Raw genomic sequence first — 900253 nt, 5'->3', positions numbered from 1 at the left:
GATAGACGACCATCGAGCACAGCTTCTCGGGCACGTCGTGGTGCGGCTCCAGCCACGCGCCGTCGATGTCCTGGATGTACTCGATGCGCAGATGGCTGCCCTCGGCCTGGAAGCCGCAGGTCTCACCGGCGAGGCGCGCCACATCAGGGCGCTGAAGCGCCTCGGCGAGCAGAGCGCACACCGGGAAGCTCGCCTGGAGGTCGGGGGTGAAGAAGCTGCGCTTGCCGTTGTCGCGGTCGCGCACCCCGCCGCAATCGTCGATCAGCAGCGGCATGATCGGCAGGCTGATGATGTTCAGGCACACCGCTTCGGGCAGCACGTCCTGCAGGTTCCAGTGCAGGTACGGCGTCTCGTGGCGCTGCGAGTCGAGCAGCGCCCGGCGGAAATGGCGGGCGACCTTGGCGGCGTCGGGGAGACTCGGGAGGGTCATGGCAGCGCTCCTGTTCGCGGGAGGAGGATCAGGCGTTGGAGCGCAGCTTGCGCGGCGCCAGTTCGATGATCTTGCGCAGCGGCGGGATCGACTTGGCGAAGGCGCTGAGGCTGTGGCGCCAGTATTCCTTGCGCACGTAGGATTCGGAATCGACCCAGCACAGCTGGAGGCTGGCGCGCTGGCCCTTCTGCGGCAGGAAGCCGTGCCAGGAGTGATCGCAGACGCGGAACATCAGCATCTTGCCGAATTCCGGCGCGAACTCGAAGGCGCAGTCCTCGCGGTCGGCGCTGCGCAGCACCCGCAACCGGCCGCGCTCGTACGGCCATTCCCGGCTGAAGCCCAGCAGCACGGTGACGATCTTATGCTTGGAATCGGGGTGGGCGTAGCCCTCGTTGTAGTGGCCGGTGGTGGCGCCCATCATGACGATGCAGCGGTGCCGGCTGCTGAGGTCCATGTCGAACTTGTTCTCGATCAGTCTCTCGAAGCGCGGGCTGAGCAGGTCGTTGATGACCGCGCCGAACTTTTCGCCATAGCGCAGGCTGGGCAGGCCGTAGCTGCCGCGGTGCGGGATGCTTGGCGCGTCGGCCAGCACCGCCTCCTTGTGATGCAGGCCGATGGCCTGATCCACAAAGGCGTAGTCGTAGGGATCGCGGCGCAGATCGGCGGCGACGATGGCGCTCTCGTCGAGCATCGAGAGCGGAAGATCCTTGTCCGACATGCGCCGTCCCCTCCAATGAAGATTATGTGCGTGGCAAAAGGCGGATAGAGAATACAGAAGGATGGCGTAAGGGAAAGGTGAAAAGGGATCGAAGTGAACAAAATTCAGCAATGCTTCTCGATGGTCTAGAGAGATGACAAAAATCAAGCAATTGGAACCGTTCTAAAGGCACTATCCTCTGTTCTGGCGTGTGTCATTCCTTGGAATATCATTCTCTATATTGATAACCGATCCGGTTTGAAATTTGTGCGGCGGCTGGCGACGGATCGGCGCGGACGGCGCGTATAAAGGGGTGTCATCAACCCCACCGGCAGCCGCGCACAGACATGACCATCCGTTGGAAACCGGCCGTCGCCGGCCTTACCGTTGCCCTCGGGCTTGCCGCTCTGGGTGTCGCCGTGCAGCAGCAGCTTCTTGCCCAGCAACAGACCGCCCAACCCGCTGGCGGACGGCGGCCCGGCGGCGGCCCGGTGCCGGTGGTGGCCGGGACGGTCGGGCGCGAGGACGTGCCGATCTGGCTGGACGGCATCGGCACCGTGCAGGCGTTCAACAGCGTCGTCGTGCGCGTCCGCGTGGACGGCGAGTTGCAGCAGATCGCCTTCACCGAGGGGCAGACCGTCAAGGCCGGCGACGTGCTGGCGCGCGTTGATCCGCGTCCGCTCCAGGCGCAGCTCGCCCAGGCCGAGGCCAAGAAGGCGCAGGACGAGGCGCAGCTTGCCAACGCCCGCCGCGACCTGGAGCGCAACCTGGGCTTACGCGAATACGCCTCGAAGCAGGCGGTGGACACCGGGCGCGCCCAGGTGGCGCAGCTGGAGGCGCAGGTGCGCGCCGACGACGCGGCCATCGACACGGTGAAGGTGCAGCTCAACTACACCACCATCACCGCCCCCATCGGCGGGCGGATCGGCATCCGCGGGGTGGACCAGGGCAACATCGTGCGGGCGTCCGACCAGAACGGACTGGCCACCATCACCCAGGTGCAGCCCATCGCCGTGCTGTTCACCCTGCCCGAGCAGACCCTGCCGGCGGTGCTGGAGGCCCAGGCGGCCGGTGCGGTGCGCGTGGTGGCGCTCGACCGCAACGGCAAGGCGCCGCTGGGGGAGGGGACGCTCAGCGTCGTCGACAACCAGATCGACCCCGGCACCGCCACGGTGCGCCTCAAGGCGACCTTCCCCAACGACCCGCAAAAGCTCTGGCCCGGCCAGTTCGTCAACGTCCGCCTGCTGGCTTCGGTCCGCAAGGACGGCACCGTGGCGCCGGCCTCGGTGGTGCAGCGCGGGCCGCAGGGCACCTACGCCTACGTCGTCAGGGAGGACCAGACCGTCGAGCAGCGCCCCATCAAGGTCGCCCGCAGCGAGGACGGCAAGGCGCTGATCGACGAGGGGCTGAAGCCCGGCGAGCGCGTGGTGGTGGACGGCCAGTACCGCCTGCAGCCCGGCGCGCGCGTCAACGCCTCGGAGGCGGCGCCCGCCGCCGGCAGCCCGCCGGCTGCCGACGCCCCTCGCGGTGAGCGGAAGCGGGACCGGGCGAAGCCGCAATGAACATTTCGGAACCCTTCATCCGGCGTCCGGTCGCCACGTCGCTGCTGATGGTGGCGGTGCTGCTGCTGGGTGCGCTCGGCTACCGGATGCTGCCGGTGTCGTCGCTGCCCACCGTGGATTTCCCGACGGTGCAGGTGACCACCCAGTTGCCGGGCGCCAGCCCGGACGTCATCGCCTCGTCGGTCACCGCGCCGCTGGAGCGCCAGCTCGGGCAGATCGCCGGGCTGTCGTCGATGATCTCCACCAGTTCCTTCGGCGTCTCGACCATCGCCTTGCAGTTCAGCCTTGCGCGCAACATCGACGCCGCCGCGCAGGACGTGCAGTCGTCGATCAGCGCCGCCGCCGGCAGCCTGCCCAAGGGCCTGCCGAACCCGCCGACCTACAGCAAGGTCAACCCGGCCGACACGCCGGTCATGGTGCTGGCGCTCAGCTCCGCCAGTCTGCCGCTGGAGGTGGTGTCGGACGCCGCCGACACGCTGCTGGCGCAGAAGCTCAGTCAGGTGGACGGCGTCGGCTACGTCGGCATCGAGGGCGGGTTGCGCCCGGCGGTGCGCGTGCAGATCAACCCGGCCACCGTTGCCGGCCTCGGCCTGACCATGGAGGACGTGCGAACCACCATCACCCAGGCCAACGTCAACGCGCCCAAGGGCAGCTTCGACGGCCCAAGGCAGTCCTTCGCCATCGCCGCCAACGACCAGATGGCGTCGGCCGCGTCGTACCGGCCGATCATCGTCGCCTACCGCAACGGCGCACCGGTGCGGCTGTCGGACGTCGGCGCGGTGGTGGATTCGGTGGAGAACACGCGGCTGGCCGCGTGGCACGACGGCTCGCCCGCGGTGCTGCTCAACATCCAGCGCCAGCCCGGCGCCAACATCATCGAGACGGTGGACCGCATCAAGGCGCTGCTGCCGCAGCTCCAGGCCGGCATCCCGCCGCAGATCAAGGTCTCGGTGCTGACCGACCGCACCGACACCATCCGCGCCTCGGTGCGCGACGTGCAGTTCACCCTGGTGCTGACCGGGGCGCTGGTTGTGATGGTGATCTTCCTGTTCCTGCGCAAGGCGTGGGCGACGCTGATCCCGTCCGTGGCGCTGCCGCTGTCGCTGATCGGCACCTTCGGCATCATGGCGCTGTGCGGCTTCAGCCTCGACAATCTGTCGCTGATGGCGCTGACCATCGCGTCGGGTTTCGTGGTGGACGACGCCATCGTGATGATCGAGAACATCGTCCGCTACGTCGAGGAGGGCGATCCGCCGCTCGAAGCCGCGCTGAAGGGCGCCCGGCAGATCGGCTTCACCGTGGTGTCGCTGACCGTGTCGCTGATCGCCGTGTTCATCCCGCTGCTGTTCATGGGCGGCGTGGTCGGCCGGCTGTTCCGCGAGTTCGCCATGACGCTGTCCATCGCCGTGGTGGTCTCGGCGGTGGTGTCGCTGACGCTGACGCCGATGATGTGCGGGCGTCTGCTGAAGCGCCAGACCGGCGAGGAAAACCGCCTGTTCCGCTGGAGCGAACGCTGTTTCGACGCGCTGCGCGACGGTTACGCGGCGTCCTTGCGCGTCGTGCTGCGCCACCAGCCGGTGACTCTGCTGGTCGCCGTCCTGACGCTGGTCGGCACGCTGTATCTCTACGACGTGGTGCCCAAGGGCTTCCTGCCGCAGCAGGACACCGGCGTCATCATCGGCGTCACCGATGCCGCCCCGTCCGTCTCGTTCCAGGCGATGGGCGAGCGCCAGCGCGCCGTCGCCGAGATCGTACGCCGCGACCCGGACGTGACCGCGGTGGCGAGCTTCGTCGGCGCCGGCACGGTGAACGCCACCAACAACACCGGCCGCCTGACCATCGCGCTCAAGCCCAAGGCCGAGCGCACCGCCTCGTCGGAAGAGATCATCGCCCGCCTGCGCGATGCTGTGGCCGGCGTGCAGGGCGTGTCGCTGTTCATGCAGTCGGTGCAGGACGTGCAGATCGACGCCCGCGTCAGCCGCACGCAGTTCCAGTACGTCCTCCAGGACGCCGACCCGCAGGAGATGGCGCTGTGGGCGCCGCGCCTGCTCGCCGCCCTGCGCGCCCGGCCGGAGCTGACCGACGTGGCCGGCGACCAGCAGCCGGACGGCTTGCAGGTGTTCCTGCGCATCGACCGCGACGCGGCGGCGCGGCTGCACGTGCTGCCGCAGGCCATCGACGACACGCTGTACGACGCCTTCGGCCAGCGGCAGGTTTCCACCATCTACACGCAGACCAACCAGTACCGCGTGATCCTGGAGGTGGAGCCCGGCTTCCAGATGGACCCGGACTCGCTGTCGAAGATCTACGTGAAGTCCACCACCGGCCAAGCCGTGCCGCTGAACGCGCTGGTCAGCGTCGAGCGCACGACATCGCCGCTCGCCATCACCCACCAGGGGCAGTTCCCCTCGGTGACGCTGTCCTTCAACGTGGCGCCCGGCGCCTCGCTGGGCGTTGCCGTGCAGGCGATCCAGGACGCCCAGGCCGAGATCGGCATGCCCGACACCGTGACCGCCACCTTCACCGGCACGGCGGCCGAGTTCCGCTCCTCGCTCGCCAACCAGCCCTGGCTGATCCTCGCGGCGGTGGTCGCCGTCTACATCGTGTTGGGCATCCTCTATGAGAGCACGATCCACCCCGTTACCATCCTCTCGACGCTGCCCTCGGCGGGCATCGGGGCGCTCTTGGCTCTGATGGCGACCGGGCACGACCTGTCGCTGATCGCGCTGGTCGGCATCGTGCTGCTGATCGGCATCGTCAAGAAGAACGCCATCATGATGATCGACTTCGCGCTGGAGGCCGAGCGCGAGCACGGCATGACGCCCGAACGCTCGATCTACGAGGCGTCGCTGCTGCGTTTCCGGCCGATCATGATGACGACGTTCGCGGCGTTGCTCGGCGCCCTGCCGCTGGCGCTGGAGAACGGGACGGGCTCGGAACTGCGCCGGCCGCTGGGCATCGCCATCGTCGGCGGCCTGCTGGTCAGCCAGATCCTGACGCTCTACACCACGCCGGTGGTCTACCTGTACATGGACCGGCTGGGCGCGTGGCTGAAGGGCGGGCGCGCACGTCCGGCGGACGTGCCCGGCGCTTCGCAGAAGCCAGCGGAGTAGCGCCATGGCCGGGCTCTCTACACCGTTCATCCACCGCCCGGTCGGCACGTCGCTGCTGATGGTGGGCGTGCTGCTGCTGGGGATCGTCGCCTACCGGTTCCTGCCGGTGGCGGCGCTGCCGCAGGTGGAGTTCCCGACCATCGTCGTCTCCGCCTCGCTGCCCGGCGCCAGCCCGGAGACCATGGCGTCGTCGGTCGCCACACCGCTGGAACGCCGCCTCGCGCGCATCGCCGACGTGACGGAGATCACCTCCAGCAGCAACCTCGGCTCGACCTCCATCGTCATCCAGTTCGACCTGGGGCGCGACATCGAGGCGGCGTCGCGCGACGTGCAGGCGGCGATCAACGCGGCCGGCGGCGACCTGCCCAAGGATCTGCCGAACCCGCCGCGGCTGCGCCGGGTCAACCCGGCCGACGCGCCGGTGCTGGTGCTGGCGGTGACCTCCGACACCATGACGTCGGGCGACGTGTTCAACCTCGCCGACACGGTCATCGGCCAGCGTCTCAGCCAAGTCGAAGGGGTCAGCCAGGTCAGCATCAGCGGCGGCGAGAAGACCGCCGTGCGCGTGCGCGCCAACGCCGCGGCGCTGGCCTCCATGGGCCTCAGCCTGGAAGATGTGCGCAACTCCATCTCCCAGGCCAACGCCAACGCCCCCAAGGGCAGCTTCGACGGCGAGAACGAGAGTTGGGCCATCGGCGCCGACGACCAGCTGTTCGGCGCCGAAGCCTACCGCCGCCTGATCGTCGCCGAGCGCGACGGCGCCGTGGTGCGGCTGGGCGCCGTCGCCTCGGTGATCGACGCTACCGAGAACAGCCGCCTCGCCGCGTGGTACAACGGCAAGCGCGCGGTGCTGGTGCAGGTGCAGAAGCAGACCGGCGTCAACGTGGTCGAGACGGTGGACCGCATCTACGCCGAGCTGCCGACGCTGGAGCGCTGGCTTCCGCCCGGCGTCAACGTCTCGGTGCGCACCGACCGCACGCCGACCATCCGCGCCTCCATCCGCGACGTGCAGTTCACCCTGGCGGTCACGGTGGCGCTGGTGGTCATGGTGATGTTCCTGTTCCTGCGCCGGCTGTGGGCGACCCTGATCCCCACGATTGCCGTGCCGCTGTCGCTGGCCGGCACCTTCGCCGCCATGTGGGCGTGCGGCTACAGCCTCGACAACCTGTCGCTGATGGCGCTGACCATTTCCGTGGGCTTCGTGGTGGACGACGCCATCGTCGTCATCGAGAACGTGGTCCGCCATATCGAGGCCGGCATGCGGCCGCTCGACGCCGCCGTGAAAGGGGCGCGGCAGGTCGCCTTCACCGTGGTTTCCATCAGCCTGTCGCTGGTCGCGGTGTTCATCCCCATCCTGTTCATGGGCGGCATCATCGGCCGCTATTTCCGCGAGTTCGCGGTGGTGCTGTCGGTCGCCGTCGCGGTGTCGGCCTTCGTGTCGCTGACGCTGACGCCGATGATGTGCGCCACCCTGCTGCGCGCCGAGTCCCAGCACCGCCCGCCCGGCCGCCTGTCGCGTGGACTGGAACGCGGCTTCGACGCGGTGCACCGGGTGTACGGGTGGGGGCTCGACTGGGTGCTGGGGCACCGGGCGGTGATGCTGCTGGTGACCCTCGCCACCGTCGCGGCCAGCGTCTGGCTGTACATGCAGGTGCCCAAGGGCTTCTTTCCGCAGCAGGACACCGGCCTGCTGTTCGGCACCACCGACGCGCCGCCGGACATCTCGTTCCAGGCGATGCTGTCGCGCCAGCGCGCCATCCAGGACGCGGTGGCCGAGGACCCGGCGGTGGAGGGCGTCGGCTCCTTCATCGGCGGCGGCATGTCCGGCAGCACCGGCCGCCTGTTCGTCACCCTGAAGCCCCGCGCCGAGCGCGAGTCCATCGATGCCGTCATCAACCGGCTGCGCGGGCGCACACAGAAAATCCAGGGCGTGCAGCTGTTCCTTCAGCCGGTGCAGGACATCCGCATCGGCGGCCGCACCGGCCGGGCGCAATATCTCTACGCCTTGCAGGACACCAATCTGGCCGAGCTGAACGCCTGGGCGCCGCGTCTGGTGGACAAGCTGCGCACGCTGCCGGAGCTGCGCGACGTCAGCAACGACCAGCAGAACGGCGGCCTGCAATCCATGGTGACCATCGACCGCGACGCCGCGTCCCGTCTGGGCGTGGCCTTGCAGGACGTGGACGCCACGCTCTACGACGCCTTCGGGCAGCGTCAGGTCTCGACCATGTACGCCGCGCAGAACCAGCACCACGTGGTGCTGGAGGTGGACCCCGCCGACCAGACCGGCCCGGAGGGGCTGAAGAAGGCCTTCGTCAAGGCGCGCGACGGTCGCTTGGTGCCGCTGAGCGCGGTTGCCAGTTTCCAGACGCTGTCCGCCCCGCTGTCCGTGCAGCACCAGGGGCAGTTCCCGGTGGCGAACCTGTCGTTCAATCTCGCACCCGGCGTCTCGCTGGGCGAGGCGACCATCGCCGTGCGCAAGGCGGCCGAGGACATCGGCATGCCGCCCTCCGTGCGCGGCGGCTTTGCCGGCTCGGCCCAGGCGTTCCGTGATTCGCTGTCCACGCAGCCGCTGCTCATCGGTGCGGCGCTGATCACCATCTACATCGTGCTGGGCGTGCTGTACGAGAGCATGATCCACCCGCTGACCATCCTGTCCACACTGCCCTCGGCCGGGCTGGGGGCATTGCTGGCGCTGATCTTCGCGGGGCAGGACCTGTCCATCGTGGCGATGATCGGCATCGTGCTGCTAATCGGCATCGTCAAGAAGAACGCCATCATGATGATCGACTTCGCGCTCGACGCCGAGCGCGAGCGCGGCTTGCCCCCCCTCCAGGCGATCCGCGAGGCGGCGCTGGTGCGCTTCCGCCCGATCATGATGACGACCTTCGCGGCGTTGCTGGGCGCCCTGCCGCTGGCGTTCGATTCCGGCACGGGCGGCGAACTGCGCCGGCCGCTGGGCATCGCCATCATGGGCGGGCTGATCGTGTCGCAGATCCTGACGCTGTACACCACGCCGGTGGTCTATCTGGCGCTGGAACGGCTGGCGCAGCGCCGCGGCGCGCGGCGCCCGCTGGTGCCGGCGGAGTGAGGCGCCTATGGTCGGGATGCTGAACGCGTTGCGAGGGGGATATGCGGGGTTCTGGCCAAGCTGGCCGGTGTGGGGCCGCTGTGTGTGGGCGCCCATGAGCGTCGCGCCGGACAGCGACGACGCGCTGATGGGCCGCGCCGCGGCCGGCGACGCCGCCGCCTTCGAGGCGCTGGCGGCCCGGCACATGCGCCGCGCCGTCGCCCTGGCGCAGCGGCTGACCGGCAATCCCTCCGACGCCGACGAGATCGCCCAGGACGCCTTCCTGCGCGTCTGGCAGCACGCCGGGCGTTGGGAGCCGGGGCGGGCGCGCTTCGGCACGTGGCTGTACCGCATCGTCGTCAACCTCGCCCTCGACCGCAAACGCCGGCCGGAGTGGCAGCCGCTCGACGATGTGGCGGAACTGCCGGACGGCGCCCCGGACGCTGTCGACATGATCGCCGAACGGCAGACCGCCGACCTCGTGGACGGCGCCTTGCAGCGGCTGCCGGACCGCCAGCGCGCGGCCATCGTCCTCTTCCACCAGGAGGGACTGAGCATGCGCCAAGCCGCCGAGGTGCTGGGGATCGGCGAGCAGGCTTTCGAATCCCTGCTTGCGCGGGGCCGGCAGGCCCTGAGGGCGGCGCTCGCCGCCGGGAGGACACCATGACCCACGAGCGTTTCCTGACCCTGCTCGACACCTACGGCAGCGATCTCGCGCGCTGGCCGGCGCCCGAGCGGGCCGAGGCCGAACGGCTTCTCGCCACCGCGCCCGACGCCCAGGCGGCGTGGCAGGCGGCCCGTGATGTGGAACGCCTGCTGGCCGTGCCGCCGAACGTCGAGGATGCGCGGGTGGGCCGGCTGGTCGCCGCCGTGGCGCGCCACGCCCGCGAGGTGCCGCGCGAGACGATCCTGGTGCTGCTGTTCGGCCGCATGCCGGCCCGTTTCGCCGGGGTGCTGTGCGCCGGGTTGCTGGCGCTGGGCTGGGTGGCTGGCAGCAGCCTGCACCCGCGCACGGTGCCGGGCGGCGAGGTGACGCTGCTGGCCGAGGACGTGCCCTCGCTGTTCGATGGAGGCCCGCGATGATCGCGCTGACCCGGCCGCGCGTGTCCTTCCGCCTGCTGGCGCTGGTGTCGCTCGGGCTGAACCTGTTCCTCGGCGCCATGCTGGTCAGCGCCTACCAGCACCAGGAGCCGGCCCGCGGCGCGGCCATGCCCGACCGTCTGGTCGAGCGCGTCGCCGCCGACCTGCCGGACGCCGACGCCGAGCGCCTGCGCCGCGCCTTCAACGACCAGCGCGCGCAGTTCGCCGCGCTGGAGGAGGAGTACCGCCAGGCCACGCTGCGGGTCCGCGCCATCGCCGCGCGCGAGCCGCTCGACCGCGAGGAGTTGCGCGCGCGCATGGACACTGCCCGCGCCGCCCGCCGCCGCATCGGCGATCTGGTCGAGGAAACCGTGCTGTCCCTGCTGCCGGACCTGTCGCTGTCGGCGCGCGAACGCCTTGTCGCCGGGCGACGCTGAGCGGTCTTACGCTGTCGCGATATGCCGCCTGATAAAGCCGGCGGAGGCCGCGCCGCTCCGTTGAAGGGGTATGCCCTATCCCCTGACGCACGCGATGGCGACGACGCTGCCGCCGGGCTCCGACGGTCGGGTGATGGTCGTCGTCGCCCATCCCGACGACGAAACCATCGGAGCCGGCGCCCAACTCGGCCGCTTTGCCCACACTCTCATCGTCCATGTCACCGATGGCGCGCCGCGCACCGGGCCGGACGCGCGGAACGCCGGCTGCGCCACCTGGCAGGACTACGCCGCGTTGCGCCGGCGTGAGATGGAGACGGCGATAAGCCTTGCCGGAGTGCCCGCCGGCCGGCTGCGCGGGCTTGGCTTCGCCGACCAGCAGGCGTCCTTTCACATGGCCGACGCGGCGCGGCGCCTTGCGGTGCGGATCGCCGACTGGCGGCCCGACGTGGTGCTGACCCATTCCTATGAGGGCGGACATCCCGACCACGATGCCACGGCCTTCGCAGCGCACGCCGCGCTGGCACTGATACGCCGGTACGGGTGCGCGTGTCCGGCACTGGTCGAGATGGCCTACTACCACGGCGGCGCCGCGGACGGAGTCACCCGGTTTCAGGAGTTCCTGCCGCTGGATGGTGTGCCGGTCCGCACCGTCCGGCTCGACGCGGAGCAGCGCGCTTTGAAGCGGCGGATGCTCGGCGCTCACGCCAGTCAGGCCCGCACGCTGGCGCCTTTCCGTGACGATGTGGAGCGCTACCGCACCGCGCCGGCCTATGACTTCACCCGCCCGCCGCACGCCGGCCAACTGAACTACGAGCGCTTCGACTGGGGCATGACGGGCGAGCGCTGGCGAGCGCTGGCTGCAGATGCCCTGGCCGCGCTGGGCCTGGAGGGCACCGCATGGTGTTGACGGTGCTCAGCGTCGCCTATCCCCTGGCCCGCGTCGGCCCCGGCGCGGTGGGCGGAGCCGAACAGGTGCTCGGCACGCTCGACCGCGCGCTGGTGGCGGCCGGTCACCGCTCGCTGGTGGTTGCCTGCGAGGGCTCGCGCGTCGCCGGCACGCTGCTGCCGGTGCCGGCACCGCCCGACCGCATCGACGAGGCCGCCACCGCCGCCCAGCACGCCGCCGTCCGCCGCGCCATCCACGAGGCGCTTGTCCTCCATCCCGTGGGCCTCGTCCATCTGCATGGCATCGACTTCGCCGCCTATCTGCCGCCGCCGGGCGTGCCGGTTCTGGTGACCCTGCACCTGCCGCCGGGCTGGTACCCGCCGGACATCTTCGCGCCGGCCCGGCCGGACACCCACCTCGTCTGCGTGTCGGCCTCGCAGCAGCGCGCCTGCCCGCCGGGCGCCCCGCTGCTGCCGTACATCGGCAACGGCGTGGACATCGACCGCCTGTCCATCCGCCTGACCAAGCGGCGCTTCGCGCTGACGCTCGGGCGGGTCTGCCCGGAGAAGGGCTTCCACCTCGCCCTGGACGCCGCGCGGCGCGCCGGACTGCCGCTGCTGATCGCCGGCCGGGTCTTCCCTTACGAGGTGCACGAGCGCTATTTCGCCGCCGAGATCCGGCCCCGCCTGGGCACCACGTGCCGCTTCCTCGGCCCCATCGGCGGCGCCCGCAAGCGCCGCCTGCTGGCCGCCGCGCGCTGCCTGATGGTGCCGAGCCTCGCGCCGGAAACCAGTTCGCTGGTGGCGATGGAGGCCATGGCGAGCGGCACGCCGGTGGTGGCGTTCCGCAGCGGCGCTCTGGCCGAGATCGTCGAGCCCGGTGTGACCGGCTTCCTGGTCGAACCGGGCGACGTCGCCGGCATGGCGGAGGCGATGCGCGCCGCCGGCCGCCTCGACCCCGATGTCTGCCGCGCCACCGCGCGGGCGCGTTTCGCGGCGGATCGAATGGCGCGCCGCTATCTGGGCCTCTACCGCCAACTGGCCCGGCGGACGGAGGCGGCCTGATGCGGATCGTCGCGGTGCGGACGCTGCCGGCGTTGCAGGCGCTGGCGCCAGCCTGGGCGGCGCTGTGGCGGCGCGTGCCGGACACCACCCCGTTCCAGCACCCGGCGTGGCTGGTGCCCTGGTGGCGCGCCTTCGCCCATGGCGCGTTGTGGGTGCTGGCGCTGCACCAGGGCGACCGTCTGGCCGGGGTGCTGCCGCTGTACCGGGAGGAGGACGGCACGCTTCTGCCGCTCGGCGTCGGCACCACCGACTGGCTCGACGCGCTGGTCGAGGAGGGCGTGCCGCTGGCCCCGCTGATCGCGGCGCTGCCGGGCCTGACCGGCTGCACGCGGGTGGAGTTCCCCGGCTTTCCGGACTGGTCCCCCCTGCGCCTTCTGCCGACGCCGCCCGGTGCGCGGGAGGAGGCCGGGCCTGACGAGCCGCGCCCGGTCCTGCCGCTGCCGGCCGCGCTGCCGGCGAGCCAAGTCCGCAACCTGCGCCACACCCGCAACCGCGCGCTCCGCACCGGCGCGGTGGAGGTGGAGACCGCCACGCCCACCACCGCCCCGGCCCTGCTGGAGGCGCTGTTCCGCCTGCACGCCGCCCGCTGGGCCGAGCGGGGCGGGCAGGGCGTGCTGGCCGATCCGGCGGTGCGGGCGTTCCACCGCGCCGCGGTGCCGGCGCTGGCCGAGGCGGGGTTGCTGCGGTTGTACGGCCTGCGCATCGGCGGGCGGCTGGCCGCGGTGCATTACGGGCTCGGCGACGGGCGGCGGGCCTATTACTACCTCGGCGGCTTCGATCCGGAGCTGGCGCCGCTCGGCCCCGGCGTGCTGCTGCTCGGCCATGCCATCGACGCGGCGGCGGGCGAGGGGGGGCGCGAGTTCCACTTCCTGCGCGGGCGGGAGCCCTACAAATACGCCTGGGGCGCCGTGGATCGGCCCGGTTGGGTGCGGCGCTTCCGCTTCGCGACAGAGGAGCGCTGACGATGGCCTGGCAGATCGGCGTGCGGTGGACCATCGGCGACGTGAGCCCGCAGGGCTTCGAGGCGTTGCGCCTCTCGGTTTGGGGGGCGTGGCGGCTGTTCGGGGCGGAGGCGGCCTACACCGTCGTCGTCAACTCGCTGCCGGTGGGCGAGGCGCAGGCGCGCACCGGCTCCCTGCCGGCGGAGGTGGAGTGGCGGCCGGCCGGACCGCTTCCCGATCGGCTGCGCCGGCACCTGGACGACGGCATGGCCGAAGGGGTGGCCTGGAAATTCGCCCCTTTGCGCTGCTTTCCCGACCGCTACGAACTGTCGCTCGACAACGACTGCATCCTCTGGGGCCTGCCCGACGCGGTGCGGGCGTGGCTGGACGAAGACACGCCGCGCTGCCTGATCGCCGGTGACGTGGAACTGGCGCTCGGCGCCTTCGCCGGGCTGACCCGGCCGGAACCGCGCAACACCGGCATCCGCGGCCTGCCACCGGGCTTCGACCTCGACGCGGCGCTGGCGGCGGTGCTGGAGCGCCATCCCGTGCCGCTCGCCTCGGAACTGGACGAGCAGGGCTTGCAGGTGGTGGCGCTGGACCTCGGGCGGCCGGCGCATGTGGTCTCGACGCGGGAGGTGTCGATCTGCTCGCCGCTGTGGCCGAAGAGGCCGGAGCTGGGGCGGGTGGGCGCGCACTTCGTCGGGCTCAACAGCCGCAACCTGCCCTGGACCTACTACGGCCGCCCGGCCACGGAGTGGGTCGCCGAGAACTGGCGCCGCCATCGCCCGGACCTGCACCGCTGCGTCGGACTGGAGATCCCCGCATGAGCCTCGGACGCATTTCCATCACCGTCGAAGCGGTGATCCGCCCGGCGGAGGCCGCCGACCTGCCGGCGCTGGAGTGGATGGGCCTCTACACCCCCCACCGGTCGATCATCGCCGAGGCGTTCGCCGCCCAGCAGCGCGGCGACGGGCTGATGCTGCTGGCGCTGACCAACGGCTTTCCGGTCGGGCAGGTGTGGATCGACGTCGCGCGCAAGCGGGCGGAGGGGATCGCGGTGCTGTGGGCGGTGCGCAGCTTTCATCCCCTGCACGGCGCCGGCATCGGCCGGCACCTCCTGGAGGCCGCCGAGCGTGAGCTGCGCCGCCGCGGCATCCGGCGCGCCGAAATCGGCGTCGAGCGTAGCAACGACGGCGCACGGCGCCTGTACGAACGGTTGGGCTGGCGCGTCGTCGGGCCTCTGGCCGAGGTCCAGCGATGCGTCACGCCCGAGGGGGATGTGGTCGAGGAGCGGTTGGAGGAGTGGCTGATGGGCAAGGACCTCGGCACTGCGTAAGCGGCTTGCCCCCACCCCTCACGCGTGATGCATCACTTCGCCCAGCGCCTGCACCAGCTCCGCGGGGCCGACCGGCTTGTGCAGCAGGCGGCAGCCCAGCGAACTGGCTTCGCGCAGGCGTTCCGGCGCGGTGTCGCCGGTGATGATGACGCCCGGCACGTCCCAGCGGCGGCGCACCAGCTCCACCACGGCCTGCCCGGTGCTGCCGCCGGGCAGGCGGTAGTCGGTCACCAGCACGTGCGGTCGGTTGCGCAGGCGGGGGAGTCGCGTCGCCAGTTCCTCGGTCGAGCCGACGGCGACCACCCGCACGCCCCAGCGCTTCAGCATCATGCTCAGGGCAAGGCGGACCGCCTCGTCGTCCTCGACCAGCAGCACCGTCCGTCCCTTCAGCCACGCCGCCGTCGTGGTGTTGAAGACGGAGATCGCCGGGCGCACCGCCTGCGGCGTACGGGCGCACGGGACCGCGATGGAGAAGACCGAGCCGCGCCCGACCTCCGACCGCACGGACACCTCCAGCCCCAGCAGCCGGGCAATGCGCGAGACGATGGACAGGCCCAGGCCGAACCCGTGCGTGGGGTTGCGCTCAGGGTTCTTGAGCTGGCGGAACTCCTCGAAGATGGTGCCGCGCGCCTCCGGCGGGATGCCCGGCCCGTTGTCCCACACCTGGAAGTCGAGCCTATCGCCGCGGTGCCGGCACCCCAGCAGCACCCGCCCGCGGTCGCCTTTCGCGCCGCCATGCGGCCCGCCATGCGCAATGGCGTTGGACAGCAGGTTGCGCAGCACGCGCTCCAGCAGTTGCGGGTCGGTGACGACCGGCGTGGTCGAGGGCACGCACCGCAGTTCCACCCCCACTTCCTCGGCCACACCGTGGAACTCCGCGCTCAGCCGGCGCATCACCTCGTCCGCCGTGGTGTCGACGATGGTGACGTCCACCGCCCCGGCCTCCAGCCGCGACAAGTCGAGCAGGCCGCTCAGCATGCCGTTCAGGCTCTCGATGGAAGCCTTCAACAGGTCCAGCGCCTCCACAGCACCGGGATTGGAGCCGATGGACGCGCGCAGCACATAGGCGTAAAGGGCGGCCGCCTGGATCGGCTGGCGCAGATCGTGGCTGGCGGCGGCGAGGAAGCGCGTCTTCGCCTGATTGGCGTTTTCCGCCTCCTCCTTGGCCCGGCGCAGCGTTTCCTCCATCGCCTTGCGGTCGCTGAGGTCGAGGGAGAGGCCAATGATCCGGGCCGGCCGCCGGCCGGTGGGTTCGCGCTCCGTGACGCGGCCCAGGCTGGCGATCCAGCGCACGCCGCGGCGGGGGTGGCGGATGCGGAAGTCGGTGCAGATCTCGTCGTCCGTGCCGGTGAGGATGGCTTTCAGCGTCCGCTGCACCGCCGGAAGATCCTCCGGCAGCACCATGGACAGCCAGCGCTCCATCGACGGGGGGCCGCCGCCCCGGTCAAGCCCCATGAGGTCGTAGCACTCCGGCGACCAGGTGAGGCGGTTCGTCCCCACCTCCCAATCCCAGGCGCCGGCACCGGCGCATTTCTGCGCGAAGCGCAACTGCTCCTCACGGCTGCGCAGGGCGGCGTTCGCCTGCGCCAGTTCGGCGGTGCGCGCATCGACCCGCTGTTCCAGGTCGGTGTTGGCGCGCGACAGCTCCTCGGTGAGGACCTGAAGCTCCTCGTAGGAGGTCTGAAGCTCCTCGGTGAGGTAGGCTTCCTCCTGCCCGATGGCGCTCAGCCGGCTGTCGGCGCGGCCGAGCGCCTCGCGCAGCCCCGCCGCCTCCGCTTCGGTGCGGGCGAGACGAAGGCGCAGGTCGGCGATCTGCTGCCGCAGCCCGGCCAGTTCCTTTTCGGCTTCGGCGCGCTCCTCGGCCAGGAGGCGCGCTTCCTCCTGCGCGTCCTCGGCGGCGACCAGCGCCTGCTCCAGGCTCTGGTCCAGTGTCGCGATGCGCCGGCACAGCGCCTCGTGGTCCCGGTCACCGTCCTGAACAGACGTGGTGTTCACCGTTACGCCTCCCCGGGCCTGTTTGCGCTGGTACGATGGCATGTCCCGTCCAACAGCGCAGTCCGGGAAACGTTGTAGGCCGAAAGCCGAGATTTATTCCGGTCCCGCCTGTTGATCATGGAATATGGACAAGCAACACATCCTGGTGATCGGCGCGTCGGCTGGCGGCGTCACGGCGTTGCGGCGGCTGTTCGCCGGCGTGCCGGCGGGTGTGTCGGCGACGGTCTTCGTCGTGCAGCACGTCGCCGCCAGTGCTCGCAGCCAACTGCCGCAATTGCTGGCGCGCGCTGGATGGCTGCCCGCCTTCCATCCCAGGGATGGCGAACCGGTGCGGCCGGGCTGGATTCACGTCGCCCCGCCGGACCGCCATCTGCTGGTCCACGACGGCATGGTGCTGGTGCGCCGTGGTGCCCGCGAGAACCGGACCCGCCCGGCCATCGACCCGCTGTTCCGCTCCGCCGCGGTGGCGTACGGCCCGCGGGTGATCGGCGTGGTGCTGAGCGGCTTGCTCGACGACGGAGCCGCCGGCCTCCGGGCGGTGAAGCGTTGCGGCGGTGTCGCCGTGGTGCAGGACCCCGATGATGCCGAATGGCCGGACATGCCGCGCAACGCGCTGGCTCACGCGGACGTGGACCACTGCGTGCCGCTGGACGTGATGCCGGGCCTGCTCGCCCGCCTGCTCGCCGAGCCGGCGGGGCCGGCGGTCGCAATTCCCGAGGACATCGTGGCGGAGGCCGGCATCCCCGAAAAGGAGTTCGACACCGTGCCCGACGACACCAACGCGGTCGGGCGGCCGAGCACGCTCAGCTGTCCGGATTGCGGCGGCAATCTGTCCGAAATCGCCGATGGTACGCTGCTGCGCTATCGCTGCAAGGTCGGCCACGCCTACAGCCCCGAGGCGCTGGCCGAAGCGCACAACGATGCGGTCGAGCGCGCGCTGTGGGTGGCGCTGCGCACCCACGAGGACCGCGTGATCCTGTTCGAGCGCCTTGCCGAAAACGCGCGGGAGCGCGGCCACGGCCGGGTCGCCGAAAGCTGGGCGTCTTCGGCGCAGGAAGCCCGGCAGAGCGTCGACTTGCTGCGTGGTGTGCTGACCGGCAATGCCGGGACGGCGAACGGCGATGCTCCCCCGGCGCGGCGCAAGGACCGGGCCGCGGAATGATGTCCGTCCTTTTCAGGGCGTGCCGGGATTCGGTACTGAAGCCCCCGACTCTTCGAAAGCCTGCTGGCTTCGCCGGCACCGGTCTTCGGTCCCCGCCTGAATTTTTATGAACCGCGCGGATATATCCTTGCTCTGCTGGCGCAGCAGCAGGCTCCTGGCGCGCATCCGTTCGGAAAGATCGGTGCAGGTGTGCGCCAGACGATTCACGTCCTCGATAGCGATTTTCGCCTGCTCGATGAGAGCCCGGTTGCGCAGCAGGAGTTCGTCGCAGGTGCGGACGGGGTGTTCCTCTGACCGGGACACGTGATCCTCCCTCGGTCAAGGCGTGAGCACACGTATCTCTCTGTCACCCACAGCCGGGGTCATGGTGGGCAATAGGCACAGGATAGAGTGTTTTGCCGTACCTGCAAACTGCGAGAAGGAGTGGGCAGGGCAGAAGCTGGCCATTCAACGTCCGATATACCGGGAAGACACGGCCATACTCGCGTCGATCGCTTCCCTTGTCTTGGCCCGAGCATCCTCGAACCGGAGCCGCTCCTCCTGAACAAGAGAGATCAGCGCCGTGGTGCGCGCCGAGAGCCAGAGGTTTCTGATGTGTGCCGGTGCAGGTGCCGGGTCGAACCGGCCACGCATGCGGCGAGCCTCCTCGACGGTGTGTCGCGCCAGTTCCATCAGCTCGCGGTGGCGGGAGAGGCGTTCGCGTTCCTGATCGTCCATGGCTTCCCCCTTGGCTGGATGTATCACGTTGAGACTTGGCCGTGATACGGCAGGGGCTACGAAAGAGAGGCGGGCGAGTCCATGCTCGCCCGCAAGAGTTGGCCCGAAACGAATGCACTCACATACCAAACCTAACTACGAGAAAAACTGTGACGCGTTGCGCGAGATCGGTCAATGGGTGGATTTTCGCGCTATACGGAATATCCACGAAGCATCAAATCAAGGGAGAAGCTTAAGCAATAATGTTTTTCGTGCGCAATAATATTGTTTTGCGTCGCCGCGACCGGGGGTGAGAGGGTTTCCCTTGGTCAAGTTTTGGAGATATCCAATGGCTGGAATGTGCTGGAAAATCACCGACGCAGGAATGAGGCGCAGAGTCTCATTCCCCCTGTCCAATCGCTTGGTAGCTCTTCTTCCTCGGGGAACAGCCTTAGCGCCGGCGTCTCACTTCCCCGCGGACATCTCCCGGCTGTCGGCGGCGCCCAGGCGCTGGCGCTCGGTGGTGTCGTGGACGATCGCCACCAGAATCGGCGGCTGCTCGCCGTTGAAGTGCTGGAGGCAGACCTCCACCGGGTAGACGCCGCGATGGCGGCTCTCCATGGTCGCCTCGAAGACGACCTCCTGCTTCTCGCCCGACAGCAGCGGCGCCACCAGGCGCTGGAATCGCTCCGCCGTCACCTCCGGCATCAGGTCGTAAACGGCGCGCTGCTTCAGCTGGTCCAGCGACAGGCCCAGCTTGGTCTCCGCCCCGCGGTTGACCAGCAAAAAGCGGAAGTTGACGGAATCGAGGATATACACCTCATTGAGCGATTCGCCGATGATGCGGCCGAGATACCCGGTGAAGGCTTCGGTCCGCGTCTGCTCGGTGATGTCCTCGACGATGAGGACGACGCCGCGCGTTTCCTTGCCCTCGTAGAGCAGCGGCGACAGCCGCACGCGGCAGGTCACCGGGCGTCCGCGGCGGTCCATGGCGTCGAGGATGACGGGCTGTTGCGGCACCTTCTTGTCGAGGATGCACTCCAGTTCGCCACGCAGCCGCTGCACCGGCAGGCCGATGTCGAGGTCGAGGAACGGCTCGCCCTGCATCTCCTCGCTGCGCAGGCCCCACATGTTCTCGCCCCAGCGATTCCACGAGCGCACGCGCAGGTCCTGGTCGAGCACGATGATGCCCACGTCCATGCCGCGCAGGATCGATTCCGAATAGCGACGGTACTCGCCGGACTCTTCGCCCTGGCGGCGCAGCTCCTCGTTGGCGACCTCCAGCTCTTCGTTGGCGGAACGCAGTTCCTCGTTCATGGTCTCCAGTTCCTCGTTGGTGGACTGGAGTTCCTCGTTGGTGGTTTCCAACTCCTCGTTGGTGCTTTGCAGCTCCTCGTTGGTGGTCTCCAGCTCCTCGTTGGAGGACTGAAGCTCCTCGATGGTGGTCTCCAGGCTTTCCTGCGCCGCCTCCAGCTCCTGCTGGAGCAGGAAATTGCGGCTGGTATCGGTGAAGCTCAGCATCGTGGCGAAGGCTTTGCCGTCGCGACCGTAGAGCAGCGACACCTCGATGCTCAGGCGCATCGGCTCGGCGGGCGGGCGGGAGAACTCCTGGTGCTCGATGCGGATCGACCGTCCGGTCTTCTGCACCTCCTCGATGCGCGAGCGCAGCTCGGCCGGACGGTAGGAGACGGCGAGGTCCTGGAACGGCCGGCCGATGTCGGTCTCGGCGATGTCCAGCAGCCGGCGTGCCATGGTGTTGGCGAAGACCAGATGCCCCTCGGTGTTGACCGCCAGATAGGCGGCGGCGCTGCTGTCGACGATGCCCTCCATCAGGCGCGTTTGGAAGTTCGGGCGGCTGTTCGGCAGCTCTGGCGCGATGGTCAGGCTGCCTCCCAGGCTGCGCCGCCACTCCTGCGGCACCTTCTGGAACAGCCGGCTCTTGAGATCGACCGGCTCGAACATCTTGGAGCGCGCAAGCTGCGTCTCCGCCTTGCCGAGGAAGAGGATGCCGTCGTTGACCAGCGCGTAGTGCAGCCGCGGCAGCACCACGTTCTGCGTCTCGCTCTCCAGATAGATCAGCAGGTTGCGGCAGAGCAGCAGGTCGATGCGTGAGATCGGCGCGTCGTGCACGATGTTGTGCCGGCCGAAGATCACGCATTTGCGCAGCTCGCGCTGGAAGACGTAGTGGTTGTTGGTCCGCTCGAAATACTTTTCCAGCAGCGGCGTCGGCACGCTCTCGACGTCGCGCGGAGCGTACATGGCGTGCCGGGCGGTGTTCAGCGCCGCGTCGTCCAGGTCGGTGGCGTAGATCTTCACCTGGTTGCAGAACGCCTCGGTGCCCATCTCCTCGGCGAACAGCATGGCCAGCGAATAGGGCTCCTCGCCCGACGCGCAGCCGGCGCTCCAGATGCGGATGGGGCCACGGTCGGCTTTGCGCGCGACGATCCGCGGCACCACGTCCTTCTTCAAAACCTCCCAGGAGTCCGGGTCGCGGAAGAACGAGGTGACGTTGATCAGCACGGTGTTCAGCAACTCGATGAACTCCTGCGGGTGCACCTCCAGGAAGTCTTGGTAGGACGGGAAGTCCTCGCAGTTCACCTCTTCCATCCGGCGGCGGATGCGGCGCTGCAGGCTGGTGCGCTTGTAGCCGCGGAAGTCGATTCCGCGGCTTTCCTGGATGTGGCGGATCAGCGTCTCGAACTCGGGGTCCGCGGTCGATTTCTGGGGCGACTCTTTGCTGGACATGACGGCGCCGGATTGCTGGATGTGCCGGGCATCATACGGTCCGGGCGGTGCCGGCCTCAAGTCGCCATCAGGCCGGCCCGGATCAGGCTGTCAAGCCGGCCTTCACCGCCATGAGGGCGAGTTGCGTCCGGTTGCGCACCCCCAGGCGCTGCATGATGCTGCGCAAATGAACCTTGATGGTCCCCTCCAGGATGCCCAGCGAGCGGGCGATCTCCTTGTTCGAGCGGCCCTCCAGCAGCAGCATGAGGATCTCGCGCTGGCGCTCCGTCAGCCCCTCGATGGCGACGGCGGAGGGCGTCGGCGTGCCGGCCGCGACCGGCGGCGCCGTAGCGGCGCCCGCCATGGGCGGCAGCGGCGCGTACAGCCCGCCGTTCAGCACGATGGGCAGCGCGTGGTCCAGCACCTCGGCCTCGCCGCCCTTGGGCAGGAAGCCCCGCGCCCCGGCGCGGATGCACGCGGCGATCACCCCGCTGTCGAGCGTGCCGGAGATCACCACCAGCGGCACGCCGTCGAGGACGCGCAGCATCGCCTCGACACCGGGCAGGCCGTTGGCGTCGCCCATCTGGAGGTCGTAGAGCACGGCCGACAGGTGTCCGAGCGACGGCACCAGCCGCCGTGCCTCGGCCAGCGAGCCGGCCTCGAACACCGTGGCATCGGGGAATCGCAGCTTGATCGCCAGCGCCAGCCCGTGCCGGACCAGCGCGTGGTCGTCGACGACGAGGATGCGCGGCGGGAGAGTGTCGGTGGCGGTTTCGGTTTGTCCGTACGAGGTCGCCGCGCGTGCCGGGTCGATGCCGAATCGATGGGTCATTCCCTGGCTCCTTTTTTTTCGTTTCCGAGATGAAATGGACGCTCGGATACGAAAAAGGAACACCTGAAACGGCAAAACGGTTCACGGTGATGCCATGATGAGCTTGTCCGAAGCGATATGGCTTCCGGTTCGAGGCTACGGCCGGGCATTGCGCGTGTTTTTGATATGGCGCGAAACGACGGCGTCCCCAGGCTCGGGGCCTTGCCATTCGTGTCCGCGGGTCTTCCATACACTGGCGGGCGTGCCTGTGCGGCACGCCCGCTTCTTTCATGTCTGCCCAGTGATGCCTGCGCTCAGGCGGCGATCCGGCCGTGCGGCGTGCGGGCGGCGAAGGCCTCCTCCGCCATGCGCAAGGCCGTGCGGCTGGGCGGTGTGCCGTCGCGCTCGGCACGCTCGAAGACCTCCAGGGCGATGCCGCGGATGCGCTCGCAGTCCTTCAGCACGGTGGCGGGATCGTAGCCCGGCCCCTCGTGCGCCACGTCGATCAGGCCACCGGAATTCACCACGAAATCCGGGGCGTAGAGGATGCCGCGGCGGTGCAGGTCGGTGCCGTGCCGCTCCTCGGCCAACTGGTTGTTGGCGGCCCCGGCGATGGCGCGGCAGCGCAGCCGCGGGATGGAGGCGTCGTCGAACACCGCGCCCAGCGCGTTGGGCGAGAGGATGTCCGTCTCGGCGTACAGGATGTCTTCGGGCGCCACGATGCGGGCGCCGAACGCCGCCTCGGCCTGACGCGCCCGCTCGGCGTGGATGTCGCCGACCAGCAGACGGGCACCCGCCGCGTGCAGATAGCGGCACAGCCGGAACCCGACGCTGCCCAGGCCCTGCACGGCGATGGTCAGGCCCTCCAGGTCGCTGCGGCCCAAGGCGTGCTGCGCCGTCGCCAGGATGCCCTGGAACACACCGTAGGCCGTGGCCGGGCAGGGCGCGCCCTCGGCGTCGGCCAAGCCGGCGGCGTAGGGCGTCACCTCGCGGATCACCGCCATGTCGCCGACCGTGGTGCCGACGTCGTCCGCCATGACGTAGCGCCCGTCCAGCCGCGCCACGGCCCGGCCCACGGCGTGCAGCAGCGTGCGAGTCTTGTCGCGGGCCGGATCGCCGATGATCACCGACTTGCCACCGCCGAAGGGCAGGCCGGTGATGGCCGCCTTGTAGGTCATGCCGCGCGACAGCCGCAGCACGTCGCGCACCGCGTCGGCCTCCGAGGCGTAGGGCCACATGCGGCAGCCGCCGAAGGCCGGGCCGCGGCTGGTGTTGTGGATGGCGATGATGGCCCGCAGGCCGGCCTCGGGCTCGTTGACGAAGACGACCTGCTCGTGCTCGCTGAAATCGACCGCGCTGAAGACGCTCATCGTCGCTCTCCTCCAATTGCATGGACAGAGGGTAGCGCGGCGACGGGACGGGAAAATCCGCGACCTTTCGGCGTTCAGTTGCCGGTTTGTGCAACAATCGGCGTCGCCTTGGCCGCTGCGGCGTTCAACTCGTCCAGGAAGGCGCGCAGGATCGCGGTCATCGGACGCGTGGCGTGCACGGCGGCGAGGATGGGTGTCGCGATGGAGGTGAGGTCCGGGCGCACCGGCCGCAGCCGGTCGTGCTGCTCCCAGATGCGCCCGACGTGCCGCGGCAGGAACCCGAGGAACCGGCCGGTCAGCAGCAGGAACGCCATGGCTTCCACGTGGTGCGCCGTGGCGGTGAGGCGGACGGCGGGCCAGTCCCCGCCACCGATCACGCCGGCGAGGTGCCGGCTTTCCGAATGGCTGAGCGAGGCGTATTCGTGGTCGAGCAATTCCCCAGGCTGCACCGTGCCGGCCCGGCCGAACAGCGGATGCCCCACGCCGCAGTACAGGCAGCACGTTTCGGCGTAGAGCGGCGTATAGGCCAGCGGCATCTGGCGGCGCCCGCGTTCCGGAAGCACGCCGACATGCAGCCGGTTGTCCAGCAGCGCCATTTCGATGGCGTCGGGCGCCATGATCACCAGATCGAGATGCACGGCCGGCGCTCGCGCCGCCAGCCGGGTCAGCGCCGGGGTCACCGGCGTGCCGGGATCGCTCACCATGTGGTCGAGCAGGCCGACGTGCAGCGTGCCGACCAGATCGGTGTGCAGGCCGCTCACCTGCGCCCGGAAGTCGTCCACCGACTTGAGAAGCTGCTGGGTGTGGGCGAACAGCGCGGTGCCGTGCTCGGTCAGCTCGAACCCGCTGCGGCCACGCCGGCAGAGCCGCAGGCCCAGGCGCTCCTCCAGATCGGCCATGTGCTTGCTGATGGTCGAGCGGCCGATGCCCAGTTCCACCTGCGCGGCGGCAAAGCCGCCATTCCCGGCGACGGCGCGGAACACCCGCAACAGCCGCAGGTCGATGTCGCTGATCTGGCCGTGGAAGCCCTTGAGTTCGCGCGCCATGACGTCAATCATGGCGCATCAACCACCCGAGGCGTCAATCCACTTTTCCGTTGCGTCAGTCCGCCACACCTCTTCCGGTATAGAGTAAGTCTTTGGCGCACTGGCGCTTGGTCTGCGGCGGGATCAACATTACAGCAACGAAGAAACGCATGGGGGAGGACGCCATGCTTGCTGCCACATCGCCGCCCGTCGCGGAGATCGACTTCGCCCGCCTTGCGCAAGCGTTGATGACCGCCGCGAACGCCGAAGCGACATACACTGTGATGATCACGCCGAGCCTGACGGAGTTCTACCGGGCTCCCGATCTCCAGACGGTTCACGACATCGGCCGGTATCATCTGCCGACGCTCGATCAGATGCTGCGTGCCTGGGGCCTGCCGGAAGTCACGTACGACGGCAACTGCTTCCGCTTCGACCGCACCTGAACATCCGCCGCCGCAAGGGAGGCACTCACATGACCGCCACCGATCAGAAACGGGTCGATCTTCTGCTGCGCGTGCAGCGCCTGACGCGTCACCCCGACGCCGCGGCGACACTGAGCGCCATGCTCGACATGCTGGAGCGGGACTACACCGACCTGCCGGCCGCCGACGTGGCGGCCGAGCGCGCCGTGGAGTTCGCCTTCCGCATGCGGCTGCGCGAATCCGCCCCCGACACATGGTCCACCTTCATGCTGGAAACCCAGGCGGAGACCGAACGCACCCTGGCCTCGTGGAGTGGCCGTCAGCCATAAGACGCTGAGGTTGCGGATATTCCGAGCTATCACCATGTGATGGGATTGCCCACGCAGTCCAGCACCCGCCATGCCCCGCGACCGCCTGCTCTGCCTCGACGCCGAGAGCGTCACCGACCCGGAGCTGCCCGCCGAGGACGAGCCGGAGGCCATGTTCCCCGCCGCCCAGCGCCACCAGCTCGTCGCCATCTCGTTCCTTGAGGCCCGCATCGAGCACGGCCCCGGTGGAGAGCGCTACATCGTCGAGCAGTGCCGCTCCGGCGGCGAGCCCGGCCATGGCGAGGATCTGCTGCTCAAGGGGTTCTGGAAGTTCTTCGGCGCCGGCCTGCCGCGCCTCGTCACGTGGAACGGCAAGGGCTTCGTCATGCCGGTGCTGCGCCAGCGCGCCATGGTATACGGCATTCCGGCCGCTGCGTGGTTCCAGGCGGGGGACAAGTGGAACAACTACGGCCAGCGCTTCACGCCGGACTGGCATTGCGACCTGATGGAGGTGCTGAGCGACTACGGCGCCTCTCCCCGCGTCGGCCTGAAGGACATGGCGGAAGCCGTCGGGCTGCCCGGCAAGATCGAAGGGCGCGGCGCGGACGTGGCCGACAAGGTGCAGCGGGGCGACATCGCCGCGGTGCGGCGCTATTGCGAGACGGACGTGCTGAACATCTTCGGCCTGTACGTCCGCTGGGCGCTGCTGTCCGGCCGTACCGACGCCGAGGGGCACAACGCCAGCATCGACAGCCTCGTGGCGTATCTCGACCGTGAACGGGGCGAAAGGCCCCACCTTGGAGCGTTCCTCGACCAGTGGCGGATGTCGGCGCGGCCGGCACCGATGTCGGTCCCGGCCCCGAAACCGCCCTACCACCCCGCGGAACAGCTGGAGCTTCCCACGCAGAGCCCCCGCGAAAACGGGATCCGGGCCGCGGCGCGCGATTTGTCGCGCCATGCCGCGGAAACGGCCGTCGAACCGAAGAAAACGCAGAACACGACGTGAAAGGAGCCACCACCATCCTCGCCGATGGAGCTACAATGGACGGCAGGCGTTGCGTCCGCCACGGAATGCCGCCATGTGTAGGGTCGTCGAACGCCATCCATTGAGAGAGCATTGCCTTGAGCGAAGAGCAGAAGAACGTCGCCGCGTCCGTGAAGTGGTTCAAGGCCGACAAGGGCTACGGGTTTGTCCGGTTCGCCGACGGCTCGGGCGAGGCCTTTCTCCATTCCTCCGTGCTCACGTCTCTGGGGGATGTGACCCTCGTCGAGGGGATGTCCGTCGTCTGCGACGTTGCCGAGGGGCAGAAGGGTCCGCAGGTGACCGCCATTCACTCCATCACCCCGGCGGCGGCCCAGGAGCCCAAGCCGCGGCCGCAGCGCGGCCGGCGCGGGCGCCCGCTGCCCGGAGAGGCCGGCGACGGCGCGCCCATGGCGGAGCCGGGGATGGCGCAGCCCGCCCCCCAACCGCGCGAGCCGCGCGAACCGCGTCAGCAGCGCCGCCAGCCCGAGCCGATGCGGGCGGCCTCCGATGAGCTGATGCTCGGTTCGGTGCGCTGGTACAATCTGGACAGCCAGTCCGGGATCATCGAGCCCGCCGACGGGGGCGAGAGCGTCTTCTTCGACCGCGTCACCCTGCGCCGGTCGGGGCTGGACATCGTGGCGGACGGCGAAGACGTGTGGTTCGCCGCGCGCGACACCCGCGACGGCTGGGTCGCCGAGCACGTCGAACTGGCCCCCACCACCAGCACGAACTGACCTCTTCCAAGAACGATGTGGAGCACGCCGCCGGATGACGGCGTGCTCCACATCAGCGCGCTACCGCGCCAGCCAGCCGCCGTCCACCGGCAGGATCGAGCCGTGGACGTAGTCGGCCGCGTCGGAGGCCAGGAACACCACCGGCCCGCCGAGATCGGCGGGAACGCTCCAGCGCCCGGCCGGGATGCGGCCGAGGATCTCGGCGCTGCGGCTCTCGTCGGCGCGCAGCGCCGCGGTGTTGTTGGTGGCGACGTAGCCCGGTGCGATGGCGTTGACGTTGATGCCCTTGCTCGCCCATTCGCACGCCAGCAGCTTGGTGATGCCGGCGACGCCGCTCTTGGACGCGGTGTAGGAGGGGACGCGGATGCCGCCCTGGAAGGACAGCATGGACGCGACGTTGACGATCTTGCCCTTGCGCCCGCCGCCGATGGCGTAGCGGCCGAACGCCTGGCACAGGAAGAAGACCGTCTTGATGTTGATGTTCATCACCAGGTCCCAGTCGGCCTCGGTGAAGTCCACCGCGTCGGCGCGCCGGATCAGCCCGGCGTTGTTGACCAGGATGTCGAGCTGGCCCAGCCGGCTCACCGTCTCCTCGACGATGCCCGCGACGGGGGCGATGGAGGTGAGGTCGGCCTTGATGCCGTGGAACCGCCGCCCGGCGGCCTCCACCAGCCCCCTGGTCTCATCGAGCGGCGCCACGTCCACCGCGGCGATGTCGGCGCCCGCCTTGGCGAGCGCCACCGCGATGCCCTGGCCGATGCCGGTGTTGGCGCCGGTGACCAGCGCCACCTTGCCGGAAAGGTCGAATGGGGTCGTCATTGTTCGGGTCTCCGCTCAGCGCAGGGTGGCCAGGGGCACCTGATCCATGTCGTCGAAGTCCTGGTTGTCGCCGCCCATGGCCCAGATGAAGGTGTAGTTGTGGGTGCCGACGCCGCTGTGGATCGACCAGGGCGGCGAGATCACCGCCTGCTCGTTGGCGACGACGATGTGCCGGGTTTCGGTCGGCTCGCCCATCAGGTGGAACAGCCGCGCGCTCTCCGGCAGGTCGAAGTAGAAATAGACCTCGCAGCGCCGGTCGTGCGTGTGGCACGGCATGCTGTTCCACGTGTTGTTCGGCTTCAGCATGGTCATGCCGAGCACGAGCTGCGCGGTCTTGCAGACATCCGGGTGGATCATCTGGAAGATGGTCCGCTCGTTGGACGTGGACGGATCGCCGAGATGGCGCTGTTTGGCCTGCGCGATCGAGATCTTCATGGTCTCGAAGCGCGCGTGGGCCGGCGTGCTGTTCAGGTAGAACTTCGCCGGCTGCTTGATGTCCAGGCTCTCGAACCGCACATCCTCGCAGCCCATGGCGACGTACAGCGCGTCGCGCGGGTCGAGTTGTTGAACGGCGCCGTCCACGGTGACGCGGCCCGGCCCGCCGACGTTGACGACGCCCAGCTCGCGCCGCGCCAGGAAGGTCGGAGAACCGATCTCCTTCGGCGCTTCGAGCGTCAGCGCCCCCTTCACCGGCATGGCGCCGCCGACCACGAAGCGGTCGATGTGGCTGTAGGTCAGGACGACGTCGTCGGCCTCGAACAGCGACGGGACGAGGAAATGGTCGCGCAGCGTCCGGGTGTCGAACCCGCGGACATGATCCGGGTGGGACGCATGGCGAACGGTGATCTTCATCGGGAATCCCTCATGTCGGGCTGGACGGAATTCGTCCCGGTGCACGCTGGCGCGGCCAGAATGGCTTTATTGTACTAGTATACTAATATGCATAGCAAGCGCTGCGGAGCCAACAATCCCGTTGGACCCACTGTCACACCTCTTTTGGGGATGGCCGTATCAGGCGCCCTGTTCCGCGGGATGCTGCAACTTGAGCCAGTCCCCGAACGCCTTGTCGTGCTTCATGATGTGGGTGACCAGCCAGGGCATCAGGAACGCCCCGAGCGCGCTGTAGAGGTCCTGCCCCTCGACGTCACGGAACATCATGTCGTGAATGGTGGCGGCGGCGGCAGAATGCGCCGCGGCGTGCTCCTGGATCTGCGGATAGCCGCTTTGCCGCATCCAGTCCTCCTCGTCGGAGAAGTGCACCTCGGCATAGCACACCAGTTCGGCCAGGATGGTCCGCAGCTCCGCATGGCTGGCGTTGCTGTTGCTGAACGCGTTGAGCCGGTTCACCAAGCCGATGAAGGTGCGGTGCTGGTCGTCGATCCTGGCGACGTCGATGGAGAGGGCGTCCGTCCATTCGATCATGAAGAGGCCCTTTCAGCCTTTGCTGGGAAGGGGAAGCTCTGCCGAAATGCCCGGCGGCTCCTTGAGCGGTGTCAATTCTTGCAGCGGTGAAATGCGCAGCTCATGGCCCCGACAGCAGGTCGCGGTTCGCATCGAACAGCGCGACAAGGTGCTCGGCCACGGCGCGGATGCGGGGCACGTCCTTCAAATCGCGGTGCAGGACGAGCCACGCTTCGCGAGGCGGCGGCGGTTCGGCGGCCGGTACGGAGAGCAGGTCCGGCTCCGCCGCCGCCAGCCAGCGCGGCAGCAGCGCCGTGCCGAACCCGGCCTTCGCCGCCGCCAGTTGGGCCTGCACGCTGTTGGACCGGAAGGCGATGCGCCGCCCCCGCGTGTGACCGGCGAACCAGACCGCCTCGGGCAGCTCGGCCAACGTCTCGTCAAAGGTGATGAACGCGTCGGGGGCGCCGGGTGCCGCGTAGAGGCCGTAGGCCAGCGTGGCGAGACGGCGGGTGATCAGCTCGCCGCGCTGCGGTCGGGCCTGCCGGATCGCCAGATCCGCCTCGCGCCGGGCGAGACTGAGCGCGCGGTTGTCGATCATGATCTCCAGGTCCAGCCCCGGATGGCGGGCGCGCAACGGGCCCAGCCGGGGCACCAGGAAGCTGTCGGCCAGCGCCTGCGTCATGGTCAGGCGGACGGTGCCGGTCAACCCGACCTCCCACCCGCCACGGCGCAGGATGGCGAGGGCGTGCTCGTCCATGCCGTCGGCGAGGGCGCGCACCGCCTCGCCCTCCGGCGTCAGGGCGTAGCCGTCCGGCCGGCGCTCCACCAGAGCGCGGCCGAGCGTGGCTTCCAGGGCGGCGATGCGGCGCCCGACCGTGGCGTGGCTGATCCGCAGTGTCCGCGCCGCCGCCGACAGGCTGCCGGCGCGGGCCAGTTCCAGGAAGACCCGGACGTCGTCCCAGTCGAGCCCGGCTGTTCGTTTTTGAACGGTCATTGGACGAAACTAGCAAATGGTCGAGCAAAATCAAACGGGGCAGAGTCCGCCCATCGCTTCCCCGTACCGGAGTTTCCCCAATGACCGAGCCCAAGTTCCTGCTGTCCCTGGCCGGCGCGCCGCTGACCCCCAGCCCCCTCGACAAATCCGTCCTCGTGCTGGTGGATGCCCAGCTCGAATACACCGAGGGCGGGCTGATCCTGTCCGGGATGGACGCCGCGGTCGCCGAGACGGCCCGGTTGCTGACGCTGGCGCGCGAGGCCGGCGTGCCGGTGTTCCACGTCGTGCACCACGGCAAGCCGGGCGGCCCCCTGTTCGACCCGGAAGGGCCGATGTCCGCGATCATCCCGGCGCTGGCGCCGCTGGACGGCGAGACAATCATCGTAAAGCATCTGCCCAACTCCTTCGCCGGCACCGACCTGCACACGCTGGCCCGCGATACCGGCCGGACGGAACTCATCGTCGCCGGCTTCATGACGCACATGTGCATCAGCACCACGGTGCGCGCCGCGCTCGATCTCGGCTGGCGGACGACGGTTGTGGCCGCCGCCGCCGCGACGCGCGCTCTGCCCGACCCGCTCGGCGGCATCGTTCCCGCCGAGGAGGTGCACCGCGCCAATCTCGCGGCGCTCGCCGACCGCTTCGCGGTGGTGGTCGCGGACAGCGGGGCCTGGGGGCGTTAACGGGGGCCTGATAGCCACAATGCCCTCCTGTTCGCGTTCGCGATTGGGGTGGTATGATCGGCGATGGCTGCGCGCATGTTCAGGCTGTACCCAGGCCCGCCGGAGGATGTGGTGCTTGAGGGGGCGTACCTCGCCCATGGGGTGCATGCGCTGGGCAGCGCCGCCACGCCGTTCGTCTACGCAAGCTTCGTCAGCAGCCTGGACGGCCGGATCGCTCTGCGGGACCCGGCCACCGGGACCAGCCATCTGCCGGCCGGGCTGACCGGTGCCAACGACTTCCGCCTGTTCCAGGAGTTGCAGGCGCAGGCCGATTGCCTGATCACGCACGGCGGCTATCTGCGCGACCTTGCGGCCGGCCGGCTGGACGATGTCCTGCAAGTGGGGCTGGGCGAGTCCGCCCGCGACCTCGCGCAATGGCGTGCCGGGAACGGCCTGCCGCCGCAGCCGGCCGTGGTCATCGCCAGTTCGAGCCTGGACTTCCCCATCCCGCGCTCGCTCGCGCTGAACGCCCAGCGCGTGCTCATCGCCACGGGGGCGGCGGCCCCGGCCGACAGGATCGCGAGGCTGCGCGGCGACGGCTATCCCGTCATCGTCGCCGGCCAGGGCGCGTCGGTGGAGGGGGCGCCGCTGGTGCGGGAGCTCGGCGGGCTCGGCTTCCGCAGCCTGTATCTGCTGGCCGGGCCGCGCATGCTGGAAACCATGCTGCGCGACGGCGTGCTGTCGCGGCTTTACCTCACCATCGCGCACCGCATCCTCGGCGGTAAAAGCTTTCACACCATGATGGCCGGTCCCGAGCTGGGGGGCGCTGGCCGGCTGCGGATGTCCCTATTGCATTACGATCCCCCGGCGCCGGACGGCGCCGGGCAGTGGTTCGCCCAATTCGAGCCGCTGCGGAACTGTGCGCCTGCCGCTCCGGTTTAACGAACGGAACCGGAGGGTGCCATGCCAACCGCGAACATCCATGATCCCGCGAGCGTCGAGGCGATCTATCCCAGGGCCGAGTTCGAGCGGGAGGCGCGGCTGAACGCGCAGGACAAGGTGACGGTCCAGCACGGCGTCACGATCCTCTCGACGCCGGACGGCAGCGGCACCTTCACCCTGGTGCGGGCGAGCCGCGATGTCGGCGAGACGGCGGACTCGCCCCATTCCATCTTCGTCGCTCCTTCCCTGGAGACGTCCGAATACGGTGCGTTCATCCAGAACGACACGGACTACGGCGGCCCCGTGAAACGGCGCGACGCGCCCAAGGACCCGGCCGATCCCTATCGGTCGTTCGTGGAGGAAATCCTCCAGGCCGCCCGATCCGCCCGCTTCCCGCCGGCCGCCCCCGCCGACCGTCTGAGGGGCTTCCACGGCGGGTGAGGGGCCGGTCACCGGACGGCCAGGACCGCCACCCCCGTGCCGATCATGGCGCCCGCCCACAGCAGATCGAAATTGACCCAGCCGCGCCGCAGGACACCCAGCCCGACGGTGTCGAAGACCACGATGGCGACGATGGCGATCATCGCCAGCATTGCCAGCATGTGCACCAGCACCACGGCGGCCCCGGCCGCCATCGACCCGAGCGCGGCGACCGTGCCCGTCATCGCCGCCCCCGGCCCGCACAGCGACAGCGCCATCATCTGCGCCGGCGCCAGCATGCCGAGCAGCAGCGGCAGGATCATCAGCCCCGCCCCGTGCGCCGACGCCATCAGAAAGGACCACAGGGTCAACCCGGCAAAGCCCGTGCGCATGCCGACCCGCACCCTGTGGCGGTAGCCGCGCACCAGCCGATAGACGCCGAAGCCGATCAGGACGGCGACCATGGCCGGCGTCAGGAGGTCCGGCGCCGCCACGAGGTGGAGCATCCCGAAGCCGGCGACCTCCATCAGGACCGACAGCGCGTGGCCCAGCGCGATGGGCGGCAGCGCCGCGACCACCGCTCCGCGCCGCCCCTCCTGAAGGCCCAAGGCCACGGCGAACAGCCACCCCATGGCCGGGTTCAGCCCGTGGAAGGCGCCCAGCGCGATCAGCGCCAGCCACTGCCCAGGATCACTCATGGCAATCAGTCATGGATAGCAGTAGGAGTCCGAGGACGCGTCGCCGCCTTCCAGCCGGATCTGGTGCCCGCGGAATCCATCCTCGAAGCGCAGGAAGAACCGCTCGTCGATGCCGAGCCCGCCGTCCGGGGTGGCGTCGAGCTTCACCATCCAGCTCTTGATGCCCTCGGGGTAGAACTGCTCGTCCCAGCTCCGGTACAGCGAGTTGGTGAAGTAGACGCGCTTGCCGTCGCGGCTGACCTCGACCATCTGCGGGCCGCCGTTGAGCGCTCCACCGTCGCCCGGATGCGGGCTGTGCCCGACGATCCCGCCCAGGCGGACGGAACCGGTCAGCTTGGGCTGGAACGGGTCGGACACGTCGTAGCGGCGCATCTCGCCGGTGCCCCAGCACGCCACGTACAGCCAGCGGTCATCGAGCGACAGGTCGATGTCGGTGACCAGCGGCGGCACCGCCTTGAAGCCCTTGAGCAGCGGCGGCAACTGGTCCGGCTCCGCCGGTTCGGCCGGAATGTCGATGATCTTGCGCATCGCCCACTGCCCGCCGTCGCGGTGCCACAGCCAGATCGACGAGGACAGGTCGGTCAGGTTGACGACGCAGTTCATGAAGCCGTGCGCTTTGGTCGGGTCGTGCGCCGGGCGCAGCTCCAGCGCCAGTTGGTATTCCGCTCCAAGGTCGATGGTCTGCGTGTGCCGGCGCTTCCGCAGATCCCAGAAATGGACGCAATGGCCGTACTTGGCGCCGAGCAGCAGGTCGGGGTTGAGCCCGCCCTCGATCATTTCCGGCGTGCCCCATTCGCTGGTGATCATCGTGTCCTGGCCGAGATGCCACCAGACATCGTAGGCCAGGAACTGCGGCCCGCGGTCGATCTCCCATTGGCCGAGCACGTCGAACGTTTCATGGTCCATGAGGAAGACGCCGCCCGGCCCGCCGCCACCGTCGCCGGTCCCGAGCGCGCTGACATAGATGCCTTCCGGCCCGCAGTGCATGGTGTGGGGCCGGGAATAATTGGCGCGTCTGGCCAGCTCCTCCGGTTCGATCACCTTGACGATCTTGGGTTTGGCGGGGTCGGGCTTGGTGTCCAGGATGTGGATGCGCGACGACCGCAGCCCCGGCACGATCAGATAGCGCCGCTCGACGTGCGGATGCGGGGCGTACGGGCACAGGGCGGAGCTGCACGCGTTCCAGCCGAAATGGTGCAGCTCGTCGCCGGCGTTGGGCATGTCCACACGGCCGAGAAGCCGGCCGTAGTTCGACGAGCCGGGATCGACGTCCACCACGCCCAGCGCGTCCGGGCGGGCCTGGGCCTCCACGTTCAGCATCGCCACATAGGCCAGCCGCTCGGGCGGGGCCTGCATCGCCATGCGGGGAGATGGATAGAAACTGGGGTCGGGGGTCCACGTCGCCATCGAATGTCCTCCCTGATCGTGGGCTCAGCCGCTGCTGGCCGGTGCACGCTGCCGGTAGGTGAAGGGGCGGTCGCCGGGTGCGGAATCCCGTGCGGCGATGGCGGCCATGGTCGGGTGGTCGGCGGCCAGTTCGCACACCGGGTCGATCGCCGCGGCATCCCCGGAAAGGGCCAGCGCCTGACACCGGCAGCCGCCCCAGTCGATCTCGCGCCGGTCGCACTCCCGGCAGGGCGACGGCATCCAGTCGGTGCCGCGGAAGCGCTCGAAGGCCGGGGAGTCGCGCCAGATGGCGCCGAGCGGACGGTCGTGCACCGTCTCGAAACTCAATCCGGGGATCGTCTCGGCGGCGTGGCAGGGCAGGATCTTGCCGGACGGCGTGATGTTGAGGAAGCGCCGGCCCCAGCCGCCCATGCACGCCTTCGGCCGGCGCGCGTAGTAGTCCGGCACCACGTAATCGACGACCAGCCGCCCCTTGAGGTCGGGAAGCCGCGCCCGGATCGTCGCGTCCATGCCGACGAGCTGGTCGTGCGTCGGCATCAGCGCCGCGCGGTTGACCAGCGCCCAGCCGTAATACTGGACGTTGGCGATCTCGATCCGCCCGGCGCCCAGATCGAGGGCGAGGTCGAAGAACTCGTCCACATGGTCGATGTTGTGCCGGTGCACCACGGCGTTGACGGTGAACGCCAGCCCCGCCTCGACCACGTCGCGGGCGGCGCGGCGCTTGCGCTCGAAGGCGCGGGGGAAGCCGGCGACGCGGTCGTTGGCCTCGGCGCGGGTGTCCTGAAAGCTGATCTGGACGTGTTGCAGCCCTGCCGCCTTCAGCCGGTCCAGCCGCGCCCGGTCGAGCGTGACGGCCGAGGTGATGAGGTTGGTGTACAGCCCGGCCCGCGTGGCGTGTTCCACCAGCGCCTCCAGGTCGGGGCGGGCGCAGGGTTCGCCGCCGGAAAAGTGGATCTGCAGAACGCCGAGGTCCGCCGCCTCGTCCAGAACCCGTTTCCAGGTGGCGGTGTCCAGTTCCCGGTCCCGCGGCTCCAGGGCCAGCGGGTTGGAGCAGTAGGGGCAGGCCAGCGGACAGCGGTGCGTCAGCTCGGCCAGGATGGCATAAGGCGGGTCGATGGCTGTCATTGTCGGGCGTACTCCGTCGCTTTCATCCCGTCCGGCACGAAGGCGCCCGGCGGGATGTGACCGGGAGCGACATAGGCGTGATGCAGCGCATCAAGCTGCGCCCACAGCACCTCCGTCTTGAAGCGCAGGGCGTCGAGGGCCTGTTGCTGCTGCTCCGGCGTGCGGGCGTTGTCGAGCACGTAGGCGAGGCCGAACGACACGTCGCGCGGCGCCTGATCCAGCCGCTTGCGGAAGTAGGAGAGTGTCGCGTCGTTGGCGAAGGCGTAGTACGCCTCGAACCCGTGGATGCGCTGCTCGTGGATGGCCGGGGCGAACAGTTCGGTCAGGGACGAGGCGATGGCCTCCAGCGTCGAGCGCGTGCCGACGAAGTTGACATAGGCATCCACGGCGAAGCGGGTGGCCGGCAGAATGCCGCGCAACGAGGTGACATAATCGCGGTCGAGGCCGAGGCCGTCGGTCAGGCGCAGCCAGCGCTCGATGCCGCCGGTTTTGGTGTCCTCGGAGGCGCCGTCCGCCCCCAGGCCGTCATGGTCGAGCACGCGGTGCAGCCACTCCCGGCGCAGGGCCGGGTCGGTGACGCGCGCCATCAGCGTCAGATCCTTGCGGGGGATCGAGACCTGATAATAGAAGCGGTTCAACGCCCAAGCCTGAACCTGCCCCTTGTTCAGCTTGCCGCCGTGCAGCAGCGTGTGGAAGGGGTGCAGGTCGTGGTACTGACGCGCGCCGATGGCATGGAGCGCGCTTTTGAACTCCTCACGGGACATCGGGTTGGATGAGTGGGGAGTGGATGAGTGGGGGCGGGTCATGGCGGCATCTCCACCCGCCGCCCGCGCGGGCGCGGCGGCAGCCTGTGCAGTTGCAAGTCCACTGCGGGAAAGCCGCCGCCGGCCGCGGAGCCGAACACGATGATCCTCATCGCGGCGGCTGCCTTGCCCTTTAAAGATCGGCGCAGGCGTACGCGTTGATTTCGTTGCCGACGGCGATCTCGATGACCTTCGGCTTGCGCCAGGTTTTCATGGTCCGCTTCCTCCTGATTGGTTTCGGCCGGCTGTCGATCCGGTCCAATAGGAAAGGGTACCGGCGTTGGCATGGTGCGACCACTATACTTACGAGGAGGGGTGTGGAAATTATGGGTGGTTCTTTGTGCAACGCAGAATAAGACGCCGGCGTACAGCAAATTTGGATTTAGAACAGTTATAGATACAACCGATTGGGAGCTTGCGGTTTATCAAATAGACCTAAAATTACTTTTAGTTTGCCGTGTTTTCTTTGTTGATGCGGTTGGTTGCGGAAATTTTGACTGCCCACTTTCTCGACTGCGCCAATGAGTTAACCCGGAAGGCATTTGCTCCTCCCAGGCACGGTTCCACAACGGTTTGCGCGCTTGCTCTTGCTGGCGATTTTGTATAGGATCGAAGTCCTGATTGGCGAGCCGCGTCCGCGCGGTGCCGGTCGAATGGAACACCCCCTGCACACTGTTCCATAGTGTTCCATAGTGTTCCATCCTAGTTGGCGCTCACCCGCTCCACCTTCGCGGCGCAGTGCTTGTACTCCGGGATCTTGCCGAAGGGATCGAGCTGCGGGTTGGTCAGCAGGTTCGCCGCCGCCTCGACGTAGCAGAACGGCATGAAGACCACGCCCTTTGGCACGGCCGGGTCGGCGCGGGCGGTCAGGATCACGTTTCCCCGGCGCGTCACGATCCGCACCCGCGCGCCGGGGGCGACGCCGAGCCGGTCCAGTTCGGCCGGCGCCAAAGTGGCGATGGGTTCGGGTTCCAGCGCGTCCAGCATCGTGGCGTGGCGGGTGATGGCGCCGGTGTGCCAATGCTCCAGAAGGCGGCCGGTGGTGAGGACGAAGGGGTACTCGGTGTCCGGTGGCTCGGCCGGGGGGACGATGCCCGCCGGCACCAGCCGGCCGCGCCCGTCCTCGGTCGGGAAGCGGTCGCCGAAGACGATCTCCTGGCCGGGGCGGTCCGGGGCGGCGCAGGGGTAGGTCACGCTGTCCTCGCGCTCCAGGCGCTCCCAGGTGATGTTGTCCAGCGACGGCATCGCCCGCGTCATCTCCGCGAAGACCTCGCGCGGATGGTCGTAGCGCCAGTCCAGGCCGAGGCGTTTGGCCAGCTCGACGATGATCCACAGATCCTGCCGCGCCTCGCCGGGCAGCGGCAGCGCCGGGCGGCCGATCTGCACCTGACGGTTGGTGTTGGTCACCGTGCCGGCCTTCTCGGGCCACGCCGAGGCGGGCAGCACCACATCGGCGTAGCGCGCGGTTTCCGTCAGGAAGATGTCCTGGACGACGAGGTGCTCCAGGTGCGCCAGCGCCGCGCGGGCGTGGTTCAGGTCCGGGTCGGACATGGCCGGGTTCTCGCCCATCACGTACATGCCGCGGATGCGGTCGCCGTGGATGGCGTCCATGATCTCCACCACGGTCAGGCCGCGGTTCGGGTCGAGCGGGGCGCCCCACAGCTCCTCGAAGAAGCGCCGCGTCTCGTTGTCCTCCACCGGGCGGTAGTCCGGCAGGACCATCGGGATCAGCCCGGCGTCGGAGGCGCCCTGCACGTTGTTCTGCCCGCGCAGCGGGTGCAGCCCGGTGCCCGGCCGGCCGACCTGACCCGTGATCAGCGCCAGCGCGATCAGGCAGCGGGCGTTGTCGGTACCGTGCGTGTGCTGGGAGATCCCCATGCCCCAGAAGATGATCGACGCCCCCGAGCGCGCGTAGAGCCGCGCCACCGTGCGCAGGGTGGCGGCGTCGATGCCGCAGATCTCGGCCATCCGCTCGGGCGGGAATTGGCGGACGTGGGCGGCCAGCGCCTCGAAATTGTCGGTGTGGGCGGCGACGTACTGACGGTCGTACAGTCCCTCCTCGACGATCACGTTCAAGAGCGCGTTCAGCAGCGCGACGTCGGTGCCGACCTTGAATTGCAGCATGTGCGTGGCGTAGCGCTTCAACGCCTGCCCGCGCGGGTCCATGACGATGAGCTTGGTGCCGCGCCGCGCCGCCTGCTTGAAGAAGGTCGCAGCGACGGGGTGGTTCTCGGTGGGGTTGGCGCCGATCACCACGATCACCTCGGCGTCCTCGGCCGCCATGAACGGCGCGGTGACCGCGCCCGAGCCGATGCCCTCGATCAGCGCCGCCACCGAGGAGGCGTGGCACAGCCGGGTGCAATGATCGACGTTGTTGGTGCCGAAGCCGGTGCGCACCAGCTTCTGGAACAGGTACGCCTCTTCGTTCGAGCCCTTGGCCGAGCCGAAGCCGGCCAGCGCGTTGCCGCCGTGCGTGTCGCGGATGGAGCGCAAGCCGGCCGCCGCGCGGTCCAGCGCCTCCTCCCAGGTGGCGGGGCGGAAATGGGTCCAGGGGTTGGCGGGGTCCACGTCGATGGTCTTCGGCGCACCGTCCTTGCGGATCAGCGGCTGGGTCAGCCGGCGCTGATGGTGCACATAGTCGAAGCCGAAACGGCCTTTGACGCACAGCCGGTTGCGGTTGGACGGCCCGTCGCGGCCGTCCACCGCGACGATGCGGTCGTCCTTGACGCGGTAGGTGATCTGGCACCCCACCCCGCAGTACGGGCAGACGCTGTCCACCGCCTTGTCCGGCACCACGGCGCGCACGCCGGCCTCGTCCACCAGACTGGCGGGCATCAGCGCGCCGGTCGGGCAGGCCTGCACGCACTCGCCGCAGGCCACGCAGGTGCTGCCGCCCATCGGGTCGGCCATGTCGAAGACGATGCTCTCGGTCGGGCCGCGCCACGCCATGCCGATGACGTCGTTCGCCTGCACCTCGCGGCAGGCGCGGACGCACAGCGTGCACTGGATGCAGGCGTCGAGCCGCACGCTCATGGCGGGGTGCGAGCGGTCCGGGCCGGGCTGCTCGGGGCTGCGCGGGAACAGGCCGCCCACCACGCCGACCCGGTCGGCCCAGCGCTGAAACGCGGAATCCGGGTCGGGGGAGGCGGTGCGCTCGGGCTGGTCCACCATCAGCAGCTCGAACACCAGCCGGCGCGACTCCTGCGCCCGCTCGCTGGCGACCTGGACCTTCATGCCCGGCGTGGGGCGGCGGATGCAGGAGGCGGCGAGCACGCGCTCGCCCTCGATCTCGACCATGCAGGCGCGGCAGTTGCCGTCGGCGCGGTAGCCGGGAGCGTTGGCGTGGCAGAGGTGGGGGATCTCCACGCCCAAGCGGTGCGCCACCTGCCAGATGGTTTCGCCCGGCTGGGCCTCGACCTCGGCACCGTCGAGCTGGAACCGGATGCTCATGACAATTCCTCCGGGAAGTGTCGCAGGATGGAGCGCACGGGGTTCATCGCCGCCTGGCCCAGGCCGCAGATCGAGGCGTCGACCATCACCCGCGTCAGCGCGTCGAACGCCGCGCGGTTCGCCGGGTCGTTCTCCAACAGGAGGACGGCCTTCTCCGTCCCGACCCGGCAGGGCGTGCACTGTCCGCAGCTCTCGTTGCGGAAGAAGCGCAGCAGGTTGAGCGCCACCTGACGGAGGTCGTCCTTGTCCGACAGCACGATCACCGCCGCCGAGCCGATGAAGCAGCCGTGCGGCTCCAGCGCGCCGAAATCGAGCGGCAGATCGGCCATGGACGCCGGCAGCAGCCCGCCCGACGCGCCGCCCGGCAGGTACGCCTTGAAGGTGTGGCCGTCCGCCATGCCGCCGCAGAACTCGTCGATCAACTCCCGCACCGTGATGCCGGCGGGGGCGACCTTGGGGCCGGGCAGGCGGACGCGGCCGGAGACGGAGTAGGTGCGCAGGCCCTGGCCGCCGTTGCGCCCCTGGGCGCTCCACCACTCGGCCCCGCGTTCCAGGATGTCGACCACCCAGAACAGCGTCTCGATGTTGTTGATCAGCGTCGGCCGCCCGAACAGGCCGACCTGCGCCGGGAACGGCGGCTTGTGGCGGGGCAGGGGGCGCTTGCCCTCGATGCTCTCAAGCATCGAGGATTCCTCCCCGCAGATGTAGGCCCCGGCGCCGCGGTGCACCACGATGTAACCTGGAGGGGCCAGCCCGGCGGATTCCAGCGCCGCGATCTCCTCCAGCAGGATGATGCGCGCCTGGGGGTACTCGTCGCGCAGGTAGAGGTGGATCTCCGCCGCCTCGATCATCCACGCGGCGACCAGCATGCCTTCGAGGAAGCGGTTCGGGTCGGTCTCAAGGTAATGGCGGTCCTTGAAGGTGCCCGGCTCGCCCTCGTCGGCGTTCACCACCAGATAGCGCGGGGCCGGCTCGGCGCGCACCAGCTTCCACTTGCGGCCGGTGGGAAAGCCGGCGCCGCCCATGCCGCGCAGGGTCGAATGCTCCAGCGCCGCGAGGATGTCGTCCGGCGTCCGCTGCCCGGACAGGCAGGCGGTCAGCAGCGCGTATCCGCCCTGCGCCCGATAGTCGGCGAACCGCCGCGGCGTGGGGACGCGGCCCCGGTAAGTGCCGTTCAGCGCGGCGAGCGCGGTGTCCGCGTCCGCCGGCTCGATGGGCGTGTGGTTGGCGGTCGCCGAGGGCGCCCGGTCGCAGCCGCCCATGCACGGCGCCCGCACGATCCGGGTGTCGGGGCCGAGCCGTGCGGCGAGGTCGCGCATGAGGTCCTCGGCGCCCGCCATCGAACAGGCAATGCCGTCGCACACGTGGATGGTCAGCGGCGGCGGGGGCGCATCGCCCTCATGGACAAGGTCGAAGTGGGCGTAGAAGGACGCGACCTCGAACACCTCGGTCTGCGCCAGACGCATGTCCAGCGCCAGCGCCGCCAAATGGCGGGTGTGCAGGCAGCCGTAGCGGTCCTGAATCCGGTGCAGGAAACCCAGCAGCTTGTCGCGGCGCCGCGGTGCGTCTCCCAACAGGGCGCGCACCTCGTCCAGCGCCGCCGGCTCGACCTGCCGGCCCTTCGGCTGCGCCGCCGAACGGCGCCGGCTTGTTGGCGCCCCTTCCACTTCCGGCATGGTTTCGACCTCCTTGGTCCGTCGTTTTTATTCCCCAAAAGGGTGCTTGAGTGTGTTCGCCAAAGCGCCGCAGGATGATCGTCGCCTGCGGTGAAGCGGTTTGGAGCAGCCCCATGGCCAAGCACACTGCCCTGTTCGCGTTCCTCCTCCTGATCGGCGCCGGCGCGGCGCGGGCCGAGGACGGCTATCCGACTCAAGCGCGCGTCGATTACGTCCTCGGCTGCATGGTCGCCAACGGCCAGACCCAGGAGGTCATGCGCAAATGCTCGTGCAGCATCGACGAGATTGCCGCGCGATTCCCGTACGACAAGTACGTCGCCATCGAGACCGCCCGCGCCATGCAGGACATGCCGGGCGAACGCGCCGCCCTCGTGCGTGGGACCGGGTGGGTCAAGGACCTGCAAGATGAGTTCCGGCAGATCCAGGTCGCCGCCGACCTGAAGTGCTTCTGACCCCGTCTCATGACCCGGACGCTCATGAGCCTGACGTGGCGCGGATCGGCCAGCTTTCCTTGAAGACGCGCCCCTTGGAATCCTCCGCCGTCACCTCCAGCGTGCCGGTCTTCTCCGGCACCAGCGAGAAGTGGATGCTGGGGTCCTCGCTCATCGAGATGTCGGTCTCGGCGTCCAGAACCGGCGCCCCGTTGTAGCGCACGGCGATGCTCTTCACGTAGTCGGCGGGGATGTAGTAGCGGTTGATCTGGTCGTACTGCATTCCTGTGTAGTTGGGATGGCTGATCAGCAGTTGCGCGGTCATCGGTTGCCCGGCAACGATGGCTTCCGGCAGGTTCAGCTTCATCTTGCCCAGACGGCCGGCAGCCGCCTCGGCGTTCTTCATCGCCGGGGCCGAGCAGCCGCCCGACGCCTTGACGAACCGCGTGGTCTTGAGCAGCCGGCCGTCGCTCGTCTCGGCGACGGCGGTGATGTTGGTGTAGGCATCGACCCGAAGCCGCGTGTCGATGGCGTGCGGGCCTCCGTCGGGGAAGCGGAAGATCGCCGCCCGCGGAATCGGGTTGTTGTCGACGATGAGGTGAATCGTGTTCACCTGGATGTCCGGGCCGGGCGACGTGGCGAGCCGGATCGGCACCAGCGCCGCGTCCTGGGCGCGCGTCGGCGCCTCGATGCTGATCAGCGCTCCGGCGTCCTCGACGGTCTTTCCGTTGAAGTACATGTCGTGCACCACCTCCCAGCGGGTGTCCTCGTTCGGCCCCGCCAGGGCGCCGCCGCTGTGGAGGAGGAGAGCCAACCCCAGTGCCATGCCGGCGATCCCGGTTGCGTGCTGCGTCCTCATCGCGTCCTCCCTGCTCATTCCCATTCCAACTCGGCGAAGGCCGCCGTCACGTTGCGCGGGTGATAGGCATCGAATAATTGCCAGCGTGTCCGTTCGTCGGGGGCGACCTCGGCAACGGCCCGCTGGATGGTGCCGCCGGCCTTCTGGATGGCGCGGACCTCGGTGACGATCCGCTCCAGGTAGTGGCGCAGCTCCGCCGCCGCCGCGGGCCAGGGCGCCGATGCCGGCCCGTGGCCGGGAACCGCGCGCGCCGCGGGCACGGACGACAACGCCGTCAACACCTCCAGCCAGCCGAGCACGCTGCCGTCGATGGCCGGGGCGCGCTCCATGAACACCAGATCTCCGGTCCACAGGGTCGCGGTCTGCCGGTCGAACACCGTGAGGTCGTTGTCCGTGTGACCCGGCGGGTGTGCGACCAGTTCCAGCACCCGCTGGCCGAGGTCGATCTCCAGACGGTCGGACACGGTGAGCGTCGGCGGCACGACCTCCACGGCGCCGACAGCCTCTTCGAACGCGCGCCGGTAATGGTCGTTGCGCGCCATCAGGGCCGGCGGAAGGTTGCGGTGCCCCACGAAGGCCGCTCCATCCGCCACGAACGCACCATTGCCGAACACGTGGTCGGGGTGCATGTGGGTGTTGATGACGTAGCGGATCGGCCGGTCCGTCAGCATGCGGACGGCCTCGCGCAGGCGCCGGCCGATGGCTGGTCCGCCGCCGGTGTCGATCACCGCGACCGCTTCGCGGCCGACGATGAATCCGCAATTGGCGATGTCGCCCTGGTTCGCCGAATCCGTCTCCTCATACCGTCCGACATGCACGAAGACACCGGGTGCCACTTCCTCGACGGACAAAGCATCGGCCAGCGCCGGTGCTGTCCATGATGGTCCAACGCCGACCGCAATCGTGAAAATCCAAAACCAAGTGCGCACGCCTGCCAAGGCTGTTCCCGGCCTTTTCATTGCTCGATCAAGGATATGTCCGTCTTCAACAGGGGAGCAATGCGCCGAAGGTAGTTCTGCGCCGCAGCATATCATCCGCGCACGGCCAGCCAGCCGACGCTGACGGCCGGCGCAAACCAGCCGACGCGTTCTCGAAGCTCCGCGGCCACGGGCAAGTGCGCCTCGAAGTCGCGGTAGGGCAGGCATTGCCGCTCGGCCAGACGGCGGACCAGGAATCGGCCGACCCCAGCCCCGACCAGCGCCGCGTCCTCCGCGAAGGGAACCCGCGACAGCACCTGATCGAGGGCGTCCTCGATCTGCCGAAGCTGACGCTCCGCCAGATGGCGGGCGAGCCGATGCGCGGCGGGGAGGGTGTCCGGCCCGAGATCCTCGCCCACCATCCGCAGCAGGCGCCGGGCGCTGGCCGTGGTGTCCCGGTCGCGCCCGTCCGCCGTGGGGTGCTGGTCGGCGTCTTCCGGCAGCGTTCCGGTCAGGCGGTGCACGTCGGCCATGGTGGCGAACAGCTCCGCCATCAGCGCGCGCCGGTGGCCGGCGAAGGGAACCGCGCCGGCCACCGCCATGACCGGCGTGCGCACGACGCCGGTGTAGACCAACTCGCCGCTGTCCAGGCGCTCGGCATCGGTGTAGCCGGCCTGCCGTGGGCCGCCGTTCGCCAGGGGGACGATGTCGGTGGTGGTGCTGCCGATGTCGAGCAGGATGCCGTCGCCGGCCATGGCGGCCACCAGCGCGGTCGCGTACCAGTTGGCCGAGGCCGCCGCGTCGCTGTGCTCCGGCACGGCACCGGCCGGGATCAGGCCAAGCGGCCCGGCGAAGACCTCCAGATCCGCGGTGGGCAGGGCGGCGCGCGTGGTGTCGACGATGCTCCGCACGCCGTCCGCGCGGTCGTCGAAGAGATCGGTCAGTTCGCCGGTCATGGTCGCAACGGCCCGCGTCCGCGTGCCCCAGCGGGAGAGGACGGCCGACAGCGCCGCCTCCAGCCGGTCGAGCCCCTGCCAGAGCGCGCACGGCTCCTGAACGAGATCCCGCAAGGTTCCGGCTTCGTCGAACAGAGCGGCTTTCAGATGGGCGCCGCCGATGTCCAGGGCGATCAGACCGCCGCTTTCCATGCCGAATCCTCCAGGTGAAGCGCTACCGGCCCGACCCGGTCCACGGGTGCGGGCGGTTTGCGCGGCAGATCCAGCACCGCCGCTGCGACGTTCATCCCGGTGGCGCGCCGCACACCGACATAGGAGGTGGTGAGGCGCGGGTTGACCTCCAGAACCACAGGCCCACCGGCGGTCGCGATGAAATCCACGCCGACGTATCCGAACAGCCCCGGTATGGCCCTCGCGACGTCCTGGGCAAGGGCGGACAACTCGGGCGAGGCCGCCCGGTCGCCGACGACGCCCCCGCGATAGACGAAGGTCGAGCCGTCCAACGCAACGTCCTGGCGGTTCACCGTCAGCAGCCACGCCCGACCGTCGCGGCACAGCATCGACAGGCTGGCGGGGGCACCCGCGACGAAGGGCTGGACGACGAAGCCGCTGCGGTCCGCCGCGGCCCGCCACCGCGCCCACTCCCCACGGTCGCGCAGCAATCCCGTGTCCACGCAGCCCGCTCCGTCGTCGGGTTTGACGACCCAGGGGCCGTCGCCCGGCGGATCGCCCCCGACAGGCCAGACCGGCACGACCGGCACCCCCGCCGCGGCAAGGGCGGCGGCCGTCGCCGCCTTGCTTGCCGTGAGGCGCACCGCGTCGGCACGGCTGTTGAGCAGGCGGCAGCCGGCGGATTGGACCAAACGGCTGAGCCGTTCAAGCGCCCCCCCGGTTTCCGGGGCGATCGGCCACACGGCATCCACCGTCCGGGTGAGATCCTCCCAAAGAGCCCAGGACTCCTGCGGGTCCGTGACCGCTATGCTGTGGACGCGCTGCGTGAGCGGCGCCAAGCGGGCATCGCGGGTGACCAGCAATTCCACGCCCGGCACCTCCAGCAAATCGTCCACCAGGGCGCGCAGCATCAGGTCGCCTTCGTGGGCGAGGCCGGCGGGGATGGGCCGGTCCGGCGGCATACCGCCGCCCGTCACGAATTCGCAGACCAGGATACGCATGCCGTGCTCCCCATGCCGTGTTCAGGAGGTAGGGATGTTCCAGGTCATACCCGTGCTCGACCTTCGCGACGGCGGCGTGGTCCATGCCCGCCGCGGGGACCGCGGCCGGTACCCTCCGCTGCGCTCGTCGCTGTGCATCGGCAACGAGCCGGTGGCGGTGGTTCGCGGCATCCTCGGCCTGTTTCCGTTTCGGACCATCTATGTGGCCGACCTCGACGCCATCGAGGGGACGGGGGACAACCGGGCCGCCTTGTTCCGGCTGAAGGAGGCCTTCCCGGAGGTCGGCTTGTGGGTGGACGCCGGCTTTCGGGAAGCGGAGCCGGTCCGCGATTTCGTGGCGCTGGGCATCGGCGACGCGGTGCTCGGCAGCGAGAGCCTTGCCGGGGGCGAGCCACTGGAAGCGTTGAAGGCGGAGCCCGCGTGGCGGCACATCGTCCTGTCGCTCGATTTTCGCGACCGCTTCGTTGGGCCGCCCGATCTCCTGCGCCGCACCGACCTCTGGCCGCAACGGATCATCGTCATGACGCTCGCCCGTGTCGGGGCCGGCGAAGGGCCGGACCGGAGCCGTCTGGCCGAGGTGCGCCACGCCATGCCGCGGGCCGATCTGTTCGCCGCCGGTGGCGTGCGCGACGGCGGCGACCTCAAGGACCTTGCAGCGCACGGCAGCGCCGGTGCCCTGGTGGCAACGGCGCTGCACGACGGCCGGATCGGCCGTGCGGATCTGGAAACCCTGATCCGCTGACGCTCCCCTCACGCGGCACCCTTATGCGGCGAAGGGGTGTTTGACCTTGTCCTTCTGGCTCATCAGATCCTGGGCCGTCGGATAGCCGCTGACCGCGCGTTCGATGGATTCCTTGGTGGCGCGGTAGTTGTATTCCTGGATCTTGGCGTTGTCCTTGGCTTCCCAATGAATGAAAACACCGACGCAGATGAAGATGTTGTCCACTTCTTCCTGCGGAATGGTGCCTTCCGCCACGCAGTCGGCAACCGCCTTGGCCACCGCGTGCTGGGCGGGGCCGAACATCTGCACCGCCTGCTCGGCGCCCTTGATGGTGACCTTGTTGAACAGAATGGTGGACGGCTTGCATTGCAGGTTGGGCGCGACCACGGCCAGGAGGGACGTGAAGCCGTCCTTGTTGTTGGTCAACGCGTTGCAGAACGCGGTTTCCACGGCGCTGCCGCGCGGTCCCATGATCAGATCGATGTGCGCGACCTCGTTGCCCTCACCGACCAACGATTCGCCGACGAGCACACGGTTGATCTTTGTGGATGATCCTCCCCACATGGCCATGACCGGTCTCCCTTTCTTTGCTGCGTTGCTTCTGGATCGCGTCGATTATTGCGGGCTGCTAAGACGGGTGCATCAGCCAGTGGGTAAACAGACAGCCCACAACAATGTCGGCGGTGGTGCCTGGATTTACGCCATTGTATTTGAGTTCCCGGTCCAATTCCCCCAGGCGCGTTCGCGTTAGCTTGAAAGCGCGCCCGGCCTCTGATTTTTCCCTCAACTCGGACGCGCGTTGGCGTAACCGTTCAGCCGCGTCTACCCCGTATTTTCGGATGACATGGCTGTCAGGGACCGTTGCAAGCAACTCAAGGTACAGAAGTTCCGCCGCTTCCACGCAGCTTGCCCCGGCGTCCATCGCCTGTCGCAGGTACGGAACGCCGGATTCGAAGATGTCCGCATAGTCCGTCGCGTACTGCCGGGCGATCCGGTCGCGCTCCTGCGCCTCGCGCATGGCGGCCAGCAGCGTCACCGTTGCCGGGGCGTGTACGTCGTGCTCCTCGACCCGTCCCAGTCCCGCCGGTGCGGCCAGTGCGATGGCGCGGAACGTCCGTTCCGCGTCGGCCACGGTGAGGTCCGAAAGCACCCCCCGCAACCGGTCGCGCAGCGTGCCGGCATCGGCGGACAACGCGGCCTGGGCCAGCGGGGCCGCCAGCAGGATGATGCCGAGGTTGGTGTTGCAGCCCACGGACGCCCGCGTTGCGGCGACGGCCTCATGGATGCGTTCGCCGACCGTCAATCCTGGGCGTGCGAGGATCGGAGCCGTCACCTCGGCACTGATCAGGAACTGATCGACGGTCATCCCGTGCCCGGCGGCGTGGATGTGGACGTTGCCGGGCTTCAGGGCGCGCAACTCCGTCTGACATGCGGCCAGATAGGTGCCGGCAACGCCGGACGCCGGGTCAGGCGGGCAGGGCGCCCAGTTTTGCATGGTTGGGGCCTGCATGCTGGTTCACCCGCTCCACGAAGTCCCTCGCCAGGACATCGGCGATGTCGACCGGGGCGACGCGCTGGAGCCCCTGCCACGCCGGCATGCTGTTGACCTCCAGCACCAGCCAGCGTCCTTCGCGGTCCTGGATGAGGTCGACACCGGCATAGGCGGCGCCGACCACCGCTGCGGCGCGGACGGCGAGGTCCGCCGGCTCGTCGTCGGCGGGCGCCGGCTCGCAGGATGCTCCTTGGTGGACGTTGGTGATCCAGGTGCGGCCATGGCGGTTCATGGCGGCGACGGCGCGGTCGCCGACGACGAACACCCGCCGATCCTGCCAGCCATCCGCCGTCCGAGGCGGAATGAAGGGTTGCAAATAGTACACCCCGGCGACCGCTTCGGCCTCGGGCAGCGCCTCCGGTCCGCTCAGCCGCACCAGTCCGCGGCCCTGCGCGCCGAACAGCGGCTTCAGCACCTGATCGGGCCGGCTGGCCAGTTCCAGGCGCGCCGCGTTGGCGCTTTGCGTGGCGAGCGTCGGCGGGGTCGGCAGGCCGGCGCGGGCCAGCAGGAAGCTCGTCATGCTTTTGTCCACGCAACGCTCGACGGCGCGGGCGTCGTTGCAGACCGGCACCCCCAGCTCCCGCAGCGCGTGGAGCACGCTGAGGCACAGCGTCACCTGCTCGAAGCTGCCCTGGCCCACGGAGCGGACGAACACCCCGGCGGGCAGCGCATCGTCGAAGCCGGGGATCAGCAGCCCGGTGGCGGTGTGCCCCGCGGCGATCCCGCACGCCCGCAGCGAGACGCAGCGGCAGGGCAGGCCGCGCTTCTCGATGGCCCGCACGAGCCTGGGCGTGTGCCAGTCCGGCCGCTCCGTGAGGATGAGGGCGGTGCGCTCAGCGGACATCATCAAATGAGCGCTCCACCAGTTCGGGTGCCAGCGTTCCGGCATGGAAGCTGCGCCCGCTGTCGAGCGCGGTGACGGTCACGCGGGCCGGGCTGAACAGCATGGAATCGATGGCGTAGAAATCGCCCTTCACCGCGGCGAACACGTCGGCGAACGGCCGGCCATGGTCGCGCGAGGCGGACGACGGCAGGCGCTTCGCGAGATACTCCGCCTCGGCGTCCGGGCCGGTGACGTGCAACTGCACCGTGCCGCCGTAGAGGATCGCGTCGTTGGTGCGTCCCATGGCGGTCAGGAAGCCGCCGCCCGGCGGCGGAAGTGGCGCCATGCCGATGCCGTCGACGATGCGGTCGAGCGGGAAGCCGAGGGCATGCACCTTGTGCAGCGCCACCTCCAGCACCCGCGCCACCACCTGCACCGTGCCGGCGAGGCTCTGGGTCGGGGTGAGCACCAGCGTGAGGGTGTCCGCGGCGATGCCGCAGGTGGTGGCGATGTGGGCGACCAGTTCGGCGGGGGGCGCCTTGTCCACCTCCAGGACGAACGCGGCGGACTCCGCCACATCCCGATAGCCGATGTCGTCGAACAGCGTCTCCTGCCGCGCCAGCGCGCGGCCCGGCCCGGAGCCCAAGGCGAAGAAATTGCCGTGGCTGAGGCTCCACCCGGCGTACTGGCTGCCGAGGCACGCGAGCACCGGCTGTGCGCTGTGGACCGTGACGCCGAACGGCCACCCCGGCGTGCCGGTCACCGGACCCAGTTGGACCTTGCCGAGGCCGCCCATGCACAACGCCGCGATCCGCCGCCCGGCCTCCAGGCCGCCCGGATGGCGGATTCCGCCATCGACGACGCAGGCTCCCCCGACCCGCTCGATCCCGAGGCGGAGCACGGTGGCGTCGGCGACCAGGCGCTCGACCAGCGGTGCCGAAAGTGCCGCCAGACTGGGGCGTGTGTCTGCGCTCATGCTCGCATCTCCATCGGTTCCAGGCTGGCCGGTTCCAGGCTGGCCGCCATCTGCATCTGCCGCCGTTCCACCATGCGCCGCGCCGACCCGACGCCGGCGCCGTCCGCCAGCACCGTGCAGACCGGCTCTCCGCTCTCGATGCAGGCCGGCGCCGAAGGACGATCCGCAATCCAGACCGGCCAACGGATATCGTGTCCAACCAGCGTGGGGACATCCGCGTACAGCACCGCCGCCGCCCGGCACCCCCGGTGCGCCGGCAGCCTTTCAGGCAGCCGGCCGGCGCAGGCGTTCAGGTGAAGACCGAACAGGGGCGGCATCGGCTCGTGATCGAAGACATCCAGCGACGCGCCCAGCCGGGGGTTGATTTCCAGCAGTTGGAGGGTCCGTCCGGCCAGCAGGAAATCGGCGCTGTTGAGCCCGACCAGCCCGAGCGCCGCCGTCAGGCGGGCCACCATGCCGGACAGCAACCCGCTCAGCCGTGCAGGCAGGCGCAATGGCCCGGCGGCGCCGCCGTAGCGGTAGGGTTTGCCCGGTGCGGGCGCGGTCCATTGCCGACTCAGCCCGACCACCGCAGCCCGATGCCCGTTGGCGAGGAAGAGAACCGACACCGGATGGCCGGCTGTGCGGCGCTGAAAGTAGCATCCCGGCGGAGCGATCCCGTCCGCGGCGACGGCGATGTGGGTGCCGCCGCTGCCGCCCATGCGCTTCAGCAGGTATCCATCGGCTGGGCCGGCCACCGTCCGCGCCACCTCGGGATGCGGGATACCCAGCCGGTCCAGCAGCGCGGCAAAGGCGAACGGGTCCTTTGCGCGGGCGACCACGTCAGCCGCATTGCCCAGCACCGGCCGCTCGGCGGCGATGCGCGCCAGCCGTGCCGGATCGTCCTCGAAGCCGGCACCGTACACCAGCGGCGCGCCGCGCAGTTCCGGCCGCGCCAGGGCCTCCAGCATGGTGGCGGTGTCCATGTGCGGCAGCCGGATGCTGGGCTTTGCGAGGGACCGGGTGTCGCCGTCGCCGAACAGGTCGATGGCCGCGGGAGTTCGGCCCGCCCGCCGCGCGGCGGCGGCGAGGGCGCGCGCGGACAGCGCCGCGACGACCACATCCGGGCGCTCGGCCGGCGGGCGCTCAGCCGGCGTGTTCGCGGGCGGCATCGTAGGCATCGCGGAAGTCGAGGTACACCGCCTTGTCCGCATCGGCGAGGCGTTGCAGCAGGGCGTGCTGGACCCGGAACTTGACGTTGCCGACCGCCAGCGCGCCGATGCCGACGCCGCGTCCGCCCGGCAAGGGCGCGCCGTCGTCCTTGGCGGCGATCCCTTCGATCCCCGATGGCGGCACCGCGTTGACGTCCGCCGCCGCCAGCAGCCGGCCGGCCTTGCCGAGCTGCTGTGCCGATAGGATCTGCATGCCGGCGCGCCCGCAGGCGAACACCACCTCGGCGTCCGCCAGCAGCGTCTCCTTGGCCGCGTCGTCGGGGGCGTCGGCGCAGGCGAGTTCGACCCCGAAGCGCCGGTGGAACTCGGCGGCCTTGGGCTCCACCCCCGACAGGCCGCGGTGGCTGACCAGGGTGACCCGCGCGCCGGCCAGCGCGGCGATGACCGCCGCTGTCCCGCCGACCACGCCGGTCGCACCGTAGACCTGAGCGTTCAGCCCCTTGATCCCCTCGGGCCGGGAGCGGCGCAACGCCCGCTCGACGACGGCGACCAGCGCGCCGGCCGTGGTGAAGGCCCCCGCCGGATCGACCATGACGGAGATGGTAAAGGGCGGGAACATGGCCTTGCGCGCGGCGTCCATCATGTCCAGCGCCAGCAGCGCGTCGCGCCCGCCGATGAACAGCCCGGTCCGCGCGGCGTTGGCCGGATCGCGGGAGAACATGGCGTCCTGGGTGATGCCGGTGACCTCGGCAAGCTCCACGCCCGTGTAGGGGAACAGGGTCGTGATGCCGGCATCGGCGGCCATGTTCACGTCGAACGCGCTGACGTGCTTCAGCGGCGTCAGCATGTGCAGGACGTAGGGTGCAGCCATCGTGTGCCTCCCCGTTCAGTTCGTCGGCAATGTCGCGCGGCTGGCGGCCGTTTCCACCACCGCGCCGTCGTTGCGCCCGCGGCACAGTTGGAACTCCAGCGCGGTCCCCTTCCACCGGCGCTTCGCCGTGATCTGCAGGGCCGTCGCGCGCTCCGCGTCGCCGATGATGGCGAAACCCGTGGGGCCCCAGGAACTCTGGCCAACGCCGGGAATGCCTTCGGCCTCCAGCCAGGCGAGGGCGTCGGCGACCTGCGGGCTGGTGAAGCGGCCCCCCTGGACCGGGGCGAAGTGGTCGCCCACCGTGCGTTGCAGTTCACCGACCGCCCGTCCGAAAATCTCGGCGTCCGCTTCGGCAAGGGCCGGCAGCGCCGCCATGACCATCAGCCGGCAGAGATGCCCGGCCCGCTCCGCCGGGAAGGGCGGCAGCGCCTGGAACGCCTGCGCCTCGGCTCCGCCGTGCAGCCCTTGGCCGTCGCGGTGCAGGATCAGCAGGACGCGCCAATGCTCTGGAAAGGGCAGGCGGGCGACGATGGGCGGCGGCGCCTCGCCGGGGCCGCGTCCGCCGTCCAGAATGACGCCGCCGTTTTCGAACGCGCCGATGCCGATGCCGGAGCGCGCGCCGCGCTCCAACTCTGCGGCGAGCGTGCGCACCGGCAGGGGGTGGCCGTACAGATGCCCCAGCGCCGTGCCGACCGCCAGCCCTAGCTGCGTGCCCGAGCCGAGGCCGACGTGTTCGGGAATGGCCTCTTCCACCGTCAGCTCGGCGCACTCCGGCCAGCCGAAGCGGCCGCACAGCGCCTGCGCGGCGCGCAATGCCCGCTCGGCCGAGGGGCCAACCGCGCGCAGGCGGTCGGCGGGGCGGGCGCGGATGGTGGTGGCGATGCCGTCGAGAGTCAGCCCGAGGCTGCCGAACCGCCGCCCCAGGCAGCCGTTCATGTCGACGAAGCCCAGATGCAGCCGGGCGGGCGCGGTGACCCGCACCTCCCCTAAGTAATCGACGCCGCGAGGCATGAGAACCTCTTCTGTTTAAGGAAAGTTGCGTCGCTTTTCTTGACATGATAATGTTGCATTAAAAAAATACCCCGTCCCAATAGTATATACCCCTTTCGGTGCATTGGGCGGTCCGTCTCTTCTGGGAGGAAGACATGGAGGAAGTGCGGGAAATCACCTATTCGGACGCGGAGGTTGAAGAGCGTCTGAAACGGATACTGCCGCGCTGGCGTCTCAAAGGCGGTTGGATCCGGCGGAAATACAAGACGAACAGTTGGAAGGGCACGCTCATGGTGGTCAACACGGTCGGCCACTTGGCCGAGGCCGCGTGGCACCATCCCGACCTCACCGTCTCCTACGCCTGGGTCGAGGTGCGGTTGATGACGCACACCGCCAAGGGGATCACCGACAAGGATTTCCAGCTCGCCCGCAAGATCGAGGAGGTCGTCCAATGGCAGCCCGGCCTTGAAGGCGGCGCGCTGGAGGGAACTCCGCGCGACGATCAGCGGTTCGCCTACATCAGGTACGATTGACGGTTATTGAAGGTTGAACCATGGCGACCCCCACCATGGCGAACCAACGTGACGTCGTGTGTCCGTTTTGCGGTCTCGGCTGCGATGACCTGACGGTCAGGGCCGAGCCGAACGGTCTGGCGGTGGAGTCCACCGATTGCCCGATCGCGCGCGCCGGCTTTGCCCGCACCGATCCGGCCGAACCGCCGCGGGTTGGCGGCAACGCCGTTGCGTTGGATGCGGCGGTGCAGGCGGCGGCCAAGGCGCTGGGCGCGAGCGATGCGCCGCTGATCGCCGGCCTGGGTGCTGACGTGGACGGCGTGCGCGCCGCCCTGGCGCTTGCCGAGCGTGTCGGCGCAGTGGTGGATCATGTCCACTCCGAGGGGCTGTACCGGAATCTGGCGGTGCTTCAGCGCACGGGCTGGATCGCCACGACCTTCGCCGAACTGCGCAACCGCTGCGATCTGCTGGTGGTGGCCGGACCCGACCCGGCGGCGTTCCACCCGCGCCTGTACGAGCGCTGGGTGACACCCCCGCCGGCCTTTCAGGAGCCCGCGACGCGCGAGGTGGTGTTCCTGTGCGGCGAACCGCTGGACAGCACGCGGGCCGCGCTGGCGGGGCTGCCGGTCACCGTGCTTCCCGGCGACGGCGCACCGGTCGGGGAGGTGGCGGCGGCGCTGTCGGCGGCGCTGACGGACCCGTCCCATGCGGCGCCCGACATCGCGGCGCTGGCGGAGCGCCTGGGGAAGGCCCGCTACGCCGTGGTGGCGTGGGCGGCGGCCGGCTTCGATGGGCCGCACGCCGACCTGACGGTGGAGCGGCTGGTGCGTCTGGTGCAGGACGTGAACCGCCACACCCGCTGCGCCGGGCTGCCGCTGACCGGGCACGACAATGTGGTCGGCGCCAATCAGGTCTGCACGTGGCAGTTCGGCGTACCGCTGCGCACATCGCTGGCCGGCGGCGTGCCGGTGCACGACCCCTACCGCTTCGCCTGGGAGCGGTTCATCGACACGGCGGACGTTGTTCTGTGGATCAGCGCCTTCCGGGCGGAAGTACCCGCGTTTCCGGCGGGCAAGCCGGTCATCGTCCTGGCTCCGCCGGGCACGACGTTCACCGAAGAACCGGCATTGTTCATCCCTGTCGGCACGCCGGGCATCGACCATCCCGGCCACGTGTTCCGCGGAGATACGGTGGTCGCGCTGCGCACCGGCCGTCTTATCGACCGCGGGCTGCCGGATGTCGCCCACGTGCTGAACGCCATAACCGCCGCACTGGAGGCCGCATGCTGATGAAGCTTGCCCAGGGCCGCGTCTACGATCCCGCCAATGGCCGCGACGGGGCGGTGGGCGATTTGTTCGTCCAGGACGGGCGGATCGTCGCCGACCCCGGTCCCGGAGCGGTCCCCGACGAGACGCACGATCTGTCCGGCAAGGTGGTGATGGCCGGCGCCATCGACATTCACAGCCACATCGCCGGCGGCAAGGTCAACATCGCGCGCCTGCTGATGGCCGAAGAGCACCGCGCGTCCCCCGTGCAGGCCGAGGGGCTGTGCCGCTGCGGCGGCGGCGTCGCCAGCCCGTCCACCCACGTGACCGGCTGCCGGTACGCGCAGATGGGCTACACGGCGGCCTTCGAGCCGGCCATGCTGCCAAGCAACGCCCGCCACGCGCATCTGGAGATGGCCGACATTCCGTTGATCGACACCGGCGGCTATCTGGTGCTGGGCAACGACGATCTGCTGCTCGACCTGCTGGCTTCGGGGGCCGGGGAGGAGGCTGTGGCCGATTACGTCGGCTGGATGCTGAACGCCACGCGCAGCCTTGCCGTCAAGGCGGTGAACCCCGGCGGCATCAACGCCTTCAAGTACAACCAGCGCCGCCTGAACGTGGACGAGACCGGCCCCTTCCACGCGATCACGCCGCGCCGCATCCTCACCGCGCTGGCGGCGGCCGTGCAGCGCCTCGGTATTCCCCACCCGCTGCACCTGCACGGCTTCAACCTAGGCGTTCCCGGCAATGTAGAGGCGACGCTCGACAGCATTGCGGCGGTGGACGGGCTGCGGCTGCACCTCACCCACGTGCAGTTCCACGCCTATGGCGCCGAGGGCGACCGGCGCTTTTCCTCCGCCGCCGCGCAGGTGGCGGAGGCGGTCAACCGCCGGCCGAACATCTCCGTCGATGTCGGGCAGATCATGTTCGGGCAGACGGTCACCGCGTCCGCCGACACCATGGCGCAGATGGGCAACACCAAGCTCTCGCACCCGAAGAAGTGGGTGATGATGGACATCGAGTGCGACGCCGGCTGCGGCGTCGTGCCCTTCCGCTACCGCGACAAGGCGTTCGTCAACGCGCTGCAATGGGCGATCGGGCTGGAGCTGTTCCTGCTGATCGACGATCCCTGGCGCGTCTTCCTCACCACCGACCACCCCAACGGCGGCCCGTTCACCAGCTATCCCGAGCTGATCCGGCTGCTGATGGATCGCGATTACCGGCTGGCCAAAATGGCGGAACTGCACCCGGCTCTGCCGAAGCACACCATCCTCGGCTCGCTGACGCGCGAGTACTCTCTGGGCGAGATCGCCACCATGACCCGCGCGGCGCCCGCGCGCATCCTCGGCCTGTCCGACCGCGGGCACCTCGGGCCGGGGGGGGCGGCGGACATCACGGTCTACACCGACCGGCCGGACCGGTGCGCCATGTTCGAGAAACCGGAGCTCGTCTTCAAGGACGGCCGGCTGATCGTCCGCGACGGCGTGGTGGTGGCGCTGGCGCGGGGCCGCACCCATGTGGTGGAGCCCGCCTACGACCCCGCCATCGAGGCGCGGATCGCCCGCCATTTCGACCAGCGCATGGGCCAGCGGCTGGCGCACTTCCGCATCGGCGAGGACGAGATCCGCGGCGGAAACGGCTTGGTCCGCCACGCCTGCCAGCCGGGGGCGTTCTGATGAAGCTCAATGGCGTCCACATCGAGGAGACCTTCGCCGAGGCGTTTCCCATGTTGGGCACGCGGCTGATCGTCACCGCCGACACGCCGGTGTGGGTGCAGGCGGCGGCGGTCAGCATGACGGGCTTCGCCACGTCGGTGATCGGCTGCGGCTGCGAAGCGGCGGTCGAGCGCCTGCTGCCGCCCGACGAGACGCCTGACGGACGTCCGGGTGCGGCGGTGCTGCTGTTCTCCATATCCAGGGACGAGTTGGCGATGCAGGTCGTGCGGCGCGTCGGGCAGTGCGTGATGACCTCGCCGGGGTCGGCCTGCTACGCGGGCTTGCGGGAGGGCACGGCGATCCCGCTCGGCAACAGCCTGCGCTATTTCGGCGACGGTTGGCAGATCGCCAAGCGGATCGGCGGCCGGCGCTACTGGCGCATCCCGGTCATGGACGGCGAGTTCCTGTGCGAGGCGACCACCGCCGTGGTGGAGGGCGTCGGCGGCGGCAATTTCATCCTCCTGGCGGCGGACCGCAACGCCGCGCTGGCGGCGGCGCAGGCGGCGGTCATGGCGATCCGCGAGGTGCCCGGCGCCATCCTGCCGTTCCCCGGCGGGGTGGTGCGCTCCGGCTCCAAGATCGGCGCCAAGTACAAGGGCATGATCGCCTCCACCAACACCGCCTTCTGCCCGACCCTGCGGCACGCCGTGACCGCGTCGCTGGTGCCGGAGACGGTGGAGAGCATCCTCGAACTGGTGATCGACGGCGTTGGGCCGGAGGCCGTGGGCGCCGCCATGCGCGCCGGGATCGGCGCCGTGGTCGGTCTGGGGGCTGCGGCCGGCGTCGTGGCGGTGACCGCCGGCAACTACGGCGGCAAGCTGGGGCGCTACCAGTTCCATTTGCACGAGGTGATGGCATGAGCGGCCTCATCCTCACCGTCCGCGAGCCTGCCGGCCCGCCCATCGACGTGGCCGGCGTGCTGCCGGACCGGCTGGCCGAGGGCACCGCCGCCGTGGCCGCGCTGCCCCTGATCCGCGGCAGGGAGCGCCATCGGTTGGACGAACTGCTGGAACTCCAGCCCGGCGGCCCGCCCGGCACGCTGATACTGCGCTCCGGCGGCGCCGTGCTCGACGGGGTGGGGGCGGGCATGGCGGCGGGCGAGATCCTTGTGGAGGGCAACTGCGGGGCCTACGCCGGACGTGGGATGCGCGGCGGCACGCTCATCGTCGAGGGTTCGTGCGGCGCCTTCGCGGCGGCTGAGATGGCCGGTGGGCTGATGCGCATCGCAGGCGACGCGGGGGATTTCCTGGGCGCGCCGCAGGCCGGCAGCCCGCGCGGCATGAGCGGCGGCTCCGTCATCGTCGGCGGCAACGCCGGGGACCGCGTGGGCGAGCGGATGCGGCGCGGCCTGATCGCCGTTCAGGGACGGGTCGGCGGGCTGTGCGGCGCCCGGATGATCGCCGGCACCATTACCGTTGGCGGCGGGTGCGGGCCGGGGCTCGGCATGTCGATGCGCCGGGGCAGCATCCTGCTGTTGCAGGCGCCGGCTCCGCTGCCGGCCGGCTTCGAGGATGGCGGGACGAACGACTGGCTGTTCCTGGAACTCCTGCGGCGGGATCTCGCGGCGGCCGGCGCGTGGCCGGTGGGGTTCCCGGCCGCGGGGACCCGCGCCCGCCGGCTGCTCGGCGACCGTTCGGTCGGGGGTGTCGGAGAAGTGCTCATCCTTTCGGAGACGTAGCTTGGACGCCGCCGCGATGCCAGATCTGGAGGGCATCGCAAGGGAATGAAGCCTCATGGGGAGGATGATCCGCCTGCTGATCGTCGCCGGCACGCTGCTGCTCGGGCCTCCCGCATGGGGCGCCGATCCGATGGTGATCCGCATCGCCTACCTGACCGTGGCGGAGGAGCCGCGGATTCCCCTGACCTTCCTCGAACCGGTGGCCGAGGACGAAGGGGTACAGGGCGCCCGGCTCGGCATCGCCGACGACAACACGACCGGACGCTTCCTCGACCAGCGTTTCGAACTGGTCGAGGTGACCGTCCCCATCGACGGCAGCGTCGAGGACGCCGTGCGCAGCCTTGCCGGCCAAGGAATTCGACTGCTCGTCGCCGACCTCAAGGCCGACGCGCTGCTCGCCGCCGCGGCGACGGCGGAGGCGCGGGACATGCTGATCTTCAACACCCGCGCCTCCGACGACGATCTGCGCAACGAGCGCTGCCGCGCCAACATCCTGCACATGACGCCCAGCCGCCGCATGCTGGCCGATGGGCTGGCGCAGTATCTGGCGCTGCGGCGCTGGTCGAACTGGCTGCTGGTGGTCGGGCGCACGCCGGAGGATGTGGCCTTCGCCGACGCGCTGCGCCGCGCAGCCAAGCGCTTTGGCGCCCGGATCGTCGAGGAGAAGACCTGGACTTTTGAAGATTCCAACCGGCGGACGGACACCGGCCACGTCACCTTGCAAACGGAAATCCCCACCTTCACGCAGAGCCGCGAGTACGACGTTCTGGTCGCCGCGGACGAGGCGGACGAGTTCGGCGAGTACCTTCCCTATCGCACATGGCTGCCCCGTCCGGTGGCCGGCACGCAAGGGTTGGTGCCGACCGCGTGGTCGCGCGTGCATGAGCAATGGGGGGCGACGCAACTGCACAGCCGCTTCGAGCGGCAGGCTGGACGCTGGATGCGGCCCCGCGACTACACGGCCTGGATGGCGCTCCGCGCCGTGGGCGAGGCGGCGACGCGCACCCGCTCCGCCGATCCGGTGGTGCTGGCGGCCTTCATCCGCGGGCCGGATTTCTCCCTGCCGGCGTTCAAGGGGCAGGGGCTGACGTTCCGTGAGTGGGACGGCCAGTTGCGCCAGCCCGTGCTGCTCGCCGGGCCGCGCATGCTCGTCTCGGTGTCGCCGCAGCCGGGCTTTCTGCACCAGTTCTCGGAACTCGACACGCTCGGCGACGACCGGCCCGAAAGCAAATGCCGGAACCACTGACAACAAAAAGGGGAGGGCCGCGCCATGTGGATCGTCAGGGGGGCCGTGCTGGCAGCGCTGGGCCTTGCCGTCATTCAACCTGCCCAGGCCGATACGCTTTATGTGTCCAACGAGAAGAGCAACACGATCTCCGTGGTGGACGGCGGCAAGATGCAGGTGGTCGGCACCATCAAGGTCGGGCGCCGCCCCCGCGGCATCACCTTCAACCGGGACATGACGCGTATCTTCGTCTGCGTCGGCGACGACAACCGGATCGACGTGGTTGATCTGGCAACGCAGAAATTGGTCGACCGCCTGCCGTCCGGTCCCGACCCGGAGCTGTTCGTCCTGGAGCCGGAAGGGCGCCTGCTCTACGTCGCCAACGAGAACGACAACATGGTGTCGGTGCTCGACACCGACGCAAAGAAGATCGTCGACGAGATCCAGGTGGGGGTCGAGCCGGAAGGCATGGGGATCAGCCCCGACGGCAAGACCCTGGTAACCACGTCGGAAACCACGAACATGGCGCACTTCATCGACACGGCGTCGCACAAGATCACCGACAACGTGCTGGTGGACGCGCGCCCGCGGGTGGCGCGATTCACTCCCGACACACGGTTCGTCTGGGTGTCGTCGGAGGTCGGCGGGACGGTCAGCGTCATCGACATGGCGACCCGCAAGCTCGTCCATAAGATCAGCTTCGCCGTTCAGGGCGTCCCGCGCGAGGCGATTCAGCCGGTCGGCGTCCAGATGACCAGCGACGGCCAGCGGGCCTTCGTCGCTCTCGGCCCCGCCAACCGGGTCGCCGAGATCGACGCCAGGACCTACGAGGTCATGCGCTACCACCTCGTCGGCCAGCGCGTCTGGAACCTGGCGCTGTCGCCGGACGAAAAGCGCCTCTACACAACGAACGGCGTCAGCAACGACGTGTCCGTGCTGGACATGGACCGTGGCCGGGTCATCAAGTCGATTGCCGTCGGCGGCGCGCCGTGGGGCGTGATCGTCAAGCCGTGAGGGACGGCACGGTGACGGCCGTCCTCGACGTGGAGCGGGTGAGCCACAGTTTCGGGGAGCGCAAGGCGCTGGACGACGTTTCCTTTGCCATCCCGGCCGGACGCTTCGTCGTGCTGCTGGGCCTCAATGGGGCGGGCAAGACGACGCTCTTTTCGCTGATAACACGGCTGTACAACACGCGGAACGGCAGCATCCGGGTGTTCGGCTTCGACATGCGCCGCCAGCCCACGCAGGCGCTGGCGCGCATCGGCGTGGTGTTCCAGCAGCCGACCCTCGACCCCGACCTGACGGTTATGCAGAACCTGCGCTACCACGGCGGCCTGCATGGCTTGTCGGCGGCGCGGATCGAGGAGAGTGCGCGCGAGGAACTGGCGCGCATCGGCCTTGCCGACCGCGCCGACGAGCGGGTGCGCACGCTGTCCGGCGGGCAGCGGCGGCGCGTCGAGATCGCCCGCGCGCTGCTCCACCGGCCGAGCCTGCTGCTGCTCGATGAACCAACGGTCGGGCTGGACGTCGAACTGCGCCGGCAGGTGCTGGACCACGTGCACGACCTCTGCCGGGAGCGCGGGCTTGCCGTGCTTTGGGCCACCCACCTGATCGACGAGGCGCGGCCGGAGGACGGCGTCGTGGTTCTGCACCGCGGACGGGTCCTCGCGTCCGGGCTGGTGGCGGACGTGTGCGCCACGGCCGGTGCCGGCACGCTGGGGCACGCGTTCGGGATGCTGACCGGGGGGGCGCGATGAACCTGCTGCTGTGCTGGCGCTGCCTGCGCAGCGTCATCGTCCGCGAGGGCCTGCGCTTCGTGCACCAGCGCGAGCGCTTCTTCGCGGCGCTGGTGCGGCCGCTGGTCTGGCTCGCCATCTTCGCGGTGGGCTTCCGGGCGGTGCTCGGGCTGTCGATCATTCCACCCTACGAGACGTACATCCTCTATGAGGAGTACGTGGTGCCGGGCCTGATCGGCATGATTCAGCTGTTCAACGGCATGCAGAGTTCGCTTTCCATGGTCTACGACCGCGAGATGGGCAGCATGAAGACCCTGCTGGTCAGCCCGCTGCCGCGCTGGTACCTGCTGGTGTGCAAGCTGCTGGCCGGCGTGCTGGTGTCCATCGCCCAGGCCTACGTCTTCATCGCCGTTGCGTGGTTCTGGGATTTCCAGCCGCCGCCGCTCGGCTACCTCGCGGTGCTGCCGGCGCTGGTGCTGAGCGGGCTGATGCTGGGGGCGGTCGGCCTGCTGCTGTCGTCCTTCATCAAGCAGTTGGAGAACTTCGCGGGTGTGATGAACTTCGTCATCTTCCCGATGTTCTTCGCCTCCTCCGCCCTCTATCCGCTGTGGCGCATCCGCGAGGGCAGCCCGATCCTGGCGCGGGTCGCCGAACTCAACCCGTTCACCCACGCCGTCGAGTTGATCCGCTTCGCGCTGTACCTGCAACTCGATACCACGGCGCTGCTGGCCGTGTCGGCGTCGCTGGTCGTGTTCCTGGGGGGGGCGATCATGGCCTACGACCCCGGCCGGGGCTTCTGGGCTCGCCGCGGCGGGCCAGCGGAGCAGGGCTGACCGGAACCGCACCTCCGCTCGTCCGGTTGACGGAAGTGGACCTGTCCCGACCGGGCAGGAACACGTGGAGGAAAGCATCATGACGGACAACCGCGACAAGAAGCAGCAGAACAAGACCAGTGGTGGAAGTAGCGCCCTCGGCGACCAACAGAAATTCAAGAAGGACGAAGCACACGACGCTAAGAAGGACGAGCAGGCCAAGGACGAAATCGGCCGCATGGGCGAAGCGTCCGAGCAGAACAAGCGCGCGAAGGATGTGCGTTGAGGGATTAACGGGCGCTTCGCCTGTTGAGTGCTGGGAGGCTTGCGCGTTCATGCCGAGCCTCCCAACATGAAACTGGAGGAAATTCCCATGCGGGATCTGCGCAGCGCATCCATCACGTCCGTGCTGGCCCTTGGCTTGGCCTTCGCGGCGTTGCCGGCGGCTGCCCAATCGTCAACCTCGGGCAGCACGGGCACTCAGGGGTCGAGTTCGACCACCGGTACCCTTCCCGATAATTCACTGGCCGGCCAGCGGCAGGGCGCCGCGACCGGTGGAAAGGCTCCCCAGACCGGCGAGCAGAGCGGAACGTCTGGTTCCTCGGCCGCTGCGCCGACAGGGACTCTTCCCGACAACACGCTAGCCGGTCAGCGGCAGGGCGCCATCGGCGGCGGCACCGTCACTCAGGGCGGCGCCGGCTCGGCGGAAGGTGCCAACGGCAAGCCGAAGCAGGGGCAGGGCTCCGGGCAGTAAGGGCCGGCGGCACTCGAGGGGATGAGCCAGACGGCCTCCAGCGTTTGTAATGCCGCCAACCGGCAAACAGGGTTCGTCTGGTTCAGCCCGCCAACAGATGCGACGGGATTGGTCGTCATCGTATGATGGCGCCGATGTCTTCAGACTCGAGCATATGTTGGAGAACGAACGCCGCTCCGCCTTCCGTCAAGTGGCTGTCATCAAAATTCGCCGGTTCGTTGGCGATCTCGGTGACGCATTTTCTATTTGGGCAAATAATATCAATCGTCGATATGTAATGCGCCTTTTTGTTGATGGTTTGTTTCATTTTTTTGTCCAAATTTTTGACGGGATCGTAATACATATTCTCAAAGAACAGTTTTCCGCCGCGACCGGAAAGGTATGATGAAGCCAAAAGGCGAGGTAGCTTCTGGCTGTATCTCATCGATGGGCCGAACACATAGACCTGCTTTGTGTGGGCGGAAATGTATTCAATCGTCCTGTTCAGTTCAGGTATGTCGGTTTCGAACCACAGGCCGGACATGATGATGGCGTCGAAATGAAGGTTCGGAATGTAGTCTTTCAACGCCCGCGTGACCAAGTCGTAGCAATAGTTTGATCCTGGCGGGGGGAACACGGGGCGGCATCCCGCTGTGGTTACCTGCGAGATGTTGTAGTCTTTCAGGATGCGTTCGATGGCGGGATAATAGTGGGCCGCATGGCTGTCGCCGAACAGGAGGATGTTGGGCTTTTCCGCGTTGGTTTTTATGCAACGAGCCGGGTCGAAGTCGTCGACGCTCTTGGATTTGTCGTACAGGAAACAAACGCCCCGGCGCCAACGTTCTTCTGAATAGTCAAGGTAGCTCACGGTGTTCTGGACATTCGCCGGCAGCCTTTCGGGCAGCCCTCGGTTCACAATCGCAACTCTTCCCAATCCCGCAAAAGCCACGGATGCGGCCAAGCCGCCGGCGATCAGCCGGCCCGCACGCCTGGTGATCTTGATGTGGCGCGTCGGGACTTCAATCATGATGTAAGACAATGCGCCCGCTGCGGTCGATGCCGCGAACAAGCCGATCTGCTCGCTCAAGGTCGGATTTGGAGATGCGGCCATTCTGTAGAATACGATTATCGGCCAATGGAACAGGTACATCGAGTACGAAATTTTGCCGAAGAATCGCATCGGCGGCAGGCTCAAGGCACGCCCCACAAAGGTTTGCCGGCTTTGGCCGAAAAACAGCAACAGAGCCGTGCAAAGCGTCGGAAGCAAGGCGAGCGTTCCGGGAAATGGCATCTTCTCCGTAATGAACCAGCAACTTGCCAGGATGCCGGCGGTCGCAATCATCGAGGCAAGCGTTTCGACGCTCGTCGCCAAGCGTGGTCTCGGAACAATGGCTACAATACCGCCAATGCAGAATTGCCACATACGGGCAGGCATCAAATAGAATGCGGCATTTTTGGCTTCCGAGTTCACCCAGAACTCGTTGACGCCATACGACACCAAACAGACAGCCAAAAGAAGCGCGAGGGTGTTTCTGCGCAAAAATCTAAACACAAAATACGTGGCGATCGGCATCACGAGGTAGAATTGCTCCTCCACCGCGAGCGACCATGTGTGCAGCAATGGCTCGAATGAAGCGATATGAAAATAGTCGATATGGTGATAGAAGTATATATTTGAATAATATAATGCTGAACTCATAACGCTTCTTGACAGATTTACGATCTCGCTGGGAAGAAGCAAGTTGTACGCCGCGATGCACACGGCGCCGAGCATGGCGAAGGCTGCCGGAAAAATTCTTCTCACTCTTTTTGCATAAAAATCCATGAACAAAAAATCATCGTCAATGAGAGCTCTTTGAATTAATCCGATTATGAGATATCCGGATATAACGAAAAATACGTCAACGCCAATAAATCCGCCTGGAAGAGCGGAGGGATTTATGTGAAAAATCGTTATGGAAATAACCGCGATGGCGCGAAGTCCATCAATATCGTTTCTGTAATTCAAGCGCCACTCCTTTGGCGGCGTGTTCCGACGTGTCGTGTTTATCTGTGGAAAGCCGCGATTTTTCTGGATGTTCCAGCGGCCGAAAAACGTCGACGAATGGCCGCACCCGAAGTCCTATATCCCATTCAAAGCTTCAACGGCAACCCTTGGCGCGGCGATGAAAATTGCCGCTGAGCTTTGAGAGCGTGGCTTCGGCTGGCTTGGTCCCTTCGGCATCGCCCTCCCAAGGCCTTAACGGACGGCGGTGAGGTCGGAAATGGCGGAGCGGACGGAGGCCAGGGCGGCCGGGTCCAGAGCGCCGCCCCGCTCCCCGCCGACGCACAGGGCCGTGCGGAAGCCGAGGTAATCCGGGGCGAGCCGCAGCAGCAGCGGAACGTCCGCCAGGGTCAGCGAACCGGCGAGCCCCGTCAGCAGGCCGAGGGCGCGCGCCTCGTCCACGAACCGCGCCACCTCGTATATGGTCTTGTGCCGGAGCAGCCCGCCGCCGCTCTTCCCGGCGGTGTCGAGCATCGCGCCGGCAAAGCCGGCCCGCGCGATGTCGCTCAGCAGACGGGCATCCGGCCACAGATCGGCGAACAGCACGGCGACGAGCCGGGTGCCCTGCCGCGCCTCGGGGGCCAACGCCGCGAGGCAGCCGGCCGGGTCGCCTTCGGGAAGCAGGCCGATCTTCACGTAATCGACACCGCAAGCCCGCGTTTCGGCGACACGGGCCGCCACCGCCGCGGGCTGCATCGGCCGGTCGCCGATGGTGGCGCTCAACGGCGGGAGCACCGGCCATGAGCGGGTCACCGCGACCGCCGTGGCGATCCGCTCCAGCGCCCAGGCACCGAGCGCACCGGACGCGGGGTCCTTGAGATCGAGGAAGTCGGCACCGCCCTCCGCGGCCAGGGCGAGTTCCTCCAGAGTGGCGACGCTGGCCAGCAGCCGGGTCATGCCGCGCTCTCCGTGCCGGCGCGGTGTTCGGCGATGCGGTCGATCAGCCAGCCCCAGGCCTCCAGCTCGATCGGGCCGGCGGTCTTGTCGATGGCGATGGACAGGTACTCCACCTCGCGGTCGATCTTGTCGGCCGGCAGGAGGTGCAGGCGGCTGACCAGGATCGCCCCCTCGACCACCGCCGCCTGCGCCCGGTTGAAGCCGCGGAACGGGCGGTGGCTGACGAGGTGCACCGGCCGGCAGTCCAGGCGCGGGCGCACGCCGTCGTCCTCGACGGCGACGACCTCGACCTCTTCGTGCGCCAGCGCCCCGGCGAGCACGGCCCCGCGGATGCGCTGCGCCGGTTCGGTCGGCCACTGGCGCCGACGCCCGGTCACGCAGCCGGCGAACACCCGGACGTCGTCGGCAAAGTTGACCACCGCGCACCGCGTGGCGAGCAGATTGTCGAGCGTGCGGGACGGGCGGAAGGGGGCCAGCATGTAACCGGTCTCGGTCACCGTGGCGCCCATGGGGGCGATGTGGACGGCCCCCGCTGCATCGCAGCTCGTGATGATCGTCTCGCGGATGAAGGTCACGGCGTGGTGCTCCCCGGCATCGCCGGCCGTGTCGTCCCGGCGGCGTGGAACCCCGAGCTGTCCTCCGCCGGCCGGTCCACCGCGGCCCCCCAGCGCAGCTCGTTGTCCTGGGTGTAGCGTTTGCCGAGCTGCCAGGCGATCTGCGCGCGGCCCAACTCGACGCCGAGGTAGAAGGCGTGCCCCAGATCGCCGCGCGCGTCGATGCGCGGGTACAGCGCGAAGGGGTCTTCTGCCACGTGGTGGCCGTCGCGGTTGTAGAGGTGGATGCCCTGTTCGGTGACTTCGATCCGGTAGTTGGGGTCGCGGATCTGGGCGGCGAGAGCGGCGACCTGTTCCGGCGTGCTGACGAACGGCTTGCGGTCGCGCAGGCAGAGCAGCGCGTCGCCGAACCCCTGCGGCCGGGCGCCGGCTTCCCGCGCGGCGAGGAACTGCCGGCGCGCCCGGTCGAACTCGTGGATGGTCCGGCGACAGTGCGGGCTGACCTGCACTGTCAGGACATGGTCGATGTTCAGTTCGGAAATGACCCCCATGAGCAGCGCGGTCATTCCCGGCGTGTCGGCGTCGGTCAGTTCGGTCACGTTGCCGATGCCCATCAGGATCTCCAGGTCGGGATGGCGCGCCCGGACCTCGCGGTAGCGCAGCAGGGAGTCGGTGAAGCCGTAGTGGATCGGCTCCAGGATCGGGTCGGCGATGCAGCGGCGGCCCTCGCTTCGGATCGCCTCCACCGCCCGGTACAGCGACGGGAGGTCGTTGGGCGTGGTGGGGATCACCACGGGCACGGCGTCGGTCTCGCGGGCGACCCACGCCGTCGCCTCGGTCAGGCTCAGCAGGTAGGAGGCGCCGGCCCGCGCGCCGCGCAGCAGGTCTTGCGGGTCCAGGGAGTCGACGCTGACGCTGTGGCCGGCGGCGCGCAGGGCGGCCACCGCGTCCTCCAGATGTGGGAAGGGGTGGTCCGGCAGGCAGCCGAGGTCCACCACATCCGCGCCGTCCGCGGTGAACCGGGCGGCGCGTTCCAGGATGGCCGGGATGTCCAGCAGCGGGGCCTCGACGATCTCTGCGAAGATGCGGGTGCGGTAGCGGCTGAGGTCCACCGGCGCGGCTTGGCGCTTGAAGTGCTGGGGCAGGTCCTCCAACTCGTCGGGGCCGCGTTCGAAGGGGACGCCGAAATGCGCGCTCAGCCGGTCGAGGTCGCCGCGGAACCGGCCCGGCAGCAGGACGAGGTCCGCCCCCTCGGTCGATTTCAGCCGTCGCAGCACGATTTCGGTCGTCGCCAGCGCCGCGACCTTGACGCCGAGGTTCACCACACTGGTCCGAAAATCGAGCGGTTGCAGGGAGTCGAGCACCCGCTTCAACCGAGGCTCGGCCAGTTCGCCGGTCAGGAAAAGGATGTGCTCAGGCATGGACCGTCCCGGTCAGGCGGGTTCCGATCAGTCGGGTTCCCATGGGCGTGCGTGTTTCCAGCGCCTCGGCGAACCGCCGGTGATCGGCCCGCGCGACGCACCAGACGCTCCCCCCGTAGCGGGCCACCCGGCCCGGCAGCGCCGGATCGACGATTCCGTCCGCCGCCATGCGGTCCACGGAGGAGGGCGCGTCCGGCAGTGCGGCGGACTTGACCAGCACCGCGCACGCGGCGCCCAGCGTTTCCGCAAGCCAGACCGCCAAGCTGTCCGAGGTCACGTCCCAGCTCTCGGCGACGCCGGCGGTTTCGGCCAGGGGGAGCGGCATCCAGACGGCGGGACTGGTGCGCAGTTCGTTCACCGTATGGGCCGGCGTCAGCCGGGGTTCCAGATCGGCGAGCGCCGTGCCGTACTGCTCCATGGCGAGCAGGGCCATGCGGTGCGCCGCGCGCTCGCCGAACCCGAGCTTCGGTTGCGCGTCCCGCACCGCATCGGCGAACGGACCGCCGCCGGGCACGATGACCACCCGAACACCCCGCGCCGTTGCCAGGAGATCCAGCCAGCACCGCAGCTCCGGTGCGCCCCACAGACTGCCGCCCAACTTCACCACCCAGAGCGGCGGGGTGCTCATTGGCCCTCGCGGCGGGACCGTTCGAGGACCACGCCCACGCCGCCGGACTCCGGGACGACGTCGAGTTTCTCGACCTGCACCCGCGCCTTGGTCACGCGCGGGTCGGAGAAGCACAGGGCGAGGATGCGGTCGGCCAGCGTCTCGACGAGGTGCACGTGCTCGGCGTCGCGCAGGGCGCGGATGCCGTCGATCAGGAAATCATAGGACAGCACCTCGTCCAACGCGTCGGTCAGGGGCTGTTCGGGCCAGGGCAGGGTCAGGCAGACGTTGACGCGGACGCGCTGACGACGCCCCTTCTCGCTGCCCCAGACGCCGATGCGGAACTGGTCCACATAGTCGCGCAACGTGATGTCGTAGGTCTGGGTGCGGCTCGCCGCCGGGCGGTACGGCACGTAGGACAGCAAAGCATCGTCGGCCACGCGATCCTCCTCCCTGTCACGGGACATTCGTCGGAAGCCGATGGCGCAGCAGCCAGTCCACGCCGTGCCGCCACGACCGCTCGTTGTCGCCCCGGATGTCCGCGACTCCCGTGGCGACGATCTCGCCGCTGCCGACCTCGCGCATTATAATCTGCACGTTCAGGATCAAGGTGCTGATCTTGTGGATGAAGCCGGTTACCACAATATCGGCGCCCGCCTTGCGGCCCAGGTCGCGCTCGCAGCCGTTGCACAAGCGGATCGACGCCGGCAACTGGGCGGCGAGAGCGGTGTCGCGGACACCCGTGACCTCATAACGGCCTTTCAGCCCGTCGCGCAGAATTTCGGTCATCCGTTTCAGCCGTCCGGGGTGGTCGGGATCGGGCGGTTCGCCGCTGGTGTCGAAGAGTTCCAGGTCGAAGACCAGCACCTTGGCCTCCGTTTGGGCCTCCGTTTGGGCCTCCGTTTGGGCCGCCGCGTGGGCGGATGTGGCGAACGCCATCAGCAGAAGCAGGGCGAGCCGGACTCTCATGGGGGACCTTGCTTATCCGAATGACCGGGTAGGCAAGCCCGTGCTTCGCCTTGCAGACTCCGGGGATGCCTCACCGGTCCATCCTGATCGTCATCGGTGTTTTGCTCCTCCCGCCGTCCCTCGCGGTGGGGGCGGAGCGCAACCCGGATTGGCCGTGCGCCCAGATCCTGGTTCCGACGCTGTCCCCCGGCCAGATCTGGCCCGGCGACCCCATCGAAGACAAGGAGGGCGCCTGGCGGAGCATCCCCGGCGTCGAGCCGATCCTGAAGCAGGCGACCGACCGCTCGGTCGACATCGACCGGGCCGAGGCGTCCATCGACCGCTTCGCCGACACCCTCGGGCCGGACCGCAACGCGGTGCTCACCGCGCTCTTCGCCGGTGTGTTCGATGCGCTCAACCAGGAGCGCAGCAGGGCCATCGACGTGATTCAGCGCTACGCCCATCAGCAACGCGCCCTGCTCGACCGCATCGCTGAGGGGTTGACCAGCCTGCGAACGCTTCCCCCCGACTCCCCCGAGGCCAAGGCGTTGCAGGAGGACATCGCGTGGCAGCGCCGCATTCTCGACGAGCGGCGCCGCAACCAGACCGCCCTGTGCGATCAGCCGGTCCAGCTGGAACAGAGGCTTGGCCGTGTTGCGCGCGCCATTGCCGCTCACCTCGACTAATCCCCTTCAGTTCGACGCGCCGCTGCCGAAGGGCGTGACCGGCTCCAGCGGGTACCCCGCCTCCTGCCACCGCGTGGTGCCGTCCGGGTACCAGTAGACGTTGCTGTAGCCCCATTCCACGGCGCGCTTGGCGGCGTTCCACGACATCCAGCAGTTCGGCTCGCAGAACAGCACCAGCTTGGCTGCGCGGTCGCCCTTGCTGAGCGTCTCCAGGCCGGTGCGCAGATAGCGTTCCTGCCCTTGCGACAGGTTGCCGTAGCCGGTGTTGGGCAGCCAGACGGCGCCCGGCAGGCTCATGCGGGGCGGCGGCGCCCACACGGCCGGCGGCGGGCGGTCGGCGGGGCGCGGCGGCGCCGGCATCACGTCGATCAGCCGCAGCTCCGGCGCGCGCTGCATCAAGCCGCGCAGTTCCGCCAGGGTGACGGTCGAGGCGCCGGACAGCCCGGCGGGGGCCGGCGCCCGGTAGTTGTCCATACGGTAGCCCGGCGGTTCCGTGGCCGCCGCACTCTTCAGCGTGCCGTCCGGGGCGACCAGCGGCACGTGGTAGCGCAGCAGAATGCGGTCGATGTCGGTCTGGCGGCGCGTGATGAAGTCGTTGAGCCAGTGCTTCCAATCCGGCTCGTCGGTGCGCAGGCCCATGGAGATGTTGAATTGCAGGTGGGCGGATGCGGGCTCCTTGACCAGTGGGACGACGGTCAGCGGCTCCGTCTGCTGGGCGGCGTAGTAACCGGCGATCGGCCCCCAGATCACCGCGGCGTCCGTCCGCCCGGTCGCCACGTCCTGGATGGCGTCGCGGGCGGGGTTGTTCGCGCGGGTGTCGGTGTTGAGCTGGTACGGCTCGGTCCTGGTGAGGCCGTACTGGCGCATGAGGTTGGCGGCCGGCGTCCGCTCGATGATGCCGATGCGGGCGTCCTTCAGCGCCGGGTCACCCAGGGTTTCGGCCGTGATCCCCGACGCGGTGCGATAGACCAGCGCGTAGACCGTCCGGTAGTACGGGTTGGTGTTCTGCATCTGCTCTTCGCCGGACGCCGTGCCCATGACCAGATCGCACTGGCGGGCGCGCAGCGTGTTCCGCACGAAGCCGATGGTTTGCGGCCACCAGAAATAGGTGACCGGCCGCTGGAGATCCTCGCCGATCAGGCGGGCGATCTCGTTCTCGAAGCCTTCCAGCCGGTCGTTGGAGAAGGGCAGGAGGTTGGCGTCCGCGCAGACCCGGACGGCGGCCCGGTCGGTGGCCTCGATGGCGGTGGCTGGCGTGGAAAGCAGGACCAGCGCCGCGGCTGCCGCTGCGCAGGTTCTGAACGCAACCGTCATGACGCCCTCCCTCAACTGCCGATCCGCTGCGGGCGTCCGCCGGGCAGCGCGCCATCGGCGCGGGCCTTGAGGTAGCGGTAGATGTCATCGAGGTTCTGCACGACGTTCGGGTCCGTGCCGAACGACGGCATCACCTTGTCGCCGGTGGCGCCTTGGTTCTGGCGTCCGTTGATGACGACCTCCTTGAACTGGTCGTAGCTCAGGCGCTTCAGCGAATCCACGAGGGCGGGCGCGAAGGACGACCCGTTGGCGTCGAAGCCGTGGCAGGTGTGGCAGACGGAATGAAAGCGGCGGTAGCCGTTGTACGTGCCCTTGTCCACCTGTCCGTCCTTGACGGTGTAGGTCGGCGTCCCGTCCGGTGCGACCGGCGCGTCGTCCTGCTGCGCCGCGACCGGGCCGATGATGGCTGCGGCGCCCAACAACGCCAGGGCGAGCACGCAGACAGGCGTGCGAATTCCGGTTTTCATGTTCATGGAGGTCCTCGCCGGATCGGGGGGCACGGTAGAGGAACGAAAACCCCGGTGCTCCGAAGAGCACCGGGGTCGGCGCGTGCCTCACTTCTGGTCGGGGATGTGGAAGACGGTCAGCACGCCGCCCAACTGGGTGTATTCACCCAGCGACATTCCGGCACCGACGGCACCCAGGCCGGCGGTCGCCACCCCGGTGCCTTCCGCACGGTTGGGATGGACCGCGTGATGCCAAGCGGCCGCGCCGGCTTCCTGGTTCAGGCCCGCCGCCAGACCGATGCCGGCCCAACCGCCGACGCCGGACAGCACGGCGACGTACTGCTTCCCGTTGTGCGTGTAGGTGTTGATGTTGCCGATGATGCCGGACGGCGTCTTGAACCGCCACAGCTCCTTCCCGTCCTTCATGTCGACGGCGATCAGATAGCCTTCCAGCGTGCCGTAATAAGCCACACCGCCTTTGGTGGTGAGCGCACCGCTCCACACCGCGAACCGCTCAGGCCGCGACCAGACGATCTTGCCGGCCGCCGCGTCCCACGCGATGAAGTTGCCCATGCCACCGTGCGAGTTCGGCGTCGGGTACATGGATACGGTCGAACCGACATAGGCTTGACCGGCGGTGTACTGGACCGAGAACGGCTCATAGTCCATGCAGATGTGGTTGGTCGGCACGTAGAACAGCCCGGTGTCCGGCGAGAACGACGCCGGCTGCTGGTCCTTGGTGCCCAACGCCGCCGGGCAGACGCCCGCGGTGTTTTTGTCTTCGCCGTTGGCGAAGGTGCTGTACTTGTCGACGACCTTCGGCCGCCCGGTCTTCATGTCGACTTCGGACGCCCAGTTGACTGTCGGGTCGTACTTCTGCGCGACGAGCAGTTCACCGTTCGTCCGGTCGATGGTGTAGGCGAAGCCGTTGCGGTCGAAGTTGACCAGCACCTTGCGCGGCTGGCCGTTCACGTTGATGTTGGCCAGGATGTTCTCGTTGACGCCGTCGAAGTCCCATTCGTCGAAAGGCGTCTTCTGATAGACCCACTTCGCCTCGCCGCTGTCCGGGTCGCGGGCGAAGATGGTCATCGACCATTTGTTGTCGCTCTTGTTGCGGTCATGATCGACGGAGCGCTGGGTCGGGTTCCAGGTGCCGGGGTTGCCGGTGCCGTAATAGATCAGGTTCAATTCGGGGTCGTAGGTGTACCAGCCCCAGGTGGTGCCGCCGCCGCGCTTCCACTCGTCGCCCGGCCACGTGCTGACGCCAAGGTCCTTCTGCCCGATGGGCTTGCCCATCATCGTGGTCTTGTTCGGGTCGATCTTGACGTCGGTGTCGGGGCCGGTCGAGTACGCCCGCCACACCTGCTTGCCGGTATTGATGTCGTAGGCGGTCAGATGGCCGCGCACGCCGAATTCGCCGCCGCTGATGCCGACGAACACCTTGTCCTTGACCACCAGCGGGGCCGCCGTCAGCGTTTCACCCTTGGTGTGGTCGCCGTTCTTGGCCTTCCAGAGCTCCTTGCCGGTGTTCGCGTCGAGTGCGACCAGTGTGTTGTCCGCCTGCGCCAGGAACACCTTCCCGTTGGCAACCGCGACGCCGCGGTTCACGGTGTCGCAGCACATGACGGGAATGACGTTCGGGTCCTGGACCGATTCATACTTCCAGATGACCCGGCCGGGATTGTTCAGGTCCAGCGCAAAGACCTTGTTGGGAAACGGTGTGTGAATGTACATCACGTCGCCGACGACAATCGGCCCGCCCTCATGTCCGCGCAGAACGCCGGTCGAGAAGCTCCAGGCGACCTGAAGATCCTTGACGTTGTTCGTGGTGATTTGATTGAGAGGGCTGTAACGTTGGCCGGCATAGTTGCCGAGCTGTAGAGCCCAATTGTTTGGGTCTGCCGAGTTTTTCATGATGCTGTCGTTCGCGAAGGCGGACCCGGATGCGAAAACAGCGGCCGAAACCAGCAGCCATCGTGACAAGGACTTCATCGCGCTCCCTCCCGTTATTAGCGTTTGTTGCTACTTGAAAACCAATTTGATGGCGCTTGTGAAAGCATTTGTTATGGAAAAATGCCGTGTGCTGGCTCGGCGGTTGCTCGAAGCCAATTAAGCACTTAAAACTATATTGAGCGTGATCGAGCGTCAAGTCGGCGTGAGAAAAGATTCTGTAATTGGCGTAGAATCAATCATTTTGGATAACTTGTCCACGCAAATAGGTGGTAGGGATGGTATTCTAATTTATCCGAAAAAGCATGATTTTTTGGTTTGTATTATCAAATTTTTGCGATGCGATATTGCATTGCAACAAGAATGGGTTGGGTTGTGGCGGATTTCTGACTCCAACAGCCCTTTCGTGGAGGGACTATGTCTGTTAGGGAACTGTTGGGGTGCCTGTTGAAGAGTCGTTTATCCATTCGGAAAATGGTGGTGCATGTTCGAATTGATCCTCGTGGTTTGCCTGATGTCCCGGCCTGACGATTGCTCGGTCGAACGTCCGTCTTTCGTGGAACGCTTCCCGAACGTCGCGTCGTGCACGCGAAATGGATACATCAGCGCCGTGCAATGGCAGATGAGTCATCCCAATTGGAACGTCCGCCGGTGGCGCTGCGAGCAGCCGCAGACCTGAGGGCTGCCGCGGTCATTTGGCCGTAAGGGCGTCCCAGACGTCGCGGGCCTGTGCCGTCGCGGCGACGTCGTGGACGCGCACGACCTGCACGCCCTGTGAAAATGCGACCAGCGCCGCCGCCAGCGAGCCGGGAAGCCGCGCCCGCGGCTCGGACGCGCCCGCCCGGCGCTCGATGAGCCCCTTGCGCGAGAAGCCGACCAGCACGCCACACCCCGTGGCGTGGAACATGGACAGCGCGCGGGTGACCGCAGCACCCTGTGGAATGGTCTTGGCAAAACCGATCCCCGGATCGACCAGGATCCGCCCGCGCGGAATTCCGGCGGCCTCGCAAGCCCGCACGCGCTGTTCGAGTTCGTCGAACACGTCGAGCGCGGGGTCCGCATAGCGGGGGGCTGCGTTCATGGTTTCCGGCACGCCGCGCATGTGCATCAGGACGACGGGCGCGCCGGAGCGCGCGGCCACATCAAGGGCTTCGGGATCGTGGGTCAACGCCGAGACGTCGTTGAGGATGGCCGCACCGGCGGCCAGCGCGGCGCGCATGACCGCGGCGCTGCGGGTGTCCATGGAAACCACCACGCCGCGCTCCGCCAGCCGGGCGACGACGGGTATGGCGAGGCGGATCTGCGCCTCCGCGGGGACCGGCATCGCGCCGGGGCGTGTGGACTCCGCGCCGACATCGACGATGTCCGCCCCATCCGCCACCATCGCCAGGCCGTGTTCGACCGCTTTGTCGGTATCGAGGTACACCCCGCCATCGGAGAAGCTGTCCGGTGTGACGTTGAGGATTCCCATGATGCGGGGCCGGTCGAGCGCGATGCCCGCAAAGGCTGGCCGTGGCGCCGACAGGCGGTCGAGCACGGCCGGGAGTTCCTCCGGCCAGGATGCCGGATCGTCGAGCGCCACCAGCGTCCGCTCGGACGTGGCGCCACGCCGGCGGACGATCTCGCAACGGTCGAAGCTCAACCATCCCCCCGCCAACGGGCGTGCGCCCGGCAGGGCGTGGCCGGGTGGCGTCAGCCCCAACGGGCGCACGTGGATCGCGGGCATATGCATATCGTCCAACATTTGGGCATCGTTAACCTTCGATGTCTAAGCTCTGAGCATGGATGTGGTGCGGTTCCTGGTTTTGGCATCCGGTTTGCCGTCATGCTGCCCCGCGTGGGATGGCACGGCAATTGCCAGGATCGGCCCGTGTCAGTTTGATTCATTGTGCTTCGCACCTTGGAGTGTCCGATGCTCGTTGCTTTGTCGATGGTGTTCTGTATGGTTTCCGAACCGACCCAATGTCAGACGGTGAAGCCGGTTATTCCGGACGATCAGCCGTTGAGCATGTCCAGCTGCCAGATCGCCGGACAGATCGAGGGCGCCAAGTGGATCAACGATCACCCGAAGTTTCGCATGACGCGGGTTCTCTGCACGGTCGGCAATCGGCCCAAGCAAGAGGGCGCGTAACCGGCCTTGCCGTGGCAACGCTGTTCGTTGCCGCGGCGTACCTTCCCGCCGGTGCCGCGGAGAAGCTCTCGCCAGCCGCGTTCCCCGCGGCTCCGGCGATGGTCCGCCCCGGCCCGGCGCAGCCGATCGGCGAATACGCCAACGGCTGCATCCGCGGTGCCGGTGAACTTCCGCCGGAGGGGGCCGGCTATCAGGTCGTGAACCTGTCGCGGCAGCGGAACTTCGGCCATCCCGTGCTGCTGGACTACGTCGCGACGTTGGCGAACCGGGCGCAATCCGATGGTCTCGGGCGCCTCGCCATCGGCGACCTGTCGCAGCCGCGCGGCGGGCGCATGGAAAGCGGCCATGCCAGCCACCAGATCGGCCTGGACGCCGATGTCTGGTTCGACCTGGACCTGCCGAACCTGCCGCGTGCCGAGCGGGAACGCACGGATTTCCCCAGCATGGTCCAGGCGGCGACGCAACGGGTCGACCCGCGGCACTTCGGCCCGCGGCAAAGACGTTTGCTGCGGCTGGCGGCGAGCGACGCGCGGGTGACGCGCATCTTCGTCAACCCGGCGATCAAGCTGGCGCTGTGCGAGGGCGAGACCGGTGACCGCTCGTGGCTGCGGAAGATCCGCCCGTGGTTCGGCCACGCATCGCACTTCCATGTGCGCCTCGGCTGCCCGGAAGGGACGGCCTCCTGCGTCCCGCAAAGCCCGGCCCCGCCCGGCGAGGGATGCGACGCCGAACTCCTGAGCTGGTTCGAGCCGCCGAAGGAAACGCCAAAGCCGCACGTCAAGCCGGCAATCCCGCCACCCCCGGCGGCCTGCGTGGCGCTGTTCGCCGAATAGGCCGCGAAAGCGCCGCTTGCCGCAATTGCCATTGTTGACCATCCTTGCTTCTGCAACGGCCGGCAAGGGAGGGGGCGGTGGTCATGAAACCGACGGTGCGGACGCTGATCACGCTTGTGCTGGGACTGGTCCTCGCCGCCGGGAATGTGCGTGCGGCCGACACGGTCCGCGTCGGCTCGAAGCTCGACGCCGAGAGCGGGCTGCTCGGCACCATGATCCTTCAGATGCTGGAGGCCAACGGCATCCCGACCGAAAACCGCATCCAGCTCGGCCCCACCAAGATCGTCCGCAGCGCCCTGCTGGCGGGCGAGATCGACCTCTATCCCGAATACACCGGCAACGGCGCCTTCTTCTTCACCATGGACAGCGACCCGGCGTGGAAGAACGCGGGTGCGGGCTATGAGAAGGTCCGCCAGCTCGACCGGGAGAAAAACAACATTGTCTGGCTGACGCCGGCGCCCGCCAACAACACCTGGGCCATCGCCGTGCGCCGGGACGTGGCGGCGCCCAACAGGCTCGCGACCATGGAGGATTTCGCCCGCTGGGTTGGCGGCGGCGGCAAGGCCAAGCTGGCCGCCTCGGCCGAGTTCGTCGAGAGCCCTGCGGCGCTGCCGTCGTTCCAGACGACCTACGGCTTTTCGTTGCGTCCCGAGCAGATCCTGGTGCTGGCCGGCGGCGACACGGCGGCGACCATCCGCGCGGCGGCCGAGGGCACGTCGGGCGTCAACACCGCCATGGTCTACGGCACCGACGGCGCCATCGCCGCGCTGGACCTTGTGGTCATGACGGACAGCAAGGGCGCGCAGATGGTCTACGAGCCCGCCCCCACGGTGCGTGCCGCGGTCCTGGAGAAGAACCCGAAGATCCGCGAGGCGCTGGACCCGGTCTTCGCCTCGCTGAACGCCGAAACCCTGCGCGCGCTGAACGCCAGGATCTCCGTCGAGGGCCAGGACCCGAAGCAGGTCGCCTCCTCCTACCTCAAGTCCAAGGGATTCCTGAAGTAGCGGAGATGATCCGCAACCGCGTCGTCCTCCTGCTGGCGCTGGCCGTTTTGGCGGCGGCGCTGATGCTGCCGTTCCTGAGCTACGCGCCGAACCGGCTGCTGTCGGGGCGCGGGATCATGCTGTCGGCGGCGCTGGCTTGGCCCTGGGGGCTGGCGCTGCTGCCCGGCGCCGTGCTGCTCGCCGCCCCGTTCCTGCCGCCGACCCGCAGCGTGCTGTGGGCTATCGCCGTTGCTGCCATCCTCCTCACGGCGGGGCTGGTCGAACTGGCCGGACAGCAGGCGGCAATGCTCGCCGCCAGCGCCCCGGCGGCGGCGCGCACCTCGTTCGGCGCCGGCTTCTGGGGCATGGAGGCGGCGGCGCTGCTCGCCGCGGTGGATTCCGTGCGCCGCCTGGAACTGACGCCGCCGCTGCGCATCGGCGCCGGTGCCGCGGCACTCGCGCTGATCGCGGCGCCGCTCGCGGCGGGCCACCTCGACCAGTTGTCGATCCTCAAGGAATACGCCAACCGGCGGGACACCTTCGCCGAGGCGGTCGTGCGGCACGGCGTCATCGTCGCGGCGGCGCTCGTGCCGACGCTGCTCGCCGGGGTGCCGTTGGGCGTTTTGGCGCAACGCTCCCGCGCCGTGGGACGGCTGGTCTTCCCGCTGCTCAACGTGGTGCAGACAATCCCGTCCATCGCGCTGTTCGGGCTGCTGCTGGCGCCGCTGTCGGCGCTGGCGGGCGCCTTGCCGGGGCTGGGGATCAGCGGTGTCGGGATGGCACCGGCGGTCATCGCGCTGACCCTCTATTCCCTGCTGCCCATCGTCCGCAACACCGCGGAGGGGCTGGCCGGCGTCCCCGACGCCGTGCGCGAGGCGGCGCGCGGCATGGGCATGACGCCGCGCCAAATCTTCCTCCATGTCGAGGTGCCGCTGGCCCTGCCGGTCTTCCTGTCGGGCCTGCGGATCACGCTGGTGCAGGCGGTCGGACTGGCCGCGGTGGCGGCGCTGATCGGGGCTGGCGGCCTGGGCGCCATCATGTTCCAGGGGCTGTTCGCCAACGCGCTCGACCTCGTGCTGCTGGGCGCGGTGCCGGTGATCCTGCTTGCCGTCGCCGCCGACGCCACGCTGCGGCTGCTCGTGTCGCTGGCCGGGAGGGGAGGGGCATGATCGCGTTCGAACGGGTGACCAAGCGGTTCGGCCCCTGGGTCGCCGTGGATTCCGTGTCCTTCGAGGTCGAGGACGGCGCGTTCTGCGTGCTGGTCGGCCCGTCGGGGTCGGGGAAGTCGACGATCCTCAAGATGATCAACCGCCTGATCGTCCCGGACGAGGGCACCATCCGCATCGATGGCGAGGACATCGCGGGCGCCCGGCCGGAGGAACTGCGGCGGCGCATGGGCTACGTCATCCAGTCGGTCGGGCTGTTCCCGCACTGGACGGTCGAGCGCAACATCGCCACCGTGCCCACGCTGCTGGGCTGGCCGAAGGCGCGCGTGCGCGACCGGGTGACCGAGTTGCTGAGCCTGCTCGACCTGGACCCCCGGCGCTTCCGCGACGCCTTCCCGCACCAGCTCTCGGGCGGGCAGCAGCAGCGCGTCGGCGTCGCCCGCGCGCTGGCGGCGGAGCCGCGCATTCTGCTGATGGATGAGCCGTTCAGCGCCCTCGACCCGATCACCCGCGCCGCCTTGCAGGGGGAACTGGCTGCCATCCATCGCAAGACGCGGACGACCATCGTCTTCGTCACCCACGACATGGACGAGGCGCTGGCGCTGGCGACGCGGATCGCCGTCGTCCATCACGGTCGGCTGATCCAATTCGCGCCGCCGCTGGCGATCCTGACCCGGCCGGCGAACGGCCTTGTGCGCGACCTCGTCGGCCGCGAGGAGTGGGGCTTGAAGCGGCTCGCCGTCGAAACCATCGGCCAGCGTGCCCAGCCGGGCACGGCATCCGGGGATCCTCTGCCCGCGACGGCACCGCTGCGCCGCGCCCTGTCCGAGATGGTCGCGCGCGGCACCGATCGCATCGCGGTCGTCGGCGAGGACGGACATCCGGCCGGTATCATTCACCTCAGCGATCTCGTGCGGCCATGACCGGGCGCTCGTCGCTGACGGCCCTGGTGACCGACCGCCTGACGCTGGCGCTGCTGGTGCTGGCCGCGCTGGTGCTCGGCATGCCGGCGCTGAAGCCGCTGTTCGCCCTGCTGTACCCGGCGCTCGACCGGCCGCTGTACGAGGCCGACAGCTTCCTGGCGCTCACCGCCGATCACCTGACGCTGGTCGGCCTGTCGAGCCTCGCAGCGGTGGGGCTCGGCGCCGCCGCCGGTGTGTTCGTGACCCGGCCGGCCGGGGCGGAGTTCCGCGGCCTGCTGGAGGCGGTGGCCACCATGGGCCAGACCTTCCCGCCGGTCGCCGTGCTTGCCGTGACCGTGCCGGTGATCGGATTCGGGCCGGAACCCGCGTTGATCGCGCTGACGCTCTACGCCCTGCTGCCCATCGTGGAGAACACCGTCGCTGGCCTGGAAGGGGTGCCGGAATCCGTGCTGGAGACGGCGCGCGGCCTGGGCATGCGGCCGGCCGAGATCCTCGTGCGGGTCGAACTGCCGCTGGCCGCGCCGGTGATCCTCGCCGGCATCCGCACCGCCGTCGTCATCAACGTCGGCACCGCCGCCATCGCGTCGACGGTCGGGGCGAAGACCCTGGGGCTGCCGATCATCATCGGGCTGAACGGGTCGAACCCGGCCTACGTCCTCCAGGGTGCGATGATCGTCGCCGCCCTGGCGGTCGTCCTCGACTTCGGGTTCGATCGGCTCACGTCCCTGCTGTCCCGGTGGCGAAAGCCGTGACGCCGAGTGGGCCTCAGCTGGCCGCCGTCGCCAGTCTCTCCTCCGCCGCGGTGCGGGCCGCGGCGAACGCGGCCTCGACGGCGCGCAGCGGCGGGTCCAGGTCGGCATCCGCGCTCTCGGCCGCCCGCTGAAGGATGCGGCAGCGGCTCGACAGCTCCATCATGCCGATGTTGCCGGTGAGGGACACCAGCGCGTGCGCCTCGAAGGCGATCAGCCGACGCTCGTCGGCCACCTGCAAACGCCCGATCCGTCGTTCCACATCCACCAAACTGTCGCGGACGAAAGCCGGAACGGCGTCGGCGCCGATGGACACGCCCAACGCGTCCCAGGCAGCGTGCTTGAGGAGCGGCACCTCCTCCGCTGCCGCCACCCGCTGGGCAACAGGGGGCGCGTCGGCGATGTTGCGCACCCAGCGGTGGATGGTGCCCAGCAACAGGCCCGGCTCGATGGGCTTGGTGACGTGATCGTTCATGCCGCTGTCGAGGCACTTGCGCAGCTGTTCGGACAGGGCGTTCGCGGTGAGCGCGATGATCGGGATCCGCCGCTTCGGGCTGTCCAGCCGTCGGATTTCCCCCGTCGCCTCGAAGCCGTCCATGACGGGCATCTGCAAATCCATCAGCACCACGTCGAAGCTGCCGTCGCGCACCGCGGCCACCGCCGCCGCCCCATCCTCGACGATCTCCACGCTGTGCCCGGCCTTCTTCAGGATCGCCGAGGTGACGATCTGATTCATCGGCACGTCCTCCGCCAGCAGGATGCGGGCCGGGCGGAACTGCGGCACCGGCCGGGCGTCGGCGGCGTCCTCGTCGGCGTGATCGCAGCGGGCGAGCGGCAGCTCGAACCAGAAGGTGCTGCCGAAACGCAGGGCGCTTTCGAAGCCGATGCGCCCGCCCATCCGTTCGGTCAGCTGCTTGCTGATCAGCAGCCCGAGCCCGGTGCCGCCATGGCGCCGGTTGGTCGAGCGGTCGCCCTGGCTGAAGCGCTGAAACAGCAGCGCGTGGTCCTCCGTGGCGATGCCGGGGCCGGTGTCGGTCACCGCGAAGCGCAGCGTCGGGCGCTCGTTGTCCGCGACGGCGACCGATGCGGAAACCAGCACGCTGCCGTCGTCGGTGAACTTGATGGCGTTGCCGAGCAGATTGAGCAGCACCTGCCGGATGCGGGTCTCGTCGCCGCGCACGAAGCGCGGCATGTCGTCCGCCAGCACCATCTGGAGCAGCAGGCTCTTCCCCGAGGCCGCGTTCGACATGAGGTCGCGGCAATCCGTCAGCAGCCGGCGCAGGTCGAATCCGCGCTCTTCCAGCGTGAGCTGGCCGGCCTCCATCCTGGAGCAGTCGAGAATGTCGTTGATGATCGCCAGCAGGCCGCGCCCCGCCTCGCGTTGCAGGGCGACGTAGCGGCGCTGCTCGACCGTGAGCGGCGTGTCGAGCAGCAGATCGGCAAAGCCGATGACGCCGTTGAGCGGCGTGCGGATCTCATGGCTCATCGCCGCCAGGAAGTTCGATTTGGCGCTGTTCGCGGCATCGGCCTGATCCCTGGACAGCCGCAGGTCGCGCTCGCGCTCGGCAAGCCGCACCGACATCTGCTTCATGGACCGGGCCAGCGTGGCGATTTCGTCGGGCGCACGCTCGGTGTCCAACGCCACGTCGAGCGCCACATGGGACACCAGGTCGGCGTCACCGCTGCCGATGCGTTCCGCGAGTCCGCTCAGCCCGGTCATCCAGCGCAGCACCGAGACGTGCGCGACCGCCCAGGCCATCGCGAACGCCGCCAGGAGGGCCGTGGCGAGCAGGGCCAGGCTGCGGAACAGGTCGCGCCGGCCTTCCGCGAGAATCGGGTCCTTGGGCAGGCCGATCATGAAGCGGGCCTCGGTCCCGGCGATCTTCCGGGAGCTCCAGATGCGCCGGACGCCGTCGGCGCTCATCGCTTCGATCTGGGCCTCCTCGTCCCTCAACACGGTCTGCACGAAGGGCAGTTTGCTCATGTTCTGTCCCGTCCAGCCCTCCGGGTCGGGGTGGCGGGCCAGGATCGTTCCGGCGCTGTCCAGGACGGTGAATCGGGCCTCCGGGTGCCTGCTGCGCTGCACCAGCTCGGCCATCCAGGCGAGGTCGATGGACACGCCGAGCACGCGGCGCGACCCGTCCGGGCCGGTGATCGGCTGCGCCGCGATGAGGATGGCCTTGCCGGACCGCTTGCCGACGATGTAGTCGCTGACCACGAAGCCGTTGGTCTGCACCGCGCGCTGGAAATAGGGGCGGTCGGCGAAGTTGAGGTTGGTGTCGCGTCCGGGGCCGGTGGTGTCGCAGATGAGCTGGCCGTTTATGTCGGCGACCCAGGCGCCCGTCGTCCAGGCGTTGCGCTTCGGCAGCGCCTTGAGGATACCGACGCATTCGTCCACGTCGTTGTCGGCGCCGTTGATCGCCGGAATCATCGCGAGCACGGCCAGCAGGTTGCGGGCGTCCCGGATGATCTCTTCCTGACGCTGGACGCCGGTCCGCGCCAGTTCCCGCCCCAGATCCTCGGCCTCGGTCAGCCGTTTGGTGACGCTGACATCCACATACCAGACGGCCGCGGCGAACGGCAGCGCCAGCGCCGCCAGGACGAGGGCGAGCAGGTGCATGCGAAGGCTGTTCAGCCGTAGGCGCCGGGCAAGTGAGGAGGGCATGAGGGGGCTTCTTGTCACGGATCTCCTCCTCACACCATGGCGTATGCCCCGGCCTCTGACCAGCGTCAAACAAGGCGCGTAAGGTCGCACGGACACACGCTTCAGGAGGCCGGGGCCGGAATCGGCCGTCCGCCGGGGACGAGTGCCTTCTTTTACTTCTTACGGGCCTTGCGCGCTGCGTAGCGGGCGTCGCGGGCCGCTTTGCGTTCGGCTTCCAGGGCCGCCGCGCTGGCAATCCGATCGGCCGCTTCCTGGGCGGCGGCGGCTTCGCGGGCGATGCGCTCGGCTTCCTCGGCGGCCAACGCCGCCTTCTTGGCTTCGAGTTCCGCGGCCTTCTGGGCGTCACGCTCCGCCTTGCGCGCGGCGGCGCGGTTTTCGCGCGCGATTCGGGTGGCTTCGCGGGCAGCCTCCCGTTCGGCGAAGGCCGGGTCGTTCACGCCGGGCTTGGCGCGGAACTTCTCCATCTGGGCCTTCTTCGCGTTTGCGGCTGCGCTCAGCCGGTCGGCAAAGCCCGGATTCTTAAAGCTGCTCATCGTGCTCCGATTCCTGGAATTGGCGGCGTTCGACTCCGGCGCTCGACGCCGGACGCCCACCGGCACGCCCACACGGGTGAGCCCGCCGGGCCGGGGCAGGGGGCTTTCGGGCTTCGCCCACCCCTCTGCCGAGATGCCGGACCTTTAACGCGGTGCGATGACCATGACCATCATGCGGCCTTCGACTCGAGGCATCTGCTCCACCTTGGCGATGTCCTGGAGCTGGTCGCGCACGCGGATCAGCACGTTCATGCCCAAATCCTGGTGCGCCATCTCGCGGCCGCGGAAGCGCATGGTCAGCTTGACTTTGTCGCCCTCTTCGAGGAAGCGGGTCGCCGCACGCATTTTCACATTGTAGTCGTTGTCATCGATGTTCGGCCGGAGTTTGATCTCCTTCAGCTCGATGACCTTCTGCCTCTTGCGGGCCTCGTTCGCCTTCTTCTGCTCCTCGAACCGGAACTTGCCGTAGTCGAGGATCTTGCAGACCGGCGGCTCGGCCTGCGGTGCGATCTCGACAAGGTCGAGTTCGGCGTCCGCCGCCGCGTCGAAGGCGTCGCGCAAGGACACGATGCCGATCATCTCGCCGTTGGCGCCGACGAGACGCACGGTGCGTGCGGTGATTTCCCGATTGAGGCGCGGACCATCGCGGACCGGGTCCGCGTCATAGAGCTTGGCTATGTCAGTCTCCTAGGTTTGTTCAGGCGTGTCGTCGTGGGCTTGGTAAACCCGCCGCGATCACTGTAGCACGGCATGGCCGTGTTTGCCCACGTCTGAAGAGTGGGTTCAGCCCAGGATATCGAGGATGATCGGGCCGCCGTCAAGCCATGCCGGCCGCATCACTCCCCGGCCGCCGCCTGAACCGGGCGTCCCAGGTAAATTCCCTGGCAGCGCTTGTCGCGAACCAGCTTCGTCATCGGTGCGCGCCAGACATCACCCTTCTGGCCGACCAGTTCAACGATGAGCAGTTTGTGATCCAGGCGCAGTTCGTAACCGTCGATGTCGGTGATGGTGCTGGTCGGGGAGAACGCGCTCTGCGGGATGGTGATCGACCGCTTGCCGAGCGCGACCGTCACGGGCGATTCATAAGGGCAGGTGTTCGCGGTCGCGGCGCCTTCGTTGGCCCCGGCCGGGCCGCCGAACCCGCACAGTGCGGCCGACGCGAAAAGCAGTCCGACACCAAGCCTATGCATATGCCCCTCCGTCACTGTGCGATGCAGCATACCGCGCCGGAAGGATTAAACTTGTCGAAAAATTGCGTCAAGTGGTAGCGAAAACCGTCATCGCTTTGGTCTTCGCGGCCTCGGGAATTCACTCCCACGGCGAGACGCGCCGGTCAGCCCTGTACCGCGGAGCGGCCCGAATGGAACAGTTTGGAACACTTTGGAACAGTGTGCAGGGGGTGTTCCATTCGTACCTCCCTCCTCACCCGCAAAGGGATCGTAATCCTAGCGCGAAGCGAGCGAACACAGCAAGAACAATTTGCGCGCTCGGCCGAAGGCGCTATGCTACCCCCACGTGATACGCACGGTGAACACACACGCAGGCGCGCATGCGGACGATCCTGGTCGAACACCTCACCCGCTGGGCCGACGAGAAGGGAAGCCGCGATGGCCTGCCCGAACTCGTCCACCGGCTGATCCGCTCGACCGTGCGCGTGCGCCGGCTGGACCTGCCGACCGGCGACCCCACGCGCTACCGCGGCTGGGACGGCCTTGTGGAGGTGGAGCAGGGCAACGCCTGGGTGCCCGCCGGGCATTCCGCCTGGGAGATGGGGGTCAACGCCGATCCCAAGGGCAAGGCCGACGACGATTACGCCAAGCGCCTCAAGGACCCCAAGGGCATCGACCCGGCGCAATCCACCTTCGTCTTCGTGACGCTGCGGGTGTGGCCCGGCGGCCGGGCCTGGTCCGCCGCGCGGCGTGCCGAGGGCGTGTGGAAGGACGTGCGGGTTCTCGACGCCGGGGACCTTCACCAGTGGCTGGCCGACTCCGACCGCACCTCGCTGTGGTTCGCCGCCGTGCACCTGGAGTGGCCGGAGGTTGGGGGTGAGTGGATTGAGCCCACCATCGCCTGGAAGCCCCACGTCCTGAAGACCGCCCGCCGGCCGCTGAGCTGGCTGACCTGGGACGCGCGCCTCACCGACCTGATCGGCCGCGACCAGGAGAAAGCCGACCTGCTGGCCTGGGCGCGCGGCGAGCCGGGGGCAAAGTTCCGCGTCCTGGCGGGCGAGGGCGGCGCCGGCAAGACCCGCCTCGCGCACGAGGTGGCGGACGAGCTGGCGCGGGACCCGAACTGGTCCGCCGGCCTCGTCCCGGCCGACCGGCCGTTGCCGCTCGACGCCGGGCCGGCGGGCTGCTTCCTGCTGATCGACTACCCGGAGGAGCGCCGCGACGCCGTGCAGGCGCGGCTGGCGCAGATCGCCGCCATCCCCTACGACCCCGAGCGCCGCGTGCGGGTGCTGCTGCTCAGCCGCCACGGCGACGATTATTGGCAGCCGGCGATCACCACGGCCAGGGCCGACGCGGCGTGGGACCCGGAATACCCCCTGCGCGAGGGCGTCGCGCCGGCTGACGCCTGGGCGATCTACCAGTCCGCCCTGCCGCGCGTCCCCCGCACCCCCGGCCAGCGCGAGCCGCAGCCGGTGGACGCCGAGGCCTTCGGCGCGTGGCTCGGCCGCGTGCCGGTCAACCAGCGCCCTCTGCTGATCGCCGCCGCCGCCATCCAGGCGGTGAGCGACCCGGAGCGCCGAATCGTCGATCTGACCGCCCGGCAGGTCGTCGAGGCGCTGGCCGAGCGCGAAATCGTCCGCCTGCGCAAGCTGGCGAAGCAGCACGGCTTCGCCGATGACGCCCTGGCCCGCCTCGCCGCGCTGGCCGCCGTGCGCGGGCACCTCGACGGGAGCGACCTGACGCGGCTGGCCGACCCGGCGCTCGACCTCGGGCTGCGGGGGCGCGAGGAGTTGTTCGACCGCGTGCGGGCCACCGGCTGCCTGACCGATGATGGCCTCCTGCCTGCCCCGGTGCCGGACATCGTCGCCGCCGCCCTGGTGGTGGAGGTTCTGGCGGCGCAACCGCACAGGGCGCCGGAGTGGCTGTGGGCGGCCATCGACGGCGCGGAAGCCATCGCCATCGACCGGCTGGGACGCCTCAGCTACGACGCCGAGGTGGTGCTCGGCCGGCACGACCAGCGCATGAGTCTTTGGCTCGAAGCGATGGTGAAGGGGCGGCTGGAGCGGTGCAGGGTTCTGGAACCCCAGTTTCTGGACCCGGTTCTGCCGCAAGGTCTCCTTCGGTTATCGGCAGGCGTGTCTCTCACCCTTGCTGATCAGGCAACGGATGACGGCCAAAAGGCGCGGTTTCTGACGAACGCATCGATTGATCTCGCAGCGGTTGGCGATGAGAAGAGTGCACTGGCGGCGATCCGCGAGGCGGTGGCGGTGTTCCGCCGGCTGGCGGCGGCCAACCCGGCGCGCTTCGAGGCCGATCTGGCGACCAGCTTGAACACCCTGTCCAATGGCCTGTCGGACGCCGGGGACGGGACGACGGCGCTGGCGGCGATCCGCGAGGCGGTGGAGATCCGCCGCCGGCTGGCGGCGGCCAACCCGGCGTGCTTCGAGGTCGTACTGGCGCAGAGCCTGAACAACCTGTCCAATCGCCTGTCGGACGCCGGGGACGGGGCGGCGGCGCTGGCGGCGATCCGCGAGGCGGTTGCTGTGTACCGCCGGTTGGCGGCGGCCAACCCGGCGCGCTTCGAGGCCGGTCTGGCGCTGTGCCTTTGGACTCTGTCCAATGGCCTGTCGGACGCCGGGGAGGGGGCGACGGCACTGGCAGCGATCCGCGAGGTGGTGGCGGTGTACCGCCGGCTGGCGGCGGCCAACCCGGCGCGCTTCGAGGCCGATCTGGCGCAGAGCCTGAACAACCTGTCCAATCGCCTGTCGGACGCCGGGGACGGGGCGGCGGCGCTGGCGGCGATCTGCGAGGCGGTGGTGGTGTTCCGCCGATTGGCGGCGGCCAACCCGGCGCGCTTTGAGGCCGGTCTGGCGCGGTGCCTTTGGACTCTGTCCAACCGGTTGCAGGAGGCTGGTGAGCGTGAAAAGGCCTTGCACGCTCTGGAAGAAGCGATCCAGCTCATCGGACCGGCGGCTGCGCTCTTCCCCGATGGTGATGCGGCGCGGCGGCTTCGGGGAATGCGAAGCGCTCTCGAACTACTGACCGCCGCCGAAGAACCCAGCGGCGCAGACGTTTAGTTGTCGAATGAATTTCGAGTCATGTCGTCACAGCGGTCACGGGATACCTACCCTGTTGGTGAACCGACACGGACTCCGGTGCTGCGGCATTCGGTGCCGGCGGCGGCCCCGGTTTTCGGGTCCGTGAGGGGCGGCTCGTCACGCGGCGCGTGCGATGGCGGGAGGCCGGTGTCTTTTGCGGTGCTCCCTCTTTTGGGTTATTCTCGCGGCCCGCGGCGGCCGGTCCGGCGAACGCCCCGACAGAAAAGGTATCGTGGAATGTCCATCTCCATCCCCGCCGATGTCGCCATGTGTCTCCATTATTATGACGGCATGTTCCTGACCGCGCAGGGGATGGCGCTGGAACAGCGGTTCTTCCTGGGGTGGCTCGCCCTGCAGAACCGGATGCTTTACACGGCGGGCGTGCTGGAGGGGCTGGAGGTCACCGCTGCCGCTGACGGCAAGTCCCTGTCCATCGCAAGCGGCGGGGCCTTCGACACCACCGGCCGCTTTCTGGTGGTGACCGATGGCGGCGCCGCGCTGAGCGTGCCGGCGGGGACCGCCACTCCCTGCTACGTCCATCTGACCTTCCCGGCCAACCCGCCGGTCAAGGGCGAACAGAAGAATCTGGCGGCGGTGGCGCAGATCGGCGCGTCGGAAACCGTGGCCGACAACGGAATCCTGCTGGCCCAGGTGACGCTGAACGCCGCCGGCACCATCGTCGGGATCATCGACCGGCGCGAGCCGGCGCGCAGCCGGCTCCCCGCCGCGGCTCTTGTCGGCGGCGCGCCGTTGGGCTACCTCTCACCACCATGACGACCGAATCCCACATCGATCCACTCGAAGCCCGGCGCAAACGCCTGCGGTTCCGGTCCTGGCACCGCGGCACGCGGGAGATGGACCTGCTCATGGGCTCCTTCGCCGACGCGCACACGCCCGACTTCGGTCCGGTGCAACTCGACCAGTTCGAGGCGCTCCTGGAATTGTCGGACCCCGATCTCTATAACTGGATGACCGGCCAGGAGCCGGTGCCGGCGGAGCACGACACCGACATCATGCGCCTGCTGGTCCAATTCCAGTACACCCCGCGACAGGGGTCCTGACCCCCCTAGGCCCGCCCCAAGGTTCGTCGTGATCAAGTTCGATTTGCAGCCCGGTCGGGCCGCTCGCCTGCTGGTCGGCGGCGCACCGGAAGGGCAGGACGCCCGCATTCTGGCAGCCCTCGCCGAGCGCGCCGCCGCCGCCGGCGTGCTGCACGTCGCCCTGGACGACGCCCGCACCGCGCGGCTGGCCGAGGCGCTGGCGTTCTTCGCGCCCGAACTGGAAGTGCTGCACCTGCCGGCGTGGGACTGCCTGCCCTACGACCGCGTGTCGCCCAACGGCGAGATTGTCGCCGCCCGCATCGACGCGCTGACCCGGCTGATGGAGCGCAACGAGCGCTCGGCCTCGCTGGTGGTGCTGACGTCCGTCAACGGCCTGTTGCAGAAGGTGCCGCCGCGCTCTGCGTTCCGCAACGCCACCTTCACCGCGAAGATCGGCGCCCGCATCGACCTCGCGGTGTTGCAGACGTATCTAGCGCAGAACGGCTACACCCGCGCGCAGACCGTGCGCGAGCCCGGCGAGTTCGCCATCCGCGGCGGCATCATCGACCTGTTCCCGCCGGGCACCGGGGAGCCGCTGCGCCTCGACCTGTTCGGCGACGAGTTGGAGGGGGTGCGCGCCTTCGACCCGATGTCGCAGCGCACCACCGAGAAGCGCCCCGGCGTCACCCTGAAGCCGGTGTCGGAGGTGTTCCTCGACGAGGCGGGCATCGCCCGCTTCCGCTCCGGCTACCGCGAGCTGTTCGGCGCGGTCACCGACGACGACCCGCTGTACGAGGCGGTGTCCGCCGGGCGCAAGCAGGCGGGCATGGAGCACTGGCTGCCGCTGTTCCACGATGGCATGGACACGCTGCTGGATTACATGCCCCGCGCCATGGTGTCGCTCGACCATCAGGTGGAGGAGGCGCGGGACCAGCGCCTCGTCCAGATCGAGGACTTCTATCAGGCGCGCGCCACCATGATGTCGGTGGACAAGAAGGCGGGCCAGCCGGTCTACAAGCCGGTGCCGCCGGGCACGCTGTTCCTCGACAAGTCCGGCTGGGACGCGGTGCTGGGCACCACGGCTGTGGTGCAGTTGCAGCCCTTCGCCACGCCGCCGGGCATCAAGGGCACCATGGACGCCGGCGGGCGGCTGGGGCACGACTTCGCCGCCGAGCGGGCGCGGCCGGACGTCAACGTCTTCGACGCGGTGCGCGACTTCATCGAGCGGCTGCGCGCCGATGGGCGCAAGGTGCTGGTGGCCGGCTATTCGGCGGGCTCCCGCGACCGGCTGATGAGCGTGCTGGCCGACCACGGCATCCAGGGGCTGGAGCCGGCCGAAACCATCGAGGAGGTGCGGCGCTTCGACCGCCACGTCACCGCCATGGTGGTGCTGGGCATCGAGCACGGCTTCGCCGCCCCCGATCTGGCGGTCATCACCGAGCAGGACATCCTCGGCGACCGCATGGTGCGGCCGGCCAAGAAGAAGCGCAGACACGCCAACTTCATCGCCGAATACTCGGCGCTCAACCCCGGCGATCTGGTGGTCCACACCGACCACGGCATCGGGCGCTACGACGGCTTGGCGACGCTGGAGGTGTCCGGCGCTCCGCACGATTGCCTGCGCATCATCTACCTGGGCGACGACAAGCTGTTCGTGCCGGTCGAGAACATCGAGGTTCTGACCCGCTTCGGCAGCGAGGATGCCGGCGTCCAGCTCGACAAGCTCGGCGGGGCGGGCTGGCAGGGGCGCAAGGCGCGCGTCAAGAAGCGCCTGAAGGACATGGCCGAGGCGCTCCTGAAGATCGCCGCCGAGCGCGAGGTGAAGCGCGCCGAGCCGCTGGCCCCGCCCGAGGGCATCTACCAGGAATTCGCCGCCCGCTTCCCCTATCCCGAGACCGACGACCAGCTCAAGGCCATCGAGGACGTCTTCACCGACCTCGGGTCCGGCAAGCCGATGGACCGCCTGGTGTGCGGCGACGTCGGCTTCGGCAAGACCGAGGTGGCGCTGCGCGCCGCCTTCCTGGTCGCCATGACCGGGCAGCAGGTGGCGGTGGTGGTGCCGACGACTCTGCTCGCGCGCCAGCACTTCAAGACCTTCACCACCCGCTTCGCCGGCCTGCCGGTCCGCATCCAGCAGCTGTCGCGCATGGTTACGGCCAAGGAGCAGTCCAAGATCAAGCAGGAGCTGGCCGAGGGCACGGTGGACGTCGTCGTCGGCACCCACGCGCTGCTGTCCAAGACCCTGGACTTCAAGCGCCTGGGCCTCGTCATCGTCGACGAGGAGCAGCACTTCGGCGTCAAGCAGAAGGAGCGGTTGAAGGAACTGCGCTCCGACGTGCACGTGCTGACCCTGACGGCGACGCCGATTCCGCGCACCTTGCAGATGGCGCTGTCCGGCGTGCGCGAGCTGTCGCTGATCGCCACGCCGCCGGTGGACCGGCTGGCGGTGCGCACCTTCGTGCTGCCCTACGACCCCGTGGTGATCCGCGAGGCGATCCTGCGCGAGCACTACCGCGGCGGCCAGAGCTTCTACGTCTGCCCGCGCATCGAGGATTTGACCACCGTGGCCGAGCGCGTGCGGGCGCTGGTGCCGGAGGTCAAGGTCATCACCGCGCACGGCCAGATGCCGGCGACCGAGCTGGAAGAGGTGATGACGGCCTTCGACGAGGGCAAGTTCGAGGTGCTGCTCGCCACCAACATCATCGAGAGCGGCCTGGACATCCCCTCCGCCAACACGCTGATCGTGCACCGGGCGGACCTGTTCGGTCTGGCGCAGCTCTATCAGATCCGCGGGCGGGTCGGGCGGTCGAAGGTGCGCGGCTACGCGTACCTGACCTACGCGCCCAACAAGGCGCTCTCCACCACCGCGCAGCAGCGCCTGCACGTCATCGAGACGCTGGACAGCCTGGGCGCCGGCTTCCAGCTCGCCAGCCACGACATGGACATCCGCGGCGCCGGCAATCTGCTGGGCGAGGAGCAGTCCGGCCACGTCAAGGAGGTTGGCGTCGAGCTTTACCAGCACATGCTGGAGGAGGCGGTCGCCAACGCCCGCGCCGGCATCGGCCAGGACCAGCCGGTGGGCGACGAATGGACGCCGACCATCAACCTCGGCACCCCGGTGCTGATCCCGGAGGAGTACGTCGCCGACCTGACCGTGCGCCTGTCGCTCTACCGCCGCATCGCCGAACTGGTGGACCGCCCGGAGATCGAGGCCTTCGCCGCCGAACTGATCGACCGCTTCGGCAAGCTGCCCTCGGAGGTGGAAAACCTGCTGGACGTGGTGACCATCAAGCAGCTCTGCCGTCAGGCGGGGATGGAGCGGGTGGACGCCGGGCCGAAGGGCGCCGTTCTGACCTTCCGCAACAACATTTTCGCCCGCCCCGACAAGCTGGTGGGCTACATCGCCGGGCGCGGCGGGCTGATGAAGCTGCGGCCAGACCATAAGCTGGTCTACACCCGCGTCTGGGACGACGAGGCGCTGCGCGTCACCGGCGTCAAGCGGCTGATGAAGGACCTCGCCGACATGGCCGCCGGCCTGGACGTGAAGGGCGAGCCGCCGCCACCGCCGCCCCCTCCTCCTCCGCCCAAGCCGCCGTCCAAGCCGTTTTCCCGCTTCGGCCGGCTGCCGCCGGTCCGGCCGGGCCGGCGCTGAGCGCATGGGCCAATCTGGTATGGGCGACTTGGCCGCGCGCCTCGCCCGCGGTGACCGCCGCACCACCGGGGACGCCACCGGCGTCGCCGATCAGGTCGCCGCCGACCCCGCCCGCCTGCCGGAACTGGTGGAGTGCCTGTTCTCGCCCAGCGCCGGCATCCGCATGCGGGCGGCGGACGCGCTGGAGCGAGTCTCGCGCATCGTGCCGCGCGAGCTGGACGCCTACACCGACCGCCTGCTGAGCGAAATCGCCGCCATCGACCAATCCGAAGTGCGCTGGCACGTCGCGCAGATCCTGCCGCGCCTGATGCTGGACGAGGCGCAGCGCTGGCGGGCCGCCGCGCTGCTGGTGACGTGGTTCGAGCATGGCGAGAGCCGCATCGTCCGCACCTCCGCCCTCCAGGCCATGGTGGATCTGGCGGAGAAGGACGCGCCCTTGCGCGAGCTGGCGGCGGAGATGATGCGCGCGGCGTTGCGCTCCGGCGTGCCGTCGCTGGCGGCGCGGGCGCGGCGCATCCTCAACCCGCTCCAGGTGGACGAGGCGATGCTGGCCGCCGTCACCGCCGCACCCGAACCGCCGCCGCTGACGCTCACGCTGCTGGACGGCGAACTGGCGGTGGCGCGGCTGGAGGCGGGGCAGGGGGTGCCGGCCTGGGTGGACTGGAGCGACCCGCTGGTCAGCGTGACCCGCACCGCCGACGAGCTGTCGGTGGTCTGCACGCAAGCGCAGGTTCCCGCCGACGTTAAGGCCGAGCGCGGCTGGCGCGCCTTCAAGGTGGAGGGGCCGCTGGAGTTCGCGCTGACCGGCATCCTGGCGCGGCTGACGGCGCCGCTGGCCGAGGCCAACATCCCGGTGTTCGCCGTCTCGACCTACGACACCGACTATCTGCTGGTGCGCACCGCCGACGCCGGACGCGCCGCGGACAGTTTGGGAACGGTGGCGGCGGTGCGGCGCTGAGCGTGGTGCACTACCGCGCGAACGGCGCCAGCGTCACCCCCGCCCGCAACGCCGCCATCGCGATCTCCGCACACGCCTGCGCATCGGACAGCGCGTCGTGGTGGTTGAGCGCGATGTTCAGGTGCCGGCACACGTCCGGCAGCTTGGTCGGATAGATGCTCCAGACGTGCCGGGCGATGCGCACCGTGCAGGCGAAGGGCTTCAGCGGATTGCGCAGCCCGTGCGCGGCGCAGCAGGCGTTCAGCACGCCCTTGTCGAAGGGCGCGTTGTGCGCCACCAGGAACTCGGCGCGGTCCAGCAGCGGCGTCAGGCGCGGCCACAGGCCGGCGAAGTCCGGCTGGGTGCGGCAGTCGTCCCAGGTCAGGCCGTGGATCCGCGTGAACAGGAACCTTGACCGCGGCGGGCGGATCAGCGCGCAGAGCTGATCGACGATGCGCCCGTCCTCCACCAGCACCACGGCGACCGAACACGCGCTGTCGCGCCCGTTGTCAGCGGTTTCGAAGTCGATGGCGGCGAAGCTGGTCATGCGCCGGTTGTAGCGCGCTCATCCCATGCTTGGAACCGACAATCGTCAACCCGCCGCGGCGGCCGCCATGTCCTCGTCCACCGCGAGGTCGAGCAGCGGAAGGAAGCTGCCCGGCTCCTGCGCGCCGGACAGCGCGTAGCGCCGGTTGAAGATGAAGCAGGGCACCGCCTGCAAGGTCAGCTGGCGCGCCAGCAGATCGGCCGAGCGCACCGCCGACACCTCGGAATCGCCGAGCAGCAGCGTCCTGATCTCCACCGGGTCGAGCCCGACTCCCGCGGCGGTGGCGGCCAGCGTGTCGACGTCGCCGATGTCCAGCCCGTCCACGAAATAGGCGTGGAACAGCGCGTCCACCATCGGCCCGGCGACCCCGCGCCGGCCGGCCATGCGGATCAGCCGGTGCGCGTCGAAGGTGTTGGGCGTGCGCGTGATGGCCCCCATGCGCAGATCCAGCCCGTCGCGCTCGGCGGTTTCCTCGACCGCCGTGTGGATCTGCCGCGCCCGCTCCGGCCCGCCGAACTTGGCGACCATGTAGGCGTCGCGCTCCATGCCGGCGCGCGGCATGTCGGGGTTGAGCTGGAACGGCTGCCAGCGCACCTCCGGCGCCACGCGCGGCCGCTCGGCCAAGGCGCGCAGCAGGCGGTGGCGGCCGATGTAGCACCAGGGGCAGATCAGATCGGCGAAGGTCTCGATGAGCATGAACGATACTATCCCCAAATCCTTGCCTCCGGGCAACGGCGCAACCTTTTGTTAATGCTTGCCGCCCAACAGTCGGAACGCTCGAATGGGTGCGAGACAGGCCGTACCCCCGGACGGAGGCTGCCATGAGCGATTCCTATGTCGAAGGCAAGGTCCGCGAGGCGTTGCAAGCCGCCAAGGGCAGCCCCTCGGTGGCGCAGCAGTTGCTGATCACCTGGGCGGTCAAGGACCCGGAGCTGTTGCTGGGCATGGCGCAGCCGTTCCTCAAGGCGATTGCCGGTGCCGCGGTGGCGCGCGCCGGGCGCCGTTCCGCCGCGCCCGCGCGCGGTGCCGGCCCCAGCGGCGCCCTGTCGCGCGAGGCGCTGGAGCGCGTGCTGAGCCGCATGGGCGAGGTGGACGACGGCGGCGTTGCGCCGCAGGCCGCGCGCCCGGCTGCCGCGCCGGTTCGCCAGGCGCCCGAAGGCGTCTCTCACGAAAAATCCATGCTGACGCTCGCCAAGGCTTTCGCCGCCAAGAAAGTCCGGTAACAGGGCCTACTCGAACGCCCAATCCAGCCAGCCGCGCTTCGGCGGCACCGGCGTGCGCACCGGGGGCGGGCTGGCGAGGGCGGTCTGGCCGTTCTTGTACGGGTCGGGCAGATAGTGGCAGTTCACGTCGGCCAGCGTGCGGTAGCAATAGATGTTGGAGCGGTCGACGACGACCTGCTCGGGGCAGTAGGAGCCGGTCTGCTCATAGCTCACCACCGAACAGTCGCGCCCGACGATGCCCGTGGCGACATGATCGCCCAGCGTCTTCTTGTTGGCGTTCAGCGAGGCGAAGTCGCCGACGCCGGTGGCGAGTCCGACCGCACCCATGGGCGTGGTCCAGCACCCGGCGAGCAGGCTGCCGGCCAGCGTCAGGACGGCGATGCGGCGAAGCGGCGACATGACCGGTTGCGACTCCTGTATATCCCTTGCGACCATTGCACGCCCGCCGCGTTAACAAGGGGTGAATTCAGCGAAGCAACGCGCAGATCCGCGACCGGCACTCGACCAGGACGAAGGCATCCTTGTCCTCCGTGCAGCCGACCTTGAACACCGTCCGCGCGGTGCGCCCGACGACGTGCTGCACCACCTCCACCTTGGCCGGCGTGCAGCCGCCGCCGCGCGCCGCCTCCTTGGCTTCGGCCTGACCGGCGGAGGCACCCGCGGCGTGCGCCGCCGGAACGGCGGCCAGCAGCAGGACGGCGGTGAAAAGCGGGAGGCGATGCATGGCCGCCAGTATGCCACGCCCGTGCCGCCGGGGCCACGCCTGGATCTATGACCATTGTCCCGGCTAGACCGGGGCTGCGCGGCACGTCATGCTGCGGGCATCGCGTGGTCACACCACTTGCCCTGCAAAATGAAATGACGCCATGGACCATCGGCTGGCCGCGCTGCGGGCGCTCTGGGAGGAAAAGCGGAGCGGGCGCGCGCTGCCCGAGCGCCGCGACTTCCTGACCGAGGAGTTTCGCCCCTGGTTCGGCCACATCTGCATGGTCCGGGTGGAGGAACCGGCGGCGCGTTTCCGCGTCACGCTGGCGGGGCTGGAGGTCGTCCGCTACTACGGCCGCGACCTGACCGGGCACTACCTGGACGATGAGATGGCGGTGGCGGGCTTCGGCTGGGTCGTCGAGTCCTACCGGGCCTGCGCGCGCTCCGCCGAGCCGCGCTACGCCACGGTGCCGGCGCTGTCGTTCAACGGCACGGCCATGCCGCTGGCCCGGTTGATGTTGCCCTGCGGGCGCGCCGGCGCGGTGGACACCATCATCGTCGGCATCTACCCGGCCGATTAGCGACTCCGCACAGAAAAAGGTTCCCCACGTGGGGGAGCCTTCGCAAACGATGAGCCGCTCCGTTGCCGGACGTGGCTGCGCCGCCAGTATGTCTTGCGAGCTGCCAGAATATCTGATTGCTGGCCATGTTGCGTAAAGATGACGGTTGTGTTTAAGTATTGTGAATAATATCAACACGTCTGTGCATTGACTATCTCCTGCGCTGATGGATATTGGCAGACAAGATTTTTGTCTGTATATCGAGGAATGCTTGATGTGAATCTTGCATTGGCGGCGGCGGAGTGGGTGCATGGATACGGTGGCCGGAGTGAACCGCTATCGGAGCATCTGGATATCGGACGTTCATTTGGGCACGCGCGGCTGCAAGGCGGAGTTCCTGCTGGACTTCCTGAAGCACAATGAGTCGGATCACCTGTATCTCGTCGGCGACATCGTCGACGGCTGGCGCCTGAAGAAGGGCTGGTACTGGCCGCAGGCGCACAACGACGTGGTGCAGAAGGTGCTGCGCCGGGCGCGCAAGGGCACGCACGTCGTCTACATCCCCGGCAACCACGACGAGGCCGCGCGCGACTTCCTCGGCCTCGCCTTCGGCGACGTCCTGGTGATGGAGGAAGCGGTGCACACCACCGCCGACGGCCGGCGCCTGCTGGTCACCCACGGCGACCATTTCGATGCGGTGGTGAAGTACGCCAAGTGGCTGGCGCTGATCGGCGACCAAGCCTACGTGGCGCTCCTGCACATCAACACATGGTTCAACTGCGCGCGGCGCAAGCTGGGCTTCGGCTATTGGTCGCTCTCCGCCTACCTGAAGCACAAGGCCAAATCGGCCGTCGAATACATGGGCCAGTACGAGGCCACCCTGGCCGATGAGGCGCGGCGGCGCGGCGTGGACGGCATCGTCTGCGGCCACATCCACCACGCCGAGATGCGCGACATGGAAGGGATCCTCTATTGCAACGACGGCGACTGGGTCGAATCCTGCACCGCTTTGGTCGAGCACGCCAACGGTGCCCTGGAGATCATCCGCTGGGCGGAGGTCATGGAACGGCGGGGCACAGCGCTGGAGAAGGAGCGGGCGGCGTGAACATCCTCATCGTCACCGACGCGTGGCACCCGCAGGTCAACGGTGTCGTCCGCACCATCGGCACGGTGCGTGCCGAGTTGGAAGCCATGGGCCAGACCGTCGAGGTGATCGGACCCGACCGCTTCCGCACCATCCCCATGCCCACCTATCCGGAAATCCGGCTGGCCTTCGGCGCCGGACGGCGCCTGGGGGGCATGATCGAGGCGCTGAAGCCGGACTGCATCCACATCGCCACCGAGGGGCCGCTGGGCTTCGCGGCGCGGCGCTGGTGCCTGACGCACGACGTGCCCTTCACCACCGCCTACCACACGCGCTTCCCGGAGTACGTGCGCGATCGCGTGCCGGTGCCGCTGGCGCTGAGCTACGCCCTGGTGCGCCACTTCCATGGGCCATCCTCGGCGGTGATGGTGGCGACCCAGTCCATCGAGCAGGCCCTGACCGGCCGCGGCTTCACCAACATCCGGCGCTGGACCCGCGGCGTCGACACCGAACTGTTCCGCCCGCGTCCCAAGGAGTTCCTCGACCTGCCGCGCCCGATTTCGCTCTACGTCGGCCGGGTGGCGGTGGAGAAGAACCTGGAGGAGTTCCTCAAGCTCGACCTGCCCGGCACCAAGCTGGTGGTCGGCGACGGCCCGGCCAAGGCGGAACTGATGCAGAAGTACCCGAACGTCGTCTGGGCGGGCGCCAAGCACGGTGAGGAACTGGCGCGGCACTACGCGGCGGCCGACGTCTTCGTCTTTCCGTCACGGACCGACACCTTCGGGCTGGTCCTGCTGGAGGCGCTGGCGTCGGGCGTTCCGGTGGCGGCCTACCCCGTGCCGGGCCCGCTCGACGTGGTGGACGGCTCGGGCGCCGGCTGCCTGGACGAGGATTTGAAGCGCGCCGTGGAAGGGGCGCTGGCCATCGCGCCCGAGCGCTGCCGGGAGTACGCCCTGACCTTCTCCTGGCGCCGCTCGGCGGAGCAGTTCCTCAGCAACCTGCGGGTCTGCACTTTTGGTGGGCGCCGTCACACGACTGTCATCGGGGGCGGGTAGGTTGTCGCCACGGTGCGGCAGCGTCTCGCAAGGCTTGGGGAGCTGCGGTGTTCGACACGTCCATTTCCATCACCATCCGGCCATCCCGGCATCATCGCCACCCAGCCCACGCACAAGCAACTCGCCAGCTTCTCCCAGGCATCGCAGATCCACGTCAAGGACAGCCACATCAAGGGGCAGCGGCGCCGGGTGGAGCACCGCCGCTTCAACGAGACGTTCCTGCTGCACGCCTCGACCTCGCCGTTCTACCCGCTGTTCGCCTCGCTCGACGCTTCCCCGGCTTCGACAACGAGATCCAGGGCCTCTACCGGGAAACCGAGGCGGACGGCAGCATCCGCTTCTACACCTATGTGGTTCGGGAGTAGGGGGGAACCCGCGGCGGCTGACGGATGTTGGCGGGAGGAAAACGGTCGGGAGCATGGTGGCCATGGCCAAGTCCTTCAAGATTCCGAAGAAAATCGCCGGGGTGAAGATCCCCAGGAAACTTCGCAAATCGGGCAAGTGGCTGGTCGGCTTCCTGGAATCGCCGACCGGGCGGGAGGTGGCCGCGGCTGCGCTCACGGCCATGGCCGGGGTGCTTGCCGGCAGCAGCCGTCCGGTGCGGGAGGCGGCCGGCGATGCCGGACGGACGGCGGCACAGGCGGGAACCGGCGCCGCCGGCCTTATGCGCGACATGGCCGAAGCCGCGGTCGGTGTGGTTTCGGAGGCGGCGCGCGATCTGGTGTCGCCGGCGGCCTCCGGCAAGGGGCAGCCGCAATCGGCCAAGCGATCGTCCGACGCCCCGTCAAAGGCGCACTGACGTCCGTTTGCTACGCGCTTCGAGGTGTCCTTTCGTGATGTCCCGCCGTCGCCGGGCGAGCGTGCGGGCGCATCCGAAGACGGCGCAGCACCCACTTGCGCAGTTCGTCCGCCATCACCATGCCGCCCACGATGGGCAGAGGAGCCAGCCACGCCCACCAGGGCAGCGGCGCGGTCGCGAACAGCGCGTTGCCGGGCGGCGTGTAGACGACAGCGAGGATCAGCGCCACTTCCGCCGCGATGCCCAGCGGGATCAGCCGGTTGCGCGGCGCGGCCGGATCGAAGGCGGATCCGCGGTCGGCGCGGCAGAGATAGACGTTGGCGACCTGCGCCACCACGATGGCGGCAAGGCAGGCGGTGGTGGCCTGCCGGTACAAAGGCTCGTGCGGCCCCAAGGCCTCGCCCCAGGTCCAGCCACCCGTGTGCAGCACGGCGAAGTAGGCCGCCATCGCGGCTGCCGCCTCGAACAGGCCGAGGAACAGATAGGCGCGCGCCAGCAGACCCCAGGTCAACAACCGCTCGGCACGCGGTCGCGGCGGCCGGTCCATGACGTCGCGGTGCGGCGGCTCGGCGCCCAGCGCCAGGGCCGGCAGCATGTCGGTGCCGAGGTCCACCGCCAGGATCTGGATCACCGTCAGCGGCAGCGGGATGCCGAACAGCACGAAGGCCAGGTAGGGCACGACCTCCGGGATGTTGGAGGTAAGGATGTAGGCCATGAAGCGGCGGATGTTGGCGAAAACCGCCCGCCCTTCCTCCACGGCGTGGACGATCGAGGCGAAGTTGTCGTCCAGCAGCACCATGTCGGCCGCTTCGCGCGCCACGTCGGTGCCGCAGCGGCCCATCGCGATGCCGATGTCGCCCTGCTTGAGCGCCGGGGCGTCGTTGACGCCGTCGCCGGTGACCGCCACCACCTCGCCGCGCCGCTGCAAGGCCTGGACGACGCGCAGCTTCTGGTCGGCGCCGATGCGGGCGAAGACGATCTCCTGCGCATCCAGCGCCAGCAGCAGGTGGCTGTCGGACATGGCGCGCAACGCGTCGCCGGTCACCACCTCCGGCTCCGGCCCGCGCACCAGCCCGACCTCGCGGGCGATGGCGACCGCCGTGTGCGGGTGGTCGCCGGTGACCATGATGATACGGATGCCGGCGTCGCGCGCCTGGGCGATGGCCTTCGGCACCTCCGGCCGTGGCGGGTCCTCCAGCCCGACCAGCCCGGCCAGCACGAGGGCATGTTCCGGGTCATCGGCGTCCGGGTGTTCGCGCCACGCCAGCGCCAGCACGCGTAGCCCCTTGTCGGCCATGACCTCCTGCGCCGCCAGCAGCGCGGCGCGACCGGCGGCGTCCAGCGGCACGACGCCGTCCGCCGTGGCGTGCGACGCGCACAGCGGCAGCACCGTCTCCACCGCGCCCTTGGTGTAGATGACGCGGCCGGCCGGCGTGTCGTGCAGGGTGGACAGGCGCTTGCGCTCGGTGTCGAAGGGCACCGCGCCGGCCAAAGGGAGGACTGGTCCGGGCCCGGCGTGCTCGACCAGCGCCACCTCCATGGGGTCGCCGAGCCAGCCGCCGTTGGAGGGTTTCAGCGTGTGACAGTGCCGTTCGACCGCGGCCATCGCCTCCGCCACGCCGTGCGCCGCCCGCACGGTCATGCGGTTGAGCGTCAGCGTACCGGTCTTGTCGGTGCAGATGACGGTGGCCGCGCCCAACGTCTCCACCGCCGGCAGATGGCGAATCAGCACGTTGCGCCGGGCCATGCGCCGCGCCCCCATGGCGAGCGCCAGGGTCACCGTGGGCAGCAGCCCCTCCGGCACGTTGGCGACGATGATGCCGATACCGAAAATGAAGGCTGACAGCACCGGCAACCCGGCCTGCACCCCCACGGCGAAGAACGCCATGCCCAGCGCCACCGCCAGCACGGCGATGATCCGGCTGACCATGGCGATTTCGTGCAGCAGGGGCGAGCGCTCGCGGTCCTCGCCTTGGGTCAGGCTGGCGATGCGGCCGAATTCGGTGTGGGCACCGGTGGCGTGGACCATCGCGCGCCCTTCGCCGGTGGCCACGGCGGTACCGGCCAGCACGAGGTTGCGGGCCTGGAGCGGGTCGTGCTCGTCGGTCGGCGCGGCGTCGCGGACGACCGGCAGCGACTCCCCTGTGAGCGTCGACGCGTCGAGGCGCAACCCCTGCGCCTCCACCAGCCGGGCGTCGGCGGGCACGCGGTCACCCTCGGCCAGCAGCACGAGGTCGCCGGGCACGAGGTCGCCGGCCTCCACCAGGACGATGGCGCCGTCCCGCAGCGTCTTCACCCGCCGCGGGAGCAGCTGAGCCAGCGCCGCCAACGCGCGCTCCGCCTTATAATCCTGCCAGAAGCTGAACACCCCGTTCACCAGGATCACGCCGACGATGGCGCCGGCCAGCACGCCCATTCCCTCACCGGGCTGGTGCACCTCGGCCACCAGTGCCAGCGCGGCGGCCAGCCACAGCAGAAGCGCGAAGAAATGGATGAAGCTGCGCAGCAGGCGGGCGGCGAGCGGCGGACGGCCCTTCTCTTGCAACGTGTTCGGGCCGAATTTGGCGAGGCGGCGCGCCGCCTCGTGGCTGGAGAGCCCGTTCGGGCCGCTGCGCAGGCTGGACAGCACCGCACTGGCCGGCAGCTTCTGGATGCGCATGGCAAGCCCCCCGACGGATACGGCACCGTTCACAGCCGGCTCCAGCAGCCCCCACCGCTTCGGCGTCGTGTTCAACGCGGCGAAGCGTTGTCCGTTGCAAGTGCCGACCGCCCCCCTTTCAGGATGCGATCGCCTGCCACGTCATCCGGCGCGGTCCCGATGGCTCGGTTGAGCGGCAACGCGGCTTCCGCGCAACATCATCGCCCGATCCGAGGTGGTATGGAAGCGTCCAGCAGAATCCGAGTGCCGCCATCCCGAGAACCCAGCCCCGTCACCAAAACGAAAAACGGGCCGGTAAACCGGCCCGTTTCCACGTTCGACTCGTCTCCAAGAACCCTTGATTTTCCTTATGTCTCAAAGGGCGGCTTTCTGCCCCTGAGGCTGGTGTTCCTAAGGAAAACCAATGGGTTGCATCAAACCGAGTAGTACATCTTGTACTCGATCGGGTGCGGCATGGTCTCGAAGGCCATCATCTCTTCGGTGCGCAGTTCGATGTAGGACTCGATCATGTCCTTGGTGAACACGTCGCCCTTCATCAGGAAGCCGGAGTCGGCACGCAGGCTGTCCAGCGCTTCACGCAGCGAACCGCAGACGGTCGGAACCTTGGCGAGTTCCTCGGCCGGCAGGTCGTACAGGTTCTTGTCCATCGCGTCGCCGGGATGGATCTTGTTCTGGATGCCGTCGAGGCCGGCCATCAGCATCGCGGCGAACGCCAGGTACGGGTTGGCCGACGGATCCGGGAAGCGAACCTCGACGCGCTTGCCCTTCGGCGAAGCGACGTACGGGATGCGGCAGGATGCCGAACGGTTGCGGGCCGAGTAGGCCAGCAGCACCGGCGCCTCATAGCCCGGAACCAGACGCTTGTAGCTGTTGGTCGACGGGTTGGTGAAGGCGTTCAGCGCCTTGGCGTGCTTGATGATGCCGCCGATGTAGTACAGCGCCAGCTCCGACAGGTCGGCGTAGCCCGAACCGGCGAACAGCGGCTGGCCTTCCTTCCAGATCGACTGGTGGCAGTGCATGCCCGAGCCGTTGTCGCCGAAGACCGGCTTCGGCATGAAGGTGGCCGACTTGCCGTACGCGTGCGCGACGTTGTGCACGACGTACTTGTAGTACTGCATGTTGTCGCCGGTGCGGACCAGCGTGTCGAACTTGATGCCGAGCTCGTGCTGAGCGGCGGCCACCTCGTGGTGGTGCTTCTCGACGGGCACGCCCATCTCGGCCAGGACGCTCAGCATCTCGGCGCGCAGGTCCGAACCGCTGTCGACCGGGGCGACCGGGAAGTAGCCGCCCTTGATGCCCGGACGGTGGCCCATGTTGCCGTCGTCATAGGCGCGATCGGCGTTGTAGTGGCCTTCCTCGGAATCGATCTGGTAGGCGACCTTGTTCATCTCGACGGTGAACTTCACGTCGTCGAAGACGAAGAACTCGGCTTCCGGGCCGAAGTACACGGTGTCGCCGATGCCGGCCGACGCGGTGTAGCGCTCGGCGGCCTTGGCGATCGAGCGCGGGCAGCGGCCGTAGGGCTGGCCGGTCGACGGCTCGTACACGTCGCACAGGATGTTCAGCGTCGGCTGCGCGGCGAACGGGTCCATGACGGCCGTCGTCGGGTCGAGCTTCAGGATCATGTCCGACTCGTTGATCGCCTTCCAGCCGGCGATCGACGAACCGTCGAACATGATGCCGTCCTCGAAGACGTCTTCATCGATCGTCGACACGTGCTGGGCGGTGTGGTGCAGCTTGCCGCGCGGATCGGTGAAGCGGAGGTCCACGTACTTGACGTCGTGTTCCTTGATCAGGTCGAAGACCTTGCTGATGTCGGACATGTTTGTCATTCCACGCTTAAAGAGGTTTGGGGCCCGCTGCGTCGCTTCCGGCTCTTGGGATCGGGCCGCTGGTGACGGCGCGCGGCGGTGGTTATGTCACGTCTTTCCCGTGGACACAACGCGGCGAATAAAACGTCTTAAGCCGAAGGGCCTGGGCGCAAGATTCTCACCGCCGATGGCGGCTGCCGGGATTTCGTTGCTGGTGCGGGTCGGGCGCATGCTGGACGTAGTCGTTGGCGGCGGGCGGCGCCTTAGATGGCGTCGGCGCCCTTTTCACCGGTGCGGATGCGGATCACCTCCTCGACGGGAGTGACGAAGATCTTGCCATCGCCGATCCGGCCGGTGTGGGCCGCCTGCTGGATCGCCTCGACAGCGCGTTCGACCAGGGCATCCTCCATCACCACCTCGATCTTCACCTTGGGCAGGAAGTCGACGACGTACTCCGCGCCACGGTAAAGCTCGGTATGGCCCTTCTGACGGCCGAAGCCTTTGGCCTCGGTGACGGTGATCCCCTTGATGCCGACCTCGTGAAGCGCCTCCTTCACCTCGTCGAGCTTGAACGGCTTGATGATGGCTTCAATCTTTTTCATGGGTCTCTCGTATGAGGTGCCAACGCCGGCAGGCACCGTCCCAGGCTCTGCCGACGCCCACTCGTTAGCACGGATCGTGCCAGAGCGCCGGACATTCCCGGAACGGCTCCGGCACCGGGCGCCGGGAAGGGATTGCCGCAGGGAGCGGCACGGGCTGCCGCCAAATCGGGCGGAGTGAACAATATTTGGGCAGAATGCGCAAGATCCGGGTGGGAAGGGGCGATTGGCAAATCCGCATGGCAATCGCAAACTCTGCTTGACCGGCCCAAAACTTTGGGGCATATGACGCCTCCACTGCGGCGGTGGTAGCTCAGTTGGTAGAGCTCTCGGTTGTGGTCCGAGTGGTCGTGGGTTCGAGTCCCATCCATCGCCCCAGTCCCCCTTCCTAGAAGGGGGGAAGCCCGGTTATCCTGATGTCCAACGATGTCAGGGAGGGCGCGCGTGTTCCGCGAAAACACCTTGAAGAAACATCTGGCCGCCGGGCGGCCAGCGCTCGGCTGCTGGCTCGATATGGCGAGCCCCATGGCGGCCGAGATCGTCGGCCTCGCCGGATACGACTTCGTCATCATCGACCATGAACACGGGCCGGGCACGCTGGCCGATGGGCTGGCTCTGTTGCAGGCACTGTCCGGCACGGCGGCCACCGCCATCATGCGAATTCCCGTCAACGACCCGGTCTACGTCAAGCGGGCGCTCGACCTCGGGGTCGAGGGGCTGATGTTCCCCAACGTCAATTCGGCCGAGGAAGCGCGCGCCGCGGTGAGCGCCTGTCATTATCCGCCGCGCGGCACGCGCGGTGCGGCGTACGGCATGGTGCGCGGCGGCGACTACGGCCTGCGCGGCGAGCGCTACCACGGGACCTGCGGCGACGAACTGCTGGTGATCTGCCAGATCGAGACCGCGGCGGCGGTGGACGCCATTCCGGAAATTGCCGCGGTGCCCGGTGTGGACTCGCTGTTCGTCGGCCCCTACGACCTGTCCGGCAGCGTCGGCAAGCTCGGCCGATTCGACGATCCGCAGGTGGCGGCGCTGCTCGACCGCGCCGAGCGGGCGATCCTCGACACCCGACTCGTGTACGGCACGATTCCGGTGACAGGGCGTCCGGTCGCCGATCTGGTCGCCCGTGGCGCCCGGCTGGTGGTGGCGGGCAGCGACATCGGGTTCGTGCGCACCGGTGCCGTGCAGCAGGTCGAGGCGTTCCGCGCCGCCTGCGGAGAAACCGGGTGATGCCCCGCGCGCTGCTCACCGTCGCCGAAATGCAGCGGGCCGACTTGCTGGCGATCGCCGGCGGCGTGCCGGGGCCGGTGCTGATGGAGAACGCCGGGGCCGCGGTGGCGCGGGAAATCCGTGCCCGCTGGGCGCCGCGACCGGTGGCGGTGCTGTGCGGGCCGGGCAACAACGGGGGCGACGGCTTTGTCGTGGCGCGCCTACTCGCCGAGGCCGGCTGGCCGGTGCGGCTTGGGCTGCTCGGGAGCCGTGCGGCGCTGAAGGGCGACGCGGCGCAGGCGGCACGACGCTGGGCCGGCGCGGTGGAGCCGCTGGGGCCGAGCCTGCTGGACGGTGCGCCGCTGGTGGTGGATGCGCTGTTCGGCGCCGGGCTGGTCCGACCGCTGGACGGCGCCGCACGCGATCTGGTGGAGGCGATGGCTGGGCTGACCGTCGTCGCCGTGGACATACCGAGCGGCGTGCACGGCGACACCGGCGCGGTGCTGGGCGCGGCGCCCGCGGCGGCGCTCACCGTCACCTTTTTCCGAAAGAAGCCGGGGCACCTGCTGCTGCCCGGCCGGCTGCGCTGCGGCGAGACCATCGTCGCCGACATCGGCATTCCCGGCGCGGTGCTGGACAGCATCGCGCCGCGCCAATGGGAGAACGGGCCGGAGCTGTGGGCGGCGCGCTATCCCTGGCCTCGGGCGGAGTCGCACAAGTACGCGCGCGGCCACGCGGTGGTGATGGGCGGCGGCCGGATGACCGGGGCCGGGCGGCTGGCGGCGCGGGCGGCGTTGCGCGCCGGGGCCGGGCTGGTAACCGTGGCCTGCCCGCCGGAGGCCTTTGCGATCTACGCTGCCGGTTCGCCCAGCCTGATCGTCGAGCCGGCGGCGGACGACGAGGCTTTCGCGGCGTTGCTGGCCGATGCGCGCAAGAACGCCCTGCTGCTCGGCCCCGGCGCCGGGGTGGGTGTGCACACCCGCGCCCGTGTCCTGACGGCGCTCGACGCCGGCAGGGACTGCGTGCTGGACGCCGACGCGCTCACCTCGTTTGCCGGGGCGCCGGCCGACCTGCTCGACCGACTGAACAGCCGTTGCGTGCTGACTCCGCACGAGGGCGAATTCGCGCGCCTCTTCGACGTGGAGGGCGACAAGCTCGCCCGCGCCCGCGCCGCCGCGGCGCGCTGTGGTGCCGTGGTGTTGCTGAAGGGTGCGGACACTGTGATCGCGGCGCCCGACGGCCGCGCCGCGCTGAACGCCAACGCCCCGCCCGAACTGGCGACGGCGGGGGCGGGCGACGTTCTGGCCGGGCTGATCCTCGGGCTGTTGGCGCAGGGCATGGATGGTTTCGACGCGGCCTGCGCCGCGGCGTGGCTGCATGGCGAGGCGGCGGCCCAGGTCGGCCCCGGCCTGATCGCCGAGGACTTGCCCGACGCGCTGCCGGCGGTGCTGCGGCGTTTGCGGGCGTCGTAGGTCGATCGCGGCCCTACCGCAACGTCGCCCGCGCCGCCACGCGGCGGTAGGCGATGCCGGGCGAGCGGCGGTCGCGGGGCAGGGAGCCGCCCAGGCGGACCGGGGCGTCGTGGGCCAACATCTCGTCGGCGTCCGGTTCGTCATCGGCCTCAAAGTCGGCCAGTGGGTCGGCGCGGCTGTCCAACTCGGCCATCCAGGCGGCGGTCTCCGCCAGCACGAAGGCGATCTTGGCGGCCTCGGTGGCGTTGCCCTCGGCCCGCCATTCCGCCTCGATCATGCGCAGCAGACGACGGCGACCCGCCGGCCCCTCCATCAACTCGCGCAGCAGCAGCGACGCGGCGCCGGGCGGCAGCGTCTGGCTGCGGGCGACCAGCGCCACCTGATCGGCGAGCAGCGCGGTGATCGAGAAGGCGGTCGGATCGGTCTGCAAGGTCACGGGATGACTCCTTTGCCGCATCCTGTTTCCAGGCGTTCAGGCAGCGTCTTCGAACTGTCGGGTGCGCAGGGCGTGGCGAACGTCCTCGATGACGGTCAGCACGTCGTCACGGGTGATGCCGTCGCAGGCCATCAGCAGGTCCATGATCGGATCGTCGAGCAGGCGTTCCACAGCGGTGGTGGCGCTTTTGGGCGACATGTCGAACGGCATGGCGTTTCCTCCCTGGATCGGTTGACCCGGCTGCGACCGGGCTTGCACCATGCCCCGACTTGGGTGCGGAGCTGTTGGAGCAATTTTGTGGTGTATTGTGCCGGTCCCGCTCCAATCCTAGGCGTTGGCGATACGACATACGGCGTAAGTTAGAAAGTATTCCCATGCACGGAGCGCCGGTCAAGGCGGCTGCGCGCTATCCTGAAGCATGAGGGAAACTTTGCCTTATCTACCCCTTTCGTATGGCGGCATCGGAGTGGGGTAGCGGCAAATCTGCCCGATAATGTCTTACAGTCGCCGGCATTCGACAATTCTGTAATGCGGACTAGGACCGACCTGGACTCCCGGCGGTCCGCGCTCTGACCTCCGGCGGGTCTTGGTGTGCAGGCCGTTCGGTCCTTTGGTGGGGTCCGCCCCGAGGGGCTAGGCCGCGGTGGACGCTTGTGCCCGCCGCCGTGTCGTTTCAGAGTCGTCATCATGAGCGACCCCGAAGCGACCATCATCCCGCCGTCCGCCCCGACCCCTGAGGCCGCCGTCCCGCAACCCGGCCTGTTCGACCGTGCCCTGGAGAACCTGCGCTCCCGCTGGCGCGACATCGCCGCTTCCGCCCGTGAGGCGGTCGGCGCGGCCCCGCGCCCGCATTTGCCGCGCGAGGATGCCGAACGGCTGAAGGCGCAGATGCAGGCCTGTCTGGAGGCTCGCGGCGGTGAGGTGTCCGCCCGCGCTCGCGCCGCCCAACTCGGCCGCACCTATCTGGCGCTCGATCCGCGGGGGCGGCGGAACTTCCTGGGCGTGTTGGCGCGCGACTTCGATGTGGACCGCGACGCGGTGGATGCCGCGGTGGACGCTTTCCACGCGGCGCCCGACCCGGCGACCCGCAGCCGCGCCGAGCGCAACCTGCGCCGCGCGCTTGAGCCGCCACGCCTCACTTTGTTGACGCAATTCAACGGCTTGCCGGAGGGTGTTAAGTTTCTGGTGGACCTGCGCGCCGAACTGCTGGAAATGGCGGCCGGCGCGCCGGACCTGCGGGCGCTGGAGGACGACCTGAAGAACCTGCTGCGCGGCTGGTTCGACGTGGGCTTTCTGGAGATGCGGCGGATCACCTGGGACAGCCCGGCTTCGCTCCTGGAGAAGCTCATCAAGTACGAGGCGGTGCACGAGATCCGCGGCTGGCAGGATCTCAAGGACCGGCTTGATTCGGACCGCCGCTGCTTCGCCTTCTTCCACCCGCGCATGCCCGACGAGCCGTTGATCTTCGTCGAGGTGGCGCTGGTCGGGGGCATGTCCGACACGGTGCAGGCGCTGCTCGATCCGTCGGCGCCCGTCTGCGATCCGAAAGCGGCGGACAGCGCCATTTTCTATTCGATCTCCAACGCGCAGAAGGGGTTGGCCGGCATCAGCTTCGGCAACTTCCTCATCAAGCGCGTCGCCGATGGGCTGGCGGCCGAGTTCTCCAACCTGAAGACCTTTGCCACGCTGTCGCCGATTCCCGGCTTTCGCCGCTGGCTGGATCTGGAACTGGCGCGCCGTGGCGATGCGCTGCTGGCGTCCGGCGAGCGCGAGAAGATCGCCGAGTGGCTGGACGGCGCGGAGGCGGCGGTCCCCGGTCGCGGCGTGCTGGAGACGGCGCTGGCCCGCGACGCGTGGTCCGCGCACGAAGGGCTGGCGAAGGCGTTGCGGACGCCGCTGATGCGCCTGGGCGCCCAGTACCTGATGGAGGCCAGGACCAGGAGCCGTGACGGCGGCCCGGAGCGGGCGCGCGATCCGGTGGCGCACTTCCACCTGTCCAACGGCGCCCGCATGGAGCGGCTGAACTGGATGGCCGACCGTTCGGAGAAGGGCGTTCAACAGTCCTGCGGCATGATGATCAACTACCGGTACCGCCTGGGCGAGGTCGAGGCCAACCACGAGGCCTACACCGGCGAGGGCAAGGTGAATGCCTCGTCGGCGATGCGCGGGCTGCTGAAGGGGACGTAGAGGGCGGCTCCCGATCATGACGGTGAGCGGGAAGGCATGACCGCCGGACCTAAGTCCATTTTGTGTGTTTGCTCTGAGTCCGTTGTGCTATAGACCCTTCCAGCCCGGCGGACGGGGCGAGGGGGAACCCCCTGGCCACGGCCGCCATTGCCGTTGCGGGCGTGGCGGAACTGGTAGACGCGCCGGATTTAGGTTCCGGTGACTTCGGTCGTGGGGGTTCGAGTCCCTTCGCCCGCACCACGGCAAACCCCTGAACCCGATCTTTCGAGACGTGGTTCCGGGCCGCCCGCACCCCAGGGCGCCGCCGGAACCGCACAACGAGACAGGCATTCGCTCCGATGCAGATTACCGAAACCAGCGCCGACGGCCTCAAGCGTGAATTCAAGGTCGTCATCTCCGCCCAGGACATCGCCACCAAGGTGACCGGCAAGCTCGAAGAGCTGCGGCAGACCGTGCAGCTCCCCGGCTTCCGCCCGGGCAAGGTGCCGGTCACGGTCATCAAGCAGCGCTACGGCGGCTCCGTGATGCACGAGGTCCTGGAGGACGCCGTGTCCGACAGCTCGCGCCAGGCGCTGAGCGAGCGCGGGCTGCGCCCGGCGCTCCAGCCGAAGATCGACATCGAGAAGTTCGAGGAGAACGGCGACCTCGAGTACAAGATGGCCGTCGAGCTGCTGCCCGACGTCGAGCCGGGCGATCTCGGCTCCATCGAGGTCGAGCGTCTGGTCGCCGACGTGGCCGACAAGGACGTGGACGAGGCGCTGGAGCGTCTGGCCCAGTCGCGCTCGTCGACCGAGCCGGTCGCCGAGGACCGCCCGGCCGCCAACGGCGACACCGTGGTTATCGACTTCGCCGGCACCGTCGGCGGCGAGGCCCTGCCGGGCATGGACGCCAAGGACTTCAACCTGGAGCTCGGCTCGAACCGCTTCGTGCCGGGCTTCGAGGACCAACTGGTCGGCGCCAAGGCCGGCAGCCACGTCACCGTGAACGTCACGTTCCCCGAGGACTACCCGGCCGAGCCGCTGAAGGGCAAGGACACGGTCTTCGAGGTGGACGTCAAGGAGATCCGCCAGACCGTTCCCGGCAAGGTCGACGAGGACCTCGCCAAGGACTTCGGCATGGAGAGCCTGGAGAAGCTGAAGGACGCCATCCGCGACAAGCTGAAGCGCGACTACGCCGACGCCGCGCGCGTCAAGGTGAAGCGCCAGCTGCTCGACAAGCTGGCCGAGGGGCACAGCTTCGAGGTGCCGGCCGGCATGGTCGACATCGAGTTCGACGCCATCTGGCAGCGTCTCCAGCAGGAGCTCAAGGCCGGCAACGCCGGCGAAGACGCTGACAAGCCCGAGGACGAGCTGAAGGCCGAGTACCGCTCCATCGCCGAGCGCCGCGTGCGCCTCGGCCTGCTGCTGTCGGAGATCGGCCACCGCAACAACATCCAGGTCACCCAGGACGAGCTCAACCGCGCTCTGATCTCCGAAGCGCGCCGCTTCCCCGGCCAGGAGCGCGAGGTGTTCGAGTTCTTCAAGAAGAACCAGGGCGCCATGGAGAACCTGCGGGCGCCGATTTTCGAGGACAAGGTCGTCGACTTCATCCTGGAACTGGCCAAGGTCAGCGAGCGCACGGTTCCGGTCGAGGAGCTGCTGCGCGACCCGGACGAGGACGAGGCGAAGGCGGCCTGAGGGAATGTTTCGTGAGGGGGCGGCCTTTTGGCCGCCCTTTTCCTCCCCTATATAGGGGTGAACGCCACGAGGCTCAGGGGGCTAGGGTACCAACATGTATGACTTCGAGCCTAAGATGAACGCTCTGGTCCCGATGGTCATCGAGCAGACCAACCGGGGTGAGCGCGCTTATGACATTTATTCGCGCCTCCTGAAGGAGCGAATCATCTTCATGATCGGCGGGGTCAACGATACCGTTGCCAGCCTGATCTGCTCGCAGCTGCTGTTCCTGGAGTCGGAGAACCCGAACAAGGACATCGCGCTGTACATCAATTCTCCGGGCGGCTACGTCTCGGCCGGTCTCGCCATTTACGACACCATGCAGTACATCCGCCCGCAGGTGTCGACGGTGTGCATGGGGCAGGCCGCGTCCATGGGCTCGCTGCTGCTGGCCGCCGGCGCGCCGGGCAAGCGGTTCTCGCTGCCCAACAGCCGCATCATGATCCACCAGCCCTCGGGCGGCGCCCAGGGGCAGGCCGCGGACATCGAGATCCAGGCGCAGGAAATCCTGAAGCTGCGCTCGCGCTTGAATGACATCTACGCCAAGCACACGGGGCAGGCGATCGACGTCATCGAGCAGAACATGGAACGCGACAAATTCATGTCGCCTCACGAGGCCAAGGCCTTCGGCCTGATCGACGAGGTGGTGGAGAAGCGGCCGGGCGGCGATGACGCGCGCTGAACGGGCCCGCTGATTTGTCCCAACAATGTGTTGATCGCGCCGGCTGTCCTGTTGTTGACTGGACGGCGGGAGGCCGGCGCGATACGTTGGCCTTGTCACGGGTCGGTTTCGTGACAACCTGAAAAGGATCGGCGTCGGGGGATGCCGGTCGGTCACGCGGACTGAACACGTGATCGTGGGGTCCTCCGAGAGCATGACGGAGTACAGATGACCAAGTCCAGCAGCGGCGATTCGAAGAATACGCTCTACTGCTCGTTCTGCGGCAAGAGCCAGCACGAGGTCCGCAAGCTGATCGCCGGTCCGACGGTGTTCATCTGCGATGAATGTGTCGAGCTGTGCATGGACATCATTCGCGAGGAGAACAAGACGACCCTCGTGAAGTCCCGCGACGGGGTGCCCACGCCGCGCGACATCCACGCCGTGCTTGACGACTACGTGATCGGCCAGGACCATGCGAAGCGGGTGCTGGCGGTCGCGGTGCACAACCATTACAAGCGGCTGGCGCACGGCACCAAGCACAACGACGTCGAACTGGCGAAGTCGAACATCCTGCTGATCGGCCCGACGGGTTGCGGCAAGACGCTGCTGGCGCAGACGCTGGCCCGCATCATCGACGTGCCGTTCACCATGGCCGACGCGACGACGCTGACCGAAGCCGGCTACGTCGGCGAGGACGTCGAGAACATCATCCTCAAGCTGCTCCAGGCCGCCGACTACAACGTCGAGCGGGCGCAGCGCGGCATCGTCTACATCGACGAGGTCGACAAGATTTCCCGCAAGTCCGACAACCCCTCGATCACCCGCGACGTGTCGGGCGAGGGCGTGCAGCAGGCCTTGCTGAAGATCATGGAGGGCACGGTCGCCTCGGTGCCGCCGCAGGGCGGGCGCAAGCACCCGCAGCAGGAGTTCCTGCAGGTCGACACCACCAACATCCTCTTCATCTGCGGCGGCGCCTTCGCCGGGCTGGAGAAGATCATCGCCCAGCGCGGCAAGGGCACCAGCATCGGCTTCGGCGCCGATGTGCGCAGCCCGGAGGAGCGCTCGACCGGCGACATCCTGCACGGGGTGGAGCCGGAGGATCTGCTGAAATTCGGCCTGATTCCGGAGTTCGTCGGCCGTCTGCCGGTGGTCGCCACCCTGTCCGACCTGGACGAGGCGGCGCTGGTGGAGATTCTCACCAAGCCGAAGAACGCGCTCGTCAAGCAGTACCAGCGCCTGTTCGAGATGGAGGACGTCCACCTGGACTTCTCCGAGGATGCGTTGCGCAACATCGCCTGCAAGGCGATTGCCCGCAAGACCGGCGCGCGCGGCCTGCGCTCGATCATGGAGTCGATCCTGCTCGACCCGATGTTCGATCTGCCCGGCCTCAATGGGGTGGAGAGCATCGTCGTCAACGGCGAAGTGGTGGAGGGCCGCGCTAAGCCGCTCTACGTCCACTCCGACCGCCGCAGCGAGGCCCCCGGCGCCTGACGCCCAGTGGTCCGCACAGGTTCGGAAAAGGGGCGTCTGCGGGCGCCCCTTTTTTCGTTTGGGGGTCCTGGACCGGGGCGCGGGTCGGCCATCGCTGCGCTGCCGAAGGGATTCGCGGCCTTCCGCCCTTGAAGGGGCCGGAGGGCTGTGCCACGTTAGGGTGGTGCCGTAACAAGGCCCCGCGCTCATCCCGAGGTGGGGCCAGCTCCCAGGCCCATCCCGGGCTGGCGGCGTCCCCACCAAGAGGCCCTATTCAATGTTCGAAATTCCCCGTGGTGCCCTCTATCCGGTCCTGCCGCTGCGCGACATCGTGGTGTTCCCCCACATGATCGTGCCGCTGTTCGTCGGCCGTGAGAAGTCCGTGCGCGCGCTCGAGGACGTGATGAAGGATGACAAGCAGATCATGCTCGTCACCCAGAAGAACGCCGCGCAGGACGATCCGACTCCGGCCGACATCTACAGCGTCGGCACCGTGGGCACCGTGCTGCAGCTGCTCAAGCTGCCGGACGGGACGGTCAAGGTTCTGGTCGAGGGCGGCCAGCGCGCCTCGATCACCAAGTTCGCCGAGAACGAGGACTTCTTCCAGGCCTATGCCGACCTTGTCGAGGAGAAGGCCGGCGACCAGCAGGAGCTTGAGGCGCTGTCGCGCGCCGTGGTCTCGCAGTTCGAGCAGTACATCAAGCTCAACAAGAAGATTCCGCCCGAGGTGCTGGTCTCGATCAACCAGATCGAGGATTCCGGCAAGCTTGCCGACACCGTCGCCTCGCACCTCGCCCTGAAGATCCCCGAGAAGCAGCAGCTGCTGGAGACGGCCACCGTCTCCGAGCGCCTGGAACGCGTCTACGCCTTCATGGAAGGCGAGATCGGCGTGCTGCAGGTGGAAAAGCGCATCCGCAACCGCGTCAAGCGGCAGATGGAGAAGACGCAGCGCGAGTACTATCTGAACGAGCAGCTTAAGGCGATCCAGAAGGAGCTCGGTGAATCCGAGGACGGCCGCGACGAGTCGGCCGAGTTGGAAGAGAAAATCAACAAGACCCGCTTCACCAAGGAGGCGCGCGAGAAGGCTCTGGCCGAGCTGAAGAAGCTGCGTTCCATGAGCCCGATGTCGGCCGAGGCGACGGTGGTCCGCAACTACCTGGACTGGATGCTGTCCATTCCCTGGAAGAAGCGCACCAAGGTCAAGAAGGACATCAAGCTGGCGCAGAAGATCCTCGACGCCGACCACTACGGCCTGGAGAAGGTCAAGGAACGCATCCTGGAATACCTTGCCGTGCAGAACCGCATGAACAAGGTGAAGGGGCCGATCCTCTGCCTCGTCGGGCCGCCCGGCGTCGGCAAGACCTCGCTCGGCAAGTCGATTGCGCGCTCGACGGGGCGCAACTTCGTGCGCATGTCGCTGGGCGGCGTGCGCGACGAGGCCGAGGTCCGCGGCCACCGGCGCACCTACATCGGCTCCATGCCCGGCAAGGTCATCCAGGGCATGAAGAAGGCCAAGTCGTCCAACCCGCTGTTCCTCCTCGACGAGGTGGACAAGCTGGGGGCCGACTGGCGCGGCGACCCGTCGTCGGCGCTGCTCGAGGTGCTGGACCCGGAGCAGAACGGCTCGTTCAACGACCATTACCTGGAGGTCGACTACGACCTGTCCGACGTGATGTTCGTCTGCACGGCCAACACGCTGCGCCTGCCGCAGCCGCTGCTGGACCGCATGGAGGTGATCCGGGTCGCCGGCTACACCGAGGATGAGAAGGTCGAGATCGCCAAGCGCCACCTGCTGGACAAGCAGGTCAAGGCGGCGGGCCTGAAGAAGACCGAGTTCGCCATCTCCGACGACGCGCTGAAGGATCTGATCCGCTACTACTCGCGGGAAGCCGGCGTGCGCAACCTGGAGCGCGAGATCGCCAACCTCTGCCGCAAGGCGGTCAAGGAGATCCTGATGAAGGGCACCGAGAAGGTGTCCGTCACGCGCCGCAACCTCGACAAGTACGCCGGCGTGCGCCGGTTCCACTTCGGCGAAGCGGAGTTGGAGGATCTCGTCGGCGTCACCACCGGTCTTGCGTGGACCGAGGTGGGCGGCGAGTTGCTGTCCATCGAGGCGGTGTCGCTGCCCGGCAAGGGCCGTGTCACCACCACTGGCAAGCTCGGCGACGTCATGAAGGAATCGGTCCAGGCGGCCGAATCGTACGTGAAGTCGCGCGCCGCCGCCTACGGCATCAAGCCGACACTCTTCGAGAAGAAGGACATCCACGTCCACGTCCCCGAGGGTGCGACTCCCAAGGACGGACCGTCGGCCGGCGTTGCGATGATCACCTCCATCGTCTCCGTGCTGACCGGCATCGCGGTTCGCAAGGACGTGGCGATGACCGGCGAGATCACGCTGCGCGGCCGCGTGTTGCCGATCGGCGGCCTGAAGGAGAAGCTGCTGGCGGCGCTGCGTGGCGGCTTGAAAAAGGTGCTGATCCCGAAGGACAATGAAAAGGATCTGGCCGACATTCCCGACAATGTGAAGCGCGGCATGGAAATCATCCCGGTGAAGACTGTGGACGATGTGCTGCGCAACGCGCTGGTCCGCCCGCTCGAGCCGATCGAGTGGACCGAGCCGGTGGAAGCCGTCGAGCCGGCCGCCAAGCCGCGCGACGGCGATGCCGGCGAGGTGCTGCGCCACTAAGCCTTCACCCTGCCGAAACCGTTGCGAATCGGTGCTTTTTGCGACCTCCGCCGCCCGTCTGCAATTGACGGGCGGCGGAAGCTGTGTTTACACTTCGCCTCCGCAAAGTCGTGGGGCGGCTTTGACCTTAAGTTCTTTGCTGATGTAGGAAGGGGGCATAAGTGAACAAGAATGATCTCGTGGCGCAGGTCGCCGAAGCGGCTGGTTTGTCTAAAAATGACGCGACCAAGGCTGTGGACGCGGTGTTCGAGGGCATTGCCGGCGCGATGAAGAAGGGCGACGAAGTGCGCCTCGTCGGTTTCGGCACGTTTGCCATTGCCGAGCGCGCTGCTTCCGAGGGCCGCAATCCCCGGACCGGCGAGAAGATCTCGATCCCGGCGTCCAAGCAGCCGAAGTTCAAGCCCGGCAAGAACCTCAAGGACGCCTTGAACTGATAGGGGCTTTTGGGCCATACACGTCACCGGCCGGCGCTTGTCATGGGCGCGGCCGGTTTCGTTTTTAAGGAATGGGCGATTAGCTCAGCGGTAGAGCGTCTCCTTTACACGGAGAGGGTCGGGGGTTCGATCCCCTCATCGCCCACCATAAAATCAATGACTTAGACGAAGAAGGCGGCCTTATCGGGCCGCCTTTCGCGTTATTGGGTAACAATTGGGTAACAGATGGAGGGGGCTGGCAGGGGTTTCATAGGTGCTTCATGCTTACGAAGCAAAAATCAGGACGCTTGACCCGTTTCTCAAAAAGCGGTATCCATGACCCAGTTTTCACATATGAGGGCCATGGTCATGGACTTTGACCGTACGTATACCGCCGGTGAGGTGGAAGACCTCACCGACATCAACTCGGAGACGCTGAGGGTGTGGCGTCGTCGTGGGTATGCCTATGCGGCTGAAACGGGGGGGTGGGCGAGATACTCGTTCATCGGTGTCGTCGGCATTGGCGCGTTGCTGGAAGCCACCACACGGTTTCGGATGGACGTGTCCGAGGCCGCTGACACCTTCCTGCGTGGCGCCGCTGGCTTCTTCATCCACGAAGCTATTGATGCGGTGGTATCTGGAGCGAAGGACGTCTGGACGTACCGGGTCAACTACTCCGTCGATGCCAACGGAGGTTGCGGCTTTAACATCGGGAGGACCGATGACCCCGCTTCCATCTGGTCCAGCGTTTCCGCTCCGCGGAGCGTGGTCGCTATCAACCTGTCGGACATTGTCCGCCAGATCATGGCGCGGGCTGAAAGGCTCAGCGCTGAAAAGCTGAGCGACTAATCCGAGCGGCCTTCGGGCCGCTTCATTCCCCAAAATGCAAGTGTTGGCGGCTCAGAGTGTTTCTGGGATCGGCCGGCGCTTGCCTGAATTCAGCGAGGTTGTCGTGAAAGTACTTCGCTTTAAGCAGGTGCACGAGCGAGTCGGCTACAGCAGAATGCATCTCTTCAGGATGGAGCGGGAAGGGCGCTTCCCGAAGCGCATTCCGCTGGGGCCGAACTCCGTGGGTTGGCTCGAATCCGAGGTCGATGCATGGATCGCTGCCCGCGTGGCCAAGCGCGACGCCGAGCCGGCGTTCATCTCGTCCGATTCCTCGGCGGACAACCTGCAGTCCTGACCCTCCCTTCTCGGGTGCTCCATCATGAGCAACGTCCGGAGCCTTCACTTCGAAGCGCTGCAGCGCCGTCTCGCGCAACGCCGCCCAAGTGCGATCCAGCAGCTACTTGGCTTGTCCGCCGATCTGGACGCCCTGGCGATGCGCGGCGCCGATTCCCGCGAGCTGGCAGCCCTCAGCGATTGGGCGGAGCAGATTGCCGAGCGCATCGCCATGGAGCGCTCTCCGTGATCGACGTGTTCGGCGAATTCGCGGAAGCGCTCGAGGTCACGCACCGCACCGCGTCCGCATGTGAGTGGCTGAACCGGCGCGGGTTGACCGTCGAACGGCGCCGGCTGGTCGGAGGTGTCGCTGTAATGCGCGCCACCCTCAGCCGCTTTACCTGGACATTTGAACCCCACGAGGAGGGCGAGCGCGTGCTCGTCGCTGTCGTCTGGACCGGACGCGCGACGTTGGCGTTCAGCGACCCTCTTGACCTGGTGGCGTGGCGTCCGGCCGCGCCGGCGGAGCATTTCATGCGGCTTGGGTTGGGCACGGTCCTCGGCAAAGGCGGGGTGTCGCTGGCGTTGCGCACCGCCTCGCCGCTGCGCCTCTTCCGTTGCGCCGAGGACTTCATCCGCTGCGGCGGTGAGCGCGATGGCGAGTGCCCGGCCGCGGTGTTGCTGAACCTCGGCTTCGCCTACAGCCAGTTGCACGACATGCCCGGCATCATCTGCGATGACGTCGACCACGGCCTTGAGGTGGAGACCATGATCGCCGGCCAGCGCCCGCCGCTGCCGCCGATCCACGTCCCGGCCGAACGGGTGGCCGCATGAGCCGCAGCACGATCCCCTTGGACGAGGCGCGGCAGACGAACCGACGGCGCGAGTTCATCGACACGCGCGTTCGCAGTGACCCGCGCCAAGCCCATGCGCCTCCGGCGCCGAGGATCACAGCGGCCGATTGCGCCCGCTGGGTGGGCCGCGAGCCGCCCGAGATCCCGTTCACCATCGCTGACTTGGTGCCGAAGGGCATGACGACGCTCATGGTCGCGCACGGCGGCGCCGGCAAGACGATGCTCAGCCTGCAGGCCATGGCCGCGATCCCGACCGGTATTCCCTTCCTCGGCAAGGCGACGGTGGGCGGCAACACGGCCGGCCTGTTCGCCGAGGACCCGGAGGGCGTCCTCCACGCCCGCATGGCCAGGATCACCGAATCCATGGGTGTGGACATGGAGGCGTTGGCTGGCCGCTGCTTTCCGCAGTCCTTCGCAGGCGTGGATGCGGCCCTCTGGCGGGGCGGCAAGGTCACGCCCCTGTTCAACCACATCGAAGAGGATCTGCGTCAGATCCGGGACCTCGAGCTGTTGTGCATCGACAACGTCGCCCTGGTCTTCGCGGACAACGAGAACGACCGCATCGCCGTCACCGGGTTCGTCAACGCCATGAACGGCCTCGCGGACCGCATTGGGTGCGGCATCATCCTCTCGACCCACACCAGCAAGAGCACGGACGACAGCGGCAACCGGCTCGCTTCAGGCTCGACCGCCTGGGTCAACGCCTGCCGCTCCGTCATCGTGCTGAAGACCGACGATGCCGACCCGGACCGCGTGACGCTGAAATTGGCGAAGGCCAACCATGGCCGCCGGGGATCGGAGATCCCGCTCACCTGGAGCGACGGCGTACTGGTGCCCGAGGACGCGCCCGGCGGTACCGTTGCCATGTTGGAGCGGCGCTCCGTCGAGATCGTGTTCCTAGAGACATTGGCCGCGGTGCTGAACGATGGCATTCGCCCAAGCTACAAGGCCGCCGCCCGCGATCAATACGCGCCCAAGGTCCTGATCCACCGCCGCGAGGCGCGCGGGTTCAAACTGCCCGACCTGGAACGCGCCATGCGCGCCCTGATCGCCGACGGTCGCGTGCAGATCCGCGTCGAGAAGGACGCCTATCGGCGCGTCCGCGAGTTCATCGCGCCGGTCAACTGGAAGGCGGAGGCGTGACCATGCGCAGCACACCCCGCAGCATGCTGCAGCAAGCCCCGCGCGAGTGCAGCAAGCGCAGCAACCCCCTTGCTAAGTCTTTGATTTTGCTCGTGCAGCACACGTCGCAGCAAGCGCAGCAAGCGGGGGTGCAAGTCATTGATTTCATTATGCAGCAAGCGCGCGCTGCACACCCCCTCTCCTACGGAGAGGGATACACCGCCCTGTTTGGCGGCGGCGTATCCGGTAACCGGAGATCGGACGCCAACAGCGGAAATCTCCCCAACCATCAGCACTGAGGAGCACATCATGACCAAAAAGAGCACGAAGGCCCCCTCCATCGCCGAGATGAACGCGCACGCTATCGAGAAGGTGGAATGGACCACCGCCCCCATCGCCATCTGCGGTGCAGATCAGGAACCCAAGGCCTGCATGGCGCAGGTGCGGACGTACTTCGCTGTCCACGAGTCCTTTGGGGCTGATGAGGCCTACACGCTCACCCACCTCCCGACTGGCTTGGTTGTTCGGCGGTATCGCAGCGCGGCTGCTCTGAGGCGGCTGGCCGATGCCCTGGTGCCGCGGTTCGATTGGTCGATGCTCACCGAAAGGACTGCGCAGGATCTGCCGCCCGATATCGTGGACATGATCCACGCAGTTGCGTCGGCGTGAGGGGGGATGCGTCATGGCCACCCCCACCCACCGCATCGAACTCGTCAATGGCCGTTCCATCTTGGACGTGGCGCCCCTCGAACTCGCCAGCAGGATCGGCGCCTTCCTCTCGTCCCTACCGGACGGCTGGGGGGACAATGAACTGGACGAATGCCTCGAACCGGCCGTGACGGCGATGCTCGCGGCGGGCTTCCCGCCGGAGGACGTTGAGCTGTACCGCCAGATCCTGGCTGACGACGCGCTGGCGGCTTGGGTGGGTGGGGCAGCATCATGATGCGATCAACCCCGCCGGCCCGCGAACCCCTGGCTGCGTGCCTAGCGGGCGCCGCTGGCCCCTCCAGCCGGGCGGCGGGTCCTTCCGGGCGAAGGCAACGCGGGCAAGCTCCCGGCCGCGATTCCTCTCCAGCTATGACCTACCAAGGGGGGAGGCTACTACCATGTCTGGCAACGGCAAGCCCCTGAACCGGGCTGAGACCGCCGAGTTCTTCGGCGTCCAGCTCACCACGGTCGATAGCTGGCGCCGCGCCGGCTGCCCGTGCGAGCCGGGCGACGGACGCGCGCTGGTGTTCCACTCCGCCGCGGTGGCGAACTGGCTCCGAGAGCGCGACGTGCGCTTGGCGCTGGAGAAGGCCGGCGGCGGACGCACGGACATCGAGCGCCGGAACGCTGAAATCGACCTGCAGATGAAGGAACTGAAGCTCGCCCAGGCGCTGGGCACCGTGGTTGCGGTGGACGACGTGGCGGCGATGGTGGCGGACGAGTATGCGACCGTGCGCGGCCGGCTGCTGTCCATCCCCTCCAACGTGGTGCAGGCGCTGGGCGGCATCGTAGAGAGCGAAACCGCGGCGCGTGTCTCCGGGGTTGTTGACGCGGAGATCCGCGAAGCCCTGGACGAGCTGACGGGCGACCTCGACAAGCACAGAGAACGCGATGCCGACCCAGCTGCTTGACCTATCGCCCGGCCGGGCCGCGCTCGCGGCGCGCATGGTGGAGGCGCGCCGGCAGCACCTGAAGCCGCCCCCGCGCATGACGGTGGACGAGTGGGCGGACAACTTCCGATACCTTGCCCGCGGCGCCGGCGCCTATTCGGGCCGCTGGAAGACATCCAAAGTTGAAATTGCGCGCGGGCCGATGCGCGCCGTGACCGAGCCGGGCGTCAAGGTCATCAGTGTCGCGAGCTGCACCCAGTTGCTCAAGTCGAGCCTGCTGGAGAACGCATTCGGCTACTTCGCCCACCTCAACCCGGCGCCGATCCTGCTGGCTGAACCGAAGGACGACGCCGTGCAGGCGTTCGCCAAAGAGCGCGTCTCGCCGATGGTGAAGGCCACTCCGGTGCTGCGGAAGCTGGTGGGCGATCCGCGCACCCGGAACGCCGACAACACGACCACCTTCCGGCGCTTCCCCGGCGGCTTCCTCGCCATGGTCGCGGCGGGCAGCCCGGTCAACCTCGCCATGCGTCCGGTGAAGGTCACGCTGCTGGACGAGGTGGATAAGTACCCCATGACGAAGGAGGGGCCGGGCGTCAAGCTGGCGGAGGAGCGGTTGGGCACCTACGCCGACAGCCTGTCCATCCGGGCGTGCTCCCCGACCGACGAAGACGGCGAGATCGCCAAGAGCTACGCCGCGTCGGACCAGCGCCGGGCGTTCGTGTCCTGCCCCCGGTGTGGGCACCGCCAGGTGCTCGACTTCTTCTCACACGTCCACTGGGACAAAGGCCGGGACGGCGTGCACCTGCCCGAGACGGCGCGCGTGGTGTGCGAGCGCTGCAACGTCGGCTGGAGCGAGGCCGAACGCCTGGAGGCGCTGAGCACCGTCCGGTGGGCGCAGACGCGCCCGTTCTCATGCTGCGGCCGGCGGCATGATCCGCTGAGCGACTACGCCACCGCGTGGCGCGTCGACGGCTTGGTGGAGGCGTGGGAGTCCGTGTGGTGCTGGGACGAGCGCAACATCGTGGGCCGGGCGATCTGCGGCGAGTGCGGCCGGCTGGCCGTCCCCAACCGCCATGCCGGCTTCACGGCATCAAAGCTCTATTCCCCGCACGCCAACGACGTTCCCGCCGAGGTGGCGCGGAAGTGGCTGGAGGCGAAATCCGATACGGAAGCAAGGCAGACGTTTTTCAACACGCAGTTGGGGCAGGCGTACCGCGGGCAGGCGGACAAGAAGGTGGAGGCCAGCGCGCTCATGGCCCGGCGCGAAGTCTGGCCGGCGGAGGTGCCCGACGGCGTGGCGCTGCTGACGGCCGGCATCGACTGGCAGGGGCTTCGCTTCGAGATCGAGGTGGTTGGCTGGGGCCGGGATGAGGAATCGTGGAGCATTGCGTATGAGGTGGGGGTGGGCGACCCGGCGCAGCCGGAGGTGTGGCAGCGCCTGGACGAGATCCTGACCCGCCGGTATCTCCGCGCCGACGGGCGGCCCTTCGTCATCGAGGCGGCGTGCATGGACTCAGGCCACCACACGAACGAGGTTTATTCGTTCTGCCGGGCGCGGGCAGCGCGGCGCGTGTGGGCGATCAAGGGCGAGTCCGCCAAGTTCGGCGCGCGCAACCCGGTCTGGCCGGCGTGGAAGCCGAACACGAAGTGGCGTGATCAGTTCAGGCCCATCCTCCTCGGCGTGAACAGCGCAAAGGACACCATCCGCTCCCGGCTGGCACTGACCGAGCCGGGGCCGGGTTTCTGCCACTTTCCGCATGATCGGGACGCGGTGTGGTTCGACCAACTCACGGCGGAGCGGTTGGAACTGAAGGCGAAGGGCGGACGGGCCTACCGGGTGTGGACGCTCCCCCGCGGCCGGGCCAACGAGGCGACGGACTGCCGCGTCTACAGCTATGCGGCGCTGCATGGTCTCCTGAGCCTGGGCGTGAAGCTGAACAGCTTGGCGGCGGAGGTGGGCGCCAACCGCGGGTCGCTCATCCTCGCTGGCACGCCAGAGGCTGAACGGCTGCTGGCCGCCCGCGCCGCGGTGCCCATCGTCGAGCGCAAGCCGGCGCCGCGTCGGTCGAAAGGCCCCCGCGTGGTGGGCGGCGCAGATCTGTGACGGGCTTGTTTGATGGAATGTAAGTAAAATATCGTTACGTCAAGTTACGCAATGATACAATATTTGAGGGAGCAAAGGTATAATCTGGTCATTATTGATTATTTCTGTGGGATATGCCATATCTATGGCATGACAAAGCCGCCCATGCTTCACCGAATTCTCGACTTCTGGCCGTTCCGCAAGCGATCCTTCGGGGGTGCGGGGCGGGAGCGTCGCCGCACGGGCGTCAAGCGCATGGTCAGCCTCAACCAGACCATCCTCGCCGAGGGCACGTTCGCCGCGCAGCAGGCCGCCTATCAGGCCCGCAACAGCCCTTGGGTGAACGCGGGCGTCAACGCCCTGGTGACGCGCATCGTCGGGACGGGCATCACGCCCCGCTCGTCGCACCCCGACCCCAAAGTGAGGGAACGCCTCCACAAGCTGTGGCGCGAGTGGGTGAAGCGCTCCGATCCGCGCGGCCGATGCGACTTCTACGGCCAGCAGGCGCTTGCCGTGCGCCGCATGATCGAGGGTGGCGAGGCGCTGGGCCGGCTCCGCATCGCGCGGCCGGGCGACGGGCTGACGGTGCCACTCCACGTCGAGACCATCGACCGGACGCAGCTCCCCCTGGATCTGTTCCGCAACCTGGGCAACGGCACCGTGGTGCGCGCCGGAATCGAGTACGACGACCGCGGCGTGCCGACCGCCTATCACCTTCTGAAGACCCGGCCGGATGACCCGTTCTCCGTGACGCTGGGAATCACCGGCGAGACGGTGCGCGTGGAAGCGCGGGACATGCTGCACCTCTTTCAGCCGCTGGAGGATGGGCAGCTTCGCGGCGCCACGTGGCTGGCGCCGGTCATCCCGACCGTGCAGGACCTGGACGAGTTGAAGGACGCGACCCTTCAGCGGTCCAAGGTCGCGAATCTGCTGGTGGGCTTCATCCGCGACATGGCCGGTACCGCCGGGCAACTCGGCTCGAATGAGGAAGGCGAGGACGGCGAAGAAGAGGTGCAGATCAAGCTGACGCCGGGCGGCATGATCCGGCTGCCCAGCGGGACGGACATCTCGTTCACCGATCTGCCCGAGTTCAAGGACTATGGCCCGTTCACCAAGACGCACCTCCGCGGCGTAGCGGCCGGCGCTGGCGTTCCCTACCCGGAGCTGGCCGCCGACTACGAGGGCGTGACCTTCAGCAGCGCCCGCGTGGAGCTGATGGCTTTCAAGGCCCGCGTTGAGGCGGTGCAGTTCCTGGTGGTAATTCCGCAGTTCTGCCAACCGACCTGGGAGCGCTTCGTCACGTTGGCGGTGCTCACCGGCGCGCTGGAGGCGCCCGACTTCGAGCGGAACGCCGCGGACTACCTGTCGTGCGACTGGCTGCCGCCGAAGTTCGAGCACGTGGACGTGCAGAAGGACATTGCTGCCGAGGTGGAGGCCATCAACAACGGCCTGAAGTCGCGCACCCAGGCGCTGGCGGAGCGCGGCTACGACGTCGAGGAGGTCGACCGGCAGATCGCCGCCGACCGGGCGCGCGAGCGGGAGCTGGGGCTGGAGTTCGGTTCCGCGCCGGCCGAGCCGCCCACGCCTGCCCCCACCCAGGAAGACGGCGTTGACGGCGCCCCCACGCAGACCGAGGAAGCCCAATGAACGGCTTGATGACCCGTGCCGTCAGCTTCACCCCCTCCACGCTCGACCGGGAGAAGCGAACCGTCCAGGTGGTGGCGCTGTCCGGCTTCGCGCCGGTAGCGCGCCGCTGGGGGGCGCCCGACGGCAGCGGCGGGCAGTGGATCGAGGAGTTGGACGCCAACGGCGCCGACCTGGAGGCGTTCCGCGGCGCGCCAATGTTGCGTGACCACCGGCCGTCGACGGATCACCACGTGGGCGCCGTTGATACCTCCGTGTTGGAGCCGGGCGCCGCCGGGCCGCGCATCGTCTCGACCGTCCGTTTCGGCACCAAGCCGGCGGCGGAAGAGATCTTCAGCGACGTGGCCGCCGGGATCCTGCGCGGCGTGTCGCTCGGCTACGACGTGCACGAGTGGCGCCACGTCGGCGCACGCGACGGCATCAAGGTCTACCGCGCCGTGAAGTGGCGCCCCCGTGAACTCTCCTTCACCCCCATGCCGGCTGACGCCGGCGCCACCGTCCGAACCGAAGAGGACCACATGACGACCCAGACGACGGCTGCGCCGGCCGCGACGGCGAACGACACCGTGACGGGCGCGGAGCAGACCCGCACCACCCCCACTGCCCCGACCAACCGCGCCGAGGTGAACGCGGCCATCCGCACCATGGCGCGCACGGCCGGCCTGGATCAGGCGTGGATTGATGCGCAGATCGACGGCAACGCCACGGTGGAGGCTGCCCGTGCCTCCGCCTTCCAGGCGATGGAGCAGCGCGGCGCCGGCAACATCCGCACCGAGGGTGCGCGGGTGCAGGTCCTGGGCAGCCACGAGGATCCGAGCGCCGTCCGCGGTGCCATGGCGCACGCGCTGGCCGCCCGGCTGGCGCCGCAGCTCGTCAAGCCGGACGACCGGGCGCGCCAGTACATGGGCTATCGGACCATCGTCATGGTCGGCGAGCTGGCGCACCTCCGCGGCGACCGCTTCGACGCGCGCAACGAGGCCGCGCTCCTCGAGCGCGCCGTGGGCGCCCACACCAGCTCCGATTTCCCGCTGCTGCTGGCGGACGCGGCGAACAAGGTGCTGCTGGCGCAGTACGCCGCGGCGGCGCCGACCTACCGCAAGTGGGCGGCGCGGCGCAGCTTCAACGATTTTAAGCCCCACAATTTTCTGAGGCTGGGCGACTTTCCGACCTACAAGAACGTGGCGGAGTCCGGCGCGGTCAAGTATGGCACCATCAGCGAGAACCGCGAGCAGGTGACGGCGGCGGAGTACGCGACCGGCATCATCATCGGTCGCAAGGCGCTGATCAACGACGACCTCTCGGCGCTGGGCGACTTCTCCACGCTGATCGGCATCCGCACCGCGGCGGATGAGAACCGCATGGTCTACGCGCTGCTGACCAGCAACCCGACCATGAGCGACAGCGTGGCGATGTTCCACGCCGACCACGGCAACCTCCCGACCGCGGCCGCCATCACCGTGGCGGGCGTCGGCAAGTCGGTGGCTGCGCTGCGCAAGCAGAAGGGCCTGGACGGCATCCCCCTGAACCTGTCGGCCGTCTACCTGGTGGTGGGGCCGGACAAGGAGTTGGAGGCGCGCCAGGTGGTGGCGAGCATCACCCCGACCAAGACGGGCGACGCCAACCCCTGGGCCGGCTCGCTGGAGGTGGTGGTGGATGCCAACATCAGCGGGAACGCGTGGTATGTGATGTGCGACGGCAACATGTGCCCGTGTATCGTCTACGGCTACGTGGCCGGCACGGATGGGCCGCAGATCCTGACCGAGCGCGACTTCGACACGCAGTCCGTGAAGGTGCGCGCCGGAATCGACTTCGGCTACGGGGCCATCGACTTCCGCGGCGCCCAGTACAACGCGGGTGCCTGATCGTGGCGACGCTGGAAGAACTCCGGTCCCAACGCGAGACGCTGGCGCAGTGCCGCGCCAGCGGTCTTCGCGCCGTCCAGTACGCGGACGGGAGCCGGAACGAATACAAGTCCGACGCCGAAATGGCCGCCGCTCTCGCCGACCTGGACCGGCAGATTGCTGCGGCCAGCGCCCCGTGCCAGCCCACCCGCTTCCGCTTCGTGACCTGAAGGAGCAACGACCGTGAAGAACTACATCCACTCGGGCGACCTGATCGAAGCCACTGCGCCGAGCGGCGGCGTCACCAGCGGTGGCGGCGTGCTGATCGGCAGCCTGTTCGGCGTGGCCGGCGCCACCGCGGTGCAGGGCAACGCCTTCACCCTCGCCACCAAGGGCGTCTACGAACTCCCGAAGCTGAGCACGGCGGTGCTCGCCGCCGGCGGCAAGGTGTCCTGGGACAATACGAGCAAGCGGTGCGACGCGCCGGGCACCGGGCTCTATCCCGTGGGCGTGGCGGTGGAGGCGGCCGGCAACGGCGCGACCACGGTCAAGGTCCGCCTGGACGGCGTGAGCACCGCGGCGGCGGCGTAGCACTCAACGATGTTCGCGCGCGACGTTCTCCAGAGGGCCACGCGGCCGGCCCGATAACGGAAAGCTCCTCTCCCTGTCGCGCGACCTCCGCCACAAGCGGCGAATCATGAGGGTCAAGGGGGGCGAGGCCGCATCTTCTTCAAGGGGGGCGCAGATGAGCGGATCCAAGCTACAACCTTGGGCCGTTGAGGTGCTGGATCTGCGTCTTGCACAGAGCGTCGGGCCGGTGCTGGCCATTGCCGTTGTCCAGGTTGGCCCGGTAGAGATCCGGAACGTCCGTGTGTCGGAGCGGGGCGGACGGCTTCGCGTGTGGTTGCCGAGCACCGTGGAGAGATGCGACCTCAAACCGGCGTTGCGCCTTGACGAGCCGGTGTTCCTGGAACTGCGGCGCGCAGTGCTGGCGGAGTACCGCCGGACTATAGGGGCAGATCCTTGGGCCCATGTGCGGTGAGTCCCTGCCGTCCGTGTGGCGTGACGACGTCCAGATCCTCGATCTCCAGATTCAGCCGCCGGGCGGGCGGTGCGCAGTGATGTTCAGGGCGTCAATAGACCTACCCTGGTTTGCAGCGCTATTGAGCGCTCTTTCGCCTGTCATCTAAATGGGCGCGCACCAGAGCTCGCACCTCGGGAATAAAGCCGTATTTGTTTGCATCTTTGCTAGCCCCCTTGATGATAGACTCAAGGCCGCGCACAACAATGTATACCCCTCCAAATAAAGCCGTTATAAGACCTAGCGTGTCTTTTACATTCTCAAAAAATACCGTTCTGCCGCCATTTTCCGCGAGGTGGAATGCAGAACTGTCAGTGATTATTGTCCCCAATATCACTTCTATAGTTCCATATGAGAGCGGCATTGCTTTTTTCGCTACAAAAAACAACAGTCCTATTCCAGGAGGAATAAAAATAAGATGCCAAAAATCCCGGCGAATGTGAGCGTCGTGTACATAATCCACCAATCGCCAAAACAATGACACTATATTTTGGTCTATGTTGCTAGCAATTGCACACATAACCACTACAATCAACAGGGCTCCAGCTAAATCAAAATTCTCTCTATATGCGCGATCAATTTTTTCTAGAATAGCTGAATTCTCAGGGGCGGGTGCTATATTTTTGTCCATCACGTCCTTCGCTGGGTGCCTGGTTGGCTTGAAGTGGAATTTCCGTTCCAGCTATTTCTTGTGCCTTGATCCACGACAAGAGAGTGGATTTCCTAGCGCAAACCTTATCGCCCAGGCGGAAGGTAGGTAGGCGGCCATGCTGTACTAGGTGATAGACCTTGCGCTTTTCCGCAGCGTCTCCGTAGACGAACTCGGCGATAGTGTCGGCGCCCTCCAGCAGGTCGTCGCCGATGGAGCGCACCAGTGTTGGCGGCAGCGCTGCAGCGAGCCGGGAGGCCAGCTCTTGGGCCAGCATGTCGGCGAGGTCTTCGCCAACTGCCTTGATCAACGGTTGGCCGCCAGCGATCGGGCGGCGCACCGTCGCGCGGGCGACTTCAAGGCACAGGTCCGTAGCTAGGTTGGCGTTAGTCATTCTGATTTCCGAAATTGCACGCCCGACCCTTCGGCAGCTGGGCATGCAAGCCCAACAGTCCGAGGGGGGCGTGATATCCACCCCTTGCCGTGCGGCCCCGCGGAAGGCTGCTGATGGGCTTGCAGGGCTGCCCAGACCTCCCCGGCGGGGGCAGGGCTACGCCGTCGCGATCGCCGCCGCGTAGGCGGCTCGGAACGCCTCAGGGGTGATGCCGGCAGCCGCAGCGCCAGCGTGCACCATTGCGTCCGTCGGCTCTGACGGAATCGCCAACGCAGCAGCGCCAGCGGCGGAAAGCAACTTGACCGTAGCGTCGAACGGATCAGGCGCGTCGTTGGCGGGCTGTGGGCTGCCCAGACCGACGGCGATCGCCTTGCGGATCTGTCGGATAGCCTGCACCTCGTCGTCGCTGGCCAGCCCGGTGGGGATGCCGATAAAGGGGTTCAGCAGGATGTCCAGGATCGCCAGCACATCGGCGGCCATCTGGATTTCCGCGTCAAACACCTTGTCGCGGAGCGCGCTCCACTCGTCGTGGAAGGCGTCGCGGGCGTCGTTGGCTTCGTAGCCGCCGGGCAGGGCGTCTTCCGCCGCAGCCAGTTCGATGATCCGCGCCGCCGCCTCGGCGAACGTCATGCCGATGGAGGGGATGAGGGTGGAGGTGCCGGCGGGCGTCTCGGCACAGGTCGTCATGGGCACCCTTTCGTACTCTGTTCGCAAGAAATGCGACGGAAACGGCCCTCAGCTTTCATCACTGGGCGCCATGGCCGCCAAGCGCTTCAAAGGAGTAACCACCATACAACCCATTCGCGCATTCGCCAACCGGCGCCCATCATTCCGGCTTCGGCAGATAGCCGCGTTCAACCAACCACGCCTTCAACACTCGCTCGACCAACGACGACACGGAGCGGTCATCATCCTTTGCTGCCTTGGCAAGGGCTTCCTTCACTTCCGGCGCCAGGGTGACGCTTGTAGGCTGAGCCTTAGCCATCACTATTCTCCACTATGATCTAGTTGACGGTTGGTCATAGGGGAGTATAGTCGATATCACTAGCATTGACTAGCGGCCGAACCGGGTGTTGCAACCACCCGGCCCGGCCTGACCACAACCGCGCTATCCAGGAGCTGCGACCATGGCTGGTTCTCAGAATACCACGACTTTGCCTGGAGGCGGACACCCCGCTTCCACTCTCCTCGACCGCGTGCGGGAGATCCGCCGCACCAAGGCGCGCGTCCCGCTGCCGGACGTGCTGCGCAAGCTGCAGGGCGGGCGGTGCTTCTATTGCCTCACCTGCATTTCGAACCGCAGCCACGTGCCCGGCCAGCGCAACGGCGGATGGACCCGCGACCACGTGCACCCGCGGGCGTCCGGCGCCGGCAACGCCGGCAACGTCGTGCTCGCCTGCTACGCCTGCAACCAGCGCAAGGGCGATCGCCTGCCCACGGCCTTGGAACTGGCTGCGGCGCGGCAGATCTGGGCGGCCGTACTGGTGACCAAGCCGGACATGCTTCCGACCGTCCGCCGTTCCGCCGTCCTGCACTGAGGGGTCCAGCCATGAAGACGATGACCAACGCGGCGCTGTCGCGTCGCTCGCTGCTTGCCGGCTCCGCCCTGGTGGCTGCCGGCGTTCCCGCCGTCGGCGCGTTCGGCGCGGGCGTGGAGCTGATGGACGCGGCCGGGCTCGCGGCGCTCAACCCGCACCCCGACGCCGAGCTGCTGGGGCTGTGCCAGCGCTGGCTTGAACTCGACAGGGAGAGGGGGCCGGCTTACGACCATGCCGCCGAGCGTCAGACTGATCTGAGGCAGGCTGGTTGGAGCGACGATGATTTCGACCACGATCCTGAGTACGTAGCCCGCTGGGCGGAGTATGACCGGATCGACGCGATGGCCGATACCCTTGATCGGGAAATCCGCGCCCTGCCGGCCCGGCCCCTGGCGGGCATCCTTGCCAAGCTCGAATGCTGGGTGGTGGATTCCGATCCTGGCCCGGAGGACAACACCGATCACGGCTTCGCCGTCTCGGCGCTCCGCGATGCCCGGCGCCTTGGCGGCCCGGCCGTTAGCGCTTCCGCCGTCCACCAACTCGCCGAGGTGCGTCATGGGTGATCTGCCGAAGATCCCGCGCACCACCCGCCGCGCCCTGCTGGCCGGTGGTGCTGCCCTGGCGGTGGGCGCTCCGGTGCTGGCCGCGACCACGGCGGAGGACGAGCCCGACGCGCCCATGCTGCGGGACTGCCTCGCCTACCTCGACACCTACATGGAGGTTGAAGGTCTCGCCGATGAACTCGATGCCGTGCACGCGGTGCTGGGCGACGCGGGCGGCAAGGATCATCCGGACGTCGTTGCGGCTTGGCGCCGCGTAGACGAAGCCACCGACCGCGCCAGCGACCAAATCAACCGGCTGGCCGACGCCGAGGCGACGACCATCGTGGGCGTGTTCGCGAAAGCGGTCGGGGTGGGGCGGTTCCACCTCGTCCCCGATGACTCGGACTCGGACGCGCTGCACGCCTTGCTCGAGCTGATGGACGACGTGGTGCGGCTGGTGCGACCCAGCGCCGGGCCGCTTGTCCGTCAGATCCTCGCGCACCCCGCTCTGGAGGATGTGCTCGGGGAAGAGGGCGCCTGACCAGCCACCACCCATCCCCGAACCTCGGAGCCCCGGCCCAGCGCCGGGGCTTTTCTCTTCAGGTGCCCCGCCCCACGGTGGTGCAGGGTTATACGCTGGGGGGGGCGCTGGCTTTTGTCGCCGTTGCGTTCAGGGGTTCTGCGCAGGCAATACCGGCTCGAACTCATAACCGCAGAACCGACACGCCTTGGCTGCCGCCTTGATCGTCTCTGCACAGCGCGGGCATTCCTTGGTGTCGGCCGGCGGCGGTGGCGCTGACTTGACCTCGCGTGCTGAAGCCATGGCCTTCTCGACGTGCCCGCGTATCGTGAACAGGTAGCCGCGGTCCTCGCCGATCAGCGCCTGTCGTTCGCCCGATGACGTGGCAAGGAACAGAATGAAGCGGGCGGGTTCCTTCATTGCGCTGACCGTCGGAAGGACAGCCAGAATGCCAGGGATTAGAAAGACAAGGCCGGCAGCCCCGCCGCCAGTGTTGAACACCGCGAAGCTGAACAGCACAGCCAGGACGCCAGCGATGGCCAATATCACCTTGAAGAAGGTCAAGCTGGAAGGCGCGGCAGTCACTTTGACGGAGTTGATGGTGGAGACCGCGTAGGTGGTACCGTCGATCACGACCAGCGAAGGAGTAATGGTGACCGTGCGGTCGGAATAGATCGTGTCCTCCATTGGCACCCTCCGCGCGTGTGTATGCATTGGCGATCATTCGAACCACCAAAACGAGTAGGCAGGATGCACGGATGAGGTGTCAAGATCGAGGTCGCTTACGCTACGCTCGCATCGGGCCTCAGTTGAACCACGTTTCCCGGTGGTGGATTGACGATGGCCAGCACCCGCGCTGCCCACAGATCTAGTGCCTCGCGCTTCTCCTCCAGGTAGGCGTGACGGTCGTAGACCCCTTCCACGCCGCGGATCACGTGGCCAATGACCCGCTCGGCAATGTCGGACCCGACCCGCAGACCGGAGAGCCCGGTGCGTACCGTGCGCCGCAGATCATGCAGCGTCCAGGGCGGCATGGTGGGCGCCTCGGCCTTCTTCCGCAGTTCGGCAACCTTCTTGTCCAGCCGCTCCTTGCACTTGCTGAAGCCGCTGAAGTGGGTGTCCTTGTTGGTGGCGAACACGAACTCGTCGGACACCTTGCTCACGGACTCGATGACGTTGACCGCGGCCGGTGACAGGGGCACGACGTGCAAGGTCATGGTCTTGTACCGGTCCGCGGGGATGGTCCAGAGCTTCGCCTCAAGGTCGAGTTCCGTCCACTTCATCCCGCCCACCTCCGTGCGGCGCTGGCCGGTCAGGATCAGCGTTTTGACGATGGCGGGGAAGGGGCCGGACAGCTCGTTGCAGGCCTGCCAGACGTCGCGCAGCTCGTCGGCGCTGAGCACGCGGTCGCGCTTGGTCACGCGGAGGGCGCCTGCCTTCTTCCGTCCCTTGCTGGCGCTGGCCAGTAGGTTCGCCTCCAGGTCGCCGCGGTCCACCGCCCAGTTGATGATTCGCACGATGATCGTGCGCAGCTTGAGCGCCTTCTGCACCTGGCCGGCGTTGATGATCGGATCGAGTAGGGCGGTAAGGTCGCGGCGGCGCAACTCTTCGGCCGGTCGATCCTTCCAGGCCTCCAGCATCTCGCGCCGGATGATGCGTTCGATTTCCTTGCCGCGCCGGAGGGCGCCGCACTCCTGCTCTATATATAAGGTGGCGAGCTGGCCGAATGAGCCGGGCAGGTAGCCGGTGGTCGCCTTGTGCTCCAGTGCCTTTCGGGCGGTTTCCTTCACCTTCTGCTTCTCCGCGGCCGGATCGGTGCCGTCGCGCACGGCGTCCAACGCGTCGCCGGCCAGCTCGCGAGCTTTCGAGAGCGACAGGTCGGGGAAGTGCCCAAGGGTGTGCCGCTTCTGCTTTCCGCCGAACCGGTAGAAGACGAACCACGTCTTGTTGGCGTCGCCGACGCGCAGGCCGAAGCCAGGGAGCGTCACGTCGAACAGCTCGAGCCGCTGGCCCGGCTGCGGTGGCTTGGCGTTTTCAACGGCCTTCTGCGTGAGCTTGACCTTGGGCATGTGCGGCTCCGGTCTGCTGTTACCCACGGGAGAGCGGGGCCTCTCTGCTGGCCTGTGGGTAACAAATTGGGTAACAGAGAGCGTGATAGCGAGGGTGAGAGGCTGTTACCCAATGTTACACGCCTCACCAAAAAACTCAACTGTTACAACGATTGCGCGTGACGCGATGCTCTCCGGTGTTACAGGGTGAGGCGTCCTTTACACGGAGAGGGTCGGGGGTTCGATCCCCTCATCGCCCACCATCCCCTGTGAATCGCGTCGCACCGGCGGCGATTCACCTTCAAACACCATACGGACCGAAAAACTCCCGCAGGCCCGATGGCGAGGTGTGGCGCCTCGTCGCGCTGATGCCTTGCCGCGGCGATTCGTTTGGAGGCTTTCAAAACCGACGCGATTCATCGCACCCCGCGATTCCGTGGCGTTTACGGATTGCCTGCGCTTCTGTGCTAAACTTAACGTAAGGGAGCGGGCAGGGCAGAGGAGCGCACGATGAGCGAGGAATTTTCGGGCGATGAACGCCGGCTGGGGGACCGCATCCTCCACGCGCTCGAACTGGCGCTTGATCAGCGAAATCTGGAGGTTTGCGAACTGCTGTGCAAGGCGCTGGAAACCGCCCTGACGGGCTTCGGCGGGGTGGGGGCGGTGGACAAGCGCCCGGTGCCGGAGTCGATCCTCACAGCCTTCGCGCGCCTTGACCGGTTGCGTCATGAGACGCTTGGCGGACGGGAATCGGTGGCCTGAACGTTTTTGCGTTTTCGTGATTGACAGGGTCGCCGGGGGCGGATAGAAACCGGCCCACGCCACACGGACGGCGGCCCCAAGCGAAGCCCTTGAACGGTAACGCAGAACGGCCCGGACTAGAGTGGCTTTGCGCGGGTGTAGCTCAGTTGGTTAGAGCGCCGGCCTGTCACGCCGGAGGCCGCGGGTTCAAGTCCCGTCACTCGCGCCACTTTCCCAATTCAAAAACGTACTTACAAACGCTTCGCTTTCTACGCGGTTAGTCCGCGCGGGGCGGGCGTTTCTGTCATTTCAAAAGGCGTATCAAAGCGCTTTCCTTGTTCGGACTTCCGGCCTATATTGCGCCGCGTCTGACGGGCTAATCCAGTCTTATACCACCTCCGCGTGGCGCGTCGGCCCTTCCAACGGGGTCGCACGGGGCTGCGGGGCGTGGGTTTTTGGGAGGACATGCGGTGGCCAACCCGCTGATCTACGAATACCTTCCGATCCTGGTGTTCCTGTTCATTGCGATCGCTTTGTCGGCCGTCATGGTCGTCGCGTCGTATGTGATCGGTCCAAGCAATCCGGATCCGGAGAAGGTCTCCCCCTACGAATGCGGCTTTGAGCCCTTCGAGGACGCCCGCACCAAGTTCGACGTGCGGTTCTATCTGGTCTCGATCCTGTTCATCATCTTCGATCTGGAGGTGGCCTTCCTGTTCCCGTGGGCGGTGGCCCTCGGCGACATCGGGCTCTTCGGCTTCTGGTCGATGATCGTGTTCCTCGGCATCCTGACCATCGGATTCGTCTACGAGTGGAAGAAAGGAGCTCTGGAATGGGAGTAGAGGCTGCCAAGCTGGCGCCGATTCCGCCCGGACCGGAACAGGACGCCTATCTCCGCGCGGTCTCCGAGGAGATCCAGGAGAAGGGGTACATCCTCGCCAAGTACGAGGATGTGCTGGCCTGGGCCCGCACCGGTTCGCTGTGGCCGATGACCTTCGGTCTGGCCTGCTGCGCGGTGGAGATGATCCACGCCTACATGAGCCGGTACGACCTGGATCGCTTCGGTGTCATCCCGCGTCCCAGCCCGCGCCAGTCGGACTGCATGATCGTCGCTGGCACGCTGACCAACAAGATGGCCCCCGCTCTGCGCAAGGTCTACGACCAAATGCCGGAGCCGCGTTGGGTGATCTCGATGGGCTCGTGCGCCAATGGCGGCGGCTACTATCACTACAGCTACGCGGTGGTGCGCGGGTGTGACCGAATCGTGCCGGTCGACATCTACGTCCCCGGATGCCCGCCCACGGCCGAGGCCCTGGTGTACGGCATCCTGCAGCTCCAGAAGAAGATCCGGCGCGGCAACCGCATCGCGCGCTAAAGCAGGCGAAAAGCCCATGTCCGAACAAGCGCTGAAAGAACTCGGGGATCACATCGCCTCCCTTCTGGGGAAGACGGTCCTCAAGGTCGAGCTGAAGCTCGGCGAGCTGATGGTGACGGTGCAGCGCGAGCAGATCGTGCCGGTGCTGACGACACTTCGCGATGACCCCCGCTGCCTGTTCCAGCAGGTGATGGACATCACCGCGACCGACTTCCCCGACCGCCCTGAGCGGTTCGAGATCGTCTACAATCTGCTGAGCATCAAGCACAACCAGCGCGTCCGCGTGAAGCTGGACACCGATGAGGACACCCCGGTGCCCACCGCGGTGCCGGCGTTCAGCGCCGCCAACTGGATGGAGCGTGAGATCTGGGACATGTACGGCGTGTTCTTCGCCGATCACCCGGATTTGCGCCGCATCCTCACGGACTACGGATTCGAGGGGCATCCGCTGCGCAAGGACTTCCCGCTTACGGGCTACGTCGAGTGCCGCTACGACGAAGACCAGAAGCGCGTCGTCTACGAGCCGGTGCGCCTGACCCAGGACTTCCGCACCTTCGACTTCCTGAGCCCCTGGGAAGGCATGACCAACGTCATGCTGCCCGGCGACGAGAAGGCTCAGGCATCTGACACGGGGAGCAAGCCGTGACCATCGCGACCTCCGCCAGCCCGACCGCCGCGCAGTCGGCCAAGACGCAGATCAAGCCCTACACCATGAACTTCGGGCCGCAGCATCCGGCGGCCCACGGCGTGCTGCGCCTGGTGATGGAGCTGAACGGCGAGGTGGTCGAGCGCTGCGACCCGCACATCGGCCTGCTGCACCGCGGCACCGAGAAGCTGATCGAGTACAAGACCTACATCCAGGCCACGCCGTACTTCGACCGGCTCGACTACGTGTCGCCGATGTGCATGGAGCACGCCTATGTGGCGGGCATCGAGAAGCTGCTCGGCGTCAAGCCGCCGGAGCGCGCCCAGTACATCCGCGTGCTGTTCTCCGAGATCACCCGCATCCTCAACCACCTGCTGACGATCACCACCGGCGCCATCGACGTGGGCGCCATCACGCCGTCGCTGTGGGGCTTCGAGGAACGCGAGATCCTCATGGAGTTCTACGAGCGGGTGTCCGGTGCCCGTCTGCACGCCAACTACTTCCGCGTCGGCGGCGTGGCGTGGGACATGCCGGTGGGACTCGCCGATGACATCTGGGACTACACCGAGCGCTTCCCGAAGTTCCTCGACGACATCGAGACGCTCCTCACCGAGAACCGCATCTTCAAGCAGCGCACCGTCGACATCGGCATCGTGTCGAAGGAAGAGGCGCTGGACTGGGGCTTTACCGGCCCGATGCTGCGCGGCTCTGGCGTCGCCTGGGACCTGCGCAAGTCGCAGCCCTATGAGGTCTACGACCGCATGGACTTCGACGTGCCGGTCGGCCTCACCGGCGACTGCTGGGCGCGCTACCTGATCCGCATGGAGGAGATGCGCCAGTCGCTGCGCATCATCCGCCAGTGCATCAAGGAAATGCCCGAAGGTCCGGTGCGCCTTCAGGACCGCAAGATCGCCCCGCCGCCGCGCGGCGAGATGAAGCGCTCGATGGAATCGCTGATCCATCACTTCAAGCTCTTCACCGAGGGCTTCCACGTCCCGGCCGGCGAGACCTACACCGCCATCGAGGCGCCCAAGGGCGAGTTCGCCGTCTACCTCGTGTCGGACGGCACCAACAAGCCCTACAAGTGCCACATCAAGTCGCCGGGCTTCGCCCACCTGCAGGGCCTCGACTTCATGTCCAAGGGGCACATGCTGGCCGACGCGGTGGCCAACATCGCTTCCCTGGACATCGTGTTCGGAGAGATCGACCGATGAGCGCGCCTGCTCACAACCCGGCCGCCGAGCCGGCCTCCTTCGCCTTCACGCCCGCGTTCCTCGACCGGGCGCAGAAGATCATCGCCAAGTACCCGGAAGGCCGGCAGGCCAGCGCGGTCATGCCGCTCCTGGATCTGGCGCAACGCCAGAACGCCGGGTGGCTGCCGCGCGTCGCGATGGACTACGTCGCCGACATGCTGGGGATGCCGCGCATCCGCGTGTACGAGGTCGCCACCTTCTACACGATGTACAACACGACCCCGGTCGGTAAGCACGTCCTGCAAGTGTGCACGACGACGCCGTGCTGGCTGCGCGGGTCGGACGACATCGTCAAGGCGTGCGAGACCAAGCTGGGTATCGGCCTGGGCGAGACCACCGACGACGGGCAGTTCACCCTGCGTGAGGTGGAGTGTCTGGGGGCTTGCGTCAACGCGCCCATGGTGCAGATCGGCGACGACTTTTACGAGGACCTCGGCCCGGAGCACATGGAGCGGATCATCGACGCGCTGAAGCGCGGTGAGACGCCCAAGGCGGGCTCGCAGATCGGCCGCCGCTCGTCCGAGCCGGTGGGCGGCCTCACCACTCTGAAGGCCTTCGCGGGCGAGCCCGCGCAGGGCGACGACTAAGGGGGCCGGGAGCATGCTTCGCGACGAAGATCGTATCTTCACGAACCTCTACGGCTTCCAGGACTTCCGTCTTGAAGCCGCCAGGAAGCGTGGTGACTGGGACGGCACCAAGGCCATCCTCGAGAAGGGCAAGGACTGGATCATCGAGCAGGTCAAGGAATCCGGCCTGCGCGGACGCGGCGGCGCTGGCTTCTCGACTGGCATGAAGTGGTCCTTCATGCCCAAGAACGTCACCGACAAGCCCGTCTATCTGGTCATCAACGCCGACGAGGGCGAGCCGGGCACCTGCAAGGACCGCGACATCCTGCGCCACGATCCGCACAAGCTGATCGAAGGCTGCCTGATCGCCGGTTTCGCCATCGGCGCCAGCGCCGCTTACATCTACATCCGCGGTGAGTTCTACAACGAAGGCTCGGCGATGCAGGTCGCCATCGACGAGGCCTACGCCTCGGGCCTGATTGGCAAGAACGCCTGCGGCACCGGCTACAGCTTCGACGTCTTCATCCACCGCGGCATGGGTGCGTACATCTGCGGCGAGGAGACGGCGCTCATCGAGTCCATCGAGGGCAAAAAGGGCCAGCCGCGCAACAAGCCGCCGTTCCCGGCGCAGGCCGGCCTGTATTCCTGCCCGACGACGGTGAACAACGTCGAATCCATCGCGGTGGTGCCCACCATCCTGCGCCGTGGCGCCGGCTGGTTCGGCGGCCTCGGCCGTCCGAAGAACACCGGCACCAAGCTCTTCTGCATCTCCGGCCACGTGAACAAGCCGTGCAACGTGGAAGAGGAGATGGGCATCCCGCTGAAGGAGCTGATCGAAAAGCACGCCGGCGGCGTGCGCGGCGGCTGGGACAATCTGCTGGCGATCATCCCCGGCGGCTCGTCGGTTCCGGCGCTGCCCAAGTCGATCTGCGACACCGTGCTGATGGATTTCGACAGCCTGCGCGAGGTCCGCTCGGGCCTCGGCACCGCGGCCGTCATCGTCATGGACAAGTCCACCGACATCGTGAAGGCCATCGCGCGGCTCTCCAAGTTCTACGCGCATGAGAGCTGCGGCCAGTGCACGCCGTGCCGCGAGGGCACCGGCTGGCTGATGCGCATGATGGACCGCATGGTCAAGGGCAACGCCGCCGTTGAAGAGATCGACATGCTCTTCGAGGTGACCAAGCAGATCGAAGGCCACACCATCTGCGCGCTGGGCGACGCCGCAGCGTGGCCGGTGCAGGGCCTGATCCGGCATTTCCGGCCGGAGATGGAAGCCCGCATCGCCGCCTACCGCAACGCCGCCTCCACCCGCGCAGCCGCCGAGTAAGGGAGCCCGAGGGTCCATGCCGAAACTGACCATCGACGGGATCGAGATCGAAGTCGAGCCGGGCACCTCGGTGCTCCAGGCTTGCGAGCAGCTCGGTATCGAAATCCCGCGTTTCTGCTACCACGAGCGCCTGAGCGTGCCGGCCAACTGCCGCATGTGTCTGGTGGAGATGGAGAAGGCGCCGAAACCCGTGGCGTCTTGCGCCATGCCCTGTGCCGACGGCATGGTGATCAAGACCGACACCGAGACCGTGCACAAGGCCCGCAAGGGCGTGATGGAGTTCCTGCTGATCAACCATCCGCTCGACTGCCCGATCTGCGATCAGGGCGGCGAGTGCGACCTGCAGGACCAGGCCGTCGCCTACGGGTACGACCGCAGCCGCTATGGCGAGAACAAGCGGGCGGTCAAGGACAAGTACATGGGTCCGCTGATCAAGACGATCATGACCCGGTGCATCCACTGCACCCGCTGCATCCGCTTCGTGAACGAGATCTGCGGCGTCGCCGACATCGGTGCGGTCAACCGCGGCGAGCACATGGAGATCACCACCTTCGTCGAGAAGGCGATCGCCTCGGAGCTGTCCGGCAACCTCGCGGATGTCTGCCCGGTGGGCGCGCTGACCTCCAAGCCGTACGCGTTCACCACGCGTCCATGGGAGCTGCGCAAGACCGAGACGGTGGACGTCATGGACGCCATCGGTTCCAATATCCGCGTCGACACCCGCGGCTCGGAGGTGATGCGCGTCATTCCCCGCGTCAACGAGGATGTCAACGAGGAGTGGATCAGCGACAAGACCCGCTTTGCCAATGACGGTCTGAAGCGCCAGCGTCTCGATCGCCCGTACGTCCGCAGGAACGGCAAGCTCCAGCCTGCCACCTGGGCCGAGGCCTTCGCGGCCGTCGCCGCCAAGGTTAAGGGGCTGCCGGGCTCTAAGATCGCCGCCATCGCCGGCGACATGGCCGACACCGAGTCGATGCTGGCGCTCAAGGAGCTGATGGCGGCGCTCGGGTCGTCGAACATCGACTGCCGCCAGGACGGCGCCAGCTTCGACACGACCGCGCGCGCCGGCTACCTCTTCAATTCCGGCATCGCCGGGATCGAGAAAGCCGACGTCATCCTGCTGGTCGGCACCAACCCGCGTTGGGAAGGCGCCATCGTCAACGCCCGCATTCGCAAGCGGTACCTGATGGGCGGCCTCAAGGTCGGCGTCATCGGCCCGCAGGTCGACCTGACCTACCCGAGCACTCATCTGGGCAACGGCCCGCAGGCGCTCCAGGAGCTGATCGACGGCAAGGGCGCGTTCGCCGAGGTGCTGAAGGGCGCCAAGCGGCCGATGCTGATCCTCGGGCAGGGCGCCTTCCAGCGCGCCGATGGCCCGGCGATCCAGGCGGCGGCCCGGGCGCTGGCCGAATCGACCAACATGATCCAGGACGGCTGGAACGGCTTCAACGTGCTGCACACCGCGGCGGCGCGGGTCGGCGGCCTCGATATCGGCTTCCTGCCGGGTTCGGGCGGCCGCAACGTCCAGGGCATTCTCGACGGTGCGTCGAAGGGCGAGATCGAGGTGGTCTACCTGCTGGGCGCCGACGAGATCGACACCGCCAGGTTGGGCAGCGCCTTCGTCGTCTACCAGGGCCATCATGGCGATGCCGGAGCCAGCCGCGCCGACGTGATCCTGCCGGGCGCCGCCTACACCGAGAAGAACGCCATCTACGTCAACACCGAGGGCCGGCCGCAGCTGGCCCGACTGGCGACGTTCCCGCCCGGCGAGGCGCGCGAGGATTGGAAGATCCTCCGTGCCCTGTCGGAGCAGCTCGGCCACACGCTGCCGTACGACAGCCTGACCCAGCTCCGCCGCCGTCTGGCCGAAGTGAACCCGATCTTCTGCAGCATCGGCGTTCTGACGCCGGCTCCGTGGCAGGCGTTCGGCACCGCCGGCACGCTCGATGCGGCGCCGTTCGCCAGCCCGATCACCAACTTCTACATGACCGATCCGATCAGCCGCGCTTCGGAGACCATGGCGCGCTGCACCGAGACGTTCGTGAGCCCCGCCCAGGAGAGGACCGGCACCCATGGCTGAGTTCTGGAGCGGCTTTCTGCTGCCGCTGATCATCATCGTGCTGGAAATCCTGGCGATCATCGTGCCGCTGCTGATCTGCGTGGCCTACGTGACCTACGCCGAGCGCAAGGTCATGAGCGCGATGCAGTTGCGTCAGGGCCCGAACATCGTCGGTCCCTTCGGCCTGTTGCAGCCTTTCGCCGACGGCCTCAAGCTGTTCTCCAAGGAGCAGATCCTGCCGGCCGGCGCCAACCGGGCGCTGTACTACATGGCGCCGATGATGACCTTCTTCCTGGCCCTGCTGGGCTGGGCAGTCGTGCCATTCGACGCGGGGTTGGTGCTTGCCAACATCAACGTCGGCATCCTGTACCTGTTCGCCATTTCGTCGCTGGGCGTGTACGGCATCATCGTGTCGGGCTGGGCGTCGAATTCGCGCTACGCGTTCCTTGGAGGCCTGCGCTCGGCAGCGCAGATGGTGTCGTACGAGGTGTCCATCGGCTTCGTGATCATCTCGGTGCTGCTGTGCGTCGGGTCGCTGAACCTGACCGACATCGTCATGGCGCAGAAGAGTGTCTGGTTCGTCGTGCCGATGCTGCCGATGTTCGTGATCTTCTTCATCTCGGGCCTTGCCGAAACCAACCGCTGCCCGTTCGACCTGCCGGAAGGTGAGTCGGAACTGGTGGCCGGCTTCATGGTGGAGTACAGCTCGGCGCCGTTCGCGCTGTTCTTCCTCGGCGAGTACGCGAACATGATCCTGGTCAGCGCCATGACCACGATCCTGTTCCTCGGCGGCTGGTTGCCGCCGCTGGACATCGCGCCGCTGAACTGGATCCCCGGCGTTGTCTGGTTCGCCCTGAAGATCGCGTTCTGCCTGTTCGTGTTCATCTGGGTCCGCGCGACCATGCCGCGCTTCCGCTACGACCAGCTCATGCGCCTCGGCTGGAAGGTGTTCCTGCCGTTCTCGCTGGGCTGGGTGGTGTTGACCGCCGGCGTGCTCGTCGCTTTCGGCTGGCTGCCGAAGTAAGACCCGGACCACAAGGGATAAGAATCGCGGGGGCCACGGCCGCCCCCGCGGCTTAAAGGAGAAGAAGAGGCCATGGCATTCCTCGACCGCACGGCGCGCAGTTTCTTCCTAGTGGAGCTGCTGCGCGGCCTCAGCCTGACCTTCAGCTACATGTTCAAGCCGAAGGTGACGCTGAACTACCCGTTCGAGAAGGGCCCGATCAGCCCGCGCTTCCGCGGCGAGCACGCGCTGCGCCGCTACCCCAACGGCGAAGAGCGCTGCATCGCGTGCAAGCTGTGCGAAGCGGTGTGCCCGGCGCTGGCCATCACCATCGAGGCCGAACCGCGCGAGGACGGCTCCCGCCGCACGACGCGCTACGACATCGACATGACGAAGTGCATCTACTGTGGCTTCTGTCAGGAAGCCTGCCCGGTGGACGCCATCGTCGAGGGCCCGAATTTCGAGTTCTCAACGGAGACCCGTGAGGAGCTCTTCTACAACAAGGACAAGCTGCTGGCGAACGGCGACCGTTGGGAAGCCTTGCTGGCCGCGAACCTTGCGAACGAAGCACCCTACCGGTAAACCTTCAATCGCCCATAGCGGGGTGGGGGCTTCCGGCCCGGCTCCGATGACGAACGAAAAAACCTCGACCGCGGAGGCGGGGATACAATGATTGTTCAAACCCTGGCGTTCTACCTTTTCTCCGCCATCCTGGTGGCCTCCGGTGTGATGGTCATCACCGCGCGGAATCCGGTTCATTCGGTGCTCTACCTCATCCTGGCATTCTTCCAGGCCGCCGGCCTGTGCGTGCTGATGGGGGCGGAGTTCCTGGCGATGATCCTGATCATCGTCTATGTGGGCGCCGTCGCGGTGCTGTTCCTGTTCGTCGTGATGATGCTCGACATCAATTTCCGCGAATTGCGCCAGGGCGCCGCACAGTACATGCCGTTCGGCGCGCTGATCGGCCTCGTGCTGCTGGCCGAGCTGGCGGTGGTGCTGGGCGCCTGGGTCGTGGCCCCGGCGGCCACGCAGGCGCTGGGCGCCCCGACCCCCGGCATCGATCAGGTGAACAACACCCGGGCGCTCGGGCAACTCATCTACACCCACTACGCATACCTGTTCCAGGCGTCGGGAATCGTGCTGCTGATCGCCATGATGGGCGCGATCGTGCTGACCCATCGCCGCCGCGAGGGCGTGCGTAAGCAGAACATCCCGGCCCAGCTGGCCCGCCGACGCGACGAGGCGATGGTGATCAGCAAGGTCCCGACCGGAGAAGGCGTCTAACAATGATGGAAATCGGGCTCGGCCATTACCTGACGGTCGCCGCGATCCTGTTCACGCTCGGGATCTTCGGCATCTTCCTCAACCGCAAGAACGTCATCATCATCCTGATGTCGGTGGAGATGATGCTGCTGGCGGTGAACCTGAACCTCATTTCCTTCTCGGTGTACCTGCACGACCTGGTCGGTCAGGTGTTCTCGATGATCATCCTGACCGTGGCGGCCGCCGAAGCGGCCATCGGTCTCGCCATCCTGGTGGTCTACTTCCGCAATCGCGGCTCGATCCGAGTCGAAGACATCAACATGATGAGGGGCTGAGGCAGCGCCATGGAAGTCCTTGTCGTATTCCTCCCGCTGCTGGCGTTCCTCGTCGCCGGGTCCCTCAGCCTGTTCGCCTACGGCCACAACGGCGCGCCGAAGGGCGCTGCCGCGCACGGCCACGATGCGCACGGGCACCATGATCATCACCATGATGCGCATGGCCATGACGATCATGGCCATGACGACCACGCGCACGACGATCACCACGCCGCAGCTCCGGCCGACTGGCGCGACCGCACCGCGCAGCTCGTCACCTGCGCCGCGGTGGTCCTGGCGGCGGCGCTGTCCTGGCTGCTGTTCTTCCAGGTGACCGGCCACAACGCGCCGCGCACCGTGGAGCTGTTCCGCTGGATGCAGTCCGGTTCGCTGGACGTGTTCTGGGCGTTGCGCGTCGACCAGCTGACCGCGGTCATGCTGGTGGTGGTCAACACCGTGTCGGCGTGCGTGCACGTCTATTCGGTCGGCTACATGGCCGATGACCCCAACAAGCCGCGCTTCATGGGCTACCTGTCGCTGTTCACCTTCTTCATGCTGATGCTGGTGACCGCCGACAACTTCGTGCAGATGTTCTTCGGCTGGGAGGGCGTCGGTCTGGCGTCGTACCTGCTGATCAACTTCTGGTATGAGAAGCCCTCGGCCAACAACGCGGCGATGAAGGCGTTCCTGGTCAACCGCGTCGGCGACTTCGGCTTCGCGCTGGGCATCTTCGCGGTCTTCGTACTGACCGGTTCGGTGCAGTTCGACGTCATCTTCGGCAAGGCGCCGGAGCTGGTCGGCAAGTCCATCCATTTCCTGAGCTGGAACTTCGACGCGCTGACCGTGGCCTGCCTGCTGCTGTTCATGGGCGCCATGGGCAAGTCGGCGCAGCTCGGCCTGCACACGTGGCTGCCCGACGCCATGGAAGGCCCGACCCCGGTGTCGGCGCTCATCCACGCGGCCACCATGGTGACCGCCGGCGTGTTCATGGTGTGCCGCCTGTCGCCGCTCTTCGAGTACGCCCCGGCGGCGCTCGAGGTGGTCGCCGTCGTCGGCGCCTTCACGGCGTTCGTCGCCGCGACCATCGGTTTCACGCAGTTCGACATCAAGCGCGTCATCGCCTATTCGACGATGTCGCAGCTCGGCTACATGTTCTTCGCCGCCGGCGTCTCCGCCTACGGAGCCGCCATGTTCCACCTGTTCACGCACGCCTTCTTCAAGGCGCTGCTGTTCCTTGGTGCCGGCTCGGTCATCCACGCCCTGCACCACGAGCAGGACATGCGCAACATGGGCGGCGTGTGGAAGAAGATCCCCGTCACCTACGCGCTGATGTGGATCGGCAATCTGGCACTGGCCGGCCTGCCCATCTTCGCCGGCTTCTACTCGAAGGACATGATCCTCGAGGCGGCGTTCGCGGCGCACAGCCCGGTCGGCATGCTGGCTTTCTGGCTCGGCATCTCGGCGGCGCTGATGACCGCCTTCTACTCCTGGCGGTTGCTGATCATGACCTTCCACGGCCCGACGCGCGCCGACAAGAAGGTCTTCGACCACGCGCATGAATCGCCGCTGGTCATGCTGGTGCCGCTGTTCGTGCTGGGCGCCGGTGCGGTGTTCGCCGGTCTGCTGTTCCATCACTCGTTCATTGGCGAGCATCGTGCCGACTTCTGGGGCAAGTCGATCTTCGTACTGCCCGCCCACGACAGCATCGAGGCGGCGCACCATCACCTGCCGAGCTGGGTCGGCACGCTGCCGATCATCGTCGGCCTGATCGGTATCGCGCTCGCCTACGTGCTGTACCTGTTCCTGCCGCGCCTGCCGGGTGCCATCGCCCGTACGTTCGGTGGCGTGCACGCCTTCCTCTACAACAAGTGGTACTTCGACGAGCTGTACGACTGGGCCTTCGTTCGTCCGGCGCGGTGGCTCGGCCATGGCCTGTGGAAGAGCGGCGACGGCGCGCTGATCGACGGCGTCGGTCCGGATGGTCTGGCGGCGGCGACGCAGAACGTGGCGGCCAAGGCCTCGCGGATGCAGTCCGGCTATGTCTACCACTACGCGTTCGCGATGGTGATCGGCGTGGTTGCGCTGGTCGTGTGGCTCTCGCTGTTCGGCTGAGCGGCTCAAGGGGAATAAGAAAATGCCGATCCTGTCGATCATCACCTTCCTGCCGCTCGTAGGCGCGCTGTTCATCCTGATCCAGCGCGGGAGCCCGGAAGCCGTGGCCAATCAGGCGCGCAAGATCGCGCTGATCACGACTCTCATCGACTTCGTGCTGTCGCTGTTCATCTGGTTTAACTTCGACCCGGCCAACCCCGGCTACCAGATGGTCGAGAAGGCCGAGTGGATCCCGGCCTTCAAGGTGTCCTACCACATGGGTGTGGACGGCATCTCGATGCTGTTCGTCATTCTCTCGACCTTCCTGACGCCGCTCTGCATCCTGGCGAGCTGGGAGTCGATCCAGAAGCGCGTCAAGGAATACATGGTGGCCTTCCTGGTCCTCGAGACCCTGATGGTCGGCATGTTCTGCGCGCTCGACTTCGTCCTCTTCTACATGTTCTTCGAGGGCGTGCTCATCCCGATGTTCCTGATCATCGGTGTGTGGGGCGGGCAGCGGCGCGTCTACGCGGCGTTCAAGTTCTTCCTGTACACGCTGCTCGGCTCCGTGCTGATGCTGATCGCCATCCTGTCCATGTGGTTCGTCGCCGGCACCACGGACATCCCGACGATCACCGCCACCGCCTTCAGCCGGCAGGCGCAGATCTGGCTGTGGCTGGCCTGCTTCGCCTCCTTCGCGGTGAAGGTGCCGATGTGGCCGGTGCACACCTGGCTGCCGGACGCCCACGTCGAGGCGCCGACCGCCGGCTCGGTCATCCTGGCGGGCGTGCTGCTGAAGATGGGTGGCTATGGCTTCCTGCGCTTCAACATCCCGATGCTGCCGGAGGCGACGCAGTATTTCACGCCTCTGATGTACACGCTGTCGGTTGTCGCGGTGATCTACACCTCGCTGGTCGCCCTGGCGCAGGAGGACATGAAGAAGCTGATCGCCTACTCGTCGGTCGCGCACATGGGCTTCGTCACCATCGGCATGTTCACGCTGAACCAGCAGGGGGTCGAAGGCTCGGTCTTCCAGATGCTGTCGCACGGCGTCGTGTCGGGTGCGCTCTTCCTGTGCGTTGGCGTGGTCTACGACCGCCTGCACACCCGCGAGATCGCGCGTTACGGCGGCCTCGTCCACAACATGCCGAAGTACGCGATCGTGTTCGGCTTCATGACCATGGCGTCGGTCGGCCTGCCCGGCACGTCGGGCTTCGTCGGCGAGTTCCTGGTTCTGCTGGGCGCCTTCCAGGACAACACCTGGGTGGCGGCGCTGGCGGCCACCGGCCTGATCCTGGGTGCGGCCTACGCGCTGTGGCTGCTGCGCCGCATCGTGTTCGGCAAGCTGACCAAGCCGGACCTCAAGGGCCTGTTCGACATGAACGCCCGCGAGATCGCCGTGTTCGTCCCGCTGATCCTGGTGGTGCTGTGGATGGGCGTCTATCCCAGCAGCTTCCTGAAGATCACGTCGGCGTCGGTTGGCCACCTGATCCAGACCTACGAAACCAAGCTGGCCGCCGCCAGCGGCGTCACCGTCGCCGCGCGCTAGAGGGTATGCCATGATCGCCCAGTTCCCCAACCTTTGGCCGGCGTTGCCGGAAATCTTCCTGGCGGTCGCCGGCATGGCGCTGCTGATGCTCGGCGTGTTCCGCGGCGACGGGGCCACCCGTCCCGTGGCCTACCTGACGGTGGGGGCGCTGCTGTTCGCGGCGTTCCTGTCTCTGGGGTATGGCAGCGGCCGCGTCGTCACTTTCAACGGCCTGTTCGTGATGGACGCCTTCGGCGTCTTCATGAAGGTGCTGGTGCTGGTGGCTTCGTCGCTCGCCGTCATCATGTCGCTCGGCTACATCGAGCGCGAGGAGATGGGCCGGTTCGAGTTCCCGGTGCTCATGCTCTTCGCGACGCTGGGCATGCTGATGATGATCTCGGCCAACGATCTCATCTCGCTGTACGTGGGCTTGGAGACGCAGAGCCTGTCGCTGTACGTCATCGCCGCCTTCCGGCGTGACTCGGCCCGCTCGTCGGAGGCCGGCCTCAAGTACTTCGTGCTGGGTGCGCTGTCCTCGGGCCTGCTGCTGTACGGTGCCTCGCTGGTCTACGGCTTCGCCGGCACCACCAGCTTCGACAAGATCGCCACGCTGTTCGCCGGCGGCACCCATCCGTCGGTGGGCGTCATCATCGGTCTGGTGTTCGTGGCGGCCGGTCTGGCCTTCAAGATCTCCGCCGTGCCCTTCCACATGTGGACGCCGGACGTCTACCAGGGCGCTCCGACGCCGGTGACCGCGTTCTTCGCGGTGGCGCCGAAGATCGCCGCCGTCGCGCTGTTCACCCGCGTGCTGATCGAGCCGTTCGGCCACATGGCGCACAGCTGGCAGCAGATCATCATCGCCAGCTCGATCCTGTCGATGGCGCTCGGCTCCTTCGCCGCCATCGTGCAGACCAACATCAAGCGCCTGATGGCCTACAGCTCCATCGGCCACATCGGCTACGCGCTGGTCGGCCTCGCCGCCGGTACGCAGGAAGGTGTGCGCGGCGTGCTGATCTACATGGCGATTTACCTGTTCATGAACGTCGGCACCTTCGCGGTCATCCTCTGCATGAAGCAGAAGGGCCGCATGGTCGAGGACATCAAGGATCTGTCGGGCCTCGCCCGCACGAATCCGATGCTGGCCGCGGCGATGGCGATCTTCATGTTCTCCATGGCCGGCATTCCGCCGATGGCCGGCTTCTTCGGCAAGCTGTACGTGTTCCTGGCCGCCGTTCAGGCCGGGCTGTACACCACGGCCGTCATCGGTGTGCTGACCAGCGTGGTGGGCGCCTACTACTACCTGCGCATCATCAAGGTCATGTACTTCGACGAGCCGGTGGAGGCGTTCGACAAGGTGACGGACGACGGCATGTCGGCCATTCTCGTCGGCACCTCGCTGTTCACGCTGCTGTTCTTCGTCGTCCCGTCGCCGATCCTGACCTACGCCGCGACCGCGGCGGCGGCGCTGTTCGCCGGCTGATGGGATGACCGACCGGCCGTTACCGGGGGCAGGGGATTTGGCCCTGCCTCCGGGGTTCCGGGTCGTCGCGCTGGACAGCGTCGGCAGCACAAACGACGAGGCCAGGGACCGCGCACGCTCCGGCTCCCCAGACCGCACCATCGTCTGGGCCAAGCGGCAGGAGACCGGCCGCGGCCGGCGTGGCCGCGCCTGGACCTCGCCCGAAGGCAATCTCTACACTTCCACCATCCTGCGCCCCGGCGTGAAGCCCGCCGTTGCCGCGCAGATGTCGTTCGTGGCCGCCCTCGCCATCGCCGAATCCGTCGAAGCGTTCCTGCCGGCCATGGCGGCGGTGCGTTGCAAATGGCCGAACGACGTGCTGGTCAACGGCCGCAAGGTCGCCGGCATCCTGCTGGAGTCGGAGGCCGACGCCGATGGCCGGCTCCAGTGGCTGGTGCTCGGCGCCGGCATCAACCTGCTGCATTTCCCCCAAGGAACCGAGTTTGCCGCCACCTCGTTGACCGAAGAGGGGGCAGAGCATCCCGATCCAGCCGCCGCGCTGGAAATCTACGCCGGCCGACTGTCCGCGTGGTACGACCGCTGGCAGGCGGAGGGCTTCGCCCCCGTGCGCGCCGCTTGGATGGCCCGCGCGGTCAACCTCGGCGGCCCGGTGGTGGTGCGCCTGTCCGATCGGGAGTTGATGGGTACGTTCGTCGACCTGGACAGCGACGGCGTTCTGCTGCTCGATAGGGGGGACGGCGGCGCGCCCGAGCGGATCGCCGCCGGCGACGTTTTCTTTCCCAACAGTTCCTCACAGGGAACCTAAGGCATGCTGCTCGCCATCGACGCCGGCAACACCAACGTGGTCTTCGCCGTGTTCGACGGCGACGAAAAACGCGGTCAGTGGCGCATCTCCACCGACAGCCGCCGCACCGCCGACGAGTACGCCGTCTGGCTGTTCAGCCTGATGGCGGTGAAGGGCCTGAAGCCCACGGACATTCACGCGGCTGTCATGTCCAGCGTGGTGCCGGCGGCGACCTTCGACCTGACGCGGCTGTGCACCAACCACTTCCATTGCGAGCCCATGCGGGTGGGCGACCCCGGCGTCGACCTCGGCATCAAGGTGCTGCTGGACAACCCCAAGGAGGCGGGCGCCGACCGGCTGGTCAACTCCATCGCCGCGGCGCACACCTATCCGCCGCCGCTGATCATCGTCGACATCGGCACCGGCACCACCTTCGACGTGGTGGATCGGGACGGCAATTTCGTCGGCGGTGCCATCGCGCCCGGCCCCAGTCTGGCGCTGGACGCCCTGCACAAGGTGGCGGCGCAGTTGCCCAAGGTGGAGATCGTCCGGCCGCCGCACGTCGTTGGAAAGGGCACGGTCGCGGCGATGCAGTCCGGCATGTTCTGGGGTTATACCAGCATGATCGAGGGCCTGATCACCCGCATCTCGGCCGAGCTGTCGCCCACCGGCACTCCGCCCGTCACGGTCATCGCGACCGGCGGCCTGGGCCGGACGTTCGCCGAGGCGACCCCGATGATCCATCACGTCGACAACGAGCTGACCATGCGCGGCCTGTTGTCGGTCTACAAACGCAACACGCCAGCCAACAAAGCGGTATCAGCATAGTGGACAGCCAGTTCACCCCGGATGGGGACGGCCTGTATTTCCTGCCGCTCGGCGGGTCGGGCGAGATCGGCATGAACCTGAACCTGTACGGGCACCGCGGCAAATGGCTGATGGTGGACTTAGGCATCTCGTTCGCCGACGACACCATGCCCGGCCTGGATATCATCATGCCGGACCCGGCCTTCATCCGGGAGCAGCGCGACAACCTCGTCGGGCTGGTGCTGACGCACGCGCACGAGGACCATCTGGGCGCCATCCAGTATCTGTGGCCGGAGCTGAAGTGCCCGGTTTACTGCACGCCGTTTACGGCGTCGGTGCTGCGCGCCAAGCTGTACGAGCGTCAACTCGCCAACAAGGTGCCGATCCACGAGATCCCCATGGGCGGCCGCTTCGAGTTGGGGCCGTTCCAGCTCGAGTTCGTCAGCGTCACCCACTCCATTCCCGAGCCCAACGCACTGGCGATCCGCACCGGCGCGGGCGTCGTGGTGCACACCGGCGATTGGAAGCTCGACCCCGAGCCGATCATCGGCACGGTGGCCGACGAGGCACGGTTGCGCGCGCTGGGCGACGAGGGCGTGCTGGCCCTGGTCTGCGACAGCACCAACGCCATGGTGCCCGGCCGCTCCGGCTCCGAGGCGCGCGTGCGTGAGACGTTGACCGACCTGCTCGGCCGCTTCGAGAACCGCATCGCGGTGACCTGCTTCGCCACCAACGTGGCGCGGCTGGAGAGCGTCGCCGCCGCCGCCGCCGCCAACGGGCGCAACGTGGCGCTGGTCGGCCGCTCGCTGTGGCGCATCAACGAGGCGGCGCGTTCCAACGGCTACCTCGCCGACGTGCCGCCGTTCCTCAGTGAGCATGACGCCGCCTATCTGCCCAAGGACAAGCTGGTGATGATCTGCACCGGCAGCCAGGGCGAGCCGCGCTCGGCGCTGTCGCGCATCGCCGGGGGGGACCACCCCCAGGTGACGCTGGAGCCCGGCGACACGGTGATCTTCTCTTCGCGCGAGATCCCCGGCAACGAGCGCGCCATCGGCCGCGTGCAGAACCATCTGGTCAACCGCGGCATCGAGATCGTCACCGCCGACGACGCCTTCGTCCACGTCTCGGGCCACCCGGCGCAGGACGAGCTGGTGCAGATGTACCAATGGGTCCGCCCGAGCATCGCCGTCCCCGTGCACGGCGAACAGCGCCACCAGCTGGCGCACGCCAAGCTGGCGCAGGGCTGTCAGGTGCCGCACGGGCTGGTGCCGACCAACGGCGACGTGGTGCGCCTCGGTCCCGGCCCGGTGGAGGTGGTGGCGCAGGTCCGCACCGGCCGGCTGGCCATGGACGGCAAGCGGCTGGTGCCGCTTGACACCGGGCTGATGCGGGCGCGCACGCGCATGGTGCACAACGGCGCCGCCGTGGCGACTCTGGTGCTGAACGCCAGGGGGGAGCTGGTGACGGCGCCGCAGGTGGCGGTGATGGGCCTGCTTGACGGCGAGAACGATCACGACGTGCTGCTGGACGTGGTGGACGCCGTGCGCGAGGCCATCGCCGCCATGCCCAAGCCGGACCGCCAGGACGACGATCGGGTGAAGGAGGCGGCACGCATCGCCGTGCGGCGCTGCTTCAACGCCTCGCACGGCAAGAAGCCGGTGACGGACGTTCACCTCGTGCGCGTTTGAGGGTAGGTTGGGGCCAAGCGTCAGCGCGGCCCAACGCCGTTTCCTCGCAAACAATAAGAAACCTGGGGAAGTCATATGATCGGCAAACTCAACCACGTCGCCCTCGTCGTTCCGGACCTGCCGGCCGCGACGGCGCTCTATCGTGACACGCTCGGCGCCCAGGTTTCGGCGCCGACGGATCTGGCGGCGCACGGCGTCACCGTCGTCTTCGTCAACCTGCCCAACACCAAGATCGAGCTGCTGCATCCCTTCGGCGAGACATCACCGATTGCGCCGTTCCTGGAGAAGAACCCCTCCGGCGGCATCCACCACATCTGCTACGAGGTGGATGACATTCTGGCCGCGCGTGACCAACTCAAGGCCAAGGGGGCGCGGGTGCTGGGCGATGGCGAGCCGAAGATCGGCGCGCACGACAAGCCGGTGCTGTTCCTGCACCCGAAGGACTTCTGCGGGACGTTGGTGGAACTCGAACAGGCCTGAGGCATGGGACCAATCACCTTTGCCGCGATCTTCTTCACTGTCTGGTGGACGGTGCTGTTCGCCGTCCTGCCCTGGGGTGTGCGCACCCCGGAGCAGGTGGAGCCGGGCATGGCCGACAGCGCTCCGCAAAAGCCCCGGCTGCTGCTGAAGTTTGCCGTCACCACGGTGCTGTCGGCGCTGATCACGCTGGGCATCTGGCTGGTGTACCATTCCGACCTCATCTCGTTCCGCGACATGGCGAAAGGAATGTAGGCATGGGAGCCGCCACCTACTGCGAAGCCGCGCCCGGCCATCCCATCCACGCCCCCTACCACGACTCCGAATACGGCTTCCCCTCGGACGACGACTCCGTCCTGTTCGAGCGATTGGTGCTGGAGATCAACCAGGCCGGCCTGTCCTGGCTGACCATCCTGAAGAAGCGCGACGCCTTCCGCGCCGCCTTCGACGGATTCGACATCGACCGCGTGGCCGAATACGGCGAGGCGGAGCGGGCAAGGCTGCTGGCCGACTCCGGCATCATCCGCAACCGCCTGAAGGTCGAAGCCGCCATCGAGAACGCCCGGCGCATCATCGCGCTGCGCCCGCAGTTCGGGTCCTTCGCCGGCTGGCTGGCTGCCCACCACCCGCTGCCCAAGGCCGAGTGGGTCAAGCTTTTCAAGCGCAGCTTTCGCTTCATCGGCGGCGAGATCGTCGGCGAGTTCCTGATGAGCCTCGGCTACCTGCCCGGCGCCCATCACCCCGGTTGTCCGGTGTGGGCCGTCGTCGAAGCGCGCAACCCGCCCTGGATGGCTGCCATGCGGCAGGGTTTCGCAGGGTACGGTGCCCGCGATGCGAGCAATTTCCTGCCCGCTGATTGAGCATTCGCACATCCGTTCAGCAAAATATCAAGAAAATGTGGTGGTGATTGGCGTTAGCTCGCCCGTGGTCTTGTCTTTTCTCAAGGCGCGGCGCAGTATTTGTTGCAGAGAAGGGCGCATTCCCTTTTCCGACGCCTGGTGGCGATTCCTCCCTAGACTCGGGTCGCGCGGCGCAAGCCCCGCGGCCCGCTCTTTTTTCGGCGTCCGTTACCGGCCGAGCCCGAGATTCACGTTGGGCGGTGCCGGTGTGTCGCCGGGAAATGATTGGGCCTTTAGGAATTATTTAATTTTAGGAACTCAAATGACGCCTTAAAACAGTACGGTCGCACGCGATGTTCGCGTGGCCGACTACCCATTGTGCTGGCACCGTACCGCTACGGTGCCCTATCGTGGGCAAGGGAGAGTCATCGAGGCGTCCATGACCGTGTCCGAAAGCGAACGGTTCGAGCAGTTTTCCTCGGTCCTCCTGACCGAACTGCTGGAACGCACCAAGAAGAACATGGAGCTGCTCCAGCCGGAGCGGACGCCGTGCTCGCCGCTGCCGTTCGCCCAGGCTCCTGCGTTCGTCGACATCTACGCCGAGGTGGTGCGGGTCGGCATCTTCCCGGTTGTGCTCAGCCGCCGGCCGGTGCGCGCCATCATGGGCGACGTGGACTGGGCCAAGGACGGGCGCGAGTACCTGCTGACGCTGATGGACGACCGCTCCAATGCGGTGTTCACCGCCTGGGATTTCGCCTGGGACGCGCTGTGGGACGAGCGGAAGGCCTCGGCGCCGACGGCGTCCGACTCCGACAAGAAGAAGGGCGGCGGCTTTTTATCCTCGCTGTTCAAGCGCAAGGGCGCCGCCAAGCCCGAGCCCGAGCCCAAGCCCACCGAGGGCGAGGAGGAGGGCAACGTCATGGCCGGCCTCTACACCATGCTGAACCAGCTTTCCGACAAGCGCGGCTACCTGCCGCTGTTCCGTGACGACACCAGGGTGTTCAAGGCGCTGATCCGGGTGAAGCCGGGCAAGATCGCCTCGGCCCTGAAAGAGCTGAGCCAGTACCACCACCAGGAATTCGTCGTTCAGGGCAAGGAGCAGGCCAAGGCCGGCGTGCTCAACGAGGCCTTGCAGAAATGGCAGTTCAACCTGCCCGACCGAGTCGGCGAGATGCTGGTGCTGAAGTGTGCGGTCGACCTGGAGCACGTGAACAAGACCTACGTCGGCAAGTACATCCGCCAGTCGGCCCGTACGCAGGAAGAGGCGGAAAAGGGCATGCCCTACCTCTCCATCTACTGGAAGACGATGCCCAATGCGGTCGCCGTACAGGATTGACGCGGCGGTTTTCGTGGCTTTGCTGCTGGCCGGCGCGCCCGCCGCGGCGCAGGCGCCGGTGGATTTGACCGTGTGCCGCTACCTGCCGCGCCACCGTCCGGCGGCGGACGTCGAGTACAAGCCCGGCGTTGATGCACGCGGCAACCGCGTGGCTCCCGCCGACCTCCCGGGCTCGGCCGGGGCGATGCCGCCGATGGACCGCTTCGACATCCCGGTGTCGCTGGACTTCGCCCGCACGCTGGGCTTCGCCGCACCCGGTGCCGGCGCGCTGCCGGGCACGGCGGAGGTCGGGCGCCTGACCATGCAGGGCAACCGCATGGCCTTCAACGGCCAGCCGCTGAGCGGCAGCAACGAGGCGGAACTGTACGCGCTCTGCCGCACGGTTCGTTAGAACGCTGGCCGGCAGGACGCCGGTGGACAAGCGCCGCCGTCCTACCTAAAGTCCCTCACCCGATTTTAGAAAGACTGGGACCATGCGGCTTTCCACCTTCTTCCTGCCGACCCTCAAGGAAACCCCGACCGAGGCGCAGATCGTCTCGCACCGGCTGATGCTGCGCGCCGGCATGATCCGCCAGACCTCGGCGGGCATCTACGCCTGGCTGCCGCTCGGCCACAAGGTGCTGAAGAAGATCGAGCAGATCGTCCGCGAGGAGCAGGACGCCGCCGGTGCCCAGGAACTGCTGATGCCGACCATCCAGTCCGCGGACCTGTGGAAGGAAAGCGGGCGCTACGACGATTACGGCAAGGAGATGCTGCGCATCACCGACCGCCACGACCGCGAGATGCTGTTCGGCCCGACGAACGAGGAGATGATCACCGACATCTTCCGCGCGTTCATCCGCAGCTACCGCCAGTTGCCGCTCAACCTCTACCACATCCAGTGGAAGTTCCGGGACGAGATCCGCCCGCGCTTCGGCGTGATGCGCGGCCGCGAGTTCCTGATGAAGGACGCCTATTCCTTCGACATCGACCCGGCCGGCGCGCGGCGCTCCTATCAAGCGATGTTCCTGGCCTACCTGCGCACCTTCGCCCGCATGGGCCTGAAGGCGATCCCCATGCGCGCCGACACCGGCCCGATCGGCGGCGATCTCAGCCACGAGTTCATCATCCTGGCCGAAACCGGCGAGAGCGGCGTGTTCTGCGACCGCGAGTGGCTGAACCTCGACGTGCTGGGTGATGCGCCGGACTACCAGGACGATTTGCAGCCCTTCTTCGACAAGTACACCTCGATCTACGCCGCCACCGACGAGAAGCACGACGCCGCCACCTGCCCGGTCCCGGCCGAGCGGCTGGAGAGCGCGCGCGGCATCGAGGTGGGGCACATCTTCAACTTCGGCACCAAGTACTCAAAGCCGATGAACGCCACCGTCGCCGGCCCGAACGGCGATCCCGTCTTCGTGGAGATGGGCAGCTACGGCATCGGCGTGTCGCGTCTGGTGGCGGCGATCATCGAGGCCAGCCACGACGACAACGGCATCATCTGGCCGGACGCCGTGGCGCCGTTCAACGTCGGCCTGGTGAACCTCAAGCCCGGCGACGCCGAGACCGACCGGGTCTGCGAGGAGCTTTACATCAAGCTGCGCGCCCAGGGCGTGGACGTGCTGTACGACGACCGCAACGAACGGCCGGGCGTGAAGTTCGCCGACATGGACCTGATCGGCCTGCCGTGGCATCTGGTGGTCGGCCCGCGCGGCCTGAAGAACGGCGTCGTCGAACTGAAGCGCCGCGCGACGGGCGAGCGCGAGGAGTTGTCGGAGGAGAGCGCGCTGGCGAAGCTGACGAGGTAAGCTCGCCCTCTACAGCACGTTCACCGGCACCTTCAGATAGACCACGCCGTTGCTGTCCGGTGCCGGTAACCGGCCGGCGGCGGCGTTCACCTGCACGGCCGGGATGATCAGCGCCGGCATCGCCAGTGTCCGGTCGCGGGCGGTGCGCAGCGCCACGTAATCCGCCTCGTCCACGCCGTCGTGGACGTGGATGTTGGCGCGGCGCTGCTCGGCGACACTGGTTTCCCACGCATGATCCCGGCCGCCGGGGGCGTAGTCGTGGCAGATGAAGATTCGCGTTTCCGGCGGTAACGTCAGCAGCCGGCGAATCGAGCGGTACAGCTGCGCCGCACAGCCGCCGGGAAAGTCGCAGCGCGCGGTGCCGCCGTCGGGCATGAACAGCGTGTCACCGACGAACACCGCGTCTCCCATCCGATAGCTCACCGAGTCCTTCGTGTGCCCCGGCGTGTGCAGCACGCATCCATCAAGCGTGCCGACCGTCAGCGCCTCGCCATCGGCGAACAGGTGGTCGAAGGGCTGGCCGCCGGGGCGGAAGGCGAGGGGATCGTTGAAGACTTTGCCGAAATGCTCCTGCACATCGGTGACCCCGGCGCCGATGCCGATGCGTCCGCCCAGCCGGCGCTGGAGGTACGGGGCCGCCGAGAGGTGGTCAGCGTGGATGTGCGTCTCCAGGACCCACTCCACCGTCAGCCCGTGCTGGGCCACGAAGGCGGCGATGGCGTCGGCGGCCTGTGTGCCGGTGCGGCCCGCGGCAGCGTCGAAGTCGAGGACGGAGTCGATGATCGCGGCCGAGCCGCCAGGCCGGTCGGATATGACGTAGGAGATCGTCGAGGTCGGCGCATGGAAAAAGGGCTGGACGAGCGCGGGCATGACGACTCCCTATGGAGGCGTTGGGCGGCGTTGTTCAGTGTGTTCCCACGTCCCGCCGACGACAATGACGCAGACGTGGGAATCCTCATAGGACATAAGTGAAATCGCCCGGCCCGCACCACGCTTGCGCATCCGGCGCGCGGCACGTATCTACGCTTGAGCGCTGCCGTCCGGCAGGCCGCCGCAACTCGGAACACACCGCCCCCATGATCTTCTCTGCGTTCGAACGCATGGTCGCGATGCGCTACCTCCGCGCCCGCCGGCAGGAGGGGTTCATCTCCGTCATCGCGTGGTTCTCGCTGCTCGGCATCGGGTTGGGTGTCGCGACGCTGATCATCGTCATGGCCGTGATGAACGGCTTCCGGGCGGAGTTGCTCGGGCGCGTGCTCGGCCTCAACGGCCACCTCAACGTCTACTCGTCGCAGCCCGGACCGCTCGTCAATTTCGACGCGCTGGCCGACACGGTGCGCAAGGTGCCGGGCGTGGTCAACGTGACGCCCACGGTGGAAGGGCAGGCGCTGGTCACCGTGCGCGGCATGGCGTCCGGCGCCGTGGTGCGCGGCGTGCGGCCTGAGGATTTCCGGGTGCGCCCGACGCTGTCCCAGCACATCCTGCGCGGCACCGCCGACGCGTTCGGCGACGACAACGTCGCCATCGGCATCCGCATGGCGCAACGCCTCGGCCTGTCGGTGGGCGACCAGTTGACGCTGATCGCACCGCAGGGCAACGCCACCGCCTTCGGCACCGTGCCGCGCATGCGCGCCTACACCATCGGCGCCGTCTTCGACGTGGGCATGTACGAGTACGACAACTCGTTCATTTTCATGCCGCTGGAGCAGGCGCAGCTGTTCTTCCGCACCGGCGACGCGGTGACGTCGCTGGAGGTATTCGTCGCCGACCCCGTGCAGATCCGCGCCCAGCGCGACGCCCTCCAACCCGCCGTGGCGGGCAAGGGCCGCATCGTCGACTGGCAGCAGTCGAACGCCAGTTTCTTCACGGCGTTGCAGGTCGAGCGGAACGTCATGTTCCTGATTCTGTCGCTGATCATCATGGTGGCGGCATTCAACATCATCTCCAGCCTGATCATGCTGGTGAAGGACAAGGGCCGCGACATCGCCATTCTGCGCACCATGGGCGCCACGCGCGGCATGATCATGCGCATCTTCTTCCTGTCCGGCGCCTCGGTGGGCGTGATGGGCACGGTGGGCGGGCTGATCCTCGGCGTGCTGTTCTGCCAGAACATCGAGTCCATCCGGCAGTTCATCCAGATGCTGTCCGGCACCGAGCTGTTCTCGCCGGAGATCTACTTCCTGTCGCAGCTTCCCGCCAAGATCGACTGGGGCGAGGTGGCGCAGGTCACCGCCATGGCGCTGGGCCTGTCGCTGGCCGCCACGGTGTACCCGTCCTGGCGGGCGGCCCGCCTCGATCCGGTGGAGGCCCTGCGCTATGAGTGAGGCCCCCATGCTGGAATTGATCGACGTGGTGCGCACTTTCGATCAGGGCGGCACCAAGCTGGAAGTGCTGCGCGGCGTGCAGCTTGCCGTGCGGCCGGGCGAACTGGTCGGGCTGGTCGGGCCTTCGGGTGCGGGCAAATCGACGCTGTTGCAGATCGCCGGCCTGTTGGAGCGGCCGACCTCCGGCACCGTGCGCATCGGCGGCACCGACGCCGGTAAGCTGGACGACGGCAAGCGTACGGAGATCCGCCGCCGCGCCATCGGTTTCGTCTACCAGTTCCATCATCTGCTGCCGGAGTTCACCGCGCTGGAGAACATCGTCCTGCCGCAGATGATCGCCGGCCTGTCCCGCTCGAAGGCGAAGGAAAGGGCGAACGAACTGCTGCACATGGTCGGCCTCGACCAGCGCGGCACGCACCGCCCGGCGCGGCTGTCGGGTGGCGAGCAGCAGCGCGTCGCCATCGCCCGCGCGCTGGCCAACGCGCCGGGCCTGCTGATCGCCGACGAGCCCACCGGCAACCTCGACCCGCACACGGCGGACAGCGTCTTCGCCACGCTGACGCAGATCGTGCGGCAGGCGCGCGTCGGCGCGCTGATCGCCACCCACAACCAGGAATTGGCCCGACGCATGGACCGCGTGCTGGAAATGCACGAAGGCGTGCTGATCGAGCACGTCCTGCACCCCACGGAAATGTGACCTCAGCCTGGTTGTGGCGGTTGGACGGAGTTGGCACACTTCATCCAACGCACAACGGGAGGGGCCATATGGACCAGAAGATCATTGATCTTTACGATGAGTACACCCACGCACCGCTGGCGCGCCGGGTGTTCCTGGAGCGGCTGACCGCGTTGCTCGGATCCGCCGCCGCGGTTCCCTCGATCCTGGCGGCCATCGAGCCGAACTACGCCATCGCCGCCATTGCCGCCGACGATCCGCGCATTGCTGCGGAGTATGTGAATTTCCAGGGTGCCACCGGCGAAGTGCGCGGCTATGTGGTGCGGCCCAAGGCGGCCGAGCGGGCGCCGGCGGTCATCATCGTCCACGAGAACCGCGGCCTCAACCCGCACATCGAGGACGTGGCGCGCCGCTTCGCCGCCGAGGGGTTCATTGCGCTGGCGCCGGACCTGCTGTCGCCGCTGGGCGGCACGCCGGCCGACGCCGATCAAGCGCGCGACCTGTTCCCCAAGCTCGATGCCGGCAAGACGGTGAACAACCTCGTCTCGGCGCAGAGCTTCCTGCTGTCCTACCGCACCTCGAACGGCAAGGTGGGCGCGGTCGGCTTCTGCTGGGGCGGTGGCATGGTCAATCAACTCGCCATCAAGGCGCCGGACCTCAAGGCGGCGGTCGCCTATTACGGCATGACGCCGGACCCGGCGCAGGTCGGCTCCATCAAGGCGCCGCTGCTGCTGCACTACGCCGGCCTGGACCAACGTGTCAACGCCGGCATTCCGGCCTACGAGGACGCGCTGAAGAAGGCCGGTGTGCCGCACCAGATCTTCATTTACGAGGGCGTCAACCACGCCTTCAACAACGAAACCTCGGCCGAGCGCTTCAACGAGCAAGCCTCCAAGCAGGCGTGGGCGCGCACGCTGGAGTTCCTGAGGCAGTACCTGACTTAAAAAAGGCGCCGCCGCTCCTTCAGGTTTCGCTGTAGGCCATGAGGCCGCCGTCTCGCCATCGGGCGGGCGGCGGCCTTTTGTGTGTCATCGCCGATGAAACCGGATCACGCGGCAGCCTTCAGCGCCGCCGGCTCCGCCGGCCCGTGCGATGCCGCCTGTTCGGCGGGAGCGCCAACCCACTCCGTGTGCGCCGGGATGCCCTCGCCCTTCATGACCAGTGTCAGCGGCCCCAGCCTGGCATAGTCGCCGATGTGCGTGTCGTACAGCACGGTGGACCCGGCGCCGACGGTGACGCCGCTGCCGACGCTGACGCGGCCGACCTTCATCAGGCGGTCCTCGTAGAGGTGCGTCTGCAAGGCGGACAGCGCGTTGAGCGACGTGTAGTCGCCGACGCTGACACAGTCGAACTCGGTCAGGTCGGTGGTGTCCATGAAGACACCCTTGCCGAACTTGGTCCCGAACAGCCGCAGCACCCAGGGCAGCATGGGCGTGCCGCGCAGATGGTCGAGCAGCACCTTGCCGGCCAGCCCCCAGTACAGCACCGCCACCGCCTCGGTCCGCATCGCCCACCACGACCACATGGGTTTCATGGTCGGCTTGTAGCGGCCCATCAGCGCCCACTTCACCAGGATGACCACCGCCACCATGGCCGCCGGGATGGCGACGCCGGCCGCCACGAACAGTGGCAGGAAGGTCTTGTAGTCCGCCGTCAGGATGGAGGGGGCGAGCACCTCCACCGCCAGCGTGCCGAAGGTGATGAACAGCGCGGTCGGCATCGCCAGACTGAACGCCTCGAACACGGCGCGGCCGATACGGCGGGCGCGGGACGGCTCGTAGGTCCAGGCGGCGGACACGCCGTCGAAGGTCTGGCGCACCGGCAGCCGGATCGGCGGGCTGCCGAACCACGTGCAGCCGGGGGTCATCTCGGCGTTGGCCGGCGGCTTCGACTTGATGCCGATCAGCGAGCCCTCCGGGATGATGGCGCCGGCCGGCACCACGGCGTCGTTGCCGACGAACACGCGCGCCTCGGTCTTCACCGGCTTGAGGATCATCCAGCCGCGGCGGATCTCCTCGTCGCCCAGCACCACCTCGTCGGCGATGAAGCACTTCTCGCCGATCTCGACGAGGTCGTAGCGCCCGGCGAGGTTGGCCGAGATCTCCGCCCCCTTGCCGATCTTCGCGCCCATCAGCCGGTACCACGCCCGCATGTAGACGGTGGCGTAGAGCGAGCTGAGCGTTTCCAGCATCACCTCGGTCGCCAACGCGATGATCCATTTGCGCACATAGAACCAGCTGTGCACCGAGTAGGTGCCGGGCTGCACGCGGGGCAGGATGGTCCAGCGCATGGCGGCGATCAGCAGCACCGTGACGGCGACCAGCAGCATGGCCGTCGGCCACGCGATCACCGGCAAATAGGGCAGATAGCTGGCACCCACCAGCCCGCTGAGCCACGCTTCCAGATTGTCGAACAGGTAGAAGGCCGGGAAGATCGGCATCAGGCTGACCGGCGGCAGCGCCAGGACGGCCAGCGTGTAGACCGCCGTCTGCGCGGCTTTGCGCAGCCTACCGGCGGTCGGCGGCTCCGGCAGTTCGTCGCGCGCCACCATGCCCGTGTGCCGGGCCGGCGAGCCGTTCCACACCTCGTAGGCCCCCGTGCGGGCACCGGCGGGCACGGCGGACAGGTCGGCCAGCTCCGTTCCTGTGCCGAGCACCACGTCGTGGCCGATGACGCAAGAGGTGCCGACATAGGCGTCGGCGCCGATCTCCACGGTGCCGATAACCAGCTCGTCACCGATGACCTCGGCGTTGGCAAGCTTGACCTTGTCGCCGATGGAGGCACCGGCGCCGATGCTGACCAGATCGAAGGCGCCGGACTCGAACTCGCCGATCAGCGCGTCGCTGCCCACCTTGGCGCCCAGCGCCCGCAGCAGCACCCGCATCAGCGGCGAGCCCTGGAACCACTTCAGATGCACGAGGCTGATGAAGCGCTGAACCAGCCACCAGCGGTAATAATACACGCCCCACAGCGGATAGCGGCCGGGCTTGGTCCGCCCGATGATCAGCCACTTCGCGGCGATGGCGATGACCACCGTGGCGACGTTGATGCCCATGTAGACGCCGATCATCGTGCCGACGTCCTGGAAGAAGGTCGCGTCCTCGCCGGACAGCAGCATGTAGCTGACGAACACGCCCAGCCACTGCGCCGTCATCAGCGCCAGGATGATCGGCAGCGCCGCGGCCTGCGCGGCACCGCACAGGAAGCGGCGCAGGAGCGGCGGCGGGGTGAAGGACTGGTCGCGGCGGGCGGCTCCGGTACCGCGGGCGTCCATCTTCTCCGCCATGGCGCGCAGCGTGCGGGCGCCGTAGACGTCCTGGAAGGTCAACCCGTCGAGGTGCGCGGTCTCGCGGACAACCGACAGGAACTGCGCCGCCAGCAGCGAGTGGCCGCCCAGATCGAGGAAGAAGTCGGCCTCCAGCGGGATCGCCTGACCGGGGAAGACGCGCTTGGCGGCGTCGAGCAGGGTCGCCTCGGTCGCGGTGCGCGGCTCCTCCTGCTCGCTGGTGCCGGCGTCGGCGGTGAGCGTCGCGGTGCGCAGCGTCTTGCGGTCGGCCTTGCCGGACGCGAGGCGGGGCAGGGCCTCCACCACTTCGAAATGCGACGGCACCATGTAGACCGGCAGCCGGCCGCGCAGCGTCTCGCGCAGGATCGTGGGATCGAGCAGCGCGCCAGCCTGCGGCACCAGGAAGGCCACCAGCCGGTCGATGCTGTTGTCGGTGCGCAGCACCACCGTGGCCTGCGCCACGCCGGGGATGTCGGTCAGCGCGGCCTCGATCTCGCCCAGTTCCAGGCGGAAGCCGCGGATCTTCACCTGATCGTCGATGCGGCCGTGGAACAGCAGATTGCCGGCCTCGTCCACGCTGACCGCGTCGCCGGAACGGTACAGCACCGGGGCGCCGCAATCCGTGTCGAAGGGGTTGGCGATGAACTTCTCGTCGGTCAGGTTCGGCCGATTCAGGTAACCCTGCGCCACGCCGGGACCGCCGATCAGCAACTCTCCCTGCACGCCGGGGGCGACGAGTGCCAGGCTCTCGTCGGCGACATAGCACGTGTAGTTGGGGATCGGCCGGCCGATGGTGACCGTCTCATCCGGCCGCACCTCGGCCACGGTGGCGACCACCGTCGCTTCGGTCGGGCCGTAGCTGTTGAAGATCGTCCGCCCCGGCCGGCACCAGCGCGCCGCCACGGCGGGCGGGCACGCCTCACCGCCCAGGATGATGATCCGCAGGCTGGGCACGTCGCTCGGCAGCATGGCGAGCAGCGTCGGCACGGTGTCGAGCACGGTGACGCCGGCCTCGTTCAGCACGTCGGCCAGCCGGTCGGCGGCGTCCAGCACCTGCCGGCTCGCCACCCACAGTGTGGCGCCGACCAGATAGGGGACGAAGATCTCCTCCAGCGACAAATCGAACGCCACCGAGGCGCCCTGGAACACCACGTCGTCGGCCGTCAGGCCGTAGACCGTGTTTGCGGAGCGCAGATAGTGGCAGATGTTGCGGTGGGAGATGACGATGCCCTTGGGCTTGCCGGTCGAGCCCGAGGTGTAGATGGCGTAGGCCGGGTCGTCCGGCGTCACCCGGTCGGCGCGCAGGTCCGGCGCCCCGGCCGGGAGGTCTTGCTGGTTGAGGTCGTAGAGGTACAGCGCCTCCACCCCCAGCCCGCCGGCCTTGGAGCCCGTGGCGACGTCCACCAGGATCGCCGCGGCGGCGCAGTCGGCGAGGCTCACCGCCACGCGGTCGGCCGGCGCGTCGGCGTCGAAGGGCAGATAGGCGGCGCCGGCCTTGAGGATGCCCAGCAGCGCCACGTGCAGATCCAGCGACCGCGCCATCCACAACCCGACGAACGAGCCGCGGCCGATGCCGCGGGCGCGCAGCGCGTGGGCGACCCGGTTGGCACGGCGGTCCAACTCGGCGTAGCTGACCCGCCTGCCCTCGAAGACGATGGCGGCGCGCTCAGGCGTGGCGGCGGCGCTGGCCGCGAAAATCTCGGGTAACAGTTCGTCGCGCAGCAGCGACGGGTCGGCGGCGCCACGCAGCACCCCCGGTCGCGCGGCGCGCAGAGGGGAGGTGTCGGAGGCCAGGAGTGCCAGGGGCTGGTCGTGTACGGCGATATGCGCGCTCGAAAAGGTCACGCTGCCTCAGCCTTCATCGGTGGAGTTCAGCGCGCTGATTCCCCACTAACGGATAGGCTGGGGCATAGGGCTGAAGGTGGCTGAATGCCACCCAACCGTTCTATGCCGGCTTGGTTAATGAAATATTTCCGTCATCGCCGAAAGTTCGAATCTCCATTTACTGATGCCGCGAATCCCCACCCCGCGTTCTGACGGACCCGAACGCGGATCAGACCGCTGCCGCCGGGGTCGGCGTGGTCGGGTTTCAGCATGGCCTCCAGCAACCTTTCGTCGCTGGACCAGTAGGGTACGTACCAACTGCGATCGACGTCCATGACCAGGACGCGGCGGCGTGCCGAATCGTAGGCGCCCAGCGGGGCGATGTGGCCCACGGTGACGTCGCCGGTCAGCGTGCCCTGGTCGAAGGCCAGCAGGATGATGTCCTCGGCGCTGCGTTCGTTCTCGGTCAGGATGCGGCGCAGCTCGGCCAGCGTCCTTGGTGAGTTGTCGCGCGGGCGGAACACCTCGATCTCGGCCCGCAGGCCGAACGCCGCCAGGGACCGGCGCACATAGCCCACCAACTCGGTGAAGGAGACGCCCTCGCCGGACTCGGCGGTCGCTGCCTTCCAGTTCTCGTCGCCGACGGCGTCCAGCACCGACATCTGGGTGACCAGCTGCTCCGAGGCGTGCATCGGCAGGCCACGCAACGCGTTGATCATCATCGCCACGCTGGCGACCGAACAGGCCGCTCCCGTCTCCTGGGCGACGTAGTAGGGATTGAGCGTCCAGTAATCCGGCGCGTCGTGCGTGCGCAGATACTCGTTGTCCTGGGTGATCGGGACCGCGTCGGGGCCGTACTTCGCCTGCATCCTCTCCGATTGGGCGGGGACCTGCGCGAAGACGGCCAGCGACCCGCTGGCCACCGCCGCGAATACCAGCATCTTCAGTCTGCTCATCCCGTGCGTCCCGTTCCTCCTGTGCCTCAGGCTTGCTGAGATGCACATTGATCACCGCGTCGGGGGTTTCAACAGCGCAGACGGGGAATCGGAACGGACATGCGTGCGGAACGCTTGCGTATTCCCGGCGGCGCGCTAGAACCCGGTCTTCGAACCGTCCAGAGGAACCCGCATGCCCAAAGATCGCGTCGTGAAGCCGGAGAGTCCAGGCAGCGCGCAGGACCGTGCCGAGCGGCTGGTTGCCTCCCGGCGTTGGACGCGCAGCGACCTGGATCTCCTGCGCACCTTGCTGGCGGCGGAGGCCATCGACCGCGACGTCCTGCTGGAGGGCAACGAGACGCGCGCCCGTTCGCTGCGCTCGCTGACCATGCTGCACCTCGCCACCGAAGGGGCCAGCGGCGCCGTCACGATGGACGCCGACGCCAGGGCGGTCGCCACCGACGTGCTGGCGTGGCACGCCCGCAAGCAGGCCAAGGCGGCCATCGGCCCGGCGGCCGAGGGCCGCAAGCGCGGCGAGGACCTCAAGCGCTCCATCGCCGACGCGACGCGGGCGGTGTTCCCGCGCATTCCCACCGAGGTTGCCCTCGCCGCCGCGGTCCGTCTGTCCCCCGCGGCCGTCAAGATGGGGCGCATCCCGGCGGCGCAGGCCCTGGTGGAAGCGGTGGTGGAGATCCGCCTGGACCGCTGGCGCCAAGCCGTTGCGGCGGAGCCCGAGGTGGCGGCGCGGCTGGAACTCATGCAGGCGCGCGGCGAACCCAACCGGGCGGTCAAGCGCTTCCGCGACCAGCGCGCGGTCGAGCGCGTCGAGGCGGAAGTGGCACAGTGGCGCGGCGACCTGGGGCCGGTGACCTCGCGCCGCCTGGGCTAAACACCTTGTCTGATGGGGTTGGGCTGAAGGGGAATTCCGGCACCCTTCCGAAATGACGAGGCGACAGCCGGACCATTCGATCCCATATCGAAAGGTCCGACTGAAAAGGACTCGTGCCCATGCCGAAGGATGTTGTGCTCAGCGACGCCGCCGCTTGGGAAAGCGCCATCGCCGTTTGGTTGCGTGCGAACATTGCCGAGGACCCGGCGCACGACGTGCACCACCTCATGCGGGTGTGGCGGACCGCCCGCGGGCTCGCCGTCGAGGAGGCGCAGGCCCCCACCGCCGCGCGGGTCGACCTGTTGGTGGTTCTGGGGGCCAGCTTGCTGCACGACGTGGTGAACGTGCCCAAGGACCACCCCGACCGCAGCCGCGCGTCGCGCCTGTCGGCCGGCCGCGCCCGGGAGGTGCTCCGCGGCCTGGGCTTCCCCGAAGGATTGCTGCCGGCGGTGTGCCACGCCATCGAGGCGCACAGCTATTCCGCCGGGATCGCGCCGCTGACCATCGAGGCCAAGCTGGTGCAGGACGCCGACCGCCTGGAAAGCCTGGGCGCCATCGGCATCGCGCGGTGCTTCGCCACCTCCGGCCTGATGAAGCGGGCGCTGTTCCACGGCGACGACCCGCTGGCCGAGGGCCGGCCGCTCGACGATCTGCAATACGCGCTCGACCACTTCGAGGCCAAGCTGCTGCGCCTGCCGGCAACCATGCAGACGACCGCCGGCCGGCGGCGGGCGCAGGAGCGCGCCGACTTCCTGCTGACCTTCCGGGAGCAACTGCTGGCCGAAATCGCCGGGCAAGCCTGACCCCGCCACGCGAAGGAAGATAAGGGTTACCTCTGGCGAGGAGCGCTGCTCACGTTCGGATGCGGCTGCTCTACCATATTCTCGCGGCGTATTGCGCGTGTGCGTTGTTAGCTACCATGGCGCAAGCCTTTTGCTTCGTCAGGAAAGGGACCTGCCATGAATCGGCGCACGGTGCTATGCTTCCTAGGGTTTTCCGCCATCGTTCCAGCCCTGGGGCTGGCGGGCTGCTCGTCCATGGACGCCCCGCCCGAGCCGCCGGGCCTGGCGGAGGCCGGCGAGTACAAACTTGGTCCCGGTGACGCGGTGCGGATCGTCGTCTTCGGCGAGGATCAACTGTCGGGCGAGTTCAAGGTGGATGGCTCCGGCACGCTCGCCATGCCGCTGGTCGGTCAGGTCAACGCCAAGGGCAAGACCACGCGCGACCTGGAGAAGGACATCGCCCGGCGCCTGGAGCGCGGCTATGTCAAGAACGCCAAGGTCAGCGCCGAAGTGATCAACTTCCGGCCGTTCTTCATCCTGGGCGAGGTGCGCAACCCCGGCCAGTATCCCTATGTGAACGGAATGACGGCGCTGTCCGCCGTGGCGGCGGCCGGTGGATACACGTATCGGGCGCAGGACCAGTACGTGCTGGTGACCCGCGGCCGTGATCCGGAGAAGAAGATGTACAAGGCGCCGATCACCGCTCCGGTATTCCCCGACGATGTGTTGCGCATCCCGGAGCGGTATTTCTGACTTTTAAGCCCCTCTCCCGTCGCGGGAGAGGGGCTTCAACCATTGCCCTAAAACAACCGCCCCAGTATCATCGCGGCGATCACACCGACCGCTCCACCCAGCACCGCCACAACCAGCCGCAGCGGCCGGTCGGCGTTGCCGCCGGTGCCCTTCTTACCCTCTTCGACGAGCGACCACAGCGTCCCGTCGATGCGCATCAGGAACACCTCCAACCCGGCCACCCGCTCGTCCAGCGTGTGCTGGGCATCGCTGACCGCGTCCAGGCGGCTGCCGACCGCCGCCAACGCCTCGCGGGTGGCGGTGGCGTCGCCGGGGTCGTTGGCGGGCAGGCGGGCAGCCAAATCCCGCAACGCCCGGCCGACGCCGGCCCGCAACGCATCCAACTCGTTGCCGAGGCGGGTGAGGTGCGGGGTCACCGCCTCGTTCAGCAGCCGTTCGGTCTCGCTGCGCTGGCGCAACGCCAGCCCGGCACCGCCCGAGCGCGGCCGGGCGAACGCCACCAGCCGCGACGGGTCGGCGCCGGCCGGAAGCTCCACCTCCGCCTCGAAGGCGTGGCTGCCGATGCCGGCGCCGGTCAGATCCTCGCGGGGCTGGTCGGCGGTGACGATGGCGAGCGGCGTCTCGACACCGTCGAAACGCACCTCGATCTCAAGCGATTCATCCGGCGCGCTGCGGTTCCACGCCCAGCCGTAGACGCGGCGGCCCGCCACCGCGTCGATCCGGCCTTCGAACTGCGGCGCCTCGGTTGCGATGGCGGCGCTCATGGTCAGGCGACCTGACGCTGCGGCTGCGGCCGCGGCTTGGCGGTCACCGCCGGCATGCGGTGGGCGATCAGGTTCTCGTCCAGGAAGTCGCGCATGTCGCGGTAGCGCGTGTAGAAGCGCTGGTTGAACCGCTCGAACAGCGACTGATCCCAGTAATCCTCCAGCACGAACGGCTTGTCGGAGAAGACGTCGTAGCAGGGGATGCCGAAGGTCTCGGCGAACTCGGCGGTGCGGCTGTCGTAGCTGAAGTACACGGACGGCACGCCGTTGGACAGCGCCATCAGATTGCCGTGCAGGCGGTAGCCCAGCACCATGTCCTTCGAGCGCACGAGGTTCTCATAGTCGGCGACGATGTCCGAGTACCACAGGCGGGTGCGGTACAACTCGTCCATCTTCTCGTCGAAGTACCACTGCTTCAGCCATTCCTGCTTGTGCAGGGCGTCCCAGGCCTCGGCCTTCTGGGCGTCGGTGCCCCACAGCATCTTCTTCTCTTCGACCTCGCCCTGCATCATCAGCACGGTGTCGAAGCGGGCGGCCAGATCCTTCACCATCTGCCGGTGCTTGGTCAGGTAGACCTGCACGTCGCGGGCGTAGGCCTTGGACACCTCGCGGCGCATGGTGACGCCGACCCTCTTGATACGCTCCAGCGGCGGCAGGTCGATGCGCATGTCCGGGTTCAGGCCGCGGAAGGCGGTCGGGCAGCCGACGATGCGGGTGTTGCGGATGCCCAGGTCCCACAGCGCCTCGGCGGTGTAGGTGCCGCGCACGCCCACCGTCACCGACTTGTCGGCGATCAGGCGCCAGACGCGCTTGCTCTCCTCGGAAAGCTGGAGCTTGCCGCTCACCGGGGCCTGCGCGCCGACGCCGAAGGCCAGCACGGGGATCTTCAGCTTTGACAGCACCTGCTCGGTCGCCGCCGGCCAGGTGATCTCGCTGTTGATGTAGTTGGAGCCGCGCAGGAAGACGTAGTCGTATTCCGCGTTGACCCGATCCACCTCGGCCTGATTGAACGTGCGGATTTCCAGCACGTCGAGCTTGTCGAACTGCAACAACTTCAGAGAGCTGTCATAGACAAAGGCGTCGCCGATGTTGTGGTAGTGATCGATGCTGGCCTGGATGTTTGCGTAATCATACCACCGCACGCAGTCGTGGTCGTAGACTTCGCCCGACGGGATCATGACGAGGATTTTGGACAAGGATGCCTCCCTGAACTCTTAATGACTGGACGAGGCTGGCCGGATCGTGACCGGCAGCCGCACGAGATCGCGTTCCGTACCCGGCTTACAGCCGTTGAGCGCGTCGCGGGTGAGGTAAAGAAAGGCTGTCTCTCCGATGTCCTCGAAGTTCCGCGAGGGGCTGGCCGGATCGAGCAGCGCCGGATAGTCGTAGGCGTAGCGGCTGTTGCAGTCGGGCGCGAAGGCCGGCGGGGCCTCCCACACCAGCCGCGGCTCCGACCAGTTCGTCAGGTCGGCCGAGGTGGCCGCCCAGACGCCGCCCGGTTTTCCGCCCTGCATCAGGGCCACATACAGGCCGCTCGAGCGGTGGCGGACAAGGCTGGTCACCGTGCCCAACAGCTTCGGCAGCGGGGCGCAGACGTGCGCGGCGGGGTCCGCCGCATCGGCGTAAGGATCGGCGAAGGCGGTGGTGAAGCCCTTGCCGTTCCAGGCCCGCCACGACGCGGCGTCTGCGAGGTCGCGGGTGCGCATCAGGCAGACGCCGCGCTTCTGCGCGCCGAACGGCTCGGCGAACAGCATGGCGTAGTACCAGCCCTCGCGCTCGACGATGGAACTGGGGCTGAACAGCCCGGCGCGGTGGCCGAGGTCGCCCTGGTAGCGGTAGGGCAGGCCGGCGACGTAGCGCGGCGGCGCGAAGCTCCGACCGCCATCGGTGGAGACCGTTGCGGTGACGCTGTTCCACCAGCAGGAGGCATAGCGCTTGCTGGGGCACAGGGCAGGGCGGAGGTGGCCGTGGAACTCGTTGTGCACCAGGGCGTGGACGGTGCGGCCGTCCAGCGTGTAGGGCGAGACGAGCCAGCCCATGTCGTCGAAATGCTCGGGTGCTGCGTCGTGGTCGGCCTGGAAGACGATCCGGCAGTCGTGCTTCAGCGTGTCGAGGCTGGGGCCGGCCATCAGGCGGGCGCGGTAGTGGGTGGCCAGCAGCCGCACCTGTCCATCGGCGCCTCGCCACGCGCGGGCCGGCGCATCCGGCACATCCCACGGCTCGCACGCCTGGGTTTTCCAGTCGAAGACGACTTGGGGTGTGGCCGAAGTGGGGGTGATGTTCAAGTCCGCGGCGTGCGCGGGCAGGGCGAGGAAGAATGTGAGGGCGAGCGTGCAAGCCCGCGCAACGGCCCTTAAGCCCCTCTCCCCTTGCGGGAGAGGGGTTTGGAGAGAGGGGCTATGGACGGTGCTCATCGTCACGCCTTCTGCGCCACGGCGCGCCGCGGCGCGGCCGGGGCCGCGGCCTGCGGGGCCTTGGCCGCCAGCAGACGGTCGTAGATGTCCACATGCCGCCGCGCGCACTCCACGCGGTCGATGGGGCGGCGGATGCGCATGTGCAGCCGGTCCCACAGGTCGGGCGTGGTCAGCACCTCGGTCAGGCGGTCCACCAGATCCTCGACGCTGGCGTTGCGGAAGTGCAGGCCGTCCACCCCGTGCGTCACCTTCTCGCCCATGCCGCCGATGTTGCTGGTGATCAGCGGCCGGCCGTGCAGGAACGCCTCCTGGATGACGACCGGCGAGTTCTCCCACCAGATCGACGGCATCACCACCCAGTCCACGTCCTTCATCAGCCCCGGCAATTCGGCCGAGCGGTAGCTGCCATAGAAGCGCACGCGCTCGCCGGCCTTCTCGGTGATCTCCAGGAACTTCTTCTGATAGGCCTCGGGCTGGCGCTCCAGGTTGCCGCCGTAGATCATCAGCGCGCTGTCCTCGCCCCACACCTTGGCCGGCACGCGGCTGATCGCCTCGACCAGCACATGGGCGCCCTTGAACTCGGTCAGCTGGCCGAAGAAGGCGAAGCGGTTGCGCCGGCCGCCGCGCGGCAGCGGGCGGGGCGGGACCACCTCCTCCACCGTCAGACCGTTTTCGATCATGCTGAAGCGCTCGCGCGGCAGGCCCCAGTCCACATAGCGATCGATCAGGAAATGGCTCGGGCTGACGTAGAAGTCGGCCAGTTCCAGGAAGGTCTTGAGGAACAGCTCTCGCTTGAAGAATTCGGCTTCACTGATGTGCGGGAAGCAGCCGGTGCAGTCGGCCGGGCTGGCGCGGTAGCACAGCGCGTTGCGGCTGGTCTTCACCATCTGGCCGTGGTGGTTGCAGATGGACAGATACTCGTGGAAGGTCACCACGATGGGAACCTCGGGCAGCGCCTGCTTCAGCGCGAACAGCGTCTCCACGCCGAGCCCCAGGAAGTGGTGGAAATGCACCACATCCGGCTGCAAGTCGCGCACGTACCGCACGAAGTCCTGCTCCAGCCCCGGCAGGTTGCGGTTCGAGCAGCGCAGGTGATCATAGTCGTTGGCGTAGAAGAGGACCTCGCGCTCCTTCTGGCGCAGGCTCATCAGCGCCGATCCGCCGTGCGGCGTGATCGGCGGCGCCGTGCGGGCGAGGTAATGGCTCTCCCAGCCCGGCAGATCGTGCAGGCCCTGGAACAGATTGTAAGACGCCACCTCGGCGCCGCCCAGCGAGAAGGCCGGGTGACCGTGGCTGATGATCAGGACGCGCTTGTCTTTGCTTTTGGTCATCGCGGGCTCACCCCGAAATCGGTGTTGGCGGGCTTTATGGTGTTGGATTTTGGGGCCCACAGGCGGTTGAAGGCCCAGCGGTCCACCAGGGAGCCGGTCTGGCGCCAGTATTCGTGCGCGGATTGCCGCGCCTGCTCGTCCACGGCGACCAGCGCCACGGTCGGCACCCACAGGCAGGTGTGCCCGGCCTTGCCCAGGCGAAGGCAGAAATCGGCGCTCTTGTACTCGGCGCTGACGAACCCGGCGGTGAGGCCGCCGGCTTCCGAGACCAGACGCTTGGGCAGCAGCGCGCAGTCCACGGTGGCGGCGGGCACCGTCACCGGCTGGCGCTCCTTCAGCCACTCCCTGGGGTAGCCGGCGAACTGGGCGACCGGACGGTCGCCCTCGACGCGCACACCGGCGAAGCGGATGGAGAAGTCCTCGTACAGCAGCGTCGGGCTGACCATGGCCGGCCGGCCGAGCGTCGCCGCAGCGCGCGTCAGCTCCGACAGCCAGCCGCGCGCGGTCGGCAGCACGGCGGTGGACAGCAGCAGCACAGTCTCCGACGCCGCGTGCGGCAGCGCCGCGGCCATCGCCTCGAAGGCATCGTGCGCCTGCGGGGCCGGCACCAGACGCACCGCCATGCGATAGAACGCGGCGGCGCGGCGCAAAGTCAACGCGAGGCGTTCGGAACTGCCGGCAGCCGCCGCCACAAGGATTTCCGCCTGGGCGAAGTCCGGGTCGATGGCGAGGCGGGCGAGGTGCAGGTCCACGTCCTCGCGCCCATCGGTGACCGGCAGGATGACGGAGACGGTCGGGGCCGGCAGCGTGCGGCCCATGGCGAAGGCCGGTGCCACCGGGGCGTCCGGCACCGTGCGGCCGGCGGCCTGGACGATGGGGCCGACGTGCCGCTCGATCAGCGACTCCGCGGCCGGATTGTTGATGTCGACCAAGCACAGCAGATGCCGCACCAACTCGGAATTCGGCGGCACGGGGTTCGCCGGCAGATAGGCGGCACCGCCGTCGTTCAGCGCCAATTCCAGATGGAAAGCCGCGTCGTCCGCGATGCCGGCGGGTTCCGGCACGAAGGCCAGGAAGCCATGGTCGTGGCGGTCGGACGGCAAACGGCCGGCGAAGCGGCCATCGTGGGAGAAGCCCTCCGTCACATCCTTGCGCTGGGTGCGGAACCAATCGCCATCGATGGCGGCTTCCAGGCCGGGGCCGTGTAGGATCACCGACGCGATGTGGCGCTGCGGGTCGAGCAGCCAGCCGGTGACCAGCACGCCCACGCCGGCGACGCGCACCGCCCGGTCGAGCGCCGCGCACACCGGAACCTCCAGGCGCGACACCGTTTCATGCCCTTCATAGACCGCGGTGACGCGGCGGCGCAGCGCCCGCAGCACCATCGGGTCGGCGTTCAGGCGCGGCAGCAGGTCGCGCAGATGGTGCAGCGCCACGCCATCCGGCAGCAGGATGCGCTCGGCGAACAGCTCCAGCTCGCACCAGCGGTTGCCGGCGCGGTAGTAGATGTGGCGGATCTCGTCCGGCGTGTGCTCGGCCGCCGGCAGCACGGCGACGAGGCCCCAGGCGGTGTCCGGCAGGTCGGGGCGGCGGATGGTGCCGACCTCGGCGCGGTAGAGGCGGCAGGACTCGGTTTCGACCAGCAGTTCGACCCGGCCGGCCGCCAGTGACGAGGACCAGCCCTGGACCATCAGCCCATTGCCGGCCGACAGCCGGCCGAAGATCTCGGCGAAGCCCTCGGGCCGGGCGATGTGGGCGACGAAGGCTTGCAGGAAGCGGCTCAGCCGCGCCGACAGCGCCGGGCCGTCGGCCGACGCCAGAACGCGCAGCAGGAAGTCGAACACCGCCGGCATGGCGTCGGCGTGCTCCTCCTTCAGCGCGGAGAGCAGGCCCCAGGGGTTGACCTTGACGTTGCGCAGCCGCGGCAGCGCCAAACGGCTGCCGGCTTCGTCGGAAACGGCGATGCGGCTGGCCTGGAAACGCCCGGCGTCGGGGGCGCGCAGCGCCGCAACCATCCAGTACCCGCCATTCTCCTGCGGCCAGCAATGGGCATCGAAGCGGCCCACCGCGTCGCCGTTGACGCTGGCGGTGCCGCAGGCCAGGGCCGGCTGCTCGCAGGACCCCAACAGCAGCAGCGTGTCGTCGTCGATCAGCACAGCGACCGAGAGGTCCGGCTGGAGGATGGTGTCGTTCATCATCAGGCCCTTTCGGCCAGGACGGTGTGGACCCCGGCCAGCACGTCGTAGAGGGCGCGGTGCTTGCGCGCACACTCCACGGTGGTCGGCACGGCGGGGACATTGGAGGAAAGGCGCTCCCACAGGCCCGGCTCGTTCGCCGCGCGGTCGAGCGCGCGGGCGAGGTCCACCGGGTCGCCGGGGCGGAAGTGCAGGCCATCGATGCCGTCGCGCACCGCCTCGGCCATGCCGCCGATGCCGGAGCAGATCACCGGGCGGCCCTGCTGGAAGGCCTCCTGGATGACCAGCGGCGCGTTCTCCCACCAGATCGACGGGGTCAGCACCCAATCGACGCGGCCGAGCAGCGCCGCCATTTCCTCGCGGCGGTACGGGCCGTGCGGGCTGACGCGGCCGGCGCAGGCGGCGATGGCCTCGCCGACGTCGTTGGTGAAGGTCTCGGGCTGGAACGGGGCGCCACCGTGCACCTCCATGCGGAAGCCGGTCTCGCCGGACTCCACCAGACGCTTGGCGGCGGCCAGGGCGACGCGGATGCCCTTGTAGGGGCTGAGATTGCCGAAATAGCCGAACACGTCGCGCCGGCCGCCATCGGCCAGGGCGCGGGGGGCGGCGCGCTCGGCCTCGGGACGGCCGTTGTGCAGCACGTCGATGCGCTCGGCCGGCAGGCCCCAGGCGATGTAGCGGTCGCGCAGGAACCGGCTTGGCGACAGGAAGCGGTCGACCAGCCCCAGCATGGTCTTCAGGTGCTTTTCGCGCAGCACGAATTTGTCCGGCGTGCGCTCGGGGAAGCAGCGGTGGCAGGCGTCGGGCGAGGCGCCGGTGCACAGCGCGTGGGTGACCGGCGTCACCATCTGCCCGTCGTTGGCGCAGATCGGGTAATAGTCGTGCAGCGTGTAGACGATCTTCGCGCGCGGCAGCACGCGGCGGATCAGGAACAGCATCTCCACGCCCAGCAGCAGCGTGTGGTGGACGTGCACGATGTCGGGCTTGAACGAGCGCAGCAGGTTCGACAGGTCGGGCACGATGCCGTGCAGGTCGATCTGGCTCTGGTAGAAATGGTCGAAGTGCCCGGCCCAGAGGATGACCTCGTCGGCGCTGCGGCCCAGCGTCTGAAAGTTGGTGCCGGGCTTCTGCTGGCGGTGCACCTGGTTGGTGCAGGCGAGGAACAGCGCTGGCACGCCGTCGGCCTTCAGCGCGCGGAACAGGTCGTGCGCGAAGATCTCCGTGCCGCCGGGGTGCAGAGCCGGGTGGTTGTGGGCGATGAAGAGAACGCGGGGCGCGCTCATCGAACGGTCTCCGTCTTTTCGAGCACCAGCAAGTCCTGGTAGCTGTCGGCGCCGGACCTTTCGGCCCGCTCCCGCCCGCTCCAGTGGCCGCGGACGATGGGGCTGGCCGGACGCAGGCCGTGCGCGGTGCACAGGCCGAGCAGGAACCCCTCGTCGTAGGCCACCGCACCGTTGGGCGCGTTGGCGTCGGCGATGAATTCCGGCCCCGCACCGTCCATGAATACCGGCCTCGTGGTACCGTCGCGCAGCGCCGTGCGCGCGGCGTGATCGACCAGGAACAGGCTGAGGAAGCAACGCCCGCCCGTGCGCAGCACACGGGCGATCTCCGCCACGTAATGCTCTGTTTCCTGCTGGCGCAGGTGTGTGAAAACTGAGGTCAGGAGAACGAAGTCGTAGTTCCCCGTGCGCATCGGCAGCGACACCCGCGCCGCGTCGAGCCGGCCATCGGGGTTGTACAGCGCGTTGGCCGCGTCCAGGTGGTGGAAGCGGAACTCCGGGTAGGCGGGGGTGATCGTCTCGCGGCACCACGCGATGCCGTCCTCGACGATGTCCAGCCCGTCGTAGGCGCCGGTCAGGTATTGCGTCAGCGGCAGCGCCATGCGGCCGATGCCGCAGCCGATCTCCAGCACCCGGTCGGTGGGCTTCAGCCCGCCCAGACGCACGAAGTGGCCGAGGAACTCGGCCCCCACCGCGCGGAAGTCGCCGTCGCCGACGAAGCAGCGCTCGGCCGGCGGCACGGGGATGAAGCGGTTGCGGGCGACCTGCTCGCACAGCCACTCGATGGTCGGGGCGCTGCGCTGGGCGCGCAGCAGAACGACCTTGCCGGTGCGGTCGGCTGCCGGCATCGCCTGCGCGTTCATCGGCGACCCTTCCGGTTCTTGCGCTTGGCAGAGACGGGGGCGGGGGCAGGGGCGGCGACCGGTGCGACGGCGTCGTCCGCCGGCCAGTCGCGGTTCATCAGATCGCTCATCAGCGCGCTCCAGCGGCCGGCGTGGAGCCAGCGGTTGTAGTGGGCGGCGACGCCGCGGGTGTAGCCGGTGTTGCGGGTGATCGACTGGCGTTCGAGGTGGTACAGCTCGACGTCCGGGACGTAGCGAATCTCGTGCCCGGCGCGGCGCACCTTCAGGCAGAGGTCGGAGTCCTCGTAGTCGCCGATGATGTAGTCCTCGGTGAAGCCGCCGACCGCCTCGAACAGGGCCTTCGGCATCATCATGCAGGCGCCGGTGACGCCCGGCACGGCGCGGGCGACGGTAGCCGGCGCGTAGTCGCGCGGCATGCCCTTGAAGTAGTGGTGGTTGTACCAGCCGCCCTCCAGATCCTGGAGGAACAGCATGCCGGCGTGCTGGAGCGATTCATCGTCGAACAGCAGCTTCGGCCCGACCATACCGGTGCCCGGCCGCTCGGCGAGGCCGGCGGCCAGCTTCGGCAGCCAGCCCGGCCGGTCCGGCACCACGTCGGAATTCAGGAATAGCAGCGTGTTGCTCCGCGCCACCGCGGCGCCCGCGTTGTTGGCGGCCGAGTAGCCGTAGTTGGCGCCGTTGACCAGCAGCAGCATGGGCAGGCCGTACAGGCCGTGCAGGCCGCGCAGCATGTGCTCGACCTCCTTCGCCTGTTCGGGCGAGTCGAGCACGAAGATCAACTCCGCCCAGGCCATCGCCGGATCGGTGGCGAAGGCGCCGAGCTGGAAGCGCAGGAAGTCCAGGTTCCGGTACAGCGGGATGATCACCGAAACGTCCGGCCGCTCGGGCAGCGTGCCGAAGCGCACCATCGTGGGCGCCGTCCGGCTGGCGAGGTGGGCGGCGTGCAGCGGCGCCACCGCGGGGGCGATCACCGTTTCCAGCAGCGTGTCGGTGACGAACCCCGGCGGTATGCTGCCGAGCACCAGCGCGCACGCCTCCTTGGGCGAGGACGGGGCGGGCGGCGGCACCAGCGTGATGCGCCCGCCGGAACCCAGGCGCAGCTCGCAGCGCACCTGGAGCGACGGGCCGGGCTCAGGCGGGCCGGGCAGGAAGGCGGCGAAGCCGTGCATCGCGCCGGGGGCGCTGTGGAACAGCTTCGCCACGTCCTCCCTGGGGAAGCGGAAGGACAGTGTGTCCAGCGAGCGCTCCTCGCCGAACGGCGACAGGATGCCCAGGCCGGTGGTCAGCGCGTGCGGGTCGTGCACCCAGCCGGCCAGGAACAGGCCGCCGTCGCCCGTCGGCACCGCCACGTCGACCGCGGCGCCCACCGGGCGCTCGGGGTCGGCGAGCTGGCGCTTGGGCTGCGGCATCAGCACCTGCATCTCATAGGCGGTGGCGCAGGCCGCGGGCTCGTGCCGGCCGCGCTCGGCGAGGCAGCGGGCGAGGTGGTGGCGCAGCGCGGTGGACATGCCGCGGCGCTGCTGCACATGCTCCAGCAGCGTCGGCAGCCCGGTGCCGGCACCGGCCACGGTGCGGCAGGCAAGGCCATTGCGGCCGAGCAGCACCACCAGCGTCTCCGGCCGGCTCAGCGCGCGCTCCAGCACGAGGTGCATGGACAGCCGGCCGCGCGCGTCCGGCGCGGTGCCGATGTGCGCAGCGAAGGGGATGGTGGCCAGCGTGTCGCCGGTCAGCGCCACGACGCCGAGCACTGCGCCGAAGCTGGCGGACAGATTGCCTTCGCACAGCACCAGCGTGTCGGTCAGCAGCGCGCTGGCGGTCAGCGCCGAGGGGCGCGGCGACAGCTCGCTGACCAGACGGCGGCAGGCGGCGACGAAGCCGGCGTCTTGCTTCAAGGCGCCGGTCGAGCGGCAGAAATCGAGAATGAGACGGGCGACGCGCAGGCGCGCCGCGGCGTCCAGGCCGCCCAACAGCAGCGCCGGGTCGAAGTCGGGCAGGCCGGCGCCGGCCCGGGCTTCCGCCAGCAGGTGGCCGGACTGGTCGTGGAACGCCGCGACACCGCCGCGCCCGCCCGGCCAGCGCAGCACGGCGTAGCTGCGCTGGCTGCCCCAGGAGGTGCGGACGGTTAGCGTGGTGTAGGGCAGCGGTGCTTCGCCGCCGTTGACCGAGGGGGTGATGCGTGAGGGCGCATCGGTATGGCTGGCCTCCCAGACCGCCAGGAGGAAGCCGCCGCCAAGGGCGTGCAAGCTGGCGGCCGCCACGGCCTCGCTGCTTCGAAGGACTGCGATCTGGGTCATGGTTCCTGCGGGGTGAGGGCCGGCGGCTCAGACGGGCTGGGCCGCCGGCGTTGCATCGGTCGTCCGTGCGTCAGTCGATGGTGAAGTAGGCGTGCGGGTTGTGGTGGACGTCTTCGGCGTGGACGCCCACCAGCGTGATGGTGTCTCCGTGGCCCAAGTCGATCACGGTGTTGCCGTGCACGTCGCTGACGCGGCCGGCCAGATCCTCCGGCGAGTGGATGTGCAGGCCGTTGATGTTGCGGGAGATCTGCAACAGATCCTCGCCGGCCTTGAAGTCGAGCACCACGTCCTGGCCGCCGCCGCCGCTGAACACGAAGGTGTCGTGGCCTGCGCCGCCGGTCATGGTGTCGTCACCCTTGCCGCCTTCCAGCGTGTCGTTGCCGTCGCCGCCGGACAGGAAGTCGTCGCCCTTGCCGCCGTCGAGCTTGTCGTTGCCGGCGTTGCCCTGGAGCTTGTCGTTGCCGTCGCCTCCGTCGATCTGGTCGTTGCCGTCGCCGCCGACCAGGAAGTCGTCGCCCTTGCCGCCATCCAGCTTGTCGTCGCCCGCCCCGCCGCTGAGCGTGTCGTCGCCGGCGTTGCCGTTGAGGGTGTCGTGGCCGTCGCCGCCGGACAGGAAGTCGTCGCCCTTGCCGCCTTCGAGATTGTCGTTGCCGGCGTTGCCCTGGATGTTGTCGTCGCCCTTGCCGCCATCGGCGTGATCGTTGCCGTCGCCACCGACCAGGAAGTCGTTGCCCTTGCCGCCGTCGAGCGCGTCGTTGCCCGCACCACCGGCCAGCGTGTCGTCGCCGGTGCCGCCGTCGAGGTGATCGTTGCCGGTCAGGCCGGTGATGAGGTCGTCGCCCTTGCCGCCCTCGACATGATCGTCGCCGCTGCCGCCGAACAGCAGATCGTTGCCCGCGTGGCCGTTGATGTGGTCGTTCCCGTCCTTGCCGAGGATCAGGTCGTCGCCCTTGCCACCGTTGATGTGGTCGTTGTGGTCGGTGCCGACAGTCGTGTCGTAGGAGGCGCCAGGGATCGTGGACATTGGTTGGTTTCCTTATTGATTATCCGGGGGGAGGCGAGTGTCGCCGTTCGTCTGGGGCGCATTCTTCATTGGTGGTAGAAGAATCGCAAGTGGTGAATCGTAACGTATGACCCGTGGCCACTGAATGTCTCATGTGTATAGGCTATATGAGCCAGTAAAGAACCGCGTTGTTCCCATGCTATTTGCGGATCTGTTCTGGATTGGTTGTTGGATGTTTCGGTTTTCAAAGCTTTTGTGACCGGATTTGGACTGTGAAAGAGCCAATAAAAAGGCGATTTCAAAAGGCGCGCTGTCCGGCGTGTGGGCACAAAAAGCAAAAGGCGGGGAACCTGAGTTCCCCGCCTTCGTGCCGGCGTATCCTTGGTGGCGACGCGCTATTCCTCGCGCAGCGAGCGGCGCATGCTGTCGGTGATGGGGGAGATGAAATAGTCGATGGCCTTGCGGGCGCCGCTGGTGATCATCACTTCCGCCGGCATGCCAGGATACAGCTCGACCCTGTCGAGCTTTGCCAGCGCCGCCGGCAGCAGCCGCACGCGGGCCATGAAATAGGGCGCGCCGGTGCGCTGGTCCTTCAGCTGGTCGGGTGAGACCGACATCACCACGCCCTCTACCGGCGGCACCTTGCGCTGCTTGTAGGCGGTGAGGCGGACGCGCGCCTGCTGGCCGGCGCGCACGCTGTCGATGTCCGATGGGCTGACCGAGGCCTCGACCACCAGATCGTCGTGCTCCGGCACCAGATCGAGGATCGGCGCTCCGGCGGGAATGGCGCTGCCCGGCGTCAGGAAGTGCACGCCGACGACGCGGCCGTCCTGCGGTGCCGCGACGGTCAGGCGGCGCATCACGTCGCGGGTGCTGCGCAATCGCTCCGACAGGTCGGCCAGCGCAGCCTGCGTCCTTTGCAGATCGTCGGCGATCTCCGACCTGCGGGTGTTGGCGACGTCGAGGATCTCCAACTCGGCGGCGGCGATGCCCTGCTCGGCCTGGGCGCGGTTGGCTTTCAGCTCGCCGATTCGGCCCTTCAGATCCGAGACGAGGCGCTGCATCTCCAGAAGCCGCGGCCGGCGCTCGTAGCCCTTGTCCACCAGTGACTTGACCATGCGCAGCTCGTCGTCGGTGAGCGACAGGCGCTCGGACGTGGCGGCGCTCTGGGCGTCGATGGCGGCGATCTGCTCGCGCAGTTGGGCGATGCGCTTGCGCTGAACGGCCAGAAGCCCCTCGTTGCGCTCGCGCCGGGCGGTGAACAGGCCGCGCTCGCTGGCGATGGTGTCGGCGGCGGCCGAGTTCCCCGCCGCTGCGGCCACCACCTCGGCCGGGATCTCCAACGCGGAGCCCTCGGCCTGCTCGGCGCGCAGCCGCGCCAGACGGACCTGCGCCGCCCAATGCTGGGTCTGGATCTGCGCGATCACCGCCTGCACCTGCGTGTCGTCGAGGTTCAGCAGCGGTTGGCCGACGCGGACCACATCGCTTTCCTTAACCAGCATGGCGCGCAGGATGCCGCCTTCCAGGTGCGAGATGGTCTTGCGCTGGCTGTCGGCGACGATGGTGCCGGGGGCGATGGCGGCGGCGTCGAGGTCGGCGAAGCAGGCCCAGCCGAAGAACCCGCCGAAGCCCAATCCCACCGCCAGCGCCCCGCTCAGCATGACCTTGCGCAGGGCGGGATCGAGGCCGGAGTCGATGGTCGCGGGCAAAGCGGCGGCCTTCATCGCGTGTCTCCGGCCCGCACCAGTCGGGCGACGGGCTTGGCGGCGGCGGGGGTGACCGCCTTGATGATCTCGGTGCGCGGGCCGAACTGCTCGACCATGCCGTCCTTCAGCACCAGCAGCTTGTCCACCTCCGAGACGATGGACGGCCGGTGGGTGATCATGACGACCGTGGTGCCGGCGGCCTTGGCGCGCGCGATGGCCTGCATCAGCGCCTCCTCACCGAGGTTGTCGAGGTTGGAGTTCGGCTCGTCGAGCACCAGCAGGCGCGGCTCGCCGTACAGCGCGCGGGCGAGCGCCACGCGCTGGCGCTGACCGCCGCTCAGGCCCCCGGTGGTGTCGCCCAGCGGCGTGTCGTAGCCGTAGGGCAGGCGGCCGATCATCTCGTGAATGCCCGCCAGCTTCGCCGCCGCGACCACCGCGGCGGGGTCGCCTTCCTGCATGCGGGCGATGTTCTCGCGCACCGAACCCTCCAGCAGCGCCACGCTCTGCGGCACATAGCCGACGTGGCGGCCGAAGCTCTCGCGCTCCCACAGCCACGTGCTGTGGCCGTCGAGGAAGATGCCGCCGGCACTGGGCTCCCACACGCCGACCAGCAGGCGGGCCAGCGTCGACTTGCCGGCGCCGGACGGGCCGATGATGCCCAGCACCTCGCCGGGTTCCAGCGAGAAGGACACGTTGCGCAGCACCGCCCGGTCGAGCCCCGGCGGCACGTAGCTCAATCGGTCCACCGTCAGCCGGCCGTCGGGCCGCGGCATGGGGATGGTCTCGCGCTTCGACGCGGCGGTGGTCAGCACCTGACGGACCCGGCCGAAGGCGGACAGCGCGAACACCCACTGGCGCCAGCCGTCGATCAGATGCTCGAAGGGTTGCAGCAGGCGGCTCATCAGCATGCCCGCGGCCATCATGCTGCCCGGTGAGGCGTTGTTGTCGAGCACCAGCAGCACGCCCACCGCCGTCGTCCCGATCTGCAGCATCATGCGCAGCGAGCGGGTCAGCGCCGTCATGGCGCGGGCGCGCGACGAGCCGCGGTCGAGCAGCTCGCTGGTGCGGGCCTGCTGCTCCTGCCAGCGGCGCGACACCGCGGGCAGCATGCCCATGGCCTCGATCGCCTCGGCGTGGCGGACGGTGGCGCCGACCTCGGCAAAGGCGCGGGCGGCGGCCTCGTTGGCCTCGGCCAGCGGGCGGCGGGTAGCCAAGTCGGTGATGACGCTGAGCACCATCAGCAGCGCCGCGGCGGCGCAGGCCAGCGCGCCGTAGGCCGGGTGGAGCAGGAACAGCACCACCAGGAACAGCGGCACCCAGATCAGGTCCAGCGGCACGGTGATCGACGAGCCGGTGATGAAGGTGCGCAGCTCGTTAAGGTCGCGGATGGTCTGGCTGGTGCTGCGCCCGCCGCCCAGCGCGTCGACGACGGCGGCCTGCAACGCCGGCGCGTTCAGCCGGCGCGCCACGATGCCGCCGAGGACCTGGAAGGTGCGGCCGCGGATGTAATCGAGCACGCCGGCCAGCATCAGGCCGGCCATGGCGATCAGCAGAAGCATGACCAGCGTGTCGATGCTGTGGCTGCTCATGACGCGGTCGTACACCTGCATGGTGAACAGCGGCACAATCAGCATGAGCGCGTTGGCGAAGCAGTTGAGGGCTGCGGTGAACAGCAGCCCGTGGCCGATCTGCCGCAAGGTGCCGTGGAGTTCGGCCGGCACGCGAGAAGTCGGGGCGATCGTCATGGCCGTGCGGAACCTTTCGGGTGTCGCCGATGGACAATCCAGGACGGCGACGGTAGGCGCCGGTCGCGCGAAAGGTCAACGGAAAATGGTATGACGCAAATTGTTTGCAATCATTTGGATATGAGGCGCAAACTGTTTGTTTGTTGTTTCGGAGTTCGAAATATCAGTGTTGCTGAATTGTGCGGAGCATTATGAAGTGCATAGATATTTCTGAATCGAAAACAACCCGTTTTGTTTGGTCGTCGCGTTTTGACGTAAAAGTAGGTTGGCGTGTTGTTGCTTTATTTTGCTGGACAGATTTCTCTCTGATGACATAGTTGCTTTCGCAAATACTGCGATTGGCCGGATCGACTTGACTCGGCTCGCACGCTTCATCCACTCGATGTCCCGGTCACCGCAGGGCTGAAAAATGTCCCAACAATTTGAAGCGATTATCCGGCAAATCTTGCTGCACGCCATCTCCGACGCCTGCGCGAGATGGCGGAAAAAGCCGGCAAACACATTGGTACGACACGATTTTTCATGCCGCCGGAGCAGCACCAGGAGCCACCGATGAACGCCGCCACAGCCACCGCCGCCGTCGAACCACTGCCAGCCGAAACCGCCCGTCCGGGGCGCTTCGTGGGGAAGGGCGTCTGTTACGATCTGGCCCGCATCATCGAAAGCATGAACCGCCGCTTCCAGGACGTGGTGCGCATCGAGCTGGCGCGCATCGGGGTGGATGACCTCAGCGCCGTTCAGGTGCTCATGCTCATGCACATCGGCAATGAAGAGTTGTCGGTCCGCGACCTGCTGGAGCGCGGCAACTATCTCGGCTCCAACGCATCCTACAACCTGAAGCATCTGGTCGAGGCCGGCTATGTGGACCGCGCCGCTTGTGCCCGCGACCGCCGCACGGCGCGCCTCAAGCTGTCGCCGCAAGGGCTGCGGATGTGCGACGAGCTGCGCCGGCTGGAGGCCGTGCGCAGCGAGGCGATGATCCGCAGCGAAGCCGACGCCCAGGAATTCGAGGCCACCTACCGCACGCTGCGCCGGCTGGAGCGCGCGTGGTGCGACCTGATCCGCTACGACGTCGGCAGCCTCGACTGGGGGAACGGGGACCTCCCGTGAGCGCACACGCCCTGACCTCCGACGACGTCGCGAACCTGTCGGCCGCGCCGACCACCGACACCCGCATCGTCACCATGACCAAGCTGGTGCACGATCTGGAGGCCGGGGCGCTGAGCCCGGTCGAGCGCACTCTGGCGACCGACATCCTGCACCGCTTCGCCGCCGACGCCGAAGCCACCGTGCGCGAGGCGGTCGCCTGGCAGATCCACAACAGCACGCTGCTGACCGAATCCCTGGCCGAGCGTTTGGCCCGCGATGTCGGGTCGGTGGCGTTTCCCGTGCTGCGCCATGCCCAGGCGCTGGGCGACGAATTCCTGTTGCAGATGGTCGCCGAGAGCGATGACGGCAAACAGCTGGCCATCGCCGGCCGCCGCACCGTGTCTGCCACGGTGGCGAACGCCATTGTCGAGGTCGGCAACGTGGTGGTCGTCACCCGCCTGCTGCGCAACGCTGGTGCGGCGCTGCCCGAACCGGCGCTGCACAAGGCGGTGGACCGTTTCGGCCAAATCCGCGCGGTGACCGACGCCGTGGCCGCCCGGCCCGAGCTGTCCATGGCGCTGGTCGAGCGGCTGATCGCCTTCGTGTCCGAGGAGATCCGCGCGTCGCTGGTGAAGACGCACAAGCTGTCGCCGCACCTCGCGGCACGGCTGGTCGAGCGGGGACGGGAGTCGGCGACCATGCTGCTGCTCCAGCCCATGGTCCACGAAATCGCCGATGTCGAGCTGGTGGCCCGCCACTTGGAGGTGAACCACCGGCTGACCGCATCGCTGCTGTGCCGCGCGGTGTGCGCCGGGGAGTTCAAGCTGTTCATCGCCGGTGTGTCCGTGCGCGCCGGCATCGCGATGGACAGCGTTCGTCTGCTGGCGTGGGACGACGGCCCGCTCGGCCTGGAGGCGCTGTTCCGCAAGGCGCGTCTGCCCAGCGTCCTCCAGGCGCCGGTCCGCATCGCCATCGCCGTGGCCCGCGAGATGGGTTACAACGGCGGCGACGAAGGGCGGGCCGCGTATCAGGCGGAGGTCATCGCCGAGGTCTTCACCGAGTGCGCGGAAATCGACGAGCGCGAGATGGACGATTTGCTGCTCCAGCTTGTCGATCAGGCGCCGGCCGAGGTGGTGGACCGCGCCATGGCGCGCGCCGGCCTGTCGCTTCCGGTCCCACCCACCCGCCGCCCCGCCTCGGGCGAACGCGTGCTGCCGGTTAGCGCTTCTTAAGGGCTCAACCCAACCTAAGAATGCTGAACGCTCCCCAATTCGTCATGCCCGTGCTTGACACGGGCGTCCACGGGGGCGTTGCCAAGTGCCGCGCGTGGATGGCCGGGTCAAGCCCGGCCAGGACGGCAAAAGGACTTTCGCACCGCGAGGAAACGGGCCGCTAATCAGATCGGCCAGTCCTCGCGATCCGTCTTTTTGCGACGTTGACCAAACCAAAAATCCGGCCTGCACTTTCCCAATTCGGCGGCGGCAATGACATTTGTCGGGCTGGCTTTCGCGGGGGTATGGCAAGATGAAGCGCAGTAATAGACGTGTTGTGCTGTGTTCGATGGCCTTGGTCCCTCTGCTGTCATTCTTTATTACGAGTCTGACTCCTGTAGATCACGTTCGTGTCACAGACTCGCAGAGAGTCGAAATCGCTGATTCAGAGTCATTTAACCAATACGCGCTAAAATCACGTCATCACACGACGCATGGCGTCTTAGGAAAAGCGCGGAGAAAAGACATGGCTAGCCAGATGCTCTTTGATGACGAGTTCAACTCGTTCGATGCCTACAGCAAGACCGACGCTTGGCATACGGCTTACCACTGGGGACCGAACTCGGTAATCAATGGTGAGAAGGGTTACTACGTCGACACGGAGAATGCTGGAACGACGGGCCCGGCTGGAGCGGTCAATCCCTTCAGCGTGAACAACGGTGTCCTGACCATCACGTCCGCCCCGACGACCAAGGCGCTGCCCACCGGCCAGTCCTACACCACCGGTGTGATCTCCAGCATGGGGACCTTCGAGCACACCTACGGCTATTACGAGATGCGCGCCGACTTGTCGGGCGGGAAGGGGTTCTGGCCGGCGTTCTGGCTGATGCCCGCCGACAAGATCTCGCCGCCCGAGCTCGACATCATGGAGTTCTCGTCGCGTCTGCCGAATGAGTACGTGACAACTTTGCATTCCAATGCCGGCGGCACTTACAAAATGTCGCAGCAATTCACCCAAAATTTGCCGGATCTGTCACAGGGTTATCACACGTACGGTGTGGACTGGCAGTCGGACAAGATCACGTGGTACTTCGACAACAAGGCGGTCTACTCGGTGGCGACGCCGTCCGACATGCACAAGCCGATGTACATGCTGCTGAACCAGGCGGCCGGCAGCAGCAACAGCTGGATCGGCCTGCCGGACGGCTCCACCCAGCAGTACAACATCGACTACGTCCGGGTGTACGACACCAAGCCGACCGACACCGCCACGGCTCCGGCGCCGACCCCGACGCCCACCCCGACTCCCACGACGGGTAACGCGACCGTCGTGGTCAACGCCTCGGGCACCCCGGCGGCCGGAGTCAACGCGCACTTCAACGTGCTGATCGACGGTGTGAAGATCGGCGAGGCCACGGCCGGCACCACCGCCAAGGACTATTCCTTCACCGCCGGCGTCGCGGCCAGCACCGCGCACAAGGTTGAGGTGCAATTCGACAACAACGCCAACACCACCACCGAGGATCGCAACCTGATCGTCAACAAGATGACGATCAACGGCAACGCGGTGCTGCCCACCAGCTCGACGGTGGTTTACGACCGTGGCGCGCTGGACGGCGTGGACGTGCTGCCCGGCCAGTCCATGATGTACTGGAACGGCACGCTGGTCGCCAGCACCCCGTCCAGCTACTACCCGGCGGCGACCACCACCACGCCGACCACGCCGACCACCACCGCCTCGGGCATCGTGGTGAACGCCTCGGGCAGCCCGGCGGGCGGCGTCAACGCCCACTTCAACCTGCTGATCGACGGCAAGAAGGTGGGCGAGGGCACCACCGACACCACGGCCAAGGACTTCGTCTTCAACCCGACGATGACGACGGATGCCGCGCACAAGGTGCAGGTGCAGTTCGACAACGACGCCAACATCAATGGCGCGGACCGCAACCTGTTCGTCAACAAGATCACCATCAACGGCCAGGCCGTAGCGCCGACCGCGTCGATCGTGACCTACGACAAGGGTGCGCTCGACGGCAAGGACGTGGTCGCCGGCCAGTCGAGCCTGTGGTGGAACGGCACGCTGGTGGTCAACGCCGACAAGTCCTACTTCCCGGCCGCGAAGGCCGCGGCCGCGGCGGCGGCGCAGGCCGACACCTCGCTGGAGACGTGGCTGCACCTCAACCCGCAGTCGACCGACGCCCCGGCGTCGGGAGCGGCGGCGGCCGACCATCCGGTGATCGATCCGAGCGCCTTCACGCTGCACGACATGGCGCACACGCCGGACATCCACACCGACATGACGATCCAGAACTACAACGCGGGGCACTAACCGGGTGGTTTAATCCGAGGGGCGACCCGCACGGAACGGGGCCGGCAGCCAGCGCTGCCGGCCCTTTTCCGTTCCGGCTACCCACGCCTGGGTCCGTACTTGGAGGTATGCGGACGTCCGATGCACCCGCTCGCTTCGCCCGGAATCCGTACGGCGACCGCCGGTATCCGCCCGAAGACGATCCTTCGCATTGCGAATTTACCGGCCGGGGCGGCTCTCGCACTATCAATCCAAGGTCACGGCATCCGACCGGCCGTGACACAGCTGAGGTGGGAGCAAAGGTCCGGGAAGAGCGGCGGCGCTGTTCAGGGAGGGATGCCGCCGTCCCTTCGAGAGGGACGCAAGTCGACACCGCTGATCCGTGGCCGGCCAACTCCTGGCTGATACGTGGCACACAAACCTGTTCAAGCAAGGGAGCCGGCATGGGGCTGAATTTGACCCAGAATTTCAGCGTGCGCCAAGCGCTGGACCAAGTGCCGGACGCGGCGCAGCAACCTCCGCGGGCGGGAATCAACGTCCTCGGCGTGCGGGTCGATGCCCTGAACCTGCGCACCGCCACCGAGGCCATCGCCGAAGCGGTGCAGACCCGGCGGCGCGGTTACGTCACCGTCACCGGCGTGCACGGCGTCATGGAATCGCAGCGCGATCCCCGCTGCCGTGCGATCCACAACGCCGCCGCTCTGGTCACGCCGGACGGCATGCCGCTCGCGTGGCTGCTGAAGCTCGCCGGGCACCGTGACGCGGACCGCGTCTACGGCCCCGACCTAATGCTGTCGGTCTTCGCGCACGGTGAGAGCCGCGGCTTCCGGCACTTTCTGTACGGCGCTTCGGAGGACACGCTGGCCCGGCTGCGCGCCAGCCTGCTGAAGCGCTTTCCCGACGCTCGGATCGTCGGCAGCCACGCGCCGCCCTTTCGCAACCTCACCGACGCCGAGACCGTGTCCGCCGCAGCGGCCATCAACGCCAGCGGCGCCGACATCGTCTGGGTTGGGCTGAGCACGCCCAAACAGGAATTCTGGATGGCGCGCAACCGTGATCTTCTCGACGCGCCGATGTTGATCGGTGTCGGCGCCGCCTTCGACTTTCACGCCGGGCTCAAGCCGCAGGCCCCCGCGGTCCTTCAGCGCGCGGGTATGGAATGGCTGTTCCGTCTGGTGTGCGAGCCGCGCCGGTTGTGGCGGCGCTACCTCACGAACAACCCACGTTTCGTCGTCGCGATCGCCTCGCAGATCCTCGGCCTGAGGAAGTACTGAGCGGCGATCCGGCCAACGCACAAAAGCCCTAACAAGGAGCAGGCGGATGATGGACAAGGACAATCTGGTCGTGGTGACCGGCGCCGGCGGTTTCATCGGCGGGCATCTGGTCGCGGACCTTCTCCATCACGGGTTCAGACGGGTGCGCGCCGTCGACGTGAAGCCGGTGGAGCAGTGGTACCAAGCCTTCCCCGAGGCGCAGAACCTGCGCCGCGACCTGTCGCAGCGCGAGGCCTGCTTCGAAGCCTGCGCCGGTGCGGCCTACGTCTTCAACCTTGCCGCCGACATGGGCGGGATGGGCTTCATCGAGACCCACAAGGCCGAGTGCATGCTGTCGGTGCTCATCAACACGCACATGCTGATGGCGGCGCGCGAGGCCGGCGTGGACCGGTACTTCTTCAGCTCGTCCGCCTGCGTCTACGCCGCCGAGAAGCAGACCGACGCCGCCGTGGTGCCGTTGCGCGAGGAGGACGCCTATCCGGCCATGCCGGAGGATGGCTACGGCTGGGAGAAGCTGTTCAGCGAACGCATGTGCCGCCACTTCCGCGAGGATTACGGGCTGGCGACGCGGATCGCGCGCTACCACAACGTCTACGGCCCGCACGGCACCTACGACGGCGGCCGCGAGAAGGCGCCGGCCGCGATCTGCCGCAAGGTGATCCAGGCGAAGGAGTCCGGCGACCACAGCATCGAGATCTGGGGCGACGGCGAGCAGAGCCGCAGCTTCATGTACATCGCCGACTGCGTGTTCGGCACCGGGCTGATCATGCGCAGCGATGTGGTCGAGCCGCTGAACCTCGGCAGCGACGAGCTGGTGACCATCAACCAGTTGGTCGACATCGTCGAGGACATCGCCGGCATCCGCCTCAAGCGCAACTACAAGCTCGACGCGCCCAAGGGCGTGCGCGGCCGCAACAGCGACAACACGCTGATCCTGGAGCGCACCGGCTGGGCGCCCTGCATCCGCCTGCGGGACGGTATGGAGCGGACCTACCGCTGGATACACGACGAAATGACCGGCGCCGCCGGCAAGCCCTTGCTCGCGCGGGCCATCTGATCGCATTCACGGGCGAGGAAGCACCATGACCGGACGAAGCCTAACCACCACCACGATCAACACCGACACCGGCGGCGAGCGTGCCGCCCTGCGCCCGTTGACCGTGGCGGATCTGTTCGCGCCGGTTCTGCGGCACAAGATGCTGCTGCTGGGAACGCTGGGGCTGTTCCTGGCGGCGGCGGTGACGTTCCTGGCCATGGTGGAGCCCCGCTACACCGCCTCGACCGTCGTGCTCATCAAGCCGACCACGCCCGAAAGCGTGGTCGGCGAGGCCCGCGAGCGCCTGACGCGGCTGCCGGTGGAGCAGGACGAGGTGCGTAGCCAGATGGAGGTGATCCGCTCCGCTGCCCTTCTGGTGCCGGTGACGGAACGCCTCAACCTCGCGGCTTATCCCGATTTCAACCCGACCCTGCAACCGTCGCTGCTGTCGGGCCTGAAGGCGAACGTGCGGGATTTCCTGACGGACCGCCTGTTCCCGCGGCTCGGCAGCCTCGGCGAGTGGCTCGGCGAAATCCTTCCCAAGCGGAACGCGCAAGCGGTCAACCCGACGGATGTCCTCCATGAAAAGTTGCAGGTTTCCAGCCTGAACCGCTCCTACGCCATCGAGATCGCGCTGGAGACGCGGGACGCGGACCTCGGCGCGCGCACGGTGAACGCGCTTGCCGAGACATATCAGGCCTTCACCTTGCAGAGCAAATCGTCGATGACCGAGGCCGCCAGCGTCGAACTGGCGGGCGGCATCGAGAAGCTGCAACAGAAGATCGGCGCGGCCGAGAAGAAGATGGAGCAGATCCGCGAGCAGGCCGGCATGATGCAGGGCCGCACCTCGTCCCTCATGTCCGAGCGGGTGTCGGACGTCAACGCCGAGCTGTTCCGCGTGCGCTCCCAGGCGGAAACCCTGGAGACCAAGCAGCGGGTCATCTCCCAGGCGCTGCGCGGCGGCGGCGACCTCTCCTCGGCCATCGACGTGAGCGCCTCGCCGGTGATCGGCGGCCTGCGGGCGCGCGAGGCGGAGGCCCGCGCCCGCTTGGCCCAGGTCTCCACCAACCGCGGGGAGAAGAACCCCCAGGTCGTCGCCGTGCAGTTCGAACTGGCCGAGGTGCAGCGCTTCATCCGCGGCGAGCTGCGCAAGATCGAGACCTCGCTGGCGAGCGAACTGTCCGTCGCCCGCCAGCGCGAACAGGCCCTGCGCCAGGAGTTCGAGACCCTCACCAAGGACGTGTCGGCGACCGGTCAGGCGGATCTGGTCATCAAGTCGCTGGAGCGCGAGGTGACCTCCGACCGCACCGTGCTGGAGACGTACATGAGCCGTCTCAACGGGTTGCGCTTGCAGGACACGCTGGAAAAGCCCGACGTGCAGATCATCTCCAAGGCCGATGCGCCGCAGGAGCCGTCCTACCCGAAGGTGCCGATGGTGCTTGGGCTGGCGACAGTGTCGTCGCTGGTCGTCGGGTTCGCCCTCGCCACCATCATCGAACACCGCGACACCAGCTTCCGCACGCTGGAGCAGGTCGAGGACGTGACGGGCATCCCCGTCGCCGCCGCCCTGCCTTTCGTCCGCCAGCGCCGCGGCCCCTCGCCGGAACAGGGCGTCGTCAGCAATCCCACCGGCCTGTACGCGGAATCGGTCAAGCAACTCCTGGTCTCCACCTGCCGCAACCGGGTGGGCGGACCGGGCGCCATGAAGCTGCTGGTGACCTCGTCGCTGGCGGGGGAGGGCAAGACCACGTCCGCCGTGGCGCTGGGCCGCGTCGCCAGCCTGTGCGGCTTCCGCACGCTGATCATCGACGGCGACCTGCGCCGCCACTCCATCGGCCGGCTGCTCAAGCTGAAGAGCGAGCCCGGCCTGATGGAGATCCTGAACGGCGAAGCCGCCTTCGACGAGGCCGTGCAGGCCGACCCGGTGTCGGGCGCCCACGTGCTGCCGGCCGGCCACTTCAAGCCGAGCAAGCAGAGCGCCCTGAACGTCCCGGCGGTGCAGGCCCTGTTCGCCGGGCTGGAGCCGCATTACGACCTGATCGTCATCGACACCTCGCCGATCCTGGCGGTCTCCGATCCGCAATACTTCCTCGACGTGGCGGACACCCGGCTGTTCGTCGTGCAGTGGGGCAGCACCTCGCAGGCCGTGGTGAAGACGGCGCTCAAGCAACTGGAAAACTCCGGCGAGAGCATCGACGCCATCATCCTGTCGAAGGTGGACATGAACCAGCAGGCCGCCTACGGCGTCGCGCAGTACGGGAACTACAAGTCGAAGCTGCGCCACTATTATTCGAGCTGACCGGAGGGCGTCGCCGTCATGCCGACCGTCGATCCCCTGATCGCCACCGCCATCGTCCTGCTGCTGGCCGGGCTTTGGATAGTCTGGTGGACGCGGCTGCGCGGCGTGTCGGGCCCGCCGCTGGCGACATCGGGGCGTGTGGTGAGCTGGGCGGTGGTGATCGTCTACTTCACCTGGAAGACCTTCTTCTATGAGCCGCGCGAGGACGTGCTCGAACTCGTGAACAGCGGCATGTCGGACAGCAATCGGATCGAGGTGGCCATCACCGCCGTATCGGGGCTCTGGGCGGCGTGGCTGGTGTTCTCCCAGCGGATGCCGTTCATGCGGCTCGTCCAGGGTGCGGGGTTCTGGATCGTCGCGCTGGTCGCGCTTTACAGTCTCAGCACCCTGTGGTCGGTGTGGCGCGACCTGACGCTCTACAAGTCGCTCGAACTTGGCATCTACTGGGTCATCACCGCCCATCTCTTCGCCACCGGGGCTTGGCGCGACACGCTGGAGCGGCTGGCGCTGTGGGCCGTCATCGGCGGTCTGCTGCCCCCCATCGTCCAGGGAACGGGACCGGAGACCGGCGTCGTCGCGCGCGGGGCGGTGGTGGGCGCCTTCTACAGCAACGGCAGCGCCTTGATGGCCGGCGCGCTGCTGCTGATCGCCCTGCACCGCCTGCTCACCCGCCGCGACCTGACGGCCAAGGCGCTGACGGTCTTCGCGCTGGTGTCGCTGCTGCTGTTCCATTCCTTCACGACGTATCTGTCGGTCGTCCTTGCGCTGCCGGCGCTGTTCGTGCTCGTGCTGATGCCGCGGGCGACGCCGATGGCGACTGCCGTCATGATCTGCGGGATTGTCGGGGCCGGCGTGTCGATTGCCTATCTGGCGGCGCACGCCGAGCCGCATCTGGTGGCGGCGATCGGTGGTGCCGCGGGCAAGGACGCCGACCAGATCGGCTCGATGACCGGCCGGCTGCCGCTCTGGGAGGCATTGTGGGAGGTGTCCAAGGACAAGCCGTTCGGGACCGGATTCCTGGCGATGGAGCGGATGATTCCCGAGATCATCAGCCAGCGGGCCGTCGGCTGGTCGGCGGCGCACAGCCACAACGGCTTCCTCTCCGCGTGGCTCGCCGCCGGGTTCCTGGGGATCGGCGTGCTGGTGTTCTTCACCGTGGCGCTGTTCTTCCAGATCGTCGGGCAGGACGCGGACGCCCGCGCGCTGGCGATCCCGTTCGTCCTGTTCGTCCTGGTGAACAACATGAGCTTTCCGGCCTTCGGCGGCCGGCTCAACGGGGCTTGGCTGATGATCATGGGGGTGGCGTTCGCGACAAGCGCTGTGCGTGTCCGGCCGGTGCAGAGGGCGGAACCTCGCGCTCCGGCCGTCCGGTGGGGCGGCCGACCGGCGCTGCCGCATCGTGGAGGTTGAAGGCGACGAGGGGGTGTGGATTGGGTTGAGCCGTAGGCAAAGCCCAAATCGATGGTCTTATAAAGAGTATTGAATGAGGAGTGTTGGGCTTCGCAAAAGTTCAGCTGAATCTACAGTGCTGCCTAATGTTTGAGAGTTGAGTTTGCTTGTGCGATGCGTGCGTAGGTGTTTGTTATTCCGAATACCACATAATATAAGTATTCATAAGTGTTGGTCGTAGTCCGTTTTATTTCATGACACGGGTGGCGTGTTCATTCAATAATCTGTGGAGCGATGTCCAGCTTGAGCAATGATGGGGGGTTGCTCGACATGGTCGTATCGACACTGATCTCGACACTGTTCGTCATTCTGCTGAGTTGGGCCGTCATGGCGCCGTTGGTCATCGCAGCGGCTTGGCGTTTGCTGCGGGCGACCGGCCGCAATCCCCTGCTTTCCTTGCTGCTGCTGGTTCCTTACGCCGGCTTCCTGGCAGTCCTGGTGATCCTGCGGCAGCCGGACATTGACTGACGAACGTGAGTGCTTCCTTTTCCCTCCAGCACGGATGGCGGGGTCATGTCCTTTCAAATCTTTCAGATGCTCATGCTGGCCGCACTCGCACTGGCGGTCCTGCTGCCGATGCCGGCCTGCTGGCGCTTGTGCCGGAGAGCCCGTCTGCCGGGGTGGGCATCGCTTCTGATCCTGATCCCCGTCGTGAATGTGGCTGCGGTCTATTGGTTCGCCTTTGCTGCAGGCGAGAGGATGAGTCCTTCACGTCGTTCGATACCCGGAGACTTTGCCGATGCCGTCGATTCAGCGCCGACACATCCTCGAGCTCGCCGCCACGCTGCCGGTGCTGGGGGCCGTTACCGGACCATCGCCGGCGCTCGCCGCTGAGTTGCCCGCCGGGCCGGCCGTCTGCGCCGTCTTCGGCAGCGCCGCCGAGATGCGCCGCATCGGCAGCCGCTGGCTCGACCTCCACCCCGAAGAGATCGACCCGTCCCGGCAATGGCTGGACGCGTTGAACGCCGCCGGGCGGGTCTGCAACGACCAGGTCCGGCATCTGGTCGCCGGGAGCGTCCAGGTGGATCTCGACAGGGCGGAGATGGTGGTGCTCGACGGCTGGGTGGTTCCGCGTGCGCTCGCGCGCACCTGCTCCGCACTTTCGCTGGGATAGGCCGCCATGTTCATTGATCTCCGCGGCCTCGACAACGGGCCTACGCTCGACGCCGACATCTGCATCATCGGCGGCGGCCCGGCCGGTATCGTCATGGCCCTGGAGTTCGCGGGGGCGTCGAAGTCGGTCATCGTGATCGAGTCCGGCGGCCTGGATCTCGACGCCGAGACCCAGGACCTCACGGCTGGTCCGAACGTCGGGCTGCCTTATTACCCCCTGGAAACGGTGCGGCTGCGCCTGCTCGGGGGCAACACCAACCATTGGCAGAACTGGTGCGGTGAACTGGATCCCATCGACTTCCGCGTGCGCGACTGGGTGCCCGACAGCGGCTGGCCGATCGGCGCCGAGGAGCTTGCCCCCTACATCACGCGCGCCCGCCCGATGTGCGGTCTGGTGCCGGACCTGCCCGACGAGGAGATCTGGCGCCAGCTCAAGATCGAGCCGTTGAAGTTTGACCCGGCGCACCTGACCACCAGCTTTGTCCAGTTCGCCGGCCCCACGAATTTCGGCCACAAGTACGAGCAATCGCTGCGCAACGCCCAGAACATCCGCGTGCTGCTGTTCGCCAACGCCACCAATATCCAGACCGACGAAGCGGCTTCCAACGTCGAGCACGTCGCGGTCAGCAGTCTTACCGGGCGCAAGGCTACGGTGAAGGCGCGGACCTTCGTGCTGGCCTGCGGCGGCATCGAGAACGCCCGCCTCCTGTTGAGTTCCGATACCGTGGAACCGAACGGGCTGGGCAACCGGCACGATCTGGTTGGGCGCTATTTCATGGAGCACATCGAGGCGCCGGTCGGCACGGTGCTCACCGAGAACCCCTACCAACTCCTCGCCATGCTCGGCTCCACCTGGGTTGGCGAACACGGCTACGTGCCGTTCCTCCAACTGTCCGAGGAGGTGCAGGTCCGCAAGGGGCTGCTCAACAGTTGCCTGATGCTGGGGCTCGAAGAATCGTCGCGCAGCGCCGTCGCGACGCTCAAGAGCTTTGCCCGGTCGGCGCGCAAGGGCCAGATGCCGGACGACCTCGGCCGTGGCCTGCTGACCATCATCCGCGACGTGGATATGGTGGCCTACAACACCTACCGTCGGCGCCTGCTCGGTCTGCAGGTCCTGCCCAAGCTGGAGGACCTGAAGCGCATCTACCTTCTCAGCCAGACGGAGCAGGCGCCAAATCCTGACAGCCGCGTGGTGCTCGCCGACGAGCGCGATGCGCTTGGCATGCGCCGCACCGCCCTGGACTGGCGCCTGACCGAACTCGACCGGCGCACTCTGATCGAGCATGCCAAGGTCGTGGGAACGGAGATCGCCCGCGTCGGCGTCGGTCTGTTCCGGCTCGAGGACTGGCTGGAGCAGGCGCCCGGCACCTGGAGCAAGGAGCTCGCCGGCCACTACCACCACATGGGCACGACGCGGATGGCGGTGGACGAGCGCAAAGGCGTGGTGGACACCGACTGCAAGGTTCACAACGTGAACAATCTGTACGTGGCCGGGTCGTCGGTGTTCCCGACCGGCGGCTACATCAACCCCACCCTCACCCTGCTGGCCCTGAGCCTCCGCCTGGCGGACCGATTGAAGGCGAGCATTTAGGTGCCTTGCCCTTGCCAGTGATTTACAATAGGATGAAATTCCTCGTTGGCTAGGCGCGTCCGCATGATGCCGAGCGGACGAGACGTTTGGCAAAAATGCGTCTCATAGCGTCTCACTCCGTCTCATCTGATATTGCCGGACGGATGCAACACTCCCTGGAATCGCGTTTCATAGCGTTTCATAGCGTTGCATCCGCCACCGTTGGGCTCGGCCAAGTCTTTGATTTGCAACAATACCTGTGAGCGGTCGCCGACGCGTGGATGCAACGCTGACGGTCGCGAATGCAACACGGCGTTTCACGGCGAACGGGAAAGCCCTCCAATTCTCGCGTTCGGGAATTTTTCCCGGTTGCCGACCCTGTGCCCCGCTGAACGCTAAGCGTTCAGCGCCTTATCTGCGTGGCGTGATCCTTGCTATGGTCCGGCGGGTTCCTTTCGCGAGCACAGCCATGGCCTGGACCGGGGCGCCGTCCGTCAACACCGATGCCGCCGCGGGAGCGGGGTGGCGGTCCATCCTGCACGGGCCGGGCGCGCTGGCGCTGGGCCTGCTGATCGTCGCCGCGTCCCAGGTGGCCCTGGTGCGGCTGGGTATCAGCCCGCTGGCGGCGGACGGCACCTGGACCCAGCTCTACGACGCCGACAGCTACGCCCGTGTGTTGCGGGTCGAGCAACTGCACGCCACCGGCGGCTGGTTCGACCCACTGCTGAACCGGCTGAACGCGCCCTTCGGGCAGTCCTTGCACTGGACGCACCCGGTGGACCTGCTGCTGCTGGCCGGGGCCGGGATCGGCAGCTTTGTCCTGCCCTACCACGACGCCCTGCTGTGGACGGCGGTGCTGGTGAGCCCGCTGCTCAACCTGCTGTGCGTGCCGATGCTGTCCGCCGCCACTCGGCCGTTCCTTGGCGACCGCTGGTTCGTCGGCGCGGTCCTGCTGCTGAGCGTGCAGGCCAGCGTCGGTGCCGGATTCTCCGCTGGCATGGCCGACCACCACGGGCTTCTGGTGCTGCTGCTGCTGGCGACCCTGGCGGCGCTGCTGCGTCACGCGGCCGAGCCGGAGCGGCGCGCCCCGCCGATGCTGGCGGCGCTGGCCGTCGCCCTGGCGCTGTGGACCTCCGTCGAGGGCGTGCTGTTCGCCGCCACCGCCGGTGCGGCGCTCGGCCTTGGGTGGGTGCTGAACGGCCCGCAACGCCCTCGGGCGCTGGTGCGCTACGCCGCGGTGCTGGCGGCGCTGTTGCCGGTGGCGCTTCTGGTGGAGCGCGGGCCGTGGGGTGTTTGGGACCTGGAGATCGACCGGATTTCCGCCTTCCACACGGCGCTCGCCGGGGCGGCGCTGGGTGCGGTGCTGCTGGTGGACCTGGCCGCCGCGCGCGGCCTGCTGGCGACGCCCGCCCGGCGGGTCGGCGCGCTGGTTGCGTCGGCCATAGCGGTGGCCCTGTTCGCGTTCGCGGCCTTTCCGGGCATGCTCGTGCACCCGTACGACACGGTGGACCCGCTGGTGAAGCGGCTGCTGACCGGGGCGGTCCAGGCCGACTTGCCGCTGAGCGTCGCCACCTGGGGCGAGCGGCTGGCCTTCGTGCTGGACTGGGGGCCGTTCTTTCCGGCGGCCATCTACACCGGCATCGTCCTGTGGCGGCGCTCGGGCGGCGAGGCGGGGCGCCGGCACGCGACGCTGGCGCTGTTTCTGGCGGTGTACCTCGCCTCCAGCCTGCTCGCCGTCCGCGAGGTGGCGATGCTGGAGGTGGTCTGCACCATCCCCTGGATCGAGGGGCTGGCCGCGCTGGCGCTCTGGTGCCGGGGCGCGCGCGGTTGGGCGCGGCGGGCGGCGGGGGCGGCGGCCTTCGCGGCCTCGGCGGTCGGGTACTGGGTGGTGGCCGCGGTCATCCTCCTGGCCTTCGTCGGCGGGTCCGTCGGGCTGGGCGCCCCGCGCCCGTGCAACTACGCCGACGTGGCGCCGTTCCTGCGCGGTGTGGACGCCACCGTGATGACCAGCATCTTCGACGGGCCGGAGATCGCCTACCGCACCGGCGCGTTGGTGGTGGCCGGCCCGTACCACCGCGCCGCGGACGCCATTCTGGACACGGCGCGGTTCTTCATCGGCAGCGACGCCGAGGCGCGGGACGTCGTTCGGCGCCGCAAGGTGACCCACGTCCTGCTCTGCCGCGCCTCCGGCGCCGGCATCGAGAGCCTGATCGGCAAGCAGCCGCGCGGCATCCTCGCGTGGATGTGGATCGGCCGGACGCCGGTGTGGCTCCGCCCGGCGCCGCTGCCGGCGCCGCTGTCCCGGCAGTATATGATGTACCGCGTCCTGGCCGACTGAGGCTTGCTCGTACCAACAATGGCGGTGGGCGGCGGCTGGAAGGCCGCCGCAATGGGTACGGCTGTGTCTGCTGCATCGCAACGCATCCATCCTATTGCGAATTTACGGACAATGCTCAACCAAGCACATTGCTTGAGTAGTCTTGCGGTCTGCTGACGGCCGTGCTTCGCAATTAATGGTTTTGCCGTTTTCATTATGGATGCTTCACCAGAACATTGTTCCCGAGCCCGTCGCCACGTCGGCGCCTCCACTCGCACCATGTCCGAAGCTGAGACTGGAAGGGGAATCCCATGGTCCATCGCGGCAGAATCGTCCCTGTGCTGTTGTCGGGCGGCGCCGGTTCGCGCCTCTGGCCCCTCTCGCGGGACCTGTATCCGAAACAGTTCCTGCCGCTGACCTCCGAGCGGAGCATGGTGCAGGAAACGGCGCTGCGGGTCACCGATCCCGGCCGCTTCACCGCCCCGATGGTCGTCTGCAACCAGGAGCACCGCTTCCTCCTGGAGGAGCAGCTTCGCGACGCCGGCGTTCCCGCCAGTGAGATCATTCTCGAACCGGCCGGGCGCAACACCGCCCCGGCGATCGCGCTGGCGGCGCTGCGGGCCTTGGAGATGGCGCCGAACGCGCTGCTGCTGGTGCTGCCGACCGACCACGTGGTGCGCGGGCAGAACGCGTTCCTCGACGCCGTGGGCATCGCCGCGCAAGCGGCGGAGCGCGGGCTGCTCACCACCTTCGGCATGCCGCCGACGCGGCCGGAGACCGGCTTCGGCTACATCCTGACCGGCGAGCCGATCACCAGCGAGGTGTCGACCATCGCCGCCTTCGTGGAGAAGCCCGACCGGCCGACCGCCGAGCGCATGGCCGCCGATGGCCGGTACCTGTGGAACAGCGGCATGTTCCTGCTGCCGGCCAGAACCTATGTGGAGGAGCTGGAGCGGCTCCAGCCCGACATCCTATCGGCCGTGCGCGCCGCGCTGGCCGGCGGCAAGGCCGCCGATGGCGTGGTGACCGTCGATGCCGAGGCGTTCGCCCAGGCGCCGGCCCTGTCCATCGACGTGGCGGTGATGGAGCGCACGCAACGCGCCGCCGTCGTCCCCGCCCATTTCGAGTGGTCGGACCTCGGCTCCTGGTCGGCGCTGTGGAGCCATCTGGAAAAGGACGGCGACGGCAACGTCTGCCAGGGCGACGTGTTGATGCAGGACAGCCACGGCTGCGTCGTGCACAGCGAGGGGAAGCTGACCACGGTGCTCGGGCTGGACGACGTGGTGGTGGTGGTGACCGACGACGCGGTGCTGATCGCCGCCAAGGACCGAGCGCAGGAGGTCAAGGAGCTGCGCAACCGGCTGGTGCAGGCCCGCCGCGCCGAGGCAACCAGCCACACCTGCGTGTACCGCCCATGGGGCCATTACCGGACGCTGCAAATGGGCGAGCGCTTCCAGGTCAAGTGCATCACCGTACGGCCGGGCGGGCTGCTCTCGCTGCAGAAGCACTACCACCGCGCGGAGCATTGGGTGGTGGTGAACGGTACCGCCCTGGTGACCCGCGATTCCGAGGAGCTGCTGCTGCGCGAGAACGAGTCCCTCTACATCCAATTGGGCGCGGTGCACCGGCTGGCGAACCCCGGCAAGGTGCCGCTCAACCTGATCGAGGTGCAGTCGGGGGCCTATCTGGGCGAGGACGACATCGTGCGCTTCGAAGACACCTACGGGCGGTCGTGACGGCGAGGCCGGGCAAGGATGGGCAACCCGATGACGACCGGCTCACAGGCCGTGCGCCTCGTCCCGCGGCTTAAGAACGCGCAGCGGGTGCTGGCGCCCGCCGCCTGGGGGGTCGCCGACCAGACCCTGTCGGCGGCGGCCAACTTCATCATCAACCTCGCGCTGATCCGCTGGCTTGAGCCGCAGGAGTACGGCGCCTTCGCGGTGACCATGTCGTGGCTGCTGCTGCTGGGCGGCCTGCACAACTCGTTGCTGCTGGAACCGATGCTGGTCTTCGGCTCGGCCAAGTACCGCGATGCCGGGGCCGGGTACCTCGGGGCGATCACGCAGGGGCATTGGGCGGTATCGGCCGTGCTGGGGGGCGTTCTCGTCCTGGCGGGGGCGGGCGCGTTCCTGTTCGGGCCGCAGACGCTGTCGCACGCCTTCCTGGGGGGCGGGATCGCGGCGCCGGGCATCCTGTTGCTGGCACTGGCGCGGCGCGTCCACTACCTCAAGAGCGCCCCGCGGCCGGCTGCGATCGGCGGCGCGCTGTATCTTGCGGCGGCGCTCGGCGGGGTGTTCTCGCTGGACCGGATCGGTCACCTCTCGCCGTTCTCCGCCTATCTGCTGATGGGCGCCGTCGGCCTGGTGGTCGGGGTGGGGCTGCTGCGCCGGCAGGGGGTGGCGCTGCGAGGCCGGCCGGAGCAGCTGCCGGTCGGCGGCATCGCCCGCGACCATTGGGACTACGGGCGCTGGGTCATCGCCTCGACCATCGCGTCGTGGATACCCGGCAATCTGTACTTCTTCGTGCTGCCCGCCATGCACGGGCTGGAGGCCACCGGAATCCTGGCCGCGCTGATGCTGTTTCTGCGGCCAGTGATGACCGTGGCCCAGCCGCTGGCCATGCTGATGGTGCCGCGCCTCGTCCGCCTCGGCAGCACGCCGGATGCCACGCGCGAGATGATCGCGGCGGTGGCCGCCTTCTCGGCCGGTTCGCTGGCTTACTGGGCCGCCCTGGCGCTGTGGCACGAGCCGCTGACGGCGCTGGTGCTGGGGCCGGAGTACCGGGCGCAATCGCACCTGCTGGTCACGCTCGGCGGTTTCGCACCGCTGCTGGCGGTGGCGGTCGTGCTCGCCAGCGGACTGCGGGCCGGAATGCGGCCGGACCTGGAATTCAAGGCGCACCTGTTCTCGGCGGTGGTCGCCATCGTGGTCGGCCTGCCGCTCGTCCTCATCATGGGGCTGAACGGCGCCGCCATCGGGCTGCCGGTGTCCATGGCGGCGCTGGCGGTGGCCATGGGCTTTTTGTTCTTCACGCGCGTCTCCCACACATCCCTGACGAAGAGGTGCGGTCCATGACGACTCGGAACGCCAACACGACGGCTTACCTGTTCCCTTCCTCGCCGATCTTCGGGGCGTACCGCGTTCCGCTGTTCGACGAGCTGCACAACCGCCTTGGCGACGATTTCCTCCTCATCGCGGAGCGCCAGCAGCGCGACCCCAATTCGCAGATCGCCGTCCATGCCGGGCATTTCCCCCGGTTGCTGCTGAACAGCCGGCGCATCGACATCTCGCGGCGCCACGACGACGCGCTGGAGACGCCGTTCGGCGTGACGCTGACGCCGGGGTTGCTGCCGGCGCTGCTGCGGGTAAATCCCAAGGCGGTGATCAGCAACAACTTCAGCACCTGGACGATGACGGCGCTGATGGCCGGCTACCCGACCATCCTGTTCTGGGAAGGGACGGCCCACACCGAGCGGACGGTGACCGCGTGGCGCCTCGCCCTGCGGCGCTGGATTGCGCAGCGCGCCACCGCCTTCGTCACCAACGGCACGCTGTCGCGGCGTTACCTGGTGGAGAACCTCGGTGTCGATCCGGAACTGGTCGTCGAGGGCGGCATGGGGCCGGAGCTGCCGCCGCCGCACCTCGCCCGCAACACCGCTCGCGAACGTCCGGCTGGGGCGCCGCTGCGTTTCCTGCTGGTCGGGCGACTGGTCAAGCTGAAGGGCGTGGCGACGCTGGTGCGGGCGGCGGCGGCGTTGCGCCGCCGAGTCGGCGATGCGCTGCCGTTTGAAATCCACATCCTCGGCGACGGGCCGGAGCGTGGCGCGCTGGAGCAGTTGACGCAGGAACTGGGCATCGCGTCGCACGTCACCTTCCTTGGCGCCGTGCTGGCGAGCGAGGTGTGGCGCAGCTATGCGGAGGCCGACGTGTTCGTCCTGCCGACCTTCCAGGACAACTGGCCACTCGTCGCGCCGGAAGCCATGTTCATGGCCATGCCGATCCTGCTGTCGCGGGATTCCGGCTCGACGGTCGATCTGGTGCTGGAGGGACAGAACGGCTTCGCCTTCAACCCAGCCGACCACGAGCAGTTGGCGTCCTTGATGGAGGTCTACCTCCGCGACCCGGAGGCGGTGCGGCAGCACGGGGCGAAAAGCCGGGAGATGGCTGGGCGCTATACCCCGCAACGCGTCGCCGATGCCTATCTGGCGGCGCTCCAGTGCGTTCCGGGCGTGCGCGACCGGCAGCACTACGCGAACGTGACCTGAGGCCAAGAGACGAACGGCCAAGTGACGAACGGGAGGCGAGCATGAGGGTACTTCTTCTCATCAACGGCGTGGCGGCGCCGCTTCCCGAACGGCCTCCGGAGAACCCGGAGCGTCCGACGCTGGACTATCACGCGCTGGCTCGTGGATTGATGCGGGGGCTGGGGGCCGATGTAGACCTGCTGGACCATAGGGCCGCCCTGGAATCGCGTGATCCGCGCGTGCAGCTCGCGCGCGCTGCGGCCGGTCCCGATGCGGCGACCGCGTGTCTGGGTTTCCTGCGCCGGGACCGTTACGACGCCATCTTCACCATCGGCGAGAGCGTCGGCATTCCCCTGGCGCTGCTGCTGAAGGCCACGGGCCGCCGGCCGCGCCACGTGACGCTTGGCCATCGGATGACGGCGCCGAAGAAGGACTTCTTCTACAAGGTGCTGCGGGTGCACGGCGCCATGGACCGCGTCCTCGTCTACTCGGCCTTCCAGCGCGACTATGCCCGGCGGGAATGGGGGGCCACCGAAGAGAAGGTCCGCATGATCCCCTATTGCGTGGACGCGGACTTCTTCCGGCCGAATCCGGACGCCGAGGTGCGGGACGGGCAGATCTGCTCCATAGGGTCGGAGTGGCGGGATCAGGACACGCTGATCCAGGCCATGAAGGCGCTGCCCGACCTGACCTTGAAGCTGACCGCCTTCTCACCCTGGACGAAGGACGCCCGCGCCATCAATCCCGACACGCTGCCGGAGAACGTTCAGGCGCAGCGCTACACCTACCTCGAACTGCGGGCGCTGTACGAGACCTCCATGTTCTCGGTGGTGCCGGTGCAGGACGCCGACTTCGCAGCGGGCATCACGGCGATCATCGAGGCCATGGCGATGGGCAAGGCGGTGGTCACCACCGCGACCCGCGGATGCCACCCGGACATCATCCGGGACGGTGAGAACGGTCTGCTCGTCCCGCTGCACGACGTGGAGGCGATGACCAAGGCTATCCGCCGCCTCGCCGACGATGCCGAGCTGCGCGCCCGGATGGGGGAGAATGCCCGGCGCTGGGTGGAGGAGAACGCCACGCTGGCCCATTGGGTCGGCCACATCAGAAACGCCATCGAGGCGTCGTTGCGCGCGGTTCCCTCGGTGGCCAGCTACCGAACCGCTCGCCGGGCGCCGCCGCAGCATTGGCTCTGAAGCCGGCTAGACACAAAGGTGTAGCGCCGGTGTACCCCTCCGTCGAGAGGATGAGATGATGCCGGATCTTTCGATGATTTCGTCTCTGATCGGTCCGCCCTATTGCGAATTTACGGCTGCGGCGCTTTGGGGAATATCTCTCGGAGATAGCGGGATTCCAAGGGGGCGCAAACACTCCCGGCCCGCTTGAAAACAGGATGGAACGACCATTTCAGCGTGCTGTGCCAGGGGGGAGCCATTGTGTCTCCAATCATCGTCTTGCGCGGCCTCGACGCCCTATATTACTCCCAGCTGTACCGGCTGGCCGACCGGATGATCTCCGGCGTCGGGGCAATCTTCTGCTTCCACCGCGTGACCGAGCAGGGCCATCGCTCGGGCTTCGCGCCGAACGCCGAGTTGGAGTTGCGGACCGGCTTTCTGGAAGAGCTGCTGAAGATGGCCCGCGCCGAGCGCTGGGACATCGTCACCCTGGACGAGGTGCGCCGCCGGCTGGTGGAGCACCGCTTCGACCGCAAGTTCGTCTGCTTCACCATTGATGATGTCTACCAGGACACCCGGCACTTGGCGTTGCCGCTGTTCCAACGCTACGACGCGCCGTTCACCGCGTTCGTCACCACCGGCATTCCCGATCGCTCGTTCCCGATCTGGTGGTTCAGCCTGGAGCAGATCCTGCGCGTGCGCGAGGCGTTGTTGGTTCCCGGTGCCCAGGGGGCACGCTGCCTGGACCTGACGACGCCCGAGGCCAAGCAGGAGGCTTTCGACGACCTCGTCGGCATCATGCGGCAGTGCAGCTCTCCGACGGCAGCGTTCGCCGACCTGTGCCGGCTGAACGACCTGACGGCGGCGGAACTGGCCGACGACATCGGCATCACCTGGGAAGACCTGAAGGCGATGAGCGTCAGCGGGCTGGTGGAGATTGGCGCGCACACGATGAACCATCCCTGCATGGCCGACCTCCCCGCCGACGAGGCGGAGCGCGAGATGGTGCACTCGCGCCGGATCATCGAGGAGCGGCTCGGCTGCCCGGTCCGGCATTTCGCGTTCCCCTACGGCCACGCTCCGGCGTGCGGCCCGCGGGACTTTGGTATGGCGAAGGCGGTCGGCTACGCCACAGCCGTGACGACGCGCAAGCGCGTGCTGGTGCCGGCCGACGCTGAGCGGCTACACGCGTTGCCGCGGCTCGTCCTCAACGGTCACTTTCAGAAAAGGCGCTATGCCAAGGTGTACATGAGCGGCGTTCTCGGCCCTATCGAGTCCGCCATGCTGTGGTTCTCGCAGAACGTCGCCAAATCGAGCCCGTCGAAGAAACGGCAACAGACCGTTTGAGATGGGGTCAGCCCGCCGCCCGCTTGCTCTCGATCAGTTGGGCCATGCGGTCGATGGTGTCGAAGTTCTCGGGAACCAGATCGTCGCCATCGATGACGATACCGAAGTGCGTTTCCATGTAAGAGACGATCATCACGAAGCCGGTGGAGTCGATCAGCCCGGACTCGAACAGCGGCTGCGACGTGCCGATGGACGGCCCGAGCAGCAGTTCTTCGGCAAGGTAGCGCTTGATGTCCTGCGCCACGGTACCGTTCGACGACAGCTGAGACTGCACGGCGGCCACTCCCTTGATATCGCACGGGAATGGTAGCAGCGCGCGGGATGCCGTCCACCCGCACTTACGGCGATGCCCCACCGCCAAGCCTCCCCAATTCGGCGGATTCCACCGCCGTCTGCTAAGTCATCTTGCTGGTGCGGTGGGTCATCTTTGCCAGCGTGGCTGTTGCATCGCTGGGGCGTAATGGCGCCCTCTCTCGGAAGGGGTGTGTGCATGTCTGTCGGAGACGAAGCGCTGGCGTGCGTCATGGGCGGTATGAATCTGGTGCGGTCGTTGGGGCTGGCCGGCGTGCGTTGCGCCGTGGTGGCCCCGCCGGGCAGCCCGACTCTGCACTCTCGCTTCACCTGCGCCGCCATTGACGGGCCGGAGGTGGCGCAAGGCGATGAGGCGCTGGTGGACGCGCTGCTCCGCTTCGCCGCCGCGCAGCCGGCGCCACCCGTCCTCTACTACGAAGAGGACGACCAGCTCCTGCTCATCTCCCGCCACCGCGACCAGCTCGCCCCAGCGTTCCGCTTCGTGATCGCCGAACCCGAGTTGGTCGAGACCCTGGTGGACAAGGCCCGCTTCCAGGCGCTTGCCGACCGCCTCGGGCTGCCGGTGCCCAGGACGCGGCGGCTGTACCCGACGCCGGGCTCAGCGCCGCCGGACCTCGACCTGCGCTTCCCGCTGATCGTCAAACCATTGACCCGGGGTGAAACCTGGTTCCGGATTGAGCCGGCCGGCAAGGCCGTTCAGGTCGATGCTTCGGAGGATCTGCGGGCACTGTGGCCACGCCTCGTCGCGGCCGGGATCGAACTGCTGGCGCAAGAGCTGATCCCCGGCCCGGAGACCCGCATCGAAAGCTACCACGTTTATGTCGATGCCACCGGCGCCATCGCCGGAGAGTTCACGGGGCGCAAGATCCGCACCTACCCGCAGGCGTTCGGGCACAGCACGGCGCTGACCATCACCAACGCCCCCGACGTGGCGGCGCTGGGCCGCGATCTGGTGCGGCGGCTGGACTTGCGCGGTGTCGCCAAGTTCGATTTCAAACGGGCGCCGGATGGGGCGCTGTACCTGCTGGAGGTCAACCCGCGCTTCAACCTCTGGCACCATCTGGGCGCAATCGCCGGGGTCAACCTGCCGGCGCTGGTCTACGCCGACATGACCGGGCGCCCCCGACCAGCGACCGGGCCCGCCCGCGCCGGGGCAAACTGGTGCCGCCCGGCCGGCGACCTGTCCGCCGCTCGGGCCGGCGGCGTGCCGCTGGGGTCATGGCTGCTGTGGACGTTGCGTTGCGAGGCGAAGCAGGCCATCGCCTGGGACGACCCGATGCCGCTGGTGCACGCCGCGTGGCGCAAGCTGATGCCATGGCGCTATATCGGCAAGAGCACCAGTTCCGTGTAGAGGTTGTCAATCTGCTCACGCGTCAGCCGGGTGGAGCGCACCATGCTGATGCTCTTGAGGAAGAAGGACCGCGGTGGGGCATCGCCGAACAGCCGGCGGTCGCCCGACACGGCCAGCGTGCGCTGGCGGACGGTCAGCGTCCAGGCGATGGCGTCGATATGGCGGGCCAGGAAGTCCGGGGCGCTGGCGAACAGGATCTCCGACAGCGGCACGCGGCGCACCGTGCGCCGCTTCACCACCAACAGGCAGCGCCCGCCGTCCCGCTGCGCCAGCAGGGCGAGGCAGCCGTAAGGAACATGGTCGTCAAGAATCCGGCGCATCGGCTGATCCAGTTCGAGGCGGATGCGGTCGGGGTCGCAGGTGATCGCCGGCCGGCCATGGGCCAGCGTCCCCGCGTTGAGCAGGGGAGGGATGATCAGCTTGCCGGGGTCGAGCAGGGTGAAGCCCGCCTTCTCCAGTAGCCGCAGCACCGACGGTCGCGGCGACAGGTCGGTCACCGTGCAGTCCGTGCGCCGGGCCGCGGCCATGATCAGGAACGGCGCCATGCCCCGGTGCTCGACGTCCACGCACATACTGGTGAGATTGCAGAAGCGCTGGGGCCGTCCGTCGATGTCGCGCTCCGCATAGACCGCGCCCAGGAAGCCGACGATGCGCCCGCCCTGGTCCAGCACCCAGCCGCACTCCTGCGTGCCGCCGCTCCACGAACACTCGAACAGGCGCCGCCACAGATCGCGGTTGATCCCGGTGCCGAAGTGCCGCTCGATGAGCGGGAGGATCGCCTCGGCGTCCTCCGGCCCGGCTGGCCGGACGCGTGCGGGCATCGGGCGCCGGGGGGTGGAATCGTCGCGCATGGCGCCTCAGTCCCCCGCCTTGGCGGCAGCGGCGAACACCATGTCGCACAGATGGCGTCGGTCGATCTTGCCGTTGGCGTTCTTCGGCAGCGGATCGAGCACCGCCCAGCGCGTGGGCAGCATGTAGGCGGGCAAGCGGCCCGCCAGACGGGCGCGCAGCTCCAGCGGTGGCAGCTCTGCGCCGTCCTTGGGGGCGTAAGCGCAGCAGATCGTCGCCCCCTCGAACCCGCCCTGGTCCACCGCCACGACAGCGTGCTCCTTCAATTCCTCGATGGTGCCGAGGGCGGCTTCTATTTCGCCCAGTTCGATGCGGTAGCCGCGGCTCTTGACCTGCGTGTCGGTGCGCCCGACGAAATGCACCAACCCGCCGTCGCCCAGGCGCGCCAGATCGCCGGTGCGGTACATCAGGCTGCCGTCGGCGCGCCCGAATTCCGGTACGAAGGCCGCCGCGGTCTTCTCCGGGTCTTCCCAGTACCCTTCGGCGAGTCCGGCCCCGGCGATGTACAGATGGCCGATCTCGCCACGCGGTGCGAGGGCACCAACATCGTCCAGCACATACAGCCGCTCGCCCGCGCATGGCACGCCGATGGGGATCGGCGCTGCCGGGTCCTCGGGGCAGGCGGTAACGGTGTGGTAGGACGAGGCGATGGTCGCCTCGGTCGGGCCATAGAGGTTGGTGAAGCGGACGTGCGGCAGGCGTCTCATCCAATGGATCAGCGCCGGGGTCGGCAGCACCTCGCCGCACCACAGAACGCGCTTGAGGTCCGGGAAATCGCCCGGCTGTACGGCGTCCAGCCGGGCCATGTAGTTCAGCACCGACGGCACCGAGAACCATTGGGTGAGCGCGCGGTCGCGGATGAACGACGCCAGCTTCAGAGGCATGACGACCAGTTCCGCCGGCACCGGGTGCAGTTCCGCTCCCACTGTGAAGGCGCCGTAGATGTCGAAGGTGGACAGGTCGAAGTGCAGGGGCGCGTGGCCGGACACGCGGTCCTCGGCTGCCATCCCGAAATGGTCCACTGCCCAGTCGACGAAGGCGGCGACGCTGGCGTGGCGGATCACCACGCCCTTCGGCTGCCCGGTCGAGCCGGAGGTGAACAGGATGTGGGCGCGAGGTTCCGGGGCGCCGATGAGGGGCGGCGGTGAGTCCGGCTGCGCCGCGACGTCTTCCGATCCAAAGGCGAAGGACAGCCCCTCTGCATTCGGCGGGTTGGCGCCCAGCCAGCCGAGCGTCGCCGCCTGCGCCGCCGGGCTGGCGGCAACGATCTCGGTCAGCTTCGGCGCGGCGGTAGCGGAGGTCAGGATGACGCGCGGGCGGCAGGCATCGACGATGCGCGCCGCCCGCGCTGCGGGGTTTTGCACGTCCACCGGCACATACAGGCAGCGGGCGCCCAGGCAGCCGAGCATGGCGACGATGGCGTCCGCCGATTTGGGAAGCAGGATGGCGACGCGGTCGCCATCCCGGCACCCCGCCTCGCGCAGTGCGCGGGCGAGGCGGTTGGCCGCGGCCTGCATCTCGCCGTAGGTGAGGCGATGGCCGGGCGACGCGATGGCAGTCCTGTGGGGATGGCGGCGCGCGGTCTGCGCGACGCGTTCATGCAGAAACACGGTCATCGGCGGATGGCCTCCTGCGGGTCGTGCCGGTCAGGTGGAATGCCTGTGGTGGGTGAGGTAGACGGCCTGCGTGCGGTTCGTCGCGCCGAGCTTCTTCAGGATGTTCCGCACATGCACCTTGACGGTGCTCTCACACATCCCGAGTTCGTGTGCGATGATCTTGTTGGCTTTCCCCTCGCGCAGGCAGTTGAGCACCGCGACCTGACGCGGCGTCAGCTCGCTGGGGCCCTCGCCCGCCTCGTCGTCGCCATCGCCGCCGGGGGCGGGCGACGGTCTGGAAGGCTGCGGCTTGCCCTGCATCAGCGCGTCCAGCGACGTGGCCGGGACGAAGGTGCCGCCGGCCGCCACCAGCCGGATGGCCTCCAGCGCCACCGACAGGCCGAGAGTGGTCGCGATGTAGCCGCGCACGCCGAGCCGGAAGGCCTCCAGGATGGCGTTGATGTCCTCATGGTCGGTGAGGACGATCAGCGGCACGCCGTCCAGCATGGCCATCAACTCCCTGATGAGCGCCAGCGCTTGCGGATCGCCGGGCGTCATTCCAGTGATGTTGTACAGGACAACCTGGGGCGCTGCCGGACCGCGCAGCATGGCCTCGGCCTCCTCGGCGGACGGCACCGGCACTACGTGCAGGCCGCGGTCGCAACTGTTGAGGCTCATGGTCAGGCATTCGCGCGTCAATGGGGTTCCGTCCAGCAGCAGCGCCGTGATCCGGTGGCCCGGCTGTCTCCGGAAACCGTCGTTCGCCTGATCGTCGATCGACGGTTTTGCGGGCGTCTCAGGGTACGCCTTGTGCAACCGTACGGTATTGTTGTCCAAATGCATGCTCTCCTCGTTCAGCGCCAACCGCTCGCTGTTCGCGCCCAAAGAATGCAGCATTTCTTCCCGGGCCCGAACCTTGTGCGTGACGTCGACGCCGTCCTTGCAAGGCCTCTCACCGCGGCGGTTCGAAGAAAGCCATGCTTCCTCCACCAGAGCGGTGCGAGTTCTCTAGTTTTTTTCGGTCGTCTATCGTTTTTGGTTAGTCATCACTGCGGAGATCATCGTCTCCGGCGGGCCGCGCTTATGACATCGCACGCCCTTCTGCGAGTCAATCTGGAATCTGGAATTACCACATAATTGAGAGGTGAGCCTTAGGTACAGGTTCGCATGATGTGCAGTTAAAATGCTATATCAAATCCGATGGGGCCCTTGTTCGTTGGTGGCTGGCCTTAACATGGAAAATCTCTGGCAGGTGTAATGCTGGAAAATTGATATATGTGCGGAATAGTTTCTGTCTCAGAATGGCGCCACTTCTGGGTGGTTAGGGCAATAACGGCCGATGTTCGCGGGGGCACTGTGCTGCATCGGCCCGATGGTGCGTGTTGTGGCGGAATTGCGCGGGGCGAGCCGCGTCGTGGTCTGCTCTCACTTGGCCGATGCCCCCGACGACGAGCTTCACCAGCCCCGCCTGCCGGTGCACGCCGGTCTTCCCGAAGATCTGCTTCAGGTAGCTGCGCACAGTGTGGATGCTGACGCGCAGGGTCGCCGCGATATCGCCCAGGCTGCGCCCCTCGACGATTTGAGTCACCAACTGCGCCTCCAGGCGCGTCAGGCCGTAGAGGCGGCACAGCCAATCCTGGTACGGCGCGAACAGGCGGCCGGTGTCCGACAGGAACAGCGCGGTGCTGGGCTGTGGGTGCTGGACGTCGCCGTTCGGCCGCGCCAGCGGTGTGGCGAGCACCGATATGCGGCTGTCTTGCCCGCCCTCCAGCCGCGCAAAGGCCGCCGCAGCATCGGCGGTGTGGCCGTTGGAGCGCCGGACGGATTGCGACAGTGTCTGGAGCAAGTGATGCTGCGCTGGCCGGCCGGGGGCGCCCTCTGCGTCGTGGTGCGCGGCCTCGCTGTGGGTGAGTGCCATGTCGCGGGCTGTGCGGTTGCTCGCCAGCACTTCGCCCCCGGCGCCGATCATCACGACACCGACCGTCAGCCGGTCCAGCACCTGCATGGAACCCTTCCACAGCGCCGACAACTCGGTCGCGGTGCCGGCGAGGTCGAGGATCGACCCGGCCAGTCCACCCATGCTGTCGAGCGCTCGGGCGTCCGCCTCGGTGAACGCCGGTTCACCGCCTCCACGCAGCGCCACGATGCGCAGGATGCCGCCGGCGACAGGAAATGTGCCGCTCAGCCCTTGTGCAAAGCCGAGGCGGCCGATGGTCCGGTCATCCGGCGCCATGCCCAGGCGTCTCGCCTCGGTCGCCGGGATCCCGTCGCGGCAGAGGACGGCCCGGCCCTCATCCCGGCCGCCGGCCGCCTCGCCGGTGAACAGGATGACGCAGGCCTGGGCCTGCAACACCGACCGGACATGGTGGCAGAAGCTCCGCTTGGCGGTGGCGAGACGGCGCGGGAGCGTGGAGGTGCGGCCGGCGGTGCGGCTGTCATTGTGCTGCATGCGATGCTCCTGCGCAGGCAAAGGAATGGTGTGTGCCGTGCGTTGATCGCGCCTGAAAAATTGCCGCTACCCCACGGTTTCCTTCCGGTTCGTGAGTGGAGGCTCGCCGGCCGATCCGGTCAATTTCTCAAAAAGGGGGAAGCGTCGCGGCACAGTCCGGGGGCCGCCATGGCCAGTCGGCAGGGCTTACGCACTTGGGAGAAGGAACACTCCCTCCAATGGCTTAGGGGTTGGCCCTTCCCTACGCCGATAAGTATTCGGTTCGTGAAATCCTGTGGTGCTTGGCGGTGTTCCGTATAAGCCGGCGGGGCAGGGTGCCGGGTACAAGAAAGTGGAAAAGGATGAAACCTCCCGATTGTGGGCGGCGGAAGGAACTTTTTGCGAATTCAGGCCGCTGCACTCGATACTCAAATGGGGACTGACGCCTTGGGTTTGTCTCGCTACCGTCTTTGTCATGACGGCGCAGCAAATGGAGGCCGCTTTCCATGACGCAAACGACCATCCCAGGGGTCATTCGGACCATCGCGAGGCCCCTTCGGAAATCCCGCGGGCAAGGGCGGCCGTTGCGTGCGAAGCGCGTTTTGGACTTCCTCCTCGCGTCGGTGATCCTGCTGGCCATCCTGCCGGTCCTGCTGCTGATCGCGATGCTGATCCGCCTGGAATCGCCCGGATCCGTGCTGTACCGACAGCCCCGCAACGGCAAGGACATGCGGGTCTTCACCATTTTCAAGTTCCGCACCATGCGGGCCGATACGGAAGTCTGCCGGCAGGCGCAGCGTGGCGACGACCGCGTGACGCGGGTCGGCCGTATCCTGCGCCGGACCAGCCTTGACGAACTGCCGCAGCTTCTCAACGTGCTGCGCGGCGAGATGTCGCTGGTCGGACCGCGCCCGCACCCGCTGTGGCTCGATGAGCGGTTCGGCCCGGAGGTTCCCAACTACGCGCGCCGTTTCGCGGTACCGCCGGGTATAACCGGGCTGGCCCAGATCAACGGCTGCCGGGGTGAGACTCCGGATGTGGCGACCATGGCGCGCCGGGTTGAATGGGACGCGCGATACGTGGACCGCTGCTCGCTGTCGCTCGACGTCAAGATTTTGCTGCGGACGCTGGCGGTGATATGGACCGACCGGCGGGCGTACTGAGCGCGCACGGCTGTAGCGCTGGGCCGGAGAAAATCCCTTATAAGTGGATCGACTGTGTGATACAGCGCCGTATATCGAAGAAAGTGGAAAGGCTGATGTCTTTCCGTAACCTTTGCGTAACAGGTGTGGCGAGTGGCTGCGGCGGCTGGTGCTACGCCTTATTACGGTCTGGATGGGTAATCCCTTCCGTAGATAATGCGGAATTCTAGGCAGGGGCCAACGCGACATCAACACGCGCGGCCGCACCGAAGGCGTATGGACCCGGTGGAGAACGTGATGGTTCGCTTCGGCGTGATCGCCGAGAATTGCGTCGCGACGTACTACGTTGCTTCCGGCGAACGGTCGGGGGGAGCGGTCGGGCGCGACATCCCGTTCCGGCGCGAACGCAGCCGCATTCTGGTGCGGCTGATCGACGATCGCTTCCTGTTCGCTGAGAGCCTGGCCGCCGCCGTTCACGCCACCGCCCCCGACATCGTGGTCGAACATTTGACCAGCCTCGACGCCCTGGCCGACGTGCCGGGAGTCGCGCAGGACGCCGGGGTCGTGCTGGTGAATCTCGGGCGCTCCGGCCTGACCGATGGGGTGGCCGGCAAGGCACTGCTCTCCCTGCTGGCGCTGGACGGGCATCCGCCCATCGCCGTCGTCGTACAGAAGGCGCAGCGGCCGGTGGTGCGCCGTGCGCTCGGCCTCGGCCTGAAGGGCTTTCTGCCGACCTCCGCCCCGCTGAGCGTCGCCATCGATGCCATCCGCCTGATCCAAAGTGGCGGCACCTTCATCCCGGACCCGATGTAACCGGCTCTGAGCAAACGGACGAAAAAAGGGCCGCTGCGCATGCGCGGCGGCCCGAAGTCTAGGGAGGAAACGCCCAAGAAGGGCGAACTCCACTATGATGCTGCATTGCAGCGGAAACGCAACCCTACTTTAGGATGAGCATTCGAGACCGGGTCCCCCGAACAGGGCATCGCGGCTGCGTGCGGCGGTTCGCCGTCCGGCCCGTTGCCTCGGTCGCAAGAACGGATAGTCTGCCCTCATACAGCGATGCTGATGGGAGGAAGCGAAGTGCCAACGGTCATGATCATCGGGGCCAACGGGCTCCAGCGGGGCGGCCTGCGTCACCTTCTGGGCGAAGAGGGGTTCGACGTGATCGCCGAAGCGGCGAACGCCCGCCAAGCCGTTCAGGGCGCCACCCCCGCGGCCGACGCCGTGCTGTTCGACGCCACCGGCTGTCAAGCCATCGGCGAGGACATCGCCACGCTGCATGGGGCTTTTCCCGACTCCCGCATCCTTCTGCTCGCCACCACCATCAGTGGCGCGGTCCTGCGCGAGGCGCTGGCGGCGGGTGCCGATGGCTGTTTGACCGCCGACACCTCCAGCAGCGCGCTGGCGCAATGGGTCCGCTACGCGCTGGCCGGCGGCAAGGTGTATCCGCGCGACATGGCTCAGATCCTGGCGCAGACCCCGGCGTCGCCGGGCTCGACCAGCGTGGGCGGGCGGACGCTGTCCAACCGTGAGATGGAAATCCTCACCCGCCTGACCACCGGCCACGGCAACAAGCAGATCGCCAACGAGCTGGGCATCACCGAGGCGACGGTGAAAGTCCATCTCAAGAGCCTGCTGCGCAAGATCGGCGCGGTCAACCGCACGCAGGCGGCGATCTGGGCGATGAACAACGGCATGGCCGGCAGCAGCGGCAGCCGCGTGGCCGCCACCGGCTGAGACGAAGCGGGCCATGGGTTGGGTGGGAGGGCGTCCGGTCAGCCGGACGCCTCCGCCACGTTGCCCTCCAGCCCGAATTTGACGCGGACGGCGTGGCATGCGTCGCTCCCGGCAGCGAACTCCATGCACACCAGGGGGCGGTCCTCGTAGACGATGCAGGTGACCTCGTCGCCGATGGTGCCCTTCAGCGCCATGCAGCGGTCGCCGTCACAGCGCATCCGGCCGTTCTCCGTGAGGTGCCGCGGGATGCCGTCGCCGTCGTGGATGCCGACGAACGTCGGCCACGTCCACGAAAAGGCGCAGCAGGCCCCGCAGCTCTCACAATCGGGCACGGTTCCCGACGGCATCCGGCTAGCGCGCGTCGTTCTTGCGCGGGCCGTTGATGGCCGACACCAGATCGCCGAATCCCGCCCCGGACCGGCCGCGCGACGGAGCCGCCCCGCGGTTCTGCTGGGGACGGTCCTGCCGCTGCTGGTCGTTGCGCTGCGGGCGGGCCTGCTCATTACGCTGCTGACGCGGCTGCTGGTCATTCCGCTGCTGACGCGGTTGCTCGGCGTTGCGAGCCGGCCGGGGCTGCTCGGCGTGGCGGGCCGGACGCGCCTGCTGCTCGCCGCGGGGCTGCCGCGGCTGCTCGCCGCGCGGGCGGCGCTGGTCGTCGCGGCGGGGCGGCGGGTTGTGCCGCGAAGCGCCATGCGCCGATTCCGCTGCGGCCGGGCGGTGGAAGGCCGGCAGGCCGAGGACGGTCAGCGGCTTGCGGGTCAGCTTCTCGATGTCGCGCAGGTAGATGCGCTCCTCGCCGTCATCGCAGAACGCGATGGCGATGCCCGAGTTGCCGGCGCGCGCCGTGCGGCCGATGCGGTGCACGTAGCTCTCCGGGATGTTGGGCAACTCGAAGTTCACCACGTGCGACACGGCGTCCACATCGATGCCGCGGGCGGCGATGTCGGTGGCGACCAGCACCCGTACGGTGCCGGACCGGAAGCCCTCCAGTGCGGCCTGACGCGCACTCTGCGACTTGTTGCCGTGGATTGCCGCGGCCGAGACGCCACCCTTGGCAAGATGCTCGGTCACCTTGTTGGCGCCGTGCTTGGTGCGGGTGAAGACCATCACCCGGTCCATGCCGGCGTCCTTGCCGAGCATGTCGAGCAGCAGATGGCGCTTGTCGCCGGCCGGCACGAAGATGACGTGCTGGTCGACGCGCTCAGCGGTGGTGGCCACCGGGGCGACCTCGACGCGCACGGGGTCCTTCAGCAAGCGCGCCGCGAGGTCGGTGATCTCCTTCGGCATGGTGGCCGAGAAGAACAGCGTCTGGCGCTCCTTGGGCAGCTTGGCGATGACCTTACGGACATCGTGGATGAAGCCCATATCGAGCATGCGGTCGGCTTCGTCGAGGACGAAGACCTCCAACCGGTCGAGTCGCACGTGCCCCTGGTTCATCAGGTCGAGCAGACGGCCGGGAGTTGCCACCAGGATGTCGAGGCCGCGGCGCAGCGCGTCCACCTGCGGCGACTGACCGACGCCGCCGAAGATCACCGCGTGGCGCAGGCCCAGACCCACTCCGTAATTGGCGATGCTCTCGCCGATCTGGATGGCAAGCTCCCGAGTCGGCGTCAAAATCAGCGAGCGCACGCCGTTCGGGCGGGGGGCGCCGATGTTGGCCGACAGTCGCTGCAGCATCGGCAGCGTGAACGCCGCGGTTTTGCCGGTGCCGGTCTGGGCGATGCCCAACAGGTCGCGGCCGAGCAGCAGGTGCGGGATGGCCTGCGCCTGAATGGGCGTCGGAGTCACATAGCCCTGGGTGGCCAGGGCGGCCTGGATCTCGGGGCGGAGCGAAAGTTCGGAGAAGGAGGTCATGGTGTCCTTGGTCGCGCGCACCGCCGGTCTTCCCGCGCCGACGGCGGGGAAGCGGACAGCCCTGAAGGGCGTCCTGTCCAATGGCGAAGCTGCAAAGCGGATTGCGCTCGTAAGCCCCGGAACCGCGCGCGCGCCGGTAGGGCCGTATGAGGAGGTACGTCTCGAAATGCACCGGCGCCGGGATAAATCCGGGCTGCGGTTCCGCGCGATCACGATACGCAATGGAGCGGCCCGCGGGTCGGCGGGCGTCCGTCTTGGCTTACCGTATGACGCCGAACGGCGCGCGGGTCAAGGAACATCGGCCTGATGAGTGGGCGGCGCACCGGCATACCCTCGAATGTTCTTCATCTGCGGCGCGCAATTACGATTGCATCGGCTGCTGTGGACAGGCATTGTTGCTCAAGCCCTCCATAGAGGATGCGGCATCTTTTACGTTTTACGAGACCCCGATGTACGATCGTCCCCAGCGCGGTGGTTTCCGCGCTTCTACTCCTGAAATCACCCAGCGCAACATCACGGCGACGGTGAAGTGGTACAACCCCGAAAAGGGTTTCGGCTTCGTCACCCCCGAGGACGGCTCGCCCGACGCGTTCCTGCACGCTTCGGCCGTGCAGTTCGCCGGTCACGACACGCTGCCGGAAGGCACCACTGTCGTGTGCGACCTGTCGCGCGGCCCGAAGGGTCCGCAGGTGGCGGCGCTCCACTCCGTCGATAAGTCGACGGCGTCGAACGACCGTCCGGCTCGTGGCGGCTACGACCGTCCGGCTCGCGGTGGCTACGGCGGCGGTTACGACAACTACGGCGGCGGCGCCAGCAGCGGTGAGACCGTTGACGGCACGGTGAAGTGGTTCAACGTCACCAAGGGCTTCGGCTTCATTGCCCCGGACAACGGCGGCAAGGACGTGTTCGTCCACGTCAAGGCAGTCGAGCGCTCCGGCCTGAACGGTCTGTCGGATGGTGAGCGCGTGCGCATCACCGTGCGTCAGGGCCAGAAGGGTCCCGAGGCCGAGCGTATCGAACTCGCCTGATCGGCGGTCTCGAGTGTGCCGGGTCCGCTCTGCGGACCCGGTTCCGCTTCGTCTTTTTCTTTACCCTCAGACTGCGGGCGCCGGGCCTGAATGGCTCAGCCGTGCGGTGAGGGCTCTAAGGTTACTCGGTGCGATCCGTGATCAACGGGCGCAGCGCGTCGACCAGTGCCGCCGTTCCGGCGAGCAACGGTGCGCCTCCGGAAAAGTCCGGGCGTAGCCGGTAAGGCGCGGCTGCACCGCCGGCCTCTTCCACCAGCAATATCCCCGCCAGCACGTCCCACGGCAGCAGGTACGGATCCCACGTGGCATCCAGCCGGCCGCAGGCGACGTGGGCCAGTTGCAGCGCCGCTGTCAGCAGGTTGCGCGTCTGTGCTCCTGCCTCCAGCACGTGGGTGAACGGCTCCAGGAACAGGTGCGACGCGTGGCGCGGTGAATGACCGACGCCGATCACCGCCTTGCCCAGTTCCGTGCAATCCGACACCCGGATCGGCTCGCCGTTCAGGAGGGCACCGCCACCACGCCGCGCGGTGTACAACTCATCGGTGTTGGGATCGTAGATGATTCCCAACTCGGTGCGGCCATCCACCATCAGCGCCAGCACGATGCCGAACCACGGCAGGCCGCGCAGGAAGTTCTGCGTGCCGTCGATGGGGTCCACCACCCACACGCGCGATGCCGCCGGCCCGCCGGCCTCTTCGCCGACCACGGCGTCTTCCGGGAACAGGGCGGCGAGTCGGGTGCGGATCAGTTCTTCCACGGCGCGGTCGGCGACGCTGACAAGGTCCTGCGGCCCTTTGATCTCAACGGTCAGCTCGGCGCGGCGTTCGAAATAGCGGCGTGCCAGCCAACCCGCCTCGCGGGCCACCGCGGCACCGGCGGCAAGGCGGCGGTCGAACTCGCGTTCAGCTTCAACGGTCATCGGTCTGTTCCCAAGGCAGCCATGTGCGCTCTTGTGTCACGAACACTGCCTCCAACGCCAGGATGGGCCTTGCGGGCGAAGCTGCGGCGCTGCTTCAATAGGGTCCGCGCGCACCACAGGACCCCTAATGGACCCGATGACGCCCCGGCAAACCGAGATCCTGGCGTTGGCGCGCACGTCCGGCCGGGTGCTGGTGGACGATCTGGCGCTGCGCTTCGCGGTCACGCCGCAGACCATCCGCAAGGATCTCAACGGCCTGTGCGAGCGCCGGCTGCTGCAACGGGTGCACGGCGGCGCCATCGCCGGCTCGGGGGTCGAGAACCTCGGCTACGAAGCGCGCCGGATGATCGCGCGCGAGGAGAAGCAACGCATCGGCGAGCGCGCGGCGGCGCTGGTGGCCGACGGCTCGTCGCTTTTCATCAACATCGGCACCACGACGGAAGAGGTGGCGCGCGCCCTTCAAGGCCGCTCCGACCTCGTGGTCATCACCAACAACATCAACGTTGCCAACCTCTTGCGCCCCGAACCTCGCATCGAGGTTATCGTTGCCGGCGGTGTGGTCCGGCGCGCCGACGGCGGCATCGTCGGCGAGGCGACGACGGATTTCTTCAACCAGTTCAAGGTGGACTACGCCATCGTCGGCACCTCGGCCATCGACGAGGACGGCGCGCTGCTCGACTACGACTACCGCGAGGTGCGGGTGTCGCAGGCGATCATCGCCAACGCCCGGCACGTGATCCTGGTCGCCGATCGCACGAAGCTGGAGCGCACGGCGCCGGTGCGCATCGGCCACATCGCGCAGATCCACACCTTCGTCACCGACGCGCTGCCCTCCGAGCGGCTTGCCCGCGTCTGCCGCGAGGCCGGCGTGCGGGTCGAGGAGGTGCTGCCCGGCGCCCCCGATGAGCCGGAGGCGTAGGGGGAACCGACGCGGGGCGGCGGGCGTTGTCAGCGCATGGACCTGATACGCATCATCTTTGCGCTGCTGCTGCCGCCTTTGGGCGTCTTTCTACAGGTTGGCCTGGGCTTGCAGTTCTGGATCAACGTGGTTCTGACGCTGCTCGGCTACATCCCCGGCATCATCCACGCGCTGCACGTCATCGTGAAGTACAAGTCGCGGGCGGGTTGACGCCGCTCCCCACAGCCCCAGCCGCCCCAGACCCGGCAGCTTGAGCGCCGGAGCCTTCGGGTCGATGCCGACGGTGAGCCCGAGCAGGTTCACCTCCAGCCCTTCCTCGACCGCCAGCAGGACGCCGGCCACCCCGAAGAGGTTGATCTGCCAACCCGTGCCGCTCGGCGCCCGCGCCACCAGACCGCCGCCCAGATAATCCTTGCCCAGCGCCGTCGCCGGCAGGTCGAGCCGCAGTTCCGGCACCGCTCGGCCCACCCAGGCGGCGAAGGTGTTGCTGTTGGGGCCGGGCCACAGGCGGTACTCGCCGGCGTGGGGATAGCTGCGCGCCGCCGCGTCGATCTTCGGGATGGCCGCCTCGGCGGTCGGGCCGCGCAACTCTGCCAGGATCTCCGGCTCGGAGCCGAACCAGCGCCCGTCCGGCGGCCGGTTGCCGACCGACACCGCCGACATGCCGCTGTAGACCCGCCAGCCGATCACCTCGTAGACTGTGTAGCGCGCTGCGCCCGCCGGCTTCACCGCGAACCACGGGTGCACGCCGAAGGCGCCGCGCCAGGAGAAGGCGCGTGCCGCGTACACCTGCACCACCGCCTCAGGCGTGCCGGCGGGGTCGGGGGCGAGACCGGCCGGGCTGCGGTCCGCCGTCGCCCAACTGCCACCCATCGGCACCGCGCCGGTGGCGAGCACGAAGCCCGGTCCGCCCAGGAACAGCGCCAGGACCGCCAAGCACACCAAGACCGCCGTCATCAACCCTCCGAAGCAGGCATGAGCCGATGTATGTAGGCGTCAGAGGGCTTCCTTGCAGGCCCCGGCGCGATGACAATGCTGTGCGCGGCGCGATCTTCCCGGCGCGCCGTGGTTTCCCACCCCAGGCCTATCCCCGACCGGAGTCCCCGCCGCGTGTTCGCCCCCGAATCGATCCGCCACGCCGACCTCATGCCGGAAGGCGTGCCCACCTCGCCGTGGCGGCTTCTCTGGACCTTCGTGCGCCGTCGCTTCCTCGGCCGCACGGTGCTGCTCAACCTCCTGGCGGCCGGTGGGATCGGCTTGATGACGCTGGAGCCGGTGGCGCTGAAGAAGCTGGTGGACGGGCTGGCGGCCGGGCAGGGCTGGGGCGGAGGCGTGCTGTTCTGGTTCCTGGCGCTAGGCGGGCTGTGGATCGGCTCGGCGCTGTTCAACCGCGCTCGGGAGATCGCCGGGATCTACACCGCACCCGTGATGCGCTACGAGATCCAGTTCACCCTGTTCTCCTATCTGATCGAGCATGCGCCGCGCTATTTCCAGGAGAACTTCGCCGGCAACCTCGGCCAGAAGGTCAAGCAGGCGGCACAGAGCGCCATCGATCTGCTCGACATCCTGACCAACGACATCATCCGCATCGTCATCGTGCTGTCGGTCAGCCTGTATCTGCTCTACGCCGCGCACACCTTCTTCGCAGTGCTGCTGGTCGGCTGGACGGCGGTGCAACTCGCCATTTCAGCGCTGATGGCGCGGCGCTGCTACGCGCTGTCGCGCGGGCTGTCCGAGGCGTACTCAGCCTCCACGGGGCACATGGTGGACGTCGCCGCCAACATCGAACTGGTGCGCGCCTTTGTCGGCCGCGCGCACGAGTTCACGCTGCTTTCCAAGGCGTTGGGGGCCGAAGCCGCGCGCTCGCATGATCTGCGCTGGTATCTGGTCAAGATGTGGCTGATCCTGTTCAACGCGCTGCTGCTGTTCCAGATCGCGCTGATCGGCATCGCCGTGTCGGAGGCCGTGGCCGGCCGCATGACGGTCGGCGACTTTGCCATGGTGTTCTCGCTGGCCAGTGTCGTCGGCCTCAACGTGTGGAACCTGTCGCACCGCATGCTGGGCTTCTTCGAGCATCTCGGCACTCTGTCGGGCGCACTCGGCCTCATCGTTCGCCCGCACGAGGTGGTGGACCGCCCCGGCGCCAAGCCGCTGGAGGTCGCCGTTGGCGCCGTGGAGGTGCGCGGCGTGCGCTTCGCGCACGGCGACGGCACGGGCGTGTTCGAGGACCTGAACCTGTCCATCGCTCCCGGCGAGAAGGTGGCGCTGGTCGGGCCATCGGGGGCCGGCAAGAGCACGCTGGTCAAGCTGCTGCGCCGCCAGTACGAGCCGCAGGCCGGCGGCATCCGCATCGACGGGCAGGACATCGCCGCGGTGACGCTGGACAGCCTCAACCACGCCGTCGCCGAGGTCCCGCAGTCACCGGCGCTGTTCCATCGCACCATCCGCGAGAACATCGCCTATGCCCGCCCGGACGCCGAGGAGCACGCCGTGCTCGAAGCGGCGCGCAAGGCGCACTGCCACGACTTCGTTGTGCGGCGGCCGCAGGGCTATGACGCGGTGGTGGGCGAGCAGGGCATCCGCCTGTCCGGCGGCGAGCGCCAGCGCGTCGCCATCGCCCGCGCCTTCCTGAAGGATGCACCGATCCTGGTGCTCGACGAGGCGACCTCGGCCTTGGATTCCGAGACCGAACACTTGATCCAGGACGCGCTGTGGGAGCTGTTCAAGGGCCGCACGGTCATCGCCATTGCGCACCGACTGTCCACCGTCACCGGCATGGACCGTATCCTCTACATGGAGCATGGCTGCATCCTGGAAACCGGCAGCCATGCCGACCTGCTGGCCCGCAACGGCCGGTATGCCGACCTTTGGCGCCGGCAGGTCGGCGGCTTCCTGCCCAGCGAGGCGATGGACATGGTGTAGGCTCCTGCGAGGTATTTCTTCCGGACCTTGGGCTTTCGCCGCCCCGTCGTGGTTGAACCGGCCGCGCCGTGACGGGACTGGAGGACGAGCCGCATGCCGGAGATCGAGGTTTGGGCCGGGGTCGAATGCTCGGTCGCGCGCGTCGGCGACACCTATTCCGACCAGACGCGGCTGAGCGGGCACCACGACCGCCCCGGCGACCTCGACGCCTTCGCGCGGCTGGGCATCGCGCGGCTCCGCTACCCGGTGCTGTGGGAGCGCGTGGCCGCCGATGGACTGGAGCGCGCCGACTGGACGTGGAGCGACGAACGGCTGAACCGGCTGCGCGACCTCGGCGTCAAGCCCATCGTCGGCTTGCTCCATCACGGCAGCGGGCCGCCCGACACCAGTCTCGCCGACCCGGACTTTCCAGGAAAGTTCGAGGACTTCGCCGCGCAGGTGGCAGAACGCTATCCGTGGGTCGAGGACTGGACGCCGATCAACGAGCCGCTGACCACCGCGCGCTTCAGCGGGCTCTACGGCTTGTGGTACCCGCACGCCCGTGACCACCGGGCGTTCCTGGTCATGCTGCTCAACCAAGTGGACGGCATCCGGCGCGCCATGCGGGCGATACGCGCGGTCAACCCTTGGGCGAGGCTGGTGCAGACCGAGGATCTGTGCCGGGTGTTCAGCACGCCGCGCTTGGCCTATCAGGCCACCTACGAGAACGAGCGGCGCTGGCTGGGCTTCGACCTGCTGACCGGCCGTGTCGGTCCCGACCATCCGCTGTGGGCCTATTTCGAGATGGCGGGGCTCGACCGGCAACACACCGCCCTGCTCGCCTCGCTGCGCGACGAGCCGTGCCCGCCGGACATCATCGGCGGCAACCATTACCTGACCAGCGAGCGCTTCCTCGACGAGCGGCTGGAGCGCTATCCACCCGAGGCGCACGGCGGCAACGGCATCGACCGCTACGCCGACGTGGAGGCGGTCCGCGTCGTCGCCGAAGGTGCCATCGGCTTCGAGACGCTGCTGCTGGAGGCATGGGAACGCTACGGCCTGCCGCTGGCGGTCACCGAGGCGCACAACGGCTCGACCCGCGAGGAGCAACTGCGCTGGCTGAAGGAGGTCTGGGACGGCGCCGTGCGGCTGAGGGCGCGCGGCGTGGATGTTCGCGCAGTCACCGCGTGGTCGCTGCTCGGCAGCTTCGACTGGTACAGCCTGCTGACGCGGCGGGACGGCGTCTACGAGAGCGGCGTCTTCGACCTGCGTGCGCCGGCACCGCGGCCGACCGCGCTGGCCGGCTTGGTGGAATCGCTGGCCCGTGGCGGGGAAGCCGACCACCCCGTGCTCGACACGCCGGGGTGGTGGCACCGGCCGGACCGCTTTTTCTGGCCGCCGGTGCGCTGCCGGCCGTTCACGCTGCCGTACTCGGCCTGGACGCTGTCGGAGCGGCGCGGCGAGCCGCGGACGCTGCTGATCGCCGGGGCCACGGGCACGCTCGGCCGGGCGTTCGCCCGGCACTGTGCGTTGCGCGGCTTGCCCTTCCGGGTGCTGACCCGGCAGGAGATGGACATCGCCGACCCCGCCTCGGTGGGCGCGGCGCTCGACAGGCACCGTCCCTGGGCGGTGATCAACGCCGCCGGCTGGGTTCGTGTGGACGAGGCCGAGGCGGACCCGCGGGGCTGCCGGCGCGAGAACACGCAGGGGCCGGCGGTGCTGGCCGCGGCGTGCGCGGCGCGCGGCGTCGGGCTGGTGACCTTCTCGTCCGATCTGGTGTTCGACGGGGCCAAGCGGGCGCCCTATGTGGAGAGCGACGCGCCGGGACCACTGAGCGTCTATGGCGCTGCCAAGGCGGCGGCCGAGGCGGCGGTGCTGGAGACACTGCCCTGTGCCCTGGTGGTGCGCACCAGCGCCTTCTTCGGGCCGTGGGACCAGCACAATTTTCTGGCCCACGCGCTGTTGCGGCTGCGCGCCGGGCAGCGCTTCGCCGCGGCGGCCGACGCGCTGGTGTCGCCGACCTACGTGCCCGATCTGGCCGACGCCGCGCTTGATCTGCTGATCGATGGCGAGCGGGGGATCTGGCACCTCGCCTCGGGCGGCGCGGTGAGTTGGGCGGAACTGGCGCGGCTGGCGGCGGAGCGTTGCGGCGTGAACGCCGACCTGATCGACCCGGTGCCGGCGGCGGAGTTGGGATGGACGGCGCCGCGGCCGGCGTACAGTGTGCTCGGGTCCGAGCGCGGCGCCATCATGCCGCCCCTGGACGACGCGCTGGCGCGCTATGTCGAGGCGGTGTCGTCCATGGCGACGACGCGGCTCGGTCCGGCGGAGGGGCTGGCGGAGTACTTCCGCGCCCATCAGACGCGGTGAAGTGGAACAGAATGGAACACTATGGAACAGTGTGCAGGGGGTGTTCCGTTCGTTCCGCACCACGCGGGCACGGCTTTCCGGCGAGGAAAGTCATCCTAGGGTAAATCGCCGGCCAGTGCAACCGTGCCGTTTGAACCTACCCTGCCTTTGTCAGCCGTCCGCTGCGGATCAGCGACTCCTCCCAATCCAGCGCGTTGCGGATGATCTGTTCCAGGTCATCGTGCTTCGGCGTCCAGCCGACGGTGCGGCGGAGCAGCGTGGAATCCGCCACCAGTTCCGGCGGATCACCGGCACGGCGGCCAGCGATGTCCACCGGCAGCGGACGGCCGATGACCTTCTCCATCGTTTCCAGGATCTGCTTCACCGAATAGCCGCGTCCGTAGCCGCAGTTGGCGATGAAGGAATCCGCTCCGCCCAGCAGATGGGTCAGCGTCTGCTCGTGCGCCGCCACAAGGTCGGTCACGTGGATGTAGTCGCGGATGCAGGTGCCGTCCGGCGTCGGGTAGTCGTCGCCGAACACCGACATGCGCGGACGCAGGCCGAGCGCCGTCTGCGAGGCGATCTTGATGAGATGCGTGGCGACGCGCGAGGACTGTCCGGCGCGCCCTGCCGGGTCCGCCCCGGCGACGTTGAAGTAGCGCAGGCAGGCATAGCGCAGGCCGTGCGCCGCGGCGGCGTCGGCCAGCATGCGCTCGGTCATCAGCTTGGAGGCGCCGTAGGGGTTGACCGGCTTGGTCGGCATGGTCTCGACGATGGGCACGCGGTCGGGCGCGCCGTACACCGCCGCCGTCGAGGAGAACAGGAACGCCCGCACCCCGCCCGCGATGCAGGTGCGGACCAGCGACAGGCTGTTCATGGTGTTGTTGGCGTAGTAGTCGAGCGGCTTTTCCACCGATTCCGGCACGACGATGGAGCCGGCGAAGTGCATCACCGCCGTGACGCCCATCCGGCCGATGACGTCCGCCACCGAGGCAGCGTCGCCGATGTCCGCCTGGACGAATTCGGCCTCGGCCGGCACCGCCTCGCGGTAGCCGGTGGACAGATCGTCCACCACCACGACCCGGTAGCCGGCGTCGAGCAGGGCGAACGCCGCGTGGCTGCCGACATAGCCGGCGCCTCCCGTGACGAGAACCGTTTCCTTGCGCACGAACAATCTCCTCGAAGGTCCCGGCCACACCTGGGTATGGCCGGGGTAAAGGTCAGTCTGACTTACCGGAATGAACCGGCGGTTACGCCTTACGGACAGCAGGGCTCCAACCGGAAGCGCACCTCGGTCGTCTCGCCGGGGACCAGCACCATGCCGCCGACCTGGGGACCGCCGAGGTGGGTGAGATTCGGCCAATCCGTGCAGTTGCCCACCGGCTCCAGACAGAAGAATTTCTCATGAGCCGGCGTGTAGGCTACCAGGAAATCGAGCAACGGGTCGGCGGTCATGCGCAACGCGGTGCCGTGTTCCGGCCAGCGCACCGTTGCGGTGCGGTCCCAGCCGGTGAAGTTGTTGTCCAACGAGGCGTCGGCGACGCGCAAGCCCTTGGCGAGGCGCTCGGTCACCCAGTTGCGCTCCAGCGTGGTCGGCATCACCTCGCGGTCGGAGAACCAGATGGCGTCCACGTTGGCGGTGATCGTCGTCTCCGGTGTGCGCGGCAGGTAGGGATGGTGGCCGAGGCCGAGCGGCATGGCCGTCGTTCCGGTGTTGGTCACCATCAGGCGTACGGTCAACTCCCTGGCGGTCAGTTCGAAGGTCTGACGGGCGGCGTAGGCGAAGGGCCAAGCGCCGGGTGCGTGTTCCAGATCCAGGGTCAGCATGGCCGGTCCGTGCTCCAGCACGGTCCAGGGGCGCTGCCACGCGTCGCCGTGGATGGCGTGGCGCGAGGCGGCGTAGTTGGCGGGCAACTGCACATCGACGCCGTCGAAGCTGAAGCGGCCGTCACGGATGCGGTTGCAATAGGGGATCAGCGGAAAGCTCGCCATGCCCAGCGGGTCGCGGGCGGCCAGGGCCTCGGGCGTGGCCGGGCGCAGCCAGTCGATGCGCCGGCCGTCGCGCAGACTCGAAAAGCGCGCGATGGAGCCGCCGACCTGCGGTGCCACGTCGAGTGTGAGCGTGCCGGCAGAGATCGTGACGACGTCAGGCAGACGCAGGGCCGCGGGGCGGGTCGACATGCTTGGAAGATCCTCGAACTGGGGCAAAGCCATCGTGCGCGAGTATCCCCGCCGCCCACCAGCCGGTCGAGGCCAAGAAAGCGGGCGAGCGGGCATGTCGCCGTTTTGTCTCAGGTGACCCCACCCTATGCGTCGCGGCGCGCGCATCGGGTTACCAAGTGCGTGTTATGCCGGAAGAAAAGTCGGGGCTGCGAATCCCGGCAGCAAAGCATACATGTCGATGAACTGCCGGTCGTTGTTCGATCCTGTATAGCAGCGGCAAAACCGATGAATATCAGCGCACTGCCACGTTAGACCGAGGCAAATGCACGACCCATTGGAAAACGCGAGTTAACCCGGTTCGGTGTCGCCGACTACGGGAACCCTTGGGATTACGCGCTGTTGCCCGACGCCGGAAGAGAATGCCGGTTTGGTGTGTTTACCTGACGCGACCCTGTGGGGGGATTGCCGCAGGAGGTCGGATTTTCGCAACTCATCGGCTCTTGGGAGACGTGGCGCATGAAATACAATGGAGGCGAGGGCTTGGCTGTACGGGGCGATTTGCAGATTAAAACCGAAGATATTGACCTAAGTTCGACGAAATTATTGTACGACCAACGGCGGCCTCACGATTTTGTCTGCTTCTCGCACCTGCGCTGGCATTTCGTTCACCAGCGGCCGCAGCACCTGATGACGCGGTTCGCCCGCGAATTCCGCCTGTTCTTCGTCGAAGAGCCGGTCGGCACCGACGCCGCCGAGCCGTTCCTGGACGTGCATGAGACCGACGTCGGCGTGAAGATCGTGGTGCCACGCATCCCCCGGGGCATGGACCACGAGGCTGCCCAGCGCGCCCTGCTCGATCGCTTCTTCGTCCAGATGGGCATCGAGCGGCCTCTGCTCTGGTACTACACGCCCATGAGCCTGTCGTTCTCCGACCATCTGCCGGCGGCGGCGGTGGTCTACGACTGCATGGACGAGTTGTCGGCCTTCCGCGGCGCGCCGCCCCAGCTCATCAAGCGCGAACGCGCGCTGCTGGAGCGCGCCGACCTCGTGTTCACCGGCGGCTACAGCCTCTATGAGGCCAAGCGCGGCCTCCACCCCAGCGTGCACGCCTTTCCCAGCAGCGTGGACATCGCCCACTTCGCGCAGGCGCGCCACTCCATCACCGAGCCCGAGGATCAGGCGGCGCTGCCGCGCCCGCGCCTGGGCTTCTTCGGGGTGATCGACGAGCGGTTCGACATCGACCTGCTGGGCGCCATCGCCCGCATGCGGCCGGCGTGGCAGTTCGTGATGATCGGGCCGGTGGTGAAGATCGACCCGGCGACGCTGCCGCAAGCGCCGAACATCCACTACCTGGGCATGCGCGGCTACGCCGACCTGCCGCGCTACCTCCAGGGTTGGGACGTGGCGCTGATGCCGTTCGCCATGAACGAATCCACGCGCTTCATCAGCCCTACCAAGACGCCGGAGTTCCTGGCCTCCGGCCGGCCGGTGGTGTCCACGCCGGTTCGCGACGTGGTGCGGACCTACGGCGACACCGGGCTCGTCTATATCGCCGCGACGCCCGAGGATTTCGTTGCGGCGTGCGAACGGGCGCTGGCCGTGGAGCGCACCTCGCCCGCGTGGCTGGCGACGGTGGACCGGGTGCTGGGCGACATGTCCTGGGATTCGACCTGGGGCCGAATGAAAGGACTGATCGAATGCGTGATCTGAACTCCGGTGCCATCGGCGCCGCCGGGGGCGAACCCTTCGTCAGCCCCTTGCACGGGCATCGCAACGGCGTCGCGCTGACCGGCCGTGCCGGCTTCGACTATCTGATCGTCGGGGCGGGCTTTGCCGGCAGCGTGCTGGCCGAGCGGCTGGCCCGCGGGCTTGGCAAGCGCGTGCTGCTCATCGACCGGCGCCCGCACATTGGCGGCAACGCCTACGACCACTACAACGACGACGGCATCCTCATCCACCGCTACGGCCCGCACATCTTCCACACCAACTCGGCGCAGGTGGCCGAGTACCTGTCGCGCTTCACCAAGTGGCGCCCGTACGAGCACAGGGTGTTGGCACGGGTCGACCGGCGCCTCGTGCCGATCCCCATCAACCGGACCACCGTCAACACGCTGTACGGACTGGATCTGGACGAGGCCGGCGTCGCCGCCTTCCTGGCATCACGCGCCGAGCCGGTGGCGGAGGTCCGCACCTCGGAGGACGTGGTGGTCGGCGCCGTCGGGCGGGAGCTGTACGAAACGTTCTTCCGCGGCTACACCCGCAAGCAATGGGGCCTCGACCCGTCCGAGCTGGACAAGGCGGTCACGTCGCGCGTGCCGACGCGGACCAACGACGACGACCGCTATTTCGGCGACAGCTTCCAGAACATGCCGCTGCATGGCTACACGCGGATGTTCGAAAACATGCTGGACCACCCGAACATCAAGATCATGGTCAACGCCGACTACCGCGAGGTGGCGCGCGAGGTGCGTCATGACAATCTGATCTTCACCGGCCCGATCGACGAGTTCTTCGATCACCGGTACGGCAAGCTGCCCTACCGCTCGCTGCACTTCCGGCACGAGACGGTGGACCAGGAGCAGTTCCAGCCGGTGGCGGTGGTGAACTACCCGGCCGAGGACGTGCCGCACACCCGCATCACCGAATACAAGCACCTGACCGGCCAGCGGCACGCCAAGACCAGCCTGACCTACGAGTTCCCCTCGGCCGAGGGCGACCCGTACTACCCCGTGCCCAAGCCGGAGAACGCGGAGCTGTACCGCAAGTACCAGGCGTTGGCCGATGCCACGCCGAACGTGCATTTCGTCGGGCGGCTGGCGACCTACCGCTACTACAACATGGATCAGGTCGTGGCCCAGGCGCTGACGCTCTACGGCCGCATCGCCAAGGCCGATGAAGAGGAGCGGGCTCTGTCGGGGGCGGCACGGGCGCTGTCCACGCTGGCGCACGGCGTTCCCATGGAAAAACGAGTGGACGCGGCCGAATAGGCCGCCTCCCAACGGTCCGACGGACATCATCCGGGAGGGGAAGACGGATGCTTACGCCGACCTTGTTCGAGAGCATTTTCCTCGGCGGTTTCGAATGCTCGACCCACCGGCGCGACGATGGCCGGCGCCTCGATCTGATCGCGGCGACCGGTCACGACCGGGCCGCTGCGCAGGATTACCGGGCAATGCTCCGGCATGGCATCCGCACGGTGCGTGACGGCGTGCGCTGGCACCTGATCGAAACGGCGCCCGGCCGCTACGACTGGTCCAGCTTTTTGCCCATGCTGCGCGCCGCGCGGGACCTGGGGGTGCAGGTTGTCTGGGACCTCTGCCACTACGGCTTCCCGGACGGCATCGACATCTGGCGCCCGCAGTTCGTCGACCGCTTTGCCCGCTTCGCCGGAGCCTTGGCGCGGCTGGTGCGCGAGGAGACGGACGCCGTGCCGTTCTACTGCCCGGTCAACGAGATCGCCTACTGGTCCTGGGCCGGCGGCGATCATGGCCGGATAAATCCATGCGCGTTCGGGCGCGGCTTCGAATTGAAGCATCAGCTGGTCCGCGCCGCCATCGCCGGGATGGAGGCGGTGCACGCCGTGGACTCGCGCGCCCGCTTCGTGCACGTGGACCCGGTGATCAACGTCGCCGCATCGCCGGACCGGCCCGAGGACCGCGAGGAGGCGGTGGCCTACACCCGCGCCCAGTACCAGTCCTGGGACATGATCGCTGGCGGCCTGTGGCCGGGCCTTGGCGGCCGGCCGGATCTGCTGGACGTCATCGGCGTCAACTTCTACTCCGACAACCAATGGTGCCTGCACGGTCCTACCATGGAGCGAGGCCACCCGCTCTACAAGCCGTTCCGCGCGATGCTCGCCGATGTGTGGGAGCGCTACCGCCGGCCGATCCTGGTGGCCGAAACCGGCGCCGAGGGTGCCGCGCGGGCGCCGTGGCTGCGCTACGTCGCCGGTGAGGTGATGGCCGCCATCCAGGCCGGCGTGCCGGTGCAGGGCATCTGCCTCTACCCGATCCTCGACTATCCGGGTTGGACCAACGAGCGCCATTGCCCGGTGGGGCTGCTCGGCTTTCCCACCGCCGAGCACCGCTCCGTCCATCTGCCGCTCGCCGACGAGCTGCGCCGCCAGCAGGCGCTGTTCGACCATTCGCTCCAGGGCCGCAGCCGGCACACCATCGCCGCCGCCGTCTGACCAACCCGAGGACTTGTGCCTATGCCTCCCGCCATATCTCCCGCTTTGCCGGCCGATCCTCGGTTCCCGCAACGCCCGATCCTGTTCTTCCTGCGCTACGTCGCGCGCTGGCCCTGGCACTTCGTCGGGCTGGCGCTGCTGGTGTCCGGGGCGGCGGCGTGCGCCGTCGCCGTGCAGTACGGCATGAAATTGCTGGTGGACGCCATGGCGGTGCCCGAACGCAGCGTTGTCGCCGTCTGGTGGCCGCTTGGGCTGTTCATCGCGTTGATAGGCACGGAGAACGTTCTGTGGCGCCTGGGCGGCTGGCTCGGCTGCCGGACCGTGGTGGGCGTCGGCGTGGACATCCGTCTCGACCTGTTCCAGCACCTCTGCGGTCACCCCATGCGCTATTTCTCCGAGCACTTCGCCGGCTCGCTCGGCAACCGCATCACCGCCACGGCAGGGGCGGCGGGGGCGCTCATCGGCACCTTCAGCTGGAACATCCTGCCGCCCTGCGTCGACTTCCTCGGCGCCGTGCTGGTGCTGACCACGGTCGACTGGCGCATGGCGGCGGCGCTGGTGGTCTTCACCGGGCTGGTCGCGGGCGGCATCGCCTTCGTCGGCGCGCGCGGCCGGCCGCTGCACCGGGCCTACGCCGACCACGCCTCGACCGCCGGCGGCGAGCTGGTGGACGTGGTGTCGAACATCTGGGTGGTGAAGGCCTTTTCGGCGCTGCGCATCGAACGGGGCCGGCTGGCCGAGCGCTTCGGCCGCGAGGCCGACGCCCAGCGCCGCAGCTGGCTGTACCTGGAGAAGACGCGCGTGCTGCACGACGCCTGCCTGTGGCTGATGGCCGGCGGCATGCTGGTGTGGGCGGTTCTGCTGTGGACCGAGGGGCGGATCACGCCGGGCGATGTGGTGCTGGTCAGCGCGCTGACCTTCCGCATCCTGCATGGCTCGCGCGATCTGGCCTTCGCGCTGGTCGGCACGACGCAGCACTTCGGCCTGATCGCCGAGACGCTGCGGGTGATCGGCCCGCCGCACGCCGTCAGCGACCGGAGCAACGCGCATGCGCTGATCGGGCTGGGCGGTGCCATCGACTTCGAAGGCGTGCGCTTCGCCTATGCGGACGGGCGCGAGGTGTTCCAGGACTTCACGCTGCACATCCCGGCCGGACAGCGCCTTGGCGTCGTCGGGCCGTCGGGGGCGGGGAAGTCGACGCTGGTCGGTCTGCTCCAGCGCCTGGACGACGTGCAGGGCGGCGCCATCCGCATCGACGGCCAGAGCCTGGAGAGCGTCAGCCAGGACAGCCTGCGCAACGCCATTGCCGTGGTGCCGCAGGAAATCTCGCTGTTCCACCGCTCGGTCCTGGAGAACATCCGCTACGGCCGCCCCGAGGCGTCGGACGAGGCGGTGATCGCCGCCGCGCGCGCCGCCTATTGCGACGACTTCATCCGCGATTTGCCGCAGGGTTACGACACGCTGGTGGGCGAGCGCGGCGTCAAACTGTCGGGCGGCCAGCGCCAGCGCCTGGGCATCGCGCGGGCGTTTTTGAAGAACGCGCCGATCCTGATCCTCGACGAGGCGACCTCGGCCCTGGACACCGAGAGCGAGATCGAAATCCAGCGGGCGCTGAGCAAGCTGATGCAGGGGCGCACGGTGCTGGCGGTGGCGCACCGGCTGTCGACGCTGTCGGGCTTCGACCGCATCATCGTGCTGTTGGACGGCCACATCGTCGAGGACGGCCACCCCACCGATCTGCGCCGCCGCGGCGGCACCTTCGACGCGCTGTGGCGCTTGCAGGCCGAGGGATTCAGCATGGACGAGGCGCTGGAGCGGGGATTGCGGGCGGCGGAGTAAGGAAGATTGGCCCTCCCCCGCCGGGAGCGGAGGAGGAGGGCTTTTGCTTTCCCCTTACTCCACGCCTTCGCGTATCTGCTCCGTCACAGTGGCCGTGCGTCCCTTCAGCGCCAGTTCCACCAGCCCGTCCAGCAACGTCGTCGCGGTCGGGTCGGCGCCGGGGGCGTCTTCCAGCAGGCGGAAGGTGGTCGCCACCATGCGGCCGTGGCCGCAGTTGCGCTCGACGATCAGCGCCGCCGGCTTGTGCACCCAGCCGACCACCATGCCGGCGTGCACGCGGGCCTGGAAATCCCAGGTGGTGCAGTTGGCGATGACGTGGTTGGGGATCACGCGGTCGAAGCTGTGGTCGATCAGCGGCCCGCCCGGCAGCCGGGCGAACGGGCCGGACCGCTTCACCCACGAGAAGGATGAAGCCCACGCCCCCAGCCACATCGACCCGTGGCGCGGCGTCACCCGCACGTTCTGGAAGTGCGGGAAGATCGGCTGCAAGTCTTGCGGCTCGTCGGCCAGCAGCACCAGCCGCGCACCGGCCCGCACCTCGGCGCAGCGCTCTTCGTCCAGCCGGCGGGCGATCACCACGTCGGCGGACGCCGCGTCCGGCGCCGCTGTGTAGCCCAGCGCCGCGAAGCGCTCGCCCAAGTCGGCGTCCGGCGTCCACACCGACACCGGACCGGCTGATGGCCCCTGCCGACGCGGGTGGATCGCCAGTTCCACATGGTTGGTGGCGAGCAGATCGTTGCGGGTGGCGATTTCCAGCTCCAGGCGGTGCATCTCCGGCACGGCGACGTGCGGTGCCGCGAACACCGCCTCGCGGCCATGGCGCACACCCGGCGTCAGGTCCATCGGCTCGGCCCCGCCGGCATCGGCGGCGTCAAGGCTCCAGCGCAACTCGGTGCCCTGCACGCTGTCGCCCCGGCCGTGCGCGGCGGCAAGTCCGACGCGGACCTCCTCACCCTCCCAGTACGCCACCCGGTCCCATTGGGGCACGACGATGGTGTCGGCGTTGATGGTGTGGAAGACGCTGTGGAAGGCGCGCGGGTTGCGGCGCATGTCCAGCAGGCCGTTCGACTCCCAATGGCAGTCGGTGAACTCGGTGATGACGTAGCCGGCCAGCGTCGGCTGACGGCGCATCGCCTCAATCTGGTACTTGAGCGCGCGGAACTGCTGCCACTGCGCCGCCTCGACGAAATTCTCCATGCTGCCGAACACGCGGTCCAGGCCGTAGGAGGTGAAACGCGTCTCGACGCCGTGGGCGTACATGACACCCTCGCCCCAGTCGTGGCCGGTCTCGAACCACCACGGCTCCTTGCCGTCCGGGCTGCGCAGCTTCTTCGGATCGGGCAGGCCCCAGTTGCCGAACTCCGAGCACATCAGCGGCTCGGCTCCGGTGCGCCTGGCGTCGCCGTGGTGGGTGTAGGTGGCCTCGCGCCGGTTCGCCATGCGCTCGACGAAGCCGTCCCACGAGCCGCGGTGATCGGGCATCGCCGCGTAGAAATGATAGTCCTCGATGTCCGACTGGACGTGGAAGCTTGGCCACAGCGGCGAGTTGTCCACCACCAGCCGCGTCGGGTCGAAGCCCTTGAGCCACGCGTAGGTCTTGTTGACCCAAGCCCGGTGCTCCGCGTTGTGGACGAGGTCGGTGCCCCAGTTCTCGTTGATGATCGTCCAGCAGATGATCGATGGATGGTTGCCATCGCGCTCGACGATACCCTTCAGCGTCGCCTCCAGCCGCTCGGCGGCCGGGCCGGTCAGGCGGCCGGCGTTGGGCAACTCGGTCCAGATCAGCAGGCCGACGCGGTCGGCAACCTCATAGTAGCGCGGGTCCGGCACCTTGATGTGACAGCGCAGGCAGTTCAGGCCGAGTTCCTTGGCCTTGCGGAACTGGTCCTCCAGGAACGCCACCGAGGGGACGGTGCAGATGCCGTCCGGGTAGTAATCCTGATCCAGCGCCGAGCGCAGCATGATGGGCTGGCCGTTCAGGTGGATGCGGCCGTCTTTGGTCTCGACGGTGCGGAAGCCGAAGCTCTCCGTGCGGTGGTCCACGCTCTCGCCGTCCTGGCGCAGCGTCGCGGTCAGGCGGTAGATCGTCGGGCTCTCCGGCGACCACGCCTGCACGTGCGGCACGACGAGGTCGGCCGTGACGTGGTCCTGCCCGGCGGCGGCGGTCACCACCAGCGAGGCGCAAACGCCATCCGGGCCGGTAACCTCAAGGTCGAAGTCATGGTTGCGGCGAAGCCGCTGCCCCAACTGGATCGCCACCTTGACCGAGCCGTCCGTCAGGTCGGGGACGAGGCGCAACGCGGTGATGTGGTCGGCGGCACGGCGCTCCAGCGTCACCGACTGCCAGATGCCGGACAGCGGGCCGTACCAGCTCTGCTTGCCGAACGGCGTCTCGGCGAAGGGGAACTCGGGGTAGGCGTCGGGGTCGTCGGTCGGCGCGGTCACGGCGACGGCGATCTCGTTGCGGCCTGAGCGCAGGAAGCGGCCGACCGGCGCTTCGAAGGGCAGGTAGCCGCCCTCGTGCGTCATCACCTCGATGCCGTTGACCAGCACGCGGGCGTGGTAGTTCACCGCGCCGAAGCGCACGAACACCGGAGCGCCCTGCCAGTCGGCCGGAACCTCGACGGTGCGCCGGTACCACGCGCGGCCCTGGCGCTCGCGCAGATCACCGAACTGCGCCTGCCACGGGCCGGGCACCGCGCAGGTCCGCCAGACGGTCACGTCGTCGAGTGCGACGGCCTCGTCGCCGAAAAACTGGAAATCCCAATCGCCGTCGAGAGAGAGGGTGGTGCGCTGCACGCTTCGCTCCGCATTTTTTGGTCGGGCTTGCCCGGAAAAGGTGAGCGAAGTCTTCGAAGGTTATGGTTAACAAAAGATAACCAATGCCGGGCCGGGAAGCCGGCGCAAAAGGGGGCGTTCCGCCGAGCCGCGGTGCGCCTGTACTTCGGCGGCTGTGACAAGAATGGGCAACGACTTGCGGTGTGACAAAGTCCGGCACGACCCTGCTTCCGGCATTTCTTAACATCCCGGTAACCACGTTTGCGCGACACCGGAGGCGGTCCCATCACGCCGCCAGGAGGACGGGTTTTGCCGTCACGCGCAGACACCACGCAGCCACACCCCATTGAGCTTTGGGGCGGGTTGGAGTGCTCGGTCGTCCGGCTCCGCAACAGCGTCGTCGATCAGACGCGCTTGAGCGGGCACCAGGACCGGCCAAGGGATCTCGACGCCTTCGCCGGGCTCGGCATCACGGCGATCCGCTATCCCGTACTGTGGGAGCGGGTGGCGCCGCGCGGCCTGGACAAGGCCGACTGGCGCTGGACCGACGAGCGGCTCGGGCGCCTGCGCGACCTGGGCGTCAATCCCATCGCGACGCTGCTGCACCACGGCAACGGCCCGCGCGGCACCGACCTGACGCAGCCGGATTTTCCGCAGAAGTTCGCCGACTACGCCGCGCGCGTGGCCGAGCGCTATGCGTGGATGGACCTCTACACGCCGATCAACGAGCCGCTGACCACCGCGCGCTTCTGCGGCCTGTACGGCCTGTGGTACCCGCACGCACGCGACCACAGCGTGTTCCTGCGCATCCTCATCAACGAGGTGCAGGCGACCCGACTCGCCATGAAGGCGATCCGCTCGGTGAACCCGGCCGCGCGGCTGGTGCAGACCGAGGATCTCGGCAAGGCGCACAGCACGCCGCGCCTCGCCGCTCAGGCCGAGCATGAGAACCACCGGCGCTGGCTGACCTTCGATCTGCTGACCGGGCGTGTGAACCGCGAGCACCCGCTGTGGGGGTATCTGACGCAGTCCGGGCTGGAGCGCGACCTTGACGAATTGGCCGCCGACCCGTGCCCGCCGGACATCCTGGGCATCGACCATTACCTGACCAGCGAGCGCTTTCTGGACGAGCGCGTGCGGCGCTACCCCGGCGTCCGCACGACGCAGGAGGGCGGCGAGCGTCACGTGGACGTCGAGGCGATCCGCGTCCTTGCCGAGGGCGTGGAGGGGATGGAAAGCCTGATCGAGGAGGCGTGGAACCGCTACCGCCTGCCGGTCGCCGCCACCGAGGTGCACAACGGCTCCTCGCGCGAGGAGCAACTGCGCTGGTTCAAGGATGCCTGGGACGGCGCGCACCGACTGCGCGCGCGCGGCGTGGACATTCGCGGCGTGACGGCGTGGGCGCTGCTGGGAAGCTATGACTGGAACAGCCTGCTGACCCGGCGTGACGGCTTTTATGAATCCGGCGTGTTCGACGTGCGCGGGCCGGAGATCCGGCCCACCGCGCTGGCCCACCTGCTGCGCGATCTCGCGCGGACCGGCAAGGCCGACCATCCGGCGTTCGACGGGCCGGGCTGGTGGCAGCGCGAGGACCGCTTCCACTGGACACCGGCGCGCGGCTGTCCGTTCGTCGTCACCCGCCACCGCTGGACGGCTCCCGACCGGCAACCGCGCCCGGTGCTGATCGCCGGTGGCGGCGGGACGCTGGCCGACGCGGTGGCGCGGCTGTGCGTGGTGCGCGGGCTGGCCTATGTCCGGCTGTCGCGGACGGAGTTGGACCTCGCCGAGACCGGCGCGGTCGCCGCGGCGCTGGAGCGCCACCGGCCGTGGGCGGTGGTGAACGCCGCCGGTTTGACGCGGGTGGACGAGGCGGAGATCCGCGCCGAGCGCTCGCGCCGCGACAACGTCCACGCCGCCGAAGTGCTGGCGCAGGGCTGCGCGGCGGCGGGGGTGCCGTTGCTGGGGTTCTCCTCGCATCTGGTGTTCGATGGCGAGGCTGCCGCGCCCTATGGCGAGGACGACGACGCCCGGCCACTCAGCGTCTACGGGCGGACCAAGCTGGAGGCCGAGCGGGCGGTGCTGGCGGCGCATCCCCAGGCACTGGTGGTGCGCGCCGGGGCGCTGTTCGGGCCATGGGACGAGCGCAACGACGCCACCCGCGCCATCCGCGCGGTGGCGAGCGGGCGGTTCTTCTCGGCGGCTTGTGACGTGACGGTGTCGCCCACCTACCTGCCGGATCTGGTCAACGTGGCGCTCGATCTGCTGATGGACCGCGAGCGCGGGGTTTGGCACCTCGCCAACACCGGTGCCGTGACCTGGGCCGAGTTCGCCCGCGCAGCGGTGCGCGGGGCGGGGCTCGACCCGGACCGGGTGTTGGGCGTTCCGGCGGCCGACCTGGGCTGGATCGCCAAACGGCCGGCCTACAGCGCGTTGCGCTCCGGCCGCGGGGCGGGACTGCCGTCGCTGGACCACGCGCTGCACCGGTACCTGGCGGCGCGGAAGGTCGTCGAGGTGCACGCGATGGAGGCGGTGGGTTAACCCTCGCCCCTCCGGGGAGAGGATGGCCGCGCAGCGGCCGGGTGAGGGTAGGTGCAAGGATCCTTGGAGGCACCCTCACCCTCCCACGCTGCGCGTGGGCCCCTCCCTCTCCCGGGGCGGGAGCGGGGATTATTCCCTCCGCCCACACTTGGAAAAGCATTTGTGGGACACTTGGCGAAGTTCATCTTCACTTAATGCCCTGGCGTCAGTCTGCTCCTCGAGACGTACACAGTCATACAGGGGTTCCTATGCTGCCGATCGTCAGAAGGGTGCTCACCCTCTTCCTGCCGTTCTGGAAGCCGCTTGCGCTGATTTCGTTGATTATCATGGTGCAGAAGGCCGGCGACTTGGCGGTGCCCCTGTTCGGCGGGCAGGTGATCGACGCCATGGCCCAGCATCGGCCGCTGGACGCCACCTACACCATGATCGCCACGGCCTTCCTGTTCTGGGTCTGCCACGGCAACATGCTGCCCTATGTGCTGGGGCGGGTGGACCTTGCCGGGTTCCAGTACGCCGGGCCGCGGCACCTGGGCGTCAGCATGTTGAAGCGCGTGCTGCGCCAGCGCGTGAAGGATGGCCGCGACACCGCCATGCAGCAGGCCATCGTCGAGCGCGGCGAGGTCGTGCTGGTGCAGTTCATCAACGCCTTCGTCCGCGTCGCCATTCCGGTGACCATTCCCGGCATCGTGACGCTGGGGATGCTGCTGTGGTGGTACCCGCTGATCGGTTTGATCGCCATGGCCGGCGGCGCGCTGGACGTGCTCGCCACCATCTACCTGAACAGCGTGCTGAAGCCGCTCTACACCCGGCTCCAGGAACTGGATTACGAGCGCCAGCGCGTCCACACGCATGTTTTCCGCAACCTGCTCGCCATCATCATCGAGAACAAGCAGCACCGGACCGCCGAGGACTACGACGAGCGCTTCGCCACCTACGCCGGCTTCGGCGCCCATACCGGGCGGCGCTTCCTGGTGTTCAACTTCGGGCGCGGGCTGATCGTCAACGTCACCAACCTGTGCACCTGGGTGGTCGGCGCGTGGTACGTGGACGGCAACGTCTATTCCCTCGGCTACTTCCTGGCCTCGCTGAGCTGGTCCACCTACGTGCTGAACTGCGTCGGCGCGGGCATCGAGCTGCAAAAGCAGTGGATGGAGACCATGCCGGCCATCAAGGCCTTCTTCGTCGAGATCGATGCCTGCGGCCCGGCCAACGACGACGCCGAAATGGGTAGCGCCCCGTCTTTTGCGCCCGCGGCGCTCGCCACGGCTTTAAGCCCGCATTAACCAGTCGAGTGCGAATAATGCGTCACACGATGCATTAACCATAGGAGCGTTGGAGATGGCGACCAAGCCCGTGTGGACGAAGCTCTCCCCCCGCCACTTCCGTGTGCAGCACGGCAACCGCCGCGTGGACATCCAGTACGAAGGCGCCGGTTTCCAGAGCGCCTGGGGCGTGTACACCGGCGGCAAGCTGGTGACCCGGCATCCGGGCTTCCTCGACGCCCGCGGCCTCGCCCTGTCGCTGGCGACCGAGAACACCTGAGCGTCAGCGCGGGTACACCAGCCGCGCCTCCGGGTGCTCGCCGGCCACGGCCGGCCACCAGGACTCCGGGTCTTCCACCAGGGCGATGATGCAGCCGCCGAAGCCGCCGCCGGTCAGCCGGGCGCCGATGGCGCCGCGCCGCAGGGCGGTTTCCACCAGCGCGTCGATCTCCGGCACGGAGACCTTGTAGTCGTCGCGTTGCGAGGCGTGGCTTTCCACCATCAGGCGGCCGAACGCCGCCACGTCGCCGCGCTCCAGCGCCGCCACGCCGTCGAGCACGCGGCGGTTCTCGGTGACGACATGCCGGGCGCGGCGGTTCAGCGGCTCGGGCAAAGCCGCGATGGCCGGCAGGTCGGCCACATCCACGTCGCGCAGGCTCGCCACCGTCAGGGCGGATGCCGCCGCCTCGCATTCCGAGCGGCGCTGGCGGTAACCGCCATCGGTCAGCCGGTGCGACACGCCGGAATGCACCACCGCCAAGCGGTGACTCTGCGGCAGCGCAAGCAGCCGGTGTTCCATAGAGCGCGTGTCGAGGAACAACGCCTGTCCCGGTGTGCCGAGCGAGCTGACCATCTGGTCCATGATCCCGCAGGGCATGCCGACGTAGCCGGACTCCGCGCGTTGCCCAAGGCGGGCGATCGCCACCTCGTCCAGGCCGAGCCCCAGCCACTCCCGCAAGGCCCGCAGCGTCGCCACCTCCAGCGCCGCGGAGCTGGAGATGCCGGCGCCCATGGGCACGTCGCTCTCGACGCTGACGCGCAGGCCCTTCACCACGGCGCCGTCCTGCATCACCACCCGCACGCAGCCCAGCACGTAGTCCAGCCAATCGCCGCCCGGCGGCGCGTCGAGCGGGCGGGTGAGCGTCTCGTGGAAGCGCGCGGCGTGCGCCTCGATCACGCCGGGGGCGCCCGGCCCGACCGCGACCGTGGTGAAGTAAGGCAACGGCGTCGGCAGCACGAAGCCGTCGTTGTAGTCGGTGTGCTCGCCCAGCAGATTGGCGCGGGCCGGGGCCTTGGCGGTCGCGGCGGGGGTGCGGCCGAAGATCTCGGAGAACAGCGCGCTCATAGGGTGACCTCGCGCAGGCGGGCGGCCATCTGCTCGGGCAGGCCGTCCACCAGGAACATGCCCGCACCCTGCTCGCAGCCGGCGAGGTACTTCAGCCGGTCGGCGGTGCGCAGGAACGGGTAGAACTGGATGTGGAAGTGGAAATGCTCCTCCTCGCCGCGCGGTGCGGCGTAGAGGATGCACAGGTACGGCATTGGTTTGCCGTACAACCCGTCGTAACGCGCCACCACCTCGCCCAGCAATTCGGCGAAGGCGGTGACGTCCTCGTCCGAGAAGGTCCAGGGGCCGGGGTGGAACGCCCGCGGCATCAGCCACACCTCGGATGGAAAGCGCGCGCAGGGCGGCACGAAGGCCACCACCCGGTTGTTGCCGGCCACGTCGTAGACGTCACCGATCCCGCGCCGCATGTCCTCCAGCACCGGCGCTTCGCGGAACGCCGCCACCAGCGGCGCCACGGCGGGCGGCACGAAGGGGAAGGCGTAGATCTGGCCGTGCGGGTGGTGCAGGGTGACGCCGATCTCCTCGCCGCGGTTCTCGAAGGGCATGACGAAGGCGACGCCGTCCTGCGCCAGCAGGTCGCGGTAGCGGTCGGCCCACACCCGCACCAGCAATTCGCGCCGCTCGCGCGTCAGCACCGCGAGGTTGCCGCTGTGCGCCGCGCTGTAGACCACCACCTCGCACTGCCCCTTGGCCGGGGCGGTGGGGATGGGCAACTCGGGCGGCGGCGGGGCGGCGGGGGCGAAGGCCGGGAAGCGGTTCTCGAACACCGCGATCTCGAAGTCGGCGAAGGGGATCTCGCCGGGGAAGCCTTGCGCCTGCACCGGGCAGAGCGGGCAGAACTCGGCCGGCGGCTTGAAGGTGCGCTCCTGGCGGTGGCTGGCGTAGCCCACCCATTCGCCGCGCAGCGGATGCCAGCGCAGATGCGGCTGCGGGGCGGGGCCGGGCTCCAGTTCCTGTGTGACCGGCAATTCGTGCGGCTGCCAGCCGAAAAGGTAGAGTTTGCGCCCGTCCGCCTTGACGTGCGTGCGCCTGTGGAACGGTCGGGATGCTGCGTTCGGCTGCACCACTGTCTCCGGTGTTGCGGGTCCCCCGCACCAGAACAGTTGCCCGCAGCTCCCGTCGCAGGCCTATCGCCGAAGGATGCCTGCCTCCTCCGACAGAGCCAACTCCGCCGCCGCGGGCGGCCTGCCGTCGAGCAGGCGGGCGATGGTGGAGCGCAGCACCGTCGGCTCGAACGGTTTGGACACATAGGCCGACATGCCGGCGGCGGCGTAGTGCTCGTCCATGCCGGCCATGGCGTGGGCGGTCAGCGCCACGATGGGGATGGCGTGGCCGGGCGGCTCCTCGGCGCGGATGCGGCGGGTCGCCTCGATGCCGTCCATGCCCGGCATCTGCACGTCCATGAGGATGAGATCGTACGGCGTCGTCCGCCACGCGGTGATCGCCTGCACGCCGTTCTCCACCACGTCCACGCGGTAGCCGCTCTTCTCCAGCAGCCGCTTGGCGAACAGTTGGTTGATGTGGTTGTCCTCGGCCAGCAGCAGGTGCCAGCCATTGGCGGTCTGCGGCTGTGCATGGGCGGGACCGTGCACAGCCTCCGCCGGGGCGGGCTGGCCGAACAGGCTTGCCAGCGCATCCAGCAGCAGGCGCGGGCGCAGCGGCTTGACCAGGATGCAGTCGAAGCCGACGCGCGCCGCCTTTTCCGACGCGTTGGGCCGGCCGATGGACGAGGCCAGCAGCAGCTTCATCCCGGTGTGCGAGGGCAGGGCGCGAATGCGCTCCGCCAGCGTCTCGCCGGCCATGCCCGGCATCATCTGGTCGAGGATGGCCAAGTCGAAGGATTGCCCGGCCGCAGCCGCCCGCTCCAGCGCCGCCAGCGCCGCCGGGCCGTCCTCGGCGGTGGTCACCTCGGCGCCCAGGCCGCCCAGAATCTTGACCAGGATGCGGCGGTTCATCTCGATGTCGTCGACGACGAGCACACGGCGCCCGACGAAGCTGTGCAGCACCCGCCGCTCCGCCGGGGCGGCGCTGTGGGCCGGCCGCAGGCTTGCGGTGACGCGGAAGGTCGAGCCGGCGCCGAGCCGGCTGGTCACCTCGATGTCGCCGTCCATCAGTTCGACCAGCCGCTTGCAGATCGACAGGCCGAGGCCGGTGCCGCCGAAGCGCCGGGTGATCGAGCCGTCGGCCTGGGTGAACTTGTCGAACAGCTTGCCCACGGACTCCGGGGCGATGCCGACGCCGGTGTCGACGATCTCGAAGGCCAGCTCGACGCTGCCGTCCGCCTCGCCGACATGCTGGACCTCCAGCATGACCGAACCGCGGTCGGTGAACTTGACGCCGTTGCCCACGAGGTTGAGCAGCACCTGCCGCAGCCGCGTCGGATCGCCGCGGAACGAACCGCGCGCCTTCGGCGCGATCCACACGCCGATCTCCACCAGCTTTTCCTGCGCCTTGGGTGCGAGGATCTCGACGACGCTTTCGACCAGCGGCTCCAGCTCGAAGTCCACATCCTCCAGTTCTACCTTGCCGGCCTCCAGCTTGGAGACGTCGAGGATGTCGTTGATGACGGTCAGCAGCGCCTCCGACGCCTCGCGCACCGCCTCGGCGTACTGGCGTTGCTCGGGGTCGAGCGGCGATTCCAGCAGCAGGCCGTTCATGCCCAGGATGCCGTTCATCGGCGTGCGGATCTCATGGCTCATGTTGGCCAGGAAATCGCTTTTGGCGGTGTTGGCGGCCTCGGCGCGCTCCTTGGCGGCGGTCAGTTCGGCCTGGGCGTGGCGCAACGCCTCCTCGGTGCGCCGGCGCTCCTCGACCTCGGTGCTGAGGCGGGCGTTGGTGGCGGACAGCTCGACGGTCCGCTCGGCCACCCGGTGTTCCAGATCCTCGTTGATCTCTTCCAGGCGCCGGCCGGCTTCGCGCAGATCGTCCTCGCTGCGCACCAGCGTGTCGAGCATGCGGTTGAAGGAGGCGGCAAGCCGCCCGACCTCGTCCACACGGTCGACCGGCGCGCGCAGGTCGCGCCGCCCGGCGCGCGTCGCCTCGGCGACCTCCAGCAGTCCGTAAAGGCCGCGGGTCAGCCGGCGCGCCATCAGGAACGCCAGCGTCGTGCCGATCAGGATGGCGGCCAGCGTGTAGAACAGCCCCTGCCGGGAGACGAGTTGCAGGCCGCGCTGGTCGCGCTCCAGGCTGGTGCCGAGGCGCGCCCAGCCCACGATCCGCCCCCCGGCCAGCACAGGCGCCGCCGCGTCGATGAGGTCGGCACCGTCCACCAGGATCTGCGGCTTGGCCGGCGCGTCGTACAGGCGGCGGCTGACCGGGTCGGCGGGGTACTTGCCGATGAGCGCGGGATCGGAGTGCGCCAGCACCTTGCCGCCCTCGTCCACGACGAAGGCGTAGCGCAGCTCAGGGTACGCGGCGAACGCCTGCACCAGTTCCTGCAAGCCCACGACGTCGCCGGCCAGCACCCAGGAGGTGGAATTGCGCGCCACACCCTGGATCAGGCTGAGCGAGCGGTCCACCCCCTCGCGGTGCAGGAAATCGCGCTGGCGTTCTACCAGATCGTAGACGAACAGGGTCATCATCACCGCGTGCAGCAGCGCGATGCCCCACATCAGTTGCCGGCGCAGCGACCCGGACCACAGGCGCGTCAGGCGTGTCATCACGGCCCCCCCACCGGCCGCACGTCGCGCTCGAAGCGGGCGACGAAGTCGCGCACGGGCTGGTAAGTCCGGTCGTCGGCGACCTCGAACCGGCTCAGTTCCATGGGGGCGAGGATGGCGCGGCCCTCCTCGCCGGTGTGCAGCGCGTTCAACAGCCCGCCGATTTGGCGGACCAGCGCGTCGGGCATGTCGTCGCGGGCGACCAAGCCGTTGTTGGGCAGGGCGTCGGTTTGCCAGCGCACCTCCAGCTGGGCGGCGATGTCCGGCCGCTCGCGGGCGAAGGCGCGCCATGGCGGCGGCCACGTGGCGCCGGCCGCGGTGGTGCCCAGGTAGACGTTCATGATCGAGGATTCCTGCGAACCGACGTAGCGGTTGTCGAGATCGTTGCGCACGTCCACTCCGTGGGTGTGCAGGAACCACTGCGGCAGCATGGTCGCCGCCAGGGCGGTGGGGGCGGGGTAGCTGACGGCCTTGCCGCGCAGATCCTCCACGGCGGTGATGCCGCTGTCCTTGCGCACCAGGATGATTCCGCGGAACTGGTCGTCGTCGCCCATCTTGCCGAACACCCGGTAGCCGTGCGCGGTGCTGGTGATGGTCTGGTACGGGTTGGGCAGGGCGAAGTGAAAGTGCCGCTCGGCCAGCTTCTTTTCAAATCCGGCGTAGTTGCGCGACGCCTCCAGCCGCACCCGCACGCCGTCGAGCCGCCGGTTCAGCAAATCCACCAGCGGCTGATAGACGTCGAACAGGCGCTGCGGGTTGTGCAGCGGGTGGATGCCGAAGACGTAGACGTGCTCGCGCAACGGCGAGCTGTCGGTGAAGGCGGGGCGGTACACCTCCTCCCCCTCGGGCTTGCAGCCGGCCATCAGGGGGGCGGCGCAACCGAGAAGGCCGGCAAGCACCGTTCGGCGACTCAATGTCGTTTCGGGTCGATCCTGTGTTGGTTCCAAGTCCGTCGCCGTTCCTGTGCCCCCGGTATCCTGGAACGCTAGAATAACGATAAAATTTGTACTGTCTATTCCGACGTTGCGGATGCCTGTGACTACTGTCGGATGCTGGAATTCTAATGGTCGTCGCCCAGGATGCCGCCGATCAACTCGAAGAAGGCGGGGATGGCGAAGGGCTTGCGCAGGAAGGCGGTGTAGCCGTCGAAATGCTGGCGCAGCGCCGCCTCCGGCACCGCGCTCATCAAGATGATGGGGATGCCGCTGTACGCCGGGTCGGCGCGCATCGCCGCCCCCAGCGCCGCACCGTCCATCAGCGGCATCATGAAGTCGGTCACCACGAGGTCCGGCTGCGCCTCGGCCAGACGCTCCAGTGCCTGCCGGCCGTTGGCGGCGGCGAAGACGCGATAGCCCTCGTCCTCCAAGAGGAGGGTCAGGACGCCGGCGATGCCGAACTCGTCTTCGACAAGGAGGATGGTCTTCACGCATCACTCCTGGCGTGGGGGGCGTTTGGACGGACGGCCCTGGCCAGCTGACGGCGACGCCTCCGGCTGGTGGGCGAACCCGCCGAGGAGCGCCTCGTAGGCCGGAAACGGCCCGACGATGCCGACTCCGCGGTCGGTGATCTCGAACTCGTGCAGGGCCGGGTCGAAGCCGCTGTCGCGGATCTTCATAATGGAGAGCAGACGCCGGGTGTGCGCCTGCACCTCGACGTAGCGCAACACCACCACGCTCTCGACCAGCGAGGAGACGCCGGAGATGGGCATCTGCACCGTGGGGCCGACGACGTCGCGCGTCTCCAGCGAGTATATCGTCGTGACGTCCAGCGCCCGCAACTCGTTCGACAGCACCGAGAGGTAGCGGCTGATCCGATCCGGGTGGATGGCGGATTCGATGAAGCCGCCAAGACCGTCCACGAACAGCCGCCGCACGCCGCGCCGCCGCACCGCGTCGAGCAGCCGGTGCCCGAGTTCATCCAGCAGGTTCTCGCCCTGCGCCTGCCAGACGATCTCCAGCGCCCCGCTGGCCTCCAGTCCAGCCAGATCGATGCCCAGCATCGCTGCCTTGGTCTTCAGGCGCTCGGGCGTTTCGTAGAAGCCGAACAGCAGGCCGGGTTCCGCGGCGCTCGACCCTTGCAGGAAATGCAGCCCGAACGTCGTCTTGCCGACCCCCGTCGGCCCCACCGTGGCGGTGGTCGTCGCCCGGATCATGCCGCCGCCGATGAGGGCGTCCAACCCGTCCACGCCGGATGACGTCCGCACGTGCAACGCCGGGGGGTGCCGGGATGGCGCTGCGAACGCCGCCTCGATGCGCGGGTAGACGACCAGCCCTTCGGAAGTGATGCGGAACGGGTGCCGGCCGCGCAAACTCGCGCTGCCACGGAACTTGCGCACGTGCAGGCTGCGTTCGCTGCGCACGTCGAACAGTTGGTCGTCCAGTTCGATCAGCCCGTCCACGATGGTGTGCTCGGCGCTGACCTCGCCGGTCCCGCCGGTGGTGAGCAGCAGCACGGTGCAGTCGTTGGCGACGGCGTGGCTCTGCACCTCGTGGACGAACTTCTTGAACTCGCGGGCGGAGGTGGCCGTTTCCTCCGCCGCCGCCAGCCCATCGAGGACCAGCAGGCTGGCCCGGTGGCTGCGGATCTCGCGGCGCAGCAGGTCGGTCAGGCCCTTCAGCCCCTCGTTCTCCAACATGTGGAAGGCACTGACGTAGTACAGCCGGTCGGGGATGATCGTCTCGTCGAAGAAGGCCATGGGGCGCAGGTGCTGGAGCATGCGCGTGTGCGATTCCGCCAGCAGTGTGATGTACGCCGCCCGCCCGCCGGAGGCCACGTGGGTGAAGCACATCTGGTTGGCCAAGGTCGTCTTGCCGGCCCCCGGCGTGCCCTGGACGATGTAGACGCCCCCCTTGAGCAGCCCGCCGCACAACACGGCATCCAGGCCGGGGATGCCGGTCGGCACCCGTTCGATGGGCGGTGTGTCGTCTCGCGTCGTCATGGGTGTGGCCCTCCGGCGGAGGGATGGGCGAGGGGCAGACGCGCGGTGAAGACGGCCCCTCCACCGGGGGCGCTCTCGACCGCGATACCGCCGCCGTGCGCCTCCAGCAGCGAACGGACGAGCCACAGCCCGACGCCGAAGCCGGCGCGTCTGTGGCTGCCCACAACCTGTTCGAACCGCCCGAAGATCCGCTCCCGATCCTCGGCGGGGATGCCCGGCCCGCGGTCCCGCACGGTCAGGCGGACATTTGCGCCGTCGCACGCCAGCGTCACGTCCACCGGCGCGTCGGCGCCGTACTTGATGGCGTTGGAGACGAGGTTGCCAACGATCTGCTCCAGCGCCAGCCCGTCCCACCAGCCCATCAGACGGTCGGGAAGGTGCAGGCGGAGGTCGGAGCCGGTGTACGCCGCCTCGGCCGCGTAGCTGGCGGCCACTTGCCGCACGATGGCGGCGAAATCCACCTCCTCGAGCTGGAGCTGCTTGTGGCCGGCGTTGATGCGCGAAACGTCCAGCAGCGTCGTCGCCCGCTCCACATAGCGCTCCAGCGACAGCCGGGCGGCGGTCAGCGACCGCACCAGCCCCTCGTCGCCCAGCGTCTCGGCCGCCTTCAGCGCAAGGTCCAGGTGCAGGCTGAGCGCATACATTGGGTTGCGCAGTTCGTGCGCGGCGACGGTCAGGAAGGTGTCGCGCGCCTGGATGGACGTCTCCAGCTCCGCGACCCGCGCCGCAAGCTCGGCTTCCCGGCTTGGCGTGTCGGCAGGCTGCGCGCGGCTGGTCCGCTGTTCCAATGGTGTCCCCTGAGCCCTGCGTGTGATGATGGCCCGCTCCGAACGCTTGCCGGTCAACAGCCCTTGGCCGTTGGCGTTCCTTGTCCTACGACAGCTCTATCGTCCTAGGGCGACAGCCCCGCGCGGGCGGCGATCAGCGCCAGTTGCGTGCGGTTTCGCACGCCCAGGCGCAGCATGACCGTGCGCAGGTGCACCTTCACGGTGCCCTCCAGCACACCCAGCGACCGGGCGATCTCCTTGTTGGACTGGCCCTGGAGCAGCAGGCGCAGCACCTCGCGCTGGCGGTGGGTGAGGGCGTCCATGGCACCGTTCGGCGGCTGTGGTGGTGGCTGGCCCGGCGGGCCGGCGGCGGTGGAGGCGGCGGTGGCAAGGGTGCGCGGCAGCGGGGCGTAGATGCCGCCGCCCAGCACGATGGGCAGGGCGTGGCTCAGCACATCCGGGTCGCATCCCTTGGGCAGAAAGCCGCGGGCTCCCGCGCGGATGCAGGCGGCGACGATGCCCGCGTCCAGCGACGCGGAAATCACCAGCAGCGGAATCCCGCGCAACGCTTCCAGCATCGCCTCGACGCCCGGCAGCCCATCGGCGTCCGCCATCTGCAAATCGTAGAGCACCGCCGTCAGCTTGCTGATGGAGCGCACCCGCCGTAGCGCCTCGGCCAGCGAGCCGGCCTCGAACAGTGTTGCCTTGGGGTAGCGCAGCTTGAGCGCCAGCGTCAGGCCGTGGCGCACCAGCGCGTGGTCGTCGACCACCAGGAACCGCGGGGCTTCGGTAACATCGACGCCTTTTTCCAGCGCGGCGCCCAGGCGTTGAGGGTCGATGCCGTAACGTTCATGGTTCCGCATCGGGGGCTTCCTTCGCATTTTCTTTCGCTTCCGGCGTATGCCGGAACGGTCAGGCCATCGAGGAAAACACCCCGGAAAGCGGAAAGATCGCAGCCGAGGTTCGAAACAGCCTGAATTGTGGGCTTTTTCCGCTTGTCCGATGGGATACGGCCTCCGAGACGCGCGCCAAGCCGCGGATACGGCGTGTTGGGAAGGCGTGGCCCGCGCAGGAGGGGCCGGGGCGCCGGCAGGTTCGGTGTCGGTTCCATGCCTCCTCATGCGCCGTGCTGTGGCTGCCTTTCCGGCCTCCCGCAACTCCGCGCGGGCCATACTGTGGAGCGACTCAAATAGGGTGCTTTGGGCGAAGCACCTCCAAAACTCGCAGGCGCGCCTTCCGGCGCGCCTGCTTTTCCGTGCGCCGGGTGTTTTGTGCGGGAGGAGGGGAGAGGGCGGCAACCGCGCGAGGGGGGCTGCGCGGCTGCCGCTCTGTGACCCAGCGGCCGGGGGCAGTCGCTGGGTCGGCCGCCCTGCGTGCTTGGGCGGGTCCTTTCCGGGTGGGGGGACACCCTGCCGTAAAAACATCGCCAAATCAGTCCCGGTGCCCAGACACGGACGCCGTATGTCGGAAGGTAGGGACTGCCCTGTGATACATTTTGGCTTTTTTCCTGAGTTTGAAAATCCCTTGATCCAGGTCAAAGGTCATACGGCTGATGGTGCTACATTCGCATCACGCTTTATGCGTTTCCTCCCTGAAGACTTCGGGCCGCTGCTTCACCGCAGCGGCCTTTTTCTATCGGGAATAAGGGCTTGCGGCCTGGCGTTCGTGATGGTGGCGCGCATCCGGGCCACGCCGGCCGGGGTGCTGCCGAAGAACCCTCGCCCCCGCGGCGCTCCGGTCCATTCTGTGGGTGGGCTGTGCCCGGCAGCGATCACCCTCGGAGACGACGGCGGCATGACCGACGACGTGGTGCCTTCTCTCTCCCAAAGCCGCGGGCCGGCTTCGCTCGGCGGGGCGCGCGCCGCGTGGCTCGGCACCGGAGCGCTTGGCACGCTGCTGTTGCTGTTGCCAGCCCTCTACAACGGGTACCCGCTGGTCTATTTCGACACCGGCGGCTACCTGGAGCGCGGCTTCGAGCTGACGCTGTTCCCCGGCCGCTCGCTGGTCTACGGGCTGTTCATGCGGGCGACGCTGGCGCTGGGCGGCGGGCTGTGGCCGCTGGTGGCGGTGCAGTCGGCGCTCGTCGTCTGGCTGGCGCTGCGCACCGCGCGGCTGGTCGAACCGGCGTTGCGCCCGGCCGATGCGCTGGCGCTGGCCGGATTGACGGCGCTCGTCACCGGGCTGCCGTGGTACGCGGCGCAGGCGGCGCCGGACTTCCTGAGCGCGTCGCTGGTGCTGGCGCTGTACCTCGTGGCCTACCACTGGACCCACCTGTCGGTGGCGGAGCGTTGCGCGGCCGGCGGTGCGGTCGTTCTGGCCGTGGCGTCACACCTCTCGCACATGCCGCTGGCCATCGGTCTGATCGTCATCACCGCAGCCGTGTCGGCGGACTGGCGGCATTGCTGGATCCGCGTGCGGCGGACCGTGGCGCTGGTCATGGCCGGGGTGGCGGCGGTGCCGCTCGCCGCCGGGGTGTTCACCGGCGAGTTCCGCCTGACGCCCGGCGGCGCCGGCTTCGTGTTCGGCCGGCTGGTGCAGGACGGCATCGTCGCCCGCTTCCTCGACGACCACTGCCCATCGCCCGCGTACCGGCTGTGCGCCTACCGCGCGGAGCTGCCGCGCACCGCCGACGACTGGCTGTGGATGGAGAGCAGTCCGCTGGCGAAACTCGGCGGTTGGGAAGCCGCGACGCCGGAGATGCAGCGCATCGCCTGGGAGAGCCTGCTCGCCTATCCCGGTCAGCACCTGCTGAGCGCGGCACGCGCCACCTGGGACCAGCTTCGGCTGGTGCGCACCGGCGAGGGGCTGGACGAGGTGCAGCACCACACCGTCTATACCATCGGCCGCTACCTGCCGCAGGAGGTGCCCGCCTTCGCCGCGGCGCGCCAGCAGGCGTTCGCCCTGCCTCTAGGCGACCTCAACGCCGTCCACGTGCCGGTGGCGCAGGGCGCGCTGGTGCTTCTGTTGCCCGCGGCCGCGCTGGCGTACCGGCGGCGCTGGGGCGGGCTGGCGCATCTCGGCCTGTTCACCATCGTGGCGCTGCTGTCCAACGCGTTCGTCTGCGGAGCGCTGTCCAACCCGCACGACCGTTACCAGAGCCGCCTCGTCTGGCTGGCGGTGTTCACCGTGGCGCTGACGGCCTGCCGGCTGTTGCGGGAAAGCGCCGTGCGGCAGCCCTGCGCGGACACGGCGACGGATTAGGGCGCCGTCAGCGATGACCGCCATCGCCGGATGCAACGGAATGAAACGCTATGAAACACGATTCGATGGAGCGTTGCATCCGTTCGGCGTCGGACGAGACGGAGTGAGACGCTATGAGACACATTTTTGCCGAGTGTCTCATCCGCTTGCCATCATGCGGACGCGGCTTCGCTGATGAAGACTATCATCCTATGCCAAAGTGACCGGCGAGAGCAAGTTTCCCTATCGCCTCCAGATCCCCAGGCCCGGCAGGCGGGCGCGGTCGTGCGGGCGGTCGAGGTCGATCAGCGGACCCTTGGGCACGATCAGCGTCGGGTTGATCGCCGGGTTGACGTAGTAGCCGCGCTTGATGTGCTCGATGTTCACCGTCGCCCGGACGCCGGGCCACTGGTACAGCTCGCGCAGATAATTGGACAGCGCCGGGTAATCCTCGATGCGCCGCACATTGCACTTGAAGGCGCCGTGGTAGGCGGGGTCGAAGCGCACCAGAGTCACGAACAGCCGCCAGTCCGCCTCGGTCAAATGCTCTCCGGCCAGATAGCGGCTGGCGGACAGGCGCTCCTCCAGTTGGTCGAGCGTCTCGAACAGCGTGGTCACCGCCTCGTCATAGCTCGCCTGCGACTTGGCGAAGCCGGCGCGGTACACGCCGTTGTTCACCGTGTGGTAGATCCGCTCGTTCCAGCCGTCGATCTCCGCCCGCAAGGGCGCGGGATAGAGGTCCAGGCCGTTGCCGCTCAAGGCATCGAAGGCGCTGTTGAGAATGCGGATGATGTCCGCGGACTCGTTGTTGACGATGCGCTGCCGGTGCTTGTCCCACAGCACCGGAACCGAGACCTTGCCGGTGTAGGTGGGGGCTGACGCGGTGTAGAGGCGGTACAGATGACGGAAGCTGCCGATGCCCGGCCCGCCGTCCTGCGGCTCGGTGAAGGTCCAGCCGTCCTCGCCGATGACCGGCTCGGCCACCGAGACGCCGACGATGCCCTCCAGCCCCTTCAGCGCGCGGAAGATCAGCGTGCGCGACGCCCACGGGCACAGGTACGAGACGTACAGGTGATAGCGCCCGGCCTCGGCCGGCAGGGTCGGGTTGCCCGCGGCGTCGGGCGCGCCGTCCGGGGTGATCCAGGTGCGGAAGCGGGTCGGCTCGCGGTGGAACGCGCCGTCCTTGATCTCGCTTTCCGCGATGGGGCCCTTGACCCATTCGCCGTTCACCAGGCCGGGCATCGTTCGCTCCCTTTGCATGTGGCGAAGGGACCGGCCGGGCCGGTCCCTTCGTGTTCAACAGACCGCGACGCGATCCGGTCAGGGTCAGGACTTGGTGGCTTCGGCCTCGATCAGCAGCTCGATCTCGTCGCTGATGTACGGGGCGCCGTACTTCATGCCGAAATCGGTGCGCTTGATCTTGCCGCGCGCCGAGAAGCCGACCGTCTCCAGCTTGCTGGCCGGGCTGACGCCTTCCTTGTTGAAGGTGACGTCGAGGACCACCGGCTTGGACGTGCCGAGCAGCGTCAGGTCGCCATACAGCTTACCCGACTTGTCGCCGGTCTTCTCGATCTTCGTGCTCTTGAAGGTCATCTGCGGGAACTCCTTCGTGTTGAAGAAGTCCGGCGAACGCAGGTGCTCGTCGCGCTTGGCGTGGGCGGTGTCGACGCTGGCGGTGTCGATGGAAACCTTCAGCGTGCTGTTCTGCACCGCGTCCTTGTCGAAGGCGACATCGCCCGAAGCGGTGTTGAAGCGGCCGATCACGTTGGAAAAGCCGAGGTGGTTGACGATGAACGCCACGCTCATGTGCGACGGATCGAGCTTGTAGGCGACGGGGGCGGCCTGGGCGGTGCCGGCAACGGTGGCGAGGAGGGCGGCGGCGAACAGGGTCTTCTTGAACATGGGGTAGGCTCCGATGGGGATGGGTTGGATCAGTAGCCCGACGCGGAGGAACCCGCGGCGGAGATGAGGTAGGCGGCGCCGACGGCGGCCACCGCCGGGATGACGGCGAAAACGGTGACGGCGGCGGTGCGCAGCGCCTGGCCGAAGGTGGTGTCCGGCGTCGGCAGGCGGCTGCGCAGGCGGTCGGCGAAGAAGGCGGGCACGGCCAGCAGCAGGACTTCGGCGCGGGCCTGGGTGAAGAAGGCGAGGGCGGCGGTGAGCAGGACCAGGATGCCGAAGCCGACCCGGCCCGACACGCCCCAGACGTGCCGCTCGATGGGCCAGTTCCACAGCAGGAACCCTCCGGTGGCTGCCGCCAGCGCCAGGGCGGCCTGCGCCAGCGACGCCGACGAGCCGACCAGCGCGGTGCCGCCGACCGCCAGCGCCAGCGCCAGCAGCACGGCACCCGAGGTGGCCGGGCCGTCCTTGCCGGCCGGCAGGCGGCCGAAGGCGACCCAGGCGCCGGCCGCCAGCAGCGGCACGGCGATCAGCGCCTCGGCGGCGCCGGTCAACGCCGGCAGAATCATCCACAGCAGCGAACCGAGCAGCCAGACGCCGGTGAGGGTGGACGCCTTGGCGCCCTTCACCCCGGTGGCGTCACCGGCGAGGCCGATGGCCACGCCGGTGACGGCGCACCAGAACAGCCGGCCCATGCTCGACGGCGGCGGGAAGGCCGGAATGCCGACCACCAGGGCGAAGACGCCCAGGAATGCCAGCGCGATGCCGCCAGCCGCCAGCCGACGCCCGGCGACACCGCCGCCGGCCAGCCGCAGCAGCCCGACCGCCGCGAGGGCGGCCAGCAGCGGCAGCACGCTCGATTGCAGGAAGGGGTCGTTCAAGGCGTCCATCAAGTGGGCCATCATAGGGTGTTCCGTCGTTCGACGTTGTCCGTGGCGGCACAGTATGCTGTGCTGGAATAAGCGGAAATTCCGATAAGGCGCAGAGGGGGTGTGCGTGCCTGCACAGTATGACTGGGACGATTTCCGCTTCTTTCTGGCGGTGGCGCGGCATGGCTCGCTGTCGGGGGCGGCGCGTGCGCTGGGGGTGAACCACACCACCGTGCTGCGCCGGGTCGCCGGGCTGGAGGCGACGGCGGGGGTGCAGCTGTTCGTCCGGCTGCCCGCCGGCTACGCCCTGACCACGGAGGGCGAGGAGGTGCTGGCCATCGCCGCGCGGGTCGAGGAGGACATCGCCGCCGCCAGCCGCAGGCTGTCCGGCAAGGACGCCCGCGTCGGCGGTTCACTCAGCGTCACCACCATCGACATCCTGGCGCTCCACATGCTGCCGCGCCCCATGGCGGCGTTCCGAGCGGCGCGGCCGGAGATCCAGGTGAGCCTGATGGTTGCCGAGGCGCGGCTGAGCCTCACCAAGCGCGAGGCCGACGTCGCCGTCCGCTCGACCAGGAAGCCGCCGGAGAATCTGGTGGGGCGGGCGGTGTCGGGCATGGCGTTCGCCGTCTACGGCTCCACCGCCTACCTGGAGCGCGCCGGGGCTGGGGTGGATCTGGCCGGGCACGACTGGGCCGGGTTGGACGAGAGCTACGCGCACACCTCCATGGCGCGTTGGCAGACCCGGCGGATCCCGGCCGACCGCGTCGGCTACCGGGTGAACTCGGTGGCGGCGCTGCTGGAGGCGACGCGCGCCGGCGGGGGGCTGGCGTTGCTGCCCTGCGGCCTGGGCGACGCGGCGCCCGACCTGCGGCGCATCGGCGATGTGGTGGAGGAGGCGGAGTCGCGGATCTGGCTGCTGACCCACGAGGATCTGCGCCACATGGGCCGGGTCCGCGTCTTCCTCGACTTCATGGCCGAGGCGCTGAGCGCAGAGCGCGACCTGTGGGAAGGGAGGCGGGGCGGGTAGGGAGAGGGGCTTTCCCTCACGTCGCCGTCTCGGCTCCGGTGATGCGTTCCAGGCAGGCGGCGAGTTGGCGGGGGGTTACCGGCTTGTGGATGATGCTGAAGCCGTGCTCCGCGGCCTCGCGCGCGCATTCGGCGCCGGTTTCGCCGGTCAGGATGATGCCGGGGACCGGGCGGCCGACGCGGGCGCGGATCGCCAGGATGGCGTCGGTGCCCACCGCGCCGCCGCGCAGCCGGTAGTCGGAGATGACCAGATCCGGCTCCCGGCCGGCAGCGGCGAGGCGTTCCAGCGCCTGCTCGGTGGAGCCGGCGATCACCGTCTGGTAGCCGCAGGACTCCAGCGTCGCGCGCAGGCCGAGCAGCACGATGGCGTCGTCGTCCACCAGCACCACCAGCTTGCCGTCCCGCGTCACGGCGGAGGGCGCGTCGGGGGCGGCCGGTTGGCTGGCCGCCGCGGTGTCGAGCGGCACGCGGATCGAGAAGACCGAACCCCGGCCGAGCGCCGAGCGCACCTCCACCGGGTGGTCGAGGATGCCCGCCAGACGCTGGACGATGGCGAGCCCCAGCCCGAGGCCGCGCGCCTTGTCGCGCCCGGGATTGTCCACTTGGTGAAACTCGTCGAAGATCCGCTCCAGTTGGTCGGGCGCGATGCCGATGCCGGTGTCGCTCACCTCGATCAGCAGGAAGTTGCCGGTCGTGTGACAGTCCACCACGACGCCGCCGCGTTCGGTGTAGCGGATGGCGTTCTCGACGAGGTTGCGCACCATGCGGCCGAGCAGGGTGGGATCGCTGAGCGCCTGGACCTCGCAGTCCTCGCCGATGCGGACGGCGAGGCCGCGCGACGCGGCGATGGGTTGGTAGGCGGCGACGATTCCGTCGAGGAACGGGCGGATGGCGATCGTCGATATGCGCGGCTGGATGACGTTCACGTCGAGCTGCGACACGTCGAGCAGGCTGTCCAGCAAGCCCTTCAGCGTGTCCAGCCCGCGCTCCAGCATGGTCAGCATCTCCTGCCCCTGGACGTCGGCGATGCGCGGGCGCAGCGCCCCGGCGAACAGGAACATGGACTGCATGGGCTGGCGCAGGTCGTGGCTGGCGGCGGCGAGAAAGCGGGACTTGCTCTGGTCGGCGAGTTCGGCCGCGGCGCGCGCCTCCTCCAGCGCCTGTTCGGTGCGCCGGCGCTCGGTCACGTCGCGCGACACGGCGATCACCGCGCCGATGCGGCCGTCGGCGCCGGTCATCGGGTTGAACCTGTATTCGTGGCGTCGCGGGCCGCCGGGGGTGGCGTGGGTGATCTCCTCGGTGGCGGCGGCGCCGGTTTCGGTCACCCGGTGGTGCATGCCGTCGAGCGCCGCTGCCGCCTCGGGCGACAGGCCGAGGTCGGTCCAGCTCTTGCCGCTGATCGATCCGCCGTCGATGCCGAAGTCGCGCAGCGCCGAAGGGCTGGCGTAGAGCAGCGCGCCCGACCAGCAGATCATGAAGACATGGTCGTCGGTGGTGGACAGAATGCCGTTGAGCTGGTGGTTGACCGCCAGCAGGGCGTCGGTGCGCTCGCGCACCTGCTGTTCCAGGCTTTCCGCCAGTTGATGCTTCTCCTCGGTGAGTTCGAGGCGGCGGGTCAGCGCGTCGTGGAAGTTGCGGCCGATGAGTGCCAGGCCAACGGTGAAAACCGCGACGAGCGCGGCCATTGTCAGGCTGACGCGGTCGCCCTCGGCCACCAGCCGTCCGGCGAGCGGCAGTATGCTGGTCAGCAGGTAGGAGTAGAAGGCGGGAAGATGGCTGGACAGGGCGGTGACCGCCCCGGCCGCCATGCCGGCGACGACGAAGGCGATCAGCAGCAGGGTCAGGGGAGCGCCGGGCTGGATGAACAGCAGCGCCGTGATCCCCCACAGAAGGCCGGACGCCGCCGAACTGACCGTGTAGCGCAGACCCCAGGGCGCCATGTCCGCGTCGGCCGGCCGGCGGCGCAGGTACCAGGCCCACAGGCCGGTGCGCACGGCGGTGACCAGGGCCAGCCCGCCGGCCCATTCCAACAGGCGCGGCGCCGAAGCGGGGCTCCACAGCGCGAAGACGATCAGCGAGGCGTTGAGAACGTTGGCCGTCAGAACCAACGGCATCTGCCGGTACAGCAGACGTATCCGCTCGGCGGCAACGGATGGGCTCTGGTCGTGCATGCGAGCGCCCCTCAGCCTCGTCACCACCGGGGTGGTCCGTAGCGCGGATCGATGATGCGCAAAATAGGGTTAGTCACCGAGTGTCTGCCGTCAAGGCAAATCTAATCTGGGGCGGTGTTGTCGAAAGAAAGTGCGGCAGACAACGCATCCGTATGTCTCGAAGGCGCGCTGCATTATCGGCGAAATTTTCCGGAGTTTTGCCGAAGACTGTGAGCGGACTGGGTTCTCCTATACGGCGGCAGCCCGGTTGCGGTCCAACGCTTTGCCGAGCTGGCGCGGGGTGACGGGCTTGTGGATCACCCGCAGGCCGTGAGCCGTGGCGTCGCGCTGCGCCTCCGGGCCGGTCTCGCCGGTCAGGATGATGCCGGGGATCGCCATCCCGTAACGCTGGCGGATGGACAGGATCGCCTCGGTGCCGACGCGGCCCTCGCGCAGGCGGTAGTCGGCGACGACGATGTCCGGCCGGCGCTCCGCCCGTTCCAGGCGCGCCAGCGCGTCGTCGGTGGAGCCGGCGACCAGCACCTGATAGCCCCATTCCTCGAACATCGCCTTGAGGCCCAGCAGCACGATGGCGTCGTCGTCCACCAGCACGGCGAACTGGCCGGTGCCACGGTCGATGTCCGGGGCCGCCTGCGGCTCGGCGGTGGGCGTGGCCGGGGTGGCGGGGGCGGTGATGCTGAAGACCGAGCCGCGCCCCGGCGCCGAGCGGACCTCGATGGGGTGGTCCAGCAGGCCCGAGATGCGCTGCACGATGGCGAGGCCGAGGCCGAGGCCCTGGGTTCGGTCGCGTTCGGCGTTGCTCACTTGATGGAACTCCTCCCAGATGCGGTCCAGGTGGTCGGGCGGGATACCGATGCCGGTGTCGGCGATCTCGATGCGAAGCGTGTCGCCGGTGGCGCGGCCCTCGCTATGGCAACTCACGCGCACGCCGCCATGCTCGGTGTAGCGCAGCGCGTTCTCCACGAGATTGCGCAGCATCCGGCCGAGCAGCGTGCGGTCGCTGCGCACCGCAACGCCGCAGCGGCGCACATCGAGCACCAAGCCCTTGCCGACCGCGACCGGCAGATAGGCGGCGGCGACGTGGTCGAGCAGTTCGTCCAGCGGGAATTCCTCGACCTCGGGCTTGATGATGCCGGCGTCCAGGCGGGACACGTCGAGCAGGCTGTCCAGCAGTCCCTTCAGCGCGTCCAGCCCGCGTTCCAGGTGCATGAGCTGCTCGCGCCCGCGCTCGTCGCCGACGTGATGGTGCAGCGCCGCCGCGAACAGGAACACCGACTGCAACGGCTGGCGCAGGTCGTGGCTGGCGGCGGCGAGGAACTTGGACTTGGTCAGGTTGGCGTGTTCGGCGCGGTCGCGGGCGTCCTGCAACTCGCACTCGACTTGGTGCGCCTCGGTCACGTCCATCACAGTGCCGATCAGGCGGACCGGCGTGCGCACGCTGCCCTCGATGAAGAGCACCTTGCCCACGGCCTCCAGCCAGCGGATCGAGCCGTCCGGCCAGAGGGAGCGGAAGCGCACGTGGTATTCGCCGGTGCCGGTGGGGTCCAGCGCGCCCGTCTCCGCCGCGCGCACCCCCGGCACGTCGTCGGGGTGGACGCGCGACAGGTAGACGCGGCCGGACACCGCCTCGTCCGCGCCCAGGCCGAACATCGCCTTGCAGCGCTCCGACCAGGTGAGCGTGTGGGTCGGGATGTCCAGGTCGAAGGTGCCCAGGTCGGCGGCGCCGACGGCCATCTGCAGCCGCTCGTCGGCGACGCGCGAGCGCGCCTCGGCGTCGTGCTGGCCGGTGACGTCGAGGATCAGGCCGTCCCACACCACGCTGCCGTCGCGCTCGCGCCGGGTGTGGGCGAGGCTGCGCAGGATGCGGCGCTGCCCATCGGGCGACACGATCTTCAACTCGACCGAATAGGGATCGCCGGTTTCAGTCGAGGTGCGGATTGCCTCGCGCCAGCGCACCTGCGTCTCGGGCGTCATGCGGGAGACGATGACGTCCCGGAACGCCGCGCCGTCGATGCGGATGCCGGCCAGATCGGCGAAGATGTGGCGGCAGTCGCTGACGTAGGGGTAGTCGATGACGCCGTCCCTCAGCACCCGCCGGTAGATGACGCCGGGAAAGTGCGTTGCGATGTCGGACAGGCGGTCGGCTACGGCGCGCTCGGTCCGCGCCTCCGCCATCAGCCGCTCGGCCTGACGGCGGCGGCGGTGGGCGCGGATCTGGCTCCAGGCGAGCGCTGCGGCGGACAGCACCGCCAGCGCGCCGCCGGCTCCGGCCGCGAGAACCGAGCGGCGGGCCGCCCACAGCACCGCGTCGGTGGAGGTGCCGGCGACGATCGTCCACCCCGTCAGGGCGGAGTGCACGAACGCCCCGGTGGCGCGGAATCCGTCGTCGGTCACCGCTTCGAAGACGCCGTTGCCCGGCCACGCTACGCCGGCCCGCAGGGATGGGCTGGGCGGTGCGCCGATCTGCGCGGCCAGAGGGTCGGTCGAGTTGGTGTTCGCCAGCAGGTTTCCGGCCTGATCCAGGATGGCGATGCGCCAGCCCTCGGGCACGCCCTGCTCGCGCAGCAGTTCGGTCAGCGCGTGGGCGCGCACCACGGCGGTCAGCGTGAAGCGCACCGAACCGTCCCGCGACACCGGAACGCGCACCGGCACGACCGGCTCCGGATAGCGGTCGGGCGCGCGGAGCACGGCGCCGACCTGCGGCTTGCCCGTGTCGAAGACGCGATCCTTGCTGACGTTGTCGAGGACGGCCGGCAACGGCTGCCCCAGCGCGATGCGGGTGTTCATGATCTGGTTCTGGCGGTCGGTCAGCACGATGCCGAACCACGCCGGAAGCGTGGCCAGCAAGCGCCGCGCCTGCGCCTGGAACGCCTCCAGATCGGGAGTGTCGAGCGCCTCCGAGGTGGCGAGTGCGTTGAGCACGCCGAACTCATTGGCGATTTGCCGCTCGACCGCCGTGGCGGCGGCGCTGGCCTTGGCGTGCAACTCGTGCTCGACCACGGCCTCCCGCTCGCTGCCGTAAAGGAACAGCATCACCGTGGCGAACAGCACGACCGGCAGCGCCGCCCCGGCCGCCGCCAGCGCCGATAGACCGTTATCCGACTTCATGAACCGACCAGACCAACCCGGAACCTTGGCTGCCGATGCTCCGCCGTTATAGTTAACAGTTAGTTAACGAAGCTTTTGGCGCGCCCCTCAGCGCTCCACCTCGACGTCCAGCTTCATCTTCGGGTGGATGCCGCAGTACACGTGGTAGTGGCCGGGCTCGGCGAAGGGGACGCTGACGGTCTGGCCGGGTTCCTGGACTCCGCTGTTGTATTCGCGCCCTTCCAGCGCGTAGCGCACGTTGTGGTCGCGCACGTCGTCGTTCTGCACCGTCAGCGCCTCCCCGGCCTTGAGGCGAAGCTGCGCCACGCTGAAGCGCTTGTGGCGCTGTCCGACCACCGGCGGTTTGGTCGCCGTCGTGACCGGGGTGGGGGCCGCTGCGGCTTCCGGCACGGCCACGGCGGGGGCGGCGGGGTCGAGGCTGTGCAGGAACGCCAGCAGGTCGGCCTTCTCGGCGGCGGTCAGGGTCAGGCGCGGCAGGTCCGGCGACAGGGTCGGGCGGTCCACGTAGCCTCCCGAATAGTGGTCGAGCACCGCCTCCAGCGTGGCCACCGAGCCGTCGTGCATGTAGGGCGCGCGCTTGGTCACGCCGCGCAGGCCCGGCGTCTTGAAGGAATGATCCAGCGCCGCTTCGCCGAGGATGGCGCCGCGGCCACGGTCGTCGCCGGGCAGGCCGATGTCATGGAAGGCATGATCGGTGAAGGTCCAGCCGGAATGGCAGGACGCACAGCCGGCGGTGCCGGTGAACAGCGTGAAGCCGCGCTTGGCCGACTCGGACACGGCACCCGCGTCGCCGGCCGCCCAGCGGTCGAAGGGCGTGTCGCCCGACAGCAGCGTGCGTTCGAAGGTGGCGAGCGCCTTGGCGACGTTGGCCGCGGTGATGCGCGGCTCGGCCGGAAAGGCGGCGGCGAACAGCGGTGCGTACTCGGGTCTGGCCGACAGCGCGGCGACCATGCCGTCCAGCGTCTGGTTCATCTCGCGCGGGTTCTGCACGGGGCCGAGCGCCTGTTCTTCCAGCGTGGCGGCGCGGCCGTCCCAGAAGAAGCGCTCGCCCCAGGCGACGTCCGCCACGAACGGCGTGCGGCGGCCGAGCGGCGTGCCGTCCAGCCCATCGGCGCGGGCCCGGCCATCCTGAAAACCCTTGGCGGGTTCATGGCAGGACGCGCAGGCGCGGTCTCCCTTGCCGGACAACGCCGTTTCGAAGAACAGCCGCTCGCCCAACGCCACCTTCTGCGGCGAATGGGGGGTGGCGGCGGGGAAGGGCACCGTCGCCGGCCGTGCGTAGGCGGCCGGTTCGGAGGGCGAGGGATCGCCTGTCATGGGTCCAGTGAAACCAGCCCTCTGCGCCGACAATGCCGCCGTAGCAACGACGATGACGGCTGCACTGACGAGCGGGAGGAGGGCTGGTTTCATGGCGGCGGTACCTCAGCGGAAGGCGGGGGCGAGCTTTTCGATCTCGGCCACCATGTCGTAGAGACCTTTCGCCGAGGTTACCGGCTGCTGCGGCGGCACGGCGGCCGGGTAGGCGTTCTGCACGGCGTCGAGTTGCCGTGCGACCTTGGCGAAGGCGTCGGCGTTCTTCGCCTTCAGCGCCTTGGCGTGCTGGTCCAGGTGGGCGCGGGCGGCCCAGACGAAGCCGCGGGAGTCCTGGTACTCCACCGCGTTGGCGATGGTCTCACCAGCGAAGCTCTCCTTGTACTCCTCCACCGACTGGACCAGCACCATGGCCGTGGTGTCCATGACGAAGGCGGCGTTGTCGGTGACCTTGCGGCCGGGCTTGGCGAGCGCCGCGTCGATGGCGCGCACGACCTCGTCCTGCTTGGCGAAGACCTTGGCGGCGGGCTTCTTCTGCTTGACCATCTGGTAGAGCTGGTTCAGAGGCGTCTCGAACGAGGCGATCTTGCGCTTGGTCAGCTCGGGCTTGATGAGGCCGTAGATCTCCTCGCTGGGGTGCAGGTAGTGGGGGACGGCGTCGTCGGGGCGGTTCTGCGTGTACAGTTCCTTGCCGACCAGCAGGTGGCCCTTGATCATCAGCAGCCGCCCGACCAGCGCCTGATCGGCCGGCGCGTCGGTGAACACGTCCTGCTCCTTCTTCTCTTCCTCCGCACCGGCCGGGGCGGCGGCGGAATGGTCATGACCGTGAGTCTCGGCGGCGAATGCGGGGGCGGCGGCACCGAATGCCAGCAGCGCCAGGGCCGCGACGGCGGAGCGGGTCTTCATCAGTGAGGTGTTCATCGTTGCCATGACCTCTCGTGGGGGCTCATACCTCCTTTGATAATGCGAGTAATTTGCAATTGCAATACGGAACCGTGCGGCGAGGTCTCATAGGTTGGGCCGGCGGCCCAGCCTACGAAAGCCGCTTGATCAGGTCGCGCAGGAAGCGCTCGCAGGCGGTGACCTGGGCGATGTCGATGAATTCGTTGGGCTGGTGGGCTTGGTCGATGGAGCCCGGTCCGCAGATCACCGTGGAGAAGCCGGCTTCCTGGAACTGCCCGGCCTCGGCGGCATAGGACACCACGGCGGTGTCGTTGCGGCCCGTGAGCGCGTGGCAGAGCTGTGCGGCCACGCCGTCCGGTTCCGGGGCCAGACCGGGGACGCCGGCCAGAACTTCCGTGACGATGGCGCATTCCGGGGAGATTGCCTGCATCTCCGGCAGCAGCGTGCCGCAGAACGCCTGGAAACGCTCCAGATAGGTCTTCCAGTCCTCGCCGTTGACCGTGCGGATGTCCCACAGGAACTCGCAGCGCTTCGCCATGATGTTCAGCGCCGTGCCGCCCTGGATGGTGCCGACGTGCAGCGTGGTGTAGGGCGGGTCGAAGGGCGAGGCCGGGTCGGCGTCGGCCTTGTTCTGCGCCATCATGTCGGCGATGAAGGTCGCCAGCCGTGCCGCGATCATCACCGCGCTGACGCCGCGGTTGACTTGGCTGGAGTGCACCTCGTGCCCGGTCACCGTCGTGCGCAGCGCGTAGCAGCCCTTGTGCGCCAGCACCACGCCCATGCTGGTGGGCTCGCCGACGATGACGGCGCTGGGGCGCGGCAGGTCGCGCACGAGGCGCTCGATCATGTGGGGGGCGCCGAAGCAGCCGATCTCCTCGTCGTAGGACAGCGCCAGATGGATCGGGCGCTTCATGCCGGCGGCGAGCATCTCCGGCACCAAGGCCAGGGCGACGGCGGAGAAGCTTTTCATGTCGGCGGTGCCGCGGCCGTACAGGCGGCCGTCGCGCTCGACCAGCGTGAAGGGATCGGTGTCCCAGGCCTGCCCGTCCACCGGCACCACGTCGGTGTGGCCGGACAGCACGATTCCGCCCTCGGCTGAAGGGCCGATGGTGGCGAACAGGTTCGCCTTGCTGCCGTCGTCGTTGGGAACCAGCCGGCTGTCGACGCCGAACCCCTCCAGATACTCCCTGACCCAGTCGATGAGGGCCATGTTGGAGCGGCGCGATACCGTGTCGAAGCCTACCAGCCGGGCGATCATGTTGCGTGAGGTGTCGTCCAAAACCCTGCCCCGCCTGTCCTTGTCGCCGGAACAATGTCGGGGACGAACGGCGGGAGTCAAACGGCTCGACGCGCGGGCGCCCGTCTCGCCCTGATCCGCGCCTGCACACGAATGCGTAAAATGTATGCAGTTGGCTGGCGCGGGATTGGGCGTGCTCAATAATGGTGCATTCCGCAGCGGTCCGCCGCCGCTCGCTCGTGCGGCAAACATCAGCGTCGGCAGGCTTTTTCCGCGGCAAGCGCGCTTGGCACCGCATTTGCGAATGCTTCGGTCCGTAAAGCGAACCCGGCAAAAAAAGGGGAGACTTATGGGCATCAAAGCGCTTGCGATGAAGGGGATGGTTGCGGGCTGTGCACTGGCCGCGGGCTTGTTCGCCGCGACGGCGGCTCAGGCGGCGGACCCGATCAAGATCGGCGTCCTGCACTCGCTGTCCGGCACCATGGCGATCAGCGAGACGACGCTGAAGGACACCGTCCTGATGATGGTGGACGACATCAACAAGAAGGGCGGTCTGCTCGGCCGCAAGGTCGAGGCGGTGGTGGTCGATCCGGCCTCCAACTGGCCGCTGTTCGCCGAAAAGGCGCGCGAGCTGATCCAGAAGGACAAGGTCGCCGTGGTGTTCGGCTGCTGGACCTCGGTCAGCCGCAAGTCGGTGCTGCCGGTCTTCGAGGAGATGAACAACCTGCTGTTCTACCCCGTGCAGTACGAGGGTGAGGAGTCCTCGCGCAACGTCTTCTACACCGGCGCGGCGCCGAACCAGCAGGCGATCCCGGCGGTTGATTATCTGATGGGCGCGGAGGGCGGCTCCGCCAAGCGCTGGGTTCTGGCCGGCACCGACTACGTCTATCCGCGCACGACCAACAAGATCCTCGAGGCGTACCTGATCTCGAAGGGCGTGCCCAAAGACGACATCATGATCAACTACACGCCGTTCGGGCACTCCGACTGGCAGACGATCGTCGCCGACATCAAGAAGTTTGCCTCGGCCGGCAAGAAGACGGCGGTGGTCTCCACCATCAACGGCGACGCCAACGTGCCGTTCTATAAGGAACTGGCGAACCAGGGCATCAAGGCGACCGACATCCCGGTCGTCGCCTTCTCGGTCGGTGAGGAAGAACTGGCCGGCATCGACACCAAGAACCTCGTCGGGCATCTGGCCGCCTGGAACTACTTCCAGTCGGTGGACACGGCCGAGAACGACGCCTTCATCAAGCAATGGCGCGCGTTCATCAAGAATGACAAGCGCGTGACCAACGACCCGATGGAGGCCACCTACATCGGCTTCAAGATGTGGACGCAAGCGGTCCAGCAGGCCGGCACCACGGACGTGGACGCGGTGCGTCAGGCCATGTACGGCCAGAAGGTGCGCTCGCCGTCGGGCTACGACATCGTGATGAACACCAACCACCACCTGTCGAAGCCGGTGATGATCGGCGAGATCCAGTCGAACGGCCAGTTCCAGATCGTCAACCAGACGAAGAACGCCATCAAGGCCGACGCCTGGAGCCCGTTCATCCCGGAAAGCGCCAAGCTGACCGCCGACTGGACCTATCCGTGGGTCTGCGGCAACTGCGCCGAGCCGAAGTACGGCAAGAAGTAAGGGCGCGTCGGAACCCTCTCCCGTCCCGGGAGAGGGTGGCCGCGCAGCGGCCGGGTGAGGGTGCCGTCGAGGATCCGTACAGGCTCCGCAGCGGTACCCCCACCCCGACCCTCCCCCGGGGCGGGGGAGGGAGAAGAAGGGACCCCACCATGCCGCTTAACCGCCTGCTGTCCGCGCTCTGTCTTGCCCTGAGTTTGCTGAGCACCCCCGCCCGCGCCGACGACGCCGCGTTCTCCGCCGCGCTGTCCGGCCTCGCCGGTGAGGGATTCTCGGAGAAGGCCGCCGCCGCCGAACGCCTCGCCGACACCGGCGACGCGCGCGCGCTGGGCGTGCTCCAGGCCATGGAGACCGGCGCGCTGTTCGTGCGCAAGGACGATGGCAAGCTGGTGACGGGCGCGGTGAACGGGCGCGAGGTGACCATCACCGACCCGCTGACCGGCGCTGCGCTCGGCACCGTCGCCAGCCGCGACCTGTCCAAGATCACCGTGAACAACGCGCTGCGCAGCGCGATTTCCGCCGCCATCGGCCGCCTCGACCTGACCTCGCCGGACCCGGCGCGCCGCCTGAGCGCGGTGGAGAGCATGGCGCGCAACGCCACCCCGGAAACTGCCGGAAAACTGCGCGAAGCCCTAGCCCGCGAGACCGATCCCAGCGTCAAGGCGGTGATCGCCCAGGCCTTCGCCCGCACCGCGCTCGCCAGCCCCGACCCCGCCGAGCGGCTGAAGGCCGTCGAAGACCTCGGCTCCGTACAGACCACCGAGACGCGCACGCTGGTGGCGCCGCTCGCAAAGGACCCGGACGCCAAGGTGCGTGCCGCCGCGGAAGCCCTGGTCTCGTCCATCGAGCGGCGCGAGACGCTGGTGTCCGGTGCGCTGACGCTGTTCCAGGGGCTGAGCCTGGGGTCGGTGCTGCTGCTGGGGGCGGTCGGGTTGGCCATCACCTTCGGCGTGATGGGCGTCATCAACATGGCGCACGGCGAGATGATCATGCTCGGCGCCTACACCGCCTTCGTGGTGCAGGAGGCGTTCCGCGCCTTCCTGCCGCCGGGCGTGTTCGGGCTGTACCTGATCGTCTCCATCCCCGCGGCGTTTCTGGTAGCCGGCGCCATCGGCGTGGCGCTGGAGCGCGGCATCATCCGCTTCCTCTACGGCCGGCCGCTGGAGACCATGCTGGCGACCTGGGGCATTTCGCTGATGCTTCAGCAGGTCGTGCGCTCGATCTTCGGCGCGCCCAACAAGGAGGTCGCCAACCCCGCCTGGATGACCGGTGCTTGGGAAGCCATGCCCGGCCTCGTGCTGACCTGGAACCGCATCGCCATCGTGGTCTTCGCGCTGGGGGTGCTGGGCGCGCTGGCGGCGACGCTGCGCTACACCAGCCTCGGTTTGCAGATGCGCGCGGTGACGCAGAACCGGCCGATGGCCGCCAGCATGGGCATCCGCACGGGCTGGGTGGACGCGCTGACCTTCGGGCTCGGGTCCGGCATCGCCGGGGTGGCCGGCGTGGCGCTGTCCCAGGTCGGCAACGTCAGCCCGAACCTCGGGCAGGGCTACATCGTCGACGCCTTCATGGTGGTGGTGTTCGGCGGGGTGGGAAGCCTGTGGGGCGTGCTGGCCGGGGCGCTGAGCCTGGGCGTGGTCAACAAGATCCTGGAACCCTATGCCGGCGCCATGCTCGGCAAGATCCTGGTGCTGGTCTTCATCATCCTGTTCATCCAGAAGCGCCCGCGCGGCCTGTTCGCCCTCAAGGGCCGCGCGGCGGAGGCATAAAGATGGGACCGTTGACCTCACGTCTTCTCGCACTCGAATCCCGCCGCGGCTGGTCGGTGTTCATGGGCCTGCTGGTGGTGGCCGCGGTGCTGGTACCGGTGCTGCACCTGTACGCGCCGCCGGACTCCGTGTTCCACGTGCCGGCCTACATGGTCAGCCTGCTCGGCAAGTATTTGTGCTACGCCCTGCTGGCGCTCAGCCTCGATCTGGTGTGGGGGTATGCCGGGGCGCTGTCGTTGGGCCACGGGGCGTTCTTCGCGCTGGGCGGCTATGGCATGGGCATGTACCTGATGCGGCAGATCGGCACCCGCGGCGTCTACGGCAACGCCAACCTGCCGGACTTCATGGTGTTCCTGAACTGGAAGGAGTTGCCCTGGTACTGGTGGGGCTTCGACAACCCGGTCTGGGCGCTGCTGATGGTCATGGCCGTGCCGGGGGTGCTGGCCTTCGTGATGGGCTGGTTCGCGTTCCGGTCCCGCATCAACGGCGTCTACTTCTCGATCATCACGCAGGCGATGACCTTCGCGCTGATGCTCGCCTTCTTCCGCAACGAGATGGGCTTCGGCGGCAACAACGGCCTGACCGACTTCAAGGAAATCATCGGTTTCCCCATGCAGTCGACGGGGATGCGCGTCGGCCTCTACGTGGCGTCGGCGCTGCTGCTGGCGGCGGGGTATCTGGCGGCGCGCTTCATCGTGGCGTCGAAGCTCGGCCGCGTGCTGATGGCGATCCGCGACGCCGAGAGCCGGGTGCGGTTCCTCGGCTACGACGTGACGGCGGCCAAGCTGTTCGTCTTCACCGTCTCGGCGGTGCTGGCGGGGCTGGCCGGGGCGCTGTACGTGCCGCAGGTCGGCATCATCAACCCGTCTGAGTTCTCGGCGGCCAACTCCATCGAGGTGGCGATCTGGGTGGCGGTCGGCGGGCGCGGCACGCTGGTGGGCTCGATCCTCGGCGCCTTCGCGGTGAACGGGGCCAAGAGCTACTTCACCGGGGCGGCGCCGGAGATCTGGCTGTTCTTCCTGGGCGGCCTGTTCATCCTGGTAACCCTGTTCATGCCCAAGGGGCTGATGGGCCTCGCTGCCCAGCTGCGCGACAAGCTCAAGGGAGGCGTCCGGGTGGCGCAGAACCGCAATGCGTGACGACACCTCGACCCTGTCCATGGCCGAGCCGGGCTACGGCATGGCCGGCGACCCGCACCCGGCGCACGGCTCGATCCTGTACCTCGACGGCGTGAGCGTCGCCTTCGACGGGTTCCGGGCGATCAACAATCTCAGTCTGGTTTTGCGGCCGGGCGAACTGCGCACCATCATCGGCCCGAACGGCGCCGGCAAAACGACGATGATGGACATCGTCACCGGCAAGACCAAGCCGGACAAGGGCGACGTGCTGTTCGACGGCGGCGTCGATCTGACCAGGCTCGACGAGACGCGCATCGCCAACCTGGGGATAGGCCGCAAGTTCCAGAAGCCCACGGTGTTCGAGCACCTGACCGTATTCGAGAACCTGGAACTGGCGCTGAAGTGCGACCGCCGCACCATGAAGACGCTGTTCTTCCTGCTGCAATCCGAACAGGCGCGCCGCATCGACGAGGTGGTCGGCCTGATCCGCCTCGGCGACCGCTTGGGCGCGCCGGCCGGGGCGCTCAGCCACGGGCAGAAGCAATGGCTGGAAATCGGCATGCTGCTGATGCAGGAGCCCAAGCTGGTCCTGCTGGACGAGCCGGTGGCCGGCATGACCGACGCCGAGACCGAACGCACCGCCGACCTGATCCTGGAGATCAACCGCGACCGCTCGGTCGTGGTGGTCGAGCACGACATGGAGTTCGTGCGCCGGCTGGGTGCGAAAGTGACGGTGCTGCACGAGGGCTCGGTGCTGGCCGAGGGCTCGCTGGACACGGTGAAGGCCGACCAGCGGGTGATCGAAGTCTATCTGGGGCGGTGAACACATGCTGACCGTCGAGAACGTGCATCTCTACTACGGCGCCAGCCACGCGTTGCGCGGGGTGTCGCTGGAGGCGCCCAAGGGGGCGGTGACCTGCCTGCTGGGCCGCAACGGCGTCGGCAAGACCAGCACCCTGCGCGCCATCATGGGGCTGGAGTCCGCCCGTTCGGGGCGCATCACCTGGGAAGGGCAGGACATCGCCAAGCTCCCGACGCCCGAGCGCGCCCGGCGCGGCATCGCCTTCGTGCCGCAGGGCCGCGAGATCTTCCCGCGCCTGACCGTGCTGGAGAACTTGCAGACCGGCTTCGCACCGCTGCCCAAGGCGCAACGCTCGATCCCAGAGGAGATCTTCGAGCTGTTCCCCGTGCTGAAGGACATGCTGCACCGACGCGGCGGCGATCTGTCGGGCGGGCAGCAGCAGCAGTTGGCTATCGGCCGCGCGCTGGTGACGCGCCCGCGCCTGCTGATCCTCGACGAGCCGACCGAAGGCATCCAGCCCTCGATCATCAAGCTGATCGAGCAGGTGATCCGCATGCTGGGGGAACGCGGCGACATGGCGATCCTGCTGGTCGAGCAGTATTTCGAGTTCGCCCGCGACCTTGCCGACCGCTTTGCCGTGATGGACCGTGGTGAGATCGTGCTTGCCGGAATTGCCGCCGACATGGTCGAGTCCGACGTGCGCCGCCACTTGACCGTCTGAGGCCGCCCCTTTGGCCGTTGCCGTCCTGCCCAAACGCCTGACCATCCACGGTCGCGCCGACGTTGCGTTCGACGCCGCGTCGGGCACCACGCGCCTGCGCGACTTGTACCACACCGACCCGCTGCGGCTGCTGTTCCCCAATCCGGGGGCCGGCGATCCACCGACCGCGGTGGTGGTGACCACGTCGGGCGGGCTGGTCGGCGGCGACCGGCTGGAGGTCGCGGCATCGGTGGGCGCGGGTGCGAGCGCGCTGGTCACCGCGCAGGCCGCGGAGAAGATCTACCGCTCGACCGGCGCCGACGTGCGCTTCGACGTGCGGCTGACGGTGGGCGACGGCGGCTGGCTGGAGTGGCTGCCGCAGGAAACCATCCTGTTCGACGGCGCCCGCCTGCGACGCAGCACGTGCGCGGAGGTGGCGGGCTCCGGCCGCTTGCTGGCCGGGGAGTCGCTGGTGTTCGGCCGCATCGCGCGGGGGGAGCGCTTTACCCAGGGCTTGGCGCGGGATGCCTGGGAGGTTCGCCGTGACGGGCGGCTGGTGTGGGCGGACGCGCTGCATCTGGACGGCGATGTGGCGGCGGTGCTCGACCATCCCGCGGGCTTTGCGGGAGCAACGGCGTACGGCACCATCGTGTACGTGGGCAAGGACGCGGCGGACCGGCTGGACGGCGCCCGCACGCTGCTGGAGGATTTGGCTCCGCACGCCGGGGCGACGGTGCTTGGCGAGGTGCTGGTGATCCGGCTGCTGGGGTGCGACGCGCACCGGCTGCGCAACGATTTCGGCCGCGTCTGGGCGGGGTTGCGGGCGGAACTCGCCGGTTTGCCGGCGCGCCTGCCGCGGCTGTGGCATGTGTAGGTGCTTTTATTCACCGGCATCCCCGCCTGCGCGGGGATGACGAAAAAAGAAACGAGGGGGAACGGGGATGAACCTGACACCGCGGGAAAAGGACAAGCTGCTGGTCGCCATGGCGGCCATCGTCGCGCGCCGTCGCCTGGAGCGCGGCGTCAAGCTCAACCATCCCGAGGCGGTGGCGCTGATCACCGACTTCGTGGTCGAGGGCGCCCGCGACGGCAAGTCCGTAGCCGAGCTGATGCGCGACGGCGCCTCCGTGCTGACCCGCGAACAGGTCATGGAGGGCATTCCCGAGATGATCCACGACATCCAGGTCGAGGCCACCTTCCCGGACGGCACCAAGCTCGTCACCGTCCACAACCCGATCCGCTGAGGAGCCCTCCCATGATCCCCGGCGAAATCATCACCGCCCCCGGCGAGATCGAGCTGAACGCCGGCCGTCCGACGGTCACGCTCGACGTCGCCAACACCGGCGACCGGCCGATCCAGGTCGGCTCGCACTACCATTTCTTCGAGACCAATGAGGCGCTGTCCTTCGACCGCGCCCAGGCCCGCGGCCACCGCCTGGACATCCCCGCCGGCACCGCGGTGCGCTTCGAGCCGGGGCAGACGCGCACGGTCACGCTGGTCGCCTACGCCGGCAACCGGGTGGTGCACGGCTTCAACGGCAAGATCAGCGGCGCTCTGTAGAGGGGGACGGAACCATGGCTCATCGCATCGAGCGCGCCGAGTACGCCGCGCACTACGGCCCGACCACCGGCGACCGCGTGCGCCTCGCCGACACCGATCTCATCATCGAGGTCGAGCACGACCACACCCTCTACGGCGAGGAGGTGAAGTTCGGCGGCGGCAAGGTGATCCGCGACGGCATGGGGCAGGGGCAGGCGACCTGCGCCGAGGGGGCGGTGGACACCGTCATCACCAACGCGCTGATCCTCGATCACTGGGGCATCGTCAAGGCCGACATTGGGTTGAGGGACGGCCGCATCGCCGGCATCGGCAAGGCCGGCAACCCCGACGTGCAATCGGGCGTCACCATCGTGATCGGTCCCGGCACCGAGATCATCGCCGGTGAGGGCAAGATCATCACCGCGGGCGGCATCGACGCCCACATCCACTTCATCTGCCCGCAGCAGGTGGACGAGGCGCTGTATTCCGGCGTCACCACCATGCTGGGCGGCGGCACCGGCCCGGCCGCCGGGACCAACGCCACCACCTGCACGCCCGGCCCGTGGCACATGGCGCGCATGCTCCAGGCCGCCGAGGGGCTGCCGATCAACCTCGGTTTCTTCGGCAAGGGCAACGCCAGCCGGCCGGACGCGCTGGTCGAGCAGATCGTCGCCGGGGCCTGCGGCCTCAAGCTGCACGAGGACTGGGGCACCACGCCCAAGGCCATCGACACCTGCCTGACCGTCGCCGACCAGCACGACGTGCAAGTCGCCATCCACACCGACACGCTGAACGAGTCCGGATTCGTCGAGAACACCATCGCGGCGTTCCGGGGGCGCACCATCCACGCCTTCCACACCGAGGGGGCCGGCGGCGGTCACGCGCCGGATATCATCAAGGTGGCGGGCTTGCCCAACGTTCTGCCGTCGTCCACCAACCCGACGCGGCCGTTCACCATCAACACGGTGGACGAGCATCTCGACATGCTGATGGTCTGCCACCACCTCAGCCCGCGCATCCCCGAGGACGTGGCCTTCGCCGAGAGCCGCATCCGCCGCGAGACCATCGCGGCCGAGGACATCCTGCACGATCTGGGCGTGTTCTCCATGCTGTCGTCCGACAGTCAGGCCATGGGCCGGGTCGGCGAGGTGGTGATCCGCACGTGGCAGACCGCGCACAAGATGAAAGTGCAGCGGGGGCGGTTGCCTGCGGAGACGGGAGAGAACGACAATCTCAGGGTGAAGCGCTACGTCGCCAAGTACACCATAAACCCGGCGCTGGCGCACGGCATCGCGAGCCAAGTCGGTTCGGTGGAGGTGGGCAAGCTGGCGGATCTGGTGGTGTGGTCGCCGGCCTTCTTCGGGGTGAAGCCGGACATGGTGCTGAAGTGCGGCACCATCGCCGCCGCACCCATGGGCGACCCGAACGCGTCCATCCCGACGCCGCAGCCGGTGCATTACCGCCCGATGTTCGGCGCGCTGGGCAAGGCGATGCAGGCCAGTTCGGTGACCTTCGTCAGCGCCGCCGCGCTGGATCTGGGGGTGGGGGAGCGGTTGGGGTTGTCGCGCCAACTGCTGGCGGTGCGCGGTTGCCGGACGGTGAACAAGGCGAGCATGATCCACAACAGCGCGACGCCGGACATCGAGGTCGATCCGGAGACGTACGAGGTGCGCGCCGATGGCGAGCTGCTGATCTGCGAACCGGCCGCCGTGCTGCCGATGGCGCAGCGCTACTTCCTGTTCTGAGGCCGTGATGATGAGACGTGCGACGGGTGTGCAGGCGGCCGGCACTTGGCCCGAGGGTGAGGCTGTCGGTAGCGTCACGCTGACCTACGACGACCGCTTTCGCCGCCGGGTGCGGCTGACCGACGATGCGGGGGAGGCGTTCCTGCTCGACCTCGCCCGCGCGCAGGTGCTGAACGAGGGGGATGGGCTGGAGTTGGAAGGCGGCGGCTGGCTGCGGGTGCGTGCCGCGCCGGAACGGCTGGCCGAGGTGCACTGCCACGGCGAGGGCGAGCTGGCGCGGGTGGCCTGGCACTTGGGCAACCGGCACTTGCCGGTGGAGATCGGCAACGGTGTGGTACGGCTGCGTTGGGATCACGTGATCGTGGACATGCTGCATGGGCTGGGCGCGCACGTGCATGAGGTGCAGGCGCCGTTCACGCCGGAGAGCGGGGCGTACAGTGGTGGTCATGGCCATGAGCATTGAAAACCCTCTCCCGCCCCGGGAGAGGGGGGCCGGCGCCAGCCGGCCGGGTGAGGGTGCGTCCAAGGATCCTTGCGGTACCCTCACCCGGCGCCTCGCGGCGCCACCCTCTCCCGGGGCTCCCGGCGGATCTTCGATCCGCCTGACGCCGTCAGCGCAAACTTCGTTTGCGCGAGAGGCGGGAGAGGGGAATCTGCTCCGTCTCCTCGCGTGGCTGAGTCCGTCGTTTCCCATCGGTGGCTACACCTACTCGCACGGCGTCGAGCGCGCGGTGGACGTTGGCTTCGTCCACGACCGCGCCACCCTCACCGACTGGATCGCCGCCATCCTGGAGCACGGCGCCGGCCGCACCGATGCGGTGCTGTTCGCCGCGGCCCACCGGGCGGTCAGCGACGGCGACGAACCCGCCTTCGTCTGGGCGCTGGAACGCGCCGACGTTCTGCGCGCCAGCCGCGAAACTGCGCTGGAATCCTCGGCTCAGGGCAAGGCGTTCCTCTCCACCGTCACCGCCGCGTGGCCGCTCCCCGGCCTGGAGCATTGGTCGGCGATCATCGAAGCCGAAGCCCGCGCCCCCGCCCACGCCGTTTCCGTCGCCCTGTGCTCCGCGCTTGCCGGGATTCCGCACGGCCAAGCCCTCGCCGGGTTCCTGCACGCCATCGCAGCGAACCTTGTTTCGGCGGGGGTGCGCCTCGTGCCGCTCGGCCAGACCGATGGGCAACGCGCGCTGGCGGCCCTGGAACCCATCGTCGCCACCCTCGCCCAATGGGCCGAGACCGCATCCCTCGACGACCTCGGCAGCCGCGCGCCGATGGTCGATTGGACCTCCATGACCCACGAAAACCAGTACACGAGGTTGTTCCGCTCATGACGCCCACCGCCGCCCCGATCACCAAGAGCCACTCCGGACCGTTGCGCGTCGGCATCGGCGGGCCGGTCGGCTCGGGCAAGACCGCGCTCACCGACGCCCTGTGCAAGCGCATGCGGGAGGGGTGGGAAGCCGCCGCCATCACCAACGACATCTACACCAAGGAGGATGCGCAATTCCTCACCCGCTCCGGCGCGCTGGCGCCCGAGCGCATCATGGGAGTGGAGACCGGCGGCTGCCCGCACACGGCGATCCGTGAGGACGCCTCCATCAACCTCGCCGCGGTGGACGAGATGGTGCGGCGCTTCCCCAACCTCGACGTGATCTTCATCGAGTCGGGCGGCGACAACCTCGCCGCGACCTTTTCGCCGGAACTGGCGGACATCACGATCTACGTCATCGATGTGTCGGCCGGCGACAAGATCCCGCGCAAGGGCGGGCCGGGCATCACGCGCTCCGACCTGCTGGTGATCAACAAGATCGACCTCGCCCCCCTGGTCGGCGCCAGTCTGGAGGTGATGGAGCGCGATTCGAAGACCATGCGCGGCGAGCGGCCGTTCCTGTTCTCCAACCTGAAGACCGGGCAGGGGCTGGACGAGATCATCAACTTCGTCATCACCGCCGGCGGCCTGCCGGAGCCGGGCTGACGCTCGGCCGGAGCGCTCCCTAGCGGTTGTCGCCCCCGCAGTCCGGCGTGCCGGGTGGGCAATGGGAGCCGGTCGCCATCTGACTGGCGCGCGGCGACACACCGGATTCGCCCTGGTCCGGGAGGCGATGGTCGCTGGGGCTGTTCGGCGTGTAGCCGGCGGGCGGCAGCACCGCCGTACCGGGCGAGTAGATCGTCGTGGTCGTGGTGGTGGTCGTCGTGGACGAACCGGCCAGCGGCGGCGCCGTGCGGCCATCCCAGTTGGTGGCGGCGGACGAAGAACTCAGGTCCGCGGCGGCGGCACCGCCGGCGGCCAGGATCAACGACGTTACGGTGCCGATCAGAATTGTACGCATCGTTTCTCTCCATCCTGAAAAGGGCGGCCGGGGGAACCGATCCCCCGGCCACCGGGTGCCTCAGGTGCGTGTCTTGTCACCGGTGCGCGTGGTTGCGCCGACGGCCCCGCCGGCCGCCGTCGTCCCGCTTGTGGTGCTGCCGGTCCCGCTGCCGCCCATACCGGCCATGGCGCTGGCGCCGGCCGCGGTTCCAGTACCGGAGCTGCTGCCCGTGCTGATTCCGCTGGACTGGCGGACGCGCAGGTTGTTCTGCACGTGGGTGACGCCGGAAACCGCCTCGGCGACGTCCTCGGCGCGGCGCTTGGCGCTGCGGTGCTCGACGTGGCCGGTCAGGGTCACTTCGCCGTTGTTCACCGAGATGTCGATGTCGGACGCATCGACGTACGGGTCGTCGGTCAGACGGTCGCTGACATCCTCGCGGATGCGGTCGTCCGAGCGCGTGTAGCCGCGTGGGCCGCGCCCGCGGTGGCTGCGTTGCTCGTCCATGCGCCGCCGCCGCTCGGCATCGTCGTCGCCGAACCAGGAAGCGACCTCGTCGCCGGCCTTCTCCAGCCAGCCGCGATCCTCCCGGCCGCCGCGTCCCCTCCAATCGCTGCGTTCAGACCGCTCGCGCCCGTAATCGCGCCCGTAGCTGCTCCCGTAGCTCCCGCCATAGCTGCCGCCGCCGTAGTCGCGGCTGTAGTCGCTGCCGCCGTACCCGCGCTCGCCCATGGAGCGGTCGCGCTCGTAGCCGTAGCTGCGGTCCTCGCCGCCATAGCCGGAACCATAGCCATATCCGCCGCGGCTGCGGTCGTCGTCGCGGTCGTAGTCGCCGCGCGCGTAGCGGCGCATGTCGTCCATCATGCTGCCTGGGTAGTCGGCGCCGCGGTCGCGGGCGCGGCTCTGGCCGTAATCGCGCCCATAATCACGGCTGTAATCGCGGCCCGAGCCGCGCTCGTAGTCCATGTCCTGCCGGTAACCGCTGCCGCTGCCGCTGCCGCGGTACTCGTAGTCGCGGCGCTCATAATCCTGGCTCTCGTCCCTGTCCCGGCGCGACCGGCCGTAGCGATCCTCGTAGTCTCGCATGGCCTCTTTCCTCCATTGGTTGTCAGCTTTGGCTTCCAGGGCCCACGCTCGGCCCTTGTCTTGAAAACGGCGTTTGCCCGCCGGTGGTTCCTCCCCGGCCGGTCGGCGGCCTTGAACGGGGCGGCCCGATTGACCACCTGAAAGTGCGAGGGTGACGGGCGGCAGCGCATGGTGCGGGCCGTTCTCCGGCACCCGCTCCGCGCCTCCCAAGAGGGCGGAACCCATAACGGAGTGCCTGATGGACTTCGGTCAATTCACCGAGCGTGCGCGCGGCGCGCTGCAAGCCGCGCAGATGACGGCCCTCGCCGGCCGGCACCAGAATTTGCTTCCCGAACATTTGGTCAAGGCGCTGCTGGACGATTCCGACGGCCTGACGCGCCGCATCGTGCGCGATGCCGGCGGCGACCCCGACCTGCTGATGCGCGCCGCCGAAGAGGCGCTGGAGCGCCTGCCGCAGACCGAGGGGCAGGGGCCGCACCCGATCTTCATGTCCCCGGCGCTGGCCGGCGTGCTGAACGCCGCCGTGCAGGCCGCCCGCAGCGCCGGTGATCGCTTCGTCACCGCCGAACGTCTGCTGGAGGGCCTGACCGGCCCGCTGCGCGACGCGTTCCTGCGTGCCGGCGTCAACCCGGAGGGGCTGGCCCAGGCGGTCGAGCACCTGCGCCAGGGCCGCAAGGCCGAGGACGAGTCCGCCGAGCAGGGCTGGGAAGCCCTGAAGAAGTACGCCCGCGACCTGACCGAAGAGGCGCGGCAGGGCAAGCTCGACCCGGTCATCGGCCGCGACGACGAGATCCGGCGGACCATCCAGGTCCTGGCCCGGCGCACCAAGAACAACCCCGTGCTGATCGGCGAACCCGGCGTCGGCAAGACCGCTGTCGTCGAAGGGCTGGCCCAGCGGCTTGCCTCCGGCGACGTGCCGGAGGGGCTGAAGGACCGCCGCGTGCTGGCGCTCGACCTCACCGCCCTGCTGGCCGGCGCCAAATTCCGCGGCGAGTTCGAGGAACGGCTGAAGTCCGTGCTGGCCGAGGTGCAGGCGGCGTCCGGCCGCATCATCCTGTTCATCGACGAGCTGCACAGCCTGATCGGCGCCGGGCGGACGGATGGCGCCATGGACGCCGCCAACATGCTGAAGCCCGCGCTGGCGCGCGGCGAACTGCGCTGCGTCGGCGCCACCACGCCGGACGAGTACCGCCGCTACATCGAGAAGGACGCCGCCCTGGCGCGGCGCTTCCAGCCGGTGAACGTGGACGAGCCCTCGGCCGAGGACGCGGTGTCGATCCTGCGCGGCATCAAGGGCAAGTACGAGGTGCACCACGGCGTGCGCATCGCCGACGCGGCGGTGGTCGCGGCGGTCAGCCTGTCGGCGCGCTACATCGGCGACCGCCGGTTGCCCGACAAGGCCATCGACCTCGTGGACGAGGCGGCCAGCCGCCTGCGCATGGCGATCGACAGCAAGCCGGAATCGCTGGACGCCGTCGGCCGCCGCGTGGCGCAGCTGAAGATCGAGCGCGAGGCGCTGAAGGCCGAACCCGACGCCGCATCCCGCGACCGTCTGGTGAAGCTCGACGCCGAACTGACCGATGCTGAAGCGCGGCAGGCCTCCATGGAGGAGGACTGGCGGGCGAGCCAGGCCCGCCGCACCGAGGGCCGGCGCCTGAAGGAAGAGCTGGACCAGGCCCGCACCAAGCTGGAGCGCACGCAACGCGACGGCGACTGGGCGAAGGCCGGCGAGTTGGCCTACGGCGTCATCCCCGACCTGGAGAAGCGTCTGGCCGAGGCCGAAGCGCGCGCCAGCACCGAGCGTGAAGAGGTGACGGCCCGCGACATCGCCGCGGTGGTGACGCGCTGGACCGGCATTCCGGTGGACCGGATGCTGGAGGGCGAACGCTCGCGCCTGAAGGGCATGGAGGACAAGCTGGCCGAGCGCGTCGTCGGTCAGGCGGAGGCGGTGCGCGCGGTTTCCAAGGCGGTGCGGCGTGCCCGCGCGGGCCTCAAGGACCCGAACCGGCCGACCGGCTCGTTCCTGTTCCTCGGGCCGACCGGCGTCGGCAAGACCGAGCTGGCCAAGGCGCTGGCGCAGTTCCTGTTCGACGACGAGACGGCGGTCACCCGGCTCGACATGTCCGAGTACATGGAGAAGCACACGGTGTCACGCATGGTCGGCTCGCCGCCCGGCTATGTCGGCTATGACGACGGCGGCACGCTGGCCGAGAAGATCCGGCGCCGGCCGTATCAGGTGGTCCTGCTCGACGAGGTCGAGAAGGCGCACCCGGACGTGCTGAACGTGCTGCTTCAGGCGCTCGACGACGGGCGGCTGACGGACGGGCAGGGGCGCACGGCGGACTTCCGCCACGCCATCCTGATCATGACCTCGAACCTCGGCGCCGAGGCGTTGAGCAACCTCGGCGAGGGCGAGGGGATGGAGGGTGTGCGCGTCGAGGTGATGGACGCGGTGCGCCGCGCCTTCCGGCCGGAGTTCCTGAACCGGCTGGACGACGTGCTGATCTTCCGCCGCCTTGGCCGCGAGCAGATGGCGTCCATCGTCGACATCCAACTCGCCCGTGTCGGCGAGCGGCTGGCCGAGCGCGGCCTGACGCTGGCGGCGGACGAGGAGTCGCGGCGCCGGCTGGGCGACCTCGGCTGGGACCCGGCGTTCGGGGCGCGTCCGCTGAAGCGGGCGGTGCAGACCTACGTCGAGGACCCCATCGCCGAACTGCTGCTCGACCGCGAGGAGGGCGAGCGGGTCACGCTGACCCTGTCGGTGGTGGACGGCCAGTTGGCGCTGGACGGGGTGCCGGTGGAGGATGACCGCAGCCACGGCTTCAAGGCGCCGGAGCGCCCGCCGCTAGGGTTCGCGGTGAGCGGCCGGAGTGCGTCGGTGCATTGACCTTCGACCAAGGCCCCTCTCCCCGGAGAGGGGCCTTTTTCATTTCCCTTTCTCCCTCTTGCGTAATTGTTCGGTGTCACTGATAATCAGCAATGCTAACAATAAGCCAGGACGAAGGGGAAACGGTCATGGACATCAGGACCCGCGTCGATCGCCTGCTGGAGCGCATGCACGCAGAGCCGCAGTTCCCGACGCAGGGCGCCGTCCTCTTCGTTGACCTGGAGCGCCAGGAAACCCGGCGCGCCTACCTGGACCGCAACGTGTTACGCCATTTCCTCGGCGGGCGCGGCGCCAACATGGTGTTGCTCTACAACCTGCTGGAACAGGGGCGCAAGCCGCTCGACCCGGAGGTGCCGCTGATCTTCGGCGTCGGCCCGCTGACCGGCAACGTCGGCGGTGGCACGCGCGGCAACGTCACCAGCCTGTCGCCGGACAGCAGCGCCATCCTCGATGCGAGCGCCGGCGACTATTTTCCGGTGTGGATGAAGCGGCACGGCTACGACCACATCGTTCTGTACGGCCGGGCGCCACAGTGGACGGTGATGCGCATCGAGCGCGACGACATCAGCTTCCACGACGGGACGCCGTATCTCGGCCTCGACAACATGGACACCACCGCGGCCATCGAGCGCGACTTCAAGGGCAAGGAGCGCAAAGACATCGCGCTTGCCCGCATCACCTCGGCCGGTGAGAACCTCGTGCTGAACGCCGGCATCATGGGCGGGCCGAAGGCGATCTGGGCGCGCGGCGGGGCGGGCGCCAAGATGGGCTCGCTGCGGCTCAAGGCCATTCTGGTGCAGGGCCGCCTGCCGGATGCCCAACACGTCCGCGACCCGAAGGCGGTCAACCGCAGCTTCGTCGATCAGGTGTTGGGCACCAGTGTCATCAAGAACGCGCTGCGCAAGACCGGCACGCCGTTCCTCTACCGGCCGAGCCGGGTGCTGGGCGCCCTGGGCACGAAAAACAACCAGGAAACCACCTGGGTGGACAGCTTGGACGCCGACAACTTCGATGTCTACCGGCCGGGCATGGACGGTTGCCACAAGTGCCCGGTGCGCTGCCGGGCCGCCAACGACCTGACCCCGCAGGGCAAGAGCGGCTGGGGCAGCCACGCGCTGACCGGGCTGACCGGCAACGCCAGTTACGACAAATCCCAGGCAACGCTGGAGCACCAGCGCGAGAAGACCTGGAAGGGCGTGAACGGCGACGGCGTCTTCGACCGCTACGACCACGGTGACGGGCCGGAGTACGTGACGGTCGGCAAGTTCGGCCCGAACATCGGCATCACTGAGCCGGAACACGTGCTGCGCCTCAACAACATCCTGAACGACCTGGGTCTGGATTCCGCCGGCACCGGCGGCGCCATCGCCTGGGCGATGGAGCTGTACGAGCGCGGCATCATCACGCAAGCGGACACCGGCGGCCTCGACCTGTCCTGGGGCAACTACCCGGTCATCGAAAAGCTGCTGTTCATGACCGCCAGGCGCGAGGGCTTCGGCGACACCATCGCCGATTCCGCCCGCGCGGTGGAGCGCGGCAAGTACCCGGCCAAGGCGCTGGATTACCGCATGGCGGTGAAGGGCCTGTTCCAGTCCGACCCGCACGACGCCCGCATTCTCAAGGCCTTCGCGCTGGGACTGGCGGTGGCGACGCGCGGCATGGACCATCTGCGCAACCGCGTGACGCTGGAGATCAACGCCCGCGTCAACGACGACCCGGCGTTCAAGACCGCGCTGTACGGCGGCGTGGTGGCGCCGGAGCCCAACAGCTACGACGGCAAGGAATATGCGGTGCGGCGCTGCGAGAACACCTACGCGGTGGGGGATTCGCTGGGCATCTGCCGGTTCCAGACCAAGCTTTTCAATTCCCCCACGCTGCCCGGCTACGATCTGTTCGCCGAACTGCTGGACACCGTCATCGGTCAGCCCTTCACCGAGCCGGAGCTGGACGAGGCCGGGCGCAACATCACCGGCCTGGAGCGCCTGATCAACCACCGCATCGGCCTGCGCGCCAAGGACGACACGCTGCCCAAGCGCTGGTTCGAGGAGGGCACGACGGCCGGCCCCTTCAAGGGCGAGCGCATCGACCGTGGCCGGTTCGAGGACCTGAAGCGCCGCTTCTATGCGCTGACCGGTTTGAACGCCGAAGGGGTTCCGGCGGTGGAGTGGCACGCCCGGTTGGCCGAGGTGGTGACCGGCTTTGCCATCCGCGTCTCACTGCCACGCCCGCTGCCCGGTGCCCCGGAGCGCGCGGTGGTGATCGACGAGCCAGTGGGCACGGTAGCCGAGCTGCGCGCGGCACTGCGCCGCCGCCTGCCCGAGGCCGCCGCGGAGTTGGAGGACGAGACTCTGAACGTGGTGGTCAACGGCAGCATGCTGCTGTCCGGCGAGCGCGGCAAGACGGTGCGGCCCGGTGATGACGTGACCATTGTGCAGATGCTGGCGGGGGGGTGAGGCCCCCCGCCCTATTTCACGCCTTTCGGTCCGGATCGTGCGAATGCCGGACGTCGCGTTCGCCGCCGCCGGTGCCTTTGCGGCTTCGGTCGGGGTTGGTGGGCTCGCCGGGCTTCGGGCCGGCGCGGTCCTCGGTGGTCTGCTTCTCGTTCACGCGATTGTCGGTCTGCGAGGCAGGCCGGCCGTGATCCGACTTGGTCATGGTCAGCGGTCCTGCTGGTAGCCCTGGTGGGTGGTGTTGATCTTGCTGTTGCCCTGCCGGTCCTGCTGATCGACGTTGTCGGGCACCGCCCGGTTCGGGCCGCCGGTGTCCACGGATGCCTCGGGCGAGCTGCCGGGGCCCTTGTCGCTGCGGCCGGCGGGCGGCACCTGCGGGATGTGCTTGGTCATGGATCCACCTCGTGTCAGCACGGGTTCGGACCCAAGCCAACAGGAGGAAGCCGAGGGGGTTCCGCTCAGCGGCCCAGCAGGTCGAGCGCCGCCATCGCCATCACCTGGGCCGAGTGCACCATGTCGTCGATGCCCACGTACTCGTCGGGCTGGTGGGCCAGATCGAGGATGCCCGGCCCGTAGGCGATGCAGTCCTTCAGGTGCCCCACACGGACGATGTGCTTCTGGTCGTAGGTGCCGGGCGAGACCACGTGCTCGGCCTTCTTGCCCAGCACGGTCTCGATGGCCGCCTCCACGGCGCGGACGACGGGGGAATCGGCGTCGGTCATGGTCGGCAGGAAGGCCAGCACCTCGCGCAGGTCGTAGTCGAAGCCCGGCCGGGTGCGGCGCAACTCTTCGAGGATGGCGACGATCTCGCTCTTCACCTCCTCGGGGTTCTCCTCGATGAGGTAGCGGCGGTCGATCACCATGCGGCAGGAATCCGGCACCATCGGGCTCGGCAAGCCCTCGCGGTCCTCAATCTGGCCGCCGTGGATCGCGTTGATGTTGAGCGTGGACTGGCGCGCCCCCTCCGGCACCACCGGCATGGTGGTGCTCTTGGAGGCGAGGCGGGGGATCAGCTCATGCTCGATGCGGTGCAGCACCTCGCCCATGTGGCGGATCGCGCAGTTGCCGAGGAACGGCATGGAGCCGTGCGCGACGCGGCCTTTGGTCTCGATCTCCGCCCACCAGACGCCGCGGTGGCCGATGCAGATGCGGTCGACGTTCAGTGGCTCGGGGATGATCACGTGATCGACGCGCGGCTTGGAGAAATAGCCCTGGCGCGCCAGATAGCCGACTCCGCCATAGCCGCCCGATTCCTCGTCCACCGTGCCGGAGATTTCCAGCGCGCCGTGGAAGGGGTGGCCCGAATCCAGGATCGCCTCGACCGCGATGATCGAGGCGGCGATGCCGCCCTTCATGTCGCAGGCGCCGCGACCGTAGACCTTGCCGTCGATCACCTCGCCGCCGAACGGGTCCACCGTCCAGCCGCGCCCGGCCGGCACCACGTCGATGTGGCCGTTGAAGTGCACGCAGGGGCCGGGGCCGCGCCCTTCGATGCGGGCGATGACGTTGGTGCGCGGGTAGCGGTCGCTGTCGCCGGTCACCCCCTCGGCCCTGACATACTCCACCTGAAAGCCGCGCGCGGCGAGGCGGCGGCCGATGAACTCGGCGCAGTCCGTGTAGACGTCGCCGGGCGGGTTGACGGTGGGGATGCGGATCAGGTCGCGAGTCAACTCGACCAGTTCGTCGGTGCGGCCGGCGATCAGGCGGGACAGCGTGTCCTGTGGGTCGAGCGGCATTCTTCCTCCCCGGCAACTCCTTGCGAAGCAGTTTGGTTCAGCAAGGCTTTCGGGGCAAGCCGTTCGAAGGGGAAGGAAACCCCCTTCCCCGCAGGGAAGGGGGTAAGCGGCCTCACATCTCGCTGTAGTTCCCGTCGTGCCAGACGTAGATGGAGTAGGCGGGGTTCTTCACGTCGCCCTTGGCATCGAAGCCCAGCGGACCCAGCACCGTGTCGGTCGGGGCAGCCTCCTTCAGCGCCTTGGCGACGGCCTCCGGCTTGGTGCTCTTGGCGCGCTCGATGCCCTGGGCGATCACCTGCACCGCCGCCGTGCTGAACAGCGTGAAGCCTTCCGGCTCGAAGCCCTGCGCCTTGAACTTCGCCACCATTTCCTTGGCCGCCGGGATGTTGCGCGGCTCCTTGGGGAAGCTCATCAGCGTGCCTTCGCCGGACGGGCCGGCGATCTTCCAGAACTCCGGGCTGGCCAGCGCGTCGCCGGTCATCAGCGTGGCGTTCAGGCCCTGGTCGCGCGCCTGACGGATCAGCAACCCGGCCTCGCCGTGATAGCCGCCGAGGTAGATGATGTCGACGTTCGCCTGCTTCAGCTTGGTGACGAGCGCGGAGAAATCCTTCTCGCCCGCGGTGATCGCTTCGTAGGTGACCTCCTGCAGGCCGCCGGCGTTCATCGCCTTCTTCACCTCGTCGGCGAGGCCCTTGCCATAGGCCGACTTGTCGTGGAGGATCGCGACGCGCTTGCCCTTCCGGGCCTCCGCCAGCCACTTGCCGACGTAGGTGCCCTGGGCGTCGTCGCGCCCGTAGGTGCGCAGGATGGTGTTCCAGCCCTTCTTGGCGGCTTCGTCCGTGAAGGTCGGGTTCGACGAGGCCGGGCTGATCATGAACACGTCGTTCTCGCCGTACACCGACGCGGCCGGGATCGACGAGCCGGAGCAGGCGTGGCCCACCACGAACTGGACGTTCTTGCTGACCATCTGGTTGGCGACGGCGACTGCCTGCTTGGGATCGCACTGGTCGTCGCCGACCTCGATCTTGAGCGTGTTGCCCTGCACGCCGCCCTTGGCGTTGATCTCGTCGATGGCGGCCTGGACGCCGCGCTTCATCTGCTCGCCGATGGCGGCCAACTGGCCGGTCATCGGCCCGACGACGGCGATCGTCAGGTCGGCCGCTTGCAACGGACCAGCGGCAACGCTCGCCAGCAGCGCCACGCCCAACAGAAGACTCCGCCTCATACTTTCCTCCCGGTTTCTGGTATGACCATACAGGACACCATGGAACGCCCGGCTCGTGGGCGTCAAGCGGCCGAGGAGATGCAGCGCATGGCGGGAAAGGATCGGGGCGCCGTCGCCGAGCGCCTCAGCCGCGCCGACTGGATCGCCGCCGCGCGCCGCGCGCTGGTCGAGGGCGGCGTGGCCGAGGTGAAAATCGACCGCCTTGCATCCCGCATTCCGGTGACACGCGGCAGTTTCTATTGGCATTTCAAGAGCCGGGCGGAGTTGCTGGACGCGCTGCTGGAGGAGTGGCGCCACGCCAACGTCGACCCCTTCCTGCGCGTGCTGGACGGCGAAGCGCCGCCGCTCCTGCGGCTGAAGCGGTTCTTCGCGGTGTGGCTGGACGGTGGGGCGTTCGACCCGGCGCTCGATTCGGCGATGCGCGACTGGGCACGCGGCGACGAGCGGGTGGCCGCCCTGGTGCGCGAGGCCGACTCCACGCGCACCGACGTGCTGCGGCGGATCTTCGAAGGGCTGGGCTACGCCGCCGGAGAAGCGGAGGTGCGGGCGCGCGTCGCCTACTACCATCAGGTCGGCTACTACGCGCTGGGCATCGTCGAGAGCCGGCGCGTGAGGGAAACGCTGTTTCCCACCTACTTCAAGGTGCTGTCGGGGTTCGATCCGCCGGAGGGATAGTGCCGGCAAGTCCCGGAACGGTTGGCGTTGCGGGCAACATTCACACGGATTTTGGGGATTTGAACACGGATTACACGGAATTTTTTTTGATGCTTGCGGCGCGCCGGGGCATCCCGAAGGCCGCTGCTGCGCACGATTAAAAAAGATTCGTGTAATCCGTGCATAAATACGTGCAATCCGTGTGAATGTTGCCTCGGGTACGGACACTGGCGCTATGGCCTGGCCCCACCATACAGTCCTGTATTGAAAGCTCCGCCCCGGCTGCGGTACCGTCCGCCGGCAAACCCTCTGGGTGCGGGAGCTGCCGTCGTGACAAAGGATCGCTATTCGCTGCTCGGCCTGCTGCGCCACGGGCTGACCGGGCACACCGGCTGGAAGCCGGCGTGGCGCAACCCAGAGCCGAAGCCGGAGTACGACGTGGTGATCGTCGGCGGCGGCGGGCACGGGCTGGCCACCGCCTACTATCTTGCCAAGGAGCACGGTGTCGGCCGCATCGCGGTGCTGGAGCGGGGCTGGCTGGGCGGCGGCAACACCGGGCGCAACACGCAGATCGTCCGCTCGAACTACCTGTACCCGGAGAGCGCGGCGTTCTACGAGCTGTCGCTGAAGCTCTATGAGGGGCTTTCCAGGGATCTGAACTTCAACGTCATGTTCAGCCCGCAGGGCATCGTCACCCTGGCGCACAGCCGGCATGATCTGGACGCGGTGGCGCGTTGGGCCAACGCCATGATCGTCAACGGGATCGACGCGGAAATCCTGAACCGTGAACAGGTGCGAGACCTCATCCCGGCGATGAACTGGGGGCCGGAGGCGCGCTATCCGGTGCTGGGCGGCTTCATCCAGCGCCGCGCCGGCATGGCTCGCCATGACGCGGTCGCCTGGGGTTACGCCCGCGCTGCGGACTCGCGTGGCGTGGACATCATCCAGAACTGCGAGGTCACCGGGTTCGTCCGTAATGGCGGCCGGGTGCTGGGGGTCGAAACCTCGCGCGGGGTCATCAAGGCGGGCCGGGTGGGGCTGGCGGTCGCCGGGCATTCCGGCGTGCTGGCGGCCATGGCGGGGTTTCGGTTGCCCATCGTCAGCTACGCGCTCCAGGCCATGGTGTCGGAGCCGGTCAAGCCGATCCTGAACACCGTCGTCCTGTCACCCTCGACCGGCGTCTACGTCAGCCAGTCGCCGAAGGGGGAGATGGTGGTCGGTGGCGCGCTCGACCTGTTCCCCAGCTATGCGCAGCGCGGCAGCTTCCGCACGACGGAGGATGTGATCGCCGGCTTCTGCGAGATGTTTCCCGGTCTGCGCCGCCTGCGCATGATGCGGCAATGGGCGGGCATCACCGACGTGGTGCACGATTCCAGCCCGATCATCGGGCGCTCGCCGGTAGAGGGGCTGTACCTCAACTGCGGTTGGGGCACCGGCGGGTTCAAGGCGATTCCGGCGGGCGGCTTCACCTTCGCGCACCTGCTGGCGACGGGAACGCCGCACCCGCTGACGGCCGCCTTCGGCCTGGACCGCTTCCACACCGGCCGCATGATCGACGAAGCCGCGGCGGCCGGCATCGCGCATTAGAGGAACGCAGCCATGATGCAGATCCCCTGTCCCTGGTGCGGCTCGCGCGACGAGGCGGAGTTCCTCTGCGGCGGCCAGACCCACATCGCCCGGCCCGGCCTGGAGTCGTCGGATGCGGAGTGGGGCCGCTACCTGTTCGAGCGCGACAACCCCAAAGGCCTGCACTTCGAACGCTGGCTGCACCGCATGGGCTGTCAGCAGTGGTTCAACGTCGCCCGCGACACGGTCACCCACGAGATCAAGGCCGTCTATCGCATGACCGACGCCAAGCCAGAGGTGTCGGAATGAGCCCCTTCCGCCGGCTGGCCGCGGGTGGCCGCATCGACCGAAACGACGAGCGTCACATCACCTTCAACGGCCGCGCCTTCACCGGCTATGCCGGCGACACCCTGGCCTCGGCGCTGCTGGCCGGCGGGGCGACCATCGTCGGGCGCAGCTTCAAGCTGCACCGTCCGCGCGGCATCTTCGCGGCCGGCGTCGAGGAGCCCAACGCCATCGTCACCATCGGCCGCGGCGCCCACGCCGAGCCGAACCTGAAGGCGACGCTGGTCGAACTGTACGACGGCCTGGAGGCCAGGAGCGTCAACGTCTGGCCCTCGGCCGAGTTCGACCTGACGGGCGTGGCCGGGGCGCTGTTCGGCCGCTTCATGCCGGGCGGCTTCTATTACAAGACCTTCCAGTGGCCGCGCTGGAAAACCTGGGAGCCCTTCGTCCGTCACGCCGCCGGCCTGGGCGAGGCGCCCACCGAGCCCGATCCCGCGACCTATGAGACGCTGAACGCGCATTGCGACGTGCTGGTGGTGGGCGGCGGCCCGGCCGGGCTCAGCGCAGCACTGGCCGCCGGGCGGGCCGGGGCGCGGGTCATCCTCGCCGAGATGGACCGGGAGTTCGGCGGCTCGCTGCTGTGGGAGGACGCGGAGATCGACGGGCAGGACGCTGCCGGGTGGGTCGCGCAGGCGCTCGGCGAGCTGGCGTCGATGCCGGATGTGACCTTGCTGCCGCGCACCACCGTGTTCGGCGCCTACGACCACGGCTTCTTCGCCGCGGCCGAGCGGCTTCAGGAGCACGTCGCCCCGCGTGTCCGCATCGGTCCGCGTCAACGGCTGTGGAAGATCCGCGCGAAACAGGCGGTCTACGCCCAGGGCGCCATCGAGCGGCCGGTGGCCTTCGCCGGCAACGACCGGCCGGGCGTCATGCTGGCCTCCGCGGTGCGAACCTACGCCAACCGCTTTGCCGTGGTGCCGGCCGGGCGGGTGGTGGTGTTCACCGGCACCGACAGCGGATACGCCACGGCGCTGGATCTGGTGAAGCACGGCGTCACGGTCGCTGCCATCGTCGATTCCCGCCCGGATGCCTCCGGGGCGCTGGTGGAACAGGCGCGCCGGCAGCGGTTGCGCATCCACGCCGGGGCGCTGGTCGCGGCAACCCATGGCACGGGCTGGATCGGCTCGGTGGACATCGTCCCGGCGTCGGGTCACGGCCATGCGGAGCGCGTGCCCTGCGACCTGCTGGCCGTCTCCGGCGGCTGGAACCCGACTGTGCATCTGTGGGCGCAGTCGGGCGGAAAACTGGAGTGGAGCGATGAGGCCGTCGCCTTGCTGCCCGGCAGCGGCCCCGGCTTCCTGCACATGGCCGGCGCCGCGGCCGGCAGGCCCGCCACCGCCGACGCGCTGGCGTCGGGCTTCGCGGCGGGATCGCGCGCGGCGCGGGCGGCCGGGCAGACCGGCGCGGTGGGCGAGGCGCCGCGAGCGCCGTTCACCGAGACCGGCCGTCCGGCGGCGCTGTGGTCGGTGCCCGGCAAGGGCAAGGCGTGGGTGGATTTCCAGAACGACGTGACCACCGCCGACATCGCGCTGGCCGCGCGCGAGAACTACCGCTCGGTCGAGCATCTGAAGCGCTACACCACGCTCGGCATGGCGGTGGACCAGGGCAAGACCTCCAACGTCGTCGCGCTGGCGCTGATGGGGCAGGAGACCGGACGCGCGCCGGCCGAGGTCGGCACCACCCGCTATCGCCCGCCCTTCGACCCGGTGAGTTTCGGCACCATCGCGGGGCTGAATCGCGGCGCTCTCTACCGTCCGCGCCTGCACCTGCCGGCCGAGGCGGTGCATGTCGCGTGCAAGGCGCACTTCGCCGATTTCGGCCCGTGGTGGCGGCCGGAGTTCTACCCCTTGGAGGGCGAAGCCGCCGAGGACGCCATCCGTCGCGAGGTGCTGGCGACGCGCGAGCGCGTCTCAGTGCTGGACGCCTCGCCGCTTGGCAAGATCGAGGTGAGCGGGCGCGACGCCGGGCTGTTCCTCGACCGCATGTACGTGCAGACCGTCTCGACCATCCCCGTGGGCAAGACCCGCTATGTGGTGATGGTCAGCGAGCACGGCGTGGTGATCGATGACGGCGTGATCACGCGCTTGGACGAGGACCGTTTCCTCGTCGGCACCACCAGCGGCAACGCCGCCCGCGTGCCGCAGATCTTCGATGAATGGCTGCAATGCGAGTGGCCCGACCTCGATGTCTGGGTGGTTCCGGTCACCGAGCAGTGGGCGGTGATGACGCTGGCCGGCCCGCGCGCCCGCGACGTGCTGCGCGACCTTGGCACGGACATCGATCTGTCGCCGGAGGGCTTCCCGCATCTGGCGTTCCGCGAGGGCACGGTGGCCGGGTTGAAGGCGCGGGTGGCGCGCGTCAGCTTCACCGGCGAGGTGAGCTATGAGGTGTCCGTGCACGCCCGCCACGCCGGGGCCTTCCTGACGGCGATCCTCGATGTGGGCAAGCCCTACGGCATCACACCCATCGGTGTGGAATCGCTGCTGGTGCTGCGGCTGGAGAAGGGGTTCATCCACGTCGGCGTGGATACGGACGGCACGACGCTGCCGGACGACATCGGCATGGCGCGCGGCGTGGCGAAGAAAGCCAGCGACTTCGCCGGCCGCCGCTCGCTGACGCGGCCGGCGGGCACCGACCCGGAGAGGCTGCAGCTCGTCGGTCTGCTCAGCGCCGACACCCACACGCTTCTGCCCGTGGGCGCCCAGGTGCTGGGCGAGCGGGGCAGCGACGGGCATGTCACCTCCAGCGTGCTCAGCCCGACGCTTGGCCACCCGGTGGCGCTGGGCATGGTGCGCGCCGGCCGGTCGCGGATGGGCGAGAACGTCGATGTGATGGCCGGCGGTTGCCGCATCCGCGCCAAGCTGGTGCCGCCCGCCTTCTACGACCCCCGAGGGGAGCGCTTCCATGGCTGACACCGTGCACCTCATGCCCGCCGCCGGGCGTATCGCTCTGCGCGGCCGGCCGGACGACCGTGGGTTCCTCGATTCCGTTTCGGCGGTGCTGGGCGTGTCGCCGCCCGAGCCGAACGTCGCCGTGTTGGGGCCGGTGAGCGTGTTCTGGCTGCAACCGACCTCATGGCTGGTGGAGTGCGAGCCTGACGACGCCGAGGCTCTGACCGTTCGCCTGCGCGACGCCATCGGCCCGCGCGGCACGGCGGTGGACGTCAGCGACGCGCGGATCACCTACGCCTTGCGCGGGCCGGGCGCGGTGCGGTTGCTGAACAAGGGGTGCTCGCTGGACCTGCACGTCCGCGCTTTCCCGGTGGGCCGCTCGGCGCTGTGCGCGTTTGCGCAACTGCACGCGCTGCTGGTCAAGACGAGCGACGCGCCGCTGTTCCAGCTGACCATCCAGCGGGCGGCGCAGGCGCATTTCGAGGCGTGGCTGAAGGCGGCCGGGACGGCTTAACGCGGGATCGCCCGCCGCACGTCCCGTGCCGTCAGGTGGATGTTCGCGTCCGGGTCCAGCGCGCGGTCCATGATGCGCGTCTCTACGGCCTTCTCGAAGACCGGGCGGTTGGCGTGGAAGAAGGCGTCGGCCTCCTCGCCCGTGGGGCGGCGCTCCATGAGAGAGGTGAAGACCGCGCGGGGGACGAAGACGATTCCCTCGTACTCGCCGACCCTCACGGTGAAGGTCAGCGTCGCGGTCGTCTCGTCCCACTGCGCTTCGTCGGGGAAGCTGAAGATCGGCATGCGCCGACCCTGTCACATGTCCAAGCCCACGTCCAGGTTGGGCGCGGAGTGGGTGATCCATCCCACCGAGATCATGTCCACCCCGGCTTCGGCGATGGGGCGCACGGAGTGCAGCATCACGTTGCCCGACGCCTCGGTGATCATCCGTCCCGCCACCATGCTCACCGCGCGCTTGAGCGTCGCCGGGTTCATGTTGTCGAGCAGCACGGCGTCGGCCTTCAGGCCCAGCAGTTCCTCCAGCTGGTCCAGCGTATCCACCTCCACCTCGATCTTCACCATGTGGCCGACGGCGGCGCGGGCGCGCTCGACGGCCGGGCGGATGCCGCCGGCGATGGCGATGTGGTTGTCCTTGATGAGGATCGCGTCGTCCAGGCCGAAGCGGTGGTTCGCCCCGCCGCCCAGCCGCACCGCGTGCTTCTCCAGCGAGCGCAGCCCCGGAGTGGTCTTGCGGGTGCAGACGATGCGGGCGCGGGTGCCCTCCACCGCCTGGACCAGGGAGCGCGTCGCCGTGGCGATGCCCGACAGCCGGCCCAGCAGGTTGAGCGCCGTGCGCTCGCCGGTCAGCAGGGCGCGGGCCTTGCCGTGCACGGTGGCGATGGTGCCGCCCGCGGCCACGTCGCCGCCGTCCGGCACCGTGATGGCGATCTCGACGGCCGGGTCGAGGATGCGGAACGCCGACAGTCCGGCCTCCAGCCCGGCGATCCGGCCGTCCTTGCGGGCGGCGACGATGGCGGTGGCGGTGGCGTCGGCCGGAACGATGGAGTCCGTCGTCAGGTCGCCGGCACGGCCGAGATCCTCCAGCAGGGCGCCGCGGACGATGGGCTCATAGATCATAGGATTCGGCATGCGGTGTCTCCGGCGGGCGCGGGGCGGTCCAGGTCTTCGATGGTGAAGGCATAGCGCGTCCCGCGCGCGTCTTCTTGAGGAAAATCGAGGCGGAAGTGCGCGCCGCGGCTTTCCTCGCGCCGCGTTGCCGCGTGCAGCACCAGCCGCCCGACCAGCAGCAGGTTGCGCGCCTCGCCCCAACGGCGCACGGCGTCGGCGCCGGCACGGGCGGAGGAGGGCAAGGAGTTGAGATCGGCATCCAGCCGTTCCAGCCGCCGCGCCGCGGTGGCGAGGCTGTCGCCGTGACGCACAAGGCCGGCGCACGTGTAGAGGCCGCGGCGCACCGACGCGGCGATCATGGCGATCAAGGGTGCGGCGGTTTCGCTGGGCACGGCGGGCGGTTCGGGCAAGGCGAAGGGCAGGGGCGGGGCGGTCGGGCGCCCGGTCACGTCACGGGCCACGCGGGCGCCGAACACCAGGGTTTCCAGCAGCGAATTGCTGGCAAGGCGGTTGGCGCCGTGCACGCCGGTGCAGGCGACCTCGCCGCAGGCCCACAGGCCCTCGACGCTGGTGCGGCCGTGCGCGTCGGTGCGCACGCCGCCCATGTGGTAATGCGCGGCCGGCGCCACCGGAACCGGCTGGCTCCACGGGTCGAACCCGGCTTGCGTGCAGAAACCCAGCACGGTCGGGAAGCCGTCCGGCTTGGCGGCCAGGGCAGGGCGGAGGTCGAGGAACACCGGCTCCCCCGCGGCGACGCGGCGGCCGATGGCGCGGGCGACCACGTCGCGCGGCGCCAGTTCGGCCAGGGGGTGCTCTTCGGGCATGAAGCGGTGGCCGTGGCGGTCCAGCAGCAGGGCGCCGGCACCGCGCAACGCTTCGGTCAGTAGCGGCGCCGGGCCGCCATCGGACTCGGGGCCGGTGTCCGTGGCCAGCGCGGTGGGGTGGAACTGCACGAACTCCACGTCGGACAGCCATGCCCCGGCGCGGGCCGCCAGCGCCAAGCCGTCGCCGGTGGCCTCCACCGGGTTGGTGGTGCGCGCGAAGGCTTGTCCGATGCCGCCGGTCGCCAGCACCACCCGCGGGCAACGGTGCAGCACCCAGCCTTGCGCGTGGTGGGCCAGGACACCGCACACCCGGCCGTGCCGCACCACGAGGTCGGTGACGAACGCCTCCGTCTCCACGGTGACCGAGGGGGTGGCGCGCACCCGCTCGGCCAGTGCGGTGACCAGCGTGCGGCCGGTGGCGTCGCCACCGGCATGAACGATGCGGGCGGCGCTGTGCGCGGCCTCGCGGCCGAACAGTGGGCGGCCCTCGGCGTCGCGGTCGAAGGGCAGGCCGGCGGCCAGCAGTTCGGCGACGCGCTCGGCGCCCTCCTCCGCCAGCAACGCCGCCATGGCGGCGTCCACCAGCCCGGCGCCGGCCGCGACGGTGTCGGCGGTGTGGCTGTCCGGCGTGTCGCCGGGCGCCAGAGCCGCGGCGATGCCGCCCTGGGCGTGCAGGCTCGACCCGCCAGGCAGGTCGGCGGTCTTGGTCAGCAGCGTGACGGGGGTTGGGGCCAGCTTCAGCGCCACGGTCATTCCCGCCAAACCGGACCCGATGACCAGCACGTGCGAATCGCGGACGGTTAGCATGGGCGTGCCCTCACGCACGGGGTTTTGGCTGAACGGCCAGCATGCGCTCGACCGAGCGGCGGGCGCGGTCGGCCAGTTCCGCCGGGATCTCGACGCGCGGCTCCAGAGTCTGCAAGGACTCCAGGATGTTGGTCAGCGTGATCCGCTTCATGTGCGGGCACAGATTGCAGGGCCGGACGAACTCCACGTCGGGCAGGTTGGCGGCGATGTTGTCGCTCATCGAGCACTCGGTGACCATCAGCACGCGGGGCGGCCGGCGCTTTTCGACCATCTGGATCATGTGCGCGGTGGACCCGACATAGTCCGCGGCCTCCAGCACGTCCGGCGGGCACTCCGGGTGGGCGATGACCATGAGGTTGTCGAAGCGGCCGCGGAACTCGGCAATCTGGGCACCGGTGAAGCGCTCGTGCACCTCGCAATGGCCCTTCCAGGCGATCACCTCGATGCTGGTCTGGGTGGCGACATACTTCGCCAGATATTCGTCGGGGAGCATGATGACGCGCGGCACGCCCAGCGATTCCACCACTTCCACCGCGTTGCCCGAGGTGCAGCAGATGTCCACCTCCGCCTTCACCTCGGCCGAAGTGTTGACGTAGGCGACGATCGGCACGCCGGGGTAGGTCTCGCGCAGCAGCCGCACGTCGGCGGCGGTGATCGATTCCGCCAGAGAGCAGCCGGCGGCGGCGTCCGGGATCAGGACGATCTTACCGGGGTTCATCAGCTTGGCCGTCTCGGCCATGAAATGGACGCCGGCCAGCACGATCACCTCTGCGTCGGTGGCTTCGGCCTGTTTCGCCAGGGCCAGACTGTCGCCGACGATGTCGGCCACGCCGTGGAAGATCTCCGGCGTCTGGTAGTTGTGGGCCAGGACGACGGCGTTGCGCTCGCGCTTCAACTCGTTGATGGCGTGCACCAGCGGGGCGTGGAACGGCCACTCGATCTCCGGGATCACGCGCTTCAGCCGCTCATAGGCCGGCGCGGTCGCGGCGGCGACCTCGGGCGTGTACTCCAGGCGCAGGGCGGTGGGCGTGATCGCGTCCATGGCTTATGCTCGCATTGAGGTAAATATATAATTCTCAATGAGAGCATAAGCGCTTTTCGTGGCGAGTCAAGCCGGGTGCGGCGATTTGGCCCTTCGGGGGGCATCGTAAAGGCGCTTCAAAATCGTGCGTTATGCCCGCCGGGAGCTGGCAGCCGCCTGCTTGGGGTTGATTGGCGGGGTCACTCTCTATGGCTTTCCATAACGTTCAATGCAGCCGCAGCATGCAATTAAGCGCCAATCAAAACGCGAAAATGCATCGGCCGCTCGGGGGGTGGCCGTATATTGGGAGAAAGACGGCGAGCAAACCAAAGTCAGGTTCGCGGCACAGCCGGGATAAGTCGCTGCATGATCCCCAGGAAGCGCTCAAGCGTGCCCCTTGGTAGTGAGTCCAAGAAGGCCGCCAGGGGAGCATCCATATCGACGACGTGCTTATGTAGAAACTCTTGAACAAACTTGACTAAGGCAGTGTTCTGCTCAGTACCTTGGCATTCTGCCTCAAGAATGGCGCTGACTTTCCGGAACATGGCCCAATGTGCAGCATAATGTGGTTGGAAGCCGTGGTAATTGGACAACGACATCAGGCATTCCTCCTGAAGGGCATGGCGGATGAGCACGTCCAGGAACTCTTCACGGGCTCGCAGGATGGTGTCCGGAGCAGATTGGCCTTCCATTAGAAAAACGAAAATCTTCAATTTTGCTATGATTTCGTCATGGGGTTTGTCGATCAGATCTGAACCCGTCTGCAACATTATCTTCATGAAGTTTTCCCTTGGCCAACGGTCGTAACATGGCCGTCGTTGTAGCCATCACCATGCCCATGAGATTTACAGTAGTGGCTCAACATCGCCCATGTCAGTCGTCAGCGATCAAATCCAACAATGAGGCGTTCTGGAAAGTGGCGGGGCTGCGGCCCTACCTGTATCTGCCACTTAGCAGCATGTCAAAAGTAATCGCCCTTAGTTCCAGACATATAACATGGCGCATTTCAAAGCATAGATAAAATTTAGGCCGCTGAATTGCTTCATCGACCGCCGCAATAGACAGAAAAATGAAGAAAGTGGTTGCTAGTAGGCGATCGCGCCTGCCAAGCATTGGTGGTCCATTAAACGAAGGCATGATTTCAGAAATGTTCCAGGGCATCCACCCGTAATTCGGAGATAACCCTATCTGCTGCGCCGCGGCGTTGCTTGTGTTCATGGCCCGCTCTCGCCGGCCGGATAATTTAATCAGTCTTGACCTCACACAGGACACCGCAAATTTAGAAAATGTCTAAATGCTTGATGGAAATCACGCCGCCATCCTTAGGGGTGGCGTTATATATCTGCAGCGAGCTTCCTGGCTTGCTTAAGGATGCAGACTTAGGGCCGCCCTCGTGGTGGCCTTTTTCTGTTTTTGATACAGCGTCCAGAAATGAGACGGTTTGGAAAATAACCTTATTTATTTTGTGTCAATGTTGGATAGCCGCCCCTCTTACCCTGCTGCGTGGCCCTGCTACGTGGTTGCCGGACGCACACCAGAAACAGATTTTCTGGACGAGGCCGGGGTCTGCGATTGCCGTCTTTCGGTGAGGGGTCAGGCTTCCGGGATTGCCCGCGCGCTGGTGCGTTCGTGGATGGCTTGGCGGCGGAAGCGGAACAGCTCGGCGGGGCGGCCGCCGGTCTGGCTCTCGTAAGCGCCGGTCGGCTCGACGAAGCCGCCGGACACCATCAGACGGCGGAAGTTCTGCTTGTGCAGCCGCGCGCCCGACAGCGCCTCCACCACCTGCTGGAGCTGGTTCAGCGTGAACGTCGGCGGCAGCAGTTCGAAGACGATGGGGCGGTACTTCAGCTTGCCGCGCAGGCGCTCCAGCGCGGTTGCCAGGATGCGCCGGCCGTCGCGCGCCATAGGGCGGCCGAGGGCTCGGGGCATGTCGCGGCGCAGGCCCGGCTCGATGCCGGCGAGGCGTTCGAACTCGCGGTCGCGGAACGCCTCCACCACCAGCCCGGCCTCGTACAGCAGTTCATAGCGCTCCAGCACGCGCTCGGAATCCCATCCCTGCCCGTCGTCCAGCGCGAAGGCGAGCTGGGCGCGTTCCTGGCGGCGGGCGCGCTCGGCCTCGCCGGGCGCCGCCTCGACCCAGCGCCGCAGCGCGGGCAGAACGATGGTGTCCAGCAGCGCCGGGCGCTCGTCGCGCCAGTCCTCCCAGGGGAAGTAGTCGTAGAGGTCGCGCCACTCCGCCGCGTCGTGGCCGCCGGTGGGCTCGTCGCGCACCAGCGCCAGATAGCCCACGGTGACCGAGCGCGCGCCGCCGAACAGCTCGTGCGGGTCGCGGTGGCGGTCGCCGAAGGTGTAGAGCTGCTCGACATAGCGCAGCGACAGGCCGGACAGATCCTCGGCCACCGCGCGCAGGCCCTCCTGGAGCGTGCGGAAGCGCTCCGGCTCGAAGGCCGCGCCGGGCAGGGCGTCGCGGTGCGGCGGCGGCGTGTCGCCGCGGCGGAACGGCCCCGGCACCTCGAAGGCGCTGCGCACGGTGACGATGCGCGGCGTGGAGCCGGCCACCGCCACGATCACCGCCGTCACGCCGAGCTGGGGTTCGTCCGTCACGCGCTGCCTCGTCCAAGTTCCGATCCGCGGAGAATAGACGGGCGCGGGTGGCACCGCCAGCGCCGGCCTTGCCCTGGACGGCCGGTGCGCTAGACTTGTCGCCATGACCGTCAAGGAACGCAACGCCCTCCTCTACCTCGCCAAGCACCTCGCCGCCGGTGTCACGGCCGGGCTGGTGTTCTGCGGCGCCATGCTCTGGCTCGACGTCGGAGGGCTGCGCACGCTGCTGGTCGCGGCGGATTCGGTGGGGGTGGGGCTGTACCTGTTCATCGGCTCGATCTGCATCACCTTCGGCAGCGTCGCGATGGGCGTCGGCGTCATGGGGCTGGGCGACAACGCCGACCGCCCAGACCGCGAGTACTAATCCCCGCTCACCACCGTGCCGAACACGGTGAGCAGCGCGGTGCCGGAAACCAGGACCACCAAGGGGTCGGCGTCGATCAGCGGGATCACCTGCCCGGCCAGCCCGAGGTCCACCGTGCTGACCACGAAGGCGACGGCAAGGCGCGGCAGGCCCAACGCCGCAAAGGCGACGGCCAGATACGCCAGCCCCAGGCAGATGAGCGTCGCGACGGTCATGCCTGCGACATTAATCCGATGCGGCGAAGGGCGAGGGAGAGCAAACGGCCGGATGCGGGTCTCTGGTGGTGCCACCATCCGCACGCTTGCTCAGCGGACGGAGAGCAACCGGTCGATGCGCCGCAGATCCGGAAAGCGCCACGCCCACAGCGCCGCGACGGCGACGGCGCCTAACCCGCCGGCCACCACCGCCGGCACGGTGCCGAACAGCGCCGCCGTGGCGCCCGATTCGAAGGCGCCGAGCTGGTTGGAGGCGCCGATGAACAGTCCCGACACCGCACCGACGCGCCCGCGCATCTGGTCGGGTGTGGCGAGCTGGATCAGCGTCTGGCGGATGAAGACGCTCACCTCGTCGGCGGCACCCAGCACGAACAGCGCCACGCCGGACAGCACCGCGTCGGTGGAAAGGCCGAACGCCACGGTGCCGGCGCCGAAGGCGGCAACCGCCCCCAGCAGATGCAGGCCGGCGTGCCGGTTCACCGACCAGCGCGCCAGCGTCACCGCCATCAACAACGCCCCCAGGGCCGGCGCGCTGCGCAGCAGGCCCAGGCCCCACGGGCCGACGAACAGGATGTCCTTGGCGTACACCGGCAGCAGCGCCGTCGCCCCGCCCAGCATCACCGCCATCATGTCCAGCGATATGGCGCCGAGGATCGCCGGCCGGCTGTGGATGAAGGCGACGCCGGCCAACAGCGAATTCCACGACACCGCCCGCTTCGCCAACTCCACCCGGCGCGGGCGCAGCGTGGCGACCAGGGCCGCGGCGGCGGCCAGCAGCAGCGTGGCGGTGCCGTACACCACCGCCGGCCCGGCGAGGTAGAGCAGCCCGCCCAGCGCCGGGCCGCCGATCATCGCCGTCTGGATCGCCGTGGAGTTCCAGGCCACCGCGTTGGGCAGGTCGTCGGCCGGCACCACGGCGGAGATCAGCGCGCTGTGCGCCGGCCCGCCGAACGCCTTGGCGACGCCCAGCGCGAACACCACCGCGAAGATCAGCCCCGGCGTCGCCGCACCGGCCGCGGTCAGCGTGAACAGCACGCCCAGGCCGGCGGTTTCCAGCAGCAAAGCGGCCATCAGGATGCGCCGCCGGTCGTGGCTGTCCACCACGTGCCCGGCGACCAGCGACAGCACCAGGGTGGGGAGGAACTGGAACAGCCCGACGAGCCCGAGGTCGAGCGGGTCGCCGGTCAGCTCGTACATCTGCCAGCCGACGGCGACCGCCTGCATCTGACCGGCCAGCCACGCGCTCAGCCGCGCCGTCCAGAACAGCGCGAACGAGCGGTGGCGGAAGGCGGAGCGGAAATGATTCGTCGCGGCGGCTGCGGCAGGGGCGGCATTGGGCATGGTGACTTCAATCCGCCGCGTTCGGCCTCTGTCCGGTCCACCGGGCCGATGCCTCGGCCAGGAAGGCGCCGAGCGCCTTGTCGGAGCCCCGGATGTGCCGCTCGATCCAGGTGCGGATGAAGCCCAGCGCGTGCGCCTCGAACTCCGGCCCACTGTCCAGTTCGGCCTTCAGCGCGGCCAACTCGCGGCGGAAGCTGGCGTGCTCGCCGCCGTGCTCCTTGACGCGGGGGTAGCGGCAGACGCGCATCAGCGCCTCTTCCGTGCCGAAATGATAAAACGCGTAGGTGTCCAGCTCTTGCAGGAGCTTCTGCTTTTCGGCAAGGCCGCAGCCGGCGGCGAACGCACGGGCGGCGTCGCTGTACAGACCGAGCAGGACCTTGTGCTCGCCATCGATTTCCGGCACGCCGACGGAGAGTGTGTCCTCCCATTCCATCGGTTTGAAAAGATCCGCGTTGTCGGCCATGGCAGCCGTTCTCCGATCAGGTCCGTAGTACGCAGTGTAGTGCATTATGCAGCACTCCAGCGCGGATTGCGCGGGGTGCGTTGCCGCGCCATCGAAGGGCGGAGATGGAAATCCTCCCGGCGCTCCCGACATCAGTATCGGGTCGGCTCAAAAGGGCATTGGGCCAAACGGGCATCGGGAGGGAATGGTGGACGCGACCGACGAGAGCGGGCGCCGCATGTGGGACATCAGCCCGGCGCTGCGGCCCGGCATGCCGGTGTGGCCCGGCGACACCGCGTATGACGAGGTGCGGACCTGGGCGATCGCGCCCGGCTGCCCGGTCAACGTTTCGCGCGTCACGCTGTCCACGCACACGGGGGCGCACGCGGACGCGCCGCTGCACTACGACGCCGACGGGCGGCCGGCGGGCGAACTGGACCTGTCCCTCTATCTCGGCCGCTGCCGGGTGGTGGACGTGCGCGGCTGTGAGGCTCGGGTGCCGGTGGACGCGCTGGCTGGCCGGCTGGACGGAGCGCCGCCGCGGGTGATCCTCAAGACCTACACCCGCAACCCGGTGGAGCGCTGGGACGCGACCTTCACCGCCGTGCACCCGGATACCGTGGATATTCTGGCCGCGCACGGCGTGCGGCTGATCGGCATCGACTCGCCGTCGCTCGACCCGCAGGAGTCCAAGACCATGGATGCCCACAACCGCGTAAAGGCGCACGGCCTCGCCATCCTCGAAGGGCTGGTGCTGGACGACGTGGCGCCCGGCGACTACGAGCTGATCGCGCTGCCGCTCAAGCTCGCCAATCTCGACGCCGCGCCCGTGCGCGCCGTGCTGCGGGAGTGGCGGCCGTGAGGGCGCTTGGTCGTGACGACGTGGCGGTTCTGGACGCCTGTGACCCGCTGGCCTCCCGGCGGGAGCGGTTCGCGTTGCCGGACGGCGTCATCTACCTGGATGGCAACTCGCTGGGCGCGCTGCCCAAGGCGACCCCCGCGCACCTCGAACGCGTCGTCCGCGCCGAATGGGGGAACGGGCTGATCCGCAGTTGGAACAGCGCCCGCTGGATGGACCTGCCGCAACGGGTCGGCGATAAGATCGGCCGGCTGGTCGGTGCGGCACCGGGCCAAGTCGTGGTCGCCGACTCCACCTCGGTGAACCTGTTCAAGGCCCTGGCCGCCGCGGTGCGCATGCGTCCGGGGCGGACGGTCGTGCTGTCGGAGCGCGGCAACTTCCCGACCGACCTCTACATCGTCCAGGGCCTTGGTGACCTGATTGGTGGGGTTGAACTGCGCATGGTCGAACGGGAGGAGATCGCGCACGCCATCGACGGGCGCACCGCCGTGGTGATGCTGACCCACGTCGATTACCGCACCGGAGCGATGCACGACATGGCCGCGATCACCCGCGCGGCGCACGATGCCGGGGCGCTGATGCTGTGGGATCTGGCGCACAGCGCCGGGGCGCTGCCGGTGGACCTCGACGGTTGCGGCGTCGATCTGGCGGTGGGCTGCGGCTACAAGTACCTGAACGGGGGCCCCGGCGCGCCGGCCTTCCTTTATGTGGCGATGCGGCATCAGGAGGCGTTCCGCCAGCCGCTCGCCGGCTGGATGGGGCACGCGGAGCCCTTCGCCTTCGGCACCGCCTACGAGCCGGCGCCGTGCATCCGCCGTGCACTGTGCGGCACGCCCGCCGTGCTGGCGATGGCGGCGCTGGAGGCCGGGGTGGACGAGGTGCTGGCGGTGGACATGGGCGACCTCCGGCTGAAGAGCCTGGGGATGACCCGGCTGTTCCGCGCTCTGGTCGCGCAGGAGTGCGCCGGCCTGGGTCTGTCGCCGGCCGGCCCCGACGCACCGGAGCGCTGCGGCAGCCAGGTGTCGGTGCGGCATCCGCAGGGCTATGCGGTGATGCAGGCGCTGATCGCGCGCGGGGTGATCGGCGACTTCCGGGCGCCGGACATCATGCGCTTCGGCTTCGTGCCGCTCTATCTGCGCTTCGCCGACGTCTGGGACGCCGTGCAGGTGTTGAAGGACGTCCTGTCCACCGCGACCTGGGACCGCCCCGAGTTCCACCAGCGCGCTGCGGTGACCTGAGGAGGAACCCCATGACCGACGAACCCGGGCACCACGGCGCCCACCTCGACTTCGCGCAGGACATGAGTTACGGCGACTATCTCGGCCTCGACCGGCTGCTCCATTCGCAGATGCCGCTGTCGTCCAGCCACAACGAACTGCTGTTCATCATCCAGCACCAGACCACCGAACTGTGGATGAAGCTCATCCTGCACGAGCTGGGGGCCGCCAAGACGCACATCGCCGCCGACGATCTGGGACCGGCCTTCAAGATGCTGGCGCGGGTGGCGCGGGTGAAGAACCAGTTGATCCAGGCGTGGGACGTGCTGTCCACCCTGACGCCCAGCGAGTACACGGCGTTCCGCGACTATCTCGGCAAGTCGTCGGGTTTCCAGTCCTACCAGTACCGCACCATCGAGTTCACTCTGGGCAACAAGAACGCCGCCATGGTGCAGCCGCACCGCCACCGCGAGGATTTGGCGGGCATGCTCGACCGGGCGCTGACCGCGCCCAGCCTCTACGACGAGGCGATCCGCGCGCTGGCCCGCGCCGGGTTGAGCGTGGATCCGGACTGCGTGGAGCGCGACTGGACGCAGCCTTACCGTGCCAACGACAGCGTGCTGAACGCGTGGCTGGCGGTCTACCGCGACCCCGGCCATCACTGGAGCCTGTACGAACTGGCCGAAAAGCTGGTGGACCTGGAAGACAACTTCCGGCAATGGCGCTTCCGCCACGTCACCACGGTCGAGCGCGTCATCGGCCACAAGACCGGCACCGGCGGCACCGCCGGTGTGTCGTACCTGCGCAAGATGCTGGAGGTGCGGCTGTTCCCGGAGCTGTGGGATGTGCGGACGCATCTTTGACGGGCCGAACGCGGTTAGCCCCTTTTTGCGAACGGCGGTTGCCGATATACAACCTCCCGACCGCCGCCGACAGAGCGGCCAACGGAGGAAATGCCATGACGGAAAGCACCAAGTATGTGCTGAGCGAAGACCGCATGCCGAAGGCTTGGTACAACCTTGCCGCGGACCTGCCGGTGCCCCTGCCGCCGCCGCTGCACCCGGCGACCGGCCAGCTCATCGGCCCGGACGATCTGGCGCCGATCTTCCCCATGGCGGTGATCGAGCAGGAGGTTTCGACCGAGCGTTGGATCGACATCCCTGAACCGGTGCGCGACGTCTACCGTCTGTGGCGGCCCAGTCCGCTGGTGCGCGCCCGGCGGCTGGAAAAGGCGCTGGGCACGCCGGCCAAGATCTACTTCAAGTACGAGGGCGTCAGCCCGGCCGGCAGCCACAAGCCGAACACTTCGGTTCCGCAGGCCTTCTACAACCAGCAGCAAGGCGTCAAGCGCCTGACCACCGAGACCGGGGCGGGGCAGTGGGGTTCGTCGCTGGCGTTCGCCGGCTCGCTGTTCGGGTTGGAGGTGGAGGTCTTCATGGTGAAGATCAGCTATCACCAGAAGCCCTACCGCCGCGCCTTGATGGAAACCTACGGTGCCACCTGCATCGCCAGCCCATCGGACATGACCGAGTCCGGCCGCGCCATCCTGGCGAAGACCCCGGACAGCACCGGCTCGCTGGGCATCGCCATTTCCGAAGCGGTCGAGCGCGCGGTGCAGCGTGACGACACCAAGTACGCCTTGGGCAGCGTGCTCAACCACGTGCTGCTGCACCAGACGATCATCGGCGAAGAGGCCATGGCACAGATGGAGATGGCCGGTGCCGAACCGGACGTGATCATCGGCTGCGCCGGTGGCGGCTCCAACTTCGCCGGTCTGGCGTTCCCCTACCTGCGCGAAAAGCTGAAGGGCAGGGACGTGCGCCTGCTGGCGGTCGAGCCGGCGTCCTGCCCGACGCTGACCAAGGGCGTCTATGCCTACGATTTCGGCGACACCGGCCATCTGACGCCGCTGGTCAAGATGCACACGCTGGGCTCGACCTTCATGCCGCCGGGCTTCCATGCCGGTGGCCTGCGCTATCACGGCATGGCGCCGATGGTCAGCCACGTCAAGGAATTGGGCCTGATCGAGACGCGGGCCTACCCGCAGACGACGTGCTTCGAGGCGGCGGTGACCTTCGCCCGCAACGAGGGCATCGTGCCGGCGCCCGAGTCCTCGCACGCCGTCAAGGCCGCCATCGACGAGGCGCTGCGCTGCAAGGCCGAGGGCAAGGCGGAGACCATCCTGTTCACCCTCTCCGGCCACGGGCACTTCGACATGCAGGCCTACACCGACTACTTCGCCGGCAAGCTCCAGGACGTGCCGTACGACGAGGCGGCCCTCAAGGACGCACTGGACCATCTGCCGAAGCTGGCGGCGGAGTAGCGGGAAGGATATTAAGGTCCTCCCCCGACGGATTCGGGGGAGGGCTTTGAAGGAGACTCCCATGCCCCACGGCATCGACGGCATCGACCATCTGGTGATCGCGGTGCGCGATCTGGAGAAGGCGCGCGACGCTTACGCACGGCTCGGCTTCACGCTGACGCCGCGCGGCCGGCACACCGAACTGAAGTCGGCCAATCACACCTTCATGTTCGCCGACGACTATGTGGAACTGCTCGCCATCGAGGAACCGAATCCCGCCACCGCGGCGTGGTCGGAGTTCCTGAAGACCCGTGAGGGGCTGGCCGCCGTCGCGCTGAAGACCACCGACGCCCGCGACGCCCAGCGCCAGCTCGCCGAGGCCGGGCTGTCGGGCAGCGAGGCCATCGATTTCGGCCGTCCGGTGGACCTGCCGGAGGGCAAGCGCGACGCGCGCTTCACCATCACCCAGGTGGCGGCGGAGGCGACGCCGGGCGGGCGCATGTTCCTGTGCCAGCACCACACCCGCGATGTGGTCTGGCGGCCGGAGTACCTGACCCACGAGAACGGCGCCACCGGCTTGGCCGCGCTGATCGTCGCCGCCGACGACCCGGAGGCGGTGGCCGGCCCCTACGCCCGGCTGTTCGGCACGCACGTCGAGCCGCGCGGCGTCCTTCGGGTGGTGCAGACCGGTGCGGCAGCCGCACCCATCGTCGTGGCGCCGCCGTCGGTGCTGACGCAGCTGTGGGGGGACGATCCGGTATTGCAGGCGCCACGCCCGTGCTTCGCCGGCTTCGCGGTGCGGGTGGCGGATTTCTACAAGGCGCAGCAGGCGTTGCAGAAGAGCAAATTCCCGGCCATCGCCGGGGAAGGCGTGCTGCGCGTCAGCTCGCAGCACACGCACGGCGCCGCCGTGGCCTTCGCGGAGAATTTCGACCTTCTGCGGGTGCTGCCGGGGTAGGAGCCGGGCTAGGGAGTCGACGGCTTCCCCACCCGCGCCGGTGCGCAAGGGCCGGCGATCTGGCTGAGCACGCGTTTCAGGTCCAGCGGGTGCAGCGGTTTGTGCAGGAAGGAGCAATGGCGGCGCTGGCCCTCGGTCAGCTCCGCCTGCCCGGTCTCGCCGGTCAGCACGATGGCGGGGATCTCGCGGCCGTAGAGCTTGCGCACCCGGTCGATCACCTCGAATCCGGTCACCTTGTTGGGCAGCCGCAGGTCGGTGAGGATCACGTCCGGTGGGCCGTCCAACTGGTCCAGGCGCATGAACACCTCGCGGATGTCGCCCGCCGGAACCACCGTGCAGCCCCACCCCTCCAGGCTGAGCTGGAGGCCGGTCAACACCATCGCATCGTCGTCCACCGCCAAAACCGTGGTGCCGGCCAGTGGGCCGGCGGCGTGGCGCGGCTCCTCCGCCCGGCGCGGCGCTTCCGGCTCGGCCAACTCCAGCGACACCGAGAAGACCGAGCCGCGGCCGACGCGCGAGTGCACGTTCACCGGCGCCTTCAGCAGTATGGACAGGCGCCGCACGATGGCAAGCCCCAGGCCAAGGCCGCGGTTCGGGTCGCGCGCCGGGTTCTCCAACTGGTGGAACTCGTCGAAGATCAACTCGGTCTGCGCCTCGGGGATGCCGAAGCCGGTGTCCCACACCTCGATCCGCACCCGCCCCGGCCCCGGTCCAGACTGCCGGCGCATCGCCAGCAGCACCTTGCCCTGGCGGGTGTAGCGGATGGCGTTGGACACCAGATTGCGGACGATGCGCTCCAGCAGCACCGGGTCGCTGCGCACCAGCGCCGGGAACAGGCGGGCCTTGAGCACCAAGCCCTTTTCCTCGGCCTGTGGGCGGAATTCCTCGACCAGACCCGCCAGCAGTTCGTCAAGGTCGAACACCTGCGGGTTGGCCTTCACCGTGCCGGCGTCCAGCGTCGAGATGTCCAACAGCGCGTTCAGCAGCTTCTCGCCCGCCGCCATGGCGTTGCCGAGCAGGCCGGCGGTCTGCCGCGCCTTGTCGTCGGTGATCTGCATTTGCAGCACTTCCAGGAACAGCCGCATGGCCTGGAAGGGCTGGCGCAGGTCGTGGCTGGCTGAAGCGAGAAAGCGCGACTTGGCGGCTCCGGCGCGTTCGATTTCGGCGCGCATGTCCTCGGCGGCGCGCAGCGCCGTGCCGTCGCCCATCGCCAGGACGCCGTGCGTGCGGCCATGCTCGACGATGGGCAGCACACGCAGGCGCAACGGGGCCTGCCCATCGGGAAGCGGCAGATCGACCGGCAGCCCGGATTCCGGCGCGAAGCCGTCCTGCGCCATCAGCGCGCGGGCCACCGCCTCGAACGCCGGCCACGCGTCGCGCAGGGCCGCCTGCGCCGGCTCGCCGGGAGCCGGGGCGCGGCCGAGCAGCGCGCCCAGCGCGGCGTTGGCGTGCACGGTGGCCAGCGACGAATCCACAAGCAGCGCCGGCACCCCGGCCACCTGACAGATCCGCCGCGCGGTGTCCAGGCTGACCGGAGCGGGGACGTCCCCGTGGGATCGTTCGACCGGCTGCTGAGCGGTCAAATGGGCCTCGCTTCCATAGTTGTGTATCATGGTTGTGTGACGGCGCACCGGCCCCAGCCTTGAGGTTAACGGACCATAGTCCCCTCGCGGTATCACTCGAAAGCAGTATGACTTACCTGTTGGTCGTAGCGGGGGCCGACAAACGGTCATCCACGAAGAATTTGCAGCGCAGAAGCGCCATCATCTTTGCCTTGAGGATGTCCATGGGACGCGACTTGCCGACGAAGTCGTCGGCCCCGGCCTCCAGACAGGCGATGAGCTGTTCGTCGGTCTCCTGACTGGTCAGCATCAAAATGGGGAACAGCACGCCGTGGTCGTTGCGGTGCTGGTGGAAGTGCCGGCAGAGCTGGACGCCGCTGGTCCCCGGCATCACCAGATCGAGCAGCACGCAGTCGAATCCGCCGGCGTTCAGCGCCGTCTCGGCTTCCGTGGCGTTGCGGGCGATCAGCACGCGGCAGCCCTCGGCCTCCAGTTCCAGGCGCAGGAACTCGCGGTAGGTAACGCTGTCGTCCACCACAAGGATGCGGCCGCGGCGCAGGATGTCGGCGGGTGCCGTCACCGGAAATGCTGCCGGGGCCGCCAGCAGGTCGGCCAGCGCGCGCACGACCGCCGGGGGATTGGCGCCGTCGGCGCGCTGCACGCCGGAATCGGCGGGAAGTGCGGCGCTGCCCAGCACCAGCATGGGGGCATCGACACGGCGGCGCAGCTCCGTCACCGCATCGGCGCCGAGCGACGAGGAATCCACCAGCAGCGCCGCGGGTTTGGACTTGGCCAGGGCCTCATGGGCCTCCGGCATGCCATCGACGCACTGCGCCTCCAGCCCCTCCTGTTCCAGCAGGTGCTTGAACAGCAGACCTTGCGTCTGTGAGCCGATAACGACCAGAATCTTGGCCGGACCCTTGACCGGCATCAGACGTCCTCCATTTGCTGCGACGCCAACGCCAGCAGGCGGACGGAAACCTGCGGCAGCGGCAATTCCTCTACAACGGCCCCCAGGCGGACGGCGGTGCCCGGCATGCTGTGGATGACCGCGGTCGAGGCGTGTTCGGCGATGGTGTAGGCGCCGGCGCTCCGCATGTCCAGCAACCCGCGCGCCCCGTCCTCGCCCATGCCGGTCAGCAGGACGCCGATCGCCGCGGACCCGTACGCCGCCGCCAGCGAGGTGAACAGCACGTCGCCCGAGGGCCGCTGCCCGCAGGCCGGGGCGGCGCCGGACAGCACGATGGTGCCGCGCTCGACCATCATGTGCAACTCGCCCGGCGCCATGTAGACGCGGCCGGGCAAGGGCTTGGTCCCCATGCGCCCCAGTTCCACCGGGAACGGGCAGACGGTTTCCAGCCATTGCGCGAAGCCGGCGACGAAGGGGGCTCCGATGTGCTGCACCACGAAGATCGGCAGCGGAAAGGTCTTGGGCAGGCCGCTCAGCACCTTGACCAGCGCCGGCGGGCCGCCGGTGGACGCCACCAGCCCGAGCGCCGAATAGTGCCCGCCGGCCGGTCGCGGCGGTGCCGCGGCGCAGGGCGCGGGGGCGGCGGCAGGGCGGCTCAGGAAGCGCTCGGTGCGTTGGCGGATCACCTTCACTTGGCTCATGCTGTGCAGCTGCGTGCACAGGTGGCTGGCGACCGCTTGATACTCGGCGCGACCCAGGCCGACCGGCTTCTCCACCACCGCCAGCGCGCCGGCCTGGAGGGCGCGCATGGGGATGTTCAGGTCGTTGACGTCGGCGGCCACCACCACGATGGGCAGTGGGTTCTGCCGCATCAGACGCTTGGTCACCTCGAACCCGTCGATGCCCGGCAAGCGGATGTCCAGCGACACCACATCAGGCTTGGTGCGCTCGACAAGGCGCAACGCCTCCTCGCCGGTGGAGGCGACGCCGGCAACCTCGAGGCGTCGGTCGTCGCCGACGATGTGCACCAGCAACTGCTGGACCACCGGCGAATCCTCGACGATCAGCACCCTGACCTTGCGCGCTGAGCTCATAGCAGCCGCCTGATCCTTTCCAGAAGATCGTTCTGGTCGAAGCGGGCCTTGACGATGTAGGCGTCGGCACCGAGGTGCATGCCCCGCTCGCGGTCCTCGTCGCTGCCGCGCGAGGTGACCAGAATGACGGGGATGTCGGCCAGCCGTGTGTCGGTTTTCACCGCCTGCACCAGCGCGAACCCATCCATGCGCGGCATCTCCACGTCGCTGACGATAAGGTCAACGCGGTCGGTGCCCAGGCGTTCCAGAGCCTCGCGGCCGTCCACGCACAGCGTCACGTCGTAACCATGCGCCTCCAGGATGCTCTTTTCCAGCGTGCGCGTGGTGATGCTGTCGTCCACCACCAGAATGCGCGGCCGGGCGGCCGGGCGGGGGACGCGGGGGGCGGGCAGGGCCATCGGCTCGGCCGCCCCCAGCGCCGCGGCGTTGAGGACCAGCGCCGGGGAGCCGTCGTCCAGCAGCACCGTGCCGATGAAGCGCGCCGGGTCGAGCCCGGACTCCTCCGCCGAGGCGACCACGGCGTCGCGGGTGGCGACCAGGGCGTCGACCACCAGGGCGGTGCGCCGCTCGCCGCTGCGGACCACGGCCAGCAGCGGGCGTTCCGGCGTCTCGTCGGGCACCTCCAGCCCCAACAGCGCTGCGAGGTTGGACACCGGCACGTCGTCGCCGTCGAGGCGCAGCATCGCCCGGCCCTCCAGGGTGTACAGCGCGTCGGCGTGGCCGTGATGCAGGTGCACCACGTCGGCGGCCGGCAGCGCCATCACCTGACCGCCGGCCTCGACGAAGACCAGCCGCTGGCCGGACAGGCTGACGGGCACCTCGATCAGAATGACCGTGCCGCCGCCCGGCCGCGGCGCCAGCGTGAGCTGGCCCTGCAAGCCGGCGACCTCGCGCCGGGCGATGGACAGGCCCATGCCGCGCCCGGCGATCTCGGTCACCGTCTCGGCCGTGCTGAAGCCGGGTTCGAACAGCAGTTCCAGCAAGCGGTCGTCGGGCAATTCGCCGTCCTGCGCCGCGAGTGAGCCGGCCCGGCGGCGGATGGCGGCGAGGTCGAGGCCGCGGCCATTGTCCTCGATGCGCAGCCGCAGCCGGCTGCCGGACACCGACGCCTCGAACAGGATGTGGCCGCCGGGGCGCTTGCCGGCCGATACCCGCTCGTCGGGCGGCTCGATGCCGTGGTTCACCGCGTTGCGGACCAGATGCAGGACTGGGTCCTTGAGGCGTTGCAGGACGACGCGGTCGGCCTCCACCTCCAAGCCGCGGATGTCGGCCTCGATGTCCTTGCCCTGGCCACGGCCGAGGTCGCGGATCATGCCGCCCAGCCCGCCGAATTGCGTCTCCGCCGGCACCATGCGCAGGCGGCGCACGTCGTCGTGCAGCGCGCCGCCCCAGCGGCGCAACGCCCACAGCCCGCGGTCGTGCTGGCGGTGCGCGGAATCGAGCGCGGTGCCGGCGGCGCGCAGCCGCCGCTCGAAGGTGTTGAGCGCCGCGGTGAAGTGAGCGTCGCGGCTGCCCTTGTCGAGCGAGCGGCGCAGCCGCTGCCACGCCTGCGCCATGCCCGCCCATTCGCGGCGCAGGATGCGCAGATCATCGGCGACGCGGCCCTGGCCCTCGACCTCGGGAAGCAGTGCTGCGGCAGTGTCCAGAAGGCGCTCCAGCCCTTCGCTCTGGATGCGCACCAGCGCGCGGCCCGGCGATGTCGGTCGGGGAGCCGGCGTCGCGGCGGCACGGCGGGGGGCGGGCAGCGCGCTTTCGTCGCCGGACAGCCGGGTGAGGTCGTCCAGCAGATCGGCGGTGTCCACCGGCGGGCCGCCGCGGGTCGCCCAGGCGACGGAATCCTCGATGGCGTCCAGCGCCCGGCGCACCGGCACCCGCGCCCGTGCGTCCAAGGTCAGCGCGCCGCGCTGCACGGCGGTGAACACCGACTCCAGCCGGTGCGCCAATGCCTCCACGTCGGGCAGGTCGACGGCACGCGCAGCCCCCTTCAGGCTGTGCGCCCGGCGGTGGATCTCCACCATGTCGATGTCGCCGCCGTGCCCTTCATCGACCGCCCGCAACGCCTCGCGGATGGCCGAGAGGTGGTCCTTATGCTCCAGGTCGAAGGCGGCGAGCAGGCGTTCGCGGATGTCGTTCATGGCGGGTTCCGGGGCGCCCCACTCACACTCGATAGTTCCGCACCGCCTCGACCAGCCCCTGGCCGAGCGCGTTGAGGTTGCTGGCCGCTCCCTCCAGCTGGCGGGTGCCGGCGGCGGTCTGGGTGCTGGCCTCGCGGATGTTCTGCAAGGCTTGGATCACCTGCTCCAGGCCGATCTGCTGCTGGTTGGTGCCGGCGACGATCTGCTGGAAGGCGATGACGCTCTCCTGGATGTTCTCGGCCATCTCGCGGATGGTCGCCTCGGTGGCGTCGGTCTGGCGCTTGCCGGCGGCGACGCGCTTGACCGCCTCCTCGGTCAGCATCACGGACGCGTTGATGCCGTGCTGGATCTCCGACAGGTTGGAGCGCACCTGCGAGGTCGCCTCCTTGGCCTGATCGGCGAGGCTTTTGATCTCGGTGGCGACGATGGCGAAGGTCCGGCCGTGCTCGCCGGCCGCCGCCGCCTCGATGGCGGCGTTGAGCGCCAGCAGGTGTGAGCGCTCGGCGATGTCGTTGACGGTGACGATGATCTCGCCGATGGCCTGCGTCCGCTCGGACAGCAGCACGATGTTCTCGGCCACCGCCTCGGCCTGCTCGCGGATGGCGTTCATCGCCTCGTTGGTGTCGGACACCGCCCGCAGGCCCGAATCGCTGACCGACGAGGCGGCCTGGGCGCCGCGCGCCACGTCCTGGGCGCGGCGGTTGATCTGGCCGCCGGATTCGGTGATCTCGCTGAGCGTCGCGGTGGTCTCCTCCACCGCGGCGAGCTGCTCGGCGACGCTGGCCGCCTGCTGCTGGGTCGAGGCGCGAATTTCCGCGGTCGCTCCGTGCACGCTTTCCGCCGTGGCGCGGGTGGTCTCCGCGACCGTGCGCAGGCGCTTGGTCATCTCGCCCAGATGGTGGCCGAGTTCCGCCAGCTCGTCGTTACCGGACAAGGCGATGCTCTGGGTCAAATCGCCATTGCCGACGTGCCCAACGAAGGAAATGGCCGTGCCGAGCCGCCGGGTGATCGAGCGGCTGATGAGGTAGGCGATCAGCACGGCCATCACCACCACCCCGACCAGCGTCGCGAACACGGAGTTGGTGAACTCCTCGTACAGCTGTTCCAACTCGATGCGGCCGGTCTCGTTCAGGTGGCGGATGACGACGCCGAAGGTCGTCAGCCGCTCGTCGAGGGTCCGGCGCATCTCGTCGAGGCGCGGGCGGCGGGCTTGCGCCTCATCCCACTGGCCGTGGTCCAGCAGGTCGTAGGTGGTGGTCGCTTCGCTGACGATGGATCGCGCGGCGCGGTCCAGGTCGTTGGCGGTGGCGGCGGCCTCCCGCCACGCGGCGCGACGGCGTTCGGTAATGCCATGACTGGAGCGTTCAGCGGTGAACGCCTTCATCTCGGCGATGGCTTCGAGCAGCACGCGCGCGCCATCGAGATAGTGCACGCGTTGCGCGCCAATGTCGGCGGTGCGGTTCTGTGCCCGCGCCAGCGCCACGGCGTTGAGCGCCGTCTCGCGGTCGCTGCGCAGGTTGGACTGCTGCTCGGTGACGGAGCGCAGCATGTTGGCCACCTGCACGTCGTTCACGACGACCGCCTGCATGATCCGCATCGCCGCGCCGAAGCGGTCGATCTGGTACAGCGCCAGCCCCGCCGCCAACAGGCAGACGGCGCCGAAGCCCAGCATCAGCTTGTTCCTGACCGACAGTCTCATGGTCCCCCCGCCGCACCGATTCGTTCGAGAATCGCGGCGACGTCGAGCAGCGCCACGCGCTCCTCCGTCACCGCTCGTATCACACGCCCGCTCGCCATGGGCCGCAGCGCCTCCGCCGGCAGCAGTCGTACCTCGTCCACCGCCGCCACCCGCAGCGCAACCGCGCGCCCCTCGGCGCGCAGCGTCACCGCGAACCCCGCGGCATCGGCCTCGGCCGCCGGCTCGCCGCACAGCCGGTCCACGTCGAACAGGCGCAGCACCCGCCCGCCGACCGCGACCAGCCCCAGCAGTTCAACCGGAGCCCCCGGCACCGGCGCCACCCGCGGCAAGGGCAGGATACGCGCCAGATACCGCACCTCCAACGCATAGGTCGCGGCGGCTCCGCGGGCGATCAGGACGTGCAGGGCGTCGGGCGCCGGCTTGGCCTCCGCGTCGCCGGCCAGCGCCTCGGCGCGGCGGCGCAGCAGATCGTCCGCCCACGGCCCGCGGCCGGCGAACGCCTCCTCCAGCGCCGCCTGCTGGCGGGCCAGCCGGGCGTGGACCTCGTCCCAGTCGATGGACTTCGCCGCGACGGTCATCCGCGCGTCTCCTCACCGGACAGCCACAGATCGACCATGTGCCTCAGCTCGCCGACCGTCAGGCCGCGGCCGTGCGCCACCGGATCGCCGTCGCCATGCTTGTCCAGCCCGTCGCGCGCGTTGCGGAAGTGCCGCTGCGCCGGCACCAGCTTGCCGCGCCGCCAGTAGGCCAGCGCCAGATGGTAGTTGGCCAGCGCGAAGTCGGGCTCCAGGTACAGCGCCCGGCGGAACGCGCCGATCGGGTCGCCGGCCCCGGCCTCGTCCTCCAACTGGCCGAGGCGGAAGTGCGCGGCGGCGTTGAGGCGGTCGCGCTCGACCAGATCCATGCAGGCCTCCAGCGCCGCGGCGTGCTCGCCGCGCTCGGCCAGATCCTCCACGTCTTCCAGGGTGGGGGTGGGGGGTGGGGGGGCTTCCACCGGCTTGGGTGCGGTGCGCGCTTTCGGCGGCTCCGGCAGGGCCGGCGGCAGCCCGGACTGCACGGGGGCGGGCCGCGGCGGTGACGGCTCGGCGGCACGACAGATCGGGTCGGGCTTGCGGTACAGCGTCGCGCCGGGCACCGGGACCGAGGTGAAGACGGAGCCGATCTCCGCCCCCGTCTCGGCGTGGCCGACCACCAGCCAGCCGCCATCGGTCAGCGTGGCGCGCAGGCCGCGCAACAGGCGGGCGCGCGTCGGCTCGTCGAAATAGATCATCACGTTGCGGCACAGCACGATGTCGAACCCGGCCAGCCCGTGCCCGGCGTTCGGCAATCGGCCGTCCACCAGATTGAACACTTCGAACTGCGCCCACTGCCGGTACTCCGGCCGCACCTGCCAGACGTTGCCGTGGTGCAGGAAATACCTGTTCAGCACATCCTCCGGCAGGCCGCGCACCGCCCATGGGCCGTAGGCGGCGCGGCGCGCGTGGTCGAGGAAGGCGCGGTTCAGGTCGGTGCCGAGCAGCGTCACCTGCCAGCCGTTCAGCTCCGCCGCGAAGTCGCGCTTCAGCAGGATTTCCAGCGTGTAGACCTCCGGCCCCGTGGCGCAGCCGGCACTCCAGATGCGCAGCGTGCGGCGCTCGCGGTTGCGGCGCAGGCACTCGGGGATGGCGACGGCGCGCAGGGCCTCGAACTGCTCGATGTACCGGAAGAAAAAGGTTTCGCCGACCGCCAGTTCGTTGAACAGCGCCTGGAATTCGGCGGTCGCGGGAAGCAGCGCCAGATAGTCGGCCAGCCGCGCCACCCCGCGCTCGTCCAGCCGGCGGGTGAGCCGCTCGGCCAGCGCCGCGTCCTTGTCGGCGTAATAGGCCAGCCCGGTGCGGGCGATGATTTCCGCCTTCACCCGCGCGAAAGCCGGGTCGTTCAGCACGGCCTGCGTGCGAGCGCTCACGGCGCCTGCCATTGCACGAGCCTTTCCTCGGCTACGGCGCGGAAATCCTCCAGCAGCCGTTCCTCGACGTGGGTGAGCAGGCGGCCGGGGTCGAGCACTGTGGCGGTGCCGCCGGCATGCTGGATCACCGCCAGCGCGCAGCCCTCGAAGCTCAGATCCTCGGCGATCTCCCCGGCGTCGGGGGCGGCGGCGATGCCGTGAACGCGCTCGACCGCCAGCGCCAGCGGGCCGTCGTCGCGAATCAGCAGCAGCAGCGTCGTGTAGAGCCCGATGGCCGACTCCGCCAGCCCGAGCAGCCGGTCCATGCGCAGCACCGGCACCACGCGGCCCTGCCAGCGGAACACCCCGGCCATCACCGGCGCCGCCGTGGGCGGGCGGTCGAGCGCCGGCAGCGGCAGGAAGCGGGTGACCGCTGCCGCCGGCAGCGCCAGCGTGTGCCCGGACAAGCCGAACACCACGTAGCGCGCCGAATCGTCGAATTGGGCACCGGTCATCGGGGCTTCGCCATCGTGCTTTCGAACGGAAGAATCAGGGGGAACACAATGCCCGCCGCGGACCGGCGCGCAAATATCACCATTGGCCGAAGGCTCAACCGGCCGGAAGCAACAGCGTCTCGCCGAATCCGGGCACGCGGAACGCCGCGTCGTCCACGCCGTGCGCCGCACGCGCACGGGCCAGCGCTTCGACCGGTTCGGCGATTCCCTCGGGCGTCAGGCGGAAGGTGCCGAAATGCATGGCGATGCTGGTGCGGGCGCCGAGGTCGCGGTGCGCCCGCACCGCCTCGTCCGGGTTCATGTGCTGCGGCGCCATGAACCAGCGCGGTTCGTAGGCCCCGATGGGCAGCAGCGCCGCATCGATGCGCGGGAAGCGCTCGCCGATCTCGCGGAAATGCGGGCTGTAGCCGGCGTCGCCGCAGAAAAACACGGTCAACCCGCCGGCCTCGATCACGAATCCGCCCCACAGCGTGGTGTTGCGGTCGAACAGAGTGCGGCTCGACCAATGCTGGGCCGGCACGAAAGTGATTCGGGCGCCGCCCATGTCCACGGACTGCCACCAGTCCAGTTCATGCACCGGACGAACACCGCGGCGCTCCAGATACGGCCTGTTGCCGAGTCCGGCGACCATCGGCGTGCCTGACAGCCGTTTCAGGGTCGGCAGGTCGAGGTGGTCGTAATGCCCGTGGCTGACCAGGGCCGCGTCGAGTTTCGGAAGCTCTTCAACAGGCAGGGCGGGTGGCCGCGCACGCTTTGGCCCCATGCGGCCGAACGGCCCGGCGTGCGCCGACCACACCGGGTCGGTCAGCACCGCGCAGCCGCCGAAGCGAATCAGGAACGTCACGTGGCCGATGAAGGTCAGCGCGACGTGCCCGTCCGGCACGGGGGTCAGCGTGGGCGGGCAGGGGAGATCGTCCACCCGGCTCGGCCAGGGCGCCCAAACGCCCCTGGAGCGCCAGAAGCGCAGAAGATCGGCGAATCGCTTGTCCGTCGAAGCGTGGACGTTGTGGAAACGCCGGCCGTCGCAATGGTCGGAGGGCGGATAAAAGGAACGCGGCATGCGGCGCCTCAAGCGCGGAACACGCCGCGGTACACTGCGGCCAGCGGCATGGAAAAGCCGATCGCCGGCACCGCCAGCGAATCCTCCGTGCCGGTCAACCGCTCGTAGCGCCAGCCGTCACCGGCGCCGCGGGCGAACAGCTCCACCGACCATTCCGCCTCGTCCACCAGCACGTAACGCTCCAGCGCCGCCACCTGCTGCATGGCCTTCCACTTGAAGCCACGGTCGCGGGACGCGGTGTCGGGCGCCATCACCTCGACCACGAGCTGGGGGCCGCGCAGATGCACCTCGTCGCCCGCCGGGGTCCAGGTGCCGAAGACGAGGTCGGGGCTGAGGAAGCCGACCCCCGGCACCTCCACCAGCGCGCCCATGAAGACGTGCCGGTCGATGCCATCGGCGCCGGCGTGCAAGGCGGCGAACAGGTTGCCGCAGATGGTGTCGTGCGCCAGCGAGCCGGCCGGCAGGTGCTGCGTCGTGCCGTTCACGAACTCCGCCCGGCCGCCGCCGCGTCTGGCCCAGGCAAGAAAATCGGTGGTGGCGGGCAGCGTCTCGGCCGGCATGCGTGTCCTCGATGGTGTGTCGTGCGCGGACGACGTTAGCACCATCCGGGCGCCGCGCCAGTCCGATTCAGTGCCGCGAGGCCGTTCATTCGAATTTAGTGAATAAAGATCTATCGATATTGGTATCTCGACGGAATAGGAGTAACATTTACCTTCCATTAATGGTATTGCGTTGTACTGGTGTGCAGTTGGTTCCTGAATGTCTCCCGTTTTTTGGTTCCTCCCTGAAACTTGGGCCGCTTCGGCGGCCCAATATTTTGTCAAGGTAGGCGGTATTTACCTGGAATGCTGTGTTTTTGGGTGGCGTTGACCTTCCGAGAGCTTTCCATCGGCGGCCCAAAGGGGTATGCCCGTTCGTCCCACGACGAACAGGCGGAGGCCGGTCATGAAGGCGCTGTGCGGATGGCGCATGCCCGAGGACGAAACGCGGGCCATGCTGGCGCTTCTCGACCGGGAAATCGCGGAGTGCGCCGACCGACCGCAACGCCGCAGCGCGCTTAAGCGGTTCCAAGTGCTGCTGGAAGCCGACCTCCAGGCCATGCAGGCGGCGCAACGGCGTTCCTCTGCCGCCTGACGCTTCCCGGAGCAGGGCTTACGCCGCGTGCAGTTCGTGGAATTGCAGATGCTTCGGCCGCCGGCCGCGGCGCTTGGGGACGGCCTGGAAGGCAAGGAGGCTGCCATCGATGCCGTCGGCCTCGGCGCGCAGTTCCTGGATGCAGCGCTCCAGCAACTCCTTCTCGCGCATGTCCTCGCGGTCGGTGATCTCCAGGCAGCTCAGCTTGATCTCGGCCAGATCCAGAAGTGTCTCGACGCAGCGCTTTGACATGCTCATGGCGGCCTCCCGCACTTGGTGTTCGTTCGTATGGCTGACATCGTAGCCGGCGCCCCATACAATGTCCATAAAATTTTATCCGAATTTGTCACGAATGATTCGTCTTTGGGTGAGGCAGGGTGTCGCATGGGAAGGCTGTGCCCGCGGCGCGGATATCTCTCCCATCCGACGCTGCTAAGGCGTTGACAAGCCCCTCTCAGGGCCGCTAGAACGCTCCACACCACGGCGCCCCTCCCAAGGGGTGTCCACCGAGGAGCGGTGGGTGAGTGGCTGAAACCAGCAGTTTGCTAAACTGTCGTACGGGGATTACTCGTACCGGGGGTTCGAATCCCCCCCGCTCCGCCACCTTTTCCAGCCAAGCCTTCGACCGGAATGGTCGAACCGGGAAGCTGAAGAGGTCCCCCCACGGTCCGCAGACGATTCCAGCCCAATCCTATGGCCCGCCGACCGGCGATGAGCTGTCTCCGCTGGAATCTGCGCACTCGCCTGAAATTTTATGAAAATTTTGTGTGCGATGCGTCACGTGTGACGGCCATCACAGCGTCCCACCGCCGTTCGGCCGAAGGTGTCTTTGCGAGGCCCAAAAGGGGCACCGCTTGGTGTTGACGAGGAGGTCGCCGTCGCCCTTGGGTGGCGGCGACTTTGCTGCGTCCGCGGGTTGACACTGGTCAAGGCCCCGACCTGCCCTCTATGGCTGTTGCAAGGATGAGCGTGGGCAGCGACGATGCCCACCGCGCACCATTTGAGGACATTCCATGGCCATGGATTGCTACAGCCCCGCCAAGGGTAGCGGCCCGATGCCGCTCGACGAGGCGCTGGCCCGCGTCGTCCGGGATTTCGGTCCGGTCACAGGTGTCGAGACCGTGCCGTTGCGCGACTCGCTCGGGCGCATCTTGGCCGAACCGGTGACGGCCCCGGTGGATGTGCCGCCGGCCGCCGTATCGGCCATGGACGGCTACGCCTACGCAACGCCCGAAGGCGCCGCCACGCCGTTGCGGCTGCCGCTGGTCGGCCGGGTTCCGGCGGGCTCGCGATTCGAAGGCACTGTGCGACCGGGCGAGGCGGTGCGCATCTTCACCGGCGCGCCGGTGCCGGCCGGGGTGGACACCATCGCCATGCAGGAGGATTGCCGGGCCGAGGAGGGGGCGGTGGTCGTGCTCGACCCACCCAGCCGCGGCGCCAACATCCGCCCGGCCGGCGAGGACATGATGGCCGGCGCCGTGGTGCTCGACGCCGGCCGCCGCCTGCGCGCGCAAGAGGTCGGGCTGGCGGCGGCGGTCGGCCGCGCCGAGCTGGCCGTGCGCCGGCGCCTGCGCGTCGTGCTGTTCTCCACCGGCGACGAACTGCGCGAACCGGGCGGCGACAAGCCGTCACACGCCATCTTCGATGCCAACCGCTACACTATCGGCGCGCAGCTGGCGGCGCTGGGGGCTGAGGTCCGGGATCTGGGCATCCTCGCCGACAAGGCCGACGTGGTGCGCGTCGCCTTGCAGGAGGCGGCCGGCACGGCGGATCTGATCGTCACCTCGGGCGGCGTCTCGGTCGGCGAGGAGGACCACGTCAAGACGGCGGTCGACGCGCTGGGCTCGGTGGATCTGTGGAAGCTTGCGATCAAGCCGGGCAAGCCGCTGGCGCTGGGGCAGGTGGCCGGGACGGCGTTCCTCGGGCTGCCCGGCAATCCGGTGTCGGCGATGGTGACCTTCATGCTGGTCGGCCGGCCGCTGGTGCTGCGGCTGATGGGGGCCGAGGACGTGCACGTGCCGCGCTGTCTGGTGGTGGCGGGGTTCGACTTCGCCAAGAAGGCCGGGCGCCGCGAGTTCCTGCGCGCGCGGCTGGAGATCGGCGCGGATGGCCGTCCGGTGGCGCGCAAGTTCCCCATCGACAGCTCCGGCGTGCTGACCTCCATGGTGGAGGCGGACGGTCTGGTCGATATGCCCCAGGACGCCACCGAGATCCGCGACGGCGATATGGTGACGTTCCTGCCGTTCGGCGGGCTGTTCGGGTAGGGAGTCGGCAGGGAAGGAGGCGCGCGTTCAGGCGCGCCGCTTCTTCTTTTCGTGCTCCATGTAGGAGCGGAGCACGGCGTTGATCTTTGTCTGGTAGCGTTCGCTGTTGTCGCGGAACCACTCCAGCACTTCCCGGTCGAGCCGGATGCTGACGGCCTGCTTGGTGGCGGGCTCGACGATTTCGGCTGTCTTGAACCACTCTTCGTCCGCAAGGGGAGCGGCGTCGGGATCGCTGTTCACAGCCGCCGCGACGTCGGCATCCGTCATCGCGTCGAACCGTGACCAGTCAGCCGTCCGATTCCGGGGCGACGCGAGAGAGCGCCGCGTAATACGCTCGTTGCTCACGGTCGTTCGCCTTTCTTGCTGAGATGACGCGGCACACGTCGCCACGCCATGTGTAGACGATGGCCAGTACGCGGCCATCGACAGTTCCATAAGCCCTGAACCGTGTTTCGCCACCGTGGTCGCGCGGATCTGCTCGAACGACGGTACGACCCTCGAAGATGTAGATGGCGTCATCGAACCAGACGCCGTGCTTGTCAAAATTGCTGAGCCGCTTGGCCTCGTCCCATTCGAATTCCATGACCGGGAACTCCCAAACTTCGGTCACCCGAAGTACGCGCCCAGGCGTTCCCCGGTCGGAGCGGCCCTGAATGCTCTGTCGTCATCAGCGACGTATGTATATACAATTGTTGTACGCTAGCGTCAAGGTGCACACATCACCGCGGCATATGCCCGCTGATCTCGGCGTGCAGCGGCTTGGTGTCCTCGAAGCGTTGCTTCTGCTCGTCCGACGCCTCGGTCTGGTGCTTGGCCTTCCATTCCTTGAAGGGCATGCCGTAGACGATTTCCTTCGCCTGGTCCTCGGTCATCTCGACGCCGCGTTCGAGAGCGGCGGCGCGGTACCATTTGGACAGGCAGTTGCGGCAGAACCCGGCCAAATTCATGAGGTCGATGTTCTGCACGTCCGTGCGCTTCTGCAAGTGCGCGACGAGGCCGCGGAAGGCGGCGGCTTCCAGTTCGATGCGGGTGCGATCGTCCATGGTGTCCCTCCCTTGTATCAAGCCCGGTGCAGCGTCACGAAGCGGCCATGCACATGGAACTGCTTGGACGAGCCGCCGGCCAGGATTACGTCGGCTAGCGCCGGCACGTCCACCGCCACGAAGCCGCTCAGCGTCTCGATGCCGTAATCGAACAGCCGCGGCGTCAGCGGCGTGCCCGGCCCGACCAGCGCCAGCCTTGCCCCGCGCCCGGCGGCCAGCAGGCGCGGCAGCGTCCGGTTGGCCAGCGACGAGGCAGTGACCACCGCGGCCTCGGCGCCGGGCAGCAGCCAGTCGCAGGCGGGTTCCGGGTACTCGCCGGGGCGCGGGTCGATCTCGATCACCTGGGCGGCGGGCAGGCGCTCCTTGATCTTCGGGAAGCCGCCGATCACCACCACGCGGCCCTCGACTCCAGAGTACAGGTCCAACCCGTTGGTGGTGGCGCCGCTCTGGGCGGCGTGGTTGTAGTGCGCGTTGAGCGCGGCGACGCCGATGGCGATCTCCAGCGCGTCCCAGCCGCGTGCCGCCTGCGCCGCCAGCGCCGTCAGGCTCCAGCCGGCCCAGGACACGGGCGCCGGCACCGCCGCGTCCGCCGCTGCGGAGGGACGGGCCGCGAGGCCGACGGCGCCGGCCACGGTCTCGACCATGATCCATTTGGCGCCGATGACGACGCGTTTCACCTCGGCATCCTCGACGCCCAGCACGAGGTCCTCGTACAGCCGGTGCGGCCCCCACCAGCGCCACAGCGTGTCCATGTCCGGCGTCAGCAGGTCGGCGTAGCCGCCGGCAAAGGTCTGCCACTCGTTGATGAAGCGGCTGCCGACGCTGGTCAGCACTGGGATGCCCTCGGAGATCGCGGTCAGCATCTCGTCCGACAGGCCCTCGCCGTGCGCCTCCAGCCCGGCGAACTTGTTCACCACGATGAGGTCGGCGTGCTCGGCGATGGCCCGGCGGATCGCCTGGCTGGCGTCGGCGACGCCCGCGGGATCGACGCGGCAGGCGCGCGATTCCCGGCCCAAATTCTGCGAAATGCCGAAGGCGGTGCCGGTCGCCACGTCCACCAGTTCCATCTGGTCGGCGCAGTCGTCGCGCGAGCCGTAGTTGCGCTGGACGACGCCGCCGACGCGGAAGCCGCGGCGCTTCAACTCGGTGGTGAAGCGGTCGAGCAGGCTGTCGACGTGCTCGGAACCAGGGCCGTGCACCACCGCACCTGGGCGCAACGGCGGCGGGGACATGGGAACGAGCGTGGTCATCGCGGAGCCTCCTCAGACGTGCCGGCGGATGTGGTAGACGAACACCTCGTCGCGCTTCTCGTGCGAGACCAGTTCGTTGGCGGTGATGTTGCAGAAGTGCCGGAAGTCGATGACGGACGCCGGGTCGGTCACGTAGACCATCACCTCCTCGCCCTCGGCCATGGTGTCGAGAAGTGCGCGAGTCCGCAGGATCGGCAGCGGACAGAACAATCCCCGCACATCCAGTTCCCTTGCCGCCACGCCCGTACTCCCCTGCTTAAGCCGATTCGATGCCGAATGGGACTGTAGCGCCTTTGACGGTCCGCGCAACCGTCGCCGTGTTCCGGTGTTGACACCGGCAGGCGGTGGAAAACGACGGGAGCGGGGGCGGGCCATGGCTTCGCGCATTGCAGACAAGGTGGTGGTGGTGACCGGGGCCTCCAGCGGCATCGGACGGGCGACGGCCGCGGCGTTCGCACGGCAGGGCGCCACGGTGGTGCTGGCGGCGCGGCGCGACACGGCGCTGCACGACGCCGCGGAGGAGTGCCTGGACGCCGGCGGGCGGGCCATGGTGGTGCCCACCGACGTCACCGACCAGGAGCAGGTCAACCACCTCGCCCGGCGCGCCATCGAGGCGTTCGGCGGCATCGACGTGTGGGTGAACAACGCCGGTGTCATCGCCTTCGGCCGGTTCGAGGAAACCCCGGTCGAAACGTTCGAGCAGGTGATGCGCACCAACTTCACCGGCACGGTGAACGGCTGCCGGGCGGTGCTGCCGCACTTTCTTGACCGCGAGGAGGGGGTGATCGTCAACAACGCCTCGGTCGTCTCCACCGTCGGCCAGCGCTATGCCAGCGCCTACGTCGCCAGCAAGTTCGCTGTGCGCGGCTTTTCCGAGACGCTGCGGCAGGAGCTGGTGGACGAGCCGGGCATTCAAGTCTGCACGGTCATGCCGGGTTCCATCGACACGCCCTTATGGCAGCACGCCGCCAACTACACCGGCCGCGCCGTGCGTCCGCCGGGGCCGGTGACGGCGCCGGAGATCGTGGCCGACACCATCGTGCAGTTGTCCGTCAAACCCGAGCGCGAGGTGTTCGTCGGCGGCGCCGGCCGCTTCGCCGAATTGCAGCACGCCATGGCGCCCGGTCTGGCCGAGTCCGCCGCCGCGCACCTCATCGAGCGGGAAATGTTCGAGAACCGGCCGGCGCCGGAGACCGATGGGGCGCTGCTGCACCCGATCGACGACCGCCACGACGCGCACGGCGGCTGGATGGAACCGGCGGCGTACGAGCCGCGCCAGTCGCAGTTCTCGTGGACCAACCTTGCGCTGTTCCTGCTGCCCATCAGCCTGATGAGCCGCCTGCCGCACGCGCGGTAAAAAGCCCTCTCCCGAGGCGGGAGAGGGGAGTGCTCGTCAGCCGCCGCCGATGCCTTCGATGAACTTTTCGCCGGTCTTCGGGTCGATGTCCTCGCCGGTGCCGGGCGTGCCGGGACGGGCTTCGTCGCGCTTGGTCATGCTGGGGTCGTCGGGCTTCATGCCCTTCCACTTGTCTTGCGCGTTTTCCGGGGATTGCTGCTTGTCGCCCATGGTTTCCCTCTCGCGTTCGGGACAGAGGTCCACCTTCAAACAGGTCGGCACGGCGATCCTCACGGCGGCCAGAATCGTGCTGGCCCGCGTGTGCGGTGGCGCTTAAAGTCCGGCGGCCATGACCCCCGACATCGACCCGAACCTCGTCTTTGCCGTCGCCAGCGCCCACCCGGAGGTGCTGACGCTCGGCGCCACGCGGTTCTCGCGCGTTGAGCAGGCGGAAGCGGCGGGGCTGGTGCCGCTCGGCCTGCCGCTGCCCAAGGGCAAGCGCGACCTGCTGGTCCCCGCCGAGCGCCGCGACGCCATCGCACGCGAGATCCACGGCGCCATCGACCGGGCGCAACGGCGTGACGCGCTGCTGGCCCAGGGGCGTCGCGCGCTGGAGGGAGGGCGTACGGCGCTGCACCCCGCCGAGGACCGCACCCGCGTGCGCGCCGCGATGGCCGACGAGCTGCGCTGGCCGGGGATGCCGGCGCCGGTCCGCCTTCAGGTTTCGCGCACGCTGGACGCGCTGGAACTGGCCGATCTGACCGACGAGGAGATGGCCGGGCGCCTGGAGGGAGACCCGCAACTGACCTCCGCGCTGGAAGACGCGCTGTCGCTCACCGCCGCGCGTTTGCGCGCCTATGCCGAGGAAGCCGGCGAAGCGGCGGATTCCTGGACCTTCGCGACCCTCGCCGACCGCCTGTCCCGCGCCGCTCGCAACCGCGACGGCGTGGAGGATCTGCTGGCCCGCTGGGACCGCGAGTTCGACACATGGCGGCGCGAGCGTGCCGAGGCGCGGGGCAGGGCCTATGTGGACCGGCATTTCGACTTCGCCCGCTTCGAGAGCCTGTTCCCGGTGGCGCGCGGCATGGGCCGGCGGCTGGTGCTGGTGACCGGGCCGACCAACTCTGGCAAGACGCACCGCGCCATCGAGGCGCTGAAGGCGGCGCGGGACGGCGTCTATCTGGCGCCGCTGCGACTTCTGGCGCTGGAGGTGATGGAACGCCTCAACGCCGAGGGAACGCCGACGACCCTGCTGACCGGCGAGGAGGAACAGCGCGTTCCCGGCGCCCGCCACACCGCCTCGACCATCGAGATGCTCGACCCCGACCGGCCGGTCGAGGTGGCGGTGATCGACGAGATCCAGATGCTCGCCGATCCCGAGCGCGGCTGGGCGTGGACCGCGGCGCTGATCGGCGCGCCGGCCGACACGCTGTACATCCTCGGTGCGCCTGAAGCCCGCCCGCTGGTCGAACGCGTCGCCGCGCATCTGGGCGAGCCGCTGGAGGTGATCGAGCTGGAGCGCAAGACACCGCTGACCCTGCTGGAACGCCGTCTGGAATGGCCGGACGTGGAGGTGGGCGACGCGCTGATCGCCTTCTCGCGGCGCGAGGTGCACAGCGTGCGCGACACGCTGCTGGCGCGCGGCCTGTCGGTCGCCACGGTGTACGGGGCGCTGGCGCCCGCGGTGCGGCGGCGCGAGGCGGCGCGGTTCCTGTCGGGGGAGGCCGACGTGGTGGTCGCCACCGACGCCATCGGCATGGGCCTCAACCTGCCGTGCCGGCGCGTGCTGTTCACCGCGCTGGAGAAGTTCGACGGCAGCGGCGTGCGGTCCCTCACCGCGACCGAGGTCAAGCAGATCGCCGGTCGCGCCGGCCGCTTCGGCCAGCACGAGGCCGGGGAGTTCGGCGTCGTCGGTCGCGGCACCCCGCAGGCGTTGCGGCGGCTGCTGGAGCAGGCCGACCACCGGCTGCGCGCGCAAGCGCCGCTGGCGGTGCGCCCGACGCGGGCGATGCTGCGGCGGCTGGCCGGGCATCTGGGGACGGAGGAGACGGTGCTGCTGGTGGACTGCTTCGCCGACGCCCGCACGGCCGGGTCTCCGTACCGGGTCAGCCCTTTGGCGGCGATGCGGCGGGTGGCGGTGCTGCTCGACGCCCGGCGGTTGGGGCTGGCGACGCGGCTGGACCTTCTGTTGGTGCCGGCGGATCTGGACGAGGCGGCCGACGCGCGGGTGCTCGGCGCCATCCTCGATGCGGTGGAGGCGGGCGAGGCGCTGCCGCTCGGCCGCGTGGTGCCGGGGCGGATCGACGGCCTGGACGCCGAGGCGTTGGAGGGGCTGTCGCGCGCTTGCGACCTGTACCACTGGGCGGCCCGCAAGTTTCCCGACCTGCTGCCGGACCGCGAGCGCGTCCGCGCGACCCGCGAGGCGGTGGGGCGGCGCTTGTCCGAGCTGCTGGCGTCGCGGGCGCGGCGGCGGGAGGCCGCCCCGCCCGCCGGGTTCCGGGGAGCGCCGCGGAAGCGGTTCGGGCCAAGGCGGCGCTGAGGGCTTTTACGCCCCCACCAGCCCCCTGTGCTTCAGCAGCGGCTCGATGCGTGGCTCGCGGCCGCGGAAGGCGGTGTACAGCTCCATCGGGTCGCGGGTGTCGCCGGACGAGTAGATGTCCTTGAGCCGCGCCGCCAGCGTCGGCTCGAAGATGTCTCCGGCCTCCTGAAACGCTTCGAAACCGTCGGCGTCCAGCACCTCCGCCCACAAATAGGCGTAGTAGCCCGCCGCGTAGCCGCTGCTGCCGAACAGGTGCTGGAAGTGCGGCGGGCGGTGGCGCACGCCGATCTCGGCCGGCAGGCCGATCCTGGTCAGCACCTCATGCTCGAACGCCGCCACGTCCAGTCCGCTCGGGTCGGGCAGCGTGTGGAACGCGAGGTCGAGAAGCGCCGCCGCGGTGTACTCCACCGTGGCGAAGCCCTGGTTGAAGGTGCGGGCGGCGAGCAGCCGATCCAGCAGCGACTCAGGGATCGGCTCGCCGGTCTGGTAATGCAGCGCGTAGGTCCGCAGGGTTTCCGGCGCCGACATCCAGTGCTCGAAGACCTGTGAGGGGAACTCGACGAAGTCGCGCCGCACCGCCGTGCCGGACTGCGACGGATAGCGCGCCCGGCTCAGCAGGCCGTGCAAGCCGTGCCCGAACTCGTGGAACAGCGTCTCCGCCTCGTCGAAACTGAGCAGCGTCGGCTCGCCGCGGGCGAAGTTGTTGTTGTTGACGATGATCGGCGTCACCGCGCGATCGAAATTCTCCTGGACGCGGTAGGCGCTCATCCAGGCACCGGAGCGCTTGGCGGGACGCGCGAAATTGTCGTGCAGGAACACCCCGATGTGACCGCCGTCGGCGTCCCGCACGTCGTAGGCGCGGACATCGGGGTGGTAGACCGGGAGGTCCGGGCGCTCGACGAAGCTCACGCCGAACAGCCGCCCGGCGGTGTCGAAGGCCGCGCGCACCATGTTGTCGAGCACGAAGTACGGCTTCACCTCTGCCTCGTCGAGGTCGTATTTGGCGTGCCGGACCTTCTCGGCGTAGTAGCGCCAGTCCCACGGCTCGATGGCGGCGTTCAGGCCCTCCGCGCGCGCCTGCGCCTGCAACGCATCGCGCTCCGCCGCCGCCTTGCGCTTGGCCGGCTCCCAGACCTGGAGCAGCAGGCGCTCCACCGCCGCGGTGTCCTTGGCCATGGTGTCGTCGAGCTTGTAGTCGGCGTAGGTGGCGTAGCCCAACAGCCGCGCCTGCTCGGAGCGCAGTTCGACGATCTCGCGGATGAGGGGCGTGTTGTCGTGTTCGCCAAGCAGGCCGCCGCGCGCTGTCCACGCCTGATGGAGCGTCTGCCGCAGATCGCGGCGTGCCGAGAAAGTCAGGAACGGCTCGACCGAGGAGCGGGAGAGGGTGACGACGTACTTGCCCTCCAGCCCGCGCTCCTTGGCCGCCTGCGCGGCGGCGGCGCGGGCGAAGGCGGGCAGGCCGTCCAGGTCGCCCTCGTCGAGGACCAGATGCCATTCCCGCTCGTCGTGCAGGATGTTCTGGTTGAACAGCGTGAGCAGGGTCGCCAGGCGTTCGGAGATGGCGGACATGCGCGCCTTGTCCTCCGGGGGCAGGGCGGCGCCGCTGCGCACGAAGTCCAGGTGCATGCGCTCCAGCAGGCGATGCTGGTCGGCGTCGAGGCCCAAGTCGTCGCGCCGGGCGTAGAGGTCGGCGATACGGGCGAACAGGTCGGGGTCGAGCGCCACGCGCATGTGGTGCTGCGCCAGCTTGGGCGCGTAGTCGCGGGCGATGGCTTCCAACGCGTCGGAGGTGTTGGAGGAGTTCAAATTGTAGAACACCCCGCTGACCCGGTTCAGCAGCCGGCAATTGCGCTCCAGCGCCTCGACCGTGTTGGCGAAGGTCGGCGGTTCGGACTGGCGGGTGATGGCCTCGATCTCGGCGATGTTCTCCGCCATGCCGCGGTCGAAGGCCGGCGGGACGTGCTCGGGACGGATGCGGTCGAAGGGCGGCAGGCCGAAGGGCGTGGTCCAGGTCGCGAAAAAGGGATTGTCGGTCATGCTGGCTCCAGTCGGGTCGTCATGGATCTAAGCCGTCCGGCGCCGGGCGCCAACCGATTTCACCGGGCCGGCTGATGCGGCCCGCCCTGAAGCCGAAGGCTCTCGAACCTCTTACGACCCGGTGGAATGCATAGCGTTGAGTGTTATCCGGGCGCCCATTTTGGGCTGCCATTCGCGAAACCCCTCATCCTTGCGGTGCACACAAGCCGGAGCGAAGAGGCGCTTTTGGCGGCATCGGAAGACTCCGGGAACTAGACGAACGCGACTTTGCCAGCAGACATTATCCAAACTAAATTGAACATCACGAGGCCGGAACAAAAGCTTCGTTGACAAAAACCCAGATTACAGACAAGAGGACAAAGACATGTCGAAGTTCATTTCCCCGATTGCTCGCCTGTTCTCCCGCGTCCAGAAGGACGAGAACGGCACCCAGCTGGTCGAGACCGCCATCTGGATTGGCGTGATCTCTGCTGCTGCGCTCACCGCCGTCATCAGCATGCAGGGTCCTGTGTCGACTGTGCTGACCCGCGTCGGCACTGCCGTCGGGACGCTCCAGTAAGCGGCCCGGTCCCTTCGCAAAATCCGCGGTCCGTGGCGGCGGCAGTCACCCTGTCGCCGCCACAGACATGCTCGGAAGCAGCCGGTTGGAGGAGAGACAATGCGACAGAGAGCGGTGCTCATGCTGCTCCTTGCCTGTGTGATGGGCGGGTCGGCGGTGTTTCTGGCACGCGGCTGGCTTGAGCGCCAGGTTCGTCCGCAGATCGTCGCCGCGGCACCCCAGGCGCCGACCCAGGCCATGACGACCGTGGTCGTCGCCAAGCTGCCTTTGCGTTTTGGTGACGAGTTGAACCGCGAAAACCTGCGGGTCATGAACTGGCCCAGTGACGCGGTGCCGGACGGCGGTTTCACAGCGATCGACGATGTTCTCGGCGGCACCGAACGCCGTGTCGCCCTTCGGGACATCGGCGTCAACGAAGTCGTGCTGAAGAACCGGGTTTCCGGGTTCGGCGGGCGGGCGACGCTGTCGGCCCTGGTCGCGCAGAACATGCGTGCCGTCACGATCCGCGTCAACGACGTGCAGGGCGTGGCCGGCTTCGTGCTGCCCGGCGACCGCGTCGATGTGATCTTCACGCGGCCGGAAGGTGCCGCGGAGTCGGCGCATTCGCAGACCCCGCCGGTTTCCGACGTGATGTTGCAGAACCTGAAGGTGCTCGCCATCGACCAGTTCGTCGACAGCCAGAAGGACAAGCCGGTCGTCGCCAAGGCTGTGACGCTCGAAGCCACGCCCGACGAGGCGCAGAAACTGACCCTCGCCGCGCAGGTCGGCAATCTGGCGCTGGCGCTGCGCAACTTCGGCAACACCGAGGTCGCCGACTCCGGCCGGATCACCGTGAACGGACTGCTTGCGCAGGCACCCGCGCCGGTCGCGGGCGAGCCGGCGGCCGAACCGGTCCGTACTCGGATGCACAGCGTGCACATCCTCCGCGGCACCGATGAGTCGACGCAGGAAGTCACGCCGGAGCGCATCCCCCAGCCGACATCCAACACAGCTCCCGCCGCTCCGGCCCAGCCGCCGCGCACGTCCGAGCGGGTCGCCTGGACGGACCCGAACGCGAAGACCGCTCCGTAACCGCATCACTTTCACGGAACTGCCATCATGCGCCGCAGAAACTGGCTTGCCCCCACCGGCTTGCGGTCTGTCTCGGATCTGGCCGGCGACGACCAGGGTACGGTGTTCCTTTACTTCACGGTGTTGGCGGCGGTGCTGTTCGGCTTCGCCGGTCTGGCAGTCGACGTCGGACGCCTTGTCTCCACCAACACCCAGGCCAAGTCCGCCGCCGACGCCTCGGCCCTGGCCGCCGTCACCGCCCTGGCGGCGGCCGTGCAGGCGCCCGGCGCCGACACCTCCAAACCCCAGCCGGTCATCGACGCCATCTGGCAGGCCGCCCAGCAGGGGGTGACCAACCGGCAGAACTACGCCACCGTCACCAAGGGCGGTTCGACCAGCACCGGCGGCACGGTGCAGATCACCAACGTGCGGATGCTGACCAGCCTGCCGGAACTCAACGGCGGCTCGTCGAGCGCCCCGCCGGACGCCTACGTCACCGGCGACCCCTGGCAGGCGAAATTCGTCGAAGTGACGACGGAGACGCTCAGCCAGCAGAACTTCTTCATGACCGCCGTCGGGGCAACGCCGACCAGCACCACGCGGGCGACGGCCATCGCCGGTGTGGATCAGACCGCCTGCAACATTCCGCCGCTCTGGATCTGCAACCCGGCGGATGACGGTTCGGCCAACGGCAGCACGCTTCTCGACCCTGCCGTGTGGCGCGGCCGCGAGGTGCTGCTGAAGGCCGCCGGCGCCGGTTCCCAGTGGGGGCCGGGCAACTTCGGGCTTCTGGATACCGCCTCCGGCAACGGGACGGCGGCCGTGGCCCAGAACCTGGCTTCGGCATCGCCGAGCCTGTGCTTCAACCTCAAGACCGTGAACCTTCGTCCGGGTCAGGCGACCCCGGTGAAGGGCGGCATCAACACGCGCTTCGACATCTACGAGAACCCCTATTTCGGGAGCGCCGCCGACGCCAAAAACCCCGATTACCGTCCGGCCGAAAATGTTGCCAAGGGCTTCCACTACACCACCCCTTCCTGCAACAAGACGCCGGATCCGGACGGGGAACTCCTGACGCGCGATATGAACCTGTCCTCGACGAACCGCATCGGCAACGGCGTGTGGGACTGCGCAAAATACTGGAGTGACAGCAAGCATACCGGCACTCCGCCGTCTGGGTGCACCGCCACTTCAAGCATGACGCGTTACGAAATGTATCGCCATGAAATTGATAATGTCGACTATACAAAATATGGACGGCCTTATTGCTACAAAGGAGATAAATCGACCCTCAATCAGGGGCCGGACCGGCGGGTTCTTTACTTTGCGATGATCAATTGTTCGCAGTACCAGTTGAACGGCAATCGCGACAACGTCCCGATAGCCGCCGTCGGCAAGGCATTCCTGCCCGAGCCAGTGAAAAGCTCGCCCGGCGATGAGATCGTCATCGAAATCATCGACATTGCGCGGGCCGGCAAGGACAGCGTGCTGCATGAAATCGTCCAGCTCTACAGGTGAGACGATGACCGCACAGCCCATGCGCCCGTTGCTGGTACGTCTGCGCCGGGACCGCCGCGGCACCGCCATCGTGGAAACCGCGATCGTCCTTCCGGTCATTATGCTGCTGCTGTTCGGCCTGATGGAGGCGGGGCGCGCGCTTCAGCAGCAGCACACCCTGGCCAAGACCGTGCGCGATGCCGCGCGCTATCTCGCCCGCGTGTCCCTGGCCTGTCCGGCCAACACCGATCCCAACTGGGCCGCCGCGCGGAGCACCGCGCAGCACCTCGCCATGACCGGCAAGTTGAGCGGCGGGACCGCGCTGGTCAAAGGCTGGACCGAGGCGTCCTTCACCGTGGCCGACCCGACTTGCTCCAACTGGTCGGGCCGTCCGGTGCAGTTGATCACGGTGTCCGCCAACGTCCCTTACCAGGACCTCGGGCTGCTCGGATACCTCGGGCTCGGCCCCATGCGCCTGGGGGCGTCGCACCAGCAAGTTCACATCGGCGAGTAGGGGGCTGCGATGAAACGCAAGCTGCGGCGCGATGAGCGGGGAACGGCCATGGTGGAGATGTCCATCGTGTTCCCGATCATCTTCCTCACGACGCTGGGCATCATGGAATTCGGAAACCTCTTCGCCCAGTGGATTCTGGCGGAGAAGGCCACGGAGATGGGTGTCCGCTTCGCCGTCACGTCGAACATGGCGGCCACCGCCGTGCCGGACTGCGGCGTGAACACGTCGCAACCGGTGGGGACGCCCTGCCGCCAGGTCGCCGGGTCGTCCACCTGGGCGCGCACCTGCTCGGCCGGTGCGGGCGGCTGCGACGCGACCGCTTTCAACGCCATCGTCGCGAAGATGCAGAGCGTCTACGCACGCGTGGCGCCGGCCAACGTGGTGGTCGAATACACGGGAACCGGGCTGGGCTACGTCGGCCGCGGCATGCCGGTTCCCGACGTCACGGTGCGCTTGCAGAACATGACGTTCACCTTCGTCGCCCTGGGTGGGCTCGTGAGGACCCTCTTCGGCGGGGCGCTCGGCGACACGGTTCAAATGCCCGATTTCCGGGCGACGCTGACCGGAGAAGACCTCCAGTCTTAAAGGCATAAAGGAGAAGACATATGAAACGCATACTGTCCGTTCTCGCCATTGCCCAATCCCACGCCTGTGCCGACGACATGCGCTCCGCGCTCTCCGGGATCGCGGGCGTGCGTGTCGAGACCAAGGTCGTGTCCGGGCCGGAGATCCCCGCAGCCGCGGGGGCGGCGACCAACCGAATCCTCGTCGTGGAGTGCCGCACCGAGCAGCCGGAGGATCGCCGGATGCTGGCGCAGCTTGCCGGCGCCAGCGGGCAGCCGCTGATCGCCGTGGTGCAGGACGCGACCATCGGCGACGTGCGCGAGCTGATGCACCTGGGCGTGGTCGACGTGGTGCCGTGGCCCATGGACATCGCCGATCTGACGCAGGCGCTGGAGCTTGCCCGCGTCCGGCTCGATGCCCTGCCGCAGAGCCGCGGGCGCGTCTTCTCCTTCCAGGGCAGCTGCGGCGGCGCCGGCACCACGACGCTGGCGATCCAGACGGCGATGGAACTGGTCCAGCGCGACAAGCGGCGTCCGGCGAAGGTCTGTCTGCTGGACCTCGACGTGCAGTTCGGCAACGTCGCCTTGGCGCTCGACCTCGGTGCGGTCACCGGGCTGAGCCAGATCCTCGACGCCTCGTCGCGGCTGGACCCGGCGCTGTTCCTCTCGGCGATGGCCCACCACGAGAGCGGCCTCGACGTGCTGACCGCGCCCGGCGAGATCATCCCCTTCGACGCGCTGACCGTCGGCACCGTGGAGCGGATGCTGTCCTTCGCCCGCGAGGAATACGACCATGTGGTGGTCGACCTGCCGCACGCCTGGGCCGCCTGGACGCCCAGCGTGCTTGCCGCCTCGGCGCTGTCCACCGTCGTGTTGTGCCCGAACGTCTCCGGCGTCCAGCGGGCGCGCCGCCATCTCAAGCTCTTGGCCGAGGAAGGGCTGGAGGCGCTGCCGAGGCTGGTGGTGGCGAACCGCGTCGAGCCGGGGTGGGGCAGCGGTTGGCGCCAGCAGATTCGCGAAGCGGCCAAGGCGCTCGGCCACGATATCGCCTTCACCGTCCGGCGCGACGACGAGACCGCCGACGCCGCCCGCGAGGGCGGAAAGCCGCTGCGCGCGATCAAGCGCAACAGCGTCATCGAAAAGGACGTCCGCAGCATCGTCGAGCACGCGTTGACGCTGACCGCGCCGGAGGCCCCGCAGGTTCAGGCCGTCAGGTCCGCCGCGTCCACCTCCGGCGTCGGCGCCCTTCTTCCCCTGCTGTCGCTCAAAGCCGCGCGTTGAGGAGAGCCGCCATGTTTGGTCGTTTCCGTACCGGCAGCGCGGCTGCCGAAATCCCCGAACGCGCGCTGCCCACCGCTCCAGCCGGTGGCCCAAAGGGAGGCGTGATCCAGCCGCTGCGCCCGACCGGCATCGGGGCCGCCGCCCTGGCAATCGCCGGCTTCGAGCACAGCGAGCGCTACCTCGACCTGAAGGTGACGCTGCACCACAAGCTGCTGGAGATCATCAACCTCGGTGCCATCGAAAAGATGGAGCGGGAGGAGATCACCCGCGACGTGAACGAACTGGTCAAGGAACTGCTGGACGACGCGCAGGAAGCGCTCAGCGCCACCGAGCAGGCCCAGCTGACCAACGACATCGTCGACGAGCTGCTGGGCCTCGGGCCGCTGGAGCCGCTGCTGAAGGACCCGACCGTCTCGGACATCCTGGTCAACACGCACGCCCAGATCTTCGTCGAGCGCCGGGGCACGCTGGAACTCACCCGCGTGAAGTTCCGCGACGAGGCGCACCTGCGGCGCGTCATCGACCGCATCGTCTCCAAGGTCGGCCGGCGCATCGACGAGTCCCAGCCCACGGTTGACGCGCGCCTGCCCGACGGCTCGCGCGTCAACGCGGTGATCCATCCGGTGGCGGTGGACGGCTCGCTGGTGTCGATCCGCAAATTCTCGCGCATCCCGCTCGACATGCAGAAGATGGTCAACATCGGCTCCATCACGCAGGACATGGCCGATCTGTTGCAAGCGATGGTGCGCTCGCGGCTCAACGTGCTGATTTCGGGCGGTACCGGCTCGGGCAAGACGACGATGCTGAACGCGCTGTCCAGCTTCATCGACCCGCGCGAGCGCATCGTCACCATCGAGGACGCCGCGGAACTGCAACTCCAGCAGATTCACGTCGTCCGCCTGGAAACCCGTCCGCCGAACATCGAAGGCAAGGGCGCCATCGCCCAGCGCGAGCTGCTCAAGAACGCGCTGCGCATGCGGCCGGACCGCATCATCGTCGGCGAGGTGCGCGGCGGCGAGGCGTTCGACATGCTCCAGGCCATGAACACCGGCCATGACGGCTCGATGACCACCATCCACGCCAACACCTGCCGCGACGCGCTCGGCCGCCTGGAGCAGATGATCGGCATGGCCGGGCTGGATCTGCCGACCCGCTCCATGCGCGCGCAGATCGCCTCGGCCGTGCATGTGGTCGTGCAGATCCGCCGCTTCGCCGACGGACGCCGGCGGATGATCAGCCTCAGCGAGATCACCGGCATGGAGGGCGAGGTCATCTCGATGCAGGAAATCTACCGGTTCAACCAGACCGGCGTGGACGCGGATGGGACGGTGCAGGGCCATTACGCCGCTACCGGCGTCCGGCCGCACTTCTTCGACCATCTGGTGGCGTGCGGGCAGGACGTTCCCACGCGCCTGTTCTCCACCACCGGCCACCACGGTTGAGGAGGCGGGCATGACCAATTTCCTGTCGGATATCCAGTTCACCTATCTGCTGCTGTTCGGCGCGACGCTGTTCCTGGTCGAGGGGCTGTTCTACCTGTACCGCGACGCGCGGGGAGGGACCGCGGCCACCATCAACCGCCGCCTGCAACTGATCAATTCGGGCAAGGACCGCGACACGGTCCTCGGCACCTTGCGGCGCGCCGACCTCGATCCGGCCTCCGCGGTGATCGTGCGGGTCGTGCCGGCCGTGGAGCGGCTGATCCGCGAGGCGGGCCTGACGGTGACGCCGAAGCGTGTGGCCGTCATCTGCCTCGCGGTCGGCGCCCTTGCCTGTACGGTCCTGTCGGCGACGCTGACGCTGCCGTTCGCATTGGTGCTCCTCGCCTCGGCGGTGATCGGCGGCGGGGTGCCGGCGCTGGTGCTGATGCACTGGCGCCGGCAGCGGCTCAAGGAGTTCGGCGCGCAGATGCCGGAAGCCCTCGAAATGATGGTGCGCAGCCTGCATGCCGGGCATCCCATCGCCTCGGCCCTCGGCATGGTGGCGAGCGAGATGCCCGACCCGGCCGGTTCGGAGTTCGGCATCGTCATCGACGAGATGACCTACGGCCTCGACATCAACGTGGCGCTGAAGAACCTGACGGGCCGGATTCCGCACCCCGATCTGGCGTTCTTCATGGTGGCCGTGCAGATCCAGCACCAGACCGGCGGCAATCTCGCCGAGGTCCTGTCCAATCTGGCGTCCGTCATCCGCGACCGTTTCACCATGAAGATGAAGGTGATGGTCATCACCGCGCAGGGGCGTTCCAGCGCCTTTGTCGTGGCCTTGATGCCGCTCCTTACGGCGGCGGGCCTGAACGTCATCTCCAAGGGGTATTTCGGCGACGTCGCCGACGATCCGATGTTCATTCCCGCCATGGCGCTGGCGGGCGTCCTGTGGGTCCTGGGCGTGGCGATCATCGTCAAGCTCGTCAACTTCCGCATGTGATCGGGGAGGGCGTAATGAACACCGTGATCGAACAGGTTTCCCTTGCCGCCTCCGGTTCTGACCTTCCCCTGTTGTTCAGCATCTTCGCCGCCGTGGTCCTGCTGGTGATGGGCGGCCTGGCCGTGCGGCCCGCGGCGCCGAGCATGGAGAAGCGGCTGGGGCTCGCCGCAACCCAGAAGAGCGCGACATCCCTCAGCTACGAGGACAAGAGCGCGCGCTCGCTGCTGCGGCGGCTCGACCGCTCGCTGGCGCCGCAGGACGACAAGAAGCGCTCCTCTGTCCTGCGCAGCCTCGTGCAGGCCGGGTACTACAGCCGCTATGCGGTTTCCGTCTATTACGCGATCCGCGTCGGGCTTGCCCTGGCGTTGCCGCTGGCTACGCTTATCGCAATCCCCGTGGCCGTGGGCGTGCTCCCGGTCCATCAAATGTACACGTTGGGCATGGCGGCGCTCGCGACCGGCTTCTTCGGCCCGTCGATCGTGCTGAACAGTTGGATCAGCGACCGCCAGCGAGCGGTGCGGGAAGCCTTTCCCGACGCGCTGGACCTGCTTCTCATCTGCGTCGAGGCGGGGCTTGCCCTGAACGCCGCGCTGGTCCGTGTGTCGAACGAACTCGATCAGGCGCACCCGCTGCTGTGCGAGCATTTTCGCATGGTATCCCAGGAAATGCAGGCGGGCGCCAGCCGCGAAGCCGCTTTGCGCAAAATGGGCGAGCGCGTCGGCATCGAAGAGGTGACGGCGCTCGTCAGCCTGCTCGTGCAGTCCGAGAGCATGGGCGTCAGCGTTGCGCACACCTTGCGCGTCTACACCTCGGAAATGCGGCGCAAGCGCCTGCTCCGTGCCGAAGAGCACGCCAACAAGCTGCCGGTGCGCATGGTGCTGCCGCTCGCCGGCTTCGTGATGCCGGCGTTCCTGATCGTGATCATCACCCCGTCTGTCATCCGCATCTCAGGCGCGCTTCTGCCCGCTCTCGCCGGCAACTGACCGCCGGCCTTCGGAGGCATTCATGAACGAGCTGTTTCTTATCGCCGCTTCGGCGCTCTTAGTCGTGGCCGCCGCCTGGGATGTTCGGAGCTACCGTATTCCCAACACCATCTGCGCCGGCCTTGCCGTGCTCTTCGTGTTCCGGTCGCTTGCCATCGGGCCACCGTTCCCATTTTCGCATCTGGTCACGGCGGCCTTGGCGTTCGCCGCCGGCTTCGTGTTGTTCGCCCGCAACCTGATGGGTGGGGGCGACGTCAAGCTGCTGGCCGCCGCCGTGCTCTGGATTCCCCCGGCGCTGGTGCCGGCGCAGATCACCTGGATGGCGATGGCCGGCGGCGTGTTCGCGGCTCTGCTGCTGGCGGCACGCGGCGTCGCGCAGCGCTTCGCGGTCGCTTCGGGCGGTGAGGGGGCGCTTCCGCTTCTGCTCCAGCACAATGCGCCGGTGCCCTATGGCGTCGCCATCGCCGTGGGAACCCTGGCCTACCTGCCTATGGCGTGATACGACTTGTAGAGAATACGCCTACACTATGACCCTTGGCAGCAAGGCCCCGACGGCTGGCCCGATGACAATCGGCCGAATTGACCCATGGGGTTATCTGATGCCTCCTTTGAGGGAGCCCTGCTATACCTGATTGATCTGAACACGCGAGGTCGCGAGAGATGACGAGAGCCTGGAAGCATCTTTTGGTTCTGGTTCCTGCAGCATTGATCGCGACCGGTTGCGCAGGCAGTATGGGCAGCGTTGTGCCGGTCGCCTCCCAGGACATGAGCGTTCGGCAGATCGCGCCGGATCAGGTGAACCCGACGCTGGCCCAGGCGGAAAACGAACTGCGCGAGCGGCGGCCCGACGCGGCCCTGGGCAACTTCCAGTCCGTCTTGCGGGTGCAGCCCGACAACCCGCGCGCCCTTACCGGCGTTGCCGAATCCTACATCGCCATGGGCAGCGGTGATCTTGCTCTCCAGGCCTACGCGGCGTGGCCGGAGCAGACGGCCGAGCAGCCGCAAGCGCTTCAGGGGCGCGGGATCGCCTCCCTGCTCACCGGCGACGAGGCCGCCGCCCACGCGCTTCTGACCAAGGCGGTGGAGGCCGACCCGTCGCTGTGGCGGGCGTGGAACGCCCTGGGACTCAGCAACGACCGCAAGCGTAATTGGGCGCAGGCGGACCAGTGCTACCAGCGCGCTGCGCAATCCAATCCCGGCGGCGCGGAGATCCTCAACAACCGCGGCTACTCGCTCCTGCAACGGGGCGACCACGCCGGATCGATTCCGCTCTTCCGCCAAGCGCTGAAGATCGACCCGACGCTGGAGGCGGCGCGCAACAACCTGACCCTGGCGAACGCCTTGCAAGGCCGTTACGAGGGAGCGCTGACGGCCATCCCGTCCGAAGCCATGCCGGTCGCACTCAACAACGTCGGCTATGCGGCCCTGCTGCGCGGCGACTATTCGTCGGCGGAGACCTATCTCTCCCGCGCGGTCCAGACCAGCCCGCGCCACTTCGAGCGGGCGAACGAAAACCTGCGGTGGTTGACCTACCTGCGAACGGCAGGGCCGGATTCCGCCAAGGCGCCGCCGAAAGCCGCCAAGCCGTCGGCCCCCGTGCCACTCGCCCCAACCAGTTGATCCGACTCCGCCGGGAGCAATCCCCGCCGCTGTGCGTTGTGCCCATGGTGCCACGCACAGCGGGAGCGGAGCGACATGCTTCCTTGGTGGAAAAGCCGGGTGCGCCTCGCGCACGCGGCGTTTGCCATTTCAGCGGCTCTGCTGATTTTCCCCGGTTCCCGCGCTTTGGCCGGCACGGCCGTCGTCCGCGACATCTTCATCGAGGAACGCGCCCCCGTCTATCCCGACGCCCGCCGCCGCGCGCTGCAACGCGCCATGCAGGATGCCGTCAAATCGGCGATGGTGCGGCCCGCCAGCGTATCCCCCCAGCGCGCCGAGTCGATGGTCACCTTCATCGAAGTCCTCGATGAGACGATACGGCCCGAATATTACGCGATTCGCGTGTCCATCGCCGTGACGGGGGACGACATCCGCTCGCCCGAGCCCACGGAGGGCGGCCCCCTGCCGGTCGTGCACATCGTCGCCGGTGGCGACCATGGCCTGACGGAGTTGCGGCCGCCCCGGCCTTCCAGGGAGCCGCCGGGGCTGCGCCTGGGGATCAAGGTCCCGCTGGGCAATGCCGGAGCACTCAACGCCTACCGCTCCCTGCTCTCCAGCCTCGACGTGCAGCACGTGGCCATCCACGCGAACCCCGAACTGCTGCTGGACGTCACGGTGAAGGTGCGCCATCGCCCGGCCGTGATCCCTACGCCCGCCCCGGACAGCGGCATCCTCATTGCCGAGGAGCCGCCCGATGACCAAGGGCCGGCACCCTGAGAAAAGTTTTATTCCCTTTCGTTTCGCGCTAGCGAAATGGCGAGGCAATAAGCCTTAGGATGTTGCCCTAAGGTGGATTGCAAGACCCTTCGGTGCTTTGCCACATTTCTATCACGCTCATTTGCACGACCCCTACCGGGCGTGTGTCGGGTGTTGCCTACTCATTAGGCGGCGCGAACGTTGACTGAGGCGGAAACAATGAACGCTCGGCCATTTGTCATATTCTCTTGCGCTCTTCTCCTGCTGGTCCCCAATGGACGGCCTGTCGCCGCCGCGGAACCGAGCGTCCGTGTGGAGGCAGCCAATCCACGTCTTTCCAGTGAAATTCAGCTGCCCGTCCATAAGTCGCGTGTGATTCGCGTCGATCGCCCGGTGAACGACATCCTGGTCGGCAGCCCGGAGGTGGCGGACGTCATGGCGCTGTCGGACCGCTCGGTCTACGTGCTCGGGCGCAAGCTCGGATCGACCAGCCTCGCCCTGTACGGGGAGAACAAGCAGCTGATTTCGGTCATGGATCTTACGGTCACGCCGGACCTGCCGACGTTGCGACAGCGCCTGCACGAGATCATGCCCAACGAGCGGATCGACGTTCGCGCCGCCAACGAGTCGGTGGTGCTGAGCGGGCCGGTGTCCAGCGGCAGCCAGCTGAAGCAGGCGCTGGCCATCGCCGAGAGCTTCGCGCCCGGCAAGGTGACCAACATGATGGTCCTGTCGGGAGGTCAGCAGGTGATGCTGGCGGTCCGCTTCGCCGAGGTGCAGCGGTCGGCGGCGAAGGAACTCGGCATCTCGACGAACATCAAGTATTCCGCCGGCAGCACCGCGCTTTCCCTGGCGACGGGCATCGTTCCGGCCTTGACCCCCTTCGCCGTGGCGAGGGGGGTGGCGGCTGTCGGCAACTGGACCATAGACGCCATGCTCGACGCGCTGGAGCAGAAGGGCGTGATCAAGACCCTGGCCGAGCCGAACCTGATCGCCATGTCGGGCGAAACCGCCAGCTTTTTGGCGGGTGGTGAGTTCCCGATCCCCGTCGGCGTCGACAGCGTCAACGGCGTCAACCGCATCACCATCGAATTCAAGGAATTCGGCGTGAAGCTGGCCTTCACCCCGACCGTGGTCGGCGGTGACGTCATCAATCTGGTGGTCAAGCCCGAGGTCAGCGCCATCGACCGCGTCAACGGGATCACCGTGACCGGTCTGGTGATCCCCGGCCTCACCGTCCGCCGGGCGAACACCACGGTGGACCTCCGGCATGGCGAGAGCTTTGCCATCGCCGGGCTTATTCGAAGCAGCTTCTCGGACTCGGTCGATCAGTTTCCGGGCCTCGGCAATGTGCCCATCCTCGGCGCGCTGTTCCGCAGCGCCAACTTCCAGCGTGAAGAGACCGAACTGGTCATCATCGTGACCCCCTATCTGGCCCGCCCGGCCCGGCCCGGCCAACTGCGGGTGCCGACGGAAACCTTCCGCCCGCCGACCGAATCGCAACTCTTCCTCAACGGGCGGACCGATGGGGCTCCGCTTCCGGGTGAGAACAGCGCGGCCGGCACCTCCATGCCCCCTGGGGCAGGGCTCGCCGGGAACGTCGGCTACGTGATCAAGTGAGGGACGGACATGAGCACAATGCGAGTGACGCTGTTGGGAGCCGTCCTGCTGGCCGCGGCCTGCTCCCCCGAGAGCGCGCCCATCCCGCCGCAGACCTTTGGCGATACCGTGCGCAACAACATGGCGGTGCACATCTTGCCGCTGCCGCTGTCGCCGGATGTGGGTATTCCCACCACGGTTCCGGGTGAGCGCGCCAACGTGGCGATGGAGCGGTACATGACGGGCAAGGTCAAGGAACCGGGGAACGGCTCCAGCCGCCCGTCCGTGACGACCACCAACGGGCCTTCGGGTCAGTAGGCGCTTAAGAGCCGCATCCCCTCCCACGAAGGATGGCGCCGGTTGCGCCGTCCGCCCGCTGGACGGACCATGATCAGCTTTGGATTCCGCGTGATCCGGCGCGCCCGGACGATGGTCGTTGCCGCGAGTTGTGTGCTGGCCCTTATCCTGGTGCGCCCTGCTCTGGCCGAGACCGCGGACTGCACCGGTCCGGGGCCGGACGAAATCACCTGCCTTGCCTGCAACATCTACTATGAGGCCCGCGACCAGAGCGAAGCCGGCCAGTTGGCGGTGGCCATGGTGACGCTCAACCGCCTGCGCTCGCCGAACTACCCGAAGTCCATCTGCGCGGTGGTCTGGGAAACCCGTCGCAGCGCCCGTACGGGCGCCACCGTCGCCCAGTTCTCCTGGACATTGGAGCGCCGAAACCCGCCGACGGAGGCTTCGGCGTGGCGCACGGCGGTCCAACTCGCTCAGCAAGCCGTGCAATCGCTCGATCAGCCGGAGCCGGGGGCGGACCCCAGCCTGGGCGCGATGTTCTTTCACGCCTGGTATGTTTCACCCGATTGGTCGAGCGACGGCTCCATGGACATGGTCACGCGCATCGGCGACCACCTGTTCTACCGGGGCCGCGGCGCTGCGGATGCCGTTGCCCGCGGTGCATGGGAGGGGTTCCGTCCCTCCCGCGCACTCCCCCTGGTGCGCCACAACACACCGATGACCGCGTCCGCACAGGTGGCGGATCTCCCCGGCGATGGTGCCCCCTGGGTCAAGCAAGGAGCAAAACTGATCCGCATCTCTTCCGGCTCGTCCCCAAACACCGCGCGCATCAGCAGCTATGAGAACGGGCGAGTCCGGGTCGTGATGGTCGGTCGCGAGCGTCCGTAAGGCAAAGCTGACCAGCATGACGCCCCGCGCACCGCTTTGGCTCACCCGAGCCGAAAGCGACTGCCATCACCCTGACTTTCAAAACGGGCTGTAAGGTTTTTGAGGCGGTGGCGGATGGGGTGTCCTTAGAACAGTAAACTCTGAGTGTATCTCCCTGTCTCATCAGCGCCAACAAGCTACTGAAATCGCCCGATATTCGCTGAGAGTTCTTGTTATGTTCGGCTCTTGCCGTCTCACTCCATCTCACATACAGTGTGGGGAAGCGTGTGGGGAAAGGGAGGTTGATGTGGGGAAGCTGACGGTGATGCAGGTCAAAAGCCTGAAGGAGGCGGGTCGCTACTCGGACGGTGACGGGCTGATGCTCGATGTCGGCAAGAGCGGATCGCGGAGTTGGATCGTCCGCGTGCAGCACGAGGGAAAGCGGCGGGACATCGGGCTGGGATCGGCGCGTGATGTCGGGCTCGCTCAAGCGCGCACCGCCGCCGCCGCCGTGCGGGAGAAGGTCCGTGCGGGCCTTGATCCCACCGCCAAGCCGGTGGAGGCGCCCACCATCCCCACGTTCAAGGAGGCTGCCCTCCAGGTCATCGAGGAACACAAGCCGTCCTGGAAGAATGCCAAGCACGCCGCGCAATGGACGGCGACGCTCGAACAGTACGTGTTCCCGACGTTGGGTGCCCTCCCGGTCGACCAGATCACCGGCCCACAGGTGCGCGACGTGCTGTCCAGGATCTGGCTCAAGATCCCCGAGACAGCGCGGCGGGTGCGTCAGCGCGTCGGTGCCGTGCTCGACTGGGCGCACGCCAAGGGCTACCGACCGCATGAACTGACGATGCGGTCGATCACCAAGGGGTTGCCGCGCCAGCCCAAGGGGCAGGAGCACTTCTCCGCACTGCCGGGGCAGGAAGTGCCCAGCTTCCTGGTTAAGCTCCAGGAGACGGACAAGGCCGGCACCATGGTCAAGTTGCTGTTCCGGTTCCTGGTGCTGACCGCCGTCCGGTCGGGAGAGGCGCGCGGCGCCCGCTGGTCGGAAATCGACTTCGACGCGAAGCTCTGGACGATCCCGAAGGAGCGCATGAAGGCCGGCAAGACGCACGTGGTGCCGCTGTCCGCTCCCGCGCTGGCGGTGCTGGAGGAGGCCCGCAAGCTGCGCAGCAACGACGATGACGCCGCGCTGGTCTTCCCCGGCGAACGGACGGGCAAGCCGATGTCCGACATGACGTTGACGATGGTGCTGCGCAGGATGGGCGCGGGCTGCACCGCGCACGGCTTCCGTTCGTCCTTCCGGGACTGGGCGGCGGAGGAGACGAACTTCCCGCGCGAGGTGGCAGAGGCTGCGCTCGCCCATGCGGTCAAGGACCGGGTAGAAGCCGCCTATAGAAGGTCGGACCTGCTGGAGAAGCGGCGCAAGCTGATGGATGAGTGGGCCGCCTTCTGCGCCGGCTGATCCAGTGTGAAACGAAACGGGATTGTCCTGGACATCGTTCTAGCCCAGATGGTGTACTCCGTTTTGGAGCTAGACGGTGTCACGAGCACCAAAGGCTTGGGTAAGCGTCGACGTGGTGGGAACGCGTCTTGACGTGGGTGGCGACCCCCCGAGACTGCCTAGCTAAGAACCGCTACAGCGGTTCAGCCGAAAGCAAGAGCGCTGTCGAGAGCCAACCAAACCCGGAACGTTGGCCCGCGCCCCTAGATCCGGTCAATTTAGCCTAGAAGGCTATTGACCATGAAGTTCAATACTATCCCTGATGTCCTGAACCGCGCCAAGATCTCACGCGCGACACTCTACCGCTTGTGGGGCGCGGGTGAAGGCCCGGAGTTCTTTGTTCATCTCGGTCGACGCAAGGTCACAGAGGAAGCTCTCTGTGTTTGGCTGGCGCGCATCTCGGGGGAGGCAGTCCAATGACCAGCCCCCAAAAAGAAGAAAGCCCCCAGGTGGGAACTGAGGGCTTCCAAAACGACGGTGCTGGGGACAGCGAAGACCTTAACACTGCTGGCGTTGTTCTGCAAGCTGATGATGCCCCAAGAACTCCTGAGAAGTGGCTTAGCGCCTTGTTCGGCAACGAAGCCCCCGGCTTCACCACGATCTGTAAGCCCACTCCTGCGTCCACATGGGAAACGGCCTTCTTCGCGGCTTTAAACCACGAAGGTGCCGCGAACAGAGCCCGCACACTGGCCCAGGATGCGAACGTTTACTATGGCCTGGGCCTACAGCCCCAGGATCTGGGATCGAAGCGTCGAGGCAAGGCCGACGACGTTGTCGGCATCGGTGCCCTGTGGATGGACTTCGACATCAAAGGACCGAACCACAAGGAGCCGAACCTCCCTACGTCCAGGCAGGACGTGGAGGCTCTCCTTGAGGCGGTCCCGCTGAAGCCTACGGCCATCATCTCCACGGGCGGTGGCATCCACGCCTATTGGTTCTTGCCGAACCCGTGGGTGTTCAACTCGGACGAGGAGCGCGTCAGGGCGGTCCGGCTCTCCAAGGCATGGCAGAAGGGGTTCATCGACAGGGCCGCCGAGAAGGACTGGAAACTCGACAATACGGCGGATCTGGCCCGCGTGCTCCGGCTGCCCGGCACGCTGAACCACAAGAGCACGCCGCCAGTGCCTGTCAATCTCGACAGGTGGACCGGGGAGCGGTACGCGATTGAGAAGCTGGAGGAGGCGGCGGGCGTGGTCCCCGCCGCTGCCACGGTGGCACCAGCGCCGTCCGGGAAGCGCGGCGGTAGTCGGCTCAGCTTGGACGAGACGCCAACCGCCTCCGCCGACCGCATGGCAGAGGAATGCGCGTGGATCGCCCATTGCCGGGATGATGCCCCCACGCTTCGTGAGCCCGAGTGGTATGCGATGCTCTCCAACGTGGGGCGCTGTTCTGATGGGAAGACGGTGGCCCACCTGTGGAGCCGCCCGCACCCGAAGTACGATGCTGGCGAGACGGAGCGGAAGCTCACTCAAGCGCTTGAGAAGAGCGGGCCGGTGACGTGTGAGTACGTCCGCACGTCGCTGGGGGGCTCCGGTCACTGCGCTGTCTGCCCTCACGCGGGGAAGGTGCGGAGCCCGGTGGTGCTCGGGCTGCCGGGGTCCGATTTCGCCGTCCGGTGGGCCTACGTGCTCGACACGTTGCAGTTCGTCGACATCGAGGACGGCAGGCGGCTAAGCAAGGAGCAGTTCAATGATGCCTTCTCTCACGTGCTGGGCGATGGTGCCCACCGACGCATGCTGGCGAACCCTCTCCTCGCCAAGGTGGGGGCGTGGACGTACCACCCCGGCGTCGGGTTCTTCGTGGAGGAGGACGGAGCCGAGAAGGCGAACCTGTGGCGTGGGGGTGGCGTAAAGCCCACCCCCGGCGATGCGAGCCCGTTCCTTCGTCACGTCGAGTATCTCCTCCCTGATGATGCCGTTCGGAGCCACGTGCTCAATTGGCTGGCGTTCACCGTCCAGCACCCCGCCGAGAAGATCTATCACGCCATCGTGCTCCAGGGGATGCAGGGTGCAGGCAAGTCGTATCTTGCCCGCGTTCTCAAGGCGTTGCACGGGGCCAAGAACGTTCATGAAGTCTCCACGGACGAGATCCATGGTGATTTCACGGGCTGGCTCGAAGCCAAGCAGGTGATCTTGGTCGAAGAACTCATGGCCGCTGGTCGGCTTGAACTCGCCAACAAGCTCAAGCCGATGATCACACAGGAGGAGATCAGGATTAATGAAAAGCACGTTCGTCCTTATCGGATCAAGAACGTTGCCAACTTCTTCTGCACGACGAACCATGAAGATCCGATCATCTTGGAGCGCGGTGACCGACGCTGGTTCTTCTACAAGAGCCCAGCCGAGCCGAAAGAGGTCTCCTACTACCAGAGCTTGGAGGCATGGACCGAGGACAGCCTCGGGGTCATCGCCCACTACCTTGCTGGACGGGATCTGAGCCGGTGGAACCCCAAGGCACCGCCTCCGATGACGGCTGACAAGGAAGAACTTATCCGGGCGGGCCTGCCTCCGCTTCAGGACTTCTTGTTGACCCGGCGGGATGAAGAGGCTTGGCCGTTCAACAAGGAGGTGCTGACACAGGATCAGGTCATGACCATCCTGCCGAACAGCCTCAGTACGGCCGGACCCGAGAGGATCGGAAGGGCGCTCCGAGCCATTGGTGTGAAGCCCATCGGCGAGCGTCGTCTACCAGGGCGGGGAAAGGTTAAGGTCTACGCCCTCCAACGAGCCGAGCTTTGGAAACAGGCGTCCCAGGACGCGCTGTCAGCCGAGTTGGGCAGGACGCGGGCTCCCAGATACGGTACTGGCGACCTGTAGATCGCAGATTGTCCGCCCCCAAGGTTCTTGTGGTGCCTGCCCTCCCAGTGGGGCGGGCACCGCTTTTTTGTGGTGGCTGTCGCGGTGTCGCGGTGTCGCGGTGTCGCGGTACTAAACCTATTCCCCTATCGACGATACAAATGATACCCACTCATAGCTCGTAGGGTAATATAATTAGTTTCGTTTGGCTGCAATGGAAGAGAACCGCGACACCGCGACAGTGGGTGAAAACCCTCGCAATTCCAACGCTTTCCAGCCGTCGCGGTTGGTGTCGCGGTGTCGCGGTTTTGGTTGCGGTGGGGGGCGATATTCCCCGGCAGGCCTCGATCTGAGTCATTCTGTCGCGGTGCAACCGCGACAGAATGCAGGTATGGTTCACCCAGTCCACGCGGACCATATGACGCGCTCCACCCCGGCAACCAGCGCCGAGCGGTGCTCCACCCTGATCCTCTGATCACTGTGACGAGCAAGCCCCCCCCCCACCACGGGGCTCCATCACCCATCGGGTTCTATGACGAGCAAGCGGCGCCCTTCTGGTCGCCGTCGCACCCACGGCGGCCCAGTGATGGGCCGCCGTTTTCTTTCATAATGATCTGTTTGACAGATCGCGTTTTTGGTGGGCGCGTCGAAGATGGGGCTGCCCGCACACATGCAGTGCTGCAAGTAAAAAACAGGCAAACAACAGCTTGGTATCAAAGTGATACCAGTAAAAACCTTTGTGCAGTTCTATTTGACAGCATAAGTTAACCTGTCAAATAGATGGTAGGAGGCATGCAAATGCCGAGAAAGACAAACATCGACTACCTTGAACCCGGTCCGGCGCCGGATGTGTTTCCTTGGCGCTTCCTCAGCACCCGCCAACTGGCAAAGTGGCTGAATGTCTCCCAGAACTCGCTGATGACATGGCGACTGCGAGGGAACGGCCCCCGGTTCGGCAAGGACAGCCGGGGGAGGTGCTGGTATCGCGCCTGCGAGGTGGCGGCCTGGATGCGTCGAGGCGAGCAATCTCCCGAGGAGATCTGCCGCGAGTTTGTGGCAGCACGGTTCCCCAAGGTGACAGTTCCTGACGGGTTGCCGCTGGCCGACACCATTCCGTGGCTGGAGCTTCAAGACAAGACCCGCGTCTTCTCGCCGAAAGACCCCGGCCGCTTCCCCCGCCTCAAATACGAAAGCTGAAAAGCATGATGCTCCACGTACCTAAATCAATCCAACAGGCCGAGGGTTGGTTCGCCAAGTACAAGAGCGAGGACGGCACGCTGAAGCTGCGCCGTGTACGCTGCTGGGCCACCGTCTCCGGGTTCGGTGTCGTCGGCATTTCCGACGACTACTGCGAAACATCTCCGGTCTTCTGCGGCTACGTCCATAAGGACGACCTGCAACATCTGACCACCCCCTACGCCATCGCCGTCGAGGACTGACCAATGACCATCACTCGTGATTATCGCTTGGGCGAAATCAGCGCCCGTTCGACCGCAGCCTTTCCGGGGCCGTGGGCGATTGCCGCGAACCCGAGCTTGCTTTTCTGCCCGACTGCTCCGCGCTTGCCGGACCGGAGCAGCGCCATGGATTGCCGGTTCGCGGATCGAACCGTCGCCAGCATGTGCCGGCGGTCCGATCTGGAGTTCATCGCCGAGGGGCGGAACTTCATCGTCGAAGCCCTGGCCGCCCTGGCGGCTGGGCGGCCGGTGGCGAGCACGACATACTATCGTGTGCAGACGCTGCTGGCCGGGGCGACCGCCGGGGCGTGGGTGGTGTCGTGGCAGACGCCGAACCATGAGCGGGCGCAGATCCGGGCAAAGGTCAGGGTGCAGACCGGCGACGATGCTTTCGAGAACAAGTTCACTCTGATCGGCGAGTTCTTTAGGCGCGATGGCGAGACCATCGCGCCTGAGGTTGAGCTGATCGCCGCCCTGCCGGTGGATGTGGCGTTCCTGCTGGGCCTGCTGGAGCCGCTTCAGACGGTCGAGGTGGACGGCTTCGTCGTCGATTGGGAGGACGCCGACGACGCTCGCCGGCATGGGCCGTGGGAGCCCTGCCCGGTGAATGCCCGTCGCGGCTGGAACGAGAGGACCGGTGCGCGGCTGGATCGGCTGTTGCTGCCGAGCGATCCCACGCGGACTTGGATTGAGTACATCGACAGGGACACGCGGAACTGCCGGCGGAGCAACCTTCGGGTTCGGCACGATCTGGAGGCGCTGACGCTTCGGGTCACGCCGCAGGCCAAGCGCGATATCGAGGTCGCAGTGAAGGACGGCGACTATAGTTCTCTGGAAGAACTGGTTCTTGAGAAGTGTCTGTAAAAAGAAAGGCCCCGAGCGTGCGAAGCACTCGGGGCCTTGGTCTCTTCACCCACCAAGAGGAAGAAGGAACGAACCTCTTGATGGAGGAATAATACTCAATGGCAGAAGAACATGGCAACCGTCACGCTTGAACTCAACGACAAGTTTTTTACTCAACTCGACGCGACGGCCAAGGCGCGGGGCGTCTCCGTTCAAAGCCTGATCCTGGCCGCGCTGGTTGACCAGCCGGTGACGGCTACGCTGACCGCGGCGCCTGCGCCTGGGGCGGGGCCGGCGCGGCTCGACGCCTTCCGGGCGCGGCGATGATGACGCGCATGGGTGGGGCGCAACCGTCAGCGGGGCTGATGATGGCCGCCGCCCTGGGGCCTTTGCCACTTTGGGGCGCGGCTTTCGCTGCGGGGAACCTCCCTCTCGCCCGCACCCTTATTCGCCCCAGGCTTCCTGCCACGGCCAGAGTGGTCCGCAGCTCGGGTGGCGGCATAGGCCACAGCCTTGACGGAGCATGCTGGCTTCCCGACCACGCGGAGGTGATGGAAGTCGATACCCGCCTAATCGGCCTGCTGTCGCGGTCCATCCCCGGCGTGGAGTTCGTGTCCGACGCTGGTGACGCATCAGGGCCGTTCGAGCGGTTCACGTGGGCCTACCGCGCCACCCCGCGCCCCGAGCCCTGGTTGAAGCCGCCCTACGACCTGCGAGGCCGCTACGGGGCCGGGCCGGTGGTGGGGCTCTCGTGGCACTCTGAAGGGACCCACGGGGCTCTCCGCTCCGTCCCGGTAGAGCAAATGGGGGAGGCCCTGGCGGGGTTGCCGGTGACGCTGGTGTCCTTGCAATATGGCGCGCGCGACGTACCGCCGTCTGTGGTGACGGACCCAATGATTGATCCGCTTCGTGATCTGGACGGCTTCGCCGCGCAGGTCGCGGCCTGCGATGCCGTGGTGTCCATCGACAACAGCACGACATACTTTGCCGGCGCACTGGGCGTGCCGACCTGCGTTTTGACGTACGACTTGTTTGATCCGAACTGGTCAGCGTACCGACGCATCACGCACCCAACGACCCAACGACCCCGGCAGGTACATACCGGTGACTGGTCAGCCCCGCTGGCGGTTGCGCGGGAGTTCGTGGCCCGGTTGGTCACATAGACATGCCCACCACCTTGTGGTGTTCATGCTTCTAGTTATAAACTTTTCAGACCGATAGAGGAGGACACCATGTACCGAATTGCGCTTCTAGCCACTGTCATAACGCTCAGCGGATGTGCGACCACGGTCTACAACAAGCCCGGCGCCACACAGGCCCAGCTCGATCAAGATATCGCAGCCTGCCAATACAAGCTTCAGACGGTCGGTGACGGGGTTCCGTGGCCGCACCTCCTCCAGGGCTGCATGCTTTATGAGAAGGGATGGACGCTGGCAAAGAAGTAAGTGGAGACAGGGAAGCTAAGATGGATCAATTTAGTGAAATGGTCTATATCGCTAAAAATAATTGTGAGAAAATCGACCCAATCAATCGTGTCAATACTGAATTTCGTTAAAAAAACCTACCCACCATTCGCCGCTTGACTTGCTGTTGATCTTGTGGTCCGCTGCTTGGCTGAGACGGCGACCTAGAGCCGCGAGCTAGGGACCACGCAGAGGGCAACGACGTACCGATGGTGGTGGGCAGGGACGGCGACGAACTCGCTCAGGGCCTGCCAAGGGCGCGGCGACATAGGCCGCGTCCGATCATCGACGTGCGTGACGAGGCGGAGGGCATCGACAACGGTGTCCTCCCCATCACCCTCGGAAGCACAGCGAACCCCACTGTGTGGGGAAAGATGTGGGGATGAGCTTGGGCTCTGCTGGGAAACCCCAGTAATTTCAACGGTTTGAGCCATGGCAGTGGCGGATGGGGTGGGATTCGAACCCACGGTGGAGTTGCCCCCACGCCAGTTTTCAAGACTGGAGCCTTAAACCACTCGGCCACCCATCCGGCTCAGGCAAATGGCATATGGGATGGACGCCCGCCGGTCAACCCTCTGGTGCGCGCTTCAGGTGCGGATCGGCCGACCCAGCGTGCGCAGGCGTCGCACTGGCTTGGGGGCCGCGGGCGAGTCGGAGAAGTCGGGCAGTTGGGGGGCGCGGAGGATGATCTTGCGGATCATTCCGGTCGTCTCGTCCAGGTCGGCCAGAACCGAGTCCGGCACTTGGCCCGCGAAGCGCGGCTGCGCCAGCTTGGTACGGGTGTCCTCGACGCTGCGCAACTCCGGCTCGAACAGTTCGCGCGCACCCATGGGCAGCACTTGGTCATCGCGCATCGTGGCGAAGTAGCTGTGCGTCGCCTTGACCAGCATCAGCGTGAGCAGCAAATCCAACTGCTCGAACTGGGCACGCAAATCATCCAACTTCTCGCCGGCGAAGGCCCGCAGGCGGTCCTCGGTTAACGCCACCAGCGCACGGACCTCCTCGACCTTGCGGCGGAAATCGAGGAACGTGGCGAAGCGGTCGTCGTCCATGTCGCGCTGCGCCTGGTCGGCCAGAACAACCGCCTCACGCGTCTGACGCTCCAGCGCGATCAGAAGACCTTCGACCTCCTGCCGGATGTTGTTGCGCCTCCAAACCATACCCGGAGTCCCCGTTTCCGGCATTCCGAAGGGAAGCCGCTCAATCCCATTTGTAGGAGGTAAGCGATTAAAAAACGTTTATTAAAATCATTCCCAACTACGCAGTTCCAGCACCACCGGCGTGTGATCGGAGGCCTTCTCCGCGCCGCGCGGGCGGCGGTCGATGGTGCAGTCCACCAGCCGGTCGGCGGCCAGCGGCGACAGCAGGAAATGGTCGATGCGCAGGCCCAGGTCGCGCGGCCAGGATCCTGCCTGATAATCCCAGAACGTGTAAGCCTTGGCGTCGTCGTGCAGCGCCCGGTAAGCGTCGGTGAGGCCGAGGTTGACCAGTTCGCGGAACTTGCGCCGCGACTCCGGGCGGAACAGCGCATCCGATTGCCAGCCCACGGGGTCGTAAACGTCGCGCGGCTCGGGGATGATGTTGTAGTCGCCGCCCAGCACGAAGGGCGCCTCGGCGGCCAGCAGCGTGCGGGCGTGCGCGATCAGCCGGTCCATCCAGCGCAGCTTGTAGTCGTACTTCTCGGTTCCCACGGGGTTGCCGTTCGGCAGGTAGAGCGAGGCGATGCGCACGCCGGCCACCGTGGCCTCGACATAGCGGGCCTGCTCGTCCTCCGGCCCGCCGGGCAGGCGGGTCAGCAGATCCTCGGCCGGCTGCTTGGACAGCAGCGCCACGCCGTTGTAGGCCTTCTGCCCGACCGCCGCGACGTTGTAGCCGAGATCCTCGAAGACGGCGCGCGGGAAGGCGTCCGTCTCGCACTTGATCTCCTGCAACAGCGCCACGTCGGGCGAGACGGCGCGCAGCCAGTCGGTGACGACGGGCAGACGCGCCTTCGCCGAATTGACGTTCCAGGTGGCGATCTTCACGCGCTTGCCGCCGCTCAGACCGCGAACGAGGTGCCGCAGCCGCAGGACGACGTGGCGTTGGGGTTCTTGACCTGGAAGGAGGCGCCCATCAGATCCTCGACATAGTCCAGCACGGCGCCGTCCAGCAGATCGAGCGAGCAGTCGTCGGTGACCACCTTGGTGCCGTTGTGCTCGAACACGTGGTCGTCGGCGTTCACCGCGTCGTCGAAGTTGAACCCGTACTGGAAGCCGGAGCAGCCGCCGCCGGAGACGGTGAGGCGCAGCATGGTGCCGGCCTTGCCTTCCATCTGCACGAGAGTGGCGATGCGCTCGGCCGCGCTGTCGGAGATGCGGAGCATGCGGTCGGTCGTCACGTCGGACATGGAGGTACCCTCAAAAACGGAAAGCCGAAACCCGTAGCCGAAATGTAGGTGGACCTGGGCCGTTCGTCAAAGGTGGCGCCAGAAAGCATAGCGCCGCCTTCCCGGTTGCGCCGCACCGTGCCCAAGGCTAGTGTCCGCGCCATGACGGCGGACATGTACCAGGCACAGCTGGCCCCCTACGCCTGCCACCCGGCATCGAGCCGCGGACGGCTGGTGGCGGAGGCGGAAAGCCCGACGCGCTCGTGCTATCAGCGCGACCGCGACCGCATCGTGCATTCCGGCGCGTTCCGCAAGCTGAAGTACAAGACCCAGGTCTTCATCTACCATGAGGGCGACTATTACCGCACCCGGCTGACGCACAGCCTGGAGGTCGCGCAGATCGCCCGCTCGATCAGCCGCACGTTGGGCCTCAACGAGGATCTGGCGGAGGCGATGGCGCTGGCGCACGACCTCGGCCACACGCCGTTCGGGCACGCGGGGGAGATCGCGCTGAACGTCTGCATGGAGCCCTACGGCGGCTTCAGCCACAACGATCAGGCGCTGCGCATTCTGACCCGGCTGGAGCACCGCTACGCCGACTTCGACGGGCTGAACCTGACCTGGGAAACGCTGGAGGGCGTGGTCAAGCACAACGGCCCGCTGCTGCCGCTGCCGCCGGGCAAGGATCTGCCCACCACCATCCGCGCGTTTCAGGACCAGTGGGACCTGGAGTTGCACACCAACCCCGGCGCCGAGGCCCAGGTGGCGGCGCTGGCCGACGACATCGCCTACAACAACCACGACATCGACGACGGCCTGCGCGCCGGCCTGTTCGAACTGGACGAGGTGGCGGAATTGCCGCTGTTCGGCCCCATCGTCCGTCAGGTCTGCGACGCCTACCCCAGGCTGGAGCGCGGCCGGCTGATCCACGAGACGGTGCGCCGCCTGATCGACCGCATGGTCATGGACCTGCTGACCGAGACGCGCGTGCGGCTGGCCGACATGAAGCCCGGCTCGGCCGCCGAGGTGCGCGCGGCCTCCCGGCCGGTCGTGTCGTTCTCAGACGCCATGGACGAGGAACAGCGTCCGTTGCGCGCCTTCCTGCGCGAGCGCATGTACCGTCACTACCGGGTCAACCGGGAGATGAGCAAGTGCAAGCGCGTGGTGCGCGCGCTGTTCGACCTGTTCATGGACGAACCCGATTGCCTGCCCACCCAGTGGCGGGCCGACCTCAATGTCACCGGCGGCACGGCGGACACGATCGTCCGCGCCCGTCTGGTGGCCGACTACATCGCCGGTATGACCGACCGCTTTGCGCTGGCCGAGTACAGCCGGCTCTTCGACATGGATGCGAAGACCTGAGAGATGAATATTTTCAAGGCGTTCGAGAACGACATTCGCAAGATTCTGGAGGAGCTGGCGGCGGAAGGCGTCCTGCCGTCCGGGTTGGACACGTCGCGGCTGACCGTCGAACCGCCGCGTGAGGCGGCGCACGGCGACCTCTCCACCAACGCCGCCATGGTGCTGGCGAAGCCCGCCGGGCAACCGCCGCGCAAGCTGGCCGAGGCGCTGGTGGCGAAGCTGAAGACGCGCGCCGACGTGACCGGCGTCGAGATCGCCGGCCCCGGCTTCGTCAACCTGCGCCTGTCGCCGGACGTCTGGCGCGACCGGCTGAAGGACATCCTGGCGGCCGGCACCGGCTATGGCGACAGCGACATCGGCAAGGGTGAGCCGGTGAACGTCGAGTACGTCTCGGCCAACCCGACCGGCCCGCTGCACGCGGCGCACGGCCGCGGCGCGGTGTTCGGCGACGCGCTGGCGGCGCTGCTGGAGAAGGCCGGGCACAAGGTCACGCGCGAGTACTACATCAACGATGCCGGCGCCCAGGTCGAGGTGCTGGCACGGTCCACGTATCTCCGCTACCGCGAGGCGCTGGGCGAGGACATCGGCGAGATCCCGGCGGGGCTGTACCCCGGCGAATACCTCAAGGACGTCGGCCAGGAACTGGCGCAGCGGGATGGCAAGACCTGGCTGCAAGCCCCTGAAAACGAATGGCTTCCGGCCTGCCGCGACTTCGCCATCGCGCGCATCATGGAGTGGATCAGGGGGGACCTTGGCGTTCTCGACATCCGCATGGACGTCTACACGTCCGAGCGCGCGCTGGTGCAGGCCGGCGCGGTCGATACGGCGCTGAAGGCGCTGGACGAGCGCGGGCTGATCTACACCGGCGTGCTCGAGCCGCCCAAGGGCAAGAAGCTCGACGACTGGGAGCCGCGGCCGCAAACCCTGTTCAAATCCACGGACTTCGGTGACGACGTTGACCGTCCGCTGAAGAAGTCGGACGGTTCGTTCACCTATTTCTCGAACGACATCGCCTATCACCACGACAAGTACGTGCGCGGCTTCGCCAACCTGATCGACGTGTGGGGCGCCGACCACGGCGGCTATGTCAAGCGCATGCAGGCGGCCACCAGCGCGGTGACCGAGGGCAAGGCGGCGCTGGACGTCAAGCTGTGCCAGCTCGTTCACCTCATGCAGAACGGCCAGCCGGTCAAGATGTCGAAGCGCGCCGGCACCTTCGTGACCTTGCGCGACGTGGTCGAGAGCGTCGGCAAGAACGTCGTCCGCTTCATCATGCTGACCCGGCGCAACGACCAGACGCTGGAGTTCGACTACGCCAAGGTGACCGAGCAGTCGAAGGACAACCCGGTCTTCTACGTGCAGTACGCGCACGCCCGCTGCCGCTCGGTGCTGCGCCACGCGGCCGAGGCGCTGGCCGGAAAAGATCTCTCGCCGGCCGGGCTGGGGCAGGCCAATCTGGCGCGTCTGGACGACGAGGCGGAACTGGCGCTGGTCAAGCGGATGGCCACGTGGCCGCGGCTGGTCGAATCGGCCGCTGAGGCGCACGAGCCGCACCGCGTCGCCTTCTACCTCTACGACCTCGCGTCGGACTTCCACGCGCTGTGGAACAAGGGCCGTGACGACGCCAGCCTGCGCTTCCTCATCGCGGATGACGAGGAGGTGACTCTGGCGCGCCTCGCCATGGTGCAGGCGACGGCGACGGTGATCGCGTCCGGCCTCCAGGTCATGGGGGTCGAGCCGGTCGAGGAGATGCGGTGATGAAGCACGACGGCGAACTCAACTACGCGACCAATCCCTACGGCTACCCGCCGGCACCGCGCCGCCGGCGCGGGCTGCTGGCGCTCGGCGCCTCGGTGGTCGGCATCGCCGCGTTCGCCGGTGTCATCCTCTACGCGTATCGCGGCGACCGCGCCGGGCCGGACGGCGGCCCGCCGGTGCTGGAAGCCGACGCCACGCCCACCAAGCTGCGGCCCGAGCAGCCCGGCGGCATGGAAGTGCCGCACCAGGACAAGCTGGTCTTCGACCGTCTGAACCAGAGCGCCAAGGACGACCGTCCGAAGGTCGAGCACCTGCTGCCGCCGCCCGAACAGCCGCTGCCGCGCCCGGTGGTGACGCCGCAGGTGCCGGCCATGCCGACGCTGCCGCCGCCGCCTGCCGTGGCGCCGCTGCCGTCCGGGTCGACGACCACAGTGCCGCGCGGCATTCCGGATGACGTGATGCAACCGGTGGTGCCGCAGCCGCCCGTGCAGGTGCAGGCCGGGCTGCCGCCGGCATTGCCCGCGGGAGGCCAGTCGAGCCAGGTGGCGTCCCTGCCGTCCGTCCCGCCCAAGGCGGTTCCCAAGCCGCCGCAGCCCGTCACGGCTCCCGGCGCGCTGGCGCCATCCAAGGCCGCGCCCACGCCGCCGGCTGCCGCCGCTCCCGGCACCGCGCCGAAGGCGGCGCCCGCGGCACCGCAACCCGCCACGGCGCAGCCGCCGAAGGCGCCGGCTGCGGCGACGGGGGGCGGGTTCCGCATCCAGCTCGCCTCGGTGCACTCCGAGGCCGAGGCGGCGGCGGAGTGGAAGCGCCTTGCCGCGCGCCATCCCGACGCGCTCGGCGGGCTGAGCATGCAGGTCGCCAAGGCCGACCTGGGCGAGAAGGGCGTGTTCTATCGGGTTCAGGGCGGCAGCGTCGACGAGGCGCGCGCCAAGTCCATCTGCGCGCAGCTCAAGACGCAGAATGTGGGGTGTGTGGTTGTCCGTCCCTGATTTGCCTCGCCCGCGCGCCATCATCCTGGGCTGCGCCGGTACCACGCTGAGCGACGACGAGCGTGCTCTCTATACGCGCGCCGATCCCCTCGGCTTCATTCTGTTCCGCCGCAACTGCGAGACGCCGGAGCAGGTGAGGGCGCTTGTCGCCGCCATGCGGAAGGCGGTCGGACGGCCGGATGCGCCGGTGCTGATCGACCAGGAGGGCGGCCGGGTGGCCCGCCTGCGCCCGCCGCACTGGCCGAGCAACCCGCCCGCCCGGATCTTCGGCGAATTGGCCGAGCGCGACCGCGCGGCCGGCCGCGAGGCGGCCTGGATCAACGGCCGGCTGCTGGCGCACGCGCTGGCCGATGTCGGCATCACGGTGGATTGCGCGCCGGTCTGCGACGTGCCGGTCGAGGGGGCGCACGACGTCATCGGCGACCGCGCCTTCGCGCGCGACCCGGCCCTGGTGGCCGAGCTGGCGCGGGCGACCTGCGAGGGACTGTTGGCCGGCGGCGTGCTGCCGGTGGTCAAGCACCTTCCCGGCCACGGCCGCGCCTTTGCCGATAGCCACGCCGAGTTGCCCGTGGTGGATGCGCCGCGCGCGGATCTGGAGGCCACCGACTTCGCGCCGTTCCGCAATCTGGCGGACATGCCGCTCGGCATGGTGGCGCACGTGGTGCTGAAGACCGTGGACCCGTTCCGCCCGTCCAGCACCTCGCCGACCGTCATCGCGGACATCGTCCGCGGCCCGTCCATTGGCTTCGACGGGCTGCTGTTCAGCGACGATCTGTCCATGGGCGCGCTGTCCGGCAACGCCGGGGAACGCACCGCCGCGGTGCTGGCCGCGGGATGCGATGTCGCGCTGCACTGCAACGGCAACATGGCGGAGATGGTGCAGGTTGCCGCCGCCGCCCCCATATTGAGTTATGCCGCCGCCCAGCGCTGGGCGCGCGCGCAGGCTGTGCGCGGGGTGCCGGAAGCGGCGGACGCGGACGCGCTGCGTGCCCGCCTCGATGCGCTGCTGGCTGGTCCGGCGGCGTAACAGGAGGGGTTGGGTGGAGGACTGGATTCTCAAGATCACCGCGGTGGCGATTCCCGCCATCCTGGCGATCACGCTGCATGAGGCGGCGCACGGCTGGATGGCGCAGAGGCTGGGCGACGACACGGCGGCCCGCCTCGGCCGGGTGACGTTCAACCCGCTGCGCCACATCGACCCGTTCGGCACGGTGATCCTGCCAGCGATCATGTATTTCACCACCGGGTTCGTCTTCGGCTGGGCCAAGCCGGTGCCGGTGGACTTCGCCCGCCTGCATCACCCTAGGCGCGACATGGTGTGGGTGGCGCTCGCCGGGCCGGGCACGAACTTCCTGCTGGCGCTGGCGTCGGCGTGGGGGCTGGCGCGGTTCGGCGACGTCGGCGGCATGTTCGGGGCGTGGCTGAGCGCCGCGCTGACGGTGTCGGTGCTCGCCAACGTCATTCTGATGATCTTCAACATGATTCCGCTGCCGCCGCTGGACGGTGGGCGCGTCGCCGTCGGCGTGCTGCCCGACGCGCTGGCCTTCCCGCTGGCTCGGATGGAGCGCTACGGCATCCTGATCTTGGTGTTCGCGCTGTTTCTGCTGCCCTATGTCGGCCGCGAACTGGGCGTGAACCTCGATGTCTTCTCCTGGATCATGCAGCCGGCGATCGGCTGGGCCATCAACGTGCTCGAGTTCCTCACCGGCCCGCTATGAGTGATCCCGGCGGCTTCCAGGAAGATCCCGACCGCGCGCTGACTCCGGCCGAGCAGCTGATGCTGGCGCTGGACGGCTTCGAGGGGCCGATCGACATGCTGCTCACGCTGGCGCGCGAGCAGAAGGTGGACCTGACGAAGATCTCCATCCTCGCCCTGGCCGACCAGTACCTCGCCTTCGTCGCCGAGGCCCGCAAGGTGCGGCTGGAACTGGCGGCCGACTATCTGGTGATGGCGGCGTGGCTGGCCTACCTCAAATCGCGCCTGCTGATCCCCGAGCAGCCGGCGGACGAGCCGTCGGGCGAGGACATGGCGGCGGCGCTGGCTTTCCAGCTTCAGCGCCTGGAGGCGATGAAGGCGGCGGCGGCCACGCTGCTGGCGCGCCCGCGCCTGGGCGTGGACGTGTTCGCCCGCGGCGCGCCGGAGGATCTGGATATCCAGCGCAAGTCGGTGTTCCAGGTGACGCTGTACGACCTGTTGAAGGCCTATGGCGAGCACCGGCGGCGGCGGGACACGTCGGTCCTCCACATGGAGCCGATGCGGCTCTATTCCATCGAGGACGCGGTAAAGCGGCTGTCGGAGATGCTCGGGCGCATGCCCGACTGGACGATTCTGTCGAGCTTCCTGCCACGCGAGGCGCAGGGATCGTTGATGGGCCGCTCGGCGCTGGCCGCGCACTTCGCGGCGACGCTGGAACTGGCCAAGGCCGGGCAGGTGGAGCTGCGCCAAGACGGGGCTTTCGCCCCTCTCTGGGTGCGCCGCGCGCGGCCGGAGCAGGAGTGACGGCATGATCGAAATGGTCAAGGACCCCGAGCGGGTCGAAGCGAAGATCCAGAAGCTGCGGCTCTTGGAGGCGCTGCTGTTCGCCTCGGCCGACCCGCTGGACGAGGCGGCGTTGGGCGGCCGGCTGGGGCCGGACGTCGACGTGCGCGCTCTGCTGGACGATCTGCGCGTGCACTACGCGCCGCGCGGCGTCAATCTGGTGCGCACCGGCGGCGGCTGGGCGTTCCGCACCGCGCCGGACCTCGCTCCGCTGATGCGGCTGGAGGAGGAGGTCTCCAAGAAGCTGTCGCGCGCCGCCATCGAGACTTTGGCGATCATCGCCTACCACCAGCCGGTAACCCGCGGCGAGATCGAGCAGATCCGCAGCGTGGCGACCAGCAAGGGCACGCTGGACATCCTGATGGAGCACGGCTGGATTCGCCCCGGCCGCCGGCGCGAAACGCCGGGCCGGCCGCTGACCTGGATCACCACCGATCATTTCCTCGACCATTTCGGCCTGGAAAATCTGCGCGATCTGCCGGGACTCGAGGATCTGCGCTCCGCCGGCCTGCTCGACTCGCGCCCGGTTCTCTACGGCGTGTCGGGGGGCGTGTCGGACGGCGCGGAGCCGGCACCCGCGGAAGACGATGAATCGGGCGAGTGAAACCCGGAATCGCACGACGAACCCCTCGTTTCCTCCGCCGAAATGCCTAACTGACTCGGGTAGGCGGCCCGGTTCCCCCATCGTTGCGGGCCGGAAACGTTTCTGCCATAGTGCCGCCCCAACATGGGGCCAACGCTCGGGAACTGGAGACCATGGGATTTACCAGCATCTGGCACTGGATCATCGTTCTTCTGATCGTGCTGCTTCTCTTCGGCGCCGGTAAGCTGCCGAAGGTGATGGGCGACCTGGCCAAGGGCATCAAGAACTTCAAGGCCGGCCTGAAGGAAGGCGAAGAGGACGAGGTCGCACCCGCGCAGCCCGCTGCAACCGTGACGCCGCTGCCGACCCATGCCGCTGCCCCGGCCGCCGCCGAGCCCGGCATCAAGAAGGACGAGGCGGCCCGCACCTGAGCGGCGCCGTCGCCGCTCACGAAGCCGGCTGAGAGGTTCGAGGACGCATGTTCGACATCGGCTGGTCCGAACTGATGGTCATTGCGGTCGTGGCCCTCGTGGTCATCGGCCCGAAGGATCTGCCGCAGGCGATCTATGGCATCGGCAAGTGGGTTCGGAAGGCGCGTCTGGTGGCGCGCGATTTCCAGGGCCACATCGATGAGATGATGCGCGAGGCCGAGCTGGACGACCTGCGCAAGCAGGCGCTGAAGGCCCGCGACCTCAACATCAAGCAGATGGTGGAGGACCAGTTCGACCCGAAAGGCGAGCTGAAGAAAGCCTTCGACGTGCCCCCCGAGATGACCGGCGCCACCGGTCACCCCGGCAGCCCGGCCGAGGATGCGCCGCCGCCCGCACCCGAGCCGACCGCGGCCTTGCCGCCGGTGCCGGCTGAGGCTGCGCCGGCCGAAGCGCCCAAGGCCGCCGCCGACTCCGTGGTCGCCACCGCAGATCCGGGCGCCGCTCCGGCGCCGCAACCCGCCACCGACAAGACGACATGACCGACGCGTCCACGGAACCCGAGCACGACGAGATCGAAGAGAGCAAGATGCCGCTGATCGACCATCTGGTCGAGCTGCGCAACCGGCTGATGTATTCGATCGCGGCGCTGCTGGCGGCGTTCCTGCTCTGCTATCTCGTGTCGGACAGGATCTACAATTTCCTGCTGCAGCCTCTCTCCGACATTCTGGCCGGGCAGGGGCGGCGGATGATCTACACCGGCCTAACCGAGGCGTTCTTCACCAACGTGAAGGTGGCGTTCTGGGCCGGCTGCTTCCTCTCGTTCCCGATCATCGCCAGCCAGATCTGGATGTTCGTGGCGCCCGGCCTGTACAAGCACGAGCGCAAGGCGTTCCTACCGTTCCTGGCCGCCACGCCGGTGTTGTTCTTCCTCGGCGGGGCGATGGTCTACTACTTCGTGTTCCCGCTGGCCTGGAAGTTCTTCCTGGGCTTCGAGTTCCACCCGACCCAGCCCGGCGAGCTTCCCATCGAGTTCGAGGGGCGTGTCGGCGAATACCTGCATCTGGTGATGACGCTGATCTTCGCGTTCGGTATCGCCTTCCAGATGCCGGTCATCCTGACATTGCTGGTCCGCGCCGGGCTGATGACCACCGAAACGCTGGTCGCCAAGCGGCGCTACGCCATCGTCTTCGTGTTCATCATCGCCGCCGTGCTGACGCCGCCCGACGTGGTGAGTCAGGTCAGTCTGGCGATCCCCATGCTGGTCCTGTACGAGGTCTCCATCTGGATCGGCCGATCCATCGAGAAGAAGCGCGCCGAAAGCGAGGCCGCCGACGAGGCCGGCACCGCCGCCGACTGACCGGGGTGCTGTCGGGGCTCAGGTCCCGACGGGCTCGGGCTGATGGACGATGGCGCGGTTGCGTCCCAAGGACTTGGCGCGGTAAAGCGCCGCGTCGGCCTCGGCGACGAGGGTGTCGAAGCTGGCAGCTCCCGGTAAGCTTTCCGCCACACCGATGCTGACGGTGGTGGAGATGAGATTGCCGTCGTGCGGCACCACCAGTCCGGCGAGCATCGCGCAGATGCGCTCGCCCACGACCAGCGCGGCATCCTGGCGGGTTTCCGGCAGCAGGATGCAGAATTCTTCTCCACCGTAGCGGCCGAACAGATCGACTTGGCGCAGGCTGCCGGCGATGGTCGCGGTGACGGCCTTCAGCACCGCGTCGCCGGCCTGATGGCCGTAGGTATCGTTGACCTGCTTGAAATAGTCGACGTCCATCACGAGCAGCGAGTGCGGCACGCCGCTGCGTCGCGAGCGCGCCATTTCCCGTTCGGCGAGGTCGAGAAAGGCGCGCCGGTTGAGGATACCGGTCAGCATGTCGTAGGTGGCCGTGCGGCGCAGGTCCGCCTGCAAGCGCTCCGTCGTCATGATGACGAGACCGATGCCGATGGCGACGAACACCAGCAGGTTTTCCATGAAGGCCAGGGTCTGAACCACGCTTGGCGCCAGGAGATCGGGCAGCTGCGCGTCGGCCAGCGACAGCCCGGCGCGCAGCACATTGAAACCGGCGTGGCCGAGCAGGATGAAGCCGACCACGCTGACCGGCGTGCTCGGGAACCCGCGCGCGTTGCGCAACAGATCGGTGGCGCACAGAGTGCCCATCACCGCCGCGTAGCAGGAGACCAGGGCGATGCGCGCGCTGACGCTCGGCACCACGGCGCTGAAGTACAGAGCGCCGAGGAGGTAGGCGGCCACCAGCGCGGCCAAGGGCCGTAGCGGTATCGGCTGGCCGGTGAAAAAGCGCACGGTGCGCCACAAATAGACGTGGAACGCCGCCAATGCCGCGTTGGTCGCTACGAGCGTCCACACCGGTGGATCCGGTCCGCGCAGGGCGACCAGCAGAAATCCGAGCGCGGCGATGAGATCGGCGGTCGCGCAATAGCGCAAGGCCATGGCGCTGCGGTTGATCCGCCATGTCAGGAAATGCGCGGCGCCAAACATCGCGGCGAGCAGGATGGCCACGACGACCAGCGTGCGGGAATCGAGGATCATTCTGGCGGCGTGTTCCCGATACGGAAGGTTGGCCCCCAAGCTGTATCACACACGCCGGATTGGAAAAAACCGCACAGCCGTCATAGACGGCCCCGCTCTGGATTTGTCGGGGGAGGCGGACTATAACCGGCGTCCCACCTTCAATCACCGAAACCGCCCGCCATGCACGACCTCCGCGCCATCCGCGACAATCCCGAAGCCTTCGACCGCGGGCTGGCCCGCCGGGGGCTGGAGCCCATGTCCGGCACGGTGCTCGACCTCGACCAGCGCCGCCGTGCCGCGCAGACGCGCATGCAGGAGATGCAGGCGCGCCGCAACGAGGCCGCCAAGGAAATCGGGCTGGCCAAGCGGGAAGGCCGCGACGTTCAGCCGATCCTCGACGAGATGGCGCTGCTCAAGGAGCGTCTGCCGCAGGCCGAGGAGGAGGAGGCCCGCATCGGCGCCGAGTTGGACGACCTGCTCGCCCGCCTGCCGAACCTGCCGGCCGACGACGTGCCGGACGGCAAGGACGAGCACGACAACATCGAGATCCGCCGTTGGGGCGAGCCCAAGCCCATCGCCAACGCCAAGCAGCATTTCGAGTTGGGCGAGGCGCTGAAGCTCATGGACTTCGACGCCGCCGCCCGCATGTCGGGCTCGCGCTTCACGGTGCTGAAGGGCGGTCTGGCGCGGCTGGAGCGGGCGTTGGCGCAGCTCATGCTGGATGTGCACACCGGCGAGCACGGCTACACCGAGGTGGCGCCGCCGCTGATGGTGCGCGACACCGCACTGTTCGGCACCGGCCAGTTGCCGAAGTTCGAGGAAGACCTCTTCCGCACCAACACGGACCACTTCCTGATCCCGACCTCGGAAGTGCCGCTGACCAATCTCGCCGCCGACCAGATCCTCGATCAGGACAGCCTGCCGCACCGCTACACGGCGCTGACGCCATGCTTCCGCGCCGAGGCCGGGGCGGCGGGCAAGGACACCCGCGGCATGATCCGCCAGCACCAGTTCTGGAAGGTGGAGATGGTCTCCATCACCACCCCGGAGCAGTCGGAGGCCGAGCACGAGCGTATGACCCGGTGCGCCGAGACGGTGTTGCAGACGCTGGGCCTGCCGTACCGCACCATCGTGCTGTGCACCGGCGACATGGGCTTTTCGGCCCGCAAGACCTATGACGTCGAGGTCTGGCTGCCGGGGCAGAACGCGTATCGCGAGATTTCCAGTTGCTCCAACTGCGGCGACTTCCAGGCGCGCCGCATGAAGGCGCGCAGCAAGGCCAAGAGCGACAAGCAGACGCAGTTCGTGCACACGCTGAACGGCTCGGGCGTGGCGGTGGGGCGCTGCCTCATCGCGGTGCTGGAGAATTACCAGCAGCCGGACGGGTCGATCCTGGTTCCCGAAGCGCTCCGGCCCTACATGCGTGGGCTGGAGAGGATTGAGGCGCATGTTTAAGCTACCGCTCGATCTGTCGAAGGCGCGCATTCTTCTCAGCAACGACGACGGCATCCACGCCCAGGGTCTCCAGGTGCTGGAGAAGATCGCCCGGTCGCTGACCGACGACGTCTGGGTGGTGGCGCCGGAGGCGGAGCAGTCCGCCGCCAGCCACTCGTTGACCATCCACCGCCCGCTGCGCCTGAAGAAGGTCGGCGAGAAGCGCTACACGGTGGACGGCACGCCGACCGACTGCGTGCTGTTGGCGATCAACCACGTGATGAAGGGCGACGACAAGCCGACCCTGGTGCTGTCCGGCATCAACCAGGGCTCCAACATCGGCGAGGACGTCACCTATTCCGGCACCATCGCCGCCGCCATGGAGGCGACGCTGCTGGGCGTGCCGGCCATCGCGCTCAGCGCGCACTTCGTCAACGGCGAGCCGATCAAGTGGCAGACCGCGGAGCGCTGGGGGGCCGAGGTGATCCGCAAGGCGGTCACCGTGGCGTGGCCGAAGAACGTGCTGCTCAACGTCAACTTCCCGGCGGTCGAGCCAGGCGAGGTGACCGGCATCCAGGTGGTGCGCCACGGCAAACGCAAGATCGGCGACGAGCTGATGGAGCGCGTCGATCCCCGCGGCCGGCCGTACATCTGGATCGGCGCGTTGCGCGGGGAGGCGGACATCGCGACGGACACGGACATCCACACGGTGTTCAATGGCGGGATCTCGGTAACCCCGCTGTTCCTCGACCTGACCCACACCCCGACGCTGGCGACGCTGAAACAGGCGTTTACGTGAGCATCGACGCGCGCAAGATCCGCTTGATCATGGCGCTGCGCCGGTCGGGGGTAACCGACACCAATGTGCTCGCCGCCATCGAGCGGGTCCCGCGCGAGATGTTCGTTCCTCCCTCGTTCCTGGATCAGGCGTGGGAAGACACCGCCCTTCCCATCGACCTCGGCCAGACGATCAGCCAGCCGCTGATCGTCGCGCTGATGACCCAGGCGCTGGAACTGAGCGACCGCCACCGGGTGCTGGAGATCGGCACCGGGTCCGGCTATCAGGCGGCGGTGCTCTCGAAGCTGTGCCGCCGGCTGTACAGCATCGAGCGGCTGCGGCCGCTGCTGCACGAGGCGGAGAGGCGCTTCCACCAGCTTCGCCTGCACAACATCACCACCCGGCACGGCGACGGCACCCGCGGCTGGCCCGAGGCTGCGCCATTTCACCGCATCATGGTCACAGCCGCTGGTGGTCCTGATGCGCCAAAAGACTTGACGGATCAGCTCGCGGTTGGTGGTGTCATGATCATTCCGCTGGCGGCGGGGAACTACGGCGAGCAACGCGTGGTCCGCATCCGGCGCACCGACAACAGTTTCGTCCGGGAGGATCTGTGGCCCGTCCGCTTCGTGCCCCTGCTGTCCGACCAGCCCGCGGATACCGACCTGCGGGCTCGTCAGGCATGAGCGTGCGTACCCTGCTCGCCCTGGCCGTGATGCTGCCGCTCGCCGCCGCCTGCCAGCGCACCGGGCCGCCGCCGCCAGTCACCAGCGTCGGCAACGCGCCGGAATCGGCCGGTGGCGCCGTCATCGTCGCGCGCGGCGACAGCCTGTACACGCTGTCGCGCCGCTACAACGTGCCGCTGCGCGACCTCATCGAGGTGAACCGGCTGACGCCGCCCTACAATCTGGAGCCCGGCCAGCGCGTGGTGCTGCCCAGCGCACGGCAGTACATCGTGCAGAAGGGCGATACGCTGACCAGCATCTCGCGCATGTTCAATGTCGAGATGACCGAGTTGTCGCGCCTCAACGCCCTGAACGCGCCCTACGCCGTGCACTCCGGCCAGCCCCTGCGCCTGCCGGCCGGCGGCAACCGGATCACCGAGACCGCCGACTCCGGCGGTGCACCCACGGTCGCTGCTGCGCCCGCGGCCAAGGTCAGCCGCGGCGGCGTTCAGGTGACCGAACTGGCACCGCCCGGCGGGGCCTCCGCCCCGCCGACACCGATCGCCACTCCGGCCGGCAAGCCTATGGGCGTGCCGCTGCCGGCCCCCAGCGTGGCACCGGTGGCCGTCGCCGCTGCCGGCGCTGTTCCCGGTGCTCCGGGCTTCCAGCCCGGTGAAGGGCCGAAGTCGCTGCGCCCACCGTCCGCCAAACCGGTACCGTCCGAACCGGCTGCCGCCCCGCAGCCCGTCGCCGAACCAACTCCCGTCGCCGCCCCGCAGGAGGTCGCCGTCGCGGCGCCGCCGAAGGCCGAGGTCGGCACGCCGCCGCCGCGCGGTGCGGCGCGCTTCATGTGGCCGATCAAGGGCAAGCTGATCTCCGGATTCGGGCCGAAGTCGGACGGGCTGAACAACGACGGCATCAACATCGGCGCCGCCAAGGGGACGCCGGTGCTCGCTGCCGACAACGGCGTCGTCGCCTACGCCGGCAACGAGCTGCGCGGCTTCGGCAACCTGCTGCTGGTCAAGCACGACGGCGGCTGGATCACCGCCTACGCCCACCTCGACAAAATGGAGGTCGAGCGCGGCGCCAAGGTGAAGCGCGGCGAGCGCATCGGCACGGTCGGCCAGACCGGCTCGGTGAACGCGCCGCAGCTCCATTTTGAGCTGCGCAAGGGGAGCCACGTGGTGGACCCCCGCGACCAGATGGAGGCGAACCCCCAGTTCAGCGAAGGGGCTTCCCCAGCCGGCCGGCAAGGTCCTGGATGAACTGCCACGCCACGCGGCCCGAGCGGCTGCCGCGCGTGACCGACCATTCCACCGCCTCGGCGTGCAGTTGCTCGGCGGGAACGTCCAGGCCGAAGCGCTTGGCGTAGCCGTCCACCATGGCGAAGTAGGTCGGCTGGTCGCAATTGTGGAAGCCCAGCCACAGGCCGAAGCGGTCGGACAGCGAAACCTTTTCCTCGACTGCCTCCGCCGGGTTGATGGCGGTGGAGCGCTCGTTCTCGATCATGTCGCGCGGCATCAGGTGGCGGCGGTTGGACGTGGCGTAGAACATCACGTTGTCCGGCCGCCCCTCGACGCCGCCCTCCAGCACCGCCTTCAGCGACTTGTAGTGGTTGTCGTCGTGGTCGAAGGACAGATCGTCGCAGAACAGGATGAAGCGCCGCTCCCGGCCCTTCAGCAGGTGCAGCAGGCGGGGCAGGGTGGGGATGTCCTCGCGGTGGATCTCCACCAGCGCCAGCGTGCCGGGCTTCTCGGCGTTGACCTGGGCGTGCACCGCCTTGACCAGCGAGCTTTTGCCCATGCCGCGCGAACCCCAGAGCAGCGCGTTGTTGGCCGGCAGCCCGGCGGCGAACTGCCGGGTGTTCTCTAGCAGGATGTCGCGCGCCCGCTGAATGCCCTGGAGCAAGCCGATCTCGACGCGGTTCACCGCCGGTACCGGGTCGAGCCGGTCGGGGTCGGCGTGCCAGACGAAGGCGTCGGCGGCGGCCAAATCCATCGGCCGGGCCGGCGGCGGGGCGAGGCGGTCGAGGGCGTCGGCGATGCGGGTCAGCAAAGGCAGGATCTGGGATTCGGGCGTGGACACGGCGAAGTCCGTTCGGAAAGTGATGGAAAGCCGCCCCGGCGGGGCCATCTTTGGGCGGTAGGCCACCGTACCGGCTGTGCCGGCGGCGGACAAGCGACGCGCGCTGCCCAATCCCATTGCATCGCGGGCGGGGGCGGCTATAGTCGCGCCCGTATCATGCCGCGCGCCAACGATTCAAAAAACAAGGAGCCTCCAGGATGTTCGTATCGACGGCCTTCGCCCAGACCGCTGGGGCCCCCGCTGCCGGCGGCGACATGCTTGTCCAGTTCGCGCCGCTGATCCTGATCTTCGTCGTCTTCTACTTCCTGCTGATCCGTCCGCAGCAGAAGAAGATGAAGGAGCATAAGGCCATGCTCGATTCCGTCCGGCGCGGCGACCGCGTCGTCACCGGCGGCGGCATCATCGGCACGGTGACCAAGATCGGCCCCGACGACGAGGTTCAGGTCGAGATCGCCGAGGGCGTCAAGGTGCGCTGCATGCGCTCCACCATCAACCTCGTCCTCGCCCGCACCGAGCCGACCAAGGGCTCCGCTCCCGCCGCCGAAGGCGAGACGGCCGCGCCCGCCGAAAAGGCGGAAGAGGCCAAGGGCCTCGGCAAACTGTTCGGCCGCAAGTAACTCCGCGGTCAGGTCCCCAAGAGGGTTCGGCACAGCATGCTCTACTTCTCGCGTTGGAAGATCTACACGATCCTGGCGGTCTGCCTGCTGGGTGTCGTCCTTGCGTTGCCGAACGTCCTCGGCCGGGACATGCTGGCGGCCCTGCCCCATTGGTACGCGCAGACCCGCGTGCACCTCGGCCTCGACTTGCGCGGCGGCTCGCACCTGCTGCTCGAGGTCGACATGGGCGCGGTCATCCGTGACCGCCTGGAGGCCCTGGTGGACGGGGCGCGCACCCAGTTGCGCACCGCCAACATCGGCTACACCGGCCTGTCGGCCGGCGACCGTCAGGTGACCGTGCAACTGCGCGACGCTGCCCAGGCCGACGAGGCGGTGAAGCAGCTCAAGCAGCTCGCCATCAGCGTCGGCGCCGGAGCGATGGGCGGCGGCGTGCCCGACGTCACCGTGTCGGCCAACGGCCCCACGGTCACGCTGGCGCTGAGCGACGAGGCGGTGCGTCAGCGCGCCCAGCAGGCGGTCGAGCAGTCCATCGAGATCGTCCGCCGCCGCATCGACGAAACCGGCGTCAGCGAACCGATCATCGCCCGCCAGGGCCTGGACCGCATCCTGGTCCAGCTTCCGGGTATCGACGACCCGGACCGCATCAAGCGCCTGCTCGGCACCACCGCGAAGATGACCTTCCGGCTGGTGGACCCGAACGCCGACCCCTCGACCGGCCGCGCCCCTCCGGGCTCGGAGATCCTGCAAAGCACCGAGGGCGGCCGTGGCCCAGCCAGCTACGTCATCCGCCGCAAGGTCGAGGTGGACGGCGCCAACCTGACCAACGCCACCGCCGGCACCAACAACCAGACCGGCGACTGGGTGGTGAACTTCGAGTTCGACTCCCTGGGCGCCCGCCGCTTCGCCGAGGTGACCAAGCAGAACGTCAACCGGCCGTTCGCCATCGTGCTCGACAACAAGGTGATCAGCGCGCCGGTCATCCGCGAGCCGATCACCGGCGGCCGTGGCCAGATCAGCGGCAACTTCAACGCCCAGAGCGCCAACGACCTCGCCGTGCTGCTGCGCGCCGGTGCGTTGCCGGCGCCCTTGAAGGTGATCGAGGAGCGCACGGTCGGCCCCGACCTTGGTGCCGATTCGATCCACGCCGGCCTGATGTCGGTGATCGTCGGCTTCAGCATGGTGTGCGTCTACATGCTGGCCGCCTACGGGCTGTTCGGCGCCATGGCGTGCTTCGGCCTGCTGGTCAATCTGGTGCTGACCGTGGCCGCGCTGTCGGTGATGCAGGCGACGCTGACTCTGCCGGGCATCGCCGGCATCCTGCTGATGCTGGGTCTGGCGGTCGACGCCAACATCCTGATCAACGAGCGCATCCGCGAGGAGGCCAAGAAGGGCCGCACGCCGTTCGCGGCGATGGAGGCCGGCTTCTCGCGCGCCTACGCCACGATCATCGACGCCAACCTGACCACGGCCATCAAGATGGCGCTGCTGTTCGTGTTCGGCGTCGGCACGGTGAAGGGCTTCGCGGTCACCATCACCTTCGGCATCCTGATTTCCATGTTCACCGCCACCGTGCTGGTCCGCCTGCTGATGGTGAGCTGGCTGCGCCGGGTCAAGCCGGCCGCGCTGCCGGTGTAAGGGGTAATTCCATGTTCCATCTGCGTCTGGTTCCCGACAACACCAAGATCGCCTTCATGAAGGGGCGGTACGCCGGCATCATCCTGTCCATCGTGCTGTCGGTCGCCTCCATCGTCCTGTACTTCTACCCCGGCCTGAACTACGGCATCGACTTCGCCGGTGGCATCGTTATCGAGGCGCGCACCACGCAAGCCGCCGACTTCGGCAAGATGCGCCACACGCTCAGTGGCCTCGGCATGGGCTCGGTTGCGTTGCAGGAGTTTGGCTCGCAGCAGGACGTGCTGATCCGCCTGGAGCGCCAGCCCGGCGACGACGCCGCCCAGCAGAAGGCCGCCGACAAGGTGCGCGCGACGCTGGCCCAGGAGTTTCCGGGCACCCAGGTGCGCCGGGTCGAGGCGGTTGGCGCCTCGGTGTCGGGCGAGCTGTTCCGCAACGGCATGCTCGCCCTGGGCCTCGCCATGGGGGCGATGCTCGTCTACATCTGGTTCCGTTTCGAATGGCAGTTCGGGTTGGGCGCCGTGGTCACGCTGCTGCTCGACGTGACGAAGACCATCGGCTTCTATGTGCTGTTCGACATCCAGTTCAACCTGACGGCCATCGCCGCCATCCTCACCATCATGGGCTACTCCATCAACGACAAGGTGGTGGTGTACGACCGGATGCGCGAGAATTTGCGCATCTACAAGAAGATGCCGCTGCGCCAGCTGATCGACCTGTCGATCAACGAGACGCTGAACCGTACGCTCGGCACCTCGCTGGCAACGCTCCTGTCCATCGTGCCGCTGGCGATCTTCGGCGGCGAGGCGTTGCAGGACTTCGGCATCGTGCTGATCTTCGGCATTTTCCTGGCGACCTCCTCGTCGATCTTCATCGCCGCGCCCATCTTGCTGTTCCTGGGCGAGAACCGCCTGCGCCGTGGTGCCCCCGAGGCCGCAGCTCCGGCGCCCCAGGCGCAGCAAACGCCGTAATCAGGGTGTATTCGGTATGGACGTAACGCCGCTCATCCCGGCGGACCGGCAGGTCATCGACGGCTACGGCGAAGGCCAGTTCTGCGTGCGCGGCACATGGCTGCCGGGTCCGCTGATCATCTTCCCGGAGCGCACGCTGGCTTGGGACGTGCCGGACTTCGCCGGCCTGACGGTCGAGAGCTTCCGGGCCATCCTCGACGCCGCACCGCGGGTGGAGATTCTGCTGCTCGGCTGCGGGATCAAGAATCAGCTCGTCCCGCGGGCTCTGCGCGAGGGATTGCGGGCGCAGGGCATCGTGCTCGACAGCATGGACACCGGGGCGGCGTGCCGGACGTACAATGTGCTTCTGGCCGAGGGTCGGCGGGTGGCTGCGGCGTTGATGCCAGCGTAACAAACAAGAAAGGGGCTCCTTGCGGAGCCCCTTTTGGTATCCGTACGTGTGTACGTGTACGCGTCAGGCCGGGGCCTTGGACAGGCGCTCGGCGACGAATTCCCAGTTCACCAGGCTCTCAAGGAACGCCTTGACGAAGTCGGCGCGGCGGTTCTGGTAATCGACGTAGTAGGCGTGCTCCCATACGTCGACGGTCAGCAGCGGGAACAGGCCCTTGGCGACCGGGGTGTCGGCGTTGCCGGTCTTGGAGACCTTCAGCTTGCCACCCTCCAGGTACAGCCACGCCCAGCCCGAGCCGAACTGCGTGATGGCGGCCTGCGAGAACTCTTCCTTGAACTTGTCCACCGAACCGAAATCGGCGGCGATGCGCTTCTCCAGCTCGCCGGGGATGTTGCCGCCACCGTTCTTCTTCATGCTCTGCCAGTAGAAGGTGTGGTTCCACACCTGCCCGGCGTTGTTGAAGATGCCGACCTTGCCGGCGTCACCGGCGCTCTGCTGGATCAGCTCTTCCAAGCTGGCGTTGGCGAGCGGCGAATCCTTGGTCAGGTTGTTCAGGTTGGTGACGTAGGTTTGGTGGTGCTTGTCATGGTGCAGATGCAGCGTCTGCGACGACATGAACGGCTCCAGAGCGTCGTACGCGTACGGGAGCGGCGGAAGTTCGAACGCCATAGGATCGTGACCCTCTTCTTGATTGCGTGCGTGCGGGCGGAATGCCCGGTGCCGAGTGGCACTGCGCCTCCTGCGCTGACATATGTCCGCTGCACCGCAAAGTGAAGGCCGGAAAACGAACGAAATGCGCAAAAGAGGTAATTCGCGTGGATCGAGCGGCCTTCAGACTGTCACTGTGTGATCCCTCGCGCGATGCCTCGGGCCAGAGCGAGCATCTTCTGGTGTGCCCCGAGCTCCACGCGCTTCTTCATTGGATCGCGCACGCGGAGTCGGTGCGCAAGCGATTCCGCAACGCTGAGGATGACGGCCGCCTCCATGCGCAGGCCGCGGTGCTTGATCAGGCCGGGCAGCGCGGAAGCCCGCTCGACCAGCCGGTCGGTGTGGTCGAGCAACCGGTCGAAGATGCCCCGCAGCTTGTCGTCGGCCCCGGTCTCGACCAGCCGCTCGACACTGACCCCGGCCTCTTCGAACCATGCCAGCGGCACATAGCAGCGGCCGAGCTGCACCCAGTCGTCACGCACGTCCTGCAAATGGTTGAGCACCTGCAAGGCCGAGCACAGCGCGTCCGCCGCCGGGCCGGCCTCCGGCCCCTCGCCGTGCAACTCCAACAGGTAGCGGCCGACCGGGTTGGCGGAGAATCGGCAATACAGCAGCAGGTCGCTCCAGGTGTGGCAGCGCGCCCCCACGGAGTCGCGGCGGAAGGCGCGCAACACCTGCCGGGCGTGGCGGTCGGACACTCCGGTTGCCTGGAGGCTGGCGCGCAGGTCGAGCGCCGGCTTGAGGTAGGCGTGCTTGGCTTGGCCCGACGTCAACGCGCGTTCCAGCGCGTCGAGGTAGGCGAGCTTGCTCTCGGCTTCCAGCTCCGAATCGTCGGCGATGTCGTCGGCCAGACGCACGAACTTGTAGAACGACAGCACGTGTGGCCTGAGATGGCGAGGCAGCAGCCGCGAGGCGACCGGAAAGTTTTCATTGCGCGCGTCCTTGCGCGCAAAAGGACCGGGCTTCGAGGTGGTGGTCGGGACGACGTTGAAATCGGCCATGACGATAGCCTGCTCCTGCTGCCAATCGGGGCTGGCGCGGTGACCCCTCCACCCTAATATAATCGCCGCCCGGACCTTGACCCGTCCCCAGAACGCATCCACCCCTAATTTTCCGGACAGGCACCCGATGGCGAACGAAACGACCGACCTGTCCTATTGCGGACAGGAGGTTCGGCGATACGACAACGACCGCTTCCTGATCAGCCTATTCGCTCCGGCGGACCGGCGCGAGTCACTCTTCGCGCTCAGCGCCTTCAATCTGGAGATCGCCAAGACGCGCGAAGTGGTCAGCGAACCGATGCTCGGCCAGATGCGCCTGCAATGGTGGCGCGACGGCATCGACGCCGCCTACGCGGGCGACCCGGTACCGGTGCACGCCGTGGTGCAGCCGGTGGCCGCGGCCATCGCCGCGCACGGCCTGACGCGCGACCACTTCGACCGGCTGATCGACGCTCGCGAGGCCGACCTGGACGACGAACCGCCGGCCAGTATGGCGTGTCTGGTCAACTACGCCGAGGTGACCTCGGCGCCGCTGGTGCTGCTCGGCCTGGAGACGCTCGGCGTGCGCGATGCCGCGGCGGCCGAGGCCGGGCGGCACGCCGCCATCGCCTACGCGCTGGTGGGGCTGCTGCGCGCGGTCCCGCACCTTGCCCGGCGGAACCGCGTGCTGCTGCCGGCCGACCGTCTGGCGGTGCATGGCCTGGGGTCGCGCGCGGTGATCGAGGGCAAGGCGGGGGAGGCGCTGCGGCCGGTGGTGCGTGAAGTGGCGGAGGTGGCGCGCGAGCACTTGGGGCGGGCGCGGGCGTTGCGGCGTGAGGTGCCGCGCGCGGCGGTACCGGCGCTGCTGGGGGCGACGCTGGCCGACATTTACCTCGGCGCGCTGGCCGGAGCGGATCACGAGGTGATGGCGGCACGGGTGCAGATGCCGCATCCCATGCGGCAGCTCAAGCTGGCCTGGGCGGCGATGCGGGGGCGGTATTAGGGGCAGCCTATTCCCTCCCCCGCCGGAGGCAGGGGAGGGGTAGCTTCCCTACGCCGACCTCACCTGCCGAATAAACCGTTCCACCTCGCCCGACAGGCGTTCGGACTGTTGGGACAGCGCGCGAGCCGCGTGCAGGACCTCCCCGGCGGCGCTGCCGGTGCCGTCGGCGGCCTGCTGGACGCTGCCGATGGTCGAGGAAATCTCCTGCGTGCCCACCGCCGCCTGCTGAACGTTGCGGGCGATCTCGCGTGTCGCCGCGTCCTGTTGCTCCACCGCGGCGGCGATGGTGGTGGCGATCTGGTTGATCTCGGCGATGGTCTGGACGATCTCGACGATGGCGTCCACCGCACTGCTGGTCGCCCCCTGCATGGCCGAAATCTGCTGGCCAATGTCCTCGGTGGCCTTGGCGGTCTGGGTGGCGAGGTTCTTCACCTCCGACGCCACGACCGCAAAGCCCTTGCCGGCCTCGCCGGCCCGCGCCGCCTCGATGGTGGCGTTCAAGGCCAGCAGATTGGTTTGCGACGCGATGTCGTTGATCAGGTTCACCACTTCGCCGATGTTGCGGGCCTGATCGGCCAGCGTGCGCACGGTGTCGCTGGTGGCTTGGGCACGGCCTTGGGCGCGCTGGGCGATCTCGGCCGATTGGCCGACCTGCCGGGTGATCTCGCCAATGGAGCTCGTCATCTCCTCGGCCGAGGCGGCGACCGTCTGCACGTTGGCGGCGGTCTGGTGGGCCGAGTTGGCGACCACGGCGGCCTGGGCGCGGCTCTGCTCGGCGGTGGAGGACAGGCTCTGGGCATTCGTTTCAAGCTGCGTCGCCGAGGTGGAGACACCCTCCACCACCGTGCGCACGCTGGCCTCGAAGCTGTCGGCGAGTTGGGTCAGCGCGCGGCGCTTCTCCACCTCGGCCCGCTGCTCCTGCTCCTTCTGCTCGCCGCGCATACGTTCCATGGCCTGGGCGTTTTCCTTGAACACCTGCACCGCCTGCGCCATCTCGCCGATCTCGTCGCGCCGGCCGAGACCCGGCACTTCCGTGCCCAGTTCGCCGCGGGCGAGGCGGTCCATGGCGCTGGTCATGGCGTGGACCGGCCGGGTGATGCCGCGGCCGATACCCCAGGCGGCGAACAGACCGAGCACCACGGCCAGCACCGTCAGGACGATGGAGCGCTGTTCGGTGGACTGAGCCTCGTCGGCAGCCTCGCGCTCCACGACGCCCTGGTCGGCCTTGACCGCGGTGCGGATGGTGGTGGCCTTTTCGGCGATCTGGTTGGCGATTCGGTCGAGCGTCTCCGTCCGCAGACGGTTGCGCTCGCTGACGACCTCGACCAACGTCTCCATGGACGATTCGAAGCGGGGAATGCTGGCCAGGACGCCGGCCAGCAATTCGCTGTGGTGGACTTCCTTGACCTGCTTTTCCAGCTCGCCGATGGCGGTGGACAGCTCCCGCAGTTGCCCCAGCGTGTACACCGCGTCCGACGACGCGTTGGTGTCCAGGTACTTCATCGAGTAGACCTGCGCGGTCACCAGCTTTTCGAGCGCAGCTCCGGCCAAGTACGCCACCTGATAGTCGCCGTCCATGCTGGCGGACTCCATCAGCTCGCTGAGCTTGGTGCGGATGTTGCCGCCGCTGCGCGCCAGCGCCCCGTCGACCACCTCGTTGCGCTTGATCATCAGCTCGCCCATGCGGGCGAGGGTGGTGCGGTAGGCTTCGGTCTGTTTGGCGATCTCCTCGATCAGCGGCGAGCGCGTCGGGTGCTGCACCTCCCGGCGCGCTTCGGCAACGGCACGGCTGAACTGCTCGAAGGCCCGCTCGGCCTCCTGGAACGCCTCCGGCGTGCGGGCCATCAGGAAGGTGCCGGTGCGCAGCTGCACGGTGACCGCGCTCAGTTCCAGCTCGTCCACCGCAGCGGCGTCGTGCGACATGTCGGCGAAGCTGTCGAATTTGCCGCGCACCGCGTCCAGCCCGATGACCGCGATCACGTTGAGCACGATCACCAGGACCTGAACGATGCCGAACCCGGCGAAGATGCGCCCGCCAATGCGCAGATTGCTGAAGCTCATACCCTGCCTCTTTCGTTTTGGCCCGCCATGGGTGGCATTACCATAACGTCAAGGGACGTGCGTATGAAAGATGCTTCGTGTGCCGAACAATAATAAGGCGAATGCCTAAGCGCCGGCCAGCCAGCCCGCCAGATCCTCCAGCGCCCGGCGGGTGTAGGCGAGCTTGCGCTCGCGCCCGCGGATTCGCTCGTCCACCGGCGGGAACAGGCCGAAGTTGACGTTCATGGGCTGGAAGGTCTCCGCCTCGGCGCCGCCGGTGATGTGCCCCAGCAGAGCGCCCAGCGCCGTGGTGAGCGGCGGCGCCGGCTGGTCGCGGCCCAGCCGCTCGGCCAAAGCGAAGCGGCCGGCCAGCAGGCCGACGGCGGCGCTCTCCACATAACCCTCGCAGCCGGTGACCTGTCCGGCGAAACGCAGGCGCGTCTGCGCCTTCAGGCGCAGGGTCTTGTCCAGCAGGCGCGGGCTGTTGAGGAAGGTGTTGCGGTGCATGCCGCCGAGGCGCGCGAACTCGGCGCTCTCCAGGCCGGGGATCATGCGGAAGATGCGCGTCTGCTCGGCATGGCGCAGCTTGGTCTGGAAGCCGACGAGGTTGTACAGCGTGCCCAGCGCGTTGTCCTGGCGCAGCTGCACCACCGCGTAGGGCCGGCGCTCCGGCTTGTGCGGGTTGGTCAGGCCGACCGGCTTCATCGGGCCGTAGCGAAGCGTGTCGACGCCGCGCTCCGCCATCACCTCGATGGGCAGGCAGCCTTCGAAGTACGGCGTGGTCTTCTCCCACTCCTTGAAATCACCCTTTTCGCCGGTGATCAGGGCGTCGATGAAGGCGCGGTAGTCGTCCTTCTCGAAGGCGCAGTTGATGTAGTCCTTGCCGGTGCCGCCGGGGCCGGGCTTGTCGTAGCGCGACTGGAACCATGCCTTGGAGAGATCGATGCTCTCCAGATAGACGATGGGCGCGATGGCGTCGAAGAAGGCCAGCGATTCCTCACCGGTGAACGCCCGCACCGCTTCGGCCAAGGCCGGCGAGGTGAGGGGGCCGGTGGCGACAATGACGCTGTCCCAATCCTCAGGCGGCAGGCCGGCGACCTCTTCGCGGACGATGGTGACCAGCGGGTGGCCGGCGACCGCCTCGGTCACGGCGCCGGCGAAGCCGTCGCGGTCCATGGCGAGCGCACCGCCCGCCGGCACCTTGTGCGCGTCGGCGCAACGCAGGATCAGCGAGCCGCAGCGCCGCATTTCCTCGTGCAGCAGGCCGACCGCGTTGTACTCGGCGTCGTCGGAGCGGAAGGAGTTGGAGCACACCAACTCGGCCAGCTTGTCGGTGTGATGGGCCTCGGTGGCGCGGACGGGCCGCATTTCGTGCAGCACGACGGGCACGCCCGAGGAGGCGAGCTGCCACGCGGCTTCCGAACCGGCGAGGCCGCCGCCGACGACGTGGACGGGACGGGGAGTGGTCATGGGAGAGGAACCAGTCGTAAATGGGTGACGTCAGCGGCCCGAGAGGACCGCACGCATGGCCTTCAACCAAGCCTCGATGAGTTTGGCGTGGGCCGGCAGACGGGAGAACAGCTCATTGGCCTTCTCCTGGTCGTAGGTGTGGATGGTCAGATTGCGGTCGTCCATCATCTCAAGCGCAGCTTCGGCTTCAGCCTCGGTCAGCAGACCGGCAATCTGGCTCTCGCGGACAATGGGCTTCGGGCTGGCCGAGGTCAGCTTCTCCGACCCGTTGCGGCTGACGATGACGGTGCGGGCCGCTTTCCACGCCGTTTCGACGGACAATGTGAAGCGCAGGATGGCAGAATCCCGGACCATTTCGTCGGCGGGCCGCGCGAGGACCTCCTGGAACCGCCGCAGCGCTTGCTCCGCGTTGTCCAGTTTGCGCTCTACCGGGTCCATTCGATGCCTTCGCGTTTCACTTCGTCGCGGAACTCCGGTCGAGCCGTGGACAGATCTACGACATCGACGAAATAGGGAACCGTGCTCTCTTCGAGGTCTTCCTCGATGTCCGAGCGCACTCCCGGCGGCAGCGGCTCCAGCGGTTCGATGGCGATGTCGATGTCGCTCCACCGCTGCGCATCACCCCGCGCACAGGAGCCGAACAGATAGACGCGCGCCGGGTGTCCGGCAAGCCGGTCGAAGACGATGCGCCGGATCTTTTCCAAGGCGCGTTGACGGACGGGGTTCAGCATGGGGGCATCCTAGCACGGATCGCGCCAGGAAACGAAGACGGCCCCTCCGCGAAGGAGGGGCCGGGATCGCGGATCTGTGAGCGGCCGATCAGTAGGTGCGCGTGGTCGTGTTGCGCTCGATCGTCGTGCCGGAGCCCGGCGCCGGGGTGACGACGGTGGACGAGCCGGCGCTCGGTGCGGTCGTGGTGGTCGTTGTGGTGCTCGAGCGGGTCGTGGTGTCGTCCGAGCCGCAGGCGGCAACGAGCAGGGTGGCACCGAGCGCCAGGGCAAGGCCGGTCAGGGGGCGCGCCATCGTGGTTCCTCCACACGAAATTGGACCAATGGCGCGTCAACACCGCAAGCGGGACGTTTGTTTCCTCGGCCCCCCGCTTGCGCCGGGGGGCCGAGCGCCACGGATCAGTAGGTGCGGGTCGTCGTGGTCCTGTTTTCGATGACTTGGCCCGGCGCCGGGACCACCGTGGTGGACGAGCCGGCCATGGGCGTGTTGGGCGCCGTGGTCGTGGTGGTGGTCTGGCTGGTCACCGGCGGCGTCGGCACCGCCACGGTTGCGGGCTGGCGCTCGACGTAGGTGCAGGCCGACGCGAGCAGGGCGGCACCGGCGGCGAAGGCCAGGGTCAGAGCGGTCTTCATGAGGCTCCCCTCAGTTTCGTTGCGAATGCCACAAAAACACGGGAACCCGTACGTTTGTTTCCTTACGCCCTCTTTCGGGTCTTCACCCGCTCCTTGAGGTACGGCGCAAGATACTGCCCGGTGTAGCTGCGCGGAACGCGCGCCACGTCCTCCGGCGTGCCGGCCGCGACGATCTCGCCGCCGCCGGTGCCGCCCTCCGGGCCAAGGTCGATGATCCAGTCCGAGGTCTTGATGACCTCCAGATTGTGCTCGATCACCAGAACGGTGTTGCCCTGGTCCACCAGCGCATGCAGCACCTCCAGCAGCTTCTCAACGTCGGCGAAGTGCAGGCCCGTCGTCGGCTCGTCGAGGATGTAGAGCGTGCGGCCGGTGGCGCGCCGGCTCAGTTCCTTCGACAGCTTGACGCGCTGCGCCTCGCCGCCGGACAGCGTGGTCGCCGGCTGGCCGATGTGGATGTAGCCGAGGCCGACGCGCTGCAAGGTGTCCATCTTGTCGCGGATGCCTGGCACCGCCTTGAAGAATTCCGCCCCTTCCTCGACCGTCATGTCCAGCACGTCGGCGATGGACTTGTCGCGGTAGAGCACGTCCAGCGTCTCGCGGTTGTAGCGCTTGCCGTGACAGACGTCGCAGGTGACGTAGACGTCCGGCAGGAAGTGCATCTCGATCTTGATGACGCCGTCGCCCTGGCAGGCCTCGCAGCGCCCGCCCTTGACGTTGAACGAGAAGCGGCCGGGGCCGTAGCCGCGCGCCTTGGATTCCGGCAGGCCGGCGAACCAGTCGCGGATCGGCGTGAAGGCACCCGTATACGTCGCCGGGTTGGAGCGCGGCGTGCGGCCGATGGGCGACTGGTCGATGTCGATGACCTTATCGAGATGCTCCAGCCCGCGCACGTCGTCGTGCTCGGCCGGGTGCTCGCGAGCACCCATCAGGCGGCGGGCGACGGCCTTGTACAGCGTCTCCACCACCAGCGTCGACTTGCCGCCGCCGGACACCCCCGTCACGCAGGTGAAGGTGCCCAGTGGGACCTTGGCGTTGACATTCTGCAAATTGTTGGCGCGGGCGCCGATCACTTCGAGGAACTGACCCTTATGGCCCGGCCGCCGGCGGTCGGGGACGGGAATGGCGCGGGTGCCGTTCAGGTAGGCGGCGGTGATGCTGTCGGGATTCGCCTGCACCTCGGCCGGCGTGCCGTGGGCGATCACAGCGCCGCCGTGCGAGCCGGCGCCCGGCCCCATGTCCACCAGATAGTCGGCGGTGCGGATGGCGTCCTCGTCGTGCTCGACCACGATGACGGTGTTGCCGATGTCGCGCAGCCTCTTGAGCGTGCCGAGCAGCCGGTCGTTGTCGCGCTGGTGCAGACCGATGGAGGGCTCGTCCAGCACGTACAGCACGCCGGTCAGGCCCGAGCCGATCTGCGAGGCCAGGCGGATGCGCTGGCTCTCACCGCCGGACAGCGAGCCGGAACCGCGGCTGAGCGTCAGATATTCGAGGCCCACGGCGTTGAGGAAGCCGAGGCGCTCGTTGATCTCCTTGAGGATGCGATAGGCGATCTCGCGGTCCTTGGGGCGCAAATGCTCGTTGAGGCCGGCAAACCAGCGGCCGGCGTCGGAGATCGCCAGTTCCGTCACTTCGGAGATGTGCTGGCCGGCGACCTTGACCGCCAGCGCCTCGGGCTTGAGGCGGGCGCCCTTGCAGGCTTCGCAGGGCTGCGCCGATTGGTACTTGGACAGCTCCTCGCGCATCCAGGCGCTGTCGGTTTCCTTGTAGCGGCGCTCCAGGTTGTTGACGATGCCCTCGAAGGCCTTGTGCGTCTGATAGCTGCGCAGGCCGTCGTCGTAGGTCATGGTGATCGGCTTGCCCTTGGAGCCGAACAGGATCAGCGCGCGCACATCCTCCGGCAGATCCGACCAGGGCGTCTTCATGTCCACATCGAAGTGCTGGCAGATGCTGACCAGCGTCTGCTCGTAGTACTTCGACGACGAGCCGGCCCACGGCGCCACCGCGCCCTTGGCGAGCGACAGCCGCTCGTCCGGCACCACCAGCATCGGGTCGAAGTAGATCTTCGAGCCCAGGCCGTCGCAGGCCGGGCAGGCGCCGAACGGGTTGTTGAACGAGAACAGCCGCGGCTCGATCTCCGGGATGGTGAAGCCGGACACCGGGCAGGCGAACTTCTGCGAGAACACGGTCTGCTCGTGGGTGTCGGCGTTCTCGACGAAGACGATGCCGTCGGCGAGGTTCAGCGCCGTCTCCAGCGAATCGGCGAGCCGGGTGCCCAGGCCGTCGCGCACGACGATGCGGTCGACCACCACCTCGATGTCGTGCTTGAGCTTCTTGTTCAGCGCCGGGACCGAATCGATCTCGTGCATCTCGCCATCGACGCGCACGCGCTGGAAGCCGCGCTTGCGCAGGTCTTGGATCTCCTTCCTGTACTCGCCCTTGCGGCCGCGCACGAACGGGGCGAGCAGCAGCAGGCGCGTGCCCTCCGGCATCTCCAGGATGCGGTCGACCATCTGGCTGACGGTCTGGCTCTCGATGGGCAGGCCGGTGGCGGGCGAGTAGGGAATGCCGACGCGCGCCCACAAGAGGCGCATGTAGTCGTAGATCTCCGTTACCGTGCCGACTGTGGAGCGCGGGTTCTTCGACGTCGTCTTCTGCTCGATGGAGATGGCCGGCGACAGCCCCTCGATCGAATCGACGTCGGGCTTCTGCATCAGCTCCAGGAACTGGCGCGCGTAGGCGGACAGGCTCTCGACGTAGCGGCGCTGGCCCTCGGCGTAGATGGTGTCGAACGCCAGCGACGACTTGCCCGAGCCGGACAGGCCGGTGATGACCACCAACTGGTCGCGCGGAAGATCGACGTCGACGTTCTTGAGGTTGTGCTCGCGAGCGCCGCGGACGCTGATGAACTTGTTCATGGAGTGTTCTTAGCCGAAAGCCGTAGGGAATGCCACCCGGAATCGGGTCGCCCTGATATGTGCGGGGTAGGGGGAAATTGCTACCCGTGGCGCAAGAAGCGGTTTGCAATGCCCCACCGCTCTGCTATATTTGTTCTTGGAACGTTCTTGCCGGCGAGGCGGGTGCGTGGTTTCGGCCGGGGTGCGGGAAGGTTCCAGGCGGCGGTTGACCGCGCGGCTCTGCTCGTGCTTGGTTGCGGCGACGGGCGGGCGGTGCGGCGGCTGAAAAATGCTCAACGAACCGGCCCTGCGAACAGGAACCCTCGACATCCGGACGCCCCGCCGCGGGGTGGCCGATCGGGCCGGAAAGGGTGTCGGGACACGCGCGTCAGGAGACCTCAGGCAATGAATGTGTGGACGTTTACGGGGCGGCTCGGTGCGGATGGTGAGCTTCGCACCACGCAGAGCGGCGAGAAGGTGCTGGGCTTCCGCGTCGCCAACGACGTCGGCTTCGGCGAGCGCAAGACGACGCAGTGGGTGGACTGCTCGATCTGGGGGCGCCGTGCGGAGTCGCTGGCTCCGCACCTGACCAAGGGCAAGGGCGTGGTCATCTCCGGTGAGGTGCAGTTGCGCGAGTACGAGAAGCGCGACGGCACCCGCGGTGCGCAGATGTCCGTGCGCGTCAACGAAATCGACTTCATGGGCGGTGCGCGTGAAGGCGAGGGCGGTGGTGGCGGCTACGGTGGCGGCGGCGGCGGGTACGAGTCGCGCGGCGGCGGTTCCGGCGGTGGTGGTGGCTATGGTGGGGGCGGCGGTGGTCGTGGTCCCGCCGGTGGCGGCGGCAGCGCTCCGCCGCGCCACGACGATCTGGACGACGAGATCCCGTTCTGACGAACGGTGGATCGAAGGAATGCGGGGCTCTCGTGCCCCGCATTTTTTATGGCCGGCGGTGGAGCGTGTGCTCGACCAGCTTGGCCGACGCGTAGCCCAGCAGCAGACCGGCCGCTCCATCCGACGCCCAGTGCCGGTTGGCGACGACACGGCTGGCCGCGGTGATCGCGGCCAGAACCATGCCGGCCGCCAGCACCGTGTCGCTTTCCGTCACTGTGGCCAGCGCCGTGGCGGCGGCTGCGACGTTCGCCGTGTGCCCGGAAGGCATGGAGCGGGTGTCGGAACGCTGTCCCGCTCGGGGCGGGCGGCGACGCCGCGCCGTCATCTTCAACGCGGTCGCCGCGGCCATTTCGGCGGCCAGCGCCGTGACGACGGCCCGGCCGCCGGCCGCCAGACGGTCACGTCCGCGGGCGCTCCCCAGTGTCCACGCAGCCGCCGCTACCGGAATCAGCACGAATCGCGAGGTCAGCGCGGCGAGGACGGCGGCAGCTGTTACGGTCCGTGGGCCGCAGGCCGGCACCACCCGGTGGCGCACGGCCTTGTCGAACGTCACGACGGCGCGCCGCGTCCTCTCCAGTGTGTCCGGCATCATGCCGCCCGGTGGATCTGCTGGATGCGCTGCGGGTCGATGTTGAGCCGCGCCGCGAGGTACTGGAGGTACGAGCGCTCCGCCTCCGACGCGTCCGCCACCGCCATGACCGAAGCCATGTAGACCTGCTCGGCGGTCTGCGGGTCGCCAACCTGCTGGATCAGCGTATCGACCGGCTGCGGGTGGTCCAGCTCGTGCTCGACCATGCGCCGCTCCTCCGGGCCGGCGCCGGCCTCGTCCAGGGCGGAGAGGACGCCCTGCCGCTCCTCGGGGCTGACCACGCCGTCGGCGTTGGCGGCGGTGATCATGGCGCGGATCAGCAGCAGCGCCTGCTGGTCCTCCATGGCGAGCGCCGGGAAGGCGCCCTCGCCGCCGCTGGCCGGTGCCGGTGTTTGCGCCGCGCGGTTTTGCAGGACGTTCGACAGGCGGTCCACCAGCGAGCCCCCGCCGCCGAAGATGCTGCCCAGGATGCCACCGGATTGGGCGCCGGTCTGGCCGCTCTGCGTGCCGCCCCACGGGCTGCTGCCGGCATTCGGGGCGTCGCCACCGGCCCGCGCCTGGTTCTGCTGGCGTTCCTGGAAAGCGCGATACGCGAGGTAGCCCAGCGCCGCCAGCCCCGCGGTCTGTTTGAAGCTCGGGCCGCCCCCGCCGTCGCTCATGCCCATCATGCCGGAACCGCCGAGCACCGAGCCGATGTGGTCGGTGTTGAGGCCGCTGCGCCCGCCCATGCCGGTCGCCAGCATGGTGCCGAGGATCTGCTGGAGGTCTGCCATCGCCGTACCCTTTTTCGTGGTGGTTGGGTGCCCTTCCAACAGGCGGCGTCCCGGAGCGTTCTGCCGGAAATGAAAACGGAGCCGGGCAGGGCTGCCGCAGCTCCGCTTTCTTGTGGCGGGTCGGGGGCTCAGGCCGTGAACGGCCTTGGCGTGCCGGGCATGGGCTCGTCCGCAGGCGGCGTGAACTCCGGCGGGGTCTCGGGGTTCGGGTCCACGCGCGGCTGGGACGGCTTCGGCGCCGGACGGTCCGGCGAAGGTGATTTCGGGCCGGCGGGAGGCGGCACTTCGGGGGTCTGGGGATCGGCCATGGGGCGCCGCCTTACTGGGCGGAGCGTTCGATGGCCCGGCCGCCGGCCTTCATGTCCTGCCCGGCCCCCTCGACCGTGTTGCAGCCGCTGAGCAATGCTGCCGACGACAGCAGGATGCTGAACAGCATGATCTGCGTGAGCGGGAAGCGGATGCTGCGCGTCATGTGCCTCACTCCTCATCGGATATGGTCCCTTGTCAACGCCATGCCCGCCGGGTTGGTTCCGCACCGCGCGCCCGGAACGGTGCCGCGCCGTCGCTGATTGTTTTTGGGCGCCATGCCGTTGTGTGCACATGCGAAAGCTGCTAGGGATTACTATATATTTAGTGCGTAGCGACGGGCGGTCGGCATAGGCTGGCCCGGCGCGTTTCGCCTGTGCGTTTCCTTGTCCCGATTCACGAGTTCCGCTCCTTGAGCACGACCCCGCTGCCCCCGGCCCCCGCCTCCGACATCGCGCCCGTCACCATCGAAGACGAGATGCGCCGCTCCTACCTCGATTACGCCATGAGCGTGATCGTGAGCCGGGCGCTGCCCGACGTGCGCGATGGGCTCAAGCCCGTGCACCGCCGCATCCTCTACGCGATGAAGGAGGGCGGATACGACTCGACCAAGCCTTACAAGAAGTCCGCGCGCATCGTCGGCGACGTGATGGGTAAATATCACCCGCACGGCGACTCGGCGATCTACGACGCCATGGTCCGCATGGCGCAGGACTTCTCCATGCGCCTGCCGCTGATCGACGGGCAGGGCAACTTCGGCTCCATGGACGGCGACCCGGCGGCGGCCATGCGCTACACCGAGGCGCGGCTGGCCAAGGCGGCCGAATCGCTGCTCGACGACATCGACAAGGACACCGTCGATTTCGGGCCGAACTACGACGATTCGGGTCGCGAGCCGCTGGTCGTCCCGGCGCGCTTCCCGAACCTGCTGGTGAACGGCGCCGGCGGCATCGCCGTGGGCATGGCGACCAACATCCCGCCCCACAATCTGGGCGAGGTGATCGACGCCTGCTGCGCCTACATCGACAACACCGACATCACGCTCGACGAGCTGATGGAGATCGTCCCCGGCCCGGATTTCCCGACCGGCGGGCAGATCCTCGGCCGTTCGGGCAGCCGCTCGGCGCTGCAGACCGGGCGCGGCTCGATCATCCTGCGCGCCAAGACCGAGATCGAGGAGATCCGCAAGGACCGCCTCGCCATCGTGGCGACGGAGATCCCGTACCAGGTCAACAAGTCCAAGCTGATGGAACGCATCGGCGAGGTGGTCAACGACAAGATCATCGAGGGCATCTCCGACCTGCGCGACGAATCCGACCGCGACGGCGTGCGCGTGGTGGTCGAGCTGAAGCGCGACGCCGTGCCCGACGTGGTCCTGGCCCAGCTGTTCCGCCACACCCAGCTGCAGACGTCGTTCGGCGTCAACATGCTGGCGCTGAACGGCGGCCGGCCGGAGCTGCTGAACCTCAAGGACATCATCGGCGCCTTCGTCCGCTTCCGCGAGCAGGTCATCACCCGGCGCACCGAGTACCTGCTGGGCAAGGCGCGCGAGCGCGCCCACACCTTGGTGGGCTTGGCGGTCGCGGTCGCCAACCTTGACGAGATGATCGCGCTGATCCGCCGCGCCCCCGATCCGGCGACGGCGCGCGAGCAGATCACCACCCGCGAGTGGCCGGCGCGCGACGTCGCCCCGCTGATCCAACTGATCGACGAGCCGGACCGCGGCGTGTCCGAGGCCGGCACCTACCGTCTGTCCGATGATCAGGCCCGCGCCATCCTGGAACTGCGCCTGCACCGCCTGACCGGGCTGGAGCGCGACAAGATCGGCGCCGAGCTGAAGGAAGTCACTGACCAGATCGCCGATTACCTGGAGACGCTGGCGAATCGCGCCAAGCTGCTGGGCATTCTGCGCGACGAGCTGGTTGAGATGAAGGAGCGCTTCGGCACTCCGCGCCGCACCGAGCTGCTGGAACTGGAGTTCGAATCCGACATCGAGGATCTGATCCAGCGCGAGGACATGGTCGTCACCGTCAGCCAGTCCGGCTACGTCAAGCGCACGCCGCTCAGCACCTACCGCGCGCAGAAGCGCGGCGGCAAGGGCCGCTCGGGCATGAGCACCAAGGCGGAGGATGCGGTCGCCGACCTGTTCGTGGTCAACACGCACACACCGCTCTTGCTGTTCTCGACCAGGGGCGTCGTCTACAAGCTGAAGGTCTACCGCCTGCCGCTCGGCAACCCGCAGAGCCGCGGCAAGGCGTTCGTCAACCTGCTGCCGCTGGAGGACGGGGAGACCATCTCCACCGTCATGCCGATGCCGGAGGACGAGGCGACCTGGAGCGAGTTGCACGTCATGTTCGCCACCTCCAAGGGCGGCGTGCGGCGCAACAAGCTGTCGGACTTCCAGAACATCCGCTCCAACGGCTTGATCGCCATGAAGCTGGAGGAGGAAGGCGAGCGGCTGATCGCCGTGCGCACCTGCTCGGAGGAGGACGACGTCCTGCTGGCGACGCACCTCGGCAAGTGCATCCGCTTCCCGATGTCGGATGTGCGCGTCTTCGCCGGCCGCACGTCGACCGGCGTGCGCGGCATCCGTCTGGCGGACGGCGACGAGGTCATCTCCATGTCCATGCTGCGCCACGTTGAGGCTTCGCCCGGCGAGCGCGCCGCCTACTTCAAGCGCAAGCGCGAAGAGGGGCTGGACATGGTCGGCGATGCCGCGCCCGAGGCGGAGGACGTGGCGGACGAGACGGTCGTCCTGACGCCCGAGCGCTATGAGGAGCTGAAGCGGCAGGAGGAGTTCATCCTCACGGTGTCGGAGCGCGGGTTCGGCAAGCGGACCTCGTCCTACGAGTACCGCATCGCCGGCCGTGGCGGGCTGGGCATCTGGAACATGGAGATGGGCGAGCGCAACGGCGCCGTCGTGGCCGCGTTCCCGGTCGAGGAATCGCATCAGGTGATGATGGTCACCAACGGCGGGCAGGTCATCCGCATGCCGATCCACGACGTGCGCGTCGCCGGCCGCAAGACGCTGGGCGTCACGCTGTTCCGTGTGGACGCCGAAGAGCGTGTCGTCTCCGTCGCCTCCATCGCGGAGGAGGAGAACGGCGCCAACGGAGAAAACCTCGGCCCGTCTGTCGACGAGGCCGGTGAGAACGGTGCTGGGGAGCATAGCGGCCCGGAAGCCACCACGGACTGATCGAGGCGGAAGGAAGCATTCATGTCCAAGCGGCGTATCGGAGTCTATCCCGGCACCTTCGACCCGATCACCAACGGGCACCTGGACATCATCCAGCGTGCCTCGCGGTTGGTCGATACTCTGGTCGTGGGCGTCGCCCGCAACGCCGGCAAAGGCCCGCTGTTCTCCACCGACGAGCGGCTTCAGATGGTCCGCGAGGAGGTGACGGCGCTGGAGACGAACGGCTGCACCGTCGAGGTGCGGGCTTTCGACACGTTGTTGATGCACTTCGCCATCGAGAACAACGCGTCGGTCATCATCCGCGGCCTGCGGGCGGTGTCGGATTTCGAGTACGAGTTCCAGATGGCGGGTATGAACGCGCGCCTCAACCCGAAGATCGAGACGATGTTCCTGATGGCCTCCGAGCGCCACCAGTTCATCTCGTCGCGCTTCGTGAAGGAGATCGGGCGGCTGGGCGGCGACATCAGCACCTTCGTCAGCCCGCGCGTCACCAAGCATCTGGGCGAGCGTTTCGCGCTGGACAACGACACCTCGAAGCGGGTGCAGACGCTGAAACAGTGAGGCCGGCGCGGTCGATTGGCGGTTGATCGGGGAAGGAAGCGCTCCAGCTTCACTCCTGCGGTTGACCGGACCGCCCCATCCCCCTATGGTGCCGCCCTCCCGGCCATGAAGGCCGATGCAGAGCTGATCCGGTAGCTCAGACGGTAGAGCACGTGACTTTTAATCATGTGGTCGTGGGTTCGAGTCCCACCCGGATCACCACTCCCTCCCCATGGCTCGGGCCACCCCGGTAATCCTTGTCCGCCGCCGGCATCCCGCCGCGGTTGTGGGCGCAAGCCCTTGTCCGAATTGGGTTTTCATCCGTTCGGAAGGGCATTCGGCTCCCCAATTTGCGGCGCAGCATATTTATGCCGCACAGCGGAACCGCCCCCAAGGGGACCTGTTGGGATGCTACGGCAGTGGCAAACGGGAAATGATTTATGGCCACAGACCAGGAACTCACAGGTGTTAGCCTTCCGATCGCGGAAGAGACGGTGACTGTGGACAAAAAGAAGCGGGTCAGCGGGAAGGTTGCGGCAACGATCAGAGCTGTCGAAGACGCGTTCACTATTGACGAGCATCTGGTCAACGAGAGTGTGAATATCGAACGACTAGCGGTCGACCGGTGGGTCGACGCTCCCGTCCCGGTCCGCCACGAGGGAAACACCACCATCGTCTCCATCATGGAGGAGGTCGTGGTGGTGGAAAAACGCTGGAAGGTGGTCGAAGAGATCCACCTGACCAAACGCGAAAACATACGGCACGAGCCGCAACAGGTGGTTGTCCGCCGCACGGAGGCGACCGTGGAACGGCTGCCTCCCGATCCCGATGGCAGCGCCTGACCCGGCGGCTCTCCGCATCGTCAACGAATAAGGCATCAGTGCGTAGGAGAACGACAATGACGATCGTCATTGGGGTGTACGACGACTCTGCCAAAATCGAACCGGTTCGCAAGGCGCTGGCCAAGCTGGGGTGCCGCGATCAGGACATCGCCGTCCACAAGGGCCGCGGTGCCGACACCTCCTTGTCGCGTCTGGGCTTCGAGCAGGACGAGATCGAGGACCTGCGCCCTGATCTGGATCAGGGGCGGGTCGTCGTCACCACCGAGGTTGCCGACGAGAAGGCCGACCACGCCCTGGACGTGCTGCGCCAACACGGCGCCCGGCCTCCCGAGGAGGAGAGCGGCTCGCAGGGGAAAGGAAAGACCCTGGAATCGCATCGCCTTCAGGAGGTCGAGGAAGAGGTTTCCGTGGGCAAGCGCGACCACGCGCGGCGTGCGCATCCGCACCAACGTGGTCGAGCAGCCGGTCCGCGAGACGGTCGCGCTGCGCCAGGAAAAGGTGAACATCGAGCGCCGCGACCGGGACGAGGAACTCAGCCCCGAGGAGGCGGAAAAGGCGCTCAAGCCTGAAACCATCGAAATGCAGGAAACCGTCGAAGAGGCCGAGGTCCAGAAGGCCGCCCGCTTGATCGGCGAGGTCAATGTCTCCAAGTCGGTAGAGACGCACAAGGAAGCCATCAACGAAACGGCGCGCAAGACCGAGGTGGAGGTCGAGCGCACCGACGATGACCGCGGCCGCGGCAAACGCTGATGCCGCAGCCTGCCGAGGGGGCGCTACCCGCGTCCCCTCTGGCCCCGTACAAGCACAGGAGGCTTGACCCATGGCTCACGACACTTCCCAGCGCAAGCATTTCGAAGACCACCGGCCGGGCGGCGAAGCCGCCCGCCGCATGGCCGGAACCAGCTTTGGAGCGGCCAGCCAGACGATGCAGGACGTGAGCGATCGCTTCACCAACGTATTCTCGCTGGCCACGCCCGAAGCGCAGAGAACAGTGCGCCGCACCTCGCAAAACCTGAGCGTGGTAATGGAAGCCGGTACGAGGCTGTCGGAAGCCAGCCAGGCGATCTGGCGGGAATGGCTCGACTGCGCGCCCAGCAGGCGGCCCGGCAGCAGGTGGACGGTCTTCAGAAGATCGCCGCGGCTCGCTCACCCCACGATCTCGTCGACGCGCAGACCGCGCTGTTGCGTGAGGAGATGCGGATCTTTCTGGACAGCGCGTCGCGCATCTCGGCGATCTCGTCGAAAGCGGTGCGTGCGGCCGCCGATCTGGTGCGCGAGGATGGAGACGACGGCAGCGATCAGCCCGACCATCCGCAGCGCCGCCGCGCCTGACGCCTACGGCGCCTGTCGTCGGACAGGCGTCGATCAAGCTCCGATGGGGCGGTTGTGGTCGCGGGTGCGGTCCTCCAACTCGCGGGCGGACTCCTCGGCCATGGCGCGCACCTTGGCGGCCACAAGTTCCTCGAACGCCCTGCGGACGGTCTCGGGGTAGGGGACAAGGCCGGCAAGTGCCTGATCGAGGGTGGTGCGAGCGGCGTCGAGCCGGGCGATGGCGTCGGGCATGGCATCCTCCTTGTCGGGATGCATATGGTGCGGCCAAGCGCTGTGGCCATGTTCGGGTTTGCACCGGACGCGTCGGCCGTGCATCCTGCCGGCTTGACCACAGCCATTCGCCGCAGCCGTTCCCAGGAGTTCCGCACCATGCGCCGCATCGCCCTCTTCGCCATGCTCGCCCTGGCGGCTTGCGGGACCTCCGACCACCTCGCGGCCTACCGCTACGCCGGGCCGCAGGCGCCGCAGACGGCCGGCAACCAGAGGCCGGCGACCGCGGCGGAGATCGAAAAGGCAGTTACCGGCAGCACGCTGGTCGCCGTGAACCGCGAGGGCCGCCGCTGGGTGCGGTACATGAAGCCGGGCGGCTATTTCACCTCCTACGACTTCCCGGACAAGCCGCCCGCCACGGGGCGGCAATGGGCCTTTGTGCGTGGCGTCTGGCGCGCGGCCGATGGCCGGCTGTGTTTCCGGCCCGAGGAAAGCCGGCAGGAGTTCTGCGTAAAGATCATGACCGCGTCGGGCGTGCTGCACGCCTACAACGAGAAGGACGGCCTCTGGCAATTCAGTGCCGAACTGCGGCCCGGCAACCCCTTCGAACTTTGACGGAACGGCTGCCCTCCCTTTCCGGCGCGGGGTTGCTGGGGTGGCCTCGCCTGCTATATGTTTGGGTAACAATCCCCTTCTAACACACCTGCCAATCGGCTCCGGCCGCGGGCTGCCACGCCTGCGGCCGGATTTTTGTTATCGGGTGCGACATTTCGAACGTGTGGGGCGCCGGGCATTGCTCCCCCGCCACCGGCTCCTCTATACCAGAGCGCCTAGTACCTATTGCTCTGGCAATCGGGACTGGGCGCAACCCGTTTCTACTCTTCTTTCTCGCCTGCGCATCGAAAGCCGCGGCCACATCGGTGGAAGTGTTGGAAATCGATGCGAGAACCGTCATAATTGCCACCCGGCCTTGTGGCCTTGGACTCTCTAGAACTGCGGGCAGCTTTTTGGAAGCAGGTACGGCCTTGTCACTCCGATCCGCGGCCGAACTCGAGAATGAGGACGGTCCGCTCGCGGCCGGCTTCCCGCGCGGAACGGACTTCCTTGCCTCGCTGGCGTCGAGCTTCCTGGAGCACGCGGCGTTCGGGCTCGTCTACCTGGACGCTGACCTGTTCTGCCGCCACGTGGCCCCCCGCTTCGCCGCCCTGCTGGAAGCCCCGGTCGAGGAGATCGTCGGCCGCCGTCTGGGTGAGATCGACCACACTGCCGCCCGCGGCATCGCCGAAGCGATGTCCAGGGCGGCGCTGACCGGCGCTGCGGTGCCGGTGGATTGCCTCGCCACGCGACGCAACGGGCGGCGCGTCATGCTGACCGGTTGCGTGGTGCCACACAGCAGTGCGGAGGGTGACGCTCCCGGTTTCCTGGGGGTCTTCCAGGACATCGCCGACGAGGAGCGCATCACCGACTTCCTGCTGCGCCGCGACCCGTTCGTGACGACGCTGCTGGACGCCGCGGTGGACGGCATCGTCATCTCCGACAGCAGCGGCGCCATCCGCACCATCAACAGCGCCTGCTGCCAGCAGTTCGGCTATGAAGAGGCGGACCTGTTGGGCCAGAACGTGACGGTGCTGATGCCGGCGCCGTTCTCGCGCGACCACGACCGCTACATCCAAACCTATCTGAAGACCGAACGCCCCAAGATCATCGGCACCGGGCGCGAGGCGCTGGGCCGGCGCAAGGACGGCAGCGTCTTCCCCATCCACATCAGCGTCGGGCAGGCGCGGATGGGCGAGGAGATCACCTTCGTCGCCATGATCCGCGACATCTCCGACCGGCTGGCGGCGGAGCAGCGCGCCTCCTATCTGGCGCGGCACGACCCGCTGACCGGGGTGTTGACCCGCACCGCCTTCCTCGACGAGTGCGAGGCGGTACTGGCGCGCGCCACCGGCGAGGACGGCAGGCCACCGTGCTTCGCGCTCTATTCGCTCGACGTCGACCAGTTCAGCGACATCAACGAGGCGTTCGGCTTCCACGTCGGCGACGCGGCGCTGAAGGCGCTGGTCAGCCGCGTGACCGAGGTGCTGCCCAAGGAAACCTACATCTGCCGCATCGCCGCCGACGAGTTCGCGGCACTGTCGCGGGTGGACGATCTGGAGATGGCGCGCACGCTGGCCGACGTGCTGCACGACCGCCTGACGGCATCGATCTACGCCGACCGCCATTGGGTGAGGCTGCGCGTCTCCATCGGCGCCGCCGTGTTCGACGAATCGGTCCAGCGGGTCGAGGAGTTGAACGCCAAGGCCAAGCTGGCTTTGCAGGCGGTGCAGCACAACGGCGGCAACGCGGTGTGCTTCTACACGCCGGAGATGGCGGCGGCAGCCACCCGACGCATGCTGCTGACCATGCACCTCGCGCACGCCATAGAACGCAACGAGCTGCACCTCGTCTACCAGCCCATCGTCGAGGCCAAGACCAGTCTGGTGACCAGCGCCGAGGCGTTGCTGCGCTGGACGCACCATACGCTGGGCGCCATCTCGCCGGTGGAGTTCATCCCGGTCGCCGAGGAGAGCGGCCTGATCGTGCCGATCACCGACTGGGTGCTGTCCACCGTGGTGCGGCAGATGGCGGTGTGGGACGAGCAGGGCGTGCTGCCCAAGCGGGTGTTCCTCAACATCTCCGGCCAGCAGTTCCTGCGCGGCAGCCTGACCCACCGGCTGATGGAGCTGCTGGAGGGACAGGACCATCTGCGCAGCCACCTTGGACTGGAGATCACCGAGCAGGCGGCGGTGCGCGACCTCAAGGTCGCCGTGCGGACGCTGAGCGAGCTGGCCGACATCGGCGTGCAGGTGGCGATCGACGACTTCGGCTCCGGCTACTCGTCGCTCAGCTATGTGCAGCAGTTGCCGGTGGCGAAGCTGAAGATCGACCGCGCCTTTATCATTGACGTGCCGGAGAACAGCCGCAACGCCGCGCTGGTGCGCGCCGCCGTCGGCATGGCGCACGGCCTCGGCCTCGTCACGGTGGCCGAGGGAGTGGAGACGGAGGAACAGCGCGAGTTCCTGGCGTCCACCGGCTGCGACCAGCTCCAGGGTTACCTGTTCGGCCGCCCGATGATGCCCGAGGCGCTGGCCGAGATGGTGCGCGGGCAGCAGCAGGACGCCGTGGCGGCGGTCTGAGGCTTACCGTCTCTGCCGCTGCTGCCAGCGCCGGAAGGCCGTGCGGCTCCACCACGTCTCCATACGCTCGCGGATCTGGCCGGGACGCAACAGCAGCGGCAGCCGGGTCTTGTTCGTCGGCACCGGATCGAGGTCGAGGCCGACCGAGGCGATCTCGCCCTCATCGTCCAGGTCGCGCACGATCAGCTCGATCCCGCCCATGCGCAGCCGGTCGCCCAGCTCGAAGCCCTTCGGATACTCGTGGTGAAACAGCGCCCGCAGCGACCGGGTGGCGTTCTGCAACGCCAGCGGCAGGCCGTACATCTCGGCGATCTGCTCCACCGTGGCATCGGGGCTCAGCACCAGATCGCCGTAGAATTCCCGGTCGCTCTGGTCGAGCGGGCGCGTGCCGCCCATCAGCTTGTCCAGCAACGCCAGCCGGTTGGGGGCGATGAACATGTAGACGCGGTCACCGGCGCGAATCGGGCGCGCCTTGTGCAGCGGCACCACGCTGCCGTCGCGCACCACCAGCGACGGGCGCGCCCAGCGCGGCAGCGGCTGGCCGCGCGCCACGGCGCTTTTGGGGTGAACGGTGTAGGCGACCAGCTCGTGGCCGATCTCGCCGGGCAGTTCCAGCTCGACGCGCTCCACCGGGCCGGTGCGTGGCGGCACGATCAGGCGCAGCCAGCGCGCCATCGGCCCGATGGTCCAGCCCTGCACCAGCAGCGAGACGATCACCACGATGAACGCCGTGTTGAAGATCGTCTGCCCGCCGGGCAGATCGCCCATGATGGGCACCAGCGCCAGGAGCATGGACACGGCGCCGCGCAGGCCGACCCAGCCGACGAAGGTTGTCTCGTTGGCGGTGAAGCGGAAGGGCAGCAGGCACAGCCACACCGCCAGCGGCCGCGCCGCCAGGATCAGCAGGAAGGCCAGCGCCACCGCCGGAATGGCGATCTCCTTGAAGGCGCTGGGCGTGGCGAGCAGGCCCAGCATGACGAACATGACGATCTGGCTCAGCCACGTCAGGCCACTGTGGAAGCGCCGCAGGTTCTGGGCGCCGCGCAAATGGACGTTGCCGGCCACCAGCCCGGCCACGTAGACTGCCAGAAAGCCGCTGCCGCCCAGCGCCGCTGTGCCGCCGAAGACGAACAGCGCGATGGCCAGCGACACCACCAGATTGAGTCCCGATTCGAGCCGCGCGCTGTTGATCAGCGTCACCAGCAGCACGCCGCCCACCAGCCCGCCCAGCACGCCGCCGCCCATCTCGCGCAGGAACTCCAGCGCCATGGCCGCCGGGTCGAGGTGGCCGAGCTGGGCGGCCTCGACCAGCACGATGGTCAGCAGGATCGCCATGGGGTCGTTGCTGCCCGATTCGATCTCCAGCGTCGAGCGCACGCGGTCGCGGATGGTGATGCCGCCGACTCGCAGCAGCAGGAACACCGCCGCCGCGTCGGTCGAGCTGACCACCGCGCCGAGCAGCAGCGCCTCGAACCAGGGCAGGGCCAGCAGGTAATGCGCCGCCACGCCGATGACGCCGGTGGTGACGCCGACCCCCAGCGTGGCGAGCGTCAGCGCCGGCCACGCCGCGGTGCGGTAACTCTGGAGTCGGGTGTCGAAACCGCTCTCGAACAGGATGACGGCGAGCGCCACCGAGCCGATGAGGAAGGTGCCCGGCGCGTCGTTGAACGGGATGCCGCCGATGCCGTCCTGGCCCGCCAGCAGGCCCACCCCCAGAAAGATCAGCAGCAAGGGCGTGCCGAAACGCAACGCCACGACGCTGGTCAGGATGCTGGCGATCAGCAGGGTGGAGCCGATCAGGATGATGCTGCTGGATTCTTCCATGGCGCCGATCCTGCCGGTTCGGTGCCATGGAAGCAACATTACCCTCTCCCGTCCCGGGAGAGGGTGGCCGCCGGAGGCGGCCGGGTGAGGGTGACAGCAAGGATCCTTGACTTTACCCCCACCCTAACCCTCCCCCGGGGCGGGGGAGGGAACAATCAACTCACGAGCTGCCAACTCCCGTCGGGTTGCCGGCAGGCGGTGCCGTGCGCGGTTTCGGCGCGGCCTTCCACGTAGATGGTGTGGCTGTACTCGCGGCAGGTCTGGCCGGCGGGGTTCTGGTAGGTGCGCTGCGGCTGAATGGTGCCGCGGTTGCCGGTCTCCGGGTTGTTCCAGGTGATCGGCTCGTTGCTCGTCATGGCGCGCTCCTCGGCAGCGGCGGCGCGGCGGCTGTCGTTGCCGGTCATGTAGCGCGACACCTCGCGGCCGGCCAGCGCCCCCAACACCGTGCCGATGCCGATGGTCGCCACCTTGCCCGCACCCCCGCCGAAGCGCGAGCCCAGCAGCGCGCCGCCCACGGCACCGCCCAGCGTGCCCACGGTCTCGGAACTGTTCATGTTGCCGAACCCGCCGCCCGGAGGCTGGCAGGCGCCCAGCGACAGCGCCAGGACGGTGCAGGTCAGCGTCTTGCGGATGCTCATAGGGCTTAATCCTCGTTGTTGCCGGGAAAACCCGGCGCTCTAAGGTTGGTTCCCGTCAGCCGCGCCGGCCGAGCTTCACCGCGACATCGCCGGAATAGGTCGAGAAGCCGATGTGTTCGAGCCGGCTTTGCAGGTCGGCCCAGATCGGCTCGCCGATCTCATGGCAGAGGTCGCAGAAGGCGTAGTCCTCGGACAGATACCGGCCGGTGGCGGTGTCGATCTTCGTCTCGAACAGCGCGTAGCGCGGAGACGGCGTGCCGCCGCGCTGGAAAAAGTCCTTGTCGGCGGAATCATCCGTGTAATAGCGCGTCTCGGGGAACGCCTCGCACAGGCGCTCGATGACGTCGCGCGCGATCAGGAGGAAGCCGGTCCCGACATACTCCACCTTCAAGAAACCCTGGGCGTCCTCCTCGGGAGAATCGCCGGCACCGACCACGTATTCGAGCGACCGCGCCTCGCGGATGTCCGGCGGCAGTCCGTCCGGGGCGATGCGGTCCCAGAAGACGTTCTTCAGCGGATAGATGCCGCCCACGACGCCGTGCCCGCTGTTCAGCAGGCGGAGCACCTGATCGGTGCTGAAGCCAATGTCCGCGTCGATGAACATCAGGTGCGTGAACTCGGGATTTTCCAGGAACTGGCCCAGCAGCCGGTTGCGCGCCCGCGTGATCAGGCTGTCGCCCGCGGTGTAGATGGCCGAGAAGCGGACCCCGCGATGGGAAAGCTCCGCGGCCAGGGTCATCATGGAGGTGTGGTAGGCGTGCGTGATGTTGCCGGCGAAGCAGGGTGTGGCGACACACAGATGCGGGACGGGCGCGGACATGGCGTTCCTTTGGGCGTGGAGGACGCAAGGCTAACACACCGCCATCCGTCCAGCATCGGACATCGCGAGGAGGTCGAACCCGCGGCCGTGAAAGCACCTCGAAAGGGTGTCGGAAGCATTTTCCCCTCTCGCGCGTTTATCCCGTGTGTCGTTCCTTCATGGAGGGCTTTCGAGATGAAACGCATGCGCCTGATTGCAGCCGCCCTTTCGGCAACCATGCTGCTGGCGGCCTGCAACACGGGCACCGTGCTCGGTGGGGCGGGTGGGGCGGCCGGCGGCTACGCGCTGGGTGGAAAGCGCGGCGCCATCATCGGCGGCCTGGGTGGCGCCGCGGTCGGTACCGCCTTGGGTCAGTAGAAGCGCCGCGGCGGGGTGGTGCCGGCATCAGGCCCGCACCACCTCGCGCGCGCCGGCACTGAACACCGCCAGCGCGTCGTGCAGTTCGGGCAGCACCCGCTCGACCGCCTGCTCGCCTTCGCGGATGCAGTCGTCGGCGCGGTCGAACTCCAGCAAACCGATGTGGCCGAGCCGTGGCGCAACGTGAACGTCCGGCGGTTCTCCGGCCAGGCGTGAGCGGGTGATGCGGTCGGTGATGATGCCGAGCGACGAGACCATCACGCCGAACACGCTCGGCCCGTCATAGTCGCGCCGGAAGATGCGGCGCGCCAGCGCACCGATGGACGACAGCGGCCGGGTCTCGCGCGGGGCCTCCGCGATCAGCTTCAACAGGTCGAAGCCGGCCGCGGTGGGTACCGTGGCGCCGGGTTTGCGCGCCTTGCCGATGATGTCGCCCGACAAATTGACGGCGATGACCATCTGCGCGCCCAGCGCCCGGCAGCACGACACCGGTACCGGGTTGACCAGCGCCCCGTCCACCAGCCAGCGCCCGTCCATCGCCACCGGCGGGAACACGCCGGGCAGCGAGAAGGAGGCGCGCAACGCCTCGACCAGTTCGCCCTTTTGCAGCCACACCTCGTGCCCGGTGACCAGATCGGTGGCGGTGGCGACGAAGGGGACGGGCAGGTTCTCGATCCGGGTGTCGCCCAGGTGCCGGCGCATTTCCGCCATCAGCTTGTCGCCGCTGATCAGGCCGCCGCCCTGGCGCAGCCGCAAATCCAGATAGCCGGCGATCTTCAGGCGGGAGAGGCCGCGCGCCCAATCCTCGAGCGCGTCCAGCTTTCCGGCCAGCTTCACGCCGCCGACCAGGGCCCCCACCGAGGAGCCGCAGACGATATCCGGCTCGATGCCATAGCGCTTGAGCGCCCGCAGCACGCCGATGTGTGCCCAGCCCCGCGCCACGCCGCCGCCCAGGGCCAACCCGATGCGTGGCCCAACGCGGGACTTGCTGCGCACCATACCGCCGTCCATCGCCATGGGACCCTCCACGACTATCCTTTCGTAGTATGCAATGCCCGACTCTAACGAGTGGTTAAGGCGCGTGGCTGGACAGGCAACATCGTTGTCCGCTATGGCTTCGCGCCATGGGACAGGGAAGGGGCTTGCGGTGAGCGGCAAGACGAACACGGTGTTGGGCCTCGACGGCGACACTCAGGCGCTGATGGGGCGCGTGTGGCGGGAGTGGATACGGCCCTACCGCGGCCGGCTGATGCTCGCCTTCGTGCTGATGGCGGTGCTGGCGGCGGCGACCGGCGCCTACCCGCTGCTGATCGACCGCTCCTACGCCATGTTCGAGACGCAGGACCGCACCATGATGGTGCTGGTGCCGCTGGCCATCGTCGTGGTCTCGATCATCAAGGCGTGGACCATGTTCGCTCAGACCGTGGTGACCGCAGACATCGTGCAGCGCATCCTCACCGACGTGCGCATGGCGATGTTCGGCCATCTGCTGAGCGCCGACATGGCGCACCTGCACGCCTCCCCCACCGGCACGCTGACCTCGCGCTTCATCAACGACGTGGACGTGGTGCGCAACGCGCTGTCGCGCACCGTCACCAACCTCGTGCGCGACATCCTGACGGTGATCGCCCTGGTCGGGTCGATGTTCTACCTCGACTGGATGCTGTCGCTGATCACCTTCCTGGTCTACCCGCTGGCGGCGATGCCCATCGTCAACATCGGCAAACGCATGCGCCGGCTCTCAAGGCAGACACAGGCGCAGATGGGCGACATGACCGCGTTGCTGACCGAGAGCCTGTCCGGCGCCCGCATGGTCAAGACCTACTGCCTGGAGGATTACGAGCGCAAACGCGCCGGGGCGGCGTTCGAGGACAACTACCGCCTGTCCATGAAGGCGACGCGCCAGCGCTCGGCGGTCGATCCGATGATGGAGGCGTTGGGCGGCGTGGCGGTGGCCGGGGTGATTGCCTTCGCCGGCTGGCGCATCGCCAGCGGCAGCGGCACGGTCGGCGAGTTCACCGGTTTCATCGGCGCCCTGCTGATCGCTGCCCCGTCGGTGCGCGCGCTCGGCACCCTGAACACGGCGCTCCAAGAGGGATTGGCGGCAGCCCAGCGCATCTTCGAACTGATCGACGAGAAGCCCGCCATCGTCGAAAAGCCCAACGCCCGGCCGCTCGCCGCTGGACCGGGTGCGGTGCGGCTGGACGCGGTGCGCTTCGCCTACGAGGCTGAGGGCAGCACGCTGAAGGACCTGACTATCGACGTGGCGCCGGGGACGACGGTGGCGCTGGTCGGGCGCAGCGGGGCCGGCAAGTCCACGGTGTTCAACCTGATCCCGCGGCTTTACGACGTCACCGGCGGCCGGGTGCTGATCGACGGGCAGGACGTGCGCGACGTGACGCTGGCGAGCCTGCGCGGAGCGGTGGCGCTGGTCAGCCAGGATTCCGTGCTGTTCAACGACACGGTGCGCACCAACATCGCCTTCGGCCGCCCCGGCGCCTCGATGGACGACATCGTCTCTGCCGCTAAGGCCGCCGCCGCGCATTCCTTCATCGAGAAGCTGCCGGAGGGCTACGACACGGTGATCGGCGACCGCGGCACCAAGCTGTCGGGCGGCGAGCGCCAGCGCGTGGCCTTGGCCCGCGCCTTCCTGAAGGACGCGCCGATCCTGCTGCTCGACGAGGCGACGAGCGCGTTGGATTCCGAATCCGAGCGGCTGGTGCAGGAGGCGCTGGAGCGCCTGACCAAGGGGCGGACCACGCTGGTCATCGCCCATCGCTTGGCGACGGTGCGCACGGCGCACCTGATCTGCGTGATGGAGGACGGCCGCGTGGTCGAGCGTGGCACGCACGAGGAACTTCTGGCCGTCGGCGGCACCTACGCCCGCCTGTGCGCACTCCAGTTCGGCGAGGACGCGCGGGCCTCGGCGTGAGGAGCAGATCTTGCACCTTTCCGCAACAGCCGCTATGTTACATGTAACGCATGCGGAGGAGGCCATCATGGCGCAACCCGTTCGCCGTCGTGTTCAGGCGCATCGAGCCCAACTCCGCGCCCAGGGATTGCGGCCGATTCAAATCTGGGTCCCGGACGTCCGCTCGCCCACCTTCAAGGAAGAGGCTCGGCGCCAATCCCGCTTGGTCGCCGAGGCGGACTGCCGCGACGACATCATGGATTTCCTTGAGGACAGCCAGGATTACGGGAACGAGCAGTGAGGCGCGGCGATCTGGTCACCGTCGCCGGGCGCGGCGACTACGCCGGCAAGCCGCGTCCAGCGGTCGTCATTCAGTCGGACGATTTCGCGGAGACCGACAGTGTAACGGTCTGTCCGTTAACGCATGTCGAGGCAGACGCGCCGCTGCTCCGTCTGCGACTTGAACCGGATGGGGAGAACAACCTTCGCGCCATCTCGTGGATCATGATCGATAAGGTGGCGACCTTCCGTCGCGCCAACGTGGGCGCTGTTTTCGGGTGTATTTCCGATGCCGACGTGGTGCGGATCAACCGGTCGCTTCCGGTGTTCCTTGGCCTCGCCGGCTGAGCGCCGTGAGCTACTCCCGCGCCAGCAACCGGTCCACCACTGTGTTGGCCCACTCCTTCGTGCGGAAGCTTTCCTTGGCCGCCACCGGGTCGTAGACGGTGTCCACCCACTCCCAGAAGTCGATGGGGTTGCGCTCGTTGTAGGCGCGGTACAACTCGAAGAAATAATCGAGGATGCCGGTCTTCGCCTGCTTGAAGTGGCCGTATTTCCAGTGCAACTGCTTCACTGCCTCGTCCAGCGGCACCTTCTCGTGCACGAACATGTAGAAGGCCGACATGAAGCCGGCGCGGTCGGCGCCCGACTTGCAGTGCATCAGCGCCGGATACTCGATGGTTTCAAACAGGCGCTTGGCGGCGTGCAGCCTGTCCTTGCGCGGCATGTCGCGGGAATTGATGGGGAAATCCGCCAGCGCGATGCCCGCCTCACGGCACGCCTCGGCCTCCAGGATGTAGGAGGCGCAGTCGCGCGAGCCGCGCAGGTTCACGATGGTCTTGACGCCCTCGTCGGCCCAGCGCCGGATGTGCGAGGGCGACGGCTGCGCCGCGCGCTGCATGTTGGGCGACATGTGATAGCGGTTGGCGTAGATCAGCCGGAAGCAGGCGTGGTCGATGAACACGCTTTCGATATGGCCGAGCGCGCGCTGCCACGGGGTCTTCATCCGCCCGCGGGTCTGCTTGATCTGGTCGGCCAGACCGGCGGCGTACCGGCGCAACAGCCACTTTTTCGACAACACGCACCTCGTCCCTGCAAGGCCGCCAAGATAGGGGGCCGGCAGCCCGCGTCAAGCCTTCCGACTCAACGGCCCCCATCACGGCTTGGCGACGATACGGCCTTCCACCTTCGGCTCGATGATCCCCTTGGCCGCCACGTACTCCATGACGATGCTGGCGATGAGCACCGCGCCCGAGGGATCGACGATCACCTTGGCCTGCGGGAACGTCGCGTAGCCGTCGCCGCCGCGCAGCAGATAGTCGGTCGATGCCACACGGTACACCGCGGCCGGGTCGAGCGGCTTGCCGCCGACCTTGGCCTCGATGACGCGGCGTCCGGCCGGCAGCGTCGGGTCGTAGGCGAACGTCACGCCGGAGACCTGCGGGAAGCGCCCGGCCTTGTCCTCGACGTGTGACACGCCGTTCTCCAGCGCCGCCAGCAGCCCGGCACCGGACATCTCCACCAGGATGGCGACGTTGCCGAACGGATTCTCGGCGAAGATGTCCCGGCGGCGGAGATCGGAGCCAGCGGGGTACAGCGCGTTGCCGCGCAGCCCGCCGCCGTTGGTGATGGCGACATCGGCCTTCAGCGTCTCACGCAGCGCGTCGGTGATCAGGTTGCCCATGCTGGATTCGCGTGAGCGCACCACGTCCTTGCGGCTGTCCAGGTCGGTCAGCGTCTTGCCGATGACGACGTTGAGTTCGCCGTCCAGGCGGTCGGTGTAGGTCTTCACCCGCCCCGCGATCTCCGCGTCGGGCGCCACGCCCGTCGTCGTGACCATCCGCCACTCGGCCGGGACGATGGTGGTCTCCGGGCCCTTGTCGGTCGCCTTCGTGCTGACCGTCAGGTCGGCCACCCCCAGGAAATGCGCATCGGACCCGGCCTTGAGGATCAGCGTCTCGCCCTCGTAGAAGGTGATCGGGTCGTGGTCGTGGCCGCCAAGGATCAGGCTGATGCCCTTCACCTCGCGGGCGAGCTTGCGATCCTCGGCGATGTCCAGATGGGTGAGCGCTACCACGACGTGCGCGCCGGCCGCCTTGAGCTGAGCCACTGCGGCTTCTGCGGCGGGCTTCACGTCGGTGAAGGCCACGCTGGGGCCGGGGCTGGACAGTTTGGCGGTGACCGGCGTGAGTACGCCGAAGAAGCCCACCGTCACGTCGCCGGCCTGCTTGGTCCAGGTGGCGACGGCACCGCCGAACGGCTTGCCGTCGTTGCCCAGCACGTTGGTGCCCAGCCAGGGGAAGCGGGACTCGGCCAAGCGCGTGCGCGCGACCTCGGCGCCGAAGTCGAATTCATGGTTGCCGAACACCGCCACGTCGGTGCCGATGGCGTTGAACAGATCGACCATCTGCACGCCCTTCGTCGTGCCTGACATCAGCGATGGTGATAGGAAATCGCCGCCCAGCGTGGTGATGGCCGCGGGGTTGCGTGCCCGCTCGCGCTTCAGCAGCGTCATCAGCTCGGCCATGCCGCCACGGCCGCGCACCGGGGCGATCTCGTAGACGTCGTTGACGTGCAGGAAGGTCAGCGTGCCGTTCTGCGCCAGCGCCACACCCGGCAGCAGAGCGGCCAGGACAGCGAAGGCATGGGCGAGCGGGCGGAGCATGGGTGTCCTCGGATAGCGGGCGCGGATGGCCCATCATGCGCACGAAGGGCGCTCGGGACAATCACCGGATGCTCTCAGTCCGGCAGAGCGAGGTTCACCTCAACGAGCACGGTGTCGGTCTCGAACACCGCGCTGTGCCAGGCGTCCGGCGCGAAGTGGATGACCATGCCGGGCCGAAGGGCAACGGTGCCGGTTTCGCACTCCAGGGTGCCGGTGCCCTCCAGCACTTGGACGAACTGCTCGTGCGGGTGGCTGTGGCGCCCGGCGCGGGTGCCGGCGGCGATCGTTACCATCTTCAACACGGCGCCTTGGCCGGCGATCTCCCGGCGGACGGTACCCTCGCCCCGTTCGGGCGGTACGGTGTTCCAGGTGTAGACGGTCGTCTTGCCCATCAGATGATGCCTTCTCGCGTCAGCTCTGCTTCAGCAGCCGCGCCAGCCCGTCCGGCGTGTCCACGTCGTCGAGGACGCCGTTCTGCTCCACCGTCACCTCGCAGACCTGCTCGGTGTTCTGGCCGATCAGGTGCTTGGCCCCGGTGTCGCCGGTGACGCGTGCCATGTCGGCGAAGAAACTCCGATCCCACAGCACCGGGTTGCCGCGCCGGCCATGCGCGACCGGCAGGCAGATGGCGCGCCCTTCGGTCGGGTTATAGGCGGCGATCAACCGGTCGAGCACACCCGGCGCCACCGCGGGCATGTCGCCCAGGCACACCAGCGCGCCGTCCACCTCGGCCGGCAGCGCCGCCAGTCCGGCACGCAGCGACGTGCTCAGCCCATCGGCAAAGTCCGGGTTGTCGGCGAACGTCACCGGCCGCCCCGCCAGTGCGGCGCGCACGGCCTCGCCCTGGTGCCCGGTGACCACGACCACCGGCCGCGCCGACGAGGCCAGCGCCGCGTCCACGGTGCGGGCGACCAGCGGCACGCCATGCACGTCGGCCAGCAGCTTGTTGGTGCCGCCCATGCGGCTGGAGCGCCCGGCGGCCAGCACGATGGCGGCAATGCGCGGAGCACGGGGAGGTTCGGCAATGCCGGCGCGCGGCAGGCCGCGGCTGGGGATTTCCGCCAGCAGACCGCCGACGCCCATGCGCATGACGTCCGCCGGCGTGACCGGCACGCCGGCCGCCAGCCGTTGCAGCACCCAGTCGAAGCCGTTGAGCTTCGGCGACCGCGCGCAGCCCGGCAAGCCCAGCACCGGCACGCCGTCGAGGTGTGCCATCAGCAGCAGATTGCCGGGATCGACCGGCATGCCGAAGTGCTCCACCGTGCCGCCGGCGCGCTCGATGGCGGCGGGCAGCACGTCGCGCCGGTCGGTGATCGCCGAGGCGCCGGCGATCAGCAGCAGGTCGAGCCCGAGCGGCCGCGTGGCGTCGATCAACGCTGCCAGCCTGGATTCGTCGTGCGGGCACCGCGCCTCATGCACCAGCGTGCTGCCGAGCGCCGCCAGCCGCTCACGCGTCACGGTGACGGTCTTGTCCAGCATCGCCCCCTTGGTGCCGGCCAGCTCGGTTTGCAGCAGCCCGGCGCGCAACGGCCGGTAGGGCGCGACCATCAGCGGCGGCCCGCCGTCCCGCAGCGCCGCCTCGACGCGGTCGACGATGGCGCCCGGCGCGGCGAAGGGGATGATCTTGACGGTCGCCACCATCTGCCCCGGCACGACCTGGGCGAAGGCGGGCAGGGTGGCGATGGTGACGGACTCGTCGGCTAGGTTGACGGCCTCCAGCCGCGCCGGGTCGAGAACGGCCAGCCCCGCCGCTTCGGCGAACAGGTTGACGCGGCCGGTGAAGGCGGCGGCCACGCTCAATCCCTCGCCGCGCAAAGCCGCCGCGATGCAGGTTGCCGCGTCGTCCTCGCCAACGTCGCCTTCCTCCAGGCGCGCAACGGTGACGGTCTCGAAGTCCGCGGCCTTGAGCGCGGCCACGTCCTCCGCGCTCAGCACGCGGCCTTTCTTGAAGATCAGGCAGCTCTTGCGCACGGAGTGCGCCAGGATCGTGCCGGCTGCGTCCGCGACCGGAACCGGGCCGAAATACATCCGCTTCCTCCCACGACGGCGACCACCTGATTATCTAGAGCGCATTGCGGCGGGCCGCCACCACCTGGGCGATGATGGACAGCGCGATCTCCGCCGGGGTCTCGGCGCCGATGTCCAGGCCGACCGGGGCATGGATGCGCTTCAGTTCCGCTTCGGTCAGACCGATGTCGCTCAGCCGGTCGAGGCGCTTGGCGTGGGTGCGGCTGCTGCCCAGCGCGCCGATGTAGAAGGCCGGAGAGCGCAACGCCACCAGCAGCGCCGGGTCGTCCAGCTTGGGGTCGTGGGTCAGCGTCACCACCGCGGTCCGCGCGTCGATGCCCAGCGTTTCCAACGCCTCGTCCGGCCACGACACGACAAGCTTCACGCCGGGGAACCGCGCCTCGGTGGCGAAGGCCTGCCGCGGATCGACCACCGTCACCGCATAGCCGGTAAGGTCCGCCAGGGGCGCCAGCAACTGTCCAATGTGCACGGCGCCGACGACGATCAACCGCAGCGGCGGGTTGTGGGCGTGCACGAACAGGCGCGGTCCGTCGCCCTCGTAACCCTCGACGTCGGGGAACTCGACCAGCCCACTGTGGTCCTGGCGCAAACGCGCGCGGATCTCCGCCAGATGGTGCTCCTCCAGGCCGAAGCCGCCGTGCACGGCATCGTGGAAGATCAAGCTTTGCAGGCCGCTGCTCAGGTCGGTGACCAGCGCCACCGGCACCTTGTCGGCACGCGCCTTCAGCAGGCGCTCAAGCAACTCGCGTTTCATTCCACCGCCTCGACGTAGACCTGCACCTTGCCGCCGCAGGCCAGCCCGACCTCCCAGGCCATCTCGTCGCTGACGCCGAAGGACAGCAGGCGCGGCTCGCCGTCTTCCACGGTTTTCTGCGCCTCGTGCACGACGGCGCCCTCGATGCAGCCGCCGGACACCGAACCGACCATGGCCCCCGCCTCGTCCACCGCAAGCAGGCTGCCCACCGGCCGCGGCGACGAGCCCCAGGTCGCCACCACGGTGGCCAGCGCCACCCGGCGCCCCTCCGAGCGCCAGCGCGCCGCCTGTTCCAGGATGTCGTCGCTCATGCCTTCTCCCTCAGCCAAGCCCGCATGCCCTCATGCCGGCGCGGCCCCGTGTGTTCCAGCGCTCCGGCCAAGGCCGCGAGGCTGTTCAGGTTGTGCACCGGACGGAAGTCGTCCACGTGCGGCAAAAGCGCCCGCACACCGGACGACTTCGGCGCAAACCCCTCCCAGCGCAGCAGCGGGTTCAGCCAGATCAGGCGCCGGCAGCTCTTGTGCAGCCGCTCGGCTTCCCTGGCCAGCCCCTCGCCGGCGTCTCGGTCCAGCCCGTCGGTGATGAGAAGCACCACCGCGCCCTGGCCGAGCACGCGGCGCGCCCACACGCGGTTGAAGTCGTGCAGCGTGGCGCCGATGCGGGTTCCGCCGGACCAATCCTGGACGGCGGCGGACACCGCGTCCAATGCGACATCCACATCCCTGTGCCGCAGATGGCGCGTGACATGGGTGAGCCGCGTGCCGAAGACGAAGCTGTACACCCGGTCGCGGTCGTTGCTCAGCGCGTGCAGGAAGTGCAGCAGCATGCGCGAATAGCGGCTCATGGAGCCGGAAATGTCGCACAGCACCACCAGCGGCGGCGGCCGGGTGCGGCGACGCGAGCGCACCAACTCCGCCACGTCGCCGCCCTGGCGCAGCATGCGGCGCAGCGTGGCGCGCGGGTCGATGCGGGGCCCGCGCGGGTCCAGGCGGTGGCGGCGGGTCGCGGCCTCGGCCACCGGGAGCGCGATGCGGGTCATCAGCTGCTTGGCCTCGGCCAGTTCCGCGGCCGACATCTTTTCGAAGTCCTTTGCCTGCAAAAGCTCGCGGTCGGAGACGGTGAAGGCGGCGTCCACCTGGATTTCGGTCTTTTCCGGCTGCTGTTCCTCCTCGTCGGTGCCGGCAGCGCGGAGCGCCTCGGCGACGCGGCGCGACAGTTCCTTCTGGTCGGGCGAGGGTGCCGTGCGCAGGCCGGGCAGCATCATGCCGATCATGCGCTTCAACAGGTCCGGGTTGCGCCAGAAGACGTGGAACGCCTGATCGAACACCGGGCGCTGATCGCGCCGGTTCACGAACACCGAATGCAGCGCCCAGTAGAAGTCCCGCCGGTTGCCGAGGCCCACCGCCTCGACGGCTTCCAGAGCTTGCAGCACCTTGCCCGGCCCAACCGGCAGGCCGGCGGCGCGCAGCGCGCGGGCAAAGTGCATGAGGTTGGCCGCGAGCCGCGCCTCGCCGATCGGGGAAACGGGGGCGCTCATGGCGCGCGGGCGGCGGCCAGCTCGGTCTTCACCTGGGCAAGCAGCCGGGCCGCCTCGCTGCCCTGGATGCGGGCGATGTCGTCCTGGTACTTCAGCAGTGTGCCGAGCGTATCGTTGATGGTGGCGGGGTCGAGTTCGAGCTGGTTCAACTCGACCAGCGCCTGCGCCCAGTCCAGCGTCTCGGCGACGCCCGGTGCCTTGTAGAGGTCTATGGCGCGGAGTTTCTGCACGAAGCCGACGACCTGCGCCGCCAGCCGGGCGTCGGCGTTGGGTGCCTTGACGCTCAGGATCTCGCGCTCGCGCTCGGCCGAGGGGTAATCCACCCAATGGTAGAAGCAGCGCCGTTTCAGCGCGTCGTGGATCTCGCGCGTGCGGTTGGAGGTGAGAATGACGATGGGCGGCTCGGGGGCCTTGATGGTGCCGAACTCCGGGATCGTCACCTGGAAGTCGGAGAGCACCTCCAGCAGATAGGCCTCGAACGGCTCGTCGGTGCGGTCCAGTTCGTCGATCAGTAGGACGGGGGCGCCGTTGAGGTCGGGTTCGAGGGCCTGGAGCAGCGGGCGCTTGATGAGGAATTTGTCGGAGAACAGGTCGGACGCCAGCGCGTCCCGGTCACGGTCGCCGGACGCTTCGGCGAGGCGGATCTCCATCATCTGGCGGGCGTAGTTCCATTCGTAGACGGCGGAGGCCACGTCCAGCCCCTCGTAGCATTGCAGGCGCACGAGACGGCGATTGAGGGTGCGCGACAACACCTTGGCAATCTCGGTCTTGCCGGTGCCGGCCTCGCCTTCGAGAAACAAGGGGCGCTTGAGCTTGAGCGCGAGGTACAGCGCCGTGGACAGCGCCCGGTCGGCGACATAGTCGCCGTGGCTCAGCAGATCCAGCGTTGTGTCAACGGATTGGGGGAGGGAGGTGGGCATGCGACAGGACGGTCCTTCAAACCCTCCCCCGGCGGGGCCGGGGGAGGGTAAGTTTGTATTACCCGCACGCCTCCACCGCCCGCTTCGCCATGACGGTGACCAGATGCGCCCGGTATTCCGGGCTGGCGTGGATGTCGCCGTTGAGCCCTCGCGGGCTCACCGTCACCCCGTTCAGCGCGTCGGCGCGGAAATCCTTCGCCAGCGCCGCTTCCATATCCGGCACGCGGAACACGCTCGGCCCGGCGCCGGTCACGGCGACGCGCACCTCCGCCCCAAACTTCACCACGAAGACGCCGACCATGGCGTAGCGGCTGGCCGGGTTGCGGAACTTGGTGTAGGCGGCCTTGTCCGGCACCTGGAAGCGCACGCCGGTGATCAGTTCACCCTCGTCCAGCGCGGTTTCGAACATGCCGGTGAAGAAGTCGTCGCCCGCGATCTCGCGCTTGTCGGTCTTCACCGTGCCCTTCAGCGCAACCACCGCGGCGGGATAGTCCGCCGCCGGATCGGAATTGGCGATGGAGCCGCCCAGCGTGCCGAGCGCCCGCACCTGCCGGTCGCCGATGTGCACTGCCAAGTCGGCCAGCGCCGGGATGCGGCGCTTCACCACGTCGCTGGTCGCGACCTCGACATGCCGGGTGAAGGCGCCGATGAACAGACCGCCGGCCTCCTCGCGGATGCCTTTCAGCTCGGGCACCTGGCTGAGATCGATCAGCTCGGTCGGGCGGGCGAGGCGCTGTTTCAAGGTGGGGAGCAGCGTCTGCCCCCCGGCGAGGATCTTGCCGTCCTCGGCCTTGCCCAGCAGGGCGACGGCGTCGGCCAGGGATGTCGGGCGGCGGTACTCGAATGCGTACATGGGTCGTCCTCCCCTATTCCGCGGCCATGGCCGGGCGGGACTGGTTGATGGCGCGCCAGACGCGCTCGGGCGTCGCCGGCATGTCCAGGTGGGTGATGCCGTGCTCGGCCAGCGCGTCGATCACGGCGTTCATCACCGCCGCCGCCGCACCGATGGTGCCGGCCTCGCCGCAGCCCTTCACGCCCAGGGGGTTGTGCGTGCAGGGTGCGTCCTCGTGGTAGCTGACCTGGAACGACGGCACGTCGTCGGCGCGCGGCATGCAGTAGTCCATGTAGGAGCCGGTGACCAACTGCCCGGTTTCCTCATCGTACACGCAGTTCTCATAGAGCGCCTGCCCGATGCCCTGGGCGATGCCGCCGTGCACCTGCCCCTCGACGATCATCGGGTTGATGACGTGGCCGAAATCGTCCACGGCGGTGAAGGCGACCACCTCTGTGACGCCGGTGTCCGGGTCGATCTCGACCTCGCAGACGTGGCAGCCGTTGGGGTAGGTGAAGTTCTTCGGGTCGTAGAAGGCCTGCTCGTCCAGCCCCGGCTCCAACTCGTCCAGCGGATAGTTGTGCGGGATGTAGGCGGCCAGCGCGATGTCGCCGATGCCCACGCTCTTGTCGGTGCCGGCGACGGTGAAACGGCCGTCCTTCACTTCGATGTCGGTCTCGGCGGCCTCCATCAGATGGGCGGCGATCTTGCGGGCCTTGCGCTCGACCTTGTCCATCGCCTTGACCAGCGCCGAGCCGCCCACCGACAGCGAGCGCGAGCCGTAGGTGCCCATGCCGAACGGCACCTTGGCGGTGTCGCCGTGCACGATCTCGACGTTCTCGATGGGGATGCCGAAGCGTTGGGCAACGATCTGCGCGAAGGTCGTCTCGTGGCCCTGGCCGTGGCTGTGCGAGCCGGTGAACACGGTTACCGAGCCGGTGGGGTGGAAGCGCACCTCGGCCGATTCGTACAAGCCGGCGCGAGCGCCCAGAGCCCCCGCCACGTTGGACGGCGCGATGCCGCACGCCTCGATGTAGGTGGAAAAGCCGATGCCGCGCAGCTTGCCCCGCTTGGCCGAGTCCGCCTTGCGGGCGGCGAAGCCGGGATAGTCCGCGGCGGGCAGTGCCATGTCGAGGTTCTTGGCGAAGTCGCCGGTGTCGTACTGCAAGGCAACCGGCGTCTGGTAGGGCATGGCCTCGCGCGGCACGAAGTTGCGGCGGCGGATCTCCGCCTTGTCGATGCCCATCTCGCGCGCGGCGGTGTCCACCATGCGTTCGATCAGGTAGCACGCCTCCGGCCGCCCGGCGCCGCGGTAGGCGTCCACGGGCGCGGTGTTGGTGAACAGCGCCTTCACCTCGGCGTAGATTGCGGGCGTCTTGTACTGGCCGGCCAGCAGCGTGGCGTACAGGTAGGTCGGGATCGAGGTGGAGAAGGTGGACAGGTACGCCCCCATGTTCGCCAGCGTCGAGACCCGCAGCCCCAGGAAATGCCCGTCCTTGTCCAGCGCCAGTTCGGCGTGGGTGAGGTGGTCGCGGCCGTGCGCGTCCGACAGGAAGCTCTCCGCCCGCTCGGCGGTCCACTTAATCGGGCGGCCGACCTTCCGGGCGGCCCAGGTGACGATGGCCTCCTCGCCGTAGTGGAAGATCTTCGAGCCGAAGCCGCCGCCGACGTCCGGCGCCACCACGCGCAGCTTGTGTTCGGGGATGCCCAGCACGAAGGCGCCCATCAGCAGGCGGATGACGTGCGGGTTCTGCGAAGTGGTGGTCAGCGTGTAGTCGCCGGTCGCCGCGTCGTACTCGCTAAGCGCGGCGCGCGGCTCCATGGCGTTGGGGACGAGGCGGTTGTTGACGAGGTCGAGCTTGGTCACGTGCGCGGCCTGCGCGAAGGCCGCATCCACCGCCGCCGCTTCGCCCAGGTGCCAGTCGTAGCAGACGTTGCCGGGCACCTCGTCGTGCACCAGCGCGGCGTTCCCGTCCACCGCCTGGCGCAGCGAGACGACGGCCGGTAGATCCTCGTAATCCACCTCGATCAGCTCGGCCGCGTCCTTGGCCTGCTCGCGGGTTTCGGCGATGACCACGGCGACCGGATCGCCCACATAGCGGGCCTTGTCGCGGGCGATGGGGAAGTGCGGCGGCTCCTTCATGGGGGAGCCGTCCTTGGAATGGATCAGCCAGCCGCAGGGCAGGCTGTTGACGCTGTCGGCGGCCATGTCGGCGCCGGTGAACACCGCCACCACCCCCGGCGCGCTCAGCGCCGCCGACGCGTCGATCCCGCGGATGCGCGCGTGGGCGTGCGGCGAGCGCAGGAGGTGCAGGTGAGTCTGGTTCGGCCGGTTTATGTCCTCGGTGTAGGTGCCGCGCCCGGTCAGGAAGCGCTGGTCCTCGCGGCGGCGCACGGAGGCGCCGATTCCGGTGGGGTTCGCCATCGCACAACTCCTCCCATGATGCCCTTTTTCTTTGCTATTCGGCCGCGGCCTTGACCGGGCTGTCGCCACGCATCGCCTCGGCCCCCGCCAGCACCGCCTTGACTATGTTATGGTAGCCGGTGCAGCGGCAGATGTTGCCGTCTAGACCCTCACGGACGTCCGACTCGGTGGGGCTCGGGTTGTGGGCGACGAGGTCCACCGCGCTCATCACCATGCCCGGCGTGCAGAATCCGCATTGCAGGCCGTGGTGCTCGCGGAACGCCGCCTGCATAGGGTGCAGCGTGCCGTCGGCCGCCGCCAGCCCCTCGATGGTGGTGACGGCGGCGCCATCGGCCTGGACCGCCAGCATGGTGCAGGACTTGACGGACTGGCCGTCGAGATGGACGACGCAGGCGCCGCACTGGCTGGTGTCGCAGCCCACGTGCGTGCCGGTCAATCCGAGATGCTCGCGCAGGAAGTGGACGAGCAGGGTGCGCTCCTCGACTTCACGGGTGACCGCCTTGCCGTTGACGGTCATCGTAACGGTGCAGGACATGCCTGAAATCCCTCCCTCTGGTGCGGACTGGTGCCCGCGGCCCTGGCCGGGCCTTTGCGCAAGGATAGGGTGTCTCAACCGGTTGAGGTCAAGCCACCGTATGGGGTACGCCCAAGGCAACCACTTGCGGTCATCCACACTGGCGAAGCGCGCGGGCGCAGTCTACATTCGATCCAGCGAACATCGCCGTTGCAAACAACGCGAACAAAAAACCTTGAGGGAGGTCGCGCAATGAAGCGCTTTGCTGCCGCGCTCGGAATCTGTCTGGCTGTCGCCGCCCCGGCGCGGGCCGATGAATTCATCACTGTCCTGACCGGTGGCTCCAGCGGTGTGTACTACCCGCTGGGCGTGGCGCTGAACGGCATCTATTCCAAAGCGATTTCCAGCGCCAAGGTGACCGTACAGGCGACCAAGGCGTCGGTGGAGAACCTGAACCTGCTGCAAGCCGGCCGGGGCGAGGTCGCCTTCACGCTGGGCGATTCGCTCTCCGACGCCTGGAAGGGCCGCGAGGAGGCGGGCTTCAAGGCCAAGCTGACCAAGCTGCGCACCGTCGCTGGCATCTACCCCAACTACATCCAGATCGTCGCCGCCAAGGATTCGGGCATCAAGACGCTGGCCGACCTCAAGGGCAAGCGCATCTCGGTGGGCGCGCCGAAGTCGGGAACGGAGCTGAACGCCCGCGCCATCTTCACCGCCGCCGGCATGACCTACGCCGACTTCGCCAAGACCGAGTATCTGCCGTTCGCCGAGTCCGTGGACTTGATGAAGAACCGCCAGCTCGACGCGACGTTGATCTCAGCCGGCCTCGGCGTGGCGGCGGTGAAGGACCTCGCCACCTCGCAAGAGGTCACCGTCGTCTCGGTCCCGGCCGACATCGTTCAGAAGATCGGCGACCCGGCCTATATCACTGAGACCGTGCCCGCCAACACCTACAACGGCCAGACCGAGCCGGTGACCACCGCGGCGGTGCGCAACTTCCTGGTCACCCACTCCGGCGTCCCGGCGGACAGCGTCTACGCCATGACCAAGGCGATTTACGACAACCTCGACCAGCTCACCTCCGCGCACGCCGCCGCCAAGCAGATCAAGCTGGACGCCGACGCCGCCAAGTCGCCGGTGCCGCTGCACCCCGGCGCCGAGAAATTCTACAAGGAAAAGGGGCTGCTGAAGTAAGCCGCGCGCCGCAGGGTCTCCCATGACCGCACATCAAGGCGAGCCGGACGCCAAACTCCGCCAGATCCTCGATCGCGAGAACCCCTCCACCGTCGTCGCCTTCGAGGGCGGGACGGGCAAGGTGGTGTTCCTCATCGCGGTCCTCTTCTCCATCTTCCAGGTGTGGACGGCGGCCTTCAACCCGCTGTCCAGCCTCGTCGTGCGCTCGATCCACGTCGGCTTCCTGCTGCTGATGACCTACACGCTGTTCGGCTTCCGGCAGGAGGAGCGGCGCACCATCCCCTGGTACGACTGGATGCTGGGCCTGCTTGGCTTCGTGCTCGGCCTGTACCACTGGTGGTTCGAGGCCGACCTGATCCTGCGCTCGGGCGACCCCGACACCATCGACTTGGTGGTGGGCGCCATCGAGGTGGGGCTGGTTGTGGAGGCGGCGCGGCGCATCATGGGGCCGACGCTGCCGATCATGTGCGTCGTCTTCATTCCCTACGCGCTGTTCGGCCGTTATCTGCCCTTCGGTCTGGGGCACCGCGGCTACGACATCGATCAGGTGATCGACAACCTGTTCCTGTCCACCGAGGGCATCTACGGCACGCCGACCTTCGTGTCGGCGACCTACATCTTCCTGTTCATCCTGTTCGGCTCGTTCCTCGAACGGGCCGGCATGGTGCAGCTGTTCAACGACGTCTCGCTGGGCCTCGTCGGCCACACCAAAGGCGGGCCGGCCAAGGTGGCGGTGATCTCCTCGGGCTTCATGGGGATGATCAACGGCTCGGGCATCGCCAACGTGCTGACCACCGGGCAGTTCACCATCCCGTTGATGATGCGCTTCGGTTACCGCCCGGCCTTCGCCGGCGCCGTGGAGGCGACCGCCAGCATGGGCGGGCAGATCATGCCGCCGGTCATGGGGGCCGCGGCCTTCATCATGGCGGAAACCATCGGCGTACCCTATTCCGAGGTGGCGCTGGCCGCCGCAATCCCCGCCGTCCTGTACTTCGCCAGCGCCTTCTGGATGGTCCATCTGGAAGCCGGCATGTACAACCTCGTCGGCATGCCGCGCTCTCAGTTGCCGAGCGTCAAGCGGGCGCTGATCGAGGGCTGGTACCTGATCCTGCCGCTGGGGGCCCTGGTTTACCTGCTGTTCTCGGGCTTCACGCCGCTGTTCGCCGGGGTCATCGGCATCGCCGCGACGACCGCGCTGATCCTCGGCACCAAACTGGTTGGCGAGATGCGGTCCTTCGTGCTCCGTGTCGTCTTTTGGGTGGTCGTCGGCGCCGTGGCGGCCGGGCTGTGGAACCTGGGCTGGCGCACCGAGCACATGGCGTTTGCCGTCGTCGCGCTGATGGCGGCGGCTTGCCTGATGTTCCGCGGCGGGCGCGAAACGCTGGGCCTGCTGGTGCAGAGCCTCGCGGACGGCGCCAAGAACGCCATCGGCGTCGGCATCGCCTGCGCGCTGGTGGGGGTGCTGATCGGCATGCTCCAACTCACCGGATTGGCGTCGAGCGTCGCGGGCATGGTGGTCGAGATGTCCAACGGCAACCTGCTGGCGGCGCTGGTGCTGACCATGATCGCCTGCGTCGTGCTGGGCACGGGGCTGCCGACCACGGCGACCTACATCGTCATGGCGGCGATCACCGCGCCGGGCCTGAAGCTGATGGGCGTGCCGCTGATCGTCTCGCACATGTTCGTCTTCTACTTCGGCATCATGGCGGACCTTACCCCGCCGGTGGCCCTGGCGGCGCTGGCGGCCTCGTCCATCTGCCGGGCCGATCACATGGAAATCGGCTGGATAGCGACGCGCATCGCCATTGCCGGCTACGTGGTGCCGTTCATGGCGGTGTACGACCCGGCATTGATGCTGCAAACCGACAGCTGGACGGCCGTGGTCTACGTCGTCGTCAAGGCGTGCCTGGCCATCGGACTGTGGGGAGGGGGAACCATCGGTTTCTTCCTGACTCCGCTCAATTGGATCGAGCGGGCCGTGGCGGTGACGGCAGCCTTCCTGTTCGTCCTCGCGGTGCCGTGGACCGACGAAGTCGGCTTTGCCATCACCATCGCCTTCATCGCGTGGCAGCGCTGGAAGCAGAAGGCGGCGGGGCCCGTGGTGCGCCCGGCGCCATGAGCGCACTGTGTCTGGCGCTCGCCGGGGCTGCGGCGGTCCTGGCGAGCGTCCCGGCGCAGAGCTTCACCCTCTCCTGGACCCATTCGGTCGAGCGCACGGAGTGGCGCGAAGAGTGGCGGATCACCGGGAACCGCCTCGTGCTGGAGACCGCCCGCGTCAAGGGCGGCGGTGCCGGTGTCGAGCCGCCGCCCGATGCCCGCGTCGAGGCGGGCTGGATCGTCTGGCACCCAAGCCTGCCACCACAGGAGCGGGTGGTGCTCGCCGCCTCGACGCACACCGCCGACCACCGGCTGTGTGTGGACGGCACCTGCCGGCCGCTGCACGACTGGCTGGGCGGTGGCACGACCGACGGACCGGTCGAGTTGCGGCCTTGTCCGTAGGCGTTTCCGGCTTGGCTTGCGCTTACCCCGCCCGCATACTGCGGCCTCCCACCGGACAATTTTCCAGACGATGACCGACGTTCCGCACCGCCGCGCCCTCCGCTTCCGAATCCTTCCGGCACTGAGCGTCCTTGCCGTTCTGGCGCTGCCGGCGCTGGCCTTCGCCATGGAGGGCGAGACCGCCGGGCTGCCGCACCTCGATGGGCGCGATCTGGGGCCGCTTTGGGTGGTGCCGTTCGTCGGCGTGTTGCTGTCCATCGCGATCCTGCCGCTGGCGGCACCGCTGATCTGGCACCACCATTTCGGCAAGATCGTCGCTGCCTGGACCCTCGCGTTCCTCATCCCGTTCGCCGGCCGCTACGGCCTGGGGCACACGGTGCACGAGTTGCTGCACACAGCCCTCTTGGAGTACGTGCCCTTCATCGTGCTGCTGACCGCGCTGTTCACCGTGGCCGGCGGCGTACGGCTGAAAGGGGCGCTGGTCGGCACGCCGCTCGCCAACACGCTGGGGCTGGCGCTGGGCACCGTGCTGGCGAGCCTCATGGGCACGACGGGTGCATCCATGCTGCTGATCCGGCCGCTGCTGCGCGCCAACGACCAGCGACGCCACAAGGTGCACACCGTCGTCTTCTTCATCTTCCTGGTCGCCAACATCGGCGGCTCGCTGACGCCACTGGGCGACCCGCCGCTGTTCCTGGGCTTCCTGAAGGGCGTGGACTTCTTCTGGCCGACGCTGCACCTGCTGGGGCCGATGGCCTTCGCCTCGGCAATCCTGCTGCTGGTCTATTTCGTCACCGACTGGGTGCTCTACGCCCGCGAGGGCGGCACGGAGCCGCTGGCGGAGGAGTTCAAGGAGCCGGTGGGCATCGAGGGCAAGGTGAACTTCGCCCTGCTGGCCGCCATCGTCGGCGCGGTGCTGTTGAGCGGCGTCTGGCATCCCGGCGGCGGGCTGGCCATTTTGACCGTCACCGTGCCATGGGAGAGCATCGTCAGCCAGGCGCTGCTGCTGCTCATCACGTGGCTGTCATGGACGCTCACCGCGGCCGAGAGCCGGCGGATGAACGCCTTCACCTGGGGGCCGATGGTCGAGGTGGCGAAGCTGTTCGCGGCGATCTTCCTGACGATGATCCCGGCCATCGCCATCCTGCGCGCCGGCACCGAGGGCTCGCTGGGCGCGGTCATCGCCGCGGTCAACCACAACGGCCAGCCGATTCCGGGAGCGTATTTCTGGGCGGCCGGCATCCTGTCGAGCTTCCTCGACAACGCGCCGACCTACGTCATCTTCTTCAACACGGCGGGCGGCGACGCCGTGCACCTGATGGGCGAGCGGGCGCTCACGCTGACCGCCATCTCGGCCGGCGCGGTGTTCATGGGCGCCAACAGCTACATCGGCAACGCGCCCAACTTCATGGTCAAGGCCATCGCCGAGGAACGCGGCGTCGCCATGCCGAGCTTCTTCGGCTACATGGCGTGGTCGGTGGGGATTCTGGTCCCGCTGTTCGGGCTGGTGACGGTGGTGTTCTTCCGGTAGGGCGTGCTGGCGCAACAACGGTTTGCGTGCTGGTTCAAACAGTGCGCTTGCTCTTGCCTGCAATTTGCCATAGGATGAATGTCCTTACCGGGCGAGGTGCATCCGGGTGCTGCTGAACGAATGGAACATCCCTCTGCACAGTGTTCCATAGCGTTCCATAGCGTTCCATAGTGTTCCATCCAGCGCCGCCGGCCCAAGGCAAGTTGTTGATTTTCAAAGAAACCCACGAACCGCCGCAAAACGCCGATGAAACACCGGCGGTCGCGAATGAAACATGGCGTTTCAATGCGCCATCAGCGCCGGCACGTGCATGTGCTGAAGTACGGTGCGGGTGGCACCGCCCAGCACAAGTTCGCGGAAGCGCGAGTGCCCATAGGCCCCCATCACCAGCATGTCGGCGCCGACATCGCGCACGCAGGTCAGAATCACCTCGCCCACATCGCCGTTGGCGATGTTCGACTGGTGCCACGTGCGCACGCCGTGCCGCTCCAGGTACACCATGACGTCGCGCGCGGTGTCGGTGGTGTGGCCCGGCGGGTCGACCGTCAGCACCGTCACCTTCTCCGCCGCCTGGAGGAGGGGCATGGATTCGCGCACCGCCCGCACCGACTCGCGGGTGTTCTTCCAGGCCAGCATGACGTGGCGGCCGAAGCTCTCCGGCATCCCGTCGTAGGGCAGCACCAGCGTGGCGCAGGCGGCCTGCAAGGGCAGGCGGTCGGGGACGTGCAGCAGCACGCGGTCCTCGATGTGCGCCGGGTGCGACTGTGTGACGATGGCGAGGTCGGCGTAGGCCGCCCGCGCCGCCAGCAACTCGACGTGGTCGCCCTCGTCCACCGTCCAGGAGTAGGAACAGTCCTTGAGCGCCTGGCGCGCCTCCTGCTCGACCTGCACGGCCTTTTCGCGGGCAATCGCCGTCGCCTCGGCGATGTAGCCGTAGGATGCGGCTCGGCCGGTCGCGGCGGCCGGCATCGACACCGGGGTCGCGATGTACAGCACCTCGACGAACGCGTCGAAGCGCTTTGCCAGCGAAACGGCCACCTCCAGACGGGCGGAGTGGCGGTCGTCGTTCGCCATGTGCAGCAGGATGGTCTTGATGGTCATCGGTTCGCTCGCGTTGGCCAGCCCCGGCGGGCTCCTCTCTAGGTAACGCCCGCCGAGGCCGAATGGCAACGGGGCTACTTCAGCGTAACCGCATAGGCGTCCGCCGGCAGCGCCTGCTTGATCAGCCCGCGCGCCTTGAGGAACTCGGCGAAGCGGGCGTAGCGCGCCGCGTCCAGCGCCGCCGGGCTGTGCGAGAAGCGCGGCAGCGTGTCGGCCCAGGCGCGGCGGTTCAACTCGTCGTTCAGCTCCGGCCGGTCCTTGGTGAAGGCGGCGTGCGCCTCCTCCGGGTGGTTGAGGATGTAGAGCGTGGCGCGCTCGACGGCCGCCAGGAACTTCGGGAAGCGCGGGTCGGCCGCCTGCGCCTTGTTGGCGACCAGGATCAGCTCGTCGTAGGCCGGCACGCCCTCCTCCTCGGGGTAGAAGGCGCGGCCGGGGTGCTTCTCGATGGCCATCTGGTTGAGTTCGAAGTTGCGGAAGGCGCCGATCACCGCGTCGACCTGACCGGACAGCAGCGACGGCGACAGCGAGAAATTCACGTTGACCAGAGTCACGTCCTTGATGCTCAAGCCCGCCTTTTCCAGCATGGCGCCGAGCAGCGCGTCCTCGAACCCGCCGACCGAGAAGCCGACCTTGCGGCCCTTCAGGTCCTTCACCGACTTAACCGGCCCATCCGCCAGCACCACCAGTGAATTGAGCGGAGTCGAGACCAGCGTGCCGACGCGCACCAGCGGCAGCCCTTCGCCGACCTGCACCTGAAGCTGCGGCTGGTAGGACACCGCCAACTCGGCCTTGCCGGCGGCCACCAGCTTGGGCGGGTCGTTGGGGTCGGCGGGGGCAATCAGCGTCACTTCAAGGCCGGCCTCCTTGAAGAAGCCCTTCTCCTGCGCCACCACCAGCGGCGCGTGGTCGGGGTTGAGGAACCAGTCGAGCAGCACGGTCAGCTTGTCCTGCGCCACGGCGGGCAGGGAGGTCAGCAGCCCGGCGGCCAGCGCCGCGGCGGCGAACGGGAACTTCATCGGCTCAGTCCTTTTCATCGAAAGCATGGGAATCGGGAAGCCACGGCAGCGCGCGCTTCAGCAGCGCGTCCGTGACCGTGTAAAGCGCTACCGCGAACGCGCCGAGCACGAACAGGGCGGCGAAGAGGAGGTCAACCTGCATGCGCGCGTTGGCGTGCAGCATCAGATAGCCGAGGCCGGCGGACGAGCCCACCCACTCGCCGATCACCGCGCCGATGGGCGCCACCGCGGCGGCGACGCGCACGCCCGACGCCAGTGCGGGCAGGGCGGCCGGCAAACGGATGTGCCACAGCGTCGATGCGCCCGACGCGCCCATGGTGCGGGCGAGGTCGAGCCAGCCCGGCTCGGTCCGCCGCAGTCCGTCGAACAGCGCGGTGGTCACCGGGAAGTAGATGACCAGGGTCGCCATGGCGATCTTGGACACCATGCCGTAGCCGAGCCACAGCACCAGCAGCGGCGCCAGCGCGAACACCGGGATGGCCTGACTGACCACCAGCAACGGCATCAGCCAGCGCCGCGCCCCGCGCACGCTGGCCAGCAGGATGGCGCTGGCACCGCCCAGAACGACGCCCAGCGCAAGGCCTGTCAGGATCTCGGCCAGGGTCGTCGCCGCGTGCTGCATCAGCAGGCCGGCGTTGCGCTGCATGGCGTCGGCGACGGCCAGCGGGCTCGGCAGGATGTAGCGCGGCAGCCCGGTCGCCCACACCAGCGCCTGCCATGCCGCCAGCAGCACGGCCAACGTGACGAGGGCCCGCAACGCCCTCATGACGCCAGCCTCCGCAGCAGCTCGCCCTGCATCGCCAGCACCGCCGGGTCGTCCGGGGCGCGGGGCGGCGGGCCGGGCGGCTCCAGGGCCGGGCCGATGCGGGCCGGAGCGCCGCTCATGACGTGCACGCGGTGACCGAGGCGCAGCGCCTCCAGCGGGTCGTGGGTGACCAGCAGCACCGTGCGCCCGGCCAGCAATTCCGCCGCCAACTCCTGCAAGCGCAGCCGGGTGATGGCGTCGAGCGCCGAGAACGGTTCGTCCATCAGCACCACCGGGCGCCGCTCCATCAGCGTGCGGGCCAGCGCCACGCGCTGGCGCTGACCACCGGACAGCGCCGCCGGCCGGTCGCCCTCGCGCCCGCCCAGCCCGACACGCTTCAGCAGGCCGCGTGCCTCGTCCAGCAGGGCCGGCGTGCGCCGCTCGCCGCGCAGCTTGGCGCCCAGCAACACGTTGCCGAGCACGCTCAACCACGGCAGCAGCAAATCCTGCTGCGCCATGTAGGCGACACGGCCGGCCAGCGGTTGGCCGTCACCGGCGGTCACGGTGGTGGGCGGCTCCGGTTCGGCCAAGCCGGCGATCATGCGCAGCAGGGTCGTCTTGCCGACGCCGCTCGGCCCGAGCAGCCCGGTCACCGCCGCCGGTTCCAGGCGCAGGTTCAGGTCTTCGAACAGCGGAGCGCCGCCGTAGGTCAGGCGCGCCGCGGCGATGGTGACGGAAGTGGGGGCCGGGGTTTCGCCCGGCTGAACGATGGCGTGCATGGCTCACTGGTCCCTACGCCGGTGCGAACCGGATCAGGTTCCAGGGGTCGTCCCGATCATAGGACCTCTCAGCCGACAGCCGGCTCCCCCCAGTGAATGGCGTGAACTATGGCAACTCGTTGCAGTGCGGGCAAGCGGCGTGCTCGGTCGACGGGTCCGTGCCGGCTATTTCCAGCAGCAGCTTGGTGAGGATCGCCTGCGCGAAGGCGTCGAAACCGTCCGCCACGACGATGAAGGCGCCGGGGCCGCCGATCACGTTGTTGCGGTAGTACTGGTCCAGGTCGCGCGGCGGCTCGCCGCCCCACGGGTTCGGGCGGTCGTTGACGATGGGCAGGCCATTGATGGTGATGCCCTTGGCGACCAAAGCGTCGCGCACGGGAAGCAGCGGCGGGCCGCTGTTGTTGGGGCCGTCGCCGGACACGTCGATCACCCGCCGCGTGCCCTCGTAAGCGCTGCCTTCGAACAGGCCGGATGCGGCGGTCAGCGCCATGCTGATCGATGTCCAGCGCTCCCGCCCGATGCCGGCTTCCGCAAGCCGGTCGGCGAAGGCGGCGATGGCGTCGCGGCTGTCGAGCAGGGTCCAGCCGATCACCGTCTGTTGGTAATGGTCGCCGGCCCACTCCATGTAGACCACGGCAATGCGGCCGTAGGGGCCGGAGCGGATGGCGTCGATGACCTTGGGGTTGAGGAACGCCTGGACGTAGCCGCGGCGCTGCAACTCCGCCTCGTCCGGGTCGATGCTGCCGGAAACGTCGATCGCCAGCACCAGTTCCAGGTCCACCGGCACGCCGCCGGCCACCGCCCGGCCTGGCGGTGCCAGGATCAGGAGCAAGAGCAGCGCGGCGAGTGTGCGAAGCAGCATCGGCATGCCCAACAAGAAAGGGCGCCGTTCGGCAGCGGCAAGGGCAGGGCGTGTGCGTTGACGGACGCGCCGCGGCGGCCCACCTCTACGGGGCATGGCACGACGTCCGCTTTTCCTTGGCAGCGAGGTCTATCGCGGGTCGAGTTACGGCCCGAAGCACCCGCTTGCCATCCCGCGCGTCTCGACGACCTTCGACCTCAGCCGGGCGATGGGCTGGCTGGACATGGAGTCCTACATCGAAACCCCACCGGCCACGCCGGACGCGCTGGCGCGCTTCCACCACCGCGACTACATCGCAGCCCTGGCCCGCGCCGAGGCAGAGCAACGCGTCGATGCCGATACGGCGGCACGCCACAACCTCGGCAAGTTGGAGAACCCCATCTTCCCGGAGATGTACCGGCGTCCGGCCACCGGCGCCGGGGCGGGCATCCAGGCGGCACGCCTGCTGCTGGAGGAGCCCGGCATCGTCTACAGCCCGGCCAGCGGCACCCACCATGCTCGGCCCGGCCGGGCCAGCGGGTTCTGCTATCTGAACGCGCCGGTGCTGGCGATCCTGGAACTGCTCGATGCCGGTGTGGAGCGCGTCTATTACGTCGATCTCGATGCCCACCACGGCGACGGCGTCGAGGAGGCGTTCGCCGGCGACGACCGGGTGCTGACGCTGTCCGTGCACGAGCGCGGGCGCTGGCCCTTCACCGGCAGCGCGGAGGAGCGCGCCGGAGCGAATGTACGCAACCTGCCGGTGCCCAAGGGGTTCAACGACAGCGAACTGGACCATTTGGTGGAAACGGCGATCCTGCCACTTGGCCACCGGTTCCGGCCTGAGGTGGTTGTGGTGCAGAGCGGCGCCGACGCCTTGGCCGACGATCCGTTGAGCAAGCTGGAACTGTCCAACGGTGCGCTCTGGCGGGCCGTGGGGGCGCTGGTCGGGCTGGCACCGCGGGTGCTGGTGGTGGGCGGCGGCGGGTACAACCCGTGGTCGGTCGGGCGTTGCTGGGCCGGCATTTGGGCGGTGCTGAACGGGTTCGACCCCATGGCGCCTCCGACGCACGCCGCGGAGTCCGTGCTGCGCGCCCTGACCTGGCACCGTGGCGCCGGTCGCAACCCGCCGGAGCACTGGTTCACCACGCTGGTCGACGTGCCGCGGCCGGGACCCGTGCGCGAGGAAGTGCGCCGTGTCGCCTCTCTGACACTGGAGCCATAATGTCGTATTCCAAAAATGACATTCGATTATTCACTGAACAGTCCGAAATCGCAGCGCAGCGAGTTGACCTTGATTAAATATCGGCATTATCTTCCGTGAAGTGCACAAATGCGTCACGCTATGGTGCGGGACTTTGACGGAGCGCGCGGTCCGGGATATGTCGAACACGACCCTGCTTTTGATCGCCATTGCCGCGATCATGCTGGCGGCGCTCCCGGTGGCCGCGATGATGAAGGATTTCCTGCCGGGCATGCTGGAACGCACGGCTGGCCTCGAGCAGATCGAAAACCGCATTTACGTCCTGCATTCTGAAGCGCACGACCTGCAGGACCGCGTCAACGCCTCGGTGGCGCGGCGCAACCAGCAATCCTCCGAGAAGCACCGGCTGGAAAGCGATATCCGCAAGATGGAGAAGGCCATCACCGATCTGGCCGACCAGCCGCCGCTGTTCGTGCACGAGGTGGGCGAACCGGCGGCCCACGCGTCCAAATACACGGTGAACATATCGCGCGAGGCGGCGGCGGCGCAGGCCCGCGCCAACGGCGAGCGGGCGCAGGCCAACCCGATCTGGCGCTACAACAACGTGGCCGAGGTGTGGGCGACCAGCTTCGAGGACGCCAAGCAGCTGGTCGAGACCGCGTTCCCCTTCAAGCTCGGCTTCCAGAAAAGCTTCCAAAAGGGCGGCAGCGCGTCCGAAAAGATGGTCGCCGAAGCGCAGGCGAGAGCGCAGGCGGAAGCCAAGGCGGCCTCGCAATGATGCTGAATTTCCTGATCGTCCTGATCATCATCGCGCTGGCCGCGTGGCTGGGCAACACGCTGATGGCGCTGGAGGCCATCGTCGGGCAGTCGCGCAACCGCGTGAAGGCGGCGCGCGAGTCGATCTCCAAACTGGAATCCACCCTCAAGCGCCTCCAGCGCGAGGAGGAAAACGCCAACAAGGAAACCGACGGCCTGTTGAACGAGATGATGGCGTTGCGCAAGAAGCAGGCCGAGGTGCAGCAGAAACTGAGCGAGGAACAGGGCAAACGCCGTCCGCGCCTGCTGATCCTCAGCGACCGCCGCAATCCCGGCGACAAGGAGTGGCTGGTGAGCGTGTCCAACGCCCAGATCCGCGAAGTGGACGCCAGCCACCCCCTGGCTGCGGAGTGGGCGCGCGGTCGCGAGTATCTGGTGTGGGCGGAGACCGACCGCGACGCCTCCGAACGCGCGCTGCGCCGCTTCAGCGCGCGGCCGGGCTATGCGATCCGCAGCGTGACCCCGGTGAAGGAAGACCTGTACCCGAGCGGCCGGAAGACGTCGTAAGGCGCTGGACAGCGCGGCGCCGCGCGGGCAAGGTCGCCCGCACTGGATTCCCCTGGAATGGTTCCTAACGATGATCGGACGCCTCTTGAGCCGCTTCGTCCTCTGCTTCTCCGTCTTCCTGGCTGCGGCGCCCGGACCGGCGAACGCGCTGGAGCAGTTCCAGCGCTCCTCGCTGACGGTGGAGACGGCGGCCGGCGGGCGCTTCCGCTTCGACATCGAGGTGGCGCTGACGCCCGGCCAGCAGGCGCAGGGCCTGATGTTCCGCGAGAAGATGGAACCGGACGCCGGCATGCTGTTCATATACGATCAGGTGCAGCCGGCGGCGTTCTGGATGAAGAACACGCTGATCCCGCTCGACATGCTGTTCATCGCCGCGGATGGGCGAATCGTGAACATCCACGAGCGCGCCGTGCCGCAGTCGCTGGACGCCATCCGCTCCGCCGCACCGGTGAAGGCGATCCTGGAGATCAACGGCGGCATGAGCGCCCGCCTCGGCATCCGTCCCGGCGATCGGGTGGTGCATCCATCGGTCGGCGGCACCAAATAGGTTAACGCAGCCGCCGGTTTGCCGCATTTGCGGCCTATACCTCCGTGCGGCGATGCGCGGAGTGCGATGGTTCGATGAAGCGGCGGTTTTTCACGGTTCTGGTGGTTCTTCTGCTGGTGACGGCGGGGACGGCGGCCTATGGCTGGTTCGGCGCGGCGGAGCCGCCGGCCGCCTATCGGCTTGCCAAGGTGGAGCGCGGATCGCTGGTCAGCGCCATCACCGCCACCGGCAAGATGAGCGCCGTGGTGACGGTCGAGGTCAGCTCGCAACTGTCCGGCAACATCGCCGAGCTGAACGCCGATTTCAACAGCATGGTCACGCGCGGACAGGTGCTCGCCCGCCTGGACACGGCGCAGCTTGTGGCCCGGCTGAAGTCGGCCCAGGCCGATCTGGACTCCGCCAAGGCGACGCTGAGCGTCCAGCGCGCCCAGCGCGACAAGGCGCAGGCCGACATCGCCAACGCCCGCGCCGCACTGGCCAGCGCCGCGGCGCAGGTGTCACGCGCCGAACTGGCGCTCCAGGATGCCGACCGAGACCTCACCCGGCGCGAGGAACTGCGCGGGCGCGGCGTGGTGACCACCGCCGACTTCGAGAAGGCGCAGACCGCCGCCCGCTCGGCCCGCGCCGCGCTCACCTCCGCCGTGGCGCAGCGCCAGCAGGCGGATGCTGGCATCGCCTCGGCCGAAGCGTCGCTCAACGTGGCCGCCGCGCAGGTCCAGGTGGCCGAGGCGCAGGTCACCCAGCGCGAGGCGGCGTTGCAGCTCGTTCAGGTGGACATCGACCGCTCGGTCATCCGCTCGCCCATTGACGGCGTCGTGGTGGACCGTGAGGCCACCGTCGGCCAGACGGTGGCATCCAGCCTCCAGGCCCCCACTTTGTTCACCATCGCCCAGGATTTGCGGCAGATGGAGGTGCTCGCCAACATCGACGAGGCGGACATCGGCCGGGTGCGCGTCGGCCTGCCGGTGAGCTTCACCGTCAACGCCTTCCCCGACGAGACGTTCAGCGGCACCGTCTCCCAGGTCCGGCTGGCGCCGGAGGAGGAACAGAACGTCGTCAGCTATATTGTCGGCATCTCGGTGGAGAACCAGGACATGCGGCTGCTGCCGGGCCTGACCGCCAACCTGCGCATCGTTGTCGACGAACGCCGGGCCACCGTGAAGATTCCCAACGCCGCGTTGCGTTTCCGCCCGGCCGAAGCCGGTGCGGCGCGCGCCGACGCCGGGCCGACGCCGACGCTGGGCGGCCCGTCCGGCGGGCGCGGCGGCGCCGCGCTGGACGATCTGGCGCGCCGGCTGGTCGCCGAGCTGGCCCTGGACGCCAAGCAGCGCGCCGCGCTGGACGCGGTGCTGGCCGAGGCGAAGGACCGCTACGCCGGCATGAGCACGCAAGGCGATCCCGAGCAGCGGCGCGCCGAAGCGCGCGACATCCGCCGCCGGGCCGATGAGCAGATCGCAGCCGTGCTGACGCCCGAACAGCGCGAGCGCTTCGAGGACATGCGGTCCGGCAAGGGCCGCGACGCCGCAGCGCGCACGGTGTGGGTGGTCGGGCCGGCGGGGACACCGGTCTCTGTTCCGGTGCGTGTCGGCATCACCGACGGCAGCTTCACCGAGGTCACCGGGGGCGGGTTGACGGCCGGGCAGGAGGTCATCATCGGCATCGCCCCGCCGGAGCGGGACGCCAGGAGAGGGCCGCGCCTTGCCTTCTGACGTGCTGTGCGCCGAGCGGGCGGAACGGGGGGACGCGGCGCCCACGCCGCTGATCGCCGTGCACGGCCTGACGCGCAGCTACGTCATGGGAACCGAGCGCGTGGCCGCGCTGGCCGGCGTCACCGCAGAGGTGGCGCACGGCGAGTTCGTCGCGGTGATGGGGCCGTCCGGTTCGGGCAAATCCACCTTCATGAACGTGCTGGGCTGCCTCGACCGGCCGGATTCGGGCAGCTACCGCCTGGACGGCGAGGAGGTCAGCCGTCTGGACTCCGACGCTCTTGCGGCGATTCGCAACCGGCGCATCGGTTTCGTCTTCCAGTCCTTCAACCTGCTGCCGCGGCTTGACGCTGCCGGCAATGTGGCGCTGCCCATGGTCTACGCCGGGGTGGACCGCGCCACCCGGCTGCGCCGGGCATCCGAGGCGCTGGGGCAGGTCGGGCTGGCCGACCGCGCCCACCACCGCCCGGCGCAGCTCTCCGGCGGCCAGCAACAGCGCGTCGCCATCGCCCGCGCGCTGGTCAACCGGCCGGCCCTGTTGCTGGCCGACGAGCCCACCGGGGCGCTGGACACCCGCACCAGCGCGGAGATCATGGCGCTGTTTCAGGACCTCAATCGCGCCGGCATCACCGTGGTGCTGGTGACGCACGAGCCGGACGTCGCCGCCTATGCCGGCCGCGTATTGTCCTTCCGCGACGGGGTGCTGATCGACGACCGCCGGCAGGTGCCGCAGGAGGCCGTCCGGCCATGAACGCCTTCGACGCCATCCGCGCCGCGCTGGAGACACTGCGCGCCAACCCCATGCGCAGCGCCCTGACCATGCTGGGCATCGTCATCGGTGTGGCGGCGGTGATTGCCATGGTGGCGGTGGGGTCGGGCGCCCGCGATCAGGTGCTGCGGCAGATCGCCAGCCTGGGCACCAACCTCGTGCTGGTTGGGCAGGGCAGCATCCAGCGCGGCGGCGTGCGGCTGGGCGCCGGCACCGCGGCGTCGATGACCGAGGACGACGCCGTCGCCATCGTGCGGGAGATCCCCGACGCCCGCATCGCCGCACCCTCGGTGCGCTGGGGCTTGCAGGTGGTGGCAGGGAACCAGAACTGGCAGACGATCCTGTTCGGCGTCACGCCGGACTATCTGGAGGCGCGCGACTGGGTGGTGGCGTCCGGCCGCCCCTTGTCCGACGAGGATGTGAGCCAAGCCAACAAGGTGATCCTGCTGGGCCAGACGGTGGTGACCAGTCTGTTCGGCGGCGGCGATCCGGTGGGCGAGACGGTGCGCATCGGCACCACGCCGTTCACCGTCGCCGGGGTGCTGGGCGTCAAGGGGCAGAACACCAACGGCCAGGACCAGGACGACGTGGTCTTCGTGCCGCTGTCCACCGCCAAGCGCAACATACCCAAGATGGCCAAGGCCAACCCGCGTTTTGTCCATTCCATCGTCATCAAGATGGCCAACGGCGCCGATATGGACGAGGCTCAGCGCCAGCTCAAGGAACTGCTGCGCCAGCGCCATCGGCTGGCCGAGGGGCAAGAGGACGACTTCTGGATGCGCAACCTGTCCGAGGTGGCGGCGACCCGCGACGCGTCGGCCCGCGCGCTGTCTTTCCTGCTGGCGGCGGTGGCGGCGGTGTCGCTGCTGGTGGGCGGCATCGGCATCATGAACATCATGCTGGTCTCGGTCACCGAGCGAACGCGCGAGATCGGCCTGCGGCTCGCCATCGGCGCTCGGCGGCGCGACATCCTGATCCAATTCCTCATCGAATCGACGACGCTGTCCATCATCGGAGCGGCGGTGGGAGTGCTGGTGGGCGTGGGCGTGGCGGTCCTGGTGGCGCGGCTGGCCGGCTGGCCGACGCTGATCGAGCCGGACTCGGTGATCCTGGCGGTCAGCGTCAGCGGCGTGGTCGGCGTGTTCTTCGGGCTTTACCCGGCGCGCCGCGCGGCGTACCTCAACCCTATAGAGGCGCTGAGGCACGAGTGACCGCTCCCCCCCTTCATGTCATGGCCTTCACCGGCGGCGCCAGCGTTCCGGCGGCGCGGTTCCGCGTGCGCCAGTACGCCCCGGCGCTGACCGCGCAGGGCATTGTGCTGGAAGAGAGCTATCCGTCGCTGGGCGCCTACCCGCCGGTGTCACGGGCGCTACGCCCGGCCTGGGCGGCGGCGTCGCTGGCCCAGCGCATCCCTGCCGTGGTGGCGAGCCGGGCGGCGGACGTCGTTTTGCTTCAGCGCGAGATGCTCTCGACGCTCTACACGCTGGAGGGGCTGACCGGCCGGCCGCGGGTGCTGGACGTGGACGACGCCATCCACCTGTTCCGCGGCGGCCGGACGGCGCGACGGCTGGCGCACGCCTGCGATCTGGTGATCGCCGGCAACCCTTGGCTGGCGGAAATCTACGGCGCCTGGAACCGCAACGTCGCCGTTCTGCCCACGGCGGTGGACACCGACGCACTGCGGGCCGAGCCCTATCCGAGGGAGCCGGTAGTCGGCTGGATCGGCACCTCGGGCAATTTGCGCTACCTGTACGCCGTCGAAGACGCGCTGGCCGCGGTGCTGGAGCGGTTCAACCACACGCGGCTGCTGGTGTGCTGCGACGGTCAGCCGGCGTTCACCCGGCTGCCGATGGACCGGGTGGAGGTGCTGCCCTGGTCGCCGGGTGTGGAACCGGCGTTCTTCGCCCGCATCGCCGCCGGCCTGATGCCGCTGGAGGATGGCGCCTGGGAGCGCGGCAAGTGCTCCTTCAAAATGCTGCAATACATGGCGTCCGCCCGGCCGGTGGTGGTGTCGCCGGTGGGCATGAACGCCGACGTGCTGGCGCACGGCGAGGTCGGCTACGCCGCGCGTGACCGCGATGAATGGGTGGACGCCCTCTCGGCGCTGCTGGTCGATCCCGACCGCGCCGCCGGCATGGGCCGGCTGGGGCGCACGGTGGCCGAAGCGCACTACAGCCTCAAGGCGTTGGCGCCGAAGCTTGGGGCGCTGCTGCGCGGCGTGGCGCCATGACCGGTGCTCCGCTGTTCACCGTATTCACCCCGACCTACAACCGGGCAGCAACGCTGCCGCGGGTGTTTGCTAGCCTCGCGGCGCAGACCTGTCGGGACTTCGAGTGGCTGGTGATCGACGACGGGTCGCAGGACGACACGCCGGCCGTGCTGGCGGCGCTCCGTGAGCGTGCCGATTTCCCCATCCGCAGCCTGCGCCAGGACAACGCCGGCAAGCACCGCGCCATCGACCGCGGCGTGCGGGAGGCGCACGGCCGTTTCTTCCTCATCCTCGACTCCGACGATTCCTGCGTCCCGACCGCGCTGGAACGGCTGGCCGCTGTCTGGGAGACCATCCCCGCCGATGAACGCGAGGGCTTCGTCGGGGTCAGCGTCCTGTGCCGCGACGAGCACGGCGAGCGGGTCGGCGACCCGTTTCCGGCCAGCCCCCTCGATGCGTCCATGCTGGACATCGACTACCGCCACAAGGTGCGCGGCGAGAAGTGGGGGTTCGTGCGCACCGACGTGCTGCGCCGGTTTCCTTTCCCACACATCGAGGGCACCAATTTCATTCCCGAGGGCGTCGTCTGGCATCGGATCGCCCGGCACTATCGCCTGCGCTGCGTCAACGAAGACCTTCGCGTCTACCATCGTGATGAGCCGGGCGGGCTGACCGGCGCGGTGCGGACCCGATCGGCCACGGCCATGCCCGGCCTGCTGCTCTATCACAGCATGGTGCTGAACGAGGAAACCGACTGGTTCGCCTCGGCCCCGGCGTCCTTCTTCAAGTCCGCGGCCAATCTGGTGCGTTACGGGCTGCACGGCGGGCAGGGGCTTGGCGCCGTCTACCGGGGCCTGAGCACGCCGCTGGGGCGCGCGCTGTTCGCCGCGGCGCTGCCGCTCGGCGTCCTGCTCTATGCGGCCGAGCGGTTGAGGAATCGGCGCGCGTAGAGGTCGGCGCTGGCTCGGCGGGCGGCCAGCAGGCGCGCCGGGTCGGCCGCGAGCCCGATCATCGCCGTGGCAAGGTCACCCTCCAGCACCGTCGTGTCGATGCCCTGCACCAGTTCCCGCGCCATCCACCAGCGCTGCAGCAGCGGCCCCGGCCGGATGCCGTTCCACATGGCGATGGGCGGGCTCAGCAGGGCGCCGTTCCGCCCCGGCTCGACCATCTCGCGCAGGGCGTAGACGTCCGTGGCGATCACGGCGAGCCCGTGCGCCAGCGCCTCTTGCGCCACCATGCCGTAGGAATCGGCGAAGGTCGGGTGGACCAGCACGTCGCACTGCGCCATGAACCGCTCCCAGATCTCGGCGCGGGTGAAGCGGGCCGGGTGCACGGTGACGCCGTCCTGCCGGGCCAGATCCTCGAACTCCGGCGGCAGGTGGGTGATGAGGTCGAGGTGCGCGGACGGGATCGCCTGCCGGACCTGCCGGAAGGCGCGCAGCAACGCCGGGCCGCCCTTGATCTCGAACTGCGTCGAGACGAACAGGAACCGCGGCCCGTCAGCCGAAACCTCGTCCACCGCACGGCCTGGCAGGGGGAGCGTCGGGTAGTGCACGACGGCCTTGGCCGCCACATCGTCGCCGAGCAGCCAGCCGAGCGTGGCGCGGCATGCCGCGCTCATGCAGCGGATCTCGCGGCAGCGGTCCTGGAGCAGCAACCGGCGCAGCACCGGCCGCCACAGCGGGACCGCCGGCAGATTGTAGCCGGTCAGCGCGTAGGGGTTCTCCAGCTCGACGATGAAGGGGCCGGTGGCGAGGATGCCGCCCCAGGCGTAGACCACGACGTCCGGCGGCAGCCCGGCGGGCCGGCGCTTCAGGTTGATCAACGGGACGATCTGCTTCCACGAACGGCGGGCGCCGCCGCCCACGGCGGTGCTCGCCGCCACCTGATGGCCGACGCGTCCCTCCGCCAGCTCGGGATTCGCCACGTCGCCGCGCGGCCATGCCCGCATCGCGTCGAAGTGGTGATCGCGCAGCACGCTGTGCGGATAGAAGAAGACCGTCATGGGGCAGGGCTCGTCAGGACGAAGGACGGACCGGGAACGGCCCGGTGTGGATACCGGTGCGGGTCGCCGCACCGCGGGCGATGAACAACTGTGCCCCGGCGCTGGCGGTCACCGTCGCCAGGGCGGCGCCCTCGATGCCGAACAGCGGGATGAACAGCAGGTTGAGCAGCAGGTTGCCGAACGCGGCGATGCCGAGGATCAGCGCCGCTCGCGTCTCGTTGCCGGTCATCGTCATCAGCAGCGCCGCGGCGCCGACCGCCGCCTTGAGGAGCTGTGCGGCCAGCAGCAGCCGCAACGCCCCCGCCCCGGCGACGAACGGCGCGCCGTAGAGCGACAGCACCAGTTCGGGCACCGCCGCCAGCGGCACCGCGATGGCGGCGGTGACGACCAGCGACCAGCGGCAGGTCATCGTCATCGTATCCTGCAACGCCGGCCGGTCGCCGCGCGCGTACAAGGCGGCGACGGTCGGCGCGAACACCGAGGCGACGGCCGACATCGGAAAGGCGCACACCTCCGACAGCGAGGTCGCGACGGCGTAGACGCCGGCGGTCGTCGTGTCGAGCAGCCAGCCGATCATCAGCAGATCGGCGCGCTGCAAAAGCATCTGGAGGCCGCCCATGGCCGCCATCACCGCGGCGGCGCGCAGCCACTCGGGAATGCGATACGCCGCCCGCGCGTCGCGCGGCAACTCGGCGCTCCAGCGCCGCAGGGCACCGCTGACGATGGCCAGCGCCACCGCAGTGCCGCAACCGAGGACCACCAACGCCTCCGCCGCGTCGAGAGCGACGCCGGCGCCGAACACCAGGGCGAGCAGCAACAGCATGGCGACGGCGTCGCGCGCCAGCCGCTCCGGCAAGAGGCCGAGGAACGGCTGTTCGACGGCGCACAGGATCGAGCCGCGCACGCGCAACATCGTGACCAGTGGCAGCAGCAGGAACCCCACGGTCATCGCCGACGCCAGATCCGCCGACAGGGTCGGAATCGTCTGGACGATGCCGGCACCAACGGCGGCGATCGCCATGGCGGCAAGCAGCGGCGTCGCCTGGGCGTGGCGGAGCACCCCGCGCAGGGATGACCAATCCTCGGCGGCCCGATAGGCCGCAACCTGGCGTAGCAGCAGCATGTCATGGCCGAGCACGGCGACGTAGCTGAGGATGTTCAGCCACGCCAACGCGTAGGCATAGGCGCCGAAGCTGGTGGCGCCGAGCACGCGGGCCAGCGTCAGCTGGAGCAGGAAGGCCAGCCCGGCCCCGGCGATGTTGGCGACGAACAGGCCCGATGCGCCGCGCAGCAGCCGGCCGACCGCCGTCGCATCGAGCAACGCCCGAAGCACGCTCAGCATGGCGCTGGCGCGGCGGCAGCGGCGCGTGCTGCGGTTCGCGGCATCATGGCGTGAGGCTCCTTTCGGCGACGCGTCGGTGCTACATCATCAAAAGGCGGAACGCACGTCTAAACCAACGCCGATGCCTTGCCGTCCGCGTTGGGTTCGTGTATTCCACACGCGTTGACGGGGCGTGGCGCAGTCTGGTAGCGCGCCAGTTTTGGGTACTGGAGGCCCCCGGTTCGAATCCGGGCGCCCCGACCATCGATCATCCGCTGTGATGCGAAGCAAGAAGCAAGGAGTGTCGCCCATGAAGGTCCGGATTTCCCAGCCGAGCAAGGCGGCCACGCAGTCCGGGCGGGCGAAGACGCATTTCTGGCTGCTGGAGTACGAGCTTGAGACCCCGCGCCGGCCGGAGCCGCTGATGGGCTGGATCAGCTCGGGCGACACGCTGAACCAGGTGAAGCTGCGCTTCGAGACCAAGGAAGACGCCATCGCCTTCGCCGAGCGCAAGGGCTGGGAATACACCGTGCAGGACGCCGCCGTCCGCCGCGTCCGCCCGCGCAACTACGCCGACAACTTCCGCATGGACCGGCCGCGCTTCTGAGCGGCCGCCCGCCGTCGCCCTTCCGCGGCAGTACGGCCCCATAGCTCAGCTGGATAGAGCAGCCGCCTTCTAAGCGGCAGGTCGCAGGTTCGAGCCCTGCTGGGGTCGCCATTCTTGTGACCGCCCGGCGGCACTGACGCAGGTGCGCTACCGCCCACAGACCACCCGTCGCGCCATCGGGGCGCCCCTCCTGCTCCGTTGAGAGCGCCGCCCCGATGCCGCAGGATCACAGGCGTGACGCGGGTTTGGTCCAGAGGTTGGGCACCGGCTTTCCAGGCTGGCCAGGTTGGTTCGAGTCCAGCAACCCGCTCCACATCCTTCCCGACGCCTCGCCCTCCATCCCAGATCGAGGGTTGATCCCATTCGGCGCGCGCAAATGGAAGTTATCCCCCGTCCATAGGGGGTGACGACCCGTGACAGATTTGCGACTTGACTTCACGTGCCGTCTGAAAATTCCGGCAAAAGCCTCCGCCGCAAAGGAAAATTGCCGCTGCCTATTTTTTGGGCATTCGCTCGCGGAGTATGGCGGCGCGGGTTCCTCCCGGCATCCTCCACAGAGTTATCCACCGATTCTGGGGATAAGGGGTAGGACGCGTTTTCCAGAGCGCCCGCGCTGATGCGTCATATCAACAATCCGCTGCAAGTGACTGCCCTATATGACGATTGCCCCGGATCGGCGGAGCCGAATGCAACACAATGAAACGCCATGAAACGCTGTTCGATGGGGCGTTGCATTCCGCTCGGGGGTGGGCACGAAAAAAACGGAGCGTCGATGAGGACGCTCCGGTCGAAGTCGATATAGGGAGGGTTAGAGACGACCCGACTATGGCGGTTCGGCCTATGACTCCCATTGATCTGGATCAAATATTTCCAAAACGGTGCAATTTGCGACACGCACGTTCGCTGAGCACAAAAAAATAGCCGGGGGTTCCAATCGGAACCTCCGGCAAAGGCGATTACAGGGAGGGTTAGAGACAGCTAAAGTTTTATCCCTTTGGTCGATTCGGCTCGTTGATATAGATCAATCCGACCGTGCGGCGCAGCAAAACTCTCCTAATCCGTAGTTTTGTTGCGCGCGTACAACACAGACGGGTCGGTCGCCACGTCCATCACAGTGACCAGCGCACCATCGCGCACGGCGCGAAAGAAGCAGGCGCGCCGGCCCGTGTGGCAGGCCACGCCGTCCTGCTGGACCATCAGAAGCAGGGTGTCGCCGTCGCAGTCGACGCGGAACTCCTTGAGATGCTGGGTCTGGCCCGACGTCTCGCCCTTGCGCCACAGCCCCTTGCGCGAGCGCGACCAGTAGCAGACCCGCCCGGTCGTCAGCGTTTCGACCACCGCAGCGCGGTTCATCCAGGCCATCATCAGCACCTCGCCGCTGCCGACCTGCTGGGCGATGGCGGGGACCAGCCCGTCGTCGTTGAAGCGGATGGCGGCGAGCACGTCGGAAAAGGCTTCGCTCATGGTGTCGGTCCTCTAAAGGGCTGCGTTCAGGCGGGCAAAGCCGCGGTCGAGGTCTCTGATCAGGTCATCCACATCCTCCAGCCCGGCGTGCAGGCGGATCAGCGGCCCCTCGGCCTGCCACGTGGTGGCGGTGCGCACACCGGCGGGGTGGGCGGGCAGGATCAGGCTCTCGAAGCCGCCCCAGGAATAGCCCATGCCGAACAGCTCCATGCCGTCGAGCATGGCGGCCAGCGCCGGCTTCGGCACCGGCTTCAACACCATGGAGAACAGGCCGCTGGCGCCGGTGAAGTCTCGCTTCCACAGCTCGTATCCGGTGTCGCCGGGGCGGGCGGGGTGGAGGACGCGCGCCACCTCCGGCCGCGCCGCCAGCCAGTCGGCCAGCGCCAGCGCGCTTTCCTGGTGGCGCTTCAGGCGCACCGACAGCGTGCGCAAGCCGCGCAGGCCCAGGTACATGTCGTCCGGCCCGGCGCAGGTGCCGAAGCGCACGGCGTTCCTCTTGACGGTGGCCCAGCTCGCCTCGTTGCACACCATCATGCCGAGCATGGCGTCGGCGTGGCCGACGATGTACTTGGTGGCGGCGTGCACCGACACGTCCACCCCGTGATCGAACGGCTTGAAGAACAGCGGCGTCGCCCAGGTGTTGTCCAGGATGACCGTGGCGCCGGCAGCCTTGGCCGCCTTGGCGATGGCCGGCACGTCCTGCACCTCGAAGGTCAGTGAGCCCGGCGATTCGAGGAACACCACCGAGGTGTTGGGGCGGATCAGCCCGGCGATGCCGGCGCCGATCAGAGGATCATAGTATTCGATCTCCACGCCATAGCGCGCCAGGATGTCGTTGCACACGCGCCGCGTCGGCCCATAGGCGCTGTCGGTCACCAGGATGTGGTCTCCGGCCTTGGTGAAGGCGGTGAGCGCCGTGGCGATGGCGGCGAGACCGGAGGCCGCGGTCACCGCCCGGTAGCCGCCCTCGATCGCCGCCACCGCCTCCTCGAAGGCGTGCGAGGTCGGCGTGCCGACGCGGCCGTAGTTCACGATCTCGAACGGGTTGCGGTCGCTGGCTTCCAGCGCCTCCAGCGTCGGGAACAGCACGGTCGAGGCGTGGTAGACAGGCGGGTTGATGATCCCGGAATTGGCCTGAGGATCGCGGCCCACATGGCCCAGGAGGGTGTCGGGCTTGGCGCCCTTAAGGTCTTTCATGGGAGACGGGCTCGGCAGATCGGATGAGGGGCAGTCATCTTGGCACCACCGCCAACCAGGGGCCACAGGGAATCGCCGCCATAAGCCTCTGGATTGGATGGAGTAACCACGGTTTTTCGACGACGGAAGATTCGACAACGCCCGCCGTATTGGTACACTCGTGTGACAAGCGCATGCCGCGTCCTGATAGGGATGCAGGACATGTGCGGGAAGAGACCAAACGAAAAGACACGGACAGGGTGGGGCCAACATGATCAAAGCGGGTACTATCGCCGCGGCTGCGGCAGCCTTCACGTTTGCGGTCGCGGGCGGCGCCCAGGCCGGCGCAACGCTCGACGGCATCAAGGGCAAGGGTTTCGTGCAGTGCGGCGTCAACGTCGGCCTGCCGGGATTCGCCAACCCTGACAGCGCCGGCAACTGGACCGGCCTCGACGTCGACTATTGCCGCGCGGTCGCCGTGGCGCTGTTCAACGATCCGCAGAAGGTGAAGTTCACGCCGCTGTCGGCGCAGCAACGCTTCCCGGCCATTCAGTCGGGCGAAGTCGATCTGCTGTCGCGCAACACGACCTGGACGCTGACACGCGACACCTCGGTCGGCCTGAACTTCGCGCCGGTCACCTACTATGACGGCCAGGGCTTCATGGTCGCCAAGAAACTCGGCGTGAAGAGCGCCAAGGAACTGAACGGCGCCACCGTCTGCGTGCAGTCCGGCACCACGACCGAGCTGAACCTTGCGGATTACTTCCGCTCCAACAACATGAGTTACAACCCCGTCGTCATCGAGAACAACGACGAGGTCAACGCGGCCTTCTTCGCCGGCCGTTGCGACGTGCTGACCACCGACGCCTCGCAGCTGGCGTCGACCCGCGCGTCGGTGGCGCCGAAGCCCGACGATTACGTCATCCTGCCGGAGATCATCTCCAAGGAGCCGCTGGCCCCGGCCGTGCGCCACGGTGACGACCAGTGGTACGACATCGTCAAGTGGGTGGTCTACGCCACCATCCAGGCCGAGGAGTCGGGTATCACGTCGAAGAACGTGGATGAATTCCTGAACTCCAAGAACCCCGAGATCCAGCGCCTGCTGGGCGTCTCGGCGGGCATGGGCAAGGCGCTCGGCGTTGACGAGAAGTGGGCCTACAACATCATCAAGAAGGTCGGCAACTACGGCGAGATCTTCGAGCGCAACGTCGGCGCCCAGACCCCGCTGAAGCTGGAGCGCGGCCTCAACGGGCTGTGGACCAAGGGTGGCCTGCAGTACGCAATGCCGATCCGGTAACGCCAGCGGTTTCGGCCCGCCGCCCATCCCCTGCGGATGGGCGGCGGTGCCGACCCCGGCTTTCCGGTTCGTGCCCTCAGCGCAACGGAGCGTATGTTGGCCACCCAAACGCAGGACAGCGGGCGGGCGCCGTCGCGCCTGTCCTTGAATGACCCGACCGTCCGGGCCATCCTCTATCAGGTGCTGGTGATCGGCGCCGTGCTGGCCGTCGGCTGGTACCTGGTGTCGAACACGCTGGACAACCTGAACCGCCGCGCCATCGCGACGGGATTCCACTTCCTCGATCGCGAAGCGTCCTTCGGCATCGGCGAGAGCCTGATCGACTATTCGCCCAAGGACACCTACGGCCACGCCTTCATCGTCGGCCTGCTGAACACGCTGAAGGTGTCGGTGGTCGGCATCATTCTGGCGACGATCATCGGCACGCTGATCGGCATTGCGCGGCTGTCCACCAACTGGCTGCTGGCGCGGCTGGCGACCGGCTATGTGGAAATCGTCCGCAACATCCCGCCGCTGCTCCAACTGTTCGTCTGGTATCAGGTGATCACCGAGAGCATGCCGCCGGTGCGTCAGGCGCTCAACCCGCTGCCGGGCGTGTTCCTGAGCCAGCGCGGCATCACCGTGCCGGTGCCGGCGTCCGATCCGGTGTGGAGATGGGTGTTCATCGCCTTCCTGCTGGGCTTCATCGCGTCGGTGATCCTGGGGAAATGGGCGAAGATCCGGCAGGCCGCGACCGGCCAGCCGTTCCCCATCCTGGCGATGACGGCGGTGCTGATGATCGGCCTGCCGCTGATCGCCTATGTGGCGGGAGGGGCGCCGTCGGTGATGGACGTGCCGAAGCTGCAAGGCTTCAACTTCAGCGGCGGGCTCGTGCTGTCGCCGGAGTTCGCGGCCATCCTGTTCGGCCTGTCGATCTACACCGCGGCCTTCATCGCCGAGATCGTGCGCGGCGGCATCCTCGCCGTCAGCCATGGGCAGACCGAGGCGGCGGCGGCGCTTGGGCTGAAGCGGACGCACTCGCTGCGTCTGGTGATCCTGCCGCAGGCGTTGCGCGTCATCGTGCCGCCGACGACCAGCCAATTCCTGAACCTGACCAAAAACAGTTCGCTGGCGCTCGCCATCGGCTACCCGGATCTGGTGTCGATCCTCAACACGACGATCAACCAGACGGGGCAGGCGATCGAGGGCGTGGCGATGATCATGGGCAGCTATCTCACGATCAGCCTGAGCATTTCTCTGTTCATGAACTGGTACAACAAGCGCATCGCGCTGGTGGAGCGCTGAGGCCATGGCAGACCACGTGGACACCGCACCCGGCCCTGTCGTCGAGCGTCCGCCGGCGCTGACTCTCGGCCCCCTCGGCTGGGCTCGCGCCAACCTGTTCAACACTTGGTACAACGCCGTCCTGACGGTGCTGATCGGCTGGGCTCTGCTGAGCATCATTCCGCCGCTGTTGCGCTGGGCCATCGTCAACGCCAGCGGCTTCGACGCAACCTCACAGCAGTGCCGGGCGGCGACCGGCGCCTGCTGGGCGTTCGTCAGCGAGAAGTTGCGCTTCATCCTGTTCGGTACCTTCCCCTATTCCGAGCAGTGGCGCCCGCTGGTGGCGACGGCGATCATCGTCATGACGCTGGCCGCCGCCGCCAACCGGCGCTTCTGGAAGCCGTGGTTCGTCGTGGTGTCGCTGGGGGCGCTGGCGCTGTTCGGCCTGCTGATGTGGGGCGGGGTGCTGGGGCTTACCTACGTCGAGAACTCGCTGTGGGGCGGACTGCCGCTGACGCTGATCCTGTCGGTGATCGGCCTGTCGGTGGCGTTCCCGTTCTCGCTGCTGCTGGCGCTCGGCCGCCGTTCGCACTTGCCGGCGATCAAGGCGATCTGCGTCGCCTACATCGAACTGATCCGCGGCGTGCCGCTGGTCAGCCTGCTGTTCATGGCGTCGGTTATGCTGCCGCTGTTCCTGCCCACCGGCGTGAACATCGACAAGCTGCTGCGCGCCCTGGTCGCCTTCATCCTGTTCGAGGCGGCGTACATGGCCGAGGCCATCCGCGGCGGCCTGCAAGCCATGCCCAAGGGCCAATACGAGGCGGCGGACGCGCTGGGGCTGAACTATTGGCAGGCGATGCGCAAGATCATCCTGCCGCAGGCCCTGGCGATCTCCATCCCGCCTCTGGTCAACACCTTCATCAGCACCTTCAAGGACACCTCGCTGGTCATCATCATCGGCCTGTACGATCTGCTCGGCACCGCCAAGGCGGCGCTGTCCGATCCGTCGTGGCGCGGATTCTACCGCGAGGCGTACCTGTTCATCGGCGTTATCTACTGGTGCTTCTGCTTCTCCATGTCGAAATACAGCCGCTGGCTGGAGAAGGACCTTTACCGTGGCCACAAGCGCTAGGGAGTTTTGAAGGACATGGCCGCCATCAACCTGCATGAGCGCGACGCCGCCGCGGGCCAGGAAATCATCCAGTGCCTGGGCGTGCACAAGTGGTACGGCGAGTTCCACGTGCTCAAGGACATCAACCTGTCCGTCGCCAAGGGGGAGCGCATCGTCGTCTGCGGGCCGTCCGGCTCGGGCAAGTCGACGCTGATCCGCTGTCTGAACCGGCTAGAGGAGCACCAGAAGGGCTCCATCGTCATCGACGGCATCGAGCTGACCGGCAATCTGAAGAACATCGAGTTGGTGCGCCGCGAGGTCGGCATGGTGTTCCAGCACTTCAATCTGTTCCCGCATCTGACCGTGCTGGAAAACTGCACGCTGGCGCCGATCTGGGTGCGCAAGAAGCCGAAGGCCGAGGCCGAATCCATCGCCATGAAGTACCTGGAGCGCGTGCGCATCGCCGATCAGGCGCGCAAGTATCCGGGCCAGCTGTCCGGAGGCCAGCAGCAGCGCGTCGCCATTGCGCGGGCGCTGTGCATGAACCCGAAGATCATGCTGTTCGACGAGCCGACCTCGGCCCTCGACCCGGAGATGGTCAAGGAGGTGCTGGATGTCATGGTGACGCTGGCCGAGAGCGGCATGACCATGCTGTGCGTGACGCACGAGATGGGCTTCGCCAAGTCGGTGGCCGACCGCGTGATCTTCATGGACCGAGGTGAGATCGTCGAGCAGGCCCCGCCCGAGGAGTTCTTCGCCAACCCGAAGTCGGACCGCACGAGGCTGTTCCTCAGCCAGATCCTGAACCACTGAGGAGTTGATCGGCCATTTGCCGCACCGCGTCAGAGCACTGGCGCGGTGTGGCCGATTGCGGTTGAATGGCGGCCCGTCATTGCCGCCCCGGAGTCGTCGATATGGAGCTGCTGTCCCCACGGCCCGGCGTCAGCCAGATCAAGCCGTACCGGCCCACCCAACCGCTGGACGGCGAGCGCGCCTGGATCGACCTGTCGCTCACCGTGAACCCGCTCGGCCCCAGCCCGAAGGCGATCAACGCCTACCGGCAGACGGCCGGGCAGATCCACCGCTACCCCGACTCCCGGCAGGAAACCCTGCGCCGCGCCATCGCGCGCCGCTACGACCTCGACCCGGTGCGCATCGTCTGCGGCAGCGGCTCGGACGAGATGATCCAGCTGTTCTGCCAAGCCTACGCCGGTGCCGGCGACGAGGTGCTGTGCCATGAGCATGGCTACCAGGGCTTCCTGAAGGCGATTCGCGTCAACGGCGCCACCCCGGTCATCGCCAAGGAGCGCGACATGGTGGTGGACGTGGACGCCATGATCGAGCGGGCCGGGGAGAAGACGAAGCTCTGCTTCCTCGCCAACCCGAACAACCCGACCGGCACCTACATCCCGCTGGAAGCGGTGCAGCGCCTGCGCGCCGGCTTGCCGTCGCACGTGCTGCTGGTGCTGGACGCGGCGTACGCCGAGTACGTCCGGCGCAACAACTACGATTGCGGCGCCGAACTGGTGGAAACCACCGACAACGTGGCGATGGTGCGCACCTTTTCGAAGATGCACGGGCTGGCCGGCCTGCGCGTCGGCTGGGCGTACGGCCCGCCGGCGGTGGTCGAGACGCTCAATCAGGTGCGGGGTGTCTTCAACGTCAGCGTCCCGGCCCAGGCCGCCGCCAGCGCCGCGGTCGCCGATGTGGAGCACGAGGAAGCCACCTACGCCCACAACAGCCATTGGCTGCCCTGGCTGACGCACGAGCTGGAGCATCTGGGCGTGCGGGTGTACCCCAGCGTCTGCAACTTCATCCTGGTGCGCATCCCGCCCGACCCGTCGCTGGGCGTACAGCAGGTGACCGACCATCTGGCGCGGCGCAACATCCTGGTCCGCCCGGCGCTGGACTACGGCCTGCCGGATTGCCTGCGCATCACCATCGGCTCCGAGGAGGAGAACCGCGCCCTCGTCGGCGCGCTGGCGGAGATCATGGCATGAGCATCGCCGATACACCGGAGCCGCCCTACTACGCGGTGATCTTCACCTCGTTGCGCACCGACGGCGACCACGGCTACGCCGAGATGGCCGAGACGATGGTCAGCCTGGCGCAGCAGCAGCCCGGCTACCTTGGCGTGGAATCAGTGCGCGACGGGCTGGGCATCACGGTGTCCTATTGGAAGGATCTGGAGTCCATCGCCGCCTGGAAGGCCAACGTGAAGCACCTCGCGGCGCAGAAAGCCGGCCGCGAGCGATGGTACGAGAGCTTCAAGACGCGCGTCGCGCGGGTGGAGCGGGATTACGGGTTCGAGCGCTGACAACGAAAAGGGGCTCCCGGTCGGGAGCCCCGCATCGTTCGCTTGACCGTATCAGCCCTGCGGCGGGGGCGGTTCCGGCGAGGCCGGGCGGTTGCGGCGCTCGGTCATGAACTGATCGAACTCGGCCTTGTCCTTGGCGGCGCGCAGCCTGCCGAGGAAGTCTTGGAACTCGCGCTGCTCGTCTTCCATCCGGCGCAGGGTTTCCTCGCGGTATTCGTCGAAGGCCCGATTGCCGCTCGACGGATAAGCCTGCCGCCCGCAGAAGCGCTCCATCGTCTCTTCCATGCGCTGCATCTTCCGCTGCCAGCGCTTGCCGCCATGATGTCCCCAGCAACTCATGTTCTTGCTCCACAAGGAAAAGGCCAGGATCGCGAGCCCGACCGGCCACCAGACGACGAACCCAAGGACCGTCAGAGCGATCCAGCCGGCCCGCATCATGGCGGGGGGTGGGCCGCGCCAATCCGGATGCCTGAAATTGTCCAATCGTGCTGCACAGGACATGAGGGGCCTCGCATGTGAATGTTAATAACATTCACATAGGGCGGGCCGCGGTGTCCGTCAAGACCGGTCCATGCGACAAATCCGCTCCGCCCGCTAGGCGCCGGCCCGGATGCCCAAGCCGCTCAGGTAGACCAGCACACCGGCTTCCAAAAGCTCCTCCGCCGACATTGGAAGCGTGCGCCGGGCAGAGTCGCCGCGTCCGAACAGCGAGGCGATGCCGTGCGCCAGTGACCAGACATGCAGAGCCACCATCAGGGCCGGCGGCCGGTCCTTGGCCGGCAGGTCGGCGACGAGCGTCTCCGCCGCTTCGCGGATGACAGAGAAGGCGCGCTCCGACGCTTGCGCCAGTTCCGGACTGGCGCCAGGGGGAATGCCCGCCTCGAACATGGCGGCGTAATAGGCCGGCTCGGTCCGGGCAAAATGCAGATAGGCCTTGCCGACGCGGTCCAGCGCAGCGAGGGAGTTCGGGCGGCCGTCGTCCCAGGCACGGCGCAAGGCCGCCTCGAACTGCTCGAAGCCGCGACGCGCGACATCGAAGAGCAGGTCGTCGCGGTCGCGGAAATGCCGATAGGGCGCGGCGGGGCTGACGCCCGCGCTGCGCGCCGCTTCGGCGAAAGTGAATCCGGACGGTCCCTTTTCCGCGATCAGGTCGAGCGCGGCGCGAACCAGCGCTTCCTTGAGGTTCCCGTGGTGATAGCCGCGGGGACCGCCGCCGTGCTTGGACCAGCTCATGTGAACAGCTCTTACATCAGTCGAAACAGGGCGTCGAGCACGCCACTCTCAACGCACCATCGGCACATGCGGTGCCGCGCTGCGCGGCAGCACCCCGTCTGCGCGCGGGTCGCGGACCACGCGCGTGACATGGCGGGCCGGGACGAAGCCCATGGACTGGTAGAGCGGCAGCGCTTTCGGGTGGTCGAAGGTGCAGGTGTTGACCACCAGCTTGCGCGTGCCCCCCCGCCACGCCATACGGATACCGCGGTCGAGCAGCCATGGCCCGAGCTTCATCCCGATGAAGTCCGGGATCAGCCCGAAATAGGCGAGGTCGGTCGCCCGCGTCTCGCGCCGGTCGATCTCCACATAGCCGGCCGGCGTGCCGGAGACGTACAGCACCTGCACCTCGACGCGCGGGTCCGTCACCGACTCTGCCAACTCCGCATCGCCCATGCGCCGACGCTCGTGCCACAGCCAGGGCTCGCCCACCGTGTTGTAGAGGTAGCGGTAGAAGGAGACCGTCGGCGGGTCCGCCCGCACCAGCGCCAACTCGCCGGGCGGCTGGGGCAGGGGCTTGTGGCCGGGAGGCTCGGGCATCTCCAGGTAGGTGATGATGACCTCGAGTTCTCCGGGACGCACGTCGGGCCGCGCGGACTTCCGGGTCAGGCTGAATTTTTGAGCCATTTCTGCATCATGGTGACGGGGGAACGGGCGTAGCCGAGCCGCTCGTAAAAGCCCTGCGCGGCGGTGTTCGTCTCGCGGACAAGCAAATGCACTTTGGGCATGCCCCGCGCCACCAGCCAGTCCTCCGCGGCAGCGACCAAGGCCCGGCCGAAACCGCGGCCTCGATGGTTCGGGTCGGCCGCAAGGTAATAGAGCCAGCCGCGGTGGCCGTCCTGGCCAACCATCACGCTGGCGACCACCCGGGCGTCCAACTCGCCGACCAGCAGGACGGCATTGCTCGGCTTCGAGCGGCACAGCGCGATGTCCGAATCCGGATCGTTCCACGGCACGACGAGGTTGCAGGCGCGCCACAAGGCGACGACCGCGTCGCGGTCGTCGTCACGGTACGCGCGGATCGTCAGACTCACGGCTTCGCCGGCCCGGTCTCGACGGGCAGGTCGGAGCGCAGCCCCCACTCGGCCCAGGACCCGTCATAAACCGCCACGTCCTCCTTGCCGGCCAGCGCAAGGCCGAGCGCCACAACGCAGGCGGTGACGCCGCTGCCGCATGACGCGACCACCGGCCGCGACAGGTCGACGCCTGCGCTCCGGGCCTTCTCGGCGATGGCGGCGGGGGGCAGCAGAACCTTGGTGTCGGGATCGACCAGATCGGTGAAGGGCAGGTTGCGGGCGCCGGGGATGTGACCGGCGCGCCCGTTGGCCCAGGGCTCCGGCGCGGTGCCTTCGAAGCGGCCCGTTGCGCGGGCGTCCACCACTTGCTCGGCGCCGCTGTCCACGTTGGCGCGGATGTCGTCGAGCCGGCGCAGCAGGTGCGGGCGCAGGCGGGCGGTGAAGGGGCGCGGGGCGACGGCGGCCGGGGCGTCGGACTCGGTCGGGCGGCCCTCGGCGAGCCACGCCGGTAAGCCGCCGTCGAGCACCGCGACGCGGTCATGGCCGAACAGACGGAACAGCCACCACACGCGCACCGCGGCCCCGGCGACGCCGTTGGCGTCGTAGGCCACCACCAGCGTGTCGTTGCCGATGCCCAGTTCGCCCACCTTGGCGGCGAATCGCGATTCGTCCGGCACCATGTGCGGCAGCGGCTTGGTGTCCGGCTGGGCGATGTCGTCGATGTCGAAGAAGACCGCGCCGGGAATGTGCCGGGCGGCGAACTCGGCGCGCTGGTCCTTGTTCTGGATCGGCATGTACCACGTGGCGTCGACGATGCGCACGGCCGGGTCGTTCAGGTGTTCGGCCAGCCACGCGGCGGTGACGATGTGCTGCGTCATGGTTCGGTTCCCCCGTCAGTCCTTAAGCGCCACGACGACGCGCCGGTTTTGCTTGCCCTTGTTCTCGATCTTCACCACCTCGACCGAGCCGATCTCGCCGGTGCGGGCGACGTGGGTGCCGCCGCAGGGTTGCAGATCCACCCCCTCGATGTCGAGCAACCGCACGCGGCCATAGCCGGTTGGCGGCTTCACCGTCATGGTGCGGACCAAGTCGGGCTGCGCCGCCAGTTCCTCGTCGGTGATCCAGCGCGGGGTGACCGGAGTGTCGGTCTCGATCAGGCGGTTGATGGCCGCCGCGATGCTGTCCTTGTCCAGGCTCTCGGTGGGGACATTGAAGTCCACCCGGCTGCGCTCAAGGCCGATCTGCGCCCCGGTGATCGAGCCGGGCACGACCGCGCACACCAAGTGCAGCAGCGTGTGCATGCGCATGTGGCGGTGCCGGCGGTCCCAATCGATCTCCGCCTCGACCGGCGCCCCGGCGACGGGCAGGGCGGCGCCTTCGGCCGGGACGTGGATGATGTCGTCCGGGCCGTCGTCGCCCTTCACCGTGTCGATGATGGTCACCGCGCCGCCAGGGTAGCGGAGTATGCCGGTGTCACCGGGTTGGCCGCCGCTGTTCGCGTAGAACACCGTGCGGTCCAGGCAGATGCCGCGCTCGTCCACCGAGGTGACCGTCGCGGTGCAGGAGCGCGCGTACGCGTCGTCGCGGAAGATCAGTTCCAAGGGGTCCCTCCCTGTCTTTCTTCAGGGAGAGGCTAGCACACCCCTGTCCTATATCCAGGCCCCTACATCCAGTCGGGAACGGGCAGGTTCTTCTCGCGCAGGAAGTCGGGGTTGAACAGCTTGGACTGGTAGCGCTGGCCGCCGTCGCACAGGACGGTGACGATGGTGTGGCCCGGCCCGAGGGTGCGGGCGATGCGCATCGCCGCCGCCACGTTGATGCCCGACGAACCGCCCAGCACCAGCCCCTGCGTCTTGATCAGGTCGAAGAGGATCGGCAGCGCCTCTTCGTCGGTGATCTGCAACGCATCGTCCACCGGGGCGCCTTCCAGGTTGGCGGTGATACGGCCCTGGCCGATGCCTTCGGTGATGGAACTGCCCTCGGCCTTCAGTTCACCGTGCTTGTAGTGATGGTACAGCGCCGCCCCCATGGGATCGGCCAGCACGATGCGCACATTCGGATCGCGCTCCTTCAGCGCCAAACCGACACCGGCCAGCGTGCCGCCGGAACCGACGGCGCAGGTGAAGGCGTCGATGCGCCCGCCGGTCTGCTTCCAGATCTCCGGGCCGGTGGTGTGGTAGTGGCCGTCGCGGTTGGCGGTGTTGTCGAACTGGTTGGCCCAGATCGCCCCGTTGGGCTCGGTCTTCGCCAGTTCCTCGGCGAGGGTGCCGGAGTAGCGCACGTAGTTGTTCGGGTCCTTGTACGGCACCGCCGGGACGAGGCGCAGGTCCGCCCCGCACAGGCGGAGCATGTCCTTCTTCTCCTGGCTTTGCGTCTCCGGCATGACGATGACGGTGCGGTAGCCCAGCGCGTTGCCGACCAGCGCCAGCCCGATGCCGGTGTTGCCGGCCGTGCCTTCGACGATGGTGCCGCCGGGGCGCAGCAGGCCCCGCTTCTCCGCGTCGCGGACGATGGCGATGGCGGCGCGGTCCTTGACCGAACCGCCGGGGTTCACGAACTCGGCCTTGCCGAGGATCTCGCAACCCGTGGCCTTCGACGGCCCCTCCAGGCGAATGAGCGGCGTGTTGCCGATGGTCCCGATGAAGCCGTCGCGCACGTCCACGGCGCCTCTCCTTGATTCGATGCGTTAGCCACAAAGAAGTATCGGGATTGGCGAGTGCGGTTCAAGTCCGCACTGTGAAATGCTGCGTTTCACAAATTTTAAATGCTATTTATGGCGCCTGCCAGCGTTTCCTCAGGGCGTCGCGGTGCCGGGCGAGCCAGCCCAGTGCGATGATGGTGATCGAGTTGGTCAGGCGGTTCTCGTCGAGCAGGCGAATCGCCTCGTCCGTCGGAACGACGGAGATGCGGATGTCCTCATGCTCCTCGGCCAGCCCGCCGCTGGTGCCCACGTTGGAGCAGTCCACGCGGCCGACATAGACGGTGACGAACTCCGACAGAATGCCGGGGCTGGGGTAGTAGTCGCAGATCGTCTCCAGTTCATGGACGGTGCAGCCGGCTTCCTCCACCGATTCGCGGCGGGCGACCTCTTCGGGCGATTCGTCGCCGTCCAGCATGCCGGCGACGATCTCCGTCATCCAGGCCGGGCCACGGGCTGCTGCGGCGGCGACGCGGAATTGCTCGATCAGCACGACGGAGTCGCGGTGGGGGTCGTAGAGCAGCACACCCACGGCGTGGCCGCGCACGCACACCTCGCGCGGCGGCAGCTTATCGGTCCAAGTACCGTCGAACTTCTTGTGGCGCAGGCGGTAGACGTCGACTTGAAGGTAGCCCTTGTAGGCGGTCGTCCTGTCGATCACCTCGACATCGGGGTGGTCCATGCGCCGGTCTCCTCCGCTGGGTTGCGTCACCGATGTAGCGCATCCCGGTGCGCCCGTCAGCGGGTGGGCCGATCAATAGGTCGGATTGAGGCGCAGGTAGCGGAAGCGGTCGCCCGAGGTGACGGTCATCGGCTGCAGTTGCGCACCGCGCATCACCTCCAGCGGCACGGCGACGCCGGCCGGCCCGAGCGCCCAGAGCTTGCGGTAGAAATCGGCCAGAGTGCTGAAACGCTCACCGCCCACGCCGACGATCTGGTCGCCGGGCTTCACGCCCGCCGATTCGGCGGGGCTGCGCGGGGCGACGCGCTCGACCAGCAGCCGGCCCTGCTCCTCGCGCACGTTGACGCCCAGCCAGGGGCGTGGCGTGTCCTGGCGCCGGCCATAGGCCAGCAGGTCGCCGAAAATCGGCTCCAGCGCAGAGACCGGAACGAACATGTTGCCGGCCATGCGCTGGCCCGGCATCGCGTCGCCGACCAGCAGCGAGCCAATGCCGACCAGACGCCCGGAGCTGTCCACCAGCGCGGCACCGCCGAAGGCGGGGTGGGGCGGGGAGGTGAAGATCGCCTCGTCCAGCAGGTATTCCCAATAGCCGGCGAACTCCCGCCGGTCGACGACGCGCACGGGCAGGGCGGTCTGCGCGCTGCGGCTGAGCACCACCGCCGCGTCCCCGACCTTGAGCGCCCGGGAATCGCCAAGCCGGATAGGCTGGGCGCGGAATCCGAATCCGGCGCGCACCAGCCCGAACCCGCTGACATGGTCGTAGGCGACGAACTCTGCCGGGAAGGCGTGGCCCTCGGTGTCGGTGACCTTGATCTGCGCGGCCTCCAGGATCAGGTAGCCGATGGTCAGGATCAGGCCGTTGCCGTCGATGACGGCGCCGCTCCCCGCGCGCTCGGCGCCGAGGGTGCGGGCGCTTTGCGAATCGGGCGGGGCGGTCACTTCGATGCGGACGATGGCGCGCAGCAGGGCCGCCGCGTCCGGCTTGGGCTCTGCGTCAGCGGCGCGGGCCGGGAGCGCCGTTAGCATCAGCAGGACGAGGGCCGCAAGATACCGGTGCATTGCGCGCATGTCGCCCTCCCGGCGGTCCGTGTTCCCCGTCAAGGAAAGATGAGGATGCCGCGGCGCGCATCAAGCGGCGGAAACCTTCGGCGTGGGCAAACTGTTCATGATGGCGACCCGTCCCACACGCAAAAGCAGGACCGCCATGCCGATCAGCAACGAACGCGAGCTGGAACGCGCCGTCGCCGAGTTCCAGCGCCTGAACGACGCTCCGGCCGATTCGCCTGACGCGCGCCGCCGCCGCGAGTTGGACGCCGACATCAAGGATTACTACCAGCGCTGCTCCAACGAGTTGCGCCCCGGCCGCCCGGTGTCCGACCCGGAAGGGGCGTGAGGCGCGATTAAGGATCGACGCGCACGGCCGGGTGTCCGAGAATGCCGGTGTATGGCCGCCACCCGGTTCGAAAGCGCGTTCGACGATGAAGCGATCTGATTCCTGCTACACCTGCCGCTATTGGGAAGGGCAAGGCATGCGCCAGCGCGGGCCCAAGGGCACCTGCCGCCGCTACCCGCCGGTGGTGACGCCGCGCGACCCGGACGGCCGATTCCCGATCACGCTGTCCACAGACTGGTGCGGCGAATGGAAACGCGACGGCGGTCAGGCCATCGGCTCGGGCGATCCGGAATCAGGCACGATCTACGACGACTTCGTGACGTAAGCTCAACGCAGATGCAGGGGTAGGATCACCATCTGGCGGGTGTTGGCGGTCCTCGGCGCGAAGGCGTCGCCGTCGCCGAGCATCGGCCGCCAGTCTATGCTTCCCAGCAGCAACGCCGCCATGACACCGGCGGCGAACACCAGCGCAGCGCCGAGCCAACCGTCATGCCGATCCAGGTCGGAGTCGTCTCTCAACGACATGGCACCCTCCATGGCAGCGGCTCAAGGCGTGTGGCGCGACCGCGCCGAAACGAGCCTCATCCATAAGAAGGTAAGCTTAACGGCGCGAAAGTGCATGTGCCTGTAAGGCAGGGGCGGGGCGTTCTTTCGCCACACCCCCGATCGGCCGGGTAATAACAAAAAAGGCCAGCCCCCATCAGGAACTGGCCTTTCTGTATTGGCTCCGGCGGTAGGATTCGAACCTACGACCAACGGATTAACAGTCCGCTGCGCTACCGCTGCGCCACGCCGGATCAGTGCGTGGGCGGCTATATAGCGGAAGGCGCCGCGGCTGCCAAGGCTTTACAGAAGATTTTTTCGGGATTGCGGTGGCCGGCTGGGGCGAAGCGCCACGCACGTCCGGCAAGGACCTGAAATCGGATGGAGGCACGGGCGGGAATCGAACCCACGTACACGGATTTGCAGTCCGCTGCATCACCACTCTGCCACCGCGCCATCCGGTGTCCGACCGGACGTTGCCGTCCGCGTCGGAGGGACCGTATAGTATCCTTCTTTGGCCCGGTCAAGCCGAGCGAGACCCTTGCAGGCTTATATTCTTCGCACGCCGCCTCCCGGCGCTCCCCTCGGCGTTGTGTTCGCGGTTGGTTACGGATATATAGCGGCAGGCAGCAAAGCCGGCTGGCCGGTTTGGCGCTGTCCCGTTTCAACCGCTGCGATTGCGACCGCCATGTCCGACTATGCCGCCGCCCGATTCCACATGGTCGAGTGCCAGATCCGTCCCAACAAGGTGACCGACCACCGCCTGGTCGACGCCCTGATGGATGTCCCGCGCGAGCTGTTCGTGCCGCAGCCGTTGCGCGGCGTCGCCTATGTCGACGGCGATGTCGCCGTCGGCAAGGGCCGCTACCTGATGGAGCCGATGGTCTTCGCGCGCATGCTCCAGGAGGCCGGCGTGGACGAGACGGCGAACGTGCTGGATATCGGCTGCGCCACCGGCTACTCGACCGCCGTTCTGGGGCGCATGGCCGCCAGCGTCGTCGGCGTCGAATCCGACCCGGCCCTGGCCTCGGCCGCCAAGAGCGCGCTGCTCCAGGCCGGCGTCGCCAACGCCGAGGTGGTCAACGGGCCGCTGGGCGAGGGCTGCGCCGCAAAGGCGCCCTACGACGTCATCATCTTCGAGGGCGCGGTCGCCGAGGTTCCCCAGGCAATCTGCGATCAGCTCGCCGAAGGTGGGCGCATGGTCGCCACCGTGCTGGGCGACCGCGGCCTGGGCGAGGTGCGGCTCTACCAGCGGTATGGCCGCGCCGTTTCCAGCCGGGTGCTGTTCGAGGCTCAACCGCACCTGCTTCCCGGCCTCGAGCCGAAGCCCAAGTTCGAGTTCTGATCACGGTGCGCCGGACGGGGGCGTCCGGCGCACTATGAAATCTGCGCTTCGGCCGGGGCAAGCCGGTCGGTCGGTTCGATGCTGGGGAGCGTTGGACTAATAAGAAAGAAGGTCTAGAGACATGACCGTTCGAACCCGTATTGCTCCGCGTTGGCTGGCGTCCTCGGTCGTCTGCAGTGTCCTTGCGCTCGGCAGCGGGGGCGTCGCCGCGCAGACGCTGGAACAGGCCCTGGCAGAGGCCTACTCCACCAACCCGACGCTCGCCTCCCAGCGCGCGGCGTTGCGCGCCGCCGACGAACGCGTGGCGCAGGCGCTGGGCGGCTACCGGCCGACGGTGCAGGGCACGCTGAGCGCGTCCGGCACCCGCACCAACAGCACGATCGAGGGGGCCGGCGGCCGCGGGCTGAGCAGTGCCACCACGCCGAAGTCGGCGGGCGTGAGCGTGGTCCAGCCGATCTACGACGCCACGGTCACGCCGAACGTCCGGCGCTCAGAGCGGCTGGTCGAGGCGCAGCGCGCCCTCGTCGTGAACACCGAGCAGCAGGTGCTGCTGAACGCCGCCACGGCCTATCTGGACGTGGTGCAGAACCAGGCGGTGCTGGCGCTCAACGTCAACAACGAGCAGGTGCTGCGCCGCCAGCTCGAGGCGGCCCGCGACCGCTTCCGGGTGGGCGAGTACACGCGCACCGACGTCAGCCAGTCCGAGTCGCGTCTGGCGGCCTCCATCGCCAACCGGATTTCCTCCGAAGGCACGCTCCAGGCGTCGCGCGCGGTGTACGAGCGCTTCGTCGGCACCATGCCCGGCAAGGGCATCAAGGCGCCGAAGCCGACTTTCAAGCTGCCGGCGACGCTGGACGAGGTGGTGGAGATGGCGCGCGCCAACCATCCCTCGGTGATTTCCGCCGCGTTCCAGGAATCGGCACAGCGCGAGGCGGTGGACCAGCAGTTCGGCCGCCTGCTGCCGTCCGCCCGGTTGTCGGCACAAGGCACGCGCACCTTCGACGCTGGCACTACCAGTTCTTTCGGCACAGGCGCGGCGATCTCCCGCCAGGACAGCGGCTCCATCCAGGCGCAGATCGTCATCCCGCTCTACTCCGCTGGCCAACCGGAAGCGCTGGTGCGCGAGGCCAAGGAGACGGCCAATCAGGCGCGCATCCAGATCGACGAGACCCGCCGGCAGGTCGCCGCGACGGCGATCAGCGCGTGGCAGGCGCTGATGACGGCACGGGCCAGCATCGAGTCCTTCCAGGCGCAGATCAAGGCGGCGCAGATCGCCCTAGAAGGCGTGCGCCAGGAGGCACAGGTGGGCTCGCGCACCGTGCTCGACGTGCTGAACCAGGAGCAGGAACTGCTGAACGGCCGAGTCAATCTCGTGCGCGCACAGCACGACGAAATGGTTCAGGCGTTCACCGTACTGAGCGCGGTCGGGCAGTTGACGGCGCAGCAGCTTCGCCTGCCGGTGCAGTATTACGATCTCGAAGTGCACTACCGGGCGGTCCGCGACAAGTGGACCGGCACTGGCGTGGCTGAGTGATCCCGTCGATCCACGCAAGCGGCCCGCCACGGCGGGCCGTTTTTGTCTTATGGCTTTTTATCCAGTCCTGCCCTAGGGTTGGACCCAGCTTGACGTCCCGGGTTTTGCCACGATGAGCGATAAAGGCCAGCAAGAACCGTCAATGGAGGAGATTCTCGCCTCCATCAGGCGAATCATCTCCGAGGATGGCGAACCCGCCGCCAAGACCGAACAGCCCGCACCGGCTCCGGCCGCCGCGGCGCCTCCGCCTCCGCCGCCCCCACCTCCGCCTCCGCCGCCCCCACCGCCAATGGAGGAAGAGGAGCCGGAAGACGACGTACTCGAACTGACGCAGGTGGCCGACTCCCGCCCCATGCCGGTCGAGGAAGAGGAGGAGGATGATCCGTGGGGTGCCGAGGAACCGGCGTTCCCGGAACCGCCGGCTGAGATGGACGAGCGCCCCCCGCCTCCGCCGCCGCGCCGGCCTCCACCGCCGCCGATGCCCGACTTTGACGACGTGACGGAGATGCCGCCGCCGCGCCGCGCGGCACCGCGCATGCCGGAGTTCGACGAGGCCGGCCTGATTTCCCGCCGTACGGCGCAGGATGCCTCACAGCACTTCACGCATCTGGCGCGCGAACTCGGCGACGACCTGTCCATCGGTCCGATGCCGGTCGGCATCCGCACCGTGGAGGAGGTCGTGCGCGAGCTGTTGAAGCCGCTGCTGAAAGAATGGCTCGACGAGAATCTGCCGACCGTCGTCGAGCGCCTCGTGCAACAGGAAATCGACCGGATGATCCGCCGGTCGCAGAAGTTCTAGTCAGGCGTCCCAGCCTTTAGCCCAGCCTTTAGCAATGCGTTAGCGGAAGCCATTTGTGATGCTTGAGAAGACTTACCGGCCGGCCGAGGTCGAGGAGAAGCACTACCGTCTGTGGGAAGAGTCGGGCGCCTTCGCCGCGAACACCCAGGCGAACGGCACGCCCTACACCATCATGATGCCGCCGCCGAACGTCACCGGCAGCCTGCACATGGGGCATGCGCTGACGTTCACCTTGCAGGACGTGCTGACCCGCTATTACCGCATGCGGGGCCGGGACTCGCTGTGGCAGCCGGGCACCGACCACGCGGGCATCGCCACGCAGATGGTGGTCGAGCGCAACCTCGCCGCCGAGGGCAAGACGCGCCACGATTTCGGCCGCGACAAGTTCATCGACAAGGTGTGGGAGTGGAAGGCCGAATCGGGCGGCACCATCACCCGCCAGCTCCGCCGTCTGGGCGCTTCGCCGGATTGGGCAAAGGAGCGCTTCACCATGGACGAGGGCCTGAGCAAGGCCGTCCGCAAGGTGTTCGTCGAGCTGTACCGGCAGAACCTGCTGTACAAGGACAAGCGCCTCGTCAACTGGGACCCGAAGCTGCACACGGCGATCTCCGACCTGGAGGTCGAGCAGCGCGAGATCAAGAGCAGCCTCTGGCACTTCAAGTATCCGATCGAGAACGAGCCGGGCCGCTTCATCACCGTCGCCACCACGCGGCCGGAGACGATGCTGGGCGACACGGCGGTCGCCGTGCACCCGGAGGATGAGCGCTACAAGGACCTGATCGGCAAGAACGTCGTTCTGCCGCTGGTCGGCCGGCTGATCCCCATCGTCGGCGATGAGTACGCCGATCCGGAGACCGGCTCGGGCGCGGTGAAGATCACCCCGGCGCACGACTTCAACGACTTCGCGGTGGCGAAGCGGAACGGGCTGGAGCTGATCAACATCTTCGACCGCGACGCCCGGCTCAACGACAACGTGCCGGAGGCCTATCGCGGCCTCGACCGCTATGAGGCGCGCAAGAAGGTCGTCGCCGAAATCGAAGCGCTGGAGCTGCTGGAAACCATCGAGCCGCACACCCACAAGGTTCCGCACGGCGACCGCTCGGGCGTCGCCATCGAGCCGTGGCTGACCGACCAGTGGTACGTGGACGCCGCGACGCTCGCCAAGCCGGCCATCGAGGCGGTGGAAACCGGCAAGACTGTGTTCGTGCCCAAGCAGTGGGAGAACACCTACTTCGAATGGATGCGCAACATCCAGCCCTGGTGCGTCAGCCGGCAGATCTGGTGGGGCCACCAGATCCCCGCATGGTACGGGCCGGACAACGCGGTGTTCGTCGAGGAGACGGAGGGGGCCGCCAAGGCGGCTGCCGAGAAGCATTACGGCAAGGCCGTGGAGCTGACCCGCGACCCGGACGTGCTGGACACGTGGTTCTCGTCGGCGCTGTGGCCGTTCTCGACGCTCGGCTGGCCGGACAAGACGCCGGAACTGGAGCGCTATTACCCCACCGACGTGCTGGTGACCGGCTTCGACATCATCTTCTTCTGGGTCGCCCGGATGATGATGATGGGTCTGCATTTCATGGGCGACGTGCCGTTCCGCACCGTCTACATCCACGCCCTGGTCCGCGACGAGAAGGGCCAGAAGATGTCGAAGTCCAAGGGGAACGTCATCGACCCCCTGGAGCTGATCGGCGAGTACGGCACCGACGCGCTGCGCTTCACGCTGTCGGCGATGGCGGCGCAGGGCCGCGACATCAAGCTGGCGGTCAACCGCGTCGAGGGCTACCGCAACTTCGCCACCAAGCTGTGGAACGCCGCGCGCTATTGCCAGATGAACGGCGCCGTGCCGGTTCCGGGCTTCAAGCCCATCGGGCTGACGCAGACCGTCAACCGCTGGATCGTCGGCGAACTGGCCGAAACCGCGAAGCGCGTTGCCGACGCCATCGAGGGATACAAGTTCAACGACGCGGCCAACGGGCTCTACCAGTTCACCTGGGGCACCTTCTGCGACTGGTACCTTGAATTCACCAAGCCGATCCTCAACGGCTCGGACGAGGCGGCGATCGCCGAGACCCGCGCCACCACGGCCTGGGTTCTGGACGAGGTTCTGCATCTGCTGCACCCGATCATGCCCTTCATCACCGAGGAGCTGTGGGAGCAGCTGGGCGAGGGCCGCACCAACCGCCTGATCTCCGCCGCTTGGCCGGAGTACGGGCCGGAGGTGGTCGATTCCGCTGCCCGCGCCGAGATGGACTGGGTGGTGCGGCTGATCTCGTCGGTGCGCTCGATGCGCTCGGAGATGAACGTGCCGCCGGCCGCGCAGATCGAGCTGAAGCTGAAGGACGCCAGCGCGGAGAGCCTGAAGCGGCTCGCCACGCACCGCGACCTGATCCTGCGCATGGGCCGTTTGGCCTCGGTCGAGCCGCTGGACGGGGCCGTCCCGAAGCAGTCGGTGCAGGCGGTGCTGGATGAGACCACGCTGATCCTGCCGCTGGAGGGCATCGTCGACATCGACAAGGAGCGCGTGCGCCTTGCCAAGGAGGTCGAGAAGCTGACGGGCGAGATCAAGAAGATCGACGCCAAGCTCGGCAACGAGCAGTTCGTCGCCAAGGCTCCCGAAGAGGTCATCGAAGAGCAGCGCGACCGCCGCGAGGCCGCCGATCAGGCGCGCGGCAAGCTGCAAAAGGCGCTGGAGATGCTGGGGGCGTAAAATGCCCCCTCTCCCGCCCCGGGAGAGGGAGGGGTCCGCGCGAAGCGTGGGAGGGTGAGGGTACAGGCAAGGATCCTTGGATTTGCCCTCACCCGGCCGCTCTACGAGCGGCCACCCTCTCCCGGGGCGGGAGAGGGTAAGTCTCCCGTGCGTCGATGAACCGAACGGGCGAACCCTTGACCTTCATCGCATCCAAAATCCTGTGGGGCCTCGCCCAGCCCGGCAACGCGCTGGTGCTGCTGCTGGCGTTGGGCACGCTCCTGCTGTTCAGCGCGCGCAACGCCCGCCGCCACGCCGGGCGCGGCATCGTGGCGGCGGTGTCCGTCTGCTTCCTGATCCTCACCATTATCCCAATCGGCGCATGGCTGCTCCGCCCACTGGAAGACCGCTTCCCGCCCCCCACGATGCCGAACCGCGTGGACGGAATCATCATGCTAGGCGGTGCGGTGAATCCACCGCTCGCCGCCGACCGGGGCGAGCCCTCGGTCAACGACGCGGCCGAGCGCATCCTCGCTATGGCCGATCTGGGGCGGCGCTACCCCGATGCCAAGCTGGTGTTCACCGGCGGGTCCGGCTCGCTGTGGGGCGGCAAGTACCGCGAAGGCGAGGTGATGCGCGCAGCGCTGGAGCAGGCCGGGCTCGACACCGGGCGTGTGCTGTTCGAGAACGACTCGCGCAACACCTGGGAGAACGCCGTCTTCAGCCGCGACCTCGTGACGCCCAAGCCCGGCGAGACGTGGCTGCTGGTCACCTCGGCGTGGCACATGCCGCGCTCGGTCGGCATCTTCCGGCGGATCGGCTGGCCGGTGCTGGCCTATCCTGTCGACTACCGCAGCCGGTCCGATGGCAAGCCCTACCTGCTGTTCGAACTGGACGCCAATCTGGGAATGGTGAGTGTCGCCGTGCGCGAGTGGATCGGGCTCGCTGCCTATCGCCTGATGGACCGCACCGATTCGCTGTTGCCGGCGTCCGACGCGTTGCGACTTCCTTAGGACAGGCCGCCCCGGTGTCTTGGCGGATCGAGGTAACTCGATTAGAGTGCGGCTACCAAATCTAGAGGGGTCGCGCGATGCGCCGTGGGCATATGCTGAGAGGGACGATGGTGCTCTTCGGAGTGCTGTCGCTCGCGGCGTGCGCGTCGCAGCCGACCGGCTCGGGCCTGCCCAAGAGCGGCGTCTACAAGGTCGGCAAGCCCTACCAGATCAACGGCGTCTGGTACTACCCGGCCGAGGATTTCAGCTACGACGAGACGGGCATCGGCTCGTGGTACGGGCCGGGCTTCCACGCCAAGGTCACCGCCAACGGCGAGATCTACGACGAGAACGACATGACGGCGGCGCACCGGACGCTGCCGATGCCGAGTCTCGTGCGGGTGACCAACCTGGACAACGGCCGCTCCATCGTCGTGCGCATCAACGACCGCGGCCCGTACGCCAACAATCGCGTCATCGACCTGTCGCGCCGCGGCGCCCAGCTGCTGGGCTATGAGAAGACCGGCACCGCCAAGCTGCGCGTGCAGATCCTCGCCGACGAAAGCCGGCAGATCGCCGCCGCCGCCCGCCAGGGCACACCGGCTCCCATCCTGGCGGAAACCGACGGGCTGGCGCCCAAATCGGCGCCGCGCTCGAAGATCGAGGTGGCCGGCTTGCCCGGCCCCGGTCCGTCGGCGCCGCTGCCGCCGGTGGCGAAGGGGGCGGGCGTCGTCGGGGGCGCCGAGATCCTGCCACCGGCGACGGTGGCCGGTGCGATGGTGGACGGGCGCTTCGTGCCGGCCCCGGTGGTCACCGATCTGCCGGTGCGCAGGAACGGCCAGATCTACGTGCAGGTCGGCGCCTTTGGCAGTGCCGAGAACGTTGCCCGTGCGCGGGCGCGTCTTGGCAGCATCGGCCAGCAGGCGCAGGTCAGCCAGGGCGCGCAAAAGCTCCAACGCGTGCGCGTCGGTCCGCTGGACACCGTGGACAAGGCCGACACCGTGCTGGCCCAGGTGATCCAGGCCGGCCTTACGGAAGCCAAAATCGTTGTGGAATGATCTGCCCGCATCTGGGAAGACACAGAGGGTTTCGAAGGGAGTTACTATGACCGCTGTCCGCATCCGCTTCGCCGCCGCCGCGGCGGCCGCGCTGGTCGCGGCCGGCCTTGCGCTGCCGGCGCGCGCCGCTTCGATCGAGACGGTCGGCAAGCAGGCCATTCTGCTGGACCTGTCGACCAACACGGTCCTGTTCGACAAGAACGCCGACGAGCGCATGGCGCCGTCGTCCATGAGCAAGCTGATGACCCTCTACATGGTCTTCGAGGCGCTCAAGGACGGCCGGCTGTCGTTCGACCACACCCTGCCGGTCAGCGAGCGCGCATGGCGCATGCAAGGCTCCAAGATGTTCGTGGAGCTGAACAACACCATCAAGGTGCTGGACCTGATCAAGGGCGTGATCATCCAGTCCGGCAACGACGCCTGCATCGTGCTGGCCGAAGGGCTCGCCGGGTCCGAGCAGGCGTTCGCCGAGAAGGCGAGCAAGCGCGCCAAGGAAATCGGGCTGAAAGCCACCAATCTGGTGAACGCCACGGGTTGGCCCGATCCCAACCACTACATGACCGCGCGCGATCTTTCGACGCTGGCGGAGCGGCTGATCCGTGACTTCCCGGAATACTATTATCTGTTCTCGGAGAAGGAGTTCACCTATCACGGCATCAAGCAGGGCAACCGCAACCCGCTGCTCTACCGCAACACCGCCGGCGTGGATGGCCTGAAGACCGGCCACACCGAGGTGGCGGGCTATGGCCTGACCGCCTCGGGCGAGCGCGAGGGTAGGCGGCTGGTGCTGGTCATCAACGGCCTGCCGTCCATGCAGGCCCGCGCCGACGAAACCACCCGCCTGCTGGAATGGGGCTTCCGCGAGTTCAACGCCTACGCCCTGTTCAAGGCCGGCGACACCATCGAGGACGTGCCGGTCTGGCTGGGCGACCAGAAGACGGTGCCGGTGACGGTGCCGCAGGACCTCAAGGTCACCATGGCGCGCAACGACCGCCCGAACATGAAGGTGACCCTGGTCGCCAACCAGCCGGTCGCCGCCCCCATCAAGAAGGGCGACGTGGTCGGCAAGGTCGTCATCTCCGCTCCCGGCGCGCCGTCGAAGGAAGTGCCGGTGGTGGCCGCGGTGGATGTGGACCGGCTGGGCTTCGTCGGCCGGGCGCTGGCGGCGGCCAAGTACCTCGTGCTCGGCGCGGGGTCGTGATGGCGGCCCGCGGGCGGTTCGTGACGCTGGAAGGCGGGGAGGGGGCGGGCAAGTCCACCCAACTCCGCCTGCTGGCCGACGCCCTGGGCGCCTGCGGGATGGACGTGGTGCTGACCCGCGAGCCCGGCGGCTCGCCCGGTGCCGAGGAAATCCGCCAACTCCTAGTGTCCGGCGAAACCGGCCGCTGGGGCGGCATGACCGAGGCGCTGCTGCACACCGCGGCACGCCGCGATCATCTGGAGCGCACGGTCTGGCCAGCGCTGGACGCCGGGCGCTGGGTGCTGTGCGACCGCTTCTTCGACAGCACCATGGCTTACCAGGGCTACGGTCTCGGCCTCGGGCGCGAGCCCATCGAGGCGTTGCAGCGTGTGGCGCTGGGCGATTTCCGGCCGGACCTGACGCTGATTCTCGACCTACCGGTCGAGGTGGGCCTGGAGCGCGCCAACGCCCGGCGCGGCGGCGAGGACCGCTATGAGCGCATGGACCTGACGTTCCACAAGCGCCTGCGCGACGGCTTCCTCGACATCGCTGCGCGTGAGCCGGAGCGCTGCGCAGTGATCGACGCCGCCCATCCGCTGGAAGTGGTGCAGGCCGCCATCCTGGACACGGTTACGCGGCGGCTGAAGGTTGCCGGGTAAATCCCTACCTATGGGCTGCCGGCCCGCAGGCAGAGGTGTGAGCCCATGCGCGCAACGATCCCGTTCATCCTGGCTTCGCTGATTGCAACGCCCGCGTTGGCCGCGCCGCCGGATGCCTTCGGCGTCTGGCTGACGGCGAACCGCGAGGCGGCCATCGAGGTCCAACCCTGCGGCACGACGGCGTGTGGGCGGCTGGTCTGGTACCTGGAAAAGCGCAGCGGCCCCGACGCTGGGCTCGACAGCAAGAACCCCTCGCCCGAGCAGCGCAGGCGGCGGCTGTGCGGCATCACCATGCTGGGCGGCTTCAAGCCGTCGGCGACGGGCTGGGAGGATGGCTGGGTCTACGACCCGGAGTCGGGCAACACGTACAGCGGCACCATGGAGCCGGACGGCCCCGATCGCCTGCGCCTGCGCGGCTACGTCGGCATCCCGCTGTTCGGCCGCACCGAGGTGTGGAGCCGCGCGCCGGCCAACCAGCAACGCTGCCGGTAACGGGCTGGACCGCGCCGCGCCGATGCGCCACTGTGCGCCCATGTTGAGAGGAACCGACACACTGTGAGCCGCGCCGCCAAAGCCGCCGAGCCTGTCGAGATCGACGCGCTCGCCCCGCGCCGCAACCCGGACTTGATCGGTCATGGGGACGCGGAGCGCACGCTGCTGGCCGCGTGGAATTCCGGACGGCTGCCGCACGCGTGGCTGATCGGCGGGCCGCCGGGAATCGGCAAGGCGACGCTGGCGTTTCGCTTCGCGCGTTTCGTGCTCGCGCACGGGGGGCAGGGCGACGACGCCGGCCTGTTCGGCGCGCCGGAAGCGCCGGCCTCGCTGCACCTCGCGCCGGACAACCCCGTCTACCGCCGCGTCGCCTCGGGTGGGCACGCCGACCTGATGACGGTTGAGCGGCAGATGGACGAGAAGCGCGACCGCATGAAGCGCGACATCGCCGTCGACGACGTCCGTAAGATTGCTCCCTTCCTGCGCAAGACCTCGGCCGAGGAAGGCTGGCGAGTCGCCATCATCGATGGTGCCGACCGCATGAACGTCGCCGGCCTGAACGCCATCCTGAAGATCCTGGAGGAGCCGCCGCCCGGCGCTCTGCTGCTGCTGGTGTCCGACAACCCCGGCGGCATGCTGCCGACCATCCGCTCGCGCTGCCGCAAGCTGACGCTGAACCCGCTGAGCGACGACGCGGTGGTTGGGCTGCTGGCGCAGCACCGGCCGGAGGTGACGGACGACGACCGCTGGGCGCTGGCGCGGCTGGCGGAGGGCTCCATCGGGCGGGCGGTGGCGCTGGCAGATGCCGGCGGGCTTGGCCTGTATCGCGAGCTGATGGGACTGCTGGGCTCGCTGCCGCGGCTGGACATCCCCGCGGCGCACGCCTTCGGCGACAAGCTGACGCGCAAGCAGGACGACGGCCTGTACGACACGGCGACCGATTTGCTGGTCTGGTGGCTGGCGCGTTTCGCCCGCGCGCTGGCGCGCGGCGCGTGGCCGGACGAGGTGGTGCCGGGCGAGGCGGCACTGATGACCCGGCTGGCCAACGCCCGCGGCCTTGATCGCTGGGTGGAGGTGTGGGAAAAGATCGGACGCCTTTTCGCACGTGCGGAATCCGCCAATCTGGATCGCAAGCAGGTGGTGTTGAACGCCTTGGCGACGCTCGAGGCGGCCGCCAACTGAACGGAATCCGGCCCAAAGCCGGACTGGGATTTTTCGGGAGTGCACCGACCATGGCCGGGTCGAAGACCTATTATTTGACGACGCCGATCTACTACGTGAACGACGTGCCGCACATCGGGCACGCGTACACGACGCTGGCCTGCGACGTGCTCGCCCGCTTCAAGCGGCTGGACGGCTTCGACGTGAAGTTCCTGACCGGCACCGACGAGCACGGCCAGAAGGTCGAGAAGTCGGCGCAGGCTGCCGGCGTGGCGCCGCAGACCTTCACCGACCGGGTGTCGCAGAACTTCCGCGACCTCGTCGGTGTGATGAATTATTCCAACGACGACTTCATCCGCACCACCGAGCCACGCCACGTCAAGTCGGTGCAGGCGCTGTGGACGCGCCTTAAGGACGCCGGGGAGATCTATCTGGGCGGCTACACCGGCTGGTATTCGGTGCGCGACGAGGCGTTCTACGGCGAGGACGAACTGACCACCACGCCGACCGGCAAGAAGATCGCCCCCACCGGCGCCGAGTGCGAATGGGTGGAGGAGCCCAGCTACTTCTTCCGCCTGTCGGCGTGGCAGGACCGCCTGTTGGAATTCTACGAAAGGAATCCCGACTTCATCCTGCCGCCATCCAAGCGCAACGAGGTGATGTCGTTCGTCAAGGGCGGCCTGAAGGACCTCTCGGTCAGCCGCACGACGTTCAAGTGGGGCATCCCGGTGCCCGGCGACGACGCGCACATCATGTATGTCTGGCTGGACGCGCTGACCAACTACATCACCGCCGTCGGCTACCCCGACGAAAGCGGCGAGTACGCCAAATACTGGCCCGCCGACCTGCACATGGTCGGCAAGGACATTCTGCGCTTCCACGCCGTCTACTGGCCGGCCTTCCTGATGGCCGCCGGTCTTCAGCCGCCCAAGCGCGTCTTCGCGCACGGCTGGTGGACCATCGAGGGGCAGAAGATGTCCAAGTCGCTCGGCAACGTCATCGCGCCCGAGCAGCTGGTGACCACCTACGGTCTCGACCAGACGCGCTATTTCCTGCTGCGCGAGGTGCCGTTCGGCAACGACGGCGATTTCTCGCACACCGCCATGGTGCAGCGGATCAACGGCAATCTGGCGAACGACTACGGCAACCTCGTCCAGCGCGTGCTGTCGATGATCAACAAGAACTGCGGCGCCCAGGTGCCGCAGCCCGGCCCGTTCACCGAGGCCGACGACAAGCTGCTGGGCGCCGCCCACGCGCTGTTGCCGGTGCTGCGCGCCGAGATGGACGTGCAGGCCTTCCACAAGGCGCTGGACGCGCTGTGGGCCGTCATCGGCGACGCCAACCGCTATGTGGACGAGCAGGCGCCGTGGGCGCTGAAGAAGACCGACCCGCCGCGCATGGGCACCGTGCTGTACGTGCTGGCCGAGACGGTCCGCCACCTTGCCATCCTGACGCAGCCGGTGATGCCCGAGGCGTCGGCGAAGATCCTCGACCAGCTGGGGCAGGGCGCCGACGCGCGCGGCTTCGGCAACCTTGGCCCGGCAGGCGCGTTGACGGCAGGGACGCCGCTTCCCGCCCCGCAGGGCGTGTTCCCGCGTTTCGTCGAGGAGCCCAAGGCCTGATGCTGGTCGACAGTCACTGCCATCTGGATTTTCCGGACTTCGCCGAGGAACTGGACGCCGTCGTCGAGCGGGCGAGGGCCGCCGGGGTGGGGCGGATGGTCACCATCTGCACCTACCTGACCCGGTTCGACCAAGTGCGCGCGGTCGCCGAGCGGTTCGACGACGTGTATTGCTCGCTAGGCGTCCACCCGCATCAGGCGCAAGAGGAGATTGCTGGAGTCAGCGTCGAGCGGCTGGTCGAGCTGGCGAAGCACCCGAAGGTGATCGGCATCGGCGAGACCGGCCTCGATTACTACTACGACAAGAGCCCGCGCGACGTGCAGCAGGAGTGCTTCCGCATGCACATCCGCGCGGCCATGGAAGCCGGGCTGCCGCTGATCATCCACACCCGCGACGCGGACCACGACATCATGCGCGTGGTCCGCGAGGAGGCCGCCGGGCGGCCGGTGAAGGGCTTGCTGCACTGCTTCAGCTCCGGCCGCGAAGTGGCTGAAGACGCTCTTGATTTCGGCTTTTCGCTGTCGCTGTCGGGCATTGTGACCTTCAAGAAGTCCGACGATCTGCGGGCCATCGTCAAGGACGTGCCGCTCGACCGCATCCTGGTCGAGACCGACGCGCCCTACCTCGCCCCCATGCCGTTCCGCGGCAAGCGCAACGAGCCGGCCTACGTGGCGCACACCGCGGCATCGGTCGCCGCCGTCAAGGGTGTCGCGCCGGAGGAGATGGCGCGGATCACCACCGACAACTTCTTCCGCCTGTTCGACCGCGTGCCGAGGCCGAACGCGTGACCGGCATGCGCGTCACCGTGCTGGGCTGCGGCGGCTCGTCCGGGGTGCCGGTGATCGGCAACCAGTGGGGCGACTGCGACCCGGCCAACCCCAGAAACCGGCGCTCGCGCGCATCGGTGCTGGTGGAGCAGGGCGGGGCGAGCATCCTGGTGGACACCTCGCCGGATCTGCGCCAGCAGCTTCTGGACGCCGACGTGCGGCGCCTGGACGGGGTTCTGTGGACGCACAACCACGCCGACCATGCGCACGGCCTGGACGAGTTGCGCGAGATCTGCCGGCTGATGCAGGCGCCGTTGCCGGTGTACGGCATGGCCAAGCACCTGGACGACATTGCCGCCCGCTTCGGCTACGCCTTCGCGCCGCTGAACCCGGGCGATCCGATCTACCGGCCGGTGCTGGTGCCGCACGTGGTCGAAGCGCCGTTCGACATCGGCGGACTGCGGGTCGTGCCCTTCGTGCAGGACCACGGCTACATGCCGACTCTCGGCTTCCGGTTTGGCACATTCGCTTACTCCACCGACGTGGTGCGCCTGGACGAGGCGGCCTTCGCCGCGCTGGAGGGCATCGACGTGTGGGTGGTCGATTGCGTGCGCGTCGAGCCGCCGCACCCCGTGCACTCGCATCTGGCGCAGACGCTGGAGTGGATCGCCCGCGTGAAGCCGAAGCGAGCCTACCTCACGCACATGAACCAGACCATGGACTACGAGACCGTCCTCCGCATGCTGCCGCCGGGCGTCGAGCCCGCCTACGACGGACTGGTCATCGAGGTGGACGGATAAAGACAGACGGGTAGGGCGGGGCTACTCGTCGTCCATCGCCTCCTCGGCGGTCAGCAGGACGACCCGGCTGGCGATGAAACGGTCGGCGGCGGCGCGGGCGGCCTGCTCGGCGGTCTTTGCAGACAGCTTGAACGTTTCCTGGTAAAGCTTTGATGTCGCTGCGATTGCCGGGGGCAGGGCGGCGACGGCAGCCTTGTGCTGCGCTTCCGGCCAGACCTTGAAATCCTTCCAGCCGCGGAAGGCGTCCACCGCCTTGTCGCGGGTCTCGGCGGCCTTCCTGGCCTCGGCGGAATGCGGCGCTTCCAGCAACGTGCTCGGCACCATGGAGGCCTGGAGGGCGTCCACGGCGAACTGCCGCTCATAGCCGTGGCGAATGCTGCCGCGCTCTTCCAGCGCCGGGGCGATGGCCGGGTCGATGACGGACGCGAGCTTCTTCCATTCCGCCATCTCGTAGATGGAGCGCATGTCGTGGCACAGCTCCGGCGTGTCGTCGCGCCCATTGCCCCAGAACGGACCGAACGCCTCGAAAGCCGGCTGGCCGTGTTTAGTGAACAGGAAGCACGGTGCGTCCAGCTCCGTGGTGGACAGCGCGTGGCGCAGGAACAGCAGCATGCCGCCGGTATCCGCCTTCGCCACGTCGCCGATATTCTTCATCTCTTCAAGCAGATACGGGTCGTTCGGGAGACTGCGGTCGAGGATCTCGCGCGCCAGCCGGCTGATCTCGGCATCCTTGTCCGGCACGGCCACCGCGCCGGTGTGGTACAGATAGACCAGCCACGCCTTGGCCGCCGCGCCATCGTAGCGTTGCAGGGCCGCCGCCGCGGCCTTCGCGTCCTTCGGGATGCTGGAGGCAATCGCGGACAAGCGCTTCTGCGCCGCCTGGGAGGTCTTCGCCAAGTCCTCGGTGCGCTTTTCATAGAGCGCGATGCATGCCTTCGCCTTGGCCTTGTCGTCGCAGCCGCGGTCGCGCTCGGCCAGCCATGCGGTGTGCGCCTGCTGAACGCCGTCACGCTCGTTGCGCGGCGTGTAGGCGATCAGCGCGCCATAGGCTTCGCCGAGCTGTTCGTCGCGAGCCCGCAGATCGGCGCTGGTGCACACGGTGCGCTCAACGGGCTTCGACGGCTTGCGGCAGTCGATGTTCTGGACGTTGACATTCTGGGCAAGGGCCGGCGACGTGGCGGCGCAAAACGCGACGACGGCGAGGCCTGGGAACCAGCGGGACAGGAAAAACGTCATGGGAAGCGGCGACCGGAGCTGCGGGGACGACGCCGGAGCTTATCCAACAAGGGACCTCACGGGAAGGCACCGGTTTCGGACATCGCCCTCTCCATCCTTCGCATTATTTTCCATAATATATCTTATACGATAATTACATGTGCACGCAGCAGCCTTCCCAGGGAAACGGCGCTCGGTTAAGGTCGGCACATCCTCCCGACACCGCCGAGCTGCCCCATGGCCCGCAACATCGACCGCCTGCTCGACATCATGGCCCGCCTGCGCGATCCGCAGAGCGGCTGCCCGTGGGATCTGGAGCAGACCTACCGCACCATCGCCCCACACACCATCGAAGAAGCGTACGAGGTCGCCGACGCCATCGAAAAAGGCGATATGCCGGCGTTGCGCGAGGAATTGGGCGATCTGCTGTTCCAGGTCGTCTACTACAGCCAGTTCGCCCGCGAGGACGGCCTGTTCGATTTCGACGAGGTGGCCGGCGTCATCGCCGACAAGATGATCAGCCGCCACCCGCACGTCTTCGGCTCCGAGGAGATCCGCACCGCGGACCACCAGACCTCGCGATGGGAGGAGCACAAGGCGGCCGAGCGCGCCGCCAAGGCCGCCGCGCAGGGGCAGGCCGCGCCTTCCGCCCTCGACGGGGTGATCGCCGGGCTCCCTGCCCTCACCCGCGCGCTGAAGCTCCAGAAGCGCGCGGCGCGCGTCGGCTTCGACTGGACGGACGCGCGCGATATCCTCGACAAGATCGAAGAAGAGGTCGGCGAGCTGCGCGCCGAGATGATGCAGGGTGCGGCGCAGGAGCGTATCGCCGACGAATTGGGCGATTTGCTGTTCGCGCTGGTCAACCTCGCCCGCCGGCTGGAGGTCGACCCGGAAGGCGCCTTGCGTGGCACCAACGCCAAGTTCGAGCGCCGCTTCCATCGCATCGAGGAATTGCTGTCCGGCCAGGGCCGCAAGCCCGAGGACGCCACCCTCGACGAGATGGAAGCGTTCTGGCAGCAGGCCAAACGCGAGGAGCCGAAAGCTTAGCGGTACAGCGTGTCGCGCAACCGCGTCCAGCTCTCGGCGTCGGGGGCCAGAAGCAGGCTGCCTTCCAGGATCGTCGGGCCGTAGGGCTGGCCTTCCACCAAGGCCGCGTGTCCGCCGGCTTCGGCGTGCAGCAGCACGCCTGCTGCGTGGTCCCACGGCATCAGGCGGTGGTAGGTCGAGAAGTGGCTGACACCCTCGATGAGCCGCAGATACTCGTGCGCCGCGCAGGCGAGGCAGACGACCTCCTTCACCGAGGAGCGGCGTCGCGTCAACCGTTCCAGGGCCGCTTCGTCGGTGAAGCGGGTGGAGAGCGCGCCGACCATCGCGTCGATCGGGACGGGCTCGGCGACGCGCAGGCGGCGGCCATCCATCCAGGCGCCCTGCCCCTTCGCCGCGACTGCGGTGCGGCCGGTGCACGGGTCGTGAATCCAACCGGCCAGCGTCTCGCCGCCACGCACATAGGCGACGATCACCGCAAAAGTTGGATTGCCGGCGGCGAAATTGATGGTGCCGTCCACCGGGTCGATGATCCACACCGGTTCGTCGGCGAACACGCGCTTGAGTACCGAGGGGTCGGCGGACACCGCCTCCTCACCCACCACGATGCTGCCGGGCACCAGTTCCATCAGGCGCGGGGTAAGCGCCCGCTCGCCCGCCTCGTCGGCGATGGTGACGAGGTCGGTGGGGCCGGTCTTCTCGCGCACGTGCTCCTTGGAGAGCTGGCGGAAATACGGGAGGATCTCACTCTCGGCGACCTCCCGGATCAATGCTGAAACGCGGTCGAGGTCGGGGAGATTGGAAGGGGTCACGGTTTGGCCGGTGCCTTCTGCTTCGGATCGGGTTTTCTGGAGTCGGGCTTGGGGCCGGCAGCCTTCTTAGGCGGTGCGAGTTCCATGGTGCTGCTGCCGTCCTGAGGAGGATTGGGCATCCCTACCCTCCCTTCAAGCCCCGCCTCCTTCATTGCCTTGACCAGGGCCTCGTAGGTGGCCTGATCGGCTTCAGGCTGCGGCACCGGTGGCGGACCGACCAAGGGGCCGCCAACGGCAGGATCGCGCGGCGCGTTGGGGTCGGGAGGTCCGGCCGGCGGTGGCTCGGTGGCTTTCGCTTCTTTCTTCTCCGGTTCAGGCGGGGGCGGAGGCGGTGCCGGCGGGCGCCACTTCTTGAAGCACTCGACGAAATCTTCGTCCTTGCACTGCTCGACCAGCAGTTCGCGCGGGTCGGGGCCGAGCACCACCGGGCCGGGCGGCGCCAGGGGCATTTCCGCCGGCGGCCGGGGCAGCGGCGGTTCAGGCGAGTCGTCGAGGACATCCTCGGCGAACGCCGGCGACGCGACCAGCAGCAGGAAAAGGACAAGGAGTGCCCGCACGGGAACCGGCATGGTCGGAGGGAGCGACGCGGCCATTATGGAGCCGCTCGACGCCCGCCGCCATGGACAAATCCGCATCGCTGCGCTCACGGTTCCGGTGAGAACCGCTTTTCGAAGCGGGCGAGGTCGGCTGGGTCGAGCGCCACGTGCAGGTGCGCCCGCTCCTCGTCGTCGCGGCGCTCCAACACCTCGCCGCGGTCGTAGAGCCACGCCAGCGCGGCGCCGTTGCCCAACTCGATGGACAGGTCCACCACTTGCCGCCCGATGTTCATGCGTTGGTCGAGCAGCGCATCCAGCGCATCGATCCCCTGCCCCGTCAGCGCCGAAACGCCGACCCGGCGCGGGTCGCGGCTGGTCTGGGCGGCCAGCGCGGCGCGCCCCGCCTCGTCCAGGCAGTCGATCTTGTTCAGCACCTCGACGACGCGGTCGTCGGTTTCCGGGTCGATGCCGATGTCGCGCAGCACCTCCGCCACGTCGTCACGCTGGGCGTCGGTGTCCAGGTGCGAGATGTCGCGCACGTGCAGAATGATGTCGGCGCCGTCCACCTCCTCCAGCGTGGCGCGGAACGCCTCGACCAGATGGTGCGGCAGGTCGGAGATGAAGCCCACCGTGTCGGACAGGATGACCTTACGGCCGGAGGGCAGCGTCACCTGCCGCATGGTTGGGTCCAGCGTGGCGAACAGCAGGTCCTTGGCGAACACGTCGGCGTTGGCCAGCCGGTTGAACAGCGTCGATTTGCCGGCGTTGGTGTAGCCGACCAGCGCCACCACCGGGTACGGCACCTTGGCGCGCGCCTTGCGGTGCAGGCCGCGGGTCCGGCGGACCTCCTCCAGTTCCTTTTTGATCTTGATGATGCGGTCGCCAATGAGACGGCGATCCATTTCCAGCTGCGATTCGCCGGGGCCGCCGAGGAAACCGAAGCCGCCGCGCTGGCGCTCCAAGTGGGTCCACGACCGCACGAGGCGGGATTTCTGGTAGGTCAGCGAGGCCAGTTCGACCTGCAACATACCCTCGCGGGTGCGGGCGCGGGCGCCGAAGATCTCCAGGATCAGGCCGGTGCGGTCGATGACCTTGGCCTTGACCCCACGCTCCAGGTTGCGCTGCTGCACCGGGCTGAGCGCGTGGTCGAGGACGACCACGGTCGCCTCGCTCTCCTCGACGATCTCGGCAAGGTGTTCGACGGTGCCGGAACCGAGCAGGGTCGAGGGGTGCGGGCGGCTGACCCGCACGCACTCGGCGTGCACGATGTCCAGTTCGATCGCGCGGGCGAGGCCGACCGCTTCCTCCAGGCAAGCCTCCGGCGCGCGCGGCGCCTCGTGGGCGTCGCGCAGCACCGGATGGATGACGATGGCGCGGCCGGAGCCGTGCGGCTTCTGGCCTTCACCGTTGCTGGCACCGTTGGCGGGCGCGCCGTTGGCCGACATACCGTTAAGCAGGGCGTTAATCGCTCTCACCTTCCTTGGGCGGCTCGAAGAGTTGGATCGGGTGTGCCGGCATCACGGTGGAGATCGCGTGCTTGTACACCAATTGCGAATGCGCATCCCGTCGCAGCAGGACGGAAAAGTTATCGAACCAGGTGATGATGCCCTGAAGCTTGACGCCATTCACCAGGAAGACCGTCACGGGAGTCTTATTTTTACGGACGTGGTTGAGAAATACGTCCTGCACGTTTTGGCTTTTTTCAGACATGTTCTTTTGCCCCCTTCTTCGATGTTTATTGGGGCTCCTCAAGAGCCCGCTCCCCGTAACGCTTTGTCGTTCAGTCAGCCGCACCCGTCCCGTTCGGAGCTTGGACGGATATGGTATCACCGATGCTGCGCACCAAGCCACACAGCGCGTGACAGGTGTCATACCGGTGCGTCGGCGGGAAACGGCCGAACCCCTCCCCCTCCGCGTCACCCACGAGAACCGGCACGATTCCGGCCGCGTGGGCGCATTCCATGTCGATGTCGGCGTCGCCGATGAACCACACCTCGGCCGATGGTGCAATCCCCGATGGGGCCAGGGCCATCTGCACGGGCGCGCAGTGCGGTTTGTCGGCCTCGGCGTCCTGGGCGCCGACCAGACGCCCGAAGAAGCGTGTCCAGCCCAGCGCGTCGGCCTCGGCGCGCAGGAACCGGCCGGTCTTGTTGGAGACCACCGCCTGATACACGCCGCGCGCGGCCAGAGTTTCCAGCAGCGCCAGCGCGCCCGGCAACGGCCGGAGGTGTTCCAGGTGGTGCGCTTCGAAATAGGCGTAGAACTGGTCGCGGGCGTCGGTCCAGCGCTCGCCGAAGATGCGCGGGAAGCTGTCGCGCAGCGACTGTTTGATTCGCACGCGCGATTCCTCTTCGGTCCAGGGCTCCAGGCCATGGACGACGAGGGTGTGGTTGAGGGCGGCGCGGATGGTGCCCCAGTTGTCGACCAGGGTGTTGTCCCAGTCGTACAGCACGGCGCGCGGCAAGGTCGGGGAAAGGGTCACGCGGGTCTCCGCAGAACGTCGTCGATGTAGGCCCGCCGCAGGCTCAGCGTCACCGGCCCTGGTTTGCCGATACCAACGGGGTGGCCGTCGATGCGTGTCACCGGCAGGGCGAAGGTGCCGGCCGACGACACGAACGCCTCGCGTGCCGCATAGGCCTCCTCCACGGTGAAGGACCGTTCCTCGACCGGCAGGCCGGCGTCTCGCGCCAGACGCAGCAGTGCCAGCCGGGTGACGCCGTTGAGGATCTTATGGCTCGGTTCGCGGGTGACCAGCCGTCCATCGAATGTGACGATCCAGGCGTTGGAGGAGCAGCCCTCGGTCACCGTGCCGTCGGGATCGATCATCCACGCCTCGAAGGCACCGGCCTCGGCCGCCCGCTGCTTGCCCAGCACCTGCGCCAGCAGGCCAGTCGTCTTGATGTCCCGCCGGCCCCAGCGGATGTCGGGGATGGTGATGACCGGCACGCCGTCCTCAAGCTGCCCCGGCTGGGTCCAGCGCTGCACCCGGCGAGTGGTGACCACCAGCGCCGAAGGGCGCGGCGACGGGAAGCGGAAGTCGCGCGGCGCCACGCCGCGGCTCACCTGCATATAGACGCCGCCATTGCGGACGCCGTTGCGCCGCACCAGCTCGCGCACGATGCGCTCCAGCACGCGGCACTCGACCGGCCAGGGGACTTGCAGCGCGTCCAGGCTGCGGCCCAGGCGCTCCATATGGCCGTCCATGTCGGCGAAGCGGCCGTCCAGAACGGTGACGACCTCGTACACCCCATCGGCCAACTGGTAGCCGCGGTCCTCGACGTGGACCGCGGCGCGGTCATGGGGCACATAGCGGCCGTTGACGTAAGCCCATCGAGCCATTGGTTCTTCGTTCTTCTTTTGCCGGCTTCGTTGCTGGACCCGACGAGACAACAGACGTTTTCCCGCCCGGTGTAACACCAGGAAGCGGTCATACCAAGCTGGTAAAAGGGAGCGTTCCCATCAATCGATGAACGCCTTGCCCTTCTCGTTGCCGTGCACGCCCAGGCTCTTGAGCTTGCGGTGCAGGGCCGAGCGCTCCATGCCGACGAAGGCCGCGGTGCGCGAGATGTTCCCGCCGAAGCGTGTTACCTGCGCCAGCAGATACTCGCGCTCGAACACCTCGCGCGCTTCGCGCAGAGGCAGTCCCATGATCTCGCCGCCTTTGTCCCACTTCAGCACGGTCGGGGTGATGGCGCCGATCTCCGGCGGCAGCATGTCGGCGCGGATCGGCTCCTTGTGATCGCCCTGCGCCATGATCAGCAGCCAGTCCACCACGTTGCGCAGCTGGCGCACGTTGCCCGGCCAGTCGTAGGCCTGGAGCGCCGCCATGGAGTCCTCGCCGAACTCGCGCGTCGGCAGGCCGGCGGCGTCGGCCGAGCGCTGCATGAAGTGCTTGGCCAGCAGCGGGATGTCCTCGCGCCGCTCGGCCAGCGACGGCACGCGGATCGGCACCACGGCCAAGCGGTAGAACAGATCCTGGCGGAACCGCCCGTTGTCGATCTCGGCCTGGAGGTCGCGGTTGGAGGTGGCGATGACGCGCACGTCCACCTCGACCCGGTGGCCGCCGCCGACGCGCTCGAAGGTCTGCTCCTGAAGCGCGCGGACGATCTTGCCCTGGGTTTCCAGCGGCATGTCGGCCACCTCGTCCAGCAGCAGGGTGCCGCCGTGCGCCTGCTCGAAGGTGCCGATCTTGCGGCCCTGCCCGTCCACGCCGGCCTCGGTGCCGAACAGCTCGATCTCCAGCCGGTCGGGGCGCATGGTGGCGCAGTTCAGCCCGACGAACGGCCCGGTGTTGCGGCGCGAGCGCTGGTGGAGCTGGCGCGCCACCACCTCCTTGCCCGAACCGGCCGGGCCGGTGATCAGCACGCGGCTGCCGGTCGGCGCCACCTTCTCGATGTTCTGGCGCACCTGGGTGATGGTGTTGGAGCGGCCGATCAGTTCGACCTCGCCGCCGGCGCGCAGCCGCAGCTCCTCGTTTTCACGCCGCAGCCGCGCCGCTTCGATGGCGCGATCGACCATCAGCAACAGGCGGTCGGCCTTGAACGGCTTCTCGATGAAGTCGTAGGCGCCGATCTTGATGGCGCTGACCGCGGTCTCGATGGTCCCGTGGCCGGAGATCATGATCACCGGCAGGTTCGGGTGGTCGCGCATCAGCTGTTCGAGGATCTGCAAGCCGTCGAGCCGGCTGCCTTGCAGCCAGATGTCGAGAATGACAAGGCTCGGCCGCCGCGCCGCGACCTGGGCGAGCGCCTGATCGGCGTCCCCCGCCTCGCGCGTCTTGTTGCCCTCGTCGGTCAAGATGCCCGCGATGAGCATCCGGATGTCCGACTCGTCATCGACGATCAGAATGTCATGAGCCATTGACTGCCCGCCTCTGTTCTCCGCCGGTCTGCGCCGGCCTCTCATCCACGACTGCGAGCCCCTCATCCAAGGGATTTGCAGCCGCATTGTTGCGCGGAATGACCAGGGCGACCCGCGCGCCGCCCTCCGGCCGGTCGTCGAGCGTCAACTCGCCGCCGTGGTCTTCCATGATCTTCTTGACGATCGCCAGCCCCAGCCCCGTGCCCTTGGTGCGCGTGGTGACGTAGGGCTCGGTCAGGCGGTGCCGCTCCTCCTGGGGGAGGCCCTTGCCGTTGTCCTCGACGATCAGCGCCACCCGCTCGGCGTCGGCGTCGATGCGCACGCCGATGTGGCCGGGCACCGGTTCGGCGCCGTCCTCGGGTGGCGGGCGGCCCTCGATGGAGTCGACGGCGTTCTGCAACAGATTGGTCAGCGCCTGGCTGATCTGCCGGGAATCGCACGCCACGGTCAGCGGCCCGGCCGGCAGCTCGACGTCGAACTTCACCTTGCCGGCGTGCGCGCTGGTTTGCAGGAACACCGCCTGACGGACCAGATCGTTGACGTTGACCGGCTTCATTACCGGCTGCGGCATGCGCGCAAAGGCCGAGAACTCGTCCACCATGCGCCGGATGTCGTCCACCTGCCGGACGATGGTGTCCGTGCACATGGTGAACACCTCGGTGTCGTCGGGCGTGATCTGCTTCAGGTACTTGCGGCGCAACCGCTCGGCCGAGAGCTGGATCGGGGTGAGCGGGTTCTTGATCTCGTGCGCGATGCGGCGCGCCACGTCGGCCCAGGCGGCCTTGCGCTGCGCCGAAACCAGTTCGGTGATGTCGTCGAAGGTGACGACGTAACCGCGGATCTCCCCGGCCCCGGCCTCGGCGCTGATGCGCACCAGCAGGGTCAGCGGGGCGCTGCCCGGCCGGCGGATCTGCACGTGCTCCTGCATCGGGCGGCCGGGGCGGCGCGGCGCGTTGTCCAGCAGTTCGCCCATCTCCGGCGACAGCTCGACCAGCCGGCGGCCGATCAGTGTCTCCGGGTCGTCAACGCCCAAAAGACGGGCAGCCGAAAGATTGGGCAGGTTGATGATTCCATCGGCATCCAGGCCGATGACGCCGGCGGTCACACCCCCCAGAACGGTTTCGGTGAAGCGGCGGCGCTGGTCGAGCTGGCTGTTGGCCTGGAGCAGTTCGCGCCGTTGACTCTCGATCTCGGTGGTCATGCGGTTGAAGGCGCGCGACAGCAGGGCCAGTTCGTCCTCGTCGCGCGGCTCGGCCACGCGGACCTGGAGGTCGCCGGCACGCACCCTCTCCGCCGCCCCGATCAGCGCCGAGATCGGCCGCGCCAGCTTGCCGGCGAAGTTGAGGCCCGCCCACACCGCCGCCATGAGCAGCAGCAGCGCCACGATGACGAAGATCGCCGTGAAGGTGATTTGCAGGCTGCCGCGCTGCCCCTCCAGTTCGGCATAGGAGGTGACGGCACCCTTGGCGGCTGCGTAATGCGCCAGCACCTTCGATTCGACGACGCGGCCGACGTATAGGTAGGTGTCGACGAAGCGGTCCAGGCGGATCAGCGCCCGCACGCGGTCGTCGTTGTCGTGCACGATCAGCACGACCTCTCCGTTGCGCGCCTGCTCCAGCCCGGTGTCGGGGATCGGGTCGAACTCCAGTGCGAAGCTGTAGCCGGAGCGCGCCAGGATGCGCCCGGTGGTGCCCTGAAAGACGATCGCCTCGGACAGGGCGCGCAATGCCGCCTGGGTGGACACCACCTGATCGAAGCGATCGGGGTCGGCGGACAGCTGCACCGCCTCCTGGTTCAGGTCGTTGGCCATGGCCAGCGCGTCGGCGCGGATGTTCTGCTGGTGTTCGTGCAGATAGGCGCTCGCCACCTCCAGCGACTCATGCACGGCGGTGCGCACCTTGTCGCTGAACCAGGACTGGACGCCGACGTAGAAGAAGATTGCCGAGAAGGCGGCCACCACGATGGCCGGCGCCACCGCCAGCAGGCTGAACACCGCCACCAGCCGCACGTGCAGGCGCGAGCCCGCCATGCCTCGCCGGTGCCCGATCCAGATCTGCACGATGCGCCGCGCCACCAGGGCGCCCAGCAGCAGCAGAAGCACCATGTCGAGGATGAGCAGCAGCGTCACCGTGCGCGGGTTGGACCCGCCGAACGGTGCGGTTTCCGTCAGGGCGCCGTAGGTGGCGAAGCCGGCCGCGATGGCCGCGAGGCTGAGCGCCACCGCAAGGCGCTTGGCGAGGCCGACCCGCCCGGCCCAGCGCGACAGCTGGGCCCAGAAGGCAGCCGATTTGTCCGCCGTCTTGTCTGCGTTTTGAAGCGACATTGGCACCGGCAATAGGATGTTGCCAGAAAGGTACACACCTGTGGCGCGGCTGCCAAGCGCGTTCGACGTCATACCGCGAACGGCTCCGTTGCTGGCCGCAGCGGAGCCGTCCTGTTTCGGCCGTGTCACATGAATATCACGAAGCGGCTACTTGAGGCCGCGGACGACCTGTATGTCCAGCTCGCGGATCTTCTTGCGCAGCGTGTTGCGGTTGAGGCCCAGCAGCTCCGCCGCCTTGATCTGATTGCCGCGGGTGGCCGACAGGCTGAGCGAGATCAGCGGCCGTTCCACCTCGCGCAGAATCCGGTCGTACAGGCCGGTGGCGGGGATGCCGTCCTTGTGGGCGGCGAAATAGTCCTTCAGGTGGCGCTCGACCGCCGAGCCGAGGCCCTCGCTCTGCGTTTCCTCGACGAGTTGGACGACGGGGGTGGCGTCGGCCAACTCCGCTTCGATGACGTCGACGCCGATGACCTCCTGCGAGTACAGGGCGGCCAGCCGGCGTACGAGGTTTTCCAGCTCGCGTACGTTGCCCGGCCAGCGGTAGCGCTTCAGCCGCTCCATCGCCGGCTGGTCGATGCTCTTGTTGGGCAGGCCCTGCGACACCGACTGGTTCAGGAAGTGGCGGATCAGCAGCGGCACGTCTTCCGTACGCTCGCGCAGCGGCGGCAGGCGGATCGGCACGACGTTCAGGCGGTAGAACAGATCCTCACGGAACAGGCCCTGGCGGGCCAGCGTACGCAGGTCGCGGTGGGTGGCGGCGATGATGCGTACGTCCGTCTTGATGGGTGTACGTCCGCCGACCGTGGTGTACTCCCCCTCCTGGAGGACACGCAGCAGGCGGGTCTGCGCCTCCAGCGGCATGTCGCCGATCTCGTCGAGGAAGAGAGTGCCGCCCTGCGCCTGCTCGAAGCGGCCGGTGGAGCGGTTGGTGGCGCCGGTGAAAGCACCCTTCTCGTGGCCGAACAGCTCGGACTCGATCAACTCACGCGGGATGGCGGCCATGTTGATGGCGACGAAGGGGCCGTTGCGGCGCTTGCCGTAGTCGTGCAGCGCGCGGGCCACCAGTTCCTTGCCGGTGCCCGACTCGCCGGTGATCATCACCGTCAGGTCGGTGCCCATCAAACGGGCAAGCACCCGGTAGATTTCCTGCATCGCCTGCGAGCGGCCGATGACCGGGAGTTGCTCCTCGTCGAGCGTATCGTTGGCCGGCTCGCCCTTGCTCTGCTGGGCGTTGAGCGCCCGCTCGACCACCGAGACCAGTTCCTTCAGGTCGAAGGGCTTGGGCAGGTATTCGAACGCGCCGCGCTCGGCCGCCTTGACGGCGGTGATGAGCGTGTTCTGCGCGCTCATGACGATGACGCGCAACTCCGGCCGCAGCTTCTTGATGCGCGGGATGAGGTCCAGCCCGTTCTCGTCGGGCATCACCACGTCGGTGATGACGAGGTCGCCCTGACCGTCGGACACCCAGCGCCACAGGGTGGAGGCGTTGCCAGTGGTGCGCACGTCGTGGCCGAGGCGCGCCAATGCCTGCGTGAGGACGGTGCGGATCGCGCGGTCGTCATCCGCGACGAGGATCGTGGCCGCGGCCATCAGCGCGATCCCCGCTGGACCCGGCGCGTGACACCCTCCCCTGGAACTTGTGATTCGTCGTACATGGGCAGCGACACCTTGAAGACGGTCCGGCGCGGCTGGCTGTCGAATTCGATGACGCCGCCGTGATCGCCGATGATCTTCGCCACCAATGCAAGACCAAGGCCAGTTCCATTGACCTTTGTCGTTACGAAGGCATCGAACAGGTTGTTGCGCAGATCGTCCGGGATGCCGCCGCCGTTGTCCTGCACGGAAACCAGCAACGGCAACGGCATGCGCGTGTCACCGCCGGGCAGCGCCATGCGCACGCCGTGCTGGTAGGCGGTGGACAGCACGATCTCGCCAGCCGGGTCCGGGCAGGCTTCTGCCGCATTTTTAATCAGGTTGAGGAAGACCTGAACCAACTGGTCACGGTTGCCATAAACCGGCGGCAGCGACGGGTCGTAACGTTCGACGAAGCGGACGCTGCGGCCGAAGCCGTTCTGCGCGATCTTGCGGACGTGCTCCAGCACCGTGTGGATGTTCACCGGCCCGCGGTCGAGCGGTCCGTCGGAGAACACCTCCATGCGGTTGACCAGCGCCACGATGCGGTCGGCCTCGTCGCAGATCAGGCGGGTGAGCACGCGGTCCTGCTCGCCGGCGTTCTCCTCCAGCAACTGGGCGGCGCCGCGGATGCCGGACAGGGGGTTCTTCACCTCGTGCGCCAGCATGGCGGCCATGGCCGTCACCGAGCGGGCGGCGCTGCGGTGGGTCAGCGAGTTGTCGATCTTGCGGGCCAGCGAACGCTCGTGCAGCGTGACGATCATGTGGTCGGAGCCGTCGCCCATGCCCGCCACCTGCACCGTCACGCTGTGCGCGCCGATGCGCGGCGTGTCGATGGTGACGCCCTCCTGCGAGGCGCACAGACTGCCGCGCTGGGCCTGGGCCAGCAGCGCCATGACCGGGCTGTCGGGTTGCAGCAGGTCGGCCAGCGACGTGCCCTCGATCAGGCTGGCGCTGACATCGAAGAACTCCTGCGCTTCCAGGTTCACATAGCGGATGTCCCCTGCCCCATCGACGACCAGCACCGGGTCGGGCAGCGCGTTGAGGATCGCCCGCGGGTCGATTCCGCCGGAGCGGACCGGGATGCGCGGAGGGCGCCGCGACGACGTCGATGTGGCCATGCGGGAGGACATCAGGCGGCCATCCTCTCGATCACCGGTTCATAGAAGCGGCGGATACGCTCGCGCACCGCGTCGGCGCCTTCGATCAGGTTGATCTCCGAGCGGAACTCCGCCGAGCCGTGCAAGCCTTTGGAATACCAGGAGACATGCTTGCGGGCGACGCGCACGCCGTGCTCGCTGCCATAGTGGCTGAGCATGGCGTCGAGATGCTCCAGCACGATAGCCAACTGCTCGTGCAGCGGCGGGTCGGGCAGGCGTTCGCCGGTGCGCAGATAGTGCATGACCTGCGACGGGAACCACGGGCGTCCGTAGGTGCCGCGGCCGATCATCACACCGTCCGCCCCGGATTCCGACAGCGCGCGGTCCACGTCGTCGAGGGTCTGGATGTCTCCGTTGACCACCACGGGGATCGACACGGCGTCCTTCACCCGGCGCACGAAGGCCCAGTCGGCGCTGCCGTTGTACATCTGGTTGCGGGTGCGGCCGTGGATCGTGATCATCTTGATCCCGCATTCCTCGGCGATGCGCGCCAGCGTGGGAGCGTTGAGGTTGCCGTGGTCCCAGCCCATGCGGGTCTTCAGCGTCACCGGGATGTCCACCGCCTTGACGGCGGCCTCCAGGATGCGCCCGGCCAGCGGCTCGTCGCGCATCAGCGCCGAGCCGGCGTAGCCGTTGACCACCTTCTTCACCGGGCAGCCGAAGTTGATGTCAACGATGGCGACGCCGCGATCCTCGTTCAGCTTGGCCGCCTCGGCCATGACGCCGGGCTCGCAGCCGGCGAGCTGCACCGCCATCGGGAACTCCTCCGGCACGGTCTCGACCATGCGCAGGGTCTGGCGGTTCTCGCGGATCATCGCCTGACTGGCGATCATCTCGGACACGACGAGGCCGCACCCGGTGCGCTTGACCAAGCGGCGGAACGGCAGGTCGGTGACCCCGGACATGGGGGCGAGGATCACCGGGTCGGACAGGGGGATGGAGCCGATCTGGATTGCCATTTCAGTCTGCCCAAATCATGGGCTCTTCAGTAATTTGCTGGGATTTTGGGCAAGATACACGGCGCTTGCCCCGTTTGCAAGCGCGTGCAGTGCAGCATTCCCTTTGGGATCGAGGGAAGTGGATTAGCCCAGCAGAATATCCGCGACGAATTTGACGCCTAAATAGGCAAGCGTGAGCAAAAGGTAGGCAATCAACACCAGCCTCGCGGCCGTGCGGCCTCTCATGCCGGTTCGTATGTGCACAAACAACAAGCCGCCGATGACCACGAAAGTGGCAAGCGAGAACAGCGTCTTATGGTCGAAGCGCAGCGCCGTACCCTGCTCATAGTGCAAGACCGCCATGCCCGTTGCGAGCCCGGCGCCGAGCACCGCTTCCGACGCCGCCAGCAGCCGGACCTGGAGCCGTTCGCTCTCGGCCATCGGCGGCAGGAATCGGGTAAGCGCGGTCGGGCGCTTGGCCTTGAGCGCGCGCTCCTGGAGGAAGGCGGCCAGCGACGCCACCGCCGCCAGCGTCAGCAGGGCGTAGGTGACGACGGAAACAGCGATGTGCACGTCGATCCAGATGCCAGGAGCGCCGCCACGCAGCTCCGGCGCCCGCGTGCCCTCGGACAGCGTCGCCACCACGCCCACCGCCAGAAGATAGGGCAGCAGCAGCGGCGAGAGCCGCCACGCCGAACGCGTCACCGCACACAGCCCGGCGAACAGCAGCATGCAGGCGGCGATGGTCACCCACAGCGCGGTCGGCAGCCCGGTCGTCCACGCGCCCCCGACGCGCGCCACCGCCCAGACGCCCGGCCCGAAGACCGCCAGCGCCAGGGCGCCCCAGAACATGGCCGAGCGGCCCTGCTCCCCGGCGCCGCCGACGCTGCGGTACGGATAGAGCGAGGCCGGCAGCAGCGCCACGAGCGCCGTCAGGCTGAAGACGAGGTTCTGCGACATCACCGGCCGACCATGCCCTTCCTAATCCCTTCGCCTGCCCCTTGGCGGAGTACGGGGGACAGGCTAGGCTCCGCCGCGTCGCCGTCAAGTCTGCAAATCATCACGGACCATCCCCTCATGCCGTCCTGCATCGCGCTGATCGTCGCCGGTGGTTCCGGCCAGCGCTTCGGCGCCGAGCGCCCGAAACAATACCACGACCTCGCCGGCCAGCCGGTGCTTCGCCGCACGGTCGAGGCGTTCCTGCGCCATCCCGCCGTCAGCGGGGTTCAGGTGGTGATCCAGCCGGCGCACCGCGACCTCTACGACGCCGCCGTGGCCGGCCTGAACCTGCCAGAACCGGTGTCCGGCGGCGCCAGCCGGCAGGACTCGGTGCGCAACGGCCTGGAGCAGATCGGTACCCCGGACCTCGTGCTCATCCACGACGCCGCCCGGCCGCTGGTCGACGCCGACACCATCCAGGCGGTGGTGAATGCGCTGGCCAAAGCGCCAGGCGCGCTGGCCGCCGTGCCGGTGGCCGACACGCTGAAGCGCGGCGACGGCTGCCACGTGGCCGGTACCGTGGACCGCAGCGGATTGTGGCGGGCGCAGACCCCGCAGGGCTTCCGGTTCGCCGAGATCCTGGCGGCGCACCGCGCGGCGGCCGGGCTCGACCTGACCGACGACGCAGCGGTGGCCGAGCGCGCCGGGCTTTCCGTGGTGCTGGTGCCGGGCAAGGAGGAGAATTTCAAGGTGACCACACAAGACGACCTCACCCGCGCCGAACGCGTCGTGACGCAAGAACTCGGCGACGTGCGCACCGGCATGGGCTTCGACGTGCACCGCTTCACCGAGGGCGATGCCGTCGTGCTGTGCGGCGTGCGCGTGCCGCACAGCCAGAAGCTGGAAGGGCACTCCGACGCCGATGTCGGGCTGCACGCACTGACCGATGCGATCCTCGGCGCCATCGGCGACGGCGACATCGGCAGCCACTTCCCGCCCAGCGACCCGCAATGGCGCGGCGCCGACAGCGGAAAATTCCTTCAGCACGCCGCCGGTCTGGTGCGCGCCCGCGGCGGCATTCTCGCGCACGTGGACGTGACGGTGATCTGCGAGCGCCCCAAGGTCGGCCCGCACCGTACCGCCATGGTCGCCCGCGTGGCGGAGTTGCTGGGCATCGCGCAGGACCGCGTCAGCGTAAAGGCGACGACGACCGAACGGCTGGGCTTCACCGGCCGTGGCGAGGGCATCGCCGCACAGGCGGTGGCGACCGTCCGCTTGCCGGGGTAGGATCGCCGAGCAACAGGAGAGGCACGCCATGGTCCCTGACCACATCCGCGATCTGGCCGCCAAGCTGCTGGCGGAATACGGCATGGCCGGCCGCATGGTCGCCGCGGCCGAATCCTGCACGGGTGGCCTGATCGCCGCCGCCATCACCGACATTCCCGGCTCGTCCCAAGTGTTCGAGCGTGGGTTCGTTACCTACACCAACGTCGCCAAGTCGGAAATGCTGGGCGTGCCGCCGAGCCTGATCCTCGCCCACGGTGCGGTCAGCGCCGAAGTGGCGGTGGCGATGGCGGTGGGCGCGCTGGCGAAGTCGAAGGCGGACGTCGCCGTGGCGGTGACCGGCGTCGCCGGCCCGGAGGGCGGCACCGAGGCCAAACCGGTCGGCCGCGTCTACATCGCCACAGCGGTGCGCCGCGGCCCGGCGAAGGCGCGCGAGTACAATTTCTCCGGCGACCGTCGGGCGGTGCGCCTGCAAACAGTGGAGTGCGCACTGGAACGCTTGCGCGCGGCGCGGCCGACGGGGGGCTGAGGACGTTGGGCCACCGACCCAACACCCCTTACGCAGCGTTCGTCGATGCGCCGGTCGCAGCCGGCGTGCCATAGAGTTGCGCGGCGCGGGTTTCGAACGCCTGCACCATGCGCTTCACCGCCTCGTTGAACAGCACGCCCATGATTTTTTGCAGGATCGCCGAGCGGAACTCGAAATCGACGAAGAAGTCCACGCAAACGCCGCGCTCATGCGGCGTAAAAATCCAATGGTTGTTCAAGTACTGAAACGGCCCGTCGGTGTATTGAACGTCGATGCGCCGAGCCTCCTCGTTCAGCTCGACGCGCGAGGTGAAACGCTCGCGCACCATCTTGAAGCCGATGACGAGGTCCGCATACATCACGTTTCTCTCGCGCTTGCGGATGCGCGAGGCCATGCACCAGGGCAGGAACTCCGGGTACCGGTCCACGTCGGCGACCAGCCGGTACATCTGGTCGGGGGTGTACGGCAGGACCTTCTTTTCCGCGTGCGTCGGCATGCCCCCTCCCCGTCTCTCAGCCGGCCGCCGCCGCGAGCTTCGCCTCGCGGGCGGCGCGCAGGTTCTGGAAGTCGGCGCCCGCGTGGTAGGACGAGCGCGTCAGCGGGCTCGCCGCCACCATCAGGAACCCCTTGGCGCGGCCGAGGCGCGTGTAGCCGTCGAACTCCTCGGGCGTCACGAAGCGGTCCACCGCGGCGTGCTTCGGCGTCGGCTGGAGGTATTGGCCGATGGTCATGAAGTCGACGTCGGCGGCGCGCAGGTCGTCCATCACCTGCCCGACCTCCTCCTTCAGCTCGCCCAGGCCGACCATGATGCCCGACTTGGTGAACATCGACGGGTCAAGCTCCTTCACCCGCGCCAACAGTTGCAGCGAGGTGAAGTAACGCGCACCCGGACGGATCGTCGGATAGAGCCGCGGCGCCGTCTCCAGATTGTGGTTGAAGACGTCCGGCTTGGCGGCGACCACGGTCTCGACCGCCCCCTTCTTCTTCTGGAAGTCGGGGGTGAGAATCTCGATGGTTGTGGTGGGGGCCGCAGCGCGGATCGCGCGGATGGTGCGGGCGAAGTGCTCGGCCCCGCCGTCCTCCAGGTCGTCACGGTCCACCGAGGTGACCACCACGTGGTGCAGGCCGAGCTGGGCGACCGCCTCGGCGACATTCTCCGGCTCGTGCGGGTCGAGCAGGTTCGGCTTGCCGGTCTCGACGTTGCAGAAAGCACAGCCGCGCGTGCAGATCGAGCCGAGGATCATGAACGTGGCGTGCTTGTGCTTCCAGCACTCGCCGATGTTCGGGCAGGCAGCCTCCTCGCACACCGTGTGGAGCTTGAGCCCGCGCATGAGCTGGCGGGTCTCGTTGTACTCCTGGCTCATGGGCGCCTTGACGCGGATCCAGGCGGGCTTGCGCTGGACGGGGTTGTCGGGCTTGTGGGCCTTCTCGGGGTGGCGAAGCTTTTCGGTCTGGTCGGCCGCGGTCATGACGTCACGAACTCCCATCGGTCCGCCCGTGGGCAGGACCGTTTCTACGAACGGGCAGCGCTCAGGCGCGCCACTCCGGCGGAAACAGATCGGCCGGATAGGCCGGATCGAGCGCCTGGTCAAGCGTGAAGGGTGGATCGGTCGGGAAACGGGCCAGATCGACCTCGGCCTCCAGCGCAGCATTTTCCCGCGCATCGGCGCAGATTTCGGCATAGCTCTCGTAAGCGAGCGGACGCAGGCTTGGGCTCTGCCTAAGACGCTTTTTCAGCATCTTACGCTGCTCGTTGATCGTCAGGCGCCATTGACGGGCACAATGCCCCAACAACTCCGGGCAATACAGCCATTTGAGCAGATGCGTGACCAGCACCGTCAACCGGTTGTCGATCTCGCTCCACTCACTTCTGCCCATGCTCTCGATCTCCTCGGCGACGTTCTGCCAGTCGATCGGGGCATTGTTCCGCTCGGCGCCGGCACGACGGATCTCCGCCGCCTGGGCTTGCGTCCAGGCGTAGAAGTCCTCGTCGTACGCGGCGCTGCTGCGGTTCATGTCCCTAACCGGAAAAACCTCGCCTCGGCAATCTAGCTAGAAGTGGATCGCCCGGCCATAGGCATCAAGGACGGACTCGTGCATCATCTCCGACAGGGTCGGGTGCGGGAACACCGTGTGCATGAGTTCGGCCTCGGTGGTCTCCATGGTCTTGGCGACCGTGTAGCCCTGGATCAGCTCGGTCACTTCCGCGCCGATCATGTGGGCGCCGAGCAACTCGCCGGTCTTGGCGTCGAACACGGTCTTCACCATGCCCTCCGGCTCGCCCAGCGCGATGGCCTTGCCGTTGCCCATGAACGGGAAGCGCCCGACCTTGACGTCGTAGCCCTTCTCCTTGGCCTTCGCTTCGGTCAGCCCCACCGACGCCACCTGCGGGTGCGAGTAGGTGCAGCCGGGGATCTTGCGGATGTCCAGCGGGTGGACATCGTTCTTGCCCGCGATCTTCTCGACGCAGATGACGCCTTCGTGGCTGGCCTTGTGCGCCAGCCAGGGCGGCTGGGTGACGTCGCCGATGGCGTAGACGCCCGGCTCGCCGGTCTGGCACCACTCGTCGGTGACGATGTGGCCGCGGTCCGTCTTCACCTTGGTGCCTTCGAGGCCGAGGTTCTCGCTGTTCGGCGAGATGCCCACGGCGACGATGACGCGGTCGACCGTGATGTCCTCGGTCTTGCCGCCCGCTTCGACCGCCACCGTGACGCTGTCGGCGGTCTTGCGCAGATTGCCGGCCTTGGCCCCGGTGATGATGCGCATGCCCAGCTTTTCGAAAGCCTTGCGCGCCGCCGCCGAGATTTCCTCGTCCTCCACGGGGAGGATGCGATCCATCACCTCGACCACCGTCACCTTGGAGCCGAGAGCGTTGTAGAAGCTGGCGAACTCGATGCCGATGGCGCCCGAGCCGATAACCAGCAGCGACTTCGGCATGGTGTTCGGCGTCATCGCCTTCTTGTAGGTCCACACCAGCTTGCCGTCGTCTTCCAGGCCGGGCAGCGTGCGCGCCCGTGCCCCGGTGGCGATGATGATGTGCTTGGCGCCGAAGGTGCCGACCGGCGCGCCCGACTTGGTGACGGCGACCTGACCCTTGCCGGCCAGTTTGCCCTCGCCGTCGATGACGGTAACCTTGTTCTTCTTCAGCAGGTGCTTCACGCCGCCGTTGAGCTGGCCCGCCACCTGACGCGAGCGCTGGACGATCTTGTCCAGGTCGAAGCTCACGCCGCTGACGGACAGGCCGTAATTGGACGCGTGCTTGGCGAGGTGCATGACCTCGGCCGAGCGCAGCAGCGCCTTGGTGGGGATGCAGCCCCAGTTCAGGCAGATGCCGCCCAGATGCTCGCGCTCGACCACCGCGGTGTGCAGCCCGAGCTGGGCGGCGCGGATTGCCGCCACGTAGCCGCCGGGGCCGGAGCCGATGACGATGACGTCGAAGTTCATGTCGGCCATGAGCCGTCCCCCCTTACAGCAGCATGCTCAGCGGATCCTCGACGAGCTTCTTGAAAGCCGCGAGGAATTCCGCACCGACCGCACCGTCCACCACCCGGTGATCCACCGAGAGCGTGCAGCTCATCACCGTGGCGATGGCCAGCGCGCCGTCCTTGACGACGGGGCGCTGCTCGCCGGCACCGACCGCCAGGATGCAGCCCTGCGGCGGGTTGATGATGGCCGCGAACTCACGCACGCCGAACATGCCCAGGTTGGACACCGAGAAGGTGCCACCCTGGTATTCCTCGGGCTTCAGCTTGCCGTCGCGGGCACGCTTGGCGAGATCCTTCATCGCGTTCGAAATCTCGGCGAGGCCCTTGCCCTCGGCGGCCTTGATGATCGGGGTGATCAGGCCGGTCGGGGTGGACACGGCGACCGACACGTCGGCGTGCTCGTATTGCAGGATGCCCTCGTCCGACCATGCGGCGTTGGCGGCCGGCACCTTCTTCAGCGCCAGGGCGACGGCCCGGATGACGAAGTCGTTGACCGACAGCTTGTACGCATCCGACCGGCTGTTCAGATCGGCGCGCACCTTCATCAGGGCGTCGAGCTGGCAATCGATGGTCAGGTAGAAATGCGGGACGGTCTGCTTGGCCTCGGTCAGCCGGCGCGCGATGGTCTTGCGCATCGACGAGTTGGGCTGGAGCGTGTAGCGCATGCCCAGCTTGTCCGAGTAATCCCTCGCATCCACGCCCACCGCCGGCTTGGCAGCCGGAGCGGGGGCCGCTGCGGGAGCGGGAGCCGCCGCCGGGGCCGCGGCCTGCAGAGCCGGCTTGGCACCGCCGCCGGCTTTGGCAGCCTCGACGTCGGCCTTGACGATGCGGCCGTGCGGGCCGGAGCCCTTAACCGCAGACAGGTCAATGCCGGCCTGCTGGGCGATGCGGCGCGCCAGCGGGCTGGCGAACACGCGGTTGCCGTGCGTGGCCGGAGCGGGAGCTGGGGCCGCTTGCGGAGCCGGCGCGGGAGCTGCCGCCGGAGCGGGGGCCGCCGCACCGTCACCCTTGGGCGCGGCGGGTGCCGGAGCACCGCCGCCGGCCTTGGCGAGCGCGCTTTCGTCCTCGCCCTCTTCCAGCAGGATGGCGATGGGGGTGTTCACCGCCACGCCCTGGCTGCCGTCGCCGACGAGGATCTTGCCGATGCGGCCGTCATCGACCGCCTCGACTTCCATGGTGGCCTTGTCGGTCTCGATCTCGGCAAGGATGTCGCCGGATTTCACCGCGTCGCCTTCCTTCTTCAGCCACTTGGCGAGGTTGCCCTCGGTCATGGTGGGCGAGAGGGCGGGCATCAGGATTTGAATGGTCATGGTCTGTTGCCCCCCTTACGCGCGGTAGCAGGCTTTGCGCGCCGCCTCGGCGATACGGTCCGCCTGCGGCAGGACCAGCTTCTCCAGGTTGGCGGCGTAGGGCATCGGCACGTCCTTGCCCGTGACCCGGATCACCGGCGCGTCCAGATAGTCGAAGGCGTGCTCCATCATCAGCGCCGCCTGTTCGGCGCCCATGCCGCAGGTGGCCCAGGCTTCTTCGACCGTGACCAGACGGTTGGTCTTCTTGACGCTCTCGACGATGGTGTGGACATCGAGCGGGCGGATCGAGCGCAGGTCGATGACCTCCGCCTCGATGCCGTCCTTCGCCAGCAGCTCGGCGGCGGCGAGCGCCTGGCTCACCATCAACGAGTAGGCGGTGATCGTCACGTCCTTGCCGGCGCGCAGGATCTTGGCGCGGCCGATGGGAACGATGAAGTCCTCGCTCTCCGGCACGTCGAAGCTCTGGCCGTAGAGGATCTCGTTCTCCAGGAAGACGACCGGGTTGGGATCGCGGATGGCGGACTTCAGCAGGCCCTTGGCATCCGCCGCCGAGTACGGCGCCACCACCTTGAGGCCCGGCACGCTGGCGTACCAGGGCGTGTAGTCCTGGCTGTGCTGGGCGCCGACGCGCGCCGCCGCACCGTTGGCGCCGCGGAACACGATGGGGCAGCCCATCTGGCCGCCGGACATGTACAGCGTCTTGGCCGCCGAGTTGACGATGTGGTCGATCGCCTGCATGGCGAAGTTGAACGTCATGAACTCGACGATCGGCCGCAGGCCCTTGAAGCCGGCGCCCACGCCCAGGCCGGTGAAGCCGTATTCGGTGATCGGCGTGTCGATGATGCGGTCGGCGCCGAACTCCTGGAGCAGACCCTGGGAGACCTTATAGGCGCCCTGGTACTGCGCGACCTCCTCGCCCATCAGGAAGACCATCGGGTCGCGGCGCATTTCCTCGGCCATGGCGTCGCGCAACGCTTCGCGCACGGTCTTCTTGACCGTCTTGTCGAAGAACTTGTCCTCATCCGAGGCCGGCGGGGCGGCCGGGCCGCTGATCACCTGCGCCGGCAAGGTGGACGGCTTGGCGTCCTCGCCCTTGACCACCGGCTGCGCGGCGGTCTTTGGCTTCTCCTCGGTGGCGGCGCTCGCCTCCTCGCCATCGCCCAGAATAACCGCGATGGGGGTATTCACCGCGACGTTGTCGGTCCCGGCGGTGATCAGGATCTTGCCGAGGCGGCCTTCATCGACCGCCTCCACTTCCATGGTGGCCTTGTCGGTCTCGATCTCGGCGAGGATGTCGCCGGACTTGACCTCATCCCCCTCGTTCTTCATCCATTTCGCCAGCTTGCCCTCGGTCATGGTGGGCGACAGCGCCGGCATCAGCACTTCGATCGGCATTGGTTCCTCCGTCCGCGCGGTCGCCTGGGGCCGTTCGTAAAAGTCAGCCCCGGCGCTCCTCAGGCGCGGTCCCCCGTTTCGTGTTGCGGTCAGGCTTCGAGCAGAACATCCGTCCACAGCTCGGACGGATCGGGCTCGGGGCTCTGCTGGGCGAATTCAGCCGATTCAGAGACGATCGCCTTCACCTCGCGGTCGATCTCCTTCAGCTTGTCCTCGGTGGCGACACCTTCGTCGAGGAGTTGCTTCTTCAGCTGGTCGATGGGATCGGACTCCGTCCGCATCTTCTCGACCTCTTCCTTCGTCCGGTACTTGGCGGGGTCGGACATGGAGTGGCCGCGGTAGCGGTAGGTCTTCATCTCCAGGATGACCGGGCCGTTGCCGTCGCGCACCCAGTTCACCCACTCGTCGGCGGCGGCCTTAACGTCAAGGACGTTCATGCCGTTCACCTGCACGCCCGGAATGCCGTAGGCCGCGCCGCGCTGGTGCAGTTCGCCGGCGCTCGAGCGCTCCTGCGCCGTGCCCATGGCGTACTTGTTGTTCTCGATGATGTAGACGACCGGCAGCTTCCAGAGAGCGGCCATGTTGAAGCTCTCGTAAACCTGCCCCTGGTTGACGGCGCCGTCGCCCAGGTAGGTGGTGCACACGCCACCGTCCTTCAGGTACTTGTGCGCGAAGGCCAGCCCGGTGCCCAGCGGCACCTGACCGCCGACGATGCCGTGGCCGCCGTAGAAGTTCTTCTCGCGGCTGAACATGTGCATCGAGCCGCCCTTGCCCTTGGAGTAGCCGCCGCGGCGCCCCGTGAGCTCGGCCATCACGCCCTTCGGGTCCATGCCGCAGGCGAGCATGTGTCCGTGGTCGCGGTAGCTGGTGATGACGCTGTCGCCTTCCTTGAGGACCGCCTGAACACCCGTCACCACGGCCTCCTGGCCGATGTAAAGGTGGCAGAAGCCGCCGATCAGGCCCATGCCGTAGAGCTGGCCCGCCTTCTCCTCGAAGCGGCGGATCAACAGCATCTCGCGATAGTAGCGCAGAAGTTCTTGGGGCGTCGCAGCCGGAGAGCGCTTGTTCGAAGCGTCGGTCTCGGGTTGCGCCTTAGCACGGCGTCGGGGCGCTGCCATAACTCCTCCCTCGGTTTCTTGCGGCGGGCTACGGGCTAGCAGCCGGCGCGCTTCTCACAAGGAGAGTTCTAGCGCCGGGTATGGGCGCTGACAAGCGTCAGCTTCGCAAATATCTGTTCTATAACACGAAATCGCGATTAACCGGATTTCCGTTAATTGACTGATCTGGGCCGCTTCTCCGTCGCGGACTCCTCTTGATCGTACAAAGGGGGCAACGAAAGAATCACGTCGTTCGGGTGAGTGAGGTTGAGCATCGCCCGCGCGCGCTCGTCCAGCATGTCGCGATCGAGGTGTTCGGCGTGCAGCAGCGAGGCGCGCCGCTCCATCCGCTCGCGCTCCGCCCGAACCTGGTTAAGCACTTGTTCTGCGCGAGATATTTCGCCGTCGATGTGCTTGAGCGCAATGAGGCCGCGGTCACCCTGCACGGCATAATAGACAAAATAGCCAACGACGCACGCGCCGATGGCCGGGCCGATGGTCTGCCGCAGCGCGCTCTTGGCAGCGCGCTTCAAGGCATCGGTAATATTGCTCATCACGGTCATGAGCGGATGGAATCACACCGATTTTTCAGCGTCAAACGAAAAAACCGGAATACCCAAGAACTTACAGCTCTGGGTTCTTGGCGCCACAGAGTAATAGGACTTTCGAGTCTTTTGCCCGAGTCGCACCCGCAACGCCCGGCCGCCCGGCGTGTTGGGAGGAATGCCGCCGCGCTGCACGCAGGGCCGGCGGTCGCAAAACCAGCAAGGAGAGTTCCGATGCGTTCCAAGCTCATGCTCGCCGCCCTGCCGGCGGCGCTGCTCGGACTGGCGGCCTGCGACGACCAGACCGCCCAGAACGACAAGCAGACCAGCAACACCTCGACCGCGGAGCGCCCAGCCACCACCCCGCCGCCGCCGGCCGGAACGCCGGGCCAGAACGCCTCGGGCGTCGGGGGCGCCGGCGCTGGCGGCCCGATGGCGCCGGGCGCCGCCCCCACCGCCACCACGCCGAGCGCCAGCCGGCCGGGCGGCTCGTCGGGGAACACGCAGTAAAGTTCAGCGGTTCGCCCCGCTTCGGCAATAACGAAGCGGGGCGCCCTACCCCGCCGGCACCGCGCGCGGCTGGCGGTCATCCCCGATAGCGACATAGGTGAACACGCCCTCGGTCACCTTAACCGCCTCGCCGGTGCGATGGCGCTGCACCCATGTGTCGATGCGCACGCGCATCGACGTGCGTCCCACCCGCTCGATGGTGGCGAAGCAGCACACCTCGTCACCGATATACACCGGTTTGTGGAAGGTCAGGGCTTCGACGCCCACCGTGGCGACGCGCCCGCCGGCCCGCCGCACCGCCACGGTGCCGCCGGCCAGATCCATCTGTGATAGAAGCCAGCCGCCGAAGATGTCGCCGTTGGGGTTGGCGTCGGCCGGCATGGCGATGGTGCGCAGCGCCGGGCCGCAGTTCAATTCCGGCGGGGTTTGGTCGCTCATGATCCCTCCCTTACGGGCGCGTTCGCGGATGCGAAAAGGGCGCGCACAAAATGTGGGGCGGAGGCTATGATAGGGCACCAGCATTCGCTTGCGCACCCCTGACCGAATTCCTATTATTGACCCCATGAGCGATCTTTTCGAGAACACGGCCCGCAAGGCCGAGACATACTCCGCCCAGGATATCGAGGTTCTGGAAGGGCTTGAGCCTGTCCGACGACGTCCGGGCATGTACATCGGCGGAACCGACGAGCGGGCTCTGCACCACCTCGTCGCCGAGGTGCTGGACAACGCCATGGACGAGGCGGTGGCCGGCCACGCCAGCCGCATCGACCTGGAACTGGGCGCCGATGGCACGGTGACGGTGCGCGACAACGGCCGCGGCATCCCCATCGACGACCACCCCAAGTACCCCGGCAAGTCGGCGCTGGAGGTGATCCTCACCACGCTGCACTCGGGCGGCAAGTTCTCCAACAAGGTCTACCAGACCTCGGGCGGCCTGCACGGCGTCGGCCTGTCGGTGGTGAACGCGCTGTCGGACCAGCTGGTGGTGGAGGTTGCGCGCGAGCGCCAACTGTACGTCCAGACCTACAGCCGCGGCACGCCTCAAGGGCCGCTGGTCGCCAAGGGCGCCGTCAACCGGCGCGGCACCACCATCCGCTTCCACGCCGACCCGGAGATCTTCGGCGAGGCCGCGCATTTCGAGCCGCACCGGCTGTACCGCATGGCGCGCTCCAAGGCGTACCTGTACCGCGGCGTGGAGATCCGCTGGATCTGCGACCCGTCGCTGCTGGCACCGGACTCGACGACGCCGGCCACCGAGTCGCTGCATTTCCCGAACGGCCTGCTCGACTATCTGACCACGGCGCTGAAGGACCGCAAGACGCTGACGCCGCACCCCTTCACCGGCGAGGTGGCGCTGCCGGGCGACCAGGGGCGCGTCGAGTGGTCCATCGCGTGGCCGGAGGATGAGGAGGGCTTCTCGCACACCTACTGCAACACCGTGCCGACGCCACAGGGCGGCACGCACGAAACCGGCCTGCGCGCGGCGCTGACCCGTGGCCTCAAGGGCTACGGCGAGATGGTGAACAACAAGCGCGCCGGACAGGTCACCGCGGACGACGTGGTGGGCGAGGCGTGCATCCTGCTCTCCGTCTTCATCCGCGAGCCGCAGTTCCAGGGCCAGACCAAGGACAAGCTGGCGACGCCCGAGGCGCACCGCCTCGTCGAGGCGGCGCTGAAGGACCGCTTCGACCACTGGCTGTCCGGCGACCCGGCGGCGTCCAACGCGCTGCTCGAACGCCTGATCGAGAAGGCCGAGGAGCGCGCCAAGCGCAAGCAGTCCAAGGATCTCGCCCGCAAGACGGCGACCCGCCGCCTGCGCCTGCCCGGCAAGCTGGCGGACTGCTCGCGCAACGCGCCCGAGGGGACGGAGATCTTCCTGGTCGAGGGCGATTCGGCCGGCGGCTCGGCCAAGCAGGCGCGCTCGCGCGAGACCCAGGCCATCCTGCCGCTGCGCGGCAAGATCCTGAACGTCGCCAGCGCGTCCGCCGACAAGATGAAGGCCAACCAGGAGCTGAACGACCTGACCCAGGCGCTGGGCTGCGGCGTCGGCAAGGACTTCTCCAGCGACAAGCTGCGCTATGAGAAGGTCATCATCATGACGGACGCCGACGTGGACGGCGCCCACATCGCCTCGCTGCTGATGACGTTCTTCTACCGCGAGATGGGGGGGCTGATCCAGAACGGGCACCTGTATCTGGCGCTGCCGCCCTTGTACCGCATCAGCCACGGCGGCAAGTCGGTCTACGCCCGCGACGACGCCCATAAGGACGAGTTGTTGGCCAAGGCCTTCAAGAACAAAAAGGTCGAGATCAGCCGCTTCAAGGGCCTGGGCGAGATGATGCCGGCGCAGCTGCGCGACACCACCATGGACCCGGCCAAGCGCACGCTGCTGCGCGTGATCGTCCCCAACGCCGCCGACCCGGAGGAGCAGGAGGATCACGAGCGCACCAAGACCCTGGTCGAAAGTCTGATGGGCCGCCGGCCGGAGCTGCGCTTCCAGTTCATCCAGGAGAACGCGAAGTTCGTCCAGGAGGGGGATATCGACGTCTGAAGTGAAGGTTCTCACATAACCTGAGGTTTTTGTCGCATAAAACGAGGCAAGTTGCATAACTTGCCTCGCTTTCTCTTTATGAGGGCCTTTATAGGCCCATATTCCTATATGCGAATATATGTCATGGCGCCTGCAAAAGCCGACGATCGCGCCGCATCTATTCGCTTGAAGCGGTCAGGAGAGCCGCGCCAGTTCCATAGGTGTTCGCTCGCCTTACTCGTGGCAATCGAATGCACTGCGGGGAAGATGCCTGCAACAAAGTCTTCCAGGGTGTCAATGGCGCTTGCTCTGCGTCGCCAGATGCGCAGCCACGAGCTGGGATTTTCTTCGATTTCGCGGTGAAATCCCGATTTAATCTCCTACCCATAGGTACATGATCGACAGTGATATCTGCCCGGCTTGCCTAAGAGCACTCCTCAACATCTTGCCGAGGCACTGGCGAACTCAAAACGGGTTGCGCAACTCTTCAGAACTCCAAAGACTTTTTTACACGCATATAATTCCTCTGGCGCGTATCTTGAGCACTACGCGCCAGCGCACTCGCAATGGCATGACGCTCCACGCAATATTCGGCATTATGCGACTCCAACATCTTGGATGGCAAAGTCACCACCGCTAGACAAGCGGCCATTGATTCAGGATGCTGAACCCGGAAAGCTGACGGATCCTCCTGCATTCTTTCCTGTTGTTCAAATCGAGCGTCGCCGACTTCTTAGGCGTGCGCTGTAAATTTTGCGGCCGCGGATTTCCGCGCTAAGGGTTCGTCCGGGTTCCACGCGGACGGCGACCGGTAGCGGCTGCCCTAATCCAAACTCCGCGACTCGTAGCCCGTCGGCAATAGACCGGTTTTTCGCTTGTTTTGTTCCTATTGCGTGAGATTAAATCCCCAGTAAGGGATCGTGATCCTGATTTCCCGAGTCGCAGCGCCGGCCGCGGATGCGGCCCGCTCGGCGCCTCGGCCCGACGCTGGGCTCGTCCGAAGGGGACCGTCACGTCCCCTCCGGGCCTAGACCGACTACGATGGATCGGAGGGCGACGTATGGGAAGCATGGATGATCTGGCGGCCCGACTCGCGAAAGCCGCCGAAGGGCCGGTACGTCCGCCGGCGTCTCCGCACGCCGGAAAGGCGGTGCGCGCTCGCAACCGGCGGATCAGGGCGTACTTCCAGAGCGTCAAGAACGCCGCGTCCATGCCGTGCACGAGCGATGCCGATCAGCAGTTCATGTACCTGCTCGAGGCCGATCGCTCCGTACGAGCCTACGACAGGGATCCGCATACGGTGAACGTCCGGATCGGCGAGACGCTGCATGCCCACGTCGTCGGCTTCGCGATCCATCTCGAGAGAAGCACGGTCCTCGTCGACATCGGCCCCGCCGACGAAGGGGGGACCAGCGCCGAGGTCCTCGGCGCCGTCCGCGACCATTTCGCGGAGACGCGGGTCCCCTACGCCATCATGCCGAGGTCCGAGCTCCGCATCGAACCGCGCTTGAGCAATGCGAAGGCTCTCGTCCAGGCCGGCGTGACGGCGCCGGATCCAGCGTTCCTGTTGGAGTTGACCGAGGCGGTCTCGCTGGGGGCGAGGACCCTGGGAGACCTCGAGGCCGCCCTGGGCCGCTGGGAGGGCGCACGACAACTGATCTACGCCGCCGCGCTGCGCGGAAAGGTTCAGCTGGATCTGAGCGGCCCTTTGGCCTCGACGACATCCCTCTCCTTGTGAACGGCGGCGACCATGGATGTTCAGACCCGTCGCCGACCAAGCGGCCTCGAGTTCGGCACGATGGCGTCGGCCATGACGGCCCCTTGGGGGAGAGGATGCCCGACGCCACGGGGCGGTTCCCGCCAGCGAGCCCCTCCGCGCACAGAGGGGAACGGCCGGCGCGGTCGGTGACGGCCGCGCACGCTACCGACGGAGAAGGCGGAGCGCATTCGCCGGCGACATCGTCCCTGGGACGCGTCGCGCCGGCGCCTTGAAGCGGCCTCTGTCGGAGTCCAGGACCACGCGTGGACGAACGCGCCGCCCCCGGCCGGCGCGAACGCCGCGAACTGCTCTGCGGAGGGAGCATGTCGGCAATCCGGCTCATGATGCGCGCCGGCCAGCGGGTCGAGATGGAGGGACGGAACTACCGCTTCGTCAAGCACGGGTCGGCGGGCCGTCATGTGTTCGAGGACGAGGAGACCGGCCTCCCGGAGACCCGCCAGATCGAGCACCTCCTCCGTCTTCTGGAAGCCGGCAGCTTCGCGCCCCTGCCGGACCTGCCGACCGTTCTCGAGGGACGGCCGGCCACAAGCATCGACGACCTGGTCGATCCCGCGCTGCGCGCGGGGACGGCGCGTCGGCTCGCGTACGTCCAGGCGTGGAAGGATAGCGGGGCCAGCCTCAGCGAATTCGCCCTCCGGCCGATCATCGATGCGACGGCAGCGCGTCTGGGCGATCCGTCGCCTCCGGCTCCGAAGACGCTCCAGAAATGGCTGAAGGAGCTGCGTGCATCGGGAGGCGATCCGGCGTCCCAGATTCCCAGGATCAAGGAGCGAGGCAACCGCCGGCGCCGGTTGCGGTCGCCGGTTCTGGACGTGGTTTCCGAGGCTTTCGACGAGGTCTGGCTGCAGCCGCATCAACCGCAGGTGATGGCGGTCTACGACCGCATCGTGGCGCGCATCGCGGAGATGCACCCCTCGCTCACGCCGGAGGAACGCCGGAAGATCACTCCGAGCGTGTCTACGGTCTATCGGGAGCGCGACCGGATCGACAAGTACGTCGCGATCTACGAGCGGGAGGGAGCGACCGCCGCTCGCCTCATGGCCGCGCCGAAGGGGCAGGCGCCGCCCACGACCCGGCACAACGAGGTCTGGGAGATCGACCACACCCAAGCGAAGGGCAAGAAGGCGAACGGGGAGGAACTCATCCTGCTCGTAAGGGAGGACAGCTCCGACATCGTCATCGGCCAGGCATGGCTCACGAGCATGATCGATCGGCACACGCGGATGGTATCCGCGGCCGTGCTCAGCTTCGACTCCCCGAAGGTCGAGCTCGTGTTCGACTGCTTGCGCATGGGGATCCTGCCCAAGACCTTCATCGCCTCGGAGTACCCGGAGCTGGAGCATGACTGGCCCGTGTTCGGAATCCCGAACACCCTGGTTTGCGACAACGCGAGCGAATTCCGAAAAGCCGAGTTCATCGAGGCATGCAGGCTCCTGGGCATCATCATCCAATACACGCCGCCGCGCAAAGCGTGGTTCAAGGGCATGGTCGAGCGGTTCTTCCGCAGGATCATCGCGGAGCTCTTCACGCACGTTCCAGGCAGCCAGTTCGCGGAATACTTCCAGCGTATGGGGCGAGCTCCACCCGATACCGTGGCGACGACGACCCTGAGCGAGCTGCGCCGCGTGGTTATCACCTGGATCGTCGATTCCTATTCCGTGCTGAAACATCAGGGTCTTCAAGCCATTCCCCGCGAGGCATGGCTCGACAGCGTGCGCGTGCACGGAGTGATTCCGCCGGATCCGAAGCTCGTCGCCGTGGCGTTGACGCGACGGGAGGGACGCACCCTTCAAGCCTACGGAATCGACCTCGACAAGTACATCTACGACAGCGTGGAACTCGCCGGTCTTCGGATGGAGATCGGAACCGGCGTCAACGTCGCCATTCTCATCGATACTCTGAACATGGGGGCCATACGCGTGGTCCATCCGCGCACGGGCGAGCTGATCCCAGCGCGCGCCATACCCAGGCATAGGGCCTATCTCGAGGGTACGACGTTCTACGAGCATCGCTTGGTCGCCGCGCTCAAGCGCCAGAGTCCAGAACGCTACGACGGCATCGAGGGTGCGATCATCGCGCGCGACACGTTGCGTCGTGGGGTGGAGCGCCACCGCGGGCGCCTGAAGAAGCCGGAGCGCCAGCGCAAGGCGCAGTTCCTCGACCACCTGCGGCGCGCGGACCAGGCGCGGGAGAAGGCGGCCCAGAGGATCGAGGCCGAAGCCGGCCCGATCTCCGGGACCATCCTGTCCGCCGCCTTCGGCAGAGCGGCGGCCCCGACGACGCCCGCGTCCGCCGACACCGTCCCGCCGTCGGCCCCGGCAGAGCCCGGGGCTACGGGCCTTCCGCCCGTCGGGACGCCGGCGGCGGCGCCGACGCTCGATCCCGACCTCGCCGATCTCGACGAGTTCCGACGCCGCCACGGCATCGGCGACAACCTGCCTCCCATCCCCAACGAAGATCCATGAGGTTCCCATGAGCGTCGACGACTTCGAACCGTTCACGCCAGATCAGCAGGCGCAGCTGGCGCGCATCCACAACATCTTCGTTCAAACGACGCGTACCCGGCGAGGGCTGTTCTGGATAGCTCAACTTCAGAAAATGGGTATGAACGACCATGAGGCACACTGTCGGTTTCTCCTCGGTCCGACGGGAGCCGGCAAGAGCCGTGTGACCAAGCAGTTCGTCAACGCGCGCCCCAAGGTCGTCGGAGAATACGGCGTCGTCGAAGTGCCGGCGCTTCTCGTCAAGATGCCGGCGAACTGCACGCTTCGTTCCGTCGCGCAGGCAACCCTCGTCCAGCTGGGCGACATGGACCCCACCACTGGGACTGAAGCCATCCTGACCTTGCGCGTTCTGAAGCAAATCAAACGACAGAACGTGAAAATGCTCATCTTCGATGAGGTTCAGCACATGATCAGCGCGCGGGACGACACTCTGGCCTTCGAGGTCGCGGACTGGATCAAGGCGTTGTTGAATGAGAACGTTTGCCCAATCCTTCTGGTCGGAAGCGCCGCCGCCGAGCGGATCGCCAACGCAAACGAGCAGATACTCAGGAGGAACCTTGGATTCTACTATCTCGAAGCTTTCGATTGGCGGAAGGAGGACGAGCAGAAGGAGTTCCGCGCAATCCTCCATCTCATAGACCAGCACCTGGGCTTTCCGACGCTTTCCGGCTTGGGGAATGCGGCGACCGCGTTGCGCATCCATCACTACTGCCGCGGCCTCATGGGACACGCCATGAACCTCATTTACGCAGCGTGCCAGGATGCGCTTCTCGACTGCCGGCCGTGCGTGACCTACGAGCATTTCGCGCGCGCCGTCGACGAACTGACCAGCAAGAGCCGGCGCGGCTTCAACCCGTTCCTGGTGGAGGATCTCGACCCGGTGGCGCCAGCGTCTTTGTACGACGACACCGAAACCAAGGCCGCCGACGAAGCCAACCGGCGCGCGCGGATGCGGAGAACGAACGATGCTTGATGAACACGCCGGGCTGCCGGTCCGGGTCCGTCCGTATCCCGACGAGAGCCTGCCTGGTCTCATCGTACGGATGTCCGAGGAGAACGCGTTCGTCGGCCCGTACCGTATGCTGCGGATCTGCAGGATCCTCGGAACGATCGGAACCGCAGCGGCGCGCCCCTCTTCCATCGGCCCCCTGGCCGAGCTGTTTGTCCTGCCGCGCGAGACCGTCCAGCGCGCGTCGTTCTGCCGGCCCGACGGTGCCGCCGCGCTCCTCGGGCACGAGGTCCCCCTCGACTTCGTGACCTCGGAGCGCGTCCGGGTCTGTCCGCTCTGCCTGGCCGACGCGCCGTACCACCGCGCGGTATGGTCGTTGAGCCTGTCGACGGCGTGCCCGCTCCACGCCGTTCGGCTCGTCGAGCGATGTCCCCGATGCCGCGTTCGGCTGACCTGGACGCGCGGCGGCTTCGAGACATGCCGTTGCGGCCAGGATCTGCGGGAGACCCAGCCGGAGCCGGTGGACCCCGCGGTCCTGGGAGGGCTGCGGGCAGTGCATGAGCGTCTCGCCGCGCCTCCCGGCGAGTTCCGCGGCCTCGCCGGCGCCGGCGGGTTGGGCGGCGTCCTCAAGCTTGTTCATCGTCTCGGCGGCATGGCGCTGGGCTTCCAGAGGTTCGTCAAGCCCTTGGCGCTCGCCGACCACGACGCCGATCTTGCCGTGCGCGTCGTCGACGCTGGGTGGCGGGCCTGCGCCGACTGGCCCGCGTCGTACATCGCCTTCCTCGAGACGTTGCGTTCCGGCGCCGCCGATCGGGACGGCCGGTACGGGATGTCGAAGGCGTTCGGCGCCTTGCCCACGTGGCTGGCGAAGGAGGCCGGCGAGCCCGTCGTCGACATGGCCCGCGAGCGGTTGCTGGAGTACGCCGCCGGCATCCCCGGCATGGCCACCCGGGTCGAGGCGGTGCACGAGCGCCGCGGCTCGCTGCCCTCGACGCAACGGACGCTGCCGGTGAAGGCCGCGGCGCAGCTGATCGGCACGTCGGATTGGAAGCTTCATGCTGTGGTGCGGCGCCACGGCCTTATCGTTTCGGGCGGCGGCGGAAGCGGCGAACCCATGCTGATGAGCCTCGCCTCCGCCGAGGCGATCGCTGAGGAAATCCATGGGCTGGCGAACGTCGGCGCGGCCCGGAAGGTTCTCGGCGTCCAGCAGAAGGGCTTCGAACAGATCGTAGCGGCGGGGCTGCTTCCTTCCCCCGCCACCGGGCCCGCGGCGGAGATCGCCGGCAAGCGGGTCTGGCGCATCGCCGAGCTCGAGGCGCTCATCGACGGGGTCGCCGCCGTCTGCAGGAAGGATCGGTCCGCACGCTCGGGGCTGCTCTCGCTCGCGGCCGCCTCGGTGAGCCTGGGCGCCTCCGCCGGCATCGGACTCGGCGCCTTGGTCCGCGCGATCCTCGATGGGCGCCTTGCTGTGCACCCCGGCGACGCGGAGCGCCCGGGCCTCGGTCGCTTCGTCGTCGATCAGGTCGATGTCGCCGCCCTGGGGAGAGCCGTCCTCAAGGTGGAGAGCACGTCGATCTCCCTCGAGGACGCGGCGACCGAGCTTGGCGTGAAACGGGAGACGGCATACCGGTGGGCCAGGGCGGGCCTGCTGCCCGCGTCGAAGGAGACGGACCGGCGCGGGTTGAACGGGCTCCGCATCAGCCGGGAGAAGCTCGCCGCGTTCAAGGCGGAGTACGTGACCGCGGCGGAGCTTCGCGGGCAGCGCGGGCTCGGCGTCTCGAAGAAGCTCGCCCTCGCGCTGATCGCCAAGGGAGCGGTGCCGGTGTCCGGCCCATCGGTCGACGGCGCCCGCCAGTACCTGTTCCGGCGCGCCGACATCGACGCGCTCCTGGCGCGCAATTGACATCAACGGAGGTCGAGGATGGCCGTCGAACGACATGGCGACTTTCTGGTCGTCGGGGACCTCGGAGGATGCCGGCGCGCCCTGCGCATCACGGAGATAGCCGAGGTCCGAGACCACGACGAGAGCGGCCTCGAGGCCGCCATCGTCACGCGGCGCGGCGAAGCCATCGTTCTGGCCGACGACTTCGACGAGGTGCTCCCGCTCGTTCTGGTGCCACTTCTGCGCGTTTATAACCGGAGCTGAGCTAGGGAGCGCGCGCCGCCGCACTCGAGCGGCGAACACGGTGCCACTCTGTGTCCTAGACGTTCTCGCGACGGTGGACGGCGTGACCATCCCAACGCCGATCAAGAGTGCTTCGAGGGCTCCAATCTCGCGACGGCGTCTGTCCGACCGCGCAGGTCGGAAGGGCCACGGGAGTGGACGGCCGGGCGGCGGGTGGCCGCGGGCGTGGGGTTGTGCAAGACGCGGCTTGCGCCGGGAGCGAATGGACCGAGGTACAGGATTTCACGCGGTACCCGGCGGCGGAGCCGCTTTGTCCCGACCGTTGGGAGCCCTAATTCCGCGACGGGAATTGGGTTTCGGGAGGCACGGATGGAGCGGATCGACACGTTTCAGATCGGGGACAGCGGGCCCTGGTCAACCGTGGAGCTTCGGGACGCGGATCCGCGTTCGGCCCGGATCGTTGAGCGGCTGTGCCTGTTCGGACAGCCACAGCAGTGGTGGATCGAGCAGCGGCGGCTGCCGTACTTTCGCACAGGCCGCCTGCTGCGCGCGACCTTCACGGCTGGGGTACACGGATGCCGCTTCTTCGGAATGGAGAGCGCCAGAGATTTGGTCCGCCTCCACAACGAGTCCTCCTATGAGGAGGCTCTGCGGATCGGTGAGGCCGAGGCGTGTGAGAGGACCGCGGAGGACATCCTGCGCTTTTACTTCCATCCGCGGATCTTCGCCGAAGGCCGTGTGCATCTCGTCGAGAGGGCGGGAGACGTGGCCTGGCACACGCTTGCGGCGACGGCGGACCACCGGCAGGCCGTCGACGTCGTCGCCCGACGGCTCCTGCCGATCGGTCGGGACCGGGATGGGATCCGCTTCTCGGCCACCATCAAGATCGGTTGTGATCTTTTCGCGGCCAACGGGCTCGTCGATGCGAACGGCCGCGTGACCCTCGACATCGGAGCGATGCTGCTCGGTGAGCTTCCGTGCACTCCAGGACGGTGGTACGATCCGGCCCGAGGTTTGTAAGGCGCCATCGCTCCCAGGGGCGTCGTCCCCTGCTGAGCGGAGAAGATGAGCGACGAGCACGACAGCGCCGAGCATAAGCGCCTCATGGCGGCACTCGCTAAGACGCCGACCGGACGGAAATTGATTGGGCGGACGAAAGCCGCCGGTCTTCAGGTTAAGGTGGCGCCCTTGAAGCCGAACCTCGAGGGTGAGTTCGAGCCGGCCAAGCGATGCGTGCTGCTTTCCGATGCGCTCTCGGATCCCGCCCGTATCGCTGTGTTCGCGCATGAGTTGCGGCATGTCGAGCAAGGCCGCTCCGACATCTTGGACCTCCTGGAACGCACGCCGCCCCTGGACAGCCTCATTGCCGGTCGGGCGATCGAGGCGGACGCTGAAGCGGTCAGCCATCTGATCTGCTGGGAGCTCCGCCAAAGCGACCCAGAGCCCTGGGTCTATCTGAGCGGCCATTGGAAGAACTCCGACATCGCGGCGGCCGTTGCGGCGGCCGCGTCGGCGATATCGTCGGGCGGAAGTCGTGCGAAGGTGCTGCAGGCTGCGTTCCGCACCTATGCCAACGTTTCCGATCGCTTGACCGGGTGCGACCACCAGCGGGTCGAGCATGGGTGGCTACTGACGAAGAGGTGCCAAGTAACCCCCGAAACGCGCCCCGGCGCGACGCGGATGGAGCAAATCGACTTCGCTTGGCGAACGTTCGTCCGCAATAGAAGCGCGGCGTGGAGGTTGCCGGATCGGGGGCAGGCCGTCCTCCGAATGTTGGCGCGTCTGGGCGTTGGACCAGAGCCGTACCTTACTGAAGCGGAAATGGCTGATGCACTCCGGCTCGATTTTCGGGGTGGCGCGCAGTACTGCCTCCACGCGTTGGAGGTTTCCGTTTTCGGTGCCAGCGTGTCACGCTTGGCTCTGCAGGATCCGCGACCGTCCGCGCGCAGCCATCTTGCCCGCATCGCAGTGGCGATGAATCCAGTGATCGCGCGGATCGCGGGACACGGAAGCGGGCTTGCCGCGACGCTCGCAGCCATGGTCGCCGCACACACAGGCGGCGGGCTTTGTGCCGCGACGGCCGGAGCCCTCTCGGATGAGTTCTGGGCAGCGGTACGGGCGGCGCACGACGCGGTGGACGAGCGCTACTGGAGAGGAGCGCTGGCTGACCCCTCGCGTCTTGCGTTGATGGACGCGCTTGAGGCAGCAGCGGAGCTGGCCGACGGGTTGCGGATGATGGGCGAGGCGGCGCCAGATACGGCGTTTTGAACGCTTGGACGGCGGGCGTTCCCGGAAGGTTCTGCCTCCCGGGAACACCGGCAGGCCGGCAGCGCGGCCGCGTCCACGGCCGCCGTCTCCTGCGCCGGTCGTCGAGCGCCGCGGGAGGGACGGCGGCGTATCATGGACGCGCCGCGCCGAGATCGACTTCGCTCAGGAGCCGCAACACAGGCGCGCCGTGCGGCGTCACGCCGTTTCCCCGCCGCGGCGACGCCTCGCCGTCGAGCGGCCAAGCGCCGGCGACCCAATCGTCGAAGATCTCCCGCAGGACGGTCGCCGCCTCCCCGCCGCCGCGCCGCGTCGCGCCACGTCCGACGGGAGCGAGGCACGCGACCGCGTCGACGGCGCGCCCGCGCCCGGGCGCCGGCCGACCGGTCGCCAGCGCCGCGCCGGCGCCGCTTTCCGTCGCCCATTGGCAGACCGCCGGCAAGGTCGAAATCCAGAGCGCGTCGATCCCGGCAGCGCGGTACAGCACGGTCTTGCCGCGGACGTAGGCAAACGGGCAGCGCGAGATCTGCACCTCCACCGCCAACCGGCGGACCGTCCCGACGGGGGCGATCAGCACGTCCGGACGGCAGCCGCCACCGGACCGCGCGGACGCGCCGACGCCGGCCAGAACGATGTTCTCGCGCGCCGCCAAGCCGACGAACGCCGCCGCGGACGCCACCTCGCGGACGAGATGGAGGTGGAGCAGGCGGCTGCCTCGGAACCCCGGCGGCGGGCGGAGCGTGGACGCGACGGCCATGCGGTCATCCCCGTTCCCGGCGTTCGTCGGCGTATTTCACCGGCCGCATGGGCAAGCTGCGCTGGTGCTCCCGCTGCGGCTCGTGCTCGCCTTTGGCGATGGCGTCGGCCATCGCCCGCAGCACGGCCGCGGCCGCCTGCGGCTTGCGGACCATGCCGATGTACTTGGAGAGGTTCCGCAGCGTCACCGGGATGGTGCCGAACGTCTCGCCGCGCACGCCCCGAAGCATGCGGAAGAGCTCGTCGCCCAACCACGCCATCGCCTCGACGTCCTCCTTCTCGGGCAGATCGGGCGCCTCCGTCCCCTTCAGCTCGAGGAGCCAGGGCGGCGGGGGATGGATCGTCTCGCCGAAGTAGACGAAAGCGGGGTCGCCCTGCGGCTCCGGCGCCGAGGTCCGGCCCCCGCTCGGCTCGGGGGCGCTCCGGGGCGTCTCGAGGCGGACGACGTTGTCCGGGCGGACGTCTGCGCGCGCGGACGCCGGCGGGGCGAGCGGCCCGGCATAGACCGGCCAAGCGCCGTCGAACCACCAACGCAGCGCCATGTGGCCGAGCGCCTCCTCCTGCTCCGGCGTGCGCAGGCGGTACGCCCGGCCGTCGGGCCGGCGCTCCTCGACGACGTAGTCGGAGCGCTCGGCGCAGAGGCGATCGAGCTCCTCCAGCCTGGCGCGGTCGCGGTGGAGCCGCGACAGCGGGTTGCCCTTGAGGGCGTCCGCGACCTTGCCCGGGACGTGCGGGTAGAGGGCGCGCAGATCGAACGGCCAGCGCCGGTTCGGCTTGGCGTGCGCGCAGGCGCCCGACGACACGGCCTTGGCCAACGCCTTCGCCGCCGGCGTCCCGAAGCGCCCCGCCTTGCGCATGCTCGACAGGAAGGGGACGCCCCCTTGCTCGTGCGGGTACCAGGCGCGGATCGCCGCGGCCGCCTCGGCCCCCACGGCGTTGTCCAGCCAATCCTGGGACGCCGGCTTGGGTGGTCTTCCGACGCGGGGGCGTGCCGTATCGGTCGCCTCCTTGGCCGGTCCCTCGACGCCGGCCGGCGGTTTGCCGGCACGGCGCCGAGCGGCCATCCGGGCGGCGAGTGCCGCGTCGCCGTATTCGGCGAGGATGCGCTCGGGCGTCGGGTCGGTCACGGACCGGCACATCGGCTCGAGGTGGTCGTACAGGTCCCCGATGCGCAACAGCGCCTCGATCTCGGAACGGCCGAGGTCGGCGTAGCCGGACTCAGCCACGAAGCGCCAGAGCCTCTTCTCCGTCCGCAGGATGCGCCTCGCCTCCACCAGCCCCAGCGCCATCCGCCGGATCGCCTCGAGGCGGTCGCTCCCCGGCAGCCGGAACGGCCGCACGGCGGCCGACCCGGCCTGGATGAGTTCGTTGCCGTCTTCCATCGCTGCCTCCAGAGGAAAGCGGGGCGGCCGGCGGCCGCCCCGGTCGCGGCGCTCATTCGGCCGCCGCCTGGAGCGGCGGCATGGGCGACGGCAGCGGCTCCTTGCTGGCCTTCCAGGTGACGGACCGCACCGACTTGTTCTGCACGAACAGCTGCGCCCCCTTGCACATCAGCGCCAGCTTGTGCTTCCGGTTCATCACGTCGGATTTGCGCTGCGAGACCTTCGCCCGCATGAACTGGCGCGACAGGTCCGTCGTCGGGGCCTCGGGGTAGTCGGCGATGCCGAGCTGCACGGCCGTCAGGAAGGCGCCGACCACCTGGGGCGCGTACCCGCCCCGCATCAGCAGCAGGGCTCCGGTCGCGCTCTCCGCTTCGCTGAGCACCGGCTCGGAGACCCGCGTGAGGATCGCCCGCGTCATGCCCAGGGCCTCGTCCAACGCCGCGTTGTTGGCGTTCACGAACTTCTCGATCTCGATCACCGTCGGCTGCGGCACGCGTCCGGTGCCGACCTCGGCCTCGTACTGGACGACGGTCTTCGCGACCGCCGCCTTGATCTTCGGGTCGGTCAGGCCGCGCAGCTGGACGGCGTCGCCGGCCGTCCGACCCTTCCCCACGTCGATGGTGTCGAAGGAGTCCTTCTCGAAGTTTGGCATGACGACGTAGCGTTGCGTCGTCCCGCTCAGGACCTGGGCGGCGGTTCGGTGCTGCCCGTCGGCGAGGTCGCCGCTCGGGTAGAAGGCCAGCCCCTGGTGGTTCAGCTTCCACTCGCCGCGTCTCATGGCCTCGGCGTAGCCGTGCGCCTTGCTCAGGCTGAAATCCCGGTTGTGGCCGTTGTGGTGGGCGTAGATGAGCGCGGCCACCACCGGGGTGATCTCGTAGATGCCGATCGTCGTCGCCGGATCGGCGAGCTTGGCGACCACGGCGTGGTCGTCCTCGGTCGCCTTGTCGATCAGGTCGGCCAAGCGGCCGTCGAACGCCTCCTGCTGGGGCGTCTTGCGCTTCTCGGCCAAGGGGTCGCGCGCGTATGGCTGGGACATGGTGTCCTCCTGCTGCTGCATGGGCGTGGCGCCCCGACCGCCGTCCCGACGGGCGGAACGGCGCTCCGCGCGCCACGCCGACGCGCGGTTCCGCGGCCGGCGCGGCGCGCGGGGCGCCATCGTCCGAGCCGCCTATCCGGGGAGTTCCGGCGCGTGCGCCGGCCCCGGCCGTCAGCAGAAGCCTCGTCCCCGCGCGGCCGGCGAACGGGAATCGCCCACCGGAGCCGTCGCGCCGCCGTCCCGACGCCGTTGAGCCGTGACGGGAAGGCGGGGATCGGCTATAGTAGACGCATTGGCTACCGTTCCGGTAGCTATCCGGTAGCCAAACGCCATGGCGTCCTGACGGTATAGGCCGATAGCGGTGTGACCGATCATGCCGAAGACGGAGAAGATGATGGTCCGGTTCGGACCGAACGTGAAGGCGACGCTGGCGGCCCTCGCCGAAGAGGACAACCGCAGCATGGCCGCCGAGATCGAGTGGCTGATCCTGAGCGAGGCCCGACGGCGCGAGCGGGAGCGCCGCGAGAACGAGCGGTAGCGCCCCTCCGACCCGTACGGTCGTCACCCGGCGCCGCGGAAGCGCGCCGGCCCGGCCGTCGGTGCCGGTTGCCGCGGCGATGCCGACCGCGCCTCCGGAGTCCGGAAAAGACGCCGTCCGGGTGCTCGATCAGCCTTGCGCAACCCAGAGTGTCGAACTAGCTTGGGCCAGACCCTGCGCGGTCGTCGCCCTCGAGCGTCCGAGCGCGCCGCCGCGCCGATCCGAGGACCATGCGCATGAGCTCCATCACCCCCCACTACCGCACCGTCAAGGAACTGCTGCAAAGCCAGTCGTTCTCGATCGATGAGTACCAGCGCGAGTACAAGTGGGAGGAAAAGAACATCGCGGAGCTGCTGTCCGATCTGCGCGACAAGTTCATGGCCTGCCACCAGCCCGGTGACGAGACCAAGAAGGTCAGCGCCTACGAAAGCTACTTCCTCGGCTCGATCATCGTCAGCAAACGCAATGGCACGAGCTACCTCATCGACGGCCAGCAACGCGTCACCTCGCTGACACTGCTGCTGATCTATCTCTACCGCGAGTCGAAGAGCCGCCAGCTCAATCTCGAAGGTATCCTGGCGCCGCTCATCTACTCCGACAATTTCGGATCACCCAGCTTCAACCTGCACATCCCCGAGCGCCTGCCCGTCATCGAGGCCCTGTTCCGTGGCGAACCCTTCACCCCGGATGGCAAGGACGAGTCCATCCAAACCATGTACGCGCGCTACCAGGACATCGTGCAGGCCGACCTCGCGGGCGAACTCGAAGCCGCCCTCCCGCACTTCGTCTACTGGCTGATGAACAAGGTCGGCCTGATCGAGATCGCCACGGACAACGACAACTACGCCTACGCCATCTTCGAGACGATGAACGACCGCGGCAAGCCGCTGAGTCCGGTCGACATGCTCAAAGCCTACCTGCTCGCGCCGATCGCCGACGCCGACAAGCGGCGCAGCGCCAACCAGATCTGGAAGCAGCAGGTGCTCGGCCTGATCAGCTGGGGCGGCGAGCACGAACCCGAGCGCGACGCCAACTGCATCAAAGCGTGGCTGCGCGCCCAGTACGCGGAGACCACCCGCGAACGCAAGGCCGGCGCCACCGACCGGGACTGGGAGCTCATCGGCACCGTCTTCCATCGCTGGGCCCGTGACAACCACGCGCGCCTCGGCTGGGGCGGCGAGGCCGCGAGCCTGGCCCTGATCAACACCGACTTCCCCTTCTACGCGCGCGCCTACCAGACGATCCTGCAGGCCAGCCGGACCTACACTCCCGGGCTCGAGGCCGTCTACTACAACGCCCACAACGAGTTCACCTGGCAGAACACCGTCCTCCTGGCGCCGCTGGCGACCAGCGACGACGAGGAGACGGTGCGCCGGAAGATCGTCGTGACCGCCGCCTATCTGGACGCTTGGCTCATGCGCCGCGCGGTGAACTACATCCGCGTCGGCTACTCCAGCACGTCCTACGCCATGTACCTGCTGTGCAAGGACATCCGGCGCCTTCCGCTCGACCAGCTGGCGGATACGCTGGCGCAACGGCTCGAGGCCGACGACGTCACCTTCGAGGGCAACGCCGCCAAGGGCCGCGACGGCATCAACGGCCTGCGGCTCAACCAGTTCAGCCGCCGCTACATCTACCACCTGCTCGCCCGCGTCACGAGTTTCGTCGAGGCCGGCTCGGGACGGCCGGACCTCTTCGACAAATACGTCGACCGCGGCGGCCAGAACGCCTGCGACATCGAGCACATCTGGGCGGACGACTACGGCCGCTACCAGAGCGTCTTCGGCAGCGAGGATGAGTTCCAGCAGTGGCGAAACCACGTCGCCGGCCTCATCCTGCTGCCGGCCGACGTGAACCGGAGCTTCCAGGACAAGACCTTCGAGGAGAAGGCGCCGCATTACGCGAAGCACAACCTGCTGGCCGCCAGTCTCTACGAGTCCGCCTATCAGCATCAGCCGCAGTTCGCCGCTTTCCGCGCGCGCCATCAACTCCGGTTCGTGCCGTATGAGCATTACGGCAAGGAGGAGCAGATGGAGCGCCGCGCCCTGCTCCTGCGGCTGGTGAACCTCATCTGGTCGCCCGAGCGCCTGCGGACGCTGGCCGCCTGAAGCGCGTCGGCGGCGCCGGAAGGGCTCCGCTCTGGCCCCCCCCTCGATGCCCGAGCGGCGAGGCTCCGCCGCTCCGCCGCTCCGCAGCCCCCGCCGTCGGCGCCGGAGGGCGCTATGTTACATCCCTGAAATGCAGCTCTCTGGCTAATTCCTTCTCAAGTGGTGGACACGCCGCTGCCGTTCTCTAATAGTAGCGAATGGTCGAGAATCGGCGCCACGAGGGAGGATGGGGGCTATGGCGACGCTGACCGACGCCGAGACGACGCCGTCGGCGTCGACGGGCCGGCGCGGCCACGCCGGGCCCGATGCCATCAGAGCCGCTCTGCGGCGTGCGCTGGAAGGTCGCCCGGAGGGCTTCGCTCATCACCGTATCCTGCGCTTCTTGCGCGCCGCACGCCTCGATGTCACGCCGGCGGCGGTCGCCGAGGAGCTCCTTCGCCTGCAGCGGGACGGCCTCGTGCGCATCGCGTCCGACCGCCGCTGGACATGGCGCGGCGGCGCCGTCGCCGGGGGACCGGACGCGGAGCGCGTCGGTGACGCTCCACACGACGTGGCTTCGTCCGATGGCCGGCGCCTGCTCGCCGTCCGCGGCACCGTCGCGCTATCCGGCGGACGGCGCCAGGTCGCGCCGGAACTCCACACCTCGGGCGCCGTCGAGCATGGCCTGGGCACCCTGCGCCGACTCCTGCCGTTCTACCGCGAGTGCCTGGTCCGCAACGAATCGCGGGATACCAACGGGAACACCGAGAGCTACGGCAAGCAGTTCCTGTTCTGCCGCCCCCAGGGGCGGTGGTGGCCCGAGCTTGGAAGCGAAGGACGTCTGCGGATCGAACGGGTCCATCTGCCCGAGGAGTTCCTCGCGGGGCTGGCCCGACGGAAGGCGGAACCGCTGGTGCTCGCCTATCCCGTTCATTATGTTCGGCCGCGCAGCGACGACGCGCCGCTCTTCGTGCTCCCGGTGAACGCGATGGCCTGCGGCTGGTCGCTCACGGCGGACGCGCTCGAGATTGTCATCCCCGACGAGACCCCACGCTTCGCCTCCGACTGGCTGAAGGACCAGCGCTTCCGGGGGCGCGATACCAGCGATCTCGCCCGCTGGGCGGCGTCGGAGGAGACGGAGGACGGCACGGACGCGCCCTTCCAAGACTGGAGGTCGGTGGCCGAGCGCGCGCAGATCTTCGCCGCCGCGGACGTGCGGGCGCCGATCGAGCCGGCGCATCTCGCCGATGCCCTCGATCTCTCCGACCGTGCCGGCATGTACAACCTGCTGGGCATCTTCCTGCCCTCGGAGCTGCGCTTCGCCCGCGGCGCGGCGCGCGAGATCGGCGAGATCGCCGCATGGTCCGAGCACGACCTGTCCTCCACCGCGCTGGCCGCCGTGTTCCCGGAGGCGTCGGAAGAGCGCCAAGCCGACGACGACGCTACGCGGACGCCGCCGGCGGCGGAACCGATCGAGCTCGGCCAGGACCAGCTCGCGGCCCTACGGGATGCTCTGCGCGGCCCGCTGACCGTCGTCACCGGACCGCCCGGAACCGGCAAGTCCCAGGTGGTCGCGGCGATCATGGCCTGCGCCGCGCTCGAGGGGCGCAGCGTCCTTATGGCGAGCCGGAACCACAAGGCCCTGGACGCGGTGGAGGAGCGCATCCGCGCCCTCGTCGACGACAAACCCCTCCTAGCCCGCGCCAACAGCGACGACGACACGGCCGGCTTCAGCTTCGAGCGCGCCATCGAATCCATCATGGCGCGGCCCGCCGCCTCCGGACGGCGGGAACGCCTCGCCGACGCGGTCGACCAGATCCGCCGCCTCGACGACCTTCGCGTCGCGGCGTGCCGTCGGCTCGACGACGAGGCCGCGGTCGCCGACGCTCTGGGGCGGATCGTCGAGGAGATCGAGACCCTCGAGGCCGAGCTCGGCGCCGAGGCGGCGGGCTGGATGCTCAACGCCCCGGAGCTGCCGGACCTTTCCCGCACGCCGTGGTGGGCGCGCCTCCTGCCGAGGCGCCTCGTTCGCCACCTTCTCATGCGCGCCGTCGCCCGCTTGAGCCCACCGGAGACGGCGTCCCTCGACGAGGAGCATCTCGAGACCTGGCGCGACGCCTTCGGGAAGGGCACCCGGCTTCGGGCCGCGCTGGCCGAACGCGATCGCATCGAAGCGGAGCTGCGCGCGTTCGATGCGACGGAACGGCCGGACCTTGCCGAGTACGGCGCCAACATCCGGAGCCGTTCGTCGGCGGCGCTGCGGACGCTGGTGGACGCCATGGCGGAGTGCGATCCGTCCGACCGCGCCGAACTGACGGACCTGCGCGGCGAGGTCGGTCTCAACCAACGCGGCGGCGCCGCCGGCGCCGAGCAGTACCGCGAGCTCTGGATGCGCGCCAGGGAGCTCATCTTCCGGCACTTCCCGCTCTGGGCCGTGTCCAACCTCGGCGTCTCCAGCAAGATCCCGCTCATCCCCGGGCTCTTCGACATCCTCATCATCGACGAGGCGTCGCAGTGCGACATCGCCTCGGCCATCCCGCTGCTCGCACGGGCCCGGTCGGTGGTCGTCGTCGGCGACCCCGCCCAGCTCAAGCACATCACCAAGGTCGATCACGCTTGGGAGGTCGATGCGCTGCGCGCCGCCGGCCTGTACGCTCCAGGCATCGGCCGCTACAGCTTCGTCGCCAACAGCCTGTTCCATCTGGCCGCCGCGGCGGGCGGACGGCAGCATCTACTGCGCGACCACTACCGCTGCCACTCGGACATCGCCGACTACATCAGCGACACGTTCTACGGCCAGAGGCTGCGCGCGCTGACCGCGCCGGCGGCAATCCGCCCGCCGCCCGGAACGCCGCCCGGCTTCCATTGGACGTCCGTCGTCGGGCCGATCAACGCTGCGGCGAGCGGCTGCTGGTCGCGGGCCGAGGCCGACGCCGTCTGCGCGCATCTGCGCACCCTGCTGCTGGAACAGGGCTACCGCGGCTCCGTCGGAGTCGTCACGCCGTTCGTCGCGCAGGCAGACCGCCTGCGGGATCGTCTCGAGGCCGAGATCCCGGCCGACATCCGCGAAGCCGTCCATCTCACCGTCGCCACCGCGCACAAATTCCAGGGCGATGCGCGCGACCTCATGGTCTTCAGCCTCTGCCTCGGCCCGGACATGCCGCGCGGCTCCCAGGGCTTCGTCGCCACCACGCCGAACCTAGTGAATGTCGCTGTTAGCCGGGCCCGCGCCGTCTGCCACGTCTTCGGCAACCTCGACTTCGCGGCGACATGCGGCATCGGGCATGTCCAGGCTCTGGTTGCCCGGCGCAACCGGCGCGCGGCCGATCGCATCGGCACCTTCGATTCGCCATGGGAGAAGCGCTTCCACGACGCGCTGCTCGAACGCGGCATCGCGTCGGTGCCGCAGTTCCCGGTCGCCGGTCGCCGCCTCGATCTGGGGATCATCGATGGCGGCCGCATGATCGACGTCGAAGTGGACGGCGATCGTTGGCATCGGGACATCGACGGCAACCGCAAGCAGTCCGACTATTTCCGCGACCTGCAGCTGCGGTCGCTGGGTTGGAAGGTGCTCCGTTTCTGGGTCTACGATCTTCGCGAGGACATGGAGGGATGCGTTGAACGGGTCGAACGAGAACTCTGACGGCGGGCGGGAGTCGGTCCGCGGCGAAGCCGACCGGGCCTTCGCCGGGCACTCCCGCCTGTTCAAGGCGGTGTGCGCCCTCGGCCTGCTCGGCACGCTCGGCCTCGCCGGCGCCGGCGCCGCCATCGTGACCGACGGCGCCGCCCGACGGGCCTGGATCGAACAGCGTGCCCAGCTCACCGCCCTCAACGAGGATCTGGTCCGCAATCGCTCATCGTTGGAACGGGACGTCGCGCGTCTGCGCCAGGAGAAGGCCGATGCGGACGCCGCGGCCGCGAGGGCCGGCACCGAAGCCAAACAGCTTGAGGGACAGCTTGCCGAAGCCACACAGCGCCTGAAGACCGCGCGGGAGCAGGAGACGACCGCCCGCGCCGCGGCGACCGCCTCGGAGGCCGAGTCCAAGCAGCTCGTCCAGCAGATCGAGGCGGCGCGCCGGCAGGCGCAGAGCCTCGAACGCGACCTCGACGGCCTGCGGCGGAGCGTCGCCGCCGCAGAGAAGGACGCACGCGACGCCGAGGCCAAGCGGAAAACCGGCCAGGAGGCGGAGCAGCAGGCGACGGCCAAGCAGAAGGAGGCGGCCGCCGTCCTGCAGGACCTGCAGCGCAAGCGAGCCGATCTCGAGGAGGCTGTCGAGCGGGCCTCGAAGGAGCACGCCGATGTCGTCGCCAAGCTCACCGCCGCGCGCACCGAGGCCGGCACCCTCAAGGTGGCGGCCGACACCACGCGCGCCGAACGCGATCGCGACGCCGCGGCCGCCCAGAAGGCGCGCGAGACCGCGGCGGAACTGGACCGGAGGCGCGACGATGCCGAGCGCCAGACGCGCGCCGCGGAGGAGAAGGCGACGGCCAAGCAGAAGGAGGCCGCCGCCGTCCTGCAGGAGCTGCAGCGCAAGCGGACCGATCTCGAGGAGGCTGTCGAGCGGGCCTCGAAGGAGCACGCCGATGTCGTCGCCAAGCTCACCACCGCGCGCACCGAGGCCGGCGCCCTCAAGGTGGCGGCCGACACCGCGCGCGCCGAACGCGATCGCGACGCCGCAGCCGCCCAGAAGGCGCGCGAGACCGCGGCGGATCTGGACCGGCGGCGCGACGATGCCGAACGCCAAGCGCGCGATGCTGAGGAGAAGGCGCGCGCGGCTGCCGGGCGCCTAGCCGAGGCGGCGAAGAAGCTCGAGGCCGCTCAGAAGGAGCTCGAGACCGCGCAGGCCGTGGCCAAGAACGCGGAAGGGCAGGCCGCCGAAAACCGCGGCATTCGGGACCGCGCCGCCCAGGAAATCGCGGACCTGCGGGCGGAAGCGGGTCGTTTGCAGGCCGTCCGCCAGGAACTGGGGGAGCGGGAGAAGGCCCTGTCCGCCGCCCGGACGGCGCTCGACGAGACCGAGCGCCGCCGTGCCGCGGCGGCGGAATCCGCGGCGCGCGCAGAAGCCCGCCGTCAGGAGGCCGAGAGCGCCGCGCTGACGACTGAGGCCCGCATCAAGCATCTGGACGGGACGGCGGCCAAGCTGGCGGCCTCGCTCCAGGCGGCGGGCTTCCAGCCTGCCACCGCGGTTCCCGGCGCGGCCGTGACGCCGGCCGTCGAACTCCAACCGACCTCTCCCGCCCGCTGATCGCGCCGACAAGGAGCTCGTTCCGATGGACCTCATTGATCCCGGCCACACCCCTTATCTGTTCCTGTTCGGCGCCCTTCTGGCGTGCTCGGCGGTCTTGTTCGGCATCGCCGCCCTCTACACCAACGGCATGGTCCTCAAACGCGTGCCGGCCGCCGCCTTCCTCGAAGATGTCGCGGCGCGCCTCGCAGCCAAGCGCGAGGAGCTGAGGGCCGTCGAGCTGGCCGAAGAGGAGCGCCGCCGCGAAGCCCGAGAGTCTCTGATCGAACTGGAGCGCGTTCGCGCCGCCCGTCAAGCCGAGGAGGAGCGTCTATCCGTCATCCGCGTGGACATCGAAGCCTCGAAGGACGAAGCGCGCCGGGCTGAGGAGGTCTCCGCTGAACTCGCGGCGAAGCTGGAGAAGCTCGCCGTCGCGGAGCAGGAGCTCCGGGCCAAGGAGGAGCGCCTCGAGGAGCTCGCGCGCCGCGAGGCCCGCGTCGCCGATGCGGAGATCCGCATCGGCGAGGTCGAGGCGCGGATCGCCGAACTCGCCGACGCCAGGACCAAGGCGCAGGAGGAGCTCGACCGGGCGACCGGCGATCTCGTGGCGAAGCGGGAGGAGCTGAAGGCCGCGGAATTGAGCATCGCCGAAGCGGCCGCGAAGGCGGAGGAGGTCCAGAGGAGCCTGGAGACGGCGCGCAGCGCGGCCGTGGCGTTGGAGGAGCGCATCGCGGACCTCCAGCGCCAAGCGCAAGCCCGGGCTGAGGAGGTCAAGGCCGTCGAGGAGCGGGTCCGCGATGCCGAGGCGCGCGCCGAGGCCGCAGGGCGAGCGGCGGCGGCCGCCGAGGAGGCGGCCGCGACGCAGCGGGCGCTCCTGGCCGACGCCGAGAAGGCGACCGCCGAGGCCGCCTCGACGCTCGAAGGCAAGCGGGAGGAGGTGCTCCAAGCGGAGCGGTCCTTCACCGTCCTCCAGGTGCGCGCCTCCGCACTGGAGGCGGAGATCCTGCGCTTGCGCGGCGAACACGCCGGCAGCTCCGCCGCCGGCGCGGACGGTAAGGCGCCGCCTCTCGACCTCGAGCGGGTCCCCGAATGCCTCGGCGCGCAGGACGAGGACGGACGGATCAAGCCGGCGATGGCGAAACGCTTGGCGCGCACCGACGAGCGCGATGCCCTGGAAAGCGCCCGCAAGCACCTCTCCGCCCTAAAGCTCTCGTTCCCCGAGCGGACCCTCAAGGCGTTCCACACCTGCCTCAAGGTGTCGCCGATCAGCCCCATCACCGTCCTCGCCGGCATCTCCGGCACCGGCAAGAGCCAGCTGCCGCGGCGGTACGCCGAGGCGATGGGGCTGCACTTCCTCAAGGTCGCGGTGCAGCCGCGCTGGGACGGGCCGCAGGACATCCTCGGCTTCTACAACTACCTCGAGAAGACCTACAAGGCGACGGACCTCGCCCGCGCGATGACGCATCTCGATCCGGTCAACTGGCCGGACCGGGCGCGGCCCTTCCAAGGGCACATGATGCTGGTGCTCCTCGACGAGATGAACCTCGCCCGCGTCGAGTACTACTTCTCCGAATTCCTCAGCGGCCTCGAAGGGCGCCCGCTGCCGGGGAAAGAGACCGAGGACCGCGTCCGCAAGCTCAGCCTCCAATTGGACCTCGGACGCATCGGCAAGGGCGTCCGCAGCCTGTACGCCGGCCACAACATCCTCTTCGTCGGCAGCATGAACGAAGACGAGTCGACGCTCTCGCTCTCGGACAAGGTGCTCGACCGCTCCAACCTCCTGCGATTCCCGCGGCCGGAGACGCTCGCCAACGAGCCGCCCTCGGACCACGACGCCGCCTTCGACGCGCACCTCCCGGAAGAGCAGTGGCGCGGCTGGTGCCGGCAGTTCGTCGAATTGCCCGATCCCGTGAAGACGAACGCCAAGGATTGGGTGCGCCGCCTGAACGAGTCCATGGACAGCATGGGCCGGCCCTTCGGCCATCGCTTGAACCAGGCCATCCTGTCGTACGTCGCCAACTACCCCGGCTCGGACGACCAGGGCGTCGCCCGCATCGCCTTCGCGGATCAGATCGAGCAGCGCATCCTGCCGAAGCTGCGCGGCGTCGAGCTCGCGGACTCCGCCGCCCCGCTCGAGAAGCTCCACAGCCTGATCGCCAACGAACTCAAGGACGATGAGCTCGCGAAGGCGCTCCGCGACGCCATGGCCGACGACGGCACCGGACGCACCTTCAACTGGCGTGGAGTCCGGAGGACCGCCTGATGCCGGCTCTTCCCTTCCTGCTGATGGTGCCCTGGGGGCTCTACGCGGAGACGCCGATCCACGGGGCGGCGCCGCGCGTCCCGCTGCGCGATGGCGCGCCGGCGCAAGCGACGGCCGCCCACGGCCTCATGCTCGCCGTCCCCGCCGGCGCGCGCGTGCTCGTCGCCGGCCGCCGCATGCGGATGCAGCAGGAGGGGGCATCGTTCGACTGGGCACGCGAACGCTTCGCGATGTACACCCTTCCGTCCGGGATGCGGCCCGAGGAGCGCGCCCTCACGCTTTCCATCGGGACGACGGAAGCGGAGACGACGGCGTCGATCGAGCTCGACGGCTACCTGGCGAAGCCGCCGAAGCGTCAGCCCGACGCCCCGGCCACCGACGGCGATCGCATCCAGGACTTCATCCTGAAGGTGCTGTCGCGCATCCGCGAGGCCGAGGTGTCGGACGGCGAGCGCTCCGCTGGCGGCTCGGCCGCGTGGTCGCGCATCGCCTCGGCCTGGACCCGAACCGAGGCGAGCGTGCTCGACGCCCCCAAGGAACTCATCGTCGAGCACGCGGAGACCTACCGCCGCGTCCTGATGGAGGTCGCCCAGCATCCGCGCCGGGTGCTTTCCCGCGTCCGCCGCCTCATGCCTCTCGATCGCGTCCAGGAGATCGACAAGGGCTGCATCGACTGGCTGATCCGGCAGCCCGGGACGTCGATCGAGGAGAAGGCCGGGCCGCGCCAGGCGGTGCTCGGGATCGCCCGCGAGGAGAACCTCAACACGCTCGAGAACCGGATCCTCAAGGACCTGCTCCGGCGCTCGGCGATGGAGGCCAACGGCTATCTGCGCGCCAACAAGCGCTACGCGGCGAGCGAGCGCTACCGCCTGGTCGCCGCCTACGGCGGCCTGTGCCGCCGCGCCTGGCGCGAACTCGAAGCCCAGGGGATCGCGGACCCCGCCAATCCCGTCACGCCCAACTACGTGCTCCAGCACGACGCCCGCTACCGCTCGATCTGGAAGGCGTACCAGGAGATCCTGGGCGACGAGCAGCGCCAGGACGACACCTGGCGTTGGCAGCGCCGTTTGTGGAGCGACTTCGTCCGGCTCTCTGTCCACATCGCTCTGGGCCGGATTCAGGGATGCAGTCCCATCGCGCTCAGCCCGCTGCGGGTCCGCCGCGAGCAGGGACGCGGACGTTGGAGCGATCTGGCGCAGCAGAGCGGGCTCTTCCTGCTCCGCCGTCCCGGCCGCGACCTGGCGATCTCCGTCCTCGACGCCACGCTGCCCGACGGCCACCCGTCGCTTCGGCCGTGGCAGCACGCGCTGGGCGCCACCACCGTGTTCGTCGTCGAGGACTGCGCGACCGGGCGCCAAGCCGCCATCTGCGTGTGGCCGATCCATGGCGCCGGGTCGGAACCGATCGCGCTTCCGGAGTTCATGGCCTCGGCGGACGAGGCCCTGCGGGCCGTCGTCGACGAGGAACGGCGCTACCGCGACGTCCGGGATGAGGTCCGCGGCCTCGTGATCCGCTCCACCCTCGACGCCGCCGATCCGGATTGGGGGCAGCGGGGCCTTGTCTATGGTCTCTCGATGGGGCCGTCCGCCGAGATGATCGAAGAGACGATGGAGATGGGCGCCATGGTCCTCGAAGACGCCATCACGTCGTTGCGGTGGTAGGAGGCGACGATGGATGGAAGCGTCATCGAAGATCGAGCGGATCCTTCGGCACCGGCGGTCGGCGTAGACCTAAACGGCGTGCGCGACTGCTGCGTCCTCGTCGGCCCGGCCCGGGAGGCATTCGTGGGCCCGCCGGTGCCGATCGTCGTTCCACTGGGCGGTAACCAGGCGTTGACCGGCGATGAAGCGATCGCTTCGTTCCACGGCCGAGGATGGCCGTCGCCGCCCGAGGCCGCCGGCGCCCAACCGCGTCTGCCGGTCCTCGAGATGATCCAACGCATCGGACGCCGACACGCCCCGCAGGCCCACGCGCCGGACCTTGTCCTCGGCCATCACATCCGCTCGGTCGTCCCAGCGCGCACGCGCAGCTGCGTCCTGGCGGTGCCGGACCTCCCGGACTACGACGAGGACGTCCGCAACGCCGTGATCGAGAGCGCCGGCCGCGTCGGGCTCGACGTGAAGCTGCTGTGGCGGTCGGTCGCCGCATTGCTCGGGTGGGGCGAGGACGCGGCACCGGATGAGCTGCCACGACTGCACGATGCCGAGGCGCTCGTCGTGCAGATCCTACCCGACGGCATCACGGCAACGGGCTTGCGGCTCGAGGTCCTGTCGCTCGACGGTCGCGCGGCGGTCGTGCCGGTGCGCCGACGGGACGACCTCCGCGCCGTCGCCCGCTTCGATGGTGGCGACCTCACCGCCCTGCTCCGGATCGCGGCGGTGGCCGATGCGGACGGCGATCAGGATTTGGCCAGCCAGATCCTCTGGTCGACGGGACGCTACCGGAACCCGCTGGCCGGCTTGGAAGCCGTGGACGGCCTCGTGCGCGGAGCCGACGGCCGTTGGCGGGTGATCGACGGCGACCGGAAGCTCCCGGCCGCCGCGGCCGCCGGGATGGTGCGCGCGATCCGAACGTTCTGCGAGAGCCACGCGCCGGCGCTGAGACGGGCGAGCCTCGTCATCGTGGAAGGACCGCTGGCCGCCGCCGCCCTGGATGAGGGCGCCGGCGCGATCAGCCCGCTGGCTATGCTCGTGGATCTGATCCGCGCCCTCCGGCCCGGCGGGGCGCCAGTGGTGTCTGCCACCCCTGAGCACGGGCTTGTAGCCCTCGGCTGCGCCGTCTACGCGCGTCGACGTGCCCTCGGGCAGACCGCCTACTTCGACTTCCTGCCCGCCATCGAGATCAACGCCATCCGCGACGGTCGGCATCAGTTCGTCCACCTCGTCGAACCGAACGCGCGTGTCGAAGGCGGCATGACCTACGAGCGGTCGCTTCTCGACCGCTTCGAGGTCACGGCGGGGACGGAGGAGTTGGAGTTCTACTTGCTGAAGCAGGATGAAACGGGAGCGCGGCACAGCCACGTCCGTCTTCCGAAGCCCCCGGCGTCCGACGTCCGGGTGGCCATCCACGTCACGCAGGTGCCGGCCCAGGGGCATGCCCGCGTCGAGGTGCGCCCCGACGTCGCGGGCGCTCTCGGCGCCGCGCCGGTGCTCCTCGACTGGGGTGGCATGGAAGCGGTCGCCGACGACCGGGACACCATCCTGCGCCGCCTGAACGAGAAGGGCAGCTACCCGGCTGTGACCCCTCAAGAGACGCACGTCTGCCTGTGGACCTGGGTGCGCGTGAACGGCTCGTCCCTGAAGCGGGATCTCGCTGATTATCTGAGCATCGGCGTACCGGACGCCGCCAACGCCAGAACCTACGACCGGTTTCTCAAATCCAGGCTGGAGAAGACCTTCGCCGTGCGCGCATCCCCGGCCTTCGCCACCGGCGGCGCCGACCCCGACAAGCGGCCCTATACGCTCTTCGCCTCGGATGGCCGGCCGCCGGCGGAGATCGCGGACGACCCGGTCTGGGGATCCGCGTTGCAGGCGGCTTTCGCGAAGCTCGATGCCGACTACGCGCTCGTTCAGGCGACGCCTGCCCCGACACCCATGCAGCGCCAGATCCAGCGGACGCTGCGCAAGATTGCGACGTTCACCTTTGCCGCCTGTCCGCCGGCGGTGCGGGGCGCGTTCCGTCAGATGTGCCTCGACAACGCGCCCGAGAGGCGCGCCGCCATGTACATGGGCCGCGTCATGCGCGGTGAGTTGGAATTGCCGGCTCTGTTCGGCTTCGTCGCCGAACGGGCTTGGGCTAGCATGAACTCAGGCGGGGCGCTGAACTCGGACATCGCAAAGGCGACGGCGGACGTGCTTGCCTTCCATGAACCTGCCGGAGCCGCGCTCGAGCCGAGCCAAGCCGACACGATGGCCAAGTTCGCTGCGGCCATGCTCGACGAATGCGCGCACCACCACCGCCCGCAGAAATACGCGGGCGCCCTGCGTCTCGTCGCCTTCCTGCTGCGCCACCGTATGCGGCGTCATGACTTCCTTTATCCCGATGCGTCGGAGCGGGGCACCGCGAGCCTCGGCCGGAAGATCGAAGGACAGCTGAAGGCGTTCCGGGAGAAGACCGCGAAGAGGTCCTACGGCTCATTGCACGACGCCGCGATCGACGAAATCCTCGGTCTCCTCAGGCATCGCGGCAAGGGCCTCCGGATCGACATCGATGACGAGGCCGGCGACGATGGGAACGATAGCGACGAGTAATGTAGCGGCGCTGGCCTAGGTCTGCGGTGGCATCGCGCTACCGGAGAATTCCTATGCACCGGAAGGGCGGCCCACGCCCCAGCGGGGACTGGTTGGGGTGGGACGTGGCCGGACAGCACAGCGGGTTTCGGTAGCGGAACGCGAGGAGCTCGCGGCTGCTGAGCGTGATGTCGATGAAGGGCCTTTGACCAGCCACGCCGAACCGAGGCTCTCTCTCTAAAGCTGCTACCACCCCCTAGTGGGACAGTGAGGTGTGTCTAGATCGTGGGGTGGTCGCTGAGCGACCAAGGCGCAATCAGAAACACGCACTGGAGAGCAAAAATGAAGTCCACAGTTGCTGCGTTTTTCGCCGTTCTCACCATCATCTCCGGCGCTTCGGGCGCCTATGCCTTCGGTACGCTGGTGTCAACGAACTCGGGGTCGTCCAAGAAGCAGTGCATTTACAGCGACGGCACTGTTCTCACCGTCGATTCCTGGTCAAACTGCCCCGTCACCGTGCAGTAAGGCGCTAGAATTTGGAGCGGGCGCCATGGGAGTAAGGCGCCATTGCTTCATATCTTTTGTTTGTAGTCGTCGCACGCACTCGAGTAGATCTTCCGGTGGCCAAGCCTACAGACGTACACCTGCGCGTATTCCGGCGTTCTCGACGATCTGATGGTATTCCTCGGCATGAGCGTGAGGGCGCTTCGAGCGCAGGTTTCGCAGTTTGGGGGCGCATCAAGATGCGCGTCTGGGGCGGAAACGCTGCCTGCGAGATCACAGTTGGAATTTGGATTGCTTTCGCTGGCCATATCTGGTGCCCCTTATGCGGCTCATGTACTCGCCAGATGGGTCCGCATAGCGCTCATGGACGTCGCCGACACGGCGTCAGTCCGGACCGCTACCAGACCCAGCGGCGATCGTCGCCTTGGCGCGCGAGCGGAGCCTGCCGCTGCGCGACGCCGCCGACTTCGCCTTGGTGACCGGCAAGGGCGTCACGGGCACGGTCGACGGCCGCCCCGTGGCGCTCGGCAACGCCGCCATGATGGAGGGTCTCGGCATCGGCCTCGGCGACATCGAGGCCCGGGCTGAGGCTCTGCGCCGCAACAGCGCGACGGCGCTGTACGTCGCCGTCGACGGGCACCCGGCGGGCGCGATCGCGGCGGCAGATCCCGTGAAGGCGAGCACGCCTGCGGCGCTGGAGACGCTGCGCGCCGAGGGCGTGCGCATCGTCACGCTCACCGGCGACAACCGCACGACCGCCGAGGCGGTGGCCCGCCGGCTCGGCATCCAGGAGGTCGAGGCCGAGGTCCTGCCGGACAAGAAGCACCAGGTCGTGCAGCGTCTGAAGTTGGAGGGCTGCATGGGGCCATGGCGGGGACGGCATCAACGACGCCCCGGCGCTCGCCGAGGCCGACGTCGGCGTCGTCATGGTGACCGATACAAGACGTCACCATCCAGAGCGCCGGCGTGCCGCTGGTGAAGGGCTACCTCGCGGGCATCGCGCGGGGCCGGATCCTGAGCCGTGCGACTATGGCCAACATCCGGCAGAACCTGTTCCTGGCGTTCGTCCACAACGCGCTCGGGATACCCATAGCCGCGGCGTCTTCTACCCGCTGTTCGACTGGCCCCTGTGTCCGATCATCGTCGCCGCGGCGATAGCTCTGAGTTCGGTCAGCGTCATCGGAAACGAGCTTCCTCTGCCGCGATTGGACCTGGGAACGCTGGGGCGGGACGACGGCATGGCGTCCAACTTCCGGCTTGGGAGCGGGCTCGCGGCTGCGGCGCAGCCGTCGAACGACGCAACGCATCTAGGAATATATACGTTATTCGGGGAATTGTGTCTGCCTCACTTTATGCGACAAAAAACCCGTCTAGCCTCGGGTTATGCGAGAATCTGCCTCAGGTTATCTGAGAACGAGCCGAGGCGGACCAACGGCTCGAGGCATGCCGTTGCCTCGTTTTATGTGAGAACCTTCAGAAGCGGGCTTTCTAACGCTCGCGACGGTTGTTGCCGGGGCTGCGCTCGTCATAAGATGGGCGCCCCTGCCCTCTCCGCCGCGAGCTCCCATGCAGCCCTCCACCGTCGTCCCGCAGTTCTTCGAATCCGACCTGTTCTTCCCGACCTACCAGCCGTTTTCCGGCGAGCGGTGGGAACTGCGCGTAGCGCCCATGGCGATTATCAAGGGCTATTGGAACGACGCCCGGGTCATCACCAACATGGCCGTTCTCATGCGGCGCGAGGGTGAACGGCTGGTCACCTGGATGTCGATGACGCCCATGGAGACCGAAAGCCAGGAGATCGGCTGCCGCCTCGCCACCGGGCACACCGTCATCATGGGCATGGGCATGGGCTGGGCGGCGGCCAATTCGGCGACGCAGCCGGCGGTGACCCGCGTGACCGTGGTCGAGCGCGACCCGGAAGTCATCGGCATGATCCGCAACACTGGCATCTTCCAGCAACTCCCGCCCGATACCGCGGCGAAGATCGAGGTGGTCGAGGGCGACGCGCTGGAATGGGTACCGGACGCCCCGGTGGACACGCTGTTGGCCGACATCTGGCTTCCCCTCAACGGCGACGACCGGGTCGAACAGGTGCGGCGCATGCACGCCAACACCGGTGCGGCGCGGGTCTATTTCTGGGGGCAGGAGATGGTCATCGCCCGGCGCGCCCGCGACACCGGCCGGGTGCTGGACGATGCCACCGTGGCCGCCATCGTGGACGAACTCGGACTGCCGCTCATCGGCCCGGAATGGCCGGATTACGCCGCCCTCACCGCCCGCGCCGCGGCGCATTGGTTGCGCGACACGTAAATGCCTCGATGCGGCTACTGGTCGCATCGCAGCTTTCAAATGCCCCGAGGAGTCCTTCATGACAACCGCCGGTCCCGATCCGCTGACGCCGCACCCCATGCCCGACCACCCGCGGGTCGGGTTCCTCAAGGCGTTCGTCACGCGACCGAACATCGTGGTGGGCGACCACACCTACTACGACGATTCCGAGGGGCCTGAGCACTTTCAGGACCGCAACGTCCTCTACCACTACGAGTTCACCGGCGACCGGCTGGTGATCGGCAAATTCTGCGCGCTGGCGGCGGGCGTGCGCTTCGTGATGAATGGCGCGAACCACGCCATGAGCGGCTTCAGCACTTACCCCTTCGTTATCTTCCCGGACTGGCAAGCGCCGATGCCGCAGTTCCACAGCCGTGGCGACACGGTGGTCGGCAACGACGTTTGGATCGGCTGGGACGCCGTCATCATGCCCGGCGTCAGCATCGGCCACGGCGCCATCGTGGCGGCGCGCGCGGTGGTCACCAGGGACGTCGCCCCCTACAGCGTTGTCGCTGGCAACCCGGCGGTGGAGGTGCGGCGGCGCTTTGACGATGCCACCGTGACCGCGCTGCTGGAGGTCGCGTGGTGGGACTGGCCGACCGACCGTATCCAGCGCAACCTTGCCGCCATTACCGGCACCGACCTGGACGCGCTACGCCGTGCGACCTGAGCCCGACTTGCCCGGACACCGCCCGCTCACCATTTTCGGTAAGGCGCAACCACTCCACGGAACCACGATGATTGCCCGTCCCGCCGTGCTGGCCGTTTGTCTGGCGCTCGCCGCCTGTGGCGAACGCGTGGTCGCCGACGAGCCTGCGCCCGCCTACACCCTGGCGGAAGTGGCGTACGCCGCCGCCGACCGCGACCTGCGCGTGGTGGTGCACGGCAACCCGTTCGGCGGCGATCCGCAGGTGTTCGGCCAGACGCTGACCGGCATGATGCAGAACCGCATTCTGGGCGTGCGCACCAACTTCACCACCACGCCGGGGCAGACGGCCATGCCCGACTATCGCGTCGTACTGGCGTTCAACCTCGCACAGAACGAGCTGAACTCGGCCCTGTGCGCACGGCCCACCCTGCCCACACGGCCGCCTGGTGGCCCCGTCATCGTGCAGGGCGCGTTCTGCCGGGGCGGCGGCCCGCTGACCTCGGCCACCGGCTGGCTGGACCGGCCGCAGTCGGCACAGGACCCGGCGTTCCAGGCCCTGATCTCCGACATGACCTACAGCCTGTTTCCGACCCGCCGCGCGGACAGCTGCGGAAGCCCGGAGTGCTAGAGGTCAGTCGTACACCAGCCAGGATCGCAGCAGAGCGGTCACCGCCTGCGGTCGCTCCATGGGCGCCAGGTGGCCGGCATCTTCGATGGGGATGTAGCGCGCGCCCGGAATGCCCTCGGCGATCTCAACGTGCAGTTCCGGCGGCGTGATGGCGTCCTGACGCCCGCACAGCACCAGCGTCGGGCAGCGGATGGCATCGAGGCCGGGACGGCTGTCCGGGCGCCCCATGATGGCGGCCTGTTGGCGAGCGTAAGCCTCGGCGCCGATGCGTTCGGCCTGCGCGTACACCGAGTCCACCAGCGCGCGGTCGTTGGCGTGGTCGGGGTGCAGCAGGCGCATCACGCTGCCGGCGACCACGTGCCGGTACTTGCCCTGGAGCGTCAACTCGATCGCCTGGCGGCGATTGGCGGTTTGCTCCGGCGTGTCGGCGCGGGCGCTGGTGTCGAGCAGGGCCAGCTTGACGACCCGCTCGGGCGCTTGGCGCAGCACCTCGAACGCCACGTAGCCGCCCATGGACAGCCCGGCCAGCGCGAAGCGCTCCGGCGCAGTCTCCAGGATCGCACGAGCGAGGCTCTCCATCGAGTCGTGCTCCGTGAGGTCGCCGACGCGCACCTCCGCCACCTCGGCGAGGTGATCGCTCTGGTGTTCCCACATCGCCGCGTCCAGCGGCATGCCGGGCAACAGGATCAGCGTCGGCTTGCTCATGCAACGGCTCTCCTTGCTTGATCAGCGCGCTATTTGATCAGTGCGCTCAGGGCCTTGAACTCCGGCGTGCCGGCGCGTTGCAGCCATTCGAAGACGACCATCTCGGTGGTGACGATCTCCACACCGTTCTCGCGCATGCGCTCGATGCCCAGTTCGGCATTGCCGGGCGCGCGGGATGAGGTGGCGTCGGCGACGATGTAGACCTTGCGCCCCATGCCCCGCAGGCCGAGCGCCGTCTGAAGCACGCAGACATGCGCCTCCATGCCGGTCAGCACGATCTGATCGCGCCCGAAGGCGTCCAGGCGCTGCATGAAGCCGGGCTCGCCGGTGCAGGAGAAGTGGATCTTCTCGACCACCGCGCCGGCCGGCAACCGCTCGCGCACGGCGGGGACCGTGACGCCCAGGCCCTTGGGGTACTGCTCGCTGGCGAGCGCGGGGATGCCGAACTGGCGGGCCGAATCCAGGAGGATTCCAACGTTGCGGACCACGCGGTCATGCGCGTGCACGGCCGGCGCCAGTCGCTCCTGCACATCGACGACGACGAGCGCCGAGCGTTCCGGGGACAGCAGCATGGAAATCCTCCTTGTTCTGGTTGCCTGGAACGGTATCCCAGGGGCGCCATGCCGCCAACCCGTCCTTCCGGATGGGCCTTTGGCGGGACAAATCGTCAGGCTGCGGCCACAGACTTGTTGACAGCGTAGGTCGACTTCATATTCTTCGCTCCCATCTTGATCGTTTGGCCTCGCGGCCAAGGCTTTTCGCTCTCCAGACAGAAACCGGGTGAATGCTTTTTTCTGAAATTGGGCTTGGATCTGACGTCCTCCGGGCAATCGAGGACAAGGGTTACACCACGCCGACGCCTATTCAGGAACAGGCCATTCCCTGGGTCCTGCAAGGTCGGGACGTCCTGGGCTGTGCGCAGACCGGCACCGGCAAGACCGCCGGTTTCACGCTGCCGATGATCGACATCCTGGCCAGCGGCCGGGCTCGGGCGCGCATGCCGCGCTCGCTGATCCTCGAGCCGACTCGCGAGTTGGCGGCGCAGGTCGCCGACAGCTTCGAGATGTACGGCAAGTACCACAAGCTGAACATGGCACTGCTGATCGGCGGCGAGCAGTTCACCGAACAGGTGAAGAAGCTCGACCGCGGAGTCGACGTGCTGATCGCCACGCCGGGCCGCCTGATCGACCTGATCGAGCGTGGCAACATCATGCTCAACGACATCAAGATCCTGGTGATCGACGAGGCCGACCGCATGCTCGACATGGGGTTCATCCCCGACATCGAGCGCATCGTCGGCTTCCTGCCGAAGATGCGGCAGACGCTGTTCTTCTCGGCCACCATGCCGCCGGAGATCCGCCGCCTCGCCGACGCGTTCCTGATGAACCCGCGCGAAGTGACGGTCGCCCCGCCGTCCTCCGCGTCCGAGACGGTGACCCAGGCGCTGACCATCGTGCACGAGGCGGACAAGCGCAAGGCGCTGCGCCATTTGCTGCGCACCGAGGACGTCAAGAACGCCTTCATCTTCTGCAACCGCAAGCGCGACATCGCGGTCGTCCAGAAGTCGCTGGAAAGCCACGGTTTCAACGCAGGCGCGATGCATGGCGATCTGGTCCAGTCCAAGCGCACCGAGACGCTGGACGCCTTCAAGCGCGGCGACATCACGCTGTTGGTCTGCTCCGACGTGGCCGCTCGCGGCCTCGACGTGCAGGGCCTCAGCCACGTCTTCAATTTCGACGTGCCGATCAACGCCGAGGACTACGTCCACCGCATCGGTCGTACCGGCCGTGCCGGCCGCTCGGGCCGCTCCTTCACCATCGCGACGCCGGACGACGGCAAGCAGGTGGCGGCAATCAACCGGCTGATCGGCAAGGACATTCCGCTCATCGCCATCGACGGGCTGGAAAGTCCGCCGTTCGACGAGGAGGGTGGCCGCGACCGTCGCCGCCGTGGCGGCGGCAAGGGTGAGCCGCGCCGCGAAGGCCGCGAGCGCAGCGGACGCGGCCGCGACCGTGGTGGCGAGCAACGCGCGGAACGTCCCGACCGTCCGGAGCGCGTCGAGCGCGAACGTCCGGAGGCCGTCGCCGCCGAGCCCATGGCTCAACCGCAGCCGTCGGCCCAGCCGCAACCGTTGCGCGCCGAGCCCCCGCCGCCCCGCCGCGAGCGTGACCACGACCGCGACCGTGGCCGTGGGGATCGCGACCGGGATCGTGATCGTGACCGCCGCCGTCGGCGCGACGAGGATGATGATGTTCCGGTCGTCGGTTTCGGCGACCACATGCCGGCGTTCATGCAGCGTCTCGCCCGTCCGCGGCCGGCGCCCGCACCCGAGCCCGGCCAGGAGGGCTGAGCCGTGCAGACGATCTTCGTGATGGTCAAATGCGACCTGGGCAAGGCCTACGGTGTGGCGGACCACGCGGTGCAGGATGTCGAACAGGTGTCGGAGGTCCATTCGATCTCCGGCCAGTACGACCTTCTGATGAAGTGCTATCTGGCGCAGGACACGGACATCGGCCGATTCGTCACCGAGAAGATCCAGACCCTGCCCGGCGTGCGCGACACCTTCACGCTGATCACCTTCAAAGCCTTCGCCTGACCCCCAAAGGACGGCTGGAATTGGGCCGCGACCGCGGCCCCGCGCCCCCATGGGCGCGAAGGCAAGGCCCCGGATGGGGCCGCCCGCCGTCTGAGGGAAAAGAAAAGTTGCCACAAAGTCGCGGTCCTTCGGAAAATCCCTGAAACCGTTGACTTGGCGGCATGGTTACCCCAAACGTTCCGGCATGTCCCGCTCGCACAGCCGGCCGTCCAGGCCCCGCCGCAAGACCCCCACGACGAAGCGCCAGCAGCGCAGCGTTGCCCTGTTCTCCAGCCTCATCGGGTTGATGGTGGCCTGTGGCGTGGCGACGGCTGCGCCCGGTCAGGCGCAGGCGCCGACCACCAAGGACGAGAAGCAGCCGGTGCTGCTCTCGGCCGATCAGGTGACCTTCGACGAGGAGCAGAGCCTCGTCACGGCCCGCGGCAACGTCGAGCTGTCGCAGAATCTGCGCACTGTGCGCGCCGACACCATCACCTACAACCGCCGGACCAAGGTGGTGACGGCGACGGGCAACATCCGCATCGTCGAGCCGTCGGGCGACATCCTGTTCGCCGACTACGCCGAGTTGACCGACGACATGCGCGACGCGTTCGTCGAGAACCTGCGCGTGCTGATGACCGACAACGCCCGCATGGCCGGCAACGAGGCCGAGCGGCGCGGCGAGCGTCTCCTGCGTGTCGACCGCGGCGTCTACAGCCCGTGCGAGCTGTGCCCGACCGACCCGACCCGGCCGCCGCTGTGGCAGATCCGCGCCGTGCGCATCGTGCACGACAAGGAGGAGCACGAGGTCCGCTACAAGGACGCCGTGCTGGAGATGTTCGGTGTGCCGGTGGCCTACACGCCCTACCTGTCGCAGCCCGACGCGACGGTGGACCGCAAGAGCGGCTTCCTGACGCCGCTGATGGGTGTCAACAGCGAGTTGGGCATCTTCTTCCGGCCGCGCTACTACATCGACATCGCCCCCGACCAGGACGCGACGGTCGAGGTCGGCGGCTTCACCAAGCAGGGCCTGCTGCTGGGCGGCGAGTACCGCAAGCGCTTCGAGCGCGGCACCCTCATCGTCAGCGGCAGCGGCGCCCAGGGCGAGCTGCCCAACGGCCTCGACAACCCCGCCGCCCCGCGCGAGAACAAGTTGCGCGGCCATGTGTTCGCCCGTGGCCTGTTCGAGATCGATGACGTCTGGCGGGCCGGTTTCAACGTGCGGCGCGCCAGCGACGAGACCTACCTGCGCCGGTACTACGATTTCCGCGAGGACTTCCTGACCAGCCGCGCCTTCGTCGAGGGCTTTCGCGGCCGCAACTACGCCGCGGTGAACGCCTACAGCTGGCAGGATCTGCGCTACCGCAACCCGGTCGAGGAGCCGATCGTCGGCCCGCTGGCGGTGTACAACGCGCTGGGCGAGCCCGGCAGCCTGCTGGGCGGGCGCTGGTCGCTCGATTCCGGCATCCTGTCCCTGTACCGCACCATGGGCACCACCACCCGGCGCTTCCACGTGCAGCCGGGCTGGCGGCGCGAGGTGGTCTCGAACATCGGTTTCGTCACCACCTTCGACCTCGGCGTCCTGGTCGCCGGCTACGACGCCAGCCACTTCGACCGCCCGGACACCGCAGCGGTCGAACGCGGCCCGACCGCGCGCATGCGCCTGTTCCCGCAGGGGCAGGCGACGGTGCGCTATCCCTTCGTCCGCTATGGCGAAAGCTCACAGCAGCTCATCGAGCCGATCGTCGCCTTCACCGCCGCGCCGCGCACCACCAACGACCCGGCCATCCCCAACGAGGACAGCCAGGACGTCGAGTTCGACCAAGCGAACCTGTTCATGGGCAACCGCTTCCCCGGCATCGACCGGGTGGAGGGCGGGATGCGCGTCACCTACGGTCTGCGCACGGCCATCTATGGGAACAGGCAGGGGTCGGCCAGCCTCTTCCTCGGCCAGAGCTACCGGTTCAACCGCGACACCTCGTTCCCTCTCGGGTCGGGCCTGGTGGAACGCCGCTCGGACTATGTCGGCCGCCTGGATCTGTCGCCAGCCCCCTGGCTCGACATGAACTACGGCTTCCGCGTCGATCAGGAGTCGCTGCGTTTCCGCCGGCACTCGCTCACCGCCACGGCGGGCGCTCCGGTGCTGAGCGTGTCCACCGCCTACACCTACCTGGATCAGACGACCGACCCCTTCGCCGTCCAGCGCGCCGAACTGGAGCAGGTGACCATCGGCGTCAACTCGCAGTTCGCGCCGCGCTGGTCGGTCGGCGTCAACCACGTCCAGTCGCTGCGCCCGGAGCCGGGACCACGCACCGCGGCGGCCCTGCTGACCTATCAGGACGAGTGCTTCACCTTCCAGACCATTGCGCGGCGGGATTTCACCAACGTGGTCGGTGCCACGAAGGACGGCAACACGCTGTATTTCCGCTTGGTCTTTAAGAACCTCGGCGAATTCCGCTCGCCCAGCCTCGGCGGCCTGATCGGGGGCTGAAACCGGCTTAGAGCAGCGCTTCGACTTCGGCGAGGCTGGCCACCACATGGTCGGCCTCGCCACGCCCGGCCGTCTCGCCATGCCCCAGCAGGACGCGGGTGCCCACCCCCGCCGCGCGCGCCGCCGCCATGTCGGACGGCTGGTCGCCCAGGAACAGCGAGCGTGCGAGGTCGAGGTTCAGGCGCCGTTGCGCCTCCAGGATCATGCCGGGGTTGGGCTTGCGCCAGAAGCTCTCGCGCACGTACGGGGCGACGGTGCCCGCCGTGTGGTAGGGGCAATGGAAGATCCCCGCCAGCGACACGCCGTGCCGCTCGAACTCCCCGGCCATCCAGCGGCTGAGCGCGTGGAACTGGCTTTCCGAGTAATAGCCGCGGGCGATCCCTGACTGGTTGGTGACGACGGCGACACGGTAACCGCGATCCACCGCCCGGCGCGCCAGCGCGAAGATGCCGTCGAGGAACGCGAAGTGCCCCACTTCGCAAACATAGCCGTGGTCCACGTTGACCACCCCGTCACGGTCCAGCAGTAGGGCCTTCATCGTCGCTCCGCCATCGTCGCTCCACGCGTGCCGCACGCTGCGGCATTCCTAGCACGGCCTGGGTGTTCCGCGGCAAGCGGACCGTGATCCCTGTCGGACATGCCCCCCCTCAACGCCGATAGGGACGCCTATGGGGTTGAAACGCGCGGGCGATGCCGCTAGCCATTAGTCCCCGCCCGCGGCCTTCCGATGCCGCTCCGCCCCCTTGGACCTGTCGACAGCCCATGCCCCTCGGCCGAAACGATTACGAGCAGCGCTACCGGCGCCGATTTCTTGGCGGCTTCGTCAAGCTTGGCCTGGTGGCGGCCATGCTGCTGGGCACCGGACTGTTCGCCTACCAGATGGGCGTCGAGCAGATGAAGGGCCGCGACGCCAGCCTGCGCGAGGAGGTTTCCACCCTGTCGCGTCAGAAGGCGGAACTGGAACTGCTCGCCGGCCAGATGCAGAACGCCGCCAAGGCCGCCGAGGCCCGCGCCGCCGACGTCGAGGCGCGCCTGAAGCGCGACGTGCCGACCGGCGAACTGGCCCGCCTCGCCAAGCTGGTGGGCGAGCGGCTGACGGCCGGACTCGACCCGGCGCGCCTAGCCTTCGTCATCGAGCAGGCCCAGACGCAACGCAACTGCCAGCAGCCGGACAGCAAACGCTTCATGCTGCCGACGCCGCTGCTCAAATCCGGCAATCGCTCCACCACCTTCGGCAACGGCACCATAACGGTGACCGGCGAAGGCATGTCGGCGCGCAACGCGCAGGGCCAGCCGGAGAGCTGGTACGATCCGGGCCAGCCCGTGCGCATCCGCATCGTCACCCAGGGCGGCAAGGAGACGGTGGTGGCCGGGCCGCTGCCGCTGCACCAGTCGGTGGTGGTCGACCAGACCGAGCACCGGTTCACCTTCACGGCGGGGCCGCGGTCCTACGTCGAGGTGACGGCCGACCGCTGCCCCTTCCCGTAAGGCGTTATTTCTTCACCCACCGGCCGGCGGACAGCACGTATTGGCCGGACGGCGTGCGGTCGATGAGCTGCTGGCCGGCGACCGCCTGCACCTTGTCCACCGACGTGCCGTTGGACGCGGCGATGTCGCGGTAACGCTGAAGGCGCTGCGCGTTGACCTGATCGGCGAGGCCCTGCACCGCAGCGGGGGCGCCGGGAACGACGCCGACCAGCCCATCGGGCCGCTCGCCCACCTGCCCGGCCTGCTTGGCGCCGGCCAGCGGGTCCTGCGCCGTGGCGGGCACGGCCAGCCCCAGCATCGCCACCAGTGCGAGAAGCGGTGCAAGCAGCCGTCTCATGGTGTCTTCCCCTTGGGCTTGGAGGGCGTGAGGCCGAACAGCGCCGGATCGTCCTGGATGGCCTTGTCCAGATCGCGTTCGACCTTCACCCGCACCTCTTGTTCAATCTTGATGTTCAGGTTGATTTCGATGGGCTTGTCCGGCGCCTCGATCTTCACGGTCGGCGCGCAGGCGGCGACCGCGGCCATCGCAAGGACTGCCGCCGCACGGCGCAAGGTCGTGTCCGTCATCATGGTCCTTTTCCCTGGAATTCCAGCATGCGGTCGCGCACCGCGTCGGGGATGCGGTACGTGTCGAGCCCCTGGCGGAGAATTCGGTCGAGCGCACCGCTCACCTTAAGGTTCAGCGCCACCGGATGACCACCGTAGAATTCCGGGTTGGCGCCGTGGACGCTGAGCCCCACCCGCATTTCGCCGCCCGCCTCGCCATCCACCGTGACCCTCAGGCTCTCGTAACGGAAGTCGGTCAGCGCACCCAGCAGCATCGCCGTCGGGCTGCCCGGATCGCCCTTGAGGGCGGCCGGCGGCTGGTCCGGGTCGTAGCGCAGGCTGCCGGGGGCGTCCACTTCCAGCACGCCGCCGTCAAGGCGAACGCTGCCCTTGGCAATGCGCACCGGTAGCACGCCGTGCAGCCGTCCGACAGCGTCCAGCCCTTCGACACTGGCGGACGCCAGCACCGTGCCGAGATCCAGATTTTCCGCCTCCAGCTCGATGGTTCCCTTCGGCGACTCCAGCGCGATCTCGAACGGCCTGGCGCGCACCAGCCCGCCGGCCCAGTGCCACTCGGCACGGTCCACGTCGAGGATGCCCCGGCGCGTCAGGCCGAACTTCACAACCCCATCGGTGAGCGGCAGCCCGACATCCAGCAGCTTCACCGCCAGCGTCTGCCCGGCGGGCAGCACCGGCGGCACGAGGTTGGTCACGTGCAGCACGCCGCTCAAACCGCTGACGCTGACCGGACCGAGCGTTCCGGCCACCGCCTCCAGCAGCACTTCGCCCTTGGAGGTGACGGCACCCGCGGCCGTCCACGCCAGTTGCCCGCGCCCGGAGAGTTTGCCAGCGGTCGGGGTCACCCCGCCCGCGTCGCGCGACGCCAGCAGCGCCGGGTTGGGGCCGCCTTCGCGGAAGGCGATGGGGCGCAGGCGCACATCCGCGCTCCCGGCGCCCTTTGCAAGGTCGTGGGTGCCCTTGGCCTCCAGCGTCACCCCATCGGGTCCGCTCGCCGTCGCGGTGAAGGCGAGCGCGCCGCCGGCCGGGCGCAGGACCGCGGCCACCTCGAAGGTGCGCGGCCCGCCGGGCGTGTCCAGCACCAGCCGGCAGTCCTCGACGACCAGTTCCCCGATCGGCAGGGCAGCCGGCAGGACCGGTGGACCGCTTCCACCCGCACCGCCGAATCCGCCGGCCGGAAGGCGCACCGTCGCGCCGGACAGCGTGATGCGCTCGACCCGGCCGCGCAGCACACGCCCCAGCGGGTGCCGCACGGCGACCCGCACATCCACGCCGGCGAGTCGCAGCGTCGCCCGGCTCTCGGTCAGCCCCAGCGAGGTGACCTGGACTTCGGCGTCCGCCATCCCGCCACGCCGAAGCGCCTGGGTCAGGGCCGCGCCGAGCAGATCGGGCAGTGCCACCGCCAGCACCGCAACCGCCGCTCCCACCGCCACCAGCCACAGCCAAGCCCGCCGCACCCGTCGCTCCATTGCATCGCCCGCGTTGGTGAACACCGCCCAGCCGCACTATCTTCCCGTGGGCGGTTTCTTGTGGAACGGCGGCTAGGCAACCGGCGATGTTTCCCCTATCGTCCGCCGGCTGCATCGGCACATCGGAGAGTTTCGCATGTTTCGTTTGGTGCGCATCGTCATGATGGCGCTTATTGGCGCCTTTCTTATCGCAGGGGAGGCTCTCGCCTTGGATCCGGAAAACACCCTTTATCTCGACCTGAAGGATGGTCGCGTCGTTATCGAGATGCGCCCCGATCTGGCTCCCGGCCACGTCGCCCGCATCAAGGAACTGGTTCGGCAGGGCTTCTACGACGGCGTCGTGTTCCACCGCGTCATCGACGGCTTCATGGCCCAGACCGGTGATCCGACCGGCACCGGCGCCGGCGGCTCGGGCAAGAAGCTGAAGGCCGAGTTCAACAACGAGCCGCACGTGCGCGGCACGCTGTCCATGGCTCGCGCGCAGGACCCGAACAGCGCCGACAGCCAGTTCTTCATCTGCTTCGCGCCGGCCCCGTTCCTCGACCGCCAGTACACGGTCTGGGGCAAGGTCACCGAAGGCATGGAGTTCGTCGACATGATCAAGAAGGGCGACCAGGGCCGCAACGGCTCGGTCAAGGACCCGGACAAGATCATCAAGCTCCAGGTCGCCGCCGACGCCAAGTAACACTGCCGCCCCCACCGGCCACGCCGTTCGCCGAGGCGATGGGTGTGGCCGGTGGGGGGCCGGCTCTACGGCGTTTTGCGCGTGGGTTGAAAACGGCGCGCTTGCTTTTGCCGCCCATGTGTCATAGGATGAAAATCCTCGCTGGAGAGGCGCGTCCGCGTGGTGCGGAACGAATGGAACACCCTCTGCACACTGTTCCATAGTGTTCCACAGCGTTCCATCCACCACCGCCGCCCTAACCAAGCCGTTGTGCTTTTCAACAAAACTCTGGATCGCTGCGAATCGCCGATGAAAGGCCGGCGTTTCACGCCGAACGGGACACCCCTTTGACGACCGTCATCCCATCGCGGCGGTGAACGCCTTCAGCAGCTCACGCATGGTCTGCGGGCGATCCTGCCAGCGCATGGCGAGGCCGCTCATCAGCACCTTCTCGAAGGTCGGGGGCACCTGCACGCCGATGGCCGTGGGCTTCGGCACCACGTCGTTCATGAAGCGCCCGGTGGCGTCCGGCGGCGGCTTGCCGGTCAGCGCGCAATAGACGGTGGCGCACAGCGCGTAGACGTCGGTCCACGGCCCCTGCTTGCCCTCCAGGGAATACTGCTCCGGCGGCGCATAGCCGGGCTTGAGGATGACCGTCAGGTTGGCCGCCTGCCCCGCCGCATGGCGCGCGGCGCCGAAGTCCAGCAGCTTGCGCTCGCCCGACGCGGTCAGGAAGATGTTGTCGGGGCTGATGTCGCGGTGGATCAGTCCCTGGTCGTGCACGGTGTGCAGCGCCTTCATGATCGGCGCCATGACGGCCAGCACCCGACGGCAGTCGAGGCGGCCGCCGCTCTCGGCGATGTACTTCTTGAGCGTGCCGCCCTCCAGCAACTCCATGACGATGTAGGCGGTGCCGTTCTCCTCGAAAAAGTCCTGGATGCCGACGATCTCCTTCACGTCGCGCAGGCGCGCCAGCAGCCGGGCCTCCTCCAGGAACTTGCCGAGGCCGGCGGTGAAGCCCTTGGCGTGCTCGTCGGAGAAGGCCGCCACCTCGGCACCGCCGGGGAGGCGGGAAATGAGGTTGGCGGGGTAGTATTCCTTCACCGCGACCTTGACGTGAAGCCGCTCGTCCCAGCCCAGGTAGGTGGCGCCGAAGCCGCCCTGCCCGAGAATCCGGCCGACGCGGTAGCGCGTCTGCAACGGCGTGCCGGGCATGAGGTGAATGCCCGGACGGCCGTCCGTCCGCTTGGGATAACCGCAGATGGCGCAGGGCTCGGCCGGCAGCTTCTGCTCGAAGCAGCTCGGGCACAGCGTGTCCTGAAGCGGCGGCGGCGCTGCCGAGCGCGGTGCTGCGACGGGCCGGGCGGGCGTTGGGGCCGGATCGGCGGCGATGGCCGGCAGTGGATGCGCCACGGTCGGCGCGGTCGCGACCGTCGGCACAGCGGGAGCAGCGGCGGGGATGCCGGCGACGGCCAGCGCCACCGGCTGTGTCAAGCCGCTGGGCGGCGGTGCTTGGCGCAGCTTGTCGAGCAGTTCGTACAGCCGCCGCACTTCGGCCTGCGCCACCTCGCTGTTCTGCTGCGATATCAGATCCTGCTGGAACTGCGGCTGCTTGGCGATTTCCAGGATGTGCTGGCGCAGCAGCGGATACGCCCCGTCCTCGCGCACCAGGCCGGAGGTCGCCAGTTCGGCCAGCCGGATGACGCGGCGGCGCAGCATGGGTTCCACCTGACGCAGGCGGTGCACCAGCCGGCCGCGTTTGGTGAAATCGTCCACCACGCAGCCCAGCCGGCCGGCCAGCCGGGCGCGGGCCTCGTCGGGCAGCGGCGAGCGGCCGAGCGCCTCGACCGTGGAGACGATGGATTGGCGGACGAGATCAACGTCCGGCGACTGGACGATGACGTTCTCGATCAGCAACTCGTTGCCGAGCGCCGCGTCGATGGATTCGACGATGTCCGGCCGCAGGCGCTCTCCGGCGGGAGCGCCGGCCACGGCGATCAGGTAGCGGATGCGCGCGAACAGGTCGCTCTGCGTCTCGGCGACGGCGAGGACCGACTGGCGGAACGCCGTCGCACCACCTTGTTCGAGGCGGCGCGAGTAACGGACGGCCAGCGCCTCCGCCATGGGTGATTCGCCGACCACGCCCTCACGGGTCAGCAAATGGCTCATGATCGCGTTCAACAGTTGGGCATCCTCCGCCGGAGTGCGGCCGAGCGCCTGCGGCGCCCGCAGGATGCGGCGGACGCGCTCGAGCACTGCCGCGCGCGCCTGCGGCAGCTTGCCCTGCCGGAACATGGCGTTGAGCAGACCGATGCGGTTCGGCCCCAGCGTCGAGCCGACCGTGGTGCGGCCGAGCAGCATCTCGCAGAGGTTCAGCACCATGCTGCCGAGCGTCATCGTCGAGCCGTACAGCTCCTGCACGGCAACGCCGGAGGACAGGATGTCGGCGAAGGCGCCGTCCACCGCCGCACTCAGGCGCTCGTCGCGCTCCCATTGCAGCAGTTCGTTCAGCCGGTCGAACTTGCCGGACCACGACCGGCGGACCGACAGTTCGAGGCCGAGCGCCACGCGCAGGTCGTACTCGATGTCGCCGGTCGGCGACTTGCCGGCCTCCATGGCCATGACCTGCTCGACCATCGGACGGGACTTCGGCAGGTCGGCGAAGGCGATCTGGGCGGCACGGGCCTTGGCCTGCGTTTCGATCACAGCGTTCTGGATCGCCAGACGGCGGGTCCGCGCGTCCTGCCCCGGTGATCGCGCCTGGGCCGCCGTCACCTTGATCAGCGCGTTCTCGACCAGTGTGCCCTGTTCCAGCAGCGCCTTCAGGTGCTTGAGGGAATGGATGATTTCGGTCGGCGTCAGGATGTGGGAGTCAAGGTACTGGCGCAGCACGATTCCCATCACGGAGCGCCCGAGCGGCCCATGGTAGTCGGCCAGCGTCTGGCAGACCTCGGCTTCGTCCAGGGAGCCGAGGGTTGCGGGGGCTGGCCGTGGTGCTGCCTTTGGCTCCATGATCCTGAATGAATGTTACGTGTGTCGCCCCCTGGACGCACCGGGGTATGCGCCATTTTGGGGGATATGGGTAAACCGCCCGTATACTAGAGAGCGCTCCGCAAGAAAAATACCTTCAATTTTCTGCACTGCGGCGCCTTCCCTTCCCTTCCCGCGGCGCGTGTGCGATAGCTGGTCGGGGAACACTCCCGGACCGCGCAACGAACGAGCGTATGCCATGACCGACACTCTCGGCCCGGTCGTGCTCCGGCATGGCACGATGGAATGCATGGTATGCCCGCGCGTTGGGGGCTCCATCGCCCGGCTGACGCTGTGGGGTGAGGACGGCCCGATACACCTCTTGCGCCCGGCGCCCGGCACGGCTCTCGACGGCGGTTCGGCCGCCGACATGGGCTGCTTTCCGCTGGTGCCGTTCTCCAACCGCATCGCCGGCGGACGCTTCCGCTTCGAGGGAACGGCGGTAGAGTTGCCGCTCAACCATCCCGCCTGCCTGCACCCCCTCCACGGCCATGGTTGGGAAACACCGTGGACGGTCGAAGCGCAGGATGATTCGTCACTGCGCCTGTCCTACCGGCACGCGGCGGACGCGTGGCCGTGGAGCTACCGGGCGGTCCAGAGCATGACGGTGCACGCCGATGGGCTGGAGGTTCGGCTGGAATTGATCAACGAGAGCGACCGGACGATGCCCGCCGGTCTCGGCCTGCACCCCTACCTGCCCAAGCCGCCTGGCACGCGGCTGACCGCCGCGGTGGGGGCGGTGTGGCTGGGCGACGCCACGCTGCTGCCACATGAGCGCGCCCCAGTGCCGCCGTCGTGGGGGTTTCCGGACGGGCGGGTGATGGACGCGGTCGTGGTGGACAACGGCTTTACGGGATGGGACGGACGCGCCGCCATCGACTGGCCGCAGTGCGGCCGCCGGCTGGTCATCGAGGCGGACCCAGTGTTCGGCCACCTCGTGGTCTACGCGCCGGAGGGCGAGGATTACCTGTGCGTCGAGCCGGTCACCCACATGACCGATGCCGTCAACCATGTCGACGAGCCCGACGCCGGCCTGTGCGCGCTGCCGCCCGGTGAGTGCCTAAGCGGGTCGGTGCGGCTGCGGCTGGACGCGCTTCGGTAACGCTTACCGGCAGCGCACGAAGGTTGCACCGAAGGCGAGGGGCTGCTCCAGGCGCAGCGCCACGCGGTCCAGGCGCGCCGTCTCTCCGGGCTCCAGGCGCAGCGTTCCGCGCGGTGAGGCGCCTTCGCCGGCAAAGCTCACGCCGTCGGACGGATCGCTGCCGGCGAAGGTCACGCGACCGTCCACCGGCAGCGCCTCGATGCGCGGGTCGCGCAGGGCGAACTGGCCGTCCTTGGCGATTTCCATATACGCGGTGCGGCAGTCGTCGATGGGGCGCCGGGTCGCCGGGTCGGCCTTCGCCCACCGGCCGTTCAGCGCAGCCACCTGGACCGCCCGCCGCGCCGTCGCCGGAACGCTGCGCTGCGGCGGCAGCTTGAGCGGAGCCGCCTCGGTGATGGTCAGCGGTAGCGGGCGCAAGCCGTCGCTTTCCGCTTTCGGGGCGGACTCGAGGCTGGCCGCGCCAACAGAGCCGGCGACCAGTGTCATCAGGAACGAGAGAGCAGGGATGCGCATGAAAGCACTCGCGAAAAGGCGGGACGCTCAGGTTGGGAAGGCTTCCAGGACGCTTTTCACCTGCCGCTGGAAGTCCGGGTCCGAGCGGTAGCGCAACAGGACCGTCTTGTCACGCTGGACGTAGAACATCATCTCGTCGCGCGACGGCAGCGACCGCGGATTCGGCTTGTCCAGCAACTGCCCGCTCCAGTCGATGCGCGCCATGAAGTAGCAGGCGCGCGAGAAGAACATGAACAGCTTGTTGTCCGGCTGCAATCGCTCGCGTCGCAGCAGCGCATAATAGTAGTATTGCCGCCCGTGAAAATAGACAACATAAATGTTCTGTAAGGCAGCGAAGCGCTCGTCGGGGCTGTTAACGTTCTTGATTTGACGTTCCAACTTGAAGCCCGCGTGAAAGTACTCCTTTGCCTCTTGCTCGAAGGAAAAGGCGGTGCCCTTCACCGATCCCATCTGCTCGCCGTATTTCTTGAGGATGCGACTCATCAGCAATTCGAGGAAGCGGCGCTCGCTGCCCAACTCGGAGGGGAGCTGCGGGATCATGTCGAGGACGTGCCGCAGATGGTAGGGATGGCGCACAATGACCACCGGCACCGCCTTGCCGCTCCGCCCCTGCGGTCCGCGCCGTTCCGCCCCCGTCACCGAGGGCGACACCGACGCGAGCACCGAGGCGATGGTGTCCTGGAGCTTCCAGCGCTTGCGCGCCGTCGCCGAGCCGCCGCCCATGTTCAGCCGGGAAAGAAAGCGCGCCATCTGGCTGCGCCACCCCTCCTTGGGGCGTTTGTGGGTTGGCAGGTTCGGGACCACCAGCGGGTTGCCCAACATGTCGGGCTGCGGCGGGAGCGGGTTGAAATTGAAGTATTTGCCGGTGACCAAGCCCCGCCCGGCACCCGGATCGGCCGCAGCCGAGGGCGTCTTGGACATCGATGTCTTGGCGGTCAGCAACGCCATGGAGCGGCCATATCTTCGCGAGCACCCCCGCAATTCAGACTACGACGTTGCAAGAGCGTCGACACCCTCGCGCCATCGCAACAATCGTTAACCTTGCCAGCCCTTCATTGACAGAAAAAACGTCTCGGTTCGCGCAACGATTGCCGACGCGTTGCCGGTGCGCCACGCACCGGCAACGCGGTGATCGGCAGCCTGCTCGGCGAAGCTGCTGGAGAATGACCAGACCGAACAGCTATGGACGCCGTCGGCCGAGGCCCCCCCTTGCAACGGCACCGGTGGGCGTCCACACTTCACCGTGGTGCGACACAGCCCAGCGGACGCCGCCTCTTGGCACATTCTGATTCCTCTTCCGTTGCGCAGGGCTCTCTGTTCGGCGAGGCCGATGCACTCGGCTACACCGCCCCCACCATCTACGACGAGATGGTAGATGGCCGCGGGCGCCTGCGCTCGCACTGGCAGACCTTCATGGGCTCGCTGGGCGGGCTTGATTCCGGCCGCATGGCCGAGCGCTGGGAAGAGGCCCGCCGGCTGCTTCACCAGAACGGCGTCACCTTCAACATCTACGGTGATCCGCAGGGCATGGAGCGGCCCTGGCCGCTCGACATGGTGCCGCTGCCGATCCCGCCCGCCGAATGGCAGGAGATCGCCACCGGGCTGGCGCAACGCGCGCGCCTGCTGAACGCCGTCCTCGCCGACGTCTACGGCCCGCAATCCTTGGTGCGCGACGGCGCCCTGCCCCCGGCGCTGGTCTATGCCGATCCGGGATTCCGCCGCGCCCTGCACGGCGTACCGGTGCCGAACGGCACCTATCTGCACTTTTACGCCGCCGACCTCGCCCGCGCGCCGGACGGGCGGTGGTGGGTGCTGTCCGACCGAACCCAGGCGCCAAGCGGCAGCGGCTACGCGCTGGAAAACCGCGCTGTGCTGACCCGCGTGCTGCCGGACAGCTTTCGCGCCTGCCATGTGGAGCGGCTGGCGCCGTTCTTCGCGACGTTCCGCGAGACGTTGGCTGGGCTCAACCCGCGCAACGGGGCGGCCCGCATCGTTCTGCTCACCCCCGGCCCCTACAACGAGACCTATTTCGAGCACGTCTACCTCGCCCGCCACCTGGGCATCACGCTGGTGGAGGGCGCGGACCTGACGGTGCGCGACCGGCAGGTCTGGCTGAAGACGCTGTCCGGGCTGGAGCCGGTGGACGTCATCCTGCGCCGCCTGGACGACGACTTCGCCGACCCCCTGGCACTGCGCCCCGACAGCTCGCTGGGTGTCGCCGGCCTGACCGAGGCGGTGCGCGCCGGCAACGTGGCCGTCGCCAACGCGTTGGGCAGCGGGCTGTTGGAATCGCTGTCATTCCGCCCGTTCCTCAACGGGCTGAACCGCCGGCTGTTCGGCGAAGATCTGGCATTGCCGCACGTTGCGTCCTGGTGGTGCGGGCAGGAGGCGGAGTGCCGCTACGTCCAGGACCATATGGCCGAGCTGATCGTCGCCCCGGCATTCCGCTCCCTCCCCTTCGAGCCGGTGCACGGCTCCGCCCTGTCCGACGCCGAGCGCGCCGATCTGGCAGAGCGCATCCGCCGCAGCCCGTGGGCCTATGTGGCGCACCAGCCCCCCGGCCTGTCCACCGCGCCGGTGTGGGAGGATGGGCACCTGCAACCGCGCCCGCTGGTGTTGCGCGTCTTTCTGTGCGCGACGGCCGACGGCTACATCGCCATGCCCGGAGGGCTGGCCCGCGTGTGCGCCGAGCCAGGGCGGCTGATCATCTCCATGCAGCACGGCGGCGGCAGCAAGGACACCTGGGTCCTCGCGCCCAACCGGCGCTCCGAGCCGGCGTCCCCCCGCCCGGCGCACGAGACGCGTTTGGTGCGCGCCGGCACCGGCGCCCTGCCCAGCCGCGTCGCCGACGGGCTGTTCTGGCTGGGCCGCTACGCAGAGCGCGCGGAGGGGGCGGTGCGCCTTCTGCGTGGCACCTACGGGCGACTGACCGACGGCAACCAACCGGGCGCCGCCGACGAGCTGACCGTGCTGCTGCTCCTGATGGCCCGCCTCAACGTCATCCCGTGGGAGCTGACCCGGCTGGGCAGCAGCCGAGGGCTGGAAACTGCGTTGCGCTCCGCCGTGTTCGACGAGATGCACCCCGGCAGCCTGCGCACCAACGTGCAGCGCCTGCACCGCGTCGGCTATGGGGTGCGCGACCGGCTGTCGCTGGACATGTGGCGGGTGATCTCGCAGCTCGACCGGCAGAGCCTGTGGCCGACCAAGCGCGTTGATTCGGCGGCGTTGCTGCTGCGCCTCGACGACGTGATGACGACGCTTGCGGCGCTGTCCGGGCTGGAGCAGGAGAGCATGACGCGCGGCCATGGCTGGCGTTTCCTCGACATGGGGCGGCGGATGGAGCGCGCCGTCCACATGGTGTCGCTGGTGCGCGCCACGAGCCTGCCTATGGACGACCGTGCGGACACCACGCAGGAGGCCGCGGCGCTGGAAGTGCTGCTGGAGCTTGGCGAGAGCGTCATGGCCTACCGCGAGCGCACGCTGGCTGAGATGAACCGCGGGCCGGTGCTCGACCTGCTGCTCACCGACGAGAGCAACCCGCGCTCGCTGGCCTTCCAGCTCGCGGCGCTGGAGCAGCACGCCGCGGCGCTGCCGCAGGCCACCGGCGAGGGCGGAGCCGCCGCCGTCACCGTCACCGCAGAGGCCCGTGCCGCGCTGCGCGGGTCGGAGGCGCTGCACCATGCCGAGCCGCTGCGCACCGCACTGGAGGCTTTGGCGCAGACGCTGCCCGAACTCTCGAACCTGCTGGCGCATGCCTATTTCAGCCATGCCTTCGCCCGTTTTGCGTGAGCCCCCCATGCGCTATCGCTGCCGCCATGTGACCCGCTACGACTACGGCGAGGACGTGCCGGTGTCGCACCACCTCGTCCACCTCCGGCCGCGCCCGCACCCACGCCAGTGCTGCCACGCTTTCGCACTTTGCGTCGGGCCGACCGCGGCGCTGACCTCCGATTACGAGGATTTTTTCGGCAACCCGGTCACCTATGTCTCCATGCAGGAGCCGCACCGGCAGTTGACCATCACCGCCGACAGCGAGATCGAGGTGTTCGATCCGCAGCCCATTGACCGGAACGCCACGCCGGCCTGGGAACGGCTGGTCGGCGCGCCGGGCGACCCGGCGACGGTGGCGCAGTTCGCCTTCAACAGTGCACTGGTGGAGGCGACGCCGGACTTGGCGGACTTCGCCCGGCCATCATTCGAGCCGGAGAGGCCGGTGGCTGCGGCGGCGTTCGACCTGATGCAGCGCATCCACCGCGACTTCACCTTCGACCCGATGGCGACGACGGTGGCGACGCCGCTGGCCGAGGTGCTGGCGAACCGGCGCGGCGTCTGCCAGGACTTCGCCCACCTGCTGATCGGCGGGCTGCGCTCCATGGGGCTGGCGGCGCGCTATGTGAGCGGCTATTTGCGCACGCTGCCACCGCCGGGCGAACCTCGGCTGGTCGGCGCCGACCTCAGCCACGCGTGGGTGTCGGTGTGGTGCGGCGGGGAAATCTGGCTGGACCTCTGCCCGACCAACGGGCGGGTCGCCGACCGGGACTACATTACGGTCGCCTGGGGCCGCGATTACGACGACGTCAGCCCGGTGCGGGGCGTCATCGTCGCCGGGACCGGGCACGGCCTGTCCGTGCAGGTGGACGTCGAGCCGATCGAGAAATAGGGGGCGCCGCGGCGCCCCCCTCCCAACGAGATCAGACCGCCAGCAAGGCGAGGCCGCTGGCGGCGACGGCGGCCCCGGTCAGACGGACCAGCATGCCACCCAGCTTGGCGACGGTGGCCGAACGGAAGCCGGCGATGCCCAGCAGGTGCAACAGGCCGGTGGCGGCAACGAAGCCGGCGGCGTAGAGGGCCGGGGCCGCCGCTTCCGGCGCTTCGGCGCCGTGCGCGTGGCCGTGGAACACCGCAAAGACGCCGACGATGGCGGCGCCCAGCCACACCGAGGGACGAACCGCGAGCGCGACCAGCGAGCCCAGCACGACCAGCGAGGCGGCAATGCCCAACTCGACGGACGGCAGCACCACGCCGTTCAGGCCCAGCAGGCCGCCGACCAGCATCATGCCCATGAAGCTCGCCGGCACGGCCCACAGTGCCCGGCCGCCGCGCTGCGCGGCCCACAGGCCAACGGTGACCATGGCGAGCAGGTGATCGACGCCGCCGAATGGATGCGCGAAGCCGTGCTCGAAGCCGGCGCCGTGCGCGCCGCCGGTGTGGGCTTGCGCCGCCCCGGCGAGACCGATCAGACCGGCGGCAAGGACCGCCCCAAGGGTACGCTGTGTCGTGTGGTGCATCGTTGCGCCTCTCCGATGTGCCCTTCGCTGGGCTTGTATGAAGTCCGCGGAATTTTTCATACGCGGGCGGAGCGGTCAACATCGATGCGCCGTGCCGGCGGCTGTGCTACCCACGCGATCAAGGAACGGCAGGGAGGAAAGCCCATGGAACGCGTCACCGTGTCGCTGGACGACGATCTATTGGCCCAGTTCGACGAGTACATTCACCGCACCGGCTACGCCAACCGGTCGGAGGCGGTGCGCGACCTGATTCGTGCCAAGCTGGAGGCCGACCGGCTGGAGCGCGACCGCGCGCCGGACTGCGTCGCCTGCGTCAGCTATGTCTACGACCATCACGAACGCGAGCTGTCACGCCGCATCACCCAGGCGCACCACGCCCACCACGACCTGACGCACTCGACGCTGCACATCCACCTGGACCATGATTCCTGCTTGGAGGTGGCGGTGCTCAAGGGGCGCACCGACGCGGTGCGTGACTTCGCCAACGCCCTGATGGCCGAGCGCGGCGTGCGGCATGGGCAACTGCATCTGGTACCGGCCGACGTCAGCGTCGCCCCGCACTCCCACGACGGTGACGAACACGGCCGCGGCCACGACCACGTGCACCATCACCCGAAGACCTGATCAGGCCGCGCCGCCGAGCATCCGTTGCAGCGTGTCGAGGATAGCCTGCGGGCTGACCGGCTTGCGCAGGATCTCCAGGGGATTCCACGTCCCGTCGGTGAGCGCGTCACCGTCCGATTCCGAGGCCAGGAAGCCGGTCATGACGATCACCGGCAGCGTGGCGCTCATGCCGCGCAATTCGCGGATCAAACCGCGGCCGTCCAGGCGCGGCATGCGGAGATCGGTGATCACCGCATCGACTGGCTCGGCCCGCAGCCGTTCCACCGCCTCCTGCCCGTCCGCCGCGATGGTCACACGGTAGCCTTTGCGCGACAGGAAATCGTCGATCGCCATGGCTGCGAGCGCCTCGTCCTCGGCGACCAGGACGTGGAACGGATCAGGCATGGGCAAGCTCCACATCGCGCAGTGAGGGGCGGGTCACCGGCAGCGTGATGGTGAAGCGTACGCCGCGCCGGCCGTCGTCATGGTCGATGTTGGCCGCTTCGATGCGGCCACGCATGGAATCGATGATCCCATAGCCAATGGACAGGCCGAGGCCGGAGCCCTTACCAACTTCCTTGGTGGTAAAGAATGGATCGAAAATGCGCGACAGCACCGCGTCGTCGATGCCGCCGCCGTCATCGGTGACCGCAATGCACGCGGCATGCCGGGCGCTGTAGACGCTGTAGGTGACGTGGATGCGCCCGGTTTCGCCGGTGGCGCTTCGCCGCTCCGTGATGGCGTCGCGCGCGTTCGACAGAAGGTTGAGAACCACCTGCTCCAACTGGAAGGGCCGGCCGCGCACGATGCACGACTCCTCCGTCATGTCGGCATCGATGGCGATGTCCTCCAGCGCGTACTGGTGACGGACCATCTCCACGGCCGACCGCACGCTCACAGCCGGATCGAATGCCTGCGAGCCACCGCCATCGCGCCGGCTGAAGGTGCGCATGTGGTCGATGATCTTGCCCATGCGCTCGGTCTGCTCGCCAATCAGCGTCAGCACCTTCTCCGCGCGCTCCTTGTCGAGTTCGCCGTCGCGCAGGCGCGACAGTGCGTTTTCCGCCCAGATGCGGATGATGTTGAGCGGCTGGCTCATCTCGTGCGCCATGCCGGCCGCCAGCGTGCCCAACGTCGCCAGCTTGGACGCCTGCACCAGTTCTTCCTGCAACTCCTGGCGCTCGGTGATGTCGCGGGAACTGCCCAGTAATTGGACGATGGTGCCAGCGGCATCGCGCACCGGAACGAGCACCGTGTGCCACGTCCGCCGGCCGGAGGGCAGGTCCAGCGTCTCCTCGTAGTCGATGGGGCCGCCGGCGGCGACGCACGCGGAATAGCGCGCCTTCACCTTAGCCGCCACATCGGGGGGAAGCCCCTCGTCCAACACGCGACCACACACCTTTGCGGGGTCCAGGCCGGTGGCGCGGGTGTGCGCGGGGTTCAGGGTGTCGATGACGAACTGACCGTCCGGCCGCACCGCGACGACGAAGAGGCCTTCGGCGAGGTTGTTGAAGAAGCCGGTGTAGCGCTCCTCCGCCTGCCGGCGCTCCCGGATCTCGCGTTCCAGCGCTTGGTTGGTGAGCCGCAGTTGGGTCGGGCTGGGCAGCGCCAGAGCCCGCGGCATCAGCAGCCACAGCGCAATCGCCGTCAGCACGGAGGCCAGCGCGGTCCCCGCCTTGACGAGCCCCTGCACGCCGTAGTTCGGGTTCCACAGCGTCCAGACATCGAGGAAGTGCGTCGTCCCGCAGGCCAGGATGAACGCGGCGAACAGCCAGAACACCCAGCTGAACGCCACGTCGCGGCGCTTCCACACGAAATACACCAGCGCCAGCGGAATCGAGTAGTAGGCGAGCCCGGTCATCACGTCGGAAGACACGTGCAGCGCCAGCAGTTCCGGTTGCCACAGCAGGCAGATGCCGTGCGGCAGGAAACCGCTGGTGTCGAAGATGCCGATCGGTCCGCCCGACATGCGCCCAACCTCCCCAAAGCGGCAAGCCGCCGTGCCGATCCCCGGCGGCACCAGCGGACGTCAAGCGTTGCTCGGCCGCACGTCCCCTAACCATTCCGGCATAAGGTCGAGCACGGCCGGAGGGGTGTCAACCTGACTTTCAGACAGCGAGGTACCCCATCCGGTCAGCCGTTCGGTTGCGTGCAGCGCGTTCAGGCCGCCGTCTGCACCTTGCGGTTCTGCTCGCGCGTCTTCAGGAAGCGTAGGGCCGGGAAGTCCTCCTGCGTGCGGTTGAGGTGCCACGCGTTGCGCGCCAGGAACACCAGCGCACCATCGTGGTCCTCGGCCAGGGCCGAGCGGTTCAGGTCGATGAACTTGTCGAGCTGGGCGCGGTCGTCCGTTTCGACCCATCGCGCGGCGTCGACACCGGCACCCTCGAACTTGGCGCTGATGTTGTATTCCGCATCGATGCGGGCGGCGAGCACCTCGAACTGGAGTTGGCCGACGACGCCGACGATCCAGTCGGCGCCCGACAGCGGCTTGAACACCTGGGACGCACCCTCCTCGGCAAAATGCTCCAGCGCCTTGCGCAGGTGCTTCACCCGCATAGGGTCGTCGAGCTTGGCGCGCTGCAACAGCTCCGGCGCGAAGCTCGGAACGCCGGTGAAGCGGATCTCCTCGCCCTCGGTCAGCGTGTCGCCGATGCGAAGGCTGCCGTGGTTGGGAATGCCGATGATGTCGCCGGGCCAGGCCTCCTCGGCCAATTCGCGGTCGCGGGCCAGGAACAGCACGGCGTTGTTCACCGCCAGCAGCTTGCCCGAGCGCATGTGCTTCAGCTTGGCGCCGCGCCGGAACTTGCCCGAGCACAGACGGACGAAGGCGATGCGGTCGCGGTGGTTCGGGTCCATGTTGGCCTGGACCTTGAACACGAAGCCGGTGACCTTCTCCTCCGACGGCTCGACCACGCGCGGGTCGGCCGGCTGCGGGCGCGGCGGCGGGGCGTTCTCGGCGAGACCGGTCAACAGCTCCTGCACACCGAAGTTGTTGATGGCGGAGCCGAAATAGATCGGCGTCAAATGGCCGGCGCGGTAGTCGTCGAGGTTGAACGGCGGCATCAGGCCGCGCGCCATCTCCACATCCTCGCGCAGCTTGGCGACGGCGTGGGCCGGCAGCAGCTCGTCGAGCCGGGGGTCGTCAAGGCCGTTGCACTCGATGCCCTCGCTCACCTCGTCGCCCTTGGTGCGGTCCATCAGGATCAGACGGTCGCGGATCAGGTCGTAGCAACCCAGGAAGTCGCGGCCCATGCCGATGGGCCAACTCGCCGGGGTGACGTGGATCTGCAACGCCTCCTCGATCTCCGAGATGAGGTCGAAGGGGTCGCGCGCCTCGCGGTCCATCTTGTTGCAGAAGGTGGTGATCGGCACGTCGCGCAGGCGGCAGACCTCGAACAGCTTCAGGGTCTGCGCCTCGATGCCCTTGGCGCCGTCGATGACCATCACCGCGCTGTCCACCGCCGTGAGGGTGCGGTAGGTGTCCTCCGAGAAGTCCTCGTGGCCCGGCGTGTCCAGCAGGTTGAAGGTGCGGCCGTCGTAGTCGAAGGTCATCACCGACGCGGTCACCGAGATGCCGCGCTCGCGCTCCACCTTCATCCAGTCGGACTTGGCGCGCCGCTGCTCGCCGCGCGCCTTCACGGCGCCGGCCATCTGGATGGCGCCGCCGAACAGCAGCAGCTTTTCCGTCAGCGTGGTCTTGCCGGCGTCCGGGTGCGCGATGATGGCAAAGGTCCGGCGCCGGGAGACGGCGTCCTGAATTCCGGACATGCGCGATCCCTCAACTCTTCTGTCGATCCAAAAAACAACGCGCGCGGAAGCCCGAAGGCCTCGCGCACGCATGGTCATAGATAGCAGCCCCGGCCCCGCCGTTCCAGTGGGATGCGGCGGCCGGCGAATGGAACAGAATGGAACACTATGAAACAGTGTGCAGGGGGTGTTCCGTTCACCGGGGCGTCTCTGGAGGCACACCCCTCCCAGCAAGGAATTCTATCCTACCGCAAACCGGCGGTGGACGCAAGCGCCGCGAGCCGGGGCGGCCGAGAGGCCGCCCGACCCGCGGATGGCTTGTTACAGCGCCAGTTCGGCGATCTGCACCGCGTTGAGCGCTGCGCCCTTGAGCAGCTGGTCGCCGCAGACGAACAGGTCGAGGCCGTGATCGCCGAACACCGGATTGGCGCGGATGCGGCCGGCTTCGACGTCGAACTGGCCCGAAGCGTTCAGCGGCATCGGGTAGATGCCATCGGCCGGAACGTCGGTCAGCTTGACGCCGGGGGCGTCGGCCAGCACGGCGCGCGCCGCCTCGGCGGTGACCGGCTGGATCGTCTCGATGGTGATCGCCTCGGAGTGCGCGCGGTAGGTCGGGATGCGCACCGCCGTGCAGGAGAGCGGCAGGTCGGGCAGGCCGAGGATCTTCCGCGTCTCCCAGGTGACCTTCATCTCTTCCTTGGTGTAGCCGTTGTCCTGGAACGCGTCGATCTGCGGGATCAGGTTGAACGGGATCGGGTGACGGAAGACGCTGTTGGCGGCGGGCTTGCCGTCCAGGACGTTGCGGGTCTGCTCCTCCAGCTCGGCCATGCCCTCCGCACCGGCGCCGCTGGTCGCCTGATAGGTGGAGACGATGACGCGCTTCAGGCCGAACGCCTTGTGCAGCGGGCCGAGCGCCACGACGGCGATGGCCGTGGTGCAGTTCGGGTTGGCGATCAGGCGCTTGGCGGGATCGTAGGCCGAGGCGTTGATCTCCGGCACGATCAGCGGGATCTCCGGATCGTAGCGGAAGGCCGAGGAGTTATCGATCACCAGCGGGCCGGCCGCGGCGATGGCCGGCGCGTGCGCCTTGGCGAAGTCGCCGGACACGGCGAGCAGCACCACATCGCAGTCCTTGACCAGATCCAGCGAGTATTCCTGGAGGGTGATCGCGCCATACGGCGTCTCGACCACCTTGCCGGCGCTGCGGCCGGAGGCCAGCAGGCGAAGCTCGCCGACCGGGAAGTTGCGGCGGTGGAGGACTTCAACCATCTCGCGGCCAACGGCGCCGGTGGCTCCGACGATGGCGACGCGGCGAGGAGCATGGGAACTGGCGGCAGACATCTTCAAGCTACTCCGTCCTAATGTGGCGTGCCCGGTCGGGCGGTGGACCGGAGCCCTGATACGACAAGGGCCCCGTCCGTGTCCGGCGGGGCCCTCGTGGTGAGTGTCGTTACGCGATCAACGCACGCCATCTCCGCAAGGCCCGCCGAAGCGAGTCTTTTTGGTCGTGGTGGTGGTCTTGGCGGACGAGCGATTCATGACGCCATCCATACGCGAAGCCGCGGGGCTTGTAAAGTGTGCGCGGCGTTCGCATCGAAGCAATTACATGAAAGCCCCTCTCCCTTGACGGGATCGGCGCGTGCAAGCGCCGATGGTTGGGGAGAGGGTGGTTACGGCCGGATGGCCGGAAAGGAGAGACGCTTCCGCCGCCTGCCGGCGGCTATCCCCCTCTCCCCAAACCCCTCTCCCGCGAGGGGAGAGGGGCTTTCTTCCTCGATGGAAGCCTTACCTAAAGCCCGAGCCGTTGCTGTCCGGCACGACCGGGTGCACGTTCCAGATCTCCTTGGCGTACTCGTTGATCGTACGGTCCGAAGAGAACCAGCCCATGCTGGCGGTGTTGATGATCGCCTTGCGCGTCCACTCCTCAGTGTCGCGGTAGAGCTCCATGGCGCGTTCCTGCGCAAGGCAATAGTCCTCGAAGTCGGCCGTGACCAGGAAGTGGTCGCCGCCGTCGGTAAGGGCCTGGAGGATGGGGTGGAAGCGGTTGGGATCGTCCGGCGAGAACACGCCGGTCGAGATCATGTCCAGCGCCCGCTTCAGCGCCGGGTTGGCGGCGATCACCTGACGCGGGTTGTAGGCGCCGCCTTCGCGCAGGCTGTTGGCCTCCTCCGCGGTCAGGCCGAAGATGAAGATGTTGTCGTCGCCGACGTGTTCCTTGATCTCCACGTTGGCGCCGTCCAGCGTGCCGATGGTGAGCGCACCGTTCAGCGCCAGCTTCATGTTGCCGGTGCCCGACGCCTCCATGCCGGCGGTCGAGATCTGCTCCGATAGGTCGGCGGCGGGGATGATGATCTCGGCGGCGGTGACGTTGTAGTTCGGCAGGTAGACGATCTTCAGATTGTCGTGCACCGCCGGGTCGTGGTTGACCACCTTGGCGACATCGTTGATCAGCTTGATGATCAGCTTCGCCATCTGGTAGGCGGGGGCCGCCTTACCGGCGAAGATCTTGGTCACCGGCACCCAGTTGACGGTCGGGTTGGACCGCATGTCGTTGTACAGCGCGATGGTCTGCAAGATGTTCAGCAGCTGGCGCTTGTACTCGTGCATGCGCTTGACCTGAACGTCGAACAGGCTGTCGGCGTTGATTTCGGTGCCGGTCTGGCGCGCGATGTAGGCGGTCAGGCGCTTCTTGTTCGCCCGCTTGGCGCGGCGGAATTCCTCACGGAACGTCGCGTCGTCGGCCTTCGGCAGGATCGCCTTGATCTGCTCCAGGTCGTGCACCCAACCTTCGCCGATACGGCTGGTGATCAGCTCGGACAGCGGGCGGTTGGCCTGATGCAGCCAGCGGCGCGGCGTGATGCCGTTGGTCTTGTTGTTGATGCGGTCCGGGAACTCGGCGTGGAAGTCGGCGAACACCGTCTGCTGCATCAGTTCGGTGTGCAGCGCCGAGACGCCGTTCACCTTGTGCGAGCCGAGGAACGCCAGATTGCCCATGCGCACGCGCCGCTCGCCGCGCTCGTCGATCAGCGACAGCCGCGACAGACGGCCGTTGTCGCCGGCGGCGCGGGCCTTGGAGCGGTTCAGGAAGCGCGCGTTGATCTCGTAGATGATCTGCATGTGGCGCGGCAGCACGCGTTCCAGCAGGCGCACCGGCCACGCCTCCAACGCTTCGGGCAGCAGCGTGTGGTTGGTGTAGGAGAAGCAGCGGCGGGTGATGTCCCACGCCTTTTCCCATTCCACGCCGTGCTGGTCGATCAGCAGGTGCATCATCTCGGCGATGCCGATGGACGGATGCGTGTCGTTGAGCTGGATCGCCGCCTTTTCCGGCAGCATCTCGAAATCCGGGTGATGCTGGAGGAAGCGGCGGATGATGTCCTGCAACGACGCCGAGGTGAAGAAGTACTCCTGCTTCAGGCGAAGCTCGCGGCCGGTCTCGGTGGCGTCGTTCGGGTACAGCACGCGGCTGAGGTTCTCCGACAGCACCTTCTGCTCGACCGCCTTCATGTAGGCGCCGTCGTTGAAGTGGCCGAAGTTGAAGTCGCGCGTGGCCCGCGCCGACCACAGGCGCAGCGTGTTGATCGTCTTGCCGCCGTAGCCGACCACCGGCGTGTCGTAGGCCATGGCCAGCACGCGCTCGGCGTCCACCCAGCGGTAGGCCTTCTCGCCGACGCTGTCGCGGAACTCCTCGACGCGGCCGTAGAACTGCACGGGGTACAGAACCTCCGGCCGGGGGAATTCCCACGGGTTGCCGAATTGCAGCCACTGCTCGGGGTATTCGACCTGCCAGCCGTGCTCGAAGCGCTGCTCGAACAGGCCGAACTCGTAGCGGATGCCGTAGCCGTAGCCGGGCAGCCCCAGCGACGCCATGCTGTCCAGGAAACACGCCGCCAGACGGCCCAGGCCGCCGTTGCCAAGTGCCGCGTCCGGCTCGGCCTCGACCACCTCGTCCAGCGTCAGCCCGATGCGGTCGAGCGCCTGCCGGCAGGGGTCCATGATGCCCAGATTGGCCAGGCTGTTGGTCAGCAGCCGGCCGATCAGGAACTCCAGCGACATGTAGTAAACGCGCTTGGCATCCTGCTGGTAATAGGTGCGGGTGGTGTCCATCCAGCGGTCCACCAGCCGGTCGCGCACCGCCAGCGCCACGGTATGGAACCAGTCGCGCCGGGTGGCCGCGCGGGCGTCCTTGCCGACCGAGTAGACAAGCCATTCCAGGAACGAGCGCTTCAGCCCGTCCACATCCAGGCTGCGCCGTTCGATCTCGCTGGTTTTGTACCGAGAATCCATAGCGTGTCGATGTCCTTCGTTCGGGCGAACCGCTGTCCGACGATCCGGGAGATTGTGCGCACTGTCTGAAGGTGGCAGTCTCCAGATTCTTGGTTAAGCAAACTTTAAGGCTAGCCTAAGTTGGAGCGCACGCCTAGGGCTCCGTTCCCGACGCTTACGCGGTGCTACCGCTTTCCCCGCGCGGGGAAGAGAGTAGGATACAGGCGAAGACCCGTACCTCCTATTACATACGCCATGCCAGACGATCTCGACCTCCGCATCGAACCGGCGCCGGCCACGTTGCGGCAAGCGTTGCCCTCCGACATCCCGGCGCTGCTCGGCATCGAGGAGCGCTGCTTCGTCACCGACCGCCTCACCCGCCGCAGTTTCCACCACATGATCACCAAAGCCAATGCTTTGGTGCTGGTGGAACTTCACGCGGATGTGATCGCCGGCTACGCGATGGTCGCCTTTCACGCGGGAACGTCGCTGGCGCGGCTTTATTCCTTCGCGGTCGATCCGCCGTTTCGCGGCCAGGGCGTCGCCGCACGCCTGCTGAACGCCGCCGAGCAGGCGGCGGGTTCGCGCGACTGCATGTACCTGCGGCTGGAGGTGCGGCGCGACAACGCCTCGGCCATCGCGCTGTACAAGGGGAATGGATACCGTGAGTTCGGTGTTTACAGTGACTACTACGAAGACCACATGGAAGCATTGCGGCTGGAAAAGCGCTTGGGCACCAACGGTCCCAGCGCGCCGCTCGGAGCCCGTTTGGTGCCTTACTACCAGCAGACCCTGGATTTCACCTGTGGACCGTCGGCCCTGATGATGGGCATGAAGGCGCTGAAGCCCGAGCTGGAGCTGAACCGCCAGTTGGAGCTGCGCCTGTGGCGCGAGGCGACGACGGTGTTCATGACCTCCGGTCACGGCGGCTGCGGCCCCTACGGGATGGCGCTGTCGGCGTGGCGGCGCGGGCTGGACGTGGAGATCTGCGTCAAGGACGACAGCGTCCCTTTTCTCGACGGCGTGCGCGACGACGACAAGAAGGAGGTCATGCGCCTCGTCCACCAGGAGATGATCGAGGAACTGGCCGAGACCGGCGTGCGTATAACCCACCGGACGCAGACCGCCGACGACATGGCGCGCGCGGTGCAGGAGGGCGCCATCCCCATCGTGCTGATCAGCAGCTATCGCATCTACCGTGAGAAGTTCCCGCACTGGGTCGTGGTGTCGGGGGCGGACGAGCGTTTCCTCTATGTGCACGACCCGCTGGTCCATGATCGCCACCACGCCCACATCGACCGGATCTTCATGCCGATTCCACGCCTGGATTTCGAACGGATGGCCCGCTACGGCAAGGCGCAGCTCAAGGCGACGCTGCTCCTGCGCGAGCGTGCGGTCGACTGATGGCGACGCATCTCGTCATCGTCGACCGCCGCGCCGACTTCCCCTGGCAGAAGGACAACCTTCAGGTCGTCACCGCCCGCGACTACATCGCCAAGCCCGATGCGGCACGCGGCCGCAACCAGCGCGTCATCAATCTCAGCCGCACCTACGAGTATCTGGGCACCGGGTACTACGTGTCGCTGCTGGGCGAGGCGCGCGGCGAGCGGGTGATCCCGACCGTCAAGACCATCCTCGACCTGCGCCAGCGCGGGCTAACCCGTGCCGCGCTGTCCGAGGTGGAGGAGGCGCTGAAGCGCAAGATGAAGCGGCTGGCCGATCCGCCCGAGGCGTCGTTCAACCTGTACGTATTCTTCGGAGTGACGGCGGACCGCCGCTTCGCCGACATCGCGCGCGAGATCTTCGACCTGTTCCGATGCCCTATCCTGAAGGTACAGGTGCGGCTGAAGGGCGGCTGGGTGCTGCACGCGGTGGAGCCGTTGTCCATCGACGCGCTGAGCGCCGAGCAGAAGGACGCGTGCGAGGCGGCGCTGGACGCCTACACCCGCGCCTCCTGGCGCGAGCCGGCCGCCCGCGCCATGGCGCGCTGGACGCTGGCGATCCTGCACAATCCCAAGGAGGAGCTGCCGCCCTCCAGCCCGCGCGCCTTGCAGAAGTTCGTCAAGGCCGGCGAGAGCCTGGGCATCGAGGTGGAGCTGATCGAGAAGAAGGACTACCTGCGCCTCGCCGAATACGACGCGCTGTTCATCCGCGAGGGCACGGCCATCGACAACCACACCTATCGCTTCGCCAAGAAAGCGGAGTCGGAGGGGATGGCGGTGATCGACGATCCCAACTCGATCCTCAAATGCACCAACAAGGTGTATCTGGCCGAACTGCTCAAGGCCAACCGCATCCCGACGCCGAAGACGGTGATCCTCGACAAGCGCGGCCTCGCCACGCTGGACCAGGAGATCCCCTACCCCATCGTGCTGAAGATCCCGGACGGGTCGTTCTCGCGCGGGGTCTACAAGGTGACCAACCGCTCCGAGATGGAGGCGACCGCCGAGAGCCTATTCGAGGACTCCGACGTCATCCTGGCGCAGGAGTTCATGTACACCGAGTTCGACTGGCGCGTCGGCGTGCTGAACCGCCAGCCCTTCTACATCTGCCAGTATTTGATGGCGAAGAAGCACTGGCAGATCGTCAAGCACGGCGGCAACGGCCGCGCCGAGACGGGCTCGACCCGCACATTGCTGGTCGATGAGGCGCCAAGGGAAGTGATCGACATCGCGGTGAAGGCCGCGGGGCTGATCGGCGACGGCCTGTACGGCGTCGACGTCAAGCAGAACGAACGCGGCGTCTTCGTCATCGAGATCAACGACAACCCCAGCCTGGACCTGGGCGTCGAGGACGCGCGGCTCAAAGACGACCTCTACCGCACGATCATGCGCGAGTTCCTGCGCCGGCTGGAAAGCCGCGCCGGGCGGTAGCCGCCCCCTCACCCGAACGCCCCTCATCCGAACGGGTGAAGCCGAGCCTCAGCCATAAGCTCATATTGCGGCACTTTCCGCATCCCCCCTAGGGGAACAAGCGGTCACCCCCCGCGTTAAGACCGGGACGTCACATCGGACGGGAGCGATCCGGAAGGGGCACGCCCGGATCGTTCGCCGCATTCGAGGAACGGGGAGACCGACAATGACGACAGCCCAAAACGCGCGCGTCGCCGGCTCGAACGAGCGAGTGCCCTAAGGGCCTGGACCACCCCCCATCGACCGCACCACCGAACCGGACCGGCGCATCAGCCGGGTTGCCGGACGGGGTTCGTCGTCTCTCGCGGAGCGGTGCGCATCTCGACGGCCGCCCGGCAACAAGGAAGAAGAGTTGGAGGACGTGAGACCATGCCATATTCTTTCGAGGCCGAACTCATTCGCTGTATGCCGAATTTGCAGCGTTACGCGTGCAAACTGACGCGTGATGTCACGGCCGCCGAAGATCTGACGCAGGACTGCCTGGCCCGCGCGCTCTCGCGCTCGCACCGCTTCGAACCGGGGACCAACATGCAGGCCTGGCTCACCACCATGCTGAAGAACCTGCATTTCAACAATCTTCAACGCGAAAAGCACGTCACCAAGGTCGAACTGTGGGACGGCGCCATGTCGGTCGAAGCCTCGCAGATCGCCCGCCTCGTCTTCCGCGACGTGGACCGCGCCTTCGGTGCGCTGACGCCCAGCCAGCGCAAAGTGGTCAAATTGGTCGCCATCGAGGGCCGCCCTTATCAGGAAGCCGCCGAAAAGCTGAACGTCTCCATCGGCACCATCCGTTCCCGTCTTTGCCGCGCCCGCGAGCGGCTGAACACGCTGATGGCGGCGTAGGCGCCAGACACGCAAGAAGGGCGGGGCCTGGGGTCCCGCTCTTCTTCGTCTCCACCGCAAATTCAGCCGTTCACCACGCTGCCGCCGTTCGGGTGCAGCACTTGTCCGCTCATGTAGCTGGAGTCCGACGACGCCAGGAAGACGTAGCAGGGCGCCACCTCGTCCGGTTGGCCGGCGCGCTTCATCGGTGTCTCGGAGCCGAACTTTTCGACCTTGTCCTCGGGGAAGGTGGAGGGAATCAGCGGCGTCCAGATCGGGCCGGGGGCCACGCCGTTCACCCGGATGCCGCGCTCGGCCACCGCCAGCGCCAGCGAGCGCGTGAAGGCGACGACCGCCCCCTTGGTGGAGGAGTAGTCCAGCAGCATCGGGTTGCCCTTGTAGGCGGTCACCGACGTGGTGTTGATGATGGCCCCACCCTCCTTCATGTGCGGCAGCGCCGCCTTGGCCATGAAGAAATAGGCGAAGATGTTGGTGCGGAAGGTGCGCTCCAGCTGCTCCGCGGTGATGTCTTCCAGCTTTTGCTGCGGGTGCTGCTCGGCGGCGTTGTTGACGAGGATGTCGAGGCGGCCGTGCTCGTCCACCATGCGTTCGACGACGCGGCGGCAGGTCTCCTCGTCGCCCAGGTCGCCGCGGATCGCCGTGCAGGGCTGGCCTTCCTGCTGGACGAGGCGGCGGGTCTCCTCGGCGTCCTTGTCCTCGTTCAGATAGACGAAGCCGACCCTCGCCCCTTCGCGGGCGAAGAGGATCGCGGTGGCCCGGCCGATGCCGCTGTCGCCGCCGGTGATCAGGGCAACCTTGTCGCGCAGCTTGCCGCTTCCGCGGTATTCCGGGCGCTCCGACGCCGGCTGCGGGGTCATGGCGTCCTGATGTCCGGGCTGCACGTTCTGGTGCTGCGGCGGCTGGCGGCCTTCCTGCTGTGCCATGGCGCTCTCCTGGTCCGGCTGGTTGGGGCTGGCTGTGTTCGCGTGCAACAGTGTTGCGCTTTGTCGCGTTCCCCAGCGTTTGCTGCCGGAACAAGCATGAGTGGGCGCTGTTACATCGGGCATACAACGCAGGCGCAATGGGGCGGGGGGCCGGCCATGACTGAAGACCAATCCAAGGGAGAAACCCGATACGGGGCATTGTGGTTTTCGTGGAGATCCCCATAAGAAGGGGTAGCCGACGTCTTCCGAGCCTCACGACCTGGACATAAGCCGGACGTGTCACGGACCGTTTGCGACGCTCCGGGATTGAACGGACATGAAGCGTGTGACGATGAGCCACATAAACGCCTATCTCGACGGCGCCCTCGACGAGAACGAGCGGCGGGAATTCGAAGCCGCTGTCGAGACGGACGCGGAGGCGAAAGCCCTGCTCCATCTGCATCGCCAGCACGTGGACGAGTTGCACCGCCTGTACGACACGGTTCTCGAGGAACCGGTGCCGTCGCGGATGCTCGATCTGCTGCGCAAGCAGACGCCCTGATCACAATACGTCCACCCCGTCCTCCGACAGCGACACCAGCGTGGTGTTGCCGCCCGCTGCCGTCGTGTTGACGGTCAGCGTGCGCTCGGTGGCGAAGCGCATCAGGTAATGCGGCCCGCCGGCCTTCGGGCCGGTGCCCGATAACCCCTCGCCGCCGAAGGGCTGCACACCGACCACGGCGCCGATCATGTTGCGGTTGACGTAGGTGTTGCCGACGCCCAGCCGGCCGTGAATGCGGCGGATGGTGCCGTCGATCCGGCTGTGGATGCCCAGCGTCAGTCCGTACCCCGTCGCCTCAACTGCGTCGAGCACCGAATCCAGCCGGTCGGCCTGATAGCGGATGACGTGCAGCACCGGCCCGAACACCTCGCGCTCCAGCCGGTCCAGGCGGTCCAGCTCGAACGCCCGCGGCGCGAAGAACGTGCCGTGCGCGCATTCCTCTCCCAGCGGCACCGTGAACAGCGGCTTGGCCTGCGCCGCCATGCGCTCGGCGTGGGCGGCGAGCGTGGCGCGCGCCTCCTCGTCGATGGCCGGGCCGACGTCGGTGCGCAGCAATCCCGGATCGCCGACGCGCAGCTCGTGCGCGGCGCCGTCCAGCATGCGGATCACCCGGTCGGCGATGCCGTCCTGCACGAACAGCACGCGCAGAGCCGAGCAGCGCTGCCCCGTCGAGCGGAAGGCGCTGGTCAGCACGTCGTCCACCAGTTGTTCGGGCAGCGCCGAGGAGTCGGCGATCAGCACATTCTGCCCGCCGGTCTCGGCGATCAGCGGCACGATGGGGCCGCTGCGCTGGGCCAGCGCCAGATTGATGGCGCGTGCCGTCTCGGTCGAGCCGGTGAAGGCGACGCCGCGCACCCGCGGGTCGTTCACCAGGGCCGCCCCCACCCGGCCGTCGCCCGGCAGCAGGTGCAGCACGTCCACCGGCAGGCCGGCCTCATGGAACAATTGCACGGCGCGGCAGGCCATCAGCGGCGTCTGCTCGGCCGGCTTGGCGGCCACCGCGTTGCCGGCGGCCAGCGCCGCCGTCACCTGCCCGACGAAGATGGCAAGCGGGAAGTTCCACGGGCTGATGCAGGCGAACACGCCGCGCCCGTGCAGGGAGAGCTGGTTGTGCTCCCCCGTCGGGCCGTGCATCACCTTGGGCAGGGCGAAGTCGATGCGGGCGCGGGCGGCGTAGTAGCGGCAGAAATCCACCGCCTCGCGCACCTCGGCCAGGGCGTCGGGAATGGTCTTGCCGGCCTCGCGCACGCACAGCGCCATCAACTCCGCGCGATGCCGCTCCATCAGGTCGCCGGCACGTTCCAGCACCGTGGCGCGCCGCTCGGCCGGGGTGTTCGCCCAGTCGCGCGCCGCGGCGGCGGCCAGGGCCAGCGCGTGCCCGACATCGCGGTCGCTGGCCTCCACCACCGCGCCGACCGGGCGGCGGCTGGACGGATCGAGCACCGCGCGCCCGGCACCCTCCAGCGCCCGCCCGCCGACCAGCGGCGCCGCCGACCACGGGGTGGCCCAGGCCTGCGCCATCCGGTGCAGCAGCGGTTCCGTCTGCGTCGGGTCGCTGAGGTCGACGCCCTGGGAGTTGTGCCGCTCAGGCCCGAACAGGTCGCGGGGCAGCGGGATGCGGGGGTGCGGCTTGTAGGGCAGGCGCGCGGCGTGGCCGACCGGGTCGGCGACGATGTCCGCCACCGGCACCTTGTCGTCCTGGATGCGGTTGACGAAGGAGGAGTTGGCCCCGTTCTCCAGCAGCCGCCGCACGAGGTAAGCCAGCAGATCCTCGTGGCTGCCCACCGGCGCGTAGACGCGCACGGGCATATCCGCACCGACAATCTGATGGTACAGCGGCTCGCCCATGCCGTGCAGACGCTGGAACTCGTAGCCCTGGCGGTCGCCGGCCATGGCCTGGACCGCGGCCACGGTGTGCGCGTTGTGGGTGGCGAACATCGGGTAGAGCTGCGCGCGCAGCTCCAACAGCCGCCGGGCGCAAGCGAGGTACGAGACGTCCGTGTTCACCTTGCGCGTGAAGACCGGGTAGTTGTCCAGGCCGCGCTCCTGCGCGCGCTTGATCTCGGTGTCCCAATAGGCGCCCTTCACCAGACGCACCATGAGCCGCCGGCCGGACCGCCGGGTCAACTCAGCCAGCCATTCGACCACCGCGTAGCCGCGCTTCTGGTAGGCCTGCACCGCCAGCCCGAGCCCGTCCCAGCCGGCAAGGTCGGCGTCCAGCGCCATCGCCTCGACCAGATCGAGCTGCAAGGCCAGCCGGTCAGCCTCCTCGGCGTCCACGGTCAGGCCGATGCCGGCGTCGCGCGCCATCACGCACAGGCTCTTCAGGCGCGGCAGCAGTTCGCGCACGACGCGCTCGCGCTGCGCCTCCTCATAGCGCGGGTGCAGGGCGGAGAGCTTGACCGAGATGCCGGGGCTCTCCACCACGCCCCGGCTGCCGCGCGCTGCACCGATGGCGCGGATGGCGGTGGCGTAGGTTTCCAGATAGCGGTCGGCGTCCGCCATGGTGCGGGCACCCTCGCCCAGCATGTCATAGGAGTGGCGGTAGCCGCCGCGTTCCTGCTCGCGCCCGCGCTCCAGCGCTTCGTCGATGGTGCGGCCCATGACGAACTGCCGGCCGAGGATGCGCATGGCCCGCATCATCGCCTGGCGGATCACCGGCTCGCCGGCCCGCGCAATCAGCCGGTTGAGCAGCGCCGCCGGACGCTTCTCCGTCTCCGAATCGAGGCGGATCACCCGCCCGGTGAGCATCAGCGCCCAGGTGGACGCGTTGACGAACAAGTTGTCGGCGTGCCCGACGTGGTGTGCCCAATCGGCCTCGCCGATCTTGTCGCGGATCAGCGCGTCTGCGGTCTCCGGGTCGGGGATGCGCAGCAGAGCCTCGGCAAGGCACATCAGCGCAACGCCCTCGCGGGTGGACAGCCCGAACTCCTGAAGAAAGGCGTCCAGCATGCCGAAGCTGGTGCGGGCTTGACGCACGCCTTCGACCAGACGGGCCGCCTCCTTTTCAATGCGGGCGCTCAGAGCCGCGGGCAGCGCCGCCCGCTCGATCAGCGCCTCCACCGCCTGCGCCTCGTCCATGCGATAGGTGTGGGCCAGAGCGATGCGGGGCGGGGTGTCGGCGGCGAAGGGATCGACGGTGGCATCGGTGGCGGTGGCCATGGTGTCCAACTCCCGAAATCCGGCAGGCGGCTTCTCTTTATCTAGGCAGTCGTGCCCGAGGTCGCCGCCGATCCAGTGTATACCCTTGGCCAAACGGCCGGGGTGGGAAGCCGTGCGTTGTAGAGCCGCACCCGCCGCACCTCTTTCGGGCCATGGGATGCACCTCCGCGCGCTTCCGCCGTCGCTCCGGTGGCAATCCCCTTCCCTGCCCGCCCGGTTCGCTCTATTGGGAGTGCAACGCCACGGCGGATCGCAAGCGGACCAGAGCATGGAAGCCGGGCATGGCGCAGAAGCACGATAAGCCGCGGTTCCTCCTTGGCCCGGTGCTGTTCTTCCGGGGGGAGCAGGGCGACCGCTGGCGCCTGTCGGCGCTGTTCGTCATCGACGGCGACACGGAGCCGGACGACCTGCGGGTGGACGGCGTCGGTCTGGCCGTGCCGCCGCGCCATGTCGCGGCATGGCGTGGCCGCCATCTCTGGCGCTTCGACTTCGCGGTGCCGCGCGGCACCGCCGATGGCGAGGCCGGTTACGGCTTCGAGGGGGACGAGCAGCGCTGGCGCATCGCCGTCCCGGCGCGCGGCGGTTCGCCGCGCCTCGCCTACACCGCGTGCAACGGCACCGAGGACGAGCACGGCAGCCGTGGCGGCACGGCGCGGCGCAACGCGCTGTGGAGCGACCTGGGCGCCCAGCATGGCAGGACGCCGTTCCACCTGCTGCTGCAAGGCGGCGACCAGCTGTACGCCGACACGGTGTGGCGCGACTGCCCGTCGCTGGCGGCGTGGAAACGGCGCAAGGCGCCCGCCCGCTATGCGAAGCCCTTCACGGCCGCCATGGCCGAGGAGGCGATGAGCTATTACTTCGACCGATACGTGGCGCTGTGGACGCAGCCGGAGATCGCCCGCGTCCTGGCCCGCGTGCCGTCCGTGATGATGTGGGACGACCACGACATCTTCGACGGCTGGGGCTCGCTGGCCGAGGAGGCGCAGCACTCCCCCGTCATGCGCGGCGTGGCGATGGTGGCTCGACGCGCCTTCGTGCTGTTCCAGCTTGCCGGGACGCCGGAATCGCTGCCGGAATGCGTGTGGGGCGGCGAGCACGGCAGCTTCGCCCAGGGATTCCGTGTCGGCGATCTCGGCGTGTTCGTCCCGGACCTGCGCAGCGACCGCACGCCGAACCGCGTCCTGTCGGAGCGCACGTGGGAGGCGCTGCCGGAATGGCTGGAGCGGTTCCAGGGCTGCCGGCACCTTCTGTTCCTGTCCAGCGTGCCCCTGCTGTACACCGACACCGGCTGGCTGGAGCGGCTGGCCAACCGGCTGCCGGGGGCCGGCAATTTGCGCGACGATTTGCGCGACCAGTGGCGCAGCACCGCGCACGTCGAGGAATGGCGGCGCCTGCTGGAGCTGTTGGCGGGATTCTCGCTGCGCAGCGGCTGCCGGATCACGGCGCTGTCGGGTGAGGTGCATTTCGGCGCCCGCGCCGTGCTGCACGGCGGCGGGGTGGAGATGTGGCAGCTCGTCTCGTCCGGCGTCGTTCACCCGCCGCCCGGCCGCCTGATGACCGCCGCGCTGGAGCGGTTGGCCGCCCGGCGCGACGCGCCGTTCCCCGGCTGGTCGCTGGAGATGCCGGCCTTCACCGAAACGGGCCGGCGGCTGATCCGCGCGCGGAATTGGCTGTCGCTGCACCTCGACCACAAGAACCAGCTGCACGCGCAGTGGCACGCGGAGGGCGGGCCGGGGCGGTATTTGCAGATGATCTGACGGTTACGGCTTGCCGAGGACGAACACCAGCCCCGGCACCGGCGCCTGCTTCTCGCGGCGTGGCGAGCAGTCCTCCAGCAGCAGCACATCCAGACCAGCCGCCGCAGCGGTTTCGCGCAGATAGGCGACCGAATGCGCGTAGCGCCGCGCCGGGCCCAGGGAGAAACCGTCGCCGTCCAGCCGCTCGACCGTCGCGGCGAAGCGCCCGCCGGGCGCCAGCGCCACCGCGGCGGCAGCGAACACCGGCGCCAGATCGCCCACATAGACCAGCACGTCGGCCGCCACAGCCAAATCCCAGCGCGCCGGCTCCGTCATCGCCGCGACGATGTCGCCGACCGACAGCGCGTCGTAGAGCCCGCGGGCGCGGGCCTTCTCCACCATGCGCGGCGACAGGTCGACTCCGGCGAGGTGCCTGGCGTGCGTGCGCAGTTCCACCCCCATCAGCCCGGTCCCGCAGCCGAGATCGAGCGCCCGCAAACCCTGGGGCGTGCCGTACACGCGCTCCACGGCCTCGCGCAGGATGCGCGGTGCGGCGTAACCCAGCTTACCGACGAGGTCGGCGTCGAAGCGGTCGGCGTAGCGGTCGAACAGGGCGCGCACGTAAGCGGCCGACAGATCGGCACCCTCCCCGGCCTCCAGAGCCGCGATGAGCGCCGCGGTGCCGTCGTCGGGATCGAGGTCCTGGGCATGGCGGAACGCGGCCAGCGCCTTTGCCGGCTCGCGCAGCTCGCTCCAGGCGTGGCCGAGCAGGCGGTGCAGGCCGGCATCCCCGTCAAGGCGGCGCAGGGCGGGCGTCAGCAGCTCCGCCGCCGCCAACGCGTCGCCGCCGGTCATCAGCAGCTCCGCCAATTCGGCCAGCACGTCGCGGTCGTCGGGGCGCAGCACCAGCGCCTCGCGCAGTTCCTCCGCGGCCTCGGCGGTGCGGCCGGCGCGCGCCAGGGCCCGGCCGTAGCCGCGCCGCACGGCGGCGGCATCGGGGCGTTCGTTCCTGAGATCGAGGAAGGCCGGCAACGCGGCGGCATCGTCGCTGCCGGCCAGCGCGTCGGCCAGCCCCAGGCGCCAGGACCAGCGGCCCGGCTCCAGCATCAGGGCGCGCGCGTAGACGGCCGCGGCGGTGGCAGGATGCGCCTCCAGCAGCTCGGCCAGGGCGCCGTGAGCATCGGCGTTGGTGGGATCGGCGGCGACCGCAGCCCGGAACGCGCGCTGCGCGCCGGACGAATCGTCAGCGTAGAGACGCTGGTATCCGGCTTCCAGGAAATGGTCGGCCGAGGCTTCGGCGGAGGACATTGGCCGGCGAGACACTCTGTCGCAACCCCTCTGGGTAAGGAAGGGGCGCAGCTTACTGCCGGATCGCAATGCAACATGCAAGAGCCCCCTGAAAATAACAACTTAGTGTGATTTTGGCGACACGCTCCCGCAGTGCAACCGGGAAAAGCCAAGCTCGCGCCGCGGGGCCGATCCGCCAGCGTATATCCAGAGATAGCAACGCTTTGGACGCTTTGCGCAAGCCTGCCGGGCGATTGGCCGACGCGGCCCGCTCCAACCCTCGCTGTGACGGAGCCGTGGTATTACCAGGGCGTAATTGGGTTGACGACCGCTAAAAATTTTGAAAAAAGTGCTGCGGCGTCCGATTGGGAGACGCTGACATCTGGTTAGGAGGCGGTCACCGTAAGCGACTCGGTGGCCGGGAATCAAATCCGCGCAACACAACGCGCGGTCCCCGCGGGCGAGCGGGACAGAAGCAAAGGAACGCAGCAATGCGAGCACGGAATCGGAGCGTACGAACTATGGTCGGGGGCTTGGTAGCCCTGGGCCTGGGAATGGCGCTCACGGCCTTCACGGCACGCCCTGCAACCGCGGCACCGGACGGATGCGTCGGGCACGCGGTCGACGCGGAACAGAAGCTCAACATCCCCCCCGGCATGCTGCTCGCCATAGCCCTGGTCGAGAGCGGCACCGACGGCACCCCGAACCCCTACGCCATCAGCGCCAACGGGCGCGCCATCACGGCCCGCAGCACCCAGGACGCCGCCCGGCACCTGCGCGACCGCTCCGGCAAGCTGCGCGCGAACACCTACGTCGGCTGCATGCAGCTGTCCGTCCAGGTCCACAAGGGACAGTTCCAGCCGCTGGAGAGCATCGTCGATCCGCGCGAGAACGTCTGGTACGCCGGCCGCCTGCTGGTCCGCCTGCACGGCGAGGAAGGCAGCTGGAAGGCCGCCATCGCCCGCTACAACGGCACCACGCCGCGCCGCGCCCAGGCGTACGTCTGCAAGATCTGGCAGAACCTTGCCGAGCTTGATCCGGACAGCGCCAAACTGATCGAATCGCCGAAGTGCGATGATTCGGATCGCGCAAGCATCGCCCCCGCGACCCGCCGCGTCTTCCGCAACTCCCAGGTCGCCGCGCTGGACTGATCCACTGGCGGGCCGGGCGGGAATCGGTTACATCCCCGTCCCATGAACTACCGCCACGTCTTCCACGCCGGAAACTTCGCCGACGTGATGAAACACGCGGTGCTGACGCTGATCGTCGAGCACCTGCGCGCCAAAACGGCGCCCTTCTGCGTCCTCGACACCCACGCCGGTGTCGGGCGCTATGACCTGACCTCCGGCCCGGCGCAGCGCACCGGTGAGTACGCGGACGGCATCGGCCGTCTGTTCGGACATCCGCCACCGCACCCCGCGCTCGCCCCCTACCTGGACTCCGTGGCCGCGCTCAACCCCGATGGGGTTTTGCGCTGGTACCCCGGCTCGCCCCTGCTGGCGCGGATGCTGCTGCGCCCGCAGGACCGGCTGGTGCTGAGCGAACTGCACCCGGACGACGCCGCGGAACTGAAGGCCGAATTCGCCCGCGACCGCCAAGTGGCCGTGCACCACATGGACGCCTACCACGCGCTGAAGGCGCACGCGCTGCCCAAGGAGAAGCGCGGGCTGGTGCTGATCGACCCGCCCTTCGAGGAACCGGACGAGTTCTCCCGTCTGGTGAGCGGCCTCAGCCGCGCACACCGGCGCTGGCCGACGGGGATCTACGCGATCTGGTACCCGATCAAGGAGCGCGCGGCGGTGTGGCGCTTCCAGGAAGCGCTGGCCGAGGCCGGCATTCCAAAGATTCTCATCGCCGAAATGACCATCCATCCGGAGGACACGCACCTGCGCCTCAACGGCTCGGGGCTGGCGATCGTAAATCCGCCGTGGAAGCTCGACGAGACGCTGGCCGAGGTGCTGCCGGCGCTGCACGCCGCCCTGCCGGGCACCGGCGGCGAAGGCCGTGTCGAGTGGCTGGTGCCGGAGGCCGGTGCATAGCGGATTCCCATCAGCTTCAGCGGGGCTGGACCTGCGAAGCGCGCCGCGTCAACCTACATGAAGGTGAGAGGCGGAACGCAGGGGAGACGTGCGATGCTGATCGGTGTGCCCAAGGAGATCAAGAACAACGAATTCCGGGTCGGGCTGACGCCTGCCTCCGTGCGCGAACTGGTCCACCACGGCCATGCCGTGCTGGTGCAGACCGGGGCCGGGCACGAGATCGGGCTGGAGGACGAACTCTACACGGCCGCGGGGGCGGAGATCGTGCCGGACGCCGCTAGCGTGTTCGGCCGCGCCGACATGATCGTCAAGGTCAAGGAGCCGCAACCGGCCGAGTGCCGCATGCTGCGCGAGGGGCAGGTGCTGTTCACCTACCTGCATCTGGCGCCCGATCCCGAGCAAACCAAACTGCTGATAGAGTCCGGAGCCATCGGCATCGCCTATGAGACGGTGACCGACGACCGCGGCGGCCTGCCCCTGCTGGCGCCCATGAGCGAGGTCGCCGGACGCATGGCGGTGCAGGCCGGCGCGCACTGCCTGGAGAAGATCCAGGGCGGTCGGGGCGTGCTGCTGGGCGGCGTGCCCGGCGTGCCGGCGGCCAAGGTGGTGGTGCTGGGCGGCGGTGTCGTGGGCACCAACGCCGCGCGCATGGCGATGGGGCTGGAGGCCAAGGTCGTGGTCATCGACCGCTCGCTGGCCCGGCTCAAGGAACTGGATCTGCAGTTCGGCGCCAAGTTGCAGACGCTGTACTCGACGGTGGACACCATCGAGGAGAACGTGCTGGACGCCGATCTGGTGATCGGCGCGGTGCTGCTGCCCGGCGCCGAAGCGCCCAAGCTGGTAACCCGCGACATGGTCGCGCGGATGAAGCGGGGGGCCGTGGTGGTGGACGTCGCCATCGACCAGGGCGGCTGCTTCGAAACCTCGCACCCGACCACGCACGCCGAGCCGACCTACGTGGTGGACGGCGTGGTGCACTATTGCGTGGCGAACATGCCCGGCGGCGTGGCGCGCACGTCCACCTTCGCGCTGAACAACGCCACCCTGCCCTTCGTCCTGGCGCTGGCCGATCATGGCTACCGGGCGGCGCTCGGACGGGACCGGCATTTGAGGAATGGGCTGAACGTGCACCGCGGCAAGATCACCTGCGAAGCGGTCTCCGAGGCGCAAGGACTGGATTACCAGACGGCAGAACAGGCGTTGGGTCTGTAAGGCAAGACGACGCCATCGGATGGGGTAAGGCTACGGCCCGAAGCGCCGGGCCGTAGCCGGATGCCTTGCCCCAGCCGGCGAGACCTTGTCGTATCCTTCCCGCTCGGCAGCGAAAATGGGAGGATCGAGCAATGGCTCACTACATGATCCAGTGGCGCTTTTCCGCCGACAACTTCCGCAGTCTTGTTGAAAATCCGGACTCACGGATCGACACGGTCCGTAAGGGAATGGAGCCGTTCGAGGGCAAGCTCCACCAATATTTCTTTGCCTTCGGTGAGCATGACGGGGTGATCATCTGCGAATTCCCCGACCACGAACGGTGCGTGGGCTTCCTGGCGATGGTGGCGGCCAAAGGCGGGGCAACCGCCTTCAAGACGACCCCGCTGATGACTCCGGAAGAAGGGATGCGCGCCTTCCAGCGCGCCGGCCGGACCGAAACGGCCTATCGCCCGGCCTTGACGAGTTGAGGTGAGACGCGGCGAGCGGCGCTGCCGAGGAGCACCGCTCGTCGCATGGCTTTCAGCTCCGCCGGGTGGCGAAATAGTGGATCACCTCGCCGACGATACCGCGGCGGAACAGCAGCACGCAGACGACGAAGATCGCGCCGATGACCACGGTGACCGGGAACTGCGTCGCCGCCAGATAATTCTCCAGCGTCACCACCAGCCCGGCGCCGACCAGCGGGCCGACCAGCGTGCCCATGCCGCCCAGGAGCGTCATCAGCACCACCTCGCCCGACATCTGCCACGTCACGTCGGTGAGGCTGGCAAGCTGGAACACCAGCGCCTTGGTGCCGCCCGCCAGACCGGCCAAAGCGGACGACAGCACGAAGGCGACCAGCTTGTACTGGTCGGTGCGGTAGCCCAGCGAGACGGCGCGCGGCTCGTTTTCGCGAATCGCCTTCAGCACCTGGCCGAACGGCGAATGCACGGTGCGCCAGATCACCGCGAAGCCGAAGACGAACACCGCCAGCACGAAGAAGTACATCGCCAAGGGCTGGTTCAGGTCGATAAAGCCGAACAGGTGACCGCGCGGCACCGCTTGGATGCCGTCCTCGCCGCCGGTGAACTTCAGCTGCAAGGCCAGGAAGAACACCATCTGCGACAGCGCCAGCGTGATCATGGCGAAGTAGATGCCCTGGCGGCGGATCGCCACCCAGCCGAACAGCAGGCCCAGCACAGCCGCCGTCGCCGTGCCGGCGAGGATCGCCAGTTCCGGCGGCCAGCCCCAGACCTTGGCGGCGTGCGCGCTGATGTAGGCGGCACCACCGAAGAACGCCGCGTGGCCGAAGCTCAAGAGGCCGGCGAAGCCGATCAGCAGGTTGAAGGCGCAGGCGAACAGCCCGAAGCACAGAACCTTCATCAAGAACACGGGGTACAGCACGAAGGGCGCGGCCACCAGCAGCGCCAGCACCGCCGCAGCGGCGATCCAGGGCACGGTGGGTGCTTCGTAGGCGGCGCCGGCTCGGGCGGTGGTGTGGGTGTCGGTCGCCATCTCTTTACCTCTCGCGCCCGAACAGGCCGGCGGGCTTCAGCAGGAGTACGATCGCCATCACGACGAAGATCACGATGTTGGAGGCCTCGGGGTAGAAGACCTTGGTCAGTCCTTCCAACAGGCCGAGGCCGAAGCCTGTGACGATGGCGCCCATGATGGACCCCATGCCGCCGATCACCACCACCGCGAAGACGATGATGATCAGGTTGGAGCCCATTAGCGGGTTCACCTGATAGATCGGCGCCGCCAGCACCCCGGCGATCCCGGCCAGCGCCACGCCGAACCCGTAGGTCAGCGTGATCATCACCGGCACGTTGATGCCGAATGCCTGCACCAGCACCGGGTTCTCGGTGGCGGCGCGCAGGTAGGCGCCGAGGCGCGTGCGCTCGATGAGGAACCACGTGGCGAGGCAGATCACCAGAGACGCCACCACCACCCAGGCCCGGTAGTTGGGCAGGAACATGAAGCCGAGATTCTGCCCGCCCTTCAGCGCGTCGGGGATCGGGTACGGCATGCCGCTCGACCCGTACCAATGCCGGAACATGCCCTCGATCATCAGCGCCAGCCCGAAGGTCAGCAGCAGCCCGTAGAGGTGGTCCAGCTTGTACAGCCGGCTCAGCATGGTCTTTTCCAACAGGATGCCAAAGGCGCCGACCATGAGCGGCGCCACCAGCAGCGCCGGCCAATAGCCGATGCCGGCCACGGTCAGCAACCACCACGCCGCGAACGCGCCCAGCATGTACAAGGCGCCGTGCGCGAAATTGATGACGTTCAGCATGCCGAAGATCACCGCCAGCCCGAGGCTGAGCAGCGCGTAGAACGAGCCGTTGATAAGCCCCAGCAGCAGCTGTCCAAACAGCGCCTGCGGCGGAATGCCGAACACCGTCGCCATCGCATCCCTTTCCCTGAAGTTTCTTGCCCATTCTCCCCCGGCCTCTTCGGCCGGGGGGCAGGGAGCGTCGTTATTGGCTGGCCGCGGTCAGCTTGCAGCCACTTTCCGCCAGCGTGAAGAAGGCCTCGTCGCCGGGGATGGTGCGCAGGATCTGGTAGTAGTCCCACGGCCCCTTGGACTCGGCCGGTTTCTTGACACGCGCCAGATACATGTCGTGCACCATGCGGCCGTTGGGCAGGATCTTGCCGTTCTTGGCAAACATGTCGTTGACCGGCATCTCCTTCATCTTCTTGGCCACGGTCGGGCCGTCGTCGGTTCCCACCGCCTCGATGGCCTTCAGGTAATGCCGTACGGCAGAGTAGGTGCCGGCCTGCACCATCGTCGGCATCTTGCCGGTCTTCTCCATGTACTTCTTCGACCAAGCGCGCTTCTCGTCATCCATGTCCCAGTAGAAGCCGGTCGTCAGCACCAGATCCTGTGCCACCGGCAGACCCAGCGCGTGCACGTCGGATAGGAACAGCAGCAACCCGGCGAGCTTCTGGCCGCCCTGGGTGATGCCGAATTCGGACGCCTGCTTGATGGAGTTGATGGTGTCGCCGCCGGCGTTCGCCAGCCCGATCACCTTGGCGCCGGAGCCCTGCGCCTGGAGCAGGAACGACGAGAAGTCGGCGGTGTTCAGCGGGTGCCGCACGGCACCCTTCACCGTGCCGCCGGCCTTCTTCACCTCGGCGGCGGTGTCCGCCTCCAGCTGGTGGCCGAAGGCGTAATCGGCGGTGAGGAAGAACCACGTGTCGCCGCCCTCCTTCACCATGGCGCGGCCGGTGCCGACGGCCAGGGCGCGGGTGTCGTAGGCCCAATGGAAGCCGGTCGGCGAGCAGGCATCGCCGGTCAGGCGCGAGGTCGCCGGGCCTTCCATGAGGAAGATGACCTTCTTCTCCTTGGCCACCTCCTGCACGGCCAGCGCCACGCCGGAGTTCGGCACGTCGACGATGACGTCGACACCCTCGGTATCGATCCACTGGCGGGCGATGTTGGAGCCGATGTCCGGCTTGTTCTGGTGATCGGCGGTGATGATCTCGATCGGCTTGCCGCCGACCTTGTTGCCCATCTCCTCCGCCGCCATGCGCGCAGCGACGGCCGAGCCCTCGCCGCCCAGGTCGGCGTAGAGACCGGAGCGGTCGTTCAGCACGCCGATCTTGACCTTGTCGCCGGAAATCTTGCCCTGCTGGGCGTAAGCATTGCCGGCGGTCAGCGCCAGCATGGCCGCGCCGGCCAAAAGAATGCGTCCCATCATCGTCCCTGCACTCCCCATATTTTTGTTGTGTTTGCTTGTGTGCCGTCAAACCCCCAACCGTTCGTGCAGCCGGTCCATGTTGGCTTCCAGCTGGTGGTTGGGAATCATGTCCACCACACGCCCGTCTTCCACCACGTAGTGACGGTCGGCGAGCGTGGCGGCGAAACGGAAGTTCTGCTCGACCAGCAGAATGGTGAAGCCCCGCTCCTTGAGCGTGCGGATCACCCGGCCGATCTGCTGGATGATGACCGGCGCCAAGCCCTCGGTCGGCTCGTCCAGCAGCAGCAGGCGCGCCCCCGTGCGCAGGATGCGGGCGATGGCGAGCATCTGCTGCTCGCCGCCCGACAGCCGCGTACCCTGGCTGTGCAGACGCTCCTTCAGGTTCGGGAACAACTCGAAGATCTCGGCGATGCTGAGGCCGCCCGGCTGCACCTGCGGCGGCAGCATCAGGTTCTCCTCGACGTCGAGGCTGGCGAAGATGCCGCGCTCCTCCGGCACGAAGCCGATGCCCTGGCGCGCGATGCGGAAGGGCGTCAGCCCAACCAGCTCCTTGCCCTCCAGCTTGATCGAGCCCTCGGCGCGCGGCACGATGCCCATGATGCAGCGCAGCGTCGTCGTCTTGCCCGCCCCGTTGCGGCCGAGCAGCGTCACCACCTCGCCCTGGGGGATCGACAGATCGACGCCATGCAGCACGTGCGACTCGCCGTAGTAGGCGTGCAGGTCTCTGATCTCCAGCATCGGCTCAGGCATGCCCGGTCCCCATGTAGGCTTCCATGACGCGCTGGTTCTTCGAGACATCCGAATACGGCCCCTCGGCCAGGATCTCGCCGCGCGCCAGGACGGTGATGCAGTCCGACAGTTCGGCCACCACCGAAAGGTTGTGCTCGACCATCAGGATGGTGCGGTTCGCGGAAACCCGGCGGACCAGCGCCGCGATGCGGGCGATGTCCTCATGACCCATGCCGGCCATCGGCTCATCGAGCAGCAGCATCTCCGGGTCGAGCGCCAGCGTGGTGGCGATCTCCAGCGCGCGCTTGCGGCCATAGGGCAGTTCGGCGGCCTGATGCTCGGCGTAGTCGGACAGGCCGACATCGTCCAGCAGTTCCAGCGCCCGCCCGTTCAGCCGGTCCAGCGTGCGTTCGGTCTTCCAGAAGTGGAAGGAGGTGCCGAGCGGCCGCTGCAAGGCGACGCGCACGTTCTCCAGCACGCTGAGGTGCGGGAAGACGGCGGAGATCTGGAACGAGCGCACCAGCCCGAGGCGCGCGACGTCCGCCGGCCGCACGCGGGTGATGTCGCGGCCCTGATACAGGATGGTTCCGTGCGTCGGCGACAGGAATTTCGTGAGCAGGTTGAAGGTGGTCGTCTTGCCGGCCCCGTTCGGGCCGATCAGCGCGTGGATGGTGCCGCGGCGAACTTGCAGGTTCACGTCCCGCACCGCTAGGAATCCGCGGAATTCCTTCGTCAGGCCGCGCGTTTCCAGGATCACGTCTCCCGGCATATCCCTCCCCTTTTCTCCGTCTGTCCGGCCGGCACGAAATCGGCAGGCGGCAGCGGCTTTGTTCTATAGTGCGATAATTTGCTACAGAAAGGGAGTCTGGAAAGGTCAAAAAATTGGTTAGGCCACCTGTCCGGTCACCGAAAAATCAAAAAGGCCGCCCGGAGGCGGCCCAGAGGCACGGTGGATGGCTCCCACACGCAGACGGCCCGAGGCGCCTTTGTGGCGCCGCGGGCCGCTTGCTCCAGGGGCGGGGACCGGAAACCGTGTCGATGCGTCAGGCGGCCGAAGTCATCGGAAAGCCGCTGTAGTCGAGCGACGCCGACCAGAAGCGCTCCAACTTGTGCAGCGTCTCGTTGGTCTTGTTCAGTTCCTCGTCCGAGAAGCCGGCTTTCTCCAGCGCGGTCAGATGCCGCTCGAACATGCGGCTGATCTTCTCGCGCAGGTCCAGCCCCTTCTCCGACAGGCGAACGCGCACCGAGCGGCGGTCGTGCGGCGAGCGTTCCTGTCCGAGATACCCGTTCTCGACCATCTTCTTCACGTTGTACGAGACATTCGAGCCAAGATAGTAGCCGCGGGCAGTCAATTCGCCGACGGTCATCTCGTCCTCGCCAATGTTGTACAGGATCAGGCTCTGGACGTTATTGATGTCCTGGATGCCAAGTCGATCCAGTTCGGTCTTAAGCACCTCGAGAAAGTGGCGGTGGAGCCTTTCGATCAAGAGGATGCTCTCGTAGTAGGGTTTGCGCACCGCGGTCTCCTTTGGCTCGTACCTGTAGACGGTCCCCGCCGGGGCCGTTTCCGGCACTGTTAAGACCAGATTAACCGATCATTCACCGGCAATCATCTTAATAATGCCCGAAAAGTCAACTCCGGCCCGTCCACCGTTGCAGAAAAGCGCGTAGAGCGAAGCCGCTTCCGCGCCGAGCGGAGTCGCGGCACCACTTTGCGAGGCGGCTTGCTGGGCAAGCCGCAGGTCCTTCAGCATCATCGCCGCCGTGAAGCCGGCCTGATAGTCCCGATTCGCCGGAGAGGTCGGCACCGGCCCCGGCACCGGGCAATAACTGGTCATCGACCAGCATTGACCCGAGGACTTGGAAGCAATGTCGAACAGCTTCTGCGCGTCCAGCCCCAGCGACTTGGCGAGCACGAAGGCTTCCGACACGGCGACCATCGAAATGCCGAGGATCATATTGTTGCAGATCTTGGCCGCTTGGCCCGTTCCGCTTGCACCGGCGTGCACGATGGTCTTGCCCATGCCCTGGAGAATCGGCTCGGCCCGCTGGAACGCCTCGTCCGCACCGCCGACCATGAAGGTCAGCGTGCCGCCCGTGGCGCCGCCGACGCCGCCCGACACCGGCGCGTCCACCATGGCGTGGCCGGCCTCGTCCGCGGCCTTCGCCACGGCGCGGGCGCTGTCCACATCGATGGTCGAGCAGTCGATCAGCAGCGCCCCCTTGCGCACCGCGGCCATGACGCCGCCCGAGCCTGTATAGACGTCGCGCACGTGCTGACCGGCGGGCAGCATGGTGACCACCACCTCGGCGTCCTTGGCCGCTTCGGCGGCGCTGGCCGCCACGGTCACGCCGGCCGCGCGGGCCTTGTCCAGGTTCTCCGCCATCATGTCGAAGCCGGCCACGCGGTGCCCGGCCTTGACCAGATTGGCGGCCATCGGGCCGCCCATGTTCCCCAACCCGATGAATGCGATGTTCGCCATGGTTTCCTCCCCTTGCCTTGTTCTTGTCCCATCCTTGGGACGACGCCAACCGCCGAGTTTGAGACAAGTCCCGCGGGGATTTCCCGTTAGTAACGGACAACACCGCGGAAAGTGCCCTCAATTCCGATGCGGAATTCTCAATTTGCAAATCTCAGGTCGCCGTGCGGCGGCTTCTGGAAATGACGTTCCACTTCCGCGTCCGACACCGCCTCGACCGTGTCCGGCGTCCAGCGCGGATTGCGGTCCTTGTCGACCAGCACCGAGCGGATGCCCTCGTAAAAATTGTCGTCACCGAGCATGGACTGGCTCAGCCGGTACTCCTGGACCATGCAGTCCTCGAAATCCAGCTTGGCGCCCCGGCGGATAGCCGCCAGCGTCACCTTGAGGCTGACCGGCGACATCTTCGCCAACGTCTCCTTGATGCCGCTCGCCCACTCCGTGCCCTCGGCGGAGAGATCCGCCAGGATGGCTTCGATGCGGTCGTGGCCGAAGCAGCGGTCGATCACCGCGCGGAGCGCCGCCAGCGGTGCGTCGCCAGGCGATTCGGCGTGCGCGGCGATGGTCGCCGAAACGGAGTCGTGGCTGCCGTCCGTGCGCGCCAGATCCTCGACCAGCGCATCGAGCCTGGCGCTCGGCACGTACGCGTCGATGACCCCGGCGTACATCAGGTCGGCCGCCTTCAGGCGCTCGCCGGTCAGGCCGAGGAACGGCCCGATCTGGCCGGGCTGGCGCGGCAGGAAGTAAGTGCCGCCCACGTCGGGGAAGATGCCGATGGCGGTCTCCGGCATGGCGTACAGCGTACGCTCGGTGCCGACGCGGTGCGAGCCGGGCTCGGAGATGCCGACGCCGCCGCCCATGGTGACGCCGTCCATCAGCGCCACGTACGGCTTGGGGTAACGCTTGATGAGGCGATTCAGGATGTATTCCTCACGGAAGAACTCCTGAATGATCGGGATTTGGCCCCGCCCCTCCTTGTCGTCCTTTCCGGCGAGGTAGAGCTTCATCACGTCGCCGCCGGCGCAGAACGCCTTCTCGCCGGCACCGCGGACGACGACCGCCTTGACCTCCGGGTCGGCGGCCCAGCGGCGCAGTTGCGGGTCGAACAGCTTGATCATGTCCAGCGTCAGCGCGTTGAGCGCCTTCGGCCGGTTGAGCGTGACGAGCCCCAGCGAGCCCTTGCGGTCGAACAGAATTTCGGCGTCGGTCATCGGTACCCGGTGGTTTGCGGTGACAAAGGAAAGCGTCAGTCGGCCAGCACGCGGCGGGCGACGATCAGGCGCATGATCTCGTTGGTGCCTTCGAGGATCTGGTGGACCCGCAGGTCGCGCAGGATGCGCTCGATGGGGTATTCCTTGATGTAGCCGTAGCCGCCGTGCAGTTGCAGCGCCTCGTTGGCCACGGTGAAGCCGGCGTCTGTGGCGAAGCGCTTGGCCATGGCGCAGTGCTGCGTCGCCTCCGGGTGGCCGGCGTCGAGCGACGAGGCCGCGCGGTGCACCATCAGGCGCGCCGCCTCCAGTTCGATCGCCATGTCGGCGAGGCGGAACTGCAGGGCCTGGAACTCGGCCAGCGTCTTGCCGAACTGCTTGCGCATCTTCATGTAATCGCGCGCCTGTTCCAGACAGAAACGCGCGCCGCCCAGCGAGCACGACGCGATGTTCAGACGCCCGCCGTCCAGCCCCTTCATGGCGATCTTGAAGCCGTCGCCCTCGGCACCGATGCGGTTGGCGACCGGCACCCGGCACTCCTCGAAGATCACCGCGGAGGTCGGCTGGCTGTTCCAGCCCAGCTTCTTTTCCTTCTTGCCGAATTTGAGGCCCGGCGTGCCCTTCTCGACGACGATGCAGGAGATGCCCTTCGGCCCCTCGCCGCCGGTGCGCACCATGCAGACGTAGACGTCCGAAGACCCGCCGCCGGAGATGAACGCCTTCTCGCCGTTCAGCACATAATGGTCGCCGTCGATCACCGCGCGGGTGCGCAGGCTGGCCGCGTCCGAACCGGCGCTGGGTTCGGTCAGGCAATAGCTGGCGAAGTGCTCCATGGTCATCAGCTTGGGCAGGAAGCGGGCGCGCTGGTCCGCGTTGCCGAATGTGTCGATCATCCACGCCGCCATGTTGTGGATGGAGATGTACGCCGCGGTGGAGGGGCAGGCCGCCGACAGCTCCTCGAAGATGAGCGACGCGTCGAGCCGGCCGAGCGCCGAGCCGCCATGCTCCTCCCCGCAATAGATGCCACCGAACCCGAGTTCGGCCGCGACGCGCAACGCCTCCACCGGGAAGATGCACGATTCGTCCCATTCGGCAGCGTATGGTGCCATGCGTTCCCGTGCGAAATCCCGCGCAACGTCCTGGAAGGCGCGCTGGTCCTCGCTCAATTCGAATTGCACGGTTATCCTCCCCAGGTGGGTTCATTCGATTTTCGACGATCTTAGAGGGTGCAGCGGCGCTGTCAAACCGGGCGTCGTCCGGTCTTGGGGGAACCTGCCCCGCGCGCCGCCCGTTGCGCCCCTGCCCTCACCATGGAGATGTCCGCACGATGAAGGTCGCCGTCGTCCTCAACCAATCCGCCGGCACTCTGATGGGCATGCCCATCGGGCAAGCCGAGGACGCGGTCCGCCACGCCTTTCAGCAGAACGGCGCGGAGGTGCAGGTCGTCGCGACGCAGGCAGCGGACTGCGGAAACGCCATCGAGCGGGCGGCGGCGTCGGATGCCGAGGTGCTGGTGGTCGGCGGCGGCGACGGGACGATCCTCACCGGCGCCAACGCGGCGATACGGGCCGGCAAGGTGTTGGGCGTGCTGCCGCTGGGCACCATGAATTTGCTGGCGCGCGACCTCAACACGCCCCTGGACTGGCCGGCGGCCGTGCAGGCGGTGGCGGCGGGCGCCGTCCGCCCCATCGATGTCGGCGAGGTGAACGGCGAAGTGTTCCTCAACGCCTCGGTGCTCGGCCTCTATCCGCGGATCATTCAGGAGCGCGAGCAGCACCAGCATCGCCTGGGCCTGCGCAAGTGGCCGGCGATGGCGCTGGCGATGAGCAAGGCGCTGCGCGACTTCCCGGTGCTGGACGTTTACGTGGATCTGGGCCAGGGCGCCCGGCGGGTGCGCACGCCGGTGCTGGCGGTGTCCAACAACCCCTACGCCGAGGGGTTCGGCCCGGTGCTGCGGCGCACGACGCTGGAGTCGGGCCGGTTCGGCGTCTATCTGGCGCGCCACCACGGGCCGTGGGGCATGCTGCGCCTGATCGCCCGCATGGGGCTGGGCAACTGGCAGTCCGACCAGGAGTTGGAGACGCTGAGCGCCACCACGCTGACCGTACACAGCCGCCGCCATCACCTGCGCGTCGCCAACGACGGCGAGGTGCGCCGCTTTACCCCGCCGCTGACCTACCGCATGCGGGCTGGCGGCTTGAAGATGCTGTTGCCCGGGGTTACGCCATGAGAACTCTTGCCCACATCTCCGACCTGCATTTCGGCCGTATCGACCCAGACGTGGTCGAGGGGCTGCTGGCCGACCTGATCGTCCACAAGCCGGATCTGGTGGTGATCTCCGGCGACCTCGTGCAGCGCGCCAAGGCGCGCTACTTCGCCGAGGCCCGCGCCTTTCTGGAGCGCCTGCCCTTCCCCTATGTGGTGGTGCCGGGCAACCACGACATTCCGGTCTACAACGTCCTGCACCGCTTCTTCGACCCGTACCGCAACTACAAGCGCTACATCAGCCGCGACTTCAGTCCGCTGCATGTCGATTCGGAAATCGCCGTGCTGGGGCTGAACACCGCGCGTTCGGTGATCCTCGACTTTTCGCACGGGCGCATCAACAAGGCGCAGATCCAGCGCGTCTGCGAGGTGTTCAAGGAGCTGCCGGACAGCGTCTTCAAGGTGCTGTTCACCCACCACCCCTTCCTGCCGCCGCCCGACGCACCGGAGACGCGGCTGGTGGATCGCCACAAACTGGCGCTGCCGGCGCTGGAGGACGCGGGCGTCGACCTGTTGCTGGCCGGGCATCTGCACAAGGCCTATTCCGGCGAGCTCGCGACGTTCCACACGCAGGTGGCGCGCTCGATCCTGGTAGCGCAGGCGTCCACCGCCACCTCGACCCGCACCCGCGACGAGGCGAACGCCTACAACCTCATCACCATCGACGCGTCGACCCTGTCGCTGGAGGTGCGCGCCTGGGATCGGGCCGGGTTCATCCACGCGGCGGCCTCCACTTACGCCAGGAGCGGGCACCGCTGGGTGCTTCAGGGGCGGGATTCGGGAATTCATCCCGAGATGATGACGCCTTCGCCTTGAGCCGCCGCGGGAAACGGGCGTAACATCGCCGCCTTCCGTTCCCAACGCCCGTACCCGACGATGACCACGCCCCACCGCTCCACCGGAGCCTTCCCGCGCACACGCATGCGCCGCAACCGATTCGACGGCTGGACCCGCCGTCTGGTGGCGGAGAACCGGCTGTCCACCGACGATCTGATCTGGCCGGTGTTCGTCATCGAGGGGCAGAACCGCCGCGAGCCGGTGGCCTCCATGCCCGGCGTCGAGCGCCTGACCATCGACTTGCTGACCGAGGCGGTGGCCGGCGCGCGCGACCTGGGCATCCCCTGCATCGCGCTGTTCCCAGTGGTGCCGAAGGAGAAGAAGTCCGAGGACGCCGCCGAGTCCCACAACCCCGAGAACCTGATGAACCGCACCATCCGCGCCATCAAGGCGCAGGTGCCGGACATCGGCATCCTCGGCGACGTGGCGCTCGACCCCTACACCAGCCACGGCCATGACGGGCTGATGGAAGACGGCCTGATCCTCAACGACGAGACGGTGGAGGTGCTGGCGCGTCAGGCGATCAGCCAAGCCGACGCCGGGGTGGACATCATCGCGCCGTCGGACATGATGGACGGCCGCATCGGCGTGCTGCGCGACCGGCTGGACAATCACGGTCACCAGTGGGTGCGCATCTGCTCCTACGCCGCCAAGTACGCGTCGGCCTATTACGGCCCGTTCCGCGACGCGGTGAACTCCGGCGGCTTCCTCAAGGGCGACAAGCGCACCTATCAGATGGACCCCGCCAACTCCGACGAGGCGTTGCGCGAAGTGGCGCTCGACCTTCAGGAGGGGGCCGACATGGTGATGGTGAAGCCGGGCCTGCCCTATCTCGACATCATCCAGCGGGTGAAGCAGAGCTTCGCGGTGCCGACCTTCGCCTACCACGTGTCGGGCGAGTACGCGATGCTCAAGGCGGCGGCGCAGAACGGCTGGCTGAACTACGACAACGCGCTGCTGGAGACGCTGATGTCCTTCAAGCGCGCTGGCACCGACGCCATCCTGACCTATGCGGCGCTGGAAGCGGCAAGGCTGTTGAAGCGGGGATAGCGGAGGCGGTCAAGAGAAGTCCCAGGCGACGTACGACCGATGCACGAGGTCCCCACCGGCGATTATCCCGCAATACTGCGCGGGATTGTCGCTGGGGAGGATTTTCGCCATGAAAGCACCGGTTCTCGTGGCCGGGGCACTTGCCTTGGCCTTGGCGGGATGCGGAAGCGCCGGTCTGTCCGACCAGCCCGGAACATCCGGCTCCACCGGTGCTGCCGGGGCGCCGTCTGGCTCGGCCGACCTGTCCTGGCCGCAGCTCGGCCCCGGTCAGCGCCTGGCTCTGCGGCAAGGCTGCCGGGCGTTGCACGGCCGGAATTTCACCAAGTACAACCAGTGCGTCGCCGGCAACAACGGCAGCCAGCAAGCCCTGGAGCAGGGCTGCGCCCAACGCTATGCCGGCAACCCGGAGATGATCCGCAACTGCCAGAGCATGTGAACGTTTCAGGCTCCTGTCAGAGCGATGCGGGTTCACGCCACACTCGCGCCGACGCTAGCATGAGGCCATATTCCTTGGAGGAGGCATCATGCGTACGATCATCACCGCCCTGGCGGCATTCGCGCTGTTGGGCACTGCGTCGGCCGAAGCGTTCGACCTCACCAGCCCCGACGTCGCGCCCAACGCCACGATCTCGAACAAGCAGGTCTTCAACGGATTCGGGTGCACCGGCGGCAACGTGTCGCCAGCGCTCGCCTGGAAGGACGCGCCGGCCGGAACCCGCAGCTTCGCGGTGACCGTCTACGACCCCGACGCGCCGACCGGCAGCGGCTGGTGGCATTGGGTGGTGTTCAACCTGCCCGCCTCGACCACCAGCCTGCCGGCCGGTGCCGGCGACCCGGTCAAGCCGGCGCTTCCGGCCGGCGCGGTGCAAAGCCGCACCGATTTCGGCGGTCCCGGCTACGGTGGCCCCTGCCCGCCCCAGGGCGACAAGCCGCACCGCTACGTCTTCACCGTGCACGCGATGAAATTGGACACGCTGCCGCTCGATCGGAACGCCAGCGGGGCCATGGTGGGCTTCTTCCTTGGCGCCAACGCGCTGGGGAAGGCCTCGTTCACCGCGACGTACGGACGCTGAGCACCGATGACTGCCGACTTCCTGAAGCGCCTGATGGTCTATGTCGGGCACGACCGTCGCCCGACCGACCCGCTGCCGCCGACCCGCCCGGCGCTGTGGAGCTTCGTGTGCCGCGACCGCGAGCGCCTGGCCCCGGTGCACATCCAAAGCACGGTGCTGATCGTCGTGATCGAGGGCGTCAAGGAGGTCACCGACGGGCGCGGCACGCACCGCTTCACCAAGGGGTCGGCGCTGCTGTTCACCCCTGGCTGGTCGGGCACGGTGGTCAACGAGCCGGACCCGGCCTGCGGCGCCTACCGCGCGCTAGTACTGGACTTCTCCGCCGAGCTGGTGCGGCGCCTGTTGCGCGCCCACCCGCCCAGCGCGGAGACCGCCCACCCCAAGCGAGACCTGCGCGTCGCGTTCACGCCGGCCCTGGCCGAAGCGATGCTGCACGCCGCCGCCGGGCTCACCGCCGGGCTGGCACCACGCCTCGTCGAGCACCGCTGCATGGAGGTGCTGCTGGCTCTGCTGGACGAGGGTGTCTGGTGGCTCGGCCGCGGCATCCCCGGCAGCACGGCCGAGGCGGTCCGCCAACTGGTCCGCGCACACCCGGACCGCCCGTGGACCGCCGCCGATCTGGCGGGCGAGATCGGCACCAGCGTCGGCACCCTGCGCCGCCGCCTTTCCAAGGAAGGTGTCGCCCTGCGCACTCTGCTCGCCGAGGAGCGCGTCGCCCACGCCCGGCACCTGCTGGAAGCGGAAGGATTGTCCGTGCAGCAGGCCGCCGAGGCCTGCGGCTACACCTCGCGCTCGCACTTCGCCCGGCGGGTGCGCACGGCGACCGGGGCCAATCCGTCAGCGTTGCGGCAAGCGCCGTAGAGATCGTTAGGGCATTCCCCGCCACACCTGATACTGCGGCGTCTCCGCCAGCATCTCGGTGTTGCGCAGCGCGGCGGCGAACAGTTTGCCGACCCCGGCCGTGCGCTGCACGACGGCGACCAACGCGCCCCGCGGCTTGAGGCGGTCCTTGGCGCCGTGGATCAGGGCGTCGAGCGCGCCGAAATCCTCCTCCTTGCCGCGGTGAAGCGGCGGGTTGGAGAGGATCAGGTCGAAGTCCCGCCTGGCCTTCACCGCCGACCAGCCGTCGCTGAGCACACACGTCGCGTCGGGCATGTTCTGCCGGGCGGCGTGCAGCGCCACGCTGTCCATGTCCAGCAGCGTCAGTTTGACCTCCGGCACGAGCCGGCGCACGGCGTGCGCGATCACCCCGGCGCCACAGCCGAAGTCGAGCACCGACTGGTCCGCCCAGATCTTCGGCAGCGCGTCGAGCAGCAACGCCGTGCCGGGATCGAGCCGGCCGTGCGCGAAGAGGCCGGGATAGGAAACCAGCTCGGCATCGCCGACGCTCACCACCTCCCGCCAGTCCTCCAGGGCGCCGCGGGCCGGGGAGTCGGTGCGGCGCATCTCCAGCACGCGGGCGCGGCGCTTGATCGCCAGCGTCTCGGGCTCGGCGAACAGGCCCTCCAGGCGCTTGGGTACCGAGGTGATGCCCTCGTCGTTGCCGCCGTAGACCCACAACGGCGCGCCGGGCGGAAGCTGCGCCGCCACCGCGTGCAGCGTCATGGCGAAGGCGCCCCAGCCGCGGGGCTGGCGCAGCACCGCGCCCTCGAAGGTCCCGGCGGTCGGCCAGGGCTGCGCGGGGCGGCCATCGTAGGCGTAACGATTCCACACGGTGCCGCCGGCCGCCTGCTCGACGGCGCCGTCGGGGTCGCCGCACACCAGGACGTTGGCCGGCACGCGGCCCTCCAGGGCCTTGGCGGCGACCCCGGCAATGTCCGCCTCGCGGGAATCGGCGCGCTGGGCGAGGCGCTTGCTCATCCCTTGTCCCGCATCAGGCGGGCCTTGTCGCGTTGCCACGAGCGGTCCTTCTCCGTCTGGCGCTTGTCCACCTTCTTCTTGCCGGTGGCGAGACCAAGCTCGACCTTGGCGATGCCGCGGTCGTTGAAATACACCGACATGGGGATGATGGTGGCGCCCTTGGTCTTCAGCGCCATCATCAGCTTGTTCAGCTCGCGCCGGTGCAGCAGCAGCTTGCGCGGGCGCCGGATCTCGTGCTGGAGCCAGCGCCCGGCCTGGAGGTATTCCGGGATGTGGGCGTTGAACAGGAACAGGTCGCCCTTCGAGATCCCGGCGTAGGCCTCGTTGATGCTCGCCTTGCCCGTGCGCAGGGACTTCACCTCGGTGCCGGTCAGCATCAGACCGGCCTCGAGGGTTTCGTCGATGAAGTAATCGAAGCGGGCACGGCGGTTCTGTGCCGCCAGTTTTCGCGCTTCTTCGCGGGCAGCCACATCAGCCTCCGATTGTCACGGTACCGGCGTTCAGGAGAGAACGCCGGCCTTCTTCATGGCCTCGCGGATGGTCTCGCGCGCGGCGTCGCCGACAGGCACCAGCGGCAGCCGCACCTCGTCCAGGCACTTGCCCAGCAGGCTGGCGGCGTACTTCACCGGGGCCGGCGAGGTCTCGACGAACATCGAGTCGTGCAGCGGCATCAGCTGGTCGCGAATCCGTTCCACCGTGGCGAAGTCACCTTTGCGCCACGCGTTGTGCAGCTCGGCGCACAGGCGCGGTGCCACGTTGGCGGTCACCGAGATGCAGCCATGCCCGCCCTGCGCCAGGAACGCCACCACCGTCGCGTCCTCGCCCGAGAGCTGGCAGAAATCCGGGCCGATCACCGTGCGGGTGCGCAACGGGCGGGCCAGATCGGCGGTCGCGTCCTTCACGCCCACGATGTTCGGCAGCTTGGCCAGCCGGGCCATCGTGGCCACAGACATATCCACGACACTGCGGCCGGGAATGTTGTAAATGAGGATCGGCAAATCCGCCTGATCATGGATCGCTTTGAAATGCTGGTAGAGACCCTCTTGCGTCGGCTTGTTGTAGTAGGGAGTGACCACCAGGGCCGCCTGCGCGCCCGCCTTCTTCGCATGACGAGCGAGGCGGATCGCCTCATCCGTCGAGTTGGATCCGGCGCCGGCGATCACCGGCACGCGCCCGCCCGCCGCCTCGATGCACAGCTCGACCACCCGGTCGTGCTCCTCATGGGTCAGCGTCGGGGACTCGCCCGTGGTGCCGCAGGGAACCAGGCTGTGCGTGCCCTCGGCAACCTGCCACTCGACAAAGGACTGGAAGGCGGCTTCGTCGACTTTTCCATTCTTGAACGGGGTCAAGAGCGCGACGCTCGAACCGTGGAACATGTCAACCACCTCCATCCGACAACAAAAAAAGCGACGCGCACCTTAGCCGCCCTGCGAGTGCCGGGCAAGAGCGCCCGGCCCCTTATTGCCGCCCTGTACGCATCCCTGATGCTCATTGCAGCACCGGTGGCGGCCGGGACGCTGACGCAACAAGATCTCGCCACCTACAAACAGGCCTTCAAGGCCGCCGACGGCGACCGGCACGAGGATGCGCTGCGCATCGCGTCGGCCGCCAAGGACCGCCTGCCGGCCAAGATCATCCGCTGGATGAAGTTGCAGGCGCCGCAGGGCGGTAGCTTCCAGGAGGTCTCGGCCTTCCTGCGCGAGAACCCCGACTGGCCGGGCCAGCTGGCGCTGCGCCGCGCCGCCGAGGGGGCCATGGGCGACGCCGCCCTGAGCCCGAGCGAGACCATCGCGTGGTTCAAGCAGTACCCGCCGCTGTCCAACGACGGCTTCATGCGCTACGCCGACACGCTGCTGCTGAACGGCGAGCGCGACAAGGCGCTGGGGCTGATCCGCCAGCGCTGGGCCGACACCAACTTCAACAACGGCGAGGAGCAGGATTTCCTGTTCCGTTACAGGGATCACCTGCGCCGCCAGGACCACATCGCCCGCGTCGACCGCCTGTTGTGGGACCATCAGGAGGGACCGGCCAAGCGCATGCTGCCGCTGGTCGATGCCGGCTGGGACGCGCTGATCGAGGCGCGCATCGGGCTGTACGAGGAAAACCGCAACGTCGATTCCGCCGTCGCCAAGGTGCCGGAGTCGCTACGCGACGATCCGGGCCTGCTGTATGAACGCCTGCGCTACCGCCGCAAGCACAACGACGACGATGGTGCGCTGGAGATCCTGCGTCACCAGCCCGCCAAGCTCGGCCGCCCGGCGCTGTGGTGGACGGAGCGCCACATCCTGGCGCGGCGCGCGCTGGAACGGCAGGACTTCAAGCTCGCCTACTCGCTCGCTAAGGGGCATGGGTTGACGGAGGGGACGAGCTACGCCGAGGCGGAGTTCCTGTCCGGCTTCGTGGCGCTGCGCTTCCTCGACATGCCGACCGAGGCGTTCGGCCATTTCCAGAAACTCTACCGGTCGGTGACGGCGCCCATCAGCAAGGCGCGCGGCGCCTATTGGTCCGGCCGCGCCAGCGAGGCGCTGGGCCGGCGCGAGGACGCGCGCGACTGGTACGCCAAGGCGTCGCCGTACGGCACGACCTTCTACGGCCAGCTCGCCGCCCACAAGCTGGACAGCAACGCCCACGTGCGCCTGCCCTCCGAGCCCAAGGTCGAACAGGCCGAGGCCGCTGCCTTCGAACGGCGCGAGGTGGTGCGCGCCGTCCGCATGCTGGTCGAGATCGAAGGGCGTGAGGACGAGCGGGTGAGCGCCTTCCTGCGCCGCATCAGCCTCCAGTCAAAGGAGCCGGAGGACTACGCGCTGGCCGCCCGGCTGGCGCGCGAACTGCACCGGCCCGACCTCGCCGTGGCCGCCGCCAAGGACGCCGCGCAGAGCGAGATCTATTTGGTGGAGGCCGGCTATCCGGTGATCCACACAGACGGCAACGGCACGCCGGAGCCGGCGCTGGTGCACGCGCTGATCCGCCAGGAGAGCACGTTCAACCCGAACATTATCTCCTCGGCCGGGGCGCGCGGGCTCATGCAGCTCATGCCCAGCACCGCGCAACTGGTCGCCAACAAGCTGGGCATCAAGAAGCACCAGCACGGCAAGCTGATCTCCGACCCGCAGTACAATGTCCGCCTGGGTTCCGCCTACATCGCCGAGATGATCGACCGGTACAGCGGCTCGTATGTGCTGGCGGTGGCTTCCTATAACGCGGGGCCGGGCCGGGTGAGCCAGTGGCTCAACAGCTACGGCGACCCGCGCGGCGCCAGCGTGGACGTGGTGGACTGGGTCGAGCTGATCCCCATCTACGAGACGCGCAATTACGTGCAGCGGGTGATGGAGGCCATGCTGGTCTACCGCGCGCGCCTGCACGGTGGCCGCGCCGAACTCAACCTCGAGCGTGAACTGCGGCGTTGAAGCCGTTGATTTTACAAGGCTTTATTAGGTTGGGTCGAGCGCTTGCGAAGCCCAACCCAATAAGGCCTTCGTGCATCGCGAAGCGTAGATGGCAATAAAGCGAAGACCAAAAGCGCCATCCATCACATTTTTCGCGGCATACATTGAAGCACTCCGCGTGACCGCGACACTCAGCGCAGCATACGCCACATTCGAATGTCCAATTCCTAACACAGGCGGTGTTTAGGAAGCATTTAGAACGGATTACCCCCAAAGATTACTTTCAGCACCCAAACCTTTAAAGGGTTTGTTAACCGCGATAAGCGCCAATGGACACAAGCGCAACACTCTCAAACCCCGCGAACAGGAGCACTGGAAATGTCCGCTTCCCCGATGGTTGCCGAAGAGGTTCGCAAGGCCTGCCGCATTCACGCTCGCCTGCTCGACACCTTCATCGACATGACCCAGAAGGAGCTGAACCAGCTTCCCCCCGGCTTCGCCGAGGAGAGCCTGAGGGAATCGCTGGAGTCCATGCGCGCTGCGCGCAAGAATTACGGCGCCATGGCCGGCGTCGTCGCGGTCTCGAACGCCGCCTGAACCCCGCGGTGATGCGCGGGGATTGCTTTACGAAGAAGGTCCGCTGCCTTTCCGGGTCAGGCCGTGACCGGCGCCTTTCGCGCGCGGGGCTTGCGCTCGGTGGCAGCCGGAGCTGCAGCCCCCTTGCCGGTGGCCTTCTTGGCGGCTTTCGGGGCCGTCGCCGTGGCGGCGACTTCCTGCTCGGCCTTTAGCCAATGTTCGTAATCGCAGCCCTCCGGGCAGCCTTGCTCCTGCCAGATCGCGTAGGCGCGATCACGGATGCGCTGTTCGACGTTCTGGCTCATCTCTCCTCCGGGGGCATTGCGCAGGGGAACTTCTGCGCCGCTGATGGTGCCGCAATCCGATCGGGTCGCGCAAGTTGCTGAAGGTCGCAGGCTCAGTCGGCGTTCGGTACAGGCTCGCCGCCCTGACGGCGCTGCACGTCGCGCCAGCGCGCCACGTTGCGGTTGTGGTCCGGGAGAGTCTTGGCGAAGGCGTGCCCGCCGGAACCGTCCGCCACGAAGTACAGGAACTCGTGCCGTTCCGGTTTCAGCGCCGCGAGGATGGACGCCCGGCCCGGATTGGCGATCGGCCCCGGCGGCAGCCCGGTCACCACGTAGGTGTTGTAGGGCGACTCGGTGCGCAGATCGGCCCGCGTCAGCGCCCGGCCCAACTCCCCCGATCCATCGGTCAGCGCGAAGATCACCGTCGGGTCGGATTGCAGCCGCATCCCGGTGCCCAGCCGGTTGACGTACACCCCGGCCACCCGCGCCCGCTCCGCCGCCACGCCGGTTTCCTTTTCGACGATGGAGGCCATGGTCAAGGCCTCCTCCGGTGACTTGTAGGGCAGGTCCTTGTCGCGGGATTTCCACGCCTCCGCCAGCACCTGCGTCATGGCGCGCTGCATGCGCTCGACCAGTTGTTCGCGGGTGTCGCCGTAGGAGAAATTGTAGGTTTCCGGCAGCAGGCTGCCGTCCTTGGGGCGCTGCGGCACGGCGCCGGTCAGCACCGGCTCCTTCTCCAGCAGGGCGAGGATCTGCGCCGAGGTCAGCCCCTCCGGCACGGTGAGGCGGTGCACGACCGTGCGGCCGCGCCGCATCTGCTCCAGCACCTCCTCGATGCTGATGCCCGGCGCGAACGCGTACTCGCCCGCCTTCAGGTCACGCACCGAGCCGCTCAGCCCGGCACCGAAGACGACCAGAAGCGGCGAGCTGACCACGCCGGCATCGGCCAGCGTGATCGCCACGGCTTCCAGCCCGCTGCCGCGGGGAATGACGACGGTGACGGGTTCGGTGAGCGGGCCCGGCGCCACCAGACGCAGGCCCCCCCACACAGCCGCTCCGGTCAGGAGCGTGGCAACGGCGAGCGCCCCGGCCGTTATCCGGAGGCCCCACCCCATGGCTGCCTCCTTACGCGAATTCCTTGAAGATCAAGGATGCGTTGGTGCCGCCGAAGCCGAAGGAGTTGGAGAGCGCAGCGCGCACCTTGCGCTCCTGCGCCACCTTCGGCACCAGATTGACGCCGAGGCAGCTCTCCGAGGGGTTCTCGAGATTGAGCGTCGGCGGCACGATGGAGTGGTTCATCGCCTTGATCGAGTAGATCGCCTCGACCGCACCGGCTGCGCCCAGCAAATGGCCGATGGCCGACTTGGTGGACGACATGGCGACCGTGTCCATATCCGCGCCGAACAGGCGCTTCACCGCTCCCAGCTCGATCTCGTCGCCCAGCGGCGTCGAGGTGCCGTGCGCGTTGATGTAGTCGATGTCGGCGGGCGACAGGCCGGCGCGCTTCAGCGCCATCCGCATGGAGCGGAAGCCGCCGTTGCCATCCTCGGCCGGGGCCGTGATGTGGTTGGCGTCGCCCGACATGCCGTAGCCGATGATTTCGGCGTAGATGTGCGCGCCGCGCTTCTTGGCGTGCTCCAGCTCTTCCAGAACGACGACGCCGGCACCCTCGCCGATGACGAAGCCGTCGCGGTCCTTGTCGTAGGGACGCGAGGCCTTCTCGGGCGTGTCGTTGAAGCCGCTGGACAGCGCGCGCATGGCGGCGAAGCCGGCGACGCCCAGGCGGCTGACGGCAGCTTCCGTGCCGCCGGCGACCATGACGTCGGCGTCTTCCCACATGATCAGCCGGGCAGCGTCGCCGATGGCGTGCGCGCCGGTCGAACAGGCGGTCACCACCGCGTGATTCGGACCCTTGAAGCCGTGCTGGATCGAAATGTGACCGGAGGCCAGATTGATCAGGCAGGCCGGGATGAAGAACGGCGAAATGCGCCGGGCGCCGCGCTCGTGGAGCGTGACCGCGCCCTCGGCGATGCCGGGCAGGCCGCCGATGCCGGAGCCGACCATGACGCCAGTGCGCTCGCGCTCCTCGTCGGTCTGCGGCACCCAGCCGGAATCCTTGACCGCCTCGTTGGCGGCACCGATGGCGTAGAGGATGAAGTCATCCATCTTCCGCTGGTCCTTCGGCGGGACCGTAGCGTCAGCGTCGAACTCGCCGTCGGCGGTGCCACGCGGGACCGTACCGGCGATCTTGGACGCCAGGTCGGAAACGTCGAACGACGTAATCCCACGGATGCCCGATGCGCCGTTGATCAACCGTTCCCAGTTGTGACGGTGACCGACGCCGAGCGGCGTGACCAGACCGAGGCCGGTGACGACGACACGTCTCATGGGGGGTTCCTGACCTTTCGTAATCTCGAAGCTCGGACGGCCAGGCGTCCGCCCGTGCGGTGCCTGGCTGCCCTCGATGTGCAGTGCTGTCGTCGCTGCGCCTTATCAGGCGGCGGCGTTCGCCTTGATGAAGTCGATGGCGTCCTTCACGGTGAGGATCTTCTCCGCGGCGTCATCGGGGATCTCGCACCCGAACTCTTCCTCGAAAGCCATGACCAGCTCGACCGTGTCCAGGCTGTCGGCGCCGAGATCGTCGATGAAGGAGGCGTTCTCCGTCACCTTCGCTTCCTCGACCCCCAGGTGGTCCACAACGATCTTCTTCACGCGCTCGGCGATGTCACTCATGTTCGACCTTCCAAAATCCTTGAGACCGCTAGGGCGAATCCGGCGGCCCGTGCCACGCCTCTGCGTGTCGTCCTGCCGTGAAAGCCCCGTCCGATAACACATTTCGGCAGCCTTGACCAGCGCCCGCGGGAGCTGGAAATGCCGCCGTCCTGTTCTTCGCGTCGACCGCTCAGATCATTGCCATGCCGCCGTTGATGTGCAGCGTCTGGCCGGTGATATAGGCGGCCTCTTCACTCGCCAGGTAAACGACCCCGGCGGCGATTTCCGTCGGCTCGCCCATGCGGCCGGCGGGAATGGAACCCAGAAGCTTTCCCTTCTGGTCGTCGTTCAACGCGTGGGTCATGGCCGTGGTGATGAACCCCGGCGCCACGCAGTTAACGGTGATGTTGCGCGAGGCGACCTCGGCCGCCAGTGCCTTGGACATGCCGATCATGCCGGCCTTCGAGGCGGCGTAGTTCGCCTGCCCTGGATTTCCGGTTACGCCGACAATCGACGTGATGCCGATGATTCGCCCCCAGCGGCGCTTCATCATGCCGCGCAGCACGGCGCGCGACAGGCGGAAGGCGGCCGTCAGGTTGACGTCCAGCACCTGCGACCAATCGTCGTCCTTCATGCGCATGGCAAGCTGGTCGCGCGTCAGGCCGGCGTTGTTCACCAGGATGTCGATCTGCCCCATGGCGGATTCGGCGTCCTTGATGATCTGGTCGGTGGCGGCGGTGTCCGACAGATTGCCGGGCGTGATCTTCACGCGCTCACCGCCCAGCTCGGCCGCGACCTTTTCCAGCGCCTCGACGCGGGTGCCGGACAGCGCCACGGTGGCGCCCTGCGCGTGCAGAGCCTTGGCGATGCTCGCCCCGATGCCGCCGGACGCGCCGGTGACCAGGGCGCACTTGCCCGTCAAATCGAACATGGAATGCCTCACAGGGACTTGAGGAAGGTCTCGACGTCGGCCGGCGTGCCCACGGACACCGCGGCGACCTCCTTGTCGATGCGCTTGACGAGGCCGGCGAGCACCTTGCCGGCGCCCAACTCGACCAGCGACTCCACGCCCTGCGCCTTCATGTAAAGGACGCTCTCGCGCCAGCGGACCAAGCCCGTCACCTGCTCGACCAGCAGGCGGCGGATCTCGGCCGGGTCGCTGACGGCGGACGCCGTGACGTTGGCCACCAGCGGCACCGCCGGGGCGTTGACGGTCACCTTGTCCAGCGCCTCCTCCATGGCATCGGCGGCCGGCTGCATCAGCGGGCAATGGAAGGGCGCGCTCACCGGCAGGCGGACGGAGCGCTTCAGGCCGCGCTCGGCGGCGATGAGGATGGCGCGGTCGATGGCCTCGGCGTTGCCGGAGATGACCACCTGACCCGCTGCGTTGTCGTTGGCGACGGTGCACACCTGCGCTTCAGCCGCGTCGGCCGCGATGGCCTGCGCCTGCTCCAGGTCGGCGCCAAGCAAGGCCGCCATGGCGCCCTTGCCCACCGGAACCGCCTTCTGCATGGACTGGCCGCGCAGCTTCAGCAGGCGCGCCGTGTCGGGCAGCGAGATGGCGCCCGCGGCGCACAGCGCCGAATACTCGCCAAGGGAATGGCCGGCGACGAACGTCGCGTGGGTGCGCAGATCGATGCCGCCCTGCTGCTGGAGCACGCGCAGCACCGCGACGCTGACGGCCATCAGGGCCGGCTGGGCGTTCTCGGTGAGGGTCAGGTCGGCCTCGGGACCTTCGAACATCAGGCGCGACAGGCGCTGTTCCAGCGCGTCGTCCACCTCTTCGAAGGTCTGGCGGGCGATCTCGAACGCCTCGGCCAGCTCGCGGCCCATGCCGACGGCTTGGCTGCCCTGCCCCGGAAAGACGAACGCCCTGGTCATGTCTGCGAAAACCCGTGTGCTGAGGCGGTACGCCGAATGCGCCGCCGGGAAGTGGGCGACAGTCATACGCGCGGAATGCCACAAGTCAAGCGATGCTTGGTACGACCGCCCGGCGCGGCTCGCTACGCGCGCGCGATCTGTATATATCCGGGATATATCCGGGCGCTGCGGACGAGCCTTTCCACACCCCCTGTCCTAAAGCGCTTTCTTTCGTCCCCCATCTGTGTATAGTCCCCGCCTTCGCAACTCCTTGCCGACGTGCGTTCGCGCGCCGGCTAGGCCCGGGCGGCTGGCCCGACTCCGAGATGGAGCCTGGAACAGCGCCGGACCATGAACAGCCATGGGGAGTAGTATGGCTTTGTATGAGTGCGTGCTGATTGCACGCCAGGACATTTCGGCCGCGCAGGCCGAGCAGCTCGCCGAGCAGTTCGCCCAGATCATTCGCGACAATGGCGGCGAGGTCTCCAAGACCGAGCACTGGGGTCTGAAGACGCTCACCTACAAGATCAAGAAGAACCGCAAGGGCCATTACGTGCTCTTCAATCTCGATTCGCCGGCCGCTGCCGTCATCGAGATGGAGCGGAACATGAGCATCAACGAAGATGTGCTGCGGTACATGACCGTGCGCGTCGACGAGCTGGACGCCAACCCGTCCGCGATGATGCAGAGCCGCGGCGAGCGTGGTGAGCGCGGCGACCGCGGTGACCGTGGCGATCGCGGCCCCCGCCGCTTCGATGACCGCGGGCCGCGCCCGCCCCGCCGTTCCGAGCAGCCGCAGGCCGCTGAAGGGGAGATCGCCTGATGAGCGACAAGCAGACCACTGGTGGAGCCGCCCCGCGTTCGGGTGGTGGCGGCGCGCGCCGTCCGTTCTTCCGCCGCCGCAAGACCTGCCCGTTCTCCGGCGCCAACGCCCCGGCGATCGACTACAAGGACGTCAAGCTCCTGTCCCGCTTCATCTCGGAGCGCGGCAAGATCGTGCCGAGCCGCATCACCGCGGTCTCCACGAAGAAGCAGCGTGAGTTGGCCCGCGCCATCAAGCGCGCCCGGTTCCTGGCGCTCCTGCCGTACGTGGTGAAGTAAGCCCGAAAGGGCCGTCGAGGATTAGGAAACCCCCATGCCAACGGCCTTGATGGCTGCCCTGGGGGGCGGTGCGGTCAGCGCGCTCCTGTACGTGTCGGTGGTATTCGCCGGCGTCGGTGCGCTGATCCTCGGCTACCTCGCTCCGCTGCCGCTGCTTCTGGTCGGTCTGTGGTTCGGCTTCGCCGCCACGGGCATCGCCGGAGTGGTGGGTGCGGCGCTGGTGCTGACCGCCACGGGCAGCCTCGTAGGGCCGCTGGGATACGTCCTGACGGGTGCGGCGCCGGCGGCCTTCGTGGCCCGTCAGGCGCTGCTGGCCCGGCAGAACGAAAAGGGTGGTGTGGAGTGGTACCCGCCGGGACTGCTCCTGCTCGGTCTGACCGGCTTCGGCATCGCGGCGTTCTTCGCCGCCGTGGTGCTGGCGCTGGGGGAACCGGGCGGGCTTGAGGGCTTGGTGCGGCGGACTTTGCAGGGCATGGCCCAGCGGTTCGCCGGACCCGGGGAGACACCCCCGCCGCCCAACGCGTTCTGGATGGCTCCGGCGTTACCGGGTCTCGTGGTGGTCTCATGGCTTGTCATGACGATCGTCAACGCGGCCCTGGCGCAGGGGCTCCTGATGCGGTTCGGCCGCAATCGGCGTCCGCCGATGCGACTGACCGAGCTGGAGCTGCCGGGGTGGGTGGTGCTGGTGTTCGCGGGCGTGTGCGCCGCGGCGCTGGTGTTGCCGGACGGGCTGGACTTCCTGGCGCTCAATGTGGCGCTGGTGCTGTCGCTGCCGTTCGGCCTCGCCGGGTTGTCCGTGGTGCACGCCTTCGCCCACCGCCAGACGGCCAAGGTGGCGCTCCTCGTGGGGTTCTACCTGTTCCTGTTTCTCTTCGGTTGGCCGATCCTCTTCATGATCGGCCTGGGCGTGATCGAGCAATGGATTGGGCTGCGCCGCCGCTGGGCACGCGTCGGCCCCGATCAGGAGGACGAGTGATGGAAGTTATTCTGTTGGAGCGGGTCGAGAAGCTCGGCCAGATGGGCCAGATCGTCAAGGTCAAGGCCGGCTTCGCCCGCAACTATCTGCTGCCGCAGAAGAAGGCTCTGCGCGCCAGCAAGGCGAACCTCGAGCACTTCGAGAAGCAGCGCGCCTACCTCGAGGCCCAGAACCTCGAGCGCCGCAAGGATGCCGAGGCCGTCGCGCCGAAGCTGAGCGGCCTGTCGGTCGTCATCACCCGTCAGGCGGGTGAGAGCGGCGTGCTGTACGGTTCGGTGTCGAACCGCGACATCGCCGAGGCAGTCAGCGCCGCCGGTGTGAAGATCGAGCGCAGCCAGGTTGCCATCGAGCAGCCGATCAAGACGCTCGGCCTGTTCCCGGTGCGCATCGTGCTGCACCCGGAAGTCAGCCAGAACGTGACGGTCAACGTCGCGCGCTCGGTTGAAGAGGCCGAGCTTCAGGCTCAGCGCGGCGCCATGGTCACCGCCGCCGATCTGCGCGACGCCGAGGACGAGGAAGAGGCTGCCGCCAACGCCGCGTCCGAGGACGAGGCCGAAGAGGCCTGATCCTTCCCACGCGTCGTCACGCTCGTCCGGATGCCGCCCGCTCCCGCAAGGGGGTTGGGCGGCTTTCCGATTTTTGCGCCATTGCCTTTCGATTGATGGCGAAAGAGTCAGCCGGTTCGCCGGACGCTCCACGGCACCCCCCTTCCCCAGGCTTGCCGCCGATCCCAGCCTCTTCAAAAGAGGAGGATGGCATGCTGTTGGCCCGTCTGCTGAACGCCGCGCTCACCAGGGGCTCCTTGACGCTGGTCGACGCCGACGGCCGCTCGCACCGACTCGGGCCGGATGATCCGAAGATCACGCTTCGCCTGCACGACCGCGCGCTGCACCGGCAACTGGTGCTGACGCCGCGCCTGAGCTTCGGCGAGGCGTACATGGACGGCCGCCTCACCGTCGAGGGTGGCAGCCTCTACGATTTGCTGGTGGTCCTGTCCGATGGGGTCAACGTGGATGGGGTCGTCGGGCCACTCCGCGACCGGCTGGCGCCGCTGCTGCGCTATGTCGAGCAGAACAACCCGATGCACCGCGCGCGCAGCAACGTCGCCCACCACTACGACCTGTCGCGCCGCCTCTACGAGCTGTTCCTCGACCGCGACCTGCAATACTCCTGCGCCTACTTCGCCGAGCCGGGCATGGGACTGGACGAGGCCCAGGAAGCCAAGAAGCGCCACATCGCCGCCAAGCTGCTGCCGCACCCCGGCCACCACGTGCTGGACATCGGCTGCGGCTGGGGCGGTATGGCGCTGTACCTCGCCAAGCATGCCGGCGTGCGGGTTACCGGGATCACACTGTCGAAGGAGCAGCTGGAAGTGGCGCGGCAGCGCGCCGATTCGGCCGGGCTTTCGGACCGCGTGCGCTTCGAACTGCGCGACTATCGCGAGGTGACCGGGCGATTCGACCGGATCGTCTCGGTCGGCATGTTCGAGCACGTCGGCGTGCCGCACTACGGAGCCTTCTTCGACACGGTGCGCGGTCTGCTGGCCGACGACGGCGTGGCGCTGCTGCACTCCATCGGCCGCGGCGAAGGGCCGGGGGTTACGAACCCATGGCTACGCAAGTACATCTTCCCCGGCGGCTACTCACCGGCCCTGTCCGAGGTCGTCCCCTGTATCGAGCGCGCCGGGATGTGGACCACCGACGTGGAAATCCTGCGCCTGCATTACGCCCAGACCTTGCGGCACTGGCGCGAGCGCTTCCTGGCGCGGCGCGACGAGGCGGCCCGCCTCTACGATGAGCGGTTCTGCCGCATGTGGGAGTTCTATCTGGCCGGCGCCGAGATCGCCTTTCGCTACCAGGGGCACATGGTCATGCAGATCCAGCTGGCACGCTCGGTTGGCGCGGTGCCGTTGACGCGCGACTACATGCTCGACACCGAACGTGTCCTGAAGGCGGCTGCGGATCCACGTGAACGGGGCCGCGCAAGCGCCTGATTGCGTTGAAATTATCGAAATTATCCCCGATCTTCTGCGCCTGTGGATAAAAGTTGTGCACAGGTTTTTGGGGGAGCCCTCCACGCTTGGCACAGGCCCCCGGCGCAGCCGTTTGGTAGAGTGCCGATTATGGACAACAAGCCCTCCGCCCCCTTCGAACCCCGCATCATCGACGGCAGCGCCGTGCGCGCCTCGGCGCTGCCTCAGGCCACGCCCGAGTACCGCACCGCCCCGCACAACGAGGAGGCCGAACAGGCGCTGCTCGGCGCCATTCTGGTCAACAACAAGGCCTACGAGCGCGTCGGCGAATTCCTGCGCCCGCAGCACTTCTACGACCCCGGACACCGGAAGATCTTCGAGGCGATCGCCAAGCTGATCGAGCGCGGTCAGGTCGCCAACCCGGTGACCCTCAAAGCCTATTTCGAAAAGGACCCGGAGTTTGCGGCGGAAGAGGGCGGTGCCGGCGGCTACCTGATCCGGCTCGCGGCCGGCGTGGTGACGGTGATCAACGCCGCCGACTACGGCAAGATGATCCACGACCTGTTCCTGCGCCGCCAGCTCATCGAAGTCGGCACGGACATGGTGAACGAGGCGTACGAGCACGACCTCGACTCCGGCGCCATGGAGCAGATCGAGCAGGCGGAAAAGCAGCTCTTCGACCTCGCCTCCACCGGCGACGTGCAGGGCGGCTTCATCGCCTTCAACGATTCGCTGAAGGTCGCCATCGACATGGCGGAGGCGGCGTTCCGGCGCTCCAGCCACGTCACCGGCGTCACCTGCGGCCTGCGCGACCTCGACCGCAAGCTGGGCGGCCTGCACCCATCGGACCTGCTCATCCTCGCCGGTCGCCCGTCGATGGGTAAGACGGCGCTGGCCACCAACATGGCCTTCAACGCCGCCAAGGCGCACATGAGGTCCAACGGCTCCGAGGGGGCGTGCGTCGGGTTCTTCTCGCTGGAAATGTCGGCCGAACAGCTCGCCACCCGTATTCTCGCGGGCGAGGCCGAGGTGTCCGGCGACAAGATGCGCCGCGGCGACCTGCGCAACGAGGACTTCCCGAAGTTCATCCAGGCCAGCCAGGAACTGGCCCGCGTGCCGTTCTTCGTGGACGACACCCCCGCCCTGTCGGTGGCCGCCGTGCGCACCCGATGCCGGCGCCTGAAGCGCACGCACGGGCTGGGCTTCGTGGTGGTGGATTACCTCCAGCTGCTGCGCGGCACCTCGACGCGCGGTGCGGAGAACCGCGTGCAGGAAATCTCGGAGATCACCCGCAGCCTGAAGGCCATCGCCAAGGAGCTGGATCTGCCGGTGCTGGCGCTGTCCCAGCTCAGCCGCGCGGTGGAACAGCGCGAGGACAAGCGGCCGCAGCTTTCCGACTTGCGTGAATCGGGCTCGATCGAGCAGGACGCCGACGTGGTCATGTTCGTCTACCGCGAACAGTACTATCTTGAGCGTGCCGAGCCGGCTCGCCGGCCGGAAGAAACCGAAGACAAGTACAACGACCGTTACGCCAACTGGCAGAAGCGCTACGCCGAGGTGCACAACACCGCGGAAGCGATCATCGCCAAGCAGCGTCACGGCCCGATCGGCAGCGTGCGACTCTACTTCGATGGCCAATACACCCGGTTCGGCGACCTCGACACCCAGCATGATGAACACGACACCGGCGAGTGACCCCGCGGAACGCGCCGGCGCGATGCTGACCATCGATCTGGACGCGGTGGCCGCCAACTGGCGGCTGCTGCGCGACCGGGTCGGGCCGGCGCGTTGTTCGGCCGTCGTCAAGGCGGACGCCTACGGCCTCGGCGCCGCACGCGTCGCCCCTGCCCTGCACGCCGCAGGCTGTGAGACCTTCGTGGTCGCGCAGTTGGAGGAGGCCGTGGCGTTGCGCGCCGTGCTGCCCGACGCGGAGATCCTGTCGCTGGGCGGCCTGCCCAGAGGCAGCGCGCCGGAGTTCGCGGTGCGGCGCATCGTGCCGGTGCTCAATCATCTCGGCGACATCGAGGTGTGGACGGCGTTCGGGCGCGCGCGCGGCGCGGCGCTGCCGGCCGCGGTGCACATCGACACCGGCATGAACCGACTCGGCCTCGGCCCGGACGAACTGGACCACCTCGCCGCAGAGCCCGAGCGGCTCCAGGGCATGGCGGTGCGGCTGTGGATGACGCACCTCGCCTGCGCTGAAGCCGATACGCCGATGAACGCGCAGCAGCTCGGCCGTTTCCGTCTGGCGCTCGCCCGGCTGCCGGCAGCACCGGCCAGCCTCGCCAATTCATCGGGGATTTTCCTCGGCCCCGCCTATCACTTCGACCTCGCGCGGCCGGGCTGCGCGTTGTATGGAGTGAACCCGACGCCGGGCGAACCGAACCCCATGCGGCAGACGGTGCGCCTCGACGCGCGGGTCCTTCAGGTCCGCACCGTTGACAGCCCTATGACCGTTGGCTACGGTGCCACTCACCGCGTTGCGGGGAGAGGCAAAATTGCAACCATTGCAGTGGGTTACGCAGACGGCTACCCGCGCACGCTCAGCGGGCGCGGGAACGTGTTCGTCGGCGGTGTGCCGGCTCCCGTGGTCGGGCGGATTTCGATGGATCTGATCACCGTGGATGTTACCGCACTGCCCGAAGGCGCCGCCGTGCCCGGCGCTCTGGTTGAGTTGATCGGCCCGAACCGCCCGGTGGATACCGTGGCGGATGAGGCCGGCACCATCGGCTATGAGATCCTGACGTCGCTGGGTCCCCGCTATCACCGCGCCTATGTTGGGACTGCCTGATGGATTTTCTCGCCGCGACGGGTCGTACCTTCCTGATCTTTCTGGAAGCGACCGGGCAGCTTGCCATGTTCACCAGCCGGTCGGTCTCGCACTGCCTGCGGCCGCCGCTGTACGCGCGCCAGATCCTGCGGCAGATGATCGACATCGGCTATTACTCGCTGCCGGTGGTGGGCCTGACCGCGCTGTTCACCGGCATGGTGCTGGCGCTGCAAAGCTATTCCGGTTTCTCGCGCTTCCAGGCGGAGGGCGCCATCGCCACCGTCGTGGTGCTGTCGGTGACCCGTGAGCTGGGGCCGGTGCTGGCCGGGCTGATGGTGGCGGGCCGCATCGGCGCCGCCATGGCCGCCGAGATCGGCACCATGCGCGTGACCGAGCAGATCGACGCGCTGTCCACGCTGTCCACCAACCCGTTCAAGTATCTGGTGGCGCCGCGCCTGATCGCCGGCACGACGATGCTGCCGCTGCTGGTGCTGGTCGCCGACGTGATCGGTGTGTTCGGCGGCTTTCTGGTCAGCGTCTACCGGCTGGACTTCAACCCGTCCTCCTACATCACCCGCACCTGGCAGTTCCTGGAACCGGTCGACGTCATCTCCGGTCTGGTGAAGGCGGCGGTGTTCGGCTTCGTCATCTCGCTGATGGGCTGCTATTTCGGCTACAAGTCGCGCGGCGGCGCCCAAGGTGTCGGTCAGGCGACCACCAACGCGGTGGTGGCGGCCTCGATCCTCATCCTGGTGTTCAACTACCTGATCACCGGAATGTTCTTCTCGACCAAATGACCGACACGCACCCCCACAACACGCCGCCCCACGCCACGCCGAAGATCGCCCTTCGGAACGTTCACAAGCGCTTCGGCCGCAAGGTGGTGCTGAACGGCATCGACCTGGAGGTCGGGCGCGGCGAATCCCTCGTGGTGATCGGCGGCTCGGGCACCGGCAAGTCGGTGATGCTGAAGTGCATCCTCGGCCTGCTGCACCCCGACAGCGGCTCCATCAAGGTGGACGGCCAGGAAACCACCAAGCTCCGCTCGCGCGAGCGCGAGAAGCTGCTGCACAAGTTCGGCATGCTGTTCCAGGGCGCCGCCCTGTTCGACAGCCTGAAGGTGTGGGAGAACGTCGCCTTCGGCCTGATCCAGGGCGAGCACATGCCGCGCCCGCAGGCCAGGGACATCGCCATGGCCAAGCTCGGCGCTGTCGGCCTGACGCCGGAGGTGGGCGATCTGTCGCCGGCCGAACTGTCGGGCGGCATGCAGAAGCGCGTGGCGCTGGCCCGTGCCATCGCCGACGAGCCGGAGATCATCTTCTTCGACGAACCGACCACCGGCCTCGACCCGATCATGGCCGACGTGATCAACGAGCTGATCGTGAAGTGCGTGAAGGACCTCGGCGCGACCGCGGTGACGATCACCCACGACATGGCCTCGGCCCGCAAGATCGCCGACCGCATCGCCATGATCTACCAGGGCAAGATCATCTGGACCGGGCACGCCAAGGACATCGACAACTCGGGCAACGCGCATGTGGACCAGTTCGTCCACGGCCGCGCCGAGGGGCCGATCCAGATGCAGATCCGGGCGCTGTAGGGGTTACAGCCGCCCCGCCAACTCCGCGTTGGTCACCATCGCCAGCAGCGCCATCTGCGTCAGCAGCGGGAACTCGCCGCGCCCCGCCGCGGCCAGAAGTTCGGTGCGGGTGAGGAACAGCACTTCGGTCTCCTCCAGGTCATCGGAGTCCGGCACCGCCACCTTGCGGCAGCCGGTGGCGCGGAACATGTGCGACACCGCTCCGCCCTGGTTGGCGTTCACCGTGTAGCCGCCCAAATCCTGCCAGTCCGCCGCCGCGAACCCGGTCTCCTCCAGCAGTTCGCGTTTGGCGGCCTCCAGCGGGTCCTCGCCGGGGTTCACGTGGCCGCCGGGGAAGACCAGACAGACTCGCTTCGGCCCGTGCCGGTACTGGCGGTAGGTGATGACCCGGCCGTCCTCGGTCTCGGCGTAGATGCAGGCGAAGGACGGCATGTCGAGCTGGTAGTAATCCTCGATCCGCCGGCCGTCCGGCAGGTCGATGGCCTCGACGCGCACCTTGAGGAACGGCGACGCGTCCAGCAGGTCGCGGCTGGCCGCCACCGCCCAGGGCTTCAGGTCCTTCGGCACGAGCGGGGCTCCGTCAGTAAGGGGGCTTGGCGAGGCCGGCGGGGGACAGGGTGAAGATCTCGCAACCGTCCTCGGTGATGCCGACCTGATGCTCGAACTGCGCCGACAGCGAGCGGTCGCGGGTCACCGTGGTCCAGCCATCGGCAAGGATCTTCACGTCGGCACGGCCGGCGTTCAGCATCGGCTCGATGGTGAAGACCATGCCGGGGACCAGCGCCATCCCCTGCCCCGGCTCGCCGAAATGATCGACGTGCGGCGCATCGTGGAAGACACGGCCGATGCCGTGCCCGCCGAAGTCGCGCACCACCGAAAAGCGGTTGACCTCGGCGAGACTCTGGATGGCGTAGCCGACGTCGCCCAGCGTGTTGCCGGGCTTGGCGGCGGCGATGCCGGCCATCATGGCCTCAAAGGTCAGGTCCACCAGCTTGCGGGCCTTCACGCCGATCTTATTGCCGACGAAGAACATGCGGCTGCTGTCGCCGTACCAGCCGTCGAGGATCACCGTCACGTCGATGTTGACGATGTCGCCGTCCGCCAGACGCTTGTCGTCGCTGGGAATGCCGTGGTTGACCACGTGGTTGGGCGAGATGCAGCTCGCCGCCGGATACCCCTTGTAGCCGATGGTCGCGGGGATGGCGCCGTGGTCGCGCATGAACCCCTCGATCCGCTTGTCCAAGGCACCGGTGCTCACCCCCGGCACGACGTGCGGAGTGATGAAGTCCAGCGTCTCGGCCGCCAGCCGTCCGGCCCGGCGTATCCCCTCGAACCCCTCCGGCCCGTGCAGCGGAACCTGCCGCCCTTCCGTGTCGGTCGCGTACCCGCGCGGCTCATACGACATGAAATCACCTTTCCTTGCCCCATAGGAGACGGGGACTGGGCATGCTATATATTGTGCTCCGCAACACATCCAGAACTCCACGACATTGGCAAAGCCAACCTCTCGCTATGTCTGCCAGTCGTGCGGCGCCGTCTCCCCGAAATGGGCCGGACGCTGCGACGCCTGCGGCGGATGGAACACGATGATCGAAGAAGCGGCCCCCGACTCAGCGCCCAAGGGACTGGGCGTGGGAAAGGGTCGCCGGCTGGAGTTCGTCGGCCTGACCGGCGCGTCGGAACCGGCGCCGCGCCGCATGACGGGCATCGCCGAGTTCGACCGCGTCTGCGGCGGCGGGCTGGTGCCGGGCTCGGCGGTGCTGATCGGTGGCGATCCAGGCATCGGCAAGTCCACCCTGCTGCTCCAGGCCGTCGGCCGGCTGGCGCAGGACTGGCGCTGCGCCTACGTCTCGGGCGAAGAGGCGGTGGATCAGGTGCGCCTGCGCGCCCAGCGCTTAGGCGTCGTCTCGGCGCCGGTCGATCTGGCCTCGGCCACCAACGTGCGCGACATCGTCGCCACGCTGGACGCCAGCGACTGTCCGGGAATCATCGTCATCGATTCCATCCAGACCATGTACGTCGACACGCTGGACAGCGCGCCGGGCACGGTGGCGCAGGTGCGTGCCTCGGCGCAGGAGCTGATCCGCGTCGCCAAGCGGCGCGGCGTCGTGCTGCTGCTGGTCGGCCACGTCACCAAGGAAGGCATGATCGCCGGCCCCCGCGTGCTGGAGCACATGGTGGACACGGTGCTGTATTTCGAGGGCGAGCGCGGCCACCAGTTCCGCATCCTGCGCGCCGTCAAGAACCGCTTCGGCCCGACCGACGAGATCGGTGTGTTCGAGATGGGCGACGCCGGCCTGTCGGAGGTGGCGAACCCCTCCGCCCTGTTCCTGGCGGAGCGGCGCGGCGACGTGTCGGGCGCCGCGGTGTTCGCCGGCATGGAGGGCTCGCGCCCGGTGCTGGTGGAGGTGCAGGCGTTGGTGGCGCCCTCGCCGCTCGGCACGCCGCGCCGCGCCGTGGTGGGCTGGGACTCGGCGCGCCTCGCCATGGTGCTGGCGGTGCTGGAGGCGCGCTGCGGCGTGCAGATCGGCGCCAACGACGTCTACCTCAACGTGGCCGGCGGCCTGCGCATCGGCGAGCCGGCGGCCGATCTGGCGGTGGCGGCGGCGCTGGTGTCGTCGCTGACCGGCGAGCCGGTGCCGGCCGACGCCGTGGTGTTCGGCGAGATCGGACTGTCCGGCGAGGTGCGCGCGGTCAGCCAGACCGACACGCGCCTCAAGGAAGCCGCAAAGCTGGGGTTTTCAACGGCCATCATTCCGGCTAGACGAAGCGCCGGGCGTGGCGACACGCCCCTCAAGACGGTGGAACTTCACCATCTCGGCGAGCTGATGCCGCTGTTCCAGACGGACGGCGGCAGCCATGGCCGGGCACGATAGGGTTCGAGGATAGCGAAGCATGGAGAATTTCCCGATCAATCCGGCGGACGGCGTGGTCTTCGCCGTGCTGCTGCTGTCGGCGCTGCTGGCGTTCACGCGCGGCATGGTGGCCGAGGTGCTGTCGCTGGCCGCCTGGGCCGGTGCGGCGCTGATCGCGCTGTACGCGCTGCCGTTCGCTCTGCCCTTCGTGCAGAAGTACGTGAAGGTGGAGATGGTGGCCTACGTCATCACCTCGGCCGGCCTGTTCATCACGTCGCTGGTGATCCTCACCATCCTGTTCGGGCGGATCTCGAAGGGGGTGCAGAACTCGGCGCTGTCGGCGGTGGACCGTTCGCTGGGCTTCCTGTTCGGGCTGTTCAAGGGTGGCGTTCTGGTGTCCGTCGCCTATCTCTTTTTCTCATGGCTGGTGCCCGCGCCCGAGCAGCCGGCGTGGCTTCAGCAGGCCAAGACCCGGCCGCTGATGGCCGCCGGAGCCGGGATGATCTATGAATTCGTCCCCGCCAATCTGCGGGCCGAGGGTTTGACTCAGGCAGATCTGGCGCGGGATCGCACGCGTCAGGCGATCGAGGCGAAGGAGGCGCTGGACCGTCTCACGTCGCCGGTCCCGGCCGGCGGGAAGACGGGTGCACCACCCGCCAATACCGGTTATAAGGAGCGCGATCGCGGCGAGATCGACCGCTTGATCCAGAACACGCGCTGAGTCGGGCCCGTGCATAACGAGGATTCTTCGATGCTGACGACGCATCCCTTCGACGACGACAAGCTGCGCGAGGAGTGCGGCGTCTTCGGGATCTACACCCATGCCCAGGCCGCGGCGATCACCGCGCTTGGCCTGCACGCCCTCCAGCACCGCGGCCAGGAGGCGGCCGGCATCGCCAGCTTCGACGACTGCGACTTCCGCGTCGAGCACACGATGGGCCTCGTCGGCGACCATTTCTCGAAGGAAAGCGTCATCGGCCGGCTGAAGGGCGACATGGCCATCGGCCACGTGCGCTACGCCACCACCGGCGACACCACGATGCGCAACGTCCAGCCGCTGTGCGCCGACCTGGAATTCGGCAGCTTCGCGCTGGCCCACAACGGCAACCTGACCAACGCGCAGACGCTGCGCCGCCAGCTGGTGCGCCGCGGCTGCCTGTTCCAGTCCACCACCGACACCGAGGTGATCGTCCACCTCATGGCGCTGGCCCGAGGCGGCAGCCCGGTCGACCGCATGATCGAAGCGGTGCGGCAGGTCGAGGGCGCCTTCTCGCTGGTCGCCGCGTCGCGCGGCGTGGTGATCGGCGTTCGCGACCCGCTGGGCGTGCGGCCGCTGGTGCTGGGCAAGCTGGGCGACACCCACATCCTTACCAGCGAGACCTGTGCGCTGGACATCGTCGGCGCCGACTACGTTCGCGACGTCGAGCCGGGCGAGATGGTGGTGCTGGACGAGTCCGGCGTGCACAGCCTGCGCCCGTTCCAGCCGCAGGGCCGCCGCTTCTGCATCTTCGAGTACATCTACTTCGCCCGCCCGGACAGCATCATGGAAGGCACCTCGGTCTACGAGGCCCGTCAGCGCATCGGCCGCGAGCTGGCCCGCGAGTCCGGCGTCGACGCCGATTACATCGTGCCGGTGCCGGACAGCGGCGTGCCGGCGGCGCTGGGCTACGCGGCGCAGAGCGGCATCCCGTTCGAACTGGGCATCATCCGCAACCATTACGTCGGCCGCACCTTCATCGAGCCGACCGACCAGATCCGCCACCTCGGCGTCAAGCTCAAGCACAACGCCAACCGCCACATGATCGAGGGCAAGCGGGTCATCCTGGTCGATGACTCCATCGTGCGCGGCACGACGTCCAAGAAGATCGTCGACATGATGCGCGCGGCCGGCGCCAAGGAGGTGCACATGCGCATCTCCAGCCCGCCGACCTCGCACCCGTGCTTCTACGGCATCGACACACCCGAGCAGTCGAAACTGCTGGCGCACGGCATGTCGGTGGAAGAAATGCGGGAGTTCATCCAGGCCGACAGTCTGGCCTTCATCTCGCTGGACGGCCTGTACCGCGCCATGGGCGAGACGCACCGTGATCCGCAGGCGCTGAAGTTCTGCGACGCCTGCTTCACCGGCGAGTACCCGATCCCGCTGACCGACACGCTGGACAGCCCGGCGGACCCCGTCCGCGCCGTCCTGCGCGCCTGAGCGAACCCCACCCGCCCGCGTGCGGCGGCCGTCCCCCGGCCCCGCACGCGGGTTTTGTTTGCCCCGATTATTGCAGAGCCCCAGCCATGTCCCGTCTCGCCGGCCGCTACGCCCTGATCACCGGTGCCTCCCGCGGCATCGGCGCCGCCGTTGCCAAGCGCTTCGCCGCCGAGGGCGCGCACGTCATCCTCACCGCCCGCACCGTCGGCGGCCTGGAGGAAACGGACGACGCCATCAAGCAGGCGACCGGCAACAGCGCCACGCTGGTGCCGCTGGACCTGCGCCAGTTCGACCAGATCGATGCGCTGGGCGCCGCCATCTATGAGCGCTTCGGCCGCCTGGACATCGTGGTGGGCAACGCCGGCACGCTGGAGGCGTTGGGCCCCATCGCCCAGTTCGACCCGAAGATGTGGCAGCGCATCCTCGACACCAACGTCACCGCCAACTACCGGCTGATCCGCAGCATGGACCGGCTGCTGCGGGCGTCGGACGCGGGGCGGGCGATCTTCGTCACCTCGGGGGCGGCCAAGGCGCCCTATCCGTACTGGGGGCCGTACGCGGTCAGCAAGACGGCGCTGGAGATGATGGTGAAGACCTACGCCATGGAGATCGCCAAGTCGAACCTGCGGGTGAACCTGCTGGACCCCGGCGTGGTGCGCACCAAGATGCGCGTCCAGGCCTTCCCCGGCGAGGACCCGCAAACGCTGCCCGCGCCCGAGGACGTCACCGACCGCTTCGTCGATCTGGCCGAACCGGCCTGCACGCTGCACGGCGAAGTGGTGTCGGTCTGAGGATTGTTACTGCACCATCGGCACGCGGGCCTGCCCGCTGATCGACCCGAGGTCGACGGGGAGCAGGCCGGTGATGCCGGTGGCCGGCCACGCGTAGGTCGCCGTCACCTTCATGAAGGTCACACCAGCGTAGGTGTCCTGCACCGCGGTCACCGTCACCTTGGACGAATCCATGACCGCGGCGCCGTTCAGCTTGGCGACGACGGCCGCCTTCACGGCCGTCGTCGTGGCGCTGGTGCTGACCAGGGCGGTGCGCGCGCCTTCCTCCGCCGCGAACTGGAGCGTGTTGCGCGTCCAGAAGAACGTCGCCGTCTCGATGATCGCGATCAGGATCGCGAGGAGCAGCGGCAGCGCGAAGGCGAATTCGATCATGACGGCCCCCCGCTCATCGCGCATGAGGCGTCGGGGACGCATTGCCACGCCCCTCATTGCACCCGAATGGTCGCGGAGCCGGCAAGCGCCAGCGGCGACGACACGCCGGGATAGGGGAACATCGTCTCGAAATTTTCGCGCACGGTCACCGACAGGAAGCGCAGCACCGTCCCGCCCGAGGCGCACACCGCGTTGCAACCGACGGAACTGCCGTCCGGGCATTCGCAGAACACCTGCAGCGCGTCCACCGTCGCCGTCGACGGCACGCCACCGGCGCCCAGCGCCGCGAGCTGGATGCCGGCGGAATCGCTGGGGCTCTGGCGGGCGTATTGCACGGCGCTGCGGGCCGCCGACTCCAGAGCCATCCGGTCGTAGAAGGCGCGCCCGAAGTCGATCACCCCGCCAAGGATCAGGATCAGCAGCGGCAGGAGCAGCGCGAACTCCACCGCCACGTTGCCGTCGCGGTTGGCCGCCAGTCGCCCAAGCATGCCGCGCCCCTGTCCCATCGCCCCCTCACTCTCCGAGCGTCGCCGCGGTGGTGAGAACCGGCTTCACCCCCAGCGCCGAACACCCGCTGTTGTCCAGCGCCGAGTTGCCGGAGAAATCCACCGTCTTCGCGACGATCTCGATGCAGGTGGAACTGCCCGACGTCGTGTTGTTGCCGTTCCACTTTACCTGTTGCGACGGAAAATAGAAGGCGCCGTTCATCACAATGCCGGAACCGCCGTTTATGGTGTTGGTGCCGCCGGATGGCGCCCGCCGGTCCTGGTAGATGAGGATACCCGGATACATGGCACTCGCTCCGCTCGGGGCGTTCAGATGCACGCTTGCACCGCCGTTGATGGACACCGTGCCGATCTGGCTGGCGTTGGCGTGGCTGGTCAGGACGAAGGTCACGCCGTCGCCGGGGTGTGTGCAGTTGCAGCTCACCTGCTGCTGCGCGTTGATGCTGAGACTGGCGCCGTCGAGGACATAAACGCCGGGATTGAGGACCGCCGCGCCGTTGTTCGGCGGGAATGTGGAACAGTAGGTGCCCGGCGAGTAGGTGGTCTGCGTCTTGGTCGTCTTCGTGCAACTTCCCGTCTGCGGGGTGCCCAAGCTGGCGTATGGGTCCGCCAGCGGCCAGGCATAAGTCACCGGCGGCTCTGTGAAATTCAGGTTGGACGAACCGCCGAGGCTGGTGCCGCCGGCCGTCCACAGCCCCTGTGCGGCGATGCTGCTGCTGCCGCTCATCTTGATGGCGGCGCTGTCGGTGGAGTTGGCGGCCAGGGTGCAGCCCTGCATGTTGAGCGTGGAACTGCCCTGCCCGGTGATGGCGCCGGACGCCGACGTGTCCAGCGCCAGCACGCAGGCCTGCCCGACCGTCCGCACACGGGCGACCGCACGGGCGGAGATCGGCACCGTGCCGCTGGCCAGTACGGCCGAGAACAGGCGCCCCTGCGGCCGGGTGATGATCGCCTCGACCGCCTGCGAATTGCCTGCGTAGGCGCCGCTGGTCGGCGGGGAATGGATGAGGATGACGTCCGAGGCCGACACCGCGCCGTTGCGCGTCGCCTCCAGGGTGGCGGCTGAGGTGACGCGGGCGGCGGTACCGCGCGCCTCTTCCAGCGCGCCGGCGATGGCGGCGGCGTCGGCCGCGGTTTGCAGGTTGCGCCGCGTCATGTACCAAGAGCCGACCTCGATGCCGACCGCCAGCAGGCTCATCAGCAACGTCATCATCAGCGCGACGATGATCATCATCGCCCCGGATTCGTCGTCCCGAAGCCGCGCTCCCGCTCCAGCCCCCGGCCCGGTCAGGTATCGGACGATCCGCCGCAGCATGCCAACCTCCATCCACCGCGCCTTCCGCCGGTCATCGTCCGGCCTTGATTGCGAAAAGCGGGCGGGCGTACTCGGCGAACTTTTGCCAGGATACGCCCGCGCAGAGGATGGCGCAATAGAGTGATTTCCATGACCAAATAAATACAAGGAAACACTTCAACGGAGACTTCGATTTACTTGGAGATCGATATCGCTTTGCGGACGGTTTCGTTCGAAATTCGAAGCATTCCCGGAGGAGCGGCCTCAGTCAGTCGCGAACGGGTTCTTGCGCTTGCGCAGCACCAGCCGCACCGGCACGCCGGGGATGTCGAAGGTTTCGCGCAGGCTCGCCACCAGATAGCGCTGGTAGGCCTCGGGCAAATCCATCGGCTTGTTGACGAACAGCGCGAAGGTCGGCGGCCGGGTCTTCACCTGCGTCATGTAGCGGATCTTCAGGCGGCGGCCCTCCACCAGGGGCGGCGGGTGGTGCTCCAGCATGGCCGTGAGCCAGCGGTTGATCTGCGAGGTCGGAACGCGGCGGTTCCACACCTCGTACGTCTCCAGCACCGCGTCGAGCAGCGTGTCGAGCTTCTGCCGCTTCAGCGCCGAGATGGTCACCACCTGCACGCCCTTGGCCTGCGCCAGCGAGGCTTGCAGCTTGTCCTCGACCTCCTTCAACGCCAGGGCGCGGTTGTCCACTGCGTCCCACTTGTTGATCGCCAGGACCAGCGCGCGGCCCTCGTCGATCACCGTGCGGGCGATGGTCAAATCCTGCTTGTCGAGAATCTGGTCGGCGTCCACCACCAGCACCACCAGCTGCGCCATGCGCACGACGCGCAGCGCGTCGGCGACCGCCAGCTTTTCCACCTTCTCCTCGACGCGGGCGCGGCGGCGGATGCCGGCGGTGTCCACCAGACGGAAGGCACGGCCGCGCCACGTCCAGTCCACCGAAATGGCGTCGCGAGTCATGCCGGCCTCCGGGCCGGTCAGCACGCGGTCCTCGCCGATCAGGCTGTTGAGCAGGGTGGACTTGCCGACGTTCGGGCGGCCGACGATGGCTACCTGGATCGGCTTGGCGCGCTCCTCCTCCGGCTCCGGCAGGTCGCCGATGCCCTCGATCTCCTCCTCGGCCTTCCTGGCCTCGATGGCCTTTCTGGCCTCGCGGGGCCGGCGCGGGGCGGGCTCCGTCTGATCCTTGGGGGCGTAAGGCATCAGCGCCTCGACGAGGTCGGCCATGCCTTCGCCGTGCTCGGCGGACAGCGGCACCGGGTCGCCCAGGCCCAGCTCGAACGCCTCGAACAGGCCGGGCATGCCGGCCTTCCCTTCCGCTTTGTTGGCGACCAGGATCACCGGCGTCTTCGACTTGCGCAGCAGCGTGGCGAAGTGGCGGTCGAGCGGCGTCACACCGGCGCGCGCGTCGATCAGGAACAGCGTCACGTCGGCGCGTTGCAGCGCCTGCTCGGTCTGGCGGCGCATGCGCGCCTCCAGGCTGTCGTCGGTGACGTCCTCAAGCCCGGCGGTGTCGACGATGGTGAAGGACAGCCCGCCGACATGGCCGTCGGCCGAGCGCCAGTCGCGCGTCACGCCCGGCGTGTCGTCGACCAACGCCAGTTTCTTGCCGGCCAGACGGTTGAAGAGCGTCGATTTGCCCACGTTGGGGCGGCCGACGATGGCGACGGTGAACGACATGAGAACGGAGATCCCTGAATGGCTGTTCAACGGTACGCGACGAGCGTCCCGTTGTCGCTCAACACATAAAGGGTGTTGTTGGCCACGACCGGCGGCAAGTAGGTGGCGCCCGGCAGCTTGCTGCGGCCGAGTTCCGCCCCGCTCGCCGGGTCGAGCGTCACCAGCACGCCGTGCGAACCGGCGAGCCACAGCTTGCCCCCGGCCAGCACCGGACCAGCCCAGGAGATCAGCGCCGACTTGGCATCCTTCGGGTCCTTGCGCTTTTCCAGCTGGCTGACCCAGCGGACGCGGCCGGCCTTGCGGGTCAGCGCCACCACTTCGCTGTCGTTGTCGACGACGAACAGATAGTCACCGGCCAGCCACGGCGTCTGCACGCCGCCGATCTCGGCCTCCCACAGGCGGGCACCCATGCGCTCGTCCAGCGCCACGATGCGGCCGGAATGGCCGATGGCGAAGACCTGCCCACGGTCGATCACCGGCAGGCCGCGGATGTCCGCAATCCCGCTCAGCGCACCGCCGCGGCGAATCGCCGCCAAGCTGTCCTGCCACGCGACGCGGCCGTTCTCGTTGCGCAGCCCGAACAGCTCGCCCGAGGAATAGGGCACCACCACCAGAGTGCCGCTGGCGGCCGGACTGGCGGCGCCCAGCAGGCCGGCGCTTTCCAGAATGCCGGCGTGATTCCACTTCACCGCCCCATCGGCCGCGGAGAGCGCGACGGTCTGGTTGTCAAGCGTCAGCACGAGGACGTTGCCACCCACCACCGTGGGCGCGCCGCGCACCGGGCCGGAAACGTGCTTGCGCCACGCGATCGCGCCGTTGGACGGGTCGAGCGCCATCACCTCGGCATAGCCGGTGGAGACGAACAGCCGCCCATCGGCGAAGGCGACGCCGCCGCCCTTGGATTCGCCGCGGCGCTTCTCCGGTCGCAAATCGACGCGCCAGAGCTGGCGGCCGGTGGCCGCCTCCAGCGCTGACACATGCGCCTCGGCGTCCATGGCGTAGATGCGGCCCTGCGCCACCACGGGCGTGCTCAGCAGCACCTCGGAGTCGCTGGAGCCGCTGCCGATGCTGACGCTCCACGCCTGCGTCGGCGAGGCGCCCAGCGCCGGGTGGCCCATGGAATGGTCGGGGTTGCCGCCAGCCTGCGGCCACGCCTCGTTGACCTGCGGCGCCGGCAGCACCACCGGCTGGCCAGCCAACTGCTGGTCCGGCTCGATCTTGCGCTCGCCGACCAGGATGGCGACGCGCTCGCCCTTGAGCGGCGGCGGCGGGGTCTTGCTGAACCAGTCGCCGACGGTGTCGCAGCCCGCCAGCATCAGGCCGAGCAGAGAGGCGGAGAGAAGGGCTGCGCGGCGGGTGTTGGTGCGGGGGGCGGTGCGGGTCATCAGCTCAGCTCTTGCCGTAAAGGGCGGCGAGGTCGGCAGCCCGCGAGCGCACGCCCGAGGGAGCCAGCGAATCGTCCGCGAGTTGCTGGAACAGGGTGCGGGCACGCTGGCGGTCGCCGGCGCGGGCGGCGAGCAGCGCCGTCATCTCACGCGCTGAGAAGCGCCACGGGCTGGCGTCCAGCGTCAGTGGCTGGAGCCGCGCCTGGAGCTGTGCCGCGTCGCCGCCGCCGAGCTGGTGCATGACCGAGAGCAGCGTCGCCAGATCGCGATACATGCCGTCGGCCGCGGTGTCGGCGGCTACGGAGTCGTAGACCGCCACCGCCTCGGCTGTCTTGCCCTCGCCGCCGCGCAGCGCCGCCTCGTTCAGGCGGGCCAGCACGGCGAGGTTGGCTGGCGCCTTGCCGGCGTAGGACGAGAGCGCCTCGATGCCCTTCTGCGGGCTGGCGGCGGTCTGCGACAGAGCGCTGACCAGCCGGCCGGTTTCCGCCTCGCGCTGAGACTTCTGCCAGCCGGTCCACGCCTGATAGCCGGCGGTCGCGGCGACGAGCAGCACCAGCACGGCACCGAACAGGCCGCCATAGCGCTTCATGAACTGCGTCGTGCGGTCGCGGCGCAGATCCTCGTCGACTTCCTGGAAAATGTCGCTCATGGGCCTCGACGGCGTCCTCGTGGGGAATCCGGCTGCGCGTCCCGGCGGGACGCCCGGAACGGAGTCTTAATGGGGCCGGATAGCAGAGGCGGGCGCGCCCGGTCAAGGACGCACCGCACCGGTCACGCCGGCACCGTGCCGGCGACGCCCGAAAACCGGCCGGAGCGCCCCCCGGCCGGTGTTCAGCCCCTTCGCCGGTCAGTCCGCGAGCAGCACCGCCGCCTTGACGTCGCCATCGCGGCCCAGGGCGGTGGGCGGCAGCGCCGCGCAGATCGGCTTCGCCTGCTCCGGCGTCTGGTTGTAGATCGTCGTCTCCAGCAGCATGCAGACCTGCTCGGTGTTGGTCTGCCATTGCGTCGTGCAGTCGCTCACCATCTTCTGCGGGTCCGAGCCGGGCGCCTTGCCCATGCCGGCCTGCCAGCAAGCGGCGATCAGGTCCTGCGTCATCACCTGCATGCCCTTCGGGAAGTTCTCCGTCTTGGGATCGGTGTCGTTCCAGGCGGTGTAGAAGATCTGGCTCGGATGGTTGGCGCCGATCACCGGCACGACCGTGCCGGACGGAAGGGCGAGCATCGCCACCTGATCCACCGCCAGTTCATGACCGAGGAGCTTGGCCAGCCACACCCGCACCGGCGAGCCGAAGGCCACCATGGCCTTGCCGCGGCCGGGCGTCGCCGCGTTGGCGGTCCACTGGTTCAGCATGGTGATGATGTAGTCGGAGAACGCGCCCTCGATGGCGTCGAACTTCTTGCCGTCGTTGGCCGGCGCGGCGATGGGGTTGATGTCGACGATCGCCTGATAGGCGTCCACCGCCGATGCCGCCACGCCGTTGACGGTCAGCAGGTTGGCCCAGCGATTCGTCGTGGCGGAATTCAGGTAGTCCTGCTTCTCGGTCAGCGAGTAGTCGGGCGGGAAGTGCAGCAGTTCCACCGTCGGGTGGTTCACCATGGCGAGGCCGACCGGCAGGAAAAAGCGCCAGCCGTACGGCCAGTTGCCGCTGTTGCCCGCCGCCGTCTTGGTGGAGGCCACGGTGCGCGCGTCGGCGAGCGCCATGTCGCCGGCCGCCAGGAACTCCCGGATCGCCTTCGGGTAAGTCTTGGCCGCGGCCCCGGTGAAGGTCGCGGAGTAGGTCCCGCCCTTGGTGCGCCGCACGACGACCGTGGAGTCGGCGTAGCCGTCCCGCGTCAGGCTCTGCTCCAGGTATTGCGCGATTGTCTCGTCCAGCGACGGCGTGGTGCAGACCGACGCGTCCGCGCAGTTGTTGGGATAGGAGTACAGCGCCTTGACGCGTGCCTCGCTGCCGAGGTTGACCGAGGCCGTCTGCGCCGCCGCGACGCCGGACACCGCCACCACCGAAGCCGCGAAGGTCGCAGCCAGAACCAGATTTCTCGCTTCCATGCTTTCCCCACTCCGCCGATTGCACACGGATGTATTCCGAGAGCCATTATTGTGCCCGCGATGGTAGGGGCATTTCTTGCAGCGATGAAGAAGAAGTTGGTTACAGGCGAGCAACGTTACTTACGGCTGCGGAACTGGTGCGTGGTGGAGACGCGCAAACACCAAGGGCACGAAGGGGGGCGCCCCCCTCGTGCCCTTGGTGTCGCCCTGCCGGTGATTCCGATCAGGAGGCCATCGCGGCGGCGGCGATGACGGCCTGGGTGCGGTTCTTGACGCCGAGCGACTTGAAGATCGCCGTGACGTGGATCTTCACCGTGCCCTCGGACAGGCCCAGTTCGTAGGCGATCTGTTTGTTCGACTTGCCGGCGCGTAGGCAGTCGAGCACTTCGCGCTGGCGCTGCGTCAGGCCGTAGTTGCCGGCGCGCTCGCTCAACCCTTCGGGACCACGGCGCCGCGGGGCGATGTCGGCACCGAAGTTGATGGCGCCGGGCGGGACGTAGATGCCGCCCGAGAACACCAGATTCAGCGCGCCCATCATGACCTTGACGCTGCTGGACTTCGGGATGTAGCCGGTAGCGCCGGCATCGAGCGCGCCGCGGATGTCGCTCAACGCCTCGGAGGCGGAGATCACCACGACCGGCGTGCCGGGCAGGAGCATGTGCACCTCACGCATCCCTTCGAAACCCGGCCAGCCGGGCATGTGCAGGTCCATCAGGACGACGTCGAAGCCTCCGCCGGAACGGCAGTGCTCCATCAGCTCGCCGAAGGTGCCGGCCTCGGTGAAGGTGGCGTCGGCGTGCAGCTGCTCGAGCAGACGGCGCAGTCCCTCGCGGAACAACAGATGGTCGTCACCGATCAAGATCTTCATGTTCCCGTCCACCCCTCGTTGGTCTGGCCTGCGCGGCCGGACGAATTCGTTCAGACCTCCTTCCCACACCGAAGGAGGAGGCGCATCACCCGACAGTATCGGCCGGCGCGCAGAGACAGGTACCACAATCGATGGTGTCTAAACATATCCACAAGTGCCATAGAACCTTTGCGGTCATAGAGTTGACCTTCGGCATCGCGAACCGAGCGTGCACCGCACACTGCCCCTTCCGAATGGAGTAGGCTCTGCCAAAAGTCAGGAGCGACAGCCCGTGGCGCGGCAGCACCGCGCGTCTCCGTAACGACAAAACGCTGGGGTTCTACTTACGATTCACGTAATGCGGGCGACAAGTTTTCTGAATTCGCAATACGCATGCAGAATTCAAAGAACGGCATGGACCAACCGGCAGCACCGGGTGTACCGTCGCACAGATCAATGCTTTACCCGACGCACGGCGCGCGACGCTCTTTCGCGCTTCTGTGATACGGAAGTGTTATCACGAGGAGATCGTTCGTCGCCAATAAGCTCGGCTTGACGAACTCGAATGATAAGCTATCGTTTGATTTACAGGGGAGGAGCATAATTTATAAGATCGACAAGACACTGTCAAGTTTCTTTGCAGAATTTAGTTTGGCTTTGCCGAAAAGTGATGGACGCTTAAGGCGATTTCGCTACCCCAGACGCGGAAGGTGACCCAACAAGCAGCGGAGCCCCGAAACGGGCCGGCCGTGGATGCCCACAGAAAAAAGAGCCAGAGCTGACCCATGCACACGACCCATGAGTACGCGCCCGAGAGAGCATCGCCATCGACCCGCAACGCGGTGAGCCCCATGCACGTCTGCCTGATCCTCGACAATACCGGTCTGACCGATACCGTCGTGCAGGCGCTGGAACGGGCCGGACGCCATCGGATCACCGTGTTCCATGACCTGAGCGAGCTGACGCAGAGCACGCTCACGCCGGACGCCATCCTGATCGGCTTGCAGCAGTTCACGGCGCTCCGCGAGAACGAGCCGATGGTCTATCTGCGGCTGTCGCGGCGCTCGCGCATCGTCGTCGTCCTGTCGTCGCGCGAACTGCTCGACGCGGCGCACATCCTGGCCTTCGCCGACGCCTGGGTGTTCGAGGACATCAACGTCGACCGCATCAACGAGTTGCTCGATCTGGGGCTGGAGGGGCATTGCCTGATGCCCAAGCAGTTCCTTTCGCGCCTCGGCGTCGACGAAATCCGCCTGACCCTCCTGCCCCGCCTGTCGGAGCCGGAGTTCGAGACGCTTCGCCTGCTCGGCCAGGGCCTCAACAACCGCACCATCGCCAACCAGCTCGACCTGTCGGAGGCGGTGATCAAGTCCATGGTGCGCAGCGTCCTGTCGAAGCTGCATTTCCGCAACCGCACGGAAGCCGGCGTCTTCGCCGCGCGGCAGCAGAGTGCGCTGCAATCGGCCCGCGACGGCATGGTGCCGCCGCTCGCGCAGCCTCATCACCACCAGCCCGTCAGCCGTTCGGCCTAGGTCCCAGGTCGGGGCTCCCGGTCGTCTGCTTGGGTGTGTCCGGTCCGGCCGTCGCCGCAGCGATGCTGCGGCGACCGCGCCGTGTGGACCGGTTCCTACTGGTGCGCGGCCGTCGCTCCGGTGGCGGGCACCGCGCCGGCAAGTTCGCCGCCGATGCCGTTGTTCAGCGCCCAGATGGCGGCCTGCGTGCGGTTCGAGGCGTTGATCTTGCGCAGCAGGCTCTTGAGGTGGACCTTCACCGTCGCCTCGGTGATGTTGAGGTGGTTGGCGATCATTTTGTTCGAATCGCCGTTCAGCAGGCAGCGCAGGATCTGCACTTCACGCTGCGACAGCCCCTTGCGCGACACCGGCATGTCGGTGCCGTTGCCGTTCACCCGGCCGCTGATGAGCAGCGCCGCGAGGTGCGTGGGGAACACCTTTTCGCCCATCATCACCAAGCGCAGCGACTGCGCCAGCGCGTCAGACGAGAGATCCTTCATCAGATAGCCATCGGCCCCGGCCTCCAGCGCGTTGGCCAGACGGCGGGTGCACAGGTCGCTGGTCAGGATGACCATGCGGGCGTCCGGAAGGTTGGCGCGCAGGCGGCGCATGCCTTCGGCCTCTTCCTCGCCGCCGTTCACCAGATCGAGCAGGATCAGCTGCGGGCGCATGCCGCCTTCGACGGTGGAGACCGCCTCGCGCAGGTTTCCCGCTTCGGCGACGATCTGGAAAGGCGAATCATCCAGCAGGCGCTTCAGCCCCTCCCGGAAGAGCTTGTTGGAATCGATCAGAAAGGCTCGAACTGGTTCCATTGTCAGCTCCCGCGATGTTCGGATAAATGCGCAAGACTCCGCTGGTAATCTCGTCGGTCTCCGCAACGCGCAGGTCTCCCAACCGCGCCATACCGATGGCATCTTTGTGCCGATATTTTGGGTGAAGATACCCCTGTGTCGTGAAGAACGGTACCACTCTGAGGTATTAACGGAAGAACGCATTGGGTATATGCGCAAAGCCACCTTCGAATTTGGTGTGCTTGAATGACTTTTAAAAGGCTATGGCACCACTTTCACGCCAACAATATTTAGCTACACTACCACGAATTTGAGCGCGATCGGTGACACAGTGAGAACTTTCAGATGCCTGTACGCACCGGAGTTGCACCTGCCTTGCCCTGGGTTGCAATGGAGTACGCAGAACGCGTCGGGGCACACCCCCGCCGAGGCCGCCGGAGCACCCGGTCAAGCCCAAGCCTGTATTGCCTTGGTCGTATGCCGGCGAGCGTCCCAAGCTGTGCTATAGGGGCAGCCGTGATCGCCCCCTACCCCTTTGGAGTGTCCGCGTGTCGGTCTGGGAAATTGCCGGTCTGGCGGCGTTGGCGTACCTGCTCCTGCTGGCGCGCAGCGCCTGGAAACAGGGCGAGTTCCGCCAGTTTCTGTGGAGTCTGGCCATCGTCGCCGGGATCATCGGTGCCATCGCCGCGGCAGTGGTCGCGGCCATGATTTTCGGCAACCGGTGAAGCACGAAAAAGCCCTCCCCGACCGGCAGATCGGGGAGGGCTTGGGATGAACCGGCGGCGTCAGATCTGCCCGCGCTCGTGGGCGAGCCGCATCAGCACGTATTGCCGCATCATCTGGTTGCGGAAGCGGTAGCGAAACCGACCCGGCTCCGGCACCGGCGCCAGCACAGCGCCATGATCCTCGGCGGTGAGGCGGGCCAGCAGATCGTCGAGGTCGTTGAACGCCGGCCGGCCGTCCGGCCCGGTCAGCTCGGAGGGGTCGAAGACGCCATACTCGTCGGCCGGGCACAGGGCGGCGGCGTGCAGCACGTCTTCCAGCTCACCGCGCCGCGCGCCGGCCAGCATCCGGTTGTACGAATCGACAATGCCGCGCTCGGCCTCCTGCAAGCACCGGCTGACCGCGTAGGCGAGGTCGCTGCGCTCCACAGTGGTCGAACCGCGGCTGACCGCGCTGCGCGCCGCATGCAGCCCCAGCAGTTGCGCGTAGTACGGCAGGCCACGCGCGAAGTCGGCGACGCGGCGCACCACCTCGGGCGCGAAGCTGATGCCCGCGTTCTCGGCACCGGCGCTGATCAGCCGCTCGATCTCCTTGTCGGTCATCAGCGGAAGGTGGACCGGCACCAGCGAGCGCTGGATCGACGGGTGCTTGCCAAGCAGCTGGTCCAGGTTCTCCGCCACGCCGACGATCAGCAGCGTCACGGCGATGGAGCTGTCGGTGAGGTTCTTCAGCATCTCCGCCAGCTTGTTGCGGAAATCCTCATCGGTAATGCGGTCGTACTCGTCGAGGATCAGCAGCGCGTGCGTGCCGTAGATGCCGGCCAGCACTTCGTTCAGCTCGGTGACGCTGAAGTTGCCCTCGGGCAGCAGCTCGTTGAAGCTGTTGAAGGTGCGGCGCGCAGCGAACGGGTTGTCCATGCCCGAGCGGTAATAGGTGGACGGAATGCGCCGCAGGAAATGGCGGAAGCTGTCCTCGAAGCTCAGCTCGGCGCTGCACGTGAGCTTCAGCGCCAGATAGCCGGCCTGCGCCGCAACCTGCTCGATGGCGTTGGCGACCGAGGTCTTGCCGCGGCCGCGATCGCCGAACAGGATAACGTGCGCCCGCTCCTCCTCGACCGCCGAGATGATCCGCTTCAGCGCAGCGGTGCGGCCGATGAACAAACCGTTCAGCGCCTGCTTCGGCCGCGTCGGCGTGAAGGCTTCGCGAAGCCGGCCGTTCATCTCCGGCGTCATCCCGGTCAGCAGCGCCGGCGCCGTGCCGCGCGGCCCACGCAGGCCGGTGTTCACCGGCATGGTGAAGCGCGGCAACTCAGCTTCGTCGCCGGACGGCGCCGCAGCGTCCGGGAACAGCCGGCCGCGCTGTGCCGGGGTCAGCCCGGCCCGCGACGGATCGGCCATACCCTGGACGGTGCGCAGCCGTGGCGGCCCTCCCATGGCGACGGGAGGGCGTCCCGCGGCGTCGCCTGGAGGAGCCCCCTGCCCCGTCGAACCGCCGCCCATCGGGCCGCTGCTGTTGAAGTCTTCGTCCGCTCCGGCGGCGCGCCGCTTTCGAAAGAAGTTCCGCATCGCTCCCGAATCCTGACCGTCTCTGCCGACAGCCCACTCCGCCACGGCACCCGCGGGAGTGGCTGCACCCTGCATTTAGGCAACGTAAACCGCTGAACGGCTTGAGATTTCGGATACTATACCGATGCGGGACACACCCCGCCGCCCGCTAAAAGAACAGTACCACTTCCGGCATTGATGGCCGAAGGAACCGGCGCGCTTCATCTGGAAGCACAGGCCCGCCGTATCACAGAACGAGCGCGTGGCCGAGCAGCGTCCAGGCGTACAGCGTGCTCAGGAGCGCAACCAGGGTGAACATCTCCCGCAGGAACCGCATCATCGTCATGGCTGACCTCCGTCTCATCGTCAGGTGAAGCTATCTGGTGACACAGAGCCTGACAGAACGTAATGTGAACATCAAGCGCTAAGTTCGCGCTACGTTCTCATCCCACCAAAGCCTGCCCTGACGCTGGGGGCTTGTCTGTGGAGGATGTTCGTCGGATGTTGTAACTGTGGACGGCAAGGCGCCCCTTCGGCGCCGATGCCGGGCCAAAGGCGCGCCAAAGGGGAAACGACCGCCGCCATGACCGTGCAGACCTCCGCCAACGCAGACGGTCACACCGCCACCAGCCGGCTTCCCGCGCTGATGCTCGGCGCGCTCGGCGTGGTGTACGGCGACATCGGCACCAGCCCGCTCTACACCATGCGCGAGGTGTTCGCCGAAGCCCACCTGCCGCTCAACGAGGCGACCGTGCTGGGCGTGCTCTCGCTGGTGACCTGGACGTTGATGATCGTCGTCACCGTCAAGTACGTCACCATCGTCATGCACGCCGACAACAAGGGAGAAGGCGGCGTTCTGGCGCTCGGCACGCTGGCGCAGCGCGGCCTTTCCAAGCCGCGCAGCCAGCGCATGCTGATCGGGCTGGCGATCCTGGGCATGGCGCTGTTCTTCGGCGACAGCCTGATCACGCCGGCCATCTCGGTGCTCAGCGCGGTCGAAGGGCTTAAGGTCGCCACGCCGGTGTTCGATCCCTACGTCGTGCCGATCACGCTGGCGGTGATCGCAGTGCTGTTCGTCTTCCAACGACAGGGCACGGGCAGGGTCGGCATCCTGTTCGGGCCGGTGATGATGGTGTGGTTCGCCACGCTGGCGGTGCTGGGGGTGATCCAGATCGCCCGCTGGCCCGACGTGTTGCGGGCGATCGACCCGGAATACGCCGTCCTACTGATCGTCGAGCACCGCTGGGAAGCGTTCGTCGGCCTGGGCGCGGTGGTGCTGGCGGTCACCGGGGCCGAAGCGCTGTACGCCGACATGGGGCATTTCGGCCGCAAGCCGATTCGTTATGTCTGGCTGTTCTTCGTCCTGCCGGCGCTGCTGCTGAACTATTTCGGGCAAGGCGCCCTGCTGCTGCACGACGCGGACGCGCGGGCGAGCCCGTTCTACCACCTCGCCCCGGACTGGCTGCTCTACCCGCTGGTGATCCTGGCGACGATGGCGACGGTGATCGCCAGCCAGGCGGTGATTTCCGGCGCCTTCTCGCTGACCCGGCAGGCGGTGCAGCTCGGCTATCTGCCGCGCCGGGAGATCCGCCACACCTCGGTGCACGAGATCGGGCAGATCTACATTCCGCGCAACAACTGGCTGCTGCTGACCGGCGTGGTGTTCCTGGTGATCGCCTTCCAGTCGTCCAGCAATCTGGCGGCGGCGTACGGCGTGTCGGTCACCGGCGCCATGGTCATCGACGCCATCCTCGCCGCCGTGGTGGCGCGCCGGCTCTGGCACTGGAGCGCGTGGCTGACGGCGCTGGCGTTCTCCGCCTTCCTGGTGGTGGATCTGGCGCTGTTCGGCTCGACGCTGCTGAAGGTGCCGCAGGGCGGCTGGTTCCCACTGGTGGCGGCGGTGGCGGTGTTCTTCATCATGACCACGTGGCGCCAGGGCCGCGACGTCCTGGCGGAGCAGCTCTACCGGGACTCGCTGCCCATGGAGATGTTCCTGGCGCGCATCAAGCCTGAATCGCCGATGCGGGTCGCCGGTACCGCCGTGTTCATGACCGGCAACCCCGACGTCGTGCCGCACGTCCTGCTGCACAACATCAAGCACAACAAGGTGCTGCACGAGCGGGTCATCATCCTGACGGTCATCACCGACGACGTGCCCTGGGTGTACGAGGACCGCGCCATTCAGGTGGAGAAGATGGGCAAGGGCTTCTTCCGGGTGATCCTGCACTACGGCTACATGGAGCAGCCGCACGTCCCGCAGGCGCTGGAGCGCTGCCGCAAGTACGGCCTGCACACCGACATGATGGACACCTCGTTCTTCCTCGGCCGCGAGACGCTGATTCCTTCCAAGCGCGTCGGCCTGCCGACGTGGCGTGAGCCGATGTTTATCCTGATGTCGAAGACCGCGCTGTCGGCCACCGAGTTCTTCTGCATCCCGCCCGGCCGCGTGGTGGAACTGGGCACCCAAGTGGAAATTTAGGGGGCTCGCGCCGCCTCCAGGCACGCCACCACCTCCGCGTCGTCCATCTGGTGGAAGTCGCGGTAGAACATGCCGATGGCGTAGAACGGATCGGGGCGCAACGGACAGACCACCGCGTCGACCTCGGCCGCCAACGTGTCCAGCGTGTCTGGTGGCCCGACCGGGACCGCCATCACCAGCGCCGCCGGGCCGGCGCGGCGCACCGCCAGCAACGCCGCGCGCATGCTGGCTCCGGTGGCGATGCCGTCGTCCACCACGATGGCGGTGCGGCCGGCCACCGGCAGCGGCGCCCGGTCGCCCACATAGGCGCGGCGACGGCGCGCGATTTCCGCCAGCTGGCGCGCCGCCTCGGCGCGGATGTAGGCCTCGGGCACGCGGAGACCGGCGCAGACGTCCTCGTTGAGCACCGTCTGCGGCGTCGGCACGTCGACCACGGCGCCGGCCGCCAGTTCCTCCTGGCCAGGCACGCCGATCTTGCGGACGAGCAAAGGCTCCAGCGGGCAGCCGAGCGCCCGCGCCACCGCGGCCCCCACAGCCACGCCGCCGCGCGCCAACCCGAGCACCAGGGGATGCGCATCCCGCCAGGGCTCCAGCACTGTTGCCAGGCGTTGCCCTGCCTCCTGGCGATCGCGATAGACCTCGCGTCGCATTGGGCTCCTCCGTCAGTCGGTGGCGATGATGGGCGTCAGGCCGTTGCGGGCGGCGAAGGCCGCAAGGCGGCCGTCCTGCTTCACCGCCGCGACGAAGGCGTTGACCCGGTCCAGCCACGCTCCGTCGCCCGGCGACACGGCGTAGGCGTAGGGCGTCACCTGCACCGGTGACTCCGGCTGGATCAGCCGCGCCCAGGCGTGGAAGGCCAACATCCGCTGGCCATAGGGGAAGTCGGTGAGGAAGGCGTCGGCGCGGCCGGACTGCACCTCGTCCTCGCGCTCCTGCGGGCGGGTCACGGCGACGACCTTGGCCGCCTTGAACGACGTTCGCGCGAAGCCGTCCATGTAGGTGTCCTTCTGCACGGCCACCACCACGCCGTCGCGGTCGATGTCCTCCCACCCGTGGATGCGCGCGTGGGCGCGCGTGGTGACCGCGTAGATGCCGCTGCGCAGGTAGGGATCGCTGAAGGCGACGCGCTGCGCCCGTGCCGGCGTGACGCCGATGGCGAACATGCCGATGTCACAGCGGTCGGCCAGCAAATCGTCGACGAACCGCACAAAGCTGGTCTCAACGAACGCCACGGCGACGCCGAGGTCGCTCGCGAAAGCGTTCGCCAGATCGATGTCGATGCCCTGGAGTTCGCCGGTGCGCGGATTGCGGTAGGAAATCGCGTAGTAATCGGGCCAGACGCAGACCCGCAAGGTGCCGCTCGCCTGCACGCCGTCCAGCCGCGGCGCGGCTTTCGCCGTCCCGGCAGCCATGCCCGCCGCCAACAGCACCGCCAACGCGGCCACACCGCTGCGCATCGCCACGTACCTTATCCCCAGCATTGCTTCGGCAGATAATAAGGCATCTTAGTATCGCGCGCCACGGCCCGTACACACAGCCCTTGCTTGCAGGCTTTTACGCAAATGCCTAATATCCGAACCATGACCGCGGGCGGCTCCCGGACGAGCCACAAACCGTCGATCCGCGCCGGGAGTTTCGCACGCATGGCCAAGCACGGCCTCTTCCTGAACCGGGGCGGTTTGCTGGCCTTTGCGTTGGTTTCCGTGGCCGCGATCCTGTTCGACCTCGGCTACCAGCTCCACGCCGGGCGCACGCTGTCGCTGGAGAAGGCGTCGCAATCGCTCGCCAAACTCGCCAGCGCGCTGGAGGCCAGCACCACGCGCACCGTGCAGGCGGTGGACGTCACCCTCGCCTCCGTTGCCGACTCTCTGGCCGTCGCCGGCCTTCCCGAATCCGACGCGGCGCGTGCCGACACGCTGGAGCTGTTGCGGGAACGCGTGCGCCGCTCGCCGCACCTGCGCTCGCTGGCGCTGCTGGATACCGCCGGGCGCGTCGTCGTCACCACCGAGGCGGGGGCCGCACCCGACACCGCGCTGGGCGAGCACGACTTCGTCCGCGCGCCATTGAGCGGCAACGAGAAGGACCTGTTCGTCGGCCTGCCGGTGCGCGGGCGCACGCTCGTGGCGCCGCACGACGACCGCTCCGGCCACTGGCTGCTGCCCATGAGCCTGCCGGTGCGCGAAGCCCAGGGCAAGCTGCTGGGCGTCGTGGTCGCCGCCGTCAATCCCGAGTACATGCAGGGCATCTTCGAAGCCGTGCAGATCGGCGAGCACGGCTCGGTGACGCTGTACCGCTTCGACGGCGTGCTGCTTGCCGGGTTGCCGGCGAACGCCGTGGCGGTGGGCCGGTCGGACGCCGCCGCGTCGCCGTTCCGTTCCCACCTGCGCCAGGCCGAGCACGGCGTGTTCAGCGAGACGGCGGACGGACGGCGCCGGATCGTCGCCTACCGGGCCACCCCCGTCTGGCCGCTGGTGCTGGTGCTCAGCCACGACGAGGAGGACGAACTGGCGGCGTGGCGCGCCAACATCCGCGACAGCGCGCTGATTGCCGGCGCCTTCATCGTGCTGATCGCCCTGTTCACGCGCCTGCTCATGCGCAGCCACGGCCTGCTGCACCGGCAGGGCGTGGCGCTGGAGGAGGGCAACGCGCGCCTCAAGGCGATCCTGGAAACCGCGGTCGAGGGCATCCTGACCGCCCGCGCCGATGGCCGGATCGAGAGCGCCAACAGCGCCGCGCACCGCATCTTCAACTTCCCCCCCGGCGATCTGGTGGGCCGCAACATCACCGAACTGATGGTCCCAGGCGAGCGGGAGCCACACGCCCGGCGCCTGCGCGACCTCGCCGGGCTGGGGTCGCGCCCGCCCGCCGGCTTCAGCCGCGAGGTGACCGCGTTGCGCCGCTCGGGCGAGGAGTTCCCGCTCGACATTTCCATCGCCGAGGTGCGGACCCAGGGAGGCCCGCTGTTCGCCGCCATCGTCCGCGACCTGACCGAGCGCAAGCACGCCGAAGCCGATCTGCGCGAGGCCAAGGAGAAGGCCGAGGCCGGCCAGCGCATCAAGATGGAATTCCTGGCGACCATGAGCCATGAGATCCGCACACCGATGAACGGCGTGATCGGCATGGCCGGCCTGCTGCTGGACACCCAACTCACCGAGGAGCAGCGCTCCTACACCGGCACGATCCGCGATTCGGCGGAAATGCTGCTGACCATCATCAACGACGTCCTCGACTTCTCGAAGATCGACGCCGGCAAGCTCGACCTGGAGATGGGCGAGTTCGAACTCGTACCGCTGGTCGAGAGCGTGGTGGAGATCCTCGCCCCGCGCACCTCCGCCAAGGGGGTGGAACTGGTGAGCTTCGTACCGCCGCCGTTGCGCGGCACGCTGCGCGGCGACCCGGCCCGCCTGCGGCAGATTCTCATCAACCTTGCCGGCAATGCGGTGAAGTTCACGGACCAGGGCAGCATCTCCATCCTGCTGTTCGAGGAGGCGGCCGAGGACAACCGCGTGCGCGTCCGTTTCGAGGTGCGCGACACCGGCATCGGCATCGCCGACGCCGACCAGCGGCGCCTGTTCTCCATGTTCTCGCAGGTGGACGCGACACCGGCCCGGCGCCACGGCGGCACCGGGCTGGGACTGGCGATCTGCAAGCGCCTGACCGAGTTGATGGGCGGCAGCATCGGCGTCGACACCGCTCCCGGCCGCGGCAGCACCTTCTGGTTCACGGTGCCGCTGGAGCGGATCTCCGTCCCGGCCGACCCGGAGCTGCGCTGGTCGGGACGGCGCGTGCTGGTGGTGGACGACATGGCAGTGAACCGCGAGGTTCTGGTGCGCCAGCTCGCCGCCTTCGGCATCGTGGCGGAGGCCACCGCCACCGCCGACGAGGCGCTGGCCACGCTCACCGCCGCCGAAGCGCGCGGGGCGCCCTTCGACGCCGCCATTCTCGATCACCGCATGCCGCGCGTCACCGGCCCGGAACTGGCGGAGCGCATCCGCGCCACCCCGGCGCTGGCCCGGCTGCGTCTGGTGCTGGCCTCCTCGCAGCATGGCGGGGATGTGCCCGTTGTTGGCGTGGACGCGCAGTTGGTCAGACCGGTGCGGCTGGACGCGCTGAAGACTTGTCTGGCCCGGCTCCTCGACGCCGATGGCGGGGCTTCGGAACCGTTGCCCATGCGCGCCGCCACCGTCGCCACCGCGCCGGCCCGCCGCTGCCGGGTGCTGGTGGCGGAGGACAACCCGGTGAACCAGCAGTTGGCGCTGGCGCTGCTGCGCCGTGCCGGCCATGTGGCGGAAGCGGTGTCGAGCGGCACCGAGGCGGTCGCCGCAGTGCGCGCCATCCCCTACGACATGGTGCTGATGGACGTGCAGATGCCGGAGATGGACGGGCTGGACGCGACGCGGGTGATCCGCCACCTGCCCGGCGCCATCGCCCGCATCCCGATCATCGCCATGACCGCCAACGCCATGCGCGGCGACGATACGCTGTGCTACGCCGCGGGCATGGACGACTATCTCGCCAAACCGGTGGACGCCGAACGCCTGCTCGCCACGGTGTCGCGCTGGGCCGGGCGGCCGGGCGGCTTCCCGCTCACGGCGCAAGCGTCCCAGCCCTTGGTCGACCCGGCAGCCCCTGCCCCCGCCGGGCCGAAGCCCGTCCAGCCGGTGGACGCCGACAAGATGGCGGAACTGCGCGACGTCCTGGGAGAGGCCGGCATGCGCACGCTGCTGTTCACCTTCTTCCGCGATTCCCCCGGTCACCTCGACCGGCTGCGCCGGGCGTTCCAGGCGGCCGACCAGCAAGCCGCCGAGCGCGAGGCGCACACGCTAAAGGGCGCCGCCGCCAGCATCGGCTTCACGGAGGTGGCCGCCGCCGCCGCGCGCGTGGTGACGGCGGTGCGGCAGCACGACATGGCGACGGCGGCGGCCGAAGCGCTGGCCTTGGACGCGGCCTACGCGTGCGTCCACCGCGAGCACGCCGAGCCGGACCCCGTCGGCTGAACGGGAAGCGCCGCGGCCTTGCTGCCCCGTGAGACGCTATGAAACGCTATGAAACGCTATGAAACGCTATGAAACGCAGATCAGCGTGGTGTCTCATTCCGATCATGCACCGTCAGCAATGACGCGGTGAGTACAGCGCGGCCCGACATCGTCGGATGCAACGCAGTGCAACACCATGCAACGCGTTTCCTGTGAGCGTTGCATTCGCCCGGTGGCGTGCGGGCACGCCTCCGCCAACGGAGACTTTAATCCTATGCCGCGCGGGCGGCAGGAGCAAGAGCGCCTTACCGCTGGACGCAGACGCGGTCAACGAAGGCGTCGATGTCCCGGTTGAGGTCCACCGCGCGGCGCGCCAGATCGCCGGCCGAGGTCAGCACTTCTCCGGCGGCGGCGCTCGCCTCCTGGGTGCCGGCGACCACGTGGGTGACGGCGCCCGCCACGGTGCGAACCCCTTCCGAGGCGTCGCGGATCGAGCGGCTGATCTCGCCGATGGCGGCGCTTTGCTCCTCGGCGGCGCCGGCGATGCCGACGGCAATCTCATCGATGTCGTGAATCATCTGGCCGACGAGCTGAATCGCTTCCGCCGTCGCCTTGGTCACCGCCTGCACCGCGCCGATCTGTCTGGTGATCTCCTCGGTGGCGCCCGCGGTCTGGTTGGCGAGGTTCTTCACTTCGGTGGCGACCACCGCGAAACCCTTGCCGGCCTCGCCCGCCCGCGCCGCCTCGATGGTGGCGTTCAAGGCCAGCAGGTTGGTCTGGCTGGCGATCGAGTTGATGAGCTGGACCACCGCGCCGATCTGCTCCGACGCCTCCAGAAGAGAGCGGATGGTGCCGTCTGCCTCGACCACCTTGCCCACCGAGTCCTTCGCCAGTTCCGCCGTGCGGGCGACGCCGCGCGCCACCTCGGCAATGGCGCCGGAGACCTGCGCGCTGGCCGCGGCCACGCCCTCGACGTTGCCCGATACCACGTCGGCCGCCTGGGCGGCGTCGGAGGATTGCTGGTAGGTCTGCGACGCCACGTGGCTCATGCTGCCGGACGTTGCCTCCAACTGCGAGGCGCTGGCGGACAGGACCTGCGCCACCTCGCGGATGCTGGCGCCGAGGCGCGTGGCGCTCGTCACGAATTCGGAGCTCTTGCGGTCCATGGCGGCAAGGCCGTCGTTCACATGCCCGGCGTAGATGGCGAAGTCGCCGACCATGCCGGTCATGACGATGCGGCGGAAGTAGCGGCCCTCGGCCGCGTACTGCATGGCCGCGTTGGCTTCCTTGCCGAAGGACTCCACGCGGTCGAGCAGGCGGTTGATGTTGCGCAGCATGACCGACACGGCGTCGTCGCCGGGCACGTGCAGGACGCGCGGTTGCAGGTCGCCCTTTTCCGCCGCCGCCATCACCGCGCTGGCCTGATCGAGGTGGGCGCGCGAGGTGGCGACCCAGCGCAGCGCCAAGCCGCACGGGACCAGCCCGGCCACGGCCAACGCCGCCACCGTCCAGTCGCCGGACACCGCACCGACCACGCCCTGCACCGCCGCGGCGGCCGCCGCGCAGCCGATGGCGCCCAGGCTCTTAGAGAGTGAAGACAAACTCGTCATAGGTCGTGCCCTTGTCCCGGAGGATGGCTCCCAACAATGCCCCGGCGGCGGCCATGCCGTCCTTGGGGCTGGCGTGTTTCGCTTCTTCGGCGCGCATCGCCTTGTACAGGCCGGCCGCCTTCTCCACCGCCGGGCGCGCCGGCACGCGGCGGCTGGAGTGATAGCCGACGATGCGCCCGCCGTTGCCGTAGACCGGCGTGACGTGCGCGAAAACCCAGTAATGATCGCCGTTGCGCGCCAGATTGACGACGTAGGCGAAAACCTCCTGCCCGTTCGCCAGTGTGTCCCACAGCAGCTTGAAGACGCTGCGCGGCATGTCCGGGTGGCGGATGAGGTTGTGCGGCTTGCCCAACAGATCCTCCTCGCCATAGCCGCTGACGCGGATGAAGACGTCGTTGGCGTAGGTGATGATGCCCTTGAGATCCGTCTTGGAGACGATGATCTCGTCGGGCTGGAAGCTCCGTTCGTGCCCCGTCGGATGAACGCCTGGACGCGCCATGTCTGCCCCTTGCCCGTTCGTCGGCCCGGCGCATGCCTTCGCATGCCCGGCCCGCGCAGCCTGTATCATGGTAGTACCAACAAAATTTGATTGCGGTCAATTTGAGTTTAATTTCAGTTATGTAACAACAAACGTTCGGATGCCCCGCCGTTCTGGCATCGCAAGTGCGCCGACCACCACCGCGCGCAAGTTAAAGGCGGGCCGCAGGGGGCACTGGCCTTACGACGTAAGGTTCAAAAATCTTCGGTTTTTACAGGAACTTGCGCTGTTACCTCCACGTTCACGCCGCTGAACGAGACGTTCTGGAGGGTCCCATGACGCAGCGAGTTCTGATCACCGGCGGTGCCGGCTTCATCGGTTCCCACCTCGCCGATGAGTTGCTGGCGCTGGGGCATCGTGTTCGTGTGCTGGACTCGCTGGAAGAACAAGTGCACGGCGAAACGGGGCGGCGTCCCGACTACCTGCACCCCGACGTCGAACTGCGGGTGGGCGACGTTCGCGACGCGCACGCGGTGGCATCCGCCCTGAAAGGCGTGGACGCCGTGGCCCACCTCGCCGCGCGCGTAGGGGTCGGGCAGAGCATGTATCAGGTGGGCGAATACACCGACGTGAACGACGCCGGAACGGCGGTGCTGATGCAGGCGCTGATCGAACGGCCGGTCGGCCGCGTCGTCGTGGCGTCGAGCATGAGCGTGTACGGCGAAGGGCTGTATGTGGACGCGGAAGGCCGCCCGGTCGAGGTCGCCGCCCGGCCGGTCGAACAGATGCGCGCCGGCCGATGGGAGCACGAGGTGGCGGGGCGCAACGGCGTTCGCCCTGCACCGACCCACGAGGGCGTGCGGCCGACGCTGGCCTCGGTCTACGCGCTGAACAAGTACGTGCAGGAACGGCTCTGCCTGCTGATCGGCGAGACCTACGCGATCCCCACCGTGGCGTTGCGGTTCTGGAACTGCTACGGCACCCGGCAGGCGTTATCCAACCCGTATACCGGCGTGCTGGCGAATTTCGCCGCCCGGCTGCTCAACGGCAAGGCGCCGTCGATCTTCGAGGACGGCCACCAGCGCCGGGACTTCGTGCATGTGGACGACGTTGTGCAGGCGATCCGTCTCGCCATGACGGCGGACAACGCGGCCGTCAGGGCGGCCGGCGGCGTCTTCAACATCGGCAGCGGCGTGTCGCGCACCGTGCACGACGCCGCGGCGGCGCTGGCGGTGGCGGTCGGGCGCGAGGACATCGAGCCGGAGGTCACCGGCCAATGCCGCGTCGGCGACATACGCCATTGCTGGCCGGACATCTCCAGGGCGCGCGCGGTGCTCGGTTACGAGCCGCGGGTGACGCTGGAGGACGGGTTGGCCGAATTGGCCGAGTGGCTGAGCCGCCAGATCGCCGTGGATCGCATCGACGAGATGCGCCGCGAGCTGGCCGGCCGGGGGCTGTCGGTATGAACGCCCGGCTGGCGGGTGCCCCTCCCGACAGCGTTCTGATCACCGGCGGCGCCGGCTTCATCGGCTGCAATCTGGCGCACCGGCTGGCGTGCGAGGGGCGGCGGGTCATCATTCTCGACAATCTGTCGCGCGCCGGGGTGGAGCGGAACCTCGCGTGGCTGCGGGCGACGCACGGCGAGCGCATCGACGCGCACATCGCCGACATCCGCGACGGGCAGGCGGTGCGTGGCGCGGTGGCGCGCGCCGAGGCGGTCTACCATTTGGCGGCCCAGGTGGCGGTGACCACCAGCCTCGCCGATCCGGTGCACGACTTCACCGTCAACGCCGCCGGCACGCTGAACCTGCTGGAGGCGGTGCGCGCCCGGCGCACCCCGCCGCCGCTGGTCTACACCTCGACCAACAAGGTGTACGGCAAGCTGCCGGGGGTGAGCTTCTACACCAACGGCGAGTGCTATGTGCCGCGCGACGCGCTGATGGCCGGGCTCGGCGTCGGCGAGGGGCAGCCGCTGGATTTCGTCAGCCCGTACGGCTGCTCCAAGGGGGCGGCCGACCAGTACGTTCTGGATTACGCCAAGACCTACGGCCTGCCCTGCGCCGTCTTCCGCATGAGCTGCATCTACGGCCCGCACCAGTTCGGCACCGAGGACCAGGGCTGGGTGGCGCACTTCGTCAGGCGCGCGCTGGCGGGGGAGACGATCACGCTCTACGGCGACGGCCGGCAGGTCCGCGACGTGCTGTTCGTGGACGATCTGGTCGAGGCGCTGCGGCTGGCCGTGGAACGCATCGGCTCGGTGAAGGGCGAGGCGTTCAACATCGGCGGCGGGCCGGACAACGCGGTCAGCCTGCACGACGTGCTGGAGCGTTTGCCCCGCCTCACCGGTTGTACGGTGGAGCGGCGGTACGATGCCTGGCGGCCGGGCGACCAGCCCTGGTACGTCTCGGACACCCGCAAATTCGCCGAGCGCACCGGCTGGCGGCCGCGGGTCGGCGCCGACGAAGGGCTGGCGCGGCTGTGCCGCTGGCTGTCGGACGCAGCGCCCGCCGTGCCCAGCCGCCGCCGCGTGGCGTCGTGAGGAGTGGACGCATGAGGTTCGCGCTCGTCAACCCGCCCTGGAGCTTCGACGGCAGCATCTACTTCGGGTGCCGCGACCCGCACCTGCCGCTGGAGTTCGGTTGCGCCAAGCTTCTGCTGGAACGGGCCGGGCATGAGGCGGACATTGTCGATGCGCAGCTTTTCGGCCTGAGCCTGGAGGAAACGCGGGAGCGTGTCGCGGCGCTCAGGCCCGACGTGACGGTGGTGACCACGGCGCCGAGCTATCTGTTCTGGCGCTGCGCGCCGCCGGAGCTGCGGGTGCCGATGCGCATGGTCGCGGCTTTGCGGGACGTGGGCGGGCGCATGGTCGCGGTCGGGCCGCACGGCTCCACCACGCCCAAGGCGACGCTGCGCAAGCTGGGCGTCGAGGCGGTCGTCATGGGCGAGTGCGAGGAGGTGCTGGTCCGGCTGGCCGAATCCGCGGATTGGACGGCGGTGCAGCATGTCTGTGCTTGGGACGGCGACGCGGTCCGGGTGAACGGCGGGCCGGCGGCGGCGGCGTTCACCGATCTGCCGGCGCTGCACTGGCCGGACGCGTGGATCACGGCTCACCGGCATCACCATCACCGCTTCGACGCTGCGCCGGGCGGTCCCGGCGCCGAGATGGAGGCGTCGCGCGGGTGTCCGTACAACTGCACCTTCTGCGCTAAGGAAAACTTCCGCGACGTCTACCGCAAGCGGTCGCTGCCGGCGCTGATCGAGGAGTTGGACGGCCTCGTCGCGCAGGGCGTGGAGTACGTCTACTTCATCGACGAGATATTCCTGCCCAACGAACCGCTGTTGCAGGTGCTGGCCGAGCGGCCGGTCACGTTCGGCATCCAGACGCGGCTCGATCTGTGGAAACCGGCGATGATCGAACGGCTGGGCCAGGCCGGCTGCGTGTCCATCGAGGCCGGCGTCGAGAGCCTGTCGGTGGAGGGCCGTGCCGCGCTCGACAAGAAATGCCGCATGGGCACCGACGAACTGAGCCGGCGCCTGATCCTCGCCAAGCGGGTGGTGCCCTTCGTGCAGGCCAACCTGATCCTGTCCGAGCACGACACGCCCGAGCGGATCGCCGAGTGGCGCGAGCACATGCGGGCGCACGGCGTGTGGGCCAACGATCCGGTGCCGCTGTTCCCCTACCCCGGTTCGCCCGAGTACCGGCTGCGCTGGGGCCTGCCCGACGACGAGGCGTGGGAACGGGCGGTGGACCACTACCTCACCCACCACAGCGCCTTCTGCGACTTCCAGGACCAGACGCCGCGCCCGATCCGCGAATTGGAAGCGGTCGGAGGCGCCTGAGGTGGGGGCCGGCAAGCCACACCGCATCCTGATGACGGCCGACACCGTGGGCGGCGTCTGGGATTACGCGCTGGAGCTGTCGCGGGCCTTGGCGCGCTTCGATATCAATGTGTCGCTGGCGGTGATGGGCGGCGGGCTGGACGAGCGCAGGCGGGCTGCGGCTGCCCGCATCCCCGGCATGACCCTGGACGAAGCGCCGTTCCGCCTGGAATGGATGCCGGACGCCGACGAAGACATGCGGCGTGCCGGCGATTGGCTGCTGACGCTGGAACGCCGCGTCCGGCCGGACATCGTGCACGTCAACGGCTATGCCCAGGCGGCGCTGCCCTTCAGGGCGCCGGTGCTGTGCGTCGGCCATTCCTGCGTGCTGTCCTGGTGGCGGGGCGTGCATGGCGAACGGGCGCCGAAGGACTGGGACCGCTACGCCGGGCGCGTGGCGGACGGGCTGCGGCTGGCCGATCTGGTGATCGCGCCGACGCGGGCCATGCTCGACTGCCTGGACGAGCTCTATGGACCGCTGGGGCGTGCGCGGGTCATCGCCAACGGCCGCGATCCCGCCCTTTTCCGACCGTTGCCGAAACAGCCTTTCGTGCTGAGCGCCGGGCGGGTGTGGGACAAGGCCAAGAACATCGCGGCGCTGGACGCCGTGGCGCCGCGCCTGGAGTGGCCGGTGCTGGTGGCCGGCGACACGCGCGGGCCGGACGGCTCCGACACGCCCCCGCGGCATGTCCGCCACCTTGGGCGTCTGGCGTCGGAGGAACTGGCGCGGGTGTTCGGCCGCGCGGCGATCTTCGCCCTGCCCGCCCGATATGAGCCGTTCGGGCTGGCGGTGCTGGAAGCGGCGCTGGCCGGCTGCGCGCTGGTGCTGGGCGACATCCCGACGTTGCGCGAACTGTGGGACGGCTGCGCCCTGTTCGTCGGTCCCGACGACCGCAGCGGTTTGACCGACGCCCTCAACCGGCTGGCCGCCGATCCCGTCCACCGCAAGGAGTTGGGCGCCCTCGCCCGGAGGAGGGCGCGCGCGTACGGCGCGGTGCGCATGGCGCGCGGGTACCGGGACGCCTACGCCAAGCTGTTGAGCGACCGCTGGGCGTACCGCTCTTCCCCGGCTTCGCAAGCGCCGGCAGCTGTTCCAGGCTAGGCGGCCCAGAGCCATGCACAACACGCGGGAGCCGATGCGCTTCGTCCTGTTCACCCACTCGCTTATCTCCGACTGGAACCACGGCAACGCCCACTTCCTGCGCGGCGTGGTGCGCGAGCTGACCGCTCGCGGCCACGCCGTGCGGGTGCTGGAGCCGGCCAGCGGCTGGAGCCGCGCCAACATGCTGGCCGACGCCGGGGCGCAGGCGGAAGCCGACGTCCACGCCGCCTTCCCCGGCATGACGTCGGAGAGCTACGACCTCGCCACCCTCGACCTCGACGCAGCGCTGGACGGCGCCGAAATGGTGCTGGTGCACGAGTGGACCGACCCGGCATTGGTCGCGCGGATCGGCCGCCACCGGGCGCAGGGCGGGCGCTACCGCCTGCTGTTCCACGACACCCACCACCGCATCGTCTCCAAGCCCGAGGAAATGGCGGCGCTGGACCTGAGCGCCTACGACGGCGTGCTGGCGTTCGGCGAGGTGTTGCGTCAGCGCTATCTGGATCTCGGCTGGACCGGCCGCGCCTGGACATGGCACGAGGCCGCCGATACGGCGCTGTTCAAGCCGCTGCCCGGCGCGCCGGAGGAGGGCGACCTCGTCTGGATCGGCAATTGGGGCGACGGCGAGCGGACCGCCGAACTGCACGAATTCCTGCTGGAGCCGGTGCGTACCCTCAAACTGCGCGCCCTCGTCCACGGCGTGCGCTATCCCGACGATGCGTTGACTGCTCTGAAGGAGGCCGGCATTCGCTACGGCGGCTGGCTGCCCAACCACAAGGTGCCGGAGCTGTTCGCCCGCCACCGCGTGACGGTGCACGTGCCGCGCCGGCCCTATGTGCAGGCGTTGCCGGGCATTCCGACCATCCGCGTGTTCGAGGCGCTGGCCTGCGGCATCCCGCTCATCTCGGCGCCCTGGCTGGATGCCGAGGGGCTGTTCCGGCCCGGCACCGACTTCCTCGTCGCCCGCAACGGCAAGGCGGTGACGGAGCTGATCCGCCTCGTCCTCAACTGCCGCGATCTGGCGGCGGACCTCGCCCGCAACGGGCTGGAGACCATCCGCCGCCGCCACACCTGCGCCCACCGCGTGGACGAACTGCTGGCCGTCTGCGCCGAACTGGGCGCCTCCGCTTCCGTGAAGGAGGGCATCGTCTGATGGCCGGTCTCAAGATCGCCTTCTTCGGGTCGAGCCTTGTGTCGGCCTACTGGAACGGTGCCGCGACCTACTACCGCGGCATCATCCGGGCGCTGGCGGCGCGCGGCCACCGCGTGACGTTCTTCGAGCCGGACGCCTACGACCGCCAGAAGCACCGAGACATCCCCGACCCGGATTGGGCCGGGGTGGTCGTCTACCCGGCGACCGCGGACGGCGTCGCCCGTGTCCTGGACACCGCGCGCGGCGCCGACATCGTCGTCAAGGCCAGCGGCGTCGGCGTCTTCGACGATCTGCTGGCGGCCGGGGTGCTGGACATCCGCCGCCGGGACGGCCTCGCCGTCTATTGGGACGTGGACGCCCCGGCGACGCTGGCGCAGCTGAACGCCAACCCGGCCGAGCCGTTGCGGGCGCTGATCCCCAAATTCGACTTCGTGCTGACCTATGGCGGTGGGCCGCCGGTGACCACGGCGTTCCGGGCGCTGGGGGCGCAGGCCTGCGTGCCGGTCTACAACGCGCTCGATCCCGACACCCACCACCCCGTGCCGTTCCAGCCCAGGTTCTCCGCCGACCTGACCTTCCTCGGCAACCGCCTGCCCGACCGCGAGGCGCGGGTGGAGCGGTTCTTCCTCGACGCCGCGCGGCGCCTGCCGGAGAAGCGCTTCCTGCTGGGCGGCAACGGCTGGCATGACAAGCCGATGCCGAGCAACGTCACGGCGCTGGGCCACGTCTACACCGCGGATCACAACGCGCTGAACTGCTCGGCCATGGCGGTGCTGAACATCAGCCGCGAGAGCATGGCGGCCATGGGCTATTCTCCCGCCACCCGCGTGTTCGAGGCGGCCGGCGCCGGGGCGTGTCTGATCTCCGACGAATGGGTCGGCATCCAGGCGTTCCTGGAGCCCGGCCGCGAGGTTCTCGTTGCCCGCGACGGCGCCGAGGTGGCCGGGCACGTCGCCGCGCTGACGCCGGAGCGCGCCCACGCCATCGGCCAGGCCGCCATGAAGCGCGTGCTGGCCCACCACACCTACGAGCAGCGCGCCGTGCTGGTCGAGGCGCTGCTGTCCGGCATGGACGTCACGCACCTGCGCCTCGTGGAGGGGGTGTGATGCTGGACGTCGTCGTTCTCGGCCTGTCGATCACCTCGTCCTGGGGCAACGGGCACGCCACCACCTACCGCGCGCTGCTGAAGGGCATGGCGGCGCGCGGCCACCGCGTGCTGTTCCTGGAGCGTGACAAGCCCTGGTACGCGGACAACCGCGACCTGCCCAAGCCGGATTTCTGCAAGGTGGCGCTCTACGGCAGCCTGGACGAACTGGCGGAGAGGCACGCCGCGGCGGTGCGGCGCGCCGATCTGGTCATCGTCGGCTCCTACGTGCCGGACGGCGTCGCGGTGAGCGCCTGGGCGCAGTCGACCGCGGAGGGTGTCACCGCTTTCTACGACATCGACACGCCGGTCACCGTGGCGCGGCTGGAGCGTGGCGACACCGAGTACCTGAGCGCCGCCATCGTTCCCGGCTTCGACCTCTACCTGTCCTTCACCGGCGGTCCGATCCTCGACCGGCTGGAACAGGAGTTCGGCGCGCAGCGGGCGCGGGTGCTGTACTGCTCGGTGGACCCCGACGCCTATTTCCCCGAACTGGGGCCGGTGCGCTGGGATCTGGGGTACCTCGGCACCTACAGCGCCGACCGCCAGCCGACGCTGAACCGCCTGCTGATCGAGCCGGCCCGCCGGTTGCCGCGCGGCAGCTTCATCGCCGCCGGGCCGCAGTATCCGGTGGAGATCGACTGGCCGGCCAACGTGCAGCGGGTGGAGCATCTGCCGCCGGCCGGGCATCGCCGCTTCTACAACGCCCAGCGCTTCACGCTGAACGTGACGCGTGCCGACATGGTGGCGGCGGGCTGGTCGCCCAGCGTGCGCCTGTTCGAGGCGGCGGCCTGCGGCACGCCGATCATTTCCGACTCCTGGGACGGGTTGGAAACCCTGTTCCGGCCCGGCGAGGAGATCCTGATCGCTCGCGACAGCGAACAGGTCACCCGCTGGCTGCGCGACACCCCCGCCCCGCGCGCCCGCGCCATCGGCCGAGCCTCCCGCCGCCGCGTGCTGGCCAGCCACACCGGCGTGCGCCGTGCCATGGAACTGGAAGCGTACGTGGAAGAGGTGCGGGCGATGCCGCTGTCGGCACGGGCGCTGTAGCGCACAGCGCAATCAGCTTCCAAGCCCCTCCGCCCGCAACTCCGCCACAAGCAGCCGCACCGTCTCGTCGAAGCGTGGCTTCGCCACCGCCTCGGGCGCAATCCCGGCGAACACGTCCTCGCCATTCAGCCACAGCGCCTCGGCGTCGGGCGTCTGCAACACCCGGTTCAGCCCCGCGTTCAGTTCGTACGCCACCGCCGGCAGCCCGGCCAGCGTCAGCGCGGCGCGCAGGCTCGCCTGATAGGCGCTGCGCACGTGCATGCCGGCCGCGGGCGCCGGCAGCCCCTCCCCGCTGTTCGTCCCGAAGCTGCGCGCGCAGACCTCCGCGTCGAAGGACGCCAGACTGCGGCGGGCGGTGGGGCGCACCGGGTAGATACCGCAGGCTCCGTCCTCCAGCAGCGGGCAGAGCCGCGGGGCGGCGAAGCGTTCGGCGATGCTGCGGCCACGCGTGGCGGCGTCCGCTTCGGCGACGCGGGTGGCGACCGCGGTGCGGCGCGAGCCCTTCAGGCTGCGGGCGATGAGGAACAGCTCCGGCGCGGTGGCGGCCACGTAGCTGATGCAGCAGTGCGAACAGCCCTTCCGGCAGGCCACCGGCTCGCGCGGGGTGCGGCGCAGCGCCGTGTCGAAGCCGCCATGGATCTCCGCCGCCGCATCGGCCACGTCGCCGCCACGCAGCAGGCGAAGCAGACGGCGGGCCTCGGCCAGCAACGGTTCCGCATCGTCACCGGGAGGGATGCCGTGGCGCAGCAGCTTGTCGTCTTCACGTTCCTGCCGGCGCCGGTCCTGGCGCGTCGGGGCTGCCATATTCATGATTTCGGCCGGCGCCGGCGGTACAGCACGTGCGGCAGCCCGGCGTGGATGAAGTCCCGCTCGTAACCGAAGCCGGTCTTCTCCATGACCCGGCGCGACGCGGTGTTGCCGTGCAGCGTGAAGGCGACGAGGTTCGGCATCAGCAGCCGGTCGAAGGCAAGCCCGACGATGCCCTCCGCCGCTTCGGTGGTCAGGCCGCGCGCCCAGTATTCGGGCATGCAGGCGTACAGAAGCTCGGTTTCCTCATAGCCCTCGATCACCTTGCGGCGCAGCCCGGCGCGGCCGACGAAGGCGCCGTCGTCCTTGGAGCGCAGCGTCCACACGCCGTAGCCGTGGCGGTCCCAATGGTGCAGCACGCGTTCCAGGAAGGCGTGCGTCTCGTCGCGGCTCCACACCGTGCCACCGAGCGTCGCCATCACCGCCGGGTCGGTGTGCATGCGCAGCAGATCGTCGAAATCATCCGGGCCGGTGCGGGCGGCGTGCAGGCGCTTGGTCTCGAAACTGTCGACCACGGTCGTACCTCACCTACATGCCGGATTCGTAGACCACCACGCGGTTGCGGCCCTCGCGCTTGGCCCGGTACAGCGCCAGATCGGCGCGGTGGATCGCCTTTTCCAGCGTGTCGCCGGCCGGCTCGATCCCGGCGATGCCCATGCTGGCGGTCATATGGAAACGCCCGTCGGGGCTGTTGATCGGCATGCGGGCGATGTAGCGGCGCAGGCGCTCCGCCACCACGCGGGACTCGTCCGGCGTGGCGCCGGGCAGCACCACCACGAACTCCTCGCCGCCCAGGCGGCCGAGGATGTCGTACTCGCGCAGGATCGACGAGCACGCCCCCGCCACCATGCGCAGCGCGTCGTCACCGGTGGCGTGGCCGTAGGTGTCGTTGATCTTCTTGAAGTGATCCACGTCCAGCACCACCACCGACATCGGCTCGTTGAAGCGGTGTGAGCGGGCAAGCTGCTGGCGCGCCATCTCCATGAACGAGCGCCGGTTGTAGATGCCGGTCAACGGGTCCTTGGAGGCCATGTCGCGCAGGGCCTCCTCCATGTTGCGCCGCTCGGTGTAGTCGTAGATCCAGGCGAGGTTGACCTCGACCCCCTGGAGAACCGCCTGGTTCACGGTGAACAGCGTCCAGAAGGTGGTGCCGTCGGCCCGTTTGAACTGCACCTCCATGTTCACGACGGAGCCGGAGGTGCGCAGCCGTTCGATGACGCGTTCGCGCTGGTTGTCGTCCACGTAGTAGTCGCGCGCGTGCGAGCCGATGACCTGCTCGCGCGGGAAGCCCGTCAGTTCGGCGAAGCGGGTGTTGGCGAAGAAGATCACGCCGTTGTCGCGCCGCGACACCGAAACGCCGATGGGGCTCTGCTCCAGGATGGTCTGGAGCCGCGCCTCGTTGGGCTGGTCCTCCGCCGCGAGGTCGTGGATGACGCCGACGATGCCGCTGACCTCACCGGTGTTGTCCCGGTAGACCGCCTTCGACACGCGCGCCCGGCGCGGCAGGCCGTCGGCGTGCGGCACCGACTCCTCGTAGCTGCGCTGGCCCCAGTTGACCAGCAGGTCGCGGTCCATGGCGGCGTGCACGCGGGCCAGCGGCGCATCCAGCACGTCGAACGAGGTCTTCTCGATCACCTGGCGGCGCGGCAGGCCGGTGTAGCGCTCGAACGCGTCGTTGCAATCGACGAAGCGCCCCTCCTCGTCCTTGAGGAACACCGGGACCGGCAGCGTTTCGAACAGCACGTCCTTCATGATGAGCTGGTCGCGCAACGCCACCTCGGCGCGGCGGTGGTGCGAGACGTCGGTGACGGTGCGCAGCTCGTACGGCTCGCCGTTGTCGCCCTGGTAGCTGCTGATGGCTTCCACCACCCAGACGAACTCGCCGTCGCGGCAGCGGTAGCGGCGCTCGCGCCCACCCTTGCCCTCCAGCGGCAGGCCGGGCATGGGCAGCACGGTGTCGCCACCGCGCAGGAGGCTCACGTTCTCCCCCTCCAGCTCGCCGTAGGGGTACCCGAGCAGCTCGTGCAGGTGCGCGTTGGCGTAGACGATCCGGCCGGCGGGCGTGGCAACGCACACACCCGTGGGCAGGGCGTCGAACATGCGCCAGGGCGAGGGCCGATCCGCACCGTCCTTCGTCATCGCAGCAGCCGTGGAAGCATCCGCGTGGAACATCGCCGTGAGCTTGTCATACCGTTCTGTGGAGCCGCAATCGTGTCGTTAGTCCGCAGGCTAACCGATCGCCCGGAGCGCTCCGGGTGCGCCATTGTGTCGCGTGTGGAGAATAGACAACAATAACTTTAAAGCGAATTTGATTTATAAACCACGTTGCCGACGACCTGAACGAGCCTTTGTTGCGCGGCATCGTCAGGCGGCAGGCCGAACCGAAGCCACTCCGGGTGGTCCTCGAAGCGCCGCACCAGCACGCCGGACCGGCCCAACGCGTTAACGATTTGCGTTGCATGTGTGTGACGGGCAAGCCGATAGAGCGACGTTCCACCCTCCACCGAAAGGCCCAGGCGGCTCAGCCAAAGGTCGAGATCGGCCGATGCGTCGGCGAGCCGGCGGCGCATCGCGGCGATCCACGACTCATCCAGGAAGGCGCGCGTCGCGACCGCCAGCGCCGGTCCCGGCACCGCCCACGGCCCGAACGCGTCGCGGATCGCCGCCGCCAGGGCCGGCGCCGCCAGCGCCACCCCCAGCCGCACGCCGGCCAGCCCGAAGAACTTCCCGAAGGAGCGCAGGACGATCAGCCCAGGCTGGTCCGCGGCGTCGGCGATGCTGGCCTGCGGGGTCACGTCGGCGAACGCCTCGTCCACCACCAGCCAGCCGCCGCGCGCGGCGAAGCGCCGGCCCAGGGCCAGAAGCCCGTCGCGGCCGACGATGCGGCCATCGGGGTTGTTGGGGTTGACGATTACGGCGACGTCGCCGTCCAGATCCTCGATGCGGGCGACGGTGCGCACGGCGTGGCCGGCGGCGGCCCAGGCGCGGGCGTGCTCGGCGTAGGTCGGCCCCAGCACGCTCACCGTGCCCTGCCCGCGCAGCCGCGGCAGCAGTTGGATCAGCGCCTGCGACCCTGGTCCGGCGGCGGCGTGGCCGGTGGAGGGGGCGCCGTAGTACGCGGCGGCAGCGGCGCGCAACGCCTTCTCCTCGGCGTGGCCCGGCAGGCGGGTCCAGGCGGTGTCGGGGATGGTTGGCAACGGGTAGGGCCACGGGTTGATGCCGGTGGACAGGTCCACCCACGGCGCTGGCGCATCGGGGAACGCCGCGCGCGCGGCGTCGAGGTCGCCGCCATGCAGGACCGGGTGCTGGACTTGGGTCTTGGTGCCGCTCGCCGTTTCCGCCATGATCGCGCCTCTTCCCGCCCTTGCCTGCCCTTTGGATACCGCCGACCGTGGACCTACACCCGACCGTGCTCGCCGCCGCCCTGGTCATCGAGGCCGCCGCCGGATACCCGGACGCACTCTATCCGCAAATCCGCCACCCGGTGGTGTGGATCGGCGCCCTCATAGACCGCCTGGACCGGATGCTCAACCACGACGACGCGACCGACTGGCAACGCCGGCTCGCCGGCGTGCTGGCGTTGGGCGTGCTGCTGACTTTGGTCGGCACGGCGGCGGCGCTGGTGGCGGGCCTTTGCCGGGCGCTGCCGCTGGGCTGGCTGTGGGAGGCGGCGCTGGCGTCCACGCTGCTGGCGCAACGCAGCCTGTACGATCACGTGGCGGCTGTGGCAGGGTCGTTGCGCAGCGGCGGGTTGGCGGCCGGGCGCGAGGCGGTCGGGCGCATCGTCGGCCGCAACCCGGCGACGCTGGACGAGCCCGCCGTCGCCCGTGCCGCCATCGAGAGCCTTGCCGAGAACTTCTCGGACGGCGTGGTGGCCCCGGCGGTGTGGCTGCTGGTCGGCGGCCTGCCGGGTCTGGCGCTGTACAAGGCGGCCAACACCGCCGACAGCATGATCGGCCACCGCACCCCTCGGCACGAGGCGTTCGGCTGGGCGGCGGCGCGCTTCGACGATCTGGTGAACTTGCCCGGCTCGCGGCTGGCGGCGGTGCTGCTCACGGCCTCGGCGGGGTTTACCGATGGAGCCTCGCCGCAACAGGCCTGGGCGTCGGTGCGGGCGGACGCCGGACGCCACCGCTCGCCCAACGCCGGCTGGCCGGAAGCGGCCATGGCCGGTGCGCTGGATTTGCGGCTTGGCGGCCCGCGCACCTATGGGGGCACGCGGATCATGGATGCGTGGCTCGGTCAGGGCCGCACCGCGGCCACCGCCGACGACATCGACCGCGCGCTGGCGCTGTACCGCGGCGCCTGCATGGTGCTGGTCGGCGTGGCGGTGGTGCTGGCGGCCGTCCTGCGCGGATGAGTTAGAGCGCCCGGACCGCGGCGTTCACCTTCTCGATGACCTTGGCGAGGAAATCCAGGATGACCTTCAGGCTGTAGCCGCAGAGAAAGCTCAGCAGTTCGGGCGAGGGCTTGAACTCCCGCAGCGTGCCGTCCGTGTCGAAGAACAGAATGACGATCACCGGCGGCACGACCACCGCCGCGATGACGCCGACAATCATGTCGAGCACGACGCCAGACTTGCCCGTCAGCGTCTCGGAATAGCGCGAGGCACGTCCGATCCAATAGAGCATGAACCCGGACAGCCCGATGGTGATGAACTTCAGCGGCTTGTTGTCGCCGAACCACCATTTGATGGTGTCAATGATTTGGGTGTGCCAGACGACGGTGGACGCAAGAAGGAGAAGCGCCAACAAAGCGCACATCAATTTCGTGATGCGCGCACCGGAGAAGACCTTGTAACGGCTTTCCAGGCCGACCGCCGCTATCCTGAGTTCCTGCACGGCGACGTAATCGGTGGTGGCGTGCAGTTTGACCTGCATCCGCACGGCTTCCGTATACAGCGCCAGCGACCGGCGCTCGTCAACGATGGGCATGTCGAACGTGGTGTCGCGCGTCTGGAGATCGTTCGTCACACCGGTCAGGATGCGCTCCACCTCGGCCTTCACGTCGTCCAGGGGCGACGATTCGACAGGCCGGGACGCCTCTTCGGGCGCGCTATCGATATTCGCAGGGGCCACATTCGCAGGGACCGCGTCCGCGGGGGCAACGTCCACAGGGGCAACGTCCGTATTCACGTCGCGGCGATCATCCTCAGCCATGCACACTCCCGACGCTCAGCAGCTCAGACACACAACCTGGGCAGCGTAGATCATTGGGAGTGGAACCCTCAAGGGCGAACGCTCAAAAGCTCGTGTTCAGGATAAGGTCCATGTCGAGTGTCCGTTCCAGCCGATCGGCAATGGCATCGAGAGCACTTTCAACCTGTTGCCCGTAGCGCATCCCCTGCCCGCCGGTTCCGCCCAGGCCCTTGAGGAGCGCGCCGCGGAAGGCGTCCGATCCGAACAGGCCGTGCAGGTAGCAGCCGGCCACCCGGCCGTCCTCCGACACCGCGCCGTCCACGGCTCCGCCGTCCAGGCGCAGAATGGGGCGGGCGCAGTCGCCCCCGTCCGTGCGGCCCATGTGCATCTCGTAGCCGGTCACCGGCGCGCCGGTCGCGGTCTCGATTCCCGCGGCCTCGGTCAGCACCTTGGGGCCGGAGAGCACCGTGTCCACGTCCAGCAGGCTTAGGCCGGGGGCCTCGCCGGGCGGACCCTCGATGCCGTGCGGGTCGGCGATGCGGCGACCTAGCATCTGGTAGCCGCCGCAGATGCCCAGCACCCGTCCGCCGCGGCGGCGATGCGCCGCCAGATCGATGTCCCAGCCCTGAGCGCGCAGGAACGCCAAGTCGGCGATGGTCGCCTTGCTGCCGGGCAGGATCACCAGATCGGCGTCGCCGGGCAACGGCTGGCCGGCGCGAACCATGGTCAGCGACACCTCCGGCTCCAGCGCCAGGGGGTCGAAATCGTCGAAGTTGGAGATGCGCGCAAGCACCGGCACGGCGATGCGGAGCGGACCGCCGTTGGTGCTCCGCGCGGTGTCCAGCGCGACCGCGTCCTCGGCCGGCAGGCTGCGCGCCTCGTGCAGCCAGGGCACCACGCCGAAGCCGCGCCATCCCGTGCGCTCCTCGATGACGCGCAGGCCACCGTCGAACAGCCGCACGTCGCCGCGGAACTTGTTGATCAGGAAGCCCTTGACCCGCGCCCGCTCGTCCGGCTCCAGCAGGGCATGGGTACCGACGAGGCTGGCGATGACGCCGCCGCGGTCGATGTCGCCGACCAGCAGCACCGGCACGTCGGCGGCGCAGGCGAAGCCCATGTTGGCGATGTCGCCGGCCCGCAGATTCACCTCGGCCGGGCTGCCGGCGCCCTCGACGATGATGATGTCGGCCTCCGCCTTCATCCGCGCGAAGCTGTCCAGCACGGCGCCCAGCAACTCGCGTTTCTTCGCCTGATAGTCGGCGGCGCGCGCCGAACCGACGACGCGGCCCTGCACGATCACTTGGGCGCCGACGTCGGTCTGCGGCTTGAGCAGCACCGGGTTCATGTGGACGCTGGGCGCCACGCCGCAAGCGCGCGCCTGGAGCGCCTGGGCGCGGCCGATCTCGCCTCCATCAGCCGTCACCGCGGCGTTGTTGGACATGTTCTGCGGCTTGAACGGCCGCACCGTCAGGCCGCGGCGCACCAGCGCCCGGCACAGCCCCGCCACCAGCAGCGACTTGCCGACGTCCGACCCCGTGCCTTGCAGCATCAGCGCGCGCGCCATGGCGGGTTATCCCTTCACGTTCATCGGCAAGCCGGCCACCACGAACACCACGCGCCCGGCCCGCGCCGCCACCCGCTGGTGCAGGCGCCCGGCGTGGTCGCGGAAGGCGCGGGCCAGCGCGTTGTCCGGCACGATGCCCAAGCCCACCTCGTTGGAGACCAGCACCACGGTCCCCGCCGCCGCGTCCAGCGCCGCCAGCAGGTCGGCGGTCGCCGCCTCCACGTCGCGCCCGGCGCCCAGCAGGTTGGACAGCCACAGCGTCAGGCAATCGACCAGCACCGCCGCACCGGGAATGGCGTGGCGGCGCAGAGCGCCGGGCAGGTCCAGGGGTTCTTCCACGGTGGTCCAGCCGGCAGAGCCGCGGTCCTCGCGGTGGCGGGCGATGCGGGCGCGCATCTCGTCGTCCCACGCCTCGGCGGTGGCGAGGTAGGTCCAGGGCTGCGGGTGCGCGGTCACCAGCCCCTCGGCGTGGCGGCTCTTGCCCGAACGGGCGCCGCCCAGCACCAGCGTCACTTCGGCTGCCATCGCGTCCCCCACTGAAAAACCCAGGGGCCGATGGGTAGCACCCTCACATCCGTCGCGGGAAGCGGATCGTGAAGCTGGTGCCCTCGCCCGGCACGCTCGCCACCTCGATGCTGCCGCCCAGCTTCTGGCGGACGAGGTTGTAGACGATGTTGAGCCCCAACCCGGTGCCGCCGCCGGCCCGGTTGGTGGTGAAGAACGGGTCGAAGATCTTCGGCAGCACCTCGGCCGGAATCCCCTTGCCGTCGTCGGCGAAGGTCAGCACCACGCCGTCGTCGCCGGACGGCCCGGCGTGCAGGCGGATGTGGCCGAAGTGGCCGGGGTCGAAGGCGTGCACCAGCGCGTTCACCACCAGATTGGTCAGCACCTGCGCCAGCGGTCCCGGATAGCCGTCCACATCCAGCCCCTCCGGGCAGTCGACGGAGATCTCCACCCCGGTCTGCTTGAGCCGCGGCCCCAGACTGACCAGCACCTCGTGGATGTACTGGCCGAGGTCGAAGCGGCGGCGGTCGTCGCGGGTCTGGTCCACCGCCACCTGCTTGAAGCTCTGGATCAGTTCGGCGGCGCGGTTGGCGTTGGAAAGGATGCGCTCGCTCGCCTCGCTCGCCAGTTCGGCGTAGCGCTCGAAGGCGGAACGGCGCATGGTGCCGGTCTCGAACAGGCGCAGCAGCGCCGCCGTCTCGTCGGCCAGCAGCGAGGCGGCGGTCACCGTGACGCCGACCGGCGTGTTGATCTCGTGCGCCACACCGGCCACCAGCGCCCCCAGCGAGGCCATCTTCTCCGCGTGGATCAGGCTCTGCTGCGCCTGCCGCAGGTCGGCCAGCGCCTGCTCGGCGCGTTCCTTCTCGCCGCGCAACTCCTCTTCGGCGAGGCGGCGGTAGGTCACGTCGTAGTGCCAGACGATGTAGGCGGGCCGCCCGTCGTAATCCATTGGCCGGATGTCGAGCAGGCACCACCAGACCGAACCGTCGAAGCGCCGCCGTCTCACCTCCAGGCCGTCGACGTGCCCCTCCCCCTCGAAGGCGGTGATCATGTTCCGCATGTCGGCCGGATCGACGAACGAGTCGACGACTGGAATCCCCAGCGCCATGCCCTGCCCGGACATGCCGAACAGCGCGTCGTATTTCGGATTGCTGTAGAGCCGCGTGTGGGACAGCGCGCAGACGATGGAAATGCCGACCGGGCTGCTCTCCAGCATGGTGCGCCAGCGCCGCTCCTGCGCGTCGCGTTCGTCCTCCATGCGCCGCTTGGCCGCCGCCTCCTCGCGGAACACCGCCAGCGCCTTGGCCATGGCGCCGATCTCGTCCGGCACGGTGGTGCCGTAGACCGGGCGGGCGTAGTCGCCGCCGGCGATCGCCGTCATTGCGTGCATCAGGCCGCGCAGGGGCCGGCGGATGCTCTCGCCGATGGCCCAGGAGATGGCGGCGCTGAACGCCAGGAACAGTGCGCCGACCAGCGCGATCCCCCAGCCGACGCGCAGCAGCGCGGCGTCGAAGCGGGCCTGTGCCTCGGCCTCGCGCAGGCGGCTGCGGCCGACCAGACGGTCGATGATCTGCGCCATGGCGCGCTGGCCGCCGTCGATCTCCGTGCCCACCAGATGGGCGCGCTGCTCCAGCCCGAGGCGCACGCCGGCCAAGCCCTGGCGCAGGGTTTCCACCCGCGTGGCCATGGCGTCCAGCGCGTTGCGCTGGATGTCCTCGGACGCCAGATCGCGCATCACCGGGACGGCGCGGGCGATGGCCTCGAACGCGCGCTCCGCCCGCGCCGACGCGGCGGCGTCGCCCGAGAGGTAGAAGGCGTTGGCCGCCAGCAGACCATCGGCGAAGGCCTCGCGCGCCCTCCCCAGCGGCGGCTGGATCAACGGGTTGCCATGGCGCGCCTGACTGTCGAGGATGGAGAACAGGCCGGACAGTTCGCCGCCGGCCTTGAGCACCGCCGCCTCATAACCGGCGCGCATGCGGGCGGTCTGCTCGCGCAGCAGGTCGAAGCTGCCGAGGAAGCGCCGCGACGCCGCGGTGAGATGGGCAAGGTCGTCCGCCATCTCGGATTCCGGCAGGATGGTGCGGTCCAGCTTGCTCAGCAGCGTCTCGCGCCGCCGGCCGATTTCAGCCAGCAGATCGTCGGTGGGCGCGTGCAGGGTGCGGTGGACAAGGCTTTGCAGGCGGCTGACGTCGCTGTCGATGGCGACGAACAGGCGGTCGTACTCCTGAACGCGGCGCACCTCGTCCCACTCGCCGACGATGACCCGGCCGCCGCCCCAGATCAGCAGGCCGAGCGCCACCGTCGCCACGCCGTTCAGCGCCACGATCAGGAACACGCGCCAGCTGACCGGCACGGTGCGGATGAAGACAGCCAGACGGTTCAGGCGGCGACGGCGCGGCGGGGAGCCGTCGGTGGCCTCCGCCTCGGTCACATCCGTCTCGGTCGCATCCGCAGGCACGGCTATTCCGTGGCCTGGATGCGGCGCACCAAGTCCTTCAGCGCCGGATCGGTGACGAAACGGTCATAGACCGGCAGCATGCGGCGGCGGAACGCCTCCTTGTCCACGTCGGCGATGACCTGAACGCCGGACGCGCGCGCCGCCTGCTCCGAACGGTGCTCGGCCTGCGCCCACAGCGTGTGCATGACGGAGGCGCTCTCGCGCGCAACGGCGCGGAACAGCGCCTGGTCCTCGACCGGCAGGGCGTCCCACGCCTTCTTCGACATCACCAGAACCTCCGGCGCCATGGAGTGCTCGGTCAGCGCGTAGATGCGGGCGGCGTGGTGGTGCTCGTTCTGCTCGTAGGAGGGCCAGTTGTTTTCCGCACCGTCGATGATGCCGGTGACCAGCGCGGTGTTCACCTCGCCGAAAGGCAGCGGCACGGCGGTGGCGCCCAGCGCCTCCAGCATGGCGACGTTGAGGTCCGACTGCTGGACGCGGATGCGCAGCCCCTTCACGTCGTCGGGCATGCGGATCGGCCGGCGGGTGTTGTAGATCGACCGCGCGCCCGAATCGTAAAACGCCAGACCGACCAGCCCGTGGCGCTCGAAAGCCGCCAGGATTTCCGCCCCGACCGGGCCGTCCAGCACCGCGTGCAGGTGCGCCTGCGAGCGGAACAGGAAGGGCAGCGACGCCACCTTGCATTCCGGGATGAGGTCGGCGAGCGGCGCCAGATTGACACGGTTCAGGTCGATGGCGCCGACTCGCGTCTGTTCGATGGTCTCCTTTTCCTCGCCGAGCTGGCGGGAATGGAAGACGCGAACGGCGTGCCGCCCGCCCGAGCGCTCGGCGACCAGCCGGCCCATGTGCAGCGCCGCCTGCACGGTCGGGTAGGTGTCCGGGTGGGTGTCGGCCAAGCGGAACTCTCGCGCGCCGGCACCGGCGGCGGCCAGGACGGCCGCGCCCAACGCCAGCACCGGCAACGCCATGCGCATCATGGCCCGCCGCGCCGTTTCCCGCCAGTGCATCCGCATCCCCGGCGCTCCCCCGCTCAAGCCCGTTCCATCCATAAAACTAGCGGATCTGGCGGGCCTTTGCACTTTCGGAGTGGGCTGCCCCGGTTGCGGGCGGTACCCCGGCCAGCCCAACGGGACTAGGCCCTCTGTGCCGGTGAACCTCGGCGCGGCTGGAATGTTGGCGGGAGGTTGGGCTCGATCACGGGCCGACCATAAATCAAGCAGCCTCAACGGCTGCGCATGGCGGGGGTTCATCGTGAAAAAATCAACATCCACACGCGTTCTGGTGACCGGCGGCGCCGGATTCCTTGGATCGCACCTGTGCGATCGCCTGCTGGCGGAGGGCCACGACGTTCTCTGCGTCGACAATTACTTTACGGGAACGCGCGCCAACATCCGCCATCTGTTGGGGCATCCGCGCTTCGAACCGCTGCGACACGATGTGACGTTCCCGCTCTATGTCGAGGTGGACCGCATCTACAACCTCGCCTGTCCGGCCTCGCCCGTGCATTACCAGCACGACCCGGTGCAGACCACGAAGACATCGGTGCTGGGCGCCATCAACATGCTGGGCCTCGCCAAGCGCCTGCGCGTGCCGATCCTGCAAGCCTCGACCTCGGAGGTGTACGGCGACCCCTCGGTGCACCCGCAGCCGGAGGAATACTGGGGCAACGTCAACACCATCGGCCCGCGGGCGTGCTACGACGAGGGCAAGCGCTGCGCCGAGACGCTGTTCTTCGACTACCAGCGCCAGCACGGGCTGCCGATCAAGGTGGTGCGCATCTTCAACACCTACGGCCCGCGCATGCATCCCGACGACGGCCGCGTGGTGTCCAACTTCATCGTCCAGGCGCTGAAGGGCGAGCCGATCACCGTCTACGGCGACGGCAGCCAGACCCGCTCGTTCTGCTACGTCGACGACCTGATCGAGGGTTTCCTGCGCTTCATGGAGACGCCGGACGAGGTCACCGGGCCGCTGAACCTCGGCAACCCCGGCGAGTTCACCATCCTCGAACTGGCGGAGATGGTGATCCGGCTGACCGGCTCGACCTCGCGCATCGTGCGCCGCCCGCTGCCCGCCGACGATCCCAAGCAGCGCCGCCCGGAGATCGGCAAGGCGCGGTCGCTGCTGAACTGGGAGCCTCGCGTCGCCTTGGAGGCTGGCCTGAAGCGCACCATCGCCTATTTCGATGCCACGCTCGGACGCGGGGAGGCGTTGCACAGCGCGGCGGAGTAGCTCACCTGCTCCTCAATCAAAGGGCTGTGGCGGTTGCGCGGTGCGCAACCGGGGGCTAGGCTGTGGGCACAAGGGCCTGCCGCCCGCTGTTGAAGCGAGCATCGCCGCACACCGCCACCTTGCCGATTGAGGAACACGATGGAGCAGGACATCCGCATCGCTCCGGTCGGGCTGAACGGAACCCTGACGCTGCCGGAGGGGTTCCGCGCGGTGGTGCTGTTCGTACACGGCAGCCACAGCGGGCGCGCCAGCCCGCGCAGCCGCCACGTCGCCGAGGCCCTGCGCAAGGCCGGCTTCGGCACTCTGCTGTTCGACCTGCTGACGGCGGACGAGGCGCTGGACCGCGCCAACGTCTTCGACACGCACCTGCTGACCGAACGCGTGCTGCTGGCGACGCAGTTCCTGTGCGACCACCCTGATGTGGAGGGCCGGCCCATCGGCTATTTCGGCGCCGGCAGCGGTGCCGCGGCGGCGCTGGTCGCGGCGGCCCGCGCGGCCGAGCACCACCACGTGCGCGCCGTCGTCTCGCGCGGCGGACGGCCCGATCTGGCGGAAGTCTGGCTGGAAGGTGTTGCAGCGCCCACGCTGCTGATCGTCGGCGGCGAGGACCATCCGGTGATCGGGCTGAACGTGCAGGCGCTCAAGGCGCTGCACTGCGTCAAGGCCCTGGAAATCGTGCCGGGCGCCGGCCACCTGTTCGAGGAGCCGGGCGCGCTGGACACGGTCGCCGAGTCCGCGGTCGCTTGGTTCTCCACCCACCTCACCCCGTAACGCCTCCGGGACCATGCCGAGACTGGAAATCCTGAGCCGCCGGCCGACCGGCCCGGCGAAGCCCACCCCGCTGCTGTTCGTGCACGGCGCCTTCTGCGGCGCCTGGATCTGGAACGCCAGGATGCTGGACTGGTTCGCCGGGCGCGGCTGGGCGGCGCACGCCGTCAGCCTGCGCGGGCACGGCGCCAGCGCCGGGCGCGACGGCATCCGCTACCACACGCTGGGCGAGTATGTGGACGATGTGGTCGAGGCGTTCGACGGGCTGGACGCGCCACCCGTGCTGATCGGCCACTCCATGGGCGGCATGGTGGTGCAGCGCGCGCTGCTGCGCCGCCGGGCGCCGGCCGCGGTGCTGATGGCCTCGGCGCCGCCGCACGGGCTGTGGGAGAGCTCGATCGGGCTGGCGTTCCGCGACCCGTACGTGTTCGGGCAGATGGCGCTGCTCACCACCTTCGGCGAGCGCCACGTGGACCCCGAGGGCATCCGCCGCGCCATGTTCTCCGACCGCATGCCGCGCGCCGAGGCGCGCCGCTACGAGCCGTACCTTCAGGAGGAATCCAGCGCCGCGCTGCTGGAGATGTACGGCTGGAACCCGTTCCCGCCGGTGCCGGACGGCGACATACCGGTGCTGGTGCTGGGTGCGGGCAAGGACATGCTCGTCCCGCCCGATCAGGTGCACGCCACCGCCCGCACGTTGCGCACCGACGCGGTCATCGTCCCGGACATGGGGCACACGATGATGCTGGAACCGGGATGGGACGGCGTGGCCGAGCGGATGGAAGCGTGGTTGGAGGAGCGGGTGGGCGCGTAGCGCTCACCCCACCGACACGCCCCGCTGCGTCAGCACCAGCAGGACCTTGTCCTCCAGCTGGTCGGGCGTGAAGGGCTTGGCGATGTAGGCGGTGACGTGGGCGGCGATGGCGCGCTCCACCGCCTGCCGGGTGGCCAGCGCCGTCACCATCAGGAACGGCAGGTCCGGCCGCGCCGAGCGCACCGACTTCAGCACCTCCAGGCCGCTGACCTTGGGCATCATCCAGTCGCAGATGATGAGGTCGTAGTGCTCGTCCTGCGCCTCCAGGCGTTCCAGCGCCTGCTGGCCGTCGCCGGCAAGGTGCACGGTGCCGACGCCGAGGTCGCGCAGCACCGACTCCACGTAGGTGCGCGGTCCCTCCTCGTCGTCCACCACCAGCACTCGCAGCGCCGTCATGTCGATGAACGGCACCCCGATCATCGCCAGCGCGCCCTTGAGCCAGGAGGCACGGGCGCCGCGCTCCTTGCCGTTGGGGGCGCTGAGCAGGAAGGTGCGGATGAAGCGCGGCCGGTGCACCTGCCGGTACAGCGCGCGGGCCACCGCCTGCCGGCTCTTGCCGACGCAGAACGCCCCGTCGCCGGCCAGCTTCGCGATGTCGATGATGGTGTCCGACGACGGATCGACCTTCGACGTCAGCGCCGCCAGCAGACGGTGAGTGCGGATGAACACGCTCTGCGTCTCGTCCACCAGCCCGGCGAGGTACTCGCGATCTTCCTCCGGGAACGTGGAGTCGAGGATCATCTTCTGCACCTCGGCCAAGCCCTTCAGCTTGTCCGCCCGCTCCTTCCAGCAATCGAGCACGCGACTGGTGAATTCGCGGCTGTCCAGGTAGCTCTTCAGGTAGCCGTCGACCGCCTTCTGCGAGTTGTCTGCCAGCGGCATCTTCTGCATGGTGAAGAGCGTGGTTAGCTTCTGCATGAAGTTGCGGCCCTTGACGATCTCCGGCAGCGTGTCCTCGTTGACCAGCAGCGCCATGCGCCTCTGGAAGGCCGCCTCGGTCTTGACGCCGCCCATATAGCCGTCACCGGACTTGAGCCGTTGCGCCATCTGCGCCAGCGTCAATAGTTCACGCTGCACCGATTCGATGCCGAACAGGTCGCCGGTGCTGGCGATGGTGAAGCGGTTGGGCTTGGTCAACTCGCGGCGGAAGGCGACCAGCAGCGCGTCGCTCACCACCGGCATCGGCACCCGGCGGATCAGTGCGTCGAGCGCGCGCAGCACCGGCGGCAGATCGTCCGCCAGCACCGCGTCGCCGGCCGCCATCGCAACGATGGCCTCGACCAGCACGGCAAACGGCGTCTCACCGGCGATGGAGGCCATGCCGGACTCGGCGCGGACGATCTCGCCGAGCAGCCGGTCGATGGGGGCGAGCGCGTCGGGGTCGTCGGTGGAATCGGCCAGGGCCAGCAGCATCTCCGCCTTCTCGGCGAAGGTCCGCGTCGTCTGGAGGTGCTGGGCCAGCGCGGCGTCGACGATGAAGCGGCCGGTGAAGGTCGGGTCGCGCGACAGCACCTCACCGATCACGGAGCCGTAGCCGGCCGGCGTCAGCTCGGGGATCGGCCAGTCCTTGACGCGCTCGCGGGTCAGCCGCGCCACCTCGTTGACCAGCACGTTCAGCGTGCCGAGCTTGCGGCCCTGGGCGCGCTCGGCCTGCTGAATGATGCTGACGAACAGCGCCTGATTGGACAGCGTCGTCTGGTGCCGGGGGGCGTGCAGCAGCTCGGTCGGGGTCAGCGCGTTCTCGTTGAGGAAGCGCTCGCAATGCCGGCCGATCACCTCGCGCGCCGGGGGCGCGTAGAACTCGTCCGCCGACTGGCAGAGCGTCGCCTCGCTTGCCGCTTCCGGGTCGGGAACGCCGCCGGGCGGGTCGTGCGGCTCGGTGTCGGGTGCCAGAGTCATCGCGTCACTCCGACAGCAGCTCGCGTACGGCCTGGATCAGCTTGTCCGGGCCGACGGGCTTCATCAGCAGCTGGCTGCCCGGCCGCGCCGTCAGCCCCGCCGCCTGATCCTGGGACGCGTAGCCGGTGAGGAACAGCATGCGGAGATCCGGGTTGCGCTCGTCCAGCGCGCGGGCCAGCTCGGGGCCGGTCATGCGCGGCATGGACACGTCGGTGACCAGCAGGTCGAACAGCCCGCCATGCTCGTCCCAGCGCGCCAGCGCGTCGAGGCCGTCCACCGCCTCGACCACCTGACACCCCGCCTCCTCCAGCGCCAGCCGCAGGAAGGAGCGCACCGAGTCCTCGTCGTCCACCAGCAGGACCGCCGCCGCCTCGCCTTCCGGCAGGCGCACCGTCTCGATGCCGGTGTCCACGGTGGCCGGCGGTTCGACGGCGGGCAGGTAGATGGTGAAGGCCGTGCCGTGGCCCAGTTCGGAGTCCATCTCCACGACGCCGCCGGCCTGCTGCGCCGTGCCGTACACCATCCACAGGCCGAGGCCGGTGCCCTTGCCGGGCTCCTTGGTGGTGAAGAACGGCTCCCAGATGCGGTCGCGGATCTCCTCCGGCACGCCGCAGCCGGTGTCGGCGACGCGAATCACCGCGTAGCGGCCGGGACGCAGGGAGTCGTGCCGCTCGAAGAAGCCGCGGTCGGGCTCGACCGACTCCAGCGTCACGTTCAGCGCGCCGCCGTCCGGCATGGCGTCGCGGGCGTTGAGCGCGAGGTTGAGGATCGCCTGATTGAGCGTCACCGGGTTGGCGATCGTGTGCGCCGCCGCATCCCGGATGTCGAGGTCGATGGCGATGCCGGCGCTCATCAGCGGCTTCAGGAAGACGCGCAGGTCGCGCACGAGGTCGGCCAGGGGGACCACCTCCGTCTCCTCGCTCGCCTTGCGGCGGCTGAAGTCGAGGAGCTGGGCGGTGAGCGCCGCCGCGCGGTCGGACGCCTTGGCGATCTCCCGCACGCAGGTCAGCACCCGCGCCTCGTCGCCCGGCGCGCGCTCGGCCAGACGGGCGAAGCCGCCGATGGCGGTCAGCATGTTGTTGAACTCGTGCGCGATGCCGCCGGCCATGCGGCCGACCGCCTCCATCTTCTGCGAGCGTTGCAGCTCCTCTTCGGTGCGGCGGCGCTCGGTGATGTCGTTCATCACCAGCAGCACCGCCGAATCGCGCTGGTAGGTCGCCGGGTAGGCGCCGAGTTCCAGTTGGCGGCGCTCGCCGGACGGGCGCTGCACTTCGCACTCCAGGCGTTGCGGGGTGCCGTCCGTCGCGGTGTACAGGCGCGCCTCCAGCGCCGGGCCGTCCTGGAAGAAGCGCTTGAGTTCCGCCCCCTCCAGCCCGCCGAAGGAGGAGGCGCCGAGGATCGCCGCGGCCGACGCGTTGGCGAAGCGGATCGCCGCGCCGTCCCAGATGGCGATGCCGTAGGGCGCCAGCTCGACGAGCTGCTTGTAGCGGTTCTCGCTCTCCTGAAGGGCGCCGACCGTCGCCTCCAGCCGCTCGGTCTGGCCGGCCAGCTCGTTCTCGCGCAGCTTCAGTTCGGTGATGTCCATGAGGATCTTGACGACGCCGCCAGCCCCGGTGGCGTGCTCGCTGATGCGGTACCAGCAGCCGTCCGACAGGCGGCGGTCCACCGGCACGTCGTGCTCCAGATGGCGGTTCAGCCGGTCGCGGACCCACGCTGTCAGGTCGCCGCCGCCGTCGTAGCCGCCGCGCTCGGCGGCGACGCGCAGGATTTCCTCGAAGGTGACGCCGGGGACGAGGATGTCGGCGATGTTCGGGTAGGCCTGCCGGTAGCGGTCGTTGCACATCAGCAGCCGGCCATCGGCGTTGAACAGCACGAAGCCTTCCGAGATGCTGTCCAGCGCGTCGTGCACCACCACCTGCATGAAGCGCGCGTCCATCAGCGCCATGGTCTCGACCGTCACGTCGAGCCCGCTGCCGCGGTAGCCGGCGAAGGCCCCGGTGTCGTCGAACACCGGCTGGCCGCTGAGGCGGAAGACGTAGGTCTGGCCGGAGTCCTCGTCCTGGTGCGTCACCTCCAGGTCGCTGAAGGGGCGGCCGGCTTCGATGTCGGCGCGGTACTCGGCCCAGGTGTCGGCATCCTCGCTGAGGCGTTCGAGGTCGAGCAGCGATTCGCCGAACACCGCGCGCGCGTCGCGCTGGATGATGCCGGCCAGCCGCTCGGAGACGTAGGTGTAGCGGTGATCCGCCGCACTCTCCCAGAACCAGTCCGAGGCGGCTTCGGCGAAGTCGCGGAAGCGCTGCTGGCTGGCCGCGAGTTCGCGGTTGGCGGCTTCCAGCAGGCGGGCGCCGTGGTCGATGGCCTTGGCGGTCCGCACCGCCCGGCGCACGGCCAGATAGGCCAGCCCCGCCACCGCGACCACCACCGCGCCCAGCGCCGCCGCGAGCAAACCAAGGATCGGGCCGTCCTGCCGCCCGCCCGCGATGACCAGCAGCCCAACGACCGCAACGAGGCCGAGCGCCACGAGCAGCACTTCCGGGAACGCGATACCGCGGCCGTACGAAGGGTTGGAGCTGGAAGCGTCCACGGCGTGCGTCCGTTGCGAGGGAGATGTAGGTCTCTCCTCATAGGCGGTCACCGGTTAACATGACGTTTCAGGATTGAAACCAGTTTTCCCTCTCCCCTCTGGGGAGAGGGTTTATCTGTTCACCAGCACCAGGATCTTCTCTTCCAGCTGCTCGGGGGAGAAGGGCTTGGCGATGTAGGCGGTGACGTCGTGCGCCAGCGCCTCCTCCACGGCGATCATCGTCGCCAGGGCGGTCACCATCAGGAACGGCATCTCCGGCCGCACGGCGCGGACCTGCTTCAAAAAGTCCATGCCCGTCAGCCGCGGCATCTTCCAGTCGCAGATGATCAGGTCGTACATCGTCTCCTGCCCGTCGAAGGCGTCCAGCGCCTCGCGGCCGTCCTCGGCGATGACGATGTCGAAGATCCCTAGGTCCCGCAGGATCATCTCGACGTAGGAGCGCGCCTGCGGCTCGTCGTCGGCCAGCAGGACGCGGATCGTCGCCATGTCGCGCAACGGCGTGCCCGCCGCCTGCAAGGTGCCGAAGAACGCCGCGTAGTGCTCGGCGCGCTGCTCCGTCTCGTCCTTGCGGCGCTGGAGGTAGGCGCGCAGAAAGCCGGTGCCGCGCACGTGGTGGCCCACCAGCTCGCGCGCCGCATTGGCGCACTTGCCCTCGGTGAAGGCGCCCTCGGCCAGCAGCTTGGCGTACTCCATCACCTCTTCGACCGTCGGCGTGCGGTCCTTGGCGATGCGCAGCAGGATGCGGTTGGTGCGCAGGTAGGTGAATTGGATCTCGTCCAGCATGCGCGCGTACTTGTCCCGCACCGCGTCCGGCAGACCGGAGCGCAGCAGGCGCGTCTGCACGTCGGACAGCGCCTTGATGCGGGCGCGCGGCGTGCGGGCGCTCTCGAACAGGCGCTGGGTGAAGTCGCGATGGTCGAGGTGCGTGCGCAGCGCCGCCGTCACCATCTTGCGGCACAGGTCGCCGAACGCCACGCCCTCGTAGGTCAGCAAGTCGATGATGCGGGCGTAGTGGCTCTTGCCGCGCAGCGACATCTCCAGCCGATCGCCGGTCAGGTGGCGGGCCACCCGGCGGTCGAGGATCTGCAACGTGCGGTCGCCGCCCATGATGGTGCCGTGGCCGCGCAGCTTGGTGGCGAGCGCCGCCGTCGCCACCAGTTCATCGACGATAACCGAGGTGGCGCGCGGGTCGCCGCCGGTGAGCGGGCACAGCCGCTCCTCGCCGGTCAGCGCCCTGTGCAGCGTCAGCTCCAGCCCGCGCCGCGCCGCCGGGGCGGGGTGCGAGGCGATGTAGGCGTTGAGCCGGCGAATCGTCGCCGGAACGCGCGGATGGACGACGGTGTCGCCCTTCCACAGCTGCGCCAGCACCTCCATCGAGGCGCGCAAGCCGTCCACCCAGCCGAACAGCTCGTCCACCGCGCCGCCGCTCGCCAGGATCTCGCCGATCAGCTGGTCGAGCACCTCCGCACCCAGCGGCGGCATCTCATCGCTGACCAGCGACAGCAGCCGGCTCAGCTTGACCTCGTAGCTGCCGCACTCGCCCAGCCAGCTCGCCACCACGGCGTCGATGGCATAGCGGGCAACAAAGCCCTGAGTTGCCTGAGAGATCTTGTCGGCGGCGCTGGCGAAGGTGCGCGCGTCGAAGGCCGGCACCGCACCCCGATGGGCGCGCTGGGCGGTCATCGTCAGCGTTTCGGCCTCCAGGCGGATCAACTCGTCGAGCCGTTGCGCCGGGGTACGGCGGCCGGGCAGCGCCTGGGCGTGCGCCAGCCGGTCCAGCACCGCCGCGCGGCGGTACCAGTCGGTGAACTGGCGTTGCGGCTCGACGGTGTGCAGCAGCTCTGTCGGGGTGATGCGCCGGCTCTCCAGGAACTCGGCCAGTTCCTCGACCATCTGGAATCGGCTGCGTGCGGTGTACAGGTCCTCCAGCGTCAGGCAGACGTTCAGCTCGGCGTCGTCGCCTTCCGGCTCGGCGCCCAGTTCGACCAGCAGCGCATCGACGTCGTAGCTGTCGATGGCACCGCCGCCAAGGGAAGGGGGGAAGTCGGGGAGCGCCATCACACCACCAACGCGTGCACCTTGTCGGCCAGCTCGTCCGGGTTGATGGGCTTGTGCAGGAAGACCACGCGACGGACGTCAGCCAGCAGATCGTCCAGATTCTCCTTCTCCGGCGGGTAGCCGGAGATCATCACGATGGGCAGGTCCGGGTTCTCCCGGCGCAGCGCCCGCGCCGTCTCCGCGCCGCCCATGCGCGGCATCACCAGATCGGTCACCAGCAGGTCGAAGGCGCCACTGTGCGCCTCGAACGCCTCCAGCGCCTCGGTGCCGTCGCCGGCGCAGAACACGCGCATGCCCATGTCCTCCAGCGTCAGGCGGATGAAGTCGCGCACCTGCTCCTCGTCCTCGACCAGCAGCACCGACGCCGCCATGGATAGGCCTTCGTCCGCATCCTCGGCGTCGAGGTCGAAGAGGTCGGTGGGCGGCGCGGCCGTGGCGGCACCCTCGGCCGGCAGCCACAGCGTGAGGGTAGTGCCCTGCCCCGGTTCGGACTCGACCTCAACCGCGCCGCCGGCTCGCGTCACCGTGGAGTAGACCAGCGACAGGCCGAGCCCGGTGCCCTCCCCCAACTCCTTGGTGGTGAAGAACGGCTCGAAGATGCGGTCCAGCACGTCCGGCGCGATGCCCTCGCCGGAGTCGCGCACGGAGATCGTCACGTAGGGGCCGGGCTTGAGGTCGGCGTTGCGTGCCAGGAACGCGGCGTCAGCGTCCACGCGGTCCACGGTCACCGCGATGGCGCCGCCGTTCGGCATGGCGTCGCGGCCGTTGATGGCGAGGTTGACCAGCGTCTGGTGCAGCAGCGCCGGCTCGATCAGCACGACGGCGTCCGCGTCGCGCACGTCCAGTTGCATGTGATAGCGCTCGCCGAGGATCGGGCGCAGGAAGCGGCGCAGATCGTCCAGTTGCGAGGCGACGCGCACGGCCTTGGCTGCCTCCGGCCGGCCGGCGCGGCCGAAGCTGAGCAGCTGGCCGGTGAGACCGGCGGCGCGCTCGGTGGCCTTGACGATCTCGGTCAGGCATTGCGCAACGCGCTGGCGGTCGTCGGGCGCGCGGCGCGCCATCAGTGCGAAGCCGCCGATGGCCGTCAGCATGTTGTTGAACTCGTGCGCGATGCCGCCGGCAAGCTGGCCGATGGCCTGCATCTTCTGCGCCTGATGCAGCGCGCGCTCGGCCTGTTTGCGCTGGGTAACGTCGTCGAGGACGAGGAACCACGTCGGCACGCCGCCAGCCACCTCGCCGGCCACCTCGAAGGCGTGTACGCCGACCTCCAGGTCGCGAATCGTGCCATCGCGGGTCGCGACGTGCGCCTCGATGGGGCCGTCCGGCGCGTCGCCGGAGCCGGGCGGCGGCAGGCGCTCGAACAGGCGCTCGCCGCCCTCGACCAGCGGGATGCCGGCCATGGCCGCCTCGTCGCCAGTGCCGAGGATGCGCGCGGCGGCGCGGTTGGCGAAGCGCACGCGCTCGCCGTCCCACACCACGATGCCGTAGGGCGCCATCTCGACCAGCCGGCGATAGCGCGTCTCGCTGTCGGCCAGCGCTTCTTCGTGGCGCTTCAGCTCGGTGATGTCGGTGAGGATCTTCACCACGCCGCCCGAGCGCGTGGCGTGTTCGGAAATGCGGTACCAGCGCCCATCGGCGAGCCGGTGGTCGGAGGGCTGGCCGCCGCGGGTGTGGCGCGACAGCCGCTCGGCGATCCAGCCCGTGGGGTCGTCCACCAGCGGGCCGGCGGCGCCGCGCTCGACCGCCTTGTGCAGCAGCTCGGCGAAGCGGACGCCGGGGCGCAGCAAATCGGCCAGCAGCGGGTAGGCGCCGCGGTAACGCTCGTTGCAGACGACCATGCGGCCCTGGTCGTCGAACAGCACGAAGCCCTCGCTGACGCAGCCGATGGCGTCGGCCAGCAGCTCGCGCATGCGCACCGCCTCGCACGACTCCGCGGGCGCGTGGACTTCGGTGGGACAGGTCGGCGGGTCGCCGACGCAGGCCAGCGTGTCGTCGTGCAGCGCCACCAGCCGGCGCGCGTTGTCCAGCAGCCGCCCGCCCTCGGAGGTCGGCCGCAGCCCCGCCGTGCCGTAGACGAACAGCGGCCGGCCGAGGGTTTCCTCCAGCCGGCGCAGGCGTCTGGTCAGGTCGTCTTCGGGAATGGAGAGGGCCGAGGCCGCCGCAGCGAGGGACCCACCGTCCATCACCGCGAGGAAGCCGCGCAACCCGGCGATATCGAGATCAGACCGTCGCATGGCCGTATCCAATCACCGGATTGCGCGGATCGCCAGCAGTTTATCAGGCGCCGGTTCAGCCACGGGCCGGGAAGTGATGGTGCCCGTGGTCGCACTGCCCGCGGGAGTGCTTGCTGTCGCAGCTCTCGCCGGACACCAGACCGATCCACGCGTTGAGGGTGTTGGGGTCGAACCCGGCCTCGCGCCGGCCTTCCGCCTCGATGAGCGGGCGGCGGATCAGCGTCACGTCGGCGATCATGGCGTCCAGCGCCGCCGCCTCGTCGAGCGCGTCGGGGTTGACGGCGCCGCCCTTGATCGCCGGGGCGCGGCGGTTGAACCACTCATCGACCGGGCGGCTGCCGAAGAACGGCCGCAGCGTCTCGCGCGTCCAGGCATGGGCGGCCAGATCGCGCACCTCCAGCCGATGCCCGCACGACGCCAGCTGTTGCTTCTGCTTGGCGTTCGCCGGGCAGTCGGCCAGCCCGTAGAAGATCACCTCGGCCATCGGACGCACTCCATGGTGATTGGAATCATTCCAAGGAGTGTGATGCGACGGGTTGCCGCGGTGCAAGAAAAATCACCACACGACGAGCGTGGCTATTTCCTGTGCACTGCCGCCTTCCTCACTTCACCAGCGTTTGCGCCTTCTCGACGAACGCGTCGGTGTACGCCTTGCTCACGTCGATGGGCGCACCGGCCACCGCCGGGTCGAAGGCCTTCAGCACCTTGTAGGCGACCTCGGCGCCCTCGCGGGTGAAGCGGCCGTCCGGCGAGTAGGTCGGCTTCGATCGCATGAACGCCGTCTTGTACAGATCCTTGTTGCCGAGAAAGTACTCCTCCGGCAGCACCTTCACCACGTCGTCGGCGCTCGCCTTGTCCAGCCACTTCAGCGTCTTGACGAAGACGTTGACCAGCGCCTGCGTGGTGTTGGGGTTCTGCTGGATGAAGTCCGGCTTCAGGTACAGCACCGCCGCCGGGTACTGGCCGCCGTAGACCGCCTTGGTGCCTTCCAGCGTGCGGGTGTCGGCAATGATCGTCAGGTCGCCGTCGCTCTCCAACTGGCTCATGACGGGGTCGAGGTTGGAGATGGCGTCGATGTCGCCGCGCTTCACCGCCGCCACGGCGCTGGGGCCGCCGCCGACGCCGATGAACGACACATCCTCCGGCGTCAGGCCGTTCTGCGTCAGCAGATAGTTGACCATGAAGTTGGTGGAGGAGCCCGGCGCGGTGACGCCGATCTTCTTGCCCTTCAGGTCCTTGACGCTCTTGATGTCGCCCGCCTTCTTGACCGAGGCGAGGACGATGCCGGGGAAGCGGCCCAATTCGACCACGGCGACGATGGGCTGGTTCTTCGCCTGCATTTGGATGGTGTGGTCGAAGGCGCCGGTCACCGCGTCGGCCGAGCCGCCGACCAGCGCCTGCAAGCTCTTGGCGCCGCCGCCGAAGTCGCTGATCTCGACCTTCAGCCCGGCCTCCTTGAAGTAGCCCAGGCGTTCGGCCAGCGTCAGCGGCAGATAGTACAGCAGCGGCTTGCCGCCGACCGCCATTCGGATGTCCGTCTTCTCCAGCGTCTGGGCGACCGCGCCGCCGGTCCCCATCAGAAGCCCGACCGCCGCGGCGGCAAGCATGGTTGCGAAACGCATGTCACTCCCTCCCTTGATGGTTCTTATCCCTGGGCGCCGGTGGTGTGCGCCTCTTGCGGGCGCCAGTGCAGCAGCCTTTTCTCGATGATGGTGACCGCGGTGTCGATGGCCACCACGAAGATGGTCAGCACCAGCATGCCGGAGAAGACGCCGACCGTGTCGAACACGCCCTCCGCCTGATGGATGCGGTAGCCGAGGCCGGCGGCGGAGCCGAGGTACTCGCCGACCACCGCGCCGACCATGGCGAAGCCCACCGCCGTGTGCAGCGAGGAGAACACCCAGGCCAGCGCCGACGGCAGGTAGACGTGCCGCAGCAGGTCGCGCGAATTGGCGCCCAGCATGCGCGCGTTGGCGAGCACCACCGGGCTCACCTCCTTGACGCCCTGGTAGACGTTGAAGAAGACGATGAAGAAGACCAGCGTAACGCCCAGCGCCACCTTGGACCAGATGCCCAGCCCCAGCCACAGCATGAAGATCGGTGCCAGCACGACGCGCGGCAGCGCGTTGACCGCCTTGATGTACGGGTCGAACACCGCCGAGACCAGGGGCGCGCGGGCGAACCAGAAGCCGAAGACGATCCCCGCCACCGTACCGATGAGGAAGGCCAGCATGGTCTCCAGCAGCGTGATGCCCAGGTGATACCAGATCACCCCGGAGACGAAGTCCTTCCACGTCCGCTCCAGCACTGCCAGCGGCGTGCCGAAGAAGAACGGGCTCAGCAGGTTGGTGGCGGTCAGCACGTGCCACAGCAGGAAAAAGCCGATCAGCACGAAAGCCTGCAACAGCAGGATCACCGGGCGGCCGGGCAGGCGTTTGGGCCGAGTGGCGGGTCTGGTGGCGGCGGCCATGCGCTGGGGAGACCTCATTGCAGCTTGGTCTGGGCGTAGCCCTTCAGGACCTCGTCGCGGAGCTGCGACCAGATCTCGCGATGGAGGTCCATGAAGCGCGGGGTCATGCGGATGTCGGCCACGTCGCGCGGGCGGTCGATGTCGATGCGGTACTCGCCGATCAGCCGCGCGCCCGGACCGGCCGACAGCACCAGCACCCGGTCGGACAGCGCGATGGCCTCCTCCAGATCGTGGGTGATGAACACCACCGACTTGCGGTCCGCCGACCACAGATCGAGCAGTTCGTTTTCCATGAGCTGGCGGGTCTGCACGTCGAGCGCCGAGAACGGCTCGTCCATCAGGACGATCTTGGGGTCGACGATCAGCGTCTGCGCCAGCGCCACCCGCTTGCGCATGCCGCCCGAGAGCTGGTGCGGGAAGCGGTCGCCGAAGCGCTCCAGCCCGACGCGCGCCAGCCAGGGCCGGGCGCGTTCTCGGGCCTCCGCGCGGGGAACGCCGCGGAACTCCAGCCCGGCCGCCGCGTTGTCCAGCGCCGACTTCCAGGGCATCAGCGCGTCGGCCTGGAACATGTAGCCGGCGTGCTGATTGATGCCGGACAGATCCTCGCCGAACACCACGGCGCGCCCGGTGCTGGGCGCCAGCAGGCCGGCGATGACGTTGAGAATGGTGGACTTGCCGCTGCCGGTCGGACCGACGATGGAGACGAACTCCCCGGCCTCCACGGTGAAGCGCACGTCGCGCACCGCCGTGTAGACCGCCCCCTTCTCGTGCGAAGAGGCGAACGAACACGTCACCCCTTCGATGACCAGCGCGGGCGGGGCAGCACTTGCAACGGACATCGCGCGGTGTCTCTTCCCTGTCTGAGCGTATTTTTGCGGAATGATGAACGAGCACACATGCCCCCGCAAGGGCCGCGACCCGCCTTGGGCTTTGCTGCGTTGCAGCAATCTATTGCTTGCAGAACGCGTTAACCATCGCTTACGGTAGGGTTCAGCGCACTTTCCAGCATCAAAATTCTATGAAGTCAGTGGACTTTTGCAGCGTTTTGTTTCGGTTTCGGGTGTCGTCACAAAACAGCACTCTACCTCCTTCGGGCAGGAGACGCGTTAACCATCCCGTAAAGCTTTCCCGGCCAATGTCCTCCCGTCGCAAGGAGGACTGGATGTTGGTTCGCGCCGTTGCCCGGATGACCGTTCTGACCGCACTGATGACCGTGGCCCTGGCCCTGTCGCTGGCCGGGCCCGCGGCGGCCGACAGCGCGGCGGTGGCCCGCACCGGCGCGCCGTCCCTGCCGGACGGCTCCCTCACCCAGACGGTGTCCGATGGTGCGGCGGTGCTGCGCATCGACGGCATCATCACCAAGGGCGTCGAGCAGCGCTTCAGCGACGCCATGCAGTCCCTGCCCCGCTCGCTGCCGGTGGTGGTCGAGCTGGCGAGCCCCGGCGGCTTCACCTCGGCCGGCTACCGCATGATCGACCAGATCCTCGCCGAGCGCGACAAGGGCCGCCCCATCGCCACCCGCGTGCGCGGCGGCGAATCGTGCGAGAGCATGTGCGTCGGCGTCTTCCTGGCCGGCTACCCCCGCTACGCCGCCCCTTCGGCCGAGTTCATGGTGCACGCCCCGCGCATGGCCGAGGATGGCCGCATGACGCTGCGCACCACGACGACGATGGTCAGCCGTCTGGTGTCGCTGGGCGCCTCGCAGGGGTGGATCGAGCAGGTCCGCGCCGCCGGCGGCTTCTCCGGCGCCGTGGACTACCGCGAGACCGCCGACGCGCTGTCGGCCGAGGGCGCCAACGTCGTCACCCACCTGATCCGCTGAGTCCTGACCCAGGGGGCCGGCCCTCACGCGTGCCCACCGCCTCGGCCAGCAGGCAGAGGATCTCGAACATGATCGAGGCGCCGACCAGCGCCGTGGTGCCGCTGGGGTCGAAGGGCGGCGCCACCTCGACCACGTCACCGCCGACGTAATTCAGGCCGCGCAAGTCCCGCAGCATCTGCTGCGCCTGGAAGGTGGTGAAGCCGCCGATCTCCGGCGTGCCGGTGCCGGGCGCGAAGCATGGGTCCAGGCAGTCGATGTCGAAGGTCAGATAGCACGGCGCGTCGCCGACGACGCGGCGGATCTCGGCGGTCACGCCGGCCGTGCCCAGCTCGAACGCCTCCTCGATGAACATGATCCGCACCCCGGCATCGCGGGCGAAATCCAGATCGTGCAGGTCGAACATCGAGCCGCGAATGCCCACTTGGATCATGCGCTTTGGGTCGAGCAGCCCTTCCTCGATGGCGCGGCGGAACGGCGTGCCGTGCGTCAGCTTGGTGCCGCCGAAATAGCTGTCGGTGGTGTCGGAGTGCGCGTCGAAATGCACCAGCCCCAGCGGCGCCCCGTCCGCCAGCCCGCGCAGGATCGGGAGCGTCACCATGTGGTCGCCGCCGGCCGACAGCGGCAAGGTGCCGGCCTGGCGCACCTTGGCGTAGAACTCCACCACCCGGTCCATGGTCTCGTCCATGTCACAAGGGTTGACGCTGACGTCGCCGAGATCGGCGATGCGGGCCAACTCGTACGGGCAGATCCGCGTCTGGTGGTTGACGCGGCGCATCAGGCTGGATTGGTTGCGGATCTCGCGCGGGCCGTGCCGGGCGCCGGGGCGGTTGGTGACGCCGGCATCCCAGGGCACGCCGATCAGCGCGATGTCCAAAAGCGCCGGGTCGGTCACATACGGCAGGCGCATGAAGGTCGGCAGTCCGCTGAAGCGCGGATACACCGACACGTCGAGCGGTTCGAAGAAGCCCTGTCCCTGGTCCATCCCTGGTCAACCCCTTGGCCGGATTTGGTCAGTATGGTGAACGGTTCGGCATCGTCTCGCAAGAGAGCGGCAACCAAAGCCCAGCCCCGGCTGTCTTACCCGATGACGGAACGCTTCGCCCGGAGGACGCCATGCAGTACACGGCCCTCGCCACCAACTACGACGGCACGCTGGCCGCGCACGGCCATGTCGATGCCGCCACGCTCACGGCGCTCGACCGCCTGAAGGAGGCAGGGTTCAGGCTGGTGCTGGCGACCGGCCGGACGCTGGAGAGCCTGCGTGCCGCCTTCCCGGAGATGGCGGTGTTCGACCGCATCGTCGCCGAGAACGGCGCCGTGGTGCACCGGCCGGACACCGGCGACACGACGCTGCTCGGCCCGCCGCCGCCAGAGAACGCCATCGCGGCGCTGCGCCGCCGGGGCGTGCCGGTGGAGGTCGGTCAGGTGATCCTCGTCACCCGCACGCCGCACGAGAAGGCGGTGGTGAACACCCTGCGCGAGCTGGCGCTCGACAACGCGGTGGAGTTCAACAAGGGCGCCGTCATGGTGCTCCCGGCCGAGATGACCATGGCGATGGGCCTGCAACTGGCGCTGGACGAGCTGCGGCTGCCTCCCTCGCACGTGATCGGCATCGGCGACGCGGAGAACGACCACTCGTTCCTGGCGCTGTGCGGCGGCGCTGTGGCGGTGGCCGACGCCGTCCCCTCGGTCCGCGAGGACGCGGATCTGGTGACGCAGGGCGGCGCCGGGGAAGGCGTGGTCGAACTGATCCGCTACCTGATCGCCGATGATTTGAAGGGATTGGCGCGACGGCAGGCGCCTCACGCGCCGCTGACGGCCTCCGGCCTGCGGCCCACGAGATCTTCGTAGACCGCGGGGTCGGTGGCGCCCTCGGTGCCGAACACCAGAACGCGGGCGTCCGGTGCGAGACCCAGCGCGGCGCGCGCCTGCGGGTCGCCGGCCGCGCACAGCAGGGCCGCCAGACCGGCCACGCCGGACTCGCCGGCCACCAGCGGGCGGTCACCGGCGCTCCCCTCGGCCAGCAGGCGCATGGTGGCGACCGCCGCCGAATCGTCGATGGTCATGAAATCGTCCGCACCGCGCTCCAGCAGCACCCAGGCGAGCAGCGAGGGCTCGCCGCAGGCCAGCCCGGCCATCACCGTCTCCAGATTGCCATCGGCGGCGGTGGGGCGGCCGGCGACGGCGCTGCGGTACAGGCAGTCGGCGCCGTGCGGCTCGACCGAAACGAAGCGCGGGCGCTGGCGCCCCCAGGTTTCCCACAAATGGCCGCACACCGCAGCGGGCAGCGCGCCGACGCCGCCCTGCACGAAGACGTGCGTCGGCCGCTCGCTGGCGGGAAGCTGTGAAATCGCCTCCTCCACCATCACCGTGTAGCCCTGCATGACGTCGCGCGGCACGTCCATGTAACCGGTATAGGAGGTGTCGGAGACGACGAACCACCCCTGCGCCGCCGCGTCGGCCGCCGCTTGGCGCACCGCGTCGTCGTAGGTGCCGTCCACCCGCACGACGCGGGCGCCGTACTCCTCGATGGCGCGCTGACGGCCGGCCGAGCACTTGGCCGGCACGTAGATCACGCAACCGCAGCCGAACACCTGCGCGCCCCAGGCGACCGAGCGGCCGTGGTTGCCATCGGTGGCCGTGGTGACCGTGAGCGTGCGGGTGATGGTGCCGTAGCGGCCGACCACAAGGTCCAGCGCCGTCACCGGCACGCCGGGTGCCCGCGCCGACACCTCGCGCGCCATCAGGCGCAGCACCGCGTACGCCCCGCCCAACGCCTTGAAGCTGCCGAGCGCGAAGCGCGCGCATTCGTCCTTGTACCAGAGGCGGTCGATGCCGGCTTCCCGCGCCAGCCCCTTCAGCGAGCGCAGCGGCGTCGGCGCGTAGCCGGGCCACGCGGTGATTTCGGCCTGGGCCTCGGCGAAGGCGGCGCGGCTGAGGATGGCGCGTTCAGACGGACCGTAGGCCCGGTCCTGATCGGCGCGCGGGTTGTGGAAGACGCGGGGCGAGCAGCGCGGCAACAGGTCCGGCATCGACGGGTCCTCCAAAGGCGATCCCCGCACGTAACCAAAGCCGGACCGCCGCCGTCAAGCGACGCCTAGGCAAGGCCAACGGACAACTCGTCGCGGGCGATGGCCGGGGCCGGTGGCGCTGTGGCCTCTACCGCCTGGAATCGCTCGACAATGCGATAGGTGTGCTCCGCCCCCTTGGGCACCACCCAGGAATCGCCGGGCCGGAGCTGAATCACCTGCCCCTCGATGTGCAACTCGGCCCGGCCACCGATGACGAAGCCGACGGTCTCGTAATCGCGCTTCCTGGCGGGCGCATCGTCGCCCGGCCCCACGTCCCACAGCCGCATCGCCACATGCTTGCCGGACGCGAGGTGCTTCTGCCCTTGGGCGCCACTGCGCGCGTAGGCGGTGTCGACCTTCTTGGCGGTGCTGTCGGCCATAGTCCCCTCCGTGGGCTTCCCCTGCCGCCCCAACCAACAAGGCCGGCGCAATGAGGGTGCCACAGCGCCATGCCGGATGACGCCGCCCGCGGACGCGCCACATCGGGCGCGTGCGAGGTACTTCGAATGGCGAGGCCAGGGTGCGGGCAGGTTGCCTCACGTCATGGTGCCAGGGCGACCTGCGCTGGAGGTAGGCGGGGCCGCGTCGGCAGGCTTTTGGTCATAGCTCGCGCGACGCAAGACTTGCGTTCGACGGTCGAACATCACGGCACTGGCGAACAATATTATCTTATTTATTCAGCAATCATATTCGCCGATACCTTGCCGCAACAAACATTTAGCACTTCAGCTATTTCAGCAAAGCACCTGCACAAAAGGTCAGTAACACCAACCTACGTTACAGAAACAACCGCGACGACCGGAACATTCCGCAGCGCACCCTGTTCCGCCTTTCCGACCGCACAGACGGCCGGTATCAGGAAGGACAGGTAATGAAGCAAACGGACATGCCGAGGGCTCTCAAGAGTCACCACCTTACGGCGACCGCCGCTTTGGCGTTGGCACTGGCATCCCTCCCCATCTCCGTCTTTGGTCAGGAAGCCCCCTCGCGGCCGGGCTTCGCGCAGACCGGCAAGGCCTCGTGGTACGGGGCGGATTTTCACGGCCGCAAGACCGCCAGCGGCGTCCCCTTCGACCAGCACGCTCTGACCGCCGCGCACCGCACGCTGCCGCTGGGCACCGAGGTGAAGGTGACCAGCCTGGAGACGGGGCGCGCCGTCGTCGTGCTGATCAACGACCGCGGCCCGTTCATCGATGGCCGGATCATCGACCTGTCGAAGCGCGCGGCGTCGGAACTGGGCATGGAAGATGCCGGCGTCGCCCCGGTGAAGGTCGAAGCCCTGGCGAAGAAGGATGTGCAGGTGGCCGAGCAGCCGGACGAGCGCTGAGGGTCAGCGCTTCCACTCGCGGCTGGACTTGATGAAATCGGTGAGGGTGACGCCGATCTTGTCGTCGACGATCACCACCTCGCCACGGGCGACGAGCACGCCCTCGACATAGACGTCGGTCGGGTCCTTGAGGTGGCGGTCGAGTTCCACCACGGCGCCGCGGCCGAGCTTCAGCAGGTCGCGCACGCGCAGCATGGCGGTGCCGATCACCACCTTGATCTCCACCGGCGCGTCGCCGATGGCGAATTTGCCCGCGTCTTCCCCGCCGGAGTCGCCGGAGCCCAGCAGGTCATCGATGTCCGTCATGGCATGCCGAAGGGTTTCGCCGCGTTGTTCAACGTTTAACCCTAATGATGAATCCGGGCAACGAAAACAGGCACGCAGTCCTGGGACAAGGAACGGGCCTCAGGCCGCACGGCGGCGCCGGAGCCGGCCGAGGTCGGAGCGGCGCAGCAGCCCCAGAACCACCGCCATCACGCCGTACACGGCGATCCCCAGCACCACCAGCAGTCCCAGCCCGGAGACCCGCAACGGCAGATCCACCGCTCCCAGCCAGGGCGCCAGCCGCTCCTGCCCGCCCCACAGCGCCAGCGCCAGCGCCGCCGTTGCCAGCGCCATGCGCGGCAGGGCGCGTTTCAGCCGCGCGTCCGCGGTGAACAGGCCGCGCCGGTGCAGCAGCCACGCCAGCAGCCCGGCGTTGATCCACGCCGCGACCGAGGTCGCCACCGCCAGCCCGACCTGGGCCAGCGGCCCCATCAGCACCACCTTCAGCGCCACGTTGGCGAGCATCGCCACCAGCGCCACGCGCACCGGCGTCGCCGTGTCGTGCCGGGCGTAGAAGCCCGACACCAGCGAGCGGATCACCACGAAGGCCGGCAGCCCCAGCGCATAGGCCTGCAAGGTCGCCGCCGACTGCGCCGCGTCGGTCGGGCCGAAGCGGCCGTGCTGGAACAGGACCGACAGGATCGGCAGCGCCGCCACCAGGAACGCCGCCGCGCAGGGCAGCGTCAGCACCAGCGTGAACTCGACGGCGCGGTTCTGGCTCTCGACGGCGCCGGCCTCGTCACCGCCCTTGATGCGCCGGGCCATCTCCGGCAGCAGGACGGTGCCGATGGCGATGCCGATCACCCCCAGCGGCAACTGGTTCAGGCGGTCGGCGTAGTACAGGTAGGACACCGCCCCGGTCGGCAGCAGCGAGGCGATCAGCGTGTCCACGAACATGTTGATCTGCGTGAGCCCCGAACCGAGCGCCGCCGGCCCGAGCACGCCGAGGAACCGCTTCACACCGCCGGTCAAACGCGGCCAAACGAGGCGCAGCATGACGCCGGCCTTATGCGCGTCCCAGGCCAGATAGAGGTATTGCGCCAGCCCGGCGACGAACACGCCGATGGCCAGCGCGTGCCCGACCGTGGGCATCAGCGGGGCGGCGGCGATCATCGCGACGATCAGGCAGACGTTCAGCAGGATCGGCGCCGCCGCGGCGGCGGCGAAGCGCCCGACGCTGTTGAGCACGCCGGCCAGCAGCGATTCCAGCGACATGAACAGCAGGTACGGGAAGGTGATGCGGGTGAAGAGCACGGCCAGATCGAACTTTTCCGGCTCGTCGGCGAAGCCCGGCGCGAAGACCAGCATGAACCACGGCATGATGGCGATCAGCACAATGGTCAGCACGCCCAGCACCAGCAGCAGGACCGCCTGCACCTCCTCGGCGAAGCGCTTGGCACCGTCCGGGCCGTCCTGCACCAGGGCGGCGGAGAACAGCGGCACGAAGGCGGCGCTGAAGGCGCCCTCGGCGAACAGCGCGCGGAAGTGGTTGGGCAGGCGCAACGCCACGAAGAAGGCGTCGGCCACCGGCCCGGCGCCCAGCAGGGCGGCGGTGAGGATGTCGCGCAGGAACCCCAGGACGCGGCTGACCAGCGTCAGCCCACCAACGGAGAGGATGTTGCGAAGCACTCAAAACCCCAAGGCTGCGGTGCCGGTATGCGCCCGGCGCGGCGCATCCTACCGATTCCAGATGTTTCGTCACCAACGATCCGCGCTAGGATCGTCTCGCTTCTGGATCACCGGACGGATTCACCATGTCGCAGGGCCTTCCGCTCTCCTACCTCGAAGCCGGCGAAAGCGTCGGCGGGACACCGCTCATCGTGTTGCACGGGCTGTTCGGCTCGGCGCGCAACTGGCAGACGCTGGCCAAGCGCTTCGGCGAGCGCCGGCACGTCTACGCGCTGGACCTGCGCAACCACGGCGGCGCGCCGTGGGCCGACACCATGAGCTACCCGGAGATGGCTGAGGACATCCTGCGCTTCCTCGACGACCGCGGCTACCCGCGCGCCGCGGTGGTCGGCCATTCCATGGGCGGCAAGGCGGCGATGACGCTGGCGCTGACGCACCCCAGCCGGGTCGAGAGGCTGGTCGTCGCGGACATCGCCCCGGTGACGTACACCCACACGCACGCGCCCTTCGTGGCCGCCATGAAGGCCGCCGACCTGGAAGGCCGCACGCGGCGCTCCGAGGTGGAATCGCAGCTGGTGGACGCGGTGCCGGAGGCGCCGTTGCGTTCGTTCCTGTTGCAGAACCTCGTGCTGGAGAACGGGCGCTTCCACTGGCGCATCAACCTGGACGCGGTCGGCGCGGATATGGCGGATCTGATCGGTTTCCCGGATTTGGGCGACGCGCGGTACGAAGGGCCGACGCTGTTCATCGGCGGCACCAAGTCCGACTACATCACGCCCGAGCAGCTCCCGGCGATCCGCCGCCACTTCCCCGCCGCGACGGTGGAGATGATGCAGGGCGCCGGCCATTGGATCCACGCCGAACGGCCCGACGAGTTCGCGGCGCTGGTCGAGGGGTTCGTCTGATATCAAAGGCGTTTGATGGCTTCCATCAAACGCCTTTGATCAAACCCGGCAGCTCAATGCCACGCATTGAGCGAAAGGGGCATACGGCCGGCCGTTCATGGAAGCATCCATGCGCCGGCCGTATGACCCCAAACGCAAACGGGGGCCTTTCGGCCCCCGCGTGTGTCCGGTGATCGGATCGTCGGATCAGATGGCGCCCTGCTTGGCGCCCTTGCCACCGACGCCGGGCGTCTGGCGGAAGGCGTCGACGATGTACGGGGCGAGGGACTGGCGCATGTTGCGCAGCCACTCGTGGATGATGATCAGCGAGCGCGACGCCACCGGCGGCGTCATGCCGAGCTTCACCAGATCCTCTCGGGTCATCTGCGCCACCTGATCCAGGCGGTGGCCGGTCAGGCGCGCCCAGGCCGGCGCGGTGCACGGCGCCATGGAGATGACCTGAACGCCCTCGCGCTCCATCATCTCCGCCTTGCGGCGGGCGTAGTTGGAATCCTCGAGCTGGCTGAACGGGCCGGACGTGCCGTTCTCGACCAGCACGCGCTTGGCCTTCGGCGCGATGGTGGCGATGCGCTCCAGCGTTGCCATGCCGGTGGACAGCGAGGCGAGGTCAACGGTGACCGGCACCATGAAGGTCAGCCGCTCGCCGTCGCCGACGTAGTAGTCGAAGCCCGACACCTCGGCCCAGTTGAAGAACCACTGGCTGATGTTGCCGCCGAAGTCGTAGAGACGGCCGCCGCGCTGAAGCTCGGGGCCGATCTGGTCCCAGAACTCGTAGAAGCCGTCGCCCGAGCCCATCATGTTCATGAAGTCCTGGGTGATGCGGCGGTGCTCGACCACCTCCGGCCCGAACAGGCGGGCGAGGCGCTCGTTGACCTCGTACTCGACGACCTTGAGCTGAAGGCCTTCCAGCATGGCCGTCGCCATCAGGTGATGGGACAGCAGCGTCTTGCCGACGCCGCCGCGGTCGTTGAGGACGAAAATCGTACCCAGCATGGAATCGCCTTTCAAAAGTCTGGTCGTCATGTCGGTGGTGCCCGAGGATTCCGGCTGGCGGATGGGCGGATGGGGGCGTGCGGGCGGAGCCGGCGGCGGTTCCGGCAAAGCTGCCGTCTCCTCGACGCGGGGCTCCGGTTCGGGTTCCGGGTCCGGTTCGGGGGCCGGCTCCGCTTCGGGCTCCAGCTCCAGCTCTGGTTCCGGCTCGGGCTTCACCTCGGCTGCCGCGGGCGGCGCCTCGGGCTCGGGCTCTGGTTCCTCGGCCGGGACGGTAGAGCGGCCGGCGGTGATGGCAGCCTGATGGATGGCGGCCAGCGTTTCCGGCGAGGCGGACTCGCCCTCGTCGCCGGCCGGGCTGTCGCCGTTGCGCATCTCGACGCCGACCAGGAAGAAGGCGGAGCGCAGGGTGACCGGGGAAATCGCCTGATCGTCGCGGGCGCTGATGCCGAGCTTCGCCAGCATGTCCGAGATCTGCGCCCAGGACAGGCCGCGCTCCCGCATCAGGCTGATGTCGGTATAGCTGTCGCGCACCGCCTGCATGGCGCTGCGGTTGCCGTGTGGGCGATCGGCAAGGAGCCGCTCGAGTTCCGTGCGATCGATCGACACCGTGGAAATCCGGAAAGTGGGAGGCGTTTCGGGGCGGTGCGGTCGCCGAAGGAATCCTTCCCATCGGCCGGCGAAAAATAGTACAAGCAATCGCAGGGCGCAAACGGTTTCCAACACTCCGCAACGGGGTTAAACCTGTGACAGGACGCCCGGCGGCAAAGAATTGACAGTCGGGCATTTGGGCTTCGAGGGTTGAGCGGGCATGGCCCAGGAATTCCGGTCGCTGCGCGCCTCGGCGCAATCCATCGGCTTTCACGAACTGCGGCAGGCGCTTGAGATCTCGTCGCTCAAGCAGGACCTGGAACGCGTCGCCCGTGACACCGGCGACCTGCGCGCCCACATCGAAGAGGCGGTGGAACAGGTGCGCGGCCAGTTCGCCGCCCTGACGCCCGAGGAATTGTCGGACGCCAGCCGCATGGCGCCGCTGCTGCAATCGGCGGTGAAGTCGCTGCTGGGCATCCGCGACGCCGCCCGCCGGATCGAGGTAAACTCCGGCCCGGTGGCCGACGCCGACCGCCCCGACCCGCCGCCGCTCTCGCTGCTGCACACCGCCCGCCCGGAGCCGGTCAACCTGGACCCGGTCACCCCGCCCGACCGGCCGACCGACCTGCCGCCCGCACCCGCGATCTTCGCCCCGCCGCCCACACCGGCACCTGCGCGGGCACCCGGCGTGGCTGCTCCGCCATCCGCTCCGAGCCTCACCGACATTTCGCCGGCGTCGTGGATAAACCCGACCAGCGGCCCGCCGGCGCCCCCCGCCTCCGCCCCCCCCCGTCCTGCGCGGGGCACCGCGTCGGTGCAGTCCGTCGATTGGCTCGGCCCGCCGCGCCGCTGAAGCGGGTTTTTCCCTCTCCTTTTCGCCTCCCTGCGCCGCCTCGCCCAGGCCGAACGCGCGCGAAGTTCTATGCCCAATTCAATTATCGCTTGATCTCCCGGAAATTCGCGTATACCACTTTATATTGGTAAAAAAAGATTAACCTTGCCCCGCAAGAAAGGGGGAGGCGCATCGTGCGACGGGACGACTCCGAAACGGTTCTGGCTCCTTTGCCCCCATCCCCGCCGTGTGGCGGCGACGCGGTGGCGGCCATCACCGATCCGGCCGCCGCTTTGCCGCTGGCGGTTCGGTCGCTGCGCCTGATCGTCGTCGAGGATGAGCCTGCGGTGGCCCAGACCATCAAGGACGCCGTGGAGTTTCTCGGCCACACCGTGTGCGGCATCGCCCGCACCGAGCAGGAGGCCGTGGACCTCGCCGAGCGTGTAAGGCCGGAATTGGCGCTGATGGACGTGCGGCTGGCGGCGGGCGGCGACGGCATCGTCGCGGCGCGCAAGCTGGCGGCGGGATTCGGCATCCGCTCGGTCTTTTTGTCCGGCTACGCCGACCACGCCACCATGCGCCGCCTGACCGAGACCTACCCGTTGGGCGTGGTGCACAAGCCCTTCTCGATGGCGCAGCTCAAGAGCGCGCTCGACCTCGCCGGCCGCCGGCTGCGCGCGCGGGTCTGAAGACGAAAAAGCCCCCCTCCCTTGACGGGAGGGGGGCCTTTTTGAATTCGTCACTGCTGGATGAAAGCCTTCAGATAAGACTGCGACAGCGGCTGGACGATGTAGTCCAGCGGCGTACGGCCGGCCAGCAGGATGCGCGCCTCGACCGGCATGCCGGCCTTGATGCTCAGCTTGTTGACGCTGTGCGCGTCGGCGTCCTTCAGGCGGATGCGGGTCAGGAAATAGTCCTGGCGCGTCGTCTGGTCGGTCATGCGGTCGGCCGAGACGTACTCCACCATGCCGTCCAGCGTGCCGACGACGCGGCTGTCGTAGGCGGTGAGCTGCACCTTCACCGGCAGGTCCGGGGCCACCGACTTGATGTCCTTCGGCTGCACGTGCACCTCGGCCAGCAGCGTGCGGTCGTCCGGCACCACGTCGAGGATCGGCTCGTTGGCGGCGATGGCAACGCCGGACGACGGGTGGCCGTGCATCACCACGATGCCGGCGTCCGGCGCCTTGACGTCGCGGTTGGCAAGGCGGTTGGCGGCGTCGCGCATCTGCTCGGCCAGCTTGGAGCCCTCGCCGCGGGTCTTCTCCAGATCGACCAGCACCTTCTCGCGGAAGTCGTTGCGGCGCTTGACGATCTCGGCCTTGGCCTCGAGCGCCTGCTGCTTGTTCTGGATGATGCGCGATTCCAGTTCGTTGTCGCGCCCGTGAATGCGCGCGCTTTCCTTCTGCGCCTCGACCAGCCGGGTGCGGGTGGTGTTGCCGCGGTCGAGCAAGCCCTGGTTGATGCGCACGTCCTCCTCGCTCAGCTTCAGTTCGTTGGCGAGGTACTTGCGCTGCTCGGCGAGGTTCCGCGAGTCCTCCTCCAGCGTGGCGATGCGCTCGCGCAGCACCTGTTCCTCCGCGCCCTGCTGCTGGCGGCGGACGTCGAACAGCTTCTGCTGGTTCTCGATCAGCTTGACCACGTAGGCGTTGTCGGCGCGGCGCTCGGAGATGGCCTCGGGCCAATCGATGGCCGGCTTCTCGAACAGTTCGGCGTCGAGGCGGCCCAGCATGGCCTGCGCCTCCAGCCACGACGAGGTCAGCATCTCCATGCGGGTGGCGGCCTCGGTGCTGTCGAAGCGGACCAGCACCTGGCCGGCCTTCACCTGATCGCCTTCGCGCACCAGCATCTCGCCGATGATGCCGCCTTCGGAATGCTTGACGTTCTTGCGCCCGGTTTCGGGCACCAGGACGCCGGCGGCGCTGACCGCACTGTGCAGCGGGGCGAAGGCCGCCCAGGCCGTCATGCCGCCGAAGCCGACCGTCAGGATCGCGCAGCCGCCGAGCAGCAGGTTGCGCACGTTGGTCTCGGGAAGGAGGACGCGCAGGTTGCTGAAAGTGCTCATGGTGTTCTCTCCTTACCCGTTCAACCGACGCTCGCCGGAGCGGCGTTGATGGCGCGCAGGCGGCCCCATCCGGCGGCGTTGCCGCCCCCGACGCCGTGCTGCGGCGCCTGCTCCTGGCGGGGCTGCACGTCGTGCAGCATGCCGTTCTGGAGCACGTAGGTCTTGTCGGCAAGGTCGGCGTAGACCGGCATGTAGCTCAGCACGATGGTGGTGGTGCCCATCGCCTTCATCGCCTCGATAAAGCCGCGCACCGCCTTGATGCCGTGGTCGTCCAGGCCGGCGGCCGGCTCGTCCAGCACCACCAGGGCCGGCTTGCCGAACCCGGCGCGGGCTAGCGCGATCAGGCGCGCCGAGGTGGTGCCGGTCAGCGGGAACATCAGGTTCACCGCCTCGGTCTCATAGCCCTGCGGCAGGCTCTCGATCCAGTCATGGATGCCGGCGCGCTTGGCGGCGGCGACCACGTCGGCCTGCTCGGCGTCGGTGAAGCGGGCGATGTTCTGGCCGATGGTGCCCGGCAGCAGTTCCGACGTCTGCGGCAGGAAGCCGATGCCCGTCGCCGGGTCTTCCGGGGTCAGCGTGGCGAGCGACAGGCCGCCCAGCCGCAGCGAGCCCGAGGAGGGCGCCAGCACGCCGGCCATCAGCCGCGCCAGCACCGACTTGCCCGACCGGTTGGGGCCGAGGATGCACATCGTCTCACCCGCCTCGGCGGTCGTCACGATGTTGCGCAGGATGGGCTTCTGATCGACGGGCGAGATGAACAGGACGTTCTCGGCGGTCAGGCGCTCGGGCTGTACGGCGACGGCGGACCGGCCCGGCTCGTTCGACAGGCGCTTCATGAGCGGCGACAGGCGCTTCCAGGATTCGATGGACTTCACCACCTGCCCCCAGGCGCCCACCGACTGCTCGATGGGGGCCATGCCGCGGCCGACCAGCATCGAGGTGGCGATCATGCCGCCGAAGGACAGATGATGCTCCATCACCAGCCAGGCGCCGACGCCGGTGCAGGCGACCTGCAACAGCATGCGGACCCACTTGGTGATCGCCTGGATGGAGGCCTGACGCTCGGCGCACTTGGCGGCCAGGGCGGAGTTGGTGAGCTGCTCGGTGGCGACCACGTCCAGCACGGACGGCCCCATGCGCAGGCCGCGCACGGCCGAGGCCTGCACCTGCACCGCGTCGAACAGGCGGCCGGAGCGGCTGGCGGGCAGCTTCGCCTGATCCATCAGGCCCTTGGAAGCGATGTGGCCGACCCAGCCCAGCGCGATCAGGATGACCATGCACACCAGCATCATCGCCGCCAGCAGCGGGTGGATGAGGTAGATGCCGACCACGTACAGCGGCGTCCAGGGCATGTCCATCAGCGCGCCGAAGGTCGGCCGGGTGATGGCGCCCTTCACTTCCATAAGGTCGTTCAGCGGACCCGGCTCGGGGCGGCCCTTGGCGGCGGCGTCGAGCACGTCGGTGCTGAGCCGGCGGCGCCATGCCACCTCCAGCGCGTTGGCGCAACGCGTCAGCAGGCGGGTGCGGACCGTCTCCAGAAGCGCGATCATCGACAGCGCGATGACGACCAACGCCGTCAGCATCATCACCGTGTCGAGGTTCTCGGAAGGAATGGCGCGGCTGAAGACCTGCAAGGAGTAGAGCGGCATGCTCAACTGCAAGACGTTCATCGCGGCGCTGAAGACAAAGGTCGCAACCAGGATTCGGACGTAATATGGGCTGCCGAAATCGGGACGGTCGCTGCCAACCTTGGACGAGCGGCTGGTCTGGGATGGCATGCAAATTCCTCCAGTTATCACTGTGGCTCGCGGAAGCCCACCGAACGCAGGCAGGAGGATGAGGCGCTTTTTATGGTAAACGACTTCTTAAATTTGAGCCTGATCACAGGTTTGTCGCCATAGCTTGCCGTTGCCTGTCACAGACCATCGGCGTTCCCCGCATTTGCGCGGCGGCCACGGGCTCCTCATGTGAGAAGGGACGCGACCCGGAGGCCCGCATGACCGCGACGTTCGTCCTTTCGCCCGGAAACCTGACGCTGGCCGAGTTGCGCCGCATCGCCCTCGGTCCGGTCAGGGTCTCGCTCGCCCCCGCCTGCCGGGAGGGTGTCGAGGCGGCGGCGCGCACGGTGGCCGAGGCGGCGGCCGGCGAGCGGCCGGTGTACGGGGTGAACACCGGCTTCGGCCTGCTCGCCAAGCGGCGCATCGCGCCGGATCAGGTGCGCGACCTGCAACGCCGCCTCGTGCTGTCGCACAGCGCCGGCACCGGGCCGGAGTTGCCGGCGGCGGCGGTGCGGCTGATCCTGGCGCTGAAGGCCAACGCGCTGGCGCGCGGCCATTCCGGCGTGCGGAGCGTGGTGCTGGACGCGCTGCTGGCGCTGTTGAACGCCGACGTGCTGCCGGTGGTGCCGGCCAAGGGCTCGGTGGGGGCGTCGGGCGATCTGGCGCCGCTGGCGCACCTGACGGGCGTGCTGATCGGCGAAGGCGAGGCGCTGGTGGATGGGGAGCGCCGGCCCGCCGCCGAAGCGTTGGGGCGCGCCGGGCTGGTGCCGCTGGAACTGGAGGCGAAGGAAGGGCTGGCGCTGCTCAACGGCACGCAGGTGTCGACGGCGCTTGGGCTGCTCGGGCTGTTCGCGCTGGAGGATGCGTTCGCGGCGGCGCTGGTGGCCGGAGCGCTGAGCGTCGATGCCGCCATGGGCAGCGACGGCCCGTTCGACGCGCGCATCCACGCGCTGCGCGGCCAGCCGGGACAAGTGGACGTCGCCGCGGTGTACCGCCGGCTGCTCGCCGGATCGGAGATCCGCGACAGCCACCGCGGCGATCACGGCACGGTTCAGGACCCCTACAGCCTGCGCTGCCAGCCGCAGGTGATGGGGGCGGTGCTCGACCATCTGCGCTTTGCAGCCGGCGTGCTGGAGCGCGAGGCCAACGCGGTGTCCGACAACCCGCTGGTCTTCGCGGATACCGGCGAAATCCTGTCCGGCGGCAACTTCCACGCCGAGCCGGTTGCGCTGGCCGCCGACGTGCTGGCGCTCGCCATTGCTGAAACGGGTGCGCTGTCGGAGCGGCGCATTGCGCTGCTGATGGACACCAACCTGTCCGGGCTGCCGCCCTTCCTGGTGCGCGACGGCGGGCTGAACAGCGGCTTCATGATCGCCCAGGTCACCGCCGCCGCGCTGGCCAGCGAAAACAAGCAGATGAGCCACCCCGCCAGCGTCGACAGCCTGCCGACCTCCGCCAATCAGGAGGACCACGTCAGCATGGCGACCCACGCCGCCCGCCGGCTGTTGGAGATGGCCGACAACCTCGCCGGCATCGTCGCTATCGAACTGCTGGCGGCGTCTCAGGGGGTGGATTTGCGGTCGCCCCTGCGGAGCGCACCATTGCTGGAAGTAGCCAAGGCCCGCCTGCGCGCCCACGTGCCGATGTGGGATCAGGATCGCGCCATGGCGCCGGACATCGCCGCGGCCAAGGCACTGGTCACGGTGGGGGCGTTCCGCGACCTCGTGGGGGATGGACTGCTGCCGAGCCGGCTGTAACCGGGGGGCAGGCCTTGGCCGGTACGTCCAGCGTCTCGGCGAGGCACATCATGGTGGCGAGCATGAAAGCGATGGCCTTCTCCTCGCCGTCCTTGAGCGCGAAGACATCGGAGCGCACGACGGTCAGCGTGCGCCCGGCCTTTTCCACCACGCCGCGGGCGATGAAGCGCTCGCCCTCTGCCGGGGCCATCAGGTTGATCTTGTATTCGACGGTGAGCACCGACGAACCCGGCGGCATGAGGCTGTACGCCGCATAGCCCGCCGCCGAGTCCGCCAGCGCCGTCGTTACACCGGCATGATGGAACCCGTGCTGCTGGCACAGGTCCCGCCGGTACGCCATCGCGAGCGTGCAAGTGCCCGGACCGACCTCGGCCATTTCGGCCCCGATAGTGGTCATCAGCGTCTGGCGCGCAAAACTGTCGCGCACCCGGCGCTCGAAATCCGGATCCTTGGCCACGAATCGCGGCACGGCGTCCCCTCCCCATATCGCGCCTTTGCGGCGTCTCAGGTATACGGTAGCGTATGGCACCCGCGGCGTGCTGTCAATACGCACGCGTATGCAGAAGGGATTACGGGGGCGATGGAGGCACGCGTCAGCAAGGCCGATTGGGTGGAAGAAGCGCTGGGCGTGCTCGCCGAGTGCGGCGTGGACGGCGTCAAGGTGGAGCCGCTGGCCCGCCGGCTGAGCGTCACCAAGGGCGGCTTCTACTGGCACTTCAAGGACCGGCCCGAGCTGCTGGCGGAGATGCTGGAGACGTGGCGCTCCGGCCGAATCGGCGCCATCCGCCGCCACGCCCGCGACGCCGGCAAGAGCGCGCAGGAGCGAATCGAGGGCCTCGTCCGCCTCTACATCGAGAACGTCAACCCCAAGGGTGTCGCCATCGAACTGGCGATCCGCGACTGGGCGCGGCGTGATCCGCAGGCCGCCGAAGCGGTGGCCGACGTGGACGCCACCCGCCTGGAGCTGGTCGCTGCGCTGTTCCGCGAACTCGGTCTGGACGAGCAGGCGGCGCAGGCGCGCGCCTTCCTGATGTACGCCTTCCTGTTCGGGCAGGTGCTGGTCATCCTTCGCAGCGGCGATGACGAACGGCAGCGGCTGGTAGGCGATTGCGTGAAGGCGCTGCTGGGGTAGCTTTCGACGTTGGGCCGCTGGCCCAACATCACCCACCCACCAACGAAAAGAGGGGTCTCGCGACCCCTCTCGTCTTCGTTACCAACGGACTTTGGATCAGCCCCGCAGGATGCTCCGCCCGGCGAAGCGCGAGGCGACGCCGAGCTGCTCCTCGATGCGGATCAGCTGGTTGTACTTGGCGAGACGGTCGGAGCGGCTCAGCGAGCCGGTCTTGATCTGGCCGCAGTTGGTCGCCACCGCCAGATCGGCGATCGTCGAATCCTCGGTCTCGCCCGAACGGTGCGAGAGGACCGCCGTGTAGCCGGCCTTGTGCGCCATATCCACCGCTTCCAGCGTCTCCGACAGCGTGCCGATCTGGTTGACCTTCACCAGGATCGAGTTCGCCACGCCGCGCTTGATGCCGTCGGCCAGACGCTTCGGGTTGGTGACGAACAGATCGTCGCCGACCAGCTGCACCTTCGAGCCGATGGCGTCGGTCAGCGCCTTCCAGCCGTCCCAGTCGTCCTCGGACATGCCGTCCTCGATGGAGATGATCGGGTAGCGGCCGATCAGATCCTCGTAGTAGCGGACCATCTGGTCCGGCGTCAGCGACTTGCCCTCGCCGGCCAGCTCGTACTTGCCGTTCTTGAAGAACTCGGTCGAGGCGGAGTCGAGCGCCAGCATGACGTCGTCGCCCGGCTTGTAGCCGGCGGCCTCGATGGCCTTCATCACGAAGCCCAGCGCCTCGTCGGTGGAGGCGAGGTTCGGGGCGAAGCCGCCCTCGTCGCCGACGTTGGTGTTGTGGCCGGCGTCCTTGAGCTTCTTCTTCAGCGACTGGAAGATCTCCGAGCCCATGCGGATGGCGTCGGTGCCGGTGGCGGCGCCGACCGGCATGATCATGAATTCCTGGATGTCGATGGGGTTGTCGGCGTGCGCGCCGCCGTTGATGATGTTCATCATCGGAACGGGGAGCAGCGACGCGAAGGCACCGCCGACGTAGCGGTACAGCGGCAGCGCCGCCTCTTCGGCCGAGGCGCGGGCGACGGCCAGCGACACGCCGAGGATGGCGTTGGCGCCGAGACGCTCCTTGTTGGGGGTGCCGTCCAGCTCGATCATGGCGAGGTCGATGGCGCGCTGCTCGGTGGATTCGAGGCCGGCGAGCGCGTCGAAGATCTCACCGTTGACCGACTCGACGGCCTTGAGCACGCCCTTGCCGCCGAAGCGGCTCTTGTCGCCGTCGCGCAGCTCGACGGCCTCATGGGCACCGGTCGAGGCGCCCGAGGGCACGGCGGCGCGGCCGAAGGCGCCGGAGTCCAGCGTCACGTCGACCTCGACGGTCGGGTTGCCGCGGCTGTCCAGAATTTCGCGGGCGTGAATGTCGGTGATGGCGCTCATTGTGGCTGGTCCTCCGCTTCGTCGGCGCGTCTTCAGGCGCGCGCGGGCTTGATAGCCCCTGATGCAAGGACTGGCAAGGCCGCGATGGCACCTCTTTCGGGTGGGTCAGACCTGCTTCGCCAGCCGGTCGAACGCCTGAAGCCGCGCCAGGAGCGTCGGCATCTCGTTGAGCGGGATCATGTTCGGCCCGTCGCTAGGCGCCGTGTCCGGGGACTCGTGCGTCTCCATGAATACCGCGGCCACACCCACGGCGATGGCGGCGCGCGCCAGCACCGGCACGAACTCGCGCTGGCCGCCGGACGTTGTGCCCTGCCCCCCCGGCTGCTGCACCGAATGGGTGGCGTCGAAGACCACCGGGAAGCCGGTCTCCGCCATGATCGGCAGGCCGCGCATGTCGCTGACCAGCGTGTTGTAGCCGAAGCTGGTGCCGCGCTCGCACAGCAGCACCTTGTCGTTGCCGGACTCGGTCAGCTTGTTGGCGACGTTCTTCATGTCCCACGGAGCGAGGAACTGGCCCTTCTTGACGTTCACCGCACGGCCGGTCTGCGCGGCGGCGACCAGCAGGTCGGTCTGCCGGCACAGGAACGCGGGGATCTGGAGAACGTCCACCGCCTCGGCCACCGGGGCGCACTGGTGCGCCTCGTGCACGTCGGTGATGACCGGGCAGCCGAAGCGCTCGCGCACCTCGGCGAAGATCGCCAGCGCCTTGCCGATGCCCAGCCCGCGCGCCGTCTTGATCGAGGTGCGGTTGGCCTTGTCGAAGGACGACTTGTAGATCAGGCCGAGGCCAAGCGCGCCGCACATCTCCGTCAGCGCCGCCGCGGTTTCCAGCGCGTGGTCGCGGCTCTCCATCTGGCAGGGGCCGGCGATCAGCACGAACGGACGGTCGTTGGCGACGGTGAGACTGCCGATCTGGACGGCGCGCGGCGTGGTCATGGTGAACTCCTGAAGGCGGGCGGGAGGGCGCCTCTGCCCTCCCGCCCTCACATCCCAGAGAATCGGGTTCCGGGTCAACCAAGATGCTGCTTGAAGAAGGCTGCCGTGCGCTGGTTGGCGAGGTCGGCCGCGTCCTTGTCATAGTGCTCACCGCCGACGCGGGCGAAGGCGTGGTTGACGCCGGGGTAGACGTGCAGCGTGACGCGCGGGTTCTTCGTCACCGTTGTGACGACCTTGTCGCGCGCCGCGGGCGGTACGAACTTGTCCTGCTCAGCCACGTGCATCAGCAGCGGCTTGGTGATGCGGTCCAACTCGCCCAGCAACGCGTCCAGCCCGACGCCGTAGTAGCTGACGTTGGCGTCGGCCGCCGAGCGCGTCGCCATCATGAACGCCAGCCGCCCGCCCAGGCAGTAGCCGACCGTCCCCGCCTTGCCCGAGCATTCCGGTTGCCGGCGCAGCCACGCCAGCGTCGTCTTCAGGTCGTCCACCGCCTTGTCCTGATTCATGCCGTTCATCAGGGCGAAGGCGCGGTTCCACTCCTCCTGGCTCTTGTCGGAGAGCTGGATTCCCGGCTCCTGGCGCCAGAACAGGTCCGGGCAGACGGCCAGATAGCCTTGCGCGGCGAAGCCGTCGCACAGCTCGCGCATGACGTGGTTGACGCCGAAGATTTCCTGGATGACGACGATGCCCGGCGCCAGCGTCCCCGGCAACGTCTGGGTCGGCTTGGCGAGATAGGCGGAGAATTGGCCGCCATCGGCGGCGTCGATGGTCACCTCGGACATGATCCCTTCCCTCCCATGATGCGGGTCCGTGGTTCGGACCTCCTGGGAGGGAAAGCTGGGTCGCGGTGCGGGAGAGGCAACGCCTCCCCCGCCTCAACGATGGATCAGACCAACCGGCTCTGCGCGATGGCCGCCTGGATGAACGAGGTGAACAGCGGGTGCGGGTCGAAGGGCTTCGACTTCAGTTCCGGATGGAACTGCACGCCGATGAACCAGGGGTGCTCGGGGATCTCGACGATCTCCGGCAGTTCGCCGTCCGGCGACAGGCCGGAGAACAGCATGCCAACCTTCTCCAGCCGCTCCTTGTAGTAGACGTTGACCTCGTAGCGGTGGCGGTGGCGCTCGGAAATCTCGGTGGTGCCGTAGATCTCCGCCACCTTGGAACCCTCCAGCAGCTTCGCCGCGTAGGCGCCCAGGCGCATGGTGCCGCCCAGGTCGCCGGCCTCCACACGCTTCTCAAGCTGGTTGCCGCGCATCCATTCGGTCATCAGGCCGACCACCGGGTTGCCGGGCTTGCCCAACTCGGTGGAGCCGGCGTCGACAATGCCGGCGAGGTTGCGCGCCGCCTCGATGACCGCCATCTGCATGCCGAAGCAGATGCCGAAGTACGGCACCTTGCGCTCGCGGGCGAACTTGGCCGCCTCGATCTTGCCCTCGGTGCCGCGCGAGCCGAAGCCGCCGGGCACCAGGATGCCATGCACGTGCTCCAGCCGCTGAACGGCGCCGCCGGTCTCGAAGATCTCCGAATCGATCCAGTCCAGCTTGACCTTGACGTTGTTGGCGATGCCGCCGTGCGTCAGCGCCTCGGCCAGCGACTTGTAGCTGTCCAGCAGGCTGATGTACTTGCCGACGACGGCGATGGTCACCTCGCCCTGCGGCTTGCGCACGCGCTCGGCGATGGTGGTCCAGCGCGACAGGTCGGGGTTGGCCTTCGCCGGCAGGCCGAAATAGGCCAGGACCTGATCGTCGAAGCCTTCCTCGTGATAGCTGACCGGCACCTGATAGATGTTGTCCACGTCCAGAGCGGCGATGACGCGCTCGGGGCGGATGTTGCAGAACAGCGCGATCTTCTTGCGCTCGTTCTCGGGAATCGGGCGGTCGGCACGGCACAGCAGGATGTTGGCCTGGATGCCGACGCCCAGCAGCTCCTTCACCGAGTGCTGGGTCGGCTTAGTCTTCAGCTCGCCGGCGGTGGGGATATAGGGCAGCAGCGTCAGGTGCACGAACAGCGCGCGCTCCGGCCCCACCTCGTTGCCGAACTGGCGGATGGCTTCCAGGAACGGCAGCGATTCGATGTCGCCGACCGTGCCGCCGATCTCGCACAGGATGAAGTCCTCATCCGTCACGTCGGAGCGGATGAACTCCTTGATCTGGTCGGTGACGTGCGGGATCACCTGCACGGTGGCGCCCAGATAGTCGCCGCGGCGCTCCTTGGCGATGACGTTGGAGTAGATGCGGCCGGTGGTGATGTTGTCGCTCTTGCGCGCCGCCACGCCGGTGAAGCGCTCGTAGTGGCCGAGGTCGAGGTCGGTTTCGGCACCGTCGTCGGTGACATAGACCTCACCATGCTGGTACGGGCTCATGGTGCCCGGATCGACGTTGAGATAGGGGTCGAGCTTGCGCAGGCGGACCTTGTAGCCGCGCGCTTGCAGGCAGGCGCCCAGCGCCGCGGAGGCCAGGCCCTTGCCCAGCGAGGAAACGACGCCACCGGTGATGAAGATGTACCGAGTCATGATTGTCCGAAGACCCCAAGCCTGAACCGTTCCCCGAGTCTGGAGGGCCTTTAAACAAGCCCTCCAAAGGAAAGAGGCGGCTTCGGGGGGGCCGCCTCTCTTGTACCGTCGCTGTTGCCGCCCCCGCTTACCGGGCGACCGGCGGAGCCGGCTGGGCCGGGGCGGCGGGCGCCGCCGGGGCCTGCTGGGCCGGCATGGTGTCGATGATCGACGCCGGCTTCGACGGGCCGCCGGCCATGATCGCCAGGATGACGCTGGTGGTCATGAAGATGCCGGCCAGGATGCCGGTGGTGCGCGTCAGAAGGTTGGCGGCGCCGCGGGCGGTCGTCATGCCGCCCATCGTTCCGCCGCCGATCCCCAGACCGCCGCCCTCCGAGCGCTGGATGAGGATCACGCCGACCATCGCGATCGCGACCATAAGGTGAACAACCAGAATCACCGCATGCATGAACGTCTAATCCCTGTGCCCAAATCGGTGTCGAAAACCAAGCGCGCAAACCGAGAGCGCGCCGCGGGTCCTTATGATCGGCCCCGCGGCGCGCAGCCCCGTCGTTTTAACGCGCATCCTCCGGGGATGCTAGCGGCAACTGGTGCCGATGGCCCAGAAATCGTCCGCCTTCAGCGATGCCCCGCCGACCAGCGCGCCGTCGACGTTGTCGGTCGCCATCAACTCCCCGGCGTTGTCCGGCTTCACCGAGCCGCCATAGAGGATGCGCACCTTGTCAGCGTCCGGCAGACGCGCCTGAAGCTCCTTGCGGATGAAGGCGTGCATGTCCGCCACGTCCTGCGGGGTGGCGACCTTGCCGGTGCCGATGGCCCACACCGGCTCGTAGGCGACGACGGTGTTCGCCGCCGTCGCGCCCGCGGGCAGCGAGCCGGCGATCTGCCGGCCGACGACGGCCTGCGCCGTGCCGGCCTCGCGCTCACCCCAAGTCTCGCCGACGCAAACGATGGCGACCAAGCCCTCGGCGTGCGCGGCGGCGGCCTTGGCGGCCACCGTCTCGTCGGTCTCGGCGTGGTCCTGGCGGCGCTCGGAGTGGCCCACGATGACGTAGGCGCAGCCGGCGTCCTTCAGCATGACCGGGCTGGTGTCGCCGGTGTGCGCACCCTTCTGCTTGGGCGAGCAGTCCTGACCGCCCAGCGCCAGCGGCGAACCCTTGATGGCCTCGCCGACCGGGAACAACAGCGGGAACGGCGGGCAGACGAGCATGTCGAACGGCACCGCCCCGGCGCCGTTCAGGCGCCCGGCGAGGTCGGAGGCGAGTTGCAGCCCGTCGGCCTTCAGCCCGTTCATCTTCCAGTTTCCGGCGATCAGCTTGCGGCGTGCGGTCATGGCGGACTCATTCCTCCCGTTCGGGTTTTTCGCGTGCCGCTGTGTCTAGCAAGCGCCCCCGTCCCTTTCAACCCGCCCGTCTCAGCCGGTCCAACCCGGGCAGCACGGAAGGGAAATCACCGGTTGCCGCGCCTCCCCGCGCTTCCTATGATGCGCGTCCCGGCCGATCCGGCCGATTTTCCGCGCTTTACCGGGCATCATGCTTCAGTCCATTCGCAACACCGCCGGCTCGTGGGTCGTCAAGATCCTGTTCGTCCTTCTCATCGCCAGCTTCGGCGTGTGGGGCATCGGCGACGTCGTGCGCCGCTCCGCCGCCCCCAGCAACGTGGTGGCCGATGTCGGCCCGGTGGAGATCACCCGTGCCGAGCTGGACGCAGAATTCCGCCGACAGATGGACCGCCTGCGCCCGATGTTCGGCGGCGAGCTGACCGTCGAGCAGGCCCGCCAGTTCGGCCTCGTCGACCAGTCGATAGCGACGCTGGTGCAGCGCACGCTGTACGATCTGGCCGCCAAGCGCGCCGGCATAGCGGTCGGCGACGACACCATCCGCCAGCGCATCGCGGAGGAGCCGCAGTTCCGCGCCCCCAACGGCCAGTTCGACCGCGCCCAGTTCGCCGCCGTGCTACGCCAGAACAGCCTGACCGAGCAGGGCTACGCCGCTCTGATGCGCCGCGAGATCGCGCGCGGCGTGATCGCCTCGGCGGTCGGGGCCGGCACGAAGGTGCCGAAGCCGCTGGTCGAGGATCTGTTCCGCTACCGCGACGAAAAGCGCGTGGCCGAGGTGATCACCATCCCCAATGCCAGCATCACCGACGTCCCCACTCCGGACGAGGCGGCGCAGCTGCGCTATTATGAGGACCATCAGGTCCGCTTCACCGCACCGGAATACCGCGGCATCACCACGGTCGAGCTGACCGTCGACGCGGTCGCCAAGGACATCACGATCACCGACGACCAGCTGCGCACCGTCTATGCCGAGCGCGCCGGCGACTTCATCACGCCCGAGCGCCGGACCATCCTCATGGCCGTGCTGGACGACGAAGCCAAGGCCAAGGCGGTCGCCGACGCCGCGCGGGCCGGTTCGCTGACCGACGCCGCCAAGGCGAACGGCGTCGAAGCCGTCTCCCTGGACAACATTCGCAAGGACGAGCTGCCGGAGATCGGCGAGGCCGCCTTCGCACTGAAGCAGGGTGAGGTGAGCGCGCCGGTGAAGAGCCCCCTGGGCTGGCACGTGCTGTCCGTCACCGCTGTGCAGCCGCCCGCGGAGCGGACCTTCGATGAGGTGAAGGACCAATTGCGCGCCGAACTGAAGACGGAGCGCGCCGCCGAGCAGCTCTATCAGGTGTCGAACCGCCTGGACGACCGCTTGGCCGGCGGCGCCACGCTGGAAGAGCTGGCGCACGCCCAGGGCCTGAACCTCGCCAAGATCGCCGCCGTGGACAGCACTGGCAAGGACCCGCAGGGCAAGCCGGTGCCGGGTGGTGCCGACCTGCCGCAAATGGTCCAGACCGCCTTCGGCCTGCGTCAGGGCGCCAACAGCAACCTCACCGAGGGCAAGTCCGGCGCGTATTACGCCGTGCGTGTCGATTCCATCACGCCGGCCGCGGTGAAGCCGCTGGCCGAGGTGCGCGACGCGGTGATCGCCGGCTGGCAGGACGAGGAGCGCGCCCGGAAGGCCGCCGAGAAGGCCAAGCAGATCGGCGAGCAGCTGAAGACCGGCAAGGAGGCGAGCGCCCAGGCGATCGCTCAGGCATCCGGGGCCAGCTTCTCCATGACCGAGCCGTTCACCCGCAGCGCCCAGAACGCCACCGGCCTGACGCCGGAGATGGTCGCCCGCCTGTTCGATGCCAAGCCGGACGATGTGGTGTCCGGCGCCTCGGGCGACGCCCAGTTGGTCGCCCGCCTGCGCGAGATCATCGCCGCCGATCCGGCCGCCAAGGACGCCAACCTCGCCCAGATCGAGGCGACCGTGGCACGCGGGATGGAAGGCGACCTGATGAACGAGTTCGCCCAGGCGCTCCAGAAGGAGTTCCCGGTCACGGTCCACCAGGACCGCATCGCCCAGATGTACGCCACCCCGTAACCAGCCCACCAACCAGCGCACCGGAGTTCATCCCGTGAAGGTCCTGCCCGATTTCACCGCCTTCGATCTCGCCTACGTTGCCGGGCGGCCGCAGGTGGTGTGGACCACGCTGGTCAGCGATCTGGAGACGCCGGTCTCCGCCTACCTCAAGCTGGCGGACGGGCGGCCCTTCGGCTTCCTGCTGGAGTCGGCCGAGCGCGGGCACGGCTCACGCCGCGACCGCTATTCGGTGATCGGCTTCAAGCCGGATCTGGTGTGGCGCTGCCGGCGCGGGGCGGCGGAGATCAACCGCCGCGCGCTCTACGACGGCGCCGCCTACGAGCCGCACCCCGGCAAGCCGCTGGACACGCTGCGCGCGCTGATCGACGAGAGCCGGATCGAGCTGCCGGACGAGTTGCCGCCCATGGCGGCGGGCCTGTTCGGCTATCTGGGCTACGACATGGTGCGGCTGATGGAGCGGCTGCCGGACAACAATCCGGACGAGCTGGACATCCCCGACGCCATCATGACGCGGCCGAGCATCGTCGCCATCTTCGACAGCCATGCGGATTCGGTGACGCTGGTGACCCCGGTGTGGCCGCAGACGGGAGTCGACGCGCAGGCCGCCTACGCCCGCGCGTCGGAGCGTCTGGCCGACGCGGTGGCCGATCTCGGCCGGCCGCTGCCGTTCCGCCGCGAGCCGCGCGTCGAGGGCGGGCTGCCGCTCACGCCGACCAGCAACACGACGCGCGAGGAATATCACGGCATCGTGGAGGCGGCGAAGGAGTACATCCGCGCCGGCGACATCTTCCAGGTCGTGCCCTCGCAACGCCTGCGGGTGCCGTTCAAGCTGTCGCCGCTGGCGCTGTACCGCACGCTGCGCCGGCTGAACCCCTCGCCGTTCCTGTTCCACCTGGATTTCGGCGAGCTGGCCATCGTCGGGTCGAGCCCGGAGATCCTGGTCCGCCTGCGCGACGGCAAGATCACCATCCGTCCGCTGGCCGGCACCCGCAAGCGCGGCGCCACGCCGGAGGAGGACGAGGCGCTGGCCGCCGATCTGCTGGCCGATCCCAAGGAACTGGCCGAGCACCTCATGCTGCTCGACCTCGGCCGCAACGACGTGGGCCGCATCGCCAAGATCGGCACCGTCAAGGTGACGCAGAAAATGGCGGTGGAGTACTACAGCCACGTCATGCACATCGTCTCCAGCGTCGAGGGCGAACTGGACCCCAGCCATTCGGCGCTCGACGCGCTGGCCGCCGGCTTTCCGGCCGGCACGGTGTCGGGGGCGCCGAAGGTCCGCGCCATGGAGGTCATCGACGAGCTGGAGAAAGCCCGGCGCGGCGTCTACGCCGGCTGCATCGGCTATTTCGGCGCCAACGGGGCGATGGACACCTGCATCGCGCTGCGCACCTCGGTGATCAAGGACGGCATGCTCTACGTCCAGGCCGGCGCCGGCATCGTCGCCGACAGCGACCCGGAGTCCGAGTACCAGGAGACCATGAACAAGGCCATGGCCCTGATCCGCGCCGCCGAAGAGGCCGTGCACGCCGCCAATGGCCGCTGACGCCGGCCCGGCTGGATAGACGATGACCGAAGCGGACTGGCTGCCGCTTCTGGTCCGCGTGGTCGCGGCGTCGGGTGTCGTGGTGCTGGCGTCGCTGGCGGCGGAGCGGGTGGGGCCGTTCTTCGGCGGCCTGATCGCCACCCTGCCCGTCTCGACCGGCCCGGCCTACGTACTGCTGGCCATCGACCACGACGACGCGTTCATCGCCCAGGCCGCGCTGTCCAGCGTGGCGACCAACGTCACCATGATCGCGTATCTGGTGGCGCTGGTGCTGGCCTCGCCGCGCGCCCGCCTGCCGGCCAGCCTGGGCGGCGCCATCGCCTTGTGGATCGGCGGCGCGGTGCTGCTGCGATTCGTGCCGTGGACTGTGGCGGCGGCGCTGGCCGCCAATGTCGCGGCGTATGTCCTGGCCTATCGGCTTCTGCGCCGCAGCGCGCCCGAACCGGTAACCCGGCGGCCGGTGTCGCGCTGGTACGACGTGCCGCTGCGCGCGGTGCTGGTGGGATTGCTGGTGGTGGGCGTCACCACCGCCAGTTCGCTGATCGGCCCGGCCGCCACGGGCATCGGTGCCATCTTCCCCATCGCCCTGTCGAGCCTCACCGCCGTGGTTCACCAGCGCCTGGGCGGAGCCGCGGCGTCGGCGACCATGCGCGGCGCGGTGATCGCCAACCCCGGCTTTTTGCTGTCGGTGCTGACCGTGCACCTGCTGGCCGTCCCGGCCGGGCGCTGGTGGGCGCTGGCGGCCGGGTTGGCGGTGTCGCTGGGCTGGTCGGCCGGGCTGCTGGTGTGGAAGGCGGGGTGCAAACCCTCTCCCGCGACGGGAGAGGGGATCAGGCCGCCTTCCCGCCAAAGTCGAACCCCGCGCCCTCCACGGCGTTCTTGACCGCATCGGCGTCGGCGCCATCCACGGTGACGGTGCCGGTGGGCAGATCGACCTCGACCTTGGCGCCGGGGGACAGCTTGGTGATGGCGTTGGTCACCGAGCGGGCGCAGCCGCCGCAGGTCATACCGTCAACCTTGTACTTCTCGCTCATAAAGACCTCCTGAGGTGTTGAAAATTCAGCCGCAGGCGCAGCGGGCGCGGACCACGGCGCTGACGGGGACAAGGACGAAACCGCGCTTCTGCACGTCGGGCAGCCAGGAGGCCAGCGCCTCCAGCGTGGAGTCGTGCGGATGGCCGATGGCGATGGCGAAGCCCTGGTGGCGAGCCGCCGCCTCGGTCTTGGCGAGCTGTGCGCGCACCGCGGACACCGTCTCGACGTTGTCGAGGAAGATGTCACGCCCGGCGAAGGGCATCTTCATCTCACCGGCCAGCGCCGCCGGCACCGTGGAGGACGAGGTGCGGCTGTCCAGCCACAGCAGGCCGCGCCGCTGCACCTCGGCCAGTACCGGCGCCATGGCGCCACGGTCGGCAGTGAAGCGGCTGCCCATGTGGTTGTTGACGCCGACGTAACCGTCGAAGCTGGCAAGCGCCTGCGTGAACCGGCGCTGGATCTCGTCGCGGGAGAGGCGCACCAACAGCGCGTCGGGGCCGGGGTCGGCCTGCACGCTGGGCTCCATGGGAATGTGCAGCAGCAATTCATGCCCGGCGGCGCGCGCCGCCCGCGTCTGTTCGCGCAGGTCCTGCGCGTAGGGCAGCCACGCCAGCGTCAGCGGCGCCGGCAGCTTCACCGTGCGGGCCGAGCGCTTGCGGTCCAGTCCCAAATCGTCGACGACGATGGCGATGGCCGGACGGCCCGCGGTCGGTGGTGCCGGGATGGCGTTCTTCAGCCAGGGCGGTTGCCCGCCGGTAGCCGGCGGAATCGGCGGCGGCAGCATGGCGGTCTGGAGCGGCCGCGCCGCGGCGGGTTCCGGCTCGTCGAACGGCACGCCCGGTTCCGGCTCGGTGGTCGCCACAGGTGAAGGTGGCGATTCGACCACGGGCGCGGCGACCTTCACCACCGGCTTGGGTGGCTCGGTGGGCGCGCCGGTGAGCTTCGCGGCCAGCACCGCCACGCCGAACACTGCCGCCACCGCGGCCAGCGCCAGCAGGAAGGGCCGTGCGGCGCTCCCCTTGCGGACGGTCTTGCGCTTGCCCGCCATCCGGCGTGCTCCTCCTGTCGCTCACATGGCGCCCAAGGTGGCATCCGCCGGGCCGCGCCGCAACAGCCGCGCGGGGCTGAAAATCCGTGTCTGGAAATCTGGCCGGCGGACGGCTAGGGTACCCGTTCCCGGGGACGAGGCCGGAACGCCCCGCGCCGAACGCCGCCCCGTCAAACGTCGGACCATGCCATGCTGCTCCTGATCGATAATTACGACAGCTTCACGTACAACCTCGTCCATTACCTGGGTGAGTTGGGCGCCGACGTGCGGGTGTGGCGCAACGATGCGCTTTCGGTTCAGGACGCGATGGACCTCCGGCCCGAGGGCATCGTGCTGTCGCCCGGCCCCTGCGACCCGGACAAGGCCGGCATCTGCCTGCCGCTGATCGACGCGGCGGCCAAGGCGCGCATCCCGCTGATGGGCGTCTGCCTGGGCCATCAGGCCATCGGGCAGGCGTTCGGCGGCAAGGTGGTGCGCGCCCCCGTGCCCATGCATGGCAAGGTCGATTCGATGCGGCACACCGGGCGCGGCGTGCTGACCGGCCTGCCCTCGCCGTTCCGCGCCACGCGCTACCATTCGCTGGTGGTCGAGCGCGAGAGCCTGCCGTCGTGCCTGGAGGTGGTTGGCGAGAGCGGCGACGGCCTGATCATGGCGCTGATGCACAAGGAATTGCCGATCCACGGCGTGCAGTTCCACCCGGAAAGCATCGAGAGCGAGCACGGCCACGCGATCCTGCAGAACTTCCTGGGCACCACCCGCCGGCTGGAGACCGCCGCATGAGCCCGCACGGCGACATCACCGACATGAAGGCGATCCTCGCCAAGGTGGCGACCGGCGCCGTGCTGAGCGAGGCGGAATCCGAGCTGGCCTTCGACACCATTATGACCGGCAACGCCACGCCCTCGCAGATGGGCGGCTTCCTGATGGCGTTGCGCGTGCGCGGCGAGACGGTGGAGGAGATCACCGGGGCGGCGCGCATCATGCGCTCCAAGGCCATCCCCATCGAGGCGCCGCCGGGCACCATCGACACCTGCGGCACGGGCGGCGACGGCTCGGGCACCTACAACATTTCCACCGCCGCGGCGCTGGTAGTTGCGGCCTGCGGCGTGCCGGTCGCCAAGCACGGCAACCGCGCGCTGTCGTCGAAGTCCGGCGCCGCCGACGTGCTGGCCGCGCTGGGCGTCAATTTGGACTGCGACATGAGCCTGGTCCGCAAGGCGCTGTGGGAGGCCGGCATCGGCTTCCTGATGGCGCCGCGCCACCACCTCGCCATGCGCAACGTCGGCCCGACGCGGGTCGAGCTGGGCACCCGCACCGTGTTCAACCTCCTGGGCCCGCTGTCCAACCCGGCGACCGCCAAGCGCCAGTTGCTCGGCGTGTTTTCGCCGCAGTGGGTGGAACCGCTGGCGCACGTGCTGAAGCGCCTGGGCTCGGACGTGGCCTGGGTGGTGCACGGCCAGGGACTGGACGAGATCACCACGACCGGCAGCACCAAAGTGGCGCAGCTCAAGGACGGTGACGTCACCGTGTTCGAGGTGACGCCGCAGGACGCCGGCCTGTCCGCCGCCAGCTCCGAGGCGCTGAAGGGCGGCGACGCGCACGAGAACGCCGCGGCCATGCGGGCGCTGCTGGACGGCGCGCCCGGCGCCTACCGTGACATCGTGCTGCTGAACGCCGCCGCGGCGCTGATCGTCGGCGGCAAGGTGGACGACCTGAAGTCCGGTGTGAACCTCGCCCGCCAAGCCATTGATTCCGGAGGGGCACGCACCGTGCTGCAACGCCTTGTGTCCATCACCAACGAGCAGGTTGCGGCATGAGCGACGTTCTGACCCGTATCTGCGACGACAAGCGCGTCCACGTCGCTGCCTGCAAGGCAGAACACCCGCTGAGCGCTGTCGAGGCCGAGGCTCGCACCGCCGATCCGCCGCGTGGCTTCGTGGCGGCGCTGCGCCGGACGGTGGATGCCGGCGGCTACGGACTGATCGCCGAGATCAAGAAGGCCAGCCCGTCCAAGGGTCTGATCCGCGCCGACTTCGATCCGCCGACGCTCGCCCGCGCCTATCGGGAAGGCGGCGCCACCTGCCTGTCGGTGCTGACCGACGAGCCGTACTTCCAGGGCCGCGACGAGTATCTGGTGGCCGCGCGCGCCGCGGTGGATTTGCCGTTGCTGCGCAAGGACTTCATGCTCGATGTTTATCAAGTGGCTGAAGCCCGTGCGCTGGGCGCCGACTGCATTCTGCTGATCATGGCGGCGTTGGAGGATGCCCAGGCCGGCGAGTTGGCCGACGCCGCCAAGCATTACGGCATGGACGTGCTGGTCGAGGTGCACGACCGGCCGGAGCTGGATCGTGCGCTGAAGATCGACCTGCCGTTGATTGGTGTAAACAACCGCAATCTCAAGACTTTAGCGATCGATCTTGCGACAACGGAGGAACTGGCGTCGCACGTTCCGCCGGGCCGCATGCTGGTCGCCGAAAGCGGCCTGTACAGCCCAGCCGACCTGACGCGCATGGCCGCCGTGGGCGCCAGGTGCTTCCTGGTCGGCGAATCGCTGATGCGACAAGACGACGTCACCGCCGCCACCCGAGCGCTTCTGGCGCGCGCCTGAGGGGATACGCCCATGTCCGGCTTCACACACTTCGATTCCGAAGGCCGCGCTGTGATGGTGGACGTCTCCGACAAGGCGGAGACGACGCGCACGGCCACCGCGCAAGGCTCCGTGCTCATGCAGCCGGAGACGCTGCGGCTCATCATGGAAGGCGGCGTCAAGAAGGGTGACGTGCTGAGCGTGGCGCGATTGGCCGGCATCATGGGCGCCAAGCGCACGCCGGACCTCATTCCGCTGTGCCACCCCCTGGCGCTGACCTCGGTGAAGGTGGATTTGACAGTAGAGCCGGCGCGCAACGCGGTGGACATCACCGCCACCTGCAAGCTGAAGGGCCAGACCGGCGTGGAGATGGAGGCGCTGACCGCCGTTTCGGTGGCGGCGCTGACCGTCTACGACATGTGCAAGGCGGTGGACCGCGGCATGACCATCACGGAGGTCCGCCTTGTCCACAAGGCCGGCGGCAAGAGCGGCGAGTGGGGGACCACGCCCACATGATTTCCGTCGCCGAGGCCCGTGCGCGCATCCTGGCATCCTGCCCGGCCCTACCGGCCGAGGTGGTGACGCTGACCGATGCGCTGGGCCGCGTGCTGGCCGAACCGGTGACGGCGCGCCTGACGCAGCCGCCCTTCGCCGCGGCCATGATGGACGGCTGGGCGCTGCGCGCCGCCGACGTGGCCGGCGCCTCGGCCAAGTCTCCCATCGCCCTGACCCGCATCGGTGAATCCGCCGCCGGGCACGGATTCGCCGGCACCATCGGCCGCGGCCAAGCGGTGCGCATCTTCACCGGCGCCCCCCTGCCCGACGGCGCCGACGCCGTGGTGATGCAGGAGGATTGCACCGCCGACTCCGCCACCGTCCACGTCCCCATCGCCGCCAAACCCGGCAAGTTCGTCCGCTCCGCCGGCCTGGACTTCCGCGCGGGAGAGGCCGTGCTGCCCGCCGGACGCCGGGTGACCAGCCGCGACGTGGCGCTCGCCGCCGCGGCCAACGTGCCCTGGCTGAAGGTGCATCGCCGGCCGCGTGTCGCCGTGCTCGCCACCGGCGACGAGGTGCGTTTGCCCGGCGAGCCGCTCGGCCCCGGCCAGATCGTCAGTTCCAACGCCTTCGGCCTGTGTGCGCTGGTGACCACGCAGGGCGGCATCGCCAGCAACCTGGGCGTCGCCGCCGACACCCCGGAGTCGCTGGCCGCCCTGGCCGCCGGGGCGGAGGGTGCCGACCTGCTGGTCACCGCCGGCGGTGCGTCCAAGGGCGACTACGATCACGTCCGCACCGTGCTCGGCGGCGGCGCGCTGGCGTTCGACGAGGTGGCCATGCGGCCCGGCAAGGCAGTGCTGTTCGGCCGGGCCGGCGGCGTGCGGTTGCTCGGCCTGCCCGGCAACCCGGTGTCAGCAGCGGTGTGCGCCATCCTGTTCCTGAAACCGGCGCTGGCGGCGCTCCAGGGCTTGACGCCGGATGGCAGGCGGCATTTCGCCCGGCTGGCATCGCCCCTGCCCGCCTGCGACGCGCGCGCCGACTTCGTGCGGGCGACGCTGGCCCATAACGACCAGGGCGAGGCGGTCGCCACGCCGTTCTCGCGCCAGGACAGCGCCATGACGTCGCGGCTCGCCCGCGCCGACGCGCTGGTCGTCCGCGAGCCGGGTTCCCCGCCGGCCGAGCCGGGCGACTGGGTGGAGATCCTGCCGCTTTGCGGCGGTTGCCTGGATCTCTAAAAAGTCGCCTCTCGGGCCTTGACGGCGGCGCAGAACCAAACTAGAACGTTTGGTGGACGTTTTGCTTTTGTTCCAGATCCAGCGCGGCGCTCGCCGGGAGGCACACATGCTCACTCGTAAGCAGCACGAACTGCTGCTCTTCATCAACGAGCGGCTGGGCCAGGGCGGCGTCTCGCCCTCGTTCGACGAGATGAAGGACGCGCTGAACCTTAAGTCCAAGTCGGGAATCCACCGCCTGATTACCGGCCTGGAGGAGCGCGGGTTCATCCGCCGCCTACCGCACCGCGCCCGCGCGCTGGAGGTGCTGAAGCTGCCCGAGGGGTTGGACGCCCGCGGCTCCGGCCGGCCGCCGCGCGCCAAGTTCCAGCCCAACGTCATCAAGGGCGATTTCTCCGCGGCGCTCCCCGGCCGCGAGGTGATGGCGGCGGCCGAGACCGTGCAACTTCCCCTTTATGGCCGCATCGCCGCGGGCACGCCCATCGAGGCGTTGCGCGACAACTCCAACTACGTGGACGTCCCGGCGACCATGCTGACGCCCGGTGACCACTACGCGCTTGAGGTGGCCGGCGACTCGATGGTCGAAGCCGGCATCCTCGACGGCGACACGGTGGTGATCCAGCGCTGCGACACCGCGGACAATGGCAGCATCGTCGTCGCCCTGGTGGACGACGGCGAGGTGACGCTGAAGCGCCTGCGCCGCAAGGGCAACACCATCGCGCTGGAGCCCGCCAACGCCGCCTACGAAACCCGTATCTTCGGCGCCGACCGTGTGCGCGTGCAAGGCAAGCTGGTCGGCCTGTTCCGCAAGTATTGAATCTCTGAACGCTAAGGTACGGTCCACGGACGCTGCCCGCGCCGCTCCCGCACGCTCTCCGCCCGGACGCCGCCGGAGGTGACATAGAGCGCGTGGGTACCGCCGCGCAGCAGCGCCCAGCGGTCGATGACCAACGGTGCCCGACAGTGGCGGGCCGGCTCAAGGTTGACCACCGCATCGGCGGATCCGCAGTCTTCCGCCTGCGCTTGGGAATTGGAAGACAGAGCCACCGTCCGGCCGTCCTTGCGGTAGACACAGCCCAGCGCGTCGCACGCCAGCCGGCCATCGGTGCTGCGGCCCCCCCTCGGCCAGGGCGCCGACGGCGTGTCCACCCCGTCGCGCTTCAGCCACGCGTTGGCGATGAAGCGCGCGGCGGTGGCGCTCGACAGGCTCAGGCGCCCATCTGCGGCGCGCACTGCCAGCAGCTTGCCGTCGCCGGCCACCAGCACGTCCGGCGGCACGGTGAACACCGGGGAAATCAGGCCGAGCAGCACCGGCACCAGCCCCCACAACCGCCAACGCCCGCTCCACAGCGCCAGCCACAACCCACCCAGGACGATGGCGACCAGACCCGCCAGCGGCATGGCCGGGACCAGCAGTGTGGCGCCCGGCAATCCGGCCGTCAGGTGCGCCGTCCAGATGACGACGGTGACGCCCCACCCCATGGCGACCAGCGCCGGCTCCTCCCATCCCATCGGCAGCAGAACATAGGCCAGCAGGCCCCAGGGCATCACCCAGAACGAGGTGACCGGCACCGCCAGCATGTTGGACAGCACGCCATACAGCGCCACCTGCTGGAAGTGGAACAGCGAGAACGGTGTGGTCGCCAGCGTGGCGACCACCGACGACAGCGCCACGCCGGTGAAGTACAGCAGCGTCTTCAATGGCCAGCCGGCGCCTTCCTGCCAACGGCGCAACGTCGGCGCCATCACTTCGAACGCCGAGATTAGCGCCAGCACGGCGCCGAACGACATCTGGAAGCTCGGGCCGAGCATGCCCTCGGGCTGGATCAGCAGAACGGTGAGCCCGGCGAACACGATGACCCGCAGGCTGACCGTGGTGCGGTCAACCAGGACGGCGGCCATCACCATGCCGCTCATCAGCACCGAGCGCAGCATCGGCGCCTGCGGCCCGACCACCAGCAGATAGCCGGCTGCAGCGAGGATGCCGCCGACCGCCGCGATCTTCTTGATCGGCCAGCGCAGCGCCAGCGGTTCGATCAGCGCCAACAGTCCGCGCAGCACGGCGAACACCAGTCCGGCGACCAGCGCCACATGCAGACCCGAAACCGACAGCAGATGCGACAGGCCGCTGGCCCGCATGTCGTCCATCACCGGCTTGGGAATGCCGGTTTGCTCGCCGTTCAGCAGCGCCGCGGTCATCGAGGCTTCCGGCTCCGGCAGCGCAGCCCGGCAGCGCTCGAAGATGCGCTCCCGCAGGCGCTCCACGCCGATCATCACCGCCCGCCACAGCGTCGGCGGCGGCCCCTCGACCGCGACCGCAGCGCTCAGCACGAATCCGGAGCCGCCGATGCCGTCAAAAAAGGCGTTGCGTTGGAAATCGAATCCGCCCGGCGCCGGTGGCGCCGGCGGTGGGGTGAGCATGGCGCGCAGACGCACGACGGTGCCGGCCTCGGGCAACGGCAGGCGCCCCGGCAGCCGCAGGCGCACCCGGCCGGGCGTTGCTTTAGGCGCCAGCCGTTCAATGCTCAATTCCCGCAACACCAGACGGGCGCCTTCCGGCAGGCGGTCGACGATCTCGACGCGGCCAGTCACCAGCACTGGGCCGATGGGCTTGCGCAGCATCGGGTCAGCCATGAAGGCGGTGCGCCCCTGGGCCGACGCGAATCCGACCGCGACGGCGAGAATCGCCAAGGCCACCGCGAGGCCCAAGGTCCAACGGCGGAGCGCCCACGCCAGCACCGCCGCCACCCCGGTCAGCGCCGCCCCCATCCAGCCGGGCGGCTCGGTCGGCAGCAAGAAATAGGCGGCGACACCGAATCCCAGCCCAACGGGGGTCCACAGGAACCAGCGGTCCCGCTCCTCGATCAGGCGGTCAGCCAGCCACGCCGCGGCGCGCCCGAACGGCCCTTGCACCGCTGGCGGAGCCGTGTCGACGGGTGATTCGTCGTCGAAAAGGCCGTCCGTCACCGCACCGCACACTCCGACCGCATGGAAGGCCCTCCCCGAAGCGGCCGAATGTGATAAACCACCGCACCAGTGTACCAGCGCCACACAGAAGAATTGAGTCACCGATGAGCGTCGTCACTCGTTTCGCGCCGTCCCCCACGGGCTTCCTCCACATCGGCGGTGCGCGCACGGCTTTGTTCAACTGGCTGTTTGCCAAGCACCACGGCGGCACCTTCCAACTGCGCATCGAGGACACCGACCGCGCCCGCTCCACGCAGGCGGCGGTCGATGCGATTCTCGACGGGCTGTCCTGGCTGGGGCTGGAATGGGACGGCGACGTCCTCTCGCAGTTCGGCCGCAAGGACCGCCACGCCGAGGTGGCGAAGCAGATGCTGGCGGCCGGCAAGGCGTACCATTGCTACGCCAGCCCCGAGGAGCTGGACGCCATGCGCGCGGCGCAGAAGGCCGCCGGCCAGCCGGTGCGCTACGACGGCCGCTGGCGCGACCGCGATGCCTCCGAGGCGCCGGCCGGCGTCGCTCCGGTGATTCGCCTGAGGGCGCCGCAGACCGGCGAGACGGTGCTGAACGACCACGTGCAGGGCGAGGTGCGGGTGCAGAATCAGCAGCTCGACGACTTGATCCTGCTGCGCGCCGACGGAACGCCCACCTATCTTCTGGCGGTGGTGGTGGACGACCACGACATGGGCGTCACCCACGTGGTGCGTGGCGACGACCACCTGACCAACACCTTCCGGCAGATCCAGATCTACAAGGCGATGGGCTGGGACCTGCCAGAGTTCGCGCACATCCCGCTGATCCACGGCCCGGACGGCGCCAAGCTGTCGAAGCGGCACGGGGCGCTGGGCGTCGACGCCTACCGCGACATGGGCTATCTGCCCGAGGCGCTGCGCAACTATCTGCTGCGCCTGGGCTGGGCGCACGGCGATGACGAGATCATTTCGACCGAGCAGGCCATCGGCTGGTTCACCCTTGAGGGCATCGGCCGCTCGCCGTCGCGATTCGACTTCGCCAAGCTGGAAAACCTGAACGCCCACTATATGCGTCAGGCCGACGATGCCCGGCTGGTCGGGCTGATCGTGCCGCGCCTGGAGGCGGACCTTGGCGTTTCGCTGACGGACGCCCAGCGCGACCTGCTGACCCGCGCCATGAACGGCCTGAAGCAGCGCGCCCGCACGCTGGTGGATCTGGCGCAGAGCGCCAGGTTCTACGTCGCCGCGCGGCCGCTGTCCTTCGACGACAAAGCCACGGCGTTGCTCGACGCGGCGGGCCGCGGGGTGCTCAAGGATCTCGCCGCGCTGTTCGCGCAGGAGCCGGAATGGACCGCCGCCGCCCTCGAATCGCGCGTGCGCGGGTTTGCCGAGGAGCGCGGCGAGAAGCTGGGCAAGATCGCCCAACCGTTGCGCGCCGCGCTCAGCGGCTCCACCGTCTCTCCGCCCATCTTCGAAGTGGCGGAATTGCTGGGCCGTGAGGAGACTCTGGCCCGCATGGGACAACTGCCGGAGAACAGCGCCGGCTAATTTCCATGCGTTGATATCCGGCGCACGTGGAACTATGCTGCGCCGATTCGAAAGGGCAGGAAACGCCCCCACCCATAATAAGGACGTGCCGAGATGAGTCAGACCGCGGACACCGTCACTTTGATCGACAACCGCACGGGCAAGCAAGTCACTATGCCCGTGCTGCACGGCGCCACCGGCCCGAGCGTCATCGACATCCGCAAGCTGTATGCCGAGACCGGGTACTTCACCTACGACCCGGGCTACACCTCGACCGGCAGCTGCGAATCCAAGCTCACCTACATTGACGGCGACGTCGGCGTGCTGTTGCACCGCGGTTATGCCATCGAAGATCTGGCCGAGCACTCCACCTTCCCCGAGGTCTGCTACCTCCTGCTGAACGGCCACCTGCCGACCGCCTCGGAGAAGCAGACCTTCGAAGACACTATCCGCCGCCACACGATGGTGCACGAGCAGATCTCGCGCTTCTACAGCGGCTTCCGCCGCGACGCGCACCCGATGGCGGTGCTGTGCGGCGTGACCGGCGCGCTCTCGGCCTTCTATCATGACTCGATCGACATCGACGATCCGCAGCACCGGATGATCTCGTCGCACCGTCTGATCGCCAAGATCCCGACCATGGCCGCCATGGCCTACAAGTATTCGACCGGCCAACCCTTCATGTACCCGCGCAACGACCTGACGTACGCGGAGAACTTCCTGTACATGATGTTCGGCACGCCGTGCGAGCCGTACAAGGTCAACCCGATCCTGTCCAAGGCCATGGACAAGATCTTCATCCTGCACGCCGACCACGAGCAGAACGCGTCGACCTCGACGGTTCGCCTCGCCGGCTCGTCGGGCGCCAACCCGTTCGCCTGCATCGCTGCCGGCATCGCCTCGCTGTGGGGTCCGGCGCACGGTGGTGCGAACGAGGCCGTGCTGAAGATGCTGGAGGAGATCGGCACGGCGGACCGCGTCCCCGAGATCGTCCGCCGCGCCAAGGACAAGAACGACAACTTCCGCCTGATGGGCTTCGGTCACCGGGTCTACAAGAACTACGACCCGCGCGCCGCCGTCATGCGCCAGACCTGCCACGAGGTGCTCGGCGAGTTGGGCATCAAGAACGATCCGCTGCTCGACATCGCCATGGCGCTGGAGAAGGTCGCGCTCGAGGACCCGTACTTCGTCGAAAAGAAGCTGTACCCGAACGTCGACTTCTACTCGGGCATCATCCTGAAGGCGATGGGCTTCCCGACCAGCATGTTCACGGTTCTGTTCGCCGTGGCGCGCACCGTCGGCTGGATCTCGCAGTGGAAGGAGATGATCGAGGACCCGCAGCAGAAGATCGGCCGCCCGCGTCAGCTCTACACCGGCGAGACCAAGCGGGAGTTCATTCCGCTGGCGCAGCGTGGCTAACCGGCCAACAGCCCAGTTCGGAAAGGGTGGCGCCGATGGCGCCACCCCGTCTCCGGGTGCGTTCATCATCCCGGCGCGGCGGGCTCGCCTTGTGCAACCCGTTGCCAACGACAACACGCCGCCGCTCTCGCGGCGGCTGTTGCGTTACGGATTGTTCGCGCTGATCGTGGCGGCGGTGGGTTTTCTCGCCCTGGCCTGACCCGTCACCCGCGCGTGATGGGGATGTGCGGCGAATCGGCCGCCACGCGGTCGAGCCATGCCCGTACGTTCGGGGTGGCCGACAGGTCGAACCTGCCTTCGTGCGCCACGTGGGTGTACGCGTACAGCGCGATGTCAGCGATGGTCAACCCGTCGCCCACGAAGAACGGGCGCTTCTCCAAGTGCCTCTCCATCACCCCCAGCGCGTCGTATCCCAGCCGCCGCTTGGTCGGCAGCGCCAGCGTACGCTCCGGCGTCATCTCGACGTTGTGGGTGATCCAGTAGCGTACGGTCGCAACGTTCGGTTCGTGGCTGTACTGCTCGAAGAACATCCATTGCAGCACCTGCGCCCGCCCCAGCCGGTCATCCGGCAGAAAGCGCGAGCCTTCCGCCAGATACCAGATGATGGCATTCGATTCGGCGAGCACGGAGCCATCCTCCAATTCCAGCGCGGGAATGCGGCCGTTGGGGTTCTTGGCGAGGAAAGCCGGCGTGCGCGTCTCGGCCCGGTCGATGTCCAGTTCGATGCGTTCGTACGGGATGTCCAGTTTGTGCAGCATCAGCCGACACTTGTAGCCGTTGCCGGAGGTCAGGTTGTCGTAGAGGCGCAGCACGGCGCGTAGCCCCCCTCAATTCATCCGATATCGGATGAAAACACGGTAGGGCCGACAACGCCAGTGTGAACTCTAACCGGCAGCTCTAAATCACCCGTACGAAGGACAACCGCCCCCTACTTCCGCTCGATCAACTCGATCTTATAGCCGTCCGGGTCCTCGACGAAGGCGATGACGGTGCTGCCGTGCTTCATCGGGCCGGGCTCGCGGGTGATTTTCGCCCCCTCGGCGCGCAGCTTTTCGCAGGTGCTGTAAATGTCCGGCACACCGATGGCCATGTGGCCGTAGCCGGTTCCGATGACGTACGGCTCCGTCTGGTCCCAGTTGTGGGTCAGCTCGATAACCGCGGTGTCCTTCTCCTCGCCGTAGCCAACGAAGGCCAACGTGAAGCGGCCGCCTTCGTAGTCGGTCTTGCGCAGCAGATTCATGCCCAGCAGCCGCGTGTAGAAGTCCAGCGACTTGTCCAGATCGAACACGCGCACCATCGTGTGAAGAAGCCGGTACTGACTCATGGAACCCTCTTCCGATTGTTCGCCCCCTTATCTGGGGCGCTTCCCCTTGGCGACCACGTCCAGCACGGCATGGGCGGCCCGCTCGCTGGGCGGGGCTTCCGCACCGGCACCGAGCCAGCCGGCGACCTCGGCCACGCCTTCGACCTGTTCGCGCCGCGCCGCGGAGTCGTCGAGCAGGCGGCCGACCGCCGTCGCCAGCGTGTCCGGCCGGCAATCCTCCTGCAACAGCTCGGGCACCAGCATGCGGTCGAGCATCAGGTTGACCAGGTTGACGTACTTCACCCTGATGAAGCGCCGGTACAGCGCGACCGTCAAGCGGCCAAGGCGGTAGGCGATCACCGCCGGCAGGCTGGCCAGCGCCAGTTCCAGCGCCACGGTCCCGGAGGCCGCCAACGCCACCTCCGCCGCCGCGAAGGCGTCGTACTTCTCGGCGTCACCCTCGACGACGATGGTCGGCAGCGGCCAGCCGGCCACCGCGGCGCTCACGTGCTCGCGCACGGTCGCCAGCGTCGGCACCACCACCACAAGATTGGGGTGCGTCGGCAGCAGGCGCTCCACCGTCTCCCGGAAGATCGGCAGCAAGCGGCTCACCTCGCCACGGCGGCTGCCGGGCAGAACGGCCAACACACGCTTGGCCGGGCTGATGCCGTGCTTGCTGCGGAAGCGGGCGGCGTCGCCCTGCCCGGCCCCACTCTCCACCACCGAGTGGCCGACGAAGGTGCAGGGCAGCCCCTCGCGCTCGAAATAGGGCGGCTCGAAGGGCAGCAGCACCAGCAAATGGTCGTAGATGGCGGCGTACTTCTTCGCCCGCCCCGGCTTCCACGCCCACACGGTGGGCGCCACGTAATGGATCAGCGGGATCTCGGGTGCTGCGGCGCGCACGCGCTTGGCGATGCGCACGGTGAAGCCCGGCGAATCGATGCCGACCACCGCGCCGGGTTTCAGGCGCACGATCTCCGCCACGGTCTGGTCCATGCGGCGCAGCAGGTTTGGCAGGTGCGGCAGCAGTTCGAACACGCCGAACAGCGCCAGTTCCGCCTGCGGGACCAGGGTCTCCAGCCCCTCGGCCGCCATACGCTCGCCGCCGATGCCGGCGAAGCGCACCCGGCCGCCGGTCAGCCGCTTCAGCGCCGCCATCAGCCGCGCGCCCAGCACGTCGCCGGACGGCTCGCCGGCGATCAGGAACAGCAGCGGGCCTTCACTCATGAGGAAACCTCGATGCCCAGAACGAACAGGCCGAGCCGGTCGGCCAGTTCGCCCACCGCGGCGCGGTCCACGGTCAGGCTGCCGCCGGCCTGCACCGCGATGCCGGCGAGTCCGGCCGCGGCGGCCTTTTCGACGGTGGTGGTGCCGATGGTCGGCAGGTCGAGCCGGCCGTCCTGCTGCGGCTTGCGCACCTTCACCAGCACGCCGCCGCCGCCCGGCCGGCGCAAGGTGGCGGCGCGCTCCAGCATGGCGTCGGTTCCCTCGATAGCCTCCACCGCCAGCACAATGCCCTGCTGCACCACGCAGCCCTGGCCGACATCCAGCCGGCCGAGGCCCAGCGCCACCTCGACGCCGCGGGCGATGTCCGCCTGTGCTTGCTCGTCGGGCAAGAGGGTGCCGGCGGGGCCGGGCACGGTCAGCAGCTCGCCAAGGAAATCATGCAGACCGACGACGCGGAAGCCCTCGTCCTCCAATTCGCGCGCGACGGCGCGCAACAGGCCGTCGTCGCCCAGCGCGCGGGTGCCGACGCGCATGAAAAACCGCGTCGTGCGCCAGTCCGGCATCAGTTCGGAGAGTGAAGGGCGGCGCACCGGCCCGGCGAACACCAAGTCGCCGACGCCCTCGGCGCGCAGCCGCTCAATGATGCTGCCGGCCGCACCGAGGCGGCTCCACAGGTGCGGGAATCCCTGGACGGTGACCGGGTCGGTCTGGCCTTCAAAGGCGACGACGAACACCTCGCGCCCGGCACCGCGCACGGCGGTGGCGAGGCGGGCCGGAATCTCCCCGCCGCCGGCGAGGATGCCGAGCTTAGGCGCCATTCTCCATGCGCGGCTGAAGAAGCGGACGGGACGTCTTGACGCGGATGAAGTCGAGGATTTCCTTCACCAGTTCGTCGTCCTCGTACTCCCTGACCACCTCGTCCAAGCGGGCGGCGAAGGTGTCGCCGGCCGACGCGAACAGCATCTTGTAGGCGGAGCGCAACGCGCGGACCTGCTCCTTGGCGAAGCCGCGGCGCTCCAGGCCCACCAGATTCAGGCCGGCCAGCCGCGCCCGCTCGCCCATGACGAGGCCGTAGGGAATGACGTCGTTCTCCACCCCCGACATGCCGCCGATCATGGCGTGCGCGCCGATGCGGACGAACTGATGCACCGCCGACAGGCCGCCGAGGATGGCGAAATCGCCGACGTGCACGTGGCCGGCCAGCGTCGCGTTGTTGGCGAGGATCACGTGGTCGCCGACGACGCAGTCGTGCGCGACGTGCGCGCCCATCATGAACAGGCCATGGTCCCCGACGCGGGTCAGCATGCCGCCACCCTCGGTGCCGGGGTTCATGGTGACGCTTTCGCGGATCTTGTTGAACGCGCCGATGATCAGCTCGGACGGCTCGCCATGGTATTTCAGGTCCTGCGGCTGGTGGCCGATGGACGCAAAGGGGAAGATCTCCGTCCCCTCGCCGATTTTGGTGCGCCCCTCGACCACGACGTGGGAGTGCAGGCGCACGCGGTCGCCGAGTTCGACGTGCGGACCAACGACACAGAAGGGCCCAACGGACACGTCTTCACCGAGCTTTGCCGCCGGATCAATGACCGCGTTGGGATGAATCAAGACGCTCATTTCTGGTCCAGAATCATGGCGGAATAGATGGCTTCGGCGACCAGAACGCCGTTGACCTTGGCCTCCCCCTTGAATTTCCACACGTTGGCACGGTGGCGCTGTTTGGCGACGTGGATGTGCACGGTGTCGCCCGGCGTCACCGGCTTGCGGAAGCGCGCCTCATCGATGGTCATGAAATAGACCAGCTTGCCTTCCGCCTCTTCGCCCAGCGTCGACACGACCAGCACGGCCGCAGTCTGCGCCATCGCTTCGATGAGCAGCACGCCCGGCATGACCGGGCGCGACGGGAAGTGCCCGGCGAAGAACGGCTCATTGATCGACACGTTCTTGATGCCGACCGCGCTCTCACCCAGCACGATGTCGACCACGCGCTCGATCATCAGCATCGGGTAACGATGCGGGATCATCTGCATGATCCGCATGACGTCGATATCGGGAACCTTGTTGCTGTCCGCGGTCGCTTCCATCGCCGATCCGTCCACTCGTCTTACAACCGCCATCGGCGGGAGATGGGGCCGTTGTGCCCCATTTCCCGCGGCATATCAATCACAAGCCGGTACCAGAGCCACCATGGCCCTTGGTGCGCTACTGCTTGGGGATGGTCACCGCCACCGTGGGCAGCTGCTTGTTGAGCCGCTCCAGAACGGGCTCGGTAACGTCCAGGTTGCTGGCGAACAGCACCAGCAGGTTGCGCGGAATCACCACGTTGGCGCCGCGCTCGTCAGCGATATCCTGGACGATTTCCAGCATGGTCTTCTGCACGTGGGACATGGCGTCGTTGAACGCCGTATCCAGCGTGCGCTTGCGCGCCTGCACCGTACGCTGCACGTCGGCGACCTGCTTCTCGAAGTCGCGGCGCTTGGCCGCGAAGGCGTCCGGCGCCAGGACGGTCTGCTGCTTGCGCAGTTCGTTCTCGGCGGTCTGGAGCTTGTCCTCGAGGGTTTGGATTTCCTTCTGGTACGAATCGCGCTGCGACTCGATTGCCTTCTGGATGCCCTTGGAAGCCGTGGAATCCTGCATGATGCGCTGGACGTCCACCACCGCGACCAGCGGCGCCTTCAGCGGCTCACCGGGCTTGGCGGCCGGCTGCTGCACGGCAACCGGGGCGGGAGCGGCCGGAGCGGGCTGGGCGGCGGGCTTCTGCTGCGCGCTGGCCTGGACCGGGAGAAGCACGGCGGCGGTCAGCGCAGCCGCGCCGATGATCGCCCTGATGTTCGGGAAATGCATTGTTAGAACCTGGTTCCAAAGCTGAAGCGGAAGATTTCCTTCCGATCGAAGCCTTCCTTGAGGATCGGGAAGGCAAAGTCAATACGGATCGGCCCGAATGGCGACCGCCAGGACAGGCCGGTGCCCACCGACAGGCGGACCGACGTGTTGTCGGCGACGAACGGATCGCCGGAAATGCCGCTCTTGCCCAGCGTGCCGATGTCGGTGAAGCCATAGCCCTTAATGCCGAAATCCTCCGGCAGGCCGAGCGGGAAGCTCATCTCCACGCTGCCGCGGGCGTACTCCTTGCCGCCCAGCGCATCGCCGGTGCGCAGATCGCGCGGGCCGATACCGGCGGTGCGGAAACCGCGCAGCGTGTCGCCACCGATGAAGAAGCGGTCCGACAGCGACACTTCCTTGCCGAGACCGACGATGTAGCCGACCTCGGCGGTGGTGCTGAGCACCCAGTCGTTGTTGAACGTCGGGACGTAAACGCCGCCGCCGATCTTGGTGCGGAAATAGCGGCTGTTGCCCCCCAAACCCGCGGCGTCCGTCTGCACGCGGATGTAGTAGCCCTCGGTCGGGTCAAGGCGGCTGTTGCGCGCGTCGTAGGTGACCTCCTGGCCAACCAGCGAGGTGACGCGGCTGCCGCGCTGCTCCTGAATGTAGATGGACGCACTCGTCGGCACGCTGGAGATCGTCGTGTCCTGCAACTGGTAGTACAGACGCTGGCGCAGACGTTCGGACAGCGGGAAGCCCATGCGCAACGCGAAGCCGTTGTTGCGCTCGTTGAACGACGCCTCGTTCTGGTAGTTGCGCGTCACGCGGAACAGGTCGAAGCCAGCCGACAGGTCGCGGTCGAGGAAGTACGGCTCGGTGAAGGCGATGTCGTATTCCTGCCGGCGCTTGGACACCGTGGCGCCAAAGCGCAGGTCCTGGCCCTTGCCGAGCAGGTTGCGCTCGCGGATCGAGAAGTCGGCCAGCGGGCCGTCGGTCGTCGAATAGCCGGCGCCGACCGCGATCTCACCGGTGGACTTCTCCTGGATGTCGACGTTGACCACCGAGCGGTCGGGCGCCGAACCCTCCTGCGACGTGACCTGCACGCGCTCGAAGAAGTCGAGGTCCTTGATGCGCTGTTCGGAACGCTTGAGCTTGGAGGCGCTGAACGGGTCGCCTTCGGCCACCAGCATCTCGCGCCGGACCACCTTGTCCAGCGTGCGGACGTTGCCGGTGATGTCGATGCGCTCGACGAACACCCGCGGACCCTCGTTGATCTCGTAGGTGATGTCGATGGTCTGGCTGTCGCGGTTTCGCGTGATCTGCGGCCGGATGTCGACGAAAGCGTATTGCAGGTCGCCGACCGCGTTGGTCAGCTTGGTGATCGTGTCCTCGACCTCCTGGGCGTTGTACCACGCGCCCTCCTTGGTCGTGAGCACGCCACGCACCTGCTCGGGATCGAGCGCCTTCAGGTTCGACTTGATGTCGACCTTGCCGAACTTGTAGCGCTCACCTTCCTCGATGGTGAAGGTGATGATGAAGTCGTCCTTTTCCGGCGTCAGCTCGGCCACCGCCGAGACGACGCGGAAGTCGGCGTAGCCTTCCTTCAGGTAGAAACGGCGCAGCAACTCTCGGTCGTAGTTCACCCGATCCGGGTCGTAGCTGTCGTCCGAGCTCAGGAACCGCCACCAGGCGGTCTCCTTCGTCTGGATGTTCTCGCGCAGCGCCCCTTCCGAGAAGTGCTCGTTGCCGACGAAATTGATGGCGCGCACGCCGGTGCGCGCACCCTCGTTGACCTCGAAGACCAGATCGACGCGGTTCTGGTCGAGCTTGATGATCTTCGGTTCCACCGTCGCGGCGAAGCGACCCTGGCGCCGGTAGATGTCGAGCACGCGCTGCACGTCGGCCTGCACGCGGGTGCGGGTGTAGACGACTCGCGGGCGCAGCTGGATCTCTTTCTCCAGCTGCTCGGTCTCGATGCGGCGGTTCCCCTCGAAGGCGATCCGGTTGATGATCGGGTTTTCCTGAACGGCCACGACCAGGGCATCGCCTTCGCGCTTCAACTGCACGTCGGCGAACAGGCCGGTGGCGAACAGCGCCTTCAGCGACTCGTCGATCTTCGACGGATCGAACGCGTCGCCCGGCTGCACCGTCAGGTAGGAGCGCACGGTGCTCGGTTCGATGCGTTGCGTGCCCTCGACCCGGATATCCCGGATGGTCCCGCCGCTGAACACCTGGGCGACCTGCGTCCCGCTTGCCCCATTGGCCTGGGCCAAGGCGAGAGACACCGTTGTCATGGCGCAACCAGCCATCAGGCTGAGCGCCAGAACTTTAGACGACACCCGCAAAATACGCCCCCTGGCTCTTCGCACGTTTTAGGAGATTAGTCCTCGGAAGAAGTCGACCACGCGGAGCTGAACAAGGTCGTTCCACGTGGCGAAGACCATGAGCGTTAATACCAGAGCAAGTCCGATGCGGAAACCGTATTCTTGCGCTCTCGCTCCGAGAGGTTTGCCGCGCAGCGCTTCCAATCCGTAGAAAAGCAGGTGTCCACCGTCCAGCAACGGGACGGGAAACAGGTTGATCATGCCCAGGTTGACGGACAGGAAGGCCATGAACCAGATCAGCGCGTAGGCGCCGGTCTGAGCCACTTCTCCAGACATTTGGGCGATTCGCAGCGGCCCGCCCAGTTCTTCGGTGCCGCGCGAGCCCTCGATCATCTGGCCCAGCGCGGTGAAGGTGCCGCCGACCATACCACCGATCTCGCGCGCCGCCTGCCACGCGGCCGACAACGGGTCGTGCCGCTTGTGGTCGGTGCCCGCGCGCATGATTCCAAGCTGGCCGATGCGATGCGTGTTGCCGAATCGGTCGGTCACCTCGACCACATCTGGCTTCACGGTGATCGCGATCGCACGGCCGTCGCGCAGCACGTCCAGCACCAGCGACTGGCCGGGATTCATGCTGACGACCTGCCGGATCTCCTCGAATCGCTGGATGCCGGCGCCGTCGATGGCGCGGATCTCGTCACCCGGTTTCAGGCCGGCGCGCTCGGCGGCGCTGCCCGGCTGCACCCCGCCGACGTCCGGCGGCGTGAAGGGCTGGCCGGCGGTGGCGTACAGCACGGTGAGCGCCACGAAGGCGAACAGGAAATTGGTCAGCGGCCCGGCGGCCACCACCGCGGCACGCTGGCCCAGGCGCTTGTGGTGGAAGGAGACGGCTTTCTCCTCCTCGGTCATGTGCTGGAGGTCGGCACCCGGCGTGCTGGCCGGGTCGGCGTCGCCGAACATCTTCACGTAGCCGCCCAGGGGAATCGCGCTGAATTTCCAGCGCGTGCCGTGGCTGTCGTTCCAGCCGAACAGTTCCGGCCCGAAGCCGATGGAGAACACCTCGACCCGCACGCCGTTGCGTCTCGCGATGAAGTAATGGCCGAACTCGTGCACGAAGACGAGCACGGTGAGGACCAGCAGGAAGGAGAAGACCGACGTGCCGAAACCGCCCAGGAAATTCATCAACCCCATGCCTTCACTGCGAGGGGCGGCTCCCCCGATCTGCCCTCAGGCGCGCACGCGCCCGAGATGCTCCGCGGCGTACCGGCGCGCGTCCGCGTCCGTCGCCATCACCGCTTCGAGGTCGCTCAAGCGTTGGTGCGGCAGGGCTTCCAGCGTCGACTCGACGACGCGCTCGATGTCGAGGAAGCCGATTCGCCGATCCAGGAACGCCTCGACCGCCACCTCGTTGGCCGCACTGAGGATAGTAGGAGCGCCCCCCCCGCTTTGCAAGGCGGACCGGGCCAGCCGCAGGGCCGGAAAGCGCTCCAGGTCGGGCTCCTCGAAGGTCAGCTCGCGCGCTTTGGCGAGGTCGAGTCGCTGCGCCGGGGTCTCCATGCGGTCGGGCCATGCCAGCGTGTAGGCGATGGGCGTGCGCATGTCCGGCGTGCCCATCTGCGCCAGAACCGAGCCGTCCACATACTCGACCATGGAGTGAATGACCGACTGCGGGTGGACCAGCACGTCGATGCGGTCCTCGGGCATGTCGAAGAGGAAGCGCGCCTCGATGATCTCCAGGCCCTTGTTCATCATGGTGGCGCTGTCGACGGAGATCTTGGCGCCCATGTCCCAAGTCGGGTGCGCGACCGCCTGCTCGCGCGTCGCCGCCGCCATGAAGGCGCGGTCCTTGGTGCGGAACGGCCCGCCCGACGCGGTGAGAACCAGACGGCGGACGCGTTGCGGGTGTTCGAAGTCGAAGACCTGATAGATGGCATTGTGCTCGCTGTCGACGGGCAGCAGCGTGGCGCCGTGCGCCCTCACCTCCTCCATCATGAAGGCGCCGGCGCAGACCAGCACCTCCTTGTTGGCGAAGGCGACGCTGGCGCCGCGGCGCACCGCAGCCAGAGTCGGCTCCAGGCCGGCGGCGCCGACGATGGCGGCCATCACCCAGTCGGCCTCGCCCCGCGCGGCGGCCTCGACAACCGCCTGCGGCCCGGCCGCCGCCTCGATTCCGGTGCCGGACAAGGCCGCCTTGAGGTCGGCGTAGCACGCGGGATCGGCGACCACGGCGAGGCGCGCGCTCAGCCGCTTCGCCTGTTCGGCCAGCAACGCCACGTTGCGGTTGGCGGTCAGCGCCTCGACGGCGAAGGCCTCCGGCGCGCGCCCGACGAGGTCGATCGTCTGCGTGCCCACCGACCCGGTCGAGCCGAGGATCGTGACCCGCCGCGGCCCGCCTGACGCCCGCTTCACCACCATTGCAAACTCTTTCCAAGGGTTGCGTGAAACACCGCCAGCACCGGGGCGGCGACCAGCAGCCCGTCGATGCGGTCGAGCAGTCCGCCGTGTCCGGGGATCAGGTGGCTGCTGTCCTTGACGTTGTAGCGCCGCTTCACCCACGATTCGAACAGGTCGCCGATCTGCCCGACCACCGCCAGCACCGGCCCCACCAGCAAAGCGAGATAGGGCCGCTGCGCCCCAACGGCCAGGGCAACCGCCACCCCGAACACCGCCGCGGCGGCCATGCCGCCGATTAGGCCGGCCCAGGTCTTCTTCGGGCTGATGCGCGGCGCCAGCTTCGGCCCGCCGATGCTGCGCCCAGCGGCGTAGGCGCCGATGTCCGTGGCCCACACCGCCGCCAGACAGAACAGCACCAGCGGCAGGCCGGGATGCTCGCGCAGCCACGCCAGCCCGGCGATGCCCGCCGTCACGTAGGGGATGCCTAAGCCCAGCAGCCAGGAGGAGGAGCCGTTCCCCCCCGCCGACGCCTGCACGATGAACCCGAGCGCCACCGCCATCGCCATCGCCGCCACCGGCCCGCCCAGCGCGTAGACCACCAACACGATGATCATGGCGAGCATCGAGTGCCAGAACGCCTCCGGCATGCGGTCCGAGGCGACGAGGTTCACCCACTCGCCAACGGCGACCAGCGCCGAGACGGCGAGCAGCGCCCGGAACACCCCGCCGCCGGCCCATACCGCCAGCAGCACCAGCGGCCCCAACACCAGGGCCGACAGGACGCGGACTTTGAGGTCGCCGGTCTTCTTGCTAACGGCTGCCGGCTGTGGTGGCGCCGTATCGGCGCTCCCGGCGGTGAAACTCTTCAATGGCAGCCTCCAGATCACGCTTGGTGAAGTCGGGCCAGAGCGTGTCGGTGAACACGAGCTCGGTGTAGGCCGACTGCCACAAGAGAAAATTGCTCAACCGCTGCTCGCCGCTGGTGCGGACGATCAGGTCGGGGTCCGGGATGTCCGCCGTAAACAGACGCGTGGTCAGCGCCGCCTCGTCGATGGCGGCCGGGTCGATGCGGCCGGCCTTCGCCTCCTCCGCCAAGCGGCGCGCCGCCAGCACGATCTCCTGCCGCGAGCCGTAGCTGAGCGCCACCACCAGCGTCATGGTGCGGTTGCCGGCGGTCAGCTCCTCGGCGTTCTCGATGAGACGGACGATGTCCGCCGACAGGCGCGACCGCTCGCCGATCACCCGCAGCCGGATGCCGGCCTTGTGCAACTCGGCGATCTCGCTGCGCAGATAGAAGCGCAGCAGGCCCATGAGGTCGGAGACCTCCTCCTCCGGGCGGCGCCAGTTCTCCGACGAGAAGCTGAAGATGGTGAGGTAGCCGATGCCCAGCTCACGCGCGGCTTCCACCGTGCGCCGCACCGCCTCGACACCCTTCTTGTGACCGGCGGTGCGCGGCAAGCCGCGCGCCTTGGCCCAGCGGCCGTTGCCGTCCATGATGATGGCCACATGGACAGGCGGCTCGGCCGGGCGACTTTCCTGAGCGTCGCGCATGCCTCAGACCTGTGTGATTTCCTTTTCCTTCGCAGCGAGGGCGTCGTCGATCAGCTTGATGTGCTGATCGGTGATGCCCTGGACCTTGTCCTGCCAGGTCTTCTGCTCGTCCTGGGTGATGTCGCCCTTCTTCTCGGCCTTCTTCAGCATTTCCATGCCGTCGCGGCGCACGTTGCGCACGGCGATGCGGGCCTGCTCGGCGTACTTGTGGGCGACCTTGGCCAGCTCGTTGCGGCGCTCCTGGGTCAGGTCCGGGATCGGCACGCGGATGGTCTGGCCCTCGGCCTGCGGGTTGAGGCCCAGGCCGGAGTCGCGGATGCCCTTCTCGACGGCCTTCAGCATGCCGCGGTCCCACACCTGAACCGTGATCAGGCGCGGTTCGGGGACGCTGACGGTGCCGACCTCCTTGAGGTGCACCTTGCTGCCGTATGCCTCGACCGTGACCGGTTCCAGAAGGCTGGCCGAGGCGCGCCCGGTGCGCAGCCCGCTCAGTTCCTTCTTGAAGGCCTCAAGGGCTCCATCCATGCGCCGCTTGATATCGGAAATGTCGGGTTCGGCCACGGAAGTTACTCCCTGTCTTCTGTAATGATCGTGAACTTGCCCCGTGCCGCCATCACCTCGGCGAACGCGCCGGGAGTGTGGATCGAGAATACGAGTATGGGGATGCGGTTCTCGCGCGCCAAGGAAATTGCCGAGGCGTCCATGACCTGGAGGTCGCGCGCCAGCACGTCCAGATAGGTCAATCGCTCATAGCGTGTGGCAGCGGGGTCCTTCTTCGGGTCGGCGGTGTAGACGCCGTCCACCTGCGTGCCCTTCAGCAGCGCGTCGCAGCCCATCTCCGAGGCGCGCAGCGCCGCGGCGGTGTCGGTGGTGAAGAACGGATTGCCGGTGCCGGCCGCGAAGATCACGACGCGGCCCTTTTCCATGTGTCGGATGGCGCGACGGCGGATGTACGGCTCGCAGACCGAGGCCATGGGGATGGCGGACTGCACGCGGGTCTGCACGCCCATGCGCTCCAGGGCGCTTTGCATGCCCAGCGCGTTCATCACGGTCGCCAGCATGCCCATGTAGTCGGCGGTCGCCCGCTCCATCCCGGCCGCGGCGCCCTTCATGCCGCGGAAGATGTTGCCGCCGCCGATGACCAGACTGACCTGGACGCCGAGGCCGACGACCGTCTTCACCTCGTTGGCGATGCGGTTGACCATCTCCGGGTCGAGGCCGTATTCCCGCTGCCCCATCAGGGCTTCGCCGGACACCTTGAGCAGAACGCGCTTGTAACGGATACCTTCGGCAGGCACTGGGGTTTGACCCATGGGAACGCTCCCCTCCAGATGGTGGCCTTGCGCAAACGCGATCCGGCGCCCCCCAGCCAGAGGAGGAGGGCGCCGGACGGGTATCGGTCAGGTGCTCGGCGTGCCGGCCGCGGCCGCCACTTCGGCGGCGAAGTCCGACTGGGCCTTCTCGATGCCCTCGCCCAGGGCGAAGCGCACGAAGCCGGTCAGCTTGATCGGCGCGCCGACGTCCTTCGCGGCAGCCTCGACCACCTTGCTGATCTTGGTCTCGCCGTCGATGACGTAGGTCTGCTCAAGCAGGCAGACTTCCTCGTAGTACTTGCGCAGGCGGCCTTCGACCATCTTCTCGATGATCGACTCCGGCTTGCCCGATGCGCGGGCCAGATCGGCCTGCACGTTCTTCTCACGCTCCAGCGCCGAGACGTCCACGTCGGCGACGCTGAGCGCCTCCGGGCGGGCGGCGGCGACGTGCATGGCGATGGACTTGCCCAGCTCGGCCAGCTTGGCGGCGTCGCCGGTCGACTCCAGGGCCACCAGCACACCGATCTTGCCCAGGCCGGGGGCCACGGCGGTGTGGATGTAGCTGGTCACGACACCGGCCGACACGCTCAGCTTGGTGGCGCGGCGCAGGTTCATGTTCTCGCCAATGGTGGCGATCAGGCTGGTCAGCTCGTCCTGCACGGTGTGCGACGTGCCGGGATAAGCGGCGGCCTTCAGCGCCTCGATGTCGGCGCCGGTGGTCAGCGCGACCTCGGCGGCCTTGGCGGCGAACGCCTGGAACTTGTCGTTGCGGGCGACGAAGTCGGTCTCGGCGTTCACCTCGACCACGGAGCCGGCGGTGCCGGAGGTGGCGACAGCCACCAGACCTTCGGCGGCGATGCGGCCCGACTTCTTGGCGGCGGCGGCAAGACCCTTCTTGCGCAGCCAGTCCACGGCGCCCTCGAGGTCGCCATTGGTCTCGCCCAGCGCCTTCTTGCAATCCATCATGCCGGCGCCGGTCTTCTCGCGCAGTTCCTTGACGAGCGCAGCGGTAATCTCGGCCATGGGGGAGCCCTTTCTCAGAAAAAGATCTAAGTACGTATCAACCTTGAACTCACAAAAAAGGCAGCCGGACCAGTCGAAACGCGGCCCGGCTGCCCTCTTCCCCGGCTTTAGGCCTGGGCCGGAGCCTGCTCGGCCTCGGCGGCCGGAGCCTCCTCGGGCACGTCTTCACCGGCGTCGTCCTGAGCGCCGATGTCCACGCCGGCGGCGACCATCTCAGCCTGCAGACCGTCGAGCACCGAGCCCGAGATCAGTTCGCAGTAGGTCTCGATGGCGCGCAGCGCGTCGTCGTTGCCGGGGATCGGGAACGCGATGCCGTCCGGGTTCGAGTTGCTGTCGATCACCGCGATCACCGGGATGCCGAGCTTGTTGGCTTCCTGAACCGCGATCGACTCCTTGTTGGTGTCGATGATGAACAGCACGTCGGGCAGGCCGCCCATTTCCTTGATGCCGCCCAGCGCCCGCTCGAGCTTGTCGCGCTCGCGGGTCAGCATCAGGATTTCCTTCTTGGTCAGACCGGCGGTGTCGCCGGCCAGACGCTCTTCCATCTCGCGCAGGCGCTTGATCGACTGGGAGATGGTCTTCCAGTTGGTCAGCATACCGCCGAGCCAGCGGTGGTTGACGAAGTACTGGCCGCAACGCTTGGACGACTCGGCGACCTTTTCCTGCGCCTGGCGCTTGGTGCCGACGAACAGGACGCGGCCGCCGCCGGCGACGACGTCGCGCACCGCCTGCATGGCGCGGTGCAGCATCGGCACCGTCTGCTCCAGGTCGATGACGTGCACGCCGTTGCGGACGCCGAAGATGTACGGCGCCATCTTGGGGTTCCAGCGGCGGGTGTGGTGGCCGAAGTGGACGCCGGCTTCGAGGAGCTGGCGCATGGTGAAGGTTGGCATTGCCATGGAAAATCTACCTTTTTCCGGTTGTTCCGCCGCGGGCGCTGTTCGCGAATCGCGAACACCGGAGGGGGCCGTCGGCTCGCGCCGAAGGTCCGCCAGCCCGCGTGTGGTTTTGACGACGGCGCTTACATAGCCCGCCGTTCTTCTTTTGGCAACAGGGATGGCGAGAGGGGCGGGGAGTTCCGGCAACACTCCGGTAAATCCGGCGTATTGCCCCGCCCAGGAGGGCATTACACCACAATTTGACCTCACCGCCGCCCCGATGCCCAGGTATAGTCCAATCGATATTTCCTTCTGGCCGGGTTCCCAGCATGTTCCGTTCCGAAACCCTGCGCACGTCCGTCCTGGTCGGCGGGGCCGCGCGTTCGCGCCTGCTCACCCCGGTCTTCTGGCTGCTGCTCCTCGCGGCGGCGACTCCGATCTTTATGGATGAGATCCCGCCGCTGGCGGACTACGTCAACCACCTCGGACGCATGCACGTCATCGCCGCGATCGGCGACGACCCGCTGCTGGCCCGACTCTATGAGATCGACTGGGCGATCATCCCCAATCTGGTGATGGATCTCGTGGTGCCGCTGCTCAGCCGGACGATGAGCGTCTACACCGCCGGGCAGGTCTTCGTGTTCGCCACGGTGCTGCTGATGGTCACCGGGCCGATGGCGATCCAGCGCGCGCTGTACGGCAGCTTCTCGCCCTGGCCGCTGATGGCGTTCCCGTTCGTCTACAACGGGATCTTCCTGTTCGGCTTCATGAACTACCTATTCGGCATGGGACTGGCGCTGTGGGGCATGGCGCTGTGGATCGCGTTGCGCGCCCGGCCGGCACTGGTGCGCGCCGCCGTCTCCACCTTCTTCGTGCTGGCGCTGTTTGCCTGCCACTTCTTCGCGCTCGGCCTGTACGGCCTCGGTCTGCTGGCGCTGGAGGGCTGGCTGCTGTCAGTGCGCCGGCCGGAGTCGCCGCGCGCCCTGATCACCGACGCGCTGACCTTCGGCCTGCCCTTTCTGCCGGTGCTGCCGCTGATGCTGGCCAGCCCGACGCTCGGCCTGTCGTCCGAGAACATCTGGGAGTCCTCGGGCAAGCTCGACGGGCTGTTCTATGTGGTGCAGGCGTTTTCCGACACCTTCGACATTGCGGTGGGCGGTCTGGTGATCGCCTGCACGGTGTGGGCGGCGCGGCGCGGCCTGCTGACGCTTCATGGCGCCGGGCTGGCGCTGCTGGTGCTGGGAACCGCGGTGTTCCTGGCGATGCCGCGCATGCTCTTCGGCTCGTGGGTGGCGGACCAGCGGCTGCCGGTCGCCATCGTCTTCATGCTGATCGGCTTCGTGCGCTTCCACACCCACGACCGCACCCTGCGCTACGCCTTCTACGCCTTCGTCATCGGGCTGTCGCTGGTGCGTTATGTGGACGTGCAGGCGCACTGGCACACGCTGGAGCGGGTCAATCACGACGTCCGCGAGTCGATGCACCTCATCGCCCCCGGCAGCTCGGTGCTGGTCGCCCACGTGGACCAGCCGCCGGGCAGCGAGGCGACGAATCAGGCGCTCAGCCACGCGCCGTGCATCGCCATGATCGAGCGCTCGGCGCTGGTCTCCACGGCGTTCTCGGTGCCGGGCAAGCAGGTGCTATCGATCCGGCCGGAATACCGCGACCGCGTGGACACCACCGATGGCGACCCGCCGACCGTCAGCCAGTTGCTCGCCACGGTGGACGGGCCGGTGCCCGGCCAGGAGCATTATTGGGACGCGTGGCCGGCGCGCTACGACTATGTCTACGTGCTGTACGCCGAAGACGAGCCGAACCCGGACCCGGACCATCTGGCGCTGCTGCACCAGGGTCCGCGCTTCCAACTGTATAAGGTGGTGCGCACCGTCGCCGACGAGGAGTGATTGAAGCCGGTTTGATTGACGGGAGCCGAGGCGCCGCCATCTCTCAAGGATCGGCCCACCGATGGAGGTAAGCCCATGCCCGCGCCCCGCCTCGTCCTCCTCGCCATCCTGCTCGTCGGGTTCTTCACCTCCCCTGCCCTCGCGGCCGACGTGCGGGTCTACGACGTGCCGAAGGGTGCCCGCCCGCACGACGTCGCCCCGGCGCCGGACGGCAGCGTCTGGTACACCGCGCAGGGCCAGGGTGCGCTGGGCATCCTCGATCCGCGAACCGGGCAGGTCCGTCAGGTGCCGCTCGGCCGGGGCTCGGCGCCGCATGGGGTGATCGCCGGGCCGGACGGGGCGGCGTGGATCACCGACGGCGGCCAGAACGCCATCGTCCGCTACGACCCGAGGACGCAGAAGATCGACCGCTGGCCGCTACCGCCGGATGCCGGCAACGCCAACCTCAACACCGCGGCTTTCGGCAAGGGCGGCGTGCTGTGGTTCACCGGGCAGAACGGCGTCTATGGCAGCCTCGACCCGCGGAGCGGGAGCCTGAAGGTCTACAAGGCGCCGAAGGGCCGCGGCCCCTACGGCATCACCGCGACGCCGGATGGCACGGTCTGGTACGCCTCGCTGGCCGGCAGCCACATCGCCCGCATCGACGCCGCAACCGGCGTCGCCACGGTCATCGAACCGCCGACCAAGGACCAGGGCGCACGGCGGATCTGGTCGGATTCCAAGGGCAATCTGTGGATCAGCGAGTGGAACGCCGGCCAACTCAGCCGCTACACACCGGCAAGCGGGGCCTGGAAAAGCTGGCCACTGCCCGGCGGCAGCCAGCGTGCCTACGCCGTCTATGTGGATGACCGCGACGTGGTGTGGGTCAGCGATTTCGTCGCCAACGCGGTGCTCAGCTTCGACCCGGCGACCGAGTCCTTCACCAGCTATCCGTGCTCGGCCAGCGACGGCGACGTGCGGCAGATCCTCGGCCGGCCGGGCGAGGTGTGGCTGCCGGAATCCGGCAACGACCGCCTGATGGTGGTCCGCACCGCGCCCGCGGGGTGAATACGATTACCAAGCGTTGAGAAGTCTGTGTCAGGATGGGTTAACTTTCCGGGAGGGCACCCGTCATGACATCAAAGATCGTCGGTGAGTATAACAAGGGCAAGGTGGACAAGTTGCTGACGCCCGAGATCGCGGACAAGGCGACCCAGCACCGCGTGATGCACTTCCTGGAGAACCTGGAAGGGGCGATCCTCGAAGCGAACTGCCAGGTCATGGGTCAGGCGATCCCGCACCTGAACCAGGATGCTTTCCTGAAGGTCGCCGTGCGGGTGGCCGAACTGCGCGCCGACTACATCAAGTTCGGCCTGGAAGTCGCCGAGAACCGCCGCCCCAGCCTCGAATCCGTGGAAAAGCTGACGCAGATGCGCCGCGCCTACGAGGAAATGGTGCAGGTGTTCGAAGCGGCCGAACGGGTGATCGAGCGCGGGTACGTGAAGCTGGGATAGCGCGACACCGCGCCCCTACAGCTCCACCACCTCGATCACCCCCGGCACGGCCTTGAGCGCGGCACGGCTCTGGGCGCTGATGTGGTACATGCCCGGCAGCTGGATCTCGACCTCCTTCAGGGGCTCGATCTCCACCAGTACGTGCACCTTGCCCTTGCCGCGCTGCAAGCGCTCCAGCATGCCCTTGAGGTTGGCGACCGGACGGTCGTCGCGCACCACCACCTTGAGGCCGTCGGACACCGAGGCCACCGCCTCTTCCAGCGGCTTGATCTCCTGGCAGGTCAGGCGGATTTCCTCGCCGTTGCGCTGTGCGTCCACCGTCAGCAGCACCGGCTTGCCGGGCTCCAGCAGATCGCGGTTGCCGGCCAGCACCTCGGAGAACAGCGTCACCTCATAGCCGCCGGTGGCGTCCGACAGCTCGACGAAGGCGAAGCGGTTGCCGGACTTGGCGGTCTTCTCCTTCTTGGCGACGACGATGCCCGCCATCTTGTAGCGGGTCGAGCCGCCGCGCCCCATGGCCTGGGTCAACTCCGCCGACTTCACCACCTTCATGCGCCCCAGCGGCCCGGCGAAGCCGTCCAGCGGGTGCGCCGACAGGTAGAAGCCGATGGACTGGAATTCGTGCTTCAGCTTCTCCAGCGGTTCCCAATCGGCGACCTTGGGCAGGTCGGGCTCCTTCAGCCCGCCACCGCCACCGGCGAACAGGTTGCCGATGCCGCTCTCGCGCTCGGCCGCCTCGGCCTGGGCGTAGCGGATCACGGTTTCCAGCGCGGCGTGCACCTGGGCGCGGTTGGGATTGATGCCGTCGAAAGCCCCGGCGCAGGTCAGGTTCTCCAACTGGCGCTTGTTGATGGTCTTCAGGTCGAGGCGGCGGGCGAAGTCGAACAGGCCCTTGTACGGGCCGTTCTTCTTCCGCTCCTCGACCACCGACTTCATGGCCGGCAGGCCGACGCCCTTGACCGCGGCCAGCGCGTAGCGCACCGCCTTGGTGCCGTCGCCCAGATTCTCCACCGAGAAAATGGCGGTGGACTTGTTGATGTCCGGGCTGAGCAGCTTGATCCGCAACCGGCCCAGTTCCTGGCGGAAGATGTTCAGCTTGTCGGTGTTGCCGAGGTCGAGCGTCATCGACGCCGCCATGAACTCGACGGGGTAGTTCGCCTTCAGGTACGCCGTGTGATAGGCGACCAGCGCATAGGCCGCCGCGTGCGATTTGTTGAAGCCGTAGCCGGCGAACTTCATCACCTGATCGAAGATCAGGCTGGCCTGCTCGGCCTTCACCCCGCGCGCTTCGGCGCCGTCGCAGAAGATCTTGCGCTGGGCGTCCATCTCCTCCTTGATCTTCTTGCCCATGGCGCGGCGCAGCAGATCGGCGCCGCCCAGCGAGTAGCCGGACAGCACCTGGGCGATCTGCATGACCTGCTCCTGGTAGATCATGATCCCGAAGGTTTCCTTCAGGATCGGCTCCAGCGAGGGGTCCATGTAGTCGGCGGCTTCGTCGCCGTTCTTCACCCGGATGTACTTGGGGATGTTGTCCATCGGGCCGGGCCGGTACAGCGACACCAGCGCGATGATGTCTTCCAGCCGGTTCGGCTTCAGGCGGCGCAGCACGTCGCGCATGCCCGAGCTTTCCAGCTGGAACACGCCGGTCGATTCCGCCCGCCCGAGGATTTCGTAGCTCTTCAGATCGTCGAGCGGCACTGTGGTCAGATCCGGCTTTTCCGGGATCAGATCCACCGCGGTCTTCAGCACGGTCAGCGTCTTCAGACCGAGGAAGTCGAACTTCACCAGCCCGGTCTGCTCGACGTACTTCATGTTGAATTGGGTGACCGGCATGTCCGAGCGCGGGTCACGGTACAGCGGCACCAGCTGGTCGAGCGGCCGGTCGCCGATCACCACGCCGGCGGCGTGGGTCGAGGCGTGGCGGAACAGCCCCTCCAGCTTCAGCGCCATGTTGATGAGGCGCGCCACCGTCTCGTCGCCGTCGCGCGCGGCGCGCAGCATCTCCTCGCTGTCGAGCGCCTGTTGCAGCGTCACCGGGTTGGCCGGGTTGTTGGGCACCATCTTGCAGATCTTGTCGACCTGCCCGTAGGGCATCTGCAACACGCGGCCGACGTCGCGCAGCACGGCGCGCGCCTGGAGCTTACCGAAGGTGATGATCTGCGCGACGCGGTCGTAGCCGTACTTGTCCTGGACGTACTTGATGACCTCTTCGCGGCGGTCCTGGCAGAAGTCCACGTCGAAGTCGGGCATCGACACGCGTTCGGGGTTGAGGAAGCGCTCGAACAGCAGGCCGAAGCGCAGCGGGTCAAGGTCGGTGATGGTCAGCGCCCAAGCGACCACCGAGCCGGCGCCCGAACCGCGCCCCGGCCCCACCGGGATGTCGTGCTCCTTCGCCCACTTGATGAAGTCCGACACGATCAGGAAGTAGCCGGGGAACTTCATCTTGATGATGACGTCCAGCTCGAACTCCAGCCGCTCGAAATAGCGCTTGCGCGTTTCCTCCTTCTGCTCGGCCGTCATGTCCGGGGTGAAGACGACCTTTTCCAGGCGCATCTCCAGACCGGCGCGCGACTGGGCGCGCAGTTCGTCGTCCTCGTTGCGGTCGCCCTCGCAGGGGAACGGCGGCAGGATCGGCTTGATCGGCTTCAGCAGGAACGAGCAGCGCCGCGCGATGGTGACGGTGTTGTCCACCGCCTCCGGCAGATCGGCGAACAGCAGGCGCATCTCCTCCGCCGACTTGAAGCGGTGGTCGGGGGTGATGCGGCGGCGCTCGTCCTGGCTGATGTAGGCGCCCTCGGCGATGCACAGCAGCGCGTCGTGCGCCTCGTACATGTCCTCGGTCGAGAAGTAGCAGTCGTTGGTCGCCACCAGAGGCAGGTCGTGCGCGTAGGCCAGTTCGATCAGTCCCGGCTCCACCGCATCCTCGATGGGCGCGAAGTGGCGGGAGTGGCGTTGCAACTCGACGTACAGGCGGCCGGGGAACAGGCGCTTCAGGCGCTCCAGCACGTCGAGTGCGAGATCCTTCTGCCCCTCGCCGAGCAGGCGGCCGACCGGGCCCTGCGGCCCGCCGGTCAGCGCGATGAGGCCGTCGCTGTGTCCCTCCAGCGCGTCCAGGGTGATCTGCGGCCCGGCCATCGGGTCGGACTCCAGGAACGACTTGGAGACCAGCTTCATCAGATTGTCGTACCCCGCCCGGTTCTGACAGAGCAGAACGAGCTGGTCGGGCGTCGCCGCCCCCTTGCCGGGCAGGCCCGGCTTGGCGTTGGCAGGACCGACGCGGGTGATGCCCATGACGGTGCCGATGATCGGCTGCACGCCCACGTCCGTCGCGGCCAGCGCGAACTCCATGGCGCCGAACATGTTGCCGGTGTCGGTGACCGCCACCGCCGGCATGTGCTGCTTGGCGCAGAGCTTGACCAGCTCCTTGACCTTGATGGCGCCTTCCGACAGCGAGTAGGCGGAGTGCACCCGCAGGTGCACGAAGTCAGCGTGCGGCATGATCTCTGGTATGGGAAGCGGGACGGTGCGGGAGCATGCCGCACTTTCGCCGAAATTGCACCGGTGATATCAGGGACAAAGACCTCGTCCGAACGGGGTCGTCCAAGGAGCCTGCATGCGTCGCATCCGTGCTTGTGTCGTCCTGGCGGGCATCTGCCTGCTGGCCGCCTGCCAGACCAGCGAGAGCCCACCATTGTCGCAGGGCGGCGCCTCGCGCTTCACCAGCCCGCTGCCGCCCCCGTCCAGCGTCCGCCAGGTGGCCGAGCGCAAGGGCTGGGTGGTCGAGACGGTGGCCGGTACCGCCGCCGAACCGGCGCACTGCCGGGTGTCCCGCCCCGGCGACAGCGGCCCGAAGCTCGCCTTCCAGGCGGCGCCCGGACGTTTCTCGGTGCTGGTCGAGGCGCCGGGCCACCTGCTGGCGCCGGGCGCCACCTACGATCTCACCATCACCTTCGAGGGAGCGGCGTCCGAGTCCCATACGGCGCAGGCGATCGATTCCGGAACGCTGGCGGTGCGCATCGCCTCACTGGATTTCGAGGACATCACCGACGCCTTCATGCGCTCAAAGACCCTGGAGGTGTCGAGCCCGCGCCTGGGTGGACGTATAGCGTCGTTTCCCTTGACCGGGTCGAACTGGGCAATTAACGCTCTGGATGAGTGCCGCAGGTTGCACACCCGGAGCTGACATGCGCCCCCTGCACATCCTCCTTGCGACCTCGGTGGCCGCCGTCTGGGGCTTCAACTTCGTCGCCATCAAGGTCGGCCTGCGGGACTTCCCGCCGCTGCTGTTCACCACGCTGCGCTTCCTGCTGGCGGCGACGCCGCTTCTGGTGCTCGGCATGAGGGGCGGGCCGCCGGTGGCGTGGCGCTATGTGCTGGGAATCGGCCTCGTGCTGGGAGCGCTGCAATTCGCGCTGCTGTTCGCCGGCATCAACGTCGGCATGCCGGCCGGCCTGTCGTCGCTGGTGCTGCAAAGTCAGGCGTTCTTCACCCTGCTGTTCGCGGCGGTGCTGCTCGGCGACCGGCCGGGGCCGAGGCCGCTGATCGGCATGGTGGTGGCCTTCGCCGGAATCGGCCTAATCGCGCTGGAGATGCCGGCCGGCGGCTCGCGGCTCGGGCTGGGCATGGTGATCGCCGCGGCGGTCGCCTGGGGTGCCGGCAACATCATCATGAAGAAGGCCAAGGCGCCCAACCTGTTCCGCCTGATGCTGTGGGTCAGCCTCGTGCCGCCGGTTCCATTGTTCGCCCTGTCGCTGGCGCTGGAGGGGCCGGAGCGGATCGGCCACGCGCTGACCTCGCTGACGTGGCTGGGCTTCGCGTCGCTGGCGTACATCGCCGCCGGGGCGACGCTGTTCGGCTTCGCGAGTTGGGGCTTCCTCCTGCGCCACTACCCCGCCAGCATGGTGGCCCCCTTCTCGCTGCTGGTGCCGATCTTCGGCATGAGTTCGAGCGCGCTGCTGCTGGGTGAGGACTTCAGCCCGGCGAAGGCCATTGGTGCCGTGCTGGTGTTCGCCGGGCTGGCGGTCACGGTGCTGAAGCTGCCGCAGGGGCGGCAGCCCGCCCCCACGACGACGCCGGTCCGTTAGCGGCCGGGAGGGCCTGGGCGATCAACTCCTTCAATTCTGGAATGCAACTGCCGCAGCCGGTGCCGGCCTTCAGCACCGCGCCCACTTTCTGCACGGTTGCAAGCCCCCGCTCCTGAATGGCGGCGCGCACGCTTTCCTCGGTGACGTTCATGCAGGCGCACAGCACGCGCCCGGTCTCGGCGACGCCCGATGGGGCTTGGCCGCTGAGCAACCACAGCCGCTCGTCGGCCGAGACCGACGGTTCGGCGAAGCGCGCCACCAGCCAGCCGCAGGGGCGCTGCGGCCCGTCCGCGCCCATGGACAGGCAGGCCTCCAGCCGGTCGCCCTCGACGCGGGCCCAGCGGTGCACGCCGCGGGCGCGGTCGTGCATTTCCAGCCGCGCGTCGCCGCCCAGCAGTGTGGCGGCCCAGCCCTCCAGGTCCTCCGGCCACGCGTCGCCGGCCATCAGCGTGACGCGGCAGCCGTCGCGCACGGTGGTGACCCACCAGTCCACGGCGGGCGCGGCGTCGATGCGGCCGACGACGAACCCGGTCCAGGCCGGACTCCAGGGCCGCAGGCGGACGGGACCGTGCTTCAGCTCCGGTTGGCCGGAGTGCGGGTCGGTGGCCGCCGCCAGCAGCGGGCCGACGCCGCCTTCCGAGGCGAAGCGCCGGTTCCAGTGGATCGGCGCGAACAGCGTGCCCGGTGTCTGGTCGGTGGTGATCCGCACGCGCAGCACGGCGCGACCGGTCGGACCCTGCACCAACGCCAGCGCTCCGTCCTCCAGCCCTTGCAACGCCGCGTCGTCGGGGTGGACGGCGACGAACGGCTCGTCGGTGTGGGCGGCCAGCCGCGGGACGCCGCCGGTGCGGGCCATGGAGTGCCACTGGTCGCGCAGGCGCCCGGTGTTGAGGATGAACGGGTACTCGATGGAGGCCTCGTGCGCCGGCCGCTTCACACGAACCGGCAACAGCCGGGCGCGTTGGTCGGCGGTGGCGAACCGGCCGTCGCCAAACAGCCGCGCCGTGCCGCCGCCTTCACGCACCGGCCACTGCACCGGAGCCAGCAAGTCGAACGCGGCGTCGGTCAGCCCGGCCAGCGGGCCGAGGTCGAAGGTGCGCCTGCCGGCGTTCTCGAAGGACGAGAGGGCGGCGTGCTCGCGGAAGATGTCGGCGGCGGTGTTCCAGGCGAACGCCGCGCCCCAGCCCAGCCGGCGGGCCACCTGCGCCACCGCCCACCAGTCGGGCTTGGCCTGCTCCGGCGGCGGACGCAGGGCGCGCTGGCGCGAGATGCGGCGTTCCGAGTTGGTGACGGTACCGTCCTTCTCGCCCCAGGCGGCGGCCGGCAGCAGCACGTGGGCGTGCGCCGTGGTGTCGGTGGCGCGCATCGCGTCGGAGACGACGACGAACGGGCACGCCGCCAGCGCCGCGCGCACCGCGTCGGCGTCGGGCAGGCTGACCGCCGGGTTGGTCGCCATGATCCACAGCGCCTTGATGCGGCCCTCGGCAACGGCCTGGAACAGCTCCACCACCTTGAGGCCGGGCTTTTGCGCCATGGCCGGGGCATTCCAGAAGCGGCGCACGCGGTCGATGTCGGCCGGGTCCTCGAACCCCATGTGCGCGGCCAGCTGGTTGGCGAGGCCGCCGACCTCGCGCCCGCCCATGGCGTTGGGCTGGCCAGTCAGCGAGAACGGCCCCATGCCCGGCCGGCCAATGCGGCCGCTCGCGAGGTGGACGTTGAGGATGGCGTTGACCTTGTCGGTGCCCTGGCTGGACTGGTTGACGCCTTGCGAGAACAGGGTGACGGCGCGCTCCGTGCCGGTGAACCACCGATAGAAGGTGGCGACGTCGCTCGCCCGCAACCCGCAGCCGGCGGCCACCGCGTCGATGGTCGGGGCGTCGCGCTCGGCCGTGGCGAGGGTGTCGGCGAATCCCAGCGTGTGCTCGGACAGGAACGCGCCGTCCAGCGCCCCGGCCCGCACGAGGTGGACCAGCAGCCCGTTGAACAGCAGCACGTCGCTGCCGGGCCGCAGCGCCAGGTGCAGGTCGGCGGAATCGCAGGTCGCGGTGCGGCGCGGATCGATGACGACGATGCGGGTGCCGCGCCCGGCGCGCGCGGCTTCCAGGCGGCGGTGCAGGATCGGGTGGCACCACGCGGCGTTGGAGCCGACCAACACCGCCAGATCGCAGGCGTCCAGATCCTCGTAACTGCCCGGCACCACGTCGGCGCCGAAGGCGCGGCGGTGGCCGGCGACCGTCGAGGCCATGCACAGGCGCGAGTTGGTGTCCACGTTGGCCGAGCCGATGAACCCCTTCATCAGCTTGTTGACCACGTAGTAGTCCTCGGTCAGCAACTGGCCCGAGACGTAGAAGGCGACCGAGTCCGGGCCGTGCCGCTCGATGGCGTCGCGGAAGCCGGCGGCCACCGCGTCGAGCGCGGTGTCCCAGTCCACCGGGCGGCCGTGCAGTTCCGGCGTCAGCAGCCGGCCGTCGAGGCCGAACGTCTCGCCCAGCGCCAGGCCCTTGGAGCACAGCCGGCCGCGGTTGGCGGGGTGGTCGGGGTCGCCCCGCACGGCGATGGTGCCATCGGGTGCCGGCTCGGCCAGCACGCCGCAGCCGACGCCGCAGTAGGGGCAGGTGGTTTTTACTCCCTCTCCCGCCCCGGGAGAGGGTTGGGGTGAGGGGGTTGCGCGTTGCGGAGGTTCATTGTCCCCCGAGAACCCCCTCACCCGGCCCTGCGGGCCACCCTCTCCCCAGGGGGGAGAGGGATTAAGTGCGCCGAGATCTACCACCGCATTACTCCCCAGCCAAGGGGCGAGCCAGTTCGATCGTTCCGCCGACCACCCTCACGCCGATGGTCTCTGCTTGGCAGGCGTCGGGACCGACCGCGGTGCCGGTGCCCAGGTCGAAGACCATGCCGTGCAGCGGGCAGGTCACCTTGCGGCCGTGCACGATGCCGTTGGACAGCGGGCCGTGGGCGTGCGGGCAGCGGTCGCGCAGCGCATAGACCTCGTCGTTGCCGGTGCGGAAGATGGCGATGTCGCCTCCCGGTGCCTTGACAATCCGGGCCCCCCGGCGCGGGATGTCGGTGACACGGCCGACGGCGATCCAGGTCTGCGGGCTCATGGCGTTCATGGCGGTCACTCCGCGGCGAGGGAAATGAGAGAGGCGAGCGGCGCGAACTCGTGGTTGTCCACCGCGCCTGAAGCGCGCTCGGCCCAGGGGTCGATCTGCTCGAAGCGCTGGGAGGCGAGGAAGCGCTGGTGCAGCGCCTCGCGCACCTCGATGTCCGCCATGCGGGCGCGGACGTAGTCGATGCCGACGCGCTCGATCCACGGCGCGGTGCGCTCCAGATAGCGGGCCTCCTCGCGGTAGAGCTGGAGGAAGGCGCCGCAGATCTCGACCACCTCCTCCTCGCTCTCGACCTTCATCAGCAAGTCGGTGGCGCGCACGTGCAGGCCGCCGTTGCCGCCGACGTGCAATTCCCAGCCGCTGTCCACCGCGACGACGCCGAAGTCCTTGATGGTCGCCTCGGCGCAATTGCGCGGGCAGCCGGACACCGCCATCTTGAACTTGTGCGGCGTCCAGGTGCCCCAGGTCATCTTCTCCAGCGTCACGCCCATGCTCATGGCCGCCTGCGTGCCGAAGCGGCACCATTCCGAGCCGACACAGGTCTTCACCGTGCGCAGCCCCTTGGCGTAGGCGTGGCCCGAGACCATGCCGGCCTTGTTGAGGTCGGACCAGACGGCGGGGAGGTCCTCCTTCCGGACGCCCAGCAGGTCGATGCGCTGGCCGCCGGTGACCTTGACGGTGGGGATCTCGAACTTCTCCACCACGTCGGCGATGGCGCGCAGCTCGGACGCGTTGGTCAGGCCGCCCCACATGCGCGGGACCACCGAATAGGTGCCGTCCTTCTGGATGTTGGCGTGGACGCGCTCGTTGATGAAGCGCGACTGGTTGTCGTCCTTGTACTCACCCGGCCACGCGCACATCAGGTAGTAGTTCAGCGCCGGCCGACACGACGCGCAGCCCTCCGGCGTCGTCCATTCCAGCGCCTGCATGACCGCCGGGATCGACTTCAGCCTGTCGATGAGGATCAGCCGGCGCACGTCGTCGTGCGGCAGGTGCGTGCACTTGCACATCGGCTTCGGCCCAGTCTGCACCTGATAGCCGTCGCCCAGCGTGTGGGCCAGCAGCTTCTCGACCAGCCCGGTGCAGCCGCCGCACGACGCCGACGCCTTGGTGTGCGTGCGGATGTCGTCGACCGAGCAGCAGCCCTTGTCGCGGATGGCGGCGACGACGGTGGCCTTGTTGACGCCGTTGCAGCCGCAGATCTCCGCATTGTCAGGCAGCGCGGCGATGGCCGCGAAAGGGTCCTGCGTCTGGGCGCCCGCTCCCTGGCCGAAGATCAGCGTGTCGCGCAGTTCCGAGACGTCCTCGGCGTCCTTGAGCAGCTGGAAGTACCAGGGACCGTCCTTGGTGTCGCCGTACAGAACCGTGCCGATGATGCGGTTCTCGCGCAGCACGAGGCGCTTATAGATGCCGCGCGCACCGTCGCGGAAGACGACGTCCTCGGTGCCGGTGTCGCCGAAGCAGCCGGCGGAGAACAGCTCCACCCCCGTCACCTTCAGCCGCGTCGCCGAGACGGTGCCGGTGTAGCCGGCGTCCGCCGGCGTGCCCGCCAGATGGTCGGCGCAGACCTTGGCCATATCCCACAGCGGCGCCACGAGGCCGTAGGTCTGGCCGCGATGCTCGACGCACTCGCCGACCGCCAGCACGTGCAGGTCGGAGGTCACCATATGGTCGTTCACCACGATGCCGCGGTTGACCTCCAGCCCGGCCAGCGTGCCGAGCCCGGTGTTCGGGCGGATGCCCACCGCCATGACCACGAGGTCGGCGTCCAGCTCGCGCCCATCGGCGAGCTTGACCATCTGCACCTTGCCATCGCCGGTGATGGCCTCGGTCTGCACCTTGGTGAGGATCTTGATGCCGCGGCTTTCCAGTTCGGACTGGAGAAGGCAGCCGGCCGCCTCGTCGAGCTGGCGCTCCATCAGCGTGCCCATGAGGTGGAGGACGGTCACCTCCATGCCGTTGACCGCCAGACCGTTCGCCGCTTCGAGGCCCAGGAGGCCGCCGCCGATCACCACGGCGTGGGTGCCGGACTTGGCCGCCGCGACCATCGCCTCGACGTCCGACAGGTCGCGGAAGCCGACGACGCCGGGCAGATCCTTGCCGGGGATCGGCAGGATCACCGGGTTCGAGCCGATGGCGAGCAGCAGCTTGTCATAGGGCACGGTGACGCCGCCGGCCGAGGTGACGGTGCGGGCCTCGCGGTCGATGCTCTCGACCCGGTCACCGGTGTGGAGCGTGATGTTGTGCTGCTCGTACCAGTCCAAGCCGTTCAGGATGATCTGGTCGAAGCGCTTCTCCCCGGCCAGCACCGGTGAGAGCATGATGCGGTTGTAGTTCGGGTGCGGCTCGGCGCCGAACACGGTGATGTCGTAGCGGTCCGGCGCGCGGAGCAGCAGCTCCTCCAGCGTACGGATGCCGGCCATGCCGTTGCCGACGACGACGAGACGTTCTTTGGTCATGCTCATTCCCCGAGACTGGCAGCGGTGTTCAGGCGGCTTCGACGTGACGGTGGCGCTCGTAGAGAAAGCGCAGCACCTCGCCACGGCAGTGCACGTAGGTCGGGTCCTCGGCCAGCTCGAGCCGGCGGCGCGGGCGCTTCAGGGGCACGTCGAGCACCTGGCCGATGGTGGCCGATGGGCCGTTGGTCATCATCACGATGCGGTCGGACAGCAGCACCGCCTCGTCCACGTCGTGGGTGATCATGATCACCGTGTTGCCCAGCGTGGTCTGGATCTCCATCAGGCTGTCCTGAAGGTGCGCGCGGGTCAGCGCGTCCAGGGCGCCGAACGGCTCGTCCATCAGCAGAACCTTGGGCTCCATGGCGAGCGCGCGGGCGATGCCGACGCGCTGCTTCATGCCGCCGGAGATCTCCTCCGGGTACTTGGAGATCGCGTGGTCCATGTGGACCAGCGACAGGTTGCGCAGCGTCCACTCGTGCCGCTCGGCCTTGCTCTTGGAGCCGCCGAACACCTTGTCCACGCCGATGCGGACGTTGTCGTAGACGGTAAGCCACGGCAGCAGAGAGTGGTTCTGGAACACCACGGCGCGGTCGGGGCCGGGGCTGTCCACCTCGCGGTTCTCCAACAGCACGCCGCCGGTGGTGCAGCGCAGCAGGCCGGCGACGATGTTCAGCACCGTCGACTTGCCGCAGCCGGAATGGCCGATGATCGAAATGAACTCGCCGCGGCCGATCTTGAGCGACACGTCTTTGAGCACCACCGACCGGGCCTTGCCGCGGGTGAACTCCATGCCGACGTTTTCGAGGCTGAGATAAGCGGTCATCGTCGGGGCTCCTTTACGAACGGGCCTTGGGGCCGGACACGCGGGCGGCGATCATCCCGATGATGCGGTCGAGCATGAAGCCGACGATGCCGACGTAGATCAGCGCCAGGATGATCTCGCTCATCAGCGAGCTGTTCCACGCGTCCCAGATGAAGAAGCCGATGCCGACGCCGCCGATCAGCATTTCCGCGGCGACGATGGCCAGCCAGGAAAGGCCGATGCCGATGCGCAGGCCGGTGAACATGTACGGCACGGTGGCCGGCAGCATGATCTTGAAGAAGTATTCGGGGCCGCTCAGGCGCATGACGCGAGCGACGTTGCGGTAGTCCTGCGGGATCTGCCGGATGCCGACCGCGGTGTTGAGGATGATCGGCCACACCGCGGTGATGAAGATCACGAAGATGGCGGACGGGTCGGCGTTGCGGAAGGCGGCCAGCGAGATCGGCAGCCACGCCAGCGGCGGCACCGTGCGCAGCACCTGGAAGATCGGGTCGAGCCCGCGGTAGGCGAGGCTGGACTGGCCGATCAGCACCCCCAGCAGGATTCCGCCCACGGCCGACAGCGAGAACCCGATGGCGACGCGCTTCAGGCTGGCGGCGAGGTGCCAGAACAGGCCCTTGTCGGTGCCGCCATGGTCGAAGAACGGGTCGGCGATCAGCTGCCAGGTGTCGGCCACCACCTTGGTCGGTGCCGGCAGCGAGGCGCCGGTGCCCATGCACAGCATCTGCCAGGCGCCCAGCAGGATGGCGAGCGCCACCAGCGGCGGCAACGTGTTGGCGACCGCGTTGCGCAGCCAGGAAGCGATGGCCGGGCCGACGCCGGCAAGGCGGGACAGCGGCGAGGCGGGGGCTTGGGATTCGGTGAGGGCCGTCATGGGGGATCCCTTGATCAAACGAGGTCTCAAACCCGCCGGATGGCGAGGCTGGCGAGGTAGGTGTCGGGGCTGTCGGGGTCGAAGATTTTGCCGTCGAAGAAGGTTTCCTTACCCCGCGAGGTGGAGGCCGGCAGATCGCTCACCCCCAGCGCCGAGGCGGCCGAGCGCCAGATGTCCTCGCGGTTGACCTGCGCGATCAGCGCCTTGAGGTCGGTGCTGCCGGGCAGATAACCCCAGCGCACATCCTCGGTCAGGAACCACAGATCGTGGCTCTGGAAGGGGTAGGAGGCGTGGTCACGCCAGAACTTCATCAAGAGCGGGCTGTCCTTGACCACCTTGCCGGTCCCGTAGTCGACGTTGCCCTGGGCGCGGCCGAGGATGTCGGCGCTGTCGATCTTCAGCCACTCGCGCTTGCCGACGATCTGGCACATCTCCGCCTTGTTCTCGGGCTTGTCGGCCCACATCTGCGCCTCCAGCACCGCCATCAGCAGGGCCTTCGCGGCTTTCGGATGCTTCTCGACCCAGTCCGTGCGCAGGCCCAGCGACTTTTCCGGATGGCCCTTCCACAGCTCGCCGGTGATGGCGGCGGTGAAGCCGATGCCCTGCGTCACCAGCTGGGCGTTCCACGGCTCGCCGACGCAGAAGGCCTCCATGGTGCCGGTCTTCATGTTGGCGACCATCTGCGGCGGGGGCACGACGATGGTGGACACGTCCTTGTCCGGGTCGATGCCGCCGGCCGACAGCCAGTAGCGCAGCCACAGATCGTGGGTGCCGCCGGGGAAGGTCATGGCGCACTTGATGTCCTTGCCGGCCTTGCGGGCGTCGGCGAAGACGGCCTTCAGCGGCGAGGAGTCGAGGCCCGCCCCCGTCGCCTTGAAGGCGTTCGCCACTGACAGCGCCTGCCCGTCCGTGTTCAGGCGGGCGAGGATCGTCATCGGCACTTTCTGGCTGTTCTTGGTGATCTTGCCGGCGCTCATCAGGTAGGGCATCGGCGTCAGAATGTGCGCGCCGTCAATGCCGCCGCCGGCCGAGCCCAGTTCCAGATTGTCGCGCGTGGTGCCCCAGGAGGCCTGCTTCTGCACCTCCACGTCGGGCATGCCGTACTTGGCGAACAGGCCCTTTTCCTTGGCGATGATCAGCGGCGTGGCGTCGGTCAGCGCGATGAAGCCCAGCACCGCCTTGGTGGTCTCGGGCGTATCCAGGCCGGCGGCCCAGGCGCCGCCCGGCAGCGCCGTGCGGGCGGCGGCGACGAGGGCCGCGGTGCCGGCCAGCAGGCTGCGGCGGGTGAGCGCGGGCAGAACGGGGTGGGTCTTGGTCTCGCTCATGGGAGGCTCATCCATTCCGTGTGTGGCAGGTCGGGGCGGTGTCGGATCAGGCGGGTTCGGGCACGCGGCGGGCGATGCCGCCGAGCGGGTCGGCCGGGTCGAAGCCACGGCCGTCGAAGAAGCAGTCAGGTCCCATCACGATGGGCGCGGTGGCGTCGGCCAACGTCCCGGCCAGCGTCCAGGGCGCGTCGTGCAGACCCTCGGGCTTGGTGTCGGCCAGCGGCACCGGCTCGCCCAGGTCGGAGGCGGCGGCGCGGTAGAGGTCGGCGCGATAGACCGAGGCCGCCACGCGGGCCAGATCGGCCTCCGCCGGCAACTGGCCCCAGCGCACCATCTGCGCCAGGAACCACAGCGCGTGCGAACGCCAGGGGAAGGTGGCGGCGTGGCGGTGGAAGGCGATGCCGGCCAGCGACGGGCGCAGCACCGCCTCGGGCACGCCGACGTGACTGGCGGCGGCAAGCACGCGGGCGGTCTCGTCCCGGTTCTCCGGGGTGTCGAGCCAGCGCGCCGTCTCAATCAGCGCGCTGATGAGCGCGCGGTGCGTGCCGGGGTTCGCGGCGGCCCAGTCGGCGGTCACGCCCAGAACCTTCTCAGGCGCGTTGTTCCACAGCTCGTAGCCGGTGATGAGGATACGGCCGATGCCCTCGTGCACGGCCAGGGCGTTCCACGGCTCCCCAACGCAGAAGCCGTCGATCTCGTTGGCTTTCAGGCTCGCCACCATCTGCGGCGGCGGGATCACCACCAGCCGCACGTCGTGGTCGGGGTCGATGCCGGCGGACGCCAGCCACATGCGCAGTTGGAAGGCGTGGCTCGACACCGCGAGGACGACGCCGAAGACCAGCGGCGTCAGGCCCGCCGCCCGCCGGGCGTCGATGACCGGCTTCAGCGCGTGCGCGCCGGCCGGACGCAGCGGGTCGGCCTCAGCCATCAACCGGTGCAGGCGCTCGGAAACGGTGATGGCGTTGCCGTTCAGGCCCAGCGACACGCCCGTCAGCATCGGCACGTCGATCCGGCCGACACCCGCCGTCGCCGCCAGCGGAATGCCGGCCAACATCTGCGCGCCGTCCAGCAGGCCGACCGCCACCTTGTCGCGGATGTTGGCCCAGGAGGCTTCCCGCGACAGCGTCACGTCCAACCCTTGGGCGGCGAAGAAGCCCTTCTCCACACCCATGACCAGCGGCGCGCAGTCGGTCAGCGGCACGAAGCCGAGCGTCAGGCGGCTCTTCTCCAGCGCTCCGTTCGATCCAGCCATCGCGACCTTCCGCTCAAAATGTTGGCAAACAAAAAGGCGCCCGAACGGTAAGCAGCCAAAGCCGCTTCCATTCGGACGCCGTTGTCCGGGTGCCGAGCCAGCTTTGGCCCGGACTTGAATCTCAAGAGGGTTTCACGCCGCCGTTGGCGCTTCGCCCGTACCGCGGTCCCGACGCCATTGCCAGGACCAGCGCTATGACGTAAGCAAGGGGCGTGCCAGTTGCGCTGCATCGCACAAAGCCGTGGATTTGCGGGGGATTACGGGATTCGCCCGTGCCGCGCGCCGGCTGTCAGGGCGGCGACGTCTGCCTTAGGATGCGGCAATTATGATAACGTTTTATGCACAAAGGAGTGATGCCCGGAAAATGGGCAGCACTACCGCTTCAGCAGGTCGGCCATGGCGATGACGGTTTCGGCGATCTCCGCAAGGCGCTTGTTCTGATCCATCGCCAGCTTGCGCAGGTAGCGGTACGCCTCGTCCTCGCCCAAGCCCCGGTGGGTCATCAACAGGCCCTTGGCGCGGTCCACCAGCTTTCGGTCGGACAGGGCGGTGCGCGACTTTTCCAGCTCCTCGTTGAGCTGGCGAAAGCGGTGGAAGTGACCGAGCACCGTCTCCATGACCGAGCGCACAAATTTTGGGCTGAGGCCGTCTACTGCATAAACACTAACCCCCGCCTGCACGCCCTGCGCCATCAGCGCACGGTCTTCCTCGCCGACGAACATGGCGATGGGCCGCGGGTTCTCGCGGTTGATCTGCATGAGGTCTTCGAGGTAGTCGCGATATGGGCAGTCGAGGTCCACGACGATGAGGTCCGGCTTGACGCTGGCGATGGCCGCGCGCAAATCGGCCTCCAGACCGATCTGCGCGGCGATCTCGGCCCCGATGTGCCGCAGGCTGTCCCGCACCACCGCAGCGCGGTCGGGATCGTCGTCAACCAGGAGAACTCGCACGAACACGCCTCGTCTTGCCGGCTGGGCGCAGCCCTTCTACGACACTCGTCCAGCAAGATCGATACCAAACCCGTTTCGTCGGGATTATCCGGGGCCGGGCCGGGTGAAGCTCACCCCCGAGGGACGGCCGGGCAGGTCGAGGTCCGCCTGCACCGGGGCGCAGCGGCTCACCACGCGCCCGCGGCGGAGCACGAACAGGCGGGTGGCGCGGGTGCGGATCGCCTCCACCGGGTCGCCGGCCTGGAGCACCACCAGATCGGCGTGGCAGCCAGGATTCAGCCCGTAGCCGTCGAGGTGCAGCAGCTTGGCCGGGTTCTCGGTGACCGCGCGGAAGCAGGCGGCGATGCCGTCGCTGCCGGTCATCTGCGCCACATGCAGTCCCATGTGCGCGACTTCCAGCATGTCGGCGGAACCGAGGGGGTACCAGGGGTCCATCACGCAGTCGTGGCCGAGCGCCACCGTCAGCCCGGCGGCCATCAACTCGGGCACGCGGGTCATGCCGCGGCGCTTGGGGTAGGTGTCATGGCGGCCTTGCAGGGTGATGTTGATCAGAGGGTTGCTGACGACGCCGAGGTCCGCCTCCGCCATCAGCGGAATCAGCTTGGAGACATAATAGTTGTCCATGGAATGCATGGAGGTCAGGTGCGAGCCCGTCACCCTGCCCTGCATGCCCAGCCGTTGCGTCTCGCAGGCCAGCGTCTCGACGTGGCGGGACAGCGGGTCGTCGGTCTCGTCGCAGTGCATGTCCACCAGCAGGCCGCGCTCGGCCGCGATCTCGCACAGCAGTTTCACCGAGGCGGCGCCGTCGGCCATGGTGCGCTCGAAATGCGGGATGCCGCCGACCACGTCCACGCCCATGTCCAGCGCGCGTTTCAGCAGTTCTTGCGCGCCGGGGGAGCGCAGCACGCCGTCCTGCGGGAAGGCTACCAGTTGCAGGTCGAGGTAGGGGGCAACGCGCTTCTTCACCTCCAGCAGCGCCTCGACGGCTAGCAGGCGCGGGTCGCAGACGTCCACGTGGCTGCGGATCGCCAGCAGGCCGCGCGCCACCGCCCAGTCGCAGTAGGCCAGCGCGCGTTCGATGATGGACTCCTGCACAAGGTGCGGCTTCAGCTCGCCCCACAGCGCGATTCCCTCCAGCAGCGTGCCGGAACGGTTGACTCGCGGCAGGCCGTAGCTGAGCGTCGAATCCATGTGGAAATGAGAATCCACGAAGGGCGGCGTCACCAGCCGGCCGGTCGCGTCGATCTCGGCGCCGGTGTCACCGGACAGGTTGGGTTCCACGGCGGCGATACGGCCCTCGCGGATGCCGATGTCCATTCCCGTGCGCCCGTCCGGCAGCGAGGCGCGGCGCAGGATCAGATCGAACATCAGCGTTCTCCCTTGCGGTAGGGGATCATCAGGGCGCGCGGGTAGGCGGCGCGGCGCGCCACCAGGACCAGCGCCAGGATGCTCAACAGGTAGGGCAGCATCAGGAACACTTGGTAGGGCAACACACCGCCGGCAATCTGCTGCAAGCGCAACTGGAAAGCGTCGAAGGCGGCGAACAGCAGCGCCCCCAGCAACGCCTTGCCCGGCCGCCACGAGGCGAAGACCACCAGGGCGATGCAGATCCAGCCGCGCCCGTTGACCATGTTGAAGAAGAAGGCGTTGAACGCCGACAGCGTCAGGAAGGCGCCGCCCAGCGCCATCAGCGCGCTGCCCGCCATCACCGCGCCGACGCGCACGGCGGTGACGCTGAGCCCTTGCGCCTCGGCGGCGTCGGGGTTCTCGCCGACCATGCGCACCGCCAGCCCGAGGGGCGTGCGGTACAGCACGTAAGCGACCACGGCCACGAGCACGGCGGCCAGATAGGTCAGCGGCGTCTGCGCCAGCGCTCCCGGCAGCGCCACGGGCTGGAACGGGATGATGGTCGGCGGCGTGCTGGCCTGGGGCAGCACGAGGCGGTAGACGAAGTACGACAGGCTGGTGCCCAGCAGCGTCACGCCGATCCCCGCCACGTGCTGCGACAGGCCGAGCGGCACGGTCAGCGAGGCGTGCAGCAAGCCCATCAGCGCGCCGCACGCCATCGCCACCAGTACGCCGGTCCACAAGTCGGCCCCCTGATAGACCGCCATCCAGCCGGCCATGGCGCCCAGCGTCATGATGCCTTCGATGCCGAGGTTCAGCACCCCGGCGCGCTCGCACAGCAACTCCCCCAGCGTGCCCAGCACGTAGGGCGTGGCGATGCGCAGCACCGCGGTCCAGAAGGCGGCCGAGACCAGGACATCGAAGATTTCCATGGCCTCAGCCCCGCCGCAGCCGATAGCGCGCCAGCAGCCCGGCCACCAGCATGCACAACAGGCTGGACGCCACCAGCACGTCGGCGATGTAGTTGGGCACGGGCATGGTGCGGCTCATGGCGTCGGCGCCGACGAAGATGCCGGCGATGAACAGCGCCGCCCCCACCACGCCCAGCGGGTGAAGCTGCGCCAGCATGGCGACGACGATGCCGCTGTAGCCGAACCCCGGCGACAGATCGAGCGTCAGGTAGCCTTTCAGCCCGCACACCTCCGCCGCCCCGGCCAGCCCGGCAAGGCCGCCGGACAGCACGGCGGTGCGCAGCATGACGCGCGTCACCGGCATGCCCGCGAAGGCCGCGGCGCGCGGGTTGGCGCCGACCGCGCGGTTTTCGTAGCCCCAGATGGTGCGGGTGTCGATCAGCCAGAGGATCACCGCCAGCCCCAACGCGATCGCCAGCCCGGCGTGCAGCCGGGTGCGCGCCACCAGCTTCGGCAGCTCGGCCGCCTCGACGACGGGCGCCGACTGCGGCCAGCCCATGCCCATGGGGTCCTTCAAGGCACCCTCCAGCAGCATGGAGACCAGCAGCAGCACGACGAAGTTCAGCAGCAGCGTCGTCACCACCTCGTCCACGCCGAAGCGCACCTTCAGCACAGCCGGTCCCAGCAGCGTCAACCCGCCGGCCAGCGCTCCAGCCAGCAGCACGGTGGGCAGCAGCAGCCACGCCGGCAGGGTCAAGGCGCCGCCGCCCAGCATCACCGCGACCAGCGCCCCCATGTAGAGCTGCCCCTCGGCGCCGATGTTCCACAGCTTGGCGCGGAAGGCGACGGCAGCGGCAAGGCCGGTGAGGATCAGCGGCGTGGCGCGGGTCAGCGTCTCGGTCAGCGCGAAGCGCGAACCGACCGCCCCCTCGACCAGCAGCGCGTAGGCGCGCAGCACCGGCGCCCCGGTCCACGCCACCAGCAGCGCGCACAGCGCCAGCGCCGCCAGCACCGCCCCCACGGGCGCCAGCACGCGGACAGCCAGCGGGGTGTGCGTGCGCGGTTCAAGCCGCATCGGCGATCTCCGACAGAACTTCCCACTGCCCGGCCATCAGCAGGCCGAGTTGGCGGATCGACACGCGGTCGTGCGGCAGCAGCGGCGTCAGGCGGCCGTGGTAGATCACCGCGATGCCATCCGCCAGCGCCAGGATCTCGTCCAGATCCTCGGAGATCAGCAGCACCCCCGCGCCGGCCGCGCGCGCCTCCAGCAGGCGCCCGTGCACGTAGGTCACCGCACCGACGTCGAGCCCGCGCGTCGGCTGGCTCGCCAGGATCAGGTCCGGGCCGTGCGCCAGCGTGCGGCCGAGGATCAGCTTCTGCATGTTGCCGCCGGACAGCAGTTGCGTGCGCGCGTCCGGCCCCGGACAGCGCACGTCGAACGCGTGGATGACCTCGTCCGCGTAGGCGCGCGCGGCGCCGCGCTTCAGCACGCCCAGGCGGGAGAAGGCGGGGTCGCGGTAGCGCTCGGCGATCAGGTTCTCCCACACGGACATGGCGCCGACGAGGCCGGCGGCGTGCCGGTCCTCTGGAATGCGCGCGACGCCGCGGCGGACCATGGCGGCGGGGTCGGCTTCGTTCACCGGCTCACCCAGCAGCGTCATCGTCCCGGCATCCGGGTGGAGCAGTCCGCTGACCAGATCGGCCAATGCCGTCTGCCCGTTGCCCGACACACCGGCGATGCCGACGATCTGGTGCCGGCGCACGGTGAGGTCCACCGCGTCGAGCAACGGTCGCCCATGGCCGGAGGCGATGGTCACGCCGGACAGCGTCAGCACCGGTTCGCCCGGCGCCATGGGCGTCGGCGTGGGAGGCTTCAGCTCGCGGCCGACCATGAGCGCCGCCAACTCTTCGCGGTTGGTTTCGGCGGTGGCGCGGGTGGCGACCAGCCGGCCGCCGCGCAGCACCGCCACAGTGTCGCTGACCGCGAAGACCTCGTTCATCTTGTGGCTGATGAAGACCACCGACAGGCCATCCGCCGTCAGACGGCGCAGCGTGTCGAACAGGCCGGCGGCCTCCTGCGGGGTGAGCACCGCAGTGGGCTCGTCGAGGATCAGGATGCGGGCGTCGCGGGTGAGCGCCTTGAGGATCTCGACGCGCTGCCGCTCGCCCACCGACAACTCGCCGACCAACGCGTCCGGCCGCACGCCCAGCCCAAAGCGGCTGGCAAGGTCGAGCAGCCGGCGCCGCGCCGCCGCGCGGTCCGACCAGAGCCGCCACAGCGGCTCGGTGCCCACCGCGACGTTGTCGAGCACCGACAGATTGTCGGCCAGCGTGAAGTGCTGGTGCACCATGCCGATGCCCGCCTCCAGCGCCGCGCGCGGCGAGCCCGGCGGCAGGGGCAAGCCGAACGCCTCGACCGTTCCCTCGTCGGCCACGTAATGACCGAACAGGATGTTCATCAGCGTCGTCTTGCCGGCGCCGTTCTCGCCCAGCAACGCCAGCACCTCGCCGGCTCGCAGCGTCAGCGAGATGGCATCGTTGGCGAGCAGCGGGCCGAAGCGTTTGGTGATGCCGGAAAGGCGGAGGACAGGGGTCATCGGGGGGCTTGGAAAAGGAAACAGCCCCTCCCCCAGCCTCGCTGGGAGAGGTCGGGTGGGACAACGGTCCCGTGAAGCGGCGAATGGAACACTATGGAACACTATGGAACAGTGTGCAGGGGGTGTTCCGTTCGTCCTTTGCGACCAAAACATTGTAGGACCCAGATCCTAGAACAACACCTCGGATTTGGCAAGAACTTCCGCTGGCCGGTAAAGCCGCAGCCCCCTCCCACATCGCGGGTCCCTCCACGGTTGCCCGCAAGTCAGGCAACCGCGCTCCGCCAAAGGCGAGGGAGGGGAGACCAAACTACATCGTCGACTTCGGCTCGGCGTCGTTGACCTTCACGGAGACCTTCCCGTCGCGGATCTCCTGCTCGCGTGCCTTGACCTTCGCCATGGTGTCGGCGGGCACCTTGCCCTCGAAGGTGCCGAGCGGGGCGAGGCTGGAGCCCTTGTTCTTCATCAGGCTGTACGGGCCGTAGTCCTCGGCCTTGTAGGTGCCGGCCTTCACCGCCGCGATGGCGCGGTCAACCGACGGCTCCATGTGCCACAAGGCGCTGGCGACCACCGTTTCCGGGTACTGCGGCTGCGTGTTGATAACGTTGCCGATGGCCAGGACCTTGCGCTCTTTGGCGGCGTCGGAGACGCCGAAGCGTTCGGCGTACATCACGTCGGCGCCGCGGTCGATCATGGCGAAGGCGGCCTCCTTGGCCTTGGGCGGGTCAAACCACGAACCGATGAAGCTGACCGCGAACTTCACCTTGGGGTTCACCTCCCTGGCGCCGTCCATGAAGGCGTTCATCAGGCGGTTCACCTCGGGGATCGGGTAGCCGCCGACCATGCCGATCACGTTCGACTTGGTCATGGCACCCGCAATCATGCCGGTCAGGTAGGCCGGTTCCTGAATGTAGTTGTCGAAGACCGAGAAATTCGGCTCCTGCGGCTGGAAGCTGGAGCCCATGACGAAGGCGGTCTTCGGATAGTCCTTGGCGGCGGTGCGGGCGGCGCGCTCGACGCCGAACACCTCGCCGAAGATCAGCTGCTGGCCGCCCTCGGCGTACTGGCGCAGGACGCGTTCGTAGTCGGTGTTGGCCACCGATTCGGCCCAGACATATTCGATGTCGCCGCGCGCCTCGGCGGCCTTGAGCGCGGTGTGGATGCGGCTCACCCACTGCTGCTCGATGGGCACCGTGTAGACGCCGGCCACCTTGATCTTGGATTGCGCCCAAGCGACCGAAGATACCGGTCCGGCCAGCACGACCGCCGCAACGGCCACACCACAAAGCACCGCGCGCCGCGTCAGGCGGGCGGCCTTGTCACTGACCCACGTCCCCATTTGTGCTCCCCCTCTTCTTGATCGAACGGTTCTCAGCGCGTTCCGTACAGCCGGTCGCCGGCATCGCCCAGGCCGGGCAGGATGTAGCCGTGCCCGTCGATCTGGCGGTCCACCGACGCCGCGTAGACCGGCACATCCGGGTGCGCGTCGTAGAAGGTGCGCAGCCCCTCGGGTGCGGCCACCAGCACGGCCAGCTTGATGGACACCGCGCCCGCGTCCTTCAGCCGGTGCACCGCCGCCTCCGCCGTGTGGCCGGTGGCGAGCATGGGATCGACCAGGATGACCAGCCGCTCCTCGATGTCCTCTGGCACCTTGAAGAAGTACTCGACGGGGGTCAGCGTTTCCTGGTCGCGGTAGAGCCCGATGTGGCCGATGCGCGCCGAGGGCAGCAGGTCGCGCATGCCGTCCAGCAATCCCTGCCCCGCCCGCATGATCGACACCAGACACAGCTTCTTGCCGGTGAGAATCGGCGCGTCGAAAATGGTGAGCGGCGTCTCCACCGGCCGGGTCTCCAGGGGCAGGTCGCGCGTCAATTCGTAGCCCATCAGTTGGGAGACCTCGCGCATCACCTCGTGGAAGCGGGCGGTCGGGGTTTCCTTACGGCGCAGCAGGGTCAGCTTGTGCTGGACCAGCGGGTGGTCGATTACGGTCAGCGTGGGAATGGGCATGCTCGACCTCCCCCTTCAGAACACGGTGCCATCGCTGTGGATGCGGATCGGCGGACCGCCGTCCGGGCGCAGGCGGCGGGCGATGATCCGGCCGGCCGTCCAGGTGCCGCCCTGCAAGACCTTGGCGAGCGGGAAGGCCGCCGCCGTCACGCCAAGCCGTGCGCGGACTTCCTCGGCCAGCCGGTCGAGCAGCGCCACGGTCAAGGCCCGCCACTCGACCACCGCCTCGTCGCCGACCTCCAGCGGTTCGGCGAGGATACGGGCCGTCTTGGGCAGCAGAACGCCGGTGTCCACCAGCAGCCCGCCGTTGCGGTATTCCGGCAGCCCGGTCAGGCGGTCCAGCCCGGTGACGCGGATGCCGGCATCCTCCAACGGCTCGACCAGCGAATAGCTCAGCCATTGCGACAGCTTGTGGAACGGCACCAACCCGCCGACAGGGTGCCGCCAGACGTCGCCCAGATTGACATCGTCCAACGCGATCCGCCCCGGCCAGATCGGCCCGAGGCCGCGCAGCACCGCTTCCAGAATGGCCGAGGCCGGCAGCGCGCCGTTCACCGCGCGTGCCTTCAACGCGTCGTAGAGGTTCCCCACCCGCCCCGGCTGGCCGAACAGGTCCGGGGCTGCGGTCAAGGCGTCGCCGAGCCGGCGGAGCAGCGCCGCGCGCCCCTCCAGCCCGACCAGCGGGTTGTCGCCCGTCACCTGAAAGCCGCGGGCGAGCGCGGCCTCGTCCCGCCGGGCCAGCGCCTCCGCATCGGCCCGCAGCGGCTGGAACTCCGGGTAACGGGAGAAGGTCCCGTGGCGGAACATGTCGAAGCTGGCAACGGCCAGCCCTTCGGAGCGCGCCAGTTCCACACCACCGGCGTCGCGGTAGCGCCAGCGTTCCCCTGCCCCGGCGTCCAGCAGCACGCTGGTCACCGCGAGGTCGAAGCGGATGCGCGCCACTTCGTCGGCGTCCGCCCAATCCAGCCGCGCCGCCTGGGCCGCCCAACGGTCCTCTCCGTCCACGACGAAGTGCCGCCACCGGCTGTGATAGGGCACGTCCAGATCCGGGTAGGCGTCGCGCGTCACCTGCGCCACGAGGTCGGCCGTCTCGCCCAGCCGATCCAGCCTGACAGCGAAATGCTCCAGACCGCCGCGCCCGGCCACGGCCAGCAGGGCGTGCGCCCGCCCGCGCACGGCGTCGGCCGACAGGAGCCACGCGACGCTGTCGGGCGCGGGGCTCAATCCGTCAGCCCCCGGCCCTTGGCGCGCGCCAGTTCCTCCGCCGTGGGGACGGTCGGGGTGAAGTAGCCGGCGGCCTTTTTGGCGTCCATCTCGACCTTGGCGTCGTCGGGGATCAGCTCGTCTGGGATGGGGATCTGCTCGACGATCTCGATGCCGGCGCGGCGGATCGCGTCGGACTTCATGTTGCTCATGGAGACCATGCGGTCGATGCGCGTGACGCCCAGCCAGTGGAACACGTCGGGCATCAACTCCTGAAAGCGCATGTCCTGCACGCCGGCCACGCACTCCGTGCGCTCGAAATAGGCGTCGGCCCGGTCGCCGCCGGCCTGGCGCTTGCGGGCGTTGTAGACCAGGAACTTGGTCACCTCGCCCAGCGCCCGGCCCTCTTTCCGGTTGTAGACGATCAGGCCGACGCCGTTGTCCTGGGCGGTGCGGATGCACTCCTCGATGCCGTGCGCCAGATAGGGCCGGCAGGTGCAGATGTCGGAGCCGAAGACGTCCGAGCCATTGCACTCGTCGTGCACGCGGCAGGCGACCTTGCGCGTGGGGTCGGTGATCGCCGCCATGTCGCCGAGGATGTAGACGGTCTGCCCGTTGATCGGCGGCAGGAAGACCTTGAGGTCGGGGCGCGTCACCAGTTCGGGGAACATGCCGCCGGTGTGCTCGAACAGGCCGCGGCGCAGGACGTTCTCGGTGATGCCGAAGCGCGTGGCGACACCGGGCAGGAACCACACCGGCTCGATGGCGATCTTGGTGACCCGCGCGTCGCCGCTGGGCAGCAGGATGTGTCCATCGGGCTTGAGGCGGCCGGCCTGCATGGCCTCGGCCAGTTCGGGGATCTTGATGCGGGCCTTGGTCACCGCGATGGTCGGGCGCACGTCGACGCCGCGCTCCAGATGGTCGGCGAAGACCGCGCTGACCGCGTGGCCGAAGGGGTCCATGGAGACGATCTTCTCGGGATCGAACCATTGCGGGTGCGGCCCGATGGGCTCGGCCGGCGCGGTGTTGGTCAGGTCCGGCACGTGGTAGGCGCTGAGCTGCCCGGCCGCCACCGCCAGCGCCCGGTACACCGCGTAACTGCCGGCGTGCGCGCCGATGGCGTTGCGGTGCGTGGGGTCGGAGAGCGAGGCCACCACCGGCCCGCGCTCGGCCGCACTGGCCGCGCCCCAGTGCACCGGCGTGTGGCGCGCCTTGGCCCCTCCGGGATGCGAGGTCAGGACGATGTGTCTCTGCGGCTGGTTGTGACGGCTTTCCATCTGGACGCCTTTTCATGCCCCGGACTGCGACATGTTGGCACACTCTTGCCCATTAGGAACACCGGAACAAAAGACTGGGACCTTCTGACGTTCGGCCGGTTTTGCCGCCCTACGAGACTCCCTTGATCAGCGCCGAGTACCAGCGGGCCGAGGCCTTGGGCGTGCGCGCCTGCGTTTCGAAATCCACGTGGACGATGCCGAACCGCGAGCCGTAGCCGCCGCCCCACTCGAAGTTGTCGAGCAGCGACCAGACGAAATAGCCGCGCACATCGACCCCGTCGCGCAACGCATCGGCCATGGAGGCGATGTTGGCGCGCAGGTAATCCACGCGCGGGGTGTCCTCCAGTCCGGTTTCCGACTTCGCTCCGTAGCCGTTCTCGGTGACGTAGATCGGCAGGCGGTAGCGCTCGGTGATGGTCAGCAGGTTCTCGCGCATGGCCGCCGGTTCCAGCGGCCAGCCCACGTCGCTGCGTGGCATGTCGTCGGGTGGCGCGCCGAAGCCGCAGCCCCAGACCATCCAGTCGCTGGGTGCGGCGTACATCGGCGCGTAGTGGTTGACGCCGAACCAGTCCACCGGGCGGGCGATGCGCGCCATGTCGCCGGCCTGAACGTAGGGCTCCATGGCCTCGGCGAGGCGTGGCGGGTAGTGGCCGAGAATCTGCGGATCGGGGAAGGCGCGGTTCCACAACTCGTCGAACAGCGCGCAGGCTTCCCGGCATTCGGGGTCGTCGCGTTCGGACCGGCAGGGCTGGTGGCTGTGGATGGCGCCGATGGAGGCGCCCGGCACCAGGGACCGCAGAACGTCCACCCCGGCGCCGTGCGCGAGATTGACGGTGTGCATCACCTTCAGGTGAGTCGCGCGGTCGGCGATGCTGGGGGCGCCCCAGCCGAACGCGTAGCCGAAGATGGTGTGCACCGAGGGCTCGTTGAAGGTCGCCCAATGCTTGACGCGGTCGCCGTAGCGCTTGGCGCACAGGGTGGCGTAATCGGCGAACCAGCCCGCGCAATCGCGATTGGCCCAGCCGCCCAGGTCATGGAGCGCCTGCGGCAGGTCCCAATGATAGAGACAGGCCCACGGCTCGATGCCGCTTTCCAACAGGGCGTCGATGAGGCGGTCGTAGAAGGCGAGCCCCTTCTCGTTCACCGCGCCGCGCCCGCGCGGCAGCACCCGCGGCCACGCGATGGAGAAGCGGTAGGCGCGCGCCCCCAGGTCCGCCATCAGCCGCACGTCGTCGCGATAGCGGTGGTAATGGTCGCACGCCACGTCGCCGGAGTCGCCGTTGTCCACCCGGCCCTTCATTCGGCAGAAGGTGTCCCAGATGCTCGGGCCGCGCCCGTCCTCGGACGCGGCGCCCTCCACCTGATAGGCGGACGTCGAGGCGCCCCACAGAAAGCCGGCGGGAAAGGCGATGTCGGTCACCATGACGTGCGGCTCCGCTCAAAACGCAGGCAGGTGATGCCTGCTTCATCATCCATTTACCATCCGCCTATTACCATAAGGTGTACACGCGCGGAGGATTCCATGCCCACGAACCTCGTGACCGCCGGATTGCCTGAAGACTTCGTCTGGGGCGTCTCCACCTCGGCTTATCAGGTCGAGGGAGCGGTGAACGAGGACGGCCGCGGCGCCAGCATCTGGGACACGCGCTGCAAGCTGAAGGGCGGCATCGGCGACGGCAGCAACGCCGACGTGGCGTGCGACCACTACCACCGGTGGCCGGAAGACGTGGCGCTGATGAAGACCATCGGCGTCGATGCCTACCGATTCTCCATCGCGTGGCCGCGGGTGCTGCCGCGCGGGCGCGGCGCGGTGAACGAGAAGGGGCTCGCCTTCTACGACCGGCTCATCGACCGGTTGCTGGAGAACGGCATCGAGCCGTGGGTCTGCCTGTACCACTGGGATCTGCCGCAGGCGTTGCACGACCTCGGCGGCTGGACCAGCCGCGACTGCGCGGGCTGGTACGCCGATTACGCGGCGCTGTGCGCCAAGCGCTACGGCGACCGGGTCAAGCGCTGGGCGACCTTCAACGAGTTCTCCGTCTTCACGCTGTTCGGCTATGCCATTCCCTGGGCGGCGCCGGGCATCACCGACCGCGCGGCGCACCTCAAGGCCATCCACCACGTCAATCTGGCGCACGGCGCCGGGGTGGACGTGCTGCGGTCCCTGGTGCCGGGCGCCTCCATCGGCGCCATCCACAACCGGCAGAAGATCCTGCCCGAGCATGGCCGCGAGGAGAACGTAGAGCCCGCCGCCCTGCTAGACGAGCACTGGAACCGCGCCTTCCCCGACCCGCAACTGCTGGGGCATTACTCGCCACGGCTGGCCGAGGCCATCGAGCCGTATGTGCAGGCCGGTGACATGGCGCGGATCTGCCGGCCGGTGGACTGGTTCGGGCTCAATCACTACGGCCCGATCTTCGCCAAGGCGGATCCGACCAGCACCTGGGGCTATTGGTGGGGCGACGCGCCGGCCGATTCGCCGACTTATGGCGTCGGCTGGGCGATCTTCCCCGATGCTTTCCGGGAAGAGCTGGTGGACATCGCCCGCACCTACCGCATGCCCATCGTCGTCACCGAGAACGGCTGCGGCGGCAGCGACGTGGTGGATGCCGAGGGGCAGGTCAACGACCCGCACCGCATCGCCTACCTGACCATCTACAACGAGGCCATGCGCGCCGCGATGCGCGAGGGCGCCGACGTGCGCGGCTATTTCGTCTGGTCGCTGCTCGACAACTTCGAGTGGGGCACGGGGTACGGCAGCCGGTTCGGCATCGTCCATGTGGACTTCGAAACGCTGAAACGCACACCGAAGGCGTCGGCGCGCTGGTACGCTGCACTGATCAAGGCGGCGCGGACCGCCGGGGAGGAATAGCCATGGCGAACATCGGCAAAATCGTCTTCATCGGCGCCGGCAGCGCCGCTTTCGGGCTCAGCCTGTTCCAGGATCTGTTCACCACCAAGGCGCTGGCGGGCTGCACGCTGACGCTGGTGGACACCAACACCGACGCGCTGGAGCGCATGGCGGCATTGGGCCGTGTGCTGAACCGCCGGGGCGAGGCCGGGATCGTCATCGAGACGACGACCGACCGCCGCGCCGCGCTTGTGGGGGCCGACTTCGTCCTCAACGCCATCGCCATCGACCGCAACCGGCTGTGGAAGCTGGATTTCGAGGTGCCGAAGAAGTACGGCATCCGCCACACGCTGGGCGAGAACGGCGGCCCCGGCGGGCTGTTCTTCACGCTGCGCACGCTGCCGCTGATCTTCGACTTCGCCCGCGACATCGAGGAGCTGTGCCCGAACGCGCTGTTCATCAACCTCTCGAACCCTGAGAGCCGGGTGATCATGGGCCTGGGCAAGTACAGCCCGATCAAGGCCATCGGCCTGTGCCACGGCATCTTCCTGGCGCGCTGGTTCATCGCCCAGATCCTCGGCATGAAGGAGCCGGAGATCGACGTCTGGGGCGCCGGGCTCAACCATTTCCAATGGCTGATGCACATCCGCGAAAGGGCGACGGGCCGCGATCTCTACCCGCTGCTGCGCGAGCGCGAGGCGACGCACGACCCGTCCTTCACGCCGCTGGCGCGCCGGCTGTTCCACGCCTTCGGCCTGTGGCCGACGTGCAGCGACGACCACACCGGCGAGTACCTGCCCTACGGCTGGGAGGCCGGCGAGCACGGCTTCAACTTCGACGAGGACGAGCGCGGGCGGGTCATCCTCAAGGACCTGATGGACGGCGTCATCGACGGCTCGAAGCCGATCCCCGACGACTGGACCAAGCCGTCCTGGGGCGAGCGCGCGGTCGCGGTGATCGAGGGCATTCTGCACAACGAGAAGCGCTTCATCGAATCCGCCATCGTCTACAATCGGGGAGTCATCCCCAACCTGCCGGCTGATCTGGCGGTCGAGGTGCCGCTGATGGCGGATGCAGCCGGTGTCCATCCGGTGTCGCTCGGCCCACTGCCCGACCCCATCGCCAAGCTGCTGACGGTGCAGGCCGGCGTGCAGCAACTGGCCGTCGAGGCGGCGGTGCACGCGTCGAAGGAGTTGGCGCTGCAAGCCCTGCTCATCGACCCGGTCATCACCTCCTCCACCGCCGCCGTGCAGATCCTCGACGAGCTGTGGGAGGCGAACAAGCCGTACATCCGGCGGTGTGTCTAGCCGCCCAAAACCAAATTCTCCAGCGAGGGACATGTCATGGCCGTCAACACTTTCCCCAAGGATTTCCTGTGGGGCGCCTCGACCTCCTCCTACCAGATCGAGGGCGCGCTCGACGCCGACGGCCGTGGGCCGTGCGTGTGGGACACCTTCACGGCGGCCGGCAAGATCCAGGACGGCACCAGCGCCGCCAAGGCGTGCGACCACTATCACCGCTGGCCGGAGGACGTGGCGCTCATCAAGGACGCGGGCTTCAACGCCTACCGCTTCTCCCTCGCGTGGCCGCGCATCCTGCCCACCGGCACCGGGGCCATCAATGAGAAGGGCCTGGATTTCTACGACCGGCTGGTCGATGGCCTGCTGGCCGCCGGTATCCGGCCGATGGCCTGCCTGTACCACTGGGATCTGCCGCAACCGCTGGAGGACGCCGGCGGCTGGCAGGGCCGCGAGATCGTCGGCCCGTTCGCCGAGTACGCGCGCATCGTCGCCAACCGCCTCGCCGACCGGGTGAAGGACTGGATGATGCTGAACGAGCCCAACGTCGTGGCGATCTTCGGCTACGGCGTCGGCGAGCACGCGCCCGGCCACAAGCTTGGCGAACAAGGCATGCTCCGCGCGCTGCACCACCAGAACCTTGCCCAGGGGGCGGCGCTGCGCGCCATCGCCGCCGAGCATTCCGGCCTGACGCTCGGCACCGTGCTGAACCTTCAGCCCTGCCGGGCCGAGTCCGACAAGCCCGAGGACGTCGCCGCCGCCGCTCGCTGGGACGCGGTGTGGAACCGCGTCAACCTCGACGGCGTGCTGCGCGGGCAGATCCCGGCGCTGCTCGCCGAGAAGATGCGGTCCTTCGTGCTGCCCGGCGACGAGGCGGCGATTCGCTATCCCATCGACCTGCTGGGCATCAACTACTACTCGCGCATGACCATGAAGCACGAAGAGGGGCACCCCTTCGACGTCTGGTGGGGCGACGCGCATTGCGACCGCTGGACCGCCATGGCGTGGCCGGTGCAGCCCGACGGCCTGTACGATCTGCTGACCGAGCTGAAGCGCGACTACGACAACCCCGCCGTCTACATCGCCGAGAACGGCTCGGCCTATGTGGACGTGGTGGACGCCGATGGACAAATCCATGATTCCGAGCGCGTCGCCTTCTTCCGCGACCATCTGGAGTCGGTCGCCCGCGCCACGGCGGAGGGCTGCAACGTCAAGGGCTATTTGTGCTGGAGCCTGCTCGACAACTTCGAATGGGCGTACGGGCTGGACAAGCGATTCGGCATCGTGCGGGTCGATTACGACACCCTGCAACGCACGCCCAAGGACAGCTACCGCTTCCTCAGCGCGACGGCGAAGGCCGGCCGCATCGTGGAACAGTTTTGAGATAAAAATTCGGCATCAACGCTTCCTTCGGTACTCCATTGGTATAGGTTGGACATACATCGATGGGACCGGAGCCGGTAATGCCGACCAGCGCACCAGACAGCGCACCAGATCAGCCGAAGCCAGGATTCTTCGGCCGGTTCCTAGGCCTCGTCCGGGGCTATTGGTGCAGCGAGCGGAAATGGACGGTGCGCCTGATGGCGGCGGCGCTGCTGGTGCTGACCATGGGTCAGGTCACCGTGCCGGTGCTGATCAATCTGTGGAGCGAGCGGCTGTTCGACGCGCTCGAACAGCGCTCCATGGATGGTTTTCTGCTGATGATCGGCGCGGTCGGCGCCATTATCGTCTTCAACATCGTGATCGTCACCCTGCACCTCCAGGTCAAACGGCGGCTGCAATTCGGCTGGCGGCAGTGGCTGACGCAGAATCTGCTGGATGATTGGCTGTCGCGCGGCCGGCACCACCAGATCACCTATCTGCCCGGTGACCACGACAACCCCGATGGCCGCATCGCCGAGGACATCCGCATCGCCACCGAGGTCGCCATCGACCTCGGCCACTCGCTGACCTATTGCGTGATGCTGCTGATCAGCTTCACCAACATCCTGTGGATGCTCTCGGGCGCGCCGGAGGTGACGGTGTTCGGCAGCACGTTCACGGTGCCCGGCTACCTGCTCTACATCGCCCTGCTCTACGCCGCGGCCGGCACCACCATCGCCATGGTCGTTGGGCAGCCGCTGGTGAACGCGGTCAACCACCGGCAGGGCCGTGAGGCGTCCTTCCGCTTCGGCCTCGCTCGGGTGCGCGAGAACGCCCCAGCCATCGCCCTGCTGCACGGCGAGTCCCAGGAGCGCTCCCAGTTGGTGGAGCTGTTGCAGGGCGTGCGCACGGGCTGGACCGGGCAGACCCGCGCGCTGGCCAACATGATGGTGTTCAGCGCCACCTATTCGGTGCTGTCCGCCGCCTTCCCGATCCTGGTGGCGGCGCCGCGCTACATCTCCGGGGCGATCTCGCTGGGCATGCTGATGCAGACGGCGCAGGCCTTCCAGCAGACTGTCGCGGCGCTGTCCTGGCCCATCGACAATCTGCCGCGCGCCGCGGAGTGGAAGGCCTCGGTCGAACGCGTACTGAGCCTGCAGGACGCGCTGGCCCGCCTCGACCGCGAGGTCGGCGGCGAAGGGACGGAGCGCATCGTCGTCGACCGTTCGGACGCCGAGCACTCGCTGTCGTTCCACAACGTCGCCCTGGCCGAACCCGATGGCCGGATCGTCATCAAGCCGTTCGACCTGGAGGTCCAGCCCGGCGAGCGCGTGCTGATCGTCGGCGATCCGGGGGCGGCGGTCCGGCTGTTCCGCGCGGTCGCGCGGGTGTGGCCATGGGGTCAGGGCCGCATCGCGTTGCCGGCCCACACGCGCGTCTTCTTCATGCCGGAACGCCCGTACCTGCCGCGCGGCCCGTTGCGGGCGGCGCTCAGCTACCCGGTCGGGCCGGAGAAGGTCAGCGATGACGAGGCCAAGGCGGCGCTGAAGCGCGTCGGGCTGGAGCATCTGGCCGACCGCCTGGACGAGGAGACCACCTGGGACGAGGAACTGGCGGTGGCCGAGCGGCAGCGCCTGGGCTTCGCCCGCCTGCTGATCCGCCGGCCGGACTGGATCTTCATAGAGGACGCCACCGACGCCCTCGACCCCTACGGCGAGGAGGAGATGCTGCGCCTGCTCGACGAGGAATTCTCGAAGGCGACTCTGCTGACCATCGGCAGCCACCTCAGCCTGGAAGCGCACCACCAGCGCAAGCTGGTGCTGGAACGGGCCAACGGCGCCGTGCGCCTGCGCGAGACCGCGGTCACTCCGGTGTCCGCTCCGTGCCGGCCCGCGGAGGGATCCCCAGTGGCCTGATGCGGATACGGGGGTTGAATTCCGTCGGCCATCGTATGACTTTGGCCGGAACAAGGAGTGTCCGCCGTTGAAGCCCGCCCTGCACACCCGCGCGTCCGCCTGCCCGCACGATTGCCCGTCCGTCTGCGCCCTTGAGGTGGAGGTCATCGACGGCACCCGCATCGGCCGCGTGCGCGGGGCGGCGGACAACAGCTACACGGCTGGCGTGATCTGCGCCAAGGTGGCGCGCTACGCCGAGCGCATCCACCACCCCGACCGGCTGACCCAGCCGCTGCGCCGCACCGGGGCGAAGGGATCGGGCGACTTCGCGCCGATCTCCTGGGACGACGCGCTGGACATCGTGGCCGAGCGCTTTCTGGAAGCGGAGCGGCGCTTCGGGCCGGAAACCGTGTGGCCGTACTACTACGCCGGCACCATGGGTCTGGTGCAGCGCGACGGCATCAACCGGCTGCGGCACGCCAAGCGCTATTCGGGCTTTTACGGGACCATCTGCACCGCGCCGGCGTGGGCCGGGTACATGGCGGGCACCGGCCGCCTTGCCGGCGCCGATCCGCGCGAGATGGCGAAATCCGACCTCGTCGTGATCTGGGGCACCAACGCCGTGTCCACCCAGGTCAACGTGATGACCCACGCCGTGCGCGCCCGCAAGGAGCGCGGGGCGAAGATCGCGGTGGTGGACGTCTACCGCACGCCGACCATGGAGCAGGCCGACATCCCGCTGCTGATCCGGCCCGGCACGGACGGCGCCCTGGCCTGCGCGGTGATGCATGTGCTGTTTCGCGACGGCTTGGCCGACCGCGACTACCTCGCCAGCCACACCGACGATCCGCAGGGGTTGGAGGCGCATCTGGCATCGCGCACCCCGGCGTGGGCCGAGGCCATCACCGGGCTCCCCGCCGCCGACATCGAGGCTTTCGCCCATCTGGTCGGCCGCACCAAGCGCAGCTTCTTCCGGCTCGGCTACGGCTTCACGCGGTCGCGCAACGGTGCGGTGAACATGCACGCGGCGCTGAGCATCCCCGCGGTCACCGGCGCGTGGCGGGTGGAGGGCGGCGGCGCCTTCCACACCAACAGCGGCATCTACCACTGGGACAAGACGCTCATCGAGGGGCTCGATCTGCGCGACCCGTCCGTGCGCACGCTCGACCAGTCGCGCATCGGCCCGATTTTGGACGGCGACGCCGACGCGCTTGCCGGCGGGCCGCCGGTCACCGCCCTGCTGATCCAGAACACCAACCCGGTGACCGTGGCGCCCGACCAGACCCGCGTGCGCCGCGGCTTCGCCCGCGAGGATCTGTTCACCTGCGTGCACGAGCAGTTCCTGACCGAGACGGCGCGCATGGCCGACATCGTGCTGCCGGCGACCATGTTCATGGAGCACGACGACCTCTATCAGGCCGGCGGCCACCAGCACATCCTGCTCGGGCCGAAGCTGATCGACCCGCCCGGTGAATGCCGCCCGAACCACGCGGTGATCGCCGCACTGGCCGCCCGGCTGGGCGTGGACCACCACCCCGGCTTCCGCATGACCGAGCGCGAGGTGATCGATGCCACGCTGCGCCGCTCCGGCTGGGGCACACTGGAGGCGTTGGAAGCCGCTCGTTTCCACGACGTGCAGCCGGATTTCGAGACGGCGCATTACGTCGACGGCTTTGGCTGGCCGGACGGACGTTTCCGTTTCCGGCCCGAGTGGCCGGGTGACTCGCTGCCCGTCTACCCCGACCATTGGGCAGCCATCGAGGAGGCCGACGACGAGCACCCCTTCCGTCTGGTCACCGCCCCGGCGCGCAATTTCCTCAACAGCTCGTTCACCGAGACGCCCAGCTCGCAAGGTCGGGAGGAGCGCCCATCGCTGCTCCTGCACCCCGACGACGCCCGGCCGCTGGGCATCGCCCACGGCGATGCGGTCGAGGTGGCGAACGGGCGTGGCGCGGTCATCCTGCACGCCCGGCTGTTCGACGGCGTGCGCCGCGGCGTGGCGGTCGCGGAGTCGATCTGGCCGAACCGCGCGCATGAGGGCGGGCGCGGCATCAACACGCTGACGGGGGCCGACGCCGTCGCCCCCCTTGGCGGCGCCGCCTTCCACGACAACCGCGTGCGGGTCCGCAAACTCTGACGGTCAAGTTGCCCGAAGGTCCAATTCCGCCACTGCGGCACTACCTGATACCCTAAAGGGCTTCGGGGGAAACGCACATGAATGGTGGCTTTCTGAGACGGTTGGCGGCTGCGGCGTTTGCGCTGCTGGCGAGCCTGTCGGCGCCCGCCATGGCGGCAGAGCGGCCGACGCTAACGGTCGGCGTGCTGAAGTTCGGCACCGCCAGTTGGGAACTGGACACCATCCGCCACAACAAGTTCGACGAGGCCGCCGGCTTCACGCTGAAATTGGTCGAGCTTGCCAGCAATCAGGCGACCCAGGTCGCCTTGCAGGCCAAGGGGGTGGACATGATCCTCTCCGACTGGCTGTGGGTGGCGCGCCAGCGTGCGGCGGGGGAGCCCTTGTCCTTCATCCCGCATTCCGCCGCGGTCGGCACGCTGATGGTGCCAGCCAAGTCGCCCATCGCCAGCGTCGCCGACCTGCGCGGCACGCGCATCGGCGTGGCGGGCAGCCCCATCGACAAGAGCTGGCTGCTGCTCAAGGCTTATGCCCGCGACCGCCACGGCCTGGATCTGGACGCCGACACCAAGCCGATCTTCGCCGCACCGCCGCTGCTGAACCAGAAGATCGCGTCCGGCGAACTCGACGCCGTGCTCAATTTCTGGCCCTATGCCGCCCGGCTGGAAGCGCAGGGCATGCGCCCGGTGATCGGCGTGGAGGATCTGATGCGCGGGCTGGGCGCCACGGCCACCGTGCCGTCCGTCGGCTTCACCTTCCGACAGGATTGGGCCGAGGCCAACCCGGCGCTGCTGGCCGGCTTCCTCGCCGCCTCCCACCGCGCCGAGGAACTCCTCGCCACGTCCGACGCGGCTTGGGAGCGGCTAAAGCCGCTGATGCAGGCGGAGGACGACGCGACCTGGGCGCGCCTGCGCGACCGCTACCGCGCCGGCATCCCCGCCCACTGGGGCGACGCAGAGCGGGCGGAGGCGGCGCGGCTCTACGCCCTGCTCGCCAAGCTCGGCGGGCGGCAACTGGTCGGCGACTCACCCACCCTGCCGGACGGCACGTTCTGGCCGTCCGCACGTTACTGAGCCATGAACCGCACCGCCATCCCGCTGCTGTCCATCGCGTTGCTGCTGGTGCTGTGGCAGGCCGCGGCGCTGCACGCCGGCAGCCGGGTGCTGCCCGGCCCTGATGTGGTGTTCACCGTTCTGCTGCGCGAGACGGCGGATGGGGCGCTGCTGCACCACCTCGGCATCACACTGCTGCGCGTCGCGGCGTCGTTCGTGCTGGCGATGGCGGTGGGCGGGGCGCTGGGGATGCTGCTCGGCCGCTCGCGCGGCGCTGACCGGCTGTTCGGGCCGTGGCTGGTGCTGTTCCTCAACATCCCGGCGCTGGTGGTCATCGTGCTGGCCTATGTGTGGTTCGGCCTGAGCGAGGCGGCGGCCATCGGCGCCGTCGCCGTCAACAAGATCCCCAACGTGGTCGTGCTGGTGCGCGAGGGCGCCCGCGCCGCCGACGAGCGCTATTGGGAGCTGGCCCAGGTCTACCGCTTCACGCCGATGGACCGGCTGCGCCATGTCCTGCTGCCGCAACTCACGCCCTACTTCGCCGCGGCGGCCCGCTCCGGCCTGGCGCTGATCTGGAAGATCGTGCTGGTGGTCGAGATGCTGGGGCGCAGCGACGGGGTGGGGTTCCAGATCAACCTCTTTTTCCAGATGTTCGATGTCGCAGGGATTCTCGCTTACACGATCGCCTTTGTGGCCGTGGTCCAGGTCCTGGAGTACGCGGTCCTCCAGCCCGTCGAGTCCCGGCTCCTGCGCTGGCGGGCGGTGCGCGCTGAGGCTTGAGATCCGCTCCAAGCGCTATGGCGCCACCGAGGCCCTGCGCGACGTCCGCCTGGACGTGGCGCCGGACGAGGTGGTGGCTCTGGTCGGCCCGTCGGGCTGCGGCAAGACGACGATGCTCAACATCGCCGCCGGTCTGGACCGCGCCTTCGACGGCCGGGTCGAGCGCCGGCCGCGCGCCGACGGCCGGGAGTCCACCCTCGGCTACGTGTTCCAGGACCCCCGCCTGCTGCCCTGGCGCACGGTGCGGGAGAACATCGCCCTGGCGCTGCCGAAGGCGGAGCGGCACAGCGACCGGATCGACGCGTTGCTGGACATCATGGAACTGACCGGCCGCGGCGACCGCTTCCCGCAGCAGCTTTCGCTGGGCATGGCGCGGCGGGTGGCGCTGGCGCGGGCCTTCGTGGTCGATCCCGACCTGCTGCTGATGGACGAGGCGTTCGTCTCGCTGGACGAGCCGACCGCTCAGCGCCTGCGCACGCTGCTGGTCACCATGCTGGAACGGCGACCGACCGCCGTGCTGTTCGTCACACACAATTTGCGCGAGGCGCTGGGGCTGGCCGACCGCCTGCTGGTGCTGTCCCCCTCCCCCGGCCGCGTCGTCGCCGAGGTGCCCGTCCCCCTGCCCCGCGCGAAGCGCGACACGGCGGTGGTGGAAGCGTTGCGAGCCGAGTTGCTCGCCCGGCCGGAGCCGGAATTCCGCGTTCTGGCGTGACGCGGCGGTGAGCCGTCTCGATTCACACGTACCCTTGTCGTTACCGCTCACATACAACACTTATATTATTGGGTTCTTGACGCACCGAAGCCCGTGCCTTTCATGGACATTCGAAGCGCATTCGGAAGCTTGCGCGTATGGGCTGGTCTGTCCATTTCCGTTCTTTTGCTCTGCGGTTGTGCCGCTGGAATGGCCGCCAACGTCGTTTCAATCGGCATGTCGGGCAAGTCTGTCAGCGAGCATGTCCTGGATGTGATTACCGGGGCGGATTGCAACTTCTTCCAAGCAGCCACACACGCCGGACGCAACATCTGTGAACCGCGCGAGACCGCGGCAACAACGCCCGATGTCCAGGCGCTCTCCGACCCCGGCACTGCGCCTGAAGGTCCAAGCGCCGTTCCAATCGGTGCCGTTGGCCCCAGCGGTCCCTTCAATCCAGGCCCGGCCGGCGATCCTGGCGGACCATCCCTTGACGGCCTCTATTGAGGGCGTGCACCAGCGCCACCAACAAAAAAAGCGGGCCGGATCGCTCCGGCTCGCCCTTCTTTGTCCGCCCTTCTTGGTCCGAGGTTCGATCAAGCCTTCGGCAGCTTGAACACCCACATCGAACCGCCCTGGTTGATGTCCTTGACCAGCTTGGCCACGTCGCCGCCCCACAACGGGACCGCACCGCCCCAACCCGAGGCCACGGCGACGTACTGCTCGCCGTCCATCTCCCAGGTGATCGGGCAGCCGACCACGCCGGAGCCGGTCTGGAACTTCCACACTTCCTTGCCGGACTTGGCGTCGAAGGCTTTCAGGAAGCCCTCGGGCGTGCCGGTGAAGACGAGGTTGCCGGCGGTGGTGAGCACGCCACCCCACAGCGGCGCCGGGTTCTTGTACTCCCAGACGATCTTGCCGGTCTTCGGATCGATCGCCCGCAGCGCGCCGATGTAGTCGTTGTACAGCGGCTTGATGGTGAAGCCGGCCCCCAGATAAGCCGCGCCCTTCTTGTAGGCGATCGGCTCGTTCCAGATGTCCATGCCCCACTCGTTGGCCGGGACGTAGAACATCTCGGTCTTCGGGCTGTAGGCCATCGGCATCCAGTTCTTGGCGCCCAGGAAGGCGGGAGCCGCAAACACCGACTTGCCCTTCTCGGCCGCTTCCGGCGCACCGGGACGGTTGTCGTCGATGTAGACCGGGCGGCCGGTCTTCACGTCGATTTCCTTGGCCCAGGTGATCTTGCTGACGAACGGCGAGGCGTTGATCAGCTTACCGTTGGTGCGGTCGATGACGTAGAAGAAGCCGTTGCGGTCGGCCTTGGCGCCGGCCTTGACGGTCTTGCCATCCTTGTTGAGGTCGAACGAGACGAACTCGTTGACGCCGTCAAAGTCCCAGCCGTCGTGCGGCGTGGTCTGGTAGTGCCACTTGATCTCGCCGTTGTCCGGATTGATCGCCAGCGTCGACGACGTGTAGAGGTTGTCGCCCGGCCGCAGGTGCGAGTTCCACGGCGCCGGGTTGCCGGTGCCGAAGAACACCGTCTTGGTCTCCGGATCGTAGGTGCCGCCCAGCCACGTGGCGCCGCCGCCGGTCTTGTACAGGTCGCCCGGCCAGCTGGCGTTCAGCTTGCCGGTCATGGTGGATTCCTTGCCGTTCAAGGTGCCCACGTTGCCCTCGACCGTCGGGCGCTGCCAGATCAGCTCGCCGGTCTCGGCGTCGCGCGCCTCGACCATGCCGATGATGCCGAACTCGCCGCCCGAGTTGCCGGTGATGACCTTGCCGTCGACGATCAGCGGCGCCGCGGTGTTGGAATAGCCGGCCTGATAGTCGGCCAGCTTCTTGTTCCACACCACCTTGCCGGTGTCCTTGTCGAGCGCCACGAGGCGCGCGTCCAGCGTGCTGAAGTAGATCTTGTTGCCGTAGATCGCCGCACCGCGGTTGACCACGTCGCAGCAGGGCATGATGCCGTCCGGCAGGCGGTGGTCGTACTGCCACTTCTTCTGCCCGGTGCGCGCGTCCACCGCGTACAGGCGCGAGTAGGAGCCGGTGATGTACATGACGCCGTCATGGACCAGCGGCTGCGTCTCCTGCCCGCGCTGCTTCTCGCCACCGAAGGAGAAGGACCAGACCGGGACCAGCTTGCCGATGTTTTCCGACGACAGCTTGGTTAGCGGGCTGAAGCGTTGGCCCTGCGTGCCGAGGCCGTAGCTGAGCACGTCGCCGGTCGTGGACGCGTCCTTCAGGATGTCGTCGGTGGTGACCCCGGCGGCGAACGCGCCGGACGCCGCGACGCCGACGGCCAGACCGGTCGTCAGAGCCATGGTGAAAATCAAACGCTTCATACTGCGGTACCTCCCATGAAGGACTTTTGCAAAGGACCCCCCGATTCGCGCTGTAATCTTGCGGAGAGATGTTCTTTTGTTTGGATGCCCGCGCAGTCTAAGCAGCACCACCATCCCAGCAATTGGCAAATAGTAGGAGGGCGCAATCCAGCGTCTTGGTCACTCCACCGGAATCGGCGTGTGCGTCACGCCATACCGGCGGAAGATCGCCGCCATCGTCCCGTCCTCCAGCATCGCCGTCACCGCGTCGCCCACGGCGTAGGTGAGGTCGCGGGCGTTCTCGCGCGTCGCCATGCCGATGTCCCAGCTCGATGCCATCATCCCCGGCAGCCGCACATTGTTGATGGGTAGGCCAGCGTCCACCCCGCCCAGCGCGCCTTCGATGTGGCTGCGCGGAGCCAGCACGGCGGCCACCTCGCCACGCTTCAATGCCTCGACCGCGTCCTTGGGCGACGGGAAATGCACGACGTGCCGGCGCAGCCGGCCACCGCCGGCGCCCAGCAGGTAGAAGTCCGGGATGCTGTCGATCTCCACCCCGATGGGCTCCTCCGGCAGTTCGGTCAGCGAGGCGGAGGGCACGCGCTCGGTGTTGCGGACCAGGGCGAACAGTTCCCGCTGGTATGGCGCGAACAGCACGGCCTCGGGGTTCTGCAGGCCGAATTCCTTGTTGTAAGGGATGTGCATCATGATGTCCGCGATCTCGCCGCCGAACAGGCTGCCGCGCCAGACGGCGACGCGCAGATCGTCGGACACCGCCTCGCCCGCGGTGTGTTCGTACAGGTCGGGCTTGACGTTCAGCCGCTGGGCGATGGCCTGGGTCAGTTCCACGTCGATGCCCTTCAGCACCCCGCCCTCGCGGTAGGAGAAGGGGTGGAAGTCGCGGTAGACGGCGACGCGCAGGCGGTTGCGCTCAATCACCTCGTCCAACGGACGGGCGTGCGCCGTCCCGGCGGTGAGCGCGGCGGCACCGAGAACGGTGAGGAAGCGGCGGCGGTTCGGATCACGCATGTCCGTGAGAGTGCCACCGCTCCGCGCCGCCAATAATTGGACTTTGGTACAATGCCCGGCCCGCGCTGGCGCCGTTACACTGCCGTCATGCGCTTTCCCGCCCTTTCCCTGCTGACGCTCGCCCTGCTCCTGGCCGGAGCGCCGGCGCGTGCCGATGAGTCGGTGCTGCGCATCGGCTATCTGACGCAATTGGTCGAGCCGCCGCCCTCGCTGTCCTCCCCCGACGATCCGGTGCCGGACGAGGGGCTGATGGGGGCCAGGCTCGCCATGGCCGACAACGCGACCACCGGCCGCTTCCTCAAGCAGCGCTTCGAGCTGGACGCCGTGACGGTGCCCGTGGACGGCGACGTGGCGGCGGCGTTCGGTGAGTTGGCGGCCAAGGGCGACCGCTTCGTCGTGCTGAACTTGCCCGGCGACGCGGTGGCCCGGCTGACCGGGCCGGCGCAGGCCGCGGGCGTGCTGTTGCTGAACGCCGGTGCGCCCGACGATGCGCTGCGCGCCGAGGCGTGCGCCCGCAACCTGCTGCACGTGACGCCGAGCCGCGCCATGCTGGCCGACGCGCTGGCGCAGTTCCTCGTCAAGAAGCGCTGGACCAAGTGGCTGCTGGTGGTCGGCCGGCAGCCGGCCGACGCACTGTACGCCGCCTCCATCCGCCGCGCCGCCAAGCGCTTCGGCGCCCGCATCGTCGAGGAGAAGCGCTGGACCGCCGAGAGCGACGTCAACCGCACCGCCGAGGCCGAGGTTCCGGTGTTCACGCAAGGCCCCGCTTACGACGTGCTGGTGGTGGCCGACGAGATCGGCGAGTTCGGCGAGTACCTGCCCTACCGCACCTGGGACCCGCGCCCGGTCGCCGGTACGCAAGGGCTGGTGCCGACCTCCTGGCACCGCACGCACGAGCAGTGGGGGGCGGCGCAATTGCAGAACCGCTTCAAGGCGCTGGCCGGCCGGACGATGACCGCCCGCGACTTCGACGCGTGGACCGCCGTCCGCATGGTGGGCGAGGCGGCGACGCACCAGCGCTCCACGGACGCCGACACGCTGGCCGCGCACATCCGCAGCCCCGCCTTCACCATGTCGGCCTTCAAGGGCGTGCCGCTCGGCGTCCGGCCGTGGGACGGGCAGCTTCGCCAGCCGGTTCTGCTGGCCGCCGACCGCTCGCTGGTGTCGGTGTCGCCGCAGGACGGCTTCCTGCACCCGAAGACCGAGTTGGACACGCTGGGCTACGACGAGCCCGAGACCGGCTGCAAGCCGCACTGATCAGGAGTTTCCATGCGACCGTCGCGCCTGCTGCCCGCCCTGCTTCTGTTCGGTTTCACCCATGGTGCGGATGCTGCGACCATCTATGTGACCAACGAGAAGGACAACACCGTGTCGGTCATCGACGGCACGACGCTGGAGGTCACCGACACCATCAAGGTCGGCCGCCGGCCGCGCGGGGTGATGCTGTCCGCCGACCGCACGCAGCTCTACGTCTGCGCCAGTGACGACCACGCGGTGCAGGTGGTGGATCTGGCGACGAAGGCCGTCGTGCATGACCTGCCCTCCGGCCAGGATCCGGAGCAGTTCGCGCTGTCGCCGGATGGCAAGACGCTGCTGATCGCCAACGAGGATTCCAACGTCGTCACCGCCGTAGACGTGCCGTCGCGCACCGTCGCCTTCCAGGTGGACGTGGGTGTCGAGCCGGAGGGGATGGACATCAGCCCGGATGGGCGCTGGGCGGTCAACACCTCGGAAACCACCAGCATGGTGCACTGGATCGACCTGCAAACCCGCCAATTGGTGGACAACACGCTGGTCGGCGCCCGGCCGCGCTATGCGCGCTTCAGCCGCGACGGCTCTCTGCTGTGGGTCACGTCGGAGATCGGCGGCACGGTGGCGGTGATCGATGTGGCGACCCGGCAGGTGAAGAAGACCATCGGCTTCAAGATCAAGGGCATCGCCCAGGATCGCATCCAGCCCGTCGGCCTGCGCCTGACCGACGACGGGCGATACGCCTTCGTGGCGCTCGGCCCGTCCAACCATGTGGCGGTGATCGACGCGCGAACCTATGACGTGAAGCAATATCTGCTGGTCGGCCGCCGCGTCTGGCATCTGGCGCTGAACGCCGACCAGAAGACGCTGTTCACCACCAACGGCGTCAGCGGCGACGTATCGGTCGTCGACGTGGAGAAGCTGTCCGTGATCAAGAGCATCAAGGTCGGCCGCTACCCCTGGGGCGTGGCGGTGAAGGAGTAAGCACGGCATGAGCACCCCTGCCCTCGCTATCGACGGCATCGGTTACGCCTATGGCCCGTCCACCCAAGCGCTGGACGGCGTTTCGTTCACCGTGGAGGCGGGGCAGTTCACCGCCCTGCTCGGCCCCAACGGAGCGGGCAAGTCCACGCTGTTCGCGCTCGCCACCGGGCTGCTGCGCCCGCAGGCCGGGCGGATTCGCGTGCACGGCCACGATCTGACCGACGCGCCGGGACCGGCGCTGGCGCGCATGGGGGTGGTGTTCCAGCAGCCGACGCTCGATCTCGACCTGACGGTGGCGCAGAACCTGCGCTATTTCGCGGCGTTGCACGGCATCCCCCGCGCCGAGGCCGACCGCCGCATCGAAGCCGAACTGACCCGCCTCGACCTGTTCGAGCGCCGCCATGAAAAGGTGCGCCGCCTGAACGGCGGCCATCGCCGCCGGGCGGAGATCGCCCGCGCCCTGCTGCACCGCCCGGCCCTGCTGCTGCTGGACGAACCGACCGTCGGCCTCGATTTGCCGACGCGGCGCCGCCTGATCGAGCATGTGCACGCGCTGTGCGCTCAGGACGGCATCGCCGTTCTCTGGGCCACCCACCTCATCGAGGAGATCGACGCCGAGACCGACCACGTCGTGGTGCTCCACCGCGGCATGGTGCGGGCGTCGGGCGCGGTGGCCGCCGTGAACCGGGATCTCGGCGCGGCCAGCGTGACGGAAAGCTTCGATCGTCTTACCGGAGGGGCTGCGGCATGATCTGGTGGACGGCGCTCATGGGCATCGTCGTGCGCGAGGTGCTGCGCTTCGTGCACCAGCGCGAGCGCTTTCTCGGCGCCCTGGTCCGGCCGCTGATCTGGCTGTTCGTCTTCGCCGCCGGGTTCCGCGCGGCGTTGGGCATTGCCATCGTCGCACCCTACCAGACCTACATTCCGTACGAGGTCTACATCGTGCCGGGGCTGATCGGCATGGTGCAGCTGTTCAACGGCATGCAAGGCTCGCTCTCCATGGTCTACGACCGCGAGATGGGCAGCATGCGCGTGCTGCTGACCAGCCCGCTGCCGCGCGGCTTCCTGCTGTTCGCCCGCCTGCTGGCCGGTGTGGTGGTGTCGATCCTCCAGGTCACCGCGTTCCTGGCGATCGTCTGGCTCTACGGGATCGAGTTGCCGGCCTGGGCGCCGCTGACCGTGCTGCCGGCCCTGGTGCTGAACGGGCTTATGCTGGGGGCGCTGGGCATGGTGCTGGCTTCCACCATCAGGCAGTTGGAGAACTTCGCGGGCGTGATGAATTTCGTGGTGTTCCCGCTGTTCTTCCTGTCCTCGGCGCTCTACCCGCTGTACCGCATGCAGGAGGCCGGCGAGTTGCTGTACCTGCTGTGCCGCCTCAACCCGTTCACGCACGGGGTGGAACTGGTGCGCTTCGCGCTGTACGGCCAAGTGTCCGGCGAGGCGCTGGCGGTGGTGCTGGGGGCGACGGCATTGTTTCTGGCCGCGGCGATCCGCGGCTATTCCCCGTCGCGGGGAATGGGCAGCCGGGCGGGGGCGGCGGGGTAGAGCAGTCTGTGGCTCCATAAGAAGCCCCTCCCCCCTTGCGGGGGAGGGGGCGGGGAGAGGGGGACTTACGCCCGGCAGGGCGGAGAAAAGTTTCCGGCCGGCGGTGCCGGCGCCACCCTCTCCCCAACCCCTCTCCCGTCAAGGGAGAGGGGCTTTTTCCGCTACTGCCCGATCAGCCCCGTCATCAGCGCCCGCAGCTGCGCCGGGCGCACGGGCTTGTTCAGCACCATGCACCCCTGGGCCTGGGCCTCGGCCGCCAGTTCGGCGGTGCGGTTGGCGGTGATGATGATCGCCGGCAGCCGGTACCCGCAGGCGGTGCGCAGCCGCTCCACCTCGGTCACACCCAGCGCGCCGTCGTCCAGGTGATAGTCCGCGATCAGCAGATCCGGGGGTTTGGCCAGGCCGCTCAGGTGCCGCAGCGCGTCGTCGCCGGAGGTGGCGGTGGTCACCGCACAGGACCACCCCGTCAGCAACGCCCGCATGCCGGCCAGCACCGCCGGCTCGTTGTCGAGCACCAGCACCGACGCCCCCGACAGCCGGTTGTTGACCGGCCGCACCGCCACCTCCGGGCTGCGCGCGGCGCGCGCGCGGATGCCGTAGGGCACCGTCACCGCGAAGACCGAACCGCGGCCGGGCACCGAGCGCACGCTGATCGGGTGCCCCAGCATGCGGGCGACGCGGTCCACGATGGCGAGGCCCAACCCGATCCCGCGGTGGCGCTCGGCGGCGCAGGGCGTGTCGAGGCGGCGGAATTCCTGGAAGATCTCGTCCAGCTTGTCGTGCGGCACGCCGGGGCCGGTGTCCCACACCTCGATGCGCAATCCCTCGGCCGAACGCCGGCAGCCGACCAGCACCCGCCCGCGCGCCGTGTAGCGCAAGGCGTTGGACAGGAAGTTCTGCACGATCCGCCGCAGCAGCCGGATGTCGGAGCGCACCACACCGCCGGACACCAGAACCTTCAAGTCCAGCCCGCGTTCGCGCGCCACCGGTGCGTATTCGGTGGCGAGCGAGCCCAGCAGCCCCTTGATCGGGAAATCCGCCAGTTCCGGCGTCACCGCACCGGCATCCAGCTTGGAGATGTCCAGGAGCGCCGCCAGCAGATCCTCTACCGACGCCAGAGCCACGTCGATGTTCTCGACCATGGTGCGGTTGGCGTCCGGCTGCTCCAGATCGTCGAGCGCCGAGACGAACAGCCGCGCGGCGTTCAGCGGTTGCAGCAGATCGTGGCTGGCGGCGGCAAGGAACTTGGTCTTGGACAAGTTGGCTTGCTCGGCCTCGGCCTTGGCGAGGCGGGCGGCGGCCTCGGCCGCGGTGAGTTCCGCGGTGCGTTCGATCACGCGGCGCTCCAGGCTTTCCTTGGCGTCTTCCAGCGCCTGCGCCACCAGGCGCCGCTCGGTAATGTCGTGGATCAGAGCGAAGAAGCCCAGCACCTCGCGCCGCTCGCCGAAATGCGGGAGGTAGGTGGCCAGCGCGTAGCGCACCGAGCCATCCGCTGCCGCCTGTTCCATCTCGAAGCTGACGCCCTCGCCGGCCAGGGCGCGCAGCACGTGCGGACGCCGGATCTCGTACTCCGCCGGGCTCAGCACCGTGCGCATGGGCTGGTTGTCGATCTCGCTGCGCGGACGGTTGAACCAGTCCTCGTAGGCGCGGTTGACGAAGCGGTAGCGCTGCTCGGAATCCACATAGGCGATCAGCGCCGGCACCGCGTCGGTGATCAGGCGGATGCGCTGTTCGCCGTCGCGCAGAGCCTCCTCCGCCCGCTTGCGCTCGGTGATGTCGGTGAACGTCATCACGAAGCCGCCGTCCGGCATCGGGTTGCGGTTGATCTCCAGCACGCTGTCGTCCAGCCACGCCTGCTCGACCACGCACGAGCTGCGCATCAGCGTGCCGATGGACAGCCCGCGATCCGCCAGCGCCGCGTTGAACAGCACGAAGTCGGCGAAGCCGGCGTCCTTGCGCACCACGCGCGCCGGCAGGCGCAGCAACTCGACGAAGCGGTCGTTCCACGCCACCAGCTTTTCGTCGCGGTCGTACACCGCGACACCTTGCGCGATGTTGTCGAGCGTGGCCTGCAACAGCGCCGACTTCTCGGCCAGCTCGCTCTCGCGACGGCGGGTCTCGTGCTCCTTGATGTCGGTGATATCCGTGTAGACGCCGACCACGCCGCCGTCGTGGATGCGCCGTTCGTTCACCTGAATCCAGCGCCCGTCGGCCAGCCGGTGGATGTGCGGACCGCCCAGGTTGCGGTGCTGGCCCAGGCGTTGCGCCAGCCAGACGTCGGCCGGTTGGCACGGCTCACCGGCGGCGTGGGTGGACGCCACCAGTTCCGCGATCTCGGAAAAGCGCATGCCGGGCCGGATGTTCTCGGCCACCGCCGGCCAGAAGGACAGGTACTTGCGATTGCACAGCACCAGCCGGTCGTCGCCGTCGAACAGCGCGAAGCCCTCGTTGACGGACTCGATGGCTTCCGACAGCCGGGTCCGCATGGTCTCGGCCAATTCCCCGGCGCGGGCAAGCTCGCGGTGCGAATCCTCCAGCTCGCGCAGTGCCCGTTCCAGCTCCAGGGTGCGTTCGCGCACCTTGTGCTCCAGCACGATGGCGGTCTGGAACAGCGAGAAGGCGCCGCCCTGAAAGTCCATCGACCGCTCGACGCGGTCCATCAGCACCTTGTTGATGCGCTTGAGCTTCTGGTTCTCATGCTCCAGCTCGGCCAAGCGCGCGCGCTCGTCAAGCTCTGTGCTCATCGCCCACCTATCGCCACGCCGGTGAAGGTCTGGTTCACGTGCATGCCGTTGTACTGTTCGCCGTAGGCGCAGAAGCCGACGACGTTGTTGCGCGCCAGCAGGTCGGACATGGTGCGCTTCAACTGGCGCTGCTCCATCTCCAGGCGCCGCAGGATGCAGTCGCAGCCCAGCACGAGGTCGATCGGGCCGACATCGCCCTCCAGGCGCGTCATCAGCTGTTCGAAGCTCTGCACCGGGTCGACGCCCTCGGCCACGGTCAGCACGATGCCCTCGTCGATGGCGCAGAAGAAGGTCAGGCTCTCGTCCTCGTTGACCTTCTGGATCGAGCGGACGTGGTACTGGCCGCCGACGCGCACAACCACGGGGTGGGCGGCGAAGATCATCGGCGTCAGCGGCTCGCCCTCCAGCCCGACCATGCGCGCGTACTCGCGCCCGGCCGGCTCGGCGTTGATCTCGGTGACGATGCGCAGTTGCGGGTCGGCGCCGGTGACCACCATCTTGCGGTCGGAGCTGACGAAGTGCTCGGTGCGGAACACCGAGAAGCGCCGCGCCGAGGTGAACAGCGCGATCACGCCCGCGTTGTCGCGGAAGCGCCCCTCGTGCAGCACGAAGGTCTGCTCGAAGCGCAGGTCGTCGCCGGCCGAACCTCCGAATAGCGGGATGTCCACCAGCACGCTGTGCAGCGCGCTGACCACCGTCTCTTCGCGCATGGACATGCCGTCCACCAGCAGCATGGCGAAGCTGCCCTTGTCGTCGAACGGTTCGGACCGGGCGGCCAGCGCCCGGTCGCGCTTGGTCAGCAGCGAGCGCAGGATGCGCGTGCTGTCGGACACCTCGAACCGGTTCAGCTCGTCGATGCGCTCGGTGACGATGGAGAAGTCGGCGCTTGGAAAGCCGATGCCGACCAGCGCGCCGGACGTATAGCCCTGCGGCGCGATCTCGCCGGCCGTGGTGCAGCCGATCACCGGCGTGTCGCCGAAGAACTCGGCAAGCGCGTCGGCCAGTTCATTGGGGTCATGGAGCGGTGCGCAGAACACCACCACCAGTTCCAGGTCCTGCCCCGGCTGCCACAGCCGCTCGTGCAGTTCCCGCGCCGCCGTGCGGGTGTCCTCGGCCAGCGACATGGCGCGCGGCAGGGCCTGCGCTGGCGCCTGCGCGTCGGGAACGTCAGCGGTGGAGGACTGGCCCGGCATGGCGCAAGATCCGGTCGGTTCGGGGCGGCATCCCGCTCCCGAGCGTACCCCAGCATCCCCTTCGGACAAAAGCCGCTTCGCGACGGACGCCATGCGACTATGGTCTAATTTTCGCCAAACCGGGCCGTCGATACGCCACATGGAACCGGCACCCTGCCCAAAAAAGAACGCCCCCCGTGGGAACGGGAGGCGTCGAGAGCGGGTAAACTGGTCGCACCGCCCGAGGGCGATGCCATAACGGGCAAGCCCGTTCCCCGTCCTTATACGCCACTCCGCCCGCGGGCGCTATGACGAAATAATCATAGCGCAGGGCAATCGGGCAACCGCAACCCCACGATGGTCGCATGTTCACCGGCGGATGTCCGTCCTTCCAAAGTCGAATTCGGCGACTGCACCGCTCAAGGTATCGTTCGCCTCCACAATCAAGCGCCCGCCCAGGAGGCCCGACCGATGTTACGTCTGCCCACTCCCGTCCTGATGCTCGCCGCCCTTGCCGTCGTCGCGTTTTCAGGGACGGCCAGCGCTGAGGGCGACGCCGCCGCGGGCGAGAAGCTGTTCCGCCAGTGCAAGTCCTGCCATGCGGTCGAGCCCGACAAGAACCGCGTCGGTCCGTCGCTGCACGGTGTCTTAGGCCGCAAGGCCGGCAGCGTGGGCAGCTTTGCCAACTATTCCGAGGGCCTGAAGTCCGCCGGCTTCGTCTGGGACGACAGCAAGCTCGACGCCTACCTGACCAACCCCAAGGCGGTCATCGCCGACAGCAAGATGAGCTTCGCCGGCCTCCCCGCCGCCGAAGACCGCACGAACGTCATCGCCTACCTCAAGTCCCTCGCCAAGTGACCGGGCGAATGAACGGAGGCGCCGCTCTCCTGCTGTGCGCCCTGTGCGCGGCCGCCACCGGCGCGGCCGCCCAGAGCGCCACGTCCGCATCCGGCTCGGACCAGCCCGTCTATTACAAGGGCAAGAGCCCCGGTTACGGGAACCTGCACATCGCGCGCTATGACGAGGATTACAGCTATCTGCGTGATCCCGCGAAGGCGACCTCGTTCCTCGACAGGTTCAAGTTCATCCCCCTGGACGAGGCCGGGGACTCGTACCTCACCCTGAACGGCGAGGCGCGGCTGCGCTTCGACTACACGGAAAACAAGAACTTCGGGGCAGCCCCCTCGGCGACGGTGCCGATCCGGCCCAACGCGCCGCTCCAGTTCGGCACCGTGCGGCCACCCTACGACAGCGAGTTGCTGAAGCAGCGCTACGCCATCGGTGCCGACCTGCACCTGGGCGAGCATCTGCGCTTCTACGGCGAACTGTGGCACGCCGAACAGAGCGGCCACGGCTCCGGCCCGGTGATCCCGGCCAGCCAGCGCAACAACCTGGAACTCATCAACGGCTTCGTCGAGGTGATGCAGCCGATGGGCACGGCCCGGACCGGCGTTCGCGTCGGCCGGCAGGAACTGTTCTTCGGCAACAGCCACAACGTCGCCGCCAATATCGCCACCAGCCTGCCCGACCCGATCTTCGACGGCGTGCGCGCCTATGCGGACTGGGGCAGCGTGCGCGTCGACGCCTTCGGCTACAACGCGTACAAGTATGTGGACGGCTACTTCGCCGGGGACGACAACCCGCACCGGAACCTGTGGGGCGTGTACGGCAGCGTCGATCTGCCGAAAACGTCGCTGTTCGGCCAAACGCTGGCGCCGTCGCTCGACGCCTTCTATTACGGCTTTCGCGCCGCCCCCAACAACAACGGGACCGGCACCGGCCTGTACAACGACGCGGCGCTGCGCACCGGGCGAACCGTGTCGGCGACCAGCGGCTTCCTGGTGGCCGACGACCACCGCCACACCTTCGGCGCGCGCGCCTACGGCACGCTGGGCAACTTCAGCTACGACTGGGACGCGGCGATCCAGCGCGGCAGCTATGGCCCGCTGAACGTCGATGCCTGGGGGTTCAACACCGACACCGCCTACACCTTCACCGACCTGCCCTGGCGCCCGCGCGTCGGCACCCACATCGACGGGGCGTCGGGCGGCGCCTCCCGCATCCGCGGCACCATCAGCACCTACCAGCCGATGTTCCCGGACACGCTGTACTACCTGCCCAACAGCTTCTTCTCGCCGACGAACTTCAACGACATCGCGCCGCGCGTCCGCGTCACGCCGATGCCGGGACTCAACGTCGAATTCTACTACGCGTTCTTGTGGCGTTACTCGGAGAGCGACGCGGTCTACACCGGCAACTGGAAGGGCGCCAACGGCACCAACGCACTGGCGGCGTCGGCCCTCGTCCCCGGCCGGGTGATCGGCCGCATGCCGAACCTGACCGTCAGCTGGGTGCCGCTGCGGAACCTCTTCCTGCGCCTGACCGTGGCGGAATTCCTCCCCGGCGAGGCCCTGAAGGGCATCCAGGCGAAGAACACCACCTATGTGAACGCCCAGGCCACCGTGAAATTCTGACCCGTTCCCAACCACACCGACTAACAAATTGGACAAAAAGGAGACCGGGGCGTTGCCGTTCTTGCGTGCCCGTTCGCCGCGAGTCATGATGTTGTTCGGAAACGCCCTCGAAACAACGAGCGTGAAAACACGCCATGAGTAAGATCCTGATTGCCGACGATCATCCGATGGTCCGCGATGCTTTGCGCAGCGCGGTCGGTTACACCTGCCAGGCCGAGCAGGTGTTCGAGGCCGGCTGCCTGGATGAAGCGGCCAAGCTGTTGAGCGAGAAGGGCGACATGGACCTCGTTCTGCTCGACATCAACATGCCGGGGATGAACGGGCTGTCGGGCCTGCTTACCCTGCGCAGCCGCTTTCCGGCAACGCCGGTGGTGGTGGTTTCGGCGCACGAGGATCGCAAGCTGGTGCGCGAGGCGATCCAGTGCGGCGCCGCCGGCTTCATCCCCAAATCCACCCCGCGCGACGGAATCGCCGCGGCGTTGCGGCAGGTGATGGACGGCGGCGTCTACACGCCGACCTACGACGGCGAGGACGACGCCCCCGCCGACGACGGCGAAACCGCGGAGATCGCGCGCCGCCTCGCCACGCTGACGCCGCAGCAGATGCGCGTGCTGGAAATGCTGGGCACCGGCAAGCTCAACAAGGAAATCGCATTCGAGCTGAGCATCACTGAAACGACGGTGAAGGCGCATGTCTCGGCCATCCTTCAGAAGTTGAAGGTCTACAGCCGCACCCAGGCCGTCGTTTTCGCCAATCGCCTGACACTGGAACAGGCCCGCACCAGCTTCTGACCCCAGCCCTTTCAAGGCCCGGCGGGCGGCTTCCGACAGCCGCCCGGCGCTTCGCCGCGTCCGCACGCCCCCACAATCCGGCATTGTACCATAGTCCAATTATTGGAAAGCGTTCTCCTGGCTATTCTTCGGGCCAACAGATCCCCGCGCTTGGTTTCGACATTTCCAAGCCTTGTATTCTTGTCTAGAGAGGATGCTCACCGATGAACGCTCGGCTCCTTCGGCTCCTGTCGGCTGGCCTGATGTTCGGGTCCATCGCCGCCGCCCCGGCCGTCGCCGTCGCCCACGGCGACGTGGTCCCGCAGGCCGTGGACACCACCGGCCTGGACAAGCTCGGCGACACGTGGCGCGATGCCAACCCCTACCGCGGCATGCCGCGGGCCATCGAGATCGGCTCATCTGCGTTCAACCAGAACTGCGCGCGCTGCCATGGCCTGGGCGCCGTGTCCGGCGGCATCGCCCCGGACCTGCGCTTCCTGGACAAGGGCGACGTCGGCGACGAGTGGTTCAAGGAGCGCGTCATCAACGGCTCGATCCGCAACGGCGTCACCTACATGCCGAAGTTCGGCGAGGCGCTGGGCCAGGAAGCCCTGTGGGCGATCCGCACGTGGCTCGAAACCGTCCACCAGGACTGATCCGTCGCACCCCCGTCTTTGATCCGAGGACAGCCATGATCCGCAAAGCCCTTCCGTTGATCGTCCCCGCGCTCCTGGCCGGCAGCCTCGCGGCCTCCGCCGCCGAGCGCTCCACGCCCGAGCAAGCCAAGGCCCTGGTGCAGGAAGCCGCCGCCTACATGAAGGCCAAAGGGCCGGACGAGGCGGTGAAGGCCTTCCACGACCCGAAGGGGAATTTCGTCCGCAAGGACCTCTACGTCTTCGTCTTCGATGGTGATGGGAACTACGTGGCCTCCGGCGCCAACCCGAAGCTGGCCGGCACCAGCGCCGCCGAGATGAAGGACGCCGAGGGCAAGCCCCTGGTCAAGGAAATGATCGCCGCCACCAAGGAAAAGCCGGACGCGACCATCAACTACGTCTGGCTCAACCGCCAGACCAACAAGGTCGAGCACAAGCATTCCTACGTCGTCCGCGAGGGCAACTACATCATCGGGTCCGGGTCCTACAGCGACTGAATCAGCGCCGCGGGTCGTTCAGGTCGTCCAGACTGATCGGCACCGGCGTCGGGTGGCGGCGCGGCGGCGGCTTCGCCGGGATCAGGTTGCCGAGGCTCGCGTACGCGTCGTCGCGGAACCGGTGCAGCACGCGCTCCACTTCATACGTGTCGCGGCCCAGGGCGCGCAGCACCGTGCCGCCCAGTTGCAGGCTGGCTTCCACCGCTTCGGGAACGACGAAGGTGGCGCCGGCCTGTTCCAGGGCGTCGCCGTGGCTGCCGTCGTGGCCGCGCACGACGATGGTCAACTCCGCGTTCTGGCCGCTCAGCGCCCGCACGGCGCGCTCGGCCAGCGCGGGGTGGTCGAGCGTCACCACGGCCGAGCGGGCGCGGTCGGCACCCGCCGCGCGCAGCACTTCCGCGCGGCAGGCGTCACCGAAATACACCGGCAGGCCGCGCGCCCGGCCCTCGCCCACCCGCTTGGGCTCCAGATCCACCGCCACCCACGGCACCTCGTTGGCCTCCAAGAGGCGCGCCAGAGTCTGGCCGACGCGACCGAAGCCAGCGATCAGCACATGGTCGCGCAGCTCGTGCGTCGCCTCGGCCATCTGGCGCAGCGCGTCGGACGGCGGCAGGGCGAGGCGCCCGGCGAGGCGGCGGCCGCCGGCCATCAGGAACGGAGTCGCGGCCATGGACAGCGCGATCACCGCCAGCAGCAAATTCGCCTCGGCCGGCGCCAGCACGCCGTGGCCGCGGGCGAGGTCGTAGAGGACGAAGGCGAACTCGCCGCCCTGGCTCAGCGTCAGGCCGACCTGCACCGCCGTCGCCGACGACACGCCGAACAGCCGCGCCAGCCCGCCCAGCACCACCGCCTTCCCCAGCACCAGCGCCACCGCAAGGCCGAGCACCACCGGAAACGCCTCGGCGACGAGGCCGAGGTCCACGGTCATACCGACCGTCATGAAGAACAGCGCCAGCAGCACGCCGCGGAACGGCTCGATGTCGGCCTCGACCTGATGGCAGTACTCGGTCTCGGCGATGACCAGCCCGGCCAGGAAGGCGCCCAGCGCCATGGACAGCCCAGCCATCTCGGTCAGCCAGCCCACCCCCAGCACGATCAGCAGCGTGACGGCGGTGAACAGCTCCGGCGAGCGGGCGGCGGCGACCATGCGCAGCACCGGGCGCAGCACCATTTGCCCGACCACGACGATGCCGACCAGCGCCGCCACCGCCTTGATCGCCGCCAGCCCGAGCGCCCAGGCGACCTCCGACTGGTAGGAGCCCAACAGCGGAACCAGCGTCAGCAGCGGCACCACCGCGAGGTCCTGCATCAACAGCACGGCGAAGGCGATGCGGCCGGGCTTGCCGGTCAGCTCGTCGCGCTCCTTGAGGATCTGCATGACGATGGCGGTGGACGACAGCGCCAGTCCGCCCGCCGCCACCAGCGCCGCGGCGCTGGACAGGCCGAGCGCCACGGCGCCCAGCCACGCCACCCCGGCGGTCACCGCGACCTGGAGCGTGCCAAGGCCGAACACCCACTTGCGCATCACCCGCAAGCGATCCAGCGACAGCTCCAGCCCGATGGCGAACAGCAGGAACACCACGCCGAAATGGGCCAGCATGGCGGCGCCGTCCGGGTCGCCGATGATCGACAGCCCGTGCGGCCCGATCATCATGCCGGCGACGAGGTAGCCGAGCACCGGGCTGGCCTTCAGCCGCTCGAACAGCGGCACCACCAGCACGGCGGCCAGCAGGATGACCAGAACGTCGGCCAACGCCGGGGTATGCGGCATTCTACAGCGCGCCCCGCACGTCCTCGACCATGCGCTCCAGCTGGGCAAGGTCGCGGATCACCAGGGCGGTGCCGCGTTTCGCCAGCAGGCCGTCGCGGGTCAGGTCGCCTAGCACGCGGGCCACCGTCTCGCGCGTCGTGCTGACCCGCGCGGCGATGTCGGAATGGACGGGAATCGGATCGAGTACCGCGGTATTGTCCGGCCGCGCGTTCAGGCGGGCGAGGCGCAGCAGTTCCGCGTGGACGCGGTTGTTGGCGCCCAGCGTGCTCAGTTCCATGATGCGGTCGGTGCTGCGCCGGGCGATGCCGGACAGCCGGCGCATCACCGCCTGCGCCAGTTCCGGGTGGCCGGTGACCAGTTCCAGAAACGGGCGGGGGGCGAGGAAGGCGATCAGCGTGCCGTCGTCCAGCGCCACCACCGAAGCCGAGCGCGGGCCACCGTCCACCGCCGCCATTTCCCCCACCATGCCGCCGGCCGGAATGTCGTCGAAGCTGATCTCGCGGCCCGAGGCGGAGTGATTCACCACCCGCACCCGGCCGTGCACCACGAAGCAGACGTCCTGCGTACCGCCCTGCTGGTCGAGGATCTGTTCACCGGCGGCGAAGTGGCGCCAGCGGCAACGGCGCGCCGTTGCCGCCCGGACCTCGGGGTCCAGCGGTCGGAGGATCTCGACGGCGTCGAGCGTGGGATGAGCGGGCTCGGTCACACCACCGACGATAGCCCAGCTCAAGCCCAGTTACCACCCTTGGCCCGCGGCTATTGCGACTTTGGTAACTGGCCGTTAACCAGAACACTGGACTAATGGCGTACGAACGATTTCAGACGCCCGTTCTCCGGAGCCCGACGATGAACATCCCGACCGCCGACCGCATCGACGCCCAGCGCCTCCTGTCCGTCGTCGCCATCCCCTTGGCCGCGGCGATCGCCATGGCCTCGGCGGTGGCCGCCATGGGCGGCGCCGGGGACCGCATCGCCGAGGCCGGCGGTGCCGCGGCCTTCGTGCTGAGCTTCGTAAAGCTCTGCTATCTGGCGGTGGGCATGGCGCACCTCTCCGGCGCCATCGCCGAGAAGGCCAATGGGGGCCTGCCCGCCGGCCTGTGGCTGGACGAGAGCGAGGAGCCGAAGCCGCTGCCGCACGGCGCCGACCCGTTCTGGCACGCCTTCCCCAACCATGTGGACGGCGCCGCCATCGCCATCGGCGTGACGATGCTGACGTTCCTGGCCGCCGAGTTGATGGGGTAGATCACGACGCCCGCGGCGCCAGGGCGGTTTCCTCGACCCGAATGCGGTACAGCGTCAGCGGCACGTTGAGCAGCGAGACCAGCACCGCCAGCCAGATCTCCCCGAAAGCCAGCGGCAACACGGCCAGTTCGCCGGCCACCACCAGATAGTTCGGGTGCCGCACCCAGCGGTACGGCCCGCGCCGCACCAGCGGCGCTCCGGCCAAGGTGACGACCCGCGTCGTCCAGTAGCGCCCCAGCGACGCGATCACCCACACCCGCCCGGCCTGCAACAGCACGAACAGCGCCAGCAGCCAGGGATTCACCGGCGCGTCCGCTGGGGTCAGCGCGAACAGCGCGGCCAGCCAGCCACCGTGCAGCAGGACGAACAGCGGGTAGTGCGCCGCCCCCTCCTCCCGCGCACCGGCGGCCAGCAGGCGCTTGGTGTTGCGCTGCGCCACCGCCAGTTCACCAAGTCGCTGGGCGGCCACCAGCAGGACGATCACCTGCGGCCAGCCCACCTCAGACCTCCATCAACATCAGAGCGGCGGTAAAACCGGGGCCGAGCGCGGTCAGCAGTTGCAGGCCCGTGGCGCCCGCCGTCAGCCGCCGTTCCAGCACGAACATGACGCTGGCCGCCGACATGTTGCCGCAGTCGCGCAGGACCGCCCAGGCGTCGCTCAGCCCTTCGCCCAGAGGGGCCAGCGCCTCCTCCATGGCGAGCAGAACCTTGGTGCCGCCGGGGTGGCTGACCAGCCCGGCGATGTCGCTCAACGCAAGCCCCGCGCGGGTAAGAAAGTCGTCGGTGACGCCGCGGAAGCGGGTGCGGACGATGTCCGGGATGTCCTGGCGGAAGATGACGCCCAGCCCGTCGTCCTCGACCCGCCAGCCCATCACGCCGCGGGTGCCCGGCCATGTGTGCTCGGCGCTGGCCAGCAGGCGCGGGCCGTCGCCCTCATCCATGCGCAGCACGGCAGCGGCGGCACCATCGGCGAACAGCGCGCTGGCGACCACGTTGGTCGGCGTCGCCTCGCCGGGGCGGAAGGCCAGCGTGCACAGTTCCACCACCAGGAACAGCACCGCCTTGCCCGGCATCGCCCGCGCCGTCATCGACGCCCGCGCCAGCCCCAGCACGCCGCCGGCACAGCCCAGCCCGAACACCGGAAGCCGCACCGTGTCGGGGCGGAAGCCCATGCGCTCCAGCAGCAGCGCCTCCAGACTCGGCGTCGAGATTCCGGTCGTGCAGGCGCAGACGATGGCGTCGACGTCGGCCGGGCGCAGGCGTGCGCGCTCCAGCGCTTGCGCCGCCGCCTGCGCCAGCAGGTCGAGCGCCTTGTCCTGGAAGGCGGCCATGCGCTCGGGCCAGCCGCGCGGCTCCAGATACCATTCCAGCGGCATGCAGGTGTGGCGGGTTTCGATCCCGGTGTTGGGGAAGACCGGCGCGAGCCGGTCGAAGTCGCGCATGCGCGCGGCGAAGACGGCGCGCGCGGTGTCCAGCGTCTCCGCCTGGGTGACGCGGTGCGGCGGCAACGCGGTCGCCACCGCCAGCAATCTCGGATTCGTGTTCATTGCCATGAAAGTTGTAGCGGATGGGCGCGTCCGCCACCCCCCTCGGTCATTCCGCCGCAACCCCTGGACCGTGAAGGCGTCCTATATCACTATGGTGTGTCACGATTTTTTCCGGGGACCCGCGTGGACGGCACCGAACAGCACGGCGAAACGCCCCTCCCCCAACCGCCGCCCACGCCGCGCAGCCGGCGCGAAGGCATCGGGTTGATGGGGCGGCTGCGCGCCTATTTCCTCGCCGGCATCCTGGTGGCGGCGCCCATCGCTATCACAGTCTATCTAGCGTCCTGGTTCATCGAGCTGATCGACAGCCGCATCCGCCCGCTGATCCCCAGCGCCTACAACCCGGAGAATTACCTCGCCTTTTCCATCCCCGGCCTCGGCGTGGTGGTGGTGATTGTCGTGCTGACGCTGATCGGCGCCTTCGCCGCCGGCTACGTCGGCCGCCTCGTGCTGCGCATGGGCGAAGGGCTGGTCGGGCGCACGCCGGTGGTGCGCAGCGTCTATGGCGCCGTGAAGCAGATCGTCGAGACGGTGGTCGCCAACAAGTCCAAGGCGTTCCGCGAGGTCGTGCTGGTCGAGTACCCGCGCAAGGGCGTGTGGTCGCTGGGCTTCATCACCGGCACCGCGCACCCCGAGGCGCAGCGCGTGTCGCCGGACACGCTGGTGAGCGTCTTCATCCCCTGCGCGCCGCCGACCGCCGGCTACTTGGTGTTCGTGCCGAAACGCGAGGTGACGGTGATGGACATGACCGTCGAGGAAGGGCTGAAGATGGTGCTGTCCGCCGGCATCGTGACGCCGCCGGTGAAACCGGTGGACGAGGAGCCGGAGCGGATCAGCGCGTGAATCACCCGGACCGCAGCGTCTTCGCCGCCGCATCGCGCTCGAACAGGTAGAGCAGCGTGCGGAGCGCCTGACCGCGTGGTGTCGCCAAATCCGGGTCGCGGTCGACGATCAGGCGGGCGTCGTCGCGGGCGGCGGCCAGCAGTTCGCCATGCTCGGCCAGATCGGCCATGCGGAACTCCGGCAGGCCGGACTGGCGGGTGCCCAGCACCTCGCCGGCACCGCGCAGGCGCAGATCCTCTTCGGCGATGACGAAGCCGTCCTCGGTGTCGCGCAACGTCTTCAGACGGGCGCGGGCGGTCTCGGTCAGGTGCGGGTCGAACAGCAGCAGGCAACTCGACGGCTTCTCGCCGCGCCCGACCCGGCCGCGCAACTGGTGAAGCTGGGCGAGGCCGAAGCGCTCGGCGTGTTCGATCACCATCACCGTCGCCTCGGGGACGTTGACGCCGACCTCGATGACCGTGGTGGCGACCAGCACGTCGAGGCGCCCTTCCGCGAAGGCGGCCATCACCGCGTCCTTGTCGGGGCCGCGCATCTTGCCGTGCACCAGCCCTACCCGTTCGCCGAACGTGGCGCGCAGGAACGCGTGCCGCTCCGTCGCGGCGGCGAGGTCGAGCTGTTCGGATTCCTCCACCAGCGGGCAGACCCAGTAGACGCGCGCGCCCTCGGCCACCTTGCGGTGGATGCCGGACACCACCTCCTCCAGCCGGTCGAGCGCGATGGTAGCGGTCTGCACCGGCTTGCGGCCAGCGGGCTTCTCCAGCAGGCGCGAGACATCCATGTCGCCGTAGGCGGTCAGCGTCAGCGTGCGCGGGATCGGCGTGGCGGTCATCACCAGCACGTCCACGCCGCGCCCCTTGGCCGACAGTTGCAGGCGCTGGTGCACACCAAAGCGGTGCTGTTCGTCGATCACCGCGACGGCGAGGTCCTTGAACGCCACGTCCTCCTGGAACAGCGCGTGGGTGCCGATGAGGATCGGCAACTCGCCCGACGCCAGCCGCTCCAGCACCGCCGCACGCGGCTTGCCCTTATCGCGGCCGGTCAGCAGGGCGATGTCCACCCCGGCCGCCTTGCACAGCGGCGCCAGGGTCTCGGCGTGCTGGCGGGCCAGGATCTCGGTGGGCGCCATCAGCGCCGCCTGGGCGCCGGCCTCCACCGCGTTCAGCATCGCCAGCAGCGCTACGACGGTCTTGCCGCTGCCCACATCGCCCTGGAGCAGGCGCAGCATGCGACGCTCGGCCGCCATGTCCTCGTCGATCTCCTGGAGCGACTGCACCTGCGAGGCGGTCAGCTCGAACGGCAGCGCCTTCGATACCAGCGCGCGCAGTCGGCCATCTCCACGGGTGGCGCGGCCGACGAGGCGGCGCTGTTGCAGGCGCACGAGCGTCAGCGCCAGTTGGTTCGACAGCAGCTCGTCGAAGGCCAGGCGCAGGCGAATCGGCCCGGAGAGGGAGAGGTCGGCCTCGTCCTCAGGGTGGTGGGCGCGGTGGATCGCCTCGTGCCATGACGGCCAACCGCGCCGCGCCAGCCACGCGGAATCCTGCCACTCCGGCAGCGCCGGCACCTCGGCCACCACGGAGCGGATCGCCTTGCGCAGCGTCTTGGCCGGCAGGCCGGCGGTCATCGGGTAGACGGGCTCCACCGCCTCGATCTCGTCGCGGGCGTCCTCGGTGGTGACGGCGTCGGGGTGCGGCATCTGGAGCGTGGAGTTGAACCACTCCACCCGGCCGCTGACGACGATGGTCTTGCCGACCGGGATCTGCTTTTCCAGCCACGCGCCGCGGGCGTGGAAGTAGATCAGTTCCAGCACGCCGGTCTCGTCAGTGCAGCGCACCTTGTAGGGGTGGCGCGTGTTGATCGGCTCAACGTGCGAATCGACGCGCACCGTCAGCGTGCAGACACGCCCGCCCGGCGCCTCGGCGATCTTCGGCGCGAAGCGGCGGTCGATGATGCCGCTGGGCAGGTGCCACAGCAGGTCCACGGCCCACGGGCCGGCGAGCTTCTCGGCCAGCTTGGCGAGCTTCGGGCCGAGGCCGGGCAGGCTGGACAGCGGCTTGAACAGGGGGAACAGGACGGGGGGGCGCATCACCCCAATCAATCCCGCGCCCGCGCGGGGCCGTCAAGGGGGAGTTCCAGGGCGGCGGCGCCCTGGAACCCGGCAGCCGGCCAATCAGGGCTTCGGCGCGACGAGCGAGAACATCGCCCCTTGCGGGTCGAGCCCCTGGACGATCCAGCTTCCACCCGGCACTTGGTGAGGGCCGTTGATGATCTGCCCGCCGCGGGAGGTGACGCGCTCCACCGCCGCGTTGATGGCCTCGACGTTGAAGTAATAGTTCCAGAACGGCACCGGCACGGCGTCCGGCTTGGTCATCATGCCGCCGAAGGCCGGGCCTCCCTCCTCGCCGCCCGGGGCGAAGAGCTGATAGGTGCCCATCGGCCCCATGTCGACCGCGTCGGCCTTCACCCAGCCGAAGATCTTGGCATAGAAGTCGAAGGCGGTCGGCCCGTCCGCCGCATACAGCTCATGCCAGCCGGCGTGGCCCGGAGTGCCGGCCGCGACCGGCGGCGGAGCCTCGCCGCTGCACGCCGTCTTGAACAGGGCGAACACGGCGCCCTGGGCATCGGCGAGAATCGCGAAACGACCGACGCCCGGAATGTCGTCCGGGGCGCGATACACCCGGCCGCCGGCCTCTTGCACCTTGCCGGCGTACGCGTCCACATCGTCCACCGCGACGTAGCCGATCCAGCCCGGCCGCGCGCCGGCCGCGCGCGCCTGCTCGGGCAGAATCATCACCCCGCTCACCGGGGACTCACCCGCGGTGAAGAGCGTGTAGGACACGCCCGGCACGCCGGCATCGCGGGAGCCCCAGCCGATCACGCCCCGATAGAAATCCTCCGCTGCCTTCATGTCGGCCGTCATCAGCTCATACCAGACGAACTTGCCGTGGAAACTCGGCATGACAGCGCCTCCCGTCGATTGTGGATCGATGCCCTTCGGGATCGGTCCAGCGGTTCAGATCGCCCAGTCTTTGGGCGCCCGGCGCTGTCTGTCAACTCCGGCAACGTCCTACTTGCCGGACCCGCTGCCGCCCTGTCCGGCTTTGCCCGAGGCACCGGCTTCGACCTTTTCCGCCTTTTCCTCGACCTTCCCCTTGACCTCTTCGGTGGGTTGTTCCGAGGGTTTTGCCTCCACGCGAACCGAAGCGACCCCGTCTTCCTTGCTCAGGCCGATGTCCTTTGCCGCCTTCTCCGACAGATCGATCACCCGGCCGGGCACATAGGGCCCGCGGTCGTTGACGATGACGTCGGTGCTCTTGCCGGTTTCCTCGTTGGTGACCGTGGCCTTGGAGCCGAGCGGCAGTTCCTTGGACGCCGCGGTCGGCTTGTTCTTGTCGAACTTTTCGCCCGTGGCGGTCTTCTTGCCCTGGAACTCTCCGCCGTAGAAGGACCCCTTGCCTTCGTGGACAATGACCGGCTCACCGTTGTCCGAGCGTTCGACCTCGATCTTGGTACTTTTCCCCTCGGCCAGTGCCGCCGTCGTTGTGCCGGCAAGCGCCAGCGCCGCAAGAATCGCAAATGTCTTCATGGTTTCGACCCTCCATTGGTTGGAGCAAACCGCTTGGAGAGCGAAGGGTTCCGGGAACAAAAAAGGGCGCTCCCATGGGAGCGCCCCTTTTCCGTTCGGAATACGTGCCGCTTACACCACCCGGAAGTTCTTGAACTGCCAGGGGCAGTCGGTGTCCACATCCTCCGGGAACAGGACTCCGCGATCCTCCAGCGGGGTCCAGTCGCCGTATGCGCCGACAACCTTGCCGAGGTACGGGGAGCAGACCTCCAGCACGCGCTGGAAATCCAGTTCCTCCGGCTCGACCACACCGGCGGTCGGGTTCTCGATGGCCCAGACGATGCCGGCCAGCACCGCCACGGTCACCTGCAACGAGGTGGCGTTGTTGTACGGGATGATCTCGCGCGTCTCCTCGATGGACAGGCGCGAGCCGTACCAATAGGCGCCCTTCTTGTGGCCCATCAGCAGCACGCCCAGTTCGTCGATGCCGCTGACGATCTCGTCCATCATCAGGCGCTTGCTCGGCTGCATGCGCCAGTTCTTGCCGGCCAGTTCGTGCACCGACTTCACCGCATCGTCGCAGGGGTGGTAGGCGTAGTGCACGGTCGGGCGGTAGATCACCTTATCGCCCTGCTTGACCGTGTAGTAGTCGGCGGTCGAGATCGCCTCGCTGTGGGTGATCAGGAAGCCGTGGAACGGCCCTTCCAGCGGCGTCCAGGTGCGCACGCGGGTGCTGGCGCCGGGGCGCAGCAGGTAGATGGCGGCGTCCGAGCCGAACTCATGGCGGCGGCCATCGGCCGGCAGTGCCTTCTCGTGGCTGCCCCAGCCCAGTTCGGCCGGCTGGCAGCCCTCGGACACGAAGCCGTCGATGGACCAGGTGTTGACGAACTCGCCCACCTTCTTCGGCTGGTTGGCGACCTGGGTGTCGCGCTCGGCGACGTGGATGACCTTGACGCCCAACTCGGCGGCCAGATTGGCCCAGCCGGCGCGATCCTTCGGCACGTCGGCTTTCACGCCGGTGTCGCGGGCGATGTCCAGCAGCGCCTGCTTGATGAAGTGCGACACCAGACCGGGGTTGGCGCCGTGCGTCAGCACCGCCGTCGGACCGCCGGCATACTTCACCTTGTGGCCGAGCGCCGACTCACGCAGAGCGTAGTTGGAGCGCAGGCTGGGGGTCAGGTTCGGGTCGGTGTAGCCGCCGGGCCAGGGCTCGATGCAGGTGTCGAGGTAGAACGCGCCCACCTCGTGGCAGAACTCGACCAGCGCGATGGACGACACGTCCACCGACAAATTGACCAGGAAGTCGCCCTTGCCGAGCATCGGCGTCAGCACCTGGACGAAGTTGTCCTTGGTGAGCGGCAGGTTGAGGAAGCGAACGCCGTATTCGTTCGCTTCATCGTGCCCGCGCTCCTCGGCGGTGACGATGGTGATCTGCTCGGCCTTGATGCCGATGTGGCGGAAGATGAGCGGCAGAACGCCCTGGCCGATCGAGCCGAAGCCGACGATGACCATACGACCGGTAAAGTCGCAGTGTTTGGTGTTCCGGGTCATGGGTGGGTCCCCCAGGTCTAAGATCCACGAATGGCCACATCGGCCGTTCCCCCCACCGGACGGTGGGAGGTGCGCGGGGGTTCTATACTCGATATTTTCGCGATTGCAAAAATTTGCTCACGCCGCACGTGCCGGCAAGCGATGTCCGGGCGTTTCCAGCAGCGGGCGGTCGGCGACTTCCACCAGACGCGCCTGGTCGAAACCGTTGAACGCCGTGCGCAAGCAGGCACCGTAGGCACCCAACTGGCCGACCTCGATCCAGTCGCCCTCGCGCATGTCGGCGGGCAGCAGGAACGGCCCCTTCATGCGGTCGGCGCTGTCGCAGGTCGGCCCGTAGAAGGCGAACGGCGCAAGCTCCGTCTCGCTTTCCGCCTCGAACGGACGGATCCGCCGCACCGGATAGCGAAAGCCGGTTGGACCCGCGTCGGACAGGCTGCCGTACACGCCGTCGTTGATGAACAGCTCATCCCCGCGGCGCTTCGCCACCTGCACCACCACCGACACGCCGCCCGCCACCAGGGCACGCCCCGGCTCGCACCAGACGCGGCAGTGCGCCGGCAGGTCGAGCGTGGCGATTCCGCGGGCGATGGCCGCCATGAAGTCGTCGAGCGGCGGCGGGGTGACGTCCGGGTAGGACACCGGGAAGCCGCCGCCCACGTCAAGCACGTCGATCACCACGCCGGACTCGGCAATGACCCGGCCGGCAAGCGCCAGCGCGCGCTCGTAGGCGCCGGGGTCGAGCATCTGCGAACCGACATGGAAGCTCACGCCGATCCGGGGCGCCACAGCGCGCACGGCGCGCAACAGCTTGACCGCGTCCTCCGCCAGGGCGCCGAACTTGCCGGACAAATCGTAGACCGCGTTGCCCTTCGGCAGCGCCAGCCGCACGACGAGGCCGAGGTCGGCGGCGTCGTCCGTCTCCTGCATGAGCTTTTGCAGTTCGTCCATGGAGTCGAGGACGAAGTCGCGCACGCCGTACTGATGGTACGCCTGCCGGATCGCCTGCCGGCCCTTGACCGGGTGCATGTAGTGCAACTCGGCACCGGGGAACATCTGGCGGACCAGACGCACCTCGCCCAGCGACGCCACGTCGAAGTGGCGCACCCCGCCGTCCCACAGCGCGCGCAGCACCGCCGGCTCGGGGTTGCACTTCACGGCGTACAGAACGTCGCCAGCGGTGGCCTCGCCGAAGGCGGCGACGAAGCGGCGCGCCGTCTCGGCCAGCACGCCGGGGCGGATGCAGTGCATGGGGTCCTCGGGCCGGTGCAGGGCAACGGCCTGGGAGACCGACGGGCGATGCCCCGCGGGCGTGGCGGAGGACAGGCCGCGGCGCAGCGGCGTGACGGCGGAACGGGGACGGATGAAGCCCATGGCGCACTCCTTGTCCGCGGCCCTCTTGGGGGCACGCGAGCAGACAGCGGTCCAGCGCGGCGTTTCACAGCCGCAGACCAGATCAAGATTGTCGGAAGGTGACGGATTCAGTCGGAGTCGTGCGCAGGCCCGGGCTCAACAGCTCCGGGTTTTCACGGCGTCGATGTCCGGCTGGGGCTTACCGTCTGAGGGCCCTGCCGTGGCGACTGGACAACATACTGTGCTCCCTCTCGGGACCGGCCCACTGATGACCGGCTCTGCCAAAAAGGACGCGGTACGTCGTTGCATAACCACAGTGGGCCATAGGCACGTGCGAGTGCGTCGTGCCCTACGAAATACGCCGAACAGCCGGCGATTCAAGTGATATTTTGGTGACGCCGGCCCCACCCCGTGCAAGGCCGAAAAACACCTTGCCGATCAACGGCCTACGACAGTTTTCCGACAGCGGAACGTGCGCTTACGCCAGCGCCGGCGGGCGGACCAGCCCCATCACCAGGAAGTGCGGGCGGTCGCAGACCAGGATGTGGTCCATCAGCCAGAAACGCAGAAAGTCGCGCACCGCGACCTCCAGTTCGATCACCCCGGCGACGACCTGATCGCGCATGGCGAGGAACTGCCCTTCCATCAGCTTGTGGCTGGCGGCGTGGCTGAGGCAACGCGTCGGCGAGGCGGCGCGCATCACCCGCTCCTCCGCCTCGAAGTGCGCCCGCACGTGCAGGCCCACACGATCCAGCAGCGCCAGCGCGTCCGCCCGATCATGCACGCCGATGGCCAGACGGTGCAGTTCGTTGATGAGGCTGGCCAGTTCGCGGTGTTGGGCGTCGATGGGTTCGACGCCGGTCTCGAAGCCGCTGCTCCAGCCGATCAGGTCGGCGCCGGGCGCCGGGGCGGGGGCGGCGCGCAGCAGGCTGGCGTAGGCGCCGTCGTGCTTGATCTCGTGCTGGGACAACGCGCTGTCGAGCGTGCCCGCCACCGTGCACAGGAAATCGTGCGAGACGTCGCACTCACGCAGGTAGTCCACCAGCCGGCTGACCTGACGGCCCAGCGCCTGATGCTGCTCGGCGTGCTCCTCCCAACCGGAGAAGCCGCAGGCGCGCAGGATCATTTCCTCGTGGCCGAAGTGAACGGTCATTTCGTCGACGAAGGCGTCGAAACAGGGAACCACCCGCTCACGCGGGATACCATCGGCGCACAGCTCGCGGATCTCGCTGATGCGGCGCAGCAGGGCCGTGTGGGTGCCGTCGATGAAGCCGTTTCCGGATTCCGCGACCGCGAGACCTGTCGGCGCCATGCTCACCTCGGTATGTCCAGCGCCACCACCATGAAGGGAGCCGGCGCACGCGTTTCTCTCTTCAAATATTTCTAACGTTTGTAATAATTCGTATCAACACCTCTTGCCGTTTCCGCTTAGCACAAATCGCCGCACCCCAAGGCTCAGGGCACGTAAGGGGGGAACCGTTCGGCGATGGACGCGCCGGTGTAGGTGGCCACCCAGCCGTTCGGGCGGGTGAAGAAGCGGATGGCCGTGAAGGACGGCTGCGATCCCATGTCGAACCAGTGCCGGGTTCCGGCCGGCACGCTGATCAGGTCGCCGCGCTCGCATTCCACCCGGTACACCTTGCGCCCGATGTGCAGCAGGAAGCAGCCCGAACCGGCGACGAAGAAGCGCGCCTCGTCCTCGGTGTGGGTGTGCTCCGACATGAACCGGGTGCGCAGATCCTCCACGCCCGGCGTATCGGGCGCCACCCGCACCACATCCGTGCACTGGAAGTGACGGTGCAGTTGCAGCCGCTCGATCGCCGGGGCGTAGGCCGCGGTCACGGCCGCCTCGTCGGCGTCCGTCGGCAGCGCCGCCGCGGCGTCCCAGCGCTCGAACAGCACGCCGGCCTGCGCGAGGTGCGACGCGACCATCAGATAGTCATGGGCCTCCAACTCGGGCGTGACGGGATCGGTGTCCCAATAGACGGCGAGGCTGGTCATGCGTCCGTTTCCTTGTGATCCCCCGGCAGAATGCCCGCCCTATGCAAACGATGCAACCGCAACGCGATCAACACCGCGACCATCATCAGCAGCCCGACCAGCCCCGCCACGCCGCCCCAGCCCAGTTCCGTCCAGAACAGCCCGCCGACGTAGCCGACGATGGTCGAGCCCATGTAGTAGCAGAACAGGTAGATGGCCGAGGCCTGGGCGCGCGCCATGCGGGCACGCTGGCCGATCCAGCCGCTGGCGATGGTGTGAGCGCCGAAGAAGGCCATGGTGAACAGCGTCAGCCCGGCAATCACCGCCACCAGCGAGTCCGGCAGCATCAGCGCCAATCCCGCCAGCGTCAGCAGCACCGCCGCCAGCAGCACCGGGCCGCTGCCGTGCCGGGCCGCCCGCACGCCGAACCACGGCGACCCGACCGCGCCGGCCACATAGACCAGGAAGATCGCCCCGACCAGCGCCGGCCGCAGGTCGAACGGCGGTGCCGCCAGCCGGAATCCCGCATAATTGTAGACCGTGACGAAGGCGCCCATGAGTAGGAAGCCCATGGCGAACAGCCCGCGCAGGCCGGGATCGGCGAGGTGCCCCCGCCAGGCCCGGCCGAGGTCGCGCAGGCCGGCACTCCGCCGCACGAAATGCTTCGAGGCCGGCAGCCCCGCCCACAGCCAGCCCGCCGCGACCAATCCGAGCAGCCCGATCACCGCCATGGCGACGCGCCAGTTCGCCAGATCCGCGACCACCGCGGTCAGCACGCGCCCGGACATGCCGCCCAGCGCCGTGCCGCCGATGTACAGCCCCATGGCGAGCCCGACCGAGCGCGGCTCGACCTCCTCGCCGATGTAGGCCATGGCGACGGCGGGCAGGCCGGACAGCGCCACGCCCTCCAGCGCCCGCACCGCCAGCAGCCACGACCAGTCCGGCGTCAGCGCGCCGAGCACGCCCAACACGCCGGACGCCAGCAGCGACGCGACCATCACCGGCTTGCGCCCGAACCGGTCCGACACGGCGCCGGCCACCAGCATGGAGAACGCCAGGAACCCGGTGGGCAGCGACAGCGCCAGGGCGGACTGCGCCGGGCTGACGGCGAAGGCGCGGGCGAACTCGGGCATAAGCGGCTGCACGCAATACAGCGTGGCGAAAGTCGCGAAGCCGGCGACGAACAGGCTGACCCGCGCGCGGCGAAACACCGGTGTCCCGGCCTCCAGGAACGCGCCCTCCCCGCTCTCCACCACCACGTGCTCCACCTCAACCTGTGCGATGGGGACTGTGACGGCGCGCGGCGAGTCAGTCCAGCGCCAGCAACGGGCGGAAGACCTGCTCCATGCTGGTGTCATAGCTGCCGGTCTTGGCGAGGTTGTCCGGCGTCACGTTCACCGCCTTGAGGAAGCGGCGGCTGACGCGGCCGTCCGCCACGTCGAAATCCAGCACGTTGAACGCGCCGTAGTCCTGATCGAACGCCCCCACCGCCGCCAGCCCGGCCCCGCACGCCCACGACAGCAGCAGCCGGTTCACCCCGTCGTGCCCGGCCAGCAGCAGGTGCGTCCAGCCCGGTTCCAACAACAGCCGCTCCAGCGCGCCGACGACGCGCGCCTGAACCTCGGCGATGACGTCGCCACCGGCGAAACGGGCGCCGGGCAGGTGCGCGTTGTCGAAGCCGTAGAGATAGGCGGAGGTGCGCTCCTCCTTGGGGATCAGGCGGTAGCGGCCGGCGCGGATCTCCAGGAAGCCGGGATCGTCCTCAACGGGAAGGCCGCGGCCTTCGGCGACGATCTCAGCCGTTTCGCGGGTGCGCGGCAGGCCGGAGCAGACGATGCGGTCGAACGGCACGCCCTTGAGCGCGCCCGCCGCGGCGCGGATCTGGGCGCGGCCCTCGTCGGTGAGCGGCGCCAGCTTGGGGTTCAGCGGCTGGCCGGCGGCGTCGTAATAGGACACGTGCCCATGCCGCATCAGCACGATCCGGCGGCGCGACGTGCTCATCATTGCAGGTACTTGGGGTTGGACACGGCGAGGCGGGCGCGGGCGATCTCCCACAGGACCGGGCGCAGGTCCGGCCGGTCGTCGAAGCGACCCTCGGCTATCGCGGCGCACAGGCGGCGCGACAGCGTGTCGGCGTCGCCGTCCTCGCCCAGCAGGCGCTTCAGGGAGTCCGTCGCGTCGGCACCGCCCTTCAGCTCGCGCTCGGCAATGGACAGCGCGTTGGCGATCATCAGCGCCGGGAAGCGCTGCTCCGCCGGCACGGCGGGCAGCACCACGTCGCGGAATGTCTTCAGCGCGATGGCAATGAGGCCGGCGGCGTCGGGCTGGTCGATGGTCATGCGGTTCTCCTTCTTTTCCCTCTCCCCTCCGGGGAGAGGGAGGGGCTCGCCCGTAGGGCGGGAGGGTGAGGGTGAATCCAAGGATCCTTGCCTTTACCCTCACCCGGCGCCTGCGGCGCCACCCTCTCCCAGGGCGGGAGAGGGTTACTTCTCGACAGCATCCAAGTGCAGCAGCAAGTCATGCTCGATTTCCGGCAGCATACGGCCAGTCAACGCCAATTCCAGCGACGGCTCGGTGCCGGAGGTGTGCCGGCGGCCCTGCTGGATGGCGATGGCGGCCCAGCGCAGGTATGCGGACGCCTCCCAATACGCCACGCTCGCGGCGTCCACCCGGCGGCCGGCGGTTTCCTCGTAGCCGGCGTAGAGGTCGGCGCGGTCGGCGATGCCGCCGGCCTCGCGCTCGAACCGGCCGAAGCGCCAGGACCGCGCGCAGAACCAGCCGAGATCCTCCATGGGGTCGGACCAGCCCGCGAACTCCCAGTCGAGGATCGCCGTCAGCCGGCCATCCTTCACCAGATAGTTGCCGGTGCGGTAGTCGCGATGGCAGAGCACCACGTCACCGGACGGCGGCGCGTTGACCTCCAGCCAGCGCAGCCCGTAGGCGAGCACCGGGTCGCGCTCGGCCAATTCGCCGGCCCACTCCCGGTACTGCCGCGCGGCGTCCAGCGCCGGGCTGCGTTCGGGCAGAGGCAGGAAGTCCAGCCCTTCAGCGCCCGGCCGCACATGGTGCAGCTTGCCCAACTCGTGGCCCAGTTCGCGGGCAAGGTCGCGTTGCGGTTCATCGGACTTCACGACGCGGAAGCCGGCAGCGATGCCGTCCGCCCGGCGCATGACGTAGAACGCCCGGCCGAGCAGCCCCGTATCGTCGCAGGCGACGATGGGCTCGGGCGCGGCAACCCCGGCGGCGAAGGCGGCGCGCAGCACGGCGAACTCCTGCGCCTTGTTCAGGCTGGCCGAGACCTCCATGGGCGGGGCGGCGCGCAACACCATGGCGTGGCGCTCGCCATCCACCACCAGCGTCAGCGCCAGATTTTCGGAAATGGCGCCGCCGCTCAGCCGGCTCACCTCCTCGACGGCGACGCTGGAGGTGCCGAGCTTTTCCGCCAGCCACGCCTCAAGGCGGGGCCGCGTTTCGTCGTTGATCAGCCCGCCCATGCTCATCCCCAACTCCAGAACCCGTCGCCTTCCTTCAGGTAGAAGCCGCTCAGCACCATCTTGTGGACCTCCGAGGCGCCGTCCACCAGCTTGCCCTGGCGGGCGTAGCGGTAGATCCACTCCAGCACGGTGTCCTTGGAATAGCCCTTGGCGCCGCACAGCTGGATCGCCGTATCCGCCGCCTTGAACAGCGTGTCGGCCATCAGCACCTTGGCCATGGACAGCTCCTTCTTGGCGAACCCGCCCTGATCCAGCGTCCAGGCCGCCTTCATCACCATCAGGCGCCCCAGTTCGATCTGCATGGCCGCCTCGCCCAGCATCCACTGCACGCCCTCGTGCTGGGCCAGCGTCATGCCGAAGCTCTCGCGTTCCTTGACGTACGCCCCGGCGATCTCCAGGCAGCGCTTGGCGAGCCCGGTCCAGCGCATGCAGTGCGTCAGCCGCGCCGTGCCCAGGCGGATCTGCGTCACCTTCAGCCCGTCGCCGACGTTCATCAACACTTGGTCGTCGGGGATCTCCAGCCCGTCGAAGGCCAGTTCGCAATGGCCGCCGTGCTCCTCCGGCCCCATGATCGGGATGCGGCGCACCAACTCCCAGCCGGGCTGGTCCTTGTCGAACAGGAAGGCGGTCAGCCCCTTGCGCGTGTCGTTGGAGGTGCGGGCGATGAGGATGAAGTGCTGCGCGCCCTCGGCGCCGGTGATGAACCACTTGCGCCCGTTGACCACCCAGCGCTCGCCCTTGCGCTCGGCCGTGGTCAGCATCATCGAAGGGTCGGAGCCGCCGCCCGGCGCCGGCTCGGTCATGGCGAAGGCGGAGCGAACCTTGCCGTCGATGATCGGCTGCAGCCAGCGCTCCTTCTGCGCCTCGGTGCCGACCTTGTTGAGCACCATCATGTTGCCGTCATCCGGCGCCGACGAGTTGAAACACACCGGCCCGAAGATCGAGCGGTTCATCTCCTCGTAGCACGCCGCCATGCCGACCACCGGCAGCCCCTGCCCGCCCCTCTCCCTGGGCATCTGGAGCGCCCACAGCCCGGCCGCCTTCGCCTTGGCGCGCAGTGCTTCCAGCGCCGGCTGGGCAATCATCTCGTGCTCGTCCCAGTTGGCGCGGTCGGCCTCGACGGGGAGGATTTCCGCCTCCACGAAGGCGCGCACGCGGCGGCGGTAGTCCTCGATCTCGGGCGACAGGGCGAAGTCCATGGAAGTCGTCTCCGTTTAGAGCGAACTGACGAGATGCCCACCATCCGCGGCGAGCACCGAACCGGTCATGAAGGATGAGGCGTCGGAGCACAGCAGCAGCAACGGCCCGTCCAACTCCTCAAGCTGGCCGAGCCGGCGTTGCGGCACGCGCTTGATCAGCGCTTGCCCCACGTCGGTGGCGAAGAAGTCGCGATTGAGATCGGTCTCGATGTAGCCGGGGCACAGCGCGTTGACGCGGATGCGGTGGCGGGCCAACTCCAGCGCCATCGCCTTGGTCAGCTGGATCAGCCCGGCCTTGGAGGCGACGTACGGTGCCACCTGCCCGGCGACGCGCAGCCCGAGAATCGACGCCACGTTGACGATGGAGCCGCCGCGCCCGTGCTCCTTCATGGCGCGCGCCGACTCCTGCGCGACCAGGAAGCAGCCCTTGAGGTTGGTGTCGAGAACGCTGTCCCACTCCGTCTCTTCGATGTCGAGGACCGGCTTGGTCAGCGTGGTTCCGGCGTTGTTGACCAGAATGTCCAGCCCGCCCAGCCCCTCGGCGGCGTCGGCCACCGCTTCGCGGACGGAGGCGGCGTCGGTCACGTCCATGGGCACGGCGACCGCCTCGCCGCCGTCGCGCACGATGTCCTCGCAGACGCGCTCCAGGCTTTCGATGCGGCGGGCGGCGAGCGCCACCTTGGCGCCGGAGCGCGCCAGCACACCGGCGAAATGCCGCCCCAGGCCGCTGGAAGCGCCGGTCACCAGCGCGGCACGGCCGGTCAGGTCCACCTCGAAACTCACGCTTCCCTCCCGTATTGGCCCGTTTCCGCTGGAAAAAACGAGCGAACGCTCGTTATATTATTCACACGCGACGCTTTGCGCAACACGAGAGACGGTATGGGCACGCTGAAGGAATTCCAGTCCGGCCGCGATCTGTCCATGGAAGGGCTGTGCGCCCGTCTGCTGGAGCGCCATCGCGAGATCGTCCGCATCAAGAAGCCGCACGTGGCGGTCGCCAACCTCGCCCGCATCGTCGAGGCGACGCTGAGCATGGCGAACCGCAAGGGCTTCCATTCCATGACCCTGCGCGATCTGACCGAGGGCTCCAGGCTCAGCATGGGGGCGCTGTACGCCTATTTCGACAGCAAGGAGACGCTGCTGATGATGATCCTCGGCACCGTCGCCACAGCGGTCGAGGAGACGCTGGGCAGCCCGCCAGCGGACCTCGCGGCCGATCCGCGCGCCCGGCTGCGCTGGCTTCTGGAGACGCACGTCTATTTGACCGAGGCGATGCAGCCCTGGTTCGCCTTCGCTTACATGGAGGCCAAGGCCTTCCCCCAGGCCGGCCGTGACGCAGCGCAGCAGAGCGAACTGGCGACCGAGGCGCTGATCGCCGACACGCTGGCCGAGGGCGCCGAGCGCGGCGTGTTCCGCATGGAGGACGTGGCGATGACCGCGGCGCTGGTGAAGCCGTTGTTGCAGGACTGGTACGTCAAGCGCGGCAAGTACCGCCGCCGCGGCGTGACGCCGGAGCGCTACGCTGCCAGCGTGATCGGCTTCGTGGAGGCGGCGATTCTCAGCGGATGAAGAAACCGCGGCCGAGTGTGGGCCGCCTCACATCCGCGCCGGGCGGGCTTGGGTAGGGTCTGGTCATCGAGACGCACCGGGGCGAACGAGCCCCACCAACCCAAGGAGACCACCCCATGATCCGTCGTTCGCTGCTCGCCGTCGCCGCCCTGACGCTGTTCGCCGCCCCCGCCATGGCGCAGAACGTCGCCAGCGTCTCCAACACCGCCGCGGGCATCGGCAACGTCGCCAGCCAGGGCGCCACCGTCTTTCAGCGTGGTGGCGGGCCGAACGTCGCCGGCGTGTCGAACCTCGCCGCCGGCATCGGCAACTCGGCCAGCCAGAGCGCGCTGGTCATGCAGCGGAGCAGGGGCCAGCTCTCCGGCGGCTCGACGGCCCTGGTCGGCAACACCGCGGCGGGCATCGGCAACAATGCGGTCCAGGGGGCGACCGTGATGCAGCGCTCCAGCGGCCTGTTGGGCCCGGCGAACTTCGCCAACGTGCAGAACCTCGCCGCCGGCATCGGCAACTTCGCCGGCCAGGGCGCCCTGGTCCGTCAACGCTAGCCGCCAGCGCTAAGCCCCGCCTGAAACCACAGACCCCGGCCGGAGAGATCCGGCCGGGGTCAAGGGTTTACTCGATCACCTTCGCCTGATCCCGGAGCACGAACTTCTGGATCTTGCCGGTGGAGGTCTTCGGCAGCGGGCCGAACACCACGGTCCGCGGCACCTTGTAGCGCGCCATGTTCTGCTGGCAGTAGGCGATGATCTCCGCCTCGGTCACCAGTTCCTCGGAGCCCGGCTTCAGCGTGACGAAGGCGCAGGGCGTCTCGCCCCACTTCTCGTCGGGGCGGGCGACGACGGCGGCTTCCATGACGTGGGGGTGGCGGTACAGCACCTCCTCGACCTCCAGCGACGCGATGTTCTCGCCGCCGGAAATGATGATGTCCTTGGAGCGGTCCTTGATCTCCACGTAGCGGTCCGGGTGCATGACCGCCAGATCGCCGGTGTGCAGCCAGCCGTCGCGCAGCGTCTCCTCGGTGGCCTTTGGGTTTTTCAGATAGCCCTTCATCACCGTGTTGCCGCGCAGCGCCAGTTCGCCCAGCGTCTTGCCGTCCGCCGGCACCGGCTCGCCGGTCGTGGGGTCGAGCACGGTCTGCTCGGCCATGGTCACCATGTTGACGCCCTGCCGGGCCATCAGCACGGCACGCTCCTCCAGGTCCAGCGCGTCCCACGCCTCCTGCCACGCGCAGACGCTGGCCGGGCCGTAGCACTCCGTCATGCCGTAGAGGTGCGTCACCGAGAAGCCCATGCGCTCCATCTGGTCGATGACCATGCTGGGCGGGGCGGCGCCGCCGGTGGCGACGCACACCGGGCCGTGGCCGAAGCTGCGCTTCACCGCGTCGGGGGCGTGGATCAGCATGGTCAGCACCACCGGCGCGCCGCAGAGGTGGGTGACCTTTTCCTCGGCGATCAGGCGGAAGATCTCGGCCGGGTCGACCGCGCGCAGGCAGACGTGCGTGCCGCCCACCGCCGTCACCGCCCACGGGTAGGTCCAGCCGTTGCAATGGAACATCGGCAGCGTCCACAGATAGACGCTGCGCGGGTTGAGCCCGAAGGTCAGCGCGTTGCTGAGCGCGTTCAGGTGGGCGCCGCGGTGGTGATAGACCACGCCCTTGGGGTTGCCGGTGGTGCCCGAGGTGTAGTTCAGCGAAATGGACGCCCACTCATCCTCGGGGAAGGTGAACGGCCGCTCCGCGTCGCCGGTGGCGAGGAAGTCCTCGTATTCCGTGTCGCCGACCGGCTCGACGGTCTGGGCGTGCGGATCGTCGATCCAGACGACGCGCGGGCGGTTCGCCATGCCGTCGAGCGCCGCCTTCGCCACCGGCGCCAGACCGCGATCGACGATGAACAGATTCGCCTCGCAATGGCCGAGGGTGAAGGCGACGGTGGCCGCGTCCAGGCGCGTGTTGATGGCGTTCAGCACGGCGCCGCAACCGGGCACGCCGAAGTGCGCCTCCAGCATGGCGGGCGTGTTGGGGATCAGCACCGACACCACGTCGCCCGGCCGGATGCCGGCCCGCTCCAGGGCGCTGGCCAGCCGGCGGGAGCGCTGCTCAAGCTCGGCGTAGGTGAGCCGCCGGGCGCCGTAGATGCACGCGGTCTTCGTCGGGTAGACCTGCGCCGAACGGCGCAAAAAATCGAGCGGCGTCAGCGGCTGATGATTGGCGGCGCGCTTGGCCAGACCGGTCTCGTCCACGGCGGTTCCCTTCCCTCATGCGGTTGACCGCATGGTAGGGCGGCCATACCGCCATGGGCAAGGGGGTGCGGCGTTTGGAGCCGCACCTTATAGAAACCGCACCGTTAGAACCGGGCCGGAGCACCGATCGGGGTCTGGGCGACGCAGACGCTGTTCTTGCCCTTCAGGCTGCCGCAACCGTCGGTGCGCTGGGTGACGAAGCGGATCTGCACGCGGTCGGGATCGACGCCGGGTTGCAGGAACGCTTCGGCGATCTGGTAGCGGATGTTCGGCTTCGCCGCCTTGGCCGGCTGAACGGGCTGCGGGATCGGCTGAACCTGGGCGACCAGCACCGGGGCCGGCGCCGGCTTGGCCTTCGGCTGCTCCTTGACGGGCGCTTCCTTGATCGGCTCGGGAGCGGCGGCGACGATGACCGGCGGCGGGGCCGGGACCGGCTCCTCGACGCGGGCCACCTGGACCGCCGGCTGGACGGCGGCCTGGGCGGCCGGCTCGGGCTTCGGCGGCAGGACGGCGACCTCGACCGCGGTGGCGCTGCTGGAGGCCGAGGGGATGCGCGGCTCGTCCTTCACCTTGGGCGTCAGCGCGGCGATGTACATCCGCGTCTCGCGCGGCAGCTTCTGCTTGCCGGCGAGGTGCTGCGCGTAGCACTTCGGGCCGCAGTTGTAGGCGGCCAGGAAGCCCGGCGAGCCGAACAGGTCGAACATCTCCCGCAAATACGCGGTGCCGGCCAGGATGTTGTCGCGCGGGTCGGCCGGATCGGGGCCGAGGTTGTAATGGTTGCGCATCAGCTCGTAGGTGCCGGGCATCACCTGCATCAGGCCGAGAGCGCCGGCCGAGCTGGTGATGGTGCGACCCTGGACGGTGGCGCGGCCGCCGCTCTCGCGGACCATGACGGCGCGAATCCACGGTTCCGGCACGTCGAAGCGCGCCGACGCCTCGCGCATGTACGGGACCCAGCGGGCCAGGGGATCGTTGGGATCGATCGGCGCTTCGGCCGAGGGGAGGTTCGCCATCGTGGAGTCGGGCGTCGTGGCGCATCCACCGAGACTCGCGCCGACCATCAGGAGAGCGCCAAAGGCAAACCGTGCCGTACGCTCTTTCGTGCCCATCAGGGCGAGAGTGCCGCGAATATTCACTAAAAAGCGTCCGATCCGATGTTATTCGATCGATAGGAGTAATTCGCTTTTTCAGTGAGCCGCCGCCCCAAGTCAAGAGACAAGGTCCCTTTGCTCGGCGTCTGCGACGGTTTTGCCCATCTGTTCCGGTTGTGGCGGGACATTTTGTGGACAAGGAATGGGCACGGCACCCTTCGGACGGGCGGCTTCCCGCAGACCTTCGCGCCGCACCACGAATCGGGTGCGAATCGCCGGTGTTTGTCCGCGGTCAAACCGGAACGCTGCGGCCGGGTTTAGCCTGCGGCCTTCCCCTCACCCACCGGAGACCGTGCCCCATGACCTTCCCCGCCTTCTACGATCAGGCCCCGCGCATCCGCGTCCGCGACCCGCTCAGCGCCTTTCTCGGCGCCAGCGCGGACGGCGTGCTGGAGTACGGCTACGCCGACGCCGTCCGTTTGGCCGGGCACTCCTGCCCGACGCTGGCCGGTGCCTACCTGATGACGGTGAAGGCGTTGAACCACCTCTACGGCGGCACCCTGCCCGAGCGCGGCGGCATCCAGGTGTTCTTCCGCGAGGCGGAGACCACCAGCGCCACCGGCGTCATGGGCCGGGTGGCGGCGATGCTCACCGGAGCCGCGGGCGACGACGGGTTCAAGGGCATCGCCGGCCAGTTCGACCGCCGCGACCGTCTGTTCTTCTCCGCCGCCATCGAAGGAGACATGGGCCTGCGCCGGATCGACACCGGGGCTGGCGTGCAGGTGCGCTTCAAGGGCGCCGTGGTCCCCTCCTCGCCCGAGACCCGCGACCTGCTGCCGACGGTGCTGAACGGCACCGGCACCGCGCAGGACGCGGAGCGCTTCCGCGCGCTGTGGCAGGGCCGCGTCAAAGCCATCCTGTTGGATTACGCCGACGACCCCGCCCTGGTGGAACTGACCCACTGGGCATGAGCGAGGCCATTCCGCCCAGGCGCCGGCCAAGCGGCCATCGCGTCTTCTTTCCGCTGGCGCTGCTCTACGCGGCGCTGGTGGTGCCGTACTGGACGGCGGCCTACGCCGGGCTGCTGCCGGCCAGTTGGACTCCGGCCGTGCACGCGCACGAGATGGTCATGGGCTACGCGCTGGCGGTGGTCGGCGGTTTCCTGCTGACCAAACCATCGCGCGCCGGGCTGGCGCTGGCTGTTGGCGCGTGGCTGCTCGGCCGCGTGGCGGTGCTGGCCGGCTGGCCCTTCGCGCTGGCGGTGCCGGCGACGCTGGCCTACCCGCTGGTGCTGTTCGCGCTCGGCGGCTGGCCGTTCCTGCGCACCGCCAAGAGCGGCCACAACGCCGTGTTCGGCCCGCTGGTCGGCGCCTTCGCGGTGGCCGAGGCGCTGTACTGGGCGGGCGGCGACGGAGGGCGCACCGGAGCGCTGTTCGCGCTGCACGTCGTCGGGCTGCTGCTGTTCGCCATGGGCGGGCGCATCATCCCCGCCGCCACCGCCGGGGAGGTGCGCCGCCAGGGCGGCCTGCTGGTGGAGCGGGTGCAGCCGCGCGTGGAATGGTTCGGCATTGCCGGCGGCATCGCCGCGGCGGCCTCGGTCGCCACCGGCTGGCTGCCCGCCCTGGGCGCCCTGGGGGCGTTCGCCATCGCTCTGGCGGCGTGGCTGCGACTGACGCGCTGGCGGACATCCGCGGTGCTCGGCCGCGCCGATCTGTGGAGCTTGCACCTGGGCACCGCGTGGCTCGGCCTGGGCTGGCTCGCGGCGGGGGTGGAGCGGTTGGCGCCGCTGCCGGGCGGGGCCGGCTGGCACCTGCTGGGCACCGCGGCGCTGGGCACCCTGGCCGGCGCCATGATGGTGCGCGTCACCTTGCAGCGCGAGGCCTGCCCGCCGGACTTCCCGCCCGCCGCGGTGGCCGCAGTGGCTCTGATCGGCGTCGCAGCGGTGCTGCGCGTCGGGGCAGGCTGGCTGCTGCCGGGTTTGCTGTTCACACTGGCAGCGGCCGCCTGGATGGCGGCGCACGGCTTGCTTTTCATGGTGGTCGGGCAGATCCTGCGCCGCCGCTGACCACTTGGACCGAGGAGGGTCCCCCATGCAGGCCATTTCCCAGACCGGCCGTCTGATCAACCAGGATCACGACCGCACCGCCGCCATCCTCAACCGGCTGGAAGCGCATCTGGAACAGGCCGAAACCCGCGGCATCCCCGCGCTGGACGACGAAGTGCGCGCTCTGGTCGCCGACCTCAACACCGAGCTTGAGACCGAACTGACCACGCATTTCGATTTCGAGGAGCAGGTGCTGTTCCCGCTGATCACCGATTCCGGCGGGCACGAACTGGTGCAGCACCTGCTGAACGAGCACGAGGCCATGCGCCCCATCGGCCGGCGCCTGCAACGCTATTGCGCGCTGGCGCTGCGCGACGGCAGCTTCGACGAGGACAGCTACGGCCCCTTCGTCCATTTCGGCTGGGACCTGTTGGAGCGCCTGGAGCGCCACTTGCAGGTCGAGGAGACCTCGTTCCTGCTGGCCGTCGAGGCACTGATGCTCAACAATCCCGACATCGACGCGAAGATCGCCGGGACCTACCGGGCGGCCTGAGGCACCTTCCCGCACGCCGCATCGATCAGCACCGCCGCTGCCTCCGGGATGGCGCGGTCGGCGCCCTCGGGGCCAAGCATCCGCCCACCGGCGTAGGCGCCCTGCATCAACAGCAACAGATGCCCGGCCAGCGCCTCGGGGTCGCGGGCGCCAGCGGCCTCGGCCAAGCCGCGCAGGCGGTCGCGCATGGCGCGGACGTGGCGCTCGGCGATGGCGCGGCCGGGATGGTCGGTGTCGCGGAACTCCACGCTAGCGTTGATGAACGGGCAACCGCGGAACTTCGGATGCGCCGTCCACTTGCCCAGCGATGCGAACAGCGCCTTCAACTGTGCCCGCGGGTCGCCGGGGTGGCGCGCAGAGACACCGTCCCACCACGACCAGAACCGGCCCTCGGTGTCCTCCAGATAGGCGCAGATCAGGTCGTCCTTGGAGGCGAAATTCCGGTACAGGCTCATCTTCGCCACGCCGGAGCGGGCGATGATCGTGTCGACGCCGACCGCGCGCATGCCCTCGCGGTAGAACAACTCCCCCGCCGTATCCAGGATGCGCTCGCGCGCCGTCCGCCGCACTTCGTCCGTTGCCACGGCACCCCCCGCCCAAAAGCCCGGTTGACATGATACAGACCTGTCTCTATTATCGCAAGAAATGAGACAGATCTGTCTCGTCCATTCCTTCCGAGGAGACCCAGCCGCATGCTCTACCTCGACGACCTGAAGCCGGGCGACCGTTTCCCCGGTGGCTCCACCACGGTGTCCGAACAGGACATCCTCGCCTTCGCCGGGCAGTTCGACCCGCAGCCCTTCCACCTCGACCCGGAGGCCGCCAAGGACACGCTGTTCGCCGGCCTGGCATCCAGCGGCTGGCACACCGCGGCGCTGACCATGCGGATGATCGTCGACAGCCCGCACAAGCTGGCCGGCGGCACCATCGGCATGGGGGTGGAAAGCCTGCAATGGCCGCGTCCCGTGCGGCCCGGCGACAGGCTGAGCGTCGAGAGCGAGGTGCTGGAGGTGCGCCCGTCCCTCAAGCGGCCGGACCAGGGCGTGGTGCGCATGCGCGTCGTCACCGTCAACCAGAACGGCGAAGAGGTCTTGCGCTGGGTTGCCAACCTGCTGGTGCAGCGCCGCACCGGCGCCGAGGCGGATCAGCGCGCCGCCGAATAGACGGCAGGAATTTCGGCCTATGAAACCCAGCCAAAAGAACTAACGACTGTCATCTTGTTGACGATGCCCGCAAAATAACTATTTCATCGCGTAAGAATTGGAAAAACGTCCCGACTGCTCAGCGTGCGCGTGTCGCGCTTTCCTCGTGGCACGGACTGGTCGGGGACGGTGGGGCGAATCATGGAACAGGCTTTCCAGGTCGTGGACGACAGCAAGCCCGGCGAGGACGGGCTGGGGCGCACCCGCGCGCTCGGCGCCGCATTCCTGGAAAAGCCGGATTCCCGCGACGCGCTGGCCGGCTTCGCCGCCGCCCTGCCCGCGCACTCCTCCCACAGCGCCTGAGCGCGCGGAGGGGACGCGGCCATGCTGGAAACCCTCAGCGAACTGGAAACGGATGCCCTGACCGAACTGGTCAACGTGTCGGTCAGCAAGGCAGCGGTGACACTCAGCAAGATGGTGCACGGCGGCGTGTCGCTGACCGTGCCGAAGGTGAGCGTCGTGCCGCGGGCTTCCGCCGCGGCGATGCTGACCGCCAGCGCCGACGACCGGCTCGTCGCCGTCGGCGAGGAGTTCAAGGGTCCCTTCTCCGGCTCGGCCGTCATGGTGTTCCCGGTGTCCAACAGCCTGGAACTGGTGCGCGCCGTGCTGCCGCACATGGCCGACCTGGATGAGATCATCGAGATGGAGCAGGAGGCGCTGAGCGAGATTGGCAACATCCTGATCAACAGCTGCCTGTCCACGCTCGCCAACATGCTGCGCCAGCGCATCACCACGTCGCTGCCGCGCGTCATCTACGGTGCGGCCACCGATATCCTGACCTATGGCGACGAGGACGGGGCGTCCGATCAGGTGATGATCTTCCACGTCGATTTCATGATGAAGGAGCGCGGCATCCACGGCTTCATCCTGATCGTCATGAGCGTGTCGTCGATGATGGCGTTGCGCGACTGCGTGGCGGCGCTGGTGGCTCCCTACGCCGAGCCCGGCGAGGCCAGTCTGCCCGCCCGCCGGGCGTGAGGGGAACGCGATGCCTGACCTCGCCGACCTCGCCTCCTTCGACGATCTGGACTTCGGCGTCATCGTCCTGGACGATGGCTTGACGATCCTCGGCTGGAACCGCTGGATGAGCGAGCAGTCGGGCATCGCTATCGGCGACGCCATCGGAAGCGGCCTCTTCGCGCTGTTCCCCAATCTGGCGGAGGGCCGCCTCGCCCGCGCCATCGAGGAAACGCTGACCTTCGGCACCTCGTCGGTGGTGTCGCATTACCTGAATCCCAACCTGATGCCGCTGGTGACCCGCGTCGGCGAGCGGCACCACCCCACCCACCAGTCGATCATCACCAAGCCGCTGTCCGGCCCGCGGCTCGGCTGCCTGTTGCAGGTGCACGACATCACCGTGTCGGTGCGGCGCGAGCAGCAGTTGCGGCAAGGCCGCGCCGCGCGCTATCGCGCCATCGTCGACACCGCCACCGACGCGATCGTCACGGTGGACGAGGGCGGAATCATCCACTCGGCCAACCGCGCGGCGCACGCGCTGTTCGGCTGCGCCGACGGCGCGCTGGTGGACACCCCCGTCGCCGTGCGGCTGGAGCAGTTCGAGGAGGGCCGCACCCGCGTCCACCGTGCCGACGGGCGCGAGGTGCACGTGGACATCTCCATCGGCGCCTGGACGGCCGAAGGACGGCGCTTCTTCACGGCGATCATGCGCGACATCACCGCGCGCATCGAGATGGAACGCACCATCATCGCCGCCAAGGAAGAGGCCATCGCCGCCCGCATCGCCGCCGAGACGGCGAACCGCGCCAAGTCCAAGTTCCTCGCCGCGGCGACGCACGACCTTCGCCAGCCCGTGCAGTCGCTGATGCTGTTCTCGGCGGCGTTGGCCGCCGGCCAGGACACGGGCCGCACGCAGCAGGTGCTGAGCCACATGGACCGGGCGCTGGGCGCGCTCAAGGGCCTGCTCGACAGCTTGCTGGACATCTCCAAGCTGGACGCCGGCATCGTGCACGCCAAGCGCGAGGCGTTCCCCATCGACGACCTGATAACCACTATCGATTCGAGCTACGGCCCGGTCGCCGCCGCCAAGGGGCTGGCATGGTCGGTCCGTGCGCCGGACGTCGCGGTGCACAGCGACCCCAACCTGTTGGGCCGCATGGTGCGCAACCTCGTCGAGAACGCCGTCCGCTACACCCAGAAGGGCGAAATCGCGGTGGAGTGCACGGTGCGCGGTGCGCGGCTGGCGATTTCCGTGCGCGATACCGGCATCGGCATCCCGCCCGAGAGCCTGGACGAGATCTTCACCGAGTTCCACCAGCTCGCCAACCCCGAGCGCGACCAGAAGCAGGGCCTCGGCCTCGGCCTCGCCATCGTGCGACGGCTGTCCGGGCTGCTCGACCACCCGGTGGAGGTGCTCTCCACGCCGGGCGTGGGGTCGGTGTTTACGGTGGTGGTGCCGCTCGACCGCGTCGAGGCGGTGGGGCCGGATGCACCGGAGCGGCTGGACGGTGCCGGCGTGTTCGCCGTGCTGATCGACGACAACCCGGTGATCCTGATGGGTCTGCGTGCCCTCCTGGAACAGTGGGACTACTCGCTGCTGACCGCCGAGTCCTGCGACGAGGCGGTTGCCGAACTGTCCCTCAGGGCGCGGGCGCCGGACGTGATCGTCGCCGACTATCGCCTGCGCGAGCAGCGCACCGGCACACAGGCGATCCGCACCATCCGCGCCCGTTACGGCACGCACATCCCGGCGGTGATGCTGACCGGCGAGAACAGCCCGGAATGCGTGTACGACAGCAAGACCGAAAGCTTCACCATCCTGCACAAGCCGGTGGAGCCCGAGCATCTGCGCCGCACCCTGGCCGAGGTCATCCGCGCCGCCGGCCTGCGCCACCCCCGCGGCCGGCGCGGAGCGCGGCAGGCGTAGGCGCCGACCAAAGCCCGAGTTGGCCGCTCAGGCATTTCCGCAAAGGGTCAACGCAGAACGCAAGACATCAAAAAGCCCGGCAGCCATAGGCTCCGGGCTTCAGTTTCGTTCTATTTATTTAAGTATTGGCGTTTCCTCCCCGGAAGTCGTTCCGGTGTTCCCCGTTCGACTTCGCTTGGACGTTTTATGCCAAAGCCGAGGCCGGCATTGAAGCAATCTATGGACATAGGCGCGACATCCTTTAGGGCGAACCCGACCCCCGACCAAAGGAGTACGCCCAGCACAATACTACGCCTTACGCCATAACACCGCCCAGCATCGCACGCGCCTGCCCGGCGGTGGCAAGCGGACGGCCGAGCAGCGGGGCGAGGTCCGCCGCCTGCCGCACCAGCGCCGCGTTGTCCGGGGCCGGGCTGCCATCGGCGAGGAGCATGTTGTTCTCGAACCCGACGCGCCCGTGCCCGCCGAACGCCGCGGCGGCCGCCACGCAGGCCGCCTCGCGCCGGCCGAAGGCGCAGACGGCGAAGGCCAGCGGCCGGGTCCAGGCAGCCAGGAAGGGCAGCAGGTCGCGCGGGTCCGATTGCTGACCGGCGGTGTAGCGGCCGAGCACGAACAGCACGCTCGCCCCCGCCTCCGGCACCACACCGCGGGCCAGCAGTTCGTCGAAGCGCCGCACATCGCCGGGGTCGTAGAGGATGTACTGGATCAGCGTGCCCGCATCCGCCTGTTCGGCCAGGAAGCGGGCGGCCTCGGGTTCGGCGGCCAGGTCGGGCAGCAACTCGCGCACCGCCGCCGAGAACGCCTCGGGCCGCAGGTCGCGCATCGCCGCCATCTGCTGCGCCGGGGTGTAGAGGCCGACCGCCTCGGTCGTCGCCTGGATCAGCAGGCCGTCGCCGACCTCGCGCCGGATCGCCGCGGTGGCGGCGCGGTAGGCATCGGCGTCCAGCGTGTGCCCGCCGTTGCGGTCGCGCACATGCAGGTGAATCATCGCCGCCCCGGCCTCGCGGCAGAGCGCCGCCTCGCGGGCGATCTCGTCCGGCGTCAGCGGGATCGCCGGATGATCGGCCTTGCCGCGGCGCGCCCCGTTGGGCGCCACGGTGACGACGAGCGGGGCCATGGGAGCCTCCGTCAGTCGTCGCCGGCCGACACCACGTGGCCGGGAGCAGCCTCCTCGGCGGGGCGGCGGTGCAGCAGGCGATTGGCCAGACGCCCGGCGTCCTCCATGTACAGGTACAGCACCGGCGTGATGTACAGCGTCAGCATCTGCGACACCACAAGGCCGCCGACAACCGCGAGGCCGAGAGGCTGGCGCAGTTCGGCGGCGGCGCCGTGGGCGACGGCGATGGGCAGCGTGCCCATGATCGCCGCCATCGTCGTCATCATGATCGGGCGGAAGCGCAAGACGCAGGCGCGCTCGATGGCCTCGCGCGGGCTCATGCCCTGCTCGCGCTGGGCCTCCAGCGCGAAGTCGATCATCATGATGGCGTTCTTCTTGACGATGCCGATCAGCATGAGGATGCCGATCACCGAAATGACGTTCAGCTCCTGCCCGAAGAGGATCAGCGTCGCCAGCGCCCCGATGGCCGCCGAGGGCAGGCCGGACAGGATCGTCAGCGGGTGGACGAAGCTCTCGTACAGCACCCCCAGCACGATGTAGATGACCAGCACCGCCGAGGTCAGCAGCAGCGCCTGACCGGCCTGGGCGTCCTGGAACACCTGCGCGGTGCCGGCGAAGCCGGTGCTGACGGTGGCCGGCAGGCCCAACTGCTGCTCGACCCGGCGCACCGAGGCCACCGCATCGCCCAGCGCCACGCCGGGGGCGAGGTTGAACGAGATGGTGACCGCCGGCAACTGCCCCTGGTGATTGACGGACAACGGCCCGGCGGTGCGCTCGACACGGGAGAAGGCATCCAACGGAATCAGCTTGCCGGCGTTGTTGCGCACGTAGACTCGTGAAAGGGCGCTGTCGTCCTGCTGGTATTTGGGGTCCAGCTCGATCAGCACCTGATAGTCGTTCGACGGCGTGTAGATGGTCGACACCTGCCGCTGCCCGAAGGCGCTGTAGAGCGTCGAGCGCACCTGATCCGCCGTGACGCCCAGCGTCGTCGCCTTCTCGCGGTCGATGTTGACGTAGGCCTGCGGGCTGTTGAGCTGCAAATCGCTGGTGACATCCTGCAGGATCGCCACGTCGCGCAAGCCGCGCTCCAGCTTCTGCGACCAATTATACAGCTCGGGCAGGTCGAGCGCCTGCACCGTGTATTGGTACAGGCTCTTGGACGAGCGGCCACCGACGCGCAGGTTCTGGATGGGTTGGATGAAGGCCGCCAGACCGGGGATCTTCTGGAGGTCGCGGCGGAGCTGCTGCACGACCTCCTGCGCCGGCGGGCGCTCCGCGCGCGGTTTCAGCGCCACGAACATGCGGCCGGTGTTCGAGGTCGGGTTCGGTCCGCCGGCACCCGCCGCGGCGTTGACGTAGGCCACCGCCGGGTGCGCCTTGACCAGCGCCGCCGCCTGCCGCTGCCGCTCGGCCATGGCCGGGAAGGCGATGTCGGGCGCCGCCTCGGTCTGCACGAACAGCTGGCCGATGTCCTCGGTCGGGAAGAAGCCCTTTGGCACCATCGACACCAGATAGCCGGAGCCGACAATGGTGCCGACGAACACCAGCAGCATCACCGGCCGCGCCCGCAGCGCCAGCCGCAGCGTGGCCTCATAACCGCGCAGCAGGATGTTGAAGCCGCCCTCCAGCACGCGGCCCAGCGGCCCTTCCTGTTCGCCGTGCTTCTCGCGGGTGAGGAAGCGCGAGCACAGCATCGGCGTCAGCGTCAGCGACACGAAGGCCGACGCGGCGATGGCCATGGTCACCACCATGGCGAATTCGTGGAACAGCCGGCCGACCACGCCGCCCATCAGCAGAATTGGGATGAACACCGCCACCAGCGACAGCGTGATGGAGACGATGGTGAAGCCGATCTCCTTGGAACCCTTGATCGCCGCCTCGAACGGCCCCATGCCCTCTTCGATGTAGCGGACGATGTTCTCCAGCATGACGATGGCGTCGTCCACCACGAGGCCGACCGACAGCGTCAGCGCCAGGAGCGACACGTTGTCGATGGAGAAGCCCATCTGCTGCATGCCGGCCGCTGTGGCGACCAGCGAGATCGGCACCGCCAGCGCCGGGATCAGGGTCGCCGACAGCTTGCGCAGGAACAGGAAGATCACCAGGATCACCAGCCCGATGGTCAGCACCAGGGTGAACTGCACGTCCTCCACCGCCTCGCGGATCGACAGCGAGCGGTCGTTGGTCACGTCGATGGAGACGGCGGGCGGCAACTGCGCGCGGAAGGCCGGCAGCAGGGCACGCACGCGGTCCACCACCTCCACCGTGTTGGCGTCGGGCTGGCGCTGCACCGCCAGCACGATGGCGCGGGCGCCGTTGTACCAGCCGGCGGTGCGGTTGTTCTCGACGCTGTCCTGGACGCTGGCGATGTCGGTCAGGCGCACCGGCGCGCCGTTGCGAAAGGCGATGATCAGCTCGCGGAACGCCTCGGCGTTGGGCAGCTGCGGGTTGGCGGCCAGCACCAGCTGCTGGCGGTCGCCCGACAGCGTGCCGACCGGCGAGTTGGCGTTGGCCGAGGCCAGCGCCTTCTGCACCTCGTCGATGCCGATGCCGCGCGCCGACATGGCGTCGGGGTCGACCTGGATGCGCACCGCGAACTTCTGCGAGCCGTAGATCTGCACCTGCGCCACGCCGTCCAGCGTGCCGACGCGCGGCTGCACGATGGTTTCGGCATAGTCGTTCAGCGTGGACAGCGGCGTGGAGGGCGAGTTCAGCGACAGGAACAGGATCGGCTGGTCGGCCGGGTTGACCTTGCGGTAGCTGGGCGGGTTGGTCATCTCCGCCGGCAGGCGGCGCGCCGTTCGGGCGATGGCCGCCTGGATGTCGGCGGCGGCGGCGTCGATGTTGCGCTCCAGCACGAACTGGATGGTGATCGCCGTGTTGCCCAGCGTCGAGGACGAGGTGATGGTGTCGATGCCGGCGATGGTGGCGAACTCGCGCTCCAGCGGCGAGGCGACGGAGGCCGCCATGGTCTCCGGGCTGGCGCCGGGCAGCTGCGCCGAGACGGCGACGACGGGGAAGTCCACGCGCGGCAGCGCCGCCACCGGCAACTGCCGGTACGCCGCCACCCCCGACAGAACCAGCGCCGCCGTCAGCAGGATGGTCATGACCGGACGGCGGATGCACAGCTCGGAGATGTTCATGAGGCGCCTCCGGGCTGGGCCGATTTGGCTTCCGTCTTGCCGCCCCCGCCGGGAGCGCCGGCGGGCGCGCGGTCGGCGATCAGCGCGCCGGGGAACAGCCGCGACTGGCCGTCCACCACCACTCGCTCACCGGGTTGCAGGCCGCTGGTGATCACCGCCAGCCCCTCGAAGGTGCGGCCCACCGCGACGGTGCGCATCTCCACCGTGTTGTCGGGCTTCACCACATAGACGAAGCGGCCGTCCTGGCCGGTCTGCACGGCGTCGCTGGGCAGCGTCAGGGCCTGCGGATCGACGCGCAGCCGCAGCACCACGTCGACGAACTGGCCCGGCCACAGCATGGTGTCGGCATTCGGGAACTCGCCGCGCACCAGGATGGTGCCGCTCTGCTGGTCCACCTGACTGTCGATGAAGGCCAGCACGCCCTCGGCCCGCGCCGCGCGGTTGCCGGGCAGGTTGGCGCCGACGGTCAGCCGGCCCTCGCGCATCGCCTGCCGGATCGCCGGCAGGAAGCGCTCGGCCACATTGAAGGCGACGTTGATCGGGCGAAGCTGGGTGATGGTCACCAGCGGTGTCGCGTCGGCGGCGCGCACCATGGTGCCGCCCTTGGCGTTCACCGTACCGGTACGACCGTCGAGCGGCGCGACGATGCGGGCGTAGCTGAGCGAGACCTTGGCGCTCTCGATCGCGGCCTGATCGGCCTTGACCGTGCCCTCCAGCGCGGCGGAGGTGGCGACCGCGGCGTCGTATTGCTGGCGGGCGACGGCGTCGCGCTTCAGCAGCTCGTTGTAGCGGACGACGTCCTGCTTCGCCTTCTCCAGGTTGGCCTTGTCGCGCTCCAGGTTGGCCTGCGCCTGACGGAGCTGTGCCTGCAGCGCCCGGTCGTCCAGCGTGAACAGCGGCTCGCCGGCCTTGACCTCCTGCCCTTCGGCGAAATGCACGGTGTCCACCACCGTGTCCACCCGCGCCTTGATGGCGATGGTGGCGATGGGCTGCACGGTGCCGATGGTGGCGATCTCCTCCGGGATCGGGCGGATCTCGGCCGGGCGGGTCACCACGGGCACGGCCTGGCGCGCGGCGGAAGCGGCGGGCTTCGGCGCCTCCGCGCGGGGCGTCTGCGTGTACCAGTAGCCGCCAGCCGCCAACGCCGCGAGCAGGAGGAGCATCAACACGCGCTTCATGAACACCAACTCCCAGCGTCGTCGGCCGCCGGTCTTGCCAGCGCGCCCTTGAGTACGAGATCGAGGATCGCGGCTTCCAGCCGCTCCGGCGCCGTGCCGCCGGACAACATGATGGCGCCGCGCGCCATGCCGATGATCAACAGCGGCGTCATCTCCGCATCCACCGCGCGGAACCGCCCGGCCGCATGGCCGGCCTCCAGCACGTCGCGCAACGCCGCGGCGATGCGGCCGGCGCGGCGGCGGAACACCTGCCGCCCCTGTTCGGCAAGATGCGAGTGGTCGCCGCCCAGCACCTTCAGCGTCGGCAACTGCTCGACAAAGGTGGTGAGCAGCGCCCGCACGCGCTGGGCCAGCACGTCTTCCGGCGCTGCGCCGACCGGCGGCGGGGCGTGCAGCAGCACCTCCAGCCGGGCCAGCGCCCCGTCGAAGGAGTGCAGGTACAGCTCCTCCTTGGAGGGAAAATAGCGGTACAGCGTAGCCTTGCCGACACCGGCGTACTTCGCCACGTCGTCGACCTGCACCTCATGGTACGGACGGCGCCCGAACAGCTCCGCCGCAGCCGCGAGGATCGCCTCGCGCCGGCGCAGACGCCATTCCGGGGTGTTGTCGAGGGGCATGAAAATGAAACTCGCCAGTTCCAAAACTGACGATATCGTTTCGTTAGAGCACAATCAAGCGTGCTGGATCTTTGGATACACCGGATCCAGCACGCGGTAAGGCTGCGGCTCCGGCCGCGGGCGCAGGCCATTGGCGCGGATATCCTGCCACAGTTCCTCAAGGTACGGCAAACCGTTGAACAGCGCCACCGCCGACAACGTCGCAACGACCCGGCATGTTCCAGCAAGCGTCGGCACAACCATTGACAAACGGCCTATGCGTGCTTATTGAATGAACGTTCATTTTATAAAGCACCATGTCCCACGAATCCCCACCCACGCCGACGCGCCGGACCCGCCGCAAGGAAGCCCGCCCCGCCGAAATGATCGAGGCGGCGCGCGACCTGTTCATTGAGCGCGGTTTCGCCGCCACCAAGCTGGACGACGTCGCCCGCCGGGCCGGCGTGTCGGTCGGCCTGCCCTACGCCTACTTCGAGAACAAGGCCGGTCTGTTCAAAGCCGTGGTGCGCGAGTCCGTGCTGCCGAACATCCGCCTGGGCGAGGAGATGCTGGAAAGCTTCCCCGGCCCGACGGAGGAGCTGATGCGCCACCTCGTCACCCGCTACGGACAGATGAACGACGAACCGGCCGCCGGCCTGCCCAAGCTGGTGATGGCGGAGGCCGCCAACTTCCCCGACCTCGCCCGCTTCTATGTGGAGGAGGTGGTGACGCGCGGCCGGGGCATCTTCGCCCGCCTGATCCAGCGCGGCATCGACCGCGGCGAGTTCCGCCCGGTGGACGTGCAGCACATGGCGCGCGTGCTGGCGGCACCGCTGACCATGCTGACAATCTGGACGCACTCGCTCGCCCCCTATGAGATCGACCCCGGCACCACTGCCGAGGGATTCCTCGATTCCTACCTCGACCTCGTTCTGCACGGCCTGCGGGCCGCTCCCAAGGACGCCCCCGATGCCTGAGACCTCCCCGCCCCGGCGCCGCGGCATGCGCCGGATAGTCCTCAGTCTGCTGGTGATCGCAGCGCTGGCCGGAGGCGGCCTGATGTGGCAGGCGCGCAGCAGCGGGCAGGCGGCGGTCAACAAGGACGCACCGCCGCCCGAACGCACGCTGGAGCTGGCCGCCATCGAGCTGACCCGCGTGGCGCCGCGCCGCCTGACCGAGACGGTGCGCCTGTCCGGCTCGGTCGATCCGGTGAACTGGACCCTGGTGAAGTCGGAAGTCGCCGCCACCCTGGCCGAGGTGCTGGTGCGCGAGGGGCAGGCGGTGAAGCGCGGCGACGTGCTGGCCCGCTTCGACACCCGCGACCTCGCCAACCGCCTGGCCGAGAAGGAAAGCAATCTGGCGGGCGCCAAGGCGCAGCTCGTCTACGCCGAGAAGACGCGCGCCAAGAGTTTGGCGTTGCGCCAGAAGGACATCATCGCCGAAGCCAATCTGGATCAGGCGCAGAGCACGTGGCAATTCCAGCAGGCGACCGTGCAGGCGATGGCCGCGCAGGTGGAGATGGCGCGCAAGGCGCTGAACGACGCGGTGGTTCGCTCCCCCATCGACGGCATGGTGGCCGAGCGCACCGTCAACCCCGGCGAGACGCTGGCGGTGAACACGAAGATGTTCAGCGTGGTCGACCTCAGCCGTGTCGAGGTGACCGCCACCGTGCCGGCCGACGACGTGGCGCGCCTCAAGCCCGGCCAGCCGGTGGCGCTGCGCGTCGAGGGATTCGGCGAGCGGATTTTCCAGGGCACGCTGGCGCGCATCAACCCGCAGGCGCGGGCCGGCACGCGGGCGATCCCCGTCTATGTGGCGGTGGAAAACGCGGACGGGTCCTTGCGCGGCGGCATGTTCGCCACCGGCGACGTGGTGGTGGCCGAGGCGGAGAACGCCATCGCCCTGCCCCCGGCGGCGTTGCGCCACGACGACCAGGGCGACTTCGTGCTGACCGTCGTCGACAGCCGCCTGACCCGCACCCCGGTCCGCCGCGGCGGCGCTTGGGGACGCGCCGAACTGGTCCAGGTGGAGGGGCTGACGGCCAGCGACCTCGTCGTCACAGCGCCGTTGCCGGGCCTTCAGCCGGGCCAAGCCGTCCGCGCGGCGGCGGGGGTGTAGGCAATGCCGATCACCCGCATCAGCGTCGACAACCCGGTCTTCGCCACCATGCTGATGGTGGCGCTGATGGTGTTCGGCCTGTTCTCGTACCAGCGCCTGGGCGTCGATCAGTTCCCGGACGTGGACTTCCCGGTGGTGGTGGTCTCCACCGAGTATCCCGGCGCCAGCCCGGAATCCGTCGAGACCGACGTCTCGCGCCCGGTCGAGGAGGCGATCAACACCATCGCCGGCATCAAGACGCTGACCTCGCGCTCCTACGAGGGGCGCTCGGTGGTGATCGCCGAGTTCGACCTGAAGACCGCCTCGACCCAGGCGGTGCAGGACGTGCGCGAGAAGGTCTCGGCGCTCCGCCCAACCTTCCGCACCGAGGTGAAGGAGCCGCAGATCTCGCGCTTCAACCCGGACGACCAGCCCATCGTGTCGGTCGCGGTGAAGTCGGACATCCGCACGCTGCGCGACCTCACCACGCTGACCGACCAGATCATCCTCAAGCGCGTGCAGAACGTGCGCGGCGTCGGGCGCGCGACCATCGCCGGCGGCGTCAAGCGGCAGGTGCAGATCCGCCTCAAACCTGAGCGCCTGGAAGCCCTGGGCGTCGGCGTGGACGAAGTGGTGCGCGCCGTCACCAACGAGAACCAGGACATCCCCGCCGGCACCGTCGAGGGCGGCGGGCGCGAGCGCGTCGTTCAGGTGGACGGGCGCTTCGTCACGCCCGCGCAGTTCCTCGACCTGATCGTCGCGCGCCGCGGCAACACGCCGGTGCGCCTGGGTCAGGTGGCCGAGGTGCTCGACGGCCAGGAGGAGCAGGATTCGGTCGCACTCTTCAACGGCAAGCCGGCGCTGGCCGTTGATGTGGTGCGCGTGCAGGGCGCCAACACCGTGGAGGTCGCCAGGGGCCTGCAAAAGGCGGTGGCCGAGATGCGCCAGTCCGGCGCGGTGCCGCCCGACGTGGAGTTCGTGGTGGTGCGCGACACCGCGCGCGGCATCACCAACTCGCTCAACAACGTGCAGGAGACGCTGGTCGTCGGCGGCATTCTGACGGTGCTGATCGTCATGCTGTTCCTGGGGTCCTGGCGCAGCACGGTGATCACCGGCATGACGCTGCCGGTGGCGGTGCTGGGCACCTTCGCGGTGCTGGCCGCCATGGGCTACACGCTGAACGTCATGACGCTGATGGCGCTCTCCCTGGCCATCGGCATCCTGATCGACGACGCCATCGTCGTGCGCGAGAACATCATGCGCCATCTGCACCGCGGCCAGACGCACCGGCAGGCGGCGCTGGACGGCACGGCGGAGATCGGGCTGGCGGTGCTCGCCACCACGCTGACCATCGTCGCGGTGTTCCTGCCCGTGGCGTTCATGGGCGGCATCATCGGCCGCTTCTTCCTGCAATTCGGCATCACCGTGTCGGCGGCGGTGCTCATCTCGCTGTTCGTGTCGTTCACGCTCGACCCCATGCTGTCGTCGGTCTGGTACGACCCGGCAGCGCACGGCCGGCACGGGCGCGGGCCGTTCGGCTGGCTGGCATCAGCCTTCGAGCGCTGGTTCGAGAGCTTCTCGCAGGCCTATGGGCGGTTCCTGGGCTGGGCATTGCGGCGGCGCTGGATCGTCATGACCGCTGCGGGACTGATCTTTTTCGGCAGCTTCGCTCTGGTGCCGTTCATCGGCACCGAGTTCGTGCCGGCCGCCGACCTCGGCGAGTCGGTGGTGGAGGTGGAAACTCCGGTCGGCTCGTCGCTGGGCTACACCACCGCCAAGGTCGAACAGGCGGTCAAGGCGCTGCACGAGTTCCCGGAGATCGGCTACACCTACGCCACGGTGAACACCGGAACCTCGGTCGGCAAGAACAAGGCCAGCATCTACGTCCGTCTCGTGCCGCTGACCGAGCGCAAGCGCTCGCCCAACGACCTCGCCGCGCCGATCCGCGAGCGGCTCGCCGCCATTCCCGGCATCAGCGTCAACATCGGCATCCCCGGCGTGGGCGGCGTGCAGAAGCAGATCCAGGTCTCGGTCCAGGGCCGCGACATCACGACGCTGGACGGCATCTCCGGGCAGATCAACGCCGCCATGCACCGCATCCCCGGTTTCGTGGACGTGGACAGCAGCCTGAAGGCGGCCAAGCCCACCCTGTCCGTGCGCCTCCAGCGCGACCTCGCCAGCGATTTGGGCATCGGCACCACGCAGGTCGCCTCGACGCTGCGGCCGCTGTTCGCCGGTGACAAGATCTCCACCTGGAAGGCGCCGGACGGCGAGACCTACGACGTGCACATCCGCCTGCCGGAGAGCGCCCGCACCGGCCGCACCGACCTCGACCGGATCTATCTCGCCAGTTCGACCAAGGACGCCGAGGGCAACCCGCGCATGGTGCCGCTCAGTCAGGTGACCGAGGTGCAGACGACGCTGGGCGCCTCGCAGATCAACCGCCGCGACCTCGCGCGCGAGGTGCTGGTCAGCGCCAACGTGCAGGGCCGCGCGGTCGGCGACGTCGGCAAGGAGTTGCAGACGTCGCTTGCGCAGGTGCAACTGCCGCCCGGCTATCGGATCGTCTTCGGCGGCTCGACCAAGGACATCGCCGAGACCAGCAGCTACGCCGCGCAGGCGCTGAGCCTTGCGGTGATCCTCATCTACCTGATCCTCGCCTCGCAGTTCGGCAGCTTCCTGCAACCCTTCGCCATCATGGCGTCGCTGCCGCTGTCGCTGGTCGGCGTGTTCGTCGGCCTGCTGGTCGCCGGCTCCACGCTGAACATCTTCAGCGCCATCGGCTTCATCATGCTGATGGGTCTGGTGACCAAGAACGCCATTCTGCTGGTGGACTTCTCCAATCAGGCCCGCGCACGGGGCAAGGCGCTGAAGGAAGCGCTGGTGGAAGCCGGAATCATTCGCCTGCGCCCCATCGTCATGACCACGGCCGCGATGGTGTTCGGCATGCTGCCGCTGGCGCTCGGCCTCGGCGAGGGTGCGCAGCAGCGCGCGCCCATGGCGCACGCGGTGATCGGCGGGCTGATCAGCTCGACCGTGCTGACGCTGCTGGTGGTGCCGGTGGTGCTGACGTTCCTGGACGGCGCGTCGGTCCGCCTGAAGCGCTGGTTCGGCCGCAAGCGGCCGGACGCCGAGGTCACCACCGGGCAGACGGCACCGGCGGAGTGAGGGGCGGTCAGACCGCCACGCTCTCCGGAACCTCCTGCTCGACGCGGCGCGGCAGCACCAGCGTGAAGCGGGTGCCCTGCCCGACCCGCGAATCGACCGACACCCGTCCGCCCAACGTCTGCGTCACGGTGCTGAACACGATGTGCAGCCCCAACCCGCTGCCGCCCTCACCGCGCTTGGTGGTGAAAAACGGGTCGAAGATCTTCGGCAGCACGTCGGCCGGAATCCCCTTGCCGTCGTCGGCGAACACCAGCACCACCTCGTCCTCGCCCCGCGGCTCCACGCCGATGCGAATGGTGCCGTCCTGCCCGTCGGCATAGGCGTGCACAATGGCGTTGATCGTCAGGTTGGTCAGCACCTGACTGAGCGCGCCGGGGAAGCTGTCCATCCGCAGCCCCTCCGGACAGTCGACCTCGACGGCGATGCGCGTGCGCTTCAGGCGCGGGCGCAGGCTGAACAGCACCTCGCCGATGTAGGTCTTCAGGTCGAAGCCGCGCCGGTCACCCGAGGACTGGTCCACCGCCACCTGCTTGAAGCTCTGGATCAGCTCGGCCGCGCGGTTCATGTTGGCGACCAGCAGCTTGGCCCCCTCGCCGATGGTGTTCAGGTAGTCGGTGAAGTCGCCGCGGCGGATGGCGCCGCCCTCGAACCGCTCGCGCACCCGCGCGGTCGATTCGGCGACGTGGCTGGCGGCGGTCAGGCCGATGCCGATGGGCGTGTTGATCTCATGCGCCACGCTGGCCACGAGCTGGCCCAGCGAGGCCATGGTCTCCGCCTGGATCAGGCTTTCCTGCGCGGCGCGCAGATCGGCCAGCGCCCGCTCGGCGGCCTCCTTGGCGGCGGTCAGCTCGGCTTCGGCGGCCTTGCGGTCGGTGATGTCGTAGAGCCAAGTGAGAAAGGCGCTCTCCCCGTCGAACTCGATGGAGTCCCACGACGACAGCACCCAGACGATGCTGCCGTCCGGGCGGCGGAACGCCACCTCGGCGTCGCGGAAAGCACCCTCGCTGTCCAGGCGCGCCCGCAACTGCTGCCGCGTCGCCGGATCGACGTACAGGTCGGGGATCGAGGTGCGCTCCATCTGCGCGCGGGTCAGGCCGAAGATGCGCGCCGTCTGCGCGTTGGCAAAGAGCCAGCGCCCGTCCTTGGAGCTGATGTTCACCGAGATCGGCGACGCCTCGAGGATGCGCAGCAGTCGTTCCTCGCTGGCGCGCAGCAGCTCTTCGTGGCGGCGGCGGGCGGAGATGTCGGTCATGATGCCGACATAGCGCACCGGACGGCCGTCCTTGTCGAGGATCGCCCGCCCCTTGGCCTCGACCCAGATCCAGGAGCCGTCCTCACGACGCAGGCGGTAGGCGTACTCATAAGCGGCGCTCTCGCCACGCAGGTGGGCATCGACGTGCGCCAGCACGCGCGTGCGGTCCTCCGGGTGCAGGCGCGTCTCCCAGAAGTCGGGCGCCATCGCCGGAACGGTGCGGAAGCCCAGCATGAGCGGGAAGCTGTCCGACCACCAGCAGGTGCCGGCCGCGACATCGGCGTCCCAGGCGGCGGCGTTGGTCGCCTCCAGCGCCATGGCGAGCCGCTCGATCATGTCGCGGCGCTCCGCGTCGGCCTGGATCTGCTTGCTGAGGTCGTGGAACCACGTGATGTGGCAGCGCTGGCCGCCGTACTCGGTGACCACCGAGGTCATGGTGGCGACGTAGGTTTCGCCGGAGCCCCTCCGCAACAGCACCTCATCCTCGCAGGACATGCCGTCGCGGTAGATGCGCTCCAGGAAGCGGGCGCGCTCCTCGGGGTGGGCGTAAAGGGTGGGAACGCCCTCCGCCGCGAACTCCGCCGCGGTCTTGCCGAAGATGTCCAGCGCGCGGCCGTTGCGATAGAGGTTCTTACCCTCACGGGTGTTGATGATGACACCAACCGGGGCGGTGTCGAGCATGGCGCGCAGGCGGCTGTCGTCGGCCGCAGCCGGACGCCGGCGCCCGGCCAGGAAGCCGATCCAGGCCCCCACCGTCAGCGCCACCAGGGCCGCGATCGCCGTGCCAGCGATCATCGAGAATGACAAACCCGCAGGATCCATCGAACCTCCCCAGGTTTACAATGGAAACTTGCATTCGACGAAAAGCAAACGCTTTGTTGTCGCGCCTTTGAAATATACGGGAGTATGCAACGCCGGCAAACGCAGTCAATCACCGCCTTTTCGGCACATCCGCAGGCAAAAAAAGACGCCGCAGACCGGATGGCCCGCGGCGTCTGTGACACGCATGCGTGTTACAACGATCAGCCGTTCAGCTTCTTCTGAAGGATTTCGTTGACCAGGGCGGGGTTTGCCTTGCCCTGGGTGGCCTTCATCGCCTGACCAACGAAGAAGCCGAACAGCTTGTCCTTGCCGGACTTGTATTCGGCCACCTTGTCGCCGTTGGCGGCGATGATCTGGTCAATGGCGCCCTCGATGGCGCCGGTGTCGGTGACCTGACGCAGCCCCTTCGCCTCGACGATGTCCGCCGGCTTCTCGCCGGTTTCGAACATGGTCGCGAACACTTCCTTGGCGATGCGGCCGGAGATGGTGTTGTCGGTGATCAGGTCGATCAGACCGCCGAGGTTCTCGGCCGAAACCGGGCTCTCCTCGATCTCCTTGCCGGCCTTGTTGAGCGCGCCGAACAGGTCGCCGGTCACCCAGTTGGAAGCCAGCTTGGCGTCACGCCCCTTGGCGACCGTCTCGAAGTAGTCGGCCTTGGCCTTCTCGTTGACCAGCACGTTGGCGTCGTAGGGCGACAGCTTGTAGTCGCCGATGAAGCGGGCCTTCTTCTCGTCCGGCAGTTCCGGCAGGGTGCGCTTGATCTCCTCCACCCACTCCGGGTCCAGCTCCAGCGGCAGCAGGTCGGGGTCGGGGAAGTAGCGGTAATCGTGCGCCTCTTCCTTCGAGCGCATGGAGCGGGTCACCAGCTTGGTGGTGTCCCACAGCCGCGTCTCCTGGGAGATGGTGCCCCCCTCTTCCAACACTTCGATCTGGCGGCGCGCCTCATACTCGATGGCGGCGATGACGAAGCGGATGGAGTTGACGTTCTTGATCTCGCAGCGCGTGCCGAACGGTGCCCCTGGCTTGCGCACCGAGACGTTGCAGTCGCAGCGCATGGAGCCTTCCTCCATGTTGCCGTCGCAGGTCCCGAGATAACGCAGGATCGAGCGCAGCTTGCGCACGTAGGCGCCCGCTTCCTCTGCGGTGCGCATGTCCGGCTCCGACACGATCTCCATCAGCGCCACGCCCGACCGGTTGAGGTCGATGAACGTCTTGGAGGGGTGCTGGTCGTGGATCGACTTGCCGGCGTCCTGTTCCATGTGCAGGCGGGTGATGCCCACCGTGCGCGTCGAGCCGTCGGGCAGGTCGAGCACCAGCTCGCCCTTGCCGACGATCGGCTGCTGGTACTGGCTGATCTGATAGCCCTGCGGCAGGTCGGCGTAGAAGTAGTTCTTGCGGTCGAACACCGAGTACAGGTTGATCTGCGCCTTGAGCCCAAGGCCCGTGCGCACCGCCTGCTCGACGCAATAGCCGTTGATCACCGGCAGCATGCCGGGGAACGCCGCGTCCACGAAGCTGACCTGGCTGTTCGGCGCGGTGCCGAACGCGGTGGCCGAGCCGGAGAACAGCTTGGCGTTGGAGACGATCTGGGCATGGACTTCCAGCCCGATCACCACTTCCCAATCGCCCGTTTCACCCTGGATGTACGTCATGGGTCTAACTCTCTGGTCCGGCTCAGGCCATGAACGGCGGGGTGGCGGTGAACTGCGACGCCTGTTCGATCACGCCGCCGACGCGGAACAGCGTCTCCTCGTCGAACGGCCGGCCGATGAGCTGCAGGCCCAGCGGCAACCCGTCCGCACCCAGCCCGGCCGGCACGCTCATGCCCGGCAGGCCGGCGAGGTTGACCGGCACCGTGAACACGTCGTTCAGGTACATCTGGATCGGATCGTCCATCTTCTCGCCGATGGCGAACGCGCCCGACGGCGCGGTCGGCGTCAGGATGACGTCGCACTTTTCGAACGCCTGATCGAAGTCCCACTTGATGCGCGTGCGCACCTTCTGGGCTTGCAGATAGTAGGCGTCGTAGTAACCGGCCGACAGAACGTAGGTGCCGATCAGGATGCGGCGGCGGACTTCCTTGCCGAAGCCGGCGCCGCGGGTGTTCTCGTACATCTCGTTGAGGCTGCCGCCCTCGACCCGCAGCCCGAAGCGCACGCCGTCATAGCGCGCGAGGTTGGACGAAGCCTCGGCCGGGGCGACGATGTAGTAGGTCGGCAGCGCGTACTTGGTGTGCGGCAGGCTGATCTCGACGGGAACGGCGCCGGCGGCCTTCAGCCAATCGACGCCCCGCTGCCACATCTCCTCGATCTCGGCCGGCATGCCGTCCACGCGGTATTCCTTGGGAATGCCGACGCGCAGGCCGCGGATGTCGCCGGTCAGCGCCTTCTCGAAGTCCGGCACGGGCATGTCGACGCTCGTGCTGTCCTTCGGATCGAAGCCGCACATGGAGCGCAGCATGATGGCGCTGTCGCGCACCGTGCGGGTCATCGGCCCGGCCTGATCGAGCGACGAGGCGTACGCCACGATGCCCCAGCGCGAGCAGCGCCCGTAGGTCGGCTTGATGCCGACAATGCCGCTCAGCGCCGCCGGCTGGCGGATCGAGCCGCCGGTGTCGGTGCCGGTGGCACCCAGCGCCACGCGCGCCGCGACCGCGGCGGCCGAACCGCCCGACGAACCGCCGGGCACCAGCTTGCGCGACCAGTTGCCGGCCTCACCGGGGCTCCACGGATTGATGACGTCGCCGTAGTGGCTGGTGATGTTGGCCGAGCCCATGGCGAACTCGTCCAGGTTCACCTTGCCGAGCATCACGGCACCGTCGCGCCAGAGGTTCGACGTGACGGTGGACTCGTAGGGCGGCTTGAAGCCGTCCAGGATGTGGCTGGCGGCGGTGGTCAGCACGTCCTTGGTGCAGAACAGGTCCTTCACCGCGATGGGCAGGCCGTCCATGGGACCGGCCTCGCCCTTGGCCCGGCGCGCATCCGACGCCTTCGCCATCGCCAGCGCCTGATCCGGCGTCTCGGTGATGAAGGCGTTGAGCGGGCGGGCGTTCTCCACAGCGCGGACGTGCGCCTCGGTCAGCTCGACCGCGGTGAACTGCTTCTCGGCGAGGCCCTGAAGGGCGTCGGCCATGGACAGATGGGTGAGCTGGGTCATTATTCGACCACCTTCGGCACGGCGAAATAGCCTTCGGCCGTCTCGGGGCCGTTCTTGACGACGTCCTGCGGATACCCGCCGTCCGTCACCGCGTCCTCGCGGCGGCGCAGCTTCTGCGCGGCGACCGAGGTCATGGGCGGCACATTGCCGGTATCCACCTCGTTCAGCTGCTCCACGAAGCTGAGGATATTGTTCAGCTCGCCCGCGAGATGGTCGAGCTCTTCCTCCGGCACCTTGATGCGGGCCAGATGCGCGATCTTGGCCACGGTGGCCTTGTCGAGCGACATGCCTGGTACTCTCTTCCGCGACGTCTGGGAAAAACGGCTCGGAAGCTAGCACCCGCGGCGGGGGTTACGCAACGTTGCAGGGCGAGGGCCGCGCCTTCAGATGCGCTTGCCGCCGCGCAACGCCAGCGCGTCGGGCTCGCGCACGGGCTGGACGACGCGCAGCCGGCCGAGCGCCGCCGCAACCTCGGCCTCGTCCGGCACCGCCGGACCGGTGCGGCATTGGTTGACCACCAGCACGTCGTCCTGGGCCGCCGATGCGGCGACGAAGCACCCGTAGACGTTACCGGACAGGGTCATCTCGTAGCGTTCGAAGTCATAAACACGGCCAGCGCCCAGCGTCGCCCCCTCGCCCGTCGGCCGCCCGACGCCGCCGGGCGGGATGAAGCGCTCGCGCAGTTCGGACGGTGCGCTGTGTTTGGGCACGAACTCACCGTCGCCGGCACGGCTGTACATCACGATGGTCTGCCCCTCGTTGCGCAGGTAGCGCGCGGTGAAGGTGCTCATGCCGCCGAGGTCCAGCCGGCGCAGCTCATCGGGGCGCGGACCGCCGAACCGTGGATCGCCGAATGCGACGGGCGAGCCGCGCGGATCGACCGCTTCGCTGACGGGCGGGGCGGCCGGCACGGTCCCGCTGCCCCAGAGAACCAACGCCGCCACCGCGGCGACCCAGACGCGCAGCATCGCTCCCTCCCATACACCCGCTCGGAGCAAGGTGGGGCTGGGCCGTGGGAAGGGAACGGACTCTGTTGGTAATACGTCGTCCTGGGCAGGCGGGCGCTTGCCCGGCCGCGCGCTTGGGCCTAAGGTCGCCGGCATGATCCGCACCCTTCCCGACCTCGCCGCGGCGCTGCCGAAAGGCGCGCGCCTGCTCGGCCTCGACCTCGGAACCAAGACCATCGGGCTCGCCGTGTGCGACCCGGGCCTGACCGTCGCCTCGCCCATCCAGACCATCCACCGCTCCAAGTTCACCGAGGACGCGAAGGCGTTGGCGAAGATCGTCCGCGACTACGGCGTCGGCGGCTTCGTGCTGGGGCTGCCGCTGAACATGGACGGGACGCAGGGGCCGCGCGCCCAGGCAGCGCACGCCTTCGCCGCCACGCTGGCGCAACGCGCCGACCTGTTCGGCGGCTGGGAGCCGCAGGTCGCCTTCTGGGACGAGCGGCTGTCCACGGTCGCCGTGCAGCGCTTCATGACCGACGAGGCCGACATGACCCGCAAGCGCCGCGGCGAGGTCGTGGACAAGATGGCCGCCGCCTACATCCTCCAGGGCGCCATCGATTCGCTGTCCTACGCCCGCCGGCAGGCCGAGGCGGCCCGCGAGGACGAGGACTTCGACGACCGCGACGACTGACAGCCGATGGCGGCGTTGACGTTGCCACTGGTTCCGATGGCGATTCGGCGAGCCTTTAGGACACCACTGTCGAGGCGTTGCCTGGCTCGGTGCTCTTCACGCGCGGCAGGCCGTCGTCGCCGATCTCATAATAGTCGGCCTTGAACTCGACCCAGATGTGCTTGTCGGCGTGCAGACCGGTCGGCTGGTCGAGGCTGCCGGCGGTCACGTCGATGCGCGCCCCGCCGATCGGGTCCCAGAACACCCCCGAGCCGCAGCGGGAGCAGAACCCCCGCCGCGCCGTCTCGGACGATCGGTACCACGTCAGCGTCTCGTCCTTCAGCAGGCGAAGCGCATCCCGTGGGAAGGTGGTGTAGGCGCCGACGTGGCTGTGCTGGCGGCGGCATTGGCCGCAATGGCAGAACGAGATCGGGCCCGGTTGCGTGGTGATCTCGTAGCGGATGCCGCCGCACTCGCAGCCGCCCGTCCAGGTGTGCGCGTCCCCACTCACGGCTCAGCCCCGCCAGAACGGCTTATCGGCCTCGTTGTCCACGTCGGCGCGCGAGACGCCGATGTCGCTCAGCAGATGGTCGGGCAGAGACTCCAGCGCCAGCCGTTGGCGACGGCGTTCCTGCCATGTGGCGAAGGTGTCGCCGGCGCTCACCACGGCGCGGCCGATCGCCTGCAACAGGCCACCGGCGGGACGGGACGAAGTGCGCGAGAAGACCGCGTTCGTGCTCTGGCTCATGGCTCTCGTCTCCCTTTCGGACTGCGTGGCAACCAGTGTGGTTCTGAGAGGAAGAATGGGCCACCAGATCCTTGCGGACAAACGACGCTTTCTCATAGGATCGATTAGAAAACCTAATCCGACTGGTATGACCGATGAGCCGCCACCTGCCCCCGCTCAACGCCTTGCGCGCCTTCGAGGCGGCGGCCCGCCACCTGTCCTTCACCAAGGCCTCGGAGGAGCTGCACGTCACCCAAGCGGCGGTAAGCCATCAGATCAAGGGCCTAGAGGAATGGTTGGGGCTACCGCTGTTCCGCCGGGTGAACCGCGGGCTGGTGCTGACCGACGCCGGGCAGGCCTACCTGCCGCCGCTGCGCGAGGCGCTGGACCTGATGGCGAACGCCACCGAGCGGCTGTTCCGCAAGGATTCCACGGGGACGCTCACCATCTCCACCATGCCGTCCTTTGCGGCGAAGTGGCTGGTGCTGCGGATGGGGCGGTTCCAGGCCGCGCACCCGGAACTGGACGTGCGGCTGCACACCACCTCGCAGATGGTGGACTTCGCGCAGCAGGACGTGGACGTGGCGATCCGCTTCGGCAGCGGCAACTGGCCGGACCTGCGGATCGAACGCCTGCTGAACGAAAACATCTTCCCGGTGTGCAGCCCGCGCCTGCTGCCGGCGCTGAAGGGGCCGGCAGACCTGAAGAACCACACGCTGCTGCACGACGACTACATCATCACCTGGAGCAACTGGTGCGCTGCCGCCGGGGTGGACGGGATCGACACCGCGCGCGGCACGCAGTTCACGGATTCGGCGCTGACGCTCCAGGCGGCCATGGAGGGGCACGGCGTGGCGCTGGCCCGGCAGGTGCTGGTGGCCGACGACCTCGCGGCCGGCCGTCTGGTGCGCCCCTTCGACGTCGTGCTGACCGGCCAGTACGCGTACTATTTCGTGGCGCCGCAGCACTACATGACGCGCCCCAAGGTCAAGGCGTTCCGCGAGTGGCTGTTCGCCGAGGCCGAGGAATACGCGGCCCAGATGAACCTGCCGGAACGGGTGTGATTTTGGCGCTCCCACCGTCTTGCGAGGCGCCGGGCACGCTCCTATAGTCGCGCCCCATGACCGCCACCGCCGCACCCCGCTTCCCGCACCGTCACCTGCTCGGCATCGAAGGTTTGACGGCGGGCGAGATTTCCCTCGTGCTCGACCTGGCCGATGGCTACGTCGAGCACAACCGCCAGCCCGAGACGAAAGGATCGCTTCTTCACGGCCGCACCGTGATGAACCTGTTCTTCGAGAACTCGACGCGCACCCGCACTTCGTTCGAGCTGGCCGGCAAGCGCCTGGGCGCCGACGTGATCAACATGTCGGTGGACGCCTCATCAGTGAAGAAGGGCGAGACGCTGATCGACACGGCGATGACGCTGAACGCCATGCACGTCGATGCGCTGGTCGTGCGGCATTCCGAGTCGGGCGCGGTCAAGCTGCTGTCCGACAAGGTCAACTGCTCGGTCGTCAACGCCGGCGACGGCAACCACGAGCACCCGACCCAGGCGCTCCTCGACGCGCTGGCGATCCGCCGCCGCCTGGGCAAGCTGGAGGGCCTCGTCGTGGCGATCTGCGGCGACATCCTGCACAGCCGTGTCGCGCGCTCGAACATCCACCTGCTGAACGCCATGGGCGCGCACGTCCGCGTCGTCGGCCCGCCGACCCTGGTCCCCTCGGCTATCGAGCGGCTGGGCTGCGAGGTCCACCACACCATGAAGTCAGGCCTGAAGGACGCCGACGTGGTGATGATGCTGCGCCTGCAGAACGAGCGCATGAGCGGCCAATACGTGCCCTCGACGCGCGAGTACTTCTACTTCTACGGCCTCGACTACGAGAAGCTGGCCGACGCCAAGCCGGACGCGGTGATCATGCACCCCGGCCCGATGAACCGCGGCGTCGAGATCGACTCCGAGGTCGCCGACGACCTCAAGCGCTCGATGATCCTCGATCAGGTCGAGCTGGGCGTGGCCGTGCGCATGGCCGTGCTCGACCTCCTCACCCGCGACCGCCGGGAGACCGGCCGGGAGACTGTTTGATGAGCACCCGCGTCGCCTACACCAACGCCCGCCTGCTCGATCCGGCCACCGGCCTCGACGCGCCGGGCGCGCTGCTCACCGAGGGCGCGAAGATCGCCGACCTCGGGCCTGCGCTGTTCAATGACGGCGTGCCTGAGGGGATCACGGTGGTGGACCTCGGCGGCCAATGCCTCGCCCCCGGCCTCGTGGACATGCGCGTCATGGTCGCCGAGCCCGGCAACGAGCAGAAGGAGACCATCAAGAGCGTGTCGCGCGCGGCGGCGGCCGGTGGCGTCACCTCCATCGTCTGCCTGCCCAACACCGACCCGGTGCGCGACGACGTCTCCGGCCTGGAGTTCCTCGCCCGCCGCGCCCGTGAGGTGAAGCTGGTCAAGGTCTACGCCTACGCCACCGCGACGCGCGGCGCAGAGGGCCGCGAGATCACCGAGATGGGTCTGCTCTCCAGGGCCGGCGCCGTGGCCTTCACCGATGGCACCAAGGCCATCGAGAGCGCCAAGGTGATGCGCCGCGCGCTCAGCTACGCCAACGGTTTCGGCAAGCTGATCATCCAGCACCCGGAGGAGCCGAGCCTCGCATCCGGCGGCATGATGAACGCCGGCGAGATCGCCACCCGCCTCGGCCTCAGCGGCATCCCGCGCGAGGCCGAGATCATCATGATCGAGCGCGACCTGCGCCTGCTGGAGCTGTCCGGCGGCCGGCTGCACTTCGCGCACGTCACCACCGGCGAGTCGGTGGACATCATCCGCCGCGCCAAGGCGCGCGGCCTGAAGGTGACCTGCGACACCGCCCCGCACTATGTGGCGCTGACCGAGACGGACATCGGCGAATACCGCACCTTCGCCAAGGTCTCGCCGCCGCTGCGCGGCGAGATGGACCGCCGCGCGGTGGTCGAGGGCTTGGCCGACGGCACCATCGACGCCATCGCGTCCGACCACATCCCGCAGGACCAGGACCACAAGCGCCTGCCTTTCAGTCAGGCCGACTTCGGCGTGATCGGCTTGGAGACGCTGCTGCCGCTGACGCTGGAACTGGCGCACAAGAAGAAGCTGACGCTGTTGCAGGCGCTGGCCTGCGTGACGTGCAAGCCGGCGGCGATCCTCGACCTGCCGGCCGGGCGCTTGGCGAAGGGTGCGGCGGCGGATCTGCTGGTGTTCGACGCGGAAGTGCCGTGGACGGTGGACGTGGCCACCTTCAAGTCGAAGTCCAAGAACTCCCCCTTCGAGGACCGCCCGGTGCAGGGCCGCCCGCTGCGCACCGTCGTGGATGGGCGTACGGTCTGGCAGGCGGAAGGCTGAGCCGGTGCTGATCCTGATCGCCGCGGCTCTGCTGGGCTATCTGCTGGGCTCGATTCCGTTTGGGCTGGTGCTGACGCGGCTGGGCGGCTACGGCGACATCCGCAAGATCGGCTCCGGCAACATCGGCGCCACCAACGTGCTGCGCACCGGCAACAAGCCGCTGGCGCTCGCCACCCTGCTGCTCGACAGCGGCAAGGGGGCCATCGCGACCCTGCTGGCGCTGTATGTGGCGGGCGAGGACGCGGCCCTGCTCGCGGCCGGCGGCGCTCTGCTGGGCCACAGCTTCCCGGTGTGGCTGGGCTTCAAGGGTGGCAAGGGCGTGGCAACAACGCTCGGCGTGCTACTGGCGGCGGCGTGGCCGGTGGGCGTGGCGGCCTGCCTGACGTGGCTGGTGATGGCGGCGCTGTTCCGCATCTCGTCGCTGTCGGCCCTGGTGGCCGTGGGGCTGAGCCCGGTGACGGCGTGGTTCCTGGCAGGGCCGAAGGTGGCGCTGCTGTGTCTGCTGGTGGCGGTGCTGGTGTTCGTGCGGCACGAGGAGAACATCAGGCGGCTGCTGAAGGGCGAAGAGCCGAAGATCGGCGTCAAGAAGAAGCCGGCCTAGGTTTCTTTCCCCTTCCCCGCCTCCGGCGGTGCCGGGGGAGGGAATACAGCCCGCATACGTTTGCGTGTTGCGGACGGCAGCGCCTTAGTTGTACAACATGGGCGCATGACACAACCGCGCCGCCCTCTCACCGATGCCGAACGGATCGACTGGCTCCGCCTGATCCGCACGGAGAACGTCGGCCCGATCACCTTCCACCGGCTGCTCGACCAGTACGGCTCGGCCAAGCGCGCCATCGAGGTGCTGCCCGAACTCGCCCGCCGCGGCGGGCGCGTCAAGCCGTTGAAGATCACCCCAAAGGCCGAGGCCGAAGGCGAACTGGCCGCCACCATCAAATTCGGCGCCCGCCTCCTGTGCTCGTGCGAGCCCGACTACCCCGAGCCACTGGCCGCCGTGGACGATTCGCCGCCGGTGATGGCCGTACTCGGCCACGCCCATCTGCTGAAGCGCCGCGCGGTCGCCCTGGTCGGCGCCCGCAACGCCTCGCTGACCGGCAAGAAGTTCGCCGAGAAGATCGCCCGCGATCTCGGCGAGGCCGGGTTGCTGGTGGTCTCCGGGCTGGCCCGCGGCATCGACACCGCTGCGCACCGCGGCTCGCTGTCCACGGGCACCATCGCCGTGATGGCCGGCGGCGTGGACGTCGTCTATCCGGAGGAGAACACCGGGCTCTACCGCGACATCGTGGCGCAGGGCGCCGTGGTCGCCGAGAGCCCTCTCGGCACCCAGCCGCAGGCGCGCCACTTCCCGCGCCGCAACCGCATCATCTCCGGGTGCTCGCTGGGCGTGCTGGTGATCGAGGCGGCGCTGAAGTCCGGCTCGCTGATCACCGCGCGCATGGCGCTGGAGCAGGGGCGCGAGGTGTTCGCCGTGCCCGGTTCGCCGCTCGATCCGCGCTGCAACGGCACCAACAATCTGCTGCGCCAGGGCGCCACGCTGGTGGAGAGCGCCGAGGACGTGCTGCGCGTGTTCCAGCACCTCGCCCCGCCACCCCTTGGCGAGCGTCCCGCCGACCTGTTCACTCCTCCCCCGCCCACCCCGCCCGACGATTCGGAGGTCGAGAAGGCGCGCGCCGTCGTGCTGGAAAACCTGTCGCCCACACCCGTCGCCATTGACGAACTGGTCCGCGGGTGCCAATTGTCCGCACCTGTGGTGCTGACCGTCGTGCTGGAACTTGAGCTGGCTGGACGTGCGCAGCGCCAGCCGGGCAACCAGATCGCGCTGATCTGACGCCGTATAAACGGGCATCATTGGGGCGAGGGGCTCTCTTGTCGGGCAGCAACGTCGTTATCGTCGAGTCGCCGGCCAAGGCGAAGACCATCAACAAGTACCTGGGCGACGACTTCACCGTCCTGGCCAGCTTCGGGCACGTGCGCGACCTTCCGGCGCGCGACGGCTCGGTGCGGCCGGACGAGGACTTCGCCATGGAGTGGGAGCTGGGCGACCGCTCCAAACGCCACATCGACGAGATCGCCAAGGCGATCAAGGGCGCCAAGCGCGTCTACCTCGCAACCGACCCGGATCGCGAGGGAGAGGCCATCGCCTGGCACCTGTCGGAGCTGCTGAAGGAAAAGCGGCTGACCGACAAGGTCGAGGTGCAGCGAATCACCTTCAACGAGATCACCAAGAACGCCGTGCAGGCCGCCCTGAAGGCGCCGCGCGACGTCAGCCGCGAACTGGTGGACGCGTATCTGGCACGGCGCGCGCTGGACTATCTGGTGGGCTTCACGCTGTCGCCGGTGCTGTGGCGCAAGCTGCCCGGCTCCAAGTCGGCGGGGCGCGTGCAGTCGGTGGCGCTGCGGCTGGTCTGCGAGCGCGAAGCCGAGGTCGAGGCGTTCCGCCCGCAGGAGTACTGGACCGTCAACGTCGGCTTCACCACGCCGGCCGGCGCCGCCTTCAACGCACAATTGACCCAGCTCGACGGCAAGAAGCTCGACAAGTTCGGCCTGCCCAACAAGGAAGCGGCCGACGCTGCCGTTCTCAAGATCAAGGCGAACGCCAGCTACACCGTGTCGTCGGTGGAGCGCCGGCAGGTGCGGCGCAACCCGTACGCGCCGTTCACCACCTCGACCCTCCAGCAGGAGGCCTCGCGCAAGCTGGGCTTCGGCGCCACGCGCACCATGCGCCTCGCCCAGAAGCTGTATGAGGGCGTGGACATCGGCGGCGAGACGGTCGGTCTCATCACCTATATGCGTACCGATGGCGTCACCCTGTCGCAGGAGGCCATCGAGGCGTCGCGCCGGCTGATCGCCGAGCATTGGGGCGAGAAGTACGTGCCGGGCGCCCCGCGCGTCTACAAGACCGCCGCCAAGAACGCCCAGGAGGCGCACGAGGCGATTCGCCCGACCGACCTGTTCCGCCGGCCCGAAATCGTCGCGTCCTATCTGGATAAGGACGAGCTGCGGCTGTACGAGCTGGTCTGGAAGCGCACGCTGGCCTCGCAGATGGAAAGTGCGGTCCTCGATCAGGTGTCGGTGGACGTGGCCTCGACGACCAAGGACGTGGTGCTGCGCGCCTCCGGCTCCATCCTGGTGTTCGACGGCTTCATGCGCGTCTACCAGGAAGACAAGGACGACGCCGCGGACGACGACCAGGAGCGCCGCCTGCCCGCCATGGCCGAGCGCGATGCGCTGGCCCGCGGCCCCATCGAGCCCGACCAGCACTTCACCCAGCCGCCGCCGCGCTACACCGAAGCCAGCCTCGTCAAGAAGCTGGAAGAACTGGGCATCGGCCGGCCGTCCACCTACGCCTCGATCCTGCAAGTGTTGCAGGACCGCGAGTACGTGCGCCTGGACAAGCGCCGGTTCGAGCCGTCCGACCGCGGCCGGCTGGTCACCGCCTTCCTGAAGAACTTCTTCAACCGCTATGTCGAGTACAACTTCACCGCCGATCTGGAGAACCAGCTCGACGAGGTGTCGGGCGGGCGGATCGACTGGAAGGCGGTGCTGCGCGAATTCTGGAAGGCCTTCTCGGGCGCCGTCGAGGGCACCAAGGACCTCACCATCACCCAGGTGCTGACCGCGCTGGACGAGGAACTGGGCCAGCACTTCTTCCCCACCGGCCAGGGCGCCGGCGGCACCGACCCGCGCGTCTGCCCGCTGTGCGGGAAGGGGCGGCTGGGGCTGAAGCTCGGCAAGAACGGCGCCTTCATCGGCTGCTCGAACTACCCGGAGTGCCGCTACACCCGGCCGCTCGCCGTCGCCAACGACGATGGGAAGGACGTGCAGGAGGGGCCGCGCGACCTCGGCGACGACCCGGAGACCCTGCTGCCGGTGACCGTCCGCCGCGGGCCGTACGGCGCCTACATCCAGCTCGGGCCGCCGCGCGGCGCCGAGGAGAGGGCGGCCGAAGAAAAGGCAGCGGCCGAGAAGAAGGCCGCCGAGGAAGAGAAGGCCACCGGCAAGAAGCCCAAGAAGGCCAAAAAGCCCAAGGACGACACGCCGAAGCCCAAGCGCGTGTCGCTGCCCAAGGGCATGGCGCCCGCCGACGTGGATCTGGACACCGCGATGCGCCTGCTGGCGCTGCCGCGCGCCATCGGCAACCACCCGGAGACCGCGCAGGAGATCCAGGCCGGCATCGGCCGCTTCGGCCCGTACATCAAGCACGGCACGATGTACAAGTCGCTGCCGCCCGACGACGACGTGCTGACCATCGGCCTCAACCGCGCCGTTGTGTTGCTGGGCGAGGCCGCCAAGAAGGCGACCACCCCGGCGGTGACGCTGGGCGACCACCCGAAGACCGGCAAGCCGGTGACCACCGGTGCCGGCCGCTTCGGCCCGTACGTCAAGCACGGCTCGCTGTACGCCTCGATCCCCAAGGGGGTGGACGCGTCCACGGTGACGCTGGCACAGGCGCTGGAGTGGCTGGACGCCAAGGCGGTGAAGGACGCCGGCAAGAAGGGCAAGGCCGCCGAGGCCGAGGCTCCCGCGGCGGAGAAGGCCGAGAAGACTGCACCGAAGAAGGCTGCCCCGAAGGCCAAGGCGGGAACCAAGACGGCCGCCAAGGCGTCTACCGCAAAGAAGGCCGCTGCCGACTCGTCGAACGACGACAAGCCGAAAGCGGCCGCCAAGAAGCGGGTGCAGGCCTGACGCGGCACCCGATTTGGGGGAGCCGATGAGCATCGCCGTGGACGATCTGGAAGACCTCCGCCGCGCCGTCGAGCGGCTGGAGAACCCGAGCCTCGCGGCGCGGCTCGCCTCCATGGTGGGGGCACCGGTGGAGATGCTCGGCGGCGTCCTGCCGGAAAAGGCCAAGACGATCGTCGCCAAGGCCACCAGCACCGCGCTGGAGAAAGCGTTGCAGGTGGCGCTCGCCACCATGCGCGGCCAGACGGGCGGGCCGGCGGACCTGTTCCACAAATCGGCGGTCGGGCTGTCGGGCGCCATGGGCGGGCTGTTCGGCCTGCCGGCGCTGGTGATCGAGCTGCCGGTCTCGACCACCATCATGCTGCGCTCCATCGCCGACATCGCCCGCTGCGAGGGCGAGGATCTGCACCACCCGGAGACGGCGCTGGCCTGCCTTCAGGTATTCGCACTGGGCGGCCGGTCGGAGGCCGACGACGCCATGGACGCCGGCTATTTCGCCGTGCGTGGCGCCTTGGCCCGCACGATGACCCAGGCCGCCGAGATCATCGCCGAGCGCGGCTTCGTCGCCGAGGGCGCCCCGGCGGTGATCCGCTTCCTGGGCGGCATCGCGTCGCGTTTCGGCGTCACCGTGGGGCAGAAGTTCGCGGCGCAGGCGGTCCCGGTCATCGGCGCTGCGGGCGGGGCGCTGGTCAACCTCGCCTTCATCGACCATTTCCAGGACGTGGCGCGCGGCCACTTCACCGTGCGCCGGCTGGAGCGCAAGTACGGCGTCGAGGCCGTCAAGGCCGCCTACGAGGCGCTGCGCGACGGACAACCGGTTCCCGTGAGCTAGGCCACAGCGCGCCGGCACCGCTTGATGCAGGCTGTGGGTCCACGCCCCCACAACGGGAGTTGCCCCCATGCGCCTGCTTGCCCTCGCGATCGCCGCGTCGATCGCCACCATCGTCTTCACCACCAACGGCCGGCGCACCGACTCGCTGGGCGGACTGCTGCCTCCCCACGACGGCGAGGGCGGCATCACCATCCTGGACGCCCACGGGCGCCTGATCGGCACCGTCGAGCGCGACAACGTGCGCTACATCGGTCGGGAAGCCCACCGGGCAGCCCGCGCCGCGCGCTTCCAGCGGGTCTTCAAGGACCGCGACTGAACGCGGCGTCGGATGGGCGTTGGAATCCGCGGCGTCTGCCTTTACTTACCCCAGATCGCCTCCCCAGCCCCGCGGACCCCTTGACCTCCTTCCCCACCAAGGACGCCGTCCTCGCCTTCATCCGCCAGAGCACCGTGCCGGTCGGCAAGCGGGAGATCGCCCGCGCCTTCAAGCTGGGCGGCAGCGCCGACCGCCAGCGCCTGAAGGACCTGCTCAAGGATCTGGAAGCCGATGGCGCGGTCGAGCGAGGCCGGGGCCGCCGCATGGCGCCGCCGCAGAGCCTGCCCGAGATCGCCGTGCTGGAGGTGACCGGAGTCGACCCGGACGGCGAGGTGCTGGCTCGCCCCCTCACCTGGACCGGCGAGGGATCGCCGCCGCGCATCTTCATGATGCCGGAGAAGAAGGGCCACCCGGCGCTGGCCGAGGGCGACCGTGTGCTGGCCAAGCTCTCGCGGATCAACGACCGCCTGTACGAGGCGCGCACCATCCGCCGCATCGAGGGCACCACCGGGCGCGTGCTGGGCGTCTACCGCCTCGGCCCGGACGGCGGCCGGATCGTCCCCACCGACCGCCGGAACAAGAGCGAGTTGCTGGTATTGCCGGTCAACGCCGGGGGTGCCGACGAGGGCGACCTCGTGCTGGTCGAGGTGCTGCCGGCCACCCGCCTCGGCCTCGCCCAGGCCCGCGTGGTCGAGCGCATCGGCCCGACCGCCGAGCCGCGCACCGTCAGCCTGATCGCCATCCACACGCATGGCCTGCCCACCGACTTCCCGCACGCCGCCGAGCGGGAGGCGGAACGCGCCAAGGTGCCGCCGCTGGGCGACCGTGAAGACCTGCGCGACACCCCGCTGGTCACCATCGACGGCGCCGACGCCCGCGATTTTGACGACGCCGTGTACGCCGAGCCCGACGCCGACCCGACCAATCCCGGCGGCTGGCATCTGATCGTCGCCATCGCCGACGTGGCCTACTACGTGCGCCCCGGCTCGGCGCTGGACCGTGCGGCGTTCGAGCGCGGCAATTCCTGCTATTTCCCCGACCGCGTCGTGCCGATGCTGCCGGAGGCGCTGTCCAATGACCTCTGCTCGCTTCGCCCGCAGGAGGACCGCGGCTGTCTGGCTGCGCATCTGTGGATCGGCGCCGACGGGTCCTTGCGCCGGCACCGCTTCGCGCGCGGCTTGATGTGCTCGGCGGCGCGGCTGACCTACGAGCAGGTGCAGGCCGCCCGCGACGGCCGGCCGGACGACACCACCGAGCACCTCATGGAACCGGTCATCGCCCCGCTGTACGCGGCGTACGCGTGCCTGTCGGCGGCCCGCGAGCGGCGCGGTACGCTGGACCTCGACCTGCCGGAGCGACGCGTACGGCTGGACGACGCGGGCCGCGTTGCCGGGATCGCCGTGCGGGAGCGCTTCGACAGTCACCGGCTGATCGAAGAGTTCATGATCTGCGCCAACGTCGCCGCGGCGGAGAGCCTGGAAGCGGCCGGCGTGCCCTGCCTCTACCGCGTCCACGACCAGCCCTCCCCCGACAAGCTGGAGGCGTTGCGCGAGTTCCTGGATGGCATTGGCTACAGCTTCGCCAAGGGCCAGGTGCTCACCCCCGCGCATTTCACGCGCATCCTCCAGAAGGCCGCGGGCACGCCGGAGGCGCCGCTGGTCAGCGAGGTGGTGCTGCGCGCCCAGGCGCAGGCGGTGTACGCGCCCGAAAACCTCGGCCATTTCGGACTGGCGTTGCGCCGCTACGCGCACTTCACCTCACCAATCCGCCGCTACGCCGATCTGGTGGTGCACCGCGCGCTGATCCGCGCGCATGGGCTGGGCGTCGGCGTGCTGGACGACGAGGCGGTGGCGCGCATGGCCGATACCGCCGAGCACATCTCGCTGACCGAGCGCCGCGCCGCGGCGGCCGAGCGCGACGCCATCGACCGCTTCACCGCATCGTTCCTGTCCACCCGCATCGGCGCAACGTTCAGCGGACGGATCACCGGGGTCACCCGCTTCGGCCTGTTCGTCCGCCTGGACGAGAGCGGCGCCGATGGCCTGATCCCCGCCAGCACCCTGCCCGACGACCGCTACGACCATGTCGAGCACCAGCACGCCCTGGTCGGCCAGCGCTGGGGCCGGGTGTACCGGCTGGGCGCGCCGGTCAAAGTGGCGCTGAAGGAGGCCGACCCGCTGACCGGAAGCACGCTGTTCGCCTTGCTCGACCCAGACGGCGCCGACCTTCCGTGGCTTTCCGGCAACAGCCCGTCCCGGCACCGGGAATCCACCCTTTCCTCGGCACGTTCCGGCAGCCGTGGCGCCAGGGCAACAGCACGTGGGAAATAGGGCACGAGGCGGTTCCGACTCAAAAATTGCTCAAGCACCCGTCCGCGCGGAAGTGCTATTTCATACCTCAATAGGTATGTGTCGGGTCGGTGCGGGCGTGTCGCCCGCTGTACGTGCGGCCCGACGTACGGGCGGAGGCAGGTTCGGCCGTCATGGGTATCGGGCATCGCGGAGCAACCTTGCAGCGGCACTTGTCCGCTCCCCTCGCCGCCCTTGCCTTCGTGGTCGGGTGCACCGGTGATCCCCCCAAACTGGCTGCCGCCGATGGCAGCACGGTCAGCGAGCAGGTGTTTTCTGTAGGCTACGGCCGCATCGCGGATGCCTATCTGCAGGCCGTCGACATGCGCCGGCTCGGCACCGATGGGCTGAAGGCGCTCTCCACCATCGACCCGGCCATCGCCGTCACCCGCGACACAGACACTGTACGTGTGTACGTGTCGGGCAAGCCGGTATTCGAGGCCGCCGCCCCGAAGGCCACCGACGCCACCGGCTGGGCCGCGTTCACTACCCGCGCCGTCGAGCGCACCCGGCAGAGCTCCGCAACGTTGCGCGCCACCTCGGCCGAGGCCATCTATCAAGCGATCTTCGACGGCGTGGTCGCCGATCTGGACGGCTATTCCCGCTACACCAGCGCCCGGCGCGCCACCGCCGAGCGCGCCCAGCGCGAAGGTTACGGCAGCGTGGGCCTGGGTCTGACCGAGACCGGCGGGCGGCTGCTGGTCAGCGAGGCGCATGGCCCGGCAGGGCGCGCCGGCGTGCGTCCGGGCGACGTGCTGCTGGCGGTGGACGGTGACCCGGTGACGGCGGACGAGACCGCGGCGCACGAGCGCCTGCGTGGTCCGACCGGCACGCTGGTGCTGGTCACCGTCGGACGCGACGGCCAGAGCCCGCGCCGCCTGCCGATCCGCCGCGAGCGGGTCATCCCCAACACCGTGACGACCACCATCAGCGCACACACGGCGGTGATCAAGGTGGAGCGCTTCAACGCCGGCACCGTGGCCAATCTGCGCGAGGCGGTGCTGTCGGCCCGCGCCACGCTGGGCGGCAACGCGAAGGGCTTCGTGCTCGACCTGCGCGGCAACCCCGGCGGGCTGCTCGATCAGGCGGTCGCCGTGGCCGATTTGTTCATCCGCCGTGGCCGCATCATCTCCACCGAGGGCCGCCACCCCGACAGCCGGCAGCGCTTCGAGGCGGCGCCGGACGACATCGCAGACAGCCTGCCGCTGGTCGTGCTGGTGGACAGCCGCACCGCGTCGTCGGCCGAGGTGGTCGCCGCCGCCCTCCAGGACAGCGGAAGGGCGGTGATCGTCGGTTCCGGCTCCTACGGCAAAGGCAGCGTGCAGACCGTCACCCGCCTGCCCAACGACGGCGAGCTGTTCCTGACCTGGAGCCGCATCTACACGCCGGCCGGCTACTCGCTGCACCGCCAGGGCGTTCAGCCGATGGTGTGCACGAGCGTCGAGGGCCGCGCCGCCGACGCCCTGGTGGCTGAATTGCGCGACGGTGCTGCCCGGCCACACGCGGTGCAACTGGCCGGCTTGCGCGCCCAGGCTTCGCACGACGAGGCGGCACTGACCCGGCTGCGCGAGGCCTGCCCCTGGAAGGAACATGGCGCCGAACTGGACCTCGACGTCGCCAAGCGCCTGCTGGGTGAGCCGCAGCTCTACCAGCGCGCGGTGGCGCTGGCCACCTCGTCGGCGGTGGCGGAACGCTGAGGGCTGGGCGCTGAGAAATCGTTGCAGTGCTTGACATTGCGGTGGATGTGCGTATCTTCGCGCGCACAGTCGCCGCCCTGCCGGGCCGGCGGGTCACGGGATTTTTGTCGGGATTTTGGATCATGGCCAAGCAGAACACGGTCCTCATCAAGCTGGTGAGCACGGCCGATACGGGCTTCTTCTACGTCAAGAAGAAGAACCCGAAGAAGACCACCGAGAAGCTGTCGTTCAACAAGTACGACCCGGTGGCGCGCAAGCACGTCCAGTTCAAGGAATCCAAGATCAAGTAAGGATTTCTGCGGTCCAGTCACCGCCGAACGGAAAAAGGCCGCCCTCGGGGCGGCCTTTTTGCTTTTTGGCTTCCCCCTCCCCCAGCTCCGTCGGAGGCGGGAGAGAGCTATCTCATCGGGCTGATGTGCAGTTCGGCGATGTCGCCGCGCGGGTCCATGATGACGCAATTACGGCCACTGCGCTTGGCGTCGTAGAGCGCCGCGTCGGCGCGCTTGACCACCGCCTCGGCGGTGTCGCCCAGCCGGCCGCCGATGGACACGCCCACAGACACCGTCACCTGGATCTCTCCCACCGGGGCCGCGACCGTGAACGGCGTGTCGCCGATGCGCTCGCGCAGGCGTTCGGCGACGGTGTGCGCCCCTTCGCCGTCGGTGTCCGGCAGGATGACGATGAACTCCTCGCCGCCCAGGCGCGCCACCAGGTCGAAGGTGCGCAGGTTGCGGCTGGCGCGCGTCGCCACCTCCTTCAGAACCTCGTCGCCGACGTCGTGGCCGTAGGTGTCGTTGACCAGCTTGAAGTGGTCGATGTCGAACATCAGCACCGACACCGGCTTGTGGTTGTCGATGGCGCGGTCGAGCAGGCGCGGGAGGTGGGCGCTGACATAGCGTCGGTTGAACACGCCGGTCAGGCTGTCGGTGAGCGCCATCGACAGGCTCTGCTCGTAATTGGCGCGCAGCCGGTCCTGGTAGCGCCGCCGGCGGATCTGCGTGCGCACCCGCGCCAGCAGCTCGTTGCGGTCAATGGGCTTGATGACGTAGTCGTTGGCGCCCAGCTCCAAACCCTTGGCCACGCGGTTGAGGTCGCCCTCGTCCACCACCAGCAGGATTGGCACCTGCCGCGTCCGCTCGTGCGAACGCAGCTGCGAGCACAGGCGCAAGCCGTCCTCGTTCAGCAGGGTCAGGCTGATGATCACCAGTTCGAAATCGTCGGACAGCGCGCGCTCCAGCGCGCGGGCGCCGGTCTCGGCGGCCACCACGTGGTTGCTGTCGCGGGCCAGCGTGTCGGTGATCTTGTCCAGATCGAGCGCCGAGTCCTCAAGGACCAGCACCCGCGCCTTCTCGTGCGACTCGCTGAGCATGGTGCCGGTGGTCGGCTCGATCACGCCGAACTGGCCGGACGTGTTCTCGCGCAGCCGCCACTCGTCCATCATCATCTTGAGCCGGACCAGCGAGCGCACCCGCGCGAACAGCGCAATGTCGTTCACCGGCTTGGTCAGGAAGTCGTCGGCCCCGGCCTCCAATCCGCGCACGCGGTCGGCCACATCGGACAGCGCCGTCACCATGACCACGGGGATGTGCATGGTGGCGGGGTCGGAACGGATCTTCTCGCACACCTCGAACCCGTCCATGCCCGGCATCATGACGTCGAGCAGGACGATGTCCGGCGCCTCCTTGCGGACCTGTTCCAGGGCTTCGGGGCCGTTGTGGGCGGTGATGACGTCGAAGTACTCGCGGGTCAGCTTTGCCGCCAGCAGCTTCACGTTCGGCAGGACATCATCGACAACGAGGACGCGGGCTGACATACCGGGCGCTCAGCTCAGGAACTTCTGGACCGCTTCGAGGAATTTGGTCACGGAGATCGGCTTGGCGATGTAGTCCTCGCAGCCGCCCTCGCGGATCTTTTCCTCGTCGCCCTTCATGGCGAAGGCGGTGACGGCGATGATCGGAATGGATTTCAGCTCGTCGTCTTCCTTGATCCACTTGGTCACTTCCAGGCCCGACACCTCGGGCAGCTGGATGTCCATGAGGATGAGGTCCGGCCGGTGCAGGCGCGCCATCTTCAGCGCCTCCATGCCGTCGCGCGTTTGCAGCGTGGCATAGCCGTGGGCTTCCAGCAGGTCGTGGAAGAGCTTCATGTTCAGCTCGTTGTCCTCGACGATGAGGACCCGCTTCGCCGACTTGCCCTGTTCCGCAGCCTCGGAGAGACCGTTCGGTACCGACATGACTTGTTCCCCCGGAGCCCTGCTCGGCACAACGCCGAACCGACACTCGACCGACGTTCCCCGTTGGCGGCATCGCCAATGAGGTGCTGTACCTTCTTCTCAGATACCCTGCGACGGTTAAATTGTCGTTACCTTACCGGCGCATTACACAGACGCGTATCGCCGTGGCGGAAGGGGGCGCCCCATGTTCTTCATTCCATTGTACGACGACAACCCGACGCGGCGGACGCCAATCGTGACCATCGCGCTGATCGCGCTGTGCGTGGCGGCCTACGGCTGGCAGGTGTCGCTCGGCCCCCGCGGCGAGGAAATGGCGGTCTATTCGTTCGGAGTCGTCCCGGCGGTGCTGTTCGGTTACGCCGAGCTGCCGGCGCCCTTGCAGGTGGTGCCGCCCTGGGCGTCGGTGCTGACCTCCATGTTCATGCACGGCGGTCTCCTGCACCTGGCCGGCAACATGCTGTACCTCTGGATATTCGGGAACAACGTCGAGGACAGCATGGGGCGTGGCCGCTTCGTGCTGTTCTACCTGCTGTGCGGCACGGCGGCGGCGCTGGCGCAGAGCATCCCCCACCCGACCTCGGAGATCCCCATGCTGGGGGCCAGCGGCGCCATCGCCGGGGTGCTGGGTGCCTATCTGGTGCTGCACCCCCGCGCCAACGTGCGGGTGCTGATGTGGATCATCGTGTTCGTCCGGCTGATCAACGTGCCGGCACTGATCGTGCTGGGGTTCTGGTTCGCCGGGCAGATCCTCAGCGGCGTCACCACGCCGACCGCCGACGAGGGCGGAGTCGCCTTCTGGGCGCACGTCGGCGGCTTCGTCGCCGGAGCGGTGCTGATCTTCGCGTTCAAGCGGAACGAGGTGCCGGTGATGCAGCCGGCGCACACCACGCCTTTCGCGGTGATGCAACCATCCTCGGCAGCGGCGCGCCGGCGGGGAAGCGTGCCGGAAGCGGGCGACCGCTGGCGGCGGTGAGCGTTGCGCCGCCCGCTTGGCTGGATCATCATGCCCGACCCGACGGAGATGGGGACACGATGAGCAACGGTACCGCCTCGACCGCGGCACAGGCCATGGTCGATTTCTGCCTGGAACAGGCGCGCGGCATGCTCGCGCTCGGCCGCATGCCCGAGGCGCGCGCGCTGATGAACTTGGCAACCCAGGTCGATCCCGATGCCGTCCGCGGCGCAATCGACCGGAACGACCCGGCGCTGCGGGCACTCGCCGCGCAATCAATCGTTCTGCACAGCGGACGCGGCCAGGAAATCGGGCATCCCTGCGCCATCTTGGGCCGCGCCGGAATCACCCTGGACCCGCGCCGCGAAGCGATGATCCGCTGGATCTTCGATGCCCATCAGCGGGACTTCGACTCCGGCGCCGTTCCCGAGCCGCCGCTCGCCGGGATCTATGGCGGCGCATCCGACAGGCGCGGCGGACCCGATCGCCCAGTGCGGGTCTTCCTAATCATGGCGCGCCACATCGCCGCCAACCCTTACAACATGGAAAGCGACCTTTTCCACCATTTCACCCGGTCGGCCGCGGCGGCGGGCCTGATCACGCGCGTGTTCGAAGCCGACCCGCTCCTCTACGATTCGCCGAAGCGGTACCCGTACAGCGACACCATGATCGACGCGGCACGCCGGGCTCTGGAGGGCGACCTCGCGGACTTCCGCCCGGACATGATCCTGTTCGACGGTAACTATTTCCCAACCGAGCGTTCGCTTGGTCCCGACTGGCTCGACGCGATGCGGCGGCAGCACGGCTGCCGGGTGGCGTTCGTCCTGGCGGACTGCTACGACACCACGCCGAACCTGTACGGGGCGTGGGCCGGCGCCGCGGACGCCATGGTCCTGTTCAACCGGGAAACCACTTACCCCATGCGCTGCCGCCAAGCGGACAAAGCCTTCTACGCGTGCGGCGTGCCATTCGACGAACAGCTCTTCGCGGCGACGGAGGAGGACAAGGACGGCGACATGGTCCTCATCGGCACCAACCACCGGAGCCGCGCCGACCTCGTCGCCCTGATCGACGCGCACGGGATTCCGATCACCGCCCGCCTGCACACGCGGCTCGCCCAGGATGCCCCGAACATAGAAGAATACGCAGCCATCCTGCGCTGGGCAAAGATGACGTTCAACACCGGGCGGGTGGAAGACAGCCGCAGCCTGAGCATCGTCACCGGCCGCTGTTTCGAGGCGATCCTGTCCCGGACCGTCCTCCTGGAAGAGGCAGGAAGCGGCCTGAACGACTATTTCCTGCCGTTCGTGCATTACGTTCCCTTCGCCAACACGGCGCAGCTCGTCATGTTCGCGCAGTTCCTGCGGGCGAACGACGACTACCGCCGGCGCATCGCCGATCAGGCCCTGTCCTGGCACCAGCAGCGCTACCGGTCGGACCAGTTCTGGAGTGCGTTGCTGGCGCGCCTGGGATTTCGGTGAGCCGGGGCCGCGCCATTCAGGCGGCGCGGCGGACCTGACGGCTCGGGCGCAGCTTGCGGGCGGGCGCCTTGCGGGTGCGGCGCCCCTTGTTGCGGTACATCTTCACGTCGGCGCGGCGGATCACCTCGTCCTCCTGGTCATCCGGGCCATAAGGCTGCACGCCCACCGAGAAGCGGATCGGCAGTTCCACCCCTTCCCACGAGGCGTGCTCGCGATTCGCCAGTTCCGCGAGTTCGGCAGCGCGAGCAGCGCCGGACGCCGGGTCGGTGTTGGTCAGCAGCAGCGCGAACTCGTCGCCGCCCAGCCGCGCCACCACGTCGTGCTCGCGGACGTGCGACTGTAGGAGCCGCGCCACCTGCCGCAGATAGGCGTCCCCGGCCACGTGGCCGTGCGTGTCGTTGATGGCCTTGAAGCCGTCCAGATCGATCATCACCAGAACCCCACCGCCCTGTCCCTGGCGCCGGGCCGCGGCCAATTCACGCTTCAGATGCAGGTTGAAGCCGCGGCGATTCACCAGCCCGGTCAGCTCGTCCGTCATGGTCAGGCCTTCCAGATAAGCGATGCGCTCCTGCTGCTGGTTGATGACCTCCTCGGCTTCGGCCAGCTTCGTCAGCAAAGCCTTGAGGCTAGCGGGGTCTTCGGCCAGGGCGCGGAACCAGACGCCGGCCTCGCCGGTCAGGTCATGACGGAGCGCAATGGCGGAGGGCGGAAAGGCGGTGACCGTGGCGTTCATGGACCGGCTCCTTTATCAAAGGCGAGGAACGCTTCGCCCCGAACTTTGCAACCGCCATGCCATCGGTTACCGCATTGATTTTCCTGAAAAAAGCCCCCGGCAAAACCCGTCGCCCCTGCCCTTCACCGGCAGGAGCTACCGCACCGCCCCGGTTTGCCCGGCAGAATCTGCCGCATTTTAGATAACTTTGTCCGGCATTTGTCTCTCACTGAAGAAATCGTCCAGATTGCCCAGCGCGCGGAACCCCATGGCGTTGCGCGTCTCCACCGTGGCGCTGCCCAGGTGCGGCAGCAGGAAGGTGTTGGGCAGGTCCCGATAGGCCGGATCGAGGTTCGGCTCGTTCTCGAACACGTCCAGTCCGGCGGCGGCGACGCGGCCGTCCTTCAGCGCCGCGATCAGCGCCCCATCGTCCACCACGGCGCCGCGGGCGGTGTTGACGACGATGGCGCCCGGCGGCAGCCGCGCGATGCGGGCGGCGTTCAGCCAGTGCGTGGTCTCCGCCGTTGCCGGGCAGTGGAAGGACAGCACGTCGGCGTGCTCCAGCATCGCCTCGGGCTCGGCGTGGAAAATGGCGCCCTGCTCCAGCTCCCGCGCCAGACGGCTGCGGTTGGAATAGTGGATGGTCATGCCGAAGGCGCGGGCGCGCACCGCCACCGCCCGCCCGATTCGCCCCATGCCGAGGATCGCCAGCCGCTTGCCGCCCAGATGCGTGCCCATGAGCTGAGTCGGCGTCCACCCGGTCCAGGTGCCGGCGCGGATCATCCGCTCGCCCTCCGAGGCGCGCCGCGCGGCCCCGAGCATCAGCAGCATCGCCACATCGGCCGTGGCGTCGGTCAGCACGTCCGGGGTGTTGGAGACGGCGATGCCGCGGGCCTTTGCCGCCTTCAGGTCGATGTGGTCGGTGCCGACCGAGAAGGTGGCGAGGATTCGCACGCTGTCCGGCAAAGCGGCGATGGCCGCGGCGTCCAGCCGGTCACCGGCGCTGCACAGAATGCCGTCCGCGCCGACCTCCGTGGCCCGCGCCGCAAGCTCCAACCCCGACAGCGGCGTGTCGTCGGGGTTGAGCGTCGCGCGGTAGTCGCGCAAGGCGCGCGCCTCCACCGCGTCGGGCAGCTTCCGGGTGAGCAACAGCGACGGCTTTGACACAGCTTGCGACGAACGCATGGGTATCCCCTCCCCGATTGTTGAAAAGGGCTTGGCGGCCCTTCCGATCCGCGCCACAACACCCATACTATCAAGTGTCAGGCCCCCAAACACCGTGGACGCCACCTTGCCGAACCGCCGAACCGCCGCCCGCCCCGCCGCCCGCCTCGCCGCCGGTGCGGTGTTCGGCTCCCTTCTCGTGATGGCCTCCGCGGACGCGTGGGCGGTGGACGCCGGCGCCATCGCCGACATTCAGCCGCACCGCGCCATCTACAAGATGTCGCTCAGCTCGGCGCGCAACAGCTCGAAGGTGAGCGACGTGCGCGGCCGCATGATGTTCGAATGGGCCGATGCCTGCGATGGCTGGACCACCGAGCAGCGCTTCCAGCTCCGCTTCGTCTATTCCGAAGGCGAAGAGATGAACATGAACACCAACTATACGACCTGGGAGGCGAAGGACGGCCTGCGCTACCGCTTCAACGTTCGCAAACAGGTCAACGGCGACACCGACGAGGACATCCGCGGCGAATCCACGCTGCCCAAGGCCGGTGCCGCCGGCAACGCCCACTTCACCAAGCCCGAGGCGCAGGACATGGCGCTGCCCGCCGGCACCATGTTCCCCACCTCGCACACGCTGGGCATCCTTCAGCACGCCAGGGCGGGCGAGCACATCTTCAATTCCGTGGTGTTCGACGGCGCCGACGCCGAGGGCACGACCGAGGTCAACACCATCATCGGCCAACCGAGCGGCGTGCAGAACGACATCGGCGACGGCCTGCTGAAGGACAAGAAGGGCTGGCCGGTGCGCATGGCCTTCTTCCCGCTGCAAAGCGACAACGCCCAGCCGGAATACGAGATGAGCCTCAGGCTCATGCAGAACGGCATCGCGGAGTCGATGCAGATCGACTACGGCGACTTCACCATCAAGGCGATCCTTGAGACGCTCCAGGCCCTGCCGAAGTCCGGCTGCTGAGTGAGTGCATTCGCCGCGTGCACCTTCGGGTGCGCAGCTGTTTACTTAATTTTGAAACAATCACGGTAGAGTGGCCGTCAGGTGCGGCCGCCGCCGCCCCTGCATGAAAAGGGTTTGCGCATGCGCAAGAAGCATCACGTCCTGGTCGGCCAGGTCTACCAGGCCATCGGAGCGGCGAACGGGCGCTCCTGGCGGGTCAAGGACACGCTGACCCTCTTCGGAATTCCGCACGCCCGCGTCGTCAGCACCGAGGACGAGGGCGACATGAAGACGCTGAGCTGCCTGATCCTCGCCGACGGCAGCTTCTACCGCATGATCGAACAGGCGCCGGCCGCGGCGGCGTGAGGTACGCGGGGCGTTGACGCTCTGTGCGCGGAGGCAAGAATTTACACGGATTTTGGGGATTTCGGCACGGATTACACGGATTTTTTTAATGCTTGCAGCGTGTCGAGCCGCCCCGAAGGCCGTTGCTGCGCACGAACAAAAAAATCCGTGCAATCCGTGTTCAAATCCGTGCAATCCGTGTGAACCCTGTTGTTCCCCAGGTCACGAGCTCTCCCCCAACGCCTGCACATAAAAAAAGCCCCGCCACAATGAGCGGGGCTTTTTCATTAGCCGGAAACCATCACTCCTTTGGCGCGGCGATCTTCGGCTTCGGCAGGTCCAGCTTCAGGTGCAGCTCGCGCAAGCGCGTCTGATCCACCTCGGCCGGGGCCTGCATCAGCAGATCCTCGGCGCGCTGGTTCAGCGGGAAGGCGATGACCTCGCGGATGTTCGGCTCGTCGGCCAGCAGCATGACGATGCGGTCGATGCCCGGAGCCGAACCGCCGTGCGGCGGGGCGCCCATCTTGAACGCGCTCAGCATGCCGCCGAACCGCGCCTCCAGCTCCGACGCCGGGTAGCCGGCGATCTCGAAGGCCTTGTACATCACCTCCGGCAGATGGTTGCGGATGGCGCCCGATGACAGCTCCACGCCGTTGCAGACGATGTCGTACTGGTAGGCCTTGATGTCGAGCGGGTTCATCTCCTGCAACGCCTTCAGGCCGCCCTGCGGCATCGAGAAGGGGTTGTGCGAGAAGATGACCTGCTTGGCCTCCTCGTCGTACTCGAACATCGGGAAATCAACGATCCAGCAGAAGCGGAACGCGTTCTTCTCGATGAGATCAAGTTCCTGGCCCAGCTTGGTGCGGGCCTGACCGGCCAGCTTGGCGGCGCCGGCCGGCTGGTCGCAGACGAAGAACACGGCGTCGCCGTCTTCCAGGCCCACCAGCGTGCGCAGTTCGGCCTGGGCGGCCTCCGGCACGAACTTGGCGATCGGACCCTTGCCGCCCGCCGCCTCGAAAACGATGTAGCCGAGGCCCGGCGCACCCTGCTCCTTGGCCCAGTCGTTCAGCTTGTCGAAGAAGCTGCGCGGCCGGTCGGAGACCTTCGGCGCGCGGATGGCGCGCACCACGCCGCCCTTGTCGATGGTCTGGCGGAAGGCGCGGAATTCCACGTCGTCGCGCTTGAACACCGACGTCACGTCGGTGATGACCAGCGGGTTGCGCAGGTCCGGCTTGTCGGAGCCGTACTTCAGCATCGCCTCGTCGAATGCGATGCGGCGGAACGGGTAGGAGTCGACCGCCGGCTTCGTCTCGCGGCGGAAGCCGCCGAACTCGTCGAAGAGGCCGTGCAGCACCGGCTCGATGGCGGCGAACACGTCGTCCTGGGTGACGTAGCTCATCTCGAAATCGAGCTGGTAGAACTCACCCGGCGAACGGTCGGCGCGCGCGTCCTCGTCGCGGAAGCACGGCGCGATCTGGAAGTAACGGTCGAAGCCGGCGACCATCAGCAACTGCTTGAACTGCTGCGGCGCCTGGGGCAGCGCGTAGAACTTGCCGGGGTGGTTGCGGCTGGGCACCAGATAGTCGCGCGCACCCTCGGGCGAGGAGGCGGTGAGGATCGGCGTCTGGAACTCGGTGAAGCCCTGCTCGATCATGCGGCGGCGCGCCGAGGCGATGACGCGGGCGCGCATCAGGATGTTCTCGTGAATGCGCTCACGCCGCAGGTCGAGGAAGCGGTAGCGCAGGCGCACCTCTTCGCCGGTGTCGGCCTCCTGGTTGACCGGCATCGGCAGCGGTTCGGCCTCGGACTGGACCGTCAGCTCACCGATCTGCACCTCGATGCGGCCGGTCGCCATCTTGTCGTTGATGGTTTCGGGCGTGCGCTTGATCACCTTGCCGGTGATGGTGACGACGGACTCGAGCCGCAGCCGGTCGGCGGTGACGAAGTCCGCCTTCGAGTTGTCGATCACGCACTGCGTGATGCCGTAATGGTCGCGCAGGTCGATGAACAGGAGCTGCCCGTGGTCGCGCTTGCGGTTGATCCAGCCCGACAGGCGGACGGTGGTGCCAGCGTCCTCTTCACGAAGCTGGCCGCAGGTGTGGGTGCGATAGGGGTGCATGGGTCGAGCTGCCTTGGAATCGGGGCTTTGGGAATCGCGGCCGGGCGCGGGCGCGGGAAATGGCCGCCAGAGCACACCGGGAGCGCTTGAATGTCAAGGGCGGCAAGAGCGCCATTGCCGGCTCCGTCCAGCACCCCCCTGTTTTCCACACAGAACTGTCCGCGACCGGCGCTCATCATCCGCGTTCGGCGTGCTCCGCCTTTCGAATGGGCGCAAAAAGCGATATATTTTCCGCTATTGGATAGTCGAGCCGATTGTGTTGGGATTTTTGCAATGAAATCAATGCCGCCGCCTCCCGTCTATTGGCCCAAGGGCAAGCCCGACGCGAGTCCCGCCAGCCCCCAGGTGCATGCCCCCCATCCAGACGCGGCAAGTCGGCGAACCGCCCAGTTGAAGGCCTCCGGGCCGGTAACGCAGCATTACATGCCACCGCCAAGCCCAACGATACCCCCGCCTCCCACCGTGCGCCCCGTTGCCGCCGTCATCCAACGGATGGACATCGAAGTCACAATCGACGGGAAAGACGTCGGTAATTATATTTTTGGAAAAAACGACTACGACCACGAATTTTACAGCCTTCTCGATTGGTATTACAACAGCGGAAAGTATGGCAAATTATCGAAGGAAGTAATTGCCGCAGCCATGAAGCGCTACCGGGACGCCTATCCGCGCGGGCGATCCAAACGTATTGTTTTCGGCTATGTGAATCCAACGCACGATTCGCAGACTGGGCTTGATTTGCTTGAGAGAGGAGCAATGTCTCCCCAGCCCTCCACAAGGGATAGGAAATCTTGGCTTCTTTCGCCCAGCCGGCGATTTCAGACGTTCTCCCCCAACAGCAGAAACCCGGACACGATTCCGTCGCTCGGCCATTCGAGCGTGGTTTTCGGCCATGACGAAGGGGCTTCGGAACATTTCAACAGGATCGGCCACACGCAGACACCGGAAATCAACAAAGCCTGGAACAAGCAAATCACCACCTTCCATGGCCTCGAAAATAAATACAAATCAGCAGCATCTGGATCGAACGCACCAAACTACTGCAGACCGGAAAAAAATATCGGAAGCCATCCGATGTACTGGAATAAGAAACACAAAGATTATAATGATGAATTTCAAAGTTGACGCAACCAATACTTGCGCGATGGGACGCACGACACCCCGCTTGCGCCGGACCAGCTCCCTCGCCCGGACAGCGCTCGCCGACGCCGATGCGGATGACCGGTAGCCGGTAGCGGTCAGGGCATCGCCCGCCCTTCCCCCGCGCCCATGGCTCGTGTATGTAACGCGACCATGACGCTCATCACCACCACCCCCGACCTCGAGGCGTTCTGCCGCGACCTCGCAGGCGCCGAATACATCACCGTCGACACCGAGTTCCTGCGCGAGAAAACCTACTATCCGCAGCTCTGCTTGGTTCAGGTCGCCGGCCCGACGTCGGCCGCCGCCATCGATCCGCTGGCCGAGGGCATCGACCTTACGGCGCTGATCGAGGTGCTGAACGACCCGAAGGTGCTGAAGGTGTTCCACGCCGCCCGCCAGGACGTGGAGATCTTCTTCCAGCTGACCGGCAAAATCCCGCACCCGCTGTTCGACACGCAGGTGGCCGCCATGGTCTGCGGATTCGGCGACAGCGTCGGCTATGAGACGCTGGTCACCAAGCTGGCCGGCGCGCGCATCGACAAGTCCAGCCGGTTCACCGATTGGTCGCAGCGGCCGCTGACCGACCGTCAGCTGCATTACGCGCTGTCCGACGTCACCCACCTCCGCCCCGCCTTTGAGAAGCTGCGCAAGCGCCTGCACAAGACCGGGCGCGAGCACTGGCTCGAGGAGGAGATGGCGGTGCTGACCGACCCCGCCACCTACCAGGGCGACCCCGAGAACGCCTGGATGCGCCTGAAGGTGCGCACCAACAAGCCGCGTTTCATGGCCATCCTGAAGGAGCTGGCCGCGTGGCGCGAGCGCGAGGCGCAGCGCCGCGATCTGCCCCGCTCGCGCGTGCTGCGCGACGAGGCCATGCTGGAGATCGCCTCCCACGCGCCGGCCACCATCGACGACCTCGCCCGCACCCGCGGCATGGGCCGCGGCTTCGCCGAGGGGCGCCAGGGTGCCGACGTGATGGCCGCCGTGCAGCGCGGCCTCGACGTGCCGGAGTCCGAGCTGCCGCGCCTCGAGCCGCGCGAGGAGCTGCCCGCCGGCACCGCCCCCATCGTCGAGCTGCTGCGCGTGCTGCTCAAGATGAAGTGCGACGAGAACCACGTGGCCAGCAAACTGGTGGCCTCCGCCGCCGACCTGGAGGCCATCGCCGCCGACGACGAGGCCGAGGTACCGGCGCTGCACGGCTGGCGGCGCGAGCTGTTCGGCAACGACGCACTGGCGCTCAAGCATGGCCGCATCGCGCTGGCGATCCTCGACCGCCGGGTGCGCATCGTGCCAACCGAGGTGGTCGAAGACTGAAATCAGGAACGGCGCACTCCCATCAGTTTTTCAGGCGGCGCCGATTCTTTCAAAGTTGAAATTCAGAAAATTTGATCCGCAATTTCCATATTAACCACAGCTTAATCCATTCTTAAACATACATACGGTTAAGATATGCACGCGGAGTCGGTCCGAAGGTCGGGCCACCGCGTCAAACATTGCGGCAACCTGCCGGACCAGAGTAAACGAGAAGGCGGGCTGGGGGATTTCTGGATGAGCAGTTTTCGCGGCAGGCCACCGGTGGGCAGAGACCGGGTCCGGCTCTCCACCTCGGAGAAGCAACAGGCGGTTGCCGCGTCCCAGGAAAAAGGCCCGGTTTTCGACAATGACAAGCTGCTGAACCTGCTGCGCTCGGCCAAGAGCGAATTGCAGGGCATGCGGCTCATCCACATGCACCTGTCGCTGCTGAAGGACAAGGATCCCTCGGCGCAGATGGTCGTCCGCACGATCATCCAGGAGTTGGGGGCGAAGGCCTCGTACCTCCAGTCGTTCAACATCTCCAACGGCGACGTCATCGTTCTCTACAAGGGCCTGAAGCTGACCGGCGTCACCGACGTCTGCCAGAAGGTCGAGCAGATCTTCCTGTCGAAGACGACGCTGACCGGGGCGAACCCGTACAAGGAATATTCGCTCTATTCGATCATGGAACTGGCGTTGAACTTCATCAACGTCATCCGGTTCGTGGAAGAGCTGGCGGCCGGTGAGTCCGGCGCCGCCGTCACCGAGACCAAGCCGCCGATCACGCTGGAAGAGCTGGGCAAGCTCGAACGCTCGATGCAGATGTTCGACCTGTCGCCGTTCCTCTTCAATCAGGCCATCGCCAACCTCGACCCGGCGGCCGAGGACGAGATGGCGTACTTCGAGCTGTACATCTCGATCAAGCTGCTCCAGGAGCGGCTGTGCCCGGAGTACGATCTGACGGCCAACAAGTGGCTGTTCAACTACTTCACCGCCAACCTCGACCAATCGGTGCTGCGCGCGCTGAACCACGGCCTGAGCTTCATGCGCGGCCGGCGCATCGGCATCAACATCAACCTGTCGACGGTGATCTCCACCGGCTTCGTGAAGTTCGACGAACGTCTGCCCATGGATTTTCGCGGGCAGGTCGTGCTGGAGATCTCGAAGGTCGATCTGATCGAGAACCTGTCGCTGTTCCAGGAAGTCGTGGAATTCGCGCAGGACCGCCGCTATCAAGTGGCGGTGGACGGGCTGAATCCGTTCTGGGTGACCAACTTCGACCTGGAATATCTGAACGCCGACTACGCCAAGATCTTCTGGTCCAACGACATGCTGGAGATGGACCCGCATTTCCAGAAGTACTTCTTCGAGCGGATCAACGAGCAGGACCGCTGCAAGTTCATCCTGGCCCGCTGCGACACGGTGTCGAGTCTGGTGTACGCCCACAAGGCCGGCATCAAGCTGGTGCAGGGCCGCGCGGTGGACAACATCCTGCGCAAGGGTGTCAGCATCCGCGACGCCATCTCCGCCGCCAAGGGCATGGCGGACTGAGCCTCACGACGCGGCGTATTTGTTGGTAGCGAATTTGTTGAGCGTCATGCCCGTGCTTGACACGGGCATCCATGGGGACGGTCCTTGGCCCGGCCATGACGGGCTGGGACAGTCAGCCCACCGGATCGGCCGCAACACGGCCGAAAGTCCGGCAATCATGGAAGGCGCCCTTGAACCATGCGCGCCCGCGCAGCGTGCCTTCGTACCGGAAACCGACCTTCTCCAGCACCCGATCGGAAGCGCCGTTGCCGGCTAACGTCCACGCCTCCATGCGATTGAGCGCAAACAGCCGGTGGCCGCAGGCGACCACGGCCTGCAAGGCTTCGGTCATGAGACCCTGCCCCCAGGCGCGCGGATGCAATTCGTAGCCGATGCCGCCGCACTTCCAGGCGGGGATGAAATAGTTGAAGCGCACGGCGCCAATACGGCTGCCGCCTCGGCGATCCTCGATGATCCAGGAGCAGCCGTTTCCCGTCGGGAATTTCGCGGCCATGTCGCGCACCATCGCCGCGGCCTGCTCCTCCGTCGGTGCGTCGGGCCAGTTGGAATAGCGCGTGACCTCCGGGACGGACAGCAGCGCATGGAACAGTTCCGCGTCGTCCGGCGTGACGGCGCGCAAGGTCAGGCGGTCGGTCGACAGTGCCGGGAACTCCGCAGAGTCCACCATCGCTACTCCGCCGCCAGCGGGCGTTGCGGCGTGGTCACCACCTCCGCACGCCGGCTCAGCACCTTCGCCAGCGCGTCCAGGCGGCGGCGCACGGTCTCGCCGTCCAGCACGTCGGTGTCGTCCGGCAGCATCAGCACCAGGGACTCGCCGCCCAGCTTGAGCGACGTCCGCTGCAACAGCGCGCTCGCCCCACCCGTCAGGTTCTGCGCCAGCCGCAGCCCCAGCCCGAGCACCAGCGCCCGCTTCTGCTGCGCGTCGGAGAGCAGGCCGCGCACCGCCGCCGTGACCGGCGCGTCGATGGTGCCGGCGTAGCGCGCGTAGCTGGCGAGCGCCAGGAACACCCGCTCGGCGTGATCGACGCCGGGGAACGGGAAGCGCAGGATGCGCAGGAAGGCGTGCTCGGCGCGGTAATCCGGGTGCTCGGCCCAGGCAACGTCGCTGAGCAGACAGGCGGCGTGGCGCAGGCGCTGGCCCAGCGCGTCCTCACCGGCGAACAGGCCGGCGGTCCACGGTACCAGCAGCGACGGGTCGCCGAAGCGGCAGAAGCGCTGCCCCCAGTCGGCGCAGGCGCTGAGCAGCGGGTCTTCCTGCCGAAGCTCGGGCGGCAGCAGCGAGAACAGATGCCCCTCGCGCAGCCCATAGGCGGAGAACACCACGTTGGACGGCGCCGCCGCCTTCAGCAGCCGCTCCAGCACCAGCGCCGCGTAGGGCAGCGTGTCGCCACGCCGCCGCGAGCCGGCCAGCTTGGTCAGCGACGAGGTGCTCTGGCGCGCCACCAGATCGGCGAACTGCCGGATCTCACCGGCCGCCACCGTGTAGTGGTGGATGATGTGCAGCGGGTGCTTGGCCTGCTCCATGTGCAACTTGGCCAGCGCTCGCCAACTGCCGCCCACCGGGTAGAAGGTCCGCCCCTTCGCCTCGCCCAGCCAGGGCAGGGTTTCCAGATGCTGGTCGATGGCCTTCACCAGGGCGCCGCGGCTCTCGCCCGCCTCCATGAGACGCAACGGACCGAGCGGCAGCGTCACTTGCCGGCCGAGCACGTGGCCGGCGACGTTGACCAGTTCCAGGCTGCCGCCGCCTAGGTCGCCGACCAGCCCGTCCGCCTCCGGCGTGCCGGACAGCACGCCGTGCGCGGCCAGTTGCGCCTCTTCCTCGCCGCTGACGACGCGCACGGTCAGGCCGGTGGCCTGTTCGACCGCGCGCACGAAGGCCGGACCGTCGCTGGCGTCACGCACAGCGGCGGTCGCCAGCACGTCCACCCGCGGCACCCGCATGCCCAGCGCGATCTGCCGGAAGCGCGGCAAGTGATCCAGCGCGGCGCGTACGCCCTCGGGGTTCAGCCGGCCGCTTTTCTCGACGCCGCGGCCCAGGCCGCACAGCACCTTCTCGTTGAAGATCGGCATCGGCGAGCGCTTCAGCCCGTCATAGACGACCAGACGGATCGAGTTCGACCCGATGTCGATGACGGCGATGGTCTCGGGACGGGTGAGCGTCCGCCGGTCTTCAGCCTGTTCCGCAGGCATGTCAGGACACCGTCTTCAGTTTGAGGCGCGGCGGCGTGCGCTTGCTGTTCAGCGCCGACCCGCGGCCGGACAGGCTGGGGTTGGTCATGAAGTACGTGTGAGCGCTGAAGGCGTCCGGCCCTGCCTTGATGCGGTTATAGACGCCGTCGGGGCCGAGCAGCCAGCTGTTCGTCTCGTCCTTGAAGTTGGCGACCATGATCTGGTCGAGCACCTGCTCGTGCACGGTGGGGTTCTCGATGGGGACCAGAGTCTCGATGCGGCGGTCGAGGTTGCGCGGCATCCAGTCGGCCGAGGAAATGAAGATCTTGGCGTGCGGGCTGGGCAGCGCGTGGCCGTTGCCGAAACATACGACGCGCCCGTGCTCCAGGAAGCGCCCGACGATGGAGCGCACGCGAATGTTCTCCGACAGGCCCTTGATGCCCGGCCGCAGGCAGCAGATGCCGCGGATCACCATGTCCACCTGCACGCCGGCCTGGGACGCCTGATACAGCTTGTCGATGATCTCCGGGTCGACCAGCGAGTTGAGCTTCACCCAGATGTGCGCCGGCTTTTTGGCCCGCGCGTTGGCGATTTCGGCGTTGATCAGCTCGACCAGCCGCGGGCGCAGCGTGATCGGCGCGATGGCGATCTTTTCCAGGTGCTTGGGCGTGGCGTAGCCGGTCATGAAGTTGAACATGACCGCCGCGTCGTGGCACAGCGCCGGGTCGCAGGTGAAGAAGGACTGGTCGGTGTACACTTTGGCCGTGATCGGATGGTAGTTGCCGGTCCCGAAGTGCACGTAGCTGCGCAGCGCTTTGTTCTCGCGCCGCACCACCAGCGAGGTCTTGGCGTGCGTCTTCAGGTCCACGAAGCCGTAAACCACCTGGGCGCCCGCGCGTTCCAGATCGCGCGCCCAGCGGATGTTGGCCTCCTCGTCGAATCGGGCCTTCAGTTCGACCAGCGCGGTCACCGACTTGCCAGCCTCCGCCGCCTCGATCAGCGCGGCGACGATGGGTGAATCCTTGGACGTGCGGTACAGCGTCTGCTTGATCGCCACCACCTGCGGGTCGCGCGCCGCCTGACGGACAAACTGCACCACCACCTCGAAGCTCTCGTACGGGTGATGGACGACGATGTCCTTGTGGCGGATGGCGGCGAAGCAGTCGCCGCCGAAATCGCGGATGCGCTCGGGGAAGCGGGCGTTGAACGGGCGGAAAACAAGGTCCGGCCGCTCGTCAACGATGAGCTGCTTGGTGTCCACCAGCCCGATCAGCCCGTCCAGCACGAACACGTCGTCGTTGGACACGCCCAGCTCGGCGCGCAGGAACTCACGCAGGTCCGCGGCCATGCCGGCGTCTACGGCGAGCCGGATCACGCTGCCGCGGCGGCGGCGCTTCAGCGCGGATTCGAAGGTGCGGACCAGATCTTCCGCCTCTTCCTCGATTTCCATTTCGCTGTCGCGCAGGATGCGGAAGACGCCGTGCGCCTTGACCTGGAACGGAGGGAACAGCTGGTCGATGAAGGTGAGCACCACCTTCTCCAGCTGAATGAAACGGATGTCCGAGCCCGGCAGCCGGATGAAGCGGTCAAGCTGCGCCGGCAGCGGCACCAGCGCATCCAGGTGCGTGCCCTTGACCAGATCGTTCAGCTGCAGCCCCAGAGAAAAGCCGAGGTTCGGGATGAACGGGAACGGGTGCGCCGGGTCCACCGCGATGGGCGTCAGGATCGGGAAGATGTCGTCGAGGAACTTGCCCTCCAGCCACGCGCGCTCGCCGTCCGACAGCTCCTCGGGCTCGACCACCGTGATGCCGTTCTCGCGCAACTCCTTGTTGAGGTGGCGCCACGCCCCCTGCTGCTCGCGCATCAGCTCGATGATGCGCTGGTTGACGGCGGCGAGCTGCTGGGCCGGGGTCAGGTTCTCCGGGCTGGGCTGCTTGACGCCAGCCGCCACCTGCCCCTTCAGGCCGGCCACGCGCACCATGTAGAACTCGTCAAGGTTGCTGGCCGAGATCGACAGGAAGCGCAGCCGCTCCAGCAGCGGGTGGGTGGGGTTGGACGCCTCCTCCAGGACGCGCTGGTTGAAGGCCAGCCACGACAGCTCGCGGTTTATGAAGCGCTCGGGCGAGTCCTGCTCAATCTGGATTTCGTCGATCTGCTGGACGTCGGACACGGTGGCCTCGCTAAGATCCTGGAGGGGACGGGACGGAAATAGGCGTACAGCCTAAACCATCTAGGTTACGATTTGGCGAAACGGCAGCCTTGTCCAGCGAAAACCCCCTACCCGGAGTGCCCGCACCATGAAGACGCTGTGCCTGATGCGCCACGCCAAGTCCGGGTGGGACAATCCGTCGCTGCCCGACCACGACCGCCCGCTGACGTCGCGCGGCGTGGAAGCGGCCGGGCGGGTCGGCCGCCACCTTAAGCAGCAGGGCATTCACCCGGATCTCATCCTCTGCTCGACCGCGCGCCGGGCGGCGGAAACGCTGGCGTTGGTGCTGAACGAGCTGGGCCGCGGCGTGCCGGTTGAGCACGACCGGGGGCTGTATCTGGTCGGCGCCCCGGCGCTTCTGGGCCGATTGCGCGCCGCGCCCGATTCGGTGGGGACACTGATGATGGTCGGCCACAACCCGGACATGCACCACCTCGCCCAACATCTGGCCGGTCGCGGCGATGCGGCGGCGTTGCGGGCCGTCGCCGAGAAATTTTCCACCGGCGCCTGCGCCATCCTGACCTTCCCGGTGGACCATTGGCGCGACGTGGAGCCCGGCATCGGCACCCTGTTGGAGTACGTGCGGCCACGCGCGCTGGTGTGATCGGCTACCTTGGGGTATTCCAAGGCCACCCGTCCCGGCACCTGAGGTTTCCCCAGCATTGGCCACCGCCCCGCTTCCCGCATCCCCGGCCAGCGCCATGGCCCATGAGGTGGAGCTGAAACTCCACGTCCACCCCGACGACCTCGCCCGGCTCGCGGCGCTGCCGGCCCTGAGGGCGCGGGCGGAAGGGGAAACGGTGAGCGGCCGGCTGCGCACGGTGTATTTCGACACGCCCGACCTGCGGCTATTCGCCCGCGGCATCGCGCTTCGCCTGCGCCACGACGGGGCGCGGCGGGTGCAGGGGCTGAAGACCGTGCAGGCCGACCCGCAGGGCGACGCCGCCGCGGTCGCCGTGCGGCGCGAATGGGAATGGCCGGTCGAAGGCGACGCGCCGGACTTCGAGCGTCTCGACACCGAGGGCGCCGGCGCGCTGGTGCCGCTGGACGCGCGCGGCGACCTGATGCCGATCTTCGCCACCGACTTCACCCGCACCGCCGTGCTGGTCCGCCTGGACGCGCAGACCAGCGTCGAGGTGGCCATCGACGACGGCACCGTCGCCGCCGGCCGCAGCGACGAGCGGATCAGCGAGATCGAACTGGAGCTGAAATCCGGCCGCATCGGCCGGCTGTTCGCCCTGGCGCAGGAAATCCACCGCGTCGTACCGCTGCGCATCGGCATCGAGAGCAAGGCCGAGTTGGGCTACCGCCTCGTCAGCGGCCGACCGCCGATGCCGGTGCTGACCGAGCCGCCGGCCCTGTCGCCGCTCAGCACGGTGGCCGAGGCGTTCCGCCATGTCATGCGGCAGGGGTTGCGCCAATTGCTGGCGAACGAGCCCTGCGTCCTGGCCGGGGGCGACGCCGAGGGGCTGCACCAGATCCGCGTTGCCTTGCGCCGCCTACGCACCGCGCTGGCGCTGTTCGGTCCGGTGATCGCCTCAGTCGAGACGAAGCACCTGGACCGTGAGATCCGCCGGCTGTCCAAACGGCTGCGGTCCCCCGCCGAGCAGGCCGACGCGGCGTTGCGCGAGCCGCGCTGCACGGCGCTGATCCTGGCGTTGGGCGTCTGGCTGGAGGAAGGGCACTGGCACGCCGACGCCGACACGGCAGGACGGGCGTTGCTCGACCGACCGATGGCGGACCTCGCCGGCCCGTGGCTGGCGGCGCTGCACGCCAAGGCGCGCAAGGCGGATCTCGACCGTCCCAAACGCCTGCGCCGCCGCCTGCGCACGCTGCGCACGGCGGTGGAGTTCTTCCGCGGCCTCTACCTGCCCGCAACGGTGCGGCCGTATGGAGCGTCGTTGGAGGCGTTGCTGGAGACGCTGGACGCGGCGCGCAACGCCAAGGCGGCGAACCCTCTGAAGCGGCGCGCCGACCAACGGGCCAAGGCCCTACCGGACCGGCTGGATGCGTTCCGTGGGACGGCGGTGTTCTGGAACACGTAGGCGCCGATGTCGGGCGGCGCCCATGCCTTCAGCCCAGGAATTCCTGCCCGGCCATCACCTTGAAGCGCGACCAGACCTTCTTGAACTGGACGGGGTCGACGGGCTTCAGCAGATAGTCGTCGGCCCCGTGCGTCTTGGCCTGCCGCACGGCGTCCGGCGTGGCGTCGGCGGTGCACATGACGACGTAGGCGTTCTTGCGCCGGCTCTTGATCTCGCGCAGCAGATCCAGGCCGTTGATGGCGGGCATGTGCACGTCCAGAAAGACGATGTCGAAATAGCTGCGCCCGAAGACGCCTCCCGCCTCCTGGCCGTCCTTGGCAGTCACCATCCGGTGCGGTGTGCCAAGGATCTCCAGACCGCGCTTGAGCATCGCCAGCATGGTCGGCGAATCGTCGGCGGCAAGCACCGACACCGGCCGTCTGGTCCGCGCCCGGTAGGAATCGGCGATTCGCTGCATGGCCTCCTGGGTGATCGGCTTGGTGACGAAGTCCACGGCGCCCAGCGCCGTCGCCGACGCCTTGATCGCCGGGTCCTCGCTGCCCGAAACTATCACCACGAAGGCGTCGCGGTCGTAGCCGCGGATCGCCTGGAGCACCCCCAGCCCGTCCACCACCGGCATGGCGACGTCGAGCAGGGCGATGTCGCAGCGCCGCTCCCGGTAGGCAGCGATGGCCTCGCCGCCATCTTCCGCCTCGACGAACTCGGCACGGTAGGCGTTCTTGGGGAAGCTGGCACGGATCAGCGCGCGCATGGTCCGCGAATCGTCGGCCAGTAGGATACGCACCGGTTGCACTGTCACGACGCCCCCGCCTCCATCTCCGCCAGCACCCCGCGCACCAGCGGCACGGTCACCGGCCGCTGCTTGGCGAGCGACGCCCGGTCCACCGCCGCCACCACCCGGCGCGCCGCGTCCAGCGAGCGCTCCATCCGCGTCAGCAGGTAGCCGATCACCTCCTGGCTGGGGATCAGCTGGCGGTCGGAGAACAGCTTGACCAGCACCGCAGCCAGCAGCGCCTCGTCCGGCGCGTCCACCCCGACGGCCGGTGCGCCCTTGATGCGCGAACGCAGGTCCGGCAGCTTCACCCGCCAGCGCGACGGCGCCTTGCGCGCCAGCAGCAGCAGGTGCCCGCCCGCGTCGCGGGCGAGGTTGTAGAGGTGGAACAGCGCCTGCTCCCGTCCCGGCTTGCCGGCGACCGCCTCGGCGTCGTCCACGACCACGGCGTGCGTGGCACCGATCAGCGCCGGCAGGTCGGCGGTCTCCAGCGCCGAGCCGAGGATCTGTGGCGCCCGGCTCCGCGCGCGCCAGACCTGGCCGAGGTGCGTCTTGCCGCAGCCCGGCGGCCCCCAGACGGTCAGCGCCGGAGCCGGCCACGCCGGCCAGCGGTCGAGCCACGCCACGGCGTCGGCGTTGCTGGGCGCCACCAGGAAGTCCTCGCCGCCCATGGCCGGGCGGAAGCCCAGGTCGAGGGGAAGTTGCTGCGCGGGGGCGCTCATGGGCTATCCACCGCGCCGTTGTAATAGTCGCTGGCGAGGTAGCGGCCGAGCGCGAATCGGGTCAGCACGCCGATCACCGCCGCCACGGGCACCGCCAGCAGCACGCCGACGAAGCCGAACAGGCTGCCGCCGGCCAGAAGGGCGAACATCACCCACACCGGGTGCAGCCCAACCTTGTCGCCGACCAGCTTGGGCGTCAGCACGTTGCCCTCGATCATCTGGCCGATGACGAAGATCGCCACCACCAGCCCGACCCGCCACAGATCGTCGAATTGCAAAAGCGCCAGCCCCGTCGAGGTGACGAAGCCGAACAGCGTGCCGACGAAGGGAATGAACGACAGCACGCCCGCCAGCAGCCCGACCACCAGCCCGAAATTCAGCCCCGCCGCCGACAGCCCCACCGCGTAGAACACCCCCAGCACCAGACACACCAGAGCTTGCCCGCGCACGAATCCGGCCAGCGTGCGATCCACCTCGCGGGCCTGGGTGCGGATGGTGTCCAGATGCTGGCGCGGCGCCCAGCCGTCCACCGCGGCCACCAGCTTGTCCCAGTCGCGCAGCAGGTAGAAGGCGACCACCGGCGTGATGAACAGCACCGAGAACACGTCGAACAGCGCCAGCCCGCCCGACAGGATGCCGCGCAGCACCCGGCCGATCCAGCCCACCGCCTCGCCCGCGTACTGGCCGGCGGCGCCGCGCAGGCGCTCCACGTCCTCCGGCGACAGGCGGTGCACCAGCCGGTCGAGCGCCGGCAGCACCCGCTCGCGCACCACCTGGGCGTAGTGCGGCAGCGTGTCGATCAGCAGACTCGCCTGCCCCTGCACGAGCGGCAGCAGCAGCAGCGCGACGCTGACCACCACCAGCAGGAAGGCCAACAGCACCAGCACCACGCCGGCCCAGCGCGGCAGGCCCATCCGCTCGGTGCGATCGACCATGGGGTCGAGGAAATAGGCGATGGCCAGCCCGACCACGAACGGCAGCAGCATGCCGGCCAGCAGCCACAGCGCAGCTACGAACAGCACGAGCCCGATCAGCCAGAAACGGAGGTGGCGGGGCTGGCTCACCGCAGCCCCCCGGTGCGGTTGAACAGGATGCCGCCGCGCCCGATGTAGGCCAGCCCCGACGCCGCCGTGGTGAAGGCGCACAGCCACACCATCAGCGTCACGAGGTCATAGCCGTAGAAGACCGGCGGGGCGAAGTCGAGCCCGTGCGGCGCCAGCACCGCCACCGGCAGCACCAGTTGCACCGCGGTGTTGAGCTTGCTGATGCCCAAGGGCTGCATCGCCAGCGACTCCTTCAGCGTGTAGAGCAGCATGACGCCGCCGACGATCATACAATCGCGGAACACCACCAGGATGACCAGCCACAGCGGCAACTGCCCGACATAGCCCAGCGCCACGTAGACGCTGACCAGCAGCACCTTGTCGGCGATGGGGTCGAGGTAGGCGCCCAGCGCCGTGCGGGCGCGGAACATGCGCGCGATGGCGCCGTCCAGCGCGTCCGACGCGCCGGCCGCCATGAACAGCCAGAACGCCCAGCCCAGTTGCCCGGACAGGATCAGGTAGACGGCCAGCGGCGCGCTCAGCAGCCGGCACAGGCTGATGGTGTTGGGGATGCTCACGCGCGTCCCCTCCCGTTGTCTCGCACGGTCTGGATCAATAACCGAGGCCCGGCGCCGGACGTGCCGGAACCGTCCCGAGCGTGCGCGGCGGCGCGCCCATGACGACACCCGGCTCGCCGGCCGGCGGCACCCCGCCATAGGCCGGTGCCGAGGGAGCGGGAATCGGCGCGGCCGGCAGCGGAGCCGCCGCCTGGGTGGCACCGGCCCCCTTGGGCAACGCCCGCAGCTCCAGCGCCGGGGCTGGTGTGATGCCCGAATCCATGCGCGGCGCCGAAGGGGTCAGCCCGAGGTCGCTGCGCGCCAGCATCTGGCGCAGGCGCTCGACGTCACCGCGGTAGGTCAGCGCGACCAGCGCTTCGACCCGGCTCAGCGCCAGCAGATCGACGCGGCTGACCGCCTGCACGGTCGCCAGCCGCTTGCGGGTCTCGATCCAGTCCTCCAGACGGCCGATGGGAACGGCCACGGCGACGCTCTGTTCGCCGCCGGTGACCGCCGTGTTGTCGCGCTTCCACGCCTCGTCCAACGCCGCCGAGACGAAGCTCACCGCGCGGGCCAGCACATCGGCGGGCCGGTCGCTGGCGTCCGGGCGGACGGTGATCGTCTGCGGCTGTCCGCGCGTGCCGTCCAGCCCGTAGCGCGTCACCTCAACCGCCAGGGGCTGGCCCGGATTGGGCTCGCCGGACGCCGTCAGCTCGGTGCGCGCGACGATGACGCCGTTGGCGCTGTAGCGCCGGGCGATGGTGGCCAGCGCGTCGGCCTTGCCGTTCACTGCGTCGTCGGCGCCGATGGCCTGGATGTCGTCCATCTCGCCCTCCGGCACCACCAGCGGCACCAGCGAACTGCCGCGCTCGCGCGCTTCCCACGCCTCGCGCCAGCGCGTGCGGTCCTCCCACAGGATCGGCTTGCCGTCGACCACGGTGACCGGCAGCACGACGAGGGGCTGGCTCGGCGGCTCGACGTAGGAGGCGCCCGCCCCGCCCAACTGCTCGCGCACCGCCTGCGGGCGGAAGCGCACGGTCAGCGAGCCGACGTAGCGCGAGGCCGACACCTTCTCGTCGTCGATCTCGAAGCCCTGCACCAGCCGGGCGAGGTCGGTCTCGGAAAGCCGCGGCGCGGCGCGCCCGCCGGGCACGAGGCGCTGGTAAAGCGTTTCCCATGCGCTGCGCTGCGCCTGGGCGATGGCCTGATCGCGCGCCGTGTTGGGGTTCGACGCGTTGATGTCGACCTTCACGCCGGACACGGTGAAAGCGTCGGCCTGCGCCGCGGGCGCCACCTGGGCGATGGCCGGGGCCGACAGCGCGGCCCCCAGCACGGCCAGGACGGCGAGGAGTGCGGCGAATCCCGCGCAAAGCAGCCAGCGGCGGTGGAGCATTGCAATGCCTTCCGATTCGAGTATGTTCGGCCCGTTCCGTTGGCCCGGTATATAGCCCAGCCCAAGCGAGGATACCATCACGACCCCCGCAAAAAACACGTCCGACGCCTACAAGCAGGCAGGCGTGGACATCGACGCCGGCAACGCCCTGGTTGAAGCCATCAAGCCGCTGGCACGTTCCACCGCACGCGCGGGTTCGGACGCCGGACTCGGCGGCTTCGGCGCGCTGTTCGACCTGAAGGCCGCCGGCTATCGCGACCCGTTGCTGGTCGCCACCACCGACGGCGTCGGCACCAAGCTGAAGGTCGCCATCGACAGCGGCCGGCATGACACGGTCGGCATCGACCTCGTCGCCATGTGCGTCAACGACCTCGTGGTGCAGGGCGCCGAGCCGTTGCTGTTCCTCGACTATTTCGCCACCGGCAAGCTGGAGGTGGAGGCCGGACGCGCCATCGTCGCCGGCATCGCCGAGGGCTGCCGGCAGGCCGGCTGCGCGCTGGTCGGCGGCGAAACGGCCGAGATGCCGGGCATGTACGCCAAGGGCGACTACGATCTGGCGGGCTTCTCGGTCGGCGCCGTCGAGCGCGATCAAGCGCTGACCGGGGCCGGCGTGCAGGCTGGCGACGTGGTGCTGGGCCTCGCCTCGTCGGGCGTGCACTCCAACGGCTTTTCGCTGGTGCGGCGTCTGGTCGAGCAGTCCGGACTGAGCTACGCCGATAAGGCCCCCTGGGACTCGGCGACGAGCCTGGGCGAAGCGCTGCTGACGCCGACGCGCATCTATGTGAAGAGCACGCTCGCCGCGGTGCGCGCCGGAACGGTGCGGGCGCTGGCCCATATCACCGGCGGCGGCCTGATCGAGAACATCCCGCGCGTGCTGCCCGCCGGCCTGGGCGTGACGCTGGACGCCACGCAGTGGCCGCTGCTGCCGGTGTTCGGCTGGCTCGCCAGGACCGGGGCCTTGAGCCACACCGATCTGGCGCGCACCTTCAACTGCGGCCTCGGCATGGTCGTGGTCTGCCCGCCGGAAAAAGCGGACGAGGCCGCGCGCCTGCTGCGCGAACACGGCGAGACCGTGTACCGCGTCGGCACCATCGGGCCGGTGACGGACGGTGAGCGCGTGACGGTCGCCGGGACGGAGAACGCATGGCGCGCCTGAAGCTCGGCGTCCTGATTTCGGGGCGCGGCAGCAACCTGCAAGCGCTGATCGACGCGGCGGAGGACCCCGCCTTCCCCGCGGAGATCGCGCTCGTCCTCTCTAACAAGGCCGACGCGTACGGCCTTGAACGGGCAGCGAAATCCGGCATCGGAACCGCGGTGGTCAACCACCGCGATTTCCCTGGCGACAAGCCGGCGTTCGAGGCGGCGATGGACGCCACGCTGCGCGCGGCCGGGGTCGAGCTGGTGTGCCTCGCCGGCTTCATGCGCATCCTGTCGCCGTGGTTCGTTCAGGCTTGGCATGATCGGCTGATCAACATCCATCCGTCGCTGCTGCCGTCCTTCAAGGGGCTGGACACGCACGAGCGGGCGCTGGAGGCCGGGGTGCGCGTGCACGGCTGCACCGTGCACTACGTGCGGCCGGAGATGGACGTCGGCCCGATCGTCGTGCAGGCCGCGGTGCCGGTGCTGGCGGACGACGACTCGCACAGCCTGGCCGACCGCGTGCTGGCCCAGGAGCACCGCATCTACCCGCTCGCTGTACGACTGATCGCCGAGGGCCGGGTGCGCGTGTCGGATGAGCGCGTGCACATCGAGGGGCACGCGCCCGACGCGGCGACGGTGCTTCTCAACCCCACACCGTAAGGCGGACTTGCCGGCGCGGCCTCCGGCCACCAATTCCCCGAGAAAGCTTCGAGGAGGGGTAGCCATGGCCATCGCCGAAGGTCACGACCGCTTTGTCAGCGACGAACTGGTGCGCGAGCACGCGCGCGGTTGGGAATCGTTCACCCAGTTCATGAAATACGCTGTGGGAGCCGCTGCCGCGATCCTCATCCTAATGGCGATCTTTCTGCTGTAAGCGACTGTTCTTCCCACATTTTAGTCATGACCGAGCTTGCCCCGGTCTCCACGCCAATGCCGCCACGCACCAGAGTCGCCGTGGATGCCCGGGTCTGGGCCCGGGCATGACGAAAAGGGAAAGTCCGACCAGGACGCCATCCGAACACAAAAAAGGCCGCTCCGAAGGGCGGCCTTTTCCATGTCGGCAAAAACCCGTCAGGCTGAAATCAGCCGACCAGCTCCAGGCCGCTGAAGAAGAACGCGATCTCCTGGGCAGCGGTTTCCGGAGCGTCCGAGCCGTGCACCGAATTCGCCTCGATCGACTCGGCGAAGTCCTTGCGGATGGTGCCCTCGGCGGCGTTCGCCGGGTTGGTGGCGCCCATGATCTCGCGGTTGCGGGCGATGGCGTTCTCGCCTTCCAGAACCTGGAGGACCACCGGACCGGAGATCATGAACTTCACGAGGTCGTTGAAGAACGGACGCTCGCGGTGCACGCCGTAGAACTCCTCGGCCTGGGCCTGGCTGAGCTGGAAGCGCTTCTGCGCGACGATGCGCAGGCCGCCGTCTTCGAAGCGGGCGTTGATCTTGCCGGTCAGGTTGCGGCGGGTCGCGTCGGGCTTGATGATCGACAGGGTGCGCTCGAGGGCCATGGCGGTGGTGCTCCTGGGTAAAATCTTCTCTCCGGCGCTCCCCGGCCGGGGGCACCTGTTGCGCGGCGTTATAGCGGCGCGCGGGACGCTCGGCAACCGGATACCCACCCGATCACTTCAAACCGAGGCCGTCTCGTGCTACATCCCGCAGCGACATGCTTCATATCAATGACCTGACGTTCCGCTACGGCGGCCGCGTGCTGTTCGACCAGGCGACCGCGGTCGTGCCGAGGGGGCACCGCGTCGCCCTCGTCGGCCGCAACGGTTGCGGCAAGAGCACGCTTCTCAAGCTCATCGCCGGCACGCTGCACGCCGATGGCGGCAGCCTCACGCTGCCCACCGGCATGCGTATGGGCATGGTGGCGCAGGAGGTGCCGGCCGGCGCCACCAGCCTGATCGACACCGTGCTGGCCGCCGACACCGAGCGCACCGCGCTGCTGGCCGAGGCCGAAACCGCGCACGACCCGAACCGCATCGCCGAGGTGCACACCCGGCTGGCCGACATCGAGGCGCACTCCGCCCCGGCGCGCGCGGCGCAGATCCTCTCCGGCCTGGGCTTCGATTCCGACCAGCAGCTTCGGCCCTGCTCGGACTTCTCCGGCGGCTGGCGCATGCGCGTGGCGCTGGCCGGCGTGCTGTTCGCCCGGCCGGACCTGCTGCTGCTCGACGAGCCGACCAACCACCTGGATCTCGAAGCAACGATCTGGCTGGAGAACTATCTCAAGAACTACCCGCACACCATTCTGCTGGTCAGCCACGACCGCGACCTGCTGAACTCGGTGCCGACCACGACGATCCACGTGGACCAGGGCAAGCTGGTGACCTACAGCGGCAACTACGACCGCTTCATCGCCACCCGGCGCGCCAACATCGAGCGCTTGCAGTCGCAGAACGCCAAGACCGAGGCAGCGCGCAAACACGTCCAGTCCTACATCGACCGCTTCCGCTACAAGGCCAACAAGGCCCGTCAGGCGCAGAGCCGGATCAAGATGCTGGAGCGCATGGACACGGTCGTCGAGATCGCCGTGGATGAGCGCGTCAGCTTCGACTTCCCGCAGCCCGAGGGCCTGTCGCCGCCGCTGATCGCGCTGGAGAACGTCACCGTCGGCTATGGCGACAAGGCGATCCTCAAGCGCGTCGATCTGCGCATCGACATGGACGACCGCATCGCGCTGCTGGGCGCCAACGGCAACGGCAAATCGACGCTGGTCAAGCTGCTGGCCGGCCGGCTCCAGGCCATGCACGGCGAGATGCGGCGGCCGGGCAAGCTCAAGATCGGCTATTTCGCCCAGCATCAGGCGGAGGAGCTGGACCTGTCACTGACGCCCGTGCAGCAGATGCAGCGCGTCATGCCGCTGGTGCTGGAGGAGAAGGTGCGCGCCCACCTCGGCCGCTTCGGCTTCCCGCAGGCGAAGGCGGAAACCAAGATCTCCAGCCTGTCGGGCGGCGAGAAGGCGCGGCTGCTGTTCGCCATGATGAGCCGCGAGGCGCCGCACATCCTGATGCTGGACGAGCCGACCAACCACCTGGACCTCGACAGCCGCGAGGCGCTGATCCAGGCGATCAACGGCTTCGAGGGCGCGGTCATCCTGATCAGCCACGACCCGCACCTGATCGAGCTGACCGCCGACCGGCTGTGGTTGGTGGCGGACGGCACCTGTCGGGCCTTCGACGGCGACATGGACGACTACCGGCGGATGCTGCTCGACCGCTCGCGGGCCGAGCGGTCGGAGGCCAGGGGAGACACCGGCCCCAGCCGCAAGGACCAGCGCCGCGCCTCGGCCGAAGCGCGCGTGGCGCTGGCGCCGCTCAAGAAGAAGGCCACAGACGCCGAGACGGCGGTGACCAAGCTGAGCACGGAAAAGGCGAAGATCGAGGCCAAGCTGGCCAACCCGAAGCTCTACGAAGGGCCGAGCGAACCGCTGCGCAAGTTGCAGATCGACCTGGGCGCGGTGGAGAAGAAGCTGGCGGCGGCCGAAGAGGTCTGGCTGGAGGCGCTGGAAGTCTACGAGGCGGCGGCGGCCGAGGCGGGCATCGCCGCATGAGCGCAGAGCTGGACGAGGACTGCCCGGACCTGTGCGGCGCCGAGGGCGAACCGCAGCGCACCTCTGACGTGCTGGCCGGATTCCGCGCCGATCTGCCCGCCGGCCGGGTGACCCTCGCCCACCTGATCGCGGCGCTCGGCGACCGCTCGCTGGGCACGGTGCTGCTGGCGCTGGCGCTGCCGACCATCGCGCCGGTGCCGCTGGGCGTTTCGGTGCTGTGCGACCTGCCGCTGATGCTGTTCTCGCTGCGCCTGCTGTTCGGCAAGCGCGACGCGGTGTTGCCGGGGTGGCTGCTGACGCGCTCGGTGTCGCAGGCGACGGCGGCGCGCATGCTCGACGCGGTGATGCCGCGGCTGGTGTGGATCGAGGCGATGCTGAAGCCGCGCCAGCGCCGGCTCGCCGAAGTGGACAAGGAGCGCTGGTTCGGCCTGCTGGTGTTCGTGCTGATCTCCATCTGCATCGTGCCGGTGCCGCTGATGGGCTGGCTGCCCGGATTCGCGCTGGTGCTGATCTCGTTGGGCCTGATCGAGCGCGACGGCGGCGCGGTCGGCGTCGGGCTTCTGCTGGGCGTCGGCGCGGTGGTGGCGGCCGTCATGCTGGTGTCCGGCCTGTCGTATGCGGGGCATGAGCTCCTCGCAAATCAGCCTACACCCTGACGGCGGTCGTCCAGCGGGTTGCAGCGACTGCCCTTTTGTTGGATAACGAATTCAGGGAACCATGGTTCGGGACCCCCGGGCGCGTGTTTGTGTTACCGGGGGCATCAGGCAATAACCACCGGCGAAAGGCCGATCATGACTCCAACGGAATTTTCCGTCGCCGAGAAAGCCAAGACCTCCAAGACGCCGCACCCGGCGTGGGTCTTCTTTCAGCGGTGGATGGCCAACCCAATGTCGATGGGATCGGTGACTCCGTCCGGCCCCGGCCTGCGCAAGCTGATGCGCGAAAATCTGGTCTGCGGCCCCGATGAGGTGATTGCCGAGTTCGGCGCCGGCACCGGCGCCATCACCCGGGCACTGCTGGAAGGCGGCATCCCGAGCGAGCGGATCTATTCCTTCGAGATCGACCCGCACCTCGCCCGCTATGTGCACGGCGTCTACCCGGACGTGAACGTCATCAACACCGATTGCCGCAAGGTGGCCGAGACGCTCGGCCCGGACCTCGTCGGCAAGGTCGGCACGGTGGTGATCGGCATCCCGATGGCGATGCTGCCGATGAACACGCAGCGCGAGATCGTCGAGGCCACCTTCAGCGTCATGCCGGAAGGCCGCCGGTTCCTGCTGTACACCTACATGATCCACTCGCCCCTCAATCTGAAGGAGCTGGGTCTGAAGGGGAAGCGGATCGGCTTCACCTGGAAGAACGTGCCGCCCGCGTCGGTCTGGGCCTACTGGAAGGCCTGACCCGCCGGTCCGCATACCGCCGTCCTTGAAAACACCCCTTCCCCAAAGGAAGGGGTGTTTTCATGCGCGCGTACCCGATTCGCGGGCGTCGGCCGGCTTGCGCGGCATCCGCGCCACGATTCCGTCCACCCAGCCCGCCGGCAGCGCCGACAGCAGCCAGACCATGGCGGCCATCGGCCACGGAAAGGCGATTCGCCCGACGTTGCGCGCCAACGCCCGCCGGATCAGCTCGGCCGCCTGATCGGCGTCCATCAGGAAGGGCATAGGGAACGGGTTGCGCGCGGTCATGCGGCTGCGCACGAAGCCGGGGCAGATCACCGACACCCCGATCCCCTGCCCGGCCAGTTCGCCGCGCAGCGACTCGCCCAGCACCCGCACCGCCGCCTTGCTGGCGCAATAGGCCGGCGCGCCGGGAACGCCGCGAAACCCCGCCAGCGACGCCATCAGAGCGATCTGCCCGCGCCCGCGCCGCCGCATGGAGTCGATGGCGGGGTAGATCGTGTTCAGCACGCCGTCGAGGTTGACCGCGAAGATCCGCCGCGCCTGCTCCTCCGTCTCGCCCTCCAGGCCGGTGCCGGCGGAAATCCCGGCGTTGGCGATCACCAGATCCACGGGATGCTCCGCGTCAAATCCGGCGAACCACGCGGCCATGGCGGCGCGGTCGGCGGAATCCACGACGCCGGCCGCCACCAATGCGCCGCGCGCCCGGCAGCGGTCGGCAACCGAGTCCAGGCGCAACGCGTCGCGCCCGGTGAGGCCCAGCGCCATGCCTGGGCCGGCATAGGCCAAGGCCAGCGCCTCGCCGATGCCGCTGGAGGCGCCGGTGATAACGACTGACCGGGGGCCGGAGAAGGAGGGGTGCATGTCGCCTCACCGCTTGTTGGCCCGCAGCACGCGAGCTATAAGTTGTTCCCGCCAAGCCCACAGATTGTATCCGAGGCCGCCGTGACCGCCCACCGCCCCGTCGCCAGCATGACCGGATTCGCCCGCGTGGACGGCCACGCCGATGGCTATGCCTGGACGCTGGAGGCCAAGAGCGTCAACGGCCGCAACCTCGACCTGCGCTGCCGCATGCCGGCCGGCTTCGACCAACTGGAGGCGCAGGCGCGCGCCGAGATCCCCAAGAAGCTGGTGCGCGGCACCGTCAACCTGACGCTCAGCGTGACGCGCACCTCGACCGTCTCGCAGCTGCGCATCAACCGCGAGCTGCTGGCCCAGGTGCTGGAACTGTCGCGCGAGATCGAGGGCCAAGGCGCCGCCGCCCCGCGCCTCGACGCGCTGCTCACCGTGCGCGGCATCATCGAGCCGGTCGAGGAGGACGAGACCGAGGCGCGCGCGCGCCTGGACGAGTCGCTCAAGAAGGATCTGGCCGCCGTGGTCGACCGTCTGGCGTCGGCCCGCGCGTCGGAGGGGGGCCGTCTGGTGACCATCCTGAACGGCCACCTGGACGAGATCGCCCGGCTGACCGAGGCTGCGGCCGCCTGCTCCTCCGTGCAGCCCGAGGTGTTGAAGGAGAAGCTTCGCGCGCAGGTCACGGCACTCATCGACGCCGTGCCAACGCTGTCCGAGGACCGGCTGGCCCAGGAGGCGGCGCTGATCATCGCCAAGGGCGACGTGCGCGAGGAGATGGACCGCCTGCGCGCTCACATCCAGGCGGCGCGCGATCTGCTGGCCGAGGGCGCCGCCATCGGCCGCCGCTTCGACTTCCTGTGTCAGGAATTCAACCGCGAGGCCAACACGCTGTGCTCCAAGTCCTCGGACGTGGAGCTGACCCGCATCGGCCTTTCGCTGAAGGCTTCCATCGAGCAGCTGCGCGAGCAGGTGCAGAACATCGAGTAGAGTTTCATGGCCCTGCCCTCCGATCATCCGAGCCCGAAGGACATCCGCCGCCGCGGGCTGATGCTGGTGCTGTCGTCGCCGTCCGGCGCCGGCAAGACGACGATCTCGCGCCGCCTGCTCGACCGCGACGCCGGCATCACCATGTCCGTGTCGGTGACCACCCGCCCCATGCGCCCCGGCGAGGTTCCCGGCACCGACTATTATTTCGTCGACATGCCCGAGTTCGAGCGCATGGCCGAGGCCGGCGAACTTCTGGAGTACGCCCGCGTCTTCAACAACTGCTACGGCACGCCGAAATCCACGGTGGAGCAGGCGCTGGCGGCGGGGCGCGACGTGCTGTTCGACATCGACTGGCAGGGCACGCAGCAGCTTGGCGAGAACGCCCGAACGGATCTGGTCAGCGTCTTCATCCTGCCGCCGTCCGGCGAGGAGCTGGAGCGCCGCCTGCACACCCGCGCCCAGGACTCGGCCGAGGTGATCGCCCAGCGCATGGCCAAGGCGTCCGACGAGATCAGCCACTGGGCCGAATACGACTACGTCATCGTGAACAACGACGTCGAAGAGAGCGTGATCTCGGTGCAGTCCATCCTGCGCGCCGAGCGCCTGAAGCGCACCCGCCAAGTGGGCTTGCCGAAATTCGTGCAGGCGGTTCAGGCGGCGCTGTAAGCGCTTGTTCTTTCTTGCTTTTTTCGTCAGGCCCGTCCCCGGACTTGATCCGGGGACGGGCCTGACGGTTTCGGAGAGGCGTCAGGGGTTTCGTTGCGCCCTCACCGCCCGCGCCAGCGCGGCGAACCCCGCCACCGGAATTTCCTCCGCCCGCGCCGTCGGCACGAGCCCGGCTTCAGCCAACAGCGCTTCCGCATTCCCCAGCGACTTCAGGCTCTGCCGCAGCATCTTGCGGCGCTGCCCGAAAGCGGCGGCGGTCACCGCCTCCATGTCCGCCCACTCCGCCGGTTCGGGTGCGGCGCGCGGCGTCAGATGGACGACGGTCGATTCCACCTTCGGCGGCGGCGTGAATGCCTGGGGCGGCAGGTTGAACAGGACGCGGGCGTCGGTCTGCCACTGCGTGATCACCGACAGCCGGCCGTACGCCTTGCTGCCCGGTTGCGCCACCAGACGGTCGGCGACCTCCCGCTGGAACATCAGCGTCAGGCTGACATACTCCTCGATCCGCTTCAGCCAGCCGATCAGCAGCGGGGTCGCCACGTTGTAGGGCAGGTTGGCGACGATGGCGCGCGGCGCCGCGGTCAGATCCACCGGATCGACGTCCAGCGCGTCGGCCTCGATGATGCGCAGCCGGCCGTCCGCCGCCTCCACCACGTCCTGCAACGCCTCGGCAAAGCGCGTGTCACGCTCCACCGCCACCACCTCGCGGGCCTGCGAGGCAAGCAGCGCGCGGGTCAGCCCGCCCGGCCCCGGACCGACCTCGACCACGCCGACGCCCGCGGACAGGCCGGCCGAGCGCGCGATGCGTCCCGTCAAGTTGAGGTCGAGAAGGAAGTTCTGCCCAAGCGACCTCTTGGCGCCAAGCCCGAAGCGGGCAATGACGTCGCGCAAGGGCGGCAGGCTGTGCGGATCGAAGGGAGCGGCGGTCATGCCGCGGTTATACGGCGCCTGCCCTCACTCGTCACCACGGATGACGCGCACCTCGCCGAACAGCAGCGCGCCGATCACCAGCACGGCGATGCCCAGGGGAATCGCCACGGCGAGCGCCAGGAACAGCCCGGAGACGAACACCAGCACGCCACCCGCCACCAGCGCGGCCAGCATGGCGGCGACGAACGCGCCAAGCTTGCTGGAGACTTGCCGAGCCATCGCGGATTCCCTATAATTGGAGGGTGGGTGATCGGGGTTTCCCCCGACCACCCGCCCTGCTAGGTAAGTTCGAGGGCGATGTGGAGTGCAATCCGCATCGCCCTAACTTTTACCCACAGGGTCAGAGTCAGCTTGCGCATCCTCTTCACCCTCCGAAGTGCCGGCGGCGGAATTGCCCCCGACGCGCGCATCCTATCGTATTCCGTACAACCCGCCGATGCGGCGGATTGCCCTCGCCTCAGCCCTCCAGCAGGAATCCGCGCACGACGGCGATCTGCTCCGGCGTCATCAGCGACGGGGCGTGGGCGCAGTGCGGCACCTCGACAACCCGCGCCTTCGGGCCGCGGCGGCCCATCTCCTCGGCGGTGTCCTTGAGCAGCAGGTCCGAATCGGCACCGCGCAGCACCAGCACCGGGCAGGTGATCCGGTCCCACACCGGCCACAAATTCACGTCGTCCAGCGGCTGGGCGGTGAACGCCTTGCCAATCCCCGGATCGTAGGCCAGCCCGAAGCGGCCGTCCGGCAGCGCACGCGCGCTGTGCTCGGCCATGTGCCGCCATTCCTCGTCCGACAGCTGGCCGAAGCCCATCAGCACGAAGCGCAAATAGGCTTCCACCCCACGAATGTCGTCGAACACCGGGTCCTTGCCGACATAGCCGGCGATGCGCTCCAGCCCTGCCTTCGGCACCAGGGGGCCGATGTCGTTGATCACCAGCCGGCGGATCGGCGATTTCGGCTGCGCGGCCAGCAGCATGCCGATCAGCCCGCCCATCGACGTGCCGACCCAGTCCACCGATTCCACGTCCAGCCGCGCGATCAGCGCCGCCATGTCGGCCAGATATTGCGGGTAGCCGTACAGGTCGGGGTTGGTAAGCCGGTCGCTCCGCCCACGCCCCACCACGTCCGGGCAGACCACCCGCGCGGCGTCCGCCAGATCGAGCGCCAGATGGTCGAAGTCGCGGCCATTGCGGGTCAGCCCATGCACGCACACCACGGTGCGTGGCGCGTCGTCGCGGCCCCATTGCGTGTAGGCCACCGTGTGGAAGCCAACGGCGCTCAAACCCAGGTAGCTGCGTTCGGACATCGGCATGCGGGCGTCTCCCCTAGGTTTCTCCCGCCAGTGTATCAGCGCGGCAAGGCCGCTGTCCGCTTCGGTATGTGCGGCGAGGGATCGGCCGCCGCCGGATCGAAGGGGTGCATCGCCCGCGGATAGATGCGGCCGATGAGCTGCACGTACGTGCGCGTCTCCTCATAGGGCGGTACGCCGCGGTGGCGGTCCACCGCCCCTTCCCCGGCGTTGTAGCCGGCCAGCGCCAGCGTCACGTCCCCGCTGAAATAGGCGAGCAGCCAGCGCAGGTACTTCATGCCGCCACGCAGATTCTCCTGCGGGTCGAACACGTCGCGCACGGCGAAGCGCGCCGCGGTGTCGGGGATGAGCTGCATCAGCCCGGCCGCCTCCTTGGGCGACACCGCGTTGGTGCGGAAGGCACTCTCCACCTGGACCACCGCCAGCACCAGATCGGGGTCGAGCCCGTACGTCGGCGCCATCGCCTTGACCATCCGCACGATCTCCTCCGGCGGGGCGACGGGGCCGCGCAGCGGGGCAGCGCCGGGCCGGCAGTACGGGCGGATGCGGCCCACCTCGCCGGGCACGTAGCGCACCAGCTTCTGCGCTTCCGCATGGCCGCGGCTGGCGGCGGCGCGCAGCCACGCCGTGCCGACGCGCCGGTCCTTGGGCACGCCCAGGCCGAACAGATAGCGCCGCGCCAGCTTGTAGGCGGCCTGCGTGTCGCCGGATTCGGCGGCTTCGCACTCGGCGGCGAAAGGACTGCGCGGCGTATCCCTGGCCTCCTTCTCGCCACCGCGGACCACCGCCACGCCATTCTCCACCACGCGCGATGCACCCCAAGCGTCCGAGAAGAGCGGGACGGTCAGGAACACCAGCGTGGTCGCCAGAAACTTGCGGATGAAACCCATCATTCTCCCCGGAGGCAGCGGGAGGATAATGGACTTGCCAGCCCGACTCGGCAAGCATACGGTGCCGAATAGGTGCACCGCGCCGCCGAGCCGGCCGGCGCACCGTCAATGAACGAACAAAGACGCCGGTCACCGGAGGAAAGAGGAAACCACCATGTCCAGCACCATCGCGCCCGTGCTCGATCCCTTCGCCCTCGCCCGTGAGCTGTCGGGCAAGCAGCTGATCGACGGCCAGCTCGTCGCCCCCCGCTCCGGCCGCAGCTTCGACGTGGTGAATCCGGCCACGCAGGAGACCGTCGGCCAGGCCGCCTTCGGCGACGAGGCCGACGTGGCCGCCGCCGTGGCCGCCGCGGTCAAGGCGCAGAAGGAGTGGGCCAAGCGTCCGGCGCGCGAGCGCGGCAAGCTGGTGACCGAGTGCGGCCGCATCCTCGACGCCCACAAGGAGGAGATCGCCCGCCTCGTCACGCTGGAGACCGGCAAGGCGCTGCGCACCGAGTCCCGCATCGAGGCCGGCGTGCTGTCCGATGCCTTCACCTTCTTCGGCGGCCTGGGCGGCGAGCTGAAGGGCGAGACGGTGCCCTTCAACCCGAAGATGCTGACCATGACGGTCCGCGAGCCGATCGGCGTGGTGGGCGCCATCATCCCGTGGAACGTGCCGCTGATGCTGATGGCGCTGAAGATCGCGCCGGCCATGGTGGCGGGCAACGCGGTCGTGGTGAAGTCGGCGGAGGAAGCGCCGTTCGCGGTGCTGCGCGCCTGCCAACTGATGCAGCAGGTGCTCCCCCCCGGCGTGCTGAACATCCTGTCGGGCATGGGGCCGGAGTGCGGCGCGCCGCTGGTGGCGCACCCGAAGGTCGGCAAGGTGACCTTCACCGGCTCGGTGGAGACCGGCAAGATCGTCTACAAGACCGCGGCCGACAAGCTGATCCCGGTGACGCTGGAGCTGGGCGGCAAGAGCCCGATGATCATCATGGGCGACGCCGACCTCGACCTCGCCATCGCGGGGGCGGTGTCCGGCATGCGCTTCACCCGCCAGGGCCAGAGCTGCACGGCGTCCTCGCGCATCTTCGTGCACGAGAGCCTGCACGATAAATTCGTCGAGACGCTGAAGGCCAAGGTGGACGCCATGAAGATGGGCGACCCGCTGGACGAGGCCACCGACATCGGCGCCATCGTCAGCCGCGGGCAGTTCGAGAAGGTGCTGAACTACATCAAGATCGGCGGCGAGAGTCCGGGCGCCAAAGTGGTGAAGTGCTCGGCCATGCCGACCGACGAGCGGCTGGGCAAGGGCCTGTTCGTGCAGCCGGTTCTGCTGGTGGACATCCCCCGCGATTCCGCCCCGGCGCGAGAGGAGATCTTCGGCCCGGTGGCCTGCATCTTCAAGTTCACCGACTACGAGGACGCCCTCCAGGCCGCCAACGACACCGAGTACGGTCTGGCCGCGACGATCTGGACGCGCGACCTACGCACGGCGATGGACGCCGCGCACCGGCTGGAGGCGGGTTTCGTGCAGGTGAACCAGAACCTGGTGGTGCAGCCGAACCTCAGCTACGGCGGCGTCAAGGCGTCGGGGTTGGGCAAGGAGGCGACGCTGGAGTCCATGCTGGAGCACTTCACCCACAAGAAGACGATCATCATCAACATGGGATGATGGATCGGCGGCGGAGCATCGGGACAGGGGAGCTTCGGCTCCCCTTTTTTGTGCCGACACGCAAGAGGCCGCCGCCCACCTGACGGCGAGACGGCGGCCTCATGGCCAACACCAAAACCTGAAGGAGCTGCGGCGCCTTTTGCGCTTTGCAGGAGCAACCATCGCCGGAAAGGCAGCGGGGCGCAGTGACGGCCGTCACACCGCCTTGACTCACCTGTGCGGCATTCTGCCTACTCGTGTGGGTGGAGAAGACGTGATGCGGAAGACTGCGCTCGGCGCGCTGATGGTGCGCCGGATTGCTCGGGGCGTGCAGCACGCATCACGTACCCATGACCTACAATGCCGGGGCAGTGACACAGAAGGCGTCCACCGCGAAGCAGGATGTGGAAGTGCTGCCCGTCAGCGGCTCACGCAAATACACCGAGGTCCACCTATGACGACTGGAAGGGTTCTTTGTGATCAAATGGTCTGACGCGCTGCTGATCGGGATCCCCGAGATCGATGACCAGCACCGCGCCTTCGTCACCTTGGTGGACCGGTTCCAGGCACTCAGCCAGCACCACCCCAGCCGTGACAAGCTGCGGGCCATCCTGGTCGATCTTATGAGCTACGCGGAGGTCCACTTCATCGCGGAGGAGCGGCACATGCGCTGCGCCGGCTATCCACGGCTGGTCGCGCACGCGCTCAAGCACCACGCCGCCGCCGCCAGCATCCACGCCCTGCTCGCGCAAGACACCGGCAGTATCGAGCGGTATCGCTTCCTCGCGAACTTCCTGAAAACGTGGCTCGTGGACCACATCATGGGCGATGACAAGGCGTTCGGGGCCTGGATCGAGCGGAATCGCCCCACCAAGGTTGCGGCCGACCTCGCAGAGGCCGGGTGACCTCCCGGCAAACGGTCGCGTCCCCGCGCCGAGGACGCCCAGCCACCGCTTCGGCGGCCTGAGCCTCCTCAAGGCAGGGTGTTTCAGAAACAGCGCTCGGTCAGGTCGTCGACCGCCCCGGCGTTCCCCTTGGCGGGAAGCGGCTCGACGTGGCGCGGACCTCGTTGCGCGGCGGGCCGTCGTCGGAGCCGGACTGGCGCGCTTCGCGGTCCAGCGCGCGGGCGTTGTCGGCGCGGGCGATGGAGCCCTCCAGGTCGCGGATGCGCTCGACCAGCGAGCCCATGATGGCCGCACCGGCCTGCCGGGCCTTGAACTGCTCCAGATCCTGCTTCAGCCGCGCCAGCTGACTCTTCTGCTCGGCTAGGGTCGGGCCTTCCTTGCTGCGGGTGATGCGATAGGCCTTCTCGTCGTAGTTCGGCATGTCCATCCCTCCTGGCTTGCATGACCATATCGGGTCTGCGCCCCGCTGTCGCCATAGGACGTACGGGGGATCTACGATCCTTCGGTGCAGGGTCCGGTATCTGCTGTGTCGCCCGGCGTCCTGCACTATGTTTGGAGGCACGGGCGGCGGACGGGTGGGGGAATGCGGCGGTTCCTGAAAGCAGTTCTGGTCATCGTGCTGGTGGTAGCCGTGGTGCCGGCGTTGCTCGCCGGCGGCCTGTACCTGTGGCTGGGCAGCGAGCAGCCGCGCTATGCCGGCAGCGCCAGCCTGCCCGGCCTGGACCGCCCGGTGGAGGTGCTGCGCGACGCCGACGCCGTGCCGCACATCTTCGCCGCCAACGAGACCGACGCGTACACCGCACTGGGCTACGTGCACGCGCAGGACCGGCTGTGGCAGATGGAGGGCATGCGGCGCCTGGGTAGCGGCCGGCTGGCCGAGCTGTTCGGCACGCGCTTCGGCGACTGGACGCTGCGGCTCGACCGGCTGACGCGCACGCTGGGCCTCTACCGCCATGCCCAGGAAAGCTATGCGCTGCTGTCGCCCGAGGCCAAGAAGGCGCTGGACGCCTACGCCAAGGGGGTGAACGCCTACATCGCCACGCGCGCCGAGGCGCTGCCCATCGAGTTCCAACTGCTGCGCCACGAGCCGGAGCCTTGGAAACCCGCCGACAGTCTGGTGTGGGGCAAGCTGATGGCCTTGCAGCTCGCCGGCAACTACCGCGAGGAGCTGTCCCGCGCACGGCTGGCGCAGAGCTTGAGCGCGCAGCAGATCCGCGACCTCTACCCGGACGACCCGCCCGGCTCGCCGGTGACGTTGGCGGCGGGGCTGGAGGGCTTGCGCTTCGACAAGGCGGAAGCCGCGCTGCCGCCGCCGCTGGGCTTCGATCTGGCGTCCAACGAGTGGGTGCTGGCCGGCAGCCGCACGACGACCGGCAAGCCGATCCTCGCCAACGACCCGCATCTCGGGCTGGAGGCACCGGTGCTGTGGTATCTGGCGCGCATCGTCACGCCGAATTACACGATCTCCGGGGCGACCGCGCCGGGCATGCCGTTCCACGCGCTGGCCCAGAACGGCAACGTGGCGTGGGGCTTCACCAACACGCACAGCGACGTGCAGGATTTGTTCGTCGAGCGCGTCGATGCTCAGGATTCAACCCGCACCCTGACCCCGCAGGGCAGCGAGCCCTTCACCACCCGCACCGAAATCATCAAGATCGCCGGCCAGCCGGACGAGGTGCTGAACGTCCGCGAGACGCGGCACGGCCCGGTGATCTCCGGGCTGGAGGGGATGGACGGCGCGCCCTACGGCCACGTGCTGGCGTTGGCCTGGGCGGGCCTGCGCGAACCGGACACCTCGGCCGACGCGCTCTACCGCCTGAACCACGCGCGCTCGGCCGCCGATGTGCGCGCGGCGCTGGCGCGGCACGTCACGCCGCAGCAGAACGTCGTCTACGCCGACACCGCCGGAACCGTCGGCTTTATCGTGCCGGGCCTCGCCCCGGTGCGCCGCAAGGGCGACGGCACGCTGCCGGTGCCGGGCTGGGACGGCGAGCACGACTGGGCCGGGTTCATCCCGTTCGAGGCGCTGCCGCAGACCGTCAACCCGCCCTCGGGCCAAGTGGTCAACGCCAACAACGCGGTGGTCGGGCCGGGCTATCCGTATCTGCTGGCGGCGCACTGGCCCGAACCGCTGCGCGCCGCCCGCATCCAGCAGATGCTGGCCGGCGGCAGCTTCAGCGTGGACGACGTGGCGGCGCAGCAGCTCGACATCACCTCGCTCGCGGTCAAGGAACTGCTTCCGCTGATGCTGGCGATGCCCCAGCCTGACGGCGTGGCGGCGGAGGCGGTCGGCCTGCTCAAGGCGTGGGACGGCCGCATGGACCGCACCCGGCCGGAGCCGCTAATCTTCGACGCGTGGTTCCGCGCGCTCAACCGCGCGCTGTTCGCCGACGAGCTGGGGCCGCTGTTCCCCGAGTTCTGGCAGCAGACGCAGACCGTGAGGCAAGCGCTGACCACCCGCCCGGCGTGGTGCGACAACGTGACGACGCCCAAGACCGAGACCTGCGCCGACGTGCTGCGGGCCTCGCTGGACACCGCGCTGGCCGAGCTGTCACAACGCCACGGCCCCAAGCCGGCGGCGTGGCGCTGGGGGGCGGAGCACGTCGCTCCCCTGCCCCACCCGCTGTTGAGCCGGCTGCCGCTGGTCGGGCGGTTGTTCAATCTGGCGGTGGAGACGGACGGCGACGGCTTCACCGTCAACCGTGGCACCACGCGGTTTTCCGACGCGGCAGCCCCCTACGCGCACGTGCACGGCGCGGGGTACCGGGCGGTCTACGACCTCGCCGACCTCGCCAACTCGCGCTACGTCATCGCCACCGGGCAGTCCGGGAACCCGCTGTCGCCGCACTGGGGCGACTTCGTCCAGCGCTGGCGCGACGGCGGCACGGTGCGCATGGCCGGCGACCGCGAAGCGCTGGCAAAGGCGGGCGCGCAGATCCTTACGCTCAAGCCCAGCTTCGGAGGCCGCTCCCCATGACCACCGTGACCGCCCCCCAGGTCACAGCCGAGGACGTTCACGCCGCCGCATCGCGCCTGTCCGGCCGCATCGCCACCACCCCGGCCGAAGCGGCGCCGCGGCTGTCGGAGTTGGCCGGCTGCGAGGTGTTCCTCAAGCTGGAGAACCAGCAGCACACCGGGTCCTTCAAGGAACGCGGCGCCCTGAACAAGCTGCTGGCGCTGTCGGACGCCGAGCGTCGGGCCGGCGTGATCGCCATGTCGGCCGGCAACCACGCGCAGGCGGTGGCCTGCCACGCCGCCAAGCTGGGCGTGAGCGCCACCATCGTCATGCCGTCCTTCACGCCGTTCACCAAGGTCGAACGCACGGAGAGCTTCGGCGCCCGCGTTCTGCTGGAGGGCGAGACGCTCAGCGACGCCGAGGCCTTCGCCCACGATCTGGCGGCGCGCGAGGGGCTGGTCTTCGTCCACCCCTACGACGACCCGCTGGTGATCGCCGGCCAGGGCACCACGGCGCTGGAGTTCCTGGAGCAGGTGCCCGACCTCGACACGCTGGTGGTGCCGGTTGGCGGCGGCGGGCTGATCGCCGGGATGGCGGTGGCGGCCAAGGCGGTGAAACCGGACATCCGGGTGATCGGCGTCGAGTGCGCCATGTACCCCTCCATGCGCCAGGCGCTGCACGGCGAGGCCATCGCGTGCAGCGGCTTCACCATCGCCGAGGGCATCGCGGTCAAGGCGCCCGGCAAGCTGACGCAGGCGCTGGTCGCGCAGCATGTGGACGACATCCTGCTGGCGTCCGAAGTGGCGCTGGAGGCTGCGGTGTTCCGCATGGCCACCGTGCAGAAACTGGTGGCCGAAGGCGCGGGCGCTGCGGCGCTGGCGGCGGTGCTGGCCGAGCCGGCGCGGTTCCAGGGCAAGCGGGTCGGCTTGGTCGTCTCGGGCGGCAACATCGACGCGCGGCTGCTGGCGCAGGTGCTCATGCGCGGGCTGGTGCTGGAGGGCCGCATCGTCCGCCTGCGCATCGGCCTGACCGACGCGCCGGGGGCGCTGGCGAAGGCGACGCACATCCTGGGCGAAGCAGGCGCCAACATCGTCGAGATCTACCACCAGCGCCTGTTCCACGACGTGCCGGTGAAGATGGCGGAGATCGACGTCATCCTGGAAACGCGCGACCGCACGCACGTGCAGGCCATCGTGGACAAGCTGGCGGCGGGAGGCTTCCCGACGGAGCTGATGGTGGATGTGTCGTAAAGGTTGTGGAGAGCGCCTTCGCGTTCGCATACACTCGTGCGATGCCGACCATTGCATTCATCGCGGGCATGGCCATCGTGCTTTACCCAAACGACCATCCACCGCCGCATTTCCACGTCTTGGCTGCGGACTTCGAAGCACGCATATCCATTGCCGATGGGGTGGTGATCGACTGCCGTGGTAAGATGCGGCATCAGACGCGCCACCTGCTCGCGGAGTGGACGGCGCGGCACCGTAGTGCTTTGATGGATAATTGGCACCGCGTTCGGCGCGCCGAACAGACGCAGCGCATCACGGAGTAAAGGCGATGAGCCCTCGCATAGCCAAGGCCGAGCCCCGCCCAGACTTCACCGTCCTCATCGACTGGGCCGACGGCAGCCGTTCCGTGGCCGATTTCAAGCCGTGGATCGCCAAGGGCGGCGTGTTCGCGCCGCTGGGCGACCCGACGCTCTTCACCATGACCATGAAGATCGACTGGCGCGGCTATTCCCTGGGCTGGCCCGGCGACGTGGAGTTCTCGGCGCAGGGCTTGTGGGACGACGACCGGCAGGCCGCCCGCACCGCCGCCGAATAGCTCACCCGATCGCCGCGTAATTCCCGCGGAAGTACAGCAGCGGCTTGCCCTCGGCGCGCGAGGTCAGGCGGCGGACGCGGCCCACCACGATGGCGTGGTCGCCGCCGTCGTACACCGTCTCCTTGTCGCACTCGATGTTCGCAAGGCAGCCGGTGAGGATCGGCACGCCGGTGTCCCAGCGCTCCACCCCCACACCCTCCCAGCGGTCCTGCTGGTCGCGGCGGGAGAAGCGGCCGGACAGCGGCTCCTGATCGTCGGCCAGCACGTTGATGGCGAACGCCTTGCTCTGCACGAAGAAGTCGTAGGTCTGCGATGCGCGGCCCAGGCTGAACAGCACCAGCGGCGGGTCCAGCGACACCGACGTGAAGGAGTTGACCGTCACGCCCACATGGTGCCCGTCCGGGCACAGCGTGGTCACGACGGTGATGCCGGTGGCGAAGCAGCCGAGCGCGTTGCGGAAGGCGCGGGAATCGAAGGTCATGGCAGCCCTGGCTCGGACCCGTAAAACGGTGGTCGCCGGGGATTAAACCACCCCGCCCCGCGGCGCAAGCCGGTTCTTCCCGCCTATTCCGTTAAACGGATCTTAAGGAAGACCGCGCACCTTGTGGCCGTTGCATTCCGGCCTGGATGATCGACGGTACCGATGGCAGCCAATCCCGCCGGCACAGAACAGCCAATCATCATCAAGAAGAAAAAGGGTGGCCACGGCGGCCACCATGGTGGTGCGTGGAAGGTGGCGTACGCCGACTTCGTCACCGCGATGATGGCGTTCTTCCTGTTGCTGTGGCTGCTCAACGTGACCACGTCGGACCAGCGCAAGGGCATCGCCGACTACTTCTCCCCGGTGTCGGTCAGCCGCGAGACGTCGGGCTCCGGCGGCATGCTCGGCGGGCAGACAGTGACCGCCCCCGGCGCGCAGATCAATTCCAGCTCTCCCGTCGCCCCGGAAATGCCCTCTACGCCCAGCCTGTCCGGCGTCGGCGGCGATGAGCCCATGAGCGGTGCCGAGGGCGGTCCCGGCCAAGCCGAGCAGAAGCCCAGCGAAAACCGCCAGGAATACCAGCAACGCCTGGAACAGCTCGCCAAGCAGCTGGGCGTCCCCGGCCAGAAGCCGGGCGAAAAGCTGTCCGACTTCGCCGACCGCATCAGCGAGGCGACCTCGCAGCTCCAGCAGCAGCAGTCCGAGGGCAAGCAGTTCCAGCAGACCGCCAACGAGATCCGCCAGGCCATCCAGTCGATCCCCGAGTTGCAGCCGCTGGCGCAGAACCTGATGATCGACCAGACGCCGGAGGGGTTGCGCATCCAGATCGTCGACCAGGACCGGGTGTCGATGTTCCCCGGCGGCTCCGCGCAGATGTACCCGCAGACCAAGCAGCTGGTCATGCAGGTGGCGCAGGCGCTGTCGAAGCTGCCCAACAAGCTGTCGATCAGCGGCCACACCGACGCCACACCGTTCGGCGGTTCCGGGCGCGACAACTGGGACCTCTCGACCGAGCGCGCCAACGCGACCCGCCGCGCCCTGCTGGCCGGCGGCATCCCGGAGACCCGCGTCCAGGACGTGGTCGGCCGCGCCGACCGCGACCTGCTGGTGCCCGACCAGCCCGGCAGCCCGCGCAACCGCCGAATCAGCGTGGTCCTGCTGCGTGAGATCCAGGCCAAGGCCCCGGCACCCGGCGGCCAGCCCGCTCCGGCGGCGGCACCTGCGGCAGCCCCGGCTCCCGCCCCCGCGAAGCGCTGATTCCATCATCCCCGCCGCCCACAAAACAGGCAGCCTGCCTGTTTCTCATCCACTCCCCGCGAACTGGTCTTACGCCGCACAACCGTTCCGCACATTGGCCCTGTTGATGCATAGGTGAATGCTCCATACTTCCCGCGGTGCAGCAGGCACCGCGTCTCGATCTGGAGGAGCCGGTGAGCGTGAACGGAGTGACAGCGCCAAAGCTTGGGCCAAAGCTTGGGGCGCGCGACCTCCTGGCGTCGTACGACGCGGGCATCTTCTATGACGAACTGTTCGGCTCCTCGGGAAAGCCGGCGGAGCACACGCGGCCGATCCGGGAACGGCTCGGCCGGCTCGACTTCGAGGACCTGCGCCGCCGGGCTTCGGATGCCGAGAAGGAGCTGTACAACCTCGGCATCACCTTCCTGATCTACGCCGCGCAGGGGGCGGAGGACCGCATCCTGCCCTTCGACGTGATCCCGCGGGTGATCTCGGCCAGGGAATGGGCGAGCCTGGAGGCCGGCATCGTCCAGCGCGTCACCGCGCTGAACCTGTTCCTGCACGACATCTACCACGACCAGAAGATCATCAAGGACGGTGTGATCCCGGCCGATCTGGTGCTGGGCAACGCCAATTTCCGCCCGCAGATGATCGGGCTGGACGTGCCGTTCGACACCTACATCCACATCATGGGCGTCGATCTGGTCCGCGACCGCCACGGCACCTTCTGCGTGCTGGAGGACAACGGCCGCGTGCCGTCCGGCGTGTCCTACGTGGTCGAGAACCGCCACATGATGCAGCGGGTCTTCCCCGACCTGATGCAGGACATCGGCATCCGCTCGGTGGACAACTACGGCCACAAGTTGCTGGAGGCCATGTCGGAGATCGCCCCGCCCGGCGTCGGCGACCCGGAGGTGGCGCTGCTGTCGCCCGGTTCCTACAACTCGGCCTATTTCGAGCACATCTTCCTGGCGCGCGAGATGGGCGTGCCGCTGGTCGAAGGGCGCGACCTCGTCGTCGAGAACGACCGCGTCTACATGAAGACCACCGACGGCCTCGCCCCGGTGCACTCGCTCTACCGCCGCCTCGGCGACGACTTCCTCGACCCGACCGCCTTCAACCCCGACAGCCTGCTGGGCGTGCCCGGCATCCTGGAGGCGTACCGCAAGGGCAACGTGGCGCTCGCCAACGCCATCGGCACCGGGGTGGCCGACGACAAGGCGGTCTATTGCTACGTGCCGCGCATGATCAAGTACTACCTGGACCAGGACGCCATCATCCCCAACATCGACACCCGCATCTGCCGCGAGCACGATGCGCTGACCTACACGCTGGACAATCTGGACAAGCTGGTGGTGAAGCCGGTCGGCGAGGCCGGCGGCTACGGCATCACCATCGGCCCGAAGGCCAGCAGGGCCGAACTGGACGAGTGCCGCGCCAAGCTGATCGCCGATCCGTCCAACTACATCAGCCAGCCGATGGTGGACCTGTCGGTCTGCCCCACCGTGACCGCGGACGGCATCGAGCCGCGCCACGTCGACCTGCGCCCCTTCGCCGTCACCGGATCGAAGACCTGGGTGCTGCCCGGCGGCCTGTCGCGGGTGGCGATGCAGAAGGGCACGCTGATCGTGAACTCCAGCCAGGGAGGCGGGTCCAAGGACACCTGGGTCTTAGAGGATGATGGGGTTCTGGAAGGAGTCGCACCATGAGCCTGCTCGCCCGCTACGCCGAGTGCATCTTCTGGATGGCGCGCTACATGGAGCGCGCGGAGAACCTCGCGCGCGTCCTCGACGTGCAGGAAACCTTCGTGCGCGACAACCGCGGCACCACGGACTGGCTGTCGGTGGTGCAGCTCTACGCCGACGAAAACGCCTTCTTCGCCCGCCACGACAAGGCGACCGCCGAGACGGCGGTGCCGTTCTACGTGCTGGACGCGCAGAACCCCAACTCGCTGGTGTCGATGATCCGCGCGGCGCGGGAAAACGCCCGCACGCTGCGCCCGTGGATCTCGACGGAGATGTGGTCGCAGATCAACGTCTTCTACAACCAGTTGCTGGCGCTGACGCCCAAGGATGTGGTGATGCCGCATCTCAACCGCGTCTGCCGGATGATCAAGGAAGCCTGCCAGACCCACACCGGCATCACCGAGGGCACCTTCTACCGTGACCAGGGCTGGTACTTCTACCAGCTGGGCAAGTACATCGAGCGCGCCGATCAGACCACGCGCCTGCTGGACATCAAGTACCACACGCTGCTGCCCTCGCCCGACGATCTGGGCTCGACGCTGGACATGCTGCAATGGTGCACGGTGTTGCGGTCAGCGGCGGGGTACCATGCCTTCCGGCGCGTCTACCCGCGCGGCATGACCCCCACGGCGGTCGCCGGCTTCATCCTGTACAACGAGGGGTTCCCGCGCTCGGTGGTCATGTGCGTCCGGCAGATCGACGGGCTGTTGACGCGGCTCAAGTCGCGCTACAATTTGCGCCGAGGCAGCGAGGCCATGGAGAAGGTCGACGAATTGCTGGCAACCATCCTGAACCGCCCCATCGACGACGTGATCGCCGTCGGCCTGCACGAGTACCTGGATTGGGTGCAGGAGCAGTTGATCGGCGTCAGCGCGGAGATCGGCCACGCGTTCTTCGGCCAGCAGCCGGCCGCCCTCGCGCAAGCGGAGTCCCAACAGGCGTAGCATGTCGATCATCCCGCCGCACCACCGGCCACTCCAGCAGTTCTTCCGCTCCGGCCCGATGCCGTGCCCCTACCTGCCGGGCCGGGTCGAGCGGAAGCTGTTCACCCGGTTGTCCGGCCCTTACGCGGCGGAGGTGAACTCGACGCTGTCGCGCGCCGGCTTCCGGCGCAGCCACGACATCGTCTACCGGCCGGTCTGCCCGACCTGCACCGCCTGCGTGCCGGTGCGCATCGTGGTGGACGAGTTCAACGCCACCCGCTCGCAACGCCGGGTGACGCGCATCAACGAGGATTTGACCGTCCGCGACGCGCCGGCCATCGCGACCGGCGAGCAGTACAGGCTGTTCGCCCATTATCAGGCCTCGCGGCACGGCGACTCCGACATGGCGCGCATGGCGATGTCCGATTTCGCCGCGATGATCGACGAGGGGCGCGCCGATACCGCGCTGTGCGAGGCCCGCGACCGCAACGGCCGGCTGGTCGCCTGCATGCTGACCGACCGGCTGGGCGACGGCGTTTCGGCGGTCTACAGCTTCTACGACGCGAACCTGGAAAAGCGCAGCCTCGGCACCTTCATGATCCTCGGCCTGATCGAGCGCGCCCGCGCCGCCGGGATGCCGTACGTCTACCTCGGCTACTGGATCGCCCAGAGCCGCAAGATGGCCTACAAGGCGCGCTTCCGCCCGCTGGAAGCCCTGGGCTGCGACGGCTGGTACCGCGTGCCGGACGACGCGACGCCCTGATCGGCGAGCGATCCTTGACAGGTGAACGGAACGGCCTCAATTGTAAGGAAGTTCCTTACGCCCGAAGGAAGCGATGATCACCAGCAAGCTCACCAGCAAGGCGCAAACCACCATCCCGCAACCCGTGCGCGCCGCCCTCGGATTGCATGAGGGGGATGAGATCGCCTACAGCATCGAGGATGGGCGGGTCATCCTCACCCGTGCGGCCCCGGTGCCCGCAGACGATCCCTTCCATACCTTCACCGAATGGAACACCGAAGCGGATCGGCGGGCTTATGCCGACCTTTGAGACGTGGGATATCGTCAAGGTTCCGTTTCCCTACACCGACCGCCCCGTGCGCCAGCGGCGCCCGGCTCTCGTCGTGGCCGCCGGTAACCTGCAAACGAATCACAGCCTCGCCTGGGTTCTGATGATCACCAGCGCCGAAAATCGCGGATGGCCATCCGACGTGCCCTTGAGCGATCTTGATGCCGCGGGCCTCCCATCGCCTTCCGTGTTGCGAACCGCAAAACTCGCCGTCATCGACGCCCGCGACGCGGAGCGCCTCGGCACGCTGGCGGTCGCCGACCGCCCGGCCGTCGCCGCCCAATTGGCTGAACATCTGAGTGCCGCGCTCGGCCCGACGCCCTGAAGCGCATCTTGATCCCCTTGCGCGGCGCCCCAATCTTCCGCCAAAAGAAACGCAAAGGTGTTACCATTTCCGTTCAGGTCCATAAGGGATATCCGCACCTTGCGGCCGGACCGTGAATCGGGGACACCCGAACCAGAAGCGCGCGCCAAGAACCGGACAGGGCAAAGCCCGCCGACAAGGAACAGGGAGAAGAGTCTGTGAGCATCCTGCTGAGGTTGAGCGGGCTGATCGACGCGCTGAACGAGGGCGTCGGCAAGCTCGTGTACTGGCTGATTCTGGTCGCGGTGGTGATCAGCGCCGGCAACGCGTTGGTCCGCTATACCTTCAGCACCAGCTCCAACGCGTGGCTGGAACTGCAATGGTACCTGTTCTCGGCGGTGTTCCTGCTGTGCTCGGGCTACACGCTGCTGCGCAACGAGCATATCCGCATCGACGTGATCATCGGCCGCTTTTCCAAGCGCACGCAGGCGTGGATCGACGTGTTCGGGTTCATCTTCTTCCTGTTCCCGATGGTGCTGCTGATCCTGACCCTGTCCTGGCCGATGTTCATGGACAGCTTCGTCCACAACGAGATGTCCAACAACGCCGGCGGCCTGCTGCGCTGGCCGGCCAAGATCCTGGTGCCCATCGGCTTCCTGCTGCTGGCCCTACAGGGCGCGTCGGAGCTCATCAAGCGCATCGCCTTCCTGATGGGCCTGCGCGAGGAGCCCGGCGACAAGATGCACGGCCATTCGTGAGGACGGGGGAATCACCGCAATGACCGCTTTTCTGATCGACAACATGGCGCCCCTGATGTTCGGGGCGCTGGTGATTTTCCTGCTGCTCGGTTTCCCCGTCGCCTTCGCGCTGGCCGCCAATGGCCTCGCCTTCGGCATGCTGGGCATCAAGCTGGGGCTGCTGACGCCGGCCCTGTTCCAGGCGCTGCCCGAGCGCGTGTTCGGCATCATGCAGAACGACACGCTGCTCGCCATCCCGTTCTTCACCTTCATGGGCCTTATCCTCGAACGGTCGGGCATGGCCGAGGATCTGCTGGACACCATCGGCCAGCTGTTCGGGCCGATCCGCGGCGGCCTCGCCTACGCGGTGATCTTCGTGGGCGCCCTGCTGGCCGCCACCACCGGCGTGGTGGCCGCGTCGGTGATCTCCATGGGCCTGATCTCGCTGCCGATCATGCTGCGCTACGGCTACGACCGGCGGCTGGCGTCGGGCGTCATCGCGGCGTCGGGTACCTTGGCGCAGATCATCCCGCCATCGCTGGTGCTGATCATCCTCGCCGACCAGCTCGGCCGCTCGGTGGGCGACATGTACGCCGGCGCCATGGCGCCGGGTCTGGTGCTGACTGCCTTGTACGCCGGCTACATCCTCATCGTCAGCATCGTCAACCCGAAGGCCGCCCCGGCGCTGCCGCCGGAAGCGCGCACGCTGCGCGGCATGAAGCTGCTAATCCGGGTGATCGTCTCGCTGGTGCCGCCGCTGGTGCTGATCTTCCTGGTGCTGGGCACGATCTTCCTCGGCGTTGCCACGCCGACCGAGGGCGGCGCCATGGGAGCGGCCGGCGCGCTGCTGCTGGCGTTGGCCAAGCACAAGCTGTCCTGGTCGCTGATGCGTCAGGCCATGGACACGACGGCCAAGCTGTCGTCCTTCGTGGTGTTCATCCTGATCGGTTCGACGGTGTTCGGCCTGGTGTTCCGCGGCGTCAACGGCGACCTGTGGGTCGAGCATCTGCTGGTCGGCCTGCCGGGCGGCGCCTTGGGCTTCCTGGTCGTCACCAACCTGCTGGTCTTCGTGCTGGCGTTCTTCCTCGATTTCTTCGAGTTGGCGTTCATCATCGTGCCGCTGCTGGGTCCGGTGGCGGAGAAGCTGGGCATCGACCTGATCTGGTTCGGCGTGCTGCTGGGCGTGAACATGCAGACCTCGTTCATGCACCCGCCGTTCGGCTTCGCGCTGTTCTACCTGCGCTCGGTGGCGCCGCGGATGGACTACATCGACAAGGTCACCGGCAAGCTGACCGAAAAGATCACCACCGGGCAGATCTACCGGGGAGCGATCCCGTTCGTCGGCATCCAGATCATCATGGTGGGCATCGTCATTGTCTTCCCCGGCTTGATCGAGATGGGCCTGGACCGCGGGACGAAGGTGGACACCAACAGCATCCAGATCGAGATCCCGACCATGGACTTCGGCGCCCCGCCGACCTATCCGGGCCAGGAACCACAGCCCGGCGCCGAGAACCCCGGCAGCAACGACGACCTGATGAAGGCGTTGCAGCAGAAGCAGTGACTTTTACAAACCCTCCCCTGGCTCCGCCGGGGGAGGGTGGGGGCAACGCCCTCCCAAGAATCCACGCCTCAAAAGAAAAAGCCCCGCGAGAGCGGGGCTTTTCAATCTCCGTGCGAAGCCGTAGCCCCACCCTCCCCCAGCCCTGCTGGGGGAGGGCTTGGGTTGTCTTACGACTTCTTCCCCGGAACCGGGCTGTTGTAGACGAAGCTGTCGAAGCTGTACTCGGCGACGCGGAACCACAGATACTCCTCGTCACGGAACTTGCGCCACGCCTCGTAGACTTTCTTGAAGTTGGCGTTGTTCTTCGCTTCCTCGTCGTAGGTGTCGAAGGCCGCCTGATAGCAGGCCTGCATCACCTCACGCGGGAACGGCCGGAGCTGCGTGCCGCCACCGACGAGGCGCTTCAAGGCGTCCATGTTCTGCACGTCGTACTTGCCGAGCATGGAGATGGTGGCGGCGGCGCACGCGTCCTCGAGGATCGCCTTGTACGCCTTCGGCAGCGCCTCGAATTCGGCGCTGTTGACCATCAGCGACACCTGCGGGCCGCCTTCCCACCAGCCGGGGTAGTAGTAGTACTTGGCGACCTTGGCGAAGCCGAGCTTTTCGTCGTCGTACGGGCCGACGAACTCGGCCGCGTCGATGGTGCCCTTCTCCAGCGCCGGGTAGATGTCGCCGCCGCCGAGCTGCTGCGGCACCACGCCAAGCCGCGAGAGGACCTTGCCGGCGTAGCCACCGATGCGGAACTTCAGACCCTTCAGGTCCTCCGGCGTCTTGATCTCCTTGCGGAACCAGCCGCCCATCTGGGTGCCGGTGTTGCCGGCCGGGAACTGCACGATGTTGTAGGCCTTGAACACCTCGCGCATGATCTCGAGCCCGCCGCCATGCGACATCCACGCCATCTGCTGGCGGGCGTTCAGGCCGAACGGCATGGCGGAATCGAAGCCCAGCGTCGGGTCCTTGCCGACGTAGTAGTAGGAAACCGTGTGGCCGCACTGCACCGTACCGTTCTGCACCGCGTCGAGCACCTGGAGGGCCGGCACGATCTCGCCCGCCCCGAAGGTGCGGATCTGGAACTTGCCGTCGGTGGCGTCGGAGACGCGCCGGGCGACCTCTTCGGCGGCGCCGTAGATGGTGTCGAGGCTCTTGGGGAAGCTGGAGGCGCAACGCCACTTCACCTCGGGCATCGACTGCGCGATGGCCGGGGCGGCGATGGTGGCGGTGGTGGCCGCCGCGGCGGCACCGACGCCGGCCGTGGTGAGGAATTGACGACGCTTCATCGAGGAGTGTCTCCCTGGTTCGTCCCGGTGGCAGGTACCCCGGTATTCTTTTGATGGTGGTAGTATGCCGGAACCCGATGGCTGGCATCAAGCCGAAGCATGGCTCGGTATTACCATTGTCCATGCCTCCAAAGAAAAAGCCCCACTCCGGATGTGCCGAAGCGGGGCTTTTTGTGCAACGCCGAAGCTTACGAGAACCGGTTGTTCTTCGGGAAGCCGTTGGGCGGGAACTTGCCGACGCCCGCCCGGTGGCCAAGCCACGGGCGCATGTCGGTCTCGACGCGCATCCGCTCGCCCAAGCTCCAGGACAGGCCGTCCGCCCCCTTGTAGGTCTTCAGGTCGGACAGGCTGCCGTCCTTGTACTTCTGCAACTGCATGCCCTTGCCGCGGGCCATCACCATCACCTCTTCCAGCGGGAAGACCAGCAGCTTGCGGTTGTTGCCGATCACCGCCACGTGGTCGTGGTCGGAATCGACGAAGGCGCAGATGCGCGCCGCCTTGCCGTTCTCCAGGGTCAGCACCTGCCGGCCGGAACGGGTTTGGGCGATGACCTCGTTCTCCTCGACCTGGAAGCCGCGGCCATCCTCCGAGGCGACGATCAGGCGGCGGCCGGGCTGGTGCTTGAACAGCGCCACGATCTCCGCGTCGTTGCCGAGGTCGATCATCAGGCGCACCGGCTCGCCGAAGCCGCGGCCGCGCGGCAGCTTGTCGGCGCCCAGCGTGAAGAACTTGCCGTTGGAGCCGAACACCAACAGCTTGTCCGTCGTCTCGCAGTGAATGGCGAACCGGTGTCCGTCGCCCTCCTTGTATTTGAGGTCGGCGATCTCGCCGTCGCCGATGTGGCCGCGCACCGCGCGAATCCAGCCCTTATCCGAGCACAGCACGGTCAGCGGCTCGCGCTCGATGGTGGCTTCCAGCGGGATGTCGATGACCAGCGGCGCGTCGGCGATGTCGGTGCGGCGGTCATCGCCGAAGCGCTTGCGCGTGTCCTCCAGTTCCTTCGCCAGCCGCTTCCAGCGCAGTCCCTCGTCGCCCAGCAGCTCGACGATGCCCGCCTTCTCGGCCGACAGCGCGTCGTGCTCCTTGCGGATCTCCATCTCCTCCAGCTTGCGCAAGTTGCGCAGGCGCATGTCGAGGATGGCGTTCGCCTGCACCTCGGTCAGTTCGAAGGTGCGCATCAGAACGGCCTTCGGCTCGTCCTCCTCGCGGATGATGCGGATCACCTCGTCGAGGTTCAGGTAGGCGATCAGATAGCCACCCAGCACCTCCAGCCGGTGGTCGATCTTCGCCAGCCGATGGCGCGAGCGGCGCACCAGCACCTCGTGCCGGTGCTCCAGGAAGGCGTCCAGCACCTCCAGCAGGTTCATGACGCGCGGGACGTTGTCCTTGTCCAGCACGTTCATGTTCATGGCAAAGCGGATTTCCAGGTCGGTGGCCTGGAACAGCGAGGCCATCAGCACCTCGGGGTCCACGTTGCGGCTCTTCGGGATCAGCACGAGGCGGATGTCCTCGGCCGATTCGTCGCGCACATCCTCCAGCAGGACCAGTTTGCGGTTGGTCAGCAGCTCGGCGATCTTCTCGACCAGCCGCGCCTTCTGCACCTGATAGGGGATCTCGGTGACGACGATCTGCCAGGTGCCCTGCCCCAGCGCCTCCTTGTGCCACTTGGCGCGCAGGCGGAACGAGCCGCGGCCGGTGCGGTAGGTCTCGACAACCGTGGCCCGCGGCTCGACCAGCACGCCCCCCGTGGGGAAGTCCGGCCCGGACATCAGCGACACCAGATCCTCGATGCGCGGCGGCGGCGGCAATTCCTTGCCCGCCTGGACCGCCTTCACGCAATCCTGCCGGTGCTTGAGCACGAGGCGCAGCGCCGAGCAGATCTCGCCGACATTGTGCGGCGGAATGTTGGTCGCCATGCCCACGGCGATGCCGCTGGACCCGTTGGCGAGCAGGTTGGGGAAGTTCGACGGCAGCACCGCCGGCTCTTCGCCGTCGCCGTCGTAGGTGGCGCGGAAGTCGACCGCGTCCTCGTCGATGCCCTCCAGCAGCGCCTTGGCGACGTCGGTCAGCCGCGCTTCGGTGTATCGCATGGCGGCGGCGTTATCGCCGTCGATGTTGCCGAAGTTGCCCTGTCCGTCGATCAGCCGGTAGCGCACCGCGAAGTCCTGCGCCAAGCGGACCAGCGCGTCGTACACCGCCGTGTCGCCGTGCGGGTGGTACTTACCGATGACGTCGCCGACCACGCGCGCCGACTTCTTGGGCGGCGTCTCGGGGTTCAGGCGCAGCTCGTTCATGGCGTACATCAGCCGCCGGTGCACGGGCTTCAGCCCGTCGCGCACGTCCGGCAGCGACCGCGCCATGATCGTGGAGAGCGCATAGCTCAGGTAACGCTCGCTGAGCGCTTGCTCGAGCGGCTTGTCGATGATGTCGGATGCAGGCACTGGGGTCTTCATGCCGGCAACCTAACCAGATTTGGGGAGAAAATCCAGCGGGATATGTTCTTGTTACGTTCTAATCAGCCGCTCCACCAGCCGCCCCCGCGCCGGCGGCAGCGGGCCGTTGAGCACGTGGCGCTCCAGGAAGTGCCCGGTCAGGCGCAGGCCCATGGCCGCCTCCTGCGCGCCGCCCAACCCACGCCCAATCAGGAAGCCCGGCAGCGGCAGCAGCCGGTCGCGGAACGGCTCGGCCGCCGACACCGACACCGCCCGCCCGGTGCGCGGGCTGACGAACGCCAGATAGTCGTTGGTCCCGGCGATGTCGCCCTTCACCGCGCAACGCTCCAGGTCCAGCCCGAAGCCCAGTTCGGCCAGCAGTCCGACCTCCCAGCGCACATAGGCCTCGGCCCAGGCCGGAGCCGTGTCCAGCACCTCCAGCAGCGCGTTCAGGCCGTCGTAGAGCGCGGGGTGCGGCTCGCGCTCGGGCAGCGCCGCCTCGACCAGGGCGCAGGCCGCGGTCAGCGCCGCCAGCCGCGGCGGGTCGTCGAGCAGCCCGGCGGCGTAGCCCCGCATCGGTTCCAGCGTGTAGTTGCCGAGGTGCTCGGCCAGCCGGCCGCGCCAGCGCACGGCGACGACGCTGCCCGGCTCGGTGTAGCCGCGCTGCCGGCTGGACCGGCCGCCCATGACGAGGCCGGCGTGGCGCCCGTGCTCGCGCGCCAGCAGAGTCACCACCGCCGCGGTCTCGCCGTGCGGGCGGCTCGACAGCACGATGCCCTGATCGGTCCATTCCATGAACATGATCTAGCAATCCGCGCACCGAACCGCCACTGGGGAACCGCCACCGGACTTCGCGCTCAGGTCACGAACCAGTCGGCGCCGACCTGCTCCGGCCGGACGCCGCGCAGCAGCACGGAGTCCGTGTCCGAGAAGGCGACCACCGCTTCGCCGCCCCGTGCCGTGACCGTCCAGCCCATGCCGGCCGGCAGGGCGAGACGGTCTCCCGCCGCGAAATCGAAGTCGGCGATCACGTCCTGCCCGCTGCCGAGCGCGAAGGCGAACAGGTCCGCCCCGCCGCCGCCGGTCATCGTGTCGTTGCCGGAGTCGCCGGACAGGCGGTCGTTTCCGTCGTCGCCGAACAGCGCATCGTCGCCCACGCCGCCGAACAGCACGTCATCATCACGGCCACCGAACAGCGTGTCAGCCCCCCTGTTGCCCAGCAACACGTCGTTGCCCGTGTTGCCGAGCAGCACATCGGCGCCGTTCCCCCCGGTCAGCGTATCGTTGCCGGCGCCGCCGATCACCGTGTCGTTGCGGTCGTTTCCGGTGAGCGGATCGTCGCCGGCCCCGCCGGCCAGCGCCGCGTAGCGCACGTCATAGATGGTGCCGCCGATGTCGTCGCCGACCAGCAGCGAGCCGTCGCTTGCCACCGCCACCGTGGTCGGTCGGCCGAAGACCGTCGGCGTCGGCTCCTCGGCGAGGACGAAGCCGGTCATGAACGCGTCGTAGCCGTTCACCGGCACGCCGTCGCGCACATCCACATGGGCCACCATGAAGCCGTGCGGCTCCGACGAGTTCCACGAGCCGCGCAGCGCGACGAAGGCGTCGCCCGCATACTCGGCGGGGAACTGGTGGCCGGTGTAGAAGGTGTAGCCGATGGGCGTCGAGTGCGCCTTGAACAGCACGTCCGGCGTCAACGTCCGCGCCACCAGATCCGGCGCCCGCTCCGCCAAGCCCGGCTGCGGGTGCGGCCCGATGTAGGAGTACGGCCAGCCGTAGAACCCGCCGTCCTGGATCCGCGTCAGAAAGTCCGGCACAAGGTTGTCGCCCATGCCGTCGCGCTCGACCACCGCGGCGGTGAGCTGGCCGGTGCTCGGCTCGATCTCCAGACCGGCGGGGTTGCGCGTGCCGGTCGCGACGATTCGCGGGGTGCCGCCATCGACGCCCACTTGCAGGATGCTGGCGCGCGGCGCCGGCTCGACCCCCAGATTGCCCTCCGACCCGACGCCGACGAACAGCGACCGCCCGTCCTGGCTCAGCGCCAGCGAATGCAGCCCGTGCCCGGTGCCGCTGCCGAGCGCCCCCGCCGGCGTCAACTGCACGGCGGCCCCGCGCGCCGTCGTGTCGCCCGGCGCGTAGGGAACCCGCCACACCGCGTTCACGTCGGCGACGTACAGCCCGTCCGCCCCGACGGCCATGCCGTGCGGGCTTTTGAAGCCGCCGATCAGCGTGTTTCGGGTGTCGGCCCGGCCGTCGCCGTTCACGTCGCGCAGCACCGTGATGTCGCCGCTGCCCGGCCGCGACAGCAGCACGTCGCCGTTCGGCGCCACCTCGATCCAGCGCGCCTCATTGAGGCCCTCGGCGAACACCGACACCTCGAATCCAAGCGGCACCTTGGGCAGCACACCGGCCGGCCGAGCCGTGCCGACCGAGCTGTTGCTCACCGACGTTCCCGTCTGCGGCGCCGGCAGGTTGAGCGGGTCGACAAGGAACCGATCACCGGGATTGTCCATCCTGCCCGCCTCTTCGCCTGTTCCCCCGTCACGAAAAACACCGCCGGCCCGGCGCCGGTTGCGCGGCGGGAGGCACGCAGGCGGGCTAACCCCCCTTCCCCGGCCAGACACCCCGATGGGTAAGATTCACAATCGGACGTGCCGATCGCCGGCCGAGTTCAATACGGTTGCATTTCGTCGCAATTTAAGCGGCAATGGGCCATCGCCGTGTGCGCGGAAGCCGTGAGGGGTTTTGACCAGTCCCGCCGACCGATATCTGCTCGCCGAAAAGGCAGGCACCGAAGGTGTGTGGGATTGGGACCTGCGCGCCGGAACGCTCTATTTATCGCCGCGTTTCAAGGAATTCCTGGGTTTGCCGGCGGGCGACGCGCTCGGCCGGCCCGAGGATTGGCTGGACCGCGTCCACCCCGAAGACGTCGATTGGCTGCACGCCTCGTTCGAGGCGCAGCAGGGCGGAGTCTCCCTGCCCTTCCAGATCGAACACCGCGTGCGCGCCGCGACGGGCACGGAGTGGCGCTGGCTGGTGTGCCGCGGCGTCGCGGTGTGCGACGAATCGCAGCAGCCCGTGCGCCTCGTCGGCTCGGTCAGCGACATCACCGAACGCAAACTCGCCGAACAGCAGCTCCGCCGCAGCGAGGAGCGCTACGCGCTGGCCGCCGCCGCCAGCAACGACGGCCTGTACGACTGGGATCTGGCGACCAACCGCGTCTACTACGCGCCGCGCTGGAAATCGCTGCTGGGCTTCGACGAGCACGCCATCGGCGACAGCCCGGACGAGTGGCTGGGCCGCGTCCCGGACGAGGACCGGATCTGGCTGACGGCGGCGCTGGACGGCGCCGGGGAGGACGGCCGGCCCTTCCAGATCGAGTACCGGATCCTGGACGCCGCCGGCAAAATGCGCTGGATGTCGTGCCGCGGCGTCGCCGTGAAGGACGCCGCCGGCACGCCCCTGCGCATCGTCGGTAGCCAGGCCGACGTCACCGACCGCAAGCTGGCCGAGCAGCAACTGCGCCGGAGCGAGGAGCGCTACGCGCTGGCCGCCAAGGGCGCCAACGACGGTCTGTGGGACTGCCTGCTCGACGACGACGAGGTGTACTACTCGCCGCGCTGGAAGAGCATGCTGGGCTACGCCGAGGACGAGATCGGCACCTCCATCAACGAGTGGTTCAAGCGCGTCCACCCGGAGGATTTCTCCGGCCTGGAAGCGGCGCTGGAGCTGCACCTGTCCGGCGAGCGCGACAACATCCAGCACGAATTCCGCATGCACGCCGCCGACGGGTCGGAGCTGTGGATGCTGGTGCGCGGCATCGCCGTGCGCGACGATTCCGGCCGGGCCGTCCGCATCGCCGGCTCGATGACCGACATCACGGCGCGCAAGACGGCCGAGCAGCAACTGCTGTTCGACGCCTTCCACGACGGCATGACCGGGCTGCCCAACCGCACGCTGCTGCTCGACCGCATCGGGCTGGCGCTCGACCACAACCGGCGCGGCGGCGGGGAGCATTTCTCGGTGCTGCTGATCGACCTCGACCGCTTCAAGTCGATCAACGACACCAAGGGCGCGGAGGTCGGCGACCAGATCCTGCGCACCATGGCCGGCCGGCTGGAGTCGACGCGGCGCATGGGCGACACGCTGGCCCGCCTGTCGGCCGACGAGTTCGCGCTGCTGCTGAACAACATCGACGACGTCGGCGACGCGGTGAGCGCCGCCGAGCGCGTCGCCGAGACGGTGCGCCAGCCCGTGCACCTGGACGACCACGACGTGGTGCTGACCGCCTCCATCGGCGTGGCGCTGAGCGCCACCGGCTACGACCGGCCGGAGGACGTGCTGCGCGACGCCAGCCTCGCCGTGTACCGTGCCAAGCAGGGCGGCCGCAACCGGGTGGACGTGTTCGACGGCACGCTGCGCCGGCAGGCGATGACGATGATGCGCACCGAGGCCGACCTGCGCACGGCGATGGAGCAGGGCCAGCTCTGCCTGTTCTACCAGCCCATCGTCAGCGTGATAAACGGCCGCATCGCCGGTTTCGAGGCGCTGATGCGCTGGCGCCACCCGAAGCGCGGCCTGGTCTCGCCCCTGGAGTTCATCCCGCTGGCCGAGGAGTGCGGGCTGATCGTGCCGATGGGCCGCTGGGCGTTGCAGGAGGCGACGCGGCAGATTGCCGCGTGGCAGGCGCGTTTCCCGCGGCCAAAGCCGCTGTTCATGAGCGTCAACGTGTCCTCGCAGCAGTTCCGCGACGACGATCTGCTGGGCTTGGTCGGCGAAGTTCTGGCCGAGAGCGGCATCCCGCCCTCGTCGCTGAAGCTGGAGATCACCGAGAGCCTGCTGATGCAGGACCCGGAGAAGTGCCGCGCGCTGATGCAGGCGATTCGCGACATGGACGTGCGGCTGAGCATCGACGATTTCGGCACGGGGTACTCGTCGCTGGCCTATCTGCACAAGTTCCCGGCCGACACGCTGAAGATCGACCGCACCTTCGTCTCGGCGATTTCCAAGGGCGAGAGCAGCGCCGCGATTGTCCAGGTCATCACCACGCTGGCGACGATCCTCAACATGGAGGTGGTCGCCGAAGGCGTGGAGGAGGAGACCGAAGCCGACTTCCTGCGGGACATCGTCTGCACGTATGGGCAGGGCTTTTTCTGGGCTCGGCCCGCGCCGGCGGCGGATGTGGAAAAGCTGCTGGTGGCGGAGGAAGTGGAGGCGGGGACGGTGTAGGTGCGGTTTCCAGAACCTTGATCTGCGACATGGTCAGGGTGCTCTTGATACCGCGCCGACCGTCAACAGCCATTTTCTGTAACGCTTATTCTGCACAGGCAGGCCGTTTTGGCGCCTACCAGAGCGCGAAAAACTGGCGCATCATGAGGGTGAGCCAACGCGAGACAGCGTGCAGCACGATGCAGGACAATCCCCTCGCACGGCCGCGACGATGGCCGCGCCCTCTTACCTATACCATTCGCGGAATGGTCATTGTAACGCTTGCTGTGGTCGCCTTGCTGATCATAGCAGGCATTGCCATAATGTTGCTGGAAACACCCCGCCCTCCCCTTGCGGACAATCTTCCAACAAACGTCGCAATGGCAAAACAGGAATTTGCGCGACGTGTAGAATACAGATTTCCGATTGGATCTAACGAAAACGAACTTATCAAGGAGTTATCCAAACAGGGATTTCACCCATCGTGGAGAAGAAAGGACGACGACAATATGGCCACCGTAGAACGCGGCGGCTTGCCATGCAACGAATCCTGGATGGTGACTTGGCGCTCCGATCAAGCAGGCAAGATTGTCAAAATTAACGGTAATTTTCGGTTGACGTGCCTGTAACGGATTTTCTGGAAAGTAGTGACGTGTCATACGGCCGGCGCATGGATGCTTCCATGATCGGCCGGCCGTATCACCCTCCCGCACATTGCTGCGCAATGTACTGCCGGGTTGAACCAAAGGCGCTTGATGGAAGACATCAAACGCCTTTGGTATCAGGCGTCCTGCCACCTTCACCATGCGCTTCGGGAGTCGGGTTGCGGCTGTGGCGCGCATCGCGGCGGCCCATTTTAGTAGGCTTTCATTAACCATAATCTCCGACCGTGCCAGTCCCGATCCACAGCAGACTGCCGGTCATGACCTTCCCCATCCCTGCGCTCATCCTCGCCCTCCTCCTCACCGCGGCACCGGCGCACGCCGCGTCGCTAGCGCTGAAGGGCGACGGCGGCGATGCCTGGAGCTTTGCCAGGATGGTGGAGGGGACCGCCGAGCCGGACGCCTGCGACGAGGTGCTGGTCGAAGCGCCCGGCGGCGTGGTGGCGGCGGAGCGCGTGGGCGAGCGGTTCTTCGCCACCGTCCATCTGCACGACGGCAGCAACGAGGTGCGGGCGGTCTGCCGTTGGGAGGGCGCCGAGTGGGAGTCCGCGGCGCAGCGATGGACCGTGCGGGTGGCGGATGCGCCCAAGGCCTGGGTGCGCACCACGGTGACCGACGCCGGCCTCGTGCTGGATTCCGGGCGCAGCGAGACCGCCCCTTCCCGCCCCGCCCCCATCGCCCGTGTTCGCTGGAGCGCCAAGCCCGGCAACCCCGCACCGCTGTTCGCCAAGGACGGCACGCCGGTGGACGGCAGCGGCGCCGGGCGGCTCGCGGTGCGGATTCCGGCGGTGGACGGCACCTACCGCGTCGGGCTGACGGTCACCGACGCGCTCGGCCGCGAGGACACCGCCGCCGGCCTGTTCCGGGTCGAGCACGGCAAGCCGGTCGCCGCCGATCCACAGCGCACGGTGCCGGAGTGGATGGACGACGCGGTGGTGTACGGCGTGGTGCCCTGGCTGTTCGGGCCGCGCGGGCTGGCGGACGTCACGGCGCGGCTGGACGCCATCGCCGCGCTGGGCGTCACCGCGCTGTGGCTGTCGCCGATCACCGGCGCGCCGGGCGAGGACTTCGGCTACGCGGTCACCGATCATTTCGGCGTGCGCGCCCGCATCGGCAGCGAGGCCGACCTCAAGGATCTCGTCGCCGCGGCGCACGCCCGTGGCTTGCGCGTGCTGATGGACATGGTGCCCAACCATCTGGCCGAGCAGCACCCCTACTACGCCGACGCGGCGGCGCGCGGGGAGGAGTCGCCCTATTACGGGTTCTTCGACCGCGGCGACGGCGGCGCCGTCACCCATTACTTCGACTGGACGAACCTCAAGAACCTCAACTACGACGCCGCGGATGTGCAGCGCTACATGACCGAGGCGTTCGTGCACTGGGTGAGCGCGGTGGGGATCGACGGGTTCCGCGTGGACGCCAGCTGGGCGGTGCGCGAGCGCGCCCCCGAGTTCTGGCCGCGCCTGCGCGAGGAACTGACACGCCTCAACCCGGACGTACTGCTGCTGGCCGAAGCCTCGGCGCGCGACCCGTGGTACAATGCGCACGGCTTCGACGCCGCCTATGATTGGACGGACACGCTCGGCGAGTGGGCGTGGCACGACGCCTTCGACGACCCGGCGCAGACCGCCGGCCGGCTGCGCGCCGCGTTGGCGGCCTGGGACGGGCAGACGCCGGTGTTCCGTTTCCTCAACAACAACGACACCGGGGCGCGCTTCGTCACCCGGCATGGCGTGGAGCGGGCGCGGCTCGCCGCGACGCTGCTGCTGACGCTGCCCGGCCTACCCTGCGTCTATGCCGGCGACGAGGTCGGGGCGGAGTACGAGCCCTATGGCAGCCCGCGCCCCCTGGCCTGGGACGACCCGCACGGGCTGACCGCGCACTACACGCGGCTGATCGCGTTGCGCCGAGGCAGCGTTGCGCTGCGAGGCCGGGACTTCCGCCTGGTGGCGACCGACCATGACGACCGGGTCCTCGCTTATCGGCGCGGTGGCGTGCTGGTGGCGCTGAACTTTTCCGACGCGGCGGTCGAGGTCACGGTCCCGGCGTGGGGCCGCGTCGCCCTGCCGCCCCTCGGCGCCCGCATCCTCCAGCCCGGCAGGACCGGTTTCACGATTGCCATGGGGCCGGCGCAACCAACTCTCTTAGAGAGAGCCGAACCGTGAGAGACGCAGCGTCCGCGGCCGGCCAGCAGGAGGAACGCCAGCCATGGACGAAGCCCGCGCACCGCTTACGCCACCAGCCCTGAGCCCGGCGGACATCAGCGCGCTCGCGCACCTCTACCGGGGCGAATTGTACCGCAGCACGGTGTGGCGCACGCGGCTCGACGCCACCACCAACTGGGCGGTGGTCACCACCGGCATCGCGCTGTCGCTGGCCTATTCCAGCGCCGACGCCTCACCGTTGCCGCTGGTGCTGGTCGGGCTGCTGGTGGCGGTGTTCCTTACCATCGAGGCGCGGCGCTACCGCTTCTTCGATTTCTGGCGGATTCGCGCCCACATCCTGGAGGTGCACTTCTTCGGCCCGATCCTGCGCGGTCACGGCGTGCGCACCGACAATGGCTGGAACGAGGTGCTGTACCAGGACTACCGCGCCCCCAATCTGCACATCACCTTCGCGGAGGCCGTCGGCCGGCGCCTGCGCCACAACTACGGCTGGATCTTCGGCATCCAGGTGGTGGCCTACGTCGGCAAGCTGTTCATTCACCCGACACCGCTCACCACGCTGGATGAACTGTGGGCGCGGGCGACCATCGGGCCGCTGCCGGGGCAACTGGTGATCCTCGCCGGGTTGGTGTTCCACGCGACGTGGATAGTCATCGCGTTCCGCACCTATCACAGCCGCCGTGGCGCCGACCGCGTGCGGCCGCCACGGCCGCCGCGGGATTCGGTGTTGGATCTGGCAAGGGGGGCGTCGTGAACCCAACGCGTCATGCCCGTGCTCGACACGGGCATCCACCGCAGCCGGCGCTGGCATGCGGGAGCGGGGATGGCCGGGTCAAGCCCACGGCTGTCCGGTTAAGTTTTGTGGACGAGGCGCAGGGCATTGATTCTACTCGTGTCCAGACGTTGGCGCGTCTCCCGGACACGAAAACGGAGTCAACACCGTGCGTCACCACAATAG

The 900253-nt window shown here is 68.3% G+C and carries 836 protein-coding genes, 12 tRNA genes, 2 pseudogenes and 1 riboswitch (1 of these 851 cut by a window edge); of the genes and pseudogenes, 450 read left to right on the top strand and 400 right to left on the bottom strand.

The annotated features are described in order from the left end of the window. Both ACSVDD_RS04245 and ACSVDD_RS04240 read right to left on the bottom strand, forming a co-directional pair. On the bottom strand, positions 1-430 hold the 5' portion of the coding sequence (locus tag ACSVDD_RS04245) for a 2OG-Fe(II) oxygenase family protein (RefSeq protein ID WP_448188036.1). Its footprint begins 248 nt before the window's first position; 430 of the gene's 678 nt are visible here — the first part of the coding sequence; the start codon lies at positions 428-430; the stop codon falls past the left edge of the window. A gap of 28 nt (positions 431-458) precedes the next feature. Beyond that, complete coding sequence (locus ACSVDD_RS04240; RefSeq protein ID WP_448188035.1) at positions 459-1148, bottom strand: 2OG-Fe(II) oxygenase; 690 nt, start codon at positions 1146-1148, stop codon at positions 459-461. A 326-nt stretch (positions 1149-1474) separates the two neighbouring features. On the opposite strand from ACSVDD_RS04240, the gene ACSVDD_RS04235 reads away from it, so the two are divergent. The 11 genes from ACSVDD_RS04235 (at position 1475) to ACSVDD_RS04185 (ending at position 14619) form a co-directional block, all read left to right on the top strand. After that, on the top strand, positions 1475-2689 hold the full coding sequence (locus ACSVDD_RS04235) for an efflux RND transporter periplasmic adaptor subunit (protein WP_448188034.1): 1215 nt from the start codon (positions 1475-1477) through the stop codon (positions 2687-2689). Beyond that, positions 2686-5802 carry a multidrug efflux RND transporter permease subunit gene (locus tag ACSVDD_RS04230; protein ID WP_448188033.1) on the top strand — a complete coding sequence of 1039 codons (3117 nt, stop codon included), beginning with the start codon at positions 2686-2688 and terminating at the stop codon, positions 5800-5802. The genes ACSVDD_RS04235 and ACSVDD_RS04230 overlap by 4 nt, the downstream gene beginning before the upstream one ends. Before the next feature lie 4 nt (positions 5803-5806). After that, entirely contained in the window at positions 5807-8893 is a 3087-nt protein-coding gene (locus ACSVDD_RS04225; RefSeq protein ID WP_448188032.1) for a multidrug efflux RND transporter permease subunit, read from the top strand. A 94-nt stretch (positions 8894-8987) separates the two neighbouring features. Then, positions 8988-9539, top strand: a complete 552-nt coding sequence (locus ACSVDD_RS04220) for an RNA polymerase sigma factor (protein ID WP_448188031.1) — start codon at positions 8988-8990, stop codon at positions 9537-9539. Next, the gene (locus ACSVDD_RS04215; RefSeq protein ID WP_448188030.1) at positions 9536-9955 is read left to right on the top strand and encodes a hypothetical protein; all 420 of its coding nucleotides are present in this window, start codon (positions 9536-9538) and stop codon (positions 9953-9955) included. The genes ACSVDD_RS04220 and ACSVDD_RS04215 overlap by 4 nt, the downstream gene beginning before the upstream one ends. After that, positions 9952-10389, top strand: a complete 438-nt coding sequence (locus ACSVDD_RS04210) for a periplasmic heavy metal sensor (RefSeq protein WP_448188029.1) — start codon at positions 9952-9954, stop codon at positions 10387-10389. Before ACSVDD_RS04215 ends, ACSVDD_RS04210 begins: the two co-directional genes overlap by 4 nt. 70 nt (positions 10390-10459) lie before the next feature. Then, positions 10460-11296, top strand: coding sequence for a PIG-L deacetylase family protein (locus ACSVDD_RS04205; RefSeq protein ID WP_448188028.1), 837 nt, complete (start codon positions 10460-10462; stop codon positions 11294-11296). Further along, entirely contained in the window at positions 11287-12339 is a 1053-nt protein-coding gene (locus ACSVDD_RS04200; RefSeq protein ID WP_448188027.1) for a glycosyltransferase, read from the top strand. Before ACSVDD_RS04205 ends, ACSVDD_RS04200 begins: the two co-directional genes overlap by 10 nt. Further along, complete coding sequence (locus ACSVDD_RS04195) at positions 12339-13301, top strand: GNAT family N-acetyltransferase (RefSeq protein WP_448188026.1); 963 nt, start codon at positions 12339-12341, stop codon at positions 13299-13301. Before ACSVDD_RS04200 ends, ACSVDD_RS04195 begins: the two co-directional genes overlap by 1 nt. A gap of 2 nt (positions 13302-13303) precedes the next feature. Continuing rightward, positions 13304-14110 (top strand): hypothetical protein, encoded by an 807-nt coding sequence (locus tag ACSVDD_RS04190; RefSeq protein ID WP_448188025.1) that lies wholly within the window; start codon positions 13304-13306, stop codon positions 14108-14110. Further along, positions 14107-14619 carry a GNAT family N-acetyltransferase gene (locus ACSVDD_RS04185; RefSeq protein WP_448188024.1) on the top strand — a complete coding sequence of 171 codons (513 nt, stop codon included), beginning with the start codon at positions 14107-14109 and terminating at the stop codon, positions 14617-14619. Before ACSVDD_RS04190 ends, ACSVDD_RS04185 begins: the two co-directional genes overlap by 4 nt. Positions 14620-14637: 18 nt before the next feature. Here the strand turns inward: ACSVDD_RS04185 and ACSVDD_RS04180 are convergent, their stop codons facing one another. Then, positions 14638-16614 (bottom strand): ATP-binding response regulator, encoded by a 1977-nt coding sequence (locus ACSVDD_RS04180; protein ID WP_448188023.1) that lies wholly within the window; start codon positions 16612-16614, stop codon positions 14638-14640. A gap of 124 nt (positions 16615-16738) precedes the next feature. Between ACSVDD_RS04180 and ACSVDD_RS04175 the strand changes: the two genes are divergently transcribed. Continuing rightward, positions 16739-17776, top strand: a complete 1038-nt coding sequence (locus tag ACSVDD_RS04175) for a chemotaxis protein CheB (RefSeq protein ID WP_448188022.1) — start codon at positions 16739-16741, stop codon at positions 17774-17776. Positions 17777-17788: 12 nt separating this feature from the next. On the opposite strand, the gene ACSVDD_RS04170 is transcribed toward ACSVDD_RS04175, so the two are convergent. The 6 genes from ACSVDD_RS04170 to ACSVDD_RS04145 form a co-directional block, all read right to left on the bottom strand. Beyond that, positions 17789-18079 (bottom strand): hypothetical protein, encoded by a 291-nt coding sequence (locus tag ACSVDD_RS04170; protein ID WP_448188021.1) that lies wholly within the window; start codon positions 18077-18079, stop codon positions 17789-17791. A gap of 144 nt (positions 18080-18223) precedes the next feature. Next, positions 18224-18493 (bottom strand): hypothetical protein, encoded by a 270-nt coding sequence (locus tag ACSVDD_RS04165; protein WP_448188020.1) that lies wholly within the window; start codon positions 18491-18493, stop codon positions 18224-18226. Between the two features lie 444 nt (positions 18494-18937). Continuing rightward, positions 18938-21217 carry a CheR family methyltransferase gene (locus tag ACSVDD_RS04160; protein WP_448188019.1) on the bottom strand — a complete coding sequence of 760 codons (2280 nt, stop codon included), beginning with the start codon at positions 21215-21217 and terminating at the stop codon, positions 18938-18940. A gap of 82 nt (positions 21218-21299) precedes the next feature. After that, positions 21300-22028: a LuxR C-terminal-related transcriptional regulator gene (locus tag ACSVDD_RS04155; RefSeq protein WP_448188018.1), complete on the bottom strand. Its 729-nt coding sequence runs from the start codon at positions 22026-22028 to the stop codon at positions 21300-21302. Positions 22029-22321: 293 nt separating this feature from the next. Continuing rightward, positions 22322-23377, bottom strand: coding sequence for a Glu/Leu/Phe/Val dehydrogenase dimerization domain-containing protein (locus ACSVDD_RS04150; protein ID WP_448188017.1), 1056 nt, complete (start codon positions 23375-23377; stop codon positions 22322-22324). 74 nt (positions 23378-23451) lie between these two features. Then, positions 23452-24435 carry a LysR family transcriptional regulator gene (locus tag ACSVDD_RS04145; RefSeq protein WP_448188016.1) on the bottom strand — a complete coding sequence of 328 codons (984 nt, stop codon included), beginning with the start codon at positions 24433-24435 and terminating at the stop codon, positions 23452-23454. A gap of 152 nt (positions 24436-24587) precedes the next feature. On the opposite strand from ACSVDD_RS04145, the gene ACSVDD_RS04140 reads away from it, so the two are divergent. The 4 genes from ACSVDD_RS04140 to ACSVDD_RS04125 all read left to right on the top strand — a co-directional run bounded on the left by ACSVDD_RS04140 (position 24588) and on the right by ACSVDD_RS04125 (position 26893). After that, a complete protein-coding gene (locus tag ACSVDD_RS04140) occupies positions 24588-24848 on the top strand; it encodes a hypothetical protein (protein ID WP_448188015.1) in 261 nt (86 codons plus the stop codon). Positions 24849-24877: 29 nt separating this feature from the next. Continuing rightward, positions 24878-25156 (top strand): hypothetical protein, encoded by a 279-nt coding sequence (locus tag ACSVDD_RS04135; RefSeq protein WP_448188014.1) that lies wholly within the window; start codon positions 24878-24880, stop codon positions 25154-25156. A gap of 70 nt (positions 25157-25226) precedes the next feature. Further along, a complete protein-coding gene (locus tag ACSVDD_RS04130; protein WP_448188013.1) occupies positions 25227-26141 on the top strand; it encodes a 3'-5' exonuclease in 915 nt (304 codons plus the stop codon). 116 nt (positions 26142-26257) lie between these two features. After that, on the top strand, positions 26258-26893 hold the full coding sequence (locus ACSVDD_RS04125; RefSeq protein ID WP_448188012.1) for a cold-shock protein: 636 nt from the start codon (positions 26258-26260) through the stop codon (positions 26891-26893). 60 nt (positions 26894-26953) lie between these two features. Here the strand turns inward: ACSVDD_RS04125 and kduD are convergent, their stop codons facing one another. The 4 genes from kduD to ACSVDD_RS04105 all read right to left on the bottom strand — a co-directional run bounded on the left by kduD (position 26954) and on the right by ACSVDD_RS04105 (position 30107). Beyond that, positions 26954-27712, bottom strand: coding sequence for a 2-dehydro-3-deoxy-D-gluconate 5-dehydrogenase KduD (kduD, locus tag ACSVDD_RS04120; protein ID WP_448188011.1), 759 nt, complete (start codon positions 27710-27712; stop codon positions 26954-26956). 15 nt (positions 27713-27727) lie between these two features. Continuing rightward, positions 27728-28564: a 5-dehydro-4-deoxy-D-glucuronate isomerase gene (gene kduI / locus ACSVDD_RS04115; protein WP_448188010.1), complete on the bottom strand. Its 837-nt coding sequence runs from the start codon at positions 28562-28564 to the stop codon at positions 27728-27730. Between the two features lie 159 nt (positions 28565-28723). Beyond that, positions 28724-29134: a bacteriohemerythrin gene (locus ACSVDD_RS04110; RefSeq protein ID WP_448188009.1), complete on the bottom strand. Its 411-nt coding sequence runs from the start codon at positions 29132-29134 to the stop codon at positions 28724-28726. A gap of 100 nt (positions 29135-29234) precedes the next feature. Next, positions 29235-30107 (bottom strand): LysR family transcriptional regulator, encoded by an 873-nt coding sequence (locus ACSVDD_RS04105; protein ID WP_448188008.1) that lies wholly within the window; start codon positions 30105-30107, stop codon positions 29235-29237. An 80-nt stretch (positions 30108-30187) separates the two neighbouring features. Here ACSVDD_RS04105 and ACSVDD_RS04100 point away from each other — a divergent pair, with 80 nt between their 5' ends. The 3 genes from ACSVDD_RS04100 (at position 30188) to ACSVDD_RS04090 (ending at position 32152) form a co-directional block, all read left to right on the top strand. Then, positions 30188-30790, top strand: coding sequence for a cysteine hydrolase family protein (locus ACSVDD_RS04100; protein WP_448188007.1), 603 nt, complete (start codon positions 30188-30190; stop codon positions 30788-30790). Between the two features lie 75 nt (positions 30791-30865). Beyond that, positions 30866-31711 carry a RibD family protein gene (locus ACSVDD_RS04095; protein WP_448188006.1) on the top strand — a complete coding sequence of 282 codons (846 nt, stop codon included), beginning with the start codon at positions 30866-30868 and terminating at the stop codon, positions 31709-31711. A gap of 21 nt (positions 31712-31732) precedes the next feature. Then, the gene (locus ACSVDD_RS04090) at positions 31733-32152 is read left to right on the top strand and encodes a hypothetical protein (RefSeq protein WP_448188005.1); all 420 of its coding nucleotides are present in this window, start codon (positions 31733-31735) and stop codon (positions 32150-32152) included. Between the two features lie 8 nt (positions 32153-32160). Here ACSVDD_RS04090 and ACSVDD_RS04085 read toward each other — a convergent pair whose 3' ends face one another. From ACSVDD_RS04085 to ACSVDD_RS04055, 7 genes are all read right to left on the bottom strand, one after another. Continuing rightward, complete coding sequence (locus ACSVDD_RS04085; protein ID WP_448188004.1) at positions 32161-32829, bottom strand: hypothetical protein; 669 nt, start codon at positions 32827-32829, stop codon at positions 32161-32163. 9 nt (positions 32830-32838) lie between these two features. Continuing rightward, positions 32839-34236, bottom strand: coding sequence for a selenium-binding protein SBP56-related protein (locus tag ACSVDD_RS04080; protein ID WP_448188003.1), 1398 nt, complete (start codon positions 34234-34236; stop codon positions 32839-32841). A gap of 24 nt (positions 34237-34260) precedes the next feature. Then, on the bottom strand, positions 34261-35361 hold the full coding sequence (gene pqqE / locus ACSVDD_RS04075) for a pyrroloquinoline quinone biosynthesis protein PqqE (RefSeq protein WP_448188002.1): 1101 nt from the start codon (positions 35359-35361) through the stop codon (positions 34261-34263). Beyond that, positions 35358-36167, bottom strand: coding sequence for a pyrroloquinoline-quinone synthase PqqC (gene pqqC / locus ACSVDD_RS04070; RefSeq protein ID WP_448188001.1), 810 nt, complete (start codon positions 36165-36167; stop codon positions 35358-35360). Before pqqC ends, pqqE begins: the two co-directional genes overlap by 4 nt. A gap of 130 nt (positions 36168-36297) precedes the next feature. Then, positions 36298-36378 carry a pyrroloquinoline quinone precursor peptide PqqA gene (gene pqqA / locus ACSVDD_RS04065; protein ID WP_448188508.1) on the bottom strand — a complete coding sequence of 27 codons (81 nt, stop codon included), beginning with the start codon at positions 36376-36378 and terminating at the stop codon, positions 36298-36300. Positions 36379-36866: 488 nt separating this feature from the next. Further along, on the bottom strand, positions 36867-39614 hold the full coding sequence (gene fdhF / locus ACSVDD_RS04060; RefSeq protein WP_448188000.1) for a formate dehydrogenase subunit alpha: 2748 nt from the start codon (positions 39612-39614) through the stop codon (positions 36867-36869). Beyond that, on the bottom strand, positions 39611-41290 hold the full coding sequence (locus tag ACSVDD_RS04055) for an NADH-ubiquinone oxidoreductase-F iron-sulfur binding region domain-containing protein (protein WP_448187999.1): 1680 nt from the start codon (positions 41288-41290) through the stop codon (positions 39611-39613). Before ACSVDD_RS04055 ends, fdhF begins: the two co-directional genes overlap by 4 nt. Positions 41291-41403: 113 nt before the next feature. Here ACSVDD_RS04055 and ACSVDD_RS04050 point away from each other — a divergent pair, with 113 nt between their 5' ends. Then, positions 41404-41742 carry a hypothetical protein gene (locus tag ACSVDD_RS04050; protein ID WP_448187998.1) on the top strand — a complete coding sequence of 113 codons (339 nt, stop codon included), beginning with the start codon at positions 41404-41406 and terminating at the stop codon, positions 41740-41742. Between the two features lie 22 nt (positions 41743-41764). On the opposite strand, the gene ACSVDD_RS04045 is transcribed toward ACSVDD_RS04050, so the two are convergent. From ACSVDD_RS04045 to ACSVDD_RS04030, 4 genes are all read right to left on the bottom strand, one after another. Further along, on the bottom strand, positions 41765-42580 hold the full coding sequence (locus ACSVDD_RS04045; protein ID WP_448187997.1) for a quinoprotein dehydrogenase-associated SoxYZ-like carrier: 816 nt from the start codon (positions 42578-42580) through the stop codon (positions 41765-41767). A gap of 14 nt (positions 42581-42594) precedes the next feature. Next, positions 42595-43431, bottom strand: coding sequence for a quinoprotein relay system zinc metallohydrolase 2 (locus tag ACSVDD_RS04040; RefSeq protein WP_448187996.1), 837 nt, complete (start codon positions 43429-43431; stop codon positions 42595-42597). 179 nt (positions 43432-43610) lie between these two features. Then, positions 43611-44645 (bottom strand): hydantoinase/oxoprolinase family protein, encoded by a 1035-nt coding sequence (locus tag ACSVDD_RS04035; protein WP_448187995.1) that lies wholly within the window; start codon positions 44643-44645, stop codon positions 43611-43613. Continuing rightward, the gene (locus ACSVDD_RS04030) at positions 44627-45625 is read right to left on the bottom strand and encodes an ATP-grasp domain-containing protein (protein ID WP_448187994.1); all 999 of its coding nucleotides are present in this window, start codon (positions 45623-45625) and stop codon (positions 44627-44629) included. Before ACSVDD_RS04030 ends, ACSVDD_RS04035 begins: the two co-directional genes overlap by 19 nt. 34 nt (positions 45626-45659) lie before the next feature. Here ACSVDD_RS04030 and ACSVDD_RS04025 point away from each other — a divergent pair, with 34 nt between their 5' ends. Further along, positions 45660-46367 carry a HisA/HisF-related TIM barrel protein gene (locus ACSVDD_RS04025; RefSeq protein ID WP_448187993.1) on the top strand — a complete coding sequence of 236 codons (708 nt, stop codon included), beginning with the start codon at positions 45660-45662 and terminating at the stop codon, positions 46365-46367. Positions 46368-46388: 21 nt separating this feature from the next. Here the strand turns inward: ACSVDD_RS04025 and fae are convergent, their stop codons facing one another. Genes fae through ACSVDD_RS03990 form a run of 7 tightly spaced genes read right to left on the bottom strand, consistent with a single transcriptional unit; the run spans position 46389 to position 52730 of the window. After that, positions 46389-46916 carry a formaldehyde-activating enzyme gene (gene fae / locus ACSVDD_RS04020; protein ID WP_448187992.1) on the bottom strand — a complete coding sequence of 176 codons (528 nt, stop codon included), beginning with the start codon at positions 46914-46916 and terminating at the stop codon, positions 46389-46391. A 58-nt stretch (positions 46917-46974) separates the two neighbouring features. Next, entirely contained in the window at positions 46975-47856 is an 882-nt protein-coding gene (locus tag ACSVDD_RS04015; protein ID WP_448187991.1) for a triphosphoribosyl-dephospho-CoA synthase, read from the bottom strand. After that, positions 47813-48745 (bottom strand): RimK family alpha-L-glutamate ligase, encoded by a 933-nt coding sequence (locus ACSVDD_RS04010; protein ID WP_448187990.1) that lies wholly within the window; start codon positions 48743-48745, stop codon positions 47813-47815. Before ACSVDD_RS04010 ends, ACSVDD_RS04015 begins: the two co-directional genes overlap by 44 nt. Further along, positions 48732-49697 carry a methenyltetrahydromethanopterin cyclohydrolase gene (gene mch / locus ACSVDD_RS04005; protein WP_448187989.1) on the bottom strand — a complete coding sequence of 322 codons (966 nt, stop codon included), beginning with the start codon at positions 49695-49697 and terminating at the stop codon, positions 48732-48734. The genes ACSVDD_RS04010 and mch overlap by 14 nt, the downstream gene beginning before the upstream one ends. After that, positions 49694-50848 carry an ATP-grasp domain-containing protein gene (locus ACSVDD_RS04000; RefSeq protein WP_448187988.1) on the bottom strand — a complete coding sequence of 385 codons (1155 nt, stop codon included), beginning with the start codon at positions 50846-50848 and terminating at the stop codon, positions 49694-49696. Before ACSVDD_RS04000 ends, mch begins: the two co-directional genes overlap by 4 nt. Beyond that, positions 50823-51719 carry an NAD(P)-dependent methylenetetrahydromethanopterin dehydrogenase gene (locus tag ACSVDD_RS03995; RefSeq protein WP_448187987.1) on the bottom strand — a complete coding sequence of 299 codons (897 nt, stop codon included), beginning with the start codon at positions 51717-51719 and terminating at the stop codon, positions 50823-50825. The genes ACSVDD_RS04000 and ACSVDD_RS03995 overlap by 26 nt, the downstream gene beginning before the upstream one ends. Positions 51720-51734: 15 nt before the next feature. Next, positions 51735-52730: a beta-ribofuranosylaminobenzene 5'-phosphate synthase family protein gene (locus ACSVDD_RS03990; protein ID WP_448187986.1), complete on the bottom strand. Its 996-nt coding sequence runs from the start codon at positions 52728-52730 to the stop codon at positions 51735-51737. A gap of 134 nt (positions 52731-52864) precedes the next feature. Between ACSVDD_RS03990 and ACSVDD_RS03985 the strand changes: the two genes are divergently transcribed. The 11 genes from ACSVDD_RS03985 (at position 52865) to ACSVDD_RS03935 (ending at position 62409) form a co-directional block, all read left to right on the top strand. Next, positions 52865-53242, top strand: a complete 378-nt coding sequence (locus ACSVDD_RS03985) for a 4a-hydroxytetrahydrobiopterin dehydratase (RefSeq protein WP_448187985.1) — start codon at positions 52865-52867, stop codon at positions 53240-53242. A gap of 20 nt (positions 53243-53262) precedes the next feature. Next, a complete protein-coding gene (locus ACSVDD_RS03980) occupies positions 53263-54510 on the top strand; it encodes a formylmethanofuran dehydrogenase (protein ID WP_448187984.1) in 1248 nt (415 codons plus the stop codon). Beyond that, positions 54504-56165, top strand: a complete 1662-nt coding sequence (locus ACSVDD_RS03975) for a formylmethanofuran dehydrogenase subunit A (protein WP_448187983.1) — start codon at positions 54504-54506, stop codon at positions 56163-56165. Before ACSVDD_RS03980 ends, ACSVDD_RS03975 begins: the two co-directional genes overlap by 7 nt. Next, entirely contained in the window at positions 56165-57064 is a 900-nt protein-coding gene (gene fhcD / locus ACSVDD_RS03970) for a formylmethanofuran--tetrahydromethanopterin N-formyltransferase (protein WP_448187982.1), read from the top strand. Before ACSVDD_RS03975 ends, fhcD begins: the two co-directional genes overlap by 1 nt. Beyond that, entirely contained in the window at positions 57061-57882 is an 822-nt protein-coding gene (locus ACSVDD_RS03965) for a formylmethanofuran dehydrogenase subunit C (RefSeq protein ID WP_448187981.1), read from the top strand. Before fhcD ends, ACSVDD_RS03965 begins: the two co-directional genes overlap by 4 nt. A gap of 55 nt (positions 57883-57937) precedes the next feature. Then, on the top strand, positions 57938-59128 hold the full coding sequence (gene pedA1, locus ACSVDD_RS03960; RefSeq protein WP_448187980.1) for a lanthanide ABC transporter ABC transporter substrate-binding protein PedA1: 1191 nt from the start codon (positions 57938-57940) through the stop codon (positions 59126-59128). 24 nt (positions 59129-59152) lie between these two features. Continuing rightward, a complete protein-coding gene (locus ACSVDD_RS03955) occupies positions 59153-60121 on the top strand; it encodes a PQQ-dependent catabolism-associated beta-propeller protein (RefSeq protein WP_448187979.1) in 969 nt (322 codons plus the stop codon). An 11-nt stretch (positions 60122-60132) separates the two neighbouring features. Beyond that, positions 60133-60864, top strand: a complete 732-nt coding sequence (gene pedB, locus ACSVDD_RS03950) for a lanthanide ABC transporter ATP-binding protein PedB/LutE (RefSeq protein ID WP_448187978.1) — start codon at positions 60133-60135, stop codon at positions 60862-60864. Next, on the top strand, positions 60861-61676 hold the full coding sequence (pedC, locus tag ACSVDD_RS03945) for a lanthanide ABC transporter permease protein PedC (protein ID WP_448187977.1): 816 nt from the start codon (positions 60861-60863) through the stop codon (positions 61674-61676). The genes pedB (ACSVDD_RS03950) and pedC (ACSVDD_RS03945) overlap by 4 nt, the downstream gene beginning before the upstream one ends. 79 nt (positions 61677-61755) lie before the next feature. After that, positions 61756-61941, top strand: coding sequence for a hypothetical protein (locus ACSVDD_RS03940; RefSeq protein WP_448187976.1), 186 nt, complete (start codon positions 61756-61758; stop codon positions 61939-61941). Positions 61942-62007: 66 nt separating this feature from the next. Further along, positions 62008-62409, top strand: a complete 402-nt coding sequence (locus ACSVDD_RS03935; RefSeq protein WP_448187975.1) for a hypothetical protein — start codon at positions 62008-62010, stop codon at positions 62407-62409. A gap of 115 nt (positions 62410-62524) precedes the next feature. On the opposite strand, the gene ACSVDD_RS03930 is transcribed toward ACSVDD_RS03935, so the two are convergent. The 7 genes from ACSVDD_RS03930 to ACSVDD_RS03900 all read right to left on the bottom strand — a co-directional run bounded on the left by ACSVDD_RS03930 (position 62525) and on the right by ACSVDD_RS03900 (position 68880). Further along, complete coding sequence (locus ACSVDD_RS03930; RefSeq protein ID WP_448187974.1) at positions 62525-64396, bottom strand: acyltransferase family protein; 1872 nt, start codon at positions 64394-64396, stop codon at positions 62525-62527. 231 nt (positions 64397-64627) lie between these two features. Next, a complete protein-coding gene (locus tag ACSVDD_RS03925; RefSeq protein ID WP_448187973.1) occupies positions 64628-65329 on the bottom strand; it encodes a (5-formylfuran-3-yl)methyl phosphate synthase in 702 nt (233 codons plus the stop codon). After that, a complete protein-coding gene (locus ACSVDD_RS03920) occupies positions 65326-65904 on the bottom strand; it encodes a DUF447 domain-containing protein (protein WP_448187972.1) in 579 nt (192 codons plus the stop codon). Before ACSVDD_RS03920 ends, ACSVDD_RS03925 begins: the two co-directional genes overlap by 4 nt. Further along, positions 65901-67304, bottom strand: coding sequence for a DUF6513 domain-containing protein (locus ACSVDD_RS03915; protein ID WP_448187971.1), 1404 nt, complete (start codon positions 67302-67304; stop codon positions 65901-65903). The genes ACSVDD_RS03920 and ACSVDD_RS03915 overlap by 4 nt, the downstream gene beginning before the upstream one ends. Next, the gene (locus ACSVDD_RS03910; RefSeq protein ID WP_448187970.1) at positions 67297-67932 is read right to left on the bottom strand and encodes an amino acid kinase family protein; all 636 of its coding nucleotides are present in this window, start codon (positions 67930-67932) and stop codon (positions 67297-67299) included. The genes ACSVDD_RS03915 and ACSVDD_RS03910 overlap by 8 nt, the downstream gene beginning before the upstream one ends. Continuing rightward, entirely contained in the window at positions 67929-68351 is a 423-nt protein-coding gene (locus ACSVDD_RS03905; protein ID WP_448187969.1) for a dihydroneopterin aldolase, read from the bottom strand. The genes ACSVDD_RS03910 and ACSVDD_RS03905 overlap by 4 nt, the downstream gene beginning before the upstream one ends. Positions 68352-68367: 16 nt before the next feature. Beyond that, positions 68368-68880, bottom strand: a complete 513-nt coding sequence (locus ACSVDD_RS03900) for a DUF3280 domain-containing protein (RefSeq protein ID WP_448187968.1) — start codon at positions 68878-68880, stop codon at positions 68368-68370. 65 nt (positions 68881-68945) lie between these two features. On the opposite strand from ACSVDD_RS03900, the gene ACSVDD_RS03895 reads away from it, so the two are divergent. Then, positions 68946-69545, top strand: coding sequence for a hypothetical protein (locus tag ACSVDD_RS03895; RefSeq protein WP_448187967.1), 600 nt, complete (start codon positions 68946-68948; stop codon positions 69543-69545). Positions 69546-69551: 6 nt separating this feature from the next. Here ACSVDD_RS03895 and ACSVDD_RS03890 read toward each other — a convergent pair whose 3' ends face one another. The 3 genes from ACSVDD_RS03890 to ACSVDD_RS03880 form a co-directional block, all read right to left on the bottom strand. Then, positions 69552-70859 carry a quinoprotein dehydrogenase-associated putative ABC transporter substrate-binding protein gene (locus tag ACSVDD_RS03890; protein WP_448187966.1) on the bottom strand — a complete coding sequence of 436 codons (1308 nt, stop codon included), beginning with the start codon at positions 70857-70859 and terminating at the stop codon, positions 69552-69554. Between the two features lie 11 nt (positions 70860-70870). Then, complete coding sequence (locus ACSVDD_RS03885) at positions 70871-71332, bottom strand: c-type cytochrome (protein WP_448187965.1); 462 nt, start codon at positions 71330-71332, stop codon at positions 70871-70873. Positions 71333-71413: 81 nt separating this feature from the next. After that, positions 71414-73219 carry a methanol/ethanol family PQQ-dependent dehydrogenase gene (locus tag ACSVDD_RS03880; RefSeq protein WP_448187964.1) on the bottom strand — a complete coding sequence of 602 codons (1806 nt, stop codon included), beginning with the start codon at positions 73217-73219 and terminating at the stop codon, positions 71414-71416. Here ACSVDD_RS03880 and ACSVDD_RS03875 point away from each other — a divergent pair. Next, positions 73218-73418, top strand: coding sequence for a hypothetical protein (locus ACSVDD_RS03875; protein ID WP_448187963.1), 201 nt, complete (start codon positions 73218-73220; stop codon positions 73416-73418). The genes ACSVDD_RS03880 and ACSVDD_RS03875 overlap by 2 nt on opposite strands. 528 nt (positions 73419-73946) lie before the next feature. On the opposite strand, the gene folP is transcribed toward ACSVDD_RS03875, so the two are convergent. After that, positions 73947-74981: a dihydropteroate synthase gene (gene folP / locus ACSVDD_RS03870; RefSeq protein ID WP_448187962.1), complete on the bottom strand. Its 1035-nt coding sequence runs from the start codon at positions 74979-74981 to the stop codon at positions 73947-73949. A 186-nt stretch (positions 74982-75167) separates the two neighbouring features. On the opposite strand from folP, the gene ACSVDD_RS03865 reads away from it, so the two are divergent. The 6 genes from ACSVDD_RS03865 (at position 75168) to ACSVDD_RS03840 (ending at position 80043) form a co-directional block, all read left to right on the top strand. Beyond that, positions 75168-75386 (top strand): hypothetical protein, encoded by a 219-nt coding sequence (locus ACSVDD_RS03865; protein WP_448187961.1) that lies wholly within the window; start codon positions 75168-75170, stop codon positions 75384-75386. 11 nt (positions 75387-75397) lie between these two features. Then, a complete protein-coding gene (gene mepA, locus ACSVDD_RS03860) occupies positions 75398-76219 on the top strand; it encodes a penicillin-insensitive murein endopeptidase (RefSeq protein ID WP_448187960.1) in 822 nt (273 codons plus the stop codon). A gap of 83 nt (positions 76220-76302) precedes the next feature. Further along, complete coding sequence (osmF, locus tag ACSVDD_RS03855) at positions 76303-77223, top strand: glycine betaine ABC transporter substrate-binding protein OsmF (protein WP_448188507.1); 921 nt, start codon at positions 76303-76305, stop codon at positions 77221-77223. A 5-nt stretch (positions 77224-77228) separates the two neighbouring features. Beyond that, positions 77229-78371 (top strand): ABC transporter permease, encoded by a 1143-nt coding sequence (locus ACSVDD_RS03850; RefSeq protein ID WP_448187959.1) that lies wholly within the window; start codon positions 77229-77231, stop codon positions 78369-78371. Then, a complete protein-coding gene (locus ACSVDD_RS03845) occupies positions 78368-79291 on the top strand; it encodes an ABC transporter ATP-binding protein (RefSeq protein WP_448187958.1) in 924 nt (307 codons plus the stop codon). The genes ACSVDD_RS03850 and ACSVDD_RS03845 overlap by 4 nt, the downstream gene beginning before the upstream one ends. Beyond that, entirely contained in the window at positions 79288-80043 is a 756-nt protein-coding gene (locus ACSVDD_RS03840) for an ABC transporter permease (protein WP_448187957.1), read from the top strand. Before ACSVDD_RS03845 ends, ACSVDD_RS03840 begins: the two co-directional genes overlap by 4 nt. Positions 80044-80056: 13 nt before the next feature. On the opposite strand, the gene ACSVDD_RS03835 is transcribed toward ACSVDD_RS03840, so the two are convergent. The 4 genes from ACSVDD_RS03835 to ACSVDD_RS03820 all read right to left on the bottom strand — a co-directional run bounded on the left by ACSVDD_RS03835 (position 80057) and on the right by ACSVDD_RS03820 (position 84428). Further along, complete coding sequence (locus ACSVDD_RS03835) at positions 80057-82705, bottom strand: ATP-binding protein (RefSeq protein WP_448187956.1); 2649 nt, start codon at positions 82703-82705, stop codon at positions 80057-80059. 152 nt (positions 82706-82857) lie between these two features. After that, the gene (locus ACSVDD_RS03830; RefSeq protein WP_448187955.1) at positions 82858-83238 is read right to left on the bottom strand and encodes a DUF6481 family protein; all 381 of its coding nucleotides are present in this window, start codon (positions 83236-83238) and stop codon (positions 82858-82860) included. Positions 83239-83382: 144 nt separating this feature from the next. Beyond that, positions 83383-83916 carry a translation initiation factor IF-3 gene (gene infC / locus ACSVDD_RS03825; protein ID WP_448188506.1) on the bottom strand — a complete coding sequence of 178 codons (534 nt, stop codon included), beginning with the start codon at positions 83914-83916 and terminating at the stop codon, positions 83383-83385. A 158-nt stretch (positions 83917-84074) separates the two neighbouring features. Continuing rightward, a complete protein-coding gene (locus ACSVDD_RS03820; RefSeq protein ID WP_448187954.1) occupies positions 84075-84428 on the bottom strand; it encodes a hypothetical protein in 354 nt (117 codons plus the stop codon). A 359-nt stretch (positions 84429-84787) separates the two neighbouring features. Between ACSVDD_RS03820 and ACSVDD_RS03815 the strand changes: the two genes are divergently transcribed. The 5 genes from ACSVDD_RS03815 (at position 84788) to ACSVDD_RS03795 (ending at position 93155) form a co-directional block, all read left to right on the top strand. Next, positions 84788-87484 carry a tetratricopeptide repeat protein gene (locus tag ACSVDD_RS03815; RefSeq protein ID WP_448187953.1) on the top strand — a complete coding sequence of 899 codons (2697 nt, stop codon included), beginning with the start codon at positions 84788-84790 and terminating at the stop codon, positions 87482-87484. A gap of 258 nt (positions 87485-87742) precedes the next feature. Then, positions 87743-88279 carry a hypothetical protein gene (locus tag ACSVDD_RS03810; RefSeq protein WP_448187952.1) on the top strand — a complete coding sequence of 179 codons (537 nt, stop codon included), beginning with the start codon at positions 87743-87745 and terminating at the stop codon, positions 88277-88279. Further along, the gene (locus ACSVDD_RS03805) at positions 88276-88566 is read left to right on the top strand and encodes an FAD assembly factor SdhE (protein WP_448187951.1); all 291 of its coding nucleotides are present in this window, start codon (positions 88276-88278) and stop codon (positions 88564-88566) included. Before ACSVDD_RS03810 ends, ACSVDD_RS03805 begins: the two co-directional genes overlap by 4 nt. Positions 88567-88594: 28 nt before the next feature. Continuing rightward, a complete protein-coding gene (gene mfd / locus ACSVDD_RS03800) occupies positions 88595-92197 on the top strand; it encodes a transcription-repair coupling factor (protein WP_448187950.1) in 3603 nt (1200 codons plus the stop codon). A 4-nt stretch (positions 92198-92201) separates the two neighbouring features. Next, the gene (locus ACSVDD_RS03795) at positions 92202-93155 is read left to right on the top strand and encodes an ACT domain-containing protein (RefSeq protein ID WP_448187949.1); all 954 of its coding nucleotides are present in this window, start codon (positions 92202-92204) and stop codon (positions 93153-93155) included. A 10-nt stretch (positions 93156-93165) separates the two neighbouring features. Here the strand turns inward: ACSVDD_RS03795 and ACSVDD_RS03790 are convergent, their stop codons facing one another. Beyond that, positions 93166-93681 (bottom strand): 3'-5' exonuclease, encoded by a 516-nt coding sequence (locus tag ACSVDD_RS03790; protein WP_448187948.1) that lies wholly within the window; start codon positions 93679-93681, stop codon positions 93166-93168. 45 nt (positions 93682-93726) lie between these two features. After that, positions 93727-94377 carry a DsbA family oxidoreductase gene (locus ACSVDD_RS03785; protein WP_448187947.1) on the bottom strand — a complete coding sequence of 217 codons (651 nt, stop codon included), beginning with the start codon at positions 94375-94377 and terminating at the stop codon, positions 93727-93729. Between the two features lie 125 nt (positions 94378-94502). Here ACSVDD_RS03785 and ACSVDD_RS03780 point away from each other — a divergent pair, with 125 nt between their 5' ends. After that, positions 94503-94904, top strand: a complete 402-nt coding sequence (locus tag ACSVDD_RS03780) for a hypothetical protein (protein WP_448187946.1) — start codon at positions 94503-94505, stop codon at positions 94902-94904. A gap of 6 nt (positions 94905-94910) precedes the next feature. Here the strand turns inward: ACSVDD_RS03780 and ACSVDD_RS03775 are convergent, their stop codons facing one another. Both ACSVDD_RS03775 and ACSVDD_RS03770 read right to left on the bottom strand, forming a co-directional pair. Further along, positions 94911-95303: a hypothetical protein gene (locus ACSVDD_RS03775; protein ID WP_448187945.1), complete on the bottom strand. Its 393-nt coding sequence runs from the start codon at positions 95301-95303 to the stop codon at positions 94911-94913. A gap of 67 nt (positions 95304-95370) precedes the next feature. After that, on the bottom strand, positions 95371-95628 hold the full coding sequence (locus ACSVDD_RS03770) for a hypothetical protein (protein WP_448187944.1): 258 nt from the start codon (positions 95626-95628) through the stop codon (positions 95371-95373). Positions 95629-95770: 142 nt separating this feature from the next. Here ACSVDD_RS03770 and ACSVDD_RS03765 point away from each other — a divergent pair, with 142 nt between their 5' ends. The 6 genes and pseudogenes from ACSVDD_RS03765 to ACSVDD_RS03745 all read left to right on the top strand — a co-directional run bounded on the left by ACSVDD_RS03765 (position 95771) and on the right by ACSVDD_RS03745 (position 99107). Continuing rightward, positions 95771-96190, top strand: coding sequence for a PAS domain-containing protein (locus ACSVDD_RS03765; RefSeq protein ID WP_448187943.1), 420 nt, complete (start codon positions 95771-95773; stop codon positions 96188-96190). A gap of 289 nt (positions 96191-96479) precedes the next feature. Then, positions 96480-97274, top strand: a complete 795-nt coding sequence (locus tag ACSVDD_RS03760) for a UDP-2,3-diacylglucosamine diphosphatase (protein ID WP_448187942.1) — start codon at positions 96480-96482, stop codon at positions 97272-97274. Next, positions 97271-98308 carry a glycosyltransferase family 4 protein gene (locus tag ACSVDD_RS03755; protein WP_448187941.1) on the top strand — a complete coding sequence of 346 codons (1038 nt, stop codon included), beginning with the start codon at positions 97271-97273 and terminating at the stop codon, positions 98306-98308. Before ACSVDD_RS03760 ends, ACSVDD_RS03755 begins: the two co-directional genes overlap by 4 nt. Before the next feature lie 12 nt (positions 98309-98320). Continuing rightward, a pseudogene (locus tag ACSVDD_RS03750) lies at positions 98321-98578 on the top strand (hypothetical protein); the annotation flags it as partial. Between the two features lie 23 nt (positions 98579-98601). Continuing rightward, a complete protein-coding gene (locus tag ACSVDD_RS29760; protein ID WP_510167008.1) occupies positions 98602-98673 on the top strand; it encodes a hypothetical protein in 72 nt (23 codons plus the stop codon). 62 nt (positions 98674-98735) lie between these two features. After that, positions 98736-99107 carry a hypothetical protein gene (locus ACSVDD_RS03745; protein WP_448188521.1) on the top strand — a complete coding sequence of 124 codons (372 nt, stop codon included), beginning with the start codon at positions 98736-98738 and terminating at the stop codon, positions 99105-99107. Positions 99108-99117: 10 nt separating this feature from the next. Here ACSVDD_RS03745 and ACSVDD_RS03740 read toward each other — a convergent pair whose 3' ends face one another. From ACSVDD_RS03740 to ACSVDD_RS03730, 3 genes are all read right to left on the bottom strand, one after another. Continuing rightward, positions 99118-101766: a cation-translocating P-type ATPase gene (locus ACSVDD_RS03740; protein WP_448187940.1), complete on the bottom strand. Its 2649-nt coding sequence runs from the start codon at positions 101764-101766 to the stop codon at positions 99118-99120. Between the two features lie 413 nt (positions 101767-102179). Continuing rightward, positions 102180-103589: a type I glutamate--ammonia ligase gene (gene glnA / locus ACSVDD_RS03735; RefSeq protein ID WP_448187939.1), complete on the bottom strand. Its 1410-nt coding sequence runs from the start codon at positions 103587-103589 to the stop codon at positions 102180-102182. A gap of 251 nt (positions 103590-103840) precedes the next feature. Beyond that, on the bottom strand, positions 103841-104179 hold the full coding sequence (locus ACSVDD_RS03730) for a P-II family nitrogen regulator (RefSeq protein WP_448187938.1): 339 nt from the start codon (positions 104177-104179) through the stop codon (positions 103841-103843). Positions 104180-104478: 299 nt separating this feature from the next. Between ACSVDD_RS03730 and ACSVDD_RS03725 the strand changes: the two genes are divergently transcribed. The 3 genes from ACSVDD_RS03725 (at position 104479) to ACSVDD_RS03715 (ending at position 106857) form a co-directional block, all read left to right on the top strand. Continuing rightward, positions 104479-104554 (top strand) — tRNA-His (locus ACSVDD_RS03725). A 66-nt stretch (positions 104555-104620) separates the two neighbouring features. Then, positions 104621-105406, top strand: coding sequence for an HpcH/HpaI aldolase family protein (locus ACSVDD_RS03720; RefSeq protein WP_448187937.1), 786 nt, complete (start codon positions 104621-104623; stop codon positions 105404-105406). Then, a complete protein-coding gene (locus tag ACSVDD_RS03715; protein ID WP_448187936.1) occupies positions 105406-106857 on the top strand; it encodes an NAD(P)H-hydrate dehydratase in 1452 nt (483 codons plus the stop codon). Before ACSVDD_RS03720 ends, ACSVDD_RS03715 begins: the two co-directional genes overlap by 1 nt. A 13-nt stretch (positions 106858-106870) precedes the next feature. On the opposite strand, the gene ACSVDD_RS03710 is transcribed toward ACSVDD_RS03715, so the two are convergent. After that, positions 106871-107293: a hypothetical protein gene (locus ACSVDD_RS03710; RefSeq protein WP_448187935.1), complete on the bottom strand. Its 423-nt coding sequence runs from the start codon at positions 107291-107293 to the stop codon at positions 106871-106873. Positions 107294-107329: 36 nt separating this feature from the next. After that, positions 107330-107503 (bottom strand): hypothetical protein, encoded by a 174-nt coding sequence (locus ACSVDD_RS03705; protein ID WP_448187934.1) that lies wholly within the window; start codon positions 107501-107503, stop codon positions 107330-107332. Between the two features lie 477 nt (positions 107504-107980). On the opposite strand from ACSVDD_RS03705, the gene ACSVDD_RS03700 reads away from it, so the two are divergent. From ACSVDD_RS03700 to ACSVDD_RS03590, 23 genes are all read left to right on the top strand, one after another. Then, a complete protein-coding gene (locus ACSVDD_RS03700) occupies positions 107981-109480 on the top strand; it encodes a malonyl-CoA decarboxylase (protein WP_448187933.1) in 1500 nt (499 codons plus the stop codon). Positions 109481-109635: 155 nt separating this feature from the next. Continuing rightward, positions 109636-109720: transfer RNA gene (locus ACSVDD_RS03695), tRNA-Leu, on the top strand. Between the two features lie 98 nt (positions 109721-109818). Further along, on the top strand, positions 109819-111156 hold the full coding sequence (gene tig, locus ACSVDD_RS03690; RefSeq protein ID WP_448187932.1) for a trigger factor: 1338 nt from the start codon (positions 109819-109821) through the stop codon (positions 111154-111156). 94 nt (positions 111157-111250) lie between these two features. Continuing rightward, positions 111251-111877, top strand: coding sequence for an ATP-dependent Clp endopeptidase proteolytic subunit ClpP (gene clpP, locus ACSVDD_RS03685; RefSeq protein ID WP_448187931.1), 627 nt, complete (start codon positions 111251-111253; stop codon positions 111875-111877). Between the two features lie 207 nt (positions 111878-112084). Then, positions 112085-113347, top strand: a complete 1263-nt coding sequence (gene clpX / locus ACSVDD_RS03680; RefSeq protein WP_448187930.1) for an ATP-dependent Clp protease ATP-binding subunit ClpX — start codon at positions 112085-112087, stop codon at positions 113345-113347. Between the two features lie 256 nt (positions 113348-113603). After that, the gene (gene lon, locus ACSVDD_RS03675) at positions 113604-116012 is read left to right on the top strand and encodes an endopeptidase La (RefSeq protein WP_448187929.1); all 2409 of its coding nucleotides are present in this window, start codon (positions 113604-113606) and stop codon (positions 116010-116012) included. A 161-nt stretch (positions 116013-116173) separates the two neighbouring features. Beyond that, positions 116174-116446, top strand: a complete 273-nt coding sequence (hbs, locus tag ACSVDD_RS03670; protein WP_109117195.1) for a non-specific DNA-binding protein Hbs — start codon at positions 116174-116176, stop codon at positions 116444-116446. Between the two features lie 73 nt (positions 116447-116519). Beyond that, positions 116520-116594, top strand: a tRNA-Val gene (locus tag ACSVDD_RS03665). Between the two features lie 200 nt (positions 116595-116794). After that, on the top strand, positions 116795-117274 hold the full coding sequence (locus ACSVDD_RS03660) for a MerR family transcriptional regulator (RefSeq protein ID WP_448187928.1): 480 nt from the start codon (positions 116795-116797) through the stop codon (positions 117272-117274). Between the two features lie 79 nt (positions 117275-117353). Beyond that, positions 117354-117608 (top strand): helix-turn-helix transcriptional regulator, encoded by a 255-nt coding sequence (locus ACSVDD_RS03655; RefSeq protein WP_448187927.1) that lies wholly within the window; start codon positions 117354-117356, stop codon positions 117606-117608. A 24-nt stretch (positions 117609-117632) separates the two neighbouring features. Continuing rightward, a complete protein-coding gene (locus ACSVDD_RS03650; protein ID WP_448187926.1) occupies positions 117633-117836 on the top strand; it encodes a hypothetical protein in 204 nt (67 codons plus the stop codon). Continuing rightward, positions 117833-118420 (top strand): hypothetical protein, encoded by a 588-nt coding sequence (locus ACSVDD_RS03645; protein WP_448187925.1) that lies wholly within the window; start codon positions 117833-117835, stop codon positions 118418-118420. The genes ACSVDD_RS03650 and ACSVDD_RS03645 overlap by 4 nt, the downstream gene beginning before the upstream one ends. A gap of 17 nt (positions 118421-118437) precedes the next feature. Beyond that, positions 118438-119583: an AAA family ATPase gene (locus tag ACSVDD_RS03640; RefSeq protein WP_448187924.1), complete on the top strand. Its 1146-nt coding sequence runs from the start codon at positions 118438-118440 to the stop codon at positions 119581-119583. 2 nt (positions 119584-119585) lie between these two features. Continuing rightward, positions 119586-119861: a hypothetical protein gene (locus ACSVDD_RS03635; protein WP_448187923.1), complete on the top strand. Its 276-nt coding sequence runs from the start codon at positions 119586-119588 to the stop codon at positions 119859-119861. 10 nt (positions 119862-119871) lie between these two features. After that, the gene (locus ACSVDD_RS03630) at positions 119872-120231 is read left to right on the top strand and encodes a hypothetical protein (RefSeq protein WP_448187922.1); all 360 of its coding nucleotides are present in this window, start codon (positions 119872-119874) and stop codon (positions 120229-120231) included. 13 nt (positions 120232-120244) lie between these two features. After that, positions 120245-120505: a hypothetical protein gene (locus ACSVDD_RS03625; RefSeq protein WP_448187921.1), complete on the top strand. Its 261-nt coding sequence runs from the start codon at positions 120245-120247 to the stop codon at positions 120503-120505. 163 nt (positions 120506-120668) lie between these two features. Beyond that, positions 120669-121181 (top strand): terminase small subunit, encoded by a 513-nt coding sequence (locus ACSVDD_RS03620; protein WP_448187920.1) that lies wholly within the window; start codon positions 120669-120671, stop codon positions 121179-121181. Continuing rightward, positions 121162-123264 carry a phage terminase large subunit family protein gene (locus tag ACSVDD_RS03615; RefSeq protein WP_448187919.1) on the top strand — a complete coding sequence of 701 codons (2103 nt, stop codon included), beginning with the start codon at positions 121162-121164 and terminating at the stop codon, positions 123262-123264. Before ACSVDD_RS03620 ends, ACSVDD_RS03615 begins: the two co-directional genes overlap by 20 nt. 144 nt (positions 123265-123408) lie before the next feature. Next, positions 123409-124890 carry a phage portal protein gene (locus tag ACSVDD_RS03610; RefSeq protein WP_448187918.1) on the top strand — a complete coding sequence of 494 codons (1482 nt, stop codon included), beginning with the start codon at positions 123409-123411 and terminating at the stop codon, positions 124888-124890. After that, entirely contained in the window at positions 124887-126749 is a 1863-nt protein-coding gene (locus ACSVDD_RS03605) for a prohead protease/major capsid protein fusion protein (RefSeq protein WP_448187917.1), read from the top strand. Before ACSVDD_RS03610 ends, ACSVDD_RS03605 begins: the two co-directional genes overlap by 4 nt. A 2-nt stretch (positions 126750-126751) precedes the next feature. After that, on the top strand, positions 126752-126958 hold the full coding sequence (locus ACSVDD_RS03600; protein WP_448187916.1) for a phage head-tail joining protein: 207 nt from the start codon (positions 126752-126754) through the stop codon (positions 126956-126958). 13 nt (positions 126959-126971) lie between these two features. Further along, entirely contained in the window at positions 126972-127319 is a 348-nt protein-coding gene (locus ACSVDD_RS03595) for a DUF2190 family protein (RefSeq protein WP_448187915.1), read from the top strand. Positions 127320-127473: 154 nt separating this feature from the next. Then, the gene (locus tag ACSVDD_RS03590; protein WP_448187914.1) at positions 127474-127770 is read left to right on the top strand and encodes a hypothetical protein; all 297 of its coding nucleotides are present in this window, start codon (positions 127474-127476) and stop codon (positions 127768-127770) included. Positions 127771-127888: 118 nt separating this feature from the next. Here ACSVDD_RS03590 and ACSVDD_RS03585 read toward each other — a convergent pair whose 3' ends face one another. The 4 genes from ACSVDD_RS03585 to ACSVDD_RS03570 form a co-directional block, all read right to left on the bottom strand. Next, a complete protein-coding gene (locus ACSVDD_RS03585; RefSeq protein ID WP_448187913.1) occupies positions 127889-128443 on the bottom strand; it encodes a hypothetical protein in 555 nt (184 codons plus the stop codon). After that, positions 128412-128852, bottom strand: a complete 441-nt coding sequence (locus tag ACSVDD_RS03580; protein ID WP_448187912.1) for a MerR family transcriptional regulator — start codon at positions 128850-128852, stop codon at positions 128412-128414. Before ACSVDD_RS03580 ends, ACSVDD_RS03585 begins: the two co-directional genes overlap by 32 nt. A 156-nt stretch (positions 128853-129008) precedes the next feature. Further along, the gene (locus ACSVDD_RS03575; protein WP_448187911.1) at positions 129009-129539 is read right to left on the bottom strand and encodes a hypothetical protein; all 531 of its coding nucleotides are present in this window, start codon (positions 129537-129539) and stop codon (positions 129009-129011) included. A 139-nt stretch (positions 129540-129678) separates the two neighbouring features. Further along, positions 129679-129837 carry a ribbon-helix-helix protein, CopG family gene (locus ACSVDD_RS03570; RefSeq protein ID WP_448187910.1) on the bottom strand — a complete coding sequence of 53 codons (159 nt, stop codon included), beginning with the start codon at positions 129835-129837 and terminating at the stop codon, positions 129679-129681. Between the two features lie 142 nt (positions 129838-129979). Between ACSVDD_RS03570 and ACSVDD_RS03565 the strand changes: the two genes are divergently transcribed. From ACSVDD_RS03565 to ACSVDD_RS03555, 3 genes are read left to right on the top strand one after another with little or no spacing between them, the layout of a single operon-like run. Continuing rightward, positions 129980-130390, top strand: coding sequence for an HNH endonuclease (locus ACSVDD_RS03565; protein WP_448187909.1), 411 nt, complete (start codon positions 129980-129982; stop codon positions 130388-130390). An 11-nt stretch (positions 130391-130401) separates the two neighbouring features. Continuing rightward, positions 130402-130953: a hypothetical protein gene (locus ACSVDD_RS03560; RefSeq protein WP_448187908.1), complete on the top strand. Its 552-nt coding sequence runs from the start codon at positions 130402-130404 to the stop codon at positions 130951-130953. Further along, positions 130946-131473 (top strand): hypothetical protein, encoded by a 528-nt coding sequence (locus ACSVDD_RS03555; protein ID WP_448187907.1) that lies wholly within the window; start codon positions 130946-130948, stop codon positions 131471-131473. The genes ACSVDD_RS03560 and ACSVDD_RS03555 overlap by 8 nt, the downstream gene beginning before the upstream one ends. Positions 131474-131602: 129 nt before the next feature. Here the strand turns inward: ACSVDD_RS03555 and ACSVDD_RS03550 are convergent, their stop codons facing one another. Further along, positions 131603-132139: a DUF6232 family protein gene (locus ACSVDD_RS03550; RefSeq protein WP_448187906.1), complete on the bottom strand. Its 537-nt coding sequence runs from the start codon at positions 132137-132139 to the stop codon at positions 131603-131605. Positions 132140-132234: 95 nt separating this feature from the next. Then, the gene (locus tag ACSVDD_RS03545; protein ID WP_448187905.1) at positions 132235-133521 is read right to left on the bottom strand and encodes a tyrosine-type recombinase/integrase; all 1287 of its coding nucleotides are present in this window, start codon (positions 133519-133521) and stop codon (positions 132235-132237) included. A 489-nt stretch (positions 133522-134010) separates the two neighbouring features. Between ACSVDD_RS03545 and ACSVDD_RS03540 the strand changes: the two genes are divergently transcribed. The 25 genes from ACSVDD_RS03540 (at position 134011) to proS (ending at position 156864) form a co-directional block, all read left to right on the top strand. Next, positions 134011-134262 (top strand): hypothetical protein, encoded by a 252-nt coding sequence (locus ACSVDD_RS03540; protein ID WP_448187904.1) that lies wholly within the window; start codon positions 134011-134013, stop codon positions 134260-134262. Positions 134263-134393: 131 nt separating this feature from the next. Beyond that, a tRNA-Asp gene (locus ACSVDD_RS03535) sits at positions 134394-134470 on the top strand. 241 nt (positions 134471-134711) lie between these two features. Further along, positions 134712-135080, top strand: coding sequence for an NADH-quinone oxidoreductase subunit A (locus ACSVDD_RS03530; protein ID WP_448187903.1), 369 nt, complete (start codon positions 134712-134714; stop codon positions 135078-135080). After that, positions 135071-135613 carry a NuoB/complex I 20 kDa subunit family protein gene (locus ACSVDD_RS03525; protein WP_448187902.1) on the top strand — a complete coding sequence of 181 codons (543 nt, stop codon included), beginning with the start codon at positions 135071-135073 and terminating at the stop codon, positions 135611-135613. Before ACSVDD_RS03530 ends, ACSVDD_RS03525 begins: the two co-directional genes overlap by 10 nt. 16 nt (positions 135614-135629) lie before the next feature. Next, positions 135630-136259, top strand: coding sequence for an NADH-quinone oxidoreductase subunit C (locus ACSVDD_RS03520; protein WP_448187901.1), 630 nt, complete (start codon positions 135630-135632; stop codon positions 136257-136259). Between the two features lie 65 nt (positions 136260-136324). Beyond that, positions 136325-137473 carry an NADH-quinone oxidoreductase subunit D gene (locus tag ACSVDD_RS03515; RefSeq protein WP_448188505.1) on the top strand — a complete coding sequence of 383 codons (1149 nt, stop codon included), beginning with the start codon at positions 136325-136327 and terminating at the stop codon, positions 137471-137473. After that, positions 137470-138099, top strand: coding sequence for an NADH-quinone oxidoreductase subunit NuoE (nuoE, locus tag ACSVDD_RS03510; RefSeq protein WP_448187900.1), 630 nt, complete (start codon positions 137470-137472; stop codon positions 138097-138099). Before ACSVDD_RS03515 ends, nuoE begins: the two co-directional genes overlap by 4 nt. Before the next feature lie 13 nt (positions 138100-138112). Further along, positions 138113-139408, top strand: a complete 1296-nt coding sequence (nuoF, locus tag ACSVDD_RS03505; RefSeq protein ID WP_448187899.1) for an NADH-quinone oxidoreductase subunit NuoF — start codon at positions 138113-138115, stop codon at positions 139406-139408. A 16-nt stretch (positions 139409-139424) separates the two neighbouring features. Next, entirely contained in the window at positions 139425-141488 is a 2064-nt protein-coding gene (gene nuoG, locus ACSVDD_RS03500; RefSeq protein ID WP_448187898.1) for an NADH-quinone oxidoreductase subunit NuoG, read from the top strand. Next, a complete protein-coding gene (nuoH, locus tag ACSVDD_RS03495) occupies positions 141481-142491 on the top strand; it encodes an NADH-quinone oxidoreductase subunit NuoH (protein WP_448187897.1) in 1011 nt (336 codons plus the stop codon). Before nuoG ends, nuoH begins: the two co-directional genes overlap by 8 nt. Before the next feature lie 72 nt (positions 142492-142563). Next, positions 142564-143052, top strand: coding sequence for an NADH-quinone oxidoreductase subunit NuoI (nuoI, locus tag ACSVDD_RS03490; RefSeq protein WP_448187896.1), 489 nt, complete (start codon positions 142564-142566; stop codon positions 143050-143052). An 87-nt stretch (positions 143053-143139) separates the two neighbouring features. Further along, positions 143140-143754: an NADH-quinone oxidoreductase subunit J gene (locus ACSVDD_RS03485; RefSeq protein ID WP_448187895.1), complete on the top strand. Its 615-nt coding sequence runs from the start codon at positions 143140-143142 to the stop codon at positions 143752-143754. 5 nt (positions 143755-143759) lie between these two features. Continuing rightward, on the top strand, positions 143760-144068 hold the full coding sequence (gene nuoK, locus ACSVDD_RS03480; RefSeq protein WP_448188504.1) for an NADH-quinone oxidoreductase subunit NuoK: 309 nt from the start codon (positions 143760-143762) through the stop codon (positions 144066-144068). Between the two features lie 9 nt (positions 144069-144077). Next, on the top strand, positions 144078-146159 hold the full coding sequence (gene nuoL / locus ACSVDD_RS03475; protein WP_448187894.1) for an NADH-quinone oxidoreductase subunit L: 2082 nt from the start codon (positions 144078-144080) through the stop codon (positions 146157-146159). A gap of 22 nt (positions 146160-146181) precedes the next feature. After that, on the top strand, positions 146182-147687 hold the full coding sequence (locus ACSVDD_RS03470) for an NADH-quinone oxidoreductase subunit M (RefSeq protein ID WP_448187893.1): 1506 nt from the start codon (positions 146182-146184) through the stop codon (positions 147685-147687). A gap of 10 nt (positions 147688-147697) precedes the next feature. Further along, a complete protein-coding gene (gene nuoN / locus ACSVDD_RS03465; RefSeq protein WP_448187892.1) occupies positions 147698-149146 on the top strand; it encodes an NADH-quinone oxidoreductase subunit NuoN in 1449 nt (482 codons plus the stop codon). Positions 149147-149183: 37 nt separating this feature from the next. Next, positions 149184-149951: a biotin--[acetyl-CoA-carboxylase] ligase gene (locus tag ACSVDD_RS03460; RefSeq protein ID WP_448187891.1), complete on the top strand. Its 768-nt coding sequence runs from the start codon at positions 149184-149186 to the stop codon at positions 149949-149951. Positions 149952-149954: 3 nt separating this feature from the next. Beyond that, positions 149955-150758: a type III pantothenate kinase gene (locus ACSVDD_RS03455; RefSeq protein ID WP_448187890.1), complete on the top strand. Its 804-nt coding sequence runs from the start codon at positions 149955-149957 to the stop codon at positions 150756-150758. 71 nt (positions 150759-150829) lie between these two features. Continuing rightward, the gene (locus ACSVDD_RS03450) at positions 150830-152425 is read left to right on the top strand and encodes a ribonuclease J (protein WP_448188503.1); all 1596 of its coding nucleotides are present in this window, start codon (positions 150830-150832) and stop codon (positions 152423-152425) included. A 75-nt stretch (positions 152426-152500) separates the two neighbouring features. Next, positions 152501-152905, top strand: coding sequence for a methylmalonyl-CoA epimerase (gene mce / locus ACSVDD_RS03445; RefSeq protein WP_448187889.1), 405 nt, complete (start codon positions 152501-152503; stop codon positions 152903-152905). 3 nt (positions 152906-152908) lie between these two features. Then, positions 152909-153157 (top strand): DUF1467 family protein, encoded by a 249-nt coding sequence (locus ACSVDD_RS03440; protein ID WP_448187888.1) that lies wholly within the window; start codon positions 152909-152911, stop codon positions 153155-153157. Positions 153158-153159: 2 nt separating this feature from the next. Further along, a complete protein-coding gene (locus tag ACSVDD_RS03435; protein WP_448187887.1) occupies positions 153160-153762 on the top strand; it encodes a DNA-3-methyladenine glycosylase I in 603 nt (200 codons plus the stop codon). A gap of 418 nt (positions 153763-154180) precedes the next feature. Beyond that, positions 154181-155077 (top strand): hypothetical protein, encoded by an 897-nt coding sequence (locus ACSVDD_RS03430; protein WP_448187886.1) that lies wholly within the window; start codon positions 154181-154183, stop codon positions 155075-155077. A gap of 13 nt (positions 155078-155090) precedes the next feature. After that, a complete protein-coding gene (locus ACSVDD_RS03425) occupies positions 155091-155468 on the top strand; it encodes a hypothetical protein (protein ID WP_448187885.1) in 378 nt (125 codons plus the stop codon). An 82-nt stretch (positions 155469-155550) separates the two neighbouring features. Continuing rightward, positions 155551-156864, top strand: a complete 1314-nt coding sequence (gene proS, locus ACSVDD_RS03420; protein ID WP_448187884.1) for a proline--tRNA ligase — start codon at positions 155551-155553, stop codon at positions 156862-156864. A gap of 9 nt (positions 156865-156873) precedes the next feature. Here proS and ACSVDD_RS03415 read toward each other — a convergent pair whose 3' ends face one another. Continuing rightward, the gene (locus tag ACSVDD_RS03415) at positions 156874-157734 is read right to left on the bottom strand and encodes an MBL fold metallo-hydrolase (RefSeq protein WP_448187883.1); all 861 of its coding nucleotides are present in this window, start codon (positions 157732-157734) and stop codon (positions 156874-156876) included. Positions 157735-157940: 206 nt separating this feature from the next. On the opposite strand from ACSVDD_RS03415, the gene ACSVDD_RS03410 reads away from it, so the two are divergent. The 3 genes from ACSVDD_RS03410 (at position 157941) to ACSVDD_RS03400 (ending at position 160808) form a co-directional block, all read left to right on the top strand. Then, on the top strand, positions 157941-159188 hold the full coding sequence (locus ACSVDD_RS03410; RefSeq protein WP_448187882.1) for a lipoprotein-releasing ABC transporter permease subunit: 1248 nt from the start codon (positions 157941-157943) through the stop codon (positions 159186-159188). Then, a complete protein-coding gene (locus ACSVDD_RS03405; RefSeq protein WP_448187881.1) occupies positions 159181-159885 on the top strand; it encodes an ABC transporter ATP-binding protein in 705 nt (234 codons plus the stop codon). Before ACSVDD_RS03410 ends, ACSVDD_RS03405 begins: the two co-directional genes overlap by 8 nt. Positions 159886-159953: 68 nt before the next feature. Next, positions 159954-160808: a dienelactone hydrolase family protein gene (locus tag ACSVDD_RS03400; RefSeq protein WP_448187880.1), complete on the top strand. Its 855-nt coding sequence runs from the start codon at positions 159954-159956 to the stop codon at positions 160806-160808. Between the two features lie 104 nt (positions 160809-160912). Here the strand turns inward: ACSVDD_RS03400 and ACSVDD_RS03395 are convergent, their stop codons facing one another. After that, positions 160913-164923, bottom strand: coding sequence for a Pls/PosA family non-ribosomal peptide synthetase (locus ACSVDD_RS03395; RefSeq protein WP_448188502.1), 4011 nt, complete (start codon positions 164921-164923; stop codon positions 160913-160915). A gap of 203 nt (positions 164924-165126) precedes the next feature. Next, positions 165127-165930, bottom strand: coding sequence for a phytochelatin synthase family protein (locus ACSVDD_RS03390; protein WP_448187879.1), 804 nt, complete (start codon positions 165928-165930; stop codon positions 165127-165129). Positions 165931-166102: 172 nt separating this feature from the next. On the opposite strand from ACSVDD_RS03390, the gene ACSVDD_RS03385 reads away from it, so the two are divergent. The 3 genes from ACSVDD_RS03385 to ACSVDD_RS03375 all read left to right on the top strand — a co-directional run bounded on the left by ACSVDD_RS03385 (position 166103) and on the right by ACSVDD_RS03375 (position 168333). Then, positions 166103-166798 (top strand): hypothetical protein, encoded by a 696-nt coding sequence (locus tag ACSVDD_RS03385; RefSeq protein ID WP_448187878.1) that lies wholly within the window; start codon positions 166103-166105, stop codon positions 166796-166798. 119 nt (positions 166799-166917) lie between these two features. Further along, on the top strand, positions 166918-167601 hold the full coding sequence (locus ACSVDD_RS03380; RefSeq protein ID WP_448187877.1) for an HD domain-containing protein: 684 nt from the start codon (positions 166918-166920) through the stop codon (positions 167599-167601). Between the two features lie 156 nt (positions 167602-167757). After that, positions 167758-168333 carry a polysaccharide biosynthesis/export family protein gene (locus ACSVDD_RS03375; protein WP_448187876.1) on the top strand — a complete coding sequence of 192 codons (576 nt, stop codon included), beginning with the start codon at positions 167758-167760 and terminating at the stop codon, positions 168331-168333. A gap of 47 nt (positions 168334-168380) precedes the next feature. On the opposite strand, the gene ACSVDD_RS03370 is transcribed toward ACSVDD_RS03375, so the two are convergent. The 11 genes from ACSVDD_RS03370 to ACSVDD_RS03320 all read right to left on the bottom strand — a co-directional run bounded on the left by ACSVDD_RS03370 (position 168381) and on the right by ACSVDD_RS03320 (position 183928). Beyond that, a complete protein-coding gene (locus tag ACSVDD_RS03370) occupies positions 168381-169097 on the bottom strand; it encodes a hypothetical protein (protein WP_448187875.1) in 717 nt (238 codons plus the stop codon). A 2-nt stretch (positions 169098-169099) separates the two neighbouring features. Further along, positions 169100-170293, bottom strand: a complete 1194-nt coding sequence (locus ACSVDD_RS03365; RefSeq protein WP_448187874.1) for a polysaccharide pyruvyl transferase family protein — start codon at positions 170291-170293, stop codon at positions 169100-169102. A gap of 18 nt (positions 170294-170311) precedes the next feature. Next, a complete protein-coding gene (locus ACSVDD_RS03360; protein ID WP_448187873.1) occupies positions 170312-171382 on the bottom strand; it encodes a glycoside hydrolase family 183 protein in 1071 nt (356 codons plus the stop codon). A 131-nt stretch (positions 171383-171513) separates the two neighbouring features. Beyond that, positions 171514-172842, bottom strand: a complete 1329-nt coding sequence (locus ACSVDD_RS03355; RefSeq protein WP_448187872.1) for a glycosyltransferase family 4 protein — start codon at positions 172840-172842, stop codon at positions 171514-171516. After that, positions 172839-175040 (bottom strand): glycosyltransferase family 2 protein, encoded by a 2202-nt coding sequence (locus tag ACSVDD_RS03350; RefSeq protein ID WP_448187871.1) that lies wholly within the window; start codon positions 175038-175040, stop codon positions 172839-172841. The genes ACSVDD_RS03355 and ACSVDD_RS03350 overlap by 4 nt, the downstream gene beginning before the upstream one ends. After that, positions 175040-176320: a glycosyltransferase family 4 protein gene (locus ACSVDD_RS03345; RefSeq protein WP_448187870.1), complete on the bottom strand. Its 1281-nt coding sequence runs from the start codon at positions 176318-176320 to the stop codon at positions 175040-175042. The genes ACSVDD_RS03350 and ACSVDD_RS03345 overlap by 1 nt, the downstream gene beginning before the upstream one ends. Beyond that, positions 176317-177180 carry a class I SAM-dependent methyltransferase gene (locus ACSVDD_RS03340; protein ID WP_448187869.1) on the bottom strand — a complete coding sequence of 288 codons (864 nt, stop codon included), beginning with the start codon at positions 177178-177180 and terminating at the stop codon, positions 176317-176319. The genes ACSVDD_RS03345 and ACSVDD_RS03340 overlap by 4 nt, the downstream gene beginning before the upstream one ends. Further along, positions 177177-179474 (bottom strand): glycosyltransferase, encoded by a 2298-nt coding sequence (locus tag ACSVDD_RS03335; RefSeq protein WP_448187868.1) that lies wholly within the window; start codon positions 179472-179474, stop codon positions 177177-177179. Before ACSVDD_RS03335 ends, ACSVDD_RS03340 begins: the two co-directional genes overlap by 4 nt. A 70-nt stretch (positions 179475-179544) precedes the next feature. Beyond that, complete coding sequence (locus tag ACSVDD_RS03330) at positions 179545-180498, bottom strand: calcium-binding protein (RefSeq protein WP_448187867.1); 954 nt, start codon at positions 180496-180498, stop codon at positions 179545-179547. A 374-nt stretch (positions 180499-180872) separates the two neighbouring features. Next, positions 180873-182201 (bottom strand): HlyD family type I secretion periplasmic adaptor subunit, encoded by a 1329-nt coding sequence (locus ACSVDD_RS03325; protein ID WP_448187866.1) that lies wholly within the window; start codon positions 182199-182201, stop codon positions 180873-180875. After that, positions 182198-183928: a type I secretion system permease/ATPase gene (locus ACSVDD_RS03320; RefSeq protein WP_448187865.1), complete on the bottom strand. Its 1731-nt coding sequence runs from the start codon at positions 183926-183928 to the stop codon at positions 182198-182200. Before ACSVDD_RS03320 ends, ACSVDD_RS03325 begins: the two co-directional genes overlap by 4 nt. 552 nt (positions 183929-184480) lie before the next feature. On the opposite strand from ACSVDD_RS03320, the gene ACSVDD_RS03315 reads away from it, so the two are divergent. The 16 genes from ACSVDD_RS03315 to ACSVDD_RS03240 all read left to right on the top strand — a co-directional run bounded on the left by ACSVDD_RS03315 (position 184481) and on the right by ACSVDD_RS03240 (position 206362). Continuing rightward, positions 184481-185038 carry a MarR family winged helix-turn-helix transcriptional regulator gene (locus tag ACSVDD_RS03315; protein ID WP_448187864.1) on the top strand — a complete coding sequence of 186 codons (558 nt, stop codon included), beginning with the start codon at positions 184481-184483 and terminating at the stop codon, positions 185036-185038. Beyond that, the gene (locus ACSVDD_RS03310; protein ID WP_448187863.1) at positions 185035-186249 is read left to right on the top strand and encodes a DUF2336 domain-containing protein; all 1215 of its coding nucleotides are present in this window, start codon (positions 185035-185037) and stop codon (positions 186247-186249) included. The genes ACSVDD_RS03315 and ACSVDD_RS03310 overlap by 4 nt, the downstream gene beginning before the upstream one ends. A 505-nt stretch (positions 186250-186754) precedes the next feature. Further along, positions 186755-188557 (top strand): carbohydrate-binding domain-containing protein, encoded by a 1803-nt coding sequence (locus ACSVDD_RS03305; protein WP_448187862.1) that lies wholly within the window; start codon positions 186755-186757, stop codon positions 188555-188557. Positions 188558-188979: 422 nt separating this feature from the next. Beyond that, the gene (locus ACSVDD_RS03300; protein WP_448187861.1) at positions 188980-189810 is read left to right on the top strand and encodes a WecB/TagA/CpsF family glycosyltransferase; all 831 of its coding nucleotides are present in this window, start codon (positions 188980-188982) and stop codon (positions 189808-189810) included. A gap of 46 nt (positions 189811-189856) precedes the next feature. After that, positions 189857-190867: an NAD-dependent epimerase/dehydratase family protein gene (locus ACSVDD_RS03295; RefSeq protein ID WP_448187860.1), complete on the top strand. Its 1011-nt coding sequence runs from the start codon at positions 189857-189859 to the stop codon at positions 190865-190867. Positions 190868-190892: 25 nt separating this feature from the next. Next, positions 190893-193145 (top strand): GumC family protein, encoded by a 2253-nt coding sequence (locus tag ACSVDD_RS03290; protein WP_448187859.1) that lies wholly within the window; start codon positions 190893-190895, stop codon positions 193143-193145. 18 nt (positions 193146-193163) lie between these two features. Beyond that, positions 193164-194555, top strand: coding sequence for an O-antigen ligase family protein (locus ACSVDD_RS03285; RefSeq protein ID WP_448187858.1), 1392 nt, complete (start codon positions 193164-193166; stop codon positions 194553-194555). A gap of 300 nt (positions 194556-194855) precedes the next feature. After that, positions 194856-195062 carry a hypothetical protein gene (locus ACSVDD_RS03280; protein ID WP_448187857.1) on the top strand — a complete coding sequence of 69 codons (207 nt, stop codon included), beginning with the start codon at positions 194856-194858 and terminating at the stop codon, positions 195060-195062. 271 nt (positions 195063-195333) lie between these two features. Beyond that, positions 195334-195708 (top strand): hypothetical protein, encoded by a 375-nt coding sequence (locus ACSVDD_RS03275; RefSeq protein ID WP_448187856.1) that lies wholly within the window; start codon positions 195334-195336, stop codon positions 195706-195708. A gap of 6 nt (positions 195709-195714) precedes the next feature. Then, the gene (locus tag ACSVDD_RS03270) at positions 195715-197298 is read left to right on the top strand and encodes a GMC oxidoreductase (protein ID WP_448187855.1); all 1584 of its coding nucleotides are present in this window, start codon (positions 195715-195717) and stop codon (positions 197296-197298) included. 448 nt (positions 197299-197746) lie between these two features. After that, positions 197747-199615, top strand: a complete 1869-nt coding sequence (locus ACSVDD_RS03265) for a hypothetical protein (RefSeq protein ID WP_448187854.1) — start codon at positions 197747-197749, stop codon at positions 199613-199615. A 290-nt stretch (positions 199616-199905) separates the two neighbouring features. Further along, complete coding sequence (locus ACSVDD_RS03260; RefSeq protein ID WP_448187853.1) at positions 199906-201330, top strand: mannose-1-phosphate guanylyltransferase/mannose-6-phosphate isomerase; 1425 nt, start codon at positions 199906-199908, stop codon at positions 201328-201330. Positions 201331-201360: 30 nt separating this feature from the next. Next, the gene (locus tag ACSVDD_RS03255) at positions 201361-202668 is read left to right on the top strand and encodes a lipopolysaccharide biosynthesis protein (protein WP_448187852.1); all 1308 of its coding nucleotides are present in this window, start codon (positions 201361-201363) and stop codon (positions 202666-202668) included. Next, the gene (locus ACSVDD_RS03250) at positions 202665-203858 is read left to right on the top strand and encodes a glycosyltransferase family 4 protein (protein ID WP_448187851.1); all 1194 of its coding nucleotides are present in this window, start codon (positions 202665-202667) and stop codon (positions 203856-203858) included. Before ACSVDD_RS03255 ends, ACSVDD_RS03250 begins: the two co-directional genes overlap by 4 nt. Before the next feature lie 41 nt (positions 203859-203899). Continuing rightward, complete coding sequence (locus ACSVDD_RS03245) at positions 203900-205036, top strand: glycosyltransferase family 4 protein (protein ID WP_448187850.1); 1137 nt, start codon at positions 203900-203902, stop codon at positions 205034-205036. Between the two features lie 240 nt (positions 205037-205276). Further along, positions 205277-206362 carry a polysaccharide deacetylase family protein gene (locus ACSVDD_RS03240; protein WP_448187849.1) on the top strand — a complete coding sequence of 362 codons (1086 nt, stop codon included), beginning with the start codon at positions 205277-205279 and terminating at the stop codon, positions 206360-206362. Between the two features lie 7 nt (positions 206363-206369). On the opposite strand, the gene ACSVDD_RS03235 is transcribed toward ACSVDD_RS03240, so the two are convergent. Then, positions 206370-206636, bottom strand: a complete 267-nt coding sequence (locus ACSVDD_RS03235) for an acyl carrier protein (RefSeq protein ID WP_448187848.1) — start codon at positions 206634-206636, stop codon at positions 206370-206372. Positions 206637-206852: 216 nt separating this feature from the next. Here ACSVDD_RS03235 and ACSVDD_RS03230 point away from each other — a divergent pair, with 216 nt between their 5' ends. After that, positions 206853-208025, top strand: a complete 1173-nt coding sequence (locus ACSVDD_RS03230; protein ID WP_448187847.1) for a carboxylate--amine ligase — start codon at positions 206853-206855, stop codon at positions 208023-208025. On the opposite strand, the gene ACSVDD_RS03225 is transcribed toward ACSVDD_RS03230, so the two are convergent. The 4 genes from ACSVDD_RS03225 to ACSVDD_RS03210 all read right to left on the bottom strand — a co-directional run bounded on the left by ACSVDD_RS03225 (position 207995) and on the right by ACSVDD_RS03210 (position 212918). Beyond that, complete coding sequence (locus ACSVDD_RS03225; protein ID WP_448187846.1) at positions 207995-208876, bottom strand: GNAT family N-acetyltransferase; 882 nt, start codon at positions 208874-208876, stop codon at positions 207995-207997. The two genes, ACSVDD_RS03230 and ACSVDD_RS03225, sit on opposite strands and share 31 nt — an antisense overlap. A gap of 6 nt (positions 208877-208882) precedes the next feature. Further along, positions 208883-210490 carry an amino acid adenylation domain-containing protein gene (locus ACSVDD_RS03220; protein WP_448187845.1) on the bottom strand — a complete coding sequence of 536 codons (1608 nt, stop codon included), beginning with the start codon at positions 210488-210490 and terminating at the stop codon, positions 208883-208885. Between the two features lie 30 nt (positions 210491-210520). Then, positions 210521-211459 (bottom strand): response regulator transcription factor, encoded by a 939-nt coding sequence (locus ACSVDD_RS03215; protein WP_448187844.1) that lies wholly within the window; start codon positions 211457-211459, stop codon positions 210521-210523. A gap of 331 nt (positions 211460-211790) precedes the next feature. Next, positions 211791-212918 carry a helix-turn-helix transcriptional regulator gene (locus tag ACSVDD_RS03210; RefSeq protein WP_448187843.1) on the bottom strand — a complete coding sequence of 376 codons (1128 nt, stop codon included), beginning with the start codon at positions 212916-212918 and terminating at the stop codon, positions 211791-211793. 581 nt (positions 212919-213499) lie between these two features. On the opposite strand from ACSVDD_RS03210, the gene ACSVDD_RS03205 reads away from it, so the two are divergent. The 3 genes from ACSVDD_RS03205 (at position 213500) to ACSVDD_RS03195 (ending at position 215776) form a co-directional block, all read left to right on the top strand. Beyond that, a complete protein-coding gene (locus ACSVDD_RS03205) occupies positions 213500-214060 on the top strand; it encodes a sugar transferase (protein WP_448187842.1) in 561 nt (186 codons plus the stop codon). 276 nt (positions 214061-214336) lie between these two features. Next, positions 214337-214852 (top strand): response regulator, encoded by a 516-nt coding sequence (locus tag ACSVDD_RS03200; protein ID WP_448187841.1) that lies wholly within the window; start codon positions 214337-214339, stop codon positions 214850-214852. A gap of 267 nt (positions 214853-215119) precedes the next feature. Then, entirely contained in the window at positions 215120-215776 is a 657-nt protein-coding gene (locus tag ACSVDD_RS03195; protein ID WP_448187840.1) for a LuxR C-terminal-related transcriptional regulator, read from the top strand. Positions 215777-215814: 38 nt separating this feature from the next. Here ACSVDD_RS03195 and ACSVDD_RS03190 read toward each other — a convergent pair whose 3' ends face one another. Together ACSVDD_RS03190 and ACSVDD_RS03185 are read right to left on the bottom strand one after the other, a co-directional pair. Further along, positions 215815-216123, bottom strand: coding sequence for a YkgJ family cysteine cluster protein (locus tag ACSVDD_RS03190; protein ID WP_448187839.1), 309 nt, complete (start codon positions 216121-216123; stop codon positions 215815-215817). Positions 216124-216127: 4 nt separating this feature from the next. Further along, positions 216128-217651 (bottom strand): DEAD/DEAH box helicase, encoded by a 1524-nt coding sequence (locus ACSVDD_RS03185; protein WP_448187838.1) that lies wholly within the window; start codon positions 217649-217651, stop codon positions 216128-216130. 428 nt (positions 217652-218079) lie between these two features. On the opposite strand from ACSVDD_RS03185, the gene ACSVDD_RS03180 reads away from it, so the two are divergent. Continuing rightward, positions 218080-218658 (top strand): cold-shock protein, encoded by a 579-nt coding sequence (locus ACSVDD_RS03180; RefSeq protein ID WP_448187837.1) that lies wholly within the window; start codon positions 218080-218082, stop codon positions 218656-218658. A 121-nt stretch (positions 218659-218779) separates the two neighbouring features. Here ACSVDD_RS03180 and ACSVDD_RS03175 read toward each other — a convergent pair whose 3' ends face one another. Then, positions 218780-219577, bottom strand: a complete 798-nt coding sequence (locus ACSVDD_RS03175; protein WP_448187836.1) for an inositol monophosphatase family protein — start codon at positions 219575-219577, stop codon at positions 218780-218782. 127 nt (positions 219578-219704) lie between these two features. On the opposite strand from ACSVDD_RS03175, the gene ACSVDD_RS03170 reads away from it, so the two are divergent. After that, positions 219705-220496: a DeoR/GlpR family DNA-binding transcription regulator gene (locus ACSVDD_RS03170; protein ID WP_448187835.1), complete on the top strand. Its 792-nt coding sequence runs from the start codon at positions 219705-219707 to the stop codon at positions 220494-220496. A gap of 36 nt (positions 220497-220532) precedes the next feature. Continuing rightward, a pseudogene (locus ACSVDD_RS03165) lies at positions 220533-220619 on the top strand (YqaE/Pmp3 family membrane protein); the annotation flags it as partial. Here the strand turns inward: ACSVDD_RS03165 and ACSVDD_RS03160 are convergent. Next, a complete protein-coding gene (locus ACSVDD_RS03160; protein ID WP_448187834.1) occupies positions 220587-221453 on the bottom strand; it encodes a DUF3750 domain-containing protein in 867 nt (288 codons plus the stop codon). The pseudogene ACSVDD_RS03165 and the gene ACSVDD_RS03160 overlap by 33 nt on opposite strands. A gap of 153 nt (positions 221454-221606) precedes the next feature. Here ACSVDD_RS03160 and ACSVDD_RS03155 point away from each other — a divergent pair, with 153 nt between their 5' ends. Further along, the gene (locus ACSVDD_RS03155) at positions 221607-223418 is read left to right on the top strand and encodes an ABC transporter ATP-binding protein (RefSeq protein WP_448187833.1); all 1812 of its coding nucleotides are present in this window, start codon (positions 221607-221609) and stop codon (positions 223416-223418) included. A gap of 93 nt (positions 223419-223511) precedes the next feature. Next, on the top strand, positions 223512-225767 hold the full coding sequence (locus ACSVDD_RS03150; protein WP_448187832.1) for an SDR family oxidoreductase: 2256 nt from the start codon (positions 223512-223514) through the stop codon (positions 225765-225767). Positions 225768-225903: 136 nt separating this feature from the next. Here the strand turns inward: ACSVDD_RS03150 and galE are convergent, their stop codons facing one another. Beyond that, complete coding sequence (galE, locus tag ACSVDD_RS03145) at positions 225904-226914, bottom strand: UDP-glucose 4-epimerase GalE (protein ID WP_448187831.1); 1011 nt, start codon at positions 226912-226914, stop codon at positions 225904-225906. An 89-nt stretch (positions 226915-227003) separates the two neighbouring features. Then, positions 227004-227927 (bottom strand): aldose 1-epimerase, encoded by a 924-nt coding sequence (locus ACSVDD_RS03140; protein ID WP_448187830.1) that lies wholly within the window; start codon positions 227925-227927, stop codon positions 227004-227006. 669 nt (positions 227928-228596) lie between these two features. Between ACSVDD_RS03140 and ACSVDD_RS03135 the strand changes: the two genes are divergently transcribed. From ACSVDD_RS03135 to ACSVDD_RS03120, 4 genes are read left to right on the top strand one after another with little or no spacing between them, the layout of a single operon-like run. Beyond that, on the top strand, positions 228597-229619 hold the full coding sequence (locus ACSVDD_RS03135) for a glycosyltransferase family 1 protein (RefSeq protein WP_448187829.1): 1023 nt from the start codon (positions 228597-228599) through the stop codon (positions 229617-229619). After that, positions 229607-230896 carry a UDP-galactopyranose mutase gene (glf, locus tag ACSVDD_RS03130; RefSeq protein WP_448187828.1) on the top strand — a complete coding sequence of 430 codons (1290 nt, stop codon included), beginning with the start codon at positions 229607-229609 and terminating at the stop codon, positions 230894-230896. Before ACSVDD_RS03135 ends, glf begins: the two co-directional genes overlap by 13 nt. Positions 230897-230943: 47 nt before the next feature. Continuing rightward, a complete protein-coding gene (locus ACSVDD_RS03125) occupies positions 230944-232098 on the top strand; it encodes a glycoside hydrolase family 1 protein (RefSeq protein ID WP_448187827.1) in 1155 nt (384 codons plus the stop codon). A 21-nt stretch (positions 232099-232119) separates the two neighbouring features. Continuing rightward, complete coding sequence (locus ACSVDD_RS03120; protein WP_448187826.1) at positions 232120-233937, top strand: ABC transporter ATP-binding protein; 1818 nt, start codon at positions 232120-232122, stop codon at positions 233935-233937. A 54-nt stretch (positions 233938-233991) separates the two neighbouring features. On the opposite strand, the gene ACSVDD_RS03115 is transcribed toward ACSVDD_RS03120, so the two are convergent. Beyond that, positions 233992-236736, bottom strand: a complete 2745-nt coding sequence (locus tag ACSVDD_RS03115) for a glycoside hydrolase family 2 protein (RefSeq protein WP_448187825.1) — start codon at positions 236734-236736, stop codon at positions 233992-233994. 288 nt (positions 236737-237024) lie between these two features. Between ACSVDD_RS03115 and ACSVDD_RS03110 the strand changes: the two genes are divergently transcribed. The 3 genes from ACSVDD_RS03110 (at position 237025) to ACSVDD_RS03100 (ending at position 240795) form a co-directional block, all read left to right on the top strand. Next, positions 237025-239253, top strand: a complete 2229-nt coding sequence (locus ACSVDD_RS03110) for an SDR family oxidoreductase (RefSeq protein ID WP_448187824.1) — start codon at positions 237025-237027, stop codon at positions 239251-239253. Positions 239254-239501: 248 nt separating this feature from the next. Next, positions 239502-240536, top strand: a complete 1035-nt coding sequence (locus ACSVDD_RS03105) for an ABC transporter ATP-binding protein (protein ID WP_448187823.1) — start codon at positions 239502-239504, stop codon at positions 240534-240536. A 55-nt stretch (positions 240537-240591) separates the two neighbouring features. Beyond that, entirely contained in the window at positions 240592-240795 is a 204-nt protein-coding gene (locus tag ACSVDD_RS03100) for a hypothetical protein (protein WP_448187822.1), read from the top strand. Positions 240796-240798: 3 nt separating this feature from the next. Here the strand turns inward: ACSVDD_RS03100 and galK are convergent, their stop codons facing one another. From galK to ACSVDD_RS03060, 8 genes are all read right to left on the bottom strand, one after another. Beyond that, positions 240799-241860 carry a galactokinase gene (gene galK / locus ACSVDD_RS03095; RefSeq protein ID WP_448187821.1) on the bottom strand — a complete coding sequence of 354 codons (1062 nt, stop codon included), beginning with the start codon at positions 241858-241860 and terminating at the stop codon, positions 240799-240801. Beyond that, positions 241857-242924 (bottom strand): galactose-1-phosphate uridylyltransferase, encoded by a 1068-nt coding sequence (locus ACSVDD_RS03090; protein ID WP_448187820.1) that lies wholly within the window; start codon positions 242922-242924, stop codon positions 241857-241859. Before ACSVDD_RS03090 ends, galK begins: the two co-directional genes overlap by 4 nt. 63 nt (positions 242925-242987) lie before the next feature. After that, positions 242988-245519, bottom strand: a complete 2532-nt coding sequence (locus ACSVDD_RS03085) for a hybrid sensor histidine kinase/response regulator (RefSeq protein WP_448187819.1) — start codon at positions 245517-245519, stop codon at positions 242988-242990. Next, positions 245519-246433, bottom strand: a complete 915-nt coding sequence (locus tag ACSVDD_RS03080) for a phosphate/phosphite/phosphonate ABC transporter substrate-binding protein (protein WP_448187818.1) — start codon at positions 246431-246433, stop codon at positions 245519-245521. The genes ACSVDD_RS03085 and ACSVDD_RS03080 overlap by 1 nt, the downstream gene beginning before the upstream one ends. 146 nt (positions 246434-246579) lie before the next feature. Next, on the bottom strand, positions 246580-246945 hold the full coding sequence (locus ACSVDD_RS03075) for a response regulator (RefSeq protein WP_448187817.1): 366 nt from the start codon (positions 246943-246945) through the stop codon (positions 246580-246582). A 3-nt stretch (positions 246946-246948) separates the two neighbouring features. Continuing rightward, positions 246949-248457 carry an RAD55 family ATPase gene (locus ACSVDD_RS03070; RefSeq protein ID WP_448187816.1) on the bottom strand — a complete coding sequence of 503 codons (1509 nt, stop codon included), beginning with the start codon at positions 248455-248457 and terminating at the stop codon, positions 246949-246951. Beyond that, the gene (locus ACSVDD_RS03065) at positions 248454-249245 is read right to left on the bottom strand and encodes a sensor histidine kinase (protein WP_448187815.1); all 792 of its coding nucleotides are present in this window, start codon (positions 249243-249245) and stop codon (positions 248454-248456) included. The genes ACSVDD_RS03070 and ACSVDD_RS03065 overlap by 4 nt, the downstream gene beginning before the upstream one ends. Positions 249246-249349: 104 nt before the next feature. After that, on the bottom strand, positions 249350-250087 hold the full coding sequence (locus tag ACSVDD_RS03060) for a response regulator transcription factor (RefSeq protein ID WP_448187814.1): 738 nt from the start codon (positions 250085-250087) through the stop codon (positions 249350-249352). Between the two features lie 931 nt (positions 250088-251018). Between ACSVDD_RS03060 and ACSVDD_RS03055 the strand changes: the two genes are divergently transcribed. Then, positions 251019-252425 carry a hypothetical protein gene (locus ACSVDD_RS03055; RefSeq protein ID WP_448187813.1) on the top strand — a complete coding sequence of 469 codons (1407 nt, stop codon included), beginning with the start codon at positions 251019-251021 and terminating at the stop codon, positions 252423-252425. Between the two features lie 222 nt (positions 252426-252647). On the opposite strand, the gene ACSVDD_RS03050 is transcribed toward ACSVDD_RS03055, so the two are convergent. The 3 genes from ACSVDD_RS03050 to ACSVDD_RS03040 form a co-directional block, all read right to left on the bottom strand. Further along, positions 252648-253646, bottom strand: coding sequence for a glutathione S-transferase family protein (locus ACSVDD_RS03050; protein WP_448187812.1), 999 nt, complete (start codon positions 253644-253646; stop codon positions 252648-252650). 84 nt (positions 253647-253730) lie between these two features. Then, on the bottom strand, positions 253731-254306 hold the full coding sequence (locus tag ACSVDD_RS03045; RefSeq protein ID WP_448187811.1) for a YceI family protein: 576 nt from the start codon (positions 254304-254306) through the stop codon (positions 253731-253733). A 29-nt stretch (positions 254307-254335) separates the two neighbouring features. Then, the gene (locus tag ACSVDD_RS03040) at positions 254336-255208 is read right to left on the bottom strand and encodes a hypothetical protein (protein WP_448187810.1); all 873 of its coding nucleotides are present in this window, start codon (positions 255206-255208) and stop codon (positions 254336-254338) included. A 91-nt stretch (positions 255209-255299) separates the two neighbouring features. On the opposite strand from ACSVDD_RS03040, the gene ACSVDD_RS03035 reads away from it, so the two are divergent. Continuing rightward, on the top strand, positions 255300-256202 hold the full coding sequence (locus ACSVDD_RS03035; protein WP_448187809.1) for a LysR family transcriptional regulator: 903 nt from the start codon (positions 255300-255302) through the stop codon (positions 256200-256202). Between the two features lie 16 nt (positions 256203-256218). On the opposite strand, the gene ACSVDD_RS03030 is transcribed toward ACSVDD_RS03035, so the two are convergent. The 5 genes from ACSVDD_RS03030 to argE form a co-directional block, all read right to left on the bottom strand. Next, on the bottom strand, positions 256219-258372 hold the full coding sequence (locus tag ACSVDD_RS03030) for a PAS domain-containing sensor histidine kinase (protein ID WP_448187808.1): 2154 nt from the start codon (positions 258370-258372) through the stop codon (positions 256219-256221). 228 nt (positions 258373-258600) lie between these two features. Further along, the gene (locus tag ACSVDD_RS03025) at positions 258601-261480 is read right to left on the bottom strand and encodes a hybrid sensor histidine kinase/response regulator (protein WP_448187807.1); all 2880 of its coding nucleotides are present in this window, start codon (positions 261478-261480) and stop codon (positions 258601-258603) included. Between the two features lie 87 nt (positions 261481-261567). After that, a complete protein-coding gene (locus tag ACSVDD_RS03020) occupies positions 261568-262797 on the bottom strand; it encodes a cytochrome c peroxidase (protein ID WP_448187806.1) in 1230 nt (409 codons plus the stop codon). 105 nt (positions 262798-262902) lie between these two features. Next, positions 262903-263721 (bottom strand): 4-helix bundle domain-containing protein, encoded by an 819-nt coding sequence (locus ACSVDD_RS03015; RefSeq protein ID WP_448187805.1) that lies wholly within the window; start codon positions 263719-263721, stop codon positions 262903-262905. Between the two features lie 103 nt (positions 263722-263824). Beyond that, on the bottom strand, positions 263825-264973 hold the full coding sequence (argE, locus tag ACSVDD_RS03010) for an acetylornithine deacetylase (RefSeq protein WP_448187804.1): 1149 nt from the start codon (positions 264971-264973) through the stop codon (positions 263825-263827). 328 nt (positions 264974-265301) lie between these two features. Between argE and urtA the strand changes: the two genes are divergently transcribed. From urtA to ureG, 12 genes are all read left to right on the top strand, one after another. Continuing rightward, positions 265302-266573, top strand: coding sequence for an urea ABC transporter substrate-binding protein (gene urtA / locus ACSVDD_RS03005; RefSeq protein ID WP_448188501.1), 1272 nt, complete (start codon positions 265302-265304; stop codon positions 266571-266573). A 149-nt stretch (positions 266574-266722) separates the two neighbouring features. Next, a complete protein-coding gene (gene urtB / locus ACSVDD_RS03000) occupies positions 266723-268339 on the top strand; it encodes an urea ABC transporter permease subunit UrtB (protein WP_448187803.1) in 1617 nt (538 codons plus the stop codon). A gap of 2 nt (positions 268340-268341) precedes the next feature. After that, a complete protein-coding gene (gene urtC, locus ACSVDD_RS02995; RefSeq protein WP_448187802.1) occupies positions 268342-269478 on the top strand; it encodes an urea ABC transporter permease subunit UrtC in 1137 nt (378 codons plus the stop codon). Between the two features lie 19 nt (positions 269479-269497). Then, positions 269498-270280 carry an urea ABC transporter ATP-binding protein UrtD gene (gene urtD / locus ACSVDD_RS02990; protein ID WP_448188500.1) on the top strand — a complete coding sequence of 261 codons (783 nt, stop codon included), beginning with the start codon at positions 269498-269500 and terminating at the stop codon, positions 270278-270280. 4 nt (positions 270281-270284) lie between these two features. Next, positions 270285-270980, top strand: coding sequence for an urea ABC transporter ATP-binding subunit UrtE (gene urtE / locus ACSVDD_RS02985; protein ID WP_448187801.1), 696 nt, complete (start codon positions 270285-270287; stop codon positions 270978-270980). 10 nt (positions 270981-270990) lie between these two features. Beyond that, positions 270991-271833 (top strand): urease accessory protein UreD, encoded by an 843-nt coding sequence (locus ACSVDD_RS02980; protein ID WP_448187800.1) that lies wholly within the window; start codon positions 270991-270993, stop codon positions 271831-271833. Positions 271834-271900: 67 nt separating this feature from the next. After that, complete coding sequence (locus ACSVDD_RS02975) at positions 271901-272203, top strand: urease subunit gamma (protein WP_448187799.1); 303 nt, start codon at positions 271901-271903, stop codon at positions 272201-272203. 11 nt (positions 272204-272214) lie between these two features. Continuing rightward, positions 272215-272520, top strand: a complete 306-nt coding sequence (locus ACSVDD_RS02970; protein ID WP_448187798.1) for an urease subunit beta — start codon at positions 272215-272217, stop codon at positions 272518-272520. A 14-nt stretch (positions 272521-272534) separates the two neighbouring features. Next, positions 272535-274244, top strand: a complete 1710-nt coding sequence (gene ureC, locus ACSVDD_RS02965; RefSeq protein WP_448187797.1) for an urease subunit alpha — start codon at positions 272535-272537, stop codon at positions 274242-274244. 7 nt (positions 274245-274251) lie between these two features. Continuing rightward, positions 274252-274707: an urease accessory protein UreE gene (ureE, locus tag ACSVDD_RS02960; RefSeq protein WP_448187796.1), complete on the top strand. Its 456-nt coding sequence runs from the start codon at positions 274252-274254 to the stop codon at positions 274705-274707. A gap of 268 nt (positions 274708-274975) precedes the next feature. After that, positions 274976-275572, top strand: coding sequence for an urease accessory protein UreF (locus ACSVDD_RS02955; protein ID WP_448187795.1), 597 nt, complete (start codon positions 274976-274978; stop codon positions 275570-275572). Further along, the gene (gene ureG, locus ACSVDD_RS02950) at positions 275569-276216 is read left to right on the top strand and encodes an urease accessory protein UreG (RefSeq protein ID WP_448187794.1); all 648 of its coding nucleotides are present in this window, start codon (positions 275569-275571) and stop codon (positions 276214-276216) included. Before ACSVDD_RS02955 ends, ureG begins: the two co-directional genes overlap by 4 nt. Before the next feature lie 19 nt (positions 276217-276235). Here the strand turns inward: ureG and ACSVDD_RS02945 are convergent, their stop codons facing one another. Further along, entirely contained in the window at positions 276236-276571 is a 336-nt protein-coding gene (locus ACSVDD_RS02945; protein ID WP_448187793.1) for a hypothetical protein, read from the bottom strand. Positions 276572-276631: 60 nt separating this feature from the next. Further along, positions 276632-277636, bottom strand: coding sequence for a BON domain-containing protein (locus ACSVDD_RS02940; RefSeq protein WP_448187792.1), 1005 nt, complete (start codon positions 277634-277636; stop codon positions 276632-276634). A 238-nt stretch (positions 277637-277874) separates the two neighbouring features. Here ACSVDD_RS02940 and clpB point away from each other — a divergent pair, with 238 nt between their 5' ends. Together clpB and ACSVDD_RS02930 are read left to right on the top strand one after the other, a co-directional pair. Continuing rightward, entirely contained in the window at positions 277875-280523 is a 2649-nt protein-coding gene (gene clpB, locus ACSVDD_RS02935; RefSeq protein WP_448187791.1) for an ATP-dependent chaperone ClpB, read from the top strand. A gap of 128 nt (positions 280524-280651) precedes the next feature. Then, on the top strand, positions 280652-282976 hold the full coding sequence (locus ACSVDD_RS02930; protein ID WP_448187790.1) for an aldehyde ferredoxin oxidoreductase C-terminal domain-containing protein: 2325 nt from the start codon (positions 280652-280654) through the stop codon (positions 282974-282976). Between the two features lie 16 nt (positions 282977-282992). Here the strand turns inward: ACSVDD_RS02930 and ACSVDD_RS02925 are convergent, their stop codons facing one another. The 4 genes from ACSVDD_RS02925 to ACSVDD_RS02910 all read right to left on the bottom strand — a co-directional run bounded on the left by ACSVDD_RS02925 (position 282993) and on the right by ACSVDD_RS02910 (position 285934). Beyond that, positions 282993-283178 (bottom strand): hypothetical protein, encoded by a 186-nt coding sequence (locus ACSVDD_RS02925; protein WP_448187789.1) that lies wholly within the window; start codon positions 283176-283178, stop codon positions 282993-282995. 2 nt (positions 283179-283180) lie between these two features. Then, a complete protein-coding gene (locus ACSVDD_RS02920; protein WP_448187788.1) occupies positions 283181-283366 on the bottom strand; it encodes a hypothetical protein in 186 nt (61 codons plus the stop codon). Positions 283367-283431: 65 nt separating this feature from the next. Further along, on the bottom strand, positions 283432-284709 hold the full coding sequence (locus tag ACSVDD_RS02915) for an acetylornithine deacetylase/succinyl-diaminopimelate desuccinylase family protein (RefSeq protein WP_448187787.1): 1278 nt from the start codon (positions 284707-284709) through the stop codon (positions 283432-283434). 112 nt (positions 284710-284821) lie between these two features. Then, the gene (locus ACSVDD_RS02910; RefSeq protein WP_448187786.1) at positions 284822-285934 is read right to left on the bottom strand and encodes a branched-chain amino acid ABC transporter substrate-binding protein; all 1113 of its coding nucleotides are present in this window, start codon (positions 285932-285934) and stop codon (positions 284822-284824) included. A gap of 87 nt (positions 285935-286021) precedes the next feature. On the opposite strand from ACSVDD_RS02910, the gene ACSVDD_RS02905 reads away from it, so the two are divergent. The 5 genes from ACSVDD_RS02905 (at position 286022) to ACSVDD_RS02885 (ending at position 291904) form a co-directional block, all read left to right on the top strand. After that, on the top strand, positions 286022-286609 hold the full coding sequence (locus tag ACSVDD_RS02905; RefSeq protein WP_448187785.1) for a TetR/AcrR family transcriptional regulator: 588 nt from the start codon (positions 286022-286024) through the stop codon (positions 286607-286609). A gap of 309 nt (positions 286610-286918) precedes the next feature. Further along, complete coding sequence (locus tag ACSVDD_RS02900; protein WP_448187784.1) at positions 286919-288175, top strand: sarcosine oxidase subunit beta family protein; 1257 nt, start codon at positions 286919-286921, stop codon at positions 288173-288175. Positions 288176-288187: 12 nt separating this feature from the next. Further along, entirely contained in the window at positions 288188-288463 is a 276-nt protein-coding gene (locus tag ACSVDD_RS02895; RefSeq protein WP_448187783.1) for a sarcosine oxidase subunit delta, read from the top strand. After that, positions 288460-291411, top strand: coding sequence for a sarcosine oxidase subunit alpha family protein (locus tag ACSVDD_RS02890; protein WP_448187782.1), 2952 nt, complete (start codon positions 288460-288462; stop codon positions 291409-291411). The genes ACSVDD_RS02895 and ACSVDD_RS02890 overlap by 4 nt, the downstream gene beginning before the upstream one ends. Next, positions 291404-291904: a sarcosine oxidase subunit gamma gene (locus ACSVDD_RS02885; RefSeq protein ID WP_448187781.1), complete on the top strand. Its 501-nt coding sequence runs from the start codon at positions 291404-291406 to the stop codon at positions 291902-291904. Before ACSVDD_RS02890 ends, ACSVDD_RS02885 begins: the two co-directional genes overlap by 8 nt. Here the strand turns inward: ACSVDD_RS02885 and ACSVDD_RS02880 are convergent. From ACSVDD_RS02880 to ACSVDD_RS02855, 6 genes are all read right to left on the bottom strand, one after another. After that, the gene (locus ACSVDD_RS02880; protein ID WP_448187780.1) at positions 291901-292188 is read right to left on the bottom strand and encodes a DUF1488 family protein; all 288 of its coding nucleotides are present in this window, start codon (positions 292186-292188) and stop codon (positions 291901-291903) included. The genes ACSVDD_RS02885 and ACSVDD_RS02880 overlap by 4 nt on opposite strands. Before the next feature lie 12 nt (positions 292189-292200). Further along, positions 292201-293034, bottom strand: coding sequence for a carboxylating nicotinate-nucleotide diphosphorylase (gene nadC, locus ACSVDD_RS02875; RefSeq protein WP_448187779.1), 834 nt, complete (start codon positions 293032-293034; stop codon positions 292201-292203). Further along, positions 293019-294644 (bottom strand): L-aspartate oxidase, encoded by a 1626-nt coding sequence (locus ACSVDD_RS02870; RefSeq protein WP_448187778.1) that lies wholly within the window; start codon positions 294642-294644, stop codon positions 293019-293021. The genes nadC and ACSVDD_RS02870 overlap by 16 nt, the downstream gene beginning before the upstream one ends. A gap of 10 nt (positions 294645-294654) precedes the next feature. Continuing rightward, positions 294655-295686, bottom strand: a complete 1032-nt coding sequence (gene nadA / locus ACSVDD_RS02865; RefSeq protein WP_448187777.1) for a quinolinate synthase NadA — start codon at positions 295684-295686, stop codon at positions 294655-294657. A 311-nt stretch (positions 295687-295997) separates the two neighbouring features. Beyond that, positions 295998-296444, bottom strand: a complete 447-nt coding sequence (locus ACSVDD_RS02860; RefSeq protein WP_448187776.1) for a hypothetical protein — start codon at positions 296442-296444, stop codon at positions 295998-296000. 814 nt (positions 296445-297258) lie between these two features. Beyond that, a complete protein-coding gene (locus tag ACSVDD_RS02855; RefSeq protein WP_448187775.1) occupies positions 297259-298269 on the bottom strand; it encodes an NrtR DNA-binding winged helix domain-containing protein in 1011 nt (336 codons plus the stop codon). A gap of 103 nt (positions 298270-298372) precedes the next feature. Here ACSVDD_RS02855 and ACSVDD_RS02850 point away from each other — a divergent pair, with 103 nt between their 5' ends. Next, positions 298373-298633 (top strand): hypothetical protein, encoded by a 261-nt coding sequence (locus ACSVDD_RS02850; RefSeq protein ID WP_448187774.1) that lies wholly within the window; start codon positions 298373-298375, stop codon positions 298631-298633. Here the strand turns inward: ACSVDD_RS02850 and ACSVDD_RS02845 are convergent. From ACSVDD_RS02845 to ACSVDD_RS02835, 3 genes are all read right to left on the bottom strand, one after another. Further along, positions 298630-298848, bottom strand: coding sequence for a hypothetical protein (locus ACSVDD_RS02845; RefSeq protein WP_448187773.1), 219 nt, complete (start codon positions 298846-298848; stop codon positions 298630-298632). The genes ACSVDD_RS02850 and ACSVDD_RS02845 overlap by 4 nt on opposite strands. Positions 298849-298938: 90 nt before the next feature. Further along, a complete protein-coding gene (locus tag ACSVDD_RS02840; RefSeq protein WP_448187772.1) occupies positions 298939-300189 on the bottom strand; it encodes an MFS transporter in 1251 nt (416 codons plus the stop codon). A gap of 7 nt (positions 300190-300196) precedes the next feature. Next, positions 300197-300652: a bacteriohemerythrin gene (locus ACSVDD_RS02835; RefSeq protein ID WP_448187771.1), complete on the bottom strand. Its 456-nt coding sequence runs from the start codon at positions 300650-300652 to the stop codon at positions 300197-300199. Positions 300653-300839: 187 nt separating this feature from the next. Here ACSVDD_RS02835 and kynB point away from each other — a divergent pair, with 187 nt between their 5' ends. The 5 genes from kynB (at position 300840) to ACSVDD_RS02810 (ending at position 305967) form a co-directional block, all read left to right on the top strand. Beyond that, positions 300840-301493: an arylformamidase gene (gene kynB, locus ACSVDD_RS02830; RefSeq protein ID WP_448187770.1), complete on the top strand. Its 654-nt coding sequence runs from the start codon at positions 300840-300842 to the stop codon at positions 301491-301493. Beyond that, positions 301490-302728, top strand: a complete 1239-nt coding sequence (gene kynU, locus ACSVDD_RS02825; RefSeq protein ID WP_448187769.1) for a kynureninase — start codon at positions 301490-301492, stop codon at positions 302726-302728. Before kynB ends, kynU begins: the two co-directional genes overlap by 4 nt. Positions 302729-302739: 11 nt before the next feature. Further along, the gene (gene kynA, locus ACSVDD_RS02820) at positions 302740-303570 is read left to right on the top strand and encodes a tryptophan 2,3-dioxygenase (RefSeq protein ID WP_448187768.1); all 831 of its coding nucleotides are present in this window, start codon (positions 302740-302742) and stop codon (positions 303568-303570) included. Between the two features lie 95 nt (positions 303571-303665). Next, complete coding sequence (locus ACSVDD_RS02815; RefSeq protein WP_448187767.1) at positions 303666-305030, top strand: TrpB-like pyridoxal phosphate-dependent enzyme; 1365 nt, start codon at positions 303666-303668, stop codon at positions 305028-305030. Positions 305031-305091: 61 nt separating this feature from the next. Further along, positions 305092-305967: a VOC family protein gene (locus tag ACSVDD_RS02810; protein ID WP_448187766.1), complete on the top strand. Its 876-nt coding sequence runs from the start codon at positions 305092-305094 to the stop codon at positions 305965-305967. Positions 305968-305975: 8 nt separating this feature from the next. Here ACSVDD_RS02810 and ACSVDD_RS02805 read toward each other — a convergent pair whose 3' ends face one another. The 10 genes from ACSVDD_RS02805 to ACSVDD_RS02760 all read right to left on the bottom strand — a co-directional run bounded on the left by ACSVDD_RS02805 (position 305976) and on the right by ACSVDD_RS02760 (position 317426). Beyond that, positions 305976-307550, bottom strand: a complete 1575-nt coding sequence (locus ACSVDD_RS02805; RefSeq protein WP_448187765.1) for an ATP-binding response regulator — start codon at positions 307548-307550, stop codon at positions 305976-305978. Between the two features lie 112 nt (positions 307551-307662). Next, a complete protein-coding gene (locus tag ACSVDD_RS02800; protein ID WP_448187764.1) occupies positions 307663-308460 on the bottom strand; it encodes a response regulator transcription factor in 798 nt (265 codons plus the stop codon). Next, positions 308460-309533, bottom strand: coding sequence for a chemotaxis protein CheB (locus tag ACSVDD_RS02795; RefSeq protein ID WP_448187763.1), 1074 nt, complete (start codon positions 309531-309533; stop codon positions 308460-308462). Before ACSVDD_RS02795 ends, ACSVDD_RS02800 begins: the two co-directional genes overlap by 1 nt. Next, positions 309530-311668 carry a hybrid sensor histidine kinase/response regulator gene (locus ACSVDD_RS02790; protein WP_448187762.1) on the bottom strand — a complete coding sequence of 713 codons (2139 nt, stop codon included), beginning with the start codon at positions 311666-311668 and terminating at the stop codon, positions 309530-309532. The genes ACSVDD_RS02795 and ACSVDD_RS02790 overlap by 4 nt, the downstream gene beginning before the upstream one ends. A gap of 22 nt (positions 311669-311690) precedes the next feature. After that, positions 311691-313367 carry a methyl-accepting chemotaxis protein gene (locus ACSVDD_RS02785; RefSeq protein ID WP_448187761.1) on the bottom strand — a complete coding sequence of 559 codons (1677 nt, stop codon included), beginning with the start codon at positions 313365-313367 and terminating at the stop codon, positions 311691-311693. Continuing rightward, positions 313364-313945, bottom strand: coding sequence for a chemotaxis protein CheW (locus ACSVDD_RS02780; RefSeq protein ID WP_448187760.1), 582 nt, complete (start codon positions 313943-313945; stop codon positions 313364-313366). The genes ACSVDD_RS02785 and ACSVDD_RS02780 overlap by 4 nt, the downstream gene beginning before the upstream one ends. Beyond that, positions 313942-315312, bottom strand: coding sequence for a CheR family methyltransferase (locus ACSVDD_RS02775; protein WP_448187759.1), 1371 nt, complete (start codon positions 315310-315312; stop codon positions 313942-313944). Before ACSVDD_RS02775 ends, ACSVDD_RS02780 begins: the two co-directional genes overlap by 4 nt. Further along, positions 315309-315806: a chemotaxis protein CheW gene (locus tag ACSVDD_RS02770; RefSeq protein ID WP_448187758.1), complete on the bottom strand. Its 498-nt coding sequence runs from the start codon at positions 315804-315806 to the stop codon at positions 315309-315311. Before ACSVDD_RS02770 ends, ACSVDD_RS02775 begins: the two co-directional genes overlap by 4 nt. Before the next feature lie 94 nt (positions 315807-315900). Further along, complete coding sequence (locus ACSVDD_RS02765; protein WP_448187757.1) at positions 315901-316866, bottom strand: MBL fold metallo-hydrolase; 966 nt, start codon at positions 316864-316866, stop codon at positions 315901-315903. Positions 316867-316874: 8 nt separating this feature from the next. Continuing rightward, positions 316875-317426, bottom strand: a complete 552-nt coding sequence (locus tag ACSVDD_RS02760; protein ID WP_448187756.1) for a Uma2 family endonuclease — start codon at positions 317424-317426, stop codon at positions 316875-316877. Positions 317427-317811: 385 nt separating this feature from the next. Between ACSVDD_RS02760 and ACSVDD_RS02755 the strand changes: the two genes are divergently transcribed. Continuing rightward, positions 317812-318000 carry a hypothetical protein gene (locus ACSVDD_RS02755; RefSeq protein WP_448187755.1) on the top strand — a complete coding sequence of 63 codons (189 nt, stop codon included), beginning with the start codon at positions 317812-317814 and terminating at the stop codon, positions 317998-318000. An 18-nt stretch (positions 318001-318018) separates the two neighbouring features. Here ACSVDD_RS02755 and ACSVDD_RS02750 read toward each other — a convergent pair whose 3' ends face one another. After that, entirely contained in the window at positions 318019-318258 is a 240-nt protein-coding gene (locus tag ACSVDD_RS02750; RefSeq protein ID WP_448187754.1) for a hypothetical protein, read from the bottom strand. Positions 318259-318510: 252 nt separating this feature from the next. On the opposite strand from ACSVDD_RS02750, the gene ACSVDD_RS02745 reads away from it, so the two are divergent. Beyond that, positions 318511-318603 (top strand) — tRNA-Ser (locus ACSVDD_RS02745). Between the two features lie 416 nt (positions 318604-319019). After that, positions 319020-320264, top strand: a complete 1245-nt coding sequence (locus ACSVDD_RS02740; protein WP_448188499.1) for a molybdopterin molybdotransferase MoeA — start codon at positions 319020-319022, stop codon at positions 320262-320264. Between the two features lie 27 nt (positions 320265-320291). On the opposite strand, the gene ACSVDD_RS02735 is transcribed toward ACSVDD_RS02740, so the two are convergent. The 5 genes from ACSVDD_RS02735 to ACSVDD_RS02715 form a co-directional block, all read right to left on the bottom strand. Further along, the gene (locus ACSVDD_RS02735) at positions 320292-320531 is read right to left on the bottom strand and encodes a BrnA antitoxin family protein (RefSeq protein WP_448187753.1); all 240 of its coding nucleotides are present in this window, start codon (positions 320529-320531) and stop codon (positions 320292-320294) included. A gap of 19 nt (positions 320532-320550) precedes the next feature. After that, positions 320551-320847 carry a BrnT family toxin gene (locus tag ACSVDD_RS02730; RefSeq protein ID WP_448187752.1) on the bottom strand — a complete coding sequence of 99 codons (297 nt, stop codon included), beginning with the start codon at positions 320845-320847 and terminating at the stop codon, positions 320551-320553. A gap of 136 nt (positions 320848-320983) precedes the next feature. Beyond that, positions 320984-321307: a DUF1244 domain-containing protein gene (locus ACSVDD_RS02725; protein ID WP_448187751.1), complete on the bottom strand. Its 324-nt coding sequence runs from the start codon at positions 321305-321307 to the stop codon at positions 320984-320986. Positions 321308-321324: 17 nt separating this feature from the next. Next, positions 321325-322557, bottom strand: coding sequence for a DUF2478 domain-containing protein (locus ACSVDD_RS02720; protein ID WP_448187750.1), 1233 nt, complete (start codon positions 322555-322557; stop codon positions 321325-321327). Between the two features lie 12 nt (positions 322558-322569). Further along, a complete protein-coding gene (locus ACSVDD_RS02715; protein WP_448187749.1) occupies positions 322570-322797 on the bottom strand; it encodes a sulfurtransferase TusA family protein in 228 nt (75 codons plus the stop codon). Positions 322798-322930: 133 nt separating this feature from the next. Here ACSVDD_RS02715 and ACSVDD_RS02710 point away from each other — a divergent pair, with 133 nt between their 5' ends. Next, the gene (locus ACSVDD_RS02710; protein ID WP_448187748.1) at positions 322931-323914 is read left to right on the top strand and encodes an SDR family oxidoreductase; all 984 of its coding nucleotides are present in this window, start codon (positions 322931-322933) and stop codon (positions 323912-323914) included. Positions 323915-323950: 36 nt separating this feature from the next. On the opposite strand, the gene ACSVDD_RS02705 is transcribed toward ACSVDD_RS02710, so the two are convergent. Next, positions 323951-324124: a hypothetical protein gene (locus tag ACSVDD_RS02705; protein ID WP_448187747.1), complete on the bottom strand. Its 174-nt coding sequence runs from the start codon at positions 324122-324124 to the stop codon at positions 323951-323953. 118 nt (positions 324125-324242) lie between these two features. Between ACSVDD_RS02705 and ACSVDD_RS02700 the strand changes: the two genes are divergently transcribed. Further along, positions 324243-326432, top strand: coding sequence for a helicase-related protein (locus ACSVDD_RS02700; protein ID WP_448187746.1), 2190 nt, complete (start codon positions 324243-324245; stop codon positions 326430-326432). Between the two features lie 6 nt (positions 326433-326438). On the opposite strand, the gene ACSVDD_RS02695 is transcribed toward ACSVDD_RS02700, so the two are convergent. Next, a complete protein-coding gene (locus ACSVDD_RS02695) occupies positions 326439-328469 on the bottom strand; it encodes a M3 family metallopeptidase (protein ID WP_448187745.1) in 2031 nt (676 codons plus the stop codon). 364 nt (positions 328470-328833) lie between these two features. On the opposite strand from ACSVDD_RS02695, the gene ACSVDD_RS02690 reads away from it, so the two are divergent. From ACSVDD_RS02690 to ACSVDD_RS02580, 23 genes are all read left to right on the top strand, one after another. Further along, positions 328834-329028, top strand: a complete 195-nt coding sequence (locus ACSVDD_RS02690) for a hypothetical protein (RefSeq protein ID WP_448187744.1) — start codon at positions 328834-328836, stop codon at positions 329026-329028. A 120-nt stretch (positions 329029-329148) separates the two neighbouring features. Beyond that, the gene (gene cpaB, locus ACSVDD_RS02685) at positions 329149-330099 is read left to right on the top strand and encodes a Flp pilus assembly protein CpaB (protein WP_448187743.1); all 951 of its coding nucleotides are present in this window, start codon (positions 329149-329151) and stop codon (positions 330097-330099) included. Between the two features lie 27 nt (positions 330100-330126). Beyond that, on the top strand, positions 330127-331596 hold the full coding sequence (locus ACSVDD_RS02680; protein WP_448187742.1) for a pilus assembly protein TadG-related protein: 1470 nt from the start codon (positions 330127-330129) through the stop codon (positions 331594-331596). A gap of 4 nt (positions 331597-331600) precedes the next feature. Then, a complete protein-coding gene (locus ACSVDD_RS02675; protein WP_448187741.1) occupies positions 331601-332089 on the top strand; it encodes a TadE family protein in 489 nt (162 codons plus the stop codon). Between the two features lie 9 nt (positions 332090-332098). Further along, the gene (locus ACSVDD_RS02670) at positions 332099-332674 is read left to right on the top strand and encodes a TadE/TadG family type IV pilus assembly protein (protein ID WP_448187740.1); all 576 of its coding nucleotides are present in this window, start codon (positions 332099-332101) and stop codon (positions 332672-332674) included. 20 nt (positions 332675-332694) lie between these two features. Next, on the top strand, positions 332695-333933 hold the full coding sequence (locus ACSVDD_RS02665; protein ID WP_448187739.1) for a CpaE/TadZ family protein: 1239 nt from the start codon (positions 332695-332697) through the stop codon (positions 333931-333933). An 11-nt stretch (positions 333934-333944) separates the two neighbouring features. Further along, entirely contained in the window at positions 333945-335375 is a 1431-nt protein-coding gene (locus ACSVDD_RS02660) for a TadA family conjugal transfer-associated ATPase (protein WP_448187738.1), read from the top strand. A 10-nt stretch (positions 335376-335385) separates the two neighbouring features. Further along, positions 335386-336360, top strand: a complete 975-nt coding sequence (locus tag ACSVDD_RS02655) for a type II secretion system F family protein (protein ID WP_448187737.1) — start codon at positions 335386-335388, stop codon at positions 336358-336360. Positions 336361-336374: 14 nt separating this feature from the next. Next, positions 336375-337343, top strand: coding sequence for a type II secretion system F family protein (locus tag ACSVDD_RS02650; protein ID WP_448187736.1), 969 nt, complete (start codon positions 336375-336377; stop codon positions 337341-337343). Positions 337344-337365: 22 nt separating this feature from the next. After that, positions 337366-337842 carry an A24 family peptidase gene (locus ACSVDD_RS02645; RefSeq protein WP_448187735.1) on the top strand — a complete coding sequence of 159 codons (477 nt, stop codon included), beginning with the start codon at positions 337366-337368 and terminating at the stop codon, positions 337840-337842. 233 nt (positions 337843-338075) lie between these two features. Beyond that, positions 338076-338963, top strand: a complete 888-nt coding sequence (locus ACSVDD_RS02640; protein WP_448187734.1) for a tetratricopeptide repeat protein — start codon at positions 338076-338078, stop codon at positions 338961-338963. Between the two features lie 75 nt (positions 338964-339038). After that, a complete protein-coding gene (locus ACSVDD_RS02635; protein WP_448187733.1) occupies positions 339039-339719 on the top strand; it encodes a hypothetical protein in 681 nt (226 codons plus the stop codon). Positions 339720-339917: 198 nt separating this feature from the next. Further along, positions 339918-341318: a type II and III secretion system protein family protein gene (locus tag ACSVDD_RS02630; RefSeq protein ID WP_448187732.1), complete on the top strand. Its 1401-nt coding sequence runs from the start codon at positions 339918-339920 to the stop codon at positions 341316-341318. Positions 341319-341327: 9 nt separating this feature from the next. Continuing rightward, positions 341328-341615 carry a hypothetical protein gene (locus ACSVDD_RS02625; RefSeq protein ID WP_448187731.1) on the top strand — a complete coding sequence of 96 codons (288 nt, stop codon included), beginning with the start codon at positions 341328-341330 and terminating at the stop codon, positions 341613-341615. 69 nt (positions 341616-341684) lie between these two features. After that, positions 341685-342482, top strand: a complete 798-nt coding sequence (locus ACSVDD_RS02620) for a cell wall hydrolase (protein WP_448187730.1) — start codon at positions 341685-341687, stop codon at positions 342480-342482. A gap of 286 nt (positions 342483-342768) precedes the next feature. Beyond that, on the top strand, positions 342769-343926 hold the full coding sequence (locus ACSVDD_RS02615; protein ID WP_448187729.1) for a tyrosine-type recombinase/integrase: 1158 nt from the start codon (positions 342769-342771) through the stop codon (positions 343924-343926). 455 nt (positions 343927-344381) lie between these two features. After that, positions 344382-346781 (top strand): primase-helicase family protein, encoded by a 2400-nt coding sequence (locus ACSVDD_RS02610; protein WP_448187728.1) that lies wholly within the window; start codon positions 344382-344384, stop codon positions 346779-346781. A 777-nt stretch (positions 346782-347558) separates the two neighbouring features. Then, entirely contained in the window at positions 347559-347957 is a 399-nt protein-coding gene (locus ACSVDD_RS02605) for a hypothetical protein (RefSeq protein ID WP_448187727.1), read from the top strand. 5 nt (positions 347958-347962) lie between these two features. Next, positions 347963-348199 (top strand): hypothetical protein, encoded by a 237-nt coding sequence (locus tag ACSVDD_RS02600; protein ID WP_448187726.1) that lies wholly within the window; start codon positions 347963-347965, stop codon positions 348197-348199. Positions 348200-348343: 144 nt separating this feature from the next. Then, positions 348344-349081 carry a hypothetical protein gene (locus ACSVDD_RS02595; RefSeq protein ID WP_448187725.1) on the top strand — a complete coding sequence of 246 codons (738 nt, stop codon included), beginning with the start codon at positions 348344-348346 and terminating at the stop codon, positions 349079-349081. A 111-nt stretch (positions 349082-349192) separates the two neighbouring features. Further along, positions 349193-349387 carry a hypothetical protein gene (locus ACSVDD_RS02590; protein WP_448187724.1) on the top strand — a complete coding sequence of 65 codons (195 nt, stop codon included), beginning with the start codon at positions 349193-349195 and terminating at the stop codon, positions 349385-349387. A 224-nt stretch (positions 349388-349611) separates the two neighbouring features. After that, positions 349612-350223, top strand: coding sequence for a hypothetical protein (locus tag ACSVDD_RS02585; protein ID WP_448187723.1), 612 nt, complete (start codon positions 349612-349614; stop codon positions 350221-350223). Positions 350224-350292: 69 nt separating this feature from the next. Then, positions 350293-350505 carry a hypothetical protein gene (locus ACSVDD_RS02580; RefSeq protein ID WP_448187722.1) on the top strand — a complete coding sequence of 71 codons (213 nt, stop codon included), beginning with the start codon at positions 350293-350295 and terminating at the stop codon, positions 350503-350505. A 457-nt stretch (positions 350506-350962) separates the two neighbouring features. Here ACSVDD_RS02580 and ACSVDD_RS02575 read toward each other — a convergent pair. The 4 genes from ACSVDD_RS02575 to erpA all read right to left on the bottom strand — a co-directional run bounded on the left by ACSVDD_RS02575 (position 350963) and on the right by erpA (position 352909). Next, positions 350963-351052 (bottom strand) — tRNA-Ser (locus ACSVDD_RS02575). 58 nt (positions 351053-351110) lie between these two features. Then, positions 351111-351683, bottom strand: a complete 573-nt coding sequence (locus tag ACSVDD_RS02570; protein ID WP_448187721.1) for a hypothetical protein — start codon at positions 351681-351683, stop codon at positions 351111-351113. Positions 351684-351770: 87 nt separating this feature from the next. Continuing rightward, on the bottom strand, positions 351771-352547 hold the full coding sequence (gene xth, locus ACSVDD_RS02565; protein WP_448187720.1) for an exodeoxyribonuclease III: 777 nt from the start codon (positions 352545-352547) through the stop codon (positions 351771-351773). A 14-nt stretch (positions 352548-352561) separates the two neighbouring features. Then, complete coding sequence (gene erpA / locus ACSVDD_RS02560) at positions 352562-352909, bottom strand: iron-sulfur cluster insertion protein ErpA (RefSeq protein ID WP_448187719.1); 348 nt, start codon at positions 352907-352909, stop codon at positions 352562-352564. Positions 352910-353050: 141 nt separating this feature from the next. On the opposite strand from erpA, the gene ACSVDD_RS02555 reads away from it, so the two are divergent. The 10 genes from ACSVDD_RS02555 (at position 353051) to tatC (ending at position 361907) form a co-directional block, all read left to right on the top strand. Next, positions 353051-354250, top strand: a complete 1200-nt coding sequence (locus ACSVDD_RS02555) for a deoxyguanosinetriphosphate triphosphohydrolase (RefSeq protein WP_448188498.1) — start codon at positions 353051-353053, stop codon at positions 354248-354250. 3 nt (positions 354251-354253) lie between these two features. After that, positions 354254-356008, top strand: coding sequence for an arginine--tRNA ligase (argS, locus tag ACSVDD_RS02550; protein WP_448187718.1), 1755 nt, complete (start codon positions 354254-354256; stop codon positions 356006-356008). Then, the gene (locus ACSVDD_RS02545) at positions 356008-356997 is read left to right on the top strand and encodes an SPOR domain-containing protein (RefSeq protein WP_448187717.1); all 990 of its coding nucleotides are present in this window, start codon (positions 356008-356010) and stop codon (positions 356995-356997) included. The genes argS and ACSVDD_RS02545 overlap by 1 nt, the downstream gene beginning before the upstream one ends. Continuing rightward, a complete protein-coding gene (gene nagZ, locus ACSVDD_RS02540) occupies positions 356969-358024 on the top strand; it encodes a beta-N-acetylhexosaminidase (RefSeq protein ID WP_448187716.1) in 1056 nt (351 codons plus the stop codon). The genes ACSVDD_RS02545 and nagZ overlap by 29 nt, the downstream gene beginning before the upstream one ends. Before the next feature lie 13 nt (positions 358025-358037). Then, positions 358038-358715 (top strand): site-2 protease family protein, encoded by a 678-nt coding sequence (locus ACSVDD_RS02535; RefSeq protein WP_448187715.1) that lies wholly within the window; start codon positions 358038-358040, stop codon positions 358713-358715. Next, positions 358712-359497: a segregation and condensation protein A gene (locus ACSVDD_RS02530; RefSeq protein ID WP_448187714.1), complete on the top strand. Its 786-nt coding sequence runs from the start codon at positions 358712-358714 to the stop codon at positions 359495-359497. The genes ACSVDD_RS02535 and ACSVDD_RS02530 overlap by 4 nt, the downstream gene beginning before the upstream one ends. A gap of 4 nt (positions 359498-359501) precedes the next feature. After that, the gene (scpB, locus tag ACSVDD_RS02525; protein ID WP_448187713.1) at positions 359502-360140 is read left to right on the top strand and encodes an SMC-Scp complex subunit ScpB; all 639 of its coding nucleotides are present in this window, start codon (positions 359502-359504) and stop codon (positions 360138-360140) included. 152 nt (positions 360141-360292) lie between these two features. Then, positions 360293-360550, top strand: a complete 258-nt coding sequence (locus tag ACSVDD_RS02520; protein ID WP_448187712.1) for a twin-arginine translocase TatA/TatE family subunit — start codon at positions 360293-360295, stop codon at positions 360548-360550. 47 nt (positions 360551-360597) lie between these two features. Next, positions 360598-361089, top strand: coding sequence for a Sec-independent protein translocase protein TatB (gene tatB / locus ACSVDD_RS02515; protein WP_448187711.1), 492 nt, complete (start codon positions 360598-360600; stop codon positions 361087-361089). Then, positions 361086-361907 (top strand): twin-arginine translocase subunit TatC, encoded by an 822-nt coding sequence (gene tatC, locus ACSVDD_RS02510; protein WP_448187710.1) that lies wholly within the window; start codon positions 361086-361088, stop codon positions 361905-361907. The genes tatB and tatC overlap by 4 nt, the downstream gene beginning before the upstream one ends. 18 nt (positions 361908-361925) lie before the next feature. On the opposite strand, the gene ACSVDD_RS02505 is transcribed toward tatC, so the two are convergent. Then, positions 361926-363098 (bottom strand): GGDEF domain-containing protein, encoded by a 1173-nt coding sequence (locus tag ACSVDD_RS02505; protein WP_448187709.1) that lies wholly within the window; start codon positions 363096-363098, stop codon positions 361926-361928. A 162-nt stretch (positions 363099-363260) separates the two neighbouring features. Here ACSVDD_RS02505 and serS point away from each other — a divergent pair, with 162 nt between their 5' ends. The 4 genes from serS to ACSVDD_RS02485 are packed head-to-tail and all read left to right on the top strand — an operon-like array spanning position 363261 to position 367222. Next, positions 363261-364535: a serine--tRNA ligase gene (serS, locus tag ACSVDD_RS02500; RefSeq protein WP_448187708.1), complete on the top strand. Its 1275-nt coding sequence runs from the start codon at positions 363261-363263 to the stop codon at positions 364533-364535. After that, entirely contained in the window at positions 364528-365313 is a 786-nt protein-coding gene (gene surE, locus ACSVDD_RS02495) for a 5'/3'-nucleotidase SurE (RefSeq protein WP_448187707.1), read from the top strand. The genes serS and surE overlap by 8 nt, the downstream gene beginning before the upstream one ends. Next, positions 365310-365978: a protein-L-isoaspartate(D-aspartate) O-methyltransferase gene (locus ACSVDD_RS02490; protein ID WP_448187706.1), complete on the top strand. Its 669-nt coding sequence runs from the start codon at positions 365310-365312 to the stop codon at positions 365976-365978. The genes surE and ACSVDD_RS02490 overlap by 4 nt, the downstream gene beginning before the upstream one ends. Next, positions 365975-367222, top strand: coding sequence for a peptidoglycan DD-metalloendopeptidase family protein (locus tag ACSVDD_RS02485; RefSeq protein WP_448187705.1), 1248 nt, complete (start codon positions 365975-365977; stop codon positions 367220-367222). The genes ACSVDD_RS02490 and ACSVDD_RS02485 overlap by 4 nt, the downstream gene beginning before the upstream one ends. Here the strand turns inward: ACSVDD_RS02485 and ACSVDD_RS02480 are convergent. Then, positions 367179-368042 carry an ATP-binding protein gene (locus tag ACSVDD_RS02480; protein ID WP_448187704.1) on the bottom strand — a complete coding sequence of 288 codons (864 nt, stop codon included), beginning with the start codon at positions 368040-368042 and terminating at the stop codon, positions 367179-367181. The genes ACSVDD_RS02485 and ACSVDD_RS02480 overlap by 44 nt on opposite strands. Positions 368043-368239: 197 nt before the next feature. On the opposite strand from ACSVDD_RS02480, the gene yajC reads away from it, so the two are divergent. From yajC to ACSVDD_RS02460, 4 genes are read left to right on the top strand one after another with little or no spacing between them, the layout of a single operon-like run. Next, entirely contained in the window at positions 368240-368659 is a 420-nt protein-coding gene (yajC, locus tag ACSVDD_RS02475; protein WP_448187703.1) for a preprotein translocase subunit YajC, read from the top strand. A gap of 36 nt (positions 368660-368695) precedes the next feature. Continuing rightward, positions 368696-370294, top strand: a complete 1599-nt coding sequence (gene secD / locus ACSVDD_RS02470; protein ID WP_448187702.1) for a protein translocase subunit SecD — start codon at positions 368696-368698, stop codon at positions 370292-370294. A gap of 11 nt (positions 370295-370305) precedes the next feature. Then, positions 370306-371262 (top strand): protein translocase subunit SecF, encoded by a 957-nt coding sequence (gene secF / locus ACSVDD_RS02465; protein ID WP_448187701.1) that lies wholly within the window; start codon positions 370306-370308, stop codon positions 371260-371262. 16 nt (positions 371263-371278) lie between these two features. Continuing rightward, positions 371279-371653 carry an Mth938-like domain-containing protein gene (locus ACSVDD_RS02460; protein WP_448187700.1) on the top strand — a complete coding sequence of 125 codons (375 nt, stop codon included), beginning with the start codon at positions 371279-371281 and terminating at the stop codon, positions 371651-371653. A gap of 63 nt (positions 371654-371716) precedes the next feature. Here ACSVDD_RS02460 and ACSVDD_RS02455 read toward each other — a convergent pair whose 3' ends face one another. Further along, entirely contained in the window at positions 371717-372322 is a 606-nt protein-coding gene (locus ACSVDD_RS02455; RefSeq protein ID WP_448187699.1) for a superoxide dismutase, read from the bottom strand. A 170-nt stretch (positions 372323-372492) separates the two neighbouring features. Further along, positions 372493-373362 carry a squalene/phytoene synthase family protein gene (locus ACSVDD_RS02450; protein WP_448187698.1) on the bottom strand — a complete coding sequence of 290 codons (870 nt, stop codon included), beginning with the start codon at positions 373360-373362 and terminating at the stop codon, positions 372493-372495. A gap of 127 nt (positions 373363-373489) precedes the next feature. Here ACSVDD_RS02450 and ACSVDD_RS02445 point away from each other — a divergent pair, with 127 nt between their 5' ends. After that, positions 373490-374344 (top strand): phytoene/squalene synthase family protein, encoded by an 855-nt coding sequence (locus tag ACSVDD_RS02445; protein ID WP_448187697.1) that lies wholly within the window; start codon positions 373490-373492, stop codon positions 374342-374344. A 48-nt stretch (positions 374345-374392) separates the two neighbouring features. Here the strand turns inward: ACSVDD_RS02445 and ACSVDD_RS02440 are convergent, their stop codons facing one another. The 7 genes from ACSVDD_RS02440 to uvrA form a co-directional block, all read right to left on the bottom strand. Then, complete coding sequence (locus ACSVDD_RS02440) at positions 374393-376405, bottom strand: methyl-accepting chemotaxis protein (protein WP_448187696.1); 2013 nt, start codon at positions 376403-376405, stop codon at positions 374393-374395. 105 nt (positions 376406-376510) lie between these two features. Continuing rightward, entirely contained in the window at positions 376511-377854 is a 1344-nt protein-coding gene (gene trmFO, locus ACSVDD_RS02435; RefSeq protein ID WP_448187695.1) for a methylenetetrahydrofolate--tRNA-(uracil(54)-C(5))-methyltransferase (FADH(2)-oxidizing) TrmFO, read from the bottom strand. A 30-nt stretch (positions 377855-377884) separates the two neighbouring features. Continuing rightward, positions 377885-378292, bottom strand: coding sequence for a nucleotidyltransferase substrate binding protein (locus ACSVDD_RS02430; RefSeq protein WP_448187694.1), 408 nt, complete (start codon positions 378290-378292; stop codon positions 377885-377887). Continuing rightward, on the bottom strand, positions 378280-378585 hold the full coding sequence (locus tag ACSVDD_RS02425) for a nucleotidyltransferase family protein (protein WP_448187693.1): 306 nt from the start codon (positions 378583-378585) through the stop codon (positions 378280-378282). Before ACSVDD_RS02425 ends, ACSVDD_RS02430 begins: the two co-directional genes overlap by 13 nt. An 88-nt stretch (positions 378586-378673) precedes the next feature. Then, the gene (locus ACSVDD_RS02420; RefSeq protein ID WP_448187692.1) at positions 378674-378877 is read right to left on the bottom strand and encodes a hypothetical protein; all 204 of its coding nucleotides are present in this window, start codon (positions 378875-378877) and stop codon (positions 378674-378676) included. 104 nt (positions 378878-378981) lie between these two features. Beyond that, positions 378982-379215, bottom strand: coding sequence for a hypothetical protein (locus tag ACSVDD_RS02415; protein ID WP_448187691.1), 234 nt, complete (start codon positions 379213-379215; stop codon positions 378982-378984). A gap of 62 nt (positions 379216-379277) precedes the next feature. Beyond that, positions 379278-382130 (bottom strand): excinuclease ABC subunit UvrA, encoded by a 2853-nt coding sequence (gene uvrA / locus ACSVDD_RS02410; protein ID WP_448187690.1) that lies wholly within the window; start codon positions 382128-382130, stop codon positions 379278-379280. A gap of 384 nt (positions 382131-382514) precedes the next feature. Here uvrA and ACSVDD_RS02405 point away from each other — a divergent pair, with 384 nt between their 5' ends. Next, on the top strand, positions 382515-383000 hold the full coding sequence (locus ACSVDD_RS02405) for a single-stranded DNA-binding protein (RefSeq protein ID WP_448187689.1): 486 nt from the start codon (positions 382515-382517) through the stop codon (positions 382998-383000). A gap of 46 nt (positions 383001-383046) precedes the next feature. Here ACSVDD_RS02405 and ACSVDD_RS02400 read toward each other — a convergent pair whose 3' ends face one another. From ACSVDD_RS02400 to ACSVDD_RS02385, 4 genes are all read right to left on the bottom strand, one after another. Further along, a complete protein-coding gene (locus ACSVDD_RS02400; RefSeq protein ID WP_448187688.1) occupies positions 383047-383592 on the bottom strand; it encodes a phosphatase PAP2 family protein in 546 nt (181 codons plus the stop codon). Then, on the bottom strand, positions 383589-384362 hold the full coding sequence (locus tag ACSVDD_RS02395) for a tellurite resistance TerB family protein (protein WP_448187687.1): 774 nt from the start codon (positions 384360-384362) through the stop codon (positions 383589-383591). Before ACSVDD_RS02395 ends, ACSVDD_RS02400 begins: the two co-directional genes overlap by 4 nt. Positions 384363-384490: 128 nt before the next feature. Then, on the bottom strand, positions 384491-384670 hold the full coding sequence (locus tag ACSVDD_RS02390) for a hypothetical protein (protein ID WP_448187686.1): 180 nt from the start codon (positions 384668-384670) through the stop codon (positions 384491-384493). Positions 384671-384681: 11 nt separating this feature from the next. After that, positions 384682-384834: an entericidin A/B family lipoprotein gene (locus ACSVDD_RS02385; RefSeq protein WP_448187685.1), complete on the bottom strand. Its 153-nt coding sequence runs from the start codon at positions 384832-384834 to the stop codon at positions 384682-384684. 246 nt (positions 384835-385080) lie between these two features. Here ACSVDD_RS02385 and gyrA point away from each other — a divergent pair, with 246 nt between their 5' ends. From gyrA to ACSVDD_RS02365, 4 genes are all read left to right on the top strand, one after another. After that, entirely contained in the window at positions 385081-387864 is a 2784-nt protein-coding gene (gyrA, locus tag ACSVDD_RS02380; RefSeq protein ID WP_448187684.1) for a DNA gyrase subunit A, read from the top strand. Positions 387865-387885: 21 nt separating this feature from the next. Further along, positions 387886-388425: a pantetheine-phosphate adenylyltransferase gene (gene coaD, locus ACSVDD_RS02375; protein ID WP_448187683.1), complete on the top strand. Its 540-nt coding sequence runs from the start codon at positions 387886-387888 to the stop codon at positions 388423-388425. Positions 388426-388550: 125 nt separating this feature from the next. Next, positions 388551-388626 (top strand) — tRNA-Lys (locus ACSVDD_RS02370). Positions 388627-388844: 218 nt separating this feature from the next. Next, entirely contained in the window at positions 388845-389246 is a 402-nt protein-coding gene (locus ACSVDD_RS02365) for a YsnF/AvaK domain-containing protein (RefSeq protein ID WP_448187682.1), read from the top strand. Positions 389247-389281: 35 nt separating this feature from the next. On the opposite strand, the gene ACSVDD_RS02360 is transcribed toward ACSVDD_RS02365, so the two are convergent. Beyond that, a complete protein-coding gene (locus ACSVDD_RS02360; RefSeq protein WP_448187681.1) occupies positions 389282-389686 on the bottom strand; it encodes a hypothetical protein in 405 nt (134 codons plus the stop codon). On the opposite strand from ACSVDD_RS02360, the gene ACSVDD_RS02355 reads away from it, so the two are divergent. Next, entirely contained in the window at positions 389679-389996 is a 318-nt protein-coding gene (locus ACSVDD_RS02355; protein ID WP_448187680.1) for a DUF2382 domain-containing protein, read from the top strand. The genes ACSVDD_RS02360 and ACSVDD_RS02355 overlap by 8 nt on opposite strands. Before the next feature lie 324 nt (positions 389997-390320). Continuing rightward, a complete protein-coding gene (locus tag ACSVDD_RS02350) occupies positions 390321-390578 on the top strand; it encodes a phasin family protein (RefSeq protein ID WP_448187679.1) in 258 nt (85 codons plus the stop codon). Positions 390579-390611: 33 nt separating this feature from the next. Here the strand turns inward: ACSVDD_RS02350 and ACSVDD_RS02345 are convergent, their stop codons facing one another. Continuing rightward, positions 390612-390809 carry a hypothetical protein gene (locus ACSVDD_RS02345; protein ID WP_448187678.1) on the bottom strand — a complete coding sequence of 66 codons (198 nt, stop codon included), beginning with the start codon at positions 390807-390809 and terminating at the stop codon, positions 390612-390614. Between the two features lie 138 nt (positions 390810-390947). Here ACSVDD_RS02345 and ACSVDD_RS02340 point away from each other — a divergent pair, with 138 nt between their 5' ends. Then, positions 390948-391403, top strand: coding sequence for a hypothetical protein (locus tag ACSVDD_RS02340; protein ID WP_448187677.1), 456 nt, complete (start codon positions 390948-390950; stop codon positions 391401-391403). Positions 391404-391813: 410 nt separating this feature from the next. After that, entirely contained in the window at positions 391814-393964 is a 2151-nt protein-coding gene (locus ACSVDD_RS02335; protein WP_448187676.1) for a putative bifunctional diguanylate cyclase/phosphodiesterase, read from the top strand. A gap of 3 nt (positions 393965-393967) precedes the next feature. Here the strand turns inward: ACSVDD_RS02335 and ACSVDD_RS02330 are convergent, their stop codons facing one another. From ACSVDD_RS02330 to ACSVDD_RS02320, 3 genes are all read right to left on the bottom strand, one after another. Continuing rightward, positions 393968-395788, bottom strand: a complete 1821-nt coding sequence (locus ACSVDD_RS02330; protein WP_448187675.1) for a potassium/proton antiporter — start codon at positions 395786-395788, stop codon at positions 393968-393970. Positions 395789-395943: 155 nt separating this feature from the next. Further along, entirely contained in the window at positions 395944-396426 is a 483-nt protein-coding gene (locus ACSVDD_RS02325) for an RT0821/Lpp0805 family surface protein (RefSeq protein ID WP_448187674.1), read from the bottom strand. A gap of 55 nt (positions 396427-396481) precedes the next feature. Beyond that, positions 396482-397246, bottom strand: coding sequence for a hypothetical protein (locus ACSVDD_RS02320; RefSeq protein ID WP_448187673.1), 765 nt, complete (start codon positions 397244-397246; stop codon positions 396482-396484). A gap of 183 nt (positions 397247-397429) precedes the next feature. Here ACSVDD_RS02320 and ACSVDD_RS02315 point away from each other — a divergent pair, with 183 nt between their 5' ends. Next, the gene (locus ACSVDD_RS02315) at positions 397430-397603 is read left to right on the top strand and encodes a hypothetical protein (RefSeq protein ID WP_448187672.1); all 174 of its coding nucleotides are present in this window, start codon (positions 397430-397432) and stop codon (positions 397601-397603) included. Between the two features lie 27 nt (positions 397604-397630). Here the strand turns inward: ACSVDD_RS02315 and ACSVDD_RS02310 are convergent, their stop codons facing one another. Continuing rightward, positions 397631-398620 carry a patatin-like phospholipase family protein gene (locus ACSVDD_RS02310; RefSeq protein ID WP_448187671.1) on the bottom strand — a complete coding sequence of 330 codons (990 nt, stop codon included), beginning with the start codon at positions 398618-398620 and terminating at the stop codon, positions 397631-397633. A 130-nt stretch (positions 398621-398750) separates the two neighbouring features. Here ACSVDD_RS02310 and ACSVDD_RS02305 point away from each other — a divergent pair, with 130 nt between their 5' ends. The 3 genes from ACSVDD_RS02305 (at position 398751) to ACSVDD_RS02295 (ending at position 401141) form a co-directional block, all read left to right on the top strand. Next, positions 398751-400535, top strand: a complete 1785-nt coding sequence (locus ACSVDD_RS02305) for an ABC transporter ATP-binding protein (protein WP_448187670.1) — start codon at positions 398751-398753, stop codon at positions 400533-400535. Positions 400536-400602: 67 nt separating this feature from the next. Continuing rightward, positions 400603-400815 (top strand): antitoxin MazE family protein, encoded by a 213-nt coding sequence (locus tag ACSVDD_RS02300; RefSeq protein ID WP_448187669.1) that lies wholly within the window; start codon positions 400603-400605, stop codon positions 400813-400815. Next, positions 400812-401141, top strand: a complete 330-nt coding sequence (locus ACSVDD_RS02295; RefSeq protein ID WP_448187668.1) for a type II toxin-antitoxin system PemK/MazF family toxin — start codon at positions 400812-400814, stop codon at positions 401139-401141. The genes ACSVDD_RS02300 and ACSVDD_RS02295 overlap by 4 nt, the downstream gene beginning before the upstream one ends. Before the next feature lie 10 nt (positions 401142-401151). On the opposite strand, the gene ACSVDD_RS02290 is transcribed toward ACSVDD_RS02295, so the two are convergent. From ACSVDD_RS02290 to ACSVDD_RS02240, 11 genes are all read right to left on the bottom strand, one after another. Beyond that, the gene (locus ACSVDD_RS02290) at positions 401152-401874 is read right to left on the bottom strand and encodes a fused DSP-PTPase phosphatase/NAD kinase-like protein (protein ID WP_448187667.1); all 723 of its coding nucleotides are present in this window, start codon (positions 401872-401874) and stop codon (positions 401152-401154) included. A 75-nt stretch (positions 401875-401949) separates the two neighbouring features. After that, positions 401950-403458 (bottom strand): bifunctional metallophosphatase/5'-nucleotidase, encoded by a 1509-nt coding sequence (locus ACSVDD_RS02285; protein ID WP_448187666.1) that lies wholly within the window; start codon positions 403456-403458, stop codon positions 401950-401952. Between the two features lie 74 nt (positions 403459-403532). Then, on the bottom strand, positions 403533-403850 hold the full coding sequence (locus ACSVDD_RS02280; protein ID WP_448187665.1) for a cupin domain-containing protein: 318 nt from the start codon (positions 403848-403850) through the stop codon (positions 403533-403535). A 19-nt stretch (positions 403851-403869) separates the two neighbouring features. After that, complete coding sequence (locus ACSVDD_RS02275; protein WP_448187664.1) at positions 403870-405486, bottom strand: NTP transferase domain-containing protein; 1617 nt, start codon at positions 405484-405486, stop codon at positions 403870-403872. Between the two features lie 34 nt (positions 405487-405520). After that, positions 405521-406240 carry an XdhC family protein gene (locus ACSVDD_RS02270; protein ID WP_448187663.1) on the bottom strand — a complete coding sequence of 240 codons (720 nt, stop codon included), beginning with the start codon at positions 406238-406240 and terminating at the stop codon, positions 405521-405523. After that, positions 406237-406551: an XdhC family protein gene (locus tag ACSVDD_RS02265; protein ID WP_448187662.1), complete on the bottom strand. Its 315-nt coding sequence runs from the start codon at positions 406549-406551 to the stop codon at positions 406237-406239. The genes ACSVDD_RS02270 and ACSVDD_RS02265 overlap by 4 nt, the downstream gene beginning before the upstream one ends. Next, positions 406548-407777 (bottom strand): vWA domain-containing protein, encoded by a 1230-nt coding sequence (locus ACSVDD_RS02260; protein WP_448187661.1) that lies wholly within the window; start codon positions 407775-407777, stop codon positions 406548-406550. The genes ACSVDD_RS02265 and ACSVDD_RS02260 overlap by 4 nt, the downstream gene beginning before the upstream one ends. Further along, a complete protein-coding gene (locus ACSVDD_RS02255) occupies positions 407774-408697 on the bottom strand; it encodes an AAA family ATPase (protein WP_448187660.1) in 924 nt (307 codons plus the stop codon). Before ACSVDD_RS02255 ends, ACSVDD_RS02260 begins: the two co-directional genes overlap by 4 nt. A 58-nt stretch (positions 408698-408755) precedes the next feature. Then, positions 408756-409550, bottom strand: a complete 795-nt coding sequence (locus tag ACSVDD_RS02250; RefSeq protein WP_448187659.1) for an FAD binding domain-containing protein — start codon at positions 409548-409550, stop codon at positions 408756-408758. Positions 409551-409563: 13 nt separating this feature from the next. Then, positions 409564-411954 (bottom strand): xanthine dehydrogenase family protein molybdopterin-binding subunit, encoded by a 2391-nt coding sequence (locus tag ACSVDD_RS02245; protein ID WP_448187658.1) that lies wholly within the window; start codon positions 411952-411954, stop codon positions 409564-409566. A gap of 34 nt (positions 411955-411988) precedes the next feature. Continuing rightward, complete coding sequence (locus ACSVDD_RS02240; RefSeq protein ID WP_448187657.1) at positions 411989-412489, bottom strand: (2Fe-2S)-binding protein; 501 nt, start codon at positions 412487-412489, stop codon at positions 411989-411991. Positions 412490-412720: 231 nt separating this feature from the next. Between ACSVDD_RS02240 and ACSVDD_RS02235 the strand changes: the two genes are divergently transcribed. The 4 genes from ACSVDD_RS02235 to ACSVDD_RS02220 all read left to right on the top strand — a co-directional run bounded on the left by ACSVDD_RS02235 (position 412721) and on the right by ACSVDD_RS02220 (position 417692). Then, positions 412721-413662: a TAXI family TRAP transporter solute-binding subunit gene (locus ACSVDD_RS02235; protein WP_448187656.1), complete on the top strand. Its 942-nt coding sequence runs from the start codon at positions 412721-412723 to the stop codon at positions 413660-413662. Between the two features lie 22 nt (positions 413663-413684). Then, positions 413685-415781 carry a TRAP transporter permease gene (locus tag ACSVDD_RS02230; RefSeq protein WP_448187655.1) on the top strand — a complete coding sequence of 699 codons (2097 nt, stop codon included), beginning with the start codon at positions 413685-413687 and terminating at the stop codon, positions 415779-415781. Continuing rightward, on the top strand, positions 415778-416161 hold the full coding sequence (locus ACSVDD_RS02225) for a DUF1850 domain-containing protein (protein WP_448187654.1): 384 nt from the start codon (positions 415778-415780) through the stop codon (positions 416159-416161). The genes ACSVDD_RS02230 and ACSVDD_RS02225 overlap by 4 nt, the downstream gene beginning before the upstream one ends. A 70-nt stretch (positions 416162-416231) precedes the next feature. Next, entirely contained in the window at positions 416232-417692 is a 1461-nt protein-coding gene (locus tag ACSVDD_RS02220; RefSeq protein WP_448187653.1) for a sodium:proton antiporter, read from the top strand. A 282-nt stretch (positions 417693-417974) separates the two neighbouring features. On the opposite strand, the gene ACSVDD_RS02215 is transcribed toward ACSVDD_RS02220, so the two are convergent. The 5 genes from ACSVDD_RS02215 to ACSVDD_RS02195 form a co-directional block, all read right to left on the bottom strand. Then, complete coding sequence (locus ACSVDD_RS02215) at positions 417975-418793, bottom strand: universal stress protein (protein WP_448187652.1); 819 nt, start codon at positions 418791-418793, stop codon at positions 417975-417977. A gap of 74 nt (positions 418794-418867) precedes the next feature. Continuing rightward, entirely contained in the window at positions 418868-419809 is a 942-nt protein-coding gene (locus tag ACSVDD_RS02210; protein ID WP_448187651.1) for an ABC transporter substrate-binding protein, read from the bottom strand. 4 nt (positions 419810-419813) lie between these two features. Beyond that, the gene (locus ACSVDD_RS02205) at positions 419814-420575 is read right to left on the bottom strand and encodes an ABC transporter permease (protein ID WP_448187650.1); all 762 of its coding nucleotides are present in this window, start codon (positions 420573-420575) and stop codon (positions 419814-419816) included. Further along, the gene (locus tag ACSVDD_RS02200; protein WP_448187649.1) at positions 420572-421333 is read right to left on the bottom strand and encodes an ABC transporter ATP-binding protein; all 762 of its coding nucleotides are present in this window, start codon (positions 421331-421333) and stop codon (positions 420572-420574) included. The genes ACSVDD_RS02205 and ACSVDD_RS02200 overlap by 4 nt, the downstream gene beginning before the upstream one ends. Then, positions 421326-421433: riboswitch (TPP riboswitch) on the bottom strand. (Overlaps the previous gene by 8 nt.) 6 nt (positions 421434-421439) lie before the next feature. Continuing rightward, positions 421440-422195: a DUF1194 domain-containing protein gene (locus tag ACSVDD_RS02195; protein WP_448187648.1), complete on the bottom strand. Its 756-nt coding sequence runs from the start codon at positions 422193-422195 to the stop codon at positions 421440-421442. A 94-nt stretch (positions 422196-422289) separates the two neighbouring features. Between ACSVDD_RS02195 and ACSVDD_RS02190 the strand changes: the two genes are divergently transcribed. From ACSVDD_RS02190 to ACSVDD_RS02150, 9 genes are all read left to right on the top strand, one after another. Further along, entirely contained in the window at positions 422290-423399 is a 1110-nt protein-coding gene (locus ACSVDD_RS02190; RefSeq protein ID WP_448187647.1) for an acetoin utilization protein AcuC, read from the top strand. A gap of 157 nt (positions 423400-423556) precedes the next feature. Next, positions 423557-424156, top strand: a complete 600-nt coding sequence (locus tag ACSVDD_RS02185) for a hypothetical protein (protein ID WP_448187646.1) — start codon at positions 423557-423559, stop codon at positions 424154-424156. After that, positions 424153-424701 carry a hypothetical protein gene (locus ACSVDD_RS02180; RefSeq protein WP_448187645.1) on the top strand — a complete coding sequence of 183 codons (549 nt, stop codon included), beginning with the start codon at positions 424153-424155 and terminating at the stop codon, positions 424699-424701. Before ACSVDD_RS02185 ends, ACSVDD_RS02180 begins: the two co-directional genes overlap by 4 nt. A 70-nt stretch (positions 424702-424771) precedes the next feature. Continuing rightward, positions 424772-425248, top strand: coding sequence for a DUF192 domain-containing protein (locus tag ACSVDD_RS02175; protein ID WP_448187644.1), 477 nt, complete (start codon positions 424772-424774; stop codon positions 425246-425248). A 74-nt stretch (positions 425249-425322) separates the two neighbouring features. Continuing rightward, complete coding sequence (locus tag ACSVDD_RS02170) at positions 425323-426957, top strand: efflux RND transporter periplasmic adaptor subunit (protein WP_448187643.1); 1635 nt, start codon at positions 425323-425325, stop codon at positions 426955-426957. After that, positions 426947-427705 (top strand): ABC transporter ATP-binding protein, encoded by a 759-nt coding sequence (locus tag ACSVDD_RS02165; protein WP_448187642.1) that lies wholly within the window; start codon positions 426947-426949, stop codon positions 427703-427705. The genes ACSVDD_RS02170 and ACSVDD_RS02165 overlap by 11 nt, the downstream gene beginning before the upstream one ends. Further along, positions 427702-428934: an ABC transporter permease gene (locus ACSVDD_RS02160; protein ID WP_448187641.1), complete on the top strand. Its 1233-nt coding sequence runs from the start codon at positions 427702-427704 to the stop codon at positions 428932-428934. Before ACSVDD_RS02165 ends, ACSVDD_RS02160 begins: the two co-directional genes overlap by 4 nt. Further along, on the top strand, positions 428931-429953 hold the full coding sequence (locus ACSVDD_RS02155; RefSeq protein WP_448187640.1) for a glycosyltransferase family 4 protein: 1023 nt from the start codon (positions 428931-428933) through the stop codon (positions 429951-429953). Before ACSVDD_RS02160 ends, ACSVDD_RS02155 begins: the two co-directional genes overlap by 4 nt. Continuing rightward, entirely contained in the window at positions 429950-430882 is a 933-nt protein-coding gene (locus tag ACSVDD_RS02150; RefSeq protein ID WP_448187639.1) for a glycosyltransferase family 2 protein, read from the top strand. Before ACSVDD_RS02155 ends, ACSVDD_RS02150 begins: the two co-directional genes overlap by 4 nt. Here the strand turns inward: ACSVDD_RS02150 and ACSVDD_RS02145 are convergent. Continuing rightward, complete coding sequence (locus tag ACSVDD_RS02145) at positions 430846-431937, bottom strand: glycosyltransferase family 4 protein (RefSeq protein WP_448187638.1); 1092 nt, start codon at positions 431935-431937, stop codon at positions 430846-430848. The two genes, ACSVDD_RS02150 and ACSVDD_RS02145, sit on opposite strands and share 37 nt — an antisense overlap. A 13-nt stretch (positions 431938-431950) precedes the next feature. After that, on the bottom strand, positions 431951-433279 hold the full coding sequence (locus ACSVDD_RS02140) for an oligosaccharide flippase family protein (RefSeq protein ID WP_448187637.1): 1329 nt from the start codon (positions 433277-433279) through the stop codon (positions 431951-431953). Between the two features lie 166 nt (positions 433280-433445). On the opposite strand from ACSVDD_RS02140, the gene ACSVDD_RS02135 reads away from it, so the two are divergent. From ACSVDD_RS02135 to ACSVDD_RS02120, 4 genes are all read left to right on the top strand, one after another. Then, a tRNA-Pro gene (locus ACSVDD_RS02135) sits at positions 433446-433522 on the top strand. A gap of 46 nt (positions 433523-433568) precedes the next feature. Then, on the top strand, positions 433569-433865 hold the full coding sequence (locus tag ACSVDD_RS02130; protein WP_448187636.1) for an ETC complex I subunit: 297 nt from the start codon (positions 433569-433571) through the stop codon (positions 433863-433865). Positions 433866-433899: 34 nt separating this feature from the next. After that, positions 433900-433976: transfer RNA gene (locus ACSVDD_RS02125), tRNA-Arg, on the top strand. A gap of 128 nt (positions 433977-434104) precedes the next feature. Then, positions 434105-434178: transfer RNA gene (locus ACSVDD_RS02120), tRNA-Gly, on the top strand. A 740-nt stretch (positions 434179-434918) separates the two neighbouring features. Here the strand turns inward: ACSVDD_RS02120 and hisI are convergent. Further along, a complete protein-coding gene (gene hisI, locus ACSVDD_RS02115) occupies positions 434919-435329 on the bottom strand; it encodes a phosphoribosyl-AMP cyclohydrolase (protein WP_448187635.1) in 411 nt (136 codons plus the stop codon). 12 nt (positions 435330-435341) lie between these two features. Continuing rightward, a complete protein-coding gene (metC, locus tag ACSVDD_RS02110; RefSeq protein ID WP_448187634.1) occupies positions 435342-436526 on the bottom strand; it encodes a cystathionine beta-lyase in 1185 nt (394 codons plus the stop codon). Between the two features lie 253 nt (positions 436527-436779). On the opposite strand from metC, the gene ACSVDD_RS02105 reads away from it, so the two are divergent. The 6 genes from ACSVDD_RS02105 to ACSVDD_RS02080 all read left to right on the top strand — a co-directional run bounded on the left by ACSVDD_RS02105 (position 436780) and on the right by ACSVDD_RS02080 (position 442493). Then, positions 436780-437802 carry an amino acid ABC transporter substrate-binding protein gene (locus tag ACSVDD_RS02105; RefSeq protein WP_448188497.1) on the top strand — a complete coding sequence of 341 codons (1023 nt, stop codon included), beginning with the start codon at positions 436780-436782 and terminating at the stop codon, positions 437800-437802. A gap of 93 nt (positions 437803-437895) precedes the next feature. After that, positions 437896-439086 carry an amino acid ABC transporter permease gene (locus ACSVDD_RS02100; RefSeq protein WP_448187633.1) on the top strand — a complete coding sequence of 397 codons (1191 nt, stop codon included), beginning with the start codon at positions 437896-437898 and terminating at the stop codon, positions 439084-439086. Between the two features lie 4 nt (positions 439087-439090). After that, positions 439091-440197, top strand: coding sequence for an amino acid ABC transporter permease (locus ACSVDD_RS02095; protein ID WP_448187632.1), 1107 nt, complete (start codon positions 439091-439093; stop codon positions 440195-440197). A gap of 15 nt (positions 440198-440212) precedes the next feature. Next, on the top strand, positions 440213-440989 hold the full coding sequence (locus ACSVDD_RS02090; RefSeq protein ID WP_448187631.1) for an amino acid ABC transporter ATP-binding protein: 777 nt from the start codon (positions 440213-440215) through the stop codon (positions 440987-440989). A 101-nt stretch (positions 440990-441090) separates the two neighbouring features. Continuing rightward, entirely contained in the window at positions 441091-442176 is a 1086-nt protein-coding gene (hisC, locus tag ACSVDD_RS02085; protein WP_448187630.1) for a histidinol-phosphate transaminase, read from the top strand. After that, on the top strand, positions 442173-442493 hold the full coding sequence (locus tag ACSVDD_RS02080; protein ID WP_448187629.1) for an antibiotic biosynthesis monooxygenase family protein: 321 nt from the start codon (positions 442173-442175) through the stop codon (positions 442491-442493). Before hisC ends, ACSVDD_RS02080 begins: the two co-directional genes overlap by 4 nt. Positions 442494-442544: 51 nt before the next feature. On the opposite strand, the gene ACSVDD_RS02075 is transcribed toward ACSVDD_RS02080, so the two are convergent. The 9 genes from ACSVDD_RS02075 to ACSVDD_RS02035 form a co-directional block, all read right to left on the bottom strand. Continuing rightward, on the bottom strand, positions 442545-442931 hold the full coding sequence (locus ACSVDD_RS02075) for a DUF2852 domain-containing protein (RefSeq protein ID WP_448187628.1): 387 nt from the start codon (positions 442929-442931) through the stop codon (positions 442545-442547). 156 nt (positions 442932-443087) lie between these two features. Next, positions 443088-443726 carry a TetR/AcrR family transcriptional regulator gene (locus ACSVDD_RS02070; protein ID WP_448187627.1) on the bottom strand — a complete coding sequence of 213 codons (639 nt, stop codon included), beginning with the start codon at positions 443724-443726 and terminating at the stop codon, positions 443088-443090. 48 nt (positions 443727-443774) lie between these two features. Further along, the gene (locus ACSVDD_RS02065; RefSeq protein ID WP_448187626.1) at positions 443775-444392 is read right to left on the bottom strand and encodes a GNAT family N-acetyltransferase; all 618 of its coding nucleotides are present in this window, start codon (positions 444390-444392) and stop codon (positions 443775-443777) included. After that, positions 444371-444799 carry a GNAT family acetyltransferase gene (locus tag ACSVDD_RS02060; RefSeq protein WP_448187625.1) on the bottom strand — a complete coding sequence of 143 codons (429 nt, stop codon included), beginning with the start codon at positions 444797-444799 and terminating at the stop codon, positions 444371-444373. Before ACSVDD_RS02060 ends, ACSVDD_RS02065 begins: the two co-directional genes overlap by 22 nt. Continuing rightward, positions 444796-445659 (bottom strand): 3-mercaptopyruvate sulfurtransferase, encoded by an 864-nt coding sequence (gene sseA, locus ACSVDD_RS02055; RefSeq protein WP_448187624.1) that lies wholly within the window; start codon positions 445657-445659, stop codon positions 444796-444798. The genes ACSVDD_RS02060 and sseA overlap by 4 nt, the downstream gene beginning before the upstream one ends. Positions 445660-445674: 15 nt before the next feature. Continuing rightward, a complete protein-coding gene (locus ACSVDD_RS02050) occupies positions 445675-446382 on the bottom strand; it encodes an alanyl-tRNA editing protein (RefSeq protein WP_448187623.1) in 708 nt (235 codons plus the stop codon). 62 nt (positions 446383-446444) lie between these two features. Further along, positions 446445-447443 (bottom strand): cysteine synthase A, encoded by a 999-nt coding sequence (locus tag ACSVDD_RS02045; RefSeq protein ID WP_448187622.1) that lies wholly within the window; start codon positions 447441-447443, stop codon positions 446445-446447. Positions 447444-447552: 109 nt separating this feature from the next. Beyond that, positions 447553-448161 carry an NUDIX domain-containing protein gene (locus tag ACSVDD_RS02040; RefSeq protein ID WP_448187621.1) on the bottom strand — a complete coding sequence of 203 codons (609 nt, stop codon included), beginning with the start codon at positions 448159-448161 and terminating at the stop codon, positions 447553-447555. Between the two features lie 72 nt (positions 448162-448233). Next, complete coding sequence (locus tag ACSVDD_RS02035; protein WP_448187620.1) at positions 448234-449229, bottom strand: S1C family serine protease; 996 nt, start codon at positions 449227-449229, stop codon at positions 448234-448236. Between the two features lie 136 nt (positions 449230-449365). Between ACSVDD_RS02035 and ACSVDD_RS02030 the strand changes: the two genes are divergently transcribed. Then, positions 449366-449554 carry a hypothetical protein gene (locus ACSVDD_RS02030; protein WP_448187619.1) on the top strand — a complete coding sequence of 63 codons (189 nt, stop codon included), beginning with the start codon at positions 449366-449368 and terminating at the stop codon, positions 449552-449554. A gap of 85 nt (positions 449555-449639) precedes the next feature. Continuing rightward, positions 449640-449879 (top strand): hypothetical protein, encoded by a 240-nt coding sequence (locus tag ACSVDD_RS02025; RefSeq protein ID WP_448187618.1) that lies wholly within the window; start codon positions 449640-449642, stop codon positions 449877-449879. A 2-nt stretch (positions 449880-449881) separates the two neighbouring features. Here the strand turns inward: ACSVDD_RS02025 and ACSVDD_RS02020 are convergent, their stop codons facing one another. The 3 genes from ACSVDD_RS02020 to ACSVDD_RS02010 form a co-directional block, all read right to left on the bottom strand. Then, positions 449882-450079: a hypothetical protein gene (locus tag ACSVDD_RS02020; RefSeq protein WP_448187617.1), complete on the bottom strand. Its 198-nt coding sequence runs from the start codon at positions 450077-450079 to the stop codon at positions 449882-449884. A 197-nt stretch (positions 450080-450276) separates the two neighbouring features. Beyond that, positions 450277-450351, bottom strand: a tRNA-Asn gene (locus ACSVDD_RS02015). 128 nt (positions 450352-450479) lie between these two features. Further along, positions 450480-450553, bottom strand: a tRNA-Cys gene (locus ACSVDD_RS02010). Positions 450554-450785: 232 nt separating this feature from the next. Here ACSVDD_RS02010 and ACSVDD_RS02005 point away from each other — a divergent pair. The 13 genes from ACSVDD_RS02005 to ACSVDD_RS01945 all read left to right on the top strand — a co-directional run bounded on the left by ACSVDD_RS02005 (position 450786) and on the right by ACSVDD_RS01945 (position 465192). Next, a complete protein-coding gene (locus ACSVDD_RS02005; protein WP_448187616.1) occupies positions 450786-451442 on the top strand; it encodes a protein-L-isoaspartate O-methyltransferase family protein in 657 nt (218 codons plus the stop codon). Between the two features lie 121 nt (positions 451443-451563). Beyond that, positions 451564-452976 carry a TolC family outer membrane protein gene (locus ACSVDD_RS02000; protein ID WP_448187615.1) on the top strand — a complete coding sequence of 471 codons (1413 nt, stop codon included), beginning with the start codon at positions 451564-451566 and terminating at the stop codon, positions 452974-452976. 142 nt (positions 452977-453118) lie between these two features. After that, on the top strand, positions 453119-453775 hold the full coding sequence (locus ACSVDD_RS01995; protein ID WP_448187614.1) for a DUF2497 domain-containing protein: 657 nt from the start codon (positions 453119-453121) through the stop codon (positions 453773-453775). Positions 453776-453833: 58 nt separating this feature from the next. After that, a complete protein-coding gene (locus ACSVDD_RS01990; protein WP_448187613.1) occupies positions 453834-456482 on the top strand; it encodes a valine--tRNA ligase in 2649 nt (882 codons plus the stop codon). Positions 456483-456658: 176 nt separating this feature from the next. Continuing rightward, positions 456659-457474, top strand: a complete 816-nt coding sequence (locus ACSVDD_RS01985; RefSeq protein WP_448187612.1) for a YdcF family protein — start codon at positions 456659-456661, stop codon at positions 457472-457474. Positions 457475-457581: 107 nt separating this feature from the next. Next, positions 457582-458511 carry a septal ring lytic transglycosylase RlpA family protein gene (locus tag ACSVDD_RS01980; RefSeq protein ID WP_448187611.1) on the top strand — a complete coding sequence of 310 codons (930 nt, stop codon included), beginning with the start codon at positions 457582-457584 and terminating at the stop codon, positions 458509-458511. 46 nt (positions 458512-458557) lie between these two features. After that, on the top strand, positions 458558-459712 hold the full coding sequence (locus ACSVDD_RS01975) for a D-alanyl-D-alanine carboxypeptidase family protein (RefSeq protein WP_448187610.1): 1155 nt from the start codon (positions 458558-458560) through the stop codon (positions 459710-459712). Continuing rightward, positions 459712-460350 carry a dTMP kinase gene (tmk, locus tag ACSVDD_RS01970; RefSeq protein ID WP_448188496.1) on the top strand — a complete coding sequence of 213 codons (639 nt, stop codon included), beginning with the start codon at positions 459712-459714 and terminating at the stop codon, positions 460348-460350. Before ACSVDD_RS01975 ends, tmk begins: the two co-directional genes overlap by 1 nt. Before the next feature lie 45 nt (positions 460351-460395). After that, positions 460396-460842, top strand: a complete 447-nt coding sequence (locus ACSVDD_RS01965) for a DUF2147 domain-containing protein (RefSeq protein WP_448187609.1) — start codon at positions 460396-460398, stop codon at positions 460840-460842. 63 nt (positions 460843-460905) lie between these two features. Beyond that, positions 460906-462024 carry a DNA polymerase III subunit delta' gene (locus ACSVDD_RS01960; protein WP_448187608.1) on the top strand — a complete coding sequence of 373 codons (1119 nt, stop codon included), beginning with the start codon at positions 460906-460908 and terminating at the stop codon, positions 462022-462024. A 50-nt stretch (positions 462025-462074) separates the two neighbouring features. Continuing rightward, a complete protein-coding gene (gene metG, locus ACSVDD_RS01955) occupies positions 462075-463625 on the top strand; it encodes a methionine--tRNA ligase (protein WP_448187607.1) in 1551 nt (516 codons plus the stop codon). Continuing rightward, positions 463625-464413 (top strand): TatD family hydrolase, encoded by a 789-nt coding sequence (locus ACSVDD_RS01950; RefSeq protein ID WP_448187606.1) that lies wholly within the window; start codon positions 463625-463627, stop codon positions 464411-464413. The genes metG and ACSVDD_RS01950 overlap by 1 nt, the downstream gene beginning before the upstream one ends. A 5-nt stretch (positions 464414-464418) precedes the next feature. Beyond that, complete coding sequence (locus ACSVDD_RS01945; protein ID WP_448188495.1) at positions 464419-465192, top strand: MBL fold metallo-hydrolase; 774 nt, start codon at positions 464419-464421, stop codon at positions 465190-465192. A 21-nt stretch (positions 465193-465213) separates the two neighbouring features. On the opposite strand, the gene ACSVDD_RS01940 is transcribed toward ACSVDD_RS01945, so the two are convergent. Continuing rightward, positions 465214-466428 (bottom strand): lysozyme inhibitor LprI family protein, encoded by a 1215-nt coding sequence (locus ACSVDD_RS01940; RefSeq protein ID WP_448187605.1) that lies wholly within the window; start codon positions 466426-466428, stop codon positions 465214-465216. A gap of 216 nt (positions 466429-466644) precedes the next feature. Here ACSVDD_RS01940 and mazG point away from each other — a divergent pair, with 216 nt between their 5' ends. Next, positions 466645-467454: a nucleoside triphosphate pyrophosphohydrolase gene (gene mazG, locus ACSVDD_RS01935; protein ID WP_448187604.1), complete on the top strand. Its 810-nt coding sequence runs from the start codon at positions 466645-466647 to the stop codon at positions 467452-467454. Here the strand turns inward: mazG and ACSVDD_RS01930 are convergent. From ACSVDD_RS01930 to ACSVDD_RS01875, 12 genes are all read right to left on the bottom strand, one after another. Next, a complete protein-coding gene (locus ACSVDD_RS01930; protein ID WP_448187603.1) occupies positions 467451-468263 on the bottom strand; it encodes an inositol monophosphatase family protein in 813 nt (270 codons plus the stop codon). The genes mazG and ACSVDD_RS01930 overlap by 4 nt on opposite strands. After that, positions 468260-468856 carry a hypothetical protein gene (locus ACSVDD_RS01925; RefSeq protein ID WP_448187602.1) on the bottom strand — a complete coding sequence of 199 codons (597 nt, stop codon included), beginning with the start codon at positions 468854-468856 and terminating at the stop codon, positions 468260-468262. The genes ACSVDD_RS01930 and ACSVDD_RS01925 overlap by 4 nt, the downstream gene beginning before the upstream one ends. A gap of 50 nt (positions 468857-468906) precedes the next feature. Further along, positions 468907-470244 (bottom strand): GTPase HflX, encoded by a 1338-nt coding sequence (hflX, locus tag ACSVDD_RS01920; RefSeq protein WP_448187601.1) that lies wholly within the window; start codon positions 470242-470244, stop codon positions 468907-468909. Positions 470245-470260: 16 nt separating this feature from the next. Further along, positions 470261-470509 (bottom strand): RNA chaperone Hfq, encoded by a 249-nt coding sequence (hfq, locus tag ACSVDD_RS01915; protein WP_029007945.1) that lies wholly within the window; start codon positions 470507-470509, stop codon positions 470261-470263. 70 nt (positions 470510-470579) lie between these two features. Next, the gene (locus ACSVDD_RS01910) at positions 470580-471281 is read right to left on the bottom strand and encodes an HAD family hydrolase (protein WP_448187600.1); all 702 of its coding nucleotides are present in this window, start codon (positions 471279-471281) and stop codon (positions 470580-470582) included. Continuing rightward, on the bottom strand, positions 471278-472138 hold the full coding sequence (locus ACSVDD_RS01905; RefSeq protein WP_448187599.1) for a D-amino-acid transaminase: 861 nt from the start codon (positions 472136-472138) through the stop codon (positions 471278-471280). The genes ACSVDD_RS01910 and ACSVDD_RS01905 overlap by 4 nt, the downstream gene beginning before the upstream one ends. A gap of 120 nt (positions 472139-472258) precedes the next feature. Continuing rightward, positions 472259-473659, bottom strand: coding sequence for a nitrogen assimilation response regulator NtrX (gene ntrX / locus ACSVDD_RS01900; RefSeq protein ID WP_448187598.1), 1401 nt, complete (start codon positions 473657-473659; stop codon positions 472259-472261). Beyond that, the gene (locus ACSVDD_RS01895; RefSeq protein WP_448187597.1) at positions 473649-475982 is read right to left on the bottom strand and encodes a sensor histidine kinase NtrY-like; all 2334 of its coding nucleotides are present in this window, start codon (positions 475980-475982) and stop codon (positions 473649-473651) included. Before ACSVDD_RS01895 ends, ntrX begins: the two co-directional genes overlap by 11 nt. 147 nt (positions 475983-476129) lie before the next feature. Beyond that, the gene (gene ntrC / locus ACSVDD_RS01890) at positions 476130-477572 is read right to left on the bottom strand and encodes a nitrogen regulation protein NR(I) (protein ID WP_448187596.1); all 1443 of its coding nucleotides are present in this window, start codon (positions 477570-477572) and stop codon (positions 476130-476132) included. Beyond that, complete coding sequence (locus tag ACSVDD_RS01885; protein ID WP_448187595.1) at positions 477572-478747, bottom strand: two-component system sensor histidine kinase NtrB; 1176 nt, start codon at positions 478745-478747, stop codon at positions 477572-477574. Before ACSVDD_RS01885 ends, ntrC begins: the two co-directional genes overlap by 1 nt. Further along, positions 478747-479733, bottom strand: coding sequence for a tRNA dihydrouridine synthase DusB (dusB, locus tag ACSVDD_RS01880; RefSeq protein ID WP_448187594.1), 987 nt, complete (start codon positions 479731-479733; stop codon positions 478747-478749). The genes ACSVDD_RS01885 and dusB overlap by 1 nt, the downstream gene beginning before the upstream one ends. Positions 479734-479856: 123 nt before the next feature. Continuing rightward, positions 479857-480672, bottom strand: coding sequence for a cytochrome C assembly family protein (locus ACSVDD_RS01875; RefSeq protein WP_448187593.1), 816 nt, complete (start codon positions 480670-480672; stop codon positions 479857-479859). Between the two features lie 117 nt (positions 480673-480789). Between ACSVDD_RS01875 and ACSVDD_RS01870 the strand changes: the two genes are divergently transcribed. Both ACSVDD_RS01870 and ACSVDD_RS01865 read left to right on the top strand, forming a co-directional pair. Then, positions 480790-481938 (top strand): bifunctional 2-C-methyl-D-erythritol 4-phosphate cytidylyltransferase/2-C-methyl-D-erythritol 2,4-cyclodiphosphate synthase, encoded by a 1149-nt coding sequence (locus tag ACSVDD_RS01870; protein ID WP_448187592.1) that lies wholly within the window; start codon positions 480790-480792, stop codon positions 481936-481938. A 28-nt stretch (positions 481939-481966) separates the two neighbouring features. Further along, complete coding sequence (locus tag ACSVDD_RS01865) at positions 481967-482464, top strand: CinA family protein (protein WP_448187591.1); 498 nt, start codon at positions 481967-481969, stop codon at positions 482462-482464. A 28-nt stretch (positions 482465-482492) separates the two neighbouring features. Here the strand turns inward: ACSVDD_RS01865 and ACSVDD_RS01860 are convergent, their stop codons facing one another. From ACSVDD_RS01860 to ACSVDD_RS01825, 8 genes are all read right to left on the bottom strand, one after another. Beyond that, positions 482493-482960 carry a type II toxin-antitoxin system RatA family toxin gene (locus ACSVDD_RS01860; protein WP_448187590.1) on the bottom strand — a complete coding sequence of 156 codons (468 nt, stop codon included), beginning with the start codon at positions 482958-482960 and terminating at the stop codon, positions 482493-482495. 16 nt (positions 482961-482976) lie between these two features. After that, positions 482977-483933 carry a lipoyl synthase gene (lipA, locus tag ACSVDD_RS01855; protein ID WP_448187589.1) on the bottom strand — a complete coding sequence of 319 codons (957 nt, stop codon included), beginning with the start codon at positions 483931-483933 and terminating at the stop codon, positions 482977-482979. A gap of 61 nt (positions 483934-483994) precedes the next feature. After that, positions 483995-484480 carry a DUF29 domain-containing protein gene (locus tag ACSVDD_RS01850; protein WP_448187588.1) on the bottom strand — a complete coding sequence of 162 codons (486 nt, stop codon included), beginning with the start codon at positions 484478-484480 and terminating at the stop codon, positions 483995-483997. 36 nt (positions 484481-484516) lie between these two features. Beyond that, positions 484517-485917: a dihydrolipoyl dehydrogenase gene (gene lpdA / locus ACSVDD_RS01845; RefSeq protein WP_448187587.1), complete on the bottom strand. Its 1401-nt coding sequence runs from the start codon at positions 485915-485917 to the stop codon at positions 484517-484519. A gap of 13 nt (positions 485918-485930) precedes the next feature. Continuing rightward, entirely contained in the window at positions 485931-487259 is a 1329-nt protein-coding gene (locus ACSVDD_RS01840) for a pyruvate dehydrogenase complex dihydrolipoamide acetyltransferase (protein WP_448187586.1), read from the bottom strand. A gap of 15 nt (positions 487260-487274) precedes the next feature. Next, positions 487275-488654 (bottom strand): pyruvate dehydrogenase complex E1 component subunit beta, encoded by a 1380-nt coding sequence (locus tag ACSVDD_RS01835; protein WP_448187585.1) that lies wholly within the window; start codon positions 488652-488654, stop codon positions 487275-487277. Positions 488655-488743: 89 nt separating this feature from the next. Continuing rightward, positions 488744-489772 (bottom strand): pyruvate dehydrogenase (acetyl-transferring) E1 component subunit alpha, encoded by a 1029-nt coding sequence (gene pdhA / locus ACSVDD_RS01830; protein WP_448187584.1) that lies wholly within the window; start codon positions 489770-489772, stop codon positions 488744-488746. A gap of 152 nt (positions 489773-489924) precedes the next feature. After that, positions 489925-490314: an FtsB family cell division protein gene (locus ACSVDD_RS01825; protein ID WP_448187583.1), complete on the bottom strand. Its 390-nt coding sequence runs from the start codon at positions 490312-490314 to the stop codon at positions 489925-489927. 216 nt (positions 490315-490530) lie between these two features. Here ACSVDD_RS01825 and ACSVDD_RS01820 point away from each other — a divergent pair, with 216 nt between their 5' ends. Then, positions 490531-490806, top strand: a complete 276-nt coding sequence (locus ACSVDD_RS01820; protein WP_448187582.1) for a hypothetical protein — start codon at positions 490531-490533, stop codon at positions 490804-490806. 45 nt (positions 490807-490851) lie between these two features. Here the strand turns inward: ACSVDD_RS01820 and ACSVDD_RS01815 are convergent, their stop codons facing one another. Next, a complete protein-coding gene (locus ACSVDD_RS01815; RefSeq protein WP_448187581.1) occupies positions 490852-491244 on the bottom strand; it encodes an acyl-CoA thioesterase in 393 nt (130 codons plus the stop codon). A 124-nt stretch (positions 491245-491368) separates the two neighbouring features. On the opposite strand from ACSVDD_RS01815, the gene parE reads away from it, so the two are divergent. From parE to ACSVDD_RS01775, 8 genes are all read left to right on the top strand, one after another. Then, positions 491369-493357, top strand: a complete 1989-nt coding sequence (parE, locus tag ACSVDD_RS01810) for a DNA topoisomerase IV subunit B (RefSeq protein WP_448187580.1) — start codon at positions 491369-491371, stop codon at positions 493355-493357. A 1039-nt stretch (positions 493358-494396) separates the two neighbouring features. After that, a complete protein-coding gene (locus ACSVDD_RS01805) occupies positions 494397-495074 on the top strand; it encodes a hypothetical protein (protein WP_448187579.1) in 678 nt (225 codons plus the stop codon). A 284-nt stretch (positions 495075-495358) separates the two neighbouring features. Beyond that, positions 495359-497581 carry a TnsB C-terminal domain-containing protein gene (locus ACSVDD_RS01800; protein ID WP_448187578.1) on the top strand — a complete coding sequence of 741 codons (2223 nt, stop codon included), beginning with the start codon at positions 495359-495361 and terminating at the stop codon, positions 497579-497581. Between the two features lie 7 nt (positions 497582-497588). After that, positions 497589-498593 (top strand): TniB family NTP-binding protein, encoded by a 1005-nt coding sequence (locus tag ACSVDD_RS01795; RefSeq protein WP_448187577.1) that lies wholly within the window; start codon positions 497589-497591, stop codon positions 498591-498593. Beyond that, positions 498586-500472, top strand: coding sequence for a TniQ family protein (locus ACSVDD_RS01790; RefSeq protein ID WP_448187576.1), 1887 nt, complete (start codon positions 498586-498588; stop codon positions 500470-500472). Before ACSVDD_RS01795 ends, ACSVDD_RS01790 begins: the two co-directional genes overlap by 8 nt. Before the next feature lie 18 nt (positions 500473-500490). Further along, positions 500491-500715 (top strand): hypothetical protein, encoded by a 225-nt coding sequence (locus ACSVDD_RS01785; RefSeq protein WP_448187575.1) that lies wholly within the window; start codon positions 500491-500493, stop codon positions 500713-500715. A 348-nt stretch (positions 500716-501063) separates the two neighbouring features. After that, entirely contained in the window at positions 501064-501714 is a 651-nt protein-coding gene (locus ACSVDD_RS01780) for a hypothetical protein (RefSeq protein ID WP_448187574.1), read from the top strand. Between the two features lie 45 nt (positions 501715-501759). Then, positions 501760-502962, top strand: coding sequence for a DUF6782 family putative metallopeptidase (locus tag ACSVDD_RS01775; protein WP_448187573.1), 1203 nt, complete (start codon positions 501760-501762; stop codon positions 502960-502962). Positions 502963-503092: 130 nt separating this feature from the next. Here ACSVDD_RS01775 and ACSVDD_RS01770 read toward each other — a convergent pair whose 3' ends face one another. From ACSVDD_RS01770 to ACSVDD_RS01760, 3 genes are read right to left on the bottom strand one after another with little or no spacing between them, the layout of a single operon-like run. Continuing rightward, entirely contained in the window at positions 503093-503716 is a 624-nt protein-coding gene (locus ACSVDD_RS01770; protein WP_448187572.1) for a competence protein CoiA family protein, read from the bottom strand. 4 nt (positions 503717-503720) lie between these two features. After that, positions 503721-505097 carry a hypothetical protein gene (locus ACSVDD_RS01765; RefSeq protein ID WP_448187571.1) on the bottom strand — a complete coding sequence of 459 codons (1377 nt, stop codon included), beginning with the start codon at positions 505095-505097 and terminating at the stop codon, positions 503721-503723. A 52-nt stretch (positions 505098-505149) separates the two neighbouring features. Next, the gene (locus tag ACSVDD_RS01760; RefSeq protein ID WP_448187570.1) at positions 505150-506133 is read right to left on the bottom strand and encodes a hypothetical protein; all 984 of its coding nucleotides are present in this window, start codon (positions 506131-506133) and stop codon (positions 505150-505152) included. Between the two features lie 373 nt (positions 506134-506506). Between ACSVDD_RS01760 and ACSVDD_RS01755 the strand changes: the two genes are divergently transcribed. The 12 genes from ACSVDD_RS01755 to ACSVDD_RS01700 all read left to right on the top strand — a co-directional run bounded on the left by ACSVDD_RS01755 (position 506507) and on the right by ACSVDD_RS01700 (position 524584). Beyond that, on the top strand, positions 506507-506671 hold the full coding sequence (locus ACSVDD_RS01755; RefSeq protein ID WP_448187569.1) for a hypothetical protein: 165 nt from the start codon (positions 506507-506509) through the stop codon (positions 506669-506671). A 236-nt stretch (positions 506672-506907) separates the two neighbouring features. Then, the gene (locus tag ACSVDD_RS01750; protein WP_448187568.1) at positions 506908-508779 is read left to right on the top strand and encodes a DUF262 domain-containing protein; all 1872 of its coding nucleotides are present in this window, start codon (positions 506908-506910) and stop codon (positions 508777-508779) included. 235 nt (positions 508780-509014) lie between these two features. Continuing rightward, the gene (locus ACSVDD_RS01745) at positions 509015-512401 is read left to right on the top strand and encodes an AAA domain-containing protein (protein ID WP_448187567.1); all 3387 of its coding nucleotides are present in this window, start codon (positions 509015-509017) and stop codon (positions 512399-512401) included. Then, a complete protein-coding gene (locus ACSVDD_RS01740; RefSeq protein WP_448187566.1) occupies positions 512376-514004 on the top strand; it encodes a coiled-coil domain-containing protein in 1629 nt (542 codons plus the stop codon). Before ACSVDD_RS01745 ends, ACSVDD_RS01740 begins: the two co-directional genes overlap by 26 nt. A 25-nt stretch (positions 514005-514029) precedes the next feature. After that, a complete protein-coding gene (locus tag ACSVDD_RS01735; protein WP_448187565.1) occupies positions 514030-516246 on the top strand; it encodes an McrB family protein in 2217 nt (738 codons plus the stop codon). Beyond that, complete coding sequence (locus ACSVDD_RS01730; protein ID WP_448187564.1) at positions 516246-517907, top strand: DUF2357 domain-containing protein; 1662 nt, start codon at positions 516246-516248, stop codon at positions 517905-517907. The genes ACSVDD_RS01735 and ACSVDD_RS01730 overlap by 1 nt, the downstream gene beginning before the upstream one ends. A 9-nt stretch (positions 517908-517916) precedes the next feature. Next, entirely contained in the window at positions 517917-520496 is a 2580-nt protein-coding gene (locus ACSVDD_RS01725; protein ID WP_448187563.1) for a hypothetical protein, read from the top strand. Positions 520497-520817: 321 nt separating this feature from the next. Then, entirely contained in the window at positions 520818-521000 is a 183-nt protein-coding gene (locus ACSVDD_RS01720) for a hypothetical protein (RefSeq protein WP_448187562.1), read from the top strand. 403 nt (positions 521001-521403) lie between these two features. Next, positions 521404-521958: an HAD family hydrolase gene (locus ACSVDD_RS01715; RefSeq protein WP_448187561.1), complete on the top strand. Its 555-nt coding sequence runs from the start codon at positions 521404-521406 to the stop codon at positions 521956-521958. Between the two features lie 587 nt (positions 521959-522545). After that, the gene (locus tag ACSVDD_RS01710; protein WP_448187560.1) at positions 522546-523289 is read left to right on the top strand and encodes a class I SAM-dependent methyltransferase; all 744 of its coding nucleotides are present in this window, start codon (positions 522546-522548) and stop codon (positions 523287-523289) included. A gap of 58 nt (positions 523290-523347) precedes the next feature. Next, the gene (locus tag ACSVDD_RS01705; protein WP_448187559.1) at positions 523348-523977 is read left to right on the top strand and encodes a CatB-related O-acetyltransferase; all 630 of its coding nucleotides are present in this window, start codon (positions 523348-523350) and stop codon (positions 523975-523977) included. Positions 523978-524044: 67 nt separating this feature from the next. After that, positions 524045-524584, top strand: coding sequence for a hypothetical protein (locus ACSVDD_RS01700; RefSeq protein WP_448187558.1), 540 nt, complete (start codon positions 524045-524047; stop codon positions 524582-524584). Positions 524585-524587: 3 nt separating this feature from the next. Here the strand turns inward: ACSVDD_RS01700 and ACSVDD_RS01695 are convergent, their stop codons facing one another. After that, entirely contained in the window at positions 524588-525289 is a 702-nt protein-coding gene (locus ACSVDD_RS01695) for an alpha/beta fold hydrolase (RefSeq protein WP_448187557.1), read from the bottom strand. Positions 525290-525318: 29 nt separating this feature from the next. Next, a complete protein-coding gene (locus ACSVDD_RS01690) occupies positions 525319-525861 on the bottom strand; it encodes a hydrolase (RefSeq protein ID WP_448187556.1) in 543 nt (180 codons plus the stop codon). 212 nt (positions 525862-526073) lie between these two features. Between ACSVDD_RS01690 and ACSVDD_RS01685 the strand changes: the two genes are divergently transcribed. The 3 genes from ACSVDD_RS01685 (at position 526074) to ACSVDD_RS01675 (ending at position 530355) form a co-directional block, all read left to right on the top strand. After that, on the top strand, positions 526074-527639 hold the full coding sequence (locus ACSVDD_RS01685) for a DEAD/DEAH box helicase (protein ID WP_448187555.1): 1566 nt from the start codon (positions 526074-526076) through the stop codon (positions 527637-527639). Positions 527640-527642: 3 nt separating this feature from the next. Further along, positions 527643-527885: an Lrp/AsnC ligand binding domain-containing protein gene (locus tag ACSVDD_RS01680; RefSeq protein ID WP_448187554.1), complete on the top strand. Its 243-nt coding sequence runs from the start codon at positions 527643-527645 to the stop codon at positions 527883-527885. A 184-nt stretch (positions 527886-528069) separates the two neighbouring features. After that, complete coding sequence (locus ACSVDD_RS01675) at positions 528070-530355, top strand: LPS-assembly protein LptD (RefSeq protein ID WP_448187553.1); 2286 nt, start codon at positions 528070-528072, stop codon at positions 530353-530355. 7 nt (positions 530356-530362) lie between these two features. On the opposite strand, the gene ACSVDD_RS01670 is transcribed toward ACSVDD_RS01675, so the two are convergent. After that, complete coding sequence (locus ACSVDD_RS01670) at positions 530363-530893, bottom strand: D-glycero-alpha-D-manno-heptose-1,7-bisphosphate 7-phosphatase (protein ID WP_448187552.1); 531 nt, start codon at positions 530891-530893, stop codon at positions 530363-530365. Between the two features lie 224 nt (positions 530894-531117). Between ACSVDD_RS01670 and ACSVDD_RS01665 the strand changes: the two genes are divergently transcribed. Further along, the gene (locus tag ACSVDD_RS01665; protein ID WP_448187551.1) at positions 531118-531843 is read left to right on the top strand and encodes a hypothetical protein; all 726 of its coding nucleotides are present in this window, start codon (positions 531118-531120) and stop codon (positions 531841-531843) included. A 4-nt stretch (positions 531844-531847) separates the two neighbouring features. On the opposite strand, the gene ACSVDD_RS01660 is transcribed toward ACSVDD_RS01665, so the two are convergent. The 3 genes from ACSVDD_RS01660 to ACSVDD_RS01650 are packed head-to-tail and all read right to left on the bottom strand — an operon-like array spanning position 531848 to position 533864. Then, positions 531848-532180: a YdbL family probable chaperone protein gene (locus tag ACSVDD_RS01660; RefSeq protein WP_448187550.1), complete on the bottom strand. Its 333-nt coding sequence runs from the start codon at positions 532178-532180 to the stop codon at positions 531848-531850. After that, complete coding sequence (locus ACSVDD_RS01655) at positions 532177-532413, bottom strand: YnbE family lipoprotein (protein WP_448187549.1); 237 nt, start codon at positions 532411-532413, stop codon at positions 532177-532179. Before ACSVDD_RS01655 ends, ACSVDD_RS01660 begins: the two co-directional genes overlap by 4 nt. Further along, positions 532410-533864, bottom strand: coding sequence for an intermembrane phospholipid transport protein YdbH family protein (locus ACSVDD_RS01650; RefSeq protein WP_448187548.1), 1455 nt, complete (start codon positions 533862-533864; stop codon positions 532410-532412). Before ACSVDD_RS01650 ends, ACSVDD_RS01655 begins: the two co-directional genes overlap by 4 nt. A 148-nt stretch (positions 533865-534012) precedes the next feature. On the opposite strand from ACSVDD_RS01650, the gene ACSVDD_RS01645 reads away from it, so the two are divergent. Continuing rightward, the gene (locus tag ACSVDD_RS01645; protein WP_448187547.1) at positions 534013-534561 is read left to right on the top strand and encodes a peptidylprolyl isomerase; all 549 of its coding nucleotides are present in this window, start codon (positions 534013-534015) and stop codon (positions 534559-534561) included. A gap of 336 nt (positions 534562-534897) precedes the next feature. Here the strand turns inward: ACSVDD_RS01645 and ACSVDD_RS01640 are convergent, their stop codons facing one another. Next, positions 534898-537552, bottom strand: coding sequence for a serine/threonine-protein kinase (locus ACSVDD_RS01640; RefSeq protein ID WP_448187546.1), 2655 nt, complete (start codon positions 537550-537552; stop codon positions 534898-534900). A gap of 217 nt (positions 537553-537769) precedes the next feature. Between ACSVDD_RS01640 and ACSVDD_RS01635 the strand changes: the two genes are divergently transcribed. Further along, positions 537770-538672: an aldose 1-epimerase gene (locus tag ACSVDD_RS01635; RefSeq protein WP_448187545.1), complete on the top strand. Its 903-nt coding sequence runs from the start codon at positions 537770-537772 to the stop codon at positions 538670-538672. A 3-nt stretch (positions 538673-538675) separates the two neighbouring features. On the opposite strand, the gene ACSVDD_RS01630 is transcribed toward ACSVDD_RS01635, so the two are convergent. Both ACSVDD_RS01630 and ACSVDD_RS01625 read right to left on the bottom strand, forming a co-directional pair. Continuing rightward, positions 538676-539185: a hypothetical protein gene (locus ACSVDD_RS01630; RefSeq protein ID WP_448187544.1), complete on the bottom strand. Its 510-nt coding sequence runs from the start codon at positions 539183-539185 to the stop codon at positions 538676-538678. 27 nt (positions 539186-539212) lie between these two features. After that, positions 539213-540133 carry a hypothetical protein gene (locus ACSVDD_RS01625; protein WP_448187543.1) on the bottom strand — a complete coding sequence of 307 codons (921 nt, stop codon included), beginning with the start codon at positions 540131-540133 and terminating at the stop codon, positions 539213-539215. Positions 540134-540460: 327 nt separating this feature from the next. On the opposite strand from ACSVDD_RS01625, the gene ACSVDD_RS01620 reads away from it, so the two are divergent. Both ACSVDD_RS01620 and ACSVDD_RS01615 read left to right on the top strand, forming a co-directional pair. Continuing rightward, positions 540461-542974: a circularly permuted type 2 ATP-grasp protein gene (locus tag ACSVDD_RS01620; protein ID WP_448187542.1), complete on the top strand. Its 2514-nt coding sequence runs from the start codon at positions 540461-540463 to the stop codon at positions 542972-542974. Positions 542975-542981: 7 nt separating this feature from the next. Further along, positions 542982-543845 carry a transglutaminase family protein gene (locus ACSVDD_RS01615; RefSeq protein WP_448187541.1) on the top strand — a complete coding sequence of 288 codons (864 nt, stop codon included), beginning with the start codon at positions 542982-542984 and terminating at the stop codon, positions 543843-543845. A 31-nt stretch (positions 543846-543876) separates the two neighbouring features. On the opposite strand, the gene ACSVDD_RS01610 is transcribed toward ACSVDD_RS01615, so the two are convergent. Then, on the bottom strand, positions 543877-544473 hold the full coding sequence (locus tag ACSVDD_RS01610) for a HupE/UreJ family protein (RefSeq protein ID WP_448187540.1): 597 nt from the start codon (positions 544471-544473) through the stop codon (positions 543877-543879). A 144-nt stretch (positions 544474-544617) separates the two neighbouring features. On the opposite strand from ACSVDD_RS01610, the gene nikR reads away from it, so the two are divergent. Continuing rightward, positions 544618-545097, top strand: coding sequence for a nickel-responsive transcriptional regulator NikR (gene nikR / locus ACSVDD_RS01605; RefSeq protein ID WP_448187539.1), 480 nt, complete (start codon positions 544618-544620; stop codon positions 545095-545097). Here the strand turns inward: nikR and ACSVDD_RS01600 are convergent, their stop codons facing one another. The 5 genes from ACSVDD_RS01600 to ACSVDD_RS01580 all read right to left on the bottom strand — a co-directional run bounded on the left by ACSVDD_RS01600 (position 545098) and on the right by ACSVDD_RS01580 (position 553107). Next, a complete protein-coding gene (locus ACSVDD_RS01600; protein WP_448187538.1) occupies positions 545098-545481 on the bottom strand; it encodes a response regulator in 384 nt (127 codons plus the stop codon). Then, positions 545474-547045 carry a PAS domain-containing sensor histidine kinase gene (locus ACSVDD_RS01595; RefSeq protein ID WP_448187537.1) on the bottom strand — a complete coding sequence of 524 codons (1572 nt, stop codon included), beginning with the start codon at positions 547043-547045 and terminating at the stop codon, positions 545474-545476. Before ACSVDD_RS01595 ends, ACSVDD_RS01600 begins: the two co-directional genes overlap by 8 nt. Positions 547046-547236: 191 nt before the next feature. After that, positions 547237-548844, bottom strand: a complete 1608-nt coding sequence (locus tag ACSVDD_RS01590; protein ID WP_448187536.1) for a peptide chain release factor 3 — start codon at positions 548842-548844, stop codon at positions 547237-547239. 300 nt (positions 548845-549144) lie between these two features. Beyond that, positions 549145-550164 carry an aspartate-semialdehyde dehydrogenase gene (locus ACSVDD_RS01585; RefSeq protein WP_448188494.1) on the bottom strand — a complete coding sequence of 340 codons (1020 nt, stop codon included), beginning with the start codon at positions 550162-550164 and terminating at the stop codon, positions 549145-549147. A gap of 444 nt (positions 550165-550608) precedes the next feature. Further along, positions 550609-553107 (bottom strand): glycogen/starch/alpha-glucan phosphorylase, encoded by a 2499-nt coding sequence (locus ACSVDD_RS01580; RefSeq protein WP_448187535.1) that lies wholly within the window; start codon positions 553105-553107, stop codon positions 550609-550611. 234 nt (positions 553108-553341) lie between these two features. Between ACSVDD_RS01580 and ACSVDD_RS01575 the strand changes: the two genes are divergently transcribed. The 3 genes from ACSVDD_RS01575 (at position 553342) to ACSVDD_RS01565 (ending at position 556841) form a co-directional block, all read left to right on the top strand. Continuing rightward, positions 553342-554490 carry a GNAT family N-acetyltransferase/peptidase C39 family protein gene (locus ACSVDD_RS01575; RefSeq protein ID WP_448187534.1) on the top strand — a complete coding sequence of 383 codons (1149 nt, stop codon included), beginning with the start codon at positions 553342-553344 and terminating at the stop codon, positions 554488-554490. Then, positions 554490-555959 (top strand): RimK family ATP-grasp domain-containing protein, encoded by a 1470-nt coding sequence (locus ACSVDD_RS01570; RefSeq protein WP_448187533.1) that lies wholly within the window; start codon positions 554490-554492, stop codon positions 555957-555959. The genes ACSVDD_RS01575 and ACSVDD_RS01570 overlap by 1 nt, the downstream gene beginning before the upstream one ends. Before the next feature lie 408 nt (positions 555960-556367). Then, entirely contained in the window at positions 556368-556841 is a 474-nt protein-coding gene (locus tag ACSVDD_RS01565; RefSeq protein ID WP_448187532.1) for a sigma-70 family RNA polymerase sigma factor, read from the top strand. Between the two features lie 62 nt (positions 556842-556903). On the opposite strand, the gene ACSVDD_RS01560 is transcribed toward ACSVDD_RS01565, so the two are convergent. Continuing rightward, on the bottom strand, positions 556904-557764 hold the full coding sequence (locus tag ACSVDD_RS01560) for an SDR family oxidoreductase (RefSeq protein WP_448187531.1): 861 nt from the start codon (positions 557762-557764) through the stop codon (positions 556904-556906). A gap of 316 nt (positions 557765-558080) precedes the next feature. Here ACSVDD_RS01560 and ACSVDD_RS01555 point away from each other — a divergent pair, with 316 nt between their 5' ends. Further along, a complete protein-coding gene (locus ACSVDD_RS01555) occupies positions 558081-558305 on the top strand; it encodes an anti-sigma factor family protein (RefSeq protein WP_448187530.1) in 225 nt (74 codons plus the stop codon). On the opposite strand, the gene putA is transcribed toward ACSVDD_RS01555, so the two are convergent. Then, positions 558306-561467 (bottom strand): bifunctional proline dehydrogenase/L-glutamate gamma-semialdehyde dehydrogenase PutA, encoded by a 3162-nt coding sequence (putA, locus tag ACSVDD_RS01550; protein WP_448187529.1) that lies wholly within the window; start codon positions 561465-561467, stop codon positions 558306-558308. A 281-nt stretch (positions 561468-561748) separates the two neighbouring features. On the opposite strand from putA, the gene ACSVDD_RS01545 reads away from it, so the two are divergent. After that, positions 561749-563224 (top strand): alkaline phosphatase D family protein, encoded by a 1476-nt coding sequence (locus tag ACSVDD_RS01545; protein WP_448187528.1) that lies wholly within the window; start codon positions 561749-561751, stop codon positions 563222-563224. Positions 563225-563227: 3 nt separating this feature from the next. Here ACSVDD_RS01545 and ACSVDD_RS01540 read toward each other — a convergent pair whose 3' ends face one another. Beyond that, positions 563228-564511, bottom strand: coding sequence for a class I SAM-dependent DNA methyltransferase (locus tag ACSVDD_RS01540; RefSeq protein ID WP_448187527.1), 1284 nt, complete (start codon positions 564509-564511; stop codon positions 563228-563230). A 500-nt stretch (positions 564512-565011) separates the two neighbouring features. Between ACSVDD_RS01540 and ACSVDD_RS01535 the strand changes: the two genes are divergently transcribed. The 4 genes from ACSVDD_RS01535 to ACSVDD_RS01520 all read left to right on the top strand — a co-directional run bounded on the left by ACSVDD_RS01535 (position 565012) and on the right by ACSVDD_RS01520 (position 568208). Then, entirely contained in the window at positions 565012-565641 is a 630-nt protein-coding gene (locus tag ACSVDD_RS01535; protein WP_448187526.1) for a transglycosylase SLT domain-containing protein, read from the top strand. Positions 565642-565683: 42 nt separating this feature from the next. After that, the gene (locus ACSVDD_RS01530) at positions 565684-566529 is read left to right on the top strand and encodes a 23S rRNA (adenine(2030)-N(6))-methyltransferase RlmJ (RefSeq protein WP_448187525.1); all 846 of its coding nucleotides are present in this window, start codon (positions 565684-565686) and stop codon (positions 566527-566529) included. Between the two features lie 93 nt (positions 566530-566622). Continuing rightward, positions 566623-567741, top strand: a complete 1119-nt coding sequence (gene ald / locus ACSVDD_RS01525) for an alanine dehydrogenase (protein ID WP_448187524.1) — start codon at positions 566623-566625, stop codon at positions 567739-567741. A gap of 131 nt (positions 567742-567872) precedes the next feature. Further along, entirely contained in the window at positions 567873-568208 is a 336-nt protein-coding gene (locus ACSVDD_RS01520) for a GYD domain-containing protein (protein ID WP_448187523.1), read from the top strand. A 52-nt stretch (positions 568209-568260) separates the two neighbouring features. Here the strand turns inward: ACSVDD_RS01520 and ACSVDD_RS01515 are convergent, their stop codons facing one another. The 9 genes from ACSVDD_RS01515 to ACSVDD_RS01475 all read right to left on the bottom strand — a co-directional run bounded on the left by ACSVDD_RS01515 (position 568261) and on the right by ACSVDD_RS01475 (position 577016). Beyond that, on the bottom strand, positions 568261-569235 hold the full coding sequence (locus tag ACSVDD_RS01515) for a branched-chain amino acid ABC transporter permease (RefSeq protein ID WP_448187522.1): 975 nt from the start codon (positions 569233-569235) through the stop codon (positions 568261-568263). Between the two features lie 4 nt (positions 569236-569239). Beyond that, the gene (locus tag ACSVDD_RS01510) at positions 569240-570127 is read right to left on the bottom strand and encodes a branched-chain amino acid ABC transporter permease (protein ID WP_448187521.1); all 888 of its coding nucleotides are present in this window, start codon (positions 570125-570127) and stop codon (positions 569240-569242) included. A 70-nt stretch (positions 570128-570197) separates the two neighbouring features. After that, complete coding sequence (locus ACSVDD_RS01505) at positions 570198-571421, bottom strand: ABC transporter substrate-binding protein (RefSeq protein WP_448187520.1); 1224 nt, start codon at positions 571419-571421, stop codon at positions 570198-570200. 45 nt (positions 571422-571466) lie between these two features. Continuing rightward, positions 571467-572171: an ABC transporter ATP-binding protein gene (locus ACSVDD_RS01500; protein WP_448187519.1), complete on the bottom strand. Its 705-nt coding sequence runs from the start codon at positions 572169-572171 to the stop codon at positions 571467-571469. Further along, complete coding sequence (locus ACSVDD_RS01495) at positions 572164-572919, bottom strand: ABC transporter ATP-binding protein (RefSeq protein WP_448187518.1); 756 nt, start codon at positions 572917-572919, stop codon at positions 572164-572166. The genes ACSVDD_RS01500 and ACSVDD_RS01495 overlap by 8 nt, the downstream gene beginning before the upstream one ends. Positions 572920-573193: 274 nt before the next feature. Next, positions 573194-573667: a MarR family winged helix-turn-helix transcriptional regulator gene (locus tag ACSVDD_RS01490; RefSeq protein WP_448187517.1), complete on the bottom strand. Its 474-nt coding sequence runs from the start codon at positions 573665-573667 to the stop codon at positions 573194-573196. Positions 573668-573745: 78 nt separating this feature from the next. Beyond that, the gene (mmsB, locus tag ACSVDD_RS01485) at positions 573746-574633 is read right to left on the bottom strand and encodes a 3-hydroxyisobutyrate dehydrogenase (RefSeq protein ID WP_448187516.1); all 888 of its coding nucleotides are present in this window, start codon (positions 574631-574633) and stop codon (positions 573746-573748) included. Positions 574634-574770: 137 nt separating this feature from the next. Then, entirely contained in the window at positions 574771-575841 is a 1071-nt protein-coding gene (locus tag ACSVDD_RS01480; protein WP_448187515.1) for an enoyl-CoA hydratase/isomerase family protein, read from the bottom strand. 35 nt (positions 575842-575876) lie between these two features. After that, entirely contained in the window at positions 575877-577016 is a 1140-nt protein-coding gene (locus ACSVDD_RS01475; protein ID WP_448187514.1) for an isobutyryl-CoA dehydrogenase, read from the bottom strand. A 149-nt stretch (positions 577017-577165) separates the two neighbouring features. Between ACSVDD_RS01475 and ACSVDD_RS01470 the strand changes: the two genes are divergently transcribed. The 6 genes from ACSVDD_RS01470 (at position 577166) to ACSVDD_RS01445 (ending at position 581924) form a co-directional block, all read left to right on the top strand. Next, a complete protein-coding gene (locus ACSVDD_RS01470; RefSeq protein WP_448187513.1) occupies positions 577166-578068 on the top strand; it encodes a diacylglycerol/lipid kinase family protein in 903 nt (300 codons plus the stop codon). Then, positions 578065-578919 (top strand): metallophosphoesterase family protein, encoded by an 855-nt coding sequence (locus ACSVDD_RS01465; RefSeq protein WP_448187512.1) that lies wholly within the window; start codon positions 578065-578067, stop codon positions 578917-578919. Before ACSVDD_RS01470 ends, ACSVDD_RS01465 begins: the two co-directional genes overlap by 4 nt. 60 nt (positions 578920-578979) lie before the next feature. Continuing rightward, positions 578980-579990, top strand: a complete 1011-nt coding sequence (gene hemB, locus ACSVDD_RS01460) for a porphobilinogen synthase (protein WP_448187511.1) — start codon at positions 578980-578982, stop codon at positions 579988-579990. A 109-nt stretch (positions 579991-580099) separates the two neighbouring features. After that, complete coding sequence (locus ACSVDD_RS01455) at positions 580100-580426, top strand: hypothetical protein (protein ID WP_448187510.1); 327 nt, start codon at positions 580100-580102, stop codon at positions 580424-580426. An 88-nt stretch (positions 580427-580514) separates the two neighbouring features. After that, entirely contained in the window at positions 580515-581063 is a 549-nt protein-coding gene (locus ACSVDD_RS01450; RefSeq protein ID WP_448187509.1) for a YbhB/YbcL family Raf kinase inhibitor-like protein, read from the top strand. Between the two features lie 6 nt (positions 581064-581069). Beyond that, complete coding sequence (locus ACSVDD_RS01445; RefSeq protein ID WP_448187508.1) at positions 581070-581924, top strand: helix-turn-helix transcriptional regulator; 855 nt, start codon at positions 581070-581072, stop codon at positions 581922-581924. Between the two features lie 6 nt (positions 581925-581930). Here the strand turns inward: ACSVDD_RS01445 and ACSVDD_RS01440 are convergent, their stop codons facing one another. Genes ACSVDD_RS01440 through dapA form a run of 3 tightly spaced genes read right to left on the bottom strand, consistent with a single transcriptional unit; the run spans position 581931 to position 584299 of the window. Further along, positions 581931-582923 carry a class I SAM-dependent methyltransferase gene (locus tag ACSVDD_RS01440; protein WP_448187507.1) on the bottom strand — a complete coding sequence of 331 codons (993 nt, stop codon included), beginning with the start codon at positions 582921-582923 and terminating at the stop codon, positions 581931-581933. Further along, the gene (smpB, locus tag ACSVDD_RS01435) at positions 582920-583393 is read right to left on the bottom strand and encodes an SsrA-binding protein SmpB (protein WP_448187506.1); all 474 of its coding nucleotides are present in this window, start codon (positions 583391-583393) and stop codon (positions 582920-582922) included. Before smpB ends, ACSVDD_RS01440 begins: the two co-directional genes overlap by 4 nt. A gap of 30 nt (positions 583394-583423) precedes the next feature. After that, the gene (gene dapA, locus ACSVDD_RS01430) at positions 583424-584299 is read right to left on the bottom strand and encodes a 4-hydroxy-tetrahydrodipicolinate synthase (RefSeq protein WP_448187505.1); all 876 of its coding nucleotides are present in this window, start codon (positions 584297-584299) and stop codon (positions 583424-583426) included. 108 nt (positions 584300-584407) lie between these two features. On the opposite strand from dapA, the gene ACSVDD_RS01425 reads away from it, so the two are divergent. Continuing rightward, positions 584408-586330, top strand: coding sequence for a lytic transglycosylase domain-containing protein (locus ACSVDD_RS01425; protein ID WP_448187504.1), 1923 nt, complete (start codon positions 584408-584410; stop codon positions 586328-586330). Positions 586331-586687: 357 nt separating this feature from the next. Then, a complete protein-coding gene (locus ACSVDD_RS01420) occupies positions 586688-586906 on the top strand; it encodes a hypothetical protein (protein ID WP_448187503.1) in 219 nt (72 codons plus the stop codon). 56 nt (positions 586907-586962) lie between these two features. Here the strand turns inward: ACSVDD_RS01420 and ACSVDD_RS01415 are convergent, their stop codons facing one another. The 6 genes from ACSVDD_RS01415 to fabD all read right to left on the bottom strand — a co-directional run bounded on the left by ACSVDD_RS01415 (position 586963) and on the right by fabD (position 591762). After that, positions 586963-587190 carry a DUF2934 domain-containing protein gene (locus ACSVDD_RS01415; protein ID WP_448187502.1) on the bottom strand — a complete coding sequence of 76 codons (228 nt, stop codon included), beginning with the start codon at positions 587188-587190 and terminating at the stop codon, positions 586963-586965. Positions 587191-587282: 92 nt separating this feature from the next. Continuing rightward, the gene (mltG, locus tag ACSVDD_RS01410) at positions 587283-588284 is read right to left on the bottom strand and encodes an endolytic transglycosylase MltG (RefSeq protein WP_448187501.1); all 1002 of its coding nucleotides are present in this window, start codon (positions 588282-588284) and stop codon (positions 587283-587285) included. A 10-nt stretch (positions 588285-588294) separates the two neighbouring features. Further along, positions 588295-589557 (bottom strand): beta-ketoacyl-ACP synthase II, encoded by a 1263-nt coding sequence (gene fabF / locus ACSVDD_RS01405; RefSeq protein ID WP_448187500.1) that lies wholly within the window; start codon positions 589555-589557, stop codon positions 588295-588297. A gap of 105 nt (positions 589558-589662) precedes the next feature. Continuing rightward, a complete protein-coding gene (locus tag ACSVDD_RS01400) occupies positions 589663-589902 on the bottom strand; it encodes an acyl carrier protein (protein ID WP_109118966.1) in 240 nt (79 codons plus the stop codon). Positions 589903-590071: 169 nt separating this feature from the next. After that, positions 590072-590812, bottom strand: coding sequence for a 3-oxoacyl-ACP reductase FabG (gene fabG / locus ACSVDD_RS01395; protein ID WP_448187499.1), 741 nt, complete (start codon positions 590810-590812; stop codon positions 590072-590074). 8 nt (positions 590813-590820) lie between these two features. Next, on the bottom strand, positions 590821-591762 hold the full coding sequence (fabD, locus tag ACSVDD_RS01390; protein WP_448187498.1) for an ACP S-malonyltransferase: 942 nt from the start codon (positions 591760-591762) through the stop codon (positions 590821-590823). A gap of 352 nt (positions 591763-592114) precedes the next feature. Between fabD and rpsF the strand changes: the two genes are divergently transcribed. The 9 genes from rpsF (at position 592115) to ACSVDD_RS01345 (ending at position 600160) form a co-directional block, all read left to right on the top strand. Then, positions 592115-592564 carry a 30S ribosomal protein S6 gene (rpsF, locus tag ACSVDD_RS01385; protein ID WP_448187497.1) on the top strand — a complete coding sequence of 150 codons (450 nt, stop codon included), beginning with the start codon at positions 592115-592117 and terminating at the stop codon, positions 592562-592564. Continuing rightward, on the top strand, positions 592564-592842 hold the full coding sequence (gene rpsR, locus ACSVDD_RS01380; RefSeq protein WP_448187496.1) for a 30S ribosomal protein S18: 279 nt from the start codon (positions 592564-592566) through the stop codon (positions 592840-592842). The genes rpsF and rpsR overlap by 1 nt, the downstream gene beginning before the upstream one ends. Positions 592843-592876: 34 nt before the next feature. Beyond that, positions 592877-593818: a DUF2232 domain-containing protein gene (locus tag ACSVDD_RS01375; RefSeq protein ID WP_448187495.1), complete on the top strand. Its 942-nt coding sequence runs from the start codon at positions 592877-592879 to the stop codon at positions 593816-593818. Beyond that, on the top strand, positions 593818-594384 hold the full coding sequence (rplI, locus tag ACSVDD_RS01370) for a 50S ribosomal protein L9 (protein ID WP_448187494.1): 567 nt from the start codon (positions 593818-593820) through the stop codon (positions 594382-594384). Before ACSVDD_RS01375 ends, rplI begins: the two co-directional genes overlap by 1 nt. Positions 594385-594575: 191 nt before the next feature. Beyond that, positions 594576-595811 (top strand): class I SAM-dependent methyltransferase, encoded by a 1236-nt coding sequence (locus ACSVDD_RS01365; RefSeq protein WP_448187493.1) that lies wholly within the window; start codon positions 594576-594578, stop codon positions 595809-595811. 129 nt (positions 595812-595940) lie between these two features. Then, positions 595941-597485: a replicative DNA helicase gene (locus ACSVDD_RS01360; RefSeq protein ID WP_448187492.1), complete on the top strand. Its 1545-nt coding sequence runs from the start codon at positions 595941-595943 to the stop codon at positions 597483-597485. Further along, positions 597463-598581, top strand: coding sequence for an alanine racemase (gene alr / locus ACSVDD_RS01355; protein ID WP_448188493.1), 1119 nt, complete (start codon positions 597463-597465; stop codon positions 598579-598581). Before ACSVDD_RS01360 ends, alr begins: the two co-directional genes overlap by 23 nt. Further along, complete coding sequence (locus ACSVDD_RS01350) at positions 598581-599357, top strand: MlaE family ABC transporter permease (RefSeq protein WP_448187491.1); 777 nt, start codon at positions 598581-598583, stop codon at positions 599355-599357. The genes alr and ACSVDD_RS01350 overlap by 1 nt, the downstream gene beginning before the upstream one ends. After that, complete coding sequence (locus ACSVDD_RS01345; RefSeq protein WP_448187490.1) at positions 599354-600160, top strand: ABC transporter ATP-binding protein; 807 nt, start codon at positions 599354-599356, stop codon at positions 600158-600160. Before ACSVDD_RS01350 ends, ACSVDD_RS01345 begins: the two co-directional genes overlap by 4 nt. 3 nt (positions 600161-600163) lie before the next feature. Here the strand turns inward: ACSVDD_RS01345 and ACSVDD_RS01340 are convergent, their stop codons facing one another. Then, complete coding sequence (locus ACSVDD_RS01340) at positions 600164-600727, bottom strand: NUDIX hydrolase (protein ID WP_448187489.1); 564 nt, start codon at positions 600725-600727, stop codon at positions 600164-600166. Positions 600728-600740: 13 nt separating this feature from the next. After that, the gene (map, locus tag ACSVDD_RS01335) at positions 600741-601565 is read right to left on the bottom strand and encodes a type I methionyl aminopeptidase (protein WP_448187488.1); all 825 of its coding nucleotides are present in this window, start codon (positions 601563-601565) and stop codon (positions 600741-600743) included. An 85-nt stretch (positions 601566-601650) separates the two neighbouring features. Here map and radA point away from each other — a divergent pair, with 85 nt between their 5' ends. The 4 genes from radA (at position 601651) to ACSVDD_RS01315 (ending at position 606006) form a co-directional block, all read left to right on the top strand. Next, the gene (radA, locus tag ACSVDD_RS01330; RefSeq protein ID WP_448187487.1) at positions 601651-603036 is read left to right on the top strand and encodes a DNA repair protein RadA; all 1386 of its coding nucleotides are present in this window, start codon (positions 601651-601653) and stop codon (positions 603034-603036) included. A gap of 19 nt (positions 603037-603055) precedes the next feature. Continuing rightward, positions 603056-603736 carry a CvpA family protein gene (locus tag ACSVDD_RS01325; RefSeq protein ID WP_448187486.1) on the top strand — a complete coding sequence of 227 codons (681 nt, stop codon included), beginning with the start codon at positions 603056-603058 and terminating at the stop codon, positions 603734-603736. 30 nt (positions 603737-603766) lie between these two features. Then, positions 603767-605215: an amidophosphoribosyltransferase gene (gene purF / locus ACSVDD_RS01320; RefSeq protein ID WP_448187485.1), complete on the top strand. Its 1449-nt coding sequence runs from the start codon at positions 603767-603769 to the stop codon at positions 605213-605215. A gap of 86 nt (positions 605216-605301) precedes the next feature. Continuing rightward, positions 605302-606006, top strand: coding sequence for an SDR family NAD(P)-dependent oxidoreductase (locus tag ACSVDD_RS01315; protein ID WP_448187484.1), 705 nt, complete (start codon positions 605302-605304; stop codon positions 606004-606006). A 6-nt stretch (positions 606007-606012) separates the two neighbouring features. Here ACSVDD_RS01315 and ACSVDD_RS01310 read toward each other — a convergent pair whose 3' ends face one another. The 8 genes from ACSVDD_RS01310 to ACSVDD_RS01275 all read right to left on the bottom strand — a co-directional run bounded on the left by ACSVDD_RS01310 (position 606013) and on the right by ACSVDD_RS01275 (position 614167). Then, positions 606013-606378 (bottom strand): TadE/TadG family type IV pilus assembly protein, encoded by a 366-nt coding sequence (locus ACSVDD_RS01310; RefSeq protein WP_448187483.1) that lies wholly within the window; start codon positions 606376-606378, stop codon positions 606013-606015. A 53-nt stretch (positions 606379-606431) separates the two neighbouring features. Further along, positions 606432-606866: a TadE/TadG family type IV pilus assembly protein gene (locus ACSVDD_RS01305; RefSeq protein WP_448187482.1), complete on the bottom strand. Its 435-nt coding sequence runs from the start codon at positions 606864-606866 to the stop codon at positions 606432-606434. A 25-nt stretch (positions 606867-606891) separates the two neighbouring features. After that, on the bottom strand, positions 606892-608199 hold the full coding sequence (locus ACSVDD_RS01300; RefSeq protein WP_448187481.1) for a pilus assembly protein TadG-related protein: 1308 nt from the start codon (positions 608197-608199) through the stop codon (positions 606892-606894). 243 nt (positions 608200-608442) lie between these two features. Then, a complete protein-coding gene (gene der, locus ACSVDD_RS01295) occupies positions 608443-609867 on the bottom strand; it encodes a ribosome biogenesis GTPase Der (RefSeq protein WP_448187480.1) in 1425 nt (474 codons plus the stop codon). A gap of 26 nt (positions 609868-609893) precedes the next feature. Beyond that, entirely contained in the window at positions 609894-611252 is a 1359-nt protein-coding gene (locus ACSVDD_RS01290; protein WP_448187479.1) for an outer membrane protein assembly factor BamB family protein, read from the bottom strand. Between the two features lie 4 nt (positions 611253-611256). Continuing rightward, complete coding sequence (locus ACSVDD_RS01285) at positions 611257-611901, bottom strand: tetratricopeptide repeat protein (protein ID WP_448187478.1); 645 nt, start codon at positions 611899-611901, stop codon at positions 611257-611259. Between the two features lie 198 nt (positions 611902-612099). Beyond that, on the bottom strand, positions 612100-613299 hold the full coding sequence (locus ACSVDD_RS01280; protein ID WP_448187477.1) for a hypothetical protein: 1200 nt from the start codon (positions 613297-613299) through the stop codon (positions 612100-612102). Positions 613300-613522: 223 nt separating this feature from the next. Then, a complete protein-coding gene (locus ACSVDD_RS01275; protein ID WP_448187476.1) occupies positions 613523-614167 on the bottom strand; it encodes a response regulator transcription factor in 645 nt (214 codons plus the stop codon). Between the two features lie 764 nt (positions 614168-614931). Between ACSVDD_RS01275 and ACSVDD_RS01270 the strand changes: the two genes are divergently transcribed. Further along, complete coding sequence (locus tag ACSVDD_RS01270) at positions 614932-615678, top strand: response regulator transcription factor (RefSeq protein WP_448187475.1); 747 nt, start codon at positions 614932-614934, stop codon at positions 615676-615678. Between the two features lie 95 nt (positions 615679-615773). Here the strand turns inward: ACSVDD_RS01270 and ACSVDD_RS01265 are convergent, their stop codons facing one another. Further along, positions 615774-616469, bottom strand: a complete 696-nt coding sequence (locus ACSVDD_RS01265) for a LuxR C-terminal-related transcriptional regulator (RefSeq protein ID WP_448187474.1) — start codon at positions 616467-616469, stop codon at positions 615774-615776. 527 nt (positions 616470-616996) lie between these two features. Here ACSVDD_RS01265 and ACSVDD_RS01260 point away from each other — a divergent pair. Beyond that, a complete protein-coding gene (locus ACSVDD_RS01260) occupies positions 616997-617173 on the top strand; it encodes a hypothetical protein (protein WP_448187473.1) in 177 nt (58 codons plus the stop codon). Between the two features lie 60 nt (positions 617174-617233). Here the strand turns inward: ACSVDD_RS01260 and ACSVDD_RS01255 are convergent, their stop codons facing one another. After that, the gene (locus ACSVDD_RS01255) at positions 617234-618736 is read right to left on the bottom strand and encodes an nSTAND1 domain-containing NTPase (protein ID WP_448187472.1); all 1503 of its coding nucleotides are present in this window, start codon (positions 618734-618736) and stop codon (positions 617234-617236) included. A gap of 562 nt (positions 618737-619298) precedes the next feature. Between ACSVDD_RS01255 and ACSVDD_RS01250 the strand changes: the two genes are divergently transcribed. Then, positions 619299-621194 carry a potassium transporter Kup gene (locus ACSVDD_RS01250; protein WP_448187471.1) on the top strand — a complete coding sequence of 632 codons (1896 nt, stop codon included), beginning with the start codon at positions 619299-619301 and terminating at the stop codon, positions 621192-621194. Here the strand turns inward: ACSVDD_RS01250 and ACSVDD_RS01245 are convergent. Beyond that, positions 621191-621844 (bottom strand): phosphoribosyltransferase, encoded by a 654-nt coding sequence (locus tag ACSVDD_RS01245; protein ID WP_448187470.1) that lies wholly within the window; start codon positions 621842-621844, stop codon positions 621191-621193. The two genes, ACSVDD_RS01250 and ACSVDD_RS01245, sit on opposite strands and share 4 nt — an antisense overlap. 12 nt (positions 621845-621856) lie before the next feature. Continuing rightward, entirely contained in the window at positions 621857-622651 is a 795-nt protein-coding gene (locus tag ACSVDD_RS01240) for a substrate-binding periplasmic protein (RefSeq protein WP_448188492.1), read from the bottom strand. A gap of 186 nt (positions 622652-622837) precedes the next feature. On the opposite strand from ACSVDD_RS01240, the gene ACSVDD_RS01235 reads away from it, so the two are divergent. Further along, the gene (locus ACSVDD_RS01235; protein WP_448187469.1) at positions 622838-626191 is read left to right on the top strand and encodes a response regulator; all 3354 of its coding nucleotides are present in this window, start codon (positions 622838-622840) and stop codon (positions 626189-626191) included. A 284-nt stretch (positions 626192-626475) separates the two neighbouring features. Here the strand turns inward: ACSVDD_RS01235 and ACSVDD_RS01230 are convergent, their stop codons facing one another. Further along, positions 626476-627780, bottom strand: a complete 1305-nt coding sequence (locus ACSVDD_RS01230) for a methyl-accepting chemotaxis protein (protein WP_448187468.1) — start codon at positions 627778-627780, stop codon at positions 626476-626478. Then, positions 627755-628279, bottom strand: a complete 525-nt coding sequence (locus ACSVDD_RS01225; RefSeq protein WP_448187467.1) for a PAS domain-containing protein — start codon at positions 628277-628279, stop codon at positions 627755-627757. Before ACSVDD_RS01225 ends, ACSVDD_RS01230 begins: the two co-directional genes overlap by 26 nt. Positions 628280-628593: 314 nt before the next feature. Here ACSVDD_RS01225 and ACSVDD_RS01220 point away from each other — a divergent pair, with 314 nt between their 5' ends. From ACSVDD_RS01220 to ACSVDD_RS01190, 7 genes are read left to right on the top strand one after another with little or no spacing between them, the layout of a single operon-like run. Then, positions 628594-629724: an SDR family NAD(P)-dependent oxidoreductase gene (locus tag ACSVDD_RS01220; protein WP_448187466.1), complete on the top strand. Its 1131-nt coding sequence runs from the start codon at positions 628594-628596 to the stop codon at positions 629722-629724. Then, a complete protein-coding gene (locus tag ACSVDD_RS01215) occupies positions 629721-630797 on the top strand; it encodes an NAD-dependent epimerase/dehydratase family protein (RefSeq protein ID WP_448187465.1) in 1077 nt (358 codons plus the stop codon). The genes ACSVDD_RS01220 and ACSVDD_RS01215 overlap by 4 nt, the downstream gene beginning before the upstream one ends. 11 nt (positions 630798-630808) lie before the next feature. Continuing rightward, entirely contained in the window at positions 630809-632098 is a 1290-nt protein-coding gene (locus ACSVDD_RS01210; protein WP_448187464.1) for a TIGR04295 family B12-binding domain-containing radical SAM protein, read from the top strand. 1 nt (position 632099) lies between these two features. Then, positions 632100-633239, top strand: coding sequence for a glycosyltransferase family 4 protein (locus ACSVDD_RS01205; protein WP_448187463.1), 1140 nt, complete (start codon positions 632100-632102; stop codon positions 633237-633239). 13 nt (positions 633240-633252) lie between these two features. After that, positions 633253-634392: a CgeB family protein gene (locus ACSVDD_RS01200; RefSeq protein ID WP_448187462.1), complete on the top strand. Its 1140-nt coding sequence runs from the start codon at positions 633253-633255 to the stop codon at positions 634390-634392. Beyond that, the gene (locus tag ACSVDD_RS01195) at positions 634392-635498 is read left to right on the top strand and encodes a CgeB family protein (protein WP_448187461.1); all 1107 of its coding nucleotides are present in this window, start codon (positions 634392-634394) and stop codon (positions 635496-635498) included. The genes ACSVDD_RS01200 and ACSVDD_RS01195 overlap by 1 nt, the downstream gene beginning before the upstream one ends. Beyond that, a complete protein-coding gene (locus tag ACSVDD_RS01190) occupies positions 635498-636586 on the top strand; it encodes a CgeB family protein (protein ID WP_448187460.1) in 1089 nt (362 codons plus the stop codon). The genes ACSVDD_RS01195 and ACSVDD_RS01190 overlap by 1 nt, the downstream gene beginning before the upstream one ends. Positions 636587-636598: 12 nt before the next feature. Here ACSVDD_RS01190 and ACSVDD_RS01185 read toward each other — a convergent pair whose 3' ends face one another. The 4 genes from ACSVDD_RS01185 to cobD form a co-directional block, all read right to left on the bottom strand. Further along, positions 636599-637390: a hypothetical protein gene (locus ACSVDD_RS01185; protein ID WP_448187459.1), complete on the bottom strand. Its 792-nt coding sequence runs from the start codon at positions 637388-637390 to the stop codon at positions 636599-636601. Positions 637391-637392: 2 nt separating this feature from the next. Then, entirely contained in the window at positions 637393-637908 is a 516-nt protein-coding gene (locus ACSVDD_RS01180) for a GNAT family N-acetyltransferase (protein WP_448187458.1), read from the bottom strand. Positions 637909-637921: 13 nt separating this feature from the next. Next, complete coding sequence (locus tag ACSVDD_RS01175) at positions 637922-639532, bottom strand: sensor domain-containing diguanylate cyclase (protein WP_448187457.1); 1611 nt, start codon at positions 639530-639532, stop codon at positions 637922-637924. 158 nt (positions 639533-639690) lie between these two features. Beyond that, positions 639691-640737, bottom strand: a complete 1047-nt coding sequence (gene cobD / locus ACSVDD_RS01170) for a threonine-phosphate decarboxylase CobD (RefSeq protein ID WP_448187456.1) — start codon at positions 640735-640737, stop codon at positions 639691-639693. A gap of 47 nt (positions 640738-640784) precedes the next feature. Here cobD and cbiB point away from each other — a divergent pair, with 47 nt between their 5' ends. Next, on the top strand, positions 640785-641753 hold the full coding sequence (gene cbiB / locus ACSVDD_RS01165; protein WP_448187455.1) for an adenosylcobinamide-phosphate synthase CbiB: 969 nt from the start codon (positions 640785-640787) through the stop codon (positions 641751-641753). Position 641754: 1 nt separating this feature from the next. Here the strand turns inward: cbiB and ACSVDD_RS01160 are convergent, their stop codons facing one another. From ACSVDD_RS01160 to ACSVDD_RS01140, 5 genes are all read right to left on the bottom strand, one after another. Then, on the bottom strand, positions 641755-642552 hold the full coding sequence (locus tag ACSVDD_RS01160) for a hypothetical protein (RefSeq protein ID WP_448187454.1): 798 nt from the start codon (positions 642550-642552) through the stop codon (positions 641755-641757). 82 nt (positions 642553-642634) lie between these two features. Next, positions 642635-644095, bottom strand: a complete 1461-nt coding sequence (locus ACSVDD_RS01155; protein WP_448187453.1) for a cobyric acid synthase — start codon at positions 644093-644095, stop codon at positions 642635-642637. A gap of 6 nt (positions 644096-644101) precedes the next feature. Continuing rightward, complete coding sequence (gene cobU / locus ACSVDD_RS01150; protein WP_448187452.1) at positions 644102-644620, bottom strand: bifunctional adenosylcobinamide kinase/adenosylcobinamide-phosphate guanylyltransferase; 519 nt, start codon at positions 644618-644620, stop codon at positions 644102-644104. Between the two features lie 43 nt (positions 644621-644663). Continuing rightward, positions 644664-647057: an ATP-binding protein gene (locus tag ACSVDD_RS01145; RefSeq protein WP_448187451.1), complete on the bottom strand. Its 2394-nt coding sequence runs from the start codon at positions 647055-647057 to the stop codon at positions 644664-644666. A 2-nt stretch (positions 647058-647059) separates the two neighbouring features. Continuing rightward, the gene (locus ACSVDD_RS01140) at positions 647060-648064 is read right to left on the bottom strand and encodes a TRAP transporter substrate-binding protein (RefSeq protein WP_448187450.1); all 1005 of its coding nucleotides are present in this window, start codon (positions 648062-648064) and stop codon (positions 647060-647062) included. A 244-nt stretch (positions 648065-648308) separates the two neighbouring features. On the opposite strand from ACSVDD_RS01140, the gene ACSVDD_RS01135 reads away from it, so the two are divergent. From ACSVDD_RS01135 to ACSVDD_RS01125, 3 genes are all read left to right on the top strand, one after another. Continuing rightward, positions 648309-649289: a UDP-glucuronic acid decarboxylase family protein gene (locus tag ACSVDD_RS01135; protein ID WP_448187449.1), complete on the top strand. Its 981-nt coding sequence runs from the start codon at positions 648309-648311 to the stop codon at positions 649287-649289. A 138-nt stretch (positions 649290-649427) separates the two neighbouring features. Continuing rightward, a complete protein-coding gene (locus tag ACSVDD_RS01130) occupies positions 649428-650060 on the top strand; it encodes a dienelactone hydrolase family protein (RefSeq protein WP_448187448.1) in 633 nt (210 codons plus the stop codon). A 13-nt stretch (positions 650061-650073) separates the two neighbouring features. Continuing rightward, the gene (locus ACSVDD_RS01125) at positions 650074-650871 is read left to right on the top strand and encodes an alpha/beta hydrolase (protein ID WP_448187447.1); all 798 of its coding nucleotides are present in this window, start codon (positions 650074-650076) and stop codon (positions 650869-650871) included. A 3-nt stretch (positions 650872-650874) separates the two neighbouring features. On the opposite strand, the gene ACSVDD_RS01120 is transcribed toward ACSVDD_RS01125, so the two are convergent. From ACSVDD_RS01120 to ACSVDD_RS01085, 8 genes are all read right to left on the bottom strand, one after another. Then, positions 650875-652770: a response regulator gene (locus tag ACSVDD_RS01120; protein WP_448187446.1), complete on the bottom strand. Its 1896-nt coding sequence runs from the start codon at positions 652768-652770 to the stop codon at positions 650875-650877. 4 nt (positions 652771-652774) lie between these two features. Then, complete coding sequence (locus ACSVDD_RS01115) at positions 652775-655354, bottom strand: PAS domain-containing hybrid sensor histidine kinase/response regulator (RefSeq protein ID WP_448187445.1); 2580 nt, start codon at positions 655352-655354, stop codon at positions 652775-652777. Between the two features lie 111 nt (positions 655355-655465). Next, entirely contained in the window at positions 655466-657412 is a 1947-nt protein-coding gene (locus ACSVDD_RS01110; RefSeq protein WP_448187444.1) for a response regulator, read from the bottom strand. Next, positions 657412-659646 carry a hybrid sensor histidine kinase/response regulator gene (locus ACSVDD_RS01105; RefSeq protein ID WP_448187443.1) on the bottom strand — a complete coding sequence of 745 codons (2235 nt, stop codon included), beginning with the start codon at positions 659644-659646 and terminating at the stop codon, positions 657412-657414. Before ACSVDD_RS01105 ends, ACSVDD_RS01110 begins: the two co-directional genes overlap by 1 nt. Before the next feature lie 55 nt (positions 659647-659701). After that, positions 659702-660130: an ArsC/Spx/MgsR family protein gene (locus tag ACSVDD_RS01100; RefSeq protein WP_448187442.1), complete on the bottom strand. Its 429-nt coding sequence runs from the start codon at positions 660128-660130 to the stop codon at positions 659702-659704. A gap of 118 nt (positions 660131-660248) precedes the next feature. Next, on the bottom strand, positions 660249-661268 hold the full coding sequence (locus tag ACSVDD_RS01095; protein ID WP_448187441.1) for an ABC transporter substrate-binding protein: 1020 nt from the start codon (positions 661266-661268) through the stop codon (positions 660249-660251). A 23-nt stretch (positions 661269-661291) separates the two neighbouring features. Then, positions 661292-662134, bottom strand: coding sequence for an ABC transporter permease (locus tag ACSVDD_RS01090; RefSeq protein ID WP_448187440.1), 843 nt, complete (start codon positions 662132-662134; stop codon positions 661292-661294). Next, positions 662131-662955, bottom strand: coding sequence for an ABC transporter ATP-binding protein (locus ACSVDD_RS01085; protein ID WP_448187439.1), 825 nt, complete (start codon positions 662953-662955; stop codon positions 662131-662133). Before ACSVDD_RS01085 ends, ACSVDD_RS01090 begins: the two co-directional genes overlap by 4 nt. A 323-nt stretch (positions 662956-663278) precedes the next feature. On the opposite strand from ACSVDD_RS01085, the gene ACSVDD_RS01080 reads away from it, so the two are divergent. Further along, positions 663279-663938: a hypothetical protein gene (locus tag ACSVDD_RS01080; protein ID WP_448187438.1), complete on the top strand. Its 660-nt coding sequence runs from the start codon at positions 663279-663281 to the stop codon at positions 663936-663938. On the opposite strand, the gene speB is transcribed toward ACSVDD_RS01080, so the two are convergent. Then, positions 663919-664920, bottom strand: coding sequence for an agmatinase (gene speB, locus ACSVDD_RS01075; protein WP_448187437.1), 1002 nt, complete (start codon positions 664918-664920; stop codon positions 663919-663921). The two genes, ACSVDD_RS01080 and speB, sit on opposite strands and share 20 nt — an antisense overlap. 131 nt (positions 664921-665051) lie before the next feature. Here speB and ACSVDD_RS01070 point away from each other — a divergent pair, with 131 nt between their 5' ends. After that, positions 665052-665789, top strand: coding sequence for an HAD family hydrolase (locus ACSVDD_RS01070; protein WP_448187436.1), 738 nt, complete (start codon positions 665052-665054; stop codon positions 665787-665789). Here ACSVDD_RS01070 and ACSVDD_RS01065 read toward each other — a convergent pair. Together ACSVDD_RS01065 and ACSVDD_RS01060 are read right to left on the bottom strand one after the other, a co-directional pair. Continuing rightward, positions 665741-666970 (bottom strand): diaminopropionate ammonia-lyase, encoded by a 1230-nt coding sequence (locus ACSVDD_RS01065; RefSeq protein WP_448187435.1) that lies wholly within the window; start codon positions 666968-666970, stop codon positions 665741-665743. The genes ACSVDD_RS01070 and ACSVDD_RS01065 overlap by 49 nt on opposite strands. A 65-nt stretch (positions 666971-667035) precedes the next feature. Further along, a complete protein-coding gene (locus ACSVDD_RS01060) occupies positions 667036-667389 on the bottom strand; it encodes a cupin domain-containing protein (protein ID WP_448187434.1) in 354 nt (117 codons plus the stop codon). Between the two features lie 506 nt (positions 667390-667895). On the opposite strand from ACSVDD_RS01060, the gene ACSVDD_RS01055 reads away from it, so the two are divergent. Further along, a complete protein-coding gene (locus ACSVDD_RS01055) occupies positions 667896-668336 on the top strand; it encodes a septal ring lytic transglycosylase RlpA family protein (protein ID WP_448187433.1) in 441 nt (146 codons plus the stop codon). A 3-nt stretch (positions 668337-668339) separates the two neighbouring features. Here ACSVDD_RS01055 and fliN read toward each other — a convergent pair whose 3' ends face one another. Together fliN and murJ are read right to left on the bottom strand one after the other, a co-directional pair. Next, the gene (gene fliN / locus ACSVDD_RS01050) at positions 668340-668642 is read right to left on the bottom strand and encodes a flagellar motor switch protein FliN (protein WP_448187432.1); all 303 of its coding nucleotides are present in this window, start codon (positions 668640-668642) and stop codon (positions 668340-668342) included. A gap of 99 nt (positions 668643-668741) precedes the next feature. Then, positions 668742-670289, bottom strand: coding sequence for a murein biosynthesis integral membrane protein MurJ (murJ, locus tag ACSVDD_RS01045; RefSeq protein ID WP_448187431.1), 1548 nt, complete (start codon positions 670287-670289; stop codon positions 668742-668744). 125 nt (positions 670290-670414) lie between these two features. Here murJ and ACSVDD_RS01040 point away from each other — a divergent pair, with 125 nt between their 5' ends. Then, positions 670415-671194, top strand: a complete 780-nt coding sequence (locus ACSVDD_RS01040) for an alpha/beta fold hydrolase (RefSeq protein WP_448187430.1) — start codon at positions 670415-670417, stop codon at positions 671192-671194. A gap of 186 nt (positions 671195-671380) precedes the next feature. Here ACSVDD_RS01040 and ACSVDD_RS01035 read toward each other — a convergent pair whose 3' ends face one another. Beyond that, positions 671381-672793: a hypothetical protein gene (locus ACSVDD_RS01035; RefSeq protein WP_448187429.1), complete on the bottom strand. Its 1413-nt coding sequence runs from the start codon at positions 672791-672793 to the stop codon at positions 671381-671383. Positions 672794-672995: 202 nt separating this feature from the next. Here ACSVDD_RS01035 and ACSVDD_RS01030 point away from each other — a divergent pair, with 202 nt between their 5' ends. Beyond that, complete coding sequence (locus ACSVDD_RS01030) at positions 672996-673628, top strand: hypothetical protein (protein ID WP_448187428.1); 633 nt, start codon at positions 672996-672998, stop codon at positions 673626-673628. A gap of 173 nt (positions 673629-673801) precedes the next feature. Further along, complete coding sequence (locus ACSVDD_RS01025) at positions 673802-674296, top strand: response regulator (protein WP_448187427.1); 495 nt, start codon at positions 673802-673804, stop codon at positions 674294-674296. 50 nt (positions 674297-674346) lie between these two features. Here ACSVDD_RS01025 and ACSVDD_RS01020 read toward each other — a convergent pair whose 3' ends face one another. Continuing rightward, positions 674347-675669, bottom strand: coding sequence for an HlyD family type I secretion periplasmic adaptor subunit (locus tag ACSVDD_RS01020; protein ID WP_448187426.1), 1323 nt, complete (start codon positions 675667-675669; stop codon positions 674347-674349). Between the two features lie 20 nt (positions 675670-675689). Then, the gene (locus ACSVDD_RS01015) at positions 675690-677447 is read right to left on the bottom strand and encodes a type I secretion system permease/ATPase (protein WP_448187425.1); all 1758 of its coding nucleotides are present in this window, start codon (positions 677445-677447) and stop codon (positions 675690-675692) included. Positions 677448-677665: 218 nt separating this feature from the next. Between ACSVDD_RS01015 and hutH the strand changes: the two genes are divergently transcribed. Next, positions 677666-679204 carry a histidine ammonia-lyase gene (gene hutH / locus ACSVDD_RS01010; RefSeq protein WP_448187424.1) on the top strand — a complete coding sequence of 513 codons (1539 nt, stop codon included), beginning with the start codon at positions 677666-677668 and terminating at the stop codon, positions 679202-679204. On the opposite strand, the gene ACSVDD_RS01005 is transcribed toward hutH, so the two are convergent. Further along, entirely contained in the window at positions 679146-679673 is a 528-nt protein-coding gene (locus ACSVDD_RS01005; RefSeq protein ID WP_448187423.1) for a PaaI family thioesterase, read from the bottom strand. The two genes, hutH and ACSVDD_RS01005, sit on opposite strands and share 59 nt — an antisense overlap. 111 nt (positions 679674-679784) lie before the next feature. Between ACSVDD_RS01005 and ACSVDD_RS01000 the strand changes: the two genes are divergently transcribed. Then, on the top strand, positions 679785-680336 hold the full coding sequence (locus ACSVDD_RS01000; protein ID WP_448187422.1) for a TetR/AcrR family transcriptional regulator: 552 nt from the start codon (positions 679785-679787) through the stop codon (positions 680334-680336). 96 nt (positions 680337-680432) lie between these two features. Here the strand turns inward: ACSVDD_RS01000 and eno are convergent, their stop codons facing one another. The 6 genes from eno to tpiA all read right to left on the bottom strand — a co-directional run bounded on the left by eno (position 680433) and on the right by tpiA (position 686494). Beyond that, positions 680433-681710, bottom strand: coding sequence for a phosphopyruvate hydratase (gene eno, locus ACSVDD_RS00995; RefSeq protein ID WP_448187421.1), 1278 nt, complete (start codon positions 681708-681710; stop codon positions 680433-680435). Between the two features lie 105 nt (positions 681711-681815). After that, positions 681816-682646 (bottom strand): 3-deoxy-8-phosphooctulonate synthase, encoded by an 831-nt coding sequence (gene kdsA, locus ACSVDD_RS00990; RefSeq protein ID WP_448187420.1) that lies wholly within the window; start codon positions 682644-682646, stop codon positions 681816-681818. Positions 682647-682720: 74 nt separating this feature from the next. Then, positions 682721-683428 (bottom strand): dienelactone hydrolase family protein, encoded by a 708-nt coding sequence (locus ACSVDD_RS00985; RefSeq protein ID WP_448187419.1) that lies wholly within the window; start codon positions 683426-683428, stop codon positions 682721-682723. 104 nt (positions 683429-683532) lie between these two features. Continuing rightward, positions 683533-685161 carry a CTP synthase gene (gene pyrG, locus ACSVDD_RS00980; protein ID WP_448187418.1) on the bottom strand — a complete coding sequence of 543 codons (1629 nt, stop codon included), beginning with the start codon at positions 685159-685161 and terminating at the stop codon, positions 683533-683535. A 127-nt stretch (positions 685162-685288) separates the two neighbouring features. Next, positions 685289-685609 (bottom strand): preprotein translocase subunit SecG, encoded by a 321-nt coding sequence (gene secG, locus ACSVDD_RS00975; RefSeq protein ID WP_448187417.1) that lies wholly within the window; start codon positions 685607-685609, stop codon positions 685289-685291. Positions 685610-685738: 129 nt separating this feature from the next. Beyond that, on the bottom strand, positions 685739-686494 hold the full coding sequence (gene tpiA, locus ACSVDD_RS00970; protein WP_448187416.1) for a triose-phosphate isomerase: 756 nt from the start codon (positions 686492-686494) through the stop codon (positions 685739-685741). A gap of 199 nt (positions 686495-686693) precedes the next feature. Between tpiA and ACSVDD_RS00965 the strand changes: the two genes are divergently transcribed. The 3 genes from ACSVDD_RS00965 to ACSVDD_RS00955 are packed head-to-tail and all read left to right on the top strand — an operon-like array spanning position 686694 to position 691006. Further along, complete coding sequence (locus ACSVDD_RS00965) at positions 686694-688577, top strand: peptidylprolyl isomerase (protein WP_448187415.1); 1884 nt, start codon at positions 686694-686696, stop codon at positions 688575-688577. A gap of 34 nt (positions 688578-688611) precedes the next feature. After that, positions 688612-690123 carry an anthranilate synthase component I gene (trpE, locus tag ACSVDD_RS00960; RefSeq protein WP_448187414.1) on the top strand — a complete coding sequence of 504 codons (1512 nt, stop codon included), beginning with the start codon at positions 688612-688614 and terminating at the stop codon, positions 690121-690123. 22 nt (positions 690124-690145) lie between these two features. Then, positions 690146-691006 (top strand): hypothetical protein, encoded by an 861-nt coding sequence (locus tag ACSVDD_RS00955; RefSeq protein ID WP_448187413.1) that lies wholly within the window; start codon positions 690146-690148, stop codon positions 691004-691006. On the opposite strand, the gene ACSVDD_RS00950 is transcribed toward ACSVDD_RS00955, so the two are convergent. Then, a complete protein-coding gene (locus ACSVDD_RS00950) occupies positions 690954-691157 on the bottom strand; it encodes a heavy-metal-associated domain-containing protein (protein WP_448187412.1) in 204 nt (67 codons plus the stop codon). The two genes, ACSVDD_RS00955 and ACSVDD_RS00950, sit on opposite strands and share 53 nt — an antisense overlap. A gap of 25 nt (positions 691158-691182) precedes the next feature. Then, positions 691183-692205, bottom strand: a complete 1023-nt coding sequence (locus tag ACSVDD_RS00945; protein WP_448187411.1) for a divergent polysaccharide deacetylase family protein — start codon at positions 692203-692205, stop codon at positions 691183-691185. A gap of 189 nt (positions 692206-692394) precedes the next feature. On the opposite strand from ACSVDD_RS00945, the gene ACSVDD_RS00940 reads away from it, so the two are divergent. The 6 genes from ACSVDD_RS00940 to lexA all read left to right on the top strand — a co-directional run bounded on the left by ACSVDD_RS00940 (position 692395) and on the right by lexA (position 697336). Further along, positions 692395-692985 carry an anthranilate synthase component II gene (locus tag ACSVDD_RS00940; RefSeq protein ID WP_448187410.1) on the top strand — a complete coding sequence of 197 codons (591 nt, stop codon included), beginning with the start codon at positions 692395-692397 and terminating at the stop codon, positions 692983-692985. After that, positions 692982-694022 carry an anthranilate phosphoribosyltransferase gene (gene trpD / locus ACSVDD_RS00935; protein ID WP_448187409.1) on the top strand — a complete coding sequence of 347 codons (1041 nt, stop codon included), beginning with the start codon at positions 692982-692984 and terminating at the stop codon, positions 694020-694022. The genes ACSVDD_RS00940 and trpD overlap by 4 nt, the downstream gene beginning before the upstream one ends. Further along, positions 694019-694813, top strand: a complete 795-nt coding sequence (trpC, locus tag ACSVDD_RS00930) for an indole-3-glycerol phosphate synthase TrpC (protein ID WP_448187408.1) — start codon at positions 694019-694021, stop codon at positions 694811-694813. Before trpD ends, trpC begins: the two co-directional genes overlap by 4 nt. A gap of 12 nt (positions 694814-694825) precedes the next feature. Continuing rightward, positions 694826-695308, top strand: coding sequence for a cyclic pyranopterin monophosphate synthase MoaC (moaC, locus tag ACSVDD_RS00925; RefSeq protein WP_448187407.1), 483 nt, complete (start codon positions 694826-694828; stop codon positions 695306-695308). Next, positions 695305-696522: a molybdopterin molybdotransferase MoeA gene (locus tag ACSVDD_RS00920; protein ID WP_448187406.1), complete on the top strand. Its 1218-nt coding sequence runs from the start codon at positions 695305-695307 to the stop codon at positions 696520-696522. The genes moaC and ACSVDD_RS00920 overlap by 4 nt, the downstream gene beginning before the upstream one ends. A 106-nt stretch (positions 696523-696628) precedes the next feature. Then, on the top strand, positions 696629-697336 hold the full coding sequence (lexA, locus tag ACSVDD_RS00915) for a transcriptional repressor LexA (RefSeq protein ID WP_448187405.1): 708 nt from the start codon (positions 696629-696631) through the stop codon (positions 697334-697336). An 11-nt stretch (positions 697337-697347) separates the two neighbouring features. Here the strand turns inward: lexA and ACSVDD_RS00910 are convergent, their stop codons facing one another. Beyond that, positions 697348-699486, bottom strand: coding sequence for a ComEC/Rec2 family competence protein (locus tag ACSVDD_RS00910; protein WP_448187404.1), 2139 nt, complete (start codon positions 699484-699486; stop codon positions 697348-697350). Between the two features lie 104 nt (positions 699487-699590). On the opposite strand from ACSVDD_RS00910, the gene gltX reads away from it, so the two are divergent. Next, the gene (gene gltX / locus ACSVDD_RS00905) at positions 699591-701003 is read left to right on the top strand and encodes a glutamate--tRNA ligase (protein WP_448187403.1); all 1413 of its coding nucleotides are present in this window, start codon (positions 699591-699593) and stop codon (positions 701001-701003) included. 93 nt (positions 701004-701096) lie between these two features. Beyond that, entirely contained in the window at positions 701097-702401 is a 1305-nt protein-coding gene (gltA, locus tag ACSVDD_RS00900; RefSeq protein WP_448187402.1) for a citrate synthase, read from the top strand. 203 nt (positions 702402-702604) lie between these two features. Here gltA and ACSVDD_RS00895 read toward each other — a convergent pair whose 3' ends face one another. The 16 genes from ACSVDD_RS00895 to rpsB all read right to left on the bottom strand — a co-directional run bounded on the left by ACSVDD_RS00895 (position 702605) and on the right by rpsB (position 717255). Beyond that, a complete protein-coding gene (locus ACSVDD_RS00895) occupies positions 702605-703213 on the bottom strand; it encodes a glutathione S-transferase family protein (RefSeq protein WP_448187401.1) in 609 nt (202 codons plus the stop codon). Positions 703214-703329: 116 nt separating this feature from the next. Next, a complete protein-coding gene (gloA, locus tag ACSVDD_RS00890) occupies positions 703330-703725 on the bottom strand; it encodes a lactoylglutathione lyase (protein ID WP_448187400.1) in 396 nt (131 codons plus the stop codon). A gap of 27 nt (positions 703726-703752) precedes the next feature. After that, positions 703753-704931, bottom strand: coding sequence for a lipid-A-disaccharide synthase (lpxB, locus tag ACSVDD_RS00885; protein ID WP_448187399.1), 1179 nt, complete (start codon positions 704929-704931; stop codon positions 703753-703755). Next, positions 704928-705749: an LpxI family protein gene (locus ACSVDD_RS00880; protein WP_448187398.1), complete on the bottom strand. Its 822-nt coding sequence runs from the start codon at positions 705747-705749 to the stop codon at positions 704928-704930. Before ACSVDD_RS00880 ends, lpxB begins: the two co-directional genes overlap by 4 nt. Next, the gene (gene lpxA, locus ACSVDD_RS00875) at positions 705739-706545 is read right to left on the bottom strand and encodes an acyl-ACP--UDP-N-acetylglucosamine O-acyltransferase (protein WP_448187397.1); all 807 of its coding nucleotides are present in this window, start codon (positions 706543-706545) and stop codon (positions 705739-705741) included. Before lpxA ends, ACSVDD_RS00880 begins: the two co-directional genes overlap by 11 nt. Next, entirely contained in the window at positions 706542-707012 is a 471-nt protein-coding gene (fabZ, locus tag ACSVDD_RS00870) for a 3-hydroxyacyl-ACP dehydratase FabZ (protein WP_448187396.1), read from the bottom strand. The genes lpxA and fabZ overlap by 4 nt, the downstream gene beginning before the upstream one ends. Before the next feature lie 118 nt (positions 707013-707130). Further along, a complete protein-coding gene (locus tag ACSVDD_RS00865) occupies positions 707131-707772 on the bottom strand; it encodes an OmpH/Skp family outer membrane protein (protein ID WP_448187395.1) in 642 nt (213 codons plus the stop codon). 2 nt (positions 707773-707774) lie between these two features. Then, the gene (gene bamA / locus ACSVDD_RS00860) at positions 707775-710045 is read right to left on the bottom strand and encodes an outer membrane protein assembly factor BamA (protein WP_448187394.1); all 2271 of its coding nucleotides are present in this window, start codon (positions 710043-710045) and stop codon (positions 707775-707777) included. Between the two features lie 78 nt (positions 710046-710123). Next, complete coding sequence (gene rseP, locus ACSVDD_RS00855) at positions 710124-711257, bottom strand: RIP metalloprotease RseP (RefSeq protein WP_448188491.1); 1134 nt, start codon at positions 711255-711257, stop codon at positions 710124-710126. 45 nt (positions 711258-711302) lie between these two features. Next, positions 711303-712490, bottom strand: coding sequence for a 1-deoxy-D-xylulose-5-phosphate reductoisomerase (locus tag ACSVDD_RS00850; protein ID WP_448187393.1), 1188 nt, complete (start codon positions 712488-712490; stop codon positions 711303-711305). After that, the gene (locus ACSVDD_RS00845; protein WP_448187392.1) at positions 712481-713338 is read right to left on the bottom strand and encodes a phosphatidate cytidylyltransferase; all 858 of its coding nucleotides are present in this window, start codon (positions 713336-713338) and stop codon (positions 712481-712483) included. The genes ACSVDD_RS00850 and ACSVDD_RS00845 overlap by 10 nt, the downstream gene beginning before the upstream one ends. Then, complete coding sequence (locus tag ACSVDD_RS00840; RefSeq protein ID WP_448187391.1) at positions 713280-714020, bottom strand: isoprenyl transferase; 741 nt, start codon at positions 714018-714020, stop codon at positions 713280-713282. The genes ACSVDD_RS00845 and ACSVDD_RS00840 overlap by 59 nt, the downstream gene beginning before the upstream one ends. Before the next feature lie 3 nt (positions 714021-714023). Continuing rightward, the gene (gene frr, locus ACSVDD_RS00835) at positions 714024-714581 is read right to left on the bottom strand and encodes a ribosome recycling factor (protein ID WP_448187390.1); all 558 of its coding nucleotides are present in this window, start codon (positions 714579-714581) and stop codon (positions 714024-714026) included. Positions 714582-714586: 5 nt separating this feature from the next. Beyond that, a complete protein-coding gene (gene pyrH, locus ACSVDD_RS00830; RefSeq protein WP_448187389.1) occupies positions 714587-715333 on the bottom strand; it encodes a UMP kinase in 747 nt (248 codons plus the stop codon). A gap of 87 nt (positions 715334-715420) precedes the next feature. Beyond that, positions 715421-716356: a translation elongation factor Ts gene (tsf, locus tag ACSVDD_RS00825; protein WP_448187388.1), complete on the bottom strand. Its 936-nt coding sequence runs from the start codon at positions 716354-716356 to the stop codon at positions 715421-715423. 107 nt (positions 716357-716463) lie between these two features. Beyond that, complete coding sequence (gene rpsB / locus ACSVDD_RS00820) at positions 716464-717255, bottom strand: 30S ribosomal protein S2 (RefSeq protein WP_448187387.1); 792 nt, start codon at positions 717253-717255, stop codon at positions 716464-716466. 308 nt (positions 717256-717563) lie between these two features. Here rpsB and ACSVDD_RS00815 point away from each other — a divergent pair, with 308 nt between their 5' ends. From ACSVDD_RS00815 to ACSVDD_RS00805, 3 genes are all read left to right on the top strand, one after another. Continuing rightward, positions 717564-719138, top strand: coding sequence for a hypothetical protein (locus tag ACSVDD_RS00815; RefSeq protein WP_448187386.1), 1575 nt, complete (start codon positions 717564-717566; stop codon positions 719136-719138). Positions 719139-719213: 75 nt separating this feature from the next. Next, complete coding sequence (locus tag ACSVDD_RS00810) at positions 719214-720185, top strand: Vgb family protein (protein WP_448187385.1); 972 nt, start codon at positions 719214-719216, stop codon at positions 720183-720185. Between the two features lie 65 nt (positions 720186-720250). Continuing rightward, on the top strand, positions 720251-720631 hold the full coding sequence (locus ACSVDD_RS00805; protein WP_448187384.1) for a hypothetical protein: 381 nt from the start codon (positions 720251-720253) through the stop codon (positions 720629-720631). A 15-nt stretch (positions 720632-720646) separates the two neighbouring features. Here the strand turns inward: ACSVDD_RS00805 and dnaE are convergent, their stop codons facing one another. After that, positions 720647-724129: a DNA polymerase III subunit alpha gene (gene dnaE / locus ACSVDD_RS00800; RefSeq protein WP_448187383.1), complete on the bottom strand. Its 3483-nt coding sequence runs from the start codon at positions 724127-724129 to the stop codon at positions 720647-720649. Positions 724130-724244: 115 nt separating this feature from the next. On the opposite strand from dnaE, the gene ACSVDD_RS00795 reads away from it, so the two are divergent. Together ACSVDD_RS00795 and ACSVDD_RS00790 are read left to right on the top strand one after the other, a co-directional pair. After that, positions 724245-724814: a hypothetical protein gene (locus ACSVDD_RS00795; protein ID WP_448187382.1), complete on the top strand. Its 570-nt coding sequence runs from the start codon at positions 724245-724247 to the stop codon at positions 724812-724814. A gap of 1 nt (position 724815) precedes the next feature. After that, entirely contained in the window at positions 724816-725715 is a 900-nt protein-coding gene (locus ACSVDD_RS00790; RefSeq protein WP_448187381.1) for an EamA family transporter, read from the top strand. Here ACSVDD_RS00790 and ACSVDD_RS00785 read toward each other — a convergent pair. The 17 genes from ACSVDD_RS00785 to ACSVDD_RS00705 form a co-directional block, all read right to left on the bottom strand. Further along, positions 725654-728302, bottom strand: a complete 2649-nt coding sequence (locus ACSVDD_RS00785) for a molybdopterin-dependent oxidoreductase (protein WP_448187380.1) — start codon at positions 728300-728302, stop codon at positions 725654-725656. The genes ACSVDD_RS00790 and ACSVDD_RS00785 overlap by 62 nt on opposite strands. Before the next feature lie 187 nt (positions 728303-728489). Beyond that, positions 728490-728828: a nitrite reductase small subunit NirD gene (gene nirD, locus ACSVDD_RS00780; RefSeq protein WP_448187379.1), complete on the bottom strand. Its 339-nt coding sequence runs from the start codon at positions 728826-728828 to the stop codon at positions 728490-728492. A 5-nt stretch (positions 728829-728833) separates the two neighbouring features. Next, positions 728834-731290, bottom strand: coding sequence for a nitrite reductase large subunit NirB (nirB, locus tag ACSVDD_RS00775; RefSeq protein WP_448187378.1), 2457 nt, complete (start codon positions 731288-731290; stop codon positions 728834-728836). Positions 731291-731312: 22 nt separating this feature from the next. Next, the gene (locus ACSVDD_RS00770) at positions 731313-732107 is read right to left on the bottom strand and encodes an ABC transporter ATP-binding protein (protein ID WP_448187377.1); all 795 of its coding nucleotides are present in this window, start codon (positions 732105-732107) and stop codon (positions 731313-731315) included. Positions 732108-732120: 13 nt separating this feature from the next. After that, entirely contained in the window at positions 732121-732981 is an 861-nt protein-coding gene (gene ntrB, locus ACSVDD_RS00765) for a nitrate ABC transporter permease (RefSeq protein ID WP_448187376.1), read from the bottom strand. Between the two features lie 26 nt (positions 732982-733007). Then, positions 733008-734306, bottom strand: coding sequence for a CmpA/NrtA family ABC transporter substrate-binding protein (locus ACSVDD_RS00760; protein WP_448187375.1), 1299 nt, complete (start codon positions 734304-734306; stop codon positions 733008-733010). Positions 734307-734352: 46 nt separating this feature from the next. Next, a complete protein-coding gene (locus ACSVDD_RS00755; protein ID WP_448187374.1) occupies positions 734353-735558 on the bottom strand; it encodes a CmpA/NrtA family ABC transporter substrate-binding protein in 1206 nt (401 codons plus the stop codon). 374 nt (positions 735559-735932) lie between these two features. After that, a complete protein-coding gene (locus ACSVDD_RS00750) occupies positions 735933-736508 on the bottom strand; it encodes an ANTAR domain-containing response regulator (RefSeq protein ID WP_448187373.1) in 576 nt (191 codons plus the stop codon). An 84-nt stretch (positions 736509-736592) separates the two neighbouring features. Further along, positions 736593-737876 (bottom strand): amidohydrolase family protein, encoded by a 1284-nt coding sequence (locus ACSVDD_RS00745; protein ID WP_448187372.1) that lies wholly within the window; start codon positions 737874-737876, stop codon positions 736593-736595. Further along, positions 737876-738787 carry an ABC transporter permease gene (locus ACSVDD_RS00740; RefSeq protein ID WP_448187371.1) on the bottom strand — a complete coding sequence of 304 codons (912 nt, stop codon included), beginning with the start codon at positions 738785-738787 and terminating at the stop codon, positions 737876-737878. Before ACSVDD_RS00740 ends, ACSVDD_RS00745 begins: the two co-directional genes overlap by 1 nt. Before the next feature lie 4 nt (positions 738788-738791). After that, on the bottom strand, positions 738792-739841 hold the full coding sequence (locus tag ACSVDD_RS00735; RefSeq protein ID WP_448187370.1) for an ABC transporter permease: 1050 nt from the start codon (positions 739839-739841) through the stop codon (positions 738792-738794). Next, a complete protein-coding gene (locus ACSVDD_RS00730) occupies positions 739831-741363 on the bottom strand; it encodes an ABC transporter ATP-binding protein (RefSeq protein ID WP_448187369.1) in 1533 nt (510 codons plus the stop codon). Before ACSVDD_RS00730 ends, ACSVDD_RS00735 begins: the two co-directional genes overlap by 11 nt. 307 nt (positions 741364-741670) lie before the next feature. Next, the gene (locus ACSVDD_RS00725; RefSeq protein ID WP_448187368.1) at positions 741671-742699 is read right to left on the bottom strand and encodes a BMP family protein; all 1029 of its coding nucleotides are present in this window, start codon (positions 742697-742699) and stop codon (positions 741671-741673) included. Between the two features lie 32 nt (positions 742700-742731). Beyond that, a complete protein-coding gene (gene upp / locus ACSVDD_RS00720) occupies positions 742732-743367 on the bottom strand; it encodes a uracil phosphoribosyltransferase (RefSeq protein WP_448187367.1) in 636 nt (211 codons plus the stop codon). Between the two features lie 15 nt (positions 743368-743382). Further along, on the bottom strand, positions 743383-744591 hold the full coding sequence (locus ACSVDD_RS00715; RefSeq protein WP_448187366.1) for a URC4/urg3 family protein: 1209 nt from the start codon (positions 744589-744591) through the stop codon (positions 743383-743385). After that, on the bottom strand, positions 744588-745847 hold the full coding sequence (locus ACSVDD_RS00710) for a GTP cyclohydrolase II (RefSeq protein WP_448187365.1): 1260 nt from the start codon (positions 745845-745847) through the stop codon (positions 744588-744590). The genes ACSVDD_RS00715 and ACSVDD_RS00710 overlap by 4 nt, the downstream gene beginning before the upstream one ends. Before the next feature lie 109 nt (positions 745848-745956). After that, on the bottom strand, positions 745957-747270 hold the full coding sequence (locus ACSVDD_RS00705) for a GH1 family beta-glucosidase (RefSeq protein ID WP_448187364.1): 1314 nt from the start codon (positions 747268-747270) through the stop codon (positions 745957-745959). Positions 747271-747369: 99 nt separating this feature from the next. On the opposite strand from ACSVDD_RS00705, the gene ACSVDD_RS00700 reads away from it, so the two are divergent. The 9 genes from ACSVDD_RS00700 (at position 747370) to ACSVDD_RS00660 (ending at position 758417) form a co-directional block, all read left to right on the top strand. Further along, complete coding sequence (locus tag ACSVDD_RS00700) at positions 747370-748719, top strand: GH1 family beta-glucosidase (protein ID WP_448187363.1); 1350 nt, start codon at positions 747370-747372, stop codon at positions 748717-748719. A 2-nt stretch (positions 748720-748721) separates the two neighbouring features. After that, on the top strand, positions 748722-750005 hold the full coding sequence (locus ACSVDD_RS00695; protein WP_448187362.1) for a family 4 glycosyl hydrolase: 1284 nt from the start codon (positions 748722-748724) through the stop codon (positions 750003-750005). Between the two features lie 36 nt (positions 750006-750041). After that, positions 750042-751379, top strand: a complete 1338-nt coding sequence (locus tag ACSVDD_RS00690; protein WP_448187361.1) for a GH1 family beta-glucosidase — start codon at positions 750042-750044, stop codon at positions 751377-751379. Between the two features lie 62 nt (positions 751380-751441). Next, positions 751442-753274 carry an ABC transporter ATP-binding protein/permease gene (locus ACSVDD_RS00685; protein ID WP_448187360.1) on the top strand — a complete coding sequence of 611 codons (1833 nt, stop codon included), beginning with the start codon at positions 751442-751444 and terminating at the stop codon, positions 753272-753274. 67 nt (positions 753275-753341) lie between these two features. Beyond that, the gene (locus ACSVDD_RS00680; RefSeq protein ID WP_448187359.1) at positions 753342-755390 is read left to right on the top strand and encodes a molybdopterin-containing oxidoreductase family protein; all 2049 of its coding nucleotides are present in this window, start codon (positions 753342-753344) and stop codon (positions 755388-755390) included. A 77-nt stretch (positions 755391-755467) separates the two neighbouring features. After that, on the top strand, positions 755468-756460 hold the full coding sequence (locus ACSVDD_RS00675; protein WP_448187358.1) for an ABC transporter substrate-binding protein: 993 nt from the start codon (positions 755468-755470) through the stop codon (positions 756458-756460). Positions 756461-756463: 3 nt separating this feature from the next. After that, on the top strand, positions 756464-757219 hold the full coding sequence (locus ACSVDD_RS00670) for an ABC transporter permease (protein WP_448187357.1): 756 nt from the start codon (positions 756464-756466) through the stop codon (positions 757217-757219). Further along, positions 757128-757931, top strand: coding sequence for an ABC transporter ATP-binding protein (locus tag ACSVDD_RS00665; RefSeq protein ID WP_448187356.1), 804 nt, complete (start codon positions 757128-757130; stop codon positions 757929-757931). The genes ACSVDD_RS00670 and ACSVDD_RS00665 overlap by 92 nt, the downstream gene beginning before the upstream one ends. A 189-nt stretch (positions 757932-758120) precedes the next feature. Beyond that, positions 758121-758417 carry a hypothetical protein gene (locus ACSVDD_RS00660; protein WP_448187355.1) on the top strand — a complete coding sequence of 99 codons (297 nt, stop codon included), beginning with the start codon at positions 758121-758123 and terminating at the stop codon, positions 758415-758417. A gap of 89 nt (positions 758418-758506) precedes the next feature. On the opposite strand, the gene ACSVDD_RS00655 is transcribed toward ACSVDD_RS00660, so the two are convergent. Together ACSVDD_RS00655 and ACSVDD_RS00650 are read right to left on the bottom strand one after the other, a co-directional pair. Next, complete coding sequence (locus tag ACSVDD_RS00655) at positions 758507-760252, bottom strand: PQQ-dependent methanol/ethanol family dehydrogenase (RefSeq protein ID WP_448187354.1); 1746 nt, start codon at positions 760250-760252, stop codon at positions 758507-758509. 159 nt (positions 760253-760411) lie between these two features. Beyond that, the gene (locus tag ACSVDD_RS00650; RefSeq protein WP_448187353.1) at positions 760412-761260 is read right to left on the bottom strand and encodes a substrate-binding periplasmic protein; all 849 of its coding nucleotides are present in this window, start codon (positions 761258-761260) and stop codon (positions 760412-760414) included. Positions 761261-761347: 87 nt separating this feature from the next. Here ACSVDD_RS00650 and pedA1 (ACSVDD_RS00645) point away from each other — a divergent pair, with 87 nt between their 5' ends. The 4 genes from pedA1 (ACSVDD_RS00645) to pedC (ACSVDD_RS00630) are packed head-to-tail and all read left to right on the top strand — an operon-like array spanning position 761348 to position 765040. Further along, entirely contained in the window at positions 761348-762517 is a 1170-nt protein-coding gene (pedA1, locus tag ACSVDD_RS00645) for a lanthanide ABC transporter ABC transporter substrate-binding protein PedA1 (RefSeq protein WP_448187352.1), read from the top strand. Positions 762518-762529: 12 nt separating this feature from the next. Beyond that, a complete protein-coding gene (locus ACSVDD_RS00640; protein ID WP_448187351.1) occupies positions 762530-763495 on the top strand; it encodes a PQQ-dependent catabolism-associated beta-propeller protein in 966 nt (321 codons plus the stop codon). A gap of 7 nt (positions 763496-763502) precedes the next feature. Further along, the gene (gene pedB / locus ACSVDD_RS00635; RefSeq protein WP_448187350.1) at positions 763503-764246 is read left to right on the top strand and encodes a lanthanide ABC transporter ATP-binding protein PedB/LutE; all 744 of its coding nucleotides are present in this window, start codon (positions 763503-763505) and stop codon (positions 764244-764246) included. Beyond that, positions 764243-765040, top strand: coding sequence for a lanthanide ABC transporter permease protein PedC (gene pedC, locus ACSVDD_RS00630; protein WP_448187349.1), 798 nt, complete (start codon positions 764243-764245; stop codon positions 765038-765040). The genes pedB (ACSVDD_RS00635) and pedC (ACSVDD_RS00630) overlap by 4 nt, the downstream gene beginning before the upstream one ends. A gap of 161 nt (positions 765041-765201) precedes the next feature. On the opposite strand, the gene ACSVDD_RS00625 is transcribed toward pedC (ACSVDD_RS00630), so the two are convergent. Beyond that, positions 765202-767784 carry a NahK/ErcS family hybrid sensor histidine kinase/response regulator gene (locus ACSVDD_RS00625; RefSeq protein WP_448187348.1) on the bottom strand — a complete coding sequence of 861 codons (2583 nt, stop codon included), beginning with the start codon at positions 767782-767784 and terminating at the stop codon, positions 765202-765204. Next, the gene (nosP, locus tag ACSVDD_RS00620; protein ID WP_448187347.1) at positions 767781-768977 is read right to left on the bottom strand and encodes a nitric oxide-sensing protein NosP; all 1197 of its coding nucleotides are present in this window, start codon (positions 768975-768977) and stop codon (positions 767781-767783) included. Before nosP ends, ACSVDD_RS00625 begins: the two co-directional genes overlap by 4 nt. 450 nt (positions 768978-769427) lie before the next feature. Here nosP and ACSVDD_RS00615 point away from each other — a divergent pair, with 450 nt between their 5' ends. The 5 genes from ACSVDD_RS00615 to ACSVDD_RS00595 all read left to right on the top strand — a co-directional run bounded on the left by ACSVDD_RS00615 (position 769428) and on the right by ACSVDD_RS00595 (position 773350). After that, positions 769428-769814, top strand: a complete 387-nt coding sequence (locus ACSVDD_RS00615) for a c-type cytochrome (protein WP_448187346.1) — start codon at positions 769428-769430, stop codon at positions 769812-769814. Between the two features lie 8 nt (positions 769815-769822). Beyond that, positions 769823-771430 (top strand): alginate export family protein, encoded by a 1608-nt coding sequence (locus tag ACSVDD_RS00610; RefSeq protein WP_448187345.1) that lies wholly within the window; start codon positions 769823-769825, stop codon positions 771428-771430. A gap of 134 nt (positions 771431-771564) precedes the next feature. After that, the gene (locus ACSVDD_RS00605) at positions 771565-772221 is read left to right on the top strand and encodes a response regulator transcription factor (protein WP_448187344.1); all 657 of its coding nucleotides are present in this window, start codon (positions 771565-771567) and stop codon (positions 772219-772221) included. A gap of 203 nt (positions 772222-772424) precedes the next feature. Beyond that, positions 772425-772856 carry a cytochrome c-550 PedF gene (gene pedF / locus ACSVDD_RS00600; RefSeq protein WP_448187343.1) on the top strand — a complete coding sequence of 144 codons (432 nt, stop codon included), beginning with the start codon at positions 772425-772427 and terminating at the stop codon, positions 772854-772856. A 35-nt stretch (positions 772857-772891) separates the two neighbouring features. Then, positions 772892-773350 carry a cache domain-containing protein gene (locus ACSVDD_RS00595; protein WP_448187342.1) on the top strand — a complete coding sequence of 153 codons (459 nt, stop codon included), beginning with the start codon at positions 772892-772894 and terminating at the stop codon, positions 773348-773350. Between the two features lies 1 nt (position 773351). Here ACSVDD_RS00595 and ACSVDD_RS00590 read toward each other — a convergent pair whose 3' ends face one another. After that, the gene (locus ACSVDD_RS00590) at positions 773352-775121 is read right to left on the bottom strand and encodes a monovalent cation:proton antiporter-2 (CPA2) family protein (RefSeq protein WP_448187341.1); all 1770 of its coding nucleotides are present in this window, start codon (positions 775119-775121) and stop codon (positions 773352-773354) included. Position 775122: 1 nt separating this feature from the next. Next, positions 775123-775851 carry a Crp/Fnr family transcriptional regulator gene (locus ACSVDD_RS00585; RefSeq protein ID WP_448187340.1) on the bottom strand — a complete coding sequence of 243 codons (729 nt, stop codon included), beginning with the start codon at positions 775849-775851 and terminating at the stop codon, positions 775123-775125. A gap of 116 nt (positions 775852-775967) precedes the next feature. On the opposite strand from ACSVDD_RS00585, the gene ACSVDD_RS00580 reads away from it, so the two are divergent. Then, a complete protein-coding gene (locus tag ACSVDD_RS00580; protein ID WP_448187339.1) occupies positions 775968-776363 on the top strand; it encodes a hypothetical protein in 396 nt (131 codons plus the stop codon). A 1-nt stretch (position 776364) separates the two neighbouring features. Here the strand turns inward: ACSVDD_RS00580 and ACSVDD_RS00575 are convergent, their stop codons facing one another. Both ACSVDD_RS00575 and ACSVDD_RS00570 read right to left on the bottom strand, forming a co-directional pair. Beyond that, positions 776365-776862 (bottom strand): isoprenylcysteine carboxyl methyltransferase family protein, encoded by a 498-nt coding sequence (locus ACSVDD_RS00575; RefSeq protein WP_448187338.1) that lies wholly within the window; start codon positions 776860-776862, stop codon positions 776365-776367. A gap of 1 nt (position 776863) precedes the next feature. Continuing rightward, positions 776864-777916, bottom strand: a complete 1053-nt coding sequence (locus ACSVDD_RS00570) for a type III polyketide synthase (protein WP_448187337.1) — start codon at positions 777914-777916, stop codon at positions 776864-776866. Positions 777917-778033: 117 nt separating this feature from the next. Here ACSVDD_RS00570 and ACSVDD_RS00565 point away from each other — a divergent pair, with 117 nt between their 5' ends. After that, the gene (locus ACSVDD_RS00565) at positions 778034-778753 is read left to right on the top strand and encodes a DUF502 domain-containing protein (RefSeq protein WP_448187336.1); all 720 of its coding nucleotides are present in this window, start codon (positions 778034-778036) and stop codon (positions 778751-778753) included. Between the two features lies 1 nt (position 778754). Here the strand turns inward: ACSVDD_RS00565 and recG are convergent, their stop codons facing one another. The 13 genes from recG to ACSVDD_RS00500 all read right to left on the bottom strand — a co-directional run bounded on the left by recG (position 778755) and on the right by ACSVDD_RS00500 (position 792672). Further along, entirely contained in the window at positions 778755-780836 is a 2082-nt protein-coding gene (gene recG / locus ACSVDD_RS00560) for an ATP-dependent DNA helicase RecG (protein ID WP_448187335.1), read from the bottom strand. Between the two features lie 84 nt (positions 780837-780920). After that, positions 780921-781709: a VOC family protein gene (locus ACSVDD_RS00555; protein WP_448187334.1), complete on the bottom strand. Its 789-nt coding sequence runs from the start codon at positions 781707-781709 to the stop codon at positions 780921-780923. A 108-nt stretch (positions 781710-781817) separates the two neighbouring features. Continuing rightward, positions 781818-782396, bottom strand: a complete 579-nt coding sequence (locus ACSVDD_RS00550; protein ID WP_448187333.1) for a septal ring lytic transglycosylase RlpA family protein — start codon at positions 782394-782396, stop codon at positions 781818-781820. Positions 782397-782447: 51 nt separating this feature from the next. Then, on the bottom strand, positions 782448-783866 hold the full coding sequence (locus tag ACSVDD_RS00545) for a homospermidine synthase (protein ID WP_448187332.1): 1419 nt from the start codon (positions 783864-783866) through the stop codon (positions 782448-782450). Between the two features lie 117 nt (positions 783867-783983). Next, positions 783984-785237 (bottom strand): type III PLP-dependent enzyme, encoded by a 1254-nt coding sequence (locus tag ACSVDD_RS00540; RefSeq protein ID WP_448187331.1) that lies wholly within the window; start codon positions 785235-785237, stop codon positions 783984-783986. A gap of 457 nt (positions 785238-785694) precedes the next feature. Next, positions 785695-786528: a bacteriohemerythrin gene (locus ACSVDD_RS00535; RefSeq protein ID WP_448187330.1), complete on the bottom strand. Its 834-nt coding sequence runs from the start codon at positions 786526-786528 to the stop codon at positions 785695-785697. A gap of 143 nt (positions 786529-786671) precedes the next feature. Further along, positions 786672-787217: a 1,2-dihydroxy-3-keto-5-methylthiopentene dioxygenase gene (locus tag ACSVDD_RS00530; protein ID WP_448187329.1), complete on the bottom strand. Its 546-nt coding sequence runs from the start codon at positions 787215-787217 to the stop codon at positions 786672-786674. Further along, positions 787214-788452, bottom strand: coding sequence for an MFS transporter (locus tag ACSVDD_RS00525; protein WP_448187328.1), 1239 nt, complete (start codon positions 788450-788452; stop codon positions 787214-787216). The genes ACSVDD_RS00530 and ACSVDD_RS00525 overlap by 4 nt, the downstream gene beginning before the upstream one ends. Before the next feature lie 52 nt (positions 788453-788504). Then, the gene (locus tag ACSVDD_RS00520; RefSeq protein WP_448187327.1) at positions 788505-789197 is read right to left on the bottom strand and encodes a histidine phosphatase family protein; all 693 of its coding nucleotides are present in this window, start codon (positions 789195-789197) and stop codon (positions 788505-788507) included. Next, entirely contained in the window at positions 789197-789535 is a 339-nt protein-coding gene (locus tag ACSVDD_RS00515) for a DUF6285 domain-containing protein (RefSeq protein WP_448187326.1), read from the bottom strand. Before ACSVDD_RS00515 ends, ACSVDD_RS00520 begins: the two co-directional genes overlap by 1 nt. A gap of 144 nt (positions 789536-789679) precedes the next feature. After that, positions 789680-790696 (bottom strand): phosphotransferase family protein, encoded by a 1017-nt coding sequence (locus tag ACSVDD_RS00510; protein ID WP_448187325.1) that lies wholly within the window; start codon positions 790694-790696, stop codon positions 789680-789682. Then, positions 790693-791889, bottom strand: a complete 1197-nt coding sequence (locus ACSVDD_RS00505; protein WP_448187324.1) for an acyl-CoA dehydrogenase family protein — start codon at positions 791887-791889, stop codon at positions 790693-790695. Before ACSVDD_RS00505 ends, ACSVDD_RS00510 begins: the two co-directional genes overlap by 4 nt. Positions 791890-791904: 15 nt before the next feature. Beyond that, complete coding sequence (locus ACSVDD_RS00500; protein ID WP_448187323.1) at positions 791905-792672, bottom strand: SDR family NAD(P)-dependent oxidoreductase; 768 nt, start codon at positions 792670-792672, stop codon at positions 791905-791907. Positions 792673-792768: 96 nt separating this feature from the next. On the opposite strand from ACSVDD_RS00500, the gene ACSVDD_RS00495 reads away from it, so the two are divergent. Both ACSVDD_RS00495 and ACSVDD_RS00490 read left to right on the top strand, forming a co-directional pair. After that, complete coding sequence (locus ACSVDD_RS00495) at positions 792769-793458, top strand: TetR/AcrR family transcriptional regulator (protein WP_448187322.1); 690 nt, start codon at positions 792769-792771, stop codon at positions 793456-793458. A 116-nt stretch (positions 793459-793574) separates the two neighbouring features. Then, a complete protein-coding gene (locus tag ACSVDD_RS00490) occupies positions 793575-794003 on the top strand; it encodes a hypothetical protein (protein ID WP_448187321.1) in 429 nt (142 codons plus the stop codon). Positions 794004-794070: 67 nt separating this feature from the next. On the opposite strand, the gene ACSVDD_RS00485 is transcribed toward ACSVDD_RS00490, so the two are convergent. Both ACSVDD_RS00485 and ACSVDD_RS00480 read right to left on the bottom strand, forming a co-directional pair. Continuing rightward, the gene (locus tag ACSVDD_RS00485; RefSeq protein WP_448187320.1) at positions 794071-795696 is read right to left on the bottom strand and encodes an acyl-CoA synthetase; all 1626 of its coding nucleotides are present in this window, start codon (positions 795694-795696) and stop codon (positions 794071-794073) included. A 104-nt stretch (positions 795697-795800) separates the two neighbouring features. Beyond that, positions 795801-796709, bottom strand: coding sequence for a lytic transglycosylase domain-containing protein (locus tag ACSVDD_RS00480; RefSeq protein WP_448187319.1), 909 nt, complete (start codon positions 796707-796709; stop codon positions 795801-795803). Between the two features lie 437 nt (positions 796710-797146). Between ACSVDD_RS00480 and ACSVDD_RS00475 the strand changes: the two genes are divergently transcribed. The 3 genes from ACSVDD_RS00475 to ACSVDD_RS00465 are packed head-to-tail and all read left to right on the top strand — an operon-like array spanning position 797147 to position 799384. Then, entirely contained in the window at positions 797147-797758 is a 612-nt protein-coding gene (locus ACSVDD_RS00475; protein ID WP_448187318.1) for an FmdE family protein, read from the top strand. Further along, positions 797755-798852 carry an NnrS family protein gene (locus tag ACSVDD_RS00470; protein WP_448187317.1) on the top strand — a complete coding sequence of 366 codons (1098 nt, stop codon included), beginning with the start codon at positions 797755-797757 and terminating at the stop codon, positions 798850-798852. Before ACSVDD_RS00475 ends, ACSVDD_RS00470 begins: the two co-directional genes overlap by 4 nt. A gap of 25 nt (positions 798853-798877) precedes the next feature. Continuing rightward, entirely contained in the window at positions 798878-799384 is a 507-nt protein-coding gene (locus ACSVDD_RS00465; protein WP_448187316.1) for a hemerythrin domain-containing protein, read from the top strand. On the opposite strand, the gene ACSVDD_RS00460 is transcribed toward ACSVDD_RS00465, so the two are convergent. Further along, positions 799369-799968 carry a TetR/AcrR family transcriptional regulator gene (locus ACSVDD_RS00460; RefSeq protein ID WP_448187315.1) on the bottom strand — a complete coding sequence of 200 codons (600 nt, stop codon included), beginning with the start codon at positions 799966-799968 and terminating at the stop codon, positions 799369-799371. The two genes, ACSVDD_RS00465 and ACSVDD_RS00460, sit on opposite strands and share 16 nt — an antisense overlap. Before the next feature lie 108 nt (positions 799969-800076). On the opposite strand from ACSVDD_RS00460, the gene ACSVDD_RS00455 reads away from it, so the two are divergent. The 4 genes from ACSVDD_RS00455 to ACSVDD_RS00440 all read left to right on the top strand — a co-directional run bounded on the left by ACSVDD_RS00455 (position 800077) and on the right by ACSVDD_RS00440 (position 803470). Continuing rightward, complete coding sequence (locus ACSVDD_RS00455; RefSeq protein ID WP_448187314.1) at positions 800077-800547, top strand: MaoC family dehydratase; 471 nt, start codon at positions 800077-800079, stop codon at positions 800545-800547. A 180-nt stretch (positions 800548-800727) separates the two neighbouring features. Then, on the top strand, positions 800728-800889 hold the full coding sequence (locus ACSVDD_RS00450; protein WP_448187313.1) for a hypothetical protein: 162 nt from the start codon (positions 800728-800730) through the stop codon (positions 800887-800889). 21 nt (positions 800890-800910) lie between these two features. Then, positions 800911-801564: a chemotaxis protein CheC gene (locus ACSVDD_RS00445; RefSeq protein WP_448187312.1), complete on the top strand. Its 654-nt coding sequence runs from the start codon at positions 800911-800913 to the stop codon at positions 801562-801564. 10 nt (positions 801565-801574) lie between these two features. Then, complete coding sequence (locus ACSVDD_RS00440; RefSeq protein WP_448187311.1) at positions 801575-803470, top strand: PAS domain-containing hybrid sensor histidine kinase/response regulator; 1896 nt, start codon at positions 801575-801577, stop codon at positions 803468-803470. 295 nt (positions 803471-803765) lie between these two features. Here ACSVDD_RS00440 and ACSVDD_RS00435 read toward each other — a convergent pair whose 3' ends face one another. Genes ACSVDD_RS00435 through ACSVDD_RS00415 form a run of 5 tightly spaced genes read right to left on the bottom strand, consistent with a single transcriptional unit; the run spans position 803766 to position 809714 of the window. Continuing rightward, positions 803766-804587, bottom strand: a complete 822-nt coding sequence (locus ACSVDD_RS00435) for a beta-keto acid cleavage family enzyme (RefSeq protein ID WP_448187310.1) — start codon at positions 804585-804587, stop codon at positions 803766-803768. An 11-nt stretch (positions 804588-804598) separates the two neighbouring features. Continuing rightward, entirely contained in the window at positions 804599-807730 is a 3132-nt protein-coding gene (locus tag ACSVDD_RS00430; RefSeq protein ID WP_448187309.1) for an efflux RND transporter permease subunit, read from the bottom strand. Beyond that, on the bottom strand, positions 807727-808908 hold the full coding sequence (locus ACSVDD_RS00425; protein ID WP_448187308.1) for an efflux RND transporter periplasmic adaptor subunit: 1182 nt from the start codon (positions 808906-808908) through the stop codon (positions 807727-807729). Before ACSVDD_RS00425 ends, ACSVDD_RS00430 begins: the two co-directional genes overlap by 4 nt. Continuing rightward, a complete protein-coding gene (locus ACSVDD_RS00420; protein ID WP_448187307.1) occupies positions 808905-809525 on the bottom strand; it encodes a TetR/AcrR family transcriptional regulator in 621 nt (206 codons plus the stop codon). Before ACSVDD_RS00420 ends, ACSVDD_RS00425 begins: the two co-directional genes overlap by 4 nt. 54 nt (positions 809526-809579) lie before the next feature. Continuing rightward, positions 809580-809714, bottom strand: coding sequence for a hypothetical protein (locus ACSVDD_RS00415; protein ID WP_448187306.1), 135 nt, complete (start codon positions 809712-809714; stop codon positions 809580-809582). Positions 809715-809821: 107 nt separating this feature from the next. On the opposite strand from ACSVDD_RS00415, the gene ACSVDD_RS00410 reads away from it, so the two are divergent. The 3 genes from ACSVDD_RS00410 to ACSVDD_RS00400 are packed head-to-tail and all read left to right on the top strand — an operon-like array spanning position 809822 to position 814769. Further along, positions 809822-810481 (top strand): TetR/AcrR family transcriptional regulator, encoded by a 660-nt coding sequence (locus ACSVDD_RS00410; protein ID WP_448187305.1) that lies wholly within the window; start codon positions 809822-809824, stop codon positions 810479-810481. Further along, positions 810474-811622 (top strand): efflux RND transporter periplasmic adaptor subunit, encoded by a 1149-nt coding sequence (locus tag ACSVDD_RS00405; protein WP_448187304.1) that lies wholly within the window; start codon positions 810474-810476, stop codon positions 811620-811622. The genes ACSVDD_RS00410 and ACSVDD_RS00405 overlap by 8 nt, the downstream gene beginning before the upstream one ends. Before the next feature lie 3 nt (positions 811623-811625). Next, positions 811626-814769, top strand: a complete 3144-nt coding sequence (locus ACSVDD_RS00400; RefSeq protein WP_448187303.1) for an efflux RND transporter permease subunit — start codon at positions 811626-811628, stop codon at positions 814767-814769. A gap of 7 nt (positions 814770-814776) precedes the next feature. Here ACSVDD_RS00400 and ACSVDD_RS00395 read toward each other — a convergent pair whose 3' ends face one another. The 5 genes from ACSVDD_RS00395 to ACSVDD_RS00375 form a co-directional block, all read right to left on the bottom strand. Continuing rightward, positions 814777-816816, bottom strand: a complete 2040-nt coding sequence (locus tag ACSVDD_RS00395) for a PAS domain-containing sensor histidine kinase (RefSeq protein WP_448187302.1) — start codon at positions 816814-816816, stop codon at positions 814777-814779. Positions 816817-817043: 227 nt separating this feature from the next. Further along, on the bottom strand, positions 817044-818495 hold the full coding sequence (gene gatB / locus ACSVDD_RS00390) for an Asp-tRNA(Asn)/Glu-tRNA(Gln) amidotransferase subunit GatB (protein WP_448187301.1): 1452 nt from the start codon (positions 818493-818495) through the stop codon (positions 817044-817046). Between the two features lie 22 nt (positions 818496-818517). Continuing rightward, positions 818518-819999, bottom strand: coding sequence for an Asp-tRNA(Asn)/Glu-tRNA(Gln) amidotransferase subunit GatA (gene gatA / locus ACSVDD_RS00385; RefSeq protein WP_448187300.1), 1482 nt, complete (start codon positions 819997-819999; stop codon positions 818518-818520). Next, a complete protein-coding gene (gatC, locus tag ACSVDD_RS00380) occupies positions 819999-820286 on the bottom strand; it encodes an Asp-tRNA(Asn)/Glu-tRNA(Gln) amidotransferase subunit GatC (protein ID WP_448187299.1) in 288 nt (95 codons plus the stop codon). The genes gatA and gatC overlap by 1 nt, the downstream gene beginning before the upstream one ends. A gap of 96 nt (positions 820287-820382) precedes the next feature. Next, positions 820383-820967 (bottom strand): hypothetical protein, encoded by a 585-nt coding sequence (locus tag ACSVDD_RS00375; protein WP_448187298.1) that lies wholly within the window; start codon positions 820965-820967, stop codon positions 820383-820385. Positions 820968-821100: 133 nt separating this feature from the next. On the opposite strand from ACSVDD_RS00375, the gene ruvX reads away from it, so the two are divergent. After that, a complete protein-coding gene (ruvX, locus tag ACSVDD_RS00370; RefSeq protein WP_448187297.1) occupies positions 821101-821637 on the top strand; it encodes a Holliday junction resolvase RuvX in 537 nt (178 codons plus the stop codon). A 55-nt stretch (positions 821638-821692) separates the two neighbouring features. Here ruvX and ACSVDD_RS00365 read toward each other — a convergent pair whose 3' ends face one another. After that, positions 821693-822127 carry a GFA family protein gene (locus tag ACSVDD_RS00365; protein ID WP_448187296.1) on the bottom strand — a complete coding sequence of 145 codons (435 nt, stop codon included), beginning with the start codon at positions 822125-822127 and terminating at the stop codon, positions 821693-821695. A gap of 3 nt (positions 822128-822130) precedes the next feature. Continuing rightward, positions 822131-822364, bottom strand: a complete 234-nt coding sequence (locus ACSVDD_RS00360) for a DUF1127 domain-containing protein (RefSeq protein WP_448187295.1) — start codon at positions 822362-822364, stop codon at positions 822131-822133. Positions 822365-822498: 134 nt separating this feature from the next. On the opposite strand from ACSVDD_RS00360, the gene ACSVDD_RS00355 reads away from it, so the two are divergent. The 11 genes from ACSVDD_RS00355 (at position 822499) to rpmG (ending at position 835890) form a co-directional block, all read left to right on the top strand. Then, a complete protein-coding gene (locus tag ACSVDD_RS00355) occupies positions 822499-823407 on the top strand; it encodes a transcriptional regulator GcvA (RefSeq protein ID WP_448187294.1) in 909 nt (302 codons plus the stop codon). Positions 823408-823463: 56 nt separating this feature from the next. Beyond that, positions 823464-824429: an aspartate carbamoyltransferase catalytic subunit gene (locus ACSVDD_RS00350; protein ID WP_448187293.1), complete on the top strand. Its 966-nt coding sequence runs from the start codon at positions 823464-823466 to the stop codon at positions 824427-824429. Then, positions 824429-825724, top strand: a complete 1296-nt coding sequence (pyrC, locus tag ACSVDD_RS00345; protein ID WP_448187292.1) for a dihydroorotase — start codon at positions 824429-824431, stop codon at positions 825722-825724. The genes ACSVDD_RS00350 and pyrC overlap by 1 nt, the downstream gene beginning before the upstream one ends. Continuing rightward, entirely contained in the window at positions 825693-826325 is a 633-nt protein-coding gene (gene plsY / locus ACSVDD_RS00340; RefSeq protein WP_448187291.1) for a glycerol-3-phosphate 1-O-acyltransferase PlsY, read from the top strand. Before pyrC ends, plsY begins: the two co-directional genes overlap by 32 nt. A 105-nt stretch (positions 826326-826430) precedes the next feature. Beyond that, the gene (gene dprA, locus ACSVDD_RS00335) at positions 826431-827552 is read left to right on the top strand and encodes a DNA-processing protein DprA (protein WP_448187290.1); all 1122 of its coding nucleotides are present in this window, start codon (positions 826431-826433) and stop codon (positions 827550-827552) included. Positions 827553-827590: 38 nt separating this feature from the next. Further along, positions 827591-830410 carry a type I DNA topoisomerase gene (gene topA / locus ACSVDD_RS00330; RefSeq protein WP_448187289.1) on the top strand — a complete coding sequence of 940 codons (2820 nt, stop codon included), beginning with the start codon at positions 827591-827593 and terminating at the stop codon, positions 830408-830410. A gap of 25 nt (positions 830411-830435) precedes the next feature. Next, positions 830436-831239 (top strand): EcsC family protein, encoded by an 804-nt coding sequence (locus ACSVDD_RS00325; RefSeq protein ID WP_448187288.1) that lies wholly within the window; start codon positions 830436-830438, stop codon positions 831237-831239. A 67-nt stretch (positions 831240-831306) separates the two neighbouring features. Beyond that, the gene (locus tag ACSVDD_RS00320) at positions 831307-831555 is read left to right on the top strand and encodes a hypothetical protein (protein WP_448187287.1); all 249 of its coding nucleotides are present in this window, start codon (positions 831307-831309) and stop codon (positions 831553-831555) included. 80 nt (positions 831556-831635) lie between these two features. After that, positions 831636-833885 carry a ribonuclease R gene (rnr, locus tag ACSVDD_RS00315; protein ID WP_448187286.1) on the top strand — a complete coding sequence of 750 codons (2250 nt, stop codon included), beginning with the start codon at positions 831636-831638 and terminating at the stop codon, positions 833883-833885. Positions 833886-834076: 191 nt separating this feature from the next. Further along, positions 834077-835600 carry a S41 family peptidase gene (locus ACSVDD_RS00310; protein ID WP_448187285.1) on the top strand — a complete coding sequence of 508 codons (1524 nt, stop codon included), beginning with the start codon at positions 834077-834079 and terminating at the stop codon, positions 835598-835600. A gap of 122 nt (positions 835601-835722) precedes the next feature. Beyond that, on the top strand, positions 835723-835890 hold the full coding sequence (gene rpmG, locus ACSVDD_RS00305) for a 50S ribosomal protein L33 (protein WP_109118211.1): 168 nt from the start codon (positions 835723-835725) through the stop codon (positions 835888-835890). Positions 835891-835997: 107 nt separating this feature from the next. On the opposite strand, the gene ACSVDD_RS00300 is transcribed toward rpmG, so the two are convergent. Both ACSVDD_RS00300 and ACSVDD_RS00295 read right to left on the bottom strand, forming a co-directional pair. Then, positions 835998-837413, bottom strand: a complete 1416-nt coding sequence (locus ACSVDD_RS00300) for a PleD family two-component system response regulator (RefSeq protein WP_448187284.1) — start codon at positions 837411-837413, stop codon at positions 835998-836000. A 9-nt stretch (positions 837414-837422) separates the two neighbouring features. Further along, positions 837423-837833: a response regulator gene (locus ACSVDD_RS00295; protein WP_448187283.1), complete on the bottom strand. Its 411-nt coding sequence runs from the start codon at positions 837831-837833 to the stop codon at positions 837423-837425. Positions 837834-838017: 184 nt separating this feature from the next. On the opposite strand from ACSVDD_RS00295, the gene ACSVDD_RS00290 reads away from it, so the two are divergent. Together ACSVDD_RS00290 and ACSVDD_RS00285 are read left to right on the top strand one after the other, a co-directional pair. After that, a complete protein-coding gene (locus tag ACSVDD_RS00290) occupies positions 838018-838806 on the top strand; it encodes a rhomboid family intramembrane serine protease (RefSeq protein WP_448187282.1) in 789 nt (262 codons plus the stop codon). A 59-nt stretch (positions 838807-838865) separates the two neighbouring features. Continuing rightward, positions 838866-840266, top strand: coding sequence for a glycosyltransferase family protein (locus ACSVDD_RS00285; RefSeq protein WP_448187281.1), 1401 nt, complete (start codon positions 838866-838868; stop codon positions 840264-840266). A gap of 16 nt (positions 840267-840282) precedes the next feature. On the opposite strand, the gene ACSVDD_RS00280 is transcribed toward ACSVDD_RS00285, so the two are convergent. Next, on the bottom strand, positions 840283-840999 hold the full coding sequence (locus tag ACSVDD_RS00280; protein WP_448187280.1) for a GGDEF domain-containing protein: 717 nt from the start codon (positions 840997-840999) through the stop codon (positions 840283-840285). A 177-nt stretch (positions 841000-841176) separates the two neighbouring features. Beyond that, positions 841177-842163, bottom strand: a complete 987-nt coding sequence (locus ACSVDD_RS00275; protein ID WP_448187279.1) for a 2-hydroxyacid dehydrogenase — start codon at positions 842161-842163, stop codon at positions 841177-841179. A 106-nt stretch (positions 842164-842269) separates the two neighbouring features. On the opposite strand from ACSVDD_RS00275, the gene ACSVDD_RS00270 reads away from it, so the two are divergent. Beyond that, positions 842270-843115: a cell envelope integrity EipB family protein gene (locus tag ACSVDD_RS00270; RefSeq protein ID WP_448187278.1), complete on the top strand. Its 846-nt coding sequence runs from the start codon at positions 842270-842272 to the stop codon at positions 843113-843115. Between the two features lie 120 nt (positions 843116-843235). Next, a complete protein-coding gene (locus ACSVDD_RS00265; protein WP_448187277.1) occupies positions 843236-843460 on the top strand; it encodes a hypothetical protein in 225 nt (74 codons plus the stop codon). Between the two features lie 280 nt (positions 843461-843740). On the opposite strand, the gene aspS is transcribed toward ACSVDD_RS00265, so the two are convergent. Further along, positions 843741-845558 carry an aspartate--tRNA ligase gene (gene aspS / locus ACSVDD_RS00260; protein ID WP_448187276.1) on the bottom strand — a complete coding sequence of 606 codons (1818 nt, stop codon included), beginning with the start codon at positions 845556-845558 and terminating at the stop codon, positions 843741-843743. Between the two features lie 273 nt (positions 845559-845831). Here aspS and ACSVDD_RS00255 point away from each other — a divergent pair, with 273 nt between their 5' ends. The 3 genes from ACSVDD_RS00255 (at position 845832) to ACSVDD_RS00245 (ending at position 849545) form a co-directional block, all read left to right on the top strand. After that, complete coding sequence (locus ACSVDD_RS00255; RefSeq protein ID WP_448187275.1) at positions 845832-846683, top strand: hypothetical protein; 852 nt, start codon at positions 845832-845834, stop codon at positions 846681-846683. A gap of 168 nt (positions 846684-846851) precedes the next feature. Continuing rightward, entirely contained in the window at positions 846852-848015 is a 1164-nt protein-coding gene (gene rnd / locus ACSVDD_RS00250; protein WP_448187274.1) for a ribonuclease D, read from the top strand. A gap of 234 nt (positions 848016-848249) precedes the next feature. Then, entirely contained in the window at positions 848250-849545 is a 1296-nt protein-coding gene (locus ACSVDD_RS00245; protein WP_448187273.1) for an EAL domain-containing protein, read from the top strand. 112 nt (positions 849546-849657) lie between these two features. Here the strand turns inward: ACSVDD_RS00245 and ACSVDD_RS00240 are convergent, their stop codons facing one another. From ACSVDD_RS00240 to ACSVDD_RS00230, 3 genes are read right to left on the bottom strand one after another with little or no spacing between them, the layout of a single operon-like run. Beyond that, a complete protein-coding gene (locus tag ACSVDD_RS00240; protein WP_448187272.1) occupies positions 849658-850212 on the bottom strand; it encodes a GNAT family N-acetyltransferase in 555 nt (184 codons plus the stop codon). Between the two features lie 2 nt (positions 850213-850214). After that, positions 850215-851735 (bottom strand): Ppx/GppA phosphatase family protein, encoded by a 1521-nt coding sequence (locus tag ACSVDD_RS00235; protein ID WP_448187271.1) that lies wholly within the window; start codon positions 851733-851735, stop codon positions 850215-850217. 1 nt (position 851736) lies between these two features. After that, the gene (locus ACSVDD_RS00230; protein ID WP_448187270.1) at positions 851737-853884 is read right to left on the bottom strand and encodes an RNA degradosome polyphosphate kinase; all 2148 of its coding nucleotides are present in this window, start codon (positions 853882-853884) and stop codon (positions 851737-851739) included. 127 nt (positions 853885-854011) lie between these two features. Here ACSVDD_RS00230 and ACSVDD_RS00225 point away from each other — a divergent pair, with 127 nt between their 5' ends. Together ACSVDD_RS00225 and ACSVDD_RS00220 are read left to right on the top strand one after the other, a co-directional pair. Beyond that, positions 854012-854527 carry a SixA phosphatase family protein gene (locus tag ACSVDD_RS00225; protein WP_448187269.1) on the top strand — a complete coding sequence of 172 codons (516 nt, stop codon included), beginning with the start codon at positions 854012-854014 and terminating at the stop codon, positions 854525-854527. 97 nt (positions 854528-854624) lie between these two features. Beyond that, positions 854625-855968 (top strand): CYTH and CHAD domain-containing protein, encoded by a 1344-nt coding sequence (locus tag ACSVDD_RS00220; protein ID WP_448187268.1) that lies wholly within the window; start codon positions 854625-854627, stop codon positions 855966-855968. Positions 855969-855996: 28 nt separating this feature from the next. On the opposite strand, the gene ACSVDD_RS00215 is transcribed toward ACSVDD_RS00220, so the two are convergent. Genes ACSVDD_RS00215 through ACSVDD_RS00195 form a run of 5 tightly spaced genes read right to left on the bottom strand, consistent with a single transcriptional unit; the run spans position 855997 to position 860455 of the window. Next, positions 855997-856767, bottom strand: a complete 771-nt coding sequence (locus ACSVDD_RS00215) for a response regulator (protein WP_448187267.1) — start codon at positions 856765-856767, stop codon at positions 855997-855999. Next, positions 856764-857462 (bottom strand): HdaA/DnaA family protein, encoded by a 699-nt coding sequence (locus tag ACSVDD_RS00210; RefSeq protein WP_448187266.1) that lies wholly within the window; start codon positions 857460-857462, stop codon positions 856764-856766. The genes ACSVDD_RS00215 and ACSVDD_RS00210 overlap by 4 nt, the downstream gene beginning before the upstream one ends. Next, entirely contained in the window at positions 857459-858526 is a 1068-nt protein-coding gene (locus ACSVDD_RS00205) for an AI-2E family transporter (protein WP_448187265.1), read from the bottom strand. Before ACSVDD_RS00205 ends, ACSVDD_RS00210 begins: the two co-directional genes overlap by 4 nt. Further along, complete coding sequence (locus tag ACSVDD_RS00200; RefSeq protein ID WP_448187264.1) at positions 858523-859083, bottom strand: CDP-alcohol phosphatidyltransferase family protein; 561 nt, start codon at positions 859081-859083, stop codon at positions 858523-858525. Before ACSVDD_RS00200 ends, ACSVDD_RS00205 begins: the two co-directional genes overlap by 4 nt. A gap of 34 nt (positions 859084-859117) precedes the next feature. Beyond that, the gene (locus tag ACSVDD_RS00195; protein WP_448187263.1) at positions 859118-860455 is read right to left on the bottom strand and encodes a DUF2066 domain-containing protein; all 1338 of its coding nucleotides are present in this window, start codon (positions 860453-860455) and stop codon (positions 859118-859120) included. 76 nt (positions 860456-860531) lie between these two features. On the opposite strand from ACSVDD_RS00195, the gene purM reads away from it, so the two are divergent. The 3 genes from purM to ACSVDD_RS00180 all read left to right on the top strand — a co-directional run bounded on the left by purM (position 860532) and on the right by ACSVDD_RS00180 (position 862469). After that, positions 860532-861611, top strand: coding sequence for a phosphoribosylformylglycinamidine cyclo-ligase (gene purM, locus ACSVDD_RS00190; protein WP_448188490.1), 1080 nt, complete (start codon positions 860532-860534; stop codon positions 861609-861611). Beyond that, positions 861599-862255 (top strand): phosphoribosylglycinamide formyltransferase, encoded by a 657-nt coding sequence (gene purN / locus ACSVDD_RS00185; protein ID WP_448187262.1) that lies wholly within the window; start codon positions 861599-861601, stop codon positions 862253-862255. The genes purM and purN overlap by 13 nt, the downstream gene beginning before the upstream one ends. A gap of 64 nt (positions 862256-862319) precedes the next feature. Beyond that, on the top strand, positions 862320-862469 hold the full coding sequence (locus tag ACSVDD_RS00180) for an aa3-type cytochrome c oxidase subunit IV (protein ID WP_448187261.1): 150 nt from the start codon (positions 862320-862322) through the stop codon (positions 862467-862469). A gap of 208 nt (positions 862470-862677) precedes the next feature. Here ACSVDD_RS00180 and ndk read toward each other — a convergent pair whose 3' ends face one another. Further along, positions 862678-863100, bottom strand: coding sequence for a nucleoside-diphosphate kinase (ndk, locus tag ACSVDD_RS00175; protein WP_448187260.1), 423 nt, complete (start codon positions 863098-863100; stop codon positions 862678-862680). Positions 863101-863255: 155 nt separating this feature from the next. On the opposite strand from ndk, the gene ACSVDD_RS00170 reads away from it, so the two are divergent. The 3 genes from ACSVDD_RS00170 to ACSVDD_RS00160 all read left to right on the top strand — a co-directional run bounded on the left by ACSVDD_RS00170 (position 863256) and on the right by ACSVDD_RS00160 (position 866545). Next, on the top strand, positions 863256-865145 hold the full coding sequence (locus tag ACSVDD_RS00170) for an ABC-F family ATP-binding cassette domain-containing protein (protein WP_448187259.1): 1890 nt from the start codon (positions 863256-863258) through the stop codon (positions 865143-865145). Then, positions 865142-865801: an exopolysaccharide biosynthesis protein gene (locus ACSVDD_RS00165; RefSeq protein ID WP_448187258.1), complete on the top strand. Its 660-nt coding sequence runs from the start codon at positions 865142-865144 to the stop codon at positions 865799-865801. Before ACSVDD_RS00170 ends, ACSVDD_RS00165 begins: the two co-directional genes overlap by 4 nt. Positions 865802-865936: 135 nt before the next feature. Further along, positions 865937-866545 carry a class I SAM-dependent methyltransferase gene (locus tag ACSVDD_RS00160; protein ID WP_448187257.1) on the top strand — a complete coding sequence of 203 codons (609 nt, stop codon included), beginning with the start codon at positions 865937-865939 and terminating at the stop codon, positions 866543-866545. A gap of 60 nt (positions 866546-866605) precedes the next feature. Here ACSVDD_RS00160 and ACSVDD_RS00155 read toward each other — a convergent pair whose 3' ends face one another. Beyond that, positions 866606-867409, bottom strand: coding sequence for an SDR family NAD(P)-dependent oxidoreductase (locus ACSVDD_RS00155; protein ID WP_448187256.1), 804 nt, complete (start codon positions 867407-867409; stop codon positions 866606-866608). A 108-nt stretch (positions 867410-867517) separates the two neighbouring features. On the opposite strand from ACSVDD_RS00155, the gene ACSVDD_RS00150 reads away from it, so the two are divergent. Next, positions 867518-868384 carry a YicC/YloC family endoribonuclease gene (locus tag ACSVDD_RS00150; protein WP_448188489.1) on the top strand — a complete coding sequence of 289 codons (867 nt, stop codon included), beginning with the start codon at positions 867518-867520 and terminating at the stop codon, positions 868382-868384. Positions 868385-868390: 6 nt separating this feature from the next. Next, the gene (gene gmk, locus ACSVDD_RS00145) at positions 868391-869050 is read left to right on the top strand and encodes a guanylate kinase (protein WP_448187255.1); all 660 of its coding nucleotides are present in this window, start codon (positions 868391-868393) and stop codon (positions 869048-869050) included. Between the two features lie 81 nt (positions 869051-869131). Here gmk and rsmA read toward each other — a convergent pair whose 3' ends face one another. From rsmA to ACSVDD_RS00125, 4 genes are all read right to left on the bottom strand, one after another. Next, positions 869132-869980 (bottom strand): 16S rRNA (adenine(1518)-N(6)/adenine(1519)-N(6))-dimethyltransferase RsmA, encoded by an 849-nt coding sequence (rsmA, locus tag ACSVDD_RS00140; RefSeq protein WP_448187254.1) that lies wholly within the window; start codon positions 869978-869980, stop codon positions 869132-869134. A gap of 24 nt (positions 869981-870004) precedes the next feature. After that, a complete protein-coding gene (locus tag ACSVDD_RS00135; RefSeq protein WP_448187253.1) occupies positions 870005-870199 on the bottom strand; it encodes a hypothetical protein in 195 nt (64 codons plus the stop codon). A 238-nt stretch (positions 870200-870437) separates the two neighbouring features. After that, the gene (locus ACSVDD_RS00130) at positions 870438-871289 is read right to left on the bottom strand and encodes an alpha/beta fold hydrolase (protein ID WP_448187252.1); all 852 of its coding nucleotides are present in this window, start codon (positions 871287-871289) and stop codon (positions 870438-870440) included. 35 nt (positions 871290-871324) lie between these two features. Further along, positions 871325-872179, bottom strand: a complete 855-nt coding sequence (locus ACSVDD_RS00125; protein ID WP_448187251.1) for a lytic transglycosylase domain-containing protein — start codon at positions 872177-872179, stop codon at positions 871325-871327. A gap of 151 nt (positions 872180-872330) precedes the next feature. Here ACSVDD_RS00125 and ACSVDD_RS00120 point away from each other — a divergent pair, with 151 nt between their 5' ends. Together ACSVDD_RS00120 and ACSVDD_RS00115 are read left to right on the top strand one after the other, a co-directional pair. Then, entirely contained in the window at positions 872331-873827 is a 1497-nt protein-coding gene (locus ACSVDD_RS00120) for an aldehyde dehydrogenase family protein (protein ID WP_448187250.1), read from the top strand. Positions 873828-874282: 455 nt separating this feature from the next. Next, positions 874283-874711, top strand: coding sequence for a bacteriohemerythrin (locus ACSVDD_RS00115; RefSeq protein WP_448187249.1), 429 nt, complete (start codon positions 874283-874285; stop codon positions 874709-874711). 100 nt (positions 874712-874811) lie between these two features. On the opposite strand, the gene ACSVDD_RS00110 is transcribed toward ACSVDD_RS00115, so the two are convergent. Beyond that, positions 874812-875132 carry a Gas vesicle protein V gene (locus ACSVDD_RS00110; RefSeq protein ID WP_448187248.1) on the bottom strand — a complete coding sequence of 107 codons (321 nt, stop codon included), beginning with the start codon at positions 875130-875132 and terminating at the stop codon, positions 874812-874814. A gap of 162 nt (positions 875133-875294) precedes the next feature. Here ACSVDD_RS00110 and ACSVDD_RS00105 point away from each other — a divergent pair, with 162 nt between their 5' ends. The 4 genes from ACSVDD_RS00105 to ACSVDD_RS00090 are packed head-to-tail and all read left to right on the top strand — an operon-like array spanning position 875295 to position 879491. Beyond that, positions 875295-877688: a penicillin acylase family protein gene (locus ACSVDD_RS00105; RefSeq protein WP_448187247.1), complete on the top strand. Its 2394-nt coding sequence runs from the start codon at positions 875295-875297 to the stop codon at positions 877686-877688. After that, positions 877685-878917, top strand: coding sequence for a threonine ammonia-lyase (locus tag ACSVDD_RS00100; protein WP_448187246.1), 1233 nt, complete (start codon positions 877685-877687; stop codon positions 878915-878917). The genes ACSVDD_RS00105 and ACSVDD_RS00100 overlap by 4 nt, the downstream gene beginning before the upstream one ends. 41 nt (positions 878918-878958) lie before the next feature. After that, positions 878959-879219, top strand: a complete 261-nt coding sequence (locus ACSVDD_RS00095; protein ID WP_448187245.1) for a DUF4160 domain-containing protein — start codon at positions 878959-878961, stop codon at positions 879217-879219. A gap of 5 nt (positions 879220-879224) precedes the next feature. Further along, positions 879225-879491 (top strand): DUF2442 domain-containing protein, encoded by a 267-nt coding sequence (locus ACSVDD_RS00090; RefSeq protein WP_448187244.1) that lies wholly within the window; start codon positions 879225-879227, stop codon positions 879489-879491. 1 nt (position 879492) lies between these two features. Here ACSVDD_RS00090 and ACSVDD_RS00085 read toward each other — a convergent pair whose 3' ends face one another. Continuing rightward, positions 879493-879972 (bottom strand): flavin reductase family protein, encoded by a 480-nt coding sequence (locus tag ACSVDD_RS00085; RefSeq protein WP_448187243.1) that lies wholly within the window; start codon positions 879970-879972, stop codon positions 879493-879495. Positions 879973-880134: 162 nt separating this feature from the next. Between ACSVDD_RS00085 and ACSVDD_RS00080 the strand changes: the two genes are divergently transcribed. The 8 genes from ACSVDD_RS00080 (at position 880135) to ACSVDD_RS00045 (ending at position 887551) form a co-directional block, all read left to right on the top strand. Then, entirely contained in the window at positions 880135-881229 is a 1095-nt protein-coding gene (locus ACSVDD_RS00080; RefSeq protein ID WP_448187242.1) for a flagellar motor protein MotB, read from the top strand. Between the two features lie 188 nt (positions 881230-881417). Next, positions 881418-882917 (top strand): circularly permuted type 2 ATP-grasp protein, encoded by a 1500-nt coding sequence (locus ACSVDD_RS00075; RefSeq protein ID WP_448188488.1) that lies wholly within the window; start codon positions 881418-881420, stop codon positions 882915-882917. Next, the gene (locus tag ACSVDD_RS00070) at positions 882914-883897 is read left to right on the top strand and encodes an alpha-E domain-containing protein (RefSeq protein ID WP_448187241.1); all 984 of its coding nucleotides are present in this window, start codon (positions 882914-882916) and stop codon (positions 883895-883897) included. Before ACSVDD_RS00075 ends, ACSVDD_RS00070 begins: the two co-directional genes overlap by 4 nt. Before the next feature lies 1 nt (position 883898). Continuing rightward, positions 883899-884639, top strand: a complete 741-nt coding sequence (locus ACSVDD_RS00065; protein ID WP_448187240.1) for an arginyltransferase — start codon at positions 883899-883901, stop codon at positions 884637-884639. A 73-nt stretch (positions 884640-884712) separates the two neighbouring features. Continuing rightward, positions 884713-884928, top strand: coding sequence for an AbrB/MazE/SpoVT family DNA-binding domain-containing protein (locus ACSVDD_RS00060; RefSeq protein WP_448187239.1), 216 nt, complete (start codon positions 884713-884715; stop codon positions 884926-884928). Beyond that, the gene (locus ACSVDD_RS00055) at positions 884915-885271 is read left to right on the top strand and encodes a type II toxin-antitoxin system PemK/MazF family toxin (protein WP_448187238.1); all 357 of its coding nucleotides are present in this window, start codon (positions 884915-884917) and stop codon (positions 885269-885271) included. Before ACSVDD_RS00060 ends, ACSVDD_RS00055 begins: the two co-directional genes overlap by 14 nt. Positions 885272-885468: 197 nt before the next feature. Further along, positions 885469-886008: a TRAP transporter small permease subunit gene (locus ACSVDD_RS00050; RefSeq protein WP_448187237.1), complete on the top strand. Its 540-nt coding sequence runs from the start codon at positions 885469-885471 to the stop codon at positions 886006-886008. Between the two features lie 19 nt (positions 886009-886027). Beyond that, positions 886028-887551, top strand: a complete 1524-nt coding sequence (locus ACSVDD_RS00045; RefSeq protein ID WP_448187236.1) for a TRAP transporter large permease — start codon at positions 886028-886030, stop codon at positions 887549-887551. Between the two features lie 167 nt (positions 887552-887718). On the opposite strand, the gene ACSVDD_RS00040 is transcribed toward ACSVDD_RS00045, so the two are convergent. From ACSVDD_RS00040 to ACSVDD_RS00025, 4 genes are all read right to left on the bottom strand, one after another. Then, complete coding sequence (locus ACSVDD_RS00040; protein ID WP_448187235.1) at positions 887719-888828, bottom strand: TRAP transporter substrate-binding protein; 1110 nt, start codon at positions 888826-888828, stop codon at positions 887719-887721. A 188-nt stretch (positions 888829-889016) separates the two neighbouring features. Then, on the bottom strand, positions 889017-891281 hold the full coding sequence (parC, locus tag ACSVDD_RS00035; protein ID WP_448187234.1) for a DNA topoisomerase IV subunit A: 2265 nt from the start codon (positions 891279-891281) through the stop codon (positions 889017-889019). A 51-nt stretch (positions 891282-891332) separates the two neighbouring features. Beyond that, a complete protein-coding gene (recO, locus tag ACSVDD_RS00030; protein ID WP_448188487.1) occupies positions 891333-892055 on the bottom strand; it encodes a DNA repair protein RecO in 723 nt (240 codons plus the stop codon). Between the two features lie 62 nt (positions 892056-892117). After that, positions 892118-893773: a PQQ-dependent sugar dehydrogenase gene (locus ACSVDD_RS00025; protein ID WP_448187233.1), complete on the bottom strand. Its 1656-nt coding sequence runs from the start codon at positions 893771-893773 to the stop codon at positions 892118-892120. Between the two features lie 232 nt (positions 893774-894005). On the opposite strand from ACSVDD_RS00025, the gene ACSVDD_RS00020 reads away from it, so the two are divergent. The 4 genes from ACSVDD_RS00020 to ACSVDD_RS00005 all read left to right on the top strand — a co-directional run bounded on the left by ACSVDD_RS00020 (position 894006) and on the right by ACSVDD_RS00005 (position 900049). Beyond that, a complete protein-coding gene (locus ACSVDD_RS00020) occupies positions 894006-896489 on the top strand; it encodes a sensor domain-containing protein (RefSeq protein WP_448187232.1) in 2484 nt (827 codons plus the stop codon). Between the two features lie 29 nt (positions 896490-896518). After that, positions 896519-897097 (top strand): hypothetical protein, encoded by a 579-nt coding sequence (locus tag ACSVDD_RS00015; protein ID WP_448187231.1) that lies wholly within the window; start codon positions 896519-896521, stop codon positions 897095-897097. A 293-nt stretch (positions 897098-897390) separates the two neighbouring features. After that, complete coding sequence (locus ACSVDD_RS00010) at positions 897391-899295, top strand: alpha-amylase family glycosyl hydrolase (RefSeq protein ID WP_448187230.1); 1905 nt, start codon at positions 897391-897393, stop codon at positions 899293-899295. Positions 899296-899338: 43 nt separating this feature from the next. Then, positions 899339-900049, top strand: a complete 711-nt coding sequence (locus ACSVDD_RS00005) for a DUF2270 domain-containing protein (RefSeq protein ID WP_448187229.1) — start codon at positions 899339-899341, stop codon at positions 900047-900049. Positions 900050-900253 lie beyond the last annotated feature (204 nt).

This window comes from Azospirillum terrae, assembly GCF_053470425.1.
The sequence above is the reverse complement of the archived record's forward strand: the minus strand, read 5'-3'. Positions and strand labels throughout refer to the sequence as shown.

Excerpts from the sequence above, each read along its gene's own strand:
- ACSVDD_RS04240 (WP_448188035.1), bottom strand. The coding sequence starts at position 1,148 with ATGTCGGACAAGGATCTTCCGCTCTCGATGCTCGACGAGAGCGCCATC.
- ACSVDD_RS04235 (WP_448188034.1), top strand. The coding sequence starts at position 1,475 with ATGACCATCCGTTGGAAACCGGCCGTCGCCGGCCTTACCGTTGCCCTC.
- ACSVDD_RS04230 (WP_448188033.1), top strand. The coding sequence starts at position 2,686 with ATGAACATTTCGGAACCCTTCATCCGGCGTCCGGTCGCCACGTCGCTG.
- ACSVDD_RS04225 (WP_448188032.1), top strand. The coding sequence starts at position 5,807 with ATGGCCGGGCTCTCTACACCGTTCATCCACCGCCCGGTCGGCACGTCG.
- ACSVDD_RS04220 (WP_448188031.1), top strand. The coding sequence starts at position 8,988 with ATGAGCGTCGCGCCGGACAGCGACGACGCGCTGATGGGCCGCGCCGCG.
- ACSVDD_RS04215 (WP_448188030.1), top strand. The coding sequence starts at position 9,536 with ATGACCCACGAGCGTTTCCTGACCCTGCTCGACACCTACGGCAGCGAT.
- ACSVDD_RS04210 (WP_448188029.1), top strand. The coding sequence starts at position 9,952 with ATGATCGCGCTGACCCGGCCGCGCGTGTCCTTCCGCCTGCTGGCGCTG.
- ACSVDD_RS04205 (WP_448188028.1), top strand. The coding sequence starts at position 10,460 with ATGCCCTATCCCCTGACGCACGCGATGGCGACGACGCTGCCGCCGGGC.
- ACSVDD_RS04200 (WP_448188027.1), top strand. The coding sequence starts at position 11,287 with ATGGTGTTGACGGTGCTCAGCGTCGCCTATCCCCTGGCCCGCGTCGGC.
- ACSVDD_RS04195 (WP_448188026.1), top strand. The coding sequence starts at position 12,339 with ATGCGGATCGTCGCGGTGCGGACGCTGCCGGCGTTGCAGGCGCTGGCG.
- ACSVDD_RS04190 (WP_448188025.1), top strand. The coding sequence starts at position 13,304 with ATGGCCTGGCAGATCGGCGTGCGGTGGACCATCGGCGACGTGAGCCCG.
- ACSVDD_RS04185 (WP_448188024.1), top strand. The coding sequence starts at position 14,107 with ATGAGCCTCGGACGCATTTCCATCACCGTCGAAGCGGTGATCCGCCCG.
- ACSVDD_RS04175 (WP_448188022.1), top strand. The coding sequence starts at position 16,739 with ATGGACAAGCAACACATCCTGGTGATCGGCGCGTCGGCTGGCGGCGTC.
- ACSVDD_RS04165 (WP_448188020.1), bottom strand. The coding sequence starts at position 18,493 with ATGGACGATCAGGAACGCGAACGCCTCTCCCGCCACCGCGAGCTGATG.
- ACSVDD_RS04160 (WP_448188019.1), bottom strand. The coding sequence starts at position 21,217 with ATGTCCAGCAAAGAGTCGCCCCAGAAATCGACCGCGGACCCCGAGTTC.
- ACSVDD_RS04155 (WP_448188018.1), bottom strand. The coding sequence starts at position 22,028 with ATGACCCATCGATTCGGCATCGACCCGGCACGCGCGGCGACCTCGTAC.
- ACSVDD_RS04150 (WP_448188017.1), bottom strand. The coding sequence starts at position 23,377 with ATGAGCGTCTTCAGCGCGGTCGATTTCAGCGAGCACGAGCAGGTCGTC.
- ACSVDD_RS04145 (WP_448188016.1), bottom strand. The coding sequence starts at position 24,435 with ATGATTGACGTCATGGCGCGCGAACTCAAGGGCTTCCACGGCCAGATC.
- ACSVDD_RS04140 (WP_448188015.1), top strand. The coding sequence starts at position 24,588 with ATGCTTGCTGCCACATCGCCGCCCGTCGCGGAGATCGACTTCGCCCGC.
- ACSVDD_RS04135 (WP_448188014.1), top strand. The coding sequence starts at position 24,878 with ATGACCGCCACCGATCAGAAACGGGTCGATCTTCTGCTGCGCGTGCAG.
- ACSVDD_RS04130 (WP_448188013.1), top strand. The coding sequence starts at position 25,227 with ATGCCCCGCGACCGCCTGCTCTGCCTCGACGCCGAGAGCGTCACCGAC.
- kduD (WP_448188011.1), bottom strand. The coding sequence starts at position 27,712 with ATGACGACCCCATTCGACCTTTCCGGCAAGGTGGCGCTGGTCACCGGC.
- kduI (WP_448188010.1), bottom strand. The coding sequence starts at position 28,564 with ATGAAGATCACCGTTCGCCATGCGTCCCACCCGGATCATGTCCGCGGG.
- ACSVDD_RS04110 (WP_448188009.1), bottom strand. The coding sequence starts at position 29,134 with ATGATCGAATGGACGGACGCCCTCTCCATCGACGTCGCCAGGATCGAC.
- ACSVDD_RS04105 (WP_448188008.1), bottom strand. The coding sequence starts at position 30,107 with ATGACCGTTCAAAAACGAACAGCCGGGCTCGACTGGGACGACGTCCGG.
- ACSVDD_RS04100 (WP_448188007.1), top strand. The coding sequence starts at position 30,188 with ATGACCGAGCCCAAGTTCCTGCTGTCCCTGGCCGGCGCGCCGCTGACC.
- ACSVDD_RS04095 (WP_448188006.1), top strand. The coding sequence starts at position 30,866 with ATGTTCAGGCTGTACCCAGGCCCGCCGGAGGATGTGGTGCTTGAGGGG.
- ACSVDD_RS04090 (WP_448188005.1), top strand. The coding sequence starts at position 31,733 with ATGCCAACCGCGAACATCCATGATCCCGCGAGCGTCGAGGCGATCTAT.
- ACSVDD_RS04085 (WP_448188004.1), bottom strand. The coding sequence starts at position 32,829 with ATGAGTGATCCTGGGCAGTGGCTGGCGCTGATCGCGCTGGGCGCCTTC.
- ACSVDD_RS04080 (WP_448188003.1), bottom strand. The coding sequence starts at position 34,236 with ATGGCGACGTGGACCCCCGACCCCAGTTTCTATCCATCTCCCCGCATG.
- pqqE (WP_448188002.1), bottom strand. The coding sequence starts at position 35,361 with ATGACAGCCATCGACCCGCCTTATGCCATCCTGGCCGAGCTGACGCAC.
- pqqC (WP_448188001.1), bottom strand. The coding sequence starts at position 36,167 with ATGACCCGCCCCCACTCATCCACTCCCCACTCATCCAACCCGATGTCC.
- pqqA (WP_448188508.1), bottom strand. The coding sequence starts at position 36,378 with ATGAAAACCTGGCGCAAGCCGAAGGTCATCGAGATCGCCGTCGGCAAC.
- fdhF (WP_448188000.1), bottom strand. The coding sequence starts at position 39,614 with ATGAGCATCCGGTTCCAGCTCGACGGTGCCGAGGTCGAGGCCCAGCCG.
- ACSVDD_RS04055 (WP_448187999.1), bottom strand. The coding sequence starts at position 41,290 with ATGCCGGAAGTGGAAGGGGCGCCAACAAGCCGGCGCCGTTCGGCGGCG.
- ACSVDD_RS04050 (WP_448187998.1), top strand. The coding sequence starts at position 41,404 with ATGGCCAAGCACACTGCCCTGTTCGCGTTCCTCCTCCTGATCGGCGCC.
- ACSVDD_RS04045 (WP_448187997.1), bottom strand. The coding sequence starts at position 42,580 with ATGAGGACGCAGCACGCAACCGGGATCGCCGGCATGGCACTGGGGTTG.
- ACSVDD_RS04035 (WP_448187995.1), bottom strand. The coding sequence starts at position 44,645 with ATGGAAAGCGGCGGTCTGATCGCCCTGGACATCGGCGGCGCCCATCTG.
- ACSVDD_RS04030 (WP_448187994.1), bottom strand. The coding sequence starts at position 45,625 with ATGCGTATCCTGGTCTGCGAATTCGTGACGGGCGGCGGTATGCCGCCG.
- ACSVDD_RS04025 (WP_448187993.1), top strand. The coding sequence starts at position 45,660 with ATGTTCCAGGTCATACCCGTGCTCGACCTTCGCGACGGCGGCGTGGTC.
- fae (WP_448187992.1), bottom strand. The coding sequence starts at position 46,916 with ATGGCCATGTGGGGAGGATCATCCACAAAGATCAACCGTGTGCTCGTC.
- ACSVDD_RS04015 (WP_448187991.1), bottom strand. The coding sequence starts at position 47,856 with ATGCAGGCCCCAACCATGCAAAACTGGGCGCCCTGCCCGCCTGACCCG.
- ACSVDD_RS04010 (WP_448187990.1), bottom strand. The coding sequence starts at position 48,745 with ATGATGTCCGCTGAGCGCACCGCCCTCATCCTCACGGAGCGGCCGGAC.
- mch (WP_448187989.1), bottom strand. The coding sequence starts at position 49,697 with ATGAGCGCAGACACACGCCCCAGTCTGGCGGCACTTTCGGCACCGCTG.
- ACSVDD_RS04000 (WP_448187988.1), bottom strand. The coding sequence starts at position 50,848 with ATGCCGCCCGCGAACACGCCGGCTGAGCGCCCGCCGGCCGAGCGCCCG.
- ACSVDD_RS03995 (WP_448187987.1), bottom strand. The coding sequence starts at position 51,719 with ATGGCTGCACCCTACGTCCTGCACATGCTGACGCCGCTGAAGCACGTC.
- ACSVDD_RS03990 (WP_448187986.1), bottom strand. The coding sequence starts at position 52,730 with ATGCCTCGCGGCGTCGATTACTTAGGGGAGGTGCGGGTCACCGCGCCC.
- ACSVDD_RS03985 (WP_448187985.1), top strand. The coding sequence starts at position 52,865 with ATGGAGGAAGTGCGGGAAATCACCTATTCGGACGCGGAGGTTGAAGAG.
- ACSVDD_RS03980 (WP_448187984.1), top strand. The coding sequence starts at position 53,263 with ATGGCGACCCCCACCATGGCGAACCAACGTGACGTCGTGTGTCCGTTT.
- ACSVDD_RS03975 (WP_448187983.1), top strand. The coding sequence starts at position 54,504 with ATGCTGATGAAGCTTGCCCAGGGCCGCGTCTACGATCCCGCCAATGGC.
- fhcD (WP_448187982.1), top strand. The coding sequence starts at position 56,165 with ATGAAGCTCAATGGCGTCCACATCGAGGAGACCTTCGCCGAGGCGTTT.
- ACSVDD_RS03965 (WP_448187981.1), top strand. The coding sequence starts at position 57,061 with ATGAGCGGCCTCATCCTCACCGTCCGCGAGCCTGCCGGCCCGCCCATC.
- pedA1 (WP_448187980.1), top strand. The coding sequence starts at position 57,938 with ATGGGGAGGATGATCCGCCTGCTGATCGTCGCCGGCACGCTGCTGCTC.
- ACSVDD_RS03955 (WP_448187979.1), top strand. The coding sequence starts at position 59,153 with ATGTGGATCGTCAGGGGGGCCGTGCTGGCAGCGCTGGGCCTTGCCGTC.
- pedC (WP_448187977.1), top strand. The coding sequence starts at position 60,861 with ATGAACCTGCTGCTGTGCTGGCGCTGCCTGCGCAGCGTCATCGTCCGC.
- ACSVDD_RS03940 (WP_448187976.1), top strand. The coding sequence starts at position 61,756 with ATGACGGACAACCGCGACAAGAAGCAGCAGAACAAGACCAGTGGTGGA.
- ACSVDD_RS03935 (WP_448187975.1), top strand. The coding sequence starts at position 62,008 with ATGAAACTGGAGGAAATTCCCATGCGGGATCTGCGCAGCGCATCCATC.
- ACSVDD_RS03925 (WP_448187973.1), bottom strand. The coding sequence starts at position 65,329 with ATGACCCGGCTGCTGGCCAGCGTCGCCACTCTGGAGGAACTCGCCCTG.
- ACSVDD_RS03915 (WP_448187971.1), bottom strand. The coding sequence starts at position 67,304 with ATGCCTGAGCACATCCTTTTCCTGACCGGCGAACTGGCCGAGCCTCGG.
- ACSVDD_RS03910 (WP_448187970.1), bottom strand. The coding sequence starts at position 67,932 with ATGAGCACCCCGCCGCTCTGGGTGGTGAAGTTGGGCGGCAGTCTGTGG.
- ACSVDD_RS03900 (WP_448187968.1), bottom strand. The coding sequence starts at position 68,880 with ATGAGAGTCCGGCTCGCCCTGCTTCTGCTGATGGCGTTCGCCACATCC.
- ACSVDD_RS03895 (WP_448187967.1), top strand. The coding sequence starts at position 68,946 with ATGCCTCACCGGTCCATCCTGATCGTCATCGGTGTTTTGCTCCTCCCG.
- ACSVDD_RS03890 (WP_448187966.1), bottom strand. The coding sequence starts at position 70,859 with ATGACGGTTGCGTTCAGAACCTGCGCAGCGGCAGCCGCGGCGCTGGTC.
- ACSVDD_RS03885 (WP_448187965.1), bottom strand. The coding sequence starts at position 71,332 with ATGAACATGAAAACCGGAATTCGCACGCCTGTCTGCGTGCTCGCCCTG.
- ACSVDD_RS03875 (WP_448187963.1), top strand. The coding sequence starts at position 73,218 with ATGATGCTGTCGTTCGCGAAGGCGGACCCGGATGCGAAAACAGCGGCC.
- ACSVDD_RS03880 (WP_448187964.1), bottom strand. The coding sequence starts at position 73,219 with ATGAAAAACTCGGCAGACCCAAACAATTGGGCTCTACAGCTCGGCAAC.
- folP (WP_448187962.1), bottom strand. The coding sequence starts at position 74,981 with ATGCCCGCGATCCACGTGCGCCCGTTGGGGCTGACGCCACCCGGCCAC.
- ACSVDD_RS03865 (WP_448187961.1), top strand. The coding sequence starts at position 75,168 with ATGCTCGTTGCTTTGTCGATGGTGTTCTGTATGGTTTCCGAACCGACC.
- osmF (WP_448188507.1), top strand. The coding sequence starts at position 76,303 with ATGAAACCGACGGTGCGGACGCTGATCACGCTTGTGCTGGGACTGGTC.
- ACSVDD_RS03850 (WP_448187959.1), top strand. The coding sequence starts at position 77,229 with ATGATCCGCAACCGCGTCGTCCTCCTGCTGGCGCTGGCCGTTTTGGCG.
- ACSVDD_RS03845 (WP_448187958.1), top strand. The coding sequence starts at position 78,368 with ATGATCGCGTTCGAACGGGTGACCAAGCGGTTCGGCCCCTGGGTCGCC.
- ACSVDD_RS03840 (WP_448187957.1), top strand. The coding sequence starts at position 79,288 with ATGACCGGGCGCTCGTCGCTGACGGCCCTGGTGACCGACCGCCTGACG.
- ACSVDD_RS03835 (WP_448187956.1), bottom strand. The coding sequence starts at position 82,705 with ATGCCCTCCTCACTTGCCCGGCGCCTACGGCTGAACAGCCTTCGCATG.
- ACSVDD_RS03830 (WP_448187955.1), bottom strand. The coding sequence starts at position 83,238 with ATGAGCAGCTTTAAGAATCCGGGCTTTGCCGACCGGCTGAGCGCAGCC.
- ACSVDD_RS03820 (WP_448187954.1), bottom strand. The coding sequence starts at position 84,428 with ATGCATAGGCTTGGTGTCGGACTGCTTTTCGCGTCGGCCGCACTGTGC.
- ACSVDD_RS03815 (WP_448187953.1), top strand. The coding sequence starts at position 84,788 with ATGCGGACGATCCTGGTCGAACACCTCACCCGCTGGGCCGACGAGAAG.
- ACSVDD_RS03810 (WP_448187952.1), top strand. The coding sequence starts at position 87,743 with ATGTCCATCTCCATCCCCGCCGATGTCGCCATGTGTCTCCATTATTAT.
- ACSVDD_RS03805 (WP_448187951.1), top strand. The coding sequence starts at position 88,276 with ATGACGACCGAATCCCACATCGATCCACTCGAAGCCCGGCGCAAACGC.
- ACSVDD_RS03795 (WP_448187949.1), top strand. The coding sequence starts at position 92,202 with ATGGGCCAATCTGGTATGGGCGACTTGGCCGCGCGCCTCGCCCGCGGT.
- ACSVDD_RS03790 (WP_448187948.1), bottom strand. The coding sequence starts at position 93,681 with ATGACCAGCTTCGCCGCCATCGACTTCGAAACCGCTGACAACGGGCGC.
- ACSVDD_RS03785 (WP_448187947.1), bottom strand. The coding sequence starts at position 94,377 with ATGCTCATCGAGACCTTCGCCGATCTGATCTGCCCCTGGTGCTACATC.
- ACSVDD_RS03780 (WP_448187946.1), top strand. The coding sequence starts at position 94,503 with ATGAGCGATTCCTATGTCGAAGGCAAGGTCCGCGAGGCGTTGCAAGCC.
- ACSVDD_RS03775 (WP_448187945.1), bottom strand. The coding sequence starts at position 95,303 with ATGTCGCCGCTTCGCCGCATCGCCGTCCTGACGCTGGCCGGCAGCCTG.
- ACSVDD_RS03770 (WP_448187944.1), bottom strand. The coding sequence starts at position 95,628 with ATGCATCGCCTCCCGCTTTTCACCGCCGTCCTGCTGCTGGCCGCCGTT.
- ACSVDD_RS03765 (WP_448187943.1), top strand. The coding sequence starts at position 95,771 with ATGGACCATCGGCTGGCCGCGCTGCGGGCGCTCTGGGAGGAAAAGCGG.
- ACSVDD_RS03760 (WP_448187942.1), top strand. The coding sequence starts at position 96,480 with ATGGATACGGTGGCCGGAGTGAACCGCTATCGGAGCATCTGGATATCG.
- ACSVDD_RS03745 (WP_448188521.1), top strand. The coding sequence starts at position 98,736 with ATGGCCAAGTCCTTCAAGATTCCGAAGAAAATCGCCGGGGTGAAGATC.
- ACSVDD_RS03740 (WP_448187940.1), bottom strand. The coding sequence starts at position 101,766 with ATGCGCATCCAGAAGCTGCCGGCCAGTGCGGTGCTGTCCAGCCTGCGC.
- glnA (WP_448187939.1), bottom strand. The coding sequence starts at position 103,589 with ATGTCCGACATCAGCAAGGTCTTCGACCTGATCAAGGAACACGACGTC.
- ACSVDD_RS03730 (WP_448187938.1), bottom strand. The coding sequence starts at position 104,179 with ATGAAAAAGATTGAAGCCATCATCAAGCCGTTCAAGCTCGACGAGGTG.
- ACSVDD_RS03715 (WP_448187936.1), top strand. The coding sequence starts at position 105,406 with ATGCCCCGCGCGCTGCTCACCGTCGCCGAAATGCAGCGGGCCGACTTG.
- ACSVDD_RS03705 (WP_448187934.1), bottom strand. The coding sequence starts at position 107,503 with ATGCCGTTCGACATGTCGCCCAAAAGCGCCACCACCGCTGTGGAACGC.
- ACSVDD_RS03700 (WP_448187933.1), top strand. The coding sequence starts at position 107,981 with ATGAGCGACCCCGAAGCGACCATCATCCCGCCGTCCGCCCCGACCCCT.
- tig (WP_448187932.1), top strand. The coding sequence starts at position 109,819 with ATGCAGATTACCGAAACCAGCGCCGACGGCCTCAAGCGTGAATTCAAG.
- clpP (WP_448187931.1), top strand. The coding sequence starts at position 111,251 with ATGTATGACTTCGAGCCTAAGATGAACGCTCTGGTCCCGATGGTCATC.
- clpX (WP_448187930.1), top strand. The coding sequence starts at position 112,085 with ATGACCAAGTCCAGCAGCGGCGATTCGAAGAATACGCTCTACTGCTCG.
- lon (WP_448187929.1), top strand. The coding sequence starts at position 113,604 with ATGTTCGAAATTCCCCGTGGTGCCCTCTATCCGGTCCTGCCGCTGCGC.
- ACSVDD_RS03660 (WP_448187928.1), top strand. The coding sequence starts at position 116,795 with ATGGACTTTGACCGTACGTATACCGCCGGTGAGGTGGAAGACCTCACC.
- ACSVDD_RS03650 (WP_448187926.1), top strand. The coding sequence starts at position 117,633 with ATGAGCAACGTCCGGAGCCTTCACTTCGAAGCGCTGCAGCGCCGTCTC.
- ACSVDD_RS03635 (WP_448187923.1), top strand. The coding sequence starts at position 119,586 with ATGCGCAGCACACCCCGCAGCATGCTGCAGCAAGCCCCGCGCGAGTGC.
- ACSVDD_RS03630 (WP_448187922.1), top strand. The coding sequence starts at position 119,872 with ATGACCAAAAAGAGCACGAAGGCCCCCTCCATCGCCGAGATGAACGCG.
- ACSVDD_RS03625 (WP_448187921.1), top strand. The coding sequence starts at position 120,245 with ATGGCCACCCCCACCCACCGCATCGAACTCGTCAATGGCCGTTCCATC.
- ACSVDD_RS03620 (WP_448187920.1), top strand. The coding sequence starts at position 120,669 with ATGTCTGGCAACGGCAAGCCCCTGAACCGGGCTGAGACCGCCGAGTTC.
- ACSVDD_RS03615 (WP_448187919.1), top strand. The coding sequence starts at position 121,162 with ATGCCGACCCAGCTGCTTGACCTATCGCCCGGCCGGGCCGCGCTCGCG.
- ACSVDD_RS03610 (WP_448187918.1), top strand. The coding sequence starts at position 123,409 with ATGCTTCACCGAATTCTCGACTTCTGGCCGTTCCGCAAGCGATCCTTC.
- ACSVDD_RS03605 (WP_448187917.1), top strand. The coding sequence starts at position 124,887 with ATGAACGGCTTGATGACCCGTGCCGTCAGCTTCACCCCCTCCACGCTC.
- ACSVDD_RS03590 (WP_448187914.1), top strand. The coding sequence starts at position 127,474 with ATGAGCGGATCCAAGCTACAACCTTGGGCCGTTGAGGTGCTGGATCTG.
- ACSVDD_RS03580 (WP_448187912.1), bottom strand. The coding sequence starts at position 128,852 with ATGACTAACGCCAACCTAGCTACGGACCTGTGCCTTGAAGTCGCCCGC.
- ACSVDD_RS03575 (WP_448187911.1), bottom strand. The coding sequence starts at position 129,539 with ATGACGACCTGTGCCGAGACGCCCGCCGGCACCTCCACCCTCATCCCC.
- ACSVDD_RS03570 (WP_448187910.1), bottom strand. The coding sequence starts at position 129,837 with ATGGCTAAGGCTCAGCCTACAAGCGTCACCCTGGCGCCGGAAGTGAAG.
- ACSVDD_RS03565 (WP_448187909.1), top strand. The coding sequence starts at position 129,980 with ATGGCTGGTTCTCAGAATACCACGACTTTGCCTGGAGGCGGACACCCC.
- ACSVDD_RS03560 (WP_448187908.1), top strand. The coding sequence starts at position 130,402 with ATGAAGACGATGACCAACGCGGCGCTGTCGCGTCGCTCGCTGCTTGCC.
- ACSVDD_RS03555 (WP_448187907.1), top strand. The coding sequence starts at position 130,946 with ATGGGTGATCTGCCGAAGATCCCGCGCACCACCCGCCGCGCCCTGCTG.
- ACSVDD_RS03550 (WP_448187906.1), bottom strand. The coding sequence starts at position 132,139 with ATGGAGGACACGATCTATTCCGACCGCACGGTCACCATTACTCCTTCG.
- ACSVDD_RS03545 (WP_448187905.1), bottom strand. The coding sequence starts at position 133,521 with ATGCCCAAGGTCAAGCTCACGCAGAAGGCCGTTGAAAACGCCAAGCCA.
- ACSVDD_RS03540 (WP_448187904.1), top strand. The coding sequence starts at position 134,011 with ATGAGCGAGGAATTTTCGGGCGATGAACGCCGGCTGGGGGACCGCATC.
- ACSVDD_RS03525 (WP_448187902.1), top strand. The coding sequence starts at position 135,071 with ATGGGAGTAGAGGCTGCCAAGCTGGCGCCGATTCCGCCCGGACCGGAA.
- ACSVDD_RS03520 (WP_448187901.1), top strand. The coding sequence starts at position 135,630 with ATGTCCGAACAAGCGCTGAAAGAACTCGGGGATCACATCGCCTCCCTT.
- ACSVDD_RS03515 (WP_448188505.1), top strand. The coding sequence starts at position 136,325 with ATGAACTTCGGGCCGCAGCATCCGGCGGCCCACGGCGTGCTGCGCCTG.
- nuoE (WP_448187900.1), top strand. The coding sequence starts at position 137,470 with ATGAGCGCGCCTGCTCACAACCCGGCCGCCGAGCCGGCCTCCTTCGCC.
- nuoF (WP_448187899.1), top strand. The coding sequence starts at position 138,113 with ATGCTTCGCGACGAAGATCGTATCTTCACGAACCTCTACGGCTTCCAG.
- nuoG (WP_448187898.1), top strand. The coding sequence starts at position 139,425 with ATGCCGAAACTGACCATCGACGGGATCGAGATCGAAGTCGAGCCGGGC.
- nuoH (WP_448187897.1), top strand. The coding sequence starts at position 141,481 with ATGGCTGAGTTCTGGAGCGGCTTTCTGCTGCCGCTGATCATCATCGTG.
- nuoI (WP_448187896.1), top strand. The coding sequence starts at position 142,564 with ATGGCATTCCTCGACCGCACGGCGCGCAGTTTCTTCCTAGTGGAGCTG.
- ACSVDD_RS03485 (WP_448187895.1), top strand. The coding sequence starts at position 143,140 with ATGATTGTTCAAACCCTGGCGTTCTACCTTTTCTCCGCCATCCTGGTG.
- nuoK (WP_448188504.1), top strand. The coding sequence starts at position 143,760 with ATGGAAATCGGGCTCGGCCATTACCTGACGGTCGCCGCGATCCTGTTC.
- nuoL (WP_448187894.1), top strand. The coding sequence starts at position 144,078 with ATGGAAGTCCTTGTCGTATTCCTCCCGCTGCTGGCGTTCCTCGTCGCC.
- ACSVDD_RS03470 (WP_448187893.1), top strand. The coding sequence starts at position 146,182 with ATGCCGATCCTGTCGATCATCACCTTCCTGCCGCTCGTAGGCGCGCTG.
- nuoN (WP_448187892.1), top strand. The coding sequence starts at position 147,698 with ATGATCGCCCAGTTCCCCAACCTTTGGCCGGCGTTGCCGGAAATCTTC.
- ACSVDD_RS03455 (WP_448187890.1), top strand. The coding sequence starts at position 149,955 with ATGCTGCTCGCCATCGACGCCGGCAACACCAACGTGGTCTTCGCCGTG.
- ACSVDD_RS03450 (WP_448188503.1), top strand. The coding sequence starts at position 150,830 with ATGAACCTGAACCTGTACGGGCACCGCGGCAAATGGCTGATGGTGGAC.
- mce (WP_448187889.1), top strand. The coding sequence starts at position 152,501 with ATGATCGGCAAACTCAACCACGTCGCCCTCGTCGTTCCGGACCTGCCG.
- ACSVDD_RS03440 (WP_448187888.1), top strand. The coding sequence starts at position 152,909 with ATGGGACCAATCACCTTTGCCGCGATCTTCTTCACTGTCTGGTGGACG.
- ACSVDD_RS03435 (WP_448187887.1), top strand. The coding sequence starts at position 153,160 with ATGGGAGCCGCCACCTACTGCGAAGCCGCGCCCGGCCATCCCATCCAC.
- ACSVDD_RS03430 (WP_448187886.1), top strand. The coding sequence starts at position 154,181 with ATGACCGTGTCCGAAAGCGAACGGTTCGAGCAGTTTTCCTCGGTCCTC.
- proS (WP_448187884.1), top strand. The coding sequence starts at position 155,551 with ATGCGGCTTTCCACCTTCTTCCTGCCGACCCTCAAGGAAACCCCGACC.
- ACSVDD_RS03415 (WP_448187883.1), bottom strand. The coding sequence starts at position 157,734 with ATGCCCGCGCTCGTCCAGCCCTTTTTCCATGCGCCGACCTCGACGATC.
- ACSVDD_RS03410 (WP_448187882.1), top strand. The coding sequence starts at position 157,941 with ATGATCTTCTCTGCGTTCGAACGCATGGTCGCGATGCGCTACCTCCGC.
- ACSVDD_RS03405 (WP_448187881.1), top strand. The coding sequence starts at position 159,181 with ATGAGTGAGGCCCCCATGCTGGAATTGATCGACGTGGTGCGCACTTTC.
- ACSVDD_RS03400 (WP_448187880.1), top strand. The coding sequence starts at position 159,954 with ATGGACCAGAAGATCATTGATCTTTACGATGAGTACACCCACGCACCG.
- ACSVDD_RS03390 (WP_448187879.1), bottom strand. The coding sequence starts at position 165,930 with ATGAGCAGACTGAAGATGCTGGTATTCGCGGCGGTGGCCAGCGGGTCG.
- ACSVDD_RS03385 (WP_448187878.1), top strand. The coding sequence starts at position 166,103 with ATGCCCAAAGATCGCGTCGTGAAGCCGGAGAGTCCAGGCAGCGCGCAG.
- ACSVDD_RS03380 (WP_448187877.1), top strand. The coding sequence starts at position 166,918 with ATGCCGAAGGATGTTGTGCTCAGCGACGCCGCCGCTTGGGAAAGCGCC.
- ACSVDD_RS03375 (WP_448187876.1), top strand. The coding sequence starts at position 167,758 with ATGAATCGGCGCACGGTGCTATGCTTCCTAGGGTTTTCCGCCATCGTT.
- ACSVDD_RS03370 (WP_448187875.1), bottom strand. The coding sequence starts at position 169,097 with ATGAGCGCCGCCATCGCAACCGAGGCGCCGCAGTTCGAAGGCCGGATC.
- ACSVDD_RS03355 (WP_448187872.1), bottom strand. The coding sequence starts at position 172,842 with ATGACCAAAAGCAAAGACAAGCGCGTCCTGATCATCAGCCACGGTCAC.
- ACSVDD_RS03350 (WP_448187871.1), bottom strand. The coding sequence starts at position 175,040 with ATGATGAACGACACCATCCTCCAGCCGGACCTCTCGGTCGCTGTGCTG.
- ACSVDD_RS03345 (WP_448187870.1), bottom strand. The coding sequence starts at position 176,320 with ATGAGCGCGCCCCGCGTTCTCTTCATCGCCCACAACCACCCGGCTCTG.
- ACSVDD_RS03340 (WP_448187869.1), bottom strand. The coding sequence starts at position 177,180 with ATGAACGCGCAGGCGATGCCGGCAGCCGACCGCACCGGCAAGGTCGTT.
- ACSVDD_RS03335 (WP_448187868.1), bottom strand. The coding sequence starts at position 179,474 with ATGACCCAGATCGCAGTCCTTCGAAGCAGCGAGGCCGTGGCGGCCGCC.
- ACSVDD_RS03330 (WP_448187867.1), bottom strand. The coding sequence starts at position 180,498 with ATGTCCACGATCCCTGGCGCCTCCTACGACACGACTGTCGGCACCGAC.
- ACSVDD_RS03325 (WP_448187866.1), bottom strand. The coding sequence starts at position 182,201 with ATGAAGGCCGCCGCTTTGCCCGCGACCATCGACTCCGGCCTCGATCCC.
- ACSVDD_RS03320 (WP_448187865.1), bottom strand. The coding sequence starts at position 183,928 with ATGACGATCGCCCCGACTTCTCGCGTGCCGGCCGAACTCCACGGCACC.
- ACSVDD_RS03315 (WP_448187864.1), top strand. The coding sequence starts at position 184,481 with ATGAACGCCGCCACAGCCACCGCCGCCGTCGAACCACTGCCAGCCGAA.
- ACSVDD_RS03305 (WP_448187862.1), top strand. The coding sequence starts at position 186,755 with ATGGCTAGCCAGATGCTCTTTGATGACGAGTTCAACTCGTTCGATGCC.
- ACSVDD_RS03300 (WP_448187861.1), top strand. The coding sequence starts at position 188,980 with ATGGGGCTGAATTTGACCCAGAATTTCAGCGTGCGCCAAGCGCTGGAC.
- ACSVDD_RS03295 (WP_448187860.1), top strand. The coding sequence starts at position 189,857 with ATGATGGACAAGGACAATCTGGTCGTGGTGACCGGCGCCGGCGGTTTC.
- ACSVDD_RS03290 (WP_448187859.1), top strand. The coding sequence starts at position 190,893 with ATGACCGGACGAAGCCTAACCACCACCACGATCAACACCGACACCGGC.
- ACSVDD_RS03285 (WP_448187858.1), top strand. The coding sequence starts at position 193,164 with ATGCCGACCGTCGATCCCCTGATCGCCACCGCCATCGTCCTGCTGCTG.
- ACSVDD_RS03275 (WP_448187856.1), top strand. The coding sequence starts at position 195,334 with ATGCCGTCGATTCAGCGCCGACACATCCTCGAGCTCGCCGCCACGCTG.
- ACSVDD_RS03270 (WP_448187855.1), top strand. The coding sequence starts at position 195,715 with ATGTTCATTGATCTCCGCGGCCTCGACAACGGGCCTACGCTCGACGCC.
- ACSVDD_RS03265 (WP_448187854.1), top strand. The coding sequence starts at position 197,747 with ATGGCCTGGACCGGGGCGCCGTCCGTCAACACCGATGCCGCCGCGGGA.
- ACSVDD_RS03260 (WP_448187853.1), top strand. The coding sequence starts at position 199,906 with ATGGTCCATCGCGGCAGAATCGTCCCTGTGCTGTTGTCGGGCGGCGCC.
- ACSVDD_RS03255 (WP_448187852.1), top strand. The coding sequence starts at position 201,361 with ATGACGACCGGCTCACAGGCCGTGCGCCTCGTCCCGCGGCTTAAGAAC.
- ACSVDD_RS03250 (WP_448187851.1), top strand. The coding sequence starts at position 202,665 with ATGACGACTCGGAACGCCAACACGACGGCTTACCTGTTCCCTTCCTCG.
- ACSVDD_RS03245 (WP_448187850.1), top strand. The coding sequence starts at position 203,900 with ATGAGGGTACTTCTTCTCATCAACGGCGTGGCGGCGCCGCTTCCCGAA.
- ACSVDD_RS03230 (WP_448187847.1), top strand. The coding sequence starts at position 206,853 with ATGTCTGTCGGAGACGAAGCGCTGGCGTGCGTCATGGGCGGTATGAAT.
- ACSVDD_RS03225 (WP_448187846.1), bottom strand. The coding sequence starts at position 208,876 with ATGCGCGACGATTCCACCCCCCGGCGCCCGATGCCCGCACGCGTCCGG.
- ACSVDD_RS03220 (WP_448187845.1), bottom strand. The coding sequence starts at position 210,490 with ATGACCGTGTTTCTGCATGAACGCGTCGCGCAGACCGCGCGCCGCCAT.
- ACSVDD_RS03210 (WP_448187843.1), bottom strand. The coding sequence starts at position 212,918 with ATGCAGCACAATGACAGCCGCACCGCCGGCCGCACCTCCACGCTCCCG.
- ACSVDD_RS03200 (WP_448187841.1), top strand. The coding sequence starts at position 214,337 with ATGGTTCGCTTCGGCGTGATCGCCGAGAATTGCGTCGCGACGTACTAC.
- ACSVDD_RS03190 (WP_448187839.1), bottom strand. The coding sequence starts at position 216,123 with ATGCCGTCGGGAACCGTGCCCGATTGTGAGAGCTGCGGGGCCTGCTGC.
- ACSVDD_RS03180 (WP_448187837.1), top strand. The coding sequence starts at position 218,080 with ATGTACGATCGTCCCCAGCGCGGTGGTTTCCGCGCTTCTACTCCTGAA.
- ACSVDD_RS03175 (WP_448187836.1), bottom strand. The coding sequence starts at position 219,577 with ATGACCGTTGAAGCTGAACGCGAGTTCGACCGCCGCCTTGCCGCCGGT.
- ACSVDD_RS03170 (WP_448187835.1), top strand. The coding sequence starts at position 219,705 with ATGGACCCGATGACGCCCCGGCAAACCGAGATCCTGGCGTTGGCGCGC.
- ACSVDD_RS03160 (WP_448187834.1), bottom strand. The coding sequence starts at position 221,453 with ATGACGGCGGTCTTGGTGTGCTTGGCGGTCCTGGCGCTGTTCCTGGGC.
- ACSVDD_RS03150 (WP_448187832.1), top strand. The coding sequence starts at position 223,512 with ATGCCGGAGATCGAGGTTTGGGCCGGGGTCGAATGCTCGGTCGCGCGC.
- ACSVDD_RS03140 (WP_448187830.1), bottom strand. The coding sequence starts at position 227,927 with ATGTCGACCCGCCCCGCGGCCCTGCGTCTGCCTGACGTCGTCACGATC.
- ACSVDD_RS03135 (WP_448187829.1), top strand. The coding sequence starts at position 228,597 with ATGACGCGGTTCGCCCGCGAATTCCGCCTGTTCTTCGTCGAAGAGCCG.
- glf (WP_448187828.1), top strand. The coding sequence starts at position 229,607 with ATGCGTGATCTGAACTCCGGTGCCATCGGCGCCGCCGGGGGCGAACCC.
- ACSVDD_RS03125 (WP_448187827.1), top strand. The coding sequence starts at position 230,944 with ATGCTTACGCCGACCTTGTTCGAGAGCATTTTCCTCGGCGGTTTCGAA.
- ACSVDD_RS03120 (WP_448187826.1), top strand. The coding sequence starts at position 232,120 with ATGCCTCCCGCCATATCTCCCGCTTTGCCGGCCGATCCTCGGTTCCCG.
- ACSVDD_RS03105 (WP_448187823.1), top strand. The coding sequence starts at position 239,502 with ATGCTGCCGATCGTCAGAAGGGTGCTCACCCTCTTCCTGCCGTTCTGG.
- ACSVDD_RS03100 (WP_448187822.1), top strand. The coding sequence starts at position 240,592 with ATGGCGACCAAGCCCGTGTGGACGAAGCTCTCCCCCCGCCACTTCCGT.
- galK (WP_448187821.1), bottom strand. The coding sequence starts at position 241,860 with ATGAGCGCGCTGTTCTCCGAGATCTTCGGCCGCACCCCCGCCGCGACC.
- ACSVDD_RS03085 (WP_448187819.1), bottom strand. The coding sequence starts at position 245,519 with ATGACACGCCTGACGCGCCTGTGGTCCGGGTCGCTGCGCCGGCAACTG.
- ACSVDD_RS03070 (WP_448187816.1), bottom strand. The coding sequence starts at position 248,457 with ATGACGACGCGAGACGACACACCGCCCATCGAACGGGTGCCGACCGGC.
- ACSVDD_RS03060 (WP_448187814.1), bottom strand. The coding sequence starts at position 250,087 with ATGCGGAACCATGAACGTTACGGCATCGACCCTCAACGCCTGGGCGCC.
- ACSVDD_RS03055 (WP_448187813.1), top strand. The coding sequence starts at position 251,019 with ATGACCGACGACGTGGTGCCTTCTCTCTCCCAAAGCCGCGGGCCGGCT.
- ACSVDD_RS03050 (WP_448187812.1), bottom strand. The coding sequence starts at position 253,646 with ATGCCCGGCCTGGTGAACGGCGAATGGGTCAAGGGCCCCATCGCGGAA.
- ACSVDD_RS03045 (WP_448187811.1), bottom strand. The coding sequence starts at position 254,306 with ATGTTCAAGAAGACCCTGTTCGCCGCCGCCCTCCTCGCCACCGTTGCC.
- ACSVDD_RS03040 (WP_448187810.1), bottom strand. The coding sequence starts at position 255,208 with ATGATGGCCCACTTGATGGACGCCTTGAACGACCCCTTCCTGCAATCG.
- ACSVDD_RS03030 (WP_448187808.1), bottom strand. The coding sequence starts at position 258,372 with ATGCACGACCAGAGCCCATCCGTTGCCGCCGAGCGGATACGTCTGCTG.
- ACSVDD_RS03025 (WP_448187807.1), bottom strand. The coding sequence starts at position 261,480 with ATGAAGTCGGATAACGGTCTATCGGCGCTGGCGGCGGCCGGGGCGGCG.
- ACSVDD_RS03020 (WP_448187806.1), bottom strand. The coding sequence starts at position 262,797 with ATGACAGGCGATCCCTCGCCCTCCGAACCGGCCGCCTACGCACGGCCG.
- ACSVDD_RS03015 (WP_448187805.1), bottom strand. The coding sequence starts at position 263,721 with ATGGCAACGATGAACACCTCACTGATGAAGACCCGCTCCGCCGTCGCG.
- urtA (WP_448188501.1), top strand. The coding sequence starts at position 265,302 with ATGAAGGGGATGGTTGCGGGCTGTGCACTGGCCGCGGGCTTGTTCGCC.
- urtB (WP_448187803.1), top strand. The coding sequence starts at position 266,723 with ATGCCGCTTAACCGCCTGCTGTCCGCGCTCTGTCTTGCCCTGAGTTTG.
- urtC (WP_448187802.1), top strand. The coding sequence starts at position 268,342 with ATGGGACCGTTGACCTCACGTCTTCTCGCACTCGAATCCCGCCGCGGC.
- urtD (WP_448188500.1), top strand. The coding sequence starts at position 269,498 with ATGGCCGAGCCGGGCTACGGCATGGCCGGCGACCCGCACCCGGCGCAC.
- urtE (WP_448187801.1), top strand. The coding sequence starts at position 270,285 with ATGCTGACCGTCGAGAACGTGCATCTCTACTACGGCGCCAGCCACGCG.
- ACSVDD_RS02975 (WP_448187799.1), top strand. The coding sequence starts at position 271,901 with ATGAACCTGACACCGCGGGAAAAGGACAAGCTGCTGGTCGCCATGGCG.
- ACSVDD_RS02970 (WP_448187798.1), top strand. The coding sequence starts at position 272,215 with ATGATCCCCGGCGAAATCATCACCGCCCCCGGCGAGATCGAGCTGAAC.
- ureC (WP_448187797.1), top strand. The coding sequence starts at position 272,535 with ATGGCTCATCGCATCGAGCGCGCCGAGTACGCCGCGCACTACGGCCCG.
- ureE (WP_448187796.1), top strand. The coding sequence starts at position 274,252 with ATGATGAGACGTGCGACGGGTGTGCAGGCGGCCGGCACTTGGCCCGAG.
- ureG (WP_448187794.1), top strand. The coding sequence starts at position 275,569 with ATGACGCCCACCGCCGCCCCGATCACCAAGAGCCACTCCGGACCGTTG.
- ACSVDD_RS02945 (WP_448187793.1), bottom strand. The coding sequence starts at position 276,571 with ATGCGTACAATTCTGATCGGCACCGTAACGTCGTTGATCCTGGCCGCC.
- ACSVDD_RS02940 (WP_448187792.1), bottom strand. The coding sequence starts at position 277,636 with ATGCGAGACTACGAGGATCGCTACGGCCGGTCGCGCCGGGACAGGGAC.
- clpB (WP_448187791.1), top strand. The coding sequence starts at position 277,875 with ATGGACTTCGGTCAATTCACCGAGCGTGCGCGCGGCGCGCTGCAAGCC.
- ACSVDD_RS02930 (WP_448187790.1), top strand. The coding sequence starts at position 280,652 with ATGGACATCAGGACCCGCGTCGATCGCCTGCTGGAGCGCATGCACGCA.
- ACSVDD_RS02925 (WP_448187789.1), bottom strand. The coding sequence starts at position 283,178 with ATGACCAAGTCGGATCACGGCCGGCCTGCCTCGCAGACCGACAATCGC.
- ACSVDD_RS02920 (WP_448187788.1), bottom strand. The coding sequence starts at position 283,366 with ATGACCAAGCACATCCCGCAGGTGCCGCCCGCCGGCCGCAGCGACAAG.
- ACSVDD_RS02915 (WP_448187787.1), bottom strand. The coding sequence starts at position 284,709 with ATGCCGCTCGACCCACAGGACACGCTGTCCCGCCTGATCGCCGGCCGC.
- ACSVDD_RS02910 (WP_448187786.1), bottom strand. The coding sequence starts at position 285,934 with ATGAGGCGGAGTCTTCTGTTGGGCGTGGCGCTGCTGGCGAGCGTTGCC.
- ACSVDD_RS02905 (WP_448187785.1), top strand. The coding sequence starts at position 286,022 with ATGGCGGGAAAGGATCGGGGCGCCGTCGCCGAGCGCCTCAGCCGCGCC.
- ACSVDD_RS02895 (WP_448187783.1), top strand. The coding sequence starts at position 288,188 with ATGATGCAGATCCCCTGTCCCTGGTGCGGCTCGCGCGACGAGGCGGAG.
- ACSVDD_RS02890 (WP_448187782.1), top strand. The coding sequence starts at position 288,460 with ATGAGCCCCTTCCGCCGGCTGGCCGCGGGTGGCCGCATCGACCGAAAC.
- ACSVDD_RS02885 (WP_448187781.1), top strand. The coding sequence starts at position 291,404 with ATGGCTGACACCGTGCACCTCATGCCCGCCGCCGGGCGTATCGCTCTG.
- ACSVDD_RS02880 (WP_448187780.1), bottom strand. The coding sequence starts at position 292,188 with ATGCCGATCTTCAGCTTCCCCGACGAAGCGCAGTGGGACGAGACGACC.
- nadC (WP_448187779.1), bottom strand. The coding sequence starts at position 293,034 with ATGCCGAATCCTATGATCTATGAGCCCATCGTCCGCGGCGCCCTGCTG.
- ACSVDD_RS02870 (WP_448187778.1), bottom strand. The coding sequence starts at position 294,644 with ATGCTAACCGTCCGCGATTCGCACGTGCTGGTCATCGGGTCCGGTTTG.
- nadA (WP_448187777.1), bottom strand. The coding sequence starts at position 295,686 with ATGGACGCGATCACGCCCACCGCCCTGCGCCTGGAGTACACGCCCGAG.
- ACSVDD_RS02860 (WP_448187776.1), bottom strand. The coding sequence starts at position 296,444 with ATGAAGATAATGTTGCAGACGGGTTCAGATCTGATCGACAAACCCCAT.
- ACSVDD_RS02850 (WP_448187774.1), top strand. The coding sequence starts at position 298,373 with ATGACCGTCAAGGAACGCAACGCCCTCCTCTACCTCGCCAAGCACCTC.
- ACSVDD_RS02845 (WP_448187773.1), bottom strand. The coding sequence starts at position 298,848 with ATGACCGTCGCGACGCTCATCTGCCTGGGGCTGGCGTATCTGGCCGTC.
- ACSVDD_RS02840 (WP_448187772.1), bottom strand. The coding sequence starts at position 300,189 with ATGCCCAATGCCGCCCCTGCCGCAGCCGCCGCGACGAATCATTTCCGC.
- ACSVDD_RS02835 (WP_448187771.1), bottom strand. The coding sequence starts at position 300,652 with ATGGCCGACAACGCGGATCTTTTCAAACCGATGGAATGGGAGGACACA.
- kynA (WP_448187768.1), top strand. The coding sequence starts at position 302,740 with ATGACCGACGAACCCGGGCACCACGGCGCCCACCTCGACTTCGCGCAG.
- ACSVDD_RS02815 (WP_448187767.1), top strand. The coding sequence starts at position 303,666 with ATGACGGAAAGCACCAAGTATGTGCTGAGCGAAGACCGCATGCCGAAG.
- ACSVDD_RS02810 (WP_448187766.1), top strand. The coding sequence starts at position 305,092 with ATGCCCCACGGCATCGACGGCATCGACCATCTGGTGATCGCGGTGCGC.
- ACSVDD_RS02800 (WP_448187764.1), bottom strand. The coding sequence starts at position 308,460 with ATGCCGGTCAAGGGTCCGGCCAAGATTCTGGTCGTTATCGGCTCACAG.
- ACSVDD_RS02795 (WP_448187763.1), bottom strand. The coding sequence starts at position 309,533 with ATGAGCTCAGCGCGCAAGGTCAGGGTGCTGATCGTCGAGGATTCGCCG.
- ACSVDD_RS02790 (WP_448187762.1), bottom strand. The coding sequence starts at position 311,668 with ATGAACGACATCCGCGAACGCCTGCTCGCCGCCTTCGACCTGGAGCAT.
- ACSVDD_RS02785 (WP_448187761.1), bottom strand. The coding sequence starts at position 313,367 with ATGAGACTGTCGGTCAGGAACAAGCTGATGCTGGGCTTCGGCGCCGTC.
- ACSVDD_RS02780 (WP_448187760.1), bottom strand. The coding sequence starts at position 313,945 with ATGACCGTCGCGGCGAAGTCCATCGACTGGGACGAGGTCCACGCCCGG.
- ACSVDD_RS02770 (WP_448187758.1), bottom strand. The coding sequence starts at position 315,806 with ATGACCGGTGCCCAATTCGACGATTCGGCGCGCTACGTGGTGTTCGGC.
- ACSVDD_RS02765 (WP_448187757.1), bottom strand. The coding sequence starts at position 316,866 with ATGCCGCGTTCCTTTTATCCGCCCTCCGACCATTGCGACGGCCGGCGT.
- ACSVDD_RS02760 (WP_448187756.1), bottom strand. The coding sequence starts at position 317,426 with ATGCCGGCCGAGACGCTGCCCGCCACCACCGATTTTCTTGCCTGGGCC.
- ACSVDD_RS02755 (WP_448187755.1), top strand. The coding sequence starts at position 317,812 with ATGAAGGCGCTGTGCGGATGGCGCATGCCCGAGGACGAAACGCGGGCC.
- ACSVDD_RS02750 (WP_448187754.1), bottom strand. The coding sequence starts at position 318,258 with ATGAGCATGTCAAAGCGCTGCGTCGAGACACTTCTGGATCTGGCCGAG.
- ACSVDD_RS02740 (WP_448188499.1), top strand. The coding sequence starts at position 319,020 with ATGGATTGCTACAGCCCCGCCAAGGGTAGCGGCCCGATGCCGCTCGAC.
- ACSVDD_RS02735 (WP_448187753.1), bottom strand. The coding sequence starts at position 320,531 with ATGACGGATGCCGACGTCGCGGCGGCTGTGAACAGCGATCCCGACGCC.
- ACSVDD_RS02730 (WP_448187752.1), bottom strand. The coding sequence starts at position 320,847 with ATGGAATTCGAATGGGACGAGGCCAAGCGGCTCAGCAATTTTGACAAG.
- ACSVDD_RS02725 (WP_448187751.1), bottom strand. The coding sequence starts at position 321,307 with ATGGACGATCGCACCCGCATCGAACTGGAAGCCGCCGCCTTCCGCGGC.
- ACSVDD_RS02720 (WP_448187750.1), bottom strand. The coding sequence starts at position 322,557 with ATGACCACGCTCGTTCCCATGTCCCCGCCGCCGTTGCGCCCAGGTGCG.
- ACSVDD_RS02710 (WP_448187748.1), top strand. The coding sequence starts at position 322,931 with ATGGCTTCGCGCATTGCAGACAAGGTGGTGGTGGTGACCGGGGCCTCC.
- ACSVDD_RS02705 (WP_448187747.1), bottom strand. The coding sequence starts at position 324,124 with ATGGGCGACAAGCAGCAATCCCCGGAAAACGCGCAAGACAAGTGGAAG.
- ACSVDD_RS02700 (WP_448187746.1), top strand. The coding sequence starts at position 324,243 with ATGACCCCCGACATCGACCCGAACCTCGTCTTTGCCGTCGCCAGCGCC.
- ACSVDD_RS02695 (WP_448187745.1), bottom strand. The coding sequence starts at position 328,469 with ATGACCGACAATCCCTTTTTCGCGACCTGGACCACGCCCTTCGGCCTG.
- ACSVDD_RS02690 (WP_448187744.1), top strand. The coding sequence starts at position 328,834 with ATGTCGAAGTTCATTTCCCCGATTGCTCGCCTGTTCTCCCGCGTCCAG.
- cpaB (WP_448187743.1), top strand. The coding sequence starts at position 329,149 with ATGCTGCTCCTTGCCTGTGTGATGGGCGGGTCGGCGGTGTTTCTGGCA.
- ACSVDD_RS02680 (WP_448187742.1), top strand. The coding sequence starts at position 330,127 with ATGCGCCGCAGAAACTGGCTTGCCCCCACCGGCTTGCGGTCTGTCTCG.
- ACSVDD_RS02675 (WP_448187741.1), top strand. The coding sequence starts at position 331,601 with ATGACCGCACAGCCCATGCGCCCGTTGCTGGTACGTCTGCGCCGGGAC.
- ACSVDD_RS02670 (WP_448187740.1), top strand. The coding sequence starts at position 332,099 with ATGAAACGCAAGCTGCGGCGCGATGAGCGGGGAACGGCCATGGTGGAG.
- ACSVDD_RS02665 (WP_448187739.1), top strand. The coding sequence starts at position 332,695 with ATGAAACGCATACTGTCCGTTCTCGCCATTGCCCAATCCCACGCCTGT.
- ACSVDD_RS02660 (WP_448187738.1), top strand. The coding sequence starts at position 333,945 with ATGTTTGGTCGTTTCCGTACCGGCAGCGCGGCTGCCGAAATCCCCGAA.
- ACSVDD_RS02655 (WP_448187737.1), top strand. The coding sequence starts at position 335,386 with ATGACCAATTTCCTGTCGGATATCCAGTTCACCTATCTGCTGCTGTTC.
- ACSVDD_RS02650 (WP_448187736.1), top strand. The coding sequence starts at position 336,375 with ATGAACACCGTGATCGAACAGGTTTCCCTTGCCGCCTCCGGTTCTGAC.
- ACSVDD_RS02645 (WP_448187735.1), top strand. The coding sequence starts at position 337,366 with ATGAACGAGCTGTTTCTTATCGCCGCTTCGGCGCTCTTAGTCGTGGCC.
- ACSVDD_RS02640 (WP_448187734.1), top strand. The coding sequence starts at position 338,076 with ATGGGCAGCGTTGTGCCGGTCGCCTCCCAGGACATGAGCGTTCGGCAG.
- ACSVDD_RS02635 (WP_448187733.1), top strand. The coding sequence starts at position 339,039 with ATGCTTCCTTGGTGGAAAAGCCGGGTGCGCCTCGCGCACGCGGCGTTT.
- ACSVDD_RS02630 (WP_448187732.1), top strand. The coding sequence starts at position 339,918 with ATGAACGCTCGGCCATTTGTCATATTCTCTTGCGCTCTTCTCCTGCTG.
- ACSVDD_RS02625 (WP_448187731.1), top strand. The coding sequence starts at position 341,328 with ATGAGCACAATGCGAGTGACGCTGTTGGGAGCCGTCCTGCTGGCCGCG.
- ACSVDD_RS02620 (WP_448187730.1), top strand. The coding sequence starts at position 341,685 with ATGATCAGCTTTGGATTCCGCGTGATCCGGCGCGCCCGGACGATGGTC.
- ACSVDD_RS02610 (WP_448187728.1), top strand. The coding sequence starts at position 344,382 with ATGACCAGCCCCCAAAAAGAAGAAAGCCCCCAGGTGGGAACTGAGGGC.
- ACSVDD_RS02605 (WP_448187727.1), top strand. The coding sequence starts at position 347,559 with ATGCCGAGAAAGACAAACATCGACTACCTTGAACCCGGTCCGGCGCCG.
- ACSVDD_RS02600 (WP_448187726.1), top strand. The coding sequence starts at position 347,963 with ATGATGCTCCACGTACCTAAATCAATCCAACAGGCCGAGGGTTGGTTC.
- ACSVDD_RS02595 (WP_448187725.1), top strand. The coding sequence starts at position 348,344 with ATGGATTGCCGGTTCGCGGATCGAACCGTCGCCAGCATGTGCCGGCGG.
- ACSVDD_RS02590 (WP_448187724.1), top strand. The coding sequence starts at position 349,193 with ATGGCAACCGTCACGCTTGAACTCAACGACAAGTTTTTTACTCAACTC.
- ACSVDD_RS02585 (WP_448187723.1), top strand. The coding sequence starts at position 349,612 with ATGGAAGTCGATACCCGCCTAATCGGCCTGCTGTCGCGGTCCATCCCC.
- ACSVDD_RS02580 (WP_448187722.1), top strand. The coding sequence starts at position 350,293 with ATGTACCGAATTGCGCTTCTAGCCACTGTCATAACGCTCAGCGGATGT.
- ACSVDD_RS02570 (WP_448187721.1), bottom strand. The coding sequence starts at position 351,683 with ATGGTTTGGAGGCGCAACAACATCCGGCAGGAGGTCGAAGGTCTTCTG.
- erpA (WP_448187719.1), bottom strand. The coding sequence starts at position 352,909 with ATGTCCGACGTGACGACCGACCGCATGCTCCGCATCTCCGACAGCGCG.
- ACSVDD_RS02555 (WP_448188498.1), top strand. The coding sequence starts at position 353,051 with ATGACGGCGGACATGTACCAGGCACAGCTGGCCCCCTACGCCTGCCAC.
- argS (WP_448187718.1), top strand. The coding sequence starts at position 354,254 with ATGAATATTTTCAAGGCGTTCGAGAACGACATTCGCAAGATTCTGGAG.
- ACSVDD_RS02545 (WP_448187717.1), top strand. The coding sequence starts at position 356,008 with ATGAAGCACGACGGCGAACTCAACTACGCGACCAATCCCTACGGCTAC.
- nagZ (WP_448187716.1), top strand. The coding sequence starts at position 356,969 with ATGTGGGGTGTGTGGTTGTCCGTCCCTGATTTGCCTCGCCCGCGCGCC.
- ACSVDD_RS02530 (WP_448187714.1), top strand. The coding sequence starts at position 358,712 with ATGAGTGATCCCGGCGGCTTCCAGGAAGATCCCGACCGCGCGCTGACT.
- scpB (WP_448187713.1), top strand. The coding sequence starts at position 359,502 with ATGATCGAAATGGTCAAGGACCCCGAGCGGGTCGAAGCGAAGATCCAG.
- ACSVDD_RS02520 (WP_448187712.1), top strand. The coding sequence starts at position 360,293 with ATGGGATTTACCAGCATCTGGCACTGGATCATCGTTCTTCTGATCGTG.
- tatB (WP_448187711.1), top strand. The coding sequence starts at position 360,598 with ATGTTCGACATCGGCTGGTCCGAACTGATGGTCATTGCGGTCGTGGCC.
- tatC (WP_448187710.1), top strand. The coding sequence starts at position 361,086 with ATGACCGACGCGTCCACGGAACCCGAGCACGACGAGATCGAAGAGAGC.
- ACSVDD_RS02505 (WP_448187709.1), bottom strand. The coding sequence starts at position 363,098 with ATGATCCTCGATTCCCGCACGCTGGTCGTCGTGGCCATCCTGCTCGCC.
- serS (WP_448187708.1), top strand. The coding sequence starts at position 363,261 with ATGCACGACCTCCGCGCCATCCGCGACAATCCCGAAGCCTTCGACCGC.
- surE (WP_448187707.1), top strand. The coding sequence starts at position 364,528 with ATGTTTAAGCTACCGCTCGATCTGTCGAAGGCGCGCATTCTTCTCAGC.
- ACSVDD_RS02485 (WP_448187705.1), top strand. The coding sequence starts at position 365,975 with ATGAGCGTGCGTACCCTGCTCGCCCTGGCCGTGATGCTGCCGCTCGCC.
- yajC (WP_448187703.1), top strand. The coding sequence starts at position 368,240 with ATGTTCGTATCGACGGCCTTCGCCCAGACCGCTGGGGCCCCCGCTGCC.
- secD (WP_448187702.1), top strand. The coding sequence starts at position 368,696 with ATGCTCTACTTCTCGCGTTGGAAGATCTACACGATCCTGGCGGTCTGC.
- secF (WP_448187701.1), top strand. The coding sequence starts at position 370,306 with ATGTTCCATCTGCGTCTGGTTCCCGACAACACCAAGATCGCCTTCATG.
- ACSVDD_RS02460 (WP_448187700.1), top strand. The coding sequence starts at position 371,279 with ATGGACGTAACGCCGCTCATCCCGGCGGACCGGCAGGTCATCGACGGC.
- ACSVDD_RS02455 (WP_448187699.1), bottom strand. The coding sequence starts at position 372,322 with ATGGCGTTCGAACTTCCGCCGCTCCCGTACGCGTACGACGCTCTGGAG.
- ACSVDD_RS02450 (WP_448187698.1), bottom strand. The coding sequence starts at position 373,362 with ATGGCCGATTTCAACGTCGTCCCGACCACCACCTCGAAGCCCGGTCCT.
- ACSVDD_RS02445 (WP_448187697.1), top strand. The coding sequence starts at position 373,490 with ATGGCGAACGAAACGACCGACCTGTCCTATTGCGGACAGGAGGTTCGG.
- ACSVDD_RS02440 (WP_448187696.1), bottom strand. The coding sequence starts at position 376,405 with ATGAGCTTCAGCAATCTGCGCATTGGCGGGCGCATCTTCGCCGGGTTC.
- trmFO (WP_448187695.1), bottom strand. The coding sequence starts at position 377,854 with ATGACCACTCCCCGTCCCGTCCACGTCGTCGGCGGCGGCCTCGCCGGT.
- ACSVDD_RS02430 (WP_448187694.1), bottom strand. The coding sequence starts at position 378,292 with ATGGACCCGGTAGAGCGCAAACTGGACAACGCGGAGCAAGCGCTGCGG.
- ACSVDD_RS02425 (WP_448187693.1), bottom strand. The coding sequence starts at position 378,585 with ATGCTGAACCCCGTCCGTCAACGCGCCTTGGAAAAGATCCGGCGCATC.
- ACSVDD_RS02420 (WP_448187692.1), bottom strand. The coding sequence starts at position 378,877 with ATGGCGCGCCCCCTGACCGGCCTTGCCCTGGCGCTCGGTGCCACCCTG.
- ACSVDD_RS02415 (WP_448187691.1), bottom strand. The coding sequence starts at position 379,215 with ATGAAGACCGCTCTGACCCTGGCCTTCGCCGCCGGTGCCGCCCTGCTC.
- uvrA (WP_448187690.1), bottom strand. The coding sequence starts at position 382,130 with ATGAACAAGTTCATCAGCGTCCGCGGCGCTCGCGAGCACAACCTCAAG.
- ACSVDD_RS02405 (WP_448187689.1), top strand. The coding sequence starts at position 382,515 with ATGAATGTGTGGACGTTTACGGGGCGGCTCGGTGCGGATGGTGAGCTT.
- ACSVDD_RS02400 (WP_448187688.1), bottom strand. The coding sequence starts at position 383,592 with ATGATGCCGGACACACTGGAGAGGACGCGGCGCGCCGTCGTGACGTTC.
- ACSVDD_RS02395 (WP_448187687.1), bottom strand. The coding sequence starts at position 384,362 with ATGGCAGACCTCCAGCAGATCCTCGGCACCATGCTGGCGACCGGCATG.
- ACSVDD_RS02390 (WP_448187686.1), bottom strand. The coding sequence starts at position 384,670 with ATGGCCGATCCCCAGACCCCCGAAGTGCCGCCTCCCGCCGGCCCGAAA.
- ACSVDD_RS02385 (WP_448187685.1), bottom strand. The coding sequence starts at position 384,834 with ATGACGCGCAGCATCCGCTTCCCGCTCACGCAGATCATGCTGTTCAGC.
- coaD (WP_448187683.1), top strand. The coding sequence starts at position 387,886 with ATGTCCAAGCGGCGTATCGGAGTCTATCCCGGCACCTTCGACCCGATC.
- ACSVDD_RS02365 (WP_448187682.1), top strand. The coding sequence starts at position 388,845 with ATGGCCACAGACCAGGAACTCACAGGTGTTAGCCTTCCGATCGCGGAA.
- ACSVDD_RS02360 (WP_448187681.1), bottom strand. The coding sequence starts at position 389,686 with ATGCGCACGCCGCGCGTGGTCGCGCTTGCCCACGGAAACCTCTTCCTC.
- ACSVDD_RS02350 (WP_448187679.1), top strand. The coding sequence starts at position 390,321 with ATGGCTCGACTGCGCGCCCAGCAGGCGGCCCGGCAGCAGGTGGACGGT.
- ACSVDD_RS02345 (WP_448187678.1), bottom strand. The coding sequence starts at position 390,809 with ATGCCCGACGCCATCGCCCGGCTCGACGCCGCTCGCACCACCCTCGAT.
- ACSVDD_RS02340 (WP_448187677.1), top strand. The coding sequence starts at position 390,948 with ATGCGCCGCATCGCCCTCTTCGCCATGCTCGCCCTGGCGGCTTGCGGG.
- ACSVDD_RS02330 (WP_448187675.1), bottom strand. The coding sequence starts at position 395,788 with ATGGAAGAATCCAGCAGCATCATCCTGATCGGCTCCACCCTGCTGATC.
- ACSVDD_RS02325 (WP_448187674.1), bottom strand. The coding sequence starts at position 396,426 with ATGAGCATCCGCAAGACGCTGACCTGCACCGTCCTGGCGCTGTCGCTG.
- ACSVDD_RS02320 (WP_448187673.1), bottom strand. The coding sequence starts at position 397,246 with ATGTCCGCGCCCGTCCCGCATCTGTGTGTCGCCACACCCTGCTTCGCC.
- ACSVDD_RS02315 (WP_448187672.1), top strand. The coding sequence starts at position 397,430 with ATGCGCCTGATTGCAGCCGCCCTTTCGGCAACCATGCTGCTGGCGGCC.
- ACSVDD_RS02310 (WP_448187671.1), bottom strand. The coding sequence starts at position 398,620 with ATGGCGATGGACGGCGGTATGGTGCGCAGCAAGTCCCGCGTTGGGCCA.
- ACSVDD_RS02300 (WP_448187669.1), top strand. The coding sequence starts at position 400,603 with ATGGCGCAACCCGTTCGCCGTCGTGTTCAGGCGCATCGAGCCCAACTC.
- ACSVDD_RS02285 (WP_448187666.1), bottom strand. The coding sequence starts at position 403,458 with ATGCTCCGCCCGCTCGCCCATGCCTTCGCTGTCCTGGCCGCTCTGCTG.
- ACSVDD_RS02280 (WP_448187665.1), bottom strand. The coding sequence starts at position 403,850 with ATGGGCAAGACGACCGTCTACACCTGGAACACCGTACCGCCCGAACGG.
- ACSVDD_RS02275 (WP_448187664.1), bottom strand. The coding sequence starts at position 405,486 with ATGTATTTCGGCCCGGTTCCGGTCGCGGACGCAGCCGGCACGATCCTG.
- ACSVDD_RS02270 (WP_448187663.1), bottom strand. The coding sequence starts at position 406,240 with ATGAAACGCGAGTTGCTTGAGCGCCTGCTGAAGGCGCGTGCCGACAAG.
- ACSVDD_RS02265 (WP_448187662.1), bottom strand. The coding sequence starts at position 406,551 with ATGAGCGACGACATCCTGGAACAGGCGGCGCGCTGGCGCTCGGAGGGG.
- ACSVDD_RS02260 (WP_448187661.1), bottom strand. The coding sequence starts at position 407,777 with ATGAGCGCCCCCGTTTCCCCGATCGGCGAGGCGCGGCTCGCGGCCAAC.
- ACSVDD_RS02255 (WP_448187660.1), bottom strand. The coding sequence starts at position 408,697 with ATGCCCACCTCCCTCCCCCAATCCGTTGACACAACGCTGGATCTGCTG.
- ACSVDD_RS02250 (WP_448187659.1), bottom strand. The coding sequence starts at position 409,550 with ATGTACGCATTCGAGTACCGCCGCCCGACATCCCTGGCCGACGCCGTC.
- ACSVDD_RS02245 (WP_448187658.1), bottom strand. The coding sequence starts at position 411,954 with ATGGCGAACCCCACCGGAATCGGCGCCTCCGTGCGCCGCCGCGAGGAC.
- ACSVDD_RS02240 (WP_448187657.1), bottom strand. The coding sequence starts at position 412,489 with ATGTCCTGCACCGTTACGATGACCGTCAACGGCAAGGCGGTCACCCGT.
- ACSVDD_RS02235 (WP_448187656.1), top strand. The coding sequence starts at position 412,721 with ATGAAGCGCTTTGCTGCCGCGCTCGGAATCTGTCTGGCTGTCGCCGCC.
- ACSVDD_RS02230 (WP_448187655.1), top strand. The coding sequence starts at position 413,685 with ATGACCGCACATCAAGGCGAGCCGGACGCCAAACTCCGCCAGATCCTC.
- ACSVDD_RS02225 (WP_448187654.1), top strand. The coding sequence starts at position 415,778 with ATGAGCGCACTGTGTCTGGCGCTCGCCGGGGCTGCGGCGGTCCTGGCG.
- ACSVDD_RS02220 (WP_448187653.1), top strand. The coding sequence starts at position 416,232 with ATGACCGACGTTCCGCACCGCCGCGCCCTCCGCTTCCGAATCCTTCCG.
- ACSVDD_RS02215 (WP_448187652.1), bottom strand. The coding sequence starts at position 418,793 with ATGACCATCAAGACCATCCTGCTGCACATGGCGAACGACGACCGCCAC.
- ACSVDD_RS02210 (WP_448187651.1), bottom strand. The coding sequence starts at position 419,809 with ATGAAGTTCCCGTTCGCCGCCGCGGCGCTGGCCGCCGGGCTGCTGACC.
- ACSVDD_RS02205 (WP_448187650.1), bottom strand. The coding sequence starts at position 420,575 with ATGAGGGCGTTGCGGGCCCTCGTCACGTTGGCCGTGCTGCTGGCGGCA.
- ACSVDD_RS02200 (WP_448187649.1), bottom strand. The coding sequence starts at position 421,333 with ATGCACGCCATCGTTCAGCCGGGCGAAACCCCGGCCCCCACTTCCGTC.
- ACSVDD_RS02195 (WP_448187648.1), bottom strand. The coding sequence starts at position 422,195 with ATGCTGCTTCGCACACTCGCCGCGCTGCTCTTGCTCCTGATCCTGGCA.
- ACSVDD_RS02190 (WP_448187647.1), top strand. The coding sequence starts at position 422,290 with ATGGCACGACGTCCGCTTTTCCTTGGCAGCGAGGTCTATCGCGGGTCG.
- ACSVDD_RS02185 (WP_448187646.1), top strand. The coding sequence starts at position 423,557 with ATGTCGAACACGACCCTGCTTTTGATCGCCATTGCCGCGATCATGCTG.
- ACSVDD_RS02180 (WP_448187645.1), top strand. The coding sequence starts at position 424,153 with ATGATGCTGAATTTCCTGATCGTCCTGATCATCATCGCGCTGGCCGCG.
- ACSVDD_RS02175 (WP_448187644.1), top strand. The coding sequence starts at position 424,772 with ATGATCGGACGCCTCTTGAGCCGCTTCGTCCTCTGCTTCTCCGTCTTC.
- ACSVDD_RS02170 (WP_448187643.1), top strand. The coding sequence starts at position 425,323 with ATGAAGCGGCGGTTTTTCACGGTTCTGGTGGTTCTTCTGCTGGTGACG.
- ACSVDD_RS02160 (WP_448187641.1), top strand. The coding sequence starts at position 427,702 with ATGAACGCCTTCGACGCCATCCGCGCCGCGCTGGAGACACTGCGCGCC.
- ACSVDD_RS02150 (WP_448187639.1), top strand. The coding sequence starts at position 429,950 with ATGACCGGTGCTCCGCTGTTCACCGTATTCACCCCGACCTACAACCGG.
- ACSVDD_RS02145 (WP_448187638.1), bottom strand. The coding sequence starts at position 431,937 with ATGACGGTCTTCTTCTATCCGCACAGCGTGCTGCGCGATCACCACTTC.
- ACSVDD_RS02140 (WP_448187637.1), bottom strand. The coding sequence starts at position 433,279 with ATGCTGAGCGTGCTTCGGGCGTTGCTCGATGCGACGGCGGTCGGCCGG.
- ACSVDD_RS02130 (WP_448187636.1), top strand. The coding sequence starts at position 433,569 with ATGAAGGTCCGGATTTCCCAGCCGAGCAAGGCGGCCACGCAGTCCGGG.
- hisI (WP_448187635.1), bottom strand. The coding sequence starts at position 435,329 with ATGAGCGAAGCCTTTTCCGACGTGCTCGCCGCCATCCGCTTCAACGAC.
- metC (WP_448187634.1), bottom strand. The coding sequence starts at position 436,526 with ATGAAAGACCTTAAGGGCGCCAAGCCCGACACCCTCCTGGGCCATGTG.
- ACSVDD_RS02100 (WP_448187633.1), top strand. The coding sequence starts at position 437,896 with ATGTTGGCCACCCAAACGCAGGACAGCGGGCGGGCGCCGTCGCGCCTG.
- ACSVDD_RS02095 (WP_448187632.1), top strand. The coding sequence starts at position 439,091 with ATGGCAGACCACGTGGACACCGCACCCGGCCCTGTCGTCGAGCGTCCG.
- ACSVDD_RS02090 (WP_448187631.1), top strand. The coding sequence starts at position 440,213 with ATGGCCGCCATCAACCTGCATGAGCGCGACGCCGCCGCGGGCCAGGAA.
- hisC (WP_448187630.1), top strand. The coding sequence starts at position 441,091 with ATGGAGCTGCTGTCCCCACGGCCCGGCGTCAGCCAGATCAAGCCGTAC.
- ACSVDD_RS02080 (WP_448187629.1), top strand. The coding sequence starts at position 442,173 with ATGAGCATCGCCGATACACCGGAGCCGCCCTACTACGCGGTGATCTTC.
- ACSVDD_RS02075 (WP_448187628.1), bottom strand. The coding sequence starts at position 442,931 with ATGATGCGGGCCGGCTGGATCGCTCTGACGGTCCTTGGGTTCGTCGTC.
- ACSVDD_RS02070 (WP_448187627.1), bottom strand. The coding sequence starts at position 443,726 with ATGAGCTGGTCCAAGCACGGCGGCGGTCCCCGCGGCTATCACCACGGG.
- ACSVDD_RS02065 (WP_448187626.1), bottom strand. The coding sequence starts at position 444,392 with ATGGCTCAAAAATTCAGCCTGACCCGGAAGTCCGCGCGGCCCGACGTG.
- sseA (WP_448187624.1), bottom strand. The coding sequence starts at position 445,659 with ATGACGCAGCACATCGTCACCGCCGCGTGGCTGGCCGAACACCTGAAC.
- ACSVDD_RS02040 (WP_448187621.1), bottom strand. The coding sequence starts at position 448,161 with ATGGACCACCCCGATGTCGAGGTGATCGACAGGACGACCGCCTACAAG.
- ACSVDD_RS02035 (WP_448187620.1), bottom strand. The coding sequence starts at position 449,229 with ATGCGCGCAATGCACCGGTATCTTGCGGCCCTCGTCCTGCTGATGCTA.
- ACSVDD_RS02030 (WP_448187619.1), top strand. The coding sequence starts at position 449,366 with ATGCCGATCAGCAACGAACGCGAGCTGGAACGCGCCGTCGCCGAGTTC.
- ACSVDD_RS02025 (WP_448187618.1), top strand. The coding sequence starts at position 449,640 with ATGAAGCGATCTGATTCCTGCTACACCTGCCGCTATTGGGAAGGGCAA.
- ACSVDD_RS02020 (WP_448187617.1), bottom strand. The coding sequence starts at position 450,079 with ATGTCGTTGAGAGACGACTCCGACCTGGATCGGCATGACGGTTGGCTC.
- ACSVDD_RS02005 (WP_448187616.1), top strand. The coding sequence starts at position 450,786 with ATGTCCGACTATGCCGCCGCCCGATTCCACATGGTCGAGTGCCAGATC.
- ACSVDD_RS02000 (WP_448187615.1), top strand. The coding sequence starts at position 451,564 with ATGACCGTTCGAACCCGTATTGCTCCGCGTTGGCTGGCGTCCTCGGTC.
- ACSVDD_RS01995 (WP_448187614.1), top strand. The coding sequence starts at position 453,119 with ATGGAGGAGATTCTCGCCTCCATCAGGCGAATCATCTCCGAGGATGGC.
- ACSVDD_RS01990 (WP_448187613.1), top strand. The coding sequence starts at position 453,834 with ATGCTTGAGAAGACTTACCGGCCGGCCGAGGTCGAGGAGAAGCACTAC.
- ACSVDD_RS01980 (WP_448187611.1), top strand. The coding sequence starts at position 457,582 with ATGGTGCTCTTCGGAGTGCTGTCGCTCGCGGCGTGCGCGTCGCAGCCG.
- ACSVDD_RS01975 (WP_448187610.1), top strand. The coding sequence starts at position 458,558 with ATGACCGCTGTCCGCATCCGCTTCGCCGCCGCCGCGGCGGCCGCGCTG.
- tmk (WP_448188496.1), top strand. The coding sequence starts at position 459,712 with ATGGCGGCCCGCGGGCGGTTCGTGACGCTGGAAGGCGGGGAGGGGGCG.
- ACSVDD_RS01965 (WP_448187609.1), top strand. The coding sequence starts at position 460,396 with ATGCGCGCAACGATCCCGTTCATCCTGGCTTCGCTGATTGCAACGCCC.
- metG (WP_448187607.1), top strand. The coding sequence starts at position 462,075 with ATGGCCGGGTCGAAGACCTATTATTTGACGACGCCGATCTACTACGTG.
- ACSVDD_RS01950 (WP_448187606.1), top strand. The coding sequence starts at position 463,625 with ATGCTGGTCGACAGTCACTGCCATCTGGATTTTCCGGACTTCGCCGAG.
- ACSVDD_RS01945 (WP_448188495.1), top strand. The coding sequence starts at position 464,419 with ATGCGCGTCACCGTGCTGGGCTGCGGCGGCTCGTCCGGGGTGCCGGTG.
- ACSVDD_RS01940 (WP_448187605.1), bottom strand. The coding sequence starts at position 466,428 with ATGACGTTTTTCCTGTCCCGCTGGTTCCCAGGCCTCGCCGTCGTCGCG.
- mazG (WP_448187604.1), top strand. The coding sequence starts at position 466,645 with ATGGCCCGCAACATCGACCGCCTGCTCGACATCATGGCCCGCCTGCGC.
- ACSVDD_RS01925 (WP_448187602.1), bottom strand. The coding sequence starts at position 468,856 with ATGGCCGCGTCGCTCCCTCCGACCATGCCGGTTCCCGTGCGGGCACTC.
- hflX (WP_448187601.1), bottom strand. The coding sequence starts at position 470,244 with ATGTCGGCCAACGGCGCGCCCGCCAACGGTGCCAGCAACGGTGAAGGC.
- hfq (WP_029007945.1), bottom strand. The coding sequence starts at position 470,509 with ATGTCTGAAAAAAGCCAAAACGTGCAGGACGTATTTCTCAACCACGTC.
- ACSVDD_RS01905 (WP_448187599.1), bottom strand. The coding sequence starts at position 472,138 with ATGGCTCGATGGGCTTACGTCAACGGCCGCTATGTGCCCCATGACCGC.
- ntrX (WP_448187598.1), bottom strand. The coding sequence starts at position 473,659 with ATGGCTCATGACATTCTGATCGTCGATGACGAGTCGGACATCCGGATG.
- ACSVDD_RS01895 (WP_448187597.1), bottom strand. The coding sequence starts at position 475,982 with ATGTCGCTTCAAAACGCAGACAAGACGGCGGACAAATCGGCTGCCTTC.
- ntrC (WP_448187596.1), bottom strand. The coding sequence starts at position 477,572 with ATGGCCGCGGCCACGATCCTCGTCGCGGATGACGACCGCGCGATCCGC.
- ACSVDD_RS01885 (WP_448187595.1), bottom strand. The coding sequence starts at position 478,747 with ATGTCCTCCCGCATGGCCACATCGACGTCGTCGCGGCGCCCTCCGCGC.
- dusB (WP_448187594.1), bottom strand. The coding sequence starts at position 479,733 with ATGGCAATCCAGATCGGCTCCATCCCCCTGTCCGACCCGGTGATCCTC.
- ACSVDD_RS01875 (WP_448187593.1), bottom strand. The coding sequence starts at position 480,672 with ATGTCGCAGAACCTCGTCTTCAGCCTGACGGCGCTCGTGGCGCTGCTG.
- ACSVDD_RS01870 (WP_448187592.1), top strand. The coding sequence starts at position 480,790 with ATGCCGTCCTGCATCGCGCTGATCGTCGCCGGTGGTTCCGGCCAGCGC.
- ACSVDD_RS01865 (WP_448187591.1), top strand. The coding sequence starts at position 481,967 with ATGGTCCCTGACCACATCCGCGATCTGGCCGCCAAGCTGCTGGCGGAA.
- ACSVDD_RS01860 (WP_448187590.1), bottom strand. The coding sequence starts at position 482,960 with ATGCCGACGCACGCGGAAAAGAAGGTCCTGCCGTACACCCCCGACCAG.
- lipA (WP_448187589.1), bottom strand. The coding sequence starts at position 483,933 with ATGACCGCGGCCGACCAGACCGAAAAGCTTCGCCACCCCGAGAAGGCC.
- ACSVDD_RS01850 (WP_448187588.1), bottom strand. The coding sequence starts at position 484,480 with ATGAACCGCAGCAGCGCCGCGTACGACGAGGACTTCTACGCCTGGACG.
- lpdA (WP_448187587.1), bottom strand. The coding sequence starts at position 485,917 with ATGGCCGACATGAACTTCGACGTCATCGTCATCGGCTCCGGCCCCGGC.
- ACSVDD_RS01840 (WP_448187586.1), bottom strand. The coding sequence starts at position 487,259 with ATGACCATTCAAATCCTGATGCCCGCCCTCTCGCCCACCATGACCGAG.
- ACSVDD_RS01835 (WP_448187585.1), bottom strand. The coding sequence starts at position 488,654 with ATGCCGATCGAAGTGCTGATGCCGGCGCTGTCGCCCACCATGACCGAG.
- pdhA (WP_448187584.1), bottom strand. The coding sequence starts at position 489,772 with ATGGCAGCGCCCCGACGCCGTGCTAAGGCGCAACCCGAGACCGACGCT.
- ACSVDD_RS01825 (WP_448187583.1), bottom strand. The coding sequence starts at position 490,314 with ATGACCGTGATGAGCAATATTACCGATGCCTTGAAGCGCGCTGCCAAG.
- ACSVDD_RS01820 (WP_448187582.1), top strand. The coding sequence starts at position 490,531 with ATGCGTTCCAAGCTCATGCTCGCCGCCCTGCCGGCGGCGCTGCTCGGA.
- ACSVDD_RS01815 (WP_448187581.1), bottom strand. The coding sequence starts at position 491,244 with ATGAGCGACCAAACCCCGCCGGAATTGAACTGCGGCCCGGCGCTGCGC.
- parE (WP_448187580.1), top strand. The coding sequence starts at position 491,369 with ATGAGCGATCTTTTCGAGAACACGGCCCGCAAGGCCGAGACATACTCC.
- ACSVDD_RS01805 (WP_448187579.1), top strand. The coding sequence starts at position 494,397 with ATGGGAAGCATGGATGATCTGGCGGCCCGACTCGCGAAAGCCGCCGAA.
- ACSVDD_RS01795 (WP_448187577.1), top strand. The coding sequence starts at position 497,589 with ATGAGCGTCGACGACTTCGAACCGTTCACGCCAGATCAGCAGGCGCAG.
- ACSVDD_RS01790 (WP_448187576.1), top strand. The coding sequence starts at position 498,586 with ATGCTTGATGAACACGCCGGGCTGCCGGTCCGGGTCCGTCCGTATCCC.
- ACSVDD_RS01785 (WP_448187575.1), top strand. The coding sequence starts at position 500,491 with ATGGCCGTCGAACGACATGGCGACTTTCTGGTCGTCGGGGACCTCGGA.
- ACSVDD_RS01780 (WP_448187574.1), top strand. The coding sequence starts at position 501,064 with ATGGAGCGGATCGACACGTTTCAGATCGGGGACAGCGGGCCCTGGTCA.
- ACSVDD_RS01775 (WP_448187573.1), top strand. The coding sequence starts at position 501,760 with ATGAGCGACGAGCACGACAGCGCCGAGCATAAGCGCCTCATGGCGGCA.
- ACSVDD_RS01770 (WP_448187572.1), bottom strand. The coding sequence starts at position 503,716 with ATGGCCGTCGCGTCCACGCTCCGCCCGCCGCCGGGGTTCCGAGGCAGC.
- ACSVDD_RS01765 (WP_448187571.1), bottom strand. The coding sequence starts at position 505,097 with ATGGAAGACGGCAACGAACTCATCCAGGCCGGGTCGGCCGCCGTGCGG.
- ACSVDD_RS01760 (WP_448187570.1), bottom strand. The coding sequence starts at position 506,133 with ATGTCCCAGCCATACGCGCGCGACCCCTTGGCCGAGAAGCGCAAGACG.
- ACSVDD_RS01755 (WP_448187569.1), top strand. The coding sequence starts at position 506,507 with ATGCCGAAGACGGAGAAGATGATGGTCCGGTTCGGACCGAACGTGAAG.
- ACSVDD_RS01750 (WP_448187568.1), top strand. The coding sequence starts at position 506,908 with ATGAGCTCCATCACCCCCCACTACCGCACCGTCAAGGAACTGCTGCAA.
- ACSVDD_RS01745 (WP_448187567.1), top strand. The coding sequence starts at position 509,015 with ATGGCGACGCTGACCGACGCCGAGACGACGCCGTCGGCGTCGACGGGC.
- ACSVDD_RS01735 (WP_448187565.1), top strand. The coding sequence starts at position 514,030 with ATGGACCTCATTGATCCCGGCCACACCCCTTATCTGTTCCTGTTCGGC.
- ACSVDD_RS01730 (WP_448187564.1), top strand. The coding sequence starts at position 516,246 with ATGCCGGCTCTTCCCTTCCTGCTGATGGTGCCCTGGGGGCTCTACGCG.
- ACSVDD_RS01725 (WP_448187563.1), top strand. The coding sequence starts at position 517,917 with ATGGATGGAAGCGTCATCGAAGATCGAGCGGATCCTTCGGCACCGGCG.
- ACSVDD_RS01720 (WP_448187562.1), top strand. The coding sequence starts at position 520,818 with ATGAAGTCCACAGTTGCTGCGTTTTTCGCCGTTCTCACCATCATCTCC.
- ACSVDD_RS01710 (WP_448187560.1), top strand. The coding sequence starts at position 522,546 with ATGCAGCCCTCCACCGTCGTCCCGCAGTTCTTCGAATCCGACCTGTTC.
- ACSVDD_RS01705 (WP_448187559.1), top strand. The coding sequence starts at position 523,348 with ATGACAACCGCCGGTCCCGATCCGCTGACGCCGCACCCCATGCCCGAC.
- ACSVDD_RS01700 (WP_448187558.1), top strand. The coding sequence starts at position 524,045 with ATGATTGCCCGTCCCGCCGTGCTGGCCGTTTGTCTGGCGCTCGCCGCC.
- ACSVDD_RS01695 (WP_448187557.1), bottom strand. The coding sequence starts at position 525,289 with ATGAGCAAGCCGACGCTGATCCTGTTGCCCGGCATGCCGCTGGACGCG.
- ACSVDD_RS01690 (WP_448187556.1), bottom strand. The coding sequence starts at position 525,861 with ATGCTGCTGTCCCCGGAACGCTCGGCGCTCGTCGTCGTCGATGTGCAG.
- ACSVDD_RS01685 (WP_448187555.1), top strand. The coding sequence starts at position 526,074 with ATGCTTTTTTCTGAAATTGGGCTTGGATCTGACGTCCTCCGGGCAATC.
- ACSVDD_RS01675 (WP_448187553.1), top strand. The coding sequence starts at position 528,070 with ATGTCCCGCTCGCACAGCCGGCCGTCCAGGCCCCGCCGCAAGACCCCC.
- ACSVDD_RS01670 (WP_448187552.1), bottom strand. The coding sequence starts at position 530,893 with ATGAAGGCCCTACTGCTGGACCGTGACGGGGTGGTCAACGTGGACCAC.
- ACSVDD_RS01665 (WP_448187551.1), top strand. The coding sequence starts at position 531,118 with ATGCCCCTCGGCCGAAACGATTACGAGCAGCGCTACCGGCGCCGATTT.
- ACSVDD_RS01660 (WP_448187550.1), bottom strand. The coding sequence starts at position 532,180 with ATGAGACGGCTGCTTGCACCGCTTCTCGCACTGGTGGCGATGCTGGGG.
- ACSVDD_RS01655 (WP_448187549.1), bottom strand. The coding sequence starts at position 532,413 with ATGATGACGGACACGACCTTGCGCCGTGCGGCGGCAGTCCTTGCGATG.
- ACSVDD_RS01645 (WP_448187547.1), top strand. The coding sequence starts at position 534,013 with ATGTTTCGTTTGGTGCGCATCGTCATGATGGCGCTTATTGGCGCCTTT.
- ACSVDD_RS01640 (WP_448187546.1), bottom strand. The coding sequence starts at position 537,552 with ATGGAGCCAAAGGCAGCACCACGGCCAGCCCCCGCAACCCTCGGCTCC.
- ACSVDD_RS01635 (WP_448187545.1), top strand. The coding sequence starts at position 537,770 with ATGACCGACACTCTCGGCCCGGTCGTGCTCCGGCATGGCACGATGGAA.
- ACSVDD_RS01630 (WP_448187544.1), bottom strand. The coding sequence starts at position 539,185 with ATGCGCATCCCTGCTCTCTCGTTCCTGATGACACTGGTCGCCGGCTCT.
- ACSVDD_RS01625 (WP_448187543.1), bottom strand. The coding sequence starts at position 540,133 with ATGGCGTTGCTGACCGCCAAGACATCGATGTCCAAGACGCCCTCGGCT.
- ACSVDD_RS01615 (WP_448187541.1), top strand. The coding sequence starts at position 542,982 with ATGCGCTATCGCTGCCGCCATGTGACCCGCTACGACTACGGCGAGGAC.
- ACSVDD_RS01610 (WP_448187540.1), bottom strand. The coding sequence starts at position 544,473 with ATGCACCACACGACACAGCGTACCCTTGGGGCGGTCCTTGCCGCCGGT.
- nikR (WP_448187539.1), top strand. The coding sequence starts at position 544,618 with ATGGAACGCGTCACCGTGTCGCTGGACGACGATCTATTGGCCCAGTTC.
- ACSVDD_RS01600 (WP_448187538.1), bottom strand. The coding sequence starts at position 545,481 with ATGCCTGATCCGTTCCACGTCCTGGTCGCCGAGGACGAGGCGCTCGCA.
- ACSVDD_RS01595 (WP_448187537.1), bottom strand. The coding sequence starts at position 547,045 with ATGTCGGGCGGACCGATCGGCATCTTCGACACCAGCGGTTTCCTGCCG.
- ACSVDD_RS01590 (WP_448187536.1), bottom strand. The coding sequence starts at position 548,844 with ATGTCCGGAATTCAGGACGCCGTCTCCCGGCGCCGGACCTTTGCCATC.
- ACSVDD_RS01585 (WP_448188494.1), bottom strand. The coding sequence starts at position 550,164 with ATGTCTGCCGCCAGTTCCCATGCTCCTCGCCGCGTCGCCATCGTCGGA.
- ACSVDD_RS01580 (WP_448187535.1), bottom strand. The coding sequence starts at position 553,107 with ATGGATTCTCGGTACAAAACCAGCGAGATCGAACGGCGCAGCCTGGAT.
- ACSVDD_RS01575 (WP_448187534.1), top strand. The coding sequence starts at position 553,342 with ATGCCAGACGATCTCGACCTCCGCATCGAACCGGCGCCGGCCACGTTG.
- ACSVDD_RS01570 (WP_448187533.1), top strand. The coding sequence starts at position 554,490 with ATGGCGACGCATCTCGTCATCGTCGACCGCCGCGCCGACTTCCCCTGG.
- ACSVDD_RS01565 (WP_448187532.1), top strand. The coding sequence starts at position 556,368 with ATGCCATATTCTTTCGAGGCCGAACTCATTCGCTGTATGCCGAATTTG.
- ACSVDD_RS01560 (WP_448187531.1), bottom strand. The coding sequence starts at position 557,764 with ATGGCACAGCAGGAAGGCCGCCAGCCGCCGCAGCACCAGAACGTGCAG.
- ACSVDD_RS01555 (WP_448187530.1), top strand. The coding sequence starts at position 558,081 with ATGAAGCGTGTGACGATGAGCCACATAAACGCCTATCTCGACGGCGCC.
- putA (WP_448187529.1), bottom strand. The coding sequence starts at position 561,467 with ATGGCCACCGCCACCGATGCCACCGTCGATCCCTTCGCCGCCGACACC.
- ACSVDD_RS01545 (WP_448187528.1), top strand. The coding sequence starts at position 561,749 with ATGGCGCAGAAGCACGATAAGCCGCGGTTCCTCCTTGGCCCGGTGCTG.
- ACSVDD_RS01540 (WP_448187527.1), bottom strand. The coding sequence starts at position 564,511 with ATGTCCTCCGCCGAAGCCTCGGCCGACCATTTCCTGGAAGCCGGATAC.
- ACSVDD_RS01535 (WP_448187526.1), top strand. The coding sequence starts at position 565,012 with ATGGTCGGGGGCTTGGTAGCCCTGGGCCTGGGAATGGCGCTCACGGCC.
- ACSVDD_RS01530 (WP_448187525.1), top strand. The coding sequence starts at position 565,684 with ATGAACTACCGCCACGTCTTCCACGCCGGAAACTTCGCCGACGTGATG.
- ald (WP_448187524.1), top strand. The coding sequence starts at position 566,623 with ATGCTGATCGGTGTGCCCAAGGAGATCAAGAACAACGAATTCCGGGTC.
- ACSVDD_RS01520 (WP_448187523.1), top strand. The coding sequence starts at position 567,873 with ATGGCTCACTACATGATCCAGTGGCGCTTTTCCGCCGACAACTTCCGC.
- ACSVDD_RS01515 (WP_448187522.1), bottom strand. The coding sequence starts at position 569,235 with ATGGCGACCGACACCCACACCACCGCCCGAGCCGGCGCCGCCTACGAA.
- ACSVDD_RS01510 (WP_448187521.1), bottom strand. The coding sequence starts at position 570,127 with ATGGCGACGGTGTTCGGCATTCCGCCGCAGGCGCTGTTTGGACAGCTG.
- ACSVDD_RS01505 (WP_448187520.1), bottom strand. The coding sequence starts at position 571,421 with ATGATGGGACGCATTCTTTTGGCCGGCGCGGCCATGCTGGCGCTGACC.
- ACSVDD_RS01500 (WP_448187519.1), bottom strand. The coding sequence starts at position 572,171 with ATGCCTGAGCCGATGCTGGAGATCAGAGACCTGCACGCCTACTACGGC.
- ACSVDD_RS01495 (WP_448187518.1), bottom strand. The coding sequence starts at position 572,919 with ATGCCGGGAGACGTGATCCTGGAAACGCGCGGCCTGACGAAGGAATTC.
- mmsB (WP_448187516.1), bottom strand. The coding sequence starts at position 574,633 with ATGGCGAACATCGCATTCATCGGGTTGGGGAACATGGGCGGCCCGATG.
- ACSVDD_RS01480 (WP_448187515.1), bottom strand. The coding sequence starts at position 575,841 with ATGACCGACGCCGAAATTCTGTTCGACCGCAAGGGCTCGCTGGGGCTC.
- ACSVDD_RS01470 (WP_448187513.1), top strand. The coding sequence starts at position 577,166 with ATGAAGGTCGCCGTCGTCCTCAACCAATCCGCCGGCACTCTGATGGGC.
- ACSVDD_RS01465 (WP_448187512.1), top strand. The coding sequence starts at position 578,065 with ATGAGAACTCTTGCCCACATCTCCGACCTGCATTTCGGCCGTATCGAC.
- hemB (WP_448187511.1), top strand. The coding sequence starts at position 578,980 with ATGACCACGCCCCACCGCTCCACCGGAGCCTTCCCGCGCACACGCATG.
- ACSVDD_RS01455 (WP_448187510.1), top strand. The coding sequence starts at position 580,100 with ATGAAAGCACCGGTTCTCGTGGCCGGGGCACTTGCCTTGGCCTTGGCG.
- ACSVDD_RS01450 (WP_448187509.1), top strand. The coding sequence starts at position 580,515 with ATGCGTACGATCATCACCGCCCTGGCGGCATTCGCGCTGTTGGGCACT.
- ACSVDD_RS01445 (WP_448187508.1), top strand. The coding sequence starts at position 581,070 with ATGACTGCCGACTTCCTGAAGCGCCTGATGGTCTATGTCGGGCACGAC.
- ACSVDD_RS01440 (WP_448187507.1), bottom strand. The coding sequence starts at position 582,923 with ATGAGCAAGCGCCTCGCCCAGCGCGCCGATTCCCGCGAGGCGGACATT.
- dapA (WP_448187505.1), bottom strand. The coding sequence starts at position 584,299 with ATGTTCCACGGTTCGAGCGTCGCGCTCTTGACCCCGTTCAAGAATGGA.
- ACSVDD_RS01425 (WP_448187504.1), top strand. The coding sequence starts at position 584,408 with ATGCTCATTGCAGCACCGGTGGCGGCCGGGACGCTGACGCAACAAGAT.
- ACSVDD_RS01420 (WP_448187503.1), top strand. The coding sequence starts at position 586,688 with ATGTCCGCTTCCCCGATGGTTGCCGAAGAGGTTCGCAAGGCCTGCCGC.
- ACSVDD_RS01415 (WP_448187502.1), bottom strand. The coding sequence starts at position 587,190 with ATGAGCCAGAACGTCGAACAGCGCATCCGTGATCGCGCCTACGCGATC.
- mltG (WP_448187501.1), bottom strand. The coding sequence starts at position 588,284 with ATGGGGTGGGGCCTCCGGATAACGGCCGGGGCGCTCGCCGTTGCCACG.
- fabF (WP_448187500.1), bottom strand. The coding sequence starts at position 589,557 with ATGAGACGTGTCGTCGTCACCGGCCTCGGTCTGGTCACGCCGCTCGGC.
- ACSVDD_RS01400 (WP_109118966.1), bottom strand. The coding sequence starts at position 589,902 with ATGAGTGACATCGCCGAGCGCGTGAAGAAGATCGTTGTGGACCACCTG.
- fabG (WP_448187499.1), bottom strand. The coding sequence starts at position 590,812 with ATGTTCGATTTGACGGGCAAGTGCGCCCTGGTCACCGGCGCGTCCGGC.
- fabD (WP_448187498.1), bottom strand. The coding sequence starts at position 591,762 with ATGACCAGGGCGTTCGTCTTTCCGGGGCAGGGCAGCCAAGCCGTCGGC.
- rpsF (WP_448187497.1), top strand. The coding sequence starts at position 592,115 with ATGGCTTTGTATGAGTGCGTGCTGATTGCACGCCAGGACATTTCGGCC.
- rpsR (WP_448187496.1), top strand. The coding sequence starts at position 592,564 with ATGAGCGACAAGCAGACCACTGGTGGAGCCGCCCCGCGTTCGGGTGGT.
- ACSVDD_RS01375 (WP_448187495.1), top strand. The coding sequence starts at position 592,877 with ATGCCAACGGCCTTGATGGCTGCCCTGGGGGGCGGTGCGGTCAGCGCG.
- rplI (WP_448187494.1), top strand. The coding sequence starts at position 593,818 with ATGGAAGTTATTCTGTTGGAGCGGGTCGAGAAGCTCGGCCAGATGGGC.
- ACSVDD_RS01365 (WP_448187493.1), top strand. The coding sequence starts at position 594,576 with ATGCTGTTGGCCCGTCTGCTGAACGCCGCGCTCACCAGGGGCTCCTTG.
- ACSVDD_RS01360 (WP_448187492.1), top strand. The coding sequence starts at position 595,941 with ATGGACAACAAGCCCTCCGCCCCCTTCGAACCCCGCATCATCGACGGC.
- alr (WP_448188493.1), top strand. The coding sequence starts at position 597,463 with ATGAACACGACACCGGCGAGTGACCCCGCGGAACGCGCCGGCGCGATG.
- ACSVDD_RS01350 (WP_448187491.1), top strand. The coding sequence starts at position 598,581 with ATGGATTTTCTCGCCGCGACGGGTCGTACCTTCCTGATCTTTCTGGAA.
- ACSVDD_RS01345 (WP_448187490.1), top strand. The coding sequence starts at position 599,354 with ATGACCGACACGCACCCCCACAACACGCCGCCCCACGCCACGCCGAAG.
- map (WP_448187488.1), bottom strand. The coding sequence starts at position 601,565 with ATGTCGTATGAGCCGCGCGGGTACGCGACCGACACGGAAGGGCGGCAG.
- ACSVDD_RS01325 (WP_448187486.1), top strand. The coding sequence starts at position 603,056 with ATGGAGAATTTCCCGATCAATCCGGCGGACGGCGTGGTCTTCGCCGTG.
- purF (WP_448187485.1), top strand. The coding sequence starts at position 603,767 with ATGCTGACGACGCATCCCTTCGACGACGACAAGCTGCGCGAGGAGTGC.
- ACSVDD_RS01315 (WP_448187484.1), top strand. The coding sequence starts at position 605,302 with ATGTCCCGTCTCGCCGGCCGCTACGCCCTGATCACCGGTGCCTCCCGC.
- ACSVDD_RS01310 (WP_448187483.1), bottom strand. The coding sequence starts at position 606,378 with ATGATCGAATTCGCCTTCGCGCTGCCGCTGCTCCTCGCGATCCTGATC.
- ACSVDD_RS01305 (WP_448187482.1), bottom strand. The coding sequence starts at position 606,866 with ATGCTTGGGCGACTGGCGGCCAACCGCGACGGCAACGTGGCGGTGGAG.
- ACSVDD_RS01300 (WP_448187481.1), bottom strand. The coding sequence starts at position 608,199 with ATGCTGCGGCGGATCGTCCGATACCTGACCGGGCCGGGGGCTGGAGCG.
- der (WP_448187480.1), bottom strand. The coding sequence starts at position 609,867 with ATGTCGTTCACCGTCGCCATCGTCGGCCGCCCCAACGTGGGCAAATCG.
- ACSVDD_RS01290 (WP_448187479.1), bottom strand. The coding sequence starts at position 611,252 with ATGACCCGCACCGCCCCCCGCACCAACACCCGCCGCGCAGCCCTTCTC.
- ACSVDD_RS01285 (WP_448187478.1), bottom strand. The coding sequence starts at position 611,901 with ATGAGCGACATTTTCCAGGAAGTCGACGAGGATCTGCGCCGCGACCGC.
- ACSVDD_RS01280 (WP_448187477.1), bottom strand. The coding sequence starts at position 613,299 with ATGGAAGCGAGAAATCTGGTTCTGGCTGCGACCTTCGCGGCTTCGGTG.
- ACSVDD_RS01275 (WP_448187476.1), bottom strand. The coding sequence starts at position 614,167 with ATGAAGATCTTGATCGGTGACGACCATCTGTTGTTCCGCGAGGGACTG.
- ACSVDD_RS01270 (WP_448187475.1), top strand. The coding sequence starts at position 614,932 with ATGCACACGACCCATGAGTACGCGCCCGAGAGAGCATCGCCATCGACC.
- ACSVDD_RS01265 (WP_448187474.1), bottom strand. The coding sequence starts at position 616,469 with ATGGAACCAGTTCGAGCCTTTCTGATCGATTCCAACAAGCTCTTCCGG.
- ACSVDD_RS01255 (WP_448187472.1), bottom strand. The coding sequence starts at position 618,736 with ATGCGGAACTTCTTTCGAAAGCGGCGCGCCGCCGGAGCGGACGAAGAC.
- ACSVDD_RS01250 (WP_448187471.1), top strand. The coding sequence starts at position 619,299 with ATGACCGTGCAGACCTCCGCCAACGCAGACGGTCACACCGCCACCAGC.
- ACSVDD_RS01245 (WP_448187470.1), bottom strand. The coding sequence starts at position 621,844 with ATGCGACGCGAGGTCTATCGCGATCGCCAGGAGGCAGGGCAACGCCTG.
- ACSVDD_RS01240 (WP_448188492.1), bottom strand. The coding sequence starts at position 622,651 with ATGCGCAGCGGTGTGGCCGCGTTGGCGGTGCTGTTGGCGGCGGGCATG.
- ACSVDD_RS01235 (WP_448187469.1), top strand. The coding sequence starts at position 622,838 with ATGGCCAAGCACGGCCTCTTCCTGAACCGGGGCGGTTTGCTGGCCTTT.
- ACSVDD_RS01230 (WP_448187468.1), bottom strand. The coding sequence starts at position 627,780 with ATGACGAGTTTGTCTTCACTCTCTAAGAGCCTGGGCGCCATCGGCTGC.
- ACSVDD_RS01225 (WP_448187467.1), bottom strand. The coding sequence starts at position 628,279 with ATGGCGCGTCCAGGCGTTCATCCGACGGGGCACGAACGGAGCTTCCAG.
- ACSVDD_RS01220 (WP_448187466.1), top strand. The coding sequence starts at position 628,594 with ATGACGCAGCGAGTTCTGATCACCGGCGGTGCCGGCTTCATCGGTTCC.
- ACSVDD_RS01215 (WP_448187465.1), top strand. The coding sequence starts at position 629,721 with ATGAACGCCCGGCTGGCGGGTGCCCCTCCCGACAGCGTTCTGATCACC.
- ACSVDD_RS01210 (WP_448187464.1), top strand. The coding sequence starts at position 630,809 with ATGAGGTTCGCGCTCGTCAACCCGCCCTGGAGCTTCGACGGCAGCATC.
- ACSVDD_RS01200 (WP_448187462.1), top strand. The coding sequence starts at position 633,253 with ATGCACAACACGCGGGAGCCGATGCGCTTCGTCCTGTTCACCCACTCG.
- ACSVDD_RS01195 (WP_448187461.1), top strand. The coding sequence starts at position 634,392 with ATGGCCGGTCTCAAGATCGCCTTCTTCGGGTCGAGCCTTGTGTCGGCC.
- ACSVDD_RS01190 (WP_448187460.1), top strand. The coding sequence starts at position 635,498 with ATGCTGGACGTCGTCGTTCTCGGCCTGTCGATCACCTCGTCCTGGGGC.
- ACSVDD_RS01185 (WP_448187459.1), bottom strand. The coding sequence starts at position 637,390 with ATGGCAGCCCCGACGCGCCAGGACCGGCGCCGGCAGGAACGTGAAGAC.
- ACSVDD_RS01175 (WP_448187457.1), bottom strand. The coding sequence starts at position 639,532 with ATGACGAAGGACGGTGCGGATCGGCCCTCGCCCTGGCGCATGTTCGAC.
- cobD (WP_448187456.1), bottom strand. The coding sequence starts at position 640,737 with ATGGCGGAAACGGCGAGCGGCACCAAGACCCAAGTCCAGCACCCGGTC.
- ACSVDD_RS01160 (WP_448187454.1), bottom strand. The coding sequence starts at position 642,552 with ATGGCTGAGGATGATCGCCGCGACGTGAATACGGACGTTGCCCCTGTG.
- ACSVDD_RS01155 (WP_448187453.1), bottom strand. The coding sequence starts at position 644,095 with ATGGCGCGCGCGCTGATGCTGCAAGGCACGGGGTCGGACGTCGGCAAG.
- cobU (WP_448187452.1), bottom strand. The coding sequence starts at position 644,620 with ATGGCAGCCGAAGTGACGCTGGTGCTGGGCGGCGCCCGTTCGGGCAAG.
- ACSVDD_RS01140 (WP_448187450.1), bottom strand. The coding sequence starts at position 648,064 with ATGCACTGGCGGGAAACGGCGCGGCGGGCCATGATGCGCATGGCGTTG.
- ACSVDD_RS01130 (WP_448187448.1), top strand. The coding sequence starts at position 649,428 with ATGGAGCAGGACATCCGCATCGCTCCGGTCGGGCTGAACGGAACCCTG.
- ACSVDD_RS01125 (WP_448187447.1), top strand. The coding sequence starts at position 650,074 with ATGCCGAGACTGGAAATCCTGAGCCGCCGGCCGACCGGCCCGGCGAAG.
- ACSVDD_RS01120 (WP_448187446.1), bottom strand. The coding sequence starts at position 652,770 with ATGACTCTGGCACCCGACACCGAGCCGCACGACCCGCCCGGCGGCGTT.
- ACSVDD_RS01110 (WP_448187444.1), bottom strand. The coding sequence starts at position 657,412 with ATGGCGCTCCCCGACTTCCCCCCTTCCCTTGGCGGCGGTGCCATCGAC.
- ACSVDD_RS01105 (WP_448187443.1), bottom strand. The coding sequence starts at position 659,646 with ATGCGACGGTCTGATCTCGATATCGCCGGGTTGCGCGGCTTCCTCGCG.
- ACSVDD_RS01100 (WP_448187442.1), bottom strand. The coding sequence starts at position 660,130 with ATGGCCGAGGTGATCTTCTACGGGCTGGCCGACTGCCCGGCGAACGCC.
- ACSVDD_RS01095 (WP_448187441.1), bottom strand. The coding sequence starts at position 661,268 with ATGCGTTTCGCAACCATGCTTGCCGCCGCGGCGGTCGGGCTTCTGATG.
- ACSVDD_RS01090 (WP_448187440.1), bottom strand. The coding sequence starts at position 662,134 with ATGAGGTCTCCCCAGCGCATGGCCGCCGCCACCAGACCCGCCACTCGG.
- ACSVDD_RS01085 (WP_448187439.1), bottom strand. The coding sequence starts at position 662,955 with ATGTCCGTTGCAAGTGCTGCCCCGCCCGCGCTGGTCATCGAAGGGGTG.
- ACSVDD_RS01080 (WP_448187438.1), top strand. The coding sequence starts at position 663,279 with ATGTTGGTTCGCGCCGTTGCCCGGATGACCGTTCTGACCGCACTGATG.
- speB (WP_448187437.1), bottom strand. The coding sequence starts at position 664,920 with ATGGACCAGGGACAGGGCTTCTTCGAACCGCTCGACGTGTCGGTGTAT.
- ACSVDD_RS01070 (WP_448187436.1), top strand. The coding sequence starts at position 665,052 with ATGCAGTACACGGCCCTCGCCACCAACTACGACGGCACGCTGGCCGCG.
- ACSVDD_RS01065 (WP_448187435.1), bottom strand. The coding sequence starts at position 666,970 with ATGCCGGACCTGTTGCCGCGCTGCTCGCCCCGCGTCTTCCACAACCCG.
- ACSVDD_RS01060 (WP_448187434.1), bottom strand. The coding sequence starts at position 667,389 with ATGGCCGACAGCACCGCCAAGAAGGTCGACACCGCCTACGCGCGCAGT.
- ACSVDD_RS01055 (WP_448187433.1), top strand. The coding sequence starts at position 667,896 with ATGCCGAGGGCTCTCAAGAGTCACCACCTTACGGCGACCGCCGCTTTG.
- fliN (WP_448187432.1), bottom strand. The coding sequence starts at position 668,642 with ATGACGGACATCGATGACCTGCTGGGCTCCGGCGACTCCGGCGGGGAA.
- ACSVDD_RS01040 (WP_448187430.1), top strand. The coding sequence starts at position 670,415 with ATGTCGCAGGGCCTTCCGCTCTCCTACCTCGAAGCCGGCGAAAGCGTC.
- ACSVDD_RS01030 (WP_448187428.1), top strand. The coding sequence starts at position 672,996 with ATGGCCCAGGAATTCCGGTCGCTGCGCGCCTCGGCGCAATCCATCGGC.
- ACSVDD_RS01020 (WP_448187426.1), bottom strand. The coding sequence starts at position 675,669 with ATGAGCACTTTCAGCAACCTGCGCGTCCTCCTTCCCGAGACCAACGTG.
- ACSVDD_RS01015 (WP_448187425.1), bottom strand. The coding sequence starts at position 677,447 with ATGCCATCCCAGACCAGCCGCTCGTCCAAGGTTGGCAGCGACCGTCCC.
- hutH (WP_448187424.1), top strand. The coding sequence starts at position 677,666 with ATGACCGCGACGTTCGTCCTTTCGCCCGGAAACCTGACGCTGGCCGAG.
- ACSVDD_RS01000 (WP_448187422.1), top strand. The coding sequence starts at position 679,785 with ATGGAGGCACGCGTCAGCAAGGCCGATTGGGTGGAAGAAGCGCTGGGC.
- eno (WP_448187421.1), bottom strand. The coding sequence starts at position 681,710 with ATGAGCGCCATCACCGACATTCACGCCCGCGAAATTCTGGACAGCCGC.
- kdsA (WP_448187420.1), bottom strand. The coding sequence starts at position 682,646 with ATGACCACGCCGCGCGCCGTCCAGATCGGCAGTCTCACCGTCGCCAAC.
- ACSVDD_RS00985 (WP_448187419.1), bottom strand. The coding sequence starts at position 683,428 with ATGTCCGAGGTGACCATCGACGCCGCCGATGGCGGCCAATTCTCCGCC.
- pyrG (WP_448187418.1), bottom strand. The coding sequence starts at position 685,161 with ATGACTCGGTACATCTTCATCACCGGTGGCGTCGTTTCCTCGCTGGGC.
- secG (WP_448187417.1), bottom strand. The coding sequence starts at position 685,609 with ATGCATGCGGTGATTCTGGTTGTTCACCTTATGGTCGCGATCGCGATG.
- tpiA (WP_448187416.1), bottom strand. The coding sequence starts at position 686,494 with ATGACCGCACGCCGCAAGCTGATCGCCGGAAACTGGAAGATGAACGGG.
- ACSVDD_RS00965 (WP_448187415.1), top strand. The coding sequence starts at position 686,694 with ATGCTTCAGTCCATTCGCAACACCGCCGGCTCGTGGGTCGTCAAGATC.
- ACSVDD_RS00955 (WP_448187413.1), top strand. The coding sequence starts at position 690,146 with ATGACCGAAGCGGACTGGCTGCCGCTTCTGGTCCGCGTGGTCGCGGCG.
- ACSVDD_RS00950 (WP_448187412.1), bottom strand. The coding sequence starts at position 691,157 with ATGAGCGAGAAGTACAAGGTTGACGGTATGACCTGCGGCGGCTGCGCC.
- ACSVDD_RS00945 (WP_448187411.1), bottom strand. The coding sequence starts at position 692,205 with ATGGCGGGCAAGCGCAAGACCGTCCGCAAGGGGAGCGCCGCACGGCCC.
- ACSVDD_RS00940 (WP_448187410.1), top strand. The coding sequence starts at position 692,395 with ATGCTGCTCCTGATCGATAATTACGACAGCTTCACGTACAACCTCGTC.
- trpD (WP_448187409.1), top strand. The coding sequence starts at position 692,982 with ATGAGCCCGCACGGCGACATCACCGACATGAAGGCGATCCTCGCCAAG.
- trpC (WP_448187408.1), top strand. The coding sequence starts at position 694,019 with ATGAGCGACGTTCTGACCCGTATCTGCGACGACAAGCGCGTCCACGTC.
- moaC (WP_448187407.1), top strand. The coding sequence starts at position 694,826 with ATGTCCGGCTTCACACACTTCGATTCCGAAGGCCGCGCTGTGATGGTG.
- ACSVDD_RS00920 (WP_448187406.1), top strand. The coding sequence starts at position 695,305 with ATGATTTCCGTCGCCGAGGCCCGTGCGCGCATCCTGGCATCCTGCCCG.
- lexA (WP_448187405.1), top strand. The coding sequence starts at position 696,629 with ATGCTCACTCGTAAGCAGCACGAACTGCTGCTCTTCATCAACGAGCGG.
- gltX (WP_448187403.1), top strand. The coding sequence starts at position 699,591 with ATGAGCGTCGTCACTCGTTTCGCGCCGTCCCCCACGGGCTTCCTCCAC.
- gltA (WP_448187402.1), top strand. The coding sequence starts at position 701,097 with ATGAGTCAGACCGCGGACACCGTCACTTTGATCGACAACCGCACGGGC.
- gloA (WP_448187400.1), bottom strand. The coding sequence starts at position 703,725 with ATGAGTCAGTACCGGCTTCTTCACACGATGGTGCGCGTGTTCGATCTG.
- lpxB (WP_448187399.1), bottom strand. The coding sequence starts at position 704,931 with ATGAGTGAAGGCCCGCTGCTGTTCCTGATCGCCGGCGAGCCGTCCGGC.
- ACSVDD_RS00880 (WP_448187398.1), bottom strand. The coding sequence starts at position 705,749 with ATGGCGCCTAAGCTCGGCATCCTCGCCGGCGGCGGGGAGATTCCGGCC.
- lpxA (WP_448187397.1), bottom strand. The coding sequence starts at position 706,545 with ATGAGCGTCTTGATTCATCCCAACGCGGTCATTGATCCGGCGGCAAAG.
- fabZ (WP_448187396.1), bottom strand. The coding sequence starts at position 707,012 with ATGGAAGCGACCGCGGACAGCAACAAGGTTCCCGATATCGACGTCATG.
- ACSVDD_RS00865 (WP_448187395.1), bottom strand. The coding sequence starts at position 707,772 with ATGCATTTCCCGAACATCAGGGCGATCATCGGCGCGGCTGCGCTGACC.
- bamA (WP_448187394.1), bottom strand. The coding sequence starts at position 710,045 with ATGACAACGGTGTCTCTCGCCTTGGCCCAGGCCAATGGGGCAAGCGGG.
- rseP (WP_448188491.1), bottom strand. The coding sequence starts at position 711,257 with ATGAATTTCCTGGGCGGTTTCGGCACGTCGGTCTTCTCCTTCCTGCTG.
- ACSVDD_RS00850 (WP_448187393.1), bottom strand. The coding sequence starts at position 712,490 with ATGGTGGTGAAGCGGGCGTCAGGCGGGCCGCGGCGGGTCACGATCCTC.
- ACSVDD_RS00840 (WP_448187391.1), bottom strand. The coding sequence starts at position 714,020 with ATGCGCGACGCTCAGGAAAGTCGCCCGGCCGAGCCGCCTGTCCATGTG.
- pyrH (WP_448187389.1), bottom strand. The coding sequence starts at position 715,333 with ATGGGTCAAACCCCAGTGCCTGCCGAAGGTATCCGTTACAAGCGCGTT.
- tsf (WP_448187388.1), bottom strand. The coding sequence starts at position 716,356 with ATGGCCGAGATTACCGCTGCGCTCGTCAAGGAACTGCGCGAGAAGACC.
- rpsB (WP_448187387.1), bottom strand. The coding sequence starts at position 717,255 with ATGGCAATGCCAACCTTCACCATGCGCCAGCTCCTCGAAGCCGGCGTC.
- ACSVDD_RS00815 (WP_448187386.1), top strand. The coding sequence starts at position 717,564 with ATGTTCCGTTCCGAAACCCTGCGCACGTCCGTCCTGGTCGGCGGGGCC.
- ACSVDD_RS00810 (WP_448187385.1), top strand. The coding sequence starts at position 719,214 with ATGCCCGCGCCCCGCCTCGTCCTCCTCGCCATCCTGCTCGTCGGGTTC.
- ACSVDD_RS00805 (WP_448187384.1), top strand. The coding sequence starts at position 720,251 with ATGACATCAAAGATCGTCGGTGAGTATAACAAGGGCAAGGTGGACAAG.
- dnaE (WP_448187383.1), bottom strand. The coding sequence starts at position 724,129 with ATGCCGCACGCTGACTTCGTGCACCTGCGGGTGCACTCCGCCTACTCG.
- ACSVDD_RS00795 (WP_448187382.1), top strand. The coding sequence starts at position 724,245 with ATGCGTCGCATCCGTGCTTGTGTCGTCCTGGCGGGCATCTGCCTGCTG.
- ACSVDD_RS00790 (WP_448187381.1), top strand. The coding sequence starts at position 724,816 with ATGCGCCCCCTGCACATCCTCCTTGCGACCTCGGTGGCCGCCGTCTGG.
- nirD (WP_448187379.1), bottom strand. The coding sequence starts at position 728,828 with ATGAACGCCATGAGCCCGCAGACCTGGATCGCCGTCGGCCGTGTCACC.
- nirB (WP_448187378.1), bottom strand. The coding sequence starts at position 731,290 with ATGAGCATGACCAAAGAACGTCTCGTCGTCGTCGGCAACGGCATGGCC.
- ACSVDD_RS00770 (WP_448187377.1), bottom strand. The coding sequence starts at position 732,107 with ATGACCGCTTATCTCAGCCTCGAAAACGTCGGCATGGAGTTCACCCGC.
- ntrB (WP_448187376.1), bottom strand. The coding sequence starts at position 732,981 with ATGACGGCCCTCACCGAATCCCAAGCCCCCGCCTCGCCGCTGTCCCGC.
- ACSVDD_RS00760 (WP_448187375.1), bottom strand. The coding sequence starts at position 734,306 with ATGAGCGAGACCAAGACCCACCCCGTTCTGCCCGCGCTCACCCGCCGC.
- ACSVDD_RS00755 (WP_448187374.1), bottom strand. The coding sequence starts at position 735,558 with ATGGCTGGATCGAACGGAGCGCTGGAGAAGAGCCGCCTGACGCTCGGC.
- ACSVDD_RS00745 (WP_448187372.1), bottom strand. The coding sequence starts at position 737,876 with ATGTTCGATCTGATCCTGCGCCGCGCCTCGCTGCCGGACGGGCGCACG.
- ACSVDD_RS00740 (WP_448187371.1), bottom strand. The coding sequence starts at position 738,787 with ATGGAAATCTTCGATGTCCTGGTCTCGGCCGCCTTCTGGACCGCGGTG.
- ACSVDD_RS00735 (WP_448187370.1), bottom strand. The coding sequence starts at position 739,841 with ATGCGGCTTGAACCGCGCACGCACACCCCGCTGGCTGTCCGCGTGCTG.
- ACSVDD_RS00730 (WP_448187369.1), bottom strand. The coding sequence starts at position 741,363 with ATGACCCCTGTCCTCCGCCTTTCCGGCATCACCAAACGCTTCGGCCCG.
- ACSVDD_RS00725 (WP_448187368.1), bottom strand. The coding sequence starts at position 742,699 with ATGGGGACGTGGGTCAGTGACAAGGCCGCCCGCCTGACGCGGCGCGCG.
- upp (WP_448187367.1), bottom strand. The coding sequence starts at position 743,367 with ATGCCCATTCCCACGCTGACCGTAATCGACCACCCGCTGGTCCAGCAC.
- ACSVDD_RS00710 (WP_448187365.1), bottom strand. The coding sequence starts at position 745,847 with ATGGAAAGCCGTCACAACCAGCCGCAGAGACACATCGTCCTGACCTCG.
- ACSVDD_RS00705 (WP_448187364.1), bottom strand. The coding sequence starts at position 747,270 with ATGGTGACCGACATCGCCTTTCCCGCCGGCTTTCTGTGGGGCGCCTCG.
- ACSVDD_RS00700 (WP_448187363.1), top strand. The coding sequence starts at position 747,370 with ATGCCCACGAACCTCGTGACCGCCGGATTGCCTGAAGACTTCGTCTGG.
- ACSVDD_RS00695 (WP_448187362.1), top strand. The coding sequence starts at position 748,722 with ATGGCGAACATCGGCAAAATCGTCTTCATCGGCGCCGGCAGCGCCGCT.
- ACSVDD_RS00690 (WP_448187361.1), top strand. The coding sequence starts at position 750,042 with ATGGCCGTCAACACTTTCCCCAAGGATTTCCTGTGGGGCGCCTCGACC.
- ACSVDD_RS00685 (WP_448187360.1), top strand. The coding sequence starts at position 751,442 with ATGGGACCGGAGCCGGTAATGCCGACCAGCGCACCAGACAGCGCACCA.
- ACSVDD_RS00675 (WP_448187358.1), top strand. The coding sequence starts at position 755,468 with ATGAATGGTGGCTTTCTGAGACGGTTGGCGGCTGCGGCGTTTGCGCTG.
- ACSVDD_RS00670 (WP_448187357.1), top strand. The coding sequence starts at position 756,464 with ATGAACCGCACCGCCATCCCGCTGCTGTCCATCGCGTTGCTGCTGGTG.
- ACSVDD_RS00660 (WP_448187355.1), top strand. The coding sequence starts at position 758,121 with ATGGCCGCCAACGTCGTTTCAATCGGCATGTCGGGCAAGTCTGTCAGC.
- ACSVDD_RS00655 (WP_448187354.1), bottom strand. The coding sequence starts at position 760,252 with ATGAAGCGTTTGATTTTCACCATGGCTCTGACGACCGGTCTGGCCGTC.
- ACSVDD_RS00650 (WP_448187353.1), bottom strand. The coding sequence starts at position 761,260 with ATGCGTGATCCGAACCGCCGCCGCTTCCTCACCGTTCTCGGTGCCGCC.
- pedA1 (WP_448187352.1), top strand. The coding sequence starts at position 761,348 with ATGCGCTTTCCCGCCCTTTCCCTGCTGACGCTCGCCCTGCTCCTGGCC.
- ACSVDD_RS00640 (WP_448187351.1), top strand. The coding sequence starts at position 762,530 with ATGCGACCGTCGCGCCTGCTGCCCGCCCTGCTTCTGTTCGGTTTCACC.
- pedB (WP_448187350.1), top strand. The coding sequence starts at position 763,503 with ATGAGCACCCCTGCCCTCGCTATCGACGGCATCGGTTACGCCTATGGC.
- pedC (WP_448187349.1), top strand. The coding sequence starts at position 764,243 with ATGATCTGGTGGACGGCGCTCATGGGCATCGTCGTGCGCGAGGTGCTG.
- ACSVDD_RS00625 (WP_448187348.1), bottom strand. The coding sequence starts at position 767,784 with ATGAGCACAGAGCTTGACGAGCGCGCGCGCTTGGCCGAGCTGGAGCAT.
- nosP (WP_448187347.1), bottom strand. The coding sequence starts at position 768,977 with ATGCCGGGCCAGTCCTCCACCGCTGACGTTCCCGACGCGCAGGCGCCA.
- ACSVDD_RS00615 (WP_448187346.1), top strand. The coding sequence starts at position 769,428 with ATGTTACGTCTGCCCACTCCCGTCCTGATGCTCGCCGCCCTTGCCGTC.
- ACSVDD_RS00610 (WP_448187345.1), top strand. The coding sequence starts at position 769,823 with ATGAACGGAGGCGCCGCTCTCCTGCTGTGCGCCCTGTGCGCGGCCGCC.
- ACSVDD_RS00605 (WP_448187344.1), top strand. The coding sequence starts at position 771,565 with ATGAGTAAGATCCTGATTGCCGACGATCATCCGATGGTCCGCGATGCT.
- pedF (WP_448187343.1), top strand. The coding sequence starts at position 772,425 with ATGAACGCTCGGCTCCTTCGGCTCCTGTCGGCTGGCCTGATGTTCGGG.
- ACSVDD_RS00595 (WP_448187342.1), top strand. The coding sequence starts at position 772,892 with ATGATCCGCAAAGCCCTTCCGTTGATCGTCCCCGCGCTCCTGGCCGGC.
- ACSVDD_RS00590 (WP_448187341.1), bottom strand. The coding sequence starts at position 775,121 with ATGCCGCATACCCCGGCGTTGGCCGACGTTCTGGTCATCCTGCTGGCC.
- ACSVDD_RS00580 (WP_448187339.1), top strand. The coding sequence starts at position 775,968 with ATGAACATCCCGACCGCCGACCGCATCGACGCCCAGCGCCTCCTGTCC.
- ACSVDD_RS00570 (WP_448187337.1), bottom strand. The coding sequence starts at position 777,916 with ATGGCAATGAACACGAATCCGAGATTGCTGGCGGTGGCGACCGCGTTG.
- recG (WP_448187335.1), bottom strand. The coding sequence starts at position 780,836 with ATGCGCCCCCCCGTCCTGTTCCCCCTGTTCAAGCCGCTGTCCAGCCTG.
- ACSVDD_RS00555 (WP_448187334.1), bottom strand. The coding sequence starts at position 781,709 with ATGCCGAGTTTCCACGGCAAGTTCGTCTGGTATGAGCTGATGACGGCC.
- ACSVDD_RS00545 (WP_448187332.1), bottom strand. The coding sequence starts at position 783,866 with ATGACCCGGAACACCAAACACTGCGACTTTACCGGTCGTATGGTCATC.
- ACSVDD_RS00540 (WP_448187331.1), bottom strand. The coding sequence starts at position 785,237 with ATGGGCTTCATCCGTCCCCGTTCCGCCGTCACGCCGCTGCGCCGCGGC.
- ACSVDD_RS00535 (WP_448187330.1), bottom strand. The coding sequence starts at position 786,528 with ATGGCGCCGACAGGTCTCGCGGTCGCGGAATCCGGAAACGGCTTCATC.
- ACSVDD_RS00530 (WP_448187329.1), bottom strand. The coding sequence starts at position 787,217 with ATGACCAGCCTCGCCGTCTATTGGGACACCGATCCCGTCACGCCCGAG.
- ACSVDD_RS00520 (WP_448187327.1), bottom strand. The coding sequence starts at position 789,197 with ATGAGCACGTCGCGCCGCCGGATCGTGCTGATGCGGCATGGGCACGTG.
- ACSVDD_RS00515 (WP_448187326.1), bottom strand. The coding sequence starts at position 789,535 with ATGACCATCGACCAGCCCGACGCCGCCGGCCTCATTGCCATCGCGCTG.
- ACSVDD_RS00510 (WP_448187325.1), bottom strand. The coding sequence starts at position 790,696 with ATGAGCATGGGCGGGCTGATCAACGACGAAACGCGGCCCCGCCTTGAG.
- ACSVDD_RS00505 (WP_448187324.1), bottom strand. The coding sequence starts at position 791,889 with ATGGACTTCGCCCTGTCGCCCGAGATCGAGGACTACCGCCGCCGCGTG.
- ACSVDD_RS00495 (WP_448187322.1), top strand. The coding sequence starts at position 792,769 with ATGGGCACGCTGAAGGAATTCCAGTCCGGCCGCGATCTGTCCATGGAA.
- ACSVDD_RS00490 (WP_448187321.1), top strand. The coding sequence starts at position 793,575 with ATGATCCGTCGTTCGCTGCTCGCCGTCGCCGCCCTGACGCTGTTCGCC.
- ACSVDD_RS00480 (WP_448187319.1), bottom strand. The coding sequence starts at position 796,709 with ATGGCGAACCTCCCCTCGGCCGAAGCGCCGATCGATCCCAACGATCCC.
- ACSVDD_RS00475 (WP_448187318.1), top strand. The coding sequence starts at position 797,147 with ATGACCTTCCCCGCCTTCTACGATCAGGCCCCGCGCATCCGCGTCCGC.
- ACSVDD_RS00470 (WP_448187317.1), top strand. The coding sequence starts at position 797,755 with ATGAGCGAGGCCATTCCGCCCAGGCGCCGGCCAAGCGGCCATCGCGTC.
- ACSVDD_RS00465 (WP_448187316.1), top strand. The coding sequence starts at position 798,878 with ATGCAGGCCATTTCCCAGACCGGCCGTCTGATCAACCAGGATCACGAC.
- ACSVDD_RS00455 (WP_448187314.1), top strand. The coding sequence starts at position 800,077 with ATGCTCTACCTCGACGACCTGAAGCCGGGCGACCGTTTCCCCGGTGGC.
- ACSVDD_RS00450 (WP_448187313.1), top strand. The coding sequence starts at position 800,728 with ATGGAACAGGCTTTCCAGGTCGTGGACGACAGCAAGCCCGGCGAGGAC.
- ACSVDD_RS00445 (WP_448187312.1), top strand. The coding sequence starts at position 800,911 with ATGCTGGAAACCCTCAGCGAACTGGAAACGGATGCCCTGACCGAACTG.
- ACSVDD_RS00440 (WP_448187311.1), top strand. The coding sequence starts at position 801,575 with ATGCCTGACCTCGCCGACCTCGCCTCCTTCGACGATCTGGACTTCGGC.
- ACSVDD_RS00435 (WP_448187310.1), bottom strand. The coding sequence starts at position 804,587 with ATGGCCCCGCTCGTCGTCACCGTGGCGCCCAACGGGGCGCGCCGCGGC.
- ACSVDD_RS00430 (WP_448187309.1), bottom strand. The coding sequence starts at position 807,730 with ATGAACATCTCCGAGCTGTGCATCCGCCGTCCGGTCATGACCATCCTG.
- ACSVDD_RS00425 (WP_448187308.1), bottom strand. The coding sequence starts at position 808,908 with ATGAAGCGCGTGTTGATGCTCCTCCTGCTCGCGGCGTTGGCGGCTGGC.
- ACSVDD_RS00420 (WP_448187307.1), bottom strand. The coding sequence starts at position 809,525 with ATGCCCCTCGACAACACCCCGGAATGGCGTCTGCGCCGGCGCGAGGCG.
- ACSVDD_RS00410 (WP_448187305.1), top strand. The coding sequence starts at position 809,822 with ATGTCCCACGAATCCCCACCCACGCCGACGCGCCGGACCCGCCGCAAG.
- ACSVDD_RS00405 (WP_448187304.1), top strand. The coding sequence starts at position 810,474 with ATGCCTGAGACCTCCCCGCCCCGGCGCCGCGGCATGCGCCGGATAGTC.
- ACSVDD_RS00400 (WP_448187303.1), top strand. The coding sequence starts at position 811,626 with ATGCCGATCACCCGCATCAGCGTCGACAACCCGGTCTTCGCCACCATG.
- ACSVDD_RS00395 (WP_448187302.1), bottom strand. The coding sequence starts at position 816,816 with ATGATCGCTGGCACGGCGATCGCGGCCCTGGTGGCGCTGACGGTGGGG.
- gatB (WP_448187301.1), bottom strand. The coding sequence starts at position 818,495 with ATGACGTACATCCAGGGTGAAACGGGCGATTGGGAAGTGGTGATCGGG.
- gatA (WP_448187300.1), bottom strand. The coding sequence starts at position 819,999 with ATGACCCAGCTCACCCATCTGTCCATGGCCGACGCCCTTCAGGGCCTC.
- gatC (WP_448187299.1), bottom strand. The coding sequence starts at position 820,286 with ATGTCGCTCGACAAGGCCACCGTGGCCAAGATCGCGCATCTGGCCCGC.
- ACSVDD_RS00375 (WP_448187298.1), bottom strand. The coding sequence starts at position 820,967 with ATGCTGCGCGTCTGGGTCGCCGCGGTGGCGGCGTTGGTTCTCTGGGGC.
- ruvX (WP_448187297.1), top strand. The coding sequence starts at position 821,101 with ATGATCCGCACCCTTCCCGACCTCGCCGCGGCGCTGCCGAAAGGCGCG.
- ACSVDD_RS00360 (WP_448187295.1), bottom strand. The coding sequence starts at position 822,364 with ATGAGCCAGAGCACGAACGCGGTCTTCTCGCGCACTTCGTCCCGTCCC.
- ACSVDD_RS00355 (WP_448187294.1), top strand. The coding sequence starts at position 822,499 with ATGAGCCGCCACCTGCCCCCGCTCAACGCCTTGCGCGCCTTCGAGGCG.
- ACSVDD_RS00350 (WP_448187293.1), top strand. The coding sequence starts at position 823,464 with ATGACCGCCACCGCCGCACCCCGCTTCCCGCACCGTCACCTGCTCGGC.
- pyrC (WP_448187292.1), top strand. The coding sequence starts at position 824,429 with ATGAGCACCCGCGTCGCCTACACCAACGCCCGCCTGCTCGATCCGGCC.
- plsY (WP_448187291.1), top strand. The coding sequence starts at position 825,693 with ATGGGCGTACGGTCTGGCAGGCGGAAGGCTGAGCCGGTGCTGATCCTG.
- dprA (WP_448187290.1), top strand. The coding sequence starts at position 826,431 with ATGACACAACCGCGCCGCCCTCTCACCGATGCCGAACGGATCGACTGG.
- ACSVDD_RS00325 (WP_448187288.1), top strand. The coding sequence starts at position 830,436 with ATGAGCATCGCCGTGGACGATCTGGAAGACCTCCGCCGCGCCGTCGAG.
- ACSVDD_RS00320 (WP_448187287.1), top strand. The coding sequence starts at position 831,307 with ATGCGCCTGCTTGCCCTCGCGATCGCCGCGTCGATCGCCACCATCGTC.
- rpmG (WP_109118211.1), top strand. The coding sequence starts at position 835,723 with ATGGCCAAGCAGAACACGGTCCTCATCAAGCTGGTGAGCACGGCCGAT.
- ACSVDD_RS00300 (WP_448187284.1), bottom strand. The coding sequence starts at position 837,413 with ATGTCAGCCCGCGTCCTCGTTGTCGATGATGTCCTGCCGAACGTGAAG.
- ACSVDD_RS00295 (WP_448187283.1), bottom strand. The coding sequence starts at position 837,833 with ATGTCGGTACCGAACGGTCTCTCCGAGGCTGCGGAACAGGGCAAGTCG.
- ACSVDD_RS00290 (WP_448187282.1), top strand. The coding sequence starts at position 838,018 with ATGTTCTTCATTCCATTGTACGACGACAACCCGACGCGGCGGACGCCA.
- ACSVDD_RS00285 (WP_448187281.1), top strand. The coding sequence starts at position 838,866 with ATGAGCAACGGTACCGCCTCGACCGCGGCACAGGCCATGGTCGATTTC.
- ACSVDD_RS00280 (WP_448187280.1), bottom strand. The coding sequence starts at position 840,999 with ATGAACGCCACGGTCACCGCCTTTCCGCCCTCCGCCATTGCGCTCCGT.
- ACSVDD_RS00275 (WP_448187279.1), bottom strand. The coding sequence starts at position 842,163 with ATGCGTTCGTCGCAAGCTGTGTCAAAGCCGTCGCTGTTGCTCACCCGG.
- ACSVDD_RS00265 (WP_448187277.1), top strand. The coding sequence starts at position 843,236 with ATGCGCAAGAAGCATCACGTCCTGGTCGGCCAGGTCTACCAGGCCATC.
- aspS (WP_448187276.1), bottom strand. The coding sequence starts at position 845,558 with ATGCACCCCTATCGCACCCACACCTGCGGCCAGCTTCGTGAAGAGGAC.
- ACSVDD_RS00255 (WP_448187275.1), top strand. The coding sequence starts at position 845,832 with ATGAAATCAATGCCGCCGCCTCCCGTCTATTGGCCCAAGGGCAAGCCC.
- rnd (WP_448187274.1), top strand. The coding sequence starts at position 846,852 with ATGACGCTCATCACCACCACCCCCGACCTCGAGGCGTTCTGCCGCGAC.
- ACSVDD_RS00245 (WP_448187273.1), top strand. The coding sequence starts at position 848,250 with ATGAGCAGTTTTCGCGGCAGGCCACCGGTGGGCAGAGACCGGGTCCGG.
- ACSVDD_RS00240 (WP_448187272.1), bottom strand. The coding sequence starts at position 850,212 with ATGGTGGACTCTGCGGAGTTCCCGGCACTGTCGACCGACCGCCTGACC.
- ACSVDD_RS00235 (WP_448187271.1), bottom strand. The coding sequence starts at position 851,735 with ATGCCTGCGGAACAGGCTGAAGACCGGCGGACGCTCACCCGTCCCGAG.
- ACSVDD_RS00225 (WP_448187269.1), top strand. The coding sequence starts at position 854,012 with ATGAAGACGCTGTGCCTGATGCGCCACGCCAAGTCCGGGTGGGACAAT.
- ACSVDD_RS00220 (WP_448187268.1), top strand. The coding sequence starts at position 854,625 with ATGGCCCATGAGGTGGAGCTGAAACTCCACGTCCACCCCGACGACCTC.
- ACSVDD_RS00210 (WP_448187266.1), bottom strand. The coding sequence starts at position 857,462 with ATGAGCGCCCCCGCGCAGCAACTTCCCCTCGACCTGGGCTTCCGCCCG.
- ACSVDD_RS00195 (WP_448187263.1), bottom strand. The coding sequence starts at position 860,455 with ATGCTCCACCGCCGCTGGCTGCTTTGCGCGGGATTCGCCGCACTCCTC.
- purN (WP_448187262.1), top strand. The coding sequence starts at position 861,599 with ATGGCGCGCCTGAAGCTCGGCGTCCTGATTTCGGGGCGCGGCAGCAAC.
- ACSVDD_RS00180 (WP_448187261.1), top strand. The coding sequence starts at position 862,320 with ATGGCCATCGCCGAAGGTCACGACCGCTTTGTCAGCGACGAACTGGTG.
- ndk (WP_448187260.1), bottom strand. The coding sequence starts at position 863,100 with ATGGCCCTCGAGCGCACCCTGTCGATCATCAAGCCCGACGCGACCCGC.
- ACSVDD_RS00170 (WP_448187259.1), top strand. The coding sequence starts at position 863,256 with ATGCTTCATATCAATGACCTGACGTTCCGCTACGGCGGCCGCGTGCTG.
- ACSVDD_RS00165 (WP_448187258.1), top strand. The coding sequence starts at position 865,142 with ATGAGCGCAGAGCTGGACGAGGACTGCCCGGACCTGTGCGGCGCCGAG.
- ACSVDD_RS00160 (WP_448187257.1), top strand. The coding sequence starts at position 865,937 with ATGACTCCAACGGAATTTTCCGTCGCCGAGAAAGCCAAGACCTCCAAG.
- ACSVDD_RS00155 (WP_448187256.1), bottom strand. The coding sequence starts at position 867,409 with ATGCACCCCTCCTTCTCCGGCCCCCGGTCAGTCGTTATCACCGGCGCC.
- ACSVDD_RS00150 (WP_448188489.1), top strand. The coding sequence starts at position 867,518 with ATGACCGGATTCGCCCGCGTGGACGGCCACGCCGATGGCTATGCCTGG.
- gmk (WP_448187255.1), top strand. The coding sequence starts at position 868,391 with ATGGCCCTGCCCTCCGATCATCCGAGCCCGAAGGACATCCGCCGCCGC.
- rsmA (WP_448187254.1), bottom strand. The coding sequence starts at position 869,980 with ATGACCGCCGCTCCCTTCGATCCGCACAGCCTGCCGCCCTTGCGCGAC.
- ACSVDD_RS00135 (WP_448187253.1), bottom strand. The coding sequence starts at position 870,199 with ATGGCTCGGCAAGTCTCCAGCAAGCTTGGCGCGTTCGTCGCCGCCATG.
- ACSVDD_RS00130 (WP_448187252.1), bottom strand. The coding sequence starts at position 871,289 with ATGCCGATGTCCGAACGCAGCTACCTGGGTTTGAGCGCCGTTGGCTTC.
- ACSVDD_RS00125 (WP_448187251.1), bottom strand. The coding sequence starts at position 872,179 with ATGATGGGTTTCATCCGCAAGTTTCTGGCGACCACGCTGGTGTTCCTG.
- ACSVDD_RS00120 (WP_448187250.1), top strand. The coding sequence starts at position 872,331 with ATGTCCAGCACCATCGCGCCCGTGCTCGATCCCTTCGCCCTCGCCCGT.
- ACSVDD_RS00110 (WP_448187248.1), bottom strand. The coding sequence starts at position 875,132 with ATGCCGAACTACGACGAGAAGGCCTATCGCATCACCCGCAGCAAGGAA.
- ACSVDD_RS00105 (WP_448187247.1), top strand. The coding sequence starts at position 875,295 with ATGCGGCGGTTCCTGAAAGCAGTTCTGGTCATCGTGCTGGTGGTAGCC.
- ACSVDD_RS00100 (WP_448187246.1), top strand. The coding sequence starts at position 877,685 with ATGACCACCGTGACCGCCCCCCAGGTCACAGCCGAGGACGTTCACGCC.
- ACSVDD_RS00095 (WP_448187245.1), top strand. The coding sequence starts at position 878,959 with ATGCCGACCATTGCATTCATCGCGGGCATGGCCATCGTGCTTTACCCA.
- ACSVDD_RS00090 (WP_448187244.1), top strand. The coding sequence starts at position 879,225 with ATGAGCCCTCGCATAGCCAAGGCCGAGCCCCGCCCAGACTTCACCGTC.
- ACSVDD_RS00085 (WP_448187243.1), bottom strand. The coding sequence starts at position 879,972 with ATGACCTTCGATTCCCGCGCCTTCCGCAACGCGCTCGGCTGCTTCGCC.
- ACSVDD_RS00080 (WP_448187242.1), top strand. The coding sequence starts at position 880,135 with ATGGCAGCCAATCCCGCCGGCACAGAACAGCCAATCATCATCAAGAAG.
- ACSVDD_RS00070 (WP_448187241.1), top strand. The coding sequence starts at position 882,914 with ATGAGCCTGCTCGCCCGCTACGCCGAGTGCATCTTCTGGATGGCGCGC.
- ACSVDD_RS00065 (WP_448187240.1), top strand. The coding sequence starts at position 883,899 with ATGTCGATCATCCCGCCGCACCACCGGCCACTCCAGCAGTTCTTCCGC.
- ACSVDD_RS00060 (WP_448187239.1), top strand. The coding sequence starts at position 884,713 with ATGATCACCAGCAAGCTCACCAGCAAGGCGCAAACCACCATCCCGCAA.
- ACSVDD_RS00055 (WP_448187238.1), top strand. The coding sequence starts at position 884,915 with ATGCCGACCTTTGAGACGTGGGATATCGTCAAGGTTCCGTTTCCCTAC.
- ACSVDD_RS00045 (WP_448187236.1), top strand. The coding sequence starts at position 886,028 with ATGACCGCTTTTCTGATCGACAACATGGCGCCCCTGATGTTCGGGGCG.
- ACSVDD_RS00040 (WP_448187235.1), bottom strand. The coding sequence starts at position 888,828 with ATGAAGCGTCGTCAATTCCTCACCACGGCCGGCGTCGGTGCCGCCGCG.
- parC (WP_448187234.1), bottom strand. The coding sequence starts at position 891,281 with ATGAAGACCCCAGTGCCTGCATCCGACATCATCGACAAGCCGCTCGAG.
- recO (WP_448188487.1), bottom strand. The coding sequence starts at position 892,055 with ATGGAATGGACCGATCAGGGCATCGTGCTGTCGAGCCGCCCGCACGGC.
- ACSVDD_RS00025 (WP_448187233.1), bottom strand. The coding sequence starts at position 893,773 with ATGGACAATCCCGGTGATCGGTTCCTTGTCGACCCGCTCAACCTGCCG.
- ACSVDD_RS00015 (WP_448187231.1), top strand. The coding sequence starts at position 896,519 with ATGGTCAGGGTGCTCTTGATACCGCGCCGACCGTCAACAGCCATTTTC.
- ACSVDD_RS00010 (WP_448187230.1), top strand. The coding sequence starts at position 897,391 with ATGACCTTCCCCATCCCTGCGCTCATCCTCGCCCTCCTCCTCACCGCG.
- ACSVDD_RS00005 (WP_448187229.1), top strand. The coding sequence starts at position 899,339 with ATGGACGAAGCCCGCGCACCGCTTACGCCACCAGCCCTGAGCCCGGCG.